Here is a 922,746-nt window from a genome sequence, read left to right on the forward strand (position 1 = left end):
GCAGTATTTTTGGGGTAGGGATCGATTTGTGCTGCGTACTTTTGATAAGTTTGGGAACAGGTACAGAATTCTTCCAGGGTTAAATATTTACCAATTAACATAATCAGTTATCAGGTTTTTAGCTATATCCTATCAGCCAATTTAGCTATTTTGCCAAAGCGGCTTTTTGGCGACCATAATAAACAGCGATAAAAGCGCTGACATACATCCATAAACTATAGACAATTGCGGGAATGGCTAGATCGGGATTATTTAACAAACCGGCAGTGATAGCAATAGCTAAAGTGCCGCTTTGAATACCCACTTCAATTGCGATACAAATTCTTTGGGTAATATTTAAATTAAAGAGGCGGCCACTGAAAAAACCGATCAGGGAGGCAATAGTATTTAAAATAATCACTGCCAGGCCAGTTTGAGCGATAAATAAAGGTAAACGTTGCCATTCTCTCAGGATTAATAAGCAGATAATAACTGCTAGAAAAATTACGGCCAAACGATTAGTTATCGGTTCCAGACTTTTGGCCAGTAAAGGGAAGTAATGGCGGATAGTCATACCGATAACCAGGGGTAAAAGTATAATCAAAAATATCTGTCCCATAGTGGAACCAATGGGTAGGGAGATGGCGGCACTTTCCCCCATAAAATGCTGGAGAGTAAAACTAGCTAAAAAAGGTATTGTGAAAATGGTGATGATGCTACTAAAAGCGGTTAAAGTAACAGAAAGGGCCACATCTCCCTTAGCTAAATAGGTTAAAACATTGGAGGAAGGACCGCCGGGGCAAATGGCGACAATCATTAAACCGACGGCAATTTCTGGCCGGAGAGGTAAGATAGAAGCAACGATAAAGCCGACGATCGGTAGGATAATAATTTGATTGACTAAACCGATCAGGACTGCTTTGGGATAACGGGTGATACGCCGAAAATCGGCGGCAATTAATCCCAATCCCATACCTAACATTAAAACGCCTAGGGCAACGGGTAAGAGGATATTAGTAAAAAAGTTGGCTTGCATCGGATCAAAGCGGAGAAGATGCGCTTATTTTCCCATAAATTGACTAATTTATTCTTGTGCATGGTTCCCGATTTTGCCGACTAAAAAACCCCCAGTGTGCAACCGAGGTTAAATTGTAGGAGAAATCCAATCAAGAGGATTCCAGTCCAGTTTCCCTCTCTAGCTCCAGAGTGAGAGGACTTCCATCAAAAATAACGAGGGCAAATTTTCCTTCTAAATCCCGTAATCCTTGACTTCCCTTCCGTTGATAAATTGCCAAGGCGATCAAGGTGGTGGATTTTCGGTGAACGATAGGTGAGTTTCTGCAGAGTTTTCCCTTCTCGATCGAGGGGCAGTTTTCTGTCAACTAAGTTGTGTGTAAACATAGCAACCCTCCACATCCCTACAGTTCTATTGTACCTGTATCCTGGGTTCGAGTGCTGGGGACTGTAATAATGTGTATTGTTCGTCAGAGAAGACTCAACCGTTGTTTGTTTTAAAGGTAGTCGCAAGTGTGAGCGGATTAATTTTCCTTAGCTTGTTGACCGATCCCCTCACCACGATTACCTAAAATGTCGGATGAATGCCCCCGCTACATTTTTCGACAAGATACTCACCTTTGCGGGGGATGAAATCCGACCAGAATATCAACGTCTCGACTCTTCCGCGGAGCTTCGGAGGACACTTCGCTCGACGTTGACCCCATAGAACAATTTAATTCCACCATCTGTGGGTAAACTGTGTTATACCTAACTTAGCCAAGGGTCGAGGATTGTTAGATGCTAGTCGTAGAAGCAAAGCTAAAAAACGGAACACCAGAGCAATATCAGAAACTTGATGAAGCTATCAGAACTTCTCAGTTTGTGCGTAACTCTTGTGTTCGTCATTGGAGAGAAAATAAAGGAACAACCCGCAATGACCTCCAAAAGCTTTGCGCGGTACTAGCTAACAATAAAGAGACACCATGGGTTAATAAATTAAACTCTCAAGCACGTCAATCGGCTGCTGATAGAGCCTGGCAATCAATTACTGGGTTTTACCAGAATTGTCGTGCCAAAATACCAGGGAAAAAAAGTTTTCCTCGGTTCAAAAAACATAGCCGTTCCGTTGAGTATAAACTAACGGGCTATAAACTATCTGATGAGCGACGTAAAATCAGATTTACTGACGGTTTTCAAGCAGGAGAATTTGATTTATGGTGTAGTCAAAAAACCTTAGTTTATTATTCAGAGCAACAGATTAAACGGGTAAGAGTTGTTAGACGTGCTGACGGTTATTATTGTCAGTTTCTGATTGACGTAGAACGGCAAGAATACCATAAACCAACGGGACAAATAACAGGAATTGACTTAGGGTTAAAAGAGTTTTATACCGATGCTCAAGGCAATACCGTAGAGAATCCACGTTATTTAAGCAAGTCAGAAAAACGACTAAAAAAAGCACAACGACGATTATCCAAAAAGTTTCGTCAAGGACAGTCTAAAAACTATCACAAGCAACGGATAAAAGTAGCTAAACTTCACCTTAAAGTGTCAAGACAACGTCAAGACAAAGCAATTAAAGACGCTTTGGCGTTAGTCCAGTCTAATGATCTGGTAGTCTATGAAGCTTTAAAGGTAAGAAACTTAGTCAAAAACCGTAAGCTGGCCAAGTCGATTTCCGATGCTTCTTGGTATCAATTCACCGAATGGTTGAATTATTTTGCTAAGATTTATCGGATTGTTTGTGCTGCTGTTCCTCCCCATTTTACTAGCCAAGATTGTTCAGTTTGTGGGACGAGAGTTCAAAAAACATTAAGCACTAGAACTCATCAATGCCCCAATTGTCAAACAGTCTTAGATAGGGATCATAATGCAGCAATAAATATTCTTAAAAAAGGGTTACAATATTTGGGAAATCATCTCAATGCCTCGACTTCGCTCGGCATTGACACTGAGCTTGTCGAAGTGTCAACGATACTGTTGGGCAAACAGAAACCGACCCAAACGCCTTGGGAGAGTCCGACCTCTAGATTTTCAGTGGAGACATTGAGAATCTAAGCTGTCTCGTTGAACAAGGAATTTCCGATAGTGATAGGTCAAGAATCCCCCGTCACAGCGTAGCTTGACGGTGGGAGTATGTCAATCTTTGGTTCTTTGTGCGATCGAGTACGAGGATTTGTCCAGGGTAAAGTAATTGATAAAGCAGCTAATTTACCCGATATCACTCTCTTTGATAATCCCGATTTATTGAACTTAATTAAGTTAAGGAAAAAAAGGGTTAAATCCTCTAGAAGAATTATCCTTAGAATTGCTCATTTTTGACGAACCTACTGCCTACCTTATACTAAATCCTGTTTAAAAGGTATAGGAGAGCAGGGGAGCGGGGACTGCCGGAGCTGCGGAGAAGGGATTGGGGAGTGGGGAGAAAAAATCCATAACTTGTGAGTTAATCACACTATTAAAAACGGACTTGGTATAAGACAGTAATTCCGAGTAAACGTCATCGACCGGTCGGGAAAGAAACTGGTCAAACTAATCCTATTGAAAGATTAAATAATACTTTTCGACCAAGGATTTCTCGGCTGGTGAGAGAGAGTCTATCTTCCTCTAAAAAAATGGAGAATCCCGTTGGGGCTGCTTGGTATTTTATCCATGACTACAATGCACAGCAAAGCAAAGGATTAAGCCTCCATCACTACTACCGAATCACCCCCCTTAACGGTTACTAAAAGCCAGGGCAATACTGCCCAAAATCATGGTTAATAATAGCAATAATCCCTTATTTCTGAGACACCAATTTTTTAAAACCCTAGGCAAAGGGAGAGGAGGAATTTTTTCTGCTATTATTTGGCTATTTTTGTATAAAGTGCAGCTGGTAGCGTAGGGACGTTGGGGAAAATTACAGCTATCATCGCCATGATACAGACAAGTTTCACACAAAAACTCGCCGGTGACAGCTTGATGCAGGGTCATGCCGGGATGACCATAGGCCTTTAAAATATTAGAACAGTAGGGACATTGTAAGGCTTGACTATCGACCTTGTGCTGACAACGAGGACAGGTAATCATGATCGCTAAATTTTCCCTTTGAGGATTGTCATTGTTGATGATCATAGACTATAGCAAAATCCCCGGGCTTTTTCTGGTTATCTGACTAAATAGCTGCGCCATTGCGAGGCAACTTCTTCCAGTAAACGCCAAGTTTTCCCCTCGATCTGTCTTTGTAAATAAAGATCAAAATTGTTGTGTTGTTTGCTATCTTTTTGATGGGGCAATTGTAGAGTTAGATCGTAATCTCCCTGCAAGTGATAAGCGGGCAAATTGCCCACATAAATCGGTTCCAGACTGGTGACATTAATTTTAGCAATTTTTATCTGGGGATCATCGATCTGTAAAGATTGACTAAGGCGATCGGATGTGTGACGAAATTGTAATAAAAGGGCTTTGGCAACGATTTCTCCGTCAGGGGCAAATTCTTGCGGGGGAGTGACACTACCACAAGCAGTCAGGAAGACAAGGAAAATACTGGTTAAAAAACCGAGAAAACGGCGCATAGAATGATATTTTGAAAAAGAATGGCAGCGGGTTAAGAAAGATTATGACTCAACCAAATGAGCGAGAGAATTTCAGCCAAGCAGAAACGGTGATCCGACTACAAGAGGCGATCGAGCAGTTAAATTCGATCGTTTCCCAACTTAACACAGGAACGGGGACAGTGTTACCCTCAAAAGTTGCTGTTGATAATCTTCTTAACTCAACGCAACAGTTAGCCGCTGCTTTAAAACCAGACGAATTCGCGGGAGTTGAGCAAAGTTTAACCCCAGATTCTCCAATCGAAGCAGCGGAGGGAATCGACGATATTTTACCGGATTTCGATCAGGTCGAAGGGTGGTGGACGGCGATTTTGAATAAAATTCGCCGACTTTTACCGGGGGGAATTAGCGAAAAAATTCCCGATTGGTTAATTACCGGCTTGTTAACAGGAAGTTTAGTCACTATCCTATTGGTAGCTGTGGTCAGTTTACCGAAAAATCCTGCGGAAATTGCCGAAAATATGCCTGAAGTTGTCTCTAGTCCTTCCCCGGCAGCCGGGGAAATTATCGAAACTCCCCCAGAATTAACTGCACCAGAGGCACCGATTCCCGTCCCGATTACCAAAGCAAAACCGCGATTAACTCCCGAACAAAGCTTAGTCGCAGCCATTCAAGAGGAAATTACCGATTTAACTACTCGTTATCCTGCCGGGATTATTTCTACCGTAGAAGCGGATTTTTTGGCTAGTCGTCTAGTAGTTATTTTGGGCGATAATTGGTATAGCTTGGAGGCATCACAACAGGATAAATTGGCTAATTCGGTTTTTCAACGTTGCCAAAGTCTCGATTTTCGGCGCTTGGAAATGAGGGATAACGAGGGAATTCTCCTAGCTAGAAGTCCCGTTGTCGGCGATCAAGTGGTGATGGTCAATCGCACTCAACCCACCGCTGCCATCTCCTCTGGTGAGTAGTTGTGAGTGCGGGGGGAGGGAGTTTCAAGACAGCCTCAAGAATTCTCGCCAACCAGTCCGCTTTTTCCCCTCGCTGGTTAGAGATCTATCTAGGGTTGGCTGAATAAATCTAAAAACCTTGTTGGGTAAGACTTTTAGACTTTTTGTCAATCAAAAAGTGCCAGCCATTGGAGGGATCGGGGGGAAAATTCCAGGACTTTTTCCCTGAAGATTAGGTAATTGACCAGATGAAAATGGGTAAAACCCTACACCCTAAACCCTACACCCCACACCCTGCCCCCACGAGAAACTTTTTCAGCAAACCCTATCTAAATGCACACAAAGATTAGTGATCCCTGACTTAACAGTGCTATAATTGGCTAGGTAAAATTTTGTAACGATTCTTAAATCTTGAACCTACCCGATAGTCAATGCTTCCCCCCGCCGGGGGTAGTCGCAGCAGTTTTGGTGCGAGAAAAACTGCTCCGATCCAAGCCAACTCCCTTAAACTTTTCTAGGGTTCCCCTGACCGCAAGTGGGGATGGGGTGGGGGTGTGCGCGCCTGAAGCTGTCCATGAATTGGACTGAGATTTCAGTATGTATAGCCATGGGAGACGGTCTGTTGTAGGTTCGTGCGACTGCGAGGGCGCTTGAGGGTCACCTTGCGGTGGAGTACCAGTGAGGGGGAACACGGCTTTTCGAAGGATGAGGTCGCGGACGCGTAGAGTTGTGGTAGGATATTGGGGGGGGGGGGGGGGGGGGGGGGGGTTTGTTATTTTAGTTGATTTGTGAGGGGTGAGAGATTGATATTTGTGGTGTATGGGTGGGTGATTGGGGTGGTGTGGTGATTTTTGTGGTTTGTGGGTGGTTTTGTGTTTGGGTTGTGTGGTGTTTTTGTGTTGGTTGTGTGGTGTTGGTGGGGTTGGGGGTTGGTTTTGTGGTGTTGTGTTGGGGGTTGGTTTTGGGTGTTTTGTGGGTTATGGTTTGGGTGGTGTGGTTGTTTTGTTGTGTGGTTTGTGGGTTGGGGAGGAGAAGATAGTGTGTGTGGGGGGAAGAATTGAATTAATGTGATGGGTAAATGGGTATATTAAGTTAAATGGAAGAGATATTGATAAAAATGCAGTCAATACCCCCATCTGGGACAGCGATAGCGTCAAAGCAGATTTCGATCGCTCGGCCATGTTAACCCCGGATATCATCGCTCAGGCGATTCTGCAAGCGGTGTTACTGCCCAAACAGGCCGTAGTGGAAACGATGACCATTATGCCCAGTGCGGGGGCATTATAACCCGAAATACTTCTATTTATCAATCAATTCGCCTACAGGCATCTTCATTATGACCATAGCTTCTTCTAACGGTTTAAACGGTAATTTAACCGACGCTATCCAAGCACGCGTGACCACTCGCCCCGATCGCAACACCCACAATGGCAAAACCGCTCAAATTCATCCAACTTCCGACGAAAACAAAGAACAGATGATGGATGCGGTCAGAAATATCCTGATCTCGGTGGGGGAAGACCCCGAAAGAGAAGGTTTATTAAAAACCCCCAAACGGGTGGCCGAAGCGATGCAGTTTCTCACCCAAGGCTATCAACAATCCCTAGAAACCCTCGTTAATGGTGCGATCTTCGATGAAGGTCATAATGAGATGGTATTAGTGCGCGATATTGACTTCTTTAGTCTCTGTGAACATCATATGTTACCCTTCATGGGGCGGGCCCACGTTGCCTATATTCCTAACCAAAAGGTGGTCGGATTAAGTAAATTGGCCCGCATTGTGGAAATGTATTCCCGTCGTTTACAGGTCCAAGAGCGCCTCACCCGTCAGATTGCCGAAGCGATTCAAGAAATTCTCGACCCCCAAGGGGTTGCGGTAGTCATGGAAGCAACTCATATGTGCATGGTGATGCGCGGGGTGCAGAAACCGGGATCCTGGACTGTCACCAGCGCCATGTTAGGAGTCTTCCAAGACGAGCAGAAAACCCGCGAGGAGTATCTTAACCTGATCCGTCATAAACCCAATTTCTTCTAGTCCCGGAGATGGGGAAATGGGGAAATGGGGAAATGGGGAAATGGGGAAATGGGGAAATGGGGAAATGGGGAAATTTCAACTAAAACCCCAAAACCCCAAAACCCCAACACCCCAAAACCCCAACACCCCAACACCCCAACACCCCAACACCCTAAAACCCAAAACCTTCTAACTGATCAGTGATAACTGATCACTGATCCCTGAATTTTTGCAGTCGCTCTAACAAGAGGGCGACTTTTTTGAGGTCTTTATCACCGGGCGATCGCTCAACGCCGCTAGAGACATCAATGCCATCGGGGTGCAGCCGAGTTAAAGCTTCACTAATATTATCGGGGTTGAGTCCTCCGGCCAGAAACCAGGGCAAGGGGGGCGAAAAACTGGCTAAGGCTTGCCAGTCTAAGGTATGTCCCGTACCGCCGAGCAATTGGGGATGGTAGGCATCTAAAAGTAAAGTATCGACGCTATTGAAGTAAATTGCCGACTTTTCCCAACTTTCTCTGTCTTTGATCCGCAAAGCTTTGATAATTTCCCGGTCGGGTAATAATTGCCGCAACCTTTGGCAATATTCGGGAGATTCCTTACCATGTAACTGCACACTTGTCAAGGGGGTTTTAATAATTATTTGCTGAATAATTTCGGGTTGCTCGTCGGCAAAAACCCCGATAAAATCAATTTTGTCGGGTATTGCGGCGATAATAGCGTTAATTTGCTCGATTTTGACGTAACGAGGCGAACTCGGTACGAGGATAAAACCTAAAGCCGTAGCCCCTAAATTAGCGATCGCTCGGCCTTGGTCCGGTTGGGTAATGCCGCAAATTTTAATTCGCATTTAATCTTATTCGCAAAACGTTACAAAAACTGTTAAGTATTCAAACAAAAAGCCGTTTCGGGTCAAGAGCTTTTTATAATGCCCTTTGATTAACAAAATCTTATCAAGACTGGAGCGCCAATGATCCCTTCTGCCTTACTTTTAGCCACCGCTCAAACCATTCCCTGGAATTTATCCGTCGGCATTACCATGACCTTAGCTAACCTAGTAGCCTTCGTTATCGGTTATTTTGCCATCCAAAATACCGGGGCCGGCCCTGCTTTACCCTTGCCGCAGTTAGCCTCGAAAAAAAGCTTCGGTCTGCCGGAATTATTGGCGACCATGAGTTTTGGCCATATTCTCGGTGCGGGACTGATTCTCGGTCTTGCTAACGCGGGTATTCTCTAATCAGTAATCAGTAATCAGTGACCAGTAAACCTCAGAGAGAGGAGTAAGGAGCCAGTAGTCAGTAGTCAGGAGAACTAAGCATAAAGAGATTTTAGGCAACTTCATCCCTATTTTCCCATTTTTGAAGTCTCAAAAGTTAATTATGTCAGAAGTCTAGTAATCGTCCAGATCGGGTGATTATTCTGGCTGCTGGCGAGAAAACTAAGAAAGCAGTGGCCCAAGTCGAAGCTGGAGACTTTGCTGACGAAGAAGAAGCAGTATTGGCTAAATTAACCCATGAAAGTTAGATAGCTGCGGAAAGAAGTATCGAAAATAATTGGTAAATCCGAACGTTGCTAATCGCTTAATTAATCGTAAATATTGCCTCTAAAGTTAATCTCATAAATAAAGATTTCGTCTGTCTCCTTGACGATTTCAAAAATAACTCGCATTTTGCCAACACGAATTCTGGAGAATCCTTTTAACTCACCTTTAAGTTTTTTTATATCAAGTTCTTCAGGGGGATAAACGTTTTGAGTTTCAAGGCAGGTTTTGAGAATACCAATTTTAGTCAAAACAGATTTTCGGCTATTGGCATCTAGTTTCTCCAAAAATTTATTGGCTGATCTACTGATCCTGATCTTCACGATTAAACCAGCCTGTAATATCAACGAAGCCGTCGTCTTTGTAATCAACAGGATTAAAGGTTGCTTCTATGTCAGCTTGTTCTATATCATCAACATAGGGAATCAGCATCTCGAAGAATTTCAACCATTCTTCCCGCATAACTTCGCGAACGCCTTCCTTGATGATGGTTTTGAGCATTAGAGCATCTAAGGTGTTTGCAGGCTCCATATATTTTCCTCCAATCTACTTGAATTCTAGCAGCAGATCAAGAAAACGGGTTTCTTACAGCAGTTATCTTAAGGATTTTAGTTTTCTCAAGCCACTGTTCGAGGCAAGTCAAGAGATTGGAGGAGATTCAGGTAATCTAAGGATAGGCGGTTAAAGTGCGTCTTAGCTTACCTGATAACGTTCTTAAAATCTATCTTCAGTAAAAGTTACTCATTTTAGCTATCTAGCTATTTAACCCCGATCCTCACAAACAAAATCCACTACTCGATCGATTTCCCGGGATGAGCGGATGCGACGACTACCGCTGCCGAGTTCGCCGCCTCGACAATTAGCCCACCAACGCTCGCGACTGCCATTAACGATCGCATCAAATTCTCTAATTCTGCCACTATCATAATAACTGCGGCGATCAACGACAAAACGACCGATATTGGGGAGGCGAAATTCTTCGTAAACATTACCATCCCAACCGCCACCAAAATTACCGTCATGGTCGTCGATGCGTACCTCAAACTCGCCCCGACAACCATTTCTCACCACAATATTGCCGTTTTGGAAATCCCAATTACCCTCACAGGGAGCAGCGGAGCGAGTGCGGATTAATCTTACCTGAGCCCATCTAGCGTTGACGGGACAGCGAGTAGTGCGACCGTTTTGACTTTCACAATTAATTCTCGTGGTTCTGGCCGCTGCCGGCTCGCTCCCCAAGGGACAAATTAGCAACAAACCGAGACTAGATAATAAAATTTGGCGAAACATTGTCTTTATCTCCCAGAAATTCTCTAGTTTATCTTACAGGGGTATCCAGAAAATGAGTAGTAGTGCTTGAAGTGCCTTAATCAACAAAAAAGAAGGGTGAATTCAAATCACCCTTCCCCCTATTCGGTAAATTTTCTTGCCATCTTTAGAGAGCGTTACCGCGAGGTAATACTTCTTCAGGGAAGATAAAGTTTTCGTGGGGTTGGTCTTGGGGAGCCATCCAAGCTCTCAGACCTTCGTTAAGCAGAATATTTTTAGTGTAGAAGGTTTCAAATTCCGGGTCTTCCGCCGCTCTCAATTCCTGAGAAACGAAGTCATAGGCCCGTAGATTAAGGGCTAATCCCACTACACCCACAGCACTCATCCATAAACCAGTCACGGGGACAAAGAGCATGAAGAAGTGTAACCAACGTTTGTTGGAGAAAGCAATGCCGAAGATTTGCGACCAGAAACGGTTGGCAGTGACCATGGAGTAGGTTTCTTCCGCTTGGGTGGGTTCAAAAGCCCGGAAAGTGTTGGAACCTTCACCGTCTTCAAACAGGGTATTTTCTACCGTCGCTCCGTGAATAGCACAGAGAAGCGCACCACCGAGGATACCAGCTACACCCATCATGTGGAAGGGGTTAAGGGTCCAGTTGTGGAAGCCTTGGAAGAAGAGAATGAAACGGAAGATACCAGCCACGCCGAAGCTAGGGGCAAAGAACCAGCTAGACTGACCGAGGGGGTACATCAGGAAGACACTGACGAACACCGCAATCGGGCCAGAGAAGGCGAGGGCGTTGTAGGGACGAATGCCGACTAAACGGGCGATTTCAAACTGACGTAGCATGAAGCCAATCAAGCCGAAAGCACCGTGCAGGGCGACAAAGGGCCATAAACCGCCGATTTGACACCAACGGGTGAAGTTTCCTTGGGCTTCCGGTCCCCAGAGAAAGAGGATGGAGTGACCGAAGGCATCGGCGGGGGTGGAGACGGCAACGGTAAGGAAGTTGCCGCCTTCCAGGTAGGAACTGGCTAACCCGTGGGTGTACCAGGAGGTGACGAAGGTGGTGCCGGTTAACCATCCACCTAGGGCCATGAAGGCGCAGGGGAAGAGTAGTAAACCAGACCAACCGATGAAGACGAAACGGTCTCTTTTGAGCCAGTCATCGAGAGCATCAAACAGCCCTCTTTCTGGGGCGCGTCCGACAGCAATGGTCATGGGGGTTTTCTCCGAAAATATATATTATTGCTAAGATTCCGCCCTCTCCCCTCCATCTATCCGAGCAGGCGAGCAGATGTGTGGAAGAATTGTGAGAAATCTTTACTTTTCTTAACTTACACTATATTGGAAAAAATAGCCAATGTTTTTCAGGTCGATCTTAAAAAAATCTAAAATTTTTCGGGAGACCACTTCCTGCGCCCTCAAAGCTGTTGTCATTGGCAAATGCGGCAAAATCGATCTGAGTGGAATGCTAGACCCCTCTGTGCGGTAATTATGCCCAAATTGAGGTGATTAAACCGCACGGTGCGGTATTAAGTCCTATTAAGGGGTGTTAGACTGATGGAAGTGAGATCCTAGGATAGAGGGGGTTGATCGACCGCAGGGAGCGGTATAATAGATGGTTGGGCTGAACAAGAAGGAGAATTCATGTACAAAGATGATATTCTGAACCTGATAAAGCAATCACCACTTGAGATTGATACTGAAATACAAATGACTGGAAAGCCCCCAACAATGGCTAACTCCGAATTTCTCACGAACAAGGAACAGGGTGATTGGGCTGAAACAATCGTCTTTAAGGCAGTCAATGAATATTCTGGTGATTATTTTGCTGTTAAATATGGGCGTTCCGAATCCATAGCCGCAGGTGATGATGGATTTGCTGATTTCTATATGGAATATCAGAGCGAACTTAATGCGATAGGTAAGAGGCCAGATATCCTGATATTTAAGGTCAGAGACTTTCCAGATGGAAGTAAGTAGTCGGACATAAATTCTGTCGTCTATCTTAAGAAATGTAATTCTGGCAATTCTTGCTGACTCCTGACTTGAAAGAGGGTGTAGGGTGTGGGGTGTGGGGTGTGGGGTGTAGGGAAAGAAACCTCTTTCATCTGTGGGGGTGAAAATTTTTTCATCAGGATTGACTCCTGACTTCTAAAATATTAACAATGTTTTCCTAGTATTTTTGCAGAAACTTTTGGAAATTATATCTGTCAAGTTGTTTCAATATCTGAACATCTACATATTTACCTATGTCTCCTATTGCTCAAGGTATTCCCAGATTACCAGATTTAACACATCCTGATGAATTAATCAAGTTTGGTACGCAACTAATTCAAGGTTCACTATTGTTTGCGTTTTTAATTGTAGCTTTGGGAGTTGCGATCGCGCTCATCAGTTTTTCTCTGAGACGCAACACCAGCGAACAAGCTGTTTTCTTTGGGGAATGGTCGATTCGTTATTCCCAACTTCTCAAAGAACTACAACATTTAGCCCTAATTTTAATTTTAGTAGTTACGGGATTTTTCCTCACTTCTACTTTAAGCAACCGTTACCATCACTGGGAACAAGCAAAAGTAGCACAAGTAGCGGAAAGTGTCGCAGGTGATAAATTAGAACAAATTGCACCCCAAGTGCGTTACATCGTCGAAGAACCTTATAGCTATACTACTCAAGTTAACGGCAAAATAGTCAAGGTGACAGATAAACAAAAAGTTACTCGCTATTTAAACGTAGCAGCTTCAAACATTCAAGTTAAAATTGACCAAAGTGTAAACGTGCAGAGTCGCAGTGCCATTTATCTTACAGATTACACTGCTGATTATAAAATTGTCAATTCACTAAGTGATGTTAATAGTTTTTTCTTTGAAGCTCCACCACCATTAGGCTACTCCTTGCTTTCTAGTTATAAAGTAGAAAGAGATGGCACAAGATTAAAACAAATAAACCCTGGAGATTATGGTTTTCTCTTGCAGTTAGAACCAGGACAAGAAACCACAATTAAAGTTAGCTATCAAGCACAAGGTGGACCACGTTGGGTTTATAATGCCACTAATCAATTACTTTCTCAATTTCGCCTCACAACAATTGCTAATTTTAGAAATGCTGATTTTGCTAGTGGGATAGTTCCTCATGAAATTAAAAGTGATGATGACAGTACCCAATTTACTTGGATATTTGATGAGAATGTTTCTGTAAGAAATCCCTTTGGCGTATTTACGTCCACCAAACCAATAGGAAAAACTGGGATTATGCCCCGGTTATTATTGTTAGCACCAGCCTTATTTTTGTGGTGGATATTGCTTTTATATTTGTCCCTACCCATGAGTTTAAAAAATTTGGTGATCGCTGCGGGTATTTTCTTTGCTTGCTTATTAACTTTAACCTATCTGGCGCGAGTAATGAATGCAGAAATAGCTTGGTTGATCATATCCTTGATTTTACTCGGTTTCATCTATGGTTTAGGTGCAAATCGTCACGCTGCTTTAGCCGCCATTATTTGTACTATTGCTGGAGCAATTTTACCAGTATTTGCATTATTAATTCCCTTTAGTGGTTTAACCTTGAGTTTAGCAGGTTTGTTATCAGTCGGGTGGTTAGCAATACATCATTGGTACGGAGTGTTTAACCTGAGAGGGGGACAAGCCAGCTAGAAGGTAGTGCGATGCCGAAGGCACTGCGTAGCAGTACGCCGATCTTGTAGGTTGGGTTTCGTTTCTCAACCCAACCTACATTATATTTATATTATTTTAATCGAAGCGTTGGGAGTGCGATGCCGAAGGCACTGCGTAGCAGTACGCCAATCTGGTTGAGTGCGTTAATAAAATGTAACGCGCCTTATTTTGTTTTAACGCAAGTGATTGTCTCGCAGTAGATTCTGATCAGGTATAATGTCAGATAAGGCAGCAATTTAAGAAAATTTACAATCATGGTATTGCGTCAGATCCGCTCCGCTATATTAGAAAAAAATTTCCCAAACAGGGCGATGCTCTTTAGGTTTAGTTTTAACATTCTGGAGACATAAACTATGCAACTAGAAGACTACTTTATCTTTCTCGCTGAGAATGACATTCGCATAAAAAATACACGAATTGGTATTGAAACAGTTTTGTATGACTATATTTACCGTAGTCGAACACCTGAAGAAATTACCAAAACTTACCTATCATTAAACCTAGAACAGGTTTATGCCACTATTCTCTATTATCTTCACAACAAACAAGAGATCGGTGAGTACCTCACTAATTGGCTAGAGTGGGGACACAAAATGAGAGAAGAGCAAAAGCTTAATTCCCCGCCGATTTCTGAAAAATTGCGTCAACTTCGAGCCGAACGACTAAGCTCAGGGAAATCCTATGCAAATCAAGTATTTGATCGATGAAAATCTCCCTCCAATTTATCAAATACAGCTACGGCGCAAAGAACCTGATTTAGTAGTCTGGGCAATTGGCGATCCTAACACACCACCAAAAGGCACTTTAGATACAGAAATCCTGATTTGGTGTGAAAAATACAACTTTATTCTCGTAACGAATAATCGTAGCTCTATGCCTGTCCATCTAATCGATCATCTCGCCCAAGGGCAACACATTCCTGGAATCTTCCAAATCAATCCCAGTATGAGCTTGGGTGAAACTATTGAGGAATTAGTACTAGCTGCTCTTGCTTCTCTCGATGACGAGTACAGAGATCGGATTTCCTATTTGCCGTTGCTATAAGTGCGATCGCCGATCTTATAGGCTGCATTCCCCAAGACAACTCCTGATTAGGGTTTGCTGAAAAAGTACGGGCGAAGCATTCGGATAGAAAATCTTCGGTTTCACCGATAGGTTATTGCCCGAATGCTTCGCCCCTACAGGACGCGGGCCGATGTATCGGTTATGAACACATTTACTGCTGTTGTGGAAAAAGATTTTGATACTAATCTCTATGTTGGTTATGTCCCTGGGTTCCCTGGAGTACATTCTCAAGGTGAAACTTTAGATGAATTACAGAAAAATCTTTGTGAAGTGATAGAAATGCTCCTTGAGGATGAACAAACAAGATTTGAAACAGTATTTGTTGCTATACAGTAACCATCGGCAATATACCTGTTCTGAAACCACAGGAAGTGGTTCGTATCTTAGAAAATCTTGGCTTTGTTGAGGTACGTCAGAAAGACTCCCATAAACAGTTCCTTCCTGAAGATGAACGTGCAACTACCGTTCCATTTCATAAATATGGCTTGAAGAAGTGAGAGAATAGAGTGGAATGATCAGATGCTTCCATGCCTAGAAAGATCCGAGAGTTGAAAGCTCAAATTGCCCGTGAAGGATTTGTTTACTTACCCAAACGCGGCAAGGGCAGCCATGAACGTTGGAGACATCCTTTGATCGGAAAAACACTGACAATCCCGGGCAAAGATGGAGATGATGTCCCACTTTACCTAGAAAAACAACTGACAAAACTACTGACTGAACTGAAAGAGTTGCGAGAGGATGGAGATTAATGAATAGATACAGCATGATTGTTCAGTGGTCTGATGAAGATCAGCTTTTCCTGGTAACGATCCCAGAGTTTTCTGATCTTGTCGTCATGCCTTGTACTCATGGCAAAACTCGTCAAGAGGCTATCCACAACGGGGAAGAAGTGATTGAAATGTACTTGGAAGCCTGGCGGACAGAAGGTGAAGTGATTCCCGAACCCAGAACAAGATCGATCGCTTGATACTCGCGATCGGTCCTGGGGCATAATAACGCCTCTGCACACCGACTGCCGAGATTTAATCGGTTATGACCCTAAGGTTATCTGCACAGTGAACAGCAATCAGTGAACTGAAAACTCACATCTGATAACTGATAACTGATCACTGACTTCCCAACCCCTGCTATACAATGGTTTTTGACTTGTTTTTTGGAAGGGAACGCTAAACTATGTATTCGATCGATATTACCCTGAAACTCTCGCCCATCCCCATTTCCGTGCAGCGCAAGGAAGAAGCAGCAGCAGACGCTTTGTATCAAACAATTATTAACGCTATGCGATCGCCAAATCCTGAATTATTAGAATTAACCTGCGAAAAACAAACCGATAAAAAGGTGGCGGTTTTGAGCGATCAGATCAGTGCGGTGATTGTGTCACAAAAATCTGGGGCTGCCTCCACCGGTAGAGCGCCGGGGTTTGTCGCTTTAGCCACAGAATAGTTCTTTCATCAGTTATCAGTGAGCAGTAAACAGTAAACAGTAATCAGTGAGCAGTAAAAAGACAGTAGGAAACTTCTATTTAATACTGCACACTTAAAAACTCAAATCTGATAACTGAAAACTCAAAACTGATAACTGATAACTGATAATTCATGACTATAAAAGTAAAAGACCTCTGGTTTAGCTGGCCGAATGGGAAATCAGTATTAAACGGCTGCTCTTTGCAAGTTCCCAGAGGGGAATTTTGGATGTTGTTGGGGACAAATGGCAGCGGTAAATCCACCCTGCTGCGGTTGTTAGCGGGATTATTAAAACCTAGTCGCGGGGAAATAGAGATACCTAACCCCCTCGGTTTTGTTTTTCAAAATCCCGACCATCAGTTAGTTATGCCGACAGTGGGGGCAGATGTGGCTTTTGGGTTGGTATCCGAGGGTTTATCCACGCCGGCAATTCGGGCCCGGGTGCGGGAATCCCTAGGGGCGGTGAATTTATTAGAAATGGAAAAACGACCGATTTATGCTCTCAGTGGCGGACAAAAGCAAAGAATTGCCATTGCGGGGGCTTTAGCTCGTCATTGCGAGGTTTTGCTCTTTGATGAACCCACCGCCCTTTTGGATGGGGATACCCAGTTAGAATTAGTCTCTCAAGTGCAGAAATTGGTCAAAAACCGCGGGATTACAGCCCTTTGGGTGACGCATCGCCTTGATGAATTGGATTACAGTGATGGAGCATTTTTGTTAGAGGGGGGCAAGGTAACGGATCGGGGAAATCCCCTAGAATTAAAAGCGAGATTATTGGCAAGTGCGGCGGGAGAATCCTAAATTTTTTGTTAATATCATTAGGATGCTGTTTTTTAGAACTGCCCTTAATGCCACACCAATTACTCTCAAAGCCATGGTTAATTCTTCTGATCGTTCCCTTCTGCTGGTTGACGGCTACAACGTCATCGGCGCTTGGCCGTCCCTGAAAAAAATTAGCGATCGCCACGGTCTCGAACCGGCGCGAGACAAGTTAATTGAAACCTTAATCGGTTACACGCACCATCAGGGTTATCAAACCCAAATCGTCTTCGATTCCTACCTTCAAGATACCCCCAGCAGCCAGGAACGCTACACTAACCATTTATCGGTTTATTTTACCGCTCACGCTCAAACCGCCGACACCTATATCGAGAAAACCTGTGCCGATTTTTGGCACGATCGCGCCCCAGCTATCGGACGGATTATCGTCGCTACCTCTGATAATGCCCAAAAAATGACCGTTATGGGTTATGGGGCCCAGTGGATTTCCGCTCAACGTCTGGAAATCGAGGTGGATTTAACCGGTCGTCGTCTGAGAAAATCCCAGAGTTCTTCTCAAAGTCCCAAAGGGCGTTTTTTATTCCATTCTCTCGATGCTCAGGTGCAACAGAAACTAGAGAAAATGCGCCACGGAATTAGTTATCAAAAACCTTGACAAATTACCTCAAATATGTATCGACAAAAATCCCCAGCAGAGGCACAGGTAACTGTGTCTCTACGCTTTTCAAGGTCAGTTGCGGTCTGGGGGATTTTGTCACAAGCTGGCCGCTCTAAACCACTGGTTTCACAGCTGCAATTCTGCTAAACCTAAATAATAAATTCCCGTGGGTGTCACTTGGAAGCGACAGGGTAAAACCTTGACTCCTTTAGCCACTGCTTGACGCAATAACTGCCCGTATTTAGCATCTTTACTATCCCCCGGAGCAAACCGGTCACAATCACCCCGATTAATAAAGTAGAGCATAATCGCCTCCGCTGCCGGCAATAAAGCCATTAATTCGTTTAAATGCTTCTGTCCCCGCGTGGTGACAGTATCGGGAAAAAGTGCCGTTTCTCCCTGATTCCAAGTGGTATTTTTGACCTCGATATAGGTGAGGGAATTATCCCCGTGGGTCAACAGAAAATCAATTCTACTGCCATTATTTTGACCGTAGGCCACTTCCGATCGCACTTCGGTGTCATTTTTGACCAAATCGGGAAAAAATTGCAACAGGGCATTTTTCACCACCTGATTGGGAAGATTGGTATTAACTCCCACCCAAGTCTCCCCCAGTTGAATCATCTCCCAGGTATAAGCTAATTTTCGCTTCGGGTTATCACTACGGGAAAGATAAACCGGTTGACCCTCTACACATACATCCGTCATCGGTCCGGTATTAGCGCAATGGGCCGTAATTAATTCTCCGTTGTCCAGTTGTATGTCGGCAAAAAAGCGTTTGTAACGTTTAATTAAAATACCCTTGACAAGGGAAGGGTAACTGTGAACCAACAAGGAAGTCATCAAATTTTCGCCGAGGGATATCAAGGTAAAGAATAGCCTTTTTTTGGGAATCTTAACCTGAAGACAAGAAACCTTTCAGTTATCAGTGAACAGTGATCGGTAAACAGTAATCATACTATTTTCCTTTATTCCTAGCAGGCATTTTACTCTCTTGGGTTTGGTGGGTAAAATGTATTATAAAATACATTCCTGCTGGCGAGCAAATGGAACGAACCACAAAGACACAAAGGACACAAAGATTGATCGGTCTTATATAAGTTAAACTTATCACACAAAGAATAAGAGAGCCGGCATTTTACTCCCCTCTCCCTTTGGTTGTGGGGGTAAGGGAAATTAACCATCTCTGCGATTACTTTTGAAAAATGGCATCAGTGACAAGAAAACGGCAATTTTCTGCTTAAGACTGTCCACTAAAAACTCACATCTGATCACTGATAACTGATAACTGATCACTGATAACTGATAGCCGCTCAGGTACAATAAAACCTTGAGGCTTAATAGACATTGAGATTATGGGTAACACTTTCGGACGACTATTTCGGGTTTCCACTTTTGGAGAATCTCACGGGGGTGGGGTAGGAGTGGTTATCGATGGTTGTCCCCCGCGCTTAGAAATTTCCGAAGAGGAGATTCAAATCGATTTAGACCGTCGCAAACCGGGACAAAGCAGAATCGTGACCCCGCGTCGGGAAAATGACATTTGTGAGATAATTTCGGGCGTTTTTGAAGGCAAAACCCTCGGTACACCGATCGCTATTTTAGTGCGGAATCAGGATGCTCGTTCGCAAGATTACAACGAAATGGCCGAGAAATTCCGACCTTCCCACGCGGATGCTACCTACGAAGCAAAATACGGCATTCGCAACTGGAAAGGAGGAGGCAGATCTTCGGCCCGGGAAACCATCGGCCGGGTGGCTGCGGGAGCGATCGCTAAAAAAATCCTTAAATCTGTCTATAACGTCGAGATTATCGGTTATGTGAAGCGAATTAAAGATATTGAGGCAATCATCGACCCCAACAGCGTCACCCTCGACGAGGTGGAAAGTAATATGGTGCGTTGTCCCAACGGGGAAACGGCCGCCAAAATGATCGCCCTGATTGACCAAATTCGCCTGGATAAGGACTCGATCGGCGGTGTGGTGGAATGTGTAGCCAAAAATGTGCCGAAAGGTCTAGGAGAACCCGTTTTTGATAAGCTAGAAGCCGATTTAGCTAAGGGGATGATGTCCTTACCCGCGAGTAAGGGATTTGAAATCGGATCGGGATTTGCGGGAACCTTCTTAACCGGCAGCGAACACAATGACGAGTATTTTATCGATGATAACGGGGAAATTCGCACCACTAGCAATCGTTCGGGGGGTATCCAAGGGGGAATCAGTAACGGTGAAAATATTATCATCCGCATCGCTTTTAAACCCACCGCGACTATCGGTAAAGAACAAAAAACCGTGACGCGCACCGGAGAAGAAACCACCCTGGCAGCCAAAGGAAGACATGATCCTTGTGTTTTACCCCGGGCCGTCCCGATGGTGGAAGCGATGATGGCTTTGGTATTATGCGATCATCTGCTCCGTTTTCAGGGACAATGTACGATTAGCGATCGCTTTTTCTAAACCTTTACCCGCGATGAAATTTTTATTCCTTCATGCCAATTTTCCCGCCCAATTTCGCCATTTAATCACGGTTTTGGCTCAAGACCCCGGAAATCAAGTGATTTTCGGCACTACCAGGCAAGAGGGAGAGATAGCGGGGGTAAAAAAATTTATTTACAAGGAAAGTCGCGCTGTTTCTCCCCAAACCCATCATTATGTCCGTCCCCTGGAAAGTGCGGTTTTACAAGGTCAAGCGGTTTATGCTGTTTGCCAACAACTGAAAAATCAAGGATTTTATCCCGATATTGTCTATGCACATTCTGGCTGGGGGCCGGGTCTATTTATCAAGGATATTTTCCCGAAAACTAAGTTTTTAGCCTATTTTGAATGGTTTTATCATGCCCATGGTTCCGATGCTGATTTTGATCCGGCGGATCCCCTTAATGCTGATGCCGAGGCCCGGATTAGAATTAAAAATGCGCCAATCCTCATCGATCTGGTTAGTTGCGATCGAGGTTTATCACCGACTATCTGGCAAAAACAACAATTTCCCCGCGAATTTCACCCGAAACTGACGGTTTTACACGATGGCATCGATACGGACTATTTTTGTCCCCGTCCCGATGTGCAGTTAGTGATTCCAGAGATAGGTTTAGATTTATCGGGTGTTAAGGAGATTGTCACCTATGCAACCCGGGGAATGGAACCCTATCGCGGTTTTCCCCAATTTATGACGGCTGTTTCCCTAATTTTAGCCCGTCGGCCTAACTGTCATATCGTCATTGTCGGGGAGGATCGAGTCGCTTATGGGAAAACTCTACCGGACGGCAAAACCTATAAACAATTGATGTTAGAAAGCCTTTCTTTGGATTTATCCCGGGTGCATTTTACCGGTTCTCTGCCCTATGGTCAATATAAACAGGTTTTACAAGCATCGGCTGCCCATATCTATCTTACCCGTCCTTTTGTGCTGTCTTGGTCGATGTTAGAGGCTATGGCTATGGGTTGCGTGGTGATTGGTTCCGATACTCCCCCCGTGCGAGAATTAATTACTGATGGGGAAAATGGTTTATTAGTGGATTTCTTTTCTCCCCAACAAATAGCCGATCGCGTGGATGAAGTGTTAGATTATCCCCAGGGTTGGCAAAATCTGCGTTTAAATGCTAGGGAAACTATCAAGCAACGCTACGACCTCAAGCAATGTTTACAGTATCATCTAGATTGGTTATTGAGTTGATTTTTCAGTGAGCAGTAATCAGTGAACAGTAATCAGTGAATAGTAATCAGTAATCAGTGAAAAGAAAGCTGCGAACTTGCTGGGTAATTAGTCACCGCAATAAGGACAGCCTTATTGATAATGACTAAACATAGAAGTATTACCGGGTAAGGGTTTCTCAATCAACATATATGAAATACTTATACTAAATCCAGTTATTAAAGACTGATTATCTATTCCTCCTTTTGCCTCTTGCCTATCCTGATATGTAACATATACTCAACGGATTTAGTATTACCTGCTCGTCTTTCTTCTAATAATACGGAGGCGATGAAACGGTTAAAAATTTGTTCCCTTTTGATGGAATATTGAAAATTTAATTCTTGGCATTCTGCCACTGTTAAGTTAAACCATAATCTTTAGATAGGCGGAAAAAATCACCATTTTATATTGTTATGTTGATTCAATATTTTTTATCCCGGCTCTAAATTCCCGCAGTGCTTGAGCATGATTTTCTATACCAATACAACGCATTAATAAACCTACATCTAAATTCGGTAAAATTTGCGATTTACTAACAGCTTCATAACCATCATTTCCTAAACTATAAAACAATAACTCATCATTCATCCAAAACCAAACTTCAGCAATTTGTAACCGTTTGTATGCTTCCAGTTTATTAATTCCTCCACTACTAACAACCACCTCAATCACTAAATCAGGATGTTTTCTATTTGCTCCCAACTCATAGGATTTATCACCTTCTCTTTTAACCTTTTCAAATTCATTTTCTAAGGTGACAGAACCAGTAGGAGTAAAATCTAATCCCAAAAATTCTAAATAAATTTCTAGTAAAGCGCCAATACGTTCTTTGATGGTTTCGTGTTTTTTCCCTGGCATTTTTCTAATCTCCAAAACTCCATCTAAAAAAGATAACCTTAACCCTGGGCGATCGATTAGCTGTTCAACAGCTTTAAATTCTCTCCAGGTTAAGTCACTAATTAAAATTGGTTCTGCTTCTCGTTCGATTAGTGTAGTTATCATAATTTAAACCCAAATTTAGAGCGTGAATTTTGTTCACTATGATATGATATAAAAACAGAGTATCATAAAAAACATCATACAAGCATACAAACTCAAAGGAAAAATTGATCAATCTGGTAACTTGCTGATTACCGAACCCCTGAATTTACCCCCCGGAAACGTGGAAATTGTAGTTTGGGCAGCCACAGACACCCTTTAATATTTAATAGAATTTTCTTGCAGCCATTCTGATGTAGTTTCTTGACTTTCTTGGCCGTTTGCTAGTCGTTCCATTATTAAAACGACTTCGGGTTCTGGAACATCCAACGAATATCCATTTAATTCCAGAAAGATAGCCATTACTACGAAAGCTACCCGTTTATTACCATCTATAAAAGCATGATTTTTAGCAAATCCATAACCATAAGCCGCAGCTAAATCAAATATACTGGGTGTAGGTTCACCATAAGCAAGTAAATTTTTCGGTCTATCTAAACTAGCTAAAAACAAATTGTTATCTCGCACACCTGCAAGACCACCATGCTGTATTAATTGGTCTTCATGTATAGCTTTAACAATTATTTCATCTAACCAGAAAATTCCATTCATTTCCCTAACTCATGAAGTGCATTTCTGTATTTTGTGCTGACTTTTCTGTAAGCCTCCATTGCTTTTTCAAAATCAGGATTACCAGCAGTTATAATAATACCTGTTGGTGTTTCAGTGACAAATACACTGTCTCCTTCTTGAACTTTAAGTTTTTCCATGGCTTCTTGAGGTAATGTTATAGCCAAGGAATTTCCAACTCTACTAATTTTTAAGGTGTACATTTAGTTAATAACCTCCTATTCAGCCAATTTGAGATAATAATATAAAAACAGAGTATCATAAAAAACATCATGCAAGCATACAAACTCAAAGGAAAAATTGATCAATCTGGTAACTTGCTGATTACCGAACCCCTGAATTTACCCCCCGGAAACGTGGAAATTGTAGTTTGGGCAGCCACAGACACCCTTGATCATACCACAACCCCAACCACTGAATCAGCACCAGAAACACCAAAAAGACCAACTAAAATCAAGGTTTTGCAAAACTGGTTTGAGAAAACCCAACCTGCACCTCCTGATTTTGATCCAGATCAAGCTAAATGGGAATATTTAAAGGAGAAACATAACCTGTGAAAGTCTTGCTTGATACCAACATAATTGATAGTGTAAACTTAAAGAGTTCACCTATTACCAAAATTCTATGACTCGCTGGTTTAATATTGCCGGTCCCTGTCAAGACGATATCCACTATATGCTCTCTCCCACAGTCAGATTACCAGATTTAGAGGAGCTAATTCAACAACGTAGTTATTTTGTCCTTCACGCACCACGACAAACAGGGAAAACCACAGCCATGTTATCCCTAGCAAAACAACTTACCGATACGGGAAATTATGCCGCAGTCATGGTGTCAGTGGAAGTAGGAAGTGCATTTAATCATGATCCTACTGCCGCAGAATTAGCAATTTTAGGAACTTGGTATAATACAATAAATATCCGCTTACCCAAAGAATTGCAACCACCTGTTAAACAATGGCAACAGGAAGAACCAGGAAATAGAATTAATGATTTTTTAAGAGGTTGGTCAAAAGCTATCAATCGTCCCATAGTATTATTTATAGATGAAATCGACTCTTTACAAGACCAAACATTAATATCAGTTTTACGACAGTTAAGAGATGGTTTTCCTAATCGTCCAGAAAATTTCCCGACCTCAGTAGGATTAATTGGTTTACGAGATGTGAGAGATTATAAAGTAGCATCTGGTGCTAGTGATAGATTAAATACATCTAGTCCTTTTAATATAAAAGTTGCTTCTCTGACTATGCGAAATTTTAATCTTGCAGAAGTGGGAGAATTATATCAACAACATACAGCATCAACAGGACAAAATTTTACACCAGAAGCAATAGAAACAGCTTATGATTTAACTCAAGGACAACCTTGGTTAGTCAATGCTTTAGCTAAAGAAATTGTAGAAAAAATGGTAAAAGATAGAAATATTGCTATTACAAAAGAACATATTTTAACAGCTAAAGAAATATTAATTGCTCGTCAAGATACTCATTTAGATAGTTTAGCTGAACGGTTAAGAGAACCAAGAATAAAAGCTATTATTGAACCAATGTTAGCAGGTTTAGAATTAGGAAATATCCCGAATGATGATATTCAATTTGTCATTGATTTAGGATTATGTAAAATGCACCCTTATGGAGGATTAACTATTGCTAATCCCATTTATCGGGAAGTGTTACCCAGGGTGTTAACGGTGACACCAATGGCTTCTTTACCAATGATTGCACCCACTTGGTTAACCCCAGAGGGTGAATTAAATATTGATGGTTTATTAACAGCATTTCTCAAGTTTTGGCGACAACAGGTCGAACCGTTATTAGGTAGTACAAGCTATCATGAAATTGCCCCCCATATAGTATTAATGGCTTTTTTACATCGTGTGGTTAATGGTGGGGGAGTTTTAGAAAGGGAATATGCAATTGGTAGTGATAGAATGGATCTATGTCTGCGTTATAAAGATGTAATTTTAGGGATTGAATTAAAAGTATGGCGGGATAAAAAACGTGATCCTCAAGCTGATGGAATTGAACAATTAGAATCTTATTTAGGACGTTTGGGATTAGATTTTGGTTGGTTATTTATCTTTGATAGGCGGAAAAATGCTTTACCAATGGAAGAAAGGTTATCAACTGAGGTTGTGGTGACGGAAAATCAACGGAAAATTACTGTGATTCGGGCGTGAGTGTTTCCAAAACTCACTGTTTATGTTACATTTCATTAACGCATCCTACAGGATTAACTTTTAGAATTTTGCTAAACTAGAAATAGGTAGAAAACAAGGAAATATAAAGTTATGACAGTTGCTAATTCATCAATTTCTCAACAATACACACTTGATATTGAACCAGAAGGACGTTTAACTTTACCCCAAGAAATCCAACAAATTCTTAATTGAGAATCTGGAGATAGATTAATCTTAACTCTGGAAGATAGCGGCAAACTCCAATTAGTCAGCCTCAAACAAAAAGTTAAAAAATTAAGAGGTTTATTAAAAGATAAATCACCTGATAGAAATTTAGTAGATGAACTTATTCAAGAACGCAGACAGGAGTATTTAAGTGAATAAATCTGTGTTAGATGCTGCTGCCTTTTTAGCTTATCTTAGAGATGAAACAGGAGCAGAAATTGTAGAAAATGCCTTGATTAATGGGTGTTATAATCGAAAACCCAGAACCCGCAAGATTTCTTGGGCGCTCGATTAGCTATTCAACAGCTTTAAATTCTCTCCAGGTTAAGTCACTAATTAAAATTGGTTCTGCTTCTCGTTCAATCAATGTAGTTATCTTGATATCATTTGAAAAATATCATAGTCTGACAAACTACCCTTAATCATACCATAGCCAGTAAACCTTTTGAGAATACCAAATTATCAGACCTTTTGTAAAAATCAAAAATTGTTGTTAGGATTAGGAGTCAGTAGTCAGGAGAATTAAGAATGAATAATAATCAATTAAATGGTCTATTTACATATTTTATGCCATTTAATCCTTATTTTTGACGTTTTTGAACCCTCAAAAATTAATTAGGGCTGGCTGAATAATGGTAAAACCCTTTTAAAATAAGGCTTTTTGACCTGTTAAAATCCGATGTTCATGCTGCGAAAATAGGATTGGGACATTCAAAAACCTGGCATTATCCTTTTTATAGTACATACGCTAGTATAAAAAAGAAGGCAACAAAGCCTGAAACTCCTGACTCCGTTCGGCGGTTTCTAGCGTACGCCCTTTCTTCGATAAGAGCGGTAATCCCTTTGAGTTCTTTTTCTAGGGATAATGTTCACCCTGTTACATTATGGGCGCAAGCGTTGCGCCCCTACCGCCGCGCGTGGTGTGATTGGTAGGGGCGTATAGCGTACGCCCTTTCTTCGATAAGAGCGGTAATCCCTTTGAGTTCTTTTTCTAGGGATAATGTTCACCCTGTTACATTATGGGCGCAAGCGTTGCGCCCCTACCGCCGTGCGTGGTGTGATTGGTAGGGGCGTATAGCGTACGCCCTTTCTTCGATAAGAGCGGTAATCCCTCTGAGTTCTTTTTCTAGGGATTCAGGAATTTTTGTCCAATCAATTAATTGGTGAACTTCGGGAAAGAAAAAGCATAAAAACTCTTCAAAATACTCGCTTAATGCTTCTTTCCAGGGTTCATCATAATTGGCGGTTGTTCGGTTCAAGAGCTGCCTAACGAACCCTACAATATCTGTTGTATTATCTAATAAAAACCACAGAGACACAGAGGACAGAGAATTAACCTTAAACCAATACAACTATATCAGAGGCGGAAATACTGGGTTTAGAACTAAGAGTTGCAATTTGAACGGGTACTAATATGTTTGTCCCATCAGCATCGAAGGAAAGAACCCCATTAATTATGTTATAAATAAAGCGATTGCTGGCATTTAATGCAGTTGTTCCTAACACAAATTGAGCGGTTGTAATCGCAACTCCTGCGGCTAAACCACCGCCAAAACCCGCAGCAGAGACAGCAATTTTATCCCCCTGACTGGAGAGGAAATCAGTAATTGTGTCAATCCCTTCATTGCGGTTGTTGAAGGTGAAGCGATCGCCACCTGCGCCTCCCGTTATGGTATCATTACCTAAGCCACCAATTAGAATATTATTGTCCGCAGTACCGGTGATAATATCATCGTTTGATGACCCGATAATGGGTTCTGGGACGTTAGCAGAAACTGCTAGACTACTAGCTATATTGGGTAAGGGATTACCAATCTGATTATCACTATTAAAGTCTTGTTGGAAGTTGGTTTCTTGGGTGAAAGCTTCCGATGAGTTTAATCCCCACCATCCGGTTGAAGATTGCCAATTCCAGTTATTATCTAAACTCCACAGATGCAGATAATTACCATCGTTATATTTCCATAAAACTTGATTGACTCCGTTGACAGTTTCTGCTGCTAGAGTTTGCCAACCTGAATAGATATCTGTGGTAATCTGAGTCCCACTTATATTGATGGCGATGGGATTGTTATTACCAATTTGGGTGTAGAGTTTGTTAGTTGTGTCTTTGACTAATTTGGTGTTACCAACTGCTTCCACTGGTGTGTGAAAAATAGTATCGGAAACATAGCTAAAGTAACTGGCTGTGAGACTTAATGCTTTATTGTTGTTGATGATGGCAATAAGTTCATCAGGTTCATTTCCAGGTTTGTTGATGTAGAGGTTGGTATTAGCACCTGAAACTGTCAACAGATAGTCGCTACTTGAACCGTTAAGCTGAATAATATCATCTGTGGGATTAAAATCAGTGATTAAGGCGTAATCGTTGTCACCTGCGGAGGTTATATTTCCATCATCGTAGCCAATCCAAGTTTTATCACCGAGGATAAATGTATCTCGTCCAATTCCTCCTGTAAAAGTATCAATTTCTCCTTTGCCAGTTCCCCCTTGAATACTATCATCGCCTTTGCCTCCATCAATAGTGACACTAAATGCACTGCTGTTGGTGAAGGTGTCGTTACCATCGTTACCTAGTGCCATTTCTAATTTAGTTGTACCTAAATCTAGGGTAATTCCGTTAGGTGTGGTGACAATGGAAATATCGGTTCCGTCGCCTCCGTCAATTTTGGTGTCTTGTGCGTCGATGTAAAGTAAATCGTCTCCTGCACCTGCTATGATTTGATCTGCACCTTCACCGCCGATTAACCAGTCATTTCCGCTATTTCCTGTCAATTTATCGTTACCTGCTTCTCCCGAAAGGAAGACATTACGGGTGTCAGTGGTGTAGAGGGTATCGTTACCGGTGTTGCCGCTGGCCACTTGTACGTTAGCGGTAGCAATATTAAGATTTAATGGGGTTGTTTGTTTATGAATTAATAAGGAGGCAGCTTGATCATTTTCTGCGACAATTTGGATACCTGTAGCGGTTTGAATGACTTTAAAGCCGGTTTGAGTGACAAGGAAGGCGACATCAGAGATTTCCCCTCCAGTACCATCAGCGCGGTTGAAGAATGAGCGTTTTTTGATAATATTGCCGTCTTGGATGCTTTCAGATGCGATCGCATTGAGGTTAATACTGGTAATATTATGTTGTGCTAGGGTTTTTAGTTCGTTGGGTTGACTGATACCGTCTTGATTTAGGTCTTGCCAGACGAGAATTTGATTAAATTGGGTATCTGTGCTGGAAATTATGCCGTTATTGTTAGTATCGTAGGTTTTTAAGGCTTCTAGTCCACTATTGGCTGATCCGTCTTTAAAGTATTCTGAGAAGATTTCGGTAATATTATTGATTGTACCGTCATGGTTTAAGTCAACAGTTAATAATCCGTCATTTGTCCATGAAACATTTTCTGAATAACCATCTGCATCAATATCAAAACGAATTAAAGAATTATCAAGATTAATGAGTTTGATTCCATTGTTATCTAAATCAACGATCAAGGGATCTATCTGCGTTGTTGTCCAAGTAATAGGTTTAATCGCTAATTGAAAGAGAATATCTACTAAACCAGTTGTTGCTTCTAAATCAAAATCAAAAATTTCTTCAACTGTTCCAGGTATTCCAACTCCTGTAATTGCTGACAATACTATACTCTCAATTCCAAAAACAGATTTATTATAACTTGGAACTTTTATGTTTGTTTGATTAGATTCTTCATTAAATTTAAGGTCGAGAGTAGAAGTAACATCATGGAATGCTGTTCTTTGTCTCCATTTATCACTTAAGGTGGCTTCCACATTTAAACCATAATCCACTATCCCAGTAATTCCTAGTCCTGCTTGATGCTTTGATATTTCTTCTACGGGAATGCCTGTTAAAAAGTGTAAAATAGCTCTAGCATCTTGATGTGCTGAAAAACTTTCATAGTTTGGATACTTATCCTGAAAATACTTGTTCTCTTGTTTTTCTAGGTCAGTTTGGAAATCTCCTATTTTCAGTTTGCTTGTCTTTATTAGTTGTTGTGCTGTTACTTTTGGATTAAAAATAATCCAACTTAAAAATGTCTGCTGTAATTCCTCTTGAGTAAAATTACTAGATGACATTTGAGTAAAATCGAAATTTTTGATACGCTGTATTATACCAGATAAAACTTCTTCTACTTCTTTGACGTTTAGTGATTCTGAGTTTGGGCTATTTGCTGTTATCTTAATTGCTAATTGTTTAATAGTTTCTTGATCAATAGACTCAAGTTCAATAGGAGAAGTTTTAGGTAGTTCATATTTACTATAATTAATCGCACCATTGGCTATTTGTTGAATCCCTTGTAACCATCCTTCCAAGCTTCCGTCATCTGCTATTGTGTTGATTCCTGCGACTAAGTTTACCGATAGTTCAACAGAACGAAGGATATCGGTGACTTCGCTTGCTAAGGTATTGTTAGCAATAAAATCTAAATTTTTTCCTAGTGTCACCGCAGCATTTAAGAAACTAGATGTTGCAGCTAACCAATTATCTTCTTCGGCTAAATGAACGCCAGAATTAACACTTAAAGCTGCTTGTGATAAATAACTATATTCAGATAAGCCAGACACAGGAATAGCAGCATTAAAAAGGTTCAATAATCCTGTTAGATTATCTCCCGACTCAATGGCTTTATAACCATAATAAAGACCAGATGCTACAGTATTAATATTTTGATAATATTGAATACCGTCATCTAATCCTAATTTTGCTATTTGTGCCAGTTGTTCAGTTTGACTAAGAGTTTCAGAGGCGCGAATTGCTTCCTTAGAAAACTGAAGATCAGCGGTATAAGCACTAATAACTGCCATTCCTGCATTAAAGATTGCTCCTTGCCAATCTCCATTGTAAGCTGCTTGAACAGCACTTAAAGATGCACTAACTGCTGATAAAGTAGTGCTAAGAGCCGTCTGAACGAGAGTACCAGCAGCTAAGGATGCACCTGCGGTCATAACAACAGCAATAGTGCTAATTATCAGGGTAGCAGTCCCTAAAACTTCATTGACAAAGGCTTTCTTTCTGATTTCTCTTTCTTTAACTCGCCCCTCAATAATCTGACTCAAAAGCTGTTGAGATTGTCGCGCCAAATCATCAGATAAAGTAACTGCACCCTGAGCATAACCAATCTTATAAAGTATCTCTAAATTCTGCTGATTGAGTAATGTTTTCTCTTGGTCTAATACTCCTGTCTTCTGAATCTCATCATAAAGAGCTTTACTCGCACCTTTTAGGTCGGTTTCTGATTGTTTCAGAATGCCTAAATATTGCTGTTCTTCTTGGTCTAATTTAGTAATTTCTGCGTTCAGTTTATTATTTTGTTCAATTAAACCATCAACTGTCTTCAGTAAATTATCCTGAATAGTTGCTGCTTCTTTCCCCTGTAAAGCTGCATTAATATCTTGACGAGTTGCTGTTAATATGCTCTGCAATTCACTGGGTAAGTTGGGCTGTTTTTGTTTGAGGGCATCTAAATCAGCTAAGATGCCAGCGAGTTGTCCTTTATAGTCAGCTTGGGTGATGATATTTTCAATGGGATTAATGCCTAAATCGGTGCGGAGGTTGTTAATCGCTTGCTGTAGAGCTTCTTCGGTATTAAGCTGGTTTAGTTGTTCAAGTTTAGTAACAGCAATTTGACGGTCTCTTTGAATATCTAACCGTTGTTTTTCTAACTGTGCAGCAACGGCATCATCAATCAATTGACCGCGTTTTTTGGCGATTTCCTGTTCTAATTGTGCCTGTGCCAAATTGAATTTTTCAACGGAAAGGACTTGCAATAAAGTTTGATTTGTCCAGTCTTTGAGTTGGGACAGGGCATCAATGCGAAATTCGGCAACAGCAATTTCTTGTTTATGGGCCTCAATCGCTTGTTGAGAGTTGCCAATACTTTGCTGAAGTTGTGCCAATTCTTGGGTGGCGAGGGCTTTTTGTCCGTCTAAGAGGGTAATTTGACTTTCGGCGGCTTGGCGCAAGGCGGTAAACTGGCTGACTTGTTGTTGTGCCTGTTGTTGTAATTGCCGATATTCCTGCATTTGGGCATAATATTTGTCGGCTAACAGTAAATCTTCCGGGCGGGCGATTCCTCCCGAACAACCGCCCCCTTTATCGCTGGCTAAGTCTCGATAGTCTTTGTAATAGAGTTCGGCAGCCGTAGCCATGTTGTTGGCGTTGGCAACTTCGAGGAGTTTGGCGGCTTCTTGGCTTCCGGCATCGTTGGCTTGTTTAAGGATGGTGAGGAGTTGGCTTTCGATGCCGTTGAGGGTTTGGCGTTTAGTAGTTGCTTGAAGGGTGTAGTTTTTTTCGAGTTCGGTGGCTTCTAGTAGTCCTTTGAGTGCCTGTTGTTTGTCTTTGATGGCGGAGAGATATTTGTCGTTTTGCAGCAAGAGGGAGGCTTGCAGGTCTTCCATGACTGCGGTAAGGGCCTGGCTGCTGGCTTCGGCTTGTTCTGCCAGTTTTTGGACTTCGGCGAGGGTTTTACGGGTGTCGGTGAGTTGTTGTTCGAGGGTGCTGGTGTCTTTGTCGGGGCTGGCGAGGGTGGCATCAAGGAGTTGATACTCGGTGAGGAGTACCTGTTCTTGGGTTGAGAGGAGGGTTTGTTTTTGGGTGAGGGTGGCTTGTTGGGCGGTGAGGACGGTTTGTTTTTGGGTGAGAAGTTGGATAGATTGGTCTAATTGGGCTTGTTGGGTGAGTAAAGTGTCTTTATTGTCTCCGGTGGCGGTGGTGAGTTGTTGGGCGATGGTTTGCCGTTGGCTTTGGAGTTGAGTGATGAGGGTTTGGGTTTGGGTAAGTTCGTCGGCGAGGTCGGTGGTTTGTTGGATTGCCCAATTTTTGGCGGCGGTGATGTCTTGTTGCAGGAGTTGGGTTTGGGTTTGCAGTTCGGCGCGTTTTTGCAGGACGCTGTTGAGGGCGTTTAGGTAGTTGTCTTTGCTGGTTTGATATTCGCTGGTTTCTTTTTGGACGTTGGTGGTGGCGGTGGCTGCGTCTTGGGTTGCCAGTTGCAGTTGGGTTTGCAGAATGGGGAGGAGTTTTTCCCAGTCGTTTATTTGGGCGATTTTATCTTCGCTGAGTTTTCTTTCGGCTTCGAGTTGTTGCAGGAGGTGGATAAATTCGCTTTGGCTGAGGGCGGCTTCATTGGCGACGGTGTTGGCTTTGTTCCATTGGTCGAGGATGGTGGTGGTGGTGTCTTTGTTGAGGGTGTCGGTTTGGACTCCTTTGAGGAGTTGGTCGGCGTGTTGTCGGAGGGCGGTGGCTTGTTTGGTGTAGGTGTCCCAGATTATCCAGTTGTGGTCAACGTGGGTGATAGCTGTCCATTCAGTTTTACTTTTAAATAGTCCGCGTTTTTTATAGCTACGCCATTCTGTCCAAGTGGGTCCTTGTTTGCGGCTTTGTTCCCAATAGAAGGCGGATTTTTCTTGATACCAGTCGGCTTGGGAAATGGAGGCGGCGGCTTCGGCTTGTTTTTGGCTGATGCTGTTTTTGAGTTGGTCGATTTGTTGTTGGGTTTGGTTTTGTTGGTCGCTGATTTGTTGTTGGAGGGTGGCGAGGGTGGTGGGGTTGTTGAGTTCGGGGTAATATTGATTACGGAGATTTTCGAGGTTTTTTGTAGCTAAATAAGTGGCTAAATTTCTTTTACCACCACTATTCCACACCACAACATAATCTTGTTTTCCATCCCCATTAATATCAGCAAATTCTCCTAAATCTTTTCCTGTTGTATCAGCAATGAAATACCCTACCGATGCCGTGTTGATATATTCCGAAAATGTTCCATCTGCTTTAGCTAAATAAGTGGCTAAATTTCTTTTACCACCACTATTCCATACCACAACATAATCTTGTTTTCCATCCCCATTAATATCAGCAAATTCTCCTAAATCTTTTCCTGTTGTATCAGCAATGAAATACCCTCCCGATGCCGTGTTGATATATTAGAACTCTTGCAAATTAATTATATGTTATAATGATGGGTTAACTAATTTTCCCCAAAAAATTAGTTAATCAGTACATTCGTCCTGAATAAAAACTTGAAGTTTAACTTTTAACTCAAAACTCTTTAGAGCTGCTTTAATTTGGTTATCAAAACCTCTTTATTTAAGCGGCACAAACTATCTCAATTATAAAAATTGAGAATAAATTCTCCTTGACTTGATTAATCTTTAGGCAACTTTTAAGAAGCTGCTATACCTATCCCTAACTCACAGTTATAAATAGCCGCCAACAAGTTAACTCTTAAACTATATCTTCGACGACGATTCCGATATTTACAGGATAAGATTTTAAAGATTTTGAGTTTCCTATTTATATGTTCAATGATAATCCTTTCTTTAGCTAAAGCCTTGTTATACTCTTTTTCTAACTCTGTTAATTTTCTATTTTTCGATTTCTTTTTCGGTGTATAACTATTACTATGGTATGCAGCTATTCCCTGATAACCACTGTCTTCTATGCTGGTAGTTAAAGGATGAAAACGAACTCGACTTTTTTTAAATAAACTAAAATCATGACCTCTACCTTTCCCACAGAAGACACAGATAATTTCCTCTGTATTTTGATCAGCTACTAATTGGGATTTTAAAGTATGATAACCTCTTTTACCCGAAAAAAAATCTTTCTGTTTCTTTTGGGGGCGTTCAATGGGAGTTTCCGTTACATCCATTACCGTTATGACCGGTATCTCTGCTTGATTGAGTAAAGCTTTTTTTCCTTTTAAACGGAAGTTTCCCGATTGTAAAAGCATTTTTTCCGTCTTATTTACAATCCGACATATAGTTGATTCTGATAGTTCCCAGCTTGTACCAATGTGAAAATATGTTCTATATTCTCGCCAATATTCTAACGTTACTAAAACTTGTTCTTCTATAGATAGTTTAGGTTTCGGTCCCCTTTTAGATGGTGAATTAGAGTCGGCTTCAACACTTTTTACTGATTCTACCATCTTTCTATATGTTTGTTTGTACACACCGAAACGGCGTTTGAATTGTTCATCTGATAAGTTTTGATAATCCATAATTTTGCTAATAAACATAGCAAAATTATAGATGATTTCCTGACCTAAGATCACATTTTATTCTTTTTTCCACTTCAATCTAAGAATTGAGAAAAAAGCAAAACCTTATATTATACCATAAAAAAATTATGCAAGAGGTCTATTCCGAAAATGTTCCATCTGCTTTAGCTAAATAAGTGGCTAAATTTCTTTTACCACCACTATTCCATACCACAACATAATCTTGTTTTCCATCCCCATTAATATCAGCAAATTCTCCTAAATCTTTTCCTGTTGTATCAGCAATGAAATACCCTACCGATGCCGTGTTGATATATTCCGAAAATGTTCCATCTGCTTTAGCTAAATAAGTGGCTAAATTTCTTTTACCACCACTATTCCATACCACAACATAATCTTGTTTTCCATCCCCATTAATATCAGCAAATTCTCCTAAATCTTTTCCTGTTGTATCAGCAATGAAATACCCTCCCGATGCCGTGTTGATATATTCCGAAAATGTTCCATCTGCTTTAGCTAAATAAGTGGCTAAATTTCTTTTACCACCACTATTCCATACCACAACATAATCTTGTTTTCCATCCCCATTAATATCAGCAAATTCTCCTAAATCTTTTCCTGTTGTATCAGCAATGAAATACCCTCCCGATGCCGTGTTGATATATTCCGAAAATGTTCCATCTGCTTTAGCTAAATAAGTGGCTAAATTTCTTTTACCACCACTATTCCACACCACAACATAATCTTGTTTTCCATCCCCATTAATATCAGCAAATTCTCCTAAATCTTTTCCTGTTGTATCAGCAATGAAATACCCTCCCGATGCCGTGTTGATATATTCCGAAAATGTTCCATCTGCTTTAGCTAAATAAGTGGCTAAATTTCTTTTACCACCACTATTCCATACCACAACATAATCTTGTTTTCCATCCCCATTAATATCAGCAAATTCTCCTAAATCTTTTCCTGTTGTATCAGCAATGAAATACCCTCCCGATGCCGTGTTGATATATTCCGAAAATGTTCCATCACCAGTGGGATTAAAATAATCTAATAAATAACTCTGTAACTTAGTTGAATTTTGTTCTGCTTGTAGGGTTAAATATGCAGTTTCTAGGCGGAGAGATTGGATGTTTGAGATTGATTGATCTTGGTTTGGACTGCTTCCTAAAATATTACTCTGTTTTTGTTGTATATACTTCTGTAAATTCGTCTCTAACCATTGTTCTTGTTGATCATTGGTTAAATCAATCTGAAGCGTTAAATCTTGGATCGTATTGGTAATTTTTTTATCTAATTCATCTATTAATTTAGGATTAATATATCCAAAATAATTATTAACAATTAAATTACTTTGATTGATTAAAAGTTGAATTCCTTCACTATGTATTATTGGAAGAGGACTAAGATATAGTCCATTTGCTCCTGAAGCTTTCCAATGAAAGAAATTATCATCTCTTCCATCTCCATTAAAATCACCTACTAAAGAATTATCATGTCCATTAATTGCTCCTGTAACAATGGGATCTAAATATTGAGTAAAACCACCTTGTCCATTACTTAAATAAAGTCGATTAACTCCCATTCCTCTCCAAAAGAAATAGACATCATCTCTTCCATCTCCATTAAAATCACCTACTAAAGAATTATCATGTCCATTAATTGCTCCTGTAACAATGGGATCTAAATATTGAGTAAAACCACCTTGTCCATTACTTAAATAAAGTCGATTAACTCCCATTCCTCTCCAAAAGAAATAGACATCATCTTTGCCATCTCCATTAAAATCACCTACTAAAGAATTATCATGTCCATTAATTGCTCCTGTAGCAATAGGATCTAAATATTGAGTAAAACCACCTTGTCCATTACTTAAATAAAGTCGATTAACTCCCATTCCTCTCCAAAAGAAATAGACATCATCTTTGCCATCTCCATTAAAATCACCTACTAAAGAATTATCATGTCCATTAATTGCTCCTGTAGCAATAGGATCTAAATATTGAGTAAAACCACCTTGTCCATTACTTAAATAAAGTCGATTAACCCCCATTCCTCTCCAAAAGAAATAGACATCATCTTTGCCATCTCCATTAAAATCACCTACTAAAGAATTATCATGTCCATTAATTGCTCCTGTAGCAATAGGATCTAAATATTGAGTAAAACCACCTTGTCCATTACTTAGATAAAGTCGATTTTTTCCACTACCTCGCCAAATAAAATAAACATCATCTTTGCCATCTCCATTAAAATCATCTACTAAAGTATTATCAGGACTTTCATTGATTGCTAACGTACTAATTGAATCTAAATATTGAGTAAAACCACCTTTTCCATTACTTAAATAAAGACGATTTCTTCCGCTACTTCGCCAAGTAAAATAAAGATCATCTTTGCCATCCCCATTAAAATCACCTATCAAGGCATTATCAGGATTTTCATTAATTGATAATGTGTTAATTGGATTTAGATATTGGTTAAAGCTTAGATTAAAAATATATGGAGTATATTCTATTTGATTGGCTAAATCTTGATATTGTTTAATTGCTTTGTCTAAACTATTGCTTGTCTGTAAATAATTAGGGTTATCCTTAAAATTATTTTGTAATAAATTTGCTACGTTAATAACTTCATTTCCTATCTGTTTATATTGATCGATATTACCAGAAGATAACAGTTCTTTTTCATTTGCTAATTTTTCCTTAGCGTTTATTAGGATAGTGTACTGTTTTTCCAAACTTGTCAAATCCGAATAATGCTGACTCAACTTCGCCAAATCTTGATACTCCTGTAACTGCTTCTTAGCCAAAAACAGCGCATCCGTCACAAAATTAACACTATCCGCCAAAGCATCCCGCCGTCTTACGGTTGACTCCTGAATTTGTAACGCCTCATCCAACTGAATCTCATTCAGATAATAATCCCCATAAGGAGTCGCCAAATTCTCATCAATATAACTCGTCAAACTATCAAACGCCTGAGACTCAGCTTGCAACCCATTCCACACCTTAATCGTTAGATTATGATTATCCTGTAAATCATCCACCCAAACAGTTGTTAACCCCTTTAACTGATTAGCCAATTGACTACTTAAAGTGACATAACTCTCAATATTATTACTCCCCAAAGCCACCTTAACCGAAGCTAGATGATCCGCAGAAGTCGCCTTTCTCGTCTCCAATTCCTGCTTAAACTCCACCTCACCTGCTAACACCGTTTTCTGATAATCTTGCACCTCTCCCACTATTTTCTGCTTCTCTAAAATCGCCTTTTCTAAAGCTGAAATCTCAGAATTTGAACCATTACCATTACTATTTTTCAAACTTGTTAAATTAGTCTGAAGATTACTAATTTTTTGATTAAGACTATTAACCGTATCCTGCAAAAACTTAGACGAATAATCCTGAGTCTTCAAAAAAGCATAATCCGTCAGAAAATCTCCTAACGCCTTATCCGCAACCGTCACAGCTTGCTTATTAGCTTCCCAAGCCGTTTTAACAGCCACTAAAGCCTGATTTTTTTTCTCTAATTCCTCAACTTGCTTAGGAATAATATTACTGGTAAGTGCTTGTAAATCCTGATTAGATTCACTAATTTGGAAGTCAATAACCGCTAACTCCTGATCATACTTAGTCGTAGCAATTGACAGTAAATTCTGTTGTTCCTGAATCTGAATCAGATAACCATTAATCTCCTTCTGAATCCCATCTTTTAGACCCGCATTCGTTTCAGCCTTCAAACGAGTGGAAGCATTATCAATATTCTTCTGAATATCTTTCTGTTTTTGCTCGTTTTGTGTTTTAGATTGAGTAAAACTAGAAGTTAAAGCCGTCTTTTTATCCCCCAAATTCTGCAAAATTTCCGTTAAAGACTTCTGCTTACTTAGACTCCCTGCAAACGTCTCCTTCGCAAAGGAATAATCATCATTAGCTAACGTTAACTGCTCCTCTGTCGTATCTAGCTTAACCTTCGCTTTATCCAATTCGCTGCTGAGGGTTTCATACTGCTTCAACGCCGTCGGAATCGGTAACGTTAACTGCTCCAGTTTCGTCGGTTGAATATCAGTATTAGTAAACACAAAATTATCATTATCAATTATCTTGACAATTGCCGTATTTTGTGGATCAATCGTCACCCCATTAGTCGGATTAATTAACGATAGGTTAAGCGTTTCCACCGCCTCAAATTGACTATCTTCCTTAATGGGAATCGTAATAATTTTAGGCGCACTATCCCCATGAGCAAACGTAACCTTAATGGGGGTATTATTATAATCGTCTGTGGTTGCTGTACCATTATTTAAAGTAATCGTCGCACTCACTTCCGTATCACTTCCCCCCGTGCGAGTAACAGTGACTTGAGTTATAGGAGTTCCGTTTTCAGTAATCGAATAAGTCGGGGTACTAAACGCTAAAACTCCGGGATTATTAAGCATAATTTATCACTCCAGAAAAAGTGAAAATATTTGATTGATTGAGATTAGGTTAACTAACCGATAGAGTAAATAGCCGATTGAAACTGACTTAGAGACTGGTTTCCCTTCAGGCGCTTCCAGTGGACTGGTAGCGATCGCCGTTGAGTAAAATCTTGGGCGATCGCTCTTGCAACTTCAGGTTTAGCCAGTGGTTGGTGATCTGTAGTTGGCCAAGCTTCTGCTTGTTGCCTATATTATATACAGAAGCTTATCTCTGAATTACTTCCTCACCATGAAAATTTTAGCGGGTGATGACGAGGGGGATAATTTCCACTAAAAACCCCCTCGAAAGCAATCTTACCCCTTGTCATGGCGAAGATGCGATCGCAAGAAGTCCAGAAAACGGGTTTCTCGAAGAAACCCGTTTTCTAAAATCACAACTTAATCTAATTCATTTGCAGTTCGCAAAACCTCCTCATAAAGTTGACGACTGATGCGAAAATTTGCTTGGAGTATTAGAGCATCGATTATGGGTTGAACCTTAGAAATCAATCCTCTATTTTTAGCGATTAAAAGAACTCCTAGAACCCCCGTAATTGACAACCCCAAACGCACAGCCTCCCTCCGGCCAAGACGTTCATCAATTAACAATTCATCCGCCTTTAATTCCAAAGCAAGAGCGATTGCTTCTGCTTCGCCAATATCTAAATTATAGTCATTCCTCAAACAAGCCACAAGTTCCAAATTAGCGGCTTGTTGAACCTGTATCCAGTTCAGAGAAACTATCGCTTTAATCGGGATATCTTCCTCAGTCAAATTAGCCAATTCATTGGCAACTGCTTGGGGAATAATAACATTAGTATAAATATCTTTTAAGATTGATAGATAACCAACAAGAGCAAGACTGCTGAGAGGAGAAGTATCGCTAATAATAATCATAGCCAACCTTTCTCTTTTAAATGCTTAATATCTTCCTGAAACTCAGCCACATCATAGTGAATACAAATTCCTCGTTCAGAAAGCAGCCGTTGAAACTTGATTTGATTAATACTTAATAACTCACTCGCTTTTCCTAAGCTAATCTTATCTTGTTGGAATAACATAATAACAATCTCCTTTAACAGTTCATCCTCTGATAAACCACTTGCTTTAATCACTTCTTGGGAAATAACTAGAGTCATATTTTCTCCGTATTTTGATAAGAATTATACAAATGCTATCCTATGTTTTGCCGTCTGTCAATTCCCTTTGGCAGACCTCACTTCTAACTGTTAACTGTTAACTGAAATTACCTCCCCGAAGCAATCTTACCCCTTGGAATTCGAGAAAACGGGTTTCTTGAAGAAACCCGTTTTCTCGATAATGGTGTTGAGATGAAGCTTATCTCTGAATTACTCCCTCACTATGAAAATTTTAGCGGGTGATGACGAGGGGGATAATTTCCACTAAAAACCCCCCCCCAAAGCAATCTTACCCCTTGTCATGGCGAAGATGCGATCGCTAACGTAAACTAAGCAGTTAAAGTATTTAACCAATTGATTAAATCTTCAACCGTAGAGAAATCGAATAAAGCTTCTCCTAATACTTCGACATCATCAATACTTAACTGCATAATTTTAGTTTCTAAGGAAGGATTAATCTCTCCTAACTTGCGTTTAAGTTGGCGAAGAATCAATGTTTTTTCGCGTTCGATACCTTGTTCGATACCCCGTTCGATACCTTGTTCAATACCTTGTTCGATACCTTGTTCAATACCTTGTTCAATACCTTGTTCAATACCTTGACGCATCCAACTGGTGGTAATTTGCATAACTCCCTCCTGTACAGGTTCACTAAATGTGCTAATCTCTTCTTGAAATTGTATCTCTTCGACCGGATTTAGATTGAGATATGTATCAATAAATCCAGAAATTAATTGCATTCTCGCCGCATCTAACCTTAAAGTAATTAACAAGCGCAGACATTCCGCCTTAACCTTGGCTCGCTCTTTCTCGGCAATGTTCATCTTGGCCATCAAAGCTGAAGCAACCGGATTCGTCTGATTGAGAAAATCTCGCCAATTTAATCGATTTAATTGCACTACTTGATAGTTAAATTCTAAGACCTTAAAATCAGGAAAATCGACCACATACTGACTAATCGCTTCTCTTTTTGGCTTTGGGTAAGAAAAAATTACAATCGGATAAATCGGTAAGACAAATTTCTCATGAAAGCGAGCAAAATAAGTAAACATTCGCCGGTTAAACCATTTTCGAGAACTTTCCTGTGCCTCTACATGAATCAGAAAAAAAGATTCTTTTCCTCGAAACCTAACTTGTGCGACTAAATCGCTTTCATGTCTTTCTCCTTCCGTGACATCGGTAAATACTTCTTTGTCTAAAAAAGTAATCGAGTCCCTATCTAAATAATCCATCAATTGAGGGAAAAACAACTCAATAAATTCGATAAAAAAGGTGGAGATTAACTCCTTAAATAAGCGATCGTGGTCAATATTATTAGTCATGTAATATCATCTTAACTAATCTGAGTGATGAATGACTACTCTTCTCTATTATATTCTGAAAAGTTGGTTTTGGCAACGGATTGTTATGACCTCACCCCTTAACCTAGGAGAAGAGGGGGATGCTTCCTGCGTTAACCTTTCTCTTTCCACTAAAAACCCTCCGAAGCAATCTTACCCCTTGTCATGGACAAAAGGCGATCACCGGACAAGGACAATTTTAGCGGATGATTGCCAAAAGGCGATCACTAATACCCTAAGTCATAACTCATAATTAATGCGATGGCGTTTGCAGAAAACGGGTTTCTTCGAGAAACCCGTTTTCTAAATAAAGGCATAAATTGCGATGGCGTTTGCATAATTATTCCTGTTTGTTCAGCGACTTGTGACGTAAAATCTTAACAGTCACTGATAATTACTGATTGTCGGTATTGCTGCATAAGTGCGTAAAAGCTGATAGGATAACGAACGGAAAAAATATAGCTTGTCAAGGTGCAAGAAATCGCTATAATCATTCCAGCAGAGGTGATAGTAATCCCTCGACATCCATTTGTTAATGATCGCTAATGATGAGACAAACTCGGTTTTCTCAAGCTGGTTCGAGACAGCGACCCCCTGAGTTTCCTGGTCGATCATCGATCGAGCCGCCACTGGCCTTTTTTCGGAGTTGATCGAACCATGTTGCAAGGATGGATTCAAATCGCGCTCACGCTCCTGATAATCGTGGCAATCACCCCCTTTTTGGGGCGGTATATGGCTAGGGTTTTTATGGAACGGAGAACCCTACTCGACCCACTGTGCGATCGAGTCGAGAGTCTTCTTTACACCTTCGTCGGGGTGAAAGGGAAAGAGAATATGACCGGCTGGCAGTACGCCCGCGCCGTTCTCTACAGTAACGCGGTGATGGGATTCCTAATTTTTTCCATTATCGCCCTGCAAGGATTCCTACCGCTCAACCCGACGGGAATCGCAGCCCCTACATGGGACACCACGCTACACACGACGATTTCCTTTATCACCAACACCAACCAACAGCATTATTCCGGCGAAACCTATCTTAGCTACGGGAGCCAGATGTGGGGCCTCGGCTATCATATGTTCACCTCGGCCGGAACCGGTCTAGCGGTGGGGATCGCCTTTATTCGGGGACTGACGGGGCGACCATTGGGCAATTTCTACGTGGATCTGATCCGAGCGATCACCCGTATCCTCTTACCGATCTCGATCGTGGGGGCAATGGCCCTGATCATCGCCGGAGTCCCAGAAACCCTCGCCGGTCCGGCGATCTTACCGACTCTAGAAAACCCCAACCTCAGTCAGGCGATCGCCCGCGGTCCCGTAGCCCACTTCGAGATCATTAAGGAATTAGGAGAAAACGGCGGCGGCTTTTTTGCCATCAACTCGGCCCACCCCTTGGAAAACCCCAACGGATTCACGAATCTAGTACAATTGGTGGCGATTCTCTCGATTCCCACCTCGCTAATCTACACCTACGGAGTTTTCGCCAATAATCTCAAGCAAGCGTGGTTAATCTATCTAATTCCCCTCGGTATTTTAATCGGCTTTACGATCATCACCGCGATCGGGGAATATAACGGCAACCAGGCGGTTAACTCCCTGCTAGGGGTGGAGCGAGCGGTTAACTTCGAGGGCAAAGAAGTACGCTTCGGTTGGGCGCAATCGGCCCTGTATGCGGTAACTACCACGGCCACCATGTGCGGTGCCGTGATCGCCATGCACGATTCCTTGATGCCGAACGGCGGCTTCGTCACCCTCTCGAATATGTTCCTGCAAATAGTTTTCGGAGGCCAGGGAACCGGCACCGCCTACCTGTTCGCCTATCTAATCCTCGCAGTATTCGTCACCGGGCTAATGGTGGGACGAACCCCGGAATTCCTCGGGCGCAAAATTGAGAAACGGGAAGTGGTATTAGCCAGTTTTTTAATTCTGCTGGTTCACCCGATCGCCATCCTCATCCCTGGAGCGATCGCCCTTGCTATCCCCGACTTTCAGGGCATCAGTAACCCCGGCTTTCACGGATTATCTCAAGTTATCTACGAGTACGCTTCCGCCGCCGCTAATAACGGGTCGGGATTCGAGGGACTAGGAGATTCCCAACCCTCGCCGATCGCGATCACGGCTGGGGCGAAACCGACGATTACCGCTCTCTGGTGGAATCTGAGTGCTTCGTTCAGTTTACTCGCGGGACGCTATATCCCGATCGCCGCCCTGCTCTTGTTAGCCGATGGTATGTCCCGCAAACAACCAGTTCCCGCCACATCTGGAACCCTCCGCACCGATACCGGACTCTTTACCGGCGTGACGGCGGGGGTGATTTTAATTCTCGGTGCGCTCACTTTCTTCCCAGTGTTGGCCCTCGGGCCGATCGCGGAAGCCTTTCAAATCCTGCGGATGATCGGCTAGGAGTTTAGACAAGTTATGAAAACGAACAACGGCTCTTCTAAGTCCTCCCGCCCTTTGCGAGTGCCGAGAGGTCGCCGCAGCGACCGCCGCCATACCCCCAAGGTAAACCGGACTGGTCTTTATCAAAGCGCGATCCAGCAGTCCTTCCTCAAACTCGACCCGCGCATCGCCGTGCGTAACCCGGTCCTGTTCGTGGTCTGGTTAGGAACGATCGTCACGGCTCTCGTCACGATCGACCCCAATCTCTTCAGCACGATCTCGCGTAGCGAGCGCATTGCGACCGCCGCAGACAGCGGACAACAAAGGCTACTTAACGGCATCATCACCCTCATCCTCTTCTTCACGGTGCTGTTCGCCAACTTTGCCGAGGCGATCGCAGAAGGACGGGGAAAAGCCCAGGCCGATGCCCTACGCTCCACCCGCAGCGATACGATCGCCCGCCGGCTCCTCCCTGACGGCTCGATCGAGTCGGTCAGTTCCACAGCCCTGCATCGGGGTGATCGGGTAAAACTGTTGGCCGGGGACGTGATTCCTGCCGACGGAGAAGTAATTGAGGGAATCGGTTCGGTGGATGAATCGGCGATCACTGGAGAATCGGCCCCGGTCCTCAAACAGCCCGGCACCGATATCGCCAGTTCCGTTACCGGTGGAACGCGTCTTCTCTCCGACGAGTTGACGGTACGGATCACCCAAGAACCAGGGCAGGGTTTTATCGATCGCATGATCTCCCTTGTGGAAGGGGCCGAGCGCACGAAAACCCCCAACGAGATCGCGCTGACGGTACTTCTGGCCGTGTTAACCCAAGTTTTCCTGATCGTCGTCGCCACCGTACCATCGATCGCTAACTACATCGCTGGTTTTCTCGATAGTATTCTCGGTCCAGAGGTGGCGAATACCTTTCGATCGGGTTCGAGTATCGCCATCTTGATTTCCCTCCTCGTCGCTCTCATTCCCACGACGATCGGTGGTTTACTGAGTGCGATCGGTATTGCCGGGATGGATCGGGTCGCCCAATTCAACGTTATCGCCACCTCTGGGCGGGCGGTGGAAGCTTGCGGTGATGTCAATACCCTCCTTCTCGATAAAACGGGAACAATTACCCTCGGCAACCGGCTGGCTGACGAATTTATCCCCGTCAACGGTCATAACCTGGAGGAATTAGCCCAGGTCTGTCTAACGGCCAGCCTTTTCGACGAAACCCCGGAAGGACGCTCGATCGTTGCCTTAGCCCGGAATTTGGGCGTAAGCGTGGATATCGACGGTAAAACCGCCGAAGGGATCGAGTTTTCCGCCCGTACCCGCATGAGTGGCACCGATATGGACGGCGAGGAGTACCGCAAAGGAGCCGTAGACGCGATTAAAGGTTTCGTCCGTTCCCGCGGTGGTTCCGTTCCCGAGACCCTCGATCAGGCCCAGGAAAGGGTTTCCCGTTTGGGGGGAACTCCCCTGGCCGTCTGTCGGGGTAACGATATCTACGGGGTGATCTATCTCAAAGATATCGTGAAACCGGGATTAAAAGAGCGTTTCGACCAATTACGGCGCATGGGTGTGAGAACGATCATGCTCACCGGCGACAACCAGATCACGGCCTCGGTGATCGCGGCGGAGGCGGGGGTGGATGATTTTATCGCCGAGGCTACCCCGGAAGATAAGATCGAGGTGATCCGTCGCGAGCAATCCCAGGGCAAGTTAGTTGCCATGACGGGGGACGGCACTAACGACGCACCGGCACTGGCCCAGGCTAATGTGGGTGTGGCGATGAACTCTGGAACCCAAGCGGCGAAGGAAGCTGCCAATATGGTGGATCTGGATTCCGACCCGACCAAGCTGATCGATTTAGTCACCATCGGCAAACAGTTATTAATTACCCGCGGCGCCCTGACCACGTTTTCGGTAGCTAACGATATCGCTAAGTATTTCGCTATTATCCCGACGATTTTCGCCGCTGCTGGGATCGGTGCTTTAAATATCATGGGTTTGAAAAGCGCTCAATCGGCGATCGTCTCGGCCCTGATCTACAATGCCCTGATTATCCCTGTTTTGATTCCTCTGGCACTTCAAGGCGTTCAATTTCGCCCCCTCACTGCTGACCAACTATTGCGGCGCAATATCCTCATCTACGGCGTGGGAGGCATGATTGCGCCGTTTATTGCTATTAAGATTATTGATGAGATAATTTCAGCGATCGGGTTGAGGTAATGGGAAAATCTGCAATATTTGGCTCTTCGGTTTGCGTTATGCAATGGACAGGGGTTATAAGCGATGGAACCCTTATATAGAAAGGCATTTAGCGATTTTTCCCAATTGTTTTTGCTCTAGAGCGAACTAATCAATTAAATATCTTGCCAAATAAGGATTTAGTCCATTTATGCCCCCCTATCGAACCATACCAAGTAACGAAGAACCCAATATTTAAGCCTAGTTTATTCGGATTGAAGCACTCGAATCGGGATTTTACCCAAAAAGAAACCTGGGGTAAAAATCAATTTAATTCCTCATTTCCTGCTTCTTTGTGCGCTTACTTAGATGGGAAAGGACTGAAAAATGTATATCTGAAACTCGATGAAAATTTAAAAATTCAACATTCGGAGTTAAGTACAAAAGAGTTATACGGTCTAGCTCCCGATTCCGATAATTTATTTTACGCTTTCGAGAGTCAATTTACGCCGTATAATCAATTTGTAATCGGTAGTTTGCCTAGAGTCGATCTAGTAACCCAGAGAATCGATAACGGTAATTGTCTTCGAGGTCTGGAAATTAAATTAACCGCTTTACCAGACAATACAACTTGTGACTTAGAAGATATTCGTTATGGATGTGAAATAGTGGTTAGACCAGATACCATCGTGTATCTCGCCTGTAGTATAATTAACCACATTAGGCAAAATATACAAAAATTGCAGGAGATTATCGGTAGTGATTTCGATTCTATTCAAGACTGGACAGAACCGAGAGAGGTAATGCCTTATTTACTATCAATAGTTGGCGTTATTGACCGACTATCGCTTGATTTATTGCCCTATCAACAACCATTTTTAATACAGCCTATCTGGAAAACGGAAGGCAAATCTTCAAAATTGGCAGAGCAATGTTTAGATGTGTTCGTTTGGAGCGATCTAGCTTTCACTCGGCTATTCGTAGATCTGACTAAATTTGAAGCGAGAATAGAAAAAAGTATTTCCAGACAAATACGTTCTGCGATATGGCTGTTCAAAATGCTTGACGATTTCAGCAAACAGGAGCGCATCAATCATAGAAAAATAATCGATCAACTTTCTTACAATACAAAAAACGATAAAGCGTTTGCATTAAGCGGCAAAATTACCAACCGGTATATGCGTTCAGAAATTTTGCATCGACCCAGAATTAACAAATCAGAAATAAGAGAAATTATTTTAGGAGGTGGACAAAATTTATTGAGTCCTGAAAGGCGATTTGATGCTATTATTTATAATTCACCCGATTTGTTTAATTTAGAGGAGGGAGCAAAATGATCACAATTGATTTATTCGCTGGTTGTGGTGGTTTATCTTTAGGGTTCCAAAAAGCGGGGTTTACTATTGTGGCCGCATTTGATAATTGGATACCTGCTATAGATGTCTATAGAAATAACTTTAGTCATCCGATATTTAATGTCGATTTATCTAGAGAATCTAATCAAGAAATATTGGCTCAATATAATCCTGAGATTATTGTCGGCAGCCCTCCTTGTCAAGACTTTTCCAGTGCCGGTAAGAGAAACGAGGGTTTAGGACGAGCGAATCTAACGCTCACATTCGCTGAAATTGTAACTAGAGTAAGTCCGCAATGGTTTGTTATGGAAAATGTGGATAGAATTGAGAAAAGTAAAATACTCACTCAAGCAAAACAAATTTTTAAAAGCCATGGTTATGGTTTAACTGGAAAAGTTATTAATTCTTGTTACTGCGGAGTTCCTCAAACTAGAAAAAGATATTTTCTGATCGGTAAAATGAAGGAAGAAGACGATTTTTTAATCGATGAAATCAATGACAATTTATCAAGTCAACCTCTGACTGTATTTGACTATATGGGCAAAGAATTAGATATAGAATACTATTATAGACATCCTAGAAGCTATCAAAGAAGGGCGATATTCAGTATTTATGAACCTAGCCCTACTATTCGAGGAGTAAATCGACCAGTTCCTAAAACCTATCGACAACATCCCGGTGATGCTTGTCATCTCAATGAAAAATTAAGACCGTTAACAACGAGCGAGCGAAGCTATATCCAAACTTTCCCTAAAGACTTTATTTTTGCTGGAACAAAATCTAATCTAGAACAAATGATTGGCAATGCTGTCCCTGTTAATTTAGCCAGATATGTGGGACAATGTATTCTTAACTATGAATTGAAAAAGGGGAAAAAGATAACCTATCGACAACTACAGCTATTTTCTTGATTTACTGGCAAAAACAAATCTCCAAAAAACTCTAATTATTATGAAAGCATCCCTTAGAAAACACCGATTTTTCTGGTATATTTTCTTAAATTTCTGTCTAACAATTCTTTTTTCCTCCATCGTTCAAGCTTCTACGGGAAGCACTATCGATAGGTGGCAAGCTTCCGCGTTAACCCTTTTAGGATTGGTCGCTTTTGCTTTATTTATCTACCTGTTTTTTGTCATCTTTATACCGGAGAGGTTTTAATTATGAGTTTTGCACGCGAGGCCGGTAGAGCCATCCGTTCTACCCTAGTTCTCTGGGTAATTACCGCCCTGATCTATCCTTTTGCGATGATCGCCATCGGTCAAATTCTTTTTCCCTGGCAAGCGAACGGGAGTTTAATTACCAATAATCAAGGTCAGGTGGTGGGTTCGGCTCTAATTGGGCAACCTTTCACCAGCGATCGCTATTTTAATAGTCGTCCGAGTACCACCGCCTACAGTACGGCCGATCCGAAAAACGATCCTGCCAAAGTCCTGCAAACCGGAATTTCGGGAGCGAGTAACCTAGCTCCCAGTAACCCTGTATTAATCGATCGCATTAAAGGAAAACCCGATCCCGATCCGGCAAAAGCTATAGAGGGGGAGATTCCCCGATTAGAGAAAGCGGGCATTCAACCCACGGCGGCTCTAGTTTACACTTCCGGTTCCAGTCTCGATCCCCATATCACCCCAGAGGCGGCGCGGGCGCAGATCGATCGGGTGGCGCAGGTGCGGGGATTACCGACCAATCAAGTGGAGATACTGATTAGCAAAAACACCGACGATCGCTTTCTCGGCATCTTTGGCGAACCGGGGGTCAACGTGCTGAAACTGAATCTGGCTCTAGACGCGATCGGAAATATCCGATAGGCCGCTGAAATTTGGGGAGTCGAAAATACTCGTATTCCTATCTTATTGAGCGTTTAAATGCCGTTAGCGATTAAAGAATAACTCCACCGTCCACGGGTAAAACCACACCTGTCATATAGGGGTTGATAATCAAACTCAATACTGCTAGGGCGACTTCTTCGGGTTGCCCTAAATGTTCGACAGGTAGAGCAGAAACCGCCCATTTGCTAAGGTCTGAGCGTTCCGAATCACTTTGACTGCTCCAGATACTTGTATCTTCTATTAATCCGGGGGCAACAACGTTAACGCGAATAGGAGCGAGTTCTAGGGCGAGAGCGCGTCCAAATACTGCTACGGCACTATTAGCGGCGGCTATGACGGAAATTCCGCCCATTTTGGAATATTTGAAGATAGTGGCGCTTGATGTCAGGGTAATAGAACCGTCCTTGGCCAAAGTTTTCAGGGAGCCACGCACGGCTAAAAAGGTTCCCCAGAATTTCTCCATACCTCCTTGGGCCGTTTCTGCGGTCATTTCAGTTAATAAGGCTCGCGGCATATTTCTGTCTCCGAGAGAGGTGACTACTAAATGGTCAAAGTTGCCAATTTCTGCAAAAAAGGCATTAACAGAATCTTCTTGTAAAAAATTAACAGTTTTGGCTTCAATCTCCCCGGAAATTAGGGCAATAGCCCCATCTAATTTCTCTTGAGACCCATGGGAAAGCACCACTTTTGCCCCCAGGGAGAGCAATTTTTCGGCAATCGCTAGGTCAATCCCCGAGCTTGCACCAATAATGACGACTTTTTTACCCGATAAGGAATCAAACATTTTTTTGTCTCCAAAAATTTAAGAAAAACTTACAACTATTACAGTATATTGACTGGCTTTTGGGCAGCAACTAACCAATAAGTTATGACTGAGGAACTTAGCAAATTATCCAGAGGCTTAATGTTTAAATTATAGGTCTCTTCGTCTAATTTTCCTGATTGCAATTCCTCTGTTAACCAAGACTTAAGATGGCGAAAATGTCTGAACCAGCACTCCTCCGTCACCTCGACAAATTGAACATTTTTAAACCCTGCCTGTTGATAAAGATTTTGATACTCTGCCATATCTTTGACGGTGTTTGCTTGGGGAACTGTCCAATCCCCTAAAAGTTCCGTTGTGGCAAAACTCAGATCTGAGAGAATTAAGGTTCCCCCCGGCTTTAATACTCGCCAAGCTTCTTGCAAGAATTGCCGCCTAGTATTAAAATAAAAAGCCGCTTCTACACAAATAATTTGCTCAAAAGAATCATCGGCAAAATCCATCTCTACTGCGTCCATTAACAGAAATTTACCTTCGGGAAAATTGAAGAGACTTCTGGCAATTTGTGTGGGAGAAATGTTAATCCCCACAATTGCTGTCAATGGATAATATTTGAGAAGATAATGGGTAGTTGCTCCTAAACCACAGCCAACGTCAAGAATTGTTCCCTGTTTGTTGGGAATAAATTCTAAAAGTTTCTCCATCAGAGTGGAGGATGCTTCCTGTTGATCTTGGGTATGGGAGAGCCAATAACCGACATTAAAAAACTCTCTTTCACCATAAAACTCTCGAATCGAAGGACTACAAATTAAATCATCGAATCTACTAATCCATTCATTTTTATCCATTTTTAAACTCACTTAACTCTCTCGGCAAAAAACTACATTAGTCTAACACGATTGGGCTTAGTAGAGCCGGAAGTGGGTTATAGCAATGCTTGCCCAACTCCTGTTAAGGCACTAGATATTGACTGTGTGGCTGAGGCGATCAAAAAAAGGAGCCGCACCTTTTCCCTTAGATACCGATAAATTTCCCTGAGAGGTTCAACTAACAGCCCAATTTAATGGTAAAAAAAGTTTTTATCAATTAACCTATAACCATCAATCTATATTATCATATCTGGTGAGGGACAGAAGTTATCGCTTTTGAATTAGGAATGGGGAGCGGGGGACAGGGAAGAAAATCGTCGTACCTCATGACTCTGAATACCGCTATAAGTGTCACCGATGGGAGTGCGGGTAAGGTGAGTATTTGACTTGAGTAAGACGGCAATATATGTTACTATCACAGGGTAATCGCAGCTATCTTGAAAAAGCTGCCACTCAAAACTAGGAATGACCATGAATTATCCTAATAGCGAACAAAATAAAGCAATCCCCTTCTTTGCTCGTTTTTTATCGGTGGACCAAGACGAGGCTCCGACCCCCGATTCCCCCCCCGATTCTGAACCGGCTCCCGTTTGGACTTGGAAATGGCCTTCTGACTGGGAAGATAGTTAATTAATTCAAAGAGATTGCTTTCAGTAATTCAGACAGAAATAAACTGCCGCCATAAGTCAAGCAGGAGTCAAATTTATGGCGGTTTTTGTTGTATTTAGGGTTTGCTAAACAAGTCAATTGGCCGGTGGAGGCAGCAGGGTAGAGGAGGGAGAAAGTGCTTAGTTAAATTAAAACTACTCTTCAGCAATTTCGACTTCTTTAGGAGCAACAGGTTCTTCGGCAGTAATTTCGACTTCAATAGCCTTTTTCAGGTTAAGTTTTAGAACTTGAGAAATTGGTAAACCTTCCACCTCATTGATGAGATATTCTTGAGTTTCTGTTTCACGACGTTTGAGATAGACCGTTTTAAGCAGTGCCTCAATGCCATAACCTGTCACAATGTCGCCAATAATGGTAGAGAGTCCTAAGACCCCAAGTCCACCAATTAGTCCCAGTGGACCGCCTAACCCAAAAAGTGCGTAAATCGCAGGATAGGCAGTAGTGCTGGAGGCGGCAATAGCAATAATGAAAATAATGCCGGGGAGTCCCAGAGAAGCAAGTTTTTGAACAACTTCATCCAGAGAAATTCCCCAGGAGACAAGTTTTTTGTTGATTTCTGTGGGATTAATTCCCAGAAAATCATTGGGAATGGCCGTTTCAGTAGTTTCCGTCATTGATGAGACTCCTAAAATCACTAAGTTGGATTGGTTGGTCGGGATTTCATTCATATAAAATCCATGGTAAGGCAAAAGAATACAAATCGGCTGTCTAGCAATCAGATACCTTGCAGCATTCTACATTAGTCTTACCGTTCACACAACTTGTAGAAAATCGTCAATTCTTAGATTAAATTCTGTTTAAAAGATAGAGGAGATTGGGGAGAAACAATTCATAACTGGGTTTTTCAAGTTGGATTGGGAGTTAATCATAGTCTTAAAAACGGGTTTGGTATCAAATCTCAAGGCAAACTTTTAATTCTTCGGCTAAAATCTGGACATGGGGTTCCACCATAATCGAGACATGATTTCCTAGGACGAAATGAATCTCAACTGGCTCTGTAGAAAATTCACTCCAGCCTAAAGAAGAATCCTCGCAATCTCGAGCTATTAAATCCTTATTTGGATCATCAGCTAATTCCTCCCCGGCCCGTATAATCGTAATTTTACCTGGATAAATCTGTTTAGGGAGATAATCAATCAGACATAAACAGCTAGTTTTATAGGCTTGGACAATTTTTTCAAGCTGCTTAGTTTCCGCATTGGGAGGAAGCATATTAGCCAGTTTAAAAAAGTTTAAAGCGTATTTTAATTGTTCCTCCACTGTTAAGAGTTGAAGAGTTTCATAGGAAATATCGATGGTTTTATCTAAATAAACTTCGATACCTTTGCTGACTTCAGCTAACCACCGCGCATGATCCCAATTAATATAATCAAGCAAAATTTGTTTGTCTTTATAAGTGGGTGCTGAAGAATCAATGATTGCTAGTAATGCCACTTTTTGCCCCTGATTAACCAACTGTTGAGCCATTTCAAAAGCCACATTACCACCGTAGGAATGTCCTCCCAAAAAGTAGGGTCCTTGGGGTTGTAAATCCTGCATGGCTTTAAGATAAATACTGGCTATATCCTCAATACGAGTGATTTCTCCAAACTGTTGATAGAGATCATTTTCAAAACTGTAGAAAGGTTGATCTTTTCCTAAATAACGTCCTAAATGGTAAAAATAAAATGGTCGTCCCCCGGCGCCTGGAACACAGAAGAAAGGAGGCTTTGAACCCTGGGGTTGAATGGGAACCAAACAAGACTGGTTAGAGGAATCTGAATCGGTTCGGATAATGGTCGCTAACTGTTCAATAGTTGGGTTTTGAAATATTGTGGTTACGGCAATTTCCTTGCCTAACTGTTCTTTAATTTGGGTGATTAAATAAGGAGCTAAAAGGGAATGGCCACCGAGGTCAAAAAAGTTATCCTGCACGCTAATTTTGTCAATCTTTAGCACTTTTGACCAGATTTGCCCGAGGTTTAATTCTAACTGATTACGCGCTTCAATAAATCTGTCTGAATCACTGGTATTACTAGGAGCTTTTAACCCACGACGATCAATTTTTCCGTTAGCTGTTAAAGGCAAAAAATCCAGCAGCACAAAGGCACTCGGAACCATGTAACCGGGCAATTTATGGCTAAGAAATTGATGCAAATCGCCACTTGTTAGGTTTACTCCTAGCTTAGGCACAATATAGGCAACTAACTGTTTTTCCCCCGGATTATCTTCACGAACAATCACACAAGAAGACTGTACCGCCTCATTTTGACTAAGTACAGCCTCAATTTCTCCCAATTCAATACGGAAGCCGCGAATTTTTACTTGATTGTCAATCCGTCCTACATATTCAATATTACCATCAGGTAAATAACGGGCCAAGTCTCCCGTTTTATAAAGACGCGAATCTGGGTAATTACTAAAAGGATTAGGAATAAATTTTTCTTGGGTTAATTCGGGACGGTTAAGATAACCTTTGGCTAATCCTGCACCAGCAATATGTAATTCTCCTACTACACCAATCGGGACAGGTTGCCGATTTTTATCCAGCAAATAGATTTGGGTATTGGCAATCGCTTTGCCAATGGGAATAGTTGTCGCTGTAGAAGCTACTTTTTCCACTAAATACCAGCAAGAAAACGTTGTATTTTCCGTTGGCCCATAGACATGAAGCAACCGTTGTGGCGCACCTTTTTCTAGTACCTCTTCTACCCATTTTGGTTCAACTGCTTCACCCCCAAATAGTAAGCAGCGTAAGTTACTAAAAGCTTGGGGAACTAAATTGGCTAACTGATTAAAAAGTGCTGTGGTTAAAAATAAGACACTAATCTGATTTTCCTTTAAGCTTAGTGCCAATTCTTGGGGTGAGAGCAAAACTGATTTAGCGATAATAATAATCTTAGCACCGTTAAGTAAAGCCCCCCAAATTTCAAAAGTAGCGGCATCAAAAGCAATATTAGACGCTTGCACAACGCGGTCATCAGGAGTAAACTGGATGTAGTTGGTATTTAATACCAGTCGATTAACTGCCTGATGAGTGACGATAACACCCTTGGGTATTCCTGTAGAACCAGAAGTATAAATGACGTAGGCTAAATTATCCGCAGAAACTGTCCTGTTAACATTCTCCTGACTTGCTTGATTAATTTGTTGCCAATCTTTATCTAAACAGACAACAATAGCCTGATGATTTGGCAGGGAAGTCTGTAAAGATTCGCAGGTTAATATTATTTTAACCTGGGTATCTTGGAGCATAAAGCTAATGCGTTCTTGGGGATAATCTGGGTCAATAGGAACATAAGCACCACCGACTTTAAGAATAGCTAATAATCCCACAATCATCTCTAAGGAACGTTCTAGACAAATCCCCAATAATTCTTCAGGTTTTACTCCTAATTTCCGCAAATAATGGGCCAACTGATTGGCACGATGATTTAATTCACTGTAGGTTAATTGTTGCTCTGAATATACAACTGCTACCGCGTCGGGTGTGCGTTTTACTTGTTCTTCAAATAACTGATGAATACATTTGTTATCGGGATAATCTGTATGAGTTTCGTTCCACAATGATAACAATTGATAACTTTCTTCATCACTTAACATAGGTAACTCAAAAATTCCCCTATTGGGATTAGCCGCGATCGCAGTCAAGAGATTTTGAAAATGTTGCCCCATTTGGTTAATAGTACGGTTGGCAAACAAATCGGTACTATAACACCAAACCGCCTCTAACCTATCAGCAACCTCCCAAAAATTAACCTCTAAATCAAATCGCGCTTTAAGCTCAACAGATAAAGGCAAATTCTCCATCTTTAAGCCAGATAAACTGGCCTCAGATTGGGGAGTATTTTGCAGGGAAAACATTACCTGTATCAAAGGATTATGACTTAAATCTCGGTTTAATTGTAATTTTTCTACTAACATTTCAAAAGGCAAATCTTGATGAGCATAAGCTGATAAAGTTGTTTGCTTTACTCGTTCTAATAACTCCAGAAAACTGGTATTTCCCCCTAAATCACCCCTTAAAGCTAAAGTATTGGCAAAAAATCCCATTAATTTCTCAATTGCCGAACTATTACGATTAGCGATGGGAGAACCCACCAAAACATCTAATTGACCACTATAACGAGAAATTAGGACAAAAAAGGCCGCCAGTAAAGTCATAAATAGCGTTGCTCCTGACTCTTGACTCAACCGTTTGAGGCATTGTGTTAAGTCTTGATTCAGGCGAAAAACCTGTCCATCACCCCGGAAACTAGGAATTGGAGGACGGGGATAATCCGTCGGCAATTCTAAAATAGTAGGCGCATCTTGTAACTGTTTTTGCCAGTAATTAAGTTGACGTTCCAAGACTTCACCGGTGAGCCATTGACGTTGCCATACGGCAAAATCGGCGTATTGAATCGATAATTCAGGGAGAGGGGAAGGCAACCCCCGGACAAAGGCCGCATACAGTTGAGATAATTCACCAAAGAAGATGCTCAAAGACCAACCATCGTAAATAATATGGTGCATCTTCAACAGCAATACATACTCTTGAGAACCCAGTTTAAGTAACTTAAATTGGACTAATGATTCCTTGGCTAAATCAAAGGTTTTTAAGGAGAAAGCAATCGCTATTTCTTGCAGACGTTCTGTTTGTTCATTCTTTGATAAATTTTGTAAATCTTCCAGGGGTAAACTGACGGGTGAAGGGGGAGCAATGCGCTGAATTGGTTGCCCTTCTACCATGGGAAAAGTGGTTCTTAAAATTTCGTGACGGCGAATTAGTTCACTGAGACTTTGTTCTAAAGCCAACAGATTGAGGTTTCCTTCTAACCGTAAAGCGTCTAACAGATTATAGGAATGACTATCGGGGGAAAGTTGCTGCAGAAACCAGAGTCGTTGTTGAGCAAAAGAGAGGGGTAAATCCTGATCTCGTGACACAGGAACAATCTCTAAATCAACAGTATTAGTCGGGATTTTTGCTGCTTTTAAAAAATCAAAAATCTCAGGTTTTTTGGCGGCGATTTCTTCTTTAATTTCTGGGGTCATAACCCCTTTAGGAGCCTGAAAACGAAGTTTTTCGCCTTCCAGCCACAGTTTAATGTCTAAACCCTTTAAATAGGCTAAAAATTCTCCTACTTTCACTTACCAATTGCCTCCAAAGTTGTTGTTAAATTAGCTCTAAATCACGAAGTTTGCTCTGAAGATGAAAAAGTCCATACTTTTTTATAATTCACCATCCTCATAATCTTCTAAATTGTCAGTCATAGCTGTTTCTCCCTGTGCAACGCTAAGAACTTCAATAATTTGGGCTAAATTAGCGATAGTTGGATATTCCAGCAAATTTTGTAAAGATAATTCCACCGAGAAAAGATCGCGGGAACGGGAGATAACCTGAGTTGCTAACAAAGAATGTCCTCCCAATTCAAAGAAATTATCCTTAATCCCAATACGTTCGACTCCCAAAACTTCACTCCAAATTTGAGCTATTTGAGTTTCAATCGGGGTACGAGGTGCTAGAAATCCCGTAGCTAAATTGCGCGTAGCTGTATCGGGTGTAGGCAAAGCTCGCCGATCTACTTTACCATTAGGAGTCAAAGGTAGGGTATTAAGCAAAACAAAAGCCTGGGGAACCATATAACTAGGTAGCTTTTGTTGGACAAATTCCCGCACCTGTGGCACTAACTTCTGGACTAATTTACCATATAGAGGATTATTCGTATAATCAGTCCAGGATTTGGGAATAATTGTCTCATCATCCCAAAAATTGGGGTATAGTTTTTCATCAACTTTACTTATTATCGGTTCTAAGATGGCATTCTGGCGACAGAAAACCACATCAAAAGAACCATCTTGACTACCTTTCCACCAACTGAGATGAACAGTGTAACCTAACTGTTCTCCCAGTTGCCACATTTGCTCAGGATTAATCCCTATCCCACTATTTTTTCCTAACAATTGCCGCAATTCTCCCACCGTTTTTACCCCCGGAGGATTTTCTAAACAGTCTAAAATTTGTAGTGCTTCTTGTAATCGTTGATTGGGTACATCCCTGATAGCTAAATATTCTGGTTGTTCCAGTTTCAGTTTATCTTGTAGTTGCCCTAAAGAAAACCGATCCCGCTGCCAATTTAGCCAAGGAATTGTCGTTTTTTGAACATCAGTATCCAGATGTAAAGTAACATCATAGCGGAATTGGGTTAACTCATTGTCAGCCTGACCCCGTTTCGGTGCAATTTCTACCCAAGAAATTCGCGGAAAACGTTGTTTAAGCGCAATAAAGAACTGAGGTTCAATTAGCAATTCTTCTTCGGTAGCTACACTTTGATTCACCTGTTTTTGCCATTGTTCAAGGGGTTTATTAGCTTCAGCGCGAGCTAACTGTACCGCAGCGTGGTAAGGCTCTAGTAAGGACAAACTACGGATATCACCTAAGAAAATCTGACCCTGATCCGCAATCGCTTTCACTGCTCCTGCGATAACTTGTAATAGATAATCCACACTAGGGAAATACTGAACCACAGAGTTAATCACTATTCGATCGAAAGTAGCTTGGGGAATACCGGTAAAATCATCGGCTGTTCGGTGTAATAATCTTACTTTGCTCTCTAAACCCTCAATTGTGCCACATAAATGTTCTAGATTATTAATAGTAGCAGCGGAATAATCTGCTCCCCAATATTCCTGACAATGTTTCGCCACACGGAATAGCAATAACCCACTTCCACAACCAATTTCTAACACTCGTTGTGGTGGTTGATTTCCTAAAATTCGGCTCACTGTCTGATCAACCCATTCCCGCATTTCTGCTGGGGGAATAGCTTGTCCTGTATAACTACTATTCCAACCACTAATATTAAAAGTGAGATCCTCGGTTTCAGGTTGGGTTTTACTGTAGGATTCTTCGTAAATCTTTTGCCAATCACTAACATATTCACTCTGCCATTGAGCAAGCTGTTCAGGCAATACTTGACCCTTGAGAGCCGGAACTAAGTAGGCTACCAAATTAGTATTAAGCTGGTCATGATCAGGATCACTTTTCTGATCAGCGCGGGCTATCACAACCGCTTCTTGTACTAGGGGATGTTGGCTCAAAACTGCTTCAATTTCCCCTAATTCGAGACGGAAACCCCTTACTTTAACCTGATTGTCAATTCGTCCCAGATATTCAATTCTTCCATCAGGTAAATAACGAGCTAAATCTCCTGTTTTGTATAATTTTGACCATTGATTGTCCCCCTTATAAGGACTAGGAATAAATTTCTCTTGTGTCAATTCTGGACGATTCAAATAACCTCTGGCTACCCCTGCTCCTCCGATGTGTAATTCCCCCGGCACACCGATAGGAACCGGTTGTAATTGAGAATCTAAAATATAAACCTGCACATGAGGAATTGGCCGACCGATAGTTATTTTTTCATCCACTGGCGTACATTTAGCTACTGTTGCACAAACACTTCCTTCTGTGGGTCCATAAGCGTTGAAAAAGTTTCGTCCCTGGGACCATTTTTTCACCAATTCAGGAGAGCAAGCTTCCCCGGCAACAATAATAGTTTGCAGAGAGGAAAGATTTTCCCAAGGTAGCACTGCTAACGCTGATGGCGGTAGAGTAATATGAGTAATCTTATTATCTCGTAATTGCTTGATTAAGGGTAGGCCAGGCATTAAATTATCTTTACTTGCCAAATAAAGTGTAGCGCCTGCTCCCAAAGCCATCAAAATTTCCCAAATACAGGCATCAAAACTAAAAGAAGCAAATTGAAGCACTCGACTCTGAGAAGAGACAGCAAAAGTCTGAATTTGCGCTAGAGCAAGGTTACACAACCCTTGATGTTCAACCATCACCCCTTTAGGTTTACCCGTAGAACCAGAAGTATAAATCACATTAGCTAAATTAGAAGCTGTCACTTTCCCTGTCAAATTATCCCGGTTCATTGGTTTAATTTCTTCCCAAGTTTCAGCTAAAAATACAGTTTTAGCTTGATGATTAGGGAGTTTATCAATCAGTGAACTTTGGGTTAGTAATAAGGAGACTTGACTATCCTCTAACATAAATTGTAGGCGTTCTTGAGGATATTCTGGGTCAAGGGGTAGATAGGCAGCCCCGGCTTTAAGGATGCCTATTAATGCCACAATCATGTCTAAAGAGCGTTCTACACATAAACCGACTATTACCTCGGTTTCTACACCTAAAGAGCGTAAATAGTGAGCTAGTTGATTGGCCCGACTATTTAATTCTGCATACGTCAACTGTTGATTTTCAAAAACTACTGCTACTGCATCAGGGGTACGCTCTACTTGTTCCTCAATCAATTGATGAATACACTTGTTATAGGAGTAATCAGCTTTTGTTTCATTCCACCCCTCTAATAGTTGATAATTTTCCTCTGGAGTTAATAAGGGAAGTAAAGCCACTGGTTGCTGTGGATTTTCCACAATTGCCGCTAACAAATTCTTCAAATGATTCATCATACGGACAATAGTTTCAGCAGCAAATAAATCCCTGTTATAGGAGCAAAAACCGCCCAATCCTTCCGGTGCATCCCAGAGGTAAACTTCTAAGTCAACCCTGACTGAATCAAGTCCCGATGGTATCTCCTCAATGTTTAGTCCGGGTAAATCCCAGGGAGAACTAGGGGCATTCTGAAGGGCAAAAACTATCTGTGTTAAAGGATTACGATCTAAATGACGCTCAATTTGTAATTTTTCGACTAACATCTCGAAGGGTAAATCTTGATGGTCGTAGGCGTTTTGAGTAGTTTGTTTTACTTGCGCGAGAAAATCCTCAAAGGTCGGTTCTTGAGATAAATCAAATCTTAACACTAAAGTATTGACAAAAAAGCCGATTAACCCTTCAATTTCGGTGCGGTTACGGTTAGCAATTGGTGAACCAATTACCACATCTGTTTGGTTACTATAGCGAGACAATAACACAGCAAAACCCGCTAGTAATGTCATAAAAAGAGTGCTACCGGACTCTTGACTGAGTTTTTTCAATTGTTGCGTTAGTTGACTATCTAGTTGCAGTCGCTCCGTCCCACCGCGAAAACTTTGGATTGCTGGCCGGGGACGGTCTGTGGGAAGTTGGTGTAGTAGGGGAACCCCAGTTAATTGTTGCTTCCAGTAGCTTAATTGACGGTCTAATACTTCATTAGTTAACCATTGACGCTGCCACACGGCAAAGTCAGCATACTGTATTGATAAATCAGGTAAATCTGCTTTTGTCCCGGTGCAGAAACTTCGATAATAGGCTGATAATTCGTCGATTAAAACACCTATTGACCAACCATCTGCCGCAATATGATGAATGGCTAATAATAGTACATATTCCTCTGTCTTGACTTGCCATAATTTGACCCGTAATACTGAACCATTAGCTAAATCAAAGGGTTCGGATGCTGCTTCTAATAACAGTTTTTTTACCTGTTGCTCAGGATGACTGAGGTTTTGCAGATTGACAATTGGTAAGGTGAAAGTTACATTAGAAGCGATCGCTTGTATTGGTTGATTATCTTTGAGTTTAAATTGAGTCCGTAGGGGTTCATGGCGTTGAATAATTGCTTGGAAAGCTTTTTCTAAGGCTTTAATATTGAGATTTCCGCGCAAACGCATGGTTAAATCAATAGTATAAGCACCACTTTCCCCTTCTAATTGATTCACAAACCAGAGACGTTCTTGCGCCCAGGATAAGGGAATATCATCCTCTCGATTAACGGGTACAATTGATGGTAGCTTTAACCCTAAACCTGTTTGCAGTTCTTTTAAAATTACCGCACTTAACTGAGCAATGGTTGGAGATTCAAAGAGATAACGTAGGGGTAAAGCAATTTCAAAGGTTTCCTGTAAACGAGAAATAACTTGAGTTGCCAACAGAGAATGTCCCCCTAATTCAAAGAAATTATCCTCAATACTGACTCGTTCTAATTTCAGTACCTCGGACCAAATCCAGGCCATTTTTTCTTCAATGGGGTTACGGGGAGCTATATATTCACCTTGGCTCTGTAAATCTGGTGCAGGTAAGGCGCGGCGGTCTATTTTGCCATTGGGAGTTAAGGGGAAAGTATCAAGAAAAACAAAAGCCGTTGGGACCATATAATCAGGTAATTTTGCTCGCAAAAATTGCCGTATTTCGTTAGTTGTCAGGTTGATTTCGGGTTGCGGTACAACGTAAGCAACTAGACGTTTATCCCCTAGATTATCTTCACGGACAATCACACAAGAAGACTGTACCGCCTGATTTTGGTTGAGTAAGGCTTCAATTTCTCCTAATTCGATACGGAAACCCCTGATTTTTACTTGATTGTCAATCCGTCCTACATATTCAATATTACCATCAGGTAAATAACGGGCCAAGTCTCCCGTTTTATAAAGACGCGAATCTGGGTAATTACTAAAAGGATTAGGAATAAATTTTTCTTGGGTTAATTCGGGACGGTTAAGATAACCTTTGGCTAATCCTGCACCAGCAATATGTAATTCTCCTACTACACCAATCGGGACAGGTTGCCGATTTTTATCCAGCAAATAGATTTGGGTATTGGCAATCGCTTTGCCAATGGGAATAGTTGTCGCTGTAGAAGCTACTTTTTCCACTAAATACCAGCAAGAAAACGTTGTATTTTCCGTTGGCCCATAGACATGAAGCAACCGTTGTGGCGCACCTTTTTCTAGTACCTCTTCTACCCATTTTGGTTCAACTGCTTCACCCCCAAATAGTAAGCAGCGTAAGTTACTAAAAGCTTGGGGAACTAAATTGGCTAACTGATTAAAAAGTGCTGTGGTTAAAAATAAGACACTAATCTGATTTTCCTTTAAGCTTAGTGCCAATTCTTGGGGTGAGAGCAAAACTGATTTAGCGATAATAATAATCTTAGCACCGTTAAGTAAAGCCCCCCAAATTTCAAAAGTAGCGGCATCAAAAGCAATATTAGACGCTTGCACAACGCGGTCATCAGGAGTAAACTGGATGTAGTTGGTATTTAATACCAGTCGATTAACTGCCTGATGAGTGACGATAACACCCTTGGGTATTCCTGTAGAACCAGAAGTATAAATGACGTAGGCTAAATTATCCGCAGAAACTGTGCTGTTAACATTCTCCTGACTTGCTTGATTAATTTGTTGCCAATCTTTATCTAAACAGACAACAATAGCCTGATGATTTGGCAGGGAAGTCTGTAAAGATTCGCAGGTTAATATTATTTTAACCTGGGTATCTTGGAGCATAAAGCTAATGCGTTCTTGGGGATAATCTGGGTCAATAGGAACATAAGCACCACCGACTTTAAGAATAGCTAATAATCCCACAATCATCTCTAAGGAACGTTCTAGACAAATCCCCAATAATTCTTCAGGTTTTACTCCTAATTTTTGCAGGTAATGAGCTAATTGATTAGCTCGACAATTTAACTCATTATAGGTTAATTGTTCACCTGAACATACCACCGCTACAGCATCAGGAGTACGTTTTACTTGTTCCTCAAATAATTGATAAATACACTTATACTCAGGATAGTCAACTTGAGTATTGTTCCACTCAATTAATAACTGATTAGTTTCGCTTTCTGTCAATAAGGGTAATTGGGAAATCCGCTCTTGAGGATTGGCTACAATCCCCTCTAATAAGTTAATAAAATGCCCTGATAATCGCTCAATAGTGCTACTCTCAAACAAATCAGTATTATATTCCCAGACACCTTTGAAGACATCATCCGTGTTAACCATTGCTAAGGTTAAATCAAACTTAGCTGTGGTATTTTCTGGAGGTAAATCTGTCACCGTTAATCCCGTCATTGCAATCTCAGACTTGGGTGTATTTTGCAGTACAAAAGCGACTTGAAATAGGGGAGTATGGCTCAAATCCCGTTCCGGTTGCAACGCTTCGACTAACATTTCAAAGGGTAAGTCTTGGTGCGCGTAAGCATCCATGGTCACTTCCCGAACACGGGTTAATAACTGACTAAAACTCGGATTATCTGATAAATCCGTCCGCATCACTAAAGTATTCACAAAAAAGCCGATTAAACCCTCAATTTCGCTGCGATTACGGTTAGCAATGGGAGTTCCTACTAAAATATCACTTGACCCTGTATAACGATACAGTAAAGCATCAAAGGCAGCCAACAGCGTCATAAATAATGTCACCCCTTGTTGGTGACTCAATTCAGTCAAAGCTTGGCTAAGTTTGGGGGAAAGGGAAAATTCTTGCTGAGTACCGACAAAGCTTTGCACCGCAGGTCGAGGGTGGTCTGTGGGAAGAGATAATAAAGGGGGTGCAGCTGTTAGTTGATTTTGCCAGTAATTTAATTGACTTTGTAGGACATCCCCTTGTAACCATTGTTTTTGCCAGAGTGCAAAATCTCCATACTGAATCGGTAAGGGAGCTAAATTTGCGGGTTGATTCTGCACATAAGCATTATATAAGCTGGTCAATTCGTGAATCAACACTTCGATTGACCAACCATCACTAATAATGTGGTGCATACAAACTAATAAGAGATGTTCCGTCTCCGATAGCACCACTAAAGTGATTCTGATTAAGGATTCTTTGGCTAAATCAAAGGGTTGAGTCGCTTGTTTTTGCTTTAATTGCTGTGTTTTTTCTGCTTGTTCATGGATGGGTAAATCTTGTAAATCAACGACTGATATTGTTTCCTTTGTTGTTTGAATAACTTGAGTCGGTTGTCCATCAATCGTGACAAAATTAGTCCGTAATACCTCATGGTGATCGCAAATTTCTTGTAAACTTTGTTCTAAGGCCTTTTGATTGAGGTTGCCTCGGAAATGCAGCACCATCGGTATATTATATAAAGCGCTATTTGGTTGCAATTGATCTAAAAACCATAAACGCTGTTGAGCAAAAGATAGAGGTAGTTCTGTAGCCTTAGTTCTCGGTAAAATGGGGGGTACTGTTAGAGTGAGATTTTGCTGCTGTAGTTGTCCAATAAGATGCGCTAATTCGGCCACCGTCGCTGCACCAAATAAACTCCGCAAAGGTAGTTCTATTTTAAATAAACTCCGAATCCGGGAGACTAATTGAGTTGCGAGGAGAGAATGGCCGCCAATTTCAAAGAAATTATCATAAATTCCCACTTGCTCTACTTTGAGTATTTCTGTCCAAATTTGCACCAACATCTCTTCAATTCCATTGCGTGGTGCTACATATTGATCCCGGCGATTCCCTATTTTATCTGGTGCGGGTAAAGCGCGACGATCTACCTTACGATTAGTAGTAAGGGGCAAAGATTCCAGAAAAACAAAAGCTTGAGGAACCATATACAAAGGCAATTTACTGGACAGAAACTGACGCAGTTCACTAATCATCGGTATCCGTTCGTAATGAGCTACTATGTAGGCGACTAAATATTTATCCCCCGGAGTATCTTCCCGAATAATCACACAAGATGTTTGTACATCAATATTTTGGTTAAGTACCGCTTCAATTTCTCCTAACTCAATACGGAATCCGCGAATTTTAACCTGATTATCAATCCGTCCAAAACATTCAATATTACCATCGGGTAAATAACGCGCTAAATCTCCCGTTTTATACAAACGATTGAAAGCTGCATTAGCAAAGGGATTATCAATAAATTTTTCAGCAGTTAATTCGGGACGATTCAGATAACCACGCGCTAAACGAACACCGCATAGATGCAATTCTCCCTTAACTCCAATGGGTACAGGTTGCAGATTTTGATCTAGGATATAGGCTTTTGTATTAGCAATGGGACGACCAATCAGCACCGAATTGATTTTTTCTGACTGATAATCTAGCAAGTCATGAACTATAGCGGTTACAGACGCTTCTGTGGGGCCATAGACATTGATACATTGAACCCGTTTCCCGACCATTTGTCGCCAAATATTGACGGTTTCTGGTAACACTGCATCCCCTCCCACAGCGACAACCCGCAGACTGGATGGTACAGTAGCTAATGATTGGGAAACGGCGATTGCCCATTCATGCCAATAGGCGGGGGTAATATTTAAAACGGTGAGACTTTCTTGTTCGATAAAATCAGCAAAATCAGTCAAGGTTGCAAACATTTGCCCCGGTCTTAAGACCACTGTGCCACCTTTTAACCAGGTGGGAAAAATTTCTTCCGCAGCGACATCAAAGCCAAAGGAAGCAAACTGTAAAACGCGATCAGATTCTGTTAAACCGAATACTTCACTAATGCCCCAACTATGATTAACTAAGGCTGCGTGAGTTAACATCACTCCTTTAGGTTTACCCGTTGAACCAGATGTATATAATAGGCACAGTAAATTTTCTGGAACCACTTCACTGAGGGGATTTTCTGGACTTTGAACCGTCAATTTTTCAGCTAATTTATCTAAGACAATTACCCCCAGATCTTCTACTGGCAAAGAATCGAGTAAACTTTCTTGAGTTAGCAGTAGAGAAATTTGGGCATCTTCTGCCATATAAGTCAACCGTTGCTGGGGATAATCTGGGTCTAAAGGTATATAGGCTCCCCCAGCTTTGAGAACTGCCAATAATCCGACAATAACTAACAGCGACCGCTCTAGATAAATGCCAACTAAAACTTCTGAACTTACTCCCAAAGATTGTAAATAATGAGCTAATTGATTCGCCTGAATATTTAATTCTTGATAGGTTAATTCTTGACCGTCAAATACCACTGCTACTGCATCCGGTGTTCTGGCTGCTTGTTCTTCAAATAAATGATGAACACACTGATGGAAAGTATATGCTTTTTCGGTAGCATTCCAGTCTTGTAATAATTCTTTTGCCTCTAATTGGGTTAATAATGGTAGTTGGAAAATTGGCTGTTGCGGATTAGCAACCAATGCTTCTAGTAAGGTGATGAAATTTCCTGTTAATCGCTCAATGGTACTGCGATCAAATAAATCGGTATTGTATTCCCATACCCCTTGTAATCCTGCACCGGTATTCTCCATCGCCAAGGTTAAATCAAATTTGGCGGTGTCATTTTCTGTGGTGAGGGGAGTGGCGGTTAAGTCTATTAGTTCTAAGGGAGACGGGGGACTATTTTGCAACAGAAAATCCACTTGAAATAAAGGCGCGTGACTTAAATCTCGTTCAGGTTGTAGGACTTCTACTAACATTTCAAAAGGCAAATCCTGATGAGCATAGGCATCCATTGCCATTTCTCGTACTCGACCCAATAACTGATTAAAATTGGGTTTACCTGACAAGTCAATTCGCAGGACTAAAGTATTGACAAAAAAGCCGATTAAACCTTCAATTTCCCTGCGATTACGGTTAGCAATGGGAGTACCAATTAAGATGTCTTCCTGTTCTGTATAACGGGAAAGTAAGACAGCATAAGCTGTTAGCAGGGTCATAAATAAGGTGACACCCTGTTCCTGGGTTAATTGGGTCAGTTTTTCGGTTAATTCTAGGGAAAGGCTAAAGGGTAAATGTCCCCCGGCAAAACTTTGTTGATTGGGTCGAGGTCTATCTGTTGGTAAAGATAGGAGGGCCGGTGCATCTGCTAACTGTTTTTGCCAGTAGTCTAGTTGCTGTTGCAATACCTCTCCCTGCAGCCATTGTCTTTGCCAAAGGGTAAAATCTCCATACTGGATAGATAGGGTATTTAGAGGCGAAGATAAACCCTGAATATAGGCATTATAGAGGGCGGTTAGTTCCTGAAGAAATACTCCCATTGACCAGCCATCACTGACAATGTGGTGCAGACAGACTAATAAGAGGTGTTCCGTTTCAGATAACACGACTAAAGTGATTCTGATTAAGGGTTCACCGGCCAAGTCAAAGGGTTGAATCGCTTGGTTTTGTGCTAACTCTTGGGACGCAATTACTTTTTCACTGCTAGATAAATGCTGTAAATCCACCACCGTAACTGTCCAGGTTCGTGGTTGTATAACCTGGGTAGGGATACCATCAACGGTAATAAAGTTGGTGCGTAAAGCCTCATGGCGATCGCAAATTTCTTCTAAACTCTGAATTAAGATTTCTGAGTTCAGGTTTCCCTCTAAACGCAAGGCTAGGGGGATATTATAAAAAGAACTATTCGACTCAAATTCAGCCAAAAACCAAAGACGAGTCTGAGCAAAAGATAGGGGTAATTCTGCTGTTTTGTCTCTAGGTAAAATCGGCAGTTCAGTGAGTTGTTCTCCTTCGGAAATCCGTTTTATTTCCTGTGCTAATTGGGCGATTGTCGGTGCAACAAATAACTCGCGTAAGGGCATTTCTACCTGAAAAGCCTCACGGATGCGCGAAATTAGTTGCGTTGCTAATAATGAATGTCCACCCAACTCAAAGAAGTTGTCGTGAATCCCCACCTGTGCAACTTTTAACACTTTTGCCCAAATCGAAGATAATATCTCCTCAATCGGGTTACGCGGCGCGATATACTGCTCCTGACTTTGGAATTCGGGGGACGGTAAAGCACGGTAATCAGTCTTACCATTAGGCGTTAAGGGTAGGGATTCCAAAATAACAAATGCACTAGGAATCATATACTCTGGTAACTTAGCTTTCAGGAATTGCCGCAGTTGAGTAATATTAAGTGAATTTTGCTCTTTTGGAGTGGAAATAACCTCTATTTGGGGAATAATATAGGCGACTAAACGTTTCTGATTTGTCTCATCTTCTTGGGCAATAACAACAGCCGTTTTTATCCCACTGTGCTGACTAAGAACAGTTTCAATTTCTCCTAATTCAATGCGGAAACCGCGAATTTTTACCTGATTGTCAATCCGTCCTAAATACTCAATATTGCCATCGGGTAAATAACGCGCTAAGTCTCCCGTTTTATATAGACGTTCCCCTTGTAACTGTCCCCCATTCTCTAAATAAATAAATTTCTCTTGAGTTAATTCGGGACGATTAAAATAACCCCTAGCTAACCCGACACCGCCAATATGTAATTCTCCGGCTACCCCCACAGGAACGGGTTGTAAGCAAGCATCAAGAATATAAACCTGAGTATTACTGAGGGGTCGTCCAATGGGAACATTGGTGGTAGTTGGTGAAGTAAATTCGTAGAAAGTTGTCGCAATGCTTGCTTCCGTTGGACCATAAACATTAAATAGTCGAGGAAGAGGGGAATATTCGCCCGTGATTGTCCGCCATTGCTGGACTTTTGCTGGTTGAATGGCTTCCCCGCCAATAAAAATTACTTTAATATTGGAGAGAATTGGCAGAGCAGTAGGAGTCAGTTCAGAGACTAATTGATGCCAATAGGCAGTAGGAAGACTCAAAGCTGTTAATTGCCATTTTTGACAACATTGCCAAAAATCTTCATTAGAGCGCAACATATCTTCTGTTCGCAATACCAATGTTGCACCCGATAACAAACTATAAAATATCTCTTCAACGGAAACATCAAAGCAGATAGAGGAAAATTGTAGAACTCGATCATCTGCTGTAATACCATACTCTCGAATAGTAGTCAGGATATAGTTGACTACTGAGCGATGTTCAATCATTACCCCTTTAGGTTTACCTGTCGATCCAGAGGTGTAGATAATATAGGCTAAATTGTGCTGCTCAACTGCTACCAAAGGTTTAACTGTACTCTGTTTGGCAATTGTTGACCAGTCTTGGTCTAAACAGATAGTTGTTCCTTGAAATTGGGGAAGTTGCTCGATAAATTTAGATTGGGTCAAGAGAATACTAAGTTGACTATCTTCAAGGAGATACTCAATGCGCTCTGGGGGATAATCAATATCTAAAGGAATATATGCTCCCCCAGCTTTAAGTATTCCCAGTATTCCGATGATCATATCTAGGGAACGTTCAACAAAAATACCGACTAAACTATCGGCTTTTACTCCCAAAGATTGTAGGTAATGTGCCAATTGATTAGCACGATTATTTAATTCTTGATAGGTGAAAAACTCATTTTCTAATTTAACTGCGATCACCTGTGGGTTTAGTTCTACTTGTTGTTCAAACAACTGCTGCAGACACAAATCATTTTTGTAGTCAATTTGAGTTTGATTCCAGTTAAATAATAGCTGATTAGTTTCACTTTCTGTTAGTAAGGGTAATTGACTAATTGCTTGTTCTGGATTAGCAATAATCCCGGTTAATAGGTTAACAAAATGCCCTGATAGTTGCTCAATTGTGCTTTGATTAAATAAATCTGTATTATATTCCCAAATTGCAGTTAATCCAGCTTCTTTTACCTGTATAGATAAACTTAAGTCAAACTTAGCGGTCTTAAATTCCAAAGGCTGACGAGTGGCTTTTATTCCTTCTAAATCTATGCTATCTACAATTTCATTATCTAAGCCAAACATTACCTGAAACAAAGGAGTATAACTCATGTTTCTTTCAGGTTGTAGTGCTTCTACTAACATCTCAAAAGGTAAATCTTGATGGTCGTAAGCATCCGTTGCCGTTTCTCGTACCTGTTTTAATAACTCGCTAAAACTGGGATTTCCAGCTAAATCTGTTCTTAAGACTAAGGTATTGACAAAAAAGCCGATTAACCCAGCTAATTCGCTACGAGTACGGTTAGCGATGGGAGTACCGACTAAAATGTCTGTTTGTCCTGTGTAACGATAGAGTAGAGTCTGAAATGCGGTCAGGAGGGTCATAAATAAGGTGACACCTTTTTCCCGACTCAGCTTATTTAACCCTTGACTAAGTTCTGGAGAAAGGTTACATTTTATCCGATCTCCCTGAAAACTTTGTTGTAGAGGACGGGGATAATCCGTAGGTAGATGTAATAAAGCGGGTGCGGCTGCTAACTGTTTTTGCCAGTAATTTAACTGATTTTGTCGGATTTCTTCCTGTAAATACTCCCTTTGCCAAATGGCAAAGTCTGCATACTGGATGGGTAACTCTGGTAAAAGAGGTTCTAAACCTTTAGTATAGGCATTATAAAGGGTTGTCAATTCCTGAATAAATACCCCCATTGACCAACCATCAGAGACAATATGGTGCAGACAAATCAGCAAAAAATGTTCTGTGTCTGATAACTTGAGTAGGGTGGCCCTAATCAGGGAGTCATTGGCTAAATCAAAGGGTTGATGACTGTGAATTTCTAGCCATTTTTTTATTTCCTGCTCTTCTCGATATTTTGGGCTGTCTTTCCCATTGACAAGCGTTAATTGCCAATTACTTTCTGGTTTAATTACTTGTACAGGATTTCCCTCAATAGTGGCGAAATTTGTGCGGAGGGACTCATGGCGCTGAATAATTTCTTGTAGGCTTTTTTCGAGGACATTTACCTGGAGATTTCCTGCTAAATGCAAGGCCAGGGAAATATTATAAAAGGGACTGTTTGGTTCTAATTGATCTAAGAACCATAAACGCTGTTGGGCATAAGATAGGGGTAATTCTTCAAAATTCATTTTCTTTTTCTTGGTAAAATAGCTGGAATAATCGTATCGGATTTTTCCTGTTTTAACTGTTCAATCCCTTGGGCTAATTCTGCTAGTGTGGCTGAGTTGAATAACTGACGTAAGGGAAGTTCAACTTTCAAGCGATCGCGTATCTGTGCTACTAATTTAGTGGCTAGTAGGGAATGGCCTCCCAGTTCAAAGAAGTTATCATTTATACCCACTTTCTCGACTTTTAGCACTTCTGACCAAACAGTTACTAATATATCCTCGATCGGGTTACGCGGAGCAGCATATTTGTCTGATGCTTCACTACTAGATTCTGGTGGGGGTAAAGCTCGACTATCTATTTTTCCATTAGCAGTAAGGGGTAAGGCATCTAAAATAACGAAAGCATTAGGTATCATGTAATCGGGTAATTTAGCTTTCAGGAATTGCCGTATTTCGTTAATGGTAATCGTTTTTTCCGATTGTGGCACAATGTAGGCCACAAGACGCTTATCTCCTGTTGCATCATCCCTCACTATTACTACTGTTTCCCAAATCTGGGGATGAGATGCTAATAATGCTTCGATTTCCCCCAACTCAATCCGAAAACCCCGAATCTTAACTTGATTGTCAATGCGTCCTAAATATTCAATATTACCATCGGGTAAATAACGCCCTAAGTCTCCCGTTTTATATAATTTTGACGGCTCATTGCCCCCCTTATTAAGGGGGGTTGGGGGGATCACTTCATCCTTCTCAAAAGGACTAGAAATAAACCTTTCCGTTGTTAATTCAGGACGATTGAGATAACCTTTTGTTACTCCGGCACCCCCCACATACATCTCCCCGGGTACACCAACCGGTACAAGTTGTAAATGTTGGTCTAGTAAATACACCTGTAAGTCGGGAATGGGACGACCAATCACACTAGCTGTACTATTCAAGTCGTTCATACTTAATGGTCGATAGGTGACATGAACGGTAGTTTCTGTAATTCCGTACATATTAACTAATTGGGGGCATTGGTCGCCATGGCGCTGAAACCAAGGTTGTAAGCTGTTAATTTCTAAAGCTTCTCCTCCAAAAATAACTAAACGTAAGCTTAAATCGTTATCTGTTGTCGATGAACGATCCCCCCTTGATAAGGGAAAACTTCCTTTTAAGGATTCTTCAGCTTGAATTAACTGACGGAAAGCGGTAGGAGTTTGATTGAGAATTGTGACTTTTTCTTGACACAATAGCTGATAAAATGCTTCGGTAGAACGGGTCACTAAGTAGGGGACAACTACTAAGCGTCCACCATATAACAAAGCTCCCCACATTTCCCACACCGAAAAGTCAAAAGCGTAGGAATGAAATAGACTCCAGACATCTTGACTATTGAAATTATACCAAGCATCTGTAGCGGCAAATAATCGCACGACATTGGAGTGATTGACTAAAACGCCTTTCGGTTTCCCTGTGGAACCGGATGTATAGATAATATAGATTAAATTCTCTGGTTTTGCTACGCTTTCGGGGTTTGAGGTGATATTTTGAGCGATTTTTTCCCATTCTGTATCTAAACAGATAAGTTGTGCTTGATGTTCAGGAATAGACTTGACTAATTTTGCTTGAGTTACTAACACTTTTACCTGAGAGTCTTCTAACATGAAGCTCAGGCGTTCTTGGGGATAATCTGGGTCAAGAGGTACATAAGCACCACCTGCCTTGAGAATACCTAATAATCCCACCATCATCTCTAAGGAACGCTCAAGGGAAATACCGACTAAAGTATCAGCTTTTACGCCTAATTTCCGCAAATAATGTGCTAATTGATTAGCACGATTATTTAATTCTCGATAAGTTAAGGATTCATTTTCATAAGTTACTGCTACAGCATTAGGAGTCCGTTCAACTTGCTCCTCAAATAACTGATGAATACACTTATTAGCAGGGTAATCTACCTCAGTATTATTCCAGTCAATTAATAACTGTTGTTGTTGAACTTTAGTTAACAAAGGTAATTGAGAAACTCTCTCACTCGGATTAGTAATAATCCCCTCAAGTAGAGTCAGAAAATGACCGTTCATTCTCTCAATAGTCTCGCTATTAAATAGGTCAGTATTGTATTCCCAAACCCCCATTAATCCCGTCTCTGTATTTTGCATTGATAGGGTTAAATCAAACTTAGCTATTTCACCTTCTAAGGGTAAAGAATCAATAGTTAAACCCATTAACTCTATTTCAGATAGGGGAGTATTTTGAAGGACAAACATTACCTGAAATAGAGGAGTATGACTAAGATTTCTCTCTGTTTGTAAGGCTTCTACTAACATTTCAAAGGGTAAATCTTGATGAGCATAAGCACCTAAAGACATTTCTCTAACTCTCATCAATAATTCCTGAAAACTAGGATTTTCTGAACAGTCAGTCCGCATTACTAAGGTGTTCACAAAAAAGCCGATTAAACTCTCTATTTCACGACGGTTACGATTAGCTATAGGTGTGCCTATTAAGATGTCTGATTGTCCTGTATAACGATAAAGTAATACTCCATAAACTGCTAACAATGTCATAAACATTGTTACCCCTTGTTGCTGACTTAATTCTGTTAGCTTTTGGGTGAGTTCAAGGGATAGTTGAAACTCTTGATGTGTCCCGGTAAATGTTTGGACTGCTGGACGAGGTTTATCTGTTGGTAGTGGTAAGAAAGTTGGTGCGTCTGCTAGTTGTTTTTTCCAATAATTTAATTGGTTTTCTAAGACTTCTCCCTGCAACCATTGTCTTTGCCAAATTGCAAAATCAGCGTACTGAATTGGTAAGGGTTTTAGGGGTGAAGGTTGACCTTGATTATAAGCATTATATAACGCTGTTAATTCTTCAATAAATACACCCCTTGACCAACCATCACTAATAATATGGTGCAGAGATAATAATAACCAATACTCGTTATTATTCAGCACGATTAAGGTGGCTCTTACTAATGCTTCATTAGCTAAATCAAAGGGTTTAAATGATTCTTCCTTGACTAAATCGGTTGCAGCAATTTCTTGTTCTTCTGGTGATAAATGTTGTAAGTCAATTACTGATACTGTCCAATTTGTTACTGTTTGAACAACTTGAGTTGGTTGTCCATTAACGGTAATAAAATTAGTCCGTAATGCTTCGTGACGTTGAATAATTCCCTCTAAACTTTGTGTTAAAGCAGACCGATTAAGATGACCTTGCAAACGTAAGGCTACAAGAATATTATAGAAAGCACTATTAGGTTCTAATTGATCTAAAAACCATAAACGAGTTTGAGCATAAGACAACAATAAGTCAGACTGTTTATCCCTTGCTAATATGGGGGGTGCAGATAGAGTTAAATCCTGTTGCTGTAAATGTTGAATTTGCTGTCCTAGTTCTTCAATTGTTGGTGCTGTAAATAGACTACGCAAAGGGATTTCTATTGAGAAATTAGTGCGAATGCGGGAGATAAGTTGAGTAGCTAATAATGAGTGTCCTCCTAGTTCAAAGAAGTTATCATTAATGCTTAGTTGTTTGACCTTTAAAACCTCAGACCAAATTGTTACCAGTATTTCTTCAATGGGGTTACGGGGTAAGATAAATTTGTTTGTTCTTTCGTAACTTTGTTCGGGTGCAGGTAAAGCGCGTCGGTCAATTTTACCATTAGGTGTTAAGGGTAATGATTCTAGGATTACGAAAGCACTGGGAATCATATAATCTGGCAGCTTTTCCTTTAAGAATTGCCGTAATTCATTAGGGGTAGGTGTTGCCTCTTTTTGAGGGACAATGTAGGCAACTAAACGTTTATTTCCTGGGGTATCTTCGCGAGCAATAATAACCGATGATTGCACTTGAGAATGTTGGTTTAATACTGTTTCAATTTCTCCTAATTCAATACGGAATCCCCGTATTTTGACCTGAAAATCCTTTCTTCCTAAAAATTCAAGTTTACCATCTCCTCTTAAACGACCCAAATCTCCCGTGCGGTAAATCCGTCTCCCACTAAATTCCCAGTCGGGAACAAAAACAGCTTGAGTTAATTCAGGTTTCTGCCAATAACCCAAGGCAATATATGGACTTCTAATAGCAATTTCTCCATAAATAGCAGTGGTTTCACCAACTTCATTTAGCAGGATAATTTCAGTTTCCTCAAATGGATAACCAACTGGTACAGTATTGCGAATGATTTCTGTTTGTTGAGCGATTAAATATTGCAAAGTAAAAGAAGACTCTGTTGAACCTAAACCATTGACAAGTATACATTGATCTGAGAAATGTTCTTTATATAAATCAACATCTTTTTTGACAACTTCCTCTCCTCCTAAAACTACAATACGAATCTGATTCGGCTTTTCACCTTTACTCAGATTGCTAACAAAATGCCGATATAAAGTTGGTGTTGAGTGATAAATTGTGATCCTCTGTGATTGCAACAACTGAAAGAGCTCACTTATACCTTCTTCTCTAAGATCAATTGGATATAAGGTTGCACCATTTAAGATAGCAGCAAAAATATCTACAATTGCCGCATCAAAGCTGTAGGATGAAAGCAATGTTAATCCATCCTGCTCGTTGATGTGAAGATTATTAGTGTAGTTTCTGATGAAGTGTAGAACATTGCGATGGTTTTGAATAACTCCTTTTGGCTGTCCTGTAGAACCCGATGTATAGAGAATATAGGCAATAGTATTTGGTGATATTTCTCGTTCTTCTTCATTGAAAAAACTAGCAAAATCGATGTTATCTATGTTGATGATAGGAATAATACCCTTAGTTAATTCTTGAGCACGATCTAAATTTTTATTATTAGTTAGAATCATACTAGCTTGGGAGTCTTCAAGAATGTAAACAACTCTTTTATGGGGATAATTTGGATCTAAGGGAACATAGGTTTTACCAACTTTTAAAACTCCTAAGATTGCAGCTACCATTGGTGCATCATGTTCAAATAATAGAGCAATTCTTTCTTCTTTAAATGTGCTTTGTTTCAGGATTGCCTGTGCTATTTGATTCACCCGATAATTCAATTCACTATATGTCCAATGATAATTATTAGTATGGACAGCAAGATGATGGGGATATTTCTGAACTTGTTCCCGAAATCTAGCAGGAATTGATTGTTCAATATCTTGTTTACGAAATTCTATAAAGTGGTTAGATGGAGAGACGACGTTACCACATTTTTTCAGATAATAACGTTCCTTTTCTGTTAACAAGGCTAAAGTAGAAATTTTCCGTTCTGAGTTAGCAACAATACTTTCTAGTAATGTTTGATAATGCGAGAGCATTTTGGAAATTGTGTCTACATTGAACAAATCTTCATTGTAGAGTAAATTTAGTTTGATGCCTTGTTTTTGTTCTTGAACATATAAGCTTAAGTCAAATTTAGAGTCTCCCTCTGTTATGAGTATAGGTTCTACAGACAATCCAAAAAGTTCCAGTTGGGTGTCCTCCAAGTTAAGGAGATTAAACCATACTTGAAAGATGGGGTTATGACTAAGATTTCTCTCTGGTTGTAACGCTTCTACTAACATTTCAAAAGGTAAATCTTGATGAGCATAAGCACCTAATGACATTTCCCGCACTCTCATCAATAATTCCTGAAAACTGGGATTTTCTGAACAGTCAGTCCGCATTACTAAGGTGTTCACAAAAAAGCCGATTAAACTCTCAATTTCACGACGGTTACGGTTAGCTATAGGTGTGCCTATTAAGATGTCTGATTGTCCTGTATAACGATAAAGTAATATTCCATAGGCTGCTAACAATGTCATAAACATTGTTACACCTTGTTGCTGACTTAATTCTGTTAGCTTTTGGGTGAGTTCAAGGGATAGTTGAAACTCTTGATGTGCCCCAGTAAATGTTTGGACTGCTGGACGAGGTTTATCTGTTGGTAAGGGTAAGAAAGTTGGTGCGTCTGCTAATTGTTTTTTCCAATAATTTAATTGGTTTTCTAAGACTTCTCCCTGCAGCCATTGTCTTTGCCAAAGGGTAAAATCTCCATACTGGATAGATAGGGGATTTAGAGGCGAAGATAAACCCTGAATATAAGCATTATAGAGGGCGGTTAGTTCCTGAAGAAATACCTCCATTGACCAGCCATCACTGACAATATGGTGCATACAGACTAATAAGAGATGTTCCGTTTCAGATAACACCAATAAAGTGATTCTGATTAAGGGTTCACCAGCTAAGTCAAAGGGTTGAATCGCTTGATTTTGTGCTAACTCTTGAGACGCAATTACTTTTTCACTACCAGATAAATGCTGTAAATCAACAACCGTAACTGTCCAGGTTCGTGTCTGTATAACTTGGGTAGGGATACCATCAACGGTAATAAAGTTGGTGCGTAAAGCTTCATGGCGATCACAAATTTCTTCTAAACTCTGAATTAAGATTTCTGAGTTCAGGTTTCCCTCTAAACGCAAGGCTAGTGGTATATTATAAAAAGAACTATTCGACTCAAATTCAGCCAAAAACCAGAGACGAGTCTGAGCAAAAGATAGGGGTAGTTCTGCTGTTTTGTCCCTGGGTAAAATCGGCAGTTCAGTTAGTTGTTCTCCTTCGGAAAGCCGTTTTATTTCTTGGGACAATTCGGCTATTGTCGGTGCAACAAATAACTCGCGTAAGGGCATTTCTACCTGAAAAGCCTCACGGATGCGCGAAATTAGTTGCGTTGCTAATAATGAATGTCCACCTAACTCAAAGAAGTTGTCGTGAATCCCCACCTGTGCAACTTTTAACACTTTTGCCCAAATCGAGGATAATATCTCCTCAATGGGGTTACGCGGCGCGATATACTGCTCTTGGCTTTGGAATTCGGGAGCCGGTAAAGCAGGATGATCGATTTTACCATTAGGCGTTAAGGGTAGGGATTCCAAAATGACAAAGGCACTAGGAATCATATACTCTGGTAACTTGGCTTTCAGGAATTGCCGCAGTTCAGTAACATTAAGCGAATTTTTCTCTTTTGGGGCGGAAATAATCTCTTTTTGGGGAATAATATAGGCGACTAAACGTTTCTGATTTGTCTCATCTTCTTGGGCAATTACAACAGCCGTTTTTACTGCATTGTGCTGACTAAGAACGGTTTCAATTTCTCCCAATTCAATACGGAAACCGCGAATTTTAACCTGATTGTCAATCCGTCCTAAATATTCGATTTTACCATCGGGTAAATACCGACATAAATCTCCCGTTTTATATAATTTTGACGGCTCATTGCCCCCCTTATTAAGGGGGGTTGGGGGGATCACTTCATCCTTCTCAAAAGGATTAGGGATAAATTTTTCTTGGGTTAATTCGGGACGATTGAGATAACCCCGCGCTAATCCCATACCACCAATATGTAATTCTCCAGCTACCCCCACAGGAACAGGTTGTAAATGGGAGTCTAAGATATAAACTTGGGTGTTAGCAATGGGACGACCAATAGTTACTTTCAGAGTTTCATCTGTCCATTTTTCTACCGTGGCACAAACGCTGGTTTCTGTCGGTCCATAAGCATTAAAGAAATTTCTCCCTCTAGCCCATTGTTTGATCAATTCTTCTGAACAAGCTTCTCCTGCCACAATAATTGTTTGTAACTCTGGTATTTCTTCTAGGGGCAAAGCCGCTAAGGCTGAGGGGGGTAAAGTAATATGGGTAATATCATAATCTTTTAATATTCCCATTAATGGCAACCCAGGCATTAAAGCATCTTTGCTGTCTAAATAAAGGGCTGCACCTGCTCCCATGGCCATGATAATTTCCGAGATAGAAGCATCAAAATTGAGGGAAGCAAACTGGAGAATGCGAGAGTTTGACTGTACGTTAAAGGTTTTAATTTGCGCTTGAGCTAGGTTAAATAGTCCCCGATGTTCCACCATTACCCCTTTGGGTTTTCCTGTAGAACCAGAGGTATAAATGAGATTAGCTAAATTATTGGCTGTTACTACTCCTGTGAGGTTATCCTGGCTATTTTGGTTGAGTTCTTCCCCAATCTGCTCTAACAAGATTAACCGCGCTTGATGTTCGGGTAATTTATCGATTAATCCCTCTTGAGTGAGCAATAATGACAGTTGAGCATCAGCGATGGCAAATTGTAGCCGTTCACTGGGATAATCTGGATCGAGAGGTAGATATGCACCACCCGCTTTTAAGATTCCTAATAACCCCACTATCATCTCTAGGGAACGCTCAAGGGAAATGCCGACTAAAGTATCAGCTTTTACGCCTAATTTTCGCAAATAATGGGCTAATTGATTGGCACGACAATTTAACTCATTGTAGGTTAATTGTTGACCTGAATATACAACTGCTACTGCGTCGGGTGTGCGTTTTACCTGTTCCTCAAATAACTGATGAATACATTTATCAGAGGGATAGTCAACTTGAGTATTATTCCACTCAAAAAGTAACTGCCGCTGCTCAACTTCTGTGAGCATTGATAATTGGAAAATGGGCTGCTGTGGATTAAGCACAATGGAGTTGAGCAATCTGACAAAATGCTTGGCCATACGCTCAATAGTAACAGCTTCAAATAAATCAGTATTGTATTGCCAACACGGCTCAATCTCCCCTTTCGCTTCCCTTACCATTAAACTCAAATCCAAGTGTCCGCCCTGTTGTCCGAACAAGTGTGGCTCCATTGGCAACACTGATTTTTGCAGATGCAAGGAATTATTTTTTGGTTCACACCAAGTTTGTGCTTGCCAAGCAAAACTAACTTGAGAGAAAGGCGAACGGCTGGGATCGCGTTGTGGCTGGAGTTTTTCTGCTAACAGAGAAAATGGGTAATCTTGATGCTTTTGTGCTTGTCTAACTATTTTGCTGACTTGAGCAAGAAGTTCTGTAAATGTGGCATTCTCCTGGACAGAAACTCTTAAAACGGTCAGGTTAGAAAAGTAGCCGACAATCTCTTTAAATTCTTTAGCCGGCCGTCCTCTCATCGGGCTGCATAAGAGGATATCTGTTTGATTGGTGTAGCGGTAAAGTTGGACGTAAAATGCTGTAAGCAGAATCTGATAAAGACTGGTTTTCGATGCTGAAGCTAGATACCTGAGTTTTTCAGTTAACTGTTCATCTAGCTTGACAATGTATGAGGCTCCTTGATAGGTCTTTACTGGGGGGCGGGGTTTGTCGGGAAGCAGATGCAAAATTGGCAATTCGCCAGCTAATTGTTGTTGCCAATATTGCCACAGTTTTTCTCCCCTATTACCCGATAGCATTGCTGCTTGCCATTGGACAAAATTTGCATAGGTTTTATTTTCATTCCAAGAATCTGGGGCTGTTTCTGTCTGCTGTTGACTAAATTGCTCCACTTCCTCTGGATATAAAGATTGAAATTCACTCAGCAGTAAATCATAGGACCACATATCGCCAGCAATGTGGTGCATTGTCAGCAAGAGAATGTGTTCTTCTGCTGAACGAGTAAATAAATTCACCCGCAAAACTGAATCTTTTTCTAAGTTAAAAGGGTGGTCAGCAATAGCATAGATTTTTTCTACTAATTGCTCTTCCCTCCAGTCGCTGGCATCTATTACCTCAACCTGAAAATTCTCTTGCTGGTTAACCTGCTGTACCGGTTTGCCCTCATAACTGGTATATGTGGTTCTCAGAATCGGGTGCTTTTCAATAATTTTTTGCCAGACACGATTGACAACAGCAATCTCTAAATAAGCATGAATTTTTGCAGTAATAAATGTATTATAAGCAACGCTCTCTGGAGCAATTTTCCAGATTAACCACATTGCTTCTTGACCCGGTGAAAGTGGGTAAATTGTTTTCATATTTCTACTCATGACTAGCCCGCATTTGTGATGATAAAAAAAGATTTCTAGGGGAGGGCGTATGCTTTATGCCTCTACAGAAACCGAATTTGCCCCACTGTAGGGGCGCAAGGAAGCCGAGTACAAAATGTAACATATATCGAACATTTTTCACCATGATGTCGCAAGGTCTGTTATCGCTTTGAGGGAACAGGGAACAGGGAAGAAAATCGGCGCACCTCATTGCTTTGAAAACTGTACCATGAAATCCTATCATAGAAAAGAAAATTTGTCATGGTCAACGAAATTCGGTAATATGTGGTAGTCTGAGAAGCGCTCACTAGCTTTAGCTATCCAAACAACGGTTACTTGTAGTAAGATAACGAGGGTTAAAAAAGCAGTAGCAGGGGGCTGAGAAAGCCATCTCTTTACACTGACAGATAAAGCGACGGGAGTATGTTAGCACAACTCAAACACAATAACCTTAAAATTGTCGGGGAGCTTTATATTTTCGCCAATTGCCTTCTAATCCACCAATCCAGCCAAAATCTAAAATTATTCCAGCAAAATGTCCACAACTCAAATATAAATGCTATATGTCCGCCAAAGTCCCTCAAGATCGATCGACGACTAATATTATCTCCGATGTCAGCAAATTTTGGCACAGTGTCAAGCTGATCGCTGCTCCCTATTGGTATCCTACCGAGTCGGGGGGAAGGACTTTTTCCGATGTGATCCAAGCTTGGGCAATGCTCATCCTACTAATCGGGGCAATCCTAGCGGTTGTAGGCTTAAATGCCTTCAATAGCTTTGTTAGTAATTACTTAGTTGATGTCATTCTTGAAAAAAGTGATTTTGATAAATTTGTCAAAACTTTGGTAGTTTTTGCGGTTGGACTGCTCTTTGTCACCCTTTTAGTTGGCTTGCTTAAATTTCTCAGAAAAAGAATCGCCCTGGATTGGTATGCTTGGCTCAATGACTGGATTCTCAACAAATATTTGCATAATCGCGCCTATTACAGAATTAATTTTAAATCCGATATCGACAACCCAGATCAGCGTTTATCCCAGGAAATTGAGCCGATTACCAGTAAAGCTCTCTCCTTTTTTGCCGTTGCCCTGGAAAATGTCCTAGATATGATCACTTTTTTAGTGATTCTCTGGTCAATTTCTTCCTCTGTCGCCATTATTTTAGTCGTTTGGACAATTCTCGGTAACGTCATTGCTATCTATTTTAACCAAGCTTTAAATAAAATTACTCAAGAAGAATTAGAACTTAAGGCTAACTACAATTATGCTCTAACCCACATTCGTAATCATGCGGAGTCAATCGCTTTCTTTGAGGGAGAAAATCAGGAATTAAATATTATTCAGCGGCGATTTAATAAACTCTTAGACAGCGCTAAACGTAAAATTGATTGGGAGAGAGGCACAGAAATTTTTAGTCGGGGCTATCAGGCGGCAATTCAAGTATTTACTTTTGTCATTTTGGGTCCTTTGTATATCAATAGTGAGGGCATTAGTTTCGGACAGGTCGGGCAAGCCTGTTTAGCGGCTAATTTGTTTGCTACGGCGCTGGCGGAATTAATTAGTGAATTTGGCACTTCGGCACAATTTAGCAGTTATGTTGAACGTCTATCGCAATTTTCCCAAGCCTTAGAAGAAGTCATTAAACAACCCGAAAATTTAAGCACGATTAAAACCATCGAAGAAAACCAATTTTCCTTTGAAGATGTCACCTTGCAAACTCCCGATTATGAACAGGTGATTGTCGAAAACCTCTCCCTTTCTGTTCAGCCCGGACAAGGTTTATTAATTGTCGGGCCGAGTGGTCGGGGTAAAAGTTCCTTGCTACGCGCTATCGCCGGTTTATGGAATGCCGGAACTGGCCGATTAGTTCGTCCCCCCCTAGAAGAAGTATTGTTTCTGCCCCAACGTCCCTATATAATATTAGGAACCTTGCGAGAACAGTTACTTTATCCCAATCGTAATCAAGAAACCAATGAGATAAGATTGAGGGAAGTTTTGCAAGAAGTCAATCTCCAAAATTTACTAAATCGAGTTAATAGCTTTGATACAGAAGAGCCTTGGGAAAACATTTTGTCCCTGGGAGAACAACAACGTTTGGCTTTTGCTAGGGTATTAATTACCCGTCCCAGTTTTACTATCCTCGATGAAGCCACAAGTGCTTTGGACTTAAACAATGAGGAAAATTTATATCGGCAATTGCAGAAAACTCACACAACTTTTATTAGTGTCGGACATCGGGAAAGTCTCTTTAACTATCATCAATGGGTTTTAGAACTCTCTAGTAATTCCCATTGGCAACTGCTTACAGTGGAGGAATATCGCCGACAAAAAGTGAAAGAAATTATTAATATTTCTGTCGATAATTCTCAAACTAGGCTCGAAGATTTACCGAATCAGGAAACCGAGGTCAATCCTAAAATCAATTCTGCCGGGGAACCCCCCCCCGAATCGCCAACAACAACAATCTTAACAGAAGTCGAAGAGGGACTTTCCCATGCACAAATGAAGGAATTAAGCGACTATTCCCTCAGTAGCATTAGAAGCAAAGCCAGTCAGGGAAAATCAATTACGGGGAAAGACGGACTGACCTATCGCTATGACAAAGACCCTAAAATCTTAAAATGGCTAAGAGTTTAGCTAATGAGAGACGGGTCAACAAACAACGTTAAACCATTACACCAACTTAGCTACCCCAAAAATGAATCAAACCCTGGTTAATCAACAACAGTTGTTCCAAGAAATCGTCCAAGATATCGAGCAAAATAAAATTGCAATCGCGGCGAAAAAACTGCGTCAACAGGAAGCAGATAGCTGTGAAATTCCGGCTCAGTGGCTCTGGAAAACAGCAGCAGCTTTGGAAACCAACGACTGGAGCATTTTATCAGAAGATTTCATTAATCTGAATTTTATCGGCAAAAATGGTTATTTTCTGATGATTGCTCCCTATCGCATCAATCGTCAGGGAGAACGACAACTCACTTTGAGTGCAATTTACGGAAAAATCCACCAAAATAGTCAACCTTCTATCGAACAACTAGAAAGCTTGACTCGTGAAAAATTTGGCAGTCTAAGACAACCGATTCCCAGAAATTTGTCCTTTACTGAAATTGCTAGTTGTGGCACGGTTAAAGGTGAAAAGGGGGAGGCTTTTATCGTTCCCCATAGGTGGACTTTTCCCAATAGTGTTCAGGGACCAGCTTTAAATAATGCCAGTGAGCAAAAAAGACGCTTTTCTGGTTCTAGCTACGAATGTATCCGAAAAATTTTTGAGCCAGAAACGGCCGATTTGCTATTAGGACCCCTGGAGGATCAAATTAATGGTGAACGCTATCGTCATCTCGATACCCAATTCCATGAAGCGGGTCATGCTAGTGGGTTAGGATTTGACTTAAAACTCAAAAATAAACTGTTTCAAAACTATACCTATGCCGGAGTCGAGGAGTGGCGCTCAGATAGTTTAGGCTTTGAATTTGCCGACTGTGCTTTACCTGCCGAAGAAGCGGGAAAATTAGTCGCTGTTAATTTCTGCATTCGCTTTGGTTTGGATGCTCACCGTTTAGGGGGTTTAGAAAAAGATGTGGACGTCCACGCTAGTTTGATCAGTTTGGAATATCTCTTGCAGAATGATGCTATTTATCTCACAAAAAATGGTCAATTGGCCCTGCGTAATGTCAGTTATCCAGGCTTACTAAAAGCGGTGGAAATGCACCGAACAAAAGCTTTATCTCTAACGCGAAGGGAGTTGAATCTAAATAGTTTAACAGGTCTTTTTGCTCTGTATAAAGTGGATATTCATCCCGCAACCCAATTAATTTTTCAAGGACTAATTGTAGAGCGATGCCGCGGAATTTGGTCAGAGTTACAATAAGTACCTAGGGTTTGCTGATAATCGGCCCGGGGAGGGATGTCCATCAGCCATGAGCATCCCTCCAAAGCCTAGGTCTCTACTACTTGATGGCGATAGGGATTGGGGTCAACTCCCCTGAGTTTCTCGCCACAGCAAGTGCCGGCCCGGGAATATTAGTCGTTGACTCCTACACATTTATTTATATATATCGCTAGATAACTAAAATGTGTTAAGCTAGGGGGTAGCATTCTGGGAAATCACGACAGATAGATAAGTCTCTTATTAGTCAGAGTCCCTGAACCCCTGATTACTCCTTTCTCCCCTGGGCGATTACAAAACCAATGGCTGAACAACGCTCTGTACTAAAATTTAATGGCATCGATGATCATATTGATCTATCCCACGGATTTCTTGACATCGATCAGAGTATTACCATTACATTTTGGGCAAAAGGGGAAAATAATTTAGCTACAGAAACGACTTTTTTAGAAGCTGTTAATCAGGAGAATAACCGCGTTCTACATATTACCCTGCCTTGGGGTGATCCCGTGAAACCTGCAATTTTTTGGGATGCGGGAAATGAAGAAGGTTTCGATCGAATTGAAAAAAAAGTCAAGCTTAAAGATTATAGTGATTGGACTCACTGGGCCTTTGTTAAAAATGCGACCACAGGCCGAATGTTGATCTATCGCAATGGGATCATTTGGCATCGTGGCAACGGTCATAACCGTGCCTTAACGGGGATTGAAAAAATCATCTTGGGAGCCTCTGTTAATCTCTCCCATTATTGGCAAGGTTGTCTTGCAGAAGTTTCTGTTTGGAATCAAGCGCGTAGCCAAGAAGAAATCCAAGAAGCGATGTATCAATCTCCCTTAGTTGATGACCTTGGTTTAGTTACTTATTTATCACTCAATGGCAGTGCCGAGGATCAAACAAGTTATAGCAATCATGGTATTCTTTATGGGACAACCTGGCAACTAGATAGTCTTCCCTCTAAACCGACCTCGATCCCTAAATCAAAAGTTCAGACTAGCAGTAAAGCTAGAAGGAATGTGAAAAGGATAACAATGGTCAACGAAATTTTTAACTCCCTTGAAGCAGAAGAAGTGGTTGAACAGGATGCTCCAGCCGAACATCAAGAACCTTCCCGGGAAGAGAATCCAGAATCAATTATAATTGCCGCAGAAGCTGCTCTTGCCAGCAATGAAATTGAGGAGATTACTAAAACGGCAATTTCTGCACCAGATATCCTGACTTATTCAAACCAGAAAAAACGGTTAATTATTTGTTGTGATGGTTCTTGGGAAGACTCTACCAGTGCTTACCCCACCAATGTGGTTAAATTCGCCGAATCTATTAAGTATATTGCCGAGGATCAAACCCATCAAATCGTCTTTTTGTCAGGTTCTGGCAGCGCCGAAGATAACGAATTTATTAAAAGTTTAGGGAATGAAACTTTTGGCTGGGGCCTTGATCGGATGATTCAAGATGCCTATCGTTTTCTTGTCCTTAACTATAATCCCACAAGCGAGGATGAAATTTATTTGTTAGGTTTTAGTCGAGGAGCATATATCGTTCGTTGTTTGGCTAGTTTTATCGATAAATGTGGAATCCTAAAACGCTCTAAGATTAAAGAAATTCCCCTAGCTTATCAACTATATCGAGACCACACCGTTAGTTCCGATAGTGCCAAAGCTAAACAATTTCGTGCCGCTAATGCCAAAAAAATTGAGACAGAAAAGGAAGATTTTCAAGATCGTATTCCAGTCAAGATGTTAGGTTGTTGGGATACAGTTGGTCATTTTGGTATTCCTGATTTAACCCCTTGGTTTCCCCTAGCTAAGTTTTATCATAAAAAATATGAATTTAGTAACACAACATTAAGTCCGATTATCCAAAATGCTTTTCATGCTGTTGCCATTGATGAAAAACGTAAAAACTTCCCTTCCACTCCGATCAAAGCCAATCCCGAAAATCCTGAACAAGTTGTCAAAGAAGTTTTATTTGTCGGTGAACATACCTGTCTAGGTGGTGGCAAAAAAGAATATCAAGGACTTTCCGACTACCCCTTACAATGGATGATTAATCAAGCCAAAAAATTGGGATTAGAGTTTGATTCAACCACCTCTGAATTTGAGGAATTCCCAATTAAACTAGACCCGACCATCAAGTTCGATAATACTGTTAAAGGATTGTCGGCCTTGGGAGGTGAGCAATGGCGATATTTCAATACAAAAGTTGTCACTGTTCATCACAGTGTGGTAAAACGATTAAAGGCTTTTTCCGATTATCGTCCCAAAAGTCTTGAACCTTTTCTTCAAGCTTTACTTGACGGCGATCAACAGACAGATTAACCTTGCTTTAAAATTAAATTAATCCTTCGCTAAAAATTTGAGGTGATTTTTATGGAACTCGATAACATTATCAAAAAAGTGGCAGGTACTTATTTAGCTTCGGCTATTATTGCTGTGATCGTGCTAATTGTGACCCTCGGACAACCCTTTGTAGTTTTTCTGGGTATTGGAGCGATGGGGTTGGTTACTGTCTTAGGAGATGCGATCGCTCAGTACGGAATTGAAGCGGTTCTGAATGCTTTTTACACTGAGCGAAGTAAAAAAGAATCCCTGGAAACACTTTTAGCTGAAATTGATGCTTTACCTCTGACGGATGACCTGAAATTAAAAACCAAAAAATACTTGACTGACCATCAAGAACAGACAGTAAAGCAGCAAGAAACAGTAACTGAGCCAACTCCTGAAAGTCCTCAAACAGTTGTCATTGAAAAGGAACCAGTTGTTGAAAAGGAACCAGTTGTTGAAAAGGAACCAGTTGTTGAAAAGGAACCAGTTGTTGTTGAAGTTGAAAATGTTTAATTAGGTATTGCTCCCTCTTGCAATAGCTGGGAGCAGCGGATGATTATTGCTAAGTACTGAGGAATTTTTTGGTCTAAGATAGCTATGCTAAATAGGAACTCTCAACAGCTGATGACCTATAAAACAATTGCCATTTATGAGCAAAGCTATCAACTTCCTGTTTTTAAAAATAGATACTTAAAGAATTTTCAGAAAATCATCAAGGAACGTCGGAAATTAATTCAAGAAGGAGTTCGCTACCATTACTATTTTGGTAAGATTATTAAACGAAAAGAAAAAATTACTCAACAAGAAATCTTGATTGAGACTCAGTTATTAATTAAAGACTATAATTTATTAATTAACGGACTAGAAATCTATCAAGACGGATATTATCGTTTTTTACTACAACTGAGTGACAATCTCAAAATTTTATTTTCCCAAAAATATCAAGAATTAAAAATCTTAGACTACGAGAGAATAAAGTTAGAAATTAAAAATAATAATAATCAAAATATTCTCAATCAACTCAAGCTAGAAAAACAGGAAAATTTTCGGGCAATTTTGCTACTGGGAAAAACATCTTTTTTGATGTTGAGAAAAACTAAATTACTAGGAGAAGGAGTTCAGAAATTAGCCGAGGATACTCAAAAGCAGAAAAAAATTGTGCAAGCAATTATTCAAGAACTCAAAATTTATGAGGAATTGAATCATTATCAACTCAAATCTCAACGAGTTCGCCAAGAAATTGCTGATCTTGCCCAAAATGCGATTAATTTTGAAACCTACCTACAGGACTATTTTGCTCCTTTTCAATTATTAATAGAAGAAGTCATTAAGGTGGACGAAGAATTTTATGCAACAGTTGGAGAAATTAAGTATTTGGTAGATAATATTTTTCCACCTCAGCCTAATCTCTTAGAAACATCAGATTCCGCCATAAATTCTGAGTTTTTGCTAAATTTTATGGCGAATGGTTACGAGAAAGAAGCAAGGTTAAAAGAGGCTTTTTCCTCTGATCAATTTAATGATTACTTATTCAATGAAAGTGAATGGTCAGAACAATTTATTTCCCTAGAAAAAACCATCAATAAATTATCTGATCATTTAGCAGAACAAGAGGTTTGTCAAAAAGACGCTATCCCGAAAACTCCCCTGGCAATAGTTGTCTCTCAATTCACTCAAAACAATCTTCACAAATCTTCTAGTTCTAAAAATCCCCCGACTTCCCCAAATATCTTGACTCAAGAATCGGCTGATCTTGATTATAATCAATTACAAGATTTGCTAAGAAAGCAACAGTGGCAAGCGGCTGATCGCCAAACAACCAAACTACTATTAAAAATCTTGGGTAAGACCTACTGGAATGAGGTTTATCCCCAAGATATTGCTCAATTACCTTGTTCGGATCTGAAAAAAATTGATCAACTTTGGCTTCATTATAGTAATGGTCATTTCGGGTTTAGTATTCAGCAAGCCATTTTCTCTAGTCTCGGTGGTTTAGTGGATTATGAAACCCAAAAGAAACTTGGCGATCGCCTAGGTTGGCGGCAGCAGGGTCAATGGCTCAATTATGAGCAACTAAACTTTCAATTAGAGCCGAATTCTCCCCTCGGTCATTTACCCGTTCATTGGTTGATTTTTGAAGAAAATCTTTGTTACCCATCTGCCGAGGTTGCTGACAATCAAAACTCCCTAGCTTTCTGGAGAGTTGGCAATTGGTTATTGTGGCAACTTCACCTGGTTTTAAGCAAAATTCAAGCCTGTGGAATTATTCCTCTGTCTGACTTGTGAACTACTCTCAACGGATTTGAGAGTAGTTCACAAATACCGTAAAAAAAGATTCATATCTCAAATCAGCAACGCCAAAATTTTCACCACCAGAGATGAAAGAGGTTTCCTTCCCTACACCCCACACCCGTTCGGACCTCGGCGTGAGACTTCGGCGTGAGCTTTTGTCGAACGCTCGGTCGAACGCTGAGATCACGGCCGAAGCCTTTTGCCTGTCCTTATAAGTAGCCCATACCTAGGGTCTGCTGAATAAATCTAAAAACCTTGTTGGATAATACTTTTAGACTTTTTTCCCATCAAAAAGTGCCTTAGCTAGGGGTGATCGGGGGGAAAATTCAGGTACTTTTTCCCTGAAAATTAGGTAGTTGACCACCTGAAAATCGGTAAAACCCTACACCCCACACCCCACACCCCACACCCTGCCCCCAGGGAAAACTTTTTCAGCAGACCCTACCTATATCTATAGGTATGGATTATAGTCATTTCAAATAAGTGTGAGACGAGGGAAAAATAAGGTAAAATAAAGAGAAACGAGCAACCCATATAGAAAAATGTCTTATAGCCTAGACTTGAGAAAAAAAGTAATCGATTATGTAGAGAATGGGGGAAGCATAACCAAAGCCGCCGCTCTATTTAATATAGGAAGAGCGACGATATATAGATGGCTAGGTAGGGAAAAACTGGAAGCAACAAAGGTAAAACACCGTCAGAGAAAGCTGGACTGGAAAGCACTGTCAAAAGATGTCCAAGAAAATCCCGAGGCAAGATTAAGAGACAGAGCCGAGAAGTTTGGAGTGAGACCAAGTGCCATTTGCTATGCCTTAAAAAAAATGAAAATTACCAGAAAAAAGAAGGAACTTCGTTATAGAGAAAGAAACCGAGAAGAAAGAATGAAATACTACAGAGTGCTGAGAGAATTGATTAAAACATATGGAAGTGAAAGCCTTGTATTCATTGATGAGTCAGGGTTTGAAGAATTTCAAGCCTGCCTTTATGCCTGGTCAAAAAAAGGTAAGAAAGTATTGGGAGATAGACAAGGAAAACGAGGAAAAAGAGAGAACCTTGTGGCCGGGAGAAGAAAGGGAAAAAAAGACTTTATTGCCCCGATGGTATTTACAAGAAGCCTGAATGCCGAAGGTTTTGAAGGGTGGTTATCTTTATATTTATTGCCCTCTCTAGCCATAACATCAGTATTAATTATGGATAATGCACCAATTCATCGGAAGACAGTGATTAGACAACTGGTAGAGGAAGCAGGTCATCAGGTAGTGTTTTTGCCAAAATACTCTCCTGATTTAAATGATATCGAACATGATTTTAGTGCATTAAAGAGGGCAAGAATGTATGCTCCTGTGGGGACACCCCTTGATGAAATTATTCGTACTTATTGTGTCGCCTAGTGTCTCGTTCTTATTTGAAATAACTATAACTTTAGTCATTGATAAAAATCTATGACTAAAGACGTAAACATCGATTGACATTACCTATTCCATCGCTTATCCTGTGTGAGTAGAATCACTGGATTGTGCGACTCAAGTTCGAATTGCGCCCATGATTCCCGTTTTGTCACCCTGTTTAAACAGATCAGGGAAATGCAGGGGTAACTGTCTCCAATCAAGGACAGGAGATCGCCAGCAGTCCTGGTACTGTCAAAACTATAAATTTCCCCTGACGGTGACATCGGTTTGGCGCTGAAGCGCAACGACAACTTAAGGTTTAATGGTTTTTCTCCTGAATACCTTTACTCTTTTCCCACCTATTGCCCATCTATGGCATCAACCACTATGGTAACTACCCCTAAGTCATCGTCACAAAACACCCTTGATAATCAGAAGAAAATAACTGAGAACGAGCAAATACCAAATAGTAATACCGCCACCAGTAAGATTGATGACTTGTTAAAGACTGCTCTCGGTGGCAAAAAATTAAATCTTCTCTCCCCAAAAGAATTAAGTGAGCTTTTGGACAAAGTTAATTTTTTAGATGCAATTGGACTTGATACTGAGGGAAAACAGATACCAAACAAGGGCAATAACCAAAAGTCAAGTTCTACCTCAACTCTTACCTCAAGTCCTACCTCAACTCTTACCTCAGGTCGTACCTCAACTCTTACCTCAAGTTCTGCCTCAACTGTCTCACTACCAGATTTAGTGGGCAGTTTTGGCACGATTAATTTGCCAACTACGGTTGACTTCGGCGCGACTGGAAGTGCACAGGTAATTGTCACCAATCAAGGACAGGCGCTCGCCAGTGGTCCTAGTACTGTCAAACTGTACATTTCCACTGACGGTGAGATTGACAGTAACGATGCGTTGCTCACCAGTGTCAGCACAAACTTGAACCTAAGCGCCGGGCAGTCAGTCACCCTAAACTTAACGTATAACAACAATACTTCAGTCATCGCTCCGGGGGCTTACTTTCTCATCGCTCAAGTTGATGCCAATAACCAAATTGCCGAACAACTGGAAACCAATAATGTCACCAGTAAATTAGTATCGGGACTCAATACTAATGCCGTCATCGACTGGAATGCGATCGCCTTAAATGCAGTTCAAGCCGAGGGCAAAGCGGGGCGGGGAGTCGCACCGACCGTAGGTTCTCGCTTAATGGCTCTAGTTTCTACTGCCGTCTATGATACGGTCAATGCTTTCAACACTTTATATCCCTCCTACGCTGTAAATGTGAACGCACCAGCGAGTACCTCGTTGGTGGCGGCGGCAGTCGGTGCTGCTTATCGAGTTCTCTCCACTCAATTATCTGGACAAAGTAGCTTGTTCTCAGAGCAATTGTCTAATTCTCTGGCGGAGATTCAGGACAGTGCCACCGCTGAAAGCCGGGGGTTTAATTTGGGCATTCTAGTAGCCAATCAGAGCATCACTTTACGCGCTAATGATGGTTCCAACAACAATACACCTTTCACTCCGCCACCGGGAGACTACTAGAGCATCAATTTTGTTTTGAGGGATAAAAAAAGAGCTAATCTGGAAGAAGTTATCCAACTTCAGACAAAAAAATGCCGAAGAAAAAATATATTGTAGATCTAACAGACTCCGAAAGAACTGAACTCGAGCAGCTAACCAAGAAAGGAAAAATAGCAGCTTACAAAATGAACCATGCCAGAATACTACTTTTAGCAGACATCAATCAACAGGAAGGTGGTTGGACTGACTCGAAAATTAGTGAAGCCTTAAATGTTGCTCAAGCCACCATTGAGAGAGTACGACAAAGATTTGTCGAGTCAGGAATTGAATCATCATTAACTCGAAAAAAGCAAGAACATCGCCGTGCCAAAATTATCGATGGGGAAAAGGAAGCATATCTGATTGCCATCGCTTGTAGTGAAACACCAACGGGACGAGCAAAATGGACACTTCAAATGCTGGCAGATAAAATGGTCGAACTTGAATATGTGGAAAAAATATCACGAGAAACCATCAGAAAAACCTTAAAAAAAATGAATTGAAACCATGGCTGAATCAATCATGGGTCATTCCCCCAAAAGAATCAGCGGAGTTTGTCTGTGCGATGGAAGATGTCTTGGATATTTATCATAGTGAGTATGACCAGCAAAATCCTTGGCTGTGTTTTGATGAGAGTTGTAAACAATTAGTCAAAGAAACAAAAGAGAAAATACCAGCCGAACCGAGAGAACCAGAAAGGTATGACTATCAATATGAGCGTAATGGTGTAGCCAATATGTTTATGTTTTTTGAACCATTACAAGGTTGGCGACATGTAGAAGTTACACAACAAAGGACGGCGAGCGATTATGCACACCAAATGAAATATTTAGTTGATGAGCGTTATCCCGATGCCCAGAAAATTAGAGTAATTCAAGACAACTTAAATACTCATGTAAAAGCCTCATTATATAAAGCCTTTGAACCGGAAGAGGCCAAGAGAATTTTAGATAAACTCGAATTTCATTACACTCCCAAACATGGCAGCTGGTTAAATATGGCAGAAATTGAGTTGAGCGTTTTGAATCGTCAATGTCTCGATCGTCGTATCCCAGACATGGATAGTTTAAAACAAGAAATTAAGGCATGGGAAGAAAATCGAAATGAAAAGTCAAATTCAGTTGACTGGAGATTTACTACTGCTGATGCTCGTATTAAGTTAAAAAAACTCTATCCCTCAATTCAAACTTGACAGACTACTACGTTTGGAGACCAGAAACCTCCGGCCCCACTGCTGGGGTAGCAGTCGGTGCCAACTGGGGGGGCGTAAATACTTGGACAATTGGCAACATTGACCAGTTTGTCTCGCAAAAACAACTTGATGTGACTCTTAATGGCCGTCCCAACACAAATCCTACATTGTATGCCCAAGAAATTGAAGAAGTCCGGCTCTACGGGGGCTTGCAAGACACTGCTCTCACTACCACTTTACGCACGGAAGACCAGACAGAAATGGCTGTTTTCTTTTCTTATGACCGGGCTGATACCTTCCGTCCCTACGGGCATTTAAACCAAATTGCTCAAAAAATTGCGGTGAGTGAGGGCAATACCTTGCAAGAAGATGCCAGCCTATTTGCCGCGTTAAATACCGCGCTGGCAGATGCGGTAACTGTCGCTTGGAAAGAGAAATACACTGAACTCCAACCTCGCCCCGATGACGTAATTGCTGGAGGATTTGCGGCTAATGACGGGATAGCTGCTACGGTGGCCGATCCCAATTGGAAATCCTTGCTGTCACCATTAAAGGGGGGGGTTAATTCGCCAGCCTTTCCGGATTATATGTCAGGGCATTCCGCCATGGGGGGAGCATTTGCTGGAGTGATGACTGACTATTTTGGTGACAACTATGTGTTTAGTGCTGTCTCCCAAGAGCTTCCCGGTGTCGTTCGTAATTTCGATAGCTTCTATGAAGCGGGATTGGAAGATGCCCTCAGCCGTATTTATGGCGGGGTTCACGTCCGTGAGGCTTGTATTGATTCTTTTGAAATGGGGTTAGCTGTTGGCGAGTTTGTTGCGGCAAATTTCTTTCAGCCACCTGTCTAATATCATGTCGAGTTGAACGAACCTGCATCAGTCCCCACCCTTCGGCAACGCACCGGTGGGGAAGGTGCAGGGGGCGGCAATTTGAGGACTCGATGTCCGAAAAATTGCCAGCTAAATTTTAGGTGTATCCTGATTTTTGATAAGTACCTAAGCAAAATTAATTACACATCACACTCTTAACAAGTAATTTAGGTTCTTCGTTACTTGGTATGGTTTGATCGGGAGGCATAAATGGACTAAATCCTTATCTGGCAAGAGACTTAATTGATTAGTTCGTTCTAGAGCGAAAACAATTGACAAAAATCGCAGCAATGTCTTTCTCGATAATGGTTTCATCCCTTATAACCTCGTTCATTGCATAACACAAACCGAAGAACCGTAATTTGGATAGTCAACAGCTTAACTTACCCACTGATAACTGACTAACTGATAACTGATAACTGTCTCGGAGTCTCCACTAGGAAATTAATTTTGCACGACTACTTATACCATTTTTCAAAAGTAATGACAGAGATGGTTATGCCTGGTGCATCTCAATTTTGTCGAAATATCCAGATGACATTTTGGGCGCACGCGGTGCGCCCCTACCATTGGCGAAATAATATTATTGTAGGGGCGAATTGCCTTCGCCCTCTTTGAACAACTTCTGCTGCTCACCTTAAGTGAGAGAAAATCACCAATAGGATACCATTTTTCTTTATTCGCGTCACAACGAATGCAGGCTTGGCAAGCATTCGAGCGTGGATGTCTGTCATGGATTTAGAAATTTGGTATTAGGGGTTGCTGAATAAATCTAAAAACCTTGGGGGGTAAGACTTTTAGACTTTTTGTCAATCAAAAAGTACCAGATCTGGGAGTGATCGGGGGGAAAATTCAGGGACTTTTTCCCTGAAAATTAGGTAATTGACCCCGGCTCGACTGATCTCGCCGAACGTCCTCAAAATCGCTAAAACCCTACACCCCACACCCGTTCGGCTGAGCGTTCGACAAAAGCTCACGCCGAATTCTCACGGCCGAAGCCCACACCCCACACCCTGTCCCCACGAAAAACTTTTTCAGCAGACCCTACTTATGTGAGACATATCACTGAATCGTGCGACCCAAGTTGCAATTGCCGCCGTAATTGTCACCAATCAAGGACGGATGATCGCCCGCAGGCCTTGTACTGTCAAAACCGTACATTTCCACTGACGGTGACATCGGTTTGGCTCTGAAGGGCTGACGGCAGTTCACAAAAATTTATCTAAACCTGGTCAAACCTGATTAAACTTGCTCAAACCTTAAGCTATCATAGTGGTATGAGTAAGTTGTCAATCAGTCAGACAGCGAGAATCAAGGTTGTTAGTATATCTGCCGTAAGAAGATGAAAACTGCGGAAAAACTTGTTTTTGAACTCACTGCCAATCTTAACAATCCTTGGCAAAATGAACTTTATGTCAGTTGCTTAACCAGAGGGCAATTCAGGCATATTTGAGGAGAATTTGCCATCTCAATTGTTAAGCAAAAATCGACCAGATGGGTCGATTTCGCAACTATTCTGATTGACTGGTGTCACTTGAAATGCCCACACAGCAAGCGGATCACAAAATTGGACAATTGTCAATAGCGTTTGAGATGCTCTCACCCTGGCCGTATCAGCCTGGGTCGTAGATAGTGCCGACACTGGGACGGGGTTATAAGGAATAAAACTCTTATAGGGACGGACATTGCTGCGATTTTTGTCAATTGTTTTCGCTCTAGAACGAACTAATCAATTAAGTCTCTTGCCAGATAAGGATTTAGTCGATTTATGACCCCCGGGCAAACCATCCAAGTAACGAAGAACCCAACAACTTAAGGTTTAATGGTTTTTCTCCTGAATACCTTTACTCTTTTCCCACCTATTGTCTATCTATGGCATCAACCACTCCTATAACTACCGAAGGGTCATCGTCACAAAAACCCGTTGATGATCCGAAAAAAGTACCTGAGAACGAGCTACCAACTACCGCCACCAGTAAGATTGATGAGTTGTTAAAGAGTACTGTAGGTGGCAAAAATTTAAATCTTCTCTCCCCAAAAGAATTAAGTGAGCTTTTGGACAAAGTTAATTTTTTAGATGCAATTGGACTTGATACTGAGGGAAAACAGATACCAAACAAGGGCAATAACCAAAAGTCAAGTTCTACCTCAACTCTTACCTCAGGTTCTACCTCAACTCTTACCTCAAGTTCTACCTCAACTGTCTCACTACCAGATTTAGTAGGCAGTTTTGGCACGATTAATTTGCCAACTACGGTTGACTTCGGCGCGACTGGAAGTGCACAGGTAATTGTCACCAATCAAGGACAGGCGCTCGCCAGTGGTCCTAGTACTGTCAACCTGTACATTTCCACTGACGGTGAGATTGACAGTAACGATGCGTTGCTCACCAGTGTCAGCACAAACTTGAACCTAAGCGCCGGGCAGTCAGTTACCTTGGACTTAACGTATGACAACAATACTTCAGTCATCGCTCCGGGGGCTTACTTTCTCATCGCTCAAGTTGATGCCAATAACCAAATTGCCGAACAACTGGAAACCAATAATGTCACCAGTAAATTAGTATCGGGACTCAATACTAATGCCGTCATCGACTGGAATGCGATCGCCTTAAATGCAGTTCAAGCCGAGGGCAAAGCGGGGCGGGGAGTCGCACCGACCGTAGGTTCTCGCTTAATGGCTCTAGTTTCTACTGCCGTCTATGATACGGTCAATGCCTTCAACACTTTATATCCCTCCTACGCTGTAAATGTGAACGCACCAACAAATACCTCGTTGGGGATGGCGGCAGTCGGTGCTGCTTATCGAGTTCTCTCCACTCAATTATCTGGACAAAATAGCTTGTTCTCACAGCAATTATCCAATTCTCTGGCGGAGATTAAGGACAGTGCCACCGCTGAAAGCCGGGGGTTTAATTTGGGCATTCTAGTAGCCAATCAGAGCATCACTTTACGCGCTAATGATGGTTCCAACAACAATACACCTTTCACTCCGCCACCGGGAGACTACGTTTGGAGACCAGAAACCTCCGGCCCCACTGCTGGGGTAGCAGTCGGTGCCAACTGGGGGGGAGTAAATACTTGGACAATTGGGGACATTGACCAGTTTGTTGCGGACAATCAACTTGATGTGACTCTTGATAACCGTCCTGACACAGAGCCTGAATTGTATGCCCAAGAAATTGAAGAAGTCCGGCTCTACGGTGGCTTGCAAGACACTGCTCTCACTACCACTTTACGCACGGAAGACCAGACAGAAATGGCTGTTTTCTTTGCCTATGACCGCCCTGATACCTTCCGTCCCTACGGTCAATTAAACCAAATTGCTCAAGAAATTGCGGTGAGTGAGGGCAATACCTTGCAAGAAGATGCCAGCCTATTTGCCGCGTTAAATACCGCGCTGGCAGATGCGGTAATCACTGCTTGGGAGGCCAAATACAGGGAACTCCAACCTCGCCCCGATGACGTAATTGCCGGAGGATTTGCGGCTAATGACGGGATAGATGCTACGGTGGGCGATCCCAATTGGAAGCCCTTGCTGTCACCATTAATGGGGGTTAATTCCCCACCCTTTCCGGATTATATGTCAGGGCATTCCGCCATGGGGGGAGCATTTGCGGCAGTGATGACTGACTATTTTGGTGACAACTATGTGTTTAGTGCTGTCTCCCAAGAACTTCCCGGTGTCGTTCGTAATTTCGATAGCTTCTATGAAGCGGGATTGGAAGATGCCCTCAGCCGTATTTATGGCGGGGTTCACGTCCATGAGGCTTGTATTGATTCTTTTGAAATGGGGTTAGCTGTTGGCGAGTTTGTTGCGGCAAATTTCTTTCAGCCTGTTCCGCCTGTCTTCTAATATTATGTCGAGTTGAACGAACCTGCATCAGTTCCCACCCTTCGGCAACGCACCGGTGGGGAAGGTGCAGGGGGCGGCAATTTGAGGACTCGATGTCCGAAAAATTGCCAACTAAATTTTAATGGTAAATCCCATGCTTTAGGTGATATCGGTCGCACTTTGGAATTATCCCTGGAAAGGGTGCGACAAATTGAGTCGAAAGCGTTGCAAAAACTGCGTCGTTAGATCACCAACAGAATATCCCTACTAGGGAGTTAAATAGTTAGTAAAAGTATAGTCAAATATAGACAGACTGAATTCCATTTCAGAAATTCCCTTCACTTTTACTTCGAGAGATTGATTCTCCTTGGGTGAACTACGCACCTCTCTATCCCATAGCGGTTAAACGCATTTGGGAATGCTTTTCGCAAAATGTTGTAGGAACCCATCACATCAGATTGGCAAAGAAATCCTCTATCTGTGCGATATAAACCTCGTTTAATCCTTTTTCCTGAAAACACTGGCTTTTCAGTTGTTTGTCCCTACACTGGTAGGGGGTCTAAATTCAAAAAATTAGCAACGGAGGTATAGGATTCCTCTTGAATAATCACTTTGATTCCTACTAATTGACATTTATAAATAATCATGTCAATTAATCGAGCATGAGGGATGGTCACAAATTTTTGATTGTTGACTTTGCCTAAGTTCACTCCTTGTTTCCAACCGTCATTTTTCCCAATTACTAAAGTTGTTATCTCTTGGTCAACTAAGAGCTTAACCAAATAACGACTAGCTTTATGAAGATAATCATCTACTTTCTGATTTCGACCGCGAGTTAAACGGCGAATCCTCTGGGAACTTTGACGATTACCTTTTAACAGAGATTGTAACTTAGCTCGACGTTGGTTATAAAATTGATTCAGGCTTTTTAACGGTCTGCCATTAATCAACAAAGGTATAAAATCCGGTTGATTTGAAGTTACAGCCATCAAATTATCTAGGGTTTGCGGCAAAAAGTTTTTCGTGGGGGTAGGGTGTGGGGTGTAGGGTGTGGGGTGTAGGGTTTTACCGATTTTGAGGGTGTCAATTACCTAATTTTCAGGGAAAAAGTATCTGAATTTTCCCCCCGAACACTCCCATATCCGGTACTTTTTGATTGACAAAAAGTCTAAAAGTCTTACCCAACAAGGTTTTTAGATTTATTCAGCCAACCCTATCTATGCCTAAATCTATCGCAGCTATCTTTTCATTAGGAGCTAATAACTGTTCGGTTTTCTCATAAATTACCTCGATTACATAACAATCACATTTAGGAACTATTCTGACTTCTGCTAGGCGCTCCGCAACTCTCGTCGGCAATGCAATTGAAGTACCTGATAGCTTGACTAATCCTTGCTTAAGACCTACTTTGCTGATGGCTTGAATTGTGTAAACTAAGAGATTTCTTCCTTCTTTTTTTGGCTCCTTATAGCCAGGGATTTTAGGTTTGACCAGAAATTTATCGGGGTGACTTTTAAACTCCGATGAAGCGGCAAAAAATGATGGCCAGTTTTTGTCTAATCCTCTTAAAACTTGTTGGGAAATTTTAGCGGGTAACGCTTGATACTGTTCTGTCTCTGACCTCAGAGAGGCCATCTGATTATAGGTCAAATAGCCATGGCCATAAATGAAGTTTTGTCGGATTAAATAGTTAGCTGAGTTGTAGAGATTTTTAGACTGCCAAGATAAATTATCTATCTCCGCCCAAAATCTATATCCTTTCTTGATAATGTGTCTTTCTGCTACTAACATTATTATATTATCCGTTGTCTTTTAACTCAGCGTCGGGTTTTGAAGGGTTGTCATCCGTTATGATAATTGTACCGGAAGGCAATTGATAGCCTGTTAAATTCCCTTGTTTCCACCACCTCCAAGCCGTTCGATAACTTATTCTTGTTTTTTTTGCCTAGTCTGATAGGTTCCTGTCTATATATTACCATGTCTGGCTATATATGACCATATTTGTATTGAAACTTTACAATACTAAATCTGGTTATTAAAGACTGATTATTTATTCCTCCTTTTGCATGAGTGCCTAGGCCTTTTTGAAATCAAAAAGTTCTGGATCGGGGAGTGTCAACCTATAGTGAAAGCCAGTTTTCCGACTGAATCATTCAGGGTTGCCGTCAGAACATAAGTATTGCGGATTTTCAAGCTCTCAACGGTTGCCGCTGATAGCTGACTCCTGAGGGCTAAGGAGAGGACCCAGAGCGATTGCAAGTCTGTGGAAAAGCTTAATTTGTTTTCCACTTCACCGTTAGTTAACCTAAAGTGAATATCATGTAATCGTCCCAAGATCGATTAGTAAGGGTTCCATGTCAATTATTACCCATAGAACTAAGATCGTAGCCACGATCGGCCCTGCCAGTAATTCGCCGGAAGTCCTCAAGCAGATGATCGGTGCGGGGATGAATGTAGCGCGGCTAAACTTTTCCCACGGTAGCTACGAGGATCATGCGAGAGTTGTTACCCTTTTACGGCAAATTTCTCAAGAATTAGACAATCCGATCACTCTTCTGCAAGATTTACAAGGGCCAAAAATTCGCGTTGGTCATCTCCCCAATGGTTCGATTACCATCAACGACGGCGATTATCTCACCCTTGTACCCATGGATGAGTATCGGGGAGAACCGAACACCGTTTCGATCGATTATCCCTATCTGGCCGAGGAAGCACAGCTAGGTGAGCAAATTCTCCTTGATGATGGTTTATTAGAGCTAAAAATCGTTGAAATTAACGGAAAAGAGCTAAAATGTCAAGTGTTGGAGGGAGGAATTCTCAAAAGTCGCAAGGGAGTTAATCTACCCCGTCTCAATTTGCGCTTACCTTCCATGACTGAAAAAGACAAACAAGACCTAGAATTTGGTCTTTCTCAGGGGGTTGATTGGGTTTCCCTCAGTTTTGTTCGTAAAGGAGAAGATATCAAAGCGATTAAGGCATTTTTAGCCGAGAGAAATCATGGGGATGTGCCAGTGATAGCTAAAATTGAAAAACCGCAGGCGATCAAAAATTTAGAGTCAATTGTCGAGGAATGTGACGGCATTATGGTGGCCCGGGGCGATTTGGGGGTAGAATTAAGCCCCGAAAAAGTCCCCATGTTGCAAAAACGCATTATCAGACTCTGCAACATGAAAACTATTCCCGTCATCACTGCCACCCAGATGTTAGAAAGCATGATTCACAATCCCCGACCGACTCGAGCCGAGGCTAGTGATGTGGCTAATGCGATTATCGATGGAACCGATGCGGTGATGTTATCGGGGGAATCAGCAGTGGGAGATTTTCCCGTCAAAGCGGTGGCTATGTTGGCCAAAATCGCCCATGATGTGGAAGCGGATGTGAAGTTTGATAATGTTCCCCCCAATGAGTCCGATGAAACTCACGCTCTCAGTGAGGCTTTAGTGGCGATCGATCAAACCCTTGATCTCCGTTATATTGTCACTTTTACCACCTCCGGCTACACTTCGCTACTGGCTTCTAAGGAACGTCCCTCGGTTCCCGTCATTGCCATGACTCCCAACAAACGCGTCTATCACCGTCTCAATCTAGTCTGGGGTGTGATCCCGATTCTTCTCGATCATCAGGTGTCCGTCTTTGAGGATGTGTTAAAGCAAACGGAATCAATTCTACTTCAGAAAAATCTAGCGCAATCGGGCGATAAAATCCTGATTATGGCGGGAATTCCCATGCAGAAAACTAAAGGCACCAATTTCCTCAAAATTCACACCATTTCGTAAGTTCTAGGAGTCGGTCGTCAGGGGACAGGAGATAGGAGATAGGAGATAGGAGATTATTTCTATTTATTCTCCCCACACCCCACACCCCACACCCCACACCCCACTTCCCCACTTCCCAAGAAAACCTATGTCAAAACTTGTATTAATTCGTCACGGCCAAAGTCTTTGGAATGCGGCCAATAAATTCACTGGATGGGTCGATGTTCCCTTGAGTGAACGCGGTCGGGCTGAAGCCATGATCGCTGCCTGTAAACTGAAAGAAGCCAAGATCACGATCGATGTCTGTTTTACCAGTCTCCTAATTCGCACTATGGAAACGGCAATAATTTGTCTGACTGAGTGTGATGAAATTCGCGCCGGTAAAATCCCTATTTTTAAACACGATAGCGATGATCCTGATTGGCACGGCTGGGATCGGTACGACGGTGATCCCAGCCAGGAAATTCCGATTTTTCCCAGTCAGTCCATCGACGAACGCTATTATGGTGATTTACAGGGTTTGAATAAAGCCGAAACTGCCGCTAAATTTGGAGAGGCACAGGTTAAGGAATGGCGTAGAGCCTATTTTACCCGTCCTCCCGGAGGTGAAAGTTGAGAGGATACCGTCACCCGGGTTGCACCCTTTTTTCAGAGTCGTATTCTCTCCCATATCCGACAGGGTGATCATGTCTTAGTGGCAGCCCACGGTAATTCCTTGCGGGCAATGATTATGACCTTAGAAAATCTTAGCCCAGAAGAAGTCCCCGGTTTGGAGTTAATCACGGGAGTTCCAATTGTCTATGATCTCGATGCGACAGGAAAAATTATCAGTAAGCAAATTCTGCCCTGATTTTTTCGTCTTCTTCCAGACGAGCAAGGTCATTTTATGTTATCCTGAATTCCCCGACCGACGACCGACTCCTAACCCCAGCAACAAACTTTGATTCTTCGGTTTGTCTTATGCAATCACAAATACCAGACTTGACCCATAAGGTTTTTAGGATAGGCAAAGAGTCCCTAGCATACTACCTACCGAATAACCAAAAATCATAACTTAGTAGATTGACAAAAATGAGATGTACCCATTTCCATCCCTCTTAAAAAGGGGGAAAAGGGGGACTTAAATTCGATGATTCGATCTGCAATTTTTCTGGGCAAAAATTGCTATTAACTATCCGGAGGGGGAATTACAGGAATTTCGATCCCGTCCGGCGCTAAGGGGGGAGGTGTGGGGGTTAGTCTTGGCTGGTAAACAGGTTCGGGCGTACTAACTAAGGGAATATTTTCCAGCACGGGAAGACGGGGAGTGATGGGTTGCGAAAACATCGCTTCAATTGCCGCTTTTCTGGTTTCTGGAGATTCCAAAGCTTGCTGCCAAAGACTTTCATAAAAGAAGAAAATCACCCCTAAACCCCGTTGACGAGCAGCCAATACCTTTTCTTCAATCAAGGGTAGGGCAATCGGTCGATTGCGTAAACCAGTTAAAACTCCCACAGCGGTGGGGATAGTTTGCTGAGTTTCCTGAATTTCGGGACGCTCTAATTGTTTGAGAAAACTGGGCAGATCGGGACGATAAACCTGTACGATTAACTCATCGACTAATCCTTGCCGCACCCAACCGAGCCAATCCTGTAGATGACCATTATAGGCGAATTCGTAGGGATTAGGGGCGATCGAAAGCAGTATATTCGGTTTAATTGCCTCAATTGATTCTTTGAGATTAGCCACAAAAGCGGTGATTTTATCGGCGCGCCATTTTGTCCATTCGGGATCCCGGGGGTTAGCCGGAGGCGTTTTTTCGGTTTCCTGTTGATAAAGAGCGATAGTATAGGGATCATAGCCGAATTCGTTGGGTAAACTCAGATGATCGTCGAATTGGATGCCGTTAATATCGTATTGTCCCACCACTTCCAAGACTAACTCCCGCAGAAAATTCTGCACCTCGGGACGGAAAGGATTCAACCACACCACCTCACCGGCTGCCCCTACCCAAGTGGTCCCCCCGTCGCGTTTTTGGGTTAACCAGTCCTGATGTTTTAAGGCTAATTCTGAGGTGGGAGGGGCCATAAATCCGAATTCAAACCAAGGAATGACCAATAATCCCCTTCCACGGGTTTGTTCCACCAATTCTGCCAAGATATCTTGTCCCTGCGCTCCCGTAGGCACAAAAGGCTGTATTCCTTCCCGTTGGGCGATCGCACTGGGATAGAGAGCATAACCGGAATTCCAAACCACGGGATAGATGGCATTAAAATTAAGATTAACTAATTGCTCGATCGCTTGTTGTCGTTTATCCCTGTCCATCAGCATCGCAGTATCGTTGGTGGTAATCCAAACACCGCGGATATCAGGATCTCGACTTTGAGAGAAAGCGGCAGAAAAATAGCCTAAGAGTAGGACTATGAGAAAAGATGCTAAGAATAGTAGTATAGGGAGCTTTTTAAGAATTTGCCGCCAAACGCTAGTCGGAATTAGAAAAGTCATTTCTTTAAGGTGAAGATTAACGGTTTTAACTGGTTATAATACCAGCTTTGCTCAACTCTTTGAGGCTAGATTGACCCAAAATATATATTTACCTATTTTTTCCCTCGCCACAATTGACCCTGAGGATAGAAATAATCAAGACGAATATCGAATTGATCTAGGGCCAGTAATAACCGATTGGAAGGACGAAAAAGAAATAAGTTGACCTGGGGAATTTCTAGGACTTCTTTTAACTTATCGGTATCGGGGTTACTGGTAGTCAGGAAGTATTGTACATCAGAATTAAGAGGATAATTAAGGGAAAGCAAATCACCTAAGTTAGTCCAGTCATTACCTTCGTCGCTGATAATAATGGCATTGGGTACAGCATTAATTTTTCTGGCAACTTCGCCATTCCAATAACTAGGAACTTTTGCCCAACTGGTTTCGGAAAGAGCATTATTAAAGTTCGATATCATACTAGTAGTTAACAAAAAAGTCAAGATAATTTTACCTAAAATTGTACTTTGACTAAGCAATTGTGACAAGAAAAAAGCCACAGTTATATAGATAGTGGGAAAGGAGGCAATTAGATAACGGGTGACAGTTGATCTAGTGGTGATAAAAATTAGATCGGGAATGACTAAAGCTAGGAAAGGTACTAGGGTTGAGGTAATCAGAAAAGTAAAAGCTATGGGGTTATTGTAGCGATAAACTCGATAAAAAGCATAGATAATTAAGATTAAAAAAATTAGTCTATATATATAGGTGAAGATGTTATTAAAACCAAAATCGCTATCGCTAAATGGACAAGTAAAAGTTAAGAGCCATAATTTACCGAACAATCCCCAATCGAGATAGTTAACGGCAGCCCAACTGGTGGAGTTAAAGGCCCTTTGAGAGTTAGTTAAAAAAACCTGTAACCAGGGTATATATAAAATTATCATTGTTAACCCAGATAACAGGAAAAATATCAAGTTATTTTTTCGCTCTGGTTTCATAACAAGATACCAAATTATCAAGACTGCTTGAGCAAATAAGTTGAGAATAAAAAAGAGATGGGTGTAGATTCCGAGAGTATTAGATAAGGTGTATAAAGACCAATTAACAATAGTTCTTTTTTTGAGGCATTTTAACAGCATTAATTGACTAATTATCGTTAACATAACTACAAGACTATACTGACGGGACATTTGAGCAAATATTATATCAACTGGAGAGAGTGCCAATAAAATTACTGCTAAAACTGCCGTTAACTTTGCTGCAAATAATTCTAGGGATAGATAGTAAATAAATGGCAGAGAGAGCAGACTAAAAACAATCGCTAAACTGCGGGAAGAAACGGGAGAAAAACCGAATATTTTTTCCCAATAGCGAGAGATAATAAAGTATAAAGGTGGGTGTTGAGGGTCTTCTTTAGCAAGAGATTTAATCGTATCAAAAACATTACTTTCGGGTTTCAGTTGTTGAAATTTTCCTAATTCTGTGGTAGATAAAAGACGATTTTGAAAGATAGTATCAGCGATTTCTTTTGCTTGATAACCAGTGGTTCTAATGGTGGTGTAGGATTCATCGTGCCAATAGATTTTTTTATCGATATTTGCGAAACGAAAAACCACACCGAGAGTTAGGATAATTGCCAAAAGTATTAAGAGCCAATTGGGAGTTTTATAATTAATAGTTGCTGGCATTTTAATAATTAGAGCGACTTTGTTTAAGATTAAGAAACTTGGTAAATTCTGGTTGAAAAAGTAGCTTAATTGTGCCGGTGGGACCGTTACGGTGTTTAGTAATAATTACTTCAGCCACACCTCGATCGGGACTATCGGGGTTATAATATTCATCTCGGTATAACATCATAACTAAATCCGCATCCTGTTCGATACTATTATGGACGATGATATTATTGGCAATAAAGTTATGTAATTTATCTACTGTTAAATCATACACTTCTGTCTCTCCATCCGCTTGAATTGCCATAACTTCATCCCAATTAAACCTTAGGTCTGAATTACTCAGAGAGCGAGGTAAAGCGATATAATTACCAATATTTAATTCATCTAATCTTTGCCAACCGTGGACAGTCAAAAATTTATGATTGGCTGTAGCTCTAATCGTGCGACCTAAACGAGTTGTTAATCGAAAAACTGGCTTAAATCCTGTGGAAAAGACCTTAGTTACCAGTGCTTTTTCTAATTTTATTGTTTCCTCATTAAGAGCAAAAACCGTAAAATTAGAGCAATTAACTAACTCACAAATTGGCACTTTAGCACGAGGATCGGCTAACTCAACTAAACTATCACCCGCTAAACATCCCGACTCGCGTAAATCGGACATCATCGGTCTTTTATTATTACGAGATTCCACAGCGCGACTTAACTGAGAAAGAGCAATTACAGGAGCATGAATTTCTCTAGCTAAACCCTTAAGACTGCGGGTAATCTTGGAAAGTTCCTGAACGCGATTATCACCTCCCCCTTCCATTAATTGCAGATAATCGATTAAAACTAATCCCATTTGTCCCTTTTTTTCTGCCTGTAAACGTCGCACTTGGGAACGCATTTGAATTACACTTAAATTGGCACTATCATCGATATATATGGGTAAATTTAATAACTTTTCTAGTCCCCCAAGAACCTTTTCTAGATCATTTTGTCCCAAACGACCAGAGCGAATCCGATTACTTTCGATTTTAGCCTCATTTGATAACAAGCGTTGGGCCAATTGTTCCTTGGACATCTCCAAACTAAAGACAGCCACAGGTAAATTCTGTTGAGCGATATTATAGGCAATATTAAGAGCAAAAGAAGTTTTTCCCATGGAAGGCCTACCCGCGATAATAACTAAATCCGAGGGTTGTAAACCACTGGTCATCGCATCGAGATCATAAAATTGAGTTTCGATACCGGGTAGAGTGGTCGTCTCCTGCATCTTCTCAATTTCGTTAAAAGTTTCGATTAAAGTATCCCCCAGAAAAATTAAACCCTCCTGGGGTCGTTTTTGGGTGAGACGAAAAATCTTTTGTTCCGATTCATCGAAAACATTTTCTAATTCTAGCGTCGTATCCCTGGCTAACTCGATAATTTCTCCCCCGGTGGAAATTAACTGACGACGCATATATTTATCCATCACTAATTCAGCATAGCGATCGATGTTAGCGGCCGAGACAGTGCGCTCAATTAATTGTAACAATCGCGGCATTCCCCCGATTTCTTCCAGCAGATAATTATCCTGTAACCAACTGCTAACCGTCATTAAATCCGTCGGTTTTCCCTTCCCTTGTAAAGCAAGCGCCGCACGATAAATATCTTGATGGGTTTTCACATAGAAAGCTTCTGGAATTAAAAAATCACTGATTCTACCTAACGCTTTTGGATCTAGTAAAATACCACCTAAGATAGATTCTTCCGCTTCAATATTTTGGGGGGGGAGGGATTGATCGCTAATCATTGTCAATGCTGACTGTGCTTTATCATTAATTATAGTCAGTTTCACCCTAATTAAATACAAATGTTCAGGTTAATGATAGGAGTCGGTCGTCGGTCGTCAGGAGGTGATAGGGTGATAGGGTGATAGGGTTTTGGGGTGATAGGGTGATAGGGTTTTGGGGTGATAGGGTTTTGGGGTGATAGGGTTTTGGGGTGATAGGGTGATGAGACAACTTTCCCACTTCCCCACTTCATAATTCATAATTCCCATCTCCCCACTTCCCCACTTCCCCACTTCCCCACTTCCCCACTTCCCCACTTCCCCACTTCCCCACATCCCCACATCCCCACAATCCACACCCGACACCCCACACCCCTTTTAAACAGGATTTAGTATGACTTTAACTGACCTCTCTCCCCTCCCCCCGGCCGTCTATTTTATTGGTGCTGGCCCTGGAGATCCGGAATTATTGACGGTAAAAGCCGATAAAATTCTCCAAAAAGCCGATGTTATCCTCTTTGCTGATTCCCTCGTTCCCAAACAGATGCTTGAGGACACTCGTAAAGATGCCGAGTTAATTCCCACCAGTAGCATCACCCTAGAGGAAATTATCCCTTTAATGATCGATCGCGTGCGTCGGGGTTTAGCGGTGGTGCGACTGCAATCGGGGGATTTAAGTCTCTATAGTGCCATCCAAGAACAAATTCATCTTTTGACAGCAGCGGATATCCCCTTTCAGCTAATCCCCGGAATTAGTGCCTTTCAAGGATTAGCGGCCAAATTGGCCCTAGAATTAACGATTCCGGAATTAGTCCAGACAATTATTCTAACCCGGGTGGAAGGAAAAGCCTCTCCCATGCCAGCAAGTGAAGACTTAGCCTCTTTAGCCGCTCATAAAGCCAGTTTATGCCTATATTTAGCCGCTCGTCATGTTGACAAAGCCCAGGAAAAACTCCTACAATACTACCAGCCAGAGCAACAGGTGGCCGTTTGTTTCCGTCTCGGTTGGCCCGACGAAAAAATCTGGGTTGTCCCCCTGTCAGAGATGGCCAAATTAACCCATCGAGAAAATTTAACTAGAACTACCCTTTATCTCATTAGTCCCGCTTTAAACCAGATTACCGGAACTCGATCGCAACTTTATCACCCGCAACATTCCCATCTTTTCCGTCCTCATCCCTAAGTATTTTCTGGGAAATATACCTAAAGTTAGAGTTAAAGAGCGGCGATTTTGTTTAGGATTATTTCAGGAGGTAGGACAATTTTAAAAACGTTTTTAAAATTAGTCTGACAATCCATGCACAGCTGCCCTATTTGTTCGGGAATTACTCTTCGTCACCTTGTGGCTAGTCGTGCCTACTGGTATTGTCCTCACTGTCGTCAGGAGGTTCCTAACTTCCTTGATTGCTCCATTCCTGCCAAGGTAAAAGTAAAGCGAGTTAGAGCGAGAAAAACAGTCTAGATTTTCAAGTTGGTAGATGGCAATAAGATCTGTGGGATGGGTTAAAAATTAACCCATCCCACTTTACCTATCTATACATCCCTAGGATTGAGATGGGTCATTTCCCAAGTCACATAGGTACCGATCGGACTCCAGATCAGGTAAGGTAGGAGTAGGATACCCGCCCAAGAAGAAACAGGGAAAACCAAGAGCGCCAGAAGACAACCCAAGAAAAAACCCGTACCGCCGATAATCGTTCCCGCTTTAAGACTGCGTAGTTTACAGGTGACGGGAGTATAGGCAGTAATAGTCAATTCCACCAACAGATAAAAAGCCATCAAAAACCAGCGATTAGCCGGTTGAGCTTCCCAGACTAAATAAGCAGAAATTGCGCCACAAATATAGATAATTGTCCAGATAAGAGGGATTAATCTTTCAAAGGTCAACCAATCGGGACGACGCAAACGCGCAAACCAACGTACATCGCGAGAATTGAGTAATCCCCCACCTAACGCTACCAAAAATCCCACGACACCGATAAGCAACCAAGAGGGAATCATGATTTTTAGCTATCCTCCGCTAATTTTGGCTTTGTAACCCGATTCAATAAGAATTTGTAGTATTTTTTGGCGATGATCTCCTTGGATCTCAATGGTATTTTCTTTAACTGTACCACCCGTCCCGCAAGCGGCTTTTAACTGTTTTAACAATTTCGTCAGAGTTTCGGTTTGGCATTGAAAACCTGTAACTATGGTAACGGTTTTTCCCGCACGACCAGAGCGGGAGGTTTGTACTCGCAAATTCTGCTGATTTGGGGGTAATTCAGGAATGGAACGCTCAAAAGCTGGGGAATTACTTTGATCTCCAAATTCCTGATAGGCAATCCGGTTTTTTTCCTTTGATTTACTCATATAGCAATTATCATAGTGAGTTTTGGTTGTGGGGAAGTGGGGGAGCGGGGAAGTGGGGAAGTGGGGAAGTGGGGAAGTGGGGAAGTGGGGAAGTGGGGAAGTGGGGAAGTGGGGAAGTGGGGAAGTGGGGAGATGGGAATTATGAATTATGAAGTGGGGAAGTGGGAAAGTTGTCTCATCACCCTATCACCCCAAAACCCTATCACCCCAAAACCCTATCACCCCAAAACCCTATCACCCCAAAACCCTATCACCCTATCACCCTATCACCCCAAAACCCTATCACCCTATCACCCCAAAACCCTATCACCCTATCACCCCAAAACCCTATCACCCTATCACCCTATCACCTCCTGACGACCGACGACCGACGACCGACGACCGACGACCGACGACCGACAACTGATAGCTCTTAATTGGTTGGACTGGCAGCGCATTTGATTAAGTTCAGCTGCCGACATTCGATCGAGATGACCTAAAATCATATTAACGCGACCTTGGGATTTTAATTTTTCTCGATGTCGTGCCAAAAAATCCCAGTAAAGAAAATTAAAAGGACAGGCAAAATCCCCGACTCGTTCATTTTTTTATACACACAACCCCGACAATAATCACTCATTTTATCAATATAGTTGGCCGAGGCGGCGTAGGGTTTAGAGGCGAGAATTCCCCCATCGGCAAATTGTCCCATTCCCAGTACATTAGTCTGCATTACCCAATCGTAGGCATCGATAAAAACACTATGAAACCAGTTTTCAATCTCTTGGGGAGAGCAGCCAAAAATTAAGGCAAAATTGCTCAAAATCATTAATCTTTGAATATGATGGGCATAACCAGTATTTTCCACCTGTGATAATACTTGTTTGAGGCAATTCATCTCGGTTTGATTACTATCCCAAAAGAAAGCCGGTAAGGGTTGTTGATGCTCAAACCAATTATGATTAGCGTAATCTTCTCCCAGATAATGATAAATTCCCTGCATATATTCCCGCCATCCCAACACCTGACGGATAAATCCTTCGATGCTATTTAGGGCTAAATTATCTTTTTTATAGGCAATTTCTGCTCCTTGAATCACTTCCAATGGCGTTAGTAATCCTAGATTAAGATAGGGGGATAATAGGGAATGCCAGAGGGTTTCTTCTCCCGTTATCATCGCATCTTGGTAGGGTCCAAAGTTGGGCAGACAATTAGTAATAAAATGCTCCAATACTTGTAAAGCTTGTCTGCGGGTTACTGCCCAGGGAAAAGGTTTAATTTTTCCATATTTAGGAATATCTAAAGCTTCCACATCAGCGATAACTTGAAGGGTAATTTCATCGGGTGCAAACCAAAGAGGATCAGGAGTTTTTAATCTATCTTTGGGCGGTTTGCGGTTTTGTTTATCAAAGTTCCATTGTCCTGCTATGGGTTGATTATCCTCCATTAAAATCTGCCATTTTTTGCGACTTTCTCGATAGAAATCCTCTAGTAATAGTCTTTTACGAGATTTAGCCCAATTATTAAAATCTGTCCTTGTCCAGAGAAAGTGATTATTATCAATTAGGGTTATAGCACAGTCTAAATCGAGATTTTTGATTAATCTAAGAAAGGGCAAATTATTAGGCATCATTATCTGTAATTCTTTAATGCCTAATTGCTTAATAAAAGCGGATAAAATTGGTTCAAAATCTTCAGCAATTTCGTAAGTTACAGACCATCCTAAAGTTTTTAATTCCTCGGCAAAATGACGCATCGCCGACCAGATTAAAACTAATTTTTGCTGATGATAGGGTCTTTGTCGAATATGATTGTGGGATTCAATTAAAATAACCGGTGTTTCCTGTGAATAGGCTTGACGATTAGCTAAGGCCGCTTGTCCTGTCCATAATTGATCACCTAAAATCCAAATACCAATGGTCATAATTATTTCATTGCCTCGACTATTCCCCCGTATTTTTTAGCCATAATATCCGCCATTTCCCGAGCAGAAAATTTACTGGCTTTGTCGATGCTGGGGGTAAATGTCCCCGTAGGGGTTAAATAATGGGTAAATACCCCGACTTTTTTGCTGATAATCCACATATTTCTTGAAGTCAAAAATCAAAAATCAGTGAAAAGACAGTAGGAAACTGCCATTTATAGTCATTTCAATTAAGATTGAGAATATGAATGCCAGAGTTGATAAGGGTTTGATCGGTCTAGACTGTATCAGACTTATCTGAAATGACTATAATACTTCTCACTGAATACCACTCACTTAAAACTCGCATCTGATTACTGATCACTGATTACTGATCACTGATAACTGATTAGGTTTTTGTCCTGAGACTTTGGGCGCTTAGATAAAGTTGCGTCCATTCTTTGACCACTTGCGTGCGTTTACAGTTTAATTCGCCGGCGATTTCCTCAAGGGTTTTACCCGCTTTTAAGCCATCGATAACGCTTTTACCCGTGGGAGAAAGGGCTGCATAGTAAATTTGCCATTGACTGAGAGTTAAGCCAAAATTATGCTCTTTCGGGCTGATTTCTAACCATTCACTGATTAATTCTGCCCCTTCCTTGAGGGCAAAAACCTTAATCGCATGATAGCCAACTTTTTCCCGGAGACGATAAATCCGTTGGATGGGAATATTCATCGCTTTGGCGATCGCATCTTGGCTTTCGCCGCCTAGATAGAGGTTAAACCAAGTCACTGCCTCGCGACTAACATTTTCCTCTAGATACCTAGCAAAACTCTCTTGAACTTTTACCCGAAGAATTTGCGCTTCTTGGCAAGTGCGTTGATCTTCGTAGGTAGCGATCGCATTTTGTTCCAGTAAACTTAAGCTATTTTCCCCCTCATCGCCACTAATTTCATCGGAGAGAATCCGGATCATTTCTTCCCGCGGCACATTAGTGATACCGCTTTTCGCTTGACGACGGAGATAATTAACAAAACGATAGGCTAACAGGGGTTGATTGCGGATCGGACGCAGGGCGTATTCCTCCAGGGTGGCTAACAGCAGCCGATCGCGAGTAGCTTGATCGTTGGTACAACGAGCGATCCATGCTAACTGGGATTGCAGATAGCGATCGCTATTTAACATCTCTTGAATAACTTCTTGCAAGACATCGGCCACCGCTTGCTGACGATCGCGACTTAAGGAAACCCAAGTGCGAATTTTTTGCCGGAGAGTGACACAAGCGCCGAGACGATCGATCAGGTTACGATAGGCGCGGGTGGGACTAACTTTCAGATAGCGTTGCCGCAAAATTTGCCAAAGATAGACTAATCCCCGTTTAGCGATTTCTAAATCTCTCTGGTCCAAAGTTTCCCAACGTTGGCTATCTTCACCGAGTAACCACTTGATAATAGTCTCCCGTTGGCGATCGGTTAAGGAATCCTCTGTTTGCGAGAGGCGATCTTGCCATTGTTGCCTTAACTCGTCGATTATTGTCGTCATCGAAAAATTGAGTTCCAAACCCCGTCCTTTGAGGACGGCTTTAGTTTAAATACTAGCGCATTTGCACAATATATGCTAAAACCTGAGCCATGGAGAAAGCTGATCGCTACCGATTTTACCCCACACCCGACTAGAACGAACTAATCAATTAAGTCTTTTGCCAGATAAGGATTTAGTCGATTTATGCCCCCCGATCAAACCATACCAAGTAACGAAGAACCCAAAAAAATAAGCTGTGGACATAAGGTTTCGACTGCCTGTTTTTTATTTATTTACAGCCAGTCAAAACTTTATTTTGAAGACACCACATAATGTGGGTCTAAGCATACTCCAAAGTTATCGTGACAGAAGGGAGATTATCAAATACCTTAATAAAGTTAATATTAATAGTTGGGTTGTAATACCAAGCATTCAAACTAGCCCCATTGAGGGCATTATCATCTCCATTGCCTAATTTCTGGATTTCTTGATTGTTGAGAATAACTTTATTCAAAGAACCAGAGCTTCCCTGAGTTTCAGAAGGATCGTGCAAAATAGCAACAAAGAAAAACGTCTCGTACTCGGGCCGATAGTTATCATGAACACGCTCTATTTTTAGTTCACGAGTTTTTTGGGCTGCATCTATATATTTATGGGTAATCTTTGTCTCCCGATATTCACTTTTAGCCCTTGGATATCCCCCCTCATTTTCTGGTTTAGCAACGCCTGAAGAACGACTAACCCCATCATCTAAATACATTGTATATTCACCACTTTGACCGGGGTAAATATTCAAAGTAATAGGATTAGGTTGACCTTTTTTGTTCAGTTCTCCCACATATTCTTCAAGCTCAATCATGGGAATAATTGCCCCTGAACGAACATAGATAGGAACAATGAAATTAATATGATTACCCTCAAGATTAAGATTAGCATCAAAATCTCGAATCGTCGTTCCTCCTTCAACTAAACTGGCTAAAGGTAGTTGGTTGTTCATAAAACAATACCAATTACTACCTTGGGGTAGATAAACATCCCATTTACCTCCATTCGTCTCCGCTTGAGGTTTGGTAACAGGAGAAATGAGAAGATCCTTGCCAACAAAAAACTGGTTGTCAAGGAAATATTCTTGATCATTATAAAGAGACTGGTCTTGAGGATCATTGAGAAACATAGGACGGCAAATCGGCATTCCATCCAAAGTATTCTCGAAAAGACAGTCATAGAAAAGCTGCATCAACCGATAACGCAATTCAATATAATGTTTGCAAATCGGCAATACCATTTTATACAAATCTTGCGGTTGAGGAATAGGCAGTCCCCGTTCGTTGAAGTATTCCACATACATAAAAGGTTCTTGGAATGCCTTACGCCCTTTGCGGACATAATGATTTCTGAACCAAGGCAAGAAAGCACCTGCCACTGTCCAGCGAATTAAAAGCTCTGGACTTGCCCATTCACCATTATCTATATAGGAAGTTTCAAAACCACCTATATCTTGACCGCAAATCGCTAATCCACACATTCCCAGAGAAAGAACCTGAGAAATATTCATCCGTAGAAAATCCCAATCCGAAGCATTATCTCCCGTCCATAATCCTGAAAAGCGATGAGAGCCAGTAAAACTACCTCGCCCAATGATAAAGTTGCGTTTATTATCCCGTCCAGGTAGATAATTTAGTCCATGATAAGTGGCTTTATGGAGATTGTAAGCATAAAAGTTCCAGACTTTGATTGCAGGGGTTAATTGAGGTGTGACACCAGAAATAAAATCACTGGTCACATAGAGTTGAAAAGGAAACCCTTTCATGTCCCCACGAGTCTCACGAATAGCAGGGGTTGTCATATCTTGCCAGACCATTTCTAACCCCATATCAAAGAGATATTGATATTGGGTTCCCCACCATTTTCGCACTTCGCTTCGCCCAAAATCAGGATAATGACCTGGCGTTCCTAACTCATTGCCATAGGCATCATTGCCATAATAAACTTCTCCGATATAAGGTTGACCACTGTTAAATCCTTGTATTTTATCGGGATCATTGGGACGATATTCGTTGCCTCCACCATAGCACTGATAGGAGCGACTATCTGGATTATCGGGGTCATAACGTTTATCTAAGACGAAATAACTATTGCTTAATCCTTCCTTATAGGTCTGATAATTGCTATCTTTGTTGCTAATGACAGGAGTTATATTGGTACTGCATTTTACCCCTTGTTCTCGCAAATTATCAAACATTGATAAAGGGTCAGGAAACTTCTTAGTATCAATGGTAAAAGTTTGGTAGTTATGTTGAATGTCCACATGGGAGCATCTCACTTATGCAATGAGTATTAATACTTATAGCCGTCAAAAACTAGAAAATCTTCAACTTGATCACAAAGAGAAATGAGATTATAATAGTTATAACTTACAATTCAGAATATATCTCGATGGGAGGAATAATTCAATGTTATCAGAAAATGAAAAAAGAATTCAAGATTTATCCCGAGAGTTGGGAGCTTGTCTCTATGAGCAATCCCAAATTAAGAAATTTAATAACTTGGGAGAGATAGAGGAGACTGTTAGAGATTTAATGATTCATTATGTTAACCCAGAAATCGGTATTTTTTTGTCAAAACAAGCACAGAAGAAACCGCCGGTCGGACGAGAAAAGTGAAAAGTATTTTGGGGGAATTACCAATTACAGAAAAACAAGCGAAGAAGTTAGAAGTAAAGCCTCGGACTCAGATGAGTCCAATGTTAGAGAAGAACTGTTGGCTATTAAGTGGCGATGAATCCTACGAGAAATCGGCGCAGAAAATCAAATCATTGACAGGGATTGCTGTTTCTCACAGTACCCAACAACCCCTCGTACATCGCTATGCTTTTGAAGAATTACCATCTAACCCAGAAGTCGAAGTCGAAGAAATGAGCATAGATGGCGGTAAGGTACGACTAAGAACTGACAAGGGAAAAGCCTTAATTTGGCGTGATTATAAAGCAGTGAGTTTTCATCAACTGGGGGTAGCGGCTTTTTTTCAGGATAACTCAGCTTGATTAGATTTGGTTAATTCTCAAGTTTTGGCCAAGCCTTTAATTTGTTGAGGAGATGGACATGATGGTATCTGGAATTTATTTCGTGAGATCGGAGAGAAACAGGAAAGAATTGAAATATTGGATTGGTATCATTTAATCGAAAACCTCTATAAAGTTGGCGGGTCATTCCAGCGAATTGAGGAGGTAAAATGTTTTCTATGGAAGGGGGAAGTGGCGGCGGCTATCTCTTGTGCGCGAAGGATGGTCAGAGCCGCAAGTTGAGAATTTTATTACTTATTTGAACAAGCATAAACATCGAATTGTCAATTATGGTTATTTGCAGGCAGAGGGCATTTCCATTGGCTCTGGCTCTGTTGAATCAAAAATTAAACAAATTGCTCCGAGTCTCAAAATTACTGGTGCAAGTTGGGAATCTGGTAATGTACCGCAAGTCCTTCGTCATCGCTGTGCTTATCTAAATGGTTGCCTTTTTTAACTTTTTTATTGATCTCATTAAGCATTTCTACTTATTGCAAAGGTGAGATGCTCCCTTTGGTTAAGCTCTTAGTTGACCAACAAATTACCACTTTAGTTATTGGGAATAATCCAGGGTGGAAACAAGAGGTAAACTTAGGGAAAGTCAATAATCAAAAGTTTGTGAGCATCCCTCATGCTCGATTAATTGACATGATTAGTTATCAATGTCAATTAGTAGGAATTAAAGTGATTATTCAAGAGGAATCCTATACCTCCGTTGCTAATTTTTTGAATGACGATCCTCTACCAGTGTAGGGACAAACAACTGAAAAACCCGTTTTTTCAGGAAAAAGGATTAAACGAGGGTTATATCGCACAGATAGAGGATTTCTTTGCCAATCTGATGTGATGGGTTCCTACAACATTTTGCGAAAAGCATTCCCAAATGCGTTTAACCGCTATGGGATAGAGAGGTGCGTAGTTCACCCAAGGAGAATCAATCTCTCGAAGTAAAAGTGAAGGGAATTTCTGAAATGGAATTCAGTCTGTCTATATTTGACTATACTTTTACTAACTAGGGTTTGCTGAAAAAGTACGGGCGAAGCATTCGGATAGAAAATCTACGGTTTCACCGATAGGTTATTGCCCGAATGCTTCGCCCCTACAGGACGCGGGCCGATGAAGATGCAAGGTTTTGAACCACGATTCTCTCAAAATCTTGCACCTGTTTCGCTCGTAAAGCCCCAAAACCCTTACTTTGCATACATTTCACATTTATTCAGCAAGCCCTAACTATAAGAGGCTCCTTGGTTATTTCTAACTTCGTGGTTGACCAAGGCACGAATCGTCCCATTTCCTAGATCGATAACGCCAATTCCATCAAGAATACCGATGGGAGTGTAATTGTTGATGGTTTCACCCACTGTAAATAGGGGCGTATATTTATAACCATTCAATCCTGTCACCTGCGGTCCGCCTGTATTAGTATGAGCTTGCGCTAAAACCGTTGGTACGTTTATTAGGGAAATTCCCACTGTTAGCAGAGTTGCCGCTAGAACATTTTTGCGGTTAGAATGTGAAGCAATCATTAATTTTTTAGTCCTCTAATCTCAAGGAAACAAAACGTTCTCTCTTGAGATTAGAAGGCTTTTATTAACGGATTGATAAGCCCAGAATAAAAACTCTTTAAGAACTGATGCTTTGTCATAATTATTAATATTTATGCAAACAATTGTAAAAAATCTGGATGCTCACGACCTAGATTCTTTCTATTAACAATAGTCATTTAATCATCGAGCCTAGTAAACAATGTCTTTCCTTTGCTTATTTTGACTCGTGAATACTGCCCCGTGACTCTTTCCCTAAGGGAAGATTTTTGATTTTTTCCAGAGGTCTATTATTAATTCCCACCGCTTGATTAATATTAGTTAACCCATTGGCCTCTAATTTTTCTGTTAATCCTTGTAAAATATTTGATACTAGCCAAGGTCCCTGATATAACCAACCGGTATAAATCTGTAATAAACTGGCACCGGCGGTAATTTTTTCCCAAGCATCATCGAGAGAAAAAATGCCTCCCACTCCAATTATCGGTAAATTACCTTCGGTTTGCTGATAGATAAAACGGATCACTTCCGTGGAACGTTCCCGCAAAGGTTTGCCACTAATTCCCCCTGCTTCTTCAGTGATTGGTTTACCAGTTTCGGGCAGAATTGTGGTTGTTAATCCCGTGCGTTTAGTGGTGGTATTAGTAGCGACAATTCCCGCTAATTGATAGGAGAAAGCTAACTCAATAATCGTTATGATATCTTCCCATTCTAAATCGGGAGAAATTTTCACTAATAGGGGTTTTCTGCCTTGATTTTCTGTTTGTAAAATGTCGAGGATTTTATCGAGTTGTTCACCACTTTGCAGGGAACGCAAACCGGGAGTATTGGGAGAACTAACATTAACGACAAAATAATCAGCATGGGGGAATAAATAGCGAAAACTGCCTAAATAGTCCTCTGGGGCCTTTTCTAGGGGCGTATTTTTCGATTTACAGAGGTTAATACCGATGGGAATCTGTCGGGGTTGTCGTTGCCAAGATTGCTGGAGAGTTGCCGCTAGAACCGGCGCACCGAGGTTATTTGCCCCCATACGGTTTAATCCCGCCAAATCTTCTGGTAAACGAAATAATCTCGGTTTTGGGTTGCCCGGTTGCCCTTCTAGGGTGACAGCACCCACCTCGGCAAAACCAAAGCCGAAATTATGCCAAAGTCCTGCCCCTAAACCGTCTTTATCGAATCCTGCCGCTAATCCGACGGGATTGGGGAAATTTAACCCCCAGAGGCTTTGAGATAGGCGAGAATCGCTAAAACTGAGGGATTCTGATAATTGTGAGATTAACCATTGTCCCCAAAATCCCTGCCGCGAGCGATCGATTTTTTGCAGAGTATTTAATAATTGTTTTTGTGTTCCCTCTAAATTGCCTCGAATAGCCTTGAAAGCTAGAGGGTAAAAAGGTTTGATTGTATCAATTATATTGGTCATAATCAAGCGGGATTAAGGTGTAGGGTGGGTTAGGTGAGGACAAGTCATGTTTTTGACAAAAAATTTCAAATTTGCCGTAACCCACCTAGCATAATCTTTATAAACCTTGACGAGGGTTAAAAGTTTCGATCGCCCGTATTTTTTGATAAAGTTCTAATTCTTCGGGGCTAGGATTGGGAGGATTAACTAAGAGAATTTCCACTAATTGATCGCCCCTTTCTCCTTGGGAAGTGGGATAACCTTTGTTAGCCAAACGTAATCTTTGACCGCTTCTCACTCCCTTAGGAATCATCATTTTAACTAACCCGTCAATGGTAGGAATTTCCACAAAACCGCCCACAATTGCCTCGCTAGGAGTAATCGGCACTTGACAGACAATATCGGAACCTTGAATCTTAAAAAAGGGATGCCTAGCAATGGTTATTTTTAAATATAAATCACCCCCTTCAATACCCTGACCTTTGAGACGAATTTTCTGCCCATCGATCATGGCTGCCGGCATATCAACCTCTATTGATCTACCATCTTCCAGACGAATTCTTTGTCTGCCACCTTGATAGGCTTTCTCTAAAGGTAAAGTTAATTTTGCTTCCACATCTCGACGAGTTAAACGGGGAGAGGAGGCAATTTTAGCGCGCTTAGTGTTAAGGTTACTAAAATCTCTAAACTTCCATAAATCCTGTTCTGTCCGGGGTATTTTTCCATTACCGTTACTATTCGCTTTTTCCCCCGGACGTATCCCGCGGCGCTTAATCCCCGTCAAGGAACGATTATACTCAACCCGTTTTTCTTCATCGGAGAGAACATCATAAGCTTCATTAATATCTTTAAACTTTTCTTCGGCCGATTTATCCCCCGGATTAACATCAGGATGATATTGACGCGCCAGTCGTCGAAAAGCCTTTTTGATCTCGTCACTGGTAGCCGTGCGAGATACTCCTAAAACATCATAATAATTAACTAATTGTGGCATATATTCAGTTATCAGTTATCAGTTATCAGTTATCAGTCATCAGTTATCAGTCATCAGTTATCAGTCATCAGTTAAGTAGGGAGGCACAATTATTTGTAGGATGGGTTAGCGCACTTCGTAACATAATCGGGCGTTGGGTTTCATGCTTCAACCCAACCTACGTTCATCTTATATTTAATTCCACCCACCCACTTATCAGTTATCAGATTTGAGTTCTAAGTGAGCAGTATGTATTAAGTGAGCAGTATTAAATAGTAGTTTGCCACTGTCTTTTCACTGATCACTGTTTACTGATCACTGATTACTGATCACTGTTCCCTGATCACTGATTAAAACCAATCATCATCGTCATCATCCCAGTTATTTTGGGGGGGGATATTGCGGGAACGATTGCCGCTGCTGCGGTTACTTTTACTATTGTTATAACTTTTTTCCTCCGAACGGGGGGAACTTGACCAATCGCTATTGCGGCCATTGTAGTAATTGTCCTGATTGGGGGGGCGATAACTATCTTGATTAGCCGAATAATTGGGTCGATAATCACTTTGATAACCCGGTGTACTGGGACGATAATCCTGGCGATAACGATCGCGGCGCGGTTCGTAGGGAAGATCATCTTCCTTATCCCCGGTAAAAGTCTTGCGAATAGCACTAAAAAAGCCCTCGTCTTCCTCGTCGTATTGTAGCCGTACCTCGCGATTTAATTCATAAATAACATCCTGTAAATCCGCTTGGGCGCGATCGATGCGACGGTCATCATTTTTCTCCAAAGCGTCGATAATTTCCGTACTCAAAGACTCAATTTGACGACGATAGGAACGGGTAAACTCATTACCAAAATCGAGAGTAACATCTTTTAAGCGTCGTTGGGCTTGATCCACCAGAGAGCGGGCGCGATTGCGTTTATCGACCTTTTCGCGACGGGTACGATCTGCTTCGGCAAATCGGGCAGCATCGCCGATCATGCGGTTAATTTCCCCTTCGCTGAGGGTAGAAGCGCCTTGAATGGTGACACTTTGCTCGCGTCCGGTCATTTTATCCCTAGCGGTGACTTGTAGAATACCATTAGCATCGATATCGAGGGACACTTGCACTTGGGGAATACCCCGGGGTGCGGGGGGGATACCGGTTAATTTAAAACGTCCCAAGGATTTATTATCGCTGGCCATTTCCCTTTCTCCCTGCACAACGTGGATTTCGACCACAGTTTGATTATTTTCGGAAGTGGAAAAAAGGTCAGCTCTGCGGACGGGAATAGTGGTATTGCGGGGGATTAACTTTTTCATCACACCGCCGATGGTTTCTAAACCCAAGGATAAAGGGGTTACATCGAGGAGCAGCACGTCTTTGACCTCGCCGCCCAAAATTCCCGCTTGAATAGCCGCCCCGACCGCTACAACCTCATCGGGGTTAACATTTTGATTGGGTTCCCTATCGATAAAACTCCGCACTAAATCCTTAACCACCGGCATCCGCGTACCGCCGCCGACCAGTACCACTTCATCTAGTTGGACGGGGGACAAACCGGCATCAGAAAGGGCGCGTTTGAGGGGACGACGGAGACGACTGATTAAATCGCCGCATAATTCCTCAAATTGGGCGCGACTCAGGCGAGTTTCGATGTGTTTGGGTCCGTCTTCCGTGGCGATGATAAAGGGCAGATTAATATCGGTGACGCTGACCCCAGACAGTTCAATTTTGGCTTTTTCTGCCGCTTCTGTGAGTCTTTGTAGTGCTTGCCGGTCTTGGCGCAGCTCCACGCCTTCCTGTTCCAAAAATTGATTGGCTAACCAATCGACGATTCTTTTATCGAAATCATTGCCGCCTAATTGGGTGTCGCCACTGGTGGCTTTCACCTCAAAAACGCCGTCACCCACTTCTAGGATAGAAACATCAAAAGTACCGCCTCCCAGGTCAAAAACGAGGATTTTCTTGCTTTCCTGTTCATCGAGACCGTAGGCTAGGGCGGCGGCGGTGGGTTCGTTGAGAATCCGCAGCACTTCTAACCCCGCAATTCGGCCCGCATCCCGGGTGGCTTGACGTTGGGAATCATTAAAATAGGCGGGGACGGTGATTACGGCCCCGGTGACTTCTTCCCCTAGATAACGGCTGGCTTCTTCGGCTAATCGGCGTAAAATTAGGGCGGAAATTTCTTCGGGGGCGAATTCTTTTTGCAGACGGGGGCATTTAATTTTGATATTGCCCATCTCATCCCGGCGGATGGTGTAGGGGACGCGCTTCGATTCGGGGTTTAATTCCGAGTAGCGACGACCTATGTAGCGTTTGACTCCATAGTAGGTGTTTTGGGGATTGAGTACCCCTTGTCGCCGGGCCATTTGACCGACCACTAACTCCCCATCTTTATTAAAACCGACCACAGAAGGGGTGGTTCTCATGCCTTCCGAGTTGGCGATGACCACTGGCTTTCCGCCTTCCATCACGGCGACGACGGAGTTAGTTGTCCCTAGATCAATGCCTACTACTCTACCCATGCTTGTTTTTGTCTCCCCCTAGATTTCGATAACTTCGGGACTTTTACCTTCGATCGATAGTTTAAATCGCTTAATGCTTGTTGACAATATTGTATCGAATTGTCTTAGGTTCTCGCTCTCGATTCGGGGGGGATTGAGGGCGTGATTACCGAAGCTTTTAGCGATCGCTGGCGATCGGGCTTGGGAGGTTTAATACTAAATCATTAGGGGTCGAGAATGGAGTCGCCTCCATCCCCTCCTATTCAGAACCGGACAGGAGACTTTCACCTCATAAGTGGTCAGACAAAATTAATTAGATAATTTTCTCCGAATTCTCTCAGACTTTTTTCCACAGATTTAACCAAAGTTTCCCCGCTAGAGTTGGCATCTAAGCTGTATGGCATTTAAACTGCGTCTTGGATTTTATAGTACAAATGATCGAACTCCCTCTCCCCGCTGCCAACTCCGGCGCTCATAGACAGTCTTAACGAGTAATTTAGATAGTCAACAGCTTATCCCCAGCCATTCATACTTAATAAATCCCCACAAGATTTCAATCAAATTCAACTGAGGCAAATACGGCGGATTCAAGCTCGGTCTGGTACATCTTCTCAGTGGAAAGGCTTATCCAATCAGGAGTAGTATAACTACTGTCTTACTGACTGCCAACGACTAAGGAAAATATAGCAATTATTGGAGCCATGAGGTACAATAGAAGGCCAATAGACAAATAATTGAGAGGCAGAGCAGACATGAGACCCTATTCAGTAGACTTTCGCCAAAAAATTATCGATGTCTGGGAAAAAGAAAGAATTTCTATTCGAGAACTAGCCAAAAGATTTAATGTGGCCAAAAGCTTTATTCAAAAGTTATTGAAACAATATCAAGAAACTGGAGATATCCGTCCCCGTCCCCAAGGAGGCAGTCCCCCAACCAAGTTAAATAGTGAGCAATTAGTAATTCTTGTCGAAATCATCGAAGCTAACAGGGATGCAACTCTCCAAGAATTATCTAACTTACTCTCTGAAAAGACACAGATTAAAGTCAGTAGATCCACCCTAGGGCGAATTACGAAAAAACTGAAGCAAAGTTTCCCAAAAAAACGCCCCACGAGTCCGAAAAAGTCGGAGAAAAAGTAACAGAGTTTCCCATTTGCTCGTCGATGAAGTATTGGTCAATTGAGTCCAGCAGAAAAACACCTAAAAAAGAAGCAAAAATATGGCGATATAGTCAATATTTATCGAGGGCATCTCATCTCTGGGACTTTCTCCCACTTATAATGAGCAGCAGAAGTTATTAAAAGAGGGTGAATGCAATTCGTCCCTACAAGCCCAAAATATGATATAGATATTTCTATAAAATTGAGCTGCAGCCTTTCACTGATTACTGATTACTGAAAGGTCTCCTATCTCGACTACTTATAGTTAATCATGTATTTCTGGCAATTTCGTGTTTATCAGCGTCCTTTGCTGCGTCCCCTACAAACCCATCACGGACTATGGGAAATTAGGGAAGGAATTATTATTCGCTTAGAAGCGGAAGATGGACGAATTGGATGGGGAGAAATTGCTCCTTTACCTGAATTTGGTTCAGAAACATTATCGGCAGCAATATTATTCTGTCAAAGTCTCGAAAATCCCCTATCAATAACTTCAATTTTTTCTATTCCCGAACAATTTCCCGCGTGTCAATTTGCCTTTGAATCAGCTTTAGAAGATTTAAGTATCGAGAATCAATCAAGAGAATTAGAAACGAAAAATTATAGTTATTTATTGCCCACTGGTGCAGCAGTATTTCCTTGTCTAGATGATATTTTAGCCGCTCATAAAACTAATACTTATAAATGGAAAATTGCGGTCAATTCTCTCGCAGAGGAGTTAACCTTATTTGAAAAATTAATTGGCCGATTACCCAGGGGAATTAAATTGCGTTTAGATGCCAATGGAGGATTAAGTATTGCTGAGAGTAAAATCTGGTTAAAAATTGCCGATGAATGTCAACTAATTGAATTTATCGAACAACCTTTACCCCCATCTCAATTAGCGGAAATGTTGCAATTAAGTCAAGATTTTACCACGGAGATTGCCTTAGATGAATCGGTGGCCAATCTCCGACAAATAGAGGAATGTTATCAACGGGGATGGCGAGGAATTTTTGTGATTAAACCTGCTATTACTGGTTCAATACAAGGGTTAAGAAATCTCTGGGAAAAATATCCCTTAGATTTAGTATTTTCCTCGGTTTTAGAAACTAATATCGGCAGAAAATCCGCTTTACGTCTAGCACAAGAATACCCACGAAAGGAGCGAGCTTTAGGTTTTGGTGTGCAACAATGGTTTAATAATAATGAACCCGATTGGTTAGAAAAACTGTGGACGACATCAGCAAACAATTAGCATATCTCAGTCAAAAAAATTGGTTATATGGATACAATAGCCAGAAATTTTATCAATTATATCAGTCCTATTGTCAGAAATTTATCGCAGCAGATAATCCTCGATTAACTATACTTCTGTGCGAAGGCAATCCCATTAAATTTTTAGCGATATTCTTGGCTGCTGTCAGGGTCAAAAGTTGCCTATTTCTAGCTAATCCCGACTGGAAAAGTAACGAATGGCAACAGGTTTTCTCTCTGATGCAACCCGACTATATTTTTGGTGAAAATATCAAGGTTTATAACCATAATTCTCCTCCTGTCAATCCTTTGACTAATTCTCTGATGATACCCACGGGAGGAACCTCGGGAAAAATTCGCTTTGCTATCCACAACTGGTTAACTTTAACTGCTTCTGTCAAAGGTTTCTCTGAATATTTTCAAGTCAAGCAGGTTAACTCTTTTTGCCTATTGCCCTTATATCATGTTAGTGGTTTAATGCAGTTTCTCAGAAGTTTTTTAACTGGGGGAGATTTTGCTGTTATTTCTTACCATAAAATCAAACAAAAGCGCATAAATAATCTCAATCTTCAAGATTATTTTATCTCCTTAGTCCCCAGTCAATTACAATTTTTTCTAGAAAATGATCCTCAATGGTTAACCAATTTTAAAACAGTTTTACTAGGAGGTTCCCCTGCATGGCCATCTTTATTAGAAAAAGCTAGAGAATATAATATTTCCCTATCTCCCACCTATGGAATGACAGAAACTGCCTCACAAATTGTCACCCTTAAACCAGAAGATTTTCGACAAGGAAATAATAGTAATGGACAGGTATTACCCGATGCTCAGATAAAAATTAATCCCGATAACCAGAAAATTATTATTGAAGCAAAATCTTTATTTTTAGGCTATTATCCCCATCTTAATCAAGCAAGCTACTTCGAGACCGATGACTTAGGTTATTTGGATGAAAGTGGTTATTTATATATCATTGGTCGCGATAGTCAAAAAATAATTACCGGAGGAGAAAATGTTTATCCTCTTGAGGTAGAAACTGCCATTAGACAAACTAATTTAGTTAAAGATGTGGTGGTTTTAGGGTTACCAGATGTCAAATGGGGACAGATAATTGTCGCTTTTTATGTACCCGTTAACTCTCAGATAAACCAGACAAGTATTCAATCCCAGATTCAAGATAAATTAGTCAAGTATAAACTGCCGAAACATTGGATAAAATTACCAGAGATACCAAAAAGTCCCCAAGGGAAGATTAATCAAACCACTTTAATTAAATTAGCTGAAACTTTTTTGACACCGAGTCAAACTCTCGACGATACTTAACCAAACCTTGCACTCCTGTTAAGCAATCAATCCGTAATTCTAAAACCATAAATACTTCCTCTGGAACCGGATACTCACAGGATAAATTTTTAGTTTGAGCGGTTATAAACCCAAAACGATGATAAAAATGCGGGTTTCCTAAAACCACCACTGCATCAATTCCTCTAGCGGCACATTCCCTTAGACTATATTGAGTTAAAAGAGAACCGATGCCCTTGCTTTGATAATCGGGTAAAATGGCTATGGGTGCTAATCCCAGCAGATTCAAATTAGGTTTATTTTCCGACTCTAAAGACACTGGACTATAGAGAATATGACCGATAACTTTTTCTTCTTCTACAGCAACAAAAGAAAAGACAGGGACATTATTTCTCAAAGTCTTGACTAAATTAGCTTCATTTTCTCGGTCAAAAGCCAAGCGATTTACTCGGTATATGGCAGCAAAATCGCTGTTTTTTTCCCGACGAATTTCTGGTAATGGTAATCTCTGGCTCATTTTATTAATAAATGTTAAAAGTTGATAGCTATCTTGCTAAAGATTGACCGCTCAGGCAATAATGGGAAGGTTTATCATCCCCATTAAAGTAAAGAATGCTCAACGCTTTTATTTGGCTACCGATTATAGGGGCGATACTGATTGCCTACACGCCTCTAGAGGCGAAAAAAGTGCGAGGATTAGCTCTAACTCTTTCTGTCGTTCTCTTACTGCTTAATATTCTCCTTGGCTGGCAATTTGACCCTAGTAACCCGCAAATGCAGTTCACGGTTAACCTGCCTTGGATTAATTTCCTCGGTTTCAATTATGCTCTCGGTGTCGATGGCTTATCATTTTCATTACTTTTTCTTAACAGCATCTTGACAATAATTGCTCTTTATGCTAGTGGTACAGAGGTTAACCGACCCAGATTTTACTATTCCCTGCTCTTGTTACTCAATGCTGGAGTAGCGGGGGCCTTTCTAGCGCAGGATTTACTGCTATTTTTCCTATTTTACGAATTAGAAATCGTCCCCCTTTACTTTCTCATTGCCATTTGGGGGGGTCAAAGACGCGGTTATGCGGGCATGAAATTCTTATTATACACGGCAATTTCTGGCTTTTTAGTGCTAATTTCCTTCCTCGGCTTAGTTTGGCTAACTGGTGCTAATAATTTCGCCTATAATCCCCTTTTATCGAACAATTTACCCGTTAAAACCCAATTACTGCTCCTCATCCCCCTTCTGATTGGATTAGCCATCAAAATCCCGATTTTTCCCTTTCATACTTGGCTACCGGATGCCCACGTGGAAGCATCTACCCCCGTTTCTGTGCTTTTAGCGGGAATATTACTCAAATTAGGAACCTATGGACTGCTGCGCTTTGGAGTCGGTTTATTTCTCGACGCTTGGGTAACTCTCGCCCCTTGGTTAGCAACGATAGCAGCTATCAGCGCCCTCTACGGGGCCAGTTGCGCTATTGCCCAAAAGGATATGAAAAAAGTAGTGGCCTATTCTTCCATTTCCCACATGGCCTATATTTTACTAGCGGCGGCGGCCACCACCAGATTAAGCATCACCGCAGCGATTTTGCAGATGATTAGTCACGGTTTAATTTCCGCTTTATTATTTTTGTTGGTGGGAGTAGTCTATAAAAAAACCGGCAGCCGGGATGTGGATTATCTACGCGGTTTATTAAATCCAGAAAGAGGTTTACCAATCACGGGAATGCTAATGATTTTAGCGGCTATGGCCAGCGCTGGCATCCCTGGAATGGTGGGATTTATCGCCGAATTTTTAGTTTTTCGTGGCAGTTTCCCGATTTTTCCGATACAAACGCTCTTATGTTTGGTCGCTAGTGGTTTAACCGCAGTATATTTTCTCCTGATGATTAATCGGGTTTTCTTTGGTCGTTTAACCCCTGAATTATCGCGCATTCCTCGCAGTACCTGGCCCGAAAGATTTCCCGAAATTGCCTTGGCTTTATTTATTATTGTTTTGGGATTACAACCGAGTTGGATGATTCACTGGAGTGAAAACCAAGCATCAGTGTTATTAACCCGGACGGCAATCAGTCAAAAGCAATCATAGACACCTTTTCCGGAATTTTTTCAACCTAGACCGAAACTAACTTGTGGATAGGAGCCGAAACGTCAAAAATTTTTGGCTTTGCGGAGGGAATTAACCGTTAAAACCACCTGTTCCCCCACCAGTTCAATTTCTTCTAAAGTATTAAAACGACTCAACCCGAAGCGCAGGGAGGCATAAGCGAGAGATTCGGGGCGACCCAAGGCAGTTAAAACGTGAGAGGGGGCGGTATGGCTAGAAGAACAGGCAGAACCGGAGGAAAGCGCCACTATTGGCTGTAATCCTAACAATAACGCCGCACTGTCCACCCCTTCAATACTAATATTTAAATTTCCGGCTAATCTTTGGCTAGGATGACCATTGAGATAAATTCTGTCTAATTGACTGATAATCTCCCATAAACGGGCTTTTAACTGATTTAAGTAGCTGTTATCTTCTTCAATCGCTTTGATGCCCAATTCTACTGCCTTGGCAAAACCGACAATTTGCGGTGTAAATATTGTACCCGATCGCAGTCCTTTTTCCTGGCCTCCCCCTTGAATTTGAGCGGCGAGACGGACTCTGGGGTTTCGGCGCCGGACGTACAGCGCACCGATTCCCTTTGGTCCGTGGACTTTGTGGGCAGTTAAGGACATCAAATCTATATTCATTTCCTCCACATCTAGGGGAATTTTGCCGATTGCTTGGGCTGCGTCCGTATGAAAAAGTACCTGATACTGGCGACAAATCGCCCCAATTGCCGCTAAAGGTTGAATCACCCCAATCTCGTTATTAGCGGTCATAATTGACAGCAAAATCGTATCAGGACGCAAAGATTTTTCTAGTAGTTCTAAGTCAATTAGGCCATCAGCCCCGACGGGTAAAATTGTCACCTCAAAACCCAATTTTTCCAGATAATGACAGGGATCTAAAACGGCGCGATGTTCTGTCACCACCGTAACTATGTGCCTTCCCTTGGCGAAATAGGCTTCGGCAACCCCTTTGATAGCGAGGTTATTAGCCTCCGTTGCTCCACTGGTAAAAATAATTTCTTCGGGACTACTATTAATAGCAGCGGCGATTGTTTCTCTTGCTTGTTTAACTGCAGCCTCGGCTGTCCAACCATAGACATGATTAATACTATGGGCATTACCAAAGTGTTCGGTAAAATAGGGCAACATCGCCGCCAGAACCTGCGGCTCTAGGGGTGTCGTGGCGTGGCAATCTAGATAAATCGGCTTTTGAGACATATTTTTCCCCTGCGGGGGATTCGGGAAGGATATATCCTCTGTTTTAACAGAATCTCTGAAAGTGGATTGCTAATCTATGTTAACAAAAAAGTATCGGATAGTAGTCAACAGCTGACGACTCAGGCCAGAACTTTAAGATTTAATAATGAGAGCGCAATCGCTCTCTGACAGCAGTTACAATTTCCCTATTCCAATGTTGTGCAGTAACCCAACAGGATTAATAACACATATTTTCCGGCTCAATCATGGCTAAAAAATCGAAGGCATTTAGTGAACTGCTCAGGCTGCAGAAAATGTCCCAAGGATCCGAAAAACCCTTGAAAAGCTTTGAGAAGAAATTAAGAGAAAAGTCATCGGCTTTCAAGGAAATTGTCGTCTCTCCTTCTGGGGAAGTCAAAATGTCGGAAGTTCTGGAGGATTTTATCGAGCCTTACCGCGAATCCAATGAAACGAAGGTATCTATGCGAACACTGCTGACCCTAGGGATAATCGCTTGGAATCTGGCGTTGTCCCCCGAATCAAAGCGGCAAGAGATGATAGACCGAGTTTTTAATAAAGACCTTCTTAAAGGAGATAAAAGGCTCAAGGCGGAGATTCAAGAGCTAATCCAGGAGCTAATCGCTAGGAAAAACCGTTATTTCTCGGAAAACAAGCGGATGATTGTGGATTTTGAGTTAAAAGAGCTAGGAAGCGAGTATCATCTCTCGGTTGCCTCCAGCTTGTCGCCAGAATTTTCCGAGTCAGAGTTTGCCTTCAAAGTCGGCGACTCGGTCATCGTCAAACAGGGTGTACTTGACCCAGATTTGGGGACTGACATCGGTGGTTGGCAAGGGAGAATTGTGACAATTGAGCGGCAGAGCAATCTCATCGGCATTGAATGGGATAGCATCACCCTGAAAAACATCCCCAGTTCGGTGATTGACCAGTGTGAAGTGGAAAACTTAGACTGGACTCAAATGTGCCTCTTCTCAACGGATGTGGAATTAACTCAACCTCGAGATACAGAAGAAGATGTGGCCGCCATCATTGAGCAAATTGAGTCTAACATCGTTGAAGCTATTTAACAGAAAAGAGAAAGGCAATTCCGGCGGTTGGCCGACGTTGACCCTTTGGAAAAAAGACTTGATTCATTACCCTATTGACCATCGAGCAGCGATTTGGAGGAGAGAGATTTGTGATGGATGATTCCCAGAAATACGAGGCTGACTGTCAAAAGATAAGAAAAGCCAATCATGAATTACTAAAGGATTTTGAGGGTTGGCTAGAATCATCAGGTCTGTCGGAAAAAACCATTAATAATCATGTTTCAAATATAGATTTTTATATCAACGAATATTTACTCTATGAGGATGCAGTAGAAGCCAAAGACGGGGTAGATATGGTCAGTGACTTTTTGGGTTATTGGTTTATCAAAAAGGCGATGTGGGCTAGTCAATCAAGCATCAAGGCTAACGCAGGTAGTCTGAAAAAGTTCTACACTTTCTTACTGGAAAAAGGTCTAATAGATAAAGATGATTTGCGAGAACTTAAAGAAACCATCAAGGAAGAAATGAGTGAATGGCTGGAAACCGTAAGGTGATTTGCCCAATCGAGATAGTTATGGAAACTATCCCACTTGTCTAGGTCAAGATTATAGGGCGGGTCGATCAGAATTAGTTGGACTGAGGAATCAGGCAATGCCTTTAAAAAGTCAACCGCATCTTGAATAAAGACACCATGAACCGTGCGAAGCGTTGAAATCCCAATGATCGTTGAACTATGCAAAACTCCATTCTTTTTCAACTGATTTATTGCCATGTGTCCACTATTAAAATGGGATTTATTAGCCATATAGCGTTACTTTATTTTGTAATGGTTGATGACTGTTCAGTTTCGTCGTCCTACTGCCGCCCAACTATTAATTATACCGCTCCCTGCGGTTCCGCACCCTCCTCTATCCTACTATCCCACTTCCATCGGTCTAATACCCCTAAATATTGGCATAATCACCGCAGAAGGCTTTCTAGCATTCCACTCAAGGATAGGTTAACTTAAAGCACCCGATCAGATTTGCGATCACACTATTACCTGCTATTTGTTACAATACGCTACTGCAACTTTAAGAATGTTTTATGTTTAAGACCATACAACATTTTCAATCGGATTTCATACATCAAATCTGTCACCAACTTCTTAAATCTGGTATAGACTTTCTGGTCAATCCTCTCCTCTGGTGCTAAATCACCTCCAGGAGCTACAGCATTGCGTAACCGCAGAAATAACTCTAAGGATTCCTTTAAATTAGGATTCGGATGTGCATAATCCTTCCAATGTTCTGGAAACTTTTCAAGTGCAAAGCTTTTGAGTAATTTGTTTAAGACGTTGAAACCAACATTACTCTCGGTATTAACAACTCTTGAAATAGGGCAGCTATCCCCAGCGTGAAACGCTTTAAGTGAAGCAAAAAAACTTACTTTTCTATTGTCATTTGTAGGATATTCCTTGAACTGTTTAAAGGAGTTTTCCCTGTGGTGAATAACTATTTCATCGCAAAAATCATGAAGATATCTGCCAACATTATTAAGTTCATCAATATAGAGGTTGAAAGATTTTTGGATAAAGCTTTCCCATAAAGAATAAATCATCGATATTGATTGAGTTGAGAAAATGTCTTGATGCTTTGAAGATAGAGAGTACCTTCTCGTAAAAATTGCTCTCTCAATTTCGAAAAGAACAGATATTCTCTCTTCAATAATCTCTTGCAATGCCCTATCAAAATCATCCATAGCCTATTGCTAAGTTTATTATTGAAAAATTTCATCTACTCTTTTAAGACGATTTCTAATCCGACTTTTACTATTAGAAGAGGTTCCAGAATACCTTTTGAAGTCGTCGTCACTTTTTAATTGTGTTATCTTTGATTTCAAAAGTTCAAGGTCTTCAGCATACGTCTCGATATTTTGAGCAACTCCGATTAATATACCCTCAAAATAAGCTGGAACAAATAAGTTTCTATCGTTTCTGAATATCTTGTTGTCTTCTATTTGGTAAATTAACTCTAAAACTCTCATGATGAGAGATTCATAAACATCATAGTCAAAATTAGCGTTCTCAACAGTTTTCTCCATAAAATTGTTTAAAAACTTCTCCATATTTTCATTAACATTTTCAGCATTTTTGTAGAAAGCAAAAAACCTAAGAACTAATTCTTGATCATATAATTCATTAAGTTTGCCACTACTTAATTGAGTAAGAGATTTGAAAACTTTGCTTTGACTAACTTTTAGTAAAAGCTCGTTAAGCCTGGGATTAACCCCTCGATAAATTGCATTTCTTATCTCTTGTGGAGTTAATTTTGAACCTCCAGAGTTGAGTCTTTTGAACAACTCATACTTCATGGAAGTACTACTTTCTCCTCTCAGAATTTCAACTCTACAAACAGCCCTTTTCAAGTTTATTTTTAGATTTGTTGGAAGATTGTCAACATTAAAGCCTTGCAAGCTTTTGACCAATCCTCCTTCTTGCAAAGTCCATTTATTTATAGTTTTTCTCTCTCCAGTTTCTTCCCCGCTTTCCTCATCAATTTCTTCTTCTTCTTCGACTACTGATCTGTCTCTATCTTCTTGATAGTCAATTGTCCATCCACTACCTTTTAGTTCACCAAAAAAACTTATGAAAGTAGAAACACGTGGCAATCCATCGACTAATTCCCATACACCGTTTTTATCCTCGGCCACAAATATTGGAGGAATTGGAATCGAGAGTAGAATTGATTCTATAAGTGCAGTTTTTTGTGCTTCTGACCATCGGAATAATCTCTGATACTCTGGTCTAATTATTAATTCATTATTTTTGTATAGGTTGATCAACTCCCCAAAAGAAATGTCAAGCCTATCAGACGAAAGTCTTTTTCTCTCATCTGAGACTTCTTTTTCGAGTAAGGCTACTTTTTCTGCAAGGTTTTCCATATTACTCAGGCTTAGTATGCTTTTCCAAGTATAACAAGCTAACAATGAAATTGATGACGACTCTGTGAAAGAGAGAACTCAGTTTTTGACAGTCTAACTATTAATCATATCGCTCCCTGCTGTCTCGCACCCTCCTCTGTCCTACTTCTAATTGACGTGCTGTTAGGCAGTGGCTTCGACACCGCACTCTTAGACTCACAGTTTCAATGAATGAGCATGGTGCGTTCCCAAAAACCTATTGGTGGAGCAGTAGGACTTGCATTAGGGAACGCACCCTACAGCTAGCTAAGCCACCTAACGGTGAAGTTAGGTGTACTTTCACAACTGATATCTTTAAGAACGCTTTTCTGGGTTCTAATATGGACCGAGGAATCTCTCTCCATTGAAGTGAATCATGTGATCGGGCTGATCAGCTACCCAAACTTCTGTTTCCCAAGAAATTTCAGCAAGATAACGAGTCATTTCCCTACGACTGGGAAAAGCAGTAACAAAGACAAGACCCTTACAGCTTAATTGAAAAAGTTGCTTTAGTTCATTGTGGCGCTTCAAATTCACTGGACCATGACTCGTCACCGCTTCTATAAGGACAAGCCAATCTTGGTATCTATGATAGATAACAAGATCAGGCATTTTCCCGTGAGTATCTAATTCAATCCCCATTTCTCGGAATTTTTGTGTTTCGTTGATTATAAATTTATCACCGGCATCGCCAATATATAGAACTACGCCCCCTGGCGTAAATCTTGGACAAAAGCTTTCTAAGATGTCTTTAATTAAAATATTTTGCCCACCTGATGAAAGCTGAATCGCCCGACCATCGGGTAAGGTTATAGGAATCATGGGCAGATTTCGATTCCTGGCTTGCAACAAATTAGTAACTGAAACTGCGTAATTTCTACGAGCTTCTTCCCACTGCTCAGAGCCATAAACTTGAAGCAGTGATAACGCTTGCCGATCAAGTTGGTAGCACCACCTAGGGCTATTAATTGGTCGGTCTGGTTTGTCTGGATTCTCGACCACCAGTCCCATCTGCACAAATTGATGCATTGTCTGTCGTCGAACAGTTTCCCGTGTGTTTGGTGCATATTGTTTTCCGTAATGATCACGGAACCAATCCATCATTTCTGTAATTCCGCGTTTTGGTGCAGTAGCTTGGCTCCAGGGTTGATCAGGTTGAATATCTGCTAACGCAAGTAAGCATAGTGCAGACCTTTCATTCTGTTGCTCTCTAGGAGCAGAGATAGCCTTGAGAATTGTAAGTGCTTCTTCGATTCGTTTGTTTGCTTGAACTGCGGTGCTTGCTTCATCCATAATTGATAGAACTTCATGTACAACTTGATCGATTTCTTCTTGGTTTAAGTCATTGTCCCCAACTTGAACTCCTATTTGGATTAAGTCATTTTTACATGGATACTTAACCCTACGAAGGTCGGTAGCATTGACTTGTGTATGTCCACTAAATTGACGAAAGTAGCTATCAAATAAAGTTGAATTCAGAAATGCGGCTAACCCTTTAGCTACATCAGGAGGCATTCCTCTGCCTTTAGCATGATAATAATTAAGATGATTTTCGACACCTAGAGATTTTGAACCAATAGGAGAACACACAGCAGCAACAACACGACGCTTTTCTTCTTTGGATGAAAAACGTTTTGTCAAAACATACCAGCCAGGCTCAATTAACCATTTTTCTGTTTCGTTATTTTTTTCTACCGCAATGGGCTTGCGGGGATTATCAGGAGGAAATACTACTTTCCTTACTTTTACAGATTCTGGATAAAGTAGGGGAACAGTTCTATCACTCAAATGGTTTCTTAAAGACGATTTCAGGCGAAAATCAACAACTGGACCAGTGGAAACTTCTAAGCCTATCTCATCCAATGTACAGGGCATTTTATTCATTTGAACTCTCAAGGAATTCTTGAGAGAATTTGTAACAATATGAATAAACTGTTCAGAATCATTCGGCTCAATCACTTCGTCATAGGAAGCATATCTAGATTCTGAAATCTCGTCTAATGCCATCTCAGCATTACTGGTTATTTTTACAGTGCCAGGTTTTTGTTTAGATCTTAGGGCGTGAAAAATAATATTTTCCTGTAATACCTCATCTTCTGAGAAGGTTGCTGATCTACTCTCAAATATATGGATTTTATCTAGTTTCATGTATTCTAGGAAGGCTTTTCGGAAAGGGCGAAAATACTTGCCATTGCAAAAACTTCTCGGCGTAATCGCAACCACTTCGCCATCGTCTATAAGTTGTACGATGGCAAGCCAAACAAATGCGCTGTAGAGATTTACAGTATCAATCCCAATACTTGCAAGAACTTTCTTTTCTGCTGATTGGCTGTGAATCTTTTTATAAGGTGGATTCAGAATCGCATGAGTAAAGCCCGGAACTACCTTCTTAAAGAGTGGCAAGTTCATTTCACTACTAGCTTTGATGAAATTCTCCTCCCGCAAGCAATAATCTGCTTGAATTCCTTTTCCGTTCAAAGCGGCACAGCATTCTGTGAGGGTTTGATTTAGCGAGGGGAAGAAGACTGGTTCGACTTCATATGCTGTAATGCTGCAACTACTAACCTGATCGGGGTTTGCCAGTAACCGCTCTACTACAGCAGCAGTTAAAGTTCCAATTCCAGCCCCAGCATCTAGAAGGTGAATATGACCAGACAGGTTGTTGAATTGTCCTGCCATGAAACGCGCAACAGTTGCGGGGGTCAAGAACTGACCCAACTGACTACGCTGTTTCAAGTTCAATCTTGAAGAGTAGTAGACTCTGGCTATATCAGCAGAATCAGTAAGGAACGTTGCCATCTGGTCATTTAGTAGCAGTTATGAATCAATAGCACAGAACTCCTTCCCGGTACACCTAACTATCAATTATACCGCTCCCTGCTGCCAACTCCGGCGCTCATGGACAGTCTTAACGAGTAATTTAGAGAGTCAACAGCTGAGTGGTCTGTCAATCTTGAAATTGTGGATAGGGGAATACTGCCAAATTATTCGCCCCCAATCCCTCAAAATCATCTTAACAGACCAATAGAATCGCCCTTAATTTTTGTCAATTGTCGGCCCCTAACTATATTCCTCCCCGACACTGAGATTAAAGAGCATTTGCAGGGATTGTAAACAACGCTTACGCGCTTCGATATCCTGTTGGGCCCGCAGTTGTACCATGGGTTCGTGAAGGATTTTATTAACGATACCGCGGGTCATTGCTTCGATAACTTCTTGGTGTTTTTCGGCGAATTCCGTCCCCAAACGGGAGAGGGCCTTTTCTAATTCCTGTTCGCGAATATCTTCAATTTTGCTTCTTAAACAGCTAATTGTCGGTACAGTGTCCAAAGAACGCCACCAAAGCTCGAAAGCTTCCACTTCCTGCTCTAGGAGTGCCTCTGCTTCCCTAGCCATCTGACGGCGACTTTCCTGATTGGCGGCAACCACCGCTTTAAGATCATCGACGTTAAAAGCTTGTACTTGTGCCAATTCCTTCACGTCGGTATGGACGTTGCGGGGAACAGAAATATCGATTAACATCAGCGATTTAGCAGTAATCGTCACTTCTGTCAATAAATTTTTAGTTAAAATTGGTTCCGTGGCTCCGGTACTGGTAAAGACGATATCCGATGCCGCTACGGTAGTCATCATCTCTTCTAAGCCATATAGTTGCAGCGGTACGCTAGGAAATTCACGGGCCAACTCCTGGGCCCGTCTTTGGGAGCGATTGACGATCGCAATTTGCTGAGAACCCTTAGCCAGAAGATGCGTAACTAATAATCGGGACATTTTCCCTGCCCCGATAATAGCGATTTTCTTGCTGCTGAGGTCTGCCACCTGAGCATGGGCTAACTCCACCGCTGCCGAACTGATCGATACGGCTCCCGTACCGATGCTGGTTTCCGTGCGGACGCGTTTACCGGCAGTCATCGCTTGTTTAAACAGGCGATCGAGTAATTGGCTAATACTATTGTACTTTTGAGCTAATTTATGGGTATTTTTAACTTGAGCGAGAATTTGCCCTTCACCGAGGACAAGACTTTCTAAACCGGCCGACACCCGCAGTAGATGACGGACAGCATCCTGATGCAGCAGGGTAAACAGATAACGACGCAGAACATTAAGGGGAATATGCCCGATTTCAGCGAGAAACTGGGTAATTTCCACCACGCCCTTTTCCGTATCCGTAACCACGGCGTAGATCTCCAAACGGTTACAGGTGCTGATGATGGCCACCTCTTGGATGTGGGGATAACCCTTAAGGTGGGTAAGAGCGGACTCGATTTTCGCTTCTGGGATACTCAATTTTTCGCGAATTTCCACAGGGGCTGTCTTGTGACTCAAGCCCACTACAGCAATATTCATTTATGTTCTCCTACAAATGTTGCTCAGGCTACAAAAATTATTGATAAAGATCAGTGCGTTATGTCTCTAATTGTTGCAATTTAGTCCCAATCGGGATGCAAATAAAAGATGTTTGAAAAAAAACTTTATATATTTTTACCAATGGGGGCGAGGTGAGCCATACCCACCCCACCGGGTCAGAGAATTATCTCAGTTGAATGTATTTGGGTTGGTCGAACAGGTGAACGGTATCGACAAAGCGAGCGGTTTTCGATTGGGTGGAGATAACCAAGCTTTGGGTACGAGCGCCACCGTGGAAGAAGCGTACCCCTTCCATCAGGGTGCCGGGGGTGATCCCACAGGCGGCAAAGAGGACGGTTTCGCCACTGGCTAATTCTTCGCAACCGTAAACGCGATCGGGATTGGTGATGCCCATTTCTTGCAGACGAGCGATATTACCCTCGCGACTTTCGCCGATTAAACCGGTTTTGACCACTTCGGGATCATAGATTAATTGTCCTTGGAAGTGACCCCCCAGACAACGCATAGCCGCCGCCGAGATTACCCCTTCCGGAGCGGCACCGATACCCATGAGAGCATGAATATTAGTTCCCGAAAAAGCGCAGGAAATAGCGGCCGATACGTCACCATCGCTGATCAGACGAACTCTGGCCCCAGCGTTGCGGATTTCTTGGATTAATTCCTTGTGACGGGGACGATCCATCACCACTACCACCAATTCTTCCACCGAACGATTGAGACAATCGGAAAGAACTTTCAGGTTTTCCGTCGCCGATTTATTAATATCCACATGACCTTTAGCTGCTGGGGGAGCCGCTAATTTTTTCATATAAAAGTCAGGAGCGGCGAATAATCCACCTTTTTCGGAGATCGCTAACACGGCCATAGAACCATTTTGACCGTAGGCAACCAAGTTAGTGCCTTCGCAGGGATCGACGGCGATATCGATTTCGACTAATTCGTCGGGATTACAATATTGTTTGGCATCAGCTTGGGTACAGATACCCACTTCTTCGCCAATATAGAGCATGGGAGCTTCGTCTCTTTCCCCTTCTCCAATAACGATGCGACCGCGCATATGGATTTTATTCATCCGTTCGCGCATCGCTTCCACAGCGACGTGATCGGCGGTATTTTTTTCACCTTTACCCATCCACTTCGAGGAGGCAATGGCAGCCTGTTCGACCACTTCGATAATTTCTAACCCTAGCGTACTTTCCACTCGATGATCCTCCCTACAACTGAATCTATGATTTATCTAGTGAGTTTGTTTCCTTAACAGTCAAAAGTCTATCACCAGACGGGGATCATTCTTAAGTTTTTATGTAGATCATCTCGAGGAGACCAGTATGGCTAGGGAGTTTTTGGGACTATTATCGCCTAATCTTGGCGATTGGGACTTTTATCGCTGATTTTGGCGTTAATATAGCCCCTGTTATCGTTCTGGTTGGGATCGTTAAATAACAGACCTCCTGCATGATTAAAAAGTCAGTCCATTTCAGGCGAGAAATCAGCCTATTCCCTGACTTCCGCCGGAATTCCCCTGGACAAAGCTCTAATCCTTAAAATCCTAACGTTTTAAAGGATAAATGCCCGGTGGCAACCAAAATCCTTCTGTATAGCCATTCTCCCATTGCATAAAAACATGATCGAAGAAATCGAGGTTTTCAGCATGAAGGTCTTTAATTTGCCATTTAGGCCCGTTTATTCCGGTTTCTGCTGGCTCATTCTCTTGACCTGGGTTGGGAAATTGAGTCCGTTTTGCCCCATCTTTGGTGATGAAATAGATATGACCAGACTCGTTCTCCGTTACTTGGGACTTCCAGCGTGGCGCTCTTGCTCCAATTGCCCCACGAGGTGCTAGGTAATCTTTTTTCAAAAAGTAGAGAAATCCCAGACGACGCAGTTTTTTCTCAACGCCTGTAACTTGAACATTATCAATTAAACAGGGGTCTTGGAAAAGTGCTTTGACGGTGGCTAATCCTAACTTTTCAGCCCGATATTTCATCACACAGGAGACAGAATAAGCGCAGGGTGCAAGATGAATACCGTATTGATCTTTTTTTTGTGCAACTAATTTATCTAGTTTCTCATGACCTTCCTTCGTTGCTTCCATAAAGGTTTCTTTGGACTGAAGAATGGGCAGGATTCCTTGTTCAAATAGCTTGCATCCTTCTTCTTCACTTAACTTGTGATCTGTTGCTAGGAACTTGGTGTGTTCAAGGTTTTTATAGGCATCTAAAACTAAACCCTGATAAATAGTTTTAGTATAATCTGAGGGAGCTGCCACATAAATTATAATGCTGGTTTCTTCTTTATGATTAGCTTGATCATAGCCAAAGGCAGTAATTTTGCGCTTCCCAAGATTCGTGAATCCTGAATAAGTAATCGACCAAGAACCGTCTGCTTTAACCTGATTATTGCCTAGGGAATATTTGTCATCTGCTGTGAGTTCTACAGTGACTATTCCAGAATTTACTTTGCCTGTAAAAGTAACAGGTTTTAGACATTCAAAGCGAGCATCATTGATGGGACTAATAATTTGTAGGGAAGTCATGATATTTCTCCTATGAGATTGTTGAAAAATTGACTGTTAGACGAATTGATCACCCAATGAAGGATTAAAAGCGAATCGCTTCCAGATCAGTACGATAGATACCAACTTTATGAATTTCCTCTGGTAATCTTGGCCAGATGTGGACTTCACTCTCAAAGGGAGCATCTCACCTTTGTAATAAGTAGAAATGCTTAATGAACTCAATAAAAAAGTTAAAAAAGGCAACCATTTAGATAGGCAGAGCGATGACGAAGGACTTGCGGTACATTACCAGATTCCCAACTTGCACCAGTAATTTTAAGACGATGAGCAATTTGTTTAATTTTTGATTCAACAGAGCCAGAGCCAATCGAAATGCCCTCTGCCTGCAAATAACCATAATTGACAATTCGATGTTTATGCTTGTTCAAATAAATAATAAAATTCTCCACTTGCGGCTCTGACCATCCCTCAAAACAGGAGATAGCAGCATCCACTTCCCCCTTCCATAGAAAACATTTTACCTCATCAATCCGCTGGAATGACCCGCCAACTTTATAGAGGTTTTCGATTAAATGATACCAATCCAATATTTCAATTCTTTCCTGTTTCTCTCCTATCTGACCAAATAAATTCCAGATACCATCATGTCCATCTCCTAAACAAATTAAAGGTTCAGCCAAAACTTGAGAATTAACCAAATCTAATAAAGCCGAGTTATCTTGAAAAAAGGCCGCTACCCCCAGTTGATGAAAACTCACTGCTTTATAATCACGCCAAATCAAGGCTTTTCCCTTGGCAGTTCTTAGTCGTACCTTACCGCCATCTATGCTCATTTCTTCGACTTCAACTTCTGGGTTAGACGGTAATTCTTCAAAAGCATAGCGATGTACGAGGCGTTGTTGGGTACTGTGAGAAACAGCAATTCCTGTCAATGATTTGATTTTCTGCGCCGATTTCTCGTAGGATTCATCGCCACTTAATAGCAAACAGTTCTTCTCTAACATTGGACTCATCTGAGTCCGAGGCTTTACTTCTAACTTCTTCGCTTGTTTTTCTGTAATTGGTAATTCGCCCAAAATACTTTTTACTTTTCTTGTCCGACCGGCTGTTTCTCCTGTGCTTGTTTTGACAAAAAAATACCGATTTCTGGGTTGACATACTGAATCATTAAATCTCTAACAGTCTCTTCTATCTCTGCCAAGTTATTAAATTTCTCAACTTGGGATTGTTCATAAAGACATTGCCCTAACTCTTGACATAACTCTTTAATTCTTTTTTCATTTTCTGATAACATTGGACTGTTCCTCCCATCGAGATATATTCTGAATCGTAAGTTATAACTATTATAATCTCATTTCTCTTTGTGATCAGGTTCAAGATTTTCTAGTTTTTGACTGCTATAAGCATTAATACTCATTGCACAAGTGAGATGCTCCCCTCTCAAAAGTGCGCCAAAATTGCGGGGTAATTCGGAAGACCCGGTTATTAACAAGGGGAAGTCCTGCAAAATGTTCTTGCATTCTGACATTAACGCGCCGATTTAAGACCTCAAAGACTTTTTTGACCGTAGCAGGATTATCATATCCGTCGTAATGCTTGAAAGTGATTCCTGTTTGATTTTTTAGCTGATTACAGAAGCTTTTAGGTTCTTCGGGTCGTTGAACTTCTTTATAGCCATTAGCAAAAACATCATGAGCAATGGCTTCTAAATAAAGTTGTCTTTGAGCGGCAGGATTTTTAGCGTAGAAAAGAATTTTTGCCACCGCCAAAGTTGAGCCGACACAATTGCCAAAAGTTCCCCAACTACCGAAGGCCAATAAATCATCATGAGGTAACACAGAAGTGGCATTCCAAGCCCCATTAAAAAGTCGGCCATCAATGATGACTAATTTAGCGCGCTGCTCGGAAGAATAGTTCTTATATTGAGCCAGAAATTGCTCGTCTAACTGGGCTTGTTCCTGGTCGTCTTTCTGATAATCATCAATACTACCATTTTGACGACGAGTTAGGATAGCGACCTCGAAATCCCAGCCAGTTTCTGATTCTTCTAACCCAACTGCTTGTAATTTTTCAGTCACAAGTTCTCGTGGTGGCCGTCGCCCGTCGTACCACATTTCAGTCTTCTTATTAGAGATGCGGACACGCACTTTAGTTTTAGGAAGAGTTTGAGCGATTCCCATTGCTACTAATTCATCTGCTCCCCAAGTAATTGGCTGTTTGAGAGCCGAGAGATTATACTTATCCAGAAGATTGTATAATCTTGTTTGCATTGTTTCTCGCACATCTTTGGATGAATGTTTTTGAGAATCTCCCATCGCACAAACGACAGCTGAGATTTTTCGATTCATCGACTGTAATAGACGGATAGATTGTTCGAGTCTCCACAACTCTTTGTCGTGTCTTTCTTTTGCCCAATCTGGATAAGGAGTTGCATCCGGTTGAGGAGGACCGACACCAACAAAAGATTGGACAATAACCGCTTTTTGAAATTGAGAAATAGTGGGTAGATAATCTTCGGGATATTGTACCAATCGTTCTGCAATAATGAACGCTGTATCCTTGACCCGAAGCAGTGTAATCAGTTGTCTGACTAAAGAATCTGTCTGTCTTCTTGGACTAAGAACGTACACAGGACAAATTCTTTCTGAACGGTTGTCTTGTCCATTAGGGGGAATCCCCACTCCATCTCCATCTTGTTCTGTTGGTCGATGATACACCTTAAATTGAGACAGCTTAATATCTTGTAATATCTTAGCCACAGGGTCATTACTTTTAATTTCGACATGGGGAATATAAGCGAACCATTTCGCCATCTGATTAACAGGGGTTGTTAATTCTAATTCCCAGTGGTTATTGGCTGCAGATTTGTAATCATTAATCTCAAGTTTATCTCCTGCTGTCAAGGAAAATTTTTGAGTATGGTCGGTAATCTGACTGCTATCTAGGGTAGATTGTTTGATAACAGTATTGACTAGAGCTTTCAGTTTTTGGGTAATCATCATCGATTCTCCTTTTTTCAATATGAGAGGATTATCTAGTTTTAAAGCTGGCAAAATTTGAGGACATAACTTTAATTAGGGACAGTAAATTGCATAAACTTGGCGGGTACTGCACAATGATTTCCAGACTCCCCACTATCGCCATCAATCAAAATATAGGCTGTTCCATCAACGATCGCTAATCCTTCTGATGACTGGGGTAATTCTCGAAGTATTTCAGGTTTAAGGATCGTATTCGGTTTGAGATCCTCAGCCGATAGTTTCCAAAAAACGAAATTATCTTGACCATCTTTCGGCCCGCCAGCAATTCCCCAAATCTGGTTATTATCAAAGGTAATTTCTCTGATTCCCCGTCCCCCTAAATCTAGAAGTGTTGCACCATCGAATTGATAGTTATCCAGATTAGCCATTGATAGTAAAACTGCATAATTATTAGCGTCTAATGTGACAACGGGAGAACGTAAACCTATCCAAATCTTGAATTTTTCAAGAGATAAAGGATCAGGAATCGCCACTGCTCCTTCAGCATTAAAAGCATTAGCTTGTTCACACCGATTTTTGTCTCCTAATGATTGATCAGCTTGGGTTTCCGCCTCATCAATAGCACGACTCACGGCACTGATAATCTTGTTAGAATTCACATCTAGATCTTGGAAGAGAACTTGAGAATTGATTGGAGAACTTTGGATCAGTTTGCCAATAATTTTTAATTGATTCCCCGACAATTGAGCCTGTACAAACCGTTGTCTATTTGCTTTGATCTCACATTTATTGTTACGACTGTGAGAACCGAAGAGAAGCACTCTATTATTATCTAATTTTGCGATCGCTTCAAGATCATTTATATTTTTCTCTAAGGCTAACTGGCTTTGACGAGTTGAGTCTAATTGGCTAGAACTCACAGGATAGAGAAATAGAACGTCTTTTTGTTCATTATCTGCTACTAAAAGGCAATTGCCTCCTGATTCTGAACAGGTTACTTGAACGACCGCAGAGGGTTCACAGACGGGATATTTTCCGAGTAGATTCTCAGCCTTAATATGAGCGATCGGGAAAATCAAGCTGAGAAAAAGAGTCAAGCTGAGTCCTAATAATAGTTGAAAAAGGTGATGAACGGTATAGGTTTTCATAATTTATTGTCTCCCAGGAGATTGTGAATTTTTGATTTCAAAAAACCTTCCACTGCTGACGACTCAGAAAGAAACCGTGTCCCCCGGGGTTACTACACATTAATCCCGTTCTTTGTGAGATACATTTAAAGCCTGAATGTTGCCAAGTTTTTCCATAAGAAAGTATGTTTTTAGTACCGGCAATGGTATCACTTATACAAAGAACCTCTGGTTTACCTTGTTGACGGAGTAGAAAACCAGCCCCCCAATCAAATTGACAATAATTAGGATAAGGTTGAGGGGGTAGAGGATTTAACATACTTTGAATCTCGCACCGTAGCATATTATTATCTTTCCCAATTAGAGCGCAATAAATGTTACCACTTGGCATCACAAAGCTAGGGGGATTTTGAGCGTTAAGTTCACGGGATAGCACAGTTATGACACAGGCGATCAAAGATAAACATACAGGGATGCTAACTTGATTTGTTAGAGTTTCAATCATGTTACTAATGTTGTTAGGAATTGAGTAATACCTGAGCAAGTTCAGAATCTAGTTTGCTAGTTTGATAAGGTGGACGACCATAACCCATAATCGTGCTTCCCTGATGGTTTACTCGTTTAACCTGATTATCGACATTCCCTCGAATCGCAACAATTGAACCATCAGAATTTACTTTTTCGACAATGCCAACGCTATCAGGTAATTGATCATTTCCTAGTCCCCAGTCAAAGAAGACAATATCCCCGACTTGAGGAGTTGTATGCCACCATCCATGTTCTTTAAACCATTTTTTTGCGTGGGGATGATAGGCAAAACCTTTATCTGTGGTAATTTCTAACGGTAAACCCGCATGATAAAAGCAGTAAGAAACAAATATTGCTGCCCAAGGAACATGATTCATACCATACCAAGCATTGTATTTAGTTTGGTCATAACCTGAAGGGTTTTCTGTTGTGCCTATTTCACTAATGGCAATTTGTAAAACGTCTTGTGGAGTCGTCATAATTTTAGTTTCTTCCTAAATAACTTGAATTTTGAGGTTAATTTAAGCTTTTAAAGATGAGGTATGGCTTAATTTTTCTGTTTAATCCCATACCTCATCAACATCTAGTAATCACTTAATCGGTTGTGATGGGTGCTTCCCATGCTGCATCCCACGAGATCGGTCCAATAATGCCATCAACTGTTAGACCTTTTTGTTTTTGGAATTGTTTTAAGACATTCTCATCGCGTTCCTTGAAGACACCATCAGCCTCAAGATTCCAACCTCGGTGAATCATTTGTCGTTGCCACTGCAAGACATCATCTCCTCGCATATAAGGGCTAGTTAGAGCAATGAAACGTTCCCAAACTAGATGTTCCTCTTGATGAGGGGGGACTACACCATGATAAGGAGGACGACCATAACCTAAAATCCCTTTTTTCTGAGTTTTACGGCAAACTTCGCCACCGTTAGAGTCACCAAAATCATCAGAGGTATTCCCTTCAATAGCAACAATTGAACCGTCAGAATTAACTTTTTCAACTATACCGACATGATCGGATACACCATCACCTCCCCAATCATAAAAAACAACATCACCCACTTTAGGCTCTGTATGCCACCATCCTTTATTTCTAAACCATTTCACTCCATAAGGACAATAAGCAAACCCTTTAGGTGTAGTAATAGGTAAAGGTAAGCCCGCATTGTAAAAGCAATAGGAAACAAACATGGCACACCAAGGCTGATAATCCATACCATACCAAATACCAAATTTATTATGGTTAGAATTTTTTGGGTTTTCTTTGTAGCCAATTTCCCGGGCTGCAATTTGAAGAACTTGTTGTGCGGTAGTCATAGTGATATTCCTCAATAAAGTAAAGGTAAATTGAAAGCGACATTTTTGAGGGAGAGAAGTGCTAAACAGAGACTATTTCTTTCTTTCTCAAAGCACCAAGCTCTTGCTCAAGCATCATTTGAATTTCGGGAATAGCCGGTTCATAGGGTGGATTAATATTCAGGTCTGTCCAGCGATTTTTAACACTTTCATGCAAATTGCTAACATCCCCTTCAAACTGACGAGGTGCTGTTCCCGCTACATTAAATGGCCATTTTGACGTATTATCAAAACTCGCACTACAATTGGGATGAACTTCATGTTGAATATAACTTTTATCTAAGGCCAAACCCAAGGCTTCGACTTGTTCCATCATCCACAATAAAGCTCCATCGGATAGGCCAGATTCTTTCTGAGAACCTCCACCAACACAACCATGACCCCCTGGAAACCAAACCTGAACCACTTGTTCTTTTTGTTGTCTGATGTGGGTAGAATGGGGACGCATTAGTGTTACATCAAATACTTTACGAATTTCATCAATGGCAACTGCATGAAACGCCTTTTCAATTGTAGGATTGATGGTCGAATCATAAAAGCGATAACGTTCGTTGAACTTTTGATCCAAGTGCAGAGAATGAACGATATCGGGGATACCTAAAGAAGCAACCGTATCCCAACAACATAAGGCTTTAATGGGAACTCGTCGTCCATACTGATTACGGAAATCAATGGCATTTTTACCGTTAGGTGCGTTATTTGGGTCTTGTTTGTCTCGGTAAATTTCGTAGGCTTTGGGAATTTGTCGGATAAATTCTCGATACAACAAACCACAATTATAAATTAACCCAGCTAAACAGCGTACAGTGTAAGCTCCCCGACTAAACCCAAAGAGATAAATTTCATCTTCAGGTTGATAGTTTAAGCACAGAAAACGATAGGCATCCTCAATCTTATGATCCATGCCAATGCCTAAAGCACCTCCAGCAATTTTAATTAAAGTATCAGTCACCTTGGCATTAGTTTGTTTTGTTCCAATCCCTTCGTCATAGTAGATGATTTGACGGATGGGATTGCCCTGACTATCATCAAGTGGCGTGATAGCTTGCACCATTTTGACAACATTGGTAGGATAATCTTGTGCTAAATCTTGCCAAGTTCCATCACAACAAACAATAAGACGGCTTTTCATAGCGATGAACCTCCTAGGTTTATTAAAACTCGCCAGTTGAGGAAATTTTTAAGGATTCTAGTGAATCATGACTCAAAATTATTGAGATTTTCCTTGAGGTAAAAGTCCCGCAAGACTCAACCGAGACAAAGGACGTTTTAACTCTGTTCGGAAGTGAAATAGATGAGTTAGATAGCTGGCGTGACTAGGTAAAATTAGATGCGGTATTTATACTTACTACTTTAGATCGTCTATCAGAACTTGCTGCCCTAAAGATGGCAAATTAATATATTTCTTGAGGTTTCTGTATATAAGTTTACAGAATATTGTTGAGCTATTTATTAATAAAAAAAGTTGAGTTTGATGGCCAACCATCTTAACACCTAAGCTCGCCAACCTCAACTTTAGCCGATTCTCGATCGCAATTTTAGCCCACCCTAACACTTCCCTCTTTTCCCACGAGGATTTTTACCAAGAAAAATGATCTGTCTGCCTGAGAACAGGCTATAGTGATCATCAAACCCTCAGTGAAAAACTTCCCGTGTCTTCAGTATTCCGTCTTCCTCCCTATTTTTCCTCCGCTCTGCAGCGTCGAGTCATCAAAACTCTCGCGGCAAAAAAAAACCGTCAACTCTTGACATGGGCGGCAGCTTGTGCTAGTTTTTTGATCCTCTGGGCGTGGAATTGGCAGCTAGTTTTGGCCACTTTAACCGGGGTGGGGGCGATGATTGGAGTTTACCATCTCCAGGGGCGAAACTGGCGATCGCTGTGGCTGTGGGGGCGTGCTTTTTTCAGCGCCGATAGCGGTAAGTTAACTTTAGCGGTAGTCTGTGGCGGTTTGGGCAGTTTAGCCACCTATCTCGCGGTCGCAATTTGGACTTATGCCGAAAATCGCTGGTTGGCCCTGGCCTCAATTTTGCAAGGATTTGGCACGGTTTTGACTTTAATCCTGCTAGGATGGCATTTTCTCGACCATCGCGGTCAAAATGAGTCAAAAAACTTCGATCGCTGGTTAGAAAAATTAACAGTCAATGATCCCTTAATGCGCTTAATGGCCGTCCGACGTTTAAGCGAAATGGAACTTTCCCCCAGTCGTCGAGAACAATGCCAAGAATACTTTCGTTATCTTCTCTCGCGAGAAACCGATACGCAAGTGCGATCGGCTTTACTTGATAATTTTTCTGGCAAAGAAGCAATCAAACCGCAACCTTTACAAATACCGCTACAGGTGAAAAAATCCCTCCTAAAATACGATTAATACTAAATCCTGTTTAAGAAGTATAGGGAAGTGGGGAAGTGGGGAAGTGGGGAAGTGGGGTGTGGGGTGTAGGGAGAATAAATAAAATAATCTCCTGACTCCTGACTCCTGACTCCTATCTCCTGACTCCTGACTCCTATCACCCTATCTCCTGACTCGGAGAATCCTGACGACCGACGACCTACACCTGAATCCTACCCCACCATGAAGATGACTGCTAGAGGCTGAAGAGGATATTTTTTTCACACCAAAGTTAACTCGCGCTCCTCGATATTTTGGAACATCAGCGTACTCAGATAACGTTCCCCGAAACTAGGCTGAATCACCACAATTAATTTACCCTCATTTTCCGGTCGTTGGGCCAGTTGAATCGCAGCGCAAAGATTAGCACCGGAAGAAATCCCCGAAAGTAAACCCTCTTCTTTTGCCAGACGACGACCAAATTGAAAAGCTTCCTCATCACTGACAGTAATTACCTCATCAATCAGATCTGTGCGTAAAACTTCCGGAATAAAACCCGCACCGATACCTTGAATTTTATGGGGGCCGGGATTACCTCCAGAAATCACCGGACTATTGAACGGTTCCACCGCGACTACTTGAAAACTAGGTTTACGGGGTTTAATTGCCTCAGCGACTCCCGTAATCGTGCCGCCAGTACCCACACCCGCAACAACAAAATCTACCTGTCCCTCCGTATCTTGCCAAATTTCCTCAGCAGTGGTGAGACGGTGAATTTCTGGGTTAGAAGGGTTGCGAAATTGTTGCAACATATAAGCGCCGGGGATACTATCGACAATTTGTTGAGCGCGTAAAATTGCCCCTTTCATACCTTGGGAACCGGGGGTAAGTTCTAGGGTAGCACCGTAGGCTTTTAACATCGCCCGGCGCTCTAAACTCATCGTTTCCGGCATAGTTAAAATCAAGCGATAACCCTTAGCTGCCGCAGTCATCGCTAGGGCAATTCCCGTATTACCAGAGGTGGGTTCCACTAAAACTGTGGTTTCTGGATTGATTAAACCCGCTTTTTCGGCGCTATTAATCATGTGAGTGCCAATCCGGTCTTTGACGGAAGCAGCGGGATTCATCCCTTCTAATTTCATCACAATTCGGCCAAGACAGCCCTCCGCTTGGGGAATCCGATTCAATTGTACTAAAGGAGTGCGGCCAACCAATTCGGTGACATCGTGAGCGATACGCATGATATTTTCTCTGTCTAGGTGATTCGTGTGCTTAGTTATAGCGTTGACACTCCCCGCTCTAAAGAGACGGGGATTCTTGGTTCACAGAGATTACTTGCTTAGACAGAATTGCTTCTGAAAAAGTAGAGGTATTCTCTCCCCAAGCGTTTATTGGATCTAGCCCAAAGGTTCCGGTATGCCCTACCGTACTTAGTCCCCTTTTAAGGATGTTGATTGCGGCGTTTTCATCCCGCTCCAAAACACATCCACACTTGCACTGATGGGTTCTAGTCGATAAAGATTTTTTGACAGTTTCACCACAGTTTGAACAGTTTTGGCTTGTATAATTCGGTGCGACAGCAATCGTTATCTTGCCGAATTTAACCCCAAAATACTCTATCCATTCCCGAAACTGATACCAGGCCGCATCATTTATCGATTTAGCTAGACAATGATTCTTGACTAAGTTCTTAACTCTTAAATCCTCGTAGGCTATCACATCGCTAGAGTGAACTACGCACCTTGCTAATTTCACAGCAAAGTCTTGACGTTGCCTACTTACTTTAAGGTGAGCTTTAGCTAATCTTTGTCTAGCTTTTTGACGATTTTTACTTCCCTTTTTCTTTTTAGATAATCGCCTTTGCAGTCGTTTTAATCGTTTCTCGGACTTTCTCAAGAATTGAGGATTATCAACCTTGTTGCCATTGTGATCTGTATAGAAAGAAGCCAAACCCACATCTAAGCCAATACACTTACCTGATGGGTTAACATCTTCTTTAACGTCACAAGAAAGGACAAATTGACAATAATAACCGTCCGCTCTCCGAATCAACCTAACCCTTTTAATATCGGATTCTTGAAAGTACCCTAAATCCCAAGTTCCTACCAACTTAAGAACACCAATGTTTTTCTTGTCAGTGAACTTAACAGTTTTAGGGCTAAGAAGCTTCCATCCTGATTGTTTGTATTCAACCGAACGACTAAACTTCTTAAATTGAGGATACCCCTTTTTGCCTGATACCTTGCGTTTACAGTTGTCGTAAAAACGACTAATTGAACTCCAAGCACGTTCAGCACTTGCCTGTCTAGCAGTTGAATTAAGTTCATCGGCAAATTTAAAGTCCTGAGCTAATTCTTTAGAATATCGGTATAAATCGTTCTTACCCGTACCTTTTGTATCCATCCATAACCTGACACATTTGTTACGGATGAATTGAGCAGTACGAATAGCATCATCTATCGCTTGATACTGTTGAGTTTTAGCTTTAACTTTAAACTCTAAGACAAACATTTTACACACGGGGTACTTAGATAAAATTAGTATAGCACAATAAAAGTTAAGTTAACAAGATATAGTTTAAAAAGCCGTCCTAAAAGGACGGGGCTTTAACCCAAAATTTCGGTAAGCTCTCAACCGTCAGATCAAGTCGCTTTCAGGGTTTGAGAATTTCCTCACTAGCCAAGCGGAGCGCTATATAGGGTTTGCTGAAAAAGTACGGGCGAAGCATTCGGATAGAAAATCTATGGTTTCACCGATAGGTTATTGCCCGAATGCTTCGCCCCTACAGGACGCGGGCCGATGAAGACGCAAGGTTTTGAAGCACGATTCTCTCAAAATCTTGCACCTGTTTCGCTCGTAAAGCCACAAAACCCTTACCTTGCCTACATTTCACATTTATTCAGCAAGTCCTATATAGCTCACTTATAGCAAAGGCCAGCCCTAGATCGGCAAAATTTCCATTTTCCTTTGTTTCCTGGTTGCCCCCCGACTTCTTGCATTCGTCCGGGGGCAACCAGCAACAGATGGGTAAAACCCTACACCCCATACTCTACACCCCAGGAAAAACTTTTTCAGCAGACCCTAATTATTAAGGAACCACCTTTCTCTGAATTTAGAGGATTTTTTCTAAACCGTAAACGAGGGATTGCAGCTGAGTAACTTTACGGATAGAGAGGAGAACCCCCGGCATATAACAGGAGCGATCGCTGGTATCATGACGAAGGGTATAGATTTCCCCGGGAGAACCGAAAATGACTTCCTGATGGGCAATTAAACCGGGTAGACGCACGCTATGAATACGGATGTTCTCAGCAGTTAAACCGCCTCTAGCGCCGGGGATGGTTTCTTTTTCGGAAACTTGGGCAGGATTAAAGGTTTTACCTAATTCGGCCAGTAATTCGGCGGTTTTAATCGCTGTTCCACTGGGTGCATCTGCTTTTTGATTGTGATGCAGTTCGATAATTTCCACATGATCAAAGTAGCGGGATGCTTGCATGGCAGCCTGTTGTAGTAAAACCATGCCAATGGAAAAATTAGGGATAACTAAACAGCCGGTGCTGGCTTTTTCGGCAAATTCGGCTAAATCTTGCAGTTGTGCCGCCGATAATCCCGTAGTTCCCACCACGGGACGCACTCCATAGGCGATCGCACTGCGGGTATTGTCATAAACACCGTCGGGATGGGTAAAATCCACCATCACCCCCTGCACTTTTTCCTGAGTTGCCAGGACTAAAACACTCTGTAAATCGTCGAGAATCGGCACTTCTAGGGGTTCACAACCGGCCACTTCTCCCACATCCTGACCTCGAAAAGCTGGATTTCGATCCACTGCACCCACTAAGATCATATCGTCGGCACGAGCAACGGCTTTAATGACTTCCCGTCCCATTTTGCCAGCAGCACCGTTGACAACTACGGGAATCGGGCCTCTATTTTCGGTCATGGTTAATTATTCTCCTTAATATATAGGGATTATAGACTGTTGGGATGGAGGGGTATTTCAGGGACAAAGGAAAAAATCCCAACACCTAACCGCCTTTTGCCTCATCACTGAATTAATTATCCGTTTTCTCACGCACAATGATCGAGGGGTAGTTATGAGAAAATCGTGATTATTTAGGGAAAATCTTGGTCGTTAACCCTCCATGCCATGCTTAAACTGTCGTTTTCAGGGATGGGAAGAAGGGTAAAAATATTAGGCGTACAGTGGAAAAGTCAGAAGGTCTAGAGCCTTCTAGATTTTGCGCTGTTCCTACGTCAATGGTGCTTTGTCTGGGTGATATTTTGGCAAATGTGAGATGCACCCTTAACCATATTTTATCACCTCAAACTCATCAACTTATTATTTTGCGAGTTCTAGCAGTTGTAAAAATTAATTGCTCGCTGAATTTTGATGATAAGATAAATTTTTAGTGATCACTTTCCACGCCCACTTTAAGGGTTTTCTGTTTTCCAATGCTTTTACAGAAACGGCAACAGTATCCATACTATTTAACTGCAACAATTGATATCCTCGTGCGCTCAAGAGACTCCGAGCGGATATCCTATCGCTATCCGAAAGATGTTTATGCTCGTACAGGATCAAACTAGGCTGAAACCGATCAACATCTATCATTTTCAGTACCTCGTAATCGAATCCTTCTGTATCTATGTGGATTAAGTCTACAGTGCGAACCGAGTTCCGGTTACATAACTCTTCAAACGTTATACATTCCACTTGAGTTTTCCGAATTAGTTGTTCTAGTTCTGGGATAAAATCAATATGCTTTAAGACATGAGATAAGGAAAATGAACCGATTTGATCGTACCAAACAGGCAAAGAAGAATCCGTCTCTTCAACATAGTAGAATTCCTTAAACCCGTTTACTTCGGCAATCGCTACATTTTCCAACTTAAATCGACCATAATCACCATATTTAGAGCTTAATCTTTTGAATACATAGTCAACGGGTTCTATCATAATTCCACACCAACGTTCATCTAGCATAAACGAACGTAGGGGATCACCGTAGCTAGAATCGTTTGACCCTACTTGAATAAAGAAAATATGCGCTTGCGAAATGGATAAACTGTAAAGCAGTGTATCGAGCTTATCCTTAAAGATTTTGTAGCGAAGACTAGGTGATTTAAAAATATTCCAAAACTTTGACTGTTTGTCCGATCTTTTGCCGACTAATCGAGAGATGTAAGTTTTAAGTTTTGCAAGCATCATGGCTAAAAAATTATAACTTTTGCTAGAAAATATTGGAAATAATTCATTTTGTTTTGAAATAGGCTAGAGCCTTGTTAAAATATCGTTTTAATCTTCTTCTCCATCCTTCTTTCGGTCGCCATCCAGACCAATCTGTTCGATCTAAGTATTCAAAAAATTGCTTTTCTGTATCCCTTAACGGAGAGAATTTAAATCTCCAAGGTTTACTATCTGATGCAAAATGTATTAGATAAGGAGCTTCCATAACCTGATGATAAACTTCCTCGGAAAAATGACTTTCTTGCCAAGATGAAAAGTTATTAGGAAGTTGATTCCACCGTGGATCCAGTTTCCCCCAACGGCCAGCCAAAATAGCGTTGAGACCGTCCTGATCCCAGTAACGGAGACGGCTTCCATTTTTCTCTAGATAATTAATAACTTTAAAAGATATATCGTCTTCTCGCCATTTTTTTAAATTAAGAATCATTACCCCAGAGTTAAAATATGGCGTATCTGGGGATATTTGAAGTTCTTGATAAGTTTTTAAGCCATTTGACACTAGAGGACATCCCATGTCTTGCACAGCAAACAAATATTGATTATCAATGTCAATTTTCCATAAATTGTTTAAATCTTCTTTCAAAATTAAATCACAATCTAGATAAATAACTTTCTCAATCGACGGGGGTAAGAGATAAGGAATTAATAAACGATAGTAAGCGGCAATAGTAACATGACCCCAAGTCGGAAGTTTTTCCACGATTGTAAAGAACCCTGCTTCTTGAGGCCTTAGCCAGTTAAGCACCACTTCAACTTCTAATTTTTGTAGGGACCGAATCACCTTTTTTTTATTAGCATTGGTAATTCCTCCATCAATAACATAAATAAAGACTTTGCCGTCTTTCAGGTTCTCTGCCAAGGAGTAAAGCATTACGCCAAGAGGAATTGCGTAATTGTTGTCCGCAGCACAGACGACTGTGGGTGTTTTAGTATTTTGCATTATCAACTCTTCGTGTCTTACAAGTTTAAATTCCATAGAAACAAGGTCAAAGAATCGCTTATAGCGGTATTCGCTTGAGTGAGATACAGACCATCGTCTTGCCTAGACTGACTTATAGCTTGTTGCAGTATACCTCATTCGACTGCATACCGCTATATCTATTAGACATCTCTAAAAATTATAACCCAATCACAGCTTGCTTTTATGCTCTGTCCTAATTTAAAATAGTTCAATGGCTGAAATGTATATCCATCTTGGCTAATTCAATTTCAACGAAAAAATATAAGACAACTAAAATCATTTCTATTTGGGTAAGTTTCTTAACTATAAAGACTTTTAGCCTTTTAACGATGACGGCTCGCCTCCTCCGGATAACTGGTGTCGCAATGATTTGGGAAAAACTTCAGGGCGATCGGTGAGAACTACAAAAGGGGCATTACATTATAAGTTAGAGTACGAATATCCTCGGCAAGGGTGAGGGCGTGATTCTCGGTATTTTTCCCGGAAAGCTAGGGTGACGAAACAAATTTTCCTATCGCTCAAACTCATAGTCTACTATTGGTATTGTCTTAAACCGCCGCAGATTCGGCCAGAATGCTCTCACACTGTACCATAGACCAATAGGTCTGTCAAGATCGAATTGAGGGATAAATCTCCCCCTGCTTCCCCTGCTTGTCTAAACCCATGATTTTAAAATTGACAGAGTAAATCTATCGGTTAAGCAAGATTGCGATGCCCACCCTCTGGGAACCGCCTTCAATCGAATGATTGCCCGCCAGAGTCAGCCGTAATTACTCAAATTCTTCTATTTGCGATCGCACTAAGTCTAGGGGAAGTTTTAAAGCTCTAGCAATTTGTTCGATAGTTAGTCCTTCTTTGATTAGTTCGGGAGTTGTTTCTAGTTTAGCTTGTTGATAAATTTTAGATGAGTGTAATTCCTGTTCTGATAGCCCAGTACAGATATTACCTTTGTTAATTTGAATACTATTGATAACATTAGAAAAATTAGAATGATAATATCTTTGAAAACTAGATTTTAAATTTGATTTATTGACTTCTTCTCCTAATATTTCTGATAAGGTTTTCCATAATTTACCTGCTGTTTCCTTGATATATTTCTGAGAACGATGATTTTTTTGAGCGATTTCGGCGTATTTTTGATGATTGACGACTCCCTCTAAGATTTCATGCTGAAGATCGTCTAAATGTTCTCCTGTATGGGAGAAAACAAGCTCATCAATAGTTATTATAAAAGATTGAATATCGAATGAGTTCATAGGATGATTTTAAACAGGGAGTTAAGTCAGGATTGCTTGACATTATACAGCAAAATGCAAATTTAGTGTCTTTATATTTCTTTATGGGGCTTTTATGGGTCTTGAAATAAAGGTTTGATGTGTTTACTCTTAGGGCAAGTACATTTAGTAATTTCGCTAAACATGAAAAGTTTAACATCAATACTCGCTGGTGTAGTAATTGCTACATTTCCATTATCAGCGCAGGGATTTTCTTTGATTGGTATCCAAGACCAATCTCCAGAAGATCAATGTGATGAATTAGGTATCATTTGTATTTCTATAGACACAGGAAATACTAGAATTTTTGTAACTGGAAAAGGAACCGTCACAGACAAATCAGCAGTAATAAATATTCAAGGATCAGTCAATAATTTTTCTGAGGAAATAAGCTCAGTCACAATTCCTTCAAGTTTACCCTATGGCACGAATGCCCAACCTCTTCCTGCAAAAGGAGTAATATGGGCTTCCTTAAATGGAAAATTAGGGTCTTTTGATTCTGCGTTTCCAATAACAACCGGTTCAGAACAAGTAACTGTAACAACTAACGCTACAACATTTTCACCTAATACTGTTGTAGCCAATGATACTCTTCCTGCTGGAATAGATATAGAGGGGAAATTTGTAACCCTGAAAGATTTTGCAAGTAGTAATGGCGAACTTCTTTCAAACACTGGACTTCTCACTGTGACAAGTGTTGTTACACTAGGACCTAGGCAGTCATTCGGATTTGAAAATACGTTTGTAGGAGGTTTTCAAGTTCCCGAACCCACTTCAACTTTAGGACTCTTTTCTCTAGGAATACTCGGTGCTGGTGCAACCATAAAACGCGAAGTAAAACGCAATCATTCTATCGAAAAAGAAACCACAGAAATAGGTTAAATCGCCCGTTAAGTCGTTTAATATCTTTTTTAAAGCGATTTTCAAAAATGGGTAATAACATTAAATTCCTAGCTGCTGATACAGTTCAACTTGATCTTGGCAAACAGTTAAGTTTTTTTGTTCTTCAATATTCTGAATAGCTTGTTGAGTTTTTTGGTTAAAATCGCTTATCGTATAAGTCCCTTCTGCAATTCGTCGTTCTTTTTCCGCTTCTTCTAAAAATTCAGCTAGGTGTTTTTTTAGATAGGTTGCCAGGCTATCTTGTTGTTCTTCAGAAAGCAGTGCAATTTGCTCGAAAGTTTCTTGAATTAATTTAGTCATAGGTATTGTACTCCGAAGTTCAGTTTTTTAGGGAAAAAAATCAAGATATAAATACTGCCCTAACACACCAAAAACTTTTATTTTTGATGTGTTACGCTTTGTTAACTGACTATTTACAATAAAGCCATTTCCCCCACCACTTCCAAGCGGGTATAACTGCCGATTTTGAGGAATTTTTCCGAGAGAGATTCGGCCACATTGGGAGTAATCCAGCCTAACTGTTTGAGAATTTGCAAAGCGGCGGCATATTTAGCCCGTTTGGAACCATCTAAAGCTTTAATTGCTAATCCTAAACCTTCACCGACGCGCCCGATACATTGAATCCCTTCGGCCCCGGCTTTACTGACGATTTCCCCTTGGCTAACCTGCATTAATTCCGTATCAAAAGCCCCTTCTCCTGCTACCATGCGGGGATGATAGGTCATAGCGCGGACGATTCTTTCTAAGTCCAAACGATTGCCAGAGGCTAACTGGGCGTAGAGATGGGCCATTTGCCCCAACTGCATTGAATAGGTGGGCGCGCCGCAGTCATCGTGGGCGCTGATTAATTCATCCCCCGGCATCCCCAATAATTCGGCAATTTTGCTTAAAATTAGCTTCTGTATCTGACTAGAACGCCGCAGATAGGTATTTAACGGCCAGCCGCGCTGTTGACACACCGCTAACATCCCGGCGTGTTTACCAGAACAATTGTACTGCAAACGACTGGGTTTACCTTCTGGGAGGGGACATTGCAGGGCATTGACATCGATATCGGCGCGCCAGAGAATATTAAAGACTTGACGGGCCTGTTCCACTGTGCCTTGGTGAGAACTACAGATAATGGCTAGATCCTTATCGTTGAGATCGTAGCGTTCGAGGGTGCCGGTACTGGTGACAGCCAGCGCTTGAAAAGGTTTCAGGGCCGAACGAATAAAGGCGCTAGTTTCGGCGCTGCCGGCGGTGGATAATACCCGGCCGCGGTCATCGCAAATAGCGGCCTCGACATGATGGACCGATTCAATAATACCTTCCCGGAGGAGATGAATTTCTAAGCGGTGGGTTGGTGAACGTTTTACCCTATTCATTCAGATTGGTTGCGGTTAGTGAGTGAAAAATAGCCAAAAAAGACCACTGATAGCGACAATTGCCCCTAGAATCAGGGCGGTTTTTTGTAAACGCTGGAGAATGGGCTGGATTTGATAGGAGACGATTAAACGATCGCGGGTTAAGATAGGGGCGGTTTTTGTCCAGATTTGCCCATCGTACCAGCCCGACTCTTCATAAAATACTTTCTCTGATTGCAAGCGGTCATAGACGTAGATCCAGCCTAGATACAAGCGCAATAACACCAATCCTACCAAAATTGTCGAGCCAAAAATCCCCGCACAGAAGAAGAGAAAAGGGGCCTTTTTGAGGGGAAAACTAGCGGCGGCAATCGGTCCGACCAATACCCATGTCCAGAACCATAACCAGAGAAATTTTTTTGTATAAGAGGCTACATCTAGGGTAGCCCAACGAAAAAACCAAGATTCTTTTAATTGTTCGTACTCGTTAACCGGTTGCTGTTCTTCCGGGACGGGACAGAAATCAAGGGAGGATTTCATGGACTTTACTCCTCTAAATGGTTGCTAGGTAGAGGAATACGTTGAGCATGACCCCAAAAAGCTTCTAAATTATAAAATTCCCGCTCTTTTGGTAAAAAGATATGGATAATGATATCGCCATAATCCATCAGGATCCAGCTACCTTCGCTTTTTCCTTCCACTTGTCGGGGGGATTGTTGCCATTCTAGTTCCATAGCAGCTTCGATCGCATCCTCGATCGCTCGCACTTGGGTGGTAGAATAGCCGGTAATAATCAGAAAATAATCGGTTAAATAACAGATATCGGCGACTTTCAGGATGGCGACGTCCCCTGCTTTCTTGTCCTCGGCAGCGGTAACAATTGTCTCCAGAAACTTTTCGGTATTGAGATTTTCGGCGACAGGGGTAATAATTCCAGTGGGATTGGTCATTCAGTTTGTGGTTATCCTTTGACTGAGGTGGTTTTAAGCGAGTCTTGAGATTATGTTAATCAATGGTTTTAGTTGCTGTTGCTTGTTCTTTAACAATTTGTAACGCCCAGTTGCGGGTTAGCACGGTGCGGGGATGAATGGGACAATGGCTACTTAAAAGATATTTTAGGGAATAATCGCAGGTTTGTTGAACGCTTTTATGAAGATTTTGATAGCTGAGTTGTCGTAGGGCGTTTAATTCGGGTGTATCGCCGCGATTGGGTTCCAAGGCATCGGCAATAAAGACTATACAGCTAAGATCGCTCATATTGGGTTGACCGAGGGTATGATTGCGAATTGCCGCGAGAATTTCCTCATCGGTAACGTTAAATTCTTTTTGGGCGACAATCGCACTCACGTCGGCGTGGAGTAAGTGAGGATGGGATAAACAGATATTATCCACGTCTATTCCCGCCGATTCCGCCATTTTTAGCAGTTTTTTGGGCTTGAAAAATTTAGCTAGATCGTGTAACAGCCCCGCTTGCCCTGCTTGGACGGGATCGAGATCGTGATGACGAGCTAAATCAATACACATGGTCTCTACACCGAGAATATGTCGCAGACGGTGTTCGTTGACGTTTTCTTTTAACCAGTCGATAACTTGCTGTCGCATCTTTTTTTTGCCCTTGTGGAACCCCAAAACGATTGTAACAATTACTATACAATTTTGCCTATCGCTCCCTGGTTCGATCTCTACCAATCATCCTCGCGACTAGCTTCTAAAACTTCTTCTTGCTGCCAATCATCCTGAAAAGGTTGTACCACTTTACCGATCGCATCGGCCACAAAAGACTTAATAAATTCTTCCTTGCGACTAAGTTGAAATTGTCTTTGTACCACTTCCGTCATACCACCGTCACCCCAGTCTTGATCGTGACGGAAATATTCAATAAAACTTTTGCCGGCAATGCGGGTTAAATAGGCGGCACTGACTCCTTGAATTGCCTTACCGACTATATAGGTAGTAAAGTTTAATTGTAGGATTCTGGCTAATAATTCTACTGCTCCTTTCACTACTCCCAAACTAACTAGAGTTTTACCCAAAGATAGAGCCAATTCCTTGCCTCGATCGCTGTTAATTTCACAGCCATAAACTTGACCAATTTCCCTGACCATTTGAGCATTAACCGCCGCCGTTGCTAACAGATCGAACACTGGTAAGGGAGTCACGGCAATCACTCCTGCACCGATCCACTGATAGCGATCGATAATTTTATCAGCTTGGCGACGACGTTGGCGATCAATAATTTTCCTAGCTTCTTCTCCTAATCGTTGGGATTGTAAGAGGATATTATCCGCCACTAAATCCTCCCCTTCAGCGCGTAAAACTGAAACCAAACGTTTAATTAAAGCTAAAATATCTGGTTCTGGTGTGATTATTTGTCCACCGGTTAACTGCACAGGTTGGGGATTAGCAGCAACGGCAATAATATCAGCTGAAAGTATCACTCCTTTTAGCCGTTCTCGTAATTGTTTTAAAATAATGTCTCGATCTTCATCGCTATAGAGATCGATTTTATTAAAGACTAAGAGAGAACGTTTACCGATATCAATTAAACGCAATAAAGGGCCGTATTCCGATTGTCGAATATCGTTATCGATGACAAATAAAAGTAAATCTGCTGCCGTGGCTAATTGTCGCGCTAACTGTTCCCTTTCACCTCCAGCTGCACCAATTTCGAGAATGCCGGGGGTATCGGTAATTTGAATTTCCCGATTCACACCTTTCATTTTTAAACTATAGGTTTCCCCTTTTTCCGTGGTTCCCATGGTTGCCTCCACATTGCCCACCATTTGACCGATGAGAGCGTTAATTAGGGAGGTTTTTCCCGCCGATCCTGTGCCGAAAACGATGATTTTAACTTCTTTTCTGACTAAACTTCGCTCAATTTCTTGGGAACGCTTAATAAAAACCTGTTGGGTTACTTTATCTTGAATTTGCTCCACTTGTTGCCGGATAGCTTTTAAGGTTTCCCCGGCGGCCTCGGTTTTTTCTACTGGTAATTTTAGGGGTGGACGGGAGGAAGAACGCAACCCGCGGCGACTTTTTTGCTGCTGGGGCAGCAGATAAAAGTAGTACAAAAGAATGTAGATCAGCAAGCCCAGCAGTCCGATAATCAGTAAAAGCAGAATATTGGCTAGTAGGGGAGCGAGAAAAACGATATCTCTGTAAAGACGATAGATAGAGTTGACTAACCACAACATTAATCCGAAAATAAAGCTCAGACCAATGATTAAAGCGGCAAGACGGGGTAATTTCATCGAAAATTGGGGTCTGAAACCCCGCCGTTTTACGGCGGCTTTACCGTTAAATACTAGCGCATTTACACGATATATTCTAGAATGTGAGGTATGGAAAAAGCCTATTCGTTTCGATTTTACCCCACACCAGAACAAGAGTCGCTATTGCGGCGCACTTTGGGCTGTGTAAGATTGGTTTACAATAAAGCTCTCCACGAACGAACACAAGCATGGTACGAAAAGCAAGAAAGAATAGGATATGCTCAAACGTCTTCAATGCTAACTGAATGGAAAAAGCAAGAAGAATTAGAGTTTTTAAACGAAGTTAGCTGTGTACCTTTACAACAAGGGTTAAGACACCTACAAACAGCTTTTACTAACTTCTTTGCTGGTCGTACTAAGTATCCTAACTTTAGGAAAAAACATCAAGGAGGAAGTGCCGAATTTACTAAGTCTGCTTTTAAATTTAAAGACAAACAAATCTATTTAGCTAAATGCACAGAACCTTTACCTATTCGATGGTCAAGACAAATACCAGAAGCTTGTGAACCAAGCACAGTAACAGTCAGATTACATCCCTCAGGACGTTGGCATATCTCAATTAGATTTGATGACCCAACAATTAAACCCTTACCCCCAACCGATAAAGCCATCGGAATTGACTTAGGAATTAGTAGCCTTGTGATTACCAGCGATGGAGACAAAGTATCTAATCTTAAGCATTTTACCAAGCATTATCAGAGACTGCGAAGAGCATCGAAAAATCTTTCTAGGAAGAAAAAAGGGTCAAAGAATCGAGAAAAAGCAAGAATCAAAGTAGCCAAAATTCACGCCCAAATTACTGATAGCAGAAAAGACCATTTACATAAGCTAACCACTCAATTAGTTCGTGAAAACCAAACGATTGTGGTTGAGAATTTAGCCGTCAAGAATCTGGTCAAAAACCCGAAATTATCTCAGGCAATATCTGACGTTAGTTGGGGAGAAATAACTCGACAATTAGCCTATAAATGCCGTTGGTATGGGAGAAATTACATCGAAGTAGATAGATGGTTTCCCAGTTCTAAAAGGTGTAGTAATTGCGGGTATATTGCTGAGAAAATGCCGTTAAATATTCGAGAATGGGATTGTCCAGACTGTGGGACGCACCATGACCGAGATATTAACGCGAGTAAAAATATTTTGGCCGCAGGACTTGCGGTGTCAGTCTGTAGAGCGACCATAAGACCAGAACAGAGTAAATCTGGGGCGGCAGGTGCGGAACCCCGCAAGGGAAAGAAGCAGAAACCCAAATCGTGAGGTTTGGGAATCACCGTCCGTTTACGGCGGCGAGGATGTCAACAGCTTTAACGGTAGGGGATTGCTTGATCTTGATCTTAGTTCTTTGCCGGCCGATTGTCGGCAACTAGAATAGACTATTATCTATGAAGTAGGGAGACACAATTATTTATAGGAGCAGTAGCGTAACCCATGCGGGCGTTGGGTTTCATGCTTCAACCCAACCTACGTCCTCCACCTACCTACTCCCTATCTACCCACTTAATAATTCATAATTCATAATTCATAATTCCCTCTCCCCACTTCCCCACTTCCCCACTTCCTTCGGGCCAGAAAAGGGGTAAAATAATAAGTTTAGTGATAAGATGACCGAATTGTAAGCGGGGACTTGATATGGCAGAAACCCTATTATTTAATGCTTTGCGACAGGCGATCGATGAGGAAATGGGCCGCGACCAGACAGTATTTGTTTTGGGTGAAGATGTGGGTCATTACGGTGGTTCCTACAAAGTTACCAAAGATCTCTACCAAAAATATGGCGATTTAAGGGTTTTAGATACTCCCATCGCTGAAAATAGTTTTACGGGCATGGCAGTGGGGGCAGCCATGACGGGACTACGTCCGATTATTGAAGGCATGAATATGGGTTTTCTTCTGCTTGCCTTTAACCAAATTGCCAACAATGCCGGGATGTTACGTTATACTTCTGGCGGTAATTTTAAAATCCCCATGGTTATCCGCGGTCCGGGGGGTGTGGGGAGACAATTAGGTGCGGAACATTCCCAACGTTTAGAGGCCTATTTTCACGCAGTACCCGGTCTAAAAATTGTCGCTTGTTCCACTCCCTACAACGCTAAAGGTTTATTAAAATCGGCGATTAGAGATAATAACCCCGTGCTTTTCTTTGAACACGTTCTTCTCTATAATCTCAAGGAAAATTTACCTGATAGCGAGTATCTTTTACCCCTCGATAAAGCGGAAATCGTTCGCAAGGGAGAAGATATCACCATTCTCACCTATTCGCGGATGCGTCATCACTGTTTACAGGCATTAAAACAGTTAGAAAAAGATGGCTACGATCCAGAAATTATCGATTTAATTTCCCTGAAACCCTTTGATATGGGGACGATCGCCGCTTCGATTCGCAAGACTCACAAGGTGATTATCGTGGAAGAATGTATGAAAACGGCAGGAATTGCTTCCGAGTTAATTGCTTTAATTAATGAGCAGTTATTCGATGAATTAGATGCCCCTGTGTTAAGATTATCTTCCCAAGATATACCGACACCTTATAACGGTAATCTAGAAAGATTGACGATTATTCAACCTAATCAAATTGTCGAAGCTGTCCAGAAAATGGTCAGCGATCGCATTTAAGAAATTCTCCTTTTGATACCGAAGTTATGCAGAGACAAAATTGGTTATTGTTACTGATCATCGGCCTAGTTGTTGCCTCGATCGTCATCCTGATTAAGTTACCCCTACAATTAGGTTTAGACCTGCGCGGTGGTAGTCAATTAACGATCCAAGTTAAACCCACTGAAACCGTCAAAACCATTCAACCTAATGATTTAAAAGCGGTACAAAATGTGATTGAAAACCGCGTTAATGCCCTCGGTGTTTCTGAATCATTAGTGCAGACTGTGGACAGTAAAAATCAGGTAATCGTGCAACTACCCGGGGTCACAGATCCCAAAGAAGCTGAGAGAAACTTAAATGTTCAGGCCCAATTAGAATTTCGTCAGCAAAAACAAGGTACAGAAGGAGAATTTCGGGCTGAATATTCAATTTTTCAACAAAAAAAAGCGGAATTAGCCGCCCTCAAAGCCGAGAATAAACCCGAAAATGCCGCTAAAATTGCCGAACTAGAACAATCTCTGCAAAAATCTAAACAGGCAATTTTAAATTTATTTGAATCGGTGGACTTAACTGGAAAAAATCTGCAAAATGCCACTATTAGTTCCACCCAAGGCACTAACTGGGAAGTAGCCATTACTTTTGATTCGGAAGGGGGCAATAAATTTGCCGAACTGACTAAAGCGATCGCGGGTACTGGTCGCAGTATTGGCATTTTCCTCGATAATGAATTAATTAGCGCCCCTGTGGTTGATGTGCAGTTTGCCCAAACGGGAATTACAGGAGGCCGGGCCGTGATTACTGGTAATTTTACCGCCGAAACTGCCAACGATCTAGCGATTCAATTGCGCGGTGGTTCCCTCCCTTTCCCCGTCAAAGTGGAAGAAATTCGCACCGTTGGGGCAACTTTAGGCCAAGATAGCATCCGTCGCAGTATCTACGCGGGTTTAGTGGGTTTACTGTTAGTTTTAATCTTCATGGCGGTTTATTACCGTTTACCCGGTATTATCGCCGATATTTCTCTGATTATCTATACTATCCTTGCTCTGGGGGCTTTTGCCTTAGTGGGAGTCACGATGACCTTACCCGGGATTGCTGGATTTATCCTCAGTATCGGCATGGCAGTTGATGCAAATGTACTGATTTTTGAGCGCACCCGGGAAGAATTAAGGGCCGGAAAATCTCTATTTCGGGCTGTGGAGTCGGGATTTTATCGGGCTTTTTCCAGTATTCTTGATAGTAATGTCACTACTTTAATCGCCTGTGCTGCCTTATTTTGGTTGGGTTCAGGATTAGTCAAAGGTTTTGCTTTAACTTTAGCCATTGGGGTAGCTGTGAGTATGTTTACCGCTTTAACCTGTAGTCGTACGCTCCTGTTAATCACTGTCTTAAACGTCCCCAGCGTCCGTCAAAAACCCCAACTTTTCTGCCCTAATTTACCGACAAATCAGTAGTTATTAGGGAATAGGGGAAATGGGGAAATGGGGAAATGGCGAAATTCAACTAAAACCCTAAAACCCTAAAACCCTAATCCCCCACTACCCCAACCCCCAAAACCTAACACCCAACCCCCATTTTTTCCTTTTTACTTTTCACTTAAAAGATATGGCATTTAACGTTACAAAACAGCGTAATTTTTGGTGGACAGTCTCGGCCTTGCTGACGATTGGTAGTATTTTGGCCATGGTGATTTCTTGGTTCACTATTCAAGCGCCTTTGCGACCGAGTTTAGATTTTGTCGGTGGGACGAGAATTCAGATAGAATTAGCCTGTGCCAAAAAGAATACCTGTGAGAAACCCTTAACTACTACCGAAGTGCAAGCAATTCTCGATGAGGAAGGATTGGGTAACAGTAGTGTGCAGGTGTTGGATAAATATACTTTATCGGTGCGGACGAAAACCCTCGCAGAAGAACAGAGAACGAAATTACTCGACACCTTAAATCAGAAAATTGGCACCTTTGACCCGGAAACCAGTCAAATCGATACAGTCGGTCCCACCATCGGTCAAGAATTATTTAGGTCAGGATTTTTAGCTTTATTAGTGTCATTTTTTGGCATTGCTGCCTATCTAAGCTTCCGTTTTCAACGGGATTACGCTTTTTTTGCCATTGTCGCCCTGCTGCACGACGTTTTGATCACTTTAGGGGTCTTTGCGGTTTTAGGCTTAATTGCGGGGGTAGAAGTGGATAGTTTATTTTTGGTTTCCCTCTTGACAATTGTGGGCTTTTCTGTTAACGACACAGTGGTAATTTATGATCGCGTCCGGGAAAATTTTGTTAATACCCCCGAATTGTCCGTGGATGAAATTGTCGATAATGCGGTGAGTCAAACCCTAACTCGTTCGATTAATACCACCCTGACCACTTTATTGCCTCTGGTGGCGATTTTTCTCTTTGGTGGCAGCACCTTAAAATATTTTGCCCTAGCTTTAATTATCGGTTTCGTAGCGGGGGCCTATTCAAGTATTTTTATCGCTAGTACCCTACTCGCTTGGTGGCGCGGTCGTTCCAATCGAAGCAAGGCTGTGCAAGCTTAGAAATGGCTGTTAGTCACTAGCCAAATTTTTGGGACAATTTCGTCAAATATCAGTTTTAATATATCTGCCTCATTCTTCAACCTCGGACTTTAAAGGATCGGCTTTACTTCGTCAAGCTTTCCAGTTGATGCACTTCATTTTTTATTGGCGGTTCATAATGGCCAATACGCACTCCACTCCCTCCTCGACTGTATCATAAGTTACATTTTAATAAATCTTTATAGTTCAGAAAACGGGTTTTTTAAAGAAACCCGTTTTCTATACTGTCAAAATTGACTCAACTGCTACTGCTGTCGTCCCAGACAAGAAAAGTCCGGGATAGACAGCAGTATGCCATCTTGGATGCAGCAGAGTTTTACAGCCTTTAACTGTGGAAAAATTAAATCCCAATGAATGATGAACCGTGGCAACCAAATCAAAATGAGCATCGCCTTTTTTTGAGTATTGAGGTATTCCTTCTTTAGGACAAATAATTTCTGTTAAGAAGCCTTGTTTATGACTCATAATATGGAAAGATTGACCCCATTGCATAAATTGCTTAAGTAGGCGATCTTTTTCCTGTTCAATTAATTCTCCTTCTCTGTCTAAAGGAAATTGAGAATTAATCAAGACAATTACGATAGTTTGCGGAGGAACTTGCCAATCAGGTAGCAATTTTTCCCAGTTATGAACCATAAATGGGGTAGGAGATTTTATATATCTCTCCACAGAATTCATGTTTAAGCAATGAGATTGATAGAAGCAATTATATCATAAGTCAACCTACGAAACTTAAAAAGACCTATTAGTTAATTTATTACCGTCGTAGTCGCCTCATCAAAGGAATAAGTTGGTGGTGTAGGGATTTTATTAAGGGTTTGACAATCCGTTAAATATTGTTCAATGACGGTTTGAAAAGCCTGTTCTAGCTCATCAACGGAAAGACCATCAAAAACAATAATATCTTCTATATTAATGACACGACCAAAAAATAAGCGATCGCTGGCATCATATTCAATCACAGCTTCATAGCCTTTGTATTGCATTAGTTTACTCCTGCTTTAATTAAAAATTTACGAATAGCTTTAATTGGGTATCTTTTTAGTTCCTTTTGGGGGTGCGGGGAATGAATATTAAGGGAAATTTCATTAAGATCAAATCCCACTCTTGAGCCATCACCGTATCATCCCAAAAGATGTTACGGCGGATGGGATCAACAAAAATAGAATCATAGGTTTTTCGCTGTTTTCTATTCATTTGTTGATTATAGTCTGATTACCAACTTAACATCTAAGCAATACTAATGATCGCCTCTTCCCCAGAATCTAAACCGCGATCGTCCCTTTAGAGAGGGGACTTGAAACACCTGATCAGTCAGAAAAAAGTGATTGTTTCTCCCAAATTCGACTGTGCTTTCGGATTCTTAAATTTGGACTTATACTGAAGTGAGAGATCAAATTGCCATCAGGAGTCAAGATGATTACGTTTGAAAATGCGTTAGAGGTAGTCAGTCAATTACCTAGAGAACAGCAAGAATTATTGGCTGATATTGTCAAAAAGCGGTTAGTGGAAGTCAGAAGACGAGAAATTATGGAGGAATGTCGTGAGGCGTTGGCAGAGTACCGAACAGGGAATTTAAAAGCAATGTCAGCAGAAGAAGTTATCTCAGAATTACGTTGTTACCTAGAAAGCGACGAGGATTCGTGAGAGAGTTAATTTTAACGACTAGGTTTAAGCGATCTTTTAAAAAATTTGTCCAGCGTAACGCGGCATTACAGCGACAAGTTGAAAAAACGTTACTGCAAATGAGGGAGGATGTCTTTGCGCCCAATTTGATGACCCATCGCCTAAAGGGTGAGCATGATGGACTAAAGGCTTGTTCTTGTGGATATGATTGTCGGATTATTTTTACGATTCAAAAAAACGAGCAGACGACTCAAGATGAGATTGTTTTGCTCAATATTGGGACTCACGATGAGGTTTATTGAGGGTTGTTAATGGATTAAATTCTGTTGATTCTTTCGTTTATTTTTCTTGGTATCGCTGGATGTATTCTGGATCAAAAACTTGGGAAAGTAGGTTTTGAAATTCCTCTTGTTCCGCTTTGGTTAACTGTTGTTCATTGGCGGAACGGTATGGGTCGCCACCGGATTCTAGGTATCGTTCGCGAGCGAGTCTAGAGAGTTGTTGTAAACGTCTAGCTTTTTGTTGTCGAAGTTGTTCGGCGTTAGTCATAGTCTTGCACGAATTCAAAAGGAACAATTTCTCCGTCAGGAAGAATCACCGATGTGGGTAAAGTAGGACTTAGGGTTTCGATATACCACAGCCCACTACTAGGATTAGAGAAACTGTATAAGACAATCGCTAGGGTTTCGAGGGCGTTAAAAACTAAAAATTGTTCTTCGGTCGGTTCCATCGGTTATTGATGATTGGCACTTTCGGGAGAAGGTCTCGCGGTAGGGTGGGTTAGACGGCGACAATCTAGGCGGTAAAGGGGATCTAACAATCCGTCGTAACCCACCATTTTAGCATTGGTAGGTGGCGCGTTATTTTTGGGGTGGCTACTTTAAGAACTTTAGCTCAATCATAACTAATAGATCAGTGGATTTATGACACTTGCCCCTAAGTACAGTTGGCCAAAACCGCGCGCACTTGTCGAGAATGCCTCTACTTTCTCAGGAGAAATTCTGTCTAAGCAAGTAATCTCGGTGAACCAAGAATCCCCAGCCTAAAGTCTTGGGATTGTTAAAAAATTGTTATGGCTAGGGGAGCTTTAAGATTGCTTCGAGGGCTTTGGTGATACAATGAGCCGTTAACTAGCTATCTCTCGGTGGCATGGAGAGCCAAATTGTCAGGAGGTCGAAGCGTGAAAACTCGGTTGCGTTGGTTTTGGGTGGCTTTAGGGGCATTTCTTGCCATTATTGGCGAGGAATTCTTGAGAAAGCTGCTGGCACTCTCTCTCTGTGGCGTTTTTCTGTTGAGTTACTGTCTGCCTGATGCTAAATATAGCGCTTCTGTCGTGGCTCAAACTCCACAACCGGCTATTGGGCAATCTCAAACAGAGCAGAAAATTGATAATTATTTTAGCCCCATTCAACCAGATGGTACACCCAAATTAGGGATCGATCGCTGGTGGGCAACCGCAGGAGTAGATAAGGAAATAACCGTTAATTGGACAGTAGAAGTTAAGGAAAAAGGCGAATATTATCTCCGTCTAGGTGTAGATTTAGAAAACTTTGATGTAATCAATAGATTTAGAAAGTGGAAGCTCAGTGATAAGGTTTCTATTAAGATTTCAGATGATTATAATAGACCTGTTTCTAGCTATGAAGCATCAGGATATGATGATAAAATATCGATTCGTTTTCGAGAACCAGGTATTTACCAGATCACCATCGACAAATTTGTTGTCCCTCGAGAAGCTGTTGTTGAAGAAATTGAGTTTAAGTTGAATAAATTACACAAGGGAGAATTAGGCGAAGATATTTATCTAAAAACTTTTTTTATTGCTGACCGTCCTGAAGTTACTATCAAAAATTTTAGGATCAAAGTTCCTGACAGTCAAAACAAAGTGATCGACCGTAGAGAACTGACGAAACAAGGTTTAATTAACTATTTCACTCCGATTTTGAATTTTGAACCAGAGGAAGAATATCAAGTTCCTTTTGATGTTAATAAGAATACTTGGAAAGCCGAAACTAAAGCCACTATTAAGGATAGAGGAAATGCAAATGATTACTTAGATCTTAGTCAATTTAAAACCGATATCAAAGGTGCTTACAGTCGAAGTAAAAAAACTCCTGCTAAAATTTATGCCTCAATCGTTGAAAATGATAATTTAGAAATAGATAACAAAAAAACAGGAATTAAAGAATTAGCAATTAACTATTATTTTCACTATCCCCATAGCAATTGGTACGATCACGAAGGATTTAATAATCATGAAGGAGATTGGGAAGGAATAACGGTCTTTTTGCGGAAGGATCGGGATGGCTACTACTATCCTTGTCGAGTTGCTTTTGGCGAACACATTTTCTTGGTGAGAGAGTTTATTTCCGAAGGAGGAGAAATTTTTGAATGGACAGAATTAGTTAAGGATAACAATATTCTATTTTCAACTAACTTAGGTAGCCCCAATGATATTCTTGCTCAATCTAATGTTTTTGTCGGTTTGGGTGGTCATGCGAGTTATCCTAAGTCGGGAATTAGTGAATTAAGTATTTGTACTAAATTTAAGATTCCCACATCTATTGATCCTAGTTGTGAAGAAAAACATCGAGGGGGAAAGATATACAACCTCCATGATAATTTATCTTTAATTTCATCTTCCGACCCTAAATCAAGAGAAGTAGTTGAATATTTACCCCGTGTCGGAGTTGAGAAAATTGAAGACTTAGGTGATAAAAGTTGGTTGCTGTATCCAGGTACATGGGGAAATCCAAAAAATTGCATTACGAGATTGCCGCTAGATATAGGTTGTCCTAGCGCACCTCGTGGTCCTGTATTTTTGGATTTAAAGAAAATTAGTGGAATTTCTCAACCTATTTCTATAATAGCGGGACCAACCTGGGAAAGTTTTGGACTAGGAGAACGTTGGTTAAACCCTTGGAAATGGTCAGCAACTTTTGCTGGCGCTGATAAAGTTAAAGAAGGTTGTCCACCACCCCAAGAAGAACCGAAACCAGAACCCACCCCCGATATTCCCCGTAAACCAGACGGAAATACAGGCGTTATTTATGGAGACCCTCATATTGTCACCTTTGATGGCTTACGCAATAGCTTCCAAGCGGTAGGCGAGTTTATTCTGGCGAAATCTGAACGAGGAGATTTTGAAGTACAAGGTCGTTTTAAAGGGGTGGGAGATAATGCTTCTTTACCCTCAGCCGTAGCAATCAAAGCGGGTGGTGAACGAATCGGAATTTATCAAGGAAAGCTCCAGATTAGTGCTCGAAATGTTAATGAAGCTAGTTTTCCCATTGTGCTTGAAGGTGGTGCAAGGGTAGATAAAAATGGGGCTGAATATAGAATCATCGCCCCCACCGGGGAGTGGGTAGAAGTATCGGGAAGTTCCGTGTTAACGATTAAGGTCACAGTCCCCAAGTCTCGCATCTCAAAGATGTATGGTTTGTTAGGAAATTACAATAATAGTCCTAATGATGATTTGAAAACTCGTCAAGGAAAGGTTGTCGGTATTAATCCTAATTACGAGCAACTGTACAAGGAGTATGGCAATAGTTGGCGTATTCCTCAGCCAGAGTCTTTATTTGCCTATGAAGTGGGCGAAACCTCAGCGACTTTTACGAATTTGAATTTCCCGAAAAAGGTGTTGACTTTAGCGGATTTTACGACGCAACAAAAACAAGAAGCGGAACGGGTTTGTCGTAGCGCGGGGGTGACTGCTTCTGCTATGCTGGAATCCTGTATGTTTGATGTGTTGGTGACAGGCGATCGCTCTTTTGCTAATGTGTCTGCTTATGTTCAATCGGAGGTTAAGGTGACAGCAAATGTTACGCCAACAGAGAGTCCAAAACCTCAGCCTTCTGCTTCTAATAATGGATCAATTAATGGTAAATGGATTGGTAAATATACTTGCGCTCAAGGAATAACTGGAGTAACTCTTACTATTAATCAAAAGGGAACTGAAATTATTGCTGAATTTGAACTATATCCTGTACCAGAAAACCCTAATTTACCTAGAGGAATAGCTTTATTTCGTGGTACATTTAATCTAAATACATTGGAAATGAGTCTTAAAGGTGTCAAATGGATACAATCTCCAGGTGCGGGTTGGGGCATTGTCGATTTTTCTGGAAAATTCGACTCAAGCTTAAACCGTTTTACAGGTCGAAAACAACATCCTGGTTGTGGTTCTATTGAATTAGTTAGAGCAACTTCTAATAATAGTCAACAACTACCAAATAATAAACCTTCTCCTCAACAAACTCAAGCAAGCTGTCAAGCTACTGTTGATAAAATCCTTCAAGAAATTCGTTCAAAGGGAGTTAGAAGGGTTGAGTTTAGTATTTCTAAAGGAACTGCCAATAATTATATGACTGGTAATCCAACAAGCAGAACTGATGAATTAACAGTTGCTTTATTTAATGATAATCCCAAAAAAGCCGATCCCATAATTGAGAATATAATGAACTCTCTAAAATTGCTGAATACTTGGGCCAATCAAATTGTCAAGAATTGTGGAAACACTGCTATTGTATATTTTGGTGTTAGCAACACTGATGGTTTTTTCAGTTACTATGTTCAATCTGATGGAACGACAAAATTAAGGGAGTGCCTTAAGGCGAGTACACCACCATCTATTCTTCCTTGGGGTAAGGAATGGGGACCACAATGTGGATCGGTATAGAGCGTAGCGTGTAGTGCGATCGCCGATCTAGTAGGTTAGGTTAAGGCGCGAAACCCAACACAACCAACGGTTACTTTTTTAACGTCAACTTAACTACTCAACTGCTAACAAAAATGTTTCAATTTAATTAAGTTTTCTCAAATGTAATTCTCCTTAACAACTTGATGAGGAAATAAAAATGACTACCGAAGAAATTTTACTAGAAACATGGCGAACATTAGATGAATCTGGTCAAGAGCAAGTATTAACATTCATGAAACTCCTAAAAAAAACAAATAATTTAAAAATTGATAATAGCTATATTTCTCCACAAGAAAAAGCCAAGAGATGGGAAGAATGGGCAATGAGTCATCAAAAAAGAGGATTCAGTCTACCGGATGAAGCCCTACATCGTGATAGTATTTACGAGGATTAATGGCTAAATATTTACTCGATACTAATATTTTACTGCGAGGAAGTGATCCAGATTCTTCTAGTCATTTACTGGCCATTAAAGCTGTCTCCAATTTATTCAAAAGTGGTCATGATTGCTATATTACCTCTCAAGTATTGATTGAATTTTGGGTAGTCGCGACACGACCAATAGAAGTAAATGGTTTAGGATGGAGTGTTAAGCAAACCAGTGATGAAGTCAATCAATTAATTAATCGTTTTTCTTGGATAGAAGAAACATCCGAAATTTTCTTTTATTGGCATGATCTAGCGAATACTTATAATATTAAGGGAAAAAGAACTCATGATATTCGCTTAATAGCTGTCATGAAAACCCAGAAATTAACTCATTTACTGACTTTTAATCCAGATGACTTTATTAAAATTCCTGACATTCAGATTATTCGCCCTAATGAAATTGTTAACATATAGAAGATAGACGCTGGGATTATCAAACCCCAATCCCTGAGCATTAAATTATAATTTATGTAGTGCGATCGCTGCTCTTGTAGGTTGAGTTGAGGAAAGGCACGAAACCCAACACAACCAACAGTTACTTTTTTAACGTCAACTCAACTGCCAACAAAAATGTTTCATTTTAATTAAGTTTTCTCAGAGGACAAAACCATGAAACCACTTAACCCCCAGAATCTCTTAATTGCTTCCTTATTAGGATTGTCAACGCTTTTTGCTGGTTCCTATCCTTTGGTTAAAGCACAATCAGAACCAAAACTAGGCTGTCAAGCTACTGTCAATAAAGTCCTTCAAGAAATTCGCTCTAAAGGGGTTAGAAGGACTTGGTTTAAGCTTTATAAGGGAAAAGCCAATGAAAATAACACGGGTAATCCAACTAACAGAACAGACGAGTTAGAAATAATTTTAAGTGCTTGGGATTTTACTAAAAAACCTACTTTTGATTCTCGAAGTCAATCCATTATTGATAACATCATGGGTTCTAAAAGTTTATTGAAAAGTTGGGCAGATAGAATTGTTGCTAATTGTAGCAATACAGCGATAGTTGGTTTTGGTAATGATCAATCAGATTGGGGTGAAGATTACTACATTCAATCTGATGGAACGACAAAATTAAATAAGTGTGTTCCTGCTGGGACACACGGACTATTACCTTGGGGGGTTTCACCCTGCCTATGAAAATATAGCGGTATTCAGTAAGTTTTAGCATATAATAAGTCTAGGCGCGTAGCTTTAGTTAAGGTACGAAACCCAACAATTACCGCCTATTGAAATTAACGTCTAGTTTCGCATAACCAAGATCCTCATCATACTTGATATAATGAGATTACAGACTGTTTTTATTCAACTAAGAGACATGAAATCTATGATAACAATACCTATAACCCTAGAACAACTCATTTCTGTCATTCAACAATTACAGCCCAGTGAGCGTACAAAAATAGCCAAAGCTTTAATTGAAGTAGAGCTACAGTCAGATTTAAAAGCTTTAATTACAGAACTCTATAATCAAGATCCAGTAGATGAAGTTACCGATAATGATATTATGCAAGAAATTCAAGCTGTACGTCAAGCAAAAATTAAATAAACATGACATTACGAGTAGTTATTGATACGAATATTTGGATTCGTATTTTGCTAAAAGGACGAGTTACACTACCCATACTAGAAGCATTTAATGAGAAAAACTTTCAACTAATTATCAGTCAAGTTCTTTTCGATGAATTTCATGAAGTTTGGAATCGACCTAGACTCAAAAAATATATTGACATCAATCAAGCTTTACGACTAGAAAAACAGTTAAGAAGTCGCTCAATCTGGGTTGAAACCAAAACGATTCCTCCTCATTGCCGAGATCCTAAAGACTTACCTATTTTATCTACAGCTATTGATGGAGAAGCAAATATTATTGTATCTGGAGATGATGATTTACGGGCTGATGAAGAATTAAGAAGAGCAATGCAACTATATAGCATCAAATTGTTAGGTGTTAATTCTTTCTTAGAATGTTTAACAGAATAAATGTGATCGCCTATTTTATAATGATAATGCGATCGCTGATATTTTAGATATATTAACAGAGTGCGATCGCTGATCTTGTAGGTTGGGTTAAGGCACGAAACCTAACATAACCGACGATTACTTTTTTAACGTCAACCTAACTACTCAACTGCCAACAAAAATGTTTCATTTTAATTAAGTTTTCTCAGAGGACAAAACCATGAAACTACTTATGATATTATGGAATATGTAGCCGCCCAATATCCGCCAAATTCATTCGTGGTCTTTTCAACTTAACCAATGAGCAAATCAAGGATGTGATCGCCATTCTGGTAATTTAGCTGATGAGGTAAACTAATGTTAGATTTTCACCTATCTGTTCAACCCAAAACCGAACAGCGATTAAAAATAATTTTAAGTTCTGTAGAAGATGAAGAAAGTTTTGCTCAAAGTATTATTGATGATCAGATAGTAAGATTGCAAAGAGCAATTTTAAATTTAAGATTAGACTTAAGAGTTTTTGAGCAGAAATATCAGATAACATCTGAAAAATTTTATCAAGAATTTTCTCAAGGTATCTTAGCGGATGAAGAAGATTTTATGATTTGGGCTGGATTGTATGAAATGCTCGGACAAAATGAAATTCAACTTCAAAAGTTAAGATGATTGAAGCCTATTTTTTGCAAATCGAAACAATCCTTCAATCCTTTCCTAATATACGCTTTGTTTCGCTAACAAAAAAAATTTACAATACGAATCAAGGTTATATTAGTGTTTCAATTATTTTTGAAAACAATCATCGTCTAGATTTTATTGAAGTAAAAAATACTGATGTAAAAGCCAAAATAAAATATCGTTATCATTATATGGATGAGCATCAAGTAATGATTTTTCGTTATGATAATGCTCCTCACCATACCGAAATTAAAACTTTTCCGCATCATAAACATGAGATTGAGGGCGTTAAGGCAAGTCCAGAGCCAACTCTTGACGATGTGCTTTTAGAAATTGCCCAAAAACAAAGGGACTTATCGTCTTTATGATCAGCTTCGATTGGATTAGCCGAATTGCGATCGCTACTCTTGTAGTTGAAGAATAAAACCCAACACAACCAACAGTTACTTTGTTAACGTCAACTCAACTACTCAACTGCCAACAAAAATGTTTGATTTTAATTAAGTTTTCTCAGAGGACAAAACCATGAAACTACCTAACTCCCAAAATCTTTTAATTGCTTCCTTATTAGGATTGTCAACACTTTTCGCTAATTCCTATCCTTCGGTTAAAGCACAATCAGAACCAAAGCTAGGCTGTCAAGCTACTGTTGATAAAATCCTTCAAAAAATTCGTTCAAAGGGAGTTAAATGGGTTAAGTTTGAAATTTATAAAGGAGTAGCCAATGAAGATAGAACAGGAAATCCAACAAATAAAACTGATGTATTAGCTATTGTTTTGAGTTCTTATTACAGTGAAACTCGTACTAATAGTGATTCCAGAAGTCAATCCATTATTGATAATATCATGGGTTCTAAAAGTTTATTGAAAAGTTGGGCAGATAGAATTGTTGCTAATTGTAGCAATACAGCGATAGTTGGTTTTGGTAATGATCAATCAGATTGGGGTGAAGATTACTACATTCAGTCTGATGGAACGACAAAATTGAATAAATGTGTTAAACCAGAAAATGCACCTAATCCTCTTCCTTGGGGATTATCAATATGTCTATAAAATTATGACGAAGTGTAACTTTTCCTTATCATCTTAAGTAGTCGTGCAAAATTAATTTCCTAGTGAAGATAGGCAAGAGGCAAGAGGCAAGAGGCAAGAGGTGGTTAGATATGTGTAATTAATTTTGCTTAGGTACTTAAAAGATAAAACCATGAAAATCAAATTTAACCTGACTCAAATATTCTATACTTTCAGCTTACTAGCTTTGATAACTAGCCAACAAATAGAAGGTAGCATTTTAGAGTAATTTAAGTCAAAATAGAGTGTTGAACAACATAACTTGCATTATGGACATTACTATTCACTTTGGTAAACAATGAATACTCCTATTTAATTTCACGCTCTAAAATCAATTCAACAGTCTTATAAAGTGGTTCAATTTTTGTTGCGATGATATCCCAAACAATCTTAGGATTAACCATAAAGTAAGCATGAGCAATAATATCCCTTAAACCACCAATTTTTCGCCATGCAGTCTCAGGATATTTTCGCCTAATCTCATCAGGAATTTGCTCAGTTGCTTCGCCAATAATTTGCAAATTATGAACGACTGCATCAAAAGTTTTATTGTCCTCAATTAAATCATCATAGTTCATCCCTGCTGTATAATCTTGAATTTTTTGAATACTACTCAAAATATCAGTTAAATAAAGCCTCAGATCACGAGACATAAACCGTTTCCTCTAAAATACGTTCTCGAATCTGGGGTTTAATATCTTCCTTGATTACTAAATCAATTTTGCGCTTAAATAAATCCTCAAGTAAAAATTTTAAATCCATATAATTATCAAAAGTGACATCTCCTTTAAATTCTACCAATAAATCTAGATCACTATTAGCTGTCGCTTCACCCCTAACAAAAGAACCAAAAACTCCTAAACTTTTAACTTGATATTTTAACTTTAGACTCTCTAGGTAGGGCTTGCTGAAAGAAGCTGTAACCTTTATCGGAAAAGGCTTTTAGCTGAATTGAGAGTCCCTCAGGTGCCCCTGAATCTGCGCTTAATCGCTTAAAACCCTTGCACCTTCCTTGGCTAGTACCAATGTACCGCAGAGTCGAGCTACCCCCAACCTCACCAGAAAACTTCGAGTTTCCCTCGGAGGGGAAATTATCCCCAGACAATCGTTGGGTTATCATGGCCAATCTAATTCCTTGGTCAGAATTTGAAGAAGAATATGCCCAAAACTTCTCAGAAGAAATGGGTGCACCAGCCAAAACCTTTCGGATGGCGTTGGGAGCTTTAATCATTAAAGAGAAGTTGGGAACAAGTGATAGGGAACCCGTCGAACAAATTAGAGAGAACCCTTATCTACAATACTTTTTAGGGCTATCGGCTTACAGCAATGAAGCTCCCTTTGAAGCCTCAATGTTAGTCTATTTTCGAGAAAGAATCGGGTTTAATTTAGTCAACCAAGTCAACAAAAAAATGGTGAGCAACCAGGGAGGATTAAGCGGCTTTCAAAGGGGAGAAAAAAAGCCCGAAAAAGCAGAAAAGGGAGAAGAAGAAAGTGAGCCGAAAAATCAAGGAAAATTAATTTTAGATGCCACCTGTGCGCCGGCTGACATTAGGTATCCCAATGACTTAGGAATATTAAATCAAGCCAGAGAACAAACCGAAGAAATTATCGACTCCCTCTACGAACCCATCAAAGACAAATTCCCGAAAAAACCGAAAACTTACCGAGAACAAGCCAGAAAAGCTTACTTAGAAGTGGCTAAAAGACGCAGACCATCTCAAAAACAACGGAGAAAAGCTATTAAAAAACAACTCCAATATATCAAAAGAAACTTAGCTCATATTGAGCAGTTAATGGCGGTCGGAGCCTCGCTTTCTTGGCTGAGTAAAAGGCAGTATAAAATGCTGCTAGTTGTCGCAGAAGGTTACCGCCAACAGTTATGGATGTGGTCAAATAAAAAACAGAGTATTGAGAACAGAATCGTCAGTTTAACCCAACCTCATGTACGTCCAATTGTCAGAGGAAAAGCTGGAAAACCAGTGGAATTCGGAGCTAAACTGTCAGCAAGCTGTTGCAATGGCTATGTATTTTTAGACCGTCTAAGTTGGGATAATTTCAATGAATCTGGGGACTTGAAAGAACAAATAGCAGAATTTAAGCGTTATACGGGCTTCTATCCTGAATCCGTTCATGTAGACAAAATTTATCGGACGCGGGAGAATCGAGCCTATTGTCGAGAAAGAGGTATTAGAATGAGCGGCCCCCCTTTAGGAAGACCGCCGGCAAATATTAGTAAAGAAAAGAAAAAACAAGCTCTTGAAGATGAAAGAATTCGTAATGCTATTGAAGGGAAATTTGGTCAAGCAAAAAGAAGATTTAACCTCAATCGAGTGATGGCAAAACTTCCCTCAACTTCTCAAACAGCCATTTCTGTCACTTTTTTGGTTATCAATCTTTCTACCCTGCTTCGGCAGGTTTTGTGCCTTTTTTTGTGCTTTTTTCGAGAAAGAACAAATTTTCTCCTGTTTTCTCCCCTTTGCTATTAATAAAAGTTATATTTTCTCTGAATTATCTCAACAAAAACTTATCTTCTCAATTGGCTTGAATAATCAATTATCTTTCTCCTGCTGCCCCCTTACTTTTTCAGCAAGCCCTATCTAAGCTTCCGTTTTCAACGGGATTACGCTTTTTTTGCCATTGTCGCCCTGCTGCACGACGTTTTGATCACTTTAGGGGTCTTTGCGGTTTTAGGCTTAATTGCGGGGGTAGAAGTGGATAGTTTATTTTTGGTTTCCCTCTTGACAATTGTGGGCTTTTCTGTTAATGACACAGTGGTAATTTATGATCGCGTCCGGGAAAATTTTGTTAATACCCCCGAATTGTCCGTGGATGAAATTGTCGATAATGCGGTGAGTCAAACCCTAACTCGTTCGATTAATACCACCCTGACCACTTTATTGCCTCTGGTGGCGATTTTTCTCTTTGGTGGCAGCACCTTAAAATATTTTGCCCTAGCTTTAATTATCGGTTTCGTAGCTGGGGCCTATTCGAGTATTTTTATCGCTAGTACCCTACTCGCTTGGTGGCGCGGTCGTTCCAATCGAACTAAGATAGTGCAAGCTTAAAAATGGCTATTAGTTGTCAGCTAAATTTTTTGACCAATTTCGTCAACTATCGGTTTTAATATATCTGCCTCGTTCTTCAACCTCGGACTTTAAAAGATCGGCTTTACTTCGTCAAGCTTTCCAGTTGATGCACTTCATTTTTTATTGGCGGTTCATAATGGCCAATATGCACTCCACCCCCTCCTCGACTGTATCATAAGTTACATTTTAATAAATCTTTATAGTCCAGAAAACGGGTTTCTTTAAAAAACCCGTTTTCTATACTGTCAAAATTGACTCAACTGCTACTGCTGTCGTCCCAGACAAGAAAAGTCCGGGATAGACAGCAGTATGCCATCTTGGATGCAGCAGAGTTTTACAGCCTTTAACTGTCGAAAAATTAAATCCCAATGAATGATGAACCGTGGCAACCAAATCAAAATGAGCATCGCCTTTTTTTGAGTATTGAGGTGTTCCTGCTTTAGGACAAATAATTTCTGTTAAGAAGCCTTGTTTATGACTCATAATATGGAAAGATTGACCCCATTGCATAAATTGCTTAAGTAGGCGATCTTTTTCCTGTTCAATTAATTCTCCTTCTCTGTCTAAAGGAAATTGAGAATTAATCAAGACAATTACGATAGTTTGCGGAGGAACTTGCCAATCAGGTAGCAATTTTCCCCAGTTATCAACTATAAATGGGGTAGGGGGTTTTATATATCTCTCTACAGAATTCATGTTTAAGCAATGAGATTGATAGTAACCAGTCAATTATTGTAGGTTGGTTTGACACAAGAACCCAACAAAGAGTAATGAAAGGATAGAAATAGCGATCGCCAATTTAGGCAGATTTGGCAGTTGGGTGTTGGGTTTCGTTCCTCAACCCAACCTACGAAACTTAAAAATACCTATTAGTGCGAGCGCTTTTGCTAGAAGCATTTAATCAGAAAAGATTTCAACTAATTCTTTTCGATGAATTTCATGAAGTTCAAATATTTGAAGGCCTTATTATCTTCAACCGTCCCATCGAACTAAGACAGTCCAAGCTTAAAAATGGCTTTTAGTTGTCAGTTAAATTTTTGGGACAATTGCGTCAAATTGCTTCAAGAGATTTGATTGCGAACGCCACTGAAAGCGGCGTATGCGATCGCTATAGCATCTACAGAATCATTAATAGGCATTTTTGTCAATCCGAATAAATACTTAATTTGTTCAGCCACCTCCGCTTTAGTGGCCCTACCATGGCCCAGATGACATTTCCAACTAGCTTGATGGAGGAAAATCGGTTCAATTCCCCCATCGCGGCAGCTAACTAGATTGATAATTCCTAAAGCTTGCAGGACTCCACCGGCTGCCTTGATTTGCCGGTTAAAAAAGGGCATTTCCACGGCAATTTCTCCCGGTTTATATTCTGCGATTAACTCCTTTAAATCCCGTTCAATTTCGATCAAACGCTGGGCAGTAGAGAGATTTTTAGAAGTTTCGATCGTGCCATAATCGACTAAAATCGGCATTAACTCACTATTATCCCGGAGAATAGCCCAACCGACAATCGCTAATCCAGGGTCGATACCCAACCAAGTAGTCATAGATTAAGCCAAAAAATCTTGGACGATTTCGAGGATTCTTTGGGATGCTTGTCCATCTCCAAAAGGATTAATGGCATTAGCCATACGATCATAGGCGATTTTATCCCCTAATAATTCTCCCGCTGCGGCTAAAATTTGCTCCGGATTAGTCCCAATTAATTTCGCTGTTCCCGCTTGTACTGCTTCCGGTCTTTCCGTGGTTTCTCGCAATACTAAAACCGGTTTTCCTAAACTAGGGGCTTCTTCTTGAATGCCGCCGGAATCAGTTAATAATAAATAACAGCGTTGAATCGCCCCCACTAACTCGGCATAATCGAGAGGTTCAGTTAAAAATACCCTGGGATGATTGCCCAAAGCGGACTGAATTGGTTCTCGGACGGTGGGATTGCGATGCAGGGGTAATAACAAGGCCGTATCGGCATATTTTTCTAACAACAAAGTAAATCCTTTGATAATATCCTGTAGGGGTTCGCCCCAATTTTCCCGGCGGTGAACCGTGGCTAATAAAACCCGATAATCTGACCAATTTAAGCCCGCAATTTGACATTCTGGTGCGGTTTTGGCTACGGTTAATAAAGCATCAATAACCGTATTGCCAGTGTGGTGAATATTTCCTGTCACCCCTGATTTTTGTAAATTTTCCACGGCTAAAGTAGTGGGAGCAAAATGTAGGGTAGTCAGTTGAGAAATTAGGCGACGATTAGCTTCTTCGGGATAGGGATTATAGATATCATTAGTTCTTAATCCTGCCTCCACATGGGCGATAGGAATTTGTTGATAAAAAGCCGCTAAAGCAGCAGCAAAAGCAGTGGTAGTATCACCTTGCACAATAATTAAATCTGGTTTTATGCGCTCAAAAACAGTTTCTAAACCCCGTAAACTGCGGCAAGTAATATCAGTTAAAGTTTGATGGGTTTGCATAATATCGAGATTTTCATCTGCTTTTAAAGCAAATAATTCCATCACCTGCGCTACCATTTCTTTATGCTGTCCCGTCAGAATTACATGGGTTTGAAACTGTTCCGATTCTTGAAAAGTACGAATAACGGGAGCTAATTTAATCGCTTCGGGACGAGTTCCAAGAGTAATACAAATTGATTTCAACATATTATTATCAGTTATCAGTTATCAGTTATCAGTTATCAGTTATCAGATGTGAGTTTTCAGGTTACTATTTACTGATCACTGAAAATCGGTTGAATTGTGCTGTTTTGTTATTTTTCACTTGTGGGGGGTTGTTGAACGATAAATTGGGGATAGAGTTGCATTTGCTTAGGATTTAAAGAAGGTCGAGAGATAGTCAAAACTTTTTGTTTAGCTAACTCTTGAGTCATGGTATCCAAAGTTTGAGCGATACGCAAATTATATTCTAATTGTTCCCCAGAAGAAAGCAGATTACTTAAGCCATCGATTAAACGTCTTAAATTCTCGCGAAATTGGGGATCACCGATTAACTCATCGATATCCGAGGTGATTTTTTGGGTATTTTCAAAAGTCACCCTAGCGGATTCAAGAGTTTTTTGCAGCACGACAATTGTAGCAGGATCGTTAATAGTTTTAGTAATTTCTCGTAAATTATTCGATGTTTCCACTGCATTATTCAAAATAGTCTCGATATTTTGCATGACTTGTTTAGTATCAATTTCATCTAAACCAGCATTTAACCTCAGGGCGGTATTATTGAGATTATTAGCGAGACTACCAATACCTAAACTAGCTTGATTAATATTATCGAGAGTATTAACAATTTGTCCCCGATTTTCGCTGAGAACAGCATTGAGATTAGCGACTAATTGGGAAGATTGTTGAAAAGTCCTGCTGATTTGACTGCGATTTTCCTGAACGGTATTATCTAAAGTATTGACAAAACGGGAGGCATTATTAGCCGTATTAGTGACCGAGCGACTGGTGGCAGCTAATTCCAAAGATAGACGAGAGATTTCTCTTTGGGCATTACGGATAGTCTGGGAGGTATCATCGGATAAACGGGCGATTTTTTGAGCTGCTATAGCGGTATTTTTGGTGACATCATTAAGATTACCCACAAATTCAGGACTGGTAAAAGTATCCACTAAACGACCAACACTAGACATTAATTGTGTTCCTGTTGTCCCCTGTAAACGAGTATTATTACAGAGAATTAACTGTTGATCACAGTCGGGACCCAGAGGGTCGAGATTTTTGGACTCAGCACTTAAAGAAACTAAGGGAGTGATATCGATGGCTGCCTCCCCAATTAATCCGGAAAGATTGGTAGTAACAGTTACCTTCCTAGGCATAACTAAAGTAGCAGAAGCAATCTCGGCAATAACCTCCACTTGATTACTCCCTGGGATAAAACTCGTAATTCTTCCCACTCTCACCCCGCGAAAACGCACCGGCGCCCCGACTTGTAACCCTTCCACGTCGGCAAACTCGAAGATTAATTGATAGGTTCTTTGACCAAATCCTCCCCCGCGAACCCAGATAGCGAGCGCCCCAAAGACTAATAATCCGCCTAGGGCAAACAAACCTAGTCTTCCTTCCCGTAAAGCTCGCGAACTCTGCATGATTTTTCTCTCATTCTCGATAGTTCTTAATTTAGCTTAATCTAGCTTAAACGATTGTCCTAATCGGGCCTGCAATGCTGGCGCTAAAAAATTGCCGAATCATGGGATGATCGGTACGATCGATATCTGCCACTAATCCCTGCCATTGCACTTTTCCCTGATAGAGAAATACTACTCGATCGGCGGTGCGTCGGATGGTACTTTGTTGGTGAGAAACCATCACATAAGTGTTTGCAGACCCTGATTTTTCATGGAGAGTCCGCACTAGATCTTCAATGATTGTGGAAGCTATCGGGTCTAATCCAGCCGTAGGTTCATCATATAGCAGTAATTCGGGATTATCGGCCTGATTATCAGGATTAGTGATAATAGCGCGGGCAAAAGCCACCCGTTTACGCATTCCTCCCGATAGTTCCGAGGGATAAAGGTCACTAATTCCCTTTAAACCGACCATTTCTAGGCTTTTTTCCACTAATTCCCTAATTCTGGCTTTTTTTAACTTAGTTTGTTCATAGAGATAAAAACCGACATTTTCGCCGACAGTGAGAGAATCAAACAGGGCCGTTTGTTGAAAAACTAAGGAAGTTCGCATCGCTTCTCGACCATCTTCTAGCAATCCCTGACGCAATTGGCCTTTAATATAAATTTCTCCGGCATTTATCCCCGTTAATCCCGCAATTACTCGTAAAATCGTTGATTTTCCCGTTCCCGACGGCCCGATAATTACCAGGGCCTCCCCTCGATAAATGGTTAAATCTAAACCGTCGAGAATAACATTATCCCCGAATCTTTTCGATACTCCTCTCAATTCAATTAACGGCTCTTTCATCGTCGCTTAATTATCCTTTGACCTCTGGAATTTTAGGGAGATGGGGAAGTGGGGTGTATTTTCAGTGAACAGTCAACAGTAATCAGTAATCAGTAAACAGTAAACAGTAATCAGTGAACTGAACTCTGATAACTGAATAACTGGGGAGCATCTCACTTATGCAAGTGAGTAATTATGCTTATCGCTAAAACTTGCTTCTGGTAAGGCTTTCAAAATAGCTTGACATAAAACTTAATTTAGGAGTTACAAAGGTGAGATGCTCCCGATAACTGGATAACTGACCTCTGATAACTGATATAGTCATTTCAATTAAGATTGAGAATATCAATCCCAGAGTTCATAAGGATTTTGTCGGTCTAGACTGTATCAGACTTATCTGAAATGACTATAACTGATAACTGATAACTGATAACTGATAACTGATAACTGATAACTGATAACTGATAACTGATAACTGATAACTGACTCGATTCTGGCTGCTATAGTAGAAAAGCACCCATTGCTGAAGATATCTGAGGTAGATTGCCGTGACTATTGCTTTAGACCAACTGCTCACCCCCGACATTTTTCGACCAGCGCGTTATTTGGGCAACGAGTTAGGTGCTAAACATAAAGAATGGGCAAGTGCGGTGGTTCGTTGGGTGTTAACCTATCCAGAAGTGTACGAAGTGGGGGCATCTAACCTCGGCCATATTATCCTCTACAATATCCTCAATGCTCAACCCCGCCAACTCTGCGATCGCACTTATTTACCCGCACCGGATTTAGCCCAAAAACTCAAACAGACAAAAACCCCCTTATTTGCCCTAGAATCCCGTCGTTGCCTCACCGATTTTGATATTCTGGGTTTTAGTCTCAGTTACGAGCTAGGAGCCACCAATATTTTAGAAATGCTCGACTTAGCGGCAATTCCCTTGACTTGGAGAGCAAGAGACTCAGGTAACTATCCGCTAATTTTTGCCGGGGGACAAACTGCCACCTCTAACCCCGAACCCTACGCCGACTTTTTTGATTTTATCGCCCTTGGTGATGGCGAAGAATTATTGCCAGAAATCGGTTTAATTTTAGAAGAAGGTAAACTAGCTAATCTAAGCAAAGAAGAACTATTACTAGATTTAGCCCAAATTCCGGGGGTATATGTGCCGCGTTTCTACGATGTCACCCCAGGGGGTGCAGTTATCCCCAATCGTGACGATGTACCGAAAAGAATTTTACGCCGGGTAGCCACTCCCATCCCAGCCTATTCTATCGGTTTAGTTCCCTTCGTGGAAACAGTTCACGATCGCCTGGTGGTGGAAATTCGTCGCGGTTGCACTAGGGGATGTCGTTTCTGTCAACCGGGGATGTTAACCCGTCCCGCACGGGATGTGCAACCGGAAGCAGTAATCGAATCGATTGAAAAAGGAATGCGAGCGACGGGATATAACGAATTTTCTTTATTATCTCTCAGCTGCTCCGATTATCTAGCTTTACCTGCTGTGGGTATGGAGATTAAAAACCGTCTCCAGAATGAGAATATCTCTCTATCCTTACCCAGTCAAAGAGTCGATCGCTTTGACGAAAATATTGCTAACATAATTGGGGGCAATCGTCAATCAGGTTTAACCTTTGCACCGGAAGCGGGAACCCAACGAATGCGCGATGTGATTAACAAAGGGTTAACCAACGAAGAATTACTCAGAGGGATAAAAACTGCCGTCGAACAGGGTTGGGATAAGGTCAAACTCTATTTTATGATCGGTTTGCCCGGGGAAACCGATGTGGATGTGATTGGTATCGCGGAAACGCTGCGCTGGTTGCGTCGGGAATGTCGTTTACCGAAGCGGAAACCCCTCGATTTTACCCTAACTATCTCTAATTTTACGCCCAAACCTCATACCCCCTTCCAGTGGCATTCCGTCTCGACGGCCGAATTTATCCGCAAACAGGAGTTATTAAGACAGGAATTCCAAGGTATGAGAGGGGTAAAAGTCAATTATACCGATGTCCGCATCTCGGCCATGGAAGATTTTATCGGTCGCGGTGACAGAAGTTTAGGGAAAGTGGTGCTGCGCGCTTGGCAATTGGGAGCCGGGATGGATGCTTGGTGGGATAATACAGAAAAAGCCTATCAAGCATGGTCACAGGCGATCGAAGAATCCGGTTTAACTTGGAAATATCGTCAGGTAGAACAGGGAGAATGGAATATTTTTGCCGATGCAGACAAAGATATTTTAGAGCGTCCTTTGCCCTGGGATCATCTGGATACCGGTATCGATAAAAAATGGCTCCAGGAGGACTTAAAACGCGCTCTAGAGGCGGCAACAGTCCCCGATTGTTCTTTTGAGGGTTGTTCCCATTGTGGCGTTTGTAGCGTCGATTTTGGTCATAATATCGTTATTGAAGCGCCTACGATTCCCGCTTTTGCCGGACATTTTCAACCTAATCAAGAACGCGCCCAAAGAATTCGGGTTTGGTTTGGCAAAATTGGCGAAATAGCTCTAGTTAGCCACTTAGATCTGGTGCGTTTATTTGATCGCGTCGTCCGTCGGGCTGCTATTCCCATTTCCTTTACCGGTGGATTTCACCCCGGTCCGAGAATTTCGATCGCAAATGCCTTATCCTTGGGAGCAACCAGTAGCGGTGAGATTGTCGATTTTGAATTGACAAAAGTGATGGATTTAGAGAGGTTTAAACAGCAATTAAGAGCGCAATTACCCGCAGATTTACCGGTTTATCAGGTGGAAGAAATTCCCTTAAATGCCCCAGCTGCCACCCGTTTGTTAGAAAAAGCCGAGTATTTGCTCACTTTTAATAGTGAGGGAATTGACTGCCAACAGTGGCAAAATTGGCTCGAGGCAATTAAGCAAGCAACGGTGATGGAACGGGAAAAAACCACCAAATCCGGCAAAAAAGTCACGATTAATCTGCGAGAACAATTATATGAATTAGAGTTAAAAACTGTTGACAAACAAGCCGTTTTGTGCTATGTGGGCAGTTGTCGCAATGATGGCACTTTACTGCAGCCCGATCATATCGTCGAGATGTTAGAAAGGGTTTCTGGCCAAGAAATTTCGCTGCTTAATTGCCATCGTCAGCGCTTGATTTTAGGGGCTTAACCATCGTCAACTGTTCCCTTTATACTAACCCCAGAGAGTCAGCTAATCTTGATCGACTAATTCTAAGGAATCATCAATCAAAGCTGGCCGATAATTTTGAACAACCATCGGTAAAAAAGCCCCTCTTAAACCCTTTTTTATTCTCTCGGCCGTTTGATCAAAAACCACAAATAAAGGATGAATTTTTTCTGCACCTTCACTAAACATATGTTGTTCTCTGGGGGGCATTAACCATTCATATTCTTTATCTAAACATATTTGGGTTTCGCGCCAGCGTTTCAACAAATCAGAGAAATCTTCCCCCGGACGATGGATAAAAATCAGGATTTCTGAACCTAATTTAATTTTCCATTCTGGATCACACATCAGAATAACCAAATCACAGGCTAATTGTACCGTCTTTCTAGATTCCAGGGCAGAAGATGGACGAATTCTGACCAAGGGCAAGGGAATAGTAATTAAACTCTCTTCAGGACGACGCAGACTAGGAATTAACTCTAAATAAGGGCGATATTGTCGCAATAATTCGATCGCCCCCTCACGACAGCTGTATTCCGCTAATAAAGTTTCGTAAGACACAGATTCACCTAATCAAGTAAAAGGAGATGAAAATTAAAATCTTGCTGATTTCAAGCTACTGGCAATAGTCACTGATCACTGATCACTGATCAACTTATCCCAAGGCATCGAAGATTTTAAACATGGGCAGGTACATAGACAGAAGAATAATTCCCACCATCCCCGCAACACCAACCATCATCAAAGGTTCAATGATACTGGTTAAAGCTTTAACGGCCTGTTCCACCTCATCTTCGTAGAAATCCGCCACTTTCATCATCATGGCATCTAATTCTCCCGTTTCCTCGCCAATACTAATCATTTGAATCGCCAAAGGTGGGAAAACATTGGCTTTTTGTAGGGCCAAACTCATCATTCCCCCCTGTTGAATTTCCGCCTTGGCACCGGCGATCGCATTGGCAATTACCTGATTACCCACCGTATTAGAAACGATGTCGAGGGAACTTAAAATCGGGACACCAGAACGGGTCAGAGTCCCAAAAACCCGGCAAAATCTAGCCACAGCCGACTTTTCATTCAAATCACCAAAAAGAGGCATTTTAAGGAAAAAGTGGTCAATTTGTAGACGACCGATCGGGGTTTTGTAATAGCGACGTAGTAAAAAAACCGTGGCAGCAATGGTAACAATCGGAATTAAAATTAACCAACTACGCATCACACTACTTAAAAAGAGCATAAATTGCGTTAAGGCCGGTAGTGGCACCTTTAAATCGATGAAAATTTTCGCAAATACTGGAATTAAAAAGATCGTCATCCCGAAAAACACAATTACCGCCAAAATTCCCACCGCTACTGGATAGGTCATCGCCGATTTAATCTGGTTTTTCAAGCGGGCCATATCTTCCAAAAGTTTCGAGAGACGGTTCAGCACTTCATCGAGTACCCCCCCCGTCTCTCCAGCTTCGACCATACTGACATAAAGTTCATCAAAACATTCGGGATGTTTGGCCATCGCTTCCGATAACGGACTCCCTTGCTGTACCTCAGCGCTAATCGCTTGCAGGGCTTTTTTCATCTTGAGGTTACCGCATTGATCCCCCAAAACTCCCAAACATCTCACGATCGCCACACCAGCATTAATCATCACCGAAAATTGACGGGAAAAAACCGCTTTATCTTTGATGGAAATGCTCGTAAACATCAACTTTAAACCAGAAAGATCGATCTCTCCTACCGCTTTTTTGACTTTACCGACGGCGGCATATTTCGCCTTCAGCATCATCCGGGCCTGTTCGGGAGACATAGCTTCAACTTTCTCTTGGAAAACTTTTCCAGAGCTGCTTTTAACTTGTGCGACAAAAGTAGGCATAGGACAAATCAGTTATCAGTTATCAGTTATCATTTATCATTTATCAGTTCACTGTTTACAGCAAAAAACTTCCCACTTCCCACTCTCCCATAAGTAGTCGTGCAAAATTAATTTCCTAGTCGAGACTCCGAGACGGGAGACGGGATACAGCTATTAGGGATCGGATTTGAGTTTTCAGTTCACTGTTTACTGATCGCAGCAGCAGTCTGACGGAGTAGTGGCTTAGATGTGTAATTAATTGTGCTTAGATACTTAAACAGGATTTAGTATTAAATCCGGGCTTTAGTTTTAGCGTTAGCGCTGGCCCCAGCGATAAGACGTTGTAATTCATCGGGTTTGCCGCTTTTAGAAATGGCCTCTTCCAACGAGACAACACCCCTAACAACTAAATTAGCTAATCCCTGTTCCATGGTTTGCATTCCTAACTTCATTCCCGTTTGAATTGCTGAATAGACTTGGGGGGCTTTTCCTTCGCGTATTAGGTTGGCGATCGCTGGAGTTACCACCATGATTTCCTGTACCATTGCCCGACCAAATTCCCCCGGTTTAGGATTTTTTTTCTTGACTAGGTTTTGACTAAAAACTGCTAGTAGAGAATTGGATAACATGGCGCGAATTTGTGCCTGTTGGTTAGCAGGAAAAACGTCAATAATCCGATCCACTGTTCCCGCTGCCGAGCTAGTGTGTAGGGTTCCGAAGACTAAGTGACCGGTTTCCGCCGCCGTGATTGCCAAACTAATTGTTTCTAAATCCCGCATTTCTCCCACAAGGATAATATCAGGATCTTCCCGTAAAGCGGCTCTTAATGCGTTAGCAAAACTCTTGGTATCTTCTCCTTTTTGTCGTTGGTGAAACAGGCTTTTTATATTAGGGAAAACGTATTCAATTGGATCTTCTACAGTTAAAATATGCTCGGAACGAGTCCGATTAATTAAGTCTAAAATTGCCGCTAAAGTGGTAGTTTTACCTGAACCTGTTTGCCCAGTTACGAGAATTAATCCCCTCGGTCTTTCCGATAATTCCCGCACTACTTCTGATAAATTTAATTGTTCAAAGTTAGGAATTTTAGAGGACAAAGCCCGTAAACAAGCTGCATAAGCCCCCCTTTCTTTATAAACATTGACCCTAAATCTTGCCAATCCTTTCACCCCGTATGAACAGTCTAATTCCCAATTCTGCTCTAACTCTTTTCTTTGAGTATTATTGAGCATACTAAAAATCAATTTCTGACAATCTTGCGGGGTTAAAGATTCTTGATTAATCGGGGCGAGTTTGCCACTAATGCGAAAATAGACCGGCGCACCAGACTGAATGTGCATATCGGAACCGCCCATCTCGACCAATTGTTGCATTAAATCTTCGATCATTAATTCCATAAGTTAAACCCCATCTATAAGGTAAAATCAGTGAACAGTAACCAGTAACTATTGAAAAGACATTGGGAAAGTGCTATTTAAGACTACTCACTTAATACTCCTTACTTAAAACTCAAATCTCATAACTGATAACTGATAACTGAAAAACTGTCTTAATTACTAAATCGCGGTGTCATACAATAGGGACAATCGAGCCATTCTGGTTGTAGTTCGGCGCGACAACCACGACAGATTAAACCGCTTTTCCGTTTGGCTTTTAGTTCCGCTTCCAGACCAGAATCGGTAAATGTCACCCGTTCCACTTCTTCGAGGGTGGTGTAACCCTCGCGCACCAGATTTAAACTGTAGGCTAGGAGTGTCACCATGCCCTCATCGACGGCCGCCTCCTTAATGCGATCGGTGGTTGCCCCTTGGTTAATTAACTGCTGTAGTCGTTCACTATTCTGCATTACCTCATAGACACCGACGCGACCTTTATAACCGCTGCCGCTACACTTAACGCAGAGATTGCCCTGTTTTCGTGCCTGTTGAATTTCTTCTATGGTTAGGGTATTAGCCTTATAAAAGGTCACTTCCCGTTCATTGGCGGCGGCAAGACCAAAACGGGCCAATTCCTCTTGGCTGGGGTGATAGGCGAGCCGACACTCGGTACAGACGCGCCGCACGAGACGCTGGGCTAAGACTCCCAAGAGAGAACCAGAAATCATAAACGGTTCAACCCCCATCTCATCGAGACGAGCGATCGCACCTGCGGCATCGTTGGTGTGTAGGGTAGTTAGGACCAAGTGACCGGTTAAGGCGGCCTCGATCGCTGTTTTGGCCGTTTCCTTGTCCCTAGTTTCTCCCACCAGAATCACATCCGGGTCTTGTCGCATGAATGCCCGCAAAATCGAGGCGAAATCCATGCCTTTTTCGCGAATTACCTGCACCTGGGTGATGCCTGGTAGAGAATATTCGATCGGGTCTTCGGCGGTACTAATATTGACCCCAGGGTGATTTCTTTCGGCTAACACCGAGTATAAAGTGGTGGATTTCCCCGAACCGGTGGGGCCTGTAACCAGCAACAGACCAAAAGGATGACTGGCCAAGTCTCGGACGATTTGCAGAGTCTTTTGAGCGGTGATCAGTTTATCTAAACCCAACTGGGTAGCCGAGTTGTCGAGAATCCGTAAACAGACTTTTTCCCCGTAGCGACTGGGCAGGGTATTAACCCGAAAATCCACTTTCCGCCCTCGATACACCCGCCGAATTTTACCATCTTGGGGAAGACGACGTTCGGCGATATCGAGATCGGCCATGATTTTAAAACGGGCAGTGACCGCCGGGGTAATTTTTTTCGGCAGTGGATCAAAAGCTTGATGAAGAACTCCATCTTTGCGAAAGCGAATTTTCAGGAATTCTTCTTGGGGTTCGATGTGAATATCGGAAGTCCCTTCCTGTAGGGCTTTAGCTAGAATTTTATTGACGAGGTTGATGACGGGAGCTTGATTAGCTTCCCCTTCTCCGAGATCATCGGCCACTTCATCGTTAGCACTCCCGGAGGCCACATCAATATTGCCGACAATATCGGTGAGATCCGAGAGTTTTTCCAGTTCTTTTTCTTTTTGGAGTCGGGCTTTTTCCTGTTCTAGTAGTCTGTCAAGTTTGAATTGAGGGATAGAGTTTTTTTAACTTAATACGAGCATCAGCAGTAGTAAATCTCCAGTCAACTGAATTTGACTTTTCATTTCGATTTTCTTCCCATGCCTTAATTTCTTGTTTTAAACTATCCATGTCTGGGATACGACGATCGAGACATTGACGATTCAAAACGCTCAACTCAATTTCTGCCATATTTAACCAGCTGCCATGTTTGGGAGTGTAATGAAATTCGAGTTTATCTAAAATTCTCTTGGCCTCTTCCGGTTCAAAGGCTTTATATAATGAGGCTTTTACATGAGTATTTAAGTTGTCTTGAATTACTCTAATTTTCTGGGCATCGGGATAACGCTCATCAACTAAATATTTCATTTGGTGTGCATAATCGCTCGCCGTCCTTTGTTGTGTAACTTCTACATGTCGCCAACCTTGTAATGGTTCAAAAAACATAAACATATTGGCTACACCATTACGCTCATATTGATAGTCATACCTTTCTGGTTCTCTCGGTTCGGCTGGTATTTTCTCTTTTGTTTCTTTGACTAATTGTTTACAACTCTCATCAAAACACAGCCAAGGATTTTGCTGGTCATACTCACTATGATAAATATCCAAGACATCTTCCATCGCACAGACAAACTCCGCTGATTCTTTTGGGGGAATGACCCATGATTGATTCAGCCATGGTTTCAATTCATTTTTTTTAAGGTTTTTCTGATGGTTTCTCGTGATATTTTTTCCACATATTCAAGTTCGACCATTTTATCTGCCAGCATTTGAAGTGTCCATTTTGCTCGTCCCGTTGGTGTTTCACTACAAGCGATGGCAATCAGATATGCTTCCTTTTCCCCATCGATAATTTTGGCACGGCGATGTTCTTGCTTTTTTCGAGTTAATGATGATTCAATTCCTGACTCGACAAATCTTTGTCGTACTCTCTCAATGGTGGCTTGAGCAACATTTAAGGCTTCACTAATTTTCGAGTCAGTCCAACCACCTTCCTGTTGATTGATGTCTGCTAAAAGTAGTATTCTGGCATGGTTCATTTTGTAAGCTGCTATTTTTCCTTTCTTGGTTAGCTGCTCGAGTTCAGTTCTTTCGGAGTCTGTTAGATCTACAATATATTTTTTCTTCGGCATTTTTTTGTCTGAAGTTGGATAACTTCTTCCAGATTAGCTCTTTTTTTATCCCTCAAAACAAAATTGATGCTCTACTAGCTCCGATTGAGCCGAGTGGAATTTTTCCAGTAATCTTTCATAATCTTCGCTGGTAATCACCAAACGCTGTAAACCTAACTCCCTGGGGCGGAGGATACGATTGATATCGTCGGTAGCCTCTAGGTTGTCGGGATCGACCATGGCTATCAAAATCGCGGCTGGCTCTCCTTCGATCTTTCGCAGGGGGATGAGACGATAGCGACGACAAAGATCGATCGGAATCAAAGAATCGATCAATCGGGCTATTTCCAGTCCATCCAAATCGGTTAATTCGGGGTCGATCGATTCGACTCCGTAAAGAATTTTTAATTCAAATAACTGGTTTTTCTTATACTGTCGCTGTAAATCCGGGGGCAAAGGGCGCCCGGTTAGTTTTTGTAATATTTCTACTAGCGATCGTCCCGATTTCCGTGTTTCCACTAGGGCCTGTTGCATTTGCTCGGCACCGATATAGCCCGACTGCACCAACTTGTTACCAAAGGGGGAAAAGTAGTTGCGTAGGGCAACGGCACGGGTTTTCTTGGAAGAAAATGTCATAGAAGATTCTGAACCTCTCCACTACCCTTAAATGTTCCCAATTCTACTGGTAAAATTGCATTCTAGCAAAAATTTTTCTAGATCACCGATTATCTATCGGGGTCGCTCGGACCGCTGCTAACCTGTTGACTATCTAGGGTTTGCGGCAAAAAGTTTTTCGGTGGGGGTAGGAGTCTCCGAGTCTCCGAGTCAGTAGCCGGTCGTTTCAGGCTTTGTTGCCCTTGTTTTTTTTGTACCAAGCTATGTACTATAAGAAGGATAATGCCAGGTTTTTGAAAGTCCCAATCCTATTTTCGCAGCATGAACATCGGATTTTAACAGGTCAAAAGCCTTATTTTAAAAGGGTTTTACCATTATTCAGCCAACCCTATCTAGGGTCTGCTGAATAAATCTAAAAACCTTGTTGGATAGGACTTTTAGACTTTTTTACCCTCAAAAAGTGCCAGCCATTGCGGGGATCGGGGGGAAAATTCAGGGACTTTTTCTCTGAAAATTAGGTAATTGACCAGATGAAAATTGGTAAAACCCTACACCCTACACCCCACACCCCACACCCTACCCCCACGAGAAACTTTTTCAGCATACCCTATCTAAATTACTCGTTAAGATTGCAGGGGAGCGCCAGAGAAGGGCGCGCCGGAGCAGGGAGATGGGGAAGTGGGGAAGTGGGGAGTTTTTTGCTGTAAACAGTGAACAGTAAACAGCAATCAGTGAACTGAAAACTCACATCTGATAACTCACATCTGATAACTGATAACTGATAACTGATTCAAGACCGACGACCGACTCCTAGATCTAGTTACGGATATTGTCCACAAAATGTTACATTAAGGGTTAAACCTTGATTATTAGCTGGTACTTAAAGACCAAAATTAGCAGTAAATGGTCATATATTGCCAAATTCCCCACTAAAATTGTATACTATGAGTGCAGAACCAAATACCTCAGCAATTTTCGACGAAAACCAAGAATCCTTTCCTAATTCCCCTGAATCCCTTGCAACTGAATCAGAAACCAGTGTCACCGATGAAGTCAAAACGGTGACGGACCGGGCCGCCTCTAGCGAGGAATTTTCCTTTCTAGGCTCCATGACTATCGATGCTCTACAAGAGGAAATTGATACTCTCAAACAGCAGTTAGAGGAGCAAACCCAACAGGTTGATGCCTACAAGAAACGCTATATCACTCTAGCGGCCGAGTTCGACAATTTTCGCAAACGCACAGCCAAGGAAAAAGAGGAAATGGAAACAAAAATCAAGGGCAAAACCCTGATGGAAATTCTTGGCGTGGTGGATAATTTTGAGCGCGCCCGTACTCAAATTAAACCGGCTAATGATGGCGAGATGGGTATTCACAAGAGTTACCAAGGAGTCTATAAAACCTTAGTGGACAGTCTCAAGCGTTTAGGCGTTTCCCCCATGCGTCCAGAAGGTCAACCCTTTGACCCCACCTACCACGAAGCGATGATGCGGCATTACACCGATGAACATCCCGAAGGCACGGTGGTGGAGCAGTTAGTGCGAGGATACACTCTCGGAGAACAGGTTTTGCGTCATGCTTTGGTAAAAGTGGCCGCCCCCAAAGAGGCGGAGCCTAACGCCGATCAGTTAGAATCTACTTCCATTCCATCACAGGAATCCGTCTAAAATCCCGATGGGGATTAAACTGGTTTGAGGGCTAGGTATTAGCTGGTAGGGCCTGTATTCCCTCCCTATCCCCTATTCCCACTGAAAGACTTTTTCTCTCTTTACCTAGGGTTTGCGGCAAAAAGTTTTTCGTGGGGGCAGGGTGTGGGGTGTGGGGTGTGGGGTGTAGGATTTTACCCATAAGAGCCAAAGATATTATCCAACAAGGTTTTTAGATTTATTCAGCCAACCCTATTGATCTTTTAATTAAAAATGCTTCTATACCCAAGGTTTTTGCTCCTTGGTAGTCCTCTTTTTTACTATCGCCAATATGCCAAGCTTGTGCGGGGGAACAATCATGTTTTTGCAGGGCGATTTGAAAAATTTCAGGATCGGGTTTAGCGACTCCTGCATGGGAAGAAATCGTGATCGATCGAAAAAAATATTCTAAGCCTAATTCTGCCAAAACTTGGTAGATACGACTATCAAAATTAGAAATAATGCCCAACTCGATCCCCTGAATCTGCCAGAGTCTTAAAGCGGGAATGACATCCTCGTACAGCACCCAAGGCTCGGCCGTGGCAAAATGATGATAAAGTTCGCCAAAAAAAGCCTCAAAATCGGGAAATCTTTCCAGATAACCTAATTTATTAAAAACTGCCCCAGTCAGCGATCGCCACCAGCGATACTCTAACTGAGGAATTTGTGCCGGTTCAACATCAGGAAAAGCTAGGGGTGGAGAATTGGGGAAAATAGCCAAGAAAGATTGTTCTAGACTCTCTGCAGCCACCTCTACCCCAAAATCCGCCGCTATTTGGCTATAAATTGCTCCGACACTGCCTTTTACCCCAAAAAGAGTACCCACAGCATCGAGAAAAATAACTTGCGGTTTCTGCATGAGAGTTTTGTCTATAACGGTCGAACTGAGGTTTTTAGGGTCGGTCCTTTAGGTGGCCTAACACACCTAACAATTGCTCATTTTAAAGGATTATGGCCGAAATTCTCGGATCACTTGCCCAACCCTTAATACCTCTGCCACCGTCCATGCTTGGGCAAAAGCACCTCTCGGGGTAAAAGGGGCATTACCATCGAAAATTTCACTTAAACTACCGATACAGCTATCCCGAAGATGGTCGATCATCGGTGTTAAAAAACTCTCAGCCAGGATGGGATCGCGATAGACTTTTAGATGGGCTTCGATAAATGCCCCTAATAACCATCCCCAGACTGTCCCCTGATGGTAGGCACTATCTCTTTTTAAGCGATCGCCACTGTAAACGCCACGGTAATCAGGATGATCGGCATCTAGCGATCGCAAGCCGCGAGAAGTCAAAAGTTTTACAGTACAAATATCGACAATGGCCTTTTTCTGTGGGGAATTTAATAACTCCTCCACCGACAAAGACACGGCAAAAAGTTGATTCGGTCGTAAACTGGCATCATTACCCTTGTCCGTATCCAAAACATCGTAACAATACCCTAGAGAATCGTCCCAGAAGCGAGAAAACCCTTTTAAGGTCATTTCTCTCATTTTTTCGTAATCAGTAGCATCCATGCCCAAATACTGGGCAAAATGACCCATAATTTTTAGGGCATTGAACCAAAGGGCATTAATTTCTACGGGTTTGCCGATGCGGGGAGTAATCACTAGATTATCAACTTTGGCATCCATCCAAGTTAATTGTACTCCCGCTTCCCCGGCATAGATCAAACCATCGTCATCTAGGTGAATATTGTAGCGAGTACCGCGACGAAACCAAGCGATCACTTCCGTTAAAGCGGGATAAATAGTTCGGAGAAACTCAAAATCTTGGCTTTGGTTAAAATAGGAACGAAGGGCTTCAAAATACCAAAGAATAGCATCGACAGCGTTATATTCAGGGATTTCTCCCCCATCGGGCAGTAAATTGGGCAATAAACCCCAGTCTAGATAACGGGAAAAAGTTAGTAAAATCTGACGGGCGATCGCAGGTCTGCCTGTAGTCAAAGTTAATCCTCTTAGGGAGATCATCGTATCGCGACCCCAATCACCAAACCAAGGATAACCTGCGATTATCGTTTTGCCGTCCGGTTGATCCCGGAGAGGACGACTAACGATAAACTGGTCGGCAGCGAGGGTCAGTTGTTGAATCCATTGAGGCTGCTGGGGATTAATCAGACTATTCTCGTAGCGATAGCGAGACTCTAGAGAAGATTGACCGTTTAAATTCGGATCGGGACGGGTACTAGCGGCAATTGTCACCGATTCTCCCACTTTGAGAGTAGCCGAAAAACTGGCAGCATGGAGATGATTTTCCCGATCGATTAAACCACGATAACGTTCCACGGCCAAATCAAAGCGATAATACCAGATATGAGCGCAGAAAACCTGTCCTTGACTGATTAATAGATAAAAAGGTACAGCATGGTCATAGGCAATCACTCTGACTCCTTTTTCTAGGGGACTAATAGCCATTTGCCAGTTAAAACCCTGGGTATTGCCGTGAAAATCACGATAATTGACAAAAGCAGTCAGATTCAGGGTTAAAGGAGAATTGCCGCGAAGGTAGGTATAGCGAGTATAGGTGGTATTTTCTCCCTGTTCCATCCAGATACGCTTTTCTAGTAAGGCATCCCCACAGATAAAAGTCCAGACGGGAATTGTCCCTTCCAGATGAAAACTTTCGATATTAATATAGCCTTGCGGTTCGACTGTACCACCTAACCAGCGATTGCTGGCCAGATGATAAATTTTCTGGTTATATTGTACCGATTCATCGATTTTAGTCACTAGAAGCGTTCTTTTCGTCGGTGGAGCCAAAGCAGCGATCAAGAGGCCATGATAACAGCGAGTTAGCAATCCGGCCACGGTTCCCGCAGCAAAACCACCGATACCATTAGTGACTAACCATTCGCGCTTTTCAGCCACCGGAAGACAATTACAGATATCCCGACCGAAACGGAGCTTGACCATGAGCTTCCAAATTCCTAGTAATTTTGTTATAATCAAAAATTGTGTCTTTATATCTATAGAGTAACTCTATCTTAAGGAGGAAAATCGGCAGTGAGTAAACGTACTTTAGAAGGAACCACGCGCAAACAGAAGCGCACTTCCGGATTTAGAGCGAGAATGCGGAGCGTCAACGGACGTAAAGTGATTAAAGCTCGTCGGAAAAGAGGGCGCTATCGTTTAAGTGTTTAGGTTATTCTGGGAACCGACTAATTTTCGTGGGATTACCCCAAGTTCACCGCTTAAAACATCGACAGGATTTTCAAGCTGTCTATGGAAAAGGGAGGCGTTATCACGGTTCCCACTTAACCTTAATTAGTTTAGAGGATCCTAGCCAGGATAAGCCTCTTCCCAGTCGTTTTGGTATTTCGATTAGCAAGAAAGTTAGTAAAAAAGCGGTGGTTCGTAATCGACTAAAAAGGCAAATAAGAGCGGTAATTCGGCAGTTATTGCCAGAAATAGCGACAGGATGGCGAGGGATAATCATTATCCGTCCCGAGGCGATCGAGTGCAATTATGAACATTTTTTGCGAGAATTAAAGCAGTTGTTAGTGAAGGCCAATATAATTCATGGGCATTAAAGAAGAAACTTTTTATGAAGGCGGTCCGCACATCGGCGACCTAATCATCAATATACTCCTAGGATTTACAGTGATTTGTTTACCTTTGACCGTTGGGGCGGTGGTGCGGGCAATCTGGTTAAGATATAAGATAACCGATCGGCGGATTTCAATCACCGGGGGTTGGATGGGACGCGATCGCACAGATATTATCTATTCAGAAGTGGCAAAAGTGGCAAAAATGCCGAGAGGAATTGGTCTTTGGGGGGATATTGTCGTAACTCTCAAGGATAGAAGTCGTTTAGAAATGCGCGCGATGCCGCAATTCCGGGAAATTCATGACTATATTGCCGAAAGAGTCGCCGATAAAACCGGTCGTCCCCTAGAATCGATCATCAGTCAATAAAACAAAATAATCGATCGCCGCGATTCGATAAATTAGATTTGTCAAAGTGAACCCCCATTAAACGAGAAGGCATAGATTAAACCCATGGATTTTGGAGTCGGATTTATTTCCACAAATATCATGTTGCCAATCCTAGATTTTTTCTTTCGGATTGTCCATAGTTACGGTTTCGCCATCATTGCTTTAACGCTGGTGGTCAGATTTGCCGTCTTTCCCCTCAGCGCCGGCCAGATTCGCAATATGAGAAAAATGCGCATCACTCAACCCTTAATGAAGGAAAGACAGACAGAAATTCAACAACGCTACAAAAATGACCCCCAAAAACAACAGGAGGAAATGGGCAAATTAATGCAGGAGTTGGGCAATCCCCTGGCCGGTTGTTTACCCCTGTTATTACAAATGCCGATTCTTTTGGCTTTATTTGCCACTCTGCGGGGTTCCCCCTTCTCGGACATTAACTACACCGTCGATTTACAAGTGCTGCCAAGGGAACAAATCGCCCTCGTCCAGCGCCAACCCTATGCCACCAAACCCCAAAACGTTTATATTGACGAGTCTCTCCACTATCCCATCACCGCTTTTTTACCCCAAGGCAATAAAATCGCCCCGGGAGAACAGCTAACAATCGACCTGCAAAACGACCAGGGCAAGTCTTTAAGTCAATTAGCCACGGAAGCACCAGAAAATAACCTAAACCCCACCTACGAGGTGGTTAAAGGTCAAGAACTGGTGCAAGTTAATGAAGACGGTTCCATCGTCGCTTTAGCCCCCGGAGATGCCAGTATTAAAGTTATCGTGCCGGGGATTGCCGCTAATACGGGTTTTCTCTTTATTGAGGCGCTGGGAAGAATTGGGGCAACCGGTGCGAATGGTGAAATTCACTGGGATATCTTGGCGATGGTGATCGCTTTCGGTATTAGTATCTATGTTAACCAAGAGTTATCCGGCGCCGGCGCGCCTTCGGGGGGGGCAGCCCAACAACAGCAAACGGTGAATAAAATCACCCCGATAATTTTTAGTATGATGTTCCTGTTTTTCCCCTTACCGGCGGGGGTATTGATGTATATCTTAACTGCGAACATCTTCCAAACTATTCAAACGGTGATTTTGATGCGGGAACCGTTACCGGAAAACCTGCAAAAATTGGTAGCGGAACAGGAAAAAACGGAAAAATCCCGCGATGCTCTCCCCTTTGAAAAACGTTCTAGCAAGAAAAAGGAAAAAACATCGTAATGAGTATATGGGAGCAAAATAGCGAGAACGCTAAACAATGGCTGGAAAAACTGCTAAAGTTGATGGCCATGCCCGCAGATGTCCAGATTGGTGTGCAGGAATTGGGAACGGGGCCTTCCTCCTGTTGGTTAATTATTGATAGCAGTCAATTGAGTCCCCAACAAGTGGAACTTCTCCTCGCTAATAAGGGTGAGGGACTGGATGCGATTCAATCCCTAGCTAATACGATTCTGAATATTGGTGTCGAGTCGGCAGAACATCAGTTCTATATTGTCGAAATCAATGGCTATCGTCAACAAAGACAGTCAGAACTTTTCGACTGGGTGAATCAAGCGGCGACGCAAGTGCGGCAAACAGGACAGGAAATAGAATTAAAAGCCCTATCTTCGGCGGAACGTCGCCAAATCCATGCCTTTTTTCAGGAAGAAAACGATTTAACCACGGAAAGTCGCGGCGTGGAACCCGATCGCCGGTTAGTAATTCGTTTAAAATAAGATCGAAGGGTGGGGTAAAACCTGCCCTCTTTTTTATTTTAGGCAGATATCTCCTGTCTCGGAGTTTCTTCACCTAACGGAAGATTTTTGATTGTTGCAGGAGAGTTAATAACTTAACTTCAGAGCATTTACTGGTACATCATCCCAGGATTCTACGGTTCTTAAAACTGCTACCCACCCCGTTTGTTTTTGTTCGTCCGTAAGACTGGTTAACCAACTTTGATGACAATCTTTTGCCGCTTGTTCGTCTTGACAGGCAATACAAGCTTGTACTAAACCGCAGGGATCAATCTGTTCATTTACCCAAATAATCATAGTTAATGGCCCTACTTAACTTTATTATTATACTCCATCGATCGCCCACAGAGAAACTTTTGATATTGATAACCTGTTACATAATTGGAGGATAACTCTGAGAGTTGACAGTCCGATAAATCTATTGAAGAATGGAAATTGATTAACCATAATTCAAAAGGGGGAGAAGATGACAGATTAAAATTTGGCTTTTGTTCTGGGTTAACTAAGAGAAACTTAGGGGTTTTATCGGGAAATCTTTGGTTAAATTCCCAAGCAATTCCCATCATTTCTCCCACCTGCACCAAACTCCTATAGCTAGTGGCAATTACTAACGGATAACGGCTATTATTTTCGATAGTGGTAACTAATTTATCTGGCCGATAATACTTGCGATAGCCTAAATTCAAAGTCACACTTAGGGAACTAACTAAAGCCATAATAATGACAACAATTACTATTCTTTTCTGCTTCCTTTGCCAACAATTATCTAATAAAATTGCCAGAATTAAAATTACCGAGGGAAAGTAAACAAAACTATATCTAGCTCCCCGGGTAATATCGATCGAGAGCAGATAGGTGATGACAAAGAAAATAGCAATGGAACTGAGAAAAAATGCCGAGAGAATCCCTAACTCTGGTTTATAGGAGTCTAGCCACGCTGTTTTTAATTGTGGGATAATCCAGAGAAAAAACCCGATCATTATTGCCCCAGAAATCAAGATAATTATTAAAGATTCTGATTCAACGGGGAGCAGGGAAAGCATAGTTATTAATGTTCCCAGTAATTGAAAAAAGGGGCTAATTACGGCTAAAAAACTATCATTGTCTCTCTGAATCCAACCGGTCATCTGATTGCCATAATCTTTGGGTACAAAGCTGATAAACCAAATAATAATAAAGCTCAAGTTACCCCAAAAAACTAAACTTAAACGCCACCAATTAGTTATCCAAAAGTTTTTTTGTTTGATTTGATTGGATAAAATTAATAATAAAGTTATTGCCTCTGCGAGGATAGTTAAACTAAAAAAATAGTGGACTAATAACCCTAGACAGTTGACAATTAACCAGAAAAAAACCAAAGTATGGGATATTCTCTGACGGTAGATAATTTTGCTGCTTGCCCTCAGAAAACAGCCTAAAGATATGAGGACAAATACAACTGCTAAAGTATAATGTCGCGCTTCTTGGGAGATAAAAACCCCGTAGGGAGAAACCGCCATTAAAATCGCCGCTAGAAAAGCGATCGAGCCGGATTTAAAGACCAATTTACTGATAAAATAAATTAGAGGAATCGAAATAACTCCCCAAAATACTGCCAGCGATCGCATTCCGTCTAAAGATACATATTCTCCCTGATCAAAGAATAATTTATTCCAGAGATAGGCGAAAATAAAATATAAAGGTGGATGATTGTCCTCCTGAATAACTAATTTAATTACATCGCCAATAGTTGCCTGATGGTTGCTCTGGAGAGGTGCTAATAAAGTGTCTAGGGAAATTATTTGATTTAACGGCACTATCTGGTAATTATTGCCAATACTAAAAACCATAGTGGCAAATTCATCCGTCCAGGGAGGTTTACTCGTTAATTGTGTTAACCTAATAACCAGTCCCAAAATTATTACTAATCCTAACCAGCAAAAATCAGACCAAGCTAACCGCTCCTTGCTTCTTTGTTGTAGATCAGAAATGACTGTAGATAAATTCAATTTAATTGTTATCTCCAAAAGATTCGATTATTTTAACTGCTTCCGCCGGTGAAATATCTTGACGGCAATTAGGATAATCATACTCCTCCCGGGCAATTAATGCCCCACTGAGACGATAAAAATATTCTCCCATTTTCATCCAATCGGAATACAAATCAGGTTCGGGGAATTGTTGCCTTAATTCCGAGTTTTTGGGTGTACCATAATTGAGCCAGTATCCTTCTCCAAATAGTGGGGAATTGAGCGCTAGGATTCCCTCTAATTCTAAACCATCATCGCCCCTGACGTTTTCAATTCCTTCCACCAAAAAACAGCTATTCTCGGCATTTTCAAAGAGGACTGCGTATCCTTTCCCCTCTTCTGCGAGGATTTTAATCTCGCTGGCCCGAAATCCGGGAGGGATATAGTTAGGTAAAATAATCTTAGCATCTAGCGATCGCAGTTGTTGCCGTTCACTGGCGCTTAAAGTTACCGTTTCTGCTCTCAAATATTGCCCATTGTCAATAATAACAATAGATAATCCTAAAACTAAAGGCCAGAGAAATTTTATGGTCATAATCGCTGTTTCTAAGGTCATATTCTCGAGAATATGTGAGTTTTTGGGTAATTTACCGATTATTTAACCAGATTGACGACGAATATTGCCCTTTTCCTGTTCCCGATTCCCTATTTCCCGATTCTAATCGACAAAAAATCATAGCTTGTCTGTGGATTCCACTTTTTTCCACTTCTGTCACCCGGAATTATGGGACTGACATCACCCCAAACCCTCTCGTATTCTAAGGTTATCGACAGGAAAGAGAGGTAACAACCATGTTAGCGGGCCACCAAAATCCAACTTTTGTCCGTAACTACTTAATCGCAGTTATCTCCGTGGTGATGATGGGTGTGGGAGTTGCCGATCTCATCAATAATCCCTCCCGAATCGCTCAACAAAACCGTCTTGATGGTTATGGTCGCTATGTTAGCGCTGGTTTGGTTAGCGGTGCAGTCAATAATATGCGTTAATCTGCCTCTGATTCTCTGATAACTGATAACTGATAACTGATAACTGATAACTGATAACTGATTCTCTGATAACTGATTCTCTGATAACTGATAACTGATAACTGAAACTACTTAAACCCAAGAATGGAGAGCGCGTAATTGGGGTGTTTTTTTAGCTTGGTGGGTCTGCATTCTTTGTAAAACATCATCGAGAATTGTCACCGCTTCCCGGATATATTCCCCCTTATTCAGCATGACACATTCGGCTCTTTCGGCCATAGCGGCATCGGTAATCTCGGCCCGGGAAGGAATACTTTTCTTGACCAGATTTTCTAGGACTTGGGTAGCCCAAATTACCGGAATATGGGCCGCTTCGCATAACCAGAGAATTTCCTCTTGAATTTCTGCGAGTCTTTGATAGCCAATTTCTACGGCCAAATCACCCCGGGCAATCATCACCCCAAAAGGTTGTTTACCGGCGGCATGGATGATTAATTCGGGAAGATTTTTCACGGCTAAAGGTGTTTCTATTTTGGCCACAATTGCCTTTTGTCGCCAAGCATCCCCCAAACGACTTTGTAACTCTAGCTGTAGTGTCTCGATATCGCTGGCTTTTTGTACAAAAGAGTAACCGATAATATCGGCATTTTTGGCAATAAAATCTAAATCCTGCCGGTCTTTTGCGGTCAAAGGATCGATATTTAAGACGGTATCGGGGAAATTTAGGCCTTTATCTGCTTTGAGTTTTTCTCCTTTCTCCCTAGCGTGGGTAATTTTTAGTAAAAGACCTTCCGGCATTATGGCAATAACTTCAGCCCCAATATGACCATCATCAATCCAAACTTTCGCCCCGACGGGAATTTGGGGAATAATCTCCGGTTGGGAACAATTAGCCTGAAAATACTGGGGATGGGCAGTATGGGGCGGTTGGGGAGTTAAGAGCAGAAAATCCCCCTGATATAGTCTGGTTTGGGACTGGGGGGCTAAAATCTCTTCTAAACGGATTTTTGGGCCAGCTAAGTCCATATAAACCTTACAGGTATGTCCATTGACTAAATTTTCGGGATTTTTGACCGCCTCGCGCAGATTTTCGATCATTCCCTGCCATTCTTTCGGGCCATCATGGGCGCAATTAATGCGAATACAGTCCATTCCGCAACGCAGTAATTGAGCAATAAAATTGGGGTCGGTTGCCGCCTCCGTCGGCATTGTCACCATAATTCGCACCCGACGCCGGGGGGAAGGCAGACCGAAAACTTCGGCGCTATGGGAGGCTAAAAGTTGATCTCCTTGGAAAAATGCCTCTAAAGGGGGATGTTTGGGCAATAATGAGGCTTCTTGATGACAAACCGCCCCTAAAGTGGCAATTACCGCATCGAGAGTCGGTAAAACTTTCGATTCAATCCGGCCTAGGGAAGATAATCCCCAGGGCATTAAAGCTAATTGTAAATCCCGGATATCTTCTTGTCTCAGGGCGAGATAATAGGCTAAATTACGGGTGCTAGGTTGAAAATTCTCCTTTTCAATCAGGTTTTTCCACTGCTGCAATTTTTCTTCTCCTTCCACTGTCACAAAATGCCGTAACTTTTGTAGATGATGGAGGAGAGTTTGGGGATAGGATAATTGTTCTCGTTTGAGTTGTTCTGAGAGAGTTAAAGACATAAAATTAAGTAAAAAGTAAAAATCGTCAATTACTAAGGCAATACTCGCCTAGAAAATGATCACTGTCGCCGCTTATATTGCTTTTGGCTGGTTATGGGGTCAGTTCTCAGGCATAATCTCTCTGTTTCTATACTAAGCAAATATCCCGCCTCTAGAAGTTAATTTTTGCTACGATTTGTGGCGGTTATCTTCATGGTGAGGTGGGAAGTTTTCGTTTTGGGGAGTCGGTGGTGGGTGGTCGATACTAGAAAAGCTAGGTTTATCGGTGAAAAATTATCGATAAGCTTCCCTGTATTATGCCTTTGATATTATTAAAATAATGGCGTACATTGGCTGAATAAATTATCTTTTTTGAGCTATATTAAAGGTGCATAAAGTGATTAGTAACTACAGTATTAAGTTTTATGAAGGGAGGGAATGCTCCAGAATCGCGACTATAATAAGTAAACAGATCATTCCTGTGTCGGCGAGAGCGAGAAAATATGTCTGCCACTGAATACGAAGCAATTATCGGTTTAGAAACCCACTGTCAACTCAACACCAAAAGCAAGATATTTTGTTCCTGTCCCACCAACTTCGATAGTCCCCCCAATACTAACGTCTGTCCCGTCTGTTTGGGTTATCCGGGGGTATTACCCGTCCTTAACCAAGAAGTCCTGGTCAGTGCCGTTAAACTGGGATTAGCTATCGATGGTAAAATTACACCTCATAGCAAATTCGATCGCAAACAGTATTTTTATCCCGACCTGCCGAAAAATTATCAAATTTCCCAGTATGATCTCCCTATTGTCGAACAGGGTCAACTAGAAATCGAGATCGTCGATAAAAAAACTAAGGAAGTTAGCCGCAAAATTATCGGCATTACCCGTCTGCACATGGAAGAAGACGCGGGAAAACTGGTTCATGCTGGCAGCGAACGTCTCTCCGGTTCTACCCATTCCCTCGTGGATTTTAATCGTACAGGTGTACCATTATTGGAAATTGTCTCGGAACCGGATTTACGCACCGGCACCGAAGCGGCGGAATATGCCCAAGAATTACGGCGTTTAGTGCGTTATCTCGGCATCAGTGACGGTAATATGCAGGAAGGTTCCCTGCGCTGCGATGTCAATATTTCCGTTCGCAAAAAAGGCACTAAAAAGTTCGGGACTAAGGTAGAAATTAAAAATATGAACTCCTTTAGTGCTATCCAAAAAGCCATAGAATACGAGATTGATCGACAAATTGAAGCGATCGAAAATGGCGAACCAATCGTACAGGAAACCCGTCTTTGGGAAGAAGCTACTCAACGGACGATTAGTATGCGGAAAAAAGAAGGTTCTAGCGATTATCGCTATTTTCCCGAACCGGATTTACCCCCCCTAGAAGTCTCCCCCGAACAGTTAAAAGCTTGGGCGGAAGAATTACCGGAATTACCCGCTCGTAAACGTCGTCGTTATGAAGAAGAATTTGGTCTTTCCCCCTACGATGCCAGGGTTTTAACCGATGATCGCACCGTGGCTGAATATTTTGAAACTGCGGTAATTGCGGGGGCAAATGCGAAATTAGTCGCTAACTGGATCAGTCAAGATATCGCCGCTTATTTGAATAATAATAAGCTGATGATCACGGAAATTGCCCTGCAAGCGGCAGACTTGGCGGAATTAGTTAAACTGATTGAAACGGGAACAATTAGTGGCAAAATTGCTAAGGAAATTTTACCGGAACTTCTCACCGAAGGCGGTTCCCCCAAAGCACTGGTGGAAAAGAAAGGATTAATACAAATTTCTGACACTTCTGCGATCGAAAAACTGATCGAGGAAATTATCGCCTCCCATCCAAGCGAATTAGAAAAATTCCGGGCGGGTAAAACCAATCTTAAGGGGTTTTTTGTCGGTCAAGTCATGAAAAAAAGCGGCGGTAAAGCCGATCCTAAATTAACTAGCCAAATCTTAGATCAAAAACTTTCTGGTTAGTTATATTCAGTGATCAGTGATCAGTAAAAAGTAAACAGTAATCAGTGAACTTAAAACTCAAATCTGATAACTGATAACTGGTAACTGATAACTGATAACTGGTAACTGGTAACTGATAACTGATAACTGATAACTGATAACTGATAACTGATAACTGATAACTGATAACTGAAAATGACCTCGCAATTAAAGCCTAATAGCCCGAAAATTCTCGCTGTTGTCAACGGTAAAGGTGGTGTGGGTAAAACCACCACTGCGGTCAATTTAGCGGCAATTTGGGGGCAGAATCAGCGTGTTTTGCTGGTGGATGCGGATCCCCAGGGTTCCTCCACTTGGTGGGTAGAAAGAAATCAAGCGGGTATGGTATTTGATTTAGCCAAGCAAATTAATACAGAGAAATTAGGAGAATTGCGTCAAATTATCGAGTACGATCTGATCGTGATTGACACACCACCAGCTTTGCGTTCCGAATTACTTACCGCAGTCATAGCAGAATCAGATTATTTAATTTTACCGACTCCTCCCGCACCGATGGATTTAATGGCTTTAATTGACACGGTACGCACGGCAGTTAAACCCCTAGGAATTTCCTATCGGGTGTTGTTAACGAAAGTGGATTCCCGTAGTCTTAAGGAAACTTTAGAAGCACAAAATACTTTATTAGAATTAGGTATTCCTGCCTGTCATGCTTTTGTCAGAAATTATAAGGCCCACGAAAAAGCCGTTTTAGACGGGGTAGCTATTACCAATTGGCGCGGTAAAAATGCCCAAGAAGCCAGTGCCGATTATCGTCGTGTGGCCGAAGAATTAGAACGGGATTGGTAGATTTATCGACAGGTTTTCTAAGCACAATATTTTTGCAGTAAAGAAATCACTAAATCTAGACCATCGGGCTGAACTTGAACAGTATAGGCTTCGGCTTCAATTTGCCGGCTAAAACCTTCATAATTCATAAAAAATCTTCTGGTTATTGCTGGTGGTTCTATCCATAAATTAAGAGCTTTAACTGTTTTGCCTCCATGACAAAGTTGAGTGGCATGGACAGCTTCATGAATTAATGTTGGTCGGGCAATACCTAAGTCAAAAACTAGGGGATGAATCCAAATAATTCTAGTTTTACTATCAAATAAACCGTAGGCTCCTCGCACGGGTGGCGGGGCAATTTTGACGATAAAATTGTGTTTTTCTAAAGCTTTTTGTAGTCGTAGAAAATCTGGATTCGCTGCCGATAAATTTTCTCCTGCAGCTAATTGCATCCCTAGAAAAACAGCAGCGATTGTGTAATAAATGCCCATCAGGTGATAGTTCATATTAAAGGGAGATCAAAATTAGCAAGAGGTCTATTGATGAATCGAACCATCGGGGAGAATTGTTCCCGTTAAAATTGCCCCAGTTAATTTCACCATAATACGCTTACCAAAGCCAATTTTTGCCCCGCGTAAATCCGCCGCCGACAGATCCGCCCCACTTAAATCCGCCCCGATGAGATTGGCTTCCTGTAAATTTGCACCTTTAAGGTTAGCTTCGAGGAGATTGGCGCGAAAAAGATTAGCTTTGTACAGATTAGCCTTTTCTAGGTTAACTTTGTGCAGGAAGCTATCGCTTAAGTCGGCATGGCTTAAATCTGCCCCGATGAGACTGCGACTAGAGAAATCTTTTTCCTTCAGGTTGGCTCCCTGTAAATCGGCTCCGTTTAAATCCCGATAGTGAGGGCGCCAGGCGGCATGATTGTGGACCTGATGGTTATTCTGGGAGTGGCTGTGTTGACTATGGGTTTGTTGACTATGGGTTTGTTGACTGTGGGTTTGGGAATTTTGGCTGGGTTGGCTAGGGTGAGGCTGATAGGGGGAAGCAGTTTTATAGGCGTGGACGGGCTGTTTTTCAGTTTTAGGGGCGGAATTGGAGCGTTTAGAAGAATTTTGATGAATTTGCCGCAATTGTTCCCTAGCGTGGTTAATTTCTTGCAGTTTAGCGGTGGCTTTTTCCAAAAGACGCTGATTATCTTTGGGAATGCGATCGGGATGCCAAATAAACACCAAATCTTTGTAGGCTTGATTGATCTCATCGAGAGATGCCCCATGATCTAACCCTAAAACTTTATAGTATCGCTCCAATTCTTTCATCATCGAAGTCCTAATACAAGGATAAAAGCATTAATGGCCACAATTTCTCTGAGTCTGGTCGGATTTTCTAGGAGAGGATTTCTTTCAGGATAATTTGACTCTGGGAGAGTTGCCATAAAATTTGAGAAAATGTCTGGTAATTAAGAAAATCTCGTTTTTCTATCCTGTTTTGATGCGTAACTGTATAGCACATAACAGCAAAATTAGCAAGTTTTTGATACAAAACTTAATTTATGCTGTTAGGGAGGTGGGGAAGTGGGGAAGTGGGGAGGTGGGGAAGTGGGGAAGTGGGGAGGTGGGGAAGTGGGGAAGTGGGGAAGTGGGGAGGTGGGGAAGTGGGGAAGTGGGGAAGTGGGGAAGTGGGGAGGTGGGGAGGTGGGGAAATTGAACTAAAACCCCAAAACCCCAACACCCCAAAACCCCAACACCTAAAACCTGCCGACCGCCGACCGCCTCCCGACTGCTGTATGATAAAACTTGTCCCGATAGGATGATAAATCAACGTCGTGAAATTTGGTCAGTGGTTGGGGTTTATCTGTTTAATAATGGCTCTGTATGTATTGTGGCAGATTCGACAGCTATTATTATTGATTTTTATGGCGATAGTGTTTACCGTAGCCTTAAATAGATGTGTGAAAGGATTGCAGAGATTAGGGATTAAAAGGGGGTTGGCTATTTTAATTACCCTGCTGACGAGTCTAGCAATTGTGATTTTATTTTTTATAATTATTGTTCCCCCCTTTGTTGAACAGTTCCAAAAATTAATTGAACTTTTACCGCAAGCTTGGGATTTAGTCCGTAATAACTCGATTCGATGGCGACAACAGTTCCAATTTGATTGGTTGCCATCGCTGCCTAATTTAACCGATTTAGTCCAGCAGTTACAACCTTTAGGAACCTTTGTTTTTAGTAACTTTTTTACTTTCTTTTCTAACTCAGTTGCGGCAATTTTGCAATTATTATTCGTGCTGGTGTTAGCAATGATGATGTTAGCCAATCCCCAACCCTATCGACAAGCTTTCTTAAAATTATTTCCTAACTTCTATCGTCGTCGTGCCGAGGAAATTCTGACCCTATCGGAAGCGGGTTTGGGTAATTGGTTGTTGGGAATTGCCATTAGTTCAACTATCGTGGGATTATTCAGTGGTTTCGGTCTTTGGGTTCTACAAATTAATCTAGTTCTCGTTCATGCTATCCTAGCAGGATTGCTCAATTTTATCCCTAATATCGGACCGACTGCTAGTGTGATTTTTCCGATCCTCATTGCTGTTATCGATGCACCTTGGAAAATTGTCGCTATTCTGATTCTCTATTTTATTATCCAAAATGTCGAAAGTTATTTGCTGACACCAACTGTCATGGCTAAACAGGTATCTTTACTACCGGCAATTACCCTAATCGCTCAAATTTTCTTCGCTCAAATGTTTGGCATCTTAGGTTTATTATTGGCTTTACCTTTGACAGTGGTAGTAAAAACATGGTTAGATGAATTATTATTCAAAGACATTTTAGATCAATGGGATCAAGTCCATAACAAATCTTAAATAATTTCGGCAAAAGTCATGAAATTAATCATTCTTACTCTCGTTATTTTATCTAATGTGTTTGCTCCTCTCCCCGTCAAGTCTGAAACAGTGCTAGAAAAAATTAAACGCACGGGATTATTAGAAGTAGCTATGAGAGAAGATGCCATTCCTTTTGGCTATCGAGATAGTCATAATAATTTACAGGGATTATGCTTAGATTTTATCCAATTGCTCAGAGAGGAACTTAAGCACAAATTAAACCTCCGGATCATCAGTGTCAAAATTTATAAATCAACTTTATTTAATCGCTTCCAGTTATTGAAAAATAAAACCGTTGATTTCGAGTGTGGTCCTAATAGTATCATAAAAAACATACCTGATGGTGTCAGTTTTTCTCGTCCTTTTTTTGTCACAGGAACTCAGTTTTTAGTTCGGAGTGATAATCAGAAGAATTTCAACTTTTCTTCGTCCTTAGAAGGTATAAGTATTGGAGTTTTGCGAGATACCACCACTCAAGAATTATTAAGACAAAAATATCCTCTTGCTACCTATCAGGAATTTCAAGGAGTGACGGGAAGACTGCGGGGTATCCAAAGTTTAAGAAGGAATAGAATAGATGCTTTTGCTAGTGATGGTATTCTGCTAATTGGAGAAGCTGTCATTCTCGGTTTATCCCTAGGAAAAGATTATCAACTTATCCCCCGCAATCCTTTAAATTGTGATTATTATGGTTTTATTCTTCCCGCTAATGATCCCCAATGGCAAGAGTTTATTAATGGGGTTATCGTCACCAGTGAGAACAGAAATATTTTTAAAACATGGTTTACTGAAGTTGCTTCCTATTTTATACATACTTGGCAGTATTGTCGTAATAACTCCGAAAAATCCCAGTAAAACTTAACGATTATGCACAAAAAAAATGCTTTATTTTGGTTGATTGGTTGCGCTACAATAATCCTGTTTATTTGCAGTGCTATCAGACATATTTTATTTCAATCTAATGCTCTCGATCTTGGTTGGTTCGATCAAGGAGTTTACTTAATTTCTCAAGGTAAACCACCGATTATATCTTTTGTTGACTACCATATTTTAGGCGATCATATCGCTTTTATTCTCTATCCTATAGCCTTACTTTATAAAATTTATCCTAGCGTTTATTGGCTGCTTTTCTTACAAGCTTTTTCCCTTTCCCTTGCTGTTTTTCCCCTCTGGCAATTGGCAATAGAAGCGGGATTAAAAGAAAAACAAGCTTATACATTAGCCTTAGTTTATCTGCTCTATCCCCTGATTTTTAACGTTAATCTTTTTGATTTTCATCCCGAAGTTATCGCAGTGCCAGCGATTTTTTGGACGGTTTTAGCGGCAAGATTAAATAATCTCTGGGGATTTTGTCTAGGAATCATTATTATTCTTGGTTGTAAAGCAATTCTCTCTTTAACATTGTTGGGAATGGGGCTCTGGTTACTTCTCTGGGAAAAGAAAAAAATATCGGGAATAATTGCTATGATTAGCGGCATTCTTTGGTTTATTATCACCACGAAATTATTAATCCCTCTCCTAACAGGAAAATCGGCAGTTATTGAAATGGCTGATTCTCGATATAGTTATCTAGGAGATAGTTTGCCAGCAATTATCTTTAATTTGTTCCTCAAACCCGATCTAGTCTTGGGAAAAATCTTTACTGGCAATAATCTAGAATACCTAATCCTATTAATTATTCCCTTAGTTTGGGGTTTATCCTGGCGCTATTCTGCCCCAATAATTGCCGCTATTCCCGCACTCGCTTTAAATTTATTGGCAGATCATGCCCCACAAAAAAACTTAACCACTCAATATTCCCTGCCAATTTTGCCCTTTTTATTTCTAGCGGTTATCGCCACTTTAGCCCATAATAGTAACTGGTTGAAACAGCCTAAATGGATAATTACTTGGGCAATTATTGCCTTTTTTGCCTTAGCTAAATACGGCTATTTCTGGTCACTGTATTTAAATTCCCTTGATACTTGGGCAGCTACCCAAAAAGCTCTAACCCAAATTACCACCAGTGAGAGTGTCTTGACTACTTCTAGAATTGCCCCCCATCTTACCCATCGAGAAATGATCAAATTAGCGATCGAAGGTTCCCAATCCCTAGATTTAAATCAATTTAATTATATCCTACTCGATCGCCGTCATCCCGGTTGGTCTAGTTCACCAGAACTAATTGATGATCACTTAAATAAACTGAATCAAAATGACAACTTTCGGTTAATCCTTAATCAGGATGATGTGTTTTTATATCGGGCCTTGACAACCCCTCAAGAAACAAAATAATTTTTCGTTCCACCGATTCCAATAAATTTTCTTTATCGATGGGAAACCAGACAATATCAGCATCGGCACGAAACCAAGTGCGCTGACGTTTAGCAAATTGACGGGTGTGGAGGATAATTAGATCGATCGCCTGTTCTAAAGAAATTTCCCCGAGGAGATATTGCTTAATCTCTGCATAACCCAAAGTCTGCAAAAGTGGCAAATCCCAACCGTATTTATCCCCCAAATTCTGCACCTCTGCTACTAATCCCCTGGCGATCATTTGATGAGTACGAACAGTGATCCGCTTGCCTAAACTTTCTGGGGAAGAATCTAACCCAATTTGTAAAATTGGATAAGTGGGGGGATTTTCTCCCTGCTGACTAGAGATAGGTTTTCCTGTCAGATAAAAAACCTCCAAAGCGCGTAAAGTTCTCACCTGATCATGGGGATGAATTTTTTTAGCGGCCTCTTCATCTACCTGCATCAGAATTTGATAAAGATAGGATTGTCCTAAAGCTTGTAATTGCTGTCTTAAATCCGGTTGAGGAGAAACCCTCGGTATTTTTAAACCTTTGACAATGGACTTGATATAAAGTCCCGTACCACCGACCAAAAACAGAGGAGAATAGTGGAGATTGTTGATTAAATCCTCAGCTTGTTCTTGGTATTGTGCTAGGGTAAAATTATCTTGAGGATCACAAATATCAATTAGATAATGGGGAATCCGCTGACATTCTTCTAAGCTAGGTTTAGCGGTACCAATATTAAATTCTCGATAGATTTGTCGGGAATCGGCGCTGAGAATTACTGAATTAAACTTTTCGGCCAATTGTAGGGCTAAACTGGATTTTCCCGTGGCAGTTGCCCCACAAATAACAATTAAAATAGGTAAAGAGGAAGTAGTCATCGACGCTACATGACAGTAATCAGTAATCAGTGAACAGTAATCAGTAATCAGTGAACAGTGAAAAGACAGGACTGTTCAGGGAAGACGCATTTAAACAGGGTATTTTTAAGCTGATTAACAGCTGATCAGCAAGAAATTAAGTTGGTCATTAATTTTCGTTTAACAAAAAAACAGCACCCATCAGGATGCTGTTTGTCAAGAAAATGTTACAAAACTTAAGCTAAAGCCGCCATTTTCACATCGTTATGAGCGAGGATATTTTGTAACTCCTCCGCGTCCACGGTTTCTTTTTCCACTAACATTTGCGCTAACTGGTCCAAGATGGCGCGGTTATTGACTAAAACCTCTTTAGCGCGACGATAGGCCTGTTCCACTAGGTTACGCACCTCCTCGTCAATAGCTGCCGCAGTTTCATCGGAGAAATCTCGATCGGAAGCGATATCACGACCTAGGAAAACATTACCATTTTGACGACCTAAGGCCACCGGCCCCAGGCGATCGCTCATGCCGAAACGAGTGACCATTTGCCGCGCTACTCGTGCCACCTGTTGCAGGTCATTAGAAGCACCCGTAGTCACTTCCTCCTCACCGAAGATAATTTCTTCAGCTAAACGACCCCCCAAAGCTACAGCCATCTGATTTTGCAGATAAGCGCGAGAATATAACCCGGATTCCATGCGATCCTCGCTAGGAGTGAACCAAGTTAAACCCCCGGCGCGACCGCGAGGAATAATACTAATTTTCTGGACAGGATCATAATCCGGCATTAAAGCACCCACCAAAGCGTGACCAGCTTCATGGTAAGCAACTAAAGTTTTGCGTTTTTCACTCATGACGCGATTTTTCTTCTCAGGACCGGCCAGGACACGATCGATCGCATCGTTGATCTCATCCATGGAAATCTCGGTTAAATTGCGACGTGCCGCTAAAATTGCGGCTTCGTTGAGCAAATTGGCCAGATCCGCACCAGTAAAACCGGGGGTACGACGGGCGATTTTATCGAGATCCACGTCTTGGGACAAAGTTTTGCCTCTGGAGTGGACATTAAGGATTTCCTTACGGCCAGCGTAATCGGGACGATCTACCACCACTTGGCGATCAAAACGACCCGGACGTAATAAAGCGGCATCCAACACATCGGGACGGTTAGTGGCGGCGATAATGATAATACCTGTATTACCTTCAAAACCGTCCATTTCCGTCAATAATTGGTTGAGGGTTTGTTCCCGTTCATCGTTACCACCCCCTAAACCGGCACCCCGTTGACGACCGACAGCATCAATCTCATCGATAAAGACGATACAAGGTGCATTTGCTTTCGCTTGTTCAAATAGGTCGCGGACGCGAGAAGCACCCACCCCGACGAACATTTCCACGAATTCCGAACCGGAAATGCTAAAAAACGGGACTCCCGCTTCGCCAGCTACCGCGCGAGCGAGCAGGGTTTTACCAGTACCCGGAGGACCGACTAAAAGGACTCCTTTGGGGATTTTTGCCCCAATTGCCGTGAAGCGATCAGCATTTTTCAGGAAATCTACCACTTCGTTTAATTCTAATTTTGCCCCTTCAATCCCGGCCACATCACCGAAAGTAACCTGGGTTTGGGGTTCCATCTGTACTCTTGCTTTCGATTTGCCGAAGTTCATCGCTTGGGAACCAGGGCCACTTTGGGCGCGACGGAGCAAGAAAAATAGACCAACAAGAAGTAAAATGGGGAAAAAGAGGCTACTGAAGGCTCTTACCCATACTCCTTCTTCTCTTTGGGGCAGTACGGCAATATCAACGTTATTTTCTGCCAAGATGTTGATTAATTGCGGATCGTTGGGCAGGTTAACTAATACATTTGTGCCATCTTGGGTGGGTACGATCGCCCGTTGCCGGTCGGCGCTTAAGCGCACGGTTTCTACTTTACCTTCCCGTACTTCTTGTAAAAATTCACTATACTTCCAAGTTTGTTGCACTGCTGGCTGGCGATCAAAGAAAGCTGAGGCCAAGGCAAGGACTACGATTAACAATAGGGCATATAGTCCCGCATTGCGCCATTTTTTGTTATTACCGTTTTTGTTCACGCTGTCGAACTCCTGATAAATTGAGGATGATCTTATCGGTTGTCAAGGGGTTGTTAATTTATGTTAACGTTTCTCAGGAACAGTGGACAGGTTTTTTTTAAATATGCCTGTTCTGGTCCTCAATGGGGGTTAGCTGTTCAGGGTGGGGAGTGGGAGAGTGGGGAGATGGGGAGATCGACCGAGTACGATCAATTAGTAACAAAATGCCAATTTAATCAGTTTAATTTTTTAGTTAATCCCTTCTACTGTTCCCTGGGTTGTTCGAGGTCGCAATATGAGATAATAAACTGCCCGCGTATTTAAATTGCTTGTTGAGATGAGGCACTCTTGCACTCTTGCACTCTGGCAACAGTAAAGAGATTGGGGGAGATTCAGCCAATCTAAGGATAGGCGGTTAAAATGGGTCTTGGCTTATTGTCTATCCATAAAAGAAGGTTAGAAACTAAGGACATCAAAGCTTTTAGCCTACGGCGGATTCAGGCTCAGTCTGGTACATCTTCTAAGGGTCAAGGCTTATCCAATAGGGAGTTGTCTGTGCCACACGGAGAGAGGAACCGCCGTAAGGAACTGATTATTGGAGGTCAGTTCCGTATTTTTTAGGCCCTGTTGACCGGCAAAACCAGAAATTATGGAGTCTTGTGTAGGTCAAACCCTGACTTAGCCATCAAAATTTAGACCCAACTCCTCTACCCTGCACAATTGTCCCTGCTACATCAACTTTACAGCCCGGTTAAAATGACATTCCCCGTCACAATCCCCTAAAATGAAGGAAGTAGGAGAAACCTGATATGCTATCTACTGCCAAGAAACTTTACGACACAGACTTTAATCTTTGGGTAGAAGAAACCGCTAACCTACTTAAAGAAGGTAAGTGGGAGTACCTCGATTTAGAAAATCTGATTGAGGAAATTGAGGCAATGGGTAGAAGTGATAAAAAGGCTTTGAAAAGTAATTTAGAAAAGCTATTGCTTCACATCCTTAAATGGAAGTATCAACCCTCTAAACGGTCTCATAGTTGGCAGTATTCTATCACCGAACACTGTTTGAGATTGTTAGAAGTTTTTGAAGATAGCCCCAGTCTCAAGGTATATTTTGAGGAAGTTTTTGATAAGTGTTATCAAAATGCTTGCCTACTTGCCGCTAGAGAAACAGGGTTAGATAAGAAAAATTTTCCTGAGCTCTGTCCTTTTGCCAAAACTGATATCCTCAATCCTGAATATCTACCGGATCAATACTAATATTGAATCAGTCGGCAACAGTAAGTGGGTGGGTGGAATTAAATATAAGATGAACGTAGGTTGGGCTTCGGCCGTGAGCTTTTGCCGAACGGTTGAAGCATGAAACCCAACGCCCGATTATGTTACGAAGTGCGCTAACCCATCCTACAAATAATTGTGCCTCCCTACTTAATTTCTCGATTAAATGTTCTAAGTCTAGCTGTTGAAATTGATGATTTCTAAGTAAGCTAACGGTTTCTTCTAGCCATTGAGAGTCATCAAGCTCATAGAGTTGTTTTAATGCGTGAACACCTAGCATAATTGATTGTCTCCATCTTATAGCAGTTTCGTGGTGAGGGAATTTGTAGATAATAATCTTCTCGATTAACTCGATAACATTTATTTGATTGTTAGGGTCAACAACCTGTTGGCGGGTTTGCTCAATCAAGGATTGAACTTGTTCTGGTGCTTTTTTGGCGCTGATGAGGATAAACTGGAGGATACTAATCCCAAGAGATGATAGATGGGATAACTTTAGATTAGCGCTTATTATTCTCCCCAACATCTATTCTTCCCTTCTTTGAATTTTCCTTGGTGATCTTCCACATTTCTTAAATAATTTGACCAATCACATCTCTCGATGAATGCACAAAAAATACCTCGTCTCTGTGGGCTAAAAATTCAGGCAATTACTCCCTATTCTCTCGCTTGGGCGCACCAGCGATCGCTGGTGGAGGCGAGAATTGCTAATCCTAACTTGCCCGACATTTTGCTCCTACTGGAACATCCCCCCGTTTACACCCTCGGTACCGGTTCAGATATTAAGTTTATTAAATTTAATCTTGACAAAACCGACAAAGAGGTGTACAGAATCGAGCGAGGAGGCCAAGTCACCTATCACTGTCCGGGGCAGTTAGTGGGCTATCCGATTCTCAATTTGCGCTATTATCGGCAGGATTTACACTGGTATTTGCGACAATTGGAAGAAGTCATCCTGCAAACTATCGCTATTTATGGATTGTCGGGGTCAAGAATCGGAGGCTTGACAGGGGTATGGGTAGAAGGGTATAAAATAGCGGCGATCGGTATTAAAGTTAGTCGTTGGATTACCTATCATGGTTTTGCCATCAATGTTTGTCCGGATTTAAGCGGGTTTGCCGAGATTATTCCCTGTGGGATTGCTAATAAACCCGTGGGCAGTTTACGGCAGTTTCTGCCTAATATTAGTCTTAGGCAAGTACAGCAAGATTTATCGAGAGTTTTCGCCTCAGTTTTCGGTGTGGAATTATTTTCTCTTGACAAGGATTAATATGAGCGATCGCAAAGACCCAGAAAAACTCGCCGCAGAAAACAGGGACGATAACCCCGAAAATAAGGGTAAAGCCGGTTTATCGCCCCCCGATGCCTCCGAATACGTCTCCTCTTTATCTTCCCGTAATCCTCTGCGTCAGCGCATCCTACTATTAAAAGATCTTCGACCGGGTAACGCAGGGTTACTACTGGCCCCCCTGATGGTGATGACCATCGGCCTGGTCTTTAGCTGGGACTGGTTAGGCTTTTCTGGGGCGATAGTAGCGATCTTAATATCTTTACAGGTGATTTTACCCTCTATTCGCCAGTGGATCGCCCATTATCTCACCCCCTCTGAACGTCAGACGGTTTTCGCTTTTATGGTTTTTATAGCTGCTCTGGCAGCATTAGGGAAATATTTAGGGGTTTACGAGCGAATATGGCGATGGTTGGAGAGTTTTAAATACGATGAGTTTGGTTCCTGGGCCGAGTGGGTGGGGGCTTTGGGACAGATTATGATCGCCGTGTTAGCCGTCTATGTGGCCTGGGAACAGTACGTTATTTCTAAGGATTTAACCATACAACAAAATCGCATTACCCAACAACAGACGATCGATTCCTATTTTCAAGGGATTTCCGATTTAGCCTTGGATGAGGAGGGATTTTTAGAAGATTGGCCCCAGGAAAGAGCGATCGCAGAAGGTCGCACCGCTTCCATCCTCAGCAGTGTCGATGCCGCCGGGAAAGCGAAAATACTGCGTTTTTTGAGTCAATCGCGGCTATTATCACCGATTAAACGCGATCGTTATCTGGGCCGACCGATTCTAGACGGGGAAGGGGGTTATGCGGAGGATCGAGAGTTCGGTACAAGAGTAGTACAATTGGGGGTAATGTTAGCAGGGGCCGACATTTCTGGACAGGATCTGCGCTGGACGGATTTAAGCGAAGCGAATATGGTGCGGGCCGATTTAAGTTATAGCGATTTGGTGAAAGCAAATGTATCGCGGACAATTCTCTACGAAGCTAATTTAAGAGGGGCCGATATGAAAGGGATGCGTTTATTTTATGGTTCCCTAGAAAATGCTACCCCCCGCAGTCGTACCATTCCCCCCAATTATGACAGAGGAGAACACACGGGAGCAGTGGTAGAAAATGTCAATTTTACCGGGGTGAAAAACATGAGCGAGGAACAACGTCACTATTGTTGTCGTTGGTGTGGGGAAAAGTCCCGCGCAACCATTCCGGGGGGATGTGCTGATATTGCCAATCTTTTGGGCCGATAATTAGGGTCTGCCACCTGCACGCAATCCCTAAATTCCTCACTCAATTGATAATTTTCCACCCCAACGATCCTGGGGGATAAAAGTCCGCTCTAGATTAATTTTGGCCACAGGTTCCGTGAGGGTAAATTCTCCCGATTCGATCAGTGCTTTTAATTCTAAAGCGGCTTCACGGGATAAGGAAATACTGGCCAAAGGAGCCACCTTGACACTTTTTCCCTCGATCATAATCCGACCGCTTTTTAGTTTAGCGTAGGTGATTAAACCAAAGGTAGGACGGACTCGCCGGGGAATGGAAAAATCTACCACTGGAGCGACAATTTCCTCATCTTTTACCGCACAATGTCGAACGATTTCCTCGTTTAAAATCGGAATCGGTACTGCTACCCCTAACATTAAAGAAGCCCCATAATTTTTGAAATAACAACCCCGCACCCAGCGAGCATTCATTTGTTTAGCATCCCCAATTAAGGCTAAGGTGGAAGCGGGTCCAATAGGAGTGCGATTTTGTAGGCGTTTTTGCAGGGGAAAATGTTGGGTTCCTTCCCAGGCAATATAACCGATTCCTCCTCCCAAAAAAATGCGCGTACCGATGCCTATAGCCTCTAAATCGGGGTCATTTAACAGGGGAGAAATTGCTCCGGGGTTAGAATACACTGCATTACCTAATCTCGGCTGTAGTGGTCCCAAATAAGTATATAAAGTCCGCTCTCCCCCATTGACTCCGACGATAAAATTCTGGTAGAGATTGCGAGGATTAAAAAGATAAAATTGATTGATAGTATCCTTAGAAATAATCGTTTCAAAAGAAGCACGAGGATAACAATCGGTGGCCTGGCCAACAGCACGCAATTGCAGCGATTTTCCAGCGATTAAATCCTCAATAATATGTCCGCCACCCCTTTCGGGATTTTCTCCCTCTAAATTCTCATTTTTGGCCGCTAGATCACTAATAGCACTGGCTCCTAAATATAAATCCACCGCCCCAAAACCAGCATAAGCAGGAATCCCATCTAACCAACATTGACGAATTTTTATCGGCGGATCCGTCTGACCTAAATTAATAATTGCCCCCGAAGATTCCATCGGTTCAAAGGTTCCCGTACAAACCACATCTACTTGGGAAAAAACCTCCTTAATTCCCATCTCGGTAACGCGGCTTTTCAATTCCTCTACTGTCCAGACTACAGCCGTTTTTTTAGCGATCTTGTCGTTGATTTCAGCGATTGTTCTCATAAGAAAAATTGGTCGGATGGGGGTTAGGGAGCTTTTTGCTGTTATCAGTAAACAGTTATCAGATTTGAGTTTTCAGTGAGTGGTATTAAATGGCGGTAATAGTGCTGTCTTTTCACTGATTACTGATTACTGATTACTGTTATAAGATAAGAAAGGGAAAATTTACGATCGAAGCTTTTCTATGACAGTTACACCCGTTCCGGCCTCCTTTAATCCTGTTTCTGGTCTAGTTAACCGTATTCTCGGCATAAAACCGCTTTTTGACATCGCTCGCTATCAGGCCCGCAATATGATGATTAAAAGAGCCGAAAAACTAGGCGTACCTTGGCGAGAAACCGTCAAACAATGGCAGCAACGGGATTGGAGTCAGGAACTGCAAGCGGTAGAAAATCCCGATCTCGTCTATCCCGAATACTACGTTTGTTCTTTCCACGCTTACGAAAAGGGCAATTTAGACTGGTTGCCAGCTTTTGAGGTAGAATCTGCTGCCTATGCTGTCCATTCTACCATCTGGCCCGGGGCGGGGATTGACGGCGATCCGCGATTGCGACGGGAATATCACCGGATATTGAAGGAGCAAATCAAGGCAGAAATTAACGATATTGTCGATTTAGGCTGTAGTGTCGGCATGAGCAGCTTCGCACTGCAAGATACTTATCCTCAAGCGCGGGTAACTGGTTTAGCTCTCTCTCCCTACTATTTAGCCGTTGCCCAATACCAAGCTCAACAAAAACAAAAGACGATTCAATGGCAACACGCAGCCGCAGAAAAAACTCAATTACCTAGTCAGTCCTACGATCTGGTATCTTCGTTTTTAATGTTCCACGAACTACCCCAACAGGCTACTAGAGAAATTTTCGCCGAAGCGCGTCGTTTATTGCGATCGGGGGGTTATTTGACGCTGATGGATATGAATCCGCGCTCGGAAATTTATCGAAAAATGCCCCCTTATGTCCTCACCTTACTCAAGAGTACCGAACCCTATCTCGATCAATATTTTACTCTCGATATCGAACAGGCATTAGTTGAAGCGGGGTTTCAAGCACCGATCATTACCCCCACCAGTCCCCGACACCGGGCGATTGTTGCGCGGGTTTCCGAATCATAATTTTGAGGTAATCAATGAAGATAATTTTTCGTCAAAGTTGGACAAAGATATTAACTATTGTCCCTATCTTCCTGTTAATTTTTGCCAGCAAAACCCTCGCCCATCATGCCATGGGAGGGCAAACTCCCGATAATTTTTGGAACGGATTTTTATCGGGTTTAGCTCACCCGGTTATCGGTTTAGATCATTTAGCTTTTGTGGTGGCTAGTGGTTTAATTGCTGTGGGGATGGAACAGGGTTTATTAATTCCGATCGCTTTTGCGATTGCCACGTTAATCGGGACGGGTATTCATTTACAGGGGATAAATTTACTTTTTCCTGAAGGGATTATTGCCCTTTCTGTGGTGATTTTTGGTGTGATTTTAACCCTGAAAAAAGGTTTACAAAATCATTCTAATCTCTATACGATCGCTCTGGCAACTTTGGCAATGATCGGGGGAATTTTCCACGGTTATGCCTACGGAGAATCAATTATCGGGGTGCGGGTTGCCGCTTTAGTTGCCTATTTAATCGGTTTTACCGTCATGCAATTAGCGATCGCATCTGGTGCTTTTTTCCTTGGCAGTGTCATCAAGGAAAAATTAGCCAAGCAAGCAACTCTAATTAGTAAGTTAATTGGATTAGCAATTATGGCGATCGGTACAACTTTTTTAGTGGGAATTAAGTAAATTAATCTCGGTGGGGCTAATTATTAATGGCTCTCTTGAGGTTATGGTGATCAGCAAATCTGATCGAAGAAAGGGCGTACACTATACGCCCCTACCAATCACACTAGGTGCAATATAGGGGCGCAGCCTCGATAGTGCGATCACAGATTGTGTAGAGAGTTTGTAAGGTGGAAAATGCCCACCTTACATTCAAGGTAAAATAGAGCCAAGGAAGTTAGTAGAGAGAGAATGCTATTTTGTCAGCTATGAGCCAAACCTTACCTAAAACTGTTAATTTCGAGGAATTCGTCCTTTGGCTTCCTGAAAATTCTGGATTGCGTTATGAGCTACACAATGGAAATATTATTGAAATGGCACAACCCGCAGGAGAACACGAAGAAATCAAAGGATTTTTAACTGTTAAACTCAGTGGAATAATTGATAGACTAGGACTTCCTTATTTAATTCCTAACCAAGCGATTGTCAGACCTGCTGGTAAAAATTCTGGTTATTTTCCTGATGTATTAGTGCTAAATCGAACAAATCTTGCTCAGGAAAAATTATGGAAAAAAGAATCAATCCTTAGGGATGGTGCATCTATCCCTCTGATCATTGAAGTGGTATCGACTAACTGGCGTGATGATTACTACTTAAAATTTGCTGATTATGAAGAAATGGGTATTCCTGAATATTGGATTGTTGATTATGCAGCCTTGGGTGGGCGCAATTTTCTTGGCACTCCTAAACAACCGACAATCTCTGTTTGTTGCTTAGTTGAGGAAGAATATCAAATTCGACAATTTCGAGACAGCGATCGCCTGATCTCCCAGACTTTCACGGAATTAAATCTCACTGTCAATCAGATTTTCTTAAGTATGTAGAGCTTGCTGAATAAATCTAAAAACCTTGTTGGATAAGACTTTTAGACTTTTTGATTTTCAAAAAGTGCCAGTCCTTGGAGTGATCGGGGGGAAAATTCAGGTACTTTTTCCCTTTTTTAGGTTTCAGAGGGGAAGTAACCAAACAGTTTTTTATAATCAGATGCCAGATATCCTCGGTGAAAAAAGCCTAATTCTTCAGCAATTTCATGAATTAATTTTGGCTGATTATTTTGGTTAATAGATTGATTTAAAGCATTAAGACGAAGCAATTTAAAATAATTGTAAGGAGACATTTGATAGAAGTCTTTAAATATATATTCTAAGGTGCGTTGACTTACTTCTAAGTCTTGACAAATCGTTGGAATAGTAAGATCAGAACGCAGATTTTTTCTCATCATTTCTTCGGCTTTTTTGAGGATAGAGGTGCGTCTGATAGTGTTTTTAGGAGGTTTAATATCTTTGGTTACTGCTAAAGTCAAAAGAAAATCTTTGACAATTTCTTCTTTTAATTGTTGCCTAACAAAATTCAATCTTAATGCTTTTCTTTGCTCAGATATTTGTTGGCGATTTAAATTAAATAGCATTTGATAAAGTTGCTGACAAGATTGTTGGAGATGACGAATTTTTTCCGATGGGCAAATCACAATAGAAGAAGCGGAAGCATTTAAAAACTTTTTCGCTTCTGGTAGCTCTAAAGTTTGGCACAATTGCTGCAGATAATTATCATGAACGTAAAGCTGAAAACGATTGGAAAAAGGATGTTGAAAAACGGAAATTTCTGATTTAGGGGGAACAATCCCCAGATAGTTATTTTCCAATGAGTACAAATTTTGGAAGAAGACAGAATTCACCTGAACAGGAATCGCAAAAACCCACATTTTAGAATGAATTACTCCCGCAACATTCGTTAAACAATTACGTTGAGATAACTCTAACATCACTTCATTGGTGATGATCCTTGAAAGATACCCTTCAAAATGATCACCACTGAGTTGTAAAGCATCTAAGTCGAGAAATTCTCGACTCTGAAAATAATGAGAAAAGTTACAACAATATTCACTTTTAAAAGTTAATTCCTGAGAATTAATTAAAATATTGGTTTTATTGTCAAAAATAAACATCTATGTATAACTACTTGGTTATTGAGTGAGATTAAACTTTTTTTGCCCATCAATTTAAAAACTTGCGTTTTTTGGATCATCTTAGCATAGCGGAGTGAGTAGTATGAGTTACAGCAGAGTTGGTTTGTTAATTTTGTCCATCAGTGTAATTCCAGTTAAATCTCTCACTTTTTTCCGTTATCAATTACTCAGGAGATTTCGATGGCTAAACAATATATGCCCCTTGAAGATTGCTCTGGGTCTGCGGTATTGGGTGGAGAAATTCCTCAATTACGTCCCCCGGCATTTTCTGATGCTCCAAAATATACCACATTTAGCTATACCTATTATCCAGGGGTATCAGAAATTTACGAGGCTGTTGCTCCTAATATTAGCACTCGTTTCTATGCGATCGAAGCAGCTATTGATTTCTCCAAAGCTAAAGGGGACTTACAGGCTATTCTGATGGCGCACGGCAGCTGTTTTGGTGGGCATAGTTTCTACATCTATCAGGGAAAACTATGTTATGTCTATAACTGGTTAGGGCAACAACAGAAGATCACTTGTGATCTTCCTCGTCTTAGTGGCGAGGTGAAACTCAAAGTTGAATTTGCCAAACCAAAGATAATCGCTCCTTCCGATGAAAAGTTGAGTGACAGCACAATAGGTAAGATGAAACTGTATATTAATAACATCGAACAAAATGTCGATATTATCAGAACTTTCTCAAATCATACTCCTAACTTCCTAACTCGATATAAACACGAGATTCCTTGCGAGTTTCAAGGTGCGAAGCTGCAAAGAATTATCGTTACTATCACCAATGATGTTAGGGCGATAAATGATGATCAGTTATGAGCGATTATGAGAAAAAAGTGTACCAAAATAAGTTAGATAACTAGGCGGGTTTCATTTTTATCGGTCACTAAGTAATAGGGCAAAATTAACTTCTTGGTTAGGATAGGCACTCATGCAAGAGGCAAGAGGTAGTTAGATATGTGTAATTAATTGTGCCTAGCTACTTAGATAACTAAAAATATCCACAACTTTCCATTGTAGAATCACCTGCCTAAAACCGACAAAATTTAAATATTAAACTATGGAAGAAAAACGCTATCCTGCCGAAAAATCAGCAGAAATTCAAAAATTATTAGATACAGCCACTTTATTTGTCGGTTTACCCCCTGAAACCCTCGCTCAAGTTACTTCTCATGCTGTCACCCGCACTCATCCTGCTAATCGGGCGATTTTATTAGAAAATGATTGGGGTGGTTCGGTTTACTTTATTCTGGATGGTTGGGTGAAAATTCGTACTTACGATATAGAGGGTAGAGAAGTCACCTTAAATATCGTCGGTAAAGGGGAAATAGTCGGAGAAATGGCCGCTTTAGACGAATCTACCCGCTCCACCGATGCTATCACCTTAACCACGGCCACAATTAGCAGTATTCCCGCCCAAGATTTTGTTAATCTGCTCAAATCGGAACCTTTAGCGGGAATTCGTCTTTCTCAGTTAATGGCCAAGCGTTTGCGTCAACTTAACCGGCGTTTACGTTTACGGGAGGCCAATAGTCTCTCCAGGGTCGCCGATACTTTACTCTTTTTAGCCGAAGGTCAAGGACAAAAAAGCGGCCAGGGTACGATAATTCCCAATTTACCTCACCGGGAATTGAGTGGTATGAGTGGCCTGGCCCGGGAAACCGTAACCCGATCTCTGACCAAATTGCAGAAAAAAGGCCTGATTCAACGACAGCAGGAATCTCTCTGTATTCCCGATCTAGCCGCTTTAGGAAGAGCGATATCCTAAATTCAGTTATCAGCTTCTGAAGGCAAAAGGTAAGACCCCCCAACCCTAGGGCTGATTCATTCTCCGAATCTAATTCTTTTTTTTGCTACCCTTAATCGCTTATGAGGTAAGCTAGGGAGCAGGGGAGTACAGGTTTTTGCTTTCATGGTAGGTTGATTCATGAATCAACCTACAAAGCACGACGTTTTGACAAATTTTCAGCTATTTATTCCGAGAATTAGCTTAACATAGGAAAAATAACAGTTTTTGGTGTTACTAAGAAAATATAATGAGAGAAATTTGGGGATCCCTATTTATTTTTTTAGTCTGTCCTATAATCGGGGGACTGCCTCTGATCGATTGGATAAATTATCTAGTAACCGGACGTAAATTATCCCAATTAGGGACTGGTAATATCGGTGTAACTGCTGCCTTTTACCACGGAGGAAAATTAGTGGGAATTTTAGCAGTAATTTCGGAAGCAGCCAAGGGAATTATCGTTATTTTCCTAACCCGTGTCTTTTTTCCCACCGGCTCCTCTTGGGAATTATTAGCTTTAATTGCCTTAGTTATGGGGCGCTATTGGTTAGGAAAAGGCGCGGGAACTACTAATGTTTTCTGGGGATTAATTGTTCACGATTTTGTCGCTGTTTTTCTCACCTTAATTATCAGTGGGATTAGCTTTACTATTTTTCGGGAAAAATCTACGGGTAGATTGGTAGGATTATTTTTATTAGCTTTAATTCTCACCTTGCGCCGTCCCCACGATTCAGGTTATATTATAACTGCCATTGCTTTAGCCTGTTTATTAGGGGCAATTTTTCAAAAAATAGCCGACGATTTAGACTTACCTGAAGCAAGTGTTAACAATGAATCAAAAACTATGTTTCGTTTTTTTCGTGGAGATCGATCGCTCCAAACTCTTGATGACAATCTGGCAGCTTCAAAAGTGGGACAAAAAGCCGCCACTTTAGCCTATCTTAAGCGTGCCGGTTATCCCATTCCTCGGGGTTGGATTTTACCACCAGGGGATGATCCACAACCGTTAATAGAATCTCTTAATCCTGATCTTAATCATCCCTTAGTAGTGCGATCTTCCGCTATTGGAGAAGATAGTGAAACCGCTTCATCTGCGGGACAATATACGACAATTCTTAACGTCATCGATCAAGAAAATTTAGCGGCGGCGATTTTGAGTTGCCAAACCTCCTATAATAGTCCTAATGCTGTTCATTATCGACTCGATCGAGGTCAAGAAAACACGGCCATGGCTGTGTTAATTCAAGAACAAATTCGAGGAGTTTTTTCGGGAGTTGCCTTCAGTCGTGATCCGATTAATCCTCTCAGTTTAGATGTAGTTATTGAAGCTTTACCCGGAGATGCCACCAGAGTTGTATCGGGAAGAATCACTCCCGAAAGTTATCGAGTTAATTTAGAAGAAAACATCATCATCGGAGCGGGAGATATTCCCCCGGCTATTATTCAACAGGTAGCTAATCTTTGTCGGCAATTAGAAACCCTTGATCATGGCATTCCCCAAGATATAGAATGGACTCATGACGGACAAAAATTATGGTTATTACAGTGCCGTCCTATCACTAATTTACAGCCAATTTGGACAAGAAAAATCGCAGCTGAAGTTATCCCCGGAGTGATTCGTCCGCTGCCTTGGTCAATTAATCGTCCTTTAACCTGTGGAGTTTGGGCAGATATTTTTCGGTTAGTTTTAGACAAAAAAGCCCTCGATTTGGATTTCAATGAAACAGCGACTTTACACTATCAAAGAGCCTATTTTAATGCTTCTTTATTAGGAACCATTTTCCGTCGCATGGGATTACCTCCAGAAAGCTTAGAATTCCTGACCAAAGGGGCAAAGTTTACCAAACCACCTTTAACGGCAACCTTGGCTAATTCGCCAGGTTTATTGAAACTTTTAGGACGGGAATTACAGTTAGAAAAAGACTTTAGCCAAGAGCAAAAAAACTATTTTCTCCCGACGCTCGAAAAAATTAACGTTACTTCCCTAGAAGCTTTATCTTCTGGGGAAATTTTAGGGCAAATTGAAGAAATTTTAACCGTCTTAAAAAAAGCCACCTATTATAGTATTCTTGCCCCCCTTAGCTTCGCTTTGCGTCGCAGTATTTCGCGAGTACCTTTTGAGAAATTGGATAACTCCCAAGCACCAGAAATAGCCTCAATGCGATCGCTATATGAACTAAGAAAAAATACGATCAATCGAGATTTTGACTCAGCTTTTTCCCTCTGGTTAGAAACCTACGGTTATTTAAGCGAAGTAGGAACCGATATTTCGATACCGAGATGGCGAGAAAATCCCCCATATCTGCTACAACTACCCTTAGATAGTCTAGGCAATAATAGCCATAAAAAAGTCAAATCTTCCCACAATGTCCAAAAAAGATTAAATATCAAAAACCAAGTGACTGAAATTTACTCCCGTCTTTTAGCTCACCTACGCTGGCATTTTCTCGCTTTGGAAACCCTCTGGTTACAGCAGCAAATATTATCGGAGACGGGAGATATATTTTATCTAAACTACTCAGAAGTTACCCAGTTAGGTCAGAATAATAAAATCGCCAATCTTAACCAGATTATCCACCAGCGTCGCCAACAATTCCAAGAAAACTCTCAATTAACCGATATTCCCTATATCGTCTATGGACAACCACCGAAAAGAGAATTTTTAGTTTCAAATTTAACTGCCAAAAAACGCTTACAGGGAATTGCCGCTAGTGGGGGGACAGTGGAGGGACGAGTCAAAATTATGCCCACCTTACAAAATCTAGAAATTGCCCCTAATACTATTCTCGTTATTCCCTATACTGACTCAGGATGGTCCCCTTTATTATCCCAGGCTGTGGGCATTATTGCCGAGGTGGGGGGACAATTATCCCATGGTGCTATTATTGCCAGAGAATACGGAATTCCGGCGGTTATGGATGTACATAATGCCATGAAATTGTTAAAAGATGGTCAATCAATTCGTCTCGATGGCAGTCAAGGAATTATTGAAATTCTCTAGGCATTAGGGGTAGGGTGTGGGGTGTGGGGTGTAGGGTGTGGGGTGTGGGGTGTGGGGTGTGGGGTGTGGGGTGTTTTCTCAGTGAACTGATAACTGATAACTGATAACTGATAACTGATAACTGACTTCTAACCCCATGTTGGTTAAAGATAAGCAAAAATTATCTATTGACTCCAAAAACTTGAGAATATTTAAATTAACATTCCGCAATATTTACAAATTCTTAAGAATTAATTGAGAAATATTTTTATTTAACAACGATGTTGCAATAGTTACAGCGATTTGACATAATTTCATAATGGGCTATTTTGTGCTTTTTTGGGCAGCAACGCTTGAAACCCTTGCCACACCTAGAAGGTAATCCTCATTAAGACAGGTAAATGAGTCAATTTCACCCACAACGATGATCTTTTTTTTGTGTAGTTTTATTGCAAAAAAAAAGTTTTTTTGACAAAAAGCACAAAGTATGATACTCCACCAATGGATTTCTAGCCGCAAACAGTAAACAGTAATCAGTAATCAGTGAAAAGACAGTAGGGAACTTCTAGGAAAATTAGGTAATTGGCTCTTCTGGTTTTTGTGTGAAAGGAAGAAGAATAGGGATAATTTGGGTGCATCTCAATTTTGTCGAAATATCTAGAGGACATTTTGGGCGCACGCGGTGCGCCCCTACCATTGGCGCAATCATATTATTGTAGGGGCGAATTGCATTCGCCCTCTTTGAATAACTGCTGCTGCTCACCATAGGTGAGGGAAAGTCATAAATAGGAGATGCAGCCGATAATTTTCGGGAAATATAGTCTTTAAAGCCTTGTCTGGCAAGACTCCTACGAATGATAAGCACCGATTATCACACAAAGTCGAGGAGAGCCGGTAATTTACCAGATGAAAATGGGTAAAACCCTACACCCTACACCCCACACCCTGCCCCCACGAGAAACTTTTTGCCGCAAACCCTACTTAACATCTTCCCCAACAGCCAACCCCTAACGCTCCTTTTGCCGAGGTTATCTGCTATTTTCCAATAAAAACCTTCTTTCTGCCCGAACAATTGCCTCTCTAGTGGCTAAAACTGCTTCTGTATCCACCGAAAGAGAATTCACACCCCAAGCAATCAGATCATCGATAATTTCGGGATACTGGACGATAGCCATGCCGCAAACGGAACAGGGAATCTGTAAAACTTTTGCTTGAGTAATAATTTGTTGTAAAGCTGCCCTGACTGCGGGATGACGGGCGTTAAAATATTCTGAGAAATCTTCTCGATCGCTACCTAAAAGTAATTGAGTTAAATCATTAGTCCCAATAGCGATTAACTGTACCCCCGCTTGTACATAATCCCCCAGTTGAAAGATTACCCCCGGTACTTCCACCATTATCCCCAATTGGAAAGAAGGGACTTGAGTGAGTAAAGCCGATTGTACCCGTTGCCGGCAAAAAATAAATTCTTCAACCCCGCGGACAAAGGGAAGCAATAAATTAATATTGGTGGCGCTGGTGGTTTGTACCCGTCGTAAAGCTTGCAATTCTAGATCGAATAGAGTCGTATCTAATATATAACCATGGGTTCCCCGACTGTCTTTAGCCGAATGTTGAGCATCAAAAGAACGGTAAAATAAAGGCTTAGGCTGGATACTAAGGGCAAATTGTGCGATTAAATCACTTAATCTCTCGATTAATTCCCCTTGATGCTCTGGTGTTAACCATTCTTCTAGGCTACGCTGAGAAAGTAACTCTAAAATCATCCATTCCGAGCGCAATAAACCGATCCCATCAATAGGCAGATTTTGGATTCTGGCAATACTTTCAGTTTGACTGAGATTAACCATCAAACGGGTAGCAATTGCCGTCCTGTCGGTTTCTCTGGGGGGTGGTGGGGACAAGGAAATATTTTCCTGAGATGCTAGAGAAATAATTCCCCTCGTACCATCTACTAAAATTATCTCGCCTGAGCGGATAATTTCTGTGGCATTTTTCACCCCGACAATGGCAGGAATGGCTAATTCCCGGGCTAAAATAGCTCCATGGCTAGTTAATCCCCCCTGTTCCGTGATCATTGCTCGAATTTGGCGTAAATGGGGCAGTTTTTGGGGAGGTAAATTAGTAGTAACCAGAATGCAATCCTGAAAATTTGTCTCTGGGGAGTCGAAATTGCTGATCACTTTTGCCACTCCCGATACCAACCCCGGGGATGCTCCTAATCCTCTTAAGGGATAATGGCAGGTAGTAGCGGTGATTTCCTGACTGTGACAGTTGAGAATATAAATTTGACCATCCAGCATCATCAGCCATTCTATGCTGGTTAACGTCGGTTTTTCCACGAGCAGAGATTGAACCAGTTGACAAAGGCGATCGAGGGCGAAATTATCTAAACAGTAGCTTTCCTGTAAACTGGGTGCTAATAATTGTGGTGCGAGCAGATTACTGTCACTATTGAGATAATAAGCGCGGGATTTATTGCCTAATTGCCGACTGCGTAATTGACCGGAGCGATCGATAATATAGGTATCCGGTGCCACTTCTCCATTAACTAAACTGTGTCCTAATCCCCAAACCGCCTGAATTTGCCAGTTATCGTCATTAATCAACACATTTCCCGCACAATTGGCTGGTAATAACGGTTGTACCAGTAAAGATAATTGAATGTTTTCTAAACCAACTCCCATTTTTCGCCAATAAAATAGACTTCTGGCGTTGAATAACTCCGCCCAAGCTTGTTTTAGGGCATTTTCTAGATTATCTGCTTTAATTCCACTGATGGGGGCAGAAAATAAACCGAGAGTTCGCCGAGCCAGATTAGCTGGTAGGGAAAAGCGCCATACTAGGGTATCCATAGATAATTGTGCCACGGCCGCCGCTAGTTCTTCTAACCAGAGAGGAGGAATTTCTGCTTGTAAAATGGCGCGCCGACTTTCTTTGGCGACTAATTGCAGAGCTTTTGCGTTATCTACGTCTAAATAGAGGGAAGATTGCGGAAAATCAGTCAGGAACGAGTCAGCCTTGTCGATAGTTTCCAAAAATTCCGCAAAAATGCGGTTAAAAATGGCAAATCCCCTGATAATTGGGTATCCTCGCTGGTGTAATTCACTGGCAATAAAAGCTTTTTCCCCCACCAGGGGGCGATCAGAAGCACTAATGCGATCGAGCCAGCAGAGAATGGTCACGGTATTTGTTAAGAATGGTGAAAGGATTCTAAAATAATCTAGGTGATTTTTGTCGCTTTTTACTTTTACCTGATATTTTAACTCACCGTCACCATCTTGAGGATGATCTGGTGATTAGAGGTTGGGGTGTGGGGTGTAGGGTGTGGGGTGTGGGGTGTGGGGTGTGGGGTGTAGGGTGTAGGGTGTGGGGTGTGGGGTGTGGGGTGTAGGGTGTGGGGTGTGGGGTGTAGGGTGTGGGGTGTGGGGTGTAGGGTGTAGGGTGTGGGGTGTGGGGAGAAGGGAGAATAATAAAAGCAATCTCCTGACTATTGGCTCCTGACTCCTGACGACCGGCTCCTGATAGCTGATAAGATAGGATTCGGACAATATTCGATCGCTGCGAGAAATTCATGGACACACCTGCGAAAGTTTTGTTAGTGGATGACGAACCGGGGGTTCGTGAATCTGTGCAAGCATATCTACAGTACGGGGATGACTTCGAGGTAAGAACTGCTAGTAATGCTAACGAAGCCTGGGATTTACTCAATCAAGAAATCCCAGAATTAGTCATCTCTGATATTATGATGCCGCAGGTGGATGGCTATCAGTTTCTGAAGAAATTGCGGGATGATCCCCGTTTTCAGACGATTCCCGTGGTTTTTCTGACAGCAAGGGGGATGACGAGCGATCGCATTCAGGGTTATAATGCCGGTTGTGATGCTTATCTATCCAAGCCTTTCGATCCCGAAGAATTAGAAGCATTAATCAAGTCTTTAATCGAGCGCCGTCGTCAATCCCTGCAAGCCACCAGCGAAAACGCTAGATTAGAAGAAATTGCCCGAGATATCCGGGAATTAAAACAGCAGGTGGGACAACAGAACACTTTTACTACTACTCCCCCCCCGATTAAAATTGATCTGACCCCCCGGGAACAAAGTGTTTTAGATTTAGTAGCGGAGGGATTGATGAATAAAGAAATTGCCAGTCGTCTAGAAACCAGCGTCAGGAATGTAGAAAAATACGTCAGTCGCTTATTTAGCAAGACTGGTACTAATAGTCGCACGGAATTGGTACGTTTTGCCCTAAAACACGGTTTAACCAGTTAAGCTGCCCGCGTATTTAAATTGCTTGTTGAGACGAGGCAAGGGGCAAGAGGCAACAGTAAAGGGATTGGGGGGGATTCCTATATCAAGTATGTTTTAACTCACGCTGAATACGATAAGGAGCAATGGAAAAATGACCCTTACTTTTAATCCAGAAAAATACAAAGAATTACTAGCTCGCCATTTACCTAAAGTTATTAAAACAGAGGCAGAAAATGAAAAAGCTTTGGCTATTGTGGAAGAATTAATGCACCGTCAGCAGCGAACTCCCGAAGAAGATGAACTTTATGAGCTTCTAATTTTTTTAATTGAGAATTTTGAAAAAAGCTTTTATCTACAAGAATCAACCACGCCTCATTCTATGTTATTGTTTTTGATGGAGCAGCAAGGCGTTAACAAGAAAGACATAGCCAAAATCCTTGCCTATGACAAAATTGCTTCTAGTTTAATTGAAGGAAAAGGGTCAATTAGCCAAGAACAGGCGAAATTATTAGGACATTTCTTTCATGTAGATTATAGTTTGTTTATGTAGATACGATCTCCTTTATTTCGTTAAGCTGTTAAAATTGCCAAAACAAGCCAAAAATCTTCGCTGTTTCCTTGACGCAACTAGCTTGTCGGTTGGGTTGAGCGATTTAATACTGAGGAGAAAACTGCTCGATTCAATAATTTGAGCGAAACCCAACATTCTTTAAAGACATCGGTGCAGTTGGATTTCCCTCAAGCGTCGCTCATTTTTGATAGACAAAAGTTATTGTTGCTCACCCCAACCTACAACTTGTCCCGTTTCAAATGAGCATAGGCTACTTATGAGGACAGGCAATAGGCAATAGGCAAAAGGGAGAATAAATAATCATTCTTTAATAACCGGATTTAGTATTAGATATGTATAATTAGGGCTGGCTGAATAATGGTAAAACCCTTTTAAAATAAGGCTTTTGACCTGTTAAAATCCGATGTTAGTGCTGCGAAAATAGGATTGGGACATTGAAAAACCTGGCATTATTATTTTTATAGTATATAGACTGGTACAAAAAGCAGGGCAACAAAGCCTGAAACGACCGGCTACTGACTCGGAGACGACCGACTCCTAACCCCACCAACAAACTTTTTGCCGCAAACCCTACTTACTATTAAAAACAGATTTGGTATAACTGATCACTGATTACTGACTACTGACTCCTAACCAACCGCGACAATTTTTGGTTTTTACAAGAGGTCTAATCTTGACTCTTTAGTTTGCTTCGGAAGATTTATCGCTCCCCAATCCGGCAGCCAATTTTCATCGAGAATCTCCTCGATACTAGCTAACACTTCCACAGGGAAAATACTGGCATCTAATCTGGTTTCGTCAATCATCAGATGGCGAGCATCGAGATAACATTTTGCTAAAATTTCCCTTAAATAGGACTTTAAGCTGGGACTATCTTCTAAAAGATCAGCAATTTGTAGGCGAAAATTCCTGATTTCTTTTTTCCATCCCGCTTGGTTGTAATCTCGTTGGGATTGCCAGTAAGTTAACTTCAGTAAATGTTCTAGGAGTCGAGTTAAGAGACTCTTAAGCGCTCGTCGATTATTTTTACCCAAATCTGCCAACTCCTCTAATAAATTCTGCCAATCTACTGCTTGAAAATCGCCTTGACGCAATTGGTTGATAGTGGACTCTAACCAAAGTTGATAATCGCTATCGTAAAGATTTGGCATGGTAATATTCATGATTTTTTACTCCTTAATTTTACTTTTCAGAATCCTTTAGGCAACCAATTTTCATCGAGAATCTCCTCTAGACTAGCTAACACTTCCACAGGGAAAATACTGGCATCTAATCCAGTTATATCAATAATTATCTCCCGGGCATCGGTGTAACAGTTATCAAGTATCTCGGATAAATAGGGTTTGAGACTGGGACTATCTCTCAGTAATTTCTTGATTTGTTTCCGAAAGGTTCTAATTTCCCCTTTCCATCCCGCTTGGTTGTAATCTCGTTGGGATTGCCAGTAGGTTAACTTCAGTAAATGTTCTAAAAGTCGAGTTAATAAACTTTCTAATGCTCGTCGTTCACTTTTTCCCAAATCTGCCAACTCCTCTAATAAATTCTGCCAATCTACTGCTTGAAAATCGCCTTGACGCAATTGGTTGATAGTGGACTCTAACCAAAGTTGATAATCGCTATCGTAAAGATTTGGCATGGTAATATTCATGATTTTTTACTCCTTAATTTCACTTTTCAGAATCCTTGCTGATAGCTGCCCAATTAGGCAACCAATTTTCATCGAGAATCTCCTCTAGATTAGCTAACACTTCCACAGGGAAAATATTGGCATCTAATTCGGTTTCGTCAATAAGCAGATTGCGAGCGTCGAGATAACATTCCTGCAAAATTTCCCTTAAATAGGGCTTTAAACTGGGACTATCTTTAAGAATTTTTTTGATCTGAATCCGAAAATTGCGAATTTCTTTTTTCCATCCAGCTTGATTGTAATCTCGTTGGGATTGCCAGTAGGTTAACTTCAGTAAATGTTCTAAAAGTCGAGTTAATAAACTTTCTAATGCTCGTCGTTCACTTTTTGCCAAATCTGTCAACTCCTCTAATAAATTCTGCCAATCTACTGCTTGAAAATCGCCTTGACGCAATTGGTTGATAGTGTTTTCTAACCAAAGCTGATAATCGCTATCGTAAAGATTTGGCATGGTAACTTTGATCATTTTTAAAATGGGGAAAAATCAGGAATTAAGGTGCAGGTATCCAAACTATAGGAGAAATTTGGGCTAATCAATCAGCCAGTTTTGCCGGTTTAGCCGAATTATCCTCTCGATCACATCTAACTGCGAAAAAAACCGCCAAAAAGAGTGATAATAAACCTAGCTATTCCCAGAGTAACAAGGAAAGCCCGATGGTGAAAACAGTCATAGGTGTCGATTTAGGTGGAACCGCTATTAAAATTGGTAAATTTGACCAAGAGGGCAATTGTATCGAATCTCTCACCTTGCCTACTCCCCAACCCGCTACACCCAAAGAAGTCGCCAATACCATACATCAAGGCATTTGTCAAGTAAATTTAGATAAAAGTTGTCAAGCGATCGGTGTGGGAACGCCGGGGCCGGTGGATGATCGGGGGAGAATTGCCAAAATAGCGATTAATTTGGCGGGATGGCGGGATATTCCCCTCGCCGATTGGTTAGAAGAAAGTACGGGAATGCCGACAATTTTAGCCAATGATGCCAATTGTGCCGGTTTAGGGGAAGCTTGGTTAGGAGCGGGCAAACGGTTTCAAAACTTGATTCTGTTGACCTTGGGGACGGGAGTAGGAGGGGCAATTATCCTCGATGGTCACTTATTTGTCGGCAGCAAGGGAACAGCCGCAGAATTAGGCTTAATCACCCTCAATTTTGACGGTCCATTGTGCAATAGCGGTAATCAGGGTTCCTTGGAACAATACGCTTCCCTGCAAGCTATTCGCCGGATGACCGGCAAAGAACCGAAGCAATTGGCAGAATTGGCCGAAAAAGGCGATCAAGAGGCTTTAGAATTCTGGCAGGGTTACGGCTGTTTACTGGGGGCTGGTATCGCCAGTTTACTCTATGTTCTCACCCCAGAGGCGGTAATTATCGGCGGCGGCATTAGCGCCAGTGCTAAGTTTTTCTTTCCCTCTCTCCTCACAGAAATCGAAAGACGGGTGTTACCTAGTTCCAGAGAAGGATTAGAGGTATTAAAGGCCGAGTTAGGTAATCGCGCCGGTATGGTGGGGGCTGCTAAATTAGCTTGGCAATTAATCGACCTCCGCAGGGAGTCTATCTATTATGGCGGGGTCTGACTAAAATCGTCTGACTTGAAAGAGGGTGTAGGGTGTGGGGTGTAGGGAAAGAAACCTCTTTCATCTCTGGTGGTGAAAATTTTTTCATCAGGAGGTAGTTGCTAGTACCCAAAATTCTCATAAAACATAGCCAACTCTATCTTTATCTACTACTATAGAGTTGCTTGACTAGATTTTGTGGCAAAATGAAATATGTTACACCGAAAGAAGCCTCCCAATTACTTGGGGTCAGTATCTCCTCCCTTCGACGATGGGAATCAGACGGAAAAATCAAAAGTATCCGTACCCCAGGAGGACAACGCCGCTACTGTCTCGAAGACTACGAGCCGGAAAGTAAGTCCATTATCTGTTACGCCAGAGTTTCCACTCACGGGCAAAAGGACGACCTCGAAAGACAAGCTGAATTTCTACGCTCAAAATATCCCAGAGCCGAAATTATTACAGAGATTGGAAGCGGACTCAATTTTAAACGGAAGCGATTCCTCTCTATTCTGGAGCGAATACATCAAAGAAATGTCCCACTGCTTGCCGTTGCCTACCCAGACCGGCTGGCTCGATTCGGTTTCCCCCTTATTGAGTGGCTCTGTGAGCAATGTGAATGCAAACTCGTGGTTCTCAATGAATCTAAGCTCTCTCCCCAGGAAGAACTCGTCCAAGATATTTTGTCCATCCTCCACTGTTTCTCTGCTAGGCTTTACGGACTGCGAAAATACCAAAAGCAAGCCGAAAAAATCCTACAAGAAGAACCCACGCAATCGCTCCTTCAAGGAGAAGCCCAACAGTGTCTCAAGGATCAGGGTCTTTCCCTCTAAGGAGTTGCACAAGGTCTGGAAACAATGGTTAGCGGCTTATCGCTGGCTCTATAACCAGACGATTGACCTGCTTGGCTCGGGAGCAAAGCCTAATATCTACGAGATGCAAGCCACCCTGCGTTCTTTTCCCAAACCAGATTGGGTGAAGGCGTTACCAGGACATCAACTTCAAGAGGCAGTGGCGGACGCTTGTGACGCTTATCAGCAAGCATTGGCCAATAATGGCTCTGCTCGTTTTAAGTCCTGTCGTGCCACCTCTTTCGGTAATTAAATTTAAGCCAGGGAATTTCAAGAACGGGACTTGGTATCCGAGAGTAACTAAAGGACTATCCTTTACTTCTCCCCAAGAAATTCCTACTGCTTGCGAGTACGGCACTCAATTAGTTTATTGTCGTCATCAATGGTTTGCTTGTTTTCCGACCTTAAAACCTGTTCAGGTGACTCTTGAAAAGCGAGTGATTGCCCTAGACCCAGGCGTAAGAACTTTTTTGACGGGCTATGACGGAGAAACCATCTTGGAAGTTGGCGGGAAAGACATCGGAGCAATACATCGTCTTTGCCTGCATCTCGACCAACTTTGTTCAAGGATTAGCACATCGAAGTCACAACGCCAACGCTATAAAATGCGTAAAGCCGCTAGTCGGTTACGGGGTCGTATCCAAAACTTAGTCAAAGACCTTCATGCCAAAACTGCTTCTTTTCTAGTAAGGCACTATAAGGTAATCTTTTTACCGACCTTTGAGACAAGTCAAATGAGTTCAAAGTCCACTAGAAAAATTCAGCGGAAGTCGGTACGCAGCCTCTTAACCTGGAGTCATTACCGATTTGCTCAACACTTACAGCAGGCGGCAAACCGACAGGGAGTTTTGGTGGTTCGTTGTAACGAGTCCTATACCTCAAAAACTTGCCCGGAATGTGGTCATATCCACGAAAAATTGGGTGGTTCAAAAACTTTTAATTGCCCTCAGTGTGGTTATCAAGCCCCAAGAGATTGGCACGGCGCACGGAATATAATGTTTCGTGCTTTGCAGGCAACAGCCGTCATCTTTCGGGATGATGCCGTACTTTTTCAAGGTTTGGGTAGCGATACTCAGCTTTGCTTAGGTTAAATGTTGCACTGACTTAATCGTGAATGATTAAATGGCGAGCGCAATCGCTGCTCACCGCTCCCTGACGCTGAAATTCGCCTAATAAACGCGTCACCGTTACCCTTGTGGTACCGATAGCATTGGCGAGATTTTGATGGGTTAAACGGATCTTTAAACGACTTCCTTGGGCGATTGGTTCTCCCATTTCCCGCTTTAATAGCTGTAGTAACTGCTGGAGACGTTCCTCCACTCGTTTGAGTCCAGCGATCGCAAGTAGCGATTCCGTTTGTTGTTGACGACGGATTGTTTGATTTAACATCATCCTGGTTAATTCCGCCGAATTTTCCACTTCGGCGATCGTGTACCATTTTAGGTACAGTTCCGACAAAGCTCTGGCGTGATAGGATTCTAGATGGGTGAAATTTAAGCCGAAAAAGTGGGATGAATGAACCCAGCCTAGTAAAATTTCCTCTCCACTCTCAGATACTTGACTTAGTTGCGCCATACCCCGATAAACTTGCCAGACTCCATCAACCACCAGAGGAATATTTTCCCCGCGATCATAAAAATGGAGCCGACGACTCTCGCTATAGTCTTCTCGGAAGGGTGAGGAGTTGGGATTATAGGTCAGCAACATGATCAAAGTTCTCCTGGGCAAGGGGGCAACAGTTTTAACCCCACTTTACTGTATCAAGGTAAACATTAGGTAATCCCCAGATTAACAGTTATCAGTTATCAGTTATCAGTTATCAGTTATCAGTTATCAGTTATCAGTGGGTAAGTCATCAGTTTTCAGATGTGAGTTATCAGTTCACTGATTACTGAATTACTGTTCACTGTTCACTGAAATAACTCCCCCATTTCCCTCTCCCGCAGCTGAAAAACCGAAAGATCATTGATTTAAAGCATCTTTAAGAGCCGTGCGAGCGGCCAGATGATTGCGAGTCGAGGTGAGAATTTCCGATTCTCGTTGGAGACGACTGACTGTATCGAGCATTTCTAATAAGGCTTGTTGTTCCCCGGCCACACCGTAGAGATTACCTGCCACCCAGTAGGATAATTCGAGGGGAAGACTGGGCAAATCGTCGGGGAGTTCAATTTTTTGAGCGGTTAATTTGGCTGATAGATGAACCACATCCCGCAGCAGTCGATCCACTTCTTTGGCCAGAGGTCGCAGATCTTGGGTGGTGGGGACATCTTCAATCCACTCCACTAAACCGATGCGATAGGGTTTTTCCCGGACGTATTCTAGGACACGGAAGCGCTGTTGACCGATGGTGAGAATTTTTAACCGATCGTCCGGGAGACGTTGACAACGGACAACTTCCGCACAACTGCCCACTTTAGCGATTTCTCCCGTGGCTGGATCTACCATTAAGACCCCAAAACGGCGATCTTCCTCCAATATCGTATTCATCATAATCCGATAGCGAAACTCGAAGATGTGCAGGGGCAGAGGACGACCCGGGAATAAAACAACTTCGGGTAGGGGAAAGAGAGGTAATTCTCTAACGGCAGTGGAAGAAGTGGCCATAGGTTTAGTGAAAAAAAACCGATCTTCTCTTATTTTTACACAATCCCCCCCTGAACCGCTAGGCAAAGGCATTGACTCTCCCCCGCTAACCGCTCGCGCGGTGTAGCGGGGGATTCTTGGTTCATAGGCTCTTGACTAGATCAAACAGGTTTAACTGAACGACCCCCGTTAGATCGCCTCCGCAAGCGTTTTCTGGCGTTGCTGAATCAAGGTATGAATGACAACCTTGCACCCATCCAAAAGTTAGTTTGGGTCTAGGTTTTAAAAATCCCACAAAAGAAGATTCATATCTTAAATCAGCAACGCCACACAGTTTACCCACAGATGGTAGAGTTAAACCGATGCTCTGGGGTTGACCCTTCGACTTCGCTCAGGCTTCAGCCGTGAGATCAGCGTTCGACAAAAGCTCACGCCGAGGTCCGAACGGGTCATTGATATTCTGGTCGGATTTCATCCCCCGCAAAGGTGAGTATCTTGTCGAAAAATGTAGCGGGGGCATTCATCCGACATTTTAGGTAACAATGGTGTCATCAAACCCGATTATCAGCTTGGTGGCGAGGAAATTTGATAGCGACGACCGGCTCCCCAAAACGAAAACTTCCTACCTCACCATTAAGATAACTGCTGCAAGAGGTTTATCTTAAGTGTCGGGTGAAGACCCTCAGTTTCACTGACGGGATGAAACCCGACCAGTATAAAAAAGCGAAGCACAATTGAATCCTTGACAATTTTGTGCAAATGCGTTAGCATAAAAATAGTTGTTTGAGGTCGATAAACAATGATTGTTTTAGAAATGAAAGCAGTGGTCAAACCAAGTCAATGTTCTGCCATTGATGAAGCTATTCGTACCGTACAATTTATCAGAAACAAAGCGTTAAAGCTTTGGATGGATGCCAAGAGAGAAGACAAAATCGATAAATATTCTCTCAATAGATATTGTGCAGTTCTCGCCAAACAGTTTAAGTTTGTTGATACTTTAAATTCTGCGGCTAGACAAGCATCAGCCGAACGGGCCTGGTCAGCTATTGCTCGTTTCTATGACAATTGTAAGAAAGGAATAAAAGGAAAGAAAGGCTATCCTAAGTTTCAGAAAAATAATCGTTCTGTGGAATACAAAAACTCTGGGGGTCAACTATCGGAGGATAGAAAGAAAATCACTTTCACAGATAAGAAAAACATTGGCACAGTTAAACTAAAAGGAACCAGAGACTTAAACTTTTACCCTCTAGACCAAATTAAACGGGTAAGAATTGTCAAACGTGCTGACGGTTATTATGTCCAATTCTGTATTAATTTAGATGTTCGGGAATAGGCAAAACCTCTTGAACCTACTAAAAAATGTGTAGGGTTGGATGTTGGTTTAAAAGTTTTCTATGCTAACAGCGATGGGGAAACGGTAGAGATACCGCAATTTTATCGTAAAGCAGAGAAAAGATTAAACCGTCTCAATCGGAAGAAATCTAAAAAGTTTAAACGAGGTCAACTCCAATCAAACAACTACAAAAAAGCTAGAGAGAGATATGCCAAAAAACATTTAAGAGTAAGTAGGCAACGTAAAGGCTTTGTCGCAAAAGAGGCATTGCGCGTCATTAAATCTAACGATTTTATCGCTCAGGTCGATTTAAATGTTAAAGGCATGGTAAAAAACTCGAAACTAGCTAAATCTATTAATGATGTGGCTTGGTCAACTTTTCGACAATGGTTAGAATATTTTGGTTTTAAATATGGTAAGGCTACGGTAGCAGTAGCCCCCCATAATACCAGTCAAAACTGTTCTAATTGTGATCAAAAAGTACCTAAATCTCTATCTACGAGAACCCATGTTTGTCCCCATTGTGGCTATGTAGAAGATAGAGATATTAACGCCGCTATCAATATTCTCAAAAAGGGACTAAGTACGGTAGGGCATACCGAAACTAATACGTTTGGGGAGAGATTCCCTCTGGTGAATGTTGGATACGTCCTGCCAGATTAAGGAAACTCGATGAACCAAGAATCCCTCGCATGAGTGCGACGGGAGTGTCAATATAAATCTATCGATATACAGATTAGCTTCACCTACCCGGTTTACAAACATTATAATCTTCATGAGAGATGACCGCTTCTGGGACGAGGAGATTGCCGTGGTCGCGACAGATGAGGCGATAATTGCGGGTGACAGGGATACTGATAATAAAGCGATCGTGTCGCAATCGTTTACCATGGAAATCTCGATAATTGCGGTGATTTTGCAATCCTTGCAGGATTTCCCTAGCTTTAAGTACCACATTTTTCGGTAATTCCCGCAGATCGATCGGATCTTGGGAAAAAGTGGCTTCCCAGGCATTTTTTTGACGTTTCCTTTCTTCCCAAGCGGCATCTAGTTGAGCGCAATGATGGCAGACTTGGCCATAGCCCTTGTGACCACAGGGAAACTTCTTCTTTCTTCTGGACATAATACCATCTGTCTGTGAGGCTGTGAGGGAGTATTCAAGAGCGGTAAAGCTTGCTTCATTTTCGGCAGATGGGAAAGAAAGTCTTTACCTAGTGATTATCTATACTTACCAGCATACAGTGATCGATCCCTGGTTTGGCCATTGACCAGCAAGAAAGTTGATCTTGGTTAGTTAGGGCCGGCTACATAAATCTAAAAACCTTCTGAAAATGGGTAAAATCCCATACCCCACACCCTACACCCTGCCCTGACTAAATTTGATCCCCGGCAGCATCGAAGCTGCTTAGAATAATTCCCATTCTTGGGTTTTTAAACGTTTGAGAATGGCCAAACGGCTAGTAAAATAATTGGCACAGAGACGACTATAATCAGTTAAACGCAGGTTATTTAAGCTAATTGACCAAGACCAGATATAGGCTGCTTGGGTGAGATACTGAAGACAGGATAATTCACCATCAGTTAAAGGCACTGTTTCATGGTAACCTTGAATAAAACCCTGGCGAACCTGGCGATTTAAGCCGGATTGTAGGGAAACTTGCAGAAATTTAGCGATATCAAAAACTCGCCAACCATAACCGCACTGATCGAAATCAAATAGGGTCATCTGATTATCAGGGGTGATATGCACATTACCACTATGAGGATCGCCCCAACAAATGCCCCAATAGGGAGATTCTGTCGGTAATTTAGCGGTTTCTTCCTCTATTTCCCCAATGGTTTCTAAGATACAGTCTAGGTCGCTCTGTCGTTGGTGCAGAAAAGGTGCGATAATTTGCAGGGAATCGTCGAGAAGATATTTGAGGTTGAGGGGATGACGATGGGCTAGGGGGTGAAAATCTGCTGTCACCCGATGTAAATTAGCCACGATCGCCCCTAAATGATAGGCTTGTTTTATATCTATATCCCCAATAGCAATTTCTCCCGGGGCATAGGGAAAGAGGACGGCGTAACGTTTCCCTTCTGGGGCATTAATTTCTAGGGATAAATCACCGTTTTTGCTGCGAATTGGGGCGGCGACGGGAACCTGAGAGCGATCGAGATAATCTAATAATTCTAACTCGAAGTCGATTTCCATTTTGCTGCGCCAATGGCAGTGAGACACGCGCAAAATGTAGGGAGTTGTCAGAGTTTCGAGGAGATACACATCACTTAAACCCCGATGCCAAAATTGACAATTTTTCGGTACATCAATCTCGTAACGAGAAAAAACTAAATCTGCTAGGGCAGCAGCAGCAAGAGTGGAGTAGAATGCCGGAAAAGTCCATTTCCCGGTCTGAAAATTAGTAGCGGGAGAACCAGAAAGCAGTAAATTGAGCGAAGCCAGAAAAGTCGTCACGGTTCCCTCCCGATGCAAGTATGGACAACGATCGCATCATCCTATTCTATAGGCCACATATATTACAAATTGGCTCGAGCGCTCCGTATATTTCGCTACATTACTCTGTCAGTGATCAGATTTGAGTTTTAAGCACCCACAGCAGTTATCTTAATGGTGATAGCAAATCCGTTTTTAATAGTGTGATTAACTCACAAGTTGCGAATTGTTTCTCCCCGCTCCCAACTCCGGCGCTCCTTTACTGTTTAAACAGGATTTAGTATCAGAACAGTTCTCTGGCAAAAAATCAACGCTCATAAGGTGACAACAAGCTTAAAAAGGAGACTGAAGAAGGCTCCGATTTCCGCTTAATATTCATTTACGAACAGTCTCTTAAGGTGGGCAATGCCCACCCAAGTTAACCCTAATTAGCGCAACTAGAACAACTATCGTTAGACTCTCGAAAATTGTCCTTTTGTACGGTACGGATATAATAAATCGCTTTACATTGCAATTCCCAGGCCATGATTAGAGTATCAAAAATGTCTTTTGCTGTGAGACAACGGTTTGGTTCTTCGGGGAAATAAACCCCTTCATTAAGGTTGAATAATAATTCCATAGAAATCCCCGTATCGATCCATTCTTGCATGGTAGCGATCGCTTTCACCACTTGCTGCTGTTCGAGATTTTTGTTCTCTGGATAAAACCAGAAAGCTTCTTCAATAAAAGGTGGCGCGATGGGAACGGTTCCCTTTGCCCATTTATCGTAGAAAAAGCGACTATAAACCGGCAAAACACTAGCGGTACATCCCTGTACCAAACTGGAGGAAGTATTAGGAGCAATGGCGGTAATATGGGAGTTACGGATGCCAAATCGTTGAATATCTGTTGCTAATTGTTGCCATCTTTGCGGTTGTACCGCGTTATTCAAAAACCATTCCACTGGTTTGGCACCGATTAATTTACCTTGACTCCATTCACTACCCAAGAAAGCTTGATAAGCACCGCGTTCTTTGGCTAATTCCATCGAGGAATAGGTACACCAATAGCCAATTTCTTCAAATAAATTACTAATTTCTGACAGGTTATTGTAGGATAATTTCCGTTTAGCTAACCAGTCAGCCAATCCCATCGCCCCTACCCCAATAGTGCGATATTTATCGTTGTGGTTTTGAGCATTATCAAAGGGAGGATTAGTAAGATCGATAGTATTGTCGAGAATCCTGACAGCGATTTGACAATTAGACTCGATTTCTTCCCTGTCAATGTTGGCTAAATTAAGGCTAACTAAATTACAGCAATGGGCAGTTTTATCGGGGGTGACATTCGAGAAACTCTCCGTGCATAAATTTACACCGGGGATATAGCCATCGTGTTTATTAGGATTAGCGCGATTGATGGTATCTTTGAAGGCAATGTAGGGCATTCCTGTTTCCACTTGGGAACGCATGATACTTTTAAATAAGTCCCGGGCATTGATTTTTTTATAGAGGAGAATCTCTTGATCTAAATTAGCTTCTACTAAACGATAAGCCTCTTCAAATTCTTCCCCCCATAGTTCCGCTAATTCTATACCTAATTTTCTGCGAACTTCGTAGGGGTCTACTAATGTCCACTCGGCTTTATTTATCACCCGATGCATAAATTCATCGGTGATCACTAATTGGGGAAAAATATCATAAGCTTTGCGTCTTTGATCACCGTTTTCTGTCTGCATTTCCAGAAATTCTGGCACATCTAAATGCCAGATATCAACACCGATAGTTACTGCCCCGGCGCGTCTTCCCCCCTGATTTACTGCAATAGCTGTATCGTTGAGTAATTTAATCCAAGGAATAATCCCCCCGGAAGCATTAGCTTTCCCCATTACCCAGCTACCAGTGGCGCGAATTCTACTTACATTTACCCCGACACCGCCACCATTTTTTGAGATGCGGGCAGCATTAGTAATCTCGCTGAAAATGCTTTCTAAACTGTCGTCAATGGAGAGGATAAAACAACTGGTTAGGGAACCTTTGGGAGTGCGTAAATTGGCTAAAATTGGGGTGGCAAGAGATATTTTTCTTTGAGCGATCGCTTGATAAAATTTCTTGGCCCAGTCGAGTCTATTAGCCGGTTCTTCCACAGTGGCAAGCAGCAAGGAACAGGTTAATAATGCCTCTTGGGGTAACTCATTTTTGAGTAAATAACGGCTAGTGATTAACAATGCCCCAGCGTAATCATAATCGATATCCCAATCGGGATTAATCCAAGAACCAGCTGCTTTTAACTCTGCTTCGGAATAGAGGAGAATCCTTTCATCGTATAGCAACTTTTTAACTTGAGTTTTGACAGTTTTCTCGTAATTTCCGTACTGATAACCCCGGGCTACTAAGGTATCTTTCCAAAGACTCCAAATATGCAATCTTCCCGCCACATAGCGCCAATCTGGTTCCTCTGGACTACACATTTCTAGGGCGCAATTAATTAAATTATCCTGTATTTCCCTAGTGGTAATCCCATCCCGCAGGCGTGTGGTTAAACCCGCTTCTAAGGCGATCGAATTGACTTTTTTGCCTTCACAAGCCCACTCTACCACCTCGCGAATTTTGCCGATATTTAAGCTTGTGGTGGAACCATCGCGCCGAATCACTCTAATTCCATGGCTGCCCATATTAGCTAAAGGGGTAGAACGAAAGGGTATTACTTCGTTATTTTTGTGAATGGAGACGGTAGTAGTCAAGGGCTTCGATTGCATAATTGGAGTTAAAAAACTTGACAGATTAATCTATTTGTACTAGCTTATTCTATCAGATTTTCTAGGAAAACACAACATCTAGCGTGTTAAATAATCTTATAACTCTATATGTGGTAGAGCGAGGATTGTTTTGTTCCCTAAAAACAGTGTTTTTGATGACATTTTCTGGAAAAAATCAAGAATTTTTCTCAGAAAAATAGTTTTTTTGTATGCTTGACAAAAAGCTTTTTCTTTGATAACAGAACAGATTGACTGCTGAGGAGGTTGTGGTGAGATTTTATTTGTTCTTAACTTTTCGATAATTTAAGACAAGAGTGGATTAAAAGTCAAATTTCTTCTGAGAACCTCTGAGAGAGTAAAATTTCTCTTTTCGCTATTTATTGGCTTACCGCTAGAATAATAGGACAAAAACGCTATATATAGCGTGTAGCCAGTAGAGGACAAGGATGAAATATTTAGAAGAATGGCGTGATAGCGGGGTGGATGCGGAGTTAATCGATCTCAATGTCACCGGTTTAGCGGGGTTATCTCCCAGTGAATACCTACTCTACTCCCAAGAATTACCGCGACGCAATGATGGCAGGGTTAGGGATGGTATTCTCAAGCGTTATGAACATACCAGTCAAGGCGGTTGGTGGTGTTCAGGAATTGACTTATTAACGGGTAATTATGACCTTTGGGGCTGTTTTAAGCCCGATTTTCCCCGTTTAAGCTTCGATAAGGCTAAACCGATTAAGTACGAACATCCCCCCCAAACCCCTACGGGAGTCTTTGCTTTGCGGGTTCCCCTGAAAATTTGGCAAAGGATAGCCCAGCGTATCAGTATTAATATTTTAACTGAAGAAGTGGATAATAAGCAAGAAGATATCGGTTTTTGGTCTTGGGTAATGAAACATCCAGAGATACCTATTTGTCTTACGGAAGGAGCGAAAAAAGCGGGAGCATTACTAACAGCAGGTTATGTGACAATTGCCTTACCCGGGATTCACAATGGTTATCGTACTCCCAAGGACGAATTAGGTAGGAGAATCGGCAAATCTCATCTAATTCCGCAGCTAGAAAAATTAGCTAATTCCGGACGAAAGATTTATCTAGTTTTTGATCAAGAAACTAAACCAAAGAACCAACAAGCGGTTAATTTAGCTTTACAGAGAATGGGTTATCTATTCAGTCAGGCTAACTGTCAGGTAAAGGTAGTTAGTTGGGATGCTGCTGACGGTAAAGGGGTGGATGATTTACTAATCAATCGAGGAGAAGATTACTTCCAACAAGTCTATCAAAAAGCCACCTCTTGGGAAATTTGGAAGGCAGCGAGTTTAAATAGTTTAACTCTCCCACCTCATCTAGAGTTAAATAGCCGTTACTTGCCAGATATTTATATTCCTACATCAGCGCAGTTAATGGCGATTAAATCGGCTAAAGGTACGGGAAAAACTGAGTTTTTAGCCAAGATAGTTAAACAGGCTATTGCCAATCAACAAAAAGTTTTAGTTATCGGTCATCGGGTGAAACTGGTAGAGGAATTATGTCAACGCTTTGGTTTAAACTATATCAGCAAAATTAGGGATAATCCTGCGGCAAAAATTTACGGTTATGGTTTATGTATTGACTCTCTCCATCCCCAATCACAGGCTAAATTTCAAGCGGAAGATTGGCAAGGAGCTATTATTATTATCGATGAGATCGAACAAGTCCTATGGCATGGGTTAAATGGGGATACTTGTAAAACTAATCGTGTAGCAATTTTAAAGTCTTTAAAGTCCCTGCTGCAAAATGTGGTCAGCAGTGGGGGAAAAGTCTTAGTTGCTGATGCTGATTTAAGTGATATTTCCCTAGATTATTTAACTTCTCTAGCGGCAATTGAACTAGAAACTTTCTTGATTAGTAACGAGTGGAAACCCAGTTATCAAGAAGCTTGGCGAGTTTATAACTACTCTGATAATACTCCCCAACAGCTAGTTAAGGATTTAGTCAAACATATTAAAGAGGGAGGAAAACCTTTTGTTTGTCTATCGGCACAAAAGTTAACCAGCAAATGGGGAACAATTACCCTAGAATCTTATCTAAAAAAGCAATTTCCTCAAAAGAAAATTCTGCGGATAGATTCAGAGTCATTGCAAGATTCTAGTCACGCTGCTTATCAAGCGATTGGCAATTTAAATCAGTTGTTGCTTAACTATGATATAGTTCTAGCTAGTCCTGCGATCGAAACGGGAATTAGTATTGATCTTCAGCAACACTTTACCTCGGTTTGGTGTTTAGCACAAGGGATTCAAACTCCCACTTCTATCGCTCAATTTTTAGGGAGAATTAGGGAGAATATTCCTCGTTATATTTGGTCAGCAGCCTACGGATTTAATCAGGTGGGCAATGGTTCCACTTCTATCCCCAAACTTCTCACCTCTGGACACCGACTAACGGAGGTTAATATTCGCTTACTACACCAATCAGATTTAGAATCTCTAGAGGATTTAGATACAAGTTTTCAAGCGGAATCTCTCCTCTGCTGGGCTAAAATGGCTGTGCGAGTAAATGCTTATATGCTTAATTATCGTCAGTCAATTCTAGGAATTTTACAAGCAGAAGGCCATAGAATTAAAGAACGAAATCAGGAAGAAGAACTAGAAATAAATAATCAGTTAACAGAAGCAATCGAGGAAATTAGGGAACATAATTATCGTTCTGAATGCGAGGCAATTGCCAGCGCAGCCGAGATAACGGAATCAGAATATCGTTGGCTAAAAAAACAGTTAATTAAGTCAGTAAAAGAAAGGAGAATTATCAGGAAATATGACCTATACAAACGCTATGGGCTCCCCGTCACCCCGCAATTAGTGATTAAAGATGATCAGGGATGGTATCAAGAACTACGCCTACATTACTTTTTGACAATTGGGCGACAATTTTTGTGTGATCGAGATGCTTTAATTGCGCGTAAACTGATAGAATCTGGTCACGGAAGTTTATTTATTCCTGATTTTAATGGTAGTCAATTAGGAGTGATTATCGGGACGTTAGAAGTGTTAGGAATTCCCGTATTATTAGCTAATCCTGAAAGAGAATTAACTAATCATGATGCCGACTTACAAAAAATGGCCGAAATCGCCATTAAAAACCGCAACGAGATTAAAACTATCACCAAGATTAATCTCTCTAATACTTCCCGTCCTCTGACGATTATTCGTAATTGTTTGAACTTGTTAGGTTATGAATTAACCAGCAAGGGCAGCCAGAGAATTGCTAAAAAATCGCTAAAAGTTTATCAGATTGTTGCCCCTCAGGATGGTAGAGAACAAGTGTTTCAACAATGGTTATTTAGAGACGAAAAATGTGCGGGAAGTTCTGAGATTTGGTATGAGGACTATCTCTTTTCTCTCACCCAGAAACCATCTCTAGGCGAACCGGAAAATGCTTATATTCAATTAAGTCTAGAATTTAGTCTAGCTATGGATAAATTGCCTATTTAAGCGACTTTTTTCCCTAAAATGACCACATCAGCCAGAAAATCGTCTAGAGCGGCAATTTGGGGTAAATAACCCCATCGTTGAAAGCCGAATTTTTCAAAGAGACAAATACTGGCTTGATTGTGGGCAAAAATAATACAGATAAGATTAGATATACCCAATTGGGGACAGCGCTCCAAGGCATATTCTACTAATAATTTACCGATTCCACGACCTTGATAATCGGGGGCAATATATAAACTAACCTCTGCCGTTTTTTGGTAAGCGACACGACCATAAAACATCTGTAAACTTAGCCAACCCATCACCCGACCTTCGATCACTATTACCCAGATGGGATACTGTTCAGGATCGTGCTTTTCAAACCATTCTCGCCGACTTTCGAGGGAAATAGGCTTTAAATCTGCGGTTGCCTTGCGAGTGGGAACAGCAGCATTATAAATCTCGATAATTGTTGGTAAATCTGTTTCTTTAGCCTCGCGAATAATCATAGAATATCAAGTAAGATGAAGTATAACCTAATTTTGCCTTATCTCCTAACTTCTGAACTCTCCTATATCTCTCAATCTTACTTTAAAATTGAGTTTGATAGCGGACGGTAAACTCATTCAAATTGTAATCGTAGGAGAAGCGGATAAAAGACTGGGAATTGACTCGATAGACGGTTTCCAAATTGGGAAGAATATTAAAATCCGTTGCTCCGATCGCATTACTAACCGCATTCTCCACATCATACACGACTCCTTGGGCTAAGAGGGGAATCGCCAACTGAACCACTCCAAATTGAATTAATTGTTCCGTATTTTTCCCCTGTAGACCATTAAAAACCGACAGCAATTGTTCCCCCAAAAGTCGAACGATTTCCCCTTGGCTGCGGGGGGGAGTGCTGGTTAATTTAACTAGGGGAGTATTAAGCAGTCCCTCGTCTTCACCTCTAGCAAAAGCCACTGCTTGTAGACAATTAGCAGCTTTTTGTAATTCTGCATTTGTATAGTTTTCCTCTAGGGGAAAAGGTGGACTATCGGGACGAATTTGGCACACTTCATTGATATTACGGCCTAAATTTGGTAGCAAGCGATTTAATTCCCCTTCAACGCTGAGGGTGACATCGATCCTTTGAATGCGATTGAGGCTATCATCGGGAATTTCATTACTAGGAAAATCCCCCCCCGGACGGGAGATAGCAAAATCGCGAGATTGAGAAAATTCGCTGAGAATTGTTCGCAGTTGAATATCAACAAAGGGGTTTAAAATTCCCAAACCGCGACTAGAATCGAAAACAATAACATTTTGATTGCGTCGGTTAAGAAGAAAACGAGTATCGATATAGCTAACCCGTCCTCGCTCGAGATTAATCACTCCATTGGTTTGTAATTTCTCTAGTGGAGTGAGCGGACCGTTCAAGGTTAAAGCACCACTAAAATCAAATTGATACAAAGGTTCTTGTTCGATGGATAATCCTGCTAAAGACACTTGGAAATTATTTAAAACTGGAGTAATATTGGTCGTCTGAGGAATGTTGAGAGGCTGCAGCCAGCGACTCACCGGTTTATCCGTTTCTTGATTAATTTCTGGGGTGCGAGGAAGAAAAACTTTACCCTTAGAAAGACGCACATTCCCCCCGATAATTGGTTGCTGAATTGTTCCCGTTACCATGGCATTCCCAGCAATTAATCCCCGATAAAGGCCATTAATTGCTATATCTCCCTCTTGAATATTAACTGTTAAGGGATTAGGATTATTTTTGATGGCTTGAAAGAAAGGTAAAACTCCCACCACAGAAATTTGTCTGTCAGCGATCGAGCCTTGTAATTCCTCTACTGTTAAGTTTTCAGGGGTTAACCCAATGCGGCCATTTACGGTTAAAATCTCTGGAAAAGCAACACTACGGATAGCGGCATTATTGAGAGTAACTATACCATTTGCTTCTAAATCTTTGATTTTTAAGCCTTCTTTTATATCTAATCTTCCCGTCGCTGAAAGAACTACCTCCCCCTCACCATTAACCCATTCGATGGCGTTTTGACTAATAGCTTCAATCAATTTGATTGCATCGGTTCCCAATTTTGCTTGGATTTTTAATTGATCATTACCCGGTAAGGGAGGATAGGGAATGCTGGCATAGAGTTGGATTGATTCGGAGGAGGTTGTCCGCAAATCAAAACGATACTGATTATAGGTAAATAAACCAATTATATCCTGATTAATATTTTGGGCATTAATTGCACCATCAATAAAGGCAAAATTACCCTGAATACGAGGATTTAATAAGGTTCCTGCAATTTGTCCTTGAGTTTTTAGACTACCGGATACATCCAAGGGAAACTGCACAAAATTTCTCAAGAGATCCAGAGAAAGATTTTCCACGGCAAAAGTTCCCTCTACTTTTTTTAGGGAAAAATCACCCGCTAAAAATACGGAAGAATCTCGTGATTTTAGTCTCATCGGTTCTATCCTGAGCAACTGACGATTTAAGTTAAGATTAATTGTTACTTCATCAATAGGAATTAATTGGGTATCGGTGGTGACAATTCCTAGAGGGTTAACAATATTTACTGTCGGTCTTTGGGGTCGCCATTCCCATCTATTGCCCTGAAATTTTACGCTAAGATCTGGATTTTTTAAAGTCCCAGTTAAGGCTATATTTGCTTGATAACGGCCGCGAAAATCTAGTTCGGAAGGTATCCCGACTACCCCTCTTTCCCCTGCTAATTGCTGGATTATTTCTTCAATTTTTGCCCGCAAATTTACCTGTTGTGCTAGGGAAGCTTCGGGATTACCTACTTCTAGGGGACTAAGTTGAATAGCTGGGTTATTCTCTGAGGAGAAAAAGTTGATTAAACTGGTTAAATCATAAATACTAGCAACTGATAATAAATCTTGAATATAACCTTGATCTACCCTGAGTTTAGCTTCTATTGCTTGGGTTTGCCAATTAAATAAACCTTGCAGATTATATTGACTTGCACCCACTTGTAAACTCCCCGCTTGCAGTTGAACCATGGAATCCCGATAAACCAAATTTGCCGTTAATTTTTCTCCGATTAAGTTACCTAAACTAGGTCGATTAATCTCTAGTTGTCCCTGTCCCTGTAAGTTAAATAAATTGATGTCTAGATTAGCATTCACTTGTCCAGCAATAATCCCCGGAATATTGTAGGCTGCCGTGGGAGATATTTTCAGGATTTCTAGGGGAAAATCGGCAATCTGAACATTTAAATTTTCTCCGCTTCGTTTAGCTGTTGCTAGAAAAGGAGTTTCATTTCCAAAAGCTTGGCGAATATTTATCCCTAAGGGAAGATAGGGCAGCAGACAATTATTTTGTTGACAAGGATCGAAAGTTAGGTCAATAATGTCCTGATTTCCCCGCAGATTTAAACTAATATTTTGACCGATTCCTGCTTGCATACTTCCTTTTAAGATAGGTTCAAAGGGTCGATCATTAATGCTAAAGTTAGCTAAATTTATATCTCCTGTGATTTGGATATTTCCCACTTTTTGCCAAGCAGTTAAGAGATTTTTTCCTGTGATTTGTCCTTGAAATTCTCCGATCCCTGTCAGTGTCGATTCTCTGGGTTTTAGGTTAGAATCAATCGGTAAAAGCGATATAATCTGCGTTAGCGGTACAGCAGCAAGGTCGGTTTTTGCCTGTAGATTTAAGTTAACCTCAGCGATATCGGGTTGACTGGTAAGATTAGCTAAAAGAATATTTCCTCGCACATCAAAGCTATTTTCTCCCCACTGTGCCGAGAGATTATTAACCTGAATCGGTGTTACTCCCTGCCAAATTTCTTTAATGTTTCCCGCTAAATTGGCACTAAAATCTAAGTTGGGAATCGAGATTGATTTTATTCCTGGCAATTGTCCTAGTACGGCAGCGGGATCAAGATTAGCGGCAATAATATCACTTTGCCAGAAATTATTATTCAGTTGTGCCTTAGCTTTAATTTCTCCTTTTGCTACATTAATACGAGAGTTAAAAACTGCTTTGACACTGCTTAAGTTAAGTCGTTTTTCTAGCAGGGAGTCGAAAATAGTTTGGGCATTTCCTGTTGCTTGAAACCTCGTTTGTTCAATATTCAACGCTAGGGGAATATTAGTCTGAAATCGCTCTAAGCTACCGAGAATATTAAAAATACCGTTGTTTAATTGAATAGCCGTATTAATCGGATTATTATCTACTAATAAGTGAGTATCTACCCTAGCATTGACGGTGGACAAATTAGGGATTTTTCCCGCTAGTAAATTATTGATTGCACCAGTGAAATTGACTTGGGTTTTTCCTAAACTAACAGGAATATTTATCTTGGGTAAAAACGGATTTAAGTTAAGGCCAGCCGTATTAACTATACCGCTTAAAATACCTTGTTCCAGTTGGGTTGTCGTTCTTAGGTATTGATTATTGACAAATAACTGTATATCGCCCTCTCCGCGCCAAGTTTTTAAATCCGTTAAAGTACCACTAATCAGAGAATTTATTCCACCAGCAAAGCTGATTTTTGCCCTGCCTAAACTGACGGGAACTGTTAAATTTTTCACTAGAGGATTGAGACTAATTCCCCCGGTGTTGACTGTTCCTGTCAGGAAACCTTGATTCAGTTTGGCTGTAGCAATTAAAGGATTATTATCCACTAATAACTCCAGATTACCTTGACCTTGCCAACTGCTAAAAATATTATTTTTATTATTCAGTAATTCCCCTAAATAACCTTGTAAATTAATCTGCGATCGCAGTAATTTAACCTGAGTTGGTAAGTTAGGCAATAGGGAATTAATCGGCAATCCCGCTAAGACAGCTTTAGCCTGAAAATTTCCTTGCAATACTTGACTATTGACTAAAATTGTGCCTTGTTTACCGCTAATTCCTAAGTTAGCAATTCCGTTTAAAGTATTAATATTTAGTTGGTCAATTTTGCCACTAACTTGAATATTAGCTGTCTCTAAATTTAAGGGTTCTAGGGTTTCTAGGTAGGGGCAAATACTATCTACATATTGACAAACAATAGGCACAAAAGGAGTCAATAAAAAGTTATTACCCGTGATTTTTGCCCGGACTAATTTGCTAGTAAAATCACTATTAGCATTAACCTGTAGTCTGCCGCCATTTGTTTTAATCACCGTATCGGTTAAATTTATTTTGTTGCCACCTAAAAATACTTTACCCTCCCCAGCAACATTGAGCAATCCTGACTGATTAACCGTCGGTATTTGCCAATTAATTAACAGTTCTGGCAGTCCTAAACTACCTCTAGCTTTAATCGTAGCTTGCAGATCGTTTATATTAATTTTAGCGGGAATTGTTGCCAATTGAGATAAAATTTTTCTCGTGGGAAAATTAGCTTGTAAATTCAAATTAATCGGCATTTTTGTCCCGTCAAGAGGTTGATTTTTTTGCAGGGATTGTAGAAGATTTAACTGCAATTTTCCTTCCCCTTTAATTTCTCCACCTGCGAGGGGTTTAATTTGAATTTTATCTAAACTAAGACGATTGAGATTTGTTTCAAAATTACTGGTTATTGATTGAATGGGAATTTGCTCAAAAATAATCGGTTTGCTGTTGCTAACGGTTCCTTTAATTAGAGGTTGATCTAATTTTCCTGTCACTTGAAAAGTAGATCGTGCTTCTCCCCGTAAATCTAGAGGTGATTGCAGATAAATAATTCTTAAAAGCTGTTGTAAATCCACCGATTCTAGAGCGACATTGAGATGATAACCAGTTTGCCAATTTACTTCTCCTCTCACCTCAGTTTTAATCTTGCCAATACTTGCGATCGCTTGTTCGACTAATACTTTATCTCCCCGTAAATTTAATTTAGTTGTTAGCTTAATTGGATACTGAAAAGGTTGGAATTTTCCCACCACTTCTGTCAGATGAAAATTGCCATTTCCTTGACTTTGATTTAGCTTTGCCCAACTGGGAATATTGAGAGCAATATTAGCATTTAATTGTCCTTGATTTAATTGAAAATTGCGATTAGGAATTAAAGTTAATAGTTCACCTAAGTTTAAACGATCAATCTGAAGATTAGTTAGGCTTTCACCCGTTTTTAACGCCGTTTCTCCTTGAATTTTTACTTGACTTTTGAGGATTTCTGCGCTAAAATTATAGGTAAGAGGCTGCTTTTGATTATCAATAAATCTTCCTTGACCATCGGCCTTAATTTCTATCGGTTTTTTCAGGGCGTGGGGTTGGATAGTAATAGCTGCCTTCTCCACCTGAAAACCCAGATTTAATCTAATGGGTGCCTCCCGATCAAAGTTACTAGATATTTTATCTAAATCATCGAGCCATTGACCATTTTTATCCTGATCGAGATAAATACTGGGATTAATTAACTTGACATCAATCGGCAGCGGCAGACCTAAAAGTAAGGGCAGCGGATTTAATCCCAATTCGATCGCATCAATAGATAAACTATCAGCAGAATTGGCCGTAGCTGGAATTTCCGATTTACCGATACGAATGCGATTAAAATAAAAGCCCTCTATCTTACCTACCCTGACGGGTCTGTGCAGCATTTCACTGAAGATATTGTCTAAAATTGGGGTGAGACGTTCATAAACTAAATAACGAGTCGTAAAATAGCCAAGGGAAGTAATTCCCAGGAGAGTAATTCCCCCGACAATTAAAGTAGAAGGCCGGCGGAAAAATCGACCGATACTCAGAAAAAGATTAGGACGAGGAGAAGGATCACCAGGGGAGTTACTCATAATTGTTTACCTCACACACACCAAAGAAAAGGCAATGGCTCACCAGAGCTAATGAACTATAATAATCCACTGCGGTACTGATCGCCCTCAATCGATTAATTGCCATTTTTTAGGCAATTATTAGGCTTAAATCCTGTGAGGAAGTCAAGGGCTGCGGCCAATTAAAAGCCTCTCTCCCCATCTTAGCCTAAGACTCGAATGGCTGGCTAAAATTTTCAACAATCCGCCAAAATCTCGCCAGTTTCAACAGCTAACCGAATGAATATTGATCACCCCACCAGTTCAAGCAGAATATTGCTCGGATCAATAGGTTCGGAAATTGAAGATTGAGAGAAAACTTGTGCAGACAGACAACAATCCGGCGCAGTCAGGAACAACAACCGGAAGTATTCAGTCCTAGAATATTGGGACTAGCACGTCTATTTTTACTGCAAAAATCGTCTTATAGATAAAGATCATGAAAGCCAGATTATCGATCGCCCTAACCGCCCTAATGACCTTGGGCATAACTTCCACAGCAGCGGTCAACTTTGACGAACAGGACATCGAGCAGACCCAGGTAATAGCGATCGCTCGTCCCTACGGAGGTAATAAATTTGACCTGCTAGTCTTGGAACAAATCCAGGGAAAACAGAAGTGTTGGAGCGAAAGCGGCTCAAATCCCGTCATGATTGACCCGCTGCTCCTCAACTTTGACTTTACCGGCATTTGTCGCCGCGCCACCGATAGCAATGGTTATTCTATCCGTCTCGATGGCCGGGATTTTGGGCTAGATTACATCTTGCGTATTGTGGAACGCAATGGCGAATTATACTTAGTGGGAACTCCCCGGGATGCTCGCAGACCCGAATTAGTGGTGGGAAGAACCCGAGGAATGCAAACAGGATTTATGAAAATTATCCTCGAACCGGGTTGGAGATTTAGCCGTCGTACTTTCCAAGGCAAAAGTTTAGGCCACTTCTACTTTAGCGGCAAAGAAGCGGAAGTTCTCGCGGCCGCCGGCAGACCTCCCGTCAGTGAAACCACTCCTCCCCCCAGTTCTGGGTCCAGTTTCCAGGATATTAGCGGCGATATTTATAAAACTGAGATTGAAAAAGCGATCGCGCTTGGGGTAGTGGCCGGTTTTAAAGAAGATAACACCTTCCGCCCCGAAAATCCCGTCACTAGGGAACAATTCGTCTCGATGATTATTGAAGGGATGGGAACTGTCACCAAAATTAACCTAGAAGAGATTCCCCCCGGCAGCGGCAGTTTTAACGATGTGGAAGCGACGCGCTGGAGTGCCAAAAAAATCCAATGGGCCCGGGCCAATGGTATTGTTGCCGGCAAAGCTAACGGCGAATTCCGTCCCACCGACCCCATCACCAGGGCCGAATTGATGGCGATTCTCAAACAGGCCGCCACCTACCTAAAAACTCAGCAAAAACAAGCCCCCAATTTAGCCCAAACTAAAACCCCCGTCAATTTTTCCGATACTTCCGGTCACTGGGCTGCCAGTTTAATTACCCAGATGTCGGGATTTTGCGGTGTGGCCTCTCCCTTGAACGAACAGGGTAGTGCCTTTGTACCAAATGATCCCGCCCGTCGTAACTATGCGGCTGCTGCGATCGTCCGTACCCTCGATTGTGTTAAAACCGCCAAAAAATAATGGCCTCTCCTCAATCAGGGTTTGCGGCAAAAAGTTTTTCCTAGGGGTAGGATGTGGGGTGTGGGGTTTTATCCATTTTTAGGAAGTCAATTACCTAATTTTCAGGGCAAAAGTCCCCCAATTTTCCCCCCGCTCACTCCCAGGCCCGGAACTTTTTGATTTCAAAAAGGCCTAAAGATATTATCCAATTACTGATGACTGATGACTGATCAGTGATCACTGATTACTGATCACTGATTACTGATTACTGATTACTGATTGTGGTTGTTAATTTTTACCTTAAATGTCGGTTTGAAGGAACCCTCGGTTTCACTGACGAGATGAAAAACCGACCAGCATAAAACAGCGAAGCACAACTAATATTCAGGGGAATCCTGATTCTCGACATATTTCTTAAGTTGGTCTATTGTGACACCGCCACAACTGGCCACAAAATATGCCCCTGTCCACAAAATTCTCTTATCTTGACCATATATCTCTTTCAAGTGGTCTGAAAAGTTATCCCACATCAGCTGGCAAGAAGTTGATTTTAAGTTAGCGATTAGACTACTTAGGGTCTGCTGAATAAATCTAAAAACCTTGTTGGGTAAGACTTTTAGACTTTTTGTCAATCAAAAAGTACCAGGCATGGGAGTGATCAGGGGGAAAATTGAGGTACTTTTTCCCTGAAAATTAGGTAGTTGACCACCTGAAAATCGGTAAAACCCTACACCCCACACCCCACACCCCACACCCTACCCCCAGGAAAAACTTTTTCAGCAGACCCTACTTAACAGCTTATGGGGTGGGTAAGTCAGAAGGATATGGATATGGTCTGATTCTCCGTTAATCTCTATTATCTTCGCCTTCCATTTCTCGGCTATGTTTTGAAAAGCTATTCTCAAAAACTCCAGATGCTCTTTCTGAAACACATTTCTACGATATTTGGTGACGAGAACTATATGTACGGTGAGATTAAAGGTAGCTCTAGGAGTTTTAAAATAATTAGTCTTTATACTCTTGATATTTTGTACAGTGGATTGCTATAATCATAACATAACACATTGAGAGGTCGAATCAATGCGAGTCATAGAGTTTAAGTTAAAAGTCAATCCTTCCCAAGAAATAGCTATTCAAGAGGCTATCAGGGTGGGACAGTTTATTAGAAATAAGTGTCTAAGATTTTGGATGGACTCTACCAAAGAAGATCAGGTTAACTATGGTACTTTGTGTAGGCTAACTACCGAATTATCTAATAGTCCTGAGTTCTCTTTTGTTGGTAAACTCAACTCTATGGCTCGTCAAGCAAGTGCCGAAAGAGCTTGGTTTTCTATATCCCGTTTCTACGACAATTGTCAAAGGGGTTTGGCAAAAAAAGGCTATCCCAAATTCAAAAAGTTTTCAAGGTCTGTCGAGTACAAAACTTCTGGTTGGAAACTAACAGAAGACAAAAAGTTTATCCACATCACGGATAAAACAGGGATAGGAAAATTAAAGTTAATCGGCACTTTTAACCGTGAGATTCTCGATAAATCTACTATCAAAAGAGTCAGGCTTATTAAACGAGCAGATGGCTTTTATTGTCAATTTGTCTTAGACATTGAGAGAGTAGAAACCTTTGACTCTACAGGAAAAGAAGTAGGGATTGATTTAGGTTTAAACCATTTCTTAACTGACTCTAATGGGGATAAAATTGATAACCCACGGTTTCTTCGTAAGTCGGAAAAAAGACTAAAAAAGGCTCAACGTAAACTCTCAAAGAAGAAAAAGGGAAGCCAAAAAAGATTAAAACAGAAATCTAAAGTAGCTCGCCTTCATCTAAAAGTTTCTAGACAGCGTAAAGATTTTGCCGTCAAGACAGCAAAAGCGTTAATCCAATCTAACGATTTGGTAGTCTATGAGGACTTGAAGGTATCTAATATGGTGAAAAATCCTAAGCTTGCTAAATCTATTCAAGATGCGAGTTGGTCAATGTTCACCGATTGGTTAGACTACTTTGGGAAAATACACGGGAAGTTTGTGGTAGCGGTGAACCCACAATACACTAGCCAACAATGTTCTAGTTGTGGTAATATTGTCAAGAAAACATTATCTGTAAGAACTCATGTTTGTTCTTGTGGGTGTGTCTTGGATAGAGACGAAAACGCCGCTATAAACATTCTCGCACGGGCAAATACTGTCGGGCGGACAGAAATTCAAGCCCGACTACAGACTACCCACTGTCTATTAGGTGAAAGCTTAGTAGATAAGGTAACTGGATGAACAGGGAATCCCGAAGCGCTTAGTGCGATGGGAGCGTCAATTTAGGTATCCTGTCGAGTATTTTCGCTAGACTGGAAAATAATGCACCTCGGCTAGACAAAATCCTATGGTAAAGCTGCTCGAAAATCCTCTCCGAGTGGGATTGCGACAAGAAAGAACCCCAGAACCCCTAATTTTAGTCATTTTTGGGGCATCGGGAGACTTAACCCAAAGAAAACTGGTTCCTGCCCTCTATCAACTGAAACGGGAAAGACGACTACCGGCCGAATTAACCATCGTCGGTACAGCGCGCCGAGAGTGGAGTCATGATTATTTTCGCCAACAGATGCGCCAAGGCATCGAAGAATTTTCCGACGGGATTGGTAGTGAGGAATATTGGCAAGACTTCGCCCAAGGGTTGTACTATTTCCCCGGCAACATGGACGATCCGGAAAGTTACGCCAAAATGAAAGTCTTTCTGGAAGAACTAGACGGAATCCGGGGAACTCGCGGCAATCGAGTCTTTTATCTAGCGGTTTCTCCTAATTTCTTCCCTCCCGGCCTTAAAAACCTTGGGGCGGCCGGAATGCTGAAAGACCCAATTAAACACCGATTAGTGATCGAAAAACCCTTTGGCAAAGATCTCAGTTCTGCCCAAGTTCTCAATCGAGTCGTACAAGAGGTTTGTCAGGAGAACCAAGTTTATCGCATTGACCACTATTTAGGCAAGGAAACCGTCCAAAACTTATTGGTGTTCCGATTTGCTAACGCCATCTTTGAACCCCTCTGGAATCGTCAATTTATCGATCACGTCCAGATTACCGTAGCCGAAACCGTGGGAGTGGAGGATCGAGCCGGATATTACGAAAAATCGGGGGCTTTGCGCGATATGGTGCAAAATCACCTGATGCAGTTATTCTGCTTGACGGCGATGGAAGCACCCAACGCTATTAACGCTGATAGTATCCGCGGCGAAAAAGTCAAAGTCCTGCAAGCGACTCACCTGGCCGATATTAATAACCTAGAAAAATCCGCCATCCGCGGCCAGTATAAAGCCGGTTGGATGAAAGGAAAACCCATTCCGGGCTATCGGGAAGAAAAGGACGTTAATCCGGAATCCACCACTCCCACCTATGTGGCCATGAAATTAATCGTCGATAACTGGCGTTGGCAAGGTGTCCCCTTCTACCTGCGTACGGGTAAACGTCTGCCGAAAAAAGTTTCCGAGATTGCCATCCAATTCCGCAATGTGCCGTTATTAATCTTCCAATCGGCAGCCCAACAAACCAATGCAAATGTACTTAGTCTGCGAATTCAGCCTAATGAAGGTATTGCCCTGCGTTTTGAAGCGAAAATGCCGGGGTCGGAATTACGCACCCGCACGGTAGAAATGGACTTTAGTTATGGTTCCTCCTTCGGTGTCACCAGTGCCGATGCCTATAATCGCCTACTTTTAGACGCTATGCTAGGAGATCAAACCCTATTTACCCGTTCTGATGAGGTAGAAGAAGCATGGCGCATCGTTACTCCCGCTCTCGCCGCCTGGGACGCTCCCGCCGATCCTGCCTCCGTACCCCAATACGAAGCGGGTACCTGGGAACCCACAGAAGCGGAATTTCTCCTTAACCGCGATGGCCGTCGTTGGCGACGACTCTAATACAGTGAACAGTAATCAGTGAGCAGTAAACAGTAAACAGTAATCAGTGAGCAGTAAACAGTAAACAGTAAACAGTTAAAAGGCAGCTCCGAGCTTGTCGCTTAATACTATTCACTAAAAACTCACACCTGATAACTGGTAACTGATAACTGATAACTGATAGCTGATAACTGATAACTGATAACTGATAACTGATAACTGATAACTGACATGACTACCCAAAGCCCCCCCATTGTCTCCCTGCAAGCACCAAAAGATGTTTCCATCGATGTGATCGAGCAGGAACTGCGCGATATCTGGCAATCCTATAATGATAATCAGGATGGTATGGCCGCTACCCGGGCCACCACCTTTAGCTTTATTGTCTATGAACCCGACGCAGTACAGGAATTGTTAACCCTTCTCGGCTATTACACCGGCCCGATTGATGGTATTGCCGGTCCGCGGACCCACGCCGCTATCAAGGTCGCCCAGAAAGACCTAGAACTAGAAGTAACTGGGCTTTCTAGCGATGAATTTGTCGCTCGGTTAAGGGCAGCCTGGGAAGCGGAAAAAAACGCCGAGGACGGGGCTAATCGTCGTCAATACGCCGCCGATTTGGATGCGATTGGGGTCGCAGATGCGATCGCTGCTTCCAATCCCTGTCGCATTATTACCCTCTGTCCCACTGCCGAGGCCGATGAAGGGGTGAAAGCCTCCGTTTCTGCCTATTGTCCCGTTAACAAACGTAGTCAGAACACTTTAGTTTGCTGTGAATACGTCACTTTAAGCGGTACAGCGGAAGCTTTGGAACGAATTGGCGGCATTATTTCCGAGTTAACTATTCCCAGTTTGCCCAAATTTCTCTGGTGGAAAGCCAGTCCCGATGGGGAATATGGACTATTTAAGCGTCTGGCCAGTCAATGTGATACGATTATCGTCGATTCCAGCACTTTTCGGGAACCGGAAACGGAACTGCTGCAGGTGGGGGATTTATTAGCCACAGATGTACCATTAGCTGACCTAAACTGGAGTCGTCTGGCCCCTTGGCAAGAACTAACCGCCGAGGCTTTTGATCCGCCGGAGCGCCGGGATGCTATTCTGGAAGTCGATCGCATCACTATTGATTACGAAAAGGGCAATCCTTGCCAAGCTTTTATGTTCCTCGGTTGGATGGCCAGCCGGTTACAATGGCGACCGGTGGGATATAGTCACCGGTCGGGAGATTACGCTATTCATCGGATTAGCTTCCTCGGTCAAGACCAGCGTTTAATTGAAGCAGAATTAGCTGGTATTCCCGTGGCCGATTGGGGTGAGATACAAGGGGATCTGATTAGTATTAAACTCAGTTCTACTAATCTTCAGGCTGATTGTTGTACGGTAATTTGTTCGGGAACTACCGGCTGTATGCGGATGGAAGCTTCGGGAGGGGCCCAATCTTGCCGCATTGAACAAGTGTCCCATCTGGAAGACCAAAAAACAGAAACTCTGCTAGGTAAACAGTTACAGCGTTGGGGCCAGGACGTGCTTTATCAAGAAAGCATGAAAGTCACCGGCGCTATCCTCAAATTATCCCAACCGGATTAGCAAATTAGCAACAATAATCCCACCCACTTTGGAGAGACCTTGTTAACAAGGTCTCTCGATATTTGTACAGCAGTCAGCACCTGATTAAAACCGATAATTGTACCTTTTCAGAAAACAGGTTATTATAAAAACAGAGCTTTGCTTTCAAGGGGGCAATATGGTCGCAACCACTGAGAAACGCTACACAGTCGCAGAATACTTTCAACTAGAGGAAACTGCCACCGACAGACACGAGTATCGAGATGGAGAAATTATTATTATGACTGGGGGAACTCCTAACCATAATCGCATTGCGGGAAATTTTTACAGAAGATTTCCCTTAACTATCCAGAATCAAGCCTATGATATATTTATCACCGATCTACGCTTGGCAATACCCGCCTATAATGTGTACACCTATCCCGATCTTATGATCGTCAAGGGAGAACCAATTCTTGAAAGAGGACGCACCGATACGATTACCAATCCACAGGTTATTATCGAGGTTTTATCAAAATCTACTCAAGACTATAATCGGGGTGATAAGTTTAAGTTTTATCGCTCTCTTAATAGTTTTGAAGAATATATTTTAATCGATCAATATGGTTATTATATCGAACAATTTCATAAAAGAGGTGATCATTGGGCATTTCGGGATTATCACGATCAAGAAGCGATTTTAACTTTGTTTTCTCTAGATTTTCAAATATCCCTGACAGATTTATATCAGCGGGTGGATTTTACCGCGATTGCAGTATCCTAATGACTCAACTAAGCTGTTCGTAATTTAAATTGCTTGTTGAGACGAGGCAAGAGGCAAGAGGCAAGAGGCAACAGTAAAGGGATTGAGGAAGATTCGGCTAATCTAAGAATAAGCAGTTTAAATACGTCTTAGCTTATTTAGGGTTTGTCGCAAAGGTCTTGGTATGATTAACTTCCAATCCAACTTGAAAAACCCACTCCCCATCCCCCCACTTCCCCATCTCCCCCGCAACGCGCACGAAGTGGTCTCCCCACTGCCTAATTCATAAAAAAAGGTGGGGCAACACCCACCTTGTTTAAACCTTAGATATTAGCGATAATTAGGCTTCATCGAGAGCGGCAATACCGGGTAAAACCTTGCCTTCGAGTAATTCCAAACTAGCACCACCACCGGTGGAAATATGGCTCATTTTTTCCGCCACTCCCACTTTTTCCACCGCCGCCACCGAGTCACCACCACCGATAATGGTAGTTGTACCCGTAGCAGTTAAATCGGCTAAAGTGTGAGCGATCGCATCTGTACCCGCCGCAAATTTATCGAACTCGAACACCCCCATCGGGCCATTCCAGAGGACAGATTTACAGTTAGATAAAGCTTTTTGGAAAACTTTAACTGATTCAGGTCCAATATCCAATCCCATCCAACCATCGGGAATATTTTCGACCTTGACGATTTGGGAATTGGCCTCTTTATCGAATTTATCCGCTAAGACCACATCGGTAGGAAGGAGGAATTCCACCCCTTTTTCTTTAGCTTTTGCTTCTAGAGATTTAGCTAATTCCAGTTTGTCTTCTTCCACCAAAGACTTACCAACACTTAAGCCGCGGGCCTTGTAGAAAGTAAAGATCATACCGCCACCGATGAGCAGTTTATCGCACTTTTCTAATAAAGTTTCGATCACGCCAATTTTACTAGAAACCTTAGAACCGCCGATAATCGCCGCTAGGGGACGTTGGGGAGTTTCAATAGCTGCTTGTAGGTAGTTTAACTCTTTTTCAATTAAATAACCCGCCACCGAGGGGCTGAGATAGTGGGTAACGCCTTCCGTAGAAGCGTGGGCGCGGTGGGCGGTACCAAAAGCATCATTAACGTATAAATCGGCGTTAGCGGCTAATTTTTTGGCAAAATCGGGGTCATTTGCCTCCTCTTCACCGTGGAAACGCAGATTTTCTAAAAGGGCCACTTGACCGTTAGACATTTGGCTAATCGCTGCCGTAACTCCCTCACCAATACAATCGGGACACATGATTACTTCTTGGCCCAATAATTCCGAGAGACGTTTAGCTACAGGGGTCAGACGCAAATTTTCTTGAACCTCACCGTCGGGACGACCCATGTGGCTGCATAAAATAACCTTAGCCCCTTTTTTGATTAAATCCTCAATGGTTGGCAAGGCCGCCCGAATGCGGGTATCATCGCTGATTTTCCCGGTGGCCTTGTCCATGGGAACGTTAAAATCGACCCGGACTAAGACCCGTTTGCCCGCTAAATCAGCTTCTGTTAAATTCGCTACTGTTTTTTTTGACACAGCCCATAACCTCCTAGATTGCTTACCGTACAATAAAGATTAAATCAGGGTATCGCTACTTGCGACAATTACTTTGACAAAGATTATTTCAGATTTGGGGATCAGTTTTGCAGTTCCAAGACTGATTTGCCCAGAAAAATTTGATTGGAGAGACTTGCTAATTATGTTTGAGACGATTTTATTTCCCATCGACCACAGCCGCGAAAGTCGTGACGCGACCAGTAGTGTGATCGAATTAGTCAAAATCTTTGACAGTCGTTTAGTCCTGTTGTCGGTGGTGGAAACGACACCCACCGGAGAAATTGCCCCCGACGATAAGATGAGTTCGATCGAAGCGGTGGATAGATTGTTACAATCGGCGCAAGCGATTTTCGCGCAAGCTGGCATCAAGGCGGAAATGATTGAAAGGGAGGGAATACCCTCTTTTGTCATCTGTGATGTGGCCGATGAAGTTAATGCCGACCTGATCGTTATGGGTTGTCGGGGTTTAGGATTAACCAGCGAAGGCGTGTCCGAAAGCGTCACCACCAAAGTTATTAACCTTGCCCCCTGTCCAGTGTTGATTATCCCTTAATCAGCGATCAGTTATCAGTTATCAGCTTCTCAAGGCAAGGGGCAACAGGCACTCATCTTCTCCATCTGGTTACTAAGCTGTACTGAATTTAAACTGCGTATTATACTAAATCCGTTGAGTATAGGCTACTTATGAGGACAGGCACTCATGCAAGAGGCACTCATGCAAAAGGGTGAATAAATAATCAGTTTTTAATAACCGGATTTAGTATGAGAAATTTTAGTACAAATGCTCAAACTTCCTCTCCCTGATCCCAAATCCGGCGCTCCCTTGCAGTCTTAACAAGTAATTTAGGTAGTAAACAGCTTATTATTGAGGCAATGGGGGAAAATTCACGACAAGACTTTAGCTAAAGAGGTGGGTAAATCGGCTAATTTTTCTACCACTGTCACCCCAGCTTCTTGAAAATGACGTAAGCTATCTTTTCTCGTATTCTTAGCGGCAACAGAGTAGGAAAGTTGGTTAGAAATAATTGTTTCTGTATCGCCGAAATTGGTTTCAATCGCTGCATTTAATCCCACAAGATAGGCAATCACCGGTTTTTTGATCGCCGAGGCAATATATTTGGCCGCCTCGATTTCGGCCTTTCCTCCCACCTGACTGACGAGGAGAATCGCCTCGGTATTTTCATCTTCCTCAAAAACCTGGAACCATTGGGACAAATTGGAGCCAATAATGCCGTCAGTACCCAAATTTACCGCCATAGATTCACCATACCCGGCTGCTGTTAAAGTTTTCGCCACTTCATCCCCTATGCGATCGCCGCGGGTGATCAGACCGATTGTCCCCGATTGATAAAAACTGGGTTCACAAATACCCAACCAAAGATAATTGGGAATAATCACACCCTGGCTGCCGGGGCCGAGAATTAATGTCCCGGTGGTACTAGCTATCTTTAATAATTCCACCAGATCCAAGGGGGGAACTCCGGGGGTGACGATAATTAATTGGGGAATTGCTGCTGCGATCGCTTCTAAGGCCGCATCTAAGACTTGATTGGGGGGAACTAAAATTAAACTGGTCTTGATTTCTCCGGCTTCAGCAACGGCCTCGGCCACTAGATCAAACACTGGTATCTCTGCGATTATCTCACCACCTTGGCCACTAGCCACCCCCGCTACTAAACAGGTTCCCTGAGTTTTCAATCTTGCCGCATAATATTTGCCTAGGGGTCGATCGATCCCTTGCATAATTATCTGATCTTTATCTGTCCATTTCATATATTAAGTGTTGGGAGTTGTTTCAGTAAACAGTAAACAGTAATCAGTGAGACACTGTTGATGGGAGTTTTTTTTTCAGTGGTCAGTAAACAGTAAACAGTAATCAGGTTCTGAAGGCAAGGGGAGCATCTCATTTATGCAAGTGAGTAATTATGCTTGTCGCTAAAACTTGCTTCTGGTAAGGCTTTCAAAATAGCTTGACATAAAACTTAATTTCAGTAGATGGAAAAGTTTGAATAACCAGAGTATTTAGTAACATCTGATACAAAATACTTAGAGAAACTAATTAAGAAAACTTATGTCTAAGAAAAAAGACTATTGCTATTAGCCAGAAGGCAAATAGATAGTATCAACAACTTGATAGATTTTATCAACGGCTTGCCTTAAAAACGATAGCATTTGTTGAAAAGTAAATAACTCTCGATAAATTAAGCGTCCACCCCGTCTCGGAAAACAAACTTTTCGCCATAATAAATTAATCCAAATATTAACAAGAAGAAAGGAAATTCCGATAAATAATAAACGAATAACTGGCTTTTTATTAGTGGTTTTAAGGCGACAAATATTTTTAATTCTATAGCTAGTCTCAATCCCAAACCGCTGACGATAGGCAGTATGAATATAATCTAGTTTAATAGATGGTAAATAAACGACATAAGCAAAATATTGAATTCCCTGCTGGTTTCTCTTGCCTTTTTTATATTGACAAACTATCCATAAATCAAAAGTTACACAATTATTTTGGTCTTTCCCCATAGTGGAAGTAGTTTGATAACTTTTATTTCCTTGAATAAATTGCTTAATTCCCCCTGTTTTACCTCGGATAATTGCTGGCATAATGAAAGGGATTTTTCAAGCTTGTAACCAACGAATAACAGCAATACTAAAAAAGCCTCGGTCTAAATAGGGTTTGCTGAAAAAGTCTTTTAGTGGGGACAGGGTGTGGGGTGTAGGGTGTGGGGTGTGGGGTTTTACCAGTTTTGAGGTGGCCAATTACCTAATTTTCAGGGAAAAAGTGCCTAAATTTCCCCCCGATCACTGCCATATCCAGTACTTTTTAATTGACAAAAGGTCTAAAAGTCTTACCCAACAAGGTTTTTAGCTTTATTCAGCAAACCCTAAATAAAGAGTTTTAAAATCTATCTTTAGAGAAGAGCCTAATGCTAATAAATAGGTAATAATGGCGACAGTTGTGTCCGTATTCCGAATCCCCCTGATAGCTAAAGTTAATCTTTTTCCTTTTTTAATAAGATATAAGGTCGCATAAGCATAAAACGAGCAAGTTCCCTGTTTAGCCTGACTTCGGTAAATATAAGGTTTTTCGCTATCAGATGGTTCACCATAATAAGGAATTAAATTTAGGTCAATTGCTAATTTAAGCTTTCTTTTTTTGATTCTTGGTAATACCTGACTTTGTCAGGCTAGATTAACTGGCGACTCTAAGGTATCAAAATCATTTATTTTGTCTAAGTGATGGCGAATATTTCGACCACACCTAGCATTTTTAAGCATTTTAGATGTGTTTTCAATGCTGTCACAATTGCTGGCTGCCCTGACTAATATTTGATACAAGTCTGAGGCAGTAAATCCACCCTGAGTTTCGAGAGGGATATGTTGAATTAAACAATCAATTGTTGTTGGTAATGTTTCTGATTCTGTTAGTAGTATTTGGCGGGTTTCGTTAATCAATTTTCAAATTTATTGCTGAAGTTTATTGATTTTATTCTAACATTTTTATGTTTTTTTTGAGCAATTTTTTCTTTGATTAGTCAATCTAGATATAGATAACTTTTACTTATCATTAGTCGTTGCCTGAGTACATAAATACTAAGAAAATCCCTAATTTTTTAGCCCCTATCATTTAGCGCTCGCTATTGGACAAAAACTTTTCCATCTACTGAGATTGACCGTTGAGCGGTGTAGGGGCTTTTTCTGCTCACTCACAAAGAACGCCTTGCTCTCTGGTTTCAGCTTTCCCCTCACGCTTAGCCATTTCTGGATCGCCCTTAACTCATCCCCTCTGAGCGGATGGGTTGTCGATAAGCCCCCTTTAAGCCTCGTGACGTGCAGTTGACGGCTTTTGGTATCCACCTGGTCTAGACGCAGCCTACAGGCTTCAGAAACCCTCAATCCGTGACGATACATCAACAACACCAGACAGAAATCGCGGGGGGCGTTCCTGCTCCCCTTGATTGCCTCTAGCAGTCTTTCCACCTCACGGCTGGTCAGGTGCTTGCGGTTATCGAAAATTTGGGTTAAAACCCCGTCGTTTTACGACGGCTTTAAGCTACAATGGAAAAAGCGATAACCAAGCTAAAAACTGAACCTTGACAACAGATAGTAAGGGGTTTCGTTCAGAAAAGACTTCAAATTCGGCCTTGAACGAGTAAAACTTTCTAGGAAATAAGGTTGAACATGAGATTTTTTCGACTTGTTCAAAGTGGCCGGAGGGCATTCGGACACTGAAAACGGACGGGTCGAAAGTGTCAGACTTAAGCAATTAAGCGTTTTTCGCTATCTGCGTCAACCCCGTTGACGCGACCACCCTAAAAAAGTGGCGTGGTGAGGAATCGCCGTCCGTTTTACGGCGGCGAGGATGTCAATAACTCGATGTTGGAATTGCCTAATCTTGTTCAATCGTTACAGAAGGGCAAACAATTGTCCGAAAACCAATGTGGTTAGTGGAGGTATCGATATCCTCCGGGTGACGAGCGGCGGGACGGTAGCGAGCGCAGTAGTTAGGCGAACAGAGAAAAGAACCCCCTTTAAGTACCTTACGTGGTTTTTGCATTGAGGGTGATAATTTTCGGTTGTAGCTATCTGCTTCTGTTCCACCTCTAGGATTTTTGGGCGTGCAGCAAGCTTTTGTCGGGTTTTCTGGATGTTTCTCCCGATACCAATCGGTTGTCCATTCCCAAACATTACCAATCATGTCGTAGAGTCCATAGCCATTGGCAGGATAGCTACCAACAGTTTCTGTCCCTGGTGGATGATGTTTTAAATTTTCCCAAGGAAACCTTCCTTGCCAGGTATTTGCCATTACCTTACCGTTGGGCATAAATTCATTACCCCAAGCGAAGTCTGCGCCATCTAATCCGCCTCGTGCTGCTAATTCCCACTGGGCTTCCGTTGGCAGTTCTTTACCTGCCCATTTAGCATAGGCAAGAGCATCTTCATACACAATATGCACAACAGGGAAATTTTCTCGATTTTTAATGGAACTATTGGGACCTTCAGGATGTTGCCAGTCAGCACCAGGGACGTACTGCCACCAACATAAAGTCCGGGGATCGACAGGGCGATCGGGCTTAACAAATACTGCCGATCCGGGTACTAACATTGCGGGATCAGCATCAGGATAGTCTTCTGCTTTCGGCGGTTTTTCTGCAAAGGTAACGTAGCCTGTTTCTTTGACGAATTTTTGGAATTGTTTGTTAGTCACTAAATACTTATCCATCCAGAAGCCACTGACGGTTACCCAGTGAGCGGGTGCTTCTTCTGGATATTTTGAGTTGTCTGCTCCCATCTGGAAAGTGCGTTCAGGAATCCAGACCATATCTTTATGGGGAGGTTTACCCGGATGAGAGGGCGGTTTTTTAGATATTTGTGAATTTGAAGTCATTTTGAATAAGAGTAAAGGTTAAAATTACTAGAAGTTAGGCAATGCCCCTATAAACAATGTTTTGGGTAGGGGCAATTCATGAATTGCCCCTAAAGATAGCGTCTATGGGCAAGCCCTAAGACTCAGGAGGTTAGTCACGCCACAACATACCCTTGAATTCTTTCTCAGGATCTGCTGCTGCTGCGTCGTTTTTGATGGTGACTACGACCTTTTCAAGGATCGCGCCTTCAAACTCGTAGGGGATGTCTTCTGCGTAGTCGTGTGACACGGGTTGTCCGGCATCTCGACCAATATTGAATCCTTCCCCAGATAGAGCAAACTTGGAGGGTTGGGTCAGGAACTGATTGGGGGGTACCCACTCTTGTCCCCACTCCTTCCAATCTTTTCGATTACCCAACTCCCATTTCGTCTGTAAATCTGAAACAGGGGTACCTTTGATGGTAATGGACAGTTGAACTTCTCCTAAAGTGCTGTTACCGTACTCGGCTGCATCAAGGCGAGCATCTGCTCCCTGTAAAGCACTTTTGTTAAATTCAACTTTGAGTTTCACTTCATCATTGGCTGTCAAATTAGCCAGAGCGTTGGTTGGGAGTGGACAACTGACCTTCTGCTCCCGTTGTCCTAGCCAGTTATAAACATAACAAAGCCGATTCTCATGGATATAGAAACTGTGTCCACCAAATCGTCCCCCGTGAGCCAACAAAACCCCTTCTGGAGTGTCGCCACTGGAGAAATCAACGGTTGCCGTAATAGAATAAGACCGAGTCCGAATGTTGGGGGCTACCGCTTCAGGAATTTCTGATCCTCCTGGATAGTAGATATATCCAAATTCGTCTTCAGGCCAGTCACCCTCACCACTAAAGTCTGGGGGAGCTGCCAACTGAGGGCGTGGCGTTGAAAGGATTTCAGTCGTTGAGCGATCGTCGAGTGGTACACCGTTATAGATACCTGCTTGCACGAACCACATATTTTTCAATCGTTCGAGCTTGCGGGGATAGACTGTAGCCAAATTGTGACTTTGAGTCGGGTCTGCTTCCACACGGTGAGGACGACCAAGTTTCCCTTTCCACTCATCGCCATCCATACAGTAGAGTTCCCAGGTATCTAACTCAAAGTTACTCCAATCAGAAGGTGTGGGAGCGTGAACAGTACAGGCGTGCCAGCCTTTATACCAAACACCTCGGGTTCCCAGCATGGAATAAAACTGAGTCTCTCGTACCTTCTTAAGCTTCCCATTCTCGTCTTTGGGCTTGAGAGCATCGTCCTTGTAAGGAAACTGGTACTCAGGTCGACCATAATTCGGATGGAAAGTATAAGCAAAGCTGATGCCCTCGATGGGGTTTTGGGTGTAGCCTTTGACTACTTCTGGCGGTTCTATGCCGACCATTTCGTAAAGGGTTGGCACGACATCAACCGCATGAATATACTGTTTGCGAATACCAGAATCTGCCATCCGCAGTTCCTTATTAATGCCGGGCCCGCACATCATAAAGGGAGTGGCCGCACCGCCTTCATAGCCAGACCAACGTTTCCAGTATTTGAAGGGAGTATCAAAAGCCCATGCCCAACCGGAAGGGTAGTGATTGTAGGTTTTTTCTGTCCCTAGATCTTGGAGAGACGCAAAGTTTGTGTCAAAATCGTCCTCAACGCCGTTGAAGAATAGGTTTTCGTTGACTGAGCCATTGGGACCTCCCTCGGCACTGGCACCATTATCCGATACAGCAATGATAATCGTGTTGTCCATTTGCCCTGTTTTTTCGAGAAAGTCTAGCAAACGACCAATTTGTTCATCGGTGTAGGTGGAGAAAGCGGCATAAATTTCTGCCATACGGATAAACAGAGCCTTCTCTTTTTGGTTCAAATCACCCCAAGGTCTTACATAATCGGTGGAAGGCCAAGCTTTTCCTGGAGGTACTCCAATGATATCTTTCTCAGTAAGCTCACCGTCATATTTCTCATCAAGTACACCCTCATTATGAGGATTGATCGTCGCGGGGGACAAGTCGCCATCAAAGATTCCCAACGCTTTCATGTTGGCGAGAACCTGTTTGCGGTACTCTTCATAGCCATCTTTAAAGACGCTAGTGTCAATAAAGGAGGTATCCTCTGGATTGTCTTTATCTCCTAAAGTTGTGTTGTACTCATACTTTAAGATCATCTCCGGCCAGATTTGATGGGGGGCATGATTCGCACCGGGAGAGAAGTACATCATCCAAGGTTTTTTAGGGGCGATCGCGGTTGTATCTTGGATAAAGGAAATTGCTTTATCTACCAAGTCTTTCGAGAGATGATAGCCGTTCTCCGTGTCCTTTAAATCGGGTCCATAGGGAGGCTCAATCAGATGATTGTCATAGACGAGATCAGGATACCATTGATCCGTTTCTCCCCCTAAAAATCCGTAATAGCGTTCAAAACCACGACCCAGAGGCCAATTCCGCTTGCTTGCCGCCATATTCGCTTCTTCTTCCGGTAGCAAATGCCATTTACCCACAGCGAAGGTATTCCAGCCTCGTTCACCTAATACGGCTGGAATCATGGCATTTTCAAAGGGGATGCGACCATTACCTGAAATGTCGGCTTGAAGGCTCTCGGTTTTACCGATGAGATGAAAGGTTCCGCCAGCATAGAAATAGCGAAGCACGATTGACAACTCAATTCTTAGCGTGCTAGAATAGTTTGCGTAGTAGGTCGGCACGCAAGATGTTCGTTTTAGAGTACAAGCTTAGAGGAAAACCATCTCAATATCAAGCCATTGATGAGGCAATTCGGACAGTTCAGTTTGTTCGGAATAAATGCCTTAGATATTGGGAAGATAACAAAGGTGTAGGACAAAAGGATATTTATCGATACACAACCGAATTAAGAAACGAATATTCTTTCGTCAAAGACCTTAACTCTACAGCTTGTCAACAAGCTTGCGAACGGACTTGGACTGCTATTTTAAGGTTCTATAACAACTGTAAAAACCAAATCCCTGGCAAAAAGGGATACCCTAAATACTCTAAACGTACTCATTCTATTGAGTTTAAAAAATCAGGCTGGAAGATTAATCGAGATACCAAAAGAATAACTTTCACCGATGGTAAAAACATCGGAGAGTTAAAACTAATTGGTAGTCGAGACTTGTTTTATTTTCAAGAATGGCAAATTCAAAGGGTGAGAATAGTTAAACGTGCTGACGGGTATTATTGCCAGTTAATGTTAAAACTTGATGTGAGAGATATAACCCCAAAATTAGAGCCTACCAAAAAATGTGTAGGTTTAGACATGGGACTAAAGTATCTTTATGCCGATAGCGACAACAATACAGTAGAACCTCCTAAATATTATCGAAAAGCAGAGAAGCGTCTTAATAAACTAAATAGGAGAAAATCTAAAAAGTTTAGAAGAGGGCAACAGCAGTCTAATAACTACAAAAAGGCTAGACAAAAGTACGCGCTTGGGACATTTAAGAGTAAGTAGGCAGCGAGAAGAGTTTGCTAAAAGATTGGCACTCCGCTTAATTCAGTCAAACGACTTGATAGCCTATGAAAATTTAAAGGTCAAGAACCTTGTGCGTAATCGAAAACTAGCTAAGAGTATTAATGATGCGGGCTGGTCACAATTAAGAAAATGGATTGAGTATTTTGGCATTAAATACGGCAGATTGACTATTGCTGTTAATCCCGCCTATACTAGCCAAGAATGCTTTAATTGTGGCAAGTTAATTAAAAAGTCTCTATCGGTTAGAACCCATGTTTGTTCTTGCGGATATGTAGAAGATAGAGACAAAATGGCGGCATTAAATATACTCAAAAAAGCTACGATAGGACATATCGGAAGTTGGTCATCAGACCTAAACGCTTGGGGAGATTTAAGCTCTATTTTGGTTGGTAGCAATACCTGTCAAGACAACTTGAGTCAGTGAACCAAGAATCCCTCGCTTTCAGCGACGGGAGTGTCAATTCCAGGAAAACCCGTGGTGGCTTCTTCAATACAAGACATCCCGTTACTGGTGGCATTGCGTCCATTTAAAAGAGATGAACGGGTGGGAGAACAGAGAGCAGTGGTATGGAAGTTGGTATATACCAAGCCTTTTTTGGCAATCCGGCTCAGATTGGGCATTTTGATCTTGCCGCCAAACATTTCCCAAGCCCCGAAGCCTGTATCGTCAATGACGAGGTAAAGAATGTTCGGGGAACCTTCTGGGGCTTTGGGTTCTGCGTAGGGTTCCCAATCTGGGACAGAGTCTCGAATGTCGAGAGCGATTGTCCCGTTGAATTCCTTAGTCATGAGAGTTTGGAGTCTCCTTAATGTAATGTAAGGGGTCAGATTGTGCGTTGTCGAAAATCGAACCCAATTGAGGATTGAATTGGGTGATTCCCAATAAACAATTTACCCGGATCATCTCACTTATGCAAGTGAGTAATTATACTTGTCGCTAAAACTTGCTTCTGGTAAGGCTTTCAAAATAGCTTGACATAAAACTTAATTTAGGAGTTACAAAGGTGAGATGCTCCCTAGCCTACTGATGTACAGCCGACAAACTGATGACTGATCATTGATTCTAGGCTAATTTAATTGCTTCAGTGATTACCTCTTCTAAAGACTCTAACCAATGAAAGTTAACATCGGTTAAACTCTGGCTAAGATCGATCGCTTTGCTGTCAGCGAGGACGCGAAAAATTATTTGTGGTGGGGTGGGATTGAGAAAAGATCGGGGTTCCAAGGTTTGTCTTTCCTGTCGGGTGGCCCGGATCGTTCGTTCGCCGCTGCCCCGGCCGGGTGATAATGGGCTATAACTGCGGTAGTAATTGCTAATACTCTCGATCGCTTTTTGGACAAAGTCGGGATAACTGATAATATCAACGATAATCACTTTTAAATCGGGTAATAGTTGGAATTGTTGCAGACCGCCCTCTATTTGCTCGTTTAATTGCTCTAATTCTAGTCTTTCCTCCAGTATAAGCCAGGCCGCCAGTTTTGCTCCCTTGCTGGCTAAGGCATCCCAGACAGTGGACATCAAACCCTGGCCATTACTGATCACGGCTATTTGGCCAGTTTGATCAATTATCGACCAAGGGGATTGTAATTGGGGAGGGGTCAAGGCCAGAAGATCGAGATGTCTAGCTAAAGCGGCATCATTAACACTTATTTTGCCATCTAGGGCCATCACTTCCCCAGCTTCGTTGATACCCAGGGGATTAATCTCGATAATATCGAGATCTTTGCTGACAAAGAGACTATACATTTTTTCGAGAATTTGACTGATAGACTCGATCAAAGACCCTCTTAAACCCATAGATACGGCTAATTGCCGACAGAGATAGGGGGAAAATCTCTCTTCAATGACCACTTTTTGCATGGTTTCCAGTAAACTGTCCACATCCATTCCCCCTTGACTCGCACCCAGTAAAACTGGTCTTTGCAGATGATAATCGAGTAAAATGGCTAAAAATATCTCTTGTTGCGGATTGTAACGGGCTTCTGCTAGGATTACCTCTGGATATTCTCCGGCGATCGGTAAATGAAAGATAGCATGGGCAGCAGCGATCGCATCAATGGTATTAGCGACAAATCTCACTCCTCCTGCTTTTCCCCGGCCTCCCGTGCGTACCTGGGACTTCAGCACGATAGGATAGGGAATGTTTAATCTTTTTAGTCCCCCCGGTTCGTGGATTGGTTGGGAAGGTAAAATGGGGATACCTACTTGAGCAAATATTTCCTTAGCTTGGTATTCGAGTAAATCCATAATTGATTAATTGATAAAGTGGCAATTCTCTCTTTGCTCGTTTCGGTAGCTTGGGGACTATGAAGATTATTTTAGCTTTAACAGCATCCAGTTCACGGGTGATCAGGGAGAATATTTTTGGGTTACTCGATCGCAAAAATTAAAGTTAATTGTGTCATTATGCGGTTAGAGGAGAGACTTTTTTAGCTACCTACCCCTAGGAGTCTAGCAATCTTTCACTCTCTCTATTTCTATCTTTAGTAAGCTTTACTGCATTTAAACTGAGTATTGGACTTTTTAGTACATATAAACTATCGTTTACTCCCCGCTCCGGCGCTCCCTAATTCCTAATTCATAATTCCCCACACCCCACACCCCATACCCCACACCCTCAGTTTTTTATCACAATTGTTACATTTTTTCACAGACTTTAATTCGATCGGGTGATTTTTTTTTGATAGGATTGAACCTATAATTCTCCCAGAAATAGTTGTTGTTCTCCTAACCATTCAAAACTAAGAACTGCGGACAAATCAAGAGTTTTGGCGTTTCAATAGACCAAATAAACTAATAACTGGCAGTTAGTAGGAAATATCAGTTATTTTTGGCTAAAATTCTCCTTTTTCCCGCATTTTCTTGCTTGGAAACAAACTTTTTTCCGCTTTCGTCTCTATCTTTAATTCGCTCCCACTAGGAAACTCAAGGGTAAGATGCTAAATTTTCAAAAGCAGGGTCGTCATCATCCTTTGACCCTATTAATCATGCTTTTAAGTGCTTCTTTCGTTGTGGTCTCCCTTTCCTTGACTCCTGCGATCGCACGTCAATTCGCCCCGATTAACCCGATTAAACCAATTCCTTTGGGAAATGATCGATTAATTCCAGCTGGCACAGATATCCCTGTAAAATACGAGCAAGGGGAAAAAATTCTTTTAACCAAACAAGAAACTTTTTCTTTATCTCTGACCGTCACCGATAATATCAAAAATTCCCAAGGACAGACAATTATTCCCGATGGTAGTCAGATTATCGGAGAAATTAAACCGGATGGTCAAGGTTCCCGTTTTCTATCCCAAAAAATCTTTTTAAAAACCCGTCAACCCCAAGAAAAATCTATTGATGCTATTTCGGCAGTTTTCACTCGTCTAGAAAGACTAATTAAGGGAGTTAACCCCGATAAAATTATTCAGGGTGCAGTATTAGGAAAATCCGCCGCTTCTGTCCTCGCTTCCTTTACTTCTGACCAACCGGTTAGCGAGGGATTATTACGAGGAGGAGGATTAGAAGTATTAGCCGGGTGGTTACTACGAGGAGAATCGGTGGAATTATTGTCAATTAACCCCAAGGAAGATTTAAAATTAACCCTTCGTTCTGATTTTACTGGTCAGTAACCTTAAAAAAATCTGGTGTGTTAGTTATTTATCTAACACACCAAAAATATAACCTAGGCGGCGTTTTGCCGATACCATTCAATGGTTTTTTGCAAACCTTCTTTAAATTCCATTTGGGCAACAAAACCGAATTTTTCCTGAGCGCGGGTTGTATCTAAACAGCGTCGCGGTTGACCATTCGGTTTATCTATTTCCCAAACAATTTCGCCATCAAAACCCATTAAATCACAGATTAATTCGACTAAATCTTTGATAGAAATCTCATAATTTGTACCAAGATTAACCGGGTCTGATTCATTATAGAATTGACTGGCCATGACAATGCCTCGCGCTGCATCGGTGGAGTAGAGAAACTCCCGGGTTGGACTACCATCTCCCCAGACAGGAAGTTGTTTATCCCCCCGTTGTTGTGCCTCATAAACCTTGCGAATTAAAGCAGGAATTACATGGGAACTACCCGGATCAAAATTATCCTCTGGTCCGTATAAATTCACCGGTAAAAGATAAATTCCGTTGAAACCATACTGCAAACGATAGGACTCTAATTGTACCAATAAAGCCTTTTTAGCGATACCATAAGGCGCATTGGTTTCTTCAGGATATCCTGACCATAAATCGTCTTCATGGAAAGGTACTGGAGTAAATTTTGGATAGGCACAAATTGTCCCCACACAGACAAATTTTTGCACTCCTGCTAGATAGGCAGCGTGAATTAATTGGGTTCCCATCATCAAATTATCATAGAATAATTCGGCGGGTTTTTCCCGATTGAGACCGATACCTCCCACATGGGCCGCCAAATGGATAATTAAATCTTCTTCGTTGGCTAAACGTTGACAGTTTTCCCAAACTCTTAAATCACAATCTTTGGACCGAGGAATTGTAATTTTTTCGGGATTTGCCCCCGCTGCAATTAATTGATTAACTACTTGCCGACCTAAAAATCCGGCCCCCCCGGTGACAACGATTCTCTGTTCGCTTAAATTCAGCATATTTTTACCTCTTTAATCCACAGTTGTCATCGAACGATTGCGAAGATAAGCCAGATCTTTTAATAACTGTTGGCTATCACCACCGTTATTAAGATTAATCCCCAAAGCCGCTAAATCTGCATCTACCATTAATTTTACCAGTCCCTCGAACGTCACCGACGGCTGCCAACCTAATTTCTCTCTGGCTTTTGTGGAATCTCCTATCAATAAATCCACTTCCGCTGGACGCAAATAACGTTGATCAAACTCCACATAATCCTGCCAATTTAAATTAACGTATTGGAAAGAAATATCGAGAAACTCCCGGATAGAATAGGTTTCATTGGTCGCCACCACATAGTCATCCGGTTCTTCCTGTTGTAACATTAACCACATCGCCCGCACATAATCCTTAGCATAACCCCAATCCCTTTTAGAATCGAGATTTCCTAAATAGAGTTTTTGCTGTTGTCCAGCAATAATTCTGGCCAAAGCGCGGGTAATTTTGCGCGTGACAAAAGTTTCTCCCCGACGGGGGGATTCATGGTTAAATAAAATGCCGTTACAGGCAAATAAGTCGTAGGATTCCCGATAGTTGACCGTTTGCCAGTGACCGTAAACTTTCGCACAAGCGTAGGGACTGCGAGGATAAAATGGCGTGGTTTCTTTTTGGGGAACTTCCATGACTTTCCCGAACATTTCCGAGGAACCTGCTTGATAGAAACGCACTTCGATGCCGGTTCTTTTTTGGTAATCCCGAATTGCTTCTAGTAATCTCAAAACTCCCACCCCCACAGCATCGACGGTGTATTCTGGGGCATCAAAACTGACTCGCACGTGGGATTGTGCGCCTAAATTATACACTTCTACCGGTTGCACTTGTTCAAGGATACGCCGCAGGGTCGTCCCGTCGGTGAGGTCGCCATAATGAAGAAATAATTTAGCATCCGGCTGGTGGGGGTCAATGTAGATATGATCGATGCGATCGGTGTTAAAAGTTGAGGTACGACGGATGATACCGTGGACTTCGTAACCCTTTTCTAATAATAATTCGCTCAGATAGGAACCATCTTGACCGGTGATGCCGGTAATTAGGGCGCGTTTCGGTTGAGTCATCAGTAATTTACCTAATCGGAAAGAATAGAGACCAGGGCAGGGTCTGACTGCTTATAGCATACTTTAGCCCCTCAGGACAAGTTTGGCTAGGTTGACAGGGGACAAAAAGATGAATTGATTTTTTATCTGGGCTGCATGGCTCCTAAATTGTTCTGACAATTTTCTCGAAATTTTCTGACTTGAAATTCCTTGACTTTGATTAATTGATAATTATCTTTTCCCATGGCTAGGGAAAATTTTGCTTCGGTCTCATCAAGTAAATTTTTGGAGATAGCTTTCCACTGTTCTTCTGTTTGCCAATGGGCAACGATAATTAATTCCTCCTCGATGGCGGGATTAATCCAAATTTCTTTACCTAAAAAACCTGGTTGTTTTGCTAAAAACTTTGTCCAAATTTCTTCATCTTTTTGGATAAATTTTTCCCTTGCTTCGGGGTTAACTTGAAATTCTAACCACTCAATGACCATAGTAATTATCTCCTATTTTTTGGTTTTCATCAAGAATTCTTCTGTGAGTTTCATAAAAGCTTTAGAACCACTAGAAGAGGGCATGGCTGCTACCGCAGGCACGAACATATCCACAGCTTTAGCTACATTAACATCCATAGGAATCGCATTAGCAAAAATTTGATGGGGTTGAAAATCCTGTTGTACCCGGCGCATGACTTGATTATAGTAGCGACTGAGTAAACCACCACCGGAAAGAATAAAAACTATGCCGAGTAACCCAGGGTTAATCGGTTCGGTTTCTTGATGACTAGCTTTCAGTTTAACTATTCTTCTTTCTAATAGCTGAATGCCGACAATTGATAAAGGTTCTGGACGGGCAGGTAGTAAATAAAAATGACTGCTACAGAGACCACTACGAGTTAAAAGATTATACCCCGGAGCGCAGTCCATGATAATATAATCGTAACGGTCTTGAATGGGATCAATAATTTTTTTAATTAAGATTCTTTCGAGGTTATTCCAAGCATGATCAAAGCCTAAATCTTCATGTAAAATTGCTTGGTGGTGCAGGGTTTCTGAGACGACGTATTCATCATAAAGTTCGATGTCTCCTGGGAGTAAATCTAAGCCTTGAATTTCACAGACTGAAGGGACGATAATATCATCAATAGTTAATTTATTGTAGGGATTGGGTTTGATAATTGCTTCTAATAAATAGCTTAAAGTGCGTTTTTTGCGACGCAGTTGAGCGAATTCGTGGGGAGACATTAAGCTAAGAGTCGCACTGATTTGAGCGTCTAAATCGAGGACAAGGACTCGTTTTTGCTGAAATTTAGCTAAACAGGTGGCAAGGTTGACGGTAAGGGTAGTTTTTCCTACTCCTCCTTTCATATTAACGGTGCTGATGACGGTGGCCATTATGGGAATTCCTTTCTAGTTAACCGATGGAATATCTCGACGTAAAACCTGCCCGTTGGGAGCCATAATTAAAGGAGGTAAACTGGTAATATTGATCGCCTCTTGGGTTTTCATGTCGTAGGTGGTGTAAACTGTCTCCTGTTGATTGGGATTAATATCGACAATTGTTAAGGTTTTTCTGGGTGCTTGTTCACTGTTCAATAACCGTCGCGGTCCACTGCCTAAAGCTCCCGCGTGTAATAATTGTAATTGCCCCCGTTTACCCGGATAGTAAGCGTGAGCATGGCCACTAATATAAGTATGCACCTGATGGCCCTCTAAAAACGCTCTTAATTTCTCGGCATCGGCTAAATAATCCCCTGGTCGATTTCTGCCCACAGCAATACCGTAGAGGGGTAAATGACCAATTACTAGCCGCATTTTAGCATTTTTAGCGTCGCTACTACTCAAGTTTTTTGCTGCCCAATTTAGTTGTTGCCCAGAGATTAAATGAGTGGAGGCATCCCAAACTAGATAGAATATACCATTTTGAGTGAAAGTATAATAAAAAGGAAAGCCGGTTTTATCGATAAAATTTAAACTTGTATCATGTTGGGGGTTTTGCCAATAATCTTGGGCTAATTTTCTCTCTTGAGCATAGATAAATTTTCCTGCGGATAAAGCTCCAGAAGCGTCATGATTACCGATGGTAAAACCAAAAGGTATTTTAGCAGCTCGCAGGGGTGCGGCGATATGGCGATCAAAGGCTGACCACATGGCGTTAATTGCTGCCTCTGTCAAGCTGCTTTTTTGTCCTGCCACCATGTCGCCACCACAGAGGACTAGATCGGGTTTATTATTGATAATTAAGGGGATAGCTCGATCGATTTCGGGATCGTAAGTAGTGGAACCGTATTGACTATTAAGGTCACTAATCACAATTATCTTGACTTTTTTCGCCTTTTGTGCTTGTTTAACAGCCGACTCAGGGGGATTTTTGGAAGTAACAGGCTGTAAAATTTGATCAGCGCAAGCTGCCAAGCTAAAACCGCCTAAACTGCCACTGATCAGCAAAAATTTACGGCGTTGCATAGGATATCAATCTCGTCTTTAATTGAGGTCACGTCAGTTATTGTAGCAATTTTTGTCCCTTTAATCGCTTTTTTGTTGATTATCCCAATTAACTATCAGGAGATAACTTGACAATTCTCTTAACTTCTTTTGCGCCTTGGTTATGCCATCACCATAGTAATTCCTCCGATGATTTGCTAGTATCTATTCAAGATAATTATCCAAAAAAGCTTTTATTTTTGCGTCAACTTCCCGTTAATACTCATCGAGCTAGTGAACGAGTTATCAAGGCTATTCAAGACCAAAAAAACGATTTAGTTATTTGTTGTGGCATGGCAGAAAGTCGTTATCGTTTAAGTTTAGAATCTCAGGCTAGGAGTAGCACAAAAAAGTTATTTACACCAATTCCACTGCAAGATTTAATTAAAAACCTTGACTATAGTTATATCAGCGATAATGCCGGTCAGTTTGTCTGCGAAGAATTATATTTTCAAGTTTTAAAACATCATCCGAGGGCTTTATTCGTTCATGTGCCGCTTTTAACGGACAAAAATTTTGCTATTATTCAAAGGGATTTTCAAAAAATTATCACTAAATTGAGAAAGTCAGAAAAGGTTGGGGGATTGAGAATGTGGTCTGAGTAAGCGATCGAGGAATTTTCACCAACTCAAAAATCAATGAATTAGTAAAACCGATCGAAGGATTAGACTATATTACCGGTTTAACTAGGGTTTGCTGAAAAAGTGTATTGGTGGGGTTAGGAGTCGGTCGTCGGTCGTCGGTCGTCAGGAGTTTCAGGCTTTGTTGTCCTATTTTTGTTACTATTATACCATTTTTCAAAAGTAATGACAGAGATGGTTATGCCTGGTGCATCTCAATTTTGTCGAAATATCCAGATGACATTTTGGGCGCACGCGGTGCGCCCCTACCATTGGCGAAATAATATTATTGTAGGGGCGAATTGCATTCGCCCTCTTTGAACAACTTCTGCTGCTCACCTTAAGTGAGAGAAAATCACCAATAGGATACCATTTTTTTTTATTCGCGTCACAACGAATGCAGGCTTGGCAAGCATTCGAGCGTGGATGTCTGTCATGGATTTAGAAATTTGGTATTATATGTACTACAAAAAGGATAATGCAAGGTTTTTGAATGTCCCAATCCTATTTTCGCAGTATGAACATCGGATTTTAACAGGTCAAAAGCCTTATTTTAAAAGGGTTGTACCATTATTCAGCCAGCCCTAAATACTATAAATTATAGATAACGGAAGAAAGTTTTTCCTATCAACGTAAGCTGGAATTAATCGCTCAGAAAACGGCATTAGACGGTGTATATGTGTTAATAACTTCTGTTGAATCAACCTTGATGGATGCAGCGACAACGGTTAAAGCTTATAAAAGTTTATCTCAAGTGGAGGAGGCATTTCGCTGTTATAAGTCAATTGATTTAAAGGTACGTCCTATCTATCCTTATAAAGGAGATAGAGTGAAGGCTCATATCTTTTTATGTATGTTAGTTTATTATGTGGAATGGCATTTAAAACAATCTTTAGCTCCTTTACTCTTTGAGGATGAAGAAATTGATGATAAGTAGCTATAGCGTTTTTCAGTCTGCTGAGGTACAAAAGTTATGGGTTTTAGGCAAAAGGCAAAAGGGAAGAAAAATAGGTGTACCTCACTAGCTTAGGAAACGCTATAGACACAATTAATTACACATATCTAACTAGGGCTTGCTGAATAAATCTAAAAACCTTGTTGGGTAAGACTTTTAGACTTTTTTGACCTCAAAAAGTGCCAACCCTTGGAGTGATCGGGGGTAAAATTCAGGGACTTTTTCCCTGAAAATTAGGTAATTGACCCCCTCAAAATCGGTAAAACCCTACACCCTACACCCTACACCCTACACCCACGAAAAACTTTTTCAGCAGACCCTAACTACCTCTTGCATGAGTGCCTCTTGCATGAGTGCCTATCCTAACCAAGAAGTTAATTTTGCCCTATTACTTAGCTCTCTTAATGTGATTAAAGCGAGTCGCGGTGAATCCGCTCAGTCTAAAGAGAGAAAAAAACATAATCAAGAGAACTTTCCCGTGCATAGTTTTCGGACTTTATTGGCGGACTTGGGGAAGATTTGCTTGAACACAGTAGAATGTACGATTAGAGAGGGAAGTTATTGTTTTTCTAAGATAACTAGACCGACTTCTCTGCAACAATCATGCGTTGGATTTATTGGGGGTTTCCTTGAAATGATACTTTATTTTCTGGCAAGTTCCTGACTGCGACCGATGATCGCCCAGAGATAGCTAATTGCTAAGGCCAAAAACGCGAGGGAAATACTTTCTTTGACGATAAAAATCCCTAAACTGATCAGGACACAAGGAACGAAGGTACTTCCCTGACTGGTTAGGATAGTGGCAATGGTCGGCACGCTGGTCAACCCGTAGGCGATCGCACACCAAACCCCCACCAGAATCAAAAACACGCTGACGATAACGATCAGACTTGTTACAGTACTACTGGCAAACAGGGGAACGTAAATGCCGATATTATCGCTCCCGTTGGCGACGGTCAACGCGGCCACGCTGTAGGTGCGCGAGTCAAACCAACGGCCGAGGGGGGAATGTTTCGCACCCTCTAGGTCCACTTCGACATTCTCCGGCTCTTCCTGCTTATCCTCTTCTTTGAGAAGGGAAACGATGCCGAGAATCACAGGAACGAGGCCTAGATAGCGAATCCATGGGGTAGGGATGAGAAAGCACCCGAAAAATCCCGCTAAACTGGCAATAACAAGCAGAATAAAGCCGATATACTGACCGATGACGATATCGCGACGACGGAAGAGTTTTCCCGTTTGGCTGAAGAGAATCGTCAGGATCAATATATCGTCCAGGTTGGTGGCGACGAATGCCGCTACACCGGTGGATATCGCGATCACAATCTCGATCATGGTTTTTTTCCTTAAGATGGCCGTCGGGTTCGTCCGTTCGTTACACCTTCACCCTCGCCGGGGAAACCCATAAATTAAAGTGATTAAAATCGCCAACTCTGCCGATAATATTCGGCGTTCGGCTTTTCCTTCAAAGGTTCGGGAACAGGAAAATTTTACTACCCATCCCGATCGAGAAACTGTAATTCTTGCGACCGATCGCCTTATCCCGGTGCGGGATGAAAAAAGAAAGCGAGGGTGATCACCGCGTAGGTCGCCACCAGTAATATACCCTCTAGCCAGTTCGAGCGACCGTCGTTACTGATCGAGTTAGTCAGCCACACTGCGACGGCGACGGCGACCAATTCAAACGGATCGAAATCGAGAGCCATCGGCTGACCGAGGAAATAACCCGCAATCACGAGGACGGGTGCAACAAAAAGTGCGATTTGTAGGCTCGAACCGACGGTGACAGAAACCGCTAGATCCATTTTGTCTTTTAAGGCGACGCTAACTGCGGTGGCGTGTTCAGCTGCGTTGCCGATAATTGGCAGCAGGATCACCCCCGTGAAAAGGGTCGTTAATCCTAATTCGCTCGTGGCTTCCTCTAGGGTATTAACTAATAATTCCGATTCGACCGCCACCCCGATGGTCACGAGCAGTAATATCCCCACCCACAGCCAGAGATTCGGCTTTTTTACGCTTACGGCTTCTCCCGGCTCTTGATCGAGATCTGCGCCCCCCACCTCGTAAAGATAGGTATGGGTCTTCATCGAAAAAAGCAGACTCAGGCAATATACAAAAATTAATACCGCCGCCAACGCTACCGAGAGACGCTGTAGGGCAATCTCCTGGATTTCGGCGGAAGTGTATTGAAAGGTTGTGGGTAGGAGGATCGCCGCGACGGCGAGATTCATCGACGAGGAATTTAAACGGGCGGTCACGGGCTGGAATTTCTGTTCTTTATAGCGTAAGCCGCCGAAAAACATCGATAAGCCCGTTACCAGCAGCAGATTCCCGATAATCGAACCGGTAATCGTCGCTTTCACCACCTCGATCAAACCTTCTTCGAGGGCGGCGTAGGCGAGAATTAATTCGGTAGCGTTGCCGAAGGTGGCGTTCAGTAAACCGCCGAGATTGGGACCGACCACAACGGCGATTTCCTCGGTTGCCTTTCCCATGTAAGCGGCCAGGGGAACGATCTCGCGTAGCGAGCGCGTTGCGACCGCCAGACAGGCGCTCAGAAAAATGATCGTCACGTCCCAATGGAGGAAATTCCCAGCGATCGAGATCGGGACAAAAACCAACAAAATGGCGAAAATCCAGTTTTTTATATTCATACCAAGGGATGTTTCGGGATCAAACCGCGCACGGTTTTGAAAAACAGACTATCAGCCTTCTTTACTGTTTCGATTACCCGAATCGCCCAGTAATATACTCCCGGGCCTCGTCGGTTTGCGGATTGCCGAACATAACTTCCGTGGGGCTGAATTCGACTAATTTCCCCCGGCGTTTCCCAGACGAATCGGTTTCGGTGTTAAAAAACGCCGTCCAGTCGGCGATCCGCGATGCCTGCTGCATATTGTGGGTGACGGTAATGATCGTGTAACTTTCCTTCAGTTGTAAGCACAATTCCTCCACCTGACGGGTAGAAATGGGATCGAGAGCCGAACAGGGTTCATCCATCAATAAAACATCTGGCTTCATAGCGATGGCACGGGCGATACAGAGGCGCTGTTGCTGTCCCCCCGATAGTGCCGTTCCTTTTTCTTTAGATCTCTTGCATAAGTCTAGACAAAATAGGATAAAATAGTCCAAGAGTTAAGATTGAAAGATGACTTACGAACAAGTAAAAACTTTAAAGCCAACAGAGTTCAAACGCTTGTGTGGCGTGTATCCAGATACATTTAAGGATATGGTAACAGTCCTAAAGGCAGAAAAAGTTTGGCAAAAAAAGACAGGTAGACCTAGCAAATTGAGTACGGAAGACCAACTACTAATAACATTAGAATATTGGCGAGAATATCGCACCTATTTTCATCGGGGAAATAGGTGGGGTGTTAACGAATCAACGGCGTATAGAATTGTTAGGAAAGTAGAGAATATTCTCATCAAATCAGGTCTGTTTAATCTACCCAGAAAAAAAGCCCTATTAGAAAGTAATAGTGAAATAGAAGTAATAGTGGTGGATGTGTCAGAACAGGAGATAGAAAGACCCAAAAAAAAACAGAAATCATACTATAGTGGCAAGCAGGGATACCACACATTAAAGTCGCAAATCGTTGCCGATCAAAAAAGCGAGCAGGTAATCTGTGTCCGTTGTGAGAAAGGAAGAGTCCATGATTTTCGACTGTGGAAAGAGAGCAAAATAAGGTTAAATAAGGAAATAGAAATATTAGGGGATCAAGGCTATCAAGGAATTCAGAAAATCCATCAAAACAGTCAAATTCCTCATAAAAAAAAGAAAAAAGAAAAACTAAGTAAAGAGCAAAAAAAAGCCAATCGTCAGTTATCACAACGGCGCATAGTTATAGAACATATTCATCGTCGTCTCAAAATATTTCGGATACTTTCATCAAGATACAGAAATCGCAGACGGCGATTTGGTCTGAGATTGAATTTGATTGCTGGTATCTACAATTACGAACTTCGTTACCGACAAAAGGATATATCTTGATTACTTTTGCAAGAGATCTATAGACTTGGCGGACAAAATCCAATGCCTGTTCCGGTTCGCCCCCCGTTTGCGTCACCGAACCCCAGAGGGCTAATAACTGCCAAATAGCGATCCCGGAAGTTTTCGGATCGGCGGATAGAACCGTAACGTCCTCTCTAGCCAGATCCGCCCAAGATTGAATCTTTTTCGGATTTCCCGCCCGCATGACGATCGCCGTCACCGATCGACTCACCACTCCCCTTCTCGGAACCCGCTCTTCCCAACCGCGATCGATTAACCCCGCGTCGGCGATGCGCGTCACGTCTAGAGGTAGGGCCAGATGTACCACGTCCGCCTCTTGTTTCCCCGCAATCACGTCATCGGCCTGGGCCAGGGAACCGCCGTAACTCCGCTGGAAAATGACTTTTTGGTTCCGCTCTTTTTGCCATTTATCGACGAATTTCGGGATAATCTGGTCGTGAGCGGCTTTCGTGACCGAAAAGGAAACGAGATTTAATTTCACCTCTGGTTTCGAGGCGATCCCCCCGGACGTACAGGAAGCGAGCGCGAGCGCACCCAGCAATCCCAATAGCAAGAAGGATAGAAATCCCCGCAGCAATAGCGAATGGAAGGGACGAAACAGCGATCGAATTGACAACAGTGATAAATTCATCGGGATTTTCTCGATAAGGTTGATCTAAAGGAGTTCTCGATTATCGCGATCTATTCTCTCTTGCTCAATTCTGACTCCCGTGCGAACCGGAGATTTTCGATTTTTACAGGGGCCTAATTTACCCACCTGGAATCAACAAGCGATAGGATTCGTTATCGAGAATAATCCGTAGGCCCAACCACATCAGCACGAAGGGGAAAAGCTTACTCGCGTAACGGCTGAGGATAACCGCGATCCCCGGTAGGCGGGTTAGATTATAGGAGAGAAATAACCAAGTGCAAACAATTAAATAGCAGATCGGAATAATTACGGCTAACTGCGCCACGGTACTATTGGCGAATAGGGGAATATAAATCCCGAGATTGTTACCGCCATTGGATATCGTGACCGCGGAAACTTGATAGGTTTGGCGATCTCTGAGGACTTGACCTAGGGGTAGTCTGCGCGAGGCGAACCCGTGAAATCGGGCGTTTCTTTGCCAATTCACCTTGCGATCTGCGGTTTCCCTCTCGTTATCGCGATTTAACGTGAGTAAATTTCTCACACCGATGAGGATCGGCAGGATTCCGAGAAGACCGATATAAATCGGCGGGATGACTAAGCTAAGTAGAAAACCCACCATACTAACCGATACTAAGGCCGTAAACCCGACTAGCTCACCGACGACAACGTGGACCGGGCGAAAGGTACGATTTACCTCGCTAAAAAAGCCGGTTAGATAAATATTGTCGTCGAAGGTGGTGGCTATGCCAGCGGCCACCCCGATTTTGACGATTTCGATCAACCAATCCATCCATACCACCTCGATCTCTCAAATGCGGGCGCAATTTCATTTTGAAACTATATCATTTTGAATACATTTATAAATGTACTTTGTTACACAATCGAGGAGTCGTGGATTTTTATAGTATGTAGATAAAACTAATGGCAGCTATGCCGAGGGAGTTGGGAAACTCTTCCCTCTTGTCCCCTTTCCCGATAATAAATCTTGTTTTCTGCGAGAAATCCCATGCTCCACCGTTCGATCAAGTGTCTCTGGAAACCGTGGCGAAATTGGCGGGCAGTTCTTCCCGTGATGCTTTTTTTGACCAGCCTGGTGGGGAGCTTTCTCCTGGCTGGATTTTCCGACACGATCGCCGTCGGTCAAAATTCTCGATCGGATAACCCGATTCTGAACCTCGTCGATAGCTTTAAATTCCCCCGGAATACGACTCCCCGACTATTGGAAACCGTGGGATTATTTATCGCTGGAATTCTCTTCTGTATCGCGATCGATCGCTGGTTCAAGCGATCGACCCCCTCCGATATCACTCCCCTCGCCAAACAAGCGCAGCGGCTAGGAACCCTCAAGATCGGCTATCCCGAGGGCATGACCAATCTGGAAGTTCTCCGCGCCCAGGCCTTTCTGGAAAGACGCTTAAAACCCTTTGGGGTGACGGTAACGTGGACGAGTTTTCTGGCCGCTTCCTCGCTGATCGAGGCTTTGAGCAACGGAACGATCGAATTCTGCGGTGGTGGCGGTACGGCGAGTATTTTCTCCCAAGCGGCGGAACACGTCTTCGTCCGGGTAGCCAAGGAAAAATATACCGCCCCGAAAGGTCAGGCGATCCTCGTACCCGAGAATTCGCCAATACAGACGTTGGCGGCTTTAAAAGGCAAAAGAATCGCCTTCGATCGGGGTTCGAGCGCCCATTACGTCCTCATCCGCGCACTGATGAGAGTGAATCTCGAATTAAACGATATCGAACCGGTGTATGCAACCCAACCGGAAGCGCTGGTGCTTTTCCGTCGCGGAGAGATCGACGCTTGGGTGGTGTGGGTTCCCTATTCCCCCACCGAGACGCGCACCTATCCGGGAAGATCGGTGGCCGATCTAGGGAGTATCTTTGGGGAAAACGCCTCTCTAGAAGTGCCGACCTATTATTACGCGGTTCCCGAATTGGTACGCGATTATCCCGATGTACTGAAAGTGATTTTAGAAGAGGTGAACGAGGCGGGTGCTTGGGCGAAACAACAGGAGTTAGAAGCGACGAGACGCTTGGCAGCTCACCACGAGATCGATCCAGCGATCGTCACTAATCTCGAACAACGGGCCTGCGAACGTGCCATTATCCCGATCGACGATCGCTCTCTGGCCGCCCTACAACAGCAAGCTAATATCTTCCGAGACCTGAAGCTGATCCCCCATCGGGTCAATGTGCGCGACGGAACCTACACCCTACAGACGAAACAAAATTGGACGTATTAACCCGACAGCAATATTTTGGGCATTGGTTGGATTGATGCCACTACCAAATGGCCGATTATCACCGGGGCATTTAACTCCCTAGTAGGGATTTTCTGTTGGTGATCTAACTAGGGTTGGCTGAATAAATCTAAAAACCTTGTTGGGTAAGACTTTTAGACTTTTTGTCAATCAAAAAGTGCCTTAGCTAGGGGTGATCGGGGGGAAAATTCAGGTACTTTGTCCCTGAAAATTAGGTAGTTGACCACCTGAAAATCGGTAAAACCCTACACCCCACACCCTACACCCCACACCCTACCCCCACGAAAAACTTTTTGCCGCAAACCCTAACTAGGGTTGGCTGAATAATGGTAAAACCCTTTTAAAATAAGGCTTTTGACCTGTTAAAAGCCGATGTTCATGCTGCGAAAATCGGATTGGGACTCTCAAAAACCTTGCATTATCCTTCTTTTAGTACATAAGTTGGTACGAAAAGAGAGGGCAACAAAGCCTGAAATTCCTGACGACCGACGACCGACTCCCAACCCCACCAACAAACTTTTTCAGCAAACCCTAACTAACTCAACGCTTCAAAATAATCGCGAATTTGCTTACGTCGCTGGGGTTGACGCAATTTTTGCAAAGCTTTCAACTCAATTTGTCGCACCCTTTCCCGGGATAATGCCAAAGTGCGACCGATATCACCTAAAGAATAGGATTTACCATCGAGAAAACCATAGCGCAATTCAATCACTTCTCGTTCACGAGCGGTTAAATCTGCCAATAATTCTCTCATATCTCTTTGCAAAGATTCATAGACAAGATGATTTTCTGAAGACAGTTCTTCGGTTTCCAAAAGGTCTAACAATTCCGTATCTTTTTCCTTACCTACCTTAATTTCTAAGGAAACCGAACGCGGCACTTTCATCAACACTTCCCGCACAGCTTCAGGAGTCAGAGCTAACTCTTGGGCAATTTCCTCTACGGTCGCAGTGCGACCGCGCATTTGCGAGATTTTCCGTTGTGCTTTCTTAATTCTGTTGAGTTTTTCGGTAATATGAAGCGGTAAGCGAATAATCCGGCTTTGAGTTGCGATCTCGCGTAGCGAGCGCGTTGCGACCGCTCTGGTAATTCCTTGACGGATCCACCAGTAGGCATAGGTACTAAAACGATAGCCTTTGGTGGGATCAAATTTCTTGACGGCGCGTTCTAAACCCAGGGTTCCCTCTTGAATCAAATCCAATAATTCTAAACCGCGATTCTGATATTTTTTGGCCACCGACACCACCAGACGTAAATTGGCCTTGATCATCTGTTCTTTGGCACGGGTACCAAGGGCAATAATTTCTTCTAATTCCCCCACTTCTAAGCCCGCTAGGTGCGCCCAATGCTGTTTTCCTGCTTTTAAAGCATTTTTTAACTCAACCACGGTGATTTGGGCGGTTTTTGCCCAATGTTCTAGGGAGGGACGATGGGCTAATTGAGCGGTTAGCCGATCGCGAACCTCAATTAACTTGACAAATTGCTGTACTTGTGCATCACCTTGTTTAACGGCGGTGGCGCATAATTTCAGTAAAGACAGATGACGCTGCACCTGTTGCGCTTGTTCAACTTCCTCGTCCCGTTTGAGTAGAGGCACTCTGCCAATGTCTTGTAGGTATAAACGCACTAAATCGGTAGTTGTCCCGTTGCTGTGGATTTTTTCGGGACTAGATACTAAATCATCTTCTAAATCACGGCCGAGAAAATCTTCATCCAGGTCGAGCGAGTTTTCCTTGAATTTTAGGACAGAAAAAGAGGGAGAGATAAATTCAGTTTCGAGCGTCGAGGAATTAATTGTAGACATGGTGGCTTCTCTACGGGCGACTGTGATAGGAATTAGAAACTTCTAAATCGTTCACCGTAGTCATAGCTTTCCCACTTGAGCGAGGAAATGATGCAGTCGGGAAAAATTTTTTTCTCAAAAGTATTGATCTTTAAACCTAGAAGTTATAGCAAGTCTGGGGTTTACCTTCTTGGCCCAACTTCTCGAATTAATGATTGATTTAGAAGTAATTTCCCCTACAGTCCTATTCCTATCTATTCCTGATTTTCCAGATAATTACGGATTTGTTCTAGTTTAGCCAGGGCTTTTCCTGACTGTAAAGATTTTTGTGCTTGCTGGAAACCCGTGGGTAGATCTGGCGCAATTCCACAGCGCCAAAGATAAAAACCACCGTTAAAAATTGCCGCATCGGTTAATTGATTATTTTCTCCGGCTAATAAACCCTTTAATTTAGCGGTGAGCATCTCTAAAGATTCGAGGGGATAATCCGCGGGACAGAAGCCATAATCGCGAGGATTTAGGAAAAATCGCTGAAAGGAAGGTGTATCGGCGGGATTTCCCAGACCAATAATCGCCGTCCGATTACAGGCTAAATCACAACTACCCTCTAATCCTTTCACGGTGGTGAAATGAGAGATATTTCTCAGGGCAAAAGTTTCGCGAAAACGATCCTCGGTGGGGGGGTGAACAAAACCCGATATCTGATGAATATTACCGACAAAAGGCGACCACATTAACTCTACCGTGGCCATGGGCGGACGTTTACCGATTTGCTCGCGATAGGTAACAAAATTCTGTAATAGGGGAAAATGGCGCGGAATATAGAAAAAAGTCAATCCTGTGGTGATTAAACAGTCTTTAACTGCTGCTAAGGATAATTGACTAAAATCTGCTCCTAATTGCTGCCAGATTTCCCTCAGGGAAATACCGTATTTAGTTGGCATTCGATCGCCCCCGTGCAGGACTACAGGAATCCCCGCCAACCCTAAAATTAAAGTGGTGATCGGAGTAACCGGGGCAGTGCGAGAGCGTCCATCGTAGGGATTGCCCAAAATAGCGATCGGATGCTGAAAAGAGGCTGATTCTAGGGTTATTTGCGGTCCAAGCTCGGCGTAGGCATCAAGCATTCCCGCTAACTCATCGCTGGTGGGGCGTTTAATGCGATGGGCAATCATAAAAGCACCGATTTGGGCCGGGGTTGCCTCTTGGGTTAACATCATCTTGGTGGCCATCGCCGCTTCAGGACGGGTTAAATTTCTGCCCGTATGGGTGCCACTACCGATCGCTTTTAATAATTCTCGAAAAGTATCGCTCATCTCAAGGAAGAAAATAAAGAGTAAATGGGATTGATGGGGATTGCTAAGGCTGGACAGGTGGATTTTCTAAGCTTTTAACCACACTTTGCTTCATTTGCCGCACTAATTGACAAAAATGAGCGATCGGTGGTATCTGTAGGCGATCGCTAGTGGTGACGAGGACTACCTGACGGGTGAGACGATGACTAAATTTACCATTGTTAAGATGGGGATTTTCACTACTAGGGGAAGCAAGAGGACGAATGGCGAGGGTGGCATCGCTACGGGCTTCCATCAGGGCAGATTGGGGCAGCAGAGCGATAATATTACCCTGACGCACCACACCGCGAAAAGCATCAAGGGTGTTTAATTCCATGACAGTTTTCAGCTGGGCATCCTGACGGGAAAACCATTCTTGTACTAATCTTTGCATTCCGTAGCCGTCTTTGAAAACCACTTGCGGATAGGGGATTAATTCTGACCATGGCACTTCTTGGTATTGGGCGAGGGGATGATTAGCGGCCATGAGAATTTCGATCGCTTCTTGGTATAATACCTCAACCACCATCTCCGGGCTAGAGGTGAGAAAACGATTATTCATGACCAACGCCACATCTACTAAACCATCCCGCAGCACTTTTAAAGCGCGATCGCTGCCTAGGGCTGTAACTCTTAACTGAACTTCTGGGTATTCAGCACAAAATTTCGGCAAAATCGGCGGTAAATAGTGGGCGCACACGGAATGAATGGCCGCCACACACAACTCTGGCTGTTTTCCTGCCTGTAGGTCAGTGATTTCCTCGTGAACATTCGTCCATTCTTGACAAATCCGTTTCGCCCGGGGCAGTAATTTCTCCCCGGCAATGGTTAACTTCGCTTGGGCGGTGCGATGGAAAAGAGGTAAGCCCAAATCGGTTTCTAGGGATTGAATCTGGCGGCTGATAGTCGATTGGGTGACTCCACACTGGCGCGCGGCTTGACCGAAATTGCCCGTATCGGCTACGGCTAAAAAGGCTTGCAACTGCTCGATCCGCATTCTTTCTCGTTTTAATTACATTCCCTCATGACTTTATGACAATAACGAATTTTGTTCTGACTTTTGGTAGAAATTGCTACCGTTTTCTCAGTTATCAGTTATCAGTTATCAGTTATCAGTTATTAGGTATCAGATGTGAGTTTTCAGTTCACTGTTCACTGAAAAAAACTAGCCCTGCACTACCTGTTTAAGGGTGGTAAAGGTTTCTAGGTTGATTAACCCCCGGCGCTGGCCTTTTTGGTTGGAAATGCCCAAAAATACCGATTCTCCCTGTTTGGGATTGCGATCAAATCGGGGTGAAGAATTGATATAAACTAAAGCACTATCGGACTCCATGGCGAATTGACGACTTTCTCGATAGGATTCGGTGACAATACAATCGGCATGACCGCTACTATACTTATTAATCCAAGCGATCGCATCAGTGAGGGTATCCACTAACCTAAAGGCCAGCGTTTTTTCTAAATAGGGTCTTTGCCAATCATTATCGGTAGCAATGGTTAAATGTTCCGGAAAATCCGCCGCTAATCGGGTATCTCCCCGCAATTTAAAGCCTTTTTCCTGCAAACTTTTAAACAAACGACTTAAAGTCGAAGAATTCTGATGGGGACTAATTAAAACTTTTTCGATCGCGTTAACCGGATCGGGTATACTGCCATGACTATCGATAATTACCTGACGAGCTAACTCCAAATCGCCACTAGGAGACCAATACAAATAACAGTTTCCCATGGCCCCACGCAAAACGGGAACCGTGGCCAATTGACTCACCTGACCGATTAAACTAGGCCGACCGTAGGGAATAATCAAATTAACATAATTTTCCTGCGTCAGCAACTCCTCTAGGGAGGGACTAGAATCACAGGGTAAACCACTGACACAATCCACCGGTAAACCCACATCTTCCAATGCTTCTTGGATAATTTCCGTAATCACCCCATCGGAATGACTAGAGGCATTGGAACCGCGAATAATCAAACTGTTGCCACTTTTCAGGGAAAATCCTGCCGCTACCATTGCTAATTCCGGAAAACCTTCATAGACGAAGGCAATCACTCCTAAAGGCATCCTTTGGCAATAGGTTTGGGAAGGATTGAGTTGATAGGCCGCGTTAATTACCTGTTGCAGCGGATCCGATGCTTCCGCTAGTTGTTGCAATACCTCCACCGTCGTCTCTAAACGTTCGGGAGTTAACCGTAACCAGCGAATCATTTGTTCTGAGACGGCCATCTCTCGACTGACTTCTAAATCGAGGGTATTGGCTTCTAAAATGCGATCAAAGCCCGTTTTAATGCCATTAGCGATCGCAATTACCCCGCGATTTCTTTCGTTGCCATTAAATTGACCTAGAGCCAGAAAAGCATTGTATGCTTGCTTAAAGATCGTCAGGGGGGGGGTGGAGGAACTTTCGATCATAGATTCTTGTCTAGCGTCGATAGGCTAACCAAAAGATTAACGCGGGCAAAATAACTAATAGCATAACTAGAATTGCCCCAAAAATCACGCTTACCCCCGGCGGTGATTTTAAAATTAAGGGTAGCCAGACGATCGATAATAACAGAATTATCCCCACCATCAGGGGTAATACCTCTTGTCCAAGGCGCTGATTGGTACTCACCCAACGAAATCCCGTCCAGCGCCAAGTGCGTTTATAGGGATAGTGGGGAGCTAATTGTTCGATAATTTGACCGTTTTCCTGTAGCACAAATATTTGTTGACAGCGATCGCAGCCAAAGGCATCGGTCAATAAAATTGGGCATAATGTCCCTTTCCGACGACAGGGACAGGGATAGTCTTGGTGTTGGTCGATTTTGGTGTATTTATGCGGTCGCACAAGCTAAATTTTTGTTTATAAACGGTTGTTTTTAGTCGCTCGTGAGAAAGAATAGCTAAGGGATTCAATGGTTGCCCAAAATCCTCAACCCCATTACTCACGGGTAATTCCCATCTTAAGGGATATCCCTAAATTATTCCTACTAATCTTAAGAGCTATTTTAAGATTTTTCTAAGCGGGCAACGCGATTCGAACGCGCGACATTCACCTTGGCAAGGTGACGCTCTACCACTGAGCTATGCCCGCAAGCCGTTTTTTTACACTTCCCTAAGTGTGCCAAATCTCAGACCATTTGTCAAGTGGTTTGGAGCATTTTTTTACAATGATTCATCTTCTGGCAAATCCCCCAAACCGGTAATAGCTTCGAGAACCACTTCTATCTTAGCCTGTAGTCGGTTGAACTGATGTTCCAAGCGATCAAAGCGCTTGTCAATGGCGGCGAATTTTTCATCCACTGCGGCGAATTTTTCATCCACTGCGGCGAATTTTTCATCTATATGCCGTTCCATAGCGTCAAAAGCTTCCGTAATCCGCCCCTCTGGTTCTAAATCTAATTCCAGAGTCTTGATTCTCTCGACAGCGTTGACTAATTGCCGTCTGAGTTGGTTAATATATTTGTTCTGTTCAGCTTCGCTCATTAGTGGAACTCTTGGGGAGTGGGGACAACTAAAATCCTAAATGCTGGGGGAATTTTGTTAGCCTTCTATCAGTGCCTGTTGGGGATTATTTTGCAATAATTCTAGGGGTTTATTTTCATCCCGGGGGCGCAATTGACGCATGAGACTAGCCATTTCTAGGGCAGATAGGCCATAATTCCAGCCCAAATTACTTTTAATACCGGCCCGTTCGAGGGCCTGTTGTAGAGTATCAGTGGTGAGAATACCGAAGACAACGGGAACACCTGTCTGAAAAGCGGCCGCGGCAATGCCTTTAGCAGCCTCGGCAGCAACGTAGTCAAAATGGGGCGTTTGGCCGCGAATAATTGCCCCTAGACAAATAACGGCATCGTAACGGTGGGAAAGGGCGACTTGACGGGCTACCATTGGCACTTCAAAGCTACCGGGTACCCAGATATAATCCACTTGCGTGCCATCGGGATTGACATCAACCCCGTGACGCTTGAGACAGTCTTGACAGCCTGATAACAGTTTATCAGTGACGAGATCGTTAAAACGACCAATCACGATCGCAAAGTGCCAAGAGGATATATCCTCGGTAAAATTTCCCTCAAAAACAGTCATAGGTAGAAGGGGATAGGAGTGGGAATTATGAATTATGAATTGGGGAGTGGGGAAGTGGGGAGTGGGGAAGTGGGGAAGTGGGGAAGTGGGGAAGTGGGGAAGTGGGGAAGTGGGGAAGTGGGGAAGTGGGGAAGTGGGGAAGTGGGGAAGTGGGGAAGTGGGGAAGTGGGGAAGTGGGGAAGTGGGGAAGTGGGGAATTGGGGAGTGGGGAAGTGGGGAGTGGGGAAGTGGGGAAGTGGGGAAGTGGGGAGTGGGGAAGTGGGGAGTGGGGAAGTGGGGAAGTGGGGAAGTGGGGAAGTGGGGAAGTGGGGAAGTGGGGAAGTGGGGAAGTGGGGGAAGTTGTCTCATCACCCTATCACCCCAAAACCCTATCACCCTATCTTCTCCTAACTCCTGACTCCTGACTCCTAACTCCTGCTCAAGACTAAATCACTAAAAAGTTTAAAATAGCGACGGCAACTACTAAAATCGCCCAAATTGCCGAACCCACATAGAGAAGGGGTTTCGATTGGTCCCAGTTTTGGGGGGAAGCATAGGCAACGGGGACACCAATCACCATCAACAAGGAAAATAAAACTAGGGCAATGAGAAAAAATTGAAAGACAATAGACATGATTGGGTTCTCCTAAAACAGTTGATATTAGATAATTCTCCCTGATAGTACCCTACCAAATTTTGTTACTTAATGGAAATAAGAGATAGGGATTAGGGGATAGGGGATAGGTGGTGGGGAAATCGGGAAATTCAACTAATGCCCCAAAACCCTAAAACCCCAAAACCCCCAACCCCTAACCCCCAACCCCTAAAACCCCAAAAAGAACTATGGATTTAATTTTATGTCATCAAACGGCGGATTTTGACGCTTTGGGGGCAGCGGTGGGTTTATCGTTGCTGAAAGCGGGTAGTCGCATTGTGTTAACCGGGGGAGCGCACCCAACAGTAAGGGAATTTTTGGCCCTGCATCGGGATGAATTCGCTTTAATTGAACTGCGTAGTGTCAATCCGTCCCGTATTCGCTCTTTAATTATCGTTGATAATCAGTGGCGGGAGCGTCTGGGAAAAGCCTCCCAGTGGCTCGATTTAGGGCATTTACAGGCGATCGAATTATATGATCATCATTTGGATAGTGAAAGCGATATTCATGCCTCTAGCGTCCATTTAGAGGCGGTGGGAGCCACCACGACTTTAATTGTCGAAGCTTTACAAAAAGCCCAGATTAAACCAAACTCGATGGCAGCGACGGTAATGGCGCTCGGTATTCACGTGGACACGGGTTCCCTGACTTTTGCCGGTAGTACCCCCAGGGATGCCTATGCTTTGGCTTGGTTAATGACCTGTGCTGCTAACATTAAAACGATCGCCCAATACTGTCAACCGAGTTTTTCCCCGCGCTTACAGGAGTTATTTAGCCTTGCTTGGGAAAATCTAGAGATTAAAACGATCCATGACCGTAAAATCGCCCACGTTCTCCTCCATACCGCCGATTTTATCCCCGGTTTGTCTAGTGTGGCCGAGCGCCTACTGGAATTATCCGATAGTGATGCGCTACTTTTTGGCCATAGTTATAGTAAAGACGAGGAAGATAATTCCCGACAGCGTTTAACTGTGATTGGTCGCTCTAGGATCGATGGGGTGAATTTATATCAGCTTTTTTCCCCCTATAACGGCGGTGGTCATGCTCAGGCCGCTTCGGTGAGTTTTCGCGATGTTCAGCCAGTTCAACAGTTAAATCAACTACTGGGGGACTTAATTGCCCAAATTCCTCCTTCTCCTACTGCTAGGGACTTAATGTCTTCTCCGGTGCGCACAATTCGTCCCGATACTTCCATATCTCAAGCCGAGCGCATCCTTTTTCGTTACGGCCATTCGGGGTTATCGGTGGTAGATGAGCAGGATCGCTTAGTTGGGGTGATTTCTCGTCGTGACCTCGATTTAGCTCTCCATCACGGCTTTTCTCGCTCTCCCGTGAAGGGATACATGACTTGTAATCCGAAAACTATTACCCCCGACACTTCTCTTCAGGAAATCGAGTCGCTGATGGTAACGTATGATTTGGGGCGTTTACCTGTACTAGAAAATGGGCAGTTAGTCGGTATCGTCACTCGTACAGATGTATTAAGACAGATTCATCAAAATGAGCGGGTGCGTTTTGAAGGGGTTGCTTTGGTGTCCTGTCTTTTACCGACGATTAAAGAGCGTTTAGAGCCGATTTTGTGGTCATTCCTGCAAGCTGCTGCCGCTGCCGCTCAAAAACGCGGTTGGCATCTCTATCTGGTTGGGGGTGCGGTGCGCGATTTACTTTTAGCGACAGAAAGGGATACTTTATTGTTACAGGATATCGATTTAGTGGTGGATGGCTGCCATCGCGCCGCCGATGTGGGTGCGGGGGTAGAGTTGGCTAATTGTCTACAGGAAATTTATCCGGGGGCCCGGTTATCGATTCACGGGGAATTTCAGACGGCGGCTTTGTTATGGCACAAAGATGAGCGTTTTGGCTCGTTATGGGTGGATATCGCCACGGCACGCACGGAATTCTATCCCTATCCTGCCAGTAATCCCCAAGTGGAGGCTAGTTCGATTCGACAGGATTTGTATAGAAGGGATTTTACAATTAATGCTCTGGCAATTCGCCTAACTTCGCCGAAAGAGGGGGAATTACTCGACTTTTTTGGCGGTATGTTGGATTTACGCGCCCAACAAATCCGGGTTTTACACGCTAATAGTTTTATTGAGGATCCGACGCGCATCTATCGAGCGGTGCGTTTTGCCACTCGGTTAGGATTTGTTATTGAACCCTTGACAGAAAACTATATTAGGTATGCGATCGAAAGTGGAGTTTATGATCGCTCGCGGCAACAAAATCAGAATGCACCCGCTTTACAGTCCCGTTTAAAAGCGGAGTTGAATTATATTTTAGAGGCGGATTACTGGGAAAGTGCCTTAGAAAAGTTGGCTGATTTGGGGGCTTTGCACTGTTTACACGGGGATTTAAGCTTAAATCGGGCTTTATGGCGACAATTGCGCTGTCTCAGTCGTTGGTTAGATTGTTTAAGTCTGGAATTGCCGGTGAATGCTTGGTTAATGCGGTTGGAATTATTAATCGCTTCTCTGGCTGTAGGGGAAAGAATAGCGATCGCTAATAATTTACAATTGCCCAAAGATAGTGGGGAGCGTTTACAAAAACTAGAAGTTATGGAAAGGGAGATTAGCAATAATTTTGCTTATGATCGACCCGTTAGTCAAATTGTCAGCTTTTTCAACGGTTATAAGGTTCCTAGTTTGTTACTGGTGGCGGTGAGGAGTGAGACTAGGATTCGGGCTTTAATCTGGCAATATTTAACTAAATGGTCGCAGATCGAGGCTCCTATCCACGGCAATGACCTAAAAGCTTTGGGTTATCAACCAGGTCCCCAGTTTAAACTATTACTTGCGGCGGTGTTGGGGGCGACTTTAGATGGAATAGTCAGCAATAAAAGCGAGGCTATGGCTTTTATTGCTAGATTAACTAAGTCAGCAGATTAGGTATCGGCTGCCCCTTCATTTTCCGAAGATTGTCTTTGATCGCTGGAATAACCGCCTCTACCTCCTCTGGTGGTGGTACGATTAGAGGCAGCCCGGAATTGACGAGCGTAGGCGCGGTTGCGTTCAGCTTTTTCTTTTTTCAAATTACGACGTTTAGCCACAAGAATCTCCTTGGGATAATAGATAAACAAGCGGGGAAACGAGCGCTCGCTTCCCCCATTGACAATGAAAAGAAGTTAGGTAATCATAGCCTAGAATGGTTACGATCGGGGATTAGTAGCGACGCTCCCGATTGCGATCACCACCAGCGAAGGAAGATCTGGGTTCTTTTTCACGAGCTTGATTGACTTTTAATTCTCGTCCCATCCATTGAGCGCCGTCAAGAGCGGCAATAGCGGCCGATTCTTGCTCTGGGGTTTCCATTTCCACAAAAGCGAAACCGCGTTTTCTTTTCGTTTCCCGATCCATGGGGAGGTGAACGCGCTTAATTTTACCATATTCGGTAAAAACTTCCGCTACATCCTCTTGGTCAACCTCGAAGGGGAGATTACCAACATAAATTGACATAAAACCTATCCTTGCACAGATAAAAACAACAGATTTGTAGAGAACCAAGATTTCGGGAACTAGCTGAACCAATACTAAACAGAAACGCTTTGACCATTAATACTGACAACGAGCCGCAGTGCCGACTTTTATTCTCGATTTCCATCCTAGCACATAGCTATTAGCTTTGATTGATTCTCCCGCTCCCGCCACCCGAGCAGATAAACTAGACTAGAATGCTGCCCTAGAAAATGCCCTAATTATGAGTTTATCCCCCCATCCGATCGAAACTGCCCTAAAAACCCTGGCAGGGAAAGCGGAAAATTCCATCGACGAAACAACAACCCTAGAAGACTTGGAACAGCTAAGGGTGAATTATCTGGGTAAGAAAGGAGAATTATCGCAGATTTTACGGGAAATGGGCAAATTAACCCCCGAAGAGAGACCGCGCCTCGGTGCGATCGCTAATGAGGTCAAAGAATTAGTACAATCGCTGCTGGAATCCCGGCGAGAAAGTCTAAATAATGCCCAAATTCAAGCGAAATTAGCGGCGGAAACCCTCGATGTCACCCTACCTGCTCTTAGCCGTCCTTTAGGGCGAATTCACCCCTTAAATAGCACAGTTGATCGCATGATCGATATTTTCGTCGGTCTGGGTTACAGCATTGCCACTGGGCCGCAGGTAGAAAGCGATTATTATAATTTTGAGGCTTTAAATATCCCTGCTGACCATCCGGCCCGGGATATGCAGGATACTTTTTTCCTGAGGGATGGTCGTTTATTGCGGACCCATACCTCCCCGGTTCAGATTCGCTACATGGAAAGTCACGAACCCCCGATTCGGATTGTGGCCCCGGGCCGCGTTTATCGTCGCGATACCGTGGATGCAACCCATTCCGCGGTTTTCCATCAAGTGGAATTATTAGCGGTGGACAGGGGATTAACTTTTACGGATTTGAAAGGAACAATTAAAGAATTTCTTAAGCAAATGTTTGGGGCCGATTTACCGGTTAAATTCCGCGCTTCCTACTTCCCTTTTACTGAACCCTCGGCCGAGGTAGATGTGCAGTGGAAAGGCAAATGGTTGGAGGTGATGGGCTGTGGTATGGTGGATCCCAATGTCTTAAAAGCAGTCGGTTATGACCCCCAAATCTATACGGGTTTTGCTGCTGGTTTTGGCGTGGAAAGATTTGCTATGGTATTACATGAGATAGACGATATTCGCCGTTGTTATAATAGCGATATCCGCTTTCTCCGCCAATTTTAGGGGGATAAACCCGATGGTCATGAGTGAAGATTTAACCAAAAAAAGACTCCTATCCGTGGCTTGTCATGCCTCGATCTTTTTGAGTGCTACGCTGGTATCGGTGGGGATTCCTTTAGCTATTTATTTCATTTCTGATGATGGAACGGTGAAGGAAAACGCCAAAGAAGCTTTAAACTTTCACCTGAATATGTGGTTATACTACCTAATTGCCGGGATTCTAGTTTGGGTTTTAATCGGTTATTTGCTCTTAGCGATTCTTGGTGTGGTGAACATTGTTCTCCCCATTCTTGCTATCCTGCAAGTCTGGAAAGATGCTTATAAGGTTTTCCGTTATCCTTTTATTTTCCGGGTTCTGTAATTAATTATCGGGGTTGAAACCTGTTCAACCCTTTTTTAGTCCTATTCCCACTAGAAAAATAGCCTCTGGAGTTTATGACTAAAATTGTCATCATCGGTGCGGGGATAGTAGGGGCCACCATTGCCTACGAATTAAGCGCCATCGAAGGATTAGAAATTACCCTCATCGATGAAAAAAAACCGGGACAAGGAGCAACCGGGGCAGCTTTAGGGATTTTAATGGGGATTATCAGCCATAAAACTAAAGGTAGAGCCTGGAAACTGCGGCAAGAAAGTTTAAAACGTTACGAAACCCTCCTTCCTGAGCTAGAATCCCTCACTGGACTGACTATTCCCTGTAACCGTGATGGCATTGTCCTCCTGCGATCGAGTGCCGAAGACGAAGAAAATTGGCGCAAGTTAGCGCAAATCCGCCAAGAACAGGGATATTGTCTAGAAATCTGGGATAAAGAGACTTTAAACCAAAAATGTCCCCAAGTGGCCAGCGAGCATCTCCAGGGTGCTATCTACTCCCCCAGTGATCATCAAATTAATCCGGTCCTGCTCACGGAGGCTCTCGTCGCTGCTGCGGCAAGAAGGGGGGGAAAATGTCAATTTGGGGTAAAAGTTGAAAATTTCGGGAAGACAGAGCTTCATAGCTCTAGTTTGAGGCAATGTACCCATGTTTATAGTTCTAATGGTATAGAGGAAATCGACTTTTTGGTTCTTTCTGCGGGAATCGGTTCCACTGCTTTAACTGAAACTCTTACCCATCCAGTGGAGATCCGACCGGTTTTAGGGCAAGCTTTACAGATAAAATTGACGCAGCCTTTAGAAAGTTCCGATTTTAAGCCGATTTTAACGGGAAATGACCTGCATATTCTGCCTTTGGCCGGAGCAGAATACTGGATTGGAGCAACGGTGGAATTTATGGACGAAAAGGGCGAAATTATCCCCGATACTGCCTTGTTAGAACAAGTGTATCAAAAGGCGATCGCTTTTTGTCCCTCTTTGGCTGCGGGTGCGATCGTGCGTACTTGGTCCGGTAAGCGACCGCGACCGGAGAAAAAATCCGCTCCCATTATCGAGTATTTGCCCGGATACGATAACGTTATTCTGGCCACGGGACACTACCGCAACGGGGTTTTATTGGCCCCCGCTACCGCTAAAATCGTCAGGGAAATGTTAAGTGGTAAGTTATAGCGGTTCTCGTTGGCGTGAGGCACATACAGATGACTGTAACGCTTATCCAGTAAGGCATCTGCTGTACTTCATCCAATCAGGAACCGCTATAGGGTTGGCTGAAAAAGTTTGTTGATGGGGTTAGGAGTCAGTATTCGGCTTTTTTCTCCCCTCTCTACAATAATTACTCGCAGCCAGAAATACGTTGGTTCCTATCATACTTTGTGCTTTTTGTCAAAAAAACTTTTTTTTTGCAATAAAACTACATAAAAAAAAGATCATCGTTGTGGGTGAAATTGACTGATTGACCCGTCTTAATTAGGATCACCTTTTAGGTGTGGCAAGGGTTTCAACCATTGCCGTCCAAAAAAGCACAGAATAGCCGATTATGAAATTGTATCAAATCGCTGTAACCTTCATAACATCGTTGTTAAATAAAAATCTTTCTCAATTAATTCTTAAGAATTTATAAATATTGCGGAATGTTAATTTAAATATTCTCAAGTTTTTGCAGTCAATAAATAATTTTTGCTTATCTTTGTCGGAAAATAGAACTCCCGCAACAATCCAACATCTACCATTGGGTTAGGAGTCAGTATTTAGGAGTCAGGATTCGGCTTTTTTCTACCCTCTCCCTACTCCCTTCTCCCCTCTCCCTGCTATCGGCAGCCGATGACCCTATCTGACCAAGAAAGACAACAACTCTGCGACACTGCTCGGGAAGTGGCGAAACTTTCCTATTCTCCCTATTCCGGTTTTCGGGTGGGGGCAGCGGTCTTGACAAATAAAAAGATTTATGCTGGTACTAATGTAGAGAACGCTAGTTATGGCTTGAGTTTGTGCGCGGAAAGGGCAACTTTAGCGCAAATAATCGCGGCGGGCGATCAAGAAGTACGGGCGATCGCTATAGCCTGTATCGATGGGGTAGATAAGGATGATATTAGTCAGTTAACTCCCTGCGGGGCTTGTCGTCAATGGATAGCCGAATTAGCGCCGCAAGCGGAGATTATTATCTGTGGAAATCAGCAAAATTATCGTTTTCATCTCTCGGATTTACTGCCTTTTTCCTTTCGTTTTTAACTGTGGGTAAAGTATAGGGTTTAAGGTACTACAACGCTATCACCTTGAGGCACTTTTGACTATTTAGCAATCGTTTTAATCTTCGGCTACCTCTGAATTTTTAGCCGCTGCCGTTGGAGCAAGAGCCTGATTATCTCGCATCACTCTAATTAGGGTTTGCAGCAAAAAGTACGGGCGAAGCATTCGGATAGAAAATCTATGGTTTCACCGATAGGTTATTGCCCGAATGCTTCGCCCCTACAGGACGCGGGCCGATGAAGACGCAAGGTTTTGAAGCACGATTCTCTCAAAATCTTGCACCTGTTTCGCTCGTAAAGCCACAAAACCCTTACCTTGCCTACATTTCACATTTATTCAGCAAGTCCTAATTAAGAATCGTAGTGCCTCATTAACTGCATCAGCACTAGGAAACATTTCTGCCACATCAGGTTCTAACCGTACAGTAACTCCACCAAAACTTTTTCTTCCAGGGCCTAACTTTCTGACTCGAAGGCTCTTGAAGTCATACTCTGCCCGTAAATCATCTTCCATTCCTGACTTATCCCTGTTCATAGGTTTCTCGCTCGGTTTTTGTCACTTCTCTTGCGCTAGTGAGACGTATTAAGTTACCCCTTTCGGTATAGGATACAATCAACAATCGTCCTCGGTTTGACTGTCCAACGAGAAGATAACGATCCTCATTTTCAGAATGATCTGGAGCGTAGAATTCAACATAGAGAGGATCATCAAAAATAGTTTTTGCTTCCTCAAATGAGACTGGCTGCTTTGATAGATTGCGTTCTGCCTTATTTTTATCCCAATCAAACTGCATAAAGCCATTATACGACTACTCACTGAAACTGATGGCACATTTTTGATATGTTTTGTCTATTACTTGAACGGGATATATTCAACTGTATTGAACCATTCGTCAGGTTCAGAGGCCTTAGCAATCAATTCTAAATCCTTGACAAATTGACCAATAGTGCCTCCAAGTTGATGACCAAAAATTAAACCTGAAAACGGTTTGCCTTTTAGTTGCCAAGTTTCGGCTAAAACTCTAAAGCGAATGTCTTGGGTAAAGAGAATGCGCTTAAGCTCAGTTACTCTTAGCAAAAGTTGATCATCAGGTAGTTGTTCGGTTCCGTCTTCAAATGCTGTTAATACATCTATGCCTCGGCGACGCAACTGTTCGGTAATTGCTTGGGGAACATGAACATCCATGTACAAGGCAATAGTCATTTACAGTAGCCCTTTTGCTTTCATACGAACATAAAAAGGCGACTTGGCAGCTTGATTGGTCATATTTTCTTGTACTTGTTGCCATTCCAGGGTGATTTCTTGGTCAATTTCTTCTTGATGGTCAAAATAGTAACCCATGACTGCATGAGCTTCGGCTAGGGTTAAATAAAGGTGTTGACGACAGATTTCTTCTACCGACCAACCATAGGCGATGTAGTCCATGACAATTTGAGCAACGCGGATACGCGGTAATCTTTGTAAATGTGCGGGTTGGTCGTCACTTTTTTCTATGTGTGGATAGGTTAGAGCTAACATAGGGCCTCTAGTTAATTGATTTGACCTATTCTAACAGTTTTAGGCGTTGCTGAATCAAGATATGGATGATAATTGTGCATCGTATCCAAAAGTTATAGTCATTTCAGATAAGTCTGATACATTAGACCGTTAGGTGAGGAGTCAGACTTCGGCCTGAACAGATGCGATCGCTATTATTCTCGTTTCTGATGGCCGATAGATTTCTTCAGTCTGTTATACTGGGTGTGTAATTCTGGATCAGATCAATTCGGTTAGACAGAAATATCGCAATATGTCCCAATCCAGATTAGGGCTGGCAGTACCATAAAATCACCGAAGTTGATCAATTAAGTTAAACTAATTTAGTAACCCTATGGAAGTCAATTATGTTTGTTGAAACCATTGGGGCAATTGGTACAGGTGTAGGCGTAATTGAGATTTCGGAGAAACTATTTCCCACATTTAAGAGAATTTTTAATTTATTGAAGAATGGAGAATTAAAAATTGCAATTTTTGGTGCTGGTGGCACGGGTAAAAGTACCCTCGGTAAGCTATTATCGGGTGAGTTTGAGTTAAGCGGTCTCCTGCAAACTTATCAAGAGTCAATATCAATTGAACAGTACAAGCTGGAAAGTAATAAGATTGGCTCAGTAATAGTTGCCCCCGGCCAAAAGCGTCGAGAAGATACTTGGGATGATCTTTTAAGAACTTTGGTCGGTGGAAAAATTAAGCTAATTATTCATGTGGTGTCATGGGGTTATCAATCCTTTGGAGAGTTTAGCTATACTCAGCACCGGCTGTATCAAAGTGGTATGACTTTAGAGGAATTTCTAAGAGAATATGCGGCAGTTTGTCGTAATCGAGAGTTAGATGTTTTAAGAAGAATAGAGCCACACTTCTCAATTGCTGATCAAAGAAAAACCATAGTAATTACTTTAGTTACCAAGCAGGATCTATGGTGGAACAACAGGTTAGAGGTTAATAAACACTATGTTGAGGGAACCTATGAACAACTTATCCAAAATATTCGTAATAAGCGAGGAGCAAACAATTTTATTCATGAATATCGCTCTACCTCATTAGTAATGGAAAACTTTCTTTCAGGAGATAATGAGTTACTGATACCAACTACCCAAGGTTATGATCAACGATTAAAAGTTGCCAATTTTAGGTATTTCCTTAATGCGATCAAGTCTCTTTTTCAAATCTCATTGAACGTTCAGGAGAAGTAAGTCAATGGCTATCGATAAAGAACAATATCCACGGAACAGTTATAGTGATGAAGACAGAAAGCTGATTATCTCTTTGTTAAATGAATACGCGGAAAAACTCCTCAACATCTGTGAAGAGATAGATAAACAACAAAGATTTTTAACTGTTTCGTTGTTAATATATTCTTTAGTAATTTTCATTTATTTTCATTTATTTTATCATTTCATAGATAACACAACAGCAACAAGGTCATTAATTATAATACCTATCGTTTTTTGCACATTCATGATTTATATGTACTTTGGCAGACAAAAATTAGGACTCTTAAAAAGAAATGCTAGGATAATATCTACAAGACTTGAAAAAGTTATACGTGTTGCCTCTCAATTACAGGAACATATTCTCATCGATTTTGCGGCTCGTCTTGAATTAGCTTTGCGTTTATCAGACGCAGAATGGGCGCTACAAAACTACACAAATCTAATAAACCGAAAATTATTTAGATTGTTCTAAGTCCAATTTTACTCGCCCCTAGCGACATTTTTAAATCTTTCTTGGGCAGCGGAAAAAGCCTCTTTCATCACCCGTTGAATCCTCTGAGGATCGGGTTTTTTACCCCCCATTAAATCGCCAAAATAGACACAAGCACCCTCTCCTAGGGCCCAGGTATAGGCAGCGGACCAAGAAGCGGCGATGACACTGCCAAAACCGGGGATAAATTTCACCAATTCCCGACCGATGGCCTGGGCTAAAAAGCCGCCTGCGATCGCACTGACGATTCCACCAGCTTGGGATGGGGTTAAGACTTGACCGTATAATTTGCCTAAAACCCCCACCATTGACACTTGTAGGGCGGTTAACACGGGCATAGTCGCTAAGGGTAAGGGAATCGCCGCCAAGGTCGCCGCTATGACGGAAAAGGCTAACATATAGCGTCGGGCCACGTCCCGATAGAGATGGCCTAATTTATCGCTGGTTTCCCGATCTAAAAGTTGGTGGATGGTGTTAGCTTCGGCTTTTGGCAATAAATCAGCTAAATTGTCTCTAAATGCCTCTAAACCGTAAAAAACAGGGTTGTAACCGTCTTCCTCTAGGGTAAAGTCTATTAGCACAGAATTGTCGTATAAATCCTTAAAAGTTTCTTTAATTTCTTGATAGGCGCGATTGATATCCTCGAAATCGGGAGGATAAGGGGGATGATCGGCGTTATTAGGAGGATAAAGCTGATGAAGGCAGGTTATAGCCAGTAAACAGGGGATTTTAGGATATTTTTGCCGTAGTTGTTTGGTAATTTCCAGAAGGCTATCGGTGGCAAAATCATCAATTTTTACCGTCACGATAAAAACCTGGGCGCGTCCCGTATTTTCAGCTAAATCTGCTAATAATTCCGCGATTACCGTGTCTGTGTGTTGATAGGCATCCCCTAACCCCACCGTATCGGTAAAAATCAACAGGGGTAAATCTTCTGCGGGGTAGGTGTAGCGCTGGGTGTTCTGGGTGTGGGGACGGAAACCTTGCCCGACGATTTCCGCCGAAACTCCCGTTATTCCCCGAATAATCGAACTTTTTCCCGTTTGCGGTTTACCGATTAACAGCGCCTCGGTGGTGGGTAATTCTTGACGGACTTTTTCTAAAATTTCCGCCACTTGACTATCACTGACACTAAACCACTGGAGGACAGTATTAGTCAACTGGTCGATGGGGAGTCTTTTCATCACTTCCCCCGTGAGACTATTCCAAGTATTGACCAAAGAATCAATGGGCAGTTTATTAGTCATGGGGATTAGAAGGGTTTATGATAACTAAAATAGAGATTTTCAGCCATAGAATCAGACGATGACAAAAGCCGCAATTAGTCCGCAAGATTTATCATGGCCTTTTTGGCCAATTGTACCACTTTATCCCTACGGTCAAAGACGGACAATTCGCCAAGAAGTGGTGAAAGATACGCTCTGGACATTTGAGCAATTGCAGGGTATTTTTTATGTGGTTGTGCCGATTCGCATGACGGTAATTAAGTTAGCATCTGGGGGTTTATTTGTTTATGCACCAGTGGCCCCGACTCCGGAATGTATTCGCTTAATGCGTGAGTTGGAAAGTGAACACGGGGAAGTTAAATATATTATTTTGCCGACGATTTCTGGGATTGAACATAAGGTTTTTGTGGGTCCTTTTGCCCGTTATTTTCCTAAGGCTATAGTTTATGTTGCTCCTAATCAATGGAGTTTTCCTCTTAATTTACCTTTGAGTTGGTTGGGTTTACCGGCAAAACGAACAGAAATTTTACCTGCTGACTCGGCAACCACTCCTTTAGGAAAAGATTTTAGTTATGAAATTTTACCCGCAATCGATCTAAATGTGGGGTACTTCTCGGAAGTGGCTTTTTTTCATCACTACTCTCAAACTCTACTGCTGACCGATGGAATTATTTCTATCCCAGAAAATCCTCCTGCTATTTTAGAATTAGACCCCTATCCTCTGCTGTTTCATGCTAAAAATACTGCTAAGGATCTGGTGGAGGATACCCCAGAAAATCGCCGTCGGGGTTGGCAAAGAATTTGTCTTTTTGCTCTTTATTTTCAACCTCCTGTTTTAGCTGTTCCCAATTGGATTAAGGTGTTTAGAGATGCTTTTACTGCTAAGGAAAGGAGTAAAAAAGCCTATTTTGGTTTATTCCCTTTTCAATGGGGTGATGATTGGCAAAAAACTTTTTTAAATTTGCGTCGAGAGGGGAGGTTAATAGTCGCGCCAATTTTGCAAACTTTGATTCTTAATCGCACCACTGACGAGGTTAGTCAATGGGTTGAACGAATTTCCCAATGGCCGATTAAACAGGTTATTCCTTGTCATTTTGCTAGTCCAATTCAAGCTAATAGTCAAGAGTTTAAACAGGCTTTTTCTTTCTTGTCAAAAGATTCTTATTTACCTAAAGATGACTTGGAATGTTTAGAAAGTATTGATAGTTTTTTAGTGCGCTGGCGATTGACTCCTCCTCCTGATAAAAAATTGTAATTTATGGCTAAGAACTGCTATAATATAGGCGGTTGTTAGTTAATTGCTAATCAAGGTCATGCAAATTCCCGAAAATCCCAGTAATGATGACATCAGAGCGGCGTTGATTCAATTAAGTGATGAAGTTAGTGATTTGCAAGAAAAATTCAGCCAATCACAGGACGCATTCAGTAAGTGGCGAGATGAAATAGGTCAAAAAATTGACCGCATAGATTATAAATTTGATGCCTATCAAAAAGGTACAGATGGTATGGTGAGAATGGCTACTACTATCATCATTGCCACCGCTTCTGTGGTGGTTTTATCTAGTCTTAGTCCTGCGGTGACAGCAATTATCACCGCTTTATATTCTGCTAATGCTCATTAATTAATTTATCACTCAATTCTGGTGCGTTACGCTACCTTTTGGTGCGATTCGGTGCGTTACGCGCTCGCTAACACACCCTACCTTTCCTGAATTTGGACCCGTTTGTTTAATTGATTCATAGTCAAGGAAATCACCAGATTAAAGAATAAATAGGTTGCCATAACTACTATTAACATTTCTACAGCTTTTCCTGTCTGATTAGCGATGGTACTAGAGATAGCATAAATATCATTATAACCGATAGTGATCGCTAAACTAGAGTTTTTAACAAGGTTTAAACATTCATTAGTTAAAGGAGGAATAATCACTGGCAAAGCTTGGGGAAAAATCACTAATCTCATCACTAATAAAGGTTTTAATCCCAAGGCTTTAGCTGCTTCCCATTGTCCCGGATTAACCGATTGAATCCCCCCCCGTACTGTTTCCGCGATAAAGGCAGCTGTATAAACAGTTAAACCGATTAAGAGGGTGGCAAACTCAGAAGAAAGATGTAAACCAAAGTCAATATTTTGATTAATAGGATTAACGTGGGGACTTTGCCATTGTCAACCCCAGATTGGAGGAATTATAACTAGGATTAGTAGGCTAGTTAGACATAAACTAAGTTTATTTTTTAGGGATAAAAATACTGAGAGAATTATTCCTAAAATAATTATAGCTAAGGCTAACCCTGTCCTGAAACTATTAGCGGGAAAAGGTAAATAGACTCCTGAGTTATTTAAAAATACACTGCCAAAAACCTCTAGAGAGTCCTCAAGCTTCGGCCGTTTCAGAAATACAGCAAAATACCAGAAAAATAATTGTAATAATAAAGGAGTATTGCGAATAGTTTCCACATAAATTGTTGCCAACTGACGAATTAACCAATTATCCGACAAGCGACCTAACCCGATGACTATTCCCAGACTAATCGCCAAAAATATGCCAGTAATCATAATGCGAAGGGAATTAACTAATCCCACCAAAAGAGCGCGAAAATAGGTATCGGTAGGACTGTAGGCAATAGGAGAGTCACCAATCGCAAAAGAAGCTGGTCGGTCGGGGTCAAAGAGAAAGCCAAAGCCAAAACTTAAGCGTAAGCGTTGGAAATTAATCACTAAATTGCGGCCAAAAAACCAGAAAATTAGGCAGACAATTAGCAGGATAATTACCTGTAGAAAAATCTTCTGAAATCGCTCATCGTACCAAAAAGAATTTTTTTGAGGTAAAGTCATAATGGGTGCATCTCAATTTGGTCGAAATATCTATATTACATTTTGGCGCACGCGATGCGCCCCCACCATTGGTGCGATAATATTATTGTAGGGGCGAATGGCATTCGCCCTCTTTTAATAACTTCTGCTGCTCACCTATAGGAGAGAGAAAGTCACCAAGATAAGATGCACCCAGTCATATTGATTGTATAGTCGAGAATTTTTAACAAAAGAAATCGGTGACTTTTGGCCACCGATTGAGAAAATCAAACCCTATTTAGATAACTCCGAGACGGGAGAGACCGAGGATAACACCGGCGCCGAGGACATGACCAAAACTGGTAGTACCTAGTAAAGCGCCTAATCCCATACCACCGAATAAAGCGGGGGAAGGTAAAGCAGGACCGACATTTTGTTGTTGAATAGTCGCTTTACCGAAAGCAATAGCGAGAATATTGCAGATAATCATGACAATCGCCACTTTGGGACTCCATTCGCTGGAACCTTGCACGACAGTGGCGGCCATTAATAGGGTTGAATACATTGAAATTCTCCTGAACAGGTCGTTTTAAGTTTTTAATCTTAAGGGTAGTTTTCACCCCACATCACGCCCTGTTGCAATACTTAATAATCAAAAGCACAGGAGTCAACGATACAGCCGATTCGTCTCGACTCCCGAACTACTCGCTTAGTACAAATTCAAGTTTAAGCCTACTTCTTTAGCGAAGACGGCTAATCCTTTCTTTTCAATGGTTTTGATAGCTTTGGTGCAAAGGCGTAGTTTTACCCAACGGTTGCCTTCCGACCACCAAACTCTTTTCCATTGTAGGTTAGCTTCTTGTAATTTTTTGGTGCGACGGTGGGAGTGGGACACCGCATAGGCGTTATTGGCCTTTTTCCCCGTCATAGTACAGACTCTAGACATAATTTACTCCTGTGCGATCGATGTTTGTCAATAGTCAACCTTTCTAGTTTAACTCAAATCTCGCCAGAAGTCCCTCCCTTCCCCTGGGTGAAGTGAACGGGAATCAATTTAGCGGCAAGTGGGGAGATTAAGAAGTTGATTAAACTGGTTCACTGCCCAGACAATTTCGACAATTTCATCAAAGGTAATGGTGAGAATATTTTCAACAGATAAGAGGTATTTCTTGACAAATTTAGATGTAATTTTTTACTGGATATCAACTATTTTAATAAGTTTTAAATAGTTTCTAGCATTCTTGTGAATTCATGTTTATTTCTCGACAATTTTACTTGACAATTTTGGTATATTTTGGCGATAAAAGGGACTGGATTACTAAAGTATCTGGTTTGAGAGGACGGGAAGTTTTTTCAGTTATCAGTAAACAGTAAACAGTAATCAGTGAACTGAAAACTTATATCTGATAACGGATAACTGATCACTGATCACTGATTTAAGGCTGATAGCTATAAAAAACCGACCGACAAGAGAGAATTCCTGTCAGTCAGTTGGTGATGATAGGCCGAATTTTACGCAGCTTTTTTCTTAGCGGGGGCAGCTTGAACGAGTTCCAATTCACTTTCAGCGAAGTTATTGGTATTCAGTCCACTGGCGCTGCCACTAAAACCGGCGTAGTTAACAGTGTCAAAACGGACGATAACGGGATAGAGGATACCACTTTTATCAACACTGGCTACGGTTCCCACATCGTTGTACCAGTAAGACTCTTTACGTTTGATTCTAACTTTGGCTCCGCGTTCGATTACATGCATAGGTGTTGTTTTTTTTAGGGTTTAGTTAACAGGTTACAATCAGAGCGAGTTTGCCGAAAGGGTTTTTACTTTAAGTTTTATTGCAAATCTTGCCACTCTGTTTGGACAAAATGCCCCGAACGTCCCCATAGGTCTGGCTTTGGTGTAATGTTAACGATTGTTAAGTTAAAGGGAATGGCTGTGGTCAGGTATTTTTGGGCCGACATTCCCACATCTGGCCCGATTTGAAAAGCGGTGGCGGTGGCTAAACCTAAGCCTAATAACTGAGAAATCGGACCTCTGGGGAAGATAAGATGAGTTCCTAAGACTAAGCCGGCGGTTAAGGCTAAAGTTACCGATAAATTGGTGCCACAACGCGGATGTAATGCCAATTGCCCCTCGCCATTTTTGAGACGATGGAGTGCCTGTTTGGCTGCAATTTGCAGTTCGTTTGTATTAATTTGTCCGTAGAGATAAAAACCCCTATCGGTGGAGAGTCCCCCCAGGGCCTCGTTATCCGCTAGGGAATGGTCAAAAGGCGATTGACGACGGGCAGCCATTTCGCTTAATACCCAGACGGTGGCGTGTTCCAAGGCGTGAACCTGTCGCAGGGTGAGAAATTCTTTAAAACCGGGGATAAAGCCGATTTGTGCCAGTAAATCGCTGTCTTGCTGGGGATAGGGGTTAAACCAGTGGAAAGAGGGGTTAGAAGGGCTACTAGGGGTCATAAAGTTGCGGTAGGGGGAGTTTTTTCGAGGAAGATGAGGGTGCTATAGAGTTGAAAGGCGGTGTCCCAGTAGGTGTCTTCAATGCGTAATAAGTCTAAATGAGGAGCGACCATGGGCAGTAATTCGTAAAAATCGGCGGTGGTTTCGGCAAAAGGTGGAAAATCTGACCACAGGGGAACTGCTGCTAGTTGTTGTTTTAGGTAAGAAGCGAAATGATTCCAGTTATCCCGATTGGTGGTCTGTCTTTCCCGACTTTGTTGGTGGTCGGAAAAAGTAATCCCCGCTTGAAAGTGGTAATGGCGATCGCAAATACGGATAATTAAATCCTGTTTTTTCAAATGTAGATCAATAATCTGGGCATAATCAAGAATACTAATTTTTCTCACTTGATGGCGGCGCGCATCCATATCGACGCATTCCCCAAAAATCGGCAAGATTCCCGCTACCACGGCGGTAACTTCCGACCAATCAAAAGTTATACTTGCGGTTAGGTCGCTATGGGAAGATTGATAGACTAGGGTGGCTTCTGGTTGAATAGTCTGGAAATATCGGGCTAAATAGACCCTAGGCCGATTAATCGCTGTAATTGACCTGCAAAAACAGGGGATTCCTTCTTTTCGCAAGTCGTCAACATATACTTCTAATTCTGCCATCGCCCCGACTCGATACAAGCGCCACGAACGACTAGGGATTTGTAAGCGGGCGCTATAGGCATCTATTTTAAATATTTGAGCAAATTTTAGAGCTAAGGGCTGTTTTTCTTGGTTATCCACTGGTTCAAGGATTAAAAGCCCCATTTCTCGATTACTAGGGTTGGTTTTGGCTTTTTTGAGGGCAGCCTGTCGCTGTTGTTGTTGCTGTTCAACTTCCACCCGTTCAATCGCTTCTAAGCGGGCGATGCCTTGACGAATTTGGGCGATAAGTTGAGGATTAGCGGTTAATCTCAACATTTTTCGGTATTCTTGCCCTGCTATGGCTATTTCTCCCGTGATTTCGTTTAAACGCGCTTGGTAGAATTTGAGCCAAGGGTTATCGTTTTCTAGGGTCTGGAAGTCGTTGACAAGACGGGTGGCAGTTTGATAGTCTTGACGAGCGATCGCTTCAGCAATTTCTTTGATCATAAAAACTCTGGTCAATTAGCTGTCTAAATAGGCGTTAATGATAGCGAGAGCCACTAAGGGAGCGGTAATTGTTCTCAAAATGCGTTTTCCCAGTGATACAGGCATAAAATCAGCAGCGATCGCTTGTTCTATTTCTGCCTCCGTCCATCCCCCTTCCGGTCCGATGGCAATGGTTATCTCGGTTGATGTTTGTAATTGAGAAAGTAGCGAGGCCACTGTTCTACGGGTAACACCAATATAACAAGTTGTCCCTGGGCTAACTCCCCGGTTAAGGATTGCTAAAAATGGTTGTGGTTCTTCGATAATGGGAATAATCTGTCTTTCTGATTGTTCTACAGCTTCCCGGACAATTTTTCGCCAACGGTCGATTTTTTGAGGACTAGGATTAACTAAACTGCGTTCTGTCAGCAGCGGGATAATCCGATAAACTCCTAATTCGGTGGCAGCGCGAACAATATCATCAAAGCCATTTTTGGGAATTGCTACCATTAAATTCACTTGTACTGGTAGTTCGCTAGTTTCGTTGATCGCTTCTAAAAGATGGGCCGAATTATCAATTATTTCCGCTAACCACGCTTGTCCTTGTCCATTTAGGGCAATAAAACGGTCATGGGATTTTAAACGAACAACTTTTTTAAGATAATGACTTTGTTCGGATGTTAAGGCAATTAACCCGTTTTCTAGGGTATTAAAATCAAGAAGAAGACGATAATACAAGGCGGTTTAGTCTATATTGCTATTGTGTTCAGAATCACTGTCAGCTATCTATTTTAGCTTTTATGGTCTTTTTGTATAAGGTTGAGAGTAGATCAGCTTATAGCAGTTATCTTAATGGTGAAGTACGAAGTTTTCCTTTTGGGTAGTCAGTCGTCAATACCAAATTAGGTTATACTTCCTGTTGATGACAAAGGCTGTAAGTTGCTATGGCCTTACCTACTCAGATCTGTTATAAAATTTCTCATCATCAAGGTATCTCTTGTCAAATAAGAATTAAGACTTGACAATCCCCACTCCCCAACCCCTAACCCCCAGAAAATCCATGGACATAACTGCTAAAATTAAAGAACTGGCACAAAAATATGAGATACCTCCCCAACTGCTCAAGGAAGCGATGATTTTAGAAGTGGAGAAAATTGCTCTAAAAAATCGGCGGCTATCACCTAAAATTGTCAAACTTATCGAAAAATATACCGACTCCTCACAATAAATAAACTCTATGACTTTGAGACTGAAACAAATTCGCTTAACTAATTGGAAATGTTACCCTAGTCAAAATATTACTTTTAACCTGCATCCCCACAGAAAAATTCAGATTATCTTCGGTAATAATGGCCACGGTAAAACTTCTCTGATGGCAGCGATTTTATGGTGTCTCTACGGGGGAGATATTGTATCTAAAGAGACTCTGAAAACCTATTTTTATCGAGGTAAGGGTGATTCTTCACCGGCAATAGAAATGCGGGTAGAATTAAATTTTACTAAAAACGATAAAAATTACTTTATCAGTCGCACAGCGAAATTAAACGTTAATGGTAGCACTTCTTATCCCAGCGTAGAGGAAGCATTATTTTATGAAGATGGAACCATGAAAGGAAGTAACTCTAGGGAATATATCGAAGCATTGCTTCCTAAATCTATTCGAGATTTTTTCTGTTTTGATGGCTTAAAAATTGAACAATATACCCAGATAACTCAAACTAAAGAAGCAAAAGAAGCAATTGAAAAGGTTTTGGGTATCCCGGAATTAAGAAATCTGCGCGATGATGCAGAAAAAGCCTTGCAAGAATTAGAAAACCGTTTAAATAAAGCAGAGGGAACCAGTCAACCTTTGAGAGATAAGACGCAACAATTACGAGAATTAGAAGAAGAAATTGATCTTAAACAAGGTCAGCGTAAAAACGCTAAAGATGAGGGAAAAAATGCTATGATTATCCATCAGGATGCTCAAGAAAAAGCCGCTCAGATTAAAAGTTTACGAGAAAAATTAGAGGAAATTCATAACTTAGAGAAAAAGCGTATCGGTTTACAAACTCAGTTAAATAACCTGCAAAAGTCTATCGATTCTTGGTTAAAAAAAGCTTCGATACCTTTGCTGATTAACTTTGTGCAGGAAATGGTCGATGATTGGCAAGTTACGAGCTTAAAAAGCACCTATAAAACTAATTCTACAGCAGTTTTAAAAGCAATACTTGACGACGAAAGCTGTCTATGTGGTCGTTGTTTAGATAAAAATTCTCGTGACTTTATCCTTCAACAAATTGCCGAACTAGAGTCCTTAGAAGTGGACAACACCACCAGAATAGAAAAAGAGCAACTTAGCATTGATTTACAGGGAATTATCCGAGATAATGCTAAATTTAGCAATTATAGTCAATTACTTTTACAAAGAGATCATTTAGAAGAAGAAATCGAAGAAGTTAATCAACATATTAAACAGCTAAAACAGGAAAGCACGGGAATAGATCAAGACTCGGTGAGGGAGATTTGGCGAAAAGTTGACGAATCGGAACGAAAAGTTAAGGAGATTGAAGAAAGGAGCGAACGCTTGCAAAAGGACATTGAAACCAAAGAAAAGGAATTAGAAAATTTACGCAAAGAAGTGGAAATTTTAGCTAGGGAAAATCAAACCACATTGATGTTATCTAATCAGGTTAAAATGGCCAGAGGTTTAAAAAATGCCACTAACGAATTAATCGAATGGCATATCGATAATTCCCAAAAAATGATTACTCAAGTAACCAGCGATCGCTATTTACAAGTAACCAACAAACCAGAGGAATATAGAGGAGTAGAAATCACCCCCGAATACACTCTAGGAATCCGTACCATCACGGGAAAATTATTACATCCCGATGTCTTAAGTGCAGGAGAAAAGGAAGCTTTAGCCTTTGCTTTTATCACCGGTTTAAATCAAATAACTGATACTTGTGTCCCCCTAATTATGGATACACCTTTTGGACATTTAGACAAAGAACATCGAAAAAATATTATTAACTCTCTACCTAATTTAAACTCCCAAGTAATTATTTTAGCGACGGATCGCGATCTTTCCGATCCACTTTTAAATCTGCTGCGTCCCCACACTACCGATATTTTCAAAATACACCGTTTGACTGCCGATGAAGATGCTTCCGTGATTGAAATGATGGAGAGTTAGTAATGCAGAGAATCGATCCCAGTTTGAAGATTTATGCCTCAGAAACTTCCAGAAATTATCTACAGGTACTAAAAGATAATAAAACCTTTGAGCGCATGGTAGATGCTTATTTATTCGCCGCTGCTTTTGCCATTAAACAAGACTTCAGTATCTACGGAACCACTCTGAGCAATCGACAAGATTTAATTACTATTAGCCAAATCGATCCAGAAGTTATTTTAGCTTTAACCGCAGGAATTTATATTATCTGTAAAAAGAATTCCTATCCTCAACCCAGCGACGGCAAAGAAGTTTTAGATAAGATCTGTCAATACGCAGAAGTGGGATTAAGGGAATTAAAAGAACGCTGGCAAGGCAAAGTCAGCAATCAAATTCAAGCCGATATTGAGAGAATTATCAATAATCTCTGAAATTCTCGCCATCTAACTATCTTTTTTCGGGATAACGGCAAATTATATTCTTTCCACACTGCCAAAAAAGACGGGTTCCACGCGAATAGCAATGATACTAGCCGGACGTAAAACCATATATTCCCCTTGGATATTTCTGATCGGAACATTGATAAAATCGAGGGAATCGGCTTTCGGAACTAATTCGTTACTGTACCACTTTTGAAATTCTTGGATAGTCAAAAAACGGACTTCCTCGCGGTGTCCGCTGCTTAAGAACAAATGTACGGCGTACTCGTCAGCTTTTCTACTCATTTTTTTTAACTAATCAGATTGAATTTTTGTAATAAAGTTGCCATTAAAGGCGGGAAAGTGAGACGCAATTCGCTAATATCCGAGAAAATTAATTTTTGGTAGCTTGGCAGGTCAAAAGCTAGTTTACCCTTTAATTCCGCTCGATTTTGATAGGTTAGCAGAATTTGTCCGCCCTGTTTACAAGCGATCGCATAACCCAATTCTACACCCACTAGGGGACTGGGCAGTAATTCCGTTTCCTTTTGGCTAATCGCCGTAGCATCAGCAATAAATAATAAACTTTTGCGAATTTTGCGTAATTGACTATCACTCAATCTGGTGACATTGCCCTCAGTTCGAGGCGTTTCTTCCACGGTTAAGGGCAAACGGGAGCGTTTATTAAGATTTTCGACGGTTTCGGTCAAAACTGTTTTTAAAGCGGTGCTAGAGTCCTTAAATTGGCTTTGGGAGCTAAAATAAATGATGGGATCCAGCCAAGTGCTGAGGTCTTGTTTAGTAAAGTAAATTTCTTGGGAAATCAGGTCAATATTGGAGATGACGTAACCGCCACTACCTTCGAGGTAAAATTCCACCCTTTCCCCTTCTAGATAGCGTTGGAACCAGACAGAACCCTGTATCGTCAGACTATCATCGAGAAAATCGGCTCTTAAACCCGATTTTAAGAGACTATTGCGACTTAAGCGCAAGTCGTGGGGACGTTTGACAACCTCGCGGATAGGTTCGTATTTGTCCAGATACCAAGCTTTCAGAGCGATGATGGCCATAGGTGTGGCGATTAAAGACACTCTCCCATTTTAGCAGTAAGCACCGATATCCTCTCCACATTCATCGGCAAGGTAAGAAAGAGCGCGAAATCTTAACATCATTAGGTTTTCGTAGAGGGGATTTAGCTTGCAAAGGGGCGGAATCTCTAGAATTGTCCAGCTAAATAGGGTAATTTTCCGCGCAAAGGGACATTGAGCCGGAATTAGACGACAAATCCTGTGAGCTAGTGCGGGTGTATTAATCTCTAGGCGATCAATTCGTTGCCGCAGGGGTTGCCATAAATCCCATTTTGGTTGCGGTGACGGGTTTTTCCGATTGCCTTTCGACCAAGGGGCGATCCAATTAGACACAATTATTTTATTTGTGGTATAATCTGATACATCAGCATCGACCATGGCTTTACCTTCGATTGATTGATTCATAAGGTTCTATCTGAGATTACGAGAGGGCAAATGCTCTTTCCCGAAAATCCTCTAGGACGTTCGGCCATTTGACCGCTTTAACGATAACATCTCTGGGATAAAATTACTCGTTAAGACTACACGGGAACGCTGGGGATGCAGATGAGGAAGTTAGAACTTTTGTACTAAATCTCTGCCTCCGAGTTATCACCTGAAAGCTAATAGGCAACAGACGACAATAAGATAACGTCACGAGTGAGTTTAACTAGATTAATCTCTAAGCTTCGCCCAAAGATATTGGCTCTGATTAGAGCTATTTCTAGGTTAGCAAAAACTCAGGTTTTTTCACGTCAGCATAGTACACTTTTTCTGGGTATAAAATAGCACCCGCTTTTGTCAAAGATACGCAATCCAACGGGTGGGGTGTGGGGTGTAGGGTGTGGGGTGTGGGGTGTAGGGTGTAGGGTGTGGGGTGTGGGGTGTGGGAATTATGAATTTTTCAGTGAACAGTAAACAGTGAACTGATAACTGATAACTGATAACTGATAACTGATAACTGATAACTGATAACTGATAACTGATAACTGATAACTGATAACTGATTACTGATTACTGATTACTGATAACTGATTTACATTCTTTCCAAAACGGGGATACCCAAGAGAGATAGGCCTAATTTTAGGGTTCTTGCCGTTAAATCACACAAAACTAAACGAGAGGTTTTAATCGGTTCTGCTGCTTTCAGAACGGGACAATTCTCGTAGAAACGATTATACTTTTTACTGAGTTCATAAAGATAATCACATAGACGATTGGGTAATAAATCCTCTTCTACGGCACTAATTACTTCGGGAAGTTGCAGTAATTGTTTAGCCAGAATTAATTCACTTTCATCCTTGAGAATTATCGAAGAATTTTGACTTAAATCCTGAAAATTAATACCACCTTCGCGACTGATACTCTGGACTCTAGCGTAAGCGTACAGCATATAGGGGGCGGTGTTGCCTTGCAGATTGAGCATTTTGTCGTAACTAAAAACGTAGTTACTATTGCGATTTTGGCTGAGATCGGCGTATTTAACGGCACTTAATCCGACAGTTTCGGCAGTCTTAGCGATAAAATCGCCAGTTTCTTCTCTTTCCTCGCTTGCTAGTCTTTTTTCTAAGTCAGCTAGGGAACAGGCGATCGCTTGATCAAGTAATTCTTGTAATTTTACCGTCTCCCCGGAACGAGTTTTTAACTTTTTACCATCTTCCCCTAAAACTAATCCAAAAGCGACGTGAACCACTGCCACATTATCGGGTAAAAATCCCGCTTTTTTAGCCACCTGAAATACTTGGGCAAAATGGTTAGCTTGTCCAGCATCGGTAACATAAATTATTCTTTCGGCTTTATCTTGCCGCACTCGATAACAAATTGCCGCTAAATCGGTGGTAGCGTAATTATAACCGCCGTCGGATTTCTTGACAATTAGGGGCAGAGGCTCCCCCTCTTTGTTGGTAAAACCATCGAGAAAGACGCATAAAGCGCCGTTGTCTTCTGTTAGCAATCCCTGTTGATCTAATTCTCTGATTACCGCTTCCAGGTAGGGATTATAAAAAGATTCCCCCCTTTCAGTCAGTTTTATATCGAGAATATCATAGATTTTCTGAAATTCCCGTCGTGATTGTTGACAAAGTAACTGCCATGCTTGACGACTTTGAGGATCACCCGACTGTAATTTTACTACGGCTTGACGGGCAGTTTCTTTAAAGTTTTCGTCTTCATCAAAACGAATTTTTGCCTTTTTATAAAAGCTAACTAAATCGCCTAAATCCAGAGCATCTGCTTGGGTTAAAGCGCTAGGATAAGCTTCTTGTAGATAGGTGATTAACATCCCGAATTGAGTACCCCAATCCCCGACGTGATTAAGACGAATTACTTGATGATGACGAAATTCCAAAATCCGAGCGATACAATCACCAATTATAGTCGATCGCAAGTGACCGACGTGCATTTCTTTGGCAATATTGGGACTGGAAAAATCGACAATAATTTTTTGACTGGGGTTAGCAGTGGCAACTCCTAAACGGTTGTCAGTAATTAGGTCTTTTAATTGGGTTTCTAGATAACTGGGTTTAAGGGTAAGATTGATAAAACCAGGTCCGGCAATTTCGGGGGGTTGACAGAGATCATCTATCTCTAGATTTTTTAGTAAAGTTGCCGCCACTTCCCGCGGTTTTTGTTTTAATTCTTTGGCTAAAGAGAGGGAAATATTACACTGATAATCGCCAAAACGGGGGTTACTAGCGGCGACAATTAGAGGATCGGTATCAGCGAAGTTTTCCCCAAAGGATTTAACTAGGGATTGGGAAAAACGCTCTTTTATTTGTTGGATAATAGCAGTCATAGAGAGAATTTAGCAGTTAGGGATTAGATAAAAATCGGGAAGGAATCGGTTAGATTCCTAGCAGTAACCAGATTGTGGGTCGAATTAGCTACTGAAGATGAGTATTCTCTCAAGACTTTTTAAATGATCTGTTGTTTCGAGCCAACGAGATTAATACTCCAGATAACTTAGGTTATTGACCATCTTACCTTATCATAATCTGAAGGCGAATCCAATGCAGCTGGCTGCTGGGAAACATTTGCTTTAATATAGTAAGTAAGCTCTACCAATAATACAACCATGTTAGCCAGTTATATTGATCAAGCGATGGCACTAGCTCGATACGAAATCATCGAAGAAGATGGCACTTATTGGGGTGAAATTCCACCCCTTCAGGGAGTTTGGGCAAATCACGCCAATCTAGAAGATTGCCGGCAAGAATTGCGCGAAGCTTTAAGCGATTGGATTGCTTTGCGTCTGTGTTTAGGTTTGCCGATTCCAGTGTTAGCAGGAATAGATCTTAATCTCCTTCCTCAACCCATGTCTTCAATTTAAGATATGCCTAAATTAACCGCCGTATCATGGCTTAATCTAGTTCAAAGATTACGAGAACTTGGGTTTGACGGTCCCTACGCTGGGGGTAAACACCCTCAAATGCGTCGCGGTAATTTAACGATAATTATCCCCAATCCCCATCAAGGGGAAATAGGGGTAGGACTGTTAAAACGCATTCTCAATCAAGCGGGTATTACCAGAGAAGAATGGCTGGGAAAATAACAGGGAAAACATCCTATTTAACCTAATCCTTAACCAATAAAACCACGGCATAAACTGCGATACCTTCTTCTCGTCCTACCGGTCCCAATTGTTCGTTAGTAGTGGCTTTAATTCCCACCTGTTCTGGATTAATATTAAGGGTAGCCGCTAACTTGGATCGCATCGCAATAAGGTGGGGTTTCATTTTCGGTCTTTCGGCGACAATTACCGAATCAATATTATTAATCTGCCAACCTTTATCGACAATTAATTGATTAACTTGCTCTAATAATTTTAAACTATTCGCCCCTTGCCATTGCGGGTCTGTGGGGGGAAAATAATGACCGATATCGCCTAAACTAAGCGCCCCCAGCATGGCATCCATAATAGCGTGGGTTAAGACATCGGCATCACTATGACCCAATAAACCGACAGTATGGGCAATTTCTACTCCTCCTAAAATTAAAGGTCTTCCTGTCACCAATCGGTGGATATCGTAGCCGTTACCAATACGAATATTCATAGAGCAGTCCTCTTGGAGTTATATTAATTATCTTATCGCAAAAGGGAACGGGAAACGGGGAAATATTTTCCCTGACTTGTCCTTATTAGCTAATTAGCTAGGAAGGATGAACTATCCCAAACAAACTGAAGTTTTTCCCGATACAATGAAAGCTTATACTAAATTTATTTTTGATAGTATCATTAACTGCCAGTCCAACTTTCAAAACCCACTTCCCACTTGCCACTCTATACTTGTTAAATAAGATTTAGTATAACTCGATCGCTGTTAAAATTGCGGTAGAATCAGGAGAGCGTTGGGTTTCATGCTTCACACCAACCTACATTTTTGTTAAATAAGATTTAGTATAGCTCGATCGCTGTTAAAATTGCGGTAGAATCAGGAGAGCTAATTTGCTATAACCAGTCCAGAAGAGCCAGATTACTAAAAATTGACCAGTTTTTTGGGGTAACTGGCGAAATTAACAGCTAATCTGGGACAAGACGAGCTAAAAGCAGCAGAGAGCAACAATCAATGTCTAAAAACTCTATACCTCGAATCGAAAATCTGCGCGTGCAAAATTACCGAGCTTTACAGGACTTAGAATTAAAAAAAATTACTCCTCTAACAGTTTTTCTCGGTCCTAATGGGAGCGGAAAATCTACCTTATTTGATGTCTTTGCTTTCCTCTCTGAATGTTTTACTGTTGGTTTAAGAAAAGCTTGGGACAGACGGGGAAGATTTAAAGAATTAAGAACTAGAGGACAAGAAGGTTACATCATTATCGAATTAAAATATAGAGAAACATTGGCATCACCTTTAATTACCTATCATTTAGCCATTAATGAAGCCAATAATCGCCCTTATGTTGCTGAAGAATGGTTACATTGGAGACGAGGACCGAAGGGCGCACCTTTTCGCTTTTTAGACTTTAAAGAAGGGGAAGGAATAGTGATTAGTGGAGAAAATCCCCAAGAAAAAGATGAACGAATTTCTGAACGATTAGACTCCCCGGAATTTTTAGCTGTTAGTACCCTGGGACAATTGGCCAAACATCCCCGGGTTAGTGCTTTGCGTCGTTTTATCACAAGTTGGTATCTTTCCTACTTAACCGCAGATAATACTCGCAATCAACCCGAAGCAGGAGCGCAAGAAAGATTATCCCCAACTGGTGACAATTTACCTAATGTTATTCAATATTTAAAAGAAGATCATCCTCAACGATTAGAATCTATTTTACAAACCCTTTCTCGTCGAATTCCTAGATTAGAAAAAGTAGAAGCATCTATTATGCCGAATGGACAGCTTTTACTCCAGATTAAAGACGCACCTTTTCAAAGTCCAATTCTTGCCAAATTTGCCTCTGATGGCACTTTAAAAATGTTGGCTTATTTAACTATATTATATGATCCAAGCCCTCCGCAATTAGTGGGAATAGAAGAACCAGAAAATCATCTTCATCCCCGTTTATTACCTGAATTAGCAGAAGAATGTCGGGCAGCGACCGCAGGTACACAATTAATAGTAACAACTCATTCTCCCTTTTTTGTAGATGGTTTAAAACCAGAGGAAGTTTGGGTGCTTTATCGAGATGAAAAGGGTTTTACTCAAGCTAAACGTACTTCAGAAATGCAAGGAGTTAAGAAATTTATTCAAAATGGTGCTTTGTTGGGTCAATTATGGATGGAGGACTATTTTGATGTGGGTAATCCTATCATTTAACTTTAATACCAAAGGAGGGAAAAAGTGCATCTTGAATTTCTAGTTGAAGAATTTTCTACCCAAGAATGTTTAAATCAAATTTAACCTCAAATATTATTTGAGAATGTCACTTATAAAATTCATGCCTTTCGAGGTAAATCCGATTTAATCAAAAAACTACCGGAGCGATTAAAAGGTTATAAATGCTGGATACCCGATGATTATCGAATCATTATTCTTGTAGATAGAGACAATGAAGATTGTCAAATGCTCAAAGAAAAGTTAGAAAATATCGCTCAACAAACAGGACTTATCACTAAAACGATTAGCGAAGATAAAAAAACATTTCAGGTGTTAAATAGAATTGCCATAGAAGAACTAGAAGCTTGGTTTTTTGGTGATATTCAGGCTATAGTCTCAGCCTATCCCAAAGTTTCTACTAATGTAGGACAGCAAGCAAAATACAGAAAACCCGATGAAATTACAGGCGGAACTTGGGAAAACTTAGAAAAGATACTTCAAAAAGCTGGTTATCATCGCGGAGGTTTAGAAAAAGTGAAAGCGGCCCGAGAAATTTCTCAATTTATGACTCCTGCTGATAATTGTTCTCCTAGTTTTCAGATTTTTTATCAAGGTTTATTGGCGATGATTAGCTAAGGATATTTAGGAAAGTAAATGATAAAACTGCTAGATCCCTGTCAAGGATAAATCGATTTTTAACTGTTGAATAAATTGTTGCATAATTGTTCAAAATTCGGTGTTTAACTATTTTTCGCTTCTAATTTGGTCCAAGGACTTTTAAGTTCCTGATTTTCCTGTTTCATTTTTTCTAATTCCTTGCGAATTTCCTGAATTGCTTTCTCGGAACCTAATTTTTTCTGGACTTTTTGTACTGCTTCCTCCTCTACAGGACGCACGCGACCATCGGGAGTTCAGTAGGGTGCGTTAGACGGCAGAAATTGATGCTTTGACTTGAAGGTAACAATCCGTCGTAACGCACCACCTATCATCAACTAAGTAGCCGGTTACAATTAAAGATTTATTATAACTCGATCGCTGTTAAAATTGCGGTAGAATCGGGAGAGTAACTCCGAGTTTTTTCTTGGGGATAATCTCCTAACTTCTGACTATCCACTGCCGATTCCCGCAAAGGATAGCCATTTATTCTATCAGATTGAGAAGATATTAAGTATGATAACACTTGTGATTATGTTTTTCGCTGCCTTGCTGGCAGCTGCCGATTTTACTTACCAAGTTTTGATTCATTTTCCCGTACAAATCCTCAATTTTTTGGGGTCGTTGCTGTCCTATGGAGTGATTGGACTGATAATTTTCGTCCTAGTGTGGATTGTGGGTGACTGATTTCTTGGGGTAAAAAAATGAGAGAATTAGCCTTAGCCAATTCTCCCCAATTTAAGTCAACTTTTAATTTTTACTGTTCACTGGCCACTGCTTGGGGTTGTCCTTGCGGTTGGAATTGGAACAGGGAATAAACCACATTACGACGGATATCAATCATCATTTCTAAAAACATCTCGTAGCCTTCCTGTTTATACTCAATTAGGGGGTCTTTTTGACCGTAACCGCGTAAACCAATCGACTCGCGTAAAGCTTCCATAGCTTGCAGATGTTCGCGCCATAACATATCGATTTGTTGCAGGATAAAATAACGTTCGGCATCGCGCATTAAACCGGGACGAATACTATCCACTTGACGTTCTTTTATTTCATAAGCTTTGCGAACTTCTTCGTGGAGGAACATCTTGATATCATTAACACTCATATCCTCGATATCCTTAGCGGTAATATCTGCCAACAGATAGACGAATTCCTGAGATTTACTAATCAGTTTTTCTAAATCCCATTCTTCCGCCGGCAGTTCGGGATTAATATAAGCCATGACGATTTCATCCATGGTTTTTTCGGCGTATTGCAGCACCTGTTCTTTTAAGTCCATCCCCTCCAAAACCCGACGACGTTCGGCATAAATAGCGCGCCGTTGATTATTCATCACCTCGTCGTATTCAAACACCTGTTTCCGGGCATCATAATAGAAGGTTTCCACTTTTCTTTGCGCGCCTTCTAAGGAACGAGTCAACATTCCCGATTCAATGGGCATATCTTCTTCCACCCGGAAGGCATCCATTAAACCCGCCACGCGGTCGCCCCCAAAAATACGCAATAAATTGTCTTCTAGGCTTAAAAAGAAGCGTGTGGAACCGGGGTCGCCCTGTCTGCCCGCTCTGCCTCGCAATTGGTTGTCAATACGGCGGGATTCGTGGCGTTCCGTCCCGATAACGTGCAGTCCGCCTCTTTCTACTACTTCATCGTGTTCTTTGCCGGTGTAATCTTCATAACTTTGGCGAATTAATTTATAGACTTCGCGTAACTTTTGAATAACTGGGTCATCCGTGGGAGCTTTTTCGGCCGCGATGGCGATTTTTTCTTCCACTTCTAATTCTGGTAAACTTTGAGTTCCGTGGGTATCAACGGCAAATTTAACCGCTTCTTTCAGGGTATTTTCTACCTCTTTCGGTAACTCAGTGGGAAAAATTTCCGCCGAGGCACGCCAGTTTTTTTTCTTTTTACCCGGAGCGAATCCTTGGGGGCGATTGCGTTCTCCTAAACTGGGTAAACTAAAGGCCAAATTGTCATCTTCGGGCATAACTAATTTCGGCATTAAATACTCGCGAATTTTCAATCGGGCCATATAATCAGAGTTACCACCGAGGATGATATCGGTTCCCCGTCCTGCCATGTTTGTAGCAATGGTTACGGCTCCGGCCCGGCCTGCTTGGGCGACGATTTCCGATTCCCTTTCCACGTTTTCTGGACGAGCATTCAGCAAGTTATGGGGAATCTTTCTTTCCTGCAATAAAAGCGAAAGCACTTCCGATTTTTCTACACTGGTAGTACCGACTAAAACTGGGCGACCTTCTTCGTGCATTTGTTGACATTCTTCGGCGACGGCGTTCCATTTTGCCTGTTCATTTTTATAGACCACATCGGCTAAATCTTGCCGACGAGAAACGCGGTTGGTGGGGATAATTGTTACTTGCAGGTTATAGACTTTTTCTAGTTCCGTTTCTTCGGTTTTGGCTGTCCCAGTCATGCCGGATAATTTCGGATAGAGTAGGAAAAAGTTTTGATAGGTAATCGTGGCTAAGGTTTGGGTTTCCTGTTGAATTTCTACCCCTTCCTTAGCTTCCACTGCCTGATGTAAACCATCACCCCAACGTCGCCCCGGTAATACCCGTCCCGTGAACTCATCAACAATAACAATTTCACCACTGCGGACGATATAGTTAACGTCTTTTTTCTGGAGTTCTTTGGCACGAATAGCGTTAGAAATATAGTGCGCCCAGGGATTTTCTTGGTCGTATAAATCGGTAACTTCTAATAGTTCTTCCGCTTTTTTAAAGCCTTCATCGGTCATTAAAACGTTACGGTCTTTTTCGTTAACTTCGTAGTCTCCCGGTCCGTCTTCTACTTCTTGGCGCACTAATTGCTCGGCGATTTCGGCGGCGAGAATATATTTTTCTGTGGGCCGATCGATCGCTCCTGATATAATTAATGGAGTTCTCGCTTCATCGATAAGAATGGAGTCCACTTCGTCGATAACGCAGTAGTTAAAGGGTCTTTGGACGACTTCCCCCATCACTGTAGCCATGTTATCGCGCAGATAATCAAAGCCGAGTTCGCTGTTAGTGGTGTAGGTGATGTCACAGGCATAATTTTTCTTTCTTTCTTCCGGACTCATACCGGCTTGAATTAGTCCCACACTTAACCCTAAAAAGCGGTGTACCTGCCCCATCCATTCCGCGTCACGACGGGCGAGATAATCGTTGACGGTGACGACGTGAACCCCTTTTCCGGTCAATCCATTCAAATAAGCGGGGAGAGTGGCAACTAGGGTTTTTCCTTCCCCGGTTTTCATCTCGGCGATTTGTCCTTTGTGGAGTACCATTCCCCCCAATAACTGTACGTCAAAGTGACGCATCCCTAAGACTCGGATGCCCGCTTCCCGGACAATGGCGAAAGCTTCGGGGAGGATTTCCTCGAGAATCTCCTCTCTTTCGTCATAATTTCTCGCTTTGTCCAATCTTTCCTTAAATTCGCTGGTTTTGCTCCTTAATTCCTCATCGGATAGGTTTTTAATATCCTCTTCCAGCAGGTTGATTTCGGTGACGAGGGGCTGAAATTTTTTAATTTTGCGGGCGTTGGGGTCTCCGAGTAGGGCTTTTAACATAGCAGTTTTTATTCTCTCGCTTCGATTGGCTCTTGGTCTGTGGTGTTAACAATTGTATCACTCTGGTTGGGAGTGGAGAATCATTTATCGGTGAACAGGGACGGCGTTGTCAGGTCAGAAGAGGAAAGATGCAATGCTCCGGTGCTGATTCGGAGCATCTTTCAACGCCGATTGTAGGGCTAATTCCACTGCTAAATCGAGCGACCCCTTCGAGTTGGCTCAGGGCAAGTCTTGTTCCCCACTTAAGCCCAACTATCGGCACTATTCGTTCATTAAACACTAATTGTCAAGATGCCATGTAATCCTTGCTATCAAAGTAATTTCAGTTCCGGTGCTGATTCGGAGCATCTTTCAATTTGACAACGCCAAAATTCTTGAGACATTTCAATATAAATTTAAAAGGCAACCGCAACAAAAAAGGAAGAGAAACCCCGTTAAATATAACCTAGAAGACGCTTTATCTGTCGTTGAAACCTGCGATAAAATATCAATCTAGGGTTTGCTGAAAAAGTATCTACGGTTTCACCGATAGGTTATTGCCCGAATGCTTCGCCCCTACAGGACGCAGGCCGATGAAAACGCAAGGTTTTGAAGCACGATTCCCTCAAAATCTTGCACCTGTACTGATTATTTATTCTCCCTTTTACCTCTCCCAATATGTAGCCTATACTCAACGGATTTAGTATTAATCTTCTCTCACCAGTGGCTTAACTAAAGGGGAAACCACCATATTTATTGATAATTATATCTATAGTTTCCATAATTGCGATCGATTCTTCCAAAATGGAGATAATTTGTTGATAATGTTCTAGGTCATCGTAGCTAAGGTGGCGACCTTTGCGGTCTTTTAGCCACTTCTGACACACTTGATAACCGCCGATATAAAAGTTCCAAATTTGCGGCGGAATCCCCCCAAAATACTGCTCAGAATTAATCGAAATTTGTTGTTTATTTTCGTCATATTTCACCTGTTCAACTAGATTAGAACCTGCCACGGGATAGCTACTAATTTCTTTTCCTGTCCCTTTCATCAGGTGTAACTGCACTAATCTGTCACCTTTTTTGACTAATTCCCAGAATAATTCTTGATTGCTGGTGAGAGGAACACGAGGAAAGTCTATTTTTAAAAATTCGGCGTAACGTTGGCGATATTGGGGAGAGTGAAAGACGGCATAAATATAGTTAAAAATGTCTTCCGGTCCAAAGGTTTTCTTTTTGTCTCCTTTGCCATCACTGATAAATTCTAATTCAAGTTTTGCGGAAAGTTCCTTAATAAATTCTGGCGCTAGATTGGGACGGCGACCATTTGGCGAGTTGGTTGGTTCTGTTTCAAATAAAGTTGGGGTATTGGTTGGGTAAAGATAAAGGGGGAAAACAAAGCCATTATTTGATGTTTTGGGAGAGAGACAAATCACTTCAACAATATTTTCTGATATTTGAACATGATTAAAACTTTCTCCTTTAGTCATCCTAGAGGTAATTAGTGCATAATTTTGTTGATATTTTAGGTTATACATAACATTACTTCTTGGCATACAATGAAAGCCCCTTGAATTACCCGTATAATATGTATATCTTTTGTCAAAAGGTCTGTATAAAATAGGAGTTAATTTATCCTTAGATAAATTTGATTGCTTAATATCTTTTTGTGCTAAATTAACTTTCCAGTCCCTAGAATCTTGACCTAAATTATACTTTATTCTAGCTTGTTCTGGACTGAGATTGACAAAATCATTGATTATATCCCAAATTTCTTTTTCACTCCATTGAATAGTTAAACTATCTCTAGCTGTGACGATACCAACACTATTAACTGGAATAATTTCAGTAATCTTCCAGAATTGATCGTATTCTGATCGCAGATTAATATTCTGAGGTTTAAATAGATAAAAAGGAGAATCAGGTTGTAATTCTTGCCAAGCAGTTGAACTAATATCATTTTCATCTAACCAATGATACTTACCCCCGATAATAACTTGATTCTCAATCATCTCTCTTTTGCCCCATAAATCAGCATGATAAACCTTCGCTAAATCTTGCTGACTATCTTGATACTTAATAAAAATACCAATAGCTACACCTTGCTGAATATCAAACACATTTTGATCGGGTGAACCGTCGGGACAGATTTCTTTTTTCTTGCTATTTCCATGTAAATCTAAAACATAAATATCATCAAAAGTTTTTAATAAACTTTGACGCATTCCCCGAAAAGTTGGGTTATCCAAATAACCATGATTAGTAACAAAAGCTAAAATTCCGTAACCAGTTTTCTCGATGCGCCATTGACCAAAGCGAATAAATTTGACATAATCATCATTTAACCATTTGGGATTTTTTTCGCCTAAAGGTTGCTCATCTACCTCAAAATAACTAGCAGTTTTTCCTCCAGAAATAATATCTTTTCCCTTCAATAATTCCTTAATCCATTCTCCTGTATTTACGGAATGTCCAGAGTAGGGAGGATTACCAATAATCACCATAACAGGATGTTCTTGCTTAACACCTTGCGCTGACTCTGCTTCATCGCGAATACGATTTAAAAAACCGTCAGCAGGGGGAATTTGAAAAGCTTCCTGTAGGGTGTTGGTGAGATAGATTCCCAAGCGTTCATCGGCACTAAAATCATAGCCTAATTCCTGAAGTTGTAAACCTAACTTCATGTGTGCTACGGTGTAGGGAGCCATCAGTAACTCAAACCCAAAGAGACGCGGTAATAAATGTTTACTAACATAACTAGACCACATCCCTTTCTGTTGACGAAAACTCTCATAGATATAATCGATAACAGAGTGTAAAAAAGTGCCGGTTCCCACAGCAGGATCCAGAATTAAAACTTGGTGAACTTCCTGAGTTTCTTGGCTATTATTAGGATTTTTAATAGTAATTTTTTTGGCATCGGCCAAACCTTTAGGAATCTGAAACTTATTTTTTAGAATATAGTCTACACTGCGAACCATGTAAGAAACCACGGGTTCAGGAGTATAATAAACCCCCCTAGACTCACGCATTTTACTATCGTATTCTGCTAAAAAAGTCTCATAAAAGTGAACCACCGGGTCCTCCTTGCGGGTGCGTTTTCCAAAGCTGCCCAGAATCCCCTCCATGTCCGTTTGTTGTAAAATAGTGGCTAGAGTATCCACGGCCCAAGTAATCCGCTCATCTAATTCTGTACCAGCGATTTGATGAAAAATTCCCCGCAAAAAAGGGTTAGTTTTTGGCAGTCGAAATCCTGCCGTTTCCCGGGAAAAAGAACTGATTTGATCCGTATTACAGCGTGCCGCAAATAAACCATAACAAATTGTTTGTGCATACATATCCGCAAACTGCGCTTCGTTGAGATCACTAATTAAAACTCGTTGAAAAGATTGCAATTGTTGCCGCAACATTCCCCCGCAATCTTGATCTTTTAAAGCTTGTGCGATCGCATCTCGAATTAACTGCGCTAAAGCGGCCATTTTTTTCGCCAATTCTCGCGGTGTTGTTATCTGAATAACTTTCGAGAGGAAAAATTGATAGAACAATTGTTCTACTTGTAAAATACCCTGGGAATCAGGTTTAATTTGCTTTTTTTGATTAAGAGTTGCCACGGACGCTGATAGACGCAATTCTCCCGATACATACCAACGAAATTCTAAATGATCGGTGATAATTAAGTTACCCAAAGCCTGTAAATAACGTTTTATTTGGGGAGTATTTTCAACCTTTTTGAGAGAAGTTCCGATATCTTTTGCTTCCAGATGACCAATTTCTACCATACCCTGATTAATCACAAAATCCGGAGCGCCACAAGCAATCCTTTTCGGTTCATTGAGAGCTTGTAGGTTATTATTTAGGGATTCAATTAATTTTTTTAAAGCAGGACGATAACTGTGTTCTGTGGCGTTACCCTGTTGATAAATGCCAGTGATTTCCTCTAGATATTTTGGCAGTGAGTTACTCATTATCGTTGCGACATACAAACGTTCTTCTATAGATAAAATATAACCTCATTTGGACCCCATGTCTCCTGAGATGCGCTCATCCTGATTTATCCCTATCCTCAAGGATACCAAAATTAGCTAAAATGAGATAATCGATAGGCGATAATCTCATCCCAACAACTTTACCAAAATATTAACGATGGTCAAAGTGTCATCTCCCTTATCTCTAGAGCATCTCTATCATGTTCCCACCTATACTATAGCCGATACTGCGCGCTATCTCCATATTCCTTTACCTACTCTGAGAACCTGGGTACAAGGACGCACCTACCCCACCAAAACCGGACAGAAAAACTTTTTACCCCTCATTCAACGACCTAATCCGAATATTCCCCAACTTTCCTTTACTAACTTAGTGGAAGCGCACGTTTTAAGAGTCATTCGCACCGTTCATAACATCCCTCTCGATAAAGTTAGACTTACCCTAGACTATATTAGTGAACAATTTAACACCGATCATCCTCTAGTTCAAAAACAATTTAGTACCGATGGAATTGACCTTTTTATCGAACAATTTGAACATTTAATTAATGCCTCCCGTTCGGGACAATTAGCGATGAAACAAGTATTAAATAATCTCTTAACTCGTATTGAATGGGATGAACAAGATATCGCCACAAGGCTTTTTCCCACTATCAACCTAAAGGGGGAAGACTTCACTGATAAAGTCCTCATGATAGACCCGAATATTTCCTTCGGAAAACCCACTATCAAAGGAACAGGAATTCCCACTAAAATTGTCACAGAACTTTATGATGCGGGGGACTCTATAGAAGATATTGCCAATGATTATAATTGTCAACGTTGGCAAATTGAAAAAGCGATTTTATTCGAGTCCAATTGGCAAGCAGCATGACCTCTCAATACACCTATTTTATAGACCGCGCTTTAGGAAAGTCTATCGGTGAAGCTTTGCAAAAAATAGGGGTTAAGATTGAATTTCATCATGCTCATTTTGCCCCAGATGCACCAGATAGGTCGGGCTACCTATTGTTAGTCAAAGAGGATGGATAGTATTAACTAAAGATGTAAACATTGGTAGAAATATTTTAGAAGTTCAACAGATAGCCCGTTATCAGGCTCAAGTATTTGTTCTAGTTTCTGGTAACTTACCTCGTCAAACAATGGTTAATATTTTTGTGGAAACAATCGATAAAATCGAGAGAATAACCCAAGGGAATCAAGCTCCTTTGATCGTAAAAATATACCAAAATTGTCAAGTTAAATTGTGGAAAAATAAAAATGAATTAACCAGAATGCTAGAAACTATTTAAGCTAAGACGCATTTTAACCGCCTATCTTTAGATTAGCTGAATCTCCTCCAATTCCCCGACATCGGGGAGGGTTGGGGGGTGAAGAAGAAGCTAATCAATTTGCCACTGAATTACTCCTAGGTGATTGTGATAACTGCCTTGGGGATGGGAAATTCAAAAATGCTGAAAAATTGAGTAAATATGTTCAAGAACATTTTATCTCTCATCATCCAGATATTGATATAGGTGCAATTATTCTGAACTATGGATGGCATAACAGGGACTACTTTGCTTTAGCCATGGCTACTTTAAAAGTATTAGAACCCAACCCAAATGGCAATAAGATTATTAATGAATATTTGGCCAATCAGTTAGACTGGGATAAATTTGATGACGAAACCTACGAGATCTAGAAAAGGTGTTAGGAGTTGAACCTTGATAGGTTCTGTTTATTGTTTGGATAATGACATTATCCTAAAATTGGCCACCTGTGGCTTATTTTAGAAAAACCTCAATACCTTTGGAGTTGAGATTAATCAAGTTAAAATTCTTGAGACATTTCAATATAAATTTAAAAGTCAACTGCAAGGAAAAAGAAGGAAGAGAAACCCTGTTAAATATAACCGAGAAGACGCTTTATCAGTCGTTACAACCTGCGATAAAATATCAAGCAATAATAATATCAATCAAGAGGATTTTATTCAATTACAGAAAATCGAAGGAATAGACATAGGCGAGGCTATTCTACTCGGTTATGTTAGCTACTTGAATAAACAAAATAATTTAAGCTATTTACTCACGGGAGATAAACGCTGCTTGAAAAATTTAAATGTTCCTGAAACTAATCAGATTACTGACTACCTTCAAGGTAAAATGTGGTGTTGAGAACAATTAATTTTAAAAGATATTGAAATTTATGGATTTAATTGTATTCAAGAGAAAATTTATCCCGTTCGAGATTGTGACACCAATCTTAAACTTATATTCGGTTATAGCAGAGAATCAGCAGAGCAGCAAGTCAGAGAAGCGTTAGAAACTGAAATTAGGAAAAGAAACGGGAAACTTACTTTATCCCTACCCTCAAGGATACCAAAATTAGTTAAGCGGTGTTAGTCTGTAGAGTGACTATAAGACCAGAATAGAGTAAATCTGTTAGGGCAGCTGCGAAACCCCGCCGGGGAAAGAAACAGAAGCCCAAATCGTGAGGTTTGGGAATCGCCGTCCGTTTAGGGCGGAAGGATGTCAAAATTAGTTTTTCGGTAATCAAATCTGGAATTTATGAGCATTTTAGAACTGATAGAAAAAAGACTAGAAGAAAACTTTGCGCTCCACGAACAATACCTAAACCCCCAGATGGTTAGGGTACTAAAAACGATCGGCTACGATCGCCACTACGTTAAAGCCGAAGGTGCATACCTATTCGACAATCACGGGGAAAAGTATCTGGATTTACTGAGTGGTTTTGGTGTTTTCGCCCTCGGACGCAATCACCCCAAGATTGTCCAAACTTTACAGGAAGTATTGACGGCAGAACTGCCCAATTTAGTCCAATTGGATGCTTCTATCCTAGCGGGATTGCTGGCCGAACGGTTAGCAGCGATCGCCCCGACCGGATTAGAACGAGTTTTCTTTGCCAACTCCGGCACAGAAACCGTCGAGGCCGCCATTAAATTTAGCCGCTACGCCACCGGACGCAGCCAAATTGTTTACTGTCAGGGAGGCTACCACGGGTTAACCATGGGTTCCCTTTCCGCCACCGGCGATCCCCATTATCGTGAGGGATTTGGGCCTTTTGTCGGCGATTTTAAGGAAATTCCCTTCGGCGATCTAGCTGCGCTCGAAAAAGCTCTAATCAACAAAGATGTAGCGGCTTTTATTACCGAACCGATCCAAGGTCACGGGGTGAGAATTCCCGAACCGAACTATCTCCCCGCAGCGGCTGCCCTTTGTCGTCGTTATGGGACTCTTTTTGTGGCCGATGAAGTGCAGACTGGTTTAGGCCGGACTGGCAAAATTTGGGCTGTGGAACATTGGGGGGTAGAACCGGACATTTTATGCGTTGCCAAGGCTCTTTCGGGCGGTTTTGTGCCAGTGGGAGCGGTTCTCTGTCGTCGCTGGCTCTTCGATCGAGTATTCGATCGCATGGACCGTTCTGTGGTTCACGGTAGCACTTTTGGGAAAAATAATCTGGCCATGGCCGCCGGTATTGCCACTTTACAGGTGATTGAGGAGGAAAAATTAGTCGAGCGCTCGGCTGTAATCGGTCAACAAATTATCGCAGAACTACAGCCCCTCGTAGATCAGTACGAATGTTTGCAGGAAGTGCGGGGATTGGGTATGATGATGGCCTTGGAATTTGCCGAGCCGAGCAGTTGGTCATTAAAAGCCGCCTGGAAAATGCTAGAAACCGCCAATAAAGGGCTATTTTCTCAGTTAATCGTCGTTCCCCTCTTTACCCGTCATCAAATCCTCTCGCAGGTTTCCAGCCACGGTATGAATATCATCAAGTTTATCCCCCCCCTCACCCTCTCCGATGAGGATTGCCGTTGGATTGTCACCGCCGTTAAGGATGTGGTCGCTGATGCTCACCGCCTACCTGGGGCCGCTTGGGAATTCGGCAAAACCTTAGCCAGCCAAGCTATACGCCAAAAAACCGCCAAAAAATAGGTTAATATGTCCAGTTTGTTTCATCCCCTCTGCGGTAGTAACCTTAGCACTCTCCTTCGTTTGTTTTTGACCAATGGCGGCATCGATCGCCCCAATTTGGCCCCAGCAACCCTGGCGCTGGCAGTTACCTTGGCGCGACTGCCTTTTTCTACCCTAGAACGAATTTTGATGACAGGGTTTTATGAGCGCTGCGTGCAGGTAAAAGCACCCATTTTTATTGTCGGCTATTGGCGCAGCGGCACGACCCATCTGCACAATTTACTCGGTCAATCGGAGCATTTTGGCTATATTTCGCCCCTAGCGGTGGGATTACCCTGGGATATCCTCGGCATCGTCCGCTTATTTCAACCGCTGCTGGAATTAGCTCTACCGAGCGATCGCCATGTGGATAACGTTGCCGTTACTCCCGATTCCCCCCAAGAAGACTCGATCGCCCTGGCCAGTATGATCCCCCTTTCCTACTACCATGGTTTATACTTTCCCCAACGTTTTCAGTATCATTTCGATCGAGGGGTTTTTTTTCAAGGCTGCAGCGAGAAAGAAATCGCCAATTGGCAACGTTGGCATACTCATCTATTAAAAAAAGTTTCCATCCATCAAAAAGGCAAACAATTACTAATCAAAAACCCCGTTTATACGGCACACATTGCCAGATTGCGAGCTATCTGGCCCGATGCTAAATTTATTCATATCTACCGCAATCCCTATCTAGTTTTTCCCTCAACCCGCCACTTTTTTACCCGCATCCTACCGGAACTAGCACTGCAATCCTACGATAATTTATCTATTGATGTCATCGAGCAAGCGATTCTGAAAAGTTATCCCCTAATGCTCAATTCTCTCCTGCGAGATAGTGCCGATTTACCTACCGATAGTTTTGTAGAAATTCGTTTTGAAGATTTAGAAAAAGACCCCCTAGCACAAATCGAGAAAATTTACGATCAACTGCAACTTCCCAACTTAAAAATAGCTATGCCTCGCTTTGAGAAATATATCAGCAGTCTGCAAGGATATAAAAAAAATAATTATCCCCCAGATGCAAAAGCGATCAAATTGGTTGAATCCCATTGGCTGCCATTTATTCAACGTTGGAACTATTTTTAGTTATCAGCTTTTTCAGTTATCAGTTATCAGTTATCAGTTATCAGTGATCAGTTATCAGTCATCAGTGATCAGTTATCAGTCATCAGTGATCAGTTATCAGTGATCAGTTATCAGTTATCAGTTATCAGTTATCAGTCATAATTCATAATTCATAATTCATAATTTAATATGAAATATCTTAAATTTATCTTTCTGGGTTTAGGTTTTGTTTTACTAGGGGTAATTTTACGCCAAACAAATCTGCAAGAAGTGTGGCAACAAATCACCCTAGTCGGTTGGTGGGGAATGACATTAGTGATTATTTTTTATTTCCTAGAATTACTCACCGATGTTTTTACTTGGCAACTAACTTTTAAAAGCATTCCTATCCAACCTAGATGGACAATTCGCCTATTATTAATTTACATGGTAGGGGCAGCCTTTAATCGCGTGACTCCCTTCGCTTCGTTGGGAGGAGAAGGTTTTAAAGCAGTGATGTTGAAAACTCACTATCAGATTAGCTATAAAGAAACCAGTGCCTCGATTATTTTGACCAAGACGTTAAATACTGCTTCCCTTGTCTTCTTTGCAATTATCGGGTTTTTTCTGCTCCTAGCTTCCCCAAAATTTTCTAATTCTTTTAAAACTTTGACTGGATTAAGTCTAGCTATATTCTCCAGTTGTATCCTGATATTTTTCTTGATTCAGCGATTCCGTTTATCCTCCCGAATAGTTAATCGATTAGGTCATTCTTTTTTAGGCGATCGCCTAGCTAAACCTTTAGAAAATCTTCGCAGTGTCGATGATCGTTTAGGAGAATTTTACCAGAATCTGCCCCTATTTAGAAATGGCTTGATCGTCGGTTTTCTCAATTGGCCCCTCGGAGTTTTAGAAATCTATGTTTTAATGCAACTTCTCCAACATCCGATCAGTTTTGCCGATGCTTGGTTATTTGATTCCGTTGCTCAATTGGTGCGCGCTGGAACCTTTTTTATTCCCGCTAATATCGGTACTTTAGAAGGTTCTTTAGTGCTGCTGGGTGCTTCCTTAACCGGTAGTCTCGAATTAGGTTTAGCGATTTCTGTAATTCGCCGGGTTAAAGATATTCTCTGGATTATATTAGGTTTATTGATCTGGTGGTTATTTTCCCTAAGACCGACTTTACCCGATCGCTCTTCAAAATAATCTCAATCATACTAAATCCGTTGAGTGACTTTCTCTCACTTATGGTGAGCAGCAGAAGTTGTTCAAAGAGGGCGAATGCAATTCGCCCCTACAATAATATAGGAGTTACGCACTGTACAAATTCACCATGATGTGTATGAACGAAAATCCGTCGTTTCAGACTTTTGGCGATTAACTTCTGATCGATAGCGATCGCTCAAAAGTCATCAAAAAATCACGTTAAAATGCCCGAAACCCATACCTCATATTTGGTCGATCCTGTCAATGCGTAAGTCCTATAATAATATTATCGCACCAATGGTAGGGGCGCATCGCGTGCGCCCAAATGTAATATAGATATTTCTACAAAATTGAGATGCACCAGGCCAAAAGGGGAATAAATAATCAGTCTTTAATAACCAGATTTACTATTATCAGTAACTTTTAAATTAGTACAAATATATGAACAACTGCGTGTAAGCATCCCACCGAAAAACTAATGCGCTCCGGGGTTTGGGGGCGGCGCCACGCCCCCAACGGGGGGTTTGGGGGGTAGAACCCCCCAAAAGTCTGGATTTAGGACAAAAAATCTAGAAAGCACAGTTTTTAAAAATTCGCTGGGTTAAAGATATTCTCTGGATTATATTAGGTTTATTGATCTGGTGGTTATTTTCCCTAAGACCGACTTTACCCGATTCGCTCTTCAAAATAATCTCCATCAGTCAACCTCTTGCACAATTAATGTACTCCTCACCCAACGGAAGATTTTTGATTTTTCCAAGAGGTCTATTATTATTCATTCTTAATTCTCCTGACTCCTGACTACTGGCTACTGACTCCTAACCCTAACAACAATTTTTGATTTTTACCAGAGGTCTAGTCAACTCCCGATTATTCATCCTGTAATTTTTCGCGTACATTGCGAACAATCCGCGATAATTCAGTCTTTTCATCGACGCTAATTTTAGTCGGGGAACCACTAATAATCCGCTCGTAATTGCGGAAAGAATCCTTGATATCGGCCCCGTCCTGACTGATAGTATATTCACGAATCCCTTTATCGTGCCAAGAACCGCGCATCTTAAAGACGTTAATCGCTCGCGACATTTCGCCGCGAATTTCCACATACTGCAGCATTAAAATCGTGTCGGTAATCGTAGAAATATGGGATTCGGTGATCGAGTGCGCTCCCATAAATTGGTCGGTGGTATTGGTGAAAAATCCCGTAATTTCCTCCTGTTTGGCGTATCCTGTCACCCCGATCACAAATTGCCGAAAAGCATTATTTGTCACCCCGCGTGCGAGCGCCGATAGAGAATCAATAGCAATACGGGAGGGTTTAAATTCCGAGATTTCCGACTTAATCATCTGTAAATGGTCTTCTAATCCCGCCGATTCGGGGTAAGAACACAACAATTTTAATAATCCCTTGCGTTCCATCTCCTCAAAATCGATCCCCCAAGAAGAAGCATTTCGGGACAATTGGGCGCGAGATTCTTCATAAGCGAACAAAATCGCCCGCTCACCGCGCCGACAGCCTTCTTCCAGAAATTTACTGACTAAGAGAGTTTTACCCGTACCTGTTGCTCCTGTAGCCAAAATAATCGAATCCTTGAAAAAACCGCCTCCACACATATCATCAAGGGTTTTTACTCCCGAAGAAATGCGGACATTAGAAGAGCGCTGAGTTAAACGCATCGCACCGAGGGGGAAGATATTAATGCCATCATTGGTGATAGTAAAGGGATATTCCCCCTTCATGTGGGTTGTTCCCCGTAATTTGAGGATTTCTGCGGTTCTGCGTCGTCTTTCTCCCTCTAGCACGTTCCGCATAATTACCACATTATCAGAGACAAATTCCTCTACCCCAAAACGGGCTACCGCTCCGTATTCTTCGATACGTTCTGTGGTCATAATTGAAGTCACTTCTAATAATTTTAACCGGGCTACGAGCCGAAAAATTTCTCGCCGCACCACTGACACCGCTTCATACTGCTGAAAAACGGCAGTTACAGAGTCAATTGATACCAGTTTGGCTTTATATTTGGTAATTGCGTATTGAATGCGCTCGATTAGGGCCGAAAGATCAAAACTACCCACCACTTCTTGACCTTCCGGATCCGGAGAAGCATCGAGAATAAATAACTTACCCTGGTCAATTAATTCTTCTAAATCCCAACCAAAACTATAGGCATTTTGGATAATATCAGTGGGAGATTCTTCAAAAGTAACAAACAGTCCCGGATAGTCAAAATACTTGATACCGTGGTAGAGAAATTGGACGGCAAGCAGGGTTTTTCCCGTGCCAGAAGTGCCACTCACTAAGGTAGTTCGCCCCATGGGTAAACCACCGTGAGTGATCTCATCAAAACCTTCAATTAGGGTTCTAATTTTGCGAACACCTTTGGGTTTAATCGGTGGATTCGATTGGCTATTAGAGTTAGATTGAGTCATTATTTATCCAGCGAGTATTTAAAGAGTAGGATTTTTATCTAATTTTTCAACAGAAACATATCAGGTCTGACTAGACACTTTATACCGTCTCGATTCCCATTGACTCTTGACTTTCCCCTAGAGGTACTAGATTACGCCCCGATCATTTCTCCTTCAATAAATATAAACCGTCTAATCACCTATTGCCGAAGTTCTAGCTATCATTTTCTCGTTCGCGAATCTCTTCGTACAGTAAGTCTAAACCGATCAGAACCTTCTCTCGATCGGACAAATCCCCGATAATTTTCCGCACTGGGGGAGGGAGGACTTTCGCGAGGGTAGGAGTAGCGAGAATCTTGTCTTCCTCCGCTAGTTGCGGGTTTTTCAGCACGTCAATCACCTTCAGCGCATAAACTCCCTGAAATTCTTCTTCTAGGATATTTTTCAGGGTTTTCAAGGCACGCACGGAGTTGGGGGTGTTCCCGGCGACGTACAGTTTTAAAACATAGGTTTTTTTAAAGACGCTCATAGGTTAAGATCAAAGGGGCTGGGGGTAGGAGTTCATCGCTATTTATTGGGGAGATTTTAATCTATTCCCAATAATAAATCAAAAGGGATATCCTCGCGAGGTATAGAACGACGGTACATTTCCCCTAGATGTGCAAGGATATCAATGAGAGCGAGACGATAATCTAGGAGGATTTCCTCGCTTCTGCCTTCTAATTTTAACTGTTGGGAAAATTCATCCATTAACTCCATGTGAATTTCCAGAATTTGCGACACTGAGAGATCGGTAAAAAAGACATTATTAACCAATTCATCGATCGCTTGATTGATCGGATAATCCTGTTGGAAGTAATTTAAAATAATCTCCCGATAATCTCTTCTTACTTCCCGCAGTAATTCTTTTTTTTCCTCTGGGGCAAGATTGCGATAGAATAGCTGCGGATTGCGTTTGTAGTAAACACCTAAATAGCCGAGTCTTTCTTTTAATTTTTCCGCTAAACGGCGCTGTTGTAGGAGGAGAAAACTGTGATTATTTTCCACGGGATTTGGTTGGTTAACAATCGTGTTAGGTTCGGAAAAAGAGCAATTAGGAGCTAAATGGAGAAATCGAGCGATCGCTTGGTCGATTACCGAGGTGATGCTGTCTAATTCCTTGACGGTAATTTGTAATTCGGCACTATGATAGAGACAGGTGGGAGAGTCATTCGTCTCGGCAGTGATGTTCTTGTCAGCGACAATGATCACTACTGGCAGTAAAATCCCCCCTTCGTAGAGTTGATTAAAAGTCGGCTGTAGGGAAGGATGAAAGACCACCAGTAAACAATCGATTTTTTCCTTCTCTGCCTCGATATTAGCCAGTAATTCGCTAGAAGACGACCCTAGGGTTAGATTATAGCGTTCATTGGCCAATAAAGCCGTCAAAGAATTAACCAGCCCTAAGGGTGAACTCACTCCCGTCAAGGGTGAGTCCGTTGGGACAAAAGCATAAATAGTCAGTCTCGGAGGCAACGTTTTCTCACCCGCAAGGTAGATAGAAAATAACAAACAATTAGGTTAGGCTTTCTCTGTTGAGAAGACAACCCCCTCGCCATTAGCTAAGGGAAGTTAAAGTTAACTTTGCTTCTTGGAGTGGGTATCGTAGTTAATTGTAATCAATGTAGCGGTTCTCTAGATGAGCCAGCGTCAAAATCAAGGTAGATTCAAGTTTTAGGACGACTAATAGTTTGGCCATCAGTTGGTTAATTATGCAATAAAGTTACCGCCACCGCCCACCCAATTATCCCCATGCCTAGCGTTACCCTCAGTCTCCATCACTTTAATCAATCCGTCACTACCTGTGAATTAATTGTTGACAGAACAAGTCTTTTAGATTTAATCAATACGGGCAATCCAGAAGCGATCGTGGTGGTGGATGAGCGGTATTGTCCCCTAGGACTGATGGAGAGTCAAACCCTGATTGCTTACCTCCTCTATCAACAACAGCGCCCCGAAACCAGAAACCCCTCCTCCAACTGTCTGGATCTGAGCGATTGGCTGCGTCCGATTATCCCTCTTAACTCGCGCATGGCCGTGAGTGAGTTTCTGGCCACCCTGACGGGAGAAGGAAGCTCCTTAGTCCCTATTTTAGTCGATGCTCAGGGCAAACTGTTAGGACGCTTAGACACGGGCAAACTTCTCCAATTTTGTCTCGGACGCTCGATTCTCGATGATCCGTCCCCGCGTCCCCGCATCAGCGATCGCAATTTCCCCCCACGATGCGATCGTCCTCTGGAATTTCTGGAACAATTACCGCTGCCGCTGCTGCTCTACAGTCCAGAAGCGGGAATTTTATACCAAAATCAGGCTTGGTGCGAACAAATAGGGGCGGCTTTCCCCGCTAATATCGATAAATCTCCCTTTGCTTTGGTTAATGACCCCTTAACCCTTCAATCCCCCACTCCCCCCCTGTTTCCCCAGCGTCTAGAAACGGTGACATCGGGTTTAGCCAAGACTTGGCGCCTCTTGTCCGCGCCGTTAAATTTAACGGATAATTATCCTTTGATCGAGAAAGCTTCGGGACTGTGGTTACTTTTAGCCACCGATATCACGGAACAACAGCAATATTGTCAGGAATTAGCGGTTAAAAATGCCGATTTAGTCCATTTAAATCGTCTTAAGGATGAATTTCTCGCCTGTGTCAGCCATGAGTTTAAATCGCCCCTCACTGCCGTGATCGGTCTCTCCAGTCTGCTGCGGGAACAAAAAATCGGTGAACTTAACCCCCGACAGTCCAAATATGCCGATTTAATCTATCGCAGCGGTCGCCAGTTGATGGCCTTGGTCAATGATCTCCTCGATTTAACCCGCTTAGAGACAGGACAACTAAAATTAACTTTAGCTAGAGTCAAAATCGATCGCCTCTGTCAACGGGTGTACGATACCATCGTCGATAAGTATCCCCAACGTCTCGATCTCCCCGGCAGCTATCGTCTTGACATCGAATCGGGGTTAGATTATGCCCTGGCCGATGAAGCCCGTTTACAACAGATTTTAGTGCATTTATTAGATAATGCGGTTAAATTCACCATTGATGGCGGTAATTTGGGCATTAAAGTCAATCGTTGGGAAAATTGGCTGGCTTTTACCGTCTGGGATACGGGGATCGGTATTCCGGAAGAATCCCAGCATCTGATTTTTCAGAAATTCCAACAGCTAGAAAGTCCTTTCACCCGTCAATTTGAGGGCGCAGGTTTAGGTTTAGTCCTCAGCCAAAAATTAGCGCGCTGTCACGGTGGTGATCTATCCTTTGTCTCCAAAGTCCTGGAAGGCAGTCAATTCACTTTACTGCTGCCGGTTCATCCCCAAGGTGCAGACCAAGAGTCAGCCACTCCCCAGCGTCTGGTGTTAGTGGTAGAAACTAATCCCCAGGTGATCGAACAATTTGTCGATCGATTGAGTGAATTGGGATTAAAAGCCATTATCGCTCGTAGCGGCACTGAGGCGATCGAAAAAGCCCGGCAGTTAAAACCCCGTTGTGTTTTTCTCAATCCCCATCTCCCCCTGTTGTCCGGTTGGGATGTGTTAACGCTGCTGAAATCCCATCCCCAAACCAAAGAGCTGAAAGTTATTGTCACCGCTGCCGATTCCGAGCGCAACCGCAGTCAACAGCAAGGGGCCGATAGTTTTCTGGTTCCGCCGATCACATCGGCTGCGCTGCAAGCTTGCCTGAATCTGACCGTTTCTCCTGTTCCTAGCCAAAAACGGCGCACCGCTCCGACTCTGCTCCGTTTACACGGCCATTATGCCCCCAATTTCTCCGAGTTATCTTCCTTTAGCTGGATTTGGAATAATCAATTAGTTCGGGAGAATTATCGTTTTATCGAGGCCGATAGTTGCGAACAGGCGGAACTTTTAGCCACTGTCTGGGAGGTGGACGCTATCTTAATCGATAGTTCGATCGCAGAAGATTTATACTCTTATCTGCAAACCTTGAGCGAGTCGGAAACCCTAGCTAATTTACCCCTAGTCACCCTTGATGTGGCTGTCACCGAGGTGGCTAATCAAATCCCCGGTTTAGCCGTTTTTCCCTGTTTGGCTCCCCCGACGGAAAACCGCATCGAACAGCTATTAAAGGTAATCGAGACTGCTGATCTGGCTTTTTCTCCCCAGAAAGAGCGGTAAGGGGGAGCGGGGGAGAAACTTTTTTCTGTGATCTATTAACAATTTTTCAGTGATCTATTGACAAATGAGGAATTTGGTGTTGACAGCTAAGAAAGCTCATGTAATACTAGCAGTTGTAATCTATTACATCCACCTTACCTCCGCGGGGGTCTCTGTAAATGACCAAAATAAAATACATCATTCCTACCGCTACTGCTCTTCTTGCCAGTGCGTTGGGCCTCGCCACTGCGCCAGCACAAGCCGCAACAGTAAACTATATCAATTGTGGTAGTCCGACTGCCGCATCCTGCACATTGCCCCAACTTTTTAATGGTGGTAGTATCACCGTTGATGAGGACATGGACGGCAAGATTGACAAAACGTTTAGAAATTGGATGAAAACTGGAACGTGGAATCCACCTTCCGGCCTTACAGTAACGGGTTTTGGGTCCGCTACCCCTTTATCAGCTGGGTTAACATTCACAACCACTAATGGATGGTCAGTTCCTGTAGGTGCAGTTACTTCGTTTAGTAATCCGTTTGTCTTCGATGTTGTCCTCGGAGATCCCTTGAATGTATCGTTGACTAATTTGACATTGAACTTGTTAAACTCTACCTCTAATGGATTTGCTGTGTTGAGTGTGACGGCTAATGGAGCATCAGTGGCCAACTTTAACGGTGGGCTAATGCCAGTTACAGGTATATCTACTGATCTACTTGCTCCAAGTCCTAGCATGATCAACGTTGGTGTAACTGGGATGGTCCTTGCACCAGGCGCTTCTGGCAATGTCAGATCGTTCAGTCTTACTTTTGGCCAGGGTTCCAAAATTCCCGAACCGGGGACTGTTGTTGGACTTCTTGCTGTTGGTGGCTTAGGTCTGGCGATGAAACGCCGACAAAAGGATAGCTAACCGATCTCGGCATCAAGATAATAGAATAAGAGGCATCGTCAGTCCTCGTTTTTATCTGCCGCCCTTTTGGGGCGGTTTTGTCTTAAGGGACTGGCGTGGGAATAATATCCCAGCTTTGAAAATCGCTCTGTAGAAGAATCAGACCAGCCAGATGGCATATTATCAAAGCCCAAGTCCCTAAGAGGAAGGGGCTCTCGAAGGCTCTCCCCCTACTTAGGGTGATCAGCAAACCCCCGCAGCGCGGAGGGCGCAGGTTCCAGGCACCCCGACAGTAAAGGATTTTGTCCACAATGTAGGGGCGAACTGCGTTCGCCCAAAAGGTAGCGGAGGGCGCAGGTTCCAGGCACCCCGACAGTAAAGGATTTTGTCCATAATGTAGGGGCGAACTGCGTTCGCCCAAAAGGTAGCGGAGGGCGCAGGTTCCAGGCACCCCGACAGTAAAGGATTTTGTCCACAATGTAGGGGCGAACTGCGTTCGCCCAAAAGGTAGCGGAGGGCGCAGGTTCCAGGCACCCCGACAGTAAAGGATTTTGTCCACAATGTAGGGGCGAACTGCGTTCGCCCAAAAGGTAGCGGAGGGCGCAGGTTCCAGGCACCCCGACAGTAAAGGATTTTGTCCACAATGTAGGGGCGAACTGCGTTCGCCCAAAAGGTAGCGGAGGGCGCAGGTTCCAGTCACCCCGACAGTAAAGGATTTTGTCCACAATGTAGGGGCGAACTGCGTTCGCCCAAAAGGTACATGATCAAAGCGCAAGTCCCTTACTTTTCCCGTTAACTTAGTGTTCAGCATAATTCCCTCGCTTTTAGCGATGGGATGAATTATGAAACCCGTTTTCCATTGTATCTTAAAATTATCAAAAGCGCACAGTCCAGGAAAGCCATTTATTTTCTAGAATAGAAGATTACCTGGATTATTTTTGCGGGGGGCAATCGGTGATTCTCAATTTTTCCCTAAGGATTGTAGCGGCCAAAGGCAGACTATTCTGTAAGTTTTCACTCTACAAAACCTATCGGGTGGTCAGCAGCGCCCCTGTCGATGTCCTCTGGCAAAAATTAATTAATGTGGCCGATGTCTCTTGGCATCCTTTGATTGCCAAGGCTGATGTTCCCTTGGGTTTAATCGCTAAACCGGGGTTAATCTATCAAGCTGTCACCCGTCTGACTCCCATTCCTATCCGGGTTTTCGTGGAAAATGTCCGGCCCGGGGAACTCCTCAGCCTCAGAGTTCTCGCTATCCCCGGCATGGAACAGAAAATGACCTACCAAGTGGAATCAACCCTCTGTGGTACTTATATTTCCTATTCTGTCACCCTGCGCGGTTGGCTGTCCCCCTTTATCTGGTGGTTAAGTCGTCCCTATTTAGCCAAAGTCGCCGCCCAACTGGCCCACGCCGCCGAAGAATTAACGGTATAAAACTGGGGGCAGGGTGTGGGGTGTGGGGAGAATATATAAAAGCTGTCTCGGAGTCTCCTGACGACCGGCTCCCCAAAACGAAAACTTCCTAGTTCACTAATAAATAATCTGCCAAGGGTCAAGATCTAAGTCACAATGGTATATGGATAGACTTAAACAAAATTTTAGTCAGCTACATTGGTACATATAGTCTACTGATATCATCCCGACGAGTTGAGCGCAACAACCTCAATCCGCCGGGATGAACTATCTCTGGAGACTTGACTGATGAAGTAAGCTCTACAGGAGGGAATTATGGGGGAATTAAACACAGCCGAACTTCTAGTTAAATGTCTAGAGAATGAAGGGGTCGAGTATATTTTTGGGCTACCTGGGGAAGAAAACCTCGATGTTTTGGAAGCCCTAAAAAACTCCTCGATCAAATTTATCACCACCCGTCACGAACAGGGGGCCGCTTTTATGGCCGATGTCTATGGACGCTTGACGGGAAAAGCGGGGGTTTGTCTCTCCACCCTAGGACCGGGGGCGACTAACCTGATGACAGGGGTAGCCGATGCTGACTTGGATGGGGCGCCCTTGGTGGCTATCACCGGCCAGGTGGGAACCGATCGGATGCACATTGAATCCCATCAATACCTAGATCTGGTGGCCATGTTCGCCCCGGTGACGAAATGGAATAAACAAATCGTGCGGCCGGGTATCACCCCAGAAGTGGTACGGAGAGCCTTTAAAACCGCCCAAAGTGAGAAACCGGGGGCAGTTCACATCGATCTGCCCGAAAATATCGCCGCTATGGCTGCCGATGGTCATCCTTTGCCCCTCGACAGTCAGGAAAAAGTTTACGCTTCCTATCGGACTTTGAATATGGCGGCGGCGGTGATTTCTAAAGCGAAAAATCCCTTGATTTTGGCGGGAAATGGGGCAATTCGCGCTAATGCTAGTGAAGCTTTAACGGAATTCGCCACGGCCTTGAATATCCCTGTGGCTAACACTTTTATGGGTAAGGGGGTGATTCCCTATACCCATCCTCTGGCTCTTTGGGCGGTAGGATTACAGCAACGGGATTTGATTAGTTGTGCCTTTGATCGCAGTGATTTAATTATCGCTGTTGGTTACGATTTAATCGAGTATTCCCCGAAAAAATGGAATCCAGACGGGAAATTACCGATTATTCACATCGGCATGACTCCGGCGGAAATTGACAGTAGTTATGCCCCGGTGGTGGAAGTGGTGGGTGATATCACCGATTCTCTCATCGATATCCTCAAACGGGCCGATCGCCAGAATAAGCCAACTCCTGTCACCGCAGGATTAAAGACGGAAATTCGGGCTGATTACGAAACCTATGCCAATGATACGGGTTTTCCGATCAAGCCACAAAAATTGATCTACGATCTGCGTCAGGTGATGGGACCAGAAGATATCGCCATTTCTGACGTGGGCGCTCATAAAATGTGGATGGCGCGCCAGTATCACTGCGATTGTCCCAATACTTGCATTATTTCTAACGGTTTCGCCGCTATGGGTATTGCTATCCCTGGTGCGATCGCCGCTAAGTTAGTTCATCCCGATAAACGCATTGTAGCGGTGACGGGGGACGGCGGTTTTATGATGAATTGTCAGGAATTGGAGACAGCTTTGCGGGTGGGAACTCCCTTCGTCACTCTCATCTTTAATGATGGCGGTTACGGTTTAATCGAATGGAAGCAGTTTAACCATTTTGGCACATCTTCTTTTATTAAGTTTGGTAATCCCGATTTTGTTAAATTTGCCGAAAGTATGGGATTAAAAGGCTATCGGGTGGAATCTGCTCAGGATTTGATCCCGATGCTAGAGGAGGCTTTCCGGCAAGATGTCCCTGCGGTGATCGATGTTCCCGTCGATTACGGTGAAAATCTGCGTCTTTCCCAAAAATCGGGCGATTTAAGCTGTCAGATTTGGGAATAGAAGTTGATAGCGTTGACAATCCCCAAAAAATCCCCTAACTAAATCTCAGTTAGGGGGAAGTAATTGGTTTGGCTTTGGTAAGGGACTTGCGCTTTGATAATGTACCTTTTGGGCGAACGCAGTTCGCCCCTACATTGTGGACAAAATCCGTTACTGTAGGGGCGCAAAGCTTGCGCCCTCCGATCGATTGGGATATTATTCCCACGCAAGTCCCTAACGTTAGAAAACCCAATCTAGAATAACCATTCTAGAACCGCCTCATCTTTAGTGTTGGTATTGCGAGAGGGGGTTTCCCGGGTAAATTTCATGTGGATAGAACGATTTTGTTCCCCATCGGCGGCTACGGCCATAATCGGATAATCGATTAAACCGTCTTGGAAGGACATCTGATAGCGGAAAGTGCCATCGGGATTGAGTTTAATCGGACGACCACCGATAGTTACGGTGGCGTCGGGTTCGGTGGCACCATAGACGATTAATTCGGCATCGGCAACTAACCAGAATTTGCGCGGACGTTGTAGGGTTTCCGAAGCACCCATACCGATACCGGAAGCAGTTATGCCGATACCGGAAGCGGTTAGTCCCGATACCGTGGGAACTGCCCACATACCAACCCCAGAGGGGAATACATAAGAACTGATCACTTCCGACATCGGTACGGAACCGGCGACGTGCTGCATGGAACCAAACAAGGAACCAGCCACCCGTAGGGCCTCCATATCGCCGACACTCTTGAAAATTTGGTCGTAGATGGGGCTAGTTGCCGTGGTTCCAGCGCTGCCGTAGCGTTTGCTGGGGGGAACGAGTTCGTAAACAGTTTTGCCCACCAGTTCTTCTTCCCAGTTAACGGTGACAAAAATATCTTCAATCCAGTCGGAAGGATAGACGGGAGGAATCCGCACCATGGGAGAACGGGCCAAAACTAACCAACGACCATCAGCACAACGATAACCGATATCGATAACATAATCTCGATCGCTGACCGGAATCGGTAAATACCATTCCCGGGCCAATTCATCACAGAGATATTCTTGGACACTGTGGGCTCCTTGGCTATTGAGATCGATATCGGTGACATCATAAAGACGTAGGGCTAACTGTTGTCCCCCTTGACGACGGAGATCTTCTTTTGATTCGTTGGGGATATCCCAATAAGCATAGGCCCACTGAGGATCGCGAGGTAGGAGGGTAATGCGATTTTCACCGTAGCCACCGGGCAGATCTCCTAAACCATCATCCACTGAACCTAGGATATCTTCGATCGGGTTAGCTTGACCTAATTCAAATTTTGCTGCTTCCACTGGTTTTTCCTCTTTAATAGTATTAAAATTGCCGCTTACTCGCATGGCTTGGTTAATTGCCTCGATTAATTGCGTTTTCCGCATCCGACTGTAACGAGAGATGCTGTATTGACTGGCAACTCGTCGTAGTTGCCGCAAGGTCATCTCATCTAAGGGTGGGTATTCTGGAACCATGAGTTGACGCTCTCCGATTAGTTACGACGGCAAATGTTTTTGGGCATTTGCAAAAGCAGTGATCTGGGTAATCCTTCTAACTACTCATCGATTGCTGTGTGAACGAGAGATCCACTCGATGGGGATCAAGGGAATCGCTTGTTATAAATACTTATTAAACAGCAAGATTCCGATTTTGACCAAGTACATTGTCATGATTTCTTGATAAAACCGCCAAACCCTTGATCCCAAAGAGATTGTTATGTCAGGAAGTTTTGATATGCTGTGCTGCCTTGAAACTGAGTATAGAAATTTTAGTACAAAAGCTCTATACTGATGACTGATCACTGATTACTGATCACTGATTTGTACTCCGATCCCGATCGCCTGTAATCTGATATTGAGACTTTTAGTTAAGGAGACTGAACCGCTTGGCTACTCGTGTGATTATTGTTCGTCATGGACAAAGCAGTTATAACGCAGAGCAGAAAATACAAGGTCGCAGTGATGGCTCGGTTTTGACGGAAAAAGGCCATCTGGACGCGGAAAAAGTAGGAAATGCCCTCAGTCAAATCGATATCGCCGCTTTTTACTGTAGTCCTCTCCAAAGAGCCAAATCTACTGCTGAGGTGATTCAGTCTCGTTTAAATCACTCTCCCGTCATTCAACCCACTTCGCAGTTACTAGAAATCGATCTGCCTATCTGGGAAAATATGGTTAAAGAGGAGGTAAAAGCTCAATATACCCAAGAATATCGGGATTGGCACCAAAAACCTCATGAATTTAAGATGATACTGCCCGATGGTCAAGAACATTATCCCGTTCTCTCCCTCTATCAACAAGCGCAGGATTTTTGGCGAGAAATTATTCCCCAACACAAAGGCGAAACTATCCTCATTGTTGCCCATAACGGCATTAATCGCTGTTTAATCCTCAGTGCCATCGGTATTCCGGTTTCCTTGTACCATTCCCTGCAACAATCTAACTGTTGCGTTAATGTTCTCAATTTTACGGGTAATTTTGGTGATCCTGTCCAGGTGGAATCCCTCAATCAAACGGCACACTTAGGGATAGCTTTACCCCCACCGCGTCCTCCTTTCCAAGGTTCCAGGCTGCTGCTTGTGCGTCACGGAGAAACCCAATGGAATCGGGATAAACGTTTTCAAGGTGTGCGCGATATTCCTCTCAATGATAATGGCAAGGCTCAAGCTGAGAAAGCCGCCGAATTTCTGCGAGAAACGGCGATCGATCACGCTGTCACCAGTCCTTTGTCCCGTCCCAAGGAAACTGCCCAAATTATCCTGCAATATCACCCCAATGTCACCTTAGATACCCAAGGGGATCTGACGGAAATCTGTCACGGACTTTGGGAAGGTAAATTAGAGGAGGAAATTGAAGCGAGTTTCCCCGGGATGTTAGAAGACTGGAAAAATTCCCCAGAAACCGTGCAAATGCCGGAAGGGGAGAATTTACAAGAGGTTTGGGATCGAGCGATCGCTTGTTGGCGGCAAATCGTTAAAACCTATAGTAATAGTGATAGTCCTAAGACAATTATGGTGGTAGCTCACGATGCTATTAATAAGGTGATTCTTTGTTATTTATTGGGTTTAAAACCCGCCAATTTCTGGAATATTAAACAGGGAAATGGTGCGGTTAGTGTGATCGATTATCCCAAAGGAGTTGACTCTCAACCGGTCCTGCAAGCAATTAATATTACCTCTCATCTAGGAGCAGGAATACTCGATCGCACGGCAGCTGGCGCTTTATAACAGTTATCAGTGATCAGTTATCAGTTATCAGTGGGTAAGTTAACAGTTATCAGTATTCAGTATTCAGTATTCAGAAGATTGCTTTTATTTATTCTTCCCAATTCATAATTCATAATTCATAATTCATAATTACGGCTAACTAGAAGCTAATAATTTATTCTCAATCTGTCTAACCACCGTTAGTGCCGAATAGCTGACTCCGGCAGTGCCTTCTCCCGGATGGGTGGAATCTCCCACTAACCAAAGATGGGGGATGGGAGTGCGCGTCGCTAGGCCAAAAGGGCCAAAAGTGGACAATCTTTGACCAATCCCGCCGACAATGCCCTGATTTCGCCCCGTAAACCGTTCAAAAGTGCGAGGAGTAGCTGATTCGATGTGAACGATGTGATCAGGACTGAGATGGAAATAATTACCGAGACGCTCGATCGCCCCTTGGGTGTATGCTGCTTTTAATTGCTGATAATTATCTGCTCCTTTTCGCCACCAAAGACTGGTATCGGTGAAGGAAGAAGCAATAATCGTCGCTTTTCCCACTGGAGCGCGGCCATCCCCTTCTTTACTCACGGAAACAAACAAAGAGTTATTTTCGCCGATTATGCCATCCTCATCGTAGAGGAATTGCAAATGGGGGGGACAATCGGGGGGAATAGCAGCGCGATCGACTCCTAAGTAAACCACAAAAGCACCCGATGCGGGGGGAAGTTTTTCGATTCTCCGGTGATAAAGACTGGGAATGGCTTCGCGATCGATTAATTGTGGTAAATTTTGGATCGGGATATTAGCCACAATCTCATCGGCCATTTCTGGATATATTTGGCCATTTTTTTGATTTCTGACGATAATTCCCGTGGCTTTTCCCTTTTCTGTCAGTATTTTTTCCACTGTGTGGCGCATTTGCAATTTACCGCTGTATTTTTCCAAAGCTGTTACTAGGCGATCGCTCAATACTTGCATACTACCCTGAAGGTGGGATAAACCTTGGGGAGACTGAGAAACTGCTAAAGCGGTGGCGGCATAAAGTAAAGCGGTTTCATCGGCAGTAACTTGGGAATAAAGCTTTAACTGGAGATCAAGGAAGGTTTTTAGGCGTTTATCCCTCTCTAAGCCGTATAATCGCAGAGCATCGCCCACAGTCATCAAAGTAAAGGGAAAGGTAATGGCAGTATCTAAACGCAAAGCGGCGATTAATTGCCCTAAATCCCACCAGTTGCGCGGGGGTAAAACTGGATCGCGACTTTGAAAACGCCAACTAGCTTGAAAGAGTTTTTGTAATAATTGCCAAAAGGGTTCGCTGCCCGGAAATTGTTTTTGTCTTTCCTCTTGCCACTTTTGCCGATCGCGCCAGACATTAATCGGAGTGGTTTCCCCCGGCAGAAAAACGGCACAAGCGGGATCGCAGGGGACAGAATCGGGTAAATCTATCCCTAATTCGGCAAAAATGCGCTGATGAATGCCCCCTACTTCTAATCCTGCCACCTGAGTTGCCCCCACGTCAAAAGTAAAACCCCGACGGGAAAAAGTCGAGGCACAACCCCCGGGGACAAGCGCCTGATCGTATACTGTCACTTGATAACCTCGACGCGCCAATAATGCCGCCGCCGTTAGTCCGCCAATCCCTGCACCAATAACGGTAATTTGCGTCATTTTCTTAACAATTATTTATATTTATTTTTATCCTAACGCTTTTGGCAGTCAAGAGTCAGGAGACGGAAGACAGGAGACAGGAGACAGGAGGCAGGTTTTAGGTGTTGGGGGTTGGGGTTTTGGGGTTTTGGGGTTTTAGTTCAATTTCCCCACTTCCCCACTTCATAATTCATAATTCATAATTCATAATTCCCACTCCCCCCACTCCCCCCACTTCCCCACTTCCCCACACCCCGCTGCCATGGACTCTTAACAAGTAAATTGGAGGCTTAACAGTTTACTTTGGCCCCTAGGGTATCTAAAGCTAAAATTTTCACCTCAGAGTTAATCCCCACTTGCTGCCAAGCATTTTTCATCTCTGTGGCTGTTTTTTGGGCATTGTCGGGGTTAGTTAAAGCTAATAGGCTAGGACCTGCGCCACTAATTACCATCCCGTAAGCACCCCCATTAATGGCGGCTTTTTTCACCTTTTCGTAACCCGGTATTAAAGATTGGCGATAGGGTTGATGCAGTTTGTCCTCTAGGGCAATTCTCAGCCAATCGCCGTTACCCGTCTCCAATCCCCGCAATAATAAACCCAAGCGGGAAATATTGAAAATTGCCTCCTGACAGCTAATTTTTTCGGGTAAAACCGCCCGAGCTTTTGCCGTAGCCAGTTCAAAATCGGGAATCGCTAGGACGGGAACGAGATTTTTTTGCCAAAATACTTGACAAATAGCCCAATTTGTGCTATCTCCTGCCGATAGCTGACAGTTACCCCGCAAAGCCGGCACTACATTATCTGGATGTCCCTCCAAGGCGATCGCTAATGCTTCGATTTCCCCCATAGATAAAGGATTTCCCGCACATTGATTGGCAGCCACTAACCCACCGATAATAGCAGTGGCAGAACTACCTAAACCTCTAGCCAGAGGAACCCCTAAATCGATCTCGATGGCTATGGGGGGCGGATTCTGTCCTATTTTTTGATAAACTTGCAAAAAAGAAGTGTAGATTAAATTGTCAGCACCTTGGCTAACTTTAGCTGATTCAGTTCCCTTGACAATAATGCTGACAGGGTTAGCTGTTGTTGCCGGCAGCAGGGTAAAAGTAAACTGATTATATAGGGTTAAGGCCGCTCCGAGACAATCGAAGCCGGGCCCAATATTAGCAGTGGTAGCGGGAACTGTAACCGTAAAAGTTGTCATCGTTAAGCTTTTGCCTGAAGATAGCGGCGATTTACCTCCTCCCAGTTAACCACATTCCACCACTGTTTTAAATACTCAGCCCGTTGATTACGATATTTTAAGTAATAGGCGTGTTCCCAGACATCATTGCCCATAATTGGCTGTAATCCCATCATTAGGGGGCTATCTTGGTTAGCAGTGCTGATAATTTCCAGTTGTCCTGACTTATTCAAAACCAACCATGTCCAACCACTACCAAAAAGTTTAGTACCTGCTTGGTTGAAAGCGTTTTTAAATTCCTCGAAACTGCCAAATTTAGCGATTATTGCCGCCCCTATTTCTCCTTTTGCTTCGCCACCGCCATCGGGGGACATAATCTGCCAAAACATCGTATGATTAAGATCGCCACCGCCATTATTGCGGACAGTGGTGCGAATATCGGCGGGTAAAGAGTCAAGATTTTTAATTAATTCTACTACTGTTTTTTGCTGCAATTCTGGATATTTTGCCACTGCCGTGTTGAGATTATTAACGTAGGCAACATGGTGTTTATCGTGATGAAATTGCATCGTTTCCTTATCAATATAAGGTTCTAGGGCATCATAGCTATAGGGTAGGGCAATGAGACTATAGGGACCAGTAGCAGCAAAAGCGGGACGGTTAAAACCGGCAAGAGTGGCTGTGCCAAGGGTAGCACCTAAAAGATAAAGAAATTGACGGCGATCGAGAGACATAAGTAATAGGACAAAATTAACTTCTTGGTTAGGATAGGCAAATTGGACTGCTCTTCGCCCCCAACCCAAGATTTCTTCCGTTTTTCTGGCATTCCCTTCAAAATACTTTTGACAAATCCTCCCTTGAAAGGCTCGCCGAGAAGCCCCCGTCATCTTTCTTTTTCCCTGCAAAACGTAAGTCTTCGATTTGAGAGGGGGTTAAGGCTGTATCTTCTGGCATGGACACCATTTTTTTCTTTCCTACTGGCCATTTCCCCTATTTTAATCTATCAGGTATCTTCTTGATCAGAAATCACCTTATGCCTCTTCAAAGGCACTCCACTCTATGCCTAGCTGTTTTATGGTTGCCTTAATTGTTCCGAACTTTAAGTCTTTACTACCCCAATCAGGAATTACTGCTACATTTTGATTAGAGAGATTCAGCCATTTTCTATGTGATCCTTTTGACTTTCTCTCTATTTCTTCACAGCCAAGCCTCCTCAGTTTTTGAGCTACTTCTTTGTATCTCATGCAGAAATAATTGCTTCTACTAGGGCAGGTGACTCCTGATTAAAGGCTTGCAAGTTGACTGGAAGTTTTTTGCCTAAATCTTGATAAGTTTCCAAAACTGCCTCAAAGGCATCCTTTGCATTTTCCAGAACCTCTTCCAAAGAATCCGCCTCTGTGATTAGTTCAGGTAGAAGAGGGCAAGTCACTGTAAATCCTCCTTCTGGTTGAGGAGTAAGCAAAAGTGGAAGTTTGTAGAACATAGGAGTAGATCTTGCATTTCCGTGTATGTCCCAATCTTATCATTAACTTTGGATGAGTCTAGCTATGTAACTCTGACTCTTTGCATAACATATTGTACGGAAACTTTCTGCATAACACTCGCCAGAGTAACGATGTGGGTCAACTTTCTGTATATCACCCCGTCATACAACATATATACTATTTTGTCAATAGGTAGTAATATTTAATCTGCTTATACTTCCAGTTTTGGTCTGAAAATGGGCGATCAATAGAGCAGCAATTATTCTAGCTTGGGTTGATCCAAGGCAACCCAACAAAGAGTAACCTTTGGGGTGGTTGGGTTTCGCTTTTTCCAGCGAATTGAGCTATTTTCGCCCCAGTCTTGTTTCGCTCAACCCAACCCACGATGCTTAGACTCACAGCTTCAATCAATGAGCATGGTGCGTTCCCCAAAATCGATCGCACTGAAGCGGTAGAAGTTGCCTTAGGGAACGCACCCTACGGCAATGGCGATCACTCTAACGGCTGAGTTCAGCTGCCACAATCTTCAACTTCTATCAGATAATCTCTAGGCGGTCGGATGCAACGATTTGTTATGCGGTTGACTGCGAGGTTTGAGCGGAGTCGAAATAATTTGTCTGCTGCTAGTGGATTGTTTTTTACGAAGATCATTGCAAATTGCTTGCAAATCATAGTTAAAGGACTTTGCGTGTTCTTCACGTATTCTGTAAATTTCTTCTAGAACTTCATCTTTCCACATAATTAATCTCCCATTAGTTCATTGGGTGTACAAATTGTTGGCAGATCATATCCTGCTTCTATACTTATTTGTGCTAGTTTCTTTTGTATTTGAGCATTGGCAATATGCTTACAGTTCCAAGTTAAAAGATAGTCAATTCCGTAAAATGTAGCAACTGCAATATGAAGCGCATCATCAGAGGCTTTAGGGGGAAGATTACTTTTGGTGAGAAACTGGGCTGCCAGACTTTGAACATCTTCGTTGACTTCCAGTAATGGAAAATCACGTAGAATCTCAAGTCGCCTGTTTGCCATCTCTACATCTCCCCGCGCAACTTCGTCCAAAACCAATTGGGAGATATAAAGCGTAAATTGCTCTCGGCGTGTGTCCCACCACTTTTGGGTAATCCCCAAGTTTGCCATGAGGATTAAGTTATTGCTGAGTCTGGCTGTTAAGTAACCAACCACGCTAGTTTCAATGTAAACAGTTTCGCTCATTTGAAATGCGCTAGTTAGCTCTGTATTTTATCCCAATCTGTCCAAAACTGTGGCTACGAAGCGAAGCGCACTGCTACGCAGTGCCTTCGGCATCGCACTTAGACTCACAGTTTTAATCAATGTGCATGGTACGTTCCCCAAAAATCGATCGCTGGAGCGGTAGAAGTTGCCTTAGGGAACGCACCCTACAAGATTGCGTACTGCTACGCAGTGCCTTCGGCATCGCACTATATTAATCTGTGAAGTCACACAGCAACAGGCAACTTTGAAAATTCACCAATATTTCAGCTAACGGTGAAGTTAGGTTAAGCGAGTTTGCAAGAAAAGAAGTCGAATTATTGAACCGATTTGATTCATTGAAGTCTACTTATTAAATCACCACGTCGAAATGTTGCAGATAGCTGCTGCAAGGAAATCTCTTGTTCTCCATAAAGATCCTGAAGTGCCTGTTTAATATCCTGTAATGAAGCATTAAAGTAACTATCCCCATTTTGATCAATAAGCATTTGGGCTGATTGAAAATTTTGATGACTAATGTCTTTCATCTGAACTTCCATATCAGCCAAAAGTTTTTGTCCCATCTGCATGGCAATAAAGCATGAAGCATAGCGGACAAAATCTGGGTCAGTAGACTCAGGTCTTTTGCGGCGGTTTTCTGCAATTCTGTAAAGCTGAACAGCTATTACGATTTGCGCTCCATTTAATTGATCAGTAAAGATTGTATCATACAGTTTCCCAAAATGTTCACGAGAGAAAAACTTTGCTTGATGAGGTTTTCTTCGCCAAACGGATAATACTGCCTCAGCAGCTACTCCTGAAGTAATATCAGTAGATCGAGTAGCAGTATTGGAACGTTGAGGCCTGTAGTTAAATCCTAATTGCTGAATATCCATTTCCAATCTTTTCTGGCGCTCATCATTAGCACGTAAATCTTTGAGATCTACTGGATTTTGGCTATTGGTTGCGTAGGTAATTCTTTGAACTAAACCTTCATTTTCACGAGGCAATTGATAGAGTCTTAAAAGAACAAAAGCTTGGGCATTTTGATGAATTAAATCTGGTTCTCGCAAGGTTTTAAATATGGTCATACAAGTTTGACCACCGTTAATGATTTGTAAATTCTCAACACGCACTTGGTAATCGCCATCTTGCAATGCGTTGTATGAGAAACTATCACAAGTCAACGTGACCCCGTTATTATAAAAGTAAAAATTGTTTTTTTCATCGCTAGTTAAAGTATGACGGATACCCTCATTTACGCGATTTCCTTGTAAACCCAAGTAGCGACGAATATTGCGCTCTAATAAACGTTCTCCATGTCGCTCTATAAGTGTGGCAATTTCTGTCACCGAAATTCTACCCAACAGTACTCGGCTAAACTCCATATCTTCCACAATAGCTTTGCCACTTAGCTGCAAAGTATCTTTTACGGGTTTAGAAGCTTGCAGAATTTTGACTAAACGCTCGTGATTAACATATTCCCATGTCACCTGATCTCCAAACTCAGCACGATCAATAGCCTCTTGAGCAGATAAATTCCATTTCAGCCCATTGTTGCAAGCTATTGTCCGAACTTGGGGAATATAGCCATCCCGGATTAGGCTACGAGCTTCTTCCACTTTCACAAGCAGTCGTTGATTAATATGTTCTAGTTTAGCTGCTGGATTAAATAAGTAATTAATTGCGTTTATTAAACTTTTTATACCTTCTTCAGGATAGTTAGAGTTTCCTTCTAGGTTGTGCTTATATTTTCCCTGAAATAAACTAACTGTAAATTCACCGTCATATTCTTCTGAGATATGTATAGCATCTACTCCAAAGTCACCACCTCCTTCTGTTAAGCAATCAAAAACATCATCTCCATCTAAATCTAAAATGGTTTTAACGCACAGATATACAAAAGCCAAAGACTTAAGCCGGCCGGCCTCTGTGATTCGTAGTTCTTCAGAAGCTTTTTGACGAATTTCATTGCTAACTGATACTAAGCGTTGGTCAATGATGGATACATTAATATTCATGTACTTATTTAACGAACATATTTAAATAGCTTATTTTATTGTGCCTAACTACATATTAATATTATAGGTCAACTTTCTGCATAACAATTTCCAGAGTAACGATAGGGGTCAACTTCCTGCATATCACCGGGCAATACAACATATATACTAATTTGTCAATAGGTAGTAATATTTAATCTGCTTATACTTCGAGTTTTGACCTGAAAATGGGCGATCAATAGAGCAGCAATTATTGTAGGTTGGGTTGACGCAAGGAAACCCAATAAAGAGTAACCTTTGGGGTGGTTGGGTTTCGCTTTTTCAAGCGAATTGAGCTATTTTCGCCCCAGTCTTGTTTCGCTCAACCCAACCCACGAAGCTTAGACTCACAGCTTCAATCAATGTGCATGGTGCGTTCCGAAAAATCGATCGCTGGATCGGTAGGACTTGCATTAGGGAACGCACCCTACAAGATTCCTACACAAATAGTAGCGTATGCCGCCGTTCCGCGTGCAAGCGCTTGTTAGACAAATGAATGAAACAAAATTTTCACGGCTTCTCCTAATGAAATCTTAACGATATCCATAGATAATGATAGCCCTTTCTCTTTTACCAATGATTTTGCTTTATTCCATACAGTATCACTCCGTGCTTTATCTAAGAATTCATGCCCTTCCCATGTAATACGATTAATAATCACTAAATCTGGAATATCTGTTTTATGAGTGCTTGGATAATGGACATTTCCGTGTAATAAACCTGCTTCAATTAATAAGGCTTTGTGATAATTGACCTCATTACCTGAATAAGACGACAAATCAACCTCTATCTCTTTTTCAAGATCGAGGAGTATTAAGCGAATCAAGTCTATATTTCTTCGCATAAACTTACCTTACTATTCATAAAAAAGAAAACACTACATTTAAATTCATCAGTTTGTTTTGACTTTGATATAGGTATAAGTAGGGTTATCAAACTGCTGAACTGACGAATAGGAACCGGAAGTATCAACTTGGGAAGGAGGAAGATTGACAGTTATCCAATCGGCTTTCCCCTCCATAAATACGATTTCAATTTCGCCATTTTTATAAATCCGTTTTTCACATGGGCAAGGGGTACGACTTGGATTTACTGTTTCTGTTGAGGTCGGTGAACCAAGAACTTTCGCAACTACATCAGGTGTATTTCCTGCAATGTCGCTGATTTTAATAGCTGGTAATGCTTGGCTAGAAGATATGGGAACTGAAGGAGATGACTGCTCTACAACGTCAGGGGTAGAGTTACCACATCCAGTCAAAAGAATTAAAGAAACAAACGTTAAAAGTCTAAACTTCATGAATAGCTTCTCTATGGTATTACCAAGCCTAGCATTAAGATTTCGCTGGTTGATATTAGGTCTAACTACACATTATACGAAAACTTTCTGCACAACACTGTCCAGAGTAACGATATAGGTCAACTTTCTGTATGTTACCCCGTCGTACAACATATATACTAATTTGTCAATAGGTAGTAATATTTAATCTGCTTATACTTCGAGTTTTGACCTGAAAATGGGCAAGGGGATGACCACGACCCTAGGGGATTATGCAAGGGTGAACAACTTATCGGCAGGTTTCGAGAGGGCTAAAACCACAATCTGCCAGATTTCTGGCATCTCCGCAAGTCAGCTAAGACCGATTGACTCCAGAAAAAATCTTCAACGCTATAACTAATAGCCGCTCGCCAATAACTGATCACTGAAAGAGGGCTAAACTAAAAAGCCGTGCTAAAATCAGCATATCTAGGGTCGCTTGTGTAGGTGATGGATAGGCTATGTTTGAAAGATTTACGGAAAAAGCCATTAAAGTAATCATGCTCGCCCAAGAAGAAGCCCGCCGCCTTGGCCATAACTTCGTGGGAACAGAGCAGATTTTACTAGGACTAATTGGAGAGGGAACGGGAGTTGCCGCCAAAGTCCTCAAGTCCATGGGTGTCAATCTCAAAGATGCGCGCGTGGAGGTGGAGAAAATCATCGGTCGCGGTTCCGGATTCGTAGCCGTGGAAATTCCCTTCACCCCCAGAGCCAAACGAGTTTTAGAACTCTCCCTCGAAGAAGCCCGTCAACTGGGCCATAACTATATTGGCACAGAACATCTCCTTTTAGGACTAATTCGCGAAGGGGAAGGTGTGGCCGCTAGGGTTCTGGAAAATCTCGGCGTGGATCTCTCGAAAGTTCGCACCCAAGTGATCAGAATGTTAGGGGAAACCGCCGAAGTGGCCGCCGGTTCATCTTCCCAAGGTCGCACTAAAACCCCGACTCTTGATGAATTCGGTTCCAATCTAACCCAAATGGCCAGCGAGGGTAAACTCGATCCCGTGGTCGGCCGACAAAAGGAAATCGAGCGCGTCATCCAAATTCTTGGCCGTCGTACCAAAAATAACCCAGTCCTGATTGGGGAACCGGGGGTAGGTAAAACAGCGATCGCAGAAGGATTGGCCCAACGCATCGCTAACAAGGATATTCCCGACATTCTCGAAGAAAAACGGGTTGTCACCCTCGATATCGGCTTGTTAGTGGCGGGAACCAAATATCGCGGCGAATTTGAGGAACGCCTCAAAAAAATCATGGACGAAATTCGCCAAGCGGGTAACGTCATCCTTGTGATCGATGAAGTTCATACTCTCATCGGTGCCGGGGCAGCCGAAGGGGCGATCGATGCGGCCAATATTCTCAAACCGGCTTTGGCCCGAGGAGAACTACAATGTATCGGGGCGACGACCTTGGATGAGTACCGCAAACATATCGAACGGGATGCGGCTCTAGAAAGACGTTTTCAACCGGTTATGGTCGGTGAACCCTCCGTAGAAGAAACGATCGAAATTCTCTACGGTCTCCGGGAACGCTACGAACAGCACCACAAATTAAAAATCTTAGATGAGGCCCTGGAAGCGGCGGCGAAATTGTCCGATCGCTACATTAGCGATCGCTTCTTACCAGACAAGGCGATCGATTTAATCGATGAAGCTGGTTCGAGAGTGCGCTTGATTAATTCCCAATTGCCTCCAGCAGCCAAGGAATTAGATAAAGAACTGCGGCAAATTCTCAAACAAAAAGATGACGCGGTGCGCGGTCAAGACTTCGAGAAAGCTGGGGAATTGCGCGATCGGGAAATGGAAATCAAAACCCAGATCCGTAATCTCGCTTCCACCAAAAAAGGCGAAGATGGCAACGACGAACCCTTTGTTGACGCGGAGGAAATCGCTCACATCGTCGCTTCTTGGACTGGGGTTCCCGTCAATAAACTGACCGAAACCGAATCCGAGAAACTGCTGCACATGGAAGATACCCTGCATCAGCGTCTCATCGGTCAAGAGGACGCAGTTAAAGCGGTGTCCCGCGCCATTCGTCGCGCTCGCGTCGGTCTGAAAAATCCCAACCGTCCCATTGCTTCCTTTATCTTCTCAGGTCCGACGGGGGTAGGTAAAACCGAGTTAACTAAAGCTCTGGCCGCTTATTTCTTTGGTTCCGAAGATGCGATGATCCGTCTCGATATGTCGGAATACATGGAACGGCACACGGTTTCTAAGTTGATCGGTTCACCTCCGGGTTATGTTGGTTACAACGAAGGGGGACAATTAACGGAAGCGGTGCGTCGTCGTCCCTATACGGTGGTGCTATTCGACGAAATCGAAAAAGCTCACCCCGATGTCTTCAATATGCTTCTGCAAATCCTTGAAGATGGACGTTTGACCGATGCTAAAGGTCGCACAGTGGACTTTAAAAATACCCTGTTGATCATGACCTCGAACATCGGTTCTAAAGTGATCGAGAAGGGTGGCGGTGGTTTAGGTTTCGAGTTTGCCGATAATCAAGCTGAGGCCCAGTATAACCGCATTCGATCGCTGGTTAATGAGGAATTAAAACAATATTTCCGTCCGGAATTCCTCAACCGTCTCGATGAGATTATTGTCTTCCGTCAACTCAATAAGGAAGAAGTCAAGGAAATCGCCGAAATCCTGCTCAAGGATGTGTTTAAACGTCTGACAGAACAAAATATTACTTTGTCTGTTACTGATAAGTTTAAAGAACGCTTGATCGAGGAGGGTTATAATCCGGCCTACGGCGCTCGTCCCTTACGTCGTGCGATTATGCGTCTCTTGGAAGATGTTCTGGCTGAGGAAATTCTCTCCGGACGCGTGGGTGATGGTGATACGGCCATGGTCGATATCGATGAGGAAGGTAAGGTGAAAGTTATTTCCGGTGAAAGACGTGAGTTAATCGCTCCCGTGATTGAATAAGTTCTCACTGGAATTAGTTAAATAAAAGGTGGGCTTTTTGCTCACCTTTTCTCGTCAAAATAGGAGAAAAAACTGTGATGAAAGTATGGGTTGTGGGTTGTGTATTGTTGTTTTTATTGGTAGAATTTTATCAGTGGGCGAAGGGTTTTATTTTACCTTTACCTCTCTATATTTTTGCGGGAGCTTTATTATCGATCGCTTCTAATTATTCTCAAGATATGAGCAATTTATTTGCTAGAAATGAACAGGTTTATCAAACTGCTACGGCAGAAACCGCAATTACCAGCCTAGAAGCGGCAGCATCGGAGGATAGTAGACCTCTTGCATAATTTTTTTATGGTATAATGGGTGTTTTGGCTTTTTTATCGATTTTTAGATGGAAGTCGAAAAAAGAATAAAATGTGATCTTAGGTCAGGAAATCATCTATACTTTTGCTATGTTTATTAGCAAAAATATGGATGATCAAAACTTATCAGCTGAACAGTTCAAACGCCGTTTCGGTGTGTATCAACAAACATATAGAAAGATGGTAGAAGCAGTAAGAAAGTGTTGAAGCCGACTCTAATTCACCGTTCGGCAAAAGATCACGGACGAAGCCATCTAAAAGGGGGTCTAAACCTAAACTATATAGAGAAGAACAAGTTTTAGTAACGTTAGAATATTGGCGAGAATATAGAACATATTTTCACATTGGTACAAGCGGTCAACTATCAGAATCAACTAAGCTGTACTGAATTTAAACTGCGTATTGTAAATTTTAGTACAAATGCTCAAACTTTCTCTCCCTGCTCCCAACTCCGGCACTCTGGGGCAGTCTTAACGAGTAATTTAGATAGTCAACAGCTTATCCCAAGTAAACTAACTTTATCTACCATAGAGATAGAGAGTTTTCCTACTAACTAGCATCATTTTGACAATCTCCGCCCTAAAAGTAACCCATGCGGGCGTTAGGTTTCATGCTTCAACCGTTCGGCAAAAGCTCACGGCCGAAGTCCAACTTACGTTCATCTTATATTTAATTCCACTCACCCACTTAGCAGTTATCTTTGCCAAAACAAATGCTAAAAGCTGATCTACGAAAAGCTAATAGCTAAAATAACTGATAACCGAGCGAGTCTGAGCATCTCCCCCTTGTCAGGGTGCTATAGCTGACAGTGAGTCGCTATAATAGGATTCGCCGATCGCTAACTTCTCCCTCTGTAAAATTTCTATGACTGGAAGACTGAACAAGCTACAACAAGATTTAAAGAACATAGAAACGGAAGTGGCCAATTTAGCCGAAAGAATGCGGGAAAAATACCGAATTTATCTTGATTCATTTGGTGAATCTCTCTATAAACAGGCGATCGGGGCAGTGTATCATATCTGTACCCGTTACTATGGGGGGGAATTTCTGGCCCTCTCCCACAGCAATCGTCAGAAACTGCAAGAGGAGATCAAAACTCTAGGACAAGAGGCTAAGGCTAGTTTACAGCAATTGGGCGAGCAGAGCTTCGATCGAGAGGCATTTTCAGGGGTAGGATTGCCAAAAAGTCCAGCAGAGATGAAAAATACCCCAGATTTCTTGAAACTTTTTCTGGACAAACGGGAAAACCTAGCCTCAACTGGAGAGATTAATAACCCAGATATTTTACTTTATTGTTGTCGAGTGCTGGAAAAAAACTGTATCGAGATTCTCAATCATCTCTCTAGACAAATTAATCAGCAACTACAAAAAGCTTATATTCTTCCCCCTAATCTACCCAGCCAAATTATCGATAGGGCAATTCAAGCGGGAGAGGAGGGACAATCCCTAGGTGGAGGAAATAATATGTTAAACATTTTAGTAGAAGCTAAAAACCCTGAACCAGAGGAGGAAAAAGATGAAGATGATGGGAATGATAATGATTTTTCAAGTGGCAAAGTCACTAAAGTAACGGCAATTCATCTACGAATGGCTGAACTGGAATTTGCTGACGCGCGCTTAAGTGTCGAAAGAAATCAAATTCGCTCCCTTTGGGAACAATTAAATCGTCTAGGGGAACAATATCATCGTGTTCGCAAAGAATATACTATCGCTCAAGCGGAAGCGGCGTGGCGCAGTAGTTGGTATGATTAATCAGTTCTGATCAAACAGAGGTATTAAGGAAGCATAATACTAGGAAATTTGGAGTCAAGAGGCAATTATGAAAGGGGAAATACCCGACTGGGTGAGATTACAAAAAGCCTTATCTGTGGAAGCGGAAAAAGGTTATCCCGATCTTCAGGGAAATCAATACCGTTTTAGCGAGTTTTTGTGTCTTAGTTTCGGAGATAATCCTCCCGTGGGAATTTCCACCAGTGAGAGAAATCGCTGGCGAGAATTAGCCCAAAAATTTGCCCAATATTCCCAATTTAATCCTAGACAAAGACAACAATTAGTCACCGAAACTCGCAATTTTTTGCAACAATTACGGCAAACTTTAGAAGCAGCCACCACCCCAAAAGAACCAGCCACGGCGAAAATTATTAATACCACTCCCATCACGGCAAAGGCTAATTCTCCACGGCAAGTTCTCCTCGAACAACCCTTGAAATATCTAGCGGAAGTGGGAGAGAAAAAAGCCAGTCTTTTAGAAAGATTAAACCTCCACAAAGTTGAAGATTTATTATATTATTATCCTCGGGATCATGTTGATTACAGTCGTCAAGTCAATATTGCTAATTTAACCGAGGGGGAAACGGTAACTTTAGTGGGGAATGTCAAGCGCTGTAATTGTTTTACTAGCCCCAAAAATACCAAGTTAGCTATCTTTGAATTGCTGTTACAGGATCGCACTGGACAGATAAAGTTAAACCGTTTTTATGCGGGAACTCGTTATACTAATCGTGCTTGGCAAGAAGGACAAAAAAAACTCTATCCGGTGGGTTCGGTGGTGGCGGTTAGTGGTTTAGTCAAAGCGGGTAAATATGGGTTAACTTTAGAAAATCCTGAATTTGAATTATTAGACAGTTCTGGTGCAAGTATTGATTCCTTAAAAATTGGGCGTATTCTGCCGGTTTATCCCCTCACCGATGGCGTACCCGCCGACCTAATTAGAAAGGCTGTAGTCGCCGCTTTTGGGGCAGTAGAGGCGATAAAAGATACCCTACCTTTCGGTCTAAGAAAACAATACGGATTAATCGATTTAAAAACAGCAATTACTAACATTCATTTCCCCAATAATGCCGAGATTCTAAGTCAAGCGCGACGGCGATTAGTCTTTGATGAATTCTTCTTTTTACAATTGGGTTTTCTGCGGCGGCGGCAACAGTATCGTCAGACACAGAAAAGTGCTGTTTTTAGTGCTAAGGGTCAACTAATTGATCGATTTAATCAGATAATTCCCTTTCAATTAACTAATGCTCAAAAACGAGTTATTGGGGAAATTTTAGAGGATTTAGATTCTAGCACCCCGATGAATCGTCTTGTGCAGGGGGATGTGGGTTCTGGCAAAACAATTGTCGGAGTTTATGCTATTTTAGCAGCCCTACAATCTGGTTATCAAGCGGCATTAATGGCTCCCACGGAAGTTTTAGCAGAACAACATTATCGTAAGTTAGTTAGCTGGTTTAATCTCTTACATTTACCCGTAGAATTATTAACTGGTTCCACAAAAACCGCTAAACGGCGAGAAATTCACGCCCAATTGGAGACAGGAGAATTACCACTTTTAGTGGGAACTCATGCCCTAATTCAAGATGCAGTTAATTTCCGCAAATTAGGTTTAGTTGTTATTGATGAACAGCATCGCTTTGGGGTACAACAAAGGGCAAGATTATTAAGCAAAGGAGAGTCTCCCCACGTTTTAACCATGACAGCAACACCGATTCCCCGTACTTTAGCTTTAACCCTGCATGGGGATTTAGATGTGAGTCAAATTGACGAATTACCACCCGGCAGGCAACCGATTCAAACCACTGCTTTAAATGGGAATCAAAGAAGGGCTGCCTATGATTTGATTCGGCGTGAAATTGCCCAAGGTAGACAAGCTTATGTGATTTTTCCCTTGATTGAAGAATCGGAAAAATTAGATGTTAGAGCTGCGGTGGAAGAATATCAAAATTTATCAGAAAAGATTTTTCCTGATTTTAATATCGGGTTACTTCATGGTCGCATGAGTTCCGCCGAAAAAGAGGAAATCTTAACAGCTTTTCGCGATAATATTCTGCAAATTATTGTCTCAACTACGGTTATCGAAGTAGGGGTGGATGTTCCCAATGCCACGGTAATGTTAATTGAAAATGCCGAGCGTTTTGGCCTTTCACAATTGCATCAATTACGGGGGCGCGTGGGCAGAGGTTCCCATCAATCCTATTGTTTACTTTTAAGTGGCAGTAATAGTGCTAATTCCCGTCAAAGATTGACGGTTTTGGAACAATCCCAAGATGGCTTTTTTATCTCGGAAATGGATATGCGATTTCGCGGTCCAGGGGAAGTTTTAGGACAACGACAATCGGGTTTACCAGACTTTGCCCTCGCTAGTTTAGTCGAGGATCAAGAGGTGTTGGTTTTGGCAAGAGATGCCGCCGAAAAAATTATGTTAGATGACCCCCATTTAATCACTTTGCCTACTTTGAAACAAGCTTTAGAAGCTAAATATCAACGGATGTTAGGAGGGGATATTTTAACTTGATTTATCGGTAAACAGTAATCAGTAATCGAGGTATGAGGTTTTCGTTTTGGGGAGACGGTCGACGATGCCCTAGGGCAAGGGGGGGTTGGAGGAGATTCAGCTAATCTAAGGATAGGCGGTTAAAATGCGTCTTAGCTTATTAGCATCAAAATCTCTGTTTGGCAATCTAACTCCCCAGCAGTGCGTGAGTCTGGGTGGGTACTCATGGGGGTTCGTTGAGTTAGCGCATTATTTTAATAATAATAAACGCTGGGGAGATAAAGTAACAGTCCAAGGCAGAGCTTTCTCCTTAATTTCTAACCATTTATCCTTATATAACTCTGCTTGGATATGAAAATCTCGATCGTGGTTCGAGGGTTGATTAAGTTTCAGATAGAGAGTCACCCGATGGGGTCCTTCAATGGCATTAGCTAACCAACAGGGAAAAGTATTAATATTGCTTAAATCTCGACCAAAAATAATTTGATGGGCGCGAATTCCCGTGTGAGCTAAATAGTCGGGAATCCTAGGGACGGTGTGTAATTTAACATCCCAATCAATGGCTTCCAATTGTTGATTATTAATGATAATAGCACGGGAAAAATTCTTACAGCCAGTAATTTTTGCCAAACTAACGCTATCTGGTCGCTCAAAAATTTTCTGTTTAGAATTATTGGCAATTGCCCGCCCTTTTTCCATAACTAATAAATTCTCACATATTCGATAAGCTTCATCCATATTATGGGTAACAAAAATTGTCACGCCATCGTAATTACTTAAAGTTTTGATCATCTGACGTTCTAATTGAGCGCGTAGATGGGTATCAAGGGCAGAAAAAGGCTCATCTAATAATAAAGCTTCCGGACGACTAGCTAAAGCGCGAGCGATGGCGACCCGTTGCTGTTGTCCCCCCGATAATTGATGGGGATAACGGTTTTCCATGCCGGGTAACTGCACTAATTCTAATTGGGTGGCAATCTGCTGACGGATAATTTTTGTGGGTAACTTTTGCGAGAGACCAAAAGCGATATTTTCTGCCACGGTGAGATGGGGAAAAAGGGCATAATTCTGCACCACAAAACCGATACGACGCTGACGACTGGGGAGATTAATTCCCTTTTCGGAATCGAAGAGAATGCGACCATTTAAGACAATACGACCCCTTGAGGGCGTTTCCACACCAGCCAGCGATCGCAAAATCAGGCTTTTTCCCGACCCCGAAGCCCCTAATAGTCCTAGGGGCTGATTTTGGCAGTTAAAAGTTACCGAGAGGTTAAAACCGGGTAAATATTTCTCTATGTCAACAAATAAGCCTATTTTATCCCTATAATGCTGATTTTCAGCTTCTAAAAGGGCAAAATTGCGACCCTCCCAGGGTGGCAGCCAGTCCTCCATCTCGTTAGGTTTGCTTTCTCCCGGTCGTCCTAATTGCTGTTTGCGTTGACTTTGCCAGAGATTAACGGCGATAATCCCCGATAGGGAGATTAATATGATAATAAACACCCATATCCAAGCCTCGGTCATCGCTCCTGCTTCCACAGCGAAGAAAATCGCCATCGGGATAGTTTGAGTTTGCCCCGGAATATTACCGGCTAACATCAAAGTCGCCCCAAATTCCCCCAAAGCGCGGGCAAAAGCTAGGGTTAATCCTGCTAATACCCCGGGGAAGGAGAGGGGCAAAAGTACGCGCCAGAATATTTTTCTCTCCGTCGCGCCCAAGGTGCGGGCAACCTGTAAAAGATTGGCATCCACCTGTTCAAAAGCCCCTAGGGTGGTTTTGTACATCAGGGGAAAAGCTACCACCGTCGCAGTAATGATGGCGGCATAGCAAGTAAAAACGATGCGAAAGTTAAATAAGTCTAATAACTGTCCTAATGGTCCGTTTTTGCCGAATAGGAGCAGTAAAATGAACCCTACCACCGTCGGTGGCAAGATTAAGGGCGCAACGAAAACTCCCTCGATTAGGGATTTCCACCGTCCGCGATAGCCTAACATCCAATAAGCGGCGGCAATACCGAGAAAAAAGATGATTATCAGGGCAATGGTGGCGGTTTTCAGGGATATCCATAGGGGGGAAAAGTCTGACATTGTTTATCTGGCTATTGCGAAGCCGAATTTTTCAAAAATGTTTTTAGCGGCTGTCCTAGTGAGATATTGGGCGAAAGTCTTGGCAGCTTGCGGGTTTTTACTAGCTTTGATCACAGCTATCGGGTAAATAATCGAAGAATGAAGATTATTGGCAGCCGTAGCCACTACTTTTACTTGGTCGGAAATTTTGGCATCGGTGATGTAAACAATGCCAGCATCGGCGTTACCGGTTTCTACGGCGGCGAGAACATTACGGACGGAGTTGGCAAAGACCAGTTTTGGTCTTATTTGCTCTAAAATGCCGAGATTTTTCAAAACTTCTTCGCTGTACTGACCGACGGGAACGCTGCGCGGTTCACCCACGGCAATTCTTTTGACATTACTGTTAGTCAGGGAACGAAAATCGCTGATTTTTAGGGTGGAATTCTTGGGAACGATTAAAACTAGGCGATTAGTGAGCAGGTTTCTACTGGTACTTGTATCAATCCAACCAGCTTTTGCTAAAGCGTCCATTTGCTTAGTCGCAGCCGAGACGAAAACATCGGCGAGTGCACCTTGTGCGATTTGCTGTTGCAAAGCCCCCGACGCACCGAAGTTATAGTTAACTTTAATCTTGGCATGGGCTTTTTCAAACCTCGGCTTGATTTCTTCTAGGGCATCTTTGAGACTAGCGGCGGCAGAAACTAGAATTGTCTGGGTTTGGGCGGTGGCGATAGTAGCGGAAAAAAGGTTTATGCCTGGAGATAATAACCAAATAAGGGCAATTGAGCCGATAAAAGCCAGAAAATACCGTCTTTTCATCAAGATTGGTAGCAGGCGATCGATATTTATATTTCTATCAAAACCAATCGACCGCTGGAAATCTGTATCTAATGATGCTAAATACCAGTTTAGTTGGTAGTGTTTGGCAATGTAGTAGGCTGAAAAAGCAAGATTTTATCGAGATTTTCGCTGATTTATCGAGCTATTTGTCACCTTAGATAGGGTCTGCTGAAAAAGTTTGGGTTCTTCGGTTTGTCTTATGCAACGGACAGGGTTATAAGGGATGAAACCTTTATCTAGAAAGATATTCAGGGATTTTTGTCAATTGTTTTCGAGCTAGAACGAACTAATCAATTAAGTCTCTTGCCAGATAAGGATTTAGTCGATTTATGCCCCCCGATTCGAACCATAAGTAGTCGTGCAAAATTAATTTCCTAGTCGAGACTCCGAGACTCCGAGACTCACAAGACAGCTATTAGGGATCGGATTTGAGTTTTCAGTTCACTGTTTACTGATCACAGCAGCAGTCTGACGGAGTAGTGGCTTAGATGTATAATTAATTGTGCTTAGATACTTACCCAGTAACGAAGAACCGAGATTTATAGAATGGCTACCCATGAATGTTCTGATCTGACGAAGCAGCACAAAAATTAGCAGTTCTGGAAAAACTAGGGTTATCATCGTAGCACGGTGTTATGATTAAGCGGTGATTAATCGAGCCAGATTGCTACCGCAAAATCTTTTAATAGAGTTATCCCTTGACTATTTGATTAATGATGAACAACCAACAAAACGGGGCTTTAAAAACCCAAAGTCAAGCAAATCTGCCAGTTTTTGCTCAACCCGCTTTTATACCCTCCGTGACCGAGGAAGAAGAGGAACTCAACCTGCGTCAAGTCCTTTCTGTCATCAAGCATCGCTGGTGGTTAATCGCTGGTATCACCCTCGGGCTGACAGCAGCGATCGCTACTTGGACTTTCTTAAAAACCCCTATCTATCAAGGTAAATTCCTGCTGCTCATCGGTCAACCCATTGAGGAAAATAAAAATTCTCTCGGGTTGGCAGCCCAAGATATCCTGCCTCAGTTAGGGGGTGAAGATATCGATTATGATACCCAGATCGCTGTTTTAACAAGTCCTCAACTCCTTAACCCCATCCTTAGTAAAATAACTCCTCAATATCCCGACTTTACCTACAGTGATTTAATTAGTAAAACTGGCAAATCTGATCTCAAAATTAGTCAATTAAAAGAGACAAAAGTTTTAGAAATTTCCTATCAAGATGCGGAACCGAAAAAAATTCAGCTGGTTTTAGATAATTTAGCCCGTCACTACCTAAACTATAGTTCTCAGGAACGGAAGACCGAAATTAATCAAGGGTTAGATTTTGTCAATGCACAATTGCCCGTGCTGCAGGAACGAGTTAATTCTCTACAAAAACAAATGCAGCAATTCCGGCAGCAATACAATTTCCTCGATCCTGACAAAGAGGCGACTCGTTTATCACAACAGTTAACCACTACCGAACAAGAGTATCGGGCAGCCCAAGTCGCCCTTAACGAAATTAACTCTCGCTATCAAGCTTTACAGCAACAGGTGGGATTAGCCCCGAATCAAGCAATTATCGCCACTTATCTCAGTGAATCCCCCGGTTATCAAGATTTGCTCAAGCAGCTGCAGGAAGTAGAAGTGGAATTGGCCAAACAATCGGCAGTTTTTGCGAAAGATAGCCCGATAATCGCCACCCTAGAGGAAAAAAGAGCCAATTTACTGCCCCTACTGCAAAAGGAGGCCCAAAGAACCCTAGGGGAAAAACTGCCCCAGACAGTGGGTAATTCTCCGGCTTTGGTGTCACGGAGCGCTTTGCGAGTAGAATTAACCCAACAATTGGTGGAAGCCGCTAACAGTCGCCAAACCCTAGAAGTTAAGGTAGAATCCCTTGCCCAAGCCCTCGAACAACAGAAAGCCTCGGTCAAAAATCTGGCGGTTTTAGCCCGTCGTTATACGGATTTGCAGCGAGAATTGGAAATCGCCACCACCAGTCTCGGCCGTTTTCTGGAGGAACAACAAAAACTCCAACTCAAGGTGGCACAACAGGTCGTCCCTTGGCAACTGATCGCCCCTCCAGAAGTAGAGGAAGAATTCGTTTCTCCTAAACCCGTGCGAAATCTAGCTTTAGGGGTTATCGGTGGTCTGTTACTAGGTATGGGGGCGGCCTTTTTAGCTGAAAGATTAGACCCCGTTCATCATAGTGCAGATGAACTAAAAGAAGATACTAAACTACCCCTTTTAGGCGCAATTCCCTGGCAAAAAGACCTCGGCACGATCGAAAAAGTGATCACCGCCGCCCTACCCCAGTTAACAGTCGGCGATCGCAAAATTACTATCCCTAATACTACCCTAAAATCAGCCAACGAAAACCCGTCCTACTATAATTTCTCCCCCTTCTCGGAAGCTTTCCGCACTCTTAACACCAATATTCGTCTCCTCGGTTCCGATTCCCCCCTCAAGTCCCTCGTGATTAGTTCTCTATCACCGGGAGATGGTAAAACCACCATGGCAATCAATATCGCTAAGGCGGCCGCTGGTATGGGACAAAGAGTCTTACTGGTGGATGCCGACCTGCGACGACCCCAGATTCACCATCGACTTAATCTCGATAACGACCACGGCCTTAGTAATGTCATCGCCGAGGGTCTCGATTGGAACGAGGCCATTCAATCCCTACCCCGCTACGAGAATTTATCGATTCTTACCTCCGGTCCAATTCCCCCAGATCCAACCCGCTTGCTTTCTTCCCAGAGAATGCAGGAAATTATCTCGCAATTACAGCAAGACCACGCCTTCGATCTAATTATCTACGATCTACCACCGCTCGTCGCCTTTGCCGATGCGAAAATTCTCGCCGCCATGGCCACCGGACTGATTCTCGTCACCAAACTGGGCAAAACCGATCGCTTTGCCCTTAAAAATCTGCTCGAAGATCTGAGATTATCCCACATTTCCCTGTTAGGTTTAGTGGCTAATAACGTTAGTCGGAAAGACCACAATTATCGTTACTATGGCCATTACTACGGCAAAAGATAATTAAATTGAAGATATATCCCCCCTTAATAAGGGGGGTGTATGCCTTAATCCCCCCTTATTAAGGGGGGTGTATGATGGTTTTTAACACCTAACTACTTAGGGTTTGCAGCAAAAAGTACGGGCGAAGCATTCGGATAGAAAATCTAAGGTTTCACCGATAGGTTATTGTCCGAATGCTTCGCCCCTACAGGACGCGGGCCGATGAAGATGCAAGGTTTTGAACCACGATTCTCTCAAAATCTTGCACCTGTTTCACGAGAAAAGCCACAAAACCCTTACCTTACCTACATTTCACATTTATTCAGCAAACCCTACTTATTGATCGGTTATCAACTTTTAATTGATGTTAAATGCGGGTTTTAATCTGGTATCGCCATGATCTGCGGCTTCACGATCACGAGGCAATTTATCAAGCTGTTCAAGAACAATTAGAGATAATTCCCTTCTATTGTTTTGATGAGCGTCAATTTGGTCTTACTTCCTACGGGTTTCCCAAAACAGGCAAGTTCCGGGCTAAATTTTTATTAGAAAGCGTAGCCAATTTACGACAATCTCTGGAAGGTTTAGGCGGTAATTTAATTATCCGACGGGGAAAACCAGAAGAAATTATCCCGCAATTAGTTCAAGAATTGCAGATAGCCAGGGTTTATTATCATCAAGAGGTAACAGCAGAGGAATTAGCGGTAGAAAAAGCTGTAAATAAGGCTTTATCCATGGTTCCCCGGCAGATAAAAACTTTTTGGACAGCCACTTTATACCATCCTGATGACTTACCTTTTACTCTTAATCAATTACCAGAATTATTTACTAATTTTCGTAAACAAGTAGAACGTCATTGGCAAATAAGAGCAACTTATCCCAGTCCTAAAAATTTGACAAAATTGCCCAATATAGATTTGGGAAATCTTCCGAGTTTAAACGATTTAGGCTTAACAGAACCAATTCTAGACTGGGGAGGTGTTTTGTCGTTTCAAGGGGGTGAAATGGTAGGAAAATCACGGGTTAAGGAATATATTTGGGATAGTGATTCCTTAAAAACCTATAAGGAAACCCGCAATGAAATGTTAGGGACTAATTATTCCTCAAAATTCTCAGCTTGGTTAAGTTTTGGCTGTCTTTCCCCCCGTTATATCTATGAGGAAGTACAAAAATATGAGCAAACAAGAGTAAAAAATGACTCTACCTATTGGCTGATTTTTGAATTATTATGGCGAGATTTTTTTCGATTTATTTGCAGTAAACACGGGAATAAAATCTTCTATAAATCTGGTTTGCAAGAACTTAATTTGCCTTGGTTAGAAGATTGGGAAAGATTTAATCTCTGGTGTGAGGGAAAAACCGGTTATCCCCTTGTAGATGCTAATATGAGAGAATTATCCGCTACGGGATTTATGTCAAATCGTGGCCGGCAAAATGTCGCTAGTTTTCTGACCAAAAATCTCGGTATTGATTGGCGCATGGGAGCAGAATGGTTCGAGTCATTATTAATTGATTACGATGTCTGTAGTAATTGGGGTAATTGGAATTACACTGCTGGTGTCGGTAATGACGCACGAGGATTTCGCTATTTTAATATCCCTAAACAGTCGAAAGACTATGATCCTAAAGGTGATTATTTACGTCACTGGTTGCCCGAATTAGCCCTAATAAAAGGCGATAAAATTCACGAACCTTATAAATTATCTCCAGAGGAACAAAGGCGTTATGGGGTGATTTTAGGGGTTAATTATCCTCGTCCCATTGTCGATTTTTTTCAATCAATCAAACACAACGAAAAAATTTATCTTCAGCATTTCAGTAATCAGTAGACCTCAACCTAATATTATCGGTTCTTCGGTACTTGTTATGCAATCACAAATACCAGACTTGACGAATAAGGTTTTGATAAGCAAAGAGTCCCTAGCATATGGCTTGCTGAAAATTACTGGAAGCCTTGCTAGAAAACGGTTTTGCGACTTTTTTATACCATTTTTCAAAAGTAATGACAGAGATGGTTATGCCTGGTGCATCTCAATTTTGTCGAAATATCCAGATGACATTTTGGGCGCACGCGGTGCGCCCCTACCATTGGCGAAATAATATTATTGTAGGGGCGAATTGCCTTCGCCCTCTTTGAACAACTTCTGCTGCTCACCTTAAGTGAGAGAAAATCACCAATAGGATACCATTTTTCTTTATTCGCGTCACAACGAATGCAGGCTTGGCAAGCATTCGAGCGTGGATGTCTGTCATGGATTTAGAAATTTGGTATTAGCCCAAAAAGTCCCAAAAACAAAGGTTGAGAAATCGATCCGAGGGACTCAAAACCCTTGCACTTTCGCTCTTCGATTTCGAAGGGTTCCGCTTCCAGACCTGCGAGGTCATTCTGTTATTCTGACTTCCCCTCCCGACGACCGGCTACTGACTCGGAGACTCCTGACTCCTAACCCCACCAACAAACTTTTTCAGCAAACCCTAGCATAGGGTCTGCTGAAAAAGTTTTTTCTGGGGGCAGGGTGTGGGGTGTGGGCTTCGGCCGTGATCTCAGCGTTCGACAAAAGCTCACGCCGAGGTCCGAACGGGTGTAGGGTGTAGGGTTTTACCGATTTTGAGGGGGTCAATTACCTAATTTTCAGGGAAAAAGTCCCGGAATTTTACCCCCGATCACTCCAAGGGTTGGCACTTTTTGAGGCCAAAAAAGTCTAAAAGTCTTACCCAACAAGGTTTTTAGATTTATTCAGCCAACCCTAGCATAGTACCTACCGAAGAACCTAATAAAAATTATGTTAAAAGTTATTTTACTCAAGCAAAACTTATCACATTGTTTTGTTTCTTCTGATACCTGATTCCGACTGGAATTAATGACAAACTGACGACCACAATTTTTAGGTTTCGGAATCACCGTCCGTTTTACAGACGGTGAGGATGTCAACAAAAACTAAGTTGGAACTAGACAAGTTTCAACCGATAACAAAAAATTAACCTTGAATATTAACGACGGATTGGAGCGATCGCGCCGTCGGCGGCGGCGCGAAAAGGTTCCACTGCCTCGCTATAATCGATCGGTAAAATAGCCACCACGTTATCGTGAGGACGGGGAATAATTACCCAGGTTTCTAAAGCTGCCCCCTCGGTTTTATTGACGGCTTCAATGCCGGCAGCCATAGCGGTTTTTACCTCCTGTACATCCCCGCGAATATTGAGGGTAAAACGGGCGCTGCCTGCCCTTAAATAACCAACAATCGTGATCCGTCCTGCTTTTACCATCGCATCGGCGGCCGCTAGAATACCGGGGAAACCTTTGGTCTCGATCGATCCCACCGCGGGTTGGGCTGTCATAAATTAACTCCTAATAACAAAAATCAGATAAGTTCAATTGATAGAATCCAATCTATTTTCCAGTCTTTAACTATAGTCTAGTTTGGGGCCAATCCCTAGGGAAATTAACTGCGAAAACGGTCCGACTTAGGCGTATGCTGCACTGGTAAAACCGCCAGTACATTTTCTGGAGGATTCGGTACGATGTAATGACTGACCACATTACCACCAAAAGCCCTCATTGCCGCCGCTAATCCGGCCTCTACTGCTGGTTTAACCTCGGAAATCGGACCGCGAATCGCCACTAAAAATTCGCCCCTTTCCGCTAGATCAAAATAAACTAGGGTGACTCGTCCCCCTTTAACCATGGCATCCGCCGCCGCTAAAACGGGGGGAAAACCCAACGTTTGAATGACTCCGACCGCCTCGGGCATTTTTCCTGATCTCCTGCGAAAGCAATTTTACATTATACCCCGATCCTGTCTTGATATTTTCTTCTAGAAATCCTCGGCCGATCGAGCCAGTTTTTTCTCTAAATACTGTTGATGGGACTGATCGGCCAGATAATAATCTCCTGCGGGTTCGATCAAAGTAACGATATCCTGCTGAAACTTTCCCGATAGTTGTAGTTGACGCTTGCCAGCGGTGGCGATTAACTTTTGTTCCGGGGTGTGATAGAAAATAATCGATCGATATTGTTCTCCCCGGTCCGGTCCTTGGCGATTTAACTGAGTCGGATCATGGATTGACCAAAAAACGGCTAATAACGCCTCGTAGCTTATTTCTTGGGGATTATATTCAATTTGTGCCCCTTCCGCATGACCGGTAATTCGCGATAACACATCGAGATAACTAGGATTGGGGAAATGTCCCCCCATATAACCCACAGAAGTGGCTAAAACCCCTGGTAAACGCCGAAATGCGTCCTCGGTTTTCCAAAAACAACCAGCCCCAAAGGTGGCTTTTTCGCCGCTATTCATTTCTCCTCACATCCTTGGCAAATTCCACCACTGCTTTTGTAATTGTCTCGCTTAAATTAGCATAAACTTTGGCAAAAGGGGGAGCTTTTTCGGTTAATCCTAGAATATCCGCCGTTACTAACACCTGACCATCACAATCTTCCCCCGCACCGATACCAATCGTCGGGATAGTCAATTTATCGGTAATAGTAGCGGCTAAATTAGCGGGAATATGTTCCAAAACCAGGGCAAATACTCCCGCTTTCTCTAAGGCTAAAGCTTCCTCGATTAATCTTTGTGCATCCGATGGGGTTTTTCCCTGCTGACGGTATCCTAACCGATGCACCGACTGGGGAGTTAATCCGATATGACCGATAACAGGGATGCCTATCTGGGTTAAACGGCTAATAGTCTCGATCATAGCGGGATAACCTCCCTCTAATTTTACCCCTTGCACTCCCGCTTCCTTTAACATCCTTCCCGCCGAGTGAATTGCCTGACTGACACTTTCCTGATAGCTGAGAAAAGGCAAATCACAGACAACTAAAGCTTGTTTTACCCCGCGAGACACGGCCGCCGCGTGGTGAATCATCGCCTCTAGGGTGATCGGTAAAGTGGTAGGATAGCCCAAAGCGGTCATAGCTAAGGAATCACCTACCAAGATAATATCAATTCCCGCTTGATCGAGCAGTCGCGCGATCGGATAATCCCAAGCTGTGAGGGTGACAATCGCGCGTTTTTGCTGTTTCCACTCGATTAATTTGCTGGTGGTGACTGCCATTATTTATTCGCTGCGGACAGCTTCGAGGATACGGGAAAAATAGAAACGAGTGCTAGTCATACTCTTCCGTTCAATTTTAAAGCCATTTTCGTTGAGAGCGGCGATAATAGTTTTTTCCTTGTGTTGATAAGCACGAGTGGTTTTACTCGGACCGGGAAAAAATTGACCAATTTTCTTGAGAATGGTTAATAAACAGGTTTTAGGGGCAAAACTGAGGATTAAACGGGATTGAGCTAGGGATCCCAAGTGTTTAATCATGCCTAAGGCTTCTTCTGTGGGATAGTGAATGAGAACATCAAGACAGATGACCGTGTGATATTGGCCAGTTAATGCTTCTAAATCTTGAACCGCAAAGGTGAGTTTACCAGTATCTGCTAACTCTTTAGCGGCTCTTTCCTTGGCTTCTGTCACCATTTTCTCGGAAATATCACTCGCGAAAATAGTGGCGCCAGCTTTAGCGAGGGGAATACTAAGACTACCGACTCCACAACCGGCATCACAGATCGAGAGATTGGGTAAATTGTCATCACTTTCTAACCAACCGATAATGGTATCGATCGTCTGTTGATGACCGATGCGAATATCTTTTTGTACTTTGTTAACTTCGCCATCCCCATAAATCCGGCGCCAGCGCTCGAATCCTGTGGCGTTAAAATAGTCCTTGACTATGGCTTTATCGTCTAATGTGTTGGTCATAACGAAATCTAAACGAGCGGAGATGGTTATTAGTTTATCTCAAATGTCGGGGTGAAGACCGTTCGGCAAAAGCTCACGGCTTCATCCCGTCGCCCTTAGCGCGACGGGATGAAGCCCCGACCAATGTAAAACAGCGAAGCACGACTAAAATCTTGACAATTTAGCCTCGCATAGTTTAACGAGGAGAAAGTCACGATCGAGACATCAATGCCGCTAAGAATATTCGAGATGAAGGTTTACGAATTTTGGCGGTAGGCATACCGCTACTACTTCCGGAGGGAGAGTAAGACCAAGTAAAGGCACTGCTTTTATAAGGCATCTCCCCGTGAACGAATAATCCCCATGCCTTTAGGCAACGGGAGTGTCAAGGTAATTTATCAGATTGGATGGTATCACTCTCTATTGGTTCTCGATCGTTGCGTTTTGAGAAACCCCAAGCAAAGAGGAGAGCAATTAAACTGATCATAATCCATTCCGGCGGCACAAAATCGGGACTAATCACCCGCAACAGCAATCTTAAACCCACCAAACCGACGGTGACAAAACCAGCGTCTTCTAGGTGGGTGTATTCCTCTAACCAGCGAATAAATAAACCGGCCATAAAGCGCAGGGTAACTACTCCGATCGTACCACCAAGCAGGATCAACCAAGTATCATCGGCCACGGCGATGGAGGTGGTGACACTATCGAGGGAAAAAGCTAAATCAGTAACGGCAATTAGGGGGATAGCTTGCCAGAGAGAGTGAAACTGGAGACTATGATGGCTGTGATCCTTGTCTTCAGGGGAGGCAAAGTAATTAAAGACTAACCAGAGCAAATATACTGCTCCCAAAAGTTCAAACTGCCAGTATTTAACCACCCAGGTGGCGGTAAGAATCAAGATCATACGGAGAATATAGGCGAAAACTAAGCCAATATTCAAGGCCTGACGTTGACGCTGATGATCTCCTAATCCCTGTGCTATGGAAGCGAGAGCAATGGCGTTATCTGCTGATAATACTGCTTCTAGGGCAATGAGAACCAACAGAATTAACGGGGTTTTTAGACTAAGGGTTAGAGATGAATCAAGGAGCGAGTCTAACATTGAGGCCGCAGGTAAAAATAAATGTAATGATGCCAATACCTCAGCTTAACGCTTTTACAACTCTCTTTTCTAGGGGAGATAACCGTCATCGGGGTGGGGAGATATGAAGTCTTGTAACGAAATGATGCAGAGAACCCCGATGATGTCGGAAAGTATTGGATGAATATCTTTATGAGGAGATAATCAGCAATGCTTTCTGATACTCAAGTTTTGGTCGCTCTGGTAATTGCTTTAATCCCCGGGATTTTGGCTTTTCGTCTAGCGACGGAACTTTATAAGTAAAGTCGCTTTCAATAAACCCTGATCCCGTCTGACCTAGCTATAGGATAGACCGATTGGGGTTTTTCGGTTATCGGTTGTCAGTGATTGGGTGTAACTTAAAAGTAATTAGCCACTTTCTGACCGATTTTACTTGTACTCATAAATCTATGACCGCACGAACAGGAAACCAAACCGACAAAAAACCACAAAAAAAGCCAAAAAGCGGCAATAAATCCCAAAAATGGCAAATTATCGAGATTTGGCTGCGAATTATTGCCTATAGCGCCATTTCCATCACGGCGTTTTTTGCGATCGCTCGTTTGTTACCCTACCAACAAATCCAACAGGCAAAATTAGAAGAAGTGCGTTTGGCAGCCCAAGAAAAGGAGGAACGCGTCAATCAATTGCGCGGTCAATTTACTCGCAGCTTTGATCCTAGTCAAGCGCGGCAAGTGATGGGGGAACAAAGTCCCCGACGGGATCCTAATCAAAGACGCATTTTTTGGGTTTCTCAGTAGAATTGATCGAGATAAATTCGTTTTTGAGCAGATTATTGGGGTATTTTGCCGATGCTGGTTGTTCACAACGAAAAAATTCTCGATTTCATTAAATACCGCTACTCTCTAGGGGATATTCAGAGATTATCCGCGTTTTTGTCGGAAAATCATGTCTTGAGATTTCCCCACCTAGAAAATGGCTTATTTCCAGCAGCATTAGTCAGTAATGAGACAGAATACACGGGATACGCCAATGTTTGGCTGAGAGATAACGTTTATCTGGCTTATTCTCATTATATTATCGGACAGACAGCGATCGCTGTCAAGAATATTCAGACTTTGATGAACTATTTTCAAAAGTTCCAAAGGCGTTTTATTAATATTATCCAAGGTCGGGTTAATCCTGAAAAGATCAGGGAACGTCCTCATATTCGTTTTGAGGGACGTACACTGACGGAAATTGACCAAGTTTGGCAACACGCACAAAATGATGCTCTTGGCTATTTTCTCTGGTTTTATTGTCGTTTAGCACGGGAAAAATATATTCAGCTTTCCCCCCATTGTCTGGAAACAATTGCCCTATTTCCTTTATATTTTCAAGGGATTAGTTATTGGCAGGATGAGGATAGCGGTCACTGGGAAGAAACCCGCAAAATAGAAGCATCTAGCATCGGGGTTGTGGTAGCGGGATTACGGGAATTAAAAAGGTTATTAATCGAGACAGAGATAAATCTCACAGTCGAAAATCGCAGGATTACACCGGCATTTTTAGCGGACTTAATTGAGATAGGAGAACAAGCTTTATACCAGATTTTACCAGCCGAGTGTCTTCTACCAGTACCGCAGGCGAGAAGTTATGATGCAGCCCTACTTTTTTTGATTTATCCCTTACAAGTGGTGGAGACAAATATCGCCGATCAAATTCTTAATAATGTTATCATTCACCTTCAGGGAGATTACGGTATTCGTCGCTATTTAGGTGATTCTTTTTGGTGTCGAGACTATCGCTTAATTCCCCCAGAAATCCGCACCACCGTATCGACGGAAAGGGAAAATTGGTTACAGGAACAAGGGAGAGGATTAAATCTAGGCGAAGAAGCACAATGGTGTATTTTTGATCCGATTATTTCTGCCATTTTTGCCCTTAAATTCCAGAGTACAGGTCAGGAAAAATATCTTAACCTACAAACCCATTACTTCAATCGTTCTCTCGGACAAATTACAGGTAATGATTCCCCCGTTGGTGAGTTTAAATGTCCCGAATTATACTATCTAGAACAGGGAAAGTATATTCCTAATGATGCCACTCCTCTCCTTTGGACACAGGCTAATTTACAAATCGCATTAGAACTAATTAAGAAAAGTTTAAGCCAATAGTGTAATTCTATTTGACCAGATAAAATTACAACTATATATAAATTCAGGAGTTAAAAAATGCCTAATAACAACAATCAACCCGATATCAATAAAGCGATCGATGTGTGTATGGAGGAGTATAAAACCCTGAGAACACAAATTTTGCAAACCATACAAAATCGCACTAATGTTATTGTCTTCGGGGGGGGTCTAGTTTTGACTTTACTGGGAATTGGGATCAGTCCCATCGCTAATCTTCCCATCATGAAAGAGACAACAACTGTTACTAGAATACCCACAGATACAACTACAATAGAAAAGAAAACAGGAAATACAATAAAACAGACAATATCTCATCCAAAAGCGGATAGTAATCACACAAATCAAGAAACAAATTCAACGTTAGTTATTAAAGAAAAAGACACAGCAACAGAAAAAATATCTCCACAAAACTTTTATGCTATTCCAATTGAACGACGAATTCCTTCAGCCATTATTCTAGGAATAATAGTTCCCGTTTCCTGTGGATTAATCATCTTTCTTGTCAAGGCAAGTAATCATCAGGTCGTTATAATTGGTAGATATATTGCCACTAATATTGAGCCTAAAATCAATGATTTATACTTTAATAATTTACCCGGTGGTCAGAAGCCTATTGTTTGGGAAACCTATATGCAAACTTTACGATTTGGACCAGAAGAAGGTCATTGGGTTACGGTTGTTTTTGGTGGTATTGCATTAGTCGCAAATGTAGGTGGTATTTTTTCCCTATTCAACATATTAAATAATATGGTTTTTTTAACAATATTATTAGTTCCTTTAGGAATATTTATATTTCTCTTATGGTGGGGATGGAAAACGAAAGAAAACATAGTCGAGTTAAGAGACGGTGAAGGAAGTTTAAGAAAAATTTGGTACAAAAGAATTAACGCACAAAATAAAGAGGTGAAAAGTACACGAATATTTTGGAAGTCTAACTATAGAGTATGGGAAATGTATCAAATCAATGATTTTAAAAATCTTCTTAATAAAATTCAAAATTACAGTAGAAATCCAGAATATAATCCATCCTTCGGTTTTGACTTAGACAATGGTGGAAGAAAACGCATTAACAATATCCCAGAATTACTCGAATTATGTATAGATAATCCCAATAAATTTAAAGAACACATGGACAGAGGAGATTTTGAGCGTTGGCTGGATAATATAGAGATAAGAGAAACAGAACTAGCAAATATAGCTCAGGCAACTCGCGAGAAAACCTTCCCTAACGATAATGAGCGCCTACATTATTTTCTCAGAGAATGCTGTCTAGTCTTGATTGGGAGAAACCTTTAATATTTCCTAACAAAAACTTGATTTGATCGCCAACTACCTACAAGATAAAGAAAGAGCGACTCAGGATAGATAAAACTAATGACCACAGCGACACAATTCTTAAGCATTTCTGCCTTGACAAAAGAGGATTATTATGGGTGCAGCTGAATTTTGTATAAATATCTATAGGACATTTTGGGCGCACGCAGTGCGCCCCTACCATTGGCGCGATAATAAATATTATTGTAGGGGCGAATTGCCTTCGCCCTCTTTGAATAACTTCTGCTGCTCACCAATATGTGAGAGAAAGTCACTGACTTGAGCGAATGAGATAGGAATTTACAAGAGGGTAAAAATTAAAATCTTTCTAATTTCAAGCTACCAACGACCAGAGCTAATCACTGAAAACTGAAAACTGAAACCTGATAACTGATAACTGATAACTGATAACTGAAATGACTCGATCCTATTTTGCTACTACCGCTAGGGGACTAGAAGAAATTGCCGCTAGGGAATTAGAATTCCTGGGGGCCAAAGAAGTGAAACCAGTATTCACGGGAGTCCATTTTCAGGGGGATATCTCCCTACTCTATCGAGTCAATCTTTGGTCAAGAATTATTTTTCGGGTTTTGGTTCCCATTGCCGAAATTCCCTGTGGGGATGGGAAGGAACTGTATGATGGCATTCAAGCCATTGATTGGCGCGATTATCTCAGCAGTGAGGAAACTTTAGCGGTACAATGTACGGGAACGAATGATCGCCTCAATCACACCCATTACACCGCTTTAAGCATCAAAAACGCTATTATCGACCAACAGCGTCAACAGGGCAATCCCCGTTCCTTTGTGGATACAGAAAACCCCGACCTGCAAATTAACGCTCATATCGAGAAAAATCGCTGTGTGCTTAGTTTAGATAGTTCTGGCCACAGTTTGCATCGTCGCGGGTATCATCGGGCCATGGGAGTCGCACCTCTGAAAGAAAGTCTCGCCGCTGCTTTGGTAGAATTATCGGCATGGCAGGATGATATGGCACTTTTAGACCCTTTCTGTGGTTCGGGAACCATTGTCATCGAAGCGACCTTAAAAGCTTTAAATATTGCCCCCGGTTTATCCCGTTCCCAGTTCGGATTTCAGAAATGGCCAGACTATCAACCGGATTTATGGCAATCTTTGCTTCAGGAAGCTAAAGAAAAACAAAAATTTCAGCTAAATGCGCCAATTTATGCTAGTGATGCCGATTATGAGGTTTTGCATCAGGCCGAGGATAATGCCTATTTTTGTCAAGTGCAGGACTATATTAATTTTAGCTTGCAAAGCATCACCGACTTAGAACCGACGAGCGATCGAGGGATTATTCTCTGTAATCCCCCTTACGGCAAAAGATTGGGCAATACCGAAGAATTAGGGGCCTTATATAAATCCTTCGGTGATGTCTTAAAACAGAGGTTTAAGGGTTGGACAGCCTATATTTTATCGGGAAACAAAGAACTGACTAAACAAATCGGTCTGCGTTCTTCCCGTCGCACTCCCTTGTATAACGGTTCTTTGCCCTGTACCCTCTTAAAATACGAATTGTATTAACTACATCAAAACCTTGAGACTGTCAAGAGCTAAATGAACATTTTGACGAACTGAGGCAGCAGAAGTGTGTAGATCCAGACGTTCAGCATCGGTCAAACGCACTTCCAGAATACTTTCCACCCCCCGACATCCTAAGCGACAGGGAACCCCCAGATAGACATCCTGTAGGCCGTATTCACCCTTAAGATAGGCTGCCGCCGGCAGTAAACGGGATTGATTTCTCAATATCGTCTCGACCATTATACAGGCAGAGGAAGCGGGGGCGTAATAAGCGCCGCCAGTTTGCAGTAATTTGACGATTTCAGCCCCACCGTTGCGAGTTCTCTCCACTAGACGATTAATCGTCATCTCGTCCATTAATTCGGTAATCGGCACACCACTGACGGTACAGTAACGGGGTAGGGGCAACATTAAATCACCGTGACCACCCAAGACCATAGCATGAACGTCGGCGGTACTAACCCCCAATTCCATGGCGATAAAGGTTTGTAAACGGGAAGAATCGAGGACTCCCGCCATTCCCATCACTCTTTGGGGGGGTAAACCCGTCGCTTGCCAGACTAGATAGGTCATCACATCAAGGGGATTGGTGATGACGATAAAAATGGCTCCGGTCGAATACTTGAGGCATTTAGTGGCGGACTCGACGACGATTTTAGCATTGACATTCATGAGATCATCGCGACTCATGCCCGGTTTTCTGGCTAATCCAGCCGTAATCACGACAATATCCGAGCCTGCCGTGTCTTCATAGTTATTAGTGCCGATAATCTCGCTGTCGTGCAGTTCTATGCCCTGGGCTTCCATCAAATCTAGGGCAATACCCTGGGGTAAACCATTGACTATATCGAGGAGAACCACATCGGCGAGGTTTTTTTCGGCGATGCGTTGGGCCAGGGTGCGTCCGACGTTACCGGCACCAATAACCGAGACTCGGGGCGATTGACAGGGGAGGGGTGTATCGTAGAAGTCAACCATGATTTATGGATGAGGCAATATCCTCATCAGGCGGGTTCCAGTTGTTCGAGCTTTAGCCACACACTGGGGGTAGGAACATAGAATTTAATCAAAGCATAATCATCTTTTATATCCAAGACTTCTGCTGTCGAGTTGAACATATAACTGGGTAAACGGCGATCGCTGGCTAGGGCTTCGAGGCTATTTTCTAGGTTTCCCGTCACCACGCGGACTAAAGCTCCTTTCTTAATTGTAGCTGCCATGTTTTTCTCGTTAAATTTGCTTGGGGGTTTCTTCCATAAATTGTTACATATTCGGGCGGGCCTCTGACAAGAGGGTGTGGGGTGTGGGGTGTGGGGTGTGGGGTGTGGGGAAGTGGGGTGTGGGGAAGTGGGGTGTGGGGTGTGGGGTGTGGGGTGTGGGGAGATAGGGGAATTTCAACTAATACCCCAAAACCCTAAAACCCCAACTCCCTAAAACCCCAACTCTCAACTCCTGAATACTGTCTCGGAGTCTCCTGAATACTGACTCCACCGACAAACTTTTTCAGTAAATCCTAATTAAAACTCAACCCTTTGACCATAACTTAACAGACTTTGTAGGGTGGCGAGGCGATTTTCCCAGACCTGTATTTGATAGGCAGATAAATCTTTTTGTCTGGATATCACAGATTTAAATTGATAGCTAAATCGCTTTAAAGCATTTTGAGTTAAAGTCAAATTACGAGGGCTGGGATTATTAGCTAATTGTTCTAATAGATTAGCCATTTCGTCCACTTCTTGCCCCCAAGTTTTTAAGGTTCCCTCCTCCATTGCTAATAAATTATTCGTGATTAAAAAACTCCACTCTTGACGCAAGGAATTAAACCGCGCTGCTGCCGTTTTGAAGGGTTGCCGGTGGGGTAAAGGTTCGGCTTTTTTCGTAATTATCGATCCCTGAATGCGATTAAGAATTGTTTGCAGGTTGGGATTGAGATTTTCTGTGGCAAAAAGAGCGAATCCCGAAGTGGGAAGATTGCGAATAAATTGTAGTTGATCGATGGTGACTTGATCGGGTACTTTTAACAGACGGATACCGGGTATAATCAGAGCATTTCCTGCAATTTGGCGATCAAATAAAGACTGGGTTTTCTCTTCTAAAGTCCCTGTATCGAGAGCATAAGTCATTAAAAATATCAGATCTATCCATTGATTTTGTCCCCACTCCTCCCAGTTTTGTTGAATACGATATAACCGTTCTTTTTGTTCTAGGGGAAACACCGCCGCCGACATTTTTAAGTGGGGGCGAATCTGTTTTAAGCGAGTAGAAACCTGCGAGACAAAAGTATCAACCTGACGGATTTTAAAGCTAGTCCATTGTTCCCATAAAGCACCCCGGGGATTTAAAGTAATTGGATCAACTCCCGTCATTTGTTTAAATAACCAACGGCTGGATTTACCATAACCATAGGTTTGATTAGAATCTTGACTCTGGAAAGGATAGCGAATATAATCTAACTGCAAGCCATCCACATCATAATTCCTGACAATCTCCTCGTAAAGAGATAAAAGATAGTTCTGTAGGTCGGGATTAGCAGGATCAAAAAAGGCTTTTTTCGTGCCTTGACTGTAATCAAAAGAACCACCACTTTTATTAGTTGCCCCCCAATCGGGATTACGGGATAAAACTGGACCGAGATAATCTAATGGTTGCTCTAATACTTTATTATGAGCTTGATTAGCCGCCGCAAAAACCCACACCCAGGCGTGGATTTCCATATTGCGTTCATGGGCTAATTTAACGGCAACTTTTAGGGGATCCCAACCTCTGGTTAAAGGGTTTTGTTCGGGGGCAACTTGACTGGGATAAATAGTATAACTAGCATTAACTGTCTCGAAAAAGACCACATTAATACCCGCTGCCGCCATGCGATCAAATACTCTGGCTAAATCGTCCTCGTTTTTAGCTTCTACGATCGTGCCTCTATCTAACCACATTGCCCGTATTTCTGGCTGGGCAAATTGTCGATTAGTGGGATAATTATCCCAAAGACTTCGCCGCGCTTGTAACCAAAATTCCCGCGCTTGGGTATAGGAACCCTGGGCAATTAAATTCCGAAAATTATTTAAGGTTCCTTGGGCATTTTCTAGGACTAAACGGAATCGTCTAGCTGTATCTGAGGTGGGGGAATTTTTCCCACGATTATGAAATGCTTGTGCTAAGGATTTATCAGTATTGGATATATTACTATTACTTGCCTCTGAAGCTAAGAGAGTCGCCCCATAACGCCCGATTAATCCCTGCAATTCCGCCGTCATCTGGCTAATTTGTTGAGGAGTTAGACTTGCTCTGGGGGGAATTGCCTCGGTATTCGGACTTAATCTCGCCGTTTCACTGGGGGGATTTTCTGAAATCTGCGGGAGAGGGCGACGGGGTGCGATCGCAACGCGCTCGCTACGCGAGATCGCTGTTGGGGTATTATTAATATTATTAACTATTGTTGAGTTTCCTTGACAATAGGGCGCAATTGTGCTAGGAGAAGAACTGCGATTAATGCCGTAGCGTTGCAGGGCGGTTTCTAGCCAAGCACTATCGAGGGCGAGATTAGCGACGGCATCGCTGCCCCAGCGCCAACCGAGAAAGATCGAGTTATTATTGAGGACAACGGCGGGGGGATTGTTGCGCGCCCCCCAGACGGCGACGGTTTGGCTATTAACTCCCGTGGGGATAACCACACCACCGAGGAGACTGCTGGCTAAAGGTTTTTGGTTTTTCAGTTCACCCAAATTAGTCGGCCGCAGGGTGTAAGCTTGGGAGTGGGGATAGGCCCAGTAAGCCCCAAATAGCGATCGCAGTTGATTACGCACAGCAGGTTCTGAAAGATTCCCCGCCGGACCGGTGACAATAATTTTACCACCGCGATTCAGCCAACGACTCAAGACACCAGCTTGTAAACCGGAAATAGTCTCGACGTTGGGGATGATGAGAACGCTAATTTTATTTAAATCCTTGTCGCTTTGCCACTGATTACTCTGGAGAATGCAGTAATTAACCCCGACATTTTGCAAACGCTCAGTGATAGCTGTCCATTGATTGGCATTTTCTTGACTTTTTAACACTGCCACCGGTGTCGCTAAAACTGGGATCGGCAGCAAGACACCCACACAGGACAAGAGGCAGGTAATTAGAGGCTTGTTAAAAAGATGATCAAGATGGAAGGACGATCCCAGCACTTTTTTTTCTCTTAATTTTTTTGGTTAACTCTTCCTGATTTTACCCAACTTAGCCAAAAAAGAGTATCTTTGGGAACAAAAATTGCGTCTTAGTCGTCGGCAACGGGGTTTTAGGGTATTGGGGTTTTAGGGTTTTAGTTGAAATTCCCCACCTCCCCATTCCCCCACTTCCCTATTCCCCCACTCCCCCATCTCCCTACAACTGTAAACACAATTGCCGAAAGTGATCGCCGCGATGTTCAAAACTTTGGTATTGGTCAAAACTGGCGCAAGCGGGCGATAATAACACCACTTTAGCCTCTTTTGCCGGTCCTAGTTCAGCCGCGCGTTGAACTGCCCTGTCCATCGTCTCTACACATTCATAATCTTGATAACCTGCTGACTGTAAACGATGGGCAAAATCGGCGGCAGCGTCACCAATAAGCAGCACAGTGGCGACTTTTGCCTTAATTTCAGCGATCCAAGCCCGATCATCCCCTGCTTTCGCTTCTCCCCCCGCGATTAAAATCGCCGGACTGGGGACGGATTGTAAGCCCACTGCAGCGGCATCGTAGTTAGTTGCTTTACTATCATTAATAAAGTCTAGGCCTTTATAGGTACAAATATACTCTAGGCGATGGACAACCCCAGGGAAAGTGGCGATCGCTTCGGTAATGGCTTTTTTCTCGATTCCTGCCAATCTAGCGGCGGCCACAGCCATAAGCAAATTCTGCTGATTGTGACTACCCACCATTTTCAGGAGATTAACCGGGGCAATTAATTCCCCAAAAGCCACGATCCAGTTATCTTGCAGATAAACACCACGACTAGGATCGCCCAAAAGCGCCTCTTTCCCCTGCACAGAAGTCCAATAAGCTTGTTGCCATTGACTAACACCAATTTGACGCAGATAGGGATCATCACCGTTGAGGATTTGGCGATCGCTTCTTTGCAGTAAAGAGGCTTTAATCTGATAATAATTTTCCAGGGTTTGATGACGACTGAGGTGATCGGGGGTAAAAGTTGTCCAGATGCCGATTTTGGGCGATAAATCCCGACTAGACTCGATCTGATAACTACTAATCTCCGCAATAATCCAATCGTATTTATCGGCTTTTAAAGCCAATTCACAGGCAGCATAGCCGATATTACCGCAGGAAGGAGCATTTAACCCCGCTTTTTGAAAAATAGCGGCACAGAGGGCGGTGGTGGTGGTTTTACCGTTAGTTCCCGTAATACCCAACCAAGGGGAAGATTGCAGATAACGCCAAGCTAATTCTAATTCTCCGATCGTATCGATGCCTTTTTCTCTGGCAGTAATTAAAATCGGGGCATCCCAAGGCACGCCAGGGCTAACCACGATCAGATTAGGCAAGTCCGAAGCCTCTAGACTGAGATTTTGACCAAGATTGACAATAATTCCTTCCCTTTCCAGATTGGTTTTGATTGCTTGTAAACTGGGAGAATCAGAGCGATCGCTTAATGTCACCTGCCAACCATCCCGTTTTAAGCATCTTGCCGCTGCTATTCCCGATCTTCCCAATCCAATAATCGCCGCTTTCGCCATCTTGTTGCAACTCTACTCAAGGGTCAATTTTTAGCAATCTCTATCCTACTGTGGATTAGGTCGATAGCTATCACTTTACTAAATTGTCCGTCAAAAGCTGATACAAAAGCCTAGTTTCGTAAAATAGCAAGCGACAGAGACCATCCTTACCCAATGCCTTAAAGCTGGGTAATTCTTTTTTTTGCGTTGCTGAATCAAGGTATGAATGACAACCTTGCACCCATCCAAAAGTTAGTTTGGGTCTAGGTTTTAAAAATCCCACACAAGAAGATTCATATCTCAAATCAGCAACGCCTCGGAAAAAATCTCGACAATTACATCTGGATATTTACCCTGTTCTCCCCAAACCACCCAACTTTTGCGGGGACGCTTTTCGGTATCTAAAACCACAAAAAAATCAGGACCCCAGAAATCACGTTTTTTTAGTTGTTCCTCGTTGTAGTAGATGGTCAGATTTCCCGAAGCGTAGTAATCACTCCACTCGCGCCATAATAATTCTAGACAACTAAGGAGAATGATGATCTGTTGCAGGTGTAGATCACTTTCCAAGGCTGGTTCATCACTCCATAAATCTGTGGGGGGACAGGTAACTTCTGGGATAATGTCTAGGGCTGTCATGACTTTTTCCCGATATTTTAGGATTGATTAATTGTAGCTTTTTCCCACTACTTTAGAGATGGTGCTGGGGGATTTTTGCCCCTAACTTAATCCTACACCCTTGACCGATCGCCTTCCGCACTTTATCCTAGCGCCATCGACACTTATCGGTGGTAGAAAAGAAACCCCCACCTTTTCTGAGGGGGTAAGGGACAGGGCGATCGCTCCCGTCGTTTCTAAACTAAAGCCTGACTGCAAATAATGATGGGAATTGGTTGCTCCTCACCTTGCAGGCGACGGCGATCTAACCAGTCGCGCATCTCGTGTTGGGTGTATAGTTTCTTTAGTTCGCTAAACAAAGCTTCTCCTGTAAGACTCTTGCGCTTGATCAGGTTTAACTCGCGCTTAAGCGCAGTGGTAATCGGTTGGCGAAAGGCCTGTTCCAATAGGTTAACCTGCTTGCGGATTTCTTCATCCTGAGTGGTTTTGAACAGTAGTCCCAATTCTCGCAGGACGTAGCGCTGTGCTTGAGTCAGAGAACGGCTGTACTCCCGTTCCGATTGGCGGTGTTGGACTTCTCGGGCAAATTTCACCTTGACTTGCATCACTGCTTGGTTGTAATTTTTGGGCAGCGGCAGTCCGGCTTCTTCTCGGTTACTTTTGAGCATTCCTAAAATGCGGGCAATATCTTTGGATCTGATCTCTCCCTGTTCATCGAGCCAATATAATTGCTGGTAGCCCTTCCAATCTTTGCGGTTAGGATAGGAAGCTTCACAGAAGACAATTATGCCCTTATTGAGAGAAAAGCGAGCCGTGCGGATGCCGTGAGGCAGGTTAGCTATCCGTTCGTATTCAGCCGGATTTTCTCGCTGGAGTTGTCTGAGAATTTCTTCTGCTTCGTTGAGGTCGAGAAATTCTCCCTTATCTTCAAACAAACTTAATTGATTGCTGCCACTTGTTTCATAAATTGCATACATAGCCTCTTCATTAAGCTGTTCCGTTGGGTCAAGAATTGCCGCATCCTCCCCGATGGTTTCGTGAATTTCTTGAATGCGGTTTTTGAGTTTTTGCCGTAATCCTAGATTCCGCTCTAATCCCGTCTCTGGGAGAAAATTAAAGCCGTAAACCACATCATTCTCGCTGCCAATCCGATCAATCCGACCAAACCTTTGAATAAGTCGAACTGGATTCCAATGCAGGTCATAATTAATAATCAGGTTGCCATCTTGTAGGTTTAAACCTTCGGCTAGGACATCGGTAGCAATTAAAGTCTTGATTTCCGGCTCTCCTGGGGTCAAATTATAGTATTTGTTGGATTTGGGGGCAAATCTACCCACGACTCGCGCCTTATTTTTATCGCCACTGTAGATGACTTCTATATCCTCTCGATCGCCGTTAGGATTGAGGTTTTGATACAAGTAATAGGCAGTATCAGCATACTGAGTAAAAATGAGGCACTTGCTCTCTTGCAGCGGCGGTTTATTCAACCAGCTTTTGAGGGTTTGTAATTTCGCGTCTTTGTCGGGGGTAATTGGCTCAACTAAGTGCAAAATTTTCTCTAGCAATTGGATGTCATGTTCGAGGTGTTTCTGCAATCTTGGGGCATCAAAATCAGCTATATTATACTTTCCCGATACCTGACGCAAAGCATCGATAATGTCTTGTTCTTCCCCATTGTTTGGCTCATAGAGAATTGCCTGAGCTTCTTCCCCAGCGGGGATAATTCCTTGGCGTAAAGCTTCTCGAAAGCGTTGATGGACTTGCAGTAATTTCTTAACAGTTTCTTGGAAGGCATAAACGCTAGATTCAAAGCGTTTGAATAAGAGGACTCGCATCAGTCCTCTTAAATTTGCTCCCCCAGTTTGTAAACTGAGTAATGGTTCTTGTTTGCGCTGATTTGGTAATACATAATTTCCCAAACCATAACGAGCATAGCAAAGTTCATTTTTATGAGGGTTGGCTGGTTGCCGTTGGCGAGATTTACCTAAATATTGGCGCAGTTCTTGGTAAAGTCCTTGATAGGTATCTTCAATACTATATTCAATGGTTTGTAGTTCTCTTTTGGGAAAAAACTGATGCTTACCGCCCACAATAACGTAAGCGCGTTGATTTCCGTTTAAATAATCCTTGAAATTGTCTGCATCTACGCGTTTATGAGTCTTGGCATCAAAGCCGTACCAGCGTAAAATATGGTTGCGAGTGCGCCGGATTAAGATGTTAGATAACAAGTCAGGTAACTGTTTTTCCCCTTTCTCTACTAATCGAAAATATTCTTTTAGATCGGGCGGATCTATGGGTAAATCTGTCTTATCATCTTGATGAAAGAGCTTAATCTGATGATAAATATCCCAAGCACTTTTATTACGAGGAGTTGCTGTTAAAAAACAGCATTGTCTCCCAGCTGCTAAAAAGGCTTCGACGATTTTATATCTTTGGGTTGCGTCATTCCGCAGATTATGACTTTCATCAATTAAGACAAAATCTCGATCTTTGTATTTAAAATCTTCTAATAAAACTCTGATGCCACTTATATCATTTTCCCGCAGCAATCCCATCGATAAAACGCGGGCGTTAAGTTGATAAATTTCGTTGTAGCGTTCCCACATTTCCAGCAGTGGCGCTGGACAAATAATTAAGGGGCGGGCTTTTTCCACTTGTTCAAAACGTTTGACAATGGCAGCACCAATAAAGCTTTTTCCTAGTCCTACCACATCGGAAACGAAACAACCTCCATACTCGCGGATGAGTTTAATTGCGTGGTCAACGGCTACTTTTTGAAAGTCTGCTAGTTTCTCGGTAATTTCGTTATCTATCATGATTTCGCTGGCAGTTTCTTCTGTCAATCGATCGCGCACGAGCATATAGAGAGTTTTCATATAGATGTCGTAGGGACGTACTGGAATCATCGCCCAAGACTGTTTTAAAGACTGTATTAGTGTTTCATCAAATTCTATTGCTTCGTCCCAAAGTTGATTGAACCATTCTGTTAAACTGGTATGATTTTCATTACCGTGAACGATAACATTAAGTTCGGTATTGTGGGAAATTCCTGATAAAGTAAGGTTGGAAGAACCAACGATAGCAAGGCCTTTTTCTTGACGTTCTAGGGGTTGTCCCTGCTGGTTATAAATTGTCCCGTAGTCAAAGATATAGGCTTTAGCATGGAGTCGCCCTTTAGCATAAACGCGCACCTGAAGGCGCTTTTCTTCAATCATTTGAACCAGATTTTTTACTAAGGTTTCTGCTTCATCTGTTTGGTCCATTAGTTCGACGCTGGAACGAATATTTTCGGCGGTTTCTGTTGCCATCTGCTTGCGTTCTGTCCGTTTGGGGTATTCTTGTGCCTCTAGATGGTCTTTAATTAGTTCTAAGCGGCGGTAGCCTTCTGCTAGTTGTTCGATGGTTTCCCGGTTGCTGGTGTTGCCAATCAGGAGGCGCATTTGTGGGATGGTGGCGAGACGAGGTGCGATCGCAGTAAAGCCGGAGAGGAAGAAGTAACCGACGGCAAAATGAGCGGCTTCTGAGGAGTGGAGAATTTGGTTGATGTTATCGACTAATTTTTGCTGGCGATTGTCGATGATGTCGTGGGTAGGCATAGTTCGATATCCGTAAGAGAATTGCTATATCAATGATTTCCTGTTTTTACCCTAGATTTACAGCTAAATTTTTAGGTTCTAAGGGAGAATGATGTAATAACATTAGTTGATTTTCTTGTAAGGTTTCGATAGCATAAGCACGTCCTGATGTATCGCTAAATTCAACTTCAAAAACTGTGGGTTCATAAACTTCTACAATTGTTCCGACTTGTCCGCAATATAATCCTAATTGGGGTAAGTCTTCTAATAAGGCAACTACATCTAAGAGTTTCATTTGATTATCTCCTTAAAGTACATAACAAGTCACTAAGCGGGGAAAGTTTTCGTCATTTCTGATGATCCAAACACTGTGAATAATGGCGGTTTTGTTTTGATGAGTCAGGGGAAAATCAATAACATACTTTTGTCCATATTGATTGATTTTGTCAGGAATAGCATCATAGGTTTTAACTGCTTCTAGGAGTGCATTTTTAAGAAATTGAACGTCATTAATATCTAAGTTTAAGACGGATTTAAAAACCCTGGCTTTATGCTGTCCATCTGAATGATTTATATTCAGGGAATAACTGGTCAATTTGTTATCATCAATGATGGTATTTTTAGAATTGGGTAATTTCACATTGTACCACCTCCTCAATCATTGTCTCTGCTGCCTTGATTTAACTATGAACTATGGCGTTCTCGGTCAATTTCAGAAAAGATATCATCGAGTTCTGGTTGATTTTTCCATACTCCAATAAGAGTTTCTAGTTGTTCCCATGCCATTTTTTCTTTATTGGTGGCTAAGTCCCCCGGTCCACTTTCCACACACCCGACTAAATCTTTAGCTGATTCATAAGCATAAATCGGTTCTTCTTCAGTAATTTCTTTCTTCTGTGCCTTAAATTGCAAGAATTCAATAAAGTTTATTACTGATTGCTGTTGTTGGGGGGTGAGAGTGTGCAGTTTTTCTAAGATGGTTTTTTCGTTAGTCATTGCTTGTGTCATGGTTTTATTCTCTTGGGGTTTTTAATAATTATATCTTGATTTCAGATACCCGACTTCTTAAAGAAGTTGACTTCATTTGCTGCCAATACCTCGAAGATAGTCTTTATTAGTGGCTAAGTCCCCCGGTCCCCCATCAACACAACCAATATATTCTTTGGCTGCTTCATAGAATGAAACAGTGTTTTTTTCTTCAGTGATTTCTTTCTTCAGTGCCTTAATTTGATTTTCAGCTTGCTCTAGGTTTAAAAGTTCATGTTTTAATGCTAAAGCAACAAGTTTGTCAAAGCTGTTTGCTTTTAGTAATTGAATTATTTTTTCGGTTTCCTGAATTAATTTTATTGTTAATTCTAATGTTTTATAAGTTGTTTTTTCCATTTTATTTGTACTCCTAATTAATGGCATATTCTGTGAATTTTCGTTTAAATGGAGAGTGAAATCCGATGACAATATCTGTTTTAGGAATTCCTAGTTCAACTAACTGTTCAGCTACTGAAATTTCTGTGTTGTTCTGTTGAATATAAACTTTGTTGTTAATAATATCTAAATGTAAAAGACATCCATAAATCCAATGATTATTATGCCAACCAACTTGTACTAATAAATAATGTTTTCTCAGATCGTCAAAGATTATTTCTAGGGAAATTTCACTAGACTGCTGAATTTTAGCTTGTTCTTCAATTAGGGATTTAACTAATTCAATGTAGTTGATTGCCATGCTACGATCTCCTCTATTTCAGGGTTATAGACAATAATTTTGATTTGATAATGTTCTAGAATTCTTTGAACAAAACGGCTATGACAAAACACTTCATAAGTATCATTAGGGATGGCTAAGTATAGGGTTCTATCAGGTTCAATTTCTGAAAGAGCAAAACGGTAGTTAAGATATTGTCCACAGGCTAAATGTAGTTCTGTAACAATTGAATCTCTTAAGAAACTTTTGATTTCAATGGCAACTTTTTCTCGTTCTTTTTGTGCTGCAATAACTTTTTCTGCTCCTAAGTCCACATAAAAGTTAACATCTTCAAACTCTAAGGTAAAAGGATCATGGGTAATCGTCCAACCTGCTTTTATGAGTGCATTTCGGACAGCATGGTGAAAGGTATCTTTAGCTGGCATATCCTGATTTTAGCAGGTTTTCCTAATTTTAGCATCTCGTAACACTCTTAAGGTTCACAGTCTAGGAAATCCTTCTTGTTATTTCTCCTCTTCTGTGATGATTTCAGATACCCGACTTCTTTAAGAAGTTGACTTCATTTTCCATTGTAGCTTAAAGCCGTCCTTTTAGGACGGGGTTTTAAACCCAAATTTTCGATAAGATAAGTGTAGGTTAAAATTAAGGGTATGAAGGTTCGTGAGGTTATCTGTCGCCTAATTGATGATGGTTGGTTGCAAGTTTCGCAAAAAGGAAGCCATCGTCAGTTTAAACACCCTATCAAGCTGGGTAAAGTTACCGTTACTGGGAAACTGTCAGATGATATACCTATCGGAACTTACAAAAACATTCTACGGCAAGCTGAATTGGAGGGTTGAATGACTGAATTGAATAGTATGGTTGTGGTTAAGGATAACGCTATTGAAATAGAGCGTCAAGAAGAGTTAAAAGACTTCCTCCAAGAACAAGAACAACAAGTTCTTGAGCAATTCAAACCGGGTACATTCGGATGTCATGAGTTACTTGACAGAACAGCGATGGTTAGTGATTCCTTGGAGCGTTTTATTGTTTCCCATCCAGCTTGTGTACAAAACCCTGAATGGTACGCCCTAGCAAGACAAGCTGCTGAGGCTCTACATATTCTCTATCAAAAAGTTGGTGCAGTGCATCTCAATGGAGACTAAATCTAAGGAAATTTCAAAGGACAAGCACTACACTAGAGTAAACTAAGTGTACTCAAAAACCATGTCAGACTCCCCAATGATTTCTGTCACTGAAGCTCGACAAACCCTCTTTGGATTGGTGGAGCGAGTCAGTCAATCTCATGAACCCGTCACAATTACTAGCAAGCGCGGCAATGTGGTTTTGATTAGTGAGGAGGATTGGCACTCAATCCAAGAAACTCTTTATTTAAAGTCGATTCCTGGTGTCTGGGAGTCGATTGAAGCAGCAATGAAGGAGTCAATTGAAGATTGCTCAGATGAACTTCCCTGGTAAAGAATTATGTCTTGGCAATTGAAATATTCTAAGCAAGCTCAATAAAATCTATTACTGATTGCTGTTGTTGGGGGGTCAGGGTTTGTAGTTTTTCTAAAATGGTTTTTTCGTCAGTGATTGCTTGTGTCATGGTTTAATTCTCTTGGGGTTTTTAATAATTATATCTCAATCAGGAATAATTAAATCAATCATTTCTTTTCGATTCTTGCGATAAACATAGAAATCGCTATCTAAAGTCAAGACAGAACTTTCTGCTATTAATTCGCTCATTCTCACTAAACAAGCATCTGCAAAGGACATAGGAACGGATTGATAACGTTGCATTAAGTCTCGAATAGCATCTACTTCTTCACTAAACTGAAAGGGGATAATAATCTTTTTACTTTTAACTAATCCCATAATAGCATCTTCACCGCCATAAATATTCTGCAATAAAAAACAGGCTTCGGTAATGACAGCTTCACAGGTAAAAAATGGAGAGGAAAAATTAGTAGTTGTTTGAGTTACCCATTGATGAAAAGCTTCTCGACGGTTGACTATTGCCACTAAAGGTCCCGTATCTAACAGAATATTTGACTTCATTTGCTGCCAATACCTCGAAGATAGTCTTTATTAGTGGCTAAGTCCCCCGGTCCCCCATCAAGACAACCAATGTATTCTTTGGCTGCTTCATAGAATGAAATCGGTTCTTCTTCTTCAGTAATTTCTTTCTTCTCTGCCTTAAATTGCAAGAATTCAATAAAATCTATTACTGATTGCTGTTGTTGGGGGGTGAGGGTTTGCAGTTTTTCTAAGATGGTTTGTGAGTGAGTGGTTGCTTGTGTCATGGTTTCATTCTCTTGGGGGTTTTAATAATTATATCTTGATTTCAGATACCCGACTTCTTTAAGAAGTCGGGTATCTAACCCCTTACAGTCGATACAATGCCGCTACTCTCTCATCTATCTCTTTTTCCCATTCTTCACAGTTAACTCCTTTGGCATCTAAGCATTTTTGTACTAATTTAATGATGGGTTCTTTTTCAGATTCAGAAGCGGGAGGGATGGGAATTTTGGCTATATATTGACGTTTTAGCCCTATTCTTCCATGTTTCTGTGCATCTCCTAATACTGCTGCAAATATATAGCGTTTCCTGTTCACAAAACGTACATTCTTGATCCTGAAAAGCTTAATCAGCAAAGGTAAAATTGTACCTCACAGATGCAAGAACTGCTATAAATAATTAATAGAAATAATAAAAACTGTATCATTAATATAAAGACCTTTTTCATCTAATGTAAAACGAGACTCTTTAGCAATATCAGGATAAACAATCTTGGGGTTTTCAAATTCTGCATAGTAATCACAAGCTCGTAATTACCAGTAAAATTTACCTTTATCATAGCGTTTCTCTAGCTCAAACTTCCACTGGTTTAAATGTTCAAAGCAGGATATCTTTTAATGTTAATTCCAATAGGGGTAACAATTAAGTATTTATCTTTATTTCTAATATGCCATTTACGCACATCATCACCCACAGCTAAAGGTTTAATAATCTCTGCACTTTTAGGGTCTTTAGCAATTAATTCTGCTCGTTTTGCACCATCAATCACAAAAGCTTGATTAAAACCAGTTTTAATACCATAATAAATATGTCCAGAAGTGGCGGCTTAAAATAGAACATCAAAAATGATTAAGATAGCCAATTTTTACAAAAAACTGATTGTATTAGTAAATTATTTTAACCATTCATATAGATTCCATTTCTCCATGATTGGAATTATTTTTGTTAAATAATCGTAACCTCCTTTACGGTAGTAACCACCAATTTCAGTAATCTCAAATTTCCAAGAAAAACTCACTTGATTTATTGTTGACTCCACGGATACCAAACCTCAATTATACCTTGCGGATCTTTTGCACTGGCTTGTGTATTGTCATCTAGGATAATATTATTTCTACCTATTAATGTCTTGATTTCTTTAGCGGCATCTCTATCTTCATCATAAAAAAATTTAACTAATATTTTTACATCTTCTGAAAAAACTTTTTCATAACTTTGATTTTGTGGATTGTGATTATTAGAATCTACTGTTCCCTCTTTAACAAGATTTGTCACAGCAATAACTTGCGCTCCATTGTCATTTAGTTTTCTCAGCAAATACTCTGCCTCATTTCTTTGAGACTCAGCAGAAATATGTATCCAAACTGTTTTTCCTTTTAAGTTGAAATGACCTTCAGTGCAAAGAACACCGTCTGGACAAAAAATTTTATTCCACCACCATGGAGACGTTCCTCCTGCAATGAGAGCTATTAAAATCGCAGAGATGACCTTGGAAAACATAGTTTCTGAATTTTTATCATCAGCCATTTTTATGTACCTCCTAAAAGAAATTTTCAAAAATTAAATTAATCATGAGTTAATAAGGCAATCTGTTTTTTTATATCCTTAATCTCTTGCTCAAGAGATTGTTTATCACTCCCTAAATGCGCTCTGGGTGGTTCATCACTCCATAAATCTGTGGGGGGACAGGTAACTTCTGGGATAATGTCTAGGGCTGTCATGACTTTTTCCCGATATTTTAGGATTGATTAATTGTAGCTTTTTCCCACTACTTTAGAGATGGTGCTGGGGGATTTTTGCCCCTAACTTAATCCTATACCTTGACCGATCGCCTTCCGCACTTTATCCTAGCGCCATGAGCAAATATGTTAAAACTTCTATACAATAGTGCCAATAAGCCCGATAACAACGATGACTGAAACCTTAATTCAACCCGCAACCCTAGTAGAACTCTTACGTTACCGCGCCACGACACAACCGGACGGTCATGCCTACACTTTTCTTATCGATGGTAGAAAAGAAACCCCACCTTTAACCTACAGTGAACTCGATCGCCAAGCAAGAGCAATCGCCGCCTATTTGCAAAAATACCAGGCCCAAGGAGAACAGGCCCTATTACTCTATCCTCAAAGTTTAGAAGTAGTGGCCGCTTTTTGTGGTTGTCTTTATGCGGGAGTGATTGCCATTCCCGTCCCCCCACCGGAATCGGGACGACTTAAGCGCACTTTGCCCCGTTTACGGGCAATTGTCAAGGATTCTAATGCCACCTTTGCCCTAGTTACCGAAAGTATTTTGACTCTTATTGAAGGTGTTAAGGAAGAATTCCCAGAATTCGACCAAATGAAATGGATTACTACCGAAAGTATTGATATTTCCCTGGCAGACCAATGGCAAGCTCCCCAGGTGGATAAATCGGCGCTTGCCTATCTGCAATATACCTCTGGTTCGACTAATATCCCCAAAGGGGTGATGCTAAGTCATTTTAATCTGATGCACCATTGCGGTTACTTGCAAAAAGCTTGTGGTTACGAACCGGATAGCGTTACCCTAACATGGATGCCCTATTTTCATGATTACGGGTTAGTCGAGGGTATCACCGTCCCCCTCTACAACGGTACACCCTGCTATCTCATGTCTCCCTTTGCTTTTATTAAGCGTCCGATGCAGTGGTTAAAAAATATTACTAAGTACAAAGTTACTCATAGTCAAGCCCCCAACTTCGCCTATGATCTTTGTACTCGCAGGATTAAAGCTGCCGATTTAGCGGAATTAGACCTGAGCAGTTGGCAGGCCGCAGGAAATGCCGCAGAACCGATTAACCCGAAGGTAATGGCCAAATTTGTCGATACTTTTGCCGATTATGGCTTTTCTTGGTCAACTTTCGCCCCCGCTTACGGATTAGCTGAATATACCCTGTTGATTTCTAATAAACCCAAGGGAACCACCCCAATTATCACCGCTTTGGATGCCACCGCCTACGAACGCGGTAAAATTGTCCCTGTAGGCTCCGATCGAACCACTGGAGTTAGATACGTCCCCAGTTGTGGTCGTCGCGTCTGTGATACCCGTATAGCTATCGTTAATCCCGATACTTTTACCCTTTGTGCAGCCGATGAAGTGGGCGAAATTTGGGCCAGTGACCCCAGTATGGCCGCCGGATATTGGCAACGGGAAGACGCAACCAAAGAAACTTTTCAAGCTTATCTTGCGGATACAGGAGAAGGACCGTTTTTACGCACAGGAGATTTAGGTTTTCTTCTCGATGGGGAATTGTATATCACGGGAAAGATTAAAAATTTAATTATTGTCCGTGGTAGTAATCATTATCCCCAAGATTTAGAATGGTCAGTACAGCATCTTAATGAGGTTTTTCGTCCCGATTATGGTGCGGCTTTTTCCATTGAAGATAACGGGGAAGAACAGTTAGTGATTGTCCAAGAATTAGAACGTCGCAGCGGGGCATTAGATACGGCCAAATTAATTGCCGATATCCGTCAAGAAATCGCCGAAGAACACGAAATTATGACCCATGCCATTGTTTTGGCCAAATCGGGGACAATTCTTAAAACTGCCAGTGGCAAAATTCAACGCCGCGCTATTAAAGAGAATTTTCTCAATGGTAATATGAGTATTATCGATGCTTGGTCAGAAAATCCTGAGTTAGTTAGTAAATTCGATCGCTCTAATTCTGAAACAGAAGCATAGTTTTTTGGGTGGGCAATGCTCACCCGATCGAGGATAAATAATCGTGTTAGGATTAGGTTAGGGATTAAAGTTAGGGAGAAAGTGATGTTAACTCAACTGATGGTCAAGCCCTCTTCCTGGATTGAAAAAGGAATTAAGCTATCTCCAGTAAGGGAAAATTATCTCTTTAAATTCACCGAGGAATTGCATTGTCGATTGGAGGAACTACGGGAACTAGAAAAAAATTACCAACTTAATTCTCAAGAGACCGCAGAATTAGCTGGTATTTTAGAGTTAAACGAGATTTTCACGCTCTTAAATGCGCGAATAGTTGCTGAATCTAAATGATTAGTATCACAACTCGATTACAAGTCCGAGCAAGAGCCAACTATCTGTGTGAATACTGTCATTCTCCAGAAGAAATTAGTGCCGCATTATTTGAAGTAGATCACATTCAGCCCAAATCTTTAGGAGGCAAAGATGAATTAGCAAACTTAGCTTTAGCTTGCCAAAGATATAACAGATATCGCTACAATTTTATCAAGGCAATTGATCCGAAAACAGAACAAGAACTAGAAATATTCAATCCGCGCCAACAGCATTGGCAAGAACATTTTATCTGGACACCAGATGCTTTAAAAATAGTGGGACTTACTCCCATCGCTAGGGCAACTATTGAACGTTTGGACTTAAATGATGACAATCACAATGAAGGTTTTATCGTTAAAGTTCGTCGATTATGAATCCAGGGAGGTTGGCATCCACCCAGCACCGATAAAAAACAGGAATAATAGCTTATTGTTATCTAGGTAAATGAGCTTCAATTAAGTTTTTTTTCCAGAGGTCAAAATGATTGTTACTCAACAGGAATTATATAGATTTCCAGAATATTTAAATTATCAGTACTCCACGGATATAATACTAAATCCCCATTTTTGAACAGTGAGTGGAATTAAACATAAGATGAACGTAGCGACTGTCTTGATGGTCAAGGGGTAATTCAAAAAAACTCAAGCAGTTGCCGTAAAACTCAAAATCTCAAGCCGGAAAAAAGCGCAGGAAAAACTAAGCATCTCAGGCTAAACCAAAGCAAGCGTAACCCTTGATCAGAGATAACAAGGAGTGTGAATCTCTAGGGACAAGGTGGTAAATTGTCTGTTGCTGCCAAGGCTGATTTTGGCGAACCATTGCATTAAGAATGACTAAGATTTACCGTGGGATTTACCAGGGGTTACTTTAGCCGAACACCTGCTCAAATCAGTTCAAGCTTTAGGCGTATCAGAGCAGGGTTTCCAAGCTATTGTTTGCGCCGACTGTGAACTCTAAATCTTCGCAAAAAAGGGGATAAATTGCGAACTTATGCCCTCCACTTCATACATAGAGGACATTATCAAAGGATCAAGCATTACTCCCACTCCTGTAAGTCTCTGAGCCAATTTTGCAGCAAGCTAGTTAATTGAGTACGGCGAGTTTCAAAATTGCCAGCAATTGAGAGCAAGCTAACTCCCACCAGCAATCCGATAATCCATTTAAGCAGGGGATAAAGGGTAATCAAAATTACCAACTGATAGAAAGCATTAGCCACAAAAGTAAAAGTGCCAAGATAGAGGAAGGCGCGAATTCGTAAGGCTAATCCGGCAAAAATTGCCACTAAACTGAGGATGCCAGGCAGGATTCCCGTCTGATGATGAAACCAGAGAGCCGCACTAGCAATAATGCCTGTTCCCAAGAGGCGGAGCAGGTGGCGCAAGGATTTGCCTTGCCTCCCCTGACAGGTAGGTTCTATCCAGACAAGACAGAGGAGAGACAGTCCGACAAGACTTCTGTAGGCGAAGGGAGTTGCCAGAGAGAAAGCCGCCAGCCAAAGGGCGATCGCCCAATTCACTAACAAGAGGGTAAGATAGCGCCACCGGGGTTGCTGCCGCAGCCAAGCCAGCCAAGCATAGAATCCAGCCACCACCAGCAAACTTAGGGGATTGAGCTTGTCTAAACTGCCCCCAAGGGCGAGTCCTGGAAGAACAAGAGCGAGGAATTGCCAAGGACGAGGCGGCCAGCCCCAAAGCCGCCAAGGGAGCAGATAGGTGAAAACAGCCACCCCAGAGGCGATTACTCCCCACCAAGGAGCTAGGTAGTTAAAGAAAAATTCGATTGGAGGGATGGTACTGGCAGCATAAGCACCAATCCCAGCCCCTTCTAGAATGCCCAGGTAGACCCATATTTCAGCGATAGTTTGGTCAGGATGGTTGCGCCCTTGCCAGATGGCATAGCGAGTCAAAAATATACCGGCTGCCAATCCCAGCAGTTGATTGACTGCAACGGGATAGAATAAAGCTCCTAGTAACAGGCAACTGCCCAAAGCCCAGTGCAGGTGGGCAACCCACTTCAATTCTGAACCCGTCAGATGCAAGTAGCCAGCCAACCAGGGAGAGAGCAACCGATAGCCGTAGACAAAGCTGGCGGCAAGGGCTGCCATTGCCAAAAATCGATCGCCTTGGGACAGGTCGGCAATTTGATAAAACAATAGCTCGTAGGCTGAGATGGAGATCCCGCCAATTCCCAGGTACAACAAGGGCTTCCCGTCCGAGGAGCGCCGCCCAACTCCGATGGCAATCAGTACCAGTCCCAAAGAACTCAAGCCAGTCCAACTACTGAAAAATCCCCAACGCAGAGCGGCTCCTAATGCCCCATAGAGCAAGGGCAGGATATTCCAACTACTGAGCATTTCCTGCCTCTGAGAATACCGGTGCCACCAGTCTCCCAGCAATTGAGTAAGCAATCCCAAGAGAATATTGGCGATCGCTAGGGCAATTAAAGACTGCTTAGTTAGGTTGAGAACTTCGATGGTGAACAGTTCCAAGCTCCAGCCTACCCCGTAGATGCCCCAGTTACTCGGCTCGAGGTAGCTTCGATAGGCGATCGCCCCTAAAGTCAGGGCAGGGGCTAGGATAGAGAGGCTTGATGCAGGTATCTGATCCCAGTAAACGGCTAGAGAATGGAGAGTCAGGGCGACTAACTCCAGGCTACAGAGGAGAATCGCCCAGCCATCGCAGGCGCGGGCATAGAGGAGAGCAAGTGCAGAAGTACGCTGGCTCAGCCAATGGTGCAACAGCCACAGGGTGATAAGGGCGATCGCCCCCAGCCAATCTAATCCAGAGAGAGACAATCTCTCTAGCAGGGCATCTATCAAATGCAAGGACAAGCCTACAGTGATGGTAGCCGTCTCTACTTTTTGTAGGCGATGAGTCTGAAAGAACATCAACCCAGTGGCAATCGCCAAGGTGACGAGACGAGTTTCTTCCCCTACCCAGGTGGGAATTTGGGCAACTAGCAGGACTGAGATGCTCAACCAAATGACTAGGTTAGGTTGGCGCGAGGGTTGCCAACTGCGATAAGCTGTCGCCCCCATCAGCAGCCAAGTGGCGATCGCTTCTTTACCGTCTGGAGAATTAAAGACATTGCCAGAAAGATTCAATAAAGTCAGGAGCGAGAGGCAAGTTGCCCAACCATCGCTAACCTGGGCATAAATTCTCGCCAAATTATTCGGTAATGCCCTTAAGCATTGGCGGAGAATCCACAAGCTTGTCGCAGTAATTACCCCTGCCAACAGCCAGCTTGCTTCTTGCCGCAATGCCCAACCAAAACTGCCATCCCACAGGCACAGTGCCAGCCAACTCAAACCAAAACCCACTGTAATCGCTGCTGCTGCTACCTGCTCTAAGTTACGGCTATTGACGAACATCAATCCTGTAGCCATCCCTAAGCCAATTGAGGCAATTCCTGGTTCCAACCCTTGGGAGAGGAGGGCTGTTAAGGTAAGCAACTGCCACAGGGCTAAAGCTTCTATACTCAACCAACTGGCAACTTCCCGCCGAGCCAGATTCCAAGTTCCCACCCCAGTCAGGGCAAGGGGAGCCAAACCCCAGACTAAGCCCCACTCTAGCCCCATAAGCGGGCGCTCCAACACAGAGGTCAACTGGGCGAAAACTGCCCCCTGATTGAGGACAAACAAGCCATAGGATAGCCCAGCCAAGATTAGTCCCAGCTGCCAAGTTGTGTGGTGTAGGAGATGGAGCAAGGAAGTAGGAGGAAAGGGCTGTTTCACGCTGAATGCCAATTCCAGCACCGCCAGCATGATTAAAATCACGCCCCAAACTGCCCAACTCAGCCTTGGCCATCCCCAGTCAATCGCCAAAATTAGGGTGAGCAAGCCAGCTAGGTGAGTGAGATAGGCAAGGGAGAGAAAACGGCGGGAAATCTCTTGAAGGGAAGCTAGTTTGACTTGCCGTTGGCTGAAAATTACTAACGCCAGGGTTGAAGCTGCCAAGTTGAGCGTCCTCAAGGCAGGATTGACTAAGGAGCAAAAGGTCAAGGTTGTTCCCCAGAACAAGGCTATCGAGCCGGTAAAAGAGGCTAATTCCCGCTTGCCCAATTGGGAGAACCAATCTCTCAGGAAGAGGATTAAGACTAGGTAAGGAAAGAGAACTAAGCTTAGTAACGCCCAAGGGGTAGCTTCAGCGCCAGTTAAACCAGTCCCCAAGGCGATTGCCCCTTGCCTGAAAGTATCTGGAAGCAAGCGCCAAGCCAGCCACAACCCCTGTAACCCAATCAGCAAGGCTGCTGCCAAGTCGAACTTCCGCCAGGAGTAACCGATGCGTCGGGCAAAAAACAGGAGTGATAAACCACTCACTGCTAGGGCTTGCCAGGGTGTTTCACCCACCGACAGTAACCAACCTAGCAGCAGCAAGCTACCGCCGATACGCTGCCACAAGGAAACAGATTGTCTGGTCTGCCAACTGGCTAACCAGCCGCAAATCCCCACAGCCAGCCCCAATTGGCTAATCTCCACCTGAGCGATAAAAATTGCCCGCACCAACAGGATAACTAGCTCATAGACGACAATTGCCTCATTTAAGCTAAAAGGGGCTAATCTTGCTCTCCTTGATGCTCCTTCTTGTCTAGCCGCTTCAGGAACACGGGAAAGGGAGATCAAAGTTGTTCCCACCACGCCCAAGTAAGTTGCCAGCAAGGGAAAACCCCCAATTGCCCATCCCCAATGCAGATAGCTCAATCCCAAGTGATTCGGCAGACTTTGAGAAAATCCTGCTGGGCCAGTTCCCTCGTACCTCCCCCGGAATAGTTGAACTGTTACGGCGGTAAGGGAAAGGGCAGCCACTACCACAATCAACCAGTCTAGAGGGTTGCGCCACAAGCCCAAGCTATCCATGGCCAGAAAATTCATCGGCACTAGCAACAGGGTAACGAGGCGCAAAGCTTGACTGGTCAGGCGCAGGCCTGACTGTTGGCTACTCCAAAAACTGGCTCCCCAAAAAGCTAAAGTATAAAGCCACAAAACCCCATACTGTCCGGCGGTTGAGAATTTTTCCCAAAAGTTGGCGGCGAGGACACCAGAGGAGATGACCACCATGAAGACCCCCAACAGCAGCAGCCAGAGGACGCTCAATTCTGCCATCAGAGACTGTAACATTTGTCCAAACTGGCTGGGAGTTTCCTGCCTTCGAGGAGATGTTGGCGGCTGTGGCGGGATTCTACGGGGAGCTTCTGGCCGTCGAGAAGGTAGCGCGGGTGGGGGAGTCTGCTGGGAGGAGATGGGGTCTGGCAGCGGCTCTCTGGTAGGGGCAGTTGTCAGTATAGGCATGACACAGGAGAGGTTTTCCCGACACAGTTGCTTGACTTGAGATTCCTCAACTAATCCTAATTGGAGCCATTGTTCTAAACCTTGTAGTAGAGAGGGATGGGAAGCTCTCACTCTTATAACAACCCGGATTTGAGAAGCAGTCAGCCAGCCTCGCTGCTGCCATTGCGCCAAACCTTCTAAAAAGTTAGATATAGGGATGCTGGTGGTTATTGTCAGAGCGAGGGTTTCTTGAACTGAATTTTCTCTCGCATTTATTGCTAATTCTAGTCTTTTGTCGGCAATCAACTCTAATTCTAGCCATTGATTGAGAGCTAGTAAAAGTTCGGCTGGCGAGTTGGGATTGACGATTTCTATTGGGATGATTCGATTCTCTTGAAAGGACATAAGTAGTCGGACAAAAGTAAGGTTACATTTCTTAAGAAATTAATCTCATCTAAGCTGTCTTGAAAAAACGAATAATCTCTCGTACATGATTGAGAAATTGACTGTCTTCTGTCAGTTGTGCGATCGCATTTTGTGCTTCCTGAGATAAGGCTTCATGTTCAACCTGATTTTTAGCCTGTAATTGTTCTAGTAAGGCTTTCAGACGGGCTAATTCTTGGCGAGTTATTTTGACTTCTTGTTGCTGTATAGCTGCCCAAGAGTTGGGATTTTCTGTATCGAGTTTTTCCATGATTATTGCCACATTAGCATCTAAATTAGAGACGCGATTGCGCAACTCTACTACATCCTCTCTGGGATACTTAATCTGTTGTCGAATCATTGACAAACGCACGGCTAAATATTGATAAGCCCGAATTGCCGGACGTAAAGCTGTCAATAATAAAGTTGCGCCAGAACTCACATATCCTACTGCACTAATTCCCGTTGATGCTAAGGTATAAAGTCCAATTCCTGACAGCAAATGTAAGGCGATTGCGAGCCGAATTGACCAACGCGCTACTGTCTTAACATAATTAACTTGTTTCTGATCTACGGGAATATTTTTTTCTTGAGAAATTGCTGCTTCTGCGATGACTTCCTCGGCATCAAAATAAATGTTCCAAGGAACAGTCACAATCACTAACAACCACCAAAAACTGGCGATCCCAATCAACCAATCGATTAAATTTCCTGACGGGATTTGCCACCATCGTAAAACCACAAAAGCTAGTAATACTAAGGCTCCAAAAATTATACAAAATCCGATAAATCCTAGATAGCTTAAAAACATCTTAGTCACCTCTTCTTTATTTCTCTTTCTTTGATGTTAGAAAAAGATTGATCAAGTTTCACTAGCGGTTGTGACACTTTGTGAATTTACCCATAAAATGGCACAATTGTGAACCATAACTTGGCTGTTTGACAACGAGTATAGTGTAGCGACTGTTTTGATTGTCAAGGGGTAATTCAAAAGGCTCTTCGTTACCCTTTATGCTAAATCAACAGACAAGATGCCAAGACAACATACTTCTAACCCAAAAATTCCGAAAGTTTCTAAAGCCATAGGCTCTCCGTTTTATTAGTTTAAGTTTATTGTTGATTCCCTCGACCACCCCATTCGTTGTCCTTTGCTCGAAATAACTAATGATTTCTCCAAACCAGTTTCGGATTGTTTGACAACTCTTGGTAAAAACACTGGAGGATTTTGCCAACCATTCTGAGATGGATAGCATTCCCTCTGTCGGATTCTCTGAGGTTTCATAAATCTTTCTAAATTCTTCCTTTAACTCGTGCATCTTTTTCAAATTTGGCAAATTTTCTTTGATAGCTTCTAGTTTGAGTTTTTGGGGTTCCGTTAAATTTTCTTCATTTTTTAACCGACTATATTTACTTCGCTTTAAAACTTCTAGTTTTGCTTCTTTTTCCGCTTTCTGTTTTTTATTTTTCTGCGCTTCTACGGCTCTTTTTTCTGCTCTTCTCTGTTCATCTAACTCTTGATTAATTTGTTTCATGACATGGAATCTATCGGCGACTACCTCGGCCGATGGCATCAATTCTTTCACCAAATTTTTATAGGGCAACCAAAGGTCTATGCTGACTTCTTCAATTTGCTCTAACACCTCTTTTCCCCATCCCGTAAGCGTTTCCCTCAATTCTTCTTGTGTTCGCTTCTCTAGAATAGCTATTAGTTTTCCCGTATCTAAATTTACTAAAACCGCACAATAATTTTTTTGTCCTTTGACTAGAGCGATTTCGTCAATTCCTAGTCTTTTTAATTTCGATAGGTCTGTCTCTGTAATTTCTTCAGCTATGTCCTCTATCATTCTTTGAATCTCTTCTTCCGTTACGTCATTTCTTCGGCTAACATTTAAAATATCTCCTTCTTTTAATTGTTCGAGTATATTCTCGGCTAGTCTTTTCGTATAGGTTCGTTTCTTGGCGACAAAATCTAACTCTTCACTAAAGGGTTTTCGACAATTATTGCACTTAAATTGACGACGATTAACTTGTAGGTACACTGGTTGTCCTGAGATTGGTAAATCTTTGACTAAATGTCGATGATTTTGGTGTAGTTTATCGCTCTCTAACCCACAATGAGGACAGGTGGCTTTTTGATTTTTCGATTCGATTCGGCAAACTATACCGATATTTTCTAGGTGTAGATAGCCTTGAATAGACGTTCCTTTTAGGTTCAAAAATTTGTCAAGCATCATAAGTAAAATAATCTCGTTTTTGGCTATTATATCAAATCTTAACTCAATTGTCTATCTTTTGGTATTAACCTGTTTGTGCCTAAAATCTTTCCCTGTTTGGGTTTGAGCTATTTTTGAGCGTAGGTACTCTTATCGAATTTTATTTTAAGTTAATTATTTGCATAACAATTACCGAAGAGCCATTCAAAAAAACTCAAACAGTTGCCGTAAAACTCAAAATCTCAAGCCAGAAAAAAGCGCAGCAAAAACTAAGTCGCTCAGGTTAAACCAAAGCAAGCGCAACCCTTGATCAGAGATAACAAAAAGTGTGAATCTCTAGGAACAAGGTGGTAAATTGTCAGCAAGCTGCCAAGGCTGATTTTGGCGAACCATTGCATTAAGAATAACTAAGATTTTCCCCACACAAGCAGTCAGAGCCAGTTTTTTTGATTTACTTCGTTCGACTAGGCGTTCGTAAAAGGCTTTAATTACCAGATTATGACCCATAGCCACCACCGCTCCCATGTAAAGAGTCGCCCGAATCTGAGCGCGACCTCCCTGAATCATCCGCTTACCTTTATGTTGACCACTATCAGGATTAATCGGCGCAACACCGACTAAGCGAGAGATTTGTTTGGCGGTTAATTGACCGAGTTCTGGTAAGTCGGAGACGAGAGTAGTGGAAATTACTTGACCAATCCCCGGCACGGTTTTTAGTAAATTGACTTTCTCGGGCCATTGTTGGTTAGCTTGGGTCAATTTCTCAATTTCTTGATTGAGTTTTTAGGCGGCAGTTATCGAGATACTCTAAATGGGCTTCGATATCGGCCAAAGCTTTACCGCGAGCGCGTTCCCGTCGGTTTTTTTCGGCAGTCCGCATCTCGACAAGTTGCCGGCGACGACTAATTAAGTCGCCCAATTGACGAGATTCTTCCGACTCAACCGCTAATATTTGCGGTTGCATTGCCTCGCCAAAATGAGCTAAAATTTGAGCGTCAATGGCATCGGTTTTGGCTAACTTACCAGTAGCTTTGGCAAAGTCTCTTCCTTGACGGGGATTGATTAAAGCCCCCGGTAAAACCGCTGCTTGTAATTGAATCACCAGTTCAGTTTCTCAACCTCCTGTCGCTTCCAGAACGATGAGGTTGATCGTGTAAGATTTTAGGGTCTCGACCAGTTTAGATATGTCCTCCTCTGTGTTAGCAACTTTCATCGCTTTACCGAGGGGACGGAGGTAAACATCTAGGGTCGCTTTGCTAATGTCAATGCCTACCCATTGAGAGATATTTTCCCTGATTGAACCTAACTAAAGCAAGCAGAATTGATGGTTATTTTGGAGAGCATCCCCTTGATTTTACTCATCCTTGCCCGATACGGTCTGTTAGCTTGACAATTGATTGTTTTCGCGACGACCCCGGCGACTGTTCGAGTTTTGTCAGGGAGATTATGGTGGTGACCCTTGCTACGAAGCGGTCTTTTCCGACCAAGGTTGGGACGGTCTACCACTTCTCTCAATATACAAGGTTGGGCTTCGGCCGTGAGCTTTTGCCGAACGGTTGAAGCATGAAACCCAACGCCGGCTCATGTTACGAAGTGCGCTAACCCATCCTACAAATAATTGTGCCTCCCTACTTATATTTATCGGATGTATGAGTAAACAAGATAAATTATTGATTAAAATTCTTTTATGTAATTCTGATGCTAACATTCCCTTCGAGCAACTTTGTCAACTACTGAGGAAATTAGGATTTGATCAACGAATAGGAGGAATTCATCATATTTTTACCAAAGAAGGAGTTGAAGAAATTTTAAATCTGCAACCCAAACAAGGAAAAGCAAAAGTCTATCAAGTTAAGCAAATTCGTAGTCTGATTTTAAAATATAAGTTAGGAGATCAAGATGAAAATTCGTTATGAACTGATTATTTACTGGAGTAATGAGGATCAACTATTTATCGTTGAAGTTCCAGAACTTGCAGGATGTATGGCTGATGGAGAAACTTATCAAGAAGCTGTGCAAAATGCTGAAATCATTATTCAACAATGGATTGAAACAGCACAAGAATTAGGGCGAGAAATTCCTGAACCTAAAGGACGTTTATTATTTGCTTGAACAAGCGCAGAAATATGTAATACTAAATCCAGTTATTAGAGACTGATTATCTATTTTAAATGATCAGGACTCTAGGGATATAATACTAAATCACCAATTTTTTTTGAACAGAAAAAGTAAGGGCGAAGCATTCGGATAGAAAATCTACGGTTTCAGCGATAGGTTATCGCCCGAATGCTTCGCCCCTACAGGACGCTTGACTTGTGGGGAAAAGTCGAAATTAATAGGCAAATAATCCCGATATTGATAAAGACATCAGCCAGATTAAAAACAGGAAAATTAATCAATCGAAAATCGAGAAAATCCACCACATAACCAAACAAAAAGCGATCGATACCATTACCGAAAGCCCCTGCTAAAATAAAACCGTAGGCCAATTGTTCCCAACGACTTAAATGGGGTCCAAAGTAAGCAAAAGCCATTAATCCCAAACTAACCAATAAAGATAGCCATTTTAGCCAACCAACACCGCCCCGAAAAACACTAAAAGCCGCCCCAGTATTAATCACATAGGTAAAATGAAAAATCCCCGGAATAATCGGGAAAGTATCACTAATTTGCTCAAAACTCTGCACGGTTATATACTTAGTTACTTGGTCTAAAATTAGACCAATCACCGCCACTATCCAAAACCAGCGATTCTTTTTTAACATTGGCTGTGGCATCAATAAAATAATAATTTACGGAAGAAAAAGGCAATAATTACCACCACACAAATTACTACTAACTGCCCTAAAAATGGCCAGACTGAATAATTCATAAATAGGGTGGGCAAACTATCGGGAAAGGTGATTTGACTGGCTTGGGGCTGAAAAATCGACAATCCCAGCATATATAATAAACCGCACAGATGAATCACTAACAAACCGGCAAAAGCACTTAGAGCCAGGGTTTCTATCTTGGCGCGCCAGCGAAAAGCCAACCAACCACACAGCCATGCCCCCGGCATAAAGCCTAAAATATAGCCAAAACTGGGTTCTTTCAGATAACCCATTCCCCCACCCTGGGCAAACACGGGCAACCAAGTTAAACCGAGAAAAATATAGGCCACCTGGGCGAGAAGCCCGGCATTTTTGCCCCCCAGACAGCCCGTTAACAATACTGCCCCAATTTGGTAAGTTATGCCTAATTTTTGCGAAGATAGACCCGTAGCCGACCAACTAGCTAGGCTTACTGGAACAAATGTACTAAAAATTGTCAGCAACAAACCAATCAAAGCCCAGATTAACTCATTGGGAACCGATGCGGAAACGCGCCGCGGGGGAGATTCTCGTCCTCGACGTGATTTAGGTTGCCTGTTGGGGTTGGTATTCACCGGGGATGGGGGCTTCTCCTCCTATTAAACTAAGATCAGCCAACATCGCCTGATCCTGTTGGGGGGGTTGTCCTAGAGTGGTCAAATAATGCCCAATCAGCATAGCATTAATTCCCGATTTTAGCCCCAGATTTTGCAATTCTCCCATCACTGCCTCTCGTCCCCCGGCATAACGGAGGATTTGTTGGGGTAAAATAAACCGGAAAATAGCGATCGCTTTTAGGGCAGTAAAAGGGTCTAGTTTGGGTAAATGACCTAAAGGGGTGCCACTTCTGGGGTTTAATAGGTTAATCGGCACTGATTCCACTTCTAATTCCGCTAGGGAAAAAGCTAAATCGATGCGATCGGTCCAACTTTCCCCCATACCGATAATTCCGCCTGTACAAGCCTGAATTCCCGCCGCTTTCAGGTTTTTTACCGTTTCTACCCGATCCTGCCAACTGTGGGTGGAGACGACGTTAGGATAAAAATTCTCGGAAGCTTCCAGATTGTGATTATAACGGGTAACTCCAGCTTCTTTTAAGGCTTGCGCTTGGGCAAGGGTTAACTCTCCTAGGGCGCAGCAGGGTTTAATCTTGGCTGTTTCGATGATTTCTTGAACTGTGGCCAGTATTTCCTCGAATTCCTGCGATTTAGGGCTATTGTACTTTAATCCCCGGCCTTGACTAACTAAACAGAAGCGTTTGGCCCCCGCGTCGGCCGCCGCTTTCGCATGGCTGACGATTTCCTCGCGACTTTTTAAACCGTAGATAGGCGAATCTTGACCAGGATGGTGGACGGATTGGGAACAAAAACTACAATTTTCCGAACAACTTCCCGATTTTATGTTGATAATGCTACATAAATCCACCGTATTACCACAACAGGCCTGACGAATGCGATCGGCAGCCTCACATAAGCTGAAAATATTTTCCTGACCTTCGATCGCAGTTAAAGCTAGGGCCTCTTGCTTACTGAGTCGATCGCCAGCGATAATCTGATTAGCCCTAGTCTGTAACCAGTTTTTTAAGGCTTCTCCCTCGATGGGGATAGATTGAGTAGCGGTGTGTGTAGAGACTTGTACCACGTCGTTTATGCTCTGACTAAGTTAGGCTCATCTTATCATTATTCAGTTACTGGGGAAAGATTAATAAAAAACTTTAGAAAAAAATACCCTTTTGTGCTAGACTACCCGCAAAAGTTATCTTGTCTCCGATTTTATGAAAGTTATTCCGACGGAAATTCCTGATGTTTTAATCATTGAACCGCAAGTTTACGGAGACGATCGAGGTTTTTTCTTGGAGAGTTTTAATCAGAGAGATTTTCGAGAAAAAACTGGAGTCAATACCACTTTTGTCCAGGATAATCACTCTATGTCCTTAAAAAATGTCCTGCGAGGATTGCACTATCAAATTCCCAATCCCCAGGGTAAATTGGTGCGAGTGGTGAGCGGTAGTGTTTTTGATGTGGCCGTGGATGCGCGTCAAAGTTCCCCCACTTTTGGGCAATGGGTAGGCTGTGTTTTAAGTGCGGAAAATAAACGGATTTTCTGGGTTCCCGAAGGTTTTGCCCATGGCTTTCTAGTTCTCTCTGAACGAGCCGAATTTCTCTACAAAACCACTAATTATTATTATCCTCAATACGAAAAAACCATTTTATGGAATGATGCAGATTTAGGGATTGATTGGCCTCTAGATACCCCCCCGATTCTCTCTCCTAAAGACCAAGCTGGACAACCCTTTAAATCCGTGGAACTTTTCCCCTAAAGACAATGAAAAAAGTTTTACTAATTGGTGCTAAAGGTCAAGTAGGACAAGAGTTACAGGTAACTTTACCTCCTTGGGGTGAAGTTATTAGTATCGGTCGAGAAGAACTAGATTTAACTAACTCGGAAAAAATCCGCCAGTTAATTAGGGAAATTCACCCCGATTATCTGGTTAATGCCGCCGCTTATACGGCAGTAGATAAAGCCGAAATCGAGCCAGATTTAGCCTATTCTATCAATGCTATAGCCCCAAAAATTATGGCGGAATCTGCCGAGAAAATTCAAGCTAAATTTCTCCATATTTCCACCGATTATGTCTTTGATGGTCGGAAAAATACCCCCTATCTAGAAACCGATCTAACTAATCCTTTAGGGGTTTATGGACAATCAAAGTTAAGGGGAGAAGAGGAGATTAAAACTGTTAATTCTCAGGCAATTATCCTGCGTACTGCTTGGGTTTACGGCAGTTATGGCAAAAGTAATTTTGTCAAAACTATGCTGAGATTAGGCAAGGAAAGAGAGGAGTTAAAAGTAGTTGTTGATCAGGTGGGAAGTCCCACTTGGGCAAAAGATATCGCCACGGCCATTACTCACCTTCTAATTAATGTCGATAATCCCGCAGGAATCTATAATTTTACTAATAGCGGTGTCGCCAGTTGGTTTGATTTAACTAAAGCGATTTTTGAGGAGGCAAAAATAAGCGGTATTCCCTTAAAAATTCAGAGAGTAATTCCCATTACTACTGCTGAATATCCTACCCCAGCAGTGCGTCCGGCCTACTCGGTTCTTTCTGGTCAAAAAATCTCGCAACAATTAGGTTATATTCCTCCCTATTGGCGAGATTCCCTCAAAGCGATGCTCAACCAACTATTTAATCTTTAAAACTATGAAAGCACTAATTTTATCCGGTGGTAAAGGTACGAGGTTACGTCCCCTAACTTATACTGGGGCAAAACAGTTAGTTCCCGTGGCCAATAAACCGATTTTATGGTATGGAATCGAATCAATTGTGGCCGCAGGAATTACCGATATTGGCATTATTATCAGTCCCGAAACCGGGGAAGAAATTCGTCAGACCACGGGCAGTGGTGAACAGTTTGGCGCTAAGATAACTTATATTCGCCAAGATCAACCGGCTGGATTAGCTCACGCGGTCAAAACTGCCCAATCTTTCCTAGGAGATTCCCCCTTTATTATGTACTTGGGTGATAACCTAATCGAGGATGATTTATCGCCCTTTTTAGAGTCTTTTCACCAACAGTCTCTTGACGCTTTAATTCTCCTGCGAAAAGTGTCTAATCCTAGTGCTTTTGGGGTGGCAAAAGTAAATGAAACCGGCAAAGTTTTATACTTAGTCGAAAAACCCAAAGAACCCCCCTCAAATTTAGCTTTGGTGGGGATTTATTTTTTTGCTCCCACCATTCATCAAGCGATCGCATCTATTCAACCTTCGGGCCGGGGTGAGTTAGAAATTACCGACGCTATCCAAGAATTAATCAATCAAAATAAAGCAGTAGAAGCGAATAAACTACTGGGTTGGTGGTTAGATACGGGTAAAAAAGATGATTTATTAGAAGCAAATCGGATTATCCTCGATACCTGTCTAGAAATCGCTTTACAGGGAGAAATTGATCCTAATAGTCAGGTGATCGGACGGGTACAAATTGGTCAGGGTAGTAAAATTATTAATAGTACCATTCGCGGTCCTGTCATTATTGGAGAAAATTGTCACATTGAGAATTGTTTTATCGGTCCCTATAGTAGTGTGGCTAATGGAGTAAAATTAATTGATGCCGACATAGAACACAGTGTAATTCTCAAAGATGCCACGATTATTGGCATTCATCAGCGCATAGTTGATAGTGTTATCGGACGACGGGCAAAATTAGAAATTGCTCCCCAACGTCCAAAAGCTTTACGCTTTATGATCGGGGATGATTCCCATGTAGAATTAGTTTAGTTATCGGGGACTAACTGCCAGTTTAATTAATACCGGAAGATCGAGAATTTCCCTAGCTAATTCGCCAGCAGTTTTCCAGTTTTTCTGGCCAAGATTGAGGTTTTCAGGACAAAAAAGCCCACCTAACTATGTTACAATCAAAAGCCTGACCTATTTTACCGTTCTAGCACTATGACCCAACAGTATCGCATTACCCTACTACCCGGCGATGGTATCGGGCCGGAAATCCTCGCTGTCACCGTAGAGATACTGAAAGTCATCGGTAAAAAATTTGACCTCCAGTTTGACTTCCAAACCGCTTTAATTGGAGGGGCAGCCATTGATGAAACCGGCAACCCCCTCCCCGCAGCAACCCTGAGCGCCTGTAAAAATAGTGATGCTGTTCTCTTGGCCGCTATCGGGGGTTATCAATGGGATAATTTGCCCCGGCAGCAAAGGCCAGAAACGGGATTATTAGGCTTAAGATCTGGCTTAGGTCTTTTTGCTAATTTACGTCCTGCCACCATTTTTCCGCAATTAATCGACGCTTCTAGTCTCAAACGGGAGATTATCGAGGGAGTGGATATCATGGTCGTCCGGGAATTGACTGGGGGTGTCTACTTCGGTCAACCGAAGGGGATTTTTGAGACGGAAACGGGAGAAAAATGCGGTGTAAATACCATGGTTTACTTGGAGTCGGAGGTGGACCGCATCGCTAAGGTGGCCTTTGAAATTGCCCAAAAACGCAGCAATAAACTCTGTTCCGTCGATAAAGCTAATGTTCTTGATGTTTCCCAACTCTGGCGCGACCGGGTGACGAAAATGGCCGCTAATTATCCCGATGTGGAACTTTCCCATCTCTACGTCGATAACGCAGCCATGCAGTTAGTCCGGGCCCCCAAACAATTTGATACTATCGTCACGGGCAATTTATTCGGTGATATTCTCTCCGATGAAGCGGCCATGTTAACCGGTAGTATCGGAATGTTACCCTCCGCTAGTTTGGGGACTGCTGGGGTGGGAGTTTTTGAACCCGTCCACGGTTCGGCCCCGGATATCGCCGGCCAAGATAAAGCCAATCCGATCGCCCAGATTCTCAGTGCTGCTATGATGTTAAAATATGGGCTAAATCAGCCTTTAGCGGCAGCATCGCTGGAAAAAGCCATAGAAAAAGTCTTAGCTCTCGGTTATCGGACTGGAGATATTTTCTCGGAAGGTATGACCCTAGTGGGATGCCAAGCTATGGGCCAGGCCATCCTGAAAGTTTTAGAAGGGAGCATCCCGCTTTTGCCATAAGCATAAATACTCAAGAAATTAGGAGAAGCCAGAGTGCAGAATAGAAACATTCTCATCGAAAATTTTGGGTCTGAAACCCCGTCGTTCTACGACGGCTTTACCGTTAAATACTAGCGCATTTACCAAATATATGCTAAAATGTGAGACATGGAAAAAGCCTATTCTTCCCGATTTTACCCCACACCCGAACAAGAGTCGCTATTGCGGCGCACTTTGGGCTGTGTAAGATTGGTTGACAATAAGGCACTCCATCTCAGAACACAAGCATGGTACGAAAGACAAGAAAGAGTAGGATATGCTCAAACTTCTTCAATGCTAACCGATTGGAAAAAGCAAGAAGAATTAGACTTTCTCAATGAAGTTAGTTGTGTCCCTTTACAACAAGGGTTAAGACATTTACAAACTAGATTGGCTACTTAACATCTTCTGAAAGCAATAGAGTCTCCTACTTGAATTAATTCATATTTTGATATTACCTTCAGTGTTACTTTATTGCTAGGTTCTGCGGAACAGCCTACTAACAACAGTAAACCAATTGCAATTAATTGTGAAATTTTGATGAACATAATCATCATTGGATTACCTCCAAAATTCGAGTGTAGCTTGTAGGGTGCGTTAGCGTTAGCGTAACGCACCAATCCCAGTTAGAAACCCAACATTATTGACGACATTGGTGTGGTTGGGTTTCGCTCAAGCGTCGCTAATATTTGACAGACAAGAGTTATTATTGCTCAACCCAACCTACGGCTACTTAAATTTCCTAACACGAGTGTGTCAAGGTCTCTGTTTTGGATTGCAATCTTTACCAATGAGATAAAAGCAGACCATGGGGGAATTTTTCCCAGCACATATAAGCAAATTTGTCAAGATGCTGGAAAAATTTTCTTTGCTTTTGCGATCAATTATCGATAGCGTTTTCAGAGAACTTCTCCGAAGAGGTTTTCACAGCACTAAAGTTCTGCAAGAATCATCCCTTTAAGCGGTGACATTTTCTGTTTCTGCTGGTTCAATTTCTGGCATTTCTACTTTAATTAAACTCACTTTAGCACGATAAAGTAGTTTTTCCCCATGACGATAGCCCCGATAACGCACTAGAACAGGTGTACCTATTTCTACCTGACCATCGATCAATTGATGGATTTGCGGATCGTAACTAACATGATCACCGACACTGTCAATTGGTTGCACTCCCCAGCGCTCCAGTAACTGCATAATCGGTTTAACTAAAGAGAGGATTTTGACCGCTGCTAGGTCAGTATTTTTGCGGGCAACGGCCTCGGCCGTGGGCCATTGAACTAACCAAGATTCGATCGCTTCGATGCTTTGACGTTGAAATTCTGCGGCTAATTCTTCTTTTTGCTTGTCTAATTTTTGCTGTAAATTTTGATACTCTTGTTCGAGAATTTTTAATTCCCCTGAATGATCCTCTGGCTGCATAGTCGGAATTTCAAAATGAGCGAGTAGATCCCTAACTGGCAGCTGCAGACCCTTAGCTAATTTCACCAAAGATTCAGAGGATAATTTGGCGATTAAACCATGGCGAACTCTCTGCAATTGCCAAGAAGATAGACCCGATAACCGACTCAATTCTTCCAGATTTTTACAGCCAATTTCTGCCATTAACTGCTCTAATTTTTGCCGATGATATTTATATAAGGACTCATTCATGGGACTTCTCAGCTTAAGCGATGTGTTTAGCTAAAACGGATTTAGGAGCGCGACGAACAAAGACAGAGAATTGTTTCTTTACCGAGACGCTGATGAGCTACAAAGCGATGGCAACCGGAAAAACCGTAGTAGTCACCATCCACTTCTAAAACATCGATCGGTTCTCGTAATCCCTCCTCAGCGATCGATTGCATCAACTGATTAACTTTTTCGGGATCGGTTTGTCGCGGTAAAGGACGACGAATTTGGGACAGAGGAATGTTTTTAATTTCCATAGTGTCTTCACTATAGCACATTTAGGCTAAACTGAAGATAAGTTGACTCGGTTGCTGATGCACTGGTCCGCCTCGGTGCTGGCAGTTTTCTTGACACAGACAAGATTTTATCACCCAATCCTCTCCTTTTCTGACTATGACTATTCCTCCTATCAATGAAAAAATTATCCGGCAAAATAGCACCAATGCTTCCTATCAGCGCGGTCAATATTATTACGATAATGGTGCAGTTATTTCTCTTTGGCAACGGGGGCAAAATCTGCAAGCTTTAGTGAGTGGTAGTGAGGTTAAACCCTATCGAGTTGCTATCGATTTTAACCAAGATAATCTTGAGAATGTTTCCTGTTCCTGTCCCTACGATTACGAGGGTTGGTGTAAGCATATTGTGGCGGTTTTATTAACCTGTTCTCGTCAACCAGAATTAATTATCAAAAAAGCCTCTCTAGAGGAGTTATTGACACCAATCGATGAAAGTAAATTAAGAAAATTGCTTAATCATTTAGTGGCTAAACACCCAGAAATTATCGAGACAATTGATAGGTTTTTATTTCCAGCTACCCCAGTTAATAAAGCGGGAGGGAAGATAACTATTAATGTCAAAGCTTATCGTAATACTGTCCGTAATGAACTGCGGCAATCCCTGCGAGCGATCGAAGAAGATTACTACGAAGAAGACCCAATTTCTAATGAAATTTATGCCCTAGTGGATGAGTCCCAAGATTATTATCAAAAGGGAGAACCAGATAATGCGATCGCTATTTTAGAAGCAATTATTAGCGCCTGTATCGAGGAATGGGATAATTTAGAAGATTACGGTGCTGTTAATGATGATTTAAGTGCCAGAATCGATCGAGTTCTAACCGCAGCAATTTTAAGTAAAGAATTTAATCCCCAAGAAAAGCAAGATTTAAAGGAAAAGATCGAGCAATGGCAGCATGAATGGAGTGCTGATTTTGAGATGAGTTTAGCAGCCTTACAACAGGGATGGGACGATCCAGTTTTAGAGAAGATTTTACGAGGAGAATCGGCTAATTTTTCAGAAATGTGGTCAGGGAATATCCCCGATTATGCCCAAACATTAACTTCTATTCGCTTAGAAATTTTCGAGCAACAGGAAAAAGATCAGGAGTATTTGAATCTAGCTTTAGCTTCAGGACAAGTGGTAGAATACCTAACTAAGTTAGTCTATCTTGATCGCATTGATGAAGCGATGGCAGCGGCAAAAAACATGATAACTAAAAACGATGAAGCCTTCTTTTTTGCCAAAGCTTTACGCGATGAATCCGCACCAGAATCCGCTCTCATAATTGCCAGGGGGGGTCTAAATTTCCCAGGAAATTCTTATTATCAATTAGCTCTCTGGACAAGTGAACTAGCGCAATCTTTAGGGGATATAGATACAGCTTTGGCTGCTAGAATTAAGGCATTTCAAGACCAACCTTCCTTTTCCCATTACCAAAAAATTGAGTCTTTAGCGGGGGAAGATTGGCCCGATTTAAAACTAGACTTGTTAGATTACTTGCGCGAGTTTAGCGGTGGACGTTCCACAGAGGCTAAAATCGATATATTTCTCCACGAAAATTTAGTTAGAGATGCAATTAAAGTCGTTTCTGATAATTCCTATGTGCAGTCTCACCTAATTTGGCGGATAATGGATGCGGCTGCTACCGTAGATCCTAACTGGGTGATCGATCACGCGCGTCCTCCTGCGGAAAAGATACTCGACGAAAAAAAGGCTGATCGCTACGAAGAAGCGATTAAATGGCTGAAAAAAGCTCGTAATGCCTTTTATATGTCAGGAAGACGGGAAGAATGGCAAACTTATCGGGAAAGTTTGATTAAGGAACACGGACGCAAATCGAAATTTATGGGGTTATTTAAACATCAGGATTTACAATAATTTAAGCTTCTAGCCGTCAGTTATCGGCTAAAATCAGGCTGTTTTTAGCTTCTAGAGCGGGAATTGTCCTAATCTTAGACCTATTGATATTTTGGGGCAAAGTAGAGTATAATAGAAGATTGGTCTAAACTTATCTCCAGACTACTTATACTGAATATTCATTGTCAAAAAATATGACTGAAACTATTCGCTTTTTGATGTGTTCTCCCGATCATTACGATGTGGATTATGTGATTAATCCTTGGATGGAGGGCAACATTCACAAATCTTCCCAGGAAAAAGCTAGGCAACAATGGCAGCAGCTTTATCATATTCTCAAAGATCGGGCGCTCGTGGATTTAGTCACACCAGAAAAAGGCTGGCCCGACATGGTTTTTACCGCTAATGCAGGTTTAGTTCTGGAAAAAACTGTCGTTTTAAGTCGCTTTTTACACAAAGAAAGACAGGGAGAAGAACCCTATTTTAAACAGTGGTTTGAAGATAACGGTTTTACGGTTCATGAACTGCCAAAAGATTTACCCTTTGAAGGTGCAGGAGACGCATTATTAGATCGGGAAGGACGTTGGTTATGGGCAGGATATGGCTTCAGAACCGAGTTAGATTCCCACCCTTTAATCGCTAAATGGCTCGATATCGAGGTTTTGTCCCTACGTTTAATCGATGAACGTTTCTATCACCTTGATACCTGTTTTTGTCCCCTTAGTGGCGGTTATCTACTCTACTATCCCGATGCTTTTGATGCCTATTCTAATCGGTTAATTGAGTTAAAAATTCCTGAAGAAAAACGCATTATCGTTGAAGAAGCAGATGCAGTTAACTTTGCTTGTAATGCTGTGAATATCGGTCAAGTAATCGTCATGAATAAAATTAGTGACGATTTACAACATAAGTTAGCAGCAAAAAGCTTTGAAGTGGTACAAACTCCCCTGACGGAGTTCTTAAAAGCAGGAGGTGCAGCCAAATGTTTAACCCTGCGTACCACGGAACCCTTAATTCCAGACCATCACGCTAATGTCACCATTGAAAGTCGCATTCTCCAGTTAGAAGGTCATCTTCTCGATGCGGGAATTATGAATAAAGCTCTCGATGTTGTGGTAGGAAATGGGGGCAGCTTCAAGGTTTTAAACTTCACTTTGGGGATTGAGCGCCAAAGTACCTCCTCAGCAGAAGTGCGCGTTTCTGCACCCTCCCACGAGGTAATGGAGGAGATCATGGTACAATTGATCGACCTCGGTGCAGCCGCTCGTCCCCAAGAAATCTGTGATGTCAATACCGCAGTGGTGACACAAGATGGGGTTGCTCCCGATGATTTTTATGTCAGCACCATCTATCCCACGGAAGTGCGGGTTAGCTGTGAATGGGTGCGGGTGGAAAATCAACGCATGGATGCAGCCATCGTCGTCACTGAAGGTGCGGAAGGCAAAACGGCCAAATGTACTCTGCTACGGGATTTAAAAGCTGGCGATCGCGTTATGGTGGGAGTTGAGGGCATCCGTACTATCCGACAGGCGGAATCCCGGGAACAACGCAACAGCACCCAGGAATTTACCTTTATGGGTGCGGGGGTTTCCAGCGAGCGCCGAGTCGAGTTAACCGTGGAGCAGATTGCCTGGGAAATGCGTAAAATTCGCGACCAAGGCGGTAAAGTGGTGGTAACGGCAGGTCCAGTGGTCATTCACACCGGAGGAGCGCAACATCTCTCCCGTTTAATCCGCGATGGTTACGTTCACGCTTTACTGGGGGGAAATGCGATCGCAGTTCACGACATGGAACAGGCGATCATGGGTACTTCTTTAGGGGTAGATATGCAGAAAGGCATCCCGGTGCGCGGTGGCCATCGTCACCACCTCAAGATTATCAACCTCATCCGTCGTCACGGCAGCATCGCCAAAGCTGTATCGGCCGGGGTATTGACAAAAGGCGTAATGTATGAATGCGTCAAGAATAATATCCCCTTCAGTTTGGCCGGTTCAATTCGCGATGATGGTCCGCTTCCGGATACGGAGATGGATTTAATTAAAGCACAGGAAGAATATTCCCGCTTAATTCAAGGTGCAGACATGATTCTCATGCTCTCTAGTATGCTCCATTCCATCGGTGTGGGCAATATGACACCGGCAGGGGTAAAAATGGTCTGTGTCGATATTAACCCGGCCGTGGTGACAAAATTAAGCGATCGAGGTTCCGTAGAATCGGTGGGTATTGTCACCGATGTGGGTTTATTCCTGAGTTTGTTAACCCAACAGTTGGATAAATTAACCCGTCCCTTGGTAGAAACGGTTTAAAACCCAAAATAGATATCGGGTGGGTTACGCTTTGCTAACTCACCTATTTTTGTCGGTATTTTCAACCAATTATCAGAGAAAATTTGCCCACTAGAGTCGCCCTAGCTTGCTTTCTTTTTGTATAATACTAAATCTGGTTATTAAGTAGCTGGTTATAATTAAATTAAAAATGGGTTTTAGGTTCGATCCCCCCTTAGTCCTAGGGTTGATTCATAGTAGGGTTGATTCATAGTAGGGTTGATTCATAGTAGGGTTGATTCATAGTAGGGTTGATTCATAGTAGGGTTGATTCATGAATCAACCCTACCCTTAGTCCCTCCTTGATAAGGGTTGTGTCTGATAATTTTTAACGCCTACCTACTTAAAGACTGATTATTTATTCCCCTTTTTGCCTTTTACATGAGCAGAAAACGGGTTTCTCCGAGAAACCCGTTTTCTGTGCGTTACTCAACGGATTTAGTATAATAGGGATTAATCTTCCCATACTTGTCAAACGGCTATGAGTCTCTGTCTCAATCCCGATTGTTCGCACAAAAACACCCCCACGGATAAATTCTGTCATAAGTGCGGTTCTCAATTACTGCTCAGAGAACGTTATCGAGCGCTAAAATTAATCGGTCAAGGGGGTTTTGGTAAGACATTTCAAGCGATAGATGAGGATAAACCCTCAAAACCCTACTGCGTCATTAAACAATTTTTCCCATCCGCGCAGGGAACAGGAACTTTACAAAAAGCAGCAGAATTATTTAAAGAAGAAGCGATTCGTTTAGATAGTTTGGGAAGATACCCACAAATCCCCGAACTTTACGCCTATTTTACCGCTAATGATGGGCGACAATACCTCGTACAGGAATATATCGAAGGACAAAATCTCGAACAAGAATTAAAACAGGAAGGAGTATTTAACGAAGCCAAAATTAAACATCTTTTATCAGAGATTTTACCGATTCTAGAATTTATTCATAGTAAACAAGTAATTCATCGCGACATTAAACCCGAAAATATTATTCGCAGAAAAAGCGATAATAAATTGATTTTAGTCGATTTTGGGGCGGCAAAATTTGTCAGTCCTTTAAATCGTTCCATGACAGGAACAATTATCGGTTCTGCGGAATACGTCGCACCAGAACAGGGGAACGGGAAAGCAGTTAATGCCAGTGATTTGTATAGTTTGGGTGTAACTGGCATTTATTTATTAACAGGAATATCTCCCTTTGATTTATTCGATGGGGGAGAACACCAATGGGTATGGCGACAGTCGTTAGTTAATAATCCTGTTAGTAATGAGTTAGGGAATATTTTCGATAAATTAATCGAGTTTGGCACGAAAAAACGCTATCAATCAGCGTCAGAAGTATTGCAAGCTTTGCAGATAAAAACATCAGTATTTATTCCCCAGACAACTATTCAAAAGCCTGTTAATCCCGTTATTTCCGTTCCCCAAACTCCCCCATCTATCCAGCTTAAAAGTGCCAAAGGAATCGATTATCGGAAATTAGAAGATTTATTAAAACGGCAGCAATGGAAGCAAGCGGACATAATAACTTTTGAAACTATGCTGAGAATTTGTAACAGACATAAATTTTTAAGAGTTGAAGATATAGATATTTTCCCTTGTGAAGACTTACAAATAATTGATCAACTATGGTTAAAATATAGCCAAGAAAAGTTTGGCTTTTCGATTCAAAAACAAATATTTGATCGGCTTGATAATGGTCAACAATATAATGATAAGCTCTGGGATGACTTCGGTTTGATTATAGGATGGCGAAAGGGGAATAAAAACATTAGATACGACAGGGCTATTTTCGATATCAATGCACCTAGAGGACATCTACCATGCCGAATCTTTGATTTGTGGAATTGGGGAGGAGTTGGTGGCGGAACTGGGTCTCTATTTTATTCTCTCGCGTCGAGACTTGTAAAATGTAACATATAAAGGTAACAGCCAATTTTTAAGAATTGTATCGGGTTGATTTTCCACGAAGCCATGCGGGTTCTGGGATAATAAAGCTGGCACAATTCTAGGAGAAGATATTTGCCGACTCAAAAACAGAAAGATACCGCTATCTTTATTTGTCAGTTGCTTATCTTTTTTCTACCAACCGATATACCTATTCCGCTATGATAGCCGACTCAAAATTATTTATATTTTAGCGGGAACCAATGAAGACATCAGCATTTTAATCGATGAACAGGGAAATTGGAACTTTGAATTATGAAAAAATCACCTTCGGAAATGACTAACGCAGAACTCCGTCAGTATCTTTCGGAACATCGAAATGAAGAAGCTATTTTTAGGGAAGCACTAGAAGTATTATTAAGCGGAAAAAAAGACGGTTTTAAATATCCCGCACCTCAAATGATGTCCTATAAAGAAATAGAAACGATTTTCAAGGAAAAATTAAATCAAATAATTGAGGAATAGAAATCGTGCGTTATGCGATTATTATCGAAAAAATTGATAGGGTTTCGATTCCTGTTACAGGTTGGCGATATAATATTGGTTGGATAAATGAAAGAAGTTCGATTTAGTGAGCATTCTAGAATCAAATTGAATTTGCTATCCGCTCGTGGAATTTTTATCACTCCTGAATTTATCCTCGAAACCGTACAATTTCCTGACAAAATAGAAATCTCTGAAGACAACAAGCGAATCGCACAAAAAAAGTTCAATGATAATTTAGTGATTCGAGTAGTTTATCGAGAATTCAGTGCTTTTTTCTTAATCATCACCCTTTACCCCGGTAGGATATCCCGATATGAAAAAGATACACTATAGCCCAGATGTGGATGCTTTATTAATTGAGTTAAACAATAATCCAATTGCTTACGCAGAGGAGGAAGGGAAAACAATATTACATTATTCCGAGGACGATCAGTTAGTTTTGATCGAGATTCTAGATTTTGGTTGTTCTCTATCGGAAGATGCTAGACAAGAACTTGCAAAATCCATATCTTCTCGTGCATCGATTCAAATATAGTTATCGATTAATGTCCATCTCACAACAATTTCAATTATGAAAGGTATTCAGTATATTGTCGATGAAACAGGGGAAAAAACGGCAGTTGTTAATGAGTTTTATCAAAATTTACTCGATCGCTCTCCCGTAAACGAAGACTGGATAAATCGATCGCCTTTTCGAGAAAAATTAGATCAAGCTCTGACATGGAATGCTAATCATCCACCGCAGTTATCAGATCTAGAATCCCTAGAGAGCAAACTCGAAAATCATGAGTAAGGTTTTACTTGATCTGAACAACCCGATTTTTGAGCGAGATTTATTCAATTTACCCAAAAGTGAAGCATCATCCGCTCTGAAAACTTTCAGGAAAATTTCTCAATTAACTTGGGAGCAGTTATATCAAGATCAAGGATTAAAATTGATTGTTTGACGGAAATTATCGAGAAAATCACCCCAAAGAATCTAGTTTTGCCAGTAATTCCAGACCCCGATCAGGGTTGCCATTAGCAGCAATCGCTTGAAAGCGAGTATAAGCGTCGTTTTCAGCGAGGGCGATCATTGATAATTCCTCGATTAGTTTATTGATGCTGATACCCCGGCTGCGGGCAATTTCTTTGAGTCGATCGTGTTTGTCGTCGGGAAGTCGGATTGTGAGAGTAACCATAGATTAACTCTGGATTAGGTTTTCTGGTTTGAGGATCGATAGTTCGGGAAAAAGTAATTCGGTATTGTGAAAATCTCTGATGTTATTGGTGACGATAATTCCAGCACTACCAGCGATCGCTAACTCGACCAAATGGTTATCGGCCTCATCCTTTAGATTGGGTCGCCACAAATAATAAATATAAACCCACTCACAGACGGCGATAAAGGCTGCGTGTAATTCTCGCAGATCTTGTTCGCTTAGGGGACATTTAGCCTTGATTTCCTCGCGCTCGATCACCGATTCGTATTCGGTAAATAGTGCGTTTCCCATCAAAGGACGGTAATCACCTTGCAAACACCGTCGGATAACTTCTCTCGCAGGCCCCCTCGATCCGATTAAGGCACTGATGAAAACGCTCGTATCGACCACGATTTTAGGTTTCATTCGATCATGATAGCATCTACCTTATCTCCTGCGAGGGCGATCGAAGGATGGGTTAGCGAAGCGTAACCTACCGTAAATTTAGGTCACTCTAGATTGACATCCTCGCCGCCGTAAAACGGACGGCGATTCCTCACCACGCCACTTTTTTAGGGTGGTCGCGTCAACGGGGTTGACGCAGATAGCGAAAAACGCTTAATTGCTTAAGTCTGACACTTTCGACCCGTCCGTTTTCAGTGTCCGAATGCCCTCCGGCCACCTTGAACAAGTCGAAAAAATCTCATGTTCAACCTTATTTCCTAGAAAGTTTTACTCGTTCAAGGCCGAATTTGAAGTCTTTTCTGAACGAAACCCCTTACTATCTGTTGTCAAGGTTCAGTTTTTAGCTTGGTTATCGCTTTTTCCATTGTAGCTTAAAGCCGTCCTAAAAGGACGGGGTTTTAACCCAAATTTTCTATAATAAAGAGAACCATTGCCGAAAAACGAGAACGCTATGCCAGAAGAAACTATTTGGATTATCACCGCAGAAGATACCCCCGTCAGCGTCGATAAAGATGCGAAAGGAAACGACACCTATGACAATCCCTGGGACAAAAGGAAAACTATCACCGAAGCGGCGACTCGCGGCGTAAAAGTGAGCATAGAGAAGCTAGAGACAGAACTTTCCCATTTTCTCCAGCTTATCGGCAAAGTCTTCAATCAAGCACAGAAACAGGTCAACCAACAAACCGGTTTTAAACTCGATGAAGTAGAGCTTTGCGTAGAGATTACCGGAGAAGGTGAGGTAAAATTATTAGGGACGGGGATTAAGACCGGCACCAAAGGCGGATTAACCCTAAAATTTAAGCGAGACGAGAAAAATACACCGACTGCGGACTAATGGCGAATCATGGGTTAATTATCGGGATAAATCAATATCAGCGCTTGAAACCGCTCAAATGTGCCAAGCAGGACGCGGTAGAGATGGCGCGTTATTGTCGTGACGAGATTAATTTCGAGGAAGTTTTCCTGTTTACCGATGAGTCTGACCCAATAACCGCGCCGAATGGTTCCCAACAGGAGACGAAACCGACGTACACAAATCTAATGGCTTTCCTGCACGACTTTTTCGAGTCGCAACGCTTGGAAACCGGCGATAACTTCTGGTTTTTCTTCAGTGGTCACGGATTACGCCATCAGGGACAGGATTACCTCGTTCCCAGCGAGGGACACCCGACCTTAATCGAACAGACGACCATTTCCCTCAATTACGTTACCCAACGTTTACGGAGATGCGGCGCGGACAATATCATTCTCTTTCTCGATGCCTGTCGCAACGAGAACGACTTTAGCAATAAATCCGTAGGCTGGCAAAAGCAACAGGGAGTGATAACCATCGCTTCCTGTAGTCCGACGGGGGAATCCTACGAAATTCCCGAAATGCAACAGGGTTCGTTTACATTTGCCCTTTTAGAAGCGCTACGAATCCAAGGGGAAAATAACTGCGCTACGGTAGAAAGACTCTGTAATCGTCTCCGCGAAAGGATTCCAGAAATCAACCGACAACACAACAAACCCCCGCAAACTCTCCATTCTATTGTCGAACCGCATTATAAAAATCATCTGATTCTGTTACCGAAACAGGCAATCATCGCCGATATAGAGTTATTGCGAGTGGAAGCTTTAGAGTTGGAAGTGGAGGGAAAGCTAGAGGAAGCGCGACAGTTGATGAGACGAGTTCTGGCTTTGGATACAACCAGACCTAAATACTGGCAAGATTACGACAGAATTAATCGAAAATTAGCACAACAACCCATCCCACCGTCCCCTAAAACGGAACCGACAAATGGCGAGTCGGCGAAAACGATAACAGAAACCCCGAAACCCGCGTCACCGCCAGAAATCGAACTCAAAAGTGCCAAAGGAATCGATTATCGGAAATTAGAAGATTTATTAAAACGGCAGCAATGGAAGCAAGCGGACGAGGAAACCGCCAACGTGATGCTACAGGCTGCCAACCGCACAGAAGACAGATGGCTACGGGAAGAGGATATCGATAATTTTCCCTGCGAGGATTTGCGAACCATTGACCAATTATGGGTTAAATATAGTGGCGGTCGCTTTGGTTTTTCCGTGCAGGCGAAAATCTACCGCGAACTTGGTGGGACGCGGCTAGAGAATGAAAGAGTTTGGCAAGCTTTCGGAGATGGGGTAGGCTGGCGAGTGAATAAAAGCTGGATATACTACAAAGATGTTACTTTTGACCTAAAAGCACCCCTAGGACACCTCCCTCGTGGTATAAGGGAATTAAAGGGTTGGGTGTCTCTCTTCTCTCGCGTCGAGACTTGTAAAATGTAACATATAAAGGTAACAGCCAATTTTTAAGAATTGTATCAGGTTGGTTTTCCACGAAGCCATGCGGGTTCTGGGTTTTCGATACCTGTCACCCAGGCCCCGCGTCCTGTCCGCGACATGATTGTAGTATGTCCCCGGCGACGCGGGGGTTGTAGGCGTTGGCAAAAACGAACTGATCCGCCACCGCGAGAATTTCTGGGGTGACTTCCTCCCACTCCTCCCAGAGAGACAATTGGCCTGGAGAGGATTTTTTAGACCTTTTCTTCGGCTTTATCCCCGCGAGTAGCTTACTTCCCCAGTGGTTGCGGGTTTCCGGCTTCGGTCGCGGCCGGTATTTCTTGCAGAATCCGCGATATTTGGCCGCGCATTCCTCTAGGGTTTCCCCCAGACTCAAAAACGCAGGATGCCAAGTGGTTAAGCCATCGTCTCCGAGTCGGTCATAGACCCCGTAATCGCTAAAATCGTAGAAGAATCCGACTTGGACTCCCGCAGCCTTCGGATTGGCGTGAATATAGCGTAGGGTATTCAGCGCTCGCTTGGTATCTGTGGTGGGAAAGCCGCTACTGTGATAGCGTTTCTCCCAGAAGTGACCAGTTCGATTCAGCATTCGGTTAAAACACATGGCGGTGTACCAGTTCAACCAGTGCATGATTTTGGGCAAGTCTTCTGCGTCTTTCGGTTCGATGAGATAGTGAATATGGTTACTCATCACACAGAGCGCGTAGAGTTTGAATCCGTACTTCTCGATCGCTTTTTTGATAGCGTAGAGTAACACCTGTCGGCATTCTAGACGGGTGAGGCGAAATTCTCGGTTATTACAGCGAATGGTTATATGATAGGAATAACCTGGGATTAGTTCTCGTTTTGCTCGTGACATTTTGCGTATTTTTCCCCGCGAGGACTTGTAGAATATAACACCTAACAGAAAGATACCGCTATCTTTATTTGTCAGTTGCTTATCTTTTTTCTACCAACCGATATACCTATTCCGCTATGATAGCCGACTCAAAATTATTTATATTTTAGCGGGAACCAATGAAGACATCAGCATTTTAATCGATGAACAGGGAAATTGGGACTTTGAATTATGAAAAAATCACCTTCGGAAATGACTAACGCAGAACTCCGTCAGTATCTTTCGGAACATCGAAATGAAGAAGCTATTTTTAGTGAAGCACTAGAAGTATTATTAAGCCGAAAAAAAGACAGTTTTAAATATCCCGCACCTCAAACGATGTCCTATAAAGAAATAGAAACGATTTTCAAGGAAAAATTAAATCAAATAATTGAGGAATAGAAATCGTGCGTTATGCGATTATTATCGAAAAAGTGCGATGCCGAAGGCACTGCGTAGCAGCACGCCGATTTTGTAGGGTGCGTTAACGCGCGTGTAACGCACCGCTAATGTTTGGGATAAAATGGAGAAGTTTCAATGGGATCAAGTGCGATCGCTCTGAGAAATGATCGAGGTCAAGCATGACAGTGCAATAACTTCGTTACAGAGATAGGATAGTAGAATAGAGGGGGCTACCATACGGCTGCTTCAGGCTTTAATTTAGTCTTGTCGATCAGTTATTATCATGAAAGAAAAAGTGTACTTGGATTCCACGGTTCCGAGTTATTACTTTGATGAGCGTGAAAATCTAAAAGCTTTTACCGAAATCACAAGGAAGTGGTGGTCGGAGATGTCCAGTTATTATGATTTATATATTTCGGATGCCGTGCTTCAAGAACTAACCAACGGAAACTATCCGCGTAAAGCTGAAATTATTCATTTGGTTTCGACGATTCCTTTACTACCGCCGACTTCTGCTCTTGAACAAGTTGTCGAGTTTTATCTTGCCAACTATGTCATGCCAAGGTCTCTTGTGGGCGACGCTCTACATCTTGCCTATGCCAGCTATTTCGACATTCAATATCTCGTTACTTGGAATTGCAACCACCTAGCGAATGCTAACAAACGGAAGCATATTCGCGTTATCAATGCCCGCCTTGGTTTGTCAACACCTGAAATTGTCACACCACTTGAACTATTCAAAGAGGAGAATAACTTATGATCCGCTCAGAGATTTTGCAAGAAAAAGATAAAACTCAAACAAGATTATCGGAGGAATGCACGTCTATCCATGACTATTTAGTTAAGTCTCGCATTGCTGCGGAAAAGGCTGCGGAATCCTACGGGTTTACTCTCAAGTATGCTGAAGAAATTCATAAAATTCGAGAAGAACACGGCAAAGCTTTCAACGCCAACACAACAGCCTCGTAGGTTGGGTGGAACGAAACAATACTGGCTCGAAAATGGCTCAGTTATGAGAAATTTGCACGGTGAATAGATAACTTTATGAGAAAATGGAAAGGTAATGCAATCCTCTAAGCCAGATGACTATAGCAGAGCTATTTCCTACTTTGAGAAGTCTGCCTCGTGCAGACAAGTTGAAGGTGATGCAATTTCTGATCGCAGAACTAAGTAAGGACGAGGAGCCAAGCCTACAGCCAGGAGCAACATATTTACTCTCGTCGCCGCTTAATTCACACGCAGCGGCGCAGCAACTTGCTCAACTGCTAGATTCGGATCAAGCAACGCACAATGGGTAATGCCCAACGATTTAACTTTACCGAAGGATTCGATGGGTTTGGTGTCCCCGATGCCTTGCCTCAACTACCTATATCTCTCACATACCAAGATAGATCCGTAGAGTTTTCAGCACTGTTAGACACGGGTGCAAGTGTCAATGTCTTACCGTACAGCCAAAGCTGATTCAAAGTGCGGCGTTGGCGTACAGAATTAGTAACTATATCGAGACTTAAAAGTTAAGGCAATTTACTATTATAGTTGGTTATCAGAGCGAACGGTGATATGATAGGAATAGGCTGCGGTTAGTTCTAATTTTTTTTTGTGACATTTTCGGGTTTTATAGAATATCCATCTCGCTGGGATTTCAATTATGAAAGGTATTCAGTATATTGTCGATGAAACAGGAGAAAAAACAGCAGTTGTTAATGAGTTTTATCAAAATTTACTCGATCGCTCTCCCGTAAACGAAGACTGGATAAATCGATCGCCTTTTCGAGAAAAATTAGATCAAGCTCTCCCATGGAATGCTAATCATCCACCGCAGTTATCAGATCTAGAATCCCTAGAGAGCAAACTCGAAAATAATGAGTGCTGAAGAAAAGGCTAGAAAACTAAGTAGATTGAGCGATGCAAATTCCATCTAAAGCAATTATTCCAGAGGATAAACTTACTCGTTATCTTCTCGTATTCAGAGACAAAGATGACAAATCAAAATTTTTAGCACAAGCAGGATTTACTCTCGATAATGCGGCCAGTTTGCAAAAAGCGATTATTCAGCTAATTACCGTAGAAGATGCGATCAAAGATGGTAAAAATGAATACGGTATCTTTTATCGAGTTGAAGGAATGCTAGAAGGAGTTAACGGAATCAATTTAGCAGTGGTTACAATATGGATACTGCGATACATTGACGACTGTTTTCAGTTTGTTACTCTCAAGCCCCGAAAGGATAGATAATTATGGATGTTAGATTATACGATCATGTGGTTCTTTGTCTTGATGTTCCCGAAGACAATCTAAAATCGGGAGATGTGGCAGTATTAGTGGATTTAATCCCCCATCCTAGCAATGGCGAAATGGGAGCAATTTTAGAAGTTTTTAACGCTCTCGGTGAGTCAATTTCAGTAGTTACTGTGCCAATTTCGGCGATTAAACCCCTACAAGCAAATGAAATATTTACCGTCCGCTCTTTGGTGAAAGTTGAATAAGTTAAAATCAAAGAGAATATCCCTATCGCTACAATCTCAACTATCGATGAATCTCCTGAAAGATAGTAAAAAAATTCGTTTTATTGACCTCTTTTGTGGTTTAGGAGGGTTTCGAGTCGCGATTGAACAAGTTTGTCGCCAAAAAAACTTAGCATCTGATTGTGTCTTTTCCTGTGATATAGATAAAGATGCTCAGGCAATTTATCACGCTAATTTTGGCGACCAACCCCAGGGAGATATTACCGAAATTGCTGCCCTAGATATTCCCAATCACGATATTTTAATGGCAGGTTTTCCCTGTCAACCCTTTAGTATTTGTGGTGATTTAAAGGGATTTGAAGATACCAGAGGCACGCTATTTTTTGAGATTGCCCGTATTTTAAAAGCCAAACAACCCGCAGCATTTATTCTGGAAAATGTCAAGCAATTGCAAGGACATCAACAGGGAAAAACCTTGCAAGTTATTCTCGATACTCTGCAAGATTTAGATTACTATACCGATTATCGGGTTTTGAATGCTCTTAATTTTGGCCTACCGCAAAAAACGGAATCCATCAGGCCATTGGGTTTGAGCATTATAAATAATATCCGTGAGGATGGTATTTTGGAGATTAGCCAGACGCAAATCGGCGCTGCTTAAATCCGCTTGTTGCAAATTGGTTCCTAACAAACTAGCTTGACGGAGAATTGCACCGCCAAGATTGCATTGGCTAAGATTGGCAGTGCCGAGGTTGGCCCCACTAAGGTTAGCTTGACTAAAGTTCGCTTTTGCCGCTTGCACAGACCACAAAATCGCTTTGCTTAAATTGGCACCCCGGAAGTTAACTGATTCTAGATTGGCATAGCTAAAGTCAAATTCACTGAGATTCAGACCAGATAAATCCAAACCTTGTAAATTTTCACCGTTTAAGCCGATCTTTAAGCCAGCATTGATCGCGCTCTCCAGTTGTTGACGGGTGACGCTAGACATTGTGTAGCAAGGAAAAAGTAAAAAAGCCTGTCAAGACGGGCAAGCTCCCCGTCTTGACATGATTAAAACTGGATTCGATCGCAGTTAACCAAACAAGGGTACAGTAACCCAATAACGTTTACGATAACCATTGCCAAAGTTAACTTCGATCGCTTTGCGGGCGATCAAAATCGCCTCATCGCCGTCAATATCGTAGCCAATCTCGGTGGAATTGGGTACAGTGGTGAATTCTAGAGGCATTCCACCGCCACCGCGAGCAGACAGGGAAGCCAATTGTCGGCTAAACTCTGCCGCTAGTAACTGCTCATAGTTGCTAGGTTCGGGTGCTAAGACAGGGGCGATATCACCCTGGGGAGGCGGCGCACTGGCAGAGCGTACAGGACGACTACTTAACTGTTCGAGCGAGCGGACTGATGAATGCACATCGGTGACAGTACCATCGTTATCCAGGGCAATTCGCACCGTACCCGCCCCCGGGGTAATCACTGGGACACCATTAATCAACTGTCGGAATTGGACAATCACACCGGTGGTAAACGGTCCGTCCAATTGTCCCGAACCGTTAGCCGTACCGCCGGCTTCCGAAGATAAGATAATTCGATCGAACACCACTGGGACTTCTTGGTCAAGACCGTAACGCCAGACGGCCTCCTGGGCTAGGGTTTGGGCGCTGTCCATAGCCAAGGGGTTGTAATTATAACGGTTAGGAGTTGCCAAACGAACATCAATTGACCCATCACTACCGTAGGCGATGCTTTGTTCCCCCGTCACCAGGCGATAGGAGCCATTTCTGGTACTAGCAACTTCTGAGGGGATTTCCAGGTCAAGACCAAATCGTGCCGCTAGGCTGTGGGCAGCCGGTCGAGTAGCGTCTAGGGGTTGCAAACGACCGACGAGGAGATGCTGGGGTAAGACCAGTTGTGGTTGGCTACTGCGAGCCACATTGTACCATCGCCACCAATACCAAGCATTACTGACCCGTTCGCGAGAAAAATAGCGTTCATTAAAGAGACGATTTTTCGCCTCATCGGCACTGGCGCCACAGGCCACCACCGAGGGGGCCTGGTCGTGGGCAATGCGCCAACTAGCATCTAACCAAGCGGTACTAAAAGACTTATTCTTGTTCCATTCTTCCCAGAAAAACTTACCGTAATTGGGATTATCCCAACTAACAGTTTCATAGCCGAAGAGCATTCGCCAACCGCGATTACTAGGATTCCAAGTCCGAATCGGGTTGTGACCACCCAGAACCCGCAGGGAAAGACAGGTAGACAGAAAAATGTATCTGACCCGCTCGTTACCCCAAACTAACTTATCACTGCTAGAGACGATCGTACAACCTTCGTTACCCCACGGTTTGCTCATCGGTAGATAAAACACGCCATTGGCATCCATCCCGCCATGACCAGAGTGATAGAAGGCCATGACCGCATCTACCCCGTAGGTATCTTGCCAATCATCGTAGGGTTCGTAGTAAAGCCAGGGTTGTACGCCACAATCCTGATACCAAAAGTTTAAGGGGGCAAACTTTTTCACATAGTCTAACCAGCCTTGGGCATCTTCATGGGTATAGCGCAGGGTGCCAAAGGAGCAACCACAGCCCACTTCAATACTACAGCCGCCATAGAGATTCGCTCCGCCACGCAGGCCATCTTTGCTATCCTGACCGAGGGGGTTTTCGGCAAAGAGAGGAACGGAGGGAATTTCTGGTGTTTCGGACTGAGGAACGTTAGCTGCGGGGGGAATTTGAGTCGGTTGTGCTAATGTCATGGTATTTTCCTCGTTAAATCTTGAAAAAGTTTTAAAAAACGTAAATTTCCTGAATCACGTCGTTTTCCAGACGCAGATCGACGGGAAATTTTCTTTCCTTAGCGGCGGACAGCAGGGTAAGCATCCCCAAGAAAACACTGTCACTCTCGCTGGCAATCTTGCGCCAGCCGAGGCCCTCCACATAGGCGGCCGCATTGCGTTCTTGGTTAATCATCCACAAACCGGTAATCTGCTTTTTCTTTAGCCAAGCACTGCCGGGGACAGTGAAGGTCATCGTGGCACCAATAGCAGAAATCTGGGCGATTTTTAAGCCAGAGTTGCTACCATCCCACCATTTACTGCTCGGACTGGTGCTATCGGAAAACTCGGTTTTATAGGAGGCTCGAAATAGGTCGGCGTTATCACCAGCATTCACGTCTTTCTCCAAATCGAAGCGATTATCGGCCTGTTCTAAGGAACATTCGTAGTGTTGGCTAGGAGTCATCTGTTCCTCCTCGTTACCATCCTTCTGTTCGTCCACGTGCCAGATGGCTAGGCCCGCATCGGGGAGGAATGTATCCCGGCCAGTTTTCTGCCGGTTTTCGATCAGGAAGTACTCGTTAGCGTTCTTACTGTAGAGGTAAAACTCATTCTTGGCCGCAGGAAGACTGGCGGTAAGACCTGGAGTTATCGCTGTCACTTTGCTGGCCCAACCGGCTTCATTTTTGAGGTAGGCACAGACTTGTACGGGATTTTTATCATTGCCCCCGTAACACATCAGACAATAATTACCCACTCCTGCCGATTGACCGCCATAATCGTAGAGATCGGGAAAATCGCAAATCATGTGACCATTTTCATGACAGAAGGTACGCAAGGTCAGTTCACTACCCATATTGGTAATTTGGTAGTCGTATAACTTCTTGCCCCCCCCGACATCGTAGGGTGAAGCTAAACTCCAGGAATGAGGCCATAGTCCTTCGGCCCAATTGTTGACCCGCGGTCCGACATAGAAGACATTTAAGGCATAAATTAAGCCGTTACTATCACTACTCAACTGACTAAAGTTAAAGCCTTGGGATTTCAAATAATTGAGGGCTTCTAGAATCAGTTCTCGGGCGCGAGTACCATAGTCGATCGCTGGATCGGTATAATAGGAGCGATTATGGGCGGCGGTGTAATATTGGGTGACAACATTGGTATAGGTTAATTTTCCCTGGGAGTTGTCGTAGAAATAATCCCGTACTGACCCTTTATTGCCAAATCCGGCGTAACCAGGTAGGTTACAGAAGTTGCTGACTTCCTGTTGGGAAATGCTGGGGGCAACGTCGGGAAACTGAATCAAGATACATAATCCCACATAGTTGCCCACAGTTACTGTTGAAGCTGGTCTGGCATCAGCACTGGTCGTCGCACTGATTCCCTGCAGCTGAGTTTTTTTTTGCTGACGACGGACTCGCCATTGACTGAACCCGTCCTGTAGCATCGGTGCGCTCTGAGCTTGTTGTTTGGCACTCTCGGTCTGGATGCGTAGATGGGGCTGGATGCCGAGGCTTTGGGGTGCTACTTGGCCGACTATCCCATCGGTCGCTATCAGTTGGCTTTTGTCTTCGGAAAGCTGGGCGTAGGTGTAAAAACCATTGTCAGGGTTTTTGACCACGGTATAGCCATCTAGGGTTTCAAAAACAGCGTAATATTGGTTTCCCGATCCCCTGACCCGGATAGTGCTGCCGTCGGGATTGGTGAAGGTAAATTCCTCATTCACAAAGGGTGTAGGCATAGATTTGATTCTCCTTGCCAAAGAAATTTTGGCTTTCTCGATAAGAAGCTCTGTTCAAGAAAGGCTTCAGGACAATGCACAATTTCAATAATCATCAAATTTTTCTGGGTTAACAATACGATGATCCGCGTAGGGAATTATGAAGATATCGCTGCAATCTGCCCTTTCAGTAGCCCCAACTTTTCGAGGGCAACTATAACCGCTGCCGTCCGAGTTTGTACCCCTAGTTTCCCGTGAATATGTTCTAGATGTTTTCGCACGGTTCCTTCGCTACATCCGATCACTTTTGCTATGGCGGCATTACTTTTATCTCGGGCAATCCAAAATAGCACTTCTGCTTCCCTTTTAGTCAGTCCCAACAATTCTAAGGCCGCAATCGAAAAACAGGGCAGTTCTTGTTCTTCTAAGAGTAGGAGAAACTGTTCTCCGATCAGAGTGGGAATCAGAAAAATGATTAACTGTCGTCCCTCTTGTTCTAGGCGTAAGGGTGAGCAGGAAAAGGCTTGGTCATCCTTGGCCAGGAGTCGGGCAATCTGATGTTTAAACCACTTTTGCAAGGGTTCTGGTAAGGTATTCGGGGTATGAGAGAGGGAATACTGGTACAGCAATTGTTCAGATCGTTCCGTAAGTATTTGCACGCTTCCAGCTATATCCATGACTATTAAACCTATCTGCTGGCAAAATTGGGGTAATCGTGGCGTTATTGCTTTTATTTGATTATGTTTGTCCTTATTGTTTTCTGGCTCTCTCTGTGGGCTAGATAGCAAAGCTGCGAGACAGCGATCGCAACTTACCGAGAGCTTTGGCATCAATCCCATAAATTTCTCCGCTATTCAAATAATTATCACAAAATCCATCTTTCTGCCTTGGTGGTGACGGTCTTATCTCAAGGCCTAGTGCTTGCTCAGAATGTCTGTACTTTTAGAAAGCAGCAAATAGGCAACAGAAAATTAGGAAACAAACAAGAACCTATCTATGTCATGGCCAATTCAAGTCTGAATTGCATTACTGTCTGATCTATCTTCATAGAATACCTAATTCCGGTTACGAAAGTCAAGACATTTTCGAGGACAATTGTTAATCAAGTTTACGGCTCTTTCTACCTCCTCAAACTTGGCAAAAAATACCTCTAAAGTTCGATTGATTTTTTGATGTAGCTGTGCTATAACACGATGAATTATCCCCATTAAGTTAGGATATTATCGAGGTCTTGCCAGGGATGTGATCGATGAATTTACTTAAAGATAAGCAGAAAATTCGTTTTATTGACCTCTTTTGTGGTTTAGGAGGGTTTCGAGTCGCAATTGAACAAGTTTGTCGCCAAAAAAACTTAGAATATGATTGTGTCTTTTCCTGTGATATAGATAAAGATGCTCAGGCAATTTATCACACTAATTTTGGCGACCAACCCCAGGGAGATATTACCGAAATTGCTGCCCTAGATATTGCTAATCACGATATTTTAATGGCAGGTTTTCCCTGTCAACCCTTTAGTATTTGTGGTGATTTAAAGGGATTTGAAGATACCAGAGGCACGCTATTTTTTGAGATTGCCCGTATTTTAAAAGCCAAACAACCCGCAGCATTTATTCTAGAAAATGTCAAGCAATTGCAGGTACATCAACAGGGAAAAACCTTGCAAGTTATTCTCGATACTCTGCAAAATTTAGATTACTATACCGATTATCGGGTTTTGAATGCGCTTAATTTTGGTTTACCGCAAAAACGGGAACGTATTTTTATCGTTGGTTTCCGAGAAGCGAGAGATTTTATCTGGCCAAAACCAGCTTTATCTAGAACAAGTTTAACGGAAATATTAGAGGAAAATGTCTCGGATTTTTATTATGCCTCCGAAAGAATTCAAAAAAGTCGCCTTCTGAAAAGAGAGGGAAAAAAACCTTATAGTGAACCGACTATCTGGCACGAAAATAAAGGAGGTAATGTCAGTGCTTATCCCTATTCCTGTGCCTTGCGAGCGGGAGCATCCTATAATTATTTATTAGTGGATGGTCAAAGACGCTTAACAGCAAGGGAAATGCTACGTTTACAAGGTTTTCCCGATGATTATCAAATTGTCGGCAGTTATCAAACTATGCGAAAATTAACGGGTAATAGTGTAGCGATTTCCTGTGTGGCTGCTGTGGTTAATTCTGTGATCGAGTCTTTGTTAGATGTTGAGCAAGCATCAACTAATTCATTCTCGTTCAATCGAACAACTCAATTAAGTTTATTTTCGACTCAGGAGTTTTAGATAATGGCAAATATTCAAGACGCTAAAATGAGACTTGATAGCATTATTGCTAAAGCTAGAATTGACTTGTATAAGCCAATTCAAATTGCCGAAGTTCTCAGAAAATCTCGGTCAGAAAAAAATATCAAAATTTTAGATTTAAAGACTTATCAAAATCAATCTATTCGTTGGCGAGATGAAGTAATACTAAATGGCTCTATCGAACCTGTCATGTAAAACTATCAATAACTTATGCTTGTAAAGCTTATATACTAAGGCTTTGAGTTTTTGTTAAATTGATATTTATCAACTTTAGAGACTTGCTGGGCAGAGGGGGAGCTTGAGGAATTTTCTACAGTGTAAGTTCGGAAGAACCTACTAAATCCTGTTTAAAAGGTATAGGTGAGCAGCGGAGCGGGGAGCGCCGGAGCAGCGGAGAAGGGAGTGGGGAGAAACAATCCATAACTTGTGAGTTAATCACACTATTAAAAACGGATTTGGTATAACAATAAGATTGCTTAATAAAGTTTCTACATCTTCTGCTAGATATCAACATGATCTATGGAGTACCACAGCAATGTCTCCTGAGTTACTGGAAATTCTTGATAGAGAAAATAAGCGAACAGGGAGAGGTGTAGAACGTTATATTTATTTAAAATTTAGTGAAAGACAAGCTACTGTATCAAGTTTGATTGCCTATATAGACAGTCAAAATGAGAAAAGTTTTGATTTAAAATATTTATTAGATGAGTTTAGTGCTAAAGCAGGAATCCGCAGAAGTATAGACAAAGCATACGAGATTATAGCTGATAGTTTATTTGAAACCATTGTAGTATCTCTGGAGGCAGAGATCACAATCTCTATACCTTTAATAAAACAAGATTTATGGTTCTTCTGTACTTGTTATGCAATCACAAATACCGGACTTGACGAATAAGGTTTTCAGGATAAGCAAAGAGTCCCTAGACCTACCGAAGAACCGAAAATCTACCATTTACCTTTTTCTCTATCTCTCTATCTCTGTATCCACTGGAACAATGACCTTGTAATCAAAACTTCATGTCTGCGTCACAGTAAGTTCATGTCCCCTGCCTAGATTAGAGATAGTCAGTCCTCAGCCGTTTTCCGAAACACTCCTCTCACACCCACGATTATTAGGACTGACTTTCATTCCCTTCTCAGAATGGTTAAACAGTAAAAACTATGACTCACAATATTTTTAACGATAATATTTCCCCGATCAACGAAGGTAATCCCAAACGCTCCAAATCTTCTGTGATGAAAAAACTTTTTGCCTATTCCTCCTTAATGGTTTTGGGTGCTGGGTTAGGCATCGGTGCCACCTACGCCTACAGCCAAAATCCTCTAGAATTAGCCCAAAATATTGCCACCGCTGCCAATAATCCTCGCCCCTCCACACCAGCGGCTGCCGCTCCCTCGTCTCTGGTTATTCCTACCAATTTTGTCGCTTCTGTGGTGCAAGAAGTGGGGCCGGCGGTGGTAAGAATTAATGCTTCTAGGGAAGTCAATGGAGGCGGTGATTTTTCTGAATTTGCTAACGATCCTGTTTTCCGTCGCTTCTTTGGTTCTCAAATACCAGAGGGAGGAGAAAAACAAGTTCAAAGAGGTACAGGTTCGGGGTTTATTATCAGTAATGACGGTAAAATTATCACCAATGCTCACGTTGTCGAGGGAGCAGATAAGGTGACTGTCACCCTCAAAGATGGTCGCACTATCGATGGTAAAGTTTTAGGTAGTGATCCTTTAACTGATGTGGCAGTGGTACAGGTAGAAACGAGCAATTTACCCACGGTTAAATTAGGTAATTCTGATAGTTTACAGGTGGGAGAATGGGCGATCGCTATTGGTAATCCTTTGGGATTAGATAACACTGTCACCACGGGAATTATTAGTGCCAAGGAACGCAATAGCTCCCAAATTGGCGCTAGTGATAAACTGGTAGATTTCCTGCAAACCGATGCGGCAATTAACCCCGGAAATTCCGGCGGACCTTTGTTAAATGCTCGGGGAGAAGTCATCGGAGTTAACACTGCTATCATTCAAAATGCCCAGGGTTTAGGTTTTGCTATTCCGATTAAGACTGCCCAAAGAATCGCCGAACAATTAATCGCTACGGGTAAGGTGGAACATCCCTATCTCGGTGTTCAAATGGTACAGTTAACTTCGGAGGTAAAAGAACAATTAGCCGATAGTCCCATGGCTGATAATTGGACTATCCCCGATGATTCTGGTGTCTTGTTAGTGCGGGTGATGAGAGATTCTCCTGCCGCAGCAGCGGGATTGCGATCGGGTGATGTGTTAAAGTCTGTAGGTGGTAAGAATGTCACCGATCCCGATGCGGTTCAGAAAATTGTTGCTAATACTCAAATCGGCGATAATTTGCCCATAGAAATTAGCCGGCAAGGACAAAAAATTAATCTGAATATTCAAGTGGGTAGCTTGAATACTGCTAACAGATCCTAGTCTGGAAGATAAGTGGTAAAAGACCTAAACTTTATAGAGAGCTTACTAACAAGCTCTCTATATTTCTGGTTTTACTTTTGGCTCTTGAATCGAATAATTATGCTGTAATAGTCTTTCCTGTGGTTACTCTGGGGAGGGAAAAGTCAGAGACAATCAGGGCAAAATGATAAGTATTTTATATATAAATAGCTTCAATGCTTAAAAATATTTAAATTTACAATCGGTAATATTTATTTTTACTTAAGAATTTATTGAGAATAATTTTTATTTATTTACGAGGTTGCAATACTTCCAGCGATTCAGGTATAATTTTGCATTATGCTATGATGGGTTTTGTTGTAATTTTTAGGTTTTTAATGGTCTGGGTTGTCTTAAAACCCTTGCTAAATCTAGATTTTTCCCTTGAGCAAAACCAAACACTTTCGCCAATTGTCCCTTTTTTCCCGAACAACGTTGATCTAATTTTTGTGTAGTTTTGTTGCAAAGTCAAATTTTTTTTGACAAAATGGCTAAATTGTGCTACGGAGATAGATTGTTAATAGGTGGCAATTCAAACCGAGGCAATCAATAATTAGGACTTGCTAAAAAAGTTTGTTGGTGGGGTTAGGAGTCGGTGGTCGGGAGGGGAAGTGAGAAGATCAGACAGAATATGAAGAATGAATGGCGACACAAGGAAAGCCCTGCTCTCAAAGCGTTTTCAATGCTGCTCCGATACGCAATCATCTTCAAACTTGACAACGCCGCCGATCGCGCATCAACCTTGAATCGACTCTGGTTTGACATCCTCGCCGCCGTAAAACGGACGGCGATTCCCAAACCTCACGATTTGGGTTTCTGCTTCTGTCCCGAAGGATTTTTCGCACCTGCCGCCCCAGTTTTACTCTGTTCTGGTCTTATGGTCGCTCTACAGACTGACACCGCAAGTCCTGCGGCCAAAATGTTTTTACTAGCGTTAATATCTCGGTCATGGTGAGTCCCGCAGTCTGGACAATCCCATTCTCGAATATTTAACGGCATTTTCTCAGCAATATGCCCGCAATTACTACACCGCTTAGAACTAGGAAACCATCTATCTATTTCGAGGTAATTTTTCCCGTACCAACGGCATTTATAGGCTAATTGTCGGGTGATTTCTCCCCAGCTTACATCAGATATTGCCTGAGATAATTTCGGGTTTTTGACCAGATTCTTGACGGCTAAATTCTCAACCACAATCGTTTGGTTTTCACGAACTAATTGAGTGGTTAGCTTGTGTAAATGGTCTTTTCTACTATCGGTGATTTGAGCGTGAATTTTGGCTACTTTGATTCTCGCTTTTTCTCGATTTTTTGAGCCTTTCTGTTTTCGAGAAAGGCTTTTCGATGCTCTTCGCAGTCTCTGATAATGCTTTTTAAAATGCTTAGGATTAGATACTTTGTCACCATCGCTGGTAATTACTAGGCTACTAATTCCTAAGTCAATTCCGATGGCTTTATCGGTTGGGGGTAAGGGTTTAATTGTTGGGTCATCAAATCTTATTGAGATATGCCAACGCCCAGAGGGATGCAATCTGACTGTTACTGTACTTGGTTCACAGCTTTCTGGGATTTGTCTTGACCATCGAATAGGTAAAGGTTCTGTGCATTTGGCTAAATAAATTTGTTTGTCTTTAAATTTAAAAGCTGACTTAGTAAATTCGGCACTTCCTCCCTGATGTTTTTTCTTAAAGTTAGGATACTTAGTACGACCAGCAAAGAAGTTAGTAAAAGCTGTTTGTAGGTGTCTTAACCCTTGTGGTAAAGGTCCACAACTAACTTCGTTTAAAAAGTCTAATTCTTCTTGCTTTTTCCAATCAGTTAGCATTGAAGACGTTTCAGTATATCCTACTCTTTCTTGCTTTTCGTACCATGCTTGTGTTCTGAGATGGAGAGCTTTATTGTAAACCAATCTTACACAGCCCAAAGTGCGCCGCAATAGCGACTCTTGTTCGGGTGTGGGGTAAAATCGAAACGAATAGGCTTTTTCCATGTCTCACATTTTAGCATATATTTGGTAAACGATGCTCATATTTAACGGTAAAGCCGTCGTAGAACGACGGGGTTTCAGACCCAAATTTTCGATGAGTGGAAATCGATATACTAGAATTATTATGGTCAAGATGTCCAACTTAAGATCAATGACAAAAATCCTCTCGACAGCCGAAGTGAAAGCGCGTCTTTCCGAATCGATCGATCTTGCTCTCCAAGAGGGCTACGTTGTCATCACCCGCTACGGCAAACCCGTGGCTGCCCTAGTGAGTTACGAAGATATCCGACAATTGCAACGACTGAGAAGCGCTCGTCAGAGGGGAGGGTTAGCGAATTTAAGCGAAAATTGGGAAGATTCAGAAGAATTAGCCGAAGAACTGCATAATATCTTGGACGAGAGAACCTGATGGCTTATCTCTTTGATACCGATGCTATTTCAGAGATGTTACGCAAGCGCCCGCTACTGGACTATCTGCAATGGTTACGATCGCTCGATCGAGAAAATCAATATACTAGCAGTATCACGATCGCCGAACTATATAAAGGTGCGTTCCGTTCCCCCAAGCGCAATCATTTTCTGGAAAAAATCGAAACGAGAATTATCCCCGAATTCACGATCCTGCCATTTGATCGCTTGACAGCGAAAATTTACGGAGAAATTCAAGCGCAACTAGAACAACAGGGAAATATTCTCGCCCATGCCGATTTACAGATCGCATCCACGGCGATTCAATCTAATCTAGAACTGGTTACGGGTAATATTCAACATTTCGCCCGTGTAGAAGCTTTACGGATTAATTACACTCTCGTCCACGCCAGGGCATCTTCAGAAAATGTTCAGAGTTGAGGCAACTTCGGCATCAACCATGGCAGCTGGATCGCAAATATAGGATAACTTTCCCAAAAATCAGCGATAAAAACCTTTTTTACCGATCTAGCCCGGCTCTAACGCCTGGGAAGGGAAAAATCCTCAATTGAGCCGAAATTAGCTTAATCAAAAAATATGCTATAATCAGAATGTAAGCACAAGGGGCCGTAACGGTTTCGACAGGTTAGCGAAAGCTCCCCCGTGATACAGGTCGAGAGTGAGTCTCCTCTCGTAAATCAAAGGCTCAAACAAAAAGTAAATGCGAACAACATCGTTCCTTTCGCTCGTAAAGCCGCTCCTGTAGCTGCCTAATAGTCTCTAATCGACTCGAGCATTCATAGTTTGACTCCGTTAAGGACTATGGATCAACCCCCAACGGATGCCACGTTTAACTTTCTCTAGTTAGTTAACCGTGTAAGCTTTAACTAGAGCATCCCACTGTCCGGGATAAGTGACAGTCCCCGTTTCGAGGGTAATCGAAACTAAACCTGTGAATGAACGGACAGTCAATACCTAATTTGGACAGCAGTTCGACTCTGCTCGGCTCCATTGATTACTTGAATGAGGAACCTTCTCTCCCGCATGGACGGGGTACAAACGCCGATTATTCCCGTAGTCGGTCAGTTAATTAAAGCGAACCCTGGCACTATTTCCCTAGGTCAAGGGATTGTTTCCTATGATCCACCCCGGGAGGCGATCGAATCTCTATCTTTATTCTTAGCCAATCCCAAAAATCATCAATATCAATCTGTGGCGGGAATTCCCCCCTTATTAACGGTAATTAGGGAAAAACTAGCCGAAGATAATCGGGTAGAAATCAGCGATAAACAGGCAATTTTTGTGACGGCGGGCAGTAATATGGCTTTTATGAATGCCATTTTAGCCATTACTTCCCCGGGGGATGAAATTATTCTCAACACTCCCTTTTATTTCAATCATGAAATGGCCATAAAAATGGCTAATTGTCAAGGGATTTTGGTCGCCACAGACAAAAATTATCAATTGCGTCCAGCCGCCATTGAAGAGGCAATCACGGAAAAAACTAAGGCAGTGGTGACGATTTCTCCTAATAACCCTACGGGAGTAGTTTATCCAGAAAATACCCTAAGAGAAGTCAATCGAATTTGTCAAAAAAAGGGCATCTATCACATTCACGATGAGGCTTATGAGTATTTTACCTATAACCATGTCCGCCACTTTTCCCCAGCGGCAATTGTTGGTAGTGAATCCTGGACTATTTCCCTGTTTAGTCTCTCAAAAGCCTACGGTTTTGCCAGTTGGCGCATTGGTTATATGGTAGTACCAGAACATTTATCTGAGGCGATTAATAAGATTCAGGATACTATTTTAATCTGTCCGCCGGTGGTTTCGCAATACGCAGCCCTAGGGGCGTTGCAGGTGGGTAAAAGCTATCCTTTAGAACAGTTAAAAACCATCAGTAAAGTTAGAGAAATTTGCCTGAATGCTCTAGAATCGATTAGGGATATTTGTGATGTTGCTACTGCGGAAGGGGCTTTTTATTTCTTCCTGAAAATTAACACAGACAAGAATGATTTTCAGTTAGTTAAAAGCTTAATTGAGCAGCAGCGGGTGGCGGTGTTACCCGGTTCAACTTTTGGGATAACAGAAGGCTGTTATTTGCGTCTTGCCTACGGTGCTTTATCTCCAGAAACGGCTTTAACGGCAGTGGAAAGATTGGTAAAGGGACTGCGTTATTTTAGTCAGTGATTTTTAATAATAAATACTGGCTTTCTTTCTTGGTTTTTACTTTAAGCTCATACTAAATCCAGTTATTAAAAACTGATTATTTCTTATCCCTTTTGCCTGTTGCCTTTTGCCTCGTCTCAACAAGTAATTTAAATTACGAACAGCTTAAGTAGGTAGGTGTTAAAAATTATCAGATACCCCCCTTATCAAGGGGGGCAGGGGGGATCGAACCTAAAATCCATTTTTAATTTAAATTAAGAACAGCTTATCTTTTGGGCTATTCTTAGTTTAGCCGAACGAGAACGAGGATTTTTAGCCTGTTCTTCTCGGCTGGGAATAATCGGCTTTTTCGTGATAATTTTCAAGGAATTATCTTCGCGAAAGCCATACTTGATCAGACGATCTTCTAGACTATGAAAACTGATCATAGCGATAATTCCCCCGGATTTTAGCCAGTGGGGGGCTTGATTTAACAATTTTTGCAGAGAATCTAATTCTTGATTAACAGCGATGCGTAGGGACTGAAAAACCCGCGTTGCTGGATGAATACGTCCATAACGGTAACTAGCGGGGACAGAACTAGCGATGACAGATGCTAATTCAGTGGTGGTAGTAAAGGGACGTTTTTGGACGATCGAACGGGCAATCGGACGAGATAAACGTTCTTCTCCGTATTGATAAAAAAGATCGGCTAATTCTTTTTCCTGCCAATGGTTGATAATATCAGCTGCCGTTAGGGATTGACAGCGATCCATCCGCATATCTAAGGCTGCCGTGTGGCGAAAACTAAAGCCGCGCTCGCTCTGGTCGAATTGGGGAGAACTGACCCCTAAATCGGCGATAATGCCATCAAAACTGCTATTTTGTCCATTATAATCGGCGAAGTTCCCCCACCAGAGAGTTAAACGGCTATCTAGATAGGGAGCGAGACTAATTTTAGCCGCTTCTAGGGCGCTTTGATCGCGATCGATGGCGGTTACTATTGTTTCGGGATGGGTTTCTAAAATCAAGCGGCTGTGTCCACCACCCCCTAGGGTAAGATCGAGATAATGCCCCCCGGGTTGAATATTTAAACCAGCGATTAATTCTTGACTCAAAACGGAAATATGGGGAAAATCTTGATTCATCTGCTGATAACTTCCTGAAAATGGCGATTTAACCTAGGGTTTGCGGCAAAAAGTTTGTTAGTGGGGGCAGGGTGTGGGGTGTGGGGTGTAGGGTGTAGGGTTTTACCGATTTTGAGGTAGTCAGTTACCTAATTTTCAGGGAAAAAGTGCCTGAATTTTACCCCCGATCACTCCAATGGTCAGCACTTTTTGAGGGGAAAAAAGTCTAAAAGCCTTATCCAACAAGGTTTTTAGATTTATTCAGCCAACCCTAACCTAAAAATAACTGATAGGCCCGATTTTGGCTTTCATCCCAATAGCGATAACCGAGAGTATCGAGAAAAGCTTGCCATTGATTCATTTCATCGGGGGGGACCTGTATGCCCACGACGATGCGCCCATAATCGGCCCCGTTATTGCGATAATGGAAAACGCTGATATTCCAGTGGGGACTCAGGGAGGCGACAAATTTCATTAAAGCCCCCGGTCGTTCGGGAAACTCGAAGCGATAAAATAATTCATGATCAGCTAAATGCGATCGCCCTCCCACCATGTGGCGCAGATGCAATTTAGTCAATTCATCATCGCTAATATCGAGGGTTTTAAAGCCGCAAGCTTCAAAACTCTCGGCTAATTTCTTGGCATCGCTGCGATTTTCGATCTGGGCGCCGACAAAAATATGCGCTTCTTTTTCATCGGCAATGCGATAACTAAATTCGGTTAAATTGCGTTTGCCGACACATTCGCAAAAACGCCGTAAACTGCCCGGTTGTTCGGGAATAGTCACAGCATACAACGCCTCGCGCCGTTCCCCTAATTCCGCCCTTTCCGCCACAAACCGCAGACGATCAAAGTTCATATTCGCCCCACAAGCTACGGCAACGAGGGTTTTATCCTCAATTCCTTCTCTTTCTAGATAAGCTTTCGCTCCTGCTACCGCTAACGCCCCCGCAGGTTCTAAAATCGACCGTGTATCTTGAAAAACATCCTTAATCGCCGCACAAATATCATCCGTATCCACGAGGATAATCTCATCCACATACTGCTGACAGAGACGAAAAGTCTCCTCTCCCACCTCCCGCACCGCCACCCCGTCGGCAAATAATCCCACTTGAGACAAACGCACCCGATAACCGGCTTTTAGGGATTGATTCATCGCGTCTGAATCCACAGGTTCCACCCCGATAATTTTAATTTCTGGGCGTAAACGTTTGACATAGGCTGCAATACCTGATATTAGCCCACCGCCACCAATAGCGACAAAAATGGCCTCGATCGGTTGCTGATATTGTCGTAAAATTTCCATACCGATCGTACCCTGGCCAGCGATTACCTCCGGGTCATCGAAGGGATGGATAAAAGTTAAGCCTTTTTCCGCTTCTAACTGCCGCGCGTAAGTGTAGGCATCATCATAGGTGTCACCGTGCAGGACGACAATTCCGCCCCGGGCTTTTACTGCGTCGATTTTGACTTGCGGAGTGGTGACAGGCATAACGATAATCGCTTGGGTTCCCAATTGCCGCGCCCCCAAAGCGACTCCCTGGGCATGATTTCCCGCCGAAGCAGCAATTACACCTTTTTGTAACAAATCCCTTGACAAATGCGCCATTTTATTGTAAGCGCCGCGCAGTTTAAAAGAGAAAACCGACTGCATATCCTCGCGCTTGAGTAAAAGCTGATTGTGCAAGCGTTGGGAGAGATTGGGGGCAAGTTCCAAGGGGGTTTCTTGGGCGACATCGTAAACGCGTGCGGTGAGGATTTGAACCAGGTAATCGCAGTACATTATTCTTTTTTGACGGTGGGGATTGGCGAGTCAGGCTAGGATCCAGAATAGATCATCGTCGGTCGGGTTAGCAATAAAGAGCTATCAGCCTTTTAGCTATCAGCCATCAGCTTTTTGCTCCCTGCTCCCTGCTCCTCACTTCCTAATTCATAATTTCTTGAAGCTGAATGAAGATTTAACAAAGAATTGATTGCGGAATTAACCACAGCAGCCACGCGGGGAATTGCCACACTATTACCAGTTAGGGTCTGCTGAAAAAGTTTTCCCTGGGGGCAGGGTGTGGGGTGTGGGGTGTGGGGTGTAGGGTTTTACCGATTTTCAGGTGGTCAACTACCTAATTTTCAGGGACAAAGTACCTGAATTTTCCCCCCGATCACCCCTAGCTAAGGCACTTTTTGATGGGAAAAAAGTCTAAAAGTATTATCCAACAAGGTTTTTAGATTTATTCAGCAGACCCCAGTTAATTTTCGCATAGTTTGATAAGCTGCCCGCGCATTTTACTTTTGCCTCTTGCATGAGTGCCTCATCTCAACAAGCAATTTAAATGCGCGGGCAGCTTACGTCTGGAATAATAGCTCGCTAAATCGCCACTAAGTTTCTCATAAACAGGATAAGATTGATACGGATTTGACTTAAGAATATTTAATAACTCGTTAGCTTGTTTTGCCAACCCAGTACGAGCCAGCTTTTCGGCCTCTTTTTTTGCTTGTTTGGTAAAAACCAACTGCCAATTATCCATTTAAAATTGCTCTGATACCCGCCTCATCCACACAATCTTCAATAGAAGTGTTGCCACCTTCAATAATTGAATCTACCATACCAGGAATAGAATACAAATAAAGGGTTTCTTGAATAGAGTTCCAATCTTCCTCAGCAATTAAAATAGCATTCTTTTTCGTACCAGATAACAAAATCAGTTGATGATTATCATTGGTATCATTCACTAATTCATCAATTTGTTCTTTGGCCTCAGTAACAGTAACAATTTTCATGTAACTATCCCTTAAATTAACAACAAGACTGCAGCCGATTTTAACACAAGTCAAGTATTATTCAGCATAATAGAACCTTTTCTAAGTATTTGTCAAATTTATTTTTACTTATTCTCGTTGCCAATTCTTGATAAGTTGCCTCGCTCTAAAGAATAGTACATTGTTTGTGCTGTCTCGGTGTGAGAGGAGGAGGCAGATTTTGCTGCCGTTTCCTCCTAATGGCTAAGATAGGATCAGTTTTTGCGGTAAAAAACCTTACTGCCTTGGTCACTGACAAAATGACAATTGCGGTAGGAGCGCCAGAGAGATTTGAAAATTGGTTCTTGCGAGACGCGATAATAGTCTCCTAAGACGGGACGGATGGCCTCGGTTGCTTCTTGGAGATGATAGTGGGGAATAGTGATAAAAATATGATGGGCGACGTGAGTACCAATTTGGTGATGGATGGGATTAAAGATGCCATAATCGCGATCGATGGTAGAAAGCGCCCCTTTGAGAAAGTACCAATCTTGACCGCGATACCAAGGAATATCATCTTCGGTGTGGTGTAGGAATGTCACCAAGTCCAACCAAACCACAAAGACGATATAGGGCATGATGTAGTAGTTAAACAGAAACCAAAAGCCGTAGCTAATACCCACCCCGATTAATAGACCTAACATAAAGGTACAGCAAACGGTGCTAGTAATTACCTGCCACCGTTCCGAGGGGCGAAAGAGGGGGCTTTCGGGCATAAAATGGGACCCCTGTTTATTAGGGGAACGACGGAAAAGATAAAGGGGGTAAACAAATAAAATTAGCTGAAAACGAGCTAATTTTTCGTACCAAGCCATATTGTTATACTGGGTTTCCGTGACGGGATACCAACTTTCATCGGTGTCGATATTGCCGGTATTAGCGTGATGGGTGCGATGACTGATGCGCCAACCGTGGAAAGGTACGAGAATGGGAGTATGACTGAGATGACCGATTAAGTTATTTAACCAACGATAACGGGAAAAGGAACCGTGACCGCAATCATGACCGACGACAAATAGGGCCCAAAACATGGTTCCCTGCATAAACCAAAAAAGGGGGAAGAACCATGCTTGATTAATCTGGTAAGTTATCCAGTAAAGTAGGGCAATAATGCCAATATCAAAAAAAAAGTAGGCTAAAGAGCGAAAAACGCTTGATTGGAAGCAACGGGCCGGGATAGCTAGACGGACATCCTGTAGGGTAAAGGGCAAAAATTCTCTTTTTAGGGTGGGTTTAGGTAGGGTTTGGGACACTAGGTTATAACTCAAGGTAGATGACAAGGGCAGTATTGACGAAAGCTGGAGTAGCTCAATTTTTCTGTTTCTCGATGCGCTATCTTTTCTCTATCTCAGCTAGGAGCGGATAAGACCGAGCGATCGAGCGAATTTCGTCTAACTCACTGGAATTTTATTGTAGGGCTTAATGTAACTTAACAAAAGCCCCTAGGGAAAGTTAATCACATTCTCCCCCTGTCTGTCCCCTTGGGTATCTAGTACAATAATATCTGAGAAAATAGATAAGACTCTCGGTTATTCAATCAATATTATGAACCAGTTACCTATTCGTCCAGCTAACAAAAATTTTACCCATAGTTGCTTGACTTTTGCCGATTTTTATGCGGGAATTGGTGGCTTTCGTCTCGGTCTTGAACAAATCGGTTGGCAATCAATGTGTTTTTAGCAACGAAAATAACCCAGATTGTCTGAAAACCTACAATCACAATTTTCATGAATCGATAAAACCGCAAGATGTTGAAGCTTTAATTCCTAGCTTACTTCCCGATTTTGAGGTTTTTTGTGGGGGATTTCCCTGTCAGCCATTTTCCAGAGCAGGACAAAAAAAAGGGTTTCAAGACAGTCGCGGACTAGCTATTCAGGAAATTATCAGAATTTGCCATGAAAAAAAGCCTAAAGTGATCTTTCTTGAAAATGTTAGTAATATCCTGCGCTTAAATCAAGGGCAGATATTAAAAGATATATTAATCCAGTTAAAAGAAATAAATTATCTGGCTTTTTATGCAGTTATCGATAGTAAATATTTCCAAATTCCTCAATCAAGACCTCGCTTTTTTTTATTGGCTTTCCGCAAGGATTTAGGAATTAAAAACTTTCAATTTCCCCAACCTTGCCATGCAGAAGTGGGTATTGAAAAAATTATTGTTCCGGGGGATTATTCAATTCCCATATCGGAAAAATGGCAGCAGTATATTGATTATTACGCGGGCAGAATTACTGCCGAACAATTATCTTTTCAACTGCCAAAAACAAGAATAAGTATTGAAAGGTCAAGTGTTAATGTAGATTATGATAATTGTATTTATCAAATGAGATCTAGTGGCATCCGAGCAATTTCTATCCAAAAACCCTTTCCTACTTTTGCGGTTAGTGTTAGCGGTGGTGGCGCCATGATTCCAGTGTATAGCAAGGAAAGAAGACATTTAAGTCTCTTAGAAATAAAAAGATTAATGGGATTTCCCGATGATTATTATTTTCCTGTTTCTCGCACTGCTGCTATTAAACAACTTTCTAACGCTGTCTGTCCCCCAGTCATTAAACATATTGGTATAAATATTACTAAATCACTTAATTAGCTCGATTTAGCCGGTCTTCAATATTTTCTTGAGTGGGGAAAATAATCTTAGTTACTTCAGGAAAAGCTAAGACGCATTCTGAACATTTATCAGGAGCATAGTTACAAAGATTACAGATTTGCCATTTGCATTTATTACAATAGAAGCAGAGAGCTTTAAAATTGTCATCGGCACTATTTCCACCTTTTTCTACGGGAATCCGATGATCCCAAACTAAACGCACTCGATCCCTAGCATAGGTATTTTGATTGATATTTTCTTTCTTTTTAAGAATTGAGCCACAAAAATTACATTTATTTTTTTGTTGTTCTAATATATTTCTCTGAATTAGAGATGAGGGAGGTGTTCTAATCGGTGGTTTAGCAGTGGTAAAAAGTCGTTGATGATCGGAACTATCTAAAATATATTTTTGACTGCCTAATCTTTTTTGTCCTGGGGGAGCATAAATAAAATTAAATCCTTCTTCATTCCAAAGTTCGCTAAAGGGTTTATTAGCATCAGCATAGGAATCTTGAATTAAATTTTCAGGAATTTTACCCTTGAGTATAGTTTTTGTCTCTTGTAAATTATTGGTCGCATTAGTTAGATCGCTCTCACAACCTTCTCCATACCTAATCAGAGTTAGCAAAGCAGCAATAGTTCTTTTTTTATATAAAATAATTACTCTGTTATCATTAAAAATAATTAAATATCCTTTTCCTTGAAGATTCTTGGTAATTTCCCTAATATCTTCTAACTTGATCCCACTCATCTTAATACCTCTAGAGATTACAGATAATTGGCTGTTAAAACCCAAAAAAAGGGTGAACAAAATTCACCCTAACAGACACAGCAATCATCCTACAAAGTACCGATAAACTTATCAAGGCGATCAAATCCTTTTTCAATCGTCTTCAGGTCTGTAGCATAGGAAAGACGAATACAATCATCAGCACCAAAAGCAATACCGGGGATAGCGGCTACTTTTTGGCTTTCGAGGAGTTTCTGACAAAAATCCCGGGATTTTAAACCAGTTTGACTAATATCGATAAACACATAAAAAGCACCGTTGGGAGTAGGACAATCGAGTCCTGGAATTGCTCGCACTCGTTCTAAAACATACTGTCGGCGCTCGCTAAAAGCTTTGACCATTTCCTCGATGCAATCTTGGGGACTCGCCAAAGCAGCGATCGCACCGTACTGAGCAAAAGTGCAGACATTGGAGGTACTATGACTTTGGATCTTAGTCATAGCCTTGACAATTTCCACCGGTCCTGCTATGTAACCGACGCGCCACCCCGTCATCGAGAAAGCTTTAGCAAAACCATTACTAATAATACTGCGCTGAAAGATTTCTGGACCAAAAGAAGCGATACTGCGGTGAATTGCGCCATCATAGAGGATTTTCTCGTAAATTTCATCAGAAACCACTAAAATATCCTTTTCAACCACAATTTTTGCTAAAGCGGCGATTTCTTCGGGAGTATAGACAATGCCGGTGGGATTAGAGGGAGAATTGAAAACAAATAACTTAGTTTTCGGTGTAATTGCCGCTTCTAGCTGTTCGGGAGTGATTTTATACTGATTCTCTAGGCTAGTGTTCACTATAACCGATTTTCCCCCCGCTAATGTCACCATTTCAGGATAACTCAACCAGTAGGGTGCGGGAATAATTACTTCGTCCCCCGCTTCAATTAACGCCATGATTAGATTATAGAGAGACTGTTTACCCCCATTGGTAACGATGACATTATCAGCATTGTATGCTAGTTGATTATCCCGCAGCAATTTCTCGGCGATGGCTTTTCTTAACCCCAGTTCTCCGGCAGCCGGTCCGTAGCGAGTTTTTCCCTCATCGAGGGCCTTTTTTGCGGCAGCCTTGATGTGAGTGGGTGTGTCGAAATCTGGCTCCCCGGCGCTAAAACTACAGACATCTTCGCCGTTTTTTTTCATTTCCTTGGCCAGAGAGTCGATAGCTAGGGTAAGGGAGGGGGTGACTTGATTGACTCGTGACGCTAGTTTCATAGTATTTTACCCTGAAAGGGCTTTTCTGATGACCTACACAACCTTTAGTATTGTCCATCACCTCGATTGTTCTGGGTGTTTTTTTATATAATCTCCGGAATTGCCTAGATTGGGGATGCGGATGGGGTGTGGGGTGTGGGGTGATGGGGTGTGGGGTGTGGGGTGTGGGGTGTGGGGTGTGGGGTGATGGGGAAGTGGGGTGTGGGGTGTGGGGTGTGGGGTGTGGGGTGATGGGGAAGTGGGGAGGGGGGTGATGGGGTGATGGGGAAGTGGGGTGATGGGGTGATGGGGAAGTGGGGTGATGGGGAAGTGGGGAAATTGAACTAAAACCCCAAAACCCCAAAACCCCAAAACCTGTCTCCTGTCTCCTGTCTTCGTTATTGAGGATTTTTTCTTTTCGTGGTTTTTTGTTTGCTGGTAGAGAGTAGGGGAGCGGTTAATTTTTCATAGAGTTCAAAGAGGTATTCAATACGGTTTAATTCACTGGTGAAAGGTTGGGGACGATAACACAAATCAACGGCTTTATCGAGTTTTTGGTGAGCTTTGAGCAGGTCGGGAGGCATGGTTAAAGGATCGTATAAATCCGCAAGGCTACTATCAGGATATTTTGCCCTCGTATCTAGCACAGCTTGAGCGCAAGTTTCAACGGTTTGTTTTTGTTTGTCGGTGATATTTTCTGGAAAAGGAAAATTATTATAAACAATATCTTTTGAGTAACGATAATCACTTTTTAATCTTCCACACACATATTTAACCCATGCCATGTGCATTTCTGAAGTAAGAATACCAAATAAATATAGATTGGCATTAGGAATTAATAAAACTTGATCATTACCAATCACATTTTTATTCATAAAACCTATTGGAATATATTTTCTTCTTTCAGATGAAACACGGGGAACAAGTAAATAATTCGTTTCGGGTTGTGCTATTTGACAGAATAGAGTAGGTGTCGCCGCAAATTTACGAGTAGAAGCAGCTTTACTTTTTAATCTAAAATTTTTAACCTTATCTACTCTTTTTATAACTTCTGGTAATGTCTTTAATTCATTGGGAGAAATATCAACTAACCAGAGACAGTAGCGACTATAACCATTAATAAATTCTTGCGCTCCTGTATAAGGTTTAATCCATTTTTCTGCCTTCGGCTCTAATTTTAAAAATTCTTCTTTTTCTGGTTCTGTAAAAATAAAATTACCACCATCTCTTGGCATACTACCAAAACGCATTAATGGAACATTAGATAAAGGAAAACTCCGGTTATAAATAATGATATCACTTCCATCAACCAAATAGGGATTAATATTATTAGACTGAACAACTAATGATTCACCTTGAATATCTTCATAATCAAATAGGATTTTATTTGTTATATTAAAACTTGCAAAGCCAATAATAACACAATGAACTGCGGCGTTTCCTTTTGCTTCATTACTCCATTTAAAAGTACGATGGGCAAAATGAATTTTTAACTGATATTTTTGAAAAAAAATATTCCAAAGTAAGGCAACTTGCTCACCTTGAGATATAGAATTTGTGGAAACAAAAGAAACCCTGATTCTATTGCCTTGAATTATTTTAGCAGCTTTAATATACCATGCACACACATAATCTAAAACGCCTATTCCTTTCTCACCGTCGAAAACATAAGCCATATCATTCCTTTGCTCATCGTTCATAATCATCGCACCAACAAAAGGAGGATTTCCTAAAATAAAATTGAGCTTCTCTTTTGATATAAGTTCCTCCCAATCAATCCGTAAGGCATTTCCATGAACAATCTTTGCCGATTTTTTTAATGGTAAACGCACAAAATATTGACCAAAAGTATTACTAACTTTAATATTCATCTGATGATCAATTAACCACATTGCCACCTCTGCCACCCTCACTGCAAACTCATCGTATTCAATACCCGCAAACTGATTAACATCTACCTGAATAATGGTACTAATATCTGTTACTAACTGCCCCGTTTTATCTAACTCCTGTAATACCAAAATCTCTAAATCTCGTAACTCCCGATAGGTAATAATTAAAAAATTGCCGCAACCACAGGCAGGATCAAGAAAATATAAATTAGCAATCTTTTTCTGAAATTCTAGTAATTTATTGCGATTGCCTTTAATCTTCTCAAATTCTCTGGATAAATCATCTAAAAATAACGGTTTAATCACCTTTTGAATGTTCTTCTCGGAGGTATAATGCGCCCCTAAATTGCGTCGTTCTTTTGGATTCATTACCGCTTGAAACATAGAGCCAAAAATAGCAGGGGAAATTTTTCCCCAATCAAAAGCACAAGCTTCTAATAACATGACTCGCATCTTGCTATCAAAAGCCGCTAAAGGTAACGACTCCTCAAATAACTTGCCATTTATGTAGGGAAATTGAGTTAAATTCTCATCGAGATTTTTTAATCTTTTTTCTTCTGGTGTATTCAAAACCTGAAAAATAGAGGCAATGTGCATCGCCAAATCACTGCCATCTTCTTTGGTATGTAGATCAATATATTCCCAGAAAATTCCCTTATTAAAAATACCCGTATCATCGGCAAATAAACAAAATAATAAACGCACCAGATAAACTTCTAAATCATGCCCCATATAACCAATTTCTTTCAGGCAATCATGAAGTTTTCCCATTAACTCGGCTGCTTGAAGATTGACAGCATCTTCGTCTTTATAAACTCGCTTTTCGTAACCAGCAATAAAATCAAATAAATGAACATTATCAACAAAATTACTTAATTCAAATTCCCATTGATTACCCGCATCTAAATCATATAAGTTAAACCGTTGAAAATCCGATACTAAAATATAACGCGGTAACTCATGTTCCTTTAAATTGGGGAAATAATCCTTAGCCTGTTCTGTGGCTTTTTCTAAATCTTTCCCTTTCGATTTATGCTCAACTAAAATCGTTCCTTTCCATAGCAAATCTATAAAACCCTGCTTATTATCTGCTTTTTTGATCGGTTGCTCAAAACTGGCTACCCTACGCCGTGAAATGCCAAAGACATGAAAAAAATCATTCCAAAAAAATTGAGATTCTGCCTTTTCTGAAGTCTCCCCTTGCCACTCTTTTTGAAAAGCGATGGCGCGATTTTTAATTTCATTCCAACTTAAAGGCATAGTTTTAACTCCTTATCTTTCGCCGGTTTGCTCAAAGATAGTAGAAAATGATGTAGGGAGCCATAGGCAGTCAGCAAGGGATACAGATATTTTCCATTTTAGGTGATTTTTTGGTAAACTACAAGGGAAGCTAGAAATTAGCAACGCCTTGAGAATTGTATCCGCTTAGTTATCCGTGCAGTTATTGACACGAACGAACAACTTATCACTATGTCCAAGACTCTCTACGAACAAGATTTTCAATTGTGGCTCGCAACAACAATTAATCACCTACAGAAGCGGGAATTTGCTGCGCTGGATACTGATAACTTAATTGAGGAGTTAACCGAGTTGGGAAAATCGGAAAAAAGAACTTTAGAAAGTAATTTGATGATTCTTTTGGCTCACTTGCTCAAATTAAAAGTACAGCACGACGCACCGCCATCAATGAAGGATAGCTGGTATTGTTCTATTATTGAGCATCGTCAGCGCATTCAGAAAAACTTACGCGATACTCCTTCCCTTAAATCCTATCTAGAAACTGCTATCGAGGAAGCTTATCCAGATGCTCGTCAAGTGGCAATTAAGGAAGGGAAACTCGCTCAATTTGGTGTTCGGATTCCCCCAGAAAATGATTATCCTCAAATTTGTCCTTTCTTGCCAGAGCAAATCTTAGATGAGAACTTCTATGGCAATTGACTAGAGGAAATAGTTAAGAAAAAAGTTAAATTTCAATTTTTGCATTACTCATGACTCGACTAACTCCAATCCAAATTGACAAAAACACTCTAATTTATATAGAGTCCACCGATAACCTAGAAATTCCTGCCGAGACATTAGGAACAGAGGTAAGAATTGCTAAAGGGGTAATTTCTATACCAGATGATTTAAAATCATCACAATAATTATTGAGAAAAGTGGAACCTACAGAAGAACAGTATCTTGTCTTAAATGCCCTTGAAACTTTGGGACTCCTGCTCTTTAGAGTCTATGATGAAGATAATGGAGCTTGGCTAATCATTACTTCTAGTCTAACATTGCCCAGATCATACTTATTGCCTAATGGCGAAATTATTCCCCTAGAATGGATGCTTTAACCATGAAAAAACCGACAGAACTTCAACAGCAAGAATACGAAAGAATTGGCGAAATTGCAGCCAAAGGAAGACAGCGTTATCTAGAAGCAGGAGGCGACCAAAAAATCTGCCCTAGCGGAAGAAAAGGGAATGATTATTTAACCGATGAAGAACGTAAAGAAATTTTACAATTAGCCCGTCAGGTTTTTGGCGTTCAGATTAGAGATGACCAAGTTTACTGTCAAGGACGGACTTGGAAAATATCCGATAAAAAAGTCTCAAAAGATACCGAAAAATGAACTATATATTGCTAGTGTAGAACGTAGGTTGGGTTGAAGCATGAAACCCAACGCCCCCATGGGTTACGAAGTGCGCTAACCCATCCTACAAACAAATAATTCTGCCTCCCTACTTAAATGCGCGGGCAGCTTAGAACTTACCTGAATAAAAGCCCCCAGAAAACATCACTTTCTAGGGGTTTAATTATAATTGACGGAAAACAAACTTATGGGGAGGTTAACCTCCAGCTACCGCAGGAACGATACTGACTTCATCGCCATCTTTTAAGGGGGTTTTTGTCCCATCGAGGAAGCGAATATCTTCACTGTTGACGTAGAAATTTAAAAAGCGCCGGGGTGCGCCATCTTCATCGCATAAGCGGGCCTTAATACCGGGGAAACTTGCTTCTAAGGATTCGATTAAATCACCGACACTACTAGCACTACACTCGATGGTAGCGTTATTTTCTGTAAATTTTTGCAGGGGAGTAGGAATGAGAACTTTTACAGCCATAGATATCAAGGAAAAAGTGGAAAGGACAGTAAGCTGTCCGCGAATTTAAATTGCTTGTGGAGATGAGGCAAGAGGATAATCACCCAATCATCCCCGAACATCAATTCTAGACGAGAACCTGTTGCCATTCGAGGCGTTCGAGGGTGCGGGAACGCTCCAGGGCCCGTTCAAAGCTGTCTAATTTCGGTTCGATTAACAGGGGTTCACCGATATAACCCTGTACCGCTTCTTGGGTTTTTAGACCATTACCGGTGATATAAACGACCGTGGTTTCTTCGGGGTCGATTTTACCCGCTTCTACTAATTTTTTCAAGACAGCGATAGTCGTACCGCCCGCGGTTTCTGTGAAAATGCCTTCCGTTTCTGCCAAAAGTTTAATACCTTCGATAATTTCGGCATCGGTAACGGATTCAATATTACCGCCGGTTTTACGGGCAATATCAAGGGCATAAACACCATCGGCGGGATTACCAATAGCGATCGATTTGGCGATAGTATTGGGTTTAACTGGGGCGACAAAATCCCGTCCTTCCTTGAAAGCTTGGGCAATGGGGGAACAACCCTCCGCTTGAGCGCCACTAAAACGCACTGCTTTATCTGCTACCAAACCGACTTTGACGAATTCTTGGAAGCCTTTATAAATCTTGGTAAAGAGGGAACCACTGGCTAAAGGTGCGACAATATGGTCGGGTAGTTTCCAGCCTAATTGTTCAGCCACTTCAAAGCCTAAGGTTTTGGAACCTTCGGAATAGTAGGGACGCAGATTGATGTTGACAAAACCCCAACCGTAGGTATTGCCCACTTCTGAACAGAGACGGTTAACCTGATCGTAATTGCCTTTGACTGCCATGACCGTGGGATTATAGATTAGGGTGCCGAGAATTTTACCCGCTTCTAAATCAGAGGGAATGAAAACACAACAGTCTAAACCGGCGTGAGCGGCAATAGCGGCGGTGGAATTGGCCAGATTTCCCGTACTAGCACAGGAAACGGTGGTAAAACCTAATTCTTTGGCCCGGGTAAGGGCGACGGATACCACTCTATCTTTGAAGCTGAGAGTGGGCATATTGACGGCATCATTTTTAATGTAGAGGTTTTTTAGACCCAAGCGCCGGGCTAAACGGTGGGATTTAACTAGGGGAGTCATACCCGTACCCACATCGATAGGATTTTCACTTTCCACCGGCAAAAAGGAACGATAGCGCCAGATGGAATTGGGACCTGCTTGAATGCTTTCTCTGGTAACGGTGCGACGGATGAGGTCGTAATCGTAGTCCACTTCTAGGGGGGCAAAGGTTTCTTCGCAGATATTCAGCGCTTTCAGGGGGTAGGAAGTCCCTCCTTCCTTAGAAACCAAGCGGGTAAAGGTGGGGATGAATTTTGAGGTTTCGATGTTTGTCGCTAGGGTCATGATTTTCCTGTCTTGCCGTCAACTGATGTACAAGCATCCTATCACTGGCAAAATCTTGGTGTCAAATATACCCGATAAAAATAGTCGGGTATAAATTTATACAAAAACTAGGGGATAAACTGGGGAGAAGGAACGTTTAAGTGGAGATGATTAAGCTGCCTTGTCAGGAAACTTCGGTGTAGTTTTAGGTCAAAAAAAGGACTAGGAGAAGGGATTTAAGTTTTTGAGGATGCTATAACCTATTTACTGCCAGTTTTATCGAAATAAGTCATAATTTTCGTTTAAATAGCTTAAACAGGGGGCGATTAACTGCGGTTGCCAGAAAGTTTCTCGGTGTTGCTCAGGATGATTGTCAAGAAAAGTGACAAATTATGTGATTTTGTTGAGAAATAATAATTTTTCCAGACTGCCCAATAAAATTGACCATTTTCGGCAGGAGTCAGTAGCCGGTCGTCAGGAGTTAGGAGATTGCTTTTATTTATTCTCCCCCCACACCCCACACCCCACACCCTACACCCTCTTTCAAGTCAGTGGTCAGGAGATAACTGCTTTTTGATAAAAAGTTAACGTAGTATTGCCGTAGCGTTTCTGACGACAAATGGTTAAACCTTCTAGATTAATTGCTTGCCAAGATTTGGGATTATGTTCCACGGCAATTTCCCCCAGAGAATCTAATAAATTAGATTGAGAGATGGCAGTTAATACCGGTAAATATAACCCGCTTTCGTAGGGAGGGTCAAAATAAATTAAATCAAAACTTTTCCCCGCTAAAGTGGCTAACTTTGTTACCACATCTCCCCGAATTACTTGGAATTGCTGGTGAGAAGTGGCTAAATTGCGCCAATTTTCCTTGATAATTTCGCCAGCGCGTCCTGATTGTTCAATTCCGATTACTAGACTCGCACCTCGACATAAAGCTTCGGCACCCATGGAACCATTACCCGCACAAAGATCCAACCAACGACAGCTGGATAATTTCTGTTGCCAGATATTAAATAAAGCTTCTCGCACCCTTGCTGTCGTCGGACGGGTTAATTGTCCTGCTAGGGTTTTTATGGGACGATTGCCGTAAATTCTCATCGGTTAAAAGGCAAATTCAGTTAATCTTTTTTGTAATAAATCAGGAAAAAGAGCATAGTATCTTTGATTGAGAGGAGAGGGATGGGGGAGAGGCAATAAAGTCACTTTTTTTTGCTGTTTTAATCCATCTTCATCGGTAGCGGTAAGGGTAACTAGGAGTTTTTTGGTAAAGCGTTCTTTATCAAGATAGAATTTATCTACTTCTTTGGGTTTACCGTAGGGTTCAAACCATTTAAAAGCTTCCGTGCCAAGGGTAATGATATGATCACCTTGCCAATAAAAAACGAGCAGTTTTTCTATAAATGGACGAAAACGATCTTTCACTTCCCCAGAATAAGCTTTATTACCCGGGGGTTTGTAGGGAACTGTATTAGTTAGGAAAATTCGATCGCACACCGATAATAACTCTTGACGATCATGGGATTTTCTCCCCTGCCAAGCTTGAAAAAATCCCTCTCTTACCATTCTACCGGCAGCCCCGATCAAAGGTTGTCCCACATACACTTCATCTCGTCCTAAATCCCGGCCAAAAAAGCATAACTGACTAGCAAGATTACCAGCATACAAAACCGGTTCAAAAGGGTCTTTTTTTGCCTCTTGGTAAATTAGGATATCGATGGGAAAATCCTCTTTTTTTGCCTCTTGGTGTACCTGTTTAATTAGGGTTTTAATATCGGTCATTTCAGTTATCAGTTATCAGTTATCAGTTATCAGATGTGAGTTTTCAGTTATCAGATGTGAGTTTTCAGTTCACTGATTACTGTTTACTGATCACTGAAAAAAGCTTCTCCCCACACCCTACACCCTACACCCTACACCCTACACCCTACACCCCACACCCTACACCCCACACCCCACACCCCACACCCCACACCCCACACCCCGATTCACTCCTCGGTGCGATAGCCAAATTCTGCTAAAAGTGAGCGAGATTGTCGCCATTTCGGTTCTACCTTCACAAATAATTTTAAATATACCTCCCCAGCGATTAACTTTTGAATAGCCGATCGAGCGGAAGAGCCGATCGCTTTTAACATACTGCCATTTTTACCGATGACGATCCCTTTTTGGGAAGCTCGTTCCACGTTAATGGCGGCAAAAACCTTGGTTAAAGCGGGAGTTTCCTCGACGCGTTCAATCACCACCGCCACAGAATGGGGAATTTCCTGACGGGTTTGCAGTAAAATCTGTTCACGGATTAATTCGCCCATAATAAACCTTTCCGGTTGATCGGTGACTAAATCGGGGGGATAGTAATAGGGACCGACTTCGAGGGAATCAATTAACAGATTTTGCAATGCTTCGATTCCCGTCCCCTCCAGTGCCGAAAATTTGAGCAGAGACCAGTTATTTTCCGCCGCCAAGGTACGATAACTATCGTCGAGAGGTTGCAGGTCTTCCGGTTGCTGATCGGCTTTATTTAGCCCTAAAATCGTGGGAGTTTGGTTTTTAGTCAGTAAATCGGCAATATAGCGATCGCCACTGCCCAAAAAATTGCTACTATCGACAACAAATAAAACTAAATCTACAGAATTTATGGCGTTTTCAGCATTTTTAACTAAAACTTTGCCTAATTCGTGATGGGGCTTGTGAATGCCGGGGGTATCGACAAAAATCATCTGGGAGCACTCGCTGGTGACAATGCCGCGTAAACGGTTGCGGGTAGTTTGAGCGATGGGAGAAGTAATGGCGATTTTTTGTCCCACTAATTGATTCATCAGGGTAGATTTGCCCACATTAGGACGACCAATAATGCCAATAAAACCCGATTTAAAACCAGTCGGTGCGATGGGAATTACTGCCGAATCCAGATTAACGGCTTGAGAGTTGATAAAATCGTTCATAACTAAAGAATATTACTTAAAAAATATTTTTACCCATGCAATGGATAATTTTGTTCTTGTTAGTATTGATTCTCGGCTGTAGTAACCATTTGTAATTATCTATAGCAGGAAATTTAAGCGATCGCTTAACTAATTAGGGTCTGCTGAATAAATCTAAAAACCTTGTTGGATAGGACTTTTAGACTTTTTTACCCTCAAAAAGTGCCAGCCATTGCGGGGATCGGGGGGAAAATTCAGGGACTTTTTCTCTGAAAATTAGGTAATTGACCAGATGAAAATTGGTAAAACCCTACACCCTACACCCCACACCCCACACCCTACCCCCACGAGAAACTTTTTGCCGCATACCCTAATTATCCTCCCCGGATGACTAAACCGGTGGTTAGTTTTGCCGGCAGAGATTTAGTTTATCCCGATTGGATGGTGGGCAACTGGACCGTCACCATGACCCTAATCGATTTAACCGCTCCTCTTGCCCCCCAGATTACCACACCGGGCTTTGAAAGTAACCGTCGTTACCTAGAAAAATCGAGCGAGTTTCCGGTGAGATTCATCGAGAAAGCTATGTCGAGAGCGATAAATTCTGCCTTTTTATCCACCACTATCAGTAAACCATCAATTGTGGGTACTGATTTTATTGTAGTGATGGAGGCTTAATGCTTTGCTTTCTTGGGCATTGTAGTCATGGATAAAATACCAAAGTAGCCTATACTCAACGGATTTAGTATCAATTAATTGTTTGGTATCGGGAGAGATAGTTTTATTAGTGGGATTGATCACAAACGGTTGACCACAATCTTGACATTAACGTTTGGGTTTACCATTATCAATAGAACCATTCTTGATAGTATCGACAAGCGACTCACCTCGCTCGAAACCCGTTTAGAAGACTGGAAACCCTTGGTTCGCTCGCCACTCGCTCGAACCTTAGAAACTCCTAACAATCTTTTGGTAAACTCAAACAAAATGAAGTAATTAATCATCTACCTGAAAATTATCGGAGCTTTCTTTTCACTGATTACTGATTACTTAAAAGTATCTCTAATCTTTAGATAAATTGCGAGAAACATACCAAGTAAAACCACCGCCGATAACTGCCATAACTGCTAAAGCTAATAATACCGGTCGGAGTCCGAATTGAGTTTCGGCGATACCCGCGACAGCTAGGGGTAAAGAGAGGGCAATATTAACGGCATTATTTTCTAAACCAAAGACTTTACCGCGCATTTCGGGGGGTGTATCTGCCTGTAGGGTAGTTTGCATGGGAACCCCGACTAAAGCGGCAAAAATCCCTAATAAAGCGGTCATAGCGAAGGCTAAAATTAAACTCTTTGTTGCTAGAGATAAACCGATTAAAGCTGCCGCCATACCCAGGGAACCCCAGAGACTTAATTGGGTGTGGGAGAATTTTTGACCCCAATAACCCAAGGTAATCGCACTAACTGCCATTCCTGCACCACAGGAGGCTAATAAAAAGCCGAATTGAGAAGCTTTTAACCCGGGTAGTTTTTCCGCCATACTGACGGCTAATACCGATAGAGCAGCAAAAATACAGAATAAGATGACTAATTGAATCAGGGCGTTACGAACTTTATAATTTTTGTTGAGGTAACGAATGCCGTCGCGGATATCCTCCCAAACATGGGGCTGTTCTGCGGTAGGGATAACATATTTTTCGCTAGTTCGCAAGATAATTAGAATTAAACCGGCAATTATATAAAAACTACCGACAATCATCACTTTGCCAATATCAAATTGTCCGGCTCTCGTGCCGAAAATGCTATCAGCAAAAGCTAATAGAGGTTCACCGATGGCAAAACCGATAATTAATACTGCCATGGTGGTTAAAGTGTTGAGGGAATTTGCGGGCAGAAGATGACGACGTTTTACCACCAATGGCAGGGTAGATTGTTCGGCAGGGGCAAAAAATTGGGTTAAGGTGGAGACAAGAAAAGTAATGACTAACAATAGGAAAAAACCGAAGGGTAAGTTAAATTCTCCCTGTAGCCGGTAATGCCAATTTCTTAAACCGTCAGGCAACCAACCGAGGGGAACGGCTAAAGTTTGCTCGCGCACTAACCATAATAATAGAGGAATGACGAGGACAAAAGCCCCGCGTAAAAGGTTAGAAATAACTAAAACTTGTTTTTTTAACCATCTATCAACATATACACCCGCCACCGAACCCACTAACACCGCCGGAATTGTATTAGCAATCATTATCGCCGATACCCAGCCGCTAATCGATTGATCGGCTTCTTGGTAATGGGTGGCAATTAGGGAGATCATCAGGACTAAATAGAATTTATCCGCTAATTGGGAAAAAATTCCCCCCGCCCAGAGAATGAGAAAGCGCGGGTTTTTTAGCACTGGGGTAAAACCCTGACTAGGATTGGATTTGGGCGCACGTTTAGGCAAGCGGTTCATGGTTTCTGTGTCGGATTGCCTCGGTGAGGAATCGGAAGAATTAAAAACAGGAGTGGGGGAGGCACTAGACGTAGCGTCGCTAGTTTCTGAGTCAAACAGTTGCATTTTGACATCCTCGCCGCCCTAAAAGTGCGGCGATTCCTAAACCTCACGATTTAAGTTTCTGCTTCAACCACCGTTGCATACCACGGTTAAAAAACCATGTACTGTCTTACACAAAGTCCACAGACTTTCGCTCCCTTTCAGAAGCCCGATTCCGTGTGTCCCACGGTACGATTCTGACTAAACGCTTCTTGTACTTGTTGCGCGCGACTTTTTACCCGGACAAGCTTTTCTGAACGGAACCCCCTAAGCCGAGTTTTCAAGGTGCTGTCCGCCCACTTGGTTTTCGAGACGGTCTTTTTAATTCTAACGTAAAGCCAACCTAGAACGGCGGGGTTTCCCACCCAAAATTTTCGATGATGATTTTTGCTATCTGTTTAAAATTCTAAGGGAGATAAACCCTCAACTAATGCCGAGGAGCGAAAAGTTTTTCCCAGATGATATTGAGTATAGCGGCGCAGCAGGCGATCGAGGTTAATCCAAGCTAGTTCTGAGGTAAGGTGTTCTTCTGGGGGAAAATCGGTTTTTCCTAGGCATTGCAGTAATTGCATTTCTTGCAACGTCAGTTTACTATCGATTTTGGGCGGGTTGATTGTTTCTGTTAGGGCAGCTAGATCTATTATTCCCCCTGCCTCGAAACTAAATCCTAGGCAATTGTCCCCAATTAAAGCTTTTCCCGTCAACAGGCAGTTATGGACTTGCGGCACTAAGCCGGCAATTATTAAGAAATGAAAAATTGCTTGACAAAGGTAGGGAAGTATGTATTCATTCTCGTCGAGGACTTCAATTCTGGCCAGATGGCTGCAGATTAATTCGTATAATTCCCTCTGGGGTTGTTCGCTCAGGGCGATCGCCAAAACCAGTTCACAGAGGTATTGACTAACGGTGAGTTTGGCGAGATTTTGACTTAATTTGGGGTAAGATTCGATAGTTTCAGCTTGAACGACCTTATCTAGGGATTTTCCTGCGACTATCAATAGATTATTGACCACAAATAGTTCACTTCTCCCCCGGAGGGAAGATTTATACTTGCGCGCACCGGGAGCGATGGCTCTAATTAAACCATATTCGGCGGTCAAAATAGTTAAGAGGCGATCGGCCTCTCCGAAGGCCATTCCTTGCAGATTGATTCCAGTAGCTTGATAGGTACGAGACATCATTTAATAATTAACTAGCTAATTGTTTCCCCAAGAAGACTGGAGCTAATCACCAAGCAAAGGGGAAACTATGGAGGTTAGCGGACTCGAACCGCTGACATCCTGCTTGCAAAGCAGGCGCTCTACCAACTGAGCTAAACCCCCGATCTGGTTTTTAAGACACTCTCGTTATTATAACCTATAGTGAAAAATATTACAAGTAAATTTTCCCTTTCCCTGCCATGTCTTATCTAGTCGCCACTTTTTACCAGTTTGTGGCTTTGTCAGATTATCGTCAAAAACAGCCAGAAATACAAAAATACTGCCAAGAAAGAGGAATTAAAGGAACTATTCTTCTGGCAGCCGAGGGGATTAACGCAACGATCGCCGGAAACCGTCAAGCGATCGCAGAGGTGATTAGTTGGTTAAAAACCGATACTCGTTTAGCGAATCTAGAGGTGAAAGAGTCTGTTTGCGATTATTTGCCCTTTCAACGCTTAAAAATTCGCTTAAAACAGGAAATTGTGACTTTTGGTCAACCCAAGGCTAATCCTCTCGAAAAAACAGGAATTCATCTCAAAGCTGAACAGTGGAATCAATTGCTGAAAGAGCCGGATGTGGTAGTTATCGATACTCGTAATAATTATGAAGTGGCGATCGGTACTTTTGCGGGAGCGCTTAACCCGGAAATCCAGCATTTTCGCCAATTTCCTGAGTATATTCACGACAATTTTGATAGTATTAACGATAAAAAAATAGCTCTTTTTTGTACGGGGGGAATTCGCTGTGAAAAGGCGGCAGCTTTTTTATTAAATCAAGGCTTTTCTCAAGTTTATCAGCTAGAGGGAGGTATTTTGAAATACTTAGAAGAAGTTAGTCCAGATCAGAGTCTTTGGCAAGGAGAATGTTTCGTTTTCGATCAAAGAGTGGCAATAACAGCTAATTTAGAGGTAGGACATTATGAAATGTGTCCCGCTTGCGGTCATCCCATCGATGAAAAAGATAAACAGTCCCCCAATTACCGAGCAGGAATATCTTGTCCCTATTGTAGTTAATTTTATCCTATCGTCCCGCTCCCATCTCCCTACTTTTCTAGGTTATGGTTACTGTTTCTTGCGGATTTGTGTACCAGAAATCATGTCATGAAGGGCGCGTTTTTTCTTTGTCCATGCTGCCAGTAAAAAGCCCAAATATAAGGGAGCAGTGGAGAGAAATTTTAGTAAGTAGCGGCGATTGGCTCTTGCAAAAGATATGCGTCTTCCTTCGCTATCGGTGACAGATAAATCAAAAAACATTTTACCAATGGTGGCTTTAAAAATATATTCTAAGAAAACATAATATAACCATTTAATAACTATTCCTAAACCAAGAGCAGTCAGGATAGCAATATGTTCGTGAGTAAAGTTAAGTTTGGCTTGAATATTATAGATAATTGCCGCTATAAATAAAGCAAAACCGATAATTGTTGTTCCAGCTGCACTTAATGCTGCCGCATAGTAAACCCAGATTTCTTTGGCTATATAAAAGTTAAGATTTAAATCTTGAAAAGTTGACCATTGTTGTAAGCGAAAACAGATATAACCACCTAATAAAGCGGCGATAATAAGAACGATAAAAGAATCAATTAAAGAAGCTTTGAAACGGAGCCAAAACCCAGCATAACTGGGAGAAATTGCAGCGAGTAAAGAAATAAGTGCAGGGTTGGGAATAGGAATAACTTTAGTTTTTTCAGGAGAAGAATTTTTAGTGTTTTTAGTCTGATGGGGATTAGCTTTAATATCAGTAATAATTTTGAGCAAAGTTTTAGTATTTTTAGGTCGATCAATTGGTTTTTCTGCCATTAAATTATCGATAAAATCTGCTAATCGAGCAGGGATATTTGGCGCATATTTACGCCAATTAAATTCATTGTTATTAATATTATAAATTTTCGGATCACTGGGTTCTTTACCAGTTAACAAAAAGACGAAAGTTTTGCCCAAAGCATAAAAGTCTGATTGGGGGACTGAGTGACCAAGAGATTGTTCAGGAGGAGCATATCCTGGGGTATAAATTCCCGTATTTTTACCTCCTGCAAGGACGGTTTGAGTGACTTGTCGCGCTGCCCCAAAATCAATTAAAACTAATTGACCATCGGGTTTTAAGATAATATTAGAGGGTTTGATATCGCGATGATAGAATTTATGTTTATGAACTTCGTGGAGAATATTAGCTAACTGAGTTAACCAATCCAAAGCGAGATGATAATCAATCGGTTTAAATCCTCTTTGTTTTTGGTATTCTTCTAAGTCAATACCAGCAATTTTCTCCATAACTAAACAGTGTAAAGCAGTTTGACTCTCCCGGGGATGATAAATAAAATAGTTTTCTCCTTTGGGAATACCGGGGTAATTTAATTGTTTTAAAAGATTAGCTTCCTGTTGAAATAAATCAACAGCTTTGCTGGAATCGTAGGTAAGAACTTTTAATACTTTGGGTATTTTATGTTCATCTATCACTTCATAGGTATTACCAAATCCACCTTTGGCACTCAATAAATTTGTGACTCGATATTTACCATTTAAAAGCAAGTCGGAACCACAGGATTGACAGTAACGACTCTCCGTGATACTTTTCGGTTTAGGACAATGAGGATTAATACAAAAACTCATGGATTTTATTGGTAGATTACAAAATAAACTTGATGATTAAAATATTCACCGATATATTTAAGGTTTGTTGCCAAGAAAAAAGCCGCGCAATCCCAAAGTTACCACGGCACTTAAAAAAGCCACAACCATGGGGATGATCAGAGATTTAAACCCTTTCAAGTCCGCAATATCTTTAACTAGGATTGCATAACTATCTTCGACTTTTTCCAGTCGTTTATCCATTGTTTCAAATTTCTGATCAAGAGTTTTAATATCTCCTTTGATTTCTGTGACTTCCACCTTTAAATCATTAACATCTTTTTGGAGACTGTCAAATTTTTGATCCATATCTCTTTGGAGACTGTCAAATTTTTGATTAACATCTCTTTGGAGACTGTCAAATTTTTGATTAACATCTCTTTGGAGAGAGTCAATTTTCTGATTAACCTCTTTAATGCTATCTTTAATTTCTTTGAGGACGGATTCAAGGGAATAGGTAACGGTTTCGCTAGTTTGTGTCATAATTAAAACCCTCTGGTCGATATAGCCAAATATAATTAGGTTATGCTAAAAAAGTTTTTCGTTGGTGTGGGGTGTGGGGTTTTAGCCATTTTCAGGGGAAAAGTCCCTGAACTTTCCCTCTGACCCCTCCAATGGCCGGCACTGTTTGATTTCAAAAAAGCCTAAAGATATTATCCAACAAAGTTTTTAGATTTATTCAGCCAGCCCTAATTATTCCCCTATTGCCTATTGCTAGGGACTAAGGACGATTATGCTACCGAAAAAATTCCATTGTGGCCAGAGAGCGGTTATGGTAATTTAAGAAAGCGATCGGGGAACTCTCACAGGGAAGATCCCGACCCTAGCGAGGGAGTGCCTGTTTAACCGTCTGTCCTATGTACAAGTCTATTACTGTTTTAACGCTGCTGACGGGAATTATCGCCGTTGATGTGGTTTTTGCTCAATCCACTGTTCATCTTCCCATCACAGTTAAACAGGGAGAATCCTACGAAGGATTATTGACTAGAGCATCGCAATTAGCAGAGAAAACTATCATCAGTCGTTTTAATCAACAACAGGGTCTTAATAAAATTGATTTATTAATAACGGCCGAAAAATCAGGGGCGATCGCACCTCTCCTGGCGGTGAAGGTGTCCCGTCAAGATTGGTTTGGCAACCCTAATATTCAACGCTGGACGAATGTTTTTCCCTTTGGCAAAGATATCCTCGGTTTTAGCTCTCCCACACCTGTCGTCACCCCGAAAAGTCCCCCCGCTGCCGTTAATCCCAGTCCATCTCCAGCACCATCTCCGGGTGCTACCACTCCTCCTCCTCCCCCTGCTTTACTCTTCGAGGATGAGCCGAATAATGCTCCCCAAATTCCTATTCCTAACCAAAGATTAACCAGTCCAGCTAATCGTTAATTGATAGGAAAAGGATCGGCTTTCGGCAGATATATTGACTTTTAAGTGGCAAAACGGGGCTGAAACCAGTCTAGGGGAAAAATATCATCTTCTTCGACGATTTCTGTCCAACCAGTGACGCTCTCAAAACAAGTCCCCGTCAAGTTAGCACCCCTCAAGTCCGCTCCCTGTAGATTTACCTCTTGTAACCGCGCTCCCGCTAGATTAGCGCCCGCTAAATTGGCCCCGCGTAAATCACTACCCGTCAGACGTGCCTCGCTAAAATTAGCCCTTTCTAAATTGGCCCCCTGAAAGTCCACCTCTTTCAGAAAAGAGCCGCTAAAATTGGCTTCCCTTGCGGAAATCTGACGACATTTAGCCCCACTTAACCGCGCTTCCTGCAAATTAGCCCAATTGAGATTGACTTTATCTAGGGTTGCCTCCAAGAGATTAACTAAGTATAAATTCGCCCCGCATAAATTCGCCCCGCATAAATTCGCTCCCCGGAGATTAGCATGGGAAAGATCCGCCCCACTTAAGTGCGAGTTACGCAGGTTTGCCTGTACCATAAAGGCCCCAGTGAGATTGGCTTTGGTTAAGTCCGCTTCCACTAATTGCGCTTGACTTAATTTGGCATAGGTTAAATTCGCCCAATTCAAACTCGCTCCCCGCAGATTTGATTTAGTCAGAAAAGAGCGACTCAAATTAGTTCCGCGCAAATTGGCCGCAGCAAAATTGACAGCAATCAGAGTCACTTGTTGTAGGTCTAGACTCATCAAGTCAATGGCTAAAAAATCCCGCTCTCCTTGTTCGTAGAGTCTTAGTAACTGATTAACTTTCATCTCCCTTCTTCTACTTTAAGATGGTGGTTAAGAAGTAATCAAAGCACCCAAAAACTTCGTCTGATAACTAACTCAGCTTTTAGATGAGTTAGTTATCAGGCTCTCTTTTGAGTTTATGTAAAGTTTTTTATCGATTTTTTAAGGGAAGATAACCCGAACAGCAAGTTAATTTTAATCATAGTTAAATAGCTTGGCTAAAACAGTTTGACTGGTTTTTCCAATTCTACCCCAGTCCATCGGGTAATCAGTATCTGAAACTACTCTTGTTAAAAAACTTATCTATTGTTCAAACTCGATTATATTTAACCCAGCCAATTCTCCCTATTTTCTCGGATCAGGGCGGTGGAGCCGAGAGGACTTTCAGGGTATTTTTACCCAAATCAATAGAGACGTTGCTAGGCAACGTCTCTACAAAAGTGGTATTGTAAAGTTTTGTCAAAAATGTGTGCAAATAACAGCAAACAACTGCTACTGTGGTTAGTGCCAGTTTGCCTTACAGTTGAAATTATCAGATTATGCCAAGAAAAAGGGGATCAGTTATGACACTACTTGGAGGATGTGGAATCGATGGCAGTTACAAGGAAAACGTCTGTATTCAATAAGACGAAGAACAAGAAAAACCGAATGTTTAATTAAGTGCTTCGAGGAAGAGCATGAAATTAGTTCAAAGACATCTAATCAAATTTAATAAAAATGAATTTTTAGTATTTGATAAGTTGGCATTTTTATCAAAGAATCTTTATAATTGTGCTGTCTATTTAAACCGTCAAGCCTTCTTTTCACATCAGCCATTTCTAACCCTAACCATGACTGAATTACACCATGCTTTGAAAACAAGCGCAGATTATCAAGCATTACCAGCTAAAGTAAGCCAGTTAGTATTAAAGCAAGTAGAAAAAACCTTTAAATCCTCTCAAAAAGCACAAGAACAATTCAAAAAATCGCCCAATAAATTTACAGGAGAGCCGAAATTACCCCGCTATAAAGATAAGAAAAAAGGTAGAAACGTTTTAACTTATAACTTTATAACTATCAAGCCATCTCTAAAAAAGCCTTGAAGCAGGGTTTAATTAAGCTCTCAGGAACTAATTTAGAGTTGAAAACCAATTTAAAAGAAGTCTTAGAGGTGCGAATTTTCCTAAAACGGGCGCTTATTGTCTAGAGATTGTTTATGAACAACCCTCCTCAGCAAGTCAAGAGGGAGAAAGATATGCTTTTGTTGATTTAGGTTTAAATAACCTAGCATCTGTCACCTCTAATATTCCCGAATTTCAGCCAACTTTACTATGTGGGAAAGCCTTAAAATCATGCCATCAAAAATACAACAAGACACTAGCTAAACTCAAATCGGAATTACCTAGTTTACAGAAGACCAGTAAAAGAATACAAGGTTTAACTTTAAAGCGTAACTGCAAGGTGGATTATTACCTCCACACCGCTAGTAAATATATTATTGATCAATTACTAGCTCATCAAATTAACCTGTTAGTTATTGGTCAGAATCAAGGCGGGAAACAAAACCTTAATATTGGGGATAGAAATAATCAGGCATTTGTGAATATTCCTCACTCAAGATTTATTGAACAACTAACTTACAAAGCAATTTTAGTCGGAATAAAAGTCATGACGACTAATGAAAGCTATACGTCTAAATGTAGTTTCTTAGATTGGGAACCAATTGGCAAACAAGAAAAATATTTGGGCAAGAGAGTTAAAAGGGGATTGTTTAGAAGTTCGTCAGGTTATCTCTATGGAGCAGATATTAATGGTTCGTTAAATAGGGTTTGCTGAATAATGGTAAAACCCTTTTAAAATAAGGCTTTTGACCTGTTAAAATCCGATGTTCATGCCGCGAAAATAGGATTGGGACTTTCAAAAACCTTGCATTATCCTTTTTATAGTACAAGCTTAGTACAAAAAAACAAGGGCAACAAAGCCTGAAACGACCGGCTACTGACGACTGGCTACTGACGACTGACTCCTACCCCCACCGAAAAACTTTTTGCCGCAAACCCTATTTAATCAAGCTACTCAGAAACAGACAGAGGGGAAACCTTTTGGGCTTGAGCGAGATAGTACCATCCCGACGGGACAAATACCAGTGCGCTTAGGGTGGTTCCCATTACCCCGATGGAAATACAGAGAGCGAGGGGTTCCCAAAAAGCGCCGCCGTAGAGGAATAATGGCACAAATCCCGTCACGGTGGTTAATACCATTTTTCAAAAAGTATGTCATACTTGGTAAAGGTATAGTTTGTGTGGTAAAAAGGCAATGAGTGGAGTCCCTAATATTAATGTTGCTGAGTCAGTAGAAGACTTAAAATCCTTGTTGAAGCAACAAGTAACCTCTTTAAACTTTGCTAAAGTACAATCCCTGTATCTACTAAAAATTAAGGAGGTAGAAACGGTTCGTCATCTCGCCGTGTTAATAGGACGCTCAGAAAGAACTATTCATCGCTGGTTAAGTTGTTATCGAGAAGGAGGAATAGAAAATCTCTTGTCAGAACCAGAAAAACTGGGAAGACCCAAAAAGATTTCAGTGGAAGAAGCCGCTCTAATTCAGAATGAATTAAAAGACCCAGAAGGATTTCAAAGTTATAAAGAAATTCATTTTTGGGTATCAATTATTTTAGAAATACCCACCAGTTATAGAACTGTTTACCGTCTCGTAAGAAATGAATTACAAGCTAAATTAAAAGTGGCTCGACCTCAAAATTTAAAACAATTACCAGGAGAAGTAAAAATATTCCAAAATAATCTATCTGAACAGCTACAAGCTTTACTAGAAAAGGAATCTGAAAAAGTTAGTCAATATTTAAAAGTCCGCTTCTGTTGTCCAGATGAAAGTCGCTTCGGCTGTCCTACCATTGTCAGAAATAAAATAACAATTAAAGGCATAAAGCCCCTTGGTAATTTTCAGTATAATTTTCAATATCTCTGGCTCTATGGTTTAATAGAACCTCGAACAGGTAGCAGTTTTTTTTATGAATCTCTCATTTAGATAGGGAATGTTTTAATCAATATTTAACGCTTTTTTCTCAAGCTTTTTCTGAGGAATTACATATTATTCAATTAGATAATGCTCCCGCACATACGGCGACCGACCTAGAAATACCTGATAATATTATCCTATTTTATCAACCTCCCTATTGTCCAGAAGTAAATCCAATTGAGAGAGTTTGGCTATATTTGAAAAACCTATTGGCCTGGGGCAATTTTAACTCCCTTGATAACTTAAGAAGTAAACTTTACCATCTTTTAAATTCTCTATCCAATGACACGCTCGGGTATTTGACGGGATGGTCTTGGATTTTAGAAGCTCTATGTCTGTCAGGAATTTAGAAAAATGGTATAAGACTTTTTCAACGGTTTAACCTAAAAAACTTTCGGGAATGGCCGGTCCCCATTGATAGAGAATATCTAGCCCCCCCGCATGAAGTTCTGGCTCGGTGGTTTGCTCGAAAAGGTCTCCATCGGTAAAATGTTCAATGAGGCTACCGAAAGGATCTTGCCAATAGTCAAACACTTGACTTCCCAACAAATGGCGACCAATACTTTACAATACCAGTGATAGCTTTCCTCAAAGTCTTTGACATCAATAGCTAGATGACCTAGACGTAAAATAGGTGCGGGTTCTTTTTTCGGCCTTTGGGTGCGACCTAAACGGGTTTTCTGACTAGCGTGATTCCATTGCAAGGGTTCAGGAATCGGCAAAGGTTCCACTTCCTCGATACCATAGACCAATTCTAGGTTAAAACCGTTGGGGTCAATAATTTTGATGCGCTGACCACCACCAGGGGTGAACAGGGTTTCCACGGTCGAAGCGGAGGCTAAAGTGGCTAGTTCATGTAAAACGGATTCTGATGTCGCTTCTAGGGCAAAACTGACAAATTTAGCTTCTTTTCCCCATTCTACGATATAGACAAACTGTTTTTTGCCTCTACCTCGCATATACAAGGCTGTATCGGTTTTAACCGCGGTAATCAGGCCAAAATCCGTCAAAAAACGTTCACACAGGTCTAAATCCGGATGTTGATAGGTAACGTAGGCAATATCAGCAATTTTAGTCATACTCGGTCATCCAGTGGAGTTGTCTAATTCGGCACAAAACAGCCAGGCAGATAGCGGTCAAAGTGCTGCCATAGCAAGGGTGAAAAGACTATTAAGAAAATCTGAACCTTGTTGTGGTTGATTATGGCATTGTGAGTACACCCACAGTCAAAGGCTAATTTTTCTTGCCCTCAATTGCTATCCCAGACTGGAGTTTGAGTAACTTGGGGGTGGAGAAAAACCTTGGGGAACTTCGGGGTTTTGCGGAAAATTTTTTTGAGAGATGTGGTCAAGGTTGTCTAGAGTACCTCGATAAATTGGACTTATTGAGAAAATATTCACACTAATTGAGAATAAACAAATGTCTAGAAAAGTTACCTATGGGGATATTCCCAGACAAAGAACCAAATATCTGCTTAATGCTCTGTTAAAGTTTGCTAACTACGAGGTGGATAATTGTGAAAATATGGCTATTAAATTTAGCTGGATTAATGAGAAAAATTTGAAAATTCAAGCCGAACTTAATGCTTTAGAAATGCTGACTGAAAAATGTGGTCAAAGGCTGGATTCATGGCAAATTCGGGATGCTTTGACGGAATATCTTAACGAAAAATTTTTAGGTATTTTGGAAGATCATCGTCTCAATAATCAAGGAAAAATTCGTACTTTTCAAATTACTTTTTGGCAACGGGGTCATGATATTTTAACTAACCTAAGGAGCTTTGATTCAAGAGTGGGCAAACAAAAGTAAACATCAATCTCCCGCAATTGCTGCTATTCTCTCCTCTTTAGATGAGGAAAAACAACAGGATTACCAGACCTATATTAAGGATTATAGTTATTTCAAATAAGAACGAGACACTAGGCGACACAATAAGTACGAATAATTTCATCAAGGGGTGTCCCCACAGGAGCATACATTCTGGCTCTCTTTAATGCACTAAAATCATGTTCGATATCATTTAAATCAGGAGAGTATTTTGGCAAAAACACTACCTGATGACCTGCTTCTTCTACCAGTTGTTTAATGACTGTCTTCCGATGAATTGGTGCATTATCCATAATTAATACTGATGTTATGGTTAGAGAGGGCAATAAATATAAAGATAACCACCCTTCAAAACCTTCGGCATTCAGGCTTCTCGTAAATACCATCGGGGCAATAAAGTCTTTTTTTCCCTTTCTTCTCCCGGCGACAAGGTTTTCTCTTTTTCCTCGTTTTCCTTGTCTATCTCCCAATACTTTCTTCCCTTTTTTTGACCAGGCATAAAGGCAGGCTTGAAATTCTTCAAACCCTGACTCATCAATGAATACAAGGCTTTCACTTCCATATGTTTTAATCAATTCTCTCAGCACTCTGTAGTATTTCATTCTTTCTTCTCGGTTTCTTTCTCTATAACGAAGTTCCTTCTTTTTTCTGGTAATTTTCATTTTTTTTAAGGCATAGCAAATGGCACTTGGTCTCACTCCAAACTTCTCGGCTCTGTCTCTTAATCTTGCCTCGGGATTTTCTTGGACATCTTTTGACAATGCTTTCCAGTCTAGCTTTCTTTGACGGTGTTTTACCTTTGTCGCTTCCAGTTTTTCCCTACCTAGCCATCTATATATTGTGGCTCTTCCTATATTAAATAGAGCGGCGGCTTTGGTTATGCTTCCCCCATTCTCTACATAATCAATTACTTTTTTTCTCAAGTCTAGGCTATAAGACATTTTTCTGTATGGGTTGCTCGTTTCTCTTTATTTTACCTTATTTTTCCCTCGTCTCACACTTATTTGAAATGACTATATGTGAAACGTCCACCTCTGGAGGAAAATTGTCTCAAAGTTCTTCAGCAAGAACAATCGTTGCTAAGAATTCGCGCACCTCATAATAGTGGCAAAACCCGTTTAGTTAATTGGTTAGTCCATCATCTCAAACAAGATAATTATCAACCAGTTATCATTGATTGTGAGGAGGAAAAAGCCACTATTGACCTTAGTTGTGAAGACTTGCTGCTGTCGATTTGTCGTACCATTACCCAAGAATTAAAGATTAACGAATCTCTTCTCGATAAATTTTGGTCTCGTCCCGGAACTCCTGCCCAGAAAACTCGACGATATTTAGAGGAATATGTTCTCCAACCCAGTGCTAATCCTCTGGTTTTTGTCTTTGAAAAATTTGATACAGTTTTAGAAACTGAAACCCTCGGTAATGAAATTTGTGGGATTCTCAGAAGTTGGCATGAAAGACGTTCCCCACCTTGGCGGAAACTGCGCTTAATTATTATTCATTCAACGGAATTTTATAGCAACTATGATTTTTATGCCTCTCCCTTAATTGGTGTAGGTTATGTGGCTAGTTTATCGGATTTTAATGCGGAACAAGTTCTCACTTTCGCTCAAGTTAATGGCATTAATTGGACGTTATCAGATGTTCACAAGGTTATGAACTTAGTGGGAGGTAATCCTTATCTAATTAAGTTAATCTTGGTAAAATTGCAAGAAGGAAATTCTCTAGAAAAGGTTCTAGATGATGCCTTACAGGGACGAGAGCCATTTCAAAGTCATTTTTTCCTACTGATGAGATATCTGAAAAGTAATGCTAACCTACGGAATATTTTTAGGCAAATTCTTCAGAAAAAAGCTCTGACTCCGGCTCAAATGAAAGGAGAATCTGTCCAATTTTTGGAACGATTGGGACTGATCGACAAAAATCATGATACCCTAGAGGTGCGTTGCAATTTGTATCAAGTATATTTTGACGACTTGCTTGATTAGTCTCGTTGAGATTCCCAGTGAAACTGAATTGAGTTTTCAAGTTTTTCTTCTAACTTACTCTCAACCCTCACAGTAATTGGTTCTCGATTAGATTCGGATTCATTATCTACAAATATGAGAGAATTGCCTGAGGTCAAATCAGCCGAAAGATTGAGGTTTTCTAAATATTCTTGTATCAACTCTGAGGAAATTTTATTCTGGGATTGCAAGGCTCTAATAGCAGCTATAAATGATTGGGCCGCATCATAACTGGTAGCGGTTCGCCAACTAATATCTTCTTTCCATAAAGCTTGAGTATCTCTGACAAAATTTTGGGACTTAATTAGATGGGAAAACCAAGGCACAGCCAAAACTAAATTATCAATAAATTTACCGCTATCAGCCAACATTTCATGTTCATACATGGAATGACTCCCTAAAAGAACTAGCTTATTTTTCAGATCTAGAGTGGTGCTGGTATTCAACTGTTCAAGAGTATGGGATAATTCTACTACAAAAGAAGCTGATTCCAAACTGGGAAATAAGACAATTCCTCTAATTTGATCTTGGGAGAATGCTTTTAAAACTTCTGCGTCAATATCTAGGGAAGATGATAAATCAATTACTTTAGTGATTTTACCGCCTTTTTTTGGGAAAGCTTGACGAAACTCTTGAGTAAGTTCTTGGCTATCAATCTGGTTAGAATTATTTAAAATAATTACCTTATCTAGATCATGTTGGCTGGCATAATTAGCTAAAGTTTCACCAATTTTTTCATTGGTGATAACGGTTCTAAAAAAGTATTCACTCTCAATTACATCCGAGGAACTTGTAGAAGAAATTAAAGTAATTTTGGCTCTTTCATAGATAGGTAAAGCCGCTAAGGTGGCTTCACTAGAATAATGTCCAATTACTCCAATAACTTTGGGGTCTTTAACGATTTCCTTAGCGACTATCTTAGCAACTTTTTCATCATTATTATCATTGGCAATAACGATATTTAAAAATAAATTATTCGCATTTGTCGGTAATTGGCTATTAAATAAATATTGTGCTTGAGCAATACCTTTAAGGATTTCTTGGGAAATTTCATTTTTTTTGCCCCTGGGAATAACCACCGCCAAAGTCACATAATTATTACTTAAATAATCGATAGCATTATTATAATAAATCAATGTTTCTGCATCTTCAGGATTAGCAAGATAGGCTTTTTTGAATAACTGTTTAGCTGCCAAATAATTAGCATTTTGAAAAGCAAAAATGCCCCGATCTTTATAAAAATTTTCCTGTTTAATAAATAGCTTTTTTTCGCCTTGGCTAAATAGTTGAGGCTCCTTAGTATAGGGGATTTTATAAAAGTAAGGTAGCAGCCATGACTGGTAGAATCCCAACCCAAGTAAACCTGTAACAATGCTAGTAAATATTCCCGCTGTCACCATAAATAAACGAGATTGTTTTTGACGAGTAATCAGGGTAAGAGCATCTCAATCAGACTTGACAGAAAGCGTTGAGAACAGTCACCATCTGGTTATTGTTCTCAACGCTTTTTTCCTTTTTTTGGCTTCCCCTTGCTAGGGAGCCTGCTGGAGTCTCCTATCCCCTAATTCCCTACTCTAAAGCGTAGATACGACCATCCATGAGCAGACGGGTGATCCCTTTCGCTTCCAGTTGAGCGTGAGCTTTTTCGATCAGGCGACCGTCAGGAACTTTAATCACTTTTTCCTTGCGCTTGGAGAAACGACGAGCGATGCGATGACTTTCAAAGATGGGGAGGGTGCGCTGCTGGATTTCCTGAGGGGGAACCTTACCCAATTCGGCAAAATCCTTGAGGGGACGGGTGATTAATTCGGCAGCGCGATCAATGACCAAGTAACAGGTTTTGGGAAAAGCCGCCGCCGAGAGGGGTAATATCTGTAATTGGGCTGTTTTAACGATAGTCGGGCCTAAATAGCTCCCCGCTAGTTCCTCCTCCTCCTCATCCTCCTCCTCATCTTCATCTTCATCCTCCTCTTCATCCCAATCCTCATCAAGCTCCTCTTCCTCCTCGTCTTCCTCGAGGTCTTCGACGAAAAAATCGGTTAAATTAGGATTTTCTAGGGTTTTATCGCCATTAATTTCTGTATCTTCCAGATTATCTGGTTCTAGCGGGTAAGAGGTATCCATTAACAGGGTTAATTGTTGCACAGAAGCGATCGGTTGCTCAAAAGCCTGCTCATCCTTAGCCTCGATGTGGGCTGCCCGAAAACCAATCACCTCGATCGCTTTTTCTGGTAAATCGGCTGCTGTTTCCTCCTCCTCGAGGCCACGACCATTGCGGGCCAAGCGTTTTTTCTGGATTAACTGCTCGTATTCCTCGCCAGAAAAAGAATTTTTGAGAAAACGACTGACCGTAGAACTACTCACGCCATAACGCTCGGCTAAGGTGGAAGTGGTGGCCTCCGTTTCCCGATAAAGCTTAAGAATTTCTTTTTTCGTGGCATCAGTCAGTTTTCTTGGACTCATATTATTTATATAGTTATTTTTTAAGCGATAGGATCTTGCCGATGGCTAGTCAGGGGAAGCTGTTGTCCTTGAGCGGACGTACTCTTAATCATAAAACGCTCTAGCCAATTAAAACTAAGCAATTCGTTTTCTAGTCCCTGTTCTAGTCTATCCTTGACTTCTGTTTCTCACCACTACTCAAGATTAAAAAATTGACAATGATATCAAGTGCTGCTAGTCAAAAAGCCTTATTAGTTCTGGCCGATGGTACGGTCTACGAGGGTTATTCCTTCGGGTCCAAGGGAACCACCGTCGGCGAAGTTGTCTTTAACACGGGGATGACTGGTTATCAGGAAGTCCTCACCGATCCCAGTTATGCTGGTCAAATCGTCACTTTTACCTATCCGGAATTGGGGAATACGGGGGTTAATCCCGAGGATGAGGAGTCAATTCGTCCCCAGGTGAAAGGAGCGATCGCCAAAAATATCTGCCACCGGCCCAGTAATTGGCGTTCTACCCAATCCCTACCGGATTATCTGGCCGCTCATCATGTTATTGGCATCTATGGCATCGATACCCGGTCTTTGACCCGCAAAATTCGCTCGTTTGGGGCGATGAATGGGGCAATTTCTACGGAAATACTCGATTATCACGATTTACTGCGGCTGGTGCAGGCAGCCCCCAGTATGGCGGGGTTAAATCTCGTCAAAGAAGTAACCACCAAGGAAGTGTACGAATGGACGACTCCCACCCCGTCCGCCTGGGAATTTGCGCCAATTGATAGTGATCAAGAACCGTTAACGGTGGTGGCGATCGATTTTGGCATCAAACGCAATATTCTCCGGCGTTTAGCTAGCTACGGTTGTCGGGTGATCGTGGTTCCCGCTGACACTCCCCCGGAAAAAATCGCCGCCTATAATCCCGATGGTATTTTCTTTTCTAACGGACCGGGAGATCCGGCGGCTGTCACCGAAGGTATTGCCCTAGCCAAGCAACTTTTGCAAGGAGAAAAACCCACTTTTGGCATCTGTATGGGTCATCAAATTTTAGGCCTATCCCTAGGAGCAGAAACCTTTAAACTGAAATTTGGTCATCGCGGGTTAAATCAACCCTGTGGACTGCGGCAACAGGTGGAAATTACCAGTCAGAATCACGGTTTTGCCGTGCAGGAGGCATCTTTAAATCCGCAAGTGGAGATTACCCATCTCAACCTCAATGATCGCACCGTAGCGGGTTTAAAACACAAGTCTTTGCCCTTTTTCTCGGTACAATACCACCCCGAAGCCAGTCCCGGCCCCCACGATGCCGATTATCTGTTCGCCAAATTTGTTGATTTAATGCGGGAAGCAAAAAAGGGTCGGTCGTAAATTTTTAGGGTATACTAGGGTTTTGATTTTTACGGCTCTAGAGCTAGGAGGCGATTATTCCAGAAGCAATTAACTTGACCGTCAGCTTGCGAGGCACGCGTGAGGTCAGAGATAAGTACCAAATTTTCCGTTTGACGGGTCTTTTAGATGCCTTTTCCGAACCGACTTTTTGTAAGGTGATCGAAGGCTATGTGGAGCAAGGTCCCAAGGATGTGATTATTAGCCTCGCTCAGATTGATTTTATCGATAGCTCCGGTTTAGGGGCCTTAGTAAAATTGGTGAAAAAGGCCAAAACCGCAGGGGGCAGTTTACAAATTGTTACCAATCCCCGGGTAACTCAAACTGTAAAACTGGTGCGATTGGAGAAGTTTTTTTCCCTGCAACCCACCCTAGAAGCGGCGATCGAATATCTAGAAAAAGCGTAAATCGTGGAATCTCCTCTCGAAAAAATTCGCTTACAGGTCAATGGCGAGGGTTCACCAATCCTAGAGGGTCTTGACCGATTATCGCCTGCTTCTCTGGCCTATCTGGGGGATGCTGTTTATGAATTATACATCCGCACCTATTATTTACTGCCGCCCCAGCGTCTGGGAGACTATCACGCTCAGGTGGTAGGCAAAGTCAGGGCCGAACAACAGGCTTTAGATTTAGCACAACTGCAGCCCTATCTGACAGACCAAGAAAAAGAAATTCTGCGCCGGGGACGCAATGCGGTCACGGGAAAACGCCGTCGTCTGACAGCCCAAGTCTATCAGCAGGCCAGCAGTTTAGAAACCCTGTTCGGATATCTTTATCTACAAGACCCCTCAAGATTACATCAACTATTAGAAAAACTAGAATTATAGCCCTCTACTATTAATCCATCCAATCATGAGCGATCGACCATTTCGTGACAAGTCCGATAATCGTAATTCTCGCCGGCCCTCGCGGCCAAAAACCGGGCCAATTCTGGCTAAATCCCCGGCAGTAACTCCAGAAAACCAAGAAGCTGATGATCTGCTCTACGGTCGTCGGGTGGTTTTAACGGCCATGGAGGAGGAGCGCCAACTGAATCGGATTTGGGTGGTCAATCGACTCCGTTACGATCCCCGTTATCATACCCTTTTGGAAAAAGCCAAGGCCAACGGTACGGTAATTGATGAGGTGGACGATCTGCGTCTCGATCAGATTACCAATAAGGCCAATCATCAGGGGATTGCAGCCCAGATGTCTCCCTATGAGTATATAGAATTAGCCGATCTGATCGAAAAAGCTAAGGGCAAAAGTCGCCACCCCGTCATCGTCATCGCTGAAGGTATTACGGATCCCCATAACCTGGGGGCAATTATTCGCACCGCCGAAGCTATGGGTTGTCAGGGGGTGGTTATTCCCCAACGTCGCGCCGCCGGGGTGACATCGACGGTGATGAAAGTGGCGGCGGGGGCCTTGGAATATTTACCCGTTGCCAGAGTGGTCAATCTCAATCGTGCTTTAGAGGAATTAAAAGCAGCCGGTTTTTGGCTCTACGGCACGGCGGCAAAAACTGGTAAATCCTTACACACAATTAATTTAACGGGTGCGATAGGATTGGTGGTAGGTTCGGAGGGGGAGGGGTTGAGTCTGTTGACCCAAAAGTCCTGCGATGAGTTGGTATCTATCCCCTTGGCCGGCAAAACCCCCAGTCTCAATGCTTCGGTGGCGGCGGCTATGGCTATTTACGAAGTTTACCGTCAACGCTGGCAAAATTCCCCCGACTGAAAATCTGTATTTTTCGACACTCCCAATAGCCAAAAGGAAAAAGTATAAATAAAATAAGAAGGAAGTTTGCGAAGTGTAAACGAACGTAACAAAACCACCAGAGTAGATTTAGATGGGGAACGAGATGAAAGAATTTTTGATTAGCTTACTGGAAAGGTTCGGATTAGCCTACTGGGTCGAGATTAAAACCGACTATCCCAGATGTACTTATTATTTCGGTCCTTTTCTCGCTAAAGACGAGGCTGAAGTCGCTCAAGCTGGTTACGAAGAAGATTTGAAAACAGAAGGAGCGCAGGGGATTAAATTGCAGATAAAACGTTGTAAACCCGAAGATTTAACTATTTTTGAGGAAAAAGAAGAAAGCAAGCTCCTGAATACCCTAAAGGTATTACGCAGTCAAGCTTCTTAAAGACTTTCAGTAATCAGTAATCAGTAATCAGTGATCAGTGATCAGTGATCAGTAAACAGTAATCAGTGATCACTGATCAGTAAACAGTAAACAGTAATCAGTGAAAAGACAGCAGGAAACTGGGCTCTTCTCGACTTTGTGTGATAATTTTTGCTTATGTAAGTTTAAATGCTTACTGGGCAAGACTTTTAGGACTATTTTATGAAAAAAAACTATCAGTATAGGCCTCGTTTCCACACAGAAACCAGAAGATCCGAAACTGCCATTTGATGAGGCTCACTTAATACATACTGCTCACTTAAAACTGATAACTAATAACTGATAACTGATAACTGATAACTGGTAACTGGTAACTGGTAACTGATCACTGATAACTGATAACTGATGGCTAAATATCAATGGGAGCGATTTAAAAAACAGCTATATTCTGCTTCTGTCAGTCTTCCCGCTTCGTAGAGAGTATCGGTAATTTCTGCTAGGGTTAAAACCGAATAAGCTTGATAACCATGACTACGAAGTTTCTCTTTAACAGGGCCACCATGATCGATAAAAACCACGATATCATTAACTAATAATCCTGCCGATTTAATCTTTGCTGCTCCCTCGATCGCACTTTTGCCAGAAATTAAAATATCGTCCACCACCACCACCGTTTCCCCCACTTGAAAATTACCTTCAATTAATCTTCTTGTGCCGTGAGCTTTTACTTCTTTGCGGGGGAAAATCATCGGATGATTTAATAATAAAGATAAACCGGTAGCTGTGGGTAAAGAACCGTAGGGGATACCAGCAATGCGGTCAAATGTCAAGGTTTTTAATATTTCTCCATAGGCTTCAATTACCTGCTGAAAAATATTAGGATTAGAGATAATTTTTCTCAGATCGATATAATAGGAAAAAGTTTCTCCCGACGCTTGCACATAATCGCCAAACATCAAGCAACCAATATCAAATAATTGTAAAATTAAATCCTGATGAGGATGTTGTTTTAAAAGACAAACGTTAGCAGTCCAAGTATCATCTTGGCTAGATTCTTGCTGGTGATTTTGTTTAATTCTGTTGACTTCCTCTCGTAAATCTTTTACTTTTGCCCCCAAATCGGGTTGAGATAAAAAGTCTTGGGGGACAGGAATTAATAAACCCTCGCCATGACTATTTAAACCCACAGTAATTAACTCGGAGAATTTACTTTTGTCTTCCCAAATACTGCGTAATAAAATCAATCTTTCGGGGGCAAAATTGCGAATCTTTGTCAAAATCTCTGGTTGAGTGGTTCCCACTTCTAAAAACACCTGTTCGGGAGTTCCCCAGGTGCAAGCTTCTTTGACAACTTGCAGATAAAAAGGATTGTCGCGACTGGGAAATTCTTGCAGATTAATCGCGCCTTGATTGGAAGTATGACAGAGGATAAAAGCGCCATGCTCGGGGTAAACTAAAAAAGGAGCAACGTGATCCTGTCCGGAGTAGGGATTGAGAGTAACTGCGTCCACCTGCCAAGTTTTAAAGATAGTCTCGGCTAAAATACTGCTAGTATTAATATCGCCGTGTTTAGCATCCAAAATTACAGGGATATTATCGGGAATTGCCGTTAAAATTCGCTGTAATAATTCTAACCCCGCTGCTCCCAAAGCTTGATAAAAGCCTAAAGTTGGTTTGTAGGCACAGACAAAAGGAGCAGTTTCATCGATAATAAACTTGAGCCACTGTTCTAAATTAACGATTAATTCTCCTGGGGTGGAGGGCATCATTTCGGGGTTAGCATCTAAACCGAGGACGAGTAGAGTCTGGTTTTGACTAATGGCGTGGTTTAACTTTTGAAAAAAATTCATCGGTTCCTAATCTCAGGATTCTGGATTAGTTTCTAATTCTACACTATTTGGCCGAAAAATAGGCTGTAAAATTGTCTGGTGCAGACTTTTTCTGGTGTCAGCGTCAAGGAATTTCTTTTGTAGGGGTTGCCATTCTTGCCATTTTTGGTGACGGATATTTTGGAAAATTTCTAGTAAAGTCGGCATTTCCTTAGCAAGACAATCGGGGAAAATTTGACTAAGAAAATCCGAGATAACACAACAATCCTGCATTTCTCCGAGAATACTTTGAAGGTTTTTAATATCTTCTAGATACTCTTGATATTTGTCGCCATAAAACTGAGTGAATAACTCCATATTATAGCGGGAACGCTTGGCTTCTTTGCGGAGATCGTGCAGTAATAATCCTTCTTTTTCCAATAAGTCATCAATTTCTTGACTAGAAAACTCTCTTACTCTTCTATCTCCCTCTAAATTTACCCCAACTAACCAGCCTTCGTGCAGTAAAAAGTGACTCGCTTGGGGTAATAATAAGTCTGGTAAAACTGTGGCAATATCTAATTTTCCCATCGGTTGATAGGTGGGATTATCCAACCAACTGGCAAAATCTGCCTTAAAATTGAGAAATTTATCGGACTTTAACAGCTTTTCTACCTTAGTAAAAGCCTTCTCCCTTCGGTGTTCGAGAACTTGTAAAACTTTCTTCAGTAAATCCTGTTCTTTCGGGGGTAAAATTGGCTGATAATGACCGACAAAAGCCTCCTTTAACACATCTAAATCTCGCAATTCTCCTAAAATTCTGCCCAGATTACCCACCCGTTTTTGATCGGCATATTTCGGCATGGTTAAAGCGGCAGCAAAACCGGTTAAGGTACTGCGAAGACGGCGCATTCCCACACGAATTTGATGTAATTCTTCGGTATCCTGATCGAGTAAAACCCCAGCTTCGTGTTTAAGAACTTTATGAAAATGTTTATCAATACCGATATAAGCCCAATCGGCAACAGTTTTAGCCCGAGAATTAATTTTGTTAGTCATTTGTCTTTAGCAAGGGAATAATGTCAAGATGGTGATAGAATCTTTAAATAAAGACTGGAACTAATAGCCGCTATTCATTCTATTCAATCATGACCGAATTGGTTATCCTTCAATAGGATGAAGCAGCAGCTTTAAGAGAAGTTTATGGATAGTTTTTGGCTAGATTATGCGGGGGAAATCGCTTTTCGCACTGGAGAGCATCTTTTCTTGACGGGAATAGCCATGGCTATCGGTAGCTTAATCGGGATTCCTCTAGGTATTTTAATTAGTCGTCAAGCTATTCTCGCTCAACCGAATTATAGCGATCGTTAACACCCGACAAACTATCCCCAGTTTAGCCCTATTTGGTTTTTTAATTTCTGTGCCTTTTTTGGGAGGAATCGGCAAAATTACCGCTATTGTTGCCCTAACTCTCCATACTTTACTGCAAATTGTTTTAAATACCTAAGTAGGGTTTGCGGCAAAAAGTTTGTTGGTGGGGTTAGGAGTCTCCGAGTCTCCGAGTCTCCGAGTCGGGGGGGGAAGTCAGAATAACAGAATGACCTCGCAGGTCTGGAAGCGGAACCCTTCGAAATCGAAGAGCGAAAGTGCAAGGGTTTTGAGTCCCTCGGACAGTCGGAACGGTAAAGGGTGGCGAAGCGGTGGCGGAAAAAGACCAAGATGGAATTATTAGGGTTTGGTTGTCAGTTATCAGTGGTTCGAGCGCTCGCTGTTGCGCCGAGGGTTTTTTGTTTGGGGTATCTCCTTAACTGCGTTTCCAAGTATTCCAAGCGGCTTTAAAACCGATCAAGAGGCGACGGCTGCCACGATCGAGCTTGCTGAGACCAGCTTTAGCACTACCGAGACTGCGATCAACTCCCTGGACAACTTGGCGGGTACTTTTGACCCCTTCATCGATATTTTCGGTTAATTCGCTGATTTCCGCCCCTGTCAGGCGAATTGCTTCTAGAGTCGGGGGAAATTCCCGATGGAGGGTATCGAATAATTTTTCGGCACTGCGGGCTGCCCGGGCTAACTCTTGCAGAGCAGGTAAAGCGGCGATGAAAACCGCCGTTAAACTAACGGCGACTAGCAGTAAAGAACATCCTAGCCAGAAAATAGGTTCGGTCATTTAATGGTCATTCGAGTGATGATTATCGCCTTGGGGGGAGTCTTCTGAGTCGGGGAAAGGATTGTCCGTGGCTAGACTTTGACTAGCTTCGATTCCGGCTGTCACCGCCTCTTTTAATCTAATTAAAGTATCATCCCAATTACGCCGGGCCGATTCCGATAGGCGATCGGCCTGCAATTGCATCGTCGTCGTCAGATCTTCGGCTAATTCTGGCAAAGCCCGGGCGGATTTTTGCAGAATTCGACGGGTTTCTTTTCCAGATCTCGGTGCTACTAATAAACCCGCCACTGCCCCGATCGCACTGCCCAATAAAACCCCGACGACGAATAAGCCACCGTTACCGTTATTTTTATCTGCCATAGAATTGCCCTTGTACTTAATTCCCAATTTTACGAGCAATTTCACTGCTCTTGTGCAGTTTCTTCGGCAAAAATTTTGACCTGTTGCTCTTGGCAAGCAAAAACAGACCTAGAAGGGATAACTTGAGAAAAAACTAGCGATCGGGCAAAACCTGATTTTATGACCGACTTTGAGCCAATAAGGGAGTGAAAAAGAAGAACCTCTGGGAGTCTTGCCGTGTTTCGACCCCAAAGGTTCTTCTTATGCTGAACTTATACTCCTCACACGATATTTATATTACACACAACCCGCTGCTTTTGTCAAGAGGTTTCTGAAATTTTTTCCATAGACCTCTAGCCAAATTAATTTTCTAGGGCCGGTAGGCGCTCTTGCAGGGGACAGCTAAGTAGGGTTTGCGGCAAAAAGTTTTTCCTGGGGGCAGGGTGTGGGGTGTGGGGTGTGGGGTGTGGGGTGTGGGGTTTTATCGATTTTCAGGACAAAAGTAAAGTTAACTGTGGGGTAAGAAGAACGTAGCCCGCATGGGTTACGCTACCGCTAACCCATCCTACAAATAATTGTGCCTCCCTACTTATCAGACTAAATCCTGTTTAAAAGCCATGGCAGAGTGGGGAGAGGGAAGTAGGGGGTGGTATCAACTATTACCTTCAAGCCATGTTTTTAAATCTCGTTCCGGTTTGGCCACATTGAATAAATGTAAACCAAAATCCTCTGAAATATCTTGACAAATTTTCACTCCTCTGATGCTGTTGCCTTTTTCATCTAAAAGGGGCGAAAAAGTTCCAATTCCCAACTGATGGGGGACTACTGCCGTAATTCCACCCCCGACACCGCTTTTTGCTGGTAATCCTACCCGATAGGCCCATTCTCCCGAAGCGTCGTACATTCCACAGGTAAGCATAACACTGATCACATCTTGAACGTAGTGTTCATCGATCGCCCGTATTCCTGTGATTGGGTTGACACCTCCATTAGCCAAGGTAGCAGCCATCAGAGCTAAATCGTGAGCATGGACGAGGATGGCGCATTGTTGACAGTAAAGATCGAGGGTTTCTTCAATTTTATCGCTAACCATGCCAAAATTTAGCATCAGATAAGCCATGGCCCGATTGCGGTTGCCTGTGGATTTTTCCGAGAGAAAAACGGGGACATTAATCTCGTGATCCCTGCCGGTATAGCGTTTAAACATTTCTAAAATACGTTTTAGCCTTTCGGTGGCATTCTGTCCGGTGATTAAATCCGTGGTAGCGATCGCACCAGCATTAACCATAGGATTATAGGGACGATTGGTTTTTTCATCGAGAATAATCGAGTTAAAAGCTTCCCCCGTGGGTTCAACACCGACTTTACTGTTAACGTATTCCCGTCCGTGATCTTCTAGTGCTAATCCAAAGACAAAAGCTTTAGAAATCGATTGTACTGTAAAGGTTTGCTGACAGTCTCCCACCTCAAAAATCTGACCGTCAGTGCTAATTACAGAAATACCAAACCATTGGGGGGCTGCTAGAGCTAATTCCGGAATATAATCGGCGATATTACCCGTCTGTAAATCAGAGTATTTTTCGTGAAGACAGTTAAGATAGTTCCGAAAAGGATAGACCAACTCTTGTCCAGAATTGACGGGACTAATAAAATCTTTTGGGGAGACCATAGGGGAGTATAGCAGTTATCCTAATAATGAGTGACAAGGTTGTGGTTTTGGGTAGTCAGTCGCCAGTATTGAGGAGACGATGCCCAATGAATTTATCCTTGAGCTTGATGGGAACCCCTATAAATTATTCCATGATTTGACGAGCAAGGGACAAAATATTCAAATATTGAGATTTTGTAAAAGTGTTATAATCTAGTAAGCTATTCGTAACTGCTTGTTTCGGGTGCCGCCCCCTTTGCCATGCTTAGAGTGCTTCGGAAATTTAGATGCTGAACAGCTTAATTATACTCTGTAAGTATCTTGACAATCGAAAACGTTTTGAGATATGATAATTTAGTCATACTATATAGTGATACACGTCAATCTCCAATTAATTTTTTACTTAACTAAGCAAATATGGCGGATTCAGGACTGGTCTGGTACATTCTCCACGCCGAAAGGCTTATCCAATAAGGGGTTGTCTGTGCCAGATGGACAGAGGAACCGCCGTAGCTGTTGTATCATACATTCAATAGTTCTTATATTATTGTGAACTGACATTTTCTCCTTGATTAATATGCAATTTGAAGTATCTCAGATAACGCAAGAGCAGTTAAACAAAATTCTCCAGATAAAAGAAGGCCACTTTCTAGATTTAAAGTCAATAGATATTAAACCAGCTAAATTAAGTAGATCTATATCTGCATTTGCCAATGCTAGTGCAGGAGATATTTACATTGGAATTGACGAAGATGATAATAGACAAGGCAATAAAATCAGAAATTGGCGTGGTTTTGATGATCCAGAAGCCGCCAATGCACACTTACAGCTTTTACATGAGATTTTTCCTGATCGTAATGGTTATGATTGTATATTTCTGGAATCTCAAGAAGTCTCTGGCTTAGTTTTACAATTCACGATTCATAAATCACGAGAAATTGTTTATGCTTCTGATGGAAAGCCGTATATTAGGCAAGGCGCACAAAATTTACCTGTAAACGATCCTCAAGGTCTAGATAGATTACGACTAGATAAAGGTATAAACTCCTATGAAACACAAACCATAGATGTAGAATCAGATGTTATTGTTGAATCAGAAACAATAAAAAAGTTTATTACTTCTGTTATTCCAAATTCCATGCCAGAGACATGGGTAAAAAAACAACAATTACTAAAATATGGTAAGCCGACAATAGCAGGTGTTCTTCTGTTTTCTGATGAGCCTCAAGCAATTATACCGAAGCGTTGTGGTATAAAAATATATCGTTATAAGACAAAAGAATTAGAGGGTACAAGAGAAACTCTAGCTTTCGATCCAATTACAATCGAGGGGTGTTTGTACGTTCAAATACAAAGTTCTGTATCTAAAATTATTGAAGTAGTACAAGAAGTTTCTAAGATGGGAAAAGAGGGACTAGAATCAATAAAATATCCTCAAGATGCTATTCATGAAATTGTTACAAATGCAGTATTACACAGAGACTATAGCATAGTATCAGATGTACAAGTCCGTATTTTTGACAATAGAATTGAGATTGAAAGTCCAGGCAAATTACCAGGACATATTACTGTGGAAAACATTTTAAAAGAGCAATTTGCAAGAAATGGAGCTATAGTTAGGATTATTAATAAGTTTCCTGATCCTCCCAATAAAGATGTGGGAGAGGGATTAAATACAGCTTTCCAGGCAATGGCTAAATTGCGATTAAAACCACCAGAAATATGCGAAAGAGAGAATTCTGTGATCGTCTCTATTAAACATGAACCCCTAGCTTCTCCAGAAACAACTATAATGGATTATTTGAATGACCATCAAGAAATTACCAATAAGAAGGCTCGACAAATAACTGGTATTACTTCAGAAGGAACCATCAAAGGCGTGTTTTATAGATTGCACAGAACAGGATTAATTGAACTGATTCCAGGAAGACCAAAGTGTAAGGCTTCTTGGTGTAAAACTGGAACTTTTAAAAATCAAGACGAAAATACCAAACCAATGGAGGATTTATATCCTGAGTACGAAAAAAAAATCCTTGAATATCTAGCCGATAATGAAGAAATAAATAATCGTCAAGCACGGGAAATACTCGGAATTGATGCCAGTAAAGCCAAAAATGTTTTCAATAGATTGCGAAAGAAAAGCCTTCTTGAAATTGTTCCTGGCAAACCTCGCAATAAGTCAACATGGCGCAGACTCAAATGATTCTGATGGGAATAAACTCAAAGGCCGTAGTAACGTCATGATAAGTAGGTGGGTGGAATTAAATATAAGATGAACGTAGGTTGGGTTGAAGCATGAAACCCAACCCCCGCATGGGTTATGCTACCGCTAACCCATCCTACAAATAATTGTGCTAATATTGAGTGACAAAGTTGTGTTTTTTGGTAGTCAGTCCCTAGTGTTCAGTTGTCTCTATTGGAGCATTATTGTAAGCTGTTGACTATCTAAATTACTGGTTAAGATTGCCACCGATAATTGTATGTTTAATTGCCACTCTAGAGACGGTAATAAGCACATCTCTAGAGAATTTCTGTAATCCCTAATTAACTTCTCGAACCGCGATAAATGCGATCAGCTTGGGAGGGTTCTAAATAATTATAGCCTGGTTTTTGGGTTGAGGAGCCATTCTTTTTCGCCACAGTATTAACCGCAGCAGTCGCTTTTTGTACGTCCGCATGAGTCCTGATATAATCCTCAGAAATCTTGAAGGGATGACTATTAGGAAGGTGACGACTGGGGGGTAAATTTTCTTCCGGTTCGGGATGGGTAATTTTACTATGGGGAGCGACAAAATCGTGTAGGATGGGATCGTAGGCTAAAATTTCCCCGGTTTCAATCCGAAAAATCCAACCGTGTAGAGACAATTTACCTTGATGTAATCGGGAACGAATAATTGGATAGCTTTGCAAATTACTTAACTGATTGAGAACATTTTCTGCTACTGTCACCTCGATCAGTTCTTCTCCTTCTAGTTCCTTGTAATTATCCTTAACTAAACGTCGAGTAGCTTCTGCTTGCTTTAACCAATCGTAAACTAAAGGCATTTCATCGGCCAGACTCTGCAATTTTAACAAACCTTTCATCGCTCCACAATGGGAGTGACCGCAGATAATCACTTGCTCGATGCCGAGAGCGTTGATAGCATATTCTATAGATGCACCTTCACCACCATTGGTTGCTCCGTAGGGAGGAATTATATTTCCCGCATTACGAATTACGAATAATTCCCCCACCTCCGCTTGGGTAATTAGGTTAGGATCGATACGGGAATCGGAACAGGTAATAAACAGGATTCTCGGTTTTTGTCCGTGGGAGAGTTGCTCAAATAATTGCCGATGTTCATCAAAATAACCACTCTGGAACTTTTCTAGTCCCTGTAGGAGTTTCTTCATAATAATTCTTCTGGTTTAGTTCGATCGCTATTTAGTCGATCCTTTCAGCATTATCGGGCATGAGATAACAGCAATGCAACAGGCCAGATTAGAGATCGCTATCGGCGGCGAGATCGGTTATATCCTGTTAAGATAGTACAGGCTCTATCTAAACAAATTTTATTTTATGGAAACTGCAACAATTTTGGGTATTTCGATCGCTGCCGCTTTGGTGGGGATTACCGCTTTAGCTCTTTATACCGCTTTTGGACCGCCAGCAGCAGAATTAAGCGATCCTTTTGAAGATCACGAAGATTAATTCTTTAATAACCATGTAGCTATCTGCCAAGGAGAAATTTGATCAATAGGATCGATCGCTCTTTCTAAACCGTCGATCGATTCTTTTATTGTTAATTGTAATTGATTTTGCCAATCAATAACAGCGTTTTCTCCCTGACATTCATAGACGCGCATTACCCAACTCTGAGGGGATGTTTCACTTTGTTTGAAACTCATTAAAATTAAGTTATCGTCCGAGAATTTTAACCATTGTGCCACGGGTGGCAATCGGGTTGATCGAGAAGAATTAGTAATAAAAATAACGGTGACAGGTGAGTTTAACTGCCAAGCGTGATGGACAGTTTTCGCCGTTTTCCAATCCCCTTGATGGGGATATATTGCATAGGTAAATTCTTGTTTCCCCAAATCTGCCTCGGTATCGGGCCATCGGGGACTTCTCAAGAGAGTTAATCGCAGTTGCTGGTTAGTAGCATCATAGCCATATTTATTATTATTTAAAAGACTCACCCCGTAGGTTGCCTCTGTATCGGTTAAATCCGCCCATTTATGCGCGTAAACTTCCCATTTTGGCGATTCTGGTTGGTGGGAACGCTCGATCGCACCACAGGCAATTTCATAGGTGATAAAATTGCTGTTTATGGCAAGAGGAAAAGCGGTTTTTACTAAAGTATGTTCCTGCTGCCAATTAACAATAGTTTTAATCTGGAGAATAGGGGAATATTTTTCTAAGATATAATCTTGACAAAATTCCGAATCACCTAAACTTCTGATCACACGAATCTGCCAGCGCAAGGGGCCATATTCTAAGCATTCGATCGATTTTAATACTGTTTTAGGTAAGGGATATTGTTGATAATTCGGATCGATATTCCAAGCGTCCCAATATTGTCCTTGATCTTTAAATGCCTGTAATTGATTACCGGCAGCTTGCAGGATTTCTTTTTGATTAATTATATCAAATATACTATCTATATCCCCCGTTTCTGAGTTAATAGTAACTTTAAGTAAGCCATTATCTAAAATAAATTGGCAGTTAGTTAAATTTTTCTCCGTTGCTTGCTGATTGGGAACTACCCAAAATAACTTATAACCCACAGAAGGAATATTTTCAGCGATAAATAATAGTTGATTGTCGTGGGATAATTGCGAAGGACAGAGACAATTATTTAAGTCATAAACCGAAGAATTGTCAGATTCTATAGCTAAAGAGATAACCTGGGTTCTTTCCCAGTTAAGAGAATTAAAAACTAGAAAAGGTTTTGCTTGGGGATGGGGGGGATTAGGTAAATTAATTTGATTAGCAATTGCCTGTAAAGCTTGCTCTAAAATTGCTTCACCTGTGCTGATAACTTGCCGCCATAACTGATTAGCATCCCTAAACACTTCGGGGATAGAAGTACCGGGCAGTATATCATGAAACTGATTTAATAAAACCTTTTTCCAGGCGGATTCTATCTCGACTTTCGGATAGGGAATATCTAGTAAAATATTAGCCAGAGAAGACCATAATTCTCCTTGATACAAGAGGATTTCACAGTAACGATTATAGGCTTTTTGATCAGCGTGAGTGGTATAACAACCACGATGGAATTCTAGATATAATTCATCATCCCAGATAGGAAGATTACTTGTCTCCAGACTGTCCAGATAAGTTGTTGCTTGGCTAAATTTTAGCTGGGGGAAAAAAGGAGATTTTTGCCAACGTTGCGCCACTTCTAACATATCACGAGTCGGACCGCCGCCATGGTCGCCAACACCGGGCAACCAAAAAATCTCTTTTAATCCGGTTTGCTGTTCCCAATTGAGAGCATGATCGGTCATAATAATTGGATTAGTATCCATAACTCCAGCAACATTGGGAGGAGACATTAGGGAAAGAATTTTACTGCCATCGGGAGATTGCCACCAGAAAAAACCGTGGGGAAATTTAGTCGTATCATTCCAATGTAGTTTCCCAGTTACAAAATATTTGATGCCAAAGGATTTAAGAATTTGCGGCAATTGGTAGGGAAACCCAAAGGTATCTGGCAGCCAAGCAGTTTTAGTGATTTGTCCAAATTTTTCTTGAAAATATTGTTGTCCATAAAGCAGTTGTCGAAATAGGGATTCCCCGGAGATTAAATTGACTTCTGGTTCTACCCACATCCCGCCCAAAAGTTCCCAAGATTGCCCTTTATATGCCTCTAGAATTGCTTGAAATAGGTCAGTATGATGTTTTTCTATCCAGTCGTAAATTAGGGGACTAGAATGACCAAATATGAGGGCAGGAAAATCTTTTTGCAGGTTTAAAACCGAGATAAAAGTATTTTTTGCCACTTGCCAAGTTTCTGCCAACGGCCACAACCAAGCCAGATCTAAATGTGCGTGGCCGAGAAGATGAAAACTGCGTTCTTTGAGAGGTTTAGCGAGAGGTAGCAGGGATTGACGAATTGATTCTAGGGATTGATTAAATTTATCTTTGTTGGTGACATTATCCCAGTCAATATTGTCGATAGTAGCGGTAAAAGCTGCTAAGTTTTCAGGATAAAAAGTTTGCAGATAATTATGGAGAATGGTTAATTCATCAGCAACAAAACTAGGCTCGATCGCTTGGCTATATTCATAGATTAACTCTGATTTCATCAAACCACCAATATCATGATTGGGACTGACTAAACGGAGAGTAACAAGAATTTCTTGACCAGTAGAGACCGAGTTAGAAAGTAAAATGCGAGGGGAAGAATCAAAGAGGTCTCCCGCTTGGATAAATTGATTATTAACATAAATTTTGACATCTTCCGCCCACCAAGTTAAGATTAATCTCAGTTCCATTCCCTCTAAAGGATAACCAGCCAAATGTTCGGGGACAATAATTTTTTGAGTTAGATATTGAATTTGTCTACCAGCCGGCCAAATAATGTATTGTTTTTCATTGAGGGTGACGGGTTGAATTGGTTTTCCCGCTGCTGTAGCGATCCACCAATTTTTCTGAACATCTCTGCGGGTGAGGTGAGACAGTTTAGCGATGTTGTCGAGGGGAGACATGAGCAAACAAATAAGTTAATTTTGGTAGAGAAGAGTGGGGAGCTTTTTTCAGTGATCAGTAAACAGTAAACAGTGAACTAAAAACTCAAATCTGATAACTGATCACTGAATCACTGATTCAAGGACGACAAGACTGCACCGGAGTAGGGAGATGCGGAGGGTAAGTCGAGCATTTGTACTAAAATTTTCCCCGACGCAGTTTAAATGCAGTACAGCTTATTATAGAAAAGGTTAATCAATCAGGGGGGCAATATGGCGCAATTTTCTCGCAAAACTCTACTAACCTTTTTTGCTAGTATATTAGTATTATTATCGTCCTTGGCTCCGGCCCACGCGCTAAGTTATAATAACCGCAATTTGACCGATAACGACTTTGCGGGGCAGGATTTGCGCGATTCCACCTTCGATCACTCCAATCTGCGCGGTAGTAACTTCAGTCATGCCAATCTGGAAGGAGTGCGCTTTTTTTCTGCCAACCTGGAGGGGGCCAACTTTAGCGATGCCAATATGAGAAATGTGGATTTAGAATCGGCCCGTTTAACCAAAGCCAACTTTACCAATGCCGTTCTCGAAGGAGCTTTTGCCACTAACATTTTAATCAAAGGTGCAATTATCGACGGGGCCGATTTTACCGATGCAATTATTCGCTCCGACGTAGAAAAATATCTTTGTGAGAGAGCGACGGGAACTAACCCAGTAACTGGCAGAAATACCCGTGATACCCTGTTTTGTCCCTGATATCTAACTATGCTGCCTCTAATCGCGCTGTCATGACCGATCGAAACTAGAGCCAGATCGGCCACAATTCCTGTAAGCTAGTATTCAATTTTTTAACAAAACCTTTAGAATAGACTTTCAAGCCAGTTTAATCGATCAGTCCCCTCTTGGAAAAAGGAAATTGTAACCATCGTGTCCACCAGTACCCTCGGCAATCAAGATAAAGAGCAGAAACCCAGTAGTGACTCGGATAGCTTTTTCCAAGGAGTCTCTAGAGTCGCAGGAGGAACTGTTCTCGGCCTGTTGATGGTATCCACGGCCGTGGTGACGGGGGCTGTGGTAGGATTGGCGATTAGTTACCGCAATCTACCCGATGTGAGGATTTTACAGGGCTATGTCCCCACGGAAACCAGTTATATCTACGATGTTAAAGGCAGACCTCTGACCAGCTTACACGGAGAAGCGAATCGGGAAGTGGTGGAACTCGATCAAATTTCTCCCAATCTGAAACGCGCAGTGATGGCGATCGAAGATAGCCATTTTTATCACCATCGTGGTATTAATCCTAATAGTATCGGCCGGGCAGTAGTCGCTAACTGGAAAAGTGGCGGTGTGGTGGAAGGTGCATCTACCATCACCATGCAGTTAGTCAAAAATATCTTTCTTTCCCATCAGCGCACCGTTAGCCGTAAATTAGCTGAAGCAGTCTTGGCAGTACGAGTAGAACAGGTTTTTAGCAAAAATGACATTCTGGAAATGTACCTCAATAATATCTATTGGGGTCATAATAATTACGGAGTCCAAACCGCCGCTAAAAGTTATTTTAATAAACCCGCTGCCCAGTTAAATTTAGCAGAATCGGCGATGATGGCCGGATTAATCCAAGCACCGGAAGTTTATAGTCCTTTTAATAATTATAAAACCGCCAAGGAAAGACAGGCACTGGTTCTCAGTCGGATGCGTAGCTTAGGTTGGATTACCCCCGCACAGGAAGAGGCCGCTTTCAAGGAACCTCTGAAACTGGGTAAACCCACCGCTTGGCAAGAAAGTAAATTACCCTACGTTACCGATGCAGTGGTGGCAGAATTGCGGCAAAAATTTGGCAAGGAAACCCTCACTAAAGGGGGAATGCGGATTCAAACCACGATCGATCTCGACTTTCAAAACATGGCCGAATCTACCATTCAAAAGGCCTATAATAGCTTGCGTGGTCGCGGTATTCGCACCAAAGACCTACAAATTTCTCTAGTTGCGGTGGATCCCCGCACCCATTTCGTCAAGGCTCTCGTCGGTGGCGTTGATTACAATAAAAGTCAATTAAACCGCGCTATTCAATCCCGTCGTCAACCGGGGTCAGCTTTTAAACCTTTCGTCTATTATACTGCCTTCGCTAGTGGTCGTTTTACCCCCGAAACGGTGGTTAATGATGCTCCCATCCGTTTTCGCGAGGCCGGCGGCTTCTATAGCCCAAAAAACTACGGTGGCGGCTTTTCTGGTCCGGTTTCCCTGCGTAGCGCTCTTATGAAATCTCTTAACATCCCCGCAGTTATTCTCGGTCGTCGCGTCGGGTTGAATAAAGTCATTGAAGTCTGTCGTCTGTTGGGTTTCGAGAGTCCTTTAATTGCCGTCACATCTTTACCTTTAGGTTCCGTGGATGTGACTCCTCTGGAAATGGCGGGAGCTTACGCTACTTTTGCCAGTAATGGCTGGCATTCTGAGCCTACCTTTATCATGCGTGTTACTGATAGTCGCGGTAACGTCATGCTCGATAATACACCCAAACCGAAGCTAGTTTTAGACCCCTGGGCCACCGCTTCTCTTAATTCTGTGTTACAGGGTGTAATACAAGGTGGTACAGCAACCTCAGCCCAAATCGGTCGTCCGGCAGCGGGAAAAACTGGTACTACCGATAACGAGAAAAATGTCTGGTTTGTCGGTTATGTTCCCCAATTAGCCACCGCAGTGTGGATTGGAGATGACCGAAACCGCACTTTAGGTAAAGGTATCACCGGTGGTGGTTTTGCCGCTCCCATTTGGCGCGATTTCATGGCACAAGCTCTGAAAAATGAACGAGTAGAATATTTTCCTTCTCCTTCTAAATTCCGCAAACCAACGGTTAAGTAGATAGTTAATCTAATTGGTTTGAGCGTAATTTATCGATCGAGTAAAGGTGGCTATGTTAAAAATGAAACCCACGCTTTGAGCCTTCAGGTTTCCTACGATTAATAGGTAAGTTACCATGAGTACCATTCAAGTTCAAATTCCCGACTCATTACAGAAAAGTTTAGATGATCTAGCGGCTCGTGAGGGAATTTCGATCGATCAATTTATCTCTACTGCGATCGCTGAGAAACTTTCAGCGTTGATGACAGAAAATTACCTAATAGAAAAGGCCAAAAAGGGAAGTCGAGAAAAGTATGAGGCAATCTTAACAAAAGTTCCCGATGTTGAGCCAGAAGCCTATGACCGGCTGCCGACTGTCTGACATATCACTGCACCCGACTTTCTGCTAGACTTTGACAAGGCGGGTGAGTTCAACCTTTAGGCCGTCTTTTAATCTAATTAATTTGATCGTAATTTCATAATATGAGCGAAGTCTTGAATTTGACTGGATTTATAAGAGATGTAAAATATACAGCCTGTCTAACAGAATCTTTAGACAGAGTATGTTTGGAACAATTTGATGTTAATGAATCCAGAGCTTATGGAATTATAGAGGCACAAAATACAGAAGTCGCTTATTCCAAGTGGGTTTCCCCTAAGCGAACCAGAAGTTATCCATTTGCCAGAATTTATAACACATATAATGCGTCAAAAATATTGACAATAATACCGATTATTAAAGATGAGGGAAGAGATGGAGACTTAGATAAGCTTCAATATTCTACAGTTTCATGGATGAATTTACTCAATATATATATAGTTCTTGGATACTATGAAAATGCGGAGAAAAGTCAAAAAACGAAACAGGAAAATAAACACAAACTTACCAAACAAAAGTTTAATAATGAATTTATTAAGAATCAAATAAAAGAAATTTTAAATTACAAGCAAAGTGCTTTACATTGGAATAAAAGTTTATTAGAAGAAAAGTTTACTTCGACTTTTCAACAGGCTCTTAATTCTTATAAAAATATCTCTGACAATACTGGTGTTTTTACTCATTCTCAAGCTAGTATGGGACAATATCTAAAAGCAGTTATGCTTGATTTTGAAGAATTCAAAAATATATCTCTAAAAGGCTCTAAAATGGCAAGTGAAAGGGAATCAGTTACAGTACATAAACATGAATATTTAGTCGATGGAAGGAAAGCAAACTTCTGTATTGAAAACTATTTGGGAGGAACTTATTATCTAGCACCAGACGAAATTTTATATATAAAAGATCAATATTACATTCAGGAGTCTAAAAATTCTACAAGGAAGGGGCTGCCAGATTTAACTGATATACAAGATGGTCTTTTTAAATTAATTCTGTATTCCAATATAGACTCCATTAATTTAAATAATCAACCCATAAATTTTGTGTCAAAGTTAAAACTTACAGGTAAAGGTATTAAAGACAAAATTACTTTACCTTGTCAATTGGAAAATCTAGAAAAATTTCTTGTGTTAAACTCGGATAATCTGAAGGAGAGAGAGCAGGAAATAATTAGAAAGCTTTTAGTTGAAGTTCAAACCAATAAAAAGCTCGAAATCGAGATAGGATCTAATTAGTAAATAAAATGTCAAAAATTAAAAGTCCCTTGCGTTATCCGGGGGGGAAATCCCGGGCAATTAAGCAAATTCTGCCGCAAATTCCTGTGAATATTAGGGAATATCGAGAACCTTTTTTTGGTGGTGGTTCTGTGTTTTTTGCTGTTAAGCAACTCTTTGGACAGCAAATAAAAACCTATTGGATTAATGACTTAAATTATGATTTATATTGTTTCTGGCAATGCGCTCAAGAAAATATTGAGTTATTGGTAGCAAAAATAACAGAAATTAAACAGAAATATGATAGCGGACGAGAATTATTTCAAGATTTGACAAGGGAAGATTTAAAGTTAACCGACTTTGAGAAAGCGGTGCGTTTTTTTATCTTAAATCGGATTACTTTTTCGGGAACAGTGGATTCGGGGGGGTATTCTCAAGCAGCTTTTACCAGTAGATTTACTGATTCATCGATAGCCAGATTAACTCAAATTGCGCCGTTATTAGCATCGGTAACAATTACTAACCAAGACTACGAAGAATTATTATTTGCTGAGGGAAAAGACGTTTTTATCTTTCTCGATCCCCCCTACTATAGTGCCACAAAATCCCGTTTGTACGGTGTAAGAGGGAATTTACATACCAGCTTCGATCATCAACGTTTTGCCGATAATATGCGTCAATGTCAGGCTAAATGGTTAATTACCTACGATGATTGTCCAGAGATACGAAAACTATTTAATTTTGCCCATATTATCGAGTGGAATCTTCAGTATGGCATGAATAATTATAAACAAGGACAGGCAGCAGCGGGGAGAGAATTAATGATCAAAAATTATTAGTGCCATGCCGAAGGCACTGAGTAGCAGTAAGCTAATTTTATAGGTTGGGTTGACAACTGTTACCCAACACCCTCGAAAGCAAGAGGCTCTTCTAGGTTTTGTGTGAGCATGGTATAATGGTAATACAGAACAGGAGGTGGGTTATGTGGATAAATTTTGATCAACTCCTCGATTTACCAAATGTAACAGTGGTCAATTATCAAAAAATTGCTCAGACAATTTCCCTAAAGCTTGCTCTTTTAAATGAAACAATTGAATGTCCGAATTGCCATCAAATCTTGGACAGAATCAATCAGACAGAGTATAATCTAGTCAGAGATTTATAATCAAGTCACAAAAAAAACCTTTGCTTGAACCGATGACGACTTCCTTGACTCAGGGTATCACCCTTGAAGATTTCCTCAAATTGCCATATTTGGAGGATTCTCCAGCATGGGAATACTTGCATGGAGTCGCAATTCAGAAACCGATGCCTAAGACTCGACACTCTATCCTACAAAAACGTCTTTTAGCTGAGGTTGACAGCCACACTGTTGATTATACAGCTTTACCTGAGTTGCGATGTACCTTCGGCGGGCGTTCGATCGTTCCTGATGTTGCGGTAATTGCATGGAATCGAATTAACCTCAATCAAGCAGGTGAACCGGAGGACGACTTTAGGGAAGCACCTGATTGGACTATCGAAATTCTTTCACCGGATCAAAAGGTAAACCGTGTAATTGACAACATTCTACATTGTTTAAAACATGGCAGTAAATTAGGATGGATGCTTGATCCAGATGATTATTCTGTTTTAATGTTTACGGACCAACAAGAGCCAGAAGTTTGCAGAGGGGATCACCAGCTTAAGGTAATTGCAGGGGTTCAGTTGACACTGACTCCACAACAAATCTTTGCATGGCTAAAAGTTGGTCAAGCTAGACAAAGTAAGTAAAAGTCTGGGGAGAAGCACGAGGACTAATATGAATTGATGGGAAATTAAATTTATGTGGGAAGATGAAATTCTTGAAGAATTACACAGAATACGGGAAGAACACGCCAAATCTTTTAATTATGATTTCAAGGCTATATTTGCTGAGGCGTTAGATTAGAGCCTGCCCTGAGCCAAGTCGAAGGGGTGGTACAGCAGTCCCTAAGTCTGGTTAATCTTCCAGTTCGATCGCATATTGTTCGATCCAATCGGTCAATCTGGCGAAACCCTCCTCATAGGTTTCGAGAGCGCCCGCAAGACCGCGAAAGAAAGTGACCGTTTCTGCTTCACTGGCGTTCAAGCGATAGCCGTTCTTTCGCAAAAAAATTGAAACGGTGGCCAGAGCTATACGTTTATTGCCATCGCAGAAGCAATGATTTTTGATAAAACCGTAGCCATAGGCCGCCGCTAACTTAAAAATCGATGATTCAGGTTCGTACTGAAAAAAGAATTTTGGCTTATTGACAGTGGATTCCAACAGGGTTGGGTTTAAAACTCCTGGAGTCCCTCCGGTTCGAGCGATTAAAGTTTCCTGAATCACCTGAACCGCATCACTCGATAACCATTTCGGTTCCTCGATCATTATTTGGCGAGTTCCTTAAAGGCGTTGCGGTACTGAGAGTAAGTATCTTCAAAAGCTTTCATGGTTTCTTCAAAATCGGGATCAAAGCCAGAAATTCTGTATCCATCTGGCGATTCCGTGATATAAATCTGATCTCCTTCCTCTACGTTCAGTCGGGATAAAACCTCTTTCGGTAAGATCACACCTATGGAATTGCCGATTTTTCGGAGCGTTAGACTTGTCATAACCTATGACCTTCCGTAATTATGTTATGACAAATGTTATAACATAACTAACTGCCCAAACGGAATTTTTTTAGAGAAAGACGTTGCCCTCTTATTGACGAGTAGAACAAAAGTATCGTGAAAGTTAACGGTAACGGACAGGCCAAGATGCCGAACCGGCTGTGCCGTTACACGCGAGAGGAACAGGAAAAAATATTAGACACCCATCCCTTCTTTACTGGCATCTGTCCCGATTGTAAACATATCTTTACCACCAGTCCGGCCCCGCGAGAGCCTTGGCAATGCCCGGAATGCGGCTGGAGAGAGAAAGATTAGTCGAAGTAAGAAGATTTAACCCGAACTTCGGTGCGAAAGAGAATGATCGAGTCCATTAAGATAAATATTAGCAAAAAACTGACTGGTTAAATTACCGATGGGCAGACCTCTTTTTCGTTCTAAAGGAGTCAGCAAGTCATCGCTGGGGAAGTAATCGATGACAGTTTCCTGTTCGTTGCTATTATCGATAATAGTATCGATCAACCAGAGGGTATCGGGACATTTAATTTTGCGCCGTATCAGTCCCTTAAGGATTTCATGGTCGAGGGAAGGAAAGTATTTCTTGATGTCGCACTGAAGGATATAAGAGCTAGAGCGGGCAAAGCGGATGAATCGCCTCAAAGCTCTATGAGTTCCAAATCCAACCCGATTGGCATAGGAATCATGAATAAAAGTGCGCTCGAAAATAGGAGCAATGATATTACATAGAGCGTGATGGACTACTCTATCCCGATAAGGTGCGGCCGATATCAGGCGACTTTTGGGGTCTATGATGTGGAAGGTTCGATAGGCTCCAGGATGATAATTTTTATCCTTTAGCTCCCTTTGCAATTGCATCAGTTCCCTTTCCAGATTAAAATTAAAATCTAGAACGTTATCCCTAAAACGCTTGCCCGATTGTGCTTTACGAGCGGCAAGAAATAGATTATCAAATTCGATAATTTGGGAATAGAGATTACCGTAACGCTTCATTTAAATTTCCGATGATAACAATAAATTAATCTGGTTTCGCTTCTCGTTCACGTTGGGTTTTAATCCAGTTGCCTAATTCTCCTCCCAATTCATCAATTAACTGACTGACGTATTCATAGCGTTTCAGATCGATCAACTTAAAATCTAATAACAGTCGGTTCTGATGTCTGAGAACAGCTAATTCGGTATTGATATATTCAAGTTTGGCAAGCTTACTTTTGGCAAATTTAGCCCTGATTAAATTCTCTAATATGTTATAAAGTTGGTTGATTACCCTGTCCCCTATCGTGAACTTGTGAACCCTGGGAAAACGCTCTATAATCGGAACGTACCACTTTACCAAATCATAACACTTTTGAATCACCGATAATTCTTTCATTGCCTTAATAACTGAACTTCCCCCGTATAAACATACTAGCTATGGCTAAAAGTCTTACAGAGCCTGAGTTAAAGCAATATAATACTAATGGACTACTGGACACAAAATCCTGAAGTCCTTACGCAGATAGGGTTTGAGGCAAAATTTTTCAAATTTGACCTTTCGACCATTATAGCTTGTTTCGGGGCAGAAAACCAGCAAAAACATGGCTACAGAGCGAATCCCTTACTCTAGAGATTAATGACACTATCTGTTAAAATCAGGTTAGCGATCACTATACAGCCAACTCTAGGTCATCGCTCTACTCCAGATACAGTCAACGGTACAGCCATTTTCAAGCGAAAAATGTACCCAGTAGCCCCTTTTCAATTTTTTCTGAGAAGCGACCTGCGGTAAGGGTTTTGTTAATTTTTTAGTATTTCTGTATGGGGGAAGTCCAGTAATAAAATTTAACATTAACGCCAATTTTCCGCAAAAAATCGACCCGCCGTGAGGCGGGAAAGAAAAGAAAAGAGAAAAAATAGGGAATGAGGGTAAAAAGGGAAAAAAGAGAAAAAGGGTTACAGAGTCCTCCCGGCACCGCACACCACGCGAAAACTGACGGTGTTGTCGTAGGCGCGGCGGTAGTTGTAGAATCGGTAAGCGGAACGGCAGTAATAGGGATTGAGGTACCAAGAACCGCCCCGCAGAGGAGAACAATTATCATTCCCATTTTCTATCCAGACACTGCCATCCGTCGGCGCACCATCATAATTATCATGCCAGTCATCAGCGCACCATTCCCAAACATTGCCGTGCATATCGTACAAACCGAAGGCATTGGGGGGAAATTGTCCCACGGGAGTCGTTTCTTCTCGATCTTCTCCTTTGGGTTCATCTGCATAAGTTTTAGTAGCATTATAATTAGCTAAATCTCCCGTGATAGTTTCCCCAAAGTGAAAGGCTGTTGTTGTCCCCGCTCTACAGGCATATTCCCATTCTGCTTCGCTCGGTAGCCGGTATTCCCTTCCCGTCAACTTGGATAATCTCCCACAGAACTCGATCGCATCGTACCAGTTGACTTTTTCCACGGGACGGCGATCGCTATCGGGACGGTCTTTAAAATAGGCTGGGTTAGATTCAAGGTCTTGTTTAACTTTTAAATCGGCACGGGAGGCGATCGCTTGCCACTGCGCTTGGGTAATGGGATATTTACCCATGTAGAAAGAGGGAAGGGTAACTTGATGTTGATGTTTTTCCCGGCTAAAGTACTGCCAATCAAATTTCTTCACCAGTCTTTCGATTTCCTCGTCTTCTGTTCCCATCATAAATTCGCCACCTGGGATGGCAACCAGATCGAGAATAACTTCGCCAGAGAGAGTTTCAGTGAAATATTGCGCTTGTTTAAGCTCTTGTTTGATTTCTTTGCCCCTACTGTTGATGGTAATAGTTTCAAACTCAAATTGATCTTCACTTCCTTGTGCCAAAGATTGAACAGTTCTAAATGATCCTCTAGAAGCCAAAGCTGCAATGGCATTTCTCACTAAATCTTCTCCCTCTCGATCTTGATTTCTTTGGGCGGCTGAAGCAGCCAAGCGCAATCTAACTAAAGGGTCTTGATTCGCTTCAATCCAGCGCCAATAAGGACTTAATGAAGCTGTCATCCTCGCACTGCGACAGATTTGCTCTGAACTCAATTCACTCTCATAGCCCCATTGAAGAAACAAGATTAAATTTGAATTTTCTTGCAGAAGTAATTGCTGTCCCTTTTTATCATCTTTATTATCAAAAAGCCTGAGAACTATGTCACAGAAATTGCTATAATAAAAATCTAAAACAAGAGGCGCAAGATCGTCAATTCCTCTTCCTTGCTGCAATTTACTTTTTGCGTAAGTGCGGGCAGGTTCGGGTAAAGTTAATCTCCAGTCAGAAGCAGTAAGAGACTTTTCTGCCATTGAAAACTTAAGCAACTCCCCCAAAGCTTTCTGACCACTTCTTCCCCCAATAGCTCTAGCCAAATCACGACTCAAGCCACTCGGAAAGAAAGCCAATAAAGGAAATATATCTTGACCCTCTACCGATAACACTTCAAAAGAACGCTCTAAAGTTATTCGCAAGCTTCTTTCTTTTCTTTCTTCCGAAGAATAAGAATCAAGAATTTCCATCGGTTCAATGTTTAATTCTTCACACAATATCTTGAGAGTAAATTGATTTTCTCTCATATAAGATGCCGCTAGTTTTATAGGTAAGGGATAACCATCAAGAAACTTGATTAAAAGATTAAAATCTTCCTCCAAATCTTCATTATCTCCCCATTGAGCTTGTGAGGGAGCATACTTTCTAAATATTTTTATTGTTTCTGATACTCCCATACTGCAAACTTCTTCTTGATGGCAATAAAGAATGTCCCTGACTAGAGAATCACGGGAAGTCAGCAGCAATCTTAAATTAGGACATTGTTCTAATAGCAAGTTCAAAAGGTCAATTAGTTCATTGGATTCTTTCTCAATCAATCTATCCAAATCATCGAGAATCAAAAAAATCCTACTATTTCTTAATTCTCTCTCTAAAACAAAACTCTTTAATCCAAGACTCTGTTGAACTTTAGTAATTAGCGTTCCTACAGAATCAGTATCGCGCAAACTAATAAACCAAACTCCATCACGATAGCGTTCTCGTTCATGTAACCACCTACCAATGGCATAAGCTAAGGCTGTTTTGCCTATTCCTCCCATACCATGCAGGGCAAGACAGCGTTGTTCTTTTTCTACCAGAACTTTAATTACTTGATGTATTTCTTGTCTGCGTCCGACAAAGTTGGGATCGTCACGGGAAATATTAGTATTTGACCACTGGGGATAGATAACACTGCGAGAATTGGCTGGTTCTATGATCAGTGATTTATTGTGGGAAGATTGGGGTAATAATCGAAATTTAAAAGCTTCATCGAAATTAACTCCTAGCTCAAAAGTTTCAGCGTTAAAGATTGTTTTTAATTTATCATCAAGTTTAACTGCATTGCGACTCACTAAAAAAGCATTAACAATCTCATCTTGATTGAATAATGCTTGATAAAGTCGTTGCGAGAAGCATCGGGCCGCTACATCGAGAATTTTATCCTCAGCGTCAATTCCTATCACATGAGGCACTCCAGCTTTAACAAAAGCTAGGGCTAGTTTTTCTGAATGACAGGCATTTAATAAAGCTAATTGACAAGGTGGTTGCTTCTGATTTGATAAAGCAATTTCTAGTTCTTTTTCAGTAAAAGAACGAGTAATTCCCACCTCATCTTCTAACACTAGGGCTGTACTATCCACCTCTCTCATTCCATGACCAATGAAATGAATAATTAGTGGTTTGACCCGACTGGAAAAGGCATCTTGCAGCGTCTTGGATGTGGCTACTTTAACTACTATCTCCACTGCTATAGGATGAGATATATCCTCTAATACTGAAGCGATCGCTTCAATTTCTGGCTGAATTGCTAAATTCTCTACTGGTTCTAAGTCTTCTTTGAGTAGAGGGGCTGAAAATAAGATGAGAATTTGATTACTGAAGGAATTATCTTGTCGAGTAACTTTTTCTTCCCCTGTAATAACAGGATATAAGGAATTATCTTGTCGAGTAACTTTTTCTTCCCCTGTAATAACAGGATATTTTGTGACTACTTGCGAGACAACCATTCTACTATCTCCTCATCGGTAGCTTTACTAATATCTAGGGGAGGACGTTGGGGATGTTCTAGCCTCCCCTTTGGTTCTATTCCTTTTAAGCGCAGTTCTCGTCGCCAATTATTAATCGTCTTAGCGAATTTGATGCTGTATTCTATCAAATTGGCAGTAGCTGCTAACCCTCCAACTACTGTAGCTACAAAAGCTACGTCATCTGCACCTAACACGCGACTTGGAAATTTCTGTGCCTTAATTGAATTGATCAGTAAAGATGTTTCTAAAGAGTCTATTTCATCGGGAGGAAGTTGGGATGAAATCGTTACGCTACACAGGGGAATTTCACTCATTTGCACCTCCAATAAATCTAGCTTTGAGCAATACTTGTAGTTCTTTAACTTTAGTTTCCAACTCAGCTACTCGCTGACTCAACGGCACAGTCTCGGCACAGCCTAGGTATTGAGAGATCGCACTGACGATCACATCCGTCTTGGACGTGCCAACCCGCTCGACGTACTGGTTGAGTTCGGCGAGGAGGGGTGGGGGAATTCGGACGGCGATTTGTGGTCTGCCCACAACAACCACATTTCCCACCCCGCCATGCTACCAAACGTATGGCCAAATGTCACCCCCCCATTCATTTTTTTTAACGAACGGTCGGACAACGAGCCACTATCGAGTGCCATCCTACAGTTATTCGCTAGAAACAATGCAGGACAAAAGTTACAGCAAATTTTAAAAACCTTTCCTTAAAAAATTAAACGGTGGTGATTCGGTAGTAGTGATGGCGGCTTAATCCTTTGCTTTGCTGTGCATTGTAGTCATGGATAAAATACCAAAGGGTTCCCCAACGTGATTCTCCATTTTTTTAGAGAAAGATAGACTCTCTCTCACCAGCCGAGAAATCCTTTGTCGAAAGGTATTATTTAATCTTTCAATAGGATTAGTTTGACCAGTTTCTTTCCCGACCGGTCGATGACGTTTACTGGGAATTACTGTCTTATAGGACTCCCAAAAGTCTGTGTAAGCAACCGCACATTGTCGGTAAACGCCTGGTAAACTGGCCCCAAAGTTTTTTGGCTGATTGACGACTCCTATATCCGCGCATAGCAGCCAATAATTTCCCTTGTTTTTCTATCAATTAACCGCCAAATATAAACTTTTATTGTCTTAGAAAAAACAAAAGACCACATCTCATCACATTCTCTAACCAATTTACCTTTTGGTTTGTCCGAAACCTTTATTTGACGGGGGACAGCCGCCAGTTTATTGTTGACATAGTTTTGTAACCATGACCAACTTACCCCTGTTACTCTAGCAATTCCTCGTAAAGAAATTCGTTCGAGTAAGAGTTTGTCAATTAATTTTTTGGTTTCGTCAGATACAGTTTTATTAGTGGGATTGATCACAAACGGTTGACCACATTCTTTACATTGACGTTTGGGTTTTCCCTTATGAATAGAACCATTCTTGATCCTATGGTGAGAACCACAACGCTTGACAGGGGAATAGAGGTGAACTAGGGGGGGGGACTTGGTTCGGTGCTAGACTGATGTTTCAGTAAGCCAGACAGGAGCCAGAAAAAGATATTTATCAGAAAAGTCATGAGCAAGCTAGAGGTTTAAAGACTGAGCGGGTTCCAATTATTTTTATTAATAAATATTTTACACAATTCATACCAGGTAAGCAAGAGAGCTACGCCACTACTACCGAATCATTACCACAAATATGACCAATAGTGTATTTACTGATGCTAATGGAGCATTAACTGGCAATCAGGCTTTAGGGGTAAATAGTGCAGCTTTAGTCAATGTCACAACTGCCAGTATTGCGGGAACTTATTTAGTCATTAATGATAGTGTGGCTGGTTTCCAATCTAGCAATGACCTATTAGTGAATATCACAGGATACAGTGGTACATTACCAGCTTTCGGTAGTATTCCTGTTAGTAGCTTCTTTATCTAAGGGCGATCGCATCGCCTTGTCAGCTGCCCGCGAATTTAAATTGCTGGTTGAGATTCAGCTAATCTAAGGATAGGCGGTTAAAATGCGTCTTAGCTTAGGCATTGAACCCCCTCAATTGCCACTCCCTGCACTTTCCACTCCGCTACGCTAAGAGTGGGGTGGGGAGTGGGTTCGTTCAATTGAGGATAAAAAAGAGGTAACTAGCGCAATTCAGCGTTAAACTCGTTAAAAGAGCGTCTTTTTAACTCTACCGATTCTGATCGAGGCAAAAGCTCAAAAACCTTTCTTAAGACATCATCCACATCTTCATATTTAACATTGCCCAAACCATCATAAACCACTTTACCTTGTTGGTCTAAAACCACCGTTTGGGGAACCCCACCGCGATAATAGTAACCCGGTTCATCGGGACGATAGGAAGACTTTAAGGGGATAGAATCGACAGTAACGGGGATAATACTGGCGGCGCGACCGTAAAACTCTTGAAAACGGGAGACAATCGCCGCAAATTGCTTACAATCACTACTATCATCCAGATAATAGACAATAATAGCTGGAATTTTCCGTTGAAAAGTTTCCGCTAAATTTAGACGCGGTGGTACGAGGGAACCATTACCCGCATAGACCACAAAAATATTACCATCGAGGCGATCGTCATCGATCCCCGCATAGGCGCTAGAGGTTAGCCAAGGAGACAAACTCGTCAGGGCCATAATAAGAAAGACAAGACAGATCCGAAGACGCAGCCGATAACGAGATTTCATGATCAACAGGGTTAAAATATTAAGACAATTTTCAGTTTAAAAAATCTTGTGACCTTCGAGCGCGATAATTCCCAAACCACCTCGCGAGTCATTGCCGCTAACTCGCGCTTTGCCAATACCTATTATGCCATTCTAGGACTACATCCGAGCGCCTCGGTGATCGAAGTGCGACGCGCCTATCGGGAACTAAGCAAACGATACCATCCCGATACTACCGAACTCAGCCCCGAAGTGGCAACGGTTCAATTCCAGCGTCTTAACGAAGCTTATGCCACCCTGAGTAATCCCGATCGCCGTTCCCTGTATGATTTACAAATAGGTTACTCGCGCTGGAATGTCATCCAAACCATCCCCGATAGCGATGAACCCATAGCTAATCGTAGCGCCTATCTCGATCCGACCGATCGCCCCCTATCTTCGGGAGAAATTTTTGCTTTGTTTATCTTGGCACTCACCCTGCTCGGCTGCTTGTTACTAGCGGTGATTATTGCTATGCTTCGAGGAGAGAATGCTGTGACTGTAGCCCAATTATTTTTGATTTAGATGCCATGAAGATTCCTACTGCCGATACTCCCCTCTATAATCATCCCTTACCGGCGATCGAAGCATGGCTAGTTAAATTAGGTTGTCGGAAAAATAGAGAGAATAGCCACTGTTGGATCGTCGAAAAACCGACATGGAAAGCGGAAATCTGCCTCGATATTGAAGAAATCACCGTTCGTTACTTTCGAGCAGCCAATGACGGCAGTGATATCAATCGCGCTTTTAAATACTCCCTTAGTCGCCAAGATATCGAATCGGCAGTTTTTTCCGGTCCCTAATCATTAGCCAAACTTTTGACTATTTCCAGTACAGATGTTCAGCTTGAAAGCAAAGCTCCTCCACAACTGGAACCGCTGCCGGCAGTGCAACCGTAGCAATAGGAAGCGGTTTGTACCTCTGCAATTACATCTAAACTATCCGCTGGTAATAAATCTGCCAGGGTTAATTTTTGGCCTTGACTGGTGCAAGCAGCCAGAGCCTCCATCTGATTAAAATCGCAGTCATAGATATTACCCAAATAATCAATGGAAAGCTGATTACGACACATCAAATGTTCGACAGTATCGCCATTAAAATGGTCTTTGAGGAATTGAAGATAGGGTTGATAGAGTTGCCGGTGTTCCAGATGGAAGCGCGTCCTTCCGATGGGTAGGTTAGTGATGGTAAACAGATTATTAAAAGAAATATTAAAATGTTCTTGCAAGAACTTTTTGTAATCCCGTGTTAGGGATACCTGATCCGGTGTCAGAGAAAAATTCTCTGACTTAGGAATCTGGGGATTATAGACTAAATCCACAATCAAATTCGGCTCTTGAGCGTAGCCGAGACGGTTCAACCATTGTAAAGCAGCGATTGATCGATCATAGACTCCTTCCCCGCGCATTTTATCCACATTATCGGCAAGATAACAGGGTAAAGAAGCCACCACCCGCAGCTGATGTCCAGCGCAATATTCAGGAATATCAGTAAATCCTTTCTCGAAATAAATAGTTAAATTCGAGCGCACAATTACCTCTTTCCCCGCTTTTCTAGAGGTTTCCACAATTGGCTTAAAACCGTAGAGCATTTCCGGAGCGCCGCCCGTCAGATCGACGGTTTTAATTTGGGGAAATCTTTCGATCAGTTCGATAATTTGTTCGCACACTTCTGGAGTCATTTCTTCGTAGCGACTTGGACTAGCTTCCACATGACAATGGCTACAGGCAAGGTTACATTTTTTCCCCAAATTAATTTGCAGAACCGAGATTTTTTGCTTAGTTAAAGGAGTTTTTAGTTTCTCAACAAAAGGAGTCATAGGAGAGTAAACAGTAAACAGTGATCAGTAATCAGTAATCAGTAATCAGTAAATAGTAAATAGTAAATAGTAATCAGTGACCAATAACTAATCAATGATAACTGATAACTCACATCTGATAACTGATAACTGATAACTGGTAACTGATAACTGGTAACTGATAACTGATAACTGATAACTGATAACTGACCGATCGCACTTGCCTCGACCGTGCTTTTTTAACAGCAACCGCCCCCATTATAGTGCCAAGTGGACTCGGTGATGAGGAGATCTTGGGCAGAGAAGCGAGCTAAGTTGCCCGCAGTTTTATCACAGACGGCCACCGGCAATCCTTTGGCTAAAATATGCCCAGCACCATCATCGAAAATTGCCTCCGTACCAGTATAAATAGCAGTTTTGCCGGTAAAAATACAAGCCCCATCTTCGGGAATAGCTACTTTAAAAGCAACGGAATCCAAACTTTCTAATAGGAGCGGCTCGGCTAAATTATAACTCTGACAGTCCAGTAAACGATAGGGACGACGGGCCCGAATTTCTACCTGACCAAAACCAGCAGCGATCAACTGTTTAATATAATCCTCGTAGGTCAAGGCCCCCGATAGACACATAGCGCGTAAACGCTGATCTTCTTGCAAATGTTCGGGAATTGGACGAGTGGCGATCGGATCGCTCATCAGTAAACGTCCTCCCGGTTTTAAGACGCGAAAAGCTTCTCGTAAAGCTAACTGTAAATCGGCTGGTTTAAAGATATTAAAAAGACAATTCTGCGCCACCACATCGACGGAGGCATCCTCCACCGGCAATTCAAAGGCGGAACCATCTTTAATTTCCACAAAATCGAGACTAAACCAGGGATTTTCCAGCAGTGCTTCGCCGAGATTTCTTTGGGCTGCCCAACGCATTTCTGGCACTGGATCCACCGCAATCACTCCCCCCGGACGACGGGAAAAATAGGCGAATTGCAGTGCTTCTAAACCACCACCCACACCCACATACAAAACCTTGGGAGAATTGCCCAATTCATTAACCTGCACCGTCGTGCCACAACCATAGTTCATCTCCTGCATAATGGCGGGGATTTTTAACCCCGGCAGTTGCAAAGGACTGCTTTGGACACAACATAGCCCCACTTCGGGAGTTTGGGCTACTTCGCTGTAAAATTTGGCAGTAGCTTCCAGATAAGTCATTTTCATCTTTTAAACTCCTTTTCTCTGATCAATTCAAGGACTGACTTCCCATCCTCGCCCAACGCTATCTTAGCATTTGTACTGACCCACAACCCCTAACTGATCACCTTTAGATAGGCAAGTTCATCGGCGATCAAATCCCAGAAACAGGTTACACTGTCTTTAAAGTTCGCCTCAAAAACAGCGATATTCACAAGGGCAAAAGTAGCGGCTATCGTGTTATCTATCAACTTAAAGATAATAGTTGTGTTTGAATGCTCCTCATCTAGGCTAAATCTGCCCAAACAGAGATGACAGTGCCGCAAATTCAAGACATTATGAATAAGTTTGACAATTCCTAGAGGTATTAATAGATGCCCAAAAATACCCCCTCAACTGACTAAATGAAGGAGGTTATGATATTATTCCAATAGGAATGGATAGATAGGGTTATAGCCATGAGTATTGAGATCTCCGATGAAATTCTCAGTGCCACACGCATGACTGAAGCTGAGATGAGGCAGGAAATTGCGGTCATGCTCTTTCAAAAAGAGAAGCTAACCCTTGCTCAAGCGAGTCGATTTGCCCGAATGAATCCTATTGCTTTTCAACACCTACTGGCAAGTCGTCAAATTCCAGTACACTACGATGTCGAAGATTTTGAACAGGATATTAAGAACTTGCGGGAGATGGGCAGATTGTGATTATTGTAAGTGATACATCGCCTATCAACAATCTTGCAGCTATTAATCAACTTTGTCTGCTACAACAACTTGACGAAATAGTTTTTATTCCCGAAGCAGTTTATCGAGAATTAACTGAGCCTGATTTTCCAGTAGCAGGTTCAATAGAGGTACAAACCTTAGATTGGATTCAAACTCGAACGGTAACTAACCGCACAGTGATTGAAGCTCTTGAGTCGTGAACTAGATAAGGGAGAAGCTGAGGCTATTGCTTTAGCACTTGAGTTAAGAGCAGATCAAGTTTTGATTGATGAGCGTCGTGGTCGTAGGATTGCTGCTAGACTTAATCTTCGATACACAGGAATTCTGGGCATTTTGGTTGAGGCTAAAAATCGAGGGTTAATCTCTGAGGTGAAACCCTTGCTAGACGCTTTGATCAATCAAGCAGGATTTTGGGTGGCTGCACCTTTATACAGCAGTGTTTTACAGATTGTTGATGAAGGAAAAAATAATCCCCTTCAAAGGAGTAAATGAAGGAGCATTTATGGTATTTTTAGAGGCAATTTAGCCTACTTTTATGGTTTCTTTTTCGGTTAATTTAGATGATTTCAGTGGCTCTTCGTTACTCTTTATGCTAAATCAACATACAAGATGCCAAGACAACATACTTCTAACCCAAAAATTCCGAAAGTTTCTCAAGCGATAGCCTCTTCGTTTTATTAGTTTGGCGGGACCTGCCGAAAGATTTCCCGACCTACTCCACCGTGTTCTGGCATGATAAACAGTGGAGAAGTCAGGGAATCATCCAAAAAATAAGGGAAGAATTACATCGCAGATTACGACAACAAAAAAAACTTGTGGACGACTCTAATTAGGGTCTGCTGAATAAATCTAAAAACCTTGTTGGATAGGACTTTTAGACTTTTTTACCCTCAAAAAGTGCCAGCCATTGCGGGGATCGGGGGGAAAATTCAGGGACTTTTTCTCTGAAAATTAGGTAATTGACCAGATGAAAATTGGTAAAACCCTACACCCTACACCCCACACCCCACACCCTACCCCCACGAGAAACTTTTTGCCGCATACCCTAATTATGATTGATTCTCAAGCCGTCAAAAATACCTGTAATGCGAGTGTGGAGACGAAAGGATTTTGTTTCTACAAGTGCACCAATGGAATTAAACGTCATCTAGCGACGGATAGTCTTGGGTTTCCCTTTTTCGCTCATTGTACTCCCGCCAACCTATCTGATGACCAAGGATTGATTGAGTTGTTAACTTGAGGTATTGACTATTTCAAGTTAAAACCGTCGGAACTGCCTAAGACGACTATTCTTGTAGATAATGGTTATCATCCTGACAAAATAGAGAAGGAGTTGGTTAAGGTCTATCCAGAGATAATGACTAAAATTCAGTTTGAACTGTCTCCAAAACCGTCAAAAACCGAAAAAGCGGAGAAGGGTTGCTCAGGATTCGTACCTGTAATACCATTTTTCTTTATTCGCGTCACAACGAATGCAGGCTTGGCAAGCATTCGAGCGTGGATGTCTGTCATGGATTTAGAAATTTGGTATAAAAACTCGATGGGTAATTGAAAGAAGTAATTCTTGGATGGAACGCTGCAAATCTTTAGTCAAAAATTTTGAGCGCACTTTATACCACTCCACTACCAAAATTCATCTCTGTTTTCTTCGACTTCTACTACAACGATTAGCTGTATCCTAAGATACCAAATGGATTCTATAGCAACTATTGGCATAGGAATCACCGCCACCACTGACTCACTTCCCTTCCTTGAAATGGGAGGCTTGTTACCTCTTGTTCTTGGTCAAGATTGGCAGGCGTTAACACTTGAGTTACAAGTAGCGATCGCTGAAAGAAATTGAACATAGTCAGCAATGAGTTACAATGTCACTATTAAAAAACGTGCTTCTAAGGCTTTAGCAAATCTCCCAAAAGATTATTATCCAAGATCGCCTTTGAGGTTTTAATAAGATTGAGGTTGAAAATTATCAGGAATATCGAGTTCAAATACTTGGTCATGAATCCGAGCCACATAAAACCCTTCTTGCAGAATTTTTTCCCGTAATTCTGGAGATACATGAACCGCCGCTAGTATGCCATAGAGTTTTTTATCTTTGTGTTCAGGGAAAAAGCTGCGAAAACGTTGCAAAATACTTTTTAATTGTGTAATAGATTCCTCTTTGGCATGGCTTTTAACCTCGACGATATAGGCAGTATTTAGCTCACCATTGGTATAGGCAAGAACATCAATTTCTAGGTGTTGTCCATCTTTACTGACTCGCACACTAGGACTAACAACTTCCATACCAAAGCGTTGTCTGAGAATCTTTTCCATTGAAGGAAGGGCAAGTCCTTCGGTAAAGCTGCCAAATTTGGCTCCGAGTCCGCCAATTTGCTGACCTAATTCTTTGAGTTGTTTGTCAGTTTTCTTCTGTTGTTGGGCGTTTTCCTTCTGTTGTTGACTAACTTCCTTCAATAGTAGGTCAGTCTCCTTCAGTTGTTTGTCAGTTTCTTTTTGAGCGGCAGTTAATTCGGCCTGAGCGGCAGTTAATTCAGCTTGAGCAGTCGCTAATTCGGCTAAGATTCGCCATACGTCTTCGGATGTAGTTGCCATAGATAATTTTTTCCTGATGTCACCTATTCACTATGTTATCGGATTTCTGTGCTTGCCGAAGGCACTGGGGAGCAGACTGCCGATTAAATTGGGTAAGGTGGAGGCTAATTCATAGAACAAGAATCACCGCCACCAGCGACTAACATCCCTAATACTTTGATACACTTCTCTTAAAGCGACCTCCTCCCAAAAATGAAGGATTAAAAGCAGGTTAGAAATAGTTTTAGAGTAATTATAAGAATTATTCGATAGTTAAACCCGCTTCTTTAACAATCCCTGCCATTGTATGAGCATTAACCGGATTTGCCTGTGGAATAGTGATAGTCTGTTCTCCATTTGTCATAGTAATATGTTTTCTCTGTCTAGTGATGCGGAATCCTGCTTTTTCAAAGACATTAACAGCGCGTAGATGATTAATTCTAGGCAATTTTGGCATACTTACCCTACTTCTACATAACGCACTTCAGCATCTTTGTTTAATTCTTCAATTGTCTCTAAATAGTCTTGTATCGCTTCTTTGATATTTTCTATAGCTTCTGCTTCAGTGTCTCCCTGTGAACAACATCCGGGTAAACTAGGACACCAAATTGCATAACCTTCTTCGCTTTGTTTGAGTCGAACTTGATAGCGCATAAATAGTGACTGTTATAGTTGCATTATCAGTTGATCGTAGCACTTCTAATTGATTTATGAGAATCACCGCCACCAGCGACTAACATCCTTAATGCCTTGATACACTTCTCTCAAGGCGACCAATCCACCAAAATGAAGGATTAAAGGCGCTAAATTGGGAATAGAATTAACAATTATCTTCATTCTCTTTGATTTTTTGACTAATTCATGACTGGTTCGCTGAACGCTGGAAAATGCTAACGTTGATGGGTTATTCATTTGACAGATCATAGAGTTCTAAGCCTTGAATAAAACAAAAATCTCTCAAATTCAATGTATATAGCTTAATATTCTGCACTAATGCTGTTGAGGCAATGATAGCGTCAGGGATGTTGAGTTTGTGACTGAGGGAGTAGGTTTCCATTAAGTTAATAAATTGATTGGATATTGCGACATCTACAGGAAAGGTATGTAGCAATCCGAGATGTCTTTTGATTTTGTTGAGTTCATTTTTATTGATTGCTCCATAATATAATTCGGCTTGAGTAATGGAACTAATGGCTAGTTGATTTAGTCCAATATGGCGAAGCTCTTCGATAATCCTATGATTATTTTTATAGAATTCAATGAGGATATTGGTGTCACATAAAATCATCGGTTTTCTTCTCGCCATGCTGCTTCACGGATAGATTTAGGGGTAATATCCCTGTCTTCCCACAATCCTGCTAGGGCAAAGAAGTCTTGCTCGTTATCAGATAATGTTGTTTGATCTTCGATGATTTCTACAGAGTCAACAAAATCTAAAGCAGTTAAAATTTTAGAGAGTGTTTCTGCTTTTTCTTGGTCACGAATGTGTACGATTAGTTGTTTCATGGTAGTTTATTTTGTATTGATTTGGTATTAATGATCATTGTCTAATTCTGTTTTTAGCCAATTAATCATCGGAGAACTAATACGAATTCCATAATCAACTAACTGTTGTGATAAATCTAAAATTTCTTGTTTAGATAGATAACCTGCATAAAAACCAACCAAGAGAATTCCTAATGTTCCTTTGACGGGTAATTCCATAGCTTTGGCAACTCTTCTTGCTAATTTCTCATCTATAATTACCCAGTCTGGTTTGATTGAAATTGCCAAGAGAATAACTTCTAATTCTCCTCGATCTAATCCTAGTAATAGCGGTTCAAGAGGAGATGATGATGCAACTTCTTGAACTTGAATCCAATTGGCATTTTTGAGTTCTTTTGCCCCCGGTTTATTATCTCCAGCGATGACAATTTCTTGATAAACTGCCCAAGGAATAATCACTTCATTAAATAGCTGATTAAGAAGATCTAATTGATTAATCAAAGATAAGGCGATGATCGGTGTAGAATTAACAATTATCTTCATTCTCTTTGATTTTTTGGGCTAATTTACGGCTGGTTTGTATTTCTGATTCCCATTCTTCTGCTGTGTAATCAATAATGGAAAAACCATACTCAGAGAGAAGTGTATAAAATGTATATTTATCGCATCCTAATACTTGTGCGCCGATTCCTGCTGAAATTTTTCCTTCTTGATAAAGATGTCCTAATGTATAAATTATGACTTTACGAGAGAATGCTTCTTTTTCTTCTCTGGCAGCAATGAGGAGTTCTTCGGGAAATGTTACATTAATGCTCATGAGTGTTTAAAAATAATTTGTTTTTCTTGATTTTAGCAGGAATAATATCGCTAATTAATTGATGGTTGATAATTAAGATTCTCTATATTGTTCTCTTTAGTTGTTTATAAATTTCATCATCGTTTCGTTTGTCAATCAGCAAGATTTCTAGTGTTTGCTCCTCAACACGATAAACGATTCGATATTCACCAATATCGGCTCTATGATAAGAGTATCCTTTTAACTTTAGAGAATCTTGGGGATAGGGATTTGTTCTCAGTTCGGTTATTTTTGTGGCTACTTGTTTGGCGTGTTTATCTGGCAGTTTTTTTAAGCGTTTAGTTGCCTGTCGAGATAGGTTAATCTTAAGCATTTAAAATTTCTGACAGTAAAGCCTCACTTTCTGTTGTTCCGATAAAACCTTCTTGATGAGCTTTTTCTGCCTGTAAAGCCAAAAGTTGATTTTCTAACTCGGAAAATCTCTCAAATTCCTCGATTGACAGCACGACTGCAACATTACGTCCCTTTTTTGCTATCTTTACTGGTTCTCTTCGAGCCAAGTCTAACAGTTCGCCAAAGCGATTTTTTGCTTCTGAGGCTCCTAATGTTTTCATAACTAACCTTTATAGAAACTAGCCATTATGACCATTTTAGCTATTATAGCAATTATTGACAGGGCAATCACTTCCACCAGCGGCTGACTTCTCTAATTGCTTGATGGACTTCTCTTAAGGCGACCACTCCCCCAAAATGAAGGATTAAAGGGACTAAGTTGGGAATATTTTGAAGGAAATAAGAACGAGTGAGAGTTCCCAAAGCATGAAGGGTTTTTTCCCATAAGGATTGGTCAATATTGGCAGGCGTTAACACCTCAGTCAATGCTTGTAATGCCTCTGCACGGTCGGATTCACCGCCAATTGCTCTGGCAACTTCTAAGGCTTCGGGTAACACTTCAGGTAAATGGGGAGCTAACCCTGTCAATGCCTCTGCACGGTATCTTTCATCCCTAATGGCTCTGGCAACTGCTAAGGCTTCGGGTAACACTTCAGGTAAATAGGGAGCTAACCCGGTCAATGCCCTTGCACGGTCGGATTCACCGCCAATTGCTCTGGCAACTTCTAAGGCTTCGGGTAACACTTCAGGTAAATAGGAAGCTAACCAGGTCAATGCCTTTGCACGATCGGATTCAGACCAAATAGCTCTGGCAACTTCTAAGGCTTCGGGTAACACTTCAGGGAAATGGGGAGCTAACCCTCTCAATGCCCAAGCACGGTATCTTTCATCCCTATCCCTAATGGCTCTGGCAACTGCTAAGGCTTCGGGTAACAAACTTTCCGGTAAATAGGGAGCTAACTCTGTCAATGCCTTTGCACGATCGGATTCAGACCAAATAGCTCTGGCAACTTCTAAGGCTTCGGGTAACACTTCAGGGAAATGGGGAGCTAACCCTGTCAATGCCTTTGCACGATTGGATTCACCGCCAATTGCTCTGACAACTTCTAAGGCTTCGGGTAACACTTCAGGGAAATGGGGAGCTAACCCTGTCAATGCCTTTGCACGATTGGATTCACCGCCAATTGCTCTGACAACTTCTAAGGCTTCGGGTAAGAGATTTTCAGGTAAATGGGGAGCTAACTCTGTCAATGCCTTTGCACGATCGGATTCAGACCAAATAGCTCTGGCAACTTCTAAGGCTTCGGGTAACACTTCAGGGAAATGGGGAGCTAACCCTGTCAATGCCTTTGCACGATTGGATTCACCCCTAATGGCTGAGATAACTTCCAAGGCTTTGGGTAACAAACTTTCTGGTAAATGGGGAGCTAACTCTGTCAATGCCCTTGCACGATTGGATTCACCCCTAATGGCTGAGATAACTTCCAAGGCTTTGGGTAACAAACTTTCTGGTAAATGGGGAGCTAACCCTCTCCATTCCTTTGGACGGTATCTTTCATCCGCAACCACTTTGGCAGCTTCTAAGGCTTCGGGTAGCACTTCGGGTAAATGGGGAGCTAACCTTATCAATGCTTCTGCACAATAGGATTTATCCCCAATCGTTCTAAAAACCGCTAAGGCTTTGGATAACATTTCAGATAAATGGGGAGATAACCCTGTCAATGCCTCTGCACGTTTGTCTTCATTCCCAATTGCTCTGGCAACTTCTAAGGCTTCGGGTAACACTTCAGGTAAATGGGGAGATAACCCTCTCAATGCCTCTGCACGGTATCTTTCATCCCCAATGGCTCTAGCAACCTCTAAGGCTTCGGGTAACAAACTTTCAGGTAAATAGGGAGCTAACCCAGTCAATGCCCTTGTACGGGAGTATTCATCCCCAATGGCTCTAGCAACTTCTAAGGCTTCGGGTAACACTTCCGGTAAAAGGGGCGCTAACCCGGTCAATGCCCTTGTACGGGAGTATTCATTCCCAATCCCTCTGGCAACTTCTAAGGCTTCGGGTAACAAACTTTCAGGTAAATAGGGAGCTAACCCTGTCAATGCCTCTGCACGGTTGTATTCATGCCAAATCCCTCTGGCAACTGCTAAGGCTTCGGGTAACACTTCCGGTAAAAGGGGCGCTAACCCGGTCAATGCCTTTGCACGGGAGTATTCATTCCCAATCCCTCTGGCAACTTCTAAGGCTTCGGTTAACACTTCAGGGAAATGGGGAGCTAACCCTGTCAATGCTTTAGCACGGGAGTATTCATCCCCAATGGCTCTAGCAACTTCTAAGGCTTCGGGTAATAAAGTAGGGGGAAGATAGGGACTAATTGCCTTTAATCTTTCTGCTCGCTTCTCATCATCTTGATTTTGCCTCACATAAGCTAATCCCTGCGCTGGTGTCCAGATTTCATACTTAATCAGTTCGGCAATTAATTCCAGTGGAATATTCCCCGCCAAACTATTCAGAGAAGTGGTTATCAACCCATAACGCACCTGTAACCCCATAGACTGACTAGGATTATTCGCAAAATCAGCTTCCGCCAGTTGCCACGCCCTAGAAACATCCTTAATAAAAGTCGCCGTTTTCCCTTCTTTCTCACATTTGCTATACCAACCATTGTTTCCTTCTGCCGTTTCTTCCCTCAGCAATTGATGAATCTCTCCTATCTTTTTCGCCTTTTCCAAATGCCAAATCAATTGATTATAAATGTAGCCATCATCCTCTAAACTGTGCCATAAACCATTTTTAGTCTGTTTTTGATACCTGCTTAAAAGTTGCCGATTAGCTTCAGAAATCGATAAACCCAAGCCCGGTAATTGATAATCTCTTTCAGGATGGGGAGAGGCTTGTAAAAGATTACGGGCTAAATCATGTAAGAGGTCATGGACACGATAATTAGCCGTTTGTTCACTAGAAACCCCTGTTAATAATAACGCTTTACTGCGTAAATATCTGAGGGTTTTCCTCGCTTCCGTTAACCGACAATTCCATAAAGTCGTTGCCATCTTTTCCGTAATCGTCACATCATCCGGTAAAACCCCTAACCAAATAAATTGTTGTAATCTTTGGATCGATAAGCGTTTTAAACTGAGATTAAAAGAGGCAATTAAACTATAATGTTTGCGCTTTTCTTGATTGGCAGTATCTTCAGCTTCCAATCGATCTAATATTTCTAAATGAGCTATTTCTGCCTGTAAATCTTCTAGTAACTCATTCCAAGAAATGCCGTCTTCAATTTGTGCCGCTCCCAATTCCAAAGCTAGGGGTAAATACCCCACAATCTTCGCTAAACTTTTCCTTTGCTCTCGTTCTTTTGGATTTAACTTACTTCTTAAATAACCCGTTAATAAGGCTAAAGACTGAGTTTCTGTCATCACATCTAAATCATAACGAATTGCCCCTTTAACGGGAGCTTCCCTCGTTGTTACCAACAATTTACAGCCAGCCCCCGCAACTCGAAACGGTTCAACATCCTCCGCATTCCACAGATCATCTACTACTAATAAGGCTTTTTTATCTGCTAATAATGTTCTTAATTGTAACGATGCCGCATCAACACCCGTCGGCTTAAAATCATAATCCCCTAATGACTGTATCCAACCATGAAGGAAGGATAAAATATCCGGTTGTTGCCCTAAAGTTGCCCAGAAAATCCCATCAGGAAAATAAGCTTGAACCTCTTTGTCCCATGCCAACGTCGCCGCTAAAGTTGATTTACCAATACCTCCTAATCCATAAATCGCACTAATAACTAAAGTTCCTGTATTATCCTTTGCTTCTGATAACAAAAGTTTCTTTAAATCAATACTCACCTCTGGGCGTTCCACGAAATAAGTCGGTTTAGAAGGGGCTTGATTGCGATAGGAACGAGCCTTAAGATTAACTGAAATAACGGGTTTAGGTTCAGGATCAATATCATGGCTTTCTAATATCTCACGCCATTCGGGATTGTCATAAACCCTAGCCAAAGATTCAGCCTCTAAAGATGCCGGACGATCTCTAATTGGCTGTTTAGATTGTACCCCAATCACTAACCCATGACAAACAATTGCTGATCCCGATGTTCCTTGCCAAGGTGACTGATCTTCTGCTAATCTTTCTAACTGTTCATCGGTGGGTTGTATGTCTTGACTATCTTTAATATTTAATAACAAACGGTTATGAGGAACACGATTAGCCACATTAATAGTTCCCTCAATATGTAACCCCGTGGCGTAGTTTTTATCATCTTCAGCATATCGTAAAAATTGAGGGAAACCCAAAAAGTCAAACTTAACTTTTTCTGCACTGTTAGCATCAGGTAACTGCCCAAAGCTTACAGGATCACAAATTTCGATAGTTTCTGGTAATTCAACTAAAGCTATATCGATATTATCCGGTGCTTTCCAAATTACTTTAGCGTCTATATCCTGCTTATCAGAATAGTTTGATGCTGATCTAAATCGTACTTTACAGTTGTTACTATTATCAAATAGATGCCGACAAGTCAAGAGTAAACGTCCCCCAATTCGATAGGCAGTGCCATACTTAGGGGCAACAATTTCTAAAGCGCGATCGGGTTGGAATTGGGCCATAACTTATCGGATTGATGTAACGTATTATTCTGGGATGGCGATGGGTTACGCTTCGCTAACCCATCCTACAAATTAACTGCTTTGGGGGCAAGCATTGCGTCCCTAGTGGTATAAAATTCTAATCGGGAATATCATCACTTCCTGTCAATACAGGTTTTCCATCTTTCCAAATGGGTTTAAGGGGAATTTTAATTCTATGGGTTATCGTATCCTTATTGGTGACACCCCCACCCATTTCTACTACCCAAAATTTCAGCCCACCTTTGCCTTCTTTCGACTGCTCAACCACAAATTGAACCTCTAATTCAATTTCACCCACTTCAAAGCGAATCTGCTCACCCTCAGCGGCTAAGATAGATTTACTCAGTTCAACCCGCAATGCTTCTAAGGTTTCTCGAAGTCCAACTTTATTGATGGCCATATTAATTCTCTAGTTATTTTTGAAAGATGCAAACAAAAACCCTTTCAACTCTATCGTTTTTCTGAAACATTAGGGCAGAGGGATTGCCTTTCCCAAATTGAGATAATAGCCCAATCCGATCGCTAAGGGAAGCGCAGGTTGGGAAAAGACATCGCCATTCGGAGCCATTACCGACCTGAACAAGGAAATTACAGATTTTTTCAAGCTAGGATCAAAGATTTTGTATCGAAAAATACAAAACCTGCGAAAGTGACTGTTTAGGATGGTTTTTTTGAGAAGCTTAAGAACCGATCCATACATCAAAGGAGTTTTCCATGCCCGAAACGCCACAAGAAGTCTTGAAAATGATTCAGGACAACAATATTAAGATTATTGACCTGAAATTTATTGATATGCCCGGTATCTGGCAACATTGCTCGTTCTACTACGACCAAATCGATGAAAGCTCTTTCAGCGATGGTGTGGCCTTCGATGGTTCCAGTATTCGCGGTTGGAAAGCAATTAACGAGTCCGATATGGCCATGGTTCCCGATCCTACCACTGCTTGGATCGATCCCTTCTACAAGGAACCTACCCTCAGCATGATCTGTAGCATTAAAGAACCGAGAACCGGTGAATGGTATAGCCGCGATCCTCGCTCTATTGCTCAGAAAGCGATCGATTATCTTAGCAGTACCGGTTTAGGTGATACCGTATATTTTGGACCGGAAGCAGAATTTTTCCTCTTTGATAGCGCTCGTTTTGACCAAACCGCCAACTCCGGCTATTACTACATGGATAGTGTCGAAGGTCGTTGGAATAGCGGTAAAGACGAAAAAGACGGAAATCTTGCCTATAAACCCGCCTACAAACAGGGTTATTTCCCCGTTAGTCCCACCGATACCTCTCAAGATATTCGCACGGAAATGCTCTTAACCATGGCCGACTGCGGAGTTCCCATTGAAAAACATCACCATGAAGTCGCTACTGGTGGTCAAAACGAGCTAGGGATTAAATTCTCTACCCTAGTACGGGCCGCCGACTACTTGATGACCTACAAATACTGCATCAAGAACGTGGCTAAGAAATACGGTAAAACCGTCACCTTTATGCCCAAACCCATCTTTGGTGATAACGGTTCTGGGATGCACGTTCACCAGTCTATCTGGAAAGATGGTCAACCCCTGTTCGCCGGGGATAAGTACGCTGGACTTAGCCAAATGGCACTGCACTACATCGGTGGTTTGCTTAGACACGCTCCCGCACTCTTAGCTTTAACTAATCCCACCACCAACTCCTACAAGCGTCTCGTCCCCGGTTTTGAGGCCCCTGTAAACCTGGCCTACTCCCAAGGTAATCGCTCCGCTTCGATTCGGATTCCTTTATCGGGAAGCAACCCAAAAGCCAAACGTTTAGAATTCCGTTGTCCTGATGCGACTTCTAACCCCTACCTCGCTTTTGCAGCTATGCTCTGTGCCGGTATTGATGGGATTAAAAATCAAATTGAACCGGGAGAACCTCTCGATGTGGATATCTACGAACTCAGTCCCGAAGAATTGTCAAAAATACCCTCTACCCCCGGTTCTTTAGAAGCAGCACTAGAAAGTCTCGAAAAAGATCACGCTTTCTTGACCGATTCTGGTGTCTTTACCGAAGACTTTATCCAAAACTGGATCACCTACAAACTCGATAACGAAGTTAACCCGATGCGCTTACGTCCCCACCCCTACGAGTTCTCTCTCTACTACGATGTCTAAGGTTTGATTGACTAATCATTAATCCTAGGGTGGGCCTTTGCCTGCCCTTTTTTTTGAATCAGCAGGGAAGTGGGGAGTTTTTTGCCGTGAACAGTAAACAGTAATCATACTAAATCCAGTTATTAAAAACTGATTATTTATTCTCCGTTTTGCATGAGTGCATGAGTAGAAAACGGGTTTCTCGGAGAAACCCGTTTTCTGTGCGTTACTCAACGGATTTAGTATTACTTCCCAATCAAACAACAATCTTAAGCTTGATCTCCTCAGTCGTCAACAGTGATACAATTGCCGTCATAGCTAGGGGTGTCTGAGGCAATCAGGCTGAGAAAGACCCTTAGAACCTGAGACTGGGTAATTCCAGCGTAGGGAAGCTGTTTACAGAGGAAATAAAATTATGAGACAAGAATGGGTTGCCCCCCGGCGCGGACAAGCAAATGTATCGCAAATGCACTACGCCCGTCAGGGGATAATTACCGAAGAGATGACGTATGTGGCAAAACGGGAAAATCTCTCTCCCGAATTGATTCGCAGCGAAATCGCCCGAGGAAGACTGATTATTCCCGCTAATATCAATCACCTCAATCTCGAACCTATGGCGATCGGTATTGCTTCTAAGTGTAAAGTTAATGCTAATATCGGGGCTTCACCCAACTCCTCGAATATTAACGAAGAACTGGAAAAATTACACCTAGCAGTCAAATACGGCGCGGATACGGTGATGGATCTTTCCACTGGTGGCGGTAATTTGGACGAAATTCGCACCGCGATTATCAATGCTTCTCCTGTCCCCATCGGTACTGTACCCATCTATCAAGCGGTGGAAAGTGTTCACGGCAATATTGAAAAACTCACCCCCGAAGATTTCCTCCATATTATCGAAAAACACGCCCAGCAAGGGGTAGATTACATGACGATTCACGCGGGAATCCTCATCGAACACCTACCTTTAGTCAAAACCCGTCTGACCGGGATTGTCTCCCGGGGGGGTGGTATTATTGCTAAGTGGATGTTACACCACCACAAGCAAAATCCTCTCTACACCCATTTCGACGAAATTATCGAGATTTTCAGGCGTTATGACGTTTCTTTTAGTCTCGGTGACTCCCTGCGTCCCGGTTGTACCCACGATGCTTCTGATGCAGCCCAATTAGCGGAATTGAAAACCCTCGGCCAACTGACGCGTCGCGCTTGGGAACACGATGTACAGGTGATGGTGGAAGGACCGGGCCATGTTCCCATGGACCAAATTGAATTTAATGTGAAAAAACAAATGGAGGAGTGTAGCGAAGCACCTTTCTATGTTCTTGGTCCCCTTGTCACCGATATTGCCCCAGGCTACGATCATATCACTTCGGCGATCGGGGCTGCTCTGGCGGGTTGGTACGGGACGGCGATGTTATGTTATGTCACTCCGAAAGAACATCTCGGTTTACCCAACGCTGAAGATGTGCGAAATGGCTTAATTGCCTACAAAATAGCGGCTCATGCGGCAGATATCGCCCGTCATCGTCCCGGGGCGCGCGATCGTGATGACGAACTCTCCATAGCTCGTTATAATTTCGATTGGAATCGTCAATTTCAGTTATCCTTGGATCCCGATCGCGCTAAGGAATACCACGATGAGACTTTACCCGCAGATATCTATAAGACTGCGGAGTTTTGTTCGATGTGTGGACCGAAATTCTGTCCGATGCAAACTAAGGTCGATGCCGATGCGATTACGGAATTAGAGAAGTTTCTCGCTAGTCAGAATCAAGACAATTTAACCCCAGTTTAAAGGGAAGTTATGGGAAGGGCTGATTTGATTTCAGCCCTATTCCTAGGATAAAAGTCAAAATTATGGGAATAGCCGCCATTTTTTTGACTAATTGACCCGTTTTTCTAGATATTGACCGATCATCAATTCTTGACCGGCGCGAGAGATAATAGTTTGTCGGGTGCGATATTGTTGACCGATGAGTTTAATTTCTTCTTCAAAGACAGAACCGGCGTATTCTGTTCTCAGACAGAGAGTAGAGGGGTTAGGAAAGGTATAAATGGCACTAACGGGTTTATCCGTCGCAAATCCCCGATCGCGATAGAGAATATTATCTAAAATACCGAATATAGTCGAACCGTTGGAGGGTTTTTTACTCTGGGGACGGAGATAATTACTTTGCCAAGTCACTTCCGTACCACCTAATAAAGTTGTATCTTCCAGATTATGTAAACGGGCCAGTTGAATTAATGGTTCGCTGCCTTGGGGTAAATATTTAATCTCGATGGCGCTGATAACTTCTTGGGGTTCCGTTTCTTGGGTGAGGGTGTAATAACGTCTCTGGGATTGCCAGCGTCCTTCTGTCTGCTTAAAAAAGGCTAAAGCCGAAGTTTCTAGCGATAATTGGGCGGTTTGAATTAATGTCATAGAAATAAAACCTTTCCTGTTTTTTGGTAGATCAGATTTGTTATCCTTTGTCAAGAGTTTGCCAGAGAATTGTTACATATCTTAATACAATTATAAGCTGTTAAGTATTTAAATTGCCAGTTGAGATGAGGCAAGAGGCAAGAGGCAAGAGGAGATAGGGTGATAGGGTTTTGGGGTTTTGGGGTTTTGGGGTTTTAGTTGAAATTCCCCCACTTCCCCCCGCAACGGCTCGACTGAGCTTCGCGGCTCGACTGAGCTTCGCCGAACGTCCGAACGTCGCGCACGAAGTGGTCTCCCCAATTCATAATTCATAATTCATAATTCCCACTTCCCCACTTCCCCACTTCCCCATCTCCCAACCCACTTTTTACTTGTTACTTGTCAACCGATCTGCCCGGTCTTGCTATTGTTAAAAATATAGAACCTCCGAACAAGGTCTCAACTCTGTGCAGTTAAAACAAGTAATCATTGCCCATAAGGCCAACCATCCCCAAAGTAAAGCATGGGCGGAAAAATGCGCTAAACAGTTAGAAGCCCGTCAGTGTAAAGTTTTAATGGGACCCAGTGGCTTTAAAGATAATCCCTATCCAGTATTTTTAGCCTCAGCATCGGAAAAAATCGACCTTGCCATCGTTTTGGGGGGAGATGGAACCATTTTAGCCGCCGCTCGCTATTTAGCTCAGGAAGACATTCCAATTTTAGCGGTGAATGTCGGCGGCCATCTGGGATTTTTAACGGAACCTTTGGAGATTTTTCAAGATACCGAGACGGTCTGGGAGCGTTTACAATCCGATCGCTATGCGGTACAACAACGGATGATGTTAACGGCCAGAATCTATGAAGGGGATAAAAGAAACCCGCAGCCAGTGAGCGAGGCATTTTATGCCCTAAATGAGATGTGTGTGAAACCCGCTAGTATCGATAGGATGCCCACCTCGATCCTCGAAATCGAAGTGGACGGGGAGATAGTAGATCAGTACCAAGGGGACGGTTTATTAGTGGCTACTCCCACGGGATCCACCTGTTACACCGCTTCCGCTAATGGCCCGATTATACACCCCGGCATGGAAGCGATCGCCGTCACCCCGATTTGTCCCTTGAGTCTCTCCAGTCGGCCGATTGTCATTCCCCCAGCATCTCTGGTCAGTATTTGGCCCCTGGGAGACTACGAATTAAATACTAAACTTTGGATGGATGGTGCTTTAGCCACTTCCATTTGGCCCGGGCAATGGGTGGGAGTTACCAAAGCCGAAAAATTCGCCCAATTTATTATCCTGCGGGAAAGCTATTCTTTTTATCAGACTCTACAGGAAAAATTACAATGGGCCGGGGCGAGAATTCATTATGATGGCAATCGTCATAATTAGGGCTTGCTGAATAAATGTGAAATGTAGGCAAGGTAAGGTTTTTGTGGCTTTTCTGGCGAAACAGGTGCAAGATTTTGAGAGAATCGCGCTTCAACACCTTGCGTCTTCATCGGCCCGCGTCCTGTAGGGGCGAAGCATTCGGGCAATAAGGGACTTGCGCTTTGATAATGTACCTTTTGGGCGAACGCAGTTCGCCCCTACATTGTGGACAAAATCCGTTACTGTAGGGGCGCAATGCTTGCGCCCTCCGATCGCTCAGGTTTGCTGATCACCCTAAGTAGGGGGAGAGCCTTCGAGATGTTAGGGACTTGCGCTTTGATCATGTGCCATCTGGCTGGTCTGGTTCTTCTACAGAGCGATTTTCAAAGCTGGGATATTATTCCTACGCAAGTCCCTAACCTATCGGTGAAACCGGAGATTTTCTATCCGAATGCTTCGCCCGTACTTTTTCAGCAAACCCTAATTAGAGTTTGCTGAAAAAGATTTTCTGGGGAAAGTGCCTGATTTTCTTGGTTTTCCCCATGATAGTGACTATGATCGAGTTTTCAAATTCTCCCAAGTGGATTGATAGGTGTTGCCTAAATCTGCCTTGCGACGATTAAAAATCGAATAGAGAGCCAATTTGACTCGATCGATAATCAATAACCAGACTAGGGCATAGAGCCAGCTTTTTGCCACTCCCACAAAACCGATCGGGGCGATCAGGATTCCGAACAACGAGAGCAGCGAAGATATAATGACCGAGATGCCAGTAGCGATCGCTAGAGGTTTAGCGGGGGCCCAGGACCAAAAGGGACCTTTTACCCGCACCGAATAGAGAGTCATCATCCCTAAGAGGGCAATATTGAGGAAAATATAGGTTTGCACCCGGTCGGGAGTCATTTGCCATACCCGGCCCGCTAGATAGTACAGCAGGAAAGTGGCAATGACGTTGACCACTCCCAAAACCGAAGCAATGGTGAGAACTTTCGGCATATCCCAAGCTTGGGGTACTTTCGAGATCTTGGCATTATCGTAGGCGATCGTCATGATCGCTCCATCGTTAAGAATTGCTAAGAAAACGATCATAATTGCCGTAATCGGGTAGGAATTAAAGAACAGAATCGCCAAAGTGGTAAAAACGAGAATCTGAATTGTGGCGATGATCCGATAGAGAACATAACTGGTCATCCGTTCAAAAATCTGACGACTTAACCTAATTGCATCGACGATTACCGATAAACCGGGGGTAAGGAGAACTATATCGGCCGCTGCCCGGGCTGCATCGGTTGCCCCGGAAACCGCAATCCCCGCATCGGCTTTTTTCAGCGCCGGCGCATCATTGACCCCATCCCCAGTCATACCGACAATGTGATCGGTTTTCTGCAAGACATCGACAATATGATATTTGTCCTCTGGGAAGACTTGACCGAAACCATCGGCGCCGAGAATCTGTTCATCGAGGGTTCCTAACTGATTGGGGGGGACTTCCCGAAAAATTTTGGCATCGAGGATATTGTTACCTAAACCCAATTGTCGAGCGGTTTCCTTAGCGATTAACACCTGATCTCCCGTGATCATCTTGACGGGAACCCCTAATTTTAGGGCGGTTTGTAGGGTTAATTGGGAATCAACCCGTGGTGGATCAAATAGGGAGATAATGCCCAAGAATTGCCATTGACCTTGGGGGTTGGTTTTGGCCACTCCTAGGGCGCGATAGCCTTTTTTGGCGTAATCTTCGATGATTTGATTGACTGGCCCCTCGATTTCCTCTTTATTGTAGGCTAGATCGAGCATTACCTGCGGTGCGCCCTTACTGGTTTTAAAAGTCTGACCATCGGGGGTGGTAATATCGGCTTCGGTGCGTTTAGCGACGGGATCGAAGGGGGTAAAGTGGGTGACTTGATAGCGATCGAGTACCGTGGCATCTTTTAAACCGGCGAGAATAGTTTTATCGATCGGATCATCATCGCTAGTTTGGGAAGCGAGGGAAGCGGTGAGGATCAGATCGTCGGCACTGATCCCCGGCAGGGTGTAGGGATCGCCTAAACTAAGCTGATTAAGGGTGAGAGTGCCGGTTTTATCGGAACAGAGCATATTCATGCCCGCTAGTTCCTCGATCGCCGCCAAGCGTGTCACCACGGCGTTTTTATCCGCTAGTGCCTTCGCCCCCACCGACATACTGACAGAAAGAACTGTGGGCAAGGCGACGGGAACAGAAGCAATGGTGAGAACGAGACAGAATTTCAGCAAGCGGATCACTTCTACGCCCTGTTTATCGACAATACCGTTATAGAGACGGTAAACAACGATAATAGCGATTAAAATCAGGGCAATGACGATGAGAAAGTCACCGATTTTGAGGACTGATTTCTGGAAATGGCTGACGTTTTCGGTACTGGCTACCAGTTTAGCGGTACGACCGAAAAAGGTATTACTGCCGGTCCCGTTAACTATGGCCTCAGCTTGACCTTTTTTCACCCCTGAACCTGAGTACACTTGTTCACCAGAACTGCGATCCACGGGTAAGGATTCCCCCGTTAGGGCAGCCTGGTCGATTTTGACGGGATCCCCCGGCAGCAGTCGAGCATCGGCTGGCAGCACATCGCCGATCTTGATCCGGATCACGTCTCCTGGTACTAATTCCCTAGCGGGAACGGAGATAAATTTGCCGTCTCTTTTGGCGTCGGCATTGAGGGCGAGTTGCGCTTTCAGGGCAGCCACCGCATCCCCGGCGGTTTTTTCCTCGAAGTAACCGATCAAACCGTTAGCCACCAATAGAATGGCGATAATCACGAAGTCCACCCAATCACCGACGATAGCGGAAAAAATTACCGCCGCTTCGATCATCCAGGAAAAGGGATTCCAAAAGTAGGAAAGGAATTTGAGCAGGGGGCTGACTTTTTTCTCGGCAATCTCGTTATAACCGTCGCTATCGAGGCGATTTTTTGCTTCACTGGTGGTGAGACCGTCGGGAGATGTTTTCAGTTGGATCATTAAATCTCGCATGGAGATTTTTGAGAGATCGTTTGTCGGTTTATCGGTAGTAGTGGTCATCTCTAGTTAATTTTTAAGCAATGTACAGCAGTTGCTCGGTTTTTTCAACGCTTTCATTCTAGAGCAGCTTGGGAAAATGATCCCTATGAAACAATAGATTGAGAATCAAACTAATAAATGATACAGGGGGATAAATCCCCTTGTTCCCGATGGCGACCATCCGTTTTAAGGGATGGCTAACCTTAGCTCACGATTTCTTGGTTTTTTGAGCGAAATTCCCTCGCTGATGGCAGTCCCCTAGTTGACATCCGCACCGCCCTAAAAGGGACGGTGCAGTACAATTTATCCGCGATCAGTATGGCTTGATTGTCTAGCATAAAACCGATTTATTGGCAAGAATATTTACAAAAATTAAGGTTAACCAGAGAAAAATTACAGGTGGGAGATGCGATCGAGGTGTCTAATGGATTATGGGAATGGATTCCCGCAGACGCTCCCGATAGTTGCGACTGGTTTCCCTGGGAGGTAATGGAAGCAAATGAAATTGAGGATGATTCTCGCCCTGTTATTTGCAGTATTTGCTCTCAAAATGCTTAAAAATAGCAAATAAAAACAATATATCAGTGCAATCAACTCAATTGGCGTTTTCTGACCTGAAGGAAGATCACTGCTCGGTTATCGGCTAAAATTAAGAACTGTAAAGAAAGCAGATAAATTTTATGGCCGCTAAAGTAGAGATCTATACTTGGAGTTCCTGTCCTTTCTGTATCCGCGCTAAAGCATTACTCAACAAAAAAGGGGTGGAGTTTACCGAATATTGTATCGATGGTGATGAAGAAGCGCGAGCCAAAATGTCCGATCGAGCCAATGGTCGCACAAGTGTACCACAGATTTTTATAAACGATCAACACATCGGGGGCTGCGATGACATCTATGCTTTAGATAGAAGTGGTGGTTTAGCTCCCCTGTTGCAGAATTAAGGATAAAAACTATTAATGAAACTAGCCTTTATTATCGATCCGATCGAGTATTTAGATCCGGGCCATGATACCAGTGTAGCTATCATGGAAGCGTCCCAATTATTAGGCCATGAAGTCTGGATGACTTCCATCACTGCTCTCAGTGCGATTGCGGGAAAAGCTTGGGCAAAACTAACTAAAATTGAACTGGTTCCCGTGGAGTTAAAAGATAATCATTGGGAGGCTGTATCTCAATGGTATCAAAGACAAGATACAGTTTTTACCTGTCTAGAAAACTTCGATTTTGTCTGGATGCGAAAAGATCCACCCGTGACAATTGCCTATCTTTATGCCACCTATTTATTAGACCTGATCGACCCCAAAAAAACCAAAGTAATTAACTCAACTAGGGGTTTACGCCATGCCAACGAAAAGTTATATACTATTCACTTTGCTCAGGTAATGCCCGCCACAATTGTTTCCCAAGATAAAGCGACAATTAGGGAATTTGTCAACCAAAAAGGGGCGGCAGTTATGAAACCTTTAGGGGGCAAAGCAGGGGAGGGAATTTTATTTCTTAGTCCCGAAGATCGCAATCTCAATTCAATGATTGAAATTAGCACAAAATGGGGACAAGAACCGGTAATGATTCAAGATTATTTACCAGCTGCCCAAGAAGGAGATAAACGCATTATTGTCCTCAATGGTGAACCGATCGGGGCAGTTAATCGCATTCCCACCGGTTCGGAATTTCGCGGTAATATGGCCGTGGGTGGACGGGTGGCAAAAACAGAAATCACCGCTCGAGAATTAGAAATCTGTGCCACTTTAGCTCCAAAATTACGAGAAGATGGCCTATATTTTGTCGGATTAGATGTGATTGGTGGCTATCTCACGGAAGTTAATGTCACCAGTCCCACCGGCATTCGCGAGATCGATCGATTAAACAATGTTAGTTTAGGTCAACAGGTGATTAAATGGCTAGAAAATCATTTGGGCAGCAGAGATTAGGGAAATGGGGAGATGGGGAGATGGGGTAATGGGGAGATGGGGGAATTCAACTAAAACCCCAACACCCTAACACCCTAACACCCTAACACCTATTTTTAACTTTTAACTTTTTTCTTTGCCAATGAATGCTTTATCAATACCGACGTGGATAGTTCATGTATCGAGTGTCGTAGAATGGGTAGCAGCGATCTGGTTAGTCTGGACCTATGGCGACATCAGTAGCGATCGATCGTGGCGAATGTTATCTTGGGGAATGTTACCCGCTTTAATTGGGGCAATGTGTGCCTGTACATGGCATTTTTTTGATAATATCAGTGCCTTATCCTGGTTAGTCACCCTACAGGCAGCCATGACGGTCTTAGGAAATTTTACCCTCTGTGCTGCCGGTTGGTGGCTGTGGCGTTCCAGTAAAATTAGCGTTAACAATGAATAAAGAGAGTTTATTTGCCATTTCCCTGTTTCCCTATCTGGGGTTTCTGTGGTTAATCACTCGTTCGGGGAAAATGCCCCGTTTAGCCTTAATTGGCTTTTATGTGCTGTTAATCTTCGTTTTTATCACCATTCCTGCCGGTATCTACGCCAAAATCCACTATGGTCAAGAATTAGCTAACGTCGATTGGTTACACGGCAGCGCCGAATTTTTCCTCACCCTCTCCAATATTCTCGTCGTCTTAGGTTTTCGTCAGGCAATTTTAGCCAAAAAGCAAACAGAGAACAGGGAACAGTGAACAGGGAGCAGTGAACAGTGAACTGACAACTCACATCTGATAACTGATAACTGATAACTGATAACTGAATTGTGGTACAATCGCCCCAAAACGTCCCCGCGTCAGTCAACTATGTCCCCGATTACACCGTCCATCAGTGTCAACGAACCAAACCCGCAGGCTGCTATCCAGACTTTATCGGTAGTGGTTCCCATTTATAACGAAGTGGACAGTATCCCCCATCTCGTGGAGAGTATCGCCACGATTTTGCGTTCTTATCAAATTAACTACGAGATAATCTGTGTTGACGACGGTTCTAAGGACGGTTCCACCGAGGTTTTAACTAATTTAGCCAAAAATCGCGATGATCTCAAGGCGGTAATATTGCGACGCAACTACGGACAAACCCCCGCTATGGCTGCCGGATTTAATTATGCCACGGGACAGGTCATCGTTACCCTCGACGGCGATTTACAGAACGATCCCAATGATATACCCCTATTATTGGCCAAATTGGAGGAAGGTTATGACCTCGTGAGTGGCTGGCGCAAAAATCGCCAAGATGACAAGGTAAAACGGCTTTTACCCTCAAAAATAGCTAATTGGCTAATAGCAAAGGTAACAGGGGTCAAATTACACGACTACGGTTGTTCTTTGAAAGCCTATCGAGCCGAATTAGTCGCCGATATGAATCTCTACGGGGAATTACATCGCTTTTTACCCGCATTAGCTTTTATTGAAGGGGCAAAAATAACCGAAATTCCCGTTAATCACCACGCTAGACGGTTCGGACAGAGTAAATATGGTTTAGGTCGCACAATTCGCGTGATTATGGACTTATTTACTGTCTTTTTCATGAAAAAGTTCCTCACCCGTCCGATGCACATTTTTGGATTCTACGGACTGTTATCGATGGTAGTGGGGATTATTTTAGGCGCTTATCTGACTATTCTCAAACTCGGTTTCGGACAAGACATCGGCGATCGACCTTTGTTAATCCTAGCTGTGTTATTCTTTTTAACTGGGGTACAATTACTCTGTTTTGGTCTTTTAGCAGAAATTTTGATGCGAACTTACCATGAATCCCAAAAACGTCCTATCTACCGCGTTCGTACTGTTGTCGGGGATAGGGAATTTTTCAGTAATCAGTGAACAGTAATCAGTGAGCAGTAATCAGTGAGCAGTAATCAGTAATCAGTGAGCAGTAAACAGTAATCAGTAAACAGTAATCAGTAAACAGTAATCAGTAAACAGTAATCAGTAATCACTGAAAAGAAATCTCGGAACTTGCCACTTAATATTGTTCACTGAAAACTCAAATCTGATGACTGATAGCTGATAACTGAAAACTCAAATCTGATAACTGATACCTGATAACTGATAACTGATAACTGATAACTGAAAAAAATATGACTATTTGGGAACTTGATTTTTATTCGCGGCCGGTGGTGGATGAAAATAATAAAAAAAGATGGGAAGTATTAATCTGTGAAACTCCAGCAACAATCGATCGCTCCTCCGATACAATATTTAAATATGCTAGTTATTGTCCTAATACAACGGTTAATTCCCAATGGTTAGGAGAAGCAATTACTGCAGCTATCAAGGAAGCGGGGGTAACTCCCAAAAAAATTCGCTTTTTCCGTCGTCAGATGAATAACATGATTAGCAAAGCTTGCGAGGATATCGGTATTCCCGGTTCCCCTAGTCGTCGCACTCATGCTTTAACTAGATGGATAGAAGAAAGAATGGTTAATTTCTACCCTCAAGAAGTTGGTTATGATCAAAATTTAACTAAAACTGCTTCCGTTAATTATCCCCCTTTAAATGCTGTTCCCCTTCCCGATGCTGTCCGGGGAGATAAGGCAGATAAATGGGCTTTTGTCACGCTAGAATTGTCTTCTTTTCATGATTTAAAAGATTGGGATATTAGCTTCGGAGAAAATTTGCCTATACTAGAGATGGGATTAGATGAAAATCTCAAAATACCCGGTTTAGTTATTTTTTCCCCCCGCGCTTTACCCCTAGCTGGTTGGATGTCAGGGTTAGAAATGGCCTATTTAAAGTTAGAAACTGGTTCCCGTCCTCTGCTACGTTTAGAAACGGGTGCTAGTGATAGCTGGATTCTCGTCAATGTCACTAATACCGAGACTTTAAAGGAAGCCAAAAACTTTGAAGAAGCTAAACAAAAAGCAAATAATCTGCATTTTTTAGCCATTCAATCTAACCCTGAATCGGAATCCTTCGCCGGTTTTTGGCTATTACAAGAAGGATATCAAGAGAAAGTTTAGTAAAGGTGGGTTTTCAATCCACCCTCACAGAATTAACTTAAAAACATTGTCTAGTCCAACTACCGTGTAACCCGTGGGGAATATGATGTTTAAGATGGATAATCGCTAGGGAATTAGTGATATCTTTAGCATCTAAGATTACCATATTCGATCGATGATTGGCCGCATCGTAAGTGACTACCAATAACCACCCATCATCTTCAGCAATTCCATCGGGTTTAGGCACAAAAATTGGCTCACCTGCAAATCCCCGGGGAGCAAAAGAATGTAATTGTTTTTCTCCCGTTAATAAGTCCAGTTTTAAGATTGCTTGCAAAGGAGCATTACCGGTGGCATGATGAGTGGCAGCGATGTATAAATAACGGTAATCTTGACCAACTTTTGCAGGATTAATGCTGGGAAACTCACAACAATGCTCTAGAATACATTCTCTTGTAACGGTATTTTCTGATAAATTTAGTGTAAATCGCCACAGATGTCCGGGAGCTAAACTATCAAAATCTACCGATTGAAAATTGCTATTTGAATCCAGTTGTGGTAAGGATTGATAACAAATAGAATCGATATAAATTTTCTCCCCTTGTTCAAAAGCATTGCTATGATGAAACACAAAACCCGATGGAGTTTCTAAAACTTTCACTTCTCCTTTGTTAGGATCCCGGGGGATAATAATAATCTTAGTTAACTTGTCCAGTTGATTGATAACGCATTCTCCCGCACCTTTTAACCCAAAAAGAAAAGGAAAAGGATTATAACTAACTGGGTTTTGGAAAAAGATAGCGTAGTGGGGAGTAATAACAAAATCGTGGATAAAACAGAAGCCCGGTATACTGTGGGTATGACGACGTAATAACTTACCCGTGGGACTAATTTCGTAGAGAGTAATGGCACTCGACAAACCCGTTTTAATGGCAAAATTTACCAGACAAGGTTGATGATTATCGAAGATACAAGCGGGATCGATGCGAGGATGAGCGGCAAAAGAATCGCCTTTTTCCAAGATACCATCGAGATAGTCTAAACCAATAGTATCAAGGGTTTTAGCATCGAGGCGATGGGGTTCGGCCGCTTCCCAAAGTGCCAGTAATTTATTACCCCAGTAGATAACATTAGTATTGGCAATATTTTTCAGACGCAAATCAAAAGCATTGCCGAAAATTCCCCCCGGTTTTTTCGTGCCGAAAACACCGCGATAAAGGGGTTTTCCCGCTTTCTGTTCCTGGAGATAACCCTCAGTTTTCACAAAACGATTACGATAATGTACGCGCCCATGATTGAAGCTAATCGCGCTGATCATACCATCCCCATCGAAGGGATGAGCGATCGCAGTGCCAGCGATATCGAGTAAACCGGGGCCATTTTTAAAGACTGTACCCTGTAAATCGGGGGGAATTTGCCCCTCGATGTCTTCTACCTCGTAATCGTACTCGTTAGGTTGGGATTGATAGCCTTTTTGCCAATCCTGACGATTATAGGATTTTTCGCCAATTGTCGGAGTTAATACCATAGTAGTTTTAGGTTTATATTGACTTTTCTTAACATAACTTAAAACTACCAGAGCTAAAAAGAAGGGGGTGCTGAATCATTTTTTCAGCTATTCACCCCCTCCTTGCGGTCGTGTTATTTAACAAACAACATTTCTTGATAGGTAGGTAAGGGCCAGAAATTGTCAGCTACTTCCCCTTCCAGTGTGTCAGCATATTCGCGCACCTGATCCATCAAGGGACGGATCGTTTGAGCAGAATACTGCATATGTTCCTCGATCGAGTCAAAATCGTGTTTAGCCATGGCCGCACTCAGTTTGCTAACGCCATCCATCAGTAATTTAATTAGATTAGAGACAGTTTGGGCGCTTTCCTTATCCATCTCGATACCGATCGCAGCTGCGTTGGCGATCGCTGAGGACAATTCCGACAAGTAGCGAACGGCAGCGGGATAAATAATCGTTTTAGCCATACTTACCACCAGTTTTGCCTCCACCTCGATGGCCAGCAAATACTGTTCCGCATAGACATCAAAACGACTTTCCAGTTCAACGGGACTAAACACACCCATGCGGGTAAAAAGTTCTTCGATATAATCGGCCTTCAGCACGGGTAAAGCATCGGCAGTGGTGCGGAGATTAGCCAAACCGCGCTCTTCTACCGCCATTTTGTGCCATTCCGGGGAATATCCGTTACCTCCGAAGATCACATTTCTGTGTTTGTCCATGATCTCCTTGAGAACACCTTGGGCCGCAGTATTGAGGTCTTCTCCGGCCTTCATCCGGCTTTCTAACTTATCCGCCACCCAAGTCAGGGAATCCGCTAGAATCGTGTTCATCGCCACCAGCGGCCCGGAAACTGACTGATTAGAACCCACAGCGCGGAATTCAAAGCGATTGCCCGTAAAAGCAAAAGGAGAGGTACGATTGCGATCGCCAGGGTCCTTGGGGAACACCGGCAGGGTATCGACACCCAGATCCATCAACCCTGGGGCATCAGAACCCTCAATTTGTCCTTGGCTAATTTGGTCGAATACCTTTTCTAACTGGCTGCCCAAATATACCGAAATAATGGCGGGAGGAGCTTCATTTGCCCCCAAACGGTGATCATTGCTGGCGGTAGCCACCACTGCGCGTAAAAGCGGTCCGTACTTGTGAACACCACGGATAACTGCCCCACAGAACAACAAAAACTGCATATTAGCGTGGGGAGTATCGCCCGGATCCAGCAGATTGCCCTGGGTGGCGTTGCCGACAGACCAGTTAACGTGTTTTCCCGAACCATTAATTCCCGCAAAGGGTTTTTCGTGCAGTAGGCAAACAAAACCGTGTTTTTTAGCCGTACTTTTCAGCAAAGTCATAATTAACTGCTGATGGTCACTGGCCACGTTAGCAGCCTCGAAAAAGGGGGCAATCTCGAACTGTCCGGGAGCGACTTCATTATGGCGGGTTTTGGCCGGAATGCCGAGGCGATACATTCTTTCCTCCACTTCCTGCATAAACACCTGAACCCGTTCGGGAATCGCGCCAAAATAATGATCGTCGAACTGTTGACCTTTGGCGGCGGGTTTACCGAATAGGGTGCGACCGGTGAGCAGTAAATCGGGGCGACTATGGGCAAAATGAGCATCGACGAGGAAATATTCCTGTTCAGCACCGCAGCTGGAGTTCACGGGGGCGACTTCCGTATGTCCTAAGAGCTTTAGCACCCTGGTGGCGGCTTTACTCATCGATGAAATCGAGCGTAAAAGCGGCGTTTTTTTGTCGAGGGCCTCTCCTGTCCAAGAGATGAACACCGTCGGGATACACAGGGTTACACCATTATCCGTCTCCATGACGTAGGCTGGACTGGTGACATCCCAAGCGGTGTAACCCCGCGCTTCAAAGGTGGAGCGAAGTCCGCCGTTAGGAAAGGAGGAGCCGTCCGGTTCACCCTGTACTAAGACTTTGCCCGTAAATTCTGTGATCACCGAACCGTCGCTCTGCACGGAGATAAAACCATCGTGTTTTTCGGCGGTGGCGTTGGTCATTGGATAGAAGACGTGGGCATAGTACAGCGCCCCTTTGGACGTGGCCCAATCCTTCATCGCTGCCGCTACCGCACCAGCGATGGAAACGTCTAATTTTCCCCCGGTTAAAATCGTGTTTTTGACCGATTTGAATACGTCTTTGGGAAGACTGGCCTGCATTTTGCTCAGGGTAAAGACATCGGTTGCCCACAGGGCCTCTAAACGTTGCGGAATTTTGCTCGGTAGGGGTTTACGCTCCGTTACTTGAGAGATAGCTTGAACACGCGTTCCATAACTCATAAGTATTTTTCCTATTTGGCTCTGTCGTGGATAAAGGGTTACTTTACTTAGGCGATGACAAGTTTCCTACTAATTTTGCTGTTGAATTGGGGTCAGAGGTTATTCTCTGCTTAATAATTTTGATCCCACGGCACAAGCTTCTGTGCGGTTTTTATCTGCTTGCGCCGGCCTCTTTTCCGATCAATTAGCAGCATTAGCCTTCATCTTAAGAACAGATGATCGAGAGATTTGTATCAAAGATTACAAATATTTCAAACCCTATCTTCCCCAAGCGATCGCACTGAGAAAACGGGTTTCTTCCAGAAACCCGTTTTCTAGACTTACATACTTGACAAAATGGGGGGGGGTAGTAGAATCTTGGAGGATTTTGCCCAAAATTGTTCATGAATACTACAACTACCTTCAAATCTCTGTCTCTGGCTGGTGTTGTCTTCGCCGGCACAGTTAGCGCGATCGCTAGTTTGACCGTCCTCCCCGTCCAAGCGCTGCCGATCATCTACAATCCGACTCCAACCTTAACGCTTAATGCAGGCACTGCTACTCTCACCGTTGGAGCCTTAGTCAACACTGCCAACGGCAATGGGTTGACTGGACCTGGAAACGCTTTGCAGCAACAGCACGTCGGAGGTAGCAATGGAGCTAATTTCTGGGGAGTACGTTTAGAAAGCGGGACGACTCCTGCTGATGTCAATCTTGATTTTGATTTTGGCAGTTCTGTGTTCTTAGATACCTTGGCTTTGTGGAATTACAACGCTTTTAATACCACAGCTACTGATCGCGGAATCAAGGATTTCACACTAATTCTCTCCAATAACTCCGACTTTAGCAGTCCAGTTTATGTATCAGGAACCCTAACACTACCTGAAGGTACGGCAACTAACATACCAGCGACAATCTTTTCCTTTCCTTTAATTCAAGCCCAATATGCTAGAATTGATGTAGCAAACAATTGGTTCGTTGGTTGGACAGCACCAGGGCCTATTGGTCTCTCTGAAGTTCGCTTTGCCCAGACTGTTCCTGTTCCTGAATCAAGTTCTGGCCTGGGTTTGCTGGCCTTAGGCTTGCTGGGGGCGGGAGCGGCACTTAAGCGCCATTGGAACTGAGAAGAGAAAACGGGTTTCTTTGAGAAACCCGTTTTCTGAATCAGAGAAAACGGGTTTCTTTGAGAAACCCGTTTTCTGAATCAGCTTTTTTATCTGTTTTATACCACCATCTTAAATCTTCTCGAAATTGGTGATCAAAGACAATTGCCCTACTCTTGGCGTTCAATTCCTAACTCCTGACAAAGTTCTGTAACTGTCTGTCCCGGTATTGTTTGAACGTCCCGCTCCATTGAACGTTCCAGTGCTGCCAATAACTTTCTAGCATTCGCAGGCGATCGCAAAAGATAAACGGTTTCTAATAAGCCAGTTAATTCTTCTGCGCTCAATAGTGCCATATCTTTATGACCAGGGCGCGTAATAATCGCCATACTATTCTCGCTTTCCAGTCGATCCAGAAGGCTCCCTAAATTTTCTTGAGCTTGAGTGTAGGTAGTTTGGATAGAAAATATAAGGCGAGGACAACGAGTTGATTTGATTTTAGCTTATTTCATCAACTTAGAAAACGGGTTTTTTAAAGAAACCCGTTTTCTGGACTTAGGGCGATCGCTAGGGATTGCTAACTCGCACTAGACTGGATTAAAATAATTAATTAACTCCCAATCATTTGTTTAATCATGAGTCAAGCTGCTCCTGCAATCAATACTAAACTAATTGATTCTCTTGCTCAAATTATCCTTTCCTTAACTGACGAAGAACAACAGCTTCTGCTACAAAAAATCCAGCATCCAGCCTTATCTGATGTCGATTTTCATCAAGGTTTTCCCTTTGATGTTCAAATTCCTAATACAGAAACGCTCGCCACCATTGAAGAAGTAGAAAAACATCCTGAGCGTCTTAACCGTTATAGTAGCGTCGGGCAGATGTTCGAGGATTGGAACAAAGATACAGGGGAATGTTAACGCCACAGGAAAGCGCCCGCTTTCGACGCGATTTGAGGCGGATGAAAAAACGGGGTAAAGACTTGGAAAAGTTAAAAACTGTGGTGGAACTACTGGTGCAAGAACAAATACTACCAGAGCGATACCGAGATCATAATCTCGTTGGAGATTGGTCGGGTTATGGTGAGTGCCATATCGAGCCGGATTGGTTGTTACTCTACAAGATTGAGCGAGATGAGGAAAGCTTAACACTCGTTCGGACTGGGACTCATTCGGATCTGTTTAAATAGTCTTCTAGTAGGGTGGGAATTGCTAACTTATGCTAGACTAGATTAAAATAATTAAGTAAGTGGTTATATAATTTTTAACGCCTACCTACTTAATTAAATCCCAATAAATGGATTTTGTTCCTCAGCTTCCCTGGGATTCTGATCAACTTAAAGAAACTTTGGCAAAAGCACACCGCAATTGTCAAGAGATGGAATTAGTTGGATTACAATTAGAAGAAGCGATTAGTCGCTTAGAAGCGGAAAATCGTCAAAGACGAAGACAGCAGCTAGAAAGAACCTGACAAAAAATGCAAAACCCCTTAGAAAACGGGTTTTCTGGAACAATCAATTCAAAGCAAGGACAAACCCATGAAATATCGCGTCTTAATTGAGCAGGATGTTCATAGCTTGATTCAGCAACGCCACAATTATCAGCTTTGATAGGTATTGCGGTGCTAATTGAGAACCTTCTAAGCTATAGCCTCCCGACTTAAAATCTCGAAACATCTCCTCAATATCAAATCTTTATTGATAGGCCATTATTGCCGTCTCTAAATCTCCCAAGTTAGTCAGAATATACCAAGGCTCTTTTGTTTGAAAACCCCGATAGGTTTTTTTCCACTTACCAGCTAAGTTAAACGGGCCAAATCCCCGCTCTTTTGTAATATTTACATCCTTCAAAAATAGTTGACTTCCTGGACTTAAACCTAACTCTCTCATTTCTTGATAAATTCCTTCTTTTGTCTTCACATTTGGACTTTGTTTTTGTCTTAAACAAAAGTATACACTCTCTCTGCTTCTGAAGCCACTTTCAAAGACTGACCGAGCAAAATTCTCTATCTCCTAACACCACTATTTTATGACCTGATAAAACCGTCAATATTTTCCCCAATACTCGCTGCTGTTCTTCGAGATTACTACTTCCTTTTTTATCTAATATCTCCCAATATATTGGCATGGCTCTCTTGTCATAAATTAGACTCACCATCAAGATATTTATTGCTCCCCAACTCGTCCGGTCTATGGCAATGTATACTAATCCTTTTATTGTGAATCTCTCCTGCTGTTTTAACATCTCTTTTAGGCAGGGAAACCAGATTTTTTCAATCTTCAGAATTTCCAGCTTTAAAAATCTTTTTAGTTTTTTTCTCCGACTCTCAAACAGGATTGGTATGGGTAGTGCTTCTGCTAACATCTCTAACTTGGCTTGCTTCAATATTTGTAAGGTTCCAACTATCATTAACAACAGTAGATATCTGGCTCGCCCCAGTTCATTCTCTAAGACTTTCTGATATAGTTCACTTATCATTTTCGTTATTTAGGTCATATCTACTATATATGACTTATCTTTTTTGGGAGTATGTATATGTATTCCATGCTACATAAGCTTTTCAGCTTGCTTGTCCCCCTGTCAGAGCAGAAACCTAAATCGTGAGGTTTGGGAATCGCCGTCCGTTTACGGCGGTGAGGATGTCAAAATAGCTACAGAAACTGCGCGATTAGATACCAAAGTCCCTCACAGATAGAAGATAATCAATATTTATCAGTATTGGAAGCCTTCAGCATGGTTCATTTAACGCCCAATCCTAGCTATAGTTTAAGTCTCAAGATAGAAATCCCCAATCAAGCGGGAACCTTCGCTTCTGTCCTCAATGCGATCGCCGATGTCGGGGGGAATTTAGGGCAAATTTCTCTGATCGAACGCAATTTAAAGATTAGCACCCGCGAGATTATGGTTGATGCCGCTAGTACCGACCAAGCGGAACAGATTATCGCCGCGGTTAAAGCTCTACCGGATGTTAAACTCCTGAAAGTTTCCGATCGCACCTTCGATCTCCATCGTCGGGGTAAAATCTCCATTGAAAGTCGTATTTCCCTCGCCTCCCAAGACGACCTGGCCATGGCCTACACCCCTGGAGTTGGTCGCATCTGCACCGCTATCGCTCATCAACCCGAACAAGTGTACTCATTAACCATCAAGGGCAACACCGTCGCTGTAGTTACCGATGGTAGTGCGGTATTAGGATTAGGAAATCTCGGGCCGGAGGCTGCCCTACCAGTAATGGAAGGGAAAGCGATGCTATTCAAGGAATTCGCAGGAATTGATGCTTTTCCCATCTGTTTAGCCACCCAAGACCCCGAAGAAATCATCGCAACCGTCAAAAGAATCGCCCCGGTTTTTGGTGGCATTAACCTAGAGGATATCGGCGCGCCACGCTGTTTTGAAATCGAGAAACGTCTGCGAGAGGAGTTAAATATTCCCGTTTTCCACGATGATCAACACGGTACGGCGATCGTTTCCCTGGCGGCCCTGATTAATGCCCTCAAATTGGTTAAAAAATCGCTTGATACAGCCAAAATCGTCATTAATGGTGCGGGTGCGGCGGGAATCGCCATCGCTACTCTCTTTAAAACCGCAGGAGCTACAGATATAACCCTCTGTGATTCCCATGGTATCCTCTCCCAAAACCGGGACGATTTAACCCCAGAAAAACAAGCTTGGGCCGTGACTGCCAGTGGTAAGCTAGGGGATGCTCTTAAAGGCGCTGATGTCTTCTTGGGGGTGAGTGTACCGGGGGTATTGACTCCTGAAATGGTCAAGGGAATGGCTAAAGATGCGATCGTCTTTGCCATGGCTAATCCGATTCCCGAAATTCAACCGGAATTAATCAATGATTTAGTGGCCGTGGTGGCTACCGGACGCAGCGATTATCCCAATCAGATTAATAATGTCCTCGCTTTCCCCGGATTATTTCGCGGGGCCTTGGACTGTCGCGCTAGGGCCATCACCGATAATATGTATCTGGAAGCGGCCAAAGCGATCGCTTCTTTGATCACTCCTGCTAATCTCGATCGAGAGAATATTATTCCCTCGGTTTTTGATAGTCGTGTAGTTACGGCTGTGGCCGCCGCCGTTCAACACGCTGCTCGTCAAGATGGAGTGGCCGGGGAATAATGTAATTATCGTGCAGGAGGGTAAGTGAACCGTGAAACCGATCGATGATATTCCCGAAGCTTTGCGGGACAGCCAGTACAGAAAAACTACTAATCCTAATGGTCTTATAACGATCGCAAGCGGTTTACTTGCTCTGGTGGGAACCGGCCTAATTGCCATAGCAGTCTTGAATCGTCCCCCTGCTTCCGTAAAAAAACCGGTTATTAACCCATCCCCCCTGATTAAAGCCACTCCTAGCCCCATTGAGAACATTCTAGGTCATTTACCCTATCAACAGGCTCCAGAGACGGAATTAGACCCCATTACTGGGGATGGTGGTATGCGTTTAAGGAAGGCAGCAGCCAAGGCTTTTATCCAGATGCAAAGTGACGCAAGAAGGTCGGGGGTGATTTTAATGCCGATTTCCGCATTTCGAGCGAAAGCAACCCAAGAAAAGCTCTTTTTTGAAGTGAAAAAACAACGCAATCAGCCAACCCGCAAACGAGCAGAAGTGAGCGCACCTCCGGGTTACAGCGAACATCATACCGGTTATGCGATCGATATTGGCGATGGTCGCACCCCAGCCACAAATTTAAGCACCAGTTTTGCTAATACTGCCGCTTTTCGTTGGTTGCAAAATAACGCCGCTCAGTATAGTTTCGAGTTATCTTTCCCCGAAAATAATCCCCAGGGTATTAATTATGAGCCTTGGCACTGGCGTTTTGTCGGTGATAGTCACAGTTTAGAAACTTTTTATAAAGCCCAACAATTAGGAAAACAAAAATAAACGTAGGGTGCGTTAGGCAATCCATTGTTTTTAGGGAAAAAATCAAGGTCTAAATATTGCCGTAACGCACCAACTTTTTAGAAAACCTAACAATTAGGAAAACAAAAAGAGGATAACCTTATCGGCGATCAAGGGCATTTTCTGGAATTAATTACTAAAATAGGATTATATTGTATTGTGAGTGTTTCTAATATGTCCAAGCCAGTAGAATACTTAACAAATGAGCAAGGGGAACGAGTTGGGGTTTTATTAGACTGGAACACCTATTCTCGATTTGCCAATTCATTAGGACTCGATGAAGATTGTTTGATTGGTTTGAGTGTGGATGAATTAAAAGCGCTGGCAAGTTGTCAATTGTCCCTCGTAGAGCAAACCCGTTTAGATGATTTAGTGACGAGAAATGCAGAATCTTTACTCTGCGCTGATGAAGTAGCTGAGTTAGATGAGTTGTTGGCAAAAACAGATCAGTTAACAATTCTTAAAACTCGTGCCAGATATACGCTAAAGTGCTTGGAACAAGGTACGACGGCAGCGTGAGTGTTTATATTCGGATGGGGTTTTCTCTGTCTGACAGGAGAGGGATGCAGAAACTCCGATTCTATCTTGTAAGTCATGACCAAATCTTCTTAGCCTACAATTAAAAATAAGCTAAGACGCATTTTAACCGCTTATTCTTAGATTAGCAGAATCTCCCTCGCCCCCCCTGCTAGTAGGGTTGATTCAAGGTAGGGTTGATTCAAGGTAAGGTTGATTCAAGGTAGGGTTGATTCATGAATCAACCCTACCCCTGCTAGGGGTTGGGGGGTTGCCTTTTTCCTCGTCTCAACAGGTAATTTAAATACTTAACAGCATCAATGATTGACTGGACTCCCTATCTCAAATCAATCTCGGAAAAGTACGCCCAGTGGGAGACATTTTACACCTTCACGGACGTAGAGGGAAAAACACGCCCGTCGAAAACTGCACCTTTGCTAAGGGATTTGTGGGTGCAGACGATTGAAAAAGAACGGGAAAACCCGCAGGAAAGACCAGAAAAAGCATAAAAAAAGGAAAGATTCACAGTTTTAGAAGGTTTACGCAAGTATGCGACTAATCACGTTCTTTTAAAAGGTCGTCCCGGTTCAGGAAAATCGACCGCTTTAGCCAGATTATTATTAGAAGAATCCGTAGGGGCGCAAAGCTTGCGCCCAAATCAACAAAATCAGGCTAAAATCATTCAAATTCCCATTCTCATCGAATTACGCTTGTATGAAACCTCAATTCTTGATTTAATTTTACAATTCCTGAAACGCCATCAATTAATTATTGATAGTAATACCCTAGAAAGTTGGCTGTTAGAAAATCAGAATTTTATCCCATTATTATTATTTGATGGTATCAATGAATTGCCATCAGATACTGCACGACAGAAATTAAAAAACTTTCGCCAGCAGTATGCAGAAATCCCGATGATTTTCACGACAAGGGATTTAGGCAGCGACGACTTAAACATTGAAAAAAAGCTGGAAATGCTCCCCCTGACCGAACCACAGATGCGGGATTTTGTCAAGGCCTATTTGCCCGAAAAAGGCGAAGAAATGCTTAAACAGTTAGGAAATCGTCTCAAGGAATTGGGAGAAACTCCCCTACTTTTGTGGATGTTATGTGAAGTTTTTAATGAGAAAAGCCAAATTCCTGCTAATTTGGGCTTAGTTTTTCGACATTTTACCGAAACAGTTTATGATCACAAATTAAAGGCAGATGTTCCTACTTACCAAGAATCCCGGGATTGGTGGCGAGAATTGCTGCAAGTGTTAGCTTGGAAAATGACACAAGGGGAGTCAAAAACCGAGATTCAGGTGGCTATTTCCCGAACAGAAGCAGAAGAAGAATTAAGCAAATTTATAAAAAATCAAGGATTTCCAGAATATTACAGTAAGCAGTGGTTAAAGGATTTATTGAAATATCATCTAATTCACCTAGAAGGTAATGATAAAATTGCTTTTCGCCATCAACTGATTCAAGAATATTATACGGCTGAGGAATTAAAGAAAAAGTTACCCCATCTCAGGGATGAGCAGTTACAGTGGGACTATTTAAATTATCTCAAATGGACGGAACCTATGGCGTTGCTGTTAGGGTTATTGGATAATGAAACCCAAGCAATAGGACAAGTCAAGGTGGAAGATAAGTAAACATGAAATTACGGCGATTGCTGCTTTACTAGAATTATTAGATATCTCAGGCGCAATTATCACCATTGATGGGATGGGAACTCAAACTGAGATTGTTCGACAAATTTGCCCAAAAAAAATGGTTAAAAGGGTTCGCCACCTCTGGAATAAAACTACTCACGAAGTCCAATTCTGCGACAAAAAAGTAAGCGAGCAGCGATGGACAATGACTATATGGTTGCTGTGCTGAGTTCCTTTTGTCAAGCGTGATTGAGATGCTCTTACCCTAATTTTTTAATCGCCTCTAAAATAGCCATCACATGACCATGAGGAAGACTTCTAATCACTTCAAAATGATTGGGAATGCCTTCAGTCATTGACAGTGTTGCCTCTTTGAGAGCCAGTTTCAAATTGTCGATAATATCATCGGGTAATTTTGAGAGGGCGTTCGGCGATCTCAGCCGAGCCGTTGGCTAGGGTTCTTTTTTTGACTTGATCTCCTTCTCGGTAAGAATCAGGTCGAAGGACAGCCGGAGGGGAATTACGGTTATATAAGTATCTAAGCACAATTAATTACACATCTAAGCCACTACTCCGTCAGACTGCTGCTGTGATCAGTAAACAGTGAACTGAAAACTCAAATCCGATCCCTAATAGCTGTCTTGTGAGTCTCGGAGTCTCGGAGTCTCGGAGTCTTGTGAGTCTCGGAGTCTCGACTAGGAAATTAATTTTGCACGACTACTTATACCATTTTTCAAAAGTAATGACAGAGTATGGTTATGCCTGGTGCATCTCAATTTTGTCGAAATATCCAGATGACATTTTGGGCGCACGCGGTGCGCCCCTACCATTGGCGAAATAATATTATTGTAGGGGCGAATTGCCTTCGCCCTCTTTGAACAACTTCTGCTGCTCACCTTAAGTGAGAGAAAATCACCAATAGGATACCATTTTTCTTTATTCGCGTCACAACGAATGCAGGCTTGGCAAGCATTCGAGCGTGGATGTCTGTCATGGATTTAGAAATTTGGTATTACATGGCCATCATTCTAGCAAATTGAGAGAATTCTTGTTCATTAAGAAATGTTACAAATTACATGGGTACATTAAGAAAAGTCAATGAGTGTATCCATTGATGGATAAGGGTTTTCGGCTATTGTAGTAGATATGTATGGGGGAAGTTCAGCTATATTACTCTCAAATAGAGCGATCGCAAGAGACTTTCCCAATAACATGACAATAAACCTGTTATGCCGATTGGGGATGAGGGAATCGGGGGATAGGGAAGTGGGGGAAGGGGGAAGTGGGGGAATTTCAACTGGGACAAAACCCCAACACCCCACCACCCCAACACCCCAACACCCAAAATCTAAACCTCAACAGCCAACCCCTAACAGCTAACGCACCGATCGAGCGATCAATTATCATAGAGACAGTAACAAATATTTATGAAACTTCATGCTTATTAATCGCCTTGGCATCGATCGCGGGAAAAAATTCCTTAAAGAGAGTATCTTGTTCGGAAATGACCCTAATCCCGAATTAATTGGCATTTTAGGGGTTTATTTCGTGCAGGGCATTCTCGGACTCTCCCGATTAGCGGTTAGCTTTTTTTTAAAAGACGATTTGGCCTTGAGTCCCTCCCAGATGGGGGCATTAATCGGAGTGGCGGCGATTCCTTGGGTGATTAAACCAGCTTTTGGCTTTCTTTCGGATGGTTTGCCTATTTTCGGCTATCGTCGTCGGCCATACCTAATTTTATCGGGAATTCTCGGGGTTTTAGCTTGGTTGGCCCTAGCGACTGTGGTGGAGAATGCTTGGCAAGCGACGGCCGCGATCCTGCTTGGTTCCCTTTCTGTCACCATTAGTGATGTCATCGTCGATTCTTTGGTAGTAGAAAGAGCGCGCAAAGAGTCCTTCACTCAATCCGGTTCTCTACAGTCCTTAACTTGGGGAATATCGGCGCTAGGCGGCTTAATTACGGCTTATCTGGGGGGTTGGTTACTGGCACACCTCGGTACTCGTCCTGTCTTCGCTCTCACCGCTATTTTTCCCCTGATTGCCTCAGCCATGGCGTTTTTAATTACAGAGGAAAAAATCAAGAATAACAATGATGAAGCACAATCCACGCCGAAAGTCAAAGAGCAAATCGGGCAATTATGGTCAGCAATTAGACAAAAATCAATTTTATTACCCACTGCCTTTATTTTTCTCTGGCAGGCTACTCCTAGCGCCGATTCGGCCTTTTTTTACTTCACCACCAACGAGTTAGGATTTGAACCGGAATTTTTAGGACGAGTGCGCTTAGTCACCAGTTTAGCCTCGATCCTGGGGATCTGGGTATATCAACGGTTTTTAAAAGCGATTTCCTTTCGTTTAATTTTGGGTTGGAGTACGGTGATTTCTGCGCTTTTAGGGATGACCACCCTACTCTTAGTTACCCATACTAATCGAGCGCTCGGTATTGACGATCATTGGTTTAGTTTGGGGGATAGTCTCATCCTCACCGTCATGGGACAAATTGCCTTTTTACCCGTCTTAATTTTATCGGCCCGTCTTTGTCCCGTGGGTATTGAAGCATCTCTATTCGCTTTATTAATGTCTATCTGGAATATGTCAGGATTAGTTTCCCAAGAAATCGGCGCTTTATTAACCCATTGGTTGGGAGTCACCGAAACTAATTTTGATAACCTTTGGTTATTGGTGGTGATTACTAATCTCTCTACTCTCCTACCTTTACCCCTAATTAAATGGCTACCTTCTACGGAGCCGCAATCTCAAGAAGTCAAGAAAACTTTTCCCCCCGCAGAAGTCTTTGAACATCATGTTACCGGTTCTTTAGCTGAACCCGGTTTTATTCCCGAACTTGTCCCCGAATTAATCGAGACAAGAGATTGACAGTACAGAAAACGGGTTTCTTTGAGAAACCCGTTTTCTATGTAAAATTTTAGCCAGCAAGCTTTTACTGATATCTCTTTGGTGTGGATTAGGAATCCAGATTTTTAACTTTCCCTGCACCATATATTGATGATTTACTCCTACCAGAGTACCAGAAAATCCCAGCTTTCTCAACTGGTGAATTAACTCTTTCCTTTTGATGAGGGCAAAAGATGGCATCAGGCGATTTTTTGTTGAGGGGTTAGATTGATACCGTCAATAATCGGTAACTGATGCTGTAAGCGTAGTCCTAAAATAACCCAGCCTTCCAAAACTTCCTGTAACTGTTCCTTAGTAGCTTCGAGAGTTGTACCATTAGCATATATAGTGCGCCTAAATGAATTGTGAAAAGGCATCGTATTTCTTAAGGTTAGGAAAATTAAATAATTGAAATTTGGCAAAAAACTCGAACAAGCGTTTAACCACCCGAAAATTTTTGGCCAACCAATAAAATCTTCTCAAAAGATTTTTTAACTGTAGCCAAATTGCTTCTACTGGATTTTCTTCGGGAGCGTATCGAGCAAATTTATGACAGGTAATCTGCCAATCTTTTGGGGATAAACCCTGATTTTGTTCAGTAAGGAATTTGCTCATCTCTTCTCCCGCATGATAGGAAGCTCCATCCCAAATAATCAGTATTTTTCGCTCAGGGTTGCTTTGAATTAGTTTTTTCAAGAAATCTACTGTATTCTCGACCTTCCCTGCCTTGTAGGGAGCTAAAATAAATTCTTTGCCCTCTAAATTTAAAGCTCCATAATAAGTTTGTCTCTCTTTTTCATTCTCAATTTTTACCAAAGTTCTTTCGAGTAACTCTGAGGGATTTTCACCTTCTTTTAGTCTTTCTTTAATAAAGTTCCAGAGATGGCCTAGAACATCTTTCCACCAGCTTTCCCGACCGAATCTCCTCTTTTTTGCTCTCCAATAATTGACTGATTTCTTCATTCTTTTTTTTGACCTCTTCTGGAGCTTTTTTCGGGTTTATACTAAATCTGGTTATTAAAGACTGATTATTCATTCCCCTTTTTGCATGAGTGCATGAGTAGAAAACGGGTTTCTCGGAGAAACCCGTTTTCTGTGCGTTACTCAACGGATTTAGTCTTACTTGTTCCGCCTTTGGCCAGCTAATTCTCGCTTCTTTTAGCAATTGGTAGTAGCTCTGTCTCGATTTAAACACAACCTCATAAGTTTCTAGTACATAAGTTTCTAGCTCCCCAATATCCCAGTGACTCTGGTTGATAATCCATTGAATTAATTCTTGTTTTTCCTCGGCATTTAGATAGGGTCTCGAACCTTTATACTTCAAGATAATCCCCTCAATTCCTGCTGAAATAAATTCCTTTTTCCATTTAGCAATGAATCCGGGGGTCACTCCAATAATTTCTTGAATTGCTCTATAAGCGTATCCCGACAAAGCCAGCTTAACCCCTAAGGCTCTTTTCAGTTATCGGGAGTCGGGATTAGTTTTGATGAACTCTTCGAGAATTTGAAGTTCTGCTTCCATTTGATTCTCCAAACACTTATATTTGTCGTCCTTTTATTCTAAAATATTTCGGGATTGTTGTCGGCATTCTAGTTTACCTATCATTTAGGCGCACTATATATAAACTTACCTAAATCATTAAAATCGATTAGGTAGAGTTTATTGACAATATAAGTTACAAATTCTTTTTCATTGTTTTTTCTCTCCTCAGCTTTCTTTTTGAAATCTTGAGGAGCTTCTGTTTCCCAGAAATTCACTCCTATCTTGGTTGTCATGAATTTCGTTATGTAGGCTCTTAAATAGGTTTCCACACGATAAACATAGGGATAAATTTGAACAGCAATCTGTTCAGAAATTTCGTCTTTTACTATATACAGTTTTTCTAATTTTTGGTCTTTGAAAAATTTTAAAATTGGAATACGTTGAGGTTCTAAAAAATCATATTTTTCCTTTACAACAATTGAAAAAACTGTAATACATTCATCTTGATCAAATGTAATTTGATTTACTGTAATTTCTATAGAATCATCCTTGATTTGGCGATTGTTACAATCTATTTGTGGTGTTCCATTCCAAAATGAATCATTCGAGGCGAGAAGATAGAGTAAATTATCAGGAGTTTTGATATGAGATTTATTAGAAGTGTCAAATGCAAAGATTTCAAAGGTTAGAAAATTGTCTTGTGTGTCTATTGGAATGAGAGGAGTTAGGTCTATAAACAACATCTACCCTCTATTTTAACTTGTCTATTCAAAAAAAAGGGGGCTGAATAAGCCCCCATTAAACCCTAACTACCGCCAATCCTTGCCACATCGCGGGCGTTGGCTTCAAAAGCCGCATCGAGGGCAGAATCGCCAGTTAAACCGGAATCTAACGCCTCTTTAATACACTGCAACATCCGCTTATAATCCTTGGGCATTACTTTAACAAACTTGGGCAACATTTCCGACCAATTTGCTAAAACCAGGGCTGCTTTTTGACTATGGGTGTAATCAGCATGGCGTTGAATTAACTCGCGTAAATCGTCGATTTCTTCCCCTTCTAGCGCCTCTAAAGCTACCATTTGGGTATTGCAACGAGTGGCGAAATCCCCCGACTCATCGAGGACGTAGGCGACACCACCACTCATCCCAGCGGCGAAATTGCGACCAGTGGGCCCTAAAACAACGACTTTACCCCCCGTCATATACTCGCAAGCGTGGTCGCCAACGGCCTCAACTACGGTATTAACCCCAGAATTGCGGACACAGAAACGTTCCCCGGCAACCCCAGAAATATACACCTCACCACTGGTTGCACCGTATAAAGCCACGTTACCGATGATAATATTCTCCTCGGCCGCAAAAGTGGAACCTTTGGGCGGATAAACGATGATTTTGCCACCGCTTAAACCCTTACCCACATAATCATTAGCATCCCCCTCTAACTCCAGTGTCACCCCTTTGGGAACAAAAGCACCGAAACTCTGCCCCGCGCTGCCCTGAAAATGGAGATGTACGGTATCTTCCGGTAAACCCTCCCAGTGACGTTTAGTGATTTCGTTGCCTAAAATCGTCCCCACCACGCGGTTAATATTTTTAATCGGTAGTGTCGCTTTGACTTTTTCGCCTTTTTCAATGGCATCTTTGCATAAATCCAGTAAAACGGTTATATCCAACGACTTATCTAAACCGTGGTCCTGGGGAATCTGACAATAACGTCCTACCTCTGCATCTACCTCCGGTTGATAGAGAATCGGAGTTAGGTCAATTCCTTTCGCTTTCCAATGTTCTACAGCCTGTTTCGGCTCTAATACATCAGTTCGCCCCACCATTTCATTCAAGGTGCGGAATCCCAATTCGGCCATAATTTCCCGCACTTCCTGGGCGATAAATTTCATGAAATTCACCGTATATTCAGGCTCCCCGATGAAATTCTGCCGTAATAACGGATCCTGAGTCGCTACCCCCGCCGGACAGGTATTAAGATGACAAACCCGCATCATAATACAGCCCAACGTCACCAGTGGCGCAGTGGAAAAACCGAATTCTTCGGCCCCCAATAGCGTCGCCACCACCACATCGCGGCCGGTTTTCATCTGGCCATCGGTTTCCACCGCAATGCGACTGCGAAGATTATTTAACACCAATGTTTGATGGGTTTCTGCTAGTCCCAACTCCCAAGGTAAACCCGCGTGTTTAATCGAGGTTTGGGGTGAGGCTCCAGTTCCACCATCGAAACCAGAGATTAAAACCACGTCGGCGTGAGCTTTAGCGACTCCGGCGGCGATTGTGCCAACTCCCACCTCAGAAACCAGTTTTACGCTCACTCTCGCCGCACGATTGGCATTTTTTAGGTCATGAATCAACTCCGCTAGGTCTTCAATCGAGTAGATATCGTGGTGGGGTGGGGGAGAAATTAACCCGACTCCGGGGGTGGAGTGACGGACTTTGGCAATCCAAGGATAGACTTTTTTACCCGGTAATTGACCGCCTTCGCCCGGTTTTGCCCCTTGAGCCATTTTTATCTGCAATTCTCGCGCTTGGGAGAGGTAAAGACTGGTGACACCAAAACGGCCGGAAGCCACCTGTTTAATGGCACTATTTTTCGAGTCTCCCCGTTCATTTGTCCAAGTGTAGCGCTCGGAATCTTCCCCCCCTTCCCCGGTGTTCGACTTGCCACCGATACGATTCATGGCAATAGCGAGGGATTCGTGGGCCTCTTTGGAAATGGAACCGTAACTCATGGCCCCGGTTTTAAAGCGTTTCATAATCGCTTCAATCGGTTCCACTTCTTCGATGGGGATACTTTCCCGGTTTTTAAAGGTTAATAGTCCCCGCAGGGTGAAGAATTTTTGATTTTGTTGGTTGACCAGTTGGGAATACTTCTTAAAGAGGTCGTATTTGCCCAATTTTACCGCTTGTTGCAGGGTATGAATGGTTTCTGGGCTAAAGAGGTGCGCTTCCCCGTCCTTACGCCATTGATATTCACCGCCAATATCGAGGGTATGCACATTAACGTCCCGGTCGGGGAAAGCGTGGCCATGTCTGAGTAGGGATTCTTTGGCAATAATTTCTAAATCGGCCCCTTCAATGCGGGAAGCTGTCCAAGTAAAATAGCGATCGACTACCGATCGATTTAAGCCGATAGCCTCGAATATTTGCGCCCCACGGTAGCTTTGCAGGGTAGAAATGCCAATTTTAGAGGCCACTTTAATTACGCCCTTGGTGGCGGCTTTTATGTAGTTTTTACAGGCGGTCTGGTGGTCAACTCCTACCAATAATCCTTCCTCGATCATACTGCCGAGGGTGGCAAAGGCTAGATAGGGATTAATCGCACCGCAACCATAACCGAGTAAAAGGGCGTAGTGATGCACTTCCCGGGGTTCGCCGGATTCCAGGACAAGACCGACTCTGGTACGGGTTCCCTGCCGGATGAGGTGGTGGTGTAAACCGGCAACGGCCAGCAGTGAGGGAATCGGGGCGTGATTTTTATCGATACCTCGATCGCTTAAAATAATAATGCTCGCGCCCGCTAAAATTGCCTCGTCCACCTCTTGACAAATTGCCTCAATTGTGCTACGCATTCCCTCGACTCCCGAAGTGGGATCGAAGAGAATGGCAATAGTAACGGTTTTAAATTCGCTATTGCCCTGTAAACGCGCTAATTGGGCGTTAGTGAGGATGGGAGAGTTAAGTTTAATCAGGTGACAGCTTTCCGGCTGCGGATCCAAGAGATTTCTTTCCGCACCGATAGTGGTGATGGGAGAGGTGATAATTTCCTCGCGAATCGAGTCAATCGGGGGGTTAGTGACTTGAGCGAATAACTGCTGAAAGTAATCATAAAGCAGTTTTGGCCGATCGGACAAGACGGCTAGGGGTGTATCGGAACCCATGGAACCCACTGCTTCCACTCCATCCCGGCCCATGGGGGCTAATAAAAGACGTAATTCCTCAAAAGTGTAACCGAAAGCGGTTTGCTGTTGAATTAGGGAAACAGGAGTTTCAGGTGGGGCAGTTTCCACCGCCGGTAAATCGTCTAAATTGACTAAATTTTCGTTTAACCACTGGCGATAGGGATGAGCTTTGGCAATACCTTCTTTTATCTCCTCATCGGCCACGATACGACCTTCTTTCATATCCACAAGGAACATCCGGCCGGGTTGCAGACGACCTTTAAAAGCGACGCGTTCCGGTTCAATCGGTAAAACTCCCGCTTCCGATGCCATAATTACTAGGTCATCTTTGGTGACGTAGTAACGGGAAGGACGTAAACCATTGCGGTCTAACACTGCTCCCATCATCGTACCATCGGTAAAAGCGATCGAGGCCGGACCATCCCAGGGTTCCATCAAACAGGAATGGTATTCATAAAAAGCTTTTTTCTCATCACTCATCGATTCGTGGGCTGCCCAGGGTTCAGGAATCATCATCATGACAGCGTGAGGAAGAGAACGTCCCGATAAAACCATTAATTCTAGGGCATTATCAAAAATTAAGGAGTCACTACCCTCGATATTAATAACCGGCTGGATTTTTTTGATGTCTTCCCCGAACAAGGGTGAGGCAAACATCGACTGACGGGCGTGCATCCAGTTAATATTACCTCGCAGGGTATTAATTTCGCCATTATGGGCAATATAACGGTAAGGGTGGGCGCGTTCCCAACTGGGGAAGGTATTGGTACTAAAACGAGAATGGACTAATCCTAAAGCGCTTTCAAAGTCGGGGTCGTGTAAATCGGGAAAATAGTCCCCCACCTGTACCGGCATTAATTGCCCTTTATAGACAATGGTACGACTAGAAATACTGCAAGGATACCAGTAACGATTAAAGGATTGACGACTGAGGTGGGAACGTTTGCGAATAACGTATAATTTGCGTTCAAAGGCCAGATCATCGCTTAAATTAGCATTGCGTTCGATGAAAACCTGTTCGATAAAAGGTTCGGTAGATCTGGCCGAATTGCCCAAACTGGAGTTATCCGTGGGAACATCACGCCAACCGAGAACTTTTAACCCCTCTTCGGCGGCGATTTTCTCGAATTCCTGGCGACTTTTCTGGCGAATTTCGGCATCAGGGGCAGTGTAGAGCATTCCTACCCCGTATTGTCCCGCTGCTGGTAAGGTAAAACCTAGATTACTGGTCACTTTCCGGAAAAATAGGTCAGGGATTTGACACAAAATACCCGCTCCATCTCCGGTATTTTTTTCCGCACCGCACGCGCCACGGTGATCGAGGTTTAGTAAAATTGTTAAGGCCTGTTCAACAATATCGTGGGACTTTTTACCCGTTTTATGAACGATAAAACCGACACCACAAGCATCATGTTCGAATCGGGGATCGTATAGTCCTTGTTTCCGTGGAGTTTGATTGTTATTCATCTTGTCTAATAGCCTAGCAGTCTGGAAGGGAAGGGCCTAGAGGGTGAGCCAGAGTAGCGATTCTAGGTATATCAATTCTGTATCCAGACTCGACCTTCGGTCTTATATCTTAAGGAAATGTTTCGATGTGACCAGGGTTCCTTGATGCCGAAGAGATTATTCACGAATTTTTTAGCAGCGGATCGATTAAGTCGTCGGGAACGCGGTTATGCTCGATATAAGCGTTAATTTCCTCTAGATGGTCGCTGTAATAGGTCAACGCAATGAAAATCTGACTTAACGTCAGATGGGGCATTCCTAGGGGAATTTCTTCGGGAGCGACCCCCATACGCCAAGTTTCGACGATGGCGCGGACGGGTGTACGCGTTCCTTTGATAATTGGTTCCCCGTGTAAAATCTCGTCGTCTCGAACGATGTAGAGATATTCGGTCGCTTGAACCATCGCGGTTTTCTGGAGTGGCTATCGTTTAGTTTATCGTATCGATCGAACTCCTGACTATTCCCAATAAATATCGGTTCGGTTACTTCAGCCACCCGCTCTCACTTGCGGCGATTGTTTCGCTCTCTCTCTCCATTTTTTAGAATTTTCTGTAATTACCTCGCCCATTGATCGGGCTTTTTCCGCCGCATCCCGCGCCATTTCCAGAATTTACCCTAGTTCCCGTTCATTTAGTCCTGTTTCTTTCTCTTCCATCACCGTAAACCCTCCAAGCGATTTTTAACTCGAATAGAAGCGATCGATCACACATAGATAGCCTCTCGATCGATCCGCGCCTTGAGGTAAGGATTCAGGGAATCCCGATAGCGGATCACGTCCACTTCCCGTCCGAATAGTTTCTCTAGTTCGGCTTTCAGTCTGACTCTTTTAAGCAGATCGGGGGGCATATATACCACTATATCTATATCGCTCGTCGGTCGGTTTTCCTCCCTGGCTACCGAGCCGAAAATACCGATTCGATCGAGCGCATATCTTTCCTCCAGTTCGGGTTTCAGGGTTCGTAAACGTTCCAATATCTCGTTGGCAGTGATTTTATCTACCATCCAATTTATAGCCTACTGATTTAGCGATCAACAATCTTCAGTTTAGCGCGATCGGCAACAGAAGCCACTAGGGTAGTCGAAGGAAAGTCTTCCCATAGCTACTTAGTAATTGTGTTCGCATTAACTATACGGAAATTATTAGAAGTAGTAACGGTATCATTATCAGCCTATTGTGTCAATCCTTGAAATATTTGTATTATTTATATCCTGTCGCTCTTTCAATTACCTGATTCGAGGTTCGGGATCGCTCCTATAATCGAAGAAATACTCGATCGCTATCTCGATCCCCTTCGATTGATTCTTTCTGCTCTCTCCCGCCATTTTTTTGAATTTTCCGTAATTACCTCGCCCATTGATCGGGCTTTTTCCGCCGCATCCCGTGCCATTTCCAGAATTTCCTTCCCGTTCATTTAGTCCTGTTTCTTTTTCGTCCATCACCTTAAGTCCTCCAAGCGATTTTTAACCTTATTCTAGTTTCTAAAATACGTCCGAGCTATGATCGCTTAACTCTAGAGCTAAAGTAGAGATAGGGTTTAATTGGAGCCATGTATGGAAGCGATCGAATTTAGGACGGTTATTTATAACGGTCAAGTGAGCGTTCCCCCCCGATATTCTTCTCGATGGGAAGGTAAGATGATGCGAGTGATTGTTTTGGATGACTCGGAAATCGTCCCCGAACCGAGCCAGAAAACTGAAAAAACGATGTTCGAGGCGATTTCTTTAAATACACGGGTATTTACATTCGATCGGGACGAGGCTAATGCCCGATAAAGTTTTTATCGATACTAATGTCTTAATTTACGGGTATTCTGAGGATGAGCCAGATAAACGACAGCAAGCGATTGATTGTGTTCGATCAGGTGAGGCTTGGATTAGCACACAGGTTTTAAATGAAACGATAAATGTATTAAAACGGAAATTTTCTCTAAGCTATTCGCAAATTCGAGAAGCTGTACAAGAGCTTTCCGAGGGATTCCCAATCGTCCTCGTTTCTGTTAATACGATAGAGATGGCATTGAATCTAGCGGAACGTTATCAATATAGTTACTTTGATAGTTTAATACTGGCCAGCGCTCTGGAAGCGGGCTGTCAAATTCTCTACAGTGAAGATTTACAAGATGGTCAGCGAATCGAGAATCAATTGACGATCATTAATCCCTTTAGTTAAGTAGGTAGGTGTTAAAAGTTGTCAGACACCCCCCTTGATAAGTAGGGTTGATTCATGAATCAACCCTACTATGAATCAACCCTACTATGAATTAACCCTACTATGAATCAACCCTACTATGAATCAACCCTACCTTGATAAGGAGGGCAGGGGGGATCAGTCGGTCAAAATTACTTTTCTAGTTTCTGGCGTTTGCACAATAAACCCACCCCGGCAACAGAGAGTAAACCCAGAACCGTCGCTGGTTCGGGAACGGTGGTCAGGGAATAATTGGCGAGGATGAAGGGTTCAAAAGTTAATTGACCGTAGGCGGGACCGGAATTTAAAAAGGCAACCGGAGCTATAACGCCAGGGGGTAAAAAGCCGAATCCATCACCACAAACCGTGTTGTCACAAGCGGCAAAATCCAGTCCCGATCCGTCTAAGGATAGCACCGCCTGACCCGTCGGTACACCAGCAGCCAAAATGCTATCGAGAAAAGAACCTATCAAGGGAAGAGCAGGAGCGGGAGAGCCGTTAAAGGTGGGATTACTGATAGAACTGACGAACACCGTGTTGTTATCCGGTTGCAGGGTTCCGTCCACCGTTGCGGTAATTGTTCCGGCGCTGGAGGTGTAGGACAAGTTAAAAGTTGCGGCACTGGCAACTGGTGCAAGGGTGGCGGTGGCTACCGTGGCGAGGGCGACGGAATAGCAAAAGGAACTTTTGAGTGGCATAGAAGACATTGTTTAGCTAAATTACCCCGAATTTTAATTTTACCCCCCCCCCGATTTTGTCAAGGTTGTCTCTATTTATATTTCTTATGCTTTATCTAGCTATTGATTACTCGATTGGGGATTCGGGGCGATGCGCTTTTCTGGGGTGCGGGGGGTTATGTATCATCAAAGAAATACTCTAGCCGCCGATCGCTCTTTTCATTGGCCAAAGACAAACAAAATAACTAGCATTAAAATAGTTATAGTCTCCGTTTCGGTGTTCCCGTTATCCCAGTTCCCCTGATAGGATTTAATCGCTCCCTTGACTCTAGAGCTAAAGTAGAGATAGGGTTTAATTGGAGCCATGTATGGAAGCGATCGAATTTAGGACGGTTATTCATAACGGTCAAGAATTTAACCATTGGCGCAAATCTTCCAAATCCGAAAATTCCAATAAAGCAAGAGCTAAATTATCCAATTGATTAGGATTTAACTGTTTAATTTTTTGTTCTATCTTTAAAGGAATAGAACCTAGTTTTAAATTTAGCTGACGCAAAATTAGGCTTTTTTTAGCGGATAATTCTCCTTCCTCTCTACCTTCCTCTAAAGCTTCTTGATAGACTTTAGTTTCTCTTAAATCACTTAAACTAAACATAGCTTCTATCTCCTTACGATTCATTTTCGGCAATTTATAAATGAGAATTGTCTCAATTAATTCTAGAATGTCCCGTCTTTTTAAAGACTCCTGGAATTGTTGTCTAACTTGTTGAATCAGTTCTTTTCCTTGTGCTAAGGTGTTTGGTTCCGATTCGACAATTAATTGTAACACTTTTACCCCTAGAGAATCCCCCTCATCTAACTGATTCAGATAATAACAGTTAACCCGACCTGACGCAAAGAATTCTTGATAACGAGATTTGGGACTGTTTTCAATTTCTGGATAAGGGTAAATAATCACCCCTTGCCAATTGTTATTACTCTCACTCTGATGAAAATAGAGAAATATTTCACTAAAAAAGCGCGAGTAAAACCGTTCATCTTTTTGAAATTGTACCTCAACAAAGTAAATCGGTTCATTCAGGTTATCGGGAAGAAAGACCCCATCTAAACGAAAAGCTAGTTGTTTAACTTCTAGGGAGGAAAATTGATAATGATTGACGGTTTCGGGGGGAAGATTCAGCAAATCAAAGAAACTTTCAGGAAAAGTCTGAAAGAGACGATAGAAAATACTGTCCGTTTTCACTCAATTTTGTCCCTCAATGACTTCTTGTACTTGTTCAATTTCTAAGTCTAAAGCTTGGGCAATTTGTTCTACACTTAGTCCTAAGACCGATAAACGGGGAATAGAGTTTAATTTAGCGGATAATTCTCCTTCTTCTCTACCTTCCTCTAAAGCTTCTTGATAGACTTTAGTTTCTCTTAAATCACTTAAACTAAACATGGCTTCTATCTCCTTACGGTTTAATTTTGGCAATTTATAAATGAGAATTGTCTCGATTAATTCTAGAATGTCCCGTCTTTTTAAAGACTCCTGGAATTGTTGTCTAACCTGTTGAATCAGTTCTTTTCCTTGGTTTAAGGCGTTTGCTTCCGATTCGACAATTAATTGTAACACTTTTACCCCCAGAGAATCCCCCTCATCTAACTGATTCAGATAATAACAGTTAACCCGGCCTGACTGAAAGAATTCTTGATAACGAGATTTGGGACTGTTTTCAATTTCTGGATGAGGATAAATTATCACCCCTTGCCAATTGTTATTACTCTCACTCTGATGAAAATAGAGAAATATTTCACTAAAAAAGCGCGAGTAAAACCGTTCATCTTTTTGAAATTGTACCTCGACAAAGTAAATCGGGTCATTCAGGTTATCGGGAAGAAAGACCCCATCTAAACGAAAAGCTAGTTGTTTAACTTCTAGGGAGGAAAATTGATAATGATTGACGGTTTCGGGGGAAGATTGAGCAAATCAAAGAAACTTTCAGGAAAAGTCTGAAAGAGACGATAGAAAATACTGTCCGTTTTCACTCAATTTTGTCCCTCAATGACTTGTTGTACTTGTTCAATTTCTAAGTCTAAAGCTTGGGCAATTTGTTCTACACTTAGTCCTAAGACCGATAAACGGGGAATGGAGTTTAATTTAGCGGATAATTCTCCCTCTTGTCGGCCTCGTTCAATACCTCGTTCAATACCTCGTTCAATACCTCGTTCAATACCTTGTTCAATACCTTCCTCTAAAGCTTCTTGATAGACTTTAGTTTCTCTTAAATCACTTAAACTAAACATAGCTTCTATCTCCTTACGATTCATTTTCGGCAATTTATAAATGAGAATTGTCTCAATTAATTCTAGAATGTCCCGTCTTTTTAAAGACTCCTGGAATTGTTGTCTAACTTGTTGAATCAGTTCTTTTCCTTGTGCTAAGGTGTTTGGTTCCGATTCGACAATTAATTGTAACACTTTTACCCCTAGAGAATCCCCCTCATCTAACTGATTCAGATAATAACAGTTAACCCGACCTGACGCAAAGAATTCTTGATAACGAGATTTGGGACTGTTTTCAATTTCTGGATAAGGGTAAATAATCACCCCTTGCCAATTGTTATTACTCTCACTCTGATGAAAATAGAGAAATATTTCACTAAAAAAGCGCGAGTAAAACCGTTCATCTTTTTGAAATTGTACCTCAACAAAGTAAATCGGTTCATTCAGGTTATCGGGAAGAAAGACCCCATCTAAACGAAAAGCGAGTTGTTTAACTTCTAGGGAGGAAAATTGATAATGATTGACGGTTTCCGGGGGAAGATTCAGCAAATCAAAGAAACTTTCCGGAAAAGTCTGAAAGAGACGATAGAAAATACTGTCCGTTTTCACTCAATTTTGTCCCTCAATGACTTGTTGTACTTGTTCAATTTCTAAGTCTAAAGCTTGGGCAATTTGTTCTACACTTAGTCCTAAGACCGATAAACGGGGAATGGAGTTTAATTTAGCGGATAATTCTCCTTCTTCTCTACCTTCCTCTCTACCTTCCTCTAAAGCTTCTTGATAGACTTTAGTTTCTCTTAAATCACTTAAACTAAACATAGCTTCTATCTCCTTACGATTCATTTTCGGCAATTTATAAATGAGAATTGTCTCGATTAATTCTAGAATGTCCCGTCTTTTTAAAGACTCCTGGAATTGTTGTCTAACCTGTTGAATCAGTTCTTTTCCTTGTGCTAAGGTGTTTGGTTCCGATTCGACAATTAATTGTAACACTTTTACCCCCAGAGAATCCCCCTCATCTAACTGATTCAGATAATAACAGTTAACCCGACCTGACGCAAAGAATTCTTGATAACGAGATTTGGGACTGTTTTCAATTTCTGGATAAGGATAAATGATTACCCCTTGCCAATTGTTATTACTCTCACTCTGATGAAAATAGAGAAATATTTCACTAAAAAAGCGCGAGTAAAACCGTTCATCTTTTTGAAATTGTACCTCGACAAAGTAAATCGGGTCATTCAGGTTATCGGGAAGAAAGACCCCATCTAAACGAAAAGCTAGTTGTTTAACTTCTAGGGAGGAAAATTGATAATGATTGACGGTTTCGGGGGGAAGATTCAGCAAATCAAAGAAACTTTCAGGAAAAGTCTGAAAGAGACGATAGAAAATACTGTCCGTTTTCACTCAATTTTGTCCCTCAATGACTTCTTGTACTTGTTCAATTTCTAAGTCTAAAGCTTGGGCAATTTGTTCTACACTTAGTCCTAAGACCGATAAACGGGGAATAGAGTTTAATTTAGCGGATAATTCTCCTTCTTCTCTACCTTCCTCTCTACCTTCCTCTCTACCTTCCTCTAAAGCTTCTTGATAGACTTTAGTTTCTCTTAAATCACTTAAACTAAACATAGCTTCTATCTCCTGACGATTCATTTTCGGCAATTTATAAATGAGAATTGTCTCGATTAATTCTAGAATGTCCCGTCTTTTTAAAGACTCCTGGAATTGTTGTCTAACCTGTTGAATCAGTTCTTTTCCTTGTGCTAAGGTGTTTGGTTCCGATTCGACAATTAATTGTAACACTTTTACCCCCAGAGAATCCCCCTCATCTAACTGATTCAGATAATAACAGTTAACCCGACCTGACGCAAAGAATTCTTGATAACGAGATTTGGGACTGTTTTCAATTTCTGGATAAGGATAAATGATTACCCCTTGCCAATTGTTATTACTCTCACTCTGATGAAAATAGAGAAATATTTCACTAAAAAAGCGCGAGTAAAACCGTTCATCTTTTTGAAATTGTACCTCGACAAAGTAAATCGGGTCATTCAGGTTATCGGGAAGAAAGACCCCATCTAAACGAAAAGCTAGTTGTTTAACTTCTAGGGAGGAAAATTGATAATGATTGACGGTTTCTGGGGGAAGATTTAGCAAATCAAAGAAACTTTCAGGAAAAGTCTGAAAGAGACGATAGAAAATACTGTCCGTTTTCACTCAATTTTGTCCCTCAATGACTTGTTGTACTTGTTCAATTTCTAAGTCTAAAGCTTGGGCAATTTGTTCTACACTTAGTCCTAAGACCGATAAACGGGGAATGGAGTTTAATTTAGCGGATAATTCCCCTTGCTCTCTGCCTTCCTCTCTGCCTTCCTCTAAAATATCTTGATAGATGACGGATTCTCTCATAATGTCACTCCGAAGGATTTTTTTAATCGTCTCTCGATTGTAATTCCTCGATCGCGTCGGGGGATAAATCGGTAAATCGGGCGATTTCTGGGATAGAAAAACCAGCAGATAGCATTTTTAGGGCAATTTGTCGAGCTTTTTCTTCTTTACCTTCTTGCAATCCTTTTTGTAGTCCTTTTTCCTCGCCTTCCTCTAAAATATCTTGATAGATGACGGATTCTCTCATAATGTCACTCCGAAGAATTTTTTTAATCGTCTCTCGATTTAATACTAACCCGGCGAGAATACTGGTGGCGGCAGCGAGATTGCTTTGTACCTGTTTTTGGGAGATAGTTTCTAGAGAACGGGACAGAGGACAGCAAAGGGTAATAAACTGGGATGATGGAAAAATTGTGGTGTCTTTTCTTCCCAAAGACGGATGACTTGGAAGGAATGAAAGGTTTCCCCCAGACGGAAGGTATTTTCTTTCACTAGGGGAGAATCACTGCGTCGCAGATAAATTACCACTTGACGCATTTGTTTTTGGGGATGACGACGATAGACGCGAATGCGATAATCAAGCATTCGGAAAGGAATCTGGGAGTTAGGGTCGGTTTGAAATTCGGTATGGAGAATTAATTGCTCTGACTGCAACAAAATCAGAGAATCAGCGCGAATGGGGTCTAATTGTAATTCCGTCGGGTCAAGGACGGTTAAGGAGAGGGGAGAACCTAATAACCAAGTGGCTAAATCATCGGAGAAGTTTTCGGCAATAAATTTACAAATATTATCAAACATCTTCAGAGATTACTTTCCGTTTCTCCTAGGATACCCTCGATCGCTGGTGTTCACATCCTCCGTAACTATTGCCGAAGAGAATCGTAGCGCAGAATACATTATCGGCAAATTTATCACATCTTAACCAGAAATTTCTTGACAATTACTAGAGGAAGGGGTAGCTTACAATGAGTTAAATTGTATGAAGTTTTATGTCATTAGCCAAACTTATCAATCATGGGGGGGGGGAGAAGCAGAGCTTATCAAAGGCTCTGCTGAAATCCTTTTCTTTAGTCACGGCCACTGCGATCGGATGTATTAGTATCGCCACCAGTGCCACTGCAGCCACAGCCACTTTTTCCTTCGCTTTCGGTAGCAACGGTACGGGGAACGGTCAGTTCGCTAACCCCAGAGGTATCGCCGTCGGTAGCGGTGGTAATATCTATGTGGCTGATGCTGGCAACAGTCGCGTACAGATATTCAACTCCAGTGGTGTCTTCCAGTCCACTTTCGGTAGCAACGGTACGGGGGACGGTCAGTTCGCTAGCCCCCTCGGTATCGCCGTCGGTAGCGGTGGTAATATCTATGTGGCTGATACGTTCAACAGTCGCGTACAGGTATTCAACCCTAGTGGTGTCTTCCAGTCCGCTTTCGGTAGCTTCGGTACGGGGAACGGTCAGTTCAGCTCCCCCTTCGGTATCGCCGTCGGTAGCGGTGGTAATATCTATGTGGCTGATACGTTCAACAGTCGCGTACAGGTATTCAACTCCAGTGGTGTCTTCCAGTCCGCTTTCGGTAGCAACGGTACGGGGAACGGTCAGTTCAGGTTCCCCAACGGTATCGCTGTCGATGGCGGTGGTAATATCTATGTAACTGATACTAACAACAATCGCGTACAGATATTCAACTCCAGTGGTGTCTTCCAGTCCACTTTCGGTAGCAACGGTTTGGGGGACGGTGAGTTCTTTAGCCCCGTCGGTATTGCCGTCGATGGCGGTGGTAATATCTATGTGGCTGATGCTGGCAACGATCGGGTACAGGTATTCAACTCCAGTGGTGTCTTCCAGTCCACTTTCGGTAGCTTCGGTTTGGGGGACGGTCAGTTCGCTAGCCCCGTCGGTATTGCCGTCGATGGCGGTGGTAATATCTATGTGGCTGATACGAACAACGGTCGCGTACAGGTATTCAGCCAAAGTCAGCCGCCGGTGTCCACTCCCGAACCTTCTGGTATTATCGGATTAGGGGTACTAGGGGGTGGTTTAGTGGTGCGTCGCCTCGCTAAACGTCGTTAATCGCGCTTGGGGTGGGGAGATGGTCGGAAATTTACCTAATTCCCCACCCTTTGCGGTTAAAAGCTTTAATTGTGCTGCTGTCTTTGTAATTCCTTGATAGTTGCGGGGGATAAATCGGTAAATCGGGCGATTGCGATCGCAACTGGTGCGAGGGTGAGGGGTTGGTCAAGGGATTGTTTAAGGGGCATATTCTGAATTGAATTTGCTGACAATACCTGTCATTTTGTCAAGGATTTTGTTATTTATATTTCTTATACTTCATCTAGCTATTGATTACTCGATACGGTCAGGTGAGCGTTCCCCCCGATATTCTTCTCGATAGGAAGGTAAGATGATACGGGTGACTGTTTTGGATGACTCGGAAATCGTCCCCGAACCGAGCGAGAAACCTGAAAAAACGATGTTCGAGGCGATTTCTTTAAATACACGGGGATTTACATTCGAGCGGTTAGCTAAGATTTGTTACTGATTGAGTCGGGGCAGAAGATTAGAGCTATAAATGATGATGGAAACGTTTGTTGTTGGTGCTGAATACTTGACTCAAAGGAGTCTGCTTAGAGTAAGCCAATCGGCATCATAGTCAAGAGGTAATTTAATGATGAGTGAAGACCAAAATTTGCCACTTTGGGTACAAGATCGCGAAGAAGTTATTAACAAGGCTGATGAAATTCAATGGCGCTATGGAGATCGTCCAGATTATTCGCACACCAATAGATATCTGGAAAAGGAACGAAAATTTAATCACGCCGAAAAATCTCTAAATCAGATCGCACATAATCTGGTGAAAACTTTTGAAATGGAGGCAACATTTAAGACTAATCCTCAACAGTGGCTTTCTGTGGTGGAAGGTAAATTCCGCATGAGTACTAATGGAGGCAAAGAATATACTGCTGAAGATATTGTAGAGCAAGGAACATATAACCTATTTCTTGGAGATTCAGATCAATACAGTTCTTCTAATGAAACCTTTGAATCTTCTTACAATCTCTTCCACGCTGCTTTCCCAGATGGTTTTCACTGGGAGTTGATCGAAGTTGTGGCAGGTCCTCCCAACGTCGTCTTTAAATGGAGACATTGGGGAACTTTTAAGGGTAACTATCAAACACATCAACCCACGGGAGAAACAGTTGAAATTGTTGGACTTAGCCTGGCAAAAGTCACAGAGGAGTTGAAACTTGAGTCTGTCGAGCATTATTTTGATACTCATCAATTTTTGATGAAGTTAACCAGTAGAATGCCCAATCCTATGTGATTGGGGTTGCTGACAATCCCAATCATTTTGTCAAGGATTTTGTTATTTGTATTTCTTATACTTCATCTAGCTATTGATTACTTGATTGGGGATTCAGGGCGATGCGCTTTTCTGGGGTTCGATTTAATAACTCGCAAGAATACGAGCGATTTTTAAGCATAATTGAAGGGATGATGTCACGGGAGTTAATCAATGACGAAGGACTATTATTCGATTTACTGGTGTTATTAGTGGAAGAATACGAGCGCAAACATTATCCGATCGCCCGAACAAATCCTACCGCTACGTTAGAATCTTTACTGCATGAATTCGATAGGGAGTGTCTTATCGATATTTTCGGCGATCGGGATAGGGTAGAATCGGTGATGCTGGGGAAACAGGCGATCGCCCCCTCTCAAGCCGAGTCTCTAGCCGAATTTTTTAATCGTTTAAGTGCGAAACTGGCGTTAAGCGCCCGTGATTTTCTCTTGTAGCCTCGCTTTTCCTTCGGGAACCATATAACAAATCCTTACTTTCTTCAGAGCTTAGATTAATTAAGATAATGTTACAAAACTTTATGAAAAAGGCGTAGTATGATAATTTACGCCAGTAAAGCGAACACAATAAGGAGCAACACCCATAATGCAGTCGGCCGAGATGTTGCTGACAGTCCCCAAAGAGTATTTAAAAGCACCGGGGGGCTTCAACCCAAACGTTACCATGTTTTTCAGTGCCTTGAGCCTAATAACCCTATCTACCTGTGGCTATTGGCTATGGTCCTGGCCCGACTGGATTTGTTTTAGTGCTAATGTCCTCGCTTTACATTTATCGGGGACAGTTATCCACGATGCCTCTCATAATTCTGCCCATAGGAATCGGGTATTTAATGCTATTTTAGGTCATGGCAGTGCTTTAATGCTCGGTTTTGCCTTTCCGGTCTTCACTAGAGTCCATTTACAGCACCACGCTCACGTTAACGATCCCGAAAATGATCCGGATCATTTTGTCTCTACTGGTGGACCGTTGTGGATGATTGCGGCCAGATTTTTTTATCACGAAATCTTCTTTTTTAAGCGGCAACTCTGGCGAAAATACGAACTGCTGGAATGGTTCCTCAGTCGTCTTTTTGTGGCTACCATAGTCGTCGTCGCCTGTCAATACGGTTTTATCAGCTATGTGATGAATTTTTGGTTTGTTCCCGCTTTAGTGGTGGGAATTGCCCTCGGTTTATTTTTTGATTATCTCCCCCATCGTCCTTTCCAAGAGCGTAATCGTTGGAAAAATGCCCGCGTTTACCCCAGTACCCTCTTAAACCTGCTGATTTTAGGGCAGAATTATCATCTCGTGCATCATCTCTGGCCGTCGATTCCCTGGTACAAATACCAACCAGCATACTATGCCACTAAACCGCTTTTAGACGCAAAAGATTGTGAACAGTCTTTAGGCCTACTGCAAGGTAAGAATTTCTGGAGTTTCCTCTACGATGTCTTCTTGGGGATTCGCTTTCACTCCCATTCTTCTAAAACTTCTTGATCTCATTTATCGTAATGGTGAGGTACAAAGTTTTCATTTTGGGGAGTCGGTATCTGTACTGGTTTTGTTGTCAACCTGATTTTTTGAAGGAGGATTTTATGGGTCAACATTGGGGAAAAGCCTTAATTTTAACAACAACTTTCTTGACAATTAACATCAATTATGCTAGGTCTTTAACCTTTGGTGAGGCCGTTGGTATTGGAGCGGGGGCCCTGTTAATCAACCGGGTGGTACAGGATAATAGACAACGTTATCGATTTGTACCACCAGAGCAAGAATTTCAGCGCGGACTAGAGGACGGGTTTAACTTTGCTCGCTATGATAATCCGCGCAATTCCAGGGACTACGATGACGGTTTTATCGAGGGACGGAGACGCCGGGAGTCGGGTTGGGCCAGTCCCAACCGGAGAAACTAATTATTTTTTTGGTCTGCGTCCCACTTCGGCGGTTTCTTGAATGGAAAATATCCTCAATTTGCCGTCGATGGGAGCTACTTTAGCCACCGCTGTCGATGCCACTATATAGTTATCACCCTCGGTGTTGGTAATATTGACTACCCGCTCGCGAGTGATTATCGCCATCTCGTCATTAGCAAGAATATCCACATCCCAATTCTCAGAAAGAACCTCCATACTTTTAATATTTTTGTAGGATTCCTCTAAAAATCTTTTATGTTCCGTGATGCCATCTAACTCAAAAATTTCGGTACTAGCATTGGTTTTAATGGTCAATTGCGAGGAAATAAATGGGGCATAGTGTTTGAGTATTAGGGCGATATTTTTATCTTTAATAGCGGTTTTAATGTCTTCAATCATTGCTTTAATTTCCGCTTCGCTGATTTTTTGTCCCCAATCGCTACTACTCGATTGTTTCACTGGCACTATCGAGGGATTAGCATGGACAAAAGCGGGGGAGATGCTGGGGAGAAGGGATAAACCGAGCAATAGAACAATTAATTGGGGAGAACGCATAATTAATAAACTTGGTAAATTCAACCCGAATCATAGCATTTTCTCGTTACCGAATAAATCCTCAAGCTGAAAGGGCTGCATCTCATATTGGTGACTTTCTCTCACCTATAGGTGAGCAGCAGCAGTTATTAAAAGAGGGCGTGCAATTCGCCCCTACAATAATATTATTGCGCCCATGGTAGGGGCGCATCGCGTGCGCCCAAAATGTAATATAGATATTTCTACAAAATTGAGATACACCCAGGTGAAAGTCCCTAGTTAGGGAAGCTAAGAGAGGAAAATTCTGGCTGTGCAAAGTCTAGGTTGATACTTTAGCTATTTTTGCTTGATATTTCCAGAATAACAGGGGTATGATCGCTAGGTTTTTCTTGTTTTCTGGGTTCTCGATCGATCAGACAATTAACGGCTTTTTCGTATAGCTGAGGAGTTAAATAAAGATGATCGATTCGCCAACCTCGGTTACGAGCAAAACCACCGCTGCGATAATCCCACCAACTATAATGTCCTGCTGCCGAGGTGAATTTTCTAAAGGCATCTTGTAAACCAATTTCTAAGACCTTTTCTAAAGCTTCTCTTTCTTTAGCTGAAGACATAATATGATTTTCTTTGCCTTTGGGATCATAAATATCTTTATCTTCTAAGGCAATATTAAAATCCCCACAGATACATAATTCTTGGGGTTGAGAATTAATTATTTTATCTAGATATTTCCTGAGAGTTTCTAACCATTTAAGCTTATAAATATACTTGTCACTTTCTAGAGAAGAACCATTAGGAACGTAGAGATTAATAATCCGAATATCTCCGATTACTCCAGTAATTAACCGTTTCTGTTCGTCCAGTTCTCCCGTTAAATTTTCGCCGATAATTGGACTAAATCCCACGGTGATATCGTCCATGGGTTTCTGGCTAAAAATCGCTACACCATTATAGGCTTTTTGTCCAGAAATATAGAGATGATAACCCAAAGATTCAAAAGCTTCTCTGGGAAAATCTCGATCGATTACCTTGGTTTCTTGCAAGCATAAAACCTCAACGGGATTGAGTTGTAACCAATTAATTACCTGCTCTTGTCGGCTGCGAATCGAGTTGACATTCCATGTGGCGATTTTCATAGCTAAAAACCAAGAATTTTTCTCACACTTCCTCGGCAAAACTGGCGCGACGCACAAACTCAAAGGGACCAGCGATCGAACCCCAGACTAATTGATCGGTTTCGGTATCTAAACCGCGATCAACGCTAATTAATCCCTGTTCACTAATTTCAAAACTATTATCTAAATAAGTCATTTTATCTTTGCGAAAGACTAAACATTGTTTCCCCGGTTTCACCACCCCTTTAAAACTGTTACCCGTCCAAGTTACATTCATATCACAACCCGGCATCGGTTCTAATAGTTCTAAGCTGAGATTTTTGAGACGCTGGGGTTCTCTAGAGGCACCAAAAAAGTTAGCTTCCTCTTTAACTTTAAAGTTTTCTAGTTCAATATGGTCATCGACTACCGATAATTTAAATACTCGCAAACGATAGGGGGTATTGAGCATAAAATCGTAGGCCTGCTCTAAAAATAAACTGGTTCCCTTCAGTAATTCATCGGGCAAAGGACGCATACACACGCGAATATGGGCAAAAAAAGGCGGATTAGCAAAAGCTTGTTCTTGATTACTAAAATCCGCCGCCATCCAGCGCGCTAGGGTTTTTATGTCCGTGGAATGAGTCATAATTTTTGAGATGTGAATGGCTATTAGCTATCAGCCATCAGCTAGTTAATCGCTCTGATAAATTTTCACTGATTACTGATAACTATGCCCCGACAATTGTTATTGTGCAATTACTTTAATTTCGATATCGGCACTAACTTCGGGATGGAGTTTGACTTGTACTTTATAGACTCCCAATTGACCGATATCGGGGACGGTAATACCACGGCGATCGATTTCTAATTTAGCATTTTCTAGAATAACCGTAGCCACATCTTGACTGGTGACAGTACCGAAAATGGCCTCGTTTTCACCCACCTGTTTAGGGATGCTGTAGGGACTGAGTTTTTCGATCGCAGTTTTTCTGGTTTCCGCTTCTTGTTTTTCGGCCAGGAGACGTTGACGCTCTTTTTCTTTCCTAAATTCTGCCTGTTTCATCGCACCCTTGGTGGCTAAAACGGCCACACCTTGGGGGATAAGGTAATTGCGCGCATAACCGGGGGCCACTTCCACCACATCGCCATTTTCACCTAATTTGCTGACTTTTTGATTGAGGATAACCTGCATTCGTTTCGCCATGAGCTTGACCTAAAACAATAGTTCCAAAACCTTTATCATACCATGTAATCGTCAAGTCTTGATCACAAGTTAGTTATTGCCAGCGGCGATTATTTGGGTTAATAGGGGACCGATTGCCTGAAAGGCCGAGGGTAAAACCGCTACGGTGGCGGCTGCGATAATAATTGTCGTGGCTAATCTCAGCACTTTCTCGGAGGCTTTTTCGTAGGTGTCAAATTTATAGTCGAGCTTGTCTAATCTTTGGTCTATTTCCTGAAAGCGTTGCCCCATAGCATCAAAACGTTGGTCTATTTCCTCAAAACGTCGGTCTATCGCCTCAAAACGTCGGTCTATCGCCTCAAAACGTCGGTCTATCGCCTCAAAACGTTGATTTACTGCTGTTTGGAAGCTTTTCAATTCGTTGAGAACATCGGTTAGGGTGGGTTCTTGAGTGGACATGGTGACACCTTGGGGAATTTGATCGCCTAGCACAATTATAACCTTAAGTCAAGCTTTTTTGATAAAAATTAACTTTTTTGTCGGTAATATTTTGACCTTGTTCTGGTATTGGAGACAACCAGTATTTCTATTCTAATAAGGTCTCTTTAATTGTTGTTAAGACTTTGCTATCTTTGACCATCCAAGCATGAAGCAATACGGGAATGGAAATTTCTTTGCCCACCGATAAACGGGAACTATGGGCAGGAAATATCATTAAATCGTAGGGAGTCCAGATAATTGTGGTTTTAATTTTATTTAAAATTTGTTGGCAATCTTGATTTAAATCCTCGAGAAATTGACTCCCTGGCTGCATTTGTCTAATCCCATCTAAGGGTAAACTGTACGCGGTTAAAGTGCCTCGATTCGGGGCAGAAATATTTAGGTAACGTTGCACTCTTGCCACTCCTCCCAATCTTTGCAGGTAGTAGCGGGTAATTAGTCCTCCCATACTAAAACCAATCAGATCTACTTTCTGCTCTTTAGCAAAGTTTTTCTCGATATAATTGTCCACCTGACCCGCTAAAACTTCTAACTTTTCGTAACCATGATTGGGAATTAGGTTAAAACTATGCACCTGCCAACCATGATGATTTAAATACTTGCTCATCGGTTTAAAAACAGCCGTAGTGTCCAGAAAACCATGCACCAAAACAACGGGATTCATAGATGAGGTTTTATCCTTAAATTCTGAGTCTATTCTAACGGATGATCGGGGTAATGAGCGAAAAATTTTTTGGAAGAGCCTATCTACTAGGTGCGGCTACCAGCAACTTCTAAGGAGTAACCGTTCAGGGGGGGGTGTCAAGCAGCCAGTGGTATTGACCCTGTAGAAGTACTCTCCTGGGGTAGCAGAGAAGGAGAAGCACTACCTTTCCTAGAGGCTCGAACAGCGTCGGTCATGAATTCCAAGACATTGCGGTTCTGAGAACGCAGACTGGTGACTACCGTCAGCATCCGCGCCACAAAAATACTACCCGCCTCACTTTGAGAGCCAAAGCTAGTGCGCCGCCAGAGGACAGCCTGGCGAATGGCTCTCTCAGCCGCATTGTTCGTTGGCTCTAACCCCTCCACCGTGACGAACAGCCATAGGGCGGACTCCACCTTCAGCAGTTGCCGGCAGGTGCGAACGGTTTTAGCCAAAGGAGTCTTCTCCCTGGAGCCAATCTGATAATCCGCTCCTGAAGAGAGTAAACTTCTGACTCGTTCTCGAATTGGCGACACTAATGACTGAAACTGAGTCCGGCTCAAAGTCCCATCTCGGACTCGATGCCAGAGGCGAAACAACTTTTTCTGTTGGGCGAGCAAATCTCGTCCTAGTTGACGGGAGACTCCACTGCGTTCAGAGATTTTGGTGAACTCTCGCTTGAGATGTGCCCAACACAGTTGTCTTCGGTCAACATCGACCCAATTGTAGGCCTTATAGCGATCGCTGTTGAGAATCCCCTCGAAGTTCTCTCCCAATAACCCTTGAGCCGCCGCCGTCGAGCGCGACAACTCCACACAAAAGAAGCTGACCAAGGGAGTGACGGCCACCCACAACCAGGCTCTCTTGGACTGAGGATTTTCCCCATCGGCATTTCCTTGTCCGAAACCTGTCTCATCGGCTCCCACTATCGGCGCAGCTTGAATTTAGGCTTTGACCTCCTCTACTGAGGCTGAGACCGCCTCACTGGCTTCTTTTCTCAGACGATTGACTGTCCCCAGAGAGATTTTCACCCCAAACAAGTCCGACATCGCCGAAACCACCATCCTTACTGAATGACGGTACATCCCGCTCAGCACTGAGACGATGGCTACCACTGTTTCGCCGTAGCCACTGGCTTCTACCTCTTCTGGTAGAGTGGCTCTGCTTGTCTGGCCGCAGCGAGTGCAAGTTAGTTGGTGTAGGCGATGCTCCGCGATTTGGAGCTTAATCGGGGGAATTTCTACTACTTGATGGCGGTAGGGGCTGGGGTCAACTCCTTGTAGGGGTTCGCCACAACAGGGGCAAGTTTTAGGATAGTGGTTGGTGACGCTATCACACGCTTCCACTGGATACAGGGAACGACTATGACCTGGGTGTCCGGGTTGCCCCCCTCGCTTTTTTCCTGTTGGTTTTTTTTTCTTGGTCTTCTCGACGTTGGGAGAGTCTGAGGCAGGAGAGCTATGGGAGTTCTGTGAGTTTCGATTGACTTTCTCTTCTAGCCCCTCTTTTGAGTCTTGTAATTCTTTGAGGTGTTGCTCTAGTTGCTCTATCTTCAAGCCTAACTGCACTACTAGCCGTCTGACGCTGGCTGGGGTCTGCTCCCAATCCTCTGCGTCTATTCCTGACATCTCTAGTAGCTGCTTCTCATCCATGTCTCTCAGATTACCAGATTTCGTACCCCCCCTGAACGGTTACTCTAAGGATTAGGGAAAAAACCAAAAAGTTTAGCAGCACCTCCTAAAATAGCGACTACCAATGCTATCAGAATCCCTCGATTGGTGAATTCCTGATAGGCAACCCTTGCAGTTAATCCCTCGATTTTTGTGCTTAGTCGTTCATCCAGAGCTTTGATTTCTCCCTTGAGTTCGGCCTGTCCTATTTCTACTTTAGTTAACCGGTCTTCTATCTTGTCAAATCTCTCATCAATACGTTTTTCAAGGGAGTCTATTTTCTCGTCAAGGCGTTTTTCCAGAGAGTCGATTTTCCCCTCAATCCTTGTCAGGACAGCTTCTAGGGAAGAAGTGACAGTTTCGTTAGACATTTTGAGCAACTCCTAACAGATTGAATAGGCACAATAAAGCAGTTATCTTAATGGTGAGATAGGAAGTTTTCCTTTTGGGGAGTCGGTCGCCGGTCGCCAGTCGTCAATACCACATTAGGTTATACTTCATGTCTAGGAGAAAGGCTGTAAAAGAGGTCTAATAGGGGTAAATTCTGGAGGCTATATCTTACCGAAAAATCAGGAGTCTATAGGCGGACACGGATTCCCATTGTCAGAACAATATAAGTCAACACTTGAGTTTTTGTCAAGCTTTTTTTGACGGCAATCAATGGCAAGAATTTCGGGGAAGTATTTAGCCACCGATTCCTAACCGTCCCGCTAAACTGGGGCTTAAAGGAATCAGAGTTGCTAACATTAAAAAGAGCAGTAATAAACCCCAACTGGCACGGGTGTCATCGGGTTCAGTTAACTCGTTTAAATTAGGTCTTTCCAACTCTCTTTGTAAAAAAGCGACTAAAATTGTCCAATAGAGAGGAATGGGATTACTGGGATTAACTAAGGAAATAATGCCCAAAATTACCAAAGTGGCCACAGTGGTACGACGGGCAATTTTGCGACCATAAATAGCCTGAACAATTCTGCCACCATCTAACTGTCCGGCGGGCAGTAAATTAAGGGCAGTAATCACCAATCCTAACCAACCGATAACAGTTAAAGGATGCACGGAGATAACCGCATTTTGTAACTCGTCACCCAAAACTATCCGCGCTAAAAAACTCACTAAAATTGAACTTTGGAAAAAGGTACTAGGGATTTGAAAAAGGCTGGCAGAATTAGATAAAGTCAGTCCAACAATTAACAAGATTAAAGAAACCAAACCTCCCAAAGCAGGACCAGCAAAAGCTATATCAAATAGGACGATGCGGTTAGGCAATAAAGATTCAAAACGAGTAATCGCCCCAAAAGAACCAATCTGCCAAGTGGGAAGAAAATAGGGTAAACTGAGACGAACATTATGGCGTTTAGCGATAATTAGATGACCGATTTCGTGGGCAATTAATACCGACCATAAACCCAAACTCAGGGGAATTGCTTCTCGATATCTCTGCCAATTACTAAACAAATCAAAACCCAATAAAATTCCAGCTGCTTCTAAGCTCGTGACAATGGTAGCTACTAACAAAACTAAAGAGAGATTTTTTTGAGCAAGAGTAGCAGGACTAGGATCATTAGTTTTGGGGAGGATAATTACCACCGGTTTTTCCTCGGTTCCTTCCACCAAAAATAAACGATATTTATCGCCAAAATGATCACTTAATTTCTGGGTTAAGCGAGAGTGAACGATATCCGGTTCTCCCCGTAAATTGCCTTTAAAAATTGCTCCTTCCTGAAAAGAGATAGTCTCGGTGGCAAAAAAAGTATCTATCCCAAAAATACTCTGAATAACTTTTAAATCCTCTTCGGGAATTGGAATCACATCCGGCACAATTGCTGTCACCGCTGCCGTGGTTTCTAGAGGAGTAACGGACTCGCTAACTGCTGGGTTAACTTTTGGTTCAATTATCTGATTGGTTTTCAGTAAGCGTAAACGCTTGCCTAAATAAATATAGATAATTGTGGAGGCAACCAGTAAAAAGAGAATTACTGCTAGATTGAGATAAATTCCTGCCGCAAATAGCCCGAAAAAAATTAACCAAGGAGCTATTAGTACCAAGGATTGTAACCAAGCTAAAATTCCCAGTTGGCCGTAGGGTTTAGACCGATAAAAACTCCAAGTCAAGATACCGGCAGCGACGAGGAAAATAATAGCGATCGCAGCGATTTCCGAAGAAATATTAACCATAGGAAAGTCGAAATCAATAGGTTTTTATCAATCAATTTGATTGTAGGCTTGCAGAGCGGCGCGTAATTGACCCCGATGCTTTTGTAACAATTCTTGTCCTGCCGCCGCCGAAAGTCCCGTTTTCTGCATTAACAAAGCTAGTTTAACCCGGCGGCCACTTTTTTCCAGTAAAATAGCCGCTTCCTCGCGACTAACATCGCTAAGGTTGCAGATAATCCGCAGGGCGCGGTCGTGGAGTTTATGATTAGTAACTGCCACATCGACCATCTGGTTGCCGTAAACCTTGCCTAACATTACCATTGTCCCTGTGGAAAGAATATTTAAAGCCATTTTCGTCACTGTTCCCGCTTTCAGGCGGGTGGAGCCGGCCAAAAGTTCTGGTCCGGTCAATAAGCGGATATCCACATCCACGGCGATATCCACTTGTTCGGCGGGGACACAACTAATGGCAATCGTCGTCGCACCTCGCTGTTTTGCCGCCTGTAAAGCCCCATGAACGTAGGGGGTTGTACCCCCAGCGGTAATCCCCACTACCACGTCTAATTCGTCAATTTCTCGCAGGGCAATAATCGCCGCCCCATCTTCCGCTTTATCCTCCAAATCTTCGGAACTACGCACCAATGCCGCTGCCCCACCGGCAATAATTCCCTGTACCAATTCTGGGGGAGTGCAGAAAGTGGGAGGACATTCGGCCGCGTCCAAAACCCCCAGCCGGCCACTGGTTCCCGCCCCAATGTAAAAGAGTCTACCACCTTTAGCCAGAGCTTGACTGGTCAGGGAGATCGCTAGGGCCAATTCTTGCTGGGCCATAGCGATCGCTTTTAGGGTTTGGGCATCCTCCTGATTGAAGAGAGCCACCAATTCGAGCGGGTTTAATTGGTCTAAATTTAGGCTGTTTGGGTTAATTTGTTCGGTTAACAGGTGTCCTCTGCTTTCCCACTGTTCCATAACGGTTTAATTGAGTTTTTCGTAAGATTATTTTCAGTATATAGCCAATCGGTGGGTAAAAAGCTTGACAATTGCCCCCCGGATATTAGATGATAGTAAATCGTGTCAATTCCTGCTCGGATCAGGTGAAGACATTAGCACAAAAGCTGGAATTTTTTTCAGCTACCTGTACGGCAAAACGAGCGCAGAAAATTCATGAGTTACGCAATTATTGAGACCGGTGGCAAACAGATTCGGGTAGAACCCGGTCGCTATTACGATATCGAACTTCTTCCCGTCGATGAACAAAGTACCCATACCATCGACAAAGTGCTATTAATCCATGATGAGGATGATATTAGCATCGGCCAGCCCTTTATCGAAGGGGCTACCGTGGCAGGGACTGTCATGCAACATCGTCGGGGCAAAAAAGTTATTGTCTATAAAATGCGCCCGAAAAAGAAAACCCGTAAAAAACGCGGTCATCGTCAAGAAATTACCCGTTTTATGATTGATTCAATCAATTATAACGGTAAGACCCTAACTGCTGCCGCTGCTACCTCCGGCGCTGAAGTTGTAGAAGATAGTAGCGACGAAGAAGAATAACTTTTACGATCAAAAAAGCATTTGGAGAGAAATTATGGCTCATAAGAAAGGTACGGGTAGTACCCGCAACGGACGCGATTCTCGTTCCCAGAGACTAGGCGTTAAGCGCTACGGTGGTCAAGTGGTAAAAGCGGGAAATATTCTCATCCGTCAACGGGGTACTAAAGTTCACCCGGGTAAAAATGTTGGTCGTGGTGGCGATGATACTTTATTCGCTTTAATTGATGGTGTGGTCAAATTTGAATACAAGGATAAAAGTCGCCGTCAAGTTAGCGTTTATCCTGCTGAAGTTAGTGCTAGTTAATCCCATCAACCCTGAGGATTTTTTTGACTGTAACCTCCTAATTAATACTAGGAGGTTTTTTCAGATAATTTATATCGTCTAGAACTCATGAATGCAAGTGTGGATGTATTTTAGATCGAGATGAAAACGCCGCTATCAACATCCTTAAAAAAGGGTTAAGTACCGTAGGGCATAGGGGAACTTTCGCGGCTCGACCCGATAAACGCTTGGGGAGAGAATACCTCTACTTTTTCAGAAGTAATTCTGTCTAAGCAAGTAATCTCTTTGAACCAAGAATCCCCGTCGCTTTAGCGCGGGGAGTGTCAATAGAGCTTAGTCACCAATTTTCCGAAAGTGACAGAAAAGGGATAATCTTCCACTCAATTGCCCAAAATAAAGACTAGAATCGAGATATAGTATCGATCGCTAGAGATTTTTGATGAATTACAAAAAATTTTGCTTGGCTTTTTTGCTGTCCCTTATCCTCATCAACACCGGATTAGTTATGCCTAGTTACGCAAACGCAAGAGAATTGAGGACAATTACCGTGACGGGAGAGGGAATAGAAAATATCGCCACTTCTAAGGCAATAGTGCGCTTAGGGGTAGAAGTTCAAGGCAAAGAAGCGGGTAAGGTGCAGCGGGAAACCGCCAATCGTAGCGATGCGGTGGTTAAATTTCTCCGTTCCCGTCAAGTGGAAAAATTGGAAACCACCGGCATTAGTTTACAGCCCAATTACGATTACAGCAACAACCAAAGACGTTTAATCAGTTATATCGGGGCTAATTTGATTAGTTTTCAGGTTGATATAGCCCAAGCGGGGAGTTTAATCGATGAAGCGGTGAAAGTCGGGGCAACACGCATCGATGGGGTGAGTTTTACTGCTGGAGAATCAGCGATCGCAGCTGCCCAAAGAACCGCTCTCATCAAAGCCACGGAACAAGCTAGAGAACAGGCGACAATCGTGTTACAAGCCCTCGGTTTAGTGCCGAAAGAAACGGTCTCTATCCAAGTGGGTAATGCCAGTAATCCCGTGCCAATAGCCCGCTCAGAAGCGGTTTTTCGGAGTGCCGATGCTGCCAGTAGCCCGGTTATCGGAGGGGAACAAACCCTGCGCGCTGCCGTCACCCTCGAAATTAGCTATTAGTATCTGTAGCTAGAGACAATAGACCTCTTGCAAAAATCAAAAATTGTTGTTAGGGTTAGGAGTCAGTAGTCAGTAGTCAGGAGAATTAAGAATGAATAATAATCAATTAAATGGTCTATTTAAGGATTTTATGCAATTTAATCCTTATTTTTACCGTTTTTGAACCCTCAAAAATTAATTATGCAAGAGGTTTAATTAGGGTTTGCGGCAAAAAGTTTGTTGGTGGGGTTAGGAGTCGGTCGTCTCCGAGTCGGTCGTCTCCGAGTCGGTCGTTTCAGGCTTTTTGTACCAGTTTATCTACTACAGAAAGAATAATGCTAGGTTTTTGAATGTCCCAATCCTATATTCGCAGCATGAACATCGGATTTTAACAGGTCAAAAGCCTTATTTTAAAAGGGTTTTACCATTATTCAGCCAGCCCTAATTAACTACACATATCTAAACACCTCTTGCCTCTTGCCCCTTGCCTGTTGCCTCATCAAACTTTCGCCCTCATCCGTGAATTATCCTAACTTTTTACCCACTGTTAGCGAGGGATTGAGCGAAGATACCTCCCTTGCTCTCCTCGAAAATATCCAACAAATTGCCATCGATAGCCCCATCTATCCTCGATCGATTCTAACTACCTATAGTCAACAAGGGCAAGGTCAACCGCCTTTTCTCCTCCTGCACGGTTTTGATAGTTCCCTGCTGGAATTTCGGCGTTTACTACCTTTCCTCTGCCAAAATAGGGAAACTTGGGCGATAGATCTACTCGGCTTCGGTTTTACAGAGCGATACCCAGATTTGGAAGTATCTCCCACAACTATTAACAGCCATCTTTACCATTTCTGGCAAACTGCGATCGCCGAACCGATAATTTTAGTCGGTGCTTCCATGGGGGGTGCAGTGGCCCTCGATTTTGCCCTCTCCTACCCGGAAATAGTGACGAAATTAGTTCTAATTGACAGCGCAGGACTAGCTAATCCCCCGGTCTTGGGTAAATTGATGTTTTCTCCCCTCGATAAGTGGGCAACTAATTTTTTAGCCAATCCCCGCGTGCGTCAAAATATCAGTCGTACTGCCTATTTCGATCCAACTTTGGCCACTGTTGATGCTTGCACCTGTGCTAATCTGCACCTGAATTGTCCCCACTGGAGTGAGGCTTTAATCTCCTTTACCAAAAGTGGCGGTTATGGGGGATTTTTGCCGAAATTAAGCCAAATAAACCGAGAAACGCTGATTATTTGGGGAGAAAACGATCGAATTTTAGGCACAGAAGACGCAAAGAAATTTCAGCAGGCCTTACCCAATAATCAACTGGTCTGGATTCCTCGCTGTGGTCATGTTCCCCATCTCGAAAAACCAGAACTTACCGCAGCCGCGATAGTTAAATTTGCGAGCTAAAAACTTATAATGGGATTATTTGACGCTATAGTGCCAACTTTTATGAAATTTTTGCCGATCGCTCTGGCTGCATTCAGCCTTCTGGGTTTATCTGTCAATATTCCTGCTACCGTAGCCACACAACAGCTTTTTTGTCAAGGCCGCATGAATAACGGTTGGTCCTATTCGGCAGAATTTCTTAATGGACGTTTTGAGCGCATTCGCTGGACGCGTTCCGGTCAACCCCCCCAAGTGTCTAGCCTTAGTTTTAAAAATACTAACAACAAAGGACAACCGATTTATCGTGGCAGTTTATTCGCCGCAGTCAGTGTGACTCTGATAGACTTATCGAAAGGAGATGTCCGTCCCGGTTCGCAAATTTCCGTGGGAGTGGAAGAATGGGGTTGGTCGCGGGGAAACTGCGGTCTTTCTAACCGATAATTCTGGTAACTATCGTCATTTCAGTAATCGGTTAGCGGACAGTCATCACCACAACCAGCACAACGGACAGAATGGAATGTGCGAGATAGTTCAGCAACTTTAATCTTTATTTGTGAGCGATCCCAACAATTTCCAGCCAGAACAAAATTAACCTATGATCTGGCTCTTCAGTGGCATAAATCAGTGCTGAAAGTGGATATTGATCGAGACAATTTATTCAAGCTGCCCAGAGAATGGAGCGGCAGTTTAGGTGATTTTGTTTTGAATGTGGCTGGTTTCAGAGAAAGTGAATGTCCCGGAATATATTCGGCCACCAAAAAAATTTTACCAGAACTACTAAACCAGTTTTATGATCAAAATCTAAGTACCTAAGCAAAATTAATTACACATCTAAGCCGCTACTCCGTCAGCTTTTTGCTGTAATCAGTAAACAGTAATCAGTGATCAGTAAAAAGTAATCAGTAATCAGTAATCAGTGAAAAGACAGGAGGAAACTTCTATTTAATACTGCACACTTAAAACTCAAATCTGATAACTGATAACTTACCCACTGATAACTGATAGCTGTCTCGGAGTCTCCCGTCTCCCGTCTCGACTAGGAAATTAATTTTGCACGACTATCTCCCATCTTCTGACTAAAGACTGAATTGATTCTTCTTGGACGAATGCAATTCGCCCCTAAATTGCCCCACATTAGTTGTTCTGTAGAGGCTGATGGGATAGTCTTGCCAATTATAACCCCAAACGCTCCTTTTGGCGGGCTTTATAAGAAGCTAACAGCCAGATAGAGCCAGAAATCAAAGAAGGAGCAAGGACGAAAAAACTGGCCATGGTCACGGGATGTTCCCGGGCCGACACCGAATAGATCATCACGGTAAAAATTAAGCCACAGTAAGCTAGTCCTAGGAAGGGGATGCCAATGACCAAAACGGCGAATCGAGTATCTTTATCCATAAAATATCCGGATTGCAGCGAAAATTTAGCTGATGGGTTCCGTTTGCCCCTATGTTTACTTATAATCTTCCTTCTGCAATTGCTTGGGGAAAAATAAGGTATTTTTTAGAATTAGGCGGTGATTATGGCAGTTATCTTAATGATGAGGTACGTTTCGTTTTGGGGAGTCAGTAGTCAGGAGTCAGCTTTTTAGCCGTCAGCCGCTACTCTGTCAGCTTTTTTCTCGCTTCTCCCCACTCCCCTACTCCCCCACACCCTAGGGCTGTTTCATTCTCCCATCAGAATATCAAAAGTAAAAGCGATCACTGTCTTTGTAAAATGAGAAGTGACCGCCAACTTTTTAAATATATGTTGAGCTTAATAGAAAAACTAAAACAAGTCAATGACTTTCGGAAAGATAAAGGAAAAAGACACCATTTATGGATAGTATTATTAGTAATAATACTGGGAACAATGCTAGGATACTCAGGTTAGAGAGAGCTAGGAGAGTTGGCTAAAAATAATCGGCACAGGCTCAGTCAAGAATTTAACATAATTCCAGAAAGAGTCCCATCCTCTTCAACAATTAGAAGGGTAATGATGGGAGTTCAATGGCAGAGTTCGTTAAGAGTATTTAATGAATGGGCATTACAAGAATATGGACGAAAAGATGACATAAATTGGCTAAAAATAGCTGGAAAAAGTCTCAAAAACACCCTAGAGAATCCTAACAATGAACAACAAAATTTTATCATGTTTGTCTCATTGTTTAGTCAAGAAACTGGCTAAGTATTACACTTAAAAAGAATCGAAAACAAAAAAGTATCTGAAATCGATGAAAGTCAAACTATAATTGAGGATTGCTCTCTCCAAAATAAAGTTTTTACTGGCGATGCTTTACAATGTCAGAAAAAAACAATCAGCTTAATAATCAAGAGTAAAAATGATTATGTTATCACCGTTAAAGGAAATCAGAAAAATCTTGATCAGCGAATACAAGACCTGAGTAATTCCTCAAAGGCAGAAAGTTGCCTTCTCGAACAAGATAATAGTCATGGTCGAAAAATATCAAGAAAAATAGAAGTTTTTAAAGTGAGGAAAAATGAAAGACAAGGGTTGGAAAATTTGCGAAGACTTATTAAATTAGAAAGAAAGGGTAGTCGCGGGGATAAAACTTATGAAGAAACAGCTTACTATATCAGTAGCCTAACCGAATCCGCCCAAGTATTTGCTGAAATTATTCGAGGACATTGGAAAATAGAAAATCAGTTACATTGGGTAAAAGATGTAATTTTTGAGGAAGATAAAAGCCAGATCAGTGATTTTCAAGCGGCCAGCAATTGGTCAATTCTCACAACTATAGGATTGAATCTTTTCCTTTGGGGTTTCTCTCAATAACAGAGGGACAGAGGTAGTTAGCTGAACGTTGGAAAAAACTGATAGTTTTATCGACGTAAGAAGCAGAAAAATTAGCTAAATTAACAGGATTTAATCTCAGACAATTTCAAGAGAGATAGGCTTTTAGTGGCTTGGGAAGAAGCTTTATCAATCTCTTCATAATAAATATTGGCAGAAGATTAAAGATTAGTTATTATGAATAACTCTTTTGATTAGAAAAAGATAAACTTGAGAATCTTCGGTAAAATTTATTGACTCAAAATCAGCTGTACTTAATTTAAATGAAACAGCCCTAGATTTTGAGGGGGTCAATTACCTAATTTTCAGGGAAAAAGTCCCTGAATTTTCCCCTTGATCACTCCTATATCCGGTACTTTTTGATTGGCAAAAGGTCTAAAAGTCTTACCCAACAAGGTTTTTAGATTTTTTCAGCAAGCCCTATTTAAGCTCTTATTTAACGGTGGTGGGCAATGTCCATCCCGGGAAAAACTACGGGGTGAGCGATATCGGTCTTCGGGCATTTAAACGAATCCCGCACGGCCTGTCGCTCCAGGAGCGTGCGAGCCGGTAATCGGTAGAGCGCCCCGTGGTTTTGTCCTTAACGGTGAAAGTGATCGAGCCATCTGACGACTGTTCGATACTGGCCGGTCCCTCTAGAAAAGTCCCCTCTGGAACGGTAGCGACCGGTTTGAAAGCACCTTGTATTTCCACAAAAAGAACCTGACGGGTAATTCCCCACAACGGCTCTTTATCAACTTTTTGAAACAAACTCAACCAACTTCTGGCGAGTGTCTTCGGAACAGAGATACCTATCACCAGTGGCCCTGCTTTGATTTCCCTCAGAAAAGGATCGCGGAAACCACCAGCGTTAGTTACGAAAGTTCTCCCGGAATCAGTGCTGTGGATGTACCACCCAGTTATAACGTTCCGACTCCGCGCACTTTCTCCTGAAAGTATGGTGGTGACAGTAATCCCATCGTAAAAGAACAACTCATCTTTTATGCCTCTGAGCAAAATACCTCGTAATTGCGGGACATCGTAAACGGGGTGAACAAGACTAGCACCCCGTGCGATCGACCCCATCTCTTTCGCTTCTCCAGCAATGATCTCGAAGGTGGTAAGGGATGATCGTCCCCAAAATGTAGCGCGATGACCAGTGATAAATACGCGCTCCAACGCACGGCTGTAAACTCCCTGAGCGAGGATACAGTTACCCCAGAAACGATGCCAAAACGAGCAGGGTCGCTCGTAGAGTTCGGGAAGTGCCTTCGGTGTGCCAAGGGTAGGGGGATTGGCTTTCAGATCGAGCCGGGCTATATAATCGATTTGTCCTCCATCGATCCAGAGCCAACCATCTTGTGTCGAAACCAGAGCCTCAATCTGGCCGTAATCGTATTGCGGGGCCCTCACCGATACAAGAGGTGTGGTCGCGCCACTCCGCTTCAGTAGCAGGGTATCGACACCGGAGACGACTACCTCCAACGATTGGCCCCGCGTTGGGATTGTTACTCGTGCCGGTTTATTCGGGGATAATGTTAATCTCGTCTCTGGTTTTCGCTCTACCGGTGAGAGGCAATATTTATCTAAAGGTTCGGCTATAACTCGCGGAACGTTAGCGACGAAAATTAAAAAAAACAATCGAAAAATAGGTCGCCACCAATTCCGATAATCATCCTGACCACCCCAAGAATGGCTAAATAACATAAGCGGTTTCTCCCGACGCTGATTGTCAGCCTTCTCGACTTGTCCTTAACCTACAGTACCACTACCGGCAATCCCGAAGTTGAGCAACCGACCACACATCATCAGGTAAATTAAATCAAGTTTGTTGTGCTTAATTAGTAAAACTTATGCAAAAAAATAAGGATAACTTAGGCTCTTCGTTACCCTTTATGCTAAATCAACAGACAAGATGCCAAGACAACATACTTCTAACCCAAAAATTCCGAAAGTTTCTAAAGCCATAGGCTCTCCGTTTTATTAGTTTAAGTTTATTGTTGATTCCCTCGACCACCCCATTCGTTGTCCTTTGCTCGAAATAACTAATGATTTCTCCAAACCAGTTTCGGATTGTTTGACAACTCTTGGTAAAAACACTGGAGGATTTTGCCAACCATTCCGAGATGGATAGCATTCCCTCTGTCGGATTCTCTGAGGTTTCATAAATCTTTCTAAATTCTTCCTTTAACTCGTGCATCTTTTTTAAATTTGGCAAATTTTCTTTGATAGCTTCTAGTTTGAGTTTTTGGGGTTCCGTTAAATTTTCTTCATTTTTTAACCGACTATATTTACTTCGCTTTAAAACTTCTAGTTTTGCTTCTTTTTCCGCTTTTTTTTTATTTTTCTGCGCTTCTACGGCTCTTTTTTCTGCTCTTCTCTGTTCATCTAACTCTTGATTAATTTGTTTCATGACATGGAATCTATCGGCGACTACCTCGGCCGATGGCGGGAGCATCTCACTTATGCAATGAGTATTAATACTTATAGCCGTCAAAAACTAGAAAATCTTCAACTTGAGCACAAAGAGAAATGAGATTATAATAGTTATAACTCACAATTCAGAATATAGCTCGATGGGAGGAACAATCCAATGTTATCAGAAAATGAAAAAAGAATTCAAGATTTATCCCGAGAGTTGGGAGCTTGTCTCTATGAGCAATCCCAAATTAAGAAATTTAATAACTTGGGAGAGATAGAGGAGACAGTCAGAGATTTAATGATTCATTATGTTAACCCAGAAATCGGTATTTTTTTATCAAAACAACTACAGAAGAAACCGCCAGTCGGACGAGAAAAGTGAAAAGTATTTTGGGGGAATTACCAATTACAGAAAAACAAGCGAAAAAATTAGAAATAAAGTCTCGGACTCAGATGAGTCCAATGTTAGAGAAGAACTGTTTGCTATTAAGTGGCGATGAATCCTATGAGAAATCAGCCCAGAAAATCAAATCATTGACAGGAATTGCTGTTTCTCACAGTACCCAACAACGCCTCGTACATCGCTATCATTTTGAAGAATTACCGTCTAACCTAGAAGTCGAAGTCGAAGAAATGAGCCTAGATGGCGGTAAGGTACGACTAAGAACTGCCAAGGGAAAAGCCTTAATTTGGCGTGATTATAAAGCAGTGAGTTTTCATCAACTGGGGGTAGCGGCTTTTTTTCAAGATAACTCAGCTTTATTAGATTTGGTTAATTCTCAAGTTTTGGCCAAGCCTTTAATTTGTTTAGGAGATGGACATGATGGTATCTGGAATTTATTTCGTGAGATAGGAGAGAAACAGGAAAGAATTGAAATTTTGGACTGGTATCATTTAATCGAAAACCTCTATAAAGTTGGCGGTTCATTCCAGCGAATTGAGGAGGTAAAATGTTTTCTATGGAAGGGGGACGTGGACGCCGCTATCTCTTGTTGTGAAGGATGGTCAGAGCCGCAAGTTGAGAATTTTATTACTTATTTGAACAAGCATAAACATCGAATTGTCAATTATGGTTATTTGCAGGCAGAGGGTATTTCCATTGGCTCTGGCTCTGTTGAATCAAAAATTAAACAAATTGCTCCGAGTCTCAAAATTACTGGTGCAAGTTGGGAATCTGGTAATGTACCGCAAGTCCTTCGTCATCGCTGTGCTTATCTAAATGGTTGCCTTTTTTAACTTTTTTATTGATCTCATTAAGCATTTCTACTTATTGCAAAGGTGAGATGCTCCCGCCGATGGCATCAATTCTTTCACCAAATTTTTATAGGGCAACCAAAGGTCTATGCTGACTTCTTCAATTTGCTCTAACACCTCTTTTCCCCATCCCGTAAGCGTTTCCCTCAATTCAAGAGTGTGTTCGCTTCTCTAGAATAGCTATTAGTTTTCCCGTATCTAAATTTACTAAAACCGCACAATAATTTTTTTGTCCTTTGACTAGAGCGATTTCGTCAATTCCTAGTCTTTTTAATTTCGATAGGTCTGTCTCTGTAATTTCTTCAGCTATGTCCTCTATCATTCTTTGAATCTCTTCTTCCGTTACGTCATTTCTTCGGCTAAAATTTAAAATATCTCCTTCTTTTAATTGTTCGAGTATATTCTCGGCTAGTCTTTTCGTATAGGTTCGTTTCTTGGCGACAAAATCTAACTCTTCGCTCAAGGGTTTTCGACAATTATCGCACTTAAATTGACGACGATTAACTTGTAGGTACACTGGTTGTCCTGAGATTGGTAAATCTTTGACTAAATGTCGATGATTTTGGTGTAGTTTATCGCTCTCTAACCCACAATGAGGACAGGTTGCTTTTTGATTTTTCGATTCGATTCGGCAAACTATACCGATATTTTCTAGGTGTAGATAGCCTTGAATAGACGTTCCTTTTAGGTTCAAAAATTTGTGGCTCTTCGTTACCCTTTATGCTAAATCAACAGACAAGATGCCAAGACAACATACTTCTAACCCAAAAATTCCGAAAGTTTCTAAAGCCATAGGCTCTCCGTTTTATTAGTTTAAGTTTATTGTTGATTCCCTCGACCACCCCATTCGTTGTCCTTTGCTCGAAATAACTAATGATTTCTCCAAACCCAGAAATGTTGAATCTCGTAACAAAACTTTACATTTAAGAACATGACAACCCCAGAACGCCATTTTTCAGATTGAATAGACAATTTTCCTAAACCAGTGTACATAGCTGATATGTTGACACATAAAACTCTGTAAATAGCGCAATTTATCTAATAAGCTTTTGCCAAATACTTCTTCAATATCTATTAGCTGCAAAATTAAATAAGCGATGATACAGCTATAAATTTGTATCCGAATTCCTCTCTCGTTTTTTGTGATTAAACGGTCAAGCTTTAGGTGCATTTTTAAGAACTTCCAAAGAAGTTCTATTTGCCATCTTTGTCGATACATTTCGGCAATTTCCTCATTACTTACCCCCCCTTCTCCTTCTAAGGGTAAGTCCGTCGCTATCCGAAATTCACTTTTACTTTCTAGATCACAAAACTCAACGATTCTTACCTCTACTTCTCTTTTTTCTGCTCCTAGCTTGCTCTGACCATTTTCCAGCATTTCTAGCTTCATATCATTTTTTACCCTTAAAACAAAGTGCTTGTCTTTTTTCTCTAATAATTTTCTGATTCTTTCATTAGAAGAAAAGCCTCTGTCCATTACCCCAACTCCATTTACAGGAATTTCTTCTATAGTTTTTTTCCCTTATGAGCGAGTCATGTCCTTGACCAAAATTGATCACAATCCCCCCCACTTCTGTGGTGATACTATTTATTCCACAAAATAATTTTACTTGATGCCATCCTTTTGTCCACAACAGTTTACTTGTCAGTGAGATTATTGTCGAGTCAATTGGAAATAAAGCTTGAGCTGCTTCTTTTCCTTTTTTGTTTACTAAACTTTTATTTAATTTATTGATGATTTTCTCAAATGGTTCTGTCTCTCGGATTTTACTCGCCTTAGAAAACGTTGACGTATTGACATTAATTCCTTGCATTTTCAGGCGTGCGCTTAAGTCTCTCATGCTGACGATACTTTTATCCAGCGCAAAACCTATCCAACAGGACACAAAAGTAAATGTACTTAATGCGGGATAGTCATTTTTGGGGAGTGGCTTGAGAAGCTCTTTCATTAGTTTTGGGAAAATTGTTAGCATGGCTTATTCACATTTATTGGTGTACATTTACTTTGTTTTCTTATCTATAATATCAAATTTTGTACGACTTTTTTCCACGTTCAACACTTCTGGTATTAATCTATTTGTGCCTTAAGTTTTTTCCTGTATGAATTTCAGCTACTTTTGAGCGTAGTTGCTCTCATCGAATTTTATTTTAAGTTAATTATTTGCATAACAATTCCCGAAGAGCCATAACTTATATGTATTGACGATACAAAAAAATGCTCTTAGGATAGTGGCAGGGATTAATTAAAGAGTTGACGGTCTCCGATGGAGATCATTTACAATCCTCTGAATAAATAATAAGAACAAAGTAAATTGTGGGCGATGCTCACTCTACAAAATCTTCTGAGCAAATAAAATCAAAATAATTAAACTATGTACGATCCCATTGAAATCACTAAACTTTTCGTATTCGGAACAAACAGTCCATCACCGGATGACTACAATCAACACATTAGGCCGACAGGGGCTACCCCCGCATCGATTCCCTACAGCATGAGTGATTATATGACGGGCGGCGGCGGGCGTTTCGCCTATCCGTCACTGTTCGGTGCCGTAGAAAAGTTTTTCACTACAGCTATTCCTGATGGTACCTATTCTTACAGTCAGATAGCCACCCTTCTCGGTCTGTCCGCGAGCGATCTAACAGTTGGAATCTCTCAGTACGGGACAGGCATCGGTAGTGCCGATCATGCAGAGCGTTCATACATTTTCGGTAGCACCAGTTTTAAACTTGACACGTCGGGAACCACCTTCGAGGTTGTTGGCGGTGTCAAGACTATCAAAAACATGGAGGTGCGTGCTTTTGATGACAATTTTGACTTTACGGCAGGTAATCAACTCGCCCAATTAATTAACAATCTTTTTCTTGAGCCGACTTTAGATCCCTATGGATTGGGACGCGGGCCGGTCGATATTGTTTTTAGTGGGTCGGGAAAAACTTACGCTAGTTACAGTCAGACCAATTTTGCGACCGATGAAGGACGTGAGGGCGAGGTGAGCGTTATCGGTAGCTTGTCACGTCCTTTCAAAGATGCCGCCGGGATTCTCAGTCTCCCAAGCTCTTACCTATCGAACATCGCCTCAGATTCGTTCCTGTCTTTTAAGCGCGGCGATTTAAAAGTAATTTACGGAACTCCTGGAAACGATAATCTTAACTCATTTGATGCGGAGTTGAGCTTGGATGTTTATTTCGGGTTTCTAATGGTCGGAGGCGCTGGAAACGATACACTGAACGGCGACCCATTTGCCGATGAGCTTCAAGGAGGCGAGGGCAGTGACGTTTTGAATGGCGCTCTCGGAAACGATACTCTGATTGGCGGCGTGGATAACGACACCCTGAACGGCGGTCTCGGAGACGATCTCTTCATAGGTGGCACAGGCGATGACAGTATAGACGGCGGCTCGTTCCTATTCGGACTTTTCGCGGGAAACGACCGCTCTCAATATATAGGTACTTTGGCTGACTACGATGTCGAGTTTCTGCCCGACGATACCGTCCGAATCCAGGACAAGGTAAGCGGCCGCGACGGTACTGACATCCTTAAAGGTGTTGAGGTCGCGGTCTTCTCCGATAAATCGATCAATCTCCGGCCCGGACAGGATATCGCCTTCGTGATCGACACGACCGGGAGTATGTTCGACGACATCGACGCGGTGAAGTCGAGCTCCAGCCAGATTATCAACGCAATTTTTGACGGTGAAGGCGGCTTTTTAGATTCTCGGATCGCCGTAGTAGGTTATAACGATCCGGGGACAAACACTTTTCTGAACTTTACTGACCAACCGAAGATAGATGACAGAAAGACAGCGGCCATCAATGCCATTAATAGCATTTCAGTGGGGGGCGGCGGTGACTTTCCTGAATTAGTCAACTCGGGATTGCTCCGTGCCTTGTCTGGTGGTGCTGGCGAATGGAACAAAGAAGCGGTTTCTCGTTCGATCATCCTGTTCGGCGATGCGCCACCCAAAGATACTGAACTTCGTGCCCAAGTGCTTCAGCTTGCTGCCAATATTGGTGTCTCAATTCCTAGCACACTCACGTCAATGTCTATCGTCGGTGACATCGAAACCAGCAGCGTTACAACAGGTCTCACCGCAACGCGCTTTTTTGTCTCAACAGTGGACACAGAAGGAACTGAGGAAACATTTCCTGTTCAAATCTTCACGATCTTGATCGGCAACGACCCGACAACAGCCGCTGATTTTAACAGTCTCGCCACCGAAACAGGCGGGAAGGCTTTTACCGCAGCGGACGCGGGAGAAATTGTTACCAAAATCTTAGAAGTGATCGACGAAGTTACCACAATTGTCACCTTAGCTGTCTCTCCCAGCAGTGTGAATGAAGATGGGACAACTAACTTAGTCTATACCTTCACTCGCACCGGAGCCACAACTGATGCTTTAACCGTCAACTATACAGTTGGGGGGACAGCAACTTTTGACACAGATTACACCCAAACTGGTGCAGCAAGTTTCACAAGTACAACCGGGACAGTTACTTTCGCTGCTGGTTCATCAACTGCGACTGTCACAATAGACCCCACTGCTGATACAACTGTTGAAGACGATGAAACCGTAACTTTAACCCTTGCTTCTGGAACAGGTTATGCCATAGGTACGACTGACGCAGTTGTGGGAATCATTACTAATACTGATACTGATACTGAAACTCCTAGTAATCAAGCTCCAACAAATTTAGCATTAAGTGCCACTACAGTAAATGAAAATGTTCCTGTTAACACAGTGATAGGAACATTTTCCAGCACAGACCCCGATACCGGTAATACCCTTACCTATAGCTTAGTTGCAGGAACAGGAGATACAGATAACTCAGCCTTCTCGATTGTAGGGAATCAATTACAGATTAATAATTCCCCCGATTTTGAAACCAAGAATAGTTACAGTATTCGGGTAAAAACCACCGACCAAGGGGGACTAAGTTTTGAGAAAACCTTGACAATTACTGTCAATGATGTTAATGAAACTCCCGGTAATCAAGCTCCAACAAATTTAGCATTAAGTGCGACCACAGTAAATGAAAATGTTGCTCCCAATACGGTGATAGGAACATTTTCTAGCACAGACCCCGATACTGGCAATAGCTTTATCTATAGTTTGATAGCAGGAACAGGAGATACAGATAACTCAGCCTTCTCGATTGTGGGGAATCAATTACAGATTAATAATTCTCCCGATTTTGAAACTAAGAATAGTTACAGTATTCGAGTTAAAACAACTGACCAAGGAGGACTAGGTTTTGAGAAAGTCCTGGTCATTACTGTTAATGACCTCAATGAAACTCCTGGGAATCAAGCTCCAACAAATTTAGCATTAAGTGCCACTACAGTAAATGAAAATGTTCCTGTTAACACAGTAATTGGAACATTTTCTACCACAGACCCCGATACTGGGAATAGCTTTATCTATAGTTTGATAGCAGGAACAGGAGATACAGATAATACAGCATTCTCGATTGTAGGAAATCAATTACAGATTAATAATTCCCCTGATTTTGAAACCAGGAATAGTTACAGCATTCGAGTAAAAACCACCGACCAAGGGGGACTAGGTTTTGAAAAAGTCTTGGTCATTACTGTTAATAATGTCAATGAAACTCCTGGTAATCTTGCTCCTACAGCCCTAATTTTCCAAAATGCTGTCACCGAGTTAGCTGAAAATGTCGATGTCACCCCAGAATTTAAAGTCGCCGACCTCCTGATTGAAGATGATGGTTTAGGAACCAATAATCTCTCCCTCACGGGACGGGATAGGGAACTCTTCTTAATTCGGAATTCGGCTCTTTTCTATGTCGGTTTTGCTCCTAATTTTGAAGCTCAAAACAGTTACGAAGTCACTGTGAATGTGGATGATCCAACCGTTGGTGTCACCCCCGATCTCACCCAAACCTTGACTTTAAACATCACCGATGTCAATGAAGCTCCCACAGCCCTAATTCTTGCCAATAGCACCAAGGCGATCGCTGAAAACAGCGATACCAGTCAAGGTGTAAAAGTTGCCGATATTCAGATCACTGATGATGCCCTGGGAACAAATAGCCTTTCTTTGCTGGGGAACGATCAGAGCAGTTTCCAGATTCGTGGCCGGGAATTATTCTTCATCGGTAAGGCCGATTTTGAAGCCCAATCCCTCTATAATCTGACGGTGGCGGTGACGGATACCACCCTCAAACCGGCTCCCAACGCCACGCCAGACGCAACGGTTAATTTCACCCTAGAAATTACCAATCTACCCGACCAAGCCGTTAATCCCCAAACCCTCCAATTTAACAATAGGGGTGATGGACAAGGTTCTCTGGTTTTCAACTTTAGTGACTTGCCCGGTAGCATACAGGTCAAAGCGATTGAGGAAGGACTTCAACAGACGGGAGCTTTCTTCAATAACGTTGTCGGTCTCTATCCAGTGGCCGATGATAACGGAGCCGTTTTTGACAGCCTCGATTTAGATGGAGATGGCAACGCAACAGAGTTAATTCAACCCAGTCAAGCGGGTTATGCGCGTACCGCCTTAAGTCAAGCGGTGAATAACTTCATTTTACGGGCCAGTGGGGAAGGGGCAAACCAAAGCACCACCGCCGCTGAATTTGGGGATGTGTTGTTGGAAGGGGGGCGACGCTACGCACCCTTTGTGATTGCCAATGGGGGCAATCTGGGAGGAAGTCTGCAAGGGAGTATCCAAGCATTTTTATCCAAAAATCCCGATAACGTGGCGGCTACCCTAGAAAACTATATGACCCATGAGGTGGCCTACTTCTCCTTTGGGGCGGCAAATCCCGATGGGGCGGAACATTTACGGTCAAGGGGGAATAGTATCTTTGGCTTTGAGGATTTACCGGGTAACTTACCCAATATCAGCGATAACGACTTTAATGATGGGATTTTGGCGTTTAATTTTATTGCTTAATCGTCTTTTGTTGGTCTGACAAACCTTTTCCTCTGGGAGTTGCGGGTGGTTGTCTTTTTCTAACTGCGAATCGCCGTCATTTGTCGCCCCACAGGACTCATTGCCGTTTTCTGATTAATGATAGCACTGCGGGCTTCCAATCCAGCAATGATTTATTAATAAATATCACTGGATTTACTGGCACTTTACCAGCTTTAGGGAGCATTACAGTGGGTAATTTCTTTGTTTAATTAATACCATTTTTCTAAAGTAATGGCAGAGATGGTTAATTACCCTCACCCACAACCCCTCTCCCTTTTTGGGAGAGGACAGTAAGATTTCTGCTACAAATAAAGAAAAATGTATAACCTTACCTATCAAAACTTTGCCGTCACAATTTAGGACAACAATGGTATGCCATGGACCTCTACTCTTCTTCATCTTCTTGACTTGACAAAGGCTTTTGTGCAACGTGGCGCACGAAAAGAATCTGCACAATATCGCCAGTGATGGTAAAGAGAATTCTGTAGGCACTACGTCCCTTACCATAAATAAGTTGTCGGATTTCTTCCTCGAAGAAATTATTTTCAAAAGCAAGTGAACAACGGTAAGGCATTTGCTCTAGTGACAGAATTGCTTTGTACAATCCTTCTAGCCACAACCTCGCTTTTCGAGGAGAATCTTTACTGAACCACAGATAGGCTTTTTCAATTCCCTGTTGTGCTTGCTGGTTGTATGACCACTTGATACTTTTGGCTCATGGAGAACTGTCCAGTTTATCGAACAATTCAGAGAAGAATTCCTCTGCCTTCTTACCTTTGCCTTGCTTCATCTCTTCAAGACCACGCTTGACTCCTTTAAGCGTCTCAACCAATTCTGCAGCTTCAAGAAGTGTCTGATAGGATTCCGCATCCTGCACGACGAGTGCTGCTTTCCCATCAACCGTAAGCACCAAAGGGTCTTTGGTTTGTTTGAGATGCTCTATGAACTGGGTCGTGTTTCGTTTAAACTCAGTTAGAGAATGAATGTCTTTTGAAAGGTTGAGCATTATCCTAGCAGACAAAACGCATTTAACTATATGCTACCTTAAATTAAGTCCCCTGTGACAAATACCCGCTCCTCTCACTGCTGGCTTCCAATCCAGCAATGATTTATTAATAAATATCACCGGATTTACCGGCACTTTACCAGCTTTAGGGAGCATTCCGGTGGGTAATTTCTTTATCTAAGTGTCTAAGCTCTCCTTCTAAGTCACCTAGAAAACGGGTTTCTCCGAGAAACCCGTTTTCTGTGTTACAACAACTATGGTATAACTTCTCAATAACTTGATATTATTATTACAATAGTCTCAAAAACAATGATCGAATTAAGTCCCGCTGCCGCTAGAGAAATTGAACGTTGGAGTCAAAGCCGTCGCCTGGGGGGGTCTTATCTGCGTTTGGCCGTAAAAAACGGTGGTTGTTCGGGACTTCACTACCATCTCGAATTAACCGATATTGCGGCAGAAAACGATCGCTTTTATCAAAGTCAGGGTATTAATATTTTAGTCGATCCTGACAGCGATCGCTACCTACAAATTTTTAAATTAGACTATTCAGAAGATCTCATGGGTGGTGGTTTCCGTTTTACCAATGCCAACGCCCAAAATATCTGCGGTTGTGGTCTTTCCTTTAGTGCCTAATTAACTACTCCAAATAGCCAAGGCAACTAAAACCGCATTAACCAGATAAAATGCTCCCACAATCCTGGTTTCCGTCCAACCACTTAATTCTAAATGATGATGAAAAGGAGCCATTTTTAACAATCTTTTCCCCTTGCCATCGGGTTCTTTTGTGGCTTTATAATAGCTAACCTGAGCGATTACCGAAAGAGATTCCAGAAAGAACAGACCACTAATTAAAAATAATCCCCAGAGATGTCCAGTAATTAAACCCACCGCAGCTAAAGCACCTCCCAAAGCGAGGGAACCCGTATCACCCATGAACACTTTAGCAGGGTTGCGGTTATGAAAAATGAAGCCTAGACAAGCACCACTAAAACAAGTGCAGAAAATCGCTAAATCCGGATGACTAGGAGCGATAATAATACCTAAACCCAGAAAAGCGATCGCACCTGTTCCCCCCGCTAATCCATCCACCCCATCGGTGAGATTAGTGGCGTTACTTTCAGCCACAAGGACAAATCCCGCCAAAATCCAGAAGAAAAAGCCCAAAGGAATCACTAATCGACCCCAAAGGGTGATATCGGTACTCACCTGATTGACCAACATCCAGAGGCAAAAAAGCACCGCCCCCGTTATCTGTAAAATTAACTTCATCTGGGGAGATAGGCCTTTATTCGACTTATAACGCAGAATTTGCCAATCGTCTAACCAACCGATACCCATGTAAACAAAGGTCAGCAAAGCAACCGCTACCACATTAGGAGTGAATTTAGACCAGATTAAAGCGAAAATAAGGGCTACTGGCACAAAAAAGCTGCCTCCCATTGTCGGGGTTCCTGCTTTCTTTAAATGAGCTTGGGGGCCATCTTCGCGCATAATCTGACCCATTTTCAAGCGCCGCAGCATCGGCACTACCCAGCAACCAAGACCACCACTGATTAATGTTGTGGCCATCAGGGGGGGTAAAAGGGAATTAGTGGACTGAAAAAAAACTACTAACAGAAATAGTAATCCCGTTAGTAGAATCAGGAGATGGGTTCCAGTGGGTTTTTTAAGAATGGAAGCGGAAAAAAAGTTAGCGTTCACGACTAAAGCGCCAGATAAGGGGAAAATTTGCCAAAGAAGACGGGATTAATCTTCATCTAAGACTAATTCATCCTCGTCGTCATCATAACCGATATCATCGACATCCATCAGTTCAGATAGTTCCACATCTTCTTCGAGAGTGAGATACGGTTCGGCAATTTTATCCCGGGGAATCATGCGATTATTTTTTTCTAACCACTCGACAATGGAAGCGTCTTTTTTTAGGGGAATAACCGCGGCCGGTTCGTAGCGGGGTTCTTGACGAATAGAAGGATTAAGCATAATCACTCGACGATTAACAGCAATCATTTCGAGTTTACCATGTCTTTTAAGGCTCTGATAATCTCTTGATTGGCCGCGGGGAAAGTGTAATTATCTAGTTCCTGGATAGTTACCCAGCGGATTTCTTCACATTCGATCGCTCTCGCTTGGCCGGTTAGATAACGACAGTTATATACTTGTAGATTAACCCGAAAATGACTATAGGTGTGATCGATAGTGATTAAATGACTATCAACCGCGATTTCAATGCCAATTTCTTCTAATATCTCCCGTTTAATACATTCTTGTACCGTTTCATTGCCTTCGATTTTGCCACCGGGGAATTCCCAAAAACCGCCCAAGAGTCCCTTGGCCAGACGGCGATCGATTAAAATTAAATCTCGATCATCTCTAATTACGGCCACACCGATTTGTTTACGGGGTAAAGAGTCTGTTTCTGGAATCATAGCGGTTATTAGCGAAAAAATCGGAAAAAATGGTTAAAAACTGACTTCGTAAAATTGACTCAAAAGATGATACAATGGAGAATTGTACGATTAACGATTAACAATGACAGTCAGTTCCGAATCAAAGTTTATTTTAAAAGTATTGTGGTTAGATCAAAACCTAGCGATCGCTGTGGATCAGGTGGTCGGCAAAGGAACTAGCCCCCTGACCGCTTATTTTTTCTGGCCGCGTCATGATGCTTGGCAACAACTGCAAGAGGAGTTAGAAGCAAAACACTGGATTGATGAGTCCGATCGCGTTGATGTTCTCAACAAAGCCACAGAAGTAATTAATTTTTGGCAAGAATTACGCAATCAAGGCCGACAAATCACCATGGCCGATGCACAGTTAAAATTCCCCGAAGTTGTTTTTAGTGGTAGCAATTAATTTCTAGCAGTTATCTTAATGGGGAGCGACAAAATCTCCAGTTTTAGGCAACGGAAAACAGGAAACGTTTTCACTGATCACCGATCAGGAGGAGAACAGCGACTTCTTAATAACACTATTCACTGAAACCTCAAATCTGATCACTGATCACTGATAAGGGACTTGCGCTTTGATAATGTACCTTTTGGGCGAACGCAGTTCGCCCCTACATTGTGGGCAAAGTCCGTTACTGTAGGGGCGCAAGGAACCTGCGCCCTCCGATTCGCTCAGGTTTGCCGATCACTCTAAGTAAGGGGAGAGCCTTCGAGAGTCCCCTTCCAATAAGGGACTTGCGCTTTGATAATGTGCCATCTGGCTGGTCTGATTCTTCTACAGAGCGATTTTCAAAGCTGGGATATTATTCCCACGCAAGTCCCTAACCGATCACTGATAACTGAAAAAGAATCGGGTAGGTTTATATAAACCCGCCCGATTTTGCTTTAATTTAATTTGATTTGGTTGGGTTTAAACCGATACTAAACCGCCGGCGGCCTGGTATCTAGCGCGAGCTTTGCGCCATGATTGTTGCGCTTGGATAGTTTTGCGACGGTCATCCCCTTTGCTGGCTTCATCGAGACGAGTTTGGGCCTGTTCGTATTCGGCGCGAGCTTTTTCCTTATCGATTTTTGAGCCTAATTCCGCCCCATTAACGAGGACTTTGATCTCATTATTTTCGACTTCGGCAAAACCGCCCAAAACTGCGATATTTTCCCAGTCTTTCCCCGGTCGAATTCGCATTACGCCAATATTCAGGGCAGTTAATAAAGGAGCGTGACCGCTAAGAATACCTAATTGTCCTGTGGAACTGGGTAGGATTACTTCTTCGGCCACGTTATCCCAGACAATGCGATCGGGTGTAATAACCCGTACTGTAATGCTCATGGGTGATAATAACGATAATTTTGGCAGATTTCTGGGTTTAGTAACCGCGTTTAGCGGTTACTACTGACTTTTAATTAGCCTTTTTTGAGTTTTTCGCCTTTAGCGATCGCTTCATCGATACTGCCAACCATATAGAACGCTTGTTCGGGTAAGCGATCGAGTTCACCTTTGAGGATCATCTGGAAGCCTTTGATCGTATCAGCGAGGGTAACGTATTTACCAGGAGAACCGGTGAACACTTCGGCCACGAAGAAAGGTTGCGAGAGAAAACGCTCAATTTTGCGAGCGCGGTCAACGGTGAGACGATCTTCTTCCGATAATTCGTCTAAACCGAGAATAGCGATGATGTCCTGTAACTCTTTATAGCGTTGCAGGGTAGATTGGACGGCGCGAGCGGTGCCGTAGTGTTCATCACCGACGATATCAGCTTGGAGCATGGTGCTGGTGGAACCGAGGGGATCTACCGCCGGATAGATACCTTTGGAAGCCAGACCACGGGATAGTACAGTGGTTCCGTCCAAGTGAGCGAAGGTAGTAGCAGGAGCGGGGTCAGTCAAGTCATCTGCGGGTACATAGACCGCTTGGATAGAAGTGATCGATCCTTCTTTGGTAGAGGTGATCCGCTCTTGCAGGTCGCCTACGTCAGTGCCGAGGGTGGGTTGGTATCCTACCGCAGAAGGCATCCGACCGAGGAGCGCCGATACTTCCGAACCAGCTTGCACGAAACGGAAGATATTATCAACAAATAAGAGTACGTCTTGCTTGTTGACATCGCGGAAATATTCGGCCATGGTCAAAGCGGAGAGACCGACGCGCATTCTCGCTCCGGGGGGTTCGTTCATCTGACCGTAAACGAGGGCGATTTTCGATTCTTCGGGGTTATCAGCGTTGATTACCTTCGATTCGATCATCTCGTTGTAGAGGTCGTTTCCTTCGCGGGTTCTTTCCCCCACACCGCCAAAAACCGAGACACCACCGTGTTGAATGGCGATATTGTTGATTAATTCCATCATAATGACGGTTTTGCCCACACCAGCACCCCCAAAGAGGCCGATTTTGCCACCTTGACGGTAGGGGGTGAGCAGGTCAATTACCTTGATACCAGTTTCAAAAACCGTCGGTGTTACTTCAAGATCGACTAATTTGGGAGCGGGACGGTGAATAGGAGAGGTTTCAGTGACGTTAACCGGTCCTTTTTCGTCCACGGGTTCACCAAGAACGTTAAAAATCCGACCGAGGGTGCATTTACCCACGGGAACGCTAATCGCTGCGCCGGTGTCCACGATATCCATACCGCGCACTAGACCATCGGTGGTACTCATGGCAACGGCGCGCACTTGGTTGTCACCGAGTAACTGTTGTACTTCACAAGTAACGGATAAATTTTGACCGGCGGAGTTAGTTCCTTTTACGGTTAAGGCATTATAAATACGGGGCAGGTTGCCACTGGGAAATTCGGCATCGATGACAGGACCGATGATCTGGACGATTTTACCAACGTTAGTTTCTGTTGTCGCTACCATTGTTTATGTCTACTCTGGGTTTTAGCTGATAACTCCCACAAGGGGAAAGTCTTAATTTTTTGTAAAATTAGCCAATACTCAGCTTATCACGCTAGGGGATCAGATCAGTTATCAGCGATCAGTTACCAGTGATCAGATTTGAGGTTTCCGTGGACAGTCTGAGCGGTGATCGCTATTCAATGGCAATTTTCTGCTTACTGGTTACTGATCACTGATAAAAAGTAAGGCAGGCCTTAGCCTACCTTAAAACAAAGCGAGGTTGATCAACTTTGGGGATACCGATGCAGTGGATGGAATTGGTCTATTACCATATATTGTCGATTATAGCAAGGGTTTTGCTGGTTGTATAGATTCAATTAACAAATAATTGTTAGCTTGACCATAGAGTTTAGTCTATATGTCGAGCCGCAAGAACTATCTCCTGTCAAATTTTGAAGGGACAACTTTAGAGCCGACATTCCGCACATCTTCATATACTTTTATATATTTTTACATTCCCCAAGATGTTTTGACAAAAAACCTTCATTGTAGAAACTACTATTGAGAACATTTTCAATCATTGATTTTTTCTGAGAAAGAAATTTACAATTCTTCACCTTGATAAAAATCCCTGATTGTAGCTATAATCGTTACTGGCAAAGAGTTGTCAGCAATATATTAGTAAAAATTATCAATTGAATGTTAAGAAGTGCGGAAAGTGGGTCGACATTCCCCCAGAGGATAACAGCGGTCGATAGAACTCTAGCTTATTTGCCCACATCTACTGCTTTTTGGTCTTCATCTCTAAATCCAGTCAAAAACCCTCTCTTCGGGGAGAGGGTGAATTAGATTTAGGAATTTTCCTCTAATCCAAAAACGCGATTAAAAGCTTTCAAAACTTTATAACCAGAATCGATCGATTCTAAGGGATCTTTCCGCAAACGGTGACGTAAACAGAGAACAATTACCCGACGGATATCATCTACCGTCACAGTTGTCCGTCCTTCCAAAGCGGCCAGAGCTTTAGCGGCGCGATTGGTAACGATATCGCCGCGCAATCCATCCACGTCTAACTCGGAACAAACCTCGGAAATTTTCACCCGCAGATCGTAATCAAGCTCAACGGACGGCAAAAGATTTTGGGCCTCCACTAGCTTTCTTTGCAGTTCTTCCTGTTCTAAGTTGTATTTATCTAAAAACGAGATCGGATTGCCATCAAATTCCGCACGCTGTTCCACGATTTTGACCCGTAGAGGTGGTTCTTTGACGGTGTGAATCTCCGCGTGCATTCCGAAGCGATCGAGCAGTTGTGGGCGCAATTCTCCTTCTTCTGGGTTGCCCGATCCCACCAAAACAAACCGGGCCGGGTGACGGATGGAAATTCCTTCCCGTTCCACCGTATTCCAACCACTAGCGGCCGAATCCAATAGCACATCGACGAGGTGATCGTCAAGTAAATTGACTTCATCCACATAAAGAATGCCGCGGTTAGCTTTGGCCAGCAAACCCGGTTCAAAAGCTTTTACCCCTTCTGACAGGGCCTTTTCGATGTCAATCGTGCCACAGACCCGATCCTCCGTCGCACCGAGGGGCAGATCTACCATAGTGACTTTTTTCTTGGCAATGGTCAAGGGAATGGCTTCATCCACCTTTTGCCGCACCTCATCGCTCATTAAATCGGGATCATTGGGGTCAGAATTAAAGGGATCGTTAGCAACTACGTCAATTTCTGGTAAAAGGTCAGCTAAAGCCCTAATTGTGGTCGATTTTCCCGTACCTCGATCCCCCATAATCATCACCCCGCCAATTTTGGGGTCGATGACGTTGAGCATTAGGGATAATTTCATTTCTTCCTGGCCGACAATAGCGGTGAAGGGAAAAACCACGCGGCGAGTTTTCGGAGGAGCTTGGGGAGTCACGGTCATAAGTGGATTCAAATGTCAATATTTGTTGAGTAAAGAATTATATCTAGTGGGGATTCTAGCCGTCAGCTTTCAGCAAAGCTCTATCATTGTAAATCTTTTTTCCTGCTTTTTAATATCCAGCGCCCGAGGGGATGACCCGGCCCTTTGGCCTGAATTTTCTGCACCTGTTGCTCTAAGCGCAGTTTTTCTCTGGGGGAAAGTCCTAAAATAATGTTGCGACTTTGCCAGACTAATACTGCTCCTGTAATAGCAACACAAAAGGCTAGACCGAGAGAAGCCCAGTAATTGAAAGCTAAAGCGTATCTCACGGCTGTCCAAGTAAAATATTGCCGCATTAAAGCTATATCATCCCATAAAACCCATAAACTAACCGAACCAATCCCTAACCAACAACCCAACACGAATAACCAACGACCCCATACCGTCAGTCGATGTAATCTTTGGACTTGTTGCTGTAGTTCAGAATCGGCCATTTCAGTTATCAGTGAGCAGTAAACAGTAATCAGTAAACAGTGAGCAGTAAACAGTAAACAGTAAACTGATAACCGATAACCGATAACTGAATTATCCCTTGACAATTGCCCCAAAATCTGCTAGGACTCGGGCGTGATTTCGCAATAAACCCAAGAGATTTAAACGATTGCGACGGACAGATTCTTTTTCGGCCATGACTAACACACTATTTTCGCCATCAAAAAAGTCAGCCACCACGGGAGAAATTGCCGTTAAAGCAGTGACAAGACGCTGATAATCTCTTTGCTCTCTTGCGCTGATAGTTTCGGGAATTAGGGCAATTAAAGCGTCATAAAATGCTTGTTCTGAGGATTGTTCAAATAACTCTGTATTGATGATTGCCTTGGTTTCTAAGGTAGTTGTATCTAAATCTCCTTTTTGTGCCAAACGGGTCGAGCGATTGACGGTTTCATAGATGTTGGCTAACTGACCATCCTGACGAATTTGGCATAAAAAGCGAGCGCGTTCACGGGTATCTAATAAATTTTCCAAAGCGCGAGACTTATACTCCGGATCGTTTTCCCCCAAAACTGCATTAACGAGATCATAATCTATCCTCAAATCATCAATTAAGAGAGTTTGCAGACGTTGTAAAAAGAAATCTTTAATCAGATTGATGGGGTTCTGTTTATCGGGATGACAGGTAACAAAATCCTGAGCTATTTGCTCAATTAATGCCAAAAGATTGATATTAAAATCTGCCGACCAGATAATACTAATTATTGCATTGGCAGCCCGACGGAGAGCGAAGGGATCTGAGGAACCAGTGGGCAGCATTCCCAGTCCAAAAATACCGACTAAAGTATCTAATCGATCGGCAATTCCCACCACTTGACCGGTGATTGTTTCCGGGAGTATATCCCCAGCATTGCGAGGCAGATAATGTTCAAAAATGCCCCGGGCAACTATAGCCGATTCACCGCTAATTAAAGCATATTTTTCGGCCATTACTCCCTGTAATTCGGGAAATTCATAGACCATTTGGGTAACTAAATCCGCTTTACAAAGCATGGCAGTGGACTCTATATCACTGCGACTTTGTTCATCGAGATTTAACTGTTCGACGATCATCTGGGCAATTTCCATAATCCGATCGACTTTATCGCGCATGGTTCCCAATTCTTCTTGGAAAGTGACGGTTTCCAGTTGGGGAAGGAAACTATCTAAGGGTTCATCACAATCGGCAGTATAGAAAAATCTGGCATCCGCTAACCGCGCGCGGATAACCCGTTCATTTCCCGCAGAGATCATCTCAGATTTCTGGGGATCGCCATTGGAAATAGTAATAAAATAGGGTGACAAACCCTGTTGAATTTTCACGGGAAAATAACGCTGGTGTGTCACCATCACGGTAATAATTACTTCTGGGGGTAATTCGAGAAATTCATCGTCAAATTTGCCGACAATTGCCGTGGGATATTCGACTAAGTTAGTCACTTCTGCTAATAAATCTGCCGGAATTTCTGCCACTCCCTTGAGTTTTTTTGCCAGGGTGGTAATCTGAGCGGTAATTATCTGTTGACGCGCTTGCGGATCCGCTTCCACAAAAATCGATCGCAAACTGGTTAAATATGCTTGGGGATGACTAATGGCTAAAGATTGCGGGTGTAGAATGCGATGACCAAAAGTTAAGCGATCGCTGGTTAAAGTGGTAGAGCCATTAATTAATTCTAGGGGTAAAACTTCCCCATCCACTAAAGTTAATAACCAACGAATTGGCCGGGGAAATCTTAAATCTCCATCTCCCCAACGCATAAAACGTCTTCCTTCCAAACGGGTAATCCATTGGGGAATTAATTCAGTTAAAATCTCGGCTGTTGGACGACCTGGAATCGTTTTTTCAATATAGACAAATTCTCCTTTGTCCGTGGCACGAATGGAGAAAGCAGCGGTGCTAACTCCCTGTTTTCGAGCAAAACCCTCACCAGCGGGGGTAATTTGACCATTTTTGTAGGCGGCACTAACTGGCGGTCCTTTTATCTCCTCGCTGCGAGCTTCTTGCTCCGTCGGTAATCCTGTGATTAACACGGCCAAACGGCGCGGGGTTCCGTAAACTTGAATAGCAGTAGCACTCAGAGATTCCGTCTCTAAACTCTTGCTAACTCTTTCCTGCAATTGTGCGATCGCGCTATCGACAAAATCTGCGGGTAGTTCTTCTGTACCGACTTCCAGTAAAAAATCCATCTGATTGATTGGCCGTGTTTATGCTTCACCGATCATCTAGGCTATCACAGAAGCCGTGTCCTTAGTTTTTGATCAGCTTTTACGCATTTAAGTTACATTGACAGCATCTCTTCCCGAATAATTAACTATATAGTGATATAATTGCCTTAGCTTGGCTAAAGGGACAAAGTTGCTATCATATTTTATCTATTATGTCAATAAAGTTATGAAACGATTTCTCTTATTATTTTGTCTTCTCGTGAGTTTTTTGCTGTTTATCAGCTTTGAAATTGATTTTTCCTTGTCTGCACTAGCTCTAACTCGACAACAGCTAGAAGGGCCAGGGCAGCTGTTGTCTCAATCCCGTCATAGTTTGCGCGATGATACTGGTAGTCCTTGGCAGGTGGTGTTATTCAAACGAGTTAAAGATGGGGAAACTGTAGAAATTAGTTTGCGCTTGGTGGGATTTCCTGAAGGGATTGAGTTTCTCCATGGAGAAAGATTGACGATAACCACGACTAAAGGCGAAATTTTAACGGCTAAGGATGCTTTTGGCGAAAAATCACCAGGAGCTAACGTCGGTCAATACGAGATGCAGGATATCTTACCGCAGCTACCCGTTACCGAAGCGATCGAACTTTCCCTACCCCTAGACAATCCCCGTCATCTTCATATCCCGATACCCGTACTTTTAGAATGGCAAAGTCTGCTTTTTTCGGCAGATGTTCGACTTTTTGGGTTAGGGTGAAAGATGCAGCAAATTGGAATCAGCGACGATGGGAAAGATTAATTTATTGGTCACTGCTACCTCTGAGGATTGGATAGAACAGGCAATTAATAATTTAGGGATTATTCTGCTCGATCATTCCCATTGTGAGCGAAAAGCAGCAGGAGTGGCCTTAAATCTCATGTTTCGTTATCCTTCCTACGCTTCCCTCGTGCGGAAATTAACAGCGATCGCACAAGAGGAATTAGAACATTTTGAACAGGTAAATCAATGGTTAGATAAATGGGGAATTCCCCTCGCTCCCTTGAATTCTCCCCCTTATGGTGCTAAATTAAAGGCGCAGATTCGTCACCAAGAACCCGATCGCCTTTTGGATTCGCTGCTAATATCAGCTTTAATCGAGGCGCGTTCCCACGAAAGATTGGGTTTATTGGGAGAATATTGTCCCGATCCCGATTTAGGCAAATTTTATCGCAGTCTCATGGCTTCCGAAGCGCGTCATTATGGTATTTATTGGCTCTTAGCAGCGGATTATTTTGAACGGACAGTGATCGAGCAACGTTTAGAAACCCTAGGGGCGATCGAAAGTGAAATTCTCATTACTCTGCACCCAGAACCTCGTATTCATAGTTGATTGCACTAATAGAGACAAACCCTATCTAAATTACTCGTTCAACTCAATTTCTCTCTTAGAAAAGGGTAAATCTTGATTAATTGCCTCAATTTCTTCCTGTTCCATTTGATTAATTTCTTGGATATAATTGCGGAGAATTTGAGTCATTTTAGGGTGATAGAAACGGTGTAAACTGTGATTAGCAGTGGCAGGAAAACCCCGTCTTTTTTTATGTTGTCCTCCCGCACCGGGGTCAAACATGGTAATATTTTGACTAATTGCCCAATCGATCGGTTGATAGTAACAAGCTTCAAAATGTAAACAGTCGTACTCTTGAAAACTGCCCCAGTAACGACCATAAAGATTAGTATCTTTGCGAATACAAAAAGATAAACCCACGGGTTTAGTATCCTTTTCATTCTGATAGGCAGTAATCAAAACCACTCGCTGACGATAATTCGGATATAATTGTTCAAAAAATTTGTGTGTCAGGTATTTACTTCCCCAGTAAAATTTATCACAGGTACTGCTATAAAACCGATAAATTAACGGGAACAAATGATGGGGAATTTCTTCGGCAGCCAGAGTTTTAATAATTAACCCCGCATTAGTCACAGCTTTCCGTTCCCGTTTAATATTGCGGCGTTGATTAGCATTAAAAGCTGTCAGATAATCTTCAAAACTTTGAAAACCTTTGTTATTCCAGATATAACTATGGTGTAACCAAGGAGTAAAGCCAAAATTTTCCATGAAAATTCGCCATTGGGGATCGACAAAAAGAAAATGACAACCCGACAGATTATTTTGATCACAAAAATGATCAATCGCCGCTATCATTAAAGCAGTAATCTCCAGTTCATTTTCCCCCGGAGCAATTAAAAAACGATAACCCACCGCAGGAGTAAAAGGGGTCATTCCTAACAGTTTCGGATAGTATCTAATCCCCAAACGATGGGAAAGATCTGCCCATTGGTGGTCAAAGACAAATTCACCATAACTATGACTTTTAATATACAAAGGAGCGGCGGCAATTAACTCAGCACCGCACCAAACTGTTAGATGAGCAGGTTGCCACCCGGTGCGTCCCGTGGCGCTGCCAGAAGTTTCGATATTATGTAACCATTCCCACTCTAGAAAGGGAGTAGTTAGGGGTTGAGCGAGAGCATCCCATTTTTGTTGGGGAATCTCACTCATTTTATCAATCCAAGCGACAGAATATTGGGGTTTAAGCTGTTCTACCATGGGACAAGATAAGTCAACCTTTTTATTTAAGGTAATCTAGTTTTGAGATTTATGGGACTGCCGTTGAAGGGAATAATGTAAGAAAATTTCTTCTTCCAGGGTTTCCACGCTCAAAAGTCGTAATTTTCTGGCAGAATCAGCCATAAATCCAGTCCCTCCCAGGGGAGTTGCCGCTTTATTGCCTCCTAACAGCAACGGACAAATAGTTAGATAGATTTCATCGATTAAATCTTCAGCTAAAAGAGAGGCAATTAATTCACCTCCTCCCAGAATCGCCAGCTTTTTGATACCTAAAAGGGTAAATTGACTAAAAATAGCCTTCCAATCACCGCAAACTAAGACAAGCTCAAATAAATCCCGATTTTCCCATGCTGCCACTTTTTCCGCTGCCGTGATTAACCAGCGAGGGAAAGGCTGCTGAAAAAATTTCATCCGGGGATCAAGCTGGCCTGAATGAGAACAAACGATCTGTATCGGCTGCGGAGATAATCCCCGTTGTTGACGGTATGCGAGAAAATCGGGATGACGGATAGGAAGACTGGTGTGATAAGCGCGCAGGGTGTTAGCACCGAATAAAGCGGCATCCATGCGCGATAAATGTTGTTCTAGACGCATTTTATCGGTAGCAGAAGCAAATCTGGCCGCTGACTGGTATGCGTCGGCAATTTTACCATCGGCACTCATGGCTAAAATAACGGTGGTGTGAGGACGATTCATGGCAAATGATGAGGGATATCACCCAGTCCGATTGGTTAATAGGCTAGTATAGTCTGGAGTTTGATAGCAAGAATCAAACTAATTTCCGCCTATGCCTATCGGTCAATCCTCCTTTCGTCGTATTCTGCTCTCTCGCTTACTCTTGGTTAGTGTTCCTGTACTACTGATAGGGGTTTATATCACCTATCGTAAGGCGCGATCGGCTTTTTTGGAAACGGCCCGTCAAAATCTCACCGAAAGTGCCATCAGAAAAGCAGACAATATTGACCAATCAATTCAATTTTTGCTGGCCAATCTGATCACTGCGGGGGAAAGTCTGGTTTTAAAACAGGGAAACTTAGCCGAAAAAAAAGCTTTTTTACAACAATTCACAGCGCCGCTTCCTTATCAGATTAACTGTGTGGAATTAATTGATATTAAGACCAAGAAATCTTTATTAAATCAAGCCTGTGAACCAGAAATTATCAAAGCTTTGCCTCTAGAAAGATGGACAGAAAAACGGACTAGCTTTGCTGGTAATATCGAAAATATTTTAGTTAGAAGTTTACCCCGACAATTTCTAACCAAGTCTCCCAATAATAATCGTCAATTAGAATTAGTTTTTGCCGTTCCCATCTACGATAATCAAGGACAATTACAATCTAGTCTGATTCTGCAAACTTCTCTACTTTACCGTGAGAAGGTTTTACCCGGTTCTTTGTCAGGTTATCCTGTGGTTATTTCTGAAAATGGCATTATTCTCGCTCATCCCTATTTTGATCGCATTGGTAGCCATATCAGTCAAGAAGCTGATGCGGACCGCCTCAATCTGATCATCAGTAATGCTGTTAGAGGTCAACAGAGATTTCTCCATTTATTTTCTTTCGAGAAATATGGCAAAGAATTAGTCGCAGGTTATAGTTCCCTCCCCAGTCCAGTTACGGGAGAATCATCGCAAAAATGGATAGTTTTAGCCATTAGTCCCCTCTCCCAAGCTCTCGCTCCTCTACAACAAATTTGGGAGGCAATTTTTTATCTGATTTCTGGTTTATTATTAGCTTATTTAGTAGCTATTGTACTGATTGCCAGGGATTTAGCTATACCTTTAGAAAAACTGCGAGATTATGCCTTAAATATTCAGAAAGTTCCTTCGCAAAATATTACACCACAAAACTTTAATATTCGAGAAATTAATCAGTTAGCCTCAGCCCTAGAGGAAATGCTCGAACGTTTACGCCTTTGGGGAGAGGAAATAGTTAAGAGTTGGCAAGAAGCAGAAAATGCTAATCAATTAAAAAACCAATTTTTGGCGAATACCTCCCACGAATTACGCACCCCTCTCAATGGTATTATTGGCTCAATTCGTTGTGTTATCGATGGATTTTGTAATAGTGAGGAGGAGGAAAAAGAATATCTGCAACAAGCGGATAATTCAGCCGTACATCTTTTAGGAATTATTGATGATATCCTCAGTATTGCTAAAATAGAAGCGGGCAAACTTTCCGTTAATCCTGAACCAGTAGATTTACACCAAATTATCAATGAAGTTATTAATTTACAAACAGCATCGCTGCAACGTAAGCACTTAAAATTAAATCTACTTTTGTGTCCAGAAATTTCTATAGTCTATGCTGATCCCCCTAAATTAAAACAAGTAATTTTGAATGTTATTTCTAACTCAATTAAATTTACTGATACAGGCACAATTTCTTTGATAACTCACCTAGAACAGCCACAGGCTATTATTACTATAATCGATACAGGAATCGGTATAGACCCCCAGCAGCAATCAAAATTATTCCGACCTTTTGTGATGATTGATGGTTCCACAACTAGAAAATTTAGCGGTACGGGTTTAGGATTAGCTATTTCTAAGAATTTGATGAAAATGATGGGGGGAGATATTACTATCTCTAGTCAAGGTCAAGGTTTAGGAACAACTGTGGAAATTATTCTTCCTCTAGTGGGGGAAAAAAAGCTTGATTTTACCCCACTAGAGGAAAACTCATCTTTGCCGATTATTCCCGCTCTTAAAAGCTAAAATATCTCTATTTAACTCCTGTAATTTCTGGGGAATTTAGTTTATAATTCCTCTAAACTTTCTACAGGTAAATTAACCACCTGATAAGCACCAAAAACCTCGATCGCATCGGTATAATTGGTTAATTCTTCTAAAGTTTCCGCGATTAAGTGCTGTTGATCCAGATTAATTTCTAGATCGATAAAAAATATGTATTCCCCTAAAGATCGTTTAGTTGGTCGCGATTCGATTCGAGATAAATTAAGCTGACGTTTGGCAAAAACTTCTAAGGGTTTCACTAAAGCACCGGGTTGATCTAAAACTTGAAAAGCGAGGGACATTCGCTCACCTTGGGGATGGGAAGTTAAAGCCATTACCCAAAAACGGGTACAATTATCGGGATAATCATTAATTGGTTGTATTAATATTGGTACATGATAGAGTTTTGCCGCCCGGGGAGAAGCAATAGCGGCCGAATTAGCCTCTCGATCGAGAATTTGAATCGCTTCTGTGGTAGAATTGGTGGGAGTAATCGGCACGGTAGGTAAATTGTTTTCTAGCCATTTTTGACATTGGGCTAAAGCTTGGGGATGGGAATAAACAGTTTTAATTTCTGTTAGCGATTGCTTAGGAGATAGAAGTGCATGGGAAATCGGTAAAACTAATTCTTGTTGAATCTGTAACCCGGGTAATTGCCATAAAGCATCAAGAGTCATTACCACACTTCCTTCGGTGGAATTTTCCACCGGAACCACTGCTAAATCGGCCTGATTTTGGACAACTGATCGCAAGGCCAGGGCAATGCTAGGATAGGGTATTAATTGACGAGGCTGGGGTGGTAAACTATTAGCATAGGCTAAAGCGGCTGTTTCTGAATAGGTTCCCACTGGCCCCAGATAAGCGATCTTTACAGTCATTTAGATTATCCCCGCAAGCAATTTTTTCTAGCTATTACAGCCTTTTTCATAAATATCAAGTATAACCTAATTTGGTATTGACTCCTATTCTGCTATAATCATGTCAAGTCAGCTTCACTTTGTTTGATGGTCAATTGACTGATTTTTTGGCGAGTTTCCTCGATGGTTAACCCTTGGGCTAAATCCCCCAATTCTTTGAGAAGATCATTAGTTAAGGAGAGAGATATTTGGCTATCCTGACCCGATAAATAGACAACTTTGGCTAATTCGGCCAGTTTAACTTTTTTGCTGGTGCGATTTTGGTAACTGACCGAAAACCCGTTAATCTCCGCAGACTCTTGCTGGATAATTGCCGACTTTAAACGTTCCTTGAGATGTTCCATCTCTGTATCTAAAATCCTCCATTGCTGGTAAATTTCCCAATAACGATTAGTTAATCTTTCCAGATTCTCACCCGCGGGATCGGGAGTAATTAAATGGGAAAGCTGCAAAAGACGATGATGGATTTGGGCCGTATATACGGGGTCTTTTTGTGCATATTCTAGCTGGGCCGCGGTTAAAGGTCTTTTGCCCCAATTCCCCCCCTGTTCACTTTTATCAATAGCGGGAAAATGACAAAGACATTCAGCCACGGTTTTTAGTTGATAATTGGGTAAAGGAGCAATATAGTAGGGAACCTTTTTAGCTAACTCTAGGGTACAAGTAATTTTTTTAACTTTGCTTTTACCGCCCAAAAATTTACAATCATAACTAGCATTGTGAAAAACCTTTTCTATCCGGTCAACCAGCATGATTTTAGTGATAAAATAGTCCCTAAGATCCGGTCGATCAAGAACATCCAAAATTGTCACCCGCTCCCCCGTTAAGTCCGTGGAATCAGCCAGAATTTGAATCAGAGACAAACGGGGAGTCTTGCTATTGTAATCGGCCACTTCCGTATCTAACCAAAGAATGGGAAAATGAGAAAAGTGATCGATCGCATTCCTAATAGCGTCGGATTCCGTTAAATAAGACATGGTTGCAGAGGCTGAAAAATGTATCAAAAAATCTTGATAGCAGTAGATTTATCAGAGATGGGAGACAGTGTTTTTAAGGAGGCTGTATCCTTAGCTAGTAAGTACGAAGCTAACCTTCTACTACTGCACGTCCTTTCCCCTGAAGAAGATTATAGCCCTTTACCGATTCCACCCAATTTAGCCGATATTTACCCCGCCCAGGGTAATGATCTCACTCTCGATTTTTGGCGGCAACAATGGGAAGAATTCGAGCAGAAAGGGGTGGCCATGTTGCAAAAAAGAGCTAATCAGGCGGGAGAAATGGGTGTAAAGGGAGAATACCGGCAAATTTACGGTCATGCCGCTAAAACTATCTGTAAAGTGGCGCGAGAGGAAAATATTGATTTAATTGTTATCGGCCGGCGTGGGCGATCGGGTCTAGGAGAGTTATTCTTAGGTAGTGTGAGTAATTATGTTCTCCATCATGCCCCCTGTTCTGTGTTAATTGTTCAACATCATCAGGACTAAAAATTTCTGTTAGCGATTCCCCCCTAAAATCCCCAAACGATTAAAAGGAAAAAAGCGAAAAACCGCCCTACCAATCACGTTATTTTCCGGTAAAAACCCCCAGATATGGGAGTCATTGCTATTATTGCGATTATCTCCCATGACAAATAAGTTATTTTCCGGCACGAGCAAAGGCATTAAATTATATTGAGGGGGTTCGAGAATATAATCCTCTGACAAGGGTTGATTATTCAGATAAATTTTGCCCTCCTTGACAGCAATCACATCCCCTGCGGTGGCAATCACTCTTTTAATAAAAGCTTGGTCTTTTTGGTATCCCTGTAATTGTAATTGTGCCGGCGGTTCAAAGACGACGATATCCCCCCGTCGAGGAGGATGGAAATCGTAGGAAAGTTTTTCCACTACTAAGCGATCGCCCTGTGCTAAAGTGGGTAACATAGAATCAGAGGGGATAAAACGAGGTTCAGCCACAAAAGTGCGGATCAGTAGGGCTAAAACTAAAGCTATAGTGATAATTTGCAGATTTTCTCGAATAGAAGCCCAAAAACTATTGGATTTGTCCTTATTAATTTCTTGCTCTTGCATTATTGCCCAGATGATGGTTGATGTAACTTAGCTTTCGCTTGCTGCCAGAAAACTGTTAATTCCTCTAGTGTATAGTCATGGAGAGGCTTTTCCGCCACAGATTCCACTAGGGAAAAACGTTGAATAAAACGCAGATTAGTCTCTTGTAAAGCGATACTGGGGTCTAAATCATACCAGCGAGCAAGATTGACAATAGTAAAGAGTAAATCGCCTAATTCTGCCTGTTGATGCTCTTTATCGCCCGATTCTAGGGACTCTTGCCATTCTGCCAACTCTTCGCCAAATTTTTCCCAGACTCCTGCGATATTTTCCCACTCAAAACCGACCCGCGCCGCTTGCCGAGAAATTTTCATCGCCCCGATCAAGGGTGGTAAAGTTTGGGCATAACGGGTTAATTTGCCGCTAATAGTCGGGTCATTTTTTTCCTCAGCTTTGATTTTCTCCCAATTTTGACGCACCTGTTCGGGATTTTCTAGGGATAGATCTGCGAAAACGTGGGGATGACGACGGATTAATTTATCAGTGATGCCTCTAGCCACTTCTTCTAGGCTAAAATTACCCTTATCACTGGCAATTTGGGCTTGTAAAACCACCTGTAGCAGTAAATCGCCTAATTCCTCAGCAATGGCAGTTTTATCACCGCTTTTAATCGCCGCTACCACCTCATAAGCTTCCTCGATAACGTAGGGAATCAGGGTTTCCGGGGTTTGGGCTAAATCCCAAGGACAGCCGCTTTCTGGGTCTCTTAAACGGGCAACAACGGTGATTAAATGGTTTAATGCCTCTAAGATGGCCTTGTAGCTGGGATTGTCGGTTTCTGGAAGGCTAGACATCGATTTTTTCCGGTTTTCTCCCCCAGTATACCGGTCAGTTATCAGTGATCAGTGATCAGTTATCAGATGTGAGTTTTCAGTTAACTGTTTAGCGATCACAGCAAAAAATCTCTTAAGTAGGGAGGTACAATTATTTGTAGGATGGGTTAGCGCACTTCGTAACCCATGCGGGCGTTGGGTTTCATGCTTCAACCCAACCTACAACTTCGTACCTCACCATTCAGATAACTGCTTTAGCTCAATAACGATGAAAAAACCCGGTGAAACCGGGTTGCACTAGCTTGGAATGTGTATAGTCAACTGATCAAGCAGTTGAAAACTTAAATAAATCTAAATAGAAAAAAGGTAAGCAATTGTAAGAAAATCAAATTTAATGAACCACCCCGCAAGTTAAGGGGCAAGAAGCATAAACAGCTTGATGAGAGGTTTTTACCTCACCGTGTAACCAGTGCAACCAGCTAACTTCATGGGGATGAACACCTTTTGCTGCTAATAAAGCGGCACTAATTAGGATAGCCAAAATATTGATGCCGATAATCATTCCCGCCACTAAAAGCACGGAACTAATCGGTAAAACTGACTGTAAGATAATCGCCGACAATGCTCCCACTGTCATCATTAATACTACTAAAGGAAATCCCACTACTAATAAACAGACAGTTAGGACAAAATTCCAGAGAAGAAAGCTTTTTAGCATTGCTAAAGAAACGTAGCCCCAGTTATTTCTTGCGGTTAATTGCATCTTCCTGACCTCTTACAAACTTGGTGGTCTAACTTTTCTGCACGTCGGCTCAAAGTTGATGAAAACCAGTATAGGGAAAACACCGAAGAAGATGAGCTATTCGCAATATAAATTTACAATCATCGCTGATCATCCATGTTATATGTATCGAACTATTACAAGAATCGGCGAGAGGTATCGAAAACTTTACAATCAGTTTATCTTGATCCCCAATCAAATTTCCTACTGAAATCCTTGATCCCCGTCGATAATCCTTTCTTGTCTCCCTGCCGTCAGATTTTTCCTCGTCTCCTTGTAACAAATATTTACAAGTACCTCTAGAATTCTCAGGAAATAGGTGGACGGGAGTGCTGGAGCAGGGAGAGGGGAGAACAAATAAAAATAATCTCCTGAATAAGCTAAGACGCATTTTAACGGCCTATCCTTAGATTAGCTGAATCTCCCGCAATCCCTTTACTGTTGCAAGAGTGCAAGAGTGCCTCATCTCAACAAGCAATTTAGATGTGCGGGCAGCTTATGAGCGGCTTTTCTTTGTCACAGAATTGACATCCGGCTGTTATAGTCCTGACAAATGAGAGTTATATGCTGAAGTTAATCCAGCAAAGGAATAAATCATTTCCCCTAGCCTAGCTTTCCTCAAGCTTTCCATACAGGCTCTAGGGGAAGTTTATTTTTCTGTAGATTTTACCCGTTCTTTGCTCACAACATCGTCAGAATAAATCCCCGTCCCCGTGCCTTTAAGCCGTACTGCATTTAAACTGCATCTGGGAAATTTTAGTACAAATGCTCACCACCCCTCTCCCGGCTCCCGGCTCCCTTTTCCCCTGCAATCTTAACGAGTAATTTAGATAGTCAACAGTTTACCTCCCATGAGGAAAACCCCTACCCGGCCGGAAAAGGCAATTTTTCTAGAAGTTGACAAGCCTTGACAGCAGGGAAGACAGTCAGGCAGACTAACCTAAAAAGGTTTTTGGGGCGAAAAATGGTTTCTTCCCCTTCTGTCTCCCTAAAGACAGTCTTAGCTCTGATGGCGAGCATAATCATCCTGAAAACGCACTATATCATCCTCTCCTAAATATTCCCCATTTTGCACTTCAATTAACACCAATTTGATCACCCCGGGGTTTTCCAGACGGTGAGCGGTACACTGCGGCACATAAGTGGACTGATTGGCTCCGAGAATTTCCTCGTTATCTCCACAGGTGACTTTTGCAGTCCCCGAAACGACAATCCAGTGTTCACTGCGATGGTAGTGCATCTGTAAACTGAGACGATGACCCGGATTCACTTCAATTCGCTTGATTTTATAACCAGGACCCTCTTCTAGGGTGGTGAAAGAACCCCAGGGCCTAAATTCTGTTGCTGCCGATTCTATGCTCGAAATAAGCTGAAATGGTGCCACATCTTGGGATGCGATCATTATATATGTCTCCATTGCTAGGTCTGATCTTAGTCCAAGATAGCAGCAAAAACCCTAGATGGCATCTAAGTCAGTGATCAGTAAACAGTAAACAGTGATCAGTGAACTGAAAACTGACATCTGATCACTGATCACTGATTTAGTCTTCGTCGGTGTTGAGAATGCGGGGAACGCGGAAATAATCCCCTTCCGGGGCCGGCGATTCTTGCACTAAGACCTCGTGATCGGGATAAAGTCTATTACTATCGGCGCGAGTAATATTTTGAATTTCGATCGCTCGCATGGTGGGTGGCACATTTTCCGTATCTAATTCCGTTAACTGCTCGAAATAATCAAGGATTCCGCTTAATTGCCCCGCAAATTGTTCTTCTTCGCTGCTATTAATCTCTAAACGGGCTAAATGGGCGATTTTTTCAACTGTAGCTCGATCGATCATGGGAGAAATGGGGAATTATGAATTATGAATTGGGGAGTGGGGGAGTGGGGAGCAGGGAGCAGGGAGAACGGAGCAGGGGAGCAGGGAGAAAAAACTGATTACTGATAACAAGGGCCGAATCTAAAACCTAATTGGTTAAGCTAAAAGCTTTGATGTGCTTAGTTTCTAACCTTCTTTTTAGGTAGGAGAATTGCCAGATTCTGTCTTTTGCACGAGTGCCTGTTGCCTCTTACCTTCAGAAGCTGATTACTGTCTCCTGACTCCTAACTCCTGACGACCGACGACCGGCTTCTCAATTTAGAAGAAAACATCAATTTCCGATCGCCCGGTGATTTTCAGCCAGTTTTGGGCTTCAATGTAGTTATTGGGGGCTAATCGGATGGCTTGTTTCCAGTATTCTGCCGCTTTGTCGTAGAGTGCTTCTGCTTCGGCCTGTTGACCGTCTTCTCTGGCTTTTTCCCCTTGAAAATGGTAAATAACGGCGATATTATTCAAGGCGGAGGGCATTCTGGGATTGAGTTGGATAGCTTCTTCGTAGTATTCCAGAGCCTTTTCATGCTCGCCGTTACTAGCGTGGATAATGCCAATATTGTAGAGGATATAACTGCGATCGTTAGGATCCTCTTCTAATGTTAAAGCTTCATAGTAATTATCGAGGGCCTCGGCGTATTCACCGTCAGCTTGGGCAGACATCCCATCGCGATAATAAACAAAGGCTTCCTTGGCTTTTTTATTGGCGGGGAGTATCTTTAAAATGATATCCGCCATGACGGTAAAAGATTTATCAATAAAATTATCGTTACGTTGAGTGCGTGGCATAGTTAGGACGAGTAGGCGAGCGAAATGACTATTTACCTTTATAGCACTCGCAAGAAACCCTAGGGCTGTTTTTCTAATTTTTCTGGCCACGGTTTCCATTTAGAGGGTCTTTGCTGGTCCGGCAGCGAACAATCAACATCCCTACTCAGAAGCGGTTCCACTGGCAGCCACTCCCCAGCCAGCGGTAACTACAGGGACTACTAATCTTCATCCTTTGCGTCCCGATTGGGAAAATGTCAAAGAGGAAATCATGTATCGGGGTGTATTCAGAAAGTTGACAACTCCAGGCGATATTCGCCAAATTCGGCGTTGTCAGATGTAAAGATGAATCTAGCAAAAGTGTAGGGAACTGGAACATCCTTAAACTTAAGGTAATGAACTAGAAGCGGTAGGGAATTTTCTAACATTTTGACACATTTTGAAGAGCAGAGAGTCTGATGATGAAGACGCGCGGTTGTAATGACGTAATCTTGTATTTTCTCCCTCTACCCTTGTCCGATAACTTTTGCTAACAATCTGATCCCCGTCAGGGATAAATATTGGATACACTGGATTTCCATCACTTACCCAAAAATAACATTGCCAAAATGAGATAGGTTGCCATAAACGTTGAAATGTCTCTCCACTATGTTGCCGAAGGCACTCGCCTTGCCAGACCACCAATTACCCATCCAAGAATTCCCTCTCGAAAGTGGTCAACAGCCGTCCAGAGCCAGATTTTGTGCTTTTTTTGACCAACAAAGGTCTCTAATTCATCTAGTTCTCCCACTTCTGGAATCGTTTCTGGATTATAGGAATCAGGCAGCAGTTTTCCCACTTGTTTGACCCAATCCATAATGGTTGTTCGTGAGACTCCCGTCACTCTCTCAATGCCTCGAAATCCCAGGCCATTTACCTACATTTTCAGACAGGTGCGCTTAACATCATCGCTATAGCCCTTGGTTTCATAGCTAGGGATGAACTGACGACCACAGTTTACACATATATAGTTTTGTTTTTGACCACGATGACCATTTTTATTGATGTGGTCACTTTGACATTCTGGACATTTCTTCCTTCTTTTTCCTTGATTGAGTTTCTATCTATTTTGCCTTCTCATCTCTTTATCTGACAACGCCGTATGACTTGCATTAGGGAACGCACCCTAGGGCGATGGCGTACTGCTACGCAGTGCCTTCAGCATCGCACTTGGACTCACGACTTCAATCAATCTGCATGGTGCGTTCCCAAAAATCTGTTGGTGGGGCAGTAGGAGCCACCTTAGAGAACGCACCCTACAAGATCGGCGATCGCACTGAAAAGCCATGTCACTTGAATCGGTTTTGGAAGATCAGCAAACATCTCCCGAAAACGAGCAGTGGTACAAGACTTCACAACGTTTCCTGGTCTAATTCTTGAGTCTTGCCCGATCGATGTTCTGCCATTGCTTCGGCTGCTAGTTTAGCCAGTAAGTTTGGTGAGCGGGCAAAGGAGTCATCCCATCGCTGCTCTTCCTCGAGTTCTGCCAAAATTAGGTTTGCGATCGCGTCCTGTTGATCGGTTGACAAGGTTTTTAATTGGGCGATCGCCTGCTCAAGTCGTTCAGTCATGTTCTTTAAAGCCTCGGTTCTTTTCTAGGAAGACGGGAGCGAGACAAAATTTCGCAATTTGCTTATCCCTCTTGATATGTTAAAATTATAGTGATTAGGCTTATCAACTCCACTTATGGATGAAAGCTTTGAATGGGATGAAGATAAAAATCGTTTAAACCAACAGAAACACGATGTTTCCTTTGAATTAGCCCAATACGCATTTTTTGACCCCAACAGAGTTATCGTACAAGATCTGGCTCACAGTCAAGAAGAAAATCGATTTTACTGTATGGGGCAAGTTAATGAAGGAATTATCACAGTACGCTTTACTTACCGGGAAGGAAAAGTTAGAATTTTTGGAGCTGGTTATTGGCGAAGAGGACGTAAACTATATGAACAGCAAAATAACTTATACTGATGAACCAATGGAACTGGGACAAGTCGTTAAAGATTTTTTACCGCCCCCAGACCAGTTAGTTCCTAAAGGTAAAACCAAAACTAATCAAGTAACATTAGAATTAACAGAAGAAAGTGTAAGCTTCTTTAAATCTCAAGCAGATCGAAAACAAATTCCTTAGGAAAAAATAATCGAATTACTGGTTGAACAATATGCTCATAAGAGCATTGTCTAACCAACATTATAGCTAACTTGAAAAAGGTGCGTTACATGCGCGTTTCCGCACCCTACAAGAGCGGCATCGCACTTAGACTCACATCTTTAATCAATGCATGGTGCGTTCCCCAGAATCTACTGGTGGAGCAGCAGGAGCCACCTTAGGGAACGCACCCTAAGGCCGAAAACGGAGATTTTGAAGAGATCGCACTTGAGCAATGGTTTCAAAATCACGGTCGTTGTGAATCAGAAGCAGATCATTTTCTAGTGCCGCTTGAGCAATACAGCAATCAATCGGGCTGCGAACAGTCAATCCTTGACGACGCAGGTCATAGTAAATACGTGCAGCCGCTTGCCAGGAAGAAGGCGTGAGTTCAACATAATCTTGCACTTCGAGGTAAGTAGAGAGGATTGTCCACTCTTGCTCGTTTAAGCTCCCTTGAAGCAGTTCAAGCTGAGTAAAGCGGGTGAGTAAAATCTCACGATTTGCAATTAACGTTTCCAGTTGCTGGCGAACTTGACCACTGCGACTGCGGAAGACGCTGATCCACACAGATGTGTCAATCAGCAACATGACCGGTTTCACGTAGGGCTTTATAATCAAAATCTGGAGCAAATTGAATTTGTCCCGCAAGGTCGAGAAGGTTTTTCTTACGGCGGGATCTTACGAATTCTTGTAGAGCAAGATTCATTAGTTCCTCTTGGGTGGTGAGGTTAGTCAGTTGAAAGGCTTCCTTGAGAAGCGATTCATCAAGGTTGAGGGTAATTTGCATAGGATGGATATTAGATTGAAGTATGGGTGATTATTCTCTTTACATTTTAATCCGATAGATGACTAACCCACCTCTGGGCATATCTTTGTTAGTTGGCCCTCAAGCCTTAAGCTACATACGGCAATGGCGTACTGCTACGTAGTGCCTTCAGCATCGCACTTAGACTCACAGTTTCAATCCATGTGCAGGGTGCGTTCCCCAAAATCGATCGGTGGAAGGGAACGCACCCGACAAGATCGGCGATCGCGCTACGGCTGCGACTAAAGCTCAGATTCCGTTTCAGTAAAAAAACTTGTTGAAGGATTCGATGAAGAAACTTTGTCATCAGGTTTAACAATTGAGATCTTATCAACAGTTTCTAAATTATCTTTATTCTTATCTTGATTTAATGCTTGAAGATGAGTTTGGCGAGGAGATAGTGATCTAGCATCGTTATATTCTTCAATTAACCGACAAAGCTCTTCATTTTTTGCGATTAGAAAGCTGATAATAATTTCGTCTGTATACTTGTTATCAAGTTCGTCAGAAAAACTCGAGATCGCTAGAAGCTCTAACTCAAAATTCTGCTCAAACCTGTAAAATTGATTATTATATCTAGCAGCGGTATCATAACTTTCAGCAGGACGAACGATATTGTTTATAACTCCTAAAAGGATAGTGATTAAGCCAACTAAATATATAATTCTTGATACTACTGCTTCAGAAGCAGATGATGTTTTTGCTTCAGAAGCAGAAGTTGTTGTGTCAGTCTGACGAGAGACTGCTTCCGATGAGAAAAACAAGGCGAGTTGCTCTCTTGAGCTTGCAATGCTCCCAAGTACTACTAAGAAAATTGGTACAGAGTACTGCAACGTAAAAAATACAACCAAAAGAAAAGTTGCAAAGTTTTGCTGAAACTGACATCGGCTCTTAATTTTCTGATATGCCCGAGTATATGGGGGCTTACTTGGGTTGCGGTTAGGTTCTATTTTTTCAGGTTCATTCATTTTTCAGCAAATGGTGATTAGAGAATATTTGAGAAGTTAAAAATGCTATTCAGTAACATTGAAATGGCAGGCTAACTATATATTATAGGTCAACTTTCTGCACAACACTCTCTAGAGTAACGATATAGGTTAACTTCCCCTATATTACGCCCAAAAGCGTGTTAGCCAGATTAGTTTGCAGCAAACAATCTCCTTTAAGGAGACTTATCACAGAAGCCTTCTGGGGTTCTAGCAAAGATTCTTAGATATGATTGCACTTTGTCACAAAATTTTACTATTATTTTGACACTCTTAATGGTTAGAAGGGAAACATTGATCGCCAAGTCTGGTCAATTTTTGTCCAACGCATTTCAGGAAATGACCTGAATAAGTAGCTAGACATAATAGACCTCTTGTAAAAATCAAAAATTGTTGTTAGGGTGAGGAGTCAGTAGCCAGTAGTCAGTAGTCAGGAGAATTAAGAATGAATAATAATTAATTAAATGGTATATTTACAGATTTTATGCCATTTAATCCTTATTCTTGTCGTTTTTAAACCCTCAAAAATTAATTATGCAAGAGGTTTAATTAATTACACATATCTAACCACCTCTTGCCTCTCCTAACCAAGAACCTATTACTTAATTACTGTTTATTTTGTAATTTTATCACTAATTCTTGGAAAGGTTGCCAATCATCTTCATAGGTAATTGCTTCCCAAACCGATTCGATGAGAGGTCTAAGTAAAGCGGTTTTAGGATTATAATGCGTTAAGGTATCGCCAATTTGAGACAAGGAATCTGGGGGTAATTGATTTAAGACCAAACTATATAATTCTCGCCAACGTTGCCAATCAGCTTTTGGTAAATCCAGATTTTCAAGAATTAGAGAACTATTTTCTCGCCAACCGTAATTAAATTGTTCACTTAATTGATAGAAAAAGTCGTGATAACCGAGGCCAGTTTCTTGGAGAACCTCCACAGTTTTGCTGACCAGTAAAGCAGATTCGGGAGTAAAAATATCCTCAAAACCTAACTTTTTGAGCATCATTGTTTGATAATAAAAATTGTAATGCTGGTCATAGTTAGCCAAAGCCATATCTAACTCTAACAAGGAGACAACCATGGCCAGGGGAGATTGCAGTAACTCTAGATTTAAACGACAGATAAAAGGCTGATTGCCATAACTATAACGGCCACCGTAGTCGAAATAGGCCGCCGTAAATTGGGGGTTATAGGAAGGAATAAAAGCGTAGGGACCATAATCGAAACTTTCCCCAGTAATTGACATATTATCGGTATTGAGAACTCCATGACAAAAACCTGCGGCCATCCATTGGGCCGCTAATTTAGCGGTTCTTTCAATCAAAGCGGCGTAAAATTGTAAATAGCGATCGCTATCTTGGGGATTGATTTCAGGATAATAATAAATAATCACATGATCGAGGAGTCTTTTAATTAAATCACTACGTTTAATATGAAATAAACGCTCAAAAGTCCCGAAACGAATATGAGAATTACTAACTCGAATCATCACCGAAGATCGCGTTGGGGAAGGTTCATCACCGCGCCAGAGATTTTCCCCCGTTTCCACCAAACTCAGACAGCGAGAGGTATTCACCCCTAAACTGCGTAAAGCTTCCCCAGCTAAGACTTCTCTAACTCCACCCTTGAGAGTTAACCTACCGTCCGCATGACGGGAATAGGGAGTCCGTCCCGATCCTTTCGTACCAAAATCGTATAATTTGCCATCAATACCCCTAACTTGACCGTAGAGAAAACCGCGACCATCCCCTAAAAAAGGATTATACTCGCCAAATTGATAACCGTGGTAACGCAGGGACAAAAAAGGGGTCAGGGATTGAAATTTACCAAAAGCCTCGATAAAATGCTCGTCTAAGGTTAATTCTGGCTGAATTCCCACCAAAGGTAATAAAGCATCATTGCGAAAACGAAGGATATGACGGGGAAAATCTGCGGCTGCGACTTGATCATAGTAGTGGTCTCCCAAGTCCTGCATGACGCTTTCGTAAGGGAGACTGAGAAAGGGATTGGTGAGATGGTCTGTCATAGTGGTGGTGTCGATCGAGCTTTGAGGCGTTAAAGTGGTAAAGATAGCCAAAAAATTTTCCTACTGAGACTATCAAACAGCGATGCCCGATTCTATTATGTATCAAGGGGACTATTTTCTTGTCCTTGAGGCCGATCAACCTGAACAATTCCAGACTCCCGACCAGTTGCGGGATAAGTTAAAAGATTTAATCACTGCAAAACCGGAGATTTGTCCCCGACAATTGGCAAAATTCTCTAGTTTTGAGGAAAAAGCTCTCTATCTGCGCGATAATTACTGCGAGTTAGACTTGGGTGGGGAGGGTTATCTACAATGGTATGTGGTCCGTTTGGAAAAATAAGGAAACCCGCTTTTTAACTTTTTACTTTCTAACTTGATAATTATGGGAGAAATAGAAGATTTACTGGCACAAATGAAGGCAGAATACCAGAAACGGGATCAGGAAAAACCGATACCGTCACCTTCTTCTGGCCAAGAAAAAGATCGTTCCCCGTCCGAATTTAAGGTTAATTATGCCGGCGATTCTTCTACCGATGCGGTTTTAAAAGCTTTAGCCTTAGAAAACCAAGAAAGGCAACAACAAGAGGCAGCGGAAAAAGAAAAATCGGTGGCATTAAAACAGCAGCGCAAGCGAGAAGCTTTAACTAGAAAGGCGAAGCAATGGTTAGATAAATTGGATGCCAAATCGGAGGAAGGACGCTGGTTTGAGGAGTTTTCCTATAGCTACGATTCTCCGTTAGAAGCTGCGATTACCTATCTAGAAGCTTTGGGAGAAGTGGACATTTCTAACTGATCAGGTCTAATTTAAAGTTGTGGGTAAATTGGCCGCATCAAAAACTCGATTATGCCACCAAATATTATCACCAGCTATAATATTTGTGCCGTAACGAGGGACGATACCATAAACAGTGCCGGGGTCATAATCCAAAGCTTGACTGATGAGATTGTAGAGACGTTGTAGATCAAAACCCCGGGGGTCACAATGGGGATATTTTCCTTGATTAATCAAAAAACTATCGACGGCAAAATGGCTGACAATTTGCGGTAATTGTCCCGTTTGTAAGGCTGCGAGGAGATAATATTTCGCCGTTTGTTGGTATTGAAAATCGCTGTAACCGGGGAGGGGTTGCAAGCGTCCTTTGGTCAAACAGTGGGAGCCTGGCGCCTGTACCAGTTCAATGTTAACACTGGAGATAACCCGACGATTTCTTTCGGCAAAAACTGGTCGCAAGCGATCGCAATTAGGGTGAGATAGCTGCTGACAAATCGCTTCTGTTGCCCATAATGCGGTAGTTTTTGCCCCATCAAAGTAATTTATGGGATATTGCTTGACTAAACGCCTAAAGACGGCTTCTGAAGGCGTATTTAACCAAATTCTCGCCCTTTTTTCTAACTCAGTCGCCGATCGCGTACTCAAAGGAACACCCTCTAAAGCAAGTGCAAAACCCTTGACGCGGATAGTTTCTGGGGTAAGTTGCCACAGTTGACGCACTAATTGATCCCTGGTGTCTGCGGGCAGCATTTCGGCTGCTTGTTCGTAAAAAGTGGCCGTGGGACGGTGACGTTCAAAAAAAGGCCTGGCGATCGAGTCTAAAATATCTCTATCCCTGGAATTCGCTTTGCGGGGGATGTAAACATTGGGACCCAATTTCATCGGACCGCGAGCATATTTTTTCTGTTCTTCGATGTTACCCGCAGTCATACTCCAAGCTGTATCGTGGAGAATAAACAAAGGAGTGCGATCGAGGGTTAATTCGGTTTCTGGCGGGTTAATTTGCAAAAATTCGGCGATTTTCTGCTTTTCTAACTCACCTAGACTCTTACCGGCTAAATTCTCCCCGACAGTGGAGGGATTAAAAATATTTATGGTTGCAGTGGAGAGACTAGAGCTATTCAGTTTTAAAATCAGTAGGGACAAGACCAAACTAATCATCAAAGAAGTCACTCCCGATCGCCATTGTTCCGGGGGAAAGATAGAATATCTGGGGAGAGAAAATTGTCTTGATTTTTGCCGTCTTTGTCGATTCATCGGGCCCTTTTAACTCGCTTTCCACCCATTGTATTCACTTTCTCGAAAAAGGGAATTAATACTAAATCCGTTGAGTATATGCTACATATCAGGATAGGCACTCTTGCAATAGGCAGCTTTATTCTCCCCACTTCCCCACTTCCCCACTTCCCCACTTCCCCACACCCCACACCCCACACCCCACACCCTACACCCCACACCCCACACCCCACACCCTACACATAATTACTGAGGAACCATTGGGTATTAAAAGCTCGATCGCAGGATATTTCTAGTAATCTTATGCCTGATTCCGGTAAAACTGCAATTTTTTGCTGAAAATCAGTCCAATCACTGATTAAATGGTAATCGATACCGTAGGTGCGACAGAGTTGGCAAAAGTCGATATTTTGGGGAGTGGCAAAAAATTCTTCAAAGGGAGGGTCAAATTTGGCGATCGGCAACATCTGGAAAATGCCTCCCCCCTTGTTATTGATTAAAATTATGGTCAATGAGCCAACAAAATATTTTTTGATCAAAAAACCATTTGTGTCGTGTAATAGGGCTAAATCTCCCGTTAATAGCAGACTAGGGACATTTTTATAAGCCATTCCTATCGCAGTGGAGAGGTTGCCGTCGATGCCATTGGCCCCGCGATTAAAATAGGGACGAATTTGGCGATCGCTCGGCGGGGTAAAAAATTCGGCATAGCGAACAGGCATACTATTAGAGATAAAGATCGGGGTGCGGGGGGGGAGGTGTTGGGAGAGCAGCCAAGGGATTTTCCCTTCAATCAGTTTAGTCTCTGCTGCCAAAAGGCGATCGATAGTTAATCTAGCTTGCTGGTCGAATTTTTGCCATAATTGCCGATATTCTTGGTTATTATCGGTTTTATGTGGGAATAGATGCCCTAATTGCTCGATATTTCCCCTGAGATGTCCGGTTTTTCCCTGTAGAGGATCGTAATTATCGGGATGGGGATCGATAATCCAGCGCGGACAGTCGATTTCTTCTAACCATGTCCTTAATTCTTTGCTGGTGGGTAATTCCCCAATTTGCAGGACAACATCGGGGGTTAATTGGGTTCTAAGGGCAGGATTCCGCAATAATAAATCATAGGTGGTGATGAGATGGGGATTTAATCTCGCATAGTTTCGCAGAGGAGATAAAGCTTCTGCTAAGACGGGATATTGTTGCGATCGGGCTAAATTAGCGATCGCCTGACAGTAACTTTCGGGGTTTTGCGGGGAAGCTAATCCCGCGATGATAATTCCTTGGGGGGGGTAAAGAAGGAATTTCGAGAATTGAGTGGTTAATGGGGATATTTTGCCGAGATATATGGCTAAAAAAAGCCTCTTGGTCAAAATTAGCCTCTAAATTGTTAATTTCTAGATCGGGAGTTGGTGCGAGGGGATCCCGAAATGGTAAGTTCAGATGCACCACTCCGGGGACAGGATCGAGACAGCGCAACCACGCGTGGATGATAGTTTGACGGAGATAGCGTAAACGCTCGATATTGGCACTAGGACAGCTAATTTCCGCTTGCCAGTTGGGATAATTACCGTAGAGTTTGATTTGATCGATAGTCTGACCGGCGTGAGCATGACGCAATTCTGGGGGGCGATCGGCGGTTAGAATTAATAAAGGGAGATGACTTTCTTTTGCTTCAATGACTGCGGGATAAAAATTAGCCGTGGCAGTGCCAGAAGTGCAGACTAAAACCACTGGTTGATATAATTGTTTGGCTAATCCCAAGGCAAAAAAGGCAGCCGAGCGCTCGTCTAAGATGGGAATAGCTTCAATCTGGGGATGTCTTGTCAAGGCTACCGTTAAAGGAGTCGAGCGCGATCCGGGAGAAACCACCCCTATCTTCAATCCCAAACGGGCCAATGTTTCAACTAAAATGGAACCCCAAAGTGTATTAAGATTGCGAAAATCGATCGACATTTATCAGTTCAGTGGCAAAGGTTAGGGGACAATAAGTTAAAGAGTCTATTAATCAATTTAACACTGGCCGGAACTGGCCAAGAATAAGTTATTCCTGAGTCAGCGATCCTAGTTAGGTTTACTCTCGATTCCCAGGCCAATTTATCCCTTTTCAGGTTCCCTTCTCACCAAGTTTTAACCAGAAAACTTATAGGTTAATACCACATTGATATTAGCTGCCAGCAGGGCCAAGAAGAGCAGGAAAGTAAAGCGATCAATCCAGAATTTTTTAAAGAGACCAAAGATATCCTTGAGATAGAATACTCCCAGAATTGCCGCCGTACCGATCATAAAATAATAGCGACCGTAGGGAGAGGCTAAAATCCAGGCTGTCAGATTGAGATGAATCGACCAAACTCCCAGAAAGATAAAAATAATTGAGGCAGTTAATCCGTCCGTTTCTTGGCGAAAATCATCGAGAAAGATGCCTAGAATAATAAACATAAACGGATAAAAAGGAATCATATACCAAGTAAAAAAGTGACTTTGCGCTCCCGTGGCAACTAAAATTAAGGTGTAGAGGATTACCGGTAAAGCGAGTAATCTAACTTGGGGACTAGCGGGATTCTTCCTGAGAAAGGGTAAGAGGGTTAACCAGCTAAAAATTAACCAACCATCCTCGAAAAATACCGTGGGAGTGATTAGATATTTGACAAAGTTAAAGTCCTCGAATCGCAGGGATTGTTCTTGAAATATCTTACGAAAGAAATCGTAATCGTAGATAGCACCATAGAGAAAATAGAGAGAGAAAAATAAAGCACCGATCACAGTCACATAAATCGCTTCTCGTCCTTGTTTTTCGTAAATCAAGAGGACAATTAATAATACTACTAAATAAATAGCTGTTACTTTGACTAAACAGGCTAAACCAGCTAAACAAGCGGCGATGTAGAGATATTTTTTCTGCTTAGTTTGATAGTATTGCCAATAAAGTAAGACAACCAATAAGCACAAAACAATCATTAAATTTTCACTAATAGCTAACCGAGAGAGAAAAACTGTATTGGGATTGGTGGCATAAATTAAACTAGCGATAATAGCGATCGATAGATTACTCAACTTGAGAGCGAGTAAATAGACCAAAACTATAGAAGCAATACCTAAGAGTAAAGAAGGGACTCTAATAATAGTTAAACTGCAATCAAAAAAAGTCTTTGCTCCTCCTAAAAGGGCAAATAAACCCACCAATAAACCAAATAAAGGAGGATGATCAAACCAGGGAGTCACCAATCGATAACGGAGATTTTTCGCTTCCCAAACCACCGTAGGAAAATTATCCGTGGGACTCAACCATGACCAACTGGTGGGGATACCCGTTTGTAATAAACTCATGCCACTCCAAGCAAAAGCATATTCGTCAGAAGTCCAATTATCTGGAGGCAAAGAATCATAATTATAGATTCGCAAAAAAGCACCTAAGCAGGTGATAATTGCTCCAATAAACCAATGTTTATGGACAGTCAAAAAGCTGGGCATCGATTATTAAGGATAAGTGGCAGTGACCAAACAAGAGTCAGAATTTCATGGTATACTAGATGGGGTGATAATGACAGAAAAATCGGGATGATTAAAGTAAACAGACGTAAATTTGGCCAGTGGATCAGTCTGATCGGTGCAGGAGTCGGCCTGGCAGCGATTCTAGATAGAAAAAATATTTTTTCCCCCTCCAGCGCTACGGCAATCATCCCCCCGCAACCCCCCCAAAATTCCTCTTTCCCCCCCCGACAAAGCTTTTCCTTTGAAACCGTTACTCTCGATCCTAGCGGTTTCGTGATCGAGCGCAATTCCCGTAGTGCCGAATACTACAGGGAAACCCTTGCGGGATTAGAGATGATTGCTATCCCTGCTGGCACTTTTATCATGGGGACACCGGACGGAGAAAAAGGAGACTTTACCGGTAGTGATAAACCCCAGCGCTCAGTCAAGGTAAACAGTTTTTACCTGAGTAAATACCCGATAACCCAAAAACAATGGCAAATTGTCGCTAATATGCCCAAAATTAACCGCGATTTAACCCCTAATCCCTCTCACTTTCAAGGGGATAACTTACCCGTCGATAGCATCTCTTGGTATGATGCGATCGAGTTTTGCGAGCGACTTTCCAGGGCCACCGGCAGAAACTATCGACTCCCAAGCGAGGCACAATGGGAATATGCTTGTCGTGCCGGCACTACCACACCCTTCTACTTTGGTGCCACCCTTACCAGTGAATTCGCTAACTACTATGCCATTAAATTTCCCTACGCAGTGGAAAGAGAGAGCGAATTTCGAGCTAAAACCACCCCTGTAGGCAGTTTTCCCCCAAATGCCTTCGGATTGTACGATTTACACGGTGGTTTATACGAATGGTGTGCCGATCCTTGGCATCGCAATTATAACAATGCTCCCAGCGATGACCAAGTATGGCCGGCCGATCCTAATAGCACCGGCAATCGTTATCGCGTCCTGCGCGGGGGTGGTTGGGGGACAGAATTGAGGGAATGTCGCTCCGCTAGTCGGGGCCAATTTAGCCCCGATCATCGCTATAGTGTATTAGGATTCCGCATCGCCAGTAGTTAGCTAAAAATTCTGGTTTCAACAACTTTGCCGGTAAATTGTGCGTCTCTAAACCTGTCTTAGTCTGTGAGTGTAAGCGAGTGACCAACTCCCCACCCTATCCCTTTTTAACCACCCCCGTCGGCTCTTTGCAAATTCCTTTTTTAGAGCAAATTGAAGGAATTATTCGCAATAATAGTTATATTCTCAAGGATAAACCCCAGTTACTCAAATTATCTCTAGTCATTCCCACCTATAACGAGCGAGATAACGTTATTCCCCTAGTCGAGAATCTCAGTCAATTACTCGATCAAAAAATTCCCGATCAGTATGAACTAATTATCGTCGATGATGACAGTCCCGATCGCACTTGGGAATTAGCCAGCAAATTAACCCCAGATTACCCGCAACTACGGGTGATGCGTCGTCAGGGAGAAAAAGGATTAGCGTCGGCAGTGGTGCGGGGTTGGCAAGGGTCAAGGGGTGAGATACTAGGAGTAATCGATGGAGATTTGCAACATCCCCCCGAAATTCTCTATAATCTCCTCGAAACTATCGAAAAAGGAGCCGATTTAGCTCTTGCTAGTCGTCACGTCGAAGGGGGAGGAGTGAGCGAGTGGAGTCTGCTGCGAAGATTTCTCTCCCGCGGCGCCCAAATTCTTGGTTTAATTCTACTGCCAGAGGTGGTCGGTCGCGTCTCCGATCCCATGAGCGGTTACTTTATGGTCCGCCGTCAAGCGATCGCTGGTTTGATTCTCAATCCCACCGGTTACAAAATTTTACTAGAAGTCATCGGCAAAGGCCGCATCGAAACTATCGGAGAAGTGGGTTATGTCTTCCAAGAGCGGCAAGAGGGGGAAAGTAAGGTAACTTGGAAACAATGGCTAGAATATATCTTCCATCTGCTGCGTTTGCGCTCTCAAAAGCCTCTCAGATTTTTAGATGCAATTGTCAATCTACCTTTAGATAGATTTATTCGCTTCGGTTTAGTGGGATTAACCGGGGTTTTTGTCGATATGGCCTTTCTCTATCTTCTCAGTGATCCCGCCGCTTTGGGTTGGGGATTAACCCGCAGTAAAATCATCGCCGCCGAATTAGCAATTATTAATAATTTTATCTGGAATGATCGCTGGACTTTTGGCGATTTATCCGCTCGTCAACGGGGTTGGAATAAACGCTGGAAAAGATTTTTCAAGTTCAATTTGATCTGTTTAGCCGGTTTAATTTTAAACGTGCTGCTGCTCAACCTTCTCTTTAATGGTTTAGGAATCAATCGTTATCTAGCTAACTTTATTGCGATTGCCATCGTTACGGTTTGGAACTTTTGGGTTAATCTTAAACTCAGTTGGCGGGTGACAAAATAGCCAGCTAGAAGCAAAAAAATGGTTAATTAGGGTTGGCTGAATAAATCTAAAAACCTTGTTGGATAAAACTTTTAGACTTTTTTAAAATCCAAAAGTGCCAGACATGGGAGTGATCAGGGGGAAAATTCAGGTACTTGACCCCCTGAAAATCGGTAAAACCCTACACCCTACACCCACTCTACGATTTCAGAAGTTTAATAAATCTCAGATTATGAACGTCTAAAGTATAGGTGGTGCGTTACGAGGCATTGTTAGCTTGAAGTTAAAGCGGAAATTTTGGCCGTCTAACGCACCCTACATTATCTGGATGTTGTTAAATTTTCTCTTGACAAAGGCGACTTGACATGATACTATATTCACAATGGAAAATCCTTGCGTATGCAGACCCTCTTTTCCAACGCTCTTAACTATGATTGATGTGATTATTGGATTGACTATGATTGGTTCATTCAATCAATCTTCATCTCTAATCCACTCTTAACTAGGTTCCTAATCACAGTTCATCATTCAATCATTCCAATCACTGTCCCTGGTGGTGGGTTACGAGGGGACTTGCGCTTTGATAATGTACCTTTTGGGCGAACGCAGTTCGCCCCTACATTGTGGACAAAATCCGTTACTGTAGGGGCGCAATGCTTGCGCCCTCCGCGCGGAGGGGGTTTGCTGATCACCCTAAGTAGGGGGAGAGCCTTCGAGATGTTAGGGACTTGCGCTTTGATCATGTGCCATCTGGCTGGTCTGGTTCTTCTACAGAGCGATTTTCAAAGCTGGGATATTATTCCTACGCAAGTCCCTAGGTTTTACTAAATCTGGATTTTGTCAAATTTTCTCTTGACAAAGGCGACTTGACATGATATTATATTCATAATGGAAAATCCTTGCGTATGCAGACCCTCTTTTCCAACGGTCTTAACTATGATTGATGTGATTATTGGATTGACTATGATTGGTTCATTCAATCAATCTTCATCTCTAATCCACTAGGGTTAGGCATTTACTTTTCAGAAACTCTTAACTAGGTCCCTAACCATAGTCCATCACACCAACCACAGTCGATGGTGCTGCGTTACTAGGTTTTACTAAATCCTGATTTGAAAAAATTTTCTCTTGACAAAGGCCCCTTGACATGATATTATATTCATAATGGAAAATCCGTGCGTATGCAGACGCTATTTTCAAGAGTCAAATACTCCCCATTGAAGTTTCCTTAGAAACCCAATCTCCTCAGTAACCACCGCAAGCCTAACCAGAGGCTATAAAAGGGTAGAATTAACAATATCAGAACCCCTTGTAGCAATCTTCCTAATAGCTGTTTTCCGGGATGAGGGGGTTTTGGTTTCAACATCTCCACCACCTCCTCAGGAAACCGTTGTCTTAATTCTGCTTCGGGTAATTGGGATAACATCATCAGATAATTCCGATAAAAGGTTTGGGTATGGGGATGATTGTCTCCCAAGAGTTGTTTTTTCAAATCTAATGCTTCTAGATAGGGCTGGCTGAATAAATGTGAAATGTAGGCAAGGTAAGGGTTTTGTGGCTTTTCTCGTGAAACAGGTGCCAGATTTTGAGAGAATCGTGCTTCAAAACCTTGCCTCTTCATCAGCCCGCGTCCTGTAGGGGCGAAGCATTCGGATAGAAAATCTACGGTTTCACCGATAGGTTATTGCCCGAATGCTTCGCCCGTACTTTTTCAGCAAACCCTAGATAGAGAGGTTCTGCTTCTGAGTATCTACCTTGGGAATCGTACAAGAGTGCTAAATTGTTGAGGGAACTTGCCACATAGGGAGGATTTTCCCCTAATAGTCGTTGATACAATTCTAAAGCTTGTAAATAGAGGGGTTCTGACTTCTGACTTCCGCTATATGTACCTTCCTTGAGATGAGTATAATTCTGCTAAATTGTTGAGGAAAGTTGCTACATATTACTGTAACATTAGGGTTTTTGGCTCTCTTGGGTTTGGTGGGTAAAATGTATTCTAAGATACAGTCCTGCTGGCGCGGGAGTGGAAGAAACCACACCAGACACAGAGGACACAAAGATCGATCCTCTGTAAGTTAAACTGATCACACAGAACCTAGAAGATTTCGAGAAAAAGCTAAACCTACCAAACCTGGGGCGTAAACTCCGCATCGTTTAAAATTATTACATTTTCCCCTGACTGCACCAACACAAATAAACCCTGACGACAAGCGTAACTCGCCACCTCATCGGGAACAATCATCGCTGCCACCGCTCCCAAGGCCTTTACGTCTCGAAAACGAGGCATTAACCGCTTAAACTTAGCCAAACGTTGTAAATGCTCATCCACATCCCTTTGAGTTAACTTACTTTTGACCTCCACTAAAATGGCATCCGTATCATTCACTACCAATAGATCAATCTCTAAACCCTCATTATCCCGTTTTACCGAAATGCCAGGGTGAAACTCATGGACATCAATACCCCGCTCCTGAAACAGACGCACCACCGCAGGACGCACTTGCCACTCGACAAACTCTCCTAAACGATTACCCAACTTCCCAATCTGCTGACTAACCCTGTTAATTTGTTTATCCGTTTCTTTTTGAGCTTGGGATAACTCTTGTTGGGATTGGGATAACTCTTGTTGGGATTGAGCTAATTGCTTTAGTATTGCCCGAATGTCTTCAATAGTGGCTGTCATAATGAATTTTCTCAAGTTAAAGTGATGTAGCCTGTACTCAAGGGATTTAGTATAATTTTAGCGTTGATTATTGGCAGGAGTGGAATCGGCTCTCTTGGGTTTGGTGGGTAAAATGTATTCTAAGATACAGTCCTGCTGGCGCGGGAGTGGAAGAAACCACACCAGACACAGAGGACACAAAGATCGATCCTCTGTAAGTTAAACTGATCACACAGAACCTAGAAGATTTCGAGAAAAAGCTAAACCTACCAAACCTGGGGCGTAAACTCCGCATCGTTTAAAATTATTACATTTTCCCCTGACTGCACCAACACAAATAAACCCTGACGACAAGCGTAACTCGCCACCTCATCGGGAACAATCATCGCTGCCACCGCTCCCAAGGCCTTTACGTCTCGAAAACGAGGCATTAACCGCTTAAACTTAGCCAAACGTTGTAAATGCTCATCCACATCCCTTTGAGTTAACTTACTTTTGACCTCCACTAAAATGGCATCCGTATCATTCACTACCAATAGATCAATCTCTAAACCCTCATTATCCCGTTTTACCGAAATGCCAGGGTGAAACTCATGGACATCAATACCCCGCTCCTGAAACAGACGCACCACCGCAGGACGCACTTGCCACTCGACAAACTCTCCTAAACGATTACCCAACTTCCCAATCTGCTGACTAACCCTGTTAATTTGTTTATCCGTTTCTTTTTGAGCTTGGGATAACTCTTGTTGGGATTGAGCTAATTCCTTTAGTATTGCCCGAATGTCTTCAATAGTGGCTGTCATAATGAATTTTCTCAAGTTAAAGTGAAATTTTCTCTATTATAGCCCGATCGCTTTTTCTCCCTTGAAGTAACCGTTCAGGGGGGGACAAAATCTAGTAATCTAAGGGGCATGGATGAGAAGCGCCTACGGCAATCCCATAATAAGTCTAAACTGTGATTTAAATCATTGAATGAATACTATGATTGTGCTGTATTTAGCAAGTCTTCATCAATAATCAATCATAGTCCATCCCATAATCCCATCAATCACAGTTAAGACGATGATTGTTGATGTTGTCGCATCATTTGTAAACTTTTCCGAATTTGAACAATAGTAGAGTGATTTTTCCTAATAGTCGTTGACTCCATTTTATAGTAGTTCTATTTTTTGAAAAAGAATAATAAAACCTTCTTGGGTAAAGTGCTTGTCATGGGTAAGCACTTCAAAAATATCCATTTGTTGCATAATTACCATTGATATGCAGTCTGTAATGCTATAACCTTTGTCTGACCGTTGTTTATATAATTCAAAACCTAATTGACGTAATTCTGGTGTATAGGAAATAACTTTTATTGTTTTTTCCCGTAGCATTTGCGTACACATCAAGAGTGCTTTCTGTCTCATAATGGTTCCTCTAGATGAAGCATAGTTCAGTATCTCATCAATAATGCCATCTGTTGTTATTAGCTGATCATTGATACAATTATGAGCATAATTAAGCGCGATTTGATGCCAGTCATCTTTGGGGTTGAGTAAAGCGATCCAATAAAAGGTGTCGGCAAAAATTTGCTTCATGGTTAATGTTTAGGAGTACCGTAAATATAATGATCATGTTGTTCTGCACTATCAGTTGGTAAGGTATCTAAAACTTCTTGAGGAATATCAGCAGTGAGTTCTTCTATAAATTGTGCGAAAGGTTTAGATTGTTCTTGCGATCGATGATGTTTGATTTTGGCTAATAATAAAAAGTCAAAAACTTCTTCTATTACCTCATCGGATACTGTTTCAATTTCATGAATTAGTTGTTCTTTAATAGTCATAATTTTACCTTTGTAAGTTCTTCAAATATAGCCTATATCAGTTATCAGTCATTAATTCAATTATAGTCCATCACACAATCATTACAACCACAGTCGATGATAGGTCGTGGGTTACTACGTTTTACTAAATCCTGATTTGAAAAAATTTTCTCTTGACAAAGGCGGCTTGACATGATATTATATTCATAATGGAAAATCCGTGCGTATGCAGACCCTCTTTTCCAATGGTCTTAACTATGATTGATGTGATTATTGGATTGACTATGATTGGTTCATTCAATCAATCTTCATCTCTAATCCACTCTTAACTAGGTTCCTAATCACAGTCCATCAGATGATTACATCAACCACTGTCGATGGTGCTGCGTTACTACGTTTTACTAAATCCTGATTTGAAAAAATTTTCTCTTGACAAAGGCGGCTTGACATGATATTATATTCATAATGGAAAATCCGTGCGTATGCAGACCCTCTTTTCCAATGGTCTTAACTATGATTGATGTGATTATTGGATTGACTATGATTGGTTCATTCAATCAATCTTCATCTCTAATCCACTCTTAACTAGGTTCCTAATCACAGTCCATCATTCAATCATTCCAATCACTGTCGATGGTGGTGGGTTACGAGGGATTGTTAGCTTGAACCCACATTCCGCACCCTAGGTTTTACTTATCACAGAAATAAATCCTCGTCAGCGATATATTGCGGATATTCCCCGACAGATGCTTGCAGATGGAGAAGGAAAGGTTTAAATTCTTCAACGATTTCTACAGTCGTATCCTGTGGCATTTCTGCCGATTTTTTGGCCATAATCGCACAATAACGGCGTTTTGCTGGTTCTGCGTGGGGTGATGCTTCTAACTTATCCCGAAAATAGCGACGCAACAGGGGATGAATTTCATAGCAACCCTCACCCTTATCCTGAACTAAACTCAGATGGACTAAACTATCGGTTAACCATTCCTCCACTGTATCCCCATCCTCATCGGGAAATAAATCCAGAATCATCCCCTTGGGAAAGGGCGCAAGAGCGAATAAACTGAGGTAAAGTGCCAAAATTTGGGCATTTGGTTCGCTATTCAACTCCTCCCAACTGAGATTAAAGGCAGCTTTCAACCCTCTTTCCGCAGTCATTTCCCCATGAAACTTGGGATTTTTGTCTAAACTTGGCTCCTCTAAGCCGTTTTCTGCTAATTTCTGCCGTATTTTGCTAATTTTCCAATCCTGTCGTCGTACCAGCAACCTTGCCACCAATTCTAACCCTAAGGGTAAATAACCCAAATCCTGACACAATAATTTAGCTTCCTCAATTTGTGTGTCAATTCTGTTATCTCCGAGGTAGGAACGCAATAAATCAAGTGCATCTTCTTCTTTTAAGACTTCTACCCGAAAAGTCGCAATTGTCGCTGATAAATATTCCTTGCGAGTGGTAATTAAAACCTGAAAGCGTTTCTCCTCTTGCGGTGGTAAATAATCCCTAATTTGCTGATAATCTCGCACATCATCAAAAATAATTAAGACATTTCCCGCTAACCAGTTTTGCCAACAATAACGAATTTTTATGTCTAATTCTCCCTCATCTGGTAAAGTTAATTTCAGATGTACTCGCGCAAAATCTAAAATATCAGTACCAATATCAACGGATTGACGAGTTGCCACATTTAACCAACATATACCCCCTGGATAGGCTTTTTCCCGCCATTGTTGCCAACCAAATTGTCTGGCTAATTCGGTTTTACCTATGCCTCCCATTCCTGTTAAGGTAGATATAGCAAGCTTTTGAGATTGTTGTAATTGAGTTTTTAAGTCAATTAATTCCTTATCCCTACCAACAAATTTAGGGATATTACTATTAGATAAATTGTGAGGATTGGGTTGAGGAGGCTCTTGGCTAGGCGGATAATTATAAATATTTTGATTGTCAATATTGATATCGCCTTGACCATAATTGGCTATTTTTTGATCCATATTGGTAACATAATGCTGTGATAAAAAAATATTTACTTATAAAATATTAACACATCAAAAGGGGAAGGGCGAACGCGATTCGCCCCTACAATCACATTTTTTTCCGTTCCGTAGGGGTGCGTTGCACGCGCCCAAGATATTATATTAAAAGGGGAAGGGCGAACGCAATTCGCCCCTACAATCACATTTTTTTCCGTTCCGTCGGGGTGCATTGCACGCACCCAAGACATTACATTGTGATATTTTGTTCATTGATATTAATGTCCCTTTGAGAAAAATTAACAATTTTTTCAATGGTTTTGATATAGGTTTTTTGTCCAGAGGATTGAGATTGCAAAGCCTTAGCAATATCGTTAAGAATATCCTTTAAATTAGGTAAAGGTTCGGCTTCTACAATGTCAACCAACTCGGTCATAATTTGGCTTAATTCGGGACTGGTTTTAGCAACAGATTCCACCTCCAGAATTGCCTGTCCATAATCTAAAGGTTGTTCGGGTGCTTTTTCAATTGCGGTGACAGTATCGGGAGAAACTTGTTTCAGGGAAGTAAGAAATTTTTCTGTTTGTTCCCAAACCTTTTCTGCCACTTTTTCACCTGTTTTCTCTAACGCTTTAGTAGCGATAATTAACTGCGAGCGCTGCTCCTGTGAGAGGGTCCATAGATAAAATCGGGGTGATGAGGGTTGACTTTATTATATTATCGGGCTTTGATTTTTTCCCACAATATAGGGATTTTAGAGATTGCTTCAGTGGTTAACTTGTGGTTAAGGGATCATTTATGATTTAGTCCTCATTTTAGCTTTCATAATTTTATTCTGCCCTATTTTCCTTAATCAGTAAACAGTGATCACTTCAATCACAGTCCATGACACAATCACAGCAATCACAGTCAAGACGGCATGGGAGAGGAAAGACCAGTAATGATCCGTGTTATCGTAAAAATGGGGATAGATGGGGGGTTTGGTCTTGCAAAATCGGCAAATAGGGATAAAATCAAAACAAGTTAATTTTTCGGCGACCATATCATGTTAACCCCATCGGATAGTAAATTATCTAAGCAGCAGCAGATTCCCTCGGCTGTTTCCGAAGAGGAACAGCTTCTTAAACAGCAACGGATTCAGGAAGTGCTATTGTTAATAGATAGTTTATTCCAAAGAGAGGAAACGACTTTTAGAATTATCATCGACTGTCTTTACGATGTGGGTTCGTTAAATTTAATTAATAAAAAGTTTCCTCGTCGTAACTTAAATTTTATTATGAAAGCGATCGCTCGTTTTTCTAAGCCTATATTCAGAATTTATGCTCTCTATTGGGTGAAAAAAAATAGCCCCAAATTAATCACTAATTGGTTGGCTAGTAAGGTTAAATTCTAGCCAAGGATAAACTCCAGAGACAGTAAACAGTGATCAGTGATCAGTAAACAGTAAACAGTGACCAATAACTAACCACTGATAACTCATATAGCGTTTCTCATAAAGATGAAGTATAGGCTAATCTGAGCCTGTCTCCTGACTCCCCAAAACGAAGACTTCGTACCTCACTATTAAGATATAGGGACTAAATTTGCACCTGTCTGAGATGACGACGGGGATCGGTGGTACGCTGAGATTTAATTTTCTCGTATAATTCCCGTTCGATCGCCGTTAATTCTTTGGGAGTATCGATGACAATTTTGACTAATTGATCGCCGCGTTGTCCTTTATTATCGATCCAACCTTTGCCGCGTAAGCGCAGGGATTGACCGGAACGAATACCAGCGGGAACTTTTACCGTCACCATGCCATCGGGGGTAGGAACTTCGATCGCTGTGCCTAAAACCGCCTCATCGGGAGTAATCGGGACTTCACAGGTTAAATTATCGCCTTCAAAAGCAAAGAAAGGATGGGGTTCTAATTCCACATCGAGAAATAGATCTCCTCGTTGTTTACTCAAGGGATCGATTAGTCCTTTACCCCGTACCCGGAGACGATTACCAGTTTTGGTTCCTGGGGGGATTTTGATATCGATCATTTCTCCGGCTAAATTAACCCGTTTTTGTACTCCTCGTAAAGCTTCCGCAAAACTCAGACGCAGTTTAGCGGTGGAGATACCAGAAGTGACAGCTTGTGGTGCAGTACGAGCGCCAGCAAAGTCGTTAAAATTGCTAAAATCGCCAAATCCTCCCCCCGGAGTACCGTAGGAATGGGAACGGGGGCGAGTACCGCCGGGGCGACCCATGCGACCGAGCAGTTCATTGATAAAATCATCAAAGGTGCTGTACTGGCTAAAGTCAAAACCGTCCGAACCAAAGTCAACCCCCCCCATTGCCACCCGGCCAATTCGATCGCCCGGCCTGTTGCCAATATTGTCCAAATTGATCGTATTTTTGGCGTTTTTCGCTATCGGAGAGGACTTCGTAAGCTTCACTAATTTCTTTAAAACGTTCTTCGGCGCTTTTATTGTTAGGATTGCGATCGGGGTGATATTTGACGGCTAATTTGCGAAAAGCTTTTTTAATTTCTTCAGCGCTGGCAGTTTTACCTACTCCCAGAACGGCATAATAATCTTTATAATCTGCGGCAGGCATCGATACGCTATCTCCTTAGCAATGAGCATTCAGTCGGGATATTCCTAATCTAACTTAATTTTATCGTTGTCAGGCTTGAATCAGTGATCGGTGATCAGTGAACAGTAACCAGTAACCGGTGATCAGTGAAAATAAAGTGCCGAAGTTTTCACTTAACACTATCTACTGAAAACTCCAATCTGATAACTGATAACTGATAACTGATAACTGATCACTGAAAGGGAAATTGCCGACGACGACGATACCAAGTTCCCACACCTACTAACAGAGCAATGAGGGTAAAAGCCACCATCAGGGGCAATATATCGCCTTTTCCTAAAGATTTTAAACCCGCACCCATCATGACAAAGGGTAAAATTCCGGGGACAGTGCCTAATAAAGTCCCGATGAAATAATCGCGAAAACGGATAGAAGTTAATCCCGCAACAAAGTTAACGATACCGTAGGGAATAATCGGTAATAGACGGATAGCAAACATATAAAATAGTCCTCCTTGCTGCATTTCTGCATCGATCGCTTGCCATTTTCCCTGAAATTTTTTGGCGGTATATTCCCGGCCGATAGTACGGGTAAAAGCAAAGGCAACTATAGCGGCCACCAAAGCGGCGATCGTTGTCCAAACTGTTCCCATAACCACCCCAAAGATAGCCCCACCACTGAGGTTTAAGGGGGTAGAAGGCAGAATTAAAATTGTCCCGATCGTATAGAGAATAATATACAAAATGGGGGCCATAATTCCCATTTGTTTTAACCATATCTGTAATTGTTGGGAGTCGATACCACCGATCAGATAAACTCCGATCGCCGTGGCGATAAGACAAATTATGGTTAGGATAATAACACTACTTTTAGTTTTAGACATTTAACGGCAATTTTGGGCTAAGTGCGGGTTGCAAAACATAAGATGCAGCCGGGGTTTATATTTCCCCGTTGCCAAAAATATAGCAGAAATCGGCTGAGGATCGATCTCGATCTCAATACCAGTGAGCTGCCCTATCTGTTCCCAAATTACCCCCGATATCGCTGTGGGTAGTTTAGTTAACCTCCTCGAGAACCACGATCGAAAAACCATTGACTTTATAGCTATCGGCAACTACTGTCCCTTGATCCACAGACCAACAATTATAATCGGTTTCGGCCCAAGCTGCCGTGTCAATAATTCTCACCCAACGATAATTATTGGATGGGGAGGGAAGACGAAAATCCACTGGCAGATAATACATATTAATTAACAGCAAAAAATCGTGATCACCGACGGCACTACCATCAATTAAAAACCAAATACAGCGATCATCAGCAGTTAAATCGCTAACACCATCGTTTTTTTTAAATAAATAGGTGACATCATTGCCCGCATCGAGAACCATGTCACCGTAGCGGCGCTGTTTGAGTGCTATATGATTCTGTCTTAAGTGAGCAATATAAGCGGCAAAAATAAATAAAGGATTGCGTTCTTCTTGATTAGTTCCCGTGCCAAAATTATTATGATAACCTTGCCGATAACCCGTGGGCAGTAGATGGGGTGAACGGGTGGCAATCATATCATAATTATTCCAAGTGGCCACACTATCAATATTGTAGGGATTATTATTACCATTTTGAGTGCGGCCAAATTCATCGCCCCAGACAGTCATGGGAACACCGCGAGATAAAAATTGAATCGTCCAAAAGTTGCGTAATCTTTGGCGACGTAAGGCCTGATTACCCCCAGAATCCCAAGAATCGTTATTATTATTGCCGCCATCGGCAGGACCAAAGGGCCAGGGAGTGAGGTTATTTTTATTGTTATAACTGACCAAATCCATCAGGGTAAAACCATCGTGGGCAACAATAAAATCGAGCGATTTTTGTGGTCCGCCTTGGTCGTTAAAATTGTGATAATCTCCGTTCACCTGTTCGATGAATTGAAAAGTATTACTATCTCCCTTGAAAAAACGCCGGATTGCATCGCGATAACGGCCATTCCATTCTCCCCAACCCGTTGGGAAATTCCCCACTTCGTAACCCCAGCTATCCCAAGCTTCGGCGATCATTTCGGCATCGTATTTATTGCCTAATTTCTCGATCTTTTCTAACAAAGGATGTTTAGGAAAGAATTGTTTTTGTTGGCCGCCATCTTCTCGGCCAAAGACGGTGGCCAGATCAAAACGAAAACCATCGACTCCCATTTCTTCCAACCAATAGGTGAGGGAATCGAGGACAAGATTACAGGTGACAGTATGGGAAAAGTTTAATTGATTTCCGCAGCCGGTGGCCCCATCGACTAGATAATGTTCATCGGTGAGTTGATAGTATTCCACCACATCAAAACCACCAAAACTAACAAATCGGGTGACATCGTTGCTGCCGCAATTGCCCCCTTCTCCGGTGTGATTATAGACCACATCGAGATAAACTTCCATACCTTGGTCGTGAAAAGCTTTGACCATGGCTTTAAATTCTCTGGTCGGTCCACCGGGGGAGCGATCATAAGCATAACGGCGATCGGGGGCGAAATAACCAAAGGTCATGTAACCCCAATAATTACCGCCAGGGCGATCGTCGGGGTTATTATCGTTAGCGGTTTCTTGGACAGGTAAGAGTTCGATCGTGGTAAATCCTAGTGCTTTCAGGTATTTGGCCATATAGCCGGCTCCCGCATAAGTTCCTCTGTACTGGTCAGGAACGTTGGCCACTTCCTCAAAACCGGTAATTCCCTTGAGGATATCTTCTAAACGACTAGCGGAGGGGTGATTGCTTAAACCGCGCACATGGGCCTCATAAATGATCGCTTTTTCGGCACCCAGACGGGGACGAATCCCGGTAGAAGTCCCATCCGGCGCGATAACAATGCCTTTGGGCGACCATTTGCCCGTATCGTATTCGCGCTGGATCACTCCTTTGTAGTCCCCTTCTCCCGTGGCATACATTCCAGCATTTTCTCCGGCCGCGATCATGGCCGGGGTTTCAAGGTCGTGGGAAAGTTCTCGCGTGTAGGGATCGAAGAGGACTTTATTGGGGTTAAAACGATGGCCGAAATCGTCCACATCTGCCTGAAAACCGGCGTTACTGTGGCCTCTTTGCCATTTTTGATCAAATTGCCAATTGGGACCCCAACAGCGAAAAGCGTAGTAACTGCCGTGGGGAATACCGGCGATTTTTGCCCGCCATATATCATCATTTGGTTTTTTTGTCAACCAGTAATCATACTTAGCGTTTTCTCCCGTCGGGCGATCGTAGATTTCCAGAAGAATCTGACTGGCATTTTTAGAATAGACAGCAAAGGTGACACTATCGCCTTGATAATGCGCTCCGAGGGGATAGGTGGCATCGGCCCAAAGATGGCTATCTAGGGGGGCATAATCACCAGATTGGGGATGATTTTGACCGATCTCACTCTCCGATTTCATCGAAAATTTTGGGTCTGAAACCCCGTCGTAGAACGACGGCTTTACAGTTAAATACTAGCGCATTTACCAAATATATGCTAAAATGTGAGACATGGAAAAAGCCTATTGGTTTCGATTTTACCCAACACCAGAACAAGAGTCGCTATTGCGGCGCACTTTGGGCTGTGTAAGATTGGTTTACAATAAAGCTCTCCATCTCAGAACACAAGCATGGTACGAAAGACAAGAAAGAGTAGGCTACGCTCAAACTTCTTCAATGTTGACCGATTGGAAAAAGCAAGAAGAATTAGACTTTCTCAATGAAGTAAGCTGTGTACCTTTACAACAAGGGTTAAGACACCTACAAACAGCAGGGTAATCGCATGTTGATAGAGTTCTCAAATTCCGAGGAGTTAGGTCTAAAATTCGATGGGCAACTCAGGCTTTGACCTGCACAAGGCGACCGAATCTCTGGTTTTGCCAGTCATTATGGCCTAACAAACCCCGAACTGAGCTTATCTACTCAGTTCCTTAAATTCCCAAAACTCCTGATCAACTACAAGATTAACATCTACCTCCCCTCTCTGTCAACGGCACTGGCGGCTAAGATTTTCACCATGAAATCATTGTTCATGCCTGCCTTATACCGTTTCATCTTTAGGCTCATTTTTGAGGGTTCTCGCTTTAACAGATTCACACTTAAACGGCGCAACAGACCTAGGTTTTCCGCTCCATAGCCTAGACGAATCCGACTGGCATCTTCATTAAAGGTAACATCGAGTACCCAATGGAGACTATTTTCGATACTCCAATGCCTGCGAATCACCTCGGCCTGTTTTTGGGCATCGGCTGCTAAACTACTGATGAAGAAGCGAATTTCTGTCGTAGTTTTATTCCATAATTGGCGGACACTGCGAACCATGACTAGGGTGGTTAGGCCAGGCCAGAGACTCTGCCGATGCAGGGGCGGTAATTGAGACACTGGCACTACCCAAATTTGACGGGTTTCGAGCCGGTGATGCCCCGACTCCACCTTTTCGTGGTAGCTGTATTCAATCCCTTGCCAATCCCCGGCTATAGCTTGGTCAAACCAGCCTTCTACTTGTTGAAAGAGCTTGCCCTGATTGCCTTTGAGGGCTAAGACGTCATCTCCAGCCCCAGACTTGATTTGTTGGGCAATTTCAGTCTGGGTTCCCATGGCATCCAAGGTGACTATCGCTCCCTTGAGATTGAGCAATTGCAGCAGGTGCGGCACGGCGGTAATTTCATTGGATTTACTGTCCACTTTTTCTTGGGCTAAGACTAACCCATGTTCGCTACTCCAAGCACTGACGGTGTGCAAAGCTTTCAGATTTTCCTCCCGGTCATAAGAATTTCTGGCCGTTTTCCCATCTATGTGGATTAGTTCTATGTTCAATTTCTCGGTGATTTCCTCTATCACCCGCGAGGAATCCTGACTCTAATTGCTTGGGTTCTAGCATCCCTAGCACTCTGCCAAAGGTATCGTGGGAAGGTATGCCATTCGGTAGGTCTAAAAATGTTTCCAACCAAGATTGCTTGGCTTGTCCGTAGGCTTCTATGGCGACAAACCCATCGGCACCAGCTAATACCGCCAAGATAGCTATGGTAATTATCGAGACTAGGCTATGATTGCGCCCCCTGTCCGCCCTCGGGTCTTCTAGATGCTGAAAATGTTTCAAGACACTGTTTCTTAAAACCTTTGCCTCTCGCTCTTGCTTGGGGTTTAAAACTAGGAGACCAAAACCGGATGCCATGCTCAACTGCTACACCATGTAACTTTTTGCTTCCTCTCAGATTAACTCCTCTCAGTTCGTCCTGCTAGGCATGACATTCAGTCACCTCTGTCTGTTACGTTTTCTACAAAACGACGTGCGATTACCCTGCCCCCTCATTCCTTTTTTTATTGGTTTCTTTAAACCATTAATTGGTCTAATTTTCGGTATTTTTATCTTTAGTTTAATTAGCTCAGATACGTTGATTAAAATTGATTTTATGATTACCCAAGATAAAAATTCTTCTAGTTTAATAACCAACAAAGCTCGTCAGGATTTATTTATATTTTCCTGTGCTTTTTTAGTGGGATTTAGTGAAAGATTTGCCTCAGATTTACTTAAAAAAACTGAATCTGAATTAACTGAAAAATAATTTTAAAAGAAAAATGGTATAAGAGAATTATACATAATTTTCCTCTCTAAAGCCAGAATTGACAATCATCTTCTAATAAACTAGGATAAATTCCTTGTAAGCGTCGATAAGCAATAATGTCCGCTCCATACAAAGGGATAGGTAAACGGGGTTCTTTGAGAGAACCATAGTGAAGTAAAGTGAGTTTTAACGTAGTGTCAACTAACTGTTTTAAATCTACTGGCTCTCCTAATTCATGAACTTTTAAGCGTAAGGGACGAGGAACACCTATTTGTTCAGAAACTTGGGACGTTATCAGGATAACTTCCCGCTTTGATAAAGCAAAAGCTAATCCTTTTGAGGGAGCATTTATCTGTTTTTGCTTAAGATTATTTTGCTCAAGATTATTTTGCTCAAGATTATTTTGCTCAAGATTATTTTGCTCAAGATTATAAAGTCTAGGAATGCCAGTCTTATAACATTCTACGAGAATCAATTTAGCATTAATTGCCCTAGCTCTTGCTAGTAAATTGTCAACCTCCTTTCCTTGAAATTTACCATCTCTGTAAATGAGAACTTTCTGATTTTTTAGTTCAGCTTGCGGTAAAAATTTTTCCAGCATACGTTGAGGAATTTCTTCTCCCTCGGTTAAACTATCTTCTACCCGACAGCGAACAAATTCTCCCTGTTTTCCATATAGTCGCACACTGGCACAAACATTGAGACTCCCCGGAAGATTTTTTTTAGGAATCCTTCCCACATCTAAACCAATAAAATAATCGGCAATTTCTAGAGGTTCAGCAAGGACATAGGGTAAATTTCCTAATTTGGCTAGGATTCCGGGGACAACTTGATTGAGAATATTGTTATAGTTGCTCTTATCATTTAAAGTCTTTTCATAAATCATTTGAGTTATAACTCCACGATCCAGAAACTTTCTTTTAATCCACGAATATAAACTTCCTTCTTCAGTATTATCAGCATTGCGATCCTCTTGGGGAAGAAAGACTAAAGCAATATCTACAGGAATTTCTCCTCCAATTAATTGATCAACTGCTTCTTCCAGTCTAGCTCTTTTTTCAAATCCTACACCTTCGACAGAGAAATTTATTTGATTCTCTGGTGGCAAAATGGTATTAAATTTATAACGGTCTAATCGATTTTGTAATTGTTCTCTAAAATCTCCCACTTTTAAATTAGCTGGTTTGAGAATAGCTAAACGAATCTTACGAGCAGGATCCTCATATTCTCGATGACGTTTATAGACACCCCCCCTCGATAATCCTTTGATAATGTCTCCTTTTTCTCCCCTTTCTCCCTTACCAAATAAGATAGGAGTTTGCTTAAGAGAAAGAGAAGGAGTCCAAAAGAATTGGGGGTCTTTTTTACTGTTAATGCTTGTTTCTCTTAACTGAACCCCAAAGTTATTTAAAGTCTTTTGTGCTTCCTGTTTATATAATTGTAATAGTTTTTGTCGTTCAACATAGGGAATTTTTGTTGCTTTTAATAACTCTCCGTAATTGACTTGAAATAAACTCTCATCTTTATCTGTCATACAGGGTTTTAAAGCTGCCAATGGATAAATATACTCCTGGGGATTTTTGCCAAATTTTACCGCTACCACTGGTTGCCCCAGATCAGCTTCTTCTAATTTTCTTCGACTAATTGAACCCGTGGCTTTTGTTAATAACTCCTCTCTTTTTTCCTCAATTGTACCCGCTATTTTAATGATTTTAGCCGTTCCATTGGTTTCTATAGCTTTAACCTTTAAACCTACTAATAATTTAGCAGCATCTTGTCTATAGGGATGATTTTCATAAAACTGTTCTAAATCTCCACTATGGACAATACTACTTTCAACAGTTAAACAAATAGCTGGATAAGTGTCATTGATGATTTCTGCCCAAAAATTAACTTCTCTCCTTACCTGTACTTGATTTTCAGTTGTCTTACTATCTTTCGGAAAAACTATTGGATAGGAAAATTTACCAAATATTTTCAGAATTCTAATTGCTAATTGTGCTTTAACTAAAGCTGTTATCTGAAAGTCTTTTAGCCAATGAATAGAATAATAGTGATCGCCAATATCTTCTCGTAAAACCTCTTGAATATCTGATAAAGCTTCTTTCCACTGTTGTGGAGAGGGAAGAGATTTTTCATCTTTAGCTAATAACCAAAAACAATTATCTTCAAAAATAACCACCACATCAGGAAACTTATGACTGAATTGCCAACTAAAACGATTACCTATTTTTCTAGTAACTTGATGATTGAGCTTAAAACAATTCCAACAACTATTATTGAGAGTTAAGCAAGTAATTTCACTCAAAAACAGCGAAGTATTGGCTGTCTTAGCTACTGTGTAATTCATAATCTAAACCTCCTTATTTGCATAATCACAAATCGATGTAAAAGGACAATGACGACAGGCATAGCCACTTTGCGGCGTAAAGATATAATAAAAATCTTCGGGGTGATCTTTATATTTTTGTAGTTGTTGCTGATGTTTTCTGGACAGGGAAGCTAGTTCGATTTTAACTGCTTCTATTGCCTCTGAAGACAGGGTTATCTTTTCGGATATTGTTTGGGTTTCTAAATTGTAAAAAGAAGCGACAATTTTTTTATGAGGATAAAGGTAACTAGCTGCCAGTAAATAAACATGAGCCTGACGACGATCAAAATTAGATTGACCAGTTTTCAAATCTAAAATATGTATGGTGTGATCAGCTTCTCTAAAAATACAATCAAAGGCAGCGGACAAATTAAACCGATAGTTACCTTGCTCGATAACAATAGGTTCTGGATAACCTTCATCGCCTCTAGATAAATTAATAATCTCTTGATTCAATAAAATTGGTTGTTGATAGTAATTGTTTAAAATCACTAAAATCTTAGCTTGAATTTCTGGCGATTCTTGATTTAATTGCAGGATTTCTGCTACTTGTTCCACCCCATGAGGATCAGATAATCTCACCGGCTCTTGATGAAACTCAAAAACTCCTCTTTGTGCCAACTTACCAATTTTTTGCGGTTGATTATCTTGTGATAGCAACCTTTTAACTTCTGGTTCTTTGTTTCGCGCTTTTTCAAACCCCCGTTTTGTCTGACAATGCCAATTCTCATAGCCAATCGCTGGTTTTAGCGATCGCCAAAGACTATAGCTCATCGGAGGATACCAACGCTTTTGGGGAAACTGGGAGGACACGATTTTTTCCCTAGTGTTTACTTTTGTGTTGACTAAAATAATCAACGCCGATGAACTAACTTTAGCCTAGGTTAATTTAAATAGTCAACCCTTGATATAATTTTTTTGAGCGGTTGGGAGAAAAGCAGTGTCAGAAACATTTGGACAGGTTATCCGCAAAGCTCGTCGAGAGGAAGAATATAGCCAGAGAGAACTAGCTCAGTTGATTGGGGTGGACTATACCTATCTATCGAAGCTAGAAAATGATCATGCGGGTTATCCTCCTAGTCAGCAGGTTATTGAGTCCTTAGCGACTCATTTAAAATTAAATGCTCAAAAATTAGGAGAATTGGCGGGACGACTGAGTTCAGATGATCAAAAAGTCTTCAAAGAGTTAGTTCAAAAATACCAACAAATGCCGATTTTATTGCGTCGCATGAAAGACAATCCCAATTTTGCCCAAAAAATTATTTCTGAGGCGACAAAATTAGCAACAGAGGAGTAAATATCTTGGATATTATTAAACCCTATAGTTTTATTCCCAAAGCAGAGATTGAAGCTCAGGCAGACAATATTCTGAAGAAAGTAAAAGCTAATCGTCGTCGTCCCTTAAAAAATTGCGATATTGCGGAAGCAGCGGCTGATTATTTTGATTTAGCTATTGAATGGACGGATATAAAGCCAGATCAAGAGGGAGAAATCGCCGCCATGATTATTCCCACAGAAAAGAAAATTATTCTTAATGAAGATGTAAAATTCTTAAAAGATTCTCAAAATTCATCCCTAGCAAAAGAAGGTTTTAAAAATTCGAGTTTAGCTCATGAAATTGGTCATTTTGTCCTTCATATTAATCAAACGGCCGTCTCTAACTTTTTGGATCGAATCAATCAGGGAGATTCCTTAGAGACAATTCAACCTTTTCTGTGTCGGAGAGTTGATTCTAGCCAAAGAATTGAATGGCAAGCTCAATATTTTGCCAGTTGTTTACTAATGCCAATGAGTGAGTTAGAGAAAGTCATCAAGGGCCGTGACTTGACAAAATGGGGACATTTGTATGCGATCGCCGACGAGTTGGGAGTAACTATTACTAATCTTAGAAGTCGTTTAGAAAGTCTCCATTGGATTAAAGTCGATAAAAAAGTAATTTATCGGGGCAGTAATTTTCCCAAGAGATAGCTTAAATGTATCAACTTATTTACTCATAATTTCGGCGGGTTGCGAGTTAGGAATTGGTTCAAAGTTGTGGTCGTCAGCCAAATATTCGGGATAGGTGGAGAATTGGGGTAGTATTTCTAGGGTAAAAGCCTCGGCAGCTTTTGAGCGATAGCGATTCGGGTTAATAATTACCGACAAAGTGCGTCGTACTTCCACATCTTTAATTCTGGTCGCGTGGATAACTCCCATTTGTAGTTCTTTTTCGATCGCTGTCACCGAGACAAAAGCCGCCCCTAAACCGGATTGTACGGCATTTTTAATCGCCTCGATCGAGTTAAGTTCCATCTCCACTTTTAAGCGTTTGGTATCGATATCGCAACGAGTTAAAACCTTGTCGATAACTTTGCGAATCGTCGATTGGGAATCGAGGGTGATAAATTTTAGTCGATATAAATCCTCTTTTTGAATCATTTCTACCTTAGACAGAGGATGAAAAATCGGCAGGACTAAAGCCAGTTCATCGTCTGCGTAGGGGATAATCCGCAGGGTTTCTTGTAATTCGGCGGGAACTTCTCCCCCGATAATGGCCAAATCCACTTGACCGTTAGCAACGCTCCAAGAGGTGCGACGGGTGGAATGAACTTGTAGCTGTACGGATACTTCTGGGTATTTTTGCCGAAAAATCCCGATCATGCGGGGAAGAAGATAGGTTCCCGTGGTTTGGGAAGCGCCGACGATTAGGGTTCCCCCTTGCAGATTTTGTAGATCTTCGATCGCCCGACAGGTTTCTTGACAGAGAGTGATAATTTTTTCGCCGTAGCTTAAGAGTAGGTGTCCCGCTTCCGTTAATTGGGCTTTCCGACCGCCCCGGTCAAATAACGGCACATTTAGCTGTTTTTCGAGGTTTTGTACCTGAAGACTGACCGCCGGTTGGGAGACATACAGGGTATCTGCCGCCCGTTTAAAGCTTCCTTCGGCAGCGATCGCTTTGAGAATTCTCAGTTGGTCTAGGGTGAAAGGAATGTCGGTCATAGAAAGCCTCAAAAACAGCGACAGGAGAAGGGGAGGACAATAGCGACAAATCTTAAGCCAGTGCCGATAAATACACTGAATTGACAGTACCACACCACGGGGATCAATGCTTCAGGTAGTTCCAGTTATCAGTTATCAGTTATCAGTTATCAGTTATCAGATGTGAGTTTTCAGTTCACTGATTACTGTTTACTGTTTACTGATCACTGAAAAAAGCTTCTCCCTACACCCCACACCCTACACCCCACACCCTACACCCTACACCCTACACCCCACACCCTACACCCCACACCCGACGCCGTGTACCACTTAATCGTTCTTAACCAAGAATCTTAATGATATTTTAAGATTCTTTAAAAAACTGCCCCTAGCCGAGATGAACGTATATTCTATAGGGGAGCGAGTATAGATTCTTATTCCCGTTCGATCGCCCCCTAGTTCTCTGGAGATCAGCATCCATGCTTACTTTGCTCCGTTCCCTGCTATTTTCCACCCTATTAAGTTTTGTTGCCCCCGTCCTCTTAGTGGGTTCTATTTTAGCTGCTTTATTCGCCACCAGTCACGTCCCCGGCTTTACTTGGGTTTCTCGGACTGGTTTTAGCCAAATCCTGCAATTTTTAACCATTTTCGGCGGCGGTTATCCCCTACAAGGAATGTTAACCATCGCTGTCACCTTTGCTTTTGTTGGCAGTTTATTCGATTTATTTAACTTTTACGTCTATCAAACCAATCGGGGACAGTAGCAGACAGAGGGTGATAGGGACTGTCTAGAATGGGAATGAGGTTTTTATGCGATCGAATCGTCTATGCGCCCTATTTTCTCCCGTTTTTGGCTATTAACAATCATTTCTGTGCTGCTCACCCTGAGTATCGGGATTGTCAATCCCCAACCCAGTTTCGGGCGCTCGTGGATGGATTTACTCTTTCGCGGTGTGCAAGTTATTCAACTCGCCACTATTTCTCCTCAGCAGGAAGTCGCCCTCGGTAGGCAGATCAATCAGGGTTTATTAGAATCAGGTAAGATACAACTGTCCAAAGATGCCAGAATTAACCAATATGTCCAAGAAATCGGGCAGCGATTAGCGGCAACTAGCGATCGCCCTGACCTTCCCTACACTTTTCAAGTGGTGCGCGACAATAGCATTAACGCCTTCGCTACTATGGGCGGATTTGTCTATTTACACACGGGATTGATTAAAACGGCTGATAATGAGGCAGAATTAGCCAGTGTTATTGCCCATGAAATCGGCCATATCGTCGGTCGTCATTCTATCACCCAATTACGCAATACTGCCCTCGCCCAAGGACTTCTCAGCGCGGCGGGATTAGACACAAAAACTTGGGTACAATTGGGAGTCAATCTCGCCTATAATCTGCCCAATAGTCGCAAGGATGAATTAGAAGCGGACCGACTGGGTTTAAACAATCTAGCTGAGGCTGGTTATGCAGCCACGGCGATGATCTCCTTTATGGGAAAATTAGCACAACAGGGGGGTTCTACCCCCGCAATTCTCAGCACCCATCCTGCTACAGGCGATCGCATTTTGTCCCTGCAAAAACAGCTTAATTCGGTTAATAACAAGCAGAATCAAGGTTTAGACGAGAATTATTACCAATTGCAGATACGTTCTCTCCAGTAATCTAGAGATAAAATCATTGTACTATCATTACTCCCAGGGATTTTACCAAAATGTCTAACGAAACCGTTACTTATAGTCTTGAATCCGTCCTCAAGGAAATCAAAGACAGCATCAAGGAAGTTAACCAAAAAATCGATACCTTGCAACAAGATGTTAACCAGAAATTTGATAGCCTACAGAAGGATTTTAACCAGAAATTTGATAGCCTACAGAAGGATTTTAACCAGAAATTTGATAGCCTACAGAAGGATGTTAATCAGAAATTTGACAGCCTACAGAAGGATCTTAACCAGAAATTTGAGAAAATCGACGAACGGTTAACTAAGCTAGAGGTAGGACAGGCAAAACTAACTGAGAAAGTCGATGGGATGGATAGAAGACTAGAAAAGGTGGAAGGAACCCAAAAAAATCAAGTTTGGACGTTAATTATTCTTTTAGGAGGAGCGATCGGAACAGCAGCCTGGCGCTCTTTCTTTTCTGGCAATCCTTAGAAATATTGTCATAATACTAAATCCTAGGCAATAGGTAATCAGTCTTTAATAACCAGATTTAGGATTAAAATAAAATTATTGTACTATCATTACTCCCAGGGATTTTACCAAAATGTCTAACGAAACCGTTACTTATAGTCTTGAATCTGTCCTCAAGGAAATTAAAGACAGCATCAAGGAAGTTAACCAAAAAATCGACACCCTACAAAGAGATGTCACCCAAAAAATCGATACCTTGCAACAGGATGTTAACCAGAAATTTGACAGCCTACAGAAGGAAGTTAACCAAAAAATCGATACCTTGCAACAAGATGTTAACCAGAAATTTGATAGCCTACAGAGGGATTTTAACCAGAAATTTGATAGCCTACAGAAGGATTTTAACCAGAAATTTGATAGCCTACAGAAGGATTTTAACCAGAAATTTGATAAAATCGACGAACGGTTAACTAAGCTAGAGGTAGGACAAGCAAAACTAACTGAGAAAGTCGATGGGATGGATAGAAGACTAGAAAAGCTGGAAGGAACCCAAAAAAATCAAGTTTGGACGTTAATTATCCTTTTAGGAGGAGCCATCGGCACGGCAGCGTGGCGCTCTTTCTTTTCTGGTAATCCTTAGAAATATTGCCATAATTTCTCACTTTAGGGTAGTTATGAGGGGAAATTAGCAGATGTCAAACTCAGGTTAAAAATAAGAGATTCCTAACCCATTCTACCCATAATTATGCTTTCCTCAACCATCTTTTTAACAATCGCCACAATGCCACTATTATCCCCCCAATTAAAACGAAAGGAAACTTAATCACCCCCAGAAAGAAAGCAACGATTAAGGGATATTTTCGGGTTTCTAATTGCCGAATTGCCTGATCGCAATCTTGAACATCCGCTGCTAACCCCAATGCTTGATATAATTCCCGCGACTGAAGATATGCTTCTTTCGCTTCCGCTATACGATCGAGTTTATAGTAGGTAAGTCCCAGATTAAACCAAGAAGACGCTTCACCCCCCCGATCACCGATTTCCCGTTTGATTGCTAAGGACTGTTGATAAAACTCGATCGCTTTTTGGTATTCTCCTAGGGAATAGTAAACATTGCCTAAACCCATGTAGGAATTCCCTTCACCCCCCCGATCACCGATTTCCCGTGTGATTGCTAAGGACTGTTGATAAAACTCGATCGCTTTTTGGTATTCTCCTAGGGATTTGTAAACATTGCCTAAATTATTGTAGGAACTCCCTTCACCCCCCCGATCACCGATTTCCCGTGTGATTGCTAAGGACTGTTGATAAAACTCGATCGCTTTTTGGTATTCTCCTAGGGAATTGTAAACAGCGCCTAAATTATTGTAGGAACTCCCTTCACCCCCCCGATCACCGATTTCCCGTTTGATTGCTAAGGACTGTTGATGAAACTCGATCGCTTTTTGGTATTCTCCTAGGGAATTGTAAACATTGCCTAAATTATTGTAGGATTTCCCTTCACCCCCCCGATCACCGATTTCCCGTGTGATTGCTAAGGACTGTTGATGAAACTCGATCGCTTTTTGGTATTCTCCTAGGGAATCGTAAACATTGCCTAAACCCATGTAGGATTTCCCTTCACCCCCCCGATCACCGATTTCCCGTTTGATTGCTAAGGACTGTTGATGAAACTCGATCGCTTTTTGGTATTCTCCTAGGGAATAGTAAACATTGCCTAAACCCATGTAGGAATTCGCTTCACACCCCCGATCACCGATTTCCCGTGTGATTGCTAAGGACTGTTGATGAAACTCGATCGCTTTTTGGTATTCTCCTAGGGAATCGTAAACATTGCCTAAATTACCGTAGGATTTCCCTTCACCCCCCCGATCACCGATTTCCCGTTTGATTGCTAAGGACTGTTGATGAAACTCGATCGCTTTTTGGTATTCTCCTAGGGAATAGTAAACATTGCCTAAACTGGTCAGGGATGCGGTATATTTCCAGTGGGTTTGATCTTCCTGTTGTTGGTAAACAGTGACTAATTGCAGGTAATAATCGGCTAAGATCTGATAATAGCCTCCCCGGGTAAGAAAATCATGGATAGGACGGAGAATATCAAAAGCATTGTCGTAGTCGGTTAACTGATAGCGATGATAGAAAATTTCTAGGTAAGGTTGCACATCGTTGAGGGTTTCCCACGAGTCGGGTTTAGCAATAGAAAGATAATAGGCGATCGCTTTTTGGTGTAATTCCCTTTGATCGCCGGCTTTGTATTGTGCATATTCCCAAACTAAAGGCTGAAAACTAAAAATTCGCTGGCGATTTTCCTCTTTTTCTTCTAATAATGATCGTCGCTGCAATTCTCGTAAATCTGCCGTGATCTCGGACAGTGCGATCTCCGGGTAATTATCCATCACTGCTTTGGCTGCCGGAGAATCAAATTCTCGACGATAAATGCTGGTTTTAGTGAATAATTCCTGCTGTCTTTGGCTAAGTCGCTGAAAACTAGCATCTAAAACCAAAGCAATTCCCACTGTCTCTTGACGATGGCTACCCATCACCTGCGGATCGCTCAAAAGTTGTGATAAATTTCCTAATCCCAAATCCGCTAACCTTTCTAAACTGGGGTTTTGCGGAAATTCTGCTAAGAGCAAATCCGCCACCAATCGCAATAGTAATGGATGCCCATCCACCCGTCGAGAAAAGTTCTCTATATCCCCTGTTATTTGCGATTCCGCTAACAATTGCGCCCCTTCAGGTGGTTTCAAACCTTTTAGCTCGATCCAATGGTTAAAACCCCTAGTTTTTGGCTTTTCTCTGGTGGTGACTATAATTTTGCTGGTGTCACCTTTTTCTATCCAAGCGGTGAAAAACTGCTGATAAAATTCATTATTCCAAGAACCATCTTCCCCTAATAAACTCTCTAGATTATCGATAATAATTAGGTGGCGATGCCGTTGCAATTGCCTGATTAAAGCTTCCTGTAATTGTGTTTCTTTTTCGGGGACGGGATAACCAAATTCCCTCAGGACTTGGCGAGCTAAACCACTAAATCCGCCCGGATTTCCCGCTTCCCACCAAAAGCGTTTTGGGAATAAATCTTCATCGTCCTCTAGGGAAGGAGCGAGGGTAATTTTCTCCTCAAAAATTTTACTAGCTAGGGTAGATTTTCCAATTCCCCCAACTCCTTTGATGCCAATTATCGCAACATTTTTATTATTAAACCACTGCTTAATTTGGGTGATTTCCTCCTCTCTTCCCTGCCAATGGACGAGCCTTTTTCGAGCATCTCCTCCCTTGAAAATACCCCTTTGACTACTGCGATTATTTTCTATTGCGTCTGCTTTTGGGTGCAGATCCGCCAGTCATTCAGTAGGGATTCCTAGATTTAAATCACCCTTAACTTCTTGAATGTTCAATTGTTGTTTAATATCTTTGTTAATTTGCGTACCAATTTGAGTTTTCGTTTCTGTTTGATTCTGATTAATTGTAATAATTTGTTGTGCTAGGGTTTGGATTTCTTGGGCAAAATTGGGGTCTTTGAGCATTTCTACCTGTAAAAAAGGAACCACTTGTTGTTCAATCATTGCCTCGGATTTGGTTTGTTCGGCTGCCGCTAAAACCTCGGCTGCGGTGGGTTCCTTTTGTAACTTTTGCTTAATTTTTTGCCACAATTCTACACCTTTATCCATTGCTCCTTCCGTTAATTTACCGATAACAGCTTCAAAGGCGATTTTAGCGATTTCGGCGGCGGCTAATTCTGCTAACATAATCATCAATTGCGAGAATTTTTCGCCATTCTAGCACAACTATTTTTTTTAGGGTAAAATTGGTTCTCCTCCCATAGGGCTCTTCTCGACTTTGTGTGATAATTTTTGCTTATGGAATCGTGAAATGCTTATCGGGCAAGACTTTTAGGGCTATTTTGCGGATATTCTATCAGTATAGACCTCGTTTCCACACATAAACCAGAAGAGCCCCCATAGTTGTCTCGTTATAAGTTTATAGGTGAGTGGGTGGAATTAAATATAAGATGAAGGTAGGTTGGGTTGAAGCATGAAACCCAACCTTGTATATTGAGAGAAGTGGTAGACCGTCCTACAAATAATTGTGCCTACCTACTTAACCTGTACTGCATTTAAACTGCATCTTGGAAATTTTAGTACAAATGCTCAAACTTCCTCTCCCTGCTTCCATGCAGTCTTAAGCAGTAATTTAGATAGTCAACAGGTTTAATTGTTAGTATTCTATAATACCAATTCTTAGAAAACTATAAAGAAAATCTCAAGATTTAGGGAATCCCTTACCAAGAAACGCTATAAGAAAATAAAATGCGTAATTTTTTCTACAAAATTGTTATGACAGTTACCAATAGACAAGAGCTAGAAGAACTGATTCAACAGGTGAAAAAAGCTCAACAACAATTTGCCAACTATAGCCAAGAACAAGTGGATTTCATCTTCAAAAAAGCGGCGTTAGCAGCCAATAGCGCTCGCATTCCCCTAGCTAAAATGGCCGTACAAGAGACAGAGATGGGAGTAATAGAGGATAAAGTGATTAAAAACCATTTTGCCTCAGAAATCATTTATAACAAGTACAAACAGGAAAAAACCTGCGGCATTATCGAAGAAGATAAATCCTTTGGTTTGCAAAAAATCGCCGAACCCGTGGGCATTTTAGCGGGGATCGTACCCACCACAAATCCCACCTCCACAGCCATTTTTAAAGCCCTAATTGCCCTGAAAACCCGCAACGGCATCATTTTTTCCCCCCATCCACGAGCCAAAGACTGCACCATCGCGGCGGCCAAAATTGTCTTGGAAGCGGCCGTGAAAGCGGGAGCGCCGGCCGGTATTATTGGTTGGATCGATCAGCCATCGGTGGAACTTTCCCAAGCATTAATGCAACATCCCTGCATTAATTTAATCCTCGCTACCGGCGGCCCCAGTATGGTAAAAGCGGCCTATTCTTCGGGAAGACCTTCCTTAGGAGTCGGCGCTGGCAATACCCCCGCTTTAATTGACGAAACCGCTCACATAAAAATGGCCGTTTCCTCGATTATTCTCAGTAAAACCTTCGATAACGGCATGATTTGCGCCTCCGAACAATCGGTGATCGTTGTCGATAGCATCTATGAGGAAGTTCGACAGGAATTTATTGATCGCGGGGCCTATCTTCTTTCCCCCGAAGAAAGGGAAAAAGTCGTCGGGATTCTCCTAAAAGATGGTCATATTAACCCCGATATCGTCGGGCAACCGGTGGAAAAATTAGCCGCCATGGCCGGAATTTCCGTTCCCGAAGATACCCGATTACTAATCGCAGAAGTAGAAAATATCGGTTTAGAAGAACCATTTTCCTACGAAAAACTCTCGCCAATTTTAGCTATGTACCGAGCTAAAGACTTTGAAGATGGGATAAAAAAAGCCGAAAAACTGGTCTTATTTGCCGGTCGAGGTCATACGGCCGTGCTTTATACCGCACCCTCCAATCGGGAAAATATTAAGCGCTTTGAAGACAACGTAGAAACGGCCCGGGTATTAATCAATACCCCTTCCTCCCAAGGTGCGATTGGTGATATCTATAACTTCCGTCTCGATCCTAGTTTAACCCTCGGTTGTGGCACTTGGGGCGGTAATTCCATCAGCGAAAACGTCGAACCTACCCACCTATTAAATATTAAAACCGTAGCCGAGCGCCGGGAAAATATGCTTTGGTTCCGAGTACCACCAAAAGTATATTTTAAATACGGAGCATTACCGATCGCTATTCGGGAATTAGCCGGCAAAAAACGGGCCTTTATTGTCACCGATAAACCTCTTTTTGACCTAGGAGTTACCGCAGCTTTAGAGGAAGTTTTAGAAGAAATCGGCATCACGGTTAATATCTTTTATGATGTGGAACCCGATCCTTCCCTAGAAACCGTCGAACGGGGGTTAAATGTGATTAATACCTTCAATCCCGATGTGATTATCGCTATCGGTGGCGGTTCCCCGATGGATGCAGCCAAAATCATCTGGCTACTCTACGAGCATCCAGAGATAGAATTCGAGAGCTTGGCCATGCGTTTTATGGATATCCGCAAACGAGTCTATGAATTGCCCCCTTTAGGTGAAAAAGCTCTGATGGTTTGCATTCCCACCACTTCGGGAACAGGATCGGAAGTGACTCCCTTCGCTGTCGTGACCGATCGCCGTAATAATATTAAGTATCCTCTGGCAGATTATGCCCTAACTCCCAGCATGGCCATCGTCGATCCGGAATTAGTGCTGAATATGCCGAAAAAATTAACAGCCTACGGCGGAATTGACGCTTTAACTCACGCTCTTGAGTCCTACGTCTCGGTTTTAGCCTCAGAGTACACCAATGCTCTTGCTCAAGATGCCATCCGACTGCTGTTTAAATACCTGCCCAGTTCCTATCATAACGGAGCTAAAGACCCGAAAGCGCGGGAAAAAGTCCATTATGCGGCGACAATGGCAGGAATGGCCTTCGCTAATGGCTTTTTAGGCATCTGTCACTCCATGGCCCACCAATTGGGGGCAATTTTCCATATTCCCCACGGTCTCGCCAATGCCTTGATGATTTCCCACGTCATCCTCTATAATGCCACCGATGCCCCCTTTAAACAGGCCACCTTCTCTCAGTACAAATATCCTAACGTAAAATGGCGCTATGCCAGGATCGCCCATTCCCTGGGATTGGGAGGAGAAAGCGAGACCGAAAGTGTGGAAAGATTGGTATTAGCGATCGAATGTTTAAAACGGGAAATCGGTATTCCGGCCAGTATTAAAGAGGTAATTCCCGAAAGTGAAGCCGAATTTATGGCCAAATTAGACCATTTAGCTGAACAAGCTTTCGATGATCAGTGTACCGGAGCCAATCCCCGTTATCCCCTGATCGAGGACTTAAAAAACCTGTTAATCCAAGCTTATCACGGCAATTTGCCCCTAGAGGTGGCGGTAAATGGTCACGGTGATGTCAGTCTTGCCGATTTGAAGTTAGATCCGCAACCCTTGAGCTTGTAATCTGATCCGATAACGCGATCGATCCTGAGAATACAGGATCGATCGTTTTTTTGACGCGGCCACTGCTAAAAATTATCTTTTTTCCCCCGCAGGCGTGCAAACACTTGTACTGGTTCGCTGCTATCCATGGTCATGGCCAAAGCGGGACTATCCCAGCGCAAAAAAGGATTAGTCAGCTTTTCCGTCCCCAAAATTGCCGGAATCGTGGGAATATCTTCAGCGCGATTTTTCGCCACTTCCCGATAACGCTGCTGCAGAGCAGCATTATTAGGGTCAACTGTCAAGGCAAACTTTAAATTATTTAACGTATATTCGTGAGCGCACCAAACCCTGGTCTGGTCAGGCAGCGATCGCAATTTAGTTAAAGAAGCCACCATTTGCCCCGGGGTTCCCTCAAATAAACGACCACAACCCCCAGAAAACAGGGTATCACCACAGAATAACTCGCCGTAATCTCCGGGGTTAACCGGGGGAAAATAATAGGCAATATGAGCGCGAGTGTGGCCGGGGACAAAGAAAACCTCGGCCCGGCGACCGGCAAATTCCACCCGGTCCCCCTCCTCTAAAAACAGCTGCTGGCCCGGAATGCGACCGCGATCCTCCTTTCCCCCATAAACACAAAGATGGGGATAACGATTAATTAAAGCCTGATTAGCCCCCACATGGTCGCCGTGGTGATGGGTATTGAAAATAGCGACTAAATCCACCTGTAAAGCCTCTAATCGCCTGAAAACGGGTTCAGGTTCGGCTGGATCCACCACGGCTGCGATTTTTTGCGCGCGATCGTAGAGGAGGAAAATATAATTATCGGAAAGGGCGTTAAGACGTTCGATCTCCATGCTAGACTCTTGGGCTAAGGTTTAACTCGATCATATAGTGCTAACCTAACTCCCCGCAGGACAGGAATCGGCGAAAATTACGCAGGGAATCCCCACATGACTAATGGGAACAATATAGGTTTCTGTGGGGGGAAATAAAGCGACAACGTGGGGAACGGGACGGGGAGTATAATGCACTTGCGATTGACCTTGATAAGCGAGGGAGGTACTTGCTCCCGAATCCAACATCACTGCCTCCCGAAAACCTGCCTGTACTAATAATTCTCCCAAAGCCATGGAATCGATCGGGTCTCTGGAAACCCCGATTACTGGCTGTCCTGCCTGATTAATTCCCCAAAAAGCCCGGTGACGCAGGGCATCAAAACCGTAAAGTGTACCAAAGGATTCTCGCGATTGTGGTTGTCCATCTTTGACTAACCAAGCGGCCGCGACAAAAGCATCCGTAACCTTGAGATCATTTCTGGCCTCCGCTGCAATTCCTTCTAGGGTATTATGACGGGCAGGATCAAAGGGAAGATAACGCACCCATCGATCGGTAATGATTACTAAAGGACGACCCTCTAACTTGCCGATTTCTCCCTCATATCCCGGGATAAAGCCGCCATTTTGGCTTAAAACCGGCCCGATCATCTGATTTGAGTCCAATTCCTTGAGAGAGAAAAAACCGCCATCCACGGCTGCGATCGCTTCTGTACCAGCGATAATTTCCTCCACTTGATAGCGACTATCAGCGTGGATGGTTTTGGGAATCCCGCCACTGATTAGAACAAGTGTATTAGTTGAAAATTCCACTTCCCGTTTTTGGATGGTGGTGGCAAAGTTAAAACCGCCATCCCTACGCGGTAAGGGATCACCACCCCAAGCTTGCGGTACAACTTCTCGCGTGCGCGATTGCCCAAAGCGTCCAATCGTGAGTAAATCGGGGGATTGTCCCGCAAAATGCTCATCTAGGTCATTCATCGATAAAGCCGCCCGATAACCCGCTTTTTTGACGAATTCCTTCACTCGATCGTCCGCCTTCCCTTCCGGATAGGTGAAATAATTAATGGCAATGCCCAATTCTTTTTCTAAGATTTGTTTCGATTGCTTGACTTCCTGCTCCAAATCTGCATCGGACAATAATCTTAAATCCCGGGGATGACTAACACTATGGGAGACAATTTGGACTAGAGGATCGGCGGCCATTTCCTGGAGTTGTTGCCAAGTGACACTGGTTCTGCCAGTTTTTTGAGTCATTTTATTGATATAAATCGAGAAAACGGCAGGATAGTTATATTTTCTCAATAAAGGATAGACATACTGGTAATGTCCCCCATAACCATCATCAAAAGTCAATAAAACCGGTTTAGCGGGAAGGGGGATACCTGTCCGCAGATGGGAAATTAACCAATCGATACTGATCGGAGTTGCCCCGATTTCCTGCAAAAATTGAAAATGTGCCTCTAATTCGGCGGGAGTAACATCAAAAAATACCTCTTTTTCCGGTAAAATGTCGTGATACATTAAAATCGGCACTTTTGTCCCTTGAGCGCGGGGATGAATTTCTGGCCAGGGAGCCAATTCGATCGCTGTTGCCGAGTTATTTGGCCAATTATCGAGACTAATATCGTTTTTTTGGAGAGATAGGGGTAGAATCACTCGATCGGAGAGGTTTTTATAGGTTTTACAATCAAAAACTCTCGATATATCCTTAAAAGAACCATTTTCTAGGACATAATCCGCGCATTCCGGTTGAAACTCCCTAAAAGGTGCGGGGAGAGAATCACCCCCCACCAGAGCATTAGAACGAGGATAGAGAGAAATTGCCCAAATAATCAGACAAGTGACAATAAATGCCAAAAATCCGTATAGGGGAAGGGAAGGAAACGAAGATTTTTGCCGAGCTTGCCAACGCATAAGATCAAGTAATAAAGTAAAAAGTAGAAAAGAAAAACTAAAAAAGCAGATAAGCCCTGAGTTACCGAAAAAAACTGCCTTTTATCTAAATTTTTGGCTTTTGTTTTCTCGTCAGCAAAGCCCACCGATTACAAGCTGAGTTTCCCTGCAATCCGTTCCCTTGTCAAGTTTTCTAGAACACCCTCATCAGTTATCAGTTATCAGTTATCAGTCATCAGTGAGCAGATTTGAGTTTTCAGTGGACAGTGCTAATCAGTGAGCAGTTGTCAATAGACTACCTTTATTGATTCTCCCCATTTCCCCATTTCCCCACTTCCCCACACCCCACACCCTACACCCCACACCCCACACCCTACACCCCACACCCTACACCCCACACCCCACACCCCACACCCTACACCCTAACACCCTACACCCTAACACCCCACACCCCACACCCCGCTATGTTCACGGGGACTAAGTTGGTAAAGGGTGACACAAAACTGCTAGAGTTACCAAGGACGAGTGTATAAACTTTACAGATATTGTATGAGAGTTTTGGTTATTGGCGGAGACGGCTATTGTGGTTGGGCAACGGCACTCCATCTATCAAATATAGGTTACGAAGTAGGCATACTTGATAGTTTAGTTCGTCGCTATTGGGACTTACAATTAGGCTGCGATACCTTAACACCGATCGCACCCATATCTCATCGGATTCAACGCTGGCAAGATCTAACGGGAAAATCGATCGATCTTTTTGTCGGGGATATTAATGACTACGACTTTCTGATTCAATCCCTGCGACAGTTTCAACCAGACACCATTGTTCACTTCGGAGAACAGAGATCTGCACCCTTCTCCATGATCGATCGCGAACACGCAGTTTTAACCCAAGTTAACAACGTGGTTGGCAATTTAAACATCCTCTACGCGATGAAAGAGGAATTTCCCGAAGCGCACCTAGTGAAACTGGGAACCATGGGTGAGTATGGCACACCGAATATAGATATTGAAGAAGGCTACATCACGATCGAACATAACGGTCGTAAGGATACTTTACCCTATCCCAAACAGCCCGGCAGTATGTACCATCTCAGCAAAGTCCACGATAGCCATAATATCCATTTTGCCTGTCGAATGTGGGGTTTAAAAGCCACAGATCTCAATCAAGGGGTGGTTTATGGAGTCCTCACCGAAGAAACGGGAATGGATGAGATGTTAATTAACCGTCTCGATTACGATGGGGTTTTTGGTACTGCTTTAAACCGTTTTTGTATTCAAGCGGCGATCGGTCATCCCCTAACAGTGTACGGTAAAGGTGGTCAAACGCGAGGATTTTTAGATATCCGCGATACCGTGCGTTGTTTGGAATTAGCGATCGCTAATCCCGCTCAATCGGGGGAATTTCGCGTTTTTAACCAATTTACCGAACTGTTTAGCGTCGGTGACTTGGCACTGATGGTGAAAAAAGCTGGTTCTGCATTAGGGTTAAATGTGGAGATTAACAATCTTGACAACCCGCGCATCGAGTTAGAGGAACATTATTTTAACGCTAAAAACACGAAATTACTCGACCTAGGCCTACAACCTCACTATCTCTCCGATTCTCTCCTCGATTCCCTCCTAAACTTCGCCACCAAGTATAAAAATCGGGTAGAGATGAATCATATCCTACCAAAAGTCACTTGGAAACGATAATTTATTCGTCAATGATAAGTTAAGGATGGGTTACTTGCCCATCCTTTCTGTTTTTCTCCAGAAATCGAGCATTGCAGTTGTCACCCGATTTTGCTCGTGTTAGGACACACTGGGGCAAGATTAATGTGTAGCCTAGATATAACTGGACTTCCCCCATACAGAAATACTAAAAAATCAACAAAACCCTTACTGCATGGGGCTTCTCAGAAAAAGTTGACAAGCCGCTACTGGGTACATTTTCCCTTGAAAATGGCTGTACCGTTGACTGTATCTGGAGTAGAGCGATGACCTAGAGTTGGCTGTATAGTGATCGCTAACCTTATTGTAACAGATGGTGTCATTAATCTCTAGAGTCAGCGATTCCCTCTGTAGCCATGTTTTTGATGGTTTTCTGCCCCGAAACAAGCTATAATGGTCGAAAGGTCAAATTTGAAAATTTTTGCCTCAAACCCTATCTGCGTAAGGACTTCAGGATTTTGTCTCCAGTAGTCCATTAGTATTATATTGCTTTAACTCAGGCTCTGTAAGACTTTTAGCCATAGCTAGTATGTTTATACGGGGGAAGTCCAGATATAACCTTAATTTGGCAAATTCAAGTCTGAATTGGCCTATGTCTAAGATGTGGACGGCTCATTTTTGGGTCTGATTTGTTTTTGTTAATGATCAGACAGTACCTGATGAGCCTTTCTTTGTCAACTCTTGAGGTTGATGCGTTTCATTTTTGAATTGGCGACTTCTCAATCCCTCCTTTGGTCTTAAGATTATTTGCCTATGGCTAATCAATCGCTTCTAAAAACCTATTTTGTAACTTGCATTTTTCTAATCACCATCGCAAATCGTCAAAAAATATGAGAAAACTAGCTTGGCAAAAACTGGCTCCCTTGTTACTTTGTGGTTTAATTGCTACGGGTTGTGATCAAGACAAAAATTCTTTAACGGAACCAATCAATTGGCAATCCATATTATCGGAAAGTTTGGCAGATTTAGACATAGAAAATATTTCCATTGATCAGCTTTTAGGAATTTTAAATAGTCTCTCACTTTTTTCTGACGATATCATAGGAATTGACGAAAACTGTCTGGCCGAGAGCGGAGATATCGGCAGCTCCCTAGTCAGCAACAGAAGCCTTACCTGTCAATTACAATTGAGTAATGGCGAATGGGTAAGTATTGTTGTTAACCGAGATTTATTCGGCCTTGACAATATCCCTAATAATAACCTTCAATCAGGTCCCTCATTTACTTTTGACCCCCCGGGAGAAACAACCACAAATCCCGACCCAGAAATTAGAAATCCTGTGGGCGAAAATTGGCTTTCAGTAGAAACAATGACGGGTAATTGGGGTTCAATCGATAATTGGGGTTCAGCAGGAGTAACGGTTAATTGGGGTTCAGCAGGAGTAATGGGTTCAATCTATAATTGGGGTTCAGCAGGAGTAATCACGGGTAATTGGGGTTCAATCGATAATTGGGGTAATTGGGGTTCAGCAGGAGTCATCGATTATTCGGGTATTTCCACTTCTCCGATTCCGTTCGATCCTTTTAATACCGGGCAGCCGGTTAATGTATCGGAATCAAACTCGATCGCCAGCTTAGGATTTTTCAGTATTTTACTGTTCGGACAAAGAACATTCCAATATTTTCGCCGACAATATCAGGCCAAGAAAATGAAAAAATAGGCAGCAGTCCCTTAATCCGCACTGATGGGAATTATTGGGGAGCATCTCACTTTTGTAACCCCTAAATCAGGTTTTTATGTCAAGCTATTTTGAAAGCCTTGCTAGAAACCAGTTTTATGGATAAATATAATTACGGTTCTTCCGAACTTACACTGTAGAAAATTCCTCAAGCTCCCCCTCTGCCCAGCAAGTCTCTAAAGTTGATAAATATCAATTTAACAAAAACTCAAAGCCTTAGTATATAAGCTTTACAAGCATAAGTTATTGATAGTTTTACATGACAGGTTCGATAGAGCCATAATTACTCACTTGCATAAATGAGATGCTCCCGAATTATTGTCGTCCGCGGTTGCGGGAATTAGGGCGACGTTCCTGCATTAATTGGGAAAATTCCGTTCTTTGAGCGGGAGTCAACACTTGACGAATTTCCAAAAAACTCTCAAATTGCAGGTTACTCATTTCTTGGCGATTCCGAGAGATTTGCTGATGTTTAGAGCGGATATCTCGATCGGAGGCATTATTCGATAATAAACTATTTAATTCTTGTTCGTTGCTTCTCAGGGTTTCTCGCAACTTTTTGGTTTTTTCCTGATATTTCTGACGAATAGCGGCAACTTTTGACTTTTGCTCATCGGTAAGGTTCAATTGTTCGATTAGTCCTTCTCTAGAATTATCCACCCGACGGGGACGACTCTCAGGACGCTGGGGAGAGCTAGTTTGAGCAATAAATAGACGATCTTGGGGATAGGATAGCACAGTGGCACTTGGGACTAGGTTAACGGCCAGAGTTAAAGCCATGGTTGTGCCGAGAATCGAGAGAGTAGAAAGGGACATAATTGACCTCCACAAAGAAATTAAGGATTATAGATAGAATAGGTGAGTTGAGGCTCGTTTAAGCTCATCCAAGGGGAACTATAAACGCTAGGAGCAGCAATCGGTGGAGCGATGCTATGGTTCCAACTCTCCACTAAAAAACCTTCTAACTCTTCGTCGGAAATTTGGCTCAGTTGTGGATGAGGATGAGACCAACGATAGGAAGCAAAAATCAGCGCCGATAAGGCAGTAATACCAGTGATCAACCCCAATAAAGACGGCAATTTTGGAGAAGTTACTGGTTTTTCTAGCCTAATCATTTGCATTAACTGTTCTTCTTCATCTATCGGTCGCGGTGGCAGCGATGGACGATAGCGACGCAGAAAATTAACGACTTTGTCATCTTCTGGGGACATTAGAGAACTCCTTGTTTTTGCAAAAATTGACCCATGGTTTTACGCGCATAATGAAGGCGTGATTTCACCGTACCGAGGGGAATTTCTAAGATTTGGGCGATTTCCTTTTGGGGTAAGTCTTCTAGATCGTGAAGGACAAGGACAGCGCGATGTTCTAAACTGAGAATTTCTAACCCTTGTCGGACTACTTCCTCATAATGCAATTGCATCAAATCAGGACTATCTTGGGGACGGGATTCGCTATCAAGGGAGTTTTCCTCATCAGTGCTTTTGGCGATCCTCATTTGTCTTTTGGCTAATTGTCGCCGACCATCGATCGCCACATTCCAAGTGATCCGATAAACCCAAGTGGAAAAGTATTCGGGTGAACGCAATTTCGGCAACCCGTGCCACACTCTTAAAAATACCTCCTGGACAAAATCCTCTAGGAATTCCTGTCCACAGAGTTGATAGAGAGTAGAGCGGATTTTTGGTTGATAAAGACGGTAAAGGTGACGAAAAGCACCCCGATCACCCCTTTGACATTTTAAAATTAACTCTCGATCGCTCACAATTGTTTGCTTATCGGTTATCACCTCGATCATTCCCCTCACCCCTAGCTGCTTGTCCGTTTAGACTAGGGGGTGTCAAGAATGGTTCATAACCAGTTATCAGTTATCAGTTATCAGTTATCAGTTATCAGTTATCAGTGATCAGTTGTCAGTTATCAGTTATCAGCTTTTTTCTCCCCACACCCCACACCCCACTTCCATCACCGATGTCGGGGGGGTTGGGGGGGTCACACCCCACACCCCACACCCCACTTCCATCACCGAGGGAGTAATTGTTGATAGAAATCCAATTGTTTTTGAGCGAGGGCTTTATTAGTATAATTGGTCATTACTCTCTGATAACCCCTCTGGCCTAATTCTTGAGCGCAGCTGGGATTATCTAAGAGAGTTTGTATAGATTTAGCCAGTGCTTCCCCATCTTTTTCGGGAAAAATTAAACCCGTATCAGCAATAACAAAGGGAATTTCTCCTGAATCAGAACCAATAACAGGAACCTGACAGGCCATAGCTTCAATTAAGACATGACCGAATTGTTCTTTCCAACCGACGGCCGTTAAGGTTTTGACCTGATAGGTGATTTCTGAAGGCAAAACTAAAGTGTTCATCAGGTTAATATAATTAACTACTTGATCGTGGGGAACACTTTCCACTATCATCAAGCGATCGCTTATTCCTGCGGCTGTAGCTTCGCTGACTATTTTATCTTTCAGGATGCCCCGACCTAACAATAATAACTTCCACTTACCTGTTAATTTAGTTACAGCTTTAATCAGCGTTAGAATGCCTTTCTCTTCCACAAAACGACCGACAAAACCAATCACAAATTCATCGCTTTCAATGCCTAAAGAGCGGGCTAAATCGGGTTGCTTGCTGGGGGAAAAAAGAACTTCATCCACTCCTAATTGTGGTAAAACGGTGTATTTACCCCTGTAACCCCGTTCTTTTAAAACATCTACCCCGTCCTGATTACCAGCGATTAAACCATCGGTATTTTTCAGGTTATAAGCTTCTAACCAAGAGATGGGAAATTTAGGAGTATAGGGAAGATTCCACCAAGTAAAAAATACATTTTTAGCCCGGAGATTTAAGAGACGATTCAGAGTAATAAATTGTGCATAACCGAGAGATTTAGAACCCTGTTCCACCTGAATAATATCGGGTCTAAATTTTTGCAATAAAGGAATTATATCATTGCCAAAAGTTAATAAAGCTTGGTTATTCTGGCTAAAATTAGAGATAGGAATAACTCGGAAATTGTCGGCTATTTTCGGTTGACTTTCAATGATTTTATTTTGGACTCCTCCCGGTTGCCAACGTTGGGGAACAACAATAGTAACTTCAATATTGGGATTTAATCTTGTCAGGGCGCGCAGTTTCTCACAGTTGAGATCAACGACATAGGTATGACTAGCGACTAAAATTCTCATAGATTATCTAGTTTTGTATAAATTTGGCCATCATTCCAGAGGGACTTAACTTGAGTTTTCAGAGCATCCAGAAAACCTAAACTATAAAAAATTCCCCTAGAGAGGATTTTAATCGGGGAACCACCTTTATTACAGGGAGGATTGCCAAGAACGTGACAATCAAATAATTTAGCATAGAGTCGCAATTGTTGAGTGGGAGTGAGATTTTTCAGGGCCATCAGAAAGTGATTATGATAAAAGGTCGTCTGATAACTCAAAGAACGAGTGCTAATATCATGACAGCCGCCGGTTTCTTCCCCTAAATGAACCAGATAAGCGGTGGGATCGTACCAGACATGATAGGGAGTCTGGCGTAACCTTAAGCAAAAATCCGATTCCTCGCGCACGGCACTGCCACGAAAGCGTTCATCGAACCAAATGCCGTATTTAGTAAATATATCCTTACGGAAAGACATATTACAGCCCCGGGCTGAGATTACCTGCTGGGGTTTAGTGGTGTGGACAAGATCGATGTAATACCAAGCAATGCCCGGATCCATGGCTTGGGGGGGTAAAAAGTCGATTTCGTAGGGTTTGCTGGTATCTGTCACCATTTTTTGGGAGTCACCCAATTTCATGCGATCGAATACCCGACCGGCCACTACACCTATCTCAGGGTTCTTGACAAAATTCTCACTATGTGCTTTGAGATAATTATCCGGTAGCCGCACATCATCATCGATAAAAAGAACGATATCGCCCTGGGCGCGACGGACTCCATAATTTCTCGCACCGGGTAAACTCGCCCAATCCAGCCGATACCAGCTAATTTTGTGCTGATTAGCCAGATTTTCTAGATAGGATTGTAGGGCGGGGCTGTGGGTAGCGGTCTGGTCGATAACTAATACCTCAAAATCGGGATAATCCTGTTTGAGTAGGTCATCGAGGGTATCTTTAAGAGGCTCTTCGCGTCGATAGGTGGGTATGATGACAGAAATCGAGGGAAAATTCATAGCAGTAATCAGTAATCAGTAATCAGTGATCGGTAAACAGTGGCTCTCTTGGACATTGGGTGAAAAATGTTCGTAATGTTACATTATGGGCGCAAGCAGTTCGATCAACTCACTGACCACGTTGCGTCCCTACCGCTGCGCGGTGATTGGTAGGGGCGTATAGCGTACGCCCTTTCTTCGCTCAGATCAGCTTAGGGACTTGCGTGGGAATAATATCCCAGCTTTGAAAATCGCTCTGTAGAAGAATCAGACCAGCCAGATGGCACAGGATCAAAGCGCAAGTCCCTTATTGGAAGGTGGCTCTCGAAGGCTCTCGCCCTACTTAGGGTGATCAGCAAACCCCCGCAGCGCGGAGGGCGCAAGCCTTGCGCCCCTACAGTAACGGATTTTGTCCACAATGTAGGGGCGAACTGCGTTCGCCCAAAAGGTACATTATCAAAGCGCAAGTCCCTTATCACCATAACTCCAAGAGAGCCTAAACAGTAAACAGTAAACAGTAAACAGTAAAAAGACAGTAGGAAACTTCTATTTAATACTGCACAGTTAAAAACTCAAATCTGATAACTGATAACTGATAACTGAAATCCCTAACACCCAACACCCATATTTCAAGCTAAAGAAATACCTTTGCGTTTAAATTTTAAGCCCTTTTTGGAGGATTTTGTGGCGGTTTCCCCCGCCAGGATTTTGGCTTCTTGTTCCTGTTTTTCGATAACGGGTAATCTAAAAATTACGCCCGCGAATATCCAGTAATAAACGCCGACAGGATCCGTATCGAGGGCATACCAATAGGGAAGATAGGCAACAAAGAGCAGCAAAACCCAATAACTACCGGCAAAACCTCGCAGAGTCGGATCTTTGAGGGAACGATAGGTGCGAAAGGCCAGATAAACTAGATGGGTCATAAATATCATGTACAAGGTAAAACCAATGTATCCCAACTCGAATAAAACTTTACTGTGATAGGTTTCCACAAAAGAAATATCACCGAAAACCCTAGCAGAAGCTGTGGCCACACCAAGTCCACGACCTAAAATACCGCCCTGATTACGGATCGCAAAATCCAACTGTTCTTGAATAAAAGCGGTGGGGGGACTCTGTTGCCAACGGCCGATGGCACTATCGTAGCGTTGTTGGACAAAATCGGGGTTAAGGAAAGAAAAACCGATAGCTAGAAGTAAAGTGGCGGCAAAAATGATCGGCAAAAATCTTTTTAAGTTAGCGATTTGTCCCGTAAGAATCGTCATCAGACCAATAATCATCGGTACGGCAAAGAAAGCTAATCTTTGCCCAGAGATCACTGCATTAATAAAAACTAGGGTTAAACCCACCAGGGCTGCTAGTCGCCATTTTTGGGAAGTTTCACTAAAGGCACTGGCATAACAAATTACGGCACTAGAGACCAAAAACCAGGCCCAGTGCCAGGGGGAAACAAAGGTACCCGGTAGACGGATCATATTCACTTCCGGGCTATAAACTAATGCCCCGCCGACCAAACACCTTGCCTCTAAGGTGGCTTTGTATAGTAAATCACCCGCGTAGCCTCTAGTTCCTACACAACGACCGGTTTTCAGCATCCAGTATTGCATTAGTCCTAGGACACAACAAATAATCGCTACAGTCACTAAGAGACGACCAAAAAATAATAGGGTGGGTTTGTCTTTGATTAAGTAATAAGTGCAGAAGATCAAGGGGACATAACCTAGCAAAACTTTAAATCCTAATAGTCCTTGCAGAAAAGTCTCACTTGGCCGACAGGGAATTGCGCTCAAACGGCCATCCCTAAACACACTCATCCCAGCCACGGAGTCGCAGGTGGGCAAAAATTGTCTCTGTAAATTGACGGCTAATAGACAGACTACACAGAAAACAAAGATTAATAATAGGGTTGTACCTAATTGTTTCGGGACAATAATCGGTAATCGCTTTTTTCGACATTCTAAAACTAAGGCGATTAAAGCGGGTAGATAAAAGATATCTTTACTTAGCTGGAGGATTTGACCACCCCCCAACCAATAGATGATAGTGCCATTGAAGGGGAGATAGATAATAAATGCCCAAAGAGCCGTGCGAGGATAGCTAAAGGAGAAAACTCCTAAAATTAAGGCTAAACTTACGGCAGCTCCTATCTTGGCATCAAATAATAAGCTGAGGGGTAATCCGAGCAAAATTGCCACACAAATGGCAAAAATAATCAACCCCGTTAACTTTTGTTTCTTTTGCCTTTCTTCTTTTTTGAGGGCAAATTTCTCTTTGATGTTAAGCGGGGGACTATCAGCTTTTGTTTGGCCTTGTTTATTCTTTTTTTTCTGGCGATCGATACTTAGTCCAGTCATAATTATCCCTTGCTAGGCTAGGCTAAGGGCATTATAATCCCTGTCCCCCTCGATCGACTACAAAAGATAGCTTCGCACCGCTTCCACTAGCCTTTCTGTCCAAAAATTGGCTAATTCTAGGGTTTCCGCTTCCACCATCACCCGAATTAGTGGTTCTGTCCCAGAAGCGCGCACCAAAATTCGGCCTTTTTCTGCCATGGCTGTCTCAGCTTTGCGGATTTCTCGCCGCAAAGGTTCACATTGCTGCCAATTACGTCGCACTTCTCTATCTTCCACCCGCACATTGCGTAAAATCTGCGGATAGGTGACAAAGCTATGATCGACTAAATTAGCCAGGGAAGATCCAGATTTCTGCAATAAAGCCGCTAAATGTAGGGCGGTTTGCATTCCATCCCCAGAAACGCCGTAATGATGGCAGAGAATATGACCAGATTGTTCACCCCCTAGCATGGCTCCAGTTTCCCACATTTGCGCCTGAACGTGCTGATCGCCCACGGCAGTCCGCAAGAATTGACCCCCCAGTTTTTGCCAAGCGCGTTCAAAGCCTAAATTAGCCATCACCGTTGCTACTAATAACCCATCCGGTAGCTGTCCAGCTTCTAAGAGGGAACGACCCCAAAAATAGAGGATATAATCGCCATCTACTACTCTACCCTGACTATCCACGGCCAGGACTCGATCGGCATCGCCATCGAAGGCAAACCCTAAATCCGCTTGCTGATTAATCACCGCCGCCTGTAAGCTTTCTAAATGGGTAGAACCACAATTAACGTTAATGCGATCGCCGTCGGCTCGATCATGTAAGCAGATAACTTCCGCCCCCAGAGTTTGGAATACTAAAGGTGCTAGGTTAACGGCTGCCCCCCAAGCTAGATCCAAAACTATTTTTAATCCCGATAGGTTAATATCCGTCCCGACGGAAGCAATCACAGCTTGATAATATTTTTGGATTAATTCGGGACAAAAAGTCGCTTTTCCCCAATTTACTGGTTTATCCGCTAATTCTAAATTGCCCCTTAAACCCGCTTCTATCTGTGCGGCTAAACTGCCAGATAATTTTAAACCGCTGCTGTCAAAAAATTTAATGCCGTTATCTTCAGGAGGATTATGACTGGCAGAAATCATGATCCCCCCCATCGCTTCGCTTTCTCTGGTTAAATAGGCGACGCAGGGAGTGGGACATAATCCCAGTTGCCAGACTTCTATTCCCGCCCAAGTTAAACCCGCAGTGATAGCATTGGCTAACATATCACTGGAATTACGCGAATCTTGACCGATAATTACCGGTTTGGTGACACCAGCTTGATTTTTTAATACCTGTCCTGCCCAAAATCCGATTTGTAGCGCTAGGGGGGCAGTTAATAATTCTCCCACTTGGCCGCGGATTCCGTCCGTGCCAAACAGGGGTGATGGCGGTAATTCAATCAAACCTGCTAAGGATAACAGGGGATGCGATCGAGCTTTTTGCCCATTTTGATACGATAGAGAAGCTACCATGGCCGATTCCTTTCCTCACACGACACATTCAGAGAATAACATGATCACCGATTTTTTCAAATCAATGTTCCCAGTTGACCTTAATCCTCCTTTCAGGGTTCCTTACATCTGGTGTGGGGTGTGGGGTGTGGGGTGTGGGGTGTAGGGTGTGGGGTGTAGGGTGTGGGGTGTGGGGTGTGGGAATTATAAATTATAAATTATGAATTGGGGTGTGGGGTGATGGGGAAGTGGGGAAGTGGGGAAGTGGGGAAGTGGGGTGATGGGGAAGTGGGGAAGTGGGGAAGTGGGGTGATGGGGAAGTGGGGAAGTGGGGAAGTGGGGAAGTGGGGAAGTGGGGAAGCTGTCTCATCACCCTATCATCCCAAAACCCTATCACCCCAAAACCCTATCACCCCAAAACCCTATCACCCCAAAACCCTAAAACCCCAAAACCCTAAAACCCCAAAACCCTATCACCCTATCTCCTGTCTCCTGAATCCTGCTTCCTGAATGAAGATTGTTGATTTTTGCGGGAGGTCTAATCAAGGAACCTAGGTTATTTGGTAAGCTGAAACGGTAATCTTGACCCCCGAATGCGCGTGCTGATCAGTGTTGTCATCCCTACCTACAATCGCCAAGCAATCTTAAAAAAATGTTTACTCGCCCTAGAAAATCAGCGTTTAACCGATAATAAGGTGGAAAACTACGAAATAGTCCTGGTCGATGATGGTTCTACCGATGGGACGATCGCTTGGCTAGAAAGTCACAAAGCTAATTTACCCCATCTGCAACTGTGGCAACAGGACCACGGCGGACCAGCGATCGCTAGGAATCTGGGGGTAGAAAAAGCTAGTGGTGATACGATTATTTTTATCGATAGCGATCTGGTAGTGACAGAAAATTTTTTGCAAGCCCACGCCGATGCTTTAACCGCCGGGGCAGCAAGTCTCGGCAGTGATCGCTTATTTACCTACGGCACTGTCATTAATACCTGTAACTTTGACCATCCCACCAGTGAACCCTATAAAATCACCGATTTCTCCGCTGCCTATTTTGCCACGGGCAACGTAGCGATCGCTAAAAAATGGTTATTAGCAGCGGGATTATTTGATACCCAGTTTCAACTCTACGGTTGGGAAGATTTAGAATTAGGGATGAGATTGAAGCAATTAGGACTAAAATTAATCAAATGTCCAGAAGCCGTTGGTTATCATTGGCATCCCCCCTTTAATCTCGCTCAAATTCCCAATCTCATCGATAAGGAAATTCAACGGGGACGAATGGGAGTGCTTTTTTATCAAAAACATCCCACCTGGGAAGTGCGGATGATGATTCAAATGACTTGGATTCATCGACTGTTGTGGGGTTTACTTTCCCTAGGAGGAACCCTGAATGAACGCAGCCTCTCCCCGCTGTTGCAATGGTTAATCGATCGAGGTAAACCGCAATTAGCCCTAGAAATTGCCCGCATTTTTCTCAATTGGTACAACGTGCGCGGCGTTTATCAAGCTTATCGGGAAATGCAGCTTCAGTGAAATGTCTTACCGAACACCGCTGACAGCGTTTCTCATAAAGATGAGGTATGACTGGATTTGGCATCGACCATCGACTCCCTAAAACCAGAGACTTTGTACCTCACCGTCGAGATAACTGCGATAAAGATCAACATTGGCCGAGAAAAAACAGAATATTTTCTTTCTTTTTCTGATAATTGCTGCCACAATCAAAAGCAATCGGCATAGAGAGCAGCGGTTTCGAGGCTCGATTGCCGAAAATACTGACCAAGTTTGCCCCTTGTTAATTATCGTCTGAGATTGGGCATATTAGAAGTAAATTTTCTTATAGGAGGAATCCCACAATGAGTATCGTCGATATTTTAATCGGTTTTGTCGGTGGAGGTGCGATCGGGGGTGGGGCTTTATATACCCTCCAACAGGGAAAAATCAGGGAAGCACTGCAAAAATATGAGAAAATTCGGGCGGCTTTAGGTGAAACCGAAGCGGAGTTAAAAGATACCAAAGGACAGTTAAAAATACTCGATCTCTCCGAAGAACGGATTCGCAATATCGAAGCCACCTATAGAGAAGAAGTGGCTAAATTGCAGAAAGAGTTAGAAGATAGCCAAGGGCGTTTACCAGAGGCAGCCAGCGCAAATCCCGCTCAAGCCGTGGAAGTTGCCTATAAAACCCAAATTCAGGAACTTCAACAGGAATACGAAGCTAAAATCGAGGAATTGCGCCAAAGCTATCAAAGTCAAATTCAAGAGATGATAGACGGGAAGCAAGGGGAAATGGAGTCCCTGCGTCAAAGTCAACAGACGCAGATTCTAGAATTAGAAAATGGCTATCAGTCGCAAATTCAACAACGAGAACAGGGTTATCAAAGCCAACTGTTAGAACCAGAAAACGCCCGCCAAGCAGTAGTGGCGGAACTGCCCATTCAAGAAGATGATCAAATCACTGAAATCGTCGAACCCTGGGATGATTTCCCCGATAGTCCCAGTGCCGAAGAAATGAATCCTTTTGATGGTTTTGTCACTGAAGAAACCCTAGGATTAGAACCAGAATTTGCTCCTGAAGCGCTGGTAGAAACGCCCATTTCTGAATCAGAGTTCGCCAGTGAAGTGAATCCTTTTGATGGTTTCGTCACTGAAGAAACCCTAGATTCGGCAGCAGAATTAACTCCTGAGATGGAGATGTTTGGCGGCTTTGAAAGCCTAGAAGGAAATCTGGAAATAGAACCAGAATTCGCCCCAGCAATGGAGACATTTGACGGTTTAAACGGCAGGGAAGAAACCTTAGTTTCTCCAGAAGAAATGACTATGGTTGAAGATTTTCCCGTCATGGAAGAACAAGCAATATCTGACTGGGAGATGTCCGCTGCTGAGATAGAATTTCTCAAGGCTCTACAATTAGAGGAAGAAACTAGAACGATCAGTAACCTAGAAGAATTATCAGGTAATTACAATCAGAGCTTCAGTCAAGAAACCGTTATCAGTGACACCAGTTTCTCTGATTTATTACTCACCGACGCAGAAAAATTCGCTGATGATCAAAATTTTCTAGATGAGTTATTTGCCGATACTGCTGACAGCAATAGCTCCGAATTATTCGATCCTTTTGCTGAAGAAACCCCTAAAGTTGAAGCTAACGACAAAAAAGGTTCTTCTGTTCTGAGTAACCAAGAAGAACTAGATTTCTTCAGTATGTTGGATAATGAAGAAACGGGAAATCTAGAATCCCTGCCTTCTGAGGAAGAACTGTCCCTTGATGATCTATTTAGCGATGATTTATTCTCGGATGGGGACAATAGCAAAACCACGACGCTAGAATCTCATCAGTAGGCAGATTGCCCGCTATGAAGGCAGAAGACAGAATTTCTTCCCCGCCCGATTTCTGGCTTCTGACTTTCTTGCCTCAAAGTGACGACCGACTCCCCAAAACGAAAACCTCATAAGCTGTTGACTATCTAAATTACTCGTTAAGATTGCAGGGGAGCGCTGGAGCTGCGGAGCGGGGAGAAGTAGTTTGAGCATTTGTACTAAAATTTCCAATACGCAGTTTAAATTCAGTACAGCTTACCTCACCATTAATACTAAATCCTGTTTAAAAGGTATAGGGGAGCGGGGAGTGGGGAGTGGGGAGTGGGGAGTGGGGAGAAACAATCGATAACTTGGGAGTTAATCACACTATTAAAAACAAATTTGCTATCAAAATCTAGCATCTGTAGGGATTTTCTCCCATCTATGGCAGTTATCTTAATGATGAGGTAGGAAGTTTTCCTTTTAGGGGAGTCAGTCCTCGGTCGTCGATGGCAAATTAGGTTAGACTTCATCTTGATGGGAAAGGCTGTAAATATTCCACATTTGTTGATAAGCAGTTTCTAAATCTCTGGTAAATTGTTTAGCATTCCAGAGGGGAGATGTATGACGAGACTTTCGGAGTTTACAACGGACTTCTTCTCTTAAATTTTTATCCAATCCTAACTTAATTCCCCACTGCACATATTCTTCATCACTCCAAGCTATACCCTCGGTTATTCCCGCATTCATCATTAAAGTATAACCGTTGCGTGATGACCATTGTTGCCCCACTTTAACCACCAGAGGAATTCCCATCCAGAGGGTTTCTAGGGTGGTTGTACCACCATTAAAGGGATAGGTATCCAAAACCACATCAGCGATGGCTAAATTTGCCCTGTAGGTTTCCGTATTATAGAGAGGAACCATCTTAATTCGATTAGTTTCTACCCCAACTTCTGCAGCAATTTGACAGCATAAATCCCAGAGGGAATTAGCATCAGCAACTCCCTGAATCAGGAAATAACTATTAGGTACGGATTTGATGATTTGCATTTGTAAGCGAATCATCGCCGGATTACGCTTAATTGCTGTTTGAGAACTTAGATAAATAACCGCATCGTTATTAATACCTAAATTTTCTCTTCGCAGGGTAGGAACTGCAATTTCAAACCCATCCACAGCGACGAAAGCATCAGGTAAACGCCAGATTTTTTCTTGATAATATTCTTGGGCATTTTCTGGCAATACATAAGGGTCTGCTAAAAGATAATCTACTGAGGGTAAACCGGAACCATCAAAACCTAACCAGTTAACTTGAATAGGGGCAGGTTTAAGGGCAATAACTTGGGCGACAATTGCTCCAGTACCACTATCTAAATCTATCAGAATATCGATGTTATCTTCTTTAATTTTGCGGTAGGTTGCTAAGGAATCAGCAGTAGCATGATAGATTTTATCTGCGGGATTAGAAAACCATTTTTTAGTTATTTCATCCACAGGTTGACTCACCAGATAAAGGTGAATATCAAACTGCTCACGATTGTGATAACTAATAGTCCAACGACTCAATAAACCCACGGGATGACGTTTTAAGCTTTGGGCAATGTAACCAATTTTAATTTTTTTATTTGCATTATCTTCTCTAGGTTTGTCAAAACTTTCCTCCTGAAAACCTAGCATTGCTTTGTAGGTTTCTTGAAAAAAACTGCCAATCTGATTTAAAATTAGTCGATTCTCTTTCGGGTTATCTTCATAGTAAGAAATCGGATTCATAACTGTTAGTAACGCTTCCCGCACTAAGGGATGTATATCTTGAGGTTTTTCTTGTAAGAATTGTCTAATTAAATGTTTATACTCTTGACAAATACTAGGAATGTCATTCCATTTTGAGGATCGCAAAGAAGCATTAAAGAGAAGAGATTGACTAAACATTTTTAAATCAATGGTTTGACTTTTATCTTGCAACTTATTGACTAAATTTATGGCTTTTTCATAGTCAGGTAAAGAGATATAAAACCAAAACAGATTAACCGCTAAGTACCAACTTTCGGGATAAAGGGGAAGAAAAGCTTCCGCTAAGTCAACGGAATAAATAGGTTGATATTTCTCAAAAGCAAAGCTTCCGGTAATAGTTATGACGTGATTAAGTAATTCTAGAGAATTGTCAAGATAGGGTAAACTTAACCGAACTAATTCTATGGTATATTCATGAGCGTAAGGTATGACGGCAATTACTACCCTTTCCAATAATTGAGAGTTAACTGAACCCTGAGTAATTAATTCTAGTATTTGCCATTCTTGCAGTTGTTGAGGATGAAATCTATTTAATTTAATTTCAACGAGAGTTAAATGCAGTAAATTATCGAGATAACTGGGATTAATTTCCTGTAGATGTTTACGAATTAACCAACTGATTTCTAGATTTTCTAACTCTAATTGTCGGTTAGCTTCGGCTGCTAAAATATTGCTTAATTCTAGCATCCATGAATCAGTTTCCTGTTCTTCTACTTGAGTGAAAACAAATAACCAAGTAGCTTGTGCTTCTTCTTCCCTAGCTTCCAAAAGATAGGATAATCCTAAATACCAATAATGACTAATTTCTAGGGGTTCTCTTTCTATCAGTTCTTGATAAAACTGGCTAACAATATCGTATTGATTGTTTTCTAAAGCGGTTTTAACTTCATTGTGCCAAGACATGATTTAATTCTCCCTGATTAACTTTCACAATAGATTTGCCACATTTGACGATAGGCATTTTCCACATCTTTAGTAAACTGACGTGCATTCCAAAGCGGTGCTGTTTGACGAGAAGCTTGCAATTGCAAGGCTATTTTTTTTCTTAATTCCTCATCCATTCCCAATTTTATTCCCCACTGAATATACTCCTCATCACTCCAAGCAATACCCTCGCTAATTCCCGCATAAGTCATAAAAGTATAACTGTTACGACTGGCCCATTGTTGTCCAACTTTTGTCACTACAGGAATACCCATCCAAAGAGTTTCTAGAGTAGTGGTTGCACCACTATAGGGATAGGTATCGAGTACCACATCGGCAATTTGGAGATTAGCGCGATGAATTTCTTCCTTAGCAACTCCTGAGAGAAAGCGCAATCTATTTTCATCGATTCCTTCCTCTTTAGCAATGCTGATAAATAAATCTTTGATAAGCTTTTCACTTCCTGCACCTTTGATTAATAAATAACTTTTGGGTACTGCTTTAATAATCTGCATTTGTAAGCGAATTGTGGCAGGATTTCTTTTTAATCCCACTTGCAAAGTTAAATAAGTAATTGCCTCTGCCGGTATGTTTAAATCCTGTCGGGTTAGCGTTGGTGTTCCGATTTCAAATCCATCCACGGACAGATAACAGTTAGGTAAGCGCCAAAGCTTCTCTTGATAAAACTCTTGGGCATTTTTTTCTAGAACTAAATCATCCACAATAAAGTAATCAATCGCAGGTATTCCCGCGGCATCTAGTCCTAACCATGTCACCTGAATTGGTGCGGGTTTAAGGGCCATAACTCGACAGGTGTTATCATTAGTGATGCTATCTAAATCTACTAAAATATCGATGTTATCTTGATTAATTTTTTCGGCAATAATTTGGGGATTGGCTGGTAAATTATCATACTTATACACTTTATTTTTAAACCATTGTTCCGTAATATCGTCCTCGACTTGATTGACTAGGTAGAGATGAATATTAAAGTCGTCTCGTTGATGATAATGAATTAACCAGCGACTTAAAAACCCAACGGAATGTCGGCGTAAAGTATTGGCAATATAGCCAATATTTAGCTTTTTATTGACATCTTTAGGTCTCTGGGAATCGATAGTAACCTGATTAAATCTTTTTCTAACTGCCTCTTGAAACAGTTTAGCTAACTGATTAGTTAACCAGCGATTACCCACTAAGTCATCTTTTAAATAAGCTAAGGGAGAAGTGATAAAAATAACCTCAGCTTGATTTCTAATTGGACATTGATGCTGTTCTAAATTATTTTGAATTGCTTGATAATATTCTTGGATTTGATTGTCAATATTTAACCAATTACCTGCTAAAAGTTCCGTATAGAGTAGCAGATAAACACTATCCAGTTTTGATCCTTTATCACTGGCTAAATTCCTGATTTTATTGACAGTTTTCATGGCCAACTCAAAGTTACCAGTATCGAAATAGTATTGATGAATTTTATACAAAAGTGGTAAGTGATCGGGTATAATATCTAGACAGCTAAGAGTCAAAATAAAAGCATTAGTTTTATCGCTATAATAAATCTTTTCAATATGTTGTTCGATAATTTCCAATATTGCCGATTGTTGTGACTCTATTTTTAAAAGGGTTATGATGATATCTAAAACTTCTTGCGCTGGCCAATCTAGAAGTTTATAGATTGTGTGTAGGAGTAAATTTGTATCGAAAGTTTCTAACTTGTCCGAATTAATTAAATCAACTATTTGCCAATCTTTAAGTTTTTGAGGATAAAAATATTCTAGCTTAATTTCTAACAGGACTAGATATAATAAATTTTCTAGGTTATCTGGATTTATCTGGTAGATATGCTGACGAATTACCCAGCTTAATTGCCAATTTTTTAGCGTCACTTGTCTTCGCGCTTCCCCATCTAAAATATTGACTAAATCTGCTGTCCACCCCATCACTTCCTCTTCATCCCCTTGACTGAGGACGAATAACCATATCGTTTGTGCTTCTTCTTCTCTTCCTTGCAAAAGATAGGACAATCCTAAATACCAATAATAACTAATTTCTAAGGGGTCTCTTTCTATCAGTTCTTCATAAAACTGACTAACAATATCGTATTGATTGTTTTCTAAAGCGGTTTTAACTTCATTTTGCCAAGACATGGTTTAATTCTCCCTGATTAACTTTCACAATAGATTTGCCACATTTGACGATAGGCGCTTTCCACATTTTTAGTAAACTGACGTGCATTCCAAATCGGTGAAGTTTTTCTAGATTCATCTAATTTAGCGATAACTTTGCGTCTCAATTGTTCATCCTTACCCAACTTAATTCCCCAATCGATATACTCCTCATCACTCCAAGCAATACCCTCACTAATTCCCGCATTAACCATTAAAGTATAACTATTTCTCGATGACCATTGTTGACCAACTTTTGTAACCAAAGGTATCCCCATCCACAGTACATCTAAAGTCGTCATTCCTCCCGTAAAAGGATAGGTATCTAAAACCACATCAGCTATCCTTAAATTTGCTCGATAAATTCCTGTGGGATAGAGGGGGAAGATTTTTAATCTCTCATAATTAATTCCTTCTTCCTCGGCAACTTTGAAAAATAATTTTTCTACTGATTTAGCATCACTTAACCCTTGAATACTCAAATAACTATTAGGAACTGCCTTTAAAACTTGTAGCTGAAGTCGAATAGTTTCAGGGTTACGTTTAACCCCCGTTTGTACGGTTAAGTAATTAATTGCATCCTCTGGAATCCCTAAATCATCCCTTCGGAGAGAGGGAGAAGCAACCTCGACACCATCCACACAAATATAGGAATTAGGTAAGCGCCAAATTTTTTCTCGGTAATATTCCTGTGCAGCTGCTGGTAAAACGTAATTATCAGCAAGATAGTAATCAATTGCTGGAATTCCTGACGCGTCAAAACCTAACCAAGTCACTTGTATTGGTGCGGGTTTTAGTGCCATGACTTGACAAGTTGTGTTATTAGTGATGCTGTCTAAATCTACTAAAATATCAATGTTATCTTGACTAATTTTTTCAGCAATTAGCGGCGGATTAAAAGGTAAATTATAGCAGGCATTTACCCGATTTTTAAAATCATTTTCAGTGATAAGGTCTTCTTTTTGAGATACTAGGTATAAAGATACATGAAACTGGTTATAGTCATGATACTTCATTAACCATCTAGAGATTAATCCGATAGAATGATTATATAAAGTATGGGCAATATAGCCAATTTTAAGAACTTTTTTGGTATCTTTAATAGTCGATTTTTGCCAGGGATGACAGTTATACTTATTGCGAACATATTCCTGAAAAAGTTGACCAACACAATTATTAATATAACGGGTTTTTCTTGGGTTATCTTCTAGATAAACTAGAGGGGATAAAATTGTTAGGGATGGTTTATCCAATAATCTTGGACATTCTCGATTAGTGATACTTTTTTGCAAGGATTCTGTATATTCTTCAATATCTGCCTTAATATCGACCCAATTACCACTAAATAATTTAACATAAAGAGCAATAAAATCAGCGACAGCTTGAGAAGGCAACCCTTGACAACTTGTTTTTAATTGATTAGCTACTTGGATAGCAGCGGGAAAATCTCGATTATCAAAATAACATTGATAAAGTTCAGCTAACAGATAAATTTGCTCTGGTTCCACTGCTAAACAAGTATTAATAATATCAATAGCCAATGGTTTATTATTAATGGCTAGAGAAGTTACTTTAGCTTCTACTACTTTGATAAAAGTTTGTCGCTGACAGTTAGATTGAAATATTGCCTCTAAGTAAGGGACGGTTTCTGGTATCTGAGAATCGAGAAATTTTTCTAAAACTTCTTCCAATAAACTTAACTCTAGACTCTGGAAATCATTTGTTTTTAACACATCAACAAATAACCAAGTTTTTAACTGCTCTTGATCAAAATAATTCAAATCAATTGCTAATAAAATAAACCGCAGTAAATTATCAATATTATCGGGACTAATCTCGCGAATATGTCCTCGAATTAACCAACTGGTTTCTAAATTGCCTAACTCTAATTGTCTTCGCGCTTCCCCATCTAAAATATTGACTAAATCTGCTGTCCACGCAGTCATTTCCTGTTCATCCCCTTGACTGAGGACGAATAACCAAGTAGTTTGTGCTTCTTCTTCCCTAGCTTCCAAAAGATAGGCTAATCCTAAATACCAATAATGACTAATTTCTAGGGGTTCTCTTTCTATCAGTTCTTGATAAAACTGGCTAACTTGCCAGAAATCTCCTTGGATAATTGCCGGTTCAACTTGGGAATGCCAAGACATAAGTATTTATCGTTAAGTGTCTCTACTAGCGTACCCAAATAGAAGCAAAATTTTTCTATATAAGTAAAATTTATCAGTCGCTCAGGGGTTTGGTTTTGGGGTGGTTACTGCGTGCGCGTTGCGGGGGGTGTTGGGGTGTTAGGGTGTTAGGGTGTTAGGGTTTTGGGGTGTTGGGGTTTTAGTTGAAATTCCCCACTCCCCCACTTCCCCACTCCCCCACTTCCCCACTCCCCCACTTCCCCACTTCCCCACTTCCCCATCACCCCACACCCCAATTCATAATTTATAATTTATAATTCCCACACCCCACACCCTACACCCCACACCCTACACCCCACACCCCACACCCTACACCCCACACCCTACACCCCATACCCCACACCCTAAACCCTACACCCTCTTTCAAGTCAGTTTTTTGAAAGATTTTCTAAATAAACCAATAAATCGGCCATAGCTTGAGAATCGGGCTGAAATTTGGGCATTGGTGGGGTTTTACCGCTAATTACCTGTTCAATCAGACTAATTCTCGATTTGCGATGGGAAACGTCCTCTAAACTTGGTCCGACGATGCCATCAGCAAACTGACCGTGACAAGCAGCACAGTTAATCTGAAAGATTTCGTAACCGCGACTGACATTACCTTGTCGGGATAACACCTCTTTAATGTAGGGATCCGACATCTTAGCCAGATGAAAAGCAATTAAAAAGGTGCTAATCAGCAATAAAACCACGATTATAACCATTAAGAATCGATAAAGCCCGAATTTTGGTTTAAATAACTGACTATTCACGAAAGCTGCCGAAGAAAAGATGAGTTCCTCTTTACATTTTGCAACTTTTTGTCCGAAAATTCCACCGCCGCTGCTAGAGATAGGCAAATGGAGAATAATATAAGACAAAACTGCATCTTTTTCTAACCCTCTAGCAATGAACCTATTAACCAGACTGGAAGATTGGCCCTATATTATCTTACCTATCACCATCATCCTCAGTTTCCTGCTGTTGGGATGGCTCGTAGAAAAGCGCGTTGTCAGTCAACTTTTATCGATTGCCAGAGAAAAAAACCTGCGTTTCTCGGAAGGGGTTTTACGCTCCCTGCGTGGATTAAGCATACTTTGGTTCGGACTTTTGGGGTTAAATATTGCCCTCTCCCTTCCCAATCTTCCCCTCTTTCCCTCCCTCATTCTCCTGAGCAAAACATTTCTGCTAGTGGCTTTTTTAGCTTCAGCTACTTGGGTTGTTGCTCAATTATCCGTGGAAATATTACGAGTTTATACCACGGGAGATGATGGCATTTCTTCCCTCACTTCCCTATTTGAATTTCTCGCCAAAGTTATAATTTTTAGCTGCGGTTTTTTGCTTATTCTAAGCTCGATTGGCATTTCGATAACTCCCCTGCTTACTGCCTTTGGTATTGGGGGTGTTTCCCTCGGTTTAGCTCTCCAAAATACCTTAGCTAATTTAATGTCAGGGATTAATATTATCACTTCTAAAAAAGTTAGACCGGGAGATTATATTGAACTGAGAACGGGAGAAGCTGGTTATGTGCGAGATGTGGATTTAAGATGCACAGTCATCGAAGAAATTACCAATAATCTTTTGGTCATTCCCAATGCTCAGATCATTTCTTCTAGTTTCCGTAACTATAGTTTACCGGATAACTCCCTACTGGTTCCCGTGGAAGTGGGCATTAGTTACGATAGTGACTTAGAAAAAGTCGAAAAAGTTACCCTAGAAGTTATGCAAGAAATCGCTCAGTTATTGCAACCTCACCTCGGTAACTATAAACCCTTGATCCTTTATCGTAAATTCGATTACTATAGCATTGTGCTAACAGTTTATCTCAAGGTGGTAGAAGAAGAATTTTTTCAACATCTCACCATTAAACACGAATTTATTAAACTCCTACACCGACGCTATCAGCAAGAAGGAATTAAAATTCCCTATCCAATTCTTTTTCCCTATCCCCCCAGTAATCCCCCTAGTTAACTTCAATTCGCTATCGCAACAAACCATTGAAATGCGCGGACAACTTACAATTGATAATTCTCCTTAAAAAACTTACGAGTCATCGGTTGGACAACTTCAATACCGTGGCCTTCTCCTAATAATTCTAGGGGTTTTCCTTCCACTTGAATCCAGACTTTGGCATTGGGATCCTCGCTAGTAGTAGTATAGATGATTTGTGCCAAACGACCGATCAGCATATCAGGACCATCATCATTACCAAACTCGCGCGAGAGATTAATCTTAATTCCCGTTTTATCTACTTTTAAATCAAGTAATTTAGTCCCGGGGGGAATAGTAGTCATATCCTGAGGATTACTTGGACCAGCTAATAGTATCTTCAATACTGCTGTTAACTCTCGGTCGTCGCTATCTGCTTTTTGAACGGTAATTTCTTGGGTGACTAATTGATTACCCGTATCAGTCACTTTTAACCAATAAACCTGTCGATTTTCCCTAACAGGAATAGCTGCCGGAGTTGCTGTCGGACTTGTCTCCACTGGACCTGGAGAAACCGGTTTAACAATTGGCGATTCAATTATCGGCACTGGACTGGGAGATTCAATCGGGTTTTCGCTAGTTTTCTGGGGGGAAGATAGGTGATGGACGGCAAACCAAGCAGTGGCCCCACCAGCAGTAAATAAAGCGAGACCGATACCAATTATCCAAGGCAAAGAGATTTTATCACTAGAGCGAGAACTAGGCATAATTCAGTTATCAGTTATCAGTTATCAGTTATCAGTTATCAGTTATCAGTTATCAGTTATCAGTTATCAGTTATCAGTTATCAGTTATCAGTTATCAGTTATCAGTTATCAGTTATCAGTTATCAGTCGAACGCTTTTATTCTCCCCATCTCCCCATCTCCCCACCACCCCACTTCATAATTCATAATTCATAATTCATAATTCCGATCTCATCTTTTCTGACCGTTAAATTTAGTTGGGGTTCCCCGATCGAGGTTCAATTCTGCCAAAGACGGCTATACTCAGCTTATCATCGTCGATCTGCAATTGTAGAAGGCGGGCGATAATTCCTTGTTTCTCGAAGTTTTTTAAATCTAACTGGGTGGATATACCCTCGGCAAACCCCTTGAGAAGGCGCGAGGAGATGCGACGACCATTAAGAGTGGCTGTGGGTTCAATAAGCTCGATTTTTCGCCCCTGCACTAGCTTAAATCCCACTTCTAAGCTCAGATTGAGGCTGGCTGCTGGTTCGTCTGGCCTTTGGGTCTCTAGCTGCAGGCTGAGGGTGACTCGATTATTATTAAGAAAATTAAAATTTGCTTGACTAAGTTGATATTTTGTGCTACCAAATTCTCCCCTAGAGGGAATCAGATGATTAATCAGGGTCTGAATTTGCTCTTTGACCGCTGCCGATTGTAAAGCTTGATTAACATTAGTTTCCGTGAGGACAAGATGCAATGCTCCCGCAGCCGGTCGGCGCAGTGCGGCGGCTAAACTGCCGTTTTTTTGCTGTAATTGCCGCAAATCGAGGCTAATTGGCTCAGTTTCTAGCTCGATCTTCTCAATACGAACATCAGCAAGGGGATAAATTCCCCGTGCAGAAATGCGAACTCGAGCGATTTTGCCTTGCAGAGCCTGATAATTGGGAGTATTATCGACTCTCACGGCTAATTGTTCCACTTTTTGGACTTGGGAGCGAAGGGTATGGGCTAAAACCGTATCGATAATTGCCCCTGCGGGGGTTAACAGGGTCAAAACACTAGCGAGAGTGATTGTTAGCCATTCCATCGCTCAATTACACCCATCCAGCTAAATTTTGCCAAGCATTAGTCAAAAGCTGACTTAACCAACGTCGTTGCACTTGATCTAAAATCGGGTCTTCTGCGAGAATTTCTTCAGTCAGATCATCGAGAGATTGACCCTGAGCGCGGGCCATTCTAATAATTCCCGCAATCACGGCAGCGATCATCTCCTCATCGACGGGACGCTGTCGGAGGGCGGCAATTTCTTCGGGGGTAGTCGGGATGGGATAATTCATAATCAGATGGGGTAGGCTGTGTATTAATCTAGGTGTGTAAAGTTTTTTAAACTTTTTTCAGAAAACTTTTTGTGTAGTCTAGCGTAATCAGACGATTTTTGGGTTTAACAACTAAATCAAGATGAAAGAAATACTTTACAGAGAAATTCCGACTCCTGACTCGATCGCCGTTTGTCAGTGGTTACAATCCGATTGGCAACCCGGAAGCGGTGTCAAGACAAATACACCTAACGGGGTGAGATTGCGCTTATCGGAGGCGATCGAATTGTCGATTTTTGTCTGGACGCTGCAACGGACTACTTATTTAAAAGTTTTCCGCTGGGGTGAGCGATCGCATGACCGAGAAACATCCCTGACTCAGCAGCTCGATCGAGCTTTACAAAAGCGTTTTCCGCCGCAGTATAACACGATACCAAATATCGATCAAAAAAATCACTCAATTTTTACAGCTTTAGAAGCGGACTACCCCCTAACGGTTCATTACTTCCGCAAAATGCCGCAAGGGGAGGCGGACTTAGAACGCTTGTACTGGTGGGAAAAACGTTGGCGCGACAGTGCCAAAAATCCCCAACAACCGCAGCCAGTAATTTTCTCTAGCAGTGAGGAAAATGATCATCCCATCGCCTACGACTTAATTTATATTGGTGGTGCCTTGGGGGCAATTCATGCGGCACAGATGGCCAAATTAGGTTATCGAGTCCTCTTAGTAGAAAGACTACCTTTCGGACGGATGAATCGGGAATGGAATATCTCTCGATCGGAGTTTCAAAGTTTAATTAATTTAGGCCTATTTACTGCCGAAGAATTCGAGGAATTAATCTTCCAAGAATACATCGATGGCTTTAATAAGTTTTTTGATGGCAATAATCCCCCCCATCTGAAAGCCAAAATTCTCCATACTCCCACGGTTTTAAATATCGCCATTAATTCCGATAAATTGCTGCAATCCTGCGGTAAAAAAATACAGGATCATGGCGGTACAATTCTCGATCAAACGGAATTTATCAAGGCTGATATTACCGCCAATAGTGTTACTGTCACCCTTAATCATGGTGGAGAAATTCAACAGATAAAAGGCCGTTTATTGATTGATGCCATGGGTTCCGCTTCTGCCATTGCTTGGCAATTAAACGGAGTGCGCGCCTTTGATAGTGTCTGTCCGACGGTGGGGGCAGTAGTAGAAGGATTCGAGCCGGTGGTGTGGGATTCTCACTATGGCGATGTCTTAAATTCCCATGGCGATATTTCTAAAGGTAGGCAATTAATTTGGGAATTATTTCCGGGGGAAGGAAAAGAATTAACCTTCTATCTATTTCACTATCATCAAGTCCATCCCGATAACCCTGGTTCTCTGTTGGAAATGTACGAAGATTTCTTTACTATTTTGCCAGAATATCGACAGTGTGACCCAGAAAAATTAACTTGGAAAAAACCCACTTTTGGTTATATACCGGGGCATTTTAGCACAGGCAAAAAAGATAGAATTGTCTCCTTTAATCGCATTTTAGCTATTGGGGATGCCGCCTCCCTGCAATCACCGTTAATCTTTACTGGATTCGGTTCTTTGGTGCGTAATTTAGAGCGCTTAACCCATCTTTTGGATACGGCCTTAAAACACGATTTACTAACAGCTAAAGACCTAGAAAACGTGCGGGCCTATCAAAGTAATGTGGCGGTAACTTGGTTATTTTCTAAAGGAATGATGGTTCCTACGGGAAAAACCCTACCCCCCCAAAGAATTAACGCCATGCTAAACACATTTTTCGGTTTATTGGCCGACGAACCGCAGGAGGTTTCTGAAACTTTTATTAAAGATAAAACCGATTGGTTGACCTTTAGCCGTTTAGCAATTAAAGCGGCCAGAAAAAACCCCGCTTTACTGGTATGGATAGCAGAAATGGCTGGCAGTCAGGATTTAATTCGCTGGTTGGGTTCCTATCTCGATTTTAGCCTTGATGGAGTCAAAAATTTGCTTTTTGGTTCCTGGTTTCCCCAATGGTTAAAAAACTCCCAAAGCTGGCTAGAAAAAGACAATCCTCGCCTATGGTTAAAGTTATTGAGTTTTAATTATGGCCTAAGAAATTAGGGGATATTTATCAGGTAAACTTTCATATAAAGGAAAGTGAGAACTGAGAAGTTGGTTTTTAAAGTTCGATTGGAAGTTAATCACACTAAACGGGGAGATATTCGGTAGCAGTTAAATAATCATAATAAAAACCACTCCACACACAGAGGACACAGTAGCGGCTCTTGTCGGGTGCGTTAGTGATAGCATAACGCAGCAATTTTCTTAAGATGGTACGTTACGGCGCGATCATAATTTAATTATTAACAAATTTCCTTTAAATACGCGCAAACACGCACCCTACAAGCTGATTTAAGAGAAGTAGAATCTTTTATTTAGTCAATAGTTAACATATAATTGAGTTAAGGTGTTCTCATTCAACGATTTTCCCTATGGCACAAGCTCAGGAACCGAACGATAAAAATTATGAAGTGGAGCCTCAATTGAGGAGTCTTAATCGGCGCCTGGAGCGTCTGGAAGATACCCAAGTGACAGGAAGAGAGCTAAACCGGAGTTTTGATCGGATCTATGAGGAAATTGATCATCTTGAAGATAAAGTTGATCGGCTTCAATCTAATTTTGAAGAGTTTCGTGATGAGATTAACCAAAAATTAGATACGATTTTACAACATATTACGGGCATCAATTAAATTGCGATCGCCTGATTGACAGGGATCATCAATAAAGTCTTATCCTAGGTTGGGTTGAACGTGCTTTGAAACCCAACACTTTTAAATAATTGAGTTGGGGTTCCTTACGTCAACCCAATCTACAGATTACTAAAAATTGTTGATAAGTAACAATTTTAGTTATTCCAAATTGTTGCAAAATTAATAAATCTTGATCGCCTGTAATTAAAAAGTCAGCTTGACTATCTTTGGCTAAGGCTAAAAGGTAGTTATCTTTAGCGTCTCTACAGATATTAATTTTTGATTTAGTCTCAATACATAACCCAATTATGCTTAAAAGTTCAAGTAACTCTTGAACTTTACTTTGGGGAAAATGCTTTTGTAATTTTGGTCTTTTGGTAACAAGGTTAATTTCATTAAGTAGCTGTGGAGAAAAAATCGGCACAAGAGTTTTTTCAATCAGTAGATATTTTAAACTGGCTAACTGTTTACCAATAAGAAAGCTAATCCAAAGGTTAGTATCAATAATAACTTTAATCGGTGGCTTGTTGTCCATAAATTTCAGCCCTAACTTCCTCCACTTCTTCGGTAATTGTCTCTAGGGAAAGCTCATCAGTTTTAAAGGTTTCTAAAAGTTGGGTTAATTTTTGATTTAAAGTTTCTTTTTCGAGTTCTTTACTGAGTTGTATTTTGTCACTTTCTGGGAGTTGTTTAACCAAATCTAAAATCTGGTCAAAGTTTAAGGTTAGTTGGTAAGTTTTTTGGTTCATTTTCTCAAATTATTGTTTATTGATAAAGCGAGGTATTAGGTATCAAGTGCCTGAAAAGCTCATGTTTACGGGAGCAAAACCACTAAAATTAGACTTGATAAAAAACCTGAGATTGTTATATTCTACAGGTTACAAGTTTTTGCACGAGAGAGCCACGCCCCACCCACCAATTATATCATTCATTCTGCCTGAATATCAAACAGGAACTAGAAACCTGTTACTAGGGAGAGATTGCTACGGGGGGATATTCGGTAGCAGTTAAATAATCATAATAAAAACCACTCCACACACAGAGGACACAGTAGCGGCTCTTGTCGGGTGCGTTAGTCATAGCATAACGCAGCAATTTTCTTAAGATGGTGCGTTACGGCGCGATCATAATTTAATTATTAACAAATTTCCTTTAAATACGCGCAAACACGCACCCTACAAGCTATCAAAAGAGTCAGGCTTATCCAAAGAATGGACGATTTTATGGATTGGATTAGGGAAAAAATCTATAAACTTCTCTTCTGTGTAAGAATCGACTAAAGATCAGTTCATCGTTAATAATTGCAACACCAATGCGATAATCTCCTATTTTGATACGATAAAAACCCTGATAACCTTTAAGCTTTTTGAGGTTTTTTATATCATCCAGTGTTTGAGCTAATTTGCATTCATTGACAACAGTTTTGATCTCAGATAATAGTTTTTGATCTTTAATTTTTCTTAAGTCTTTGGAGAATTTAGCTACAAATTTAATTTTCATTCAGCTTCTCCATTGAGAATAGCAAAAACTTCTTCTTCTGGAACAAATTCACCATTTAATCCTTCCGTAATAGCATTAGCTAAACCAATATCTTCTAAGGCTTCGATAACAATTTCATAAAATAGTTCCCGTTTGTTTTGCATCATTTCAATGAGGATTTCGGTTAGGATTTCTTTGGTTTTTTCTTCGGTAATGATCGATGACATTGCGGTTAGTCCTTTGAATTATGAATTATGAATTATGAATTATGAATTATAAATTATGAATGGGGAGCGAGGGAACAGGTAACAAGCCAGAAAATCGGCGTACTTCATGACTTTGAATACCGCTATATGTATTATAGGTTACTGTAACCCACTATGTCAAATTGGCTGGTGTGTTACATTAACATTAACGCACCTTACGAGATCGGTGATCGCTGCTTGTTTGAGTTGATCGATGAGAGCATTATCATTCACAGATTCACTATGTAATAAAACTAGGTTCGTTGTCGAGGCTCTAGCCCGATTTTCCCCAGAAGTTGGCGAATTCAGCGCAACTACGAACCTTAACTTAACCTACAGATTACTACCTCAATTTTTTCCCAAAAAATCGACCCGCCGCTAGGCGGGAAAAAGAGAAAAATTGAAAAAAGTAAAAAAGGGTAAAAAGGGAAAAAAAGGGGAAAAGGGTTACAGAGTCCTCCCAGCACCGCACACCACCCGAAAACTGAAGTCGTAGTTGTTGTCGCGGCGGTTGAGGTAGTATCGGAAAGCGGAACGGCAGAGATAAGGATCGTCGCACCAAGAACCGCCCCGCAGTGTTCGATCATCATTATCATTTGTCAGCCAAGCACTGCCATCCCTTGGTGCATTCTCATAGTTATAGTGCCAATTGTCTTCGCACCACTCCCAAACATTGCCACTCATGTCATAAAGCCCCCAAGCATTTGGCTTTTTCTGACCAACAGGATGAGTTGTATACTGAGAATTTCCGTCATACCAAGCATAATCTCCTAACTGATTAGCATCATCACCGAAATAAAAGCGAGTGGTTGTCCCTGCACGACAGGCATATTCCCATTCCGCTTCTGTGGGGAGGCGATAGGTTTTCCCGGTTATTTGACTCAATTTTTTACAAAAGGCTTGAGCATCGTTCCAATAAACCCATTCTACCGGATTTTGCGGATTGTTTTTATAATTAGAGGGATTTGTTCCCATTACTGCTTGATATTGTGCCTGAGTCACCGGATATTTGCCAATCGCAAAACTGTTTACTTTAACTAGATGTTGAGGCTTTTCAGACTTGTCAGTATCGGGATCACTGTCAGGAGATCCCATGAGAAATTGACCTGCTGGTAAGCCTACCATCTCCAGTGTTACTCCCTTGGGTAGTTTCTCTGTAAATGGAGTTAGATTTATCGGTTGAGGACGAAATTGAGTAATAGACTGACATGAAGAAACAACACTAGCGACACTCCCGGCTGTAACTAACCCCAACTGTTTTAAAACTTTACGGCGCGACCATCTTTTTGACATTTTTTCAAGCCTCCTAAATTTTTGAAGTAGGTGAACTATGGGAATCTTAAGAATTAGTAAAGTGTAGGGTGGATTAGTCGGTTACAAATCCGGTCAAAAAAACAAAATTAACAATCCGCCGTAACGCACCAATTCTATCATTAATTCTACCTGAATATCAAACAGTAACTAGAAGCCTGTTCCACGGCATGGGAGTTAGGGGTTGTTAACAGGGGGAACAGTGATGACAAAGCGGATGACAGTTCCGATAACTGCTGTTGCCAAGATGGTGATTAATGCCCAAATTTGTGCTTTCTGGGAGCCTTTAATCTCTTTTAAATCACCTTGTAAGGTGTTGACTTCTCCCTGTAATACCTTGAGGTCTCCCTTGACTTCGGCCTCGAATCTGACTTGAACAATCCTGATCTCTGTGACATCTTTCTGGAGCGCGTCTAGCTTCTGATTGGTATCTTTAAGATTCTGATTAATCTGGTCTAGGATTTTTCCTAAATCGGTTTCGATGGTGCGGCCGCTCATGGGTTAGACTCCTAATTAATCGGTGCGCTCACCAATGATTGTAGATTGTAGAGTGCGTGTTTGCGGTTAGTAATTCGGTCAAAAAAATAAAATTAACAATCCACGCTCTAGATACTAATTATATCACTAATTGTCCCTGAATATCAAACAGGAACTAGAAGCCTGTTCCACGGGAACTTTAAAAACCCACTTGCGACTCTCCTATACTTTTAAACAGGATTTAGTATCACTCCCTCATAATGACATTCGATAAACTACATGGCATAGCAACTTTTTTCGGAAGTATCAAAGTGAGTAAGCGTAATTTTTTGGGCGAGGATAGAAGTTTTTTGCGGCAAAAAAACAGAACGTTGCCGGAAATATTCGCCAAAATATTGACGGTAGAGAGGACAACTCACTCGGCAAAATTTACCTTGTCGGTGAATCAGTCCGAGACTTTCTAGGTGAAAAGCTGCCATTAAATCAATTTCTATGTCTTTTTCTGCCATCACCACCTTAGCAAAGATAGCCGCTAAATTGCCTTTTAAGTATTGCAGATGCGAAAGTAAACGTTTAAGATGATCTGCAAAAATATTACTTTCCTCCTCGATCGAAGTAGCTAAAATGGTTTCTAGGGTACAATTACCCCGAGCAATATGATAGCAAGCAAGACGAATTAAATAGGGATTACCCCCTAGAAATATTCGTAATTTTTCGGAGTCAAAATTCTGATCTAATCCCTGTCTTTGACTTAATTCTCGTACTTGTGCGCTGGTAAAATTAGGCAATTTGATCGGTAGGCCAAGACTAAAAGGAGATTGATAGATATCTGAAGGTTGATAAACCTCTTGTGCATGGGAATAGGCGACAATTAAACGTAATTTTTGCCAGAGGGGTTTGTTTTTGCCTTCCTCGTGCCAGAGGTGCAGAATACTAAAAAATTCTTCCCTTAGCTGTGGATAGGATAAAAGATATTCAAGATCATCAAAGGCAATCACTAAAGGGCGATCGAGATGGGAGAAAATATGCTTTTCTAGATAGATTTTACAGTTAATTTTACCCCCTAAGAATTCATCCCAATCCTGTAGGAGATGATTTTCTAAATCTAACTGGCGACTAATACTAACACAAAGCCAACGCAGCCAGTGATTTAAATCTTGAAAAATTGAGCTTTCTGCTAACCGAAAACTGAAATAAAGCGTATGGTATTGCTGTTGTTGTGCATAATTAATAATTCTAGTCATCAGGGAAGTTTTTCCCATTTTTCTGGCCGCGTTAATCCGGATAAGACTACCCCCGCGCAATATCTCTTGATAACAAGTCTGTTCTAGATTGTTTCTGTTGATATAAAAGGGGGAATCGAGGGGGACTTGCCCCTCTGGTAACTCAGGCAATAGTTGAGGATTAATAGTATCAGTTTCTGGCAAGCTAGGACGATAATAATCGCTATTTTCTAGAGTTAAATTAAAAGCTTGAAAACAATGTTTCAGGGTTTGTTTATCCACTCCCGATTCACAAGCAAATACCTTCATCAGAGTATCTACCCCTAAAAGAGTTTTCTCGCTGAGAACTTCTAGGGTGAAACGATGACCGCGATTATCCTTATATTCCGCTTCTTGTTTGGCAGTAAGTAATTTTTCTAGTCCGGTGGGGGTGAGGATAACCCCGCGTCTGCGGCGCTGTTTTTCTGGTTTTTCCATGATAGTTTTTCCCTGTCCTGAACTCAAACTCTTCACCTCTAGAGGTTTTGAGTTTCCTATAGACTTCTCCTCAACAGGGACACAATCAATTCCGTAATTTTACCGGTTTAGCCATCGAGAAGCTAGGGAAAATAACTAGACCACTTATTTTCTTCGGCTCTATCGAACCTGTCATGTAAAACTATCAATAACTTATGCTTGTAAAGCTTATATACTAAGGCTTTGAGTTTTTGTTAAATTGATATTTATCAACTTTAGAGACTTGCTGGGCAGAGGGGGAGCTTGAGGAATTTTCTACAGTGTAAGTTCGGAAGAACCTTTTCTTCTCCGTCTGAGTTATTTCTGGGATAGGGATAAATCTTAGCCCACTTGCTGACGATAGCTATTCATTTCTAGACTATCTTCCCCATAAAGATCCTCAATGTGTTGATGACAGCAATCGATCGCAAATTGCTCAAATTCTCTCGGTTCGATTTGATACATTTTGGCAAAAATATCCGGTTGAACACGACAAAATTCCGGTCTCTGGTCATAAATGGTACAGAGACGGGTTTGGCGATCGAAGTTTATACACCAACCATCTTCCCCCACCATGCTGAGATATTGACTTAATTGTGCGGGAGTCAGATATTCTTCTAAGTCAGGACGCTCATCGGGATTTAGTTGACAACAAGCTCCACAATTTTTAATACATTTCCAATTGCCCATATAACCGGTGTGCCACGATGAGTTAATCCTAGTACCTATTGACTAGCTTACTAGCAATTAGTCCCAATTTTGCCTGCCAGCAGCAATTCCCCTCAATAGTTTTAATTTCAACCTGCGATCGGTAGTGAAAGAAATGGGCGTTGTAAGGGTCGAACTTACGGCATCCTGCTTGTAAGGCAGGCGCTCTACCACTGAGCTAAACGCCCGAATCAATTTCGCACTTTCTCACTATAACATATATTTTTAAAAAAGGATATTATTTTTTTGAGCAAGTTGATTTTTTTCCGATGCCCTCTGGCCGAACTCACGATCGCATTACCCTAATTCTGTTGCCACCGATTGCGGGGGCGAGTTTTTTGGTCAGTGGCAGTGGTAAATTAACCCTGTTACTCTTGGCCAGTTATTTGTTTAGCGGATTCCTGTTTGGACCGGATCTTGACATCCACTCGGTACAATACAAACGTTGGGGTTATCTGCGCTGGTTGTGGCTACCCTATCGTTCCATGATCCGTCATCGCGGTTGGTTATCCCACGGTTTCTTGATCGGCACAATTTTTCGGTTATTTTACTTCGGTAGTTTTCTTTTACTAGCGGCGATCGTCATCATTCCGATCCTGCAAAGTTTCTGGGGTGTAAACTGGGATTGGCGACTGTGGCCGCAGCAAGCGATCGCATTATGGCAACAGTATCCCCGGGTAGCGATCGCTATTTTCCTGGGTTTAGAATTAGGAGCGATGAGTCATAGTTGTAGTGATTGGATCGGATCGGCCTATAAAAGTTCTCGAAAAGTGGCTCAAAAACCGGTAAAAAAGAAAAAACGTTAATAATCCCTGTCCACAATTTCTAATTAGAGTTTGCTGAATAAATATGAAATGTAGGCTAGGTAAGGACTTTGGGGCTTTTCTCGCAAAACAGGTGCAAGGTTTTGAGAGAATCGTGGTTCAAAACCTTGCCTCTTCATCAGCGATCGCATCCTGTAGGGGCGAAGCATTCGGATAGGAAATCTACGGTTTCAGCGATAGGTTATTGCCCGAATGCTTCGCCCGTACTTTTTCAGCAGACCCTAATTAGCCTTACTTTGATATTCTTGCCAAGTTTTCGGACTGATAAAGAGAGTTCCTTTTTCTGGCTCTTCGGTAATTGTTATGCAAATAATTAACTTAAAATAAAATTCGATAAGAGTACCTACGCTCAAAAATAGCTCAAACCCAAACAGGGAAAGATTTTAGGCACAAACAGGTTAATACCAAAAGATAGACAATTGAGTTAAGATTTGATATAATAGCCAAAAACGAGATTATTTTACTTATGATGCTTGACAAATTTTTGAACCTAAAAGGAACGTCTATTCAAGGCTATCTACACCTAGAAAATATCGGTATAGTTTGCCGAATCGAATCGAAAAATCAAAAAGCAACCTGTCCTCATTGTGGGTTAGAGAGCGATAAACTACACCAAAATCATCGACATTTAGTCAAAGATTTACCAATCTCAGGACAACCAGTGTACCTACAAGTTAATCGTCGTCAATTTAAGTGCAATAATTGTCGAAAACCCTTTAGTGAAGAGTTAGATTTTGTCGCCAAGAAACGAACCTATACGAAAAGACTAGCCGAGAATATACTCGAACAATTAAAAGAAGGAGATATTTTAAATGTTAGCCGAAGAAATGACGTAACGGAAGAAGAGATTCAAAGAATGATAGAGGACATAGCTGAAGAAATTACAGAGACAGACCTATCGAAATTAAAAAGACTAGGAATTGACGAAATCGCTCTAGTCAAAGGACAAAAAAATTATTGTGCGGTTTTAGTAAATTTAGATACGGGAAAACTAATAGCTATTCTAGAGAAGCGAACACACTCTTGAATTGAGGGAAACGCTTACGGGATGGGGAAAAGAGGTGTTAGAGCAAATTGAAGAAGTCAGCATAGACCTTTGGTTGCCCTATAAAAATTTGGTGAAAGAATTGATGCCATCGGCCGAGGTAGTCGCCGATAGATTCCATGTCATGAAACAAATTAATCAAGAGTTAGATGAACAGAGAAGAGCAGAAAAAAGAGCCGTAGAAGCGCAGAAAAATAAAAAACAGAAAGCGGAAAAAGAAGCAAAACTAGAAGTTTTAAAGCGAAGTAAATATAGTCGGTTAAAAAATGAAGAAAATTTAACGGAACCCCAAAAACTCAAACTAGAAGCTATCAAAGAAAATTTGCCAAATTTGAAAAAGATGCACGAGTTAAAGGAAGAATTTAGAAAGATTTATGAAACCTCAGAGAATCCGACAGAGGGAATGCTATCCATCTCAGAATGGTTGGCAAAATCCTCCAGTGTTTTTACCAAGAGTTGTCAAACAATCCGAAACTGGTTTGGAGAAATTATTAGTTATTTCGAGCAAAGGACAACGAATGGGGTGGTCGAGGGAATCAATAATAAACTTAAACTAATAAAACGGAGAGGCTATGGCTTTAGAAACTTTCGGAATTTTTGGGTTAGAAGTATGTTATCTTGGCATCTTGTATGTTGATTTAGCATAAAGAGTAACGAAGAGCCCTTTTTCTTGCTGGTCGGGGAACTGGATATAATTTTTCTCTAAATAATTCTTGAGTTTTGGTGATTGCAGAAATTGCTTTTCAAATCGATAGAGAAAAACCAAATCGGGCTGTCTTTTTTCGATAACTTCTAGGATAAAATCCCCATCAAGATTCTGATTGATAAATCTCTTTCTGGTAATGACGGCAGTTTCTGGAGGTGTTTTCAAGAAATATTGATATATATAGTGAGGATTGTCGGTTAACAGAAGTTTATCGGAGTTTTTAAATTTTTCAAACACAGCTTCTGCTAAAAGAGGTTTATACCTTTTATTAGATTGAACGTAGGCATTAATTGAGGGATCACGATTGGTGATTATTCTTAAGGTGTTAAAGAGAAATTGACCAGACAGGGGTAGAAAAATCAGCATTTTGAGAACTAATTTCCTAGTTATTTTTCGATTTTGCCTAAATTCTGCGAGACTATCAGTAATTTTTAACTGTTCGACAAATAAGGCAATTATCCAAACGGCAGGAATAATTAAATGGATATAATAATAAGGCCAAATTGGCGCAACTGTAGCAAATCTGAATAGATTAGAACCTAACCAGACCAACGGCGGTAAAAGTGGTATTATATTGCGAGTAAAAACCATCGCTATAATAGCGATCGCTGTTACGATTAGATAAATTGGTTCGTGCTGTAGGGTGCTTTGTAAGAGAGTCCATAAGGTGAGATTTTCTTTACCGAAACTAGCGGCAACACTGACATGAGATTTAATAATATTTTCGTAGGAAAAAGGAAAAATAGTCAGGGAACCCAAGACAAAGACTAAAACGACAGCGACTGACCAAATAACAATATCAATAATTCTTTTAATAAAACTATTCTGTTGATTGAGAAAAATAATTAAAGCTACAGTTGGGATAATAGTAATGCCTGAAAGTTTAATTTGCAGGGAAAAAACAAAAGCAATGGCACTGAGTAAATACAGCCCATACTTAAGCTTACCCGTGGATTGAAGGGCTTTAAAGATAATAAAAATACTTAAGATTGTAAAAAAAAGTGAAGGTAACTCCCGCAACATTATCGTTGACAGAGTAATATAAACTAGACAAGTTGAGAGAATAAATACCGATAAACAAGAGGCCAATATTCCGCAATTAACTCTCAGAATTAGATAAAAAATTCCTAACATAATTGTGGACAAAGAAAGCACCATAATGCGCGCCGCATGGATAGTAAATCCTGTCAAGCTTAACCAACTATTTAGTAAAAGAGATAAACCCGATAAATGATCGTGCCAAACTTGTTCGTAGAGACGATAACCTTGTTTGGTGACGTAGGCAAGTACCATGGCCACCGCTTCATCATAATTAAGGATATAGGGATAATGAAGCGGGACTTTCCAGAAAACAATCCCCAGAAAAAAAACTGCAATGGCAATTAATGCCATTAAATCAAAACGATCAGATTTCTTATTCATACACTTTTTCTGGACAAGAATTGCTGCGTATCTTATCACAGATCGAGACATCAGTTATGGGTTAAAAAAGATACAAAGATTACTTTTCGGAACTACGCCCTAAATCTTTAGATCTATGATAGGCCGCCACTACTGCCTCGATAATTGTCGATCGAAAAGAGCCTTTTTCTAATTGTCTCATCCCGGCAATCGTAGTTCCCCCGGGGCTAGTGACGCGATCCTTTAATTCTCCAGGGTGTATGGCCGATTCTTTTAATAGGGTTGCCGTCCCTAAAACCGTTTCTAAGGCCAATTGAGACGCGATCGCTCGCGGTAATCCAGCCGCCACACCACCATCGCTTAAAGCTTCCACCATCAAGGCCACAAATGCCGGGCCCGATCCCGATAATCCTGTTACCGCGTCCATCAAAGCTTCGGGAACTTCCACCACCGAACCGACCGCGGCAAAAATATCTCTGGCTACGGCCAGATGTTCCGGTTCCGCATGACGACCAGGTGCGATCGCTGTCACCCCTTGTCCCACCGTGGCCGGGGTATTGGGCATCGTCCGGATCACGGGGCGATCGGGAAAGCCCATTTCTAAGCGATTGAGGGTAACTCCCGCTAAAATCGAGATAATTAGGGGTTTTTCGGGTATTCCTAGCAAACTATTCACTACTTGCTCTAAAATCTGCGGTTTTATCGCTAAGATTAACACCTCAGTTGCTCTAGCTGCTTCCCGGTTATCCTCACTGACTTGCACTCCGTAGGTGTTCACCCAAAAGTTGCGCCGTTGAGACTGGGGTTCACCGACTAACACCGTTTCGGGGCTATAAATATTTTTTTTTAATAAACGGCTGAGAATGGCCTCGGCCATCACTCCACCGCCAATAATTCCTAAACGAATAGACACAGTATTATTGAAAGTAAAAAGTAAAAAAGGCAGATTTAGAGGTCTTATCCAGAAAAAAGGCATCCTCTCGAGCCATCGATCGACTTCTAGCTTCTACAAACTTGACGAGAGGACTATGGAAGGATTCATTGAGCTAATCGACTGCTTTCGGCGCCCCAAGCAGCTGCGGGGGAAACGGGACGAGCCATTTTCGGGTTGTCAGCGATATCGTGAATAGTTCCGGAAAGGGTGCTAACTTTAACGCAGCTGGGGGTAAATAGGAAAATACTCTCTCCGATGCGTTCTTGATGACCATCAATCGCGTAAGTGCCACCGGCGACAAAATCCACGGCTCTTTGTGCTTCTTCGGGATCCATGACGTTGAGGTTTAAAACCACCGATTTGCGTTCTCTCAGGGTTTGAATAACTTGGGGCATTTCCTCGAAGGAATGGGGCTCGATCACGACTACTTCTGCATTATTGTTGTTAATACCTGGCATACCGATCACGTTGCTTCTGTTGAGTCCCATAGATGTGGCTGTATTGAGATTTAAAGGTTCGCGTTGACGACGATTAAGGGGTTCTTCTTCTTCGTTTTGATCCTTCTCTTGGGGGGAAAACTGTTCCCAGTTCATTTCTTCGTAGTCGGTTTCGTCTTCGTCTTCTGGTTGTTCGGAGATACCGACAAAATCTTTGAGCTTGGTAAAAATGTTGTTCACAGTCTAATGTCCTTCAAAAGATTTTTTTGGGTGGTCTTGTCTAGAGTCGGGGTTATTTATTGGCCTTTAACAATTCTTGCTCTCATTTGGTACAGGGGAACTATTTTGTTAAGGCTTCGTCATTTTAGTCGTCTGGAGACAGCGGTTAGTTCCCTCTTTTCAGTTATCAGTTATCAGGGGATAGTTTTCAGGGATTGGGAAAAAGTCAATTCCTCATTTCTAACCACCAGTTTCTAGATTGGGCGCTGCAATTTTAATATATATTATCACCGATCATTAAATCTTCTAGGGGTTTTTTCTGTAAATTTACGGAGATGGTTCACTAAATCCGCTCGCCAAAGATGCCGGTTCCCACCCGGATCAAAGTGGCTCCGGCCCTGATGGCCAGAGGATAATCGTCAGACATCCCCATTGATAGATGAGGCAGGCGTAAACTAGAGCTATTCTCGATTATTTGGGCTAAATCGCCAGTTTTTTCAAAGGCGGCTAACTTTTCCCCCGCAGATAATCCTCGAGGCAGAATTGTCATCAAACCCTGAATTTTTAGCTGTCTACAGTTGACTAAAGCGGGAAGAGCTGCTAGTAATTCGTCCGTGTCCCAACCGAACTTATCGGGATCGGGGACAACTTTCACCTGTAGCAAAACTTGGGGATTAATCTCTAATTCCCCAGCTAGGCGATCGAGTCTTTGGGCTAATTTTAAACTATCGAGGGAATGGATTAAATCAAAGGATTCTAGAACTTTGCGGGCTTTATTTGCCTGTAGATGCCCGATAAAGTGCCAAGAAATATCTGGCAGGTCTTTTAGTTCTTGCTGCTTCGAGATTGCTTCCTGTAGCTTACTTTCAGCAAAATCTCTCACTCCTGCTTGGTAAGCTTGACGGATATAATCGCTCGATACCTGTTTACTGACGGCAATCAGGCGCGTGGAGGGGGGTAGGGTAAGACGGATTGACTCGATACGACTAGCGATCGTCATGAACTAGACTGAAAAGGTTTGTTGATAAGTTTGGTTGAGACTGTTAAATTCTTGCACATTACCGCGCCGTCGCAAATTCCGCAGCCGGTTTTCCAGTAAAAGACGAGCATCGGAACGACTAATCGGATCGAACGAGACTTTTTTCGGCCCCACCGTCACCAGAAAAAAAAGACGTTGGGCATAAAGAGTGGTAAATAATTCCTGATGTTCTTCTAATAGACACACTCTGTACAATAGACCGAAAGTGGGATGATTGAGATAGGTTTCGTTACTCATTCAAGCGATCGCTAAAGGAAAAGGGTTGAGCGAACTAGAAAATTTTTCCACAACAAAATCAAGCGGATGGCTCAAAAACAATTGATTTTTCGGGAGTTTCCCTAGCCTGATTCTACCAGAATCCTTCAACGACAACTAACAGTCCCGGTCTATGTCATGATTTCCTGAGTTTTCCCTTTTTCCCTGTTAACTTGGATACATCTCGGTGACAACTTGTCAACATCAGAAATTAGCTCGGCTGCAAAAATCAAAGATTTTCCCTTTGCAGAGGAGACTCCGAGACAGGAGGATAAAAAAGACAAGAGACAACTAAACTAACGATAAAAACTAAGATTATCTCAAATTTATCTGGGTTTTTAGATATTTTAACCCAATAGCGGCGATCAATGCCCTAAAAACTCACACCTGATCACTGATCACTGATAACTGATCACTGAATCGCTGATCAAATGCCCTAAGCTTGTATTAAGCCTTTTTTAACTTCAAATTCCTTTAACCTCAATCAATATGGATTTTTCTAGTCTTGTTGCCAGTCAGCTAAACGCCGGCGTTATCTGGCCCGAAGGAATCCTGATTATTACCCTGATGGTGATTTTAATCGGCGATTTAATCGTGGGACGAAGTGCCAGAAGTTGGCTGCCCTACGTTGCGATCGCTGGTCTGCTCGCTGCTGTGGTTGCTCTCTACTTTACCTGGGACAATCCGAAACCATTGGCTTTTTTAGGGGCTTTTGAGGGGGATAATCTCAGTATCGTCTTTAGGGGGATTATTGCCCTTTCTACCGCCTCCACAGTGCTGATGTCTGTGCGTTATGTGGAACAAGCGGGAACCTCCCTAGCGGAATTTTTAGCCATTATGCTCACCGCGACTATCGGGGGAATGTTCCTATCCGGCTCTAGTGAATTGGTGATGATCTTCATCTCCCTAGAAATGCTCAGTATTTCCTCCTATCTAATGACTGGTTACATGAAGCGGGATCCTCGCTCGAACGAGGCCGCCTTAAAATACCTGTTAATTGGAGCTTCTAGTTCGGCGATTTTCCTCTACGGTGTTTCCCTTCTCTACGGTTTATCCGGAGGTGAAACCAGTTTAAGCGCCATTGCTCAAAAATTAACCGCTGTTAACGGTGGTCAGTCCCTAGCCTTGGCGATCGCATTAGTTTTTGTGATTGCCGGTATCGCTTTCAAAATTTCGGCGGTTCCCTTTCACCAGTGGACTCCTGATGTGTACGAAGGTTCACCCACTCCCGTGGTCGCTTTCCTCTCGGTGGGTTCCAAAGCGGCGGGTTTTGCCCTGGCAATTCGCCTATTAGTGACGGTTTTCGGTCTAGTCAGCGAACAATGGCGGTTTATCTTTATTGCCCTAGCCATTTTGAGCATGATCCTGGGCAACGTGGTAGCCTTAGCCCAAACTAGCATGAAACGGATGTTAGCCTATTCCTCGATCGGTCAGGCGGGTTTTGTCATGATTGGTTTAACCGCCGGTACTGATGCGGGTTACTCTAGCATGATTTTCTATCTGTTAATTTACCTGTTCATGAACCTAGGGGCTTTTGCCTGCGTGATTCTCTTTGCTCTGAGAACCGGAACCGATCAGATCGCTGAGTATTCGGGACTCTACCAGAAAGATCCGCTCCTAACCCTCTGTTTAAGCATCTGTCTGCTTTCTTTAGGGGGAATTCCGCCTCTAGCGGGCTTCTTTGGCAAGATTTATCTATTCTGGGCCGGTTGGCAAGCGGGACTTTATGCTCTCGTCCTCGTTGGTTTAGTCACCAGTGTGGCCTCGATTTACTACTATATCCGTGTGGTCAAAATGATGGTGGTCAAGGAACCCCAAGAGATGTCCGATGCGGTGAAAAATTACCCCGTTATCAATTGGACCCTTACCGGGATGCGTCCCCTACAGGTGGGTATTGTCCTCTCCCTAGTGGCCACTTCCCTGGCCGGTATCCTCTCCAATCCTCTCTTTACCCTAGCGACGGATTCCGTCACCACTACCCCCATCCTGCAATCGGCAGCCCTGGTGACGCACATTTCCCGAGCGAATTGAGAATCCCTGTTGATTTATCAGCGTTGTCAGATCAGAATAACAACGCCTATTGTAGGGCTAATTCCGGAATTAGCCCTACACCTAATCCGTTTTTAATAATGTGATTAACTCTCATCTTGTTCTAAAATAGAGGCTAAAATATCTGGAGTGAATCCGTTAGCTTCTGCTTCATCACTAGCTTGATCCATAATTGTTGATAATCTCGCCGCTGCTTTTTGACGATATTTTTCTAATTCTAATTGAATAGTTTCAGTTAATTTGTTTTCTATGTTCGCTCGGTCATTGGGTTTAATTTTAGCGTAATATCTAGCAATTTCTAAAGGAACTTGAATAGTGATTTCTGTCTTGCTATTCATGGTAATTGATTGTTTTTTTTACTTTTAATAGACCTCTATTGTAGCACAAAATCACCATACTCATTCAATTTGACAATATTGATGTAAAAGTTGCCATTGGATCAAAAAAATCAATGAATAGAAACATGGACTAAAAATAAACCCCCCTCAACTGGCTAATTGAAGGGGCATTTATTGTATTTTTGATGAGCAATTTAGCCAACTTTTGTGGTTTCTTTTTCGATGGATTGGGATGGCTTTAGTTTGCGCTTGAGGGTTGAAGCTGCGCCGAGAGTGCTAAGGACTCCAAGACCAAAGAGGGAGGCGGGTTCAGGTACTTGTTGTACTTGTTGTACTGTCCCAAAAGTTACGGGGAAAGCTACTGAAGCCAAAACACTTGGACTTGGGGATGTATTGCTGGCGATTTCAAAACCAGGAATACTATCAAAACCAATTACATAAAGTGGACCACCTAAACCCGTGGACGAGTTCACAAACGCTAAATCAGCTGGGTTACTCCCATTAGCATTAGCTGTATTAAAAGTTAACGTTGAAGATGTGGCATTAACCAAAAATTGCCCTGTTCCGAAAACAAGAGAAGTGTTCGCAGCATTTAAAACAGGAAAAGGATTACCATTAACTGTCAGGATAAGGTTAACGTTGGTAAAGGGATTAGGAGTACCATTCTGGATAGTATAGCTGCCTACCGGCACATCTACGGTTCCCACTAAGGAAGCGTTATTACCTGATTCACTCCAACTGCGGTTAACAGTAAAAGTAACGGCCGTTGCTGCCACAGGAGTGAGCATAGCAGCGAGAGAAGTTGCGCCAGCTAAAGCTAGGGTAGGAATTAATCGGTTTTTAATCATCTTGATTGAGCAAACGGGTGACTGGATGCAACTATCGTCTTCCTCGCAGTCAGGTTAAGCAACAGCCCAACCCAAGAGAAAAACAAGACAACGATAGCATACACATCCCCCCCCACAACTGTATCAAAAGCTACAATTTAATAAATCTTTACATTCTTCTCCCTAACTAGCGACTCATAGGCAATAGGCAAAAGGGTGAATAAATAATCAGTTTTTAATAACCGGATTTAGTATTAAGACTTGTTCTAAGCTTAACCTGCTTTTTGCTTTACTCAAATTGGCCAAGTAGAAGACTCATTTGGTTAACAACATTCTCACTTGCTTTTAACGCTTCTTTTCTAATTGCTTGAATTTCAGCCATACTTTTTGCTATTCTCTGCTGTTCAGATTGGGGTGGAATAGGCACTAAAACTTTTGACAAATCATCTACTAAAATAGTAGGAATAGCATGACCTGTCATGTACCTTTTAATCTGACGCAAAAAAAAGTCTGTTCGCATATATACTAATAAAAACAAAGGCTCGACTCCCTGAATATTTCTTAATACTGAAAATCCATTTGAGCAAATTGCTCCGTCTTCATCTTCTGTGATTAGGGCTGTTGCTTGGCGTGGTGTTCCTGTACTTGCTCCTGAAATTGCTGTAATAATATCACCTTTGTACAATCTATAAGTTGCACGAGATGGGGCCTCGTGTGCCTTAATTATTTGTTGGGAAACAACTTGCATTGTACGATAATCAACATCGGAAATAGCGATATATCTAATTTCACTGTCCCTAGCTAAACGAAAATCAGCCGCATCTCTCAAAATATCGGCAATTTCACCTAAAGGTTTCGCCCCAATAGATTTTAGATGTTCTAATAATTTTTGGTCATTGGGTAAATAATGTTCGGCATCCAGTCTCGAATTGAGCAGGGTATTCTTAACTGTATAAATACAATCGCTGTTTTGTGCAAATTCCCCATTGATAAATGACCTAAAAGATTGAGAAATATCATCTATATCATCGTCAACTATTGGCAAACCTGATTTTGTTCGGGCTATAACTCCCGACTCGTTGCGCTTATATATTGTTTGTCCTTTAACGTCATAGCCTATTTTTTTGATTTGTGCCATAAAACAAGAATCATTGTTTGCTGGTAATTTTTGAACCACCAAAAGTGATGTCTTGATTCCAGTGCCGTAGGGTACAAAGGCTTCCGGCGGGATGGAAACAACACCTAATATTTTTGTTTGGGAGCGCAACCAATGCCGAATCGGTCCATTAGAGATATTTTGTAATAAACCATCGGGCAGAATAATCGCCATGCGTCCACCTGCCCGCAATAATTTTATAGATTTCTCAATAAATAAAATATCGGGCGACTGACCCGCTAAAACGGTTGGGGAAACTTCCCAACTATTGGACGCTGATTTATGCCATTTCCGGGCGAGAAGATATGATTTAAGAATTTTCTGGTCTTCTACTTTGCCTTTATTTCCGAAAGGAGGATTGGTCAAGATAACATCAAAAGAATTATTTAATTTTTCATCTTCGATAAGCGCATTAGTGCAGATAATTTCTGAACCTGTGCCACCTTCAAAAACTAAACGAATCATTCCCGAAAGGGCGACATCGGGATTAAATTCAATTCCTGTAATACTTTCTTGCACAAAACTTGCTATATCGAACTCTGGATTATTTTGTCGAACATGGTTGATTGCTTGAATTAAAAAACCACCACTTCCGCAAGCAGGATCTATAATTTTTTCGTTTGGTTTGGGGTCTATCATTTCAACCGCAAGGCGTACAATTGGGTGAGGGGTAAAAAATTCTCCCCTATCTCCACGCTGGTGTCTATTTACAAAAGTCTGGAAGGCTTCCCCTTTTATATCGCCAGATGTTTTAGTTAAATTAATGTACTGTAACCTGCCTACAATATAAGCAAGAGTCAAAGGTTTTAACTTGAATTTGTCATCGGTGAAAAATCCCCGATAATGATTCTTGATGGAGGTAAATAATTGACTGAGACGCGACATAAATTCATCGGACTTATTGGCGACGATGGCTTTATATTCACTTGCTGTAACGCCAAAATTTACCGATTGCTTGGCAGATTTTTCATCATGAAGTTTGATGATGATTAGTTTAACCATCTCGTGAAAAATCTTGTCTTTGAGCATTCCTTCGTTGGCATAAATATAATTATGGCACTCTTCAAAAACTGCCGAAAGATTGTTAGAAGGTCGTAATTCCTGAATTTGGGGGAGTTTTTCAGGTAACAGGCTGTCTTCAGAAAATAACAATCCTTGCTCTTTCATTTTTCGAGTTTGCTGCTGTGTTCTGTCCATTTGTTACAACTCTCCATTTGCTTCTTCTGTAATTAAATATCTATTATCAACCTGCATTTCGTCTTCTTTGACACTATCTTTCTCCTTCAATGTCTGGTAAACATCATTTAGATTTTCATACCAGTCATCAGTGATACTTAATCTTGCGTTGCCAGATTCATCAGTAAACACAAATCCCATGATGTAATTTTGCTGTAAGTGATTTTCATCGTCACCAGATGATTCTAGGTGTTGGGGGTTGGCAAAAAGAAATTTATGCTCTGAATACCGAAGAAAAATGTCAATCGAAATAACGTTAAATTCATCTTTTCGAGGCGTTGCTTGAGTTCTGTTGCTTGAAGCAGATTTGCCAGAAACAAAGTGAGTTTCCAAGACCCGAATCTTTGACATAACATAATTGAGGCGGCTGTCAAATAACGCATTTACTTCTTCTCTTGAAAGATGCTTCAATGCCTTTACTGCGCGTGATTTGGCCGTTTCTCGTTGTGGGTTGTAGTTTTGAATTTCTTCATATTCATAAATGGTTGTTGAAAATTCATCTTGAAACTTTGGCAATTCTCGATGTATCCATTCGATAACTTGTTCTTCGATGTTGCCATTCTGGTCAATCCAATCAATTTTTCCAGAATGTGCAATGAGAAAAATTTTTAATTTCTCGAAGTTGTACAATTTATGCCACTTTTCAGAATTTGACTTTACACCTTTAGATTCCACAACATACCAAAGATTAGATTCTGGTTTGCGAAAATAAAAATCTCCATGGTGATTTGGGTGCTTCCTACCTTCCCATTTTTCACGAATTCGTTTAACTTCAAATCCATATTCTTCTTCAAGTTTCTTTTTTAGTAACAACTCCGTGATTGAACCACTGACATATCCCTGTGCATTAGGGCTGTGCTTCAATGCTTCAAGAAAAATTTCTAAATTAGTCTTAAATACTCGGTGAACAAAATTAGTCAATCGTTCAAAAATGGTCATATTTTCGTCTTGTATTGTTGAGAAAAACCTTCCCAGAGTTGAATAGATAGAATATTTTTAGCCTTGACTCCTAGCAAACCAGTCTTTTAGTGGACAGAGATAATCGCCATCTTGATTAAACAAGAACTTGCCCCTATACCTAATTATAGAATCTAAATTAGAGTATGTCAAGAGATAAAAAATTAAGTTTAATGTTAACCAAAGTGAGTGAAAAAAGCTGAGAGATTGTTGATGACAGAAATTCGGAGCATCTTTCAATTTGATAACGCCAATTATTCAGCCTTTTGATCAGGTGGGTGGCACTCACCTGATTTATTTTTAGTTAAACATTAAAACGGAATAGTAAGACATCACCCTCTTGAACAATGTATTCCTTGCCTTCACTTCTGACTAAACCTTTTTCTTTGGCTGCGCTCATCGTGCCACTATTAACTAAATCCTGATAAGACACAGTTTCCGCACGAATAAAACCCCGTTCAAAATCCGAGTGAATAACTCCGGCTGCCTGGGGTGCTTTCATACCGGAAATAATCGTCCATGCGCGGGTTTCTTGGGGACCGGTGGTGAGATAGGTACGCAGTCCTAATAACTCGTAGGTAGCTTTAATTAAAGATTTTAATCCCCCTTCTTCTACCCCTAAAGAACCAAGAAAATCTTTTCTTTCTTCCTCCGACAATTCCACTAATTCCGATTCCACTTGAGCAGAAACGATCACAACTTTTGCCTGTTCCTGTTGGGCAATTTGACGGACACTTTCCACCCAATCATTACCCGTGGCCAGATCATCTTCGCTAACATTAGCCGCATAAATAATCGGTTTCCGACTCAATAAACCGAGATTTTTAATTAATTCTTCTTCCTCTTTGCTTAAATCCACTTTTCGCGCCGAAATACCGTCATTAAGACAAATTAGGATTTTTTCAAGGATAACCAATTCTTCGGCGGCTTCCTTGCTATTTTTCGCCTGTTTGCGTAAACGTTCCACTCGCTTCTCCACCTGTCCCAAATCCGCCAGAGCTAACTCTAGATTAATCACCTCGATATCCCGGGACGGATCCACAGAACCGGAAACATGAATAATATCATCATTATCAAAACAGCGCACCACATGAACGATCGCGTCCACTTCCCGAATATTAGCCAAAAATTGATTACCCAATCCTTCCCCGCGACTCGCACCCTTGACTAATCCGGCAATATCGACAAATTCAATCCGCGTCGGCACGATTTTCTCGGAATTAGAGATTTTAGCCAAAACCTCCAGACGTTCATCGGGGACGGATACCACACCCACATTCGGTTCAATGGTACAAAAGGGAAAATTAGCGGCCTCGGCCTTGGCATTAGCCACCAGAGCGTTAAATAGGGTCGATTTCCCCACATTTGGCAGTCCCACGATTCCAGCTTTTAACATAAAAATTGCTTGATAAACATCATCCCGACCTCTCACTATATCAGGCAGCCTCTCGTTTTTGTAAATCCAGTTGAGGAGAAAGACTGTGGATAGTTAAAAGCTTTAGTTAACATTTATTTAACTTCCTTAACTAAAAGTAGGCAAGACTTTACAAGAGATTGCGAGAATGGGATGTAATGCTTGAGACTGAGTTAGGGTGAAGAGTAAGAAAGAATACACCTGTAGCACTGGGCAAAATTATGGCAAGACAGGCCTTTCACTTCTAAATGCGTCCTGAGAGTAATTTTTAGTGCTATGACAGTATATTTCCTAGGGCGATCGAGTGTAAATATCGTCCCATCGCCACAACTAATCACTAAATCATTGTTGGGGGTATCTGTATGAATCAAAGTATCGGAGCAAACACGCGTAATGTGGCCCTTGTCGGCCCTTACTCCAGTGGAAAAACCTCCTTACTGGAAAGTTTACTTTTCGTAACAGGAGCGATCACCAGAAAAGGTAAAATCAGCGATCGCAATACCGTTGGTGATAGTTCCACCCAAGCGCGGGATCGACAGATGAGTGTAGAAGTTTCCGTTGCCCATAGTCAATACCAAGACCTAAATTTTACCTTTCTCGATTGTCCCGGTTCGATCGAATTTGCCAGTGAAACCTATAATGCCCTAGTCGGGGCCGGTGCTGCTATTATCGTTTGTGAACCGGTGGTCGATCGAGTTCTCACCCTAGCTCCCTTGCTAAAATTCCTCGATGATTGGGAAATTCCGCATCTAATCTTCATCAACAAGATGGATCGCTGTAATAGTCACTTTAACGAAGTCCTACAAGCTCTCAAATCCGTTTCTAGTCGTCCCCTCGTTCCCCAGCAATATCCCATCCGGCAGAACAACGAAATTATCGGATTTATCGATTTAATCAACGAACAGGCTTATCATTACCATGCTAACAGTCCCGCCGACCCTGTAGCTTTACCCGACCACCTCAAGGAAGAAGAACAGAGCGCTCGACAGGAAATGCTAGAAACGATCGCCGAATTTGACGATCATCTTTTAGAAGAACTCCTCGAAGATATTAACCCCTCCCGGGAAGAAATTCTCCAAGACTTAAAACAAGAACTGGGAGCCGATCAGATAGTACCCGTGTTCTTTGGTATGGCGGAACGGGACTATGGTGTGCGTCATCTCCTCACCGCTTTAGTGGAAGAAGCACCGGCCCCGACAATTACCGCCAACCGTCGCGGTCTCGATCCCAGTGCGGATGGAGATGCAGTGGTACAAATCCTCAAAACCTATTTTACTCCCCAAGGCGGTCGCCTGTCCCTAGCGCGAATTTGGCAGGGAACCCTTAACGATGGCATGGCCTTGAACGGTGTGCGGATTGGTGGTATCTATCGTCTCATGGGACAACAACAACAACCCTTACAGCAGGCCCAAGCGGGGGAAATTGTCGCTCTCGGTCGTTTGGAGGGAATCGCCACCGGGGACGTGGTTAGCAGCGGCAGTCAAAAACCCGATCTTCCCAAAGGATTACAGCTTAAACCCGTCTTTGCTCTCGCTATTGCCGCTGCCAATCGCAAGGATGAAGTGAAATTAAGTTCCGCTTTGACGAAACTGATCGAAGAAGATCCTGCCCTCTACTGGGAACAACACGGCGATACTAAAGAAGTAATTCTCTGGGGACAGGGAGAAATTCATCTGCAAGTGGCCCTCGATCGCCTAGCACGCAAGTATAATCTACCGATGACCACCCATTTACCCCAAGTTCCCTACAAGGAAACGATCAAAACCAGCACCAAATCCCACGGACGTTATAAACATCAAACCGGCGGCCACGGTGCTTTTGGCGATGTTTACCTCGATATTAAACCCCTGGCCCGGGGGGAAGGTTTCCACTTCCATGAAACCATTGTCGGTGGTGTCGTCCCCAAACAGTATATTCCGGGGGTGGAAACTGGAGTGCGGGAATATCTCGGTCATGGTCCGTTGGGTTTCCCCGTGGTGGATATCGATGTTACTCTCACCGATGGTTCCTATCACAGTGTCGATAGTTCCGAACAAGCTTTTAAACAAGCAGCCCGTCTAGCGATGACGGAGGGACTGCCTAAATGTCATCCGGTCTTATTAGAACCAATTCTATCGGTGACGGTTCTCGCTCCCTCAGAATACACCGCCAAGGTTTTACAGTTAATCAGTGGTAAACGCGGTCAAATTCAGGGTTTTGAAGCTTCTGCGGAGTGGAAAGGTTGGGATCAGGTAACGGCCCATCTCCCCCAAGCGGAAATGCACGATTTTATCGTTGAATTGCGTTCTTTGACTATGGGGGTCGGTTTCTTCCAGTGGGATGAGGATCACCTGCAAGAAGTGCCGGATAAACTGCGCGATGCGGTTTTAGCTATGCAGGGTAACGGTAACAAGTAAAGTCTTCTCGGCTATCACTGGAGTAGAGGGATAAATTAGCAAGAGATGGGCTTTTATTGGCTCATCTCTCCCTAAGGCAAAAGCTTTATCGAAATGTGTAATTAGGGTTTGCAGCAAAAAGTTTTCCCTGGGGGCAGGGTGTGGGGTGTGGGGTGTGGGGTGTAGGGTTTTACCGATTTTCAGGTGGTCAACTACCTAATTTTCAGGGAAAAAGTCCCTGAATTTTCCCCCTGATCACTCCAAGGGTCGGCACTTTTTGAGGGAAAAAAAGTCTAAAAACCTTGTTGGATAAGGTTTTTAGATTTATTCAGCAAACCCTAAATAGTTAGATGTTAAAAACTGTCAAAAACCCCCCTTATTAAGGGGGGATTAAGGGGGGATCAAAGGCAAAATCTATCTTCAATTTAATTATAACTAGCGACTTAGTTCGAGGTTATCTCAAAATAATCTGGAGGACGAGCTTTTCCCTCATGTCTGATGTTTATCTAATTGCTGGCTCCAATGGTTCCGGGAAAACCACCGTCGCTAAAAAAATTTTACCCAACTTTTTAGGCGTTATCGACTACGTTAACGCCGATGAGATTGCCGCCGGACTCTCACCTTTTAATCCTGAGTCGGTTGCTATCCAAGCAGGACGCTTGATGTTAGAAAGGTTGGTGACACTGAAGTGCCAAGGAATAGATTTTGCCTTTGAAAGCACCCTGGCAGCCCGACATTTTGCCCGTTTTTTGAGAGACTGTCAAAGTTCTGGCTATAGGCTCAATCTTATTTATTTTTGGCTACAAAGTCCAGAATTAGCTTTAGAGAGAGTTCACAGAAGGGTAGCCAGTGGCGGTCATAATATTCCTGAAGATGTGGTTCGTCGTCGTTATGAGCGGGGACGCATTAACCTCATGCAGTTGTATTTACCTTTGTGCGATACTTGGGTCATCTATGATAATTCTGGGGATGAGCCACACTTAGTTGCTGAACGTCCCTTCAATCAACAAGTCATTATCTATGACTCCTCTATCTGGCAACAAATAACCGAGGTAGCTCATGACTGAATCAATTCCTGATAAATTATCGGAGCGAATCGATGCAGGTGTTAGATTGGCAATCGCAGAAGCAATTGAAAAACACCGTCTTTTAGGAGAATCTATCAGCATTTTCAAAGATGGCCAAATCGTCACCTTAACAGCCGCGCAAATTCCGCCAAAATCCGACTTAGGGTCTAAGTTAAAATAAATAGAAGAACTTTGAAACAGATTCTAGCCAATGACAGTATGACGACCTCTCTAAAGTAAAGAAGAATTTGCCCAACGAGGTGATTATATCTATGGAACTCATATAAAACCTCAAGTTGAGGCTGGGAATGACGGTAAAATCGTTGCTCGATATTGAAACAGGAGCTTTTGAATTGGCTGATACGCCGATGGTAGCAGTCGATCGTTTTTATGACCGTTTACCGGATGCACAGCCTTGAGTAATCCTAATTGGACACCGAGCAGTTTTCCGTTTTGGCACCCACGCTCAAAATATTTGTTTACTTTTGTTACAAACGAGAATTTATTTTTGACAAATAGAACAGATTATGGCACGTTGCAAATTCATAGCTCCTGAAGTTATAATTACAACATCATGGGGGTGGTTGGTGCTTAAGCCTTCCCAAAGTCTTGGTGATAAGGGTGCTTCTGGAAGCACTTAAGGGCTGCTCAACAGTGCATGAATGGTCTCCGTTCTTGATGAACATTAAGGAGGGGCTTATGATTGCACCCGTTGTCTACACGACGGTCGGTTCATGCGGGGTGGCGATGCTGCGGAGGTCTGGCGACTACCCAAATGTGCTGGGAGCAGTGTAAGTTGTAGAAAGAGTTCCTTTCCAAGAGCAACGCTTAGGGGTTCGATTCCCCTACCCCGCACTTTTGTAAGTTAAACCCCGATTTTTTACCCAAGAACATCGCGCCAAATATTTGTTTACTTTTGTTACCAACGAGAATTTATTCTTGACAAAAAGCACAAACTATGATGCGGAATAAATCTCTAATTCTTGTCTGGTTTAACTATTCAACGATAATTGTCTTCTAGCTTCGTAGAGGATGACAGCAGTAGCGATCGCAACATTTAAAGATTCCACACCACCAAAGAGGGGAATTTTCACCGTTTCATCGGCTAAAGTCGCTAATTGGGGCGATAAACCGGCTCCTTCATTGCCTAATAATATTAAAGTCGGACGGGTAAAATCAATCTCCCAATGGTTTTTGGTGGCTGTGGGTAAAGTTGCGATCGCTTTTACCCCCTGTGCTTGATATTTTTTCACTAAAGCCGATAAATCCGATTCTACCACTAGGGGCGATCGAAACCATTCCCCGGCGGAACTGCGGATCACTTTGGGGTTATCGATTTCGACGCTATCGAGACTTAACCAGATACCCTGTACTTCCGTAGCCACGGCAGTGCGAATAATAGTACCGAGATTGCCAGGATCCTGCAATCTTTCCAAAACTAAGCCCAATTGTAGCGGATTTTGGGGAGTTGGATGAATGTGAGTACGGGAAATAGTGGCAATCACACCATCGGGATTAACCGTTGTTGCTAGGGAAGCGAGGACTTCCGGGGAAACTATCTCGACTCGTTTCGCTTGATTTTGAAGTTTCTCTGCTAATTCTCTCTGTCTTTGCTGCCACTTTTCAGTATAAAAAACTGTCTCTAGGGAACAATTCACCGCTAAAGCCGTCTCTAGTAAGTGGGTTCCCTCAATTAAGGACAAATTCTGCTCCTGTCGCTCTCTAGTGCGGTGTAGCTTGCGAATTTGCTTAATTAAAGGGTTTTGAACACTGCTAATCATAGCCAATCGGATTTTTCACCCTGCTAGGGCTACCCTAAACAACTGCCTCTTGAGGGAGATAATGCGGAACTCGGGACTTGAACCCGAAAGTCTTTGCAGACACTAGAACCTGAATCTAGCGCGTCTACCAATTCCGCCAGTTCCGCATTTTTCTTTCACAATCTTCTATTATACTATCGGACAATCCATAAGTCAAGATAGTTGAGATAATTAAGACAAAAATCGCTTTTCGGGGTAGAATCACCAATAATTTCCTCAAAAATCTGATACAGTGCAGTCTAATTTTGCTGAAGCTTTCCTTAGCCAAGACTCCCAACCAAGATAAATGAATCATCCTATGACCATCGATACCGAGCATCCCTATTTAGAAATTCAAGGTCGTCACTCTCTCAAGGGTGAAGTCAAGATCAGTGGTGCCAAAAATGCCGCTCTAGTCATCATGGCGGGGGCTTTACTCTGCTCCGACCAGTGCCAGATTAGTAATGTACCTGCCCTGGCCGATATCGAGCGGATGAGTCAAATTCTCTCGGCCTTGGGCGTGCAAGTCCGTCGCACCGGAGATAGACTAGAGATTGATGGCAGAGACCTTCAACAAGCTCAAGCACCCTACGATCTCGTCTCCCAGTTGCGGGCTAGTTTTTTCGCCATCGGACCGATTTTAGCCCGTTTAGGAGAAGCAAAAGTTCCCCTCCCCGGTGGCTGCGCCATTGGGGCCAGACCAGTGGATCTGCACGTTAGGGGCTTACAGTCAATGGGTGCAGATGTATTAATCGATGGCGGCATGGTACACGCCCGCGTTAAAGGTAATGGTCGTCTGAAAGGGGCGAATATTTATCTGGATTATCCCAGTGTGGGAGCGACGGAAACCCTAATGATGGCGGCGACTTTAGCGGAAGGGGAAACCATTCTCGGTAATGCGGCCCAAGAGCCGGAGGTGATTGATTTAGCCAATTTTTGTGTTTCCATGGGGGCAAAAATTCGCGGTGCCGGGACCAATACAATTGTCATCGAGGGAGTTTCCCGTCTGCACAGTACCGATTACAATATCATTCCCGATCGCATTGAAGCCGGGACTTTACTGATAGCTGGGGCGATTACCCGCTCAGAAATTAGTCTTTATCCCGTGATTCCCTGCCATTTAGCTTCGGTAATTGCCAAACTGCACGAAATCGGTCCGGAAGTGGTGGAAGATGGTCCTAATCGTCTGCGGATTATCCCTAGGGACTTAAAAGCCACCGATATCGAAACCCTGCCCTATCCCGGTTTTCCCACGGATATGCAGGCCCAATTTATGGCTCTATTAACTTTAGCCGAGGGCAGTAGTGTGGTTAATGAAACGGTTTTTGAAAACCGTCTGCGTCATGTGGCCGAATTAAAGCGTCTGGGAGCAGCTATCAAGGTCAAAGGAAATGTGGCTTTAGTGCGCGGTGTGCCTTTCCTATCTGGGGCGCCGGTGATGGCCACGGATCTACGCGCTTCGGCAGCTTTGGTGGTAGCGGGATTGGCAGCCCGGGGGACTACTATTGTGCAGGGACTCCATCACCTCGATCGAGGTTACGATAATTTAGAGGGTAAATTAAGAGCATTAGGGGCAAATTTACGCCGGGTTGATCCTTTAGCCTTAGAATTGGCTACCCTGTCCCCATCTTCATAGGATGATTAGTTATCCGTGGGCAACAATATAGAACAGTTTTAATCGTGCTTGGCTGTTCTATATTGACGGAATCTTTCATCAGCGATCGCATTCACCAAATCTTAGCCATTACTAATACAAACCCCGGCAATTCTGGATCACCACTAATGGTTTCAGGAGCATTTAAAATTTCTGGTTCTCGATGGGGACGATAAATATAGACTTGGCGATTTTGGCGATCGATTAACCAACCCAATAAAGTACCATTGGCAATATATTCCGCCATCTTTTTCTGCAAACTGGATACTCTATCACTAGCAGAACGTAATTCAATGACAAAATCGGGACAGATGGGGGCAAAAGAGGCTTTTTGTTTTTCTGTTAAAGCATTCCAGCGTTCTAATTTAATCCAAGCAGCATCGGGTGAACGAATTGCACCATTGGGCAGCGTAAAACCCGCACTAGAATCAAACCCCAGTCCCGTTCCATCTAGTTCTGACCAACTCCCCAGTTGCACAGCTATATTAAGATTGCGATTACCCGTATCCGAAAAAGCAGGGGGCATAACGATCACTTCTCCACTGGCACTGCGTTCAATGCGTAAATCTCGATTGGCTAAACAAAATTCATAAAACTGCTCCTCCGTCATCGGCATAATCCAAGGAAGATCAATCATCAAAGGAGCCGAGGTCGCTTGTACAAGTATTGTCGTCATGAATTACACGAATTAACAACTGAATGCCCTTCAATGTTAACTTAGCTCTTGTCATCGGCATTGTTGACTACTGGAGATAGAATGCGATCGCTATTCATAAAACTGCTCCTCCGTCATCGGCATAATCCAAGGAAGATCAATCATCAAAGGAGCCGAGGTCGCTTGTACAAGTATTGTCGTCATGAATTACACGAATTAACAACTGAATGCCCTTCAATGTTAACTTAGCTCTTGTCATCGGCATTGTTGACTACTGGAGATAGAATGCGATCGCTCTTAACCTGGCCCAAGAAGCCTGACGGAGAGGAATGTAAATATTTATAAAAATGTAGCTTAGGATACAGTTGTGGGGGGGGAATATGTATTGTTTTGTTATTCGCCTTTGGCGTTGGGTTGGGTTGTTACTTCACCTAGTACGAGAGTGGCGATCGCACGTTTAATTGGAGTTAACCTAAAATGGAAAATAACCTGACTAAAATACTGGCTACTACAACAATCTTAACCATAGGAGTTTCTCCTAACTGTCTTGCATCAAATTTAGTTTCTTGGACAATATCAGGACCTGGAATAACTAATGCACAACAATTAGCAGTAAATGAATGGCAATTAGATTATAGTCTTGATCCAGCTGGGTTTTCGACCCGAACTTGGACGGTTCAAGCAATCGCTCCTGCTGATGGTGACTATACATTTGACTGGGACTATAACGGTTTCCATGCTTTCTTTCGGGTAACTGCTTTTCTAAATACCTTTAATCCAAGTACTACTTTGTATAGTGCTGGACATCAAAACTTTTGTACTACTCCGTCCGATGGATTTGATCAATCTGGTAGATTTACATTTAGCAATATTTCTGCTGGCGGAACATTTGGCTTTACCATGGGAGGCAGTAACTTTGATGTCTCCAATATTCTTCAGGGAACTTTAACTTTAAATCAAGTAACAGTCCCCGAACCCACCTCAACCCTCAGCCTCCTCGCCCTAGGTACTCTAGGCGCAGCCTCAACCCTCAAGCGCCAATTAAAGGCCTCCAAATCCTCAGAAAAAGAAACCACAAAAGTCTCCTAATACCATCAATAAAATCCGACAATTCCCCTTCATTAATTGGAGGGGTTTTTGAGTAACGCACAGAAAACGGGTTTCTCGGAGAAACCCGTTTTCTATTTTGATAGCTTAGGGGGATTGAAAGTTTAATTTTCCCTGAATCTTTCTAACAGTTCTGAGCGAGATAAATTAGCCAGAGAAAGAAGTAACTCGGTGCGTTCGGAGACGGGAAGTTGGGCAATCTGTTCCACCAGACCAGATAATTCTGCATCTAGGCTGCCAAAGCGTCCTTCCAGAAGACTGGTTATCAGCGATAGTTGTCCTTCTAAACAACCTCGTTGTATCCCTTCTTGTATCCCTTCTTGTATCCCTTCTTGTTTCCACTCTTGTTTCCACTCTTCCCGTTGTTTTAGATAAGCTGGTGATAGGTTCATAATCTCCTCCTGTTCTTCGGTACTTAAATTATCTCTTAATTCCAAACTAGCAGCGCCAGTTGGCCAGAATTTCCAGTAAATTCTCTTGGAAAGGATTACCTTCAGGTAATTGCACTAATTCTTCTACTGCTCGTTTCTGTGTCCCCCCTTTCCCTAGTACCCTCAACCATAAAGTCTCGTTATTGACTGGTAATTGATGGATGGCGACAATTCCTGTTTTGAAGAGGCTAGGGGAAAAATAAACTCCTTTTCCCCACTCCTCTTTCATCCCCTCTTCTGGTAGGAATGAAGGGGGGATTCCCACGACTTCTTCAATCATTCTCGCTGAAAAAGTAGGCGTTAAAATCCAGAGAACTGGTAGTTCAGCTTCTGTTAGAGTTTTGCTTGTCCGTTTCGCCTTCCTCTGAAGGAAAAAAAGGAGACAATAGCGGTTTATGTCCTCGTTCAACTTTTTCAAAATCCCAGGGCAATTGCTGACTAATTGGATTCTCTTTACCCAGGGAACAAAGCGATAAAGCCGCTATCCCCAAAGAAGCTTTAACTTCTACGGTGGTATAGTCGGCCTAATTAGGTCTTGCTGAATAATGGTAAAACCCTTTTAAAATAAGGCTTTTGACCTGCTAAAATCCGATGTTCATGCTGCGAAAATAGGATTAAGACCTTCAAAAACCTTGTATTATCCTTCTTTAAGTACACAAACTGGTACAAAAAAAAAGAGGACAACAAAGCCTGAAACGACTGGCTCCTGATACCAAATTTCTAAATCCATGACAGACATCCACGCTCGAATGCTTGCCAAGCCTGCATTCGTTGTGACGCGAATAAAGAAAAATGGTATCCTATTGGTGATTTTCTCTCACTTAAGGTGAGCAGCAGAAGTTGTTCAAAGAGGGCGAAGGCAATTCGCCCCTACAATAATATTATTTCGCCAATGGTAGGGGCGCACCGCGTGCGCCCAAAATGTCATCTGGATATTTCGACAAAATTGAGATGCACCAGGCATAACCATCTCTGTCATTACTTTTGAAAAATGGTATCAGAAAGCTTCATGGTCATCGGGTTTAATTTCTAAAGCGCGATCCCAGGATGCGATCGCTTCTTCATACCTTCCTAAATTACCTAACGCAATCCCTCGGTTGTACCAAGCTTCATGGAAATCGGGTTTAATTTCTAAAGCTTTGTCGTAGGAGGCGATCGCGCCGATCAAATCCCAATTCATGTATTTCTGGTTTCCTTGCTCAAACCAAAATTCGGCATCCTGAACCACTTCCGTTAAATCCGTCTCCGGTTGATCCCAGATTTTCCCCCTCCACACTGGAAACATCCCTCACCGCGTCGCGTAACTGGAGACTAATCCGTTGGCACACTTCCCCCAGATTTCCCGTCATCACCTTGCCTAAAGCCGCCAGATCCCGCCCTAAAGTTTGATAATCTTCCGGATACTGTAGCCATTCCTCGCTTTTGTCCTCTAATACCATTTTTCTTTATTCGCGTCACAACAAATGCAGGCTTGGCAAGCATTCGAGCGTGGATGTCTGTCATGGATTTAGAAATTTGGTATAAAGTAAAGGTTAAGAGGATTTTACGCAACTTTATCCCCCTAAATCCCCCTTGAAAAGGGGTACTTTGATGGGTTCCCCACCCTATTAAGAGGTGCTAGGGGGGATCCTATTTTCCTTACTAAATAGACTCTGAAAGTTTAGATAATAACAACGACAACACCCCAAATCCTTGACTAGCAATCGAGGGTTAATGCTTATCAGCCTGAGAAATTTTCAATATCGTTAACCAATATCACAATAAAAACAATATGTCAATAGATTAAATATTAATTTTTGTAAAGAAAGGCCTGAGCATTTACTCAAAAAGCTCTTTACCATCTGTTACAAAATATGGCAAGATATTTATCGAATTGTGTCAAAACCCAGAGTAAATGCTCATTTGGGTGACATTTTCTGATACAAAACAGAAACATATATATCTAAATACCTTAAACAAAGGGCGATCGTCATCTGATGACGAAAATCACTTCATACCAGACTCAGCAATCCTAAGGAGAACCATCATATATGTTCACTCACGTCAAGTCCACCATTCGTCATATAGTTCCCGACGCGTTGAATGGTCGATCGCTGGTCAAGGTGGTCTATGTCGTGCTAGAACCTCAGTACCAAAGTGCGCTGAGTAGTGCCGTCAGGGAAATCAACGCTAACAACCCGAAACTAGCGATCGAAATTAGTGGTTATCTAATCGAAGAACTGCGCGATGGGGAAAATTATCGCAATTTTCAAGAGGATGTAGCCAAAGCTAATATTTTCATTGCTTCTCTCATCTTTATCGAAGATTTAGCCGATAAAGTTGTGGCCGCTGTCAGTCCCCATCGGGATAAATTAGACGCAGCGATCGTCTTTCCCTCCATGCCCCAGGTAATGCGCTTAAATAAATTAGGCAGCTTTTCCATGGCCCAATTGGGACAGTCCAAGAGTGTCATCGCTAACTTTATGAAAAAGCGCAGGTCAAACTCCGGCGCTGGTTTCCAAGATGCGATGTTAAAGTTATTGCGAACCTTACCGCAAGTACTGAAATACCTCCCCATGGAAAAAGCTCAGGACGCACGCAACTTTATGTTAAGTTTCCAGTATTGGCTAGGAGGTTCCGCAGAAAATTTAGAGAACTTCCTGTTAATGTTGGCCGATAAGTACGTCTTCGATAACAAGGATGACAGCGTAGTTTACCAAGAACCGGTAGTTTATCCCGATCTGGGGATTTGGCATCCTTTATCCATGAAAATGTTCGAGGATGTCAAGGAATACTTCGCTTGGTACAATAACCGAGGTGATATTGCCGATGACCTAAAAGACCCCTTGGCTCCCTGTATTGGCTTGATTTTACAGAGAACTCACCTCGTTACTGGTGATGACGCTCATTATGTCGCTCTCGTGCAGGAATTCGAGTCTATGGGTGCGCGAGTCCTTCCCGTTTTTGCTGGGGGATTAGACTTTTCTAAACCCGTAGAAGAATATTTCTGGGATAAAAGCTTAAAAGGAGTAGAAGCGGTTCCCATCGTCGATACGGTAATTTCCCTGACAGGATTTGCTTTAGTGGGAGGTCCAGCGCGACAAGATCACCCGAAAGCGATAGAATCCTTAAAACGTCTCAATCGTCCCTATATGTGCGCTTTACCGCTAGTTTTCCAAACCACCCAGGAATGGGAGGAAAGCGATTTAGGGTTACACCCGATTCAAGTGGCGCTACAGATTGCTATTCCGGAATTAGACGGTGCGATCGAACCTATTATATTATCGGGCCGGGATGGGGCCACGGGTAAAGCGATCGCTTTACAGGATCGGGTGGAAGCGATCGCTCAACGGGCGCTAAAATGGGCTACTCTAAGAAAGAAACCGAAACTAAACAAAAAAGTCGCCATCACCGTCTTTAGTTTCCCTCCCGATAAAGGGAATGTGGGAACGGCAGCCTATCTAGATGTGTTCGGTTCCATCTACGAAGTGATGCAAGCGTTACAAAATAACGGTTATGACTTGCAGGATCTACCCGCATCTCCCCAAGAACTGATGGAAGCGGTAATCCATGATGCTCAAGCACAGTACCATAGTCCGGAGCTAAATATCGCCTATCGGATGTCCGTACCCGAATACGAACGCTTAACCCCCTATTCCGTCCGTTTAGAGGAAAATTGGGGACCACCACCGGGACATCTCAACAGTGATGGACAAAATCTTTTAATCTACGGGAAAGAATTCGGTAACGTCTTTATTGGGGTTCAACCCACCTTCGGTTATGAAGGGGATCCCATGCGTCTGCTATTTTCTCGTTCTGCTAGTCCCCACCACGGTTTTGCAGCCTACTATACCTATCTCAATCAAGTCTGGAAAGCAGACGCGGTTCTCCATTTTGGCACCCACGGATCCTTAGAATTTATGCCGGGGAAACAGATGGGAATGTCTGGAGAATGCTACCCCGATAACCTCATCGGGATGATTCCCAACCTCTACTATTATGCCGCTAATAACCCCAGCGAAGCGACGATCGCTAAACGTCGCAGTTATGCGGAAACTATCTCCTATCTCACTCCCCCCGCAGAAAATGCCGGACTCTACAAAGGGTTAAAAGAACTAAGCGAGTTGATCGGTTCTTACCAAACCCTGAAAGATAGTGGGCGTGGGGTGCAAATTGTCAATACCATTGTCGATAAATGTTTTTTAGTCAATCTCGACAAAGATATAAGTTTACCTGATGGTGACACCGCCCATCTCAGTCAAGAGGAACGGGATAATATCGTCGGTTCTGTCTATCGCAAACTGATGGAAATTGAATCGCGCTTACTTCCCTGCGGACTTCACGTTATCGGGAAACCCCCCTCGGCGCTCGAAGCGATCGCAACTTTGGTCAATATTGCTAGTTTAGACCGGGAAGAGGACGATTTACTCTCCTTCCCCCGGATTATTGCCAACAGCATCGGCCGGGATATAGAGGAAGTTTATCGCAATAGCGATCGAGGGGTGTTAGAGGATGTGGAATTACTGCAAAACATCACCCTCGCGACTCGCGCTGCCGTTTCCGCTTTAGTCAAATCCCAAACCGACGCAGAAGGTCGGGTATCGATGCTTTCTAAGCTGAATTTCTTGAATATAGGCAAGAAATCGCCTTGGATCGAAACTTTACAGGAAATGGGTTATCCAAAAGTTGATCCGGTCGCGTTAAAACCCCTGTTTGAATACCTAGAATTCTGTTTAGAACAGGTTTGTGCTGATAATGAATTAGGGGCCCTATTAAAAGCATTGGAAGGAGAATACGTTCTTCCAGGTCCCGGTGGCGACCCCATCCGTAACCCCGGAGTTTTACCCACGGGTAAAAATATCCACGCTTTAGATCCCCAGTCTATCCCGACCCTAGCGGCGGTAAAATCGGCTAAAATCGTGGTAGATCGTCTGTTAGAACGGCAAAAACTGGATAATGGCGGTAAATATCCCGAAACCATCGCTTGTGTTCTCTGGGGAACCGATAACATCAAAACCTATGGGGAATCCCTCGCACAAATTCTCTGGATGGTGGGAGTTCGTCCTCTTCCCGATGCTTTGGGACGGGTGAATAAACTGGAATTAATTCCCCTAGAGGAGTTGGGAAGACCGCGCATTGATGTGGTGGTCAACTGTTCCGGTGTCTTCCGGGATTTATTTATCAATCAGATGAACTTGCTTGACCAAGGTGTAAAAATGGCCGCGGAAGCAAACGAACCGATGGAGATGAATTATGTCCGCAAACACGCTATGGAACAAGCAAAAGAAATGGGTTTAACGGTTCGACAGGCAGCCACCCGCATCTTTTCTAATGCTTCTGGTTCTTATTCTTCTAATATCAATCTCGCGGTGGAAAATAGCAGTTGGGAAGACGAAAAAGAGTTACAGAATATGTATCTCAACCGCAAGGGTTTTGCTTTCGATTCCGATAATCCGGGGATGATGGCCGATAATCGTCAGTTGTTTGAAGCATCCTTAAAAACTGCGGAAGCGACTTTCCAAAACTTGGATTCTAGCGAGATTAGTTTAACCGATGTTTCCCACTATTTCGACTCGGATCCCACCAAAGTTGTCGCTAGTTTACGCGATGATGGCAAAAAACCGGCAGCCTATATTGCCGATACTACCACCGCTAATGCTCAAGTGCGTACTTTATCGGAAACCGTCCGTTTAGATACCCGCACCAAGTTACTCAATCCCAAATGGTACGAGGGAATGTTAAGTCACGGTTACGAAGGAGTCCGAGAATTATCGAAGCGTTTGGTTAATACGATGGGATGGTCGGCAACTGCTGATGCGGTGGATAATTGGGTTTATGAAGATGTGAACACCACTTTTATTCAAGATGAGGAAATGTGTCAGCGTCTAATGAATCTCAATCCTAATTCTTTCCGCAAGATGGTGGGAACCCTGCTAGAAGTTAATGGTCGCGGTTACTGGGAAACTTCTCAGGAAAATTTAGACCGCTTACAGGAACTTTATCAAGAAGTGGAGGACCGTATCGAAGGAATCGAGTAGAATAGATAGATAAGACTTGAGGGACTGGCTAATCACCGGTCTCTTGAGTTTTCAAAAAAGATGAAAAATAACTTTTGGGGGTTAATTTGGTCTAGTTTTAACGAAATTCAAGGGGTTTTACTCGGTCTTCTTGGATTTTTAGGAGGTATTGCTTTAATTCGTTATCCCTTCAATACTTCTATCCCTCTAGATCTAGTAATTATTGTCAGTTTCTTCACCTTGTTGTTAATCGCTACTTTGTTAAGCGCCGTTAACACGCTTCTTAGACAGAAGCAAAAATTAGAGGCAGAAGTTAAGCAACTTCAGGAGGAGAACCAAAATTTAGAAAATATTATTAAACAGGGAATTACTCCCAGGATTTTGAGGTCTCAAAAGCAAGGAAATAATAATATTTTATGCCTTCTTGATTCCTCTAGTCTGTTTACGATCGAGTTACTTGTCTCTTTTTATTATACCGATGAAGATGGGTTTGAAAGATTAATAGGAGAGGGTTTTGTTGAATATATTAATCCAAAGGATGGCAAGATACACGCGATCATTGACAAACCTCAAACAATCTATCAGGTAATTCTAGATCGATTGGCGAGTAACGATTTAAAAATTATTCAAGAAACCAGAGTCAGACCTGGCGTTCTTAGAAAACATAGTTCACCATAGAGGAAAATATGGAAAATGTAACCGAAAAACCTATTTTATCTCCTAAAGGAACCTTTCCCGCCAAAGTTGTCAAAGTTATTGACGACTATAAATTAGTGATCAATAGAGGTGAAATTAGTGGAATTCGAGAAGGTCAAAGAATGTTAGTTTACAATACCAGCGAAGAGGAAATAAAAGATCCTCAGACTGGTGAGTCTTTAGGCTATCTTGACTTAGTGAGAGGGACGGGGACAATTACTTTTGTTCAAGAAAAAATATCGATTTTACAATCGGATAGAAGCAATAATAAAGGATCTAGATTGCTGGAGTTATTGCTTAAAGAACAAGAAACCCCGTCCGATTTGATAGGAAAATTCTTAAAAAGAGCCGTAGGAGCGAATTCTAAGAACGATAAAAAGCCAATATCCGAGCTAATAAATCGTGAATTGTTAAATAAACTGCTAGTACGGGAATTATCCGAAACGTTACCTTTTGAAAACCCTCAAATTGGCGACTCAGTTAGACCTATTTAGACCTATTGATGGAACAACCAATATGAGAATACTTTTTATCTCTTAAATATCCGATTTCAATTTATCCCGAAGAAGAAGACGGATACACGGCACTAATTCCCGATTTACCCGGATGTATGAGTCAGGGTGAAACTTTAGAGGAAGTGATTATTAATATTGAAGAAGCGAGCGAATTTGGATAGAGACAGTTTATTTTAGTAGCTCTTTTTGGGTAGGTTGGGTTGAAGGAAGTGAAACCCAACAACTGAGAGTTTCTAATTCTTTCCGCAAGATGGTGGGAACCCTGCTAGAAGTTAATGGTCGCGGTTACTGGGAAACTTCTCAAGAGAATTTAGACCGCTTACAGGAACTTTATCAAGAAGTGGAGGACCGTATCGAAGGAATCGAGTAATTAATCTAGTAAAATACCTCAAGGTAGAGAGGCAAAATATCGCTTCTCTACCATTTTTGTCTAGGAAAAACTTACAGTATTTGAATCACTTGTCTTGATCATCTTGTTCGGACTGAATTCTTCTCTCTTTATCCCCTTTAACAAAAACCGTCACCAAACCTGTTAAAGTACCCGCACCCATAATTCCAGATGCCCAAACTTTATCATTAATCCCCAGATAAATAGAGCCACCTAAACCAACTATCGCAATCGTAAAACCGGCAATTTGTCCAAGATAAGAGCGGATATTATCGTTTTTTACCAGTTCTGTTTCTATCTTTCTTCGATGTTCACCTTCTTTCTCCGTCATAGACAAAATCCTATCAGCACTGCCGGGCAAAACTTCTTCATATCCTTTTAGAATTGTTGGATGAGGAATCGGTCCATAGAAGGCGGCTATGCTGCCGCTTATTTGTCCCTGGAGAATCGGGGTTATAGTTGACTGATCAATAGTGTCATCTTTTAATATTTCACCTGTGGAATCTAAAGGTCTTTCGACTAGCTCACTATTATCCTGGTCTTCTGACTTTTTACTTTCGTCGGACATTTTGAGACAACTTTCCCCCATATTCACAAATTGCATTGTCAATATCTAATCCCGTCTTCATCCAATCGGACTGAATTGCGGCAGCATCTGGATTCAAATGTACTTTTTTGCCCACACGAACACGACAACGATAATCTAGATTGGTACGATAAGTCCCTCCTATATCTAGAACTGAGACCAGACCATCCATAAAGTACCGTCTAGGAATAGAGTAATTTTGGGAAGAAATGTCACGATAGTATTTTTTTACCATAACACCCTCGTTTAAGTTATGTCTACCCCCCGATTCTAGCATTGTATCATACCAATTTTTTGAATTTATAAGATCCATTTTTTGCAGTTACAATACATCGCTCCTACATTGGTACTATTAATGATCAAGGCAATTGACCGACCTTATCATTAAATCTTGACAAATATAAGTTTAAATTATAGCTATTGCGCCCTAAGAGCGATAATATTTAATATTAACCAGATTTATACCAAAGATAAATCATTATGGAAAACGTCACAGAAACTCCCCTTTTATCCCCTAAAGGAACTTTTCCTGCCAAAGTTGTCAAAGTTATTGACAACTATAAATTAGTAATGAATAGAGGTGAACAGAACGGAATTCGAGAAGGTCAAAGAATGATGGTTTATCATATTAGCAATGAAGATATCAAAGATCCCAATACTGGGGAATCTTTAGGGTTTCTCGAATTAGTAAAAGGTACGGGAAGAGTAATTTTCGTTCAAGATAAAATATCTATAATTGAAACCGATCAGAAAAAAACTTATAGAAAAAGAATAGAAAATCCTTCTTTGGGATTGAGGAGTTATAAATCTGAAGTGGTAGAATCCGATGAATTAAAACCTTTTGAAAACCCTCAAATTGGCGACTCGGTTAGACCTATTTAGACCTATCGATGGAACCACCAATATTAGAATACTTTTTATCTCTTAAATATCCGATTTCAATTTATACTGAAGAAGAAGGCGGATACACGGCACTAATTCCAGATTTACCCGGATGTAGGTGATGATTAATATTGAAGAAGCGAGAAAGTTATGGATAGAGACGGTTTATTTTAGTAGCTCTTTTTGCGTAGGTTGGGTCGAAGGAAGTTAAACCCAACAACTGAGGGTTTCGGTCGGGTTTCGTAGCCTCAACCCGACCTAGGAACTTCAAACATTACTGTCCGCAATCACCGAGAACCATTGGCTATTGAGCAGTTATGATTTTCAGGGTTTTCATTTGCAGTTGATTCAATTTCGACAGGAGACGACGACGCAAAAAGAACTGTTTTTGTTGCCAGAGAGAAAGGGAACACCATTGATTATAGGCAGGAACACATTCATTCAAGATAAACTGATGCCAACAGTGAACAAGATAGCTAATAGTCACGGTTTTCGACCTTTCTTGATAATGAGACTTTATTTGCTGCCTTAAATAACTGTTGTCCCGCAATTGTTTGAGATAATAAATAACATCATTCTCATTATTAGCAGTAAAGAAATCTAGTTCATTTTTGTACTCTGCTTGAAAAGCGGATTCATTTCCTAAAATGGCAGGAACACCTGCTAACCAGGCATTGTACAGCTTAGTGGGGGGTTTCCAAGGATAAGTCTCCTTGGAGTCGAAACGACGAATAGCGACGATTGCATCTGCTTGACGATAATCATGCCAAAACTCATCATTAGTTTGAATGCACCAGTTTAAACCTAAATGCTCTAGCTGCTGTTGCCATTCTGGTTTGCGTAAGGGGGGAGCTAAATTGTAGCTAATACCAAGATAAACTACATTTTCAAACCGATCGCCCCGTTGGGGATCGCGAGGAATCAGGCCTGGTTGAGTCCAATGGGGTAAAAAGTATCGCTTACCTGGTAAAAGATATTGATCTTCGGATATTGATTGTATATAAAGTTGAGAAGCAGTTAATTCCTGTCGATTCTGGACGATATGAATTTGAGCGTAGGGTTGAGGATTTCGATCCCCTTTAACACAAGCCAGTAATAACTTGGGATAGGGTTGAAAATCATAAGCTAACGATTCTCGATGACCAATTACAATACCTTCTTTAGGGATAGTATCTACTAATTCACAGGGAAAGTTCGATTCGCGTAATCGCAAATAAGTTTGTAAAATCCAAGCCAATGAACCTCGACCCGTTCTTAATTGATCGGCGTGATCGGGCAAAGGGTCGGGTCGATGGGAAGCGGGAAGATGAAAATAAATAGGAGGTAAGTAGTCATGCAAAATTAATTACCCAAATAAAAAATTAAGAAGTATAATACATAAAAAAACGAAGCAGCAGGAAAATACAATGAGATTGATTAGAGACCTAAACCCCGAGAGCCAGAAAATGCTAGAGAGAATTTATCGAGCTAGTAAACATCATCAAGTAAGAGAGCGAGCGAAATGTATACTCTTAAGTTTTCAGGGAACCACGATAGAAGAATTGAGCAGAATATTTGGAGTTACGAGAAAGACCATCTATAATTGGTTGACGGCCTGGGAAGATAGAAAACTAATTGGTTTTTATAATCGTCGAGGAAGAGGGAGAAAACCTAAATTGACAGAAGCACAAGGTCAACAAGTTATTGACTGGGTAAAAGAAGAACCGAAAAGCTTAAAAAAAATCCAGATAAAAATTGTAGAAGAATGGAAATTAACCGTAAGCAAAGACACGATAAAAAGACTCATAAAAAAAATCAACATGAGGTGGAAAAGGGTGAGAAGAGGGGTCGCCAAAACCCCTGATGAGTGGGAGCTTGAGGTCAAACTACCTATTTTAGAAGAACTAAAAAAACAGGAAAAAAGAGGAGAGATTGAGATAGGATATTTGGATGAAATGGGATGGGATTCAAAGCCTTGTATTCCTTACGCTTGGCAAGAAGAAAAAACCACGATAAAGTTACCACCAATTGAAGGTAAAAGACTAAATATTTTAGGAATAATGAAACGAGATAATCAATTATTTTATGAGACACAGGTCGGAACGGTTACTAGCGAGATAGTTATTAATTTTCTGGATAAATATTGCCAAAATATACAGAAAAAAACCGTCATAATAATTGACCAAGCTTCCATTCATACCAGCGAGGCATTTATGGAGAAACTTGAGGAATGGGAAAAGAAAAACTTGAAAATATTTTGGTTGCCCACTTATTCACCTCATTTAAATTTAATTGAAATATTAGGTCGATTTTTAAAATATGAATGGATTGAATTTAGCGCCTATAAAGACCGAAAGAGCCTCCTCGCTTACGTTAAAAAAGTGCTGGACAATTTTGGAGGCGAGTATGTAATTAATTTTGCCTAGGTACTTATTTGCTCGGTCATAGAATTAATTCTGAAGCGTGCTTGTAGAATACTTGAGCGGGTGTTTGATAGTCAAGGGATTTTCGGCGTTGCTGATTTGAGACCTGAATCTTATTTTGTGGGATTTTTAAAACCTAGACCCAAACTAACTTTTGGATACGATGCACGGTTAGCATTCATACCTTGATTCAGCAACGCCCCTGCCGGAATTGCGGGATAACTTTCCCCGATCCCCAAGCCAGAGGAGACAAAACTGGTTTATGCTAGAAAGGGTTACTCTTAACGTAACTTTACAAAGTCATCGATCGCCCACATTTATGGATTGCATCATCAATCGTCGAGCGCGGTTTTCAGCCAGCCATCGCTATTATCTGCCAGAATGGGACGAAGCCGAAAATCAAAGACTTTTTGGTCTTGGTAGCCGTTTTCCCGGTCATGGTCACAATTACGAATTATACGTCTCCCTATACAAAGAACTCAATCTTTATGGCATGGTGGAAAATCTCTCCACCGTGAAACAGGTAATTAAACGAGAGATAACCAGTCAATTAGACTACTCCTATCTCAACCAAGTCTGGCCGGAATTTCAGCAAACCCTACCCACCACAGAAAATATCGCTAGAGTTATCTGGCAAAGATTAGCACCCTATTTACCATTGGTCAAAATTCAACTATTTGAACACCCCGAATTGTGGGCAGAATATCAAGGAAAAGATATGGAAGCAACTTTAACTATCAAAACCCATTTTAGTGCCGCTCATCGTTTGGCTTTACCGCAATTAACCCTCGAACAAAACTCGGAAATCTACGGCAAATGCGCCAGGGTAAACGGTCATGGTCATAATTATCACCTAGAAGTATCCGTGGCGGGAGAAATCGATCCCCGCACCGGTATGATTGTAGATCTAGGGGATTTACAAAAAGCGATCGATGAATTGGTAGTGGAACCCTTCGATCATGCTTTTTTAAATAAGGATATTCCCTACTTTGCCGAAGTGGTTCCCACCGCGGAAAATATTGCCCTACATATCGCTCAACTATTAGAGGAACGGATCCGCCAATTAGGGGCCCAATTAGATAAAGTTAAACTGATTGAAAGTCCCAATAATTCTGCGGAAATCCACTGTCGTGGTTCGGTTCAAACTCCCCGACAACTTCTAGAAAAAACCCTGACAGCCGTTTAATTGCCTGTTAGTTAAGGTCATTAGGGTGAGCCACGCTCACCCTGATGGATTTAATTAAACCCTAGTTAAACACTTCTCGCCATCCGCGCTTTCCTTTGCTTTGACGTAAGGGAGAGGCTAAATCGACAATTTTCTCGAGCAGTTTCGGGGCCAATTTTTGACACCAAAGAGCTAGATGACTTTGCCAACCGACGACAATTTCCGTTTTTTGCCTATTTAACCCGGTAATTAGAGTTTGGGCGACTTCTTCGGCGCTCATCGGCTTTAACCATCGAAATAACTGCAATTCTCGCACCATATCCGTATCGGTTAAAGAGGGTAAGAGGGTGACAACTTTGATGTTGTGTTCCCGTAATTCCGACCTGAGAGCTTGACTAAAACCCAAAATGGCAAATTTGGTGGCCGAGTAGGTAGCGAAGCTAGGAGCGGCAATTTTACCCATCATGCTGGAAACATTGACGATGGTTCCCTGTCCCCGAATTGCCATCCGGCGGGCAATTAAGCGAGTAACCGTGTACATGGCCATCAGATTTAAAGATATTTCTGCTTGCACTTGCGAGAATTGCGATCGCAGAAAGGGGGTTTGATGGGCAATACCGGCACAGTTAACGAGGATATCAATGCCAAGGCATTCTTGCCAAACGCGGATAATTGAAGCACTAACAAGGTCATTTTCCGTTAAATCTAGGGCTAAAGGTGTGGCAATGACCCCTAGGGACTCAATTTCTTTGGCTAGTTTTTCTAATCGCTCTTGATCTCTGGCAACAATCACAATTCTGCTTAAACCTTGTCGGGCCAATTCTAAGGCGATCGCTCGTCCGATACCCCGGGATGCCCCCGTGACTAGGGCAGTTTTTCCCTGTAATTTCATGATCAAACTCCTGTTTTAAGCAACAGTACGGGAATTTATTGGTTTTGCTTCTGAAATCTTTGATTTGTGCATCTATGCCCTACATAAGTAGCGAAGCAATCGAGGGATAGATGGATAGGTTAGGGTGCATGGGATTTTTCCTCCTTTAAAGCGCACTCTTGAACCCACGGTAACAGTTGTCTTTACAAACAGCAATCTTTTTTAACACTTTTCCCGAAAATCACTCGATCGGATGAACGCTCAGGGTGATCCTCAATCCTATGGAAGGGGAGAAGGGAGAAGGGAGAGGTAGGGTTGATTCATGAATCAACCCTACTATGAATCAACCCTACTATGAATCAACTCTAGGGGAGAGGAGAGAGGGGCAGCAGAAAAAAAAATTGTGGTTCCACCCTATTGTGCATCTCAATTTAGGTGTTCAATGTCGGTAATAATCGGTAGAATCACCGTGATCTTTGTGCCTTTTCCTTCCTCACTTTCCAGGTAAATTTGTCCTTTGTGCGCTTCCACACAGCGTCCGACAATGGCTAATCCTAATCCCGTTCCTTGAATATTATCGACATTGCTACCGCGATAAAAAGGTTTAAATAAATGTTCTTGATCTTTGCTAGGAATACCAATCCCTCGATCGATAATTTTAAAGACTACCTGCTCGGATTCGACAATAATCTTAAATTCTACGGGGTTTCCCTGTGGTGAATATTTGAGAGCATTTCCTAGTAAATTTGTCAAGATATGTTTAATTAAATTAACATCCCAAAGTCCTCTTTCTAAGCTGCCCTCAATTTGGAAAATAATTGCTGATTGGTGCTCTGGCTTAACAATAAAAGATTCTACCAATTTTTGACAATAATCGAGCAAATCCACCGGATCAAATTGACAGTATAATCTTCCGGAATCGGCCCGGCCAATTAATAACACTTCTGTGAGCAATTGATCCATGTCTTTAATGGCCGATCGAATCATGCGAAAATAGCTAACTTGCTGATCTTTTGTCAACCGATCGCGACTTTCTTCTAATAATCCAGCCGAGAGTAAAATTTTATTTAAAGGATTGCGAAAATCGTGGGATAACATGGAAACAAATTCGGTTTTTAACTGATTTAATTCCTGCGCTTTTTCCAGTTGATTAGTGCGTTCAATCACGCTCATTTTTAAAGCTTCGTTGGATTCTCGTAAAGCTTCCTCCATCTGTTTTCGCTCGATCGCATAACATAGCGATCGAGTTAAAATTTCTAAACTTACTTCTCTTTTAATTAAATAATCCTGCGCTCCCTGACGTAGTGCTGCCAAAGCTAAATTATCATCATTAGTATTAGTTAAAACCACGATCGGCAATTTCGGAGCCGTAATCAAAAGGGGAGCTAAGGATTCCAAACCCTGACTATCTGGTAAAGTTAGATCTAATAAAATTACATCAAAATTTGTTTGTTTTAAAAGAGAAATTGCCTCCGATAATCTTGACACATTAACCAGATGAAATTCTTTTTTTTCATTACCCTTAAGAATTTCCTTTAATAATCGAGCTTCGGCTAAATTATCCTCGATTAAAAGAACTTTTATATCCTGCGAGAGTCCCATTTTTTAATCAAAAGTTAAAGAGATTTGGGAAGTTAGGAAGTGGGAAGATTTTTCAGTGATCAGTAATCAGTAATCAGTAATCAGTGAAAAGAAAGCTCAGAACTTGCCCCTTGATAAGCCATTAAGCAACTCTTGCAACAGTAAAGGGATTAGGGGAGATGTAGCTCATCTAAGGATAGGCGATTAAGATGCGTCTTAGCTTACTATTAACTGAAAACTCAAACCTGATAACTGATAACTGATAACTGATAACTGATAACTGATAATGATTCACTCCCCGGGTAAAGTAGCGGTTTCTAACCAAAAAGCCTCGATATTTTTGACAATTTTGAACAAATCGTTGAGATTGCGCGACTTGGTTATATAACAATTAACGTGCAGTTCATAGCTATAAAAAATATCCTCCTCGTTGCGAGAAGTGGTTAAAACCACCACAGGAATTCTTTTTAAACTGGGATCGTTTTTTATTTCCGCTAATACCTCCCGTCCGTCTTTTCTTGGTAAATTCAGATCGAGAAGAATAAGATTAGGACGGGGAGAATCGAGATACTCCCCTTCTCGACGCAGATAATCCATGGCGTTGACACCATCCCTAACGATAACTAATTCGTGCGGGACGGTGCTAGTTTTTAATGCCTCTTGGATGAGGCGAATATCAGCTTTACTGTCCTCCACTAATAAGATAATTTTGTGTGGCACGTCCTCGCCAGCGCTCACGCTCGTCACCTCCTAGGGGAATTGTAAAACAGAAAACCGCTCCTTTACCTAATTGGGATTCTACCCAAATTCGTCCGCGATGACACTCGATAATTTTCTTACAAATCGCTAAACCCATACCTGTGCCGGGGTACTCGTCGCGGGTGTGCAGTCGTTGGAAAATCACGAAAATGCGTTCGGAAAATCGGGGATCGATACCAATTCCATTATCGGTGACAGAGAACAGCCATTCCTCTTCTTGACGTTGGGCAGCAATATGAATAGTGGGAGTTGCTTTTCCTCGGAATTTAATCGCATTACCGATGAGATTTTGGAACAATTGCATTAACTGGGTTTTATCTGCCATGACAATTGGCAAAGGATCAACGGTGATCAGAGCTTGACTTTCCTGAATTCTCCCTTTCAGGTTAGCGAGAGCTTTTTCCAGTGCCAGATTAGCATCGATGGTATTAAACTCTGCCGCCTGCATATCCACTTTCGAGTAAGCCAGCACATCATCTATTAATGTTTGCATCAAACTGACACCTTCGACGGCAAAAGTAATAAATTCTTTAGCATCTTCGTCCAGTTCTTCGGTGTAGCGCATTTCTAGCAACTGCACATAGTTGGCGACTTGATTGAGGGGTTCCTGTAAATCGTGGGAAGCGACGTAGGCGAATTTTTTTAATTCGGCGTTTGATAGTTCCAAATCCCGCGCCAAACGTGCCAATTCATCGGCTTGTTTTAAGATGATATTGACGATCGCTTTTCGTAATTCTAGTGCGGCGTTAATTTCTACTGCTTTCCAGGGTAAAGATTTGAGACGAACGGTTTCTTTCCAGAGGGAGAAGGATTTACGCGGACAGAGACGAATATCACCATCTATGGCAGTCGTTTCGATCGCTTTACCCGGATCACCACCCCAGTTGACGGTTTGAATTACTTCCGGACGAAACCAGAGGAGATAATTACGTTTAGAAATGGGAATTGCTAGTAGGCCACTGGCAATATCTTTAAACTTACCCGCATCGGCATAAATTCGCGGTAAGGAATTGGTATAGTAAACATCTTCAAGGACGTTTTTTTCTAGCCAAGTAATCAGATAATTTAGTTCTTCTTCGCTCGGTGTTACTCCAATTAAGGTATAATTGCCGCCTAAACAAATAGCGGCTCCTGTGGCTTTAGTTAGATCAAGCAGATTCGGTTTATGGGCAATTAATCCATCGATAAAGTTATTAGCTTCAGCCATATAATCGATTAATTGCGATTGGACAAAGTTTAATTTCACTCGATAGTCATAATCCTCGGTTTCTTCCCGTGCCGATATTTCCGAGAAAATTACTCTTCCTAAGAACTCACAAGCTTTACGGAGTTCGTAGGGTACATATTTAGGGGTGCGGTGATGACAGGCAATAATACCCCAAAGACGTTTATTTTCAATCAGAGAAATGGTTAGAGATGCTCCCACTCCCATATTATGCAGGTATTCTAAATGACAGGGAGAAGCACTTCTAAGACTGGACAGGGTTAAATTTAAGGGTTGTTGAGTTTCGGGATGAAGACTAGGCACTAGATCGACGGGTTCAGAGGTAGCATCGGGAATCTGTCGAATCCAATTAGCACTTAATAAATTTCGTGCTGGGAGAGGGATATCGGAAGCGGGATAACGTAAACCGAGATAGGGTTCTAGTTGCTCTATTTTGTCTTCTGCTATCACATCACCGTTATCTTCTTCGTCGAATTTGTATAACATAACTCGATCGAATCCTGTCATTTTTCGCACTTCTTTAACGATGATATTACAGAAATCTTTCAGGCTACGGGTGGCTTCAAGTTTATCGATCGAAGTTTTGGCTAGGTGATAGAAACTCAGGAAAGGAATGTTTTCATAGGAAATAGCAGGTTCTAACTCTAAAATCAGCATTTGTTCGGCGTTGCGGTGAAAAATAGCATCAAAGACTGCAAAATCATCCCCTTTAACCCGCACCCAAATTTTGGAGGGATTGATAGCATCAAAATCGTTATTTTCTATGGCTGATTTGAGAGGATCGATCTGAAAGGGATCGAAGATTTCCTCTAGGGTTTTACCGATAATTTCCCCCGGAGAAATTCCCAATAAACTGCGGCTATTACTGCTAGTTTGGCTGACTTTTAGCTCCGGTTCGCTGAGAACTAAAAGCACTCCGTGCGGTTGAATTCGGTTATAGAGATGGATCGGTTCCCGTTCGATCGAAGTTGGGTTAATTGTCTCGGTTAGAACTTCCATGTGTATTGCCCCCAGAGGATTTTTGCCAAGTTGAAAACTCTTTGTTTATTAAAACTATTTCTTCTCACTTTCAGGGAGCGATCAAGAATAAATTTACTTCTCTTAATCCTAGTCCATCAAAAGTAATAAAACTTTAATTAATCAGTTATCGATCGAGCAGTTCTGTTCAGTTCCCTTTATTATAATCAGTTTTTCTGTTGAGAATCTATGGTCATTTGTTAAGAATTAAGAGTTAATGTTACAAGGTACAGATAATTCTTAATAAAAATATACAGTAGGGGGTTTCAGACCCAAAAATTTCCAGGAACGCACGCTAGAAAAGTAGGCGATATTGCACTGTAATTATACAATTGATAAGCAAGAACAAATTAAAGAGATAAATTAGTAAACTTGATCGTGTTTTCCAATATCAACTATAACAATTAAAGTTTCTCCTGAATCAGTATCTTGACGAAAAGTAAAAATAATACGGCAATCGTAACTAACAGAACATGACCAATAACCTTCTAATCTACCTGTCAGCTTATGAGATTTTAAAGAAGGGGTGAAGGGGTTATCTTCTAACAAATGTAGAACCTCTGATACCTTGCTTTGTAGTTGAGGATTTTTGCTGATTAAGCGTTGAAAAGCTCTTTTAAAGCTTTTGTCAGCAACTAATTTCATTCTTCTTCATCCTCTAACAAATAAGCCATTATCTCTTCAGCACTGCCTTTTTTTGCTGTTCCCATTGCTAAAGACTTTAAGGTTTCTTCGCCATTTTTAGCCATCTCATCGCGGCGTTTCTCAATGCGTCTTTTACGAATTAGCTCAAACAAATAATCTTGGTCTTCAATGGATAGACTCTCTACCGATTCGATCAGATCTTGAAAAAATGCGATACTCATTAAAGTTTACTCCTGTTAGTTAACTTTTTTTCCCGATATGTTATCACAATATAGTCAAGTAGGGTGCGTTAGGCAATCCCTTGTTCCCAGAGAAAAAATCAAGAGCTAAATATCGCCGTAACGCACCACAAAGAAAAGTTTTTGGCTACTTTTATAATCCGCTATGACGGAGGAGAGGTTCGGTACTAGGTTCGCGACCGCGGAAAGCTTTAAAAACATTCATAGGATGGGAACTTCCCCCCATAGCTAAGACAGTATCACGAAAACGGCGACCGATCGCTTTCACTGCTTCTTCGTTATCTAATCCCACTTCCTCGAAAGCGGCAAAAGCATCGGCGCTGAGGACTTCTGCCCATTTATAACTATAGTAACCCGCCGCATAACCGCCAGCGAAAATATGTCCAAAAGAACATAAGAAAGCATCTTCCGGTAGAGGAGGAATTATCGTCGTCGTCGCTGCTAAACGCTGTCTGACTTGTTTAGGAGTTTCGCTGCCATTCGGTTGATAACGATGGTGTAATTCCAAATCTACTAAAGACAAATGTAACTGACGCAACATGGCCGAACCGCTCATATAATTCTTAGCTAGAAGCAGTTTTTGGTAGTAATGTTCGGGGAGAGTTTCACCGGTTTCGTAGTGTTTGGCCATACTCATTAAAGTAGGGCGATCATAACACCAATTTTCCATAAATTGACTGGGCAATTCCACCGCATCCCACTCAACGTTATTAATACCCGCTGCGCCAGAATAATCCACAGTGGTTAACATATGCTGTAAACCGTGGCCAAATTCGTGAAAGAGGGTAGTTACCTCCTCAAAGGTCATTAAACTGGGTTTTCCATCTACTGGAGGCGTTTGATTGCAGATTAAATAAGCCACAGGTAAACGCACCTCGGCGCCAGTTTTGGCCCGACCGATACAGACATCCATCCAAGCGCCGCCGCGTTTTTCGGCGGGACGACTGTAGGCATCGAGGTAGAAATAGGCGATTTTTTCGCCCTTTTCGTCGTTAATCTGGAAATAACGCACATCGGGATGCCAGATAGATGCCTGACCGTCGGCAGCGATAATTTCTACCCCAAAAATCCGTTTAGCGAGGCTAAATATGCCTTCTAAAACCCGTGGTAGGGGGAAATAGGGGCGCAATTCCTCGGCACTAAAGTTAAACTTGGCCTGACGCTGTTTTTCTGACCAATAGGCTATATCCCAATGCTTGAGATCGTCGGTTCCCGCAAAAGTTTTTAAGGCCTCTAAATCCTGTTTTGCCGCTTCATAGCTTACTTGGCGCAAATTGTCAAGCAATTTCTCGATTTCATCCACAGAATTGGCCATTTTCCGGGCAAGACTAACCTCGGCGTAGGTACTATAACCTAGAAGATGGGCCTGTTCCTGACGTAGTTGCAAAATGCGATCAATTAAGGGATTATTATCCAATTCTCCCAGATCGGCCCGACTAACGTAGGCTTTATAGAGTTTTTCTCGCAATTCCCGATTATCGCTGTACTTCATAAAGGGGAAATAACTGGGAAAATCGAGGGTAATCACCCAAGGACCAGTTTCGGTGCTGGCGTTAGTTTCTCCTTGGGCGCGGGCGGTTTGGGCGGCTAAACTAAGGAGACTAGGGGGTAAACCGGCGATATCTTCTGGGGTTGTTAGTTTCAGTTGAAAAGCTTTGGTGGCATCGAGGATGTTATTAGAAAATTTCGTGGTGATTTCCGCTAATTCCAGTTGAATCGCGTTAAATCTGTCTTTTTTCTCCCCTGCTAATCCCACCCCGGCTAATTGGGCATCCCGCAGGGAAGCTTCGACAATGCGCTGTTGTGCCTCGTCTAATTGCCCCCAGCTTTCCCCTTGACGCAGGCACAAAAATGCCTCATAAATGGGTTTACTTTGGCTTAAACGGCTAATAAACTCGACTACCTGCGGTTGTACGGTTTCGTAAGCTTGACGCAATTCTGGGCTATTTTTTACCCCCATCAGATGACCGATAATCCCCCAACTCCAGCTTAAACGTTCTTCGATCCGGGTGAGGGGTTCGACCAATTTTTCCCAGGTGGGGGCAATCTGCGCTTCTAGATTGGTTAATTCTCTGGCCAGTTCCTGCAAAAGTTGCGTCATCCCAGGGACAATCAGGCCGGGTTGGATTTGGTCAAAAGCCGGTAATCCTTGACCGGCAAGCAGCGGGTTACTGGTATTCGTCATAATTTTTGGTCTGCAAGGGTGAGTAATTTGTATCTTTTACTACCGCTCAACTAAACTTGCTCAAACTTACTTAAAAGTCTGAAAGCTTAGTCATTCGTAGTGGGTCAAGCACTACAGGATTAAACGGCAAACCCTTTATTCCCTGGTCAACGACATCTAAAGTAGGAAGTGGGAAGTGGGAAGTGGGGAGAGGCTGACAGGTGTACTTATTTTACAACTAAGAGGAAGGGGAGTAGTAAAAAACATCAACTGGGCTGGGAAACCATCCAGGGTAAGCGCAAGAAAAAAAATGACATAATATGCTAGAGGAAAAAAGACGTATTCTCCACGAACAGATTATTATGTCAAAAGGTGTTGATTCCCTTTCAAGAGAAGAAAAGGAAACCAAGCGCAAGAGCAAAAGGCTCAAACCCTCTGTTGATGCACAATCCGTTCAACAACAATGGCTTTCTCAATTCTCGAAACTGAATGACCCAAGAGGTCGGCAAGGTTGTGAACACGCTTTTCTGAGCATTGTACTAATTGCCATTCTAGCAACTATTGGCGGTGCTGGGGGATGGGAGGATATCGAAGTATACGCAGAAAGTCACCAAGCTTGGTTGGAAACCTTTTTAGATTTAAAAAATGGTGTTCCTAAAGCAGACACCTATAGAAGAGTATTCGAGAGAATTAATCCAGATGAACTACAAGAAGGTTTTTTGGGTTGGGTCAAACAAATTGTCGAAGCTACAGGCGCTCAAGTCATTCCTATTGATGGTAAAACCCTGAAAGGTTCTTATGACCGGAATAAAAAGCAATCATCCTTGCATCTGGTGAGTGCTTGGGCTACGGAAAATCGGTTAATGTTAGGTCAAGTTAAAGTAGAGTCTAAAAGCAATGAGATTAAGGCAATTCCAGCTTTATTGAACTTACTTGAGATCACAGGATGTATCATTACCATTGACGCGATGGGAACACAAACGGCGATTTCTCAACAGATTATCGCTCGAGGAGCAGATTATGTTCTCTGTCTCAAAGCCAACCATCCAACTCTCTATAATCAGGTAAAAACTTGGTTTGAAAATGCTATGGCTCAAGGTTTTCAAGGAATTGAACACAGTTATGAGCAACAGGTAGAAGCGGGAGATCATAGAAGAGAAAATCGCCAAGTTTTTGCGGTGTCATTGCCTGAAATCGGTCAATTATACCAATCAGAACAATGGGCGGGACTGAAAACACTGGTCATGGTTATTAGAGTCAGAAATCTTGGGAACAAAGTAACTCGTCAAATTACCTTCTATCTGAGTTCCCTGGCTGCTGATGCCGCCCATATTGGTCGGGCTATCCGCAGGCATTGGGGTATTGAAAATCAACTCCACTGGGTTCTCGATGTGACGTTTGCTGAGGATAATTCTCGTATTCGTAATCTTAATGGTCCTGAGAATTTCTCTTTATTGCGGCGGATGGCGATAAGTTTGCTTAATCAAGAAACTTCGACCAAACGTAGTCTTAGGCAGAAAATGAAGCGAGCATCCATGAATACAAATTATCTGCTTGAGGTGCTGGCAGTGACGCTACCCCACTAGCACATTATGAGCAAAAATTTCTTGCGCTTGCCCTGACTTCTCTACAACAATCATGCGTTAGATTTATTCGGAGTTTCCTTAATTTGTACCCAGTAACGGGGCATGGTAAATTCTCTTAATCCCTCCTACAGTATAAGTTATCGCCTTTTGTCAACGGGGAATTCCAGGTATTCAGGAGATAGGGTGATAGGGTTTTGGGGTGATAGGGTGATGAGACAACTTCCCCATCTCCCCACTCCCCCACTTGCCACTCCCCCCCGCAACGCGCACGAAGTGGTCTCCCCACTTCCCCACCTCCCACTTCATAATTCATAGATTCATAATTTATAATTCCCACTCCCGCAACCCCCAACCCCTATCTCCCCACTTGATAATTCATAATCTATAATTCCCTCTCCCTGATTAATAACGGATGCGAGGATCAATGTAAGCATTGATTAGATCGCTCAAAATACTGGCAAAAACCACTATTGTCGCCAAAAAAGCCATTAATCCCTGCACTGTTGGGTAATCCCGCCGAGAAATCGCTCGATATAACTGATTTCCCAAACCTGGCCAAGAAAAAGTAACTTCCGTCAAGACTGCACCACCTAAAAGAGCCGCAAAAGTTAATCCTAAGACAGTAATTACAGGAATTAGAGCATTTTTCAGCGCATGGGCAACCATAATCGTTTTTTCTGGTATTCCTCTCGCTTTTGCCGCATCTACATAGTCCGCTTGCCAAGTTTGTTTCAGATTAACTCGCACCATCCGTTCAAAAATCCCACTCAAAAGAATGCCGAGAGTAAAACTAGGTAAGGCTAGATAATACAATGCCGTAGGCAACTTATCTAGTTGTAGAGTCATCAGACTATCAAAGGTGTATAAACCCGTAATTGTTTGGGGTGGAGTCTCACTCAAAGGAAAACGAGTCCCCAAAGGAAACCAGCGCAACTGTACCGCAAAAATTAGCTGTAAGAGCATTCCCACCCAAAAAATCGGCAAGGAATAGGTTATCAGTCCAAATAAACGCCCCCCCGCGTCCAAGGGAGTATTCGGACGAGAAGCAGTGATAATTCCTAATCCGACTCCCACTATCACCGCAATTAGCATCCCATAAAAAGTTAGTTCCACCGTCGCTGGAAAATGTTTAGCAATAATCTCCCATACCGTCACCCCCTTACTGGTTAAAGAGTCTCCTAAGTTGAGACGCATTAGATTGAAAATATAGTCTAGGTACTGGAAAAATAGGGGTTTATTCAGTCCTAACTGTTCTCTTAGGGCATTTTTGGCACTTTCAGGAGCGCGGTTGCCTAAAATCGCATCCGTGGGATCACCTGGAGCAACACGCATCAGCAGAAAAACCACCGTCACAATCGTCCATAACATCAAGGGAGCTAGGAGTAAACGCACCAGTAAATAGGATTGTAAAGCAGCGCGGCGAGACATGAGAGCTTTCCTTTCAGAAAATACATTCTCAAGGAACCATACCCCAAAATCGACCCAGCGATCGAGAGGTACTGAAGAAAAAATTAAATTGAGGAAAATATTTAGTACAAGTAAACTAAAGTGTCCGCACCAATAGTTCTGAGCCAAGGACTACCAAAAAACCCTAAAAGCTGAAAGGCTTACGTAGCAAGGGATAGAAAAAAGATCAAAAAATTTTGCCAAAAGGGGTTGACAAACATGGGGAAGTTAGATACATTGGTAAATGCGCGGTTGAAGCCAAGCGAAAGCGAAGCGAAACAAACGACGCTCGAACCTAGACAAAACAATAGTTTGAAAGCCAAGCAAAAAAAGCCTCGTTTAGAAGCAATTCTATAACAAAGAAGTCAAACCCGCAAGGGGGAGACGAAAAAAAGTCAAAAGAATCAAACGATTCATCATGGAGAGTTTGATCCTGGCTCAGGATGAACGCTGGCGGCGTGCCTAACACATGCAAGTCGAACGGGAATCTTCGGATTCTAGTGGCGGACGGGTGAGTAACGCGTAAGAATCTAACTTCAGGACGGGGACAACAGTTGGAAACGACTGCTAATACCCGATGTGCCGCGAGGTGAAACCTAATTGGCCTGAAGAAGAGCTTGCGTCTGATTAGCTAGTTGGTGGGGTAAGAGCCTACCAAGGCGACGATCAGTAGCTGGTCTGAGAGGATGAGCAGCCACACTGGGACTGAGACACGGCCCAGACTCCTACGGGAGGCAGCAGTGGGGAATTTTCCGCAATGGGCGAAAGCCTGACGGAGCAACGCCGCGTGAGGGAGGAAGGTCTTTGGATTGTAAACCTCTTTTCTCAAGGAAGAAGTTCTGACGGTACTTGAGGAATCAGCCTCGGCTAACTCCGTGCCAGCAGCCGCGGTAATACGGGGGAGGCAAGCGTTATCCGGAATTATTGGGCGTAAAGCGTCCGCAGGTGGTCAGCCAAGTCTGCTGTCAAATCAGGTTGCTTAACGACCTAAAGGCGGTGGAAACTGGCAGACTAGAGAGCAGTAGGGGTAGCAGGAATTCCCAGTGTAGCGGTGAAATGCGTAGAGATTGGGAAGAACATCGGTGGCGAAAGCGTGCTACTGGGCTGTATCTGACACTCAGGGACGAAAGCTAGGGGAGCGAAAGGGATTAGATACCCCTGTAGTCCTAGCCGTAAACGATGGATACTAGGCGTGGCTTGTATCGACCCGAGCCGTGCCGAAGCTAACGCGTTAAGTATCCCGCCTGGGGAGTACGCACGCAAGTGTGAAACTCAAAGGAATTGACGGGGGCCCGCACAAGCGGTGGAGTATGTGGTTTAATTCGATGCAACGCGAAGAACCTTACCAAGACTTGACATGTCGCGAACCCTGGTGAAAGCTGGGGGTGCCTTCGGGAGCGCGAACACAGGTGGTGCATGGCTGTCGTCAGCTCGTGTCGTGAGATGTTGGGTTAAGTCCCGCAACGAGCGCAACCCTCGTTCTTAGTTGCCAGCATTAAGTTGGGGACTCTAAGGAGACTGCCGGTGACAAACCGGAGGAAGGTGGGGATGACGTCAAGTCAGCATGCCCCTTACGTCTTGGGCGACACACGTACTACAATGGTCGGGACAAAGGGCAGCGAACTCGCGAGAGCCAGCGAATCCCAGCAAACCCGGCCTCAGTTCAGATTGCAGGCTGCAACTCGCCTGCATGAAGGAGGAATCGCTAGTAATCGCCGGTCAGCATACGGCGGTGAATTCGTTCCCGGGCCTTGTACACACCGCCCGTCACACCATGGAAGCTGGTCACGCCCGAAGTCATTACCTCAACCGCAAGGAGGGGGATGCCTAAGGCAGGGCTAGTGACTGGGGTGAAGTCGTAACAAGGTAGCCGTACCGGAAGGTGTGGCTGGATCACCTCCTTAAAGGGAGACCTAATTCCGGTAGGAGACGAAAAAAAAGTAGTCCCTACCAAGAATCAATCCCAAAAGGTCGGAGCGAGGCGAAATTGGCTTTCAAACTAGGTTCTGGGTTCACACAAGACCTGAATCAGGAACAAGGGCTATTAGCTCAGGTGGTTAGAGCGCACCCCTGATAAGGGTGAGGTCCCTGGTTCGAGTCCAGGATGGCCCACCTGTACAGGTGGAAGAAAGAAAAGAAGCTCCGAATCAGCACCTTATCTTACTTATATAGTAAGAGAGAATGCTGGCTCTGAGTTCAGAGTCCAGAGGAACCTTGAAAACTGCATAGAGCTAGGTGAAAAAGCCAAAAAAGAAGACCGCCAGGTCAAGCTAATAAGGGCTAACGGTGGATACCTAGGCACACGGAAGCGAAGAAGGACGTAGTTACCGACGAAACGCTTCGGGGAGCGGGAAGCAAGCATTGATCCGAAGATATCCGAATGGGGCAACCCTAAACACGACCACCTGAATCCATAGGGTGGAGCGAGCAAACCTGGTGAACTGAAACATCTTAGTAGCCAGAGGAAAAGAAAGCAACAGCGATTCCCCCAGTAGCGGCGAGCGAAAAGGGAACAGCCTAAACCAAGTTCTTCGGAACTTGGGGTCGTGGGACAGTAACAAAAGACTGGGAAATTTAGACGAAGCGGCTGAAAACCGCACCAGAGAAGGTGAAAGTCCTGTAGTCGAAAAAGGAACCAGCTTAACTGCATCCCGAGTAGCATGGGGCACGTGAAATCCCGTGTGAATCTGCCTCGACCACGAGGTAAGGCTAAATATTCCCGTGTGACCGATAGAGAAACAGTACCGCGAGGGAAAGGTGAAAAGAACCCCGACAAGGGGAGTGAAATAGAACATGAAACCGTTAGCCTACAAGCAATGGGAGGACGATTGAACGTCTGACCGTGTGCCTGTTGAAGAATGAGCCGGCGACTTACAGGTTATGGCAGGTGAAGGGGGAAGACCCCACAGCCCCAGCGAAAGCGAGTCTGAATAGGGCGAAGCGTCATAATTTGTAGACCCGAACCCGGGTGATCTAACCATGGCCAGGATGAAGCTTGGGTAAAACCAAGTGGAGGTCCGAACCGACTAATGTTGAAAAATTAGCGGATGAGCTGTGGTTAGGGGTGAAATGCCAATCGAACTCGGAGCTAGCTGGTTCTCCCCGAAATGTGTTGAGGCGCAGCGGTAGTGGAAGTTTAGTCGGGGTAAAGCACTGTTTCGCCGCGGGCTGGGAGACCGGTACCAAGGCGAGGCAAACTCTGAATACGGCTAAAAAAACTACCAGTGAGACGGTGGGGGATAAGCTTCATCGTCAAGAGGGAAACAGCCCAGACCACCAGCTAAGGTCCCCAAATGATAACTAAGTGAGAAAGGAGGTGGGAGTGCATGGACAACCAGGAGGTTTGCCTAGAAGCAGCAATCCTTAAAAGAGTGCGTAATAGCTCACTGGTCAAGCGCTCCTGCGCCGAAAATGAACGGGGCTAAGTTATCTACCGAAGCTGTGGACTACATTGTAGTGGTAGGGGAGCGTTCTATAGGGGGTGAAGCAGTAGCGGCAAGCAGCTGTGGACTCTATAGAAGTGAGAATGTCGGCTTAAGTAGCGAAAATGTGGGTGAGAATCCCACACCCCGAAACCCCAAGGTTTCCTCCGCAAGGCTCGTCCGCGGAGGGTCAGTCAGGACCTAAGGCGAGGCTGAAAAGCGTAGTCGATGGACAACGGGTTAACATTCCCGTACCGATTAATGATTGTGCCGGAGAACGGAGAAGGTCAACGTCAGCTGGATGTTGGTTACCAGTGCAAGCAGTCGAGGCGATGAGAGGTGGCGAAAACACCAGGAGCTAAGACGCGAGTCCCACCTCCCACGGGAGGGAAGTGGCGTTGATCAGGCTTCCTAGAAAAGCCCGAACCACGTTAATCATTAATTGCCTGTACCCGAAACCGACACAGGTGGGGAAGTAGAGAATACTAAGGGGCGCGAGATAACTCTCTCTAAGGAACTCGGCAAAATGACCCCGTAACTTCGGGAGAAGGGGTACCCTCGCAAGAGGGTCGCAGTGAATAGGCCCAGGCGACTGTTTACCAAAAACACAGGTCTCCGCCAAGTCGTAAGACGCAGTATGGAGGCTGACGCCTGCCCAGTGCCGGAAGGTTAAGGAAGTTGGTCAGGAGTAATCTGAAGCTGACGACCGAAGCCCCGGTGAACGGCGGCCGTAACTATAACGGTCCTAAGGTAGCGAAATTCCTTGTCGGGTAAGTTCCGACCCGCACGAAAGGCGTAACGATCTGGGCACTGTCTCGGAGAGAGACTCGGCGAAATAGGATTGTCTGTGAAGATACGGACTACCTGCACCTGGACAGAAAGACCCTATGAAGCTTTACTGTAGCCTGGAATTGGCTTCGGGCTTCGCTTGCGCAGGATAGGTGGGAAGCGTTGAAACTCTCCTCGTGGGGAGGGTGGAGCTAACGGTGAGATACCACTCTGGCGAGGCTAGAATTCTAACCCTGACCCCTAATCGGGGCGGGAGACAGTTTCAGGTGGGCAGTTTGACTGGGGCGGTCGCCTCCTAAAAGGTAACGGAGGCGCGCAAAGGTTCCCTCGGTCCCGTTGGAAATGGGACGATAGAGTGCAAAAGCAGAAGGGAGCTTGACTGTGAGACCCACAAGTCGAACAGGGACGAAAGTCGGCTTTAGTGATCCGACGGCACCGCGTGGAAGGGCCGTCGCTCAACGGATAAAAGTTACTCTAGGGATAACAGGCTGATCTCCCCCAAGAGTTCACATCGACGGGGAGGTTTGGCACCTCGATGTCGGCTCATCGCAACCTGGGGCTGAAGTCGGTCCCAAGGGTTGGGCTGTTCGCCCATTAAAGCGGTACGTGAGCTGGGTTCAGAACGTCGTGAGACAGTTCGGTCCATATCCGGTGTAGGCGTAAGAGCATTGCGAGGAGCCTTCCTTAGTACGAGAGGACCGGGAAGGACGCACCGCTGGTGTACCTGTTATCGTGCCAACGGTAAACGCAGGGTAGCCATGTGCGGAGCGGATAACCGCTGAAAGCATCTAAGTGGGAAGCCCACCTCCAGATGATTGCTCTCATGGCATTAAGCCAGTAAGGTCTCGGGTAGACTACCCGTTGATAGGCTCTAGATGGAAGCTCGGTAACGAGTGCAGTCGAGGAGTACTAACCGACCGAGGGCTTGACCTGATTCTTCTTTCACCACTTTTTCCCTAGCTTTTGCAGTCTTGAGGGTTCTACCCTTCCTGGTGTCTTTAACGTGATGGCACCACTCCGATTCCATCCCGAACTCGGTTGTGAAACTTCACCGTGGCCAAGATACTTGTCGGGTTGCCGACCGGGACAATAGCTCGATGCCAGGATTATTCTTTCCTACCCCTCAATCTCACAAGATTGGGGGGTTTGGTTTTTAGGAGAAATCAGAGGATTTTAAATCTAAACCTCGCTCAAATATTGTATCTATGGCTAACATTTCTCCGTCGCTAGTCATAAATTTATGATCTTTGGTGGCTTGGATAGTTTGCCCATTTTCTAGGGTGTATTCAAAGACTTCTTGTAAACCTCGCTCGTGCCATTGAGAGATTGGTTGACTATAAACAAAACCATTTTGGTCAACAGTATAAACAGTGCAGTTAATTTCTTCGCTAACAATTTTACCAATTGGTAATAATCCGTATTCCTCAGTTAAAATTAACGTCTCACCTCCTAGACAATATTCGGCAAAATTTACCATCTGTTCAAAGAGATTTTCAGCGATTCTTTTTTCCACACCATTTTTAGCGGCACCATCGATAAACATCTCCCTTTGTTTCTGCATTTCGGCGGCTTTTTTCTTACCCATTGCTCGACGCAATAGATCCGCTTCTCCTAGGGAATAACCCGCTAAATCCTGCGCCATTTTCATAATCTGTTCTTGATAGACTAAAACTGCGTAGGTTTCCCTAAGAATTGGTTCCAATAAAGGATGATCATAACGAATGGGTTCTCTACCGTGTTTTCTGCCAATAAAGAGAGGAATTAATCCCGCATCTAAAGGACCGGGGCGATAGAGTGCTAGGATTGAAGATATGTCCTCAATACCCGATGGTTTTAACTCTTTAACGATCTGTTTCATCCCCGATGATTCTAACTGGAAAATACCTTCTAAATCCCCTTCTTCTAGTAATCCGTGGGTTTTGAGAATATCGGGAGGTAGTTTTTTATGTTCCCCTTTAGCCCGAATTTGCAGGGCTTTTCTTTCATCTAAAGGCAATTGATCAAGATCGATATCTATGCCCTGATTTTGTTTAATTAAATCGGCGGTTTTTTTCAAAGTGGTTAAATTTCTTAACCCTAAAAAGTCCATTTTTAACAATCCCAATGATTCTAAATCCTCCATAAAATATTGGGTAATTACCGCCCCATCATTATTTTTCTGGAGGGGAACCACTTCATCTAAAGGTTGGGAAGAAATGACGACTCCCGCAGCATGAACTCCGAAAGTTTTGTTAGTACCTTCGATACGAATTGCCATATCTAACCAATGACGCACATGGGGTTCCGTATCGTATCTTTCCTTAAATGCTGGTTCGGGAGTTTCATCGGAAATCATCACTTTTAAAGGTGTGGGTTTACCGCGAGAAACGGGAATCATTTTCGCCATTTTATCCGATTCAGCGTAGGGAATATCTAACACCCGCGCCACATCTTTTAGGACAGCTTTTGATGTCATGCGGTTAAAAGTAATGATTTGGGCAACATTAGCCTCCCCGTATTTTTCCGTGACGTATTGGATCATTTCATCCCGTCTCTCGATACAGAAATCCGTATCAATATCAGGCATAGATTTCCGTTCAGGATTGAGAAAACGCTCAAATAATAAACCGTGATGAACGGGATCAATATTGGTTATTTTTAAAGAATATGCTACCAAAGAACCCGCCGCAGAACCGCGTCCTGGACCGACGGGAATATCATGATCTCTAGCATACTTTATATAGTCCCAAACGACAAGAAAATAGGTAGAAAATCCCATTTTCTGTAACATTTTTAATTCGTATTCCAGCCTTTCTTTGTAAATAGTTTCAATCTCGTGACGAGAAGGACATTTTAATCTTTCTAGTAATCCTAACCAAGCAATTTCTTCTACATAACTATCAGCAGTATGTCCCGCAGGAACTTCATAATTAGGGAGTCTCGGTTCATTAAATATGTTATAAGGTTCGACTTTTTCTGCTACTTCTAAGGTGTTATTAATCGCTTCTTCAATCACATCTTCAGGCAGATGATCACGGAAAAGTAAGCGCATTTCATCAGCAGATTTCAAGTATTCTGTCCCACTATAACGGAGGCGTTTGTCTTCAGTAATTAACTTGCCAGTTTGAATACAAAGCAAGGCATCGTGTGCCTCTACATCGTAACAGGAAATAAAGTGAGAATCGTTAGTAGCAACTACTTTGATTCCTAATTCTTTAGCAATTTTAACTATTTCTACATTAACAATCCGATCTTCTTTAGAACCGTGGTCTTGAATTTCTAAGTAAAAATCATCACCAAAAAGTTTTTTATACCATTTAGCGGTTTCCTTAGCCAGTTTCCTGTTATTAGCTAAGATCGCTTGGGGAATCTCTCCACCCAAGCAAGCACTGGTAACTATCAATCCTTCATGGTATTGTTGGAGTAACTCTTTATTGATACAAGGACGAGCAAAAATGCCTTTACCTTGAATACCTTTCAGATTAGAAATAGTAGTTAATTTAACCAGATTTTTATAGCCTTGGGTGTTTTTGGCTAAAACAACTTGATGATATTTTCGGTGGCGAAGATTGACTTCAATATCGCCATTAACTACATACATTTCGTTGCCAATAATTGGTTTTATTCCCTGATTACGGCAGGTTTTAATTAATTCGATCGCACCATACATGACTCCATGATCGGTTAAAGCGATCGCTGGTTGTCCTAATTTGATCGCTCGATCAATTAGTGCTGGTAATTGGGAAGCACCATCAAGTAAGCTATAATCACTGTGAATATGTAAACCGACAAAAGACATAGTTTTTCAGGAAAAAGTGACAAGGAAAAAGTAAAAAAAAGAGAATTTACTTACTTTTAATTTTCAGCAATCACAGTCTATTTTTAGGGTTGACTGAGAATCCTATAGGGGAAAGAACTTTCTTCTAAATTAAACCATTGTTCTCGCAGTTTCTGGTTATCATAGCTGCCGACGACAGTATCAACAAATTTTTTCCATTCGGGAGCGTTTTTGGGTAAAATACAGCCATAAAGTTCGGTGGTAATCGGTTGACGGGGTAGTAGCACAAATTGTCGCGGATCCTGTCCTTGTTTAACGATTTCCCCCAGTAGAAGAATTCCATCACTAACCACTGCTTTAACTTCTCCCCTTTGTAATTTTGCCACTGCTTCACTTCGATCGCTGACAGCTTGCCAATTAGCCAGAGGATAGATATAACGAATAATACTATCGGTGGTGGTGTGGGAAATGTAGGCGATCGCAACTGCCGCTAAAGTGTTATTAATATCTATTTTATCAACATTTTCCCTTTTAGTTAAAAATTGCGCTCCTGTCATAAAATAGGGAATAGAAAAATTAACCTTTTCTAGTCTTTCTTCCGTGATTGTTGCCGCATTACAGGATAAATCTACTTGGCCCTGTTCCACTTGCTGAAAACGATTATTAGTCGTCTCTTCTGTAAAGTTTATTGTAACTGGTTTACCTAATTCTTGTTCTAATCGACGTTGGACTAAGCGCATTAATTCCACTCCGTAACCTGTCCATTGTCCCGTTTTCTCATCGATATAACTAAAGGGAATAGCGTCTTTTCTGGCTGCCGCTTTTAATTCTCCCGTGCGAGCAATTCTTTGTAAAACTGTTTCTGCCAAGGCTGATAAATGTAGGTTATTTATCAGTAAAAGACCGAGAAAAATAAAGCAAAAGTTTTTAGACATATCAAGAAAGCAAGAAGGAGATAGGGAGAAAAAAGCTAACCACCGACGCACGATTAGCAAATGCTGCTATATTTTAACTACGATCTTCGAATAATCCACTCAAACGTTCTACTTCTGTTTGTGCTGTGTACATAGGAGTTCCGGCCAGAATTCCGGTAACATTGCGGAAAGGTTGACCAATGTGCATACCTTGATGATCGATCGAAAACTCACGAATATCCTTATCGTGCATAGAACCGCGCATTTTTAAAACAGTGATACCGCGGCGCATTTCTCCATACATTTCCACATAACGCAGCAGAATAATTGAATCGGTAATTGTAGAAATATGCGCTTCTGTAATCGAGGAACCTCCTAATAAAGTGGGAGTGGTGGAAGTAAATAATCCTCCCACCTCTTTTTGCTTAATAAAAGAAGTCAAACCGATAATAAATTCCCGAAATCCTTTCAGATTAGAAACCCTTTCTAAAGCAGATAAACTATCTACTGCCACTCGATTCGGTTGAAACTCCTCGATAATTTCCTTCATCATAATTAAATGATTTTCTAAACCCGTAGTTTCGGGATAACGACAGACTACCTTTAATTTACCTTCCTTTTCCATGCGGTCATAATCCACCCCCCAACCAGTAGCATTTCTAAATAACTGTTCGCGACTTTCCTCGAAGGCAAAAATCAAACATCTTTCCCCATTGGTTACTCCCCCGGCCATAAATTCTGTCACCATCAGGGTTTTTCCTGTTCCCGTGGCTCCCGAAACCAAAATAACCGAATCGCGGAAGAAACCACCCCCACACATTCTATCGAGTTCGAGGCTGCCGGAAGTAATACGAATATTAGAGGATTTTTGTTCTAGTTCAATAGCTGATAAAGGAATAATCACGGCCCCTTTGTTGGGAATAATTGTAAAAGGAAATTCTCCCTTTTGGTGATCGGTTCCGCGATATTTTAAAATTTCGATTGTCCTTCTTCTTTTCTCATCGGTTAAAACGTTGCGTAAAATCACCACATTATCGGCCACAAACTCCTCCACCCCATAACGACTGATTTCGCCGTATTCTTGGGTTCTTTCTGCGGTCATAATCGCTGTTACTTCCAATTCTCGCAAAGCGGTTGCTAGACGAAAAAGATCACTTCTCACTTGAGCGCTATCACTCAAATGGCTAAAAATTGCGCCTAAAGAATCCATAGACACCCGTTTGGCTTTATTTTTGCGGATAGCAAACTCAATGCGAGCGATTAATGCGCCTAGGTCGTATTCTCCCGTCACCATCGGCTTTTCTTCCGGTTGGGGGGAAGCATCAACAAAGGCCCATTGGCGATTTTCCTCCCACTGCCGGATATTCCAACCAAAACCACCCATATTTTTTCTGAGTGCGTGGGGTGGCTCCTCAAAGGTGACAAAAACGCCATTTTCTCCATTTTTGATGCCTTCTGCCAGAAATTGACAGGCAAAGACCGTTTTAGCACTTCCTGCTGTTCCCGCTATCAATGTTGCTCTTCCTTTCGGCAATCCCCCTTCCGAAAGAAAATCAAAGCCGGGGATTCCTGTTTCTAACTTCTCAATCAACTCTAGGGGATTATTTTGCGTCATTTAATTTCTCTATGAAAACGAGCTAATGTTTATTGTACCTATTTCAGTGACCAGTGATACCAGAAATTCATCCCTAGTTTGAGAGTTTGAGCATTGGTAATAAAATTTCCAAGACATAGTTTAAATGCAGCACAGATTCACCCAAGAATAAATGGAAACTAGATAATACTAAATCCGTTGAGTAACGCACAGAAAACGGGTTTCTCCGAGAAACCCGTTTTCTACTCATGCACTCATGCAAAACGGAGAATAAATAATCAGTTTTTAATAACTGGATTTAGTATAAGCAGGTAAATCTCCGCCACAATTAACACAGGAAGGAATCAAACCGAAAAATAGATAAATTCTGTTTATTTCAGGGTTAGTTCAGATGCGCCATCATTTGACGCATCCACTGGGAAAATCAAGTTAATTTCTCTAACTACAAAGGAACTTTAGTAATCCAATCTTGATACTTTGGTTCCTGATTGAGAACAATAGAACTTAACTTGGCTTTTAACTGATAAGTAATCGGTTTATCGACGGGTAAAGAAAAAGTTTCAATCTTTTTAATCGGAGTAATTTTCGCCGCAGTGCCACTTAAAAACACCTCATCAGCGATAAATAACTCCGTCTTATCTACAGGTCTTTCAATAACCGGAATACCCAAATCCCGCGCAATAGTTAAAACACTATCTCTAGTAATCCCTTCTAGAATATCTTGGTCAAAACTAGGAGTAATTAGCTGACCATTTCTGATGATAAAAATATTCATTCCCGTCGCTTCACAGACTTTACCCTGAGAATTCATTAAAATTGCCTCATCAAACCCCGATTCTACCGCTTCCGTTTTTGCTAAAGCAGAAGTGATATAAGCGGCGCTAATTTTACCTCGCAACGGGAAACTTCTATCCTCTTGACGATACCAAGAACTAATCCGACAGTTAACCCCATCGGCTGCTAAATAATCATCCATTTCCAGACCATAGACTAGAAAATCCTTCTCGATACCATGCAATCGCGGGGCAATTCCCAACCCGGAACTATAGACAAGGGGACGAATATAAAAAGGTCGATGACACTGATTATTTTTGACAAAATCGATAATTATTTGATAGATTTTATCGGCAGGAATCTCGTAATTAAGAAACTTAGCACTTTGACTTAAACGCTGAGAATGACGTTCTAATCTAAATAATAATATCTGTCCTGGATTGCTAGGGTCAGGAGTACCTCGTAAACCCCCAAAAGCGGCAGTTCCGTAGTGTAGTGCGTGGGTAGCAACGGATAATTTTGCCTCACTAAAAGGGATAAATTTATTCTCAAAATAGGCGAGAGGAAGGAAAGGAATTTCGGCGGTAATAGACATTTTTTTGTTGATTTAACCAAGAACTAAACGGGATTTACCCATGCAGAAAAATTTTGTTTCTGGCTATTAGAAGGATTTTCTACCCTGATAATTTCATAGCGAATCGTCTGCGGGGTGGCCAGTGGAACAGCAAGGGTTCGCAATTCATCGAGATGAAAGACTGTTATCTGAATAATATCACCTGCGCGGTAGTCTTTTAATCTTTCGTTTAACTGTTCCGCCGTCACCCGCAATCCATCGATGGCTAATAACTCATCATCAGCATTAATTCCCGCTTTTTGGCAAGGGGAACCCATCTCGACAAATTTAATCATTTCTTTACCCGCTTCACTCTGTACCCGCATTCCCAGATAAGGTATCGTCTCCCCATTGCCAACACCCCGCAGATAGAGTCCAAAAGGTTCAAGATATTGATTAAAGGGTAATTCTTCTAAACCGTCGATATAACGCTGGTAGAAGTCGCTTAAATCCACTCCCGAGGCAGATTCGAGAATTGCTTGCAATTCCCCATCGGTATAACCAATCTCCTCTTTACCGAAATGTTGCCACATCGAGCGTAAAACATCATCGAGGGAACGACGGTTATCAGTGTGGGTGCGAATTAGTAAATCGAGAAGCAGCGACAATAATTCCCCCTTGAGATAGTAGGAAATTTGACTATTATCGCTATTGCTATCCCGTCGATAGAGTTTAATCCAAGCATCGAAACTGGATTCGCCTAGCGGTTGGACAAGACGACCGGGTATATTGAGATAACGAGTAATTTCCTTGCTTAAAAGCTCTAAAAAAGTCTTACTATCGTATATTCCCGCCCGTAGAGGGATTATCATATCGTAATAACTGGTGGTTCCTTCGGCAAACCAGAGGGAAGAAGTATAATTCTCTGCGTCATAATCGAAGCTTTCTAAAGCTTTTGGGCGAATACGCTTGATATTCCAGAGATGAAAGAACTCATGGGCAACTAATTGCAGAAAACGATGATATTTATCCTTATCTCGCAATCCTAAACGCATATAGTTAAGGGTACAGGAATTTTTATGTTCTAGTCCCCCGTAACCAGCCGCCGAAAGATGTAGCAAAAAGAGATAATTATCATAAGGGAGTCCACCGAACATAGCGGACTCGGTTTGAATAATTTTAGTGGTATCGGCGATAATTTGACTAGGATTGGCGTTTCCCCGTCCCCAGATAGCTAATTGATGGGGTTTTCCCTCGACGACAAAATCGTATAACTGATGAATACCCACTTCCACAGGACTGTCCACCAGGGTATCAAAATCGGGAACGTGAAAGCTGTTTTTCTGTCCGGGTAAAGATTTTAAGGCAGTGGTAATGCGCCAATCGCCATGGGGGGGGATAATTGTCAGGGTGAGGGGATGTTTTTGATAATCGGGGATATAGAAAAATAAAGCAGCCCCGTTGAAGTAACCGTGAGTATCATCAAGATGGTTGGTTCTGACGGTTAAATCGTGGGCAAAAACGCGATATTTGACCGTTATTTCGGAACTGTTACCATTGTCAATCTGCCAGTGATTTTTAGCAACTTTGCGACTGTTGAGGTTAATAGCTTGAAAATCTTGGACTAAACGGGAGTATTCCCGCACTAGATAGGAACCGGGAGTCCAAACCGGCATTTTTAGGTTTAAAATCGGAGCTTGCCAACCGGTAATCTCTAGAGTGACTTCAAAGAGGTGCGAAGTCGGTTCCGACATAGCAACTTGATAGCTGAGACTTAAACGGGTTGAGGAGATGGTAGTGGGGGAAATAAGACTGGTCATCGGCGTTAAACAAGCTTTTAAGTTATTATAGCGGCAAGCTTTCGGCTAAATTCCCCAGTTTCGCCGCCAAAAATCCGTCAGCGTCTTTCTGCCGGGGGTGCAGGAGGAGTCACATCGGGGGGAGGAGTTACCTGTAGGGGAACCGAACGAGTTTCGGGAGCTGCCACAGTGACGGGAACGGTAATCGGTTCGGCTGCCGCGGGGGCCGTATTTTCAGGACTAGGAACAGCGGCGCTGGTAGGAGCGGTGCTAGTACGCCGACGACTAGAACGGCGTTGGCTGGGTTCGCTAGTATTAGAACGGACGATAGTTTGCTCACGACTGACCCGAACCCGTCGCCGTCTGCGGATGGGTCCTTCGGTGGGGGAACCCTCATCGCTGCTGGCTAAACGATTGTTAGTAGTTTGGGTAAAGTAGGTACGTCGGGGTTTAATTGGTTCCGCTTTTACTGTCACTGGACGTTTGCCTAAATTCGGTTCTGGGAAACCTTGATAGGGAATATCCTTAATTGCTTCTAACATAAATTGTCGCCACATCCAAGCGGACATGGTACTGGCTCCATTGGTGGGTTTATTATTGTCATTACCGAGCCAAATTCCCGTGACTAATTGGGGAATATAACCGACAAACCAAAGGTCGCGAGCCTTGTCAGAAGTGCCGGTTTTTCCTGCCACCGGACGACCAATTTGTGCGGGGGTTCCCGTTCCCGAATTAACCACATCCTGTAGCATCCAAGTCATCGTCGCTGCCGTGTTTTTATTGAGAGCAGTTTTCGGTTTAAAATTGGCTTGATAAATTACCTTACCATGGCGATCGAGTACCTGATTAATACCGTAAACCGGTTGATGCACACCATTATTAGCAAAAGTTCCGTAGGCGCTGGTCAATTCTAAAAGATTGACTTCCGAAGCACCCAAAGCCAAAGAATAAGTGGGTAAAAGTTTCGACTGGATGCCCAGAGCTTGAGCTAATTTAATCACCGGATTCCAACCCACAGCCACTAACACCTGAACTGCCACCACATTCAGGGAAGAAGTCAAAGCATCGCGCATGGACACCTCGCGGCCGCTATACCTATCGCCGTAGTTTTCTGGTTTATAACCATCCACCACATACTGAGCATCTTTATAACTAGAATAGGGGGATTTCCCCGCCGCAATCGCCGCCGCATAGACAAAAGGTTTAAAAGTAGATCCCGGCTGACGTTTTGCCTGTGTCACCCGATTGAATTGATTCTTCTCGTGGTCAATTCCCCCGACCATGGCCTTAATTTGCCCATTTTTGGGGTCAATTGCCACTAAAGCCGCCTGTTGGAAGTTCTGCCACTGGCCATAACGAGAAACCGCTCTTTCTACCACTTCCTCCGCTTCGCTTTGCCAACGAGGATTAAGGGTGGTTTTTACCACCAATCCCCCCGCTTCTAGGGTTTGAGCGGGAACCAGTTGCGGCAGTTCTTTTTCCACATAATCGGTAAAATAGGCCGCTTGCCGTTGCAGACGTTTGAGGGGACTGGTTTTAAGGCCTAGGGGAGATGCGATCGCCAGTTCCGCTTGAGCGTTAGTAATAAATCCCACCTCGGCCATAGTTTTGAGGACGATATTACGCCGTTCTAGGGCAGATTTAGGGTTTTCGAGGGGAGAATAGAGACTAGGAGCGGGAACAATGCCAGCCAGGGTGGCAGCTTCGGCTAGAGTTAATTTATCGACGGGTTTACTGAAATATAACCAAGCGGCATCGGCAAGACCGTAGGCCCCGGAACCGAGATAAACTAGGTGAAAATAACGCTCTAAAATCTGGTCTTTTGTATATTTATCTTCGATTTTCTGAGCGATACGCATTTCCCGTAATTTGCGATCAAAGCTCTTTTCTTGGGATAAAAAGACAATCCGGCCCAATTGTTGGGTGATGGTGCTGCCTCCTTCCACCACTCCCCCGGCTCTCAGGTTAGAAAAGAGAGCGCGAGCAATACCTTGACCATCAACTCCCCCGTGTTCACGAAAACGACGGTCTTCACTAGCGATAAAGGCCTCCTGTACCAGTTGGGGAACCTGAGCAATCTTCACGGTTTCGTAAGTGCTAGGTCCATTTTGTTTGAGGATTTCCCCATTAGCGGCTTGAATGGTTAGGGTGCCGGGACGAGTATATGTTTGTATATCGGCGATATTTTGCGGTAAAGAGGTTTCAAGGCGATAAATGCCCCAACCTACCCCCAAAATGCCCCCTGTCACCCCTAATCCTACTCCCAAGTACAACCCAAAGCGGGGATGTTGTCGCCATTGCGGTAAGGGGGAATTGTCGATCAGGGTAGTAAATTTGTTTTTTAAGGGTTTAAATGTCTCTAGAGCCTTACTACTGGCTTGGGAGACTAAATTAACCTTTTTTTCTTCAGAAGCGGCTTCTACTGGCTTTTCCTCTGGAACTGGCGCAGATTTGGAGTCGATAGGATCGACTTTAGGGGGTTGCTCGGAATTCTCTAATTTATTAGCGAGATTATGAAAAAATTGACTAAGTTTTTGTTTGTATTTCATGTTAATTGAGCGGGTGAGGGAGTGGGGAAGTGGGAAGTGGGGAAGTGGGGAAGTGGGGAGGTGGGGTGTGGGGTGTAGGGTGTGGGGTGTGGGGAAGTGGGGAAGTGGGGAATTTAGCTGAAATTTCCCCATCCCCTAACCCCTATCCCCTATCCCCTAAAGATCACTAAATTGTCGCCACCATTGCTGGAGGGGATAATAGACGAGGGGAGTCCAGAGACTACTAAGCAGAGCAGAAGTGAGGCCAATGCGTTGATAATCGAGCCAAAGATCAGCGAGATTTTTACCTCCTTGTAGATAGTATTGAAAAGCGATCGCACCATCGGCAATTAAAGTCATAACAAAGACAATTAAGACCACAGCGATTAATTCTTCTTTAACATAACGTTGTCGGTGTAAACGGGAAGTGAGGAAACCGATCAGACCAAAAACCATGATATGGGAAGGATAATTAGAGGTAAGACTATCTTGAATAGTGCCGATCGCTAATCCAGCCACCACACTATCGAGACAAGAGCGATTGAGACTCCAACTAACCAACCAAATCAGTAACCAATTGGGAGCGATGCCTAAAATCTCCATACCGGGCAGCCGCATTAAGGAAAGAAAGGCACAGAGAAGCAGCGAAGCGATAGTGACTAAAATATTCAGGATAAAACGAGAACGGGCTGATAAACGGCTTAATTTCAGCATAATTCCCCCTCTCACTGCTGGGGTTGCGGGTGAACGAACACCCATTCGAGATTGTCCACGGTGGCGGTAAATTCAATTTTGGCGGTGGGGGCGGGATTTTCCGGTAAATTAAGGGAAATTATGCGACCGATGGCCAACCCCGGCGAAAAAAGACTACTAAAAGCCGAAGTTGTCACCACATCTCCCGGTTTGACATCGGGAGCTTTTTCAAAAAAGCGCAGGGTGGCGACTTGGGAATTCTGACCTTGAATTAAACCCATGGCCCGACTGCGATTCACCGTTGCTCCGATGCGACTTTGGGAATTACTGACCAATAAAACTTTGCTGGTGTGGGGGGTAACTTCCGTAATCCGTCCCACTAAACCGCCAATTCCCGTCACCGAAGCACCCACTTGCACACCATCGGCGCTACCCCGACCGATAATTACCTGTTGCCACCAATCATCGGCGCTGCGGCCAATAATTGGGGCAGAAATCAGGGGTTTTTTCTGGGTTTGATAATAACCAAGCTGTTTTTTTAATTGTTGATTTTGATATTCGACTTCACTTAAACGATTTTGTAATTCTCGCACCCGTTGATCGGCCAGAAGTTGCTCTTGCAGATTAGTTTCCTCTCCCTGAAAAGGACGAGTTAATAAACCATACAATTCTAAAATCGCCCCACTTTGATAGGTGCGAATGTACCAAGCTCCCCCCAGAGTGGCAGCGAGCAGAAACAGTCGCCATCCCTGCTGTGTCCATTTTCGTCGTGCTGAATACATGAGCGATTTAAAACCTCTTGGCTGTGTAGAGTGAGAATCGGTCCATTTTTCCGCTGCTGATAGCTAACGGCTAACCGATCCTAGTGACCTTTAGACATTGCGAGTTGTTTCATTAACGATCCGCTCAAAGAGTTTCTGATTTTTTAACACTTCTCCCGTGCCTTTGACAACACAGCGCAGGGGATCTTCAGCGATATGAGTAACGATACCGGTTTCGTGACTGACTAGGCGATCGAGTCCCCGTAATAAAGCACCTCCTCCCGCTAACATGATGCCGCGATCAATAATATCGGCGGCCAATTCGGGGGGAGTCTTTTCTAGGGTACGTTTGATCGCATCAACGATCACGGAAAGTGGTTCATCCATACTTTCCCGCACTTCTTCCGCTTTTATCGTCACGGTGCGGGGTAAACCGGACATGAGATGCAATCCCCGCACTTCCAGAGGAGGAAATTCATCTCCGGGGGAGGGATAAGCTGAAGCAAGGCGAATTTTAATATCTTCGGCCGTACGTTCGCCGATAATCAGGTTATGGACTTTTTTCAGATAGGCGATAATTGCTTCCGTGAGTTCATCCCCGGCGACGCGCACCGATTCGCTGATCACCGTCCCATCGAGACTGAGAATCGCCACTTCCGTCGTGCCACCACCGATATCGATGATCATATTTCCCGTCGCTTCCGAGACGGGTAAACCGGCACCCAAGGCCGCCGCAACCGGTTCATCAATTAACCCCACTTCTCGCGATCCAGCATTTTTGGCCGCATCCACCACCGCACGTCTTTCTACTCCAGTAATCCCACTGGGAACACCGATTACCATGCGGGGATTGCCAATCGTGCCATCGAGCGCTCGTTTGATGAATTCCGCTAACATGATCTCGCAACTGTAAAAATCGGCGATTACGCCATCGCGCAGGGGTCGCAGCGCGGTGACATGGCCCGGAGTCCGACCGAGCATTTTTTTGGCCTCCTCCCCGACAGCGACCGGGTTACGATCTTGATCGATCGCCACTACCGATGGTTCCTCTAAAACAATACCTTTCCCTGACACATAAACGAGGGTGTTTGCCGTCCCCAAGTCTATACCTATGTCTCTTGATAAGGTTAGACCTCTAAAAAAACCCACTTGTTTTCACTCCTGTTCTGATAACAACGTTGCTTGCTATAGCTAGACTTTCGATCGAATCGACTTGGATTCTATTACGTTTTGTTTCTCAAGTCTAGTTAATTATCGCTTCTTTCTCTCCAGATTTACGCAGGTCTTCGGCCTAATTTTCTGGCTGCCCACCGGTCAAGTCCAAGGTTTCGGGCTAAAATAAACATACTATTGTACTAAATTGAGGATTTAAGACCATGAGTTTAAATCTGGTTCATTTGGTGGGACGAGCGGGGAGAGACCCGGAAACCAAGTATTTCGAGTCGGGTAAGGTTTTATGTACTTTCACTTTAGCGGTTAATCGTCGCTCTAAAAATAGCGATCAGCCGGATTGGTTCGATCTGGAAATTTGGGGCAAAACGGCGGAAGTGGCCGCTAATTATGTGAAAAAAGGCGGTTTAATCGGGATTAAAGGTTCTTTGAAAATGGATACCTGGAATGATAAAAACACGGGATTAGCTCGTTCTAAACCAGTGATTCTCGTCGATCAATTAGATTTACTCGGTTCTAAGCGCGATAGTGAGGCTAATTCCGAGCGAGAATTTTAAAGCTTGAGCGGCATTATTTCCAGATTTTGGGTGTGTTAGCCTCTAGTAACACATCCTTATTTAGGGTTTGCGGCAAAAAGTTTTTCGTGGGGGTAGGGTGTGGGGTGTGGGGTGTAGGGTTTTACCCATTTTCAGGTGGTAAATTACCTAATTTTCAGGGAAAAAGTCCCTGAATTTTCCCCCCAATCACTCCCATGGTCGGCACTTTTTGAGGAAAAAAAAGTCTAAAAACCTTGTTGGATAAGGTTTTTAGATTTATTCAGCAAACCTTATTTATTCTCTAATTGACTGGAAAAATATTGCTGTAAATCTGGTAAAACTTGCCGATAAATGGCTGTATTTATCTCTAGATCACAGCCAAGAATAGAATTAAAAGGGATAATTTCGACCAAGGAATTACTATAGGCGATCGCTTGTAAAGTCCTGACAAATTCAGGAGTCCAGAGATTTTCTTCTAGGGAAATATTTTGTTTTTTTAACCAGCCGATCAAAGCCGAGCGCCCAATCCCGGGTAAAATATCAGCAGTCAGCAGGGGACTGTACCAGCAATTATCTTTCCATCCCCATAAATTGCCCGTGCTAGTTTCTAACCAATGACCGACTCGATCGACTAATATCGCCTCTTTTGCCCCTTTTTTTTGAGCAGTTTGTGACGCTAACCAAGGGGTTAAATAATTACCAGTTTTATGTTCTCCTAAAACCCGTTGCCAAGCGGGATTATCTATTACCCAGCCAATAATTCCCTGCTCTTGTCTAAGGTTTAAATCTTCGGGTAAAAATCTGCCTTTAATCCACTCCCTGCCATCGGGAAAAATTGTGATTCTCAGGACAGGATACAATAGGGATAATTTTTCGGCTCCTTGGCGAATTCGCTGCCAATCGGGAGCGGGCCAGTGGAAAACTTGTAAACTAGAGTGCAGACGTTGGAGATGCTCTTGCCAATGGGTTAGGGGATGATCTAAGCTTTGTTGATAGATACGCAGGGTAGTAAATATTGTCGCTCCATAAAGCAGCCCAATATCATTAATATCCAGACTTATGCGCTCATTCTCGATTAATTCGCCATTATACCAATACATAATCAGTTATCAGTTATCAGTTATCAGTTATCAGTTATCAGTTATCAGTTATCAGTTATCAGTTATCAGTTATCAGTTATCAGTTATCAGTTATCAGATGTGAGTTTTCAGTTCATTAGACATATCCAAAAATTATAACTCAATCAGAGCTTGCTTTGCTGCCTTGTACTAATAAGTAGTTCGATGTTGAAATATATAAGTAGGTGGGTGGAATTAAATATAAGATGAACGTAGGTTGGGTTGAAGCATGAAACCCAACGCCCGCATGGGTTACGAAGTGCGCTAACCCATCCCACAAATAATTGTGCCTCCCTACTTATCTGTCGTTGCTAATTCAATTTAACTGAAAAAATATGGGAACATTAAAATCATTTTTATTTGGGTAAGTTTCTTGTCTAGACAAAATTTTATTCTTGAGATAATATTAGGGATAAGTCCACTGATTACTGTTTACTGATAACTGATAACTGACCTAGCTTATGAACCGTCAAAAATTTACTTGGGGATATTCTAGCTATAAATTGCGTCAGAGAGAAAATTTTAAAGAATTTCTGTGTTTACTGGGATTATTAATAGCGGCCTTAATTATCTATCTAGTGGGATTAGGTAATTTACCCTTGCGGGATTGGGATGAAGCGACCATTGCTCAGGTGGCCAAGGAAATTAGCCAAACCCCACTGGAACAATTGCGCTGGTTATTTCCTAGTCTTTGGGGTGATCCCTACCTGAATAAACCGCCATTGATTCATAGTTTAATTGGTCTAACCTACCATTTCTGGGGCATCAATGAGGCCAATACTAGATTAATTCCCGCTTTTTTTACAGCTTTATCGGTGCCGCTTCTCTATCTTCTCGGTCGAGAAATTTTTCCCGCTCGTTTGCCAGCTTTACTGTCGGCCTTGATCTATTTAACTCTTTTGCCGGTGGTGCGTCATGGCCGTTTAGCCATGTTGGATGGAGCGGTATTGTGTTTTGAAATCCTGATGTTTGTTAGTTTACTGCGCTCACGGCGCGATTTACGCTGGTCTCTGGGGGCGGGGTTAGGATTTGCCCTCCTTTGTCTGACGAAGGGGATTATGGGGCTATTATTGGCGGGTATCGGCTTTATTTTTCTGCTCTGGGATACCCCCCGGTTATTAACTTCTGCCTATTTTTGGTCGGGTTGGTTATTGGGAGCAACCCCCGCTTTTGCTTGGTATGCCGCCCAATTTTGGCACTACGAGCGGGAGTTTCTCGATTCCCTTTTTGTTCAACAGTTAAAGCGAGTTAGTGACGATCTGGACAATCATCGCGGACCGTTTTGGTATTATCTGCTGGAAATTCTTAAATATAGTTGGCCCTGGTTAATTTTCTCGGTTTGGGGTTTACGTTTAGCCCGTCAGGAATATCTCTACAGTTGGGCGAAGTTACTGTTAGTTTGGACGGGTGTTTATCTGTCCGTAGTTTCGGTAATGGCGACTAAGTTGCCTTGGTATATTCTGCCGATCTATCCGGCCTTGGCTTTAGCGGCCGGTTATGCCTTAGCGCAGGTGGGTAATCTTCCTATCGATCGCCCCTATAATCCAATCTGGTCAATTATTTTGGGTATTATCGGCGTTGGGGCGGGTTTATTAGCTTTAATGGCCTATTTTCCTGGTAATTTTGCCGCTATTGAACCTCTCCATCCCTTAATTCTTTTAACCTTATTGTCACTGTCCCTGACCATGGTGACAACGGCAATTTTGTTAGCTCGGCGCTCGCAACAATTCAGCGTGGTTTTACTCTGGGGAATGTTGGTTTCTTTGTTTATTTTTGTCAATTCTCCCCTGTGGATCTGGGAATTAAATGAGAATTTCCCCGTCAAACCAGTGGCGAGTTTAGTGGAGAAATATGTGCCGGCCGATCACCCCGTTTATATTGCTTTTGCCTACGAGCGCCCCTCGTTAAATTTTTATAGTGGTCGTCGAGTTTTTCCCCTTGCTGCTGAAGAATTAATCAATCACTGGCAAAGTCACAAGCAACCTTACCTAATTATCGATCGTCAAACTAAAGAAGCTACTGATTTAGAAGGATTAAAGGCGATCGGATCTACGGATTCCGGTTGGTTTTTGGTGACGAAGCAGTAGTGAAGTTAATTTTGTGAATACTTTCGATCTTAGGTTTGGTGGCTAAAATATATTCTAAGATACAGTCCTGCTGGCGAGCGAGTGGAAGGAACCCGACCGACACAGAGGACACAAAGATTGATCGCTTCTATAGTAAGTTAAACTGATCACACAAAGAATAAGAGAGCCAAATTTTACCAGTTGCGTTAAAATCACCCCTAGCGATGAAACGCAGCACTTTTGTAATTGTTGAAACCGAGATTAATATGCTAAATAGGTCAATTACGGCCGAGAAAACCGAGGAATTCGCTCCTGCTGACCTGCAAGACCTGCTAGACTGTACCGATAGCTTTGTTAACCGTCATATTGGACCGACGGAGACGGAAATCGAGAAAATGCTGGCGGTTTTGGGTGTTGCTACCGTTGAGGAGTTAATCGCTAAAACTGTCCCGTCAGGAATTCGTTTACAAACAAGCCTTAATCTAGCACCTGCCTTGAGTGAATACGCTGCTCTTGCCCAATTAAAAGCTATTGCCTCCAAAAATCAGGTATTTCGCTCCTTTATTGGCATGGGCTACCATGACTGTATCACCCCGCCGGTAATTCTTCGCAACATCTTAGAAAATCCGGGTTGGTACACCGCCTATACTCCCTATCAAGCGGAAATCGCCCAAGGACGCTTAGAAGCTCTCTTAAACTTCCAAACTCTCATCACTAGCTTAACCGGTCTGGAAATTGCTAACGCTTCCCTCCTCGATGAAGGAACAGCAGCCGCAGAAGCGATGAGTATGAGTTACGGACTGTGTAAAACTAAAGCCAATGCTTTCTTTATCTCTAGTAGTTGCCATCCCCAAACGATTGAAGTTGTTAAAACCAGAGCGATTCCTTTAGGCATTGACATTATTATCGATGATCATCGTCTCTTTGACTTCCAAACGCCGATTTTTGGCGCATTATTACAATATCCAGCCACCGATGGCGTAATTTATGACTATCGGGAATTTATCAGCAAAGCGCAGGAAAATGGGGCTTTAGTCACCGTTGCCGCCGATATTCTCAGTTTAGCCCTGTTGACTCCCCCCGGCGAATTGGGGGCTGATATTGCCGTGGGTAGCAGTCAACGCTTTGGGGTTCCCTTGGGTTATGGGGGTCCCCATGCCGCCTATTTTGCCACCAAAGATGTCTATAAACGCAGCATTCCGGGGCGCATTGTCGGGGTATCGAAGGATAGTCAGGGTAAACCTGCACTGCGTTTAGCTTTGCAAACCCGCGAACAACATATCCGCCGGGATAAAGCCACCAGTAATATTTGTACCGCACAGGTGTTACTAGCGGTGATTGCTTCCATGTACGCGGTGTATCATGGACCGGAAGGAATCAAGAAAATCGCCCAAAGAGTGCAGAAATTAACCGCTTTGTTGGCAAATGGCTTAAAACAGTTGGGTTATGAGGTGGGGAAAGAACCGCACTTCGATACGCTCAAAGTGACGCTATGCACGGGAGTTAAGTATCTCCTCGCGAAGGCAAAAACCCAGAAGATTAATCTGCGTTATTTTGATGACAATAATCTAGGAATTAGTCTCGATGAAACCACCACTCTCAGGGATGTGTGGGATTTATGGCAAATTTTCGCCGCAACCGAGGAATTACCCTTTACCACGGCGGAATTAGTCGAGAAAATTAGTCTAGAATTACCCGCTAATTTAACCCGTACCAGTGCCTATCTTACCGAGCCGGTGTTCAATCGTTACCACTCGGAAACGGAATTACTCAGATATCTGCACCGTCTGGAAACAAAGGATCTAGCCTTAAATACTTCCATGATTCCCCTCGGTTCCTGTACGATGAAACTGAATGCCGTAGCGGAGATGATTCCAGTAACTTGGGCAGAATTCGGCAAATTACACCCTTTTGCTCCGATTGACCAAGCAGAAGGCTATCAACTGCTCTTTCAAGAGTTAGAAACTTGGTTAGGGGAAATTACCGGGTTTGATGGCATTTCCCTACAACCAAACGCCGGTTCTCAGGGAGAGTATGCCGGTTTACAGGTAATCCGAGCCTACCATGAAAGTCGCGGTCAAGGTCATCGTCAGATTTGCTTAATTCCTGAGTCCGCTCACGGGACTAATCCTGCCAGCGCCGTTATGTGTGGTATGAAAGTAGTGGCGGTTAATTGCGATTCTCAGGGCAATATTGATATTAATGACCTGAAAACTAAGGTCCGGAAGCATCAGGATAATCTAGCGGCTTTGATGGTGACGTATCCTTCCACTCACGGCGTTTTTGAACAGGGAATTAGCGAAATTTGTGCCTTGATTCATCAATACGGTGGTCAAGTCTATATGGATGGCGCGAATATGAATGCTCAGGTGGGTTTATGTCGTCCAGCGGATTTTGGTGCTGATGTCTGTCACTTGAATCTCCATAAAACTTTCTGTATTCCCCACGGTGGTGGCGGACCGGGTATGGGACCAATCGGAGTAAAATCCCATTTAGTGCCTTTTCTGCCCGATGTTTCCCTGGTTTCGGCGAAATTATCCCCAGAAACCGCTAACGGTAAGCATCAGGACTCGATTGGGGCAATTTCGGCCGCACCTTGGGGTAGTGCCAGCATTTTGGTGATTTCTTGGATGTATATCGCTATGATGGGGGCAGCAGGCTTGAAAAAAGCGACGGAAGTGGCGATTTTGAACGCTAATTATCTGGCTTTTCGTCTAGAGTCGGCCTATCCAGTGTTATTTAAGGGTAGCGCAGGAACAGTCGCCCACGAGTGTGTGATTGATTTACGTCCCCTGAAAAAACAGGCCGGCATCGAGGTGGAAGATGTGGCAAAACGCTTGATGGATTTCGGTTTCCACGCGCCGACGGTTTCTTGGCCCGTGGCGGGTACAATGATGGTGGAACCCACGGAAAGCGAATCTTTGGGGGAATTAGACCGTTTTTGTGAAGCTTTGTTAACTATCTATCAAGAGGTACAAGCGATCGCTAATGGTAGCATGGATCCCCACGATAATCCCTTGAAAAATGCCCCCCACACAGCCGCAGTTTTAACTGCCGATGATTGGAGTCGTCCCTATTCCCGTCAACAGGCAGCTTACCCGCTTTCTTGGCTAAAAGATTATAAATTCTGGCCAGTAGTGGGACGGGTTGATAATGCTTACGGGGACAGAAATCTGGTTTGTTCCTGTGAGGGTATGGACGCTTATAAGTAGGATTTGCGGCAAAGAGTTTTTCGTGGGGGTAGGGTGTGGGGTGTGGGGTGTGGGGTGATGGGGAAGTGGGGAGAATAAATAAAAATAATCTCCTGTCTCCTGTCTCCTATCTCCTATCTCCTATCTCCTGAATCCTGACGACCGGCTCCTAACCCTAACAAAGGCCTATTTTAAACACTTCTTGCGCCACTCGATCGCAACTACCTACTGTTCCTAAACCGGCTGTGGTTTCTGCGTATTCATCTAACATTTTTTGCCGACGTTGCTGATTTAATAATAAATCTAGACATTCCTGCATAATTCTCTCTGGGTTAGCTTCCTCTTGTAATAATTCGGGAACAATTTCTCGCATTAAAACTAAATTTACCGGTGAGACAAATGGTACAGAAAACTTCATAATATTGCGGGCAATCCAAGCAGTAACTGCACTTAAACGGTAAACCACCACCTGCGGCACATTTAACAAAGCAATTTCGAGATTAACTGTACCAGACTTAGCCACAGCCAGATCGGCCGCAGCAATCGCTTCTAAAGTCTGATCTCGTTCCATAATCACCGCATTTAATCCATATTTCTCTACTAATTCTCGCATTTTGGGTTCGTATAAAGCTAAGGGAACGGGAATTAAAAACTTAATATCGGGAATTTTTTCCTGTAATTTTTGGGCAGCAGCGCACACCGTCGGCACGAGATATTTAAACTCCTGTTGACGGGAAGCGGGTAACAAAGCGACCACCGTTTCTTCGGGTTTTATTGCCCATTTTTGCCGCATTTCTTGGCGATTGGGAGCATTTGCCATACGATCAACTAAAGGATGTCCCACCCAAGTTACCGGTAAACCTTTTGTTTCAAAAAAACGAGCTTCGGCAGGAAAAATTGCCAATAATTTATCGGTGACTGCGATTAATTTTTCCGTATTAAATAACTTTTCTGCTGTGGCCCTGAGTTTAGCTGAGGGGATATTTTCTTCTGACCAAATCCACACCTGTGGGGCAATATAATAAATAATTGGCACCTGGGGAATAATTTTTTTAGCCGACTGACCGATCGCTACATTTGCCCCCACATAATCAATTAAAATAATCAGATCAGGGGGATGATCTCTAAAAAACTCTTTTGCTCGTTTTTGTAGTTGTAAAGTTGGCCAAATAAAGGGGATAGATTCAATTAATCCCATGGCAGCCAGTCGAGTGGTTTTACCCAACATTTTTGCTCCGGCTAACTCCATGCGATCGCCGCCTAGGGCAAAAATTTCTAACTCAATTGCCTGGGTTTTAGCTAGTTGAAAAAGGGATTCAATCAGCATCGCTGCCTGTAAATCACCCGATACCTCACCTGTGCTAATAAATATACGCATTTGGATAATTATTTAATATAGGCAATGGGGAAATTCTGAGAACGGTGGGTTACGGCGAATAGTAAAGTTATTGGTGAATTATATCAGTTATTGTCGCCTAACCCACCCTACCTTGGGATTATTTCCCCGGAATTAAACCGCGACGTTTTTCTCCCGTGGTAGAGGATTGTAAAAATTGACAGAGATGTTGAACATGGGGGTTATCGGTTAAGAGAGAAACTTGTTCTAAAGCCTGCTGAAGATTTATATTAGAACGATAGATAATCCGAAAAGCTTTTTTCAGTAAAGCTAGATCTTCATCGGTAAAACCGGCCCTTTGTAAACCGACTAAATTAAGAGTTCGCACGCGACAGGGATTGCCTTCCACTAAAGTAAAAGGGGGAACATCGCGATCAATACGACTCATTCCTCCTAACATGGCCATTTTGCCAATATGAACAAATTGATGTACTCCTAAAACCCCCCCGATAACTGCTTTTGATTCGATCTGGACATGACCGGCCAAGGCGACACTATTAGCGATAATAATGTTATCTTGCAAAATACAATTATGGGCAACGTGAACATAGGCCATTAATAAATTATTATTGCCAATTTGGGTAACTTCTCCCGTATCTGTGGCGCGATTAATTGTGACAAACTCGCGAATTTGGTTATAATCACCAATTTCTACCCTACTTTCGCCACCTTTATATTTTAAATCCTGTGGTTCATTACCAATAACAGCCCCGGAAAAAATATGATTACCCTTGCCAATTTTGGTCGGACCTTCAATGACCACATGGGCATCAATAATTGTATCAGTTTCAATTTCCACATGGGCCCCGATCACAGCATAGGGGCCGACTTTAACCTTGGCAGCAAGTTTTGCCGACGGATGGATAACCGCAGTGGGGTGAATTAACGTATTCAAAGGGAAGTCTCCCGCGCTCAACTTCGTCACTGTATGAATCATGGTATAGCTTATCCTATATTGGACAGATTGTGATCAAGATTGATAGCGGTTGCTTAGTCCGGGGACGACTTTAATGGGGAACCAGAACCCGATAAACTATTAACCAGATTCTCTTGGTTCCTTCGTCCCTCCCATCCTGATAAAAAATATATGAGCAATAATAGACCTAAAATTATAGTCTTAGATGATGACCCGACAGGTTCCCAAACAGTCCATAGTTGTCTGTTATTGATGCGGTGGGATGAAGATACTCTCCGCTTGGGATTGGCAGATAATGCGCCAATTTTCTTTGTTTTGACGAATACTCGCGCTTTAACCCCCGAAAAAGCCGAGTCTGTCACCAGAGAAGTCTGTCATAACCTGAAAACTGCCCTAACTAAAGAGGGAATCGAGGATTTTTTGGTGGTTAGTCGTTCCGATTCTACCCTGCGCGGGCATTATCCGATCGAAACTGATGTTATTGCCGAAGAATTGGGCGGTTTTGATGCACATTTCCTGATTCCAGCCTTTTTTGAGGGGGGTAGAATCACTCGCGATAGTATTCACTATTTAATCATCGATGGCGTTCCCACTCCCGTCCACGAGACGGAATTCGCTCGCGATTCGGTTTTTGCCTACCACTACAGTTATCTGCCGGATTATGTGGAGGAGAAAACGAAAGGGAAAATTAAAGCAGATGATGTAGAGAGATTTTTATTGGCAGATATCCGTCAAGGTAGTTTAGAACGACTGCAAAAGCTCAAAAATAATCAATGTGGGGTGGTAGACGGGGAAACTCAAGCGGATCTCGATCGCTTTGCTGAAGATATTTTAACCGCCGCAGGGCAAGGAAAAAAATTTTTATTCCGTAGTGCCGCCAGTATTTTAACTTCTTTGGCTAATTTGGGAACTCAACCGATCGCTCCCGAATCTATGGGTAAGTATAAGCCCACGGGGGCAGCCGGGGCAATTATCGTCGGTTCCCACGTCAAAAAAACTAGCCAACAATTACATCAACTGCTTCAACAACCCAATACCGTCGGAGTCGAAATCGATGTGACGGCATTGCGCGATCGTCCCGACCAACGAGATCAACTCCTATCACAAGTTCTAGAAAAAGTCAAGCTTATTCACAAAAATAAACAAACCCCCGTGATCTATACCAGTCGGCAAGAGTTAACCTTTGCCTCTGTGCAGAAACGTCTTGATTTTGGGGTTGCCGTTTCCACCCTATTAATGGACATTGTTAAGGGTTTACCCAGTGACATCAGTTTTTTAATCAGTAAAGGCGGAATTACCTCTAATGATGTCTTAAGTACGGGTTTAAGCCTACGATCAGCCCGTTTACTCGGTCAGATTCTCCCCGGTGTCTCCATGGTCCGCACAGCAGCCGAGCATCCCCTCTTTCCTAATTTACCTGTGGTTCTTTTCCCGGGTAACGTCGGTGATGTCCAAGCTTTGGCCACAGTTTATCAACGTTTGTGTCAATAGGAGGCAATCAGTTATCAGTTATCAGTTATCAGTGAGCAGATGTGAGTTTTCAGTTCACTGATGACTGTTTACTGTTGACTGATCACTGAAAAAGCTCCCCAATTCATAATTTATAATTCATAATTCATAATTTCCACGGCTGCTGGCTGCTCAAGGTTCATAATTAAAGAAACATCTATACTGATAGCCGGTTAATTTTTATGAAAACTGTTGCCGATACGGACTTGCAAAGGCTAGAAGACTTAATTATCAACGGACAAAAAGTGATCGAGACTCGTTTCACGGCGCTCGAAACTCGTTTCACGGTGATCGAGACTCGTTTCACGGCGATCGAGAATAGTATCGTCGAAATTAAAGCTGATATTGGCGAAATTAAAGCAGATATCAAGGAAATCAAGCAAGATGTTAAATCCCTAGAGATAGGACAGGCAAAATTAACCGAAAGAGTCGAAGGGATGGATAATCGCCTCAAAATAGTCGAGGGCAGTCAAAAAAATCAAATTTGGGCATTGATAACCATTTTAGGCGGTTCACTGATTACCGCTTCCGTCGGTTTGCTGATCGCTATTTTGCGCTTTGTCTTGTTTAAGTAAAAAATTATCTTTATGGATGAAACTAAAACCGAAATAAATCAAGAAATCGACCTAGAACCCGAAAAAATTGAGCCATCAGCCTCGGTAAGGTCAAGATACGCCCAAATCCATCTAAAAAGTGAGGGCGAGAAATTGGTGCTAATTTTGCCCAAAACCAGTGCCAGGGAGACAAGTCAGGATTGGACAGATATCTTGACAGGATTGAAATATTATCTCCGTAATAGCGGTCAAAACTGCCCCGCTAGAACACCTGTACACCTACAGGCAAGCGATCGCCTGATGGATACGCGGCAACTACAAGCGATCGCCACAATTTTAGACAGCGCCGAATTATCCCTGCATACCATCCAAACCCAAAGAAGACAAACCGCAGTGGCAGCGGCAACCATGGGTTACAACGTCGAACAAATGCGATCGAATCCCACGGTTTTCGGGGACGAGCAACCGCTGCCATCTCTCCTCGCCGAACCTTTGTACTTAAAAACCACCCTGCGATCGGGTGTAGAAATCCGTCACCCGGGTACAGTTATAGTCATGGGCGATATCAACCCCGGCGGCTCGATCGTCGCTGATGGCGATATATTAGTTTGGGGGAGTTTACGCGGTGTGGCCCATGCTGGATTCCGCGGCGATCGAGCGGCGGTAATTATGGCCTTGCGAATCGACTTAACTCAACTGAGGATCGCCAAATTAGTGGCACGCGCCCCGGCTTTAAAAAGCGATCGCCTGGAACCAGAAATCGCCTGTATCAGCGAAGGAGGAATCCGCATCATTGGGGCTTATAATTTTTCCAGAACCTACACCTTTAAAGATAAAGTGGGATGGGTCGAAAAAAAGTGATCAGTGACTGGTAAACAGTGATCAGTAAAGGGTGATTCAGTGACCAGTAAAAATAGGGATTAACTGCGTTGAGATGAAAAACTCTATCAAACCGATAACTGATAGCTGATAACTGATAACTGATAACTGATAACTGATAACTGATAACTGATAGCTGATAGCTGATAACTGATAACTGATAACTGATAACTGATATAAATTATGGCTCGTGTAATTGTGGTGACATCGGGAAAGGGAGGAGTCGGTAAAACGACAGTAACGGCGAACTTAGGTTCAGCTTTATCTCAATTAGGCTGTCGAGTCGCCCTTGTCGATGCCGATTTCGGACTGAGAAATCTCGATTTATTGTTAGGATTAGAACAGCGTATAGTTTATACTGCCCTCGATGTGGTGGCGGGAGATTGTAGCCTTGATAAAGCTTTAGTTAAGGATAAAAGACAGGAAAATCTGGTCTTATTACCAGCAGCACAAAACCGCACCAAAGAGGCAATTACTGCCGCTCAAATGAAGGATTTAGTCGCCCAATTGTCAAAAAGTTACGACTATGTATTGATTGATTGCCCGGCAGGAATTGAAATGGGTTTCCGCAATGCGATCGCAGCTGCTCAAGAGGCGATCATAGTTACTACCCCAGAAATGTCGGCGGTGAGAGATGCCGATCGCGTGGTGGGATTACTAGAAAGCGAAGATATTAAAAGTATCCGTCTGATTGTCAACCGGCTGCGGCCAGAAATGATCCAACTTAACCAGATGATCAGCGTCGAGGATATTCTTGACTTATTGGTAATTCCCCTTTTGGGGATTATTCCCGACGATCAAAGAATTATTATTTCCACTAATAAAGGGGAACCATTAGTATTAGAGGAGAAGACCTCTCTCCCCTCCATGGCCTTTAGAAATATTGCCCAACGTTTACAGGGTCGCGATGTGCCATTTCTAGATTTAATGGCCGGTCAGGAAGGTTTTCTTACCCGTCTGCGTCGTCGCTTGTTTGGTCCCTAAACTCTCTCATCTCAACCCCTTAACCTACTATGAATGACCTGATCGATAAACTTCTAGCATGGCGCGGTTCGGGCAAAAGTGGCGACCAAGCTAAAAAACGCTTAAAACTTATTCTGGCCCATGATCGGGCCGATCTTAGTCCCGAGCTTCTCAATATGATGCGTCAAGAAATCTTAGAAGTGGTCAGTCGTTATCTTGATATCGACACCGAGGAAACCGAGTTACTCCTAGAAAGTGACCAACGAACTACAGCCCTGATTGCTAATTTTCCGATTCGTCGGATCAAACGCCGTCCTTTAACCTAAAAATTGCCATGAAAACTCAACCGATCGAGCTTTGGCTTAGTCTAGCGGTCAGTCCCTTTCTTCTCTCCTATCTGGCCTTGCGTTCCCTCAATCATTGGTTAATTGAATTGGGCCAAGAAAGTGAGGAATTGTTTCGTGGCGATCGCTTGCCCCTTCTCAATATTCCCGAGCAGTTACCGGTCAACAGTGACCAATAATTTTTTCTGGAAAAAGCTCCCAGGAAGAAAACCCTTTTGCCCTCTGAAAAGAAGCAAGAATAGTGAAATTTTTGTTAAAAATAGGAAAAAATGTGGTTCTTTAGGATACAATCTCATTTTTGACAAACCGTAAAGAACTAATCCCGATATATCAGTTATCAGTGATCAGTGATCAGTTATCAATGATCAGATTTGAGTTTTCAGTGAATAGTATTAAGTGGCAAGTTCTGAGCTTTCTTTTCACTGATTACTGATTACTGATTACTGATTACTGATTACTGATTACTGATTACTGTTTACTGTTTACTGTTTACTGTTTACTGATTACTGATTACTGAAATTATGAGCGTCCTTGTCCCCTCAACCGAAACCGAACAGGATATTTTCAGCACTTCCAACCTGTTTCTGCAGCAAAGACTGAAATTAATCGAAGATTTATGGAAAGAAGTCTTGGTCTCCGAATGTGGTCAAGAATTAGTCGATTTACTGGAATTACTGCGCCATCTCTGTTCTGAGGAAGGACAAGTGACCGATGATAGTCCGGAAGCAATGATCGCCAAAATGATCGAAGACTTGGAACTAGGGGAAGCGATCAAAGTTACCCGCGCTTTTGCCCTCTATTTTCAGTTAATCAATATCATCGAACAACACTACGAACAAAGGGATCAGCAACTACTGCGACGGACGGTGATCGGGGAAGAAAACGAAAGTCCCAAGACAGACCCACCGCAAAAAAGTATTTTAGCCACCATTGTCGGGGCCGATTGGCTAGAAAAAACCCTGAACGAGTCCGATCACTCCGGCCCAAAATCGGGACTATTTCACTGGTTATTTCCCTATCTCAAACAGGTTAACGTCCCCCCCCAAGAAATTCAGCGTCTTCTCGATCAGTTAGATATTCGTCTGGTTTTCACGGCCCATCCCACGGAAATTGTCCGTCATACCATTCGCATTAAACAGCGCCGCATCTCGGGCATTCTCGAAAAACTCGACCAAGCAGAAGAAATCTTTCGCAGTATGGGGTTAACCAACTCCAGAGAAGCACAAACAGTCACCAAACAGTTAAAAGAAGAAATACGTTTTTGGTGGCGAACAGATGAACTACACCAATTTAAACCCACCGTCGTCGATGAAGTGGATTATGCCCTGCACTACTTTGATGAAGTTCTCTTTGATTCCCTACCCCAGTTAACCCTGCGTCTGCAGCAAAGTCTAGAATCCTCCTTTCCCCGTTTACAAGCGCCGAAAAATAACTTCTGTCGCTTCGGTTCTTGGGTCGGGGGAGATCGGGATGGCAATCCCTCCGTTACCCCCGAAGTCACCTGGAAAACCTGCTGTTATCAGCGCAATCTGGTGATTAAAAAATATCTCGATGCTATTCGCGACCTGACCAGTATTTTAAGTGCCTCCCTGCACTGGTGTCACGTCTTGCCGGAGTTGCTGGACTCCCTGGACAGAGATAAACAGCAAATGCCCGAAATCTATAGCCAGTTAGCAATTCGCTACCGTCAGGAACCCTATCGCCTCAAATTGGCCTTTATTCAAAAACGTCTGGAAAATACGCGTGATCGCAATGATCGCCTCAATGACCCGGAAGAACGACAATTATTAACTAAACTCAACGAAACCAACATCTATCGCTCCGGTTCCGAGTTTTTAGCCGAATTACAGCTATTACAGCGCAGTCTCTTGCAAACTGGTCTTTCTTGTCAAGAACTCGATCGACTGATCGCCCAAGTGGAGATTTTTGGCTTTGTCCTGACTCAGTTAGATTTTCGGCAAGAATCCACCCGTCACGCCGAATGTATCGAAGAAATTGCTGCATATCTCGGAGTTTTACCCAAACCCTACGGTCAATTAAGCGAATCAGAAAAAATCGCCTGGTTAGTGGGGGAATTAAAAACCCGTCGGCCCTTAATTCCCCGGGAAATGCCCTTCTCGGAAAGAACCTGCGAAACCATTGAAACCCTGCGAGTTTTAAGAAGTCTGCAAGGGGAATTTGGTCTGGAAATCTGCCAAACCTACATTATCAGCATGACCAACGAGGCCAGCGATGTGCTAGAAGTGCTGTTATTAGCCCAAGAAGCCGGTTTATACGACCCCGCCACTAGCCGCAGTTCCCTCCGCATTGTTCCCCTCTTTGAAACCGTCGATGACCTCAAACACGCCCCCGGCATCATGGAGACTTTGTTTGAATTGCCCCTCTATCGGGCAGCCCTAGCCGGCGGTTACGACCATTTAGCGACTTTAAACGGGGAGGACGTGACCCCGGAACCGGCCATCCTCGAACCGGGTAATTTACAGGAGATTATGGTGGGTTACTCCGATAGTAACAAGGATTCCGGCTTTTTAAGCAGTAATTGGGAAATTCATAAGGCCCAGAAGGCTTTACAAAAAACCGCTAAACAATGCGGCGTGAATCTACGTCTTTTTCATGGTCGCGGCGGTTCCGTCGGCCGGGGTGGGGGTCCGGCCTACGCCGCTATCCTCGCCCAACCCCGGGGAACGATCAACGGTCGCATTAAAATCACCGAACAAGGCGAGGTTTTAGCCTCGAAATACTCTTTACCAGAATTGGCCTTGTATAACCTCGAAACGGCTGTAACGGCAGTCATACAGGCAAGTTTACTGGGCAGTGGTTTTGATGATCTCGAACCCTGGAATCGCATCATGGAGGAGTTGGCCACCCGTTCACGGCAAACCTATCGCAGTTTGATTTATGAAGAACCGGACTTTTTAGATTTCTTCCTGTCTGTAACTCCCATTCCTGAAATTAGTCTTTTACAGATTAGTTCCCGACCGGCGCGCCGGAAAAGTGGTCAACAGGATTTAAGTACCCTGCGGGCAATTCCCTGGGTATTTAGTTGGACGCAAACCCGTTTTCTTTTACCGGCTTGGTATGGTTTAGGGACAGCTTTACAGATGTTTCTCGATGATTCTCCTAGCAGAAATTTGGAATTGTTACGCCATTTTTATCACAAGTGGCCGTTCTTCCAGATGGTGATTTCTAAGGCAGAAATGACTCTATCGAAGGTGGACCTACAGATGGCCTATCACTACGTCAGTGAACTTTCTAAACAGGAAGATCGAGAACGTTTTCAACGTCTGTTTGAAAGGATCAAAGAGGAATATAAGCGCACTAGCGAGATTGTTCTCCAGATCACCGGCGAGAAACATTTATTAGATAATGATCCGAATTTACAGCGCTCGGTGCAGTTACGCAACGGTTCGATCGTTCCCCTCGGTTTCCTACAGGTGTCTCTCCTGAAGCGTTTACGTCAATACAATAGTCAAGCTCAATCCGGTGTGATTCATTTCCGCTATTCTAAAGAGGAGTTATTAAGGGGTGCTTTAATGACGATTAATGGTATTGCCGCAGGGATGAGAAATACCGGTTGATTACAGATAATTAATGGTAGTTTTCGGGGGGTTATCTTGAAGGTAATCCACCCAACTTTTTGTAGAGAAAACGGGTTTCTCGGAGAAACCCGTTTTCTCCTCATGCACTCATGCAAAAAGGGGAATAAATAATCAGTCTTTAATAACCAGATTTAGTATTACTTGCGATTTTATCACTCAATCCCAGCTTTTGGGGGGTTCTATTGGCTAATATTACTATCACTTATTGACTAAAAATGAAGAGCTTACCGCTAACAGTTGACAATTGACGATCGACCCCGAAGAGAAGCAATTAAGCTCACCGGTGTGTCGGAAGATTAGAGATTGTGCCAAAATGGAGAAAGTGACCCAATGATTACAGGTAAATTGTTAAAGAAAGGATCGAGTAACCGTGACTGATACGAACTTAGATATACTATCCCTGACCGATCCAGCGATCGCAGGAATGCTGCAAAAAGAACTACAACGTCAAAGAGATCACCTAGAATTAATCGCTAGTGAAAACTTTACCTCGGCTGCCGTCATGGCCGCTCAAGGTTCGGTTTTAACCAACAAATACGCGGAAGGACTGCCAAAAAAACGCTACTATGGCGGTTGCGAATACGTTGACGAAGCGGAACAATTAGCGATTGATCGGGTTAAACGACTATTTGGGGCAAACCACGCTAACGTACAACCCCACTCCGGGGCCCAAGCTAATTTCGCCGTTTTCCTGACCCTCTTGCAGCCCGGGGATACGATTATGGGCATGGATCTCTCCCACGGTGGTCATCTTACCCACGGTTCCCCCGTTAACGTTTCCGGGAAATGGTTCCGAGTAGTACAGTACGGAGTCAGTCCCGAAAGCGAACTCCTTGACTACGATCTCATCCTTGACATCGCCCGCCAAGAAAAACCCAAACTAATTATCTGCGGTTATTCTGCCTACTCGCGCCAGATTGATTTCGAGAAATTCCGCGCCATCGCTGACGCAGTGGGGGCCTACCTAATGGCAGATATCGCCCATATTGCTGGTTTAGTGGCCACCGGTCATCATCCTAACCCCCTACCCCACTGTGATGTGGTAACTACCACCACTCACAAAACCCTGCGCGGTCCTAGGGGGGGGTTAATTATGACCAAAGACGAGGAATTAGGCAAAAAATTCGATAAATCCGTCTTCCCCGGTACCCAAGGCGGACCCCTAGAACACGTGATTGCGGCGAAAGCGGTGGCTTTTGGGGAAGCATTGAAACCGGAGTTTAAAATCTATTCAGGCCAAGTAATCGCTAATGCCCAAGCTTTAGCCGGTCAGTTGAAAGCCAGAGGCATTAAAATTGTCACTGATGGGACGGATAATCACTTGATGTTACTCGATTTAAGATCCGTGGGCATGACCGGGAAAGAAGCCGATCGCTTGGTCAGTACCATCAATATTACCGCTAATAAAAACACTGTTCCCTTCGATCCCGAATCTCCCTTTGTCACCAGTGGTCTGCGCTTGGGTTCCCCAGCTATGACCACCAGAGGACTGGGAGAAACGGAATTTATCGAGATTGGCAACATTATCGCCGATATTCTCCTTAATCCCGGTGATGAAGCCCTGAGAACTGCTTGCCGTCAACGGGTGGCGAAACTCTGTGAAAGCTTCCCCCTCTATCCCCATCTCCATATTTCCGTCCCCGCCTTGGCCTAAAACGAGAGATAATAAAAATTCATAATTGCTGATTGCCTGTCAGTTGCCAATTGTGAATTAAATCGCCCCCCCAATTCCCATGTCCGGAGATTTATACTATTTAATTGCTTTTCTGATCGCCCATACCGTGGTACTTTGGAGTACCCCCCTCGTCAGAACCGTCGGTCTGAAAAGCGGTTACGTCGATAAACCCAACGAAAGGAAAGTCCATGAAAAGCCTATGGTTCGACTGGGGGGAGTTTCGATTTTTGTCGGCGCTTTAACTGCCCTCCTGATCGTTTGGTGGTTAGGAGGGTTTGCCGGTTTAAAAAGCGATCGAGAATGGGAAGTGTGGGGCGTAACCCTAGGCGGTTTGGGCTTTTTCCTCATCGGTCTAGCGGACGATCTTTTTAATCTTTCGCCGCTCAATCGTCTGGTAATGCAGTTTAGCGTCGCTTTTCTAGCTTGGCAAGCCGGCGTTAGGATCGATTTCCTCTCTATTCCCTTCGGCGATTTATTACAAATTCATTGGCTAAGTTTACCGATTACTCTCCTCTGGTTAGTGGGGATGGCTAACGCTATTAACTGGATTGACGGTTTAGATGGATTAGCGGCGGGAGTTTCGGGTATATCTGCCGTGGTGATTTTGATTGTAACTTTGGTGATGGGACAACCGGCCGCCGCTATTATCGCCGCCGCTTTAGCGGGTGGGGCCTTGGGTTTTCTGCGTTACAATTTTAACCCCGCCCAAATTTTTATGGGGGATGGTGGGGCCTATTTTATGGGTTTTACCCTCGCGGGTGTGGCGGTGATTGGATTGGCTAAAACCACTGCTGTGACTACTGTTGCCGTTACCGCCGTCCTATTACCCTATCTCATCCTCGCGGTTCCTCTCCTCGATATGTCCACGGTGATTATTTCCCGTCTCAAACGCGGAAAATCCCCTTTTGTGGCTGATAAACGTCATTTACACCATCGTTTACTCAAAGCTGGCATCTCTCACCGTCTGACAGTATTATTTATCTACGCCCTAACTCTCTGGGTGGGCAGTTTAGCCCTCGGTTTCTCCAATGTTCCCAGTGGTTGGGGTTTTGCCTTTGGTGCGACTCTCCTCCTCGGTTACGTCGGTTGGCAAGTCTGGCGCAACCGTGGCAGTGAACCTTGACACTCCCACCGTTAATTGCTGACGCAATGTAACGGGGGATTCTTGCTTCACAGACACTTAACTAGGGACTGGCGTAGGAATAATATCCCAGCTTTGAAAATCGCTCTGTAGAAGAATCAGACCAGCCAGATGGCACATTATCAAAGCGCAAGTCCCTGACTAGAGATTTTCATCGAGCGCTCAGCCTGAAAATAGGCATTTGGGCGCAGGTTCCTGGCAGCCAAAATGTCTAGCGCTACGCGCCAGTCAAAAGTCAAAAGTACAACCTGAGAGGGTTTCGGAGATTGTCAATGTCCTAACCGCCGATTCGGTTGCGATAACATCTCGAAGGCTCTCCCCCTACTTAGGGTCTGCTGAAAAAGTTTTTCGTGGGGACAGGGTGTGGGGTGTGGGGTGTAGGGTTTTACCGATTTTGGGTCAATTACCTAATTTTCAGGAAAAAAGTAACTGAATTTTACCCCCGATCACTCCAAGGGTTGGCACTTTTTGAGGTCAAAAAAGTCTAAAAGTCTTACCCAACAAGGTTTTTAGATTTATTCAGCCAACCCTACTGAGGGTGATCAGCAAACCCCCTCCGCGCGGAGGGCGCAGGTTCCTTGCACCCCTACAGTAACGGATTTTGTCCACAATGTAGGGGCGCACTGCGTTCGCCCAAAAGGTACATTATCAAAGCGCAAGTCCCCTATTTTGAAAGCCTTACCAGAAGCAAGTTTTAGCGACAAGTATAATTACTCACTTGCATAAGTGAGATGCTCCCTTTTATTTGTTCAACTTTGACCAAAAAAGCTTGGGTGTATTTGTCAATTTTTGGGTGATTATCTCCTAGAAAAACTGGCATAAAATGGACAAAAAAATGTATAGATATGACGGAAAATGATTTTCTATTGCGTTTTTTACAAAGATGAAATATGATGAGATTTAGCATCGTTTCTCGACGACTGGCTACTGTTCCAGCGTTCCCTAAAACCAGAGAATTATAGCGGTTTTCACAGAAGTGAGTCCGGATTGAAACGCTGAAACGCCTGTCTATCAAGGGATTTACTATACCTTATTAGACTGAAAACCGCTATACGACCTTATCATTAAGATAAATTATAGGAAAGGTTAGGATGTTCCTATCGATAAATATTAAGTTTGATTACAAAAATTAAAATTTCTGGGAAAACACTTGTTTTGTTTTTGAAGGTCTCGGTATACTTCAGTTAAGTCAAAAAAAAGTTATCAGCAAAACTTAATGTTTTTTTAACTTTTTTGTGACGTTCATAGTTCACCAATTAACGCTGGATAATTCAGTTATGATGACAACAAATAAACTAACCAAAACCTTTGCTTCCGGCTCTCTAGCCATCGGGGTTCTCGCTGGCTCGGTGTTTACCGCTACCAGTGCCAGTGCCGCGGTCATTTCGAAAACATGGGATCAGTTCAAAGAAGTAGGAGGTTTTCTTGAACTCGGCGACAAAAAAGTTGAGTACGTCTCGAACATAAATGACGTTAATATACGGTCCACCGACACAATTGAATTTATGGAGATGGGTGGCGTGTATCAGGTTACACTCATTCCAGACAAAAACATAGCAGCATTCAATTTTAATGCGGCTCTGTCTTACAAAATCACGATCACAGATCCCAATTTTCATTTTGCAGGGATTCAATTAGATTCGGACGTAAGTCCCGACCCGTGGGAGATAGAGAAGACAGTGGCTGAGATACCTTCGCTTCTCTTAACTTCAATTGACGGCGGTTCTGATCCTTCTGGTAGTTTCTTTGATATTCAGTCGGGTGGTTATACATCGCTCACGGTCACGGATACAATTATGCCTGGAACCCCCGGTGCTTCGGGCAGCTACCTGAATTTCTTATCGAATAAATTCACACAAGGCACAAAAGTACCAGAACCGGGTACTATCCTCGGACTTCTGGCAGTGGGTGGTTTAGGATTGGTTTCCCGCTTCGGGAAGCAAAAATAACAGTTACCAATGTGTGCAAGACATTGATAACTGTGAGGTCGAAACAGCTAAAGGTTGGATGCCCTGGGAGGGTTTCTAGCTTTTAGCTTTTTCTTAGGCATTGATTCTAACACAGCCTAGGACATAATTTTTGTTTTTATTGAACGGGTCGTTAGAGGGTTTTGGGGTTTTGGAGTGATCAGGGGGAAAATTCAGGGACTTTTTCCCTGAAAATAGGTAAAACCCTACACCCCGAACCGCCGAACGTCCGAAGCCTGCCCCCACGAAAAACTTTTTGCCGCAAACCCTATATAATTAAGGGACTTGCGTGGGAATAATATCCCAATCGATCGGAGGGCGCAAGCTTTGCGCCCCTACAGTAACGGATTTTGTCCACAATGTAGGGGCGAACTGCGTTCGCCCAAAAGGTACATTATCAAAGCGCAAGTCCCTAAGCTTTGGGTAGTTTAACCCACCATATTTCTTGACCGCGAAAAACTGATGTCTTCTTTACTCTCTGCTATTCCCCTCGACGCGATCGCTTATAATCCCCAGGGTTTAGTACCAGCGATCGCTCAAGACTATCTTGATGCTACAGTGTTAATGATGGCCTGGATGAATCGGGAATCCCTCGAAAAAACCCTCACCACTGGGGAAGCATGGTATTGGAGTCGTTCTCGTCAAGAATTGTGGCACAAGGGTGCTACTTCTGGCCATATCCAAAAAGTGCGTCAAATTCGCTACGATTGCGATAGTGATGCGATATTGCTGACTATTGAGCAAATCGGTGATATCGCCTGTCATACCGGCGAAAGAAGCTGTTTTCACCAAGTAAATTGGCAAAAATCACCGCCAGCGGCCGATACTCTCTCGGAATTGTTTAAGGTAATTTGCGATCGCAGAGACGATCCTCATCCGGAATCCTACACCTGTAAACTCTTGGCCGGAGGAGATAACAAAATTCTCAAGAAAATCGGCGAAGAATCGGCAGAAGTGGTCATGGCCTGCAAAGATAATGATGGCGATGCTATTGCCGCAGAAGTGGCCGATCTTTTTTATCATACCCTCGTCGCTCTCGCCTATCATCAAGTCCCCCTGCGAGATGTCTATAAAAAACTGCAAGACCGGCGCCGGTAATCAGTTATCAGTTATCAGTTATCAGTTATCAGTTATCAGATTTGAGTTTTAAGTGTTAAGTTTCCGATTCCTGAATTCCGACTCCTGATTCCTGACTCCTGACTTGAAAGAGGGTGTAGGGTGTAGGGTGTGGGGTGTGGGGGAATGGGGAAATGGGGAGACCACTTCGTGCGCGTTGCGGGGGGAAGTGGGGAAGTGGGGGAATTTCAACTAAAACCCTTAAACCCTAACACCCTAACACCCTAACACCCTAACACCCCAAAACCCCCAACACCTTTTTTGACTTTTGACTTTTGACTTTAAATTTGTGGTTGACGACTTAGTAATTATTGGTGCCACTCCTGCGGGGATAGAAGCGGCTTTGTTGGCTGTTCACCTCAAAAAAAGGGTGGCCTTAGTGCAACAGCCTTCTAGCGGAAATTTAAAGGTGTCTGAGGACATTTTTAGCAAGGGGTACAGCCAAATTTTCCATCTCTATAAACTGCTGAATCATTGGCAAGAAACGGCCATTTATCCCCAATGGCAACAGTTGCGGCAATGGTTAGAGGAAGTAGATAAAAGCATTAATAAACATCATTCTTTGGCGAGATTAGCCACGGAAGGAATAGATGTTATCTTGGGTGGGGGGGGAATTTGTCCGGCTGCCGCGTTTAGGATTCGTGGTTAACGGTCGGCAATTGTTGGCTAAACACTATCTTATCGCTACTGGTTTTTATCCGCAAGTCCCGAAAATTTTCGGCTTAGATGAGGTTAATTATTTTACTGCTCAGACCCTTTGGCAAGAGCCAAATTTAGATAAGTTGGGACAACATTTAGCGATTATTGGCAACAGCAGCATGGCTGTTAGTTTGGCTCAAATTCTCCGACGTTTAGGCAAAGAAATTAGCTTAATTATCGAGGATAATTATCTACTGCCAGATATTGATCGGGAAATCTCCCATTTAGTTACTGCCATTTTAGAAGCGGAAGGAATTAAGATTTTATACGGCTATTGTCCTAGTCAAGTGAAAGCGATCGAGGGTCAAAAATGGTTACAATTAGGCAATCGTGTCATGGAAGTTGATGATCTCATTTTTGCTGGTAATTATCAAGTCAATGAACAGGGATTAAATTTGGCCGGGGTGGGAGTTAAATTAGAGCAAGGATTAATTAGGGTTAATCGGCAATTACAAACCGATAATTCCCGCATTTATGCCCTAAATTTGCTCAGAAATAATTATCCCGATCCTACTTTAAATCACCGGGCTGCTTTTGGGTTAGTCAAGCATCTGCTCACGGGAGAAAAATTTAACTTTAATCCGGAGCAAATTCCCTCATTTATTGCTTTCGATCCTGCTATTGCTTGGGTGGGTTTAACTGGAAAAGCAGCCTGGGAGAGCTATGGTGAGGAGGTAAAGATGATCAACTATCCCATCAAACATATAGTCCCACAGCAAATCTGGGGGGAAACCACGGGATTTTGTCAATTAATCTACCGACAAGATGGTAAAATACTGGGAGCGCAAATAGTCGGTAATCAGGCAGCAGAAATAATTAGTATCATCAGTTTAGCTTTACAAGAAAATTTAACCATACAATCCCTCAATAAAAATATTTATGCTTGGGGAAGTATGGGAGAGATTATCGGAGAAATGACGCAATTAATCCCCCAGAAAAAATCTTGGTTAACTTGGCTAAAACAATTATTCAGATAATGAGAGCGAGAAAGAAGATTAAATTATGAAACCGAAATTTATTGTCTTTGAAGGTATTGATGGTTCTGGAACAAGTACCCAAGCAAAACTCTTACAAGAATATTTTTTCAAGCGAGGAGAAAAAGCAGTTTTAAGTCCGGAACCTTCCGAGGGAGTCATCGGTAGTTTGATTCGAGAAATAATGCAAACTAATCTTATTTCTATCAAAGATCAAAATAAATTTGACCGACAAATGGCCTATCTGTTTGCAGCTGATCGCCATTATCATTTATATAATGATCACGATGGCGTTTTTAAACTTATTCACCAAGAACAAACCCATGTGATCACTACTCGTTATTATTTTTCTTCTTTGGCCTACAATTGCAATAATCCCGAAGAATTGGCTTTTGTTCAGCAGTTAAATCAACATTTTCCCAATCCAGATTTAGTCATTTATATCGATGTTATTCCTGATATTTCTCTAGCAAGAATTAAAAACAGAGCCATCACAGAAGTGTACGAAAAACAAGAAAAATTAATGAAAGTTCGTCAGATGTTTATCGAGATATTTAAAGAATATAAAGATAATTGTTTACAACTGGATGGCACTGATACAATAGAACAGCTTCACCAAAATATTATTAATTATCTTGAACAATTAATTTAAATCCATGCTTAGTACAGAAACCACCCCTAAATTGACCTACCAACCCCACTATAAACCCAATCAATTAATCTGCGGTCACGGCCAAACGGCAATTATCACGGGATGGACAGTAAAACAGTCCCTTGCTAAACATTTAAATCCCGACCAATACGCAGTAATTGGTAATCTTTATAGTCCCACTAGAGGAATTAGTCCCCTGCTGAGAAACTTAATCGCAAATCCCCACGTTAGATATTTAGTTATTCTCAACGCTACTAAGGAAGATAAAAACTCCGGTAGCTGTCAGTGTTTGCTAGACTTTTTTAGTCAAGGATTTCAGTTAGGGAAAAGTGACACAGGTAGAGAATGTTGGCTAATTAATTCTTCTATCACGGGATATATTGACAAGGAAATTGACCGAGAGACCCTCGAAAAATTACGTCAATCAATTCAATATCAACTGGTTAAATCCATCCCAGAAGCGATTGAAACTGTCAAAAATTATGCAGAACAATCTCCCCTACCAACTTGGGGAGAACCCTTAATCTTTCCTCTCTTAGAAAATCTTCCTTCTCTGCTACCCGGTACAAGATACGGTCATCGCATTGAAGGAAAAACTATTGCCGAAACTTGGGTAAAAATTCTCCAAAAGATTAAAACCACCGGGACAATTAGACCCACAGGATATGATGGTAAATGGCAAGAATTAATTGACCTAATGGCTGTTGTCACCGATGAACCTCCAGACTTTTATTTTCCCAAACCTAATTATTTGCCTATAGATAGAGCTTTTCTCACCGAATATATCGGACAAATTCTCGATGATTCCCCTATACACCAAGGAGTTAAATACACTTATGGTCAAAGATTACGCTCTTGGTTTGGACGAGACCAAATCGCACAGGTTATTAATAAATTAATCTCAGAAATTGACGCAGCTAGTGCAGTCATGTCCCTCTGGGATGTAAAAGACCACGAAAAGGGAGGTAGTCCCTGTTTAAATCATATTTGGGTGCGAGTGGTGGAAAATGAATTATCTCTCACCGCAATATTTAGAAGTAATGATATGTTTGCTGCTTGGCCGGCAAATGCCATGGGATTGCGTGCTTTACAGCAACATATTAGGGATGAGATTAGCAAGCACTCTGACTACAATTTATCAATGGGTCCATTGATTACTATTAGTCAATCGGCCCATATATACGATGATACTTGGGAGAATGTCGAACGATTAATCGCCACCCAGTACGATAAGATTGTCAATCAGCGCGATTTTTTTGACCCTAGCGGTAACTTTTTGATTTCTGTGGAAGAAGAACAAATTCTTGTCCAACAAACTACCCCCGGCAGCGGGGAAATTGTCGCTTGTTATCGAGGCAAAAATCCCCTCAAATTAATCCGCGAGCTTGCAACAACTAATCCCGCAATTATTCCCGAACATATTGGTTATCTGGGAATCGAATTACAAAAGGCATACAACTGTCTCAAGAATAATCAGCCTTATATTCAAGACCAGTAGGAATTGGGAAGTTTCAGTGAACAGTGAACAGTAAACAGTAATCAGTGGGGTGCATCTCGATAATATTATTGTCGGGGCGAATTGCCTTCGTCCTCTTTTAATAACTTCTGCTGCTCACCTATATGTGAGAGAAAATCACAAATATAAGATGCACCCAATCAGTGAACTTAAAACTCAAATCTGAAAACTGAAAACTGATTACTGAAAACTGATTACCGAAAACTGATTACTGATTACTGATTACTGCTCCTTGTTTGCTGAACCGGCGCCGCGATATTTGAGAGATGAGGAGCGAATTGGGTTAGCCACCGTGGGATTATTGGTGATTTTAACCTCCGCACCGCGATATTTACCCCCTCGTTCCTTGACAGGAGCTTCGGTGACTGTTGGCTCCCTATAGGTGGCCCCACGGTACTTTTTCTCGCGGGCGGTTTCTGGAGTGGGGACGGGGACATTCTTTTGCTCTTCTCGTCCTTGCCATAAAAAGGTGACGACAATCACAACTGTCAAGAGAATTAATAGCTGAATCTGCCAAGGAGCTAAAACCAGACTCAACACTAAACTAATTACCGTGGCGGCACTGGCCAGATAAGCGATTTCATCGCTGGACTTCTGCCAGAAATAGGCAGCCAAGGCAGCGGTGAATAGTGGCAATAAAAACGAATAGGACATTCTGGGTACACCTTGTCACGCTAGTGAACCAATCTCTCTATTATTACCTCCCTCGCTTCGATCGGCGAAAAATATTAACTTAGCTTATGGTACTTATAAGTTTTATTTTGTCAATCCTTCTTTACAATTCGTAAAAATATTGTTACATTTATTTACATGAACTAAAAGTTAAAGCAAAACAGCCAAGACAGCAAGCCAGTTCAGATTGTCTCGAGGAGCATCAGACAGCTTATGATTCGTCTAGCTCCAGACAACGGCAAAAAACTGGGCCTACTAGCTTAAAAAAGTTTTCGGGGTTTGGGTTTACCCCATTGACAGATTTGCTTGAGTTCTCCTACATAACTTAGCGCTACCTCGGCTGGACACCGAGGTTTTTTATTTTGTGACAGCGTTTTCGACCTAAGTAAAACGTAGATAGATTATTGCTATCTAACAATTAATTGAGATTACCTACTTAATTAAAAATTAACTTCATTTTGATGTACGGAATCCAAATAAAACTTGATTACATCTTCCGATGTACCCTGACATTGCAACTGGCCTTTATTTAGCCAAATTGCTTGGTCACAGGACTCTTGAATTAAAGTCAAATCGTGGGAAACTACTAAAATAGTAGCGTTGGAATTCCAGAATTTTTTTAAACGTCGTTTACACTTATTTTTAAAACTTTCATCCCCGACGGAAAGGACTTCATCAAGAATAAGAATATCGGGGTGAACCTCCGTGGCGATCGCAAATCCTAAACGAGCCACCATACCAGAAGAAAGAGATTTCACCGGCGCTCCCATATATTCTTCTAACTCAGCAAAGTCGAGGATATCTTTGGTTTTTTCCTTCATTTCCTGACGAGAAAATCCCAGCATTACCCCATAGAGAATAATATTATCTTTTACCGGTAAATCTGGATCAAAACCCGCTCCTAATTCAATTAGAGAGGCAATTTGTCCCCTAACTCTCACCTGTCCCTTTGTCGGTTCCAGAATACCACAAATAACTTTTAAGAGAGTAGATTTTCCTGCGCCATTAGCTCCAATGATACCTAATTTCGCTCCAGAATTAATGACTAAATCTATATCATCTAGAACTAATTTTTTGGCTGGTTGACGATATTTACCTTCAAGAAGAGAGAAGATTGTCCTTTTTAGATCGTAGGAAAATTCTTCTTGAGTGCGTCTTTCGAGAGACACTTGATCGAGTCGAATTACTTCTGTCATTTATAATAAATCCATAAATAAATGTCGCCAGAGTCGGAAGCAAGTCCAACCAATTCCTAAGATGATGATCCCACCAAGTAGAGATTGAAAAATCAAACTAAAATCCGGTAATCCGGGGGAAAGGGACAATTGGCGAATACTTTCAATTACCGGTAATAATGGGTTTAATAGGAGGAATGGTTGTACGGAAGGAGGAATAATTTCTGGGGGATAGAAAATCGGGCTGCTAATCCAAGCGACAAAACAAACAATTTCGTAAAAATAGGGTAAGTCTCTGAAGAAAACGTAGAGGGTACTGACAAAAAAAACCCACTCCCGTGCAAACCAGAGAAAGAGCGATCACGGGAAAAATCAGAGCAATTACATTAATTAAACTTTGAGATTTCCAGAGAGTTACTATAGCCAAAAGGGGAAAGATACTAATAGCAAATTGAAAAATATTTGCCACTACCATCGAAACGGGAAAGATGCTAACCGGCAGACGAATTTTATTTAGAATACTGCCATTACCAACAATACTAGGTAAAGCTTGGTTAGTGGAAGCATTAAAGAAATTTATTACTACTAAACCGGTGAAAGCCGCTAGGACATAGTTAACTATAGAATTATCAAAATAAGAGGCGAAAACCGTACCGAAAATTGCCGTGTATAGTGCAGTCATAATCACGGGATTTAACAAGGACCAGTAAACCCCCAGAAAAGAACCCCGATAGCGTCCCTTGAGATTACGTTCCACTAAAACACTAAGCAATTCGTAATATCGCCGCGCTGTTGACCATCTAGTTTTTGTCTGGAGATCGGTCATAGGGATAATTGTCATCTCGTCAGTATTCAGTGCTTTATTCTAAACGATTACCGTCAATTTTGTCTATCGATCGAGAGGGGACTCTAGTTTTTATCCAGTTCCCGACGACTCTCCCTCTCGGGAAAAAGTTCCCTTCCTAGGCCATTTATCTGGCTCAAAAAGCTTAAAACCCGCTAAAAGCCTCTTTTTTTAGGGTTAAACTCGGTTTTTAGGGACAGCCTCAGCTAATTGACCTAGACTCTAGCAGGTTTGCCAATAAAATAGACATCAGATAAAAGCCAAGAAATGCCGATTTAAACAGAGCTAATCTCAGAAAAACCGGAGTCAAAAACCGATAACTGAACAACTTCCTAACAGCCAAACCAAGAATTTAATCTAATTGATGTCCCGTCAGTTCCACAAAGATATCTTCGAGGTTGGAAGGGCGACACATTACTCCAGTTTTATCGCTCAAACTGTCGAGATAAGAATTAGCATCAGCCACGGTGGGGAAGAATTTATAATCGATTTTATCGCCAACTTGTTTGATAACTAACCCTTCGCCATACTTAGTGCGAAAATCCGTTAGAGTTCCTAATTCGATTAATTTGCCCGCGTCCATAATGCCAATTCTGCCCGTTTTTCCCGTGGCGTTATCCTGACAGAGAAATTCCACTTCTTCCATGTAGTGAGTGGTTAACAAAATTGTCATTCCTTGCCGGTTTAAATCGCGAATTACTTCCCACAAACGACGACGATTTTGGGGGTCTAAACCGACAGTTGGTTCATCGAGAAAGAGGATTTTTGGTTCGTGAAGAAGAGCGCGAGCAATCTGTAAACGTCGTTTCATCCCTCCGGAAAGAGTTTTGGCAAGGGCAGATTTTCGATCGCTTAAACTGACATAATCTAAATAGCGATCGATTAATTCCTGTCTCTGGGGATTGGGGATATGGTGCATCCGGCCGTGAAATTCCAGATTTTCCCAGACGGTTAATTCCCCATCAACGCTAATCTGTTGCAAGACTACCCCAATATTTTTCTTCACCTGATCGCGGTATTTTTTCACATCATACCCCGCCACTGCGATTTCTCCTTGACTTGCTTCGGTGAGGGTGATAATCATGCGGATTGTCGTCGATTTTCCCGCACCATTGGGACCGAGTAAACCAAAGATTTCCCCTTTTTCGATGGTAAAGGAAAGCTCGTTAACTACCGGGAGATTGTTATAGATTTTAGAAACGCGATCGAGAGCAATAGCGGCGGTCATAGTTACAAAAGTTAATATTCCAGCTATGGATTAGTGTAGCCCAGATAAACTCGAATATTTTCCACCCACGATCTTTTATTTTTTCCCCTTCTCCTGATTTGGTGGTGGTTTCACATTGGAACCACCCGTGGGAGGTTTACCAGGGGGTCTATCAATTTTAGCTTGATAGCCACGTTCGTTTTGCTCAACCCGTCGTTCTTGTTTTTCTGACATTTAAGTTACCTCTGTTTGATCCTGCCAAAATTCAATATAACGAATTTCCTCTGCATTAATCAAAATTCCTGCGCTTCTGGGGACTGGTTGCCAAGCATCATCTTCTAATTTATACACCAGTTCTAGATAAATATCTCGTTCTGATGATTCTGACGAAGCTAAAGAGTTTTTTCCGAACCAACCCGCTATCTGACTGCCATCTTTGAGAGTAATTAACATCCAGACAGGTTCCTCAATGCGACTAAAGGAATAATCCCAAGCAGAAGGGAATCCTGTAATTGTTTTAAACCCTAAACCAGATAATCCTCGTTCTAATAACTGTTTTTGGTTAGCATAGCCTAAAATTAATCCTACAATTATTGGACTAATAAAAATAATGATAATAAAAGCAAAGGCTAAAAAACTAGGGTTGGCTAAAATACTGCGATCCCACAGCAGCAGATAAACAAATATCCAGGGAATATAGTTGAGACAACTGAAGGTGAGAAACCTTAATAAAATTAGAGTAACCTGCTCAGATTTCTTATAAAAAAATCTTGATAATGTTAGGTCAATTACAAAACCTGGCACTAAAAAGCAAACTGTATAAATAACAGCATTAAAGGTGTTAAATGTCAAACCAGAAGAGGATTGAGCGATAATCGGAAAAAACATAAAAATGATTGAAAGGTTAAAAAAGTTTAGCGATCGCTGTCTTAATCCTAGCGGAATTTAATCACCTTAATAAAATCCGATGCGGCGATCTCGCTCCCTTGATCGGTCTTTCTCACAGTATAAGACCGCAGTTCCCTTTGGGTTGTCCCATCAGGATAGACATAAGTATTCTCTCCCCGTAAATTAATCATCGCATCAGTACGGGAGGTAATCTGCAAGTTCTCTACCGTTACCCTTTCAAACTGATTAAAAAACTTGGGATTGAATTGATTGGCCAATTGGGGAGAGAATAGTTGAACTGCTTGGTCATACTGCCGATTAGAAACGAGATAGTAGAGATTTTCAACGGTGGAGATAGCATCAGCTTGATCAAGATAGGGTGAAGTTGAGGGTTCTGGTTCAATTCTAGAGGGTGTGGGGGTGGGCGTTGGCGATAATTCCACTGGAGATGGTTGGGGACTTGGCAGATAGGGGGATGGAACCCTCACCGTCGGCGCGTTTTCAGGACTCGCCTCTGGCGCGTTTTCAGGACTCGCCTCTGGTGCGCTTTCAGGACTCGCTGGAGGGGAGGGTTGAGGGGAGGGCGATCCCGGAGGTGACTGCCGTTGTAGCTGGTTGAGCCTTTCTTCAAATGCTTTTTGTTGTTGATCTTGAAGATAGACAAATCCGGCCAAGAGAACCAATCCCATCACCCCACCGACAATCCCGAATTTTAACCAATCTCCCCCCCTAGATTGAGGTGCGGGGGGGTGAACTGCCGTTGATGGGGGCGACGGGGGAAGAAGAACGGTACTTCGAGAAGAAGAAGGGGCCAAGGCTTCCTGCATAGCTTGGGCCGTAGGAAAGCGCTCCTGATAATGGGACTTGATGGCTTTATCTAACACTAGGGCCAAGCTTGGACTAACTCCGGGGGCATGATCTCGCCACTGGATTTCCCCGGTCAGAGGATCCGTGGCCAATTCTTGGGGGACTTTTCCCGTGAGAAGATAAATGGCGGTCAATCCCAAAGCATAAAGGTCGGTGGCGTACACAGGCCGCCCTATACTCTGCTCCGAGGGCATAAAACCAGGTGTACCGATGACAATGGAGCTAGTAGGGTTGCCCGCTGCTGTCATCACCGTCCCCATGGTTTCCTTAACCGCACCGAAATCAATCAGCACGGGCAGCTCATCTCCCCGCCGCAGAATAATGTTGTCTGGCTTGATATCCCGATGCACAATCCGGTGATCATGAACATAAACCAAGACGGCTAAGAGTTTTAGCAAGATATCCCGAACCGCCGCATCCCCCAGCACGCCACGATTGCCCACCTTTGTCGAGAGGGTTTCCCCATCGATATATTCTTGCACTAGATAGAATTGCCCCTGCTCTTCACCATAAGCATAGAGTTGGGGTATCTGCTCATTTTTCTGCCCCAAGTCCTCCAAGATGGCAGCCTCTCTCTGAAACCGCTCCCCAATGAGTTGATATATTCGAGGATCGTGAGCGAGGGGCTTCAGTTGCTTGATCACGCAGCGACGACGGGAAGGCATTTGGGTGTCTTCTGCCAGATAGGTTGTCCCGAATCCCCCCTCCCCTAGCTTTTTGAGAATTTGATAGCGATTATTGACCAGTTGTGAGTCCATTCACCCTTACACCCAACAAGAGGGTTAAAAACCTGAAGACTTTTCCGAAATACAGAAAAAGTGAGTTAAGGCCAAGAAAAAAACCTTAATTTCACTTTTCTTGACATTTTACTTTATTCAGGCTCGAATGTCAGCTTTTTTCGGAAATCCATTATAGCTCTAGGAGCATCAATAGGCTAAACTAACAACTAAAATAAGGACAAATTAATCAAATTATTAACTTAAAGCAGAGCGTCTAATTAATTTAAGAATACCCAGAGGGGTTACAATGTCGCTAACCTAGCCTACAAATAATTGTGCTTTCCCACTTATAAAATTATTTTTTGATTACCTAAAAATGCAGACAATTACCGATGGGAAGTGGCCAACAAGATTTATGTTAGGGACTTCTCCTAGCTTGTTTTATCTAGCCTATGGAACTTATTATCGGCTTAATAGCAGCCAATTAAGTGATTCTGGGGAATTTACCGATGAAAAAAGGCGAATAGTTCCACAGTTGGCCATTTTCAAACCTTATCAACTCTTGATCGCCACAGCTTTTGATCTCTATCAAACCTATTCAATCTTAGAGTCACAAAACCATCGAAATCTTGTCCCACAGGTCTAAAAAGCAGCAATCAGATTAGAATACAGATAAAAATTTTTGACTTTGCTGGTGTCAGATGCGAGTTTTTGTGGCGATTCTCTGTTTATATCTAGGAATAGGGGAATTTTTCCTCCATCCCCCGATTAGTCTGGGCAATTCCCGTACCGCAGCCACGGCAGCCCGAACGGAAACCCGGTTGCTGCTGAATTTGAAAAAAAGACGAGTTTTTGTTTACCAAGGACAGAAAATAATTGCTTCTTACCCAGTGGCGATCGGTCGTCGGGGTTGGGAAACCCCCACGGGAGAATTTAGGGTGATTCAGATGGTGCGGGAACCAGTCTGGGAACATCCTTTCACCGGGCAACTGGTGCCATCGGGAAAAAACAACCCTTTAGGGGCGCGTTGGATCGGATTTTGGACGGATGGCCAGAATTTTGTCGGTTTTCACGGTACACCCCAAGAAAATCTCGTCGGCCAGGCCGTCTCCCACGGTTGCGTCAGGATGCGCAATCGAGATATAAAGGCTTTATTTGAAAAGGTACAAATCGGCACTTCGGTGATAGTAATCGCTCAATAAGTAGGGTCTGCTGAAAAAGTTTCTTGGTCAGGTTAGGAGTCGGTCGTCGGTCGTCAGGAGTAATTTATACTAAATCCGTTGAGTATAGGCTACATATCAGGAAAGGCAAAAGGCAAGAGGCAAAAGGCAAAGGGTAGAATAAATAATCAGTTTTTAATAACTGGATTTAGTATTAGATAGTCAACAGTTTAAAATGAGAGAAACTGAGCAAAGAGGATAATCGGTGAATATTATTGAACTAATCGGGATCGTGGCGGGAATATTAACCACTGTCTCCTTTTTACCCCAAGTGATTAAAACTTGGCGTTATCGTTCGGCTAAGGACTTGTCCCTAACTATGTTTATTTGCTTTTGTCTGGGGGTTTTTCTTTGGCTCATCTACGGGATTTATATGAGCAGTAAACCGATTATTATCGCTAATTTTGTTACTTTTATCTTAGCGGGGACAATTCTCTATTTTAAGATTAAATATGATTAAATTGACAATCCCTTGCGGCCCTATTGGCTCACGTCATGACAATTCTACAATTTATCCCCACATCTAGGGGCGAGGATAGGATTTTTAGGTTAATTTATTGTTAAGATGATCATTTTTGACCATTTAGACTACATTTGGGGTCAAGAAACATGAGCGATCGCATCGAGTGGATTAATGCCCTATCAACCCGTCCCTCCCTAGAAGCGGCGGTGACGGAGGTAGTGGAAAAAGTGACAGATAAGTTAGTTGGATCGGCAGATCTAGCCATAATTTTTATTTCTTCTGCCTATGCCAGCGACTATCCCCGTTTAGTTCCCTTAATCTTGGATAAACTCCCCGTTCCTGTCCTGATCGGCTGCGGTGGGGCGGGGATTGTCGGCATGGGTGACAGGGAAAAAGCGCGAGAAATCGAAGCGAGTCCGGCTTTAAGTCTCACCGTCGCCCATTTGCCTAATGTGGAAGTGCAGCCCTTCTATATCGAAGCGGCGGAAATGCCCGATCTCGACAGTTCCCCCTCTAGTTGGACAGAATTATTAGGGGTAGAAGCGGCCAAAAATCCCCAATTTATCCTTTTAGCCGCTCCTTTTTCCGGTCGCATCAATGATCTGTTAGAGGGTTTAGATTTTGCCTACCCCGGTTCGGCCAAAATCGGCGGTTTAGTCAGTGGTGGCATGATCGAACGTTCTGGGGGTCTATTCTACCACGATCAACAAAAACCCCGTAATAGCTATCTCTATCGTCAGGGAACCGTAGGAATCGCCCTTTCTGGCAATATTATCGTCGAAACTATCGTCGCCCAGGGTTGTCGTCCCATCGGACCGATTTATCAGGTGAGTGAGGGAGAACGCAATATTATCATCTCCATGACCAGTAAAGAGGCCGATGCTACCCCGCAACCACCTTTAAATCTACTGCGGGATTTAATTGCCTCCTTGAGGGAAAAAGACCGAGAATTAGCGCAACACTCGCTTTTTATCGGTATTGCTAGGGATGAGTTTAAAATGCAGTTGCGGCCCGGGGATTTCTTAATTCGCAATCTTTTGGGAGTAGATCCTCGCCAAGGTGCGATCGCAATTGGCGATCAAGTTCGTCCGGGGCAGCGGGTACAATTTCACCTGCGCGATGCCGAGACTTCCGCCCTAGATTTAGAATTACTTTTGCAAGCTTTTCCCCAAGAAAAACCCGCTAGTTCAGATATACTAGGCGCTTTGCTCTTTTCCTGTCTCGGTCGCGGGGAAAATCTCTACGAAAAACCGGACTTTGATTCGGGTCTTTTTCAGCGTTATTTCGCCAATGTTCCCCTCGCTGGTTTCTTTGGCAACGGAGAAATCGGGCCGGTGGCGGGGCGCACTTTTTTACACGGTTATACTTCGGCTTTTGCCCTCTTTCGTCAGGGAATTTATCCTATACTAAATGATTAGTACGCTAGGGAGTAGAACGATGGTAAAGGCGATATCTTTCTCTGAGTCGGAGATTATCTATCCCGATAGTGATGGTAAACCGATGGCCGATAATACCAAACAGTTTCGCTGGATCGTGACGATCAAGGAAAATCTCGGCTCTTCTGGTTTTTGTGTGGAAGGAAGAAGAATAGGGATAATTTGGGTGCATCTCAATTTGGTCGAAATATCTAGAGGACATTTTGGGCGCACGCAGTGCGCCCCTACCATTGGCGCAATCATATTATTGTAGGGGCGAATTGCCTTCGCCCTCTTTGAATAACTGCTGCTGCTCACCTATAGGTGAGGGAAAGTCTCAAAATTGAGATGCAGCCGATAATTTTCGGGAAATATAGTCTTTAAAGCCTTGTCTGGCAAGACTCCTACGAAGGATAAGCACTGATACACAAAGTCGAGGAGAGCCAAATCTCGAATGTTTATTCGCAGAAAATGACAATGTGTTTATCGCCGGCGATCTGTTGTGGTATCCGGTCGAGGGGGATATTGACATCCTCACCGCCGGGGCCGGACGGTGATGACCGGCAATTCAAAACAAACTTAATTGAATGAATTTCGGATGGGTTGACGCTTCACGGGATGCCGCTTCTTTAACAGAAGTCTGACGCTTTCCTCCACGCCCATTTTGAGTGTCCGAATGCCCGACGGCCACTTTCATATTAATTGCTGCATTCACATCTCTATCGTGGAAAGTACCACAAAAAAGGCATTCCCATTCACGGACATTTAACGCTTTTTTGCCTCCAATATTCCCACAACAGGAGCATCGCTGACTGGTTGGCTCCCAACGGGAAATTAGTCGAAAATCACGCCCATATTTATCGGACTTCGCTGATAGCATATCTCGAAAAGACCGCCCTCCTAAATCTGATATAGCACGGGACAATTTTCGATTTTTAACCATTCCCGATGTGTTTAAATCTTCTAGGACTATCGTTTGATTCTCACGGACAATTCTAGTAGATAGTTTCTGCAAGAAATCAGTCCGAGTATCTTTAATCTTTGCCTGGATTTTAGCTACTCGTTTTCTGGCTTTCTCTCTTCTTTTACTTCCTTTCTGTTTTCTAGAAAGGTTTCTCTGTGCTTTTTTAAGCCGTTTTAATCGTCTTTTTAAAGGTTTTGGTGCATCTATTTTTTCTCCTGTGTCTAATGTGGCAAAAGTAGCAATCCCTAAATCGATTCCTACAGCTTGCTCGTTATCTGGCAAAGTTTCGGGTTGAATCTCAACAACAAAGCTGAGAAAATATCGCTCGGCTGCGTCTTTAATCACGGTGACGCTAGATGGTTTAGAGGGTAATGGACGGCTCCAAACCACTTTTAAATCAACAATTTTTGCTAAAGTAACGCTGTGTTGATTAACCATCCGTTGTCAGTAAACCTTGCTGATTGTTTAGATTTACGCTTTTTAAACTTAGGAGGCTTAACTTTTCTGCCTTTTCTTTTTCCTTTACAGGATGCAAAAAAGTTAGAATAAGCAGTTTCTAAGTCTCTTAAAGACTGTTGCAAAGGAATAGAAGAAACCTCAGTCAGCCAGACTTTTTCTGTTGTCTTTTTAATTTGAGTTAGTCTTTTGGACAACTCTGTATATTTCAGCTTTTTCTCTCCTTGTCGATAGAGTTCTTGGCAGTAAGCTAAGGTATCGTTCCAGACGACACGCACACACCCAAACAATTGAGACAAAAGCCTCTTTTGTTGGTCGGTTGGATAAATCCGGTATTGATACCTTGCTTTCATTGGGTTAGAATGGGTGTGTCTGTACTTTATTTTAACTAGGTCTGCCAATAATCTCAAAGAGATTTAAATTCATTTTCGTCTTGACATCCTCATCCTCACCGCTCCGGCATAAGCAATGGTTAGAAAACCAGATTGCGCCGCAGGTAGTCTTTGAAATTCTCTCTCCGGGCAACAATAAAGCGGAAATGCGCCGAAAATGGCAATTTTATCAGCGTTTTGGCGTAGAAGAATATTATCTCTATGATCCCGATGCTAATTATCTACAGGGTTGGTGGCGAAGGGGTGATCAATTGGAGATGATTCCCGCAATTGATAATTGGCAGAGTCCGCTTCTACAGATTCGTTTTCAACTGGAGAGTCCCCAGTTAGCTATTTTTTATCCCGATGGCTCGCGGTTTTTGACCACCCTAGAAATCAAGCAAAAAGCTGAATTAGCCGAACAACGAGCAGACGCTGCCGAACAGCAAGCCCCACAGGAACGTCAACGGGCCCGGGAAGCTGAGGCAAAATTAGCCCGCATAGAGGCGCAATTACGGGCAATGGGGATTAATCTAGAGGAAAGCTAACGAGAGACTGGAAGGACGGGATTTAACCAGTGGAGAATCTCATCTTTGAGACGGGAATTATCCCGGGCAAGTCCCTGTTTTAACCATTGGCCGATCGCGTCGAGGGGAGTAAATACTTCTCCGGTTTGCCAACTGACATCTTGACTCAAGGGAGTGAGATGATTGCCCGGGAGAGTTCGCAGGGCAATTAAATCATTAAAGCGTTTTTTTAGCAGGGGATTTAATACCAGAGATTGATCGATCGTGTCGTCTTGAAAACGGATTAAAAGATTGCGACGAATGGCATAATCTTGGAAAATTAACTCGTTTGTTTCTTCGGGAGAAGGGGTAAATTCGAGGTTAAAAGTGGTGTCAATTTGCAAAGGTTCAATAAAGGGAATAGCCCGACGAATGGGATAATTATTGAAGGAAATGAGGATATTTCCCTCCCGTTCCACTTCGTAGAGACTACCGATTAATAAATGTAGTTTACACCCCATACTGTGACCCAATCCGTAGATGGGGAGATAACCTTGGGGCAGACTATGATTCCAGCGCAGACGTTCAATAATATTATCAAAACGGTTTAAAACTGTGCGGGCGATCGATTTGTGATCGAGGGTATTAACAAAGGGAGTCGCAACAATAGCGTATCCTGAATTCCCAAGACTTTCTAATAACCAACGATAGGTGATATTCGGGGCTGTCGCCACAAATGCCCCCCCTAAAAAGTGAATGATACCCCGGGGGCGACGGGGGAGAAAAACCCAATTACCTGCTATTTCTTGCCAATTCATAATTAGTTATCAGTTAATTAATAACTTAGTCACTGACCAAATAAATATCACTTCATATTATACTAAATCCTGTTGAAAAGGGATAGGAGATTAGCCAGAGATTGGCACCGCCGGATAACGATAACTGCTTGCCCAAATCATCAAAGATCGGGATGAATAGTTCTAGGCCAGTTTTTTCTTAATAAAAGCCACTAATTGAGACATTTGTTTCTTGATACTTTCCATTTCTGTTTGCATTTGGGCAATTTGGGACTGGAGAGTCTGAATATCGGTGCTATAATCCCCGGTGAGTTCCTCTGGTTTCGGGCTAGAAACTGTTGGTTTGGGAGAATATTGTGAATATTGTTTGGCCTTGGTCATCGCTTCTTTAATCGCTTGTACCAATTGTTTTTGGTCGAAAGGCTTCTCAATAAAGGCAAAATGCTGGAAAGGTTCGGGGATTTTCTCTACTACCTCCTCTTTCCGTCCCGACATTAACACTAGGGGAATACTTTTGAGATTATCTTCTCTTTGGATTTCCTGAAACAGATCCCAACCGCTCATTTTCGGCAGCAGGAAGTCCAAAATAATCAAATTCGGGTTTTCGGTACGGATGAGATTATAGCCCTCTAATCCGTCTTTAGCTTCGAGGACTTCAAAGTTACCCTCTGGTAACATATCGCGAACGTGCATCCTGATCACTTTACTGTCATCGATAACGAGAATTTTATGATTTGACACAATATACACCTTAGAAAAGAGATAATAGATAAGCTCGATGATTCGAGGGGGTATTGAGGGAAACTGTCGGGATAGGGATTGAGGATTCCCAAAAACCCCTTAGAAACTAACATACACCTTGACACTCCCTTCGCACTAAGCGCTTCGGGATTCTTGGTTCCGCTGAGTTTCCTTAACCTGACAGGACCTATCCAATCAAGTCAGAGGGAATCTCTCCCCAAGTGTATCAGTTTCTGTGTGTCCCACCGTACTTAGTCCCCTTTTCAGAATGTTGATAGCGGCGTTAATATCTCTATCTTCTGCATAGCCACAGTGAGGACAAATAGGGGTTCTTGTGGATAGAGATTTAGGGACTTTTTGACCACAATTAGAGCAATTTTGACTCGTGTTATGGGATGGTATGGCTACGGTAGCCTTACCATATTTAAAGCCAAAATATTCTAACCGTTGTCGAAAAGTTAACACTGAGCTTTGTCGAAGTGTTGACCAAGCCACATCATTAATAGATTTAGCTAGTTTAGAGTTTTTTACCATGCCTTGAATATTTAAGTTGACCTGAGCGATGAAATCGTTAGATTTAATGACGCGCCATGCCTCTTTTGAGGGCATTGCCTCTACGTTGCCTACTTATTCTTAAATGTTTTCTAGCAGCTCTCTTTCTGTCCCTTTGGTAGTTGTTTGATTGGGGTTGACCTTTTCTAAACTTTTGGGATTTCTTCCGATTCAAACGGCTTAATCTTTTTTCCGCCTGGCGATAGTATTGCCGTATTTCTACTGTTTCCCCATCACTATTAGCGTAGAAAACTTTTAAACCTACATCCAATCCTACACATCTTTTAGTTGGTTCTAGGGGTTTAGCATATTCCCGAATATCAACGCTTAGACAGAATTGGACATAATAACCATCTGCTCGTTTAACAATCCTAACTCGTTTAATTTGGTCTAGAGGGTAAAAGTTTAGGTCTCTAGTTCCTTTTAGTTTAACCGTGCCAATGTTTTTCTTATCTGTGAAAGTAATTTTTTTTCTATCCTCCGATAGTTGACCTCCACAGTTTTTATATTCCACAGAACGATTATTTTTCTGAAATTTGGGATAACCTTTTTTACCTTTTATTTTTTTTCTTACAATTATCATAGAAACGAGCAATAGCTGACCAGTCACGTTCTGCTGATGCTTGTCTAGCCATAGAATTTAAAGCATCGACAAACTTAAACTGAATGGCCGCGAACTGCACAATATTTATTGAGAGAATATTTATCGATTTTGTCTTCTCTCTTGGCATCCATCCAAAGCCTTAATGCTTTGTTTCTGATGAATTGTACTGTACGAATAGCCTCATCGATGGCAGAACACTGACTTGGTTTGACCACGGCTTTCATTTCTAAGACAATCATTGCTTATCGACCTCAAACAACTTATTTTAAGTTAACCTGTAGAGCATCGGATTGTCAAGATTTTAGCGTCCACTGAGCCTTTACATTGAGCCTTTACATTGAGCCTGTCGAAATCTGTCGAAATGTGTCGAAGTGTGGCCAGCGAAGCTCTGTCGAAGTGTCGTGCTTCGTGTCACTGAGCCTGTCGAAGTGCTGTTTTATATTGGTCGGGGTTTCATCCCGTCGCTAAATGCGAGGGTCTTCACCCCGACATTTGAGATAAAGAAAAAACCTCGGTTAATGTCCGAGGCTGCTGTTGTAGGAGAACTCAAGGCAAAACAAAAGGAAGATACCAAAACCAAAGAGGTTTTGAGCGGTAAATCACCTTTGTTGTCCCATTGTAACCCCTGTTTAAGCGTATCGGGAGGAAGTAGCACTTTTTAGGGCTAAATAACCTAAACCGAGACATAAAAGCGCATTTACGCCCAAAAATGCCTGAGCGATCGTACCAGAACCTAACCAGATCAGAGTAGGATGGATAACAGCACTGATACCTAAAGTCACCGCCATAGCTAAAGATGCCCCCACCGCTAACCATTTTGCTTGGGGATGACCCAAAAGCAGGGCAATCAGGACAAAGGGCAGGATAACACTGGCAAAAAGCGGATTGAGGGCAGAACTTCCCTGAATAACGCCTCCTAGGTCGGAAAGAGAACTACCCAGCACTCGGAAAGGCCATTGGGGTAAATCGAAGATATAAAGACCTCTGAGGAAAAATAAGCCAGAACTGCCAAAAATTAGACCAGCATTCAAAAATACGTTCCAAGAGAAGGGAAAATAATTTCTCAGTAGCCAAGCGAGGAGATAAGAACCCAAAACCATCGCCATTTTGGGTAAAACCGCCACCGCGCCGCCATCAATCCAGAAACGGGGATTGAGATAACCGTTATCGCGCAACCAACGCCAAAAATCCCGGAAAGTAATCTGTCCTTTTAGGGCTAATTGTACGGCACTGCCCGCGTCTAATTGTCCGGCCCCAAAATGATTAAAGGGATCATCATTGATCTTACGGGCCGACTGTTGCAAAACCTCTAAAACTGCATTGGGTTCTTTAATTCCCGCGGCCTTGATTAAAGCTACCACCCCGGCAACGTGAGGGGCTGCCATGCTGGTTCCCTGAAAACCGAGGAACGCTGGTTCCCCCCCTTTAGCGGGATCGATGGTTTCTTGGATAATTTTACCCGTATCGGAGCCGCCGGGGGCAGCAATATCGATTCCGGCCCCGAAATTAGAATAGGGGGCTTTATTTCCGGAGGCATCTACCGCAGAAACGCCGATAACGTGGGGAAAACGGGCAGGATAGGCGGCGGAATTATCATCGGCATTACCGGCAGCGGCGACGATTACCACACCTTTACTATAGGCATATTCGATCGCCTCTTTCATTACTTGGGTTTCGCCTCCACCCCCTAAACTCATATTGATGACATCGGCTTTATTGTCGACGGCAAAACGAATCGCTTCGGCAATATCTCCCACGCTTCCCCCACCCGTCCCGGAAAGTACCTTGAGGGGCATAATTTTGGCTTTGTAGGCGATGCCGGCTACCCCGTAGTTATTATTGGTCGATTGGGCAATTGTTCCCGCTACATGGGTTCCGTGACCGTTATCGTCTTCGGCATTGCTGCGATCATTGACGAAGTCGTAGCCTTCGACAAACTCGGTTTCTCGCAGATCGGGAACCATTGATACACCTGTATCAATAACGGCGACGGTGATCCCTTCACCGTGATTTTCTTCCCAAGCGCGTTCGATGTTAATTCCCCGCAGGTTCCACTGTTTGCTATAGTCGGGGTCGTTGGGGGCGATAAAAGCATGATAAATATAATCGGGTTCGATCGATTCGGTGTATTTTTTTACGTCGGAATTGCGGAGAGTTTTCAGGAGTTGGCTATCTCCATCGACAGTGTAAAGATGTTCCTCGATGGAAAAGATACTATTTAAACTGGTGGTTTTTCCCGCTTTTTTGTTGATAGCATTTAACTGCTCATCGAGGACGCTGACGGGTATATCGTCTTTAAAGTCGATTAAAATTGATTGATATTCGCCCCGATTTGCTAATCCGGTAAAGTTAAAGAGAGCAAATCCTAGACCGATAATGAATAGGGTTAACAATAAAATTTTTTTCATAGATTTCCTAAGAATTTATCATTACAAGCCAAGGTTTTTAGTTTTGATGAGAAAATCTGAGCGAAGTTCCCCTATTTTTGTCTCGGTTAAAGATAGAACTAACTGGTTACAAAAAAGTCACCTGTGGTTTATTTTAAGCTCGATCGCCGATCGCTGTTAATTGCCGACTGGCAAAAATAGCTTCGTAGTGGCGATAATGTTTAAATTCGAGGAGATTATAGAAAGGATCCTCCAGAAAAAAGGTTTTATGTTCGGTTATCTCCCCAGCAAAGCGAGTTTTTGGTTCTAGATAAAATTTTAGTTGATTGACTCGTGCTTGTGCGAGAAGATTGTCCCAATCGCTGGCATCCGGCAGAATTAGACCAAAATGGCGAGGATAAATGCTATTTTGGGGAGTAAGAGGCGTTTCGGTGACGTGAGCGACCACCTGATGACCATAGAAATTTAAGATTATCGCTTTCTCGGTTTCCCTTCCCGCTAAACAACCTAAACCATCACAGTAAAAGCTTTTAGCGGTGGACACATCGGTAATCGGAATAGCGAGATGAAAAATTGCAGGTTGATTCATGGCGATCGAGTTTATCGGCATTCTACTAGGTTCCATTGTAGCGATCGAGGGGCGACTGTTACAGGAATTTTTTCTTGAAATTGGCCATTACCTAGGATTGGCCGAATAAATCTAAAAACCTTGTTGGATAATATCTTTAGGCTTTTTTGACATCAAAAAGTGCCGACTCTTAGAGTAATCGCAGGGAAATTTTCGGCACTTTTTCCCTGAAAATCGATAAAACCCCACCTAAAGACTTTGTGCGATTCTAAAACCAGCGTGTTGATAAAAATTCCGGCGAAACCAATTGCGATAGTAGGGGAGGATTTCTGTGCCGTTAGTCACCCAAGCTCCTCCTAACATCATTTTATGTTGACTATTAAAGAAAGGAGTGGAATTGTCAGCATAGAGGTAATGGGGTTGAAAGTCAGTTAAGGGATTAAAATCATCTTCTAGCCATTCCCAGACGTTACCGCGTAAATCATAAATTTCTGAGTTATTGCCCGTATTTTTTAACATTCCCACGGGAGTGGGAGAACAGAATTTTAAATTGAGGTTATAGTCCTCAAAGTTATCGTTTTCTAGGGTATAACATCGATTTTTTTGACTGCCATAGGTGACTAAATTCCACTCAGCTTCCGTCATTAAACGTATTCCTTGACCTTGAAAACGACAGTAGGCGATCGCTTCATAATAGTTCACTTCTACTGGCCAATCGAGAGGTAAATCGAAAACATCAAACATGGCTCGATATTGATAATTTCCGCGCTCATCTACCAGCCAAAATTTAGGATATTTGACTCGATAATGATTTTTCCATTGCCAAGCTTCCTCATCCCAATAACTGGGATTTTCGTAGCCACCATCATCGACAAATTCTTTAAATTCTCCGTTGGTAATCATATATTTACTCACCAGAAAATTGTTAACTTGAACTTGACGATAACCATACTCATTATCCCAACCATAAATAGGAGAATCTTGGGGTTTACCAATTTCTACTATTCCCCCAGAAACCTCCACCATTTGATTAGGATAAACTGGACCCAAAGCAGGAGCATAATGCCAACCTTGAGGACGTTGCAGACAATCTAGAGGCAGTTGTCTGAGTAACATTGAAGATGTTTCAAAGTGAACACGCTGATGCTCAATTCCCATCATTAATGACCAGAGATAATGCTGAGGATGAATGGGAAGATTAAGGGGGATATTTTTAATTATTTCGACCACAATTTCAGAGACTTGTTGCCGATATTCCCAAACTTTAGCCACCCCGGGCCATTGAATATGAGCGATAGCAGAGTTTAATTCTGCGGGAGTTGCTGGATCTACTCCCACTCCAAACAATAATTCATAGTCAGGATTAGGGCTTTTTTTTAATAGGTTAACCATCTGCAATTTATTCAGATAAAAAGCGGCAGCATGACCTAAATAAAAGATGAGGGGATTTCTTAAATCATCAGGGTTACAATAAAAAGCTTCTTCTTTGATGATGCTTTTTAACAGCATATCTTCTAATTGCCAAGCATTGTCAAAATAGTCCAGTATATTTTCTCGACTACAGTTTTTTAGAGAGATAGGAGCCTGTGCTTGAATCTTTTCCATGTTTTTATGCCTCTATTACTGATAAAAATGTTTTCATTATTTACGGTGATAATTGACAGAGAATTAAACCGAATAAATTTTCAGGATCGGTGAAACCCTTAAGCGGTTTTAATCCCTTTGATTCTAGGTCTTTTTGCATAGTTTCTAGGTTGAATTTACGGGATATTTCTGTTAAAATACTCTCCGATGCTTGAAAATTAACCGTTAAATCGAGTTTTTTAAGATGGACAGGGTGAGTTTTTTGACAAATTAAATACATTTCAATTTGAGATTGCTCTTGATTATAGATAGCTTGATGACTAAATAAATCTAGGTTAAAATCAGCTTGAAAACGCCAATTTAAATGGGAAAGCATATTTAAATTAAAAGCGGCTGTCACCCCTTGTGCATCATTATAAGCTGCTTCTAAAATTGCCGATGGTTTTTGGAGATCAATCCCTAATAAAAAATAATCTCCAGCTTTGAGGACAGTGGCAATTTTTTCTAAAAATTTATCACATTCAGCCGCAGAAAAATTACCGATCGAACTTCCCAAGAAAAAAATCATTCTGGTATTATCGGAAGCGTTTTGATAATAGGCTAAGGCCTGTTCATAGGTTCCAATTAACCCCTGAATAAGTAAATTAGGATATTCTTTTTGTAATTCTATGGCACTAGCTTGGAGAATAGTTTTCACTAACATCAATAGGTACATATTTAGAGGATTTTTGCTGGTGATAATAAGCGTCCAATAACAGACGAGTTTTAGTGGAACTACCACTGCCTAATTCGATCAATTCGCAGGCTCCTGTATAGGCGACAATTTCTGGGGCATATTCTTGAAGAATAGCCGCTTCTGTCCTAGTGGGATAGTATTCTGGCAATTGACAGATTTCTTCAAAAAGTTGGGAACCTTGCCGATCATAAAAATATTTAGATGGTAAACTTTTGGGGGTTTGAGTTAATCCTTCAATCACATCTTTTCCCTCATCTTTAACTATATTTTGACCAGTAGCGGAAGTAACTAGATACTCAATTTGTAATAGTTCTTGGTTAGATGGGTTAAGCTGCATAGATTCTCCGATTATTCTCAATTTTTTTGATTGTTCTCGATCGATACCGAGGATGAAATCCACTTTGACAGCTTGAATGCTGGCAGAGATTATCGTTCCCCGGTAATTTTACCATAAAACGCCGCAAAATTTACCTCTTGTCTAGATAGACAAAGTTTGTGGATCGTAAATAAAAGCTGTTAAATCGATCGAGATGGGTGCTGATGTTATCCAAGCAAAATTATCGGTTCAATTAATCAGTAAAGACTGCATTTCCTCTAAAGTAAGATTTTCTTGAATGTAGCGAGGTTTAAGGGGATGATAGGGACTAGCAAGACGATCTATCCTAATAATTGTCGCCGTTTCAGGAATGAGCGGAATATCTGGATCGTAGGGGGTGCTGCGGGTAAGGGAACTAGAAAAACCTTTAAAAATAGAGATTTCTTCCTCCTCCCCATCCACAGCAATAGTCACCAATAAAACCTCTTGGGGATTTTTAAGGGTGTATTGTTCGAGTTGTTGACCAATATTCATAGAAAAATGGCTAATCATCGATAGCTAAAAACTTACTGTTGTAAAGCTGAACGTCCCTGTTTGCCAAGGCGAATAAGAAGAAAATGGGCAAAATAGAGAGTATAAAAAGAGAGACCAACTAAACCAAAAAAGCCCAAAACATTAGCGGTAGCTTCTGAATGAAAAATCTCGCGAAACTGCCATGGTGCTTCCTGCCAAACCTGACAATAGGGAGAATTTAGCAATTCCCCTGACATAGCACAGGAGAGAAAAGGTAAGGTAGAAATTGCGCCCAAAGGACAATAAATCGTAACTGCCCAACGCCAAGCAGTGGTGACAAATTTAATCGGACTGGCGGGTAAATCTTTAATTTCATCGTTAATATCCACCCAAAACCAGAGGGAAATCGGGATTAAAATCTTAGCTAAAAAACTGGTAACAAAACCAATCGGCCAGGAAGCAATCATTAAATATACGGTAATTAACAAAAGACTAGCCACTCGCCAATAGATAATCAACAATTTTTGTAATGATTCGATTTTTGCAAATAAAGACCAAATCAACAAAATTGCCGGAATAATCACCGTAAATAGGACGGCTAAACGATAATCTATCCAAACGAGAGGACGAAACCAAAGTTGATTCATAAACTATTCAGACATAATTACACTGTCAACATTTTACTGTCTTCGGACGCAGGAGCCAAAATCGGTCACAGCTTGACCAACAAACAAAAAAACGAGAGGCGATCTCTTTATAGTTGAGATCGCCCTAAAGCTAGGATTCTACTGTGAGGAGAGAAAAAACTGCTGCCTGACTGGATTAATCTTCATAAAGGCGACACTCGGCGGCATCGGGATTATCAGCACAATACTTTTCAAAGTAGGTTTTTTGGGGATGGTCTTGACGTTGGTGGGCTGCTTCTGCTTGTAATTCTTCCACCGCATCCCAAGCGGCGGCACATTCACCAGAGGTGGCACCTTCCGTACTACAGACGGCTCTGGCATTTTCTAGCTCTTCTTGAATTTTATCTTGGATATTGCTCATGATTCCTCTGGAATTGATCTATTGATACTCTAACAATTATACAGCCACCTTCTCAAACCACAGGATCGGTTATCCCACTCGATCGCCTTTCCTGTTCTATTAAGCCGATCCTAGCGCAATTTTTGGGGAATTTAAGATCAAGATTTCCTGACCAGGCCAATTTTTAGCCCAGATTTCCCAGAAATCCCTCTGGCATTTCTCCCCAGGATAGACAGCGAGCAGAACCATATACCGACTTATTTAGGCCGTCTTACCAGTCTCGATGCTCCCTTAGACGCGGTGGCGCAGATCGAATAAGTTATTCTAGGGACTAGGGGAAAAAGACTGTTTTACTGGCAATAGTCAGCATTCCTGTCACCAAAATGCCGACAATGCTAAGGAATCCAATGGTGGTAATGTTGACTCGTGCGTTGAGATCGTCAACCCGCTTTTCTAGTCCCGTAACTTTGGCATCTAAGGCCTTAATATCCCCTTTAATTTCTCCTAAACTGTTTTCGATCGCCTTCTGTCCATTTTCTAGGTTTGTCAGTCGGGACTCGATCGCTGTCAGTCGGGATTCGATCGCTTTCTGTCCGCTAACGATTAAATCTTCTAACCTTTTCAGATCATTCTCGGTAACTGCTGTCATCAGTGACAATCCTCTTAAAGTTGAATTTTTCCCAGTCTCCTATCAATACTCTATCAATATTTTCTCGGTCGAGCATTTCTACTCTAGAATAAAAGATGTTGCAATCCCTTTTAGGGAATTTCTTAGAAACTTGAGGTATATAAGTGTGACATAATCACCGTTTCGCATTTAACCTTCATAACCTGAAATATGAATATCATTGACGCTTTAAATCTCAAAAACCCCCAAGATTACCCCTCTAGAGAAGCTTATCAGCAAGATGTTCCCAAAGCGGTACAGGTCTTAATGCGTTTAGGTATTATGGACAATCCCTCGGCCGATTTAACCGCTTCCCTAGACTCTATCCTTGAGAAATTACAAGAGGATGAACTGGCTATCTACGGTAGAAAACGCAGTAAACAAGAAATTATCGCCGATTTAAAGCAAGTTAATAGTGAAATTGTCGAACTCGATCGAGAAATAGCCGACTTAGAATGGCAAATTGCGCTCAAAAAAGCCGAAATATCCGTTAATGAGGCATCTTAGGTTTTTTACCTTGATTCCGGTTCGGTTTCTGCAAACTGAGCGCAATAATCATCCGCACTAATAAACTTCATCGTGAGTCCCAATTGACTCTAAAAGAATTGCCTGTTTCTGCTCATATTCAACGAATTTAAAGACAATTCTTAAATCATAGCCCACACTACAAGCATAAGAGTCTTTAAGCTCCCCTTTTAATTTGTGTGTTCTTAATCGAGGTTGAAATGGATCCACGGATAATAAAGCTAAAGTTTCTTGGATATTTTGAACTAAAAAAGCCTGTTTTTTCACAATTTTTCGAGCATTTCTAATAAATATATTCGAGCGTAATAAAACAAAATTCACGAAAGGATTTCCTCCATGATTTGTTCAGGTGTCATGGGTTGACATTGACCTTGTGCAAATTCTTGTTGAGCTTCTTGAACATCTCTAAGCAACTCTGTTCTTTTTTGATCTCGAAGACGATTCTGTAAAATATGAATAAGATTTTCTTGATCTTCAAGGGGAAGTTGCTCGGCTGCTTCTAGAATCTCTGCAAAGGTTGTTTGTATTGCCATTTTCTTAAGGGGCGATCGCTTAAACTATCTAGAATTATACAATCAAGGATAAAAATAGCGAGAGTTACCGCATAAACATTCATTATATCGACATTTTTTGTCTAGTCAACCCAGAGGACAAAAAACAGAAACTTGACCTATATTCACCGGGTAGAGAATGTTATCTAGAAACATTCCCGACATTTCCGAGAATGGGCAAGGGTTGCTGATTTTTTTCTTAACCACAAAGAGACAAAGGACACAAAGAGAGGGAGTAAGGGATTTTCACTACTCTAAGAGCGCCAAGAGAGCCGTATCATCTAAGGACTAAGATGAATTTGACTGAGAATATAACGCAAGCGATCATAATCATCTTTAAGTAAAACACTTAACTGTCTGCCCACATTAACTAACCATTGTCGATCGGCTTGACGCAATTGATACATCTGACGGATAGAAGCGGCTGCCAAAGCTTCTACGGGAGTATTTTTGACCTGTAATAAAATTCGTAAAAAGTCTAATTGTTCACTAAAATAAACCACTTCCAGCGACTCACATTGATAAACCGCCTGATGAATTTGTGGGGGTCGGGGAGGAATATATTGATAGATATAACCTCGCCCAGCACCATTGCCATTAAATTGTCCAGGCAGGGTTTCAAAACCGACAATAGTTGCCCGAAATTCCGTTTTTAACATAGCGAAAATCTGCGGCTGTTGTTCCCGCAATTCAGCCAAGGACAACCCCAAAGCTCTAGCGCGATGTACCGAATCGATGGGGGCAGTGGTGGCAAAGGTGACAATCCCAAAAATTTTATTACCCGTTTCTTCATCGTAGGCTTTTACCCAACTACCAAAAGCGGGCATAAAAGGAAAGTTTAACTCCTCTGGTTCCAAACATTGCGCTAAAAACTCGGTCGTCGTCGTCTCGATAACTTCGGCGATATGATCGGGATGGCGGTTATCCGTAGCCAATTGCGGTAAGGGTGGACGCATGGTTATTTTTTGCCTTTAGCGGGGGCAATAATTACTTCTTCTAATTCCGAGAGATTAAAGGTGACTAACTTATCCCAGTTACCCCCCTCAAAAAGAACGGCCACTTTCCCATCGCTTAAACGCTGGGCTAAACCTTCAAATTTATAGTAGGTATCATCGGGATTGGTGACTCGAACGGTACTACCTGGTAAAATCATAGGATTGACGACGAAATTATAATTAACTGTCTCTTAGCTTATCAAAATTTAGTTATCAGGGAGTCGGCTGGCAAATAAGATCAAGTATGACGGGATTTGCTATCCTCCCCAGAGGACAGGCTACTGTTCCCCGCAAATAGCCTTAACAGTGCTGTCTTTTCACTGTTTACCGATCACAGCAAAAAAGCTCACCACTTCCCCAACACTCAATAATAGGGTTGACAATTGTTGTACTGCTGAAAGAAGCTGTTCTAAAGTTAAGGGAATGGTTCTCATCGATTTTGCTTTAAGTTTTCTGTCAGAGATTATCGCTACAAATACGCAGCCTACAATATCAGGCGATCGCAAGATGCTGCGCTCACACTCAACTTAATATCAGCATACTTTCTGTTTCACTATTGTAAAATTTAATAATAATTAAAAAATGACCTCTTAAAATTTCGATAATCTTGGAAGTGGGGCTATTGCCAATACGAAGATAGATAAATTTGGGTGGATGACCATATAATAAACTGCGCTGATGAAAATCGGCATCTTTAGAGACAATTACAAAATTGTTGAATTTGGCAAATTCCCAAATAAGTGCATCATCAGTATTTATCAGTCCTAAAGTCTTGACGTGCTGAGAATCAGAATATAAATCAATTATTTTATCAATAATCCGATCTGACAAATTTTCATCTAATAACAGTTTCAGAAAGAGGTGATAAATAATTTTTTCTCTCGATCAGCAGCAAAAGCCAAACAAGCCTTGATATCCTGAGAAGTTAATTCTGAAAAATCCTCAAGAATTTCTGCTTCTGTCATTCCTCCCGCTAAATATTCTAGAATATCGTACACAGTTATACGCAGCCCTCGAATGCAGGGTTTTCCGCTTCGTTTTCCAGGTTCAATGGTAATAATGTTTTGGTAACTCATAATGCTTTAACTATTTTCAGCTTCTCAATTATATCTTATTCGGTAACACAGAATCATAAAGTTGGTGCGCGGGGCGCGGATTGTTAATTTGGTTTTTTTACAGAATTGGTAGCCGCAAACACGCACCCTACAATATCGGCGGTCGCACTACGCAGTGCCTTCGGCATCGCACTACGCAGTGCCTTCGGCATCGCACTATCAACAAAGACAATCGCACCCAACCCCACCGACAAGAACGATCGCACTCAATAAGTCATTGGCCGGACAAATTTAATATTTTTCCTTGGGTTGACTCTAAAATTGAATCTCGGATAAAAGAACTAGCATTAGTAATCTCTAGGCCAATTAATTCTCCTAAATCATTAAGTTCAGCGGTAATATTTGGATTAATTTCTACACTGTTAGCTTCTGATTCATCAGAAATAGTTAAATGAAGAATGTCTTCTTGTTCAAAGTATCTCATTTTAGGGTTACTCATGGATAGTATATCTCCCAGTTGTTAGGCGAAATCGAATTTGTTGGCGTGTTGTCGCATGAATGGTGACAGGAGTTATAAAATTATCATCGTATTCATAAGGAATAATTACTAAACGATTATCATGCTTGCCTACGGCAATGAGACGACCCGTTTCAGTATCGTAGTACCTTTCTCCAGAGTATTTGAGAATCTCTTCTATTTTAGCAAGTTCAAGTCCTCTCAGTTTGGCTCGATATTGTAAGTAATCCGACCAGATAATATTCGGCATTATGAGCAGACTTTGCTAATTATCTGTTATCTATTTTAATCTAAATTTTCCTTCCCAAACCCCCAACACCGTAATCCACCGAATATTCCGTGTTTGCTGGTGCGTTCCCCATCATCAAACGAATGGAGTAACAAGGGTTGCATCAGGGAACGCACCCTACCAGATCGGCGATCGCACCACAAGATCGGGTGATCGCACTATTGGGCATTCAGGTTTCTGAGAATTTTTTGTGCTAAAAATTCTTTGATGTCTGTATGTCTTGGTACAGCTTCAATGACCCCAGTTTGAGGGTTAATCCAAAGAGAATGAGAAGCACCCTCTCGCTTAAGATAACAACCAGCTTTCCGCAACTTTTTTGCTAATTCTTTACGTTTCATGGAATGGAAATTGTCTCCTCGATCGCCTCTTTCGGTAGTCCTCGACGAATATCAGCCAAACGATCTTCAAAAATTAGTTGAATAGCACTTTTTAAGCTTTCTTTGGCTTCTTCAATGGTTTCTCCTTGACCATTTGCACCTAGGACTTCAGGACAAATCGCCCAGTATCCCCCTTCTGTTGCTGCTTCAATGATGGCGGTGAATTCTCCTTTCATGACAATCTCCTTTGATAATTTATGAATTAGCGTGCTGCTACCCAGTGCCTTCAACATCGCACTCTCAATCAAAATATCACAAGATCACGACACAAGATTAGAGCATCCTGGGGATGATGTTGGGTTGAGTACCGATCACCCAACCTACAAGAGCGGCGATCGCAATACAGTGTTTAAGATTAATTGAATATCAATTTTTCTGCTTTATCTTCTGATATTGATTGAGAAGAAATAACAATAAATTGTTCAGGAGATAAAATTACATTTTCATAAGTAAAACCACCAATGACTTTAGGATTAGAAATCATTAAATCAATAGCGTATGCTTCAGGATTAGGATAGCATTCAACTATTGCACCAAGTGTTCCTTTAGGAATAATTAAATCTGAAAAATCGGCGGTTATATCTATTAAAGTTTGAATCAAATCATTAATTTTTGCTTTCATTATGTTTTGCTCCTTTAGCTGTCAACTTCTAACCAGTTTGTAATTAATCTAGGAATAATTTTGCCTTGATCTATTTGCCAGATTGTGATTAAATTTCCTTGCCCTCCATTCAAACCTTTGATCCTAATTGTAACTTTTAATCTCATACCATAGGGATTATTTTTGCTTTTATAGGCTGGTGCATAAGGTAAAATTTGACGAATTTGTTGAATTATATCTTGAGTTGCAATTTGACGGCCTTCTTGAGTTTCAACAGAATAACCTATCATGGCAAATCCCATCCATTTTCCTTGATTTTGAGGGTTGTTAGGTTGCAATGAGTAATCGGTAAACTTTCGCAAGTCTATTTCGGCTTGATCTGCATTTGGTAAGGGATCTCCTTCTTTCCAGCTAATACTCATATTACAATCTTACAAATGCTCTGAATCAAGCTCTGGGATTAGAGTATGATAATTTCAGAGCATAGGGTTAAGATTCCTGATTATATGAGCAAAGATAATAAAAATCATTCGCAGTTTGAGCTAAACGAAGTGCCACCCAACCCATAACATGAAGAATAATCGGGGGATGATGTTGGGTTTCCGTTGTCAACCCAACCTACAAGATCAGGCTTATTTTTCAGGGATAGCGGATAAGATAGCTCGCAGTGCTTTGTTTACATCTTCAGAATTTTTGAAAACTTTAGCGACATCTGGTTCTAAGGTGACAGTTATTTTTATTTCATTTACCTGAGAAGCAAAACGATTAGGATGAGCCTTAGTATAATCAAAGTTATATTCAGGAAGTAGGTCATCTTGTAAATTTTGTTTGGTTTCAGAATCCTGTGTATTTTTCATAGTCTTGTCGTTCTTTTTTGGTTGTTAAACGTGCGCTGATAATACGAATCATTTGATTTCTTTCAGTAAAACAAACTACTAAAAGACGATTCTTGTCATCGTGTCCGATAATAATTTCTCGTTTTTCACCGACCGAATGCCACTCATCATCAAAAATGTAGGCTAAAGGATCTCGAAAAACAGCCTTGGCTTCTTCAAAATTGATGCCATGCTTTTTGAGATTAAGTTTTGCCTTGGGGTTATCCCACTCAAATTGTAAGTTCATAAACTCAATTCTAGTTCAATCTCCCCCTAAACAGCGCACTCTCAAATTTTGTCGTTGTCATACTCCCAAGGGATCATAGCTAGAATGTAGAATGTAGGGTGTGTTAGCGAAAGCGTAACGCACCAATTTGATGATGAAGTTGGTGCGTGGGGCGCGGATTGTTAATTTAGGTTTTTTATCAGAGATTATCACCGCCTAACGCACCCTACAAGATCGGCGATCGCGCTAACGCACCCTACAAGATCAGCGATCGCCCTATAGTTCTTAGTCGAGGAAGTTCTTTGAGAAAGTCAAAATCTCCATCCAAAATTTTAGTTGAGTTAGTTAACCCTAGATACTCAAGATTGGTACATGATTTTAATGGTTTTAGAGAAGTAATATCATTAAGGTTTTCAAGCAATAATGTTTTCAAATTAATCAACGTACTCAGAGCCTCAATATCATTTATCTTTTTACATGAATTAATTTCGAGATGTGTAAGTTGGCTTAGGGTAGACAAAGGGGAAATACAAGAAAGTTGATACAAATAGGATAATTCTAGTTGTGTTAGTAAACAAAGTTCCTCAATTCCATTTATATTGTCAATTCTTCTACTTGGTATAACATGGAGTTCTTGTAGATTTTTTAACCTAAAAACTGTTTCCAAAGTTTGACAAGGGTAATCATATAAAAAAAGCCTTTCTAAGGACTGGCAACAAGATAAATTCCTAGAACCTTTGAGCCAGTGAAAGCTACACTTGCTTAATTCAGAAAAATTAGAAAAATCAATTGAAGCTTTAGATTTACTACTTACATCTAGTGAAAGATATCTTAAATTATATAGTTGATTGATTACTTCTAGATTTTCAATTTCGTGTGCAATTATTTTAAGTTTTTTGAGATGACCTAAACTTTCAAGAAAACTCACATTATCATCTTGCCATCCTAAAGCGTAATTAAGATAAAGTGAATCAACTTCATTCTTCAAGATAAATACCTCAATATCTTCATTCCAGTGACCAGATATAATCAAGAATTTTTCTCCGCCCACAATAGATTCTTTGCCAAAATAAGCATTAGTATTCATTTTTCTTACCGGCGATTAATTAACATAGATCGAACAATTTTCCAGCATTCTTGAACTTCGAGCGTCTTGCGGAATTTACGGGATTTCTGATATTTTCAAAGTTATCTATAACTGCCTCAACGTCAAGCGGTTGCTGACTGCATCGTAGGTATAGCTGGGAGATTGGGATTATTTCAATATATAAGCTACCTCTTCTATTTTAAGGTTGTAATTTCGTCGGTTTAAGAAGCTAAGTCTTTTAAGATAGGGAAGAGATAAAAGACATCGGATATCCCCATCTTCAATTTTTGTACTCTCCCAAAGTAAGACAGTATTTAAGTTATTTAATTTTAATAAATGTTTGACACTCTTAATCTTTGGACAATTCACTAAAGCAAGACTGCGTAGCTGACATAATAATTCTATTGGGCTGATATCCTTAAGGATCGGACATGACTCTAAATGTAATTTTTCAAGATGAGAAAGATTTTTGAGATGATGCAAATCCTCAAGTTTTGAGAACAAAGAAAGATTTAATTCCTTTAAATTAGTACATCTTTCTAAAAAAGATAAATTCTGGTATTGAGATCGGTTAATCGTTAAAGTTTGTAAATGCGATAATAAATTTATTGAATGTAAACTATCAACAGTAATACCATTAAGCTCTAAGTCTTGTAAGTATTGATAATTCGCTAGGGGGGAGAAAGATTTGATTTTGCTATTTGCTAGTTTGAGAATTTTCAGTTGAGTGCAATTTTCTAGTTCTCTAGGTAGTTCTTTTAATTTATTTAAATAGCATTCTCTAAGATTTGAAAAAAGAGAAAAATTTATTTCACTTGAAACGTGACTTAAAGATAACTCTTCTAAGTTGGTTAAGCTATTAATAATAAAAGCTGGAGTGTCTCGATCCTCAACATACAGCGAGGTAATAAATTCATTAAGATGAGATAGACTATTACTTGTCCATTCCTGATAGCGTCTAATAACTAGCCGAGTAACTCCATAATTAGCCATGTTTTTGACTAGCTCTGGAGTAATAGGCTCTCTTAAAAAAAATGCTTTTGCTCCACTAGGATAACTAATTACTTCCATTTTATCTCTTTGTTCGTCACTGTTATTTGAAGATGTTAACATAAGTTAATTGTATTCCTTAAAAACTCTCGCGCTCTTTGATTAAGTGGATTAATTCTATTTGATACACCTGAACCATCTCTTCTTAGTGCCTCTTGTCCAAGCTCAAGAGCATCCCGTACTCGATCTAAAATATATTGTTCAATCCTGCGTAAATCTTGAGGATCGGGGGAGATAATCTTGATTTTAGCTAGTTGTTTCACAATGCGATCGCCATGCTCTCTCAGCCGTCGTTCAATATCAACTGATTGACCAACATATGTACCAATATCATCAATGAAAATGTAGACTCCCTGTGTAACAGCTTCTTCGACGGCAAACTCGAAGAGATAGCAACCTGTTTCTTTGAGAGTGACTCGAATTGCCTGTGATGAAGTAGTGTTTCTGAGAATTCCCTGAATATGTTGAACAATCGCAAATTCTGTCAAGCTAGATATGAATCCACTGGGATCTATATAATTAACAGGATTGCCATTAGCATATAAGTATTTATGCAGAGCTACAGGCGTTTGGATAAACCCTTCAAAGCTATCCCGACTGGAAAACCTTCCAGTTTTTGTATCGTAATATCTGGCACGTAGATAATCTAATTCTAAATTAAAGTCATGCTGTTCCCCTGCAAAAAGATAGACATTTTGACTAGTGCCTACCTGATTGAGAATTCTGCCAAACGCTTCATAAATATAGCGATCAATCACCGCACCGCTTAGATCCGTCAACGCTCGCGTACTACCCAACCCATCGACATGATAGAAGGAACGCTGATTATCACGGACTTGGGAGATTAAATCATTCCCATAAACATAAGCAGCCTTGATAATCTTACTCGGTGTATATTCTTCTAAAACTTGAGCGTAATCGCGGTTTTTATCCACCAAGAAACTGGTTTCTTCCCCATTAACCGTTTGAGCAACTCGAATCCCATCTCGATCATAACGATTGACAATATTATTAGTGCCGTCACCATCTGTATCGACTCCAACTAAGCGATTTTCCGCATTCCATTGATAGTTAACTTTATCCGTTCCAGTAGTCTTAGATAAGGTGTTACCATTATTGTCATAAGTGTAATTAGTTGTTACTCCATTCGTCACTTCTTTCAACAAGCGATCATTCTTATCATACTGATATGTTGTATTACCTTCTACTGAATCATTGCGGGTTAAACGGTTGCTCACTGCATCGTAAGTGTAGCTAATCGTGCGGGTTGTTCCATCAATCACTTCCTCTTCCAAGAGACGATAAATATCATCATATTCGCAGTTAACTTTCCGTCCATCTTGTTCAACAACTGTCAGACGATTACCCACCTTATCTAGGGTATAACGGAAACTGTTAATAATGCTGGTGCTATTACTGTTTTGGAGATACAGCAGACGATTTAACAAATCATATTCACGGGTTTCTATTGTTCCATTGGGTAGGGTAGTTTTGATCAGATTTCCCGCTAAATCATAAGTATAGGTTGTTACCCCATTACTGAAGTCTGTGACTGTTTTCAGGCGATTTTGTTCATCAAAAGTATAGCTAGTTTTACCAGAAGGAATGTTAACAGAAGTGCGGTTTCCTGCTGCATCATAGGTGTATTCAATTTTCACCCCATCAGGATCGAGGCGAGATAACAGGCGATTGCGGCTATCATATTGATAGGTTATTGTCCCATTACCATCGGTTTCTGTGGCTCGTTGACCTGTCAAGGTATAAGTATAGATAACTTGTTCATTATTGGGTAAAGCTTTCTTGATTAGTCGGTTGCGTTCATCGTAGATAAATGTGATAATTTCACCGTTAAAATCAGTGGTACTAACAATATTACCTACTTGGTCATATTGGGTGGTAGAATGCTGATTTAGGGGCAATTGGGTAGCAATTCGGCGACCTATACCATCATATTCATACTTAGTAATATTAGCCTTGGCATCTTTTTGAGTAATGAGATTCTCTAATTCATCATAACCGTATTCAGTGCGATTATTTAGCGCATCAATTACTGCTGTTAATTGTCCTAAAGCGTTATACTCATATTTAGTTTTGTTACCTTCTTGATCGATTTTGGCAATCACTCGACCTGCTTGGTCGAAAGTAGAAGAAATACTGGTATTGTCAGCGAAGATTTGACCTGTAGGACGACCTAAATTATCATAGACAAATTGGGTTTTACGTCCCAAGGGATCGGTTTGACTAATTTGACGACCTAAAGCATCATAGGTAACAAGTATTCTGGGGTTATCTGTATCATCATTAGGGGTACTATCAGGAAGAATAGTTTCTGTTCTTCGTCCTGCATCATCATAAGTATAACGAGTAATATTACCCCGTTCATCGACTTCTGCAATAACACGTCCAGCTTTATCATAACGGGTTTCTTTGCGCGGATTGTCGGTGTTATCATTGGGGGTTAAGTCAGGATAAATAGTATAAATTAAACGTCCTAACGCATCATATTGGTATTGAGTAGGTCTTCCTAATTCGTCAATGTCTGCTGTTACTCGATTCGCTGCATCATATTCCTTGCGAGTCCGAGGATTATCACTATCATTATGCGGTGTTGCATCAGGATAAATTGTTTCTAATAGTTGTCCTCCCTCACTATAGACATACTTAGTAACCCGACCTAAAGCATCAATCTCTTTGATTTTTTGTCCAGCAGCATCATAAATTGTTTGGCTAATATTCCCTTCCGCATCGGTAACTTTAATGATATTACCTTTGCTATCATATTCAGTCTTGGTAACAAGGGTACGAATACCGTTAGCAGTGGTTAATTTACGGGTTTCTGTTAAGCGATTACCATTCCCATCATAAGTATAGGTAATTTCGTGGCCGAGTGGATTAATTTCTTTGGTAACATTCCCTCGGAAATCATATTCATATTTGGTTGTTCCTTCACCAGGGGTTAACTGAGTTAATAATCCATTATTGTTGTAATTAAGCGTGATAGTACCATTACTTAATCCAGTAATAGAGAGTAAATTGCCTCGACTATCATAAGTGTTTGTGACAACGTTTCCTAGCGCATCAGTTGTCGTTAAAAGGTCATTTTTGCTATTATAAGTATGGCGAGTGACATTACCTAAAGCATCGGTTTCGCTTAATTTATTGCCCTTACTATCATAAGTGTAGGAGAGTTTTTCTCCTTCGGGATTGGTTTCACTAAGAAGATTATTACTGTCATCATAAGTGCGTTTAATAATGCCACCATTAGCATCGATTTCCGTGATAATATTACCCCTTGCATCCGATTCGTAAGTGGTAGAATTGCCTAAAGGATCTTTAACACTATAAACAAAATTATCAGGATTGTATTCGAGTTGAACTGCTTTACCTTCCCCATTAAAAACTTTCGTTAAGCGTCCATTTTGATCATATTCATTTTTAATACCAGTTCGTCCCAAGGGATCGATAATTTGATCCAGATAATGAGGGTTAGCATTATTATACTTAAACTGAGTGGTATTATTTTCTCGGTCAGTAACTTTAATTAAATCTCCTTTACTATCATATTCATATTTAATCTGTTTACCCATCGGATCGGTTACGGTAGTGATGCGACCTTGAGTATCTCTGCCAAAGGTTACTTTTAGTCCATTACTGCTGGTAATTCCCGCATCAGTAAAGTTTAGTTTATCGCTATTGCGATTGGTAATACTATTAATATCTCCGGTGGTAGCATCAATATTATAAACAATGCCTTCTTTGGTGGTTAATTGATAGTAGTTACCCCAATCTTGCGGATGGTAATGAGCAAAAGCAGAACCTCCACTAAAGGGAACGACTTGGCCATTTTGTCCTCGAATTAAGACGACTCCTGCTGTTTCCACACTTAAGGTACTGGTAGAACCTTTATCCGCGACAAATTTAGGAACAAATAATGCACGGTTTCCCATCAAGGCTGTTAGAGGAATCCCCATTACTTTGATCGCTTCTAACTTAAAGGTAAACCTTTCCCGCTTCCCGCCGGGGAGGGTAATATAAACAGCATCACCTTCTTTAAAACCAACACTACGGAAACCATATTCTTCATAAAGTTCATCTTTCGGTAAACTCGTCCGCACATCTGCATCTCGAAATTCCATGCGCCAACCATAACCAAAATCGTCTTTATTATTACTATTTAAGGTGTTATATGTACGGGTTAAAGTAATGGGAATACCACCAACAGGAATCTCTAAATCGGTAAAGGAGAGTTGGAAGTTTCCTAATTTTAAATCACCACTGACATCTAGTAATTCTGCTACCCCATTACCCTTACCATTGACATCGTAGGCAACTAGACGAACCTGATAGGTATCATTAGGTAACAAAGTAGGATCTAATACCCCTAATACCCCATTTGTAACCGGAGTTGTCCCTCGGAACATTTCTTTGAAAGGTGCGCTACCATCAGCCGGAGCAACTTCTAGGGCATAGTAAGCTAGGTTAGTATCGTTGACACTCCCTTTAATTGGTGTAGGTGCAGTAATTTCATAATTAGCAATTCCTGATAAGTCTAAACTAACACTAGGTGCTTCTGTATCGGTGGGATCGAGGACATTAACATTAGTGGTAGCTTCAGCTTTGTTTCCAGCAGCATCAGAGGCGAAAGCTTTAGCGGTAATAATTCCTGGATTTGTCGGTGTGAAAGTAGCGACTCCATTGCTATCAATTACGACGGGAGTATTATTAATTAGTAATTGTAGGTTAGCAATACCGACATTATCCGTTGCACTCACCTGGAAAGAAACTGCTTCCCCTTTATTGGTAAAGTTCTTATTACGATTAATAATAACTTTCGGTGCAGTAGTATCGGGTGCAACGGTGAGATTAAAGCTTTGAGTAACTTTGCCTCCTGCTGCATCTGTAATGGTTAAAGTAATAGCATGGATTCCCGTTTGAGAGTTAGAAGGAGTCCAGCTTAAACGTCCGCTTTCGTCTAGGGTTATACCTTTAGCTTGAGAAGCCGGATCTAAACTATAGGTGAGAATACCACCATCAGGATCGGTTGCTTGAATATCATAGCGATAGGGTACTCCTGGAACTGCGCCTGTAGGCGGTGTAGTGGAACGAATTACAGGGAGACTATTGACTTTAGCGGTTAAATTGTAGCCTTGAGTTACTCCCAATCCTAGAGAATCAAAAGCGGCAACGACTACTTTATAATTACCCGTAATTGGTGTGTTCCATTGTACTAAGCCAGTGTTAGTATTAATGGTCATGCCTTGGGGTGATTCTATTAGTTGATAGGTTAATGATTGTCCATCGGGATCACTCGCTTGGATTTGGTATTGATAGGGATTGCCTACATTAGCTATAAATAAGGGTGTTGAGGTAATATTCGGGGCTTGATTAATGATTTGTGTTCCTACCACTAACTGATAGTTTTGGGTGGTAGTTGCGCCTTGATTATCAGTTACTAAAACATCAATGTCATAGTTGCCTATTTGAGTCGGTGTCCATTGAATTTTACCCGTGCGATCGATGGTCATACCGTTGGGTTTACGCCCTAAATTGTAGGTTAAAATTCCATTTTCAGGATCTTTGGCAACAACAGTATAGGTATAGGGTTGGTTCGTAACTGTTCGGGTCAGAGGAACAGAGGTAATACTAGGAGGAAGATTAACCCCATTAACAGCCAGAGTAAATCGTTGAGTGGTGGTAGCACCTTGGGTATCGATCGCTTGAATGACTACCTCATGAAGTCCAATTTGATCTAATTTTGGTTGCCAACGAATTGTTCCTTTGTTGACATCAACAGACATTCCCTCTGGACGGGTTTCTAACGACCAGAAAATGGGGTCGCCATCAGGATCATTCCCTACTAAATTATATTGATAAACTTGGTTAATATTGGCTTTTAGGGAAGGAGTCGAGAGAATTTGTGGGGCTTGATTGTTGCTGCGTTGACTAACAACAGCGATCGCCCATTCTTGTTCAGCAAATCCACCCCGTCCATCACTGACTTGGACTTTTACGGTATGATTGCCTAATTGATTCGCTTCGGGAGTCCAAGTGATTAACCCTTGTTTATTTAGAGTCATCCCTGTGGGGGAAGTTTGCAGATTGATGGTGAGGGGATCGCCATCGGGATCTGAGGTATTTAAGGCGTAGAAGTATGATGTTCCTAAAGCAACGCTATTACGGGGTGTAGAGGTAATTTCTGGGGTATGATTCGGTGCAAAAGCCAGTACATTGAGATTATAAGTTTGACGGGTTTCTGCGCCTTGGCTATCTTTGACAATGATAGTAACGGGAATTTGACCAATTTGCGTATCATTTGCCGTCCAATTTAATAATCCAGTATCGGTATCGATGGTCATCCCATTCGGTGCGTTTTCCAAGCGATAGCTTAAGGAATCTCCATCAGCATCTTGTGCTTCAATTTGATACTGATAAGGAAGATTAGCAATGGCTTCTAAATCTGGGTTAGAAGTAATAATTGGGGCATTATTAAGACTATTTACTGTAATTTGGAAAGATTGAAGGGTTAAACCTCCATAACCGTCTCTAATTCGTATTACAAGATCATGAGTTCCTGCTTGTTCTCTTGTCGGTTGCCAAATAATTTCCCTCGTTGCTTCATTTAAGGTCATTCCGTCGGGTTTTAAGGGTAAATCAACCGTTAAGAGGTCTCCATTGCCATCATTAGCTACAATTTGATAACGATATACTCCTCCTTCCTGAATTTGAGTGAGGGGAAGACTGGAAATTTGGGGTTCTTGGTTGTTTAAATCGGGTGTTACGGTTAAATTAAGGGTTTGTGTGGTTTCTCCTCCACGTCCGTCCAGTACCCGAATTTTTACGGTTTGATTCCCTAACTGGGGTTGGGTAGGAGTCCAAGTTAAGCGGCCGGTTTGACGGTCAAGAGTCACGCCTTCTGGGGCTTCGCTAAGATAGTAAGCAAGGATATCTTCATCTGGATCAGTGGCTTGAATTTCGTAGAGATAAGGACGACCAATCGCTGCTTGATTAGGGGCAATGGAGGTAATCATAGGGGCATTATTAGGACTCCCCACATTCACTGTGACAGTGTAATCTTGAGTGGTGCGTCCTCCGAGTCCATCATCGACTTGGATAGTAAATTGATGATTTCCTCCCTGTTTGGGTTGCCACTGAATTTGTCCACTTTGGGGGTTAATCGTCGCTCCTGTGGGTGCTTTGAGAAGGCTATAGGTTAGAGTATCATTATCAGGATCAACGGCTTGAGTTAAGTACAAATAATTGTTATTAATGGTGACAGGAATTGAACCTAAAATCGTACTGCTACCCAGCCTTACAAACAATAAATCAAAACTACGAACTATTCCATCTCCCTTTAATTCAAAATCAAAGGATGCTGTTTCTCCATTACCAATACCCGAAATAATTCCAGTTAAATTCTTAAAAGATACGTTAGGATCTGATGAAATCAAGGTTAGGGGTAATTGTTCAACAATTTCTTGAGCTTTAACATCTACAAATGCTTTGGTAAAAGAAGTCCCTACTAACCCACCATTTCTCAGTTGATTGAGATCCCACGCTGCGCCTTCTGTCGCTAACGCCAAGTCAATATAATCTCTTTTAGTCGTTGCACTACCACTCACTGTCCCAATATTAGTAATTAGATAATTTCCATTATTATCAGCTTTATAACCCTGATTTTCAGAATCAACTCCCAGAATAACTTGATTATTACTATCTCTAAAGTTTCCATCAACAACAACATTCAGAAGGGCATTTTTATTACTCAGACTGTTCAAAATGCTACTAAAGCTTAGACTAGAATTAGCCACATCTCTATCTTCATCTGTCACCAAAATAATATTAATAGCTGCACCTTGACGGAATGAGAGATTAGTTAGTGCTTCATCAATTCCATCATAGCCATCTTCTCTCCCTCCATTTATTTGTAACTGGTTAATAGCGGATGATAACTGGTTAGCATTGCCAAAAGGAGAATTACTCCCTACATTTAAGATCCGTCCATATACCCCAGAGTTCCCAAACCCAATTAAACCATAACGATTAGAAGTAATTCCTTTTCCGATTAAGGTTGATTCTAAAGTTGATACCATATCTCTAATCCATGCTTGATAACCTGACATAGAACCCGATTCATCAACCACAAAAACAATATCTGCTGATCCCGTAGAACTGTCTCCCGTCGGTAAAGTTAAAGCGACATTTTGACGAAAAGTTTCATCAGGTAATAAGGTTAAATCTAAACCTTGAAGATTAACATTACCACTGGGATTATTACTTAAATTAGGTAAATTAAATTGAGTCAGAGGAACACTCACAAAAACAGGAGTTTGATTCCCAATTTCTGGTTGTACTAAAATTTGATATTTCTGTTCAGCAATTCCTCCCTTTCCATCACTGACTTTTACCGTGATATCCTGTAATCCTATTTGATTAGCAGTTGGCAACCAGCGAATAATGCCAGTCTCTGGTTCAATCCACATTCCTGTGGGAGATTTTACTAATTCATAGGTGAGAATATCTGAGTCTGGATCAAGTGCTTCAACATCATAAATATAAGCATTTTGGGCTTGGAAATTAGGATCATAAACAGCATAAAGTCCTTGTCCATTATTACTCTTCGCAATTAAGATGCCTTGATTGTCATTGGAATTTAGATCAATAATTGTTTGACCATTAGCTTGATATAACTTATCTATTCCTACAAAAATTGGATGTGGCGAAGGATTAATAGGAATATTGCCGTAAATCTCATTCCACTGATTTGCTAATGACAACCCAAAGTTATTCAAGAAATCTTTCCAAGCATTAGCTTCGTTACCAGGTTGAATAAAAGTTCCCGTAGTACCTGTTCCTGCTAAAAGATAAACATTTCCTCCTTGATTAACATAATCAATTAAAACCTGATTTTTAGCAGGAAATCCACCAACAAAAACTCCATCATATTGTTGTAAAGTTTCTAATGTAAAAGATAAGTTAGTATTAACTGTCCATTGATGTCCATCGCTAGTCAAAGCCTCCGCTAATTTAGATGCTGTCAAACCAAAATTATTAGAATATCCCAGAAATGATCCTTTTTCTCCACCTGTAAAATAGTCGGCAATATTTTGAGCAAATAATTTGGCATCTTCGGGAGCATTACTAAATCCAAAATCACTCAATGTCCACTCATCATTAGCAACAATAATTTTACCAGATTTATTTTGACTAACTCTCGCATCAACAACAGGAATAGACGTAATAATCGGGGGACGATTAGGCGGTGGCGCAATCACAGACAGGGTATAATCTTGTTGATCTATCCCACCTCTACCATCTTTTACTTGCACAGAAATACTGTAATTACCAACAGTATTTGTCCCAGGAGTCCAGCTAATTTTGCCAGTATCACTCTCAATAGTCATCCCATTAGGAGCAGTCAAGAGAGAATAAGTTAGGGTATCTCCCTCTAAATCTGTAGCATCAGCATCATAGATATAAGGTTTATTAATTAACCCTTCAATATCAGGATCGCTGATAAAATTCGGTGCAGTGTTTAACTTGCCTAAAAAGACTAATTCATAGGTAAATTGAAACTCTTGTGGATTCAAGAAAGCCAGAGTTTTATCTTGGGTGATTTCATCAGGATCTAAGGTATTACTATTAACTAAATTACTCAGATTATAGTAAGGCAATCCTTCAGGAGTTAGGCCATTTGCTCCCACTACCTGAACGGTAGGCTCGCTAATTGATTTAATCGCCACGACTAGAGGCGAATCAACGACATATTCTCCCTGATTTAGCACCACAAAATCTGCGTATAGGGTTTTATTATCTTGATTAAAAGAAGTCCTTAAATAGTCGGCATTTAGGCTGCTGCTTACATCTGACAATTGACTAAAATCAATGGGTTTACTAATGGCAGTAGGCTCAATTTCTGGGGTGACAGTAGGCGCAATTGTTCCATCTCCTGCTAACAGTTGAATATTCTTAATACGGACTGAAGTTTGCGTGTCACTATCATTATTAACTAACCGAAAGATTAAAGTAGCGTCTCCTGGAGTTACTCCCGTTAAATTCACCTTAACTGTCATTCCCGCAATGCTGACTCCAGAAGCAAATGCGGAGGGTTGGTTTTCTGTAATATTAAAGAAAGCATCTCGATTAGGTTGAATTGTATGGATTAAAGAATTGCCTTGAGCATCAACTAAAGCGACTTCAAAAGCATCATTAATACTATCAGGATCAGTAGTATCAAAGTTCAGATCGTTATAGGTAAAACTGAGTAAGGAAGAATCAACAGGAACACTAATAGTTTGCTGGTATTGCTTGCTAAAAATGTTATCTTCTCTCAGAAGAATACTATTGTCGCTGACTGCAATAAGAACAAAACTAATTGTTTGACTATCATTCCCTCCTTTACCATCACTCACAGTATAAACAAAATTGCCACCATTACCATTAACGTCCGCTAGAGGGGTGTAAAGCAAAGAAGTTAGAGAATTAATCGAAATCTCATCACCCACATTAATAACTGTACCATTACCTAAAGTTATTTTTCCTTTAGTATTATCTGGTAATTGAGTGACAGTAACAGTTAAATTATCCCCATCAATATCTGTAGGTGGATTAATATTTAAGGGGATAGGTTGACTATCTTCTGGTAAAGTAATAGTTTTATCTGCATCGGTGACAGGAGGATTATTACCAGAAGTATTCTCAGGGGTAATAATAAAACTAATTGTTTGACTATCATTCCCTCCTTTACCATCACTCACAGTATAAACAAAATTGCCACCATTACCATTAACATCTGCTAGAGGTGTGTAAAGCAAAGAAGTTAGAGAATTAATTGAAATCTCATCACCCACATTAATAACTGTGCCATCAGCTAAAGTGATTCTTCCTTTGCTGTTATCTGGTAATTGAGTGACAGAAACCGTTAAAGTATCCCCATCAATATCTGTAGGTGGATTAATATTTAAGGGGATAGGTTGACTATCTTCTGGTAAAGTAATAGTCTTATCTGCATCGGTGACAGGAGGGTTATTATCAGAAGTATTCTCAGGGGTAATAATAAAACTAATTGTTTGACTATCACTACCGCCTTTACCATCACTCACAGTATAAACAAAATTGCCACCATTACCATTAACATCTGCTAAAGGTCTGTAAAGCAAAGAAGTTAGAGAATTAATCGAAATCTCATCACCCACATTAATAACTGTGCCATCAGCTAAAGTGATTCTTCCTTTGCTGTTATCTGGTAATTGAGTGACAGAAACCGTTAAAGTATCCCCATCAATATCTGTAGGTGGATTAATATTTAAGGGGATAGGTTGACTATCTTCTGGTAAAGTAATAGTTTTATCTGCATCGGTGACAGGAGGGTTATTAACAGGTGGATTCAGCGAATTATCATTATCCAGAATCGTGCCAATTCCCTCACCTTGAATCAGGATAGCATTGGTCACTCCTGTTAAATTCACCGTGAAGGTTTCCGTAGGCTCGCTAATTGTATCGCCCTTCACAGCAACTGCGATCTTTTTCTCCACTTCTCCCGGTGCAAACGTCAAAATTCCCGTTGAGGATTCATAATCTTTCCCCGCTTGAGCGGTTCCATCCGTCGTCGTAAATTGAGCCGTTACTGTTGTGTTTGTAGGGGCTGATAAACGAACTGTAAAATTAGCAGATTGAGTTCCTGTATTGCCCTCCGTCACTGTGGTATTTTCAATGCTCAAAGACGGTAACTGAATCGGTTCTCCAATTGGTTCCCCAAAACTGAACCGAAACACTAAATCATTAAAATCGCGATCGCCGCCGCCCCAAAAATCTTCCCAAGTCCAAGTCTGACTATCCTGTTGAGCATGGACATGATTCAAACCATCCTCATTCGCCGCCGCATAGGAAAAGAAAACCGGCGGGGCATTTTCCCCCTTGGCGATCGCCTGCTCTGTCGTCCCGTTAGCGACTAGATACCATCCCAGATATTTCCCAGAAGGGACGTTAAACGTTTTACTATCAAACGCTTTCCCAGAGGCAAAAATTACCTGGTGGCGATCGCCTGACAAGGCCGCAGCTAAATAACCCTGATCCCCTGGTTTAATCCCATTAATCTCGCCATCTGGGGTATCAACCAAATAATAACCCATCTCGCTTTGAAAATCAGCGTCCTGACTGACAGCCTCCACTGTTAGGGGAACCGGTTGCCCTTTGTCTCCGGCTAAGACAATTCCTGCTTGAGCAATATTAAAAACAACATCGTTAAAATCTTGATCTCCCCCACCCGTCAAATCTTCCCAGTTAAGCCGCCAGATCCCGCGGCCAAGATGACTACTTTGGGAATGATCAAAATTATCAGGATTAGCTCCTTTCAGGGAGAAAAAAGCTAACCCCGATTGACCCTGATTTTGTCGATTATTTTCTAACCAATTAGCGCTGGTATTATTCTGAATCACATAAAACCCTAGACGACTACCCCCCGCAACGGTGAATTCCCGCCAATTTCCCGCTTGATTACCCGAATTAAAGAGAGTTTGTCGGCTGGGACTGCTTAAAGCGGCTTCGGCGAATCCTTCTTCACCGGGGGCGATACCTTCTACCCCACCTAAAGCATCCACCAGAAAGAATCCCACTTCATTATTAAAAGCTGCTTCTCGCAATGTCCACTGGACAACCATATTCACCCTTTCTGAGGGATTACCCGGAACGACTAAAACCTCGCCTAAATCATCTAGCTGAGTGATTTGAGGGGTTCCTAGCCAAGAAGTATCTTGGTCTGAAAAGGAGAAATTAGCAGCCTCTGGATTAACTAATAATGGGGTTGATAGCAGAGAATCACTTTGATTAGCTAAGTTATCGCTCGCCGCCGCGCTCACGGGAGCAAGAAAATTGCTAGGAGAAGATAGGGTGAGAGGCGTGACTTGAGGAGCCACCTCTGGCGTTGTCGGAGCCAGCATAGATGGCGCTGTCGCCATCAAGGTCTGATCTACTCCCAAAAGACTTGAGCCATCTTCTAGAAGTATTGGGGGAAGTATTGGAAAATCCACTTATGTCTTCTGATTGGATGTCTAGCTTGATTCATTAAATTAATCTTTGTTGGCATCTTAAGGGCGTTTCTTTTTACTGTCAATATATATAAATTATTTGCATATATATATATATATATATCATTAGTTTTGCTAATTATATTAAATCCGTTTTTAATAATATGATTAGAGTTCTTGCATAATTAATTTTCGAGAGTTCATATTAAATCTGGTTATTAAAAACTGATTATTTATTCCCCCTTTTGCATGAGTGCCTCTTGCCGTTCGGCTGTCCTGATATGTAGCCTATACTCAACGGATTTAGTTTTTTTTCAGAGATTATCGCCACAAACAGAAACATAAATCGTAGGGTGCGTTAGCCAAAGCGTAACGCACCAATTTAATAATCAAGTCGGTGCGTGGGGCGCGGATTATTAATTTGTTTTTTTGTCAGAGATTATCGCCGCAAACACGCACCCTACCAGATCTATACTCAACGGATTGGCTCTTCTGGTTTTTGTGTGAAAGGAAGAAGAATAGGGATAATTTGGGTGCATCTCAATTTTGTCGAAATATCTAGAGGACATTTTGGGCGCACGCGGTGCGCCCCTACCATTGGCGCAATCATATTATTGTAGGGGCGAATTGCATTCGCCCTCTTTGAATAACTGCTGCTGCTCACCATAGGTGAGGGAAAGTCATAAATAGGAGATGCAGCCGATAATTTTCGGGAAATATAGTCTTTAAAGCCTTGTCTGGCAAGACTCCTACGAATGATAAGCACCGATTATCACACAAAGTCGAGGAGAGCCACGGATTTAGAATAATAGGTTCCAATCTCAGTGATCTGTGCTACCATTCGGGGTAAATTCAAGCGATCTCCAGACACCTATGAGCAAGGTTCTCGTGTTGAATGCCTCCTACGAACCGCTAAATATAACCAGTTGGCGGCGCGCGATCGTTTTGTTGTTGAAAGGAAAAGCTGAATCCCTAGAACATAACGGAAAAGTGGTTTGTCGTGACTTACCCCTACCTTCTGTTATCCGTCTTAGGCAATACGTCCGTGTTCCCTACAAGGAAATTCCTTTAACCCGTCGTAATATTCTCGAACGAGACCATCATACCTGTCAATACTGTCTCTACCGAGGTGAACAATTAACCATCGATCATGTGATTCCCCGTTCTCGCGGAGGGGGTGATACCTGGGAAAATTTAGTGGCGGCTTGTGTACGTTGTAATGTGCATAAGGGCAATCGTACACCGAAAGAGGCCAATATGTCCCTACGCGCCCAGCCACGTCGTCCCTACAGCAGTCTCCACTTTGAGCTATTAAAGCACACCAGGGGGAATCACAATCACGAATGGCGTAAATATGTCATCGGTATTTAGGGTGAAAAAGGCATGGTGAAACCAAGACCAAAATTGATTCCCATGCCATTATTATTAGTCTGGGTGCGAGGATTGGCAACTCCCGTGCCTAGATAAACCGCACAACCGCGACAGGGGGTATTGACTCGGTAGCGCACCGCCATGGGATCATTGGGATCGGTGATAGTTACTCCCTGATGGTTTAAATCTTTAATTAGATTGGTGACGGGTTTGAAGAAATCGGCGCTGGGGGGTTGACTTGGTTGCAGTTCTAGGGTTTGTTCTTGAGAAGCAAGAACGATTTCCGAAGCGATAATTAGCAGTAGAGAGGTGGTTAAGCCAAATAAACCCAGATTATTTTTGATTTTCATCTTTTTTATTACCGAGAGATTGTTAAATTTTTCTCTGAAAATTCTAGCGTTTCCTCGCGGGAAAGGAAACTAATCAGTAAAAAAATTTACCGATGTCTGCCATACTTATAATAAGCGGCACAAGCACCTTCACTAGAAACCATACAAGTACCGATGGGATGTTCGGGAGTACAAGCAGTAGCAAATACTTTACATTCCCAGGGTTTTAAAACACCTTTAAGAATTTCGCCACACTGACAAGCTTTGTGATCTTTAACACGCTGATTGGGTAAAGTAAATTTCTTCTCCGCATCAAAATTACTGTACTCATCTCGCATTTTTAACCCTCCTTGAGCAATTTCTCCTAAACCTCGCCATTCAAACTGATCTCGCAGTTCAAAAACTTGCTGGATTGCCGATAAAGCGACTCTATTTCCTTGATTTTGTACCACTCGATCGTACTGATTTTCGATCTCACATCTCTGCTCATCTAATTGTTTTAATACCATCCAAATTGATTGGAGAATATCCAAGGGTTCAAACCCAGAAACTACCACAGGTTTGTGATATTCTTGGGCAATAACTTGATAGGGTTCTGTGCCAATTACCATGCTAACATGACCAGGCCCAACAAAACCGTCTAACTGTAAATCTGGGTTATCTAACAAAGCTTTCAGCGCGGGAATAATCACCACATGATTGGAAAATAAACTAAAATTAGTGATACCATCTCTTTGGGCTTCTAAAACAGTTAAAGCGGTGCTAGGAACGGTTGTTTCAAAACCTAATGCTAAAAATATTACTTCTTTATCGAGATTTTCTCTGGCAATTTTTAAGGCATCGCGAGGAGAATAAACCATGCGAATATCACAACCTTTTGCTCGTGCTTGCAGCAGACTTAAATGGGAACCGGGGACACGCATAGTATCACCAAAAGTTGTCAGAATTACGTTCGGTTGTTGTGCGAGAAAAATGGCATCATCTAAACGACCTCGCGGCATCACACAAACGGGACATCCAGGACCATGAATTAATTCGATAGTTTCCGGAAGTATTGCCTCGATACCGTATCTGAAAATCGAGTGGGTATGACCTCCACAAACCTCCATAATTTTAGTAACTTTTTCCCGCTTTTCAGAGATTCTTATCGATAATTGTTCAATTTGTTGAATTAATCCTGCCGCTTTAACTGGATCACGAAATTCATCAACGTATTTCATAGTTTATCTCCTTTAATTATAATTTTTAGTTGTCGGTTGTCAGTAATAATTGCCGTAATTTACCTTTCTTAGAGATAGACAATATAATTAATTTAGTATGGGACTACTTAAGAACATTAATTATGATTAAATTCTGCCTCTAATTCCACTAATTGTGTTAATAAATTCAAGGTTTCTTGCGCCTCATCTTCATCGATTCGATTCATAGCAAAACCCACATGAACTAATACCCAATCCCCTACACAAGTATTAGCGGGATGGTCTTCATCAACAATGCAAGCGATATTTACTTCTCTTTTTACACCCCCGACATCGACGAGAGCGAGATGATGGTTTTCATCAATAATTGCTGTAATTTGTCCCGGTATGCCTAAACACATAGTTTTTACCTTGAAAAATCTAGTTTTTGCTAATTATGGGCTGATTTTTTGGGTAGAGATTGCAGTAACATCCACTGAGAATCAGAGCATACTTCATCCCTAGGTTATCCTTTTTACTTTTTCCTTTCCCCTTTTTACTTGGTCTTAGCTGCCATTCTGGACTATTGCCCTCAAGAACAGCTTTTTTTCCCGTATCTTTTTTAAGATTTCCCCTGTCCCGCACCGTGGACGCTATCCCAGCAGGGGTAAAACTTTTGTATTAGGGACTACATTAATGATAAGAAATTATTCAATCAATCGATCGGGTGACATTCTAGGCTATGATTTCCCTGACTATAGTTATTTCTCTACATTAAGGAAAATCTACGATGACAACCTTTCCCATCGATTTGAGTGCCTATAAACCCATCAGTCTCGACCCCAGTAACCCCACCCTCACCGACGAGCAAAGAAGCGCCGTAAAAGCCAATATTCAACTTTGTCGCGATGCTATCATCTTTTTTACTGCCACGGGTGCGGCCCGGGGTGTGGGTGGACACACCGGCGGCCCCTACGATACCGTCCCGGAAGTGGTGATTCTCGATGCTCTTTTCCGCAGTCAACCTAGTCAATTTGTACCAATCTTCTTCGATGAAGCGGGACACCGCGTCGGTACTCAATATCTCATGTCTGCGTTAGAAGGTTCTTTACCCCCGGAACAATTAATGCACTACCGCGAGGCCAATTCTCAACTCCCCGGACACCCGGAATTAGGATTAACCCCCGGTGTCAAATTTAGTTCTGGCCGTTTAGGACATATGTGGCCCTACGTTAACGGTGTCGCTTTAGCTAACCCCGGAAAAACCGTTTTTTGTTTAGGTTCCGATGGTTCTCAACAGGAAGGCAATGACGCGGAAGCTGCCCGTTTAGCCGTAGCTCAACACATCAATGTTAAGCTGATTATTGATGATAATGATGTGACGATTGCCGGTAATCCTTCCAAATATTTACCCGGTTATGATGTGGCTAAAACTCTCACCGGCCATGGACTAAAAGTGTTAGTGGGAGATGGGGAAGATATCGATAGTTTGTATCGCAATATCTGTGAAGCAATTAATACTCCTGGCCCGATTGCGATTATTAATAAACGTCCCATGTGTCCCGGTATTGAAGGTTTAGAAGGTTCTAACCACGGTCATGATGTTATTTCTGTACCCTTGGCTTTGAAATATTTAGAGGCAAAAGGACACAGCGCCGCCGTGGAATATCTCAACAGTATTAAGAAGCCTTCTAATGACTATAAATTCCTCGGTTCTGGGGATAAATGGGGTTCCAACCGCAACGTTTTCGGCGAAGCAGTAGTCAGTCTTTTAGGCAAAATGAGCGAGGAAGAACGCAAGGCTAAGGTATTAGTAGTAGATAGCGATTTAGAGGGTTCCTGCGGTCTGAAAATTATCCACGATAAACATCCCGAAGTGTTTATTCCTTCCGGTATTATGGAACGGGGCAATCTTTCGGCAGCCGCCGGTTTTGGGATGGAAAAAGGTAAACAGGGAATTTTCGCCACCTTTGCCGCTTTTCTAGAAATGTGTATTTCTGAAATCACCATGGCCCGCTTGAATTATTCTAATCTTTTATGTCATTTTTCCCATTCTGGTATCGATGACATGGCCGATAATACCTGTCACTTTGGTTTGAATAATTTCTTTGCCGATAATGGACTTGATGACGGTTACGAAACCCGTCTTTATTTTCCGGCCGATGCGGCACAAATGACCGCTTGTGTCGAGGCAACTTTCCATCAACCCGGTTTACGTTTTATCTTCTCGACTCGTTCTAAAACTCCCAATATTCTTGATACTAACGGTAATAATTTCTTTGGCGATGGTTACACCTTTGTCCCCGGAAAAGATGAAGTGATTCGGGAAGGCACTGCTGGTTATATCATCAGCTTTGGAGATGGTTTATACCGCGCTTTAGATGCAGTGGAACGCCTAAAACAAGAGGGTATTGACGTGGGTTTAATTAATAAACCGACTCTCAATGTGGTGGATGAAGAAATTATCGCTAAAGTTGGTAATTCTCCCTTTGTTTTAGTAGTAGAAGCATTTAACCGTCGTACGGGTTTAGGTAGCCGTTATGGTTCTTGGTTACTCGAACGCGGTTTAACTCCTAAATACGCCTACATCGGTACTCACCACGAAGGTTGTGGCGGTTTATGGGAACAATTTCCCCACCAAGGTATTGACCCAGTTGGTATCATTAGTAAAGTTAAATCTTTAATCGCTTAGAGAGTATTTTAGGGTGAGCGTTAATCAGTAATCAGTAATCAGTCATCAGTAATCAGTCATCAGTGAACAGTAATCAGTGAGTAGTAATCATACCAAATCCGTTGAGTAACTCACAGAAAACGGGTTTCTTTGAGAAACCCGTTTTCTACTCATGCAAAAGGCAAAACGGAGAATAAATAATCAGTTTTTAATAACTGGATTTAGGATCAGTCATCAGTGAACAGTAATCAGTAATCAGTAATCAGTGGACATCTTTAATAATTAAGATTTTAGCTTGGTTGAGAGTTTGACCATTTGTACTAAAATTTCCAAGACGCAGTTTAAATCCCTGACAGCTTATAAACTGTGAACTTTAGCCTCTTAAATCGCACCATTGAGGGGAAATCCCCCTTAACTAGGTACGGTAAGCCCCTAGGAGCCAACACACCGGTCAATCTAGAATAGTCTCTAGGGTATAAAAGTAATCTCTTATAGAAAATGCAGCCAACCAATCCACAACAATTTACGGAAAAAGCTTGGGAGGCAATCGTCAAAACGCCGGACATTGCCAAACAGAACAGCCAGCAACAAATCGAAAGCGAACATCTAATGAAAGCCCTTCTTGAACAGGAGGGATTAGCGGGCAGTGTCTTTAGTAAAGCTAATATTAGTCTAGCCCGTTTGCGGGATCGAACCGATGACTTTATCCGTCGTCAACCGAAAATATCTAACCCCGGCGACTCGATTTATTTAGGTCGTAGTTTAGATAGTTTACTCGATCGAGCGGAAAATTATCGCCGAGAATTTGGAGATGACTTTATCTCGATCGAGCATTTGATTTTAGGTTACGCTAAAGATGATCGCTTCGGTAAAAATATTTTTCAAGAATTCGGACTTACCGAAAGCAAACTCAAGGAAATTATTCAACAAGTTAGAGGTAGTCAAAAAGTGACCGATCAGAATCCAGAAGGCAAATATGAGGCCCTAGAAAAATACGGACGGGATCTGACCCAATTGGCACGGGAAGGAAAATTAGACCCCGTAATTGGACGGGATGACGAAATCCGTCGCACGATTCAGATTCTCTCGCGTCGGACTAAAAATAACCCGGTTTTAATCGGGGAACCGGGAGTAGGAAAAACGGCCATTGTCGAAGGATTAGCCCAGCGGATTATTAACCGTGATGTGCCAGAATCTTTGTTAGATCGTACTCTCATTTCTCTCGATTTAGGCGGCTTAATTGCGGGAGCAAAATATCGCGGAGAATTTGAGGAAAGATTAAAAGCTGTCCTCAAGGAAGTCACCGATTCCCAAGGCAATATCATCATGTTTATTGATGAAATACATACCGTTGTCGGTGCGGGAGCCACTCAAGGGGCAATGGATGCGGGCAATTTATTAAAACCGATGTTAGCCCGGGGTGAATTGCGTTGTATTGGGGCTACTACCCTCGATGAATACCGCAAATATATCGAAAAAGATGCGGCGTTAGAAAGACGCTTCCAAGAGGTTTTAGTGGATGAACCGAATGTGGTCGATACTATTTCGATTCTTCGCGGTCTTAAAGAACGTTATGAGGTGCATCATGGGGTGAAAATTGCCGATAATGCTTTAGTGGCAGCGGCACTGCTTTCTAATCGTTATATTAGCGATCGCTTTTTGCCCGATAAGGCCATTGATTTAGTTGATGAAGCGGCGGCCAAATTGAAGATGGAAATCACCTCTAAACCAGAAGAACTCGATGAAATTGATCGCAAAATTCTCCAGTTAGAAATGGAAAAACTTTCTCTACAACGGGAATATGATCCAGCTTCGCGAGAACGGTTAGAAAAGTTAGAAAAAGAACTGGCTAACCTCAAGGAAGAACAATCGGGATTAAATGCCCAATGGCAAGGGGAAAAAGAGATTATCGATAAAGTTCGTGGGGTTAAAGAAGCGATCGAACAAGTTAATCTGGAAATCCAACAGGCCGAACGAGATTATGATTATAATCGCGCTGCGGAATTAAAGTTCGGAAAATTAACCGATCTGCAGCGGCAAATGTCCGCCCTAGAAACCCAATTAGCCGACAAACAAACCACTGGCAAAAGTTTATTAAGGGAAGAAGTTCTCGAATCGGATATCGCCGAAATTATCTCGAAATGGACGGGAATTCCTCTCAATAAATTAATCGAATCGGAAAAGGAAAAACTCCTCAATCTGGAAGACGAATTACACGAAAGTGTCATCGGTCAAGAGGAAGCGGTCACAGCCGTAGCCGAAGCGATTCAACGTTCCCGCGCTGGTTTATCGGATCCCAACCGTCCCACGGCCAGTTTTATTTTCCTGGGTCCCACGGGTGTTGGTAAGACAGAATTGGCGAAAGCTTTAGCGCGCAATCTCTTTGACACGGAAGAGGCTCTAGTTCGCATCGATATGTCGGAATACATGGAAAAACACAGCGTTTCCCGTCTCATGGGCGCGCCTCCGGGATACGTCGGCTACGATGAAGGGGGACAATTAACCGAGGCAATCCGGCGTCGTCCCTACTCTGTCATCCTCTTTGATGAGATTGAAAAAGCCCATCCCGACGTTTTTAACGTTATGTTACAAATCCTTGACGATGGGCGCTTAACCGACTCTCAAGGTCATCTGGTTGATTTCAAAAATACAATCATTATTATGACCAGTAATATCGGTTCTCAATACATTTTAGACGTGGCTGGTGATGAGTCTCGTTACGAAGAAATGCAGGCGCGGGTAATGGAAGCAATGCGGAATAGTTTCCGTCCCGAATTCCTCAATCGTATCGATGAAACGATCATTTTCCATAGTTTACAAAAAGCGCAACTGCGATCGATTGTCAAACTACAGGTAGCCAATCTCAGTGAGCGCTTGATGGAACAAAAATTAGCCCTGAAACTTGCCGATATTGCCCTGGATTATCTAGCAGAAATTGGTTACGATCCAGTCTACGGTGCGCGACCCCTGAAACGGGCAGTGCAAAGATATGTGGAAACTCCGATCGCTAAGGCAATTCTGCGCGGCGAATTCAAAGGGGGAGACACGATTTTTGTCGATGTGGCCGATGAAAGATTGACCTTTAAACGGTTAGCTTCCCAGGTAGTAACTGCTTAATTAGCAAGGGTGGGCCATGCTCACCCTTTGATTATTTAGGGCTGGCTGAATAATGGTAAAACCCTTTGAAAATAAGGCTTTTGACCTATTAAAATCCGATGTTAGTGCTGCGAAAATAGGATTGGGACTTTCAAAAACCTGGCATTATCCTTCTTGTAGTACATAGCTTGGTACAAAAAACCAGGGCAACAAAGCCTGAAACGACCGGCTACTGACGACCGGCTACTGACGACCGACTCCTACCCCCACCAACAAACTTTTTCAGCAGACCCTAAGTACGTTAGGACATAGCGGAACTCACCCTTGGGGAGGGATTCCCTCTGGTGAATGTTGGATACGTCCTGCCAGATTAAGGAATCTCGATGAACCAAGAATCCCGAAGCGCTTACTGCGATGGGAGTGTCAATTTCCCCTCTCTACGAACAATCGGGCAACCTGAGTCCAAATTTAATTGGTTGAGTACGGAGAGGGTGGGATTTGAACCCACGAACCATTGCTGGTTACTCGATTTCAAGTCGAGCGCAATCGACCACTCTGCCACCTCTCCAAGGCAGCCATACCTATATCTTATCATTAGATCTCTTGCATAAATCAAAAAATTTTCCGCCAATGTAGAGAAAAGGGTTATTATAGCCCACTTTCCGCCCTTTATGATTAAGTCGCAATAACCCCACCGAGAAAAACTGATTGAACCGACAAAATTTGTTGAGATTAGAGAATTTTTACATCCGACTTCACTAAGAATAATTTGAGAGAAGCAAGAGTCGCTTAAGTTAGACATGGTTAAACTAAAGTGACCTAATTTATCGGACACTTTTCGAGGAAAAAGTTTTTTCTTGGATTGGCTTAAACTGAATTTTCTAAATTTGATGTCTCAACTTACTCGATAGTAATTTTGGCAATATATTGAAAAATATTGAAGAATATCAAGGCTCTCCTCAGTTAAGTTACTGATATAGCGCACTTCGTAACATTGGCGGACGTTGGGTTTCATGCTTCAACCGTTCGGCAAAAGCTCACGGCCGAAGCCCAACCTACGTTCATCTTATATTTAATTCCACCCACCTACTTAGGGTTAAAAGCCTTGCTAGAAAAGGGTTTAGGGATTTTTTGGTCAAGAAAAGTGCCAGAAACAAACGTTATAGGAACTCAAAACCCTTGCACTTTCGCTCTTTGATCTCGAAGGGTTCCGCTTCCAGACGTGCGAGGTCATTCTGTGATTCTGACTTCCCCTCCCGACGACCGACGACAAGCTACTGACTCCTAACCCCACCAACAAACTTTTTCAGCAAACCCTAATTAAATCTTGATCTGACCACTAGCAGTGTACCAAAAGCAATCAGTCCCAAGCTCAAGTTAGGTTCGGGGACGGTAGTTGGGGGATTTGATGCAGCTGTAACAGAACCACTGACGATATCACCATTAAAATCACTGACAACATCATTGAAAGTAACTGTCCCTCCTGCTGTCGTTAAAAAGGGAGAGTTAAAAACTAGAGAGTATTAGAGCCATTAACCCAATCAATAGATTCTATACCACTCCCAGTAGGATTAGCTAAACTAATGTTAACTAAGTCAGCCTTCGTGAAATTGAGAAGGCCAATTATAATGTTACTAAAAGTAAGACTAGGAGTTGCACTATTTTCATTGTCGATGGTGAAACTACCAGTAATCGGATTAGTTCCCGCCAGAGAACCATTATTAATAGTCCAAGTCAGTGCTTGAACTGGTATGGCGGTTGAGAAGCTACTAACAAGTAGGGTTGTTGTAGCAGCTAAGAGCAAGTTGGGTCGGTTGATTTTCATATTATTTATCTGCGCTAAATTTGGATTATTTGGTGAGTAATTAGAGAGAAACAAACCATTCAGGATGAGTGTTAAATGCCGTGAGGGAATTACCGAGATTGTCAGTAACATAAGCTAAGACTTCAGTTCCCAAAAGAATTTGGTTGCTGTTAAAGCTTAACTGTCCGAAGTTGATTCCACTGAGAGCCAATTTATCGCCTTGAGCAGAGTTGAAATCAAGAATGCGATCGCTACCATTTCCTGACTTGAGAACGAAGCTATCAGCACCCGCACCGCCATAGAGGAAATCTGAACCTAAGCCACCATCAAGTAGATCATCTCCTTCGTCTCCGTAGAGTTTATCTGTATTTCCCTCACCATAGAGACTGTCATTACCACTTCCACCGTTGAGAACATCTCGTTGGTTGGAACCGATTAACAAGTCATCACCAGCACCACTTTCTAAGCGGTAAGTACCGGATTTACCCAAAGCATCGATGCGATCATTTGTTGGGGTTCCTTGAATCACACTACTACCAGAGGGAACTAATATTGGGTGAAACACTTGTAGGGTGAAGTTTGTACTAACACTTGCTCCCGGTTTATCAGTTACAGTTACCTTCAAATTCAGATTACCAACATCTTGGTAAGCAGGAGTTCCACTGAAAGTTTGGGTTGTTGGGTTAAAGCTTAACCAACTGGGTAAAGCATCGCCGTTACTGAGGGTAGCTGAATAAGTCAGGATATCGTTGAGATCAGGATCAAAAAAGGTATTATCAGAAATTTGTAAGTTGAAGGGGATATCTTCTATGACGGTTTGATCGGCGATCGGATTTTGGACACTTGGTGCAGTATTATTTAGGGGAGTAAAGTTAATTCCCTGTTGAATCCAGACCTCAATGGCGGTATTTGTAATGCCATAAATTTCATAAACTGCTCCATCATGGGTATCAGAGCCTAATTTTGTCCAAGGTACAGTGGAAGGATCGGAGTAATAAGCACTTGAAGGAGAAGCACCATTAATGAATAGCTTTTTATTGCCATCGAGCATTTGCAGCAGGCTAGACTGATTAAATTGAACGGAATTATTGTAGCCAATATCAACAGCTTCAATATTAAACAGATGACCAGCATTAGCATCTAAATAAAGCCTGGTTTGTTGGCCGACTGTTTGGGGAATGAAGATAGTATCAAAACCACCACCGCCATCAATATTACCGATAGTTTTACTATCAGTTCCGTACTCACCACCTAAGCCAATTTGATCATCTCCTTCCCCACCAAAGGCATAAATTTGTGAGGTATTAGCGGTGGGAATTAACATAAAGTCATCGCCATTTTGTCCACGCAAAACTATCTTAGGAGTGGTAACATTGTCGGGAATAGTAAAGACATCATTGCCATTCGTTCCGTCAAAAAAGGTAAAGGTTTGATTGCTACTATTTTGCTCATCTACTGTTAACCAATCTTGACCATAAACGACATAAGTTAAGTCATAATTGCTCGTATCAGTAATCAAAATATCCTGATAACCATCACCATTGACATCCCCACCCGTATTAGTTTGATAAGATAGTGACCGATTAGGTAAGCCTTGAATGGGAATCTGATTTGGACTAGCACCCAGAACAAGATTATTAATATTAGGACTGGTATTGGGGGGGGGTTGTAGGCGTAGAGGGTGTAATCTCTGTTGAGCCTAATTGGATGTAACCTTGATGATAACCATCGTACTGATCAAAAAGAATATCGTCAAAACCGTCAGCATTCATATCTCCCACTGCAACAGCAGGAGAAAGAGGGTACATGGAGGGAGCGGGATACGGGATAAAATAATCAAAGTTTGTTTGAAACTGTCCAAAGTTGCTAGTTTTGCCCGTACCATACAAAATGGTAGAATGGGCGATGGGATAGGATTGTTCTCCATAGCCTCGGTTTGACCAAGAAGTTTGAACAAAAGACACTAATGTATCCTCAATACTGTCTCCATTAAAGTCACCAGACGTAATAGAAGAGTTGATAAACCCTGCATTAAAGTCAACCTCATCCTCAAACCAACTACTCTCATCTGTCCAAGGCTGTGTGAGAAAACTCAAGGATATCTCAGAAAGTGGCTGCTGAGTGCTGTTATTGAACTGATAAGCCTTAACCTGTGTTTGCAGTTCTACAGATGGTTGTAGTTCGCTACCTGAGGGAGTAAGCGTGTAATTAATGGTGAGAATTTCTGAGATTCCATCGCCGTTAATATCCGCTAATCCAATTCCAGGCGGTGTCACCTGAGAGGACGCAGACAAATAACCAGGATCATAAGTCTGGAATTGGGAACTCAACCCATTCGCTGAACCCAAGAAATAATGAATTTGATAATCGTAATCGTTATGTGGATTAGGTCCGTCAGGATTAAGCTGGTTTAGTATTACTAAGTCATCATAACCATCACCATTAATATCTCCTGCACAGGTTTGATAAATGGAATTGGATAAAAAACCTTCAGGGATAGTAAAAGAATTCAACAACTGGCCCGCAATCACATTACTTGTGATGCTATTGCCCATATTGACCAGCAATTCTGTTGTTTGACCATTTGTGTTATTAATACTACCTTGAGCAATATCTTCATAACCATCCGCGTTAAAATCCCCATGAGCAATTAAAGCAGTGCTAGGAGAGGAGATTACATTAGTAGAAGGTAAATTATTGTCATTAGCAGTAAGGGTGTAGGTTCGTGGAGTGCTAACATTTGTTAGGGTGCTGGCTCCTATAGTCAGTTGATTTCCCTGCGACGATGACCCACTATTGACAAAATCATCAAAACCATCTCCATTAACATCCCCCACAGAAACACCGGGATATTTATTGACTAAAATAAAGCCATTATCACTACGCAGGTCATTGACATTTAAAGATAGTCCGCCCTGTAACCAAGGATGGCCAATCGCCACATAAGCTTCACCATGACCATTACCATCATTACTACTAGGCGCGCCTAAAATAATGTCATCTCCTCCTGTAGCCGAGCCGTAATCCCCATTAATATCACCAATCCCATTAAGAGTTTGACCGACATTACCCGAATTAGAAGGATTACTATTATTAAGAGGATTAGCCACTCCTTGATATTGGAAAACGCGAGAATCCGTCAGATTAGGATCGAGATAAATTGCACCGCCCGCACTAAAGGCATTTTTACTCCCAAAGACAATATAGGCACTACCAGCATTACCATAAGCAAAGGGCGCACCGATGAGTAAGTCATTAATATTATCTTGGTTAACATCTCCCCCATTAGCAACAGCCCAACCTGCTTGTCCCGAAGTGAGTACCCCTTCAAAAGTGACACCTTGACCGGCTTGAATAGAGGCTAAACTGGAAGGTAAAGAACTTTTTCCCCCGAATATTACATAAACTTTACCTAGATTAGAAGTTGGACTACTCCCACTCCCAACCGCAGCATTAGGCGCACCAATTACCAAATCTAAATGACCATCTCCATTAGACCTCTTGCGTAATTTTTTTATGGTATAATGGAGGGTTTTGCTTTTTTCTCGATTTTTAGATGGAAGTTGAAAAAAGAATAAAATGTGATCTTAGGTCAGGAAATCATCTATACTTTTGCTATATTTATTAGCAAAAATATGGATGATCAAAACTTATCAGCTGAACAGTTCAAACGCCGTTTCGGTGTGTATAAACAAACATATAGAAAGATGGTAGAATCAGTAAAAAGTGTTGAAGCCGACTCTAATTCACCATCTAAAAGGGGACCGAAACCTAAACTATCTATAGAAGAACAAGTTTTAGTAACGTTAGAATATTGGCGAGAATATAGAACATATTTTCACATTGGTACAAGCTGGGAACTATCAGAATCAACTATATGTCGGATTGTAAATAAGACGGAAAAAATGCTTTTACAATCGGGAAACTTCCGTTTAAAAGGAAAAAAAGCTTTACTAAATCAAGCCGAGATACCGGTCGTAACGGTAATGGATGTAACGGAAACTCCCATTGAACGCCCCCAAAAGAAACAGAAAGATTTTTTGGGGGTAAAAGAGGTTATCATACTTGAAAATCCCAATTAGTAGCTGCTCAAAATACCGAGGAAATTATCTGTGTCTTTTGTGGGAAAGGTAGAGGTCATGATTTTAGTTTATTTAAAAAAAGTCGAGTTCGTTTTCATCCTTTAACTACCAGCATAGAAGACAGTGGTTATCAGGGAATAGCTGCATACCATAGTAATAGTTATACACCGAAAAAGAAATCGAAAAATAGAAAATTAACAGAGTTATAAAAAGAGTATAACAAGGCTTTAGCCAAAGAAAGGATTATCATTGAACCTATAAATAGGAAACTCAAAACCTTGAAAATCTTATCCTGTAAATATCGGAATCGTCGTCGAAGATATAGTTTAAGAGTTAACCTGTTGGCGGCTATTTATAACTGTGAGTTAGGGATAGGTATAGCAGCTTCTTAAAAGTTGCCTAAAGATTAATCAAGTCAAGGAGAATTTATTCTCAATTTTTATAATTGAGATAGTTTGTGCCGCTTAAATAAAGAGGTTTTGATAACCAAATTAAAGCAGCTCTAAAGAGTTTTGAGTTAAAAGTTAAACTTCAAGTTTTCATTCAGGACGAATGTACTGGTTAACTAATTTTCCCCAAAAAATTAGTTAACCCATCATTATAACATATAATTAATTTGCAAGAGTTCTATTCTTCAAAGCCTTGCCTAGCAAGACTACTAGGAATAATCAGCACTGATTATCACACAAAGTCGAGAAGAGCCCTGGCAGATGTCAATACTGTCTCAATCAGAAATGTTTAATTTTGCAACAAATTTTTACATTTAACAACATAACAACATAACAACATAACAACCCCAAAACGCCATTTTTCAAATTGAATAGACAATTTTACTAAATCAGTATACATAGCTGATATGTTGACACATAAAACATAAAACCATAAAACTCTGTAAATAGCGGAGTTTATCTAATAAGCTTTTTTCAAAATATTCCGCAATATCAATTAATTGTAAAATTAGGTAGGCGATAATATAGCTATAGATTTGTATCCGAATTCCCTTTTCATTTTTGGTGATGAGGTTGTCAAGTTTAAGCTGTATTTTCAAGAACTTCCACAGAGTTCTATCTGCCATCTTTGTCGGTACATTTCCCCGACTTCTTCAGATGTTTGATGTTTTTTCCTAAAGTTAGGATACTTAGTACGACCAGCAAAGAAGTTAGTAAAAGCTGTTTGTAAATGTCTTAACCCTTGTGGTAAAGGTACACAACTAACTTCGTTTAAAAAGTCTAATTCTTCTTGCTTTTTCCAATCGGTTAGCATTGAAGAAGTTTCAGTATATCCTACTCTTTCTTGTCTTTCGTACCATGCTTGTGTTCTGGTATGGAGAGCTTTATTGTCAACTAATCTTACACAGCCCAAAGTGCGCCGCAATAGGGACTCTTGTTCTGGTGTGGGGTAAAATCGGTAAGAATAGGCTTTTTCCATGTCTCACATTTTAGCGTATATTTCGTAAATGTGTTAATATTTAACAGTAAAGCCGTCGTTCTACGACGGGGTTTCAGACCAAAATTTTCGATGAGTTCAATTATTGAAATCGGCGACCAAAAAATTAGCGAGTCAGAGGTCTTGCCTCTTTTGGCAAAATATGGTATGTTGCCGCAGTTAATCCGGGAAGTAATTGTCGAGCAAGCGATCGCCAATATCACCTGCAATCCCGAAGAAAGAAACGCCGCCTATTCCCGTTTCTATCAAAATAATCAAATTGCCAACGAGGAACAAATGAAATCTTGGTTACAACAAAACGGGATGGATTCCGAGCAACTAGAATATCTAATTCTTCGGGACATTAAATTGGAAAAATTTAAACAGGAGACTTGGGATAACAAAGTAGAATCCTACTTCTTGCAAGTCAAAAATCAATTGGATAAGGTGGTTTATTCGCTGATTCGGACAAAAAATATCGGCATTGCCCAAGAACTATTTTTCCGGATACAGGATCGAGAAAATAGCTTCGCTGAACTAGCCAAAAAATACTCCCAAGGATCAGAAGCGGAAACCGGAGGACTAATCGGACCGGTGGAACTGAGCTCCCCCCATCCCCAGATTGGGCAAATTCTCAAAGCCAGTAAACCGGGGCAACTGTGGCCACCGACGCAAGTGGGAGAATGGGTCGTGATTGTCCGGTTAGAAAAATATTTATCCTCTGAACTGGATCCTCCCACCCGTCAACGCTTACGCAATGATTTATTCCAACAATGGTTAATGACTCAAATGCAAACAGTCAAATTGATCTCCGAATCAACCCCAGTCAATAGCGCGGAGGTATCGGTTATATAGCATTCCTTGGAAAACCAGGGTACCCGGTCTTTTCGCCCAATTATTTGCCAACTTAGTCAATTTTCACCTAGCTAATGAGTTATACCACTTTAGATTTTACCGCCTTTCTGGAGACTGTACAGCCCTTTGATTGCCTGCCCGTCGAGGTTAGACGTTCCCTCGGTCAGAAATTACAACCCTTTCGCTATGAGATGGGCAATGCCATCCTCAAGTGCGACCGCTTACCCTCTCACCTCGTCCTTCTCTACGAGGGAGAGGCCAGACTTTTGGGTTACGATGCTAGGGTTAACAATCCGCTGCCGGTCACTTTGGCTAAATTGCAGCCGGGGGATTTATTCGGGTGGATCAGTCTCCTGCGCGCTACCCCCTGTGAAACGGTGATTGCTTCTTCGGAATTCACTATCTGTTTAACCTTAAAAGAAGAGGATTTTTGGTCTTTAATCAATAATTACCAAGAATTTAAGCAGTATTTCTTTGAACAAACTTCGATCGCCGAAGTTTATGCCCTCCTAGGCTCCTATCTTAATCAACAGGCCTGGGGTGGGGGGGACCTGAAAGAAATTGCTCAGGCTCTTTTAAACAAAGCTTGTGTGTCCTACGACCAGATTAACGATGATTATCTCTGGTTAGTCAGCGAAAATACTGATAATTATCCTATCGGCACAGTTATCACCCAGAATAATCTGACTAACACCCGCTTATTAGGTCTTTCCTCCGCTCAGTTAGACGAATTCTTGACAGTTGCAACCGAAGCGGCCGCGGAAACAGAAATGGATGATATCTGGGAAACCCAAGTTATTAAGGGAAATAAACCCACCCAAGTCATCGATATCCCCCAGGGAAAAATAAGCGACATCACCAGCGATCTCCCCGTTGAAAAAACTGTCCAGAAAAACCGCAAGTCATATCCGTTTTTCGGGGGAAAAACGGAATTAGAGGCGGTGAGTGCCTGTTTTCAGATGCTCTGCAAACATTTTAATATCCCCTTTCGCAAGGACGTGATCCAACGCATCCTAGCCGATCAATTGCAAAGAACCGGCAGCCTTTCCCTGCCCCTGTGTGGGGCTGTGGCCGAGGTAGTGGGACTCCATAGCCAATTAGTGCCTTTACCTGCTTCTTCCTTGCCCAATATCAACCCTCCTGCCCTAATTCGCTGGCAAGACAGCATCGTTATCCTCTACGAAATTAATCAACGGGAAACCACGATCGCTGTTCCCCAAAGGGGGATAATTAAACGCAAAACCAGCGAATTTCTGGAATCTTGGGGCGAAAAAGGGGAAGTGATTCTGCTCAAACCCACCAAACACACCCAGCAACAGCGTTTTGGCCTATCATGGTTTTGGCCTTCTGTCAAGAAACATAAACGAGTCTTAACAGAAGTTTTTATTGCTTCTTTCTTCGTGCAGTTATTTGCCCTGGCCAATCCCTTGATGATTCAGGTGATCATCGATAAAGTGATCGTGCAGAATAGCCCGGAAACCCTGAACACCCTAGGGGTTTTCCTGTTAGTAATTGCCGTTTTTGAGGGAATTTTAACCTTTTTGAGGACTTCCCTCTTTGTCGATACCACTAACCGCATCGACATGACCCTCGGTTCAGAAATTATCGATCACCTGCTGCGCTTACCCCTGAAATACTTTGAACGGCGACCCGTGGGGGAAATTTCGACAAGAATCAACGAATTAGAGAATATTCGGCAATTTTTAACGGGTACAGCCCTAACGGTGGTGTTAGATGCCATTTTCTCGGTTATCTACATCGTGGTTATGTTGATCTATAGCCCGATTCTAACCTTCTGGGCCCTGGGAGTCGTGCCGATTTTAGTTCTCTCCACAGCCATTTTCGCACCGATCGTGCGGCGACAACTGCGAGCAAAAGCCGAACGAAACGCCGAAACCCAATCCTATCTAGTGGAGGTGATGACGGGAATTCAAACAGTAAAAGCACAGAATATCGAATTGCGTTCCCGTTGGCAGTGGCAAGAACGTTATGCACGCTATGTGGCCGAAGGTTTTCAAACGGTAATGACCTCAACTTTGGCCGGTTCCTTTAGTCACTTCTTCAACCAATTATCAGGTTTATTGGTGCTGTGGGTGGGAGCAGCCCTAGTTTTAGACGGAAAACTCACTCTTGGTCAATTAATCGCCTTCCGGATTATCGCTTCCTACGTTACCTCGCCGATTCTGCGTTTGACCCAACTCTGGCAAAACTTCCAAGAAACCGGCTTATCGCTGGAAAGATTGGCCGATATCGTCGATACTCCCCAAGAAGCGGAACTCGATCGCCAAAACATCCCCATGCCCTTAATTAAAGGTAATGTCACCTACGAAAACCTCGCTTTCCGCTTCAATCCCCACGGCCCCCTGCAACTATACAACGTCAACTTAGAATTCCCCGCCGGTACTTTTGTCGCTTTGGTGGGAGAAAGTGGCGCGGGGAAAAGTACCATTACTAAACTATTAGCCCGTCTCTATGAACCAGAATCGGGACGGATTCTCATCGATGGCTATGATATCAACAAAGTGGAACTCTATTCCCTGCGTCGTCAAATCGGCATGGTTCCCCAAGAAACCCTATTATTTGACGGTACGGTACAGGAAAATATCGCCCTGACTAACCCCGATGCGACTGTGGAGGAAATTGTCTCGGCAGCGAAAGCAGCCGCGGCCCACGAATTTATTATGACCCTACCCAATGGCTATAATACCCGCGTCGGTGAACGGGGGGCATCCCTATCGGGGGGACAAAGACAACGGGTTGCGATCGCTCGTTCCGTCCTGCAAAGACCGCAAATTCTCATTCTTGATGAGGCCACCAGCGCCCTCGACTATAACACCGAACGGGAAGTGTGCATCAATCTCAAACAAGCTTTTAAGGATCATACGGTCTTCTTTATTACCCATCGTTTAGCTTCGATCAAATCCGCCGATATTATTGTCATGATGGATAAAGGGACAGTAGCGGAGGAAGGCACCCACGAGGAATTAATGGCCAAAAAAGGCCTTTACTATACTCTCTATAAACAACAGGATTCGCAAATCTAGTCAGTCAGGGAACAGGGATTAGGGGATAGGGGATAGGGAAATGGGGAAATGGGGAAATGGGGAAGTTTCAACTAATACCCCAAAACCCCAACACCCCACACCCCACACCCCACACCCCACACCCTACACCCACGAAAAACTTTTTCAGCAAACCCTAAATATAGGAGAATCTCCATGAACGGTAATTCTAACAACGGTCAAAAGGGCAACGGCAATGGTAAAAGCGATGAACTGACCCAAGCGGGTAAAAACGTGGCTACTACCACGAAAAATAAAAGTATTACCCCTTCTTTACCCACTTTCAGCCCACCAGAACAATCGGTGATCCTGAAACAATCGCCCATTTGGTCGCGGACGATTATCTGGACATTAATGAGTGTCACCACTGCCGCTTTAATTTGGTCAGCGCTCGCCAAAATCGAGCAGGTGGTCGGCGCTCAAGGACAACTTAAACCCCAGGGGAAAGTGCAAGAAGTACAAGCACCGGTGAATGGGGTAGTACAGGAAGTTAAAGTTAAAGACGGCGATCGAGTTAACAAAGATGATGTACTGGTTTTAATGGATTCTAGTGCCTCGCAAGTGCAGTTAGAATCCTTGAAAAAAATTCGCGCCACTGCCGAGAAGGAAAATCAATTCTATCGTCTCTTAATGGCGCAGGATCTGACACCGGCACAAGTGGAGAGTTCGATCGCTCAATTAAAATTACCGAGCGAAATCGCCGATTTAGCCCGTAATCGTGCCGCTTTGGTGGCAGAAAATCAACTTTATCAAGCACAGGTCAGTGAAGGTGCTTCTAGCTCTGCTTTAGAAGGGGAGCAATTAGCCCGTTTAGAGGCTGCCCGACGGGAGGCCAATTCTCGACAAGCGGCCGCTAGATTGGAAATGGAACAATTAGAAAAACAATTGAACCAAACCAAGGTACAGTTGGCCGATGCCCGCTCGCAATTAATCAAAGATCGCTTAGTCTTAGAAGAAATTAAAACTCGTAATGCCAATTCGATGAAGCAGGGCCAAGAAAGCTTGGATATCGAGCGTAATATTCTTAACGATATTGAACCCTTGGGAGAAGAAGGAGCGATCGCCCGTTATCAGATTAATAAACAAAAACAATCGGTAACTGATCGCCAGAAGGAACTGCAGCAGCAAGAGGCTAACGGCAAAATCGATCGAGAAAAACAGGAGAAAGAAGTACAAACCCGCATCGCCGAAATTTCCCGTTTGGAACAGGAAGAAAAGCGTTATTCGGTGTTGATCTCCCAAGCGGGAGAAAAGCTGATTAATACCACAGTAATCACCGAAAAAGATGTGCGCGATAAAATGGCGGACAATCAGAAACGGATCGCTGAAATCGATAGTCAGATCAGTCGTATTATCATTGATAATAACAAGCGCATTGCCGAACTAGACAGTCAAATTAGTCAAGCACAACAGACGATTAAATATCAAAAAATTACCGCCCCGATTGATGGTGTGGTCTTTGATCTCAAGGCGCGGCCCGGATTTGTTCCCCAACCGAGTCAAGCGGAAGCATTATTAAAAATTGTTCCCGATGGCTGTCCCACCCAGGTCAAAGATGCTGCTAAAGGTTGTTTAGTGGCCGAGGTGGACGTGACTAACCAAGACATCGGTTTTGTGCGCGTGGGACAAAAGGCCGATATTCGCATTGATTCCTTTTCCTACAGTGAATACGGCGATATCAAGGGAGAAGTAATCTCGATCGGTTCCGATGCTTTACCCCCCGACGAAACTCACCGTTTTTATCGGTTCCCCGTCCGGGTAAGCTTGAACAGTCAAGAGTTAGTTTTGAAAGATAAATCCACTCTGCCGCTGCAATCGGGGATGTCTGTGAGTGTTAACATCAAAGTCAATGAAAATCGCACTGTTTTGAGCTTATTTACCGATATGTTCAATAAACAGGTGGATACTCTCAAACAAGTCCGTTAAGCGAAAAAATTCGGGGGTAGATCCTGCCAACGGCCTGATCCGATCGCACTAATCGCTTCCGAGAGGTTAACTGCACCGGTATAAAGAGCGCGGCCCACGATTACTCCCGTTACTCCCAAAGGTTCCAAAGACAATAAACTCAGTAAGTCCGTCAGGGAACTAATACCCCCGGAGGCGATCACGGGAATTTCGACGGATTCGGCTAATTCTCGCAAAGCCGCCAGATTAGGGCCAGAAAGCGTGCCATCTCGATGAATATCAGTGTAGATAATCGTGCTGGCTCCTCTTTTTGCCATATCTTGTCCGAGTGCGATCGCATCTACTGCGGAAGTTTCTAACCAACCCCTGGTGGCAACTTTGCCATCGCGAGCATCAATACCGACAATTATTTGCCCCGGAAAGCTTTGACAAAGTTCGCTGACTAATTTGGGCTTTTCTACGGCTACTGTCCCTACAATCGCCTTTTCTACCCCGATTTTTAGGAGATTACTCACCGTTTCTACATCCCGCAGTCCACCCCCCACCTGTACGGGAATGGCAATATCATTAAGAATTGTTTCAATAGTTGACAAATTAACCGATTTACCCTCTTTGGCTCCATCCAAATCAACTAAATGTAATCTGGTTGCCCCCTGATTGACCCATTCTCGCGCCACTATTGCGGGATTATCGTTAAAAACCTGCGATTGTTGGTAATCTCCCTGATAAAGTCGCACACATTTGCCATCGAGAATATCAATAGCGGGAATAACTTCCATGTTTTTCTCAATATCTAACTAAAGAGCGTTTTTTATTATATAGTACCAGCCTTGTCAGTTATCAGTTATCAGTTATCAGTTATCAGTTATCAGTTTTGAGTCTGAGAGGGGAACAATCCCTCTCAACGCATTGTCCACAAAGGTTTTAAAGTGCCAGCCATTGCGGGGAGCGGGGGGAAAATCCCTGGACTTTTTCCCTGAAAATTAGGTAGTTGACCACCTGAAAATCGATAAAACCCCACACCCCACACCCCACACCCGGCCCCCAGGAAAAGCTTTTTGCCGCAAACCCTATGGATTAAGTGTGCATCATCAAATGGCAGTAACAGTGCTGTCTTTTCACTGATTACTGTTTATTGATCACTGATTACTGATTATCGATTCCTAGGAGAAAAAATTCTTCTAGAATGATAAGTACATATACGAGAGGAATTATACTCATGTCTGCTGGGAAGTTTCAAACAGCCGCTTCATTATCCGATCGAGAGCTAGAAATACTCGATTTAGTGGCTAATGGTTTAACCAATCAAGAAATCTCGGAAAAGCTAGAGATTAGTAAGCGTACCGTTGATAATCATATTAGTAATATCTTGACAAAAACAAAAACCGATAATCGGGTGGAATTGGTGCGTTGGGCATTGCATTGGGGTAAAGTTTGTCTTGATGATATTAATTGTTGTATCCTTCCTTCCCCGGTGCCGACCGATGATCAGGTTTCCTAAACTTCTGGGACTTTTGCTTGCGGTTAATATCATCAGTCTGGGGGGATGTAGTGATGCGGGTTTTGTCACCCCTCCCCAACAGCTTTTAGGAAATACTTTAAATACCCCTTCCTCGGAAGATAATCCCCGTTTTAACTACGATGGTCGTTATCTGGTTTTTGCCTCCGATCGCAGGGGTCAACGAACGATTTATTTATTCGATCGAGTGGCTAATCGTTTAGTTCCCCTACCGGGGTTAAATCAAGCAAAAACCTATCAAGATCAACCGGATATTAGTGCCGATGGTCGTTATATTGTTTATGTGTCGGAACAGTCCGGTAAACCCGATATATATATTTATGATCGACAAACTCTGCAAGCAAAAAATCTCACCGAAAATATTTTAGGAGAAGTGCGTCGTCCGACGATTAGTGGGAACGGTCGTTTTATTGCTTTTGAAAGTAATCGTTTTGGTCAATGGAATCTGGAAATATTCGATCGAGGTGGCGAAATTTCTCCTTCTTTACCCCCGCTCAATTCTTCCCCGTCCCGATAGTATTGGGGGAGAAGGGAGAAGGGTCTGGGGAGACCACTTCGTGCGCGTTGCGGGGGAGATGGGAGAGGAGAATAAATAAAAATAATCTCCTGAATGAAGGAGGGGCCGCTTTTATGGCTGACGGTTATGCCAGAGCGAGGCAAGGATTTGGAGTTTGTATTGGACTGGGTGGGCCAGGTGTGACCAATAGGGTGACGGCGATCGCATCCGTACTGACCGATACCGACTAGGGGGCGAAATTACAACCACAAGGCACATCCCTGGCAATAAGGTGTATAAGTTCATTTTGCTCACAACTATAGGATAATTAGCAAGAAAAAGGGCTCTTCGGTTTGCGTTATGCAATGGACAGGGGTTATAAGCGATGGAACCCTTATATAGAAAGGCATTTAGCGATTTTTTCCAATTGTTTTTGCTCTAGAGCGAACTAATCAATTAAATATCTTGCCAAATAAGGATTTAGTCCATTTATGCCCCCCTATCGAACCATACCAAGTAACGAAGAACCAGAAAAAGTTGCGGACATAGATAATGTCCCAGAATGAGTCCAGTCATTTCATTATTTAATGCCTCTGGCTATTTGATACCCCCTACAAGTTTACTTTGGAGAAATTTTATGAAAGGAAAAAAAGTTCTCACGGTCGTTTTTGAAACTACGAAGCATATCCCTGCCAACGAGGTTACTGTTTCTTGTGAAGAATCGTTGTCTTCAAAGAGACCAATCAGGGGGGAGTATACTAACCATGAATGGCAGTACCGCATTTCTTTACCTTCGGATGCGGATAAGGCTACTCTTTGCTTCCATGTTAATGAGGATATTACGATGGAGCAGAATCCGATTGTCGTTTCTTACGATAATTCGCGAAAAGTCAAGTTTACGGAGCAAAATATTTCATTTCCCAGCTATAAAAAGAGGTATCTCCACGCTGTCGAAAACTTACTGAATGAAGAAACCGACTTTTCCCGTCGATATGTGCCTAGCAATTTAGATACCAATCAGGAATATGATGTCATCGTCATTGGTTCTGGGATGGGGGGTGGAATCGTTGCCGATCAACTATCGGATTTTGGCTTGTCAGTCCTCGTATTAGAAGCTGGATCAGTTCATTTACCTTCTCATATTGGCAATACACCTATTCCCGCTTCGGAGGTGGATGTCAGAAAATCGGTAGCATACGACAACGCACCAGGATCAGTACTGAAAAAAGATGTACACCTGAACTTGGGAGGGCGATCGATATATTGGTCAGCTCTGATTCCCCGGATGAACAAATGGGACTTTGAACAGTGGGATAAAGAGATTGTTGACTACCTAAAACTGGGTGGATATATAAAAGCGGAAAGGCTTTTCCGAAAGAGAACTGAATACAACAACTACGAAAAAGTCTTTCGGGCTCGTCTGGAAGAGGAACTGCCAGATTATGATGTGCAGCACCTACCTCGAAGTTTCCATCAAGAAATGTCATGGATTACAAAGCGTCAAGGTAATCCAGATGAGCGCCCAAGGGGTTACTTCTCCACCGCAGCTCTATTACTCAACTCTGTCAGTTATCCAAAGATGAAGACTGGCGGAGAAAATATTACCATCAATCTCAATCACTTAGTTACCCACCTTGAATGGGAAGGACACAGGGTAACTAAGGTATGTTGTGAAGATCTCATCAATCACTGCAAACGAAGCTATCGAGGAAAGGTCATTGTTTTAGCGGCTGGAGCCACAGAAAGTCCCTGTATTGCTCTTAGAAGTGATCTGTCCGATAAAAGCGGAAAAATCGGTATTGGTCTTACTGATCACCAGGCAGCAGAACAATCTTTTGTCATCCCACAGATGGGAATGAAGACATTGATCACTGCAAAAGACCAAGTTAAAATTCTTATTCTGCCCAACCATGACTTAGAAAAGGAAAATAATCATTTTAGTTGTGAGCTTGCGATTAACCCTCGGATTTGGGAGCCTCGCTATGAGGATGATGATTTATTCCGAGAGGAGTTTGAAAATGATGATCGCATTACTGCTAAAATCAAGTTTCTTTTTCCCAGAAAGCTGAACGATTCTAACTGGGTCAAGCTTGGTGATATTCGCCCCAAGGTCTATGTAGCACCGATGGAGGATCGTCCCCTAGAAGTGGAAGCAAATGCCTTGAAGAAAAAAGTGTTTGAATTTTTGGGCGTTGATCTCTCTGAGGTAGAAAAGCCTCTTCAATATCGAGAAGAATCCGAGACTTATCACACTGGTGGCTCTCTGAGAATAGGCGAACATGGCACAGGTGTTGTTGATAAGCACCTAAAATTTCACGAGTATGATAATCTGTACTGCTGTGATCTGTCGGTCTTCCCGCACATTCCCACAGCAAATCCTTCGCTTACGTTGGGTGCTCTAGCCCTCAGACTGGCCGAGCATATCAATGAAGTGCATAAGTCAAAATAGCTTACAACTATTTAGAATCAGCAAGGTTAGCCTAATCATAGATATCCTGTTGCTAAAAATAGATAAGGAACAATATTCATCAATCTTGAGGTAATTCCTAATGAAATTTGCCGATCAGAATCTAGCCAAACCGCGACCAGGTAGTCTAAACGATTTTTCTTTACCTCGCCGTGAGAGTTATTACCCTTCCTCTGCGGATTGGAGAAATGAAGTGCTTTATTTTCTCTTGCCTGATCGTTTTAGTGATGGGAAAGAAAACACACGTCCTCTGCTGAATCGTCAACAACTGAATCAGTCTCGACCTAATCTGCCAAATGGACAGTCTTGGCGATTTGATAAATGGGCAGAGTCAGGCGGCGATCGCTGGCAGGGAGGAACGCTTAAAGGATTAGAGTCGAAGCTAGATTATCTAAACCAACTAGGGGTAACAACAATCTGGATAGGACCCATCTTTCAGCAACGGGGTCACTTGAATACCTATCACGGTTATGGTATTCAGGATTTTTTAGAGGTTGATCCTCGCTTTGGGACTCGCCAGGAGCTGGTTGGTCTGGTCAATCAAGCCCACAAGAAGGGATTACGCATTATCCTCGATATCATTTTTAACCATTCCGGATATAACTGGGACTATGCTCCGGGTACTCCTGGGGGAGAACAGGAACCTCCCTATACGTCGAGTTGGTATCAGTTTGGCTCATGGCTAGGTGATCAGGGACAAATCATTGCAGGGAAGCCTCGAACTAACGCGGACGGGGTTTGGCCGAGCGAACTCCAGGAAGCAGATTGCTATACTCGGGCCGGCTATAGCGAGGGAGGCCTGGGGCGGGGAGATTTGGAGGATCCCAATGCCGAATTCCGGCGTTCAGATTTTATTAATTTGCGTGATTTCCAGTTAGACTATCCTCATCTTTTAGACAACTTAGCCCGGTGTTACAAATACTGGATCGCGTTGACAGACTGCGATGGCTTTCGGATTGATACGCTCAAGCATGTGACCTATGATCAAGCTCGAAATTTTTGTGGAACGATTAAGGAGTTTGCGGCTAATTTGGGCAAGAGTGACTTCTTTTTAGTGGGAGAAATAGCAGGCGGAGACTATAACCAAGACCGCTATCTAGATGTAGTAGGGCAAAACTTAAATGCTGCCTTGGATATTGGCGAGATGCGGGGGAATCTTAATCAGGTTGCCAAAGGGCTGATAGATCCAAGAGCTTACTTTAACGGGTTTGATCCAGGGAATGCGGTAATGGGATCACACCGGAACCTCGGACGGCGGCATGTTTCAATTTTGGACGATCACGATCATGTATTTGGTGAAAAAATCCGCTTTTCCAGCGAAGCTGCATCAGATCATCAGGTCGTTGCTGGGGTGGCATTGCAACTGTTCACATTGGGGATTCCCTGCATTTACGCTGGAACAGAGCAGGCATTGGCAGGGCCAGAAACGGCTGAACGGAAGTGGTTATCCGACTGGAAGAAATCCGATCGCTATTTGCGAGAGGCCATGTTTGGTCCTGAGCATCCCCGGCAATTCGGCGTGGCGGGCCTGCAATCCGTTGATCAAAACTTACCTGGCTTTGGGCCATTTGGGACAGCAGGTGCTCATTGTTTTGATTCCAATCATCCAGCCTATGTCCGGATTGGAGCTATGGCGGCAATCCGTAAACAGTTTCCAGTGCTGCGCTTAGGACGGCAATATTTACGACCAACCGCCATCCCTTTTCTGAACTTACCCTTTGGCGATCACGGACGGAGTGGAGAAATTATCGGTTGGTCACGGGTTTTAGATGACGAAGAAGCACTTTGTGCGCTAAACAGTCATGGAACGGATAATCGAGGAGCGAAAGTGTTGGTGGATGCCAATCTCAACCCAATCGGAAGCACTATGACAGTGGTTTTGAATACGGCTGAAGCGGCGGTTCCGGGTTACACGGGTCCTCATAAAGTGGGATCAACAGTCCCGGTACAACGACAAGATAAAATTGCCTACGTTGAAATTCAACCGATTCCAGCATCGGAATTTTTGATTTTGATAAATCAACCATAGTTCCTGTACTCATTAAACCCAGGTCTATTTGGCACGCCCAGTTATAATACTGGATCACGGGTTTCAGGGTTGTCATTTCAGAAAGGTTTAATGGCTAGGGCGATCGCTTTGAGGCTGAGTGATTCAATCACAAAGATGGCGCTCGCTTTCATTCACGTTGGGATTCGTTTTCAAATAATCATGCACCCAATTGCAACCGTACATCAAGGGATTAAGCGTAAGAACCTGCTCCTTATTCCACAAAATGACTGTCTTGTCTTCATTTGCCGAGGCAATGGTTTGACCATCGTGACTGAAGGCGATGCCCCAAAAGCGATCGCTATAGCCATTCAGAGTCGTCAACAAAGTACCATCCGGTTTCCAAAGCTTGATCGTCTTGTCCCAGCTTGCTGAGGCAATGGTCTGACCATCGGGACTGAAAGCGACTGAATAAACGACAGCACTATGACCTTTGAGAGTCGTCAATAAAGTGCCATCCGGTTTCCAAAGCTCGATCGTGTTATCTGCACTTGCCGAGGCAATCGTCTGACCATCAGGACTAAATGCTACTGAGTAAATCTGAGCAGTATGTCCTGTAAGTGTCCTCAGTAAAACAGGCATCTGCGCTGGCTTCACTCTCCAGAGTTTAACGGTATTGTCTGCGCTTGCGGAAGCTAGGGTTTTGCTGTCAGGGCTAAATGCCACTCCAAAAATTGCCGCTTGATGTCCTCTCAAGGTGGCGAGGAGTTGGGGCGTTCCTTGCCCTAAGTTCCAGAGCTTGACAGTATTATCCCAGCTTGCAGACGCAAGCATCTGTCCATCAGAACTAAAGGCTACTCCCCAAACCACTGCTTGATGTCCCATTAGGGTTGCAAGTAATCGAGGCTTCCCTCGCCCTAGCTTCCAGAGCTTGACGGTATTATCTGCACTTGCGGAGGCCAACCTCTGACCATCGGGACTGAAGGCGACTCCATAAACCTGAGCGGTATGTCCGCTGAGAGTTGCGAACAGAGTGCCATCTCGCTGCCAAAGCTTGACCGTTTTGTCATCACTGGTCGAAGCAATGGTCTTACCATCGGGGCTGAAGGCCACTCCAATTACGACCGCAGTATGTCCTGCCAACCTTGTCATCAAGGGGCTTTTCAGCTGCCAAAGCTTGACTGTTTTGTCACCACTGGCTGAAGCAAGATTTTCCCCATCGGAACTGAAAGCTACTCCCCAAACGCGATCGCTATGTCCGTTGAGAGTCGTGATCGGAGTGCCGTCTCGTTTCCAGAGCTTAACAGTCTTGTCCCAACTACCTGAAGCGAGAGTCTGACTGTCAGGGCTGAAGGCCACTCCATAAACCACTTCACTATCTCCTGTGAGGGTTGCCAGTAGAGTCGGCATTTTTCCTGTTTCTAGTTTCCAGAGTTTTATCGTTTTGTCCCAACTGGCTGAAGCTAGGAGCTGCCCATCGGGGCTGAACGCTACTCCGTTCACAATATCAGTGTGACCTGTGAGAGTTGTAATCAAGGTGCCATCCCGCTTCCAGAGTTTTACCGTCTCATCATCACTGGCTGAAGCCAGCATTTGACCATCAGGGCTGAACGCTACTCCGTTCACGATAGCAGTGTGACCTGCTAGAGTTGCAATTAAAGTGCCATCCCGCTTCCAGAGTTTTACTGTCTTATCGTCACTGGCTGAAGCCAGCATTTGACCATCGGGACTGAATGCCACTCCCCTCACATCATGATGATGTCCAACAAGGGTCCTTATTAGAATAGGTATTTTGCCTGCTTCTATCCTCCAAAGTTTGATGGTTTTATCTTTGCTAGCGGACGCGATTGTCTGACCATCGGGACTGAACACAGCTTGCCAAATTTTATCGCTGTGTCCGTTGAGGGTGGCGATTAGAGTACCATCTTGCTTCCAGAGCTTGATAGTTTTATCGCCAGCAGCCGAGGCGATCGTGTTACCATCGGGGCTGAAGGCGACGCTTTTAACTTCGTCCCGATGTCCTGATAAACGATTGTATTCAAGAACACCATAATCTGCCTGCCGTAAGACGGAATCTACCTTAGTTTTAGTTTCATTGTCTACTCCGCCTGTCCAGTCTAATTTTTTTCTTGCCCGAATGGCCTCAATCAACGCATCTAACTTATTGTTAGATACAAAAAGTGCTTCTGAGGACGCAGTGATGGCTTGGCTCTCGCTACGCACTGAATTCTGCCATTGCCCCCAAGCGACTCCTGCTAAGATTAAGGCCCCTAGCAAGCCACCTGTGAGTCCTGAGATCGTTAACTTTCGCCTGCGCTTTTGGGATTTCAGTTCGCAATCGCGCAGTGCCACACTTTGCTCAATCAATTCGCGATCGCCCGAACTCAGTTGATCAGGGCGATTCAGATACCAATATTCTGCATCGGTCAGAGGTTTACCCCGCAACAATGCCCCTTCATCCTGATGGCTGCGCTCCCACTGGTAGCGGTTTGCCCGCAGTTGCTCTTGCCAGAGGCGAAACTCTCGATCGAGCTGCATCCAATTCCTGAGCCGTTTCCAGCCGCCAATTAATGCCTCGTGAACAATTTCTACGGTTTCTTCTCCTGTAGATTCGTTGCGGTTGGTCACCACTAAGCGAGAGGAGGCTAAACGCGCCACCAAGTCCCAGTTTTCCGGCTGCACGTCATCCCGTGTAGCAGAACGCCGGCTATCGTCTGTCCCGGCGCCAGGCTGCACTAATTGGATAAATACCCGTTGCGATCGCTGTCGCTCCTCTTCGTTCAGTTGAGCGTACACGAATTCTGCGTGATTGGCCAGTGATGCTTCTACGCCGCCAATCTGGTCATAAGCCTGATTGGTTAGCCATCCATCTCGCTGGTTTGACCACAATTGCGTGAGGGCAAATTCCAACAGGGGCAAACGCCCTGGCTGCTCGTTCATGGCATGGATCAGCTTCTGGATTAACCCATCCTCTAACCTCACTTGCATTTGGGCGGCGGGCTTGGCGATCGCGGCTTGCAACTCTTCCGGGTTCATCGGCCCCAAAATCTGAATTGCACCTTGCAAAGCATCACTCAAGGGGCGGTAAGCTAGGGCATAGCCACAAAAGTCTGCTCTTAGGGTCAGAATCAGGGTGAACGCTGGAGCGGAGTTCACGGCATTTAGTACAGTATCCAAAAAACTCTGTCGCTCTGCCTCTGGACAAAGGGTATAGAGTTCTTCAAATTGATCGGCGATCAAAATCAGGCGCATCCCTAAATTCTGCTGTTTAACCCACCCGATGAGGTTGGATAATCCCTGGTCGTCTTGCCGCAAGAGCCGCTCTAGTTCTACTGCGTTAGCGAAGCTGTCGCTTTGACCTTCTGGGAGAGCATCGCCACACCCCTGTTGGGGCTGATGTAGAGAGACAAATTTAGCGATCGCAGGACAAGGCGCCAACCCAGTTGCTAACGCTTCAAACGGATTATTTCCTGGACGAAACGAGACAATCTGTACAGACGGCGAGCCTTGTTCCTTCATGCCGCTACTGCCTAATTCCTGACGCAAGCGCGGCACTAATCCCGCAAAGACGACGGATGATTTGCCACTGCCAGAAGCACCAATCACCGCCACCAATGGCTTTTGTTTGACCGCAGCCAGCAGTGCCTGAGTTACCTGCTCCCGCCCAAAGAAGAACCGAGCATCTTCCTCCCGAAAGGCAAATAGACCGCGATAGGGACAGGTTGGCGTTCCTCCCAACTGAATCCAAGTGGGAGGTTCAACGGCTAGATTTTGGCAAATCACGGGCAACCAAGACGCTGCTGGAAAATCATCTTCTAATCCTTGCAGCTTTCGACGCGCTTGCTGAACGGCAAGATAGAGCGGCAATTGCTCGAGCGCAAATGCTGTCAGAAACTGCTGAAAAAATTCTTGTGCCACCCGATTGGGAATCGGTTCGCGCATGACAATCACCGTGGGAATGTGTAGTTTCTCCAGTGCTTGTGCCAAGCCTAAACCATCGCAAGAATTAAAAATAGCCAGCGTTAACCCCTTCTCGATCGCGGTTTTCAGTGCCTCTTCTAACTGTGGAATCGTCAAACTATTGTGGGTTGAATTCTCATTAATATATATTCGACCCGTTTGTCCCCGGGTTTGACTGTGACCGGCAAAAAACAGGATATCCCACCCTTCAGGCTGCCATAATTGAGTATTGAACTCCTGGCGTGAGGGGTTGGCCAGGAACTTAACTGACCCATCCTGCAACCGCTGAAGTAAGCGGGTTTCTGTGGCTAAATCAATGGCAGAGCTATTGCCTAAGACGGCTAAAATCCTGACTTTCTGGTCAGTTTTTGCTGACTTCAGAACATTTCGATACTGGTACTCTGGTTGACTCAACGCCATTTCCGCTTGGGGATAATCCTCGAAGAAATGCCAGCGATGCCAGGGAAGAGAGCGCAATTCCAGATCGTTAGTTTCAATCATGACTCGGATGGGAGCGGATGAGTCGAGTCGCGATCGCAGTTGCAGTTCAATGGGGAGAAACCCCTCCGATTTCAGCCAAGTATTGATGCTTGCCTGTAGCTGCTGGCACAACTCATCAAAACTGACCTGAGAAATATTGGTAATGCCTACTTCACTGATTTCTAGTTCACCAGCGTCTGCGAGAGAAGATGAGGATAGATGTCCTGGTTGGGATATTATGGGATGACGTTGTCCGCCCGTAAGGCGTTCAGCTTCGCTGCGCCCAAGGCGATCGCATAGCCCCCGATAAACAAGCTGCCAATTTCGATACAGTTCCCCTAAAGCAGGTGCGGCGGGCAACGTGCCGATAAATTGCTCTGGCCGCGGATTGCCGTCCGTCCACAACTGAACGGTAACTCGCCGAAATCCCTGATACAAGTCCCCACTGCCTAGATTAATAATCACTGACTTGTTCATTTCAGCCGCACCCGTATTTGACAGTCAAACTTTCATCGTTAATGCTACAACCTTTCACCTTATCTTTACAGAAACGCTACTGCGTTAATTTTTTGACCGAATTTAGGCTCTCCCGAGTACAAACGTTTAGTGTGATTATCAGCTAAAAAGTGGTCAAAAAAATGTGAACTTAGTGTCAGCATTCGTCCCGAAGCGCTAAGCGCTTCGGGACGGGGCTTTTAAAGGGGCGAAGTAATTCGCCCCAGGGTTCCCCTCATGAATGCTGACTTTGCATATAGACAATTCTCAAAGACCGATGCTATGGTAAATATATCTTGACCACTATTCCTTAAGCGATAACCGAGCTTCGGCGGGTCGTGTTTCCAGAAAAAGTATGGGTCTTAGGAACTAGGACGGATGCCTGTAGAGGGAAGGTAAGACTTGCTATCTTTCGAGGTGGAAAGCGCATCCCATTGAAGCAGGAAGCTCTCAACGACCTTGAGAGTAGTTCACTTAGACTCTTTATCGTCAAAGAGGTGCGTTAGACTTGGTTAACGCACGCTAGAAGAGCTAAATATTAGCGTGCTGCTTCGCAGTGCCTCAGCTTCGCGCGTCTCCGAAGGTGGCATCCCACAGTTGCGCTTGTTATCGCTGCTGGGTCATTGCGATTACAGTTTCCACAGTCAGGTCAGAGATATTGCCAAGGGTAGGGAGTATATCGGTGACCGCATAGACCAGTGGCAGTTCTTGGTTCTCCCAAACCCAGATTTGCTGTCGCTGAATATCGATCAGCCAGGCGAGCTGAGTTCCGTTGCTCAAGCAGTGCAGAATTTTATTCTGTAGATCTAACGTACTTTGGTCGGGGGAGCGAATTTCAATTAACCAGTCCGGTGGACCTTGCAGCGGTCCATCCACCTCTGAGAGGCGATCGCTTTTAACAACGGCAATGTCAGGCACGGGAGACAGCGGGGGCACGATGCAACGGAGTTCTTGGATTGCCTCGTATGCTTTGGTTTGGTTGTTGATCGCGTTAACAAGATTGCGCTGGAGGCGGCAATGAAACAGCGTTGGCATGGGCTTTTGCTGGGCCTGTCCATGGATGAATTCCCAGGCAGGAGAGGCTTCAATGTTGGCTTGCTGGAGAAAAGCGTCTAAGGGGCTAGTGATTGTAGGAGATTGCATAGTTGCCTGAGAAGCACCCAGGAAGGCGCAACGAAATAGATATCAGCCATTTTAGCTTATACAGGAAAGCGGAAGAAAACTGGAGAATGCTTTAAATTTGGGAAGGGGGGGATGCGATACGCCCTGACAGCAAGGCTTTTCAGCTATCAGGAGAGTAAAGCTTTTCTCGAAATGTATCATATAAGATACATTTTGTCCACAAAACCCAAGAGAGCCATCCAGAATTTAGAACCGTAAGTGTATAGGTTGATTTTGCTCACAACTACTAACGAGTGTAACGGTTCGCAGTCGTATGAGGTACATGAGCACGGACTACAAACCAGTCTAAGCAAAGCTTTGCCTGTATCTCACTCAATTGCGTATCGCTATAACTGAATCGAGAGCTAACAAAAGGAGAAATTACATGGCAGAATTAAGTTTGACCGCCCTTGAAGATACCGTGATCAAGCGATTTACTATCGATAGCACGGATATTGACAATCCAGGAGAAAAGTTTGATTTAGAAAAAGGCGAAAAAATTGGTATCAACTGGTATCGACCAGCTTCCAAGAATCATTGGGAATTTGAACTCAAATCTCCCCACGGAGGCTTTTTCAATTGGTACGTTTTCCAGCCGCACGTTCAGATTAACGATCCCACACCTGCACATACTGAAGCTTCAGGAAGCAAACAAGTCATGGCTTTCTTAGATGCCATTGCTTGGCCAGAAGGGACAGATAAGAGCGTTGGAGATGGTGTAAGGACAGGATACAATATCATGTTCACTGGCAAGACATTTTCTAGTTTTGCCGATCATCCTCGTCGTGTTATATGTTCAGGCAGCTTATGCTCGGATGCAGCAGGGCGATATCAATTCCTGAGCAAAACTTGGGATGGAGTTGCCAAAAAACTAGGCTTGAAAGATTTTTCTCCTAGCAATCAAGACAAAGCCGCCATTCAACTCATTAAACAACGAGGTGCATTAGACGAAATAGAAAAAGGTAAAATCAGGGCGGCCTGTGACATCCTAAGCTGGGAGTGGGCTTCTTTACCACCAGGTCGTTATGGTCAGCCCACAGTTACCTACGAGAAAATGGAGCAACTGTTTAAACAGGCGGGGGGAGTACTAGGGTAGTAAAACTTAGTGCGATCACCTCTTTCTAAGTGGATTGATACGGCTAATTTAGTGTATTTAATTGGGTGGGCAATGCCCATCAAATCTCGAACATCTAATACCTCATTTTATTCGTGTCAATCAACTACAAAATTCTACTTGTGATGATCGACAAAATTGATCACACGAGAAACAAGAGGGCAGGGTAAATTTAGTATACTTCCTATTGTCTAAGGCTATTATCTAAGGGGCTGAATGGTATTTTCCCGTAAGCATGATCCGTGATTGGTGAATCCATCCTATTTGCTCTTTTCCGCAGGCAATAGTTGAATACCAGCCATTTATTGGACTACCTAGCCCATTCACACTATTTGTAAAGTGATACACAGAAATTGTGACTTTTTTGGTAATGCGACAGACAATTTTTCCATTAGGTTGAGATCGAACATTAGAAGGGATTTTCTGGACTATTGCGTATTCTGCCATGACAGTTGAAGCAGATAATGGTTGATTGAATGTCAATCCCAGATTCATTAAAGTAAGAAACGTGATTTTCAAAAAGAAGTAAGTATTCATGAGGTGTTGTCGAGTAAAGATTAATTATAACTTGAGCGTTGTTCAGTTACGATCAAAAGCCCAAACTGACTCATAGCGGAAACAGCGAGCATGGCCAATAAACACCATACAGCTTACCTCAAGATGTCGGGAGAGCCAGTCACTACGATCGCCAATCTGGTAGGTTGGGTTGACGTGAGGAAACCCAACAACCAATTAAAAGTTATCTTGTAGTATCAAAAATACTAATCTTGATCGATAAAGTTATCGATCATCATTGCGATCGCTGCTCTTGTAGGGTGCATTAACGAAGTGTAATGTGCCTTAATTTATGGCAAAAACCCGTCATCTTCTGTCAAATAAATTGAAGATAGGATTTTTCTTCGCCTATCATAAATCCATCCCCTAAAATAACCATAAGGAGACCATCTCACTCAATCTAAACTACTTACAGGAGAAGGAAAAGTTGGGACATACGACGACTTGTTAAAATTGGGTCGTAGAGGAGATAACTTAACACCTCATCATGTACCATCCAACGCTTACATGAAAGCTAAAATCAAAGACTACACAACTAATCAAGGAATAGCTATCATGATGGAACATTTATCCCCCGGAAAAGGAGGTCGTCATCGTCAAACCTTATCTTATGGTAAAAGTCCAGACTTAACTCTTTCCCCTCGACAAACCTTAGGGCAAGAAGTTTGGGATATTCGCTCTATTTATCTGCCAGCGAAACAGTCTCGAAGGTCTGTAGGTTATCGCGGATCAAGTTTTGGGCGACGGCAGGAGAGATTTTGGTTTTGGGAATGCGCGTTAGAACAGAATAGAGTTCTGCTAGGGTATGCGTGGCCATAAGTCCCTGAATTTGCTGGGATTGGGCTTGAAGGAGAAAGGGCAAGCAGGCCGAATGATGAGTGTGCCCAGTCAATAGGGCAGCGATGAGAACAGAGGTATCAAAGAGACATTTCATGGGGGAAATTGGCTTTGAATGCGTTCCTCGCGGAGGTCATCAATAAGGGTATCGAGATTGCCGAGGGGCGGGGTTTCTAGCACTAAGGCACTGCCTTGACGTTGGACTTTAGCTTCTTGGTCCAAGGGTTGTAGGATGATGCAGCCTTGTCTAACCTCAAGATTGAGGGATTGGGCTGTGGTTATGCCGAGTTGTTGACGGATTTCTAGAGGAATTTCTAGTTTTCCGGTGTCATCGATCGCAATTGCCGTCATGGGGAACGCTCCTAGGGATAGAACGAAAGTTTGGCTCTTTCAATAACGCTATAAATTCTATCCCCTGTAAGGTAGTTTTGCCTGCGTAGAAAACGCCCATGACACCCCAAGGCCTAGAGTTCAAAATTCTCGCAGAGGCAGCTGTCACCGAGACTAACCACAATACTAAAGGGGATACCAGAGCGCCCTTTAAAAGATTTCAGTTGAATATAGTTATCTTGCGTTCTGGAGCGGACTTCTTGAAGCTTTTTACCTGCCTGAGAAAGCAACGTTAACTTGATCTGGGGTGGCAGATATCGCTCCTCACCGGCCGGATGTAACTGAACCAGTACAGATAGCTGATTATCGGCTTCTTCTGTAACATTCACCAACAAGACCACTCTCTGTCCTTGCAACTCCATCCCCAAGTCAATAAGCTTGCCGCGTTTTGCACCCTCTCTCTGATTGCGAGGACTCCAAGCAAGATGGACTTCTGAACTAAACAGATCGTCGAGCGCTTGCCATCCTGCTGCAAAGACCCCCTGTATCCACTGTCCTAACTGGATAGGAGTTTCTTGAGATGCGGTTAATGGGGTTTCAGAGATTGCTTCAGGCGTTGCGGTATGCTCCGTTGAAATGACGGGCAATAGTATTGAGGCAGGTTCTAGAAAATCACAGTAGAACAATAAATGATTGGGTTCAGGATCGAAAACAGATAGGGGAATTTGATAATAATCGTTTTGTAAACCATTACTGACCCGATGGCAATAATTCCTGAGTCGGTCAGAGCGCAAAAAGCCTCGAATCATTAACCGCTGCTGCTCTTCACAGACCTCAAGCAGGACATAGAAATGAGCGACAAGAGCCGGCTGTTCGATCGCTTCTCTGGGGATTTCCGCTACTTCATCCAGCACCTGCTCTTTGACAATTAAATTTAGCTTAAATTCATCAATTTTCAGGTTGTAAACAGCCCCAATCTGATTGATACATTGAGTTCGATCGATGCAGTGTGATGGAGCGCGTTTCTCTAGCCATTGCTCAAAACCCAATAGTGCCAGGGCATTCAGATAGAGTTGCCACTGACCCGCTTCATTGACTGAGGGACTGGCTAGGGGATTGACTAGCGCCTGCTCAAACTGTTCTGGTTCAAGCCCAATGGCTTCAGGTCGCCTAGGATTTAAATCTGGTGGGATCGCTGAAAAACTAAACATTACGTAACTCCTTGTGAAACCTTGGTACACTAGACCTCTTGCGTAAGTGCGGTTTGATCCCCCTGAATCCCCCTTAAAAAGGGGGACTTTTTGGACTTTGGCAAGAGAGCTACTCTTCTAAGTAAAAGCAAAGCTGTTGAGCATATACACTTTTCATCAGACGATTCTTTCCCGCTTGAATTTCTTCAAACGCTTCCTGAAATATTTCTGCATCTGCCAGCGCCTCGATTTGCTTGGCTAAATTTTCTAAATAATCGGGTTGAGGAGGAAGAGCAGTCAGTCCTTTCTCTTCAGCTTTCTTCAGCATTTGTTCAAGCACTTGGCGAATTGTCAACGTCCGAACAGTGTTAATTAACTCTCCCGGATTCAACACCCGTCTTGCTTGCGCCCAACCAGACATTTTTAATAAATCAGCAATCTCTTTCAGGGCGATGCCCTGAGAATAATAGAGGTGTAATCCTGGAATAAATCGATCGGCGAAGGCAGCATATCCTTTGCTTTTTTTTAAATAAGTAATGCGATCGCTAATTGCCTGCTTAATGGAATGAACTAAGGCAAGTTGAAGCTGTTTGTGGAAGAATTCCAACATTTCTTGTTGCTCTTGCTGCTCCACATTATATTCACTGGCAATATCCTGCGGCAGCTCTGAGCGAATCAGGCGATCGCCTGTCTCGGGATCTTCAACTTCTAACGGTTCTCGATGGCTCCAAAGGTCAAATTGTCTAAGTTGTAGTGCCACTCTTCGCAGTTCTGCGATCAATTGGTTGGGCTGAATTGTGATATTTCCTGCTTTTAAATAAGTCACCATCTCTTGAAGTTGTACTGATGTGGGGTCTAGACAGGGTTTCGTACCCCGGTGTTGCTGATGCCTGTCTCGACGATAGACGGCGTGGAAGGCGGCAATTAAGTGGCGATCGCGTTCTGCCAGTTGTTGCAATTGTTTCGAGCGAGTGCGATTGAGTAGCGCCCAGTCGCTCAATTGTTTGAAGCCAAACTCAGATAAAAAATTCTTTAATTCTGGATTTTGTTTGGTTTGTAAATAAGTCCAGTTATCTAAGCTCATACTGGATTGAGCGTTGGGCTTAAAGGTTCGCAGAATTTGCAGTGAGAAACATTGATAAGCCGTTGTTTGAGGCTTGCCAGTGGGGTCTAAGGTGAGATAGTTTTTGCCATCTGAGTCTAAAACCATCAGCGTTTTCCCGTCGTCATTGAGGACAAACGGCAGCAAATCTCGATAAGTAAAGGCTCGATCGTCTCCGAACAAGCGATCGATTTTGCGGCAGGCGTTGAGAATCGGCTCCGAAACGTAACAGCGCAGGCATAGTCCCGCCTGCGCTCTTTCTGTGGTATCAACTGCTGGAGCTTGAAAGCGGGATAGCAAATTAGCCTGGAGATTTCTCTGTTGGGAGCGATCGCCCCTATCCTCCTCTGCCTCACTTAACCCTTGGCTTTGAAAAAAATCATTTGCCAACGGGAGGAAACAACGCTTGTAGCCAGTGCGATCGCTGGCAGGGTCAATGCGCCAAAGGTGGCAGTATCTTGATGCAGCAGTCATACTCTACGCTCTCCTCAAGTCCGTTGAGCTTGCGATTAGCTCACCTGATCAATAGATGTCAGCCATTTTAGCTTATACAGGAAATCGGAAAAAAACCGGGGAGATCTAGATTTAGACAAGATGGCTCAGTTCCAGATTTTCCAGAACTGATCATCCCTTGCCAGACCTAAGAATTTCTAGAATTTAACCTTCAAGTGTATAGGTCGGTTTAGCTAACAACTACTAACGGGTAGAAGGAAAGCAAATGAGTCGAACCCGATGTTCAATAAAACTCAGTTCTTCAAATTTAATTACAACCAGCTACTTAGGAGATTCATTTCCAATGTCATGTCCCCAAGAAAAGAAAATAACAAGAAAAGACGATGGCACTGATGTGTATGAATACACTAATGCTATTGGAGAGAGAAAATCTTTCGAGGTTCCTCCGGGACATATTTACCGATGCCTAAATGGAGAATGGGTGGTTATAAAAGTTCCTAACCCTCCCCCTGGCTTACAGACAAGCTAACATAACAAACCCACAACCAACTAATGGGCATATAAGCAAGGGACAGATTGGTTATGAAATCTAAGCTCTTGAGGCAAGGGGTTTAAGCCCCTTATTAAAATCCTAAGCACGATGGCTACTGCTATATTTGTCTCTCTCAATATGCCCTAACTACAAAACTGATTGCTATAAACTTTACGAATCATTAGTTCAATGACTAAACATAATTGCTTGTCGCTTTTTCCTTTCACCCGCATTGCTCTTCCTTCCTTGAAATGTTTCCTTTTGCCCTTTAGCATTCCTCTTGGCTTAGGTATTATTTTTTCATATCCAAGTGACGCTCAAGTCGCTAACTATGGAAGAAGTCCCAGTCTTAACATATTAACAACCCCTGGTGGTACAGGTGCTTCATCATATTCGTTTGCCCCATCGAATGGATGGACTTGTCCAACTCCTGGCCTTTCTATTGGTGCCTATGGAGGGGGCGGTAATGATTGGTCAAATGATTTTACAACCCATAATTCGGCTGGTTCAGGTATAAACAACTATGGTATCGCCGCAGGAATCACAGTTCCTTTTGGAGGAGATTTCTCAAAGTACTGCAATGATTATGCAAAATCAGTTGCGGAAAGGACACGCATGGAAATGGAAGCAGTTCGCAGAAACAATCAACTAACACTTTTAACACAGTGCTATTGGTTATTCCAGAACAGAATTAATACAGATCAACCTGCATTTAAAGATAAAGACGGAGCATTTTCATCTTTAAGTGCTTGCGATAGTTACGATCCTCAATCTATTCAAGGTGGAGAGAACACTTCAACACCTCAACGACTGGAAAGCCCAAAGCCACCAGTAACCGAAATAATACCACAGCCTGCTTCTAACTTAATTATCCAGCAGAAATAGTTTCTTAATGGGACTTAGGCATTTTCGGGCAGCAAAAAAGGCTCAAACCATTACGGGACAAAGGGTTAACCTCGATTTATGATTTTCCTTGATATATCTGGGTTTCAGCGATTTTGGGCTTCTCGAAGTAAATCCCAAGCAGGGATTGGGGTTGAGGCTTTTCTCGATTTGTTTTTTGTCTAAGTCCCATTAGTTTTTTCGTTCCACGCCAGCAACCGTTAACCTAAAGTGAGAATCTTTGGTAACATAAACTACCCGTTCGCCACCGATGTTATGCTGTCTCTTTGCTTGGCCTACTTCGGATCTTGATAGCTTTCATGTTAGTTCTCATTCTCGTAAAGCGTCAAGACCCTGTAAAGGTGTTCAGTTTAGTGAACATTCTCACTGTGACAACGCTTGTATCCAGTGCGCTCTCTCTGTGGTATCAACTGCTGGAGCTTGAAAGCAGGATAGCAAATCAGTCTGGAGCTTTCTCTTTTGGGAGCGATCGCCCCTATCCTCCTCTGCCTCACTTAACCCTTGGCTTTGAAAAAAATCATTTGCCAACGGGAGGAAACAACGCTTATATCCAGTGCGATCGCCGGCGGGATCGACTCGCCAAAGGTGGCAGTATCTTGATGCAGCACTCATACTCTACACTCTCTTGAAGTCCGTTGAGCTTGCGATTAGCTCACCTGATAAATAGATGTCAGCCATTTTAGCTTATACAGGAAAGTGGCAAAAAACAGGGGATAGATAGATTTAGACAAGATGCCTCAGTTCCAGATTTTCCCTGACTTACAGTATCCCCTGCCAGACCTAAGAGTTTCTAGAATTTAACCTTCAAGTGTATAGGTCGGTTTGGCTGACAACTACTAACGAGCAGAAGGAAAGCAAATGAGCTTAACTTCCCAAACAAACTCAATTTTTTACAGGAGAAAATCATGTTCACTTTCACTCTGTCAATCATCTCTATCGCCTAGTTAACACTTTGAAAATAGGACAAAATCATGAACACTACGAATTCAAAACAGAAACTAAACTACATTCGACAGATCATCATCGGCATCGGCATCGGCATAATTGCGATCGCTGTAGTGGTTTGGTGGCACATTCCTGATTCTTTCTGGAAATATCTTTTTTTCTTGCGTGCGCCTATTCTCTGGGGTTTACTGCTGGTGACACTCCCTCTGGTGGCCACCTTATGGCTGCCAGCCATGCTGAGAAATTTATTTGTTCTTCGTGGTCCGGGGCAACTTATCTCTGTAATTGTCAGTGCAAACATGGCGGCAATAGGGGTCATTATTAATGCCTATATGCTTCTCAAAGGTGCGCCAGATCGTTTTGGACTATCACCATGGCTCGAAATTTCTGACATCTGGCAATATGGGTCGGCGATCGCTTTGAGTTTACCGATCTGCGTCACCGCTTATAAGCTTTCAAAAGAGGAAATTAAAGAAAAGAATCCCATCCAAGGAGTGATTTTCAGCGTGTTCTTGAGTTTGGTGCTGTTGTTTGCAGTGATTCAGACGAAAACCTGGATATTTACTAACTTTGCTCACAATAAGTTACTCATTAGTTTCGTTGAATTCATTACCAGACATAAAACTGAAGGCTATATTCTAGGAACACAGCCAAAACCACAGCAATTCCTTGAAGGTCATCTGAGTAACATCGCCTTTTTTATAGTTGCCTTCATCGTCTATGGCATCATTGGTTTGAAATTTCAGCCGCAATCTCAACCATCCGATCAGAAAAAAGAAGCGGCTGCCCTAATGTATGTGATGCTAATCCTCATGATGATAGCACCCTTGTCTGGAAGCCTAACCTTCTATTTCGATTACTATCGCGTTCCTGTCTTTCTGCTCTTTGTGGTTATTGTTGCTTTGATGTATGCGCTGTTTAAGGTGGATCACTTTTTTGAATTAAACTTAAATGAGGCAAACAATCATGATCCCAATGATTTTAAAACAGCAATAGAAAAACGACTCGAATATCAAGGAAAAGAAAAGGAAAAGACTTTAGTTGTTGTCTGTGCGAGTGGGGGCGGCATTCAAGCCGCAGGCTGGACAGTTCAAGTTCTGACGGGATTACAAGAAATGTTAGGTGAGTCGTTTACCAAGACAATTGGTTTTATTAGCTCTGTTTCAGGTGGTTCAGTTGGAACGATGTATTATCTCGATCGCTTCGATCCCAACAAAACATATCCTGATCGTAATGAGTTTGAAAATATCTTTAAGAGTGCTACTGAAGATAGTTTGGATGCGGTAGGTTGGGGATTAGCTTATCCTGATTTGTGGCGCATTGTTGGGCTTCCTTTTTTCGCTCCCAAAACGTGCGATCGGGGAGCAGCAATGGTGACAGATTGGCAAGGAGAGTTAAAAAATCCCAATAGCAAACAATTTTTATCTACTTGGGGCGAACAAATTTTAAATGGTAAAATTCCCATCCCTATTTTCAATGCGACTCTGGTTGAAGATGGTCGTCGATTTCTAATTTCACCGATGACTTTTGGTCATATCAACAAATCAGTGGATTTTAATACCCTTTATGCGGGATATGACATTGATGTTGTCACAGCCGCAAGACTCTCAGCAACTTTTTCTTATGTCTCGCCTATTTCTCGCTATGTTGGTGAAAATCCACAAGGGAATTATCATATTGCCGATGGTGGCTATTTCGATAATTCTGGTGTGGTGACGATGGTGGAATGGCTCAATGAATGGCTAGACCCCCAGAAAGGACTTAACATTAAACGAGTTCTTTTGTTACAGATCAATGCTTTTCCTGAATCTACTCCCTCGAAATCTAATATTGAGGGAGGCTGGTTTCAGGCGATAATAGGTCCCTTACTGACCTTATTCAGCGTCCGTGATACCACCCAGTTGTCTCGAGTTTCTACTGAAGTAGAACTTCTTCAACAGCGATGGGAAAATCAGGTAAAGATCGCATATTGTCCTATCTTTTTTCCAAAGAATGGTAAAAATGGTGAATATAAACCACCTCTGTCTTGGACACTAACGAAAAAGCAAAAACAAAATATTAAAACCGGATGGTGCGGAATTAAGGAGGAAATTGGCAAGCAAATTGGGGAGCAAATTGGGGAGGAGTGGAAAAAATGGGGATTTGAAGACCCATCTCAAAAATCAACCAATGAGAAATAGCCAGCTTCCTACGGTTGCGCTTTATCCCCAATAATTTAAAGTGCGATCGCTTTTTTTTGACCTTCAACTGATCCGCGATCACTTTTTGAGGTTTTTATAACTGCGATCTCTCCTCAACCGGGCAAATAACCAAGTCACTATCAATGCTATCGATACCGGGAGCGGAGCGCTGGCGAAGCCAGATCGCTTCGGTCGTACCGTGGCAGAGGTGTACGCCAACGGTCAGCTAGTTCAACTTCAGCAGGTTAAGGACGGTATGGTTTGGGCTTACGATCGATTCAAGGGCAACTGTCCAAGCTGGAATGAAATCGAAAGGGCTTTTAAAGAAACTCGCTCGAACCGGAAGGGAATTTTCGGGGGAAATCCGATGCCACCCTGGGAATGGCGACAACGGAATCGGTAGTTTTTTATCTGTAGAGATAGAGAAATTCGGAGAGGGAAACTATGAACAGAGATATCATTACTGGAATGGACGGCGAGATTTATGCCAGACGCGATCTAAGTCGGGAATGGGGCGGGGCGATCGATCTGGGAACCGCAAAGACCGGAAAAAGCTTTGGTGTTAACGGTCATTTAGGGGAAACTAATTGCCTCGGCGTTTGGGATAGTGTGGACAGACTCAAATTCAGGACTTCGCGTAACCTTCGTTTGGAACTCGCCACCGACCCCAACGTGATCACCGAGCTAGTGCGATTCGATAGTAAGGGTGTCGCCACCGTCGTCGGTTCGGTTGAATACGGCGACCGACTGTCTCTCAATTTAACACCGGGTCGCTACGGCCTCAGCTTCTTTGTCGAGGGAGATTTGATCTCCTATCAGGTTAATGCCAGTTTCATTTAGGGCGTTGACTAAAAATCAAGGATAGCGACCGCCGACATCAGCAAAGACCGTTCAATTTTCCCAAAACAGCCTGATGTTTCTGCCGCACTGACCTTTCCTCGGTCGATGTGCGCTGGTTGCCGATAGTCGATAGGTCGATTTCGATGGCGAGCCTTCTTTGCTGAACGTAATCCCGCCAATTCTTTCGCTCGATAGCATCGAGTTCTTGGCATATTTCGGCAGTCAGCCGATAATCGACACTAGGAGCCAAAACTTCCCCGTCAAAGTGACCGCCGGCAGTGCAGCCTGGATTATGACAGCGTGGCAGTTTATCCCGGTTGTAGTCATAACCATCGATGACAAGGGCAGCGAGGTGATGGTGAACGATCCCCCTGTCATGACAGCAGAAGCAATTCCAGCGGGGCTGCCAGATTTCTACCTCCGCTCCTGGTTCCTTGTCTGGACGCATCGGCTCCCTGGGGAGTTTTTTCAAGATTTGTTCCCCCAAACTAAATTGTTGGTAATCGCCCAGTCCGCAAAAGCTTTTCTTGTCTCCCACTCTTCTGGTGGTCCTCCTTGGGCTACAAAACGACCTTTTCCTTGCCGTATTTCAGCAATCCACTCCTCTCGTTTGGAATGGTTCTCCCAATCCCTTTCTTGTAATTCAGATTGAAACATCTCGTAATACACGCGGGAACGTTCTTTACCCACGCCGTTCTTGCTGGCCAGCCATGCTTCGATGTCGTGGATGGGTGGGTTGAAGTCTTTCACCTTCTCCCTGACAAAATTGAAAAATTTCTCTCTCGCCGTATCTGAGAGAGATTTATTGACACTCCCGTCGCTAAAAGCGAGGGATTCTTGGTTCACTGAGTTTCCTTAATCTGACAGGACGTATCCAACCAAACCAGAGGGAATCTCTCCCCAAGCGTGAGTTCCGGTATGCCCTACCGTACTTAGTCCCTTTTTGAGAATATTGATAGCGGCGTTAATATCTCTATCTTCTACATAGCCACAGTGGGGACAAATATGGGTTCTCGTAGATAGAGATTTAGGTACTTTTTGATCACAATTAGAACAGTTTTGACTCGTGTTATGGGGGGCTACTGCTACCGTGGCCTTACCGTATTTAAAGCCAAAATACTCTAACCATTGTCGAAAAGTTGACCAAGCCACATCACTAATAGATTTAGCAAGTTTAGAGTTTTTTACCATGCCTTTAACATTTAAATCGACCTGAGCAATAAAATCGTTAGATTTAATGACGCGCAATGCCTCTTTTGAGGCAAAGCCTTTACGTTGCCTACTTACTCTTAAATGCTTTCTAGCATATCTCTTTCTAGCTTTTTGGTAGTTGTTTGATTGGGGTTGACCTTTTCTAAACTTTTTAGATTTCTTCCGATTCAGACGATTTAATCTTTTTTCTGCCTTGCGATAGTATTGCGGTATTTCTACCGTTTCTCCATCACTGTTAGCGTAGAAAACTTTTAAACCTACATCCAACCCTACACATTTTTTAGTAGGTTCAAGAGGTTTTGCATATTCCCGAACATCTAAATTAATACAGAATTGGACATAATAACCGTCAGCACGTTTGACAATCCTAACTCGTTTAATTTGGTCTATAGGGTAAAAGTTTAGGTCTCTGGTTCCTTTCAGTTTAACCGTGCCGATGTTTTTCTTGTCGGTAAAAGTAATTTTCTTTCTATCCTCCGATAGTTTCCATCCGGAGTGTTTATATTCTACAGAACGATTATTCTTCTGAAACTTAGGATAACCTTTCTGTCCCTTCACACCTTTTTTACAATTGTCATAGAAACGAGAAATAGCAGACCAAGCCCGTTCTGCTGATGCTTGTCTAGCTGTAGAGTTAAGGTCATCCGCAAACTTAAACTGTTTGGCAAGAACCGCACAATATTTATTGAGAGAATATTTATCTACTTGATCCTCTCGCTTAGAATCCATCCAAAGTCTTAATGCTTTGTTTCTGATGAATTGTACTGTACGAATAGCCTCATCAATGGCAGAACACTGACTTGGTTTAACCACGGCTTTCATTTCTAAGACAATCATTGTTTATCGACCTCAAACAACTTATTTTATACTAACATATCCAGCACAAAACTGTCAAGGATTTAGTGGTGCTTCGCTGTTCTATATTGGTCGGGTTTCATCCCGTCAGTGAAACTGAGGGTCTTCACCCGACATTTAAGATAAAAATCTGATAAGAATCTGGAGGAACGACGGAAGCTTTGACTGGTAAGGTTTTTGATGGGGTCAAAGTCTCCGATTTGTCCAACGAAGTCTCCGATTTGTCCAACGAAGTCTCCGATTTGTCCAATGAGTCTCTATTTTGTCCAACAGTCTCCGATTTGTCCAATGAGTCTCCATTTTGTCCAAGAATCACTACGACACCGTTAGGGGCTTCCCAGTCGATTAGTTTCTTGTCTTTGAGTCTCTGAATCCCTTTGTAAAAAGCTGCTTTGCTGATTCCAAGCTGTTGGCTAATCTCTCTTTGGTGTAGAGTTATTTTCCAGCCAGGAGCTAGGCGAATCCTCAAGTAACAGTAGAGTAGGGCTGTTGAAGAAATCAGACCGCACTGGTGAAGGGCGATCGCCTCCTCTAAGATCATTCGATAGTGTTGCTGTTTCATCATCTTGGGTAGGTAACGTTTCTCTCCCCGTAGTCTGCTTACTACTTACATCATTACCTCAATATATCAATATGTCAATATCTAAAGGGATAAATGTCTGAAGTGCTATACTGGTTAAAAGTTATTGAGGTAAACAGATATGGGGTTTCCTGCGGTCATAGACAAAAGAGCGGAACGAGAAAAATATGGTGAAACCAAGAAGCAGAAGCAGTTTATGCTGACTGAATCTGCCAGCCACATCCTGGACAGGCTTGCCTTTGATCGCCGCGTGACTCGTTCTGAAGCAATTGAGCAACTGATTAGAGAAGAAGCCGAGCGAAGGGAGCTTTCAGAGGATTGGAAGCAGGAATCAGTATGATTTGGGAAACCGGCGAAGCGGAAGAATGGATCGATAAGGAGAAGGAGCTTTACTTCTACAGCAACCTAGAGGCGTTAATGGCTGAAAAAGGCTTAAGCATCGCCGAACTGTCGGGGCGGACAGGTGTAGCCCAATCCACCATCAGAAGTCTGATCAGGGGCAGACTTAAAAGGCTCGACAGTATCAGCACTGGCAAACTAGCCCAGTTTTTTGAGTGCAAACTGGACGAGCTTTATGTGATGAAGTGGGAGTAGGGAACGGGCGACCACCTAACCAATACCCGTTGGAGTATTGTGGAGTTGGAGAGGCGATCGCTGTTCTTAGGGAGCAGTATGTGGTGGGGACGGTGACGGCTAAGATTGTTCAGCCAAAGCCTGATGAACTAAAAATATTTCCCTGATTTTAAAGGCTTATTTTGCTATAATAGGAAAGTAAAAATCCTGAAAAATTTAGAGTTAAATAGGAGAGATAAAATGGTTAATGAAATCAGTATTATTATCTCCAAAAATCCCGATGGATATTCGGTAAAATTTCCCGAATTAGAACTAATTAATCACCAAGATAGCTCTCTAGAAAATGTTTTAAATCGACTAAAAGCGGTTCTAGAAACTCATCTAATTTCTTCGGATATATTCCCTGAAGAAAAACTATCTCAGCTTCCGTCTGAAGGTAAGGAAATTATCAAGTTTGCGGGGATTTGGGAAGATATTCCTGAAGAAGATTTTAGAAATTTTTGTGAGGAAGTAGAACAGCGTCGTCAAAATTCTTTATCGCGGAGATTCGAGATTTGAAATCTTGTTTACTTGATACTGATATTCTTTCTTTGTTTTTCCGCAATCATCCCCAGGTCGTTCATTCTTGTAATTTATATCTCCAAGAATACAGACAATTAAGTTTTAGCTTGATTACTCATTATGAAATCTTGAGCGGTTTAAAACATCGAGATGCCCAGAAACAGCTTGACAAGTTTTTGGAATTTTCCCGACTGAATCAAATTTTACTTTTAACAGAAGAATCGGTGACAACATCAGCTAAAATTTATGCCGACTTAAGGAAAAAAGGGACTCCTCTTGACGACATCGATCTCTTAATTGCAGGAGTAGCTATAGCGAATAATTTAGTATTAATTACCCATAATCAAAAGCATTTCAGTAAAATTGAAGGGTTAGAATTAGAAGATTGGACACTATAACTATTCTGGAAAGATTTGGCAGCTTAAGTAGTTTGGGCAAAACAATAATCCTCGTTGTCTAAAACTAGAGACTTCGTACCTCACCATTAAGATAACTGATACAATTATGATAAAATGTTAATAAATGAGCAGTAAAAATGAAATAAAATTAAGGGAAAAAATTAATTATGCAACTAGAAGATTATTTCTTATTTATCTCCGAAGATGATATTAGAATCAAAGGTCATCGCCTCGGAATTGACAACGTACTCTTTTATTTCTTGGAAGGCTATACCCCAGAGGAAATCCAGGCTATCTATCCCGATCTAAGTTGAGAAAAAATCTACGCTACTATTACTTATTATCTCCAGAATCAGCAAAAAATTGATGCCTATTTATTGCGCCTCCAGAATTGGCGAGAGACTCGCTATCAAGAATCCTTAAAAAATCCTTCACCTCAACGAGAAAAGATGAGAAGAATTAAATAGCAAAGGCAAGATTCTGTCAGGGTATGAAAATCAAGAATACACCCCCATTAGGAACTCTTGACCCTGATGTTTTACAGTATTTAGGATTATCTCAATGACTCTTGGTGACAGATAATCGTACCAGTATGCCTGAACATTTAGAGGAATATTGGCAAAAAAATCAACAAATCTGGGGACTGTTTTGGATACTTCCCACAACAATAATGGGAAAACTAGCCGAAGAATTAATTATGATTTGGGAAACTACCGAAGCAGAAGAATGGATCGATATTGTCGATTGGATTCCTTTTTAATTAATGATATAATAAGATTATTGCCGTCCTTTTTATGCTTGATTATTAATTTGAATGACTCGCCAAATCTATGAACAATTTGCCAAGGAATATCTGGAGGAATTACTTACCCCTCTAGGGACGATTAGAAAGAGATTCGCAGTTGTTTGTCAAAGTTATATGCCGTTCATGGGGATGTCTTGAGAAAAGCGAAACGGTCAAACAAAACTCTGACTGAAACACAATTGCCTTTCTTATGGATTCTAACGCCCACCTTTTCAGCTAGAATGATTGAAGATTTCGGGACTAACAGCGATGAGAGTAATTGGTTAACAGGGGTTTACTTTTTAGCTAAGTCTCTCAAATCGGGCATCATTGTCATTCATCAATTACCAGTAAATGAAGACACCTTATGGTTGAGAGTATTAGGTAAAGGAGGAACTCAAAAACGAGCCGTAGAAGAGTTAGTTGAACTGCCAGAACGCAATCCTTTTCGAGAGAATTTACTAGAAATTCTGGCCAACTGGCGCAAGAATTTAGAATTGAGAGATAATTTAAGTACAGAGGAACAGGAGGACATCATGAACTTATCACCAGCTTATCTAAAGCAACGAGAAGAGTGGAAATTAGAAGGAAAGCAAGAAGGTACTTTAGAGGGACAACTTTCGCTGATAGCCAGTCTTCTGGAAGGGCGGTTTGGCAGCCTAGATTCGGAATTATCCAGTCTAGTAGAAAAGATTGCCCAACTTCCCATCTCGGAACGCACCGGGTTACTTCTTTCTTTGGCGAATTTATCCCGCTCAGAACTGTTAGAAAGATTTTGACGCTCCCATCGCACTCAAGCGAAGGATTCCCTGTTCATCCAGTTACCTTATCTATCTCAAGGTCGCGAGAGGACTCCCGTTAAACCGCGTAGCGGTTAACGGGAGATGAATCACGACCAGAATGAAACTAACGCAGTAGCGTTTCCACTTTCGGGGAGTTTTGGTTCTCGACGTATTTTTTTAGTTGTTCGACGGTAACGCCACCACAACTGGCCACGAAATAAGCTCCCGTCCAAAAATAGGGTTTGTTGTCGAAATACTTTGCCGCTAAGTAGGGAAATTCTTTTCTAATTAAGCGACTACTAACTGTTTTAAGGTTAGCGATTAGTTTGGATAAAGCGATGTCAGGCTTGTAATCAATAATCAGGTGAACGTGATCCGATTCACCGTTGAAATCAAGCAATGCGCTTTCCCATTTCGTCAGCGTTGATGCGAAGATATCCTTAAGTCGGGCTAAGATTTCATTGTTAATAGCTTTTTGCCGGTATTTGATGACAAAGACGACATGAGCAGTAAGTCTATAAACAGAGCGAAATCCATGATGGTAATCAGTTGACATATTGGGCAGTAAGTGTTACAATCTAACTATATACCACGCTCGCAAACAACAGTGATAACGCTGACCTACCAGTACAAACTAAAGGTAAACAAGAGACAAGAGCGAGAGATCGTCCACATTCTCGATGTTGGCAAGAACGTTGACAATTACGCGCTCTCGGAACGGAAAGATTGGTTGAACTCTCGAAAGTGTCTTGCGGATCGCTGTTCGCTAGTTTCCGAGTACATAATTCCTGCGGATGAACCCTATCCTAATTACTTTGTTCAAGCCAAAAATCTAACGGAAGCTAAAAAAGTTTACCCGATATTAAAGACGGTTAACGCTCAAGTCTTACAGCAAGTCTTAAAAACTTTAGATAAGGCGTTTGACCAGATGAAATCGAAAAGTTTTGGCTTTCCTAGATTTAAGAAAAAGATGCGGAGTTTTGTTTTTCCTGCGCTGTCAAAAAACTTTCTAGGTGACGAATACTTAAGTTTTCCACAATTGGGAAAAATTCGGATTAGGAAATCTAGGGAGTACCCGTCTGGGTTTGAGCCTAAACAAGCTCGAATTATCCAAAAAGCATCGGGATTTTACGTTTCGGTTTCTTTCCAATCTACGAAATTAGTTCCCGATCTGACAGTTGGGAAAACCTGTTTAGGAATTGACGCAGGAATTGAAAGTTTTGTCGCTACTTCACGGGGAGATTTAATCAAAGCCCCTCGATTTTTGTTGAAAGTACAGAGTCAGCTTAAATTGCTACAAAGACGCTTGAAACATAGAGTCAAAGGCTCGAACAATTGGTTAAAACTTCAGGAGAAGATAGCAAGATTACACGAGAAAGTGTCTAATATTCGTAGAGATTGGCACTTTAAACTAAGTCATTACCTTTGTGATATTGCCGATAATATCTTCAACGAAGATATTAACTTTGTTTCCTGGTCTAAAGGGATCGTTAGAAAACAATCTCTGGATTCAGGCATTGGTAGTTTTATTAATGAGATACTACCGTTTGTTGTTTGGAAACGGGGGAAATATTATCTTAAGGTCGATAAAAACGGAACTTCGCAAGAGTGTCCTAATTGTGGCGCGTTCACTGGTAAAAAGTCGTTATCGGAAAGAGTTCACCGGTGTGATTCTTGCGGCCACATTGAACCGAGAGATACGGCATCAGCGAAGGTAATCGAGAACCGAGGAAAAAACGCGGTCGGGCTGACCGTGTTAGAAAACGCTTGCGGAGGCGGTCTGACGGGGGTCGTTCAGTTAAACCTGTTTGATCTAGTCAAGAGCCTATGAACCAAGAATCCCCCGCTACACCGCGCGAGCGGTTAGCGGGGAAGAGTCAAAAAGTAGGTTTATTGAAGAAGTGGAGGGAATCATCATCCTATGGCGATAATGACAAAATCATTTAGACAAAGACTGGCAGAGATTTTCGGGTTTGACCTGCGATCGCTGGCTTTATTTCGCATTGCCTTGGCGTTAGTGGTTTTAGTAGATTTATCGGTTCGTTTTAGCCAAGTAACTGCCCATTACAGCGAATTAGGGGTTTTACCCCTAGGAAGCTTATCGAAAGTCTCTGCTAGTCCTTTTTACTGGTCGATTTTTGCTCTCAGTGACTCGGTGCTGGTGCAGAGTATCCTGTTTATTGTCGCTATAGCGATCGCATTATTGCTTTTAATTGGCTATCATACCCGTTTAGCCACGATCGCCACTTGGGCGCTAATCGTCTCTTTACATCATCGCAACCCCCTGTTACTATTTGCCGCCGATGACGTAATCCGGGCAGTATTATTCTGGGCGATGTTTTTACCCCTCGGTGCCTGTTATTCCGTGGAAAGTGCCTTAAACACCAATCCCAACCCCTTACCCAAGCGTGTGGTTTCGGCTGCCACGGTGGCTTTTATGATACAGGTGTGTTACATCTATATGTGGTCAGTGGTCTTTAAACTCAAAAGTGAGACTTGGTGGCCCGACGGTACAGCCGTTTATTACTCTCTTAGTTACGATCAATACGCTACCGCTTTGGGGAGTTTTTTACTGACTTTACCGCAGCAATTCCTCAAATTTCTAACAATTTCAGCCCTAGGCTTTGAATGGTTCGGTCCGCTATTGATGTTTGTTCCCTTTCGCAATAGTTTATTTAAAATAATCGCCGTAGTTTCCTTTATTTTCTTGCATACGGTTTTTGCGCTGATTCTACATTTAGGGGTTTTCCCTTTCTTGAGTGTTACCCATTGGTTGCCGATCATCCCCAGCTTAGTCTGGGATTGGGGACAAAAACGAATAATAAACCCAGAAAGGGAAGGTTTAAGGATTAATTATGATCGAGACTGTGGATTTTGCAAGAAAGTTGTTCATCTTCTCCGCACTTTTCTCATTTTACCCGGCACTCCCCTGTTAGTCGCTCAGGATAACCCCTCAATATACGAGGATATGGTGGCCCAAAATTCTTGGGTAGTGGAAGATTGGCAGGGAAAACGTCGGTTTAAATGGTCAGCATTGGTTTATATTGTCAGTCTTTCGCCGATTTTCTGGTTTTTAGCGCCAATTTTGCGTTTACCGCCCCTCATGACCCTAGGAACGAGAATTTATGAGTGGATTGCCTCCCATCGTCGTTTTATGGGCAATTTCACCAAACCTCTCAAGTTTCGTCCCCTGACGATTAAATCCTCTTTACCTTTAAATATTTTGGTAATTTTCTTCTTCTTGTTGACCAGTATCTGGAATTTACGCAGTTTTGTCCGGCAATCGGCCATTAGAGGCGATTTAAATACACCTTTAATTCAATCCCTCGATCGCTTGCTCACCCGTCGTACTTTTAATACAATTGATATTCTGGCAAGAATAACTCGTTTAGACCAATATTGGACTATTTTCTCCCCTAGTCCGCCCCGGGATGATGCTTGGTTTGTGGCAGTCAGTAAATTAGCCGATGGTTCCACGGTAGATATATTTAGAGAAGGACAGCCGGTAATTTGGGATAAACCCACGGATAGCGATCGCAATCGTTTGTATAAAACCATGCAGTGGCGGGTATATTTTATTAATCTTAATCGAGCTATCGGTCGGTCAGTTTACGGAGAGTTTGGTCAGTATCTCTGTCAAAACTGGAATCAGCAGCACGGTAGTGATCAACAGATTAAATCCCTGCGACTTTATATTATGCGGGAAAGGACTGTCCCCCCCGGAGAAAAACAGGGAATCGAAAAAGAACTACTCTGGCAGCAAAATTGTCTTTAATCAGTTATCAGTTATCAGTTATCAGTTATCAGTTATTATAGCGTTTCCTAAGCTAGTGAGGTACACCTATTTTTCTTCCCTTTTGCCTCTTGCCTTTTGCCTTTTGCCTAAAACCCATAACTTTTGTACCTCAGCAGACTGCATACCGCTATATAGTCAGATCAAAGTTATATTGTTATCTTTGTCAGAAAAATGGCTAATTAATGCAACAAAAAATAACTAAAATTGGACAACTGATAACTGATTACTGATTACTGATTGCCTCTTTTTCCCTTTCCACATAAATACCGCTCAACTTTAAACATCGCTAGAACCGCTCTGGAGACTAGCGAGGGATTTTTCAAAATTCATTCTCTGTTCAGCATTGCGGAGAAAGTAACCACTCATCATTGCCGAGGCCAATAACCGGCCCAGATGTTCGCGACTGGTACTGATAGTGACCCCGAAATGTTCAGGGGGAAGGTTGCCCAAAAGTCCGATAATGTTGCGTTCCATCACTTGGAAAACCTCTTGGGACTCCGGTTTCGAGAGTTGGGCGATTGTTTCTGGACTTAAGGTCTGGACATACTGCCACAAACTCTCGGAAAATTCACTATCGGTACCGAATAAATTGTGAGGGCGATCGTTTTCTCTATACACCTTTGATCTCCTTAACTCAATTTTTTTATAAACTATCCTTTTGGTTCTTCCAATTTAACAGTTTTTTGAGATAGTGGGGGTCGGCAGAACCGAACCTGAAGGGAATGGTAATTCCAAGGAGAAAATCCATCTCCGGCAAAAATCAAAAACTGCCCCGAGAAGCAGATAACCGATCACTGTTCACTGATAACTTTTATTTACCCATACCTAACTGCTGGGCCTTTTGATAGACTTTACCCTCCGTCAGCAGCGAGGGAGCAATCACCACTTCCACCTGTTGCATTTCCTTTAAGTTCTTAGCACCCAAAGTTCCCATGCTGGTTTTCAGCGCCCCCAAGAGGTTATGAGTACCATCATCTAATTTTGCCGGTCCAACGAGGATTTCGGCAATAGTTCCCGTACTGCCCACACTAATCCGGGTTCCCCGGGGTAGAACCGGGCTAGGTGTGGCCATACCCCAGTGAAAACCGCGGCCAGGGGCCTCCACGGACCGGGCAATGGGAGAACCAATCATCACCGCATCGGCGCCACAGGCGATACATTTGCAGATATCACCGCCGGTAATAATGCCGCCATCGGCAATAACGGGGACGTATTTACCGGTTTCTTGGAAAAAATCGTCCCTAGCGGCGGCACAATCGGCCACGGCAGTTGCTTGGGGAACTCCCACCCCTAAAACGCCGCGAGAAGTACAGGCAGCCCCGGGACCAATACCGACCAAAACCCCGACTGCCCCGGTTTTCATCAGGTTAAGGGCGACTTCGTAGGTGACGCAGTTACCCAAAACCACGGGAATGGGCATTTCTTGGCACAGTTGCACTAAATCGAGGGGGGTGATAGCTTCTGGGGATAAATGGGCAGTGGAAACAACGGTTGCTTGGACAAAAAGAATATCGGCCGCTGCTTGGGCAACGATGGCACCGTATTTGACGGCACCGGCAGGGGTGAGGCTAACTGCCGCAATACCGCCTTTTTCTTGAATTTCTTGGATACGAAGCTCGATTAGTTGCGGTTTAATCGGTTCTGCGTAGAGTTCCTGCATTAAACCGACGAATTCTGCTTTGCCGACTGCGGTAATGCGATCAAGAATCGGGTTAGGATCCTCATAACGGGTTTGAATACCTTCGAGGTTTAGTACCCCTAGCGCCCCCAACTCGGAGAGAAGGACGGCCATTTTAGTATCGACCACCCCATCCATAGCGCTGGCGATAATCGGGATTTCCCGCTCGATATTGCCGAGAGACCAACGGGTATCGGCTAAACTAGGATCGAGGGTTCGCACTCTGGGTACAAGTGCGATTTCATCGATACCGTAAGCTCTACGGGCTGTTTTGCCCCGACCAATAATTGTATCCACGTTTCTATATTATTTCAGACCTATTTAGCCTAGACTAGCAAATTTCGCACCATCTCGAAAAACTTTTCGGTATTATGGCTGACTAGGCCCTGGGAAAATAATCGCCGCAGTTGATCGCTTGTTCGGTGTTGGCGCTCTTGGGTTGTACACTACATTTGAGGCGATAATCGTTGGTAAAGTAGCGGCAGTGGCAGCAAGGGATGGAGTGCATCCGTCGGGCAACTTGCCAACTATCCCGCACAACACTGGCTAAAGACCAGCAAACTAGAGCGATAATGGCAGCGGCGATTGAAAAACGTAAAATAATCCAGATTTCCATGGCGAGCAACTAAAATTACTTGATTTGGATGGGAATCAACCGAGGCAATCGGCAAGAGGGCGAATAATTAGGGTTAGATACTGAACAGTGGTAGTGGATTTGGCTCTTCTCGACTTTGTGTGATAATTTTTGCTTATGTAGGGCTTGCTGAAAAACTGTGTTGGTGGGGTTAGGAGTCAGTAGCCGGTCGTCAGTAGCCGGTCGTTTCAGGCTTTGTTGCCCTGCTTTTTTTGTACTAGCTTTTGTGCTATAGAAAGGATAATGCCAGGTTTTTGAAGGTCCCAATCCTATTTTCGCAGCACTAACATCGGATTTTAACAGGTCAAAAGCCTTATTTTAAAAGGGTTTTACCATTATTCAGCCAGCCCTATGTAATCCTGAAGTGCTTATTTGGCAAGACTTTTAGGACTATTTTGCTGAAGAAACTATCAGTATAGACCTCGTTTGGCTCTTCTGGTTTTCGTGTGTTAATTTTTGTTATGAATTAAAGCAAGCAAACAGCTTAAGTCAGATGTTCAAAATTGGTAAATCCATAACTTATTCTTTTAATAAGCTTTATTTTGGTATTCATTCCCTCAATTAATCCGTTGGTTGTCTGATTTTTAAAGTAATTACAGATATCCGACAAATGCTTCTGGATCATACTGGCACTACTTTGATATAAGTAGGTGGGTGGAATTAAATATAAGATGAACGTAGGTTGGGCTTCGGCCGTGAGCTTTTGCCGAACGGTTGAAGCATGAAACCCAACACTTCCCGATCATACTGGCACTACTTTGATCTAATATCCCGCCTATTCTGATCCATTTTTCCAATTTTCTCTCAGCACTTTGAACGTCCTACTACTTTGATAAATTTGTCTAATTTCTTCTTTCATTTCCCAGGCCATTCCTAAGCAGGGATGTTCTTTCAGGATAACTTCTAGTTGTTGTTTTTGCTCGTCCTTTAAGTCCTCTTTATTCTTCCATAATAAATGAGGTAATCCTTTTTCATGCACCCCCATTAACTTTCTCAATTTATTAAGCTCGTCATTGATGATAGCCATTACATGAAAACGGTCATAGATGATTTTAGCATTGGGAAATAATTCCTTGATCACTGCTGTAAATCCTGACCACATATCGACGCTCACCTCCTTCACCTTCTCTCGAACCGCCTGGAGGCTATGCTTTTAAGGCTTCCATTAATTCTTCTTGCTTATGTCCTTTAATCACATCTAGTAAAATTTTCTTGTCCAGATCTACGACCGTTGTTATGAAATCTTTCTGTCCTTTTAAGTTACTAAATTCATCTAAGCTTATTCGTTCTGGTGCTTGCCACTCTTCCTTTTCTAGTTCTTTAGCACAGTGATTAAATATTAACTCAACTTCTTCCCATCCTCACCCTTCTTCTCGACTTATTTCTTCGATACTACAATTTTTTACTCTCTCATAAATCATCGATTCATAGCGGATTGTCTGAGGCTGTCTTAATCTCATAAAACTCAACCTTTCGCTAATATATTTTTGGCACTTTTGACAATGAAACTGGCGGCGTGGCACTTCTAAATATAATATACCCGACTGCCTAATCTTGATAAATCTCTGACTAGATTATACTCTGTCTGATTGATTCTGTCCAAGATTTGATGGCAATTCGGACATTCAATTGTTTCATTTAAAAGAGCGAGCTTTAGGAAAATTGTCTGAGCAATTTTTTGATAATTGACCACTGTTACATTTGGTAAATCGAGGAGTTGCTCAAAATTTATCCACATAACCCACCTCCTGTTCTGTGTTACCATTATACCATCCTCACACAGAACCTAGAAGAGCCTATTCTTCTTCCTTGCACTCTAATTTCACTGAAAGATTAATTTAACCTTGATCGGTCGGGATTGATTTCTTAACCTTTTAATAAATTGATTTTTTCCCCAGTCAGGCTAGAATCAGTAGGATTAGCATCCAAGATAATTTGGGTAACTTTGGTTAATCTGAGGCAATATAGCCTAAAAAACGACAAAAATAGTCAAATTTAGGCTGAAGTGGCTTGTTTCTAACTGTTTAATCTATTATTTGGATATTAGACTCTATGGCTAAAGCGTCTACCGTAACTTCCGAAATCGATCTTAAAGATTCGCAATATTACTTTAACCGAGAATTAAGCTGGTTAGAATTTAATCATCGCGTGCTTTATGAGGCACTTGATCCTCGGACTCCCCTACTAGAAAGATTAAAATTTACCGCCATTTTTTCTGCCAATCTCGACGAATTTTTTATGGTACGGGTGGCAGTTCTTAAACAACAGGTAGAGGCAAATGTAGCCGTTTTAAGTGCCGATGGTAGGACTCCCTCAGAACAGCTAACCGAGATAAGTAAGTGTCTGCGTCCCCTTGTCCAGCAACAGGATCATCTTTTTGAACACACCCTGAAAAACCTGTTAGTAGAACAGGGAATTCATCTGATTAACTATGTGGATTTACATCAAGAACAGCGCAATTATCTGCATAATTACTTTGAACAAAATATTTTCCCCGTTTTAACTCCCCTCGCGGTCGATCCTAGTCATCCCTTTCCCTATATTTCTAATCTTAGTCTCAATTTAGCCGTAGTCGTTCGCGATCCCGACACCGATAAGGAACTGTTTGCCAGGGTGAAAGTACCACAGGTTTTCCCCCGTTTTCTGGCATTACCCAAGGAATTACGCCACCAAGACGGAAAAGCTTCGATTTGGACGGGAGTACCGCTCGAACAGGTGGTAATGCACAATTTAGAGGCACTTTTCCCCGGCATGATCATTCAAGAATGTTATCCTTTTCGGGTGACACGCAACGCTGATATCTCCGTCGAAGAAGATGAGGCCGATGATTTATTATTAGCGATCGAGGAAGAAGTACGCAAGCGCCGCATCGGTAAATCGGCAGTACGTCTAGAAATTCACAGTTCTACCCCTAGCAATATTAAAGACCGGATCATGCGCGATCTGGGACTTGAGGAGATCGATGTTTACGATGTGGATGGACTGCTGGGACACAAGGATTTATTTTATTTTCTGTCTTTACCCTGTCCCGAACTGAAAGATTCGCCTTGGAATTCCGTCACCCCAGCGGTTTTACAGGGATTGCGGGAAATAGTTGACGGTAACGAAGACGGAATCCTAGAACAGGATGGCGAAGATATTTTTACTTTAATTCGCAATAACGATATTCTCGTTCATCACCCTTACCATTCCTTTAGTGCCTCAGTACAACAGTTTATCGCCCAGGCTGCCCATGATGCCCATGTTTTAGCGATTAAAATGACTTTGTATCGTACTTCCGGAGATTCCCCGATTGTCAATTCCCTGATTGCAGCGGCCGAAAATGGTAAACAGGTAGCGGCGTTAGTAGAACTAAAAGCTCGCTTTGATGAGGAAAATAACATTACTTGGGCGAAAAAGCTGGAACAAGCCGGAGTTCACGTTGTTTATGGCTTAGTTGGTCTCAAAACCCATACGAAAGTGGTTCTCGTGGTCAGAAAAGAAGGGGATAAAATCCGTCGTTATTTCCATATTGGCACGGGTAATTATAACCCAAAAACGGCTAAATTATACACTGATTTGGGTTTACTTAGCTGTCGCGAGGATTTGGGGGCAGATATCACCGATTTATTTAACTTTCTGACTGGATACTCCCGTCAGCAATCCTATCGCCAACTTTTAGTTGCTCCGGTGAGTTTGCGAAAACGGATGTTGGCAATGATCGATCGCGAGGCCAAAAACTGTAAAAATGGCGGTACGGGGCGCATTGTCGCAAAAATGAACGCTCTTGTCGATAAACCGATTATAGAAGCCTTATACGCCGCTTCTCGTGCCGGTGTGCAGATTGACTTAATTATTCGCGGGATCTGTTGTTTACGGCCCGGATTGCCAGAAGTGAGCGATAATATCCGAGTAATTAGCATTATCGGCCGCTTTTTGGAACATTCCCGCATTTTTTACTTCTACAATGGTGGTCAGGAGGAGGTGTATATTGGTAGCGCCGATTGGATGACGCGGAACCTGACTCGTCGCGTGGAAGCAGTGACACCCATCGCTGAACCAGCGATCGCCAAGGAACTGGAAGAAATTCTCGGCATCATGTTGTCAGATAACCGACAAGCATGGGAATTACAATCCGATGGCAGTTATATTCAGCGTCGTCCTGACAATGAGGGACAGGAAAGCAGTACCCATGTAATTTTAATGGAAAAAGCCCTTAAATCTGCGGGTATTAGTCAATAGGAACAGTGATCAGTGATCAGTTATCAGTTATCAGTGGGTAAGTAATCAGTGATCAGATGTGATACTAAATCCGGTTATTAAAAACTGATTATTTATTCTCCGTTTTGCATGAGTGCCTCTTGCATGAGTGCCTCTCCTGATATGTAGCCTATACTCAACGGATTTAGTATGAGTTTTCGGTTCACTGATTACTGTTCACTGTTTACTGATCACTGGAAAAAGCTGACTAACTGGTTGAGAGGTTAAACAATCTCAAAAGCTGAGAGCAAGCATCTTGATCTGTATTTTCTCAACCAGTCAAATCAAGCAAGAATCCTAATAATAATTACCGACTTTGCGATGGTGAACGGCCGTTAAACTATCAGGTTTAGAAACGCGACCATCGGTGACTTTATTGTAAACAATCCAGTGGTCAGCACATTCCATGCGACTAACTACCTCACATTCTAAATAAGCGAGAGCATCAGCTAAAATTGGGGAACCATTATTAGCAATGCGAGTATTGACTCCTGCAAAACGATCTTCCCCCGGGCCGAAACGTTTTAAAAAGTGTTTCATCAGGGTTTGATAATTGCCTTCTTCCAGAATATTTAAAATGAATTGATCCCCCACTTGCAGTAAAGACTCGATCGCCCGATCTTTGGCCACAGCAACGGTAAAACCAGGAGGATCAAAACTTGCTTGAGTTACCCAAGAAGCGACCATTGCCCCGCTTCTATCTCCTTTCTTGGTGGTAATAATATATAAACCACCGCTAATCCGTCCGATGGCTTTATCAAGGTCAGTATCGAGGGATTTTCTTTGTTTAACCTTTACCTCTTGGGTTAATAGTTGTCCCATATCTGTACCCGCTTCTTCACAGCGTTGATAGAGACTCTCGTTAGGAGTTTCTGTGCTACGAATGGGATCGAAAGCTTTGGTTAAACCAACTTCACGAAACTTATTAAATAGAGGTAAAATTGATTCATCATCACCCCCTTGAGATTCAAACATTCCGAGGTATTGTTTGGGGTTAACCGAGGCGAGAATTGTGCCTAAATTACCCGTAATTTCTTGGGCATTAATACCAGAAACGGGGGGAGTACCGATGACGATTCCCACCGCAGAAGAAGCTAATTCTTTTACCTCTTGGGGATCGGCGGATTTCAGGTCTAGAGTTTCTACCGCCACACCAGTTTTAGTAATACCTTTGGCAATCGATTGACAGAGGCGATCGCTATAACCATAATCGGAAATATAGAAAACAGCAATGGTTTTTTCTGCCTTAGTTTGTGCCTGACTCCAATCACGATAACGGGTCAATAATTCAGTAACATTATGTTTTAATACTGGTCCATGACCATTAGCCACGAGATTAATATTACCTAGGGGTTCCATCCGTTTCATCGCCGCTAGTACCGAACGAGCATTAGGAGCCATTAAACATTCATAATAGAAGCGATAATCTGGTTCAATAGCACTTAATTGCTCATCGTAAAGATCATCGGAACAATAGTGCATTCCGAAGGCATCACAGGTAAATAAAATTCCCGAACCGTGATCGTAGGTAAAAATAGTATCGGGCCAGTGTAAATTAGGAGCATTAACAAATTCGAGAATGTGACCATTGCCTAGGTCTAACTGATCACCATTTTTGACCAGTTGACGTTGAAAGGGATGATGAACTAAATTCTCTAAAAACTGAATTGCTACTTTCGACCCAACGACGGTAATATTGGGAGCGAGTTGTAGCATATCTCTGACTAACCCACTGTGATCGGGTTCGGTATGACTGATAATTAAATAATCGATTTCTTGGGGGTTAATTAATCCGTTGAGGCTATCAAAATATAGTTGACGGAATTTTTCGTGAGAGGTATCCACAAGGGCGATTTTTTCCCCACGAATCAGATAGGAGTTATAAGTCGTACCGTTTTGTAATCCGAATTCAATATCGAAGCGATCGCGATCCCAATCGAGGGAACGAATAGCGGTGGTGTCTGTGGTGAGATTGGCCACCTGCACGGTGAGACGTTTTGTTTTGACTGGTGTGGCAACCATCGAACCCCTCCTTATTGTTAAGTTTTTTATACTTTGTCTCTATTGTGCCACGAGGAAATTAAGTATGGAGATACCCCAAACAAAAAAATGATCGCCACAACAGTGAGCGATCGAACGACTGACAACTGACAAACAACCCTAATAATTCCATCTTGCTCCTTTTTCGCCACTGCTTTGCCACCCCTTCCCGTTCCGAGCGTCGAGATGAACGAAACCGCGCCGCGCCCCATACCCTAACGCCCCGAACCAGTGCAGATGCAGCCAAGCTTGAAACTTAGCCAAAGAAGCGGGATTACTCGGGCGAATATCGGCCGCGCGACCCTAAAGGTGGTGAGAGTTAGACGCGCCCCCGACGGCGCGATTAACGATAGCGGTATTCGCTTGAGTGAGATACAGACCATCGTCTTGCCTAGACTGACTTATAGCTTGTTGCAGTATACCTCATTCGACTGCATACCGCTATATGTTATTCCCCAACAATCTGCTTTGTTGTTAGGATTCATTGATAGCCAAGGCAATTTTACCTTGAATGTCGGATTGAAGGCTCTCGGTTTTACCTCGGAGATGAAAATCCGACCAATATTAAGACAGCGAAGCACAGCTAATATTCGCTCTTAGTCTTGGTTTTCAACGAGATTAAACGTAGCCCTGTGAGTTTTAACGTAAACAGCTTTCAGGCTCTTGACAGTCTGTGGACTGAAGGTGATATACTGTTAATATAAACCATTGAGAGGTCGGTTCAATGGGAGTCATAGAGTTTAAGCTAAAAGTCTCACAACAGCAACAGGTAGCCAGCTCTGAGGCTATAAGAATTGGGCAATTTGTTAGAAATAAATGTCTAAGGTTCTGGATGGACTCTACTAAAGAAGACCAAGTAAATTATGCTTCTTTGTGTCGTTACGTTACCGAATTAAGCAAGAACTCTGATTTCCCTTTTCTGGTCAATCTCAACTCTATGGCTCGTTAAGCCAGTGGCGAAAGAGCGTGGTTTGCCATCTCCCGTTTCTACCACAATTGTCAAAAAGGTTTAGCCAAGAAAGGCTATCCTAAATTCAAAAAGTATTCTCGGTCGGTCGAGTACAAATCTTCTGGCTGGAAAATCACAGAAGATAAAAAGTTTATCCAGATCACGGATAAAACAGGGATAGGTAAATTAAAGCTGCTCGGCAGTTTTAACCGTGACATTCTTGATAAATCTTCCATCAAAAGAGTTAGGCCCCTTAAAAGAGCAGACGGGTTCTATTGTCAATTTGTCTTAGACATTGAGCGGATAGAACCTCTTGAATCTACAGGAAAAGAAGTGGGGATTGACTTAGGACTAAACCATTTCTTGACTGATTCCAATGGAGATAAAGTTGATAACCCTCGGTTTCTTCGTCAAGCAGAAAAACGCTTGAGGAAAGCTCAACGCCAGCTTTCTAAAAAGAAAAAGGGAAGTCAAAAACGTCAACAACAAAAATCTCAAGTAGGTCGCCTTCATTTAAAAGTTTCTCGACAACGTAAAGATTTTGCCGTTAAGACAGCAAAAGCGTTAATCCAATCTAACGATTTGGTAGTCTATGAAGACTTGAAGGTTTCTCCTATGGTGAAAAATAGAAAGCTTGCTAAGTCTATTAGTGATGCAAGTTGGTCTATGTTCACCAATTGGTTGGACTACTTTGGACAAATACACGGGAAGTTCGTTATAGCGGTCAATCCACAATATACAAGTCAAGAATGTTCTAATTGTGGTTCCATTGTCAAGAAAACATTGTCTGTTAGAACTCATATTTGTTCTTGTGGATGTGTTTTAGACAGAGATGAAAACGCTGCTATAAACATCCTCGCACGCGCAAATACTGTCGGGCGGACAGAAATTCAAGCCCGACTACAGACTACCCACTGTCTATTAAGCTTTCGCTTAATAGATAAGGTAACTGGATGAACAGGGAATCCCTCCCATGAGTGCGATGGGAGCGTCAATGATTGTCTATCTATTTCGCGAGAGCATCAAAAAAATCGCCGGACCAGAAACGGGCATTTTTATGCTCGTGGTTTTAGTAATCGGGGGTTTAAATTGGATGTCGGTGGCGCGATTGGTGCGGGGAAATTTTTTAAAATTACGGGAGATGGAGTTTATCTCAGCCGCGATTGCTTTGGGGGCCACTCCTTTGCGTTTAATCCTGGTGCATTTATTACCTAATGTTTTGGGACTGATGATCGTGGCCGCCACTTTAGCCGTGGGTAATGGGATTATTACCGAGTCCACGCTGAGTTTTTTGGGTTTGGGTTTCCCCCCCGATGTACCGACTTGGGGACAAATGTTATTTAAAGCTAAAGATTACTTGACAACTGCTCCTCACTTGGTCATTTTTCCCGCCCTAGCTATTGTGATCACGGTGTTAAGTATTAATTTTATCGGTGACGGTTTGCGGGATGTCTTCGATCCTAAAAGTTTTAGTTAGGGGTTGGGTGTTGAGCGGTGATGGTGATATCCCTCTTCTATCACTCTAGGGAACGGGAAGACAGAAATGACAGGGAAAAACGGATTCTAACAGAGAATTTATCAGTCGAAAAGAAAAGTAATCAATTAATCGAGGAGTAAAAAAACACAGAGCCAAGCTTTTAAGGCTCTACCGAACCTGTCATGTAAAACTATCAATAACTCATGCTTGTAAAGCTTGTATACTAAGACTTTGAGTTTTTGTTAGATTGATATTTATTAACTTTAGAGCATTGCTAGGCCGAGAGTAGGGTCGTTTCATTCTCTCAAATGTCATTCTCTCCAATCTTTATCTGGCAACGTTTTTAGTCGATTTCTCGGAATAAATATCTGAAAAATTTTTTTTAAACGTCGTGCTTTGCTTACCTCATAAGCGATTAAAGGTAGCAAAAAAAAGAATTAGATTCGGAGAATGAATCAGCCCTACCCTGACAGAAGAGGGATGTATATTTGATCAAAAGCTATCTGCTTGCTACTGAATTTTTGATGCGTCAGGGAGGCATCCCACCGCCAAATATCGCCAATTTCCCCCTAGGCTTTAGGTTTTAAATAAACCAGAGACTGTTGCCAAATTAAAGTGGGTTTATCGTAGTGATCAACCAGGTATAGACAGTTAACATCTTGCCAAAGGATGCGACCAACGAGGAGATCATCGGTGCTCAACTTAATTTCTACTTCCTGTTTCTCTTGAATATAGCTCTGTACTTGTCTAATACTCGGTAGACCGGGATCGAATTGAGACATAATGAGTTTATCGATGAGGTGTTCATCCTCTATTATTATTCCTGTTGAGCAGCTTTTATTGACCATGAAAATCCCCTTCACCAAATATCAAGGCCTGGGCAATGATTTTATTTTGATAGATAACCGTCACAGTCCCGAACCCCTGATCAGAGCGGAAATGGCCGTGGCTATGTGCGATCGACATTTTGGGGTCGGTGCTGATGGCGTGATTTTTGTGCTTCCCGGCCAAGCAGAAACCGACTACACCATGAGAATTTTCAACTCTGATGGTTCGGAACCGGAAATGTGTGGTAACGGTATTCGCTGTCTAGCCCAATTTATTAGCCGTTTAGAGGCTAACAACAGTATTGGGCAAACCTATCGCATTCATACTCTAGCAGGAACGATGATTCCCCGTTTAGAAGCCAACGAACAGGTGACGGTCGATATGGGGCCGCCGCAACTGCTAGGCAGTGAAATCCCCACCACCTTGGTCAACTGGACCGAAAAAACCCTCGCTGTTCCCCTAGAGGTGGAGGGCAAAGATTGGTTAATTACTTGCGTTAGTATGGGTAATCCCCACTGTGTCACTTTTGTCGATGATCTGGCCTCTATTCCCCTAGAAACTATCGGGCCAAAATTTGAGCATCATCCAGTTTTTCCCCAACGGACTAATGTGGAGTTCGTAGAAGTAATCGCGCCGGATTATATGAAGATGCGTGTCTGGGAAAGAGGAGCGGGAATTACTCTCGCTTGCGGTACTGGTGCTTGTGCTGTGGTGGTGGCGGCCGTGTTAACGGCAAAATGCGATCGCTGTTGTACCGTGGAACTACCCGGTGGTTGTCTTCAGATTCACTGGTGCGAAACTGATAACCGGGTTTACATGACCGGTTCAGCTAAGGCTGTTTTTGAGGGCATTTACCCCATCTGAATCACCCCTCCCGAGCGGGGACTGAACTCCCCGCTCGGCGCGACGGGATTGTCGATTCTTAGAGACTGGTAATCCAAGCAATGATTCCTTTACCGGTTAACACTTCAATGGCCAAAAGAGAGACAAAGCCAATCATAGCTAGTCTGCCATTCAATTTTTCAGCGTTTTTGGTAAAACCAAGACTGCTAGAACTATCAACGTACATTTTCGGTTCGACAGCAAAATTATTCAGTCTTCCTTGTTCTTCGGTGGTGTAGCCGCGGGCAGTCATGAGGAGGCTCCTTTTGTATGCTTATGTTAAATATCGTAACACATTGTTAAGTTATGTTGCAAATTTTAACAAAAAATTTCTTGAGACTCAGAAAACCTCGATGGGGTAGTCAGTCAACGGCAAGGTTCTCAGCTGTCAGGGTAAGCTGCCCGCACATTTAAATTGCTTGTTGAGATGAGGCAAAAGGCAAGGGGGACGGGGGAGATTCAGCTAATCTAAGGATAGGCGATTGTCAATCTATACAGATAAAGATTGGCTCTCTTGGAGTTATGGTGATCAGCTTATCTGAGCGAAGAAAGGGCGTACGCTATACTCCCCTACCAATCACACCACGCGCGGCCGTAGGGGCGCAACGTGGTCAGTGAGTTGATCGAACTGCTTGCGCCCATAATGTGACATGGTGAACATTTTTCAGCCAATGTCCAAGAGAGCCTCAAGATTTTAGGTATTGTCAGCTTTCCAAACCCAATATTTTTGCAAAACTGAGATGCACCCTGGGAAGTTGTGTCATCTCATCATCATCAATTACGATTGAGGTGGGTGTGGTTGATTCTTTGCTGACGAGTAGCGGTTGACTATAAGCTATCCGAGGAAAACAATTAAAAACCGCTAAAGTTCCTGGCTCTTCGTTGCTCTTTATGCTAAATCAACAGACAAGATGCCAAGACAACATACTTCTAACCCAAAAATTCCGAAAGTTTCTCAAGCCATAGCCTCTTCGTTTTATTAGTTTAAGTTTATTGTTGATTCCCTCGACCACCCCATTCGTTTCCTTCGCTCGAAATAACTAATGATTTCTCCAAACCAGTTTCGGATTGTTTGATAACTCTTGGTAAAAATACTGGAGGATTTTGCCAACCATTCCGAGATGGATAGCAGTCCTTCTGTCGGATTCTCTGAGGTTTCATAAATCTTTCTGAATTCTTCCTTTAATTCCTGCATCTTTTTCAAATTTGGTCAATTTTCTTTGATAGCTTCTAGTTTGATTTTTTGGGTTTCCGTTAAATCTTCTTCATTTTTTAACCGGCTATATTTACTTCGCTTTAAAACTTCTAGCTTCGCTTCTTTTTCCGCTTTCTGTTTTTTATTTTTCTGCGCTGACCCGGCTCTTTTTTCTGCGGCTCGACTGAGCATCGCCGAACGTCTCTTCTCTGTTCGTCTAACTCTTGATTAATTTGTTTCATTACATGGAATCTATCGGCGACTACCTCGGCCGATGGCATCAATTCTTTCACTAAATTTTTATAGGTTAGCCAAAGGTCTATGCTCACTTCTTCAATTGGCCCTAACACCTCTTTCCCCCAGCCTGTAAGCGTTTTTCTCAACTCATGTTGTGTTCGCTTCTCTATAATAGCATTAGTTTTCCCGTATCTAAATCTACTAAAACTGCTTTTTAGCAGTCAGCTTTTTTATTTCTGCTCTCCACTTCCCCTGCTCCCCTGCTCCCTGCTCCCCACTTCCCATCGTTTACTGGCGACAAAATCTAACTTCTCACTAAAGGGTTTCTGACAATTATCGCCCTTAAATTGACGACGATTAACTTGTAGTTATACTGGTTGTCCTGAGAGCGGTAAATCTTTGACTAAATGTCGATGATTTTGGTGTAGTTTATCGCTCTCTAATCCACAACGAGGACAGGTCGCTTTTTGATTTTTCGATTCGATTCGTCAGACTATACCGATATTTTCTAGGTGTCGATAGCCTTGAATAGAGGTTCCTTCTAGGTTCAAAAATTTGTCAAGTATCATCAGTAAAATACTCTGGTTTTTGAGTAAGATATCAAATCTTAACTCGATTGTCTATCTTTTGGTGTTAACCTGCTTGCGCCTTAAGTCCTTCCCCCTATGGATTTCAGCTACTTTTAGGCGTAGGCAATCTCATCGAATTTTATTTTTAGTTAATTATTTGCATAACAAATCCCGAAGAGCTCTCCTATTGGTGACTTTCCCTCACCTATGGTGAGCAGCAGCAGTTAAGTAGGTGGGTGGAATTAAATATAAGATGAACGTAGGTTGAGCTTCGGCCGTGAGCTTTTGCCGAACGGTT

The 922,746-nt window shown here is 42.4% G+C and carries 807 protein-coding genes, 6 tRNA genes, 3 rRNA genes, 1 other RNA gene, 94 pseudogenes and 1 riboswitch (1 of these 912 cut by a window edge); of the genes and pseudogenes, 398 read left to right on the forward strand and 513 right to left on the reverse strand.

The window, feature by feature from the left end:
- From GQR42_RS19820 to GQR42_RS19830, 3 genes are all read right to left on the reverse strand, one after another.
- A protein-coding gene (locus GQR42_RS19820) for a hypothetical protein (RefSeq protein WP_158201291.1) crosses the window boundary here: on the reverse strand, positions 1-101 show its start. Its footprint begins 496 nt before the window's first position; the window shows 101 of its 597 coding nt (coding positions 1-101); its start codon is at positions 99-101; its stop codon lies off the left edge, out of view.
- Between the two features lie 44 nt (positions 102-145).
- Positions 146-1,015 (reverse strand): bile acid:sodium symporter family protein, encoded by an 870-nt coding sequence (locus GQR42_RS19825; RefSeq protein ID WP_158201292.1) that lies wholly within the window; start codon positions 1,013-1,015, stop codon positions 146-148.
- A gap of 130 nt (positions 1,016-1,145) precedes the next feature.
- Entirely contained in the window at positions 1,146-1,361 is a 216-nt protein-coding gene (locus tag GQR42_RS19830; RefSeq protein WP_233271089.1) for a hypothetical protein, read from the reverse strand.
- Between the two features lie 412 nt (positions 1,362-1,773).
- Here GQR42_RS19830 and GQR42_RS19835 point away from each other — a divergent pair.
- From GQR42_RS19835 to GQR42_RS19845, 3 genes and pseudogenes are all read left to right on the forward strand, one after another.
- Positions 1,774-3,101, forward strand: a pseudogene (locus GQR42_RS19835) (RNA-guided endonuclease InsQ/TnpB family protein).
- A 10-nt stretch (positions 3,102-3,111) separates the two neighbouring features.
- Positions 3,112-3,297 carry a hypothetical protein gene (locus GQR42_RS19840; RefSeq protein WP_158201295.1) on the forward strand — a complete coding sequence of 62 codons (186 nt, stop codon included), beginning with the start codon at positions 3,112-3,114 and terminating at the stop codon, positions 3,295-3,297.
- Positions 3,298-3,449: 152 nt separating this feature from the next.
- Positions 3,450-3,704: pseudogene (locus tag GQR42_RS19845) on the forward strand (hypothetical protein); the annotation flags it as partial.
- On the opposite strand, the gene GQR42_RS19850 reads toward GQR42_RS19845, so the two are convergent.
- Together GQR42_RS19850 and GQR42_RS19855 are read right to left on the reverse strand one after the other, a co-directional pair.
- Positions 3,691-4,044 (reverse strand): hypothetical protein, encoded by a 354-nt coding sequence (locus tag GQR42_RS19850; RefSeq protein ID WP_158202529.1) that lies wholly within the window; start codon positions 4,042-4,044, stop codon positions 3,691-3,693. The pseudogene GQR42_RS19845 and the gene GQR42_RS19850 overlap by 14 nt on opposite strands.
- Before the next feature lie 77 nt (positions 4,045-4,121).
- Positions 4,122-4,529 carry a hypothetical protein gene (locus GQR42_RS19855; protein WP_158201296.1) on the reverse strand — a complete coding sequence of 136 codons (408 nt, stop codon included), beginning with the start codon at positions 4,527-4,529 and terminating at the stop codon, positions 4,122-4,124.
- Between the two features lie 44 nt (positions 4,530-4,573).
- Between GQR42_RS19855 and GQR42_RS19860 the strand changes: the two genes are divergently transcribed.
- From GQR42_RS19860 to GQR42_RS19875, 4 genes and pseudogenes are all read left to right on the forward strand, one after another.
- Positions 4,574-5,479 carry a hypothetical protein gene (locus GQR42_RS19860; RefSeq protein ID WP_158201297.1) on the forward strand — a complete coding sequence of 302 codons (906 nt, stop codon included), beginning with the start codon at positions 4,574-4,576 and terminating at the stop codon, positions 5,477-5,479.
- Positions 5,480-6,565: 1,086 nt separating this feature from the next.
- Positions 6,566-6,745, forward strand: a pseudogene (locus GQR42_RS19865) (SDR family oxidoreductase); the annotation flags it as partial.
- A 49-nt stretch (positions 6,746-6,794) separates the two neighbouring features.
- Positions 6,795-7,493, forward strand: coding sequence for a GTP cyclohydrolase I FolE (gene folE / locus GQR42_RS19870; RefSeq protein WP_002738197.1), 699 nt, complete (start codon positions 6,795-6,797; stop codon positions 7,491-7,493).
- 16 nt (positions 7,494-7,509) lie between these two features.
- Positions 7,510-7,665, forward strand: a complete 156-nt coding sequence (locus tag GQR42_RS19875; protein ID WP_158201298.1) for a hypothetical protein — start codon at positions 7,510-7,512, stop codon at positions 7,663-7,665.
- An 18-nt stretch (positions 7,666-7,683) separates the two neighbouring features.
- Here GQR42_RS19875 and GQR42_RS19880 read toward each other — a convergent pair whose 3' ends face one another.
- A complete protein-coding gene (locus GQR42_RS19880) occupies positions 7,684-8,322 on the reverse strand; it encodes a phosphoribosylanthranilate isomerase (protein WP_158201299.1) in 639 nt (212 codons plus the stop codon).
- A gap of 120 nt (positions 8,323-8,442) precedes the next feature.
- On the opposite strand from GQR42_RS19880, the gene psaK (GQR42_RS19885) reads away from it, so the two are divergent.
- Together psaK (GQR42_RS19885) and GQR42_RS19890 are read left to right on the forward strand one after the other, a co-directional pair.
- The gene (gene psaK, locus GQR42_RS19885) at positions 8,443-8,709 is read left to right on the forward strand and encodes a photosystem I reaction center subunit PsaK (protein WP_158201300.1); all 267 of its coding nucleotides are present in this window, start codon (positions 8,443-8,445) and stop codon (positions 8,707-8,709) included.
- Positions 8,710-8,882: 173 nt separating this feature from the next.
- The gene (locus tag GQR42_RS19890; RefSeq protein ID WP_158201301.1) at positions 8,883-8,996 is read left to right on the forward strand and encodes a CopG family transcriptional regulator; all 114 of its coding nucleotides are present in this window, start codon (positions 8,883-8,885) and stop codon (positions 8,994-8,996) included.
- Positions 8,997-9,056: 60 nt separating this feature from the next.
- Here the strand turns inward: GQR42_RS19890 and GQR42_RS19895 are convergent, their stop codons facing one another.
- The 4 genes from GQR42_RS19895 to psbD form a co-directional block, all read right to left on the reverse strand.
- Complete coding sequence (locus GQR42_RS19895) at positions 9,057-9,359, reverse strand: type II toxin-antitoxin system RelE family toxin (protein ID WP_158201302.1); 303 nt, start codon at positions 9,357-9,359, stop codon at positions 9,057-9,059.
- Positions 9,316-9,543 carry a hypothetical protein gene (locus GQR42_RS19900; RefSeq protein ID WP_158201303.1) on the reverse strand — a complete coding sequence of 76 codons (228 nt, stop codon included), beginning with the start codon at positions 9,541-9,543 and terminating at the stop codon, positions 9,316-9,318. Before GQR42_RS19900 ends, GQR42_RS19895 begins: the two co-directional genes overlap by 44 nt.
- A 231-nt stretch (positions 9,544-9,774) precedes the next feature.
- Positions 9,775-10,302: a DUF3011 domain-containing protein gene (locus tag GQR42_RS19905; protein WP_158201304.1), complete on the reverse strand. Its 528-nt coding sequence runs from the start codon at positions 10,300-10,302 to the stop codon at positions 9,775-9,777.
- Between the two features lie 145 nt (positions 10,303-10,447).
- Positions 10,448-11,503, reverse strand: coding sequence for a photosystem II D2 protein (photosystem q(a) protein) (psbD, locus tag GQR42_RS19910; RefSeq protein ID WP_002737445.1), 1,056 nt, complete (start codon positions 11,501-11,503; stop codon positions 10,448-10,450).
- Positions 11,504-11,932: 429 nt separating this feature from the next.
- Here psbD and GQR42_RS19915 point away from each other — a divergent pair, with 429 nt between their 5' ends.
- Complete coding sequence (locus tag GQR42_RS19915; RefSeq protein WP_233271091.1) at positions 11,933-12,268, forward strand: AccI family restriction endonuclease; 336 nt, start codon at positions 11,933-11,935, stop codon at positions 12,266-12,268.
- Positions 12,269-12,288: 20 nt separating this feature from the next.
- On the opposite strand, the gene GQR42_RS29625 is transcribed toward GQR42_RS19915, so the two are convergent.
- Positions 12,289-12,420, reverse strand: a complete 132-nt coding sequence (locus GQR42_RS29625) for a hypothetical protein (RefSeq protein ID WP_257792595.1) — start codon at positions 12,418-12,420, stop codon at positions 12,289-12,291.
- Between the two features lie 117 nt (positions 12,421-12,537).
- Between GQR42_RS29625 and GQR42_RS19920 the strand changes: the two genes are divergently transcribed.
- From GQR42_RS19920 to GQR42_RS19965, 10 genes are all read left to right on the forward strand, one after another.
- Positions 12,538-13,938: a UbiA family prenyltransferase gene (locus GQR42_RS19920; RefSeq protein ID WP_158201305.1), complete on the forward strand. Its 1,401-nt coding sequence runs from the start codon at positions 12,538-12,540 to the stop codon at positions 13,936-13,938.
- A gap of 374 nt (positions 13,939-14,312) precedes the next feature.
- On the forward strand, positions 14,313-14,666 hold the full coding sequence (locus tag GQR42_RS19925) for a DUF433 domain-containing protein (protein ID WP_158201306.1): 354 nt from the start codon (positions 14,313-14,315) through the stop codon (positions 14,664-14,666).
- Positions 14,641-15,003 (forward strand): DUF5615 family PIN-like protein, encoded by a 363-nt coding sequence (locus GQR42_RS19930; protein ID WP_158201307.1) that lies wholly within the window; start codon positions 14,641-14,643, stop codon positions 15,001-15,003. Before GQR42_RS19925 ends, GQR42_RS19930 begins: the two co-directional genes overlap by 26 nt.
- Positions 15,004-15,165: 162 nt before the next feature.
- Positions 15,166-15,360, forward strand: a complete 195-nt coding sequence (locus GQR42_RS19935; protein ID WP_158201308.1) for a type II toxin-antitoxin system HicB family antitoxin — start codon at positions 15,166-15,168, stop codon at positions 15,358-15,360.
- A 35-nt stretch (positions 15,361-15,395) separates the two neighbouring features.
- Positions 15,396-15,521 (forward strand): type II toxin-antitoxin system HicA family toxin, encoded by a 126-nt coding sequence (locus tag GQR42_RS19940; RefSeq protein WP_233271092.1) that lies wholly within the window; start codon positions 15,396-15,398, stop codon positions 15,519-15,521.
- A gap of 30 nt (positions 15,522-15,551) precedes the next feature.
- Positions 15,552-15,773, forward strand: coding sequence for a type II toxin-antitoxin system HicA family toxin (locus GQR42_RS19945; RefSeq protein WP_158201309.1), 222 nt, complete (start codon positions 15,552-15,554; stop codon positions 15,771-15,773).
- Positions 15,773-15,991, forward strand: a complete 219-nt coding sequence (locus GQR42_RS19950; protein WP_158201310.1) for a type II toxin-antitoxin system HicB family antitoxin — start codon at positions 15,773-15,775, stop codon at positions 15,989-15,991. Before GQR42_RS19945 ends, GQR42_RS19950 begins: the two co-directional genes overlap by 1 nt.
- 206 nt (positions 15,992-16,197) lie before the next feature.
- A complete protein-coding gene (locus GQR42_RS19955) occupies positions 16,198-16,467 on the forward strand; it encodes a hypothetical protein (protein WP_002756830.1) in 270 nt (89 codons plus the stop codon).
- A gap of 152 nt (positions 16,468-16,619) precedes the next feature.
- Positions 16,620-17,288, forward strand: coding sequence for an energy-coupling factor ABC transporter ATP-binding protein (locus GQR42_RS19960; protein WP_046662508.1), 669 nt, complete (start codon positions 16,620-16,622; stop codon positions 17,286-17,288).
- A gap of 22 nt (positions 17,289-17,310) precedes the next feature.
- Entirely contained in the window at positions 17,311-17,922 is a 612-nt protein-coding gene (locus GQR42_RS19965) for an NYN domain-containing protein (RefSeq protein ID WP_158201311.1), read from the forward strand.
- Between the two features lie 129 nt (positions 17,923-18,051).
- On the opposite strand, the gene sfsA is transcribed toward GQR42_RS19965, so the two are convergent.
- The gene (gene sfsA, locus GQR42_RS19970; RefSeq protein WP_158201312.1) at positions 18,052-18,768 is read right to left on the reverse strand and encodes a DNA/RNA nuclease SfsA; all 717 of its coding nucleotides are present in this window, start codon (positions 18,766-18,768) and stop codon (positions 18,052-18,054) included.
- A gap of 512 nt (positions 18,769-19,280) precedes the next feature.
- Here sfsA and aroC point away from each other — a divergent pair.
- On the forward strand, positions 19,281-20,381 hold the full coding sequence (gene aroC, locus GQR42_RS19980; RefSeq protein WP_158201314.1) for a chorismate synthase: 1,101 nt from the start codon (positions 19,281-19,283) through the stop codon (positions 20,379-20,381).
- Between the two features lie 13 nt (positions 20,382-20,394).
- The gene (locus tag GQR42_RS19985) at positions 20,395-21,597 is read left to right on the forward strand and encodes a glycosyltransferase family 4 protein (protein ID WP_158201315.1); all 1,203 of its coding nucleotides are present in this window, start codon (positions 20,395-20,397) and stop codon (positions 21,595-21,597) included.
- A gap of 432 nt (positions 21,598-22,029) precedes the next feature.
- Here GQR42_RS19985 and GQR42_RS19990 read toward each other — a convergent pair whose 3' ends face one another.
- The 3 genes from GQR42_RS19990 to GQR42_RS20000 all read right to left on the reverse strand — a co-directional run bounded on the left by GQR42_RS19990 (position 22,030) and on the right by GQR42_RS20000 (position 23,429).
- Positions 22,030-22,620, reverse strand: a complete 591-nt coding sequence (locus GQR42_RS19990; protein ID WP_158201316.1) for a Uma2 family endonuclease — start codon at positions 22,618-22,620, stop codon at positions 22,030-22,032.
- A gap of 195 nt (positions 22,621-22,815) precedes the next feature.
- Positions 22,816-23,208 (reverse strand): type II toxin-antitoxin system death-on-curing family toxin, encoded by a 393-nt coding sequence (locus tag GQR42_RS19995; protein WP_158201317.1) that lies wholly within the window; start codon positions 23,206-23,208, stop codon positions 22,816-22,818.
- Positions 23,205-23,429 carry an AbrB/MazE/SpoVT family DNA-binding domain-containing protein gene (locus GQR42_RS20000; protein WP_158201318.1) on the reverse strand — a complete coding sequence of 75 codons (225 nt, stop codon included), beginning with the start codon at positions 23,427-23,429 and terminating at the stop codon, positions 23,205-23,207. Before GQR42_RS20000 ends, GQR42_RS19995 begins: the two co-directional genes overlap by 4 nt.
- A 69-nt stretch (positions 23,430-23,498) precedes the next feature.
- On the opposite strand from GQR42_RS20000, the gene GQR42_RS20005 reads away from it, so the two are divergent.
- The 3 genes from GQR42_RS20005 (at position 23,499) to GQR42_RS20020 (ending at position 25,927) form a co-directional block, all read left to right on the forward strand.
- Positions 23,499-23,783 (forward strand): hypothetical protein, encoded by a 285-nt coding sequence (locus GQR42_RS20005; RefSeq protein ID WP_158201319.1) that lies wholly within the window; start codon positions 23,499-23,501, stop codon positions 23,781-23,783.
- Between the two features lie 67 nt (positions 23,784-23,850).
- Positions 23,851-25,407, forward strand: coding sequence for an AAA-like domain-containing protein (locus tag GQR42_RS20010; protein ID WP_158201320.1), 1,557 nt, complete (start codon positions 23,851-23,853; stop codon positions 25,405-25,407).
- 376 nt (positions 25,408-25,783) lie between these two features.
- Positions 25,784-25,927, forward strand: a complete 144-nt coding sequence (locus GQR42_RS20020; RefSeq protein WP_233271093.1) for a hypothetical protein — start codon at positions 25,784-25,786, stop codon at positions 25,925-25,927.
- A gap of 3 nt (positions 25,928-25,930) precedes the next feature.
- On the opposite strand, the pseudogene GQR42_RS20025 reads toward GQR42_RS20020, so the two are convergent.
- The 8 genes and pseudogenes from GQR42_RS20025 to GQR42_RS20070 all read right to left on the reverse strand — a co-directional run.
- A pseudogene (locus GQR42_RS20025) lies at positions 25,931-26,008 on the reverse strand (Uma2 family endonuclease); the annotation flags it as partial.
- A 664-nt stretch (positions 26,009-26,672) separates the two neighbouring features.
- Entirely contained in the window at positions 26,673-26,891 is a 219-nt protein-coding gene (locus GQR42_RS20030; RefSeq protein WP_158201321.1) for a hypothetical protein, read from the reverse strand.
- A 79-nt stretch (positions 26,892-26,970) separates the two neighbouring features.
- Positions 26,971-33,558 carry an FG-GAP-like repeat-containing protein gene (locus GQR42_RS27925; protein ID WP_371731324.1) on the reverse strand — a complete coding sequence of 2,196 codons (6,588 nt, stop codon included), beginning with the start codon at positions 33,556-33,558 and terminating at the stop codon, positions 26,971-26,973.
- 242 nt (positions 33,559-33,800) lie between these two features.
- The gene (locus GQR42_RS20050; protein ID WP_002732125.1) at positions 33,801-34,658 is read right to left on the reverse strand and encodes an IS5-like element ISMae4 family transposase; all 858 of its coding nucleotides are present in this window, start codon (positions 34,656-34,658) and stop codon (positions 33,801-33,803) included.
- 121 nt (positions 34,659-34,779) lie between these two features.
- Entirely contained in the window at positions 34,780-39,078 is a 4,299-nt protein-coding gene (locus GQR42_RS20055; RefSeq protein WP_158201322.1) for an FG-GAP-like repeat-containing protein, read from the reverse strand.
- Positions 39,079-39,498: 420 nt separating this feature from the next.
- A complete protein-coding gene (locus tag GQR42_RS20060) occupies positions 39,499-39,996 on the reverse strand; it encodes a DUF3368 domain-containing protein (RefSeq protein ID WP_158201323.1) in 498 nt (165 codons plus the stop codon).
- Positions 39,993-40,238 (reverse strand): UPF0175 family protein, encoded by a 246-nt coding sequence (locus tag GQR42_RS20065; RefSeq protein WP_158201324.1) that lies wholly within the window; start codon positions 40,236-40,238, stop codon positions 39,993-39,995. The genes GQR42_RS20060 and GQR42_RS20065 overlap by 4 nt, the downstream gene beginning before the upstream one ends.
- Positions 40,239-40,567: 329 nt before the next feature.
- Complete coding sequence (locus GQR42_RS20070; RefSeq protein ID WP_158201325.1) at positions 40,568-41,560, reverse strand: DUF4351 domain-containing protein; 993 nt, start codon at positions 41,558-41,560, stop codon at positions 40,568-40,570.
- Positions 41,561-41,591: 31 nt separating this feature from the next.
- Between GQR42_RS20070 and GQR42_RS20075 the strand changes: the two genes are divergently transcribed.
- From GQR42_RS20075 to kdpC, 7 genes are all read left to right on the forward strand, one after another.
- Entirely contained in the window at positions 41,592-41,831 is a 240-nt protein-coding gene (locus GQR42_RS20075) for a hypothetical protein (protein WP_158201326.1), read from the forward strand.
- Between the two features lie 404 nt (positions 41,832-42,235).
- Positions 42,236-43,981 carry a potassium-transporting ATPase subunit KdpA gene (gene kdpA, locus GQR42_RS20080; RefSeq protein ID WP_158201327.1) on the forward strand — a complete coding sequence of 582 codons (1,746 nt, stop codon included), beginning with the start codon at positions 42,236-42,238 and terminating at the stop codon, positions 43,979-43,981.
- Between the two features lie 15 nt (positions 43,982-43,996).
- Positions 43,997-46,180, forward strand: coding sequence for a potassium-transporting ATPase subunit KdpB (gene kdpB, locus GQR42_RS20085; protein ID WP_158201328.1), 2,184 nt, complete (start codon positions 43,997-43,999; stop codon positions 46,178-46,180).
- Between the two features lie 233 nt (positions 46,181-46,413).
- Complete coding sequence (locus GQR42_RS20090; protein ID WP_233271094.1) at positions 46,414-47,475, forward strand: HindVP family restriction endonuclease; 1,062 nt, start codon at positions 46,414-46,416, stop codon at positions 47,473-47,475.
- On the forward strand, positions 47,472-48,404 hold the full coding sequence (locus GQR42_RS20095; protein WP_158201329.1) for a DNA cytosine methyltransferase: 933 nt from the start codon (positions 47,472-47,474) through the stop codon (positions 48,402-48,404). Before GQR42_RS20090 ends, GQR42_RS20095 begins: the two co-directional genes overlap by 4 nt.
- Before the next feature lie 40 nt (positions 48,405-48,444).
- Complete coding sequence (gene kdpF, locus GQR42_RS20100; protein ID WP_158201330.1) at positions 48,445-48,651, forward strand: K(+)-transporting ATPase subunit F; 207 nt, start codon at positions 48,445-48,447, stop codon at positions 48,649-48,651.
- Between the two features lie 2 nt (positions 48,652-48,653).
- On the forward strand, positions 48,654-49,298 hold the full coding sequence (kdpC, locus tag GQR42_RS20105) for a K(+)-transporting ATPase subunit C (protein ID WP_158201331.1): 645 nt from the start codon (positions 48,654-48,656) through the stop codon (positions 49,296-49,298).
- Between the two features lie 70 nt (positions 49,299-49,368).
- Here the strand turns inward: kdpC and GQR42_RS20110 are convergent, their stop codons facing one another.
- Both GQR42_RS20110 and GQR42_RS20115 read right to left on the reverse strand, forming a co-directional pair.
- Complete coding sequence (locus GQR42_RS20110) at positions 49,369-50,103, reverse strand: SDR family oxidoreductase (protein WP_158201332.1); 735 nt, start codon at positions 50,101-50,103, stop codon at positions 49,369-49,371.
- Positions 50,104-50,141: 38 nt separating this feature from the next.
- A complete protein-coding gene (locus GQR42_RS20115) occupies positions 50,142-50,930 on the reverse strand; it encodes a class I SAM-dependent methyltransferase (RefSeq protein ID WP_158201333.1) in 789 nt (262 codons plus the stop codon).
- Between the two features lie 72 nt (positions 50,931-51,002).
- Between GQR42_RS20115 and GQR42_RS30090 the strand changes: the two are divergent.
- Positions 51,003-51,210: pseudogene (locus tag GQR42_RS30090) on the forward strand (MvdC/MvdD family ATP grasp protein); the annotation flags it as partial.
- Between the two features lie 22 nt (positions 51,211-51,232).
- Here the strand turns inward: GQR42_RS30090 and GQR42_RS20120 are convergent.
- Positions 51,233-51,424, reverse strand: a complete 192-nt coding sequence (locus GQR42_RS20120) for a hypothetical protein (RefSeq protein ID WP_158201334.1) — start codon at positions 51,422-51,424, stop codon at positions 51,233-51,235.
- Between GQR42_RS20120 and GQR42_RS20125 the strand changes: the two genes are divergently transcribed.
- The gene (locus tag GQR42_RS20125) at positions 51,423-51,581 is read left to right on the forward strand and encodes a microviridin/marinostatin family tricyclic proteinase inhibitor (RefSeq protein WP_158201335.1); all 159 of its coding nucleotides are present in this window, start codon (positions 51,423-51,425) and stop codon (positions 51,579-51,581) included. The genes GQR42_RS20120 and GQR42_RS20125 overlap by 2 nt on opposite strands.
- A 173-nt stretch (positions 51,582-51,754) precedes the next feature.
- Here the strand turns inward: GQR42_RS20125 and GQR42_RS20130 are convergent, their stop codons facing one another.
- The 4 genes from GQR42_RS20130 to GQR42_RS20145 form a co-directional block, all read right to left on the reverse strand.
- Complete coding sequence (locus GQR42_RS20130) at positions 51,755-52,234, reverse strand: hypothetical protein (protein WP_158201336.1); 480 nt, start codon at positions 52,232-52,234, stop codon at positions 51,755-51,757.
- A gap of 277 nt (positions 52,235-52,511) precedes the next feature.
- Positions 52,512-56,729, reverse strand: coding sequence for a non-ribosomal peptide synthetase (locus tag GQR42_RS20135; RefSeq protein ID WP_158201337.1), 4,218 nt, complete (start codon positions 56,727-56,729; stop codon positions 52,512-52,514).
- An 81-nt stretch (positions 56,730-56,810) separates the two neighbouring features.
- A complete protein-coding gene (locus tag GQR42_RS20140; protein ID WP_158201338.1) occupies positions 56,811-70,901 on the reverse strand; it encodes a non-ribosomal peptide synthase/polyketide synthase in 14,091 nt (4,696 codons plus the stop codon).
- Complete coding sequence (locus GQR42_RS20145; protein ID WP_158201339.1) at positions 70,898-80,641, reverse strand: non-ribosomal peptide synthetase; 9,744 nt, start codon at positions 80,639-80,641, stop codon at positions 70,898-70,900. Before GQR42_RS20145 ends, GQR42_RS20140 begins: the two co-directional genes overlap by 4 nt.
- Before the next feature lie 575 nt (positions 80,642-81,216).
- On the opposite strand from GQR42_RS20145, the gene GQR42_RS20150 reads away from it, so the two are divergent.
- The 11 genes and pseudogenes from GQR42_RS20150 to GQR42_RS20200 all read left to right on the forward strand — a co-directional run.
- Positions 81,217-83,286 (forward strand): ABC transporter ATP-binding protein/permease, encoded by a 2,070-nt coding sequence (locus GQR42_RS20150; RefSeq protein WP_158201340.1) that lies wholly within the window; start codon positions 81,217-81,219, stop codon positions 83,284-83,286.
- Between the two features lie 61 nt (positions 83,287-83,347).
- Positions 83,348-84,517, forward strand: coding sequence for a DUF6014 family protein (locus GQR42_RS20155; protein WP_158201341.1), 1,170 nt, complete (start codon positions 83,348-83,350; stop codon positions 84,515-84,517).
- A gap of 320 nt (positions 84,518-84,837) precedes the next feature.
- On the forward strand, positions 84,838-86,850 hold the full coding sequence (locus GQR42_RS20160) for a phospholipase effector Tle1 domain-containing protein (RefSeq protein ID WP_158201342.1): 2,013 nt from the start codon (positions 84,838-84,840) through the stop codon (positions 86,848-86,850).
- A gap of 51 nt (positions 86,851-86,901) precedes the next feature.
- On the forward strand, positions 86,902-87,369 hold the full coding sequence (locus tag GQR42_RS20165) for a hypothetical protein (RefSeq protein WP_158201343.1): 468 nt from the start codon (positions 86,902-86,904) through the stop codon (positions 87,367-87,369).
- 111 nt (positions 87,370-87,480) lie between these two features.
- A complete protein-coding gene (locus tag GQR42_RS20170) occupies positions 87,481-89,142 on the forward strand; it encodes a GUN4 domain-containing protein (RefSeq protein ID WP_158201344.1) in 1,662 nt (553 codons plus the stop codon).
- A gap of 548 nt (positions 89,143-89,690) precedes the next feature.
- Entirely contained in the window at positions 89,691-90,539 is an 849-nt protein-coding gene (locus GQR42_RS20175; RefSeq protein ID WP_158199409.1) for an IS630 family transposase, read from the forward strand.
- A 369-nt stretch (positions 90,540-90,908) separates the two neighbouring features.
- A complete protein-coding gene (locus GQR42_RS20180; protein WP_233271095.1) occupies positions 90,909-92,081 on the forward strand; it encodes a CARDB domain-containing protein in 1,173 nt (390 codons plus the stop codon).
- 71 nt (positions 92,082-92,152) lie between these two features.
- Positions 92,153-93,291, forward strand: a protein-coding gene (locus GQR42_RS20185) for an IS630-like element ISMae29 family transposase (RefSeq protein ID WP_158199234.1) whose coding sequence is annotated in 2 segments (ribosomal slippage) — positions 92,153-92,585 and positions 92,585-93,291 — 1,140 coding nt in all. Because the reading frame shifts where the segments join, the coding sequence is not laid out codon by codon here.
- A gap of 8 nt (positions 93,292-93,299) precedes the next feature.
- Positions 93,300-94,142, forward strand: a pseudogene (locus tag GQR42_RS20190) (vanadium-dependent haloperoxidase); the annotation flags it as partial.
- Between the two features lie 1,893 nt (positions 94,143-96,035).
- A complete protein-coding gene (locus GQR42_RS20195; RefSeq protein ID WP_158201345.1) occupies positions 96,036-98,018 on the forward strand; it encodes a CARDB domain-containing protein in 1,983 nt (660 codons plus the stop codon).
- Between the two features lie 120 nt (positions 98,019-98,138).
- Positions 98,139-98,243 (forward strand): annotated as a pseudogene (locus GQR42_RS20200) (sigma factor-like helix-turn-helix DNA-binding protein); the annotation flags it as partial.
- Between the two features lie 296 nt (positions 98,244-98,539).
- Here GQR42_RS20200 and GQR42_RS20205 read toward each other — a convergent pair.
- Both GQR42_RS20205 and GQR42_RS20210 read right to left on the reverse strand, forming a co-directional pair.
- Positions 98,540-98,986, reverse strand: coding sequence for an IS200/IS605 family accessory protein TnpB-related protein (locus GQR42_RS20205; RefSeq protein WP_233271096.1), 447 nt, complete (start codon positions 98,984-98,986; stop codon positions 98,540-98,542).
- A gap of 214 nt (positions 98,987-99,200) precedes the next feature.
- A complete protein-coding gene (locus GQR42_RS20210; protein WP_158201346.1) occupies positions 99,201-99,788 on the reverse strand; it encodes a transposase in 588 nt (195 codons plus the stop codon).
- Between the two features lie 563 nt (positions 99,789-100,351).
- Here GQR42_RS20210 and pyk point away from each other — a divergent pair.
- On the forward strand, positions 100,352-101,773 hold the full coding sequence (gene pyk / locus GQR42_RS20215; RefSeq protein ID WP_158201347.1) for a pyruvate kinase: 1,422 nt from the start codon (positions 100,352-100,354) through the stop codon (positions 101,771-101,773).
- A 127-nt stretch (positions 101,774-101,900) separates the two neighbouring features.
- Positions 101,901-102,368 (forward strand): 2,3-bisphosphoglycerate-dependent phosphoglycerate mutase, encoded by a 468-nt coding sequence (locus GQR42_RS20220; RefSeq protein WP_257792596.1) that lies wholly within the window; start codon positions 101,901-101,903, stop codon positions 102,366-102,368.
- Positions 102,369-102,919: 551 nt separating this feature from the next.
- On the opposite strand, the gene GQR42_RS20225 is transcribed toward GQR42_RS20220, so the two are convergent.
- The 4 genes from GQR42_RS20225 to GQR42_RS20240 form a co-directional block, all read right to left on the reverse strand.
- The gene (locus GQR42_RS20225) at positions 102,920-104,236 is read right to left on the reverse strand and encodes a family 10 glycosylhydrolase (RefSeq protein ID WP_158201348.1); all 1,317 of its coding nucleotides are present in this window, start codon (positions 104,234-104,236) and stop codon (positions 102,920-102,922) included.
- A 92-nt stretch (positions 104,237-104,328) separates the two neighbouring features.
- Positions 104,329-105,906, reverse strand: a complete 1,578-nt coding sequence (locus tag GQR42_RS20230) for a glycosyltransferase family 39 protein (RefSeq protein WP_158201349.1) — start codon at positions 105,904-105,906, stop codon at positions 104,329-104,331.
- A 1-nt stretch (position 105,907) separates the two neighbouring features.
- A complete protein-coding gene (gene dnaB, locus GQR42_RS20235; RefSeq protein ID WP_158202532.1) occupies positions 105,908-107,665 on the reverse strand; it encodes a replicative DNA helicase in 1,758 nt (585 codons plus the stop codon).
- A 96-nt stretch (positions 107,666-107,761) separates the two neighbouring features.
- Positions 107,762-108,001 (reverse strand): hypothetical protein, encoded by a 240-nt coding sequence (locus tag GQR42_RS20240; protein WP_233271097.1) that lies wholly within the window; start codon positions 107,999-108,001, stop codon positions 107,762-107,764.
- A gap of 37 nt (positions 108,002-108,038) precedes the next feature.
- Here GQR42_RS20240 and cobM point away from each other — a divergent pair, with 37 nt between their 5' ends.
- Positions 108,039-108,827, forward strand: a complete 789-nt coding sequence (gene cobM, locus GQR42_RS20245) for a precorrin-4 C(11)-methyltransferase (protein ID WP_158201350.1) — start codon at positions 108,039-108,041, stop codon at positions 108,825-108,827.
- Between the two features lie 350 nt (positions 108,828-109,177).
- Here the strand turns inward: cobM and GQR42_RS20250 are convergent, their stop codons facing one another.
- Positions 109,178-109,645: a TspO/MBR family protein gene (locus GQR42_RS20250; RefSeq protein ID WP_158201351.1), complete on the reverse strand. Its 468-nt coding sequence runs from the start codon at positions 109,643-109,645 to the stop codon at positions 109,178-109,180.
- Between the two features lie 9 nt (positions 109,646-109,654).
- The gene (locus GQR42_RS20255) at positions 109,655-109,996 is read right to left on the reverse strand and encodes a translation initiation factor (protein ID WP_158201352.1); all 342 of its coding nucleotides are present in this window, start codon (positions 109,994-109,996) and stop codon (positions 109,655-109,657) included.
- On the opposite strand from GQR42_RS20255, the gene GQR42_RS29010 reads away from it, so the two are divergent.
- Positions 109,984-110,148 (forward strand): hypothetical protein, encoded by a 165-nt coding sequence (locus tag GQR42_RS29010; RefSeq protein ID WP_233271098.1) that lies wholly within the window; start codon positions 109,984-109,986, stop codon positions 110,146-110,148. The two genes, GQR42_RS20255 and GQR42_RS29010, sit on opposite strands and share 13 nt — an antisense overlap.
- Entirely contained in the window at positions 110,105-110,353 is a 249-nt protein-coding gene (locus GQR42_RS20260; protein WP_233271417.1) for a hypothetical protein, read from the forward strand. Before GQR42_RS29010 ends, GQR42_RS20260 begins: the two co-directional genes overlap by 44 nt.
- Here the strand turns inward: GQR42_RS20260 and GQR42_RS20265 are convergent.
- From GQR42_RS20265 to GQR42_RS20275, 4 genes and pseudogenes are all read right to left on the reverse strand, one after another.
- A pseudogene (locus GQR42_RS20265) lies at positions 110,335-111,899 on the reverse strand (cryptochrome/photolyase family protein). The gene GQR42_RS20260 and the pseudogene GQR42_RS20265 sit on opposite strands and share 19 nt — an antisense overlap.
- Positions 111,900-111,901: 2 nt before the next feature.
- Entirely contained in the window at positions 111,902-112,060 is a 159-nt protein-coding gene (locus GQR42_RS27930) for a hypothetical protein (protein WP_002776561.1), read from the reverse strand.
- 227 nt (positions 112,061-112,287) lie between these two features.
- Complete coding sequence (locus GQR42_RS20270) at positions 112,288-113,421, reverse strand: HetZ-related protein 2 (RefSeq protein WP_158201354.1); 1,134 nt, start codon at positions 113,419-113,421, stop codon at positions 112,288-112,290.
- A gap of 319 nt (positions 113,422-113,740) precedes the next feature.
- Positions 113,741-115,723: a glycoside hydrolase family 31 protein gene (locus tag GQR42_RS20275; RefSeq protein WP_158201355.1), complete on the reverse strand. Its 1,983-nt coding sequence runs from the start codon at positions 115,721-115,723 to the stop codon at positions 113,741-113,743.
- Positions 115,724-115,853: 130 nt separating this feature from the next.
- On the opposite strand from GQR42_RS20275, the pseudogene GQR42_RS20280 reads away from it, so the two are divergent.
- Positions 115,854-116,918 (forward strand): annotated as a pseudogene (locus tag GQR42_RS20280) (ISKra4 family transposase).
- A gap of 56 nt (positions 116,919-116,974) precedes the next feature.
- A pseudogene (locus tag GQR42_RS29015) lies at positions 116,975-117,412 on the forward strand (IS200/IS605 family accessory protein TnpB-related protein); the annotation flags it as partial.
- Positions 117,413-117,687: 275 nt separating this feature from the next.
- On the opposite strand, the gene GQR42_RS20290 reads toward GQR42_RS29015, so the two are convergent.
- From GQR42_RS20290 to dnaK, 4 genes are all read right to left on the reverse strand, one after another.
- Entirely contained in the window at positions 117,688-117,987 is a 300-nt protein-coding gene (locus GQR42_RS20290) for a hypothetical protein (protein ID WP_199273217.1), read from the reverse strand.
- Positions 117,988-118,222: 235 nt separating this feature from the next.
- The gene (locus tag GQR42_RS20295; RefSeq protein WP_158201356.1) at positions 118,223-119,431 is read right to left on the reverse strand and encodes a quinone-dependent dihydroorotate dehydrogenase; all 1,209 of its coding nucleotides are present in this window, start codon (positions 119,429-119,431) and stop codon (positions 118,223-118,225) included.
- Positions 119,432-119,528: 97 nt separating this feature from the next.
- A complete protein-coding gene (locus GQR42_RS20300) occupies positions 119,529-120,404 on the reverse strand; it encodes a J domain-containing protein (RefSeq protein ID WP_158201357.1) in 876 nt (291 codons plus the stop codon).
- A gap of 329 nt (positions 120,405-120,733) precedes the next feature.
- Positions 120,734-122,896 carry a molecular chaperone DnaK gene (gene dnaK / locus GQR42_RS20305; RefSeq protein WP_158201358.1) on the reverse strand — a complete coding sequence of 721 codons (2,163 nt, stop codon included), beginning with the start codon at positions 122,894-122,896 and terminating at the stop codon, positions 120,734-120,736.
- A gap of 731 nt (positions 122,897-123,627) precedes the next feature.
- Here dnaK and GQR42_RS20310 point away from each other — a divergent pair.
- The 3 genes and pseudogenes from GQR42_RS20310 to GQR42_RS20320 form a co-directional block, all read left to right on the forward strand.
- Positions 123,628-124,067: pseudogene (locus GQR42_RS20310) on the forward strand (helix-turn-helix domain-containing protein); the annotation flags it as partial.
- A gap of 238 nt (positions 124,068-124,305) precedes the next feature.
- Positions 124,306-125,271 carry an o-succinylbenzoate synthase gene (locus GQR42_RS20315; RefSeq protein WP_158201359.1) on the forward strand — a complete coding sequence of 322 codons (966 nt, stop codon included), beginning with the start codon at positions 124,306-124,308 and terminating at the stop codon, positions 125,269-125,271.
- A pseudogene (locus GQR42_RS20320) lies at positions 125,247-126,586 on the forward strand (2-succinylbenzoate--CoA ligase); the annotation flags it as partial. The gene GQR42_RS20315 and the pseudogene GQR42_RS20320, both read left to right, overlap by 25 nt.
- A gap of 116 nt (positions 126,587-126,702) precedes the next feature.
- On the opposite strand, the pseudogene GQR42_RS20325 reads toward GQR42_RS20320, so the two are convergent.
- Positions 126,703-127,089: pseudogene (locus tag GQR42_RS20325) on the reverse strand (GNAT family N-acetyltransferase); the annotation flags it as partial.
- A gap of 95 nt (positions 127,090-127,184) precedes the next feature.
- Here GQR42_RS20325 and GQR42_RS20330 point away from each other — a divergent pair.
- Positions 127,185-128,657 carry an NADH-quinone oxidoreductase subunit M gene (locus GQR42_RS20330; protein ID WP_158201362.1) on the forward strand — a complete coding sequence of 491 codons (1,473 nt, stop codon included), beginning with the start codon at positions 127,185-127,187 and terminating at the stop codon, positions 128,655-128,657.
- 62 nt (positions 128,658-128,719) lie between these two features.
- Here the strand turns inward: GQR42_RS20330 and GQR42_RS20335 are convergent, their stop codons facing one another.
- On the reverse strand, positions 128,720-129,883 hold the full coding sequence (locus GQR42_RS20335; protein WP_158201363.1) for a cysteine desulfurase family protein: 1,164 nt from the start codon (positions 129,881-129,883) through the stop codon (positions 128,720-128,722).
- Between the two features lie 245 nt (positions 129,884-130,128).
- Between GQR42_RS20335 and GQR42_RS20340 the strand changes: the two genes are divergently transcribed.
- Both GQR42_RS20340 and GQR42_RS20345 read left to right on the forward strand, forming a co-directional pair.
- Positions 130,129-130,947 carry a hypothetical protein gene (locus GQR42_RS20340; RefSeq protein ID WP_158201364.1) on the forward strand — a complete coding sequence of 273 codons (819 nt, stop codon included), beginning with the start codon at positions 130,129-130,131 and terminating at the stop codon, positions 130,945-130,947.
- Positions 130,948-131,060: 113 nt separating this feature from the next.
- On the forward strand, positions 131,061-131,462 hold the full coding sequence (locus GQR42_RS20345) for a recombinase (RefSeq protein ID WP_158202534.1): 402 nt from the start codon (positions 131,061-131,063) through the stop codon (positions 131,460-131,462).
- Positions 131,463-131,970: 508 nt separating this feature from the next.
- Here GQR42_RS20345 and GQR42_RS20350 read toward each other — a convergent pair.
- From GQR42_RS20350 to GQR42_RS20410, 13 genes are all read right to left on the reverse strand, one after another.
- Complete coding sequence (locus GQR42_RS20350) at positions 131,971-132,648, reverse strand: MAE_28990/MAE_18760 family HEPN-like nuclease (RefSeq protein ID WP_158201365.1); 678 nt, start codon at positions 132,646-132,648, stop codon at positions 131,971-131,973.
- A gap of 18 nt (positions 132,649-132,666) precedes the next feature.
- Positions 132,667-133,830: a DUF262 domain-containing protein gene (locus GQR42_RS20355; protein ID WP_158201366.1), complete on the reverse strand. Its 1,164-nt coding sequence runs from the start codon at positions 133,828-133,830 to the stop codon at positions 132,667-132,669.
- Between the two features lie 354 nt (positions 133,831-134,184).
- Positions 134,185-136,647: a BsuBI/PstI family type II restriction endonuclease gene (locus GQR42_RS20360; protein WP_158201367.1), complete on the reverse strand. Its 2,463-nt coding sequence runs from the start codon at positions 136,645-136,647 to the stop codon at positions 134,185-134,187.
- A 261-nt stretch (positions 136,648-136,908) separates the two neighbouring features.
- On the reverse strand, positions 136,909-138,195 hold the full coding sequence (locus GQR42_RS20365; RefSeq protein ID WP_158201368.1) for a glutamyl-tRNA reductase: 1,287 nt from the start codon (positions 138,193-138,195) through the stop codon (positions 136,909-136,911).
- 184 nt (positions 138,196-138,379) lie between these two features.
- Positions 138,380-139,417: a class II fructose-bisphosphatase gene (glpX, locus tag GQR42_RS20370; protein ID WP_158201369.1), complete on the reverse strand. Its 1,038-nt coding sequence runs from the start codon at positions 139,415-139,417 to the stop codon at positions 138,380-138,382.
- 348 nt (positions 139,418-139,765) lie between these two features.
- The gene (locus tag GQR42_RS20375; RefSeq protein WP_158201370.1) at positions 139,766-140,752 is read right to left on the reverse strand and encodes a hypothetical protein; all 987 of its coding nucleotides are present in this window, start codon (positions 140,750-140,752) and stop codon (positions 139,766-139,768) included.
- A 212-nt stretch (positions 140,753-140,964) separates the two neighbouring features.
- A protein-coding gene (locus GQR42_RS20380; RefSeq protein WP_158200527.1) for an ISKra4 family transposase occupies positions 140,965-142,028 on the reverse strand; the annotation gives its coding sequence in 2 pieces (ribosomal slippage) (positions 140,965-141,872 and positions 141,872-142,028; 1,065 coding nt in all).
- A 112-nt stretch (positions 142,029-142,140) separates the two neighbouring features.
- Positions 142,141-143,736, reverse strand: coding sequence for a DUF4127 family protein (locus GQR42_RS20385; protein ID WP_233271100.1), 1,596 nt, complete (start codon positions 143,734-143,736; stop codon positions 142,141-142,143).
- Positions 143,737-143,804: 68 nt separating this feature from the next.
- Positions 143,805-144,863: a hypothetical protein gene (locus GQR42_RS20390; RefSeq protein WP_158201371.1), complete on the reverse strand. Its 1,059-nt coding sequence runs from the start codon at positions 144,861-144,863 to the stop codon at positions 143,805-143,807.
- Positions 144,864-144,900: 37 nt separating this feature from the next.
- Complete coding sequence (locus GQR42_RS20395) at positions 144,901-145,347, reverse strand: DUF6636 domain-containing protein (RefSeq protein WP_158201372.1); 447 nt, start codon at positions 145,345-145,347, stop codon at positions 144,901-144,903.
- A gap of 13 nt (positions 145,348-145,360) precedes the next feature.
- Positions 145,361-145,849 (reverse strand): CHAP domain-containing protein, encoded by a 489-nt coding sequence (locus tag GQR42_RS20400; RefSeq protein ID WP_158201373.1) that lies wholly within the window; start codon positions 145,847-145,849, stop codon positions 145,361-145,363.
- 115 nt (positions 145,850-145,964) lie between these two features.
- Positions 145,965-146,687: a CHAP domain-containing protein gene (locus GQR42_RS20405; protein WP_158201374.1), complete on the reverse strand. Its 723-nt coding sequence runs from the start codon at positions 146,685-146,687 to the stop codon at positions 145,965-145,967.
- A 61-nt stretch (positions 146,688-146,748) separates the two neighbouring features.
- The gene (locus GQR42_RS20410) at positions 146,749-147,858 is read right to left on the reverse strand and encodes a DUF2235 domain-containing protein (RefSeq protein ID WP_158201375.1); all 1,110 of its coding nucleotides are present in this window, start codon (positions 147,856-147,858) and stop codon (positions 146,749-146,751) included.
- A 520-nt stretch (positions 147,859-148,378) separates the two neighbouring features.
- Between GQR42_RS20410 and GQR42_RS20415 the strand changes: the two genes are divergently transcribed.
- Complete coding sequence (locus tag GQR42_RS20415) at positions 148,379-149,095, forward strand: hypothetical protein (RefSeq protein WP_158201376.1); 717 nt, start codon at positions 148,379-148,381, stop codon at positions 149,093-149,095.
- Between the two features lie 242 nt (positions 149,096-149,337).
- On the opposite strand, the gene cysK is transcribed toward GQR42_RS20415, so the two are convergent.
- The 6 genes from cysK to GQR42_RS20450 all read right to left on the reverse strand — a co-directional run bounded on the left by cysK (position 149,338) and on the right by GQR42_RS20450 (position 156,524).
- Positions 149,338-150,297, reverse strand: a complete 960-nt coding sequence (cysK, locus tag GQR42_RS20425; protein ID WP_158201378.1) for a cysteine synthase A — start codon at positions 150,295-150,297, stop codon at positions 149,338-149,340.
- Positions 150,298-150,355: 58 nt separating this feature from the next.
- Entirely contained in the window at positions 150,356-151,567 is a 1,212-nt protein-coding gene (locus GQR42_RS20430; RefSeq protein WP_158201379.1) for an RNA-guided endonuclease InsQ/TnpB family protein, read from the reverse strand.
- A 601-nt stretch (positions 151,568-152,168) separates the two neighbouring features.
- Positions 152,169-152,999, reverse strand: coding sequence for a 4-hydroxy-tetrahydrodipicolinate reductase (gene dapB, locus GQR42_RS20435; protein WP_045359697.1), 831 nt, complete (start codon positions 152,997-152,999; stop codon positions 152,169-152,171).
- Positions 153,000-153,428: 429 nt separating this feature from the next.
- The gene (locus GQR42_RS20440) at positions 153,429-154,268 is read right to left on the reverse strand and encodes an FkbM family methyltransferase (RefSeq protein ID WP_158201380.1); all 840 of its coding nucleotides are present in this window, start codon (positions 154,266-154,268) and stop codon (positions 153,429-153,431) included.
- Between the two features lie 43 nt (positions 154,269-154,311).
- Complete coding sequence (locus GQR42_RS20445) at positions 154,312-155,247, reverse strand: glycosyltransferase family 8 protein (RefSeq protein ID WP_233271101.1); 936 nt, start codon at positions 155,245-155,247, stop codon at positions 154,312-154,314.
- 791 nt (positions 155,248-156,038) lie between these two features.
- Complete coding sequence (locus GQR42_RS20450; RefSeq protein ID WP_158201382.1) at positions 156,039-156,524, reverse strand: ATPase; 486 nt, start codon at positions 156,522-156,524, stop codon at positions 156,039-156,041.
- Positions 156,525-156,686: 162 nt separating this feature from the next.
- On the opposite strand from GQR42_RS20450, the gene GQR42_RS29020 reads away from it, so the two are divergent.
- Entirely contained in the window at positions 156,687-157,424 is a 738-nt protein-coding gene (locus tag GQR42_RS29020; RefSeq protein ID WP_233271102.1) for a PEP-CTERM sorting domain-containing protein, read from the forward strand.
- Positions 157,425-157,484: 60 nt separating this feature from the next.
- Here GQR42_RS29020 and GQR42_RS20460 read toward each other — a convergent pair whose 3' ends face one another.
- The 6 genes from GQR42_RS20460 to GQR42_RS20485 form a co-directional block, all read right to left on the reverse strand.
- Positions 157,485-157,745: a hypothetical protein gene (locus tag GQR42_RS20460; protein WP_158201383.1), complete on the reverse strand. Its 261-nt coding sequence runs from the start codon at positions 157,743-157,745 to the stop codon at positions 157,485-157,487.
- 113 nt (positions 157,746-157,858) lie between these two features.
- Positions 157,859-158,812 carry an asparaginase gene (locus GQR42_RS20465; protein ID WP_158201384.1) on the reverse strand — a complete coding sequence of 318 codons (954 nt, stop codon included), beginning with the start codon at positions 158,810-158,812 and terminating at the stop codon, positions 157,859-157,861.
- A gap of 15 nt (positions 158,813-158,827) precedes the next feature.
- Positions 158,828-159,331 (reverse strand): CGLD27 family protein, encoded by a 504-nt coding sequence (locus tag GQR42_RS20470; protein WP_158201385.1) that lies wholly within the window; start codon positions 159,329-159,331, stop codon positions 158,828-158,830.
- A 5-nt stretch (positions 159,332-159,336) separates the two neighbouring features.
- A complete protein-coding gene (rsfS, locus tag GQR42_RS20475; protein WP_158201386.1) occupies positions 159,337-159,741 on the reverse strand; it encodes a ribosome silencing factor in 405 nt (134 codons plus the stop codon).
- Positions 159,742-159,796: 55 nt separating this feature from the next.
- Positions 159,797-160,393, reverse strand: coding sequence for a bis(5'-nucleosyl)-tetraphosphatase (symmetrical) YqeK (gene yqeK, locus GQR42_RS20480; protein WP_158201387.1), 597 nt, complete (start codon positions 160,391-160,393; stop codon positions 159,797-159,799).
- A gap of 80 nt (positions 160,394-160,473) precedes the next feature.
- Positions 160,474-162,042 (reverse strand): YcjF family protein, encoded by a 1,569-nt coding sequence (locus GQR42_RS20485; RefSeq protein ID WP_158201388.1) that lies wholly within the window; start codon positions 162,040-162,042, stop codon positions 160,474-160,476.
- Positions 162,043-162,132: 90 nt separating this feature from the next.
- On the opposite strand from GQR42_RS20485, the gene GQR42_RS20490 reads away from it, so the two are divergent.
- From GQR42_RS20490 to secF (GQR42_RS20505), 4 genes are all read left to right on the forward strand, one after another.
- Positions 162,133-163,320 (forward strand): RNA-guided endonuclease InsQ/TnpB family protein, encoded by a 1,188-nt coding sequence (locus GQR42_RS20490; RefSeq protein WP_158201389.1) that lies wholly within the window; start codon positions 162,133-162,135, stop codon positions 163,318-163,320.
- Positions 163,321-163,692: 372 nt separating this feature from the next.
- Positions 163,693-164,676 (forward strand): alpha-ketoacid dehydrogenase subunit beta, encoded by a 984-nt coding sequence (locus tag GQR42_RS20495; RefSeq protein WP_158201390.1) that lies wholly within the window; start codon positions 163,693-163,695, stop codon positions 164,674-164,676.
- Positions 164,677-164,702: 26 nt separating this feature from the next.
- Positions 164,703-166,109 carry a protein translocase subunit SecD gene (gene secD / locus GQR42_RS20500; RefSeq protein ID WP_158201391.1) on the forward strand — a complete coding sequence of 469 codons (1,407 nt, stop codon included), beginning with the start codon at positions 164,703-164,705 and terminating at the stop codon, positions 166,107-166,109.
- A gap of 151 nt (positions 166,110-166,260) precedes the next feature.
- Positions 166,261-167,193, forward strand: a complete 933-nt coding sequence (gene secF / locus GQR42_RS20505) for a protein translocase subunit SecF (RefSeq protein WP_158201392.1) — start codon at positions 166,261-166,263, stop codon at positions 167,191-167,193.
- 258 nt (positions 167,194-167,451) lie between these two features.
- On the opposite strand, the gene GQR42_RS20510 is transcribed toward secF (GQR42_RS20505), so the two are convergent.
- Positions 167,452-167,910: a methylmalonic aciduria and homocystinuria type D protein gene (locus GQR42_RS20510; protein ID WP_257792597.1), complete on the reverse strand. Its 459-nt coding sequence runs from the start codon at positions 167,908-167,910 to the stop codon at positions 167,452-167,454.
- 71 nt (positions 167,911-167,981) lie between these two features.
- Positions 167,982-168,218, reverse strand: coding sequence for a type II toxin-antitoxin system HicB family antitoxin (locus GQR42_RS20515; protein WP_158201394.1), 237 nt, complete (start codon positions 168,216-168,218; stop codon positions 167,982-167,984).
- 430 nt (positions 168,219-168,648) lie between these two features.
- On the opposite strand from GQR42_RS20515, the gene GQR42_RS20525 reads away from it, so the two are divergent.
- Positions 168,649-168,879, forward strand: coding sequence for a hypothetical protein (locus GQR42_RS20525; RefSeq protein ID WP_158201395.1), 231 nt, complete (start codon positions 168,649-168,651; stop codon positions 168,877-168,879).
- Positions 168,876-169,160 (forward strand): type II toxin-antitoxin system RelE/ParE family toxin, encoded by a 285-nt coding sequence (locus GQR42_RS20530; RefSeq protein WP_158201396.1) that lies wholly within the window; start codon positions 168,876-168,878, stop codon positions 169,158-169,160. Before GQR42_RS20525 ends, GQR42_RS20530 begins: the two co-directional genes overlap by 4 nt.
- Before the next feature lie 37 nt (positions 169,161-169,197).
- On the opposite strand, the gene GQR42_RS20535 is transcribed toward GQR42_RS20530, so the two are convergent.
- Both GQR42_RS20535 and GQR42_RS20540 read right to left on the reverse strand, forming a co-directional pair.
- Positions 169,198-169,407, reverse strand: a complete 210-nt coding sequence (locus GQR42_RS20535) for a hypothetical protein (RefSeq protein WP_158201397.1) — start codon at positions 169,405-169,407, stop codon at positions 169,198-169,200.
- Positions 169,400-169,588 (reverse strand): hypothetical protein, encoded by a 189-nt coding sequence (locus GQR42_RS20540; protein WP_158201398.1) that lies wholly within the window; start codon positions 169,586-169,588, stop codon positions 169,400-169,402. Before GQR42_RS20540 ends, GQR42_RS20535 begins: the two co-directional genes overlap by 8 nt.
- 603 nt (positions 169,589-170,191) lie before the next feature.
- Between GQR42_RS20540 and GQR42_RS20545 the strand changes: the two genes are divergently transcribed.
- The 9 genes from GQR42_RS20545 (at position 170,192) to GQR42_RS20585 (ending at position 177,670) form a co-directional block, all read left to right on the forward strand.
- Complete coding sequence (locus tag GQR42_RS20545) at positions 170,192-173,536, forward strand: VWD domain-containing protein (RefSeq protein ID WP_158201399.1); 3,345 nt, start codon at positions 170,192-170,194, stop codon at positions 173,534-173,536.
- Between the two features lie 178 nt (positions 173,537-173,714).
- Complete coding sequence (locus tag GQR42_RS20550) at positions 173,715-173,951, forward strand: hypothetical protein (RefSeq protein WP_158201400.1); 237 nt, start codon at positions 173,715-173,717, stop codon at positions 173,949-173,951.
- Positions 173,951-174,400: a type II toxin-antitoxin system VapC family toxin gene (locus GQR42_RS20555; RefSeq protein ID WP_158201401.1), complete on the forward strand. Its 450-nt coding sequence runs from the start codon at positions 173,951-173,953 to the stop codon at positions 174,398-174,400. The genes GQR42_RS20550 and GQR42_RS20555 overlap by 1 nt, the downstream gene beginning before the upstream one ends.
- Positions 174,401-174,595: 195 nt before the next feature.
- A complete protein-coding gene (locus tag GQR42_RS20560; protein WP_158201402.1) occupies positions 174,596-175,120 on the forward strand; it encodes a hypothetical protein in 525 nt (174 codons plus the stop codon).
- Between the two features lie 187 nt (positions 175,121-175,307).
- Complete coding sequence (locus tag GQR42_RS20565; protein WP_199273218.1) at positions 175,308-175,529, forward strand: hypothetical protein; 222 nt, start codon at positions 175,308-175,310, stop codon at positions 175,527-175,529.
- Between the two features lie 2 nt (positions 175,530-175,531).
- Positions 175,532-175,963 (forward strand): putative toxin-antitoxin system toxin component, PIN family, encoded by a 432-nt coding sequence (locus GQR42_RS20570; protein WP_158201404.1) that lies wholly within the window; start codon positions 175,532-175,534, stop codon positions 175,961-175,963.
- 336 nt (positions 175,964-176,299) lie between these two features.
- Positions 176,300-176,608, forward strand: a complete 309-nt coding sequence (locus GQR42_RS20575; RefSeq protein ID WP_158201405.1) for a hypothetical protein — start codon at positions 176,300-176,302, stop codon at positions 176,606-176,608.
- Positions 176,605-176,985, forward strand: coding sequence for a toxin-antitoxin system TumE family protein (locus GQR42_RS20580; protein WP_158201406.1), 381 nt, complete (start codon positions 176,605-176,607; stop codon positions 176,983-176,985). The genes GQR42_RS20575 and GQR42_RS20580 overlap by 4 nt, the downstream gene beginning before the upstream one ends.
- 157 nt (positions 176,986-177,142) lie before the next feature.
- Positions 177,143-177,670 carry a hypothetical protein gene (locus GQR42_RS20585; protein WP_158201407.1) on the forward strand — a complete coding sequence of 176 codons (528 nt, stop codon included), beginning with the start codon at positions 177,143-177,145 and terminating at the stop codon, positions 177,668-177,670.
- 326 nt (positions 177,671-177,996) lie between these two features.
- Here the strand turns inward: GQR42_RS20585 and GQR42_RS20590 are convergent, their stop codons facing one another.
- On the reverse strand, positions 177,997-178,341 hold the full coding sequence (locus GQR42_RS20590) for a HepT-like ribonuclease domain-containing protein (protein WP_158201408.1): 345 nt from the start codon (positions 178,339-178,341) through the stop codon (positions 177,997-177,999).
- Positions 178,331-178,618, reverse strand: a complete 288-nt coding sequence (locus GQR42_RS20595; protein ID WP_158202535.1) for a nucleotidyltransferase family protein — start codon at positions 178,616-178,618, stop codon at positions 178,331-178,333. The genes GQR42_RS20590 and GQR42_RS20595 overlap by 11 nt, the downstream gene beginning before the upstream one ends.
- Positions 178,619-178,713: 95 nt before the next feature.
- Between GQR42_RS20595 and GQR42_RS20600 the strand changes: the two genes are divergently transcribed.
- Both GQR42_RS20600 and secF (GQR42_RS20605) read left to right on the forward strand, forming a co-directional pair.
- Positions 178,714-180,174 carry an IS5 family transposase gene (locus GQR42_RS20600; protein ID WP_158201409.1) on the forward strand — a complete coding sequence of 487 codons (1,461 nt, stop codon included), beginning with the start codon at positions 178,714-178,716 and terminating at the stop codon, positions 180,172-180,174.
- A gap of 102 nt (positions 180,175-180,276) precedes the next feature.
- Positions 180,277-180,753: pseudogene (gene secF / locus GQR42_RS20605) on the forward strand (protein translocase subunit SecF); the annotation flags it as partial.
- A 258-nt stretch (positions 180,754-181,011) separates the two neighbouring features.
- Here the strand turns inward: secF (GQR42_RS20605) and GQR42_RS20610 are convergent.
- The 5 genes from GQR42_RS20610 to GQR42_RS20630 all read right to left on the reverse strand — a co-directional run bounded on the left by GQR42_RS20610 (position 181,012) and on the right by GQR42_RS20630 (position 185,699).
- Positions 181,012-181,503 carry a methylmalonic aciduria and homocystinuria type D protein gene (locus tag GQR42_RS20610; RefSeq protein ID WP_158201410.1) on the reverse strand — a complete coding sequence of 164 codons (492 nt, stop codon included), beginning with the start codon at positions 181,501-181,503 and terminating at the stop codon, positions 181,012-181,014.
- Positions 181,504-181,835: 332 nt separating this feature from the next.
- Positions 181,836-182,321: a crossover junction endodeoxyribonuclease RuvC gene (locus GQR42_RS20615; RefSeq protein WP_079205370.1), complete on the reverse strand. Its 486-nt coding sequence runs from the start codon at positions 182,319-182,321 to the stop codon at positions 181,836-181,838.
- Positions 182,322-182,324: 3 nt separating this feature from the next.
- Positions 182,325-183,428: a non-hydrolyzing UDP-N-acetylglucosamine 2-epimerase gene (gene wecB / locus GQR42_RS20620; protein WP_158201411.1), complete on the reverse strand. Its 1,104-nt coding sequence runs from the start codon at positions 183,426-183,428 to the stop codon at positions 182,325-182,327.
- A 107-nt stretch (positions 183,429-183,535) separates the two neighbouring features.
- Positions 183,536-184,870, reverse strand: coding sequence for an MlaD family protein (locus GQR42_RS20625; protein WP_158201412.1), 1,335 nt, complete (start codon positions 184,868-184,870; stop codon positions 183,536-183,538).
- A 46-nt stretch (positions 184,871-184,916) separates the two neighbouring features.
- Positions 184,917-185,699, reverse strand: coding sequence for an ABC transporter ATP-binding protein (locus GQR42_RS20630; RefSeq protein ID WP_158201413.1), 783 nt, complete (start codon positions 185,697-185,699; stop codon positions 184,917-184,919).
- 527 nt (positions 185,700-186,226) lie between these two features.
- Here GQR42_RS20630 and GQR42_RS20635 point away from each other — a divergent pair.
- A complete protein-coding gene (locus GQR42_RS20635; protein ID WP_158201414.1) occupies positions 186,227-188,797 on the forward strand; it encodes a TIGR03960 family B12-binding radical SAM protein in 2,571 nt (856 codons plus the stop codon).
- A gap of 42 nt (positions 188,798-188,839) precedes the next feature.
- Here GQR42_RS20635 and GQR42_RS20640 read toward each other — a convergent pair whose 3' ends face one another.
- The 7 genes and pseudogenes from GQR42_RS20640 to GQR42_RS29025 all read right to left on the reverse strand — a co-directional run bounded on the left by GQR42_RS20640 (position 188,840) and on the right by GQR42_RS29025 (position 195,692).
- The gene (locus GQR42_RS20640; protein ID WP_158201415.1) at positions 188,840-189,376 is read right to left on the reverse strand and encodes a hypothetical protein; all 537 of its coding nucleotides are present in this window, start codon (positions 189,374-189,376) and stop codon (positions 188,840-188,842) included.
- Between the two features lie 94 nt (positions 189,377-189,470).
- Positions 189,471-190,685 (reverse strand): type II secretion system F family protein, encoded by a 1,215-nt coding sequence (locus GQR42_RS20645; protein WP_158201416.1) that lies wholly within the window; start codon positions 190,683-190,685, stop codon positions 189,471-189,473.
- Between the two features lie 269 nt (positions 190,686-190,954).
- Complete coding sequence (locus tag GQR42_RS20650; protein WP_158201417.1) at positions 190,955-192,061, reverse strand: type IV pilus twitching motility protein PilT; 1,107 nt, start codon at positions 192,059-192,061, stop codon at positions 190,955-190,957.
- A gap of 152 nt (positions 192,062-192,213) precedes the next feature.
- Positions 192,214-193,692, reverse strand: a pseudogene (locus GQR42_RS20655) (GspE/PulE family protein); the annotation flags it as partial.
- A 7-nt stretch (positions 193,693-193,699) separates the two neighbouring features.
- Positions 193,700-194,838 (reverse strand): IS630-like element ISMae29 family transposase gene (locus tag GQR42_RS20660; RefSeq protein ID WP_158199234.1). Its coding sequence is split into 2 segments (ribosomal slippage): positions 193,700-194,406 and positions 194,406-194,838, totalling 1,140 coding nucleotides; the frame shifts between segments, so codons are not numbered across the junction.
- Positions 194,839-194,901: 63 nt separating this feature from the next.
- A pseudogene (locus GQR42_RS20665) lies at positions 194,902-195,453 on the reverse strand (type II/IV secretion system protein); the annotation flags it as partial.
- Positions 195,454-195,542: 89 nt separating this feature from the next.
- Complete coding sequence (locus tag GQR42_RS29025) at positions 195,543-195,692, reverse strand: hypothetical protein (protein WP_233271104.1); 150 nt, start codon at positions 195,690-195,692, stop codon at positions 195,543-195,545.
- A gap of 270 nt (positions 195,693-195,962) precedes the next feature.
- Here GQR42_RS29025 and GQR42_RS20670 point away from each other — a divergent pair, with 270 nt between their 5' ends.
- On the forward strand, positions 195,963-196,139 hold the full coding sequence (locus tag GQR42_RS20670) for a hypothetical protein (protein WP_158201418.1): 177 nt from the start codon (positions 195,963-195,965) through the stop codon (positions 196,137-196,139).
- 237 nt (positions 196,140-196,376) lie between these two features.
- Positions 196,377-197,099 (forward strand): nucleotide exchange factor GrpE, encoded by a 723-nt coding sequence (gene grpE, locus GQR42_RS20675; protein ID WP_158201419.1) that lies wholly within the window; start codon positions 196,377-196,379, stop codon positions 197,097-197,099.
- 31 nt (positions 197,100-197,130) lie between these two features.
- Here grpE and GQR42_RS20680 read toward each other — a convergent pair whose 3' ends face one another.
- The 3 genes from GQR42_RS20680 to GQR42_RS20690 form a co-directional block, all read right to left on the reverse strand.
- Positions 197,131-197,289, reverse strand: a complete 159-nt coding sequence (locus GQR42_RS20680) for a hypothetical protein (protein ID WP_158201420.1) — start codon at positions 197,287-197,289, stop codon at positions 197,131-197,133.
- Positions 197,290-197,316: 27 nt separating this feature from the next.
- Complete coding sequence (locus GQR42_RS20685; protein WP_158201421.1) at positions 197,317-197,976, reverse strand: HAD-IA family hydrolase; 660 nt, start codon at positions 197,974-197,976, stop codon at positions 197,317-197,319.
- A 90-nt stretch (positions 197,977-198,066) separates the two neighbouring features.
- Positions 198,067-200,031, reverse strand: coding sequence for an amylo-alpha-1,6-glucosidase (locus GQR42_RS20690; RefSeq protein ID WP_158201422.1), 1,965 nt, complete (start codon positions 200,029-200,031; stop codon positions 198,067-198,069).
- 90 nt (positions 200,032-200,121) lie between these two features.
- Here GQR42_RS20690 and rpmH point away from each other — a divergent pair, with 90 nt between their 5' ends.
- The 5 genes from rpmH (at position 200,122) to GQR42_RS20715 (ending at position 202,760) form a co-directional block, all read left to right on the forward strand.
- Positions 200,122-200,259 (forward strand): 50S ribosomal protein L34, encoded by a 138-nt coding sequence (gene rpmH / locus GQR42_RS20695; protein WP_002739276.1) that lies wholly within the window; start codon positions 200,122-200,124, stop codon positions 200,257-200,259.
- Positions 200,260-200,285: 26 nt separating this feature from the next.
- Positions 200,286-200,648: a ribonuclease P protein component gene (rnpA, locus tag GQR42_RS20700; protein ID WP_158201423.1), complete on the forward strand. Its 363-nt coding sequence runs from the start codon at positions 200,286-200,288 to the stop codon at positions 200,646-200,648.
- Positions 200,638-201,033: a PH domain-containing protein gene (locus GQR42_RS20705; RefSeq protein WP_158201424.1), complete on the forward strand. Its 396-nt coding sequence runs from the start codon at positions 200,638-200,640 to the stop codon at positions 201,031-201,033. Before rnpA ends, GQR42_RS20705 begins: the two co-directional genes overlap by 11 nt.
- 84 nt (positions 201,034-201,117) lie before the next feature.
- A complete protein-coding gene (gene yidC, locus GQR42_RS20710; protein WP_158201425.1) occupies positions 201,118-202,266 on the forward strand; it encodes a membrane protein insertase YidC in 1,149 nt (382 codons plus the stop codon).
- Positions 202,266-202,760, forward strand: a complete 495-nt coding sequence (locus tag GQR42_RS20715) for a Jag family protein (protein WP_158201426.1) — start codon at positions 202,266-202,268, stop codon at positions 202,758-202,760. The genes yidC and GQR42_RS20715 overlap by 1 nt, the downstream gene beginning before the upstream one ends.
- A 105-nt stretch (positions 202,761-202,865) precedes the next feature.
- On the opposite strand, the gene GQR42_RS20720 is transcribed toward GQR42_RS20715, so the two are convergent.
- The 3 genes from GQR42_RS20720 to GQR42_RS20730 are packed head-to-tail and all read right to left on the reverse strand — an operon-like array spanning position 202,866 to position 205,343.
- The gene (locus tag GQR42_RS20720; protein WP_158201427.1) at positions 202,866-203,075 is read right to left on the reverse strand and encodes a glycogen debranching protein; all 210 of its coding nucleotides are present in this window, start codon (positions 203,073-203,075) and stop codon (positions 202,866-202,868) included.
- 11 nt (positions 203,076-203,086) lie between these two features.
- Complete coding sequence (locus GQR42_RS20725; protein WP_158201428.1) at positions 203,087-204,766, reverse strand: glycosyltransferase family 39 protein; 1,680 nt, start codon at positions 204,764-204,766, stop codon at positions 203,087-203,089.
- A 1-nt stretch (position 204,767) separates the two neighbouring features.
- On the reverse strand, positions 204,768-205,343 hold the full coding sequence (locus GQR42_RS20730; protein WP_158201429.1) for a hypothetical protein: 576 nt from the start codon (positions 205,341-205,343) through the stop codon (positions 204,768-204,770).
- Positions 205,344-205,579: 236 nt separating this feature from the next.
- On the opposite strand from GQR42_RS20730, the gene GQR42_RS20735 reads away from it, so the two are divergent.
- Entirely contained in the window at positions 205,580-205,774 is a 195-nt protein-coding gene (locus tag GQR42_RS20735; protein WP_158201430.1) for a hypothetical protein, read from the forward strand.
- A 111-nt stretch (positions 205,775-205,885) separates the two neighbouring features.
- On the opposite strand, the gene GQR42_RS20740 is transcribed toward GQR42_RS20735, so the two are convergent.
- A complete protein-coding gene (locus GQR42_RS20740) occupies positions 205,886-207,415 on the reverse strand; it encodes a pyruvate kinase (RefSeq protein ID WP_158201431.1) in 1,530 nt (509 codons plus the stop codon).
- 482 nt (positions 207,416-207,897) lie between these two features.
- On the opposite strand from GQR42_RS20740, the gene gatB reads away from it, so the two are divergent.
- Positions 207,898-209,370 carry an Asp-tRNA(Asn)/Glu-tRNA(Gln) amidotransferase subunit GatB gene (gatB, locus tag GQR42_RS20745; protein WP_158201432.1) on the forward strand — a complete coding sequence of 491 codons (1,473 nt, stop codon included), beginning with the start codon at positions 207,898-207,900 and terminating at the stop codon, positions 209,368-209,370.
- A gap of 174 nt (positions 209,371-209,544) precedes the next feature.
- Positions 209,545-210,195: a ParA family protein gene (locus tag GQR42_RS20750; protein WP_158201433.1), complete on the forward strand. Its 651-nt coding sequence runs from the start codon at positions 209,545-209,547 to the stop codon at positions 210,193-210,195.
- A 17-nt stretch (positions 210,196-210,212) separates the two neighbouring features.
- On the opposite strand, the gene GQR42_RS20755 is transcribed toward GQR42_RS20750, so the two are convergent.
- Both GQR42_RS20755 and GQR42_RS20760 read right to left on the reverse strand, forming a co-directional pair.
- A complete protein-coding gene (locus GQR42_RS20755; protein ID WP_158202536.1) occupies positions 210,213-210,665 on the reverse strand; it encodes a hypothetical protein in 453 nt (150 codons plus the stop codon).
- Positions 210,666-210,710: 45 nt separating this feature from the next.
- Positions 210,711-211,493, reverse strand: coding sequence for a pentapeptide repeat-containing protein (locus tag GQR42_RS20760; RefSeq protein ID WP_158202537.1), 783 nt, complete (start codon positions 211,491-211,493; stop codon positions 210,711-210,713).
- A gap of 214 nt (positions 211,494-211,707) precedes the next feature.
- Here GQR42_RS20760 and GQR42_RS20765 point away from each other — a divergent pair, with 214 nt between their 5' ends.
- From GQR42_RS20765 to GQR42_RS20785, 5 genes are read left to right on the forward strand one after another with little or no spacing between them, the layout of a single operon-like run.
- On the forward strand, positions 211,708-211,881 hold the full coding sequence (locus GQR42_RS20765; RefSeq protein WP_158201434.1) for a hypothetical protein: 174 nt from the start codon (positions 211,708-211,710) through the stop codon (positions 211,879-211,881).
- Positions 211,805-211,987, forward strand: coding sequence for a hypothetical protein (locus tag GQR42_RS20770; protein WP_158201435.1), 183 nt, complete (start codon positions 211,805-211,807; stop codon positions 211,985-211,987). Before GQR42_RS20765 ends, GQR42_RS20770 begins: the two co-directional genes overlap by 77 nt.
- A 12-nt stretch (positions 211,988-211,999) precedes the next feature.
- A complete protein-coding gene (locus GQR42_RS20775) occupies positions 212,000-213,037 on the forward strand; it encodes an AI-2E family transporter (RefSeq protein WP_158201436.1) in 1,038 nt (345 codons plus the stop codon).
- A gap of 18 nt (positions 213,038-213,055) precedes the next feature.
- Positions 213,056-213,913 carry an amino acid ABC transporter substrate-binding protein gene (locus GQR42_RS20780; RefSeq protein WP_158201437.1) on the forward strand — a complete coding sequence of 286 codons (858 nt, stop codon included), beginning with the start codon at positions 213,056-213,058 and terminating at the stop codon, positions 213,911-213,913.
- Between the two features lie 12 nt (positions 213,914-213,925).
- Complete coding sequence (locus GQR42_RS20785) at positions 213,926-215,332, forward strand: DUF2079 domain-containing protein (protein WP_158201438.1); 1,407 nt, start codon at positions 213,926-213,928, stop codon at positions 215,330-215,332.
- Here GQR42_RS20785 and miaA read toward each other — a convergent pair.
- Positions 215,274-216,221, reverse strand: a complete 948-nt coding sequence (gene miaA, locus GQR42_RS20790) for a tRNA (adenosine(37)-N6)-dimethylallyltransferase MiaA (RefSeq protein WP_158201439.1) — start codon at positions 216,219-216,221, stop codon at positions 215,274-215,276. The genes GQR42_RS20785 and miaA overlap by 59 nt on opposite strands.
- 215 nt (positions 216,222-216,436) lie before the next feature.
- A complete protein-coding gene (gene ftsH3, locus GQR42_RS20795) occupies positions 216,437-218,290 on the reverse strand; it encodes an ATP-dependent zinc metalloprotease FtsH3 (RefSeq protein ID WP_158201440.1) in 1,854 nt (617 codons plus the stop codon).
- A 788-nt stretch (positions 218,291-219,078) separates the two neighbouring features.
- On the opposite strand from ftsH3, the gene GQR42_RS20800 reads away from it, so the two are divergent.
- The gene (locus GQR42_RS20800; RefSeq protein WP_158201441.1) at positions 219,079-219,528 is read left to right on the forward strand and encodes a DUF29 domain-containing protein; all 450 of its coding nucleotides are present in this window, start codon (positions 219,079-219,081) and stop codon (positions 219,526-219,528) included.
- A gap of 169 nt (positions 219,529-219,697) precedes the next feature.
- On the opposite strand, the pseudogene GQR42_RS30095 reads toward GQR42_RS20800, so the two are convergent.
- A pseudogene (locus GQR42_RS30095) lies at positions 219,698-219,826 on the reverse strand (DUF29 family protein); the annotation flags it as partial.
- Between the two features lie 87 nt (positions 219,827-219,913).
- Positions 219,914-220,072, reverse strand: a pseudogene (locus GQR42_RS30100) (DUF29 family protein); the annotation flags it as partial.
- A 75-nt stretch (positions 220,073-220,147) separates the two neighbouring features.
- On the opposite strand from GQR42_RS30100, the gene lipB reads away from it, so the two are divergent.
- Positions 220,148-220,816: a lipoyl(octanoyl) transferase LipB gene (gene lipB, locus GQR42_RS20810; RefSeq protein WP_158201442.1), complete on the forward strand. Its 669-nt coding sequence runs from the start codon at positions 220,148-220,150 to the stop codon at positions 220,814-220,816.
- A gap of 1 nt (position 220,817) precedes the next feature.
- Positions 220,818-222,080, forward strand: coding sequence for a pentapeptide repeat-containing protein (locus tag GQR42_RS20815; protein ID WP_158202538.1), 1,263 nt, complete (start codon positions 220,818-220,820; stop codon positions 222,078-222,080).
- 36 nt (positions 222,081-222,116) lie between these two features.
- Here the strand turns inward: GQR42_RS20815 and GQR42_RS20820 are convergent, their stop codons facing one another.
- Positions 222,117-223,313: a homocysteine biosynthesis protein gene (locus tag GQR42_RS20820; RefSeq protein WP_158201443.1), complete on the reverse strand. Its 1,197-nt coding sequence runs from the start codon at positions 223,311-223,313 to the stop codon at positions 222,117-222,119.
- Between the two features lie 181 nt (positions 223,314-223,494).
- On the opposite strand from GQR42_RS20820, the gene GQR42_RS20825 reads away from it, so the two are divergent.
- From GQR42_RS20825 to GQR42_RS20835, 3 genes are all read left to right on the forward strand, one after another.
- The gene (locus GQR42_RS20825; protein ID WP_158201444.1) at positions 223,495-224,421 is read left to right on the forward strand and encodes a class I SAM-dependent methyltransferase; all 927 of its coding nucleotides are present in this window, start codon (positions 223,495-223,497) and stop codon (positions 224,419-224,421) included.
- Positions 224,422-224,435: 14 nt separating this feature from the next.
- Positions 224,436-225,089, forward strand: a complete 654-nt coding sequence (locus tag GQR42_RS20830; RefSeq protein ID WP_158201445.1) for a HupE/UreJ family protein — start codon at positions 224,436-224,438, stop codon at positions 225,087-225,089.
- Between the two features lie 245 nt (positions 225,090-225,334).
- The gene (locus GQR42_RS20835; protein WP_158201446.1) at positions 225,335-225,949 is read left to right on the forward strand and encodes a Uma2 family endonuclease; all 615 of its coding nucleotides are present in this window, start codon (positions 225,335-225,337) and stop codon (positions 225,947-225,949) included.
- 116 nt (positions 225,950-226,065) lie between these two features.
- On the opposite strand, the gene GQR42_RS20840 is transcribed toward GQR42_RS20835, so the two are convergent.
- Entirely contained in the window at positions 226,066-227,070 is a 1,005-nt protein-coding gene (locus GQR42_RS20840; protein WP_158201447.1) for a helix-turn-helix domain-containing protein, read from the reverse strand.
- A 201-nt stretch (positions 227,071-227,271) separates the two neighbouring features.
- On the opposite strand from GQR42_RS20840, the gene GQR42_RS20845 reads away from it, so the two are divergent.
- The 3 genes from GQR42_RS20845 (at position 227,272) to GQR42_RS20855 (ending at position 231,875) form a co-directional block, all read left to right on the forward strand.
- Positions 227,272-227,907: a hypothetical protein gene (locus tag GQR42_RS20845; RefSeq protein ID WP_158201448.1), complete on the forward strand. Its 636-nt coding sequence runs from the start codon at positions 227,272-227,274 to the stop codon at positions 227,905-227,907.
- Between the two features lie 241 nt (positions 227,908-228,148).
- Positions 228,149-228,856 (forward strand): Crp/Fnr family transcriptional regulator, encoded by a 708-nt coding sequence (locus GQR42_RS20850; protein ID WP_158201449.1) that lies wholly within the window; start codon positions 228,149-228,151, stop codon positions 228,854-228,856.
- Between the two features lie 268 nt (positions 228,857-229,124).
- Complete coding sequence (locus tag GQR42_RS20855) at positions 229,125-231,875, forward strand: glycerol-3-phosphate acyltransferase (RefSeq protein WP_158201450.1); 2,751 nt, start codon at positions 229,125-229,127, stop codon at positions 231,873-231,875.
- Here GQR42_RS20855 and GQR42_RS20860 read toward each other — a convergent pair.
- The 3 genes from GQR42_RS20860 to GQR42_RS20870 all read right to left on the reverse strand — a co-directional run bounded on the left by GQR42_RS20860 (position 231,859) and on the right by GQR42_RS20870 (position 235,430).
- Positions 231,859-232,032, reverse strand: a complete 174-nt coding sequence (locus tag GQR42_RS20860; RefSeq protein WP_199273219.1) for a hypothetical protein — start codon at positions 232,030-232,032, stop codon at positions 231,859-231,861. The two genes, GQR42_RS20855 and GQR42_RS20860, sit on opposite strands and share 17 nt — an antisense overlap.
- An 850-nt stretch (positions 232,033-232,882) precedes the next feature.
- A complete protein-coding gene (locus GQR42_RS20865) occupies positions 232,883-235,039 on the reverse strand; it encodes a putative PEP-binding protein (RefSeq protein WP_158201451.1) in 2,157 nt (718 codons plus the stop codon).
- An 88-nt stretch (positions 235,040-235,127) separates the two neighbouring features.
- Positions 235,128-235,430: a hypothetical protein gene (locus tag GQR42_RS20870; protein WP_158201452.1), complete on the reverse strand. Its 303-nt coding sequence runs from the start codon at positions 235,428-235,430 to the stop codon at positions 235,128-235,130.
- Here GQR42_RS20870 and GQR42_RS20875 point away from each other — a divergent pair.
- Entirely contained in the window at positions 235,429-236,124 is a 696-nt protein-coding gene (locus tag GQR42_RS20875; RefSeq protein WP_158201453.1) for a response regulator transcription factor, read from the forward strand. The genes GQR42_RS20870 and GQR42_RS20875 overlap by 2 nt on opposite strands.
- Before the next feature lie 130 nt (positions 236,125-236,254).
- Positions 236,255-236,653: a helix-turn-helix domain-containing protein gene (locus GQR42_RS20880; protein ID WP_158201454.1), complete on the forward strand. Its 399-nt coding sequence runs from the start codon at positions 236,255-236,257 to the stop codon at positions 236,651-236,653.
- A 677-nt stretch (positions 236,654-237,330) separates the two neighbouring features.
- Here the strand turns inward: GQR42_RS20880 and GQR42_RS20885 are convergent.
- Genes GQR42_RS20885 through GQR42_RS20895 form a run of 3 tightly spaced genes read right to left on the reverse strand, consistent with a single transcriptional unit; the run spans position 237,331 to position 238,827 of the window.
- Positions 237,331-237,837, reverse strand: a complete 507-nt coding sequence (locus GQR42_RS20885) for a DUF29 domain-containing protein (RefSeq protein WP_158201455.1) — start codon at positions 237,835-237,837, stop codon at positions 237,331-237,333.
- Positions 237,838-237,863: 26 nt separating this feature from the next.
- Positions 237,864-238,322: a DUF29 domain-containing protein gene (locus GQR42_RS20890; RefSeq protein WP_158201456.1), complete on the reverse strand. Its 459-nt coding sequence runs from the start codon at positions 238,320-238,322 to the stop codon at positions 237,864-237,866.
- 19 nt (positions 238,323-238,341) lie between these two features.
- Positions 238,342-238,827 (reverse strand): DUF29 domain-containing protein, encoded by a 486-nt coding sequence (locus GQR42_RS20895; RefSeq protein ID WP_158201457.1) that lies wholly within the window; start codon positions 238,825-238,827, stop codon positions 238,342-238,344.
- A gap of 188 nt (positions 238,828-239,015) precedes the next feature.
- Here GQR42_RS20895 and GQR42_RS20900 point away from each other — a divergent pair, with 188 nt between their 5' ends.
- From GQR42_RS20900 to GQR42_RS20910, 4 genes are all read left to right on the forward strand, one after another.
- Positions 239,016-239,936: an ROK family protein gene (locus GQR42_RS20900; RefSeq protein ID WP_158201458.1), complete on the forward strand. Its 921-nt coding sequence runs from the start codon at positions 239,016-239,018 to the stop codon at positions 239,934-239,936.
- A gap of 185 nt (positions 239,937-240,121) precedes the next feature.
- Positions 240,122-240,748: an IS607 family transposase gene (locus GQR42_RS20905; protein WP_158201459.1), complete on the forward strand. Its 627-nt coding sequence runs from the start codon at positions 240,122-240,124 to the stop codon at positions 240,746-240,748.
- Between the two features lie 4 nt (positions 240,749-240,752).
- Positions 240,753-241,019, forward strand: a complete 267-nt coding sequence (locus GQR42_RS29030) for a hypothetical protein (protein WP_233271106.1) — start codon at positions 240,753-240,755, stop codon at positions 241,017-241,019.
- Positions 240,970-241,857, forward strand: a complete 888-nt coding sequence (locus GQR42_RS20910) for an RNA-guided endonuclease InsQ/TnpB family protein (RefSeq protein WP_233271107.1) — start codon at positions 240,970-240,972, stop codon at positions 241,855-241,857. The genes GQR42_RS29030 and GQR42_RS20910 overlap by 50 nt, the downstream gene beginning before the upstream one ends.
- Positions 241,858-241,870: 13 nt before the next feature.
- Here GQR42_RS20910 and GQR42_RS20915 read toward each other — a convergent pair whose 3' ends face one another.
- Both GQR42_RS20915 and GQR42_RS20920 read right to left on the reverse strand, forming a co-directional pair.
- Positions 241,871-242,473, reverse strand: coding sequence for a Crp/Fnr family transcriptional regulator (locus GQR42_RS20915; protein ID WP_158201460.1), 603 nt, complete (start codon positions 242,471-242,473; stop codon positions 241,871-241,873).
- Positions 242,474-242,728: 255 nt separating this feature from the next.
- The gene (locus tag GQR42_RS20920; protein WP_158201461.1) at positions 242,729-243,370 is read right to left on the reverse strand and encodes an LON peptidase substrate-binding domain-containing protein; all 642 of its coding nucleotides are present in this window, start codon (positions 243,368-243,370) and stop codon (positions 242,729-242,731) included.
- Positions 243,371-244,148: 778 nt separating this feature from the next.
- On the opposite strand from GQR42_RS20920, the pseudogene GQR42_RS20925 reads away from it, so the two are divergent.
- Positions 244,149-245,358, forward strand: a pseudogene (locus GQR42_RS20925) (RNA-guided endonuclease InsQ/TnpB family protein).
- A 66-nt stretch (positions 245,359-245,424) separates the two neighbouring features.
- On the opposite strand, the gene GQR42_RS20930 reads toward GQR42_RS20925, so the two are convergent.
- The 3 genes from GQR42_RS20930 to GQR42_RS20940 form a co-directional block, all read right to left on the reverse strand.
- A complete protein-coding gene (locus GQR42_RS20930; RefSeq protein WP_002747647.1) occupies positions 245,425-245,805 on the reverse strand; it encodes a DUF7682 family zinc-binding protein in 381 nt (126 codons plus the stop codon).
- A gap of 282 nt (positions 245,806-246,087) precedes the next feature.
- Positions 246,088-247,140 (reverse strand): phosphotransferase, encoded by a 1,053-nt coding sequence (locus GQR42_RS20935; protein WP_158201462.1) that lies wholly within the window; start codon positions 247,138-247,140, stop codon positions 246,088-246,090.
- 403 nt (positions 247,141-247,543) lie between these two features.
- A complete protein-coding gene (locus GQR42_RS20940) occupies positions 247,544-249,856 on the reverse strand; it encodes a ribonucleoside-diphosphate reductase subunit alpha (RefSeq protein ID WP_158201463.1) in 2,313 nt (770 codons plus the stop codon).
- 446 nt (positions 249,857-250,302) lie between these two features.
- On the opposite strand from GQR42_RS20940, the gene GQR42_RS20945 reads away from it, so the two are divergent.
- Entirely contained in the window at positions 250,303-253,323 is a 3,021-nt protein-coding gene (locus GQR42_RS20945) for a plasmid replication protein, CyRepA1 family (protein ID WP_158201464.1), read from the forward strand.
- Here the strand turns inward: GQR42_RS20945 and GQR42_RS20950 are convergent.
- Both GQR42_RS20950 and GQR42_RS20955 read right to left on the reverse strand, forming a co-directional pair.
- Positions 253,320-253,811, reverse strand: a complete 492-nt coding sequence (locus GQR42_RS20950) for a GNAT family N-acetyltransferase (RefSeq protein WP_158201465.1) — start codon at positions 253,809-253,811, stop codon at positions 253,320-253,322. The two genes, GQR42_RS20945 and GQR42_RS20950, sit on opposite strands and share 4 nt — an antisense overlap.
- A gap of 82 nt (positions 253,812-253,893) precedes the next feature.
- Entirely contained in the window at positions 253,894-260,031 is a 6,138-nt protein-coding gene (locus GQR42_RS20955) for a translocation/assembly module TamB domain-containing protein (RefSeq protein WP_158201466.1), read from the reverse strand.
- Positions 260,032-260,488: 457 nt separating this feature from the next.
- Between GQR42_RS20955 and GQR42_RS20960 the strand changes: the two genes are divergently transcribed.
- Complete coding sequence (locus GQR42_RS20960) at positions 260,489-261,679, forward strand: DUF3747 domain-containing protein (protein WP_158201467.1); 1,191 nt, start codon at positions 260,489-260,491, stop codon at positions 261,677-261,679.
- Positions 261,680-262,035: 356 nt separating this feature from the next.
- Here the strand turns inward: GQR42_RS20960 and GQR42_RS30105 are convergent, their stop codons facing one another.
- Together GQR42_RS30105 and GQR42_RS30110 are read right to left on the reverse strand one after the other, a co-directional pair.
- On the reverse strand, positions 262,036-262,290 hold the full coding sequence (locus GQR42_RS30105; protein ID WP_199273220.1) for a transposase: 255 nt from the start codon (positions 262,288-262,290) through the stop codon (positions 262,036-262,038).
- Between the two features lie 144 nt (positions 262,291-262,434).
- A complete protein-coding gene (locus GQR42_RS30110) occupies positions 262,435-262,590 on the reverse strand; it encodes a transposase (protein ID WP_371730994.1) in 156 nt (51 codons plus the stop codon).
- 148 nt (positions 262,591-262,738) lie between these two features.
- On the opposite strand from GQR42_RS30110, the gene GQR42_RS20975 reads away from it, so the two are divergent.
- The 4 genes from GQR42_RS20975 to GQR42_RS20990 all read left to right on the forward strand — a co-directional run bounded on the left by GQR42_RS20975 (position 262,739) and on the right by GQR42_RS20990 (position 267,864).
- Positions 262,739-263,920: an RNA-guided endonuclease InsQ/TnpB family protein gene (locus tag GQR42_RS20975; RefSeq protein WP_158201468.1), complete on the forward strand. Its 1,182-nt coding sequence runs from the start codon at positions 262,739-262,741 to the stop codon at positions 263,918-263,920.
- Between the two features lie 106 nt (positions 263,921-264,026).
- The gene (gene zwf, locus GQR42_RS20980; protein WP_158201469.1) at positions 264,027-265,556 is read left to right on the forward strand and encodes a glucose-6-phosphate dehydrogenase; all 1,530 of its coding nucleotides are present in this window, start codon (positions 264,027-264,029) and stop codon (positions 265,554-265,556) included.
- A 210-nt stretch (positions 265,557-265,766) separates the two neighbouring features.
- Positions 265,767-267,122: a glucose-6-phosphate dehydrogenase assembly protein OpcA gene (gene opcA, locus GQR42_RS20985; protein WP_158201470.1), complete on the forward strand. Its 1,356-nt coding sequence runs from the start codon at positions 265,767-265,769 to the stop codon at positions 267,120-267,122.
- 157 nt (positions 267,123-267,279) lie between these two features.
- Positions 267,280-267,864, forward strand: a complete 585-nt coding sequence (locus GQR42_RS20990; RefSeq protein WP_158201471.1) for a Uma2 family endonuclease — start codon at positions 267,280-267,282, stop codon at positions 267,862-267,864.
- 319 nt (positions 267,865-268,183) lie between these two features.
- On the opposite strand, the gene GQR42_RS20995 is transcribed toward GQR42_RS20990, so the two are convergent.
- Positions 268,184-269,392 (reverse strand): phosphoglycerate kinase, encoded by a 1,209-nt coding sequence (locus GQR42_RS20995; protein ID WP_158201472.1) that lies wholly within the window; start codon positions 269,390-269,392, stop codon positions 268,184-268,186.
- 163 nt (positions 269,393-269,555) lie between these two features.
- Between GQR42_RS20995 and GQR42_RS21000 the strand changes: the two genes are divergently transcribed.
- On the forward strand, positions 269,556-269,966 hold the full coding sequence (locus GQR42_RS21000) for a universal stress protein (protein WP_045361308.1): 411 nt from the start codon (positions 269,556-269,558) through the stop codon (positions 269,964-269,966).
- Positions 269,967-270,298: 332 nt separating this feature from the next.
- Here GQR42_RS21000 and GQR42_RS21005 read toward each other — a convergent pair whose 3' ends face one another.
- From GQR42_RS21005 to GQR42_RS21030, 7 genes are all read right to left on the reverse strand, one after another.
- On the reverse strand, positions 270,299-271,186 hold the full coding sequence (locus tag GQR42_RS21005) for a succinate--CoA ligase subunit alpha (protein ID WP_158201473.1): 888 nt from the start codon (positions 271,184-271,186) through the stop codon (positions 270,299-270,301).
- Between the two features lie 324 nt (positions 271,187-271,510).
- Entirely contained in the window at positions 271,511-272,023 is a 513-nt protein-coding gene (locus GQR42_RS21010) for a transposase (RefSeq protein WP_158201474.1), read from the reverse strand.
- Positions 272,024-272,038: 15 nt separating this feature from the next.
- Positions 272,039-272,179, reverse strand: a complete 141-nt coding sequence (locus GQR42_RS27935) for a hypothetical protein (RefSeq protein WP_199273221.1) — start codon at positions 272,177-272,179, stop codon at positions 272,039-272,041.
- Positions 272,180-272,602: 423 nt separating this feature from the next.
- Positions 272,603-272,875 carry a hypothetical protein gene (locus tag GQR42_RS21015; RefSeq protein ID WP_158201475.1) on the reverse strand — a complete coding sequence of 91 codons (273 nt, stop codon included), beginning with the start codon at positions 272,873-272,875 and terminating at the stop codon, positions 272,603-272,605.
- Between the two features lie 168 nt (positions 272,876-273,043).
- On the reverse strand, positions 273,044-273,436 hold the full coding sequence (locus GQR42_RS30115; protein ID WP_158202539.1) for a tyrosine-type recombinase/integrase: 393 nt from the start codon (positions 273,434-273,436) through the stop codon (positions 273,044-273,046).
- A gap of 373 nt (positions 273,437-273,809) precedes the next feature.
- A complete protein-coding gene (locus tag GQR42_RS21025) occupies positions 273,810-274,808 on the reverse strand; it encodes a formylglycine-generating enzyme family protein (protein ID WP_158201476.1) in 999 nt (332 codons plus the stop codon).
- A gap of 130 nt (positions 274,809-274,938) precedes the next feature.
- Positions 274,939-277,449 (reverse strand): sulfatase-like hydrolase/transferase, encoded by a 2,511-nt coding sequence (locus GQR42_RS21030; protein ID WP_233271109.1) that lies wholly within the window; start codon positions 277,447-277,449, stop codon positions 274,939-274,941.
- Positions 277,450-277,508: 59 nt separating this feature from the next.
- Between GQR42_RS21030 and GQR42_RS29040 the strand changes: the two are divergent.
- Positions 277,509-278,715: pseudogene (locus GQR42_RS29040) on the forward strand (RNA-guided endonuclease InsQ/TnpB family protein).
- Here GQR42_RS29040 and GQR42_RS21040 read toward each other — a convergent pair.
- Together GQR42_RS21040 and GQR42_RS21045 are read right to left on the reverse strand one after the other, a co-directional pair.
- Positions 278,709-279,080 (reverse strand): sulfatase-like hydrolase/transferase, encoded by a 372-nt coding sequence (locus GQR42_RS21040; protein ID WP_305848821.1) that lies wholly within the window; start codon positions 279,078-279,080, stop codon positions 278,709-278,711. The pseudogene GQR42_RS29040 and the gene GQR42_RS21040 sit on opposite strands and share 7 nt — an antisense overlap.
- Positions 279,081-279,354: 274 nt before the next feature.
- Positions 279,355-280,539 carry an ATP-grasp domain-containing protein gene (locus tag GQR42_RS21045; protein WP_158201477.1) on the reverse strand — a complete coding sequence of 395 codons (1,185 nt, stop codon included), beginning with the start codon at positions 280,537-280,539 and terminating at the stop codon, positions 279,355-279,357.
- Between the two features lie 689 nt (positions 280,540-281,228).
- On the opposite strand from GQR42_RS21045, the gene GQR42_RS21050 reads away from it, so the two are divergent.
- Positions 281,229-281,906: a hypothetical protein gene (locus tag GQR42_RS21050; RefSeq protein ID WP_158201478.1), complete on the forward strand. Its 678-nt coding sequence runs from the start codon at positions 281,229-281,231 to the stop codon at positions 281,904-281,906.
- A 53-nt stretch (positions 281,907-281,959) separates the two neighbouring features.
- Here GQR42_RS21050 and GQR42_RS21055 read toward each other — a convergent pair whose 3' ends face one another.
- From GQR42_RS21055 to GQR42_RS21075, 5 genes are all read right to left on the reverse strand, one after another.
- Positions 281,960-282,898, reverse strand: a complete 939-nt coding sequence (locus GQR42_RS21055; RefSeq protein ID WP_130757147.1) for a GDP-L-fucose synthase family protein — start codon at positions 282,896-282,898, stop codon at positions 281,960-281,962.
- 12 nt (positions 282,899-282,910) lie between these two features.
- Positions 282,911-283,993, reverse strand: a complete 1,083-nt coding sequence (gmd, locus tag GQR42_RS21060) for a GDP-mannose 4,6-dehydratase (RefSeq protein ID WP_158201479.1) — start codon at positions 283,991-283,993, stop codon at positions 282,911-282,913.
- A 122-nt stretch (positions 283,994-284,115) separates the two neighbouring features.
- On the reverse strand, positions 284,116-284,460 hold the full coding sequence (locus GQR42_RS21065) for a TIGR03792 family protein (RefSeq protein WP_158201480.1): 345 nt from the start codon (positions 284,458-284,460) through the stop codon (positions 284,116-284,118).
- A 12-nt stretch (positions 284,461-284,472) separates the two neighbouring features.
- Complete coding sequence (locus tag GQR42_RS21070; RefSeq protein ID WP_158201481.1) at positions 284,473-285,360, reverse strand: ParA family protein; 888 nt, start codon at positions 285,358-285,360, stop codon at positions 284,473-284,475.
- Between the two features lie 15 nt (positions 285,361-285,375).
- The gene (locus GQR42_RS21075; RefSeq protein ID WP_158201482.1) at positions 285,376-286,431 is read right to left on the reverse strand and encodes a metallophosphoesterase family protein; all 1,056 of its coding nucleotides are present in this window, start codon (positions 286,429-286,431) and stop codon (positions 285,376-285,378) included.
- 107 nt (positions 286,432-286,538) lie between these two features.
- On the opposite strand from GQR42_RS21075, the gene GQR42_RS21080 reads away from it, so the two are divergent.
- The 3 genes and pseudogenes from GQR42_RS21080 to GQR42_RS30310 form a co-directional block, all read left to right on the forward strand.
- Positions 286,539-287,054: a pyroglutamyl-peptidase I family protein gene (locus GQR42_RS21080; protein ID WP_158201483.1), complete on the forward strand. Its 516-nt coding sequence runs from the start codon at positions 286,539-286,541 to the stop codon at positions 287,052-287,054.
- Positions 287,055-287,673: 619 nt separating this feature from the next.
- A pseudogene (locus GQR42_RS30120) lies at positions 287,674-288,000 on the forward strand (IS1634 family transposase); the annotation flags it as partial.
- A 427-nt stretch (positions 288,001-288,427) separates the two neighbouring features.
- Positions 288,428-288,662, forward strand: a pseudogene (locus tag GQR42_RS30310) (IS1634 family transposase); the annotation flags it as partial.
- A 4-nt stretch (positions 288,663-288,666) separates the two neighbouring features.
- On the opposite strand, the gene GQR42_RS21090 reads toward GQR42_RS30310, so the two are convergent.
- Positions 288,667-289,359, reverse strand: coding sequence for a cadmium resistance transporter (locus GQR42_RS21090; protein ID WP_158201484.1), 693 nt, complete (start codon positions 289,357-289,359; stop codon positions 288,667-288,669).
- A 79-nt stretch (positions 289,360-289,438) separates the two neighbouring features.
- Between GQR42_RS21090 and GQR42_RS21095 the strand changes: the two genes are divergently transcribed.
- The gene (locus GQR42_RS21095) at positions 289,439-289,600 is read left to right on the forward strand and encodes a hypothetical protein (RefSeq protein ID WP_158201485.1); all 162 of its coding nucleotides are present in this window, start codon (positions 289,439-289,441) and stop codon (positions 289,598-289,600) included.
- Here GQR42_RS21095 and cax read toward each other — a convergent pair.
- Together cax and GQR42_RS21105 are read right to left on the reverse strand one after the other, a co-directional pair.
- Positions 289,563-290,678, reverse strand: coding sequence for a calcium/proton exchanger (cax, locus tag GQR42_RS21100; protein WP_158201486.1), 1,116 nt, complete (start codon positions 290,676-290,678; stop codon positions 289,563-289,565). The genes GQR42_RS21095 and cax overlap by 38 nt on opposite strands.
- A 73-nt stretch (positions 290,679-290,751) precedes the next feature.
- Positions 290,752-291,111 (reverse strand): annotated as a pseudogene (locus tag GQR42_RS21105) (phosphate ABC transporter ATP-binding protein); the annotation flags it as partial.
- 61 nt (positions 291,112-291,172) lie between these two features.
- On the opposite strand from GQR42_RS21105, the gene GQR42_RS21110 reads away from it, so the two are divergent.
- The gene (locus tag GQR42_RS21110) at positions 291,173-292,015 is read left to right on the forward strand and encodes an IS5 family transposase (protein WP_158201487.1); all 843 of its coding nucleotides are present in this window, start codon (positions 291,173-291,175) and stop codon (positions 292,013-292,015) included.
- 10 nt (positions 292,016-292,025) lie between these two features.
- Here GQR42_RS21110 and GQR42_RS21115 read toward each other — a convergent pair.
- Positions 292,026-292,667, reverse strand: a pseudogene (locus GQR42_RS21115) (extracellular solute-binding protein); the annotation flags it as partial.
- 118 nt (positions 292,668-292,785) lie between these two features.
- A complete protein-coding gene (locus GQR42_RS21120) occupies positions 292,786-293,460 on the reverse strand; it encodes a cadmium resistance transporter (RefSeq protein ID WP_158201488.1) in 675 nt (224 codons plus the stop codon).
- A gap of 216 nt (positions 293,461-293,676) precedes the next feature.
- On the opposite strand from GQR42_RS21120, the gene GQR42_RS21125 reads away from it, so the two are divergent.
- The gene (locus tag GQR42_RS21125; RefSeq protein ID WP_158201489.1) at positions 293,677-294,915 is read left to right on the forward strand and encodes a sulfonate ABC transporter substrate-binding protein; all 1,239 of its coding nucleotides are present in this window, start codon (positions 293,677-293,679) and stop codon (positions 294,913-294,915) included.
- 553 nt (positions 294,916-295,468) lie between these two features.
- Here GQR42_RS21125 and sigC read toward each other — a convergent pair.
- From sigC to ribH, 8 genes are all read right to left on the reverse strand, one after another.
- The gene (gene sigC / locus GQR42_RS21130) at positions 295,469-296,737 is read right to left on the reverse strand and encodes an RNA polymerase sigma factor SigC (RefSeq protein WP_158201490.1); all 1,269 of its coding nucleotides are present in this window, start codon (positions 296,735-296,737) and stop codon (positions 295,469-295,471) included.
- 233 nt (positions 296,738-296,970) lie between these two features.
- Positions 296,971-298,032 carry an anthranilate phosphoribosyltransferase family protein gene (locus GQR42_RS21135; protein WP_158201491.1) on the reverse strand — a complete coding sequence of 354 codons (1,062 nt, stop codon included), beginning with the start codon at positions 298,030-298,032 and terminating at the stop codon, positions 296,971-296,973.
- 43 nt (positions 298,033-298,075) lie between these two features.
- Positions 298,076-299,047 (reverse strand): LysR family transcriptional regulator, encoded by a 972-nt coding sequence (locus GQR42_RS21140; RefSeq protein WP_158201492.1) that lies wholly within the window; start codon positions 299,045-299,047, stop codon positions 298,076-298,078.
- A 168-nt stretch (positions 299,048-299,215) separates the two neighbouring features.
- The gene (locus GQR42_RS21145) at positions 299,216-300,463 is read right to left on the reverse strand and encodes a glutamate-5-semialdehyde dehydrogenase (RefSeq protein ID WP_158201493.1); all 1,248 of its coding nucleotides are present in this window, start codon (positions 300,461-300,463) and stop codon (positions 299,216-299,218) included.
- Between the two features lie 10 nt (positions 300,464-300,473).
- Positions 300,474-300,881: a hypothetical protein gene (locus tag GQR42_RS21150; RefSeq protein WP_158201494.1), complete on the reverse strand. Its 408-nt coding sequence runs from the start codon at positions 300,879-300,881 to the stop codon at positions 300,474-300,476.
- Between the two features lie 174 nt (positions 300,882-301,055).
- A tRNA-Gly gene (locus tag GQR42_RS21155) sits at positions 301,056-301,127 on the reverse strand.
- A gap of 71 nt (positions 301,128-301,198) precedes the next feature.
- Positions 301,199-301,519, reverse strand: a complete 321-nt coding sequence (locus tag GQR42_RS21160) for a hypothetical protein (protein WP_158201495.1) — start codon at positions 301,517-301,519, stop codon at positions 301,199-301,201.
- Positions 301,520-301,576: 57 nt separating this feature from the next.
- Entirely contained in the window at positions 301,577-302,122 is a 546-nt protein-coding gene (gene ribH, locus GQR42_RS21165) for a 6,7-dimethyl-8-ribityllumazine synthase (protein ID WP_158201496.1), read from the reverse strand.
- Between the two features lie 34 nt (positions 302,123-302,156).
- On the opposite strand from ribH, the gene GQR42_RS21170 reads away from it, so the two are divergent.
- Complete coding sequence (locus GQR42_RS21170; RefSeq protein WP_158201497.1) at positions 302,157-302,519, forward strand: hypothetical protein; 363 nt, start codon at positions 302,157-302,159, stop codon at positions 302,517-302,519.
- A 27-nt stretch (positions 302,520-302,546) separates the two neighbouring features.
- Here the strand turns inward: GQR42_RS21170 and psbZ are convergent, their stop codons facing one another.
- Positions 302,547-302,735 carry a photosystem II reaction center protein PsbZ gene (psbZ, locus tag GQR42_RS21175; protein WP_002732865.1) on the reverse strand — a complete coding sequence of 63 codons (189 nt, stop codon included), beginning with the start codon at positions 302,733-302,735 and terminating at the stop codon, positions 302,547-302,549.
- Between the two features lie 209 nt (positions 302,736-302,944).
- Here psbZ and GQR42_RS21180 point away from each other — a divergent pair, with 209 nt between their 5' ends.
- The gene (locus tag GQR42_RS21180; protein WP_158201498.1) at positions 302,945-305,644 is read left to right on the forward strand and encodes a CBS domain-containing protein; all 2,700 of its coding nucleotides are present in this window, start codon (positions 302,945-302,947) and stop codon (positions 305,642-305,644) included.
- On the opposite strand, the gene GQR42_RS27955 is transcribed toward GQR42_RS21180, so the two are convergent.
- Together GQR42_RS27955 and GQR42_RS21185 are read right to left on the reverse strand one after the other, a co-directional pair.
- Positions 305,641-305,805 (reverse strand): hypothetical protein, encoded by a 165-nt coding sequence (locus GQR42_RS27955; protein WP_002733784.1) that lies wholly within the window; start codon positions 305,803-305,805, stop codon positions 305,641-305,643. The genes GQR42_RS21180 and GQR42_RS27955 overlap by 4 nt on opposite strands.
- A 112-nt stretch (positions 305,806-305,917) precedes the next feature.
- Positions 305,918-306,211 (reverse strand): RNA recognition motif domain-containing protein, encoded by a 294-nt coding sequence (locus tag GQR42_RS21185; RefSeq protein WP_158201499.1) that lies wholly within the window; start codon positions 306,209-306,211, stop codon positions 305,918-305,920.
- A gap of 241 nt (positions 306,212-306,452) precedes the next feature.
- On the opposite strand from GQR42_RS21185, the gene pheS reads away from it, so the two are divergent.
- The 4 genes from pheS (at position 306,453) to cdd (ending at position 310,055) form a co-directional block, all read left to right on the forward strand.
- Positions 306,453-307,457: a phenylalanine--tRNA ligase subunit alpha gene (gene pheS / locus GQR42_RS21190; protein WP_158201500.1), complete on the forward strand. Its 1,005-nt coding sequence runs from the start codon at positions 306,453-306,455 to the stop codon at positions 307,455-307,457.
- A 13-nt stretch (positions 307,458-307,470) separates the two neighbouring features.
- A complete protein-coding gene (locus tag GQR42_RS21195) occupies positions 307,471-307,815 on the forward strand; it encodes a DUF4870 domain-containing protein (RefSeq protein WP_158201501.1) in 345 nt (114 codons plus the stop codon).
- A 74-nt stretch (positions 307,816-307,889) separates the two neighbouring features.
- Entirely contained in the window at positions 307,890-308,996 is a 1,107-nt protein-coding gene (locus tag GQR42_RS21200; protein ID WP_158201502.1) for an NAD(P)/FAD-dependent oxidoreductase, read from the forward strand.
- 651 nt (positions 308,997-309,647) lie between these two features.
- Entirely contained in the window at positions 309,648-310,055 is a 408-nt protein-coding gene (cdd, locus tag GQR42_RS21205) for a cytidine deaminase (RefSeq protein WP_158201503.1), read from the forward strand.
- 354 nt (positions 310,056-310,409) lie between these two features.
- Here the strand turns inward: cdd and GQR42_RS29050 are convergent, their stop codons facing one another.
- From GQR42_RS29050 to GQR42_RS21225, 4 genes are read right to left on the reverse strand one after another with little or no spacing between them, the layout of a single operon-like run.
- Positions 310,410-310,607 (reverse strand): hypothetical protein, encoded by a 198-nt coding sequence (locus GQR42_RS29050; protein WP_158201504.1) that lies wholly within the window; start codon positions 310,605-310,607, stop codon positions 310,410-310,412.
- Positions 310,594-310,866, reverse strand: coding sequence for a BrnT family toxin (locus tag GQR42_RS21215; RefSeq protein WP_158201505.1), 273 nt, complete (start codon positions 310,864-310,866; stop codon positions 310,594-310,596). Before GQR42_RS21215 ends, GQR42_RS29050 begins: the two co-directional genes overlap by 14 nt.
- A 59-nt stretch (positions 310,867-310,925) precedes the next feature.
- Positions 310,926-311,276: a DUF5615 family PIN-like protein gene (locus GQR42_RS21220; protein ID WP_002793499.1), complete on the reverse strand. Its 351-nt coding sequence runs from the start codon at positions 311,274-311,276 to the stop codon at positions 310,926-310,928.
- Positions 311,277-311,591 (reverse strand): DUF433 domain-containing protein, encoded by a 315-nt coding sequence (locus GQR42_RS21225; RefSeq protein WP_158201506.1) that lies wholly within the window; start codon positions 311,589-311,591, stop codon positions 311,277-311,279. It abuts the gene before it with no gap.
- A gap of 365 nt (positions 311,592-311,956) precedes the next feature.
- Between GQR42_RS21225 and GQR42_RS21230 the strand changes: the two genes are divergently transcribed.
- Together GQR42_RS21230 and GQR42_RS21235 are read left to right on the forward strand one after the other, a co-directional pair.
- On the forward strand, positions 311,957-312,802 hold the full coding sequence (locus GQR42_RS21230) for an ATP-binding cassette domain-containing protein (protein WP_158201507.1): 846 nt from the start codon (positions 311,957-311,959) through the stop codon (positions 312,800-312,802).
- Positions 312,803-312,806: 4 nt separating this feature from the next.
- On the forward strand, positions 312,807-313,295 hold the full coding sequence (locus GQR42_RS21235) for a hypothetical protein (RefSeq protein WP_158201508.1): 489 nt from the start codon (positions 312,807-312,809) through the stop codon (positions 313,293-313,295).
- Between the two features lie 8 nt (positions 313,296-313,303).
- Here GQR42_RS21235 and GQR42_RS21240 read toward each other — a convergent pair whose 3' ends face one another.
- Entirely contained in the window at positions 313,304-314,560 is a 1,257-nt protein-coding gene (locus GQR42_RS21240; RefSeq protein ID WP_158201509.1) for a YcjF family protein, read from the reverse strand.
- Positions 314,561-314,618: 58 nt separating this feature from the next.
- On the opposite strand from GQR42_RS21240, the gene GQR42_RS21245 reads away from it, so the two are divergent.
- A complete protein-coding gene (locus GQR42_RS21245) occupies positions 314,619-315,794 on the forward strand; it encodes a DUF4336 domain-containing protein (RefSeq protein ID WP_158201510.1) in 1,176 nt (391 codons plus the stop codon).
- A 58-nt stretch (positions 315,795-315,852) separates the two neighbouring features.
- The gene (locus tag GQR42_RS21250) at positions 315,853-316,161 is read left to right on the forward strand and encodes a hypothetical protein (RefSeq protein WP_002798015.1); all 309 of its coding nucleotides are present in this window, start codon (positions 315,853-315,855) and stop codon (positions 316,159-316,161) included.
- Positions 316,162-316,238: 77 nt separating this feature from the next.
- Here GQR42_RS21250 and GQR42_RS21255 read toward each other — a convergent pair.
- From GQR42_RS21255 to GQR42_RS21285, 7 genes and pseudogenes are all read right to left on the reverse strand, one after another.
- Positions 316,239-317,375: pseudogene (locus tag GQR42_RS21255) on the reverse strand (amino acid ABC transporter permease).
- A gap of 256 nt (positions 317,376-317,631) precedes the next feature.
- Positions 317,632-317,898 carry a photosystem I reaction center subunit PsaK gene (psaK, locus tag GQR42_RS21260; RefSeq protein WP_158201511.1) on the reverse strand — a complete coding sequence of 89 codons (267 nt, stop codon included), beginning with the start codon at positions 317,896-317,898 and terminating at the stop codon, positions 317,632-317,634.
- 144 nt (positions 317,899-318,042) lie between these two features.
- Positions 318,043-318,279, reverse strand: a complete 237-nt coding sequence (gene rpmB / locus GQR42_RS21265) for a 50S ribosomal protein L28 (protein WP_158201512.1) — start codon at positions 318,277-318,279, stop codon at positions 318,043-318,045.
- A gap of 566 nt (positions 318,280-318,845) precedes the next feature.
- The gene (locus tag GQR42_RS21270) at positions 318,846-319,088 is read right to left on the reverse strand and encodes a photosystem I reaction center subunit IV (protein WP_158201513.1); all 243 of its coding nucleotides are present in this window, start codon (positions 319,086-319,088) and stop codon (positions 318,846-318,848) included.
- Positions 319,089-319,165: 77 nt separating this feature from the next.
- Positions 319,166-319,795 (reverse strand): DUF6391 domain-containing protein, encoded by a 630-nt coding sequence (locus GQR42_RS21275; protein ID WP_158201514.1) that lies wholly within the window; start codon positions 319,793-319,795, stop codon positions 319,166-319,168.
- Positions 319,792-320,916: a tetratricopeptide repeat protein gene (locus GQR42_RS21280; RefSeq protein ID WP_158201515.1), complete on the reverse strand. Its 1,125-nt coding sequence runs from the start codon at positions 320,914-320,916 to the stop codon at positions 319,792-319,794. The genes GQR42_RS21275 and GQR42_RS21280 overlap by 4 nt, the downstream gene beginning before the upstream one ends.
- A 15-nt stretch (positions 320,917-320,931) precedes the next feature.
- Positions 320,932-321,633 (reverse strand): 16S rRNA (uracil(1498)-N(3))-methyltransferase, encoded by a 702-nt coding sequence (locus GQR42_RS21285; RefSeq protein WP_158201516.1) that lies wholly within the window; start codon positions 321,631-321,633, stop codon positions 320,932-320,934.
- A gap of 322 nt (positions 321,634-321,955) precedes the next feature.
- Here GQR42_RS21285 and GQR42_RS27960 point away from each other — a divergent pair, with 322 nt between their 5' ends.
- The 3 genes from GQR42_RS27960 to GQR42_RS21295 are packed head-to-tail and all read left to right on the forward strand — an operon-like array spanning position 321,956 to position 324,483.
- Positions 321,956-322,123: a hypothetical protein gene (locus GQR42_RS27960; protein ID WP_199273225.1), complete on the forward strand. Its 168-nt coding sequence runs from the start codon at positions 321,956-321,958 to the stop codon at positions 322,121-322,123.
- Between the two features lie 9 nt (positions 322,124-322,132).
- Positions 322,133-324,073 (forward strand): AAA family ATPase, encoded by a 1,941-nt coding sequence (locus GQR42_RS21290; protein WP_158201517.1) that lies wholly within the window; start codon positions 322,133-322,135, stop codon positions 324,071-324,073.
- 2 nt (positions 324,074-324,075) lie between these two features.
- Positions 324,076-324,483 carry a hypothetical protein gene (locus tag GQR42_RS21295; RefSeq protein ID WP_002760723.1) on the forward strand — a complete coding sequence of 136 codons (408 nt, stop codon included), beginning with the start codon at positions 324,076-324,078 and terminating at the stop codon, positions 324,481-324,483.
- Positions 324,484-324,525: 42 nt separating this feature from the next.
- Here the strand turns inward: GQR42_RS21295 and GQR42_RS21300 are convergent, their stop codons facing one another.
- From GQR42_RS21300 to argS, 4 genes are all read right to left on the reverse strand, one after another.
- Positions 324,526-324,777: a hypothetical protein gene (locus tag GQR42_RS21300; protein WP_158201518.1), complete on the reverse strand. Its 252-nt coding sequence runs from the start codon at positions 324,775-324,777 to the stop codon at positions 324,526-324,528.
- Between the two features lie 5 nt (positions 324,778-324,782).
- Positions 324,783-325,541, reverse strand: a complete 759-nt coding sequence (locus tag GQR42_RS21305) for a hypothetical protein (RefSeq protein WP_158202541.1) — start codon at positions 325,539-325,541, stop codon at positions 324,783-324,785.
- Between the two features lie 30 nt (positions 325,542-325,571).
- A complete protein-coding gene (locus GQR42_RS21310) occupies positions 325,572-325,964 on the reverse strand; it encodes a Mo-dependent nitrogenase C-terminal domain-containing protein (RefSeq protein WP_158201519.1) in 393 nt (130 codons plus the stop codon).
- Between the two features lie 610 nt (positions 325,965-326,574).
- Positions 326,575-328,332, reverse strand: coding sequence for an arginine--tRNA ligase (gene argS, locus GQR42_RS21315; protein ID WP_158201520.1), 1,758 nt, complete (start codon positions 328,330-328,332; stop codon positions 326,575-326,577).
- Positions 328,333-328,611: 279 nt separating this feature from the next.
- Between argS and GQR42_RS21320 the strand changes: the two genes are divergently transcribed.
- Entirely contained in the window at positions 328,612-328,866 is a 255-nt protein-coding gene (locus tag GQR42_RS21320; protein ID WP_158201521.1) for a type II toxin-antitoxin system HicB family antitoxin, read from the forward strand.
- 3 nt (positions 328,867-328,869) lie between these two features.
- Entirely contained in the window at positions 328,870-329,088 is a 219-nt protein-coding gene (locus GQR42_RS21325; RefSeq protein WP_158201522.1) for a type II toxin-antitoxin system HicA family toxin, read from the forward strand.
- Positions 329,089-329,110: 22 nt separating this feature from the next.
- On the opposite strand, the gene ispF is transcribed toward GQR42_RS21325, so the two are convergent.
- Positions 329,111-329,590, reverse strand: a complete 480-nt coding sequence (gene ispF / locus GQR42_RS21330; RefSeq protein ID WP_158201523.1) for a 2-C-methyl-D-erythritol 2,4-cyclodiphosphate synthase — start codon at positions 329,588-329,590, stop codon at positions 329,111-329,113.
- Between the two features lie 513 nt (positions 329,591-330,103).
- On the opposite strand from ispF, the gene GQR42_RS21335 reads away from it, so the two are divergent.
- Together GQR42_RS21335 and GQR42_RS21340 are read left to right on the forward strand one after the other, a co-directional pair.
- The gene (locus GQR42_RS21335) at positions 330,104-331,291 is read left to right on the forward strand and encodes an AAA family ATPase (RefSeq protein WP_158201524.1); all 1,188 of its coding nucleotides are present in this window, start codon (positions 330,104-330,106) and stop codon (positions 331,289-331,291) included.
- 117 nt (positions 331,292-331,408) lie between these two features.
- The gene (locus GQR42_RS21340) at positions 331,409-331,927 is read left to right on the forward strand and encodes a DUF4276 family protein (RefSeq protein ID WP_257792652.1); all 519 of its coding nucleotides are present in this window, start codon (positions 331,409-331,411) and stop codon (positions 331,925-331,927) included.
- 104 nt (positions 331,928-332,031) lie between these two features.
- Here the strand turns inward: GQR42_RS21340 and GQR42_RS21345 are convergent, their stop codons facing one another.
- From GQR42_RS21345 to GQR42_RS21360, 4 genes are all read right to left on the reverse strand, one after another.
- Complete coding sequence (locus GQR42_RS21345) at positions 332,032-332,187, reverse strand: hypothetical protein (RefSeq protein ID WP_158201525.1); 156 nt, start codon at positions 332,185-332,187, stop codon at positions 332,032-332,034.
- A 125-nt stretch (positions 332,188-332,312) separates the two neighbouring features.
- Positions 332,313-332,471 carry a hypothetical protein gene (locus GQR42_RS21350; RefSeq protein ID WP_158201526.1) on the reverse strand — a complete coding sequence of 53 codons (159 nt, stop codon included), beginning with the start codon at positions 332,469-332,471 and terminating at the stop codon, positions 332,313-332,315.
- Between the two features lie 231 nt (positions 332,472-332,702).
- On the reverse strand, positions 332,703-335,519 hold the full coding sequence (secA, locus tag GQR42_RS21355; protein ID WP_158201527.1) for a preprotein translocase subunit SecA: 2,817 nt from the start codon (positions 335,517-335,519) through the stop codon (positions 332,703-332,705).
- 707 nt (positions 335,520-336,226) lie between these two features.
- Positions 336,227-339,463 (reverse strand): type ISP restriction/modification enzyme, encoded by a 3,237-nt coding sequence (locus GQR42_RS21360; protein ID WP_158201528.1) that lies wholly within the window; start codon positions 339,461-339,463, stop codon positions 336,227-336,229.
- 178 nt (positions 339,464-339,641) lie between these two features.
- Here GQR42_RS21360 and GQR42_RS21365 point away from each other — a divergent pair, with 178 nt between their 5' ends.
- From GQR42_RS21365 to GQR42_RS21390, 6 genes and pseudogenes are all read left to right on the forward strand, one after another.
- Positions 339,642-340,358, forward strand: a complete 717-nt coding sequence (locus GQR42_RS21365; protein ID WP_158201529.1) for a DUF433 domain-containing protein — start codon at positions 339,642-339,644, stop codon at positions 340,356-340,358.
- Positions 340,355-340,776: pseudogene (locus GQR42_RS30125) on the forward strand (hypothetical protein). Before GQR42_RS21365 ends, GQR42_RS30125 begins: the two are co-directional and overlap by 4 nt.
- A 71-nt stretch (positions 340,777-340,847) precedes the next feature.
- A complete protein-coding gene (locus GQR42_RS21375; protein WP_233271111.1) occupies positions 340,848-341,168 on the forward strand; it encodes a hypothetical protein in 321 nt (106 codons plus the stop codon).
- Between the two features lie 865 nt (positions 341,169-342,033).
- Complete coding sequence (locus tag GQR42_RS21380; RefSeq protein WP_158201530.1) at positions 342,034-343,422, forward strand: aspartate aminotransferase family protein; 1,389 nt, start codon at positions 342,034-342,036, stop codon at positions 343,420-343,422.
- A 6-nt stretch (positions 343,423-343,428) separates the two neighbouring features.
- Positions 343,429-344,526: a sulfotransferase family protein gene (locus tag GQR42_RS21385; protein ID WP_158201531.1), complete on the forward strand. Its 1,098-nt coding sequence runs from the start codon at positions 343,429-343,431 to the stop codon at positions 344,524-344,526.
- A 168-nt stretch (positions 344,527-344,694) separates the two neighbouring features.
- Positions 344,695-345,690, forward strand: a complete 996-nt coding sequence (locus tag GQR42_RS21390) for a lysylphosphatidylglycerol synthase transmembrane domain-containing protein (protein ID WP_158201532.1) — start codon at positions 344,695-344,697, stop codon at positions 345,688-345,690.
- Positions 345,691-346,560: 870 nt separating this feature from the next.
- Here the strand turns inward: GQR42_RS21390 and kaiC (GQR42_RS21395) are convergent.
- From kaiC (GQR42_RS21395) to GQR42_RS21405, 3 genes are all read right to left on the reverse strand, one after another.
- Positions 346,561-348,123, reverse strand: coding sequence for a circadian clock protein KaiC (gene kaiC / locus GQR42_RS21395; RefSeq protein WP_002733602.1), 1,563 nt, complete (start codon positions 348,121-348,123; stop codon positions 346,561-346,563).
- Between the two features lie 193 nt (positions 348,124-348,316).
- Complete coding sequence (gene kaiB, locus GQR42_RS21400; RefSeq protein WP_002733742.1) at positions 348,317-348,631, reverse strand: circadian clock protein KaiB; 315 nt, start codon at positions 348,629-348,631, stop codon at positions 348,317-348,319.
- Between the two features lie 56 nt (positions 348,632-348,687).
- Positions 348,688-349,617 carry a circadian clock protein KaiA gene (locus GQR42_RS21405; protein ID WP_158201533.1) on the reverse strand — a complete coding sequence of 310 codons (930 nt, stop codon included), beginning with the start codon at positions 349,615-349,617 and terminating at the stop codon, positions 348,688-348,690.
- A gap of 276 nt (positions 349,618-349,893) precedes the next feature.
- Between GQR42_RS21405 and GQR42_RS21410 the strand changes: the two genes are divergently transcribed.
- The 4 genes from GQR42_RS21410 (at position 349,894) to GQR42_RS21430 (ending at position 356,519) form a co-directional block, all read left to right on the forward strand.
- Positions 349,894-352,269: an ATP-binding response regulator gene (locus GQR42_RS21410; RefSeq protein ID WP_158201534.1), complete on the forward strand. Its 2,376-nt coding sequence runs from the start codon at positions 349,894-349,896 to the stop codon at positions 352,267-352,269.
- A 158-nt stretch (positions 352,270-352,427) separates the two neighbouring features.
- Positions 352,428-353,159: a PEP-CTERM sorting domain-containing protein gene (locus GQR42_RS21415; RefSeq protein WP_158201535.1), complete on the forward strand. Its 732-nt coding sequence runs from the start codon at positions 352,428-352,430 to the stop codon at positions 353,157-353,159.
- Positions 353,160-354,092: 933 nt separating this feature from the next.
- Positions 354,093-354,572, forward strand: coding sequence for an SRPBCC family protein (locus GQR42_RS21425; protein ID WP_158201537.1), 480 nt, complete (start codon positions 354,093-354,095; stop codon positions 354,570-354,572).
- A 294-nt stretch (positions 354,573-354,866) separates the two neighbouring features.
- Positions 354,867-356,519, forward strand: coding sequence for an acetolactate synthase large subunit (locus tag GQR42_RS21430; RefSeq protein WP_158201538.1), 1,653 nt, complete (start codon positions 354,867-354,869; stop codon positions 356,517-356,519).
- A gap of 233 nt (positions 356,520-356,752) precedes the next feature.
- On the opposite strand, the gene GQR42_RS21435 is transcribed toward GQR42_RS21430, so the two are convergent.
- Positions 356,753-357,994, reverse strand: coding sequence for a DUF4912 domain-containing protein (locus GQR42_RS21435; RefSeq protein WP_158201539.1), 1,242 nt, complete (start codon positions 357,992-357,994; stop codon positions 356,753-356,755).
- Between the two features lie 410 nt (positions 357,995-358,404).
- On the opposite strand from GQR42_RS21435, the gene GQR42_RS21440 reads away from it, so the two are divergent.
- Positions 358,405-359,742 (forward strand): histidine phosphatase family protein, encoded by a 1,338-nt coding sequence (locus tag GQR42_RS21440; protein ID WP_158201540.1) that lies wholly within the window; start codon positions 358,405-358,407, stop codon positions 359,740-359,742.
- A 135-nt stretch (positions 359,743-359,877) separates the two neighbouring features.
- Here the strand turns inward: GQR42_RS21440 and crtD are convergent, their stop codons facing one another.
- The 5 genes from crtD to GQR42_RS21465 form a co-directional block, all read right to left on the reverse strand.
- The gene (crtD, locus tag GQR42_RS21445; RefSeq protein ID WP_158201541.1) at positions 359,878-361,386 is read right to left on the reverse strand and encodes a C-3',4' desaturase CrtD; all 1,509 of its coding nucleotides are present in this window, start codon (positions 361,384-361,386) and stop codon (positions 359,878-359,880) included.
- Positions 361,387-361,655: 269 nt separating this feature from the next.
- Complete coding sequence (gene thrB / locus GQR42_RS21450) at positions 361,656-362,573, reverse strand: homoserine kinase (protein ID WP_158201542.1); 918 nt, start codon at positions 362,571-362,573, stop codon at positions 361,656-361,658.
- Positions 362,574-362,575: 2 nt separating this feature from the next.
- On the reverse strand, positions 362,576-363,286 hold the full coding sequence (locus GQR42_RS21455; protein WP_158202542.1) for a superoxide dismutase: 711 nt from the start codon (positions 363,284-363,286) through the stop codon (positions 362,576-362,578).
- A gap of 297 nt (positions 363,287-363,583) precedes the next feature.
- Positions 363,584-363,796, reverse strand: a complete 213-nt coding sequence (locus GQR42_RS21460) for a type II toxin-antitoxin system HicA family toxin (protein WP_158201543.1) — start codon at positions 363,794-363,796, stop codon at positions 363,584-363,586.
- Positions 363,793-364,035, reverse strand: coding sequence for a type II toxin-antitoxin system HicB family antitoxin (locus tag GQR42_RS21465; RefSeq protein WP_016515139.1), 243 nt, complete (start codon positions 364,033-364,035; stop codon positions 363,793-363,795). Before GQR42_RS21465 ends, GQR42_RS21460 begins: the two co-directional genes overlap by 4 nt.
- Positions 364,036-364,421: 386 nt before the next feature.
- On the opposite strand from GQR42_RS21465, the gene GQR42_RS29630 reads away from it, so the two are divergent.
- A complete protein-coding gene (locus GQR42_RS29630; protein ID WP_257792598.1) occupies positions 364,422-364,544 on the forward strand; it encodes a hypothetical protein in 123 nt (40 codons plus the stop codon).
- 39 nt (positions 364,545-364,583) lie between these two features.
- On the opposite strand, the gene GQR42_RS21470 is transcribed toward GQR42_RS29630, so the two are convergent.
- The 5 genes from GQR42_RS21470 to GQR42_RS21490 form a co-directional block, all read right to left on the reverse strand.
- Positions 364,584-364,775: a hypothetical protein gene (locus tag GQR42_RS21470; RefSeq protein WP_002756723.1), complete on the reverse strand. Its 192-nt coding sequence runs from the start codon at positions 364,773-364,775 to the stop codon at positions 364,584-364,586.
- 2 nt (positions 364,776-364,777) lie between these two features.
- On the reverse strand, positions 364,778-365,251 hold the full coding sequence (locus GQR42_RS21475) for a type II toxin-antitoxin system VapC family toxin (protein ID WP_158201544.1): 474 nt from the start codon (positions 365,249-365,251) through the stop codon (positions 364,778-364,780).
- Between the two features lie 353 nt (positions 365,252-365,604).
- Positions 365,605-367,269 carry an AIPR family protein gene (locus tag GQR42_RS21480; RefSeq protein WP_158201545.1) on the reverse strand — a complete coding sequence of 555 codons (1,665 nt, stop codon included), beginning with the start codon at positions 367,267-367,269 and terminating at the stop codon, positions 365,605-365,607.
- Between the two features lie 502 nt (positions 367,270-367,771).
- A complete protein-coding gene (locus GQR42_RS21485; RefSeq protein WP_002794465.1) occupies positions 367,772-368,131 on the reverse strand; it encodes a DUF2513 domain-containing protein in 360 nt (119 codons plus the stop codon).
- 48 nt (positions 368,132-368,179) lie between these two features.
- Positions 368,180-368,584, reverse strand: coding sequence for a hypothetical protein (locus GQR42_RS21490; RefSeq protein WP_043995791.1), 405 nt, complete (start codon positions 368,582-368,584; stop codon positions 368,180-368,182).
- A gap of 479 nt (positions 368,585-369,063) precedes the next feature.
- Here GQR42_RS21490 and GQR42_RS21495 point away from each other — a divergent pair, with 479 nt between their 5' ends.
- The 5 genes and pseudogenes from GQR42_RS21495 to recG all read left to right on the forward strand — a co-directional run bounded on the left by GQR42_RS21495 (position 369,064) and on the right by recG (position 376,164).
- Positions 369,064-371,529, forward strand: a complete 2,466-nt coding sequence (locus GQR42_RS21495) for an ATP-dependent Clp protease ATP-binding subunit (RefSeq protein WP_158201546.1) — start codon at positions 369,064-369,066, stop codon at positions 371,527-371,529.
- 77 nt (positions 371,530-371,606) lie between these two features.
- Positions 371,607-371,858, forward strand: coding sequence for a hypothetical protein (locus tag GQR42_RS21500; RefSeq protein ID WP_158202543.1), 252 nt, complete (start codon positions 371,607-371,609; stop codon positions 371,856-371,858).
- 108 nt (positions 371,859-371,966) lie between these two features.
- Positions 371,967-372,252 (forward strand): annotated as a pseudogene (locus tag GQR42_RS21505) (helix-turn-helix domain-containing protein); the annotation flags it as partial.
- Between the two features lie 488 nt (positions 372,253-372,740).
- On the forward strand, positions 372,741-373,628 hold the full coding sequence (locus GQR42_RS21510) for a hypothetical protein (protein ID WP_158201547.1): 888 nt from the start codon (positions 372,741-372,743) through the stop codon (positions 373,626-373,628).
- A 67-nt stretch (positions 373,629-373,695) separates the two neighbouring features.
- Complete coding sequence (gene recG, locus GQR42_RS21515; RefSeq protein ID WP_158201548.1) at positions 373,696-376,164, forward strand: ATP-dependent DNA helicase RecG; 2,469 nt, start codon at positions 373,696-373,698, stop codon at positions 376,162-376,164.
- A gap of 228 nt (positions 376,165-376,392) precedes the next feature.
- Here recG and modB read toward each other — a convergent pair whose 3' ends face one another.
- Together modB and modA are read right to left on the reverse strand one after the other, a co-directional pair.
- Positions 376,393-378,231 (reverse strand): molybdate ABC transporter permease subunit, encoded by a 1,839-nt coding sequence (modB, locus tag GQR42_RS21520; protein ID WP_158201549.1) that lies wholly within the window; start codon positions 378,229-378,231, stop codon positions 376,393-376,395.
- A gap of 3 nt (positions 378,232-378,234) precedes the next feature.
- Positions 378,235-379,032, reverse strand: coding sequence for a molybdate ABC transporter substrate-binding protein (gene modA, locus GQR42_RS21525; RefSeq protein WP_158201550.1), 798 nt, complete (start codon positions 379,030-379,032; stop codon positions 378,235-378,237).
- A 734-nt stretch (positions 379,033-379,766) separates the two neighbouring features.
- On the opposite strand from modA, the gene GQR42_RS21530 reads away from it, so the two are divergent.
- Both GQR42_RS21530 and GQR42_RS21535 read left to right on the forward strand, forming a co-directional pair.
- The gene (locus GQR42_RS21530) at positions 379,767-382,079 is read left to right on the forward strand and encodes a GumC family protein (protein ID WP_158201551.1); all 2,313 of its coding nucleotides are present in this window, start codon (positions 379,767-379,769) and stop codon (positions 382,077-382,079) included.
- A 350-nt stretch (positions 382,080-382,429) separates the two neighbouring features.
- Positions 382,430-383,887 (forward strand): DASH family cryptochrome, encoded by a 1,458-nt coding sequence (locus GQR42_RS21535; protein ID WP_158201552.1) that lies wholly within the window; start codon positions 382,430-382,432, stop codon positions 383,885-383,887.
- A gap of 1,162 nt (positions 383,888-385,049) precedes the next feature.
- Here the strand turns inward: GQR42_RS21535 and GQR42_RS21540 are convergent.
- From GQR42_RS21540 to bchM, 5 genes are all read right to left on the reverse strand, one after another.
- Positions 385,050-385,397 (reverse strand): carbon dioxide-concentrating mechanism protein CcmK, encoded by a 348-nt coding sequence (locus GQR42_RS21540; protein ID WP_008200430.1) that lies wholly within the window; start codon positions 385,395-385,397, stop codon positions 385,050-385,052.
- A 104-nt stretch (positions 385,398-385,501) separates the two neighbouring features.
- Complete coding sequence (locus GQR42_RS21545) at positions 385,502-385,810, reverse strand: carbon dioxide-concentrating mechanism protein CcmK (protein ID WP_158201553.1); 309 nt, start codon at positions 385,808-385,810, stop codon at positions 385,502-385,504.
- A gap of 63 nt (positions 385,811-385,873) precedes the next feature.
- Positions 385,874-386,356, reverse strand: coding sequence for a peptide-methionine (S)-S-oxide reductase MsrA (gene msrA, locus GQR42_RS21550; protein ID WP_158201554.1), 483 nt, complete (start codon positions 386,354-386,356; stop codon positions 385,874-385,876).
- Positions 386,349-387,116 (reverse strand): 3-methyl-2-oxobutanoate hydroxymethyltransferase, encoded by a 768-nt coding sequence (gene panB, locus GQR42_RS21555; RefSeq protein WP_158201555.1) that lies wholly within the window; start codon positions 387,114-387,116, stop codon positions 386,349-386,351. The genes msrA and panB overlap by 8 nt, the downstream gene beginning before the upstream one ends.
- Positions 387,117-387,119: 3 nt before the next feature.
- Entirely contained in the window at positions 387,120-387,812 is a 693-nt protein-coding gene (bchM, locus tag GQR42_RS21560; protein WP_158201556.1) for a magnesium protoporphyrin IX methyltransferase, read from the reverse strand.
- Between the two features lie 188 nt (positions 387,813-388,000).
- Between bchM and GQR42_RS29055 the strand changes: the two are divergent.
- Positions 388,001-388,149: pseudogene (locus GQR42_RS29055) on the forward strand (RNA-guided endonuclease TnpB family protein); the annotation flags it as partial.
- Positions 388,150-388,176: 27 nt separating this feature from the next.
- Here the strand turns inward: GQR42_RS29055 and GQR42_RS21565 are convergent.
- A complete protein-coding gene (locus tag GQR42_RS21565) occupies positions 388,177-388,896 on the reverse strand; it encodes a TerC family protein (RefSeq protein WP_158201557.1) in 720 nt (239 codons plus the stop codon).
- A 189-nt stretch (positions 388,897-389,085) separates the two neighbouring features.
- Between GQR42_RS21565 and psaM the strand changes: the two genes are divergently transcribed.
- From psaM to GQR42_RS21590, 5 genes are all read left to right on the forward strand, one after another.
- A complete protein-coding gene (gene psaM, locus GQR42_RS21570; protein ID WP_012264462.1) occupies positions 389,086-389,178 on the forward strand; it encodes a photosystem I reaction center subunit XII in 93 nt (30 codons plus the stop codon).
- A 146-nt stretch (positions 389,179-389,324) separates the two neighbouring features.
- The gene (locus GQR42_RS21575) at positions 389,325-389,675 is read left to right on the forward strand and encodes a hypothetical protein (RefSeq protein WP_158201558.1); all 351 of its coding nucleotides are present in this window, start codon (positions 389,325-389,327) and stop codon (positions 389,673-389,675) included.
- Between the two features lie 51 nt (positions 389,676-389,726).
- Positions 389,727-391,031 (forward strand): glycoside hydrolase family 15 protein, encoded by a 1,305-nt coding sequence (locus GQR42_RS21580; protein WP_158201559.1) that lies wholly within the window; start codon positions 389,727-389,729, stop codon positions 391,029-391,031.
- Between the two features lie 57 nt (positions 391,032-391,088).
- Positions 391,089-392,348 (forward strand): hypothetical protein, encoded by a 1,260-nt coding sequence (locus GQR42_RS21585; protein WP_158201560.1) that lies wholly within the window; start codon positions 391,089-391,091, stop codon positions 392,346-392,348.
- Between the two features lie 434 nt (positions 392,349-392,782).
- Complete coding sequence (locus GQR42_RS21590) at positions 392,783-393,910, forward strand: THUMP domain-containing class I SAM-dependent RNA methyltransferase (protein ID WP_002766109.1); 1,128 nt, start codon at positions 392,783-392,785, stop codon at positions 393,908-393,910.
- Here GQR42_RS21590 and mdh read toward each other — a convergent pair whose 3' ends face one another.
- The 13 genes and pseudogenes from mdh to GQR42_RS21655 form a co-directional block, all read right to left on the reverse strand.
- Positions 393,911-394,888 carry a malate dehydrogenase gene (gene mdh / locus GQR42_RS21595; protein WP_158201561.1) on the reverse strand — a complete coding sequence of 326 codons (978 nt, stop codon included), beginning with the start codon at positions 394,886-394,888 and terminating at the stop codon, positions 393,911-393,913.
- 26 nt (positions 394,889-394,914) lie between these two features.
- Positions 394,915-395,130 carry an NAD(P)H-quinone oxidoreductase subunit O gene (locus GQR42_RS21600; protein WP_045361132.1) on the reverse strand — a complete coding sequence of 72 codons (216 nt, stop codon included), beginning with the start codon at positions 395,128-395,130 and terminating at the stop codon, positions 394,915-394,917.
- 43 nt (positions 395,131-395,173) lie between these two features.
- Positions 395,174-395,308 carry a hypothetical protein gene (locus tag GQR42_RS29635; protein WP_257792599.1) on the reverse strand — a complete coding sequence of 45 codons (135 nt, stop codon included), beginning with the start codon at positions 395,306-395,308 and terminating at the stop codon, positions 395,174-395,176.
- A gap of 119 nt (positions 395,309-395,427) precedes the next feature.
- Entirely contained in the window at positions 395,428-398,079 is a 2,652-nt protein-coding gene (locus GQR42_RS21605; protein ID WP_158201562.1) for a glycoside hydrolase family 10 protein, read from the reverse strand.
- Between the two features lie 196 nt (positions 398,080-398,275).
- A complete protein-coding gene (gene murD, locus GQR42_RS21610; protein ID WP_158201563.1) occupies positions 398,276-399,625 on the reverse strand; it encodes a UDP-N-acetylmuramoyl-L-alanine--D-glutamate ligase in 1,350 nt (449 codons plus the stop codon).
- 291 nt (positions 399,626-399,916) lie between these two features.
- A pseudogene (locus GQR42_RS21620) lies at positions 399,917-400,243 on the reverse strand (Uma2 family endonuclease); the annotation flags it as partial.
- 215 nt (positions 400,244-400,458) lie between these two features.
- Entirely contained in the window at positions 400,459-403,818 is a 3,360-nt protein-coding gene (locus GQR42_RS21625) for a helicase-related protein (protein ID WP_158201565.1), read from the reverse strand.
- A 46-nt stretch (positions 403,819-403,864) separates the two neighbouring features.
- Entirely contained in the window at positions 403,865-404,092 is a 228-nt protein-coding gene (locus tag GQR42_RS21630) for a DUF4926 domain-containing protein (RefSeq protein ID WP_158201566.1), read from the reverse strand.
- A gap of 12 nt (positions 404,093-404,104) precedes the next feature.
- Positions 404,105-404,437 (reverse strand): DUF6883 domain-containing protein, encoded by a 333-nt coding sequence (locus GQR42_RS21635; protein WP_158201567.1) that lies wholly within the window; start codon positions 404,435-404,437, stop codon positions 404,105-404,107.
- A 44-nt stretch (positions 404,438-404,481) separates the two neighbouring features.
- Positions 404,482-404,805: a hypothetical protein gene (locus GQR42_RS21640; protein ID WP_158201568.1), complete on the reverse strand. Its 324-nt coding sequence runs from the start codon at positions 404,803-404,805 to the stop codon at positions 404,482-404,484.
- Between the two features lie 72 nt (positions 404,806-404,877).
- On the reverse strand, positions 404,878-405,180 hold the full coding sequence (locus tag GQR42_RS21645) for a hypothetical protein (RefSeq protein WP_233271112.1): 303 nt from the start codon (positions 405,178-405,180) through the stop codon (positions 404,878-404,880).
- 13 nt (positions 405,181-405,193) lie between these two features.
- Positions 405,194-405,520 (reverse strand): XisI protein, encoded by a 327-nt coding sequence (locus tag GQR42_RS21650; protein ID WP_158201569.1) that lies wholly within the window; start codon positions 405,518-405,520, stop codon positions 405,194-405,196.
- The gene (locus tag GQR42_RS21655) at positions 405,496-405,924 is read right to left on the reverse strand and encodes an element excision factor XisH family protein (RefSeq protein WP_158201570.1); all 429 of its coding nucleotides are present in this window, start codon (positions 405,922-405,924) and stop codon (positions 405,496-405,498) included. The genes GQR42_RS21650 and GQR42_RS21655 overlap by 25 nt, the downstream gene beginning before the upstream one ends.
- A 225-nt stretch (positions 405,925-406,149) precedes the next feature.
- Between GQR42_RS21655 and GQR42_RS21660 the strand changes: the two genes are divergently transcribed.
- The 3 genes from GQR42_RS21660 (at position 406,150) to GQR42_RS21670 (ending at position 406,957) form a co-directional block, all read left to right on the forward strand.
- The gene (locus GQR42_RS21660) at positions 406,150-406,338 is read left to right on the forward strand and encodes a type II toxin-antitoxin system HicA family toxin (protein WP_158201571.1); all 189 of its coding nucleotides are present in this window, start codon (positions 406,150-406,152) and stop codon (positions 406,336-406,338) included.
- Positions 406,339-406,644 (forward strand): hypothetical protein, encoded by a 306-nt coding sequence (locus GQR42_RS21665; protein ID WP_158201572.1) that lies wholly within the window; start codon positions 406,339-406,341, stop codon positions 406,642-406,644.
- Between the two features lie 61 nt (positions 406,645-406,705).
- Positions 406,706-406,957: a type II toxin-antitoxin system Phd/YefM family antitoxin gene (locus tag GQR42_RS21670; protein ID WP_158201573.1), complete on the forward strand. Its 252-nt coding sequence runs from the start codon at positions 406,706-406,708 to the stop codon at positions 406,955-406,957.
- Positions 406,958-407,122: 165 nt separating this feature from the next.
- On the opposite strand, the gene GQR42_RS21675 is transcribed toward GQR42_RS21670, so the two are convergent.
- From GQR42_RS21675 to GQR42_RS21695, 6 genes are all read right to left on the reverse strand, one after another.
- A complete protein-coding gene (locus tag GQR42_RS21675; protein ID WP_002776217.1) occupies positions 407,123-407,539 on the reverse strand; it encodes a type II toxin-antitoxin system VapC family toxin in 417 nt (138 codons plus the stop codon).
- Positions 407,536-407,784, reverse strand: a complete 249-nt coding sequence (locus tag GQR42_RS21680; protein ID WP_158201574.1) for a DUF2281 domain-containing protein — start codon at positions 407,782-407,784, stop codon at positions 407,536-407,538. Before GQR42_RS21680 ends, GQR42_RS21675 begins: the two co-directional genes overlap by 4 nt.
- An 82-nt stretch (positions 407,785-407,866) precedes the next feature.
- Entirely contained in the window at positions 407,867-408,097 is a 231-nt protein-coding gene (locus tag GQR42_RS29060; RefSeq protein ID WP_233271113.1) for a hypothetical protein, read from the reverse strand.
- A gap of 272 nt (positions 408,098-408,369) precedes the next feature.
- A complete protein-coding gene (locus tag GQR42_RS29070) occupies positions 408,370-408,549 on the reverse strand; it encodes a hypothetical protein (protein ID WP_233271114.1) in 180 nt (59 codons plus the stop codon).
- Positions 408,550-408,803: 254 nt separating this feature from the next.
- Positions 408,804-409,307 carry a hypothetical protein gene (locus GQR42_RS21690; RefSeq protein ID WP_158201575.1) on the reverse strand — a complete coding sequence of 168 codons (504 nt, stop codon included), beginning with the start codon at positions 409,305-409,307 and terminating at the stop codon, positions 408,804-408,806.
- Positions 409,308-409,345: 38 nt separating this feature from the next.
- On the reverse strand, positions 409,346-409,501 hold the full coding sequence (locus GQR42_RS21695; RefSeq protein ID WP_158201576.1) for a hypothetical protein: 156 nt from the start codon (positions 409,499-409,501) through the stop codon (positions 409,346-409,348).
- 190 nt (positions 409,502-409,691) lie between these two features.
- On the opposite strand from GQR42_RS21695, the gene GQR42_RS21700 reads away from it, so the two are divergent.
- The 3 genes from GQR42_RS21700 (at position 409,692) to GQR42_RS21710 (ending at position 412,207) form a co-directional block, all read left to right on the forward strand.
- A complete protein-coding gene (locus GQR42_RS21700) occupies positions 409,692-411,485 on the forward strand; it encodes a fatty acyl-AMP ligase (RefSeq protein ID WP_158201577.1) in 1,794 nt (597 codons plus the stop codon).
- Between the two features lie 84 nt (positions 411,486-411,569).
- Positions 411,570-411,812, forward strand: coding sequence for a hypothetical protein (locus GQR42_RS21705; RefSeq protein ID WP_158201578.1), 243 nt, complete (start codon positions 411,570-411,572; stop codon positions 411,810-411,812).
- Entirely contained in the window at positions 411,809-412,207 is a 399-nt protein-coding gene (locus GQR42_RS21710; RefSeq protein WP_158201579.1) for an HNH endonuclease, read from the forward strand. The genes GQR42_RS21705 and GQR42_RS21710 overlap by 4 nt, the downstream gene beginning before the upstream one ends.
- A gap of 662 nt (positions 412,208-412,869) precedes the next feature.
- On the opposite strand, the gene GQR42_RS21715 is transcribed toward GQR42_RS21710, so the two are convergent.
- The 4 genes and pseudogenes from GQR42_RS21715 to GQR42_RS27980 all read right to left on the reverse strand — a co-directional run bounded on the left by GQR42_RS21715 (position 412,870) and on the right by GQR42_RS27980 (position 421,032).
- The gene (locus GQR42_RS21715) at positions 412,870-417,504 is read right to left on the reverse strand and encodes a hypothetical protein (RefSeq protein WP_158201580.1); all 4,635 of its coding nucleotides are present in this window, start codon (positions 417,502-417,504) and stop codon (positions 412,870-412,872) included.
- Positions 417,505-417,553: 49 nt separating this feature from the next.
- Positions 417,554-418,333, reverse strand: a complete 780-nt coding sequence (locus GQR42_RS21720; RefSeq protein WP_158201581.1) for a hypothetical protein — start codon at positions 418,331-418,333, stop codon at positions 417,554-417,556.
- 208 nt (positions 418,334-418,541) lie between these two features.
- Positions 418,542-419,756, reverse strand: coding sequence for an ISL3 family transposase (locus GQR42_RS21725; RefSeq protein ID WP_158201582.1), 1,215 nt, complete (start codon positions 419,754-419,756; stop codon positions 418,542-418,544).
- A gap of 315 nt (positions 419,757-420,071) precedes the next feature.
- Positions 420,072-421,032, reverse strand: a pseudogene (locus tag GQR42_RS27980) (IS110 family transposase).
- A 352-nt stretch (positions 421,033-421,384) separates the two neighbouring features.
- Between GQR42_RS27980 and GQR42_RS21730 the strand changes: the two are divergent.
- On the forward strand, positions 421,385-421,651 hold the full coding sequence (locus tag GQR42_RS21730; protein ID WP_158201583.1) for a type II toxin-antitoxin system HicA family toxin: 267 nt from the start codon (positions 421,385-421,387) through the stop codon (positions 421,649-421,651).
- On the forward strand, positions 421,635-421,847 hold the full coding sequence (locus GQR42_RS21735) for a type II toxin-antitoxin system HicB family antitoxin (RefSeq protein WP_002776225.1): 213 nt from the start codon (positions 421,635-421,637) through the stop codon (positions 421,845-421,847). Before GQR42_RS21730 ends, GQR42_RS21735 begins: the two co-directional genes overlap by 17 nt.
- A gap of 185 nt (positions 421,848-422,032) precedes the next feature.
- Here the strand turns inward: GQR42_RS21735 and lspA are convergent, their stop codons facing one another.
- From lspA to bioB, 3 genes are read right to left on the reverse strand one after another with little or no spacing between them, the layout of a single operon-like run.
- A complete protein-coding gene (gene lspA / locus GQR42_RS21740) occupies positions 422,033-422,500 on the reverse strand; it encodes a signal peptidase II (protein WP_158202545.1) in 468 nt (155 codons plus the stop codon).
- Between the two features lie 11 nt (positions 422,501-422,511).
- The gene (locus GQR42_RS21745; RefSeq protein WP_158201584.1) at positions 422,512-423,162 is read right to left on the reverse strand and encodes a biotin transporter BioY; all 651 of its coding nucleotides are present in this window, start codon (positions 423,160-423,162) and stop codon (positions 422,512-422,514) included.
- Entirely contained in the window at positions 423,134-424,228 is a 1,095-nt protein-coding gene (gene bioB / locus GQR42_RS21750) for a biotin synthase BioB (protein ID WP_158201585.1), read from the reverse strand. Before bioB ends, GQR42_RS21745 begins: the two co-directional genes overlap by 29 nt.
- A 133-nt stretch (positions 424,229-424,361) precedes the next feature.
- Between bioB and rfbC the strand changes: the two genes are divergently transcribed.
- From rfbC to GQR42_RS21775, 5 genes and pseudogenes are all read left to right on the forward strand, one after another.
- Entirely contained in the window at positions 424,362-424,907 is a 546-nt protein-coding gene (gene rfbC, locus GQR42_RS21755) for a dTDP-4-dehydrorhamnose 3,5-epimerase (RefSeq protein ID WP_158201586.1), read from the forward strand.
- A 5-nt stretch (positions 424,908-424,912) separates the two neighbouring features.
- Positions 424,913-425,788 (forward strand): dTDP-4-dehydrorhamnose reductase, encoded by an 876-nt coding sequence (gene rfbD / locus GQR42_RS21760; protein ID WP_158201587.1) that lies wholly within the window; start codon positions 424,913-424,915, stop codon positions 425,786-425,788.
- Between the two features lie 4 nt (positions 425,789-425,792).
- Entirely contained in the window at positions 425,793-426,866 is a 1,074-nt protein-coding gene (locus GQR42_RS21765; RefSeq protein WP_158201588.1) for a glucose-1-phosphate thymidylyltransferase, read from the forward strand.
- Positions 426,867-427,037: 171 nt separating this feature from the next.
- Complete coding sequence (gene leuB, locus GQR42_RS21770; RefSeq protein ID WP_158201589.1) at positions 427,038-428,141, forward strand: 3-isopropylmalate dehydrogenase; 1,104 nt, start codon at positions 427,038-427,040, stop codon at positions 428,139-428,141.
- 147 nt (positions 428,142-428,288) lie between these two features.
- Positions 428,289-428,546, forward strand: a pseudogene (locus tag GQR42_RS21775) (helix-turn-helix domain-containing protein); the annotation flags it as partial.
- A 570-nt stretch (positions 428,547-429,116) separates the two neighbouring features.
- Here GQR42_RS21775 and GQR42_RS21785 read toward each other — a convergent pair.
- Entirely contained in the window at positions 429,117-429,809 is a 693-nt protein-coding gene (locus GQR42_RS21785; protein ID WP_158201591.1) for a helix-turn-helix domain-containing protein, read from the reverse strand.
- A 13-nt stretch (positions 429,810-429,822) separates the two neighbouring features.
- Positions 429,823-430,105 (reverse strand): annotated as a pseudogene (locus GQR42_RS21790) (ParB N-terminal domain-containing protein).
- Between the two features lie 115 nt (positions 430,106-430,220).
- Here GQR42_RS21790 and GQR42_RS21795 point away from each other — a divergent pair.
- The 8 genes from GQR42_RS21795 (at position 430,221) to GQR42_RS21830 (ending at position 437,665) form a co-directional block, all read left to right on the forward strand.
- A complete protein-coding gene (locus GQR42_RS21795) occupies positions 430,221-431,984 on the forward strand; it encodes an SWIM zinc finger family protein (protein WP_158201592.1) in 1,764 nt (587 codons plus the stop codon).
- A 173-nt stretch (positions 431,985-432,157) separates the two neighbouring features.
- The gene (gene argZ / locus GQR42_RS21800) at positions 432,158-434,269 is read left to right on the forward strand and encodes a bifunctional arginine dihydrolase/ornithine cyclodeaminase (protein ID WP_158201593.1); all 2,112 of its coding nucleotides are present in this window, start codon (positions 432,158-432,160) and stop codon (positions 434,267-434,269) included.
- A gap of 499 nt (positions 434,270-434,768) precedes the next feature.
- Complete coding sequence (locus GQR42_RS21805; protein WP_158201594.1) at positions 434,769-436,208, forward strand: protein kinase domain-containing protein; 1,440 nt, start codon at positions 434,769-434,771, stop codon at positions 436,206-436,208.
- A gap of 202 nt (positions 436,209-436,410) precedes the next feature.
- Entirely contained in the window at positions 436,411-436,491 is an 81-nt protein-coding gene (locus GQR42_RS30130; protein ID WP_371731325.1) for a hypothetical protein, read from the forward strand.
- The gene (locus GQR42_RS21810) at positions 436,488-436,697 is read left to right on the forward strand and encodes a DUF6887 family protein (protein WP_158201595.1); all 210 of its coding nucleotides are present in this window, start codon (positions 436,488-436,490) and stop codon (positions 436,695-436,697) included. Before GQR42_RS30130 ends, GQR42_RS21810 begins: the two co-directional genes overlap by 4 nt.
- A gap of 334 nt (positions 436,698-437,031) precedes the next feature.
- Positions 437,032-437,253, forward strand: a complete 222-nt coding sequence (locus GQR42_RS21820; RefSeq protein WP_158201596.1) for a DUF2283 domain-containing protein — start codon at positions 437,032-437,034, stop codon at positions 437,251-437,253.
- A gap of 36 nt (positions 437,254-437,289) precedes the next feature.
- Entirely contained in the window at positions 437,290-437,511 is a 222-nt protein-coding gene (locus GQR42_RS21825) for a hypothetical protein (protein WP_158201597.1), read from the forward strand.
- Positions 437,504-437,665: a hypothetical protein gene (locus tag GQR42_RS21830; protein WP_158201598.1), complete on the forward strand. Its 162-nt coding sequence runs from the start codon at positions 437,504-437,506 to the stop codon at positions 437,663-437,665. The genes GQR42_RS21825 and GQR42_RS21830 overlap by 8 nt, the downstream gene beginning before the upstream one ends.
- An 18-nt stretch (positions 437,666-437,683) precedes the next feature.
- On the opposite strand, the gene GQR42_RS21835 is transcribed toward GQR42_RS21830, so the two are convergent.
- The gene (locus GQR42_RS21835) at positions 437,684-437,899 is read right to left on the reverse strand and encodes a CopG family transcriptional regulator (protein ID WP_158201599.1); all 216 of its coding nucleotides are present in this window, start codon (positions 437,897-437,899) and stop codon (positions 437,684-437,686) included.
- Positions 437,900-437,902: 3 nt separating this feature from the next.
- Positions 437,903-438,325: a putative toxin-antitoxin system toxin component, PIN family gene (locus tag GQR42_RS21840; RefSeq protein ID WP_158201600.1), complete on the reverse strand. Its 423-nt coding sequence runs from the start codon at positions 438,323-438,325 to the stop codon at positions 437,903-437,905.
- 490 nt (positions 438,326-438,815) lie between these two features.
- Between GQR42_RS21840 and GQR42_RS21845 the strand changes: the two genes are divergently transcribed.
- Positions 438,816-439,202, forward strand: coding sequence for a Pepco domain-containing protein (locus GQR42_RS21845; protein ID WP_158201601.1), 387 nt, complete (start codon positions 438,816-438,818; stop codon positions 439,200-439,202).
- Entirely contained in the window at positions 439,202-440,659 is a 1,458-nt protein-coding gene (locus tag GQR42_RS21850; RefSeq protein WP_158201602.1) for a GUN4 domain-containing protein, read from the forward strand. The genes GQR42_RS21845 and GQR42_RS21850 overlap by 1 nt, the downstream gene beginning before the upstream one ends.
- 85 nt (positions 440,660-440,744) lie before the next feature.
- Here the strand turns inward: GQR42_RS21850 and GQR42_RS21855 are convergent, their stop codons facing one another.
- On the reverse strand, positions 440,745-441,533 hold the full coding sequence (locus GQR42_RS21855) for a transposase (protein ID WP_002775429.1): 789 nt from the start codon (positions 441,531-441,533) through the stop codon (positions 440,745-440,747).
- A gap of 133 nt (positions 441,534-441,666) precedes the next feature.
- On the opposite strand from GQR42_RS21855, the gene GQR42_RS30135 reads away from it, so the two are divergent.
- The 8 genes and pseudogenes from GQR42_RS30135 to dcm form a co-directional block, all read left to right on the forward strand.
- A complete protein-coding gene (locus GQR42_RS30135) occupies positions 441,667-441,747 on the forward strand; it encodes a hypothetical protein (protein WP_371731326.1) in 81 nt (26 codons plus the stop codon).
- Positions 441,744-441,953, forward strand: a complete 210-nt coding sequence (locus GQR42_RS21860; protein ID WP_149989501.1) for a DUF6887 family protein — start codon at positions 441,744-441,746, stop codon at positions 441,951-441,953. The genes GQR42_RS30135 and GQR42_RS21860 overlap by 4 nt, the downstream gene beginning before the upstream one ends.
- Before the next feature lie 283 nt (positions 441,954-442,236).
- Positions 442,237-442,713, forward strand: a complete 477-nt coding sequence (locus GQR42_RS21865; protein WP_158201603.1) for a type II toxin-antitoxin system VapC family toxin — start codon at positions 442,237-442,239, stop codon at positions 442,711-442,713.
- Positions 442,710-442,922: a hypothetical protein gene (locus GQR42_RS21870; protein ID WP_158201604.1), complete on the forward strand. Its 213-nt coding sequence runs from the start codon at positions 442,710-442,712 to the stop codon at positions 442,920-442,922. Before GQR42_RS21865 ends, GQR42_RS21870 begins: the two co-directional genes overlap by 4 nt.
- Positions 442,923-443,601: 679 nt before the next feature.
- The gene (locus GQR42_RS21875; RefSeq protein WP_158201605.1) at positions 443,602-443,826 is read left to right on the forward strand and encodes a hypothetical protein; all 225 of its coding nucleotides are present in this window, start codon (positions 443,602-443,604) and stop codon (positions 443,824-443,826) included.
- Positions 443,827-443,858: 32 nt separating this feature from the next.
- Complete coding sequence (locus tag GQR42_RS21880; RefSeq protein WP_149976032.1) at positions 443,859-444,188, forward strand: DUF6883 domain-containing protein; 330 nt, start codon at positions 443,859-443,861, stop codon at positions 444,186-444,188.
- Between the two features lie 2 nt (positions 444,189-444,190).
- A complete protein-coding gene (locus GQR42_RS21885; protein ID WP_002789664.1) occupies positions 444,191-444,439 on the forward strand; it encodes a DUF4926 domain-containing protein in 249 nt (82 codons plus the stop codon).
- A gap of 46 nt (positions 444,440-444,485) precedes the next feature.
- Positions 444,486-445,007 (forward strand): annotated as a pseudogene (gene dcm / locus GQR42_RS21890) (DNA (cytosine-5-)-methyltransferase); the annotation flags it as partial.
- On the opposite strand, the gene GQR42_RS21895 reads toward dcm, so the two are convergent.
- From GQR42_RS21895 to GQR42_RS21910, 4 genes are all read right to left on the reverse strand, one after another.
- Positions 444,972-445,409, reverse strand: coding sequence for a pentapeptide repeat-containing protein (locus GQR42_RS21895; protein WP_158201606.1), 438 nt, complete (start codon positions 445,407-445,409; stop codon positions 444,972-444,974). The pseudogene dcm and the gene GQR42_RS21895 overlap by 36 nt on opposite strands.
- An 84-nt stretch (positions 445,410-445,493) precedes the next feature.
- Entirely contained in the window at positions 445,494-447,179 is a 1,686-nt protein-coding gene (locus GQR42_RS21900) for a DUF6345 domain-containing protein (RefSeq protein WP_158201607.1), read from the reverse strand.
- A gap of 31 nt (positions 447,180-447,210) precedes the next feature.
- Entirely contained in the window at positions 447,211-448,938 is a 1,728-nt protein-coding gene (locus tag GQR42_RS21905; RefSeq protein ID WP_158201608.1) for a M6 family metalloprotease domain-containing protein, read from the reverse strand.
- Between the two features lie 137 nt (positions 448,939-449,075).
- Positions 449,076-449,594: a response regulator transcription factor gene (locus GQR42_RS21910; RefSeq protein ID WP_233271115.1), complete on the reverse strand. Its 519-nt coding sequence runs from the start codon at positions 449,592-449,594 to the stop codon at positions 449,076-449,078.
- A gap of 572 nt (positions 449,595-450,166) precedes the next feature.
- On the opposite strand from GQR42_RS21910, the gene GQR42_RS21915 reads away from it, so the two are divergent.
- From GQR42_RS21915 to GQR42_RS21930, 4 genes are all read left to right on the forward strand, one after another.
- Complete coding sequence (locus tag GQR42_RS21915) at positions 450,167-451,189, forward strand: DNA cytosine methyltransferase (protein WP_158201610.1); 1,023 nt, start codon at positions 450,167-450,169, stop codon at positions 451,187-451,189.
- A 3-nt stretch (positions 451,190-451,192) separates the two neighbouring features.
- A complete protein-coding gene (locus GQR42_RS21920; protein ID WP_233271116.1) occupies positions 451,193-451,405 on the forward strand; it encodes a HaeII family restriction endonuclease in 213 nt (70 codons plus the stop codon).
- 277 nt (positions 451,406-451,682) lie between these two features.
- Positions 451,683-452,105, forward strand: coding sequence for a HaeII family restriction endonuclease (locus GQR42_RS21925; RefSeq protein ID WP_233271117.1), 423 nt, complete (start codon positions 451,683-451,685; stop codon positions 452,103-452,105).
- Between the two features lie 266 nt (positions 452,106-452,371).
- Complete coding sequence (locus tag GQR42_RS21930) at positions 452,372-453,652, forward strand: HhoA/HhoB/HtrA family serine endopeptidase (RefSeq protein WP_158201611.1); 1,281 nt, start codon at positions 452,372-452,374, stop codon at positions 453,650-453,652.
- Positions 453,653-454,471: 819 nt separating this feature from the next.
- On the opposite strand, the gene GQR42_RS21935 is transcribed toward GQR42_RS21930, so the two are convergent.
- Positions 454,472-455,659, reverse strand: a complete 1,188-nt coding sequence (locus GQR42_RS21935) for an RNA-guided endonuclease InsQ/TnpB family protein (RefSeq protein WP_158201612.1) — start codon at positions 455,657-455,659, stop codon at positions 454,472-454,474.
- Between the two features lie 130 nt (positions 455,660-455,789).
- Here GQR42_RS21935 and GQR42_RS21940 point away from each other — a divergent pair, with 130 nt between their 5' ends.
- The 4 genes from GQR42_RS21940 to GQR42_RS21955 all read left to right on the forward strand — a co-directional run bounded on the left by GQR42_RS21940 (position 455,790) and on the right by GQR42_RS21955 (position 458,254).
- Positions 455,790-456,065 carry a type II toxin-antitoxin system Phd/YefM family antitoxin gene (locus GQR42_RS21940; protein ID WP_233271118.1) on the forward strand — a complete coding sequence of 92 codons (276 nt, stop codon included), beginning with the start codon at positions 455,790-455,792 and terminating at the stop codon, positions 456,063-456,065.
- Entirely contained in the window at positions 456,065-456,505 is a 441-nt protein-coding gene (locus GQR42_RS21945) for a type II toxin-antitoxin system VapC family toxin (RefSeq protein WP_002784674.1), read from the forward strand. The genes GQR42_RS21940 and GQR42_RS21945 overlap by 1 nt, the downstream gene beginning before the upstream one ends.
- Before the next feature lie 182 nt (positions 456,506-456,687).
- Positions 456,688-457,078, forward strand: a transfer-messenger RNA (tmRNA) gene (gene ssrA, locus GQR42_RS21950).
- Between the two features lie 9 nt (positions 457,079-457,087).
- Positions 457,088-458,254, forward strand: coding sequence for a pyridoxal phosphate-dependent aminotransferase (locus GQR42_RS21955; RefSeq protein ID WP_158201613.1), 1,167 nt, complete (start codon positions 457,088-457,090; stop codon positions 458,252-458,254).
- Positions 458,255-458,487: 233 nt separating this feature from the next.
- Here the strand turns inward: GQR42_RS21955 and rsmH are convergent, their stop codons facing one another.
- From rsmH to GQR42_RS21985, 6 genes and pseudogenes are all read right to left on the reverse strand, one after another.
- Positions 458,488-459,360: a 16S rRNA (cytosine(1402)-N(4))-methyltransferase RsmH gene (gene rsmH / locus GQR42_RS21960; RefSeq protein ID WP_158201614.1), complete on the reverse strand. Its 873-nt coding sequence runs from the start codon at positions 459,358-459,360 to the stop codon at positions 458,488-458,490.
- A gap of 250 nt (positions 459,361-459,610) precedes the next feature.
- Positions 459,611-461,122, reverse strand: a complete 1,512-nt coding sequence (gene ilvA, locus GQR42_RS21965) for a threonine ammonia-lyase, biosynthetic (protein ID WP_158201615.1) — start codon at positions 461,120-461,122, stop codon at positions 459,611-459,613.
- A 523-nt stretch (positions 461,123-461,645) separates the two neighbouring features.
- A complete protein-coding gene (locus GQR42_RS21970; protein WP_158201616.1) occupies positions 461,646-461,861 on the reverse strand; it encodes a hypothetical protein in 216 nt (71 codons plus the stop codon).
- The gene (locus GQR42_RS21975) at positions 461,854-462,114 is read right to left on the reverse strand and encodes a type II toxin-antitoxin system Phd/YefM family antitoxin (RefSeq protein ID WP_158201617.1); all 261 of its coding nucleotides are present in this window, start codon (positions 462,112-462,114) and stop codon (positions 461,854-461,856) included. The genes GQR42_RS21970 and GQR42_RS21975 overlap by 8 nt, the downstream gene beginning before the upstream one ends.
- A gap of 76 nt (positions 462,115-462,190) precedes the next feature.
- A pseudogene (locus GQR42_RS29740) lies at positions 462,191-462,259 on the reverse strand (putative toxin-antitoxin system toxin component, PIN family); the annotation flags it as partial.
- An 88-nt stretch (positions 462,260-462,347) separates the two neighbouring features.
- The gene (locus GQR42_RS21985; protein WP_158201618.1) at positions 462,348-463,385 is read right to left on the reverse strand and encodes a fatty acid desaturase; all 1,038 of its coding nucleotides are present in this window, start codon (positions 463,383-463,385) and stop codon (positions 462,348-462,350) included.
- A gap of 292 nt (positions 463,386-463,677) precedes the next feature.
- On the opposite strand from GQR42_RS21985, the gene GQR42_RS29640 reads away from it, so the two are divergent.
- The gene (locus tag GQR42_RS29640) at positions 463,678-463,812 is read left to right on the forward strand and encodes a hypothetical protein (protein ID WP_257792600.1); all 135 of its coding nucleotides are present in this window, start codon (positions 463,678-463,680) and stop codon (positions 463,810-463,812) included.
- Positions 463,778-464,722, forward strand: a complete 945-nt coding sequence (locus tag GQR42_RS21990) for a DNA cytosine methyltransferase (RefSeq protein WP_233271119.1) — start codon at positions 463,778-463,780, stop codon at positions 464,720-464,722. The genes GQR42_RS29640 and GQR42_RS21990 overlap by 35 nt, the downstream gene beginning before the upstream one ends.
- Here GQR42_RS21990 and GQR42_RS21995 read toward each other — a convergent pair.
- The 4 genes from GQR42_RS21995 to GQR42_RS22010 all read right to left on the reverse strand — a co-directional run bounded on the left by GQR42_RS21995 (position 464,715) and on the right by GQR42_RS22010 (position 469,857).
- A complete protein-coding gene (locus tag GQR42_RS21995; protein WP_158201619.1) occupies positions 464,715-465,473 on the reverse strand; it encodes an HNH endonuclease in 759 nt (252 codons plus the stop codon). The genes GQR42_RS21990 and GQR42_RS21995 overlap by 8 nt on opposite strands.
- 89 nt (positions 465,474-465,562) lie before the next feature.
- A complete protein-coding gene (locus tag GQR42_RS22000) occupies positions 465,563-466,726 on the reverse strand; it encodes a pyridoxal phosphate-dependent aminotransferase (protein WP_158201620.1) in 1,164 nt (387 codons plus the stop codon).
- Positions 466,727-466,783: 57 nt separating this feature from the next.
- On the reverse strand, positions 466,784-467,077 hold the full coding sequence (locus GQR42_RS22005; RefSeq protein WP_158201621.1) for a hypothetical protein: 294 nt from the start codon (positions 467,075-467,077) through the stop codon (positions 466,784-466,786).
- Positions 467,078-467,103: 26 nt separating this feature from the next.
- Complete coding sequence (locus GQR42_RS22010; RefSeq protein ID WP_158201622.1) at positions 467,104-469,857, reverse strand: DNA methyltransferase; 2,754 nt, start codon at positions 469,855-469,857, stop codon at positions 467,104-467,106.
- 210 nt (positions 469,858-470,067) lie between these two features.
- Between GQR42_RS22010 and GQR42_RS22015 the strand changes: the two genes are divergently transcribed.
- Genes GQR42_RS22015 through GQR42_RS22030 form a run of 4 tightly spaced genes read left to right on the forward strand, consistent with a single transcriptional unit; the run spans position 470,068 to position 471,211 of the window.
- Positions 470,068-470,535 (forward strand): DUF29 domain-containing protein, encoded by a 468-nt coding sequence (locus GQR42_RS22015; RefSeq protein WP_158201623.1) that lies wholly within the window; start codon positions 470,068-470,070, stop codon positions 470,533-470,535.
- 50 nt (positions 470,536-470,585) lie between these two features.
- The gene (locus tag GQR42_RS22020; RefSeq protein WP_158201624.1) at positions 470,586-470,741 is read left to right on the forward strand and encodes a hypothetical protein; all 156 of its coding nucleotides are present in this window, start codon (positions 470,586-470,588) and stop codon (positions 470,739-470,741) included.
- 12 nt (positions 470,742-470,753) lie between these two features.
- Positions 470,754-470,933, forward strand: a complete 180-nt coding sequence (locus GQR42_RS22025) for a hypothetical protein (RefSeq protein ID WP_002765124.1) — start codon at positions 470,754-470,756, stop codon at positions 470,931-470,933.
- Between the two features lie 2 nt (positions 470,934-470,935).
- The gene (locus GQR42_RS22030; protein WP_158201625.1) at positions 470,936-471,211 is read left to right on the forward strand and encodes a hypothetical protein; all 276 of its coding nucleotides are present in this window, start codon (positions 470,936-470,938) and stop codon (positions 471,209-471,211) included.
- 217 nt (positions 471,212-471,428) lie between these two features.
- On the opposite strand, the gene GQR42_RS22035 is transcribed toward GQR42_RS22030, so the two are convergent.
- Positions 471,429-471,704 carry a MoaD/ThiS family protein gene (locus tag GQR42_RS22035; protein WP_158201626.1) on the reverse strand — a complete coding sequence of 92 codons (276 nt, stop codon included), beginning with the start codon at positions 471,702-471,704 and terminating at the stop codon, positions 471,429-471,431.
- A gap of 106 nt (positions 471,705-471,810) precedes the next feature.
- Positions 471,811-473,115: a threonine synthase gene (gene thrC, locus GQR42_RS22040; protein WP_158201627.1), complete on the reverse strand. Its 1,305-nt coding sequence runs from the start codon at positions 473,113-473,115 to the stop codon at positions 471,811-471,813.
- Between the two features lie 361 nt (positions 473,116-473,476).
- Between thrC and GQR42_RS22045 the strand changes: the two genes are divergently transcribed.
- Positions 473,477-473,671 carry a hypothetical protein gene (locus GQR42_RS22045; protein WP_158201628.1) on the forward strand — a complete coding sequence of 65 codons (195 nt, stop codon included), beginning with the start codon at positions 473,477-473,479 and terminating at the stop codon, positions 473,669-473,671.
- Here GQR42_RS22045 and rsmD read toward each other — a convergent pair.
- Positions 473,650-474,195 (reverse strand): 16S rRNA (guanine(966)-N(2))-methyltransferase RsmD, encoded by a 546-nt coding sequence (gene rsmD / locus GQR42_RS22050; RefSeq protein ID WP_158201629.1) that lies wholly within the window; start codon positions 474,193-474,195, stop codon positions 473,650-473,652. The genes GQR42_RS22045 and rsmD overlap by 22 nt on opposite strands.
- Positions 474,196-474,198: 3 nt before the next feature.
- The gene (locus tag GQR42_RS22055; RefSeq protein ID WP_158201630.1) at positions 474,199-474,876 is read right to left on the reverse strand and encodes a uracil-DNA glycosylase family protein; all 678 of its coding nucleotides are present in this window, start codon (positions 474,874-474,876) and stop codon (positions 474,199-474,201) included.
- A 56-nt stretch (positions 474,877-474,932) separates the two neighbouring features.
- Between GQR42_RS22055 and GQR42_RS22060 the strand changes: the two genes are divergently transcribed.
- Entirely contained in the window at positions 474,933-475,115 is a 183-nt protein-coding gene (locus tag GQR42_RS22060; protein WP_233271120.1) for a hypothetical protein, read from the forward strand.
- Here GQR42_RS22060 and era read toward each other — a convergent pair.
- Positions 475,083-476,039 (reverse strand): GTPase Era, encoded by a 957-nt coding sequence (era, locus tag GQR42_RS22065; protein WP_158201631.1) that lies wholly within the window; start codon positions 476,037-476,039, stop codon positions 475,083-475,085. The two genes, GQR42_RS22060 and era, sit on opposite strands and share 33 nt — an antisense overlap.
- Before the next feature lie 351 nt (positions 476,040-476,390).
- Between era and GQR42_RS22070 the strand changes: the two are divergent.
- A pseudogene (locus GQR42_RS22070) lies at positions 476,391-476,663 on the forward strand (DUF6816 family protein); the annotation flags it as partial.
- 108 nt (positions 476,664-476,771) lie between these two features.
- Here the strand turns inward: GQR42_RS22070 and GQR42_RS22075 are convergent.
- The 4 genes and pseudogenes from GQR42_RS22075 to GQR42_RS22090 all read right to left on the reverse strand — a co-directional run.
- A pseudogene (locus GQR42_RS22075) lies at positions 476,772-476,888 on the reverse strand (ISNCY family transposase); the annotation flags it as partial.
- Between the two features lie 192 nt (positions 476,889-477,080).
- Entirely contained in the window at positions 477,081-478,571 is a 1,491-nt protein-coding gene (locus GQR42_RS22080; protein WP_158201632.1) for an MFS transporter, read from the reverse strand.
- A 374-nt stretch (positions 478,572-478,945) separates the two neighbouring features.
- The gene (gene recO / locus GQR42_RS22085; RefSeq protein ID WP_158201633.1) at positions 478,946-479,728 is read right to left on the reverse strand and encodes a DNA repair protein RecO; all 783 of its coding nucleotides are present in this window, start codon (positions 479,726-479,728) and stop codon (positions 478,946-478,948) included.
- A 68-nt stretch (positions 479,729-479,796) separates the two neighbouring features.
- Positions 479,797-479,869: transfer RNA gene (locus GQR42_RS22090), tRNA-Ala, on the reverse strand.
- Between the two features lie 77 nt (positions 479,870-479,946).
- On the opposite strand from GQR42_RS22090, the gene trhO reads away from it, so the two are divergent.
- Positions 479,947-480,759 (forward strand): oxygen-dependent tRNA uridine(34) hydroxylase TrhO, encoded by an 813-nt coding sequence (gene trhO / locus GQR42_RS22095; RefSeq protein ID WP_158201634.1) that lies wholly within the window; start codon positions 479,947-479,949, stop codon positions 480,757-480,759.
- Positions 480,760-480,807: 48 nt separating this feature from the next.
- Here the strand turns inward: trhO and GQR42_RS22100 are convergent, their stop codons facing one another.
- Positions 480,808-482,355: a protein kinase domain-containing protein gene (locus tag GQR42_RS22100; RefSeq protein WP_158201635.1), complete on the reverse strand. Its 1,548-nt coding sequence runs from the start codon at positions 482,353-482,355 to the stop codon at positions 480,808-480,810.
- A gap of 57 nt (positions 482,356-482,412) precedes the next feature.
- On the reverse strand, positions 482,413-482,856 hold the full coding sequence (locus GQR42_RS22105; RefSeq protein WP_158201636.1) for a shikimate 5-dehydrogenase: 444 nt from the start codon (positions 482,854-482,856) through the stop codon (positions 482,413-482,415).
- Between the two features lie 374 nt (positions 482,857-483,230).
- On the opposite strand from GQR42_RS22105, the gene GQR42_RS22110 reads away from it, so the two are divergent.
- Positions 483,231-483,758, forward strand: a complete 528-nt coding sequence (locus tag GQR42_RS22110; protein ID WP_158201637.1) for a hypothetical protein — start codon at positions 483,231-483,233, stop codon at positions 483,756-483,758.
- Positions 483,759-483,799: 41 nt separating this feature from the next.
- On the opposite strand, the gene GQR42_RS22115 is transcribed toward GQR42_RS22110, so the two are convergent.
- Positions 483,800-484,579, reverse strand: coding sequence for a pentapeptide repeat-containing protein (locus GQR42_RS22115; RefSeq protein ID WP_158201638.1), 780 nt, complete (start codon positions 484,577-484,579; stop codon positions 483,800-483,802).
- Positions 484,580-485,078: 499 nt separating this feature from the next.
- On the opposite strand from GQR42_RS22115, the pseudogene GQR42_RS30140 reads away from it, so the two are divergent.
- The 3 genes and pseudogenes from GQR42_RS30140 to GQR42_RS29085 form a co-directional block, all read left to right on the forward strand.
- Positions 485,079-485,171, forward strand: a pseudogene (locus GQR42_RS30140) (IS607 family transposase); the annotation flags it as partial.
- Positions 485,172-485,232: 61 nt separating this feature from the next.
- Entirely contained in the window at positions 485,233-485,637 is a 405-nt protein-coding gene (locus tag GQR42_RS29080) for a transposase (RefSeq protein WP_233271121.1), read from the forward strand.
- A 106-nt stretch (positions 485,638-485,743) separates the two neighbouring features.
- Positions 485,744-486,370, forward strand: a complete 627-nt coding sequence (locus tag GQR42_RS29085) for a transposase (protein ID WP_233271420.1) — start codon at positions 485,744-485,746, stop codon at positions 486,368-486,370.
- Between the two features lie 236 nt (positions 486,371-486,606).
- Here the strand turns inward: GQR42_RS29085 and GQR42_RS22130 are convergent, their stop codons facing one another.
- Positions 486,607-486,795: a hypothetical protein gene (locus GQR42_RS22130; RefSeq protein WP_233271122.1), complete on the reverse strand. Its 189-nt coding sequence runs from the start codon at positions 486,793-486,795 to the stop codon at positions 486,607-486,609.
- A gap of 55 nt (positions 486,796-486,850) precedes the next feature.
- Between GQR42_RS22130 and GQR42_RS22135 the strand changes: the two are divergent.
- A pseudogene (locus GQR42_RS22135) lies at positions 486,851-487,920 on the forward strand (IS630 family transposase).
- A gap of 78 nt (positions 487,921-487,998) precedes the next feature.
- Here GQR42_RS22135 and GQR42_RS22140 read toward each other — a convergent pair.
- Positions 487,999-488,649 carry a hypothetical protein gene (locus GQR42_RS22140; RefSeq protein ID WP_233271123.1) on the reverse strand — a complete coding sequence of 217 codons (651 nt, stop codon included), beginning with the start codon at positions 488,647-488,649 and terminating at the stop codon, positions 487,999-488,001.
- 340 nt (positions 488,650-488,989) lie between these two features.
- Here GQR42_RS22140 and GQR42_RS22145 point away from each other — a divergent pair, with 340 nt between their 5' ends.
- Positions 488,990-489,379 (forward strand): hypothetical protein, encoded by a 390-nt coding sequence (locus GQR42_RS22145; protein ID WP_233271124.1) that lies wholly within the window; start codon positions 488,990-488,992, stop codon positions 489,377-489,379.
- A gap of 110 nt (positions 489,380-489,489) precedes the next feature.
- Here GQR42_RS22145 and GQR42_RS22150 read toward each other — a convergent pair whose 3' ends face one another.
- Complete coding sequence (locus GQR42_RS22150) at positions 489,490-490,338, reverse strand: IS630-like element ISMae21 family transposase (RefSeq protein WP_002793034.1); 849 nt, start codon at positions 490,336-490,338, stop codon at positions 489,490-489,492.
- Between the two features lie 78 nt (positions 490,339-490,416).
- Between GQR42_RS22150 and GQR42_RS22155 the strand changes: the two genes are divergently transcribed.
- Complete coding sequence (locus tag GQR42_RS22155) at positions 490,417-491,385, forward strand: AAA-like domain-containing protein (protein ID WP_233271125.1); 969 nt, start codon at positions 490,417-490,419, stop codon at positions 491,383-491,385.
- Here the strand turns inward: GQR42_RS22155 and GQR42_RS22160 are convergent.
- Both GQR42_RS22160 and GQR42_RS22165 read right to left on the reverse strand, forming a co-directional pair.
- The gene (locus GQR42_RS22160) at positions 491,382-492,803 is read right to left on the reverse strand and encodes an ABC transporter substrate-binding protein (protein ID WP_233271126.1); all 1,422 of its coding nucleotides are present in this window, start codon (positions 492,801-492,803) and stop codon (positions 491,382-491,384) included. The two genes, GQR42_RS22155 and GQR42_RS22160, sit on opposite strands and share 4 nt — an antisense overlap.
- A gap of 169 nt (positions 492,804-492,972) precedes the next feature.
- Positions 492,973-493,866, reverse strand: coding sequence for a helix-turn-helix domain-containing protein (locus tag GQR42_RS22165; protein WP_158201640.1), 894 nt, complete (start codon positions 493,864-493,866; stop codon positions 492,973-492,975).
- Positions 493,867-494,063: 197 nt separating this feature from the next.
- Between GQR42_RS22165 and carA the strand changes: the two genes are divergently transcribed.
- The 5 genes from carA to GQR42_RS22190 all read left to right on the forward strand — a co-directional run bounded on the left by carA (position 494,064) and on the right by GQR42_RS22190 (position 497,358).
- Positions 494,064-495,212 carry a glutamine-hydrolyzing carbamoyl-phosphate synthase small subunit gene (gene carA / locus GQR42_RS22170; RefSeq protein WP_158201641.1) on the forward strand — a complete coding sequence of 383 codons (1,149 nt, stop codon included), beginning with the start codon at positions 494,064-494,066 and terminating at the stop codon, positions 495,210-495,212.
- Positions 495,213-495,286: 74 nt separating this feature from the next.
- The gene (locus GQR42_RS22175) at positions 495,287-495,637 is read left to right on the forward strand and encodes an STAS domain-containing protein (RefSeq protein WP_158201642.1); all 351 of its coding nucleotides are present in this window, start codon (positions 495,287-495,289) and stop codon (positions 495,635-495,637) included.
- Between the two features lie 3 nt (positions 495,638-495,640).
- Positions 495,641-496,057: a Mini-ribonuclease 3 gene (locus tag GQR42_RS22180; RefSeq protein ID WP_002741322.1), complete on the forward strand. Its 417-nt coding sequence runs from the start codon at positions 495,641-495,643 to the stop codon at positions 496,055-496,057.
- Between the two features lie 25 nt (positions 496,058-496,082).
- Positions 496,083-496,949 (forward strand): 23S rRNA (guanosine(2251)-2'-O)-methyltransferase RlmB, encoded by an 867-nt coding sequence (rlmB, locus tag GQR42_RS22185; protein ID WP_158201643.1) that lies wholly within the window; start codon positions 496,083-496,085, stop codon positions 496,947-496,949.
- Positions 496,950-497,061: 112 nt separating this feature from the next.
- Positions 497,062-497,358, forward strand: a complete 297-nt coding sequence (locus tag GQR42_RS22190) for a DUF1816 domain-containing protein (RefSeq protein WP_158201644.1) — start codon at positions 497,062-497,064, stop codon at positions 497,356-497,358.
- Positions 497,359-497,753: 395 nt separating this feature from the next.
- Here GQR42_RS22190 and GQR42_RS22195 read toward each other — a convergent pair whose 3' ends face one another.
- Positions 497,754-499,187: a bifunctional orotidine-5'-phosphate decarboxylase/orotate phosphoribosyltransferase gene (locus GQR42_RS22195; RefSeq protein WP_158201645.1), complete on the reverse strand. Its 1,434-nt coding sequence runs from the start codon at positions 499,185-499,187 to the stop codon at positions 497,754-497,756.
- A gap of 12 nt (positions 499,188-499,199) precedes the next feature.
- A complete protein-coding gene (locus tag GQR42_RS22200; RefSeq protein WP_158201646.1) occupies positions 499,200-500,204 on the reverse strand; it encodes a CHAD domain-containing protein in 1,005 nt (334 codons plus the stop codon).
- A gap of 144 nt (positions 500,205-500,348) precedes the next feature.
- Here GQR42_RS22200 and GQR42_RS22205 point away from each other — a divergent pair.
- Positions 500,349-500,649 (forward strand): annotated as a pseudogene (locus tag GQR42_RS22205) (glycine betaine ABC transporter substrate-binding protein); the annotation flags it as partial.
- A 300-nt stretch (positions 500,650-500,949) separates the two neighbouring features.
- On the opposite strand, the gene GQR42_RS22210 reads toward GQR42_RS22205, so the two are convergent.
- From GQR42_RS22210 to glsA, 3 genes are all read right to left on the reverse strand, one after another.
- Complete coding sequence (locus tag GQR42_RS22210) at positions 500,950-501,315, reverse strand: DUF948 domain-containing protein (RefSeq protein ID WP_158201647.1); 366 nt, start codon at positions 501,313-501,315, stop codon at positions 500,950-500,952.
- Positions 501,316-501,675, reverse strand: a complete 360-nt coding sequence (locus GQR42_RS22215) for a YtxH domain-containing protein (RefSeq protein WP_158202547.1) — start codon at positions 501,673-501,675, stop codon at positions 501,316-501,318.
- Between the two features lie 631 nt (positions 501,676-502,306).
- The gene (gene glsA / locus GQR42_RS22220) at positions 502,307-503,323 is read right to left on the reverse strand and encodes a glutaminase A (RefSeq protein WP_158201648.1); all 1,017 of its coding nucleotides are present in this window, start codon (positions 503,321-503,323) and stop codon (positions 502,307-502,309) included.
- 556 nt (positions 503,324-503,879) lie between these two features.
- On the opposite strand from glsA, the gene GQR42_RS22225 reads away from it, so the two are divergent.
- Complete coding sequence (locus GQR42_RS22225; protein ID WP_158201649.1) at positions 503,880-505,505, forward strand: ATP-binding protein; 1,626 nt, start codon at positions 503,880-503,882, stop codon at positions 505,503-505,505.
- Between the two features lie 341 nt (positions 505,506-505,846).
- On the opposite strand, the gene GQR42_RS22230 is transcribed toward GQR42_RS22225, so the two are convergent.
- Entirely contained in the window at positions 505,847-506,695 is an 849-nt protein-coding gene (locus GQR42_RS22230) for a carbonic anhydrase (RefSeq protein WP_158201650.1), read from the reverse strand.
- Positions 506,696-506,861: 166 nt separating this feature from the next.
- Here GQR42_RS22230 and psbN point away from each other — a divergent pair, with 166 nt between their 5' ends.
- The gene (gene psbN, locus GQR42_RS22235; RefSeq protein WP_002761150.1) at positions 506,862-506,993 is read left to right on the forward strand and encodes a photosystem II reaction center protein PsbN; all 132 of its coding nucleotides are present in this window, start codon (positions 506,862-506,864) and stop codon (positions 506,991-506,993) included.
- Here the strand turns inward: psbN and GQR42_RS22240 are convergent.
- Positions 506,990-509,998 carry an alpha-mannosidase gene (locus GQR42_RS22240; RefSeq protein WP_158201651.1) on the reverse strand — a complete coding sequence of 1,003 codons (3,009 nt, stop codon included), beginning with the start codon at positions 509,996-509,998 and terminating at the stop codon, positions 506,990-506,992. The two genes, psbN and GQR42_RS22240, sit on opposite strands and share 4 nt — an antisense overlap.
- A 252-nt stretch (positions 509,999-510,250) precedes the next feature.
- Here GQR42_RS22240 and GQR42_RS22245 point away from each other — a divergent pair, with 252 nt between their 5' ends.
- The 7 genes and pseudogenes from GQR42_RS22245 to GQR42_RS22275 all read left to right on the forward strand — a co-directional run bounded on the left by GQR42_RS22245 (position 510,251) and on the right by GQR42_RS22275 (position 516,184).
- Positions 510,251-510,736 carry a pentapeptide repeat-containing protein gene (locus tag GQR42_RS22245; RefSeq protein ID WP_158201652.1) on the forward strand — a complete coding sequence of 162 codons (486 nt, stop codon included), beginning with the start codon at positions 510,251-510,253 and terminating at the stop codon, positions 510,734-510,736.
- 171 nt (positions 510,737-510,907) lie between these two features.
- Complete coding sequence (locus GQR42_RS22250; protein ID WP_158201653.1) at positions 510,908-512,839, forward strand: transglycosylase domain-containing protein; 1,932 nt, start codon at positions 510,908-510,910, stop codon at positions 512,837-512,839.
- Between the two features lie 115 nt (positions 512,840-512,954).
- Positions 512,955-513,200 (forward strand): toxin-antitoxin system HicB family antitoxin, encoded by a 246-nt coding sequence (locus tag GQR42_RS22255; RefSeq protein ID WP_158201654.1) that lies wholly within the window; start codon positions 512,955-512,957, stop codon positions 513,198-513,200.
- A gap of 101 nt (positions 513,201-513,301) precedes the next feature.
- Entirely contained in the window at positions 513,302-514,432 is a 1,131-nt protein-coding gene (locus tag GQR42_RS29090) for a hypothetical protein (protein WP_158201655.1), read from the forward strand.
- Between the two features lie 8 nt (positions 514,433-514,440).
- Positions 514,441-515,250, forward strand: a complete 810-nt coding sequence (locus tag GQR42_RS22265) for a DNA adenine methylase (protein WP_158201656.1) — start codon at positions 514,441-514,443, stop codon at positions 515,248-515,250.
- A 143-nt stretch (positions 515,251-515,393) separates the two neighbouring features.
- Positions 515,394-515,573 (forward strand): annotated as a pseudogene (locus GQR42_RS22270) (ISL3 family transposase); the annotation flags it as partial.
- 35 nt (positions 515,574-515,608) lie between these two features.
- Positions 515,609-516,184 (forward strand): Uma2 family endonuclease, encoded by a 576-nt coding sequence (locus tag GQR42_RS22275; RefSeq protein WP_158202548.1) that lies wholly within the window; start codon positions 515,609-515,611, stop codon positions 516,182-516,184.
- Between the two features lie 208 nt (positions 516,185-516,392).
- Here GQR42_RS22275 and GQR42_RS22280 read toward each other — a convergent pair whose 3' ends face one another.
- Together GQR42_RS22280 and GQR42_RS22285 are read right to left on the reverse strand one after the other, a co-directional pair.
- The gene (locus GQR42_RS22280; RefSeq protein ID WP_158201657.1) at positions 516,393-516,803 is read right to left on the reverse strand and encodes a type II toxin-antitoxin system death-on-curing family toxin; all 411 of its coding nucleotides are present in this window, start codon (positions 516,801-516,803) and stop codon (positions 516,393-516,395) included.
- Positions 516,803-517,027, reverse strand: coding sequence for an AbrB/MazE/SpoVT family DNA-binding domain-containing protein (locus GQR42_RS22285; protein WP_002757519.1), 225 nt, complete (start codon positions 517,025-517,027; stop codon positions 516,803-516,805). Before GQR42_RS22285 ends, GQR42_RS22280 begins: the two co-directional genes overlap by 1 nt.
- A gap of 147 nt (positions 517,028-517,174) precedes the next feature.
- On the opposite strand from GQR42_RS22285, the gene GQR42_RS22290 reads away from it, so the two are divergent.
- Entirely contained in the window at positions 517,175-517,342 is a 168-nt protein-coding gene (locus GQR42_RS22290; protein WP_158201658.1) for a hypothetical protein, read from the forward strand.
- 15 nt (positions 517,343-517,357) lie between these two features.
- Here the strand turns inward: GQR42_RS22290 and GQR42_RS22295 are convergent, their stop codons facing one another.
- The 7 genes and pseudogenes from GQR42_RS22295 to GQR42_RS22320 form a co-directional block, all read right to left on the reverse strand.
- A complete protein-coding gene (locus GQR42_RS22295; protein WP_199273228.1) occupies positions 517,358-518,035 on the reverse strand; it encodes a reverse transcriptase domain-containing protein in 678 nt (225 codons plus the stop codon).
- Positions 518,036-518,060: 25 nt separating this feature from the next.
- Positions 518,061-518,414, reverse strand: coding sequence for a diversity-generating retroelement protein Avd (avd, locus tag GQR42_RS22300; RefSeq protein ID WP_158201659.1), 354 nt, complete (start codon positions 518,412-518,414; stop codon positions 518,061-518,063).
- 560 nt (positions 518,415-518,974) lie between these two features.
- Positions 518,975-519,808 (reverse strand): annotated as a pseudogene (locus GQR42_RS29095) (formylglycine-generating enzyme family protein); the annotation flags it as partial.
- A gap of 756 nt (positions 519,809-520,564) precedes the next feature.
- Positions 520,565-522,076: pseudogene (locus tag GQR42_RS29100) on the reverse strand (NB-ARC domain-containing protein); the annotation flags it as partial.
- Positions 522,058-522,411, reverse strand: coding sequence for a hypothetical protein (locus GQR42_RS22310; protein WP_158201660.1), 354 nt, complete (start codon positions 522,409-522,411; stop codon positions 522,058-522,060). The pseudogene GQR42_RS29100 and the gene GQR42_RS22310, both read right to left, overlap by 19 nt.
- Positions 522,404-522,637, reverse strand: a complete 234-nt coding sequence (locus GQR42_RS22315; protein WP_158201661.1) for a DNA-binding domain-containing protein — start codon at positions 522,635-522,637, stop codon at positions 522,404-522,406. The genes GQR42_RS22310 and GQR42_RS22315 overlap by 8 nt, the downstream gene beginning before the upstream one ends.
- Before the next feature lie 181 nt (positions 522,638-522,818).
- Positions 522,819-523,536 (reverse strand): annotated as a pseudogene (locus GQR42_RS22320) (IS1 family transposase).
- Positions 523,537-523,786: 250 nt separating this feature from the next.
- Here GQR42_RS22320 and GQR42_RS22325 point away from each other — a divergent pair.
- Positions 523,787-524,026, forward strand: a pseudogene (locus tag GQR42_RS22325) (bluetail domain-containing putative surface protein); the annotation flags it as partial.
- Between the two features lie 200 nt (positions 524,027-524,226).
- Here the strand turns inward: GQR42_RS22325 and GQR42_RS22330 are convergent.
- Complete coding sequence (locus GQR42_RS22330) at positions 524,227-524,790, reverse strand: thylakoid membrane photosystem I accumulation factor (protein ID WP_158201663.1); 564 nt, start codon at positions 524,788-524,790, stop codon at positions 524,227-524,229.
- Positions 524,791-524,838: 48 nt separating this feature from the next.
- Between GQR42_RS22330 and GQR42_RS22335 the strand changes: the two genes are divergently transcribed.
- Both GQR42_RS22335 and GQR42_RS22340 read left to right on the forward strand, forming a co-directional pair.
- On the forward strand, positions 524,839-525,333 hold the full coding sequence (locus GQR42_RS22335) for a J domain-containing protein (protein WP_158201664.1): 495 nt from the start codon (positions 524,839-524,841) through the stop codon (positions 525,331-525,333).
- 5 nt (positions 525,334-525,338) lie between these two features.
- A complete protein-coding gene (locus tag GQR42_RS22340; RefSeq protein ID WP_158201665.1) occupies positions 525,339-525,611 on the forward strand; it encodes a DUF3143 domain-containing protein in 273 nt (90 codons plus the stop codon).
- A gap of 38 nt (positions 525,612-525,649) precedes the next feature.
- Here the strand turns inward: GQR42_RS22340 and arsS are convergent, their stop codons facing one another.
- Positions 525,650-526,627 carry an arsenosugar biosynthesis radical SAM (seleno)protein ArsS gene (arsS, locus tag GQR42_RS22345; RefSeq protein WP_158201666.1) on the reverse strand — a complete coding sequence of 326 codons (978 nt, stop codon included), beginning with the start codon at positions 526,625-526,627 and terminating at the stop codon, positions 525,650-525,652.
- Between the two features lie 218 nt (positions 526,628-526,845).
- Positions 526,846-527,820: an arsenosugar biosynthesis arsenite methyltransferase ArsM gene (arsM, locus tag GQR42_RS22350; RefSeq protein ID WP_199273229.1), complete on the reverse strand. Its 975-nt coding sequence runs from the start codon at positions 527,818-527,820 to the stop codon at positions 526,846-526,848.
- Between the two features lie 431 nt (positions 527,821-528,251).
- Between arsM and GQR42_RS22355 the strand changes: the two genes are divergently transcribed.
- The 4 genes and pseudogenes from GQR42_RS22355 (at position 528,252) to GQR42_RS29115 (ending at position 530,070) form a co-directional block, all read left to right on the forward strand.
- Complete coding sequence (locus tag GQR42_RS22355; protein ID WP_158201667.1) at positions 528,252-528,497, forward strand: UPF0175 family protein; 246 nt, start codon at positions 528,252-528,254, stop codon at positions 528,495-528,497.
- A pseudogene (locus tag GQR42_RS29105) lies at positions 528,494-529,010 on the forward strand (DUF3368 domain-containing protein). The gene GQR42_RS22355 and the pseudogene GQR42_RS29105 overlap by 4 nt, the downstream one beginning before the upstream one ends.
- A gap of 475 nt (positions 529,011-529,485) precedes the next feature.
- A complete protein-coding gene (locus GQR42_RS29110) occupies positions 529,486-529,758 on the forward strand; it encodes a hypothetical protein (RefSeq protein ID WP_233271127.1) in 273 nt (90 codons plus the stop codon).
- Positions 529,759-529,851: 93 nt separating this feature from the next.
- Complete coding sequence (locus GQR42_RS29115) at positions 529,852-530,070, forward strand: hypothetical protein (protein ID WP_233271128.1); 219 nt, start codon at positions 529,852-529,854, stop codon at positions 530,068-530,070.
- Between the two features lie 392 nt (positions 530,071-530,462).
- On the opposite strand, the gene GQR42_RS22375 is transcribed toward GQR42_RS29115, so the two are convergent.
- The 11 genes from GQR42_RS22375 to GQR42_RS22425 all read right to left on the reverse strand — a co-directional run bounded on the left by GQR42_RS22375 (position 530,463) and on the right by GQR42_RS22425 (position 538,807).
- The gene (locus GQR42_RS22375; RefSeq protein WP_158201670.1) at positions 530,463-531,113 is read right to left on the reverse strand and encodes a DUF3782 domain-containing protein; all 651 of its coding nucleotides are present in this window, start codon (positions 531,111-531,113) and stop codon (positions 530,463-530,465) included.
- A 241-nt stretch (positions 531,114-531,354) separates the two neighbouring features.
- The gene (locus GQR42_RS22380; RefSeq protein ID WP_158201671.1) at positions 531,355-531,549 is read right to left on the reverse strand and encodes a type II toxin-antitoxin system HicA family toxin; all 195 of its coding nucleotides are present in this window, start codon (positions 531,547-531,549) and stop codon (positions 531,355-531,357) included.
- A 2-nt stretch (positions 531,550-531,551) separates the two neighbouring features.
- The gene (locus tag GQR42_RS22385) at positions 531,552-531,746 is read right to left on the reverse strand and encodes a type II toxin-antitoxin system HicB family antitoxin (protein ID WP_158201672.1); all 195 of its coding nucleotides are present in this window, start codon (positions 531,744-531,746) and stop codon (positions 531,552-531,554) included.
- Positions 531,747-531,996: 250 nt separating this feature from the next.
- Positions 531,997-532,380 carry a type II toxin-antitoxin system VapC family toxin gene (locus tag GQR42_RS22390; RefSeq protein ID WP_002796445.1) on the reverse strand — a complete coding sequence of 128 codons (384 nt, stop codon included), beginning with the start codon at positions 532,378-532,380 and terminating at the stop codon, positions 531,997-531,999.
- Positions 532,377-532,598, reverse strand: coding sequence for a hypothetical protein (locus GQR42_RS22395; protein WP_002780145.1), 222 nt, complete (start codon positions 532,596-532,598; stop codon positions 532,377-532,379). The genes GQR42_RS22390 and GQR42_RS22395 overlap by 4 nt, the downstream gene beginning before the upstream one ends.
- 27 nt (positions 532,599-532,625) lie before the next feature.
- The gene (locus tag GQR42_RS22400; protein WP_002770429.1) at positions 532,626-533,120 is read right to left on the reverse strand and encodes a nucleotide-binding protein; all 495 of its coding nucleotides are present in this window, start codon (positions 533,118-533,120) and stop codon (positions 532,626-532,628) included.
- Positions 533,104-533,394, reverse strand: a complete 291-nt coding sequence (locus GQR42_RS22405; protein WP_002770431.1) for a UPF0175 family protein — start codon at positions 533,392-533,394, stop codon at positions 533,104-533,106. The genes GQR42_RS22400 and GQR42_RS22405 overlap by 17 nt, the downstream gene beginning before the upstream one ends.
- Positions 533,395-533,476: 82 nt before the next feature.
- Entirely contained in the window at positions 533,477-533,746 is a 270-nt protein-coding gene (locus GQR42_RS22410) for a type II toxin-antitoxin system RelE family toxin (protein ID WP_002739840.1), read from the reverse strand.
- The gene (locus tag GQR42_RS22415; protein ID WP_002739617.1) at positions 533,739-533,987 is read right to left on the reverse strand and encodes a type II toxin-antitoxin system Phd/YefM family antitoxin; all 249 of its coding nucleotides are present in this window, start codon (positions 533,985-533,987) and stop codon (positions 533,739-533,741) included. The genes GQR42_RS22410 and GQR42_RS22415 overlap by 8 nt, the downstream gene beginning before the upstream one ends.
- Positions 533,988-534,054: 67 nt before the next feature.
- Positions 534,055-538,386, reverse strand: a complete 4,332-nt coding sequence (locus GQR42_RS22420; protein ID WP_158201673.1) for an NB-ARC domain-containing protein — start codon at positions 538,384-538,386, stop codon at positions 534,055-534,057.
- 118 nt (positions 538,387-538,504) lie between these two features.
- Positions 538,505-538,807, reverse strand: a complete 303-nt coding sequence (locus tag GQR42_RS22425; protein ID WP_158201674.1) for a trypco2 family protein — start codon at positions 538,805-538,807, stop codon at positions 538,505-538,507.
- A 314-nt stretch (positions 538,808-539,121) separates the two neighbouring features.
- On the opposite strand from GQR42_RS22425, the gene glnA reads away from it, so the two are divergent.
- Both glnA and thiC read left to right on the forward strand, forming a co-directional pair.
- Positions 539,122-540,543, forward strand: coding sequence for a type I glutamate--ammonia ligase (glnA, locus tag GQR42_RS22430; RefSeq protein WP_158201675.1), 1,422 nt, complete (start codon positions 539,122-539,124; stop codon positions 540,541-540,543).
- A 289-nt stretch (positions 540,544-540,832) separates the two neighbouring features.
- Positions 540,833-540,929: riboswitch (TPP riboswitch) on the forward strand.
- Between the two features lie 8 nt (positions 540,930-540,937).
- Positions 540,938-542,320, forward strand: coding sequence for a phosphomethylpyrimidine synthase (gene thiC / locus GQR42_RS22435; RefSeq protein ID WP_158201676.1), 1,383 nt, complete (start codon positions 540,938-540,940; stop codon positions 542,318-542,320).
- A gap of 87 nt (positions 542,321-542,407) precedes the next feature.
- Here the strand turns inward: thiC and GQR42_RS22440 are convergent, their stop codons facing one another.
- The gene (locus GQR42_RS22440) at positions 542,408-542,947 is read right to left on the reverse strand and encodes a phycobiliprotein lyase (RefSeq protein WP_046660836.1); all 540 of its coding nucleotides are present in this window, start codon (positions 542,945-542,947) and stop codon (positions 542,408-542,410) included.
- Between the two features lie 446 nt (positions 542,948-543,393).
- Between GQR42_RS22440 and GQR42_RS22445 the strand changes: the two genes are divergently transcribed.
- Positions 543,394-544,314 carry an NAD(+) kinase gene (locus GQR42_RS22445; RefSeq protein ID WP_158201677.1) on the forward strand — a complete coding sequence of 307 codons (921 nt, stop codon included), beginning with the start codon at positions 543,394-543,396 and terminating at the stop codon, positions 544,312-544,314.
- 531 nt (positions 544,315-544,845) lie between these two features.
- Here the strand turns inward: GQR42_RS22445 and GQR42_RS22450 are convergent.
- A complete protein-coding gene (locus GQR42_RS22450; protein ID WP_158201678.1) occupies positions 544,846-547,350 on the reverse strand; it encodes a plasma-membrane proton-efflux P-type ATPase in 2,505 nt (834 codons plus the stop codon).
- 306 nt (positions 547,351-547,656) lie between these two features.
- Between GQR42_RS22450 and GQR42_RS22455 the strand changes: the two genes are divergently transcribed.
- From GQR42_RS22455 to GQR42_RS22485, 7 genes are all read left to right on the forward strand, one after another.
- Positions 547,657-547,887: a hypothetical protein gene (locus tag GQR42_RS22455; protein WP_158201679.1), complete on the forward strand. Its 231-nt coding sequence runs from the start codon at positions 547,657-547,659 to the stop codon at positions 547,885-547,887.
- Positions 547,888-548,009: 122 nt separating this feature from the next.
- Positions 548,010-548,270, forward strand: a complete 261-nt coding sequence (gene grxC / locus GQR42_RS22460) for a glutaredoxin 3 (protein ID WP_158201680.1) — start codon at positions 548,010-548,012, stop codon at positions 548,268-548,270.
- Between the two features lie 15 nt (positions 548,271-548,285).
- A complete protein-coding gene (gene gshB, locus GQR42_RS22465) occupies positions 548,286-549,260 on the forward strand; it encodes a glutathione synthase (protein ID WP_158201681.1) in 975 nt (324 codons plus the stop codon).
- A gap of 121 nt (positions 549,261-549,381) precedes the next feature.
- Positions 549,382-549,693 (forward strand): DUF2499 domain-containing protein, encoded by a 312-nt coding sequence (locus GQR42_RS22470; RefSeq protein WP_158201682.1) that lies wholly within the window; start codon positions 549,382-549,384, stop codon positions 549,691-549,693.
- Positions 549,686-549,988: a DUF3593 domain-containing protein gene (locus GQR42_RS22475; protein ID WP_158201683.1), complete on the forward strand. Its 303-nt coding sequence runs from the start codon at positions 549,686-549,688 to the stop codon at positions 549,986-549,988. The genes GQR42_RS22470 and GQR42_RS22475 overlap by 8 nt, the downstream gene beginning before the upstream one ends.
- Before the next feature lie 111 nt (positions 549,989-550,099).
- Positions 550,100-551,119, forward strand: a complete 1,020-nt coding sequence (locus tag GQR42_RS22480; protein WP_158201684.1) for a glycosyltransferase — start codon at positions 550,100-550,102, stop codon at positions 551,117-551,119.
- A 257-nt stretch (positions 551,120-551,376) separates the two neighbouring features.
- Positions 551,377-552,258, forward strand: coding sequence for a Tab2/Atab2 family RNA-binding protein (locus tag GQR42_RS22485; RefSeq protein WP_158201685.1), 882 nt, complete (start codon positions 551,377-551,379; stop codon positions 552,256-552,258).
- A 37-nt stretch (positions 552,259-552,295) separates the two neighbouring features.
- Here GQR42_RS22485 and GQR42_RS22490 read toward each other — a convergent pair whose 3' ends face one another.
- Positions 552,296-553,765 (reverse strand): carotenoid oxygenase family protein, encoded by a 1,470-nt coding sequence (locus GQR42_RS22490; RefSeq protein WP_158201686.1) that lies wholly within the window; start codon positions 553,763-553,765, stop codon positions 552,296-552,298.
- A 113-nt stretch (positions 553,766-553,878) separates the two neighbouring features.
- Complete coding sequence (locus tag GQR42_RS22495; RefSeq protein WP_158201687.1) at positions 553,879-556,050, reverse strand: glutamine synthetase III family protein; 2,172 nt, start codon at positions 556,048-556,050, stop codon at positions 553,879-553,881.
- A gap of 383 nt (positions 556,051-556,433) precedes the next feature.
- Between GQR42_RS22495 and GQR42_RS22500 the strand changes: the two genes are divergently transcribed.
- Positions 556,434-557,153: a PEP-CTERM sorting domain-containing protein gene (locus GQR42_RS22500; RefSeq protein ID WP_158201688.1), complete on the forward strand. Its 720-nt coding sequence runs from the start codon at positions 556,434-556,436 to the stop codon at positions 557,151-557,153.
- A 149-nt stretch (positions 557,154-557,302) separates the two neighbouring features.
- Here GQR42_RS22500 and GQR42_RS22505 read toward each other — a convergent pair whose 3' ends face one another.
- Positions 557,303-557,602 (reverse strand): type II toxin-antitoxin system Phd/YefM family antitoxin, encoded by a 300-nt coding sequence (locus GQR42_RS22505; protein WP_158202551.1) that lies wholly within the window; start codon positions 557,600-557,602, stop codon positions 557,303-557,305.
- A 165-nt stretch (positions 557,603-557,767) separates the two neighbouring features.
- On the opposite strand from GQR42_RS22505, the gene GQR42_RS22510 reads away from it, so the two are divergent.
- The 3 genes from GQR42_RS22510 (at position 557,768) to GQR42_RS27990 (ending at position 558,602) form a co-directional block, all read left to right on the forward strand.
- A complete protein-coding gene (locus tag GQR42_RS22510) occupies positions 557,768-558,052 on the forward strand; it encodes a hypothetical protein (protein ID WP_158201689.1) in 285 nt (94 codons plus the stop codon).
- Positions 558,046-558,321 (forward strand): type II toxin-antitoxin system YafQ family toxin, encoded by a 276-nt coding sequence (locus tag GQR42_RS22515; RefSeq protein WP_158201690.1) that lies wholly within the window; start codon positions 558,046-558,048, stop codon positions 558,319-558,321. Before GQR42_RS22510 ends, GQR42_RS22515 begins: the two co-directional genes overlap by 7 nt.
- Positions 558,322-558,428: 107 nt before the next feature.
- Positions 558,429-558,602 (forward strand): hypothetical protein, encoded by a 174-nt coding sequence (locus GQR42_RS27990; protein WP_199273230.1) that lies wholly within the window; start codon positions 558,429-558,431, stop codon positions 558,600-558,602.
- 223 nt (positions 558,603-558,825) lie between these two features.
- On the opposite strand, the gene GQR42_RS22520 is transcribed toward GQR42_RS27990, so the two are convergent.
- Both GQR42_RS22520 and GQR42_RS22525 read right to left on the reverse strand, forming a co-directional pair.
- Positions 558,826-559,050, reverse strand: coding sequence for a hypothetical protein (locus GQR42_RS22520; RefSeq protein WP_158201691.1), 225 nt, complete (start codon positions 559,048-559,050; stop codon positions 558,826-558,828).
- A 61-nt stretch (positions 559,051-559,111) separates the two neighbouring features.
- Complete coding sequence (locus GQR42_RS22525) at positions 559,112-559,609, reverse strand: hypothetical protein (protein WP_233271130.1); 498 nt, start codon at positions 559,607-559,609, stop codon at positions 559,112-559,114.
- Between the two features lie 255 nt (positions 559,610-559,864).
- Between GQR42_RS22525 and GQR42_RS22530 the strand changes: the two genes are divergently transcribed.
- From GQR42_RS22530 to GQR42_RS30145, 5 genes and pseudogenes are all read left to right on the forward strand, one after another.
- Entirely contained in the window at positions 559,865-561,256 is a 1,392-nt protein-coding gene (locus GQR42_RS22530) for an NAD-dependent malic enzyme (RefSeq protein ID WP_158201693.1), read from the forward strand.
- Positions 561,257-561,287: 31 nt separating this feature from the next.
- A complete protein-coding gene (locus GQR42_RS22535; protein WP_158201694.1) occupies positions 561,288-562,022 on the forward strand; it encodes a M15 family metallopeptidase in 735 nt (244 codons plus the stop codon).
- A gap of 177 nt (positions 562,023-562,199) precedes the next feature.
- Entirely contained in the window at positions 562,200-562,559 is a 360-nt protein-coding gene (locus tag GQR42_RS22540) for a hypothetical protein (RefSeq protein WP_233271131.1), read from the forward strand.
- 317 nt (positions 562,560-562,876) lie between these two features.
- Positions 562,877-564,184: pseudogene (locus GQR42_RS29745) on the forward strand (NACHT domain-containing protein); the annotation flags it as partial.
- Positions 564,167-564,314, forward strand: a pseudogene (locus GQR42_RS30145) (ISAs1 family transposase); the annotation flags it as partial. The pseudogenes GQR42_RS29745 and GQR42_RS30145, both read left to right, overlap by 18 nt.
- A 145-nt stretch (positions 564,315-564,459) precedes the next feature.
- Here the strand turns inward: GQR42_RS30145 and GQR42_RS30150 are convergent.
- Positions 564,460-564,745, reverse strand: a pseudogene (locus GQR42_RS30150) (IS1634 family transposase); the annotation flags it as partial.
- Between the two features lie 733 nt (positions 564,746-565,478).
- Here GQR42_RS30150 and GQR42_RS22560 point away from each other — a divergent pair.
- Both GQR42_RS22560 and GQR42_RS22565 read left to right on the forward strand, forming a co-directional pair.
- On the forward strand, positions 565,479-565,721 hold the full coding sequence (locus GQR42_RS22560) for a hypothetical protein (RefSeq protein ID WP_158201695.1): 243 nt from the start codon (positions 565,479-565,481) through the stop codon (positions 565,719-565,721).
- Complete coding sequence (locus GQR42_RS22565; protein WP_158201696.1) at positions 565,634-567,073, forward strand: folate/biopterin family MFS transporter; 1,440 nt, start codon at positions 565,634-565,636, stop codon at positions 567,071-567,073. The genes GQR42_RS22560 and GQR42_RS22565 overlap by 88 nt, the downstream gene beginning before the upstream one ends.
- Before the next feature lie 218 nt (positions 567,074-567,291).
- On the opposite strand, the gene GQR42_RS22575 is transcribed toward GQR42_RS22565, so the two are convergent.
- The 8 genes from GQR42_RS22575 to GQR42_RS27995 all read right to left on the reverse strand — a co-directional run bounded on the left by GQR42_RS22575 (position 567,292) and on the right by GQR42_RS27995 (position 575,430).
- On the reverse strand, positions 567,292-567,468 hold the full coding sequence (locus tag GQR42_RS22575; RefSeq protein WP_233271134.1) for a hypothetical protein: 177 nt from the start codon (positions 567,466-567,468) through the stop codon (positions 567,292-567,294).
- Positions 567,446-567,907, reverse strand: a complete 462-nt coding sequence (locus tag GQR42_RS22580; protein WP_442789597.1) for a transposase — start codon at positions 567,905-567,907, stop codon at positions 567,446-567,448. The genes GQR42_RS22575 and GQR42_RS22580 overlap by 23 nt, the downstream gene beginning before the upstream one ends.
- 49 nt (positions 567,908-567,956) lie before the next feature.
- Positions 567,957-568,481 carry a helix-turn-helix domain-containing protein gene (locus GQR42_RS22585; protein WP_158201699.1) on the reverse strand — a complete coding sequence of 175 codons (525 nt, stop codon included), beginning with the start codon at positions 568,479-568,481 and terminating at the stop codon, positions 567,957-567,959.
- Between the two features lie 212 nt (positions 568,482-568,693).
- Entirely contained in the window at positions 568,694-569,317 is a 624-nt protein-coding gene (locus GQR42_RS22590) for a hypothetical protein (protein WP_233271135.1), read from the reverse strand.
- 62 nt (positions 569,318-569,379) lie between these two features.
- A complete protein-coding gene (gene gltB / locus GQR42_RS22595; protein WP_158201700.1) occupies positions 569,380-573,954 on the reverse strand; it encodes a glutamate synthase large subunit in 4,575 nt (1,524 codons plus the stop codon).
- A 160-nt stretch (positions 573,955-574,114) separates the two neighbouring features.
- Positions 574,115-574,396, reverse strand: a complete 282-nt coding sequence (locus GQR42_RS22600; protein ID WP_158201701.1) for a DUF433 domain-containing protein — start codon at positions 574,394-574,396, stop codon at positions 574,115-574,117.
- Between the two features lie 299 nt (positions 574,397-574,695).
- Positions 574,696-574,995, reverse strand: a complete 300-nt coding sequence (locus GQR42_RS22605; RefSeq protein WP_158201702.1) for a nucleotidyltransferase family protein — start codon at positions 574,993-574,995, stop codon at positions 574,696-574,698.
- Between the two features lie 222 nt (positions 574,996-575,217).
- Positions 575,218-575,430 carry a hypothetical protein gene (locus GQR42_RS27995; protein ID WP_199273375.1) on the reverse strand — a complete coding sequence of 71 codons (213 nt, stop codon included), beginning with the start codon at positions 575,428-575,430 and terminating at the stop codon, positions 575,218-575,220.
- A 114-nt stretch (positions 575,431-575,544) separates the two neighbouring features.
- Between GQR42_RS27995 and GQR42_RS22610 the strand changes: the two genes are divergently transcribed.
- Both GQR42_RS22610 and GQR42_RS22615 read left to right on the forward strand, forming a co-directional pair.
- Positions 575,545-575,766 carry a hypothetical protein gene (locus GQR42_RS22610; RefSeq protein WP_158201703.1) on the forward strand — a complete coding sequence of 74 codons (222 nt, stop codon included), beginning with the start codon at positions 575,545-575,547 and terminating at the stop codon, positions 575,764-575,766.
- Positions 575,756-576,163 (forward strand): PIN domain-containing protein, encoded by a 408-nt coding sequence (locus GQR42_RS22615; RefSeq protein ID WP_158201704.1) that lies wholly within the window; start codon positions 575,756-575,758, stop codon positions 576,161-576,163. The genes GQR42_RS22610 and GQR42_RS22615 overlap by 11 nt, the downstream gene beginning before the upstream one ends.
- Positions 576,164-576,333: 170 nt before the next feature.
- Here the strand turns inward: GQR42_RS22615 and GQR42_RS22620 are convergent, their stop codons facing one another.
- The 9 genes and pseudogenes from GQR42_RS22620 to GQR42_RS22660 form a co-directional block, all read right to left on the reverse strand.
- Positions 576,334-576,879 carry a PEP-CTERM sorting domain-containing protein gene (locus GQR42_RS22620; protein WP_158201705.1) on the reverse strand — a complete coding sequence of 182 codons (546 nt, stop codon included), beginning with the start codon at positions 576,877-576,879 and terminating at the stop codon, positions 576,334-576,336.
- A 239-nt stretch (positions 576,880-577,118) separates the two neighbouring features.
- On the reverse strand, positions 577,119-577,259 hold the full coding sequence (locus tag GQR42_RS22625) for a hypothetical protein (protein WP_158201706.1): 141 nt from the start codon (positions 577,257-577,259) through the stop codon (positions 577,119-577,121).
- Between the two features lie 5 nt (positions 577,260-577,264).
- Positions 577,265-578,101, reverse strand: a complete 837-nt coding sequence (locus GQR42_RS22630) for an Rpn family recombination-promoting nuclease/putative transposase (RefSeq protein WP_158201707.1) — start codon at positions 578,099-578,101, stop codon at positions 577,265-577,267.
- Positions 578,102-578,886, reverse strand: a pseudogene (locus GQR42_RS22635) (Rpn family recombination-promoting nuclease/putative transposase). It abuts the gene before it with no gap.
- Positions 578,887-579,732, reverse strand: a complete 846-nt coding sequence (locus GQR42_RS22640; protein ID WP_158201708.1) for an Rpn family recombination-promoting nuclease/putative transposase — start codon at positions 579,730-579,732, stop codon at positions 578,887-578,889.
- Positions 579,733-580,530, reverse strand: a complete 798-nt coding sequence (locus GQR42_RS22645; RefSeq protein ID WP_158201709.1) for an Rpn family recombination-promoting nuclease/putative transposase — start codon at positions 580,528-580,530, stop codon at positions 579,733-579,735.
- Positions 580,531-581,340: an Rpn family recombination-promoting nuclease/putative transposase gene (locus GQR42_RS22650; RefSeq protein ID WP_158201710.1), complete on the reverse strand. Its 810-nt coding sequence runs from the start codon at positions 581,338-581,340 to the stop codon at positions 580,531-580,533. It abuts the gene before it with no gap.
- Positions 581,341-581,532 (reverse strand): aspartate aminotransferase, encoded by a 192-nt coding sequence (locus GQR42_RS22655; protein ID WP_158199643.1) that lies wholly within the window; start codon positions 581,530-581,532, stop codon positions 581,341-581,343.
- 22 nt (positions 581,533-581,554) lie between these two features.
- A pseudogene (locus GQR42_RS22660) lies at positions 581,555-582,309 on the reverse strand (Rpn family recombination-promoting nuclease/putative transposase).
- 191 nt (positions 582,310-582,500) lie between these two features.
- Here GQR42_RS22660 and GQR42_RS22665 point away from each other — a divergent pair.
- A complete protein-coding gene (locus tag GQR42_RS22665; protein ID WP_158201711.1) occupies positions 582,501-583,580 on the forward strand; it encodes a 6-bladed beta-propeller in 1,080 nt (359 codons plus the stop codon).
- 65 nt (positions 583,581-583,645) lie between these two features.
- Here the strand turns inward: GQR42_RS22665 and GQR42_RS29645 are convergent, their stop codons facing one another.
- Positions 583,646-583,768, reverse strand: a complete 123-nt coding sequence (locus GQR42_RS29645; protein ID WP_257792601.1) for a hypothetical protein — start codon at positions 583,766-583,768, stop codon at positions 583,646-583,648.
- A gap of 410 nt (positions 583,769-584,178) precedes the next feature.
- Here GQR42_RS29645 and GQR42_RS22670 point away from each other — a divergent pair, with 410 nt between their 5' ends.
- The 4 genes from GQR42_RS22670 to GQR42_RS22685 all read left to right on the forward strand — a co-directional run bounded on the left by GQR42_RS22670 (position 584,179) and on the right by GQR42_RS22685 (position 586,760).
- Positions 584,179-584,832 (forward strand): ester cyclase, encoded by a 654-nt coding sequence (locus GQR42_RS22670; protein ID WP_158202552.1) that lies wholly within the window; start codon positions 584,179-584,181, stop codon positions 584,830-584,832.
- A gap of 101 nt (positions 584,833-584,933) precedes the next feature.
- Positions 584,934-585,305, forward strand: coding sequence for a transcriptional regulator (locus GQR42_RS22675; RefSeq protein ID WP_158201712.1), 372 nt, complete (start codon positions 584,934-584,936; stop codon positions 585,303-585,305).
- A gap of 148 nt (positions 585,306-585,453) precedes the next feature.
- Positions 585,454-586,344 (forward strand): beta-carotene hydroxylase, encoded by an 891-nt coding sequence (crtR, locus tag GQR42_RS22680; RefSeq protein ID WP_158201713.1) that lies wholly within the window; start codon positions 585,454-585,456, stop codon positions 586,342-586,344.
- A 98-nt stretch (positions 586,345-586,442) separates the two neighbouring features.
- Positions 586,443-586,760 carry a hypothetical protein gene (locus GQR42_RS22685; RefSeq protein WP_158201714.1) on the forward strand — a complete coding sequence of 106 codons (318 nt, stop codon included), beginning with the start codon at positions 586,443-586,445 and terminating at the stop codon, positions 586,758-586,760.
- Here GQR42_RS22685 and GQR42_RS22690 read toward each other — a convergent pair whose 3' ends face one another.
- From GQR42_RS22690 to murQ, 10 genes and pseudogenes are all read right to left on the reverse strand, one after another.
- On the reverse strand, positions 586,761-587,315 hold the full coding sequence (locus GQR42_RS22690) for a hypothetical protein (RefSeq protein ID WP_158202553.1): 555 nt from the start codon (positions 587,313-587,315) through the stop codon (positions 586,761-586,763).
- Positions 587,316-587,626: 311 nt separating this feature from the next.
- On the reverse strand, positions 587,627-588,430 hold the full coding sequence (gene xth, locus GQR42_RS22695; protein ID WP_158201715.1) for an exodeoxyribonuclease III: 804 nt from the start codon (positions 588,428-588,430) through the stop codon (positions 587,627-587,629).
- A gap of 22 nt (positions 588,431-588,452) precedes the next feature.
- On the reverse strand, positions 588,453-589,037 hold the full coding sequence (locus GQR42_RS22700) for a chromophore lyase CpcT/CpeT (RefSeq protein WP_158201716.1): 585 nt from the start codon (positions 589,035-589,037) through the stop codon (positions 588,453-588,455).
- 99 nt (positions 589,038-589,136) lie between these two features.
- The gene (rplI, locus tag GQR42_RS22705) at positions 589,137-589,595 is read right to left on the reverse strand and encodes a 50S ribosomal protein L9 (RefSeq protein WP_158201717.1); all 459 of its coding nucleotides are present in this window, start codon (positions 589,593-589,595) and stop codon (positions 589,137-589,139) included.
- A gap of 69 nt (positions 589,596-589,664) precedes the next feature.
- A complete protein-coding gene (locus tag GQR42_RS22710; protein WP_158201718.1) occupies positions 589,665-590,066 on the reverse strand; it encodes a hypothetical protein in 402 nt (133 codons plus the stop codon).
- Between the two features lie 94 nt (positions 590,067-590,160).
- On the reverse strand, positions 590,161-590,739 hold the full coding sequence (locus GQR42_RS22715; protein ID WP_158201719.1) for an esterase/lipase family protein: 579 nt from the start codon (positions 590,737-590,739) through the stop codon (positions 590,161-590,163).
- Between the two features lie 137 nt (positions 590,740-590,876).
- A pseudogene (tnpC, locus tag GQR42_RS22720) lies at positions 590,877-592,412 on the reverse strand (IS66 family transposase).
- Positions 592,413-592,456: 44 nt separating this feature from the next.
- A complete protein-coding gene (locus tag GQR42_RS22725; RefSeq protein WP_158201720.1) occupies positions 592,457-592,801 on the reverse strand; it encodes a DUF4164 family protein in 345 nt (114 codons plus the stop codon).
- Between the two features lie 313 nt (positions 592,802-593,114).
- A complete protein-coding gene (locus GQR42_RS22730; protein ID WP_158201721.1) occupies positions 593,115-594,605 on the reverse strand; it encodes a site-2 protease family protein in 1,491 nt (496 codons plus the stop codon).
- Between the two features lie 27 nt (positions 594,606-594,632).
- Positions 594,633-595,553: an N-acetylmuramic acid 6-phosphate etherase gene (gene murQ / locus GQR42_RS22735; RefSeq protein WP_158201722.1), complete on the reverse strand. Its 921-nt coding sequence runs from the start codon at positions 595,551-595,553 to the stop codon at positions 594,633-594,635.
- Between the two features lie 195 nt (positions 595,554-595,748).
- Here murQ and rplU point away from each other — a divergent pair, with 195 nt between their 5' ends.
- The 7 genes and pseudogenes from rplU to GQR42_RS22770 all read left to right on the forward strand — a co-directional run.
- Positions 595,749-596,138, forward strand: coding sequence for a 50S ribosomal protein L21 (gene rplU / locus GQR42_RS22740; RefSeq protein ID WP_158201723.1), 390 nt, complete (start codon positions 595,749-595,751; stop codon positions 596,136-596,138).
- Between the two features lie 34 nt (positions 596,139-596,172).
- Entirely contained in the window at positions 596,173-596,442 is a 270-nt protein-coding gene (gene rpmA, locus GQR42_RS22745) for a 50S ribosomal protein L27 (RefSeq protein WP_002744094.1), read from the forward strand.
- Between the two features lie 71 nt (positions 596,443-596,513).
- Positions 596,514-596,733: pseudogene (locus GQR42_RS22750) on the forward strand (RNA-guided endonuclease TnpB family protein); the annotation flags it as partial.
- Positions 596,734-596,860: 127 nt separating this feature from the next.
- Positions 596,861-597,568 carry an SIMPL domain-containing protein gene (locus tag GQR42_RS22755; protein WP_158201724.1) on the forward strand — a complete coding sequence of 236 codons (708 nt, stop codon included), beginning with the start codon at positions 596,861-596,863 and terminating at the stop codon, positions 597,566-597,568.
- 498 nt (positions 597,569-598,066) lie between these two features.
- Positions 598,067-598,954: an alpha/beta fold hydrolase gene (locus GQR42_RS22760; protein WP_158201725.1), complete on the forward strand. Its 888-nt coding sequence runs from the start codon at positions 598,067-598,069 to the stop codon at positions 598,952-598,954.
- A gap of 42 nt (positions 598,955-598,996) precedes the next feature.
- Positions 598,997-599,374 (forward strand): hypothetical protein, encoded by a 378-nt coding sequence (locus GQR42_RS22765; RefSeq protein WP_158202554.1) that lies wholly within the window; start codon positions 598,997-598,999, stop codon positions 599,372-599,374.
- A gap of 60 nt (positions 599,375-599,434) precedes the next feature.
- Positions 599,435-599,746 (forward strand): annotated as a pseudogene (locus GQR42_RS22770) (YpsA SLOG family protein); the annotation flags it as partial.
- 360 nt (positions 599,747-600,106) lie between these two features.
- On the opposite strand, the gene GQR42_RS22775 reads toward GQR42_RS22770, so the two are convergent.
- A complete protein-coding gene (locus GQR42_RS22775) occupies positions 600,107-600,328 on the reverse strand; it encodes a hypothetical protein (RefSeq protein ID WP_158201727.1) in 222 nt (73 codons plus the stop codon).
- 348 nt (positions 600,329-600,676) lie between these two features.
- Here GQR42_RS22775 and GQR42_RS22780 point away from each other — a divergent pair.
- Positions 600,677-601,722: pseudogene (locus GQR42_RS22780) on the forward strand (ISAs1 family transposase).
- Between the two features lie 472 nt (positions 601,723-602,194).
- On the opposite strand, the gene GQR42_RS22785 reads toward GQR42_RS22780, so the two are convergent.
- The gene (locus GQR42_RS22785) at positions 602,195-603,409 is read right to left on the reverse strand and encodes a hypothetical protein (protein ID WP_158201728.1); all 1,215 of its coding nucleotides are present in this window, start codon (positions 603,407-603,409) and stop codon (positions 602,195-602,197) included.
- A 196-nt stretch (positions 603,410-603,605) separates the two neighbouring features.
- A pseudogene (locus GQR42_RS22790) lies at positions 603,606-604,157 on the reverse strand (ISL3 family transposase); the annotation flags it as partial.
- A 138-nt stretch (positions 604,158-604,295) separates the two neighbouring features.
- On the opposite strand from GQR42_RS22790, the gene GQR42_RS22795 reads away from it, so the two are divergent.
- Positions 604,296-605,359 (forward strand): ISKra4 family transposase gene (locus GQR42_RS22795; protein ID WP_158201729.1). Its coding sequence is split into 2 segments (ribosomal slippage): positions 604,296-604,452 and positions 604,452-605,359, totalling 1,065 coding nucleotides; the frame shifts between segments, so codons are not numbered across the junction.
- A gap of 54 nt (positions 605,360-605,413) precedes the next feature.
- On the opposite strand, the pseudogene GQR42_RS22800 reads toward GQR42_RS22795, so the two are convergent.
- The 3 pseudogenes from GQR42_RS22800 to GQR42_RS22810 form a co-directional block, all read right to left on the reverse strand.
- Positions 605,414-606,071 (reverse strand): annotated as a pseudogene (locus tag GQR42_RS22800) (transposase); the annotation flags it as partial.
- 34 nt (positions 606,072-606,105) lie between these two features.
- A pseudogene (locus GQR42_RS22805) lies at positions 606,106-606,264 on the reverse strand (transposase); the annotation flags it as partial.
- A 68-nt stretch (positions 606,265-606,332) separates the two neighbouring features.
- A pseudogene (locus tag GQR42_RS22810) lies at positions 606,333-607,350 on the reverse strand (IS4 family transposase).
- A 399-nt stretch (positions 607,351-607,749) separates the two neighbouring features.
- Between GQR42_RS22810 and GQR42_RS29140 the strand changes: the two are divergent.
- Positions 607,750-612,297, forward strand: a complete 4,548-nt coding sequence (locus GQR42_RS29140) for a cadherin domain-containing protein (protein ID WP_233271136.1) — start codon at positions 607,750-607,752, stop codon at positions 612,295-612,297.
- Positions 612,298-612,407: 110 nt separating this feature from the next.
- Positions 612,408-612,527: pseudogene (locus GQR42_RS30155) on the forward strand (bluetail domain-containing putative surface protein); the annotation flags it as partial.
- A 176-nt stretch (positions 612,528-612,703) separates the two neighbouring features.
- Here the strand turns inward: GQR42_RS30155 and GQR42_RS22830 are convergent.
- Together GQR42_RS22830 and GQR42_RS22835 are read right to left on the reverse strand one after the other, a co-directional pair.
- Positions 612,704-613,024, reverse strand: coding sequence for a type II toxin-antitoxin system RelE/ParE family toxin (locus GQR42_RS22830; protein ID WP_158202556.1), 321 nt, complete (start codon positions 613,022-613,024; stop codon positions 612,704-612,706).
- Positions 613,025-613,033: 9 nt separating this feature from the next.
- Positions 613,034-613,324: a type II toxin-antitoxin system Phd/YefM family antitoxin gene (locus tag GQR42_RS22835; RefSeq protein ID WP_002774149.1), complete on the reverse strand. Its 291-nt coding sequence runs from the start codon at positions 613,322-613,324 to the stop codon at positions 613,034-613,036.
- 76 nt (positions 613,325-613,400) lie between these two features.
- Between GQR42_RS22835 and GQR42_RS30160 the strand changes: the two are divergent.
- Both GQR42_RS30160 and GQR42_RS22840 read left to right on the forward strand, forming a co-directional pair.
- Positions 613,401-613,505, forward strand: a pseudogene (locus GQR42_RS30160) (bluetail domain-containing putative surface protein); the annotation flags it as partial.
- A 128-nt stretch (positions 613,506-613,633) separates the two neighbouring features.
- Entirely contained in the window at positions 613,634-613,957 is a 324-nt protein-coding gene (locus tag GQR42_RS22840) for a HesB/IscA family protein (RefSeq protein ID WP_158201730.1), read from the forward strand.
- On the opposite strand, the gene mraY is transcribed toward GQR42_RS22840, so the two are convergent.
- The 3 genes from mraY to mutT are packed head-to-tail and all read right to left on the reverse strand — an operon-like array spanning position 613,958 to position 615,753.
- Entirely contained in the window at positions 613,958-615,025 is a 1,068-nt protein-coding gene (gene mraY, locus GQR42_RS22845; RefSeq protein WP_158201731.1) for a phospho-N-acetylmuramoyl-pentapeptide-transferase, read from the reverse strand.
- A 45-nt stretch (positions 615,026-615,070) separates the two neighbouring features.
- Positions 615,071-615,334 carry a DUF3134 domain-containing protein gene (locus GQR42_RS22850; protein WP_158201732.1) on the reverse strand — a complete coding sequence of 88 codons (264 nt, stop codon included), beginning with the start codon at positions 615,332-615,334 and terminating at the stop codon, positions 615,071-615,073.
- Positions 615,331-615,753, reverse strand: a complete 423-nt coding sequence (gene mutT / locus GQR42_RS22855) for an 8-oxo-dGTP diphosphatase MutT (RefSeq protein ID WP_158201733.1) — start codon at positions 615,751-615,753, stop codon at positions 615,331-615,333. The genes GQR42_RS22850 and mutT overlap by 4 nt, the downstream gene beginning before the upstream one ends.
- 103 nt (positions 615,754-615,856) lie before the next feature.
- Between mutT and GQR42_RS22860 the strand changes: the two genes are divergently transcribed.
- A complete protein-coding gene (locus GQR42_RS22860; protein ID WP_158201734.1) occupies positions 615,857-616,180 on the forward strand; it encodes a 30S ribosomal protein PSRP-3 in 324 nt (107 codons plus the stop codon).
- Between the two features lie 504 nt (positions 616,181-616,684).
- Here the strand turns inward: GQR42_RS22860 and atpC are convergent.
- From atpC to glyS, 5 genes are all read right to left on the reverse strand, one after another.
- On the reverse strand, positions 616,685-617,101 hold the full coding sequence (atpC, locus tag GQR42_RS22865; RefSeq protein ID WP_002786547.1) for an ATP synthase F1 subunit epsilon: 417 nt from the start codon (positions 617,099-617,101) through the stop codon (positions 616,685-616,687).
- 74 nt (positions 617,102-617,175) lie between these two features.
- Entirely contained in the window at positions 617,176-618,624 is a 1,449-nt protein-coding gene (atpD, locus tag GQR42_RS22870; RefSeq protein WP_002786548.1) for a F0F1 ATP synthase subunit beta, read from the reverse strand.
- An 830-nt stretch (positions 618,625-619,454) separates the two neighbouring features.
- Positions 619,455-620,528 (reverse strand): magnesium chelatase ATPase subunit I, encoded by a 1,074-nt coding sequence (bchI, locus tag GQR42_RS22875; protein WP_158201735.1) that lies wholly within the window; start codon positions 620,526-620,528, stop codon positions 619,455-619,457.
- Positions 620,529-620,611: 83 nt separating this feature from the next.
- Positions 620,612-621,001, reverse strand: a complete 390-nt coding sequence (locus GQR42_RS22880) for a hypothetical protein (protein ID WP_158201736.1) — start codon at positions 620,999-621,001, stop codon at positions 620,612-620,614.
- Between the two features lie 91 nt (positions 621,002-621,092).
- Positions 621,093-623,225, reverse strand: a complete 2,133-nt coding sequence (glyS, locus tag GQR42_RS22885) for a glycine--tRNA ligase subunit beta (protein ID WP_158201737.1) — start codon at positions 623,223-623,225, stop codon at positions 621,093-621,095.
- Positions 623,226-623,430: 205 nt separating this feature from the next.
- On the opposite strand from glyS, the gene GQR42_RS22890 reads away from it, so the two are divergent.
- Entirely contained in the window at positions 623,431-623,952 is a 522-nt protein-coding gene (locus GQR42_RS22890; protein ID WP_158201738.1) for a DUF3122 domain-containing protein, read from the forward strand.
- A gap of 28 nt (positions 623,953-623,980) precedes the next feature.
- Complete coding sequence (locus GQR42_RS22895; RefSeq protein ID WP_158201739.1) at positions 623,981-624,565, forward strand: tRNA-(ms[2]io[6]A)-hydroxylase; 585 nt, start codon at positions 623,981-623,983, stop codon at positions 624,563-624,565.
- 30 nt (positions 624,566-624,595) lie between these two features.
- On the opposite strand, the gene GQR42_RS22900 is transcribed toward GQR42_RS22895, so the two are convergent.
- Entirely contained in the window at positions 624,596-625,786 is a 1,191-nt protein-coding gene (locus tag GQR42_RS22900; RefSeq protein WP_158201740.1) for a GNAT family N-acetyltransferase, read from the reverse strand.
- Between the two features lie 36 nt (positions 625,787-625,822).
- Positions 625,823-626,503, reverse strand: a complete 681-nt coding sequence (locus tag GQR42_RS22905; RefSeq protein ID WP_158201741.1) for a RibD family protein — start codon at positions 626,501-626,503, stop codon at positions 625,823-625,825.
- 91 nt (positions 626,504-626,594) lie between these two features.
- Between GQR42_RS22905 and GQR42_RS22910 the strand changes: the two genes are divergently transcribed.
- On the forward strand, positions 626,595-628,523 hold the full coding sequence (locus GQR42_RS22910; protein ID WP_158201742.1) for a sensor histidine kinase: 1,929 nt from the start codon (positions 626,595-626,597) through the stop codon (positions 628,521-628,523).
- A gap of 41 nt (positions 628,524-628,564) precedes the next feature.
- Here GQR42_RS22910 and pheA read toward each other — a convergent pair whose 3' ends face one another.
- Positions 628,565-629,419 carry a prephenate dehydratase gene (gene pheA, locus GQR42_RS22915; RefSeq protein WP_158201743.1) on the reverse strand — a complete coding sequence of 285 codons (855 nt, stop codon included), beginning with the start codon at positions 629,417-629,419 and terminating at the stop codon, positions 628,565-628,567.
- A 98-nt stretch (positions 629,420-629,517) separates the two neighbouring features.
- Positions 629,518-630,435 carry a ribonuclease D gene (locus GQR42_RS22920; RefSeq protein WP_158201744.1) on the reverse strand — a complete coding sequence of 306 codons (918 nt, stop codon included), beginning with the start codon at positions 630,433-630,435 and terminating at the stop codon, positions 629,518-629,520.
- A gap of 18 nt (positions 630,436-630,453) precedes the next feature.
- On the opposite strand from GQR42_RS22920, the gene GQR42_RS22925 reads away from it, so the two are divergent.
- On the forward strand, positions 630,454-630,942 hold the full coding sequence (locus GQR42_RS22925; RefSeq protein WP_002760138.1) for a universal stress protein: 489 nt from the start codon (positions 630,454-630,456) through the stop codon (positions 630,940-630,942).
- A 9-nt stretch (positions 630,943-630,951) separates the two neighbouring features.
- Here GQR42_RS22925 and lepB read toward each other — a convergent pair whose 3' ends face one another.
- The 8 genes and pseudogenes from lepB to GQR42_RS22970 all read right to left on the reverse strand — a co-directional run bounded on the left by lepB (position 630,952) and on the right by GQR42_RS22970 (position 637,366).
- Positions 630,952-631,527, reverse strand: coding sequence for a signal peptidase I (lepB, locus tag GQR42_RS22930; RefSeq protein ID WP_158201745.1), 576 nt, complete (start codon positions 631,525-631,527; stop codon positions 630,952-630,954).
- Complete coding sequence (mazG, locus tag GQR42_RS22935; RefSeq protein ID WP_158201746.1) at positions 631,527-632,360, reverse strand: nucleoside triphosphate pyrophosphohydrolase; 834 nt, start codon at positions 632,358-632,360, stop codon at positions 631,527-631,529. The genes lepB and mazG overlap by 1 nt, the downstream gene beginning before the upstream one ends.
- 370 nt (positions 632,361-632,730) lie before the next feature.
- A complete protein-coding gene (locus GQR42_RS22940; RefSeq protein ID WP_158201747.1) occupies positions 632,731-633,102 on the reverse strand; it encodes a hypothetical protein in 372 nt (123 codons plus the stop codon).
- Positions 633,103-634,120: 1,018 nt separating this feature from the next.
- Positions 634,121-634,522: a phosphomannose isomerase type II C-terminal cupin domain gene (locus tag GQR42_RS22950; RefSeq protein ID WP_158202557.1), complete on the reverse strand. Its 402-nt coding sequence runs from the start codon at positions 634,520-634,522 to the stop codon at positions 634,121-634,123.
- Positions 634,523-634,661: 139 nt separating this feature from the next.
- The gene (gatC, locus tag GQR42_RS22955; RefSeq protein WP_158201749.1) at positions 634,662-634,958 is read right to left on the reverse strand and encodes an Asp-tRNA(Asn)/Glu-tRNA(Gln) amidotransferase subunit GatC; all 297 of its coding nucleotides are present in this window, start codon (positions 634,956-634,958) and stop codon (positions 634,662-634,664) included.
- Between the two features lie 297 nt (positions 634,959-635,255).
- Positions 635,256-635,777, reverse strand: coding sequence for a photosystem I assembly protein Ycf3 (locus GQR42_RS22960; protein WP_002770118.1), 522 nt, complete (start codon positions 635,775-635,777; stop codon positions 635,256-635,258).
- A gap of 266 nt (positions 635,778-636,043) precedes the next feature.
- A pseudogene (locus GQR42_RS22965) lies at positions 636,044-636,801 on the reverse strand (IS1 family transposase).
- 346 nt (positions 636,802-637,147) lie between these two features.
- Positions 637,148-637,366, reverse strand: coding sequence for a hypothetical protein (locus GQR42_RS22970; RefSeq protein WP_158201750.1), 219 nt, complete (start codon positions 637,364-637,366; stop codon positions 637,148-637,150).
- A gap of 115 nt (positions 637,367-637,481) precedes the next feature.
- Here GQR42_RS22970 and GQR42_RS22975 point away from each other — a divergent pair, with 115 nt between their 5' ends.
- Both GQR42_RS22975 and GQR42_RS22980 read left to right on the forward strand, forming a co-directional pair.
- Positions 637,482-637,766 (forward strand): BrnT family toxin, encoded by a 285-nt coding sequence (locus GQR42_RS22975; RefSeq protein ID WP_158201751.1) that lies wholly within the window; start codon positions 637,482-637,484, stop codon positions 637,764-637,766.
- The gene (locus GQR42_RS22980; RefSeq protein ID WP_158201752.1) at positions 637,741-637,926 is read left to right on the forward strand and encodes a hypothetical protein; all 186 of its coding nucleotides are present in this window, start codon (positions 637,741-637,743) and stop codon (positions 637,924-637,926) included. The genes GQR42_RS22975 and GQR42_RS22980 overlap by 26 nt, the downstream gene beginning before the upstream one ends.
- A gap of 210 nt (positions 637,927-638,136) precedes the next feature.
- Here GQR42_RS22980 and vapC read toward each other — a convergent pair whose 3' ends face one another.
- The 4 genes from vapC to GQR42_RS23000 form a co-directional block, all read right to left on the reverse strand.
- A complete protein-coding gene (gene vapC / locus GQR42_RS22985) occupies positions 638,137-638,535 on the reverse strand; it encodes a type II toxin-antitoxin system VapC family toxin (RefSeq protein WP_158201753.1) in 399 nt (132 codons plus the stop codon).
- Positions 638,522-638,734: a type II toxin-antitoxin system VapB family antitoxin gene (locus GQR42_RS22990; protein ID WP_002758634.1), complete on the reverse strand. Its 213-nt coding sequence runs from the start codon at positions 638,732-638,734 to the stop codon at positions 638,522-638,524. Before GQR42_RS22990 ends, vapC begins: the two co-directional genes overlap by 14 nt.
- A gap of 260 nt (positions 638,735-638,994) precedes the next feature.
- Positions 638,995-639,720 carry a hypothetical protein gene (locus GQR42_RS22995; protein ID WP_158201754.1) on the reverse strand — a complete coding sequence of 242 codons (726 nt, stop codon included), beginning with the start codon at positions 639,718-639,720 and terminating at the stop codon, positions 638,995-638,997.
- Between the two features lie 624 nt (positions 639,721-640,344).
- A complete protein-coding gene (locus GQR42_RS23000) occupies positions 640,345-641,769 on the reverse strand; it encodes a protein adenylyltransferase SelO (RefSeq protein ID WP_158202558.1) in 1,425 nt (474 codons plus the stop codon).
- Between the two features lie 82 nt (positions 641,770-641,851).
- Here GQR42_RS23000 and GQR42_RS23005 point away from each other — a divergent pair, with 82 nt between their 5' ends.
- Entirely contained in the window at positions 641,852-642,109 is a 258-nt protein-coding gene (locus tag GQR42_RS23005) for a chlororespiratory reduction protein 7 (protein WP_158201755.1), read from the forward strand.
- Positions 642,110-642,151: 42 nt separating this feature from the next.
- Positions 642,152-642,562 carry a salt stress protein, Slr1339 family gene (locus GQR42_RS23010; RefSeq protein WP_158201756.1) on the forward strand — a complete coding sequence of 137 codons (411 nt, stop codon included), beginning with the start codon at positions 642,152-642,154 and terminating at the stop codon, positions 642,560-642,562.
- A 6-nt stretch (positions 642,563-642,568) separates the two neighbouring features.
- On the opposite strand, the gene GQR42_RS23015 is transcribed toward GQR42_RS23010, so the two are convergent.
- Complete coding sequence (locus GQR42_RS23015; RefSeq protein WP_158201757.1) at positions 642,569-643,798, reverse strand: hypothetical protein; 1,230 nt, start codon at positions 643,796-643,798, stop codon at positions 642,569-642,571.
- A 78-nt stretch (positions 643,799-643,876) separates the two neighbouring features.
- Between GQR42_RS23015 and GQR42_RS23020 the strand changes: the two genes are divergently transcribed.
- Entirely contained in the window at positions 643,877-644,023 is a 147-nt protein-coding gene (locus tag GQR42_RS23020) for a hypothetical protein (protein ID WP_158201758.1), read from the forward strand.
- Here the strand turns inward: GQR42_RS23020 and menD are convergent.
- Positions 644,014-645,724: pseudogene (gene menD / locus GQR42_RS23025) on the reverse strand (2-succinyl-5-enolpyruvyl-6-hydroxy-3-cyclohexene-1-carboxylic-acid synthase). The gene GQR42_RS23020 and the pseudogene menD overlap by 10 nt on opposite strands.
- Before the next feature lie 174 nt (positions 645,725-645,898).
- Positions 645,899-647,239, reverse strand: a complete 1,341-nt coding sequence (locus GQR42_RS23030; RefSeq protein ID WP_158201759.1) for an ArnT family glycosyltransferase — start codon at positions 647,237-647,239, stop codon at positions 645,899-645,901.
- 87 nt (positions 647,240-647,326) lie between these two features.
- Between GQR42_RS23030 and GQR42_RS23035 the strand changes: the two genes are divergently transcribed.
- The gene (locus tag GQR42_RS23035) at positions 647,327-648,322 is read left to right on the forward strand and encodes a formylglycine-generating enzyme family protein (protein WP_158201760.1); all 996 of its coding nucleotides are present in this window, start codon (positions 647,327-647,329) and stop codon (positions 648,320-648,322) included.
- Positions 648,323-648,399: 77 nt separating this feature from the next.
- A complete protein-coding gene (locus GQR42_RS23040) occupies positions 648,400-649,662 on the forward strand; it encodes a glycosyltransferase (RefSeq protein WP_158201761.1) in 1,263 nt (420 codons plus the stop codon).
- A gap of 1,207 nt (positions 649,663-650,869) precedes the next feature.
- Here GQR42_RS23040 and GQR42_RS23050 read toward each other — a convergent pair.
- The 8 genes and pseudogenes from GQR42_RS23050 to GQR42_RS23085 form a co-directional block, all read right to left on the reverse strand.
- On the reverse strand, positions 650,870-651,133 hold the full coding sequence (locus GQR42_RS23050; RefSeq protein WP_158201763.1) for a hypothetical protein: 264 nt from the start codon (positions 651,131-651,133) through the stop codon (positions 650,870-650,872).
- A 230-nt stretch (positions 651,134-651,363) separates the two neighbouring features.
- A pseudogene (locus tag GQR42_RS23055) lies at positions 651,364-651,580 on the reverse strand (tetratricopeptide repeat protein); the annotation flags it as partial.
- Between the two features lie 183 nt (positions 651,581-651,763).
- A complete protein-coding gene (locus tag GQR42_RS23060) occupies positions 651,764-652,324 on the reverse strand; it encodes a DUF3782 domain-containing protein (protein WP_158201764.1) in 561 nt (186 codons plus the stop codon).
- Between the two features lie 245 nt (positions 652,325-652,569).
- On the reverse strand, positions 652,570-653,109 hold the full coding sequence (locus GQR42_RS23065) for a DUF3782 domain-containing protein (RefSeq protein ID WP_158201765.1): 540 nt from the start codon (positions 653,107-653,109) through the stop codon (positions 652,570-652,572).
- Between the two features lie 348 nt (positions 653,110-653,457).
- Positions 653,458-653,883, reverse strand: coding sequence for a type II toxin-antitoxin system VapC family toxin (locus tag GQR42_RS23070; RefSeq protein ID WP_002760181.1), 426 nt, complete (start codon positions 653,881-653,883; stop codon positions 653,458-653,460).
- A gap of 2 nt (positions 653,884-653,885) precedes the next feature.
- The gene (locus GQR42_RS23075; RefSeq protein ID WP_158201766.1) at positions 653,886-654,128 is read right to left on the reverse strand and encodes a hypothetical protein; all 243 of its coding nucleotides are present in this window, start codon (positions 654,126-654,128) and stop codon (positions 653,886-653,888) included.
- Positions 654,129-654,812: 684 nt separating this feature from the next.
- Positions 654,813-655,901: pseudogene (locus GQR42_RS23080) on the reverse strand (NB-ARC domain-containing protein); the annotation flags it as partial.
- Between the two features lie 427 nt (positions 655,902-656,328).
- Positions 656,329-656,758: pseudogene (locus GQR42_RS23085) on the reverse strand (hypothetical protein).
- 365 nt (positions 656,759-657,123) lie between these two features.
- Between GQR42_RS23085 and GQR42_RS23090 the strand changes: the two are divergent.
- Positions 657,124-657,471 (forward strand): hypothetical protein, encoded by a 348-nt coding sequence (locus tag GQR42_RS23090; RefSeq protein ID WP_158201767.1) that lies wholly within the window; start codon positions 657,124-657,126, stop codon positions 657,469-657,471.
- A 184-nt stretch (positions 657,472-657,655) separates the two neighbouring features.
- Here the strand turns inward: GQR42_RS23090 and GQR42_RS23095 are convergent.
- From GQR42_RS23095 to GQR42_RS23105, 3 genes and pseudogenes are all read right to left on the reverse strand, one after another.
- Positions 657,656-658,664 (reverse strand): annotated as a pseudogene (locus GQR42_RS23095) (DnaJ C-terminal domain-containing protein).
- Between the two features lie 211 nt (positions 658,665-658,875).
- Positions 658,876-659,526: a TVP38/TMEM64 family protein gene (locus tag GQR42_RS23100; protein ID WP_158201768.1), complete on the reverse strand. Its 651-nt coding sequence runs from the start codon at positions 659,524-659,526 to the stop codon at positions 658,876-658,878.
- 172 nt (positions 659,527-659,698) lie between these two features.
- Positions 659,699-662,053, reverse strand: coding sequence for a glycogen debranching protein (locus tag GQR42_RS23105; protein WP_158201769.1), 2,355 nt, complete (start codon positions 662,051-662,053; stop codon positions 659,699-659,701).
- 91 nt (positions 662,054-662,144) lie between these two features.
- Here GQR42_RS23105 and GQR42_RS23110 point away from each other — a divergent pair.
- A pseudogene (locus tag GQR42_RS23110) lies at positions 662,145-662,405 on the forward strand (helix-turn-helix domain-containing protein); the annotation flags it as partial.
- Positions 662,406-662,603: 198 nt separating this feature from the next.
- Here GQR42_RS23110 and GQR42_RS23115 read toward each other — a convergent pair.
- Positions 662,604-663,807: pseudogene (locus GQR42_RS23115) on the reverse strand (ISAs1 family transposase).
- A gap of 127 nt (positions 663,808-663,934) precedes the next feature.
- Here GQR42_RS23115 and GQR42_RS30165 point away from each other — a divergent pair.
- A pseudogene (locus GQR42_RS30165) lies at positions 663,935-664,198 on the forward strand (hypothetical protein); the annotation flags it as partial.
- 46 nt (positions 664,199-664,244) lie between these two features.
- On the opposite strand, the gene GQR42_RS23125 reads toward GQR42_RS30165, so the two are convergent.
- Both GQR42_RS23125 and GQR42_RS23130 read right to left on the reverse strand, forming a co-directional pair.
- Complete coding sequence (locus GQR42_RS23125) at positions 664,245-666,548, reverse strand: Piwi domain-containing protein (protein ID WP_158201770.1); 2,304 nt, start codon at positions 666,546-666,548, stop codon at positions 664,245-664,247.
- Positions 666,549-666,551: 3 nt separating this feature from the next.
- Positions 666,552-667,343, reverse strand: a complete 792-nt coding sequence (locus GQR42_RS23130; RefSeq protein WP_158202559.1) for a PD-(D/E)XK nuclease family protein — start codon at positions 667,341-667,343, stop codon at positions 666,552-666,554.
- A 166-nt stretch (positions 667,344-667,509) separates the two neighbouring features.
- On the opposite strand from GQR42_RS23130, the gene GQR42_RS23135 reads away from it, so the two are divergent.
- Together GQR42_RS23135 and GQR42_RS23140 are read left to right on the forward strand one after the other, a co-directional pair.
- Positions 667,510-667,866: a helix-turn-helix domain-containing protein gene (locus GQR42_RS23135; protein ID WP_158201771.1), complete on the forward strand. Its 357-nt coding sequence runs from the start codon at positions 667,510-667,512 to the stop codon at positions 667,864-667,866.
- 5 nt (positions 667,867-667,871) lie between these two features.
- Positions 667,872-668,537: an ImmA/IrrE family metallo-endopeptidase gene (locus GQR42_RS23140; protein ID WP_158201772.1), complete on the forward strand. Its 666-nt coding sequence runs from the start codon at positions 667,872-667,874 to the stop codon at positions 668,535-668,537.
- Positions 668,538-668,552: 15 nt separating this feature from the next.
- Here the strand turns inward: GQR42_RS23140 and GQR42_RS23145 are convergent, their stop codons facing one another.
- Positions 668,553-669,548, reverse strand: a complete 996-nt coding sequence (locus tag GQR42_RS23145; RefSeq protein ID WP_158201773.1) for a LysR family transcriptional regulator — start codon at positions 669,546-669,548, stop codon at positions 668,553-668,555.
- A gap of 458 nt (positions 669,549-670,006) precedes the next feature.
- Here GQR42_RS23145 and GQR42_RS23150 point away from each other — a divergent pair, with 458 nt between their 5' ends.
- From GQR42_RS23150 to GQR42_RS23165, 4 genes are all read left to right on the forward strand, one after another.
- Positions 670,007-670,291 (forward strand): hypothetical protein, encoded by a 285-nt coding sequence (locus GQR42_RS23150; protein ID WP_158201774.1) that lies wholly within the window; start codon positions 670,007-670,009, stop codon positions 670,289-670,291.
- Positions 670,292-670,354: 63 nt separating this feature from the next.
- On the forward strand, positions 670,355-671,188 hold the full coding sequence (locus tag GQR42_RS23155) for a M48 family metallopeptidase (RefSeq protein ID WP_158201775.1): 834 nt from the start codon (positions 670,355-670,357) through the stop codon (positions 671,186-671,188).
- Positions 671,189-671,238: 50 nt separating this feature from the next.
- Entirely contained in the window at positions 671,239-671,679 is a 441-nt protein-coding gene (locus GQR42_RS23160; RefSeq protein WP_158201776.1) for a DUF4164 family protein, read from the forward strand.
- Between the two features lie 112 nt (positions 671,680-671,791).
- Positions 671,792-672,298 (forward strand): DUF4164 family protein, encoded by a 507-nt coding sequence (locus GQR42_RS23165; protein ID WP_158201777.1) that lies wholly within the window; start codon positions 671,792-671,794, stop codon positions 672,296-672,298.
- A gap of 103 nt (positions 672,299-672,401) precedes the next feature.
- Here the strand turns inward: GQR42_RS23165 and GQR42_RS23170 are convergent.
- Positions 672,402-674,951, reverse strand: a pseudogene (locus tag GQR42_RS23170) (tetratricopeptide repeat protein); the annotation flags it as partial.
- Between the two features lie 57 nt (positions 674,952-675,008).
- A complete protein-coding gene (locus GQR42_RS23175; RefSeq protein WP_158201778.1) occupies positions 675,009-675,413 on the reverse strand; it encodes a hypothetical protein in 405 nt (134 codons plus the stop codon).
- Positions 675,414-676,001: 588 nt separating this feature from the next.
- Between GQR42_RS23175 and adhE the strand changes: the two genes are divergently transcribed.
- Positions 676,002-678,668, forward strand: a complete 2,667-nt coding sequence (gene adhE / locus GQR42_RS23180) for a bifunctional acetaldehyde-CoA/alcohol dehydrogenase (protein WP_158201779.1) — start codon at positions 676,002-676,004, stop codon at positions 678,666-678,668.
- Positions 678,669-678,733: 65 nt separating this feature from the next.
- Here adhE and gloB read toward each other — a convergent pair whose 3' ends face one another.
- Both gloB and GQR42_RS23190 read right to left on the reverse strand, forming a co-directional pair.
- Positions 678,734-679,507, reverse strand: a complete 774-nt coding sequence (gene gloB, locus GQR42_RS23185; RefSeq protein ID WP_158201780.1) for a hydroxyacylglutathione hydrolase — start codon at positions 679,505-679,507, stop codon at positions 678,734-678,736.
- A 45-nt stretch (positions 679,508-679,552) separates the two neighbouring features.
- Positions 679,553-681,403 (reverse strand): polysaccharide deacetylase family protein, encoded by a 1,851-nt coding sequence (locus GQR42_RS23190; protein ID WP_158201781.1) that lies wholly within the window; start codon positions 681,401-681,403, stop codon positions 679,553-679,555.
- Positions 681,404-681,686: 283 nt separating this feature from the next.
- Between GQR42_RS23190 and GQR42_RS23195 the strand changes: the two genes are divergently transcribed.
- From GQR42_RS23195 to GQR42_RS23205, 3 genes are all read left to right on the forward strand, one after another.
- Positions 681,687-681,863, forward strand: coding sequence for a hypothetical protein (locus tag GQR42_RS23195; RefSeq protein WP_158201782.1), 177 nt, complete (start codon positions 681,687-681,689; stop codon positions 681,861-681,863).
- Between the two features lie 68 nt (positions 681,864-681,931).
- Positions 681,932-683,083: an NAD-dependent epimerase/dehydratase family protein gene (locus tag GQR42_RS23200; protein WP_158201783.1), complete on the forward strand. Its 1,152-nt coding sequence runs from the start codon at positions 681,932-681,934 to the stop codon at positions 683,081-683,083.
- 848 nt (positions 683,084-683,931) lie between these two features.
- On the forward strand, positions 683,932-684,762 hold the full coding sequence (locus GQR42_RS23205) for a hypothetical protein (RefSeq protein WP_158201784.1): 831 nt from the start codon (positions 683,932-683,934) through the stop codon (positions 684,760-684,762).
- Between the two features lie 333 nt (positions 684,763-685,095).
- Here the strand turns inward: GQR42_RS23205 and GQR42_RS23210 are convergent, their stop codons facing one another.
- The 7 genes from GQR42_RS23210 to glmM all read right to left on the reverse strand — a co-directional run bounded on the left by GQR42_RS23210 (position 685,096) and on the right by glmM (position 692,794).
- Entirely contained in the window at positions 685,096-685,596 is a 501-nt protein-coding gene (locus GQR42_RS23210) for a Spy/CpxP family protein refolding chaperone (RefSeq protein WP_158201785.1), read from the reverse strand.
- A 20-nt stretch (positions 685,597-685,616) separates the two neighbouring features.
- A complete protein-coding gene (locus GQR42_RS23215) occupies positions 685,617-685,991 on the reverse strand; it encodes a hypothetical protein (RefSeq protein ID WP_158201786.1) in 375 nt (124 codons plus the stop codon).
- The gene (locus tag GQR42_RS23220) at positions 685,991-686,575 is read right to left on the reverse strand and encodes a sigma-70 family RNA polymerase sigma factor (protein ID WP_158201787.1); all 585 of its coding nucleotides are present in this window, start codon (positions 686,573-686,575) and stop codon (positions 685,991-685,993) included. Before GQR42_RS23220 ends, GQR42_RS23215 begins: the two co-directional genes overlap by 1 nt.
- A gap of 224 nt (positions 686,576-686,799) precedes the next feature.
- On the reverse strand, positions 686,800-687,969 hold the full coding sequence (hpsO, locus tag GQR42_RS23225; protein WP_158201788.1) for a hormogonium polysaccharide biosynthesis glycosyltransferase HpsO: 1,170 nt from the start codon (positions 687,967-687,969) through the stop codon (positions 686,800-686,802).
- Positions 687,966-688,961 (reverse strand): hormogonium polysaccharide biosynthesis glycosyltransferase HpsN, encoded by a 996-nt coding sequence (gene hpsN, locus GQR42_RS23230; protein ID WP_158201789.1) that lies wholly within the window; start codon positions 688,959-688,961, stop codon positions 687,966-687,968. The genes hpsO and hpsN overlap by 4 nt, the downstream gene beginning before the upstream one ends.
- 608 nt (positions 688,962-689,569) lie before the next feature.
- Positions 689,570-691,297 carry a hormogonium polysaccharide biosynthesis protein HpsL gene (gene hpsL, locus GQR42_RS23235; protein WP_158201790.1) on the reverse strand — a complete coding sequence of 576 codons (1,728 nt, stop codon included), beginning with the start codon at positions 691,295-691,297 and terminating at the stop codon, positions 689,570-689,572.
- Between the two features lie 57 nt (positions 691,298-691,354).
- Positions 691,355-692,794 (reverse strand): phosphoglucosamine mutase, encoded by a 1,440-nt coding sequence (glmM, locus tag GQR42_RS23240; protein ID WP_158201791.1) that lies wholly within the window; start codon positions 692,792-692,794, stop codon positions 691,355-691,357.
- A gap of 219 nt (positions 692,795-693,013) precedes the next feature.
- Here glmM and GQR42_RS23245 point away from each other — a divergent pair, with 219 nt between their 5' ends.
- The 3 genes from GQR42_RS23245 to GQR42_RS23255 all read left to right on the forward strand — a co-directional run bounded on the left by GQR42_RS23245 (position 693,014) and on the right by GQR42_RS23255 (position 696,116).
- A complete protein-coding gene (locus tag GQR42_RS23245) occupies positions 693,014-693,283 on the forward strand; it encodes a hypothetical protein (RefSeq protein ID WP_158201792.1) in 270 nt (89 codons plus the stop codon).
- Positions 693,284-693,366: 83 nt separating this feature from the next.
- Complete coding sequence (locus GQR42_RS23250) at positions 693,367-694,308, forward strand: glycosyltransferase family 2 protein (protein WP_158201793.1); 942 nt, start codon at positions 693,367-693,369, stop codon at positions 694,306-694,308.
- A gap of 323 nt (positions 694,309-694,631) precedes the next feature.
- Positions 694,632-696,116, forward strand: coding sequence for a hypothetical protein (locus tag GQR42_RS23255; RefSeq protein WP_158201794.1), 1,485 nt, complete (start codon positions 694,632-694,634; stop codon positions 696,114-696,116).
- A 480-nt stretch (positions 696,117-696,596) separates the two neighbouring features.
- Here the strand turns inward: GQR42_RS23255 and GQR42_RS23260 are convergent, their stop codons facing one another.
- The 5 genes from GQR42_RS23260 to GQR42_RS23275 form a co-directional block, all read right to left on the reverse strand.
- The gene (locus GQR42_RS23260; RefSeq protein WP_158201795.1) at positions 696,597-698,771 is read right to left on the reverse strand and encodes an O-linked N-acetylglucosamine transferase, SPINDLY family protein; all 2,175 of its coding nucleotides are present in this window, start codon (positions 698,769-698,771) and stop codon (positions 696,597-696,599) included.
- A 17-nt stretch (positions 698,772-698,788) separates the two neighbouring features.
- Positions 698,789-700,942 (reverse strand): O-linked N-acetylglucosamine transferase, SPINDLY family protein, encoded by a 2,154-nt coding sequence (locus GQR42_RS23265; RefSeq protein ID WP_158201796.1) that lies wholly within the window; start codon positions 700,940-700,942, stop codon positions 698,789-698,791.
- 17 nt (positions 700,943-700,959) lie between these two features.
- Positions 700,960-703,110 (reverse strand): O-linked N-acetylglucosamine transferase, SPINDLY family protein, encoded by a 2,151-nt coding sequence (locus GQR42_RS23270; protein ID WP_158201797.1) that lies wholly within the window; start codon positions 703,108-703,110, stop codon positions 700,960-700,962.
- 146 nt (positions 703,111-703,256) lie between these two features.
- Positions 703,257-703,385: a hypothetical protein gene (locus GQR42_RS29650; protein WP_257792602.1), complete on the reverse strand. Its 129-nt coding sequence runs from the start codon at positions 703,383-703,385 to the stop codon at positions 703,257-703,259.
- A gap of 132 nt (positions 703,386-703,517) precedes the next feature.
- The gene (locus GQR42_RS23275; RefSeq protein WP_158201798.1) at positions 703,518-704,009 is read right to left on the reverse strand and encodes a c-type cytochrome; all 492 of its coding nucleotides are present in this window, start codon (positions 704,007-704,009) and stop codon (positions 703,518-703,520) included.
- 28 nt (positions 704,010-704,037) lie between these two features.
- Here GQR42_RS23275 and GQR42_RS23280 point away from each other — a divergent pair, with 28 nt between their 5' ends.
- Positions 704,038-705,099, forward strand: a complete 1,062-nt coding sequence (locus tag GQR42_RS23280) for a mechanosensitive ion channel family protein (RefSeq protein ID WP_158201799.1) — start codon at positions 704,038-704,040, stop codon at positions 705,097-705,099.
- Between the two features lie 44 nt (positions 705,100-705,143).
- On the opposite strand, the gene GQR42_RS23285 is transcribed toward GQR42_RS23280, so the two are convergent.
- From GQR42_RS23285 to GQR42_RS23295, 3 genes are all read right to left on the reverse strand, one after another.
- Complete coding sequence (locus GQR42_RS23285; RefSeq protein ID WP_158201800.1) at positions 705,144-705,824, reverse strand: GerMN domain-containing protein; 681 nt, start codon at positions 705,822-705,824, stop codon at positions 705,144-705,146.
- A 231-nt stretch (positions 705,825-706,055) separates the two neighbouring features.
- Entirely contained in the window at positions 706,056-706,871 is an 816-nt protein-coding gene (locus GQR42_RS23290; RefSeq protein WP_158201801.1) for an LmeA family phospholipid-binding protein, read from the reverse strand.
- Between the two features lie 7 nt (positions 706,872-706,878).
- Entirely contained in the window at positions 706,879-707,121 is a 243-nt protein-coding gene (locus tag GQR42_RS23295) for a hypothetical protein (protein ID WP_002763591.1), read from the reverse strand.
- Positions 707,122-707,242: 121 nt separating this feature from the next.
- On the opposite strand from GQR42_RS23295, the gene GQR42_RS23300 reads away from it, so the two are divergent.
- A complete protein-coding gene (locus GQR42_RS23300; protein ID WP_158201802.1) occupies positions 707,243-709,207 on the forward strand; it encodes a flavin-dependent dehydrogenase in 1,965 nt (654 codons plus the stop codon).
- A 371-nt stretch (positions 709,208-709,578) separates the two neighbouring features.
- Positions 709,579-709,836 carry a hypothetical protein gene (locus GQR42_RS23305; RefSeq protein WP_158201803.1) on the forward strand — a complete coding sequence of 86 codons (258 nt, stop codon included), beginning with the start codon at positions 709,579-709,581 and terminating at the stop codon, positions 709,834-709,836.
- Positions 709,837-709,945: 109 nt separating this feature from the next.
- Here GQR42_RS23305 and GQR42_RS23310 read toward each other — a convergent pair whose 3' ends face one another.
- From GQR42_RS23310 to GQR42_RS23350, 9 genes and pseudogenes are all read right to left on the reverse strand, one after another.
- Entirely contained in the window at positions 709,946-710,371 is a 426-nt protein-coding gene (locus GQR42_RS23310) for a putative toxin-antitoxin system toxin component, PIN family (RefSeq protein ID WP_158201804.1), read from the reverse strand.
- Positions 710,349-710,585, reverse strand: a complete 237-nt coding sequence (gene vap15 / locus GQR42_RS23315; RefSeq protein WP_158201805.1) for a type II toxin-antitoxin system VapB15 family antitoxin — start codon at positions 710,583-710,585, stop codon at positions 710,349-710,351. Before vap15 ends, GQR42_RS23310 begins: the two co-directional genes overlap by 23 nt.
- Positions 710,586-711,069: 484 nt before the next feature.
- A complete protein-coding gene (locus GQR42_RS23320; protein WP_158201806.1) occupies positions 711,070-711,336 on the reverse strand; it encodes a type II toxin-antitoxin system RelE family toxin in 267 nt (88 codons plus the stop codon).
- Positions 711,333-711,542, reverse strand: a complete 210-nt coding sequence (locus tag GQR42_RS23325) for a hypothetical protein (protein WP_002771197.1) — start codon at positions 711,540-711,542, stop codon at positions 711,333-711,335. Before GQR42_RS23325 ends, GQR42_RS23320 begins: the two co-directional genes overlap by 4 nt.
- 465 nt (positions 711,543-712,007) lie before the next feature.
- Positions 712,008-712,739: pseudogene (locus GQR42_RS23330) on the reverse strand (formylglycine-generating enzyme family protein); the annotation flags it as partial.
- Positions 712,740-713,048: 309 nt separating this feature from the next.
- A complete protein-coding gene (locus tag GQR42_RS23335; protein ID WP_158201808.1) occupies positions 713,049-713,369 on the reverse strand; it encodes a hypothetical protein in 321 nt (106 codons plus the stop codon).
- A 254-nt stretch (positions 713,370-713,623) separates the two neighbouring features.
- The gene (locus GQR42_RS23340) at positions 713,624-715,048 is read right to left on the reverse strand and encodes an AAA-like domain-containing protein (protein ID WP_158201809.1); all 1,425 of its coding nucleotides are present in this window, start codon (positions 715,046-715,048) and stop codon (positions 713,624-713,626) included.
- A gap of 360 nt (positions 715,049-715,408) precedes the next feature.
- Positions 715,409-715,756, reverse strand: coding sequence for a YkgJ family cysteine cluster protein (locus GQR42_RS23345; protein WP_158201810.1), 348 nt, complete (start codon positions 715,754-715,756; stop codon positions 715,409-715,411).
- Between the two features lie 134 nt (positions 715,757-715,890).
- Positions 715,891-715,962, reverse strand: a tRNA-Val gene (locus GQR42_RS23350).
- A gap of 81 nt (positions 715,963-716,043) precedes the next feature.
- Here GQR42_RS23350 and GQR42_RS23355 point away from each other — a divergent pair.
- On the forward strand, positions 716,044-716,580 hold the full coding sequence (locus GQR42_RS23355; protein WP_158201811.1) for a metal-binding protein: 537 nt from the start codon (positions 716,044-716,046) through the stop codon (positions 716,578-716,580).
- Positions 716,581-716,819: 239 nt separating this feature from the next.
- Here the strand turns inward: GQR42_RS23355 and GQR42_RS29655 are convergent, their stop codons facing one another.
- Positions 716,820-716,951, reverse strand: coding sequence for a hypothetical protein (locus GQR42_RS29655; protein WP_257792603.1), 132 nt, complete (start codon positions 716,949-716,951; stop codon positions 716,820-716,822).
- A gap of 113 nt (positions 716,952-717,064) precedes the next feature.
- Here GQR42_RS29655 and GQR42_RS23360 point away from each other — a divergent pair.
- Positions 717,065-718,280, forward strand: a pseudogene (locus GQR42_RS23360) (ISL3 family transposase).
- Here the strand turns inward: GQR42_RS23360 and GQR42_RS23365 are convergent.
- From GQR42_RS23365 to pipX, 5 genes are all read right to left on the reverse strand, one after another.
- Entirely contained in the window at positions 718,257-719,771 is a 1,515-nt protein-coding gene (locus tag GQR42_RS23365; protein ID WP_158201812.1) for an ArnT family glycosyltransferase, read from the reverse strand. The pseudogene GQR42_RS23360 and the gene GQR42_RS23365 sit on opposite strands and share 24 nt — an antisense overlap.
- Before the next feature lie 79 nt (positions 719,772-719,850).
- Positions 719,851-720,663, reverse strand: a complete 813-nt coding sequence (proC, locus tag GQR42_RS23370; protein WP_158201813.1) for a pyrroline-5-carboxylate reductase — start codon at positions 720,661-720,663, stop codon at positions 719,851-719,853.
- A gap of 125 nt (positions 720,664-720,788) precedes the next feature.
- On the reverse strand, positions 720,789-721,361 hold the full coding sequence (locus tag GQR42_RS23375; RefSeq protein ID WP_158201814.1) for a cell division protein SepF: 573 nt from the start codon (positions 721,359-721,361) through the stop codon (positions 720,789-720,791).
- Positions 721,362-721,683: 322 nt separating this feature from the next.
- Positions 721,684-722,340: a YggS family pyridoxal phosphate-dependent enzyme gene (locus tag GQR42_RS23380; protein ID WP_158201815.1), complete on the reverse strand. Its 657-nt coding sequence runs from the start codon at positions 722,338-722,340 to the stop codon at positions 721,684-721,686.
- A 3-nt stretch (positions 722,341-722,343) separates the two neighbouring features.
- Entirely contained in the window at positions 722,344-722,616 is a 273-nt protein-coding gene (pipX, locus tag GQR42_RS23385) for a transcriptional coactivator PipX (protein ID WP_158201816.1), read from the reverse strand.
- A gap of 507 nt (positions 722,617-723,123) precedes the next feature.
- On the opposite strand from pipX, the gene GQR42_RS23390 reads away from it, so the two are divergent.
- Positions 723,124-724,665 carry an NAD(P)H-quinone oxidoreductase subunit N gene (locus GQR42_RS23390; RefSeq protein WP_158201817.1) on the forward strand — a complete coding sequence of 514 codons (1,542 nt, stop codon included), beginning with the start codon at positions 723,124-723,126 and terminating at the stop codon, positions 724,663-724,665.
- Between the two features lie 104 nt (positions 724,666-724,769).
- Here the strand turns inward: GQR42_RS23390 and GQR42_RS23395 are convergent, their stop codons facing one another.
- The 5 genes from GQR42_RS23395 to ychF all read right to left on the reverse strand — a co-directional run bounded on the left by GQR42_RS23395 (position 724,770) and on the right by ychF (position 730,593).
- Entirely contained in the window at positions 724,770-725,021 is a 252-nt protein-coding gene (locus GQR42_RS23395; protein WP_158201818.1) for a hypothetical protein, read from the reverse strand.
- Positions 725,022-725,215: 194 nt separating this feature from the next.
- A complete protein-coding gene (locus GQR42_RS23400; protein WP_158201819.1) occupies positions 725,216-725,869 on the reverse strand; it encodes a PEP-CTERM sorting domain-containing protein in 654 nt (217 codons plus the stop codon).
- 268 nt (positions 725,870-726,137) lie between these two features.
- Positions 726,138-728,171 carry an N-6 DNA methylase gene (locus GQR42_RS23405; protein WP_158202561.1) on the reverse strand — a complete coding sequence of 678 codons (2,034 nt, stop codon included), beginning with the start codon at positions 728,169-728,171 and terminating at the stop codon, positions 726,138-726,140.
- Between the two features lie 33 nt (positions 728,172-728,204).
- Positions 728,205-729,179: a hypothetical protein gene (locus tag GQR42_RS23410; protein WP_158201820.1), complete on the reverse strand. Its 975-nt coding sequence runs from the start codon at positions 729,177-729,179 to the stop codon at positions 728,205-728,207.
- 322 nt (positions 729,180-729,501) lie between these two features.
- Complete coding sequence (ychF, locus tag GQR42_RS23415) at positions 729,502-730,593, reverse strand: redox-regulated ATPase YchF (protein WP_158201821.1); 1,092 nt, start codon at positions 730,591-730,593, stop codon at positions 729,502-729,504.
- Between the two features lie 380 nt (positions 730,594-730,973).
- Between ychF and GQR42_RS23420 the strand changes: the two genes are divergently transcribed.
- The 3 genes from GQR42_RS23420 to GQR42_RS23430 all read left to right on the forward strand — a co-directional run bounded on the left by GQR42_RS23420 (position 730,974) and on the right by GQR42_RS23430 (position 734,234).
- Complete coding sequence (locus GQR42_RS23420) at positions 730,974-733,007, forward strand: elongation factor G (protein ID WP_158201822.1); 2,034 nt, start codon at positions 730,974-730,976, stop codon at positions 733,005-733,007.
- 470 nt (positions 733,008-733,477) lie between these two features.
- Positions 733,478-734,053, forward strand: a complete 576-nt coding sequence (locus GQR42_RS23425) for a zeta toxin family protein (protein WP_158201823.1) — start codon at positions 733,478-733,480, stop codon at positions 734,051-734,053.
- Entirely contained in the window at positions 734,046-734,234 is a 189-nt protein-coding gene (locus GQR42_RS23430; protein WP_158201824.1) for a hypothetical protein, read from the forward strand. The genes GQR42_RS23425 and GQR42_RS23430 overlap by 8 nt, the downstream gene beginning before the upstream one ends.
- A gap of 811 nt (positions 734,235-735,045) precedes the next feature.
- Here the strand turns inward: GQR42_RS23430 and GQR42_RS23435 are convergent.
- On the reverse strand, positions 735,046-735,834 hold the full coding sequence (locus GQR42_RS23435) for a TrmH family RNA methyltransferase (protein WP_158201825.1): 789 nt from the start codon (positions 735,832-735,834) through the stop codon (positions 735,046-735,048).
- Positions 735,835-735,896: 62 nt separating this feature from the next.
- Positions 735,897-735,980, reverse strand: a tRNA-Leu gene (locus GQR42_RS23440).
- Positions 735,981-736,171: 191 nt separating this feature from the next.
- Here GQR42_RS23440 and murA point away from each other — a divergent pair.
- Entirely contained in the window at positions 736,172-737,488 is a 1,317-nt protein-coding gene (gene murA / locus GQR42_RS23445; protein ID WP_158201826.1) for a UDP-N-acetylglucosamine 1-carboxyvinyltransferase, read from the forward strand.
- A gap of 91 nt (positions 737,489-737,579) precedes the next feature.
- Here the strand turns inward: murA and GQR42_RS23450 are convergent, their stop codons facing one another.
- The gene (locus tag GQR42_RS23450; protein WP_158201827.1) at positions 737,580-738,182 is read right to left on the reverse strand and encodes a Uma2 family endonuclease; all 603 of its coding nucleotides are present in this window, start codon (positions 738,180-738,182) and stop codon (positions 737,580-737,582) included.
- Between the two features lie 456 nt (positions 738,183-738,638).
- On the opposite strand from GQR42_RS23450, the gene GQR42_RS29150 reads away from it, so the two are divergent.
- On the forward strand, positions 738,639-739,250 hold the full coding sequence (locus tag GQR42_RS29150) for a PEP-CTERM sorting domain-containing protein (protein WP_233271141.1): 612 nt from the start codon (positions 738,639-738,641) through the stop codon (positions 739,248-739,250).
- Positions 739,251-739,372: 122 nt separating this feature from the next.
- On the opposite strand, the pseudogene GQR42_RS29155 reads toward GQR42_RS29150, so the two are convergent.
- A pseudogene (locus GQR42_RS29155) lies at positions 739,373-740,063 on the reverse strand (hypothetical protein); the annotation flags it as partial.
- A 636-nt stretch (positions 740,064-740,699) separates the two neighbouring features.
- A pseudogene (locus tag GQR42_RS30170) lies at positions 740,700-741,132 on the reverse strand (tetratricopeptide repeat protein); the annotation flags it as partial.
- Between the two features lie 597 nt (positions 741,133-741,729).
- Here GQR42_RS30170 and GQR42_RS23485 point away from each other — a divergent pair.
- The 4 genes from GQR42_RS23485 to GQR42_RS29160 are packed head-to-tail and all read left to right on the forward strand — an operon-like array spanning position 741,730 to position 747,067.
- Complete coding sequence (locus tag GQR42_RS23485) at positions 741,730-745,716, forward strand: magnesium chelatase subunit H (protein ID WP_158201831.1); 3,987 nt, start codon at positions 741,730-741,732, stop codon at positions 745,714-745,716.
- Positions 745,717-745,776: 60 nt separating this feature from the next.
- On the forward strand, positions 745,777-746,373 hold the full coding sequence (locus tag GQR42_RS23490) for a bZIP transcription factor (RefSeq protein ID WP_158201832.1): 597 nt from the start codon (positions 745,777-745,779) through the stop codon (positions 746,371-746,373).
- An 8-nt stretch (positions 746,374-746,381) separates the two neighbouring features.
- Positions 746,382-746,885, forward strand: coding sequence for a hypothetical protein (locus tag GQR42_RS23495; protein ID WP_158201833.1), 504 nt, complete (start codon positions 746,382-746,384; stop codon positions 746,883-746,885).
- A gap of 53 nt (positions 746,886-746,938) precedes the next feature.
- Positions 746,939-747,067, forward strand: coding sequence for a type II toxin-antitoxin system HicB family antitoxin (locus GQR42_RS29160; RefSeq protein ID WP_158202562.1), 129 nt, complete (start codon positions 746,939-746,941; stop codon positions 747,065-747,067).
- 294 nt (positions 747,068-747,361) lie between these two features.
- Here the strand turns inward: GQR42_RS29160 and GQR42_RS23505 are convergent, their stop codons facing one another.
- Together GQR42_RS23505 and GQR42_RS23510 are read right to left on the reverse strand one after the other, a co-directional pair.
- Positions 747,362-747,862, reverse strand: a complete 501-nt coding sequence (locus GQR42_RS23505; protein ID WP_233271142.1) for a DUF2335 domain-containing protein — start codon at positions 747,860-747,862, stop codon at positions 747,362-747,364.
- Positions 747,846-748,157 carry a hypothetical protein gene (locus GQR42_RS23510; RefSeq protein ID WP_233271143.1) on the reverse strand — a complete coding sequence of 104 codons (312 nt, stop codon included), beginning with the start codon at positions 748,155-748,157 and terminating at the stop codon, positions 747,846-747,848. The genes GQR42_RS23505 and GQR42_RS23510 overlap by 17 nt, the downstream gene beginning before the upstream one ends.
- A gap of 203 nt (positions 748,158-748,360) precedes the next feature.
- Between GQR42_RS23510 and GQR42_RS23515 the strand changes: the two genes are divergently transcribed.
- Positions 748,361-748,762 carry a hypothetical protein gene (locus tag GQR42_RS23515; protein ID WP_158201835.1) on the forward strand — a complete coding sequence of 134 codons (402 nt, stop codon included), beginning with the start codon at positions 748,361-748,363 and terminating at the stop codon, positions 748,760-748,762.
- Positions 748,763-748,770: 8 nt separating this feature from the next.
- Positions 748,771-748,973, forward strand: a pseudogene (locus GQR42_RS29165) (type II toxin-antitoxin system HicB family antitoxin).
- 93 nt (positions 748,974-749,066) lie between these two features.
- Here GQR42_RS29165 and GQR42_RS23520 read toward each other — a convergent pair.
- Positions 749,067-750,101: a hypothetical protein gene (locus GQR42_RS23520; RefSeq protein WP_158201836.1), complete on the reverse strand. Its 1,035-nt coding sequence runs from the start codon at positions 750,099-750,101 to the stop codon at positions 749,067-749,069.
- A gap of 67 nt (positions 750,102-750,168) precedes the next feature.
- Between GQR42_RS23520 and GQR42_RS23525 the strand changes: the two genes are divergently transcribed.
- Together GQR42_RS23525 and GQR42_RS23530 are read left to right on the forward strand one after the other, a co-directional pair.
- Entirely contained in the window at positions 750,169-751,167 is a 999-nt protein-coding gene (locus GQR42_RS23525; RefSeq protein ID WP_158201194.1) for an IS630-like element ISMae24 family transposase, read from the forward strand.
- Between the two features lie 316 nt (positions 751,168-751,483).
- The gene (locus GQR42_RS23530) at positions 751,484-752,350 is read left to right on the forward strand and encodes a 6-pyruvoyl trahydropterin synthase family protein (RefSeq protein WP_158202564.1); all 867 of its coding nucleotides are present in this window, start codon (positions 751,484-751,486) and stop codon (positions 752,348-752,350) included.
- Between the two features lie 61 nt (positions 752,351-752,411).
- On the opposite strand, the gene GQR42_RS23535 is transcribed toward GQR42_RS23530, so the two are convergent.
- The 7 genes from GQR42_RS23535 to GQR42_RS23565 all read right to left on the reverse strand — a co-directional run bounded on the left by GQR42_RS23535 (position 752,412) and on the right by GQR42_RS23565 (position 760,851).
- Complete coding sequence (locus GQR42_RS23535) at positions 752,412-753,221, reverse strand: SDR family NAD(P)-dependent oxidoreductase (protein ID WP_158201837.1); 810 nt, start codon at positions 753,219-753,221, stop codon at positions 752,412-752,414.
- A gap of 405 nt (positions 753,222-753,626) precedes the next feature.
- Positions 753,627-754,802: a hybrid sensor histidine kinase/response regulator gene (locus tag GQR42_RS23540; RefSeq protein WP_158201838.1), complete on the reverse strand. Its 1,176-nt coding sequence runs from the start codon at positions 754,800-754,802 to the stop codon at positions 753,627-753,629.
- Between the two features lie 270 nt (positions 754,803-755,072).
- Positions 755,073-755,519: a response regulator gene (locus GQR42_RS23545; RefSeq protein WP_002758488.1), complete on the reverse strand. Its 447-nt coding sequence runs from the start codon at positions 755,517-755,519 to the stop codon at positions 755,073-755,075.
- Positions 755,464-757,764, reverse strand: coding sequence for a sensor histidine kinase (locus GQR42_RS23550; RefSeq protein ID WP_158201839.1), 2,301 nt, complete (start codon positions 757,762-757,764; stop codon positions 755,464-755,466). Before GQR42_RS23550 ends, GQR42_RS23545 begins: the two co-directional genes overlap by 56 nt.
- Positions 757,765-758,145: 381 nt before the next feature.
- Entirely contained in the window at positions 758,146-758,427 is a 282-nt protein-coding gene (locus GQR42_RS23555) for a type II toxin-antitoxin system RelE/ParE family toxin (protein ID WP_004163338.1), read from the reverse strand.
- Complete coding sequence (locus GQR42_RS23560; RefSeq protein WP_158201840.1) at positions 758,424-758,648, reverse strand: hypothetical protein; 225 nt, start codon at positions 758,646-758,648, stop codon at positions 758,424-758,426. The genes GQR42_RS23555 and GQR42_RS23560 overlap by 4 nt, the downstream gene beginning before the upstream one ends.
- A gap of 151 nt (positions 758,649-758,799) precedes the next feature.
- Positions 758,800-760,851, reverse strand: a complete 2,052-nt coding sequence (locus tag GQR42_RS23565; protein WP_158201841.1) for a M3 family metallopeptidase — start codon at positions 760,849-760,851, stop codon at positions 758,800-758,802.
- A gap of 341 nt (positions 760,852-761,192) precedes the next feature.
- Here GQR42_RS23565 and GQR42_RS23570 point away from each other — a divergent pair, with 341 nt between their 5' ends.
- The gene (locus tag GQR42_RS23570; protein ID WP_199273360.1) at positions 761,193-762,416 is read left to right on the forward strand and encodes an ISAs1 family transposase; all 1,224 of its coding nucleotides are present in this window, start codon (positions 761,193-761,195) and stop codon (positions 762,414-762,416) included.
- Positions 762,417-762,531: 115 nt separating this feature from the next.
- On the opposite strand, the gene GQR42_RS23575 is transcribed toward GQR42_RS23570, so the two are convergent.
- Together GQR42_RS23575 and GQR42_RS23580 are read right to left on the reverse strand one after the other, a co-directional pair.
- Positions 762,532-762,729 carry a hypothetical protein gene (locus tag GQR42_RS23575; protein ID WP_158201842.1) on the reverse strand — a complete coding sequence of 66 codons (198 nt, stop codon included), beginning with the start codon at positions 762,727-762,729 and terminating at the stop codon, positions 762,532-762,534.
- An 89-nt stretch (positions 762,730-762,818) separates the two neighbouring features.
- Positions 762,819-763,844 carry an ABC transporter permease gene (locus GQR42_RS23580; RefSeq protein ID WP_158200159.1) on the reverse strand — a complete coding sequence of 342 codons (1,026 nt, stop codon included), beginning with the start codon at positions 763,842-763,844 and terminating at the stop codon, positions 762,819-762,821.
- 433 nt (positions 763,845-764,277) lie between these two features.
- Between GQR42_RS23580 and GQR42_RS23585 the strand changes: the two genes are divergently transcribed.
- The 4 genes from GQR42_RS23585 to rrf all read left to right on the forward strand — a co-directional run bounded on the left by GQR42_RS23585 (position 764,278) and on the right by rrf (position 769,179).
- A 16S ribosomal RNA gene (locus GQR42_RS23585) occupies positions 764,278-765,766 on the forward strand.
- A gap of 134 nt (positions 765,767-765,900) precedes the next feature.
- A tRNA-Ile gene (locus GQR42_RS23590) sits at positions 765,901-765,974 on the forward strand.
- A gap of 151 nt (positions 765,975-766,125) precedes the next feature.
- A 23S ribosomal RNA gene (locus GQR42_RS23595) occupies positions 766,126-769,006 on the forward strand.
- A 55-nt stretch (positions 769,007-769,061) separates the two neighbouring features.
- Positions 769,062-769,179, forward strand: a 5S ribosomal RNA gene (gene rrf / locus GQR42_RS23600).
- The 16S, 23S and 5S rRNA genes sit together here with 1 tRNA gene alongside, the layout of an rRNA operon.
- A 47-nt stretch (positions 769,180-769,226) precedes the next feature.
- On the opposite strand, the gene GQR42_RS23605 is transcribed toward rrf, so the two are convergent.
- From GQR42_RS23605 to GQR42_RS23630, 6 genes are all read right to left on the reverse strand, one after another.
- The gene (locus GQR42_RS23605) at positions 769,227-771,851 is read right to left on the reverse strand and encodes a DNA polymerase III subunit alpha (RefSeq protein WP_158201843.1); all 2,625 of its coding nucleotides are present in this window, start codon (positions 771,849-771,851) and stop codon (positions 769,227-769,229) included.
- Positions 771,852-771,934: 83 nt separating this feature from the next.
- The gene (locus GQR42_RS23610) at positions 771,935-772,765 is read right to left on the reverse strand and encodes an amino acid ABC transporter substrate-binding protein (RefSeq protein ID WP_158202566.1); all 831 of its coding nucleotides are present in this window, start codon (positions 772,763-772,765) and stop codon (positions 771,935-771,937) included.
- 73 nt (positions 772,766-772,838) lie between these two features.
- Positions 772,839-774,359 carry a circadian clock protein KaiC gene (kaiC, locus tag GQR42_RS23615; protein ID WP_002744832.1) on the reverse strand — a complete coding sequence of 507 codons (1,521 nt, stop codon included), beginning with the start codon at positions 774,357-774,359 and terminating at the stop codon, positions 772,839-772,841.
- Between the two features lie 421 nt (positions 774,360-774,780).
- Positions 774,781-775,707 carry a branched-chain amino acid transaminase gene (locus tag GQR42_RS23620; protein WP_158201844.1) on the reverse strand — a complete coding sequence of 309 codons (927 nt, stop codon included), beginning with the start codon at positions 775,705-775,707 and terminating at the stop codon, positions 774,781-774,783.
- Between the two features lie 23 nt (positions 775,708-775,730).
- On the reverse strand, positions 775,731-777,485 hold the full coding sequence (locus GQR42_RS23625; RefSeq protein ID WP_158201845.1) for a M61 family metallopeptidase: 1,755 nt from the start codon (positions 777,483-777,485) through the stop codon (positions 775,731-775,733).
- A gap of 77 nt (positions 777,486-777,562) precedes the next feature.
- Positions 777,563-780,013, reverse strand: a complete 2,451-nt coding sequence (locus tag GQR42_RS23630) for a transglycosylase domain-containing protein (protein ID WP_158201846.1) — start codon at positions 780,011-780,013, stop codon at positions 777,563-777,565.
- Between GQR42_RS23630 and GQR42_RS29660 the strand changes: the two genes are divergently transcribed.
- Positions 780,012-780,134, forward strand: a complete 123-nt coding sequence (locus GQR42_RS29660) for a hypothetical protein (protein WP_257792604.1) — start codon at positions 780,012-780,014, stop codon at positions 780,132-780,134. The genes GQR42_RS23630 and GQR42_RS29660 overlap by 2 nt on opposite strands.
- A 35-nt stretch (positions 780,135-780,169) precedes the next feature.
- Here GQR42_RS29660 and mreD read toward each other — a convergent pair whose 3' ends face one another.
- The 3 genes from mreD to GQR42_RS23645 form a co-directional block, all read right to left on the reverse strand.
- On the reverse strand, positions 780,170-780,751 hold the full coding sequence (gene mreD, locus GQR42_RS23635; protein WP_158201847.1) for a rod shape-determining protein MreD: 582 nt from the start codon (positions 780,749-780,751) through the stop codon (positions 780,170-780,172).
- On the reverse strand, positions 780,718-781,467 hold the full coding sequence (gene mreC / locus GQR42_RS23640; protein WP_158201848.1) for a rod shape-determining protein MreC: 750 nt from the start codon (positions 781,465-781,467) through the stop codon (positions 780,718-780,720). Before mreC ends, mreD begins: the two co-directional genes overlap by 34 nt.
- 90 nt (positions 781,468-781,557) lie before the next feature.
- Positions 781,558-782,595 (reverse strand): rod shape-determining protein, encoded by a 1,038-nt coding sequence (locus GQR42_RS23645; RefSeq protein ID WP_158201849.1) that lies wholly within the window; start codon positions 782,593-782,595, stop codon positions 781,558-781,560.
- Positions 782,596-782,822: 227 nt separating this feature from the next.
- On the opposite strand from GQR42_RS23645, the gene GQR42_RS23650 reads away from it, so the two are divergent.
- Positions 782,823-783,173: a single-stranded DNA-binding protein gene (locus tag GQR42_RS23650; protein ID WP_002797092.1), complete on the forward strand. Its 351-nt coding sequence runs from the start codon at positions 782,823-782,825 to the stop codon at positions 783,171-783,173.
- Positions 783,174-783,442: 269 nt separating this feature from the next.
- On the opposite strand, the gene GQR42_RS23655 is transcribed toward GQR42_RS23650, so the two are convergent.
- On the reverse strand, positions 783,443-784,252 hold the full coding sequence (locus tag GQR42_RS23655) for an aminotransferase class IV (RefSeq protein WP_158201850.1): 810 nt from the start codon (positions 784,250-784,252) through the stop codon (positions 783,443-783,445).
- A gap of 479 nt (positions 784,253-784,731) precedes the next feature.
- Between GQR42_RS23655 and GQR42_RS23660 the strand changes: the two genes are divergently transcribed.
- The gene (locus GQR42_RS23660) at positions 784,732-786,357 is read left to right on the forward strand and encodes an ArnT family glycosyltransferase (protein WP_158201851.1); all 1,626 of its coding nucleotides are present in this window, start codon (positions 784,732-784,734) and stop codon (positions 786,355-786,357) included.
- Positions 786,358-786,560: 203 nt separating this feature from the next.
- Positions 786,561-789,548, forward strand: a complete 2,988-nt coding sequence (gcvP, locus tag GQR42_RS23665) for an aminomethyl-transferring glycine dehydrogenase (RefSeq protein WP_199273231.1) — start codon at positions 786,561-786,563, stop codon at positions 789,546-789,548.
- A 154-nt stretch (positions 789,549-789,702) separates the two neighbouring features.
- On the opposite strand, the gene lpxB is transcribed toward gcvP, so the two are convergent.
- Both lpxB and lpxA read right to left on the reverse strand, forming a co-directional pair.
- On the reverse strand, positions 789,703-790,905 hold the full coding sequence (gene lpxB, locus GQR42_RS23670; RefSeq protein WP_158201852.1) for a lipid-A-disaccharide synthase: 1,203 nt from the start codon (positions 790,903-790,905) through the stop codon (positions 789,703-789,705).
- A gap of 118 nt (positions 790,906-791,023) precedes the next feature.
- Positions 791,024-791,860 (reverse strand): acyl-ACP--UDP-N-acetylglucosamine O-acyltransferase, encoded by an 837-nt coding sequence (gene lpxA / locus GQR42_RS23675; RefSeq protein ID WP_158201853.1) that lies wholly within the window; start codon positions 791,858-791,860, stop codon positions 791,024-791,026.
- A 150-nt stretch (positions 791,861-792,010) separates the two neighbouring features.
- On the opposite strand from lpxA, the gene GQR42_RS23680 reads away from it, so the two are divergent.
- The 14 genes and pseudogenes from GQR42_RS23680 (at position 792,011) to GQR42_RS23745 (ending at position 809,409) form a co-directional block, all read left to right on the forward strand.
- Positions 792,011-793,330 (forward strand): four-carbon acid sugar kinase family protein, encoded by a 1,320-nt coding sequence (locus GQR42_RS23680; RefSeq protein ID WP_158201854.1) that lies wholly within the window; start codon positions 792,011-792,013, stop codon positions 793,328-793,330.
- A 200-nt stretch (positions 793,331-793,530) separates the two neighbouring features.
- The gene (locus GQR42_RS23685) at positions 793,531-793,923 is read left to right on the forward strand and encodes a hypothetical protein (RefSeq protein WP_158201855.1); all 393 of its coding nucleotides are present in this window, start codon (positions 793,531-793,533) and stop codon (positions 793,921-793,923) included.
- A gap of 12 nt (positions 793,924-793,935) precedes the next feature.
- Positions 793,936-794,763, forward strand: a complete 828-nt coding sequence (gene minC, locus GQR42_RS23690) for a septum site-determining protein MinC (RefSeq protein ID WP_158201856.1) — start codon at positions 793,936-793,938, stop codon at positions 794,761-794,763.
- Between the two features lie 201 nt (positions 794,764-794,964).
- Positions 794,965-795,765, forward strand: coding sequence for a septum site-determining protein MinD (gene minD, locus GQR42_RS23695; protein WP_147069275.1), 801 nt, complete (start codon positions 794,965-794,967; stop codon positions 795,763-795,765).
- A gap of 29 nt (positions 795,766-795,794) precedes the next feature.
- A complete protein-coding gene (gene minE / locus GQR42_RS23700; protein ID WP_158201857.1) occupies positions 795,795-796,070 on the forward strand; it encodes a cell division topological specificity factor MinE in 276 nt (91 codons plus the stop codon).
- Between the two features lie 8 nt (positions 796,071-796,078).
- Positions 796,079-796,267, forward strand: coding sequence for a hypothetical protein (locus GQR42_RS23705; RefSeq protein WP_158201858.1), 189 nt, complete (start codon positions 796,079-796,081; stop codon positions 796,265-796,267).
- A gap of 342 nt (positions 796,268-796,609) precedes the next feature.
- The gene (ppc, locus tag GQR42_RS23710; RefSeq protein WP_158201859.1) at positions 796,610-799,666 is read left to right on the forward strand and encodes a phosphoenolpyruvate carboxylase; all 3,057 of its coding nucleotides are present in this window, start codon (positions 796,610-796,612) and stop codon (positions 799,664-799,666) included.
- A 391-nt stretch (positions 799,667-800,057) separates the two neighbouring features.
- On the forward strand, positions 800,058-801,341 hold the full coding sequence (glyA, locus tag GQR42_RS23715; protein WP_158201860.1) for a serine hydroxymethyltransferase: 1,284 nt from the start codon (positions 800,058-800,060) through the stop codon (positions 801,339-801,341).
- Positions 801,342-801,420: 79 nt separating this feature from the next.
- On the forward strand, positions 801,421-802,485 hold the full coding sequence (locus GQR42_RS23720; RefSeq protein ID WP_158201861.1) for a glycosyltransferase family 4 protein: 1,065 nt from the start codon (positions 801,421-801,423) through the stop codon (positions 802,483-802,485).
- A gap of 1,295 nt (positions 802,486-803,780) precedes the next feature.
- A complete protein-coding gene (locus GQR42_RS23725; RefSeq protein WP_158201862.1) occupies positions 803,781-804,452 on the forward strand; it encodes a PEP-CTERM sorting domain-containing protein in 672 nt (223 codons plus the stop codon).
- A 480-nt stretch (positions 804,453-804,932) separates the two neighbouring features.
- Positions 804,933-805,568, forward strand: a complete 636-nt coding sequence (hisIE, locus tag GQR42_RS23730; RefSeq protein WP_103111441.1) for a bifunctional phosphoribosyl-AMP cyclohydrolase/phosphoribosyl-ATP diphosphatase HisIE — start codon at positions 804,933-804,935, stop codon at positions 805,566-805,568.
- A gap of 307 nt (positions 805,569-805,875) precedes the next feature.
- Positions 805,876-807,262: pseudogene (locus tag GQR42_RS23735) on the forward strand (dihydrolipoyl dehydrogenase family protein).
- A gap of 25 nt (positions 807,263-807,287) precedes the next feature.
- Positions 807,288-807,911 (forward strand): dTMP kinase, encoded by a 624-nt coding sequence (gene tmk, locus GQR42_RS23740; RefSeq protein ID WP_158201863.1) that lies wholly within the window; start codon positions 807,288-807,290, stop codon positions 807,909-807,911.
- 4 nt (positions 807,912-807,915) lie between these two features.
- The gene (locus GQR42_RS23745; protein WP_158201864.1) at positions 807,916-809,409 is read left to right on the forward strand and encodes a thymidylate synthase; all 1,494 of its coding nucleotides are present in this window, start codon (positions 807,916-807,918) and stop codon (positions 809,407-809,409) included.
- A gap of 240 nt (positions 809,410-809,649) precedes the next feature.
- Here GQR42_RS23745 and GQR42_RS23750 read toward each other — a convergent pair whose 3' ends face one another.
- From GQR42_RS23750 to GQR42_RS23775, 7 genes and pseudogenes are all read right to left on the reverse strand, one after another.
- Positions 809,650-810,081 (reverse strand): DUF4278 domain-containing protein, encoded by a 432-nt coding sequence (locus GQR42_RS23750; RefSeq protein WP_158201865.1) that lies wholly within the window; start codon positions 810,079-810,081, stop codon positions 809,650-809,652.
- Between the two features lie 458 nt (positions 810,082-810,539).
- Complete coding sequence (locus GQR42_RS23755) at positions 810,540-811,295, reverse strand: ABC transporter ATP-binding protein (RefSeq protein ID WP_002781161.1); 756 nt, start codon at positions 811,293-811,295, stop codon at positions 810,540-810,542.
- A pseudogene (locus GQR42_RS23760) lies at positions 811,296-812,100 on the reverse strand (ABC transporter permease).
- A gap of 370 nt (positions 812,101-812,470) precedes the next feature.
- Positions 812,471-813,346 (reverse strand): ABC transporter ATP-binding protein, encoded by an 876-nt coding sequence (locus GQR42_RS23765; protein ID WP_158201866.1) that lies wholly within the window; start codon positions 813,344-813,346, stop codon positions 812,471-812,473.
- Positions 813,347-813,421: 75 nt separating this feature from the next.
- On the reverse strand, positions 813,422-813,559 hold the full coding sequence (locus tag GQR42_RS28005; protein WP_199273232.1) for a hypothetical protein: 138 nt from the start codon (positions 813,557-813,559) through the stop codon (positions 813,422-813,424).
- A complete protein-coding gene (locus GQR42_RS23770) occupies positions 813,560-814,213 on the reverse strand; it encodes a DUF6338 family protein (RefSeq protein WP_158201867.1) in 654 nt (217 codons plus the stop codon).
- Positions 814,214-814,260: 47 nt separating this feature from the next.
- Positions 814,261-815,838 carry a serine/threonine-protein kinase gene (locus GQR42_RS23775; RefSeq protein WP_158201868.1) on the reverse strand — a complete coding sequence of 526 codons (1,578 nt, stop codon included), beginning with the start codon at positions 815,836-815,838 and terminating at the stop codon, positions 814,261-814,263.
- Positions 815,839-816,175: 337 nt separating this feature from the next.
- Here GQR42_RS23775 and GQR42_RS23780 point away from each other — a divergent pair, with 337 nt between their 5' ends.
- The 5 genes and pseudogenes from GQR42_RS23780 to GQR42_RS23800 all read left to right on the forward strand — a co-directional run.
- Positions 816,176-816,445, forward strand: coding sequence for a hypothetical protein (locus GQR42_RS23780; protein ID WP_158201869.1), 270 nt, complete (start codon positions 816,176-816,178; stop codon positions 816,443-816,445).
- 55 nt (positions 816,446-816,500) lie between these two features.
- Positions 816,501-817,001 carry a L,D-transpeptidase gene (locus tag GQR42_RS23785; protein WP_158201870.1) on the forward strand — a complete coding sequence of 167 codons (501 nt, stop codon included), beginning with the start codon at positions 816,501-816,503 and terminating at the stop codon, positions 816,999-817,001.
- Between the two features lie 223 nt (positions 817,002-817,224).
- The gene (locus GQR42_RS23790) at positions 817,225-817,479 is read left to right on the forward strand and encodes a SemiSWEET transporter (protein ID WP_002776654.1); all 255 of its coding nucleotides are present in this window, start codon (positions 817,225-817,227) and stop codon (positions 817,477-817,479) included.
- A 149-nt stretch (positions 817,480-817,628) separates the two neighbouring features.
- On the forward strand, positions 817,629-818,900 hold the full coding sequence (locus GQR42_RS23795) for an FIST signal transduction protein (RefSeq protein WP_158201871.1): 1,272 nt from the start codon (positions 817,629-817,631) through the stop codon (positions 818,898-818,900).
- Between the two features lie 19 nt (positions 818,901-818,919).
- Positions 818,920-819,036 (forward strand): annotated as a pseudogene (locus tag GQR42_RS23800) (Uma2 family endonuclease); the annotation flags it as partial.
- Positions 819,037-819,465: 429 nt separating this feature from the next.
- Here the strand turns inward: GQR42_RS23800 and GQR42_RS23810 are convergent.
- Positions 819,466-820,670: pseudogene (locus GQR42_RS23810) on the reverse strand (RNA-guided endonuclease InsQ/TnpB family protein).
- Positions 820,671-820,777: 107 nt separating this feature from the next.
- Between GQR42_RS23810 and GQR42_RS23815 the strand changes: the two are divergent.
- Positions 820,778-821,236: pseudogene (locus GQR42_RS23815) on the forward strand (Uma2 family endonuclease); the annotation flags it as partial.
- Here the strand turns inward: GQR42_RS23815 and GQR42_RS23820 are convergent.
- The 11 genes and pseudogenes from GQR42_RS23820 to GQR42_RS23870 form a co-directional block, all read right to left on the reverse strand.
- Positions 821,233-822,012: a DUF1350 family protein gene (locus GQR42_RS23820; RefSeq protein ID WP_158201872.1), complete on the reverse strand. Its 780-nt coding sequence runs from the start codon at positions 822,010-822,012 to the stop codon at positions 821,233-821,235. The pseudogene GQR42_RS23815 and the gene GQR42_RS23820 sit on opposite strands and share 4 nt — an antisense overlap.
- Positions 822,013-822,174: 162 nt before the next feature.
- Positions 822,175-822,732: a response regulator gene (locus tag GQR42_RS23825; protein ID WP_158201873.1), complete on the reverse strand. Its 558-nt coding sequence runs from the start codon at positions 822,730-822,732 to the stop codon at positions 822,175-822,177.
- A gap of 195 nt (positions 822,733-822,927) precedes the next feature.
- A pseudogene (locus tag GQR42_RS30175) lies at positions 822,928-824,127 on the reverse strand (RNA-guided endonuclease InsQ/TnpB family protein).
- Between the two features lie 390 nt (positions 824,128-824,517).
- Positions 824,518-826,296 carry a S8 family peptidase gene (locus GQR42_RS23835; protein WP_158201874.1) on the reverse strand — a complete coding sequence of 593 codons (1,779 nt, stop codon included), beginning with the start codon at positions 826,294-826,296 and terminating at the stop codon, positions 824,518-824,520.
- A 133-nt stretch (positions 826,297-826,429) separates the two neighbouring features.
- A complete protein-coding gene (locus GQR42_RS23840) occupies positions 826,430-826,864 on the reverse strand; it encodes a VOC family protein (protein WP_158201875.1) in 435 nt (144 codons plus the stop codon).
- A gap of 228 nt (positions 826,865-827,092) precedes the next feature.
- Positions 827,093-828,448 carry a 5-histidylcysteine sulfoxide synthase gene (ovoA, locus tag GQR42_RS23845; protein ID WP_158201876.1) on the reverse strand — a complete coding sequence of 452 codons (1,356 nt, stop codon included), beginning with the start codon at positions 828,446-828,448 and terminating at the stop codon, positions 827,093-827,095.
- A 40-nt stretch (positions 828,449-828,488) separates the two neighbouring features.
- Positions 828,489-829,500: pseudogene (egtD, locus tag GQR42_RS23850) on the reverse strand (L-histidine N(alpha)-methyltransferase).
- Between the two features lie 228 nt (positions 829,501-829,728).
- Positions 829,729-830,013, reverse strand: a complete 285-nt coding sequence (locus GQR42_RS23855) for a DUF7734 family protein (protein WP_158201877.1) — start codon at positions 830,011-830,013, stop codon at positions 829,729-829,731.
- A 32-nt stretch (positions 830,014-830,045) separates the two neighbouring features.
- Positions 830,046-830,639, reverse strand: a complete 594-nt coding sequence (locus tag GQR42_RS23860; protein ID WP_002770135.1) for a DUF3177 family protein — start codon at positions 830,637-830,639, stop codon at positions 830,046-830,048.
- 175 nt (positions 830,640-830,814) lie between these two features.
- Positions 830,815-831,039 (reverse strand): Calvin cycle protein CP12, encoded by a 225-nt coding sequence (locus GQR42_RS23865; protein WP_002770133.1) that lies wholly within the window; start codon positions 831,037-831,039, stop codon positions 830,815-830,817.
- Between the two features lie 310 nt (positions 831,040-831,349).
- Positions 831,350-831,667 (reverse strand): DUF4164 domain-containing protein, encoded by a 318-nt coding sequence (locus tag GQR42_RS23870; protein ID WP_125730659.1) that lies wholly within the window; start codon positions 831,665-831,667, stop codon positions 831,350-831,352.
- A gap of 189 nt (positions 831,668-831,856) precedes the next feature.
- Between GQR42_RS23870 and GQR42_RS23875 the strand changes: the two genes are divergently transcribed.
- Positions 831,857-832,192 (forward strand): hypothetical protein, encoded by a 336-nt coding sequence (locus GQR42_RS23875; protein ID WP_158201878.1) that lies wholly within the window; start codon positions 831,857-831,859, stop codon positions 832,190-832,192.
- A 57-nt stretch (positions 832,193-832,249) separates the two neighbouring features.
- Here GQR42_RS23875 and GQR42_RS23880 read toward each other — a convergent pair whose 3' ends face one another.
- The 17 genes from GQR42_RS23880 to GQR42_RS23960 all read right to left on the reverse strand — a co-directional run bounded on the left by GQR42_RS23880 (position 832,250) and on the right by GQR42_RS23960 (position 852,786).
- Complete coding sequence (locus tag GQR42_RS23880; protein WP_002782273.1) at positions 832,250-832,531, reverse strand: type II toxin-antitoxin system RelE/ParE family toxin; 282 nt, start codon at positions 832,529-832,531, stop codon at positions 832,250-832,252.
- Entirely contained in the window at positions 832,528-832,743 is a 216-nt protein-coding gene (locus GQR42_RS23885) for a hypothetical protein (RefSeq protein WP_158201879.1), read from the reverse strand. Before GQR42_RS23885 ends, GQR42_RS23880 begins: the two co-directional genes overlap by 4 nt.
- A 299-nt stretch (positions 832,744-833,042) precedes the next feature.
- Positions 833,043-833,717 carry an HAS-barrel domain-containing protein gene (locus GQR42_RS23890; protein ID WP_002766961.1) on the reverse strand — a complete coding sequence of 225 codons (675 nt, stop codon included), beginning with the start codon at positions 833,715-833,717 and terminating at the stop codon, positions 833,043-833,045.
- 2 nt (positions 833,718-833,719) lie between these two features.
- Positions 833,720-833,914 carry an NAD(P)H dehydrogenase subunit NdhS gene (locus GQR42_RS23895; protein ID WP_002759298.1) on the reverse strand — a complete coding sequence of 65 codons (195 nt, stop codon included), beginning with the start codon at positions 833,912-833,914 and terminating at the stop codon, positions 833,720-833,722.
- 364 nt (positions 833,915-834,278) lie between these two features.
- Positions 834,279-834,611: a DUF5615 family PIN-like protein gene (locus GQR42_RS23900; RefSeq protein ID WP_158202568.1), complete on the reverse strand. Its 333-nt coding sequence runs from the start codon at positions 834,609-834,611 to the stop codon at positions 834,279-834,281.
- A complete protein-coding gene (locus GQR42_RS23905; protein ID WP_158201880.1) occupies positions 834,608-834,832 on the reverse strand; it encodes a DUF433 domain-containing protein in 225 nt (74 codons plus the stop codon). Before GQR42_RS23905 ends, GQR42_RS23900 begins: the two co-directional genes overlap by 4 nt.
- A gap of 253 nt (positions 834,833-835,085) precedes the next feature.
- Complete coding sequence (locus GQR42_RS23910; RefSeq protein ID WP_158201881.1) at positions 835,086-835,310, reverse strand: DUF2283 domain-containing protein; 225 nt, start codon at positions 835,308-835,310, stop codon at positions 835,086-835,088.
- The gene (locus tag GQR42_RS23915; protein WP_158201882.1) at positions 835,303-835,578 is read right to left on the reverse strand and encodes a hypothetical protein; all 276 of its coding nucleotides are present in this window, start codon (positions 835,576-835,578) and stop codon (positions 835,303-835,305) included. The genes GQR42_RS23910 and GQR42_RS23915 overlap by 8 nt, the downstream gene beginning before the upstream one ends.
- A gap of 197 nt (positions 835,579-835,775) precedes the next feature.
- Entirely contained in the window at positions 835,776-835,955 is a 180-nt protein-coding gene (locus GQR42_RS23920; RefSeq protein ID WP_158201883.1) for a type II toxin-antitoxin system HicA family toxin, read from the reverse strand.
- Complete coding sequence (locus GQR42_RS23925) at positions 835,952-836,170, reverse strand: type II toxin-antitoxin system HicB family antitoxin (protein ID WP_004163690.1); 219 nt, start codon at positions 836,168-836,170, stop codon at positions 835,952-835,954. Before GQR42_RS23925 ends, GQR42_RS23920 begins: the two co-directional genes overlap by 4 nt.
- A gap of 179 nt (positions 836,171-836,349) precedes the next feature.
- Positions 836,350-836,616, reverse strand: a complete 267-nt coding sequence (locus tag GQR42_RS23930; protein WP_158201884.1) for a hypothetical protein — start codon at positions 836,614-836,616, stop codon at positions 836,350-836,352.
- 14 nt (positions 836,617-836,630) lie between these two features.
- Entirely contained in the window at positions 836,631-837,017 is a 387-nt protein-coding gene (locus GQR42_RS23935; RefSeq protein ID WP_158201885.1) for a DUF6883 domain-containing protein, read from the reverse strand.
- Between the two features lie 210 nt (positions 837,018-837,227).
- On the reverse strand, positions 837,228-837,452 hold the full coding sequence (locus GQR42_RS23940; RefSeq protein ID WP_002782285.1) for a hypothetical protein: 225 nt from the start codon (positions 837,450-837,452) through the stop codon (positions 837,228-837,230).
- Positions 837,430-837,717, reverse strand: coding sequence for a BrnT family toxin (locus tag GQR42_RS23945; RefSeq protein WP_149985500.1), 288 nt, complete (start codon positions 837,715-837,717; stop codon positions 837,430-837,432). Before GQR42_RS23945 ends, GQR42_RS23940 begins: the two co-directional genes overlap by 23 nt.
- Before the next feature lie 235 nt (positions 837,718-837,952).
- On the reverse strand, positions 837,953-838,783 hold the full coding sequence (locus tag GQR42_RS23950; protein WP_158201886.1) for a hypothetical protein: 831 nt from the start codon (positions 838,781-838,783) through the stop codon (positions 837,953-837,955).
- 168 nt (positions 838,784-838,951) lie between these two features.
- On the reverse strand, positions 838,952-839,896 hold the full coding sequence (locus tag GQR42_RS23955; RefSeq protein WP_158201887.1) for a leucine-rich repeat domain-containing protein: 945 nt from the start codon (positions 839,894-839,896) through the stop codon (positions 838,952-838,954).
- Positions 839,890-852,786 carry a putative Ig domain-containing protein gene (locus GQR42_RS23960; protein ID WP_158201888.1) on the reverse strand — a complete coding sequence of 4,299 codons (12,897 nt, stop codon included), beginning with the start codon at positions 852,784-852,786 and terminating at the stop codon, positions 839,890-839,892. Before GQR42_RS23960 ends, GQR42_RS23955 begins: the two co-directional genes overlap by 7 nt.
- Positions 852,787-853,728: 942 nt before the next feature.
- On the opposite strand from GQR42_RS23960, the gene GQR42_RS23965 reads away from it, so the two are divergent.
- On the forward strand, positions 853,729-854,226 hold the full coding sequence (locus GQR42_RS23965) for an HNH endonuclease (protein ID WP_002785544.1): 498 nt from the start codon (positions 853,729-853,731) through the stop codon (positions 854,224-854,226).
- Here the strand turns inward: GQR42_RS23965 and GQR42_RS23970 are convergent.
- The 3 genes from GQR42_RS23970 to GQR42_RS23980 form a co-directional block, all read right to left on the reverse strand.
- Complete coding sequence (locus tag GQR42_RS23970; RefSeq protein ID WP_158201889.1) at positions 854,223-854,576, reverse strand: hypothetical protein; 354 nt, start codon at positions 854,574-854,576, stop codon at positions 854,223-854,225. The genes GQR42_RS23965 and GQR42_RS23970 overlap by 4 nt on opposite strands.
- 86 nt (positions 854,577-854,662) lie before the next feature.
- On the reverse strand, positions 854,663-855,775 hold the full coding sequence (gene hypD / locus GQR42_RS23975) for a hydrogenase formation protein HypD (RefSeq protein ID WP_158201890.1): 1,113 nt from the start codon (positions 855,773-855,775) through the stop codon (positions 854,663-854,665).
- Between the two features lie 116 nt (positions 855,776-855,891).
- Positions 855,892-856,155 carry a HypC/HybG/HupF family hydrogenase formation chaperone gene (locus GQR42_RS23980; protein ID WP_158201891.1) on the reverse strand — a complete coding sequence of 88 codons (264 nt, stop codon included), beginning with the start codon at positions 856,153-856,155 and terminating at the stop codon, positions 855,892-855,894.
- A 368-nt stretch (positions 856,156-856,523) separates the two neighbouring features.
- Between GQR42_RS23980 and GQR42_RS23985 the strand changes: the two genes are divergently transcribed.
- Complete coding sequence (locus GQR42_RS23985) at positions 856,524-858,425, forward strand: transketolase C-terminal domain-containing protein (protein ID WP_158201892.1); 1,902 nt, start codon at positions 856,524-856,526, stop codon at positions 858,423-858,425.
- A 477-nt stretch (positions 858,426-858,902) separates the two neighbouring features.
- Positions 858,903-861,521, forward strand: a complete 2,619-nt coding sequence (clpB, locus tag GQR42_RS23990; RefSeq protein ID WP_158201893.1) for an ATP-dependent chaperone ClpB — start codon at positions 858,903-858,905, stop codon at positions 861,519-861,521.
- 462 nt (positions 861,522-861,983) lie between these two features.
- On the opposite strand, the gene GQR42_RS23995 is transcribed toward clpB, so the two are convergent.
- The 4 genes from GQR42_RS23995 to GQR42_RS29195 form a co-directional block, all read right to left on the reverse strand.
- Positions 861,984-862,068, reverse strand: a tRNA-Ser gene (locus GQR42_RS23995).
- Between the two features lie 945 nt (positions 862,069-863,013).
- Positions 863,014-863,325, reverse strand: a complete 312-nt coding sequence (locus GQR42_RS29185) for a hypothetical protein (protein WP_233271148.1) — start codon at positions 863,323-863,325, stop codon at positions 863,014-863,016.
- Positions 863,326-863,365: 40 nt separating this feature from the next.
- Positions 863,366-864,823 (reverse strand): putative Ig domain-containing protein, encoded by a 1,458-nt coding sequence (locus tag GQR42_RS29190; protein ID WP_233271149.1) that lies wholly within the window; start codon positions 864,821-864,823, stop codon positions 863,366-863,368.
- A gap of 124 nt (positions 864,824-864,947) precedes the next feature.
- Entirely contained in the window at positions 864,948-866,777 is a 1,830-nt protein-coding gene (locus GQR42_RS29195; protein WP_233271150.1) for an FG-GAP-like repeat-containing protein, read from the reverse strand.
- Positions 866,778-866,921: 144 nt separating this feature from the next.
- Here GQR42_RS29195 and GQR42_RS24010 point away from each other — a divergent pair.
- Positions 866,922-867,778 (forward strand): annotated as a pseudogene (locus GQR42_RS24010) (IS5 family transposase).
- 446 nt (positions 867,779-868,224) lie between these two features.
- Here GQR42_RS24010 and GQR42_RS24015 read toward each other — a convergent pair.
- Both GQR42_RS24015 and GQR42_RS24020 read right to left on the reverse strand, forming a co-directional pair.
- Positions 868,225-868,490, reverse strand: a pseudogene (locus GQR42_RS24015) (transposase); the annotation flags it as partial.
- Positions 868,491-868,496: 6 nt separating this feature from the next.
- Positions 868,497-868,814: pseudogene (locus GQR42_RS24020) on the reverse strand (helix-turn-helix domain-containing protein); the annotation flags it as partial.
- A gap of 90 nt (positions 868,815-868,904) precedes the next feature.
- On the opposite strand from GQR42_RS24020, the gene GQR42_RS24025 reads away from it, so the two are divergent.
- From GQR42_RS24025 to GQR42_RS24040, 4 genes are all read left to right on the forward strand, one after another.
- The gene (locus GQR42_RS24025) at positions 868,905-869,666 is read left to right on the forward strand and encodes a peptidylprolyl isomerase (RefSeq protein ID WP_158201894.1); all 762 of its coding nucleotides are present in this window, start codon (positions 868,905-868,907) and stop codon (positions 869,664-869,666) included.
- Between the two features lie 74 nt (positions 869,667-869,740).
- Positions 869,741-872,710, forward strand: coding sequence for a peptidase domain-containing ABC transporter (locus GQR42_RS24030; protein ID WP_158201895.1), 2,970 nt, complete (start codon positions 869,741-869,743; stop codon positions 872,708-872,710).
- Positions 872,711-872,750: 40 nt separating this feature from the next.
- On the forward strand, positions 872,751-872,888 hold the full coding sequence (locus tag GQR42_RS24035) for a hypothetical protein (RefSeq protein WP_158201896.1): 138 nt from the start codon (positions 872,751-872,753) through the stop codon (positions 872,886-872,888).
- The gene (locus GQR42_RS24040) at positions 872,885-874,654 is read left to right on the forward strand and encodes an HlyD family efflux transporter periplasmic adaptor subunit (protein WP_158201897.1); all 1,770 of its coding nucleotides are present in this window, start codon (positions 872,885-872,887) and stop codon (positions 874,652-874,654) included. Before GQR42_RS24035 ends, GQR42_RS24040 begins: the two co-directional genes overlap by 4 nt.
- On the opposite strand, the gene hisA is transcribed toward GQR42_RS24040, so the two are convergent.
- A complete protein-coding gene (gene hisA / locus GQR42_RS24045) occupies positions 874,651-875,412 on the reverse strand; it encodes a 1-(5-phosphoribosyl)-5-[(5-phosphoribosylamino)methylideneamino]imidazole-4-carboxamide isomerase (RefSeq protein WP_158201898.1) in 762 nt (253 codons plus the stop codon). The genes GQR42_RS24040 and hisA overlap by 4 nt on opposite strands.
- 440 nt (positions 875,413-875,852) lie before the next feature.
- On the opposite strand from hisA, the gene GQR42_RS24050 reads away from it, so the two are divergent.
- From GQR42_RS24050 to GQR42_RS24070, 5 genes are all read left to right on the forward strand, one after another.
- Positions 875,853-876,134 carry a helix-turn-helix domain-containing protein gene (locus GQR42_RS24050; RefSeq protein ID WP_002754772.1) on the forward strand — a complete coding sequence of 94 codons (282 nt, stop codon included), beginning with the start codon at positions 875,853-875,855 and terminating at the stop codon, positions 876,132-876,134.
- On the forward strand, positions 876,118-876,669 hold the full coding sequence (locus tag GQR42_RS24055; RefSeq protein ID WP_158201899.1) for a TolB family protein: 552 nt from the start codon (positions 876,118-876,120) through the stop codon (positions 876,667-876,669). Before GQR42_RS24050 ends, GQR42_RS24055 begins: the two co-directional genes overlap by 17 nt.
- A gap of 113 nt (positions 876,670-876,782) precedes the next feature.
- Positions 876,783-876,899, forward strand: a complete 117-nt coding sequence (locus tag GQR42_RS30180; RefSeq protein WP_233271424.1) for a thiamine pyrophosphate-binding protein — start codon at positions 876,783-876,785, stop codon at positions 876,897-876,899.
- Positions 876,900-877,285: 386 nt separating this feature from the next.
- A complete protein-coding gene (locus GQR42_RS24065; protein ID WP_158201901.1) occupies positions 877,286-879,097 on the forward strand; it encodes a GMC oxidoreductase in 1,812 nt (603 codons plus the stop codon).
- A gap of 100 nt (positions 879,098-879,197) precedes the next feature.
- Entirely contained in the window at positions 879,198-881,144 is a 1,947-nt protein-coding gene (locus GQR42_RS24070; protein ID WP_158201902.1) for an alpha-amylase family glycosyl hydrolase, read from the forward strand.
- 123 nt (positions 881,145-881,267) lie between these two features.
- On the opposite strand, the gene GQR42_RS24075 is transcribed toward GQR42_RS24070, so the two are convergent.
- Both GQR42_RS24075 and GQR42_RS24080 read right to left on the reverse strand, forming a co-directional pair.
- Positions 881,268-886,019 carry an nSTAND1 domain-containing NTPase gene (locus GQR42_RS24075; RefSeq protein WP_158201903.1) on the reverse strand — a complete coding sequence of 1,584 codons (4,752 nt, stop codon included), beginning with the start codon at positions 886,017-886,019 and terminating at the stop codon, positions 881,268-881,270.
- Between the two features lie 624 nt (positions 886,020-886,643).
- Positions 886,644-887,180 carry a Uma2 family endonuclease gene (locus GQR42_RS24080; protein ID WP_158201904.1) on the reverse strand — a complete coding sequence of 179 codons (537 nt, stop codon included), beginning with the start codon at positions 887,178-887,180 and terminating at the stop codon, positions 886,644-886,646.
- Between the two features lie 403 nt (positions 887,181-887,583).
- Here GQR42_RS24080 and GQR42_RS24085 point away from each other — a divergent pair, with 403 nt between their 5' ends.
- The 3 genes from GQR42_RS24085 to GQR42_RS29205 all read left to right on the forward strand — a co-directional run bounded on the left by GQR42_RS24085 (position 887,584) and on the right by GQR42_RS29205 (position 889,686).
- Positions 887,584-888,294 (forward strand): glycoside hydrolase family 24 protein, encoded by a 711-nt coding sequence (locus tag GQR42_RS24085; protein ID WP_158201905.1) that lies wholly within the window; start codon positions 887,584-887,586, stop codon positions 888,292-888,294.
- A gap of 645 nt (positions 888,295-888,939) precedes the next feature.
- Positions 888,940-889,062 (forward strand): hypothetical protein, encoded by a 123-nt coding sequence (locus GQR42_RS29670; RefSeq protein WP_257792605.1) that lies wholly within the window; start codon positions 888,940-888,942, stop codon positions 889,060-889,062.
- Positions 889,063-889,374: 312 nt separating this feature from the next.
- Positions 889,375-889,686, forward strand: a complete 312-nt coding sequence (locus GQR42_RS29205; RefSeq protein WP_271971370.1) for a hypothetical protein — start codon at positions 889,375-889,377, stop codon at positions 889,684-889,686.
- Here GQR42_RS29205 and GQR42_RS24095 read toward each other — a convergent pair.
- From GQR42_RS24095 to GQR42_RS24110, 4 genes and pseudogenes are all read right to left on the reverse strand, one after another.
- Positions 889,619-889,801: pseudogene (locus GQR42_RS24095) on the reverse strand (type II toxin-antitoxin system VapC family toxin); the annotation flags it as partial. The gene GQR42_RS29205 and the pseudogene GQR42_RS24095 sit on opposite strands and share 68 nt — an antisense overlap.
- A complete protein-coding gene (locus tag GQR42_RS24100; protein WP_158201906.1) occupies positions 889,798-890,055 on the reverse strand; it encodes an AbrB/MazE/SpoVT family DNA-binding domain-containing protein in 258 nt (85 codons plus the stop codon). The gene GQR42_RS24100 and the pseudogene GQR42_RS24095, both read right to left, overlap by 4 nt.
- Before the next feature lie 113 nt (positions 890,056-890,168).
- Positions 890,169-891,245, reverse strand: coding sequence for a DUF1822 family protein (locus GQR42_RS24105; RefSeq protein WP_158201907.1), 1,077 nt, complete (start codon positions 891,243-891,245; stop codon positions 890,169-890,171).
- A 109-nt stretch (positions 891,246-891,354) separates the two neighbouring features.
- The gene (locus GQR42_RS24110) at positions 891,355-892,800 is read right to left on the reverse strand and encodes a hypothetical protein (RefSeq protein WP_158201908.1); all 1,446 of its coding nucleotides are present in this window, start codon (positions 892,798-892,800) and stop codon (positions 891,355-891,357) included.
- A gap of 322 nt (positions 892,801-893,122) precedes the next feature.
- Between GQR42_RS24110 and GQR42_RS29210 the strand changes: the two genes are divergently transcribed.
- Positions 893,123-893,308: a hypothetical protein gene (locus GQR42_RS29210; protein ID WP_139374494.1), complete on the forward strand. Its 186-nt coding sequence runs from the start codon at positions 893,123-893,125 to the stop codon at positions 893,306-893,308.
- Positions 893,309-893,500: 192 nt separating this feature from the next.
- Positions 893,501-894,196: a hypothetical protein gene (locus GQR42_RS24115; protein WP_158201909.1), complete on the forward strand. Its 696-nt coding sequence runs from the start codon at positions 893,501-893,503 to the stop codon at positions 894,194-894,196.
- Between the two features lie 381 nt (positions 894,197-894,577).
- On the opposite strand, the gene GQR42_RS24120 is transcribed toward GQR42_RS24115, so the two are convergent.
- Positions 894,578-894,826: a hypothetical protein gene (locus GQR42_RS24120; RefSeq protein WP_233271153.1), complete on the reverse strand. Its 249-nt coding sequence runs from the start codon at positions 894,824-894,826 to the stop codon at positions 894,578-894,580.
- Between the two features lie 359 nt (positions 894,827-895,185).
- On the opposite strand from GQR42_RS24120, the gene GQR42_RS24125 reads away from it, so the two are divergent.
- The 3 genes from GQR42_RS24125 to GQR42_RS24135 all read left to right on the forward strand — a co-directional run bounded on the left by GQR42_RS24125 (position 895,186) and on the right by GQR42_RS24135 (position 898,179).
- On the forward strand, positions 895,186-897,339 hold the full coding sequence (locus GQR42_RS24125) for a patatin-like phospholipase family protein (RefSeq protein ID WP_158201910.1): 2,154 nt from the start codon (positions 895,186-895,188) through the stop codon (positions 897,337-897,339).
- 139 nt (positions 897,340-897,478) lie between these two features.
- Positions 897,479-897,742, forward strand: a complete 264-nt coding sequence (locus GQR42_RS24130; protein WP_158202569.1) for a thermonuclease family protein — start codon at positions 897,479-897,481, stop codon at positions 897,740-897,742.
- A 41-nt stretch (positions 897,743-897,783) separates the two neighbouring features.
- On the forward strand, positions 897,784-898,179 hold the full coding sequence (locus tag GQR42_RS24135) for a hypothetical protein (RefSeq protein ID WP_158201911.1): 396 nt from the start codon (positions 897,784-897,786) through the stop codon (positions 898,177-898,179).
- Positions 898,180-898,216: 37 nt separating this feature from the next.
- Here GQR42_RS24135 and GQR42_RS24140 read toward each other — a convergent pair whose 3' ends face one another.
- The 4 genes from GQR42_RS24140 to GQR42_RS24155 all read right to left on the reverse strand — a co-directional run bounded on the left by GQR42_RS24140 (position 898,217) and on the right by GQR42_RS24155 (position 900,811).
- On the reverse strand, positions 898,217-898,651 hold the full coding sequence (locus tag GQR42_RS24140; protein ID WP_233271154.1) for a hypothetical protein: 435 nt from the start codon (positions 898,649-898,651) through the stop codon (positions 898,217-898,219).
- The gene (locus GQR42_RS24145; protein WP_158201913.1) at positions 898,648-899,025 is read right to left on the reverse strand and encodes a hypothetical protein; all 378 of its coding nucleotides are present in this window, start codon (positions 899,023-899,025) and stop codon (positions 898,648-898,650) included. The genes GQR42_RS24140 and GQR42_RS24145 overlap by 4 nt, the downstream gene beginning before the upstream one ends.
- 9 nt (positions 899,026-899,034) lie before the next feature.
- On the reverse strand, positions 899,035-900,228 hold the full coding sequence (locus GQR42_RS24150) for an RNA-guided endonuclease InsQ/TnpB family protein (RefSeq protein ID WP_158201914.1): 1,194 nt from the start codon (positions 900,226-900,228) through the stop codon (positions 899,035-899,037).
- Positions 900,229-900,352: 124 nt separating this feature from the next.
- Positions 900,353-900,811 carry a hypothetical protein gene (locus GQR42_RS24155; RefSeq protein ID WP_158201915.1) on the reverse strand — a complete coding sequence of 153 codons (459 nt, stop codon included), beginning with the start codon at positions 900,809-900,811 and terminating at the stop codon, positions 900,353-900,355.
- Positions 900,812-900,947: 136 nt separating this feature from the next.
- Here GQR42_RS24155 and GQR42_RS24160 point away from each other — a divergent pair, with 136 nt between their 5' ends.
- From GQR42_RS24160 to GQR42_RS24190, 7 genes and pseudogenes are all read left to right on the forward strand, one after another.
- A complete protein-coding gene (locus GQR42_RS24160) occupies positions 900,948-901,166 on the forward strand; it encodes a ribbon-helix-helix protein, CopG family (RefSeq protein ID WP_125732220.1) in 219 nt (72 codons plus the stop codon).
- Positions 901,163-901,420, forward strand: a complete 258-nt coding sequence (locus GQR42_RS24165) for a helix-turn-helix domain-containing protein (protein ID WP_158201916.1) — start codon at positions 901,163-901,165, stop codon at positions 901,418-901,420. Before GQR42_RS24160 ends, GQR42_RS24165 begins: the two co-directional genes overlap by 4 nt.
- Positions 901,421-901,639: 219 nt before the next feature.
- Complete coding sequence (locus tag GQR42_RS24170; RefSeq protein WP_158201917.1) at positions 901,640-901,957, forward strand: hypothetical protein; 318 nt, start codon at positions 901,640-901,642, stop codon at positions 901,955-901,957.
- Entirely contained in the window at positions 901,954-902,358 is a 405-nt protein-coding gene (locus GQR42_RS24175; RefSeq protein WP_158201918.1) for a type II toxin-antitoxin system VapC family toxin, read from the forward strand. The genes GQR42_RS24170 and GQR42_RS24175 overlap by 4 nt, the downstream gene beginning before the upstream one ends.
- Positions 902,359-902,525: 167 nt before the next feature.
- Positions 902,526-902,825: pseudogene (locus GQR42_RS24180) on the forward strand (DUF433 domain-containing protein).
- Positions 902,826-902,929: 104 nt separating this feature from the next.
- Positions 902,930-903,118: a hypothetical protein gene (locus GQR42_RS24185; RefSeq protein WP_158201919.1), complete on the forward strand. Its 189-nt coding sequence runs from the start codon at positions 902,930-902,932 to the stop codon at positions 903,116-903,118.
- A 54-nt stretch (positions 903,119-903,172) separates the two neighbouring features.
- A pseudogene (locus GQR42_RS24190) lies at positions 903,173-903,921 on the forward strand (hypothetical protein).
- A 127-nt stretch (positions 903,922-904,048) separates the two neighbouring features.
- Here GQR42_RS24190 and tnpA read toward each other — a convergent pair.
- Positions 904,049-904,468 (reverse strand): annotated as a pseudogene (gene tnpA, locus GQR42_RS24195) (IS200/IS605 family transposase); the annotation flags it as partial.
- A gap of 63 nt (positions 904,469-904,531) precedes the next feature.
- Between tnpA and GQR42_RS24200 the strand changes: the two are divergent.
- Together GQR42_RS24200 and GQR42_RS24205 are read left to right on the forward strand one after the other, a co-directional pair.
- Positions 904,532-905,755, forward strand: coding sequence for an RNA-guided endonuclease InsQ/TnpB family protein (locus tag GQR42_RS24200; protein WP_158201921.1), 1,224 nt, complete (start codon positions 904,532-904,534; stop codon positions 905,753-905,755).
- A 90-nt stretch (positions 905,756-905,845) separates the two neighbouring features.
- Entirely contained in the window at positions 905,846-907,699 is a 1,854-nt protein-coding gene (locus GQR42_RS24205) for a hypothetical protein (protein WP_158201922.1), read from the forward strand.
- Between the two features lie 297 nt (positions 907,700-907,996).
- Here GQR42_RS24205 and GQR42_RS24210 read toward each other — a convergent pair whose 3' ends face one another.
- From GQR42_RS24210 to GQR42_RS29220, 5 genes and pseudogenes are all read right to left on the reverse strand, one after another.
- Positions 907,997-908,338 (reverse strand): DUF760 domain-containing protein, encoded by a 342-nt coding sequence (locus tag GQR42_RS24210; RefSeq protein ID WP_158201923.1) that lies wholly within the window; start codon positions 908,336-908,338, stop codon positions 907,997-907,999.
- Positions 908,339-908,531: 193 nt separating this feature from the next.
- Complete coding sequence (locus GQR42_RS24215; protein WP_158201924.1) at positions 908,532-909,695, reverse strand: GuaB3 family IMP dehydrogenase-related protein; 1,164 nt, start codon at positions 909,693-909,695, stop codon at positions 908,532-908,534.
- 82 nt (positions 909,696-909,777) lie between these two features.
- Entirely contained in the window at positions 909,778-910,014 is a 237-nt protein-coding gene (locus GQR42_RS24220) for a hypothetical protein (RefSeq protein ID WP_158201925.1), read from the reverse strand.
- 502 nt (positions 910,015-910,516) lie between these two features.
- A pseudogene (locus GQR42_RS29215) lies at positions 910,517-911,134 on the reverse strand (ISL3 family transposase).
- Between the two features lie 423 nt (positions 911,135-911,557).
- Positions 911,558-911,770, reverse strand: a complete 213-nt coding sequence (locus GQR42_RS29220) for a hypothetical protein (RefSeq protein WP_233271155.1) — start codon at positions 911,768-911,770, stop codon at positions 911,558-911,560.
- A 314-nt stretch (positions 911,771-912,084) separates the two neighbouring features.
- Here GQR42_RS29220 and ppk1 point away from each other — a divergent pair, with 314 nt between their 5' ends.
- Positions 912,085-914,253, forward strand: a complete 2,169-nt coding sequence (ppk1, locus tag GQR42_RS24235) for a polyphosphate kinase 1 (RefSeq protein WP_158201926.1) — start codon at positions 912,085-912,087, stop codon at positions 914,251-914,253.
- 315 nt (positions 914,254-914,568) lie between these two features.
- Here the strand turns inward: ppk1 and GQR42_RS24240 are convergent, their stop codons facing one another.
- Positions 914,569-916,293 (reverse strand): diflavin flavoprotein, encoded by a 1,725-nt coding sequence (locus GQR42_RS24240; protein WP_158201927.1) that lies wholly within the window; start codon positions 916,291-916,293, stop codon positions 914,569-914,571.
- Positions 916,294-916,431: 138 nt separating this feature from the next.
- Complete coding sequence (locus tag GQR42_RS24245; protein ID WP_158201928.1) at positions 916,432-916,575, reverse strand: hypothetical protein; 144 nt, start codon at positions 916,573-916,575, stop codon at positions 916,432-916,434.
- 45 nt (positions 916,576-916,620) lie between these two features.
- Here GQR42_RS24245 and GQR42_RS24250 point away from each other — a divergent pair, with 45 nt between their 5' ends.
- From GQR42_RS24250 to GQR42_RS24260, 3 genes and pseudogenes are all read left to right on the forward strand, one after another.
- Positions 916,621-916,911 carry a hypothetical protein gene (locus GQR42_RS24250; protein WP_158201929.1) on the forward strand — a complete coding sequence of 97 codons (291 nt, stop codon included), beginning with the start codon at positions 916,621-916,623 and terminating at the stop codon, positions 916,909-916,911.
- 124 nt (positions 916,912-917,035) lie between these two features.
- A pseudogene (locus tag GQR42_RS24255) lies at positions 917,036-918,217 on the forward strand (RNA-guided endonuclease InsQ/TnpB family protein).
- A 37-nt stretch (positions 918,218-918,254) separates the two neighbouring features.
- Positions 918,255-918,737, forward strand: a pseudogene (locus tag GQR42_RS24260) (ABC transporter permease); the annotation flags it as partial.
- Positions 918,738-919,306: 569 nt separating this feature from the next.
- Here the strand turns inward: GQR42_RS24260 and GQR42_RS24265 are convergent.
- The gene (locus GQR42_RS24265) at positions 919,307-919,519 is read right to left on the reverse strand and encodes an Hfq-related RNA-binding protein (RefSeq protein ID WP_158201930.1); all 213 of its coding nucleotides are present in this window, start codon (positions 919,517-919,519) and stop codon (positions 919,307-919,309) included.
- A gap of 64 nt (positions 919,520-919,583) precedes the next feature.
- On the opposite strand from GQR42_RS24265, the gene dapF reads away from it, so the two are divergent.
- Positions 919,584-920,429: a diaminopimelate epimerase gene (gene dapF, locus GQR42_RS24270; RefSeq protein WP_158201931.1), complete on the forward strand. Its 846-nt coding sequence runs from the start codon at positions 919,584-919,586 to the stop codon at positions 920,427-920,429.
- A 58-nt stretch (positions 920,430-920,487) separates the two neighbouring features.
- Here dapF and GQR42_RS24275 read toward each other — a convergent pair whose 3' ends face one another.
- From GQR42_RS24275 to GQR42_RS30200, 5 genes and pseudogenes are all read right to left on the reverse strand, one after another.
- A complete protein-coding gene (locus GQR42_RS24275) occupies positions 920,488-920,700 on the reverse strand; it encodes a chlorophyll a/b-binding protein (RefSeq protein ID WP_158201932.1) in 213 nt (70 codons plus the stop codon).
- A 646-nt stretch (positions 920,701-921,346) separates the two neighbouring features.
- A pseudogene (locus tag GQR42_RS30185) lies at positions 921,347-921,642 on the reverse strand (ISL3 family transposase).
- A gap of 15 nt (positions 921,643-921,657) precedes the next feature.
- The gene (locus GQR42_RS30190; protein ID WP_371731331.1) at positions 921,658-921,834 is read right to left on the reverse strand and encodes a hypothetical protein; all 177 of its coding nucleotides are present in this window, start codon (positions 921,832-921,834) and stop codon (positions 921,658-921,660) included.
- Positions 921,753-922,025 carry a transposase gene (locus tag GQR42_RS30195; RefSeq protein WP_371731163.1) on the reverse strand — a complete coding sequence of 91 codons (273 nt, stop codon included), beginning with the start codon at positions 922,023-922,025 and terminating at the stop codon, positions 921,753-921,755. Before GQR42_RS30195 ends, GQR42_RS30190 begins: the two co-directional genes overlap by 82 nt.
- Before the next feature lie 147 nt (positions 922,026-922,172).
- Positions 922,173-922,448 (reverse strand): annotated as a pseudogene (locus GQR42_RS30200) (transposase family protein); the annotation flags it as partial.
- Between the last annotated feature and the right edge of the window lie 298 nt (positions 922,449-922,746).

Origin of the sequence: Microcystis aeruginosa FD4 (genome assembly GCF_009792235.1) — a bacterium.
Taxonomy (GTDB): Bacteria; Cyanobacteriota; Cyanobacteriia; order Cyanobacteriales; family Microcystaceae; genus Microcystis; species Microcystis viridis.

Bases quoted from the DNA above. Each gene is read 5' to 3' on its own strand.
- GQR42_RS19825 (WP_158201292.1), bottom strand. From the start codon at position 1,015: ATGCAAGCCAACTTTTTTACTAATATCCTCTTACCCGTTGCCCTAGGC.
- GQR42_RS19840 (WP_158201295.1), top strand. From the start codon at position 3,112: ATGTCAATCTTTGGTTCTTTGTGCGATCGAGTACGAGGATTTGTCCAG.
- GQR42_RS19850 (WP_158202529.1), bottom strand. From the start codon at position 4,044: ATGATTACCTGTCCTCGTTGTCAGCACAAGGTCGATAGTCAAGCCTTA.
- GQR42_RS19855 (WP_158201296.1), bottom strand. From the start codon at position 4,529: ATGCGCCGTTTTCTCGGTTTTTTAACCAGTATTTTCCTTGTCTTCCTG.
- GQR42_RS19860 (WP_158201297.1), top strand. From the start codon at position 4,574: ATGACTCAACCAAATGAGCGAGAGAATTTCAGCCAAGCAGAAACGGTG.
- folE (WP_002738197.1), top strand. From the start codon at position 6,795: ATGACCATAGCTTCTTCTAACGGTTTAAACGGTAATTTAACCGACGCT.
- GQR42_RS19875 (WP_158201298.1), top strand. From the start codon at position 7,510: ATGGGGAAATGGGGAAATGGGGAAATGGGGAAATGGGGAAATGGGGAA.
- GQR42_RS19880 (WP_158201299.1), bottom strand. From the start codon at position 8,322: ATGCGAATTAAAATTTGCGGCATTACCCAACCGGACCAAGGCCGAGCG.
- psaK (WP_158201300.1), top strand. From the start codon at position 8,443: ATGATCCCTTCTGCCTTACTTTTAGCCACCGCTCAAACCATTCCCTGG.
- GQR42_RS19900 (WP_158201303.1), bottom strand. From the start codon at position 9,543: ATGGAGCCTGCAAACACCTTAGATGCTCTAATGCTCAAAACCATCATC.
- GQR42_RS19905 (WP_158201304.1), bottom strand. From the start codon at position 10,302: ATGTTTCGCCAAATTTTATTATCTAGTCTCGGTTTGTTGCTAATTTGT.
- psbD (WP_002737445.1), bottom strand. From the start codon at position 11,503: ATGACCATTGCTGTCGGACGCGCCCCAGAAAGAGGGCTGTTTGATGCT.
- GQR42_RS19915 (WP_233271091.1), top strand. From the start codon at position 11,933: ATGTACAAAGATGATATTCTGAACCTGATAAAGCAATCACCACTTGAG.
- GQR42_RS29625 (WP_257792595.1), bottom strand. From the start codon at position 12,420: ATGAAAAAATTTTCACCCCCACAGATGAAAGAGGTTTCTTTCCCTACA.
- GQR42_RS19920 (WP_158201305.1), top strand. From the start codon at position 12,538: ATGTCTCCTATTGCTCAAGGTATTCCCAGATTACCAGATTTAACACAT.
- GQR42_RS19925 (WP_158201306.1), top strand. From the start codon at position 14,313: ATGCAACTAGAAGACTACTTTATCTTTCTCGCTGAGAATGACATTCGC.
- GQR42_RS19930 (WP_158201307.1), top strand. From the start codon at position 14,641: ATGCAAATCAAGTATTTGATCGATGAAAATCTCCCTCCAATTTATCAA.
- GQR42_RS19935 (WP_158201308.1), top strand. From the start codon at position 15,166: ATGAACACATTTACTGCTGTTGTGGAAAAAGATTTTGATACTAATCTC.
- GQR42_RS19945 (WP_158201309.1), top strand. From the start codon at position 15,552: ATGCCTAGAAAGATCCGAGAGTTGAAAGCTCAAATTGCCCGTGAAGGA.
- GQR42_RS19950 (WP_158201310.1), top strand. From the start codon at position 15,773: ATGAATAGATACAGCATGATTGTTCAGTGGTCTGATGAAGATCAGCTT.
- GQR42_RS19955 (WP_002756830.1), top strand. From the start codon at position 16,198: ATGTATTCGATCGATATTACCCTGAAACTCTCGCCCATCCCCATTTCC.
- GQR42_RS19960 (WP_046662508.1), top strand. From the start codon at position 16,620: ATGACTATAAAAGTAAAAGACCTCTGGTTTAGCTGGCCGAATGGGAAA.
- GQR42_RS19965 (WP_158201311.1), top strand. From the start codon at position 17,311: ATGCTGTTTTTTAGAACTGCCCTTAATGCCACACCAATTACTCTCAAA.
- sfsA (WP_158201312.1), bottom strand. From the start codon at position 18,768: ATGACTTCCTTGTTGGTTCACAGTTACCCTTCCCTTGTCAAGGGTATT.
- aroC (WP_158201314.1), top strand. From the start codon at position 19,281: ATGGGTAACACTTTCGGACGACTATTTCGGGTTTCCACTTTTGGAGAA.
- GQR42_RS19985 (WP_158201315.1), top strand. From the start codon at position 20,395: ATGAAATTTTTATTCCTTCATGCCAATTTTCCCGCCCAATTTCGCCAT.
- GQR42_RS19990 (WP_158201316.1), bottom strand. From the start codon at position 22,620: ATGATAACTACACTAATCGAACGAGAAGCAGAACCAATTTTAATTAGT.
- GQR42_RS19995 (WP_158201317.1), bottom strand. From the start codon at position 23,208: ATGAATGGAATTTTCTGGTTAGATGAAATAATTGTTAAAGCTATACAT.
- GQR42_RS20000 (WP_158201318.1), bottom strand. From the start codon at position 23,429: ATGTACACCTTAAAAATTAGTAGAGTTGGAAATTCCTTGGCTATAACA.
- GQR42_RS20005 (WP_158201319.1), top strand. From the start codon at position 23,499: ATGCAAGCATACAAACTCAAAGGAAAAATTGATCAATCTGGTAACTTG.
- GQR42_RS20010 (WP_158201320.1), top strand. From the start codon at position 23,851: ATGACTCGCTGGTTTAATATTGCCGGTCCCTGTCAAGACGATATCCAC.
- GQR42_RS20050 (WP_002732125.1), bottom strand. From the start codon at position 34,658: ATGTTTATTAGCAAAATTATGGATTATCAAAACTTATCAGATGAACAA.
- GQR42_RS20055 (WP_158201322.1), bottom strand. From the start codon at position 39,078: ATGCTTAATAATCCCGGAGTTTTAGCGTTTAGTACCCCGACTTATTCG.
- GQR42_RS20060 (WP_158201323.1), bottom strand. From the start codon at position 39,996: ATGATTATTATTAGCGATACTTCTCCTCTCAGCAGTCTTGCTCTTGTT.
- GQR42_RS20065 (WP_158201324.1), bottom strand. From the start codon at position 40,238: ATGACTCTAGTTATTTCCCAAGAAGTGATTAAAGCAAGTGGTTTATCA.
- GQR42_RS20070 (WP_158201325.1), bottom strand. From the start codon at position 41,560: ATGACTAATAATATTGACCACGATCGCTTATTTAAGGAGTTAATCTCC.
- GQR42_RS20075 (WP_158201326.1), top strand. From the start codon at position 41,592: ATGACTACTCTTCTCTATTATATTCTGAAAAGTTGGTTTTGGCAACGG.
- kdpA (WP_158201327.1), top strand. From the start codon at position 42,236: ATGTTGCAAGGATGGATTCAAATCGCGCTCACGCTCCTGATAATCGTG.
- kdpB (WP_158201328.1), top strand. From the start codon at position 43,997: ATGAAAACGAACAACGGCTCTTCTAAGTCCTCCCGCCCTTTGCGAGTG.
- GQR42_RS20095 (WP_158201329.1), top strand. From the start codon at position 47,472: ATGATCACAATTGATTTATTCGCTGGTTGTGGTGGTTTATCTTTAGGG.
- kdpF (WP_158201330.1), top strand. From the start codon at position 48,445: ATGAAAGCATCCCTTAGAAAACACCGATTTTTCTGGTATATTTTCTTA.
- kdpC (WP_158201331.1), top strand. From the start codon at position 48,654: ATGAGTTTTGCACGCGAGGCCGGTAGAGCCATCCGTTCTACCCTAGTT.
- GQR42_RS20110 (WP_158201332.1), bottom strand. From the start codon at position 50,103: ATGTTTGATTCCTTATCGGGTAAAAAAGTCGTCATTATTGGTGCAAGC.
- GQR42_RS20115 (WP_158201333.1), bottom strand. From the start codon at position 50,930: ATGGATAAAAATGAATGGATTAGTAGATTCGATGATTTAATTTGTAGT.
- GQR42_RS20125 (WP_158201335.1), top strand. From the start codon at position 51,423: ATGAATTATCCTAATAGCGAACAAAATAAAGCAATCCCCTTCTTTGCT.
- GQR42_RS20120 (WP_158201334.1), bottom strand. From the start codon at position 51,424: ATGGTCATTCCTAGTTTTGAGTGGCAGCTTTTTCAAGATAGCTGCGAT.
- GQR42_RS20130 (WP_158201336.1), bottom strand. From the start codon at position 52,234: ATGACGGAAACTACTGAAACGGCCATTCCCAATGATTTTCTGGGAATT.
- GQR42_RS20140 (WP_158201338.1), bottom strand. From the start codon at position 70,901: ATGAATTTTGAAGAATTACCCCTATCTTATGCCCAACAGCGTTTATGG.
- GQR42_RS20145 (WP_158201339.1), bottom strand. From the start codon at position 80,641: ATGAAAACAATTTACCCACTTTCACCGGGTCAAGAAGCAATGTGGTTA.
- GQR42_RS20150 (WP_158201340.1), top strand. From the start codon at position 81,217: ATGTCCGCCAAAGTCCCTCAAGATCGATCGACGACTAATATTATCTCC.
- GQR42_RS20155 (WP_158201341.1), top strand. From the start codon at position 83,348: ATGAATCAAACCCTGGTTAATCAACAACAGTTGTTCCAAGAAATCGTC.
- GQR42_RS20160 (WP_158201342.1), top strand. From the start codon at position 84,838: ATGGCTGAACAACGCTCTGTACTAAAATTTAATGGCATCGATGATCAT.
- GQR42_RS20165 (WP_158201343.1), top strand. From the start codon at position 86,902: ATGGAACTCGATAACATTATCAAAAAAGTGGCAGGTACTTATTTAGCT.
- GQR42_RS20170 (WP_158201344.1), top strand. From the start codon at position 87,481: ATGACCTATAAAACAATTGCCATTTATGAGCAAAGCTATCAACTTCCT.
- GQR42_RS20175 (WP_158199409.1), top strand. From the start codon at position 89,691: ATGTCTTATAGCCTAGACTTGAGAAAAAAAGTAATCGATTATGTAGAG.
- GQR42_RS20180 (WP_233271095.1), top strand. From the start codon at position 90,909: ATGGCATCAACCACTATGGTAACTACCCCTAAGTCATCGTCACAAAAC.
- GQR42_RS20195 (WP_158201345.1), top strand. From the start codon at position 96,036: ATGGCATCAACCACTCCTATAACTACCGAAGGGTCATCGTCACAAAAA.
- GQR42_RS20205 (WP_233271096.1), bottom strand. From the start codon at position 98,986: ATGGCTGTAACTTCAAATCAACCGGATTTTATACCTTTGTTGATTAAT.
- GQR42_RS20210 (WP_158201346.1), bottom strand. From the start codon at position 99,788: ATGTTAGTAGCAGAAAGACACATTATCAAGAAAGGATATAGATTTTGG.
- pyk (WP_158201347.1), top strand. From the start codon at position 100,352: ATGTCAATTATTACCCATAGAACTAAGATCGTAGCCACGATCGGCCCT.
- GQR42_RS20220 (WP_257792596.1), top strand. From the start codon at position 101,901: ATGTCAAAACTTGTATTAATTCGTCACGGCCAAAGTCTTTGGAATGCG.
- GQR42_RS20225 (WP_158201348.1), bottom strand. From the start codon at position 104,236: ATGACTTTTCTAATTCCGACTAGCGTTTGGCGGCAAATTCTTAAAAAG.
- GQR42_RS20230 (WP_158201349.1), bottom strand. From the start codon at position 105,906: ATGCCAGCAACTATTAATTATAAAACTCCCAATTGGCTCTTAATACTT.
- dnaB (WP_158202532.1), bottom strand. From the start codon at position 107,665: ATGATTAGCGATCAATCCCTCCCCCCCCAAAATATTGAAGCGGAAGAA.
- cobM (WP_158201350.1), top strand. From the start codon at position 108,039: ATGACTTTAACTGACCTCTCTCCCCTCCCCCCGGCCGTCTATTTTATT.
- GQR42_RS20250 (WP_158201351.1), bottom strand. From the start codon at position 109,645: ATGATTCCCTCTTGGTTGCTTATCGGTGTCGTGGGATTTTTGGTAGCG.
- GQR42_RS20255 (WP_158201352.1), bottom strand. From the start codon at position 109,996: ATGAGTAAATCAAAGGAAAAAAACCGGATTGCCTATCAGGAATTTGGA.
- GQR42_RS27930 (WP_002776561.1), bottom strand. From the start codon at position 112,060: ATGTGGATTATCAGCAAAAAAGTCGGGGTATTTACCCATTATTTAACC.
- GQR42_RS20270 (WP_158201354.1), bottom strand. From the start codon at position 113,421: ATGACGACAATAATCGACGAGTTAAGGCAACAATGGCAAGATCGCCTC.
- GQR42_RS20290 (WP_199273217.1), bottom strand. From the start codon at position 117,987: ATGATTGCTTCACATTCTAACCGCAAAAATGTTCTAGCGGCAACTCTG.
- GQR42_RS20295 (WP_158201356.1), bottom strand. From the start codon at position 119,431: ATGACCAATATAATTGATACAATCAAACCTTTTTACCCTCTAGCTTTC.
- GQR42_RS20300 (WP_158201357.1), bottom strand. From the start codon at position 120,404: ATGCCACAATTAGTTAATTATTATGATGTTTTAGGAGTATCTCGCACG.
- dnaK (WP_158201358.1), bottom strand. From the start codon at position 122,896: ATGGGTAGAGTAGTAGGCATTGATCTAGGGACAACTAACTCCGTCGTC.
- GQR42_RS20315 (WP_158201359.1), top strand. From the start codon at position 124,306: ATGTATTTCTGGCAATTTCGTGTTTATCAGCGTCCTTTGCTGCGTCCC.
- GQR42_RS20330 (WP_158201362.1), top strand. From the start codon at position 127,185: ATGCTCAACGCTTTTATTTGGCTACCGATTATAGGGGCGATACTGATT.
- GQR42_RS20335 (WP_158201363.1), bottom strand. From the start codon at position 129,883: ATGTCTCAAAAGCCGATTTATCTAGATTGCCACGCCACGACACCCCTA.
- GQR42_RS20340 (WP_158201364.1), top strand. From the start codon at position 130,129: ATGGCTAAAAAATCGAAGGCATTTAGTGAACTGCTCAGGCTGCAGAAA.
- GQR42_RS20345 (WP_158202534.1), top strand. From the start codon at position 131,061: ATGGATGATTCCCAGAAATACGAGGCTGACTGTCAAAAGATAAGAAAA.
- GQR42_RS20350 (WP_158201365.1), bottom strand. From the start codon at position 132,648: ATGGATGATTTTGATAGGGCATTGCAAGAGATTATTGAAGAGAGAATA.
- GQR42_RS20355 (WP_158201366.1), bottom strand. From the start codon at position 133,830: ATGGAAAACCTTGCAGAAAAAGTAGCCTTACTCGAAAAAGAAGTCTCA.
- GQR42_RS20360 (WP_158201367.1), bottom strand. From the start codon at position 136,647: ATGGCAACGTTCCTTACTGATTCTGCTGATATAGCCAGAGTCTACTAC.
- GQR42_RS20365 (WP_158201368.1), bottom strand. From the start codon at position 138,195: ATGAATATTGCTGTAGTGGGCTTGAGTCACAAGACAGCCCCTGTGGAA.
- GQR42_RS20375 (WP_158201370.1), bottom strand. From the start codon at position 140,752: ATGACTTCCCTACAAATTATTAGTCCCATCAATGATGCTCGCTTTGAA.
- GQR42_RS20385 (WP_233271100.1), bottom strand. From the start codon at position 143,736: ATGATGATTACCCAAAAACTGAAAGCTCTAGTCAATACTGTTATCAAA.
- GQR42_RS20390 (WP_158201371.1), bottom strand. From the start codon at position 144,863: ATGAAAACCTATACCGTTCATCACCTTTTTCAACTATTATTAGGACTC.
- GQR42_RS20395 (WP_158201372.1), bottom strand. From the start codon at position 145,347: ATGATTGAAACTCTAACAAATCAAGTTAGCATCCCTGTATGTTTATCT.
- GQR42_RS20400 (WP_158201373.1), bottom strand. From the start codon at position 145,849: ATGACGACTCCACAAGACGTTTTACAAATTGCCATTAGTGAAATAGGC.
- GQR42_RS20405 (WP_158201374.1), bottom strand. From the start codon at position 146,687: ATGACTACCGCACAACAAGTTCTTCAAATTGCAGCCCGGGAAATTGGC.
- GQR42_RS20410 (WP_158201375.1), bottom strand. From the start codon at position 147,858: ATGAAAAGCCGTCTTATTGTTTGTTGTGATGGAACTTGGCAAGATTTA.
- cysK (WP_158201378.1), bottom strand. From the start codon at position 150,297: ATGCGTATCGCTCACGATGTCACCGAATTGGTTGGCCGCACTCCTTTA.
- GQR42_RS20430 (WP_158201379.1), bottom strand. From the start codon at position 151,567: ATGTTTGTCTTAGAGTTTAAAGTTAAAGCTAAAACTCAACAGTATCAA.
- dapB (WP_045359697.1), bottom strand. From the start codon at position 152,999: ATGACCGAAAATAGAGGCCCGATTCCCGTAGTTGTCAACGGTGCTGCT.
- GQR42_RS20440 (WP_158201380.1), bottom strand. From the start codon at position 154,268: ATGATGCTTGCAAAACTTAAAACTTACATCTCTCGATTAGTCGGCAAA.
- GQR42_RS20445 (WP_233271101.1), bottom strand. From the start codon at position 155,247: ATGCAAAATACTAAAACACCCACAGTCGTCTGTGCTGCGGACAACAAT.
- GQR42_RS20450 (WP_158201382.1), bottom strand. From the start codon at position 156,524: ATGAACTCATTCGATATTCAATCTTTTATAATAACTATTGATGAGCTT.
- GQR42_RS29020 (WP_233271102.1), top strand. From the start codon at position 156,687: ATGAAAAGTTTAACATCAATACTCGCTGGTGTAGTAATTGCTACATTT.
- GQR42_RS20460 (WP_158201383.1), bottom strand. From the start codon at position 157,745: ATGACTAAATTAATTCAAGAAACTTTCGAGCAAATTGCACTGCTTTCT.
- GQR42_RS20465 (WP_158201384.1), bottom strand. From the start codon at position 158,812: ATGAATAGGGTAAAACGTTCACCAACCCACCGCTTAGAAATTCATCTC.
- GQR42_RS20470 (WP_158201385.1), bottom strand. From the start codon at position 159,331: ATGAAATCCTCCCTTGATTTCTGTCCCGTCCCGGAAGAACAGCAACCG.
- rsfS (WP_158201386.1), bottom strand. From the start codon at position 159,741: ATGACCAATCCCACTGGAATTATTACCCCTGTCGCCGAAAATCTCAAT.
- yqeK (WP_158201387.1), bottom strand. From the start codon at position 160,393: ATGCGACAGCAAGTTATCGACTGGTTAAAAGAAAACGTCAACGAACAC.
- GQR42_RS20485 (WP_158201388.1), bottom strand. From the start codon at position 162,042: ATGAAATTACCCCGTCTTGCCGCTTTAATCATTGGTCTGAGCTTTATT.
- GQR42_RS20490 (WP_158201389.1), top strand. From the start codon at position 162,133: ATGGAAAAAGCCTATTCGTTTCGATTTTACCCCACACCAGAACAAGAG.
- GQR42_RS20495 (WP_158201390.1), top strand. From the start codon at position 163,693: ATGGCAGAAACCCTATTATTTAATGCTTTGCGACAGGCGATCGATGAG.
- secD (WP_158201391.1), top strand. From the start codon at position 164,703: ATGCAGAGACAAAATTGGTTATTGTTACTGATCATCGGCCTAGTTGTT.
- secF (WP_158201392.1), top strand. From the start codon at position 166,261: ATGGCATTTAACGTTACAAAACAGCGTAATTTTTGGTGGACAGTCTCG.
- GQR42_RS20510 (WP_257792597.1), bottom strand. From the start codon at position 167,910: ATGAATTCTGTGGAGAGATATATAAAATCTCCTACCCCATTTATGGTT.
- GQR42_RS20515 (WP_158201394.1), bottom strand. From the start codon at position 168,218: ATGCAATACAAAGGCTATGAAGCTGTGATTGAATATGATGCCAGCGAT.
- GQR42_RS20525 (WP_158201395.1), top strand. From the start codon at position 168,649: ATGATTACGTTTGAAAATGCGTTAGAGGTAGTCAGTCAATTACCTAGA.
- GQR42_RS20535 (WP_158201397.1), bottom strand. From the start codon at position 169,407: ATGACTAACGCCGAACAACTTCGACAACAAAAAGCTAGACGTTTACAA.
- GQR42_RS20540 (WP_158201398.1), bottom strand. From the start codon at position 169,588: ATGGAACCGACCGAAGAACAATTTTTAGTTTTTAACGCCCTCGAAACC.
- GQR42_RS20550 (WP_158201400.1), top strand. From the start codon at position 173,715: ATGACTACCGAAGAAATTTTACTAGAAACATGGCGAACATTAGATGAA.
- GQR42_RS20555 (WP_158201401.1), top strand. From the start codon at position 173,951: ATGGCTAAATATTTACTCGATACTAATATTTTACTGCGAGGAAGTGAT.
- GQR42_RS20560 (WP_158201402.1), top strand. From the start codon at position 174,596: ATGAAACCACTTAACCCCCAGAATCTCTTAATTGCTTCCTTATTAGGA.
- GQR42_RS20565 (WP_199273218.1), top strand. From the start codon at position 175,308: ATGATAACAATACCTATAACCCTAGAACAACTCATTTCTGTCATTCAA.
- GQR42_RS20570 (WP_158201404.1), top strand. From the start codon at position 175,532: ATGACATTACGAGTAGTTATTGATACGAATATTTGGATTCGTATTTTG.
- GQR42_RS20575 (WP_158201405.1), top strand. From the start codon at position 176,300: ATGTTAGATTTTCACCTATCTGTTCAACCCAAAACCGAACAGCGATTA.
- GQR42_RS20580 (WP_158201406.1), top strand. From the start codon at position 176,605: ATGATTGAAGCCTATTTTTTGCAAATCGAAACAATCCTTCAATCCTTT.
- GQR42_RS20585 (WP_158201407.1), top strand. From the start codon at position 177,143: ATGAAACTACCTAACTCCCAAAATCTTTTAATTGCTTCCTTATTAGGA.
- GQR42_RS20590 (WP_158201408.1), bottom strand. From the start codon at position 178,341: ATGTCTCGTGATCTGAGGCTTTATTTAACTGATATTTTGAGTAGTATT.
- GQR42_RS20600 (WP_158201409.1), top strand. From the start codon at position 178,714: ATGTACCGCAGAGTCGAGCTACCCCCAACCTCACCAGAAAACTTCGAG.
- GQR42_RS20615 (WP_079205370.1), bottom strand. From the start codon at position 182,321: ATGACTACTTGGTTGGGTATCGACCCTGGATTAGCGATTGTCGGTTGG.
- wecB (WP_158201411.1), bottom strand. From the start codon at position 183,428: ATGTTGAAATCAATTTGTATTACTCTTGGAACTCGTCCCGAAGCGATT.
- GQR42_RS20625 (WP_158201412.1), bottom strand. From the start codon at position 184,870: ATGCAGAGTTCGCGAGCTTTACGGGAAGGAAGACTAGGTTTGTTTGCC.
- GQR42_RS20630 (WP_158201413.1), bottom strand. From the start codon at position 185,699: ATGAAAGAGCCGTTAATTGAATTGAGAGGAGTATCGAAAAGATTCGGG.
- GQR42_RS20645 (WP_158201416.1), bottom strand. From the start codon at position 190,685: ATGCCTACTTTTGTCGCACAAGTTAAAAGCAGCTCTGGAAAAGTTTTC.
- GQR42_RS20650 (WP_158201417.1), bottom strand. From the start codon at position 192,061: ATGGAATTAATGATCGAAGATTTAATGCAACAATTGGTCGAGATGGGC.
- GQR42_RS20670 (WP_158201418.1), top strand. From the start codon at position 195,963: ATGAAAATTGGTAAAACCCTACACCCTACACCCCACACCCCACACCCT.
- grpE (WP_158201419.1), top strand. From the start codon at position 196,377: ATGAGTGCAGAACCAAATACCTCAGCAATTTTCGACGAAAACCAAGAA.
- GQR42_RS20685 (WP_158201421.1), bottom strand. From the start codon at position 197,976: ATGCAGAAACCGCAAGTTATTTTTCTCGATGCTGTGGGTACTCTTTTT.
- GQR42_RS20690 (WP_158201422.1), bottom strand. From the start codon at position 200,031: ATGGTCAAGCTCCGTTTCGGTCGGGATATCTGTAATTGTCTTCCGGTG.
- GQR42_RS20705 (WP_158201424.1), top strand. From the start codon at position 200,638: ATGGGCATTAAAGAAGAAACTTTTTATGAAGGCGGTCCGCACATCGGC.
- yidC (WP_158201425.1), top strand. From the start codon at position 201,118: ATGGATTTTGGAGTCGGATTTATTTCCACAAATATCATGTTGCCAATC.
- GQR42_RS20715 (WP_158201426.1), top strand. From the start codon at position 202,266: ATGAGTATATGGGAGCAAAATAGCGAGAACGCTAAACAATGGCTGGAA.
- GQR42_RS20720 (WP_158201427.1), bottom strand. From the start codon at position 203,075: ATGATTATTTGGGTAAATGAACAGATTGATCCCTGCGGTTTAGTACAA.
- GQR42_RS20730 (WP_158201429.1), bottom strand. From the start codon at position 205,343: ATGACCTTAGAAACAGCGATTATGACCATAAAATTTCTCTGGCCTTTA.
- GQR42_RS20735 (WP_158201430.1), top strand. From the start codon at position 205,580: ATGTTAGCGGGCCACCAAAATCCAACTTTTGTCCGTAACTACTTAATC.
- GQR42_RS20740 (WP_158201431.1), bottom strand. From the start codon at position 207,415: ATGTCTTTAACTCTCTCAGAACAACTCAAACGAGAACAATTATCCTAT.
- gatB (WP_158201432.1), top strand. From the start codon at position 207,898: ATGTCTGCCACTGAATACGAAGCAATTATCGGTTTAGAAACCCACTGT.
- GQR42_RS20750 (WP_158201433.1), top strand. From the start codon at position 209,545: ATGACCTCGCAATTAAAGCCTAATAGCCCGAAAATTCTCGCTGTTGTC.
- GQR42_RS20755 (WP_158202536.1), bottom strand. From the start codon at position 210,665: ATGGGCATTTATTACACAATCGCTGCTGTTTTTCTAGGGATGCAATTA.
- GQR42_RS20760 (WP_158202537.1), bottom strand. From the start codon at position 211,493: ATGAAAGAATTGGAGCGATACTATAAAGTTTTAGGGTTAGATCATGGG.
- GQR42_RS20780 (WP_158201437.1), top strand. From the start codon at position 213,056: ATGAAATTAATCATTCTTACTCTCGTTATTTTATCTAATGTGTTTGCT.
- GQR42_RS20785 (WP_158201438.1), top strand. From the start codon at position 213,926: ATGCACAAAAAAAATGCTTTATTTTGGTTGATTGGTTGCGCTACAATA.
- miaA (WP_158201439.1), bottom strand. From the start codon at position 216,221: ATGACTACTTCCTCTTTACCTATTTTAATTGTTATTTGTGGGGCAACT.
- GQR42_RS20800 (WP_158201441.1), top strand. From the start codon at position 219,079: ATGCTATCTACTGCCAAGAAACTTTACGACACAGACTTTAATCTTTGG.
- lipB (WP_158201442.1), top strand. From the start codon at position 220,148: ATGAATGCACAAAAAATACCTCGTCTCTGTGGGCTAAAAATTCAGGCA.
- GQR42_RS20815 (WP_158202538.1), top strand. From the start codon at position 220,818: ATGAGCGATCGCAAAGACCCAGAAAAACTCGCCGCAGAAAACAGGGAC.
- GQR42_RS20820 (WP_158201443.1), bottom strand. From the start codon at position 223,313: ATGAGAACAATCGCTGAAATCAACGACAAGATCGCTAAAAAAACGGCT.
- GQR42_RS20825 (WP_158201444.1), top strand. From the start codon at position 223,495: ATGACAGTTACACCCGTTCCGGCCTCCTTTAATCCTGTTTCTGGTCTA.
- GQR42_RS20830 (WP_158201445.1), top strand. From the start codon at position 224,436: ATGAAGATAATTTTTCGTCAAAGTTGGACAAAGATATTAACTATTGTC.
- GQR42_RS20835 (WP_158201446.1), top strand. From the start codon at position 225,335: ATGAGCCAAACCTTACCTAAAACTGTTAATTTCGAGGAATTCGTCCTT.
- GQR42_RS20840 (WP_158201447.1), bottom strand. From the start codon at position 227,070: ATGTTTATTTTTGACAATAAAACCAATATTTTAATTAATTCTCAGGAA.
- GQR42_RS20845 (WP_158201448.1), top strand. From the start codon at position 227,272: ATGGCTAAACAATATATGCCCCTTGAAGATTGCTCTGGGTCTGCGGTA.
- GQR42_RS20850 (WP_158201449.1), top strand. From the start codon at position 228,149: ATGGAAGAAAAACGCTATCCTGCCGAAAAATCAGCAGAAATTCAAAAA.
- GQR42_RS20855 (WP_158201450.1), top strand. From the start codon at position 229,125: ATGAGAGAAATTTGGGGATCCCTATTTATTTTTTTAGTCTGTCCTATA.
- GQR42_RS20875 (WP_158201453.1), top strand. From the start codon at position 235,429: ATGGACACACCTGCGAAAGTTTTGTTAGTGGATGACGAACCGGGGGTT.
- GQR42_RS20870 (WP_158201452.1), bottom strand. From the start codon at position 235,430: ATGAATTTCTCGCAGCGATCGAATATTGTCCGAATCCTATCTTATCAG.
- GQR42_RS20880 (WP_158201454.1), top strand. From the start codon at position 236,255: ATGACCCTTACTTTTAATCCAGAAAAATACAAAGAATTACTAGCTCGC.
- GQR42_RS20885 (WP_158201455.1), bottom strand. From the start codon at position 237,837: ATGAATATTACCATGCCAAATCTTTACGATAGCGATTATCAACTTTGG.
- GQR42_RS20890 (WP_158201456.1), bottom strand. From the start codon at position 238,322: ATGAATATTACCATGCCAAATCTTTACGATAGCGATTATCAACTTTGG.
- GQR42_RS20895 (WP_158201457.1), bottom strand. From the start codon at position 238,827: ATGATCAAAGTTACCATGCCAAATCTTTACGATAGCGATTATCAGCTT.
- GQR42_RS20900 (WP_158201458.1), top strand. From the start codon at position 239,016: ATGGTGAAAACAGTCATAGGTGTCGATTTAGGTGGAACCGCTATTAAA.
- GQR42_RS20905 (WP_158201459.1), top strand. From the start codon at position 240,122: ATGAAATATGTTACACCGAAAGAAGCCTCCCAATTACTTGGGGTCAGT.
- GQR42_RS20910 (WP_233271107.1), top strand. From the start codon at position 240,970: ATGGCTCTGCTCGTTTTAAGTCCTGTCGTGCCACCTCTTTCGGTAATT.
- GQR42_RS20915 (WP_158201460.1), bottom strand. From the start codon at position 242,473: ATGTTGCTGACCTATAATCCCAACTCCTCACCCTTCCGAGAAGACTAT.
- GQR42_RS20920 (WP_158201461.1), bottom strand. From the start codon at position 243,370: ATGGCCACTTCTTCCACTGCCGTTAGAGAATTACCTCTCTTTCCCCTA.
- GQR42_RS20930 (WP_002747647.1), bottom strand. From the start codon at position 245,805: ATGTCCAGAAGAAAGAAGAAGTTTCCCTGTGGTCACAAGGGCTATGGC.
- GQR42_RS20940 (WP_158201463.1), bottom strand. From the start codon at position 249,856: ATGCAATCGAAGCCCTTGACTACTACCGTCTCCATTCACAAAAATAAC.
- GQR42_RS20945 (WP_158201464.1), top strand. From the start codon at position 250,303: ATGAAATATTTAGAAGAATGGCGTGATAGCGGGGTGGATGCGGAGTTA.
- GQR42_RS20950 (WP_158201465.1), bottom strand. From the start codon at position 253,811: ATGATTATTCGCGAGGCTAAAGAAACAGATTTACCAACAATTATCGAG.
- GQR42_RS20955 (WP_158201466.1), bottom strand. From the start codon at position 260,031: ATGAGTAACTCCCCTGGTGATCCTTCTCCTCGTCCTAATCTTTTTCTG.
- GQR42_RS20960 (WP_158201467.1), top strand. From the start codon at position 260,489: ATGAAAGCCAGATTATCGATCGCCCTAACCGCCCTAATGACCTTGGGC.
- GQR42_RS20975 (WP_158201468.1), top strand. From the start codon at position 262,739: ATGCGAGTCATAGAGTTTAAGTTAAAAGTCAATCCTTCCCAAGAAATA.
- zwf (WP_158201469.1), top strand. From the start codon at position 264,027: ATGGTAAAGCTGCTCGAAAATCCTCTCCGAGTGGGATTGCGACAAGAA.
- opcA (WP_158201470.1), top strand. From the start codon at position 265,767: ATGACTACCCAAAGCCCCCCCATTGTCTCCCTGCAAGCACCAAAAGAT.
- GQR42_RS20990 (WP_158201471.1), top strand. From the start codon at position 267,280: ATGGTCGCAACCACTGAGAAACGCTACACAGTCGCAGAATACTTTCAA.
- GQR42_RS21000 (WP_045361308.1), top strand. From the start codon at position 269,556: ATGTTTGAGACGATTTTATTTCCCATCGACCACAGCCGCGAAAGTCGT.
- GQR42_RS21005 (WP_158201473.1), bottom strand. From the start codon at position 271,186: ATGAAATGGACAGATAAAGATCAGATAATTATGCAAGGGATCGATCGA.
- GQR42_RS21010 (WP_158201474.1), bottom strand. From the start codon at position 272,023: ATGCCAGCAATTATCCGAGGTAAAACAGGGGGAATTAAGCAATTTATT.
- GQR42_RS21025 (WP_158201476.1), bottom strand. From the start codon at position 274,808: ATGACTTCAAATTCACAAATATCTAAAAAACCGCCCTCTCATCCGGGT.
- GQR42_RS21040 (WP_305848821.1), bottom strand. From the start codon at position 279,080: ATGACTAAGGAATTCAACGGGACAATCGCTCTCGACATTCGAGACTCT.
- GQR42_RS21045 (WP_158201477.1), bottom strand. From the start codon at position 280,539: ATGGATTTACTCGAATACCAAGCTAAGGAAATATTTGCTCAAGTAGGT.
- GQR42_RS21050 (WP_158201478.1), top strand. From the start codon at position 281,229: ATGCTAAATTTTCAAAAGCAGGGTCGTCATCATCCTTTGACCCTATTA.
- GQR42_RS21055 (WP_130757147.1), bottom strand. From the start codon at position 282,898: ATGCTGAATTTAAGCGAACAGAGAATCGTTGTCACCGGGGGGGCCGGA.
- gmd (WP_158201479.1), bottom strand. From the start codon at position 283,993: ATGACTCAACCGAAACGCGCCCTAATTACCGGCATCACCGGTCAAGAT.
- GQR42_RS21065 (WP_158201480.1), bottom strand. From the start codon at position 284,460: ATGGTCATTGAGTGGTTAGAATTTCAAGTTAACCCCGAAGCAAGGGAA.
- GQR42_RS21070 (WP_158201481.1), bottom strand. From the start codon at position 285,360: ATGGCCACCGTCATCAGCACCGTTAATATGAAAGGAGGAGTAGGAAAA.
- GQR42_RS21075 (WP_158201482.1), bottom strand. From the start codon at position 286,431: ATGCAACGCCGTAAATTTTTGCTGATCAGTGGCAGTTTAGGCGGTTTT.
- GQR42_RS21090 (WP_158201484.1), bottom strand. From the start codon at position 289,359: ATGATCGAGATTGTGATCGCGATATCCACCGGTGTAGCGGCATTCGTC.
- cax (WP_158201486.1), bottom strand. From the start codon at position 290,678: ATGAATATAAAAAACTGGATTTTCGCCATTTTGTTGGTTTTTGTCCCG.
- GQR42_RS21110 (WP_158201487.1), top strand. From the start codon at position 291,173: ATGACTTACGAACAAGTAAAAACTTTAAAGCCAACAGAGTTCAAACGC.
- GQR42_RS21120 (WP_158201488.1), bottom strand. From the start codon at position 293,460: ATGGATTGGTTGATCGAAATCGTCAAAATCGGGGTGGCCGCTGGCATA.
- GQR42_RS21125 (WP_158201489.1), top strand. From the start codon at position 293,677: ATGCTCCACCGTTCGATCAAGTGTCTCTGGAAACCGTGGCGAAATTGG.
- sigC (WP_158201490.1), bottom strand. From the start codon at position 296,737: ATGTCTACAATTAATTCCTCGACGCTCGAAACTGAATTTATCTCTCCC.
- GQR42_RS21135 (WP_158201491.1), bottom strand. From the start codon at position 298,032: ATGAGCGATACTTTTCGAGAATTATTAAAAGCGATCGGTAGTGGCACC.
- GQR42_RS21140 (WP_158201492.1), bottom strand. From the start codon at position 299,047: ATGCGGATCGAGCAGTTGCAAGCCTTTTTAGCCGTAGCCGATACGGGC.
- GQR42_RS21145 (WP_158201493.1), bottom strand. From the start codon at position 300,463: ATGATCGAAAGTTCCTCCACCCCCCCCCTGACGATCTTTAAGCAAGCA.
- GQR42_RS21160 (WP_158201495.1), bottom strand. From the start codon at position 301,519: ATGAGCGAAGCTGAACAGAACAAATATATTAACCAACTCAGACGGCAA.
- ribH (WP_158201496.1), bottom strand. From the start codon at position 302,122: ATGACTGTTTTTGAGGGAAATTTTACCGAGGATATATCCTCTTGGCAC.
- GQR42_RS21170 (WP_158201497.1), top strand. From the start codon at position 302,157: ATGAATTGGGGAGTGGGGAAGTGGGGAGTGGGGAAGTGGGGAAGTGGG.
- psbZ (WP_002732865.1), bottom strand. From the start codon at position 302,735: ATGTCTATTGTCTTTCAATTTTTTCTCATTGCCCTAGTTTTATTTTCC.
- GQR42_RS21180 (WP_158201498.1), top strand. From the start codon at position 302,945: ATGGATTTAATTTTATGTCATCAAACGGCGGATTTTGACGCTTTGGGG.
- GQR42_RS21185 (WP_158201499.1), bottom strand. From the start codon at position 306,211: ATGTCAATTTATGTTGGTAATCTCCCCTTCGAGGTTGACCAAGAGGAT.
- pheS (WP_158201500.1), top strand. From the start codon at position 306,453: ATGAGTTTATCCCCCCATCCGATCGAAACTGCCCTAAAAACCCTGGCA.
- GQR42_RS21195 (WP_158201501.1), top strand. From the start codon at position 307,471: ATGGTCATGAGTGAAGATTTAACCAAAAAAAGACTCCTATCCGTGGCT.
- GQR42_RS21200 (WP_158201502.1), top strand. From the start codon at position 307,890: ATGACTAAAATTGTCATCATCGGTGCGGGGATAGTAGGGGCCACCATT.
- cdd (WP_158201503.1), top strand. From the start codon at position 309,648: ATGACCCTATCTGACCAAGAAAGACAACAACTCTGCGACACTGCTCGG.
- GQR42_RS29050 (WP_158201504.1), bottom strand. From the start codon at position 310,607: ATGAACAGGGATAAGTCAGGAATGGAAGATGATTTACGGGCAGAGTAT.
- GQR42_RS21215 (WP_158201505.1), bottom strand. From the start codon at position 310,866: ATGCAGTTTGATTGGGATAAAAATAAGGCAGAACGCAATCTATCAAAG.
- GQR42_RS21220 (WP_002793499.1), bottom strand. From the start codon at position 311,276: ATGACTATTGCCTTGTACATGGATGTTCATGTTCCCCAAGCAATTACC.
- GQR42_RS21225 (WP_158201506.1), bottom strand. From the start codon at position 311,591: ATGTTAGCTCTAACCTATCCACACATAGAAAAAAGTGACGACCAACCC.
- GQR42_RS21230 (WP_158201507.1), top strand. From the start codon at position 311,957: ATGTTTGTTGAAACCATTGGGGCAATTGGTACAGGTGTAGGCGTAATT.
- GQR42_RS21235 (WP_158201508.1), top strand. From the start codon at position 312,807: ATGGCTATCGATAAAGAACAATATCCACGGAACAGTTATAGTGATGAA.
- GQR42_RS21240 (WP_158201509.1), bottom strand. From the start codon at position 314,560: ATGACTAATAAACTGCCCATTGATTCTTTGGTCAATACTTGGAATAGT.
- GQR42_RS21245 (WP_158201510.1), top strand. From the start codon at position 314,619: ATGACAAAAGCCGCAATTAGTCCGCAAGATTTATCATGGCCTTTTTGG.
- GQR42_RS21250 (WP_002798015.1), top strand. From the start codon at position 315,853: ATGCAAATTCCCGAAAATCCCAGTAATGATGACATCAGAGCGGCGTTG.
- psaK (WP_158201511.1), bottom strand. From the start codon at position 317,898: ATGTATTCAACCCTATTAATGGCCGCCACTGTCGTGCAAGGTTCCAGC.
- rpmB (WP_158201512.1), bottom strand. From the start codon at position 318,279: ATGTCTAGAGTCTGTACTATGACGGGGAAAAAGGCCAATAACGCCTAT.
- GQR42_RS21270 (WP_158201513.1), bottom strand. From the start codon at position 319,088: ATGCATGTAATCGAACGCGGAGCCAAAGTTAGAATCAAACGTAAAGAG.
- GQR42_RS21275 (WP_158201514.1), bottom strand. From the start codon at position 319,795: ATGACCCCTAGTAGCCCTTCTAACCCCTCTTTCCACTGGTTTAACCCC.
- GQR42_RS21280 (WP_158201515.1), bottom strand. From the start codon at position 320,916: ATGATCAAAGAAATTGCTGAAGCGATCGCTCGTCAAGACTATCAAACT.
- GQR42_RS27960 (WP_199273225.1), top strand. From the start codon at position 321,956: ATGGACATAACTGCTAAAATTAAAGAACTGGCACAAAAATATGAGATA.
- GQR42_RS21290 (WP_158201517.1), top strand. From the start codon at position 322,133: ATGACTTTGAGACTGAAACAAATTCGCTTAACTAATTGGAAATGTTAC.
- GQR42_RS21295 (WP_002760723.1), top strand. From the start codon at position 324,076: ATGCAGAGAATCGATCCCAGTTTGAAGATTTATGCCTCAGAAACTTCC.
- GQR42_RS21300 (WP_158201518.1), bottom strand. From the start codon at position 324,777: ATGAGTAGAAAAGCTGACGAGTACGCCGTACATTTGTTCTTAAGCAGC.
- GQR42_RS21305 (WP_158202541.1), bottom strand. From the start codon at position 325,541: ATGGCCATCATCGCTCTGAAAGCTTGGTATCTGGACAAATACGAACCT.
- GQR42_RS21310 (WP_158201519.1), bottom strand. From the start codon at position 325,964: ATGAATCAATCAATCGAAGGTAAAGCCATGGTCGATGCTGATGTATCA.
- argS (WP_158201520.1), bottom strand. From the start codon at position 328,332: ATGACTGCTATTATCCAACAAATAAAAGAGCGTTTTTCCCAATCCCTA.
- GQR42_RS21320 (WP_158201521.1), top strand. From the start codon at position 328,612: ATGTTAGCCAGTTATATTGATCAAGCGATGGCACTAGCTCGATACGAA.
- GQR42_RS21325 (WP_158201522.1), top strand. From the start codon at position 328,870: ATGCCTAAATTAACCGCCGTATCATGGCTTAATCTAGTTCAAAGATTA.
- ispF (WP_158201523.1), bottom strand. From the start codon at position 329,590: ATGAATATTCGTATTGGTAACGGCTACGATATCCACCGATTGGTGACA.
- GQR42_RS21335 (WP_158201524.1), top strand. From the start codon at position 330,104: ATGTCTAAAAACTCTATACCTCGAATCGAAAATCTGCGCGTGCAAAAT.
- secA (WP_158201527.1), bottom strand. From the start codon at position 335,519: ATGTTAAAAGCCCTACTCGGAGACCCCAACGCCCGCAAAATTAAAAAA.
- GQR42_RS21360 (WP_158201528.1), bottom strand. From the start codon at position 339,463: ATGAGTAACTCACTGCCAAAATATCTAGAGGAAATCACTGGCATTTAT.
- GQR42_RS21365 (WP_158201529.1), top strand. From the start codon at position 339,642: ATGGTCAAAGTGTCATCTCCCTTATCTCTAGAGCATCTCTATCATGTT.
- GQR42_RS21380 (WP_158201530.1), top strand. From the start codon at position 342,034: ATGAGCATTTTAGAACTGATAGAAAAAAGACTAGAAGAAAACTTTGCG.
- GQR42_RS21385 (WP_158201531.1), top strand. From the start codon at position 343,429: ATGTCCAGTTTGTTTCATCCCCTCTGCGGTAGTAACCTTAGCACTCTC.
- GQR42_RS21390 (WP_158201532.1), top strand. From the start codon at position 344,695: ATGAAATATCTTAAATTTATCTTTCTGGGTTTAGGTTTTGTTTTACTA.
- kaiC (WP_002733602.1), bottom strand. From the start codon at position 348,123: ATGACTCAATCTAACTCTAATAGCCAATCGAATCCACCGATTAAACCC.
- kaiB (WP_002733742.1), bottom strand. From the start codon at position 348,631: ATGAGCGTCTTTAAAAAAACCTATGTTTTAAAACTGTACGTCGCCGGG.
- GQR42_RS21410 (WP_158201534.1), top strand. From the start codon at position 349,894: ATGCCTAGCGTTACCCTCAGTCTCCATCACTTTAATCAATCCGTCACT.
- GQR42_RS21415 (WP_158201535.1), top strand. From the start codon at position 352,428: ATGACCAAAATAAAATACATCATTCCTACCGCTACTGCTCTTCTTGCC.
- GQR42_RS21430 (WP_158201538.1), top strand. From the start codon at position 354,867: ATGGGGGAATTAAACACAGCCGAACTTCTAGTTAAATGTCTAGAGAAT.
- GQR42_RS21435 (WP_158201539.1), bottom strand. From the start codon at position 357,994: ATGGTTCCAGAATACCCACCCTTAGATGAGATGACCTTGCGGCAACTA.
- crtD (WP_158201541.1), bottom strand. From the start codon at position 361,386: ATGACGCAAATTACCGTTATTGGTGCAGGGATTGGCGGACTAACGGCG.
- thrB (WP_158201542.1), bottom strand. From the start codon at position 362,573: ATGACAACTTTTACGGTTACAGTTCCCGCTACCACTGCTAATATTGGG.
- GQR42_RS21455 (WP_158202542.1), bottom strand. From the start codon at position 363,286: ATGTCTCTCGATCGCCGTCAATTTCTTTATCTTTTAGGTGCTACCCTT.
- GQR42_RS21460 (WP_158201543.1), bottom strand. From the start codon at position 363,796: ATGAGATACAAAGAAGTAGCTCAAAAACTGAGGAGGCTTGGCTGTGAA.
- GQR42_RS21465 (WP_016515139.1), bottom strand. From the start codon at position 364,035: ATGTTCTACAAACTTCCACTTTTGCTTACTCCTCAACCAGAAGGAGGA.
- GQR42_RS29630 (WP_257792598.1), top strand. From the start codon at position 364,422: ATGCTTAGACTCACAGCTTCAATCAATGAGCATGGTGCGTTCCCCAAA.
- GQR42_RS21470 (WP_002756723.1), bottom strand. From the start codon at position 364,775: ATGTGGAAAGATGAAGTTCTAGAAGAAATTTACAGAATACGTGAAGAA.
- GQR42_RS21475 (WP_158201544.1), bottom strand. From the start codon at position 365,251: ATGAGCGAAACTGTTTACATTGAAACTAGCGTGGTTGGTTACTTAACA.
- GQR42_RS21480 (WP_158201545.1), bottom strand. From the start codon at position 367,269: ATGAATATTAATGTATCCATCATTGACCAACGCTTAGTATCAGTTAGC.
- GQR42_RS21485 (WP_002794465.1), bottom strand. From the start codon at position 368,131: ATGCGAAGAAATATAGACTTGATTCGCTTAATACTCCTCGATCTTGAA.
- GQR42_RS21490 (WP_043995791.1), bottom strand. From the start codon at position 368,584: ATGAAGTTTAGACTTTTAACGTTTGTTTCTTTAATTCTTTTGACTGGA.
- GQR42_RS21495 (WP_158201546.1), top strand. From the start codon at position 369,064: ATGTTTGAAAGATTTACGGAAAAAGCCATTAAAGTAATCATGCTCGCC.
- GQR42_RS21500 (WP_158202543.1), top strand. From the start codon at position 371,607: ATGAAAGTATGGGTTGTGGGTTGTGTATTGTTGTTTTTATTGGTAGAA.
- GQR42_RS21510 (WP_158201547.1), top strand. From the start codon at position 372,741: ATGACTGGAAGACTGAACAAGCTACAACAAGATTTAAAGAACATAGAA.
- recG (WP_158201548.1), top strand. From the start codon at position 373,696: ATGAAAGGGGAAATACCCGACTGGGTGAGATTACAAAAAGCCTTATCT.
- modB (WP_158201549.1), bottom strand. From the start codon at position 378,231: ATGTCAGACTTTTCCCCCCTATGGATATCCCTGAAAACCGCCACCATT.
- modA (WP_158201550.1), bottom strand. From the start codon at position 379,032: ATGAAAAGACGGTATTTTCTGGCTTTTATCGGCTCAATTGCCCTTATT.
- GQR42_RS21530 (WP_158201551.1), top strand. From the start codon at position 379,767: ATGATGAACAACCAACAAAACGGGGCTTTAAAAACCCAAAGTCAAGCA.
- GQR42_RS21535 (WP_158201552.1), top strand. From the start codon at position 382,430: ATGCGGGTTTTAATCTGGTATCGCCATGATCTGCGGCTTCACGATCAC.
- GQR42_RS21540 (WP_008200430.1), bottom strand. From the start codon at position 385,397: ATGACAGCCCAACCCGCGGTGGGATCGATCGAGACCAAAGGTTTCCCC.
- GQR42_RS21545 (WP_158201553.1), bottom strand. From the start codon at position 385,810: ATGCCCGAGGCGGTCGGAGTCATTCAAACGTTGGGTTTTCCCCCCGTT.
- msrA (WP_158201554.1), bottom strand. From the start codon at position 386,356: ATGAATAGCGGCGAAAAAGCCACCTTTGGGGCTGGTTGTTTTTGGAAA.
- panB (WP_158201555.1), bottom strand. From the start codon at position 387,116: ATGGCAGTCACCACCAGCAAATTAATCGAGTGGAAACAGCAAAAACGC.
- bchM (WP_158201556.1), bottom strand. From the start codon at position 387,812: ATGACCAACACATTAGACGATAAAGCCATAGTCAAGGACTATTTTAAC.
- GQR42_RS21565 (WP_158201557.1), bottom strand. From the start codon at position 388,896: ATGTTAGACTCGCTCCTTGATTCATCTCTAACCCTTAGTCTAAAAACC.
- psaM (WP_012264462.1), top strand. From the start codon at position 389,086: ATGCTTTCTGATACTCAAGTTTTGGTCGCTCTGGTAATTGCTTTAATC.
- GQR42_RS21575 (WP_158201558.1), top strand. From the start codon at position 389,325: ATGACCGCACGAACAGGAAACCAAACCGACAAAAAACCACAAAAAAAG.
- GQR42_RS21580 (WP_158201559.1), top strand. From the start codon at position 389,727: ATGCTGGTTGTTCACAACGAAAAAATTCTCGATTTCATTAAATACCGC.
- GQR42_RS21585 (WP_158201560.1), top strand. From the start codon at position 391,089: ATGCCTAATAACAACAATCAACCCGATATCAATAAAGCGATCGATGTG.
- GQR42_RS21590 (WP_002766109.1), top strand. From the start codon at position 392,783: ATGACTCGATCCTATTTTGCTACTACCGCTAGGGGACTAGAAGAAATT.
- mdh (WP_158201561.1), bottom strand. From the start codon at position 394,888: ATGGTTGACTTCTACGATACACCCCTCCCCTGTCAATCGCCCCGAGTC.
- GQR42_RS21600 (WP_045361132.1), bottom strand. From the start codon at position 395,130: ATGGCAGCTACAATTAAGAAAGGAGCTTTAGTCCGCGTGGTGACGGGA.
- murD (WP_158201563.1), bottom strand. From the start codon at position 399,625: ATGGCGAAAGCGGCGATTATTGGATTGGGAAGATCGGGAATAGCAGCG.
- GQR42_RS21625 (WP_158201565.1), bottom strand. From the start codon at position 403,818: ATGCCTACCCACGACATCATCGACAATCGCCAGCAAAAATTAGTCGAT.
- GQR42_RS21630 (WP_158201566.1), bottom strand. From the start codon at position 404,092: ATGAAACTCTTAGATGTAGTTGCCTTATTAGAAGACTTACCCCAATTA.
- GQR42_RS21640 (WP_158201568.1), bottom strand. From the start codon at position 404,805: ATGACACAAGCAATGACTAACGAAAAAACCATCTTAGAAAAACTGCAC.
- GQR42_RS21645 (WP_233271112.1), bottom strand. From the start codon at position 405,180: ATGGAAAAAACAACTTATAAAACATTAGAATTAACAATAAAATTAATT.
- GQR42_RS21650 (WP_158201569.1), bottom strand. From the start codon at position 405,520: ATGGCAATCAACTACATTGAATTAGTTAAATCCCTAATTGAAGAACAA.
- GQR42_RS21655 (WP_158201570.1), bottom strand. From the start codon at position 405,924: ATGCCAGCTAAAGATACCTTTCACCATGCTGTCCGAAATGCACTCATA.
- GQR42_RS21660 (WP_158201571.1), top strand. From the start codon at position 406,150: ATGAAGGTTCGTGAGGTTATCTGTCGCCTAATTGATGATGGTTGGTTG.
- GQR42_RS21665 (WP_158201572.1), top strand. From the start codon at position 406,339: ATGACTGAATTGAATAGTATGGTTGTGGTTAAGGATAACGCTATTGAA.
- GQR42_RS21670 (WP_158201573.1), top strand. From the start codon at position 406,706: ATGTCAGACTCCCCAATGATTTCTGTCACTGAAGCTCGACAAACCCTC.
- GQR42_RS21675 (WP_002776217.1), bottom strand. From the start codon at position 407,539: ATGAAGTCAAATATTCTGTTAGATACGGGACCTTTAGTGGCAATAGTC.
- GQR42_RS21680 (WP_158201574.1), bottom strand. From the start codon at position 407,784: ATGACACAAGCAACCACTCACTCACAAACCATCTTAGAAAAACTGCAA.
- GQR42_RS21690 (WP_158201575.1), bottom strand. From the start codon at position 409,307: ATGGCTGATGATAAAAATTCAGAAACTATGTTTTCCAAGGTCATCTCT.
- GQR42_RS21695 (WP_158201576.1), bottom strand. From the start codon at position 409,501: ATGACAGCCCTAGACATTATCCCAGAAGTTACCTGTCCCCCCACAGAT.
- GQR42_RS21700 (WP_158201577.1), top strand. From the start codon at position 409,692: ATGACTGAAACCTTAATTCAACCCGCAACCCTAGTAGAACTCTTACGT.
- GQR42_RS21705 (WP_158201578.1), top strand. From the start codon at position 411,570: ATGTTAACTCAACTGATGGTCAAGCCCTCTTCCTGGATTGAAAAAGGA.
- GQR42_RS21710 (WP_158201579.1), top strand. From the start codon at position 411,809: ATGATTAGTATCACAACTCGATTACAAGTCCGAGCAAGAGCCAACTAT.
- GQR42_RS21715 (WP_158201580.1), bottom strand. From the start codon at position 417,504: ATGTCCTTTCAAGAGAATCGAATCATCCCAATAGAAATCGTCAATCCC.
- GQR42_RS21720 (WP_158201581.1), bottom strand. From the start codon at position 418,333: ATGTTTTTAAGCTATCTAGGATTTATCGGATTTTGTATAATTTTTGGA.
- GQR42_RS21725 (WP_158201582.1), bottom strand. From the start codon at position 419,756: ATGATGCTTGACAAATTTTTGAACCTAAAAGGAACGTCTATTCAAGGC.
- GQR42_RS21730 (WP_158201583.1), top strand. From the start codon at position 421,385: ATGAGTAAACAAGATAAATTATTGATTAAAATTCTTTTATGTAATTCT.
- GQR42_RS21735 (WP_002776225.1), top strand. From the start codon at position 421,635: ATGAAAATTCGTTATGAACTGATTATTTACTGGAGTAATGAGGATCAA.
- lspA (WP_158202545.1), bottom strand. From the start codon at position 422,500: ATGTTAAAAAAGAATCGCTGGTTTTGGATAGTGGCGGTGATTGGTCTA.
- rfbC (WP_158201586.1), top strand. From the start codon at position 424,362: ATGAAAGTTATTCCGACGGAAATTCCTGATGTTTTAATCATTGAACCG.
- rfbD (WP_158201587.1), top strand. From the start codon at position 424,913: ATGAAAAAAGTTTTACTAATTGGTGCTAAAGGTCAAGTAGGACAAGAG.
- GQR42_RS21765 (WP_158201588.1), top strand. From the start codon at position 425,793: ATGAAAGCACTAATTTTATCCGGTGGTAAAGGTACGAGGTTACGTCCC.
- leuB (WP_158201589.1), top strand. From the start codon at position 427,038: ATGACCCAACAGTATCGCATTACCCTACTACCCGGCGATGGTATCGGG.
- GQR42_RS21785 (WP_158201591.1), bottom strand. From the start codon at position 429,809: ATGAATGAGTCCTTATATAAATATCATCGGCAAAAATTAGAGCAGTTA.
- GQR42_RS21795 (WP_158201592.1), top strand. From the start codon at position 430,221: ATGACTATTCCTCCTATCAATGAAAAAATTATCCGGCAAAATAGCACC.
- argZ (WP_158201593.1), top strand. From the start codon at position 432,158: ATGACTGAAACTATTCGCTTTTTGATGTGTTCTCCCGATCATTACGAT.
- GQR42_RS21805 (WP_158201594.1), top strand. From the start codon at position 434,769: ATGAGTCTCTGTCTCAATCCCGATTGTTCGCACAAAAACACCCCCACG.
- GQR42_RS21810 (WP_158201595.1), top strand. From the start codon at position 436,488: ATGAAAAAATCACCTTCGGAAATGACTAACGCAGAACTCCGTCAGTAT.
- GQR42_RS21820 (WP_158201596.1), top strand. From the start codon at position 437,032: ATGAAAAAGATACACTATAGCCCAGATGTGGATGCTTTATTAATTGAG.
- GQR42_RS21825 (WP_158201597.1), top strand. From the start codon at position 437,290: ATGAAAGGTATTCAGTATATTGTCGATGAAACAGGGGAAAAAACGGCA.
- GQR42_RS21830 (WP_158201598.1), top strand. From the start codon at position 437,504: ATGAGTAAGGTTTTACTTGATCTGAACAACCCGATTTTTGAGCGAGAT.
- GQR42_RS21835 (WP_158201599.1), bottom strand. From the start codon at position 437,899: ATGGTTACTCTCACAATCCGACTTCCCGACGACAAACACGATCGACTC.
- GQR42_RS21840 (WP_158201600.1), bottom strand. From the start codon at position 438,325: ATGAAACCTAAAATCGTGGTCGATACGAGCGTTTTCATCAGTGCCTTA.
- GQR42_RS21845 (WP_158201601.1), top strand. From the start codon at position 438,816: ATGCCAGAAGAAACTATTTGGATTATCACCGCAGAAGATACCCCCGTC.
- GQR42_RS21850 (WP_158201602.1), top strand. From the start codon at position 439,202: ATGGCGAATCATGGGTTAATTATCGGGATAAATCAATATCAGCGCTTG.
- GQR42_RS21855 (WP_002775429.1), bottom strand. From the start codon at position 441,533: ATGTCACGAGCAAAACGAGAACTAATCCCAGGTTATTCCTATCATATA.
- GQR42_RS21860 (WP_149989501.1), top strand. From the start codon at position 441,744: ATGAAAAAATCACCTTCGGAAATGACTAACGCAGAACTCCGTCAGTAT.
- GQR42_RS21865 (WP_158201603.1), top strand. From the start codon at position 442,237: ATGAAAGAAAAAGTGTACTTGGATTCCACGGTTCCGAGTTATTACTTT.
- GQR42_RS21870 (WP_158201604.1), top strand. From the start codon at position 442,710: ATGATCCGCTCAGAGATTTTGCAAGAAAAAGATAAAACTCAAACAAGA.
- GQR42_RS21875 (WP_158201605.1), top strand. From the start codon at position 443,602: ATGAAAGGTATTCAGTATATTGTCGATGAAACAGGAGAAAAAACAGCA.
- GQR42_RS21880 (WP_149976032.1), top strand. From the start codon at position 443,859: ATGCAAATTCCATCTAAAGCAATTATTCCAGAGGATAAACTTACTCGT.
- GQR42_RS21885 (WP_002789664.1), top strand. From the start codon at position 444,191: ATGGATGTTAGATTATACGATCATGTGGTTCTTTGTCTTGATGTTCCC.
- GQR42_RS21895 (WP_158201606.1), bottom strand. From the start codon at position 445,409: ATGTCTAGCGTCACCCGTCAACAACTGGAGAGCGCGATCAATGCTGGC.
- GQR42_RS21900 (WP_158201607.1), bottom strand. From the start codon at position 447,179: ATGACATTAGCACAACCGACTCAAATTCCCCCCGCAGCTAACGTTCCT.
- GQR42_RS21905 (WP_158201608.1), bottom strand. From the start codon at position 448,938: ATGCCTACACCCTTTGTGAATGAGGAATTTACCTTCACCAATCCCGAC.
- GQR42_RS21910 (WP_233271115.1), bottom strand. From the start codon at position 449,594: ATGGATATAGCTGGAAGCGTGCAAATACTTACGGAACGATCTGAACAA.
- GQR42_RS21915 (WP_158201610.1), top strand. From the start codon at position 450,167: ATGAATTTACTTAAAGATAAGCAGAAAATTCGTTTTATTGACCTCTTT.
- GQR42_RS21920 (WP_233271116.1), top strand. From the start codon at position 451,193: ATGGCAAATATTCAAGACGCTAAAATGAGACTTGATAGCATTATTGCT.
- GQR42_RS21930 (WP_158201611.1), top strand. From the start codon at position 452,372: ATGACTCACAATATTTTTAACGATAATATTTCCCCGATCAACGAAGGT.
- GQR42_RS21935 (WP_158201612.1), bottom strand. From the start codon at position 455,659: ATGGAAAAAGCCTATTCGTTTCGATTTTACCCCACACCCGAACAAGAG.
- GQR42_RS21940 (WP_233271118.1), top strand. From the start codon at position 455,790: ATGTCCAACTTAAGATCAATGACAAAAATCCTCTCGACAGCCGAAGTG.
- GQR42_RS21945 (WP_002784674.1), top strand. From the start codon at position 456,065: ATGGCTTATCTCTTTGATACCGATGCTATTTCAGAGATGTTACGCAAG.
- GQR42_RS21955 (WP_158201613.1), top strand. From the start codon at position 457,088: ATGAGGAACCTTCTCTCCCGCATGGACGGGGTACAAACGCCGATTATT.
- rsmH (WP_158201614.1), bottom strand. From the start codon at position 459,360: ATGAATCAAGATTTTCCCCATATTTCCGTTTTGAGTCAAGAATTAATC.
- ilvA (WP_158201615.1), bottom strand. From the start codon at position 461,122: ATGTACTGCGATTACCTGGTTCAAATCCTCACCGCACGCGTTTACGAT.
- GQR42_RS21970 (WP_158201616.1), bottom strand. From the start codon at position 461,861: ATGGATAATTGGCAGTTGGTTTTTACCAAACAAGCAAAAAAAGAGGCC.
- GQR42_RS21975 (WP_158201617.1), bottom strand. From the start codon at position 462,114: ATGAAAATTGTTACTGTTACTGAGGCCAAAGAACAAATTGATGAATTA.
- GQR42_RS29640 (WP_257792600.1), top strand. From the start codon at position 463,678: ATGAACCAGTTACCTATTCGTCCAGCTAACAAAAATTTTACCCATAGT.
- GQR42_RS21995 (WP_158201619.1), bottom strand. From the start codon at position 465,473: ATGAGTGGGATCAAGTTAGAAGATATTAGGGAAATTACCAAGAATCTT.
- GQR42_RS22000 (WP_158201620.1), bottom strand. From the start codon at position 466,726: ATGAAACTAGCGTCACGAGTCAATCAAGTCACCCCCTCCCTTACCCTA.
- GQR42_RS22010 (WP_158201622.1), bottom strand. From the start codon at position 469,857: ATGCCTTTAAGTTGGAATGAAATTAAAAATCGCGCCATCGCTTTTCAA.
- GQR42_RS22015 (WP_158201623.1), top strand. From the start codon at position 470,068: ATGTCCAAGACTCTCTACGAACAAGATTTTCAATTGTGGCTCGCAACA.
- GQR42_RS22020 (WP_158201624.1), top strand. From the start codon at position 470,586: ATGACTCGACTAACTCCAATCCAAATTGACAAAAACACTCTAATTTAT.
- GQR42_RS22030 (WP_158201625.1), top strand. From the start codon at position 470,936: ATGAAAAAACCGACAGAACTTCAACAGCAAGAATACGAAAGAATTGGC.
- GQR42_RS22035 (WP_158201626.1), bottom strand. From the start codon at position 471,704: ATGGCTGTAAAAGTTCTCATTCCTACTCCCCTGCAAAAATTTACAGAA.
- thrC (WP_158201627.1), bottom strand. From the start codon at position 473,115: ATGACCCTAGCGACAAACATCGAAACCTCAAAATTCATCCCCACCTTT.
- rsmD (WP_158201629.1), bottom strand. From the start codon at position 474,195: ATGAGAATTTACGGCAATCGTCCCATAAAAACCCTAGCAGGACAATTA.
- GQR42_RS22055 (WP_158201630.1), bottom strand. From the start codon at position 474,876: ATGACCGATATTAAAACCCTAATTAAACAGGTACACCAAGAGGCAAAA.
- era (WP_158201631.1), bottom strand. From the start codon at position 476,039: ATGAACGATTTTATCAACTCTCAAGCCGTTAATCTGGATTCGGCAGTA.
- GQR42_RS22080 (WP_158201632.1), bottom strand. From the start codon at position 478,571: ATGCAACTGTTTGACTCAGAAACTAGCGACGCTACGTCTAGTGCCTCC.
- recO (WP_158201633.1), bottom strand. From the start codon at position 479,728: ATGATGTCTCGTACCTATCAAGCTACTGGAATCAATCTGCAAGGAATG.
- trhO (WP_158201634.1), top strand. From the start codon at position 479,947: ATGTCTTATCTAGTCGCCACTTTTTACCAGTTTGTGGCTTTGTCAGAT.
- GQR42_RS22100 (WP_158201635.1), bottom strand. From the start codon at position 482,355: ATGAGTTTTTGTATTAATCCTCATTGTCCTAAACCGAAAAGTATCACG.
- GQR42_RS22105 (WP_158201636.1), bottom strand. From the start codon at position 482,856: ATGACACAAACTAGCGAAACCGTTACCTATTCCCTTGAATCCGTCCTC.
- GQR42_RS22110 (WP_158201637.1), top strand. From the start codon at position 483,231: ATGTACAAGTCTATTACTGTTTTAACGCTGCTGACGGGAATTATCGCC.
- GQR42_RS22115 (WP_158201638.1), bottom strand. From the start codon at position 484,579: ATGAAAGTTAATCAGTTACTAAGACTCTACGAACAAGGAGAGCGGGAT.
- GQR42_RS29080 (WP_233271121.1), top strand. From the start codon at position 485,233: ATGAAATTAGTTCAAAGACATCTAATCAAATTTAATAAAAATGAATTT.
- GQR42_RS22130 (WP_233271122.1), bottom strand. From the start codon at position 486,795: ATGGTATTAACCACCGTGACGGGATTTGTGCCATTATTCCTCTACGGC.
- GQR42_RS22140 (WP_233271123.1), bottom strand. From the start codon at position 488,649: ATGACTAAAATTGCTGATATTGCCTACGTTACCTATCAACATCCGGAT.
- GQR42_RS22145 (WP_233271124.1), top strand. From the start codon at position 488,990: ATGTCTAGAAAAGTTACCTATGGGGATATTCCCAGACAAAGAACCAAA.
- GQR42_RS22150 (WP_002793034.1), bottom strand. From the start codon at position 490,338: ATGTCTTATAGCCTAGACTTGAGAAAAAAAGTAATTGATTATGTAGAG.
- GQR42_RS22160 (WP_233271126.1), bottom strand. From the start codon at position 492,803: ATGGTGACAGCGGGAATATTTACTAGCATTGTTACAGGTTTACTTGGG.
- GQR42_RS22165 (WP_158201640.1), bottom strand. From the start codon at position 493,866: ATGAGTCCAAGAAAACTGACTGATGCCACGAAAAAAGAAATTCTTAAG.
- carA (WP_158201641.1), top strand. From the start codon at position 494,064: ATGATATCAAGTGCTGCTAGTCAAAAAGCCTTATTAGTTCTGGCCGAT.
- rlmB (WP_158201643.1), top strand. From the start codon at position 496,083: ATGAGCGATCGACCATTTCGTGACAAGTCCGATAATCGTAATTCTCGC.
- GQR42_RS22190 (WP_158201644.1), top strand. From the start codon at position 497,062: ATGGGGAACGAGATGAAAGAATTTTTGATTAGCTTACTGGAAAGGTTC.
- GQR42_RS22195 (WP_158201645.1), bottom strand. From the start codon at position 499,187: ATGAATTTTTTTCAAAAGTTAAACCACGCCATTAGTCAAAACCAGACT.
- GQR42_RS22200 (WP_158201646.1), bottom strand. From the start codon at position 500,204: ATGACTAACAAAATTAATTCTCGGGCTAAAACTGTTGCCGATTGGGCT.
- GQR42_RS22210 (WP_158201647.1), bottom strand. From the start codon at position 501,315: ATGACCGAACCTATTTTCTGGCTAGGATGTTCTTTACTGCTAGTCGCC.
- GQR42_RS22215 (WP_158202547.1), bottom strand. From the start codon at position 501,675: ATGGCAGATAAAAATAACGGTAACGGTGGCTTATTCGTCGTCGGGGTT.
- glsA (WP_158201648.1), bottom strand. From the start codon at position 503,323: ATGGTCTCCCCAAAAGATTTTATTAGTCCCGTCAATTCTGGACAAGAG.
- GQR42_RS22225 (WP_158201649.1), top strand. From the start codon at position 503,880: ATGCAATTTGAAGTATCTCAGATAACGCAAGAGCAGTTAAACAAAATT.
- GQR42_RS22230 (WP_158201650.1), bottom strand. From the start codon at position 506,695: ATGAAGAAACTCCTACAGGGACTAGAAAAGTTCCAGAGTGGTTATTTT.
- psbN (WP_002761150.1), top strand. From the start codon at position 506,862: ATGGAAACTGCAACAATTTTGGGTATTTCGATCGCTGCCGCTTTGGTG.
- GQR42_RS22240 (WP_158201651.1), bottom strand. From the start codon at position 509,998: ATGTCTCCCCTCGACAACATCGCTAAACTGTCTCACCTCACCCGCAGA.
- GQR42_RS22245 (WP_158201652.1), top strand. From the start codon at position 510,251: ATGGCGCAATTTTCTCGCAAAACTCTACTAACCTTTTTTGCTAGTATA.
- GQR42_RS22255 (WP_158201654.1), top strand. From the start codon at position 512,955: ATGAGTACCATTCAAGTTCAAATTCCCGACTCATTACAGAAAAGTTTA.
- GQR42_RS29090 (WP_158201655.1), top strand. From the start codon at position 513,302: ATGAGCGAAGTCTTGAATTTGACTGGATTTATAAGAGATGTAAAATAT.
- GQR42_RS22265 (WP_158201656.1), top strand. From the start codon at position 514,441: ATGTCAAAAATTAAAAGTCCCTTGCGTTATCCGGGGGGGAAATCCCGG.
- GQR42_RS22275 (WP_158202548.1), top strand. From the start codon at position 515,609: ATGACGACTTCCTTGACTCAGGGTATCACCCTTGAAGATTTCCTCAAA.
- GQR42_RS22280 (WP_158201657.1), bottom strand. From the start codon at position 516,803: ATGATCGAGGAACCGAAATGGTTATCGAGTGATGCGGTTCAGGTGATT.
- GQR42_RS22285 (WP_002757519.1), bottom strand. From the start codon at position 517,027: ATGACAAGTCTAACGCTCCGAAAAATCGGCAATTCCATAGGTGTGATC.
- GQR42_RS22290 (WP_158201658.1), top strand. From the start codon at position 517,175: ATGCCGAACCGGCTGTGCCGTTACACGCGAGAGGAACAGGAAAAAATA.
- GQR42_RS22295 (WP_199273228.1), bottom strand. From the start codon at position 518,035: ATGAAGCGTTACGGTAATCTCTATTCCCAAATTATCGAATTTGATAAT.
- avd (WP_158201659.1), bottom strand. From the start codon at position 518,414: ATGAAAGAATTATCGGTGATTCAAAAGTGTTATGATTTGGTAAAGTGG.
- GQR42_RS22310 (WP_158201660.1), bottom strand. From the start codon at position 522,411: ATGAGTGAAATTCCCCTGTGTAGCGTAACGATTTCATCCCAACTTCCT.
- GQR42_RS22330 (WP_158201663.1), bottom strand. From the start codon at position 524,790: ATGAAATCTCGTTATCGGCTGCGTCTTCGGATCTGTCTTGTCTTTCTT.
- GQR42_RS22340 (WP_158201665.1), top strand. From the start codon at position 525,339: ATGAAGATTCCTACTGCCGATACTCCCCTCTATAATCATCCCTTACCG.
- arsS (WP_158201666.1), bottom strand. From the start codon at position 526,627: ATGACTCCTTTTGTTGAGAAACTAAAAACTCCTTTAACTAAGCAAAAA.
- arsM (WP_199273229.1), bottom strand. From the start codon at position 527,820: ATGAAAATGACTTATCTGGAAGCTACTGCCAAATTTTACAGCGAAGTA.
- GQR42_RS22355 (WP_158201667.1), top strand. From the start codon at position 528,252: ATGAGTATTGAGATCTCCGATGAAATTCTCAGTGCCACACGCATGACT.
- GQR42_RS29110 (WP_233271127.1), top strand. From the start codon at position 529,486: ATGAAAATTGGTAAAACCCTACACCCTACACCCCACACCCCACACCCT.
- GQR42_RS22375 (WP_158201670.1), bottom strand. From the start codon at position 531,113: ATGGCAACTACATCCGAAGACGTATGGCGAATCTTAGCCGAATTAGCG.
- GQR42_RS22380 (WP_158201671.1), bottom strand. From the start codon at position 531,549: ATGCCAAAATTGCCTAGAATTAATCATCTACGCGCTGTTAATGTCTTT.
- GQR42_RS22385 (WP_158201672.1), bottom strand. From the start codon at position 531,746: ATGCGCTATCAAGTTCGACTCAAACAAAGCGAAGAAGGTTATGCAATT.
- GQR42_RS22390 (WP_002796445.1), bottom strand. From the start codon at position 532,380: ATGATTTTATGTGACACCAATATCCTCATTGAATTCTATAAAAATAAT.
- GQR42_RS22395 (WP_002780145.1), bottom strand. From the start codon at position 532,598: ATGAAACAACTAATCGTACACATTCGTGACCAAGAAAAAGCAGAAACA.
- GQR42_RS22400 (WP_002770429.1), bottom strand. From the start codon at position 533,120: ATGAAGATAATTGTTAATTCTACACCGATCATCGCCTTATCTTTGATT.
- GQR42_RS22405 (WP_002770431.1), bottom strand. From the start codon at position 533,394: ATGAGCATTAATGTAACATTTCCCGAAGAACTCCTCATTGCTGCCAGA.
- GQR42_RS22410 (WP_002739840.1), bottom strand. From the start codon at position 533,746: ATGCTTAAGATTAACCTATCTCGACAGGCAACTAAACGCTTAAAAAAA.
- GQR42_RS22415 (WP_002739617.1), bottom strand. From the start codon at position 533,987: ATGAAAACATTAGGAGCCTCAGAAGCAAAAAATCGCTTTGGCGAACTG.
- GQR42_RS22420 (WP_158201673.1), bottom strand. From the start codon at position 538,386: ATGGCCCAATTCCAACCCGATCGCGCTTTAGAAATTGTTGCCCCTAAG.
- GQR42_RS22425 (WP_158201674.1), bottom strand. From the start codon at position 538,807: ATGGCCATCAATAAAGTTGGACTTCGAGAAACCTTAGAAGCATTGCGG.
- glnA (WP_158201675.1), top strand. From the start codon at position 539,122: ATGCCCGAAACGCCACAAGAAGTCTTGAAAATGATTCAGGACAACAAT.
- thiC (WP_158201676.1), top strand. From the start codon at position 540,938: ATGAGACAAGAATGGGTTGCCCCCCGGCGCGGACAAGCAAATGTATCG.
- GQR42_RS22440 (WP_046660836.1), bottom strand. From the start codon at position 542,947: ATGACATTAATTCAAACCGCCCAATTATCGCTAGAAACTTCGGCTTTA.
- GQR42_RS22450 (WP_158201678.1), bottom strand. From the start codon at position 547,350: ATGACCACTACTACCGATAAACCGACAAACGATCTCTCAAAAATCTCC.
- grxC (WP_158201680.1), top strand. From the start codon at position 548,010: ATGGCCGCTAAAGTAGAGATCTATACTTGGAGTTCCTGTCCTTTCTGT.
- gshB (WP_158201681.1), top strand. From the start codon at position 548,286: ATGAAACTAGCCTTTATTATCGATCCGATCGAGTATTTAGATCCGGGC.
- GQR42_RS22470 (WP_158201682.1), top strand. From the start codon at position 549,382: ATGAATGCTTTATCAATACCGACGTGGATAGTTCATGTATCGAGTGTC.
- GQR42_RS22475 (WP_158201683.1), top strand. From the start codon at position 549,686: ATGAATAAAGAGAGTTTATTTGCCATTTCCCTGTTTCCCTATCTGGGG.
- GQR42_RS22480 (WP_158201684.1), top strand. From the start codon at position 550,100: ATGTCCCCGATTACACCGTCCATCAGTGTCAACGAACCAAACCCGCAG.
- GQR42_RS22485 (WP_158201685.1), top strand. From the start codon at position 551,377: ATGACTATTTGGGAACTTGATTTTTATTCGCGGCCGGTGGTGGATGAA.
- GQR42_RS22490 (WP_158201686.1), bottom strand. From the start codon at position 553,765: ATGGTATTAACTCCGACAATTGGCGAAAAATCCTATAATCGTCAGGAT.
- GQR42_RS22495 (WP_158201687.1), bottom strand. From the start codon at position 556,050: ATGAGTTATGGAACGCGTGTTCAAGCTATCTCTCAAGTAACGGAGCGT.
- GQR42_RS22500 (WP_158201688.1), top strand. From the start codon at position 556,434: ATGAATACTACAACTACCTTCAAATCTCTGTCTCTGGCTGGTGTTGTC.
- GQR42_RS22510 (WP_158201689.1), top strand. From the start codon at position 557,768: ATGAGTCAAGCTGCTCCTGCAATCAATACTAAACTAATTGATTCTCTT.
- GQR42_RS22515 (WP_158201690.1), top strand. From the start codon at position 558,046: ATGTTAACGCCACAGGAAAGCGCCCGCTTTCGACGCGATTTGAGGCGG.
- GQR42_RS27990 (WP_199273230.1), top strand. From the start codon at position 558,429: ATGGATTTTGTTCCTCAGCTTCCCTGGGATTCTGATCAACTTAAAGAA.
- GQR42_RS22525 (WP_233271130.1), bottom strand. From the start codon at position 559,609: ATGATAAGTGAACTATATCAGAAAGTCTTAGAGAATGAACTGGGGCGA.
- GQR42_RS22530 (WP_158201693.1), top strand. From the start codon at position 559,865: ATGGTTCATTTAACGCCCAATCCTAGCTATAGTTTAAGTCTCAAGATA.
- GQR42_RS22565 (WP_158201696.1), top strand. From the start codon at position 565,634: ATGCTTATTAATCGCCTTGGCATCGATCGCGGGAAAAAATTCCTTAAA.
- GQR42_RS22575 (WP_233271134.1), bottom strand. From the start codon at position 567,468: ATGCCTTTTCACAATTCATTTAGGCGCACTATATATGCTAATGGTACA.
- GQR42_RS22590 (WP_233271135.1), bottom strand. From the start codon at position 569,317: ATGTTGTTTATAGACCTAACTCCTCTCATTCCAATAGACACACAAGAC.
- gltB (WP_158201700.1), bottom strand. From the start codon at position 573,954: ATGAATAACAATCAAACTCCACGGAAACAAGGACTATACGATCCCCGA.
- GQR42_RS22600 (WP_158201701.1), bottom strand. From the start codon at position 574,396: ATGGTTCAAGCGACCGAATATCTCTACATCGTTCGAGACGACGAGATT.
- GQR42_RS22605 (WP_158201702.1), bottom strand. From the start codon at position 574,995: ATGGTAGATAAAATCACTGCCAACGAGATATTGGAACGTTTACGAACC.
- GQR42_RS27995 (WP_199273375.1), bottom strand. From the start codon at position 575,430: ATGGACGAAAAAGAAACAGGACTAAATGAACGGGAAGGAAATTCTGGA.
- GQR42_RS22610 (WP_158201703.1), top strand. From the start codon at position 575,545: ATGGAAGCGATCGAATTTAGGACGGTTATTTATAACGGTCAAGTGAGC.
- GQR42_RS22615 (WP_158201704.1), top strand. From the start codon at position 575,756: ATGCCCGATAAAGTTTTTATCGATACTAATGTCTTAATTTACGGGTAT.
- GQR42_RS22620 (WP_158201705.1), bottom strand. From the start codon at position 576,879: ATGCCACTCAAAAGTTCCTTTTGCTATTCCGTCGCCCTCGCCACGGTA.
- GQR42_RS22625 (WP_158201706.1), bottom strand. From the start codon at position 577,259: ATGAATAACCGTCCTAAATTCGATCGCTTCCATACATGGCTCCAATTA.
- GQR42_RS22655 (WP_158199643.1), bottom strand. From the start codon at position 581,532: ATGAGAGAATCCGTCATCTATCAAGATATTTTAGAGGAAGGCAGAGAG.
- GQR42_RS22665 (WP_158201711.1), top strand. From the start codon at position 582,501: ATGTCATTAGCCAAACTTATCAATCATGGGGGGGGGGAGAAGCAGAGC.
- GQR42_RS29645 (WP_257792601.1), bottom strand. From the start codon at position 583,768: ATGCCCCTTAAACAATCCCTTGACCAACCCCTCACCCTCGCACCAGTT.
- GQR42_RS22670 (WP_158202552.1), top strand. From the start codon at position 584,179: ATGAGTGAAGACCAAAATTTGCCACTTTGGGTACAAGATCGCGAAGAA.
- GQR42_RS22675 (WP_158201712.1), top strand. From the start codon at position 584,934: ATGCGCTTTTCTGGGGTTCGATTTAATAACTCGCAAGAATACGAGCGA.
- crtR (WP_158201713.1), top strand. From the start codon at position 585,454: ATGCAGTCGGCCGAGATGTTGCTGACAGTCCCCAAAGAGTATTTAAAA.
- GQR42_RS22685 (WP_158201714.1), top strand. From the start codon at position 586,443: ATGGGTCAACATTGGGGAAAAGCCTTAATTTTAACAACAACTTTCTTG.
- GQR42_RS22690 (WP_158202553.1), bottom strand. From the start codon at position 587,315: ATGCGTTCTCCCCAATTAATTGTTCTATTGCTCGGTTTATCCCTTCTC.
- xth (WP_158201715.1), bottom strand. From the start codon at position 588,430: ATGAAAATCGCCACATGGAATGTCAACTCGATTCGCAGCCGACAAGAG.
- GQR42_RS22700 (WP_158201716.1), bottom strand. From the start codon at position 589,037: ATGACTCATTCCACGGACATAAAAACCCTAGCGCGCTGGATGGCGGCG.
- rplI (WP_158201717.1), bottom strand. From the start codon at position 589,595: ATGGCGAAACGAATGCAGGTTATCCTCAATCAAAAAGTCAGCAAATTA.
- GQR42_RS22715 (WP_158201719.1), bottom strand. From the start codon at position 590,739: ATGAATCCCGTTGTTTTGGTGCATGGTTTTCTGGACACTACGGCTGTT.
- GQR42_RS22725 (WP_158201720.1), bottom strand. From the start codon at position 592,801: ATGTCTAACGAAACTGTCACTTCTTCCCTAGAAGCTGTCCTGACAAGG.
- GQR42_RS22730 (WP_158201721.1), bottom strand. From the start codon at position 594,605: ATGGTTAATATTTCTTCGGAAATCGCTGCGATCGCTATTATTTTCCTC.
- murQ (WP_158201722.1), bottom strand. From the start codon at position 595,553: ATGGAACAGTGGGAAAGCAGAGGACACCTGTTAACCGAACAAATTAAC.
- rplU (WP_158201723.1), top strand. From the start codon at position 595,749: ATGAGTTACGCAATTATTGAGACCGGTGGCAAACAGATTCGGGTAGAA.
- rpmA (WP_002744094.1), top strand. From the start codon at position 596,173: ATGGCTCATAAGAAAGGTACGGGTAGTACCCGCAACGGACGCGATTCT.
- GQR42_RS22755 (WP_158201724.1), top strand. From the start codon at position 596,861: ATGAATTACAAAAAATTTTGCTTGGCTTTTTTGCTGTCCCTTATCCTC.
- GQR42_RS22765 (WP_158202554.1), top strand. From the start codon at position 598,997: ATGAAATTTTTGCCGATCGCTCTGGCTGCATTCAGCCTTCTGGGTTTA.
- GQR42_RS22775 (WP_158201727.1), bottom strand. From the start codon at position 600,328: ATGGATAAAGATACTCGATTCGCCGTTTTGGTCATTGGCATCCCCTTC.
- GQR42_RS22785 (WP_158201728.1), bottom strand. From the start codon at position 603,409: ATGTTATTTAGCCATTCTTGGGGTGGTCAGGATGATTATCGGAATTGG.
- GQR42_RS29140 (WP_233271136.1), top strand. From the start codon at position 607,750: ATGTACGATCCCATTGAAATCACTAAACTTTTCGTATTCGGAACAAAC.
- GQR42_RS22835 (WP_002774149.1), bottom strand. From the start codon at position 613,324: ATGCTCAACCTTTCAAAAGACATTCATTCTCTAACTGAGTTTAAACGA.
- GQR42_RS22840 (WP_158201730.1), top strand. From the start codon at position 613,634: ATGATCGAATTAAGTCCCGCTGCCGCTAGAGAAATTGAACGTTGGAGT.
- GQR42_RS22850 (WP_158201732.1), bottom strand. From the start codon at position 615,334: ATGATTGCTGTTAATCGTCGAGTGATTATGCTTAATCCTTCTATTCGT.
- mutT (WP_158201733.1), bottom strand. From the start codon at position 615,753: ATGATTCCAGAAACAGACTCTTTACCCCGTAAACAAATCGGTGTGGCC.
- GQR42_RS22860 (WP_158201734.1), top strand. From the start codon at position 615,857: ATGACAGTCAGTTCCGAATCAAAGTTTATTTTAAAAGTATTGTGGTTA.
- atpC (WP_002786547.1), bottom strand. From the start codon at position 617,101: ATGAGCATTACAGTACGGGTTATTACACCCGATCGCATTGTCTGGGAT.
- atpD (WP_002786548.1), bottom strand. From the start codon at position 618,624: ATGGTAGCGACAACAGAAACTAACGTTGGTAAAATCGTCCAGATCATC.
- bchI (WP_158201735.1), bottom strand. From the start codon at position 620,528: ATGACCGTGACTCCCCAAGCTCCTCCGAAAACTCGCCGCGTGGTTTTT.
- GQR42_RS22880 (WP_158201736.1), bottom strand. From the start codon at position 621,001: ATGGCCGATTCTGAACTACAGCAACAAGTCCAAAGATTACATCGACTG.
- glyS (WP_158201737.1), bottom strand. From the start codon at position 623,225: ATGGATTTTTTACTGGAAGTCGGTACAGAAGAACTACCCGCAGATTTT.
- GQR42_RS22890 (WP_158201738.1), top strand. From the start codon at position 623,431: ATGAAACGATTTCTCTTATTATTTTGTCTTCTCGTGAGTTTTTTGCTG.
- GQR42_RS22895 (WP_158201739.1), top strand. From the start codon at position 623,981: ATGGGAAAGATTAATTTATTGGTCACTGCTACCTCTGAGGATTGGATA.
- GQR42_RS22900 (WP_158201740.1), bottom strand. From the start codon at position 625,786: ATGGTAGAACAGCTTAAACCCCAATATTCTGTCGCTTGGATTGATAAA.
- GQR42_RS22905 (WP_158201741.1), bottom strand. From the start codon at position 626,503: ATGAATCGTCCTCACACCACCGTTATTTTAGCCATGAGTGCCGATGGT.
- GQR42_RS22910 (WP_158201742.1), top strand. From the start codon at position 626,595: ATGCCTATCGGTCAATCCTCCTTTCGTCGTATTCTGCTCTCTCGCTTA.
- pheA (WP_158201743.1), bottom strand. From the start codon at position 629,419: ATGACTGTAAAGATCGCTTATCTGGGGCCAGTGGGAACCTATTCAGAA.
- GQR42_RS22920 (WP_158201744.1), bottom strand. From the start codon at position 630,435: ATGTCTTATTTAACGGAATCCGACGCTATTAGGAATGCGATCGATCAC.
- GQR42_RS22925 (WP_002760138.1), top strand. From the start codon at position 630,454: ATGTATCAAAAAATCTTGATAGCAGTAGATTTATCAGAGATGGGAGAC.
- lepB (WP_158201745.1), bottom strand. From the start codon at position 631,527: ATGCAAGAGCAAGAAATTAATAAGGACAAATCCAATAGTTTTTGGGCT.
- mazG (WP_158201746.1), bottom strand. From the start codon at position 632,360: ATGTCTAGCCTTCCAGAAACCGACAATCCCAGCTACAAGGCCATCTTA.
- GQR42_RS22940 (WP_158201747.1), bottom strand. From the start codon at position 633,102: ATGCAATTAACCGCAAGAAATAACTGGGGCTACGTTTCTTTAGCAATG.
- GQR42_RS22950 (WP_158202557.1), bottom strand. From the start codon at position 634,522: ATGATCGCATCCCAAGATGTGGCACCATTTCAGCTTATTTCGAGCATA.
- gatC (WP_158201749.1), bottom strand. From the start codon at position 634,958: ATGATCGATCGAGCTACAGTTGAAAAAATCGCCCATTTAGCCCGTTTA.
- GQR42_RS22960 (WP_002770118.1), bottom strand. From the start codon at position 635,777: ATGCCACGCACTCAACGTAACGATAATTTTATTGATAAATCTTTTACC.
- GQR42_RS22970 (WP_158201750.1), bottom strand. From the start codon at position 637,366: ATGACTGAACGACTTGAGCAGGCGATCGCCCAATTAAAAACCTTGTCA.
- GQR42_RS22975 (WP_158201751.1), top strand. From the start codon at position 637,482: ATGGATGAAAGCTTTGAATGGGATGAAGATAAAAATCGTTTAAACCAA.
- GQR42_RS22980 (WP_158201752.1), top strand. From the start codon at position 637,741: ATGAACAGCAAAATAACTTATACTGATGAACCAATGGAACTGGGACAA.
- vapC (WP_158201753.1), bottom strand. From the start codon at position 638,535: ATGTTGCTGATTGACACATCTGTGTGGATCAGCGTCTTCCGCAGTCGC.
- GQR42_RS22990 (WP_002758634.1), bottom strand. From the start codon at position 638,734: ATGCAAATTACCCTCAACCTTGATGAATCGCTTCTCAAGGAAGCCTTT.
- GQR42_RS22995 (WP_158201754.1), bottom strand. From the start codon at position 639,720: ATGAATGAACCTGAAAAAATAGAACCTAACCGCAACCCAAGTAAGCCC.
- GQR42_RS23000 (WP_158202558.1), bottom strand. From the start codon at position 641,769: ATGACAGACCATCTCACCAATCCCTTTCTCAGTCTCCCTTACGAAAGC.
- GQR42_RS23005 (WP_158201755.1), top strand. From the start codon at position 641,852: ATGCCCGATTCTATTATGTATCAAGGGGACTATTTTCTTGTCCTTGAG.
- GQR42_RS23010 (WP_158201756.1), top strand. From the start codon at position 642,152: ATGGGAGAAATAGAAGATTTACTGGCACAAATGAAGGCAGAATACCAG.
- GQR42_RS23015 (WP_158201757.1), bottom strand. From the start codon at position 643,798: ATGAATCGACAAAGACGGCAAAAATCAAGACAATTTTCTCTCCCCAGA.
- GQR42_RS23020 (WP_158201758.1), top strand. From the start codon at position 643,877: ATGCTACATATCAGGATAGGCACTCTTGCAATAGGCAGCTTTATTCTC.
- GQR42_RS23030 (WP_158201759.1), bottom strand. From the start codon at position 647,239: ATGCCCAGCTTTTTGACTGTCCATAAACATTGGTTTATTGGAGCAATT.
- GQR42_RS23035 (WP_158201760.1), top strand. From the start codon at position 647,327: ATGATTAAAGTAAACAGACGTAAATTTGGCCAGTGGATCAGTCTGATC.
- GQR42_RS23060 (WP_158201764.1), bottom strand. From the start codon at position 652,324: ATGACAGCCACTATTGAAGACATTCGGGCAATACTAAAGCAATTAGCT.
- GQR42_RS23065 (WP_158201765.1), bottom strand. From the start codon at position 653,109: ATGACAGCCACTATTGAAGACATTCGGGCAATACTAAAGGAATTAGCT.
- GQR42_RS23070 (WP_002760181.1), bottom strand. From the start codon at position 653,883: ATGAAGCAAATTTTTGCCGACACCTTTTATTGGATCGCTTTACTCAAC.
- GQR42_RS23075 (WP_158201766.1), bottom strand. From the start codon at position 654,128: ATGACTATTAAAGAACAACTAATTCATGAAATTGAAACAGTATCCGAT.
- GQR42_RS23090 (WP_158201767.1), top strand. From the start codon at position 657,124: ATGTTAACCCCATCGGATAGTAAATTATCTAAGCAGCAGCAGATTCCC.
- GQR42_RS23100 (WP_158201768.1), bottom strand. From the start codon at position 659,526: ATGTCTAAAACTAAAAGTAGTGTTATTATCCTAACCATAATTTGTCTT.
- GQR42_RS23105 (WP_158201769.1), bottom strand. From the start codon at position 662,053: ATGAAATCGGAGAGTGAGATCGGTCAAAATCATCCCCAATCTGGTGAT.
- GQR42_RS23125 (WP_158201770.1), bottom strand. From the start codon at position 666,548: ATGAATTACACAGTAGCTAAGACAGCCAATACTTCGCTGTTTTTGAGT.
- GQR42_RS23130 (WP_158202559.1), bottom strand. From the start codon at position 667,343: ATGAGCTATAGTCTTTGGCGATCGCTAAAACCAGCGATTGGCTATGAG.
- GQR42_RS23145 (WP_158201773.1), bottom strand. From the start codon at position 669,548: ATGACCGACATTCCTTTCACCCTAGACCAACTGAGAATTCTCAAAGCG.
- GQR42_RS23150 (WP_158201774.1), top strand. From the start codon at position 670,007: ATGCTTACTTTGCTCCGTTCCCTGCTATTTTCCACCCTATTAAGTTTT.
- GQR42_RS23155 (WP_158201775.1), top strand. From the start codon at position 670,355: ATGCGCCCTATTTTCTCCCGTTTTTGGCTATTAACAATCATTTCTGTG.
- GQR42_RS23160 (WP_158201776.1), top strand. From the start codon at position 671,239: ATGTCTAACGAAACCGTTACTTATAGTCTTGAATCCGTCCTCAAGGAA.
- GQR42_RS23165 (WP_158201777.1), top strand. From the start codon at position 671,792: ATGTCTAACGAAACCGTTACTTATAGTCTTGAATCTGTCCTCAAGGAA.
- GQR42_RS23175 (WP_158201778.1), bottom strand. From the start codon at position 675,413: ATGTTAGCAGAATTAGCCGCCGCCGAAATCGCTAAAATCGCCTTTGAA.
- adhE (WP_158201779.1), top strand. From the start codon at position 676,002: ATGACAGTTACCAATAGACAAGAGCTAGAAGAACTGATTCAACAGGTG.
- gloB (WP_158201780.1), bottom strand. From the start codon at position 679,507: ATGGAGATCGAACGTCTTAACGCCCTTTCCGATAATTATATTTTCCTC.
- GQR42_RS23190 (WP_158201781.1), bottom strand. From the start codon at position 681,403: ATGCGTTGGCAAGCTCGGCAAAAATCTTCGTTTCCTTCCCTTCCCCTA.
- GQR42_RS23200 (WP_158201783.1), top strand. From the start codon at position 681,932: ATGAGAGTTTTGGTTATTGGCGGAGACGGCTATTGTGGTTGGGCAACG.
- GQR42_RS23205 (WP_158201784.1), top strand. From the start codon at position 683,932: ATGAGAAAACTAGCTTGGCAAAAACTGGCTCCCTTGTTACTTTGTGGT.
- GQR42_RS23210 (WP_158201785.1), bottom strand. From the start codon at position 685,596: ATGTCCCTTTCTACTCTCTCGATTCTCGGCACAACCATGGCTTTAACT.
- GQR42_RS23215 (WP_158201786.1), bottom strand. From the start codon at position 685,991: ATGTCCCCAGAAGATGACAAAGTCGTTAATTTTCTGCGTCGCTATCGT.
- GQR42_RS23220 (WP_158201787.1), bottom strand. From the start codon at position 686,575: ATGATCGAGGTGATAACCGATAAGCAAACAATTGTGAGCGATCGAGAG.
- hpsO (WP_158201788.1), bottom strand. From the start codon at position 687,969: ATGAGAATTTTAGTCGCTAGTCATACCTATGTCGTTGATCTCAACTGT.
- hpsN (WP_158201789.1), bottom strand. From the start codon at position 688,961: ATGAATTTTCCCTCGATTTCTGTCATCATACCCACCTATCGACGCGAA.
- hpsL (WP_158201790.1), bottom strand. From the start codon at position 691,297: ATGACTGGACTAAGTATCGATCGCCAGAAAAAAAAGAATAAACAAGGC.
- glmM (WP_158201791.1), bottom strand. From the start codon at position 692,794: ATGGTAGCTTCTCTATCGTATCAAAATGGGCAAAAAGCTCGATCGCAT.
- GQR42_RS23245 (WP_158201792.1), top strand. From the start codon at position 693,014: ATGGGGAAGTGGGGAAGTGGGGAAGTGGGGAAGTGGGGTGATGGGGAA.
- GQR42_RS23250 (WP_158201793.1), top strand. From the start codon at position 693,367: ATGCGCGTGCTGATCAGTGTTGTCATCCCTACCTACAATCGCCAAGCA.
- GQR42_RS23255 (WP_158201794.1), top strand. From the start codon at position 694,632: ATGAGTATCGTCGATATTTTAATCGGTTTTGTCGGTGGAGGTGCGATC.
- GQR42_RS23260 (WP_158201795.1), bottom strand. From the start codon at position 698,771: ATGTCTTGGCACAATGAAGTTAAAACCGCTTTAGAAAACAATCAATAC.
- GQR42_RS23265 (WP_158201796.1), bottom strand. From the start codon at position 700,942: ATGTCTTGGCAAAATGAAGTTAAAACCGCTTTAGAAAACAATCAATAC.
- GQR42_RS23270 (WP_158201797.1), bottom strand. From the start codon at position 703,110: ATGTCTTGGCATTCCCAAGTTGAACCGGCAATTATCCAAGGAGATTTC.
- GQR42_RS23280 (WP_158201799.1), top strand. From the start codon at position 704,038: ATGAACCTATTAACCAGACTGGAAGATTGGCCCTATATTATCTTACCT.
- GQR42_RS23285 (WP_158201800.1), bottom strand. From the start codon at position 705,824: ATGCCTAGTTCTCGCTCTAGTGATAAAATCTCTTTGCCTTGGATAATT.
- GQR42_RS23290 (WP_158201801.1), bottom strand. From the start codon at position 706,871: ATGGAATGGCTAACAATCACTCTCGCTAGTGTTTTGACCCTGTTAACC.
- GQR42_RS23295 (WP_002763591.1), bottom strand. From the start codon at position 707,121: ATGAATTATCCCATCCCGACTACCCCCGAAGAAATTGCCGCCCTCCGA.
- GQR42_RS23300 (WP_158201802.1), top strand. From the start codon at position 707,243: ATGAAAGAAATACTTTACAGAGAAATTCCGACTCCTGACTCGATCGCC.
- GQR42_RS23305 (WP_158201803.1), top strand. From the start codon at position 709,579: ATGGCACAAGCTCAGGAACCGAACGATAAAAATTATGAAGTGGAGCCT.
- GQR42_RS23310 (WP_158201804.1), bottom strand. From the start codon at position 710,371: ATGGACAACAAGCCACCGATTAAAGTTATTATTGATACTAACCTTTGG.
- vap15 (WP_158201805.1), bottom strand. From the start codon at position 710,585: ATGAACCAAAAAACTTACCAACTAACCTTAAACTTTGACCAGATTTTA.
- GQR42_RS23320 (WP_158201806.1), bottom strand. From the start codon at position 711,336: ATGAAAATTAAATTTGTAGCTAAATTCTCCAAAGACTTAAGAAAAATT.
- GQR42_RS23325 (WP_002771197.1), bottom strand. From the start codon at position 711,542: ATGTCATCGATCATTACCGAAGAAAAAACCAAAGAAATCCTAACCGAA.
- GQR42_RS23335 (WP_158201808.1), bottom strand. From the start codon at position 713,369: ATGAGCGGCCGCACCATCGAAACCGATTTAGGAAAAATCCTAGACCAG.
- GQR42_RS23340 (WP_158201809.1), bottom strand. From the start codon at position 715,048: ATGGAAAAACCAGAAAAACAGCGCCGCAGACGCGGGGTTATCCTCACC.
- GQR42_RS23345 (WP_158201810.1), bottom strand. From the start codon at position 715,756: ATGGGCAATTGGAAATGTATTAAAAATTGTGGAGCTTGTTGTCAACTA.
- GQR42_RS23355 (WP_158201811.1), top strand. From the start codon at position 716,044: ATGCCCTCTGGCCGAACTCACGATCGCATTACCCTAATTCTGTTGCCA.
- GQR42_RS23365 (WP_158201812.1), bottom strand. From the start codon at position 719,771: ATGAATAAGAAATCTGATCGTTTTGATTTAATGGCATTAATTGCCATT.
- GQR42_RS23380 (WP_158201815.1), bottom strand. From the start codon at position 722,340: ATGACGATCGCTAGTCGTATCGAGTCAATCCGTCTTACCCTACCCCCC.
- pipX (WP_158201816.1), bottom strand. From the start codon at position 722,616: ATGAGTAACGAAACCTATCTCAATCATCCCACTTTCGGTCTATTGTAC.
- GQR42_RS23390 (WP_158201817.1), top strand. From the start codon at position 723,124: ATGGATTTTTCTAGTCTTGTTGCCAGTCAGCTAAACGCCGGCGTTATC.
- GQR42_RS23395 (WP_158201818.1), bottom strand. From the start codon at position 725,021: ATGAATAGCAAGACAGAAATCACTATTCAAGTTCCTTTAGAAATTGCT.
- GQR42_RS23400 (WP_158201819.1), bottom strand. From the start codon at position 725,869: ATGATTAAAAACCGATTAATTCCTACCCTAGCTTTAGCTGGCGCAACT.
- GQR42_RS23405 (WP_158202561.1), bottom strand. From the start codon at position 728,171: ATGAAAGAGCAAGGATTGTTATTTTCTGAAGACAGCCTGTTACCTGAA.
- GQR42_RS23410 (WP_158201820.1), bottom strand. From the start codon at position 729,179: ATGACCATTTTTGAACGATTGACTAATTTTGTTCACCGAGTATTTAAG.
- ychF (WP_158201821.1), bottom strand. From the start codon at position 730,593: ATGTTAAAAGCTGGAATCGTGGGACTGCCAAATGTGGGGAAATCGACC.
- GQR42_RS23420 (WP_158201822.1), top strand. From the start codon at position 730,974: ATGAATCAAAGTATCGGAGCAAACACGCGTAATGTGGCCCTTGTCGGC.
- GQR42_RS23425 (WP_158201823.1), top strand. From the start codon at position 733,478: ATGTCTGATGTTTATCTAATTGCTGGCTCCAATGGTTCCGGGAAAACC.
- GQR42_RS23430 (WP_158201824.1), top strand. From the start codon at position 734,046: ATGACTGAATCAATTCCTGATAAATTATCGGAGCGAATCGATGCAGGT.
- GQR42_RS23435 (WP_158201825.1), bottom strand. From the start codon at position 735,834: ATGATTAGCAGTGTTCAAAACCCTTTAATTAAGCAAATTCGCAAGCTA.
- murA (WP_158201826.1), top strand. From the start codon at position 736,172: ATGACCATCGATACCGAGCATCCCTATTTAGAAATTCAAGGTCGTCAC.
- GQR42_RS23450 (WP_158201827.1), bottom strand. From the start codon at position 738,182: ATGACGACAATACTTGTACAAGCGACCTCGGCTCCTTTGATGATTGAT.
- GQR42_RS29150 (WP_233271141.1), top strand. From the start codon at position 738,639: ATGGAAAATAACCTGACTAAAATACTGGCTACTACAACAATCTTAACC.
- GQR42_RS23485 (WP_158201831.1), top strand. From the start codon at position 741,730: ATGTTCACTCACGTCAAGTCCACCATTCGTCATATAGTTCCCGACGCG.
- GQR42_RS23490 (WP_158201832.1), top strand. From the start codon at position 745,777: ATGAAAAATAACTTTTGGGGGTTAATTTGGTCTAGTTTTAACGAAATT.
- GQR42_RS23495 (WP_158201833.1), top strand. From the start codon at position 746,382: ATGGAAAATGTAACCGAAAAACCTATTTTATCTCCTAAAGGAACCTTT.
- GQR42_RS23505 (WP_233271142.1), bottom strand. From the start codon at position 747,862: ATGTCCGACGAAAGTAAAAAGTCAGAAGACCAGGATAATAGTGAGCTA.
- GQR42_RS23510 (WP_233271143.1), bottom strand. From the start codon at position 748,157: ATGCTAGAATCGGGGGGTAGACATAACTTAAACGAGGGTGTTATGGTA.
- GQR42_RS23515 (WP_158201835.1), top strand. From the start codon at position 748,361: ATGGAAAACGTCACAGAAACTCCCCTTTTATCCCCTAAAGGAACTTTT.
- GQR42_RS23525 (WP_158201194.1), top strand. From the start codon at position 750,169: ATGAGATTGATTAGAGACCTAAACCCCGAGAGCCAGAAAATGCTAGAG.
- GQR42_RS23530 (WP_158202564.1), top strand. From the start codon at position 751,484: ATGGATTGCATCATCAATCGTCGAGCGCGGTTTTCAGCCAGCCATCGC.
- GQR42_RS23535 (WP_158201837.1), bottom strand. From the start codon at position 753,221: ATGAAATTACAGGGAAAAACTGCCCTAGTCACGGGGGCATCCCGGGGT.
- GQR42_RS23540 (WP_158201838.1), bottom strand. From the start codon at position 754,802: ATGGGACTCTCGCAGGATATAAAAGTTCTTTTAATCGAGGATAATTTA.
- GQR42_RS23550 (WP_158201839.1), bottom strand. From the start codon at position 757,764: ATGGAAGTTCTAACCGAGACAATTAACCCAACTTCGATCGAACGGGAA.
- GQR42_RS23555 (WP_004163338.1), bottom strand. From the start codon at position 758,427: ATGAAATTAGTTGCTGACAAAAGCTTTAAAAGAGCTTTTCAACGCTTA.
- GQR42_RS23560 (WP_158201840.1), bottom strand. From the start codon at position 758,648: ATGAGTATCGCATTTTTTCAAGATCTGATCGAATCGGTAGAGAGTCTA.
- GQR42_RS23565 (WP_158201841.1), bottom strand. From the start codon at position 760,851: ATGACGAATACCAGTAACCCGCTGCTTGCCGGTCAAGGATTACCGGCT.
- GQR42_RS23570 (WP_199273360.1), top strand. From the start codon at position 761,193: ATGTCAAAAGGTGTTGATTCCCTTTCAAGAGAAGAAAAGGAAACCAAG.
- GQR42_RS23575 (WP_158201842.1), bottom strand. From the start codon at position 762,729: ATGAATTATGAAGTGGGAGGTGGGGAAGTGGGGAGACCACTTCGTGCG.
- GQR42_RS23580 (WP_158200159.1), bottom strand. From the start codon at position 763,844: ATGTCTCGCCGCGCTGCTTTACAATCCTATTTACTGGTGCGTTTACTC.
- GQR42_RS23605 (WP_158201843.1), bottom strand. From the start codon at position 771,851: ATGTCTTTTGTCGGTTTACATATTCACAGTGATTATAGCTTACTTGAT.
- GQR42_RS23610 (WP_158202566.1), bottom strand. From the start codon at position 772,765: ATGTCTAAAAACTTTTGCTTTATTTTTCTCGGTCTTTTACTGATAAAT.
- kaiC (WP_002744832.1), bottom strand. From the start codon at position 774,359: ATGACGCAAAATAATCCCCTAGAGTTGATTGAGAAGTTAGAAACAGGA.
- GQR42_RS23620 (WP_158201844.1), bottom strand. From the start codon at position 775,707: ATGTCTATTACCGCCGAAATTCCTTTCCTTCCTCTCGCCTATTTTGAG.
- GQR42_RS23625 (WP_158201845.1), bottom strand. From the start codon at position 777,485: ATGACCAGTCTTATTTCCCCCACTACCATCTCCTCAACCCGTTTAAGT.
- GQR42_RS29660 (WP_257792604.1), top strand. From the start codon at position 780,012: ATGTTAATTGAGCGGGTGAGGGAGTGGGGAAGTGGGAAGTGGGGAAGT.
- GQR42_RS23630 (WP_158201846.1), bottom strand. From the start codon at position 780,013: ATGAAATACAAACAAAAACTTAGTCAATTTTTTCATAATCTCGCTAAT.
- mreD (WP_158201847.1), bottom strand. From the start codon at position 780,751: ATGGGTGTTCGTTCACCCGCAACCCCAGCAGTGAGAGGGGGAATTATG.
- mreC (WP_158201848.1), bottom strand. From the start codon at position 781,467: ATGTATTCAGCACGACGAAAATGGACACAGCAGGGATGGCGACTGTTT.
- GQR42_RS23650 (WP_002797092.1), top strand. From the start codon at position 782,823: ATGAGTTTAAATCTGGTTCATTTGGTGGGACGAGCGGGGAGAGACCCG.
- GQR42_RS23655 (WP_158201850.1), bottom strand. From the start codon at position 784,252: ATGTATTGGTATAATGGCGAATTAATCGAGAATGAGCGCATAAGTCTG.
- GQR42_RS23660 (WP_158201851.1), top strand. From the start codon at position 784,732: ATGAACCGTCAAAAATTTACTTGGGGATATTCTAGCTATAAATTGCGT.
- gcvP (WP_199273231.1), top strand. From the start codon at position 786,561: ATGAAACGCAGCACTTTTGTAATTGTTGAAACCGAGATTAATATGCTA.
- lpxB (WP_158201852.1), bottom strand. From the start codon at position 790,905: ATGCGTATATTTATTAGCACAGGTGAGGTATCGGGTGATTTACAGGCA.
- lpxA (WP_158201853.1), bottom strand. From the start codon at position 791,860: ATGATTCATACAGTGACGAAGTTGAGCGCGGGAGACTTCCCTTTGAAT.
- GQR42_RS23680 (WP_158201854.1), top strand. From the start codon at position 792,011: ATGAGCAATAATAGACCTAAAATTATAGTCTTAGATGATGACCCGACA.
- GQR42_RS23685 (WP_158201855.1), top strand. From the start codon at position 793,531: ATGAAAACTGTTGCCGATACGGACTTGCAAAGGCTAGAAGACTTAATT.
- minC (WP_158201856.1), top strand. From the start codon at position 793,936: ATGGATGAAACTAAAACCGAAATAAATCAAGAAATCGACCTAGAACCC.
- minD (WP_147069275.1), top strand. From the start codon at position 794,965: ATGGCTCGTGTAATTGTGGTGACATCGGGAAAGGGAGGAGTCGGTAAA.
- minE (WP_158201857.1), top strand. From the start codon at position 795,795: ATGAATGACCTGATCGATAAACTTCTAGCATGGCGCGGTTCGGGCAAA.
- GQR42_RS23705 (WP_158201858.1), top strand. From the start codon at position 796,079: ATGAAAACTCAACCGATCGAGCTTTGGCTTAGTCTAGCGGTCAGTCCC.
- ppc (WP_158201859.1), top strand. From the start codon at position 796,610: ATGAGCGTCCTTGTCCCCTCAACCGAAACCGAACAGGATATTTTCAGC.
- GQR42_RS23720 (WP_158201861.1), top strand. From the start codon at position 801,421: ATGTCCGGAGATTTATACTATTTAATTGCTTTTCTGATCGCCCATACC.
- GQR42_RS23725 (WP_158201862.1), top strand. From the start codon at position 803,781: ATGATGACAACAAATAAACTAACCAAAACCTTTGCTTCCGGCTCTCTA.
- hisIE (WP_103111441.1), top strand. From the start codon at position 804,933: ATGTCTTCTTTACTCTCTGCTATTCCCCTCGACGCGATCGCTTATAAT.
- tmk (WP_158201863.1), top strand. From the start codon at position 807,288: ATGAAACCGAAATTTATTGTCTTTGAAGGTATTGATGGTTCTGGAACA.
- GQR42_RS23745 (WP_158201864.1), top strand. From the start codon at position 807,916: ATGCTTAGTACAGAAACCACCCCTAAATTGACCTACCAACCCCACTAT.
- GQR42_RS23750 (WP_158201865.1), bottom strand. From the start codon at position 810,081: ATGTCCTATTCGTTTTTATTGCCACTATTCACCGCTGCCTTGGCTGCC.
- GQR42_RS23755 (WP_002781161.1), bottom strand. From the start codon at position 811,295: ATGACAGAAGTAATTCGACTCGATCAAGTGTCTCTCGAAAGACGCACT.
- GQR42_RS23765 (WP_158201866.1), bottom strand. From the start codon at position 813,346: ATGACCGCCGCTATTGCTCTCGATCGCGTTTCTAAAATCTATAACAAT.
- GQR42_RS28005 (WP_199273232.1), bottom strand. From the start codon at position 813,559: ATGTCAGAAAAACAAGAACGACGGGTTGAGCAAAACGAACGTGGCTAT.
- GQR42_RS23770 (WP_158201867.1), bottom strand. From the start codon at position 814,213: ATGTTTTTTCCGATTATCGCTCAATCCTCTTCTGGTTTGACATTTAAC.
- GQR42_RS23775 (WP_158201868.1), bottom strand. From the start codon at position 815,838: ATGGACTCACAACTGGTCAATAATCGCTATCAAATTCTCAAAAAGCTA.
- GQR42_RS23780 (WP_158201869.1), top strand. From the start codon at position 816,176: ATGCAGACAATTACCGATGGGAAGTGGCCAACAAGATTTATGTTAGGG.
- GQR42_RS23785 (WP_158201870.1), top strand. From the start codon at position 816,501: ATGCGAGTTTTTGTGGCGATTCTCTGTTTATATCTAGGAATAGGGGAA.
- GQR42_RS23795 (WP_158201871.1), top strand. From the start codon at position 817,629: ATGAGCGATCGCATCGAGTGGATTAATGCCCTATCAACCCGTCCCTCC.
- GQR42_RS23820 (WP_158201872.1), bottom strand. From the start codon at position 822,012: ATGAATTGGCAAGAAATAGCAGGTAATTGGGTTTTTCTCCCCCGTCGC.
- GQR42_RS23835 (WP_158201874.1), bottom strand. From the start codon at position 826,296: ATGAAAAAAATTTTATTGTTAACCCTATTCATTATCGGTCTAGGATTT.
- GQR42_RS23840 (WP_158201875.1), bottom strand. From the start codon at position 826,864: ATGAATCAACCTGCAATTTTTCATCTCGCTATTCCGATTACCGATGTG.
- ovoA (WP_158201876.1), bottom strand. From the start codon at position 828,448: ATGGAAAAGATTCAAGCACAGGCTCCTATCTCTCTAAAAAACTGTAGT.
- GQR42_RS23855 (WP_158201877.1), bottom strand. From the start codon at position 830,013: ATGAATATTGGTCAACAACTCGAACAATACACCCTTAAAAATCCCCAA.
- GQR42_RS23860 (WP_002770135.1), bottom strand. From the start codon at position 830,639: ATGAATCAACTTTGGTTTCGTCCTCTCGTTTGGATAGATTATCGTTTA.
- GQR42_RS23865 (WP_002770133.1), bottom strand. From the start codon at position 831,039: ATGAGCAATATCCAAGATAAAATTCAAGAAGAGCTAGAAAATGCCAGA.
- GQR42_RS23870 (WP_125730659.1), bottom strand. From the start codon at position 831,667: ATGACAGCAGTTACCGAGAATGATCTGAAAAGGTTAGAAGATTTAATC.
- GQR42_RS23875 (WP_158201878.1), top strand. From the start codon at position 831,857: ATGAATATCATTGACGCTTTAAATCTCAAAAACCCCCAAGATTACCCC.
- GQR42_RS23885 (WP_158201879.1), bottom strand. From the start codon at position 832,743: ATGGCAATACAAACAACCTTTGCAGAGATTCTAGAAGCAGCCGAGCAA.
- GQR42_RS23890 (WP_002766961.1), bottom strand. From the start codon at position 833,717: ATGCGTCCACCCTTACCGCAATTGGCTACGGATAACCGCCATCCCGAT.
- GQR42_RS23895 (WP_002759298.1), bottom strand. From the start codon at position 833,914: ATGATTTTACCAGGTAGTACCGTTCGAGTCACCAATCCCGATGATACC.
- GQR42_RS23905 (WP_158201880.1), bottom strand. From the start codon at position 834,832: ATGAGTTACCAAAACATTATTACCATTGAACCTGGAAAACGAAGCGGA.
- GQR42_RS23910 (WP_158201881.1), bottom strand. From the start codon at position 835,310: ATGAGTAACCCTAAAATGAGATACTTTGAACAAGAAGACATTCTTCAT.
- GQR42_RS23915 (WP_158201882.1), bottom strand. From the start codon at position 835,578: ATGCCGAATATTATCTGGTCGGATTACTTACAATATCGAGCCAAACTG.
- GQR42_RS23920 (WP_158201883.1), bottom strand. From the start codon at position 835,955: ATGAAACGTAAAGAATTAGCAAAAAAGTTGCGGAAAGCTGGTTGTTAT.
- GQR42_RS23925 (WP_004163690.1), bottom strand. From the start codon at position 836,170: ATGAAAGGAGAATTCACCGCCATCATTGAAGCAGCAACAGAAGGGGGA.
- GQR42_RS23930 (WP_158201884.1), bottom strand. From the start codon at position 836,616: ATGAAAGCAAAAATTAATGATTTGATTCAAACTTTAATAGATATAACC.
- GQR42_RS23935 (WP_158201885.1), bottom strand. From the start codon at position 837,017: ATGAGTATTAGCTGGAAAGAAGGAGATCCCTTACCAAATGCAGATCAA.
- GQR42_RS23940 (WP_002782285.1), bottom strand. From the start codon at position 837,452: ATGAAAAATACACAGGATTCTGAAACCAAACAAAATTTACAAGATGAC.
- GQR42_RS23945 (WP_149985500.1), bottom strand. From the start codon at position 837,717: ATGAACTTACAATTTGAGTGGGATAACCCCAAGGCAAAACTTAATCTC.
- GQR42_RS23950 (WP_158201886.1), bottom strand. From the start codon at position 838,783: ATGAATACTAATGCTTATTTTGGCAAAGAATCTATTGTGGGCGGAGAA.
- GQR42_RS23955 (WP_158201887.1), bottom strand. From the start codon at position 839,896: ATGTTAACATCTTCAAATAACAGTGACGAACAAAGAGATAAAATGGAA.
- GQR42_RS23960 (WP_158201888.1), bottom strand. From the start codon at position 852,786: ATGGCGACAGCGCCATCTATGCTGGCTCCGACAACGCCAGAGGTGGCT.
- GQR42_RS23965 (WP_002785544.1), top strand. From the start codon at position 853,729: ATGAGCAAGGTTCTCGTGTTGAATGCCTCCTACGAACCGCTAAATATA.
- GQR42_RS23970 (WP_158201889.1), bottom strand. From the start codon at position 854,576: ATGAAAATCAAAAATAATCTGGGTTTATTTGGCTTAACCACCTCTCTA.
- hypD (WP_158201890.1), bottom strand. From the start codon at position 855,775: ATGAAATACGTTGATGAATTTCGTGATCCAGTTAAAGCGGCAGGATTA.
- GQR42_RS23980 (WP_158201891.1), bottom strand. From the start codon at position 856,155: ATGTGTTTAGGCATACCGGGACAAATTACAGCAATTATTGATGAAAAC.
- GQR42_RS23985 (WP_158201892.1), top strand. From the start codon at position 856,524: ATGACAACCTTTCCCATCGATTTGAGTGCCTATAAACCCATCAGTCTC.
- clpB (WP_158201893.1), top strand. From the start codon at position 858,903: ATGCAGCCAACCAATCCACAACAATTTACGGAAAAAGCTTGGGAGGCA.
- GQR42_RS29185 (WP_233271148.1), bottom strand. From the start codon at position 863,325: ATGAAAATCAACCGACCCAACTTGCTCTTAGCTGCTACAACAACCCTA.
- GQR42_RS24025 (WP_158201894.1), top strand. From the start codon at position 868,905: ATGAGTTCAATTATTGAAATCGGCGACCAAAAAATTAGCGAGTCAGAG.
- GQR42_RS24030 (WP_158201895.1), top strand. From the start codon at position 869,741: ATGAGTTATACCACTTTAGATTTTACCGCCTTTCTGGAGACTGTACAG.
- GQR42_RS24035 (WP_158201896.1), top strand. From the start codon at position 872,751: ATGGGGAAATGGGGAAATGGGGAAGTTTCAACTAATACCCCAAAACCC.
- GQR42_RS24040 (WP_158201897.1), top strand. From the start codon at position 872,885: ATGAACGGTAATTCTAACAACGGTCAAAAGGGCAACGGCAATGGTAAA.
- hisA (WP_158201898.1), bottom strand. From the start codon at position 875,412: ATGGAAGTTATTCCCGCTATTGATATTCTCGATGGCAAATGTGTGCGA.
- GQR42_RS24050 (WP_002754772.1), top strand. From the start codon at position 875,853: ATGTCTGCTGGGAAGTTTCAAACAGCCGCTTCATTATCCGATCGAGAG.
- GQR42_RS24055 (WP_158201899.1), top strand. From the start codon at position 876,118: ATGATCAGGTTTCCTAAACTTCTGGGACTTTTGCTTGCGGTTAATATC.
- GQR42_RS30180 (WP_233271424.1), top strand. From the start codon at position 876,783: ATGGCTGACGGTTATGCCAGAGCGAGGCAAGGATTTGGAGTTTGTATT.
- GQR42_RS24065 (WP_158201901.1), top strand. From the start codon at position 877,286: ATGAAAGGAAAAAAAGTTCTCACGGTCGTTTTTGAAACTACGAAGCAT.
- GQR42_RS24070 (WP_158201902.1), top strand. From the start codon at position 879,198: ATGAAATTTGCCGATCAGAATCTAGCCAAACCGCGACCAGGTAGTCTA.
- GQR42_RS24075 (WP_158201903.1), bottom strand. From the start codon at position 886,019: ATGAACAAGTCAGTGATTATTAATCTAGGCAGTGGGGACTTGTATCAG.
- GQR42_RS24080 (WP_158201904.1), bottom strand. From the start codon at position 887,180: ATGCAATCTCCTACAATCACTAGCCCCTTAGACGCTTTTCTCCAGCAA.
- GQR42_RS24085 (WP_158201905.1), top strand. From the start codon at position 887,584: ATGGCAGAATTAAGTTTGACCGCCCTTGAAGATACCGTGATCAAGCGA.
- GQR42_RS29670 (WP_257792605.1), top strand. From the start codon at position 888,940: ATGGCCAATAAACACCATACAGCTTACCTCAAGATGTCGGGAGAGCCA.
- GQR42_RS29205 (WP_271971370.1), top strand. From the start codon at position 889,375: ATGAAAGCTAAAATCAAAGACTACACAACTAATCAAGGAATAGCTATC.
- GQR42_RS24100 (WP_158201906.1), bottom strand. From the start codon at position 890,055: ATGACGGCAATTGCGATCGATGACACCGGAAAACTAGAAATTCCTCTA.
- GQR42_RS24105 (WP_158201907.1), bottom strand. From the start codon at position 891,245: ATGTTTAGTTTTTCAGCGATCCCACCAGATTTAAATCCTAGGCGACCT.
- GQR42_RS24110 (WP_158201908.1), bottom strand. From the start codon at position 892,800: ATGACTGCTGCATCAAGATACTGCCACCTTTGGCGCATTGACCCTGCC.
- GQR42_RS29210 (WP_139374494.1), top strand. From the start codon at position 893,123: ATGTCATGTCCCCAAGAAAAGAAAATAACAAGAAAAGACGATGGCACT.
- GQR42_RS24115 (WP_158201909.1), top strand. From the start codon at position 893,501: ATGACTAAACATAATTGCTTGTCGCTTTTTCCTTTCACCCGCATTGCT.
- GQR42_RS24120 (WP_233271153.1), bottom strand. From the start codon at position 894,826: ATGAGTGCTGCATCAAGATACTGCCACCTTTGGCGAGTCGATCCCGCC.
- GQR42_RS24125 (WP_158201910.1), top strand. From the start codon at position 895,186: ATGAACACTACGAATTCAAAACAGAAACTAAACTACATTCGACAGATC.
- GQR42_RS24135 (WP_158201911.1), top strand. From the start codon at position 897,784: ATGAACAGAGATATCATTACTGGAATGGACGGCGAGATTTATGCCAGA.
- GQR42_RS24150 (WP_158201914.1), bottom strand. From the start codon at position 900,228: ATGATTGTCTTAGAAATGAAAGCCGTGGTTAAACCAAGTCAGTGTTCT.
- GQR42_RS24155 (WP_158201915.1), bottom strand. From the start codon at position 900,811: ATGATGAAACAGCAACACTATCGAATGATCTTAGAGGAGGCGATCGCC.
- GQR42_RS24160 (WP_125732220.1), top strand. From the start codon at position 900,948: ATGGGGTTTCCTGCGGTCATAGACAAAAGAGCGGAACGAGAAAAATAT.
- GQR42_RS24165 (WP_158201916.1), top strand. From the start codon at position 901,163: ATGATTTGGGAAACCGGCGAAGCGGAAGAATGGATCGATAAGGAGAAG.
- GQR42_RS24170 (WP_158201917.1), top strand. From the start codon at position 901,640: ATGGTTAATGAAATCAGTATTATTATCTCCAAAAATCCCGATGGATAT.
- GQR42_RS24205 (WP_158201922.1), top strand. From the start codon at position 905,846: ATGGCGATAATGACAAAATCATTTAGACAAAGACTGGCAGAGATTTTC.
- GQR42_RS24220 (WP_158201925.1), bottom strand. From the start codon at position 910,014: ATGGAAATCTGGATTATTTTACGTTTTTCAATCGCCGCTGCCATTATC.
- GQR42_RS29220 (WP_233271155.1), bottom strand. From the start codon at position 911,770: ATGTGGATAAATTTTGAGCAACTCCTCGATTTACCAAATGTAACAGTG.
- ppk1 (WP_158201926.1), top strand. From the start codon at position 912,085: ATGGCTAAAGCGTCTACCGTAACTTCCGAAATCGATCTTAAAGATTCG.
- GQR42_RS24240 (WP_158201927.1), bottom strand. From the start codon at position 916,293: ATGGTTGCCACACCAGTCAAAACAAAACGTCTCACCGTGCAGGTGGCC.
- GQR42_RS24265 (WP_158201930.1), bottom strand. From the start codon at position 919,519: ATGTCTCAATTCGATCCCGGTCTACCGAGTATTAGACAAGTACAGAGC.
- dapF (WP_158201931.1), top strand. From the start codon at position 919,584: ATGAAAATCCCCTTCACCAAATATCAAGGCCTGGGCAATGATTTTATT.
- GQR42_RS24275 (WP_158201932.1), bottom strand. From the start codon at position 920,700: ATGACTGCCCGCGGCTACACCACCGAAGAACAAGGAAGACTGAATAAT.
- GQR42_RS30190 (WP_371731331.1), bottom strand. From the start codon at position 921,834: ATGCTCAGTCGAGCCGCAGAAAAAAGAGCCGGGTCAGCGCAGAAAAAT.